Source organism: Leptotrichia hofstadii (assembly GCF_007990525.1).
GTDB lineage: Bacteria > Fusobacteriota > Fusobacteriia > Fusobacteriales > Leptotrichiaceae > Leptotrichia > Leptotrichia hofstadii.
On sequence record NZ_AP019823.1, the window covers coordinates 748,854 to 1,671,599 of the forward strand.

Below are 922,746 nucleotides of genomic sequence, written 5' to 3' on the forward strand. Positions count from 1 at the left end.
GTATCGTCTTGAGGATAAAATAACAAAGGAATATCCTGCAAAAATTAGTAAAATGGAAAAATATATTGAAAATGTGAAGGAAGATATTTCTAAAATAGAGCCAAAATCAAATAATGAGAATAAATTTACATCTATTGAAATTAACGGAACCAAAATTTATGATAAAAAAGAAGCTGGAGAAGAGCTTTTAAAAGCTATAAAGGGTACTGGAATATCTGATGAGCTTCAAATTATTGGAAATTATAGAGGATTCAAACTGTCTTCAAATTTTGACTTCTATGAGAAAAAATATAAATGTGTACTGGAAAATAAAGAAAAATATTATACTGATTTTGGGAAAGATTCAATTGGAAATATAACGAGAATGGATAATCTATTAGATAAGATTGCTGAAAACTTAGAAAAAGAAAAGGTAAGACTTGAAAATTATAGAGAAGAATTTTCCAATGCAAAAGAAGAAGTTAATAAGTCGTTTGAAAAAGCTGACTTATTATTAGAAAAGATTAAAAGATTAAGTGAGGTTAATAAACTAATAGAAGTAGGGATGAAGGAGAAAGAAAGTGTTAAGGAAAAGGAGGATGTTCAAGATTTGGATAATGAAGATTTTGAGAGATAATATAAAAAAATATTTATAGAGATTAAAAATATTTGAGTTTGTATTTTTAGATTTAATTTATATTTTAGAACAGTAATTTATTTAGATTGAATAGAATTTATTATATATTCCCAAAATCAAGGGATAATTAATAGACACTAATAACATTGAATTAGATTGTGTTTTTGTGATAAAATTAACAAAAAACAGGAAGTGAAACAAAATTGTTTTATCTTCCTGTTTTAGTTTAAAAATACACACTATAACTACAATTACAGATTGACTATTTTTAGTAAATACGATATAATAATTACGAGAAATAATTGTATTGTGAGGTGTGTATTTATGATTAATCTTAATTTGTTTGCTAATGATACATATAAATTACTTAAATTTTTATATGATAATCAAATACAGGTAAAAGAAGATTATTATGTAGTTTTATCTCAACAGGAAATAGCAGATATACTGCATTATTCAAAACTAAAAACAAATAATATAATGAAAGATTTAAGGAATAATGATTTTATAACCACTTTTAACAATAAACGTGGCAAATATATGATTACTAATAAAGGTTATAAAGTTATTGAAATTTTAGAAAGGAAATATTAGATGTATGATTTCAAAAAATAGAGAAAAAATGAAAAAGAATATTTTTGAATATGTAGGAGATTTGCTAAAAACAGAGTCTAAATACACTTCAAAAGATGGTAAATTGTTAAAAACGTCTATTTATAATGATATAATGACAATGAATGAACAATTACTTTCGTTATTATTAAGTGATGAACTTGTTAAAGAAAGATTTTTTAAAAACCTTAATGGAATTTTAATTTTTGATAAACAAAAATTTGCATGGTTTATAGAGTCTAAAGAATTTTTATCTGATTCATACACAAGATATATAAATAAAATAGGGCTAACACATAATGGTAATTATATTTCTAAATCAAATGATGTAGTTTTAGACTTCCCTTACAAAGATTGTGTACTTGAAGGTGGGCAAGACAAGGATGACCAAAAACGAAAAGAAATTTTTTATAATGAAATTATTGCGAGTGAAGAAATAAACAGAATGTTAGCACCCAAAGTCTTTACCAAAGCTAAAAGATATTCAAAAAATGGTGTAGAAGAAAACATCACTTTTAATGATGATGACAATTTAATAATAAAAGGGAATAACTTAATTGTATTATCAAGCTTATTAAGAAGATACGAAGGTAAGGTAAAATGTATTTATATAGATCCGCCATATAACACTCGAAATGATAGTTTTAATTATAATGATAGTTTCAATCATTCTACTTGGCTTATATTTATGAAAAATAGGTTGGAATTAGCAAGAAAGCTCTTAAAAAATGATGGAGTTATTTTTGTTAGTTTGGATGACAGAGAAGCACATTATTGTAAAGTATTAATGGATGATATTTTTGGTTCAGACAACTATTTGAATGACATCATTTGGAATTCAACAAAATCAGTTACTAATACCGCTATTATATCTGTATCACATACACATACATTAGTTTATTTTAAAAATAAAGATTATTTTGTTAAAAATAGAACTGAATTTAGAGTTAAAGATAACGGAGAAGGATTTTCAAATCCAGATAATGATTCAAGAGGTCCATGGAAAGCAGACCCTTTTCAAGTAGGAGGTTGGCGTCCTAATCAACAGTATGAAATAGTGAATCCAAAAACTGGCAAAGTATATCTCCCCAACGAAGGTTGTAGTTGGAAAAATGATTACGATAAATTTCAAGAACTTTTAAAGGATAATAGAATTATTTTTGGTGCTACAGGAGAGTCGGGTCCCCAAAGAAAAAGATTTTTATACGAGGCAAAAGAAAGAGGTAAAGTTGTTAAAACTATTTGGGATGATGCAGGAACAACAACTAATGGTACTCAACACTTGAAAAAATTATTTGGTAAAAATGTTTTTAGTAATCCAAAACCAGAACAGTTTATTAAGAAGATTCTAGAACTTTCTACAAAAGAAGGCGATCTAGTTTTAGATTACCATTTGGGGTCAGGTACAACTTGTGCTGTAGCTCATAAGATGAGGAGAAAATATATTGGTGTAGAACAAATGAACTATATTGAATCAATAACTTTGGAACGTATGAAAAAGGTTATTTTAGGTGAAAAAGGAGGAATTTCAGAAGAGACAAAGTGGAATGGAGGGGGTACATTTGTATATTGTGAAATTTTAGAAGATGCTAAAAATCTTATGAAAATGATTGATGACTCAAACGAAAGTAATATTGATGGTTTAAAAAAACTTATATATACAGATGAAAGAATAATACCATATGTAAATAGATATGAGTTAGAGAATTTAGATTTAGAGTTTGAACAGCTTGATTTTGATGAAAAAAAAATAGTATTGAAAAAATTGATTAATAAAAATAAGTTATATGTTAATGATTCGGATATCGACGATTCAAGATATAACGTATCTGAAAATGATAAAAAATTTACCAGCTCATTTTATGGAGGAAAAAGAACATGTTAAGCAATAGTAAAAAAATATCTAAAATTGATGATTCTAGTAAAAAATTTATAATGGATTGTTTGGGTAATAATAATACGTACGGATTTGATATAGATTCAATTTATTTTGTGGATGGTCAATGGTATTTGTTTGAATATTTAAAATGTGAAAATGAATATATGAATCCACACACCAGCAACCCAAAATACTATCCTTGGAATTATAAGAAATTTTTGTCTTTGTATAAAATAAAGAATGAATTGAACGGAAAATTATTTTTAATAAACTATAGTGATCGAGAATCAGACCGTGATTTAGTGAAAGTTATGGAAGTAATTGGTATTAAAGAAGATTTGATAAATAATTATATTAAATCTACAACAAAGCCAAAACAATTAGAATATTTGATTATAAAAGAAAAAAATACTACAAGAAAAGAATTTGGATTATGGTTAAGAAAATTAAATGATAAAGCAGGGGAAACAGGAATTGTTTAGGAGGACTGATGGAATACTTATACGATAAAATAGAACAATATAGAGAGCTTGTTGGGTGTAAAGACGTTCCTAATAGCATTTTAACAAATCTTTCTAATAGAATATTATTACGTGATTATCAAGAATATGCACTAACTAATTTTATATCATATTACGAAGATGAAAAATTATTAAAAAATAAACAAATTCATACACTTTTTCATATGGCTACAGGAAGTGGAAAAACCGTCATAATGGCAGCTCTTATCCTTTATTTGTACACAAAAGGGTACAGAAATTTTTTGTTTTTTGTAAATCAGACAAACGTACTTGAGAAGACGATTGATAACTTTATCAACACACTTTCTAATAAGTATTTGTTTAATGATGTGATTGAACATTTAGGCAATAAAATCAAAATTAAAAAAGTTGATAATTTCAGTGGGAATACATTAGATGATGATATTGAAATACTTTTTACAACTACTCAAAAATTTCATATGGATTTATTTGAAGCAAAAGAAAATTCTATAACTTATGAAGATTTTGAAAACAATAAAGTTGTGTTTATTTCAGATGAAAGTCATCATATTAACTCACTAACTAAGAAGCCAACTAAAGACGAGGAATTAGTAAAAAGTAGTTGGGAATATTCAGTAATGAATGCTTTTCATAGAAACAGAGATAGTATTATGCTCGAATTTACTGCAACTTGTGATTTAAAAGATAACAATGTTCTTGCAAAATATCAAGATAAAATTATATTTAACTATCCTTTAAGTTCTTTTAGAGAAAGTGGATACACTAAAGATTTTCAAAATTTTGCAACAGATACGGATTTATGGACTAGAACTTTAATCGCATTAGTAATGAGTGAATACAGAAAATTTCTGTTCACAGATTTAAAGTTAAATATAAAACCTGTAATAATGTTAAAATCTCAAAAAATATCAGAGTCTGAAAGTTTTTATGTTGAATTTTTTAAAAGCATTAAAAATCTTACAACAGATGAAATTAAGAATTTGGAGTTAATTGGAATCAATATATTGAATAAAGCTATTAAATATTTTGAAAAAAAAGATGCTAGTTTAGAAATTTTAAAATGTTCTATAAAAAATTCATTTACAGAAGACACTTCTATTATTATGAATGGTTCGTCTGATAATAACAAAGAAAATCAGTTATTGGTAAATTCACTGGAAAACACAGACAATCCAATTAGAACAATATTTGCGGTTGATATGTTGAATGAAGGTTGGGATGTATTAAATTTATTTGATATAGTTCGTTTATATGATACTAGACAATCAAGTGGAAAAATTAGCACATATACAATCAAGGAAGCACAATTAATTGGTAGAGGTGCAAGATACTGCCCATTTATTGATGAAGATGAGGAATTGAAGTTTAGACGTAAATATGATGGAGATTTAGAAAATAAAAATAGAATACTAGAAACAATGTACTTTCATAGTAAAAATGATTCTAAATATATTTCAGAGTTAAAACAGGCTTTGATTGCAACTGGTCTTCAGGCACAAGCTCCTGTTACGATCGAGTATAAGATTAAAGATGATTTTAAAGATAGTGATTTTTATAAAAAAAGTTATGTGTTTTCAAATAAAAGAATACCTAAAGGAAGAGATAGTGTTACAACTATTGAACCAAGTATGAGAACAAAAATTTATTATTATACTGCTCTTTCTGGAAAAGGTAATGTAATTAACTTATTTGGAGATGAAACGAACAATCATAATTCAATAAATGCTAAAACAAAAAGAATAAAATTCAAAGATATAGACTTAAACATTTTATTAGGCACTAGCGAATATTTTGAAGAGTTACGATTTGATATTCTAAAGAAAAAATATCCCAACTTAAATTCTAAGACAGAATTTTTTACTTCTGATAACTTTATTGGAAATTCAATTTTAGAAATAACATATACTTCTGATGAACTTTCCGGAAGAGATATATTTTTAGCATTAAAAAAAGCATTTATTTCAGTTTCTTCTTATGTGGGTTCATTAAAACAAGAATTTGTTGGTTCTACAGAGTTTACACCTAGAAAGTTGAGAGATATATTAAAGGATAAAAAGATTTATATGGGACAAATAAATACTGATGTGGGCAAAGGGGCTTCACAAAATCATTGTACAAACGATGAATATAGACTTAATTTAAGTAATGAAAATTGGTATGTGTTTAACGATAATTATGGTACAAGTGAAGAGAAATTGTTTATAAAATATTTCAAAACTTCGATTGAACCTAAATTAAACGAAAAAGAATTAGAATATTATGTTATTAGAAATGAGAGAATACCAGAACTTGCAATTTATTCGTTTGAAGCAGGAGAAAGATTTGAACCGGACTTTTTACTTTTTGTAAGGAAGAAAAATAATGGAGTAAATTTAGCCTATCAAGGATATATTGAACCTAAAGGTACGCATTTATTAGACCATGATATGTGGAAAGAAAAATTTTCTTTAGAAATAGAAAATGTGGCGACAACTGATAAAACAGTTCCTGATAATTATAAAATAATAGGTTTTCCATTTTTTAATAAAGAAAACAGAATGGAAAAATTTGAAGAAGCAATTAACACATGGCTTAAGTTTAACGTACTAAAGTGAATAAAAAAACCGAATTGAAATTCGGCTTTTTTTACAATTTAAAATCAAAAATCAATTTATGAATTTTACTGTTAATATCTTCTTGTTTAAGTAATATAGTAACAATAGACCATTTAGCAAGTTTTTTGTATTTTGGTATTTTATATTCTTTTGCTAATTCATATAAATATTTGGTAGGAATATTTAACAAATATTCTCTTTTATTAAGAGAACTGATGTTTTCTTCATTATATTGAAATGTAGAATTAGTTTCTAATTGCATTTTGTTAGTTTCTTCTATTAATAATTTCATATATTTTCCATTAGTTTTAAATATTTCTAATTCTTTTTTCTGTATATCTTTTATTTTCCAATCAACTTTTTTAGTTAATATTTCAACGAATATACTCTCAATATCTTTAGAGGATGTAGGATAATGAGAGTTTTTTACTTTCCAATTTCTAATATAATTGAAAAATTTAATGTAATCAGTGGAGTGTACCCAAAATCTTGGACAAATAATTTGAAAACTAGTTTCCTATTTGTTAAAATATAGTTAAGGAGAGAAATTTGATTATGAACAAGAGAAGTAAAAGGTACACAGATGAATTTAAAATGTTAATTTTAGAATTGCTGGAAGAAGGAAGAACAAAAAAATCATTAGAAAATGAATATGGGGTAGCAACGACAACAATCAGAAAATGGGAAAAAGAATTTAAAGGAATCATAGATAAAAAATACAATGCTAACGAAGCTTTAAATGAAATTATGGCCTTAAAAAGGAAACTGCAACAAGAAATGGATAAAAATAAAAAATTAGAAAAAGAGCTGGAACCAAAGGAATTAGATATTGACATATTAAAAAAGGCATCAGCCATATTGATGAAAAAATAAGGACCGTTGACAAGTACGCATTAGTAAAGACTTTATTCAATGAGTTTAATGTTTCAAAATCAAGAATAATTAATTTAATAGGCATTAAAAAAAGCAGCTATTACTACTGGGTTAAAGAGGTCAAGACACAAAGGGATATAGAAAATAAAATTTTGTACGATATAATAAAATCAATATGGCAAGACAGCAGAAAAACTTACGGAGCAGTAAGAATTCATAAAAAACTAAGAAAGTTAGGATTAGAAGTAAACATAAAACGAGTCAGAAGATTGATGAAGGAAAATCAGATAAAGTCAATAATTCATAAAAAATTTAGAAATTATAACAAATCAGATGATATAAAAGAAGCAGCAAGAAATATTTTAAAGAGAAATTTTGATACAGAAAAATTAAATGAAAAATGGGTAAGTGATATAACATATATTTGGACAAGAAAGGACGGGTGGTGCTACTTATCAAGTATAATGGATTTGCACAGCAGAAGAATAATATCACATAAGGTTGGAAAATTTATGGATATAAAATTAGTTATCGATACCTTAAAAATGGCGATATATAAAAGAGGGGATATAACTGATCTGATAATACATACAGATAGAGGAAGCCAGTATATGAGTAAAGAATATCGTAAATTTTGTGCAAAAAAAGGCATAAGCATAATCTTACAGCAGAAAAGGAAATCCTTATGATAATGCATGTATAGAATCATTCCATGCAACATTGAAAAAAGAATATGTACATAATGAAAACTATGAAAATCTAGAAAGTTTAAGAAGTGGAATGTACGAGTATATAGAAATATGGTATAATAACAGCAGAATACACAGTAAAATAGGATTTACAAGTCCGAATGAATACGAAGAAAGCATAAAGAAAGGAAACAAAGAAATTGCTTAAAAATAGTCTAAATTTTGGGGGACACTCCAAAAACTTTATCAATATATGAAAAATCCAGAAAATATAGATATATATAGGAAAACAATGGAAAGTGAGTTTTTTGAGGAGTGGTTCAGGGAAATATTTTTAAAGGATATAAAAAAATTAAGGAAGAAAGTTTTAATAGTGATGGATAACATCCGATTTCATAGAAAGAGCATATTAGAAAAGATGGTTAAGGAAACAGCATCGTCTGTTATTTCTTCCGCCATAAGGTTAAAGTGGATGGCAAGATGAATAAAATAAAAGCTGTGCCAAAATTTTTAGACCTGATAGATATAAAAAGGTGACGCTATGGGAACACAGAAGGAAATTGTGAAAAAGATTGTAAGGAAGAATAAGGGGAGCATCATAGATTGTATATATATTTAAAATTTAATAATTATTTCATGCGTTTTTCCTGAATAAAATTAAAATTTCTTGACAAAAATATAAAAAATAAGTATAATTTACAAAAGATATGTTTGGTATTTGTAAAAAAATATGTATGAAAGGAATTAGGATAGATGACAACTAAAAATTTTATTAATCAGACAAATAGAACGATTCTATTTGAAGAAGTTAATCCAGAAAAAATGGATTTAATAACTTTGATTGATGATGCACGAGAGATGGATTCACTTGATGATGAAAGAATACTTGAAATTAATAAGCATTTGTTAGTAAGCAGTTTTGATGAATTTTTAGCAAAGTTTGAGCCAAAAGTTTACAGTTATTATAATGCGGAAACTCAAAGTATAAAGTATATTTTGAAAAAGCCTGAAGGAATACCAGAAGAACTGATAACTGAAATTAAAATTGATAACGGCAATACATTTTTTAAAATGTTAAATACTCTTATTGAAGCTAGAAAATCACAAGGAAATAGAAACGTAGACTTCAAATTTGAAAATATTTTAGAGTTAATATCTCCAAAAAAAGTAATTGAAGATATAAAACAGACAAGAAAAGAAATTGCATATGTATATAATAAATACGAGGAACTTGATGATGAAAATCCTAAAAAATTGGAATTAGGAGATAAACTTAATGAAAAGTTTGAAGAGGCTTCAAAAAATTATAGTAATGTTTTAGGAATGCTTCCGCTAGCTATTGAAGATATAAAAACAAGACTTCTTATTGGACATGATGAAAATAATGCAAAATCTGAAAAGATTAAATTGGGAATGCTTCAAGTTGGAGATAAGGGAGAACTTGAAGTTATAGAATACAAACAGGAAGAATCAAGAGCATTAACTTTAGTAGAGGAAAAACATACGACAGAATTAGTTGAAGCGTTTAGAGATGATTATGAAAGTATTTCAGAAGAACCAAACCAATACATAAGTGATTTAGTTGTAAGAACATTTGTACCTTTAGCAAAAGGAATTGTCGAAATTGATCCAGTGCAGGAAGTTGAAAATTATAATAATTACTTGGTTTTTTATAAATCAGCTCAGGAAGATTTTGTAAAAATTGCAAAACCATTGATAGAAAAATTGTTAGGTATAAAAATGTTCTTTGAACAGTATGATACTAAAGTGTCGTTAATGAAACCAACATTATTAATAACAAATATAAAACCTGAAATGATTGTTAAAGCTGGAAACAAAGAAAGATTGCAGGCATTCTTAAATACAGTCAATGCGAAAAATGATTTTGACAATACAATTTGGTTTGGAATATATCCAAATGTGGATTTAGATGTGGAAAAAGGTAAAAAGAAAGTAAGAGAAAGATTTAAAGGAACTAAGGCTGAAGAGAAAATTGAAAAGAATACAATAGAAACTTTAACAAACCTGATGACAGTTTTAGGTAAATATAAAATACAAGTATTTTTTAATTTTGAAGGAACTTATGAAACATCATTTGATAATTTGGCAACTATGGGTGTTGATAAATACATAGAAAAAACTAAAATTCTTGAGGATCAACCTTATTCAGAATATCTAATACCTTCAATTCCCAATTTTACAATAATACCAAAAGATAAATCTGGTGTAGTGCTAGATTTTAAAATGAAGTATCAAGAAGAAGTTGGTGCTGAATTATCAAAAGACAAGGAAGATTTGTTGAAATTTTGGATAGAGGGAGTATATGTTGATTCTTCTTATGTTGCGGCAGGAATAACAGCAGCCAGTCAATGTCCTAATTTCTTAAAAGATAGATTCAAAAATGTATCACCAGTATATCCAGGAGTGAGATTTGATATAGAAGCTGAAGATAATTCATATAAAGCAAGAACTACTATGTCAAAAGAAATTTCAGGATTTACAAATACAATAAAAGATAGAATCAATCAGTTTAATTACGGATTCATATTTTCATCTGATTCTGCACATATGCAAAAAGAAAAAATAAAAAATATTGTTGTTTATAAGGCAAGAACTTTAGCAAGAAATCCAGAAGGAACTTATGAATCATTGTATAAAACTTTAACAACAACATTTATTGAAAGAACTTTAAGATTTGTTACAACTGACTTTAAGGAAGATAAATTAAATATGTTCTTTAGTACAAATCCAGAAAGTCAAAAATCAATATGGACAAAAGACTTAAAATTTGTAAATGGAATAATGCAAAAAGGTGATGACATTACACATACAATTGATGAAGAAAACGGGATATGTCAGTTAAATATAACATTTGCAGGAAATGTTAAGAATTTGCAAGTTGAAATTAACAAAAACTAATTATGTTTAGTAACAAAAAATTATATATATAAGGAGGAATTTTATGGGATTCAGATTAAACGTAAAAGGACAAGGAGAAGAAATTTTGTTAGAAAAGGAAAGTATCTTGGATGTTAAATTTCTTTCAGAATCACCTGATGATTCAAATGCAAGAGCAACTGATTTAGGAATTATTCTTGAAATCAAAGGAAAAATTTTGGCAGCTGCAAATGGAGATGCCGAAGATGATACAAGAAAGGTTGCTCAATGGTCATTAGTACCTGCTGAATCTAGTGATGCGTACAGAACTGTGGCATTAGAAGTAATATCTGCAGGACAAATGGTAAGAAAAATTGATATGACAAATGCGTTTGTTGTTGATTACGAAGAATCTTATGGAGATCAGGCAGGGACTGGAACATTCTCATTGAAAATCAAACAGAAAAAAGAGAAAGTTAAGGAAGTTGCAATTGAAGGTGGATATGCTGCTCAGGAAGCATAATGTAACACAAGGAGGTAGACAATCCCGTCTATCTCCTTTTATTTTTATAGGAGGGAAATTACAGAAATAATGTTTATAAATAAATATCCAGTTTTTAAAAAAGGGAATGTGCTGGAAAAGGAAGATTTAGATTTATTAAGGGATAATCCGCTCGAAGTGTTGAGCTTGATGTATTCTGATAAAAGTAATGGAATAATAAAAGGATTTGACTTGATACCTAATTATAGTGAAAGAATAGTGATAATTACAAAAGGAATGGCAAAATGTAATGGGGAACTTTTTTGGATGAAGGAAGATTATATATTTGATATGCCAAAACAAGAGGAACGGTATATATTAAAACTTAAATTAGTGTCAGATATAGAAGAAAGAAAATATTATGTAAGGGAAGGACGTTTTGTGCTGGAACTTGGGGAAAATGTTAATGAAGATGAAATTGAGATAACAAGGTTTATCACAAGAGAAGGGGCTGAATTGAGAAATGACTATCAAAATTTCAGGGATTTGAGAAGAGATTTTAATTTGATGGAAATTATAAATACAAAATATTCTTCAGCACATAAATGGGGAACTTTTCATCCACATGTATTGAAACTATGGGGAAAGGAAGTTTCAAAAAAGGAAAATCTTGATATTTTTGATATAAATTTTTATGTAACTTGTCTACAGCAGGATGTTATAGAACGAGATGTCATAACTTCATATATAAATGCAAAACTTAATTTGACAGATGAAAATTATACAAATGAACAAATGTTTAGACATTTATTGACAATATTAGATAATTTAGGAACAGAAAGAAAAAAAGTTGAGAAAAAACGAATAATACCTAGAAAAATAATAGTAGAATAAAAAAATTTAAATAAAAGAAATAAACAGGAGGAAAATTTATGAAATTTAGAGTAAGTATAGCTGGAGGAAATAACAATACATCAAATAATCCGTTCGGAGGTTTAGGCAACGTTTCAGTTCCAAGTGTAGCAATGAACTTTGTATCAAATGGAGAAAATAAAAATCCAATTTCAAATGCAATGGGAGGACTGACACAGCAAGGCGGAGTAATTCTTTCAAGTGATGAAATATTGGAAGTATCTTACAGTACAAACCCAATATATGGTGAAACGATGAGTGCTTCTCAAAGCCAAGTAACATTAAGAATTGTAGGAAGATTACTTCCCACAGCTTCAGAAAATAATAGTCCTGAAGATGAAGGTGAAGGGATAGTTAGCGGAATAATGGGAACACTTGGTATGGGAACATTATTTAACCAGTATAAAAGTGTAAAACACTTATTTGACAAAGATAATGAAGCAGGAGAAGAACTTCCAGAAGCCTCATTAAGCAGCAACCTCTTATCATCAAGCGGAATTACTGAATCAGTCGCAAAAAAAACAAAAGAAAGCAGTAAAAGTAAACTTGTTTCTCAAGTATTAGGAGTAAGTTCAGCACTGCCAATGACAAATTCGTTTACAAATGGAATAGGAAACAGCCTGAAAGGAATGTTCGGAGGACTTGGAAATTTCGGAGAAAGCAATTTATATGATCAAAATAAGCAGAATGTGAAAGAATTATCATTGTGGGCAATGACTTACGGAGATGAAAAATCAACTAGGGATGTAATGGTGCAGACAGATTTAGGGGGAGGAAAGACGTTTGAATTGTATTTTCCTAAAATGTATGTGGATAGTTTTAATCAGGATTTTAGTGTTAGAAGTGGAGAAGGTACTTTTGAATTATTATTAAGTCAAACAGTATTTAATGAAGAAAATATTAACCTAAGATAGAAAGGAAGTTTAGATATGATTCAAACAATTATTATGGGTCAGATAGCAAAAATATCATTTGAAGTATCATACAGTATTAAACTAGCAAGATCAGGAGCTTATGAAAGGGCATTGGATACTTTGAAATCAGCAGATATAATTCATGGAATAATAATTCTTATGGTTAAAGGGAAAAAAATGTTAAAAGGTGATATGGGAGCTTTATTGAGAAAATATTCTGATTCTAAATTTGCTAAATTATATATAATGGCAGAATTATTTAAAGAATTTAGAGGAATTTTTGTAATTGAAAATCCGATTGATAGTGGAAAAAATTATATGAATGAAGCATTATATATAGATAAAAAATTTCCAAAAGAATATAAAAGAATAATGGGATTAACTATAGTAATAGACGGATTTAAAAAATTAGATACACAAGTAAAAAATGTTTTTATTTTAAATTATAAGGATAATAAAAATAGAAATAAAGCCTCAGGATTTTATCCTTTTAATGACAGGCATCAAAAGTTACATATTGATTTAACTCATAATGGCTCATTTGATTTTGGGAATACAAACTTAAGAGCAGATATAAAGAAGCAGAGAATAACAAGAAAAAATGGAAAAACTATCATAGAATATGATTACAATGTATATATGTATGATTATTTTGAAAAACCTCTTGGAGATACAAAACCTGATTTTGGAAGAAGATATATAATGAGAACAACTCCTATTCCTAGAACAGGAAAAGTTATTATATAGAATAATAAAACTATAACGTAGGGAGTAAAAATGGTAAATTTTTTAAAAAAATATAAATTTGATTTAATAATATTATTTTATATTCAATGTGTACAAAGTTTATTGATATTTTATGAAAACAAATATAATAAGATAATAGAAATAATATTAATTCTATTATTGTTTTTCTTTGTAAGGAAAAAAATAACTTATTACTATAAAATATTATTTTATGAAATAATAACAATGTTAATTGAATATTTTTATTTTTATAATTATCCTTTTAAAAAAGAATTTATGGCACTTATTGTAATTATAATACTTGTTGAGATAAAATATAAATATATAAAAAAAGTTTTCAGTCAAGGAAAAGAAATGATAATAAATTGCATAATTTTTTTGTTTATTGCGTATATTATAAAATATGGATTTAAAATACTTGTAATGTTAACGGTAGCTTTAGTCTATTCTATTTATATGTTTTTTAATGGAGGGATAAAATGATAAAAAGATTAAAAAAATTTATACTAGTTTTATTAATTTGTGCGTTAGGTTTAATAATTTTAAATTATATTACAACTAAAATACTCTTAAAAAATGGAAGGGTAGAGCAAAATGAAAATAGATAAGTATGTAGATGTTCTTGAAACTATGATTGTAAGTTTAACAATTGCTTTTTTTAATGATTTTTTTTCTGAAATATTAGAAGTGTTATTCCTAAAAAAAAATATACGAGAAATTACAGTATTAGGAATTTATATTATAATTTATATTTTTACCGAATTTTATAGAAAAAAAAATAAAAATATTGTTGAATATTATTATAAATTATTAATATTTCAAGTTTCAGGTTCAATATTGCTTTATTTTTTTTCTTATTCTGAGTTATTGTTATTTAAAAAAGAATCATTCATAACATTTATAATTTTATTTATAATTTCAGAATTAAGATTTAAAGTAAGTTATAAGTTTTTAAAAAATTTTAATTTAGAAAAAAATGCACTGTATTTATTATATTTTTGTTTAATGATATTTGTAGTAAGAGTTATATTTTTTCTTGTTATTAACACAGAACTTATATTTAATCAAAGATATGATATTATAGAATCTTTTAAATTATTAAAAAGATAAAATTATGAAAGAAAAAAAATATTATACTTAATGTTACAATTTATAATAATAAAATAATGAAAGTTTGTAAAAAAATATAAAAAGTTATTATGACAGGAGAGAGCAAATGACAGATTATTATAAAATACTAGGTGTTTCAGAAGATGCTGATGCAGCAGTAAAAGCAAACTTGTTTCTGAAGTTTTAGGAGTAAGCTCAACACTGCCAATGACAAATTCATTTACAAATGGAACAGGAAACAGCCTGAAAGGAATGTTTGGAGGGCTTGGAAATTTTGGAGAAAGCAATTTATATGATCAAAATAAGCAGAATGTGAAAGAGCTATCATTGTGGGCGATGACTTACGGAGATGAAAAATCAACTAGGGATGTAATGGTTCAGACAGATTTAGGGGGAAGAAAGACGTTTGAATTGTATTTTCCTAAAATGTATGTGGATAGTTTTAATCAAAGTTTTAGTGTTAGAGGTGGAGAAGGATATTTTGTTTTAAATTTAAAACAAACAGGATTTAATGAGGATGGAATAAATTTAAAATAGGGTGAGAATATGAAAAAAAACATATACAATACATTGTATATAATTACGTTAATTAGAAATATACAATTGCTTTTTAATAGTTATTCAAATACTTTAACAGGATTTTGGTTACTAATAAATTTAATTTTATCTTTTATATTTTTTACTAAAATTTTTACTAGAAAAGAAAAATTCAATGAATATTTTGTAGTTTTTATATTTGGATTTACATGTTTGTTAATAAATTATTCAAGTTTTAAGGATTGGAATAAAAAATTTAATACATATATTTTAATTATTTTGATAATATTAACTTTATTCGAATTTATAATTATCGTAAAACCTTTTATAAAAATAAAAGATTTTAGAAAAATATTTTTATTAATATTGAGTTTTTTTTGTGGGAAATTATTTTTATATTTTTTAACAAATTTTTATATGGAACCAAGAAAAATTGTATATAGCACAGATATTATTTATACAAAGAATAATAAGGAGTTAAGAAAAATAATAGAAAAAATGCCAATGGTTAATGAAGTAGAGATAATTGAAAAAGATGCAATAAATCCTTATAGTTCTTATTATGAAAATGAAGGGAGTCTAAAAGATTTAGATGAAATTATTAATGTTCAAATTAAAAATTCTATTGATAATGAAAGTATGGATTTATTAGCAAATAGAATAAAAGAATTTGTAAAATTACAAGATAAAGAAAAAAAATTTATAAAAATATATTTTACAAGTAAAAATGGTTATTACGAAGCATTAAAAATATATGATTTAAAAAATAACGAATTAAAACAAATTTATGTAAGTAAAAATTTACAAGTATCAGAAAGTCTTGGTTTTGTTTTGTTAAACATGTATGTAAAAATGTTAAAAGGTAATGAATTTTAATAAATTAAAAAGAGAGTGGAGTTTTTATTATGACAGATTATTATAAAATACTAGATGTTTTAGAAGATGCTGATGCAAAAGAGATAAAGGTAAAATATAGAAAATTGGCTATGAAGTATCATCCAGACAGGAATCCTGATGATAAGAAAGCTGAAGAAATGTTTAAGGCAATCAGCGAGGCGTATGAAATACTTGGAGATGAGAATAAAAGAAAAGAATACGATGAGAAGAGGAAGAATAAGGGAAATGCTGGAAGTCAAAGATTTGGTGAGAAGAAATCAAGCAGGGCAGAGCAGAACAGTGAATCAGCTAAAAGAGGGGCTGAAGCATTTTTCCGTAATTTTTCAGCAAATCCAAATGATATAAAGAACATGTTTGAAAGTGCTTTTGATGTGAATAATATGAGCAGTTCTGATAAGGATAAAATGAGGGAACATAAAAAAAGCATGGAACAAAGTTTTGAAAACTTTTTTAAGCCTAAAAAGAATAAATAAGATAGTTAATTGTAAATAAAAACTTTAAAATAAAATTAGAATTTAGATTTAATTTTAGAAAGAAAGGAAATAATAAAATGCTTTGGAGAATAAAAAGTTTTTTCAGTAGAATTAGAAGTCGAATTTTTAATGTATTTTCTGGAAGAAGCAGTTTATATCGAGTTGAAAGTTTGAGAAGAGGTGCGACTTCAACTTCAAAAAAGAAAAAGAAAATGCTTCAATGTCGGTTGATAAGGGAATTAGAAAATATGAAAAAAGACAGATGGCTGCCAGAGGGGAAAGACAGTACAACTTTTTTAATTTAAAAAATATAATAATTTTGATTATACTATTTTTTACTTTTGTGTATATTCATATGGCTGGATATTCTGTGAAAAGTCTATATATCGCAATTTTTATATTTATAGCACTAACATTGTATCTTCTTATAGTAGAAAGATTTAAGGAAAGAGTGGAAGTGCATGATGAGATAAAGGAAATAAAGCATGAGCGTGAAAGAGAACATCACGTATTTTTGGATAAAGTAAAAGAAATAGAGGAAGTTGAAAAGAATCAAATTGAAAATATAATTTTAAAAAATTCAGATGACTATGATATCAAAGTATGGAAGATTGGAAGAGCATCTTCATTGCTGATAGGGAAAAGAACGCCTAGAAACAAGGTGGATATAGACGTGAGTGAAGGAGTATATTCAAATTTGGTAAGCAGGGCTCATGGAATGTTGAACAGAGTAAATGGAGTTTGGTACTATGAAGATTTAGGTTCACAAAATGGAAGTGGAATAGAAAAGAAAGATGACAGAAGAAAAATAAAATTAAAAAGAAATGTACCTGTAAAGGTTGAAAGCGGAGATATAATATACTTAGCGACAACAAAAATACTATTGAAATAGTGATTTATAAAGGAAGTAGGTTAAAAAATGGAGAATAATTTAAATAATCAGAAACCAGTGGAATTTTTTTCAGCTGAAAGAATAAAGATAGAAATAGATGGACAGCAGATACTTTGGAGAGATATGAATCTTGAAATAGATTCAAAAATAGGGGAACATACGATTGGAAAAATAAAATACGTGGCATCACCGAACCAGTTAAGTTTATACGATGCCCTGATAGATAAAAAAGGCGACAAGACAATAGTAGTTACCGGAAGAAGCAACATATCGGATGAAGCAGGAAATGCTACAGATAAAATATTCTTAAATGGAGTGATAAGTAAACTTAGGATGAGGGAAACAAAGGCAGGAGCATTGGCAGTTGAGTTAGTGTGCAGTTCAAAGAGCATACTTCTTGACAGAATACCAAGATACCGTTCATTTCAGGATCCGACACTTACGTATAAAGACATAGCGCAGGAAGTGAATAAAAATTATAATGATGGGGAAACATTGGTAAATGTAGGGGAAGATATGAAAGAAGTTCCAAGAATGACAATCCAGTATAACGAAACAGACTGGGAATACTTAAAGAGAATAGCATCGTATACAGGACAGCCACTAATGGCAAATTCAAATAAAGTTCTGGTAGGATTTTTCAAGAATATGCCAGCACAGACACCAAACTTGACATATTCATATTTTGGAAAGGAAACAGAGGAAGAAAGAACATATTACAGGGTAGAAGGGACAGAAGTGTATTCGGTATCAACACCGATAAAGTTAAAAATCAGAAACAAAGTATCAGGAGAAGAAGTAGAAAATGACTACTATGTAATAGAAAGCAGAATATACAATGAAGGAAACACTTTAAAATGCGAATACAAGCTAGGAAAACAGACAGACTACTTTGTAGATCCAATACCGCACGAAAAGATAAGAGGAGCAGTGATAGAAGCTAGAACAGTACATATTGCAAGAACAGATGAAAGCAAGAGTGAGCATGGAAGGACTGATGGAAGTTCGGATAATCTTGAAGGTAGAACTATGGGAATAAAGCCTGTAAATATCTATGTTGCTGAAGAACAGGAAAAAAATAATAACAGAAGTCAGGAAGTGAAGGCAAGCGATATTGCAGTTATGACAGTTGACTTGACAGAAGGGCTGAGAAAACTTGGAGGAGCAGTGCAAAGTGAAGCAGATAAATATGCTGGAAAAAGTTATTTCCCATATGTAACTCCATACAGTCAGACAAATACAGGATTTACGCCTGCACCAGAGCCAAATGACAGAGTAGCGCTTTATTTTCCAAGTGAAAACGAAACGCATGCTTTGGTAATGGGAGCGGTAAATAATAATGGTAATGGGAGATTTACTAATCCAGATAAAAGGAACTTTACATTAGGACCAAGTCAGGCGGCTAGAGGAGGAACACCTGCGAACGAAGGGAAACCGATGTATAATTTTACTTTGGATAGTGAGAAGTTTATTGTCAGTGTTGGTAGTATAATCAGTTTAAGTTCAAGTGGCACAGTTAGCATAACAGGGACTTCAAATGTGGATATTGCTTCAACAGGAGCGAATGCGACGTTAAGCGCAGGGCAGAATATAGATATTACTGCAAATCAGGATGCAACGGTAACGGCTTCATCTGGAATTGCAACATTGAGTGGAAATACATATGCTAATGTAAAAGGAAATCAAAATGCAGAAATTGTTGGTGGGCATAATACAAATGTGGGATTAGGTGGTGGAAAATCTTCAAATAAAACGATTGTTGTTGGAAGTTCAAAAGTGGAAGTAAAAAGTGGAGAGGTAGAAATAAATTAGAGAAAGGAAGTATAGTGCAATGTTTAAAAATAATTATACATTGAAATATAATTTAAGAGAGAAGGATAAAATAAACTATAAGATAAACTCCAAAATAGAGTATGAAAATTTAATTGTAAAATCGGAAAAAGAATATGAATACAAAATAGAATTTCAACCTCTCTCAAAGGGAATTCAGAATGATTTTATAATTAGAAATACGAGGTATGACCTTAAAAATTTTAATGATAAAGAAAGTGATTTGGAAAAGATTTCTTTTGAAATAGATAAAACTTTTTTAGAAACAGATTATAGAATTGATAAAAAAGGAAAAATTATAAAAATAGAAAATCTATCAAAATTAAAAACAGATTGGTATAATAAAAAAAATGAAATTTTGAGAAAGTATGAGGAGCAGTATGAAGAAATACAAGATTTAGTAGATGGAATAACTAAAATTTTAAATAATTCAGATACAGTAGTTCAATATTTTCAAAATTATGGAGTTAATGGTATATTTTTTAGTGAGTTGTACGGAGAATTATATATTGAAGATAATGAGAAAAAGAAAAAAATATCAATACCTAATTTTATAACATTTTTTCCTTTACCATTAACGTTAAATATTATAACAAAAAAAATAAATAAAATGGAAGACGAGATGTCTTTAATAATACATGGTAAATTAGATGAAATGCGGTTAGATAAACTGAATATAGAAGAGATGGTAAAGGCTAATTTACCAGAAGAAGACATAAGAGGGTTAAAATATGAAGTTGAATATGAGCAAGATGTTTCTTTTTATTTGATAACTGGATTAGTAAAAAATTGTAATCAAATAATAGAAGTAAAGATTTACAACAAACTGGACAATAAGGAATTATTTAAAAATCGAATAGAGGTTAAACTAGAAGAAATTAAGGAGGAATAATGGGAAGCAAGAGATATATTCCTCAAGGTGCAATACTGATATGTGACAAGGGAAGAGACATGACACATTTGAGAGTAACGCATAATAATAATGTTAACTTGTATAAAGTTCCTTATGCAAATGAATTTGATAGAGTACCTGAAGAGAATATACCAAATTTTAAGAAATGTGAAGTTTGTGGAAATTGTCAAATGGATTTATTAGAATGGTCTCCAGTCCATGAAAGTGTAAAAATAGGTGGAGGAAAACTGATACATGAGGACTCAAGACTGAAATGTAAAAAGGGCGGAGAGATAAAAATATACCTGAATGAGAATGAGGCGAAAGAAGCTTTAAAACAAACAGCCTATAATAAATTGAGCTGGCAAGAAAAAGCCAAAAGAGTGGACTGGGGAACAGTAGGAAAAACATTAGCTACAGGATTGGTAGTGGCAGCAGTAGGTGCGGTATTATTTGCGACAGGAGGAGCTATAGTAGCGGCAGGAGTAGGAATATTAACAGCAAAGTGTGCGGCAGTAGGTGTGGTAGTAGAACTAGCAGGGCTTGCAATAAAAGGCTATGCGATGTACCAGACAGTTAAGGGGGTATATGAGACCTACAAAAGAATGGAGGCTGCAAACTGGGACATAGAGGAGGGGCTAGTAGTTCTGGCAGAACATATAGGCTCAGCGGCAGGAGCATTAGTAGGCGGAGCAATAGGAAATAAAATAGGAGGTATGCTATCCGATAAAATATATGCCAAAAGTTCAACATATCAAAAGATGAAAAATGGAACATTATGTTTTATAGCAGGAACGCTTGTATCAACAAGACTAGGAAGAAAACGAATAGAGAAAATAGAGAAAGGAGATGAGGTATATAGCTATGATGAACTGACAGGTCAGAAAGTACTGAGAAAAGTAAGAGATGTACATGAGCATATAACAGACACCTTCGTAAGAATAAAAACGAAGACAGAAGAAATACTGACAACTCCAGAACACCCATTCTACGTGAAGGGAAGGTATATATTAGCAGGTTTCTTGAGTGTAGGAATGAGCCTGACAAGTTTTGCAGGAGAACAGATAGAAATACAGGAAACAGAAATAATAAGGTACGAGAAACCCCAAAAAGTATATAATTTCAGCATAGAGGGTACAGAAAATTACTATGTTGGAGAGCAAGGAGTGCTGGTACATAATGCAGGAGGTTGTCCTTCAGGGAATGAGGTTAAGAAGAAGAATACAGAGACAGATGATCATATAGTGAAAGAAAATGGAAAAAAAGCATTAGCCAAAAATGCGGAATATACCAAAAATGGATATGATTATAAAACAGACAAATTAGGAAGAATAAAAGAAGCAAAAGCTTCGGAATTAAGATTGGAGAAAGGAGAAAGAAATTTATACAGTCAAAGAACAGTTGGTGGAACAGATAGATTAAAAGATATTGATGATGGAGGACATTTATTCGGGACACAATTTGGTGGTTCAGGAGATATAGATAACATGTTACCGCAAAATAGTAAAATAAATAGAGCAGGTGGAGAATGGTATAAAATGGAGCAAGAATGGGCTAATGCATTAAAAGAAACACCACCTAAAAAAGTTTCAGTGAAAATAAATCCTATTTATGAAGGAAAAAGTATGAGACCAACTAAAATAAAAGTTAAGTATAAAATTGGTAATGAAATAAAATTTAGAACAATACCAAATCCTGAAACGATATAAAATAAAAAATAAATAACAGAGGGAGATAAATTATGAAAAAAGAATGGCAAGAAGAATTTTTAGAAAAACAAAATGAGTTAATAAGAGCGATAGCACAACAGGTAAGCAATACAATACCAGATACTTGGGAGAAATTTTATTTTCATGCAGATATAAATGATGATTTTAGTGGGGGAGTATATTTTTTCTTTAATACAGAAAAAGATAAAAAATTAAATTATTCGCATGATATACCTGAAATATATAACATAAATGAAGATGAATACGATGAAAAATACGATAAATTATATGATTTGTCTGTGGATTTAAAACAATTATTTATAGATTGCGAACAAGAACCTTGGCAGGCGATAACAATAATAGTTGATGAAAAAGGATCATTGAAAATGGATTATGATTATGCAGACTGGTTAAGTAGTCCATATACTCCGACACCATTGATGAACTATTTTAAGTACAAGTATTTGGGGAAAATACCTAAAGATAAGGAAGAAGAAAAATTATTTAAGGAAATGGAGGAATATCAGAGTAAATTTAATAAGTAGTGAGGAAATAAAATGTTAAGAGATTTTAAAAAAGAAAAAGAAATGCCAACAGAAATTATTGAAAAATATAAAGGGCAAGTGCCAGATGAAATTATAGAAATTTGGAAAAATTATGGATTGGGAAGTTTTTTGAATGGGTATTTAAGAGTGATAAATCCAGATGATTATAAAGAATTAGTAGAAGAGACTTACTTTAGAGGAAAAGAGTCGATACCTTTATTTGTAACGGCTTTTGCAGATGTAATAACATGGCAAGAAAATAGATATATTGGAATAATTTTTTATAAGGAGGAGGACTTTGATATAATGGCTTCTGGAATGGACTTCTTTTTTTCAGATATATATACTGAAGAGAGCTTTAGAAAAGAGTTTTTTGATTTAAAACTATATGAAAAAGCTGTAAAAAAATATGGAGAATTAGAATATAATCAAAGTTTTTGTTTTGTTCCATTGTTAGGATTAGGCGGGAAGAAAAGCATTGATAATTTAGATAAAGGGGATACTTTGACACATATTTACTTGATTACGGAACTTGTGGGAAAAGTGGGAATAGATGATTAGAATTATTAAGATTGTAAAGGAAATTAATTTTTATGGAAACAATAAAAATATATGAAAAAGATGATATACGAGATATATTTTTAATAGAAAGAAAGGGAGAAGTTGAAATTTTTTATAAAGATGATAAGCCTTTTAATGGAAAATTAGAAATTTATGGATATGAAGAAAAACTGGAATTAAGAGGAGAATTAAGAGGGGGATTGCGCTCTATGACTTGGACTCATTACTATGCCAATGGACAGGAAGAAATAATTGAACATTATCTTTCAGGAAAAAGGAATGGAAAGTATGAAATGTTTTATGAAAATGGAACATTAAAATTAACGGGGTATAATAGAGAGGGAAAGGAGGAAGGAAATTGGAAATGGTATAGAAAAGACGGAACAATTGAAGGTGAAGCTGACTATGTGGAAGGAGAAATAAAAGGTATATGGAAACTTTATTATCCAAATGGAAATATTGAAAGGCAAACTGAAACTTTTTCAGATGGATATACAGAAATTTTAAAAAGTTATGATGAAAATAAAAACTTAATTTTTGAAGGATATATGTATAATGGAAGAAAACATGGAAAATATAAAAGGTATTATGATACTGGTGAATTAAAGGAAGAAGGAGAGTACAGGTATGGATTATTAGAAAATGAGGTAAAAACATATGATAAGAATAGAAATTTAAAATATATAACAACATATTCTAAAGATAAAGTTGTTAAAATAGAAGATTTATCTAAAAACATAACTGAAAATAAAGAAAAATTGGCTTATGAAGATAATAATATTTCAAAAGAGAAAAAGATAGACACCAATATATTTTCAAAAATAGAATCTATGTATCTTAAAAAGCTAGAGTTAAAGGAAATTATTAATAAAAAAGAAGTGGAAGAATTTTTAAGAAAAATTCCAGAGAGTGAGAAAATTGATATTTTAAATAAAATAGAGCAATATTTGGATGTAAATGAAATAGGACAAATAGAATTTGATACAGGTTCAGTATGGACAGGAAAAGATGTATTTTTGTTTTTTAAAGAAGGAATGGAATTATAATAAAATAAATAAAAAATGGAGGAAAAAAGATGAGATTAGACAGATGTAAAAATGGACATATGTATGATGTATCAAGATATGGAGAGAATTGTCCGTATTGTAAATCGGAAGGATTGAAACCTGAAATTAAGGAAAAGAAAGTTAATTTGGTAGAGGAATTGGATGATGATGACAGAACAACAGCGTACTGGGCAAAAGATAGCAGGGTAGATCCTGTGGTAGGTTGGCTGGTTTGCATAGCAGGAGCAGAAAAAGGAAAAGATTTCAAGATAGTATCAGAAAGAAATTTCTTAGGACGTGGGGAAGGTATGGATATTAGGATTGAAGGAGATATGAATATATCAAGAAAAAATCATTGTTCAATTAGTTATAATCCCAAAAATAGGGAATTCTATATTACTCCTGGAGATGCGAATGGATTAATATATCTTAGTGATGAGGCAGTATACAATACAAGACAGCTTCAAAGTTTTGATACATTGGAGATAGGAGAAAGTAAATTTGTATTTGTTGAGTTTTGTGGGCAAAATTTTGATTGGAGCAAGGATAAAACAAAAGAAAGTTAATAAATAAATGAGGAAAACAATATTAGAATTTAAAAATGTAAAATTTAGTTTTAATATTGTTTTTTTAGATAATATTAGTAGGAGAGCTTAATGAGAAAAGAAGAAGCAAAGTTTGAAACGAAATTTTTTAGTGAAGCTGGGACTAAGGGGAAAAATAATGATTATTTTGGATATACTCAGCTGGATAATTATGCGATATGGGTAGTGGCTGATGGATACGATGAAGAAGCTGGAGCTGATGTGGCTGCAAAATTAGCGGTAAGTTCTGCAATAGAATATTTTATGTTACGTCCACGCTTTAATCCAGAAGTAATTAAGGAAATAATGGAATATGCAAATTTAAAAGTAAAGGAAAAACAGGAGGAAACTGAAAAATATTCATTAATGCACACTTCCCTTTTAGTTGTAATAAGTAATTATAATTCATTTTTATACGGAAATGTTGGGAATACAAGGCTTTATCATTTGAGAGGTGGTTATGTGATTTCTCAAAGTAGAGATGACACAATAGCTCAGCTTCTTGTGGATGAAAATGCACTTGATATGAATGATATGAAGTATCATAGACAAAGAAATGATTTGCTTCAGGCAATAGGAGATTTTGGAAAGATAAAGCCAAATATTATAAAAAATCCTGTAACACTTCAGGAAAATGATATGCTATGTTTAACAACAATAGGATTTTGGGAAAATATTGATGAAAGGGAAATGGAAGTTGAAATTTCAAGATACCCAAACAAAGATAGCTTATTAAGATCATTGGAACATAAAGTTATGGCAACAACAAGAGAAAGTGTAGAAAACTATACTTTTGCACTAGTAAATGTGGAAAAAGTGGCATCACCTGAACCTGTTGAAAAGGATAAGAAGAAATTTTGGATAAAAGTTGGATTAATATCTTTAGCAGTTCTAGTAATAATATTGTCCTTGACATTTTGGAATATAAGTAAAAGGAATAATATTATAAAAAGAGCGGCAGTATACGAAGAACAGGCAAACGATGATATTGTCAAAAAAGATTTTAATAATGCGATAGAAAGTTTTAAGCTGGAAAAAGCGGAACTTGAAAAATTGAAACCGAAATCTAGAGGAATAATAGGATTTTTTACGGGAGCTAATGGTAAAAGAGCTGACGCTGAAAAAAGAATAAGTGCTGTAAACACTAAAATATCTCAGACTTCAAAATTGCAAAAGGCATTTCAGGACATAAATGAGGCAAATCAGCTATTTAATTCAGGAAATTATGACGAAGCGTCAAGAAAATACCAAGAGGCAAAATATGTTTTGGAAGAAAATACTTACAAAAAGGATGAACTTAATACAGATGAAGTTTTAACAACATTAAATGCAAGAATAGATTCATCTAGTAAATTAAAAGAAGCTTTAGCAATTGAAACAGCGGGAAACCAGGCTTTTTCAGCAGGAAACTATAATTTGGCAAAAGAAAATTATAAAACTGCTTCAGAACTTTATCTAGTAAATGGACGTGCAGACTATGTTGCAAATATTGAAAGAAAAATAGCTGAAATAGATGACAAGGCAAAAACAGAATATAATGGGGCAATGCTGACTGAAAACCAGGCTGACTTATTATCCCCAACAGATACGAATAAATCAAGACAGTCGTATTATCAGGCAAGACAAATGTATCAAAGTCTAGGAGATACTGCCAAGGCACAGGAAATAGACAATAAGATAAATGAATTAAATGCAAGACAGATGTCAAGCCTTCAAACAGCAAATAATATGGTTCAAGAAGGATTAAATCAAATAACTGCAAATAATCCCTCTGAAGCAATAACATTGCTTACAAAAGCCAAGAATATTTATCAAGGGTTGGGAGATAGCAATAATGTAAACAATGTAAATAAATTTATTTCACAAGCTCAGGAATTTATTAAGTTTGAAAGTAAGAAAGACGCTGAATTAAAACAAAAAGAAACTGAGATGAAAGAATTAGAAACAAGAAATGCAGAGGAATTAAAACAGCAACAAATTAAGGAACAACAGGCAATAGCGGCAAAAGAAGCAGAAATTGCGGCTAGGCAGCGGGAAATTGAACTTGAAAAACAAAGAAGAGAGAAAATTGCACAAAGTATAGAAAATGCTACGAATTTAGAAATGCAGGCCGATCAGATGTTTACCTTAAAAAGATATACAGAAAGTATAGCTAAATATAATGAATCTAAAAAAATCTTTGAAGAATTAAAATCAGCAGGAGATTTTGATGATCAGACTAATAAAATAGACTATTTAGGGCAAAAAATCACTAGAACAGAAGGATATTTATATGAAGAGCAGGGAGACGATGAATACAAGAAGAAAAATTGGCAAGAAAGCCAGAAAAAATATCAGCTGGCAGCAGATAATATGAAATTAACTAATGAATCAAATGAAATTCAAAAAGAAGTAGAAAAAAAACTAAAAAAAGCAACTTCAAAAGCTGGGAAAAAATGGTGGCAGTTCTGGAAATAAATACAGCTTTAAGAGGATTTAAAATATAAAAGTTGTTTGATTTAAAAAATTTGAGGAAGTGGTTTTATGAATAAAAAGGCAGTTCCAGTAGGGGTGGAAAACTTTGAAAGAATAATAAAAGATGGATATTATTATGTGGATAAATCATTATTAATAGAAAAAATGATTGAAAATAGAACTCCTGTAACACTTTTTACAAGACCAAGAAGATTTGGAAAAACGCTTAATATGTCAATGCTTAAATATTTTTTTGATGTTGAGAACAAAGAAGAAAACAGAAAACTTTTTGAAAATTTAAAAATATCTAATAGTAAATATATGAGTGAACAAGGGAAATATCCTGTAATATTTATTTCGTTAAAGGATTTGAAAGCGGATACTTGGGAAATGTGTCGTTTAGAAATAAAAAAAGTAATTTCAAAACTTTATCGTGAATTTCAATATATTACAGAGAAGATGGATGAAGATGATAAAGAGATATATAATTCCATTAAAAATAGAAAAAATGATATTGATCTCAATACTTCACTGGAACTTTTGTCTGATTTTCTTTGTGAATATTATGGGAAAAAAGCAATAGCTTTGATAGATGAATATGATTCACCAATAATAAATGCTTTCGATAAAGGCTATTACAATGAAGCAATAGAATTTTTTCAAGTATTTTACAGTTCTGCATTAAAGACAAATGATTCATTGAAATATGGCATTCTTACGGGAATAACAAGGATTATAAAGGAAGGAATTTTTTCAGGATTAAACAATCTTTATGTGAATACTGTACTCAGTAAAAATTATGCAGAATACTTTGGGCTTTTGGAAAGCGAAGTAATTGAAATGCTTGATTACTTTAATATGAAATATAAAATTGAAGAAGTAAGAAGCTGGTACAACGGGTATCTTTTTGGAAATGAGCAAGTATACAATCCATGGTCTATTGTCAATTATTTAAGAGAAAAAGAAATAAAATCATACTGGGCAAATGTTTCTGGAAATACACTTTTAGAAAATATGCTTGATAACGCTGGAGAAAGTGTTTATGCTGATTTAAAGAAATTTACTGATGGGGAAAGTGTTGAAAAATATATTTCGGATGGAACTACAATAAAAAGCCTTTTGAGCAGTAATGATGAAATTTGGCAGTTGTTTTTATACAGCGGGTATTTGACAAAAGCTGAGGAACAGATGGAAATTGATGTAATGTCAGAATACACGAATATTTATAATTTGAAAATACCAAACAGGGAAATAAGAAGCTATTTTGGAAGCCTGTTTCTTAACAGGTTTTTTGGAACAGAAGTGAAAACAAACACTTTAATAAAAGTACTTGAAAATGGAGACATTAAAAAATTTGAGAAAACATTAGGTGAAATAATGATAAATATGTTAAGCCATTTTGATCTGGATAGTGAAATGGAGAAAATTTATCAGGTGTTTATGATAGGGCTTGTCGGCTTTCTAATGGGAAGGTATGAAATTATTTCAAATAATGAAAGTGGATATGGAAGGTACGATTTGGCAATGATACCAGTAAAAAGCAATGAAAAAGCTTATCTTATGGAATTTAAAATTTCAAAAACTGAAAAAGGAATGAGAGCAAAGGCAGAAGAGGCTTTGAAGCAAATAGATGAGAAAAAGTATGATACAAGGTTGAAGGCTAGAGGAATAAAGAATATTTTGAAGATAGGGATAGCGTTTTATGGTAAAAGTGTGAAGGTTGTTAGTAAATGAAAGTGTGAAGTTGATTGATATTTTAAAAATAATAATTTTGAAAATAGAAAAGTGTAAAAGGAGATAAATGATTGAAATGAATGATAATTTAAATAACCAAAAACCAGTGGAATTTTTTTCAGCAGAAAGAATAAAAATAGAAATTGATGGACAGCAGATACTTTGGAGAGATATGAAACTGGAAATTGATTCGAGGATAGGGAAACATACGATTGGGAAAATAAAGTATATTGGTTCAGCAAACCAGTTAAGTTTATACGATGCCTTGATAGACAGGAAAGGGGATAAGGAGATAAAAATACTAGGAAGAAGTAATATTGCTGATAATACTGGAAATTCAACAGAAAAAATATTTCTAAATGGAGTAATAAATGAGTTGCAAATAAACGAAACAACAGCAGGAGCTTTGACAGTGGAAATTACTGCAATTTCAAAAAGTGTTCTTTTGGATAGAATACCGAGATACCGTTCGTTTCAAGATCCAACATTAACTTATTCAGCGATAGCGGAGGAAATAAATGGAAATTATGGTACAAATGATGGAAAAATTGTAAATGTTGGTGAAGATATGCAGGCAGTACCAAGAATGACAATTCAGTATAACGAAACAGACTGGGGATATTTGAAAAGAATAGCCTCATATACAGGACAGCCAGTAATGGCATACTCAGACAAGGTATTTGTAGGATTTTTCAAGAATATGCCAGCACAGATACCAAACTTAAAGTATTCTCAATTTGGGAAAAGAACAAAAGAAGAGAGAACATATTTTAAAATAACAGGGACAGAAGTATATCCAGTGGCAACACCAATAAAATTAAAGACTAGAAACAGAGTATCAGGAGAAGAAGTTGAAAATGATTACTATGTCCTTGAAAATAAAATTTATAACGAAGGAAATACGTTAAAATGTGAATACATACTTGGAAAGCAGACAGATTACTTTGTAGATCCGATACCACACGAAAAGATAAGAGGAGCAGTAATAGAGGCAAGAACAGTACATATTGCAAGAACAGATGAGAGCAAGAGTGAGCATGGAAGGACTGACGGAAGTTCGGATAACCTTGAGGGCAGAACTATGGGAATAAAGCCTGTGAATATCTATGTTGCCGAAGAACAGGAAAAAAACAATAATAGAAGTCAGGAAGTAAAAGCAAGCGATATTGCAGTTATGACAGTTGATTTAACAGAAGGGCTGAGAAAACTGGGAGGAGCAGTGCAAAGTGAAGCAGATAAATACGCAGGAAAAAGCTATTTTCCATATGTAACACCATATAGCCAAACAAACACAGGATTTACACCAGCACCAGAAGCAAATGACAGAGTAGCACTTTATTTTCCAAGTGAAAATGAAACGCATGCTTTGGTAATGGGAGCGGTAAATAATAATGGTAATGGGAGATTTACTAATCCTGATAAAAGGAACTTTACATTAGGGCCAAGTCAGGCGGCTAGAGGAGGAACACCTGCGAATGAAGGGAAACCGATGTATAATTTTACTTTGGATAGTGAGAAGTTTATTGTTAGTGTTGGGAGTATTATTAGTCTTAATTCTTCTGGAACAGTTGGGATTACTGGAGTAAAAAATGTTGGAATTACATCTTCAGCCGCTTCAATTGATATAAATGCAAAACAGAATATAAGTGAGACAGCAGATCAGAATGTAGTGATAACAGCAAGCAACGGTATGGCAAAGATGAGTGCAAATACATATGCAACAGTTATTTCTTCGCAAGATGCAGAAATATCGGGAAGTAATAGTACTAATGTAGGGTTTAGTGCAGGTAAAAAATCAGTAACAACAACTATAAGAGGAGATACTTTGACAGCTGAACCTACAGATGAAGGGACATTTGGTAGTGCAGGTGCGTTGGTTACTGTTGTTGGAAGTGATGTGAAGATAAATGGATAAATATAGAATAAGTGGTAAGAATATAATATTTTATAAAAATAAAACTTATACATTAGATTATGTATATAGTATAGGTATTAAGAAATATGAAAATAGAATAGATTTAGAAATCTATAAAATAAAAGAAAATTCTATGTTTTCATTTTTTAAAGAACTTAATTTTCTAAATATGATTGATAAAATAAGTTTTAAGTTAGATGAATTTGATAGAGTGGTAGGAGTTAATAATTATGAAGATTTAAAAATTAAAATAAGAAGTAAATTGATATTACTTGAAATAAAACGTCCGAAACTAGAGGAAATAATAGAATTTTTAGATCAAAAATTAGAAAAAGTAGAAGATTTTTTAGATTCAATATTTGAAATAGATTTTATAGATTTTTTATTTTGTGGGAATTTAGAAAAAAGAAAAAATAGAAATTTCTATGGAGTTAAGCCAGTAGAAAATTTTGAAATATTAATTGAAATGAAAAAAGAAAATTCTCAAGAAAATTTTATTTATAGTTTAGAAAAAGAATCCTTGAATAAAAAGTTATTAAAATATTATATCAATAATGAAAAAATACCTAATTATTTTGTAGAAGGTAAGGGGGTAAAAATTTATTTAAATAATGTACTTCAGTCTGCAAAACTAGAATTAAGAAGTGGAGAAGAAGAAAAATTTGAAAGAGAAATACACTTAAATATAGAAAAGGAATAGAAAATGTCTAAAAAAAATGAAGAAATAACAATGCCACAAGCATATATAGGAAATCAGATTCATATATGGTGTGAGAGAGGTGAATTTGGGCAACCATTAAATGTAACAAATAATAAGAATGTTACAATTCAAGGAATGAAAATTGCTACTGAAGGGGATAATACAGTAGGAGAAAATATTACAATTGGAGAAGATGGAACTGTATTTGGAAATTGTGAGAAAGGAGGGAAATGCCAACTATGTTTTGGACAAAAAATAAAATGGGAAGAAGTAAATGACAATGTAACAGTTGGAAATTTTAAAACATTAAATGGAGCGAGCTTCTTTAGATGCCCATACCATAGTGATGAAATGATAAAAATTTCGGAACATAATCAAAATCAGTTTGATGGGAAAAAAGCTCGGGAAGATGCAATGCAGGAAAGTGAAAAAACACCAAATCCAGCAGAATTAATAAAAATGCTATGGGATTGTATAAAAAATCCAGAGTTTTGGAAAGCAATGCGTGATGAAATAGGAAAAGAATTAGGACATTTAAAAGAGTTGTTTGATTTTCAGGGGCAAAAAGGGAATGAAATTTTACAAAATTTTGATAAATTTATGGAAAATCCTAATCTTGAAACTTTTGGATCTTTATTAAAATCAACAGGAGGACTTTTATTAGAAAGTTCTGGAATGGGAATACGAGGAACTGTAGCAATTTCAGAAGCATTAGGAAACAAAGTTCAAGAGTTGTTAAAACAGGGTGTTCCCAAAGAAAGCATTAAAGAACAGATGCTTTCGTTTGCAGAAGAAAGTGTGGACAATTATGTAGATCAAATGTATGTCGGCACTGATAGGAGATTATCTCCAGAAACAGATAAGTGGCTTAGAGATACCTATAAACAAATTGTATTGGGAGAAGGTGCTAAAAATAGTACCTTTGTAGGTTCTGGGATTGAAATAGGATTAGGAAGTGTTCCTGAAATAGCAGTAATTATGGATGCTAGAGATCTTGCTATTAACTTAACTGAAGATGATTTTTGGGGACAGGTTTATTCTTTTTTAGGACTTTTGGGAAGTTTGGGAGATCTTATAAAGAAATCACCTAAATTATTGAATAAAATAAAAGATTTACTGCAAAAATTAGACAAATTTGCGGATGCTAATAGAGGACAAAGTAAACTATTAGATGCCATTGCTGATGGGACAAGGGCTGGTATAAAAGGTGTGAAGGCAGCTAGAGAATTAAAGGCTGCAACTAAAGCGAGATTAATACAAGCAATAGCAACTTTGATTCCTGCTAAAATGATAGTTGCCAAAATGAAAAAAATTGAATATTTTCTACAGTACCTGTTGTGTAAATTAACTAAAAATGGTTGTTTTATTGCTGGAACATTAGTGAAAACAGAAAATGGATATAAAAAAATAGAAGAGATTCAGATAGGAGATAAAGTTTATACTCTGAATTTGAAAAACAAGAAATTTGAGTATAAAAAAGTTTTATATACTTTAAAAAACTATACAGAAACAATTAGAACTTTGAAGTTTAAAAATAATGTTAAAGTAAATTCTACAATTGATCATAAATATTATAAGTTAAATGTAGGTTTTATAGAAGCTGGTCAATTAAAAATAGGAGATATTATTTTAAATGATAATTTTAAAGGAACAAAAATAATTGATATTAAAGATGAAACTTTTTTTGAAAAAGAAGTTTATAATCTTTATATTGAAGACAATCATAATTATTTTGTAACAAAATTAGGGTTATTAGTTCACAATGAAGCAAAAAGTTATGAAGAATTTGAAGAATGGTTAAGAGATTTTATCAAAGAAATGATGGAAAGAAAAAATACAGGGAAACATAGAAATACAGTTACATTAGAAGATAAAATGAATGCCATAAAAAAATGTTTTACAAGTGAAACAAAAATTTTAGGTTTAGAGAACAAAAATATTTCTCAAATAGAACTTTATGACAAAGTATACTCTTTTGATGAAGAAAAAAATAAAATTGAGTTAAAGCAAGTAGTTAATTTATTTAAGCATAAAACAAATAGTACGATAGAATTATTTCTAAGTAATGGTGAAAAAATAAGTACAACGAAGGAACATAAATTTTATATACAAAATAAATATATTATTGCAGAAGATATAAAATTGGATACAAAACTATTTACAGTAAATAATGTAGAAATAAAATTATTGGAAAAACGAGAAATTTTTTATGAAAAAGAAATTTTTGTTTATAATTTTGAAGTTGAAGGAAATCATAATTATTTTGTTGGAGAAAATGGAATTTTAGTTCATAATGAAAAAGAATTTTTTGATGAAAATAATCTAGATAAATTATTTGATGGTGAGAAATTAACACCTCTTGGACGTGAACTTAAAGATAATAAGCCGAAAGGTTCTCCTGAAATAAAAGAATGGATAGAAAGACATTCTGAAAATAATCCAAAAAAATATAATAAAGGTGGATTTTTTGCAGTATCAGATGATAGAACAAAATATTTATATGGTTGGGATGATAATGGAGATATAACTTTAGGTATGGTGGATGTGAATGATGGTTATACAACAATTTCTGGTCATATAGGAGATCCTATTAAAGTTCCTTATGCTTCAAGAAATCATAATCGAGATTTTGGAAAATTCGCTGAAGATATAAGAGAAAATACAAAAAAAATTATAGAAAAAGACGGTATTAATTTAGCTGAATCTAAAAATGAAATATATTTAAAATTAACCCAAAGTGACAAAGATGATATTATTGATTATTTAAGAGAAGAAGGCATTGTTATACATCATGCAAGAGACAACAGAGATTTTGATTATACTTTTGAAATGCAAGAAACAAAAAGGCATAATGCTAACAAAGGTGGTGTGGCACATAAAGGGCCACAGGCATTAGATGGAATGAAAAGAGGAGAATAAAATGGAAATGAATAAAGAATTGAATTTTATAATAAGTAAGAAGTATATAGAAAAAAGAACAGAAAAAAGTAAATATTTCACAGAAGAATTTTTTAAAAAATGTGGAATTAAAAAATATAGATATTTATTAGAAGATTATAATTTTATTGAGTTTAATGACGCTACTTATTGTAGAAAAGGAGAAAATAAAAATCCTGAAGAAGATTATTATATTGATGGTTTATGGTTAAAAGATAAAAATGTTGAATCTAAATTAAATTTTCTTATGGAATTGGATGAATATTATCAGGAAACGGGGGAATATGAAAAATTAGGAAGACCTGATTATTATTTAACAGATAATTTAGTACCATTTTCAGGATTATGTGACTACATATTTATTGATAAGACTACATCAAAAATATGGACTGCAATTCAAGATGAAGACTTATCAAATATGATGGAAACAATATACAACTGGGAGCTAATAGCAGATAATTTTGATGAATTTATAGATAAATTATATTATATTCCAGATGAAGACACAAAAGAAAGAATTAGTGAAGAACAAGTAAGAAATTTAATTGATGTGTTATCAAAAAAAGAAAAATAAAATTATTGATTAAGGTACTGTAAATTTAAATTACAGTACTCTTACTTGAAAGAAGGAAAAAATGGAAATAAAAAGAGCGAATTATAATCAAAAAGTAGGAGAAATTTTTAATATAAAAGAAATAGATGGACAGTTAGTTTTATTTGATGATAATGAAATTAGATATAATGGGAAATTAGAATTAGAGTATGAAAATGGGCAACTACATTCTGAAGGAATGATAAGATTAGGGTTAAAAGATGGGCAGTGGAAAACTTATTATCAAAATAATCAAGTAAAAATAATTGAAAATTTTATATTAGGAAAAAGAGAAGGGATGTATGAAGAATTTTATAAAGAAAATATCAAAAAATTGGAATTGAATTATAAAAATGACGTTTTTTATGGAAAATATAAAAGATATTTCAAAACAGGAGAAATTGAATTAGAAGGATTTTATAGAGATGGCTTAAAAGAAGGAAAATGGATAAGTTATCATCAAAATGGAAATATTTATTCTAAAGCTAACTATGTTCATGATAAAATTGAAGGAAAAAGCATAATTTATTCGGAAAGCGGAAATAAAAAATATGAATTAAATTTTGTTAATGGTAAAAAGAATGGAGAGATGAAAGAGTTCTTAGAAAATGGTAATTTAAAATTAGTTGGAAATTATAAAGATGATTTTGAGGAAGGAAATTGGTTTGAGTATAATGAAGAAACGGGAAAAATAAAAGAAAAATATGAAATGAAAAATAATAAAAAAAATGGAATTTACAAAATTTATTATACTAATTTTGATGAAAAAGAAATAACTAATCAAGAAAATATTGATGAAACAGGAGTTATTTATGAAATTTATAATATGAAAAATGATAAGGAAGAAGGTGAATATAAACAATTTTATTTAAATGGAAAATTAAGAGAAAAAAAATTTTTTAAAGATGGAAAAATTGAAGGAAAAAGATATTTTTTTCCAGAAAATGAAAATTTTGTTTATGAAAGTTTATATGAAAATAATAAATTAATAAATGAAAAAAGATATTATAATAATAAAGAAAAGAAAGTTTTTTCAGAAGAGTTTTTTAAATATAACGGGAAAAATATTTTTAGAGTTATTTACCATTTTGATAAAAAATTAAATATAATAAGGAAAAATATATTTTTGAATAAAAACCTTTTAGAACAAATAGAATATGATGAAAATGGAAATATTATTTATTCTAAAAAATACAGAAAAAGATTTTCTAGTGAAGAAGAACTAGAATTTGATTTAGAAGCAGAAAAAAACTTTTTGAAATCTTTAATTACTTACCAAAAATAAAGCAGGGAAAAGATGTTGAAAAATTAAAATTAGAGAATATATTGCAAAGAGTAAGACAAATAGATAAAGATGAAATGCTTAGAAGAATAAAAGATTATCTAAAAGAAAATAAAATAGAAATGGTAAAATTTAATGACGGTTCATTGAGGACAAATGAACATGTCCTGGAATTTTTTGAAGAAAATTTGAATAAATATGTAGAAATTGAGAGAAAGAAAAATAATATTGAAAAAAAAGAAGAAATGGTTTTGGATAAAATAAGTGATGATGATAGAAAAATCTTGATACAACCTAAAGAAACAAAGATAACACAAGAACAGATTACTAAAAAAGAAGCCGATAAAAAATTTGATGAAACACGAAACTGGCTAGGTTCAAGAACAGAAAGAACTTTGTACAAAGGCAGTGTATTTCCAGTAAGCAGGTTTATCGAAAGGATAAAAGACTTTGATACAGATTTAAAAGAAAGGGTGTACAGGTTTATAGATTCGTATACAAAGGATTGGATAAGCACAATAACATTTGATACAGGAGAAACATATGAGTTGGAGGAAGCGTTGAAGAAGTTCAGGGAAATAATGGGATTGCCTAAAGAAGAAAAGTAAAAAAATCAATAATAGGATAAAATAAAAATGAAAGAAGTCTAAAAAATAAATTGCTAAAAATGAAGTGAGAGGAAGAGAAAATGGATAAAAAAAGTTTAGAGAATTTACTGAAGTCACGGGCATTAGAAAATATGTCGGATGAAGAGAAGGTGGCAATAAATCATGCAAGTTTTGAATTACTGCAGGAGCAGCATGAAAGAGTGAGTTCACTTATTGAGAGGGTTGCGGATTCACTAAATGGGGAAGTTATAGATTATAAAATTGGAACTGTGTTGCTGGACAGGGAGGAAGTGAGACTTTTTGAAAGGGAGATTTCTCCGATGTTTTTGAGTGATTTAAATAAGAAGGTTTCAAAAATACTGTTCGACGAGAATACTGAAGAAGAAAGGGTGTATAAGACTGTATTTCTTGATATGCCTTATGAAAAGTTGAAGAAAATTGATGAGGAAAAAATAGATGGGGAAGCAACAGATGAATTTGGAAACAAATATAAGGTTGGGTTTAGGTTGGTTAAAGAGGAGAAGTATATAAAAAAATTGAGGGAAATGTCTGAAGTTATACAGAGAAATAATATAAAATGGGAAAATATTTATTGTCCTTTTGCATATAAGGCATTTTCGCTAATAGTAGAAGATTTTTCAGAGAGTATAAATAACATAGAGAATTTTGATAAAGTAAATATAAAAGTGGATTTTCCTGAAGAAATAAGGAAAAGTATGATAGAAAAAATATTGTGCTGGAATATAAATGAAGAAACTGAATACCCTGAAATATTGGTGCGTCCATCGGAGGAACAGATTTATTATGAACATATATTGGAAGAAAGAGATGAGAATGTGCTTGTGGACAAAAGTACAAGAAATTTTGAATTTTTATACAGAGATGGGGAGTTTATAAAGATAATAACAAGCAATATAAAGTATGAAAGATTAAAACTTTATTTTATAAAAAATATTGATTTTAACTTTGCAAAAAAAGTTAGACTGTATGGAAATATAAAAAAATATAATAGGCAAAATAATCAGAATACTGAAATGGTTTTAATATTAAGAAGCATAGCGGAAATGAATAATGTATTACAGCAATATGAAGTATTTGATGATTACAGTATAGAGGGATTTTCTGATAAAAATAGCAAGATTATTGAAACATATGATTTACAAATTAAGAATAGGGATGAGTTTTTATTGAAAAATAAAAGAAAAAGATTGTATTTGAGATTGAAATATGTAAAATCTAAATATAGTTCGGATATAATTAGCTTTATGAAAGGAGTTTTGGAAGAATATCTAGTAGATTGCGACTGCATATTTACTGAGTTCTAATTGAAAATTATGGAAAAGATAGAAGAATTGCTGGAAAAATCATTGGTAAAACTTGTGGATGAAAAGGACAGGGTTTATTTGAGGGAAGAAATAAACGAATTTTATAATTATTTTATGGAAAAAATAAATTTGGATATGAGTGATGTGGAAAAGGTTGTGGAAAAGTATTTTGACAACAAAAAGGAATATCCGATATACACGATTCCTATTCATAAAGATGAAATAGCGGAATATGACGATGAAATGAGTCCAGTTTCTCTGGAACTTGAAAATGTCGAAAAAGATGAGCATATATTGGAAGAAATTTTAATAACATCAGACAATAAAAATTTGAAAAATGTAGAAAATAAACTATATTCTGCGACAGTAAAAATAAATAATGAGGAATATAAATTTAAGGTAAGATTAAAAAATACAGATAAATATGTAAAAAAGGAAAAAGAGCTTTATGAAATGTATGAAACAAATAAAATTCGTTGGAAGCCATTTATAATGCCATATAATACGAAATTTTACAATGTAATCTTAAAACTGGAAGATAATAAAGAACTTGATGAAAAGATATTGAAAAATATAAATCTTGGGGAGATAAATTATGAGTTTCCTGAAATAGAAAATGAATATTTTAGGGATTATGTCCTTATGTGGAATGTATTTGAGAATAACATAACGACAAATACTTATCTGCTGAGGGAAGATGAGGGAATGTATGTACATCAGACAACGATACTGCAAGAAGGACAGACGTTTATAAATACAAAAGACAGCAAAGGAGCAATAACCGAGATAATTTTTAAAGAAAATGGAATAGTGGAAATAAATTCAAAACTAAAAAATATAGAAAACTGGTCAACTTTAACAGTAAAAAATATTCGTAGTGAAAACAGGTACAATGAACAGAAATTTGAATTAATATCAAATAAAATGAATAAAAATATGCTTAACAGAATTAGACAAAAATATAAAAATAGAATTAGAAGTGAACTGGAGATATATAGATTGGCAAATGCTTATGAATATTTAGGAGAAATAAAATTAAAAAGAGTCGAAGTAAATGGATATTTAAAAGAATTTGATTATTTTGAAAATAAATATGGATATGTAGTTGATGAAATATCAAGGGAAATCGCAAAAACATTTTCAAAGGATAAGCTTGTTATTACGATAGATTTTCCTGAAAATATGACTTTTAAACAGGATAAGATAGACTATTTCTGTTCTGTAATAAACTTTTTCTTTCCAGAATATGAAATTATAGTAAAGTTTTCTTAAATTTTTTGAGAATAAGTAATAATTAAGAATAAAAAAGGAGTGATATGAAATGAACAGTATCTTGCAAAATCAGAAACCAGTAGAATTTTTTTCAGCAGAAAGAATAAAAATAGAAATTGATGGGCAGCAAATATTGTGGAGGGATATGACTTTAAAAATAGATTCAAGAATTGGGGAGCATACTGTTGGGAAAATAAAGTACATAGCTTCTTTACAGCAGATAAATATTTACGATGCCGCAATAGACAAGGATGATGATATTAAAATTATTATTTCTGGAAGAAGTAATATTTCCAATGAAAATGGGGATTCCAATGATAAAATATTTTTAAATGGAATAATTGACGATATTAAACTTTCTGAAATTAAGACAGGCTCTTTAGTAGTGGAAATTACCTGTATTTCTAAAAGCATTATTCTTGACAGGATACCAAGATACCGTTCATTTCAGGATCCTTCATTAACTTATTCGGCAATAGCTGAAGAAATTAATAAAAATTATGGGGCAAATGGAGAAAAAATAATAAGCGTGGGAGAAGATATGAAAGAAGTCCCAAGAATGACAATCCAGTATAATGAAACAGACTGGGAATATCTAAAAAGACTGGCTTCATATACAGGACAGCCAGTAATGCCTTATTATGATAAAGTCCTAGTTGGATTTTTGAAAAATCAGGCTGTGCAGACACCGAATACAACATATTCCCAATATGGAAAAAGCAAGAAAAATAAAAGAACAATGTATAAAATAACAGGAACAGAAGTATATCCTGTTTCAACCCCAATAAAATTAAAGACTAGAAACAGGGCAGGCGGAGAAGAAACTGAAAACGATTATTACGTTATAGAAAGCAGAATATATAACGAAGGAAATACCTTAAAATGTGAATACACACTTGGAAAACAGACAGACTACTTTGTAGATCCAATACCGCATGAAAAGATAAGAGGAGCCGTAATAGAGGCGAGAACAGTACATATTGCAAGAACAGATGAAAGCAAGAGTAATCATGGAAGAAATGATGGAAGTTCGGATAATCTTGAGGGAAGAGCAATTGGAGCAAAACCGCTTAATAAATATATAGAACAGACTGAAAATAATCAGAATGAAAATGTAAAAGAAAGAGTTAAAGCAAGTGATATAGCCGTAATGACATTAAATTTAACGGAAGGATTGCTAAAATTGGGAGAAAATGGGCAGTCGTTTGAGGATAAATATGCTGGGAAAAGTTATTTTCCTTATATAACTCCATATAGTCAAAGTAATACAGGATTTACACCAGCACCAGAAGTAAATGATAGGGTAGCACTTTATTTTCCAAACGGGAATGAAACACAGGCAATAGTGCTGGGTGCGGTTAATAATGATGGGAATGGTAGGTTTACTGATGTGGCTAATAGGAATTACCATGTTGGAGATTCGGACTTTAATATGATGTTAGCGAAAGATAAACTTTCAACAATAGCAGAAAGTTCAATTTCTCATACATCGAAGACCATATCCGAAAATGCAGATACTATTTTTGAAAGTGCAAAAAATATTGTAAATATTTCTGATGAATATTTGGAAATTATAGAAAAAGAAAAAATGATAATTGCTTCTGATATATCTCAAGTTGCACAAAATAAAACAAATATTATATCAAATGGAGATACAGAAATAACTTCAGACGGCTTTTCTGTAATAAATGGTGGTATAAATGTACTTCTTAATAAGTAGAAAGGATTTTTTATGGAAAATACTTTATATTATAATAGTTATAGATTTATTTTTAAAGAAAAAACTACAGGAAAATTAAAAACAAATATTTATGAATACACATCTAATATTTTTCTTGATGAAATAGAAATTTATGATGACAGTTTAGAGTTTGTATTATATGAAAAAGAAATAGAAATTTTATACAATAAAGAAAAACTTCGTTTTCCTCAAAATTTAATACCACGAATTTTTAGTACTTTAGTTTTATATTTTTATGCTAGAATTGGATATTGCAAAGTATTGAATATTGAAAATATATTATATAGATTAAGTATTATTGAAGATGCTTGTATAGGTAATCATAAATTATTAAATGAAATTAAGGAATATAAGAAAATTATTGAAATTGAAGAGAAATTATTTGCTTTTATAAATGAAACGGAAATAATAATGCTTCTATTTCGATTTCCATATTTTATAGATAAAAATAAAATTCTTATAAAAAAGGAGTTTTATTTAAAGACTTTGATAAATGAAATTTCAATTCCATTAATTTTAGATTCTACTACTAATGGAAATAAAGTTTTTATAACTGGGAAGATAAATACATTAAAACTTGGTAATTTTATTATTTTGGAAAAATTAGAAAAAATATATGGAATAAAGATTGAAGAATATCAATTGACATTTAATTATAAAATTATTTTTGGAGAAATAAATAATAAAATAGAAAAAATCAATAATAATATTACCTTAAAAATAAATGGCATAGAAAGAATATTGAAAGAAATAACGATTTTTAAAAATTAGAAAATAATTAAAAAAGGAGTATGAAAATGGAAAAAGATACGGACAAACGTTTAAAAAAATTTAGAAAAGATACTATGAGGGCTATGAAAGCTGAACTCCCTGATTTTATTGAATTAAAGGAATATTATTGTGGTATAAATTCATATGAAAAATATAGATATTTACAGGATAAAACACATGTCGCAATTCCTGTTGAGCATGTAAATGCCATAGTTTGTGATGACGCTAATCTTTTTTGTCCAATGGGAGAATATAAAGGTATGTTTGGTTTTGTAAAAAATTTAGGTAAAAAAATGATTACTTTCAATCCGACTCAGAAAAATGTTGCTCTTATGGAAGAAGATGTTATTGGAACGGTAGGAGATATAAATGATGAAAACTTTATTCCAGAAAATAATTTATATTGTAAAAAAACAGGAAGATTATGTGAAATAAATAAGGCAGTTGCTAAAAAAAGATGGAAACATGCCTCAACTATAAAAATTATAGGAGAAGATGCTCTTTTGACAGGAAGTATACTAGAATGTTCTATATGTCCTGAAGTGGATATTAAATTTACAGATAATGGACAAGGCGGGCATATTCAAACAGCTGATGTGAGAAGTAAATGGTTAATGTTTATAAATCCTACTACAAAAAGGATTCTAGATATTTACCTTACATTCAATCTTGTAAAAAGCATTGCTACGGGAGGAACTAAAATGGCAATTAATGTATTTAAAGGGGGTAAAATAGCTCTTAATTTTGGAAGTGTAAAAAAAGGAGTAGATTTTTTTTTGGGTGATGGAAGAAGTCTTATTCAAAAATTTTCAGGAATAGATGTATACAAGGAGTTTGTTGGTGGAGGAACCGATATTATGGTAAAAAATAGGATAGTTTCAAAAGAAGATGGAGAAGATTTAAAAGAATTTATACTTAATGTGACTGATAAAACACGAGAAATAGGTGATTATCATAAAAATATTGTTGATATAAGAAATAATAAAAAAATAGTAAATGAAAAATTTAATGTAGATAAAGAAAAAGTTAAAAAAGTAGTGAATTCTAAAGTTCCAAATGAGCCAATTGAAAAAAATAAGCCTGATGGAACTCCAAAAAGAAACGTCCAAATAAAATCTGGAACAGAACAAAGACAAAAAACAAAAAGGAACGCTGAAAAAAATGCAAGACAATTTCAGAGAGCCGAAGACAAATTAAAAAAGGAACAGGCAAACAAGAACATAAAAAAATCTAAAAAAGATATAATAGATTCTGCATTAGAAAAAGGAAGTGATGGTATAAATTACATTAAAAATTGGGGAATAAACTATTGGAATGATTATATGGAAGATGAAGCTAGAGTTCTTAGGATGATAGAATATTCGGAAAGGCCGTATGCTAAAAAAATGAAATAAAGGTATTTTTAGAAAGGAAGCGAGAAATGAAAAAAGTTTTTATATTCTTTATGACAATACTTATATTAAGCTGTTCTTCAGAAGTTGATAAAAAAATAGAGATAGCAAAAAAAGAAGTTTCAGAAAAATCTAACAAACTTACAGAAAATCAAGTTAAGATTTTTTTAGAAAAAGGAAAAGCAAATTATGAAGAGTTTCCAGAAGTATCCAAGATATATTTTGAAAAAATAGCTGATAGAAGTTTGGAAGCTAAGCGTTATCTAGCATATTATGAACGAGATTATAAAAAAAATCAGGAGAAATATAAAAGTATGTTGCTGGAATTATCATCAATGAATGATAGTGAAGCTATGATTGATTTAGGAAATCTATATATTAATACAGAAGAATATGAGGAAGCAGAAAAATGGTGTAAAATAGCACAGAAAGAGAATTATTATGAAGCAATGAATTGTTTAGGAAGAATATATAGTAGTAAAGAAGAGTATGATAAAGCTGAAGAGATATTTATTAAAATATTAAAAGATAGAAATGATGACAATGTAATGTACAATTTAGCTAATACTTATGTTCGTAAAAAAGATTATAAAAAAGCAGAAAAATATTACTTGAAAGCTATTGAAAATGGAGCTGATAATTCAGCATATAATAATTTGGGATATTTATATTACTATAAATTAAATAATTTGGAAAAAGGAGAAGAATATTTTTTGAAGGCAATTGAAATGAATAAGAGAGATACTAATCCTATGGAAAATTTAGCCAATTTATATTTTTCAGTAGGAAAAGATAAAGAAGTAGAGAAGTTATTGTTAAAGGTGGTAGAATTGGAGGAAAATGAGGAACATTTAAATAATTTGTTAAAATTTTACAATGAAATAGGAGAAAACAGGAAAGCGCAGAGAATTGAAAAAAGATTAGAAAAGATAAAGAAAAAGTAAACTTTAAAGGAAAAGGGATAAATAGTATGATTAAAGAATTTAAATATTATTCAGAGACATATTTATCAGAAAACGATATAATAACAAAAATTGATTCTGAAAAAGGAAAATTTGAAATAAAAAAATCTACAGACAATAAATGGGAAATAAATTATCATGATTTAAATAGCGAACTATTCAGTTCGGTAGATTTTTCTAAATATATTTATAATGAAATAAAAAATAAATATTTTTATCCTATGATTGTGGAATATAAAAATAAAATAATAAATATAGAAAATAAAAAAAATATATTAAAAGAATTAAATAATGCTACTTTTGAATATTTTAAAAAAATTCCACAAAAAATTAAAGAGACTAACCACGTATTAAAGACTTTAAAAAAAGGATTAGAATTAGAAAATCTTGAATATGAGATAAAAGAAAGTGTACTTTATTATTTATTTAAGTTTGATGATATTAAAAATAATCAACCTGCTAAAGAAGAATCAGAAACATTTGAAATTTATGATGGATGGCAAATACCTACTTTTATTGAATATAAAGTAGAAGAAATTGAAAATTACAGAAAAAAAATTTATTTTAACGAAAGTATTAATGAAAATAAAGTTTCGCGAAATGAGATTATAAGTATGTTTAGAGAATATTTATCTATTCCAATATATGAAATGTTTGAATTTAATTTTTTAATATCAGGATTTTATATTTTAAATTTAAATGAAGAAATTGAAAAGATAGAGGTAAATAAGGAAATCAAATTTTATAATATAATTACTTCTTCTAAGAGAGTATTAGAATTGAAAAAGTTTGATGAAAATATAAAAAACGATGGAAGAACATATGATGAAGCTGTTGGAGAATTATTTGAATATTTGGATAAGATGAAACATAAAAAGAAAATTAATAGACAGGAATTTGAAAATTTTGTGGATGAGATAGCGTTTTCAGAAAAACCTAAAATTTTTAAGACGTTGAAATGGTATATAGAAACAAATAAGATAGGATTTTTGGAATTTCTGGAAGGGGAAAGAGATAGGATATATATTTCAGAAAAAGATATTTTGAATACTTTGGGTGAATTATTTGAATACAGTAATTTAAAAAGATTGTCAGAGGAAACAAATAAAGTTGATAAAGTGAAAGAAACTTCAAAATTAGAATTTGAAAATGAAGAAAAAAAATTACCGAGAAAAGTGACAGAAAATCATAATGATAATATTTATAATTGGTTATTTTTTCTTTTAAAAAAAGATAATAACTCAATATTTCCTAAAAAAGAGTTTTTAGAAAAAATAAAATTTTTGGATGGATTTGAAAGAATGAGAACTTTTAATGTGATAAAATCGGCTGTTGAACATGATGGATATTGTGTAAAATTTGAAGAAGGCAAGACAATTGAAGGATACGAGGTTAAAAAGATTTTTGGGGAAATGCTGGGAATTGATGTTGAAGAGGAAGTTGTGGAAAAGGTGGAGAAAAAAGAAGTGGAAACAGAAGAAGAAAAGAAACTTACGCCACAGCAGTTGAGGAAGAAATATTTTCTTAAAAGAATGAAAGGGGGAGATAAATAGAAATAAGAAAGCGTGAAGGAATGGAAATGGAGAGATGGGAAGCGGTTGAGTTATAAAATATTTGAAAAAAAGTTTAATGAAAAGATAAGGGGAAAATTTTTAGAGGAAGTAAAGGAGATGGAATATAATGGATAATAAAAAACAGTATCAATATATATGGAATGTCATTTATGAAATGTTTCAGAAAGGAGAGGATATAAATAAGATAAAATATGTGTTGTCAAAGCAAATTTCACCATATATGGAGATAAATGACAAAGATATAAATTATTTTGATGAGGAGATGGAAATTGAGATAAATCCATTTTTGAGATTTAATAAGATTTTATCAAATATTATTGATATAAATATAAAAAAGGATTATGAGGAAGTTAGAAAGATAGTTTTTAATGTGATGGTGCATATATTGGCAAAACTTGATTTGTATGAGGGGATGAATAAAAAGATTATAATAAACCGTAAGATAGTTAAGGACTTGGAAGACGGAAAGTATGGGGATGAGATACAGAATTTGATAAAGGAGTTTGACAGGATAGAAAAAATAAATATTGCTAACACAATAAATGATATGTACAAACATTCAAACGGGATGTACGCTTTTGAGGAAATTATAAAGAAAATATACCCTGATTCGATAATATACAATAATAAGGTTTCAGAGGATAAACTTGTTATTTATATTAACAGCCAAAAAAATGAAAAAAACAGGAAAAAATTTAGACTGCTTTCAAAGTTATTTTTACCAATGGGATTAAGGACAAAAGTTTATTGGGAACATCATTTTGGAGTAATAGGAATAGAAGAAACAATGACAATTGAATCATCATCAATTTTTTAAAGTTGAAGAGAATTAATAGATAAAATGTAAAGGAAGGTAAATATTATGCAAATAACAAAAACTAAATATTCAACATATTTTTTTAGGGAACATCATAATACAGATCAGGAGGAAAATACATTTTCTGCATTTATTCCAGAAGGGAAAAAAGGATTTTGGATATTAACTGAAGATACTGAAAAGAAGGAAAATGTTGCAAAAATTGCAGTAATGGCTGTGGCTGAAGCATATTTTTCAAATAATAGCCTGTCAGAAGATAATATGACACATCTTCTTAATGTGGCAAATAAAGAAATAATTGAAAGCAAAATTAAGAGAAATATGGATTACTACAGTAAATTTTCAACATCAATAGTGGCTGCCGAAGATGATAAAATGATAGTTGGAAATATAGGAAATTCAAAAGTAAAGATTTTCCGTGATAATGAACTGATTGAAGAAATTGAGGGAGATACAATTGTAAGCCTTGATTTAAAAAAATACGATTATATATTATCGGGGACAGCTGAATTTTGGGAAATCGTAAATGAAAATGAAATATTGGACATGTTTATAAGAAATAGCAGCCGTTTTAGTTTTGAAAGTGAATTGAGCCAGAAAGTAAATAGTATAGAGGTACAGAGAAAAATTGAGATACCGTTTTTGTCTATTTTTATTGAAAATTTGGAAAAGGAAGAAGAGGAAGAATATACAGTAACTACTGTTGTGGAAAGAGTAAATCCACTTAATTACATACTTCCGATGTTAATAGCAGTATTTTTTGTCACAGCAGTGGGGAAGAGTATCTATAACAGTAGAATAGAAAAATCTAAAAAAGAAAAAGTGATTGTTCAGAAGCCATCTCAAAATCAACAATCAGAAAATATGGCAAAAATAAACACAACTGTTAAACCTGAAAATGTTCAACCACAAATTCCTGCTCCAGTTGTAGAAGAAAAAGTGGAAGAAACAGCTGTATTACCGCCACAAAACGAAGAAGAAAAAGAAATTGAAAAATTAGAACAGGAAAATCAAAGTAAGGCAGTGAAACTTCCAGAAATAAAAAGAGAAGCGAGAACATCTGTTAATCCTGTAAAAAAACAGCCAAAAAGAGAGAAAAATAATATAAATTTAAAACCAAAACCAAAATCAAAATCTAGAACAGCAAGAAAATCATATGATTCGCTTGATGAGGAAATTAGACAGAATTGGAAAAAATTGGGAAGAGATAATAACGGAAATATTATTTAATCAGAATATTTTATTGTATAGCAATTTTAGTTTAAAATAAGAGCAGAAAGTTGATTATAAACTTGTTAATGAAATAGAAATTTAATATTAGAAAAAGGAGTTTTTATGAATTATTTGCCAATAAATTATAAGTTGAAAAATAAATATGAAGTAAAACAGGTAATTGCAGAAAGTGATTTTTCAAATGTATATTTAACATTTAACAAGAAAAAAAGATATGTTATAAAAGAATGTTTCCCTTCACAGCTAGTTATTAGGGGAGCGAATCAGGAAGTTTTTACTAAAAAATATGAGGATAGATTAAAGGAAGTAAAGGAAAGTTTTGACAGGGAAGCGGAAATATTGGCTCATTTGCATAATGTGCTTGATTCAAACTCTAAAGGCAGAATAATTGAATTGTTTGATTATTTTGAGGAAAATAAAACAGTTTATATTGTCGAGGAATATTTTAATTTTCCAACATTAAAACAGTATATACTTAATGAAGAAAATGTGAAAGGTAAAGATATAAAAAAAATATATTTTGATATTTTAGATATATTTATAAAAATTCATAACGAAAAAATAATTCATAGGGATGTAAAGCCTTCAAATATATTAATCAATAAGAAAAATAAAATAAAAATAATAGATTTTGGATCAAGCATATATTTTGATGAAAAAAATGGGACATATATAAAAGTAACGGACGGATATTCTCCCCTTGAAATGTACTCATTAAAAGCTGAAAATGATGAAAGAACAGATATATATAGCCTTTCGGCATTACTATATTTTATGATAACTAAAAAGAAACCAGATGAAGTATTAAAAAGATTCTATAATCCTGAATTGATTTTTGATGAAGATATAAGTGAGGATATAAGAAAATTTATTGAAAAAGGAATGGAAGTAGAGATAAAGGATAGATTTAACAATGTTGTTGAAATGAAATCGGAATTTGAAAAATTAGATTTTAAGGACATTTAGAAATGTATGGAAGAAAAAATTTTTAAAGAGAAAGAAGTGATATGAAATGAATAATAATTTAAACAACCAAAATCCAGTAGAATTTTTTTCAGCAGAAAGAATAAAAATAGAAATTGATGGACAGCAGATACTTTGGAGAGATATGAGTCTAGAAATTGATTCAAAGATAGGGGAACATACAATTGGGAGAATAAAATATATTGGTTCGGTAAATCAGTTAAGTTTATACGATGCTCTGATAGACAGAAAAGGGGATAAAGAAATAAAAATACTAGGAAGAAGTAATATTGCTGATAATACTGGAAATTCAACAGAAAAAATATTTCTAAATGGAGTAATAAATGAGTTGCAAATAAACGAAACAACAGCAGGAGCTTTGACAGTGGAAATTACTGCAATTTCAAAAAGTGTTCTTTTGGATAGAATACCGAGATACCGTTCGTTTCAAGATCCAACATTAACTTATTCAGCGATAGCGGAGGAAATAAATGGAAATTATGGTACAAATGATGGAAAAATTGTAAATGTTGGTGAAGATATGCAGGCAGTACCTAGAATGACAATCCAGTATAACGAAACAGACTGGGAATATTTGAAAAGAATAGCATCGTATACGGGACAGCCAGTAATGGCATACTCAGATAAGGTATTTGTAGGATTTTTCAAGAATATGCCAGCACAGACACCAAACTTAAAGTATTCTCAATTTGGGAAAAGAACAAAAGAAGAGAGAACATATTTTAAAATAACAGGAACAGAAGTATATCCAGTAGCAACACCAATAAAATTAAAGACCAGAAACAGAGTATCAGGAGAAGAAGTAGAAAATGATTACTATGTTCTTGAAAATAAAATTTATAACGAAGGAAATACGTTAAAATGTGAATATATACTTGGAAAACAGACAGACTATTTTGTAGATCCAATACCGCATGAAAAGATAAGAGGAGCAGTAATAGAAGCGAGAACAGTACATATTGCAAGAACAGATGAAAGCAAGAGTGAGCATGGAAGAACTGATGGGAGTTCGGATAATCTTGAGGGCAGAACGATTGGAGCAAAACCGCTTAATAAATATATAGAAAAAACTGAAAATAATCAGAATGAAAATACAAAAGAAAAAGTCAAGACAAAAGATATTGCAGTTATGACATTAAATTTAACGGAAGGATTGTTAAAATTAGGAGAAAATGGGCAGTCATTTGAGGATAAATATGCTGGGAAAAGTTATTTTCCTTATATAACTCCATATAGTCAAAGTAATACAGGATTTACGCCAGCACCAGAAGTAAATGACAGAGTGGCACTTTATTTTCCAAACGGGAACGAAACACATGCAATAGTTTTAGGAGCGGTTAATAATGATGGAAATGGAAGGTTTACAGATGTGGCTAACAGGAATTATCACGTGGGAGATTCGGATTTTAATATGGTACTTGCGACTAATAGTTTGTCAACAAGTGCGGCAAGTTCGATTTCACAGACTGCTAGCAGTATATCGGAAAGTGCAGACAGTATTTCAGAGAGTGCTGGGAATATAAGTAATAATGCGAAAAGTTATACAGAAATAGTGGAAGGAAGTAAAACTCTTGTAGCAGGAAATATTTCTCAAACTTCACAAGGAAATACAAGCATACAGTCAAATGGGGATACTGAAGTAAATTCGAATGGCTTTTCTGTAGTAAATGGCGGAAGTAATGTGTTGATTAATGGATAGGAGGAGTTATGGAGAATACAATTTATATGGATAAGTACGAATTTGAGTTAAAAAAAGAATTTAGAGATAAATTTAATCGAATAAATAATAAACTTTTTGAATATGCTTCAGAAGTATATTTAGCAAATTTAAAAGATGACAGTGAAAAAAATGATAATTTCGAATTATTTCATCTTTTGGAAGAAAATATAGAGGTAAAAAGAAATAGTGAAAATATTGAATATCCAGATATTTTTATGTTTGAAATATTTAGTTCATTAATCCTTTATTTAGATAAGGAAAGTTTTTATTGTAAGGCGATAAATAAGGATAATATCTTATATAGATTTGGAATTATAGAAGAAGCATGTAAAAATAAATATCGCTTAAAACAAGAACTTAAAGAAATTAGAGAAGTTTTAGAAAAGGAAGATGATACCCAATTTTTTGCAGGAATAAACGAATCTGCATTAGTAAAATGTTTATTTGGAAATCCATATTTTAGAAATGAAGAATTTTCAAGAATAGAAAGAGGATTTTACTTGAATGGGTTTATAAATAATCTTAGTATTCCTGTAAAAATAAAGGAAAAAATAGAAAATGGTAATATTGAAATTATTGGTGAAATAGATACCTTGATAATGAATGAATCTAATTTTATTGAAAAAATTAAACTAGAATACGGAATTGATATAGAAGATTATGAGTTTTCATATAAATTAAATTTGAGAAAATCGAGAGAAAAAATAAAAACTATAGAAATTCAAATAAATTTAAAATTAGGAAAACGGTATGAAATTAATGAAAGAATTATGATTATTTAAAAATAGAAAATTAATTTATTAGGAGAACAGTTATGAAAAAAGAAAACATAGATAAAATTTATATTCCACAATCAGAAGGAATACCTGATATCAATAGTTATGAAGGATTAAATAAACACTATTTAAAAGTTTCGGAAAGTTTAAGTGAAATACATAAAAAAGAAGAAGAGGAAGCACAAAATCAACATAAACAAATTCTTGAACTTGCAGGTAGAAAAAGAATAACAGGAGAAGAACCAAGTACACTTGTATGTGATGGAGCTACTCTGATTTGTCCTCTGGCAGAATTTAATACTAGATTACTTCAAATGGGTGATGATGCTGTAGCTGTAAAGGAAAAATCAGCAATGGTAGAATTTAAAGTTCACAGAAAAAGCGGATATCTTATGGGAAAAGATCCAATTGGCACAATAAATGATAATTTGCCTGAAAATTTTAATTTACTTATGGAAATTAAGTGTTCTTTAACAGGAGATGTATGTAAAATCAATGAATATGGGGGTGAATGGACAAATTATTCTAAGAATTTTTTTGTGAATGGATATAATGCTTTAATAAAGACTTCGTCATTAAAGTGTAATATAGAAGAGGTAACCAAAAAATGTTTTATAAAAGATAAAGAACCTTTGTTAGATATAGTATATAATGGACAAAATCCAGAAATAAAAGATGCCTTTTTAGGAAGTCTCTTTTCGCCTTCAGATAGAAATTTCATAAGAAGTGTGGTAATTGTAGCAACTGTAGTGATAATAACCAAAAATATTGGAGCAGTCGTAACTGAGGGAAGATTATTGTTTTTGTATAATCAAGGGTATGCAGCAACAGGCTCTACATTAGGAGGAGTATTATACACGGAATTACAAACAGGGATAGGAGCAAAAACATTTGCTCTTGCTGAATCTACAAAATCTTTATTTGAAAATTCTGATGGAGGCATAATGCTAATTAAAAAAGCAAAAAGTATAGTAGGGGAACCAGGAATACAGATGTATGGTTTTGCTAAAGAAACTGTAGGGAATATAGAAACTGCTGGCTTTATAAGTAAAGGAATCTTTGAAGCGGATATGTTTTTGAAAAATAAAAAACTTGATAAAGAAATTAGTCAAAATAATATAAAATTAAAAAATTTAGAAAGAATTGAAAATAAGACATTTGAAGATGCTATAGTTCAAATTGAAAAATATAAAATAAATAAAAATAATGATGAATTAAGTAATAAAAAATTTAAAAACTTTACATTTATTTCAGATAGAGTTGAAGATATTGAAAAAAAAATAAATAACGATCCTAAAAATAGTGTAAAAAAAATAGTTATAAAAGAAATAAAAACTAGTATTCCTTCTGACTGGCTAAGCTACCGTTCACAGATAGAATATTCAAAACAACCATTTTTTACAGATATAGAAATAAAAGGAGTTAAATAAAATGTTAAAAAAAACAATAATACTATTAGTATTATCATTAGCAACAATAAGTTGTGAAAAACCTGAACCCCAAGAAAAAACTTATACAGTAGTATTAAATAAAGAAGAATATGAAAAAAGAGTTGCTGAAATAGAAAATGAAATTAATAATAAAAACTATAAAAAAGCTGAAGAAATGCTACTGGAAATAGCCAAATATAATAAAGCGGCATATGTAAAAATAGCGACTATGTACTATGAGGCAGGAAAAACAGATGAAAGTGAAAAATGGTTTAAAATAGCATACGATGAAGGAAATAAAGAAGTAGCAGGAAATCTAGGAGAATTTTATTATGAAAAAAAAGAATATGAAAAAGCAGAACAATATTACAGAGAATATATTAAATTAGGAAATTTAGAAGGATATAGGAATTTAGGATATATGCTTGAAGAATTAGGGAAAACAGAGGAAGCGATAAAACTTTACACTGAAGGGGCTAAGGTAAGGAATGCAGATTCGATATACTCTCTAGTAAGAATATATTATTTAAAAAATGATATGCAAAATATGAATTATTGGAAGAATAGATTATTAAATGATACTGAAGTTATTAATCTTAACTCTAATATAGAGAAATATTTGAATTATTTGAATGGAAATGAAAACGAAAGAAAAATAGCAGATTTGTATATGAAATCAGCACAAAATATGATAATGAAAAATTTTTTTGAAGCTGAAAAGGAACAAAAGAAAATGGTAGAATATTCTCAAGATGAATTAGTAACTTTGGCACGATTTTATGATGTATTTGGTGATAAATCTGTTGGGGAAAAATTATTTAAAGAAGCGTATGATAAAGGATTGAAAGATTCTATTTATTACATGGGAGTTATCGAATTTGAGAAAGGGAATACTGGAAAAGCGAAGGAATATTTTAAAGAATCAGCAATAAAGGAAAATAGGGCTGAGGCACAGACAGAATATGCGGATAAGTTGAAGGAAGAAGGAAATATTGAAGAAGCGGTTAAATGGTATAAAAAGGCTGCTGAACAAAATGAAGCAAGAGCATTGATAAAATTATGTTCCTATTATTTGGACAAACGTGATGTTGAAAAAGCTAATGAAATGGTAAGAAGATTAAAAACAACAAAGGGATTAAAAAATTATACTTTAGAGTACAAAAAATTTGCACATGAATATAAGGAAATGAAAGAATAAAAAATTTTTTAAAATAACAAATTAAAATTATATTTGAAATAAGGATGGAGAGAATGAAAATAAATAATTATATCTACACTGATTCAGAAATAATAAAAAATAATGAAGATATATTGAATACAAATGAAAATACAGGATATTATGAAATATCTATAAAAGATGAGAATTCATTATTGATTTTGAAAAAAGTTGATGAGAAAGCAGAGGAAAATATTCCAGATAATAATTTTAATATTTCTTTTTATAATAAACTTAAAGAATATTTTAATCCATTGGAAATAATACTGGAAGATAAAAAGTTTTATGTAGTAAATAAAGATGTTTTTTTAAAAAAGTTAAATGAAAAAACCTTTGATTATTTTAGAAAGTATCCAGCTAAAGCTGAAGCTGTTAATAAAATACTTTTTGCAATGAAAGAAAGTTTAAAATATGAAAATCTTGAACAGGAAATGGAAGAAACCAGTATATTTCCCTATCTATTTAAAATAGATGAAATAAAAGATATTGGAAATAAGACAATTGAATCTAAAACTCCTGAAATTTATTCAGGTTACAACGTACCTACGCTAAAGACTTATGTTACTAAAAAAGTCCATAGAAAGAAAATAAAAATTAATTTTGAAGAAAGGTTAGATGAAAGCAAAAGTTCACCTGAACAGATTAAAAGCGGATTTAAACAAATATTGGAACTTCCTGAAACAGAACCCTTTGATTTTGATTTTTTTATAAAGGGATACTATATTTATAATACTGAAACAGAAACTGTTGAAAAGATGGAAGTGGATAAGGAAATTAAATTTTATAATGTAGCTACTTCGACAAAAAGGGTGCTGGAATTGGAAGGATTTGATGAAAATGAGAAAGATGAGGGAAGAACGTATGATGAGGCTGTTGGAGAATTGTTTGAATATTTAGATAAGTTGGGACGCAAAAAAGAAATTGATAGACAGGAATTTGAAAATTTTGTGGACGAGATAGCGTTTTCAGAAAAGCCTAAAATTTTTAAGACTTTAAAATGGTATATAGAAACGAATAAGATAGGATTCCTGGAACTCATAGAAGGGGAAAGAGATAGGATATATATTTCAATGAAGGATGTGCTGAAAGTTTTTGAAGAGATATTTGAGATTTAATTTTTAAATGAAGGGATTTGAGGAGATAGTAAGGGGGTTATTGTATAAAAATTTGAATTGATGAAGAAAGGAAAAAATGAAAATGAGATTATTTTATGAAGATGAATTGAGAAGAAAGTCGTATAACGAGATGTACCAGATTGCTGTAGAGGAAAAACTTGTGGATATATATTTGGAGAATCCTACCAGGGAGGAATTGATAAATATTTTGTTAAAATTTAGAGGGGCAAGGCCAGATTACAGTATTAATAAATATAATGAAAATGGGCTTCCTATGGTTCAAGCTTTGTTTGATGACAAGTTAAGCGTTAGGATTCACCACGAAAATGAGATAAAGATACCGCACAAGATAATTTTGTATAAGGATTTGAATTTGACAAGGGAAGATAACTATAAAATAATTATTCCTGATAAAATTGGGAATGCAAATGTTTTTTTGGTAAATGCAAATAATTATGTTTGTGGAATATTTAATCTTGAGAAGGATCTTGAAAAAAATGATGAATACTATTTGACATGTAAGACAGAGTTTTTAAGGGTAGAAAAGTTAAGAAATAATAAATTTTCATTTTTATTTTTTAAGTCAGATGACTTGAAATATATCTATAAATTTTATAATACAAAAAAAGATGATGCTTTGCCAACATATCCGTACAAATTAAATTATTATAAAGTTGATATTGAAAATTTTGAAGTAAGGGAACTGGAAGAAACAAGTACAGTTTTATGTATAGATTTTGGAACTTCTAATACTGCGCTAGGAGCATATTTAGATACCAATTATGTAAGGGATTTACCGACAAATGATATACTGAACGGGAATATAAAAATAAATGAGATAAACTATGTAAAATTTAATGATGGAGAAAGAAGATACAGGGAAATATTGCCGACAATAGCCTATGTTGATGATTGCAGTGATGAGAATAATATAAAGTATTCTTTTGGCTATGATGTAGTTAAAAAACTTGAAATGAATGATTACATTGTAAACGGCTCTCTTTTTTACGGATTAAAGAAATGGGTGCATGATCATGATGAAGTAGAGAAAATAAATGATGAATTTGGAAATATAAGATTTGTGGAAAGAAAAGAAATTATAAAGGCATATTTGAAATACATTGTAAGAAGAGCCGAATATATGTTCAAGTGTAAATTTAAAAAAATACATGCTTCCAGTCCGGTAAGGCTAAAGGAGCAGTTTTTGAATATGTTTCAGGAAATATTTTCTATTGATGTGAAAAATAAGGATGGAAAAGTAACTGGCAAGAGGTATGAATATGAAATAATAACGGACAATGCTATGGATGAAGCGATAGCTGTGCTATACAATACAATAGAAAATCAGATAAAAAAAGGAAAATATATACAAGGGGAAGAATACAGTGCGTTAATTATAGACTGTGGAGGAGGAACAACAGATCTTGCGGCTTGTAAATATGTGATTGACAATGGAAAAATTTCGTATAAACTTGATATAAAGACAAGTTTTGAAAATGGGGATGAAAATTTTGGGGGAAATAATTTAACATACCGATTAATGCAGTATTTGAAAGTGGTACTTGCGGAGAAATATTCAGAAAATAATGAAATATCAGTTAATGACTTAATCCCATATGATAATGATATGATTTATAAAGTTATAGATGAATACGGAATAGAAGAAATATTTGAAAATTTAGACAGGGAATATGAAAAAAGTGAAAAAATAATTCCTACAAAATATTCGAAATTTGAAAATAAAATGAGTGAATCGTATAGAAAAATAAAGAATAACTTTTATATGTTATGGGAAGCTGCCGAAAATATGAAAAAAGAATTTTTTACATCTGACGGAAGGCTAAGAACAAGATTTGACATTCCTAAAATTATGGAAAGAGAAAAGGATTTACATATAACAGAATTGAAAACATGGAATATTCATATAATGGAAAATGATAAATTTAAAACAATAAATAAATTTCCTGATGAAATTTTTACTATAAAGGAAATAGAAAAAATATTAAAATCGGATATTTATTCAATGCTTAGAAAATTCTTGAATACCTATTACAAGGAAGGTATGTTATTTGAATATTCATTAATCAAGTTAAGTGGACAATCTACAAAAATAAGTACATTTCAGGAAGTTCTAAAGGAATTTGTGCCTGGAAAAATGATAGAGTATAAGGAACTTAGCCACAGGGATGATTATGAATTAAAATTAAATTGTCTTGACGGAGCGATAAAATACTTGGATTATAAGAGATTTGGACATATGGATGTAAATATAGAAAATGAAGTGCCGTTAGTACCGTATTCTGTATATGCTGAAAGATATGATGGAGAAAAAGTTGAAATGCTTAAAACTTCAAGAAAAGCCAATATACTTGTAAGTCATATAGATAAGTCCAGTTCCGCAATGGAGCTAAAATTATATGTTCACAATGCAGAAGACGAGCTGAAAAAAGAGGTGATTTATAAAAATGTTGATGAATATGAAGAAAAGGATGCGGAAGAAATATTGCCAAGTTATGCGGGAATATTCACTCAGAACGAAACAGATAATATTGAAAACAATGTGGTAAGATTTTTCGTATATACTGATATGAACAATTGGGGATTTTATGTAGTGCCAGTGCAAAGACATGGAGATCAGCTGTATTTAGGGAAAAAACAATATTTCCCTTATGAAGATAATCTTAATGAAATTTCATATTTTGATGGGGAACATTAATACTATTATTTTGTAAATAGAAAATCAGCAAAGTTTAAAAAGAGGGGGTAAAATTCAAAAAATTATATTTTGAAAAGAATAATTAAATATAAAAAGGAGGATACTTTGATAATAAATAAAAAAGATAATATAATTTGGTTACTACCTTGTATTTTAATTTTTGTAATTTTATTAATGGTTGGAATGTGTACTCCGAGAATAAATGAAAAATATATGGTAGATACTACTAAAAGAGAAACTTTAGAGATATTTACTAAAATGAAAGGTAAAGTTGAAGCTAAAGATTTTGTGTCCATAGGACTCGATGTTCAGCTACAAGTTGATGATGTTTTTTTTAAGGAAGGTGCTAGGATAAAAAAGGGGGATATTTTAGTTAAATTCAGTGATTACAAAGAAAGAGATTTAAATTCAAAAATGCAGGAGCTTAAACAAAATCTAGCTGTTAAAAATTCGCAACTAAGATTTTTGAAAAATCAATATGGTGAAGGAGCAGATACTACAAATGATATAAATAACCTTACTGGAGAAATTAAAGCATTGGAAGGAGAATTGATAAAATTAAACAATGAAAGTGGATTAGTACGAAGAGCTATAATAAGTCCAATTGATGGCTATATTGTAAAAATAAATGCTTTAAAAGGACAATATGCTGATTCGTTGACTCCAGTGGTAGTTTTAGCAAAAATACAGGATGTCAAGATTGTCAGTGAACCTGTAAGAGAAAATCAGCTACAATATGTTAATGTAGGAAATACAGCAAATATTAGTGTAATAAACAATAATAATTCATATGAAGCCATTTTGTATAAAATAAATAATATAGGTATAGAAAATTTGAAAACATTGGAATTTTTAACTTCAGATTTTAAAGATTTAAGTTTAAATCAGGAAGTAAATATAAGGCTGATTCATCAGAAGAAGGAAAACGTAATAACTGTACCATTAAATGCTGTAATTAAACGAAAATCTAAAAATGGAAAAATTGATAAATATTATATTTATTTGATAGATAAAAATAATAAAGTTACTGAAAAAGAAGTTCTAGTTGGTATGAATAATGGAGAGAAAATAGAAATTTCTGGTGAAAATATAAAAGAGGGAATGGAAATAGTAGTAAATCCTAATGATAAAATAAAAAATAATGTAATTGTGAAAAGAATAGACTATAAGCAAATAAAGATAAATAAAGAAAAAGAGCTTGAAAAATTACAAAGAGAAAATGAACAAAAGAAAAAAGATATAGAGAAAAATGAAGCTGAGATAATAAGGTTGAAAAGAAATGAAAAAAAATAATGTTTTAAAAATAGCAGGATATTCAATTGTTTTAATTTTATTTGCATTCTTTATAGGAAAAATTAGTCAAAATGAATATGAAGATGAGGATGATAAAAAGATTTTGGAAATAGAGCAAATTTTAAAGAATAGAGAAGAAAAAAATAATGTAAAAACAAATATTTCTTCTCAAAATGAAAATTTAGAAACATTAATAATAATGGATACAAATTCACAAGCACAAGAAGATATAAAAATGGAAGCTACAGAAAATTACAACACCCCTCAAAATATCCCAAAGGTATTAACAAATAAAAATAACAACAACAAAAATTATTCTGTGAATAAATTAAATATTTCCAAACAAGAAATTACACCAAATTATGAAAGTAATGATAATTATATTTCGGAAAATACAAATGAACTTTTCTGGCCTGTACTATCAACTGAAATAACAAGTAAATATGGAAAAAGAGTACATCCTATATCAAATAAAGAAAAAATTCATAATGGAATTGATATTAAAGCGGTAACAGGAGCTGCCGTAATGTCGTCAGTAGATGGAACAGTAACTTATGCTGGAAGGAATGGAGGATATGGTAATTTCATTGAAGTGAGAAGAAGAGATGGATTAACTGTGAGATACGCTCATTTAAATAAAATAAACACAGCTGTAGGAAATAACGTGAAAATGGGAGATAAAATAGGAGAGGTAGGAAGTACGGGAGTAAGTACAGGTTCCCATCTTCATTTTGAAGTTTTAAAAGATGGAAACTCAGTTAATCCGATGGATTTTGAATATAGATAAATTAGAAAAATAAAATAGGAGTATTGTTGACAAATTTAGTAATAGATTGAATTACAACTCTTTTAAAATATAAACTTTGAATGTTTCTGATAACAACACAGGCTCAATGATACTAGACGGCTTTAATTAGGAAGGCGGAAAAGTAATCAGAAGCATTGGAAAAGTGGAAGTTATCTCATAAACTGTGCCTAAAATCTTGGATATAGGATAAAAGGCACAGTTTTTTTTTTTTTTTGAACTATATTGATGTTTTTAAATAAGTTAGTACAATTCTTAAAATGATTGAAACTCCTAAATTTAAAATATTGTATGTGTTCTATCATTAACATTTTTTAACATTATAATCAACTGTTCTTTAAATTTTTTTAAATTAGTAATATTTAAATAGTTATGTCTGCTAAATATTTTAATTTTTCTGTTTCTTGTTAGATTTTTTTATTCAATTTCACTGCAAACACTTGAAATAATGTTGAAAAGTTTTTGAATTTATAATCTTTGCTCTCTTATAATTTTTATTTTAACATCTTTTTACTTCTCTACATAATATTATATTTATTTTCCTGTTTGTTTGTCATATTTTCAAAAAAGTATTGCACTTTAGAAAATTATATGTTAAAATTTTTGTGTGTACAAATATATGAAAATGAAAGGAAACTATGAAAAAAACAGAAATAAGAGGTGGGAAAAAGTGAGAACTAAACCTATTGGAAGTGGTAGAAAAGCAACGGGATTAGTAAGAAATAAAGCATTATCTTTAAGGTTGACAGAAGATGAACGTAAAGAGATTTATGAAATTTTAAATTTAGTTGGAAAAGGTAGAATAAATAGTTTATTATACATTTTAAGAGATTTTGAAAAAAGAACAAAAAATTTAAAATAGTTATACAATTTTTAATATTATCTAAAAATAAATTATCTGGAGGCAAATAAATTGAAATCGAATGTTGAAAAAAAGGTAGAAGAATTAATAAAAACGTGTCAAACAAAAAATATATATTATTTTTATGATATATTTAACATTAAAATTTTATATTGTAATTTTAAAGATAAAAAAAAAGGGAAATATTTTTGTATATAAAGGAATTTTTTTTGTTTCTTTAAATGTAAATTTACCTATTAACGAGAAAAAGAATGTTTTAATACATGAACTTGGACATTATATTTTACATCGAAATATTTTATTAAATCGAAAAATGTAATAGATTTAGAAAGAAGATGGAAGCGGAAGCAAATTACTTTGCTAAATATTTCATTGAATATAAATTAAAAAAATGAAAGGATAAATAAATGAGAACAAGGAAAAAAGGAAAAAAATGGTATTTTAGTTTCGATATCTATGTTAACGGTAAACGAAAAATTATAGAAAAAGTAGGTGGCTTAACTAAAAAAGAAGCTATTGAAAACGGGTTAAAGATTCAAGAAAAATTTTTTAACTCTAATAAGTTATTTGAATTGAAAACAATAGAAGATTTAATCAATGACTATGTTCAAAATTATATAAATCTTTTTTTAAAAGATAGTACAAAAAAAATAAGAATGTATTATTTTAATATTGTTAAAGATGAAATAGGAAAAGTAAAACTTGAAAAAATGAATAAAAAATTTTTTCAAAGTTATATTCTAAAAAAAACTGATCCAAGTAATTTTAAAAAATTTTTAAATTCTATGTTTAACTATGCTGTAGAAATGGAACTTATAACTAAAAATCCTGTTATAAATATTAAAATTCCAAAACCTAAAAAAAGACAATTTGATTTAATTACAGAAAATGATATTAAAATTATACAAAAAATGGATATACGAGAAATTACAAAAGATTTAATTTCTTTTATTTATTTAACAGGTACCAGAATTTCTGAAGCTTTAGGATTGAAATGGAGTGATATTGACTTTAACAATATGACCATTTCTATACGAAGAACAATAAACAAAAATAAAAGAAATACATTTGATACTCCAAAAACAACTACTTCAGAAAGAACTATTTTATTTAATAATATTATTGAAAAAATTTTTATGAACAGAAAAAAAGATATAGAAATTTTGAAAAAAAAATCAGAAGGTTATTACAACACTGATTTAATATTTGCTAACGGCAAAGGAAATACTTTTATGATTTCTGATTTCAACAAGGAAAAGTACAAAATAAAAACACGGCTAAACAAAAATTTTACATTCCATGCTTTAAGACATGCTCATACAACTTTATTAATAGAGAATGGAATAGATGTAAAAACTATTCAAGAAAGATTAGGACATGCAGATATTACTACAACTCTTAAAATCTATACACATACAACTGAAAAAATGAGGAAAACTGTTATTCCAGTTTTAGATAATTTATTAAAATAAATTATTTTCCAACATTTTTAAAAATGATGGAAAATTTGATGGAAAAACCACTTTTTCTAAAAATACTCTTATATAGAACTTTCATTCAAACCTTTATTTATCGATGGTGCGAATGATGGGACTTGAACCCATACGGCTAAAAGCCACTACCCCCTCAAGATAGCGTGTCTACCAATTCCACCACACTCGCATTTATAATCTACATTTATTATACACAGAAAAGCTGTAATTGTCAAATGAAACTGCTTGGTTATTTTAATTTTTAGATAAGTTTTTAAATAACAAATAGATTTGTAAATAAAGAAATAAGTTAAAATATGATAAAGAATAATTTGAGCAGGAAAACAGAATATCTAATTAAAAAAATAGATTCCTTAGGTCGAATTAATATTGTAATTTATGATTTATAAATTTTTGTTGACATTTTTGAAAAAAGTGCTATGATAAAAGTATATAAAGGGATTTTTAAAAATTCTGAATTTTAAATGAGGAGGACAGCTATGATGAACGAAAAATTGGAAAAAATGAGAAATGGAAAAGGATTTATTGCAGCATTGGATCAAAGTGGAGGAAGTACTCCGAAAGCATTGAAATTGTATGGAATTGATGAAAATGAATATTCAAATGATGCAGAGATGTTTGATTTGATTCATAAAATGAGAACTAGAATTATAAAGAGTCCAGCTTTTAACGATACAAAAATTTTAGGTGCTATTTTATTTGAGCAAACTATGGATAGAAAAATCGATGGAAAATATACAGCGGATTTCTTGTGGGAAGAAAAAGGAGTTTTACCATTCTTAAAAGTTGACAAAGGACTTGAAGAATTGGAAGATGGGGTTCAAACAATGAAACCAATGCCAGAATTGGATGAGCTTTTGAAAAGGGCAAACGAAAGACATATTTTTGGAACAAAAATGCGTTCTGTTATAAAAAAGGCATCGCAAACAGGAATTGAAAAAGTAGTAAATCAGCAATTTGAAGTTGCAAATAAGATTATTGCGGCAGGACTTGTTCCAATAATTGAACCAGAAGTAGATATTCACAATGTTGATAAAGCAGAATGTGAAACAATATTAAAAAATGAAATTAAAAAGCATCTTGATAAATTGCCTGAAACTTCAAATGTTATGTTAAAAGTAACATTGCCAACAGTTGAAAACTTTTATGAAGATTTGACAAGACATCCAAGAGTTGTAAGAGTAGTAGCATTATCAGGAGGTTACCCAAGAGAAAAAGCAAATGAAATTCTTTCAAAAAATAAAGGAATAATCGCAAGTTTCTCAAGAGCGTTAACTGAAGGATTGTCAGCACAGCAAAGTGATGAAGAATTCAACAAAGCTTTGGAAGCAACAATTGAAGAAATCTATGAGGCTTCTGTAAAATAATTTTGCATAAAAAATAAATTGAATATAAGAACTGGCTTGTTTTAAGGAAGATGAGTCAGTTTTTATTTTTGGAAATTGTATTGCTAAAATATTGTAAAAATTATATAATAAAGTTGATTTATTTAAATTAAATTTATTCTTTGTAATCAGTAATTAAGTTATTTTTTAAGTTATTTCTTTTATTTTTATGTTTTTTTATCTCTTTAAAGCAAGGGAAATCAATCGCCATTTCCCTTTATTTCGCAATAACAGTTATTTTAATATATTTAAATAATGACATATTAAAGAGAATAGCGAAAGTGCTATGCACTATCCCTGGCTCGTCTAAGCATTTTTTTGAAATATTCCCAAATTTTATTTGGGAAAATAGTCTAAACATTTATTATTTGGGTAAACCTGGATTACTATGAAATTGAAACTCGCTTTTTAATCAAAGTTATTATCAACTCTTAAACTGATTATAACTTAAAAGTTTTGAAAAAGCTCAGACAGTCAATTTCATTCCAAAAAAATCACGACAATTTTAGTTTAATTATAACAGGTAATTTTATTAAAATAAAAATTAATCCTATTTTTTCTTTAACAAAATAAACTGTTTTAATTTTAATAAACCGACGGAGCTTTTATTTGTTCAACTACGACTGTTTGACGACTGGAAGGAGGAGTTTCGGAGTTGGGCAAATAAAAGTCGTAGTCTAGCCATAGGTTGCAGGATTTGCGGCAATGAGCAATCCTGCGAAAATATAAAGAGAAGGAACAAATAAAAATAGTAAAAACTGTTATTAACAAACAACTTTAAAAAAATTTAGACAATAACTTAATTGAATGTTTAGGAATAAATTTATATAATTCAGTAAAAAGAAAGGAAAAATTATGATTTTTTTAGATAAGGCTATTTTATACTTAACGCAAAATATTGAAAAACCACGTGAAATAATTGAAGAAGAACTTGAATTTGTAATAAAGCAAAGTATTTTGAACTATTTAGTGAATGAAAAAGGGATAGATATTAGTGAACTTTCTGATTTGAATGTGACACTTGTTATAGATTTTGAAGATGATTTGACTAACAATCGAAAAAAAATGGTTGTGGAAGAATACATGTTTGAAGTAAATCATAAAAATAATCCACTGGTTCGTACTTTTAGACTTGGAACTGACAATGAGCATTATGTCCAAAGTGATTTAAAGGAACTGGAAAATGAAATTGATATGTTTGAAAACGGAATTGGAGTTTCAAAAAATAAAGGGGAATAATCCCCCTTTTTTATTGTACATATACTCCAAAATCTTTATTGTCCACTAGAATTTCAATATTCTTCTTTTTGTTTAACTCTGGATAAATTTCTGTCAAGAACCATTTTATAAGTTCTTCATCCCGCTCCACTTTTGTATCATTATTCACAAATACACTTAAGGCTATTTCATCAAAATACTCCTGAGCAAGTTCTATATCTCGTAAAATCATTTCTTTTGTCTGCCCTTTTATACAAATCATAAAAAGTCCCATCTTATATTCTTTTTTTATTTTTTCCAAAACTTTATCATTTGTAATAAAATTTTTGGTAAGCACTTTTGTTCTAAATTCATTATCAAAAGTTTCCATTCCAATAGCAAACCGTACTTCCTGCTCATTAAAATATTCCCTAATTTCATTAAGCCTGTTTATATACCCAAAATACGCTTCAAAATACAATATTTTTATATTTTTCTCACGACATACTTCCTTAATTTTAGAAAGCGTAAAATCGTTCAGTTCAAAAACAGATCCAGAATTTATAACCTGTAAAACTCCTGTTTCTCCAGTAATCTGATTAATCGCCTCCAAATTTACTCTGTTCATTTCCTCTTCATCATCTGTATTGTCCAAAATATAATTACAAAATGCACATTTTCCGTATGCACAGCTGAATCCTTTTAAAAGCACTATTTCTCTAGGATTTTTTTCTTTTATTACACTATATCTTATCATCTTTATTCCTTTTCATTAATCTTCACTTACTTTTCCGTTATTTTTCCAAATTGTCGCAATATATACAAACGGTGTATCCAATAATGCAATTACTACTTTTAGGAAATAAGTTGAAAATATAATTACAATTATTTCTTTCATTGAATAAACTCCTAAAAATGCCATAAACGAGAATACTATATTATCAAGTATTTGACTTAACATTGTGCTTGCATTATTTCTAATCCAAATATCTTTAAAGTCTGGACGCAATTTTCTGATTGCCTGATAAGACCAGATGTCAAATGCCTGTGAAGCCGCAAATCCAGTTACGCTCGCAACTGCTAATCTCGGCATAAACCCAAATACTTGACTTAAAGCCCCTTGCATAGTGTCAGACGGCGCTACCTGTATTTTTAAGACAATTTGCATAATAAAAGTTGTAAACAGCATTGAGGCAAATCCTAGTGAAACCACTTTTCTAGCATACTTCTTCCCTTCATTTTCAGAAAGAATATCTGATGCTAAATAAATCCCGCCGAATGCAATATTTCCCATTGTCGTATCCACACCAAACAAGGTCATCATCTTCCCAACCTGAATATTTGCAATAACTATTGAAAGCGGTACAATTGAAAGCAGTCCTGCCTTTCCCCAAAATCTATAAGCCAAGATAACTGCTGTAAAATTAAGCAGCAAGTAGCCTAACCACATTAATTCATTTACTCCAAACTGAAAGTTTCTAAAAAATTCCAAAATTTTTCCTCCTCATAATTTTTATTTTTTATTTAATTAAATTTTTCCCTAATTTTTTAGGCAAATAAAAAACACACACTATCCTTTTGAATAATATGTGTTTCCAAAAGGTTTTTTTTAGAGATGGATTTTCCCAAACATCTGAATTAATTTTAATTTATTATTTAACAAGCATAACTGTAGGAACACTAGGCACTCTAAATCCTTCTGAATGTCCAGGTGTTGAATTTCCTAACCAGTCATATATAAACTTAATCTGATCATCATAATGTCTTATACATTTATGAGATTCTGGATAAGTTCCTATTTTTTTAGCTGTCTCAGCTTTTCTTTGCTCTCTTGTATTTTTAGGTTCAAATAATGATGGAATACTGTGCATATAACCTCCACCACTAAATCTTACGGCATTTTTTGCATCCCCTACAACTGCCTTGTTATCTGAACCTGTGTACTGCATTACAGGTTTAGAGTAAGCAATTAGGAAAGTTCCATAAGGTGTGGCAAATGAATTTCCAGCGTCTTTTCCAGTAGTTACAAATGAAGAAGTTACTACATTCCAGTTATCTCCTGCTTTTTCTATAACCATTTCATTCTGACTTGCTCTGTCAACATAGATAAATCTTGTTATTTCACCAGTAATTCCAGCATCTTTCAAATATCTTTTTGTAGAAGGTTTTAAGTAATAAGTACCGTTATCATAAGCATCTATTTTAACTTTTACATATTTATCATTTTCTTCTTCCACAATCATAATAGTTCTATCTGGAATATTTATATAATCCTTAAAACTTTTATCTGTATAACCAAATTCACTTTGATTAGCACGATTTCCAAATTTATCTCTTTTACCTGATTCCCCTCCTCCAAGCGGAACATAATCATCTAAGACATATATTTTTTTATTGGCACTAACTGCTTCTTTTATAAACTTATTTGTCTTCTCAACTTTTGCCATCATGTCATTCCAGTCAAATTCTCTTTTTTCAACAGCTGATTTTGGAATATAACCTATTTGATTATCAAAAAATACTTCATACCATTCATCTGATTTATTTCCAGTATTACTTTTAACAATTCCTGTCGTTCTGTATTTATGAGAGTATGCTGCCGATTTTATGACTTTGGCATTAGAATTTGGTTCTTTTCTTATACTTGCCGCCATTTTTACGAATACAAACTCATCCATTTCCCTTGGAGAATGTTTATCATATTGAAAATTAAATGTCAAATTTTTTGGTCTGCTGGAAGAAAATTTCTTAATATATGTATAAGAGCCTTTTACGGTTTCACTGTTATTGTTTTTCTTATCTCCTTCAGGATTGCTCGTGCTTTTTTTTTTCGTTCTGCATCAATAGTTTGGTTATCAGTTGTTACTGGTGTCTCTTCAGGTTTTGTTTCTACAGCTGGAGTTTCTGTAACAGGAGCTTCCGCAACAGGTTCAGCAGGTTTTTGATCCTTTGCCACAGGTTGAGATGCGGCATTTTTCTTAGGATATTCAGCTATAAACGTCTTTATGAAAGTATCAAACTTTGTTTCAAAATCTGCTCTGTTTATAGTCTTTTCAATAGGTTTCCCCTTAACAAATTTTGCCTTGTCGTTGAAGATATATGGAATAAACGTGAGGTGTATATTGTTTCCGTCTTCTGCATATTCAACGTCTATCTTATCCTTAATTCCGTCTCCATCTAAATCTGGCTCTAGTGTAATCTGCTTCCATTCAATTTCCTTTTTAGCCTTTTTAGCTGAAAAACCATTAACAGAAACCATCGAAAGCATTATTAATGCCATTATTAAAAATTTAGATTTTTGTAATTTTACTTTTTTCATCATACTTTTTCTCCTTATTTTTTATTTTAAAATCAAAAACTGGTACTCAAACTCATATCTAATCAAGAATTCCCAAAAAAATCCTTTTATAAAACAACTGCTATTACAGGCTCTTCAGGTATCGTGTTATCCCTATCCTTGATTTTACTGTCTGCATTTATCCATCCAACAATAAACTCAATCTGATCATCAAAGTGTCTTACACATTTATGGGAATCTTTATATGTTCCTATTTTCTGAGCGGTTCCTGTATTTAATGTAGATCCTTTGAAATTAAGTCCTACAGGAATCCCGTGCATATAACCTCCACCGCTGAATCTTACTGCATATTTGGCGCTTCCTCCGATAGTCAGGTCAGATCTTCCGGGAAGCGTTTTATCTCCTGCTCTTGCATGTCTTGTAAAAGTCATGTAGGGTCTTGTGAAAGCTATTAAGAATGCCCCGTGCGGTGTTTCATAGGAACCCCATCCGTCTTTTCCGGTAGTTACATACGAATATGTTACGACTTCATATTTTTCAGTTTCAGGATTTCTTTGGAAAAGCACTTCAGTCTGGCTATGTGGATCAATTGCTATAAATTTATTAACTTTCTCTTTTATATTCTCAGCCTTTTGATATGTACCTTCTGTTTTTTCAATGAAATAAGGTCCTCCATAAAACGGTGTTTCAATTTTTAGCATATTATTTTCTTCGCCGATTATTTTAAAGATTGTCTGATCGGGAATATTTATTATTTCGCCTTCCTTATTTGCCTTTGTGTATCCTATGATGCTCTGATTGTTCTTGTTGCCAAATCTATCCTTTTTGCTAGGTTTATCACGTGACAGAGGCTTGTATTCTGTAATAATATATAAATCTTCTTTTGCCTTTAGCGCAGTGTCGATAAAATTGTTTACAATTTCAATTCTATTAATCATTTTATTCCAGTAAAAACCTCTTTCTGAGACATTGTCTTCACTACCTGCGATAAATCCTTTGATAGTTGTTGGATTTTCTGCTATTACTTTACCATTTTTATCTTTTTTTTCTTTTCTAGTTACATTAGTATCGCCTTTTTTTGTAAATTCTGTGAAATACCATTTTGTATTTGAATTTGCCACGTCTGATACCATATCAAACAATATTTCAGGCTTTTCACTGAATCCTAGATGTGCCACGGCATTTCCGTATGGCGCTTCCAGCAAGCTTGCCGAGTTTTTTATGAATAAAAAGTTATTTGTATTTTCTGGAGCATGATTATTAAATTTTACTTTATCAAAAATTATATCGTTATTTTTATTATCCCCATAAATTGTAATATATCTAGTTTCGTTAGGCTGAATATTTTTAGAATATTCAGGATAATATTCTTTGACTTTGTCAAACATTTTTTGCATTGCCTGAAGTTCCATAATACTAAACTTTTTATCAAAAGTTACCTGATATGTCAGCATATCCTTTCCGCCTTGATTTGTGTATATTGAAATTACAGCTCCTATTGCATTGTTCACTGAATTATACGTTACAACAACTTTTTCATTTATTCCGTCATTGTTAAAGTCGTAATCAAATACTTCATTTTCATGCCCTTCAACAGAAATGTTTTCAGAATACTCCTTGGGCAGGTTCAATGGTTTGGCGTTTATGTTAAGTCCTACAACGGTATTAAATAATGCAACTATTCCAATTTTTCGCCATTTTTTTGCTTTCAGTTTTTCCTTTCCAGCTTCAATAAGATTATCCAGCTTTTTTGTCACAATTTCCCCTCCTGTTCATCGTTCTCTTTTTATAATGTTTCAATTTACAAGCCAATAAGTTACTTGCCTTTCTCATCTTTTTTTCTCCATCCTTTTTATTATCGTTATAAGCAGAAAAAATCATCTTCAAAATTTGAAATTCATTGCCATATTATACCACAATATCTATAAAAATGTAAAACATAAATTAAATTTTGCTTTTACTTTCTAATAAAATTTTTATTTTACAGCAAGAATTCGCTAAAATTATTCTCTTAGAACTAAATAAATTATAGATTTTTATAAAAATTTACATTCTTTGAGCTTAATTTCTAAAACTTGTTTCCTTACTTGCAAAATTGTGGAAATTCTGCCTTTAACACTTCATAAAGTCTTTCCAGCATTTTCTCCAGATATTTCGTTGGCACAGCCAGATTTACCCTCTCAAATCCATCTCCAGCTTTCCCAAACGTATATCCTTCGCTGAAAAATATTTTTGATTTTTTATTCATAAATTCCTTGAGTTCTGTATTTTTAAGCCCCAACGCCCGAAAATCTAGCCATTGCAAATAAGTTCCTTGAATTAGCGGTGCCTTCAAATCTACAAATCTTTCTTCAAAAAATTTATTTACCAATTTCTGATTTTTATCAATTAACAGCAAAAATTCATCCAGCCATTCTTCTGATTCTGTATAAGCCAGTTCACATGCCTTATATGATAATGTTGAAAAAACATGCATCGACATTTTTTCCATCTCTGCCTTAAATTTTTTACGTAGTTTCTCATTTTTGATAATTATATTTGAGATTCCTGCTCCAGCTAGATTAAAACTCTTTGTAGGGGCGGTACACGTTATTGTAATTTCAGCAAGTTCCTCTGATAAAGTCTGAAAGACTGTATGTTTATGACCAGCCATGACAATATCAGAATGAATCTCATCAGAAATCACAATCAAATCATTCTCAACTGCAATTTTTCCAATTTTTTCCAAATCTTCCCTGCTCCACACAATCCCAAGCGGATTATGAGGACTGCACAAAAGCAATATTTTATTATTTTTATCTTTTGCAAACTCTTCAAATTTTTCAAAATCAATAGAATACTTGACTTCACCATTCTCATTTTTACTCTCAACTAATCCACAATCCACCAATTTTCTATTATTTGAAGTAATCGAACTATAAAACGGAAAATAAACAGGAGTAAACGTAATCACGCCTTCATTTTCCTTCGCAAAAGCCTTAATCGCAACATATATAGCTGAAACCACGCCAGGAGTACACAAAATCCAGTCTTTTTCTACCTTAAAACCGTACCTTCTCTCCATCCAGCCTATAACAGCCTCATAATATTTCGGATAAGTCCCCGAATACCCCAAAACCGCTTCATCAATATATTTTTTCATTCCTTCCGTTATCTCAGGAGCAATCTTTAACTCCATATCCGCCACAGAAAACGGAACAATATCATCTTCCAGCTCTGGAAGCACTTCATACATCTGCTCCCATTTGTACGATCCTTGCCCTTTTCTGCTTAGGATTGTTTCAAAATCATATTTTTTTGACATTTTTTAAACCTCTCGCATTTTATTTATCTTTTATATCTTCATTTGAATTTTTCTCTAAATTTTCTAAATCCAATAATCTGTTCATTGTTTCTGTTTCTAATTCACTAACTGAATATTCTTTTAATATATCTGGATATTCTTTTAGCACGTGCAATACTTCTGAATAATATTGTTTTGCGACTTTAATATTTTTATTTTCCTCATAGTAGTTTCCAACATTAAATAATGCTAACGGATTTGATTTTTCTGCAGCTTTTAAATAAAATTTTATAGCTTCTTTCTCATTTCCTTCTTTACTATAGATGTTAGCAAGATTATTCATAGCTGTTGTATGTCCTCTCTCAACTGCTTTCGCATACCATTTTTTAGAATCTTCCATTCTTCCTTGTTCAGATGCAAAAAGCCCTAACTCATACATTGCCACAACATGATCTTTTTCTGCAGCTTTTTTTAACCACATGTCGACTTCTTTTGTATATTCACCAGTTTCTGAATAGATTGATAAAGCATAATTATACATAAACTTACTATCGCCAAACTCACATCCTTTTAAAATATACTCTTTATATTTTCCCTTATTTCCCTTCTTTTTATTTAATATTGCTAAATTATAATAACATTCGTTTATTCCGTATTCTTTAATTAATATTAATAGATACTTTTCGGCATTATTAAAATCTCCATTTGTTAAATAAATATTTGCTTGACTGTTATAAACATTTATTAATTTTTTAATAGCACTTTCTCTAAGATGTGGGACTTTTTCTATCACTTCCTGAAAATACTTCTCAGCTTTTTCAAAATTCTCAATTTCATAATAAACATGTCCTAAATTATATTTTGCTTCTAAAAACCCTAACCTTTCAGATTCTAAATACCATTTCTCAGCCATTTTATAATCTTTTTTATGAAAATAAAGGTTTCCTAAGCTAAAAAAATCTTCTCCTCTTTTAGCTTCATCTCTTTCAATTAACTCTCTAAACTTTTCTATATTTTCTGTTGTTTGATAAAGATTAAATAATTTATCCTTTGAATCAGGACTTCCATTTTCCAAAGCAATTTTATAATATTTTTCAGAATTTTCAAAATCACCTTCAACAAAATATGCATCACCTAAACAATTTGGAGCATACTTATCATCTTTCTTATTTTTTAATATTGTAAAATTTATTTCTTTTACTTTGTCATAATTATCTTGAAACATGTAATAATTTGACATGTAGGCTAATACATCGTAATCTTCCTTATCATCAAGCTTATTGTACCATTCCAGCATTTTCTCTTCATTATTCTGTTTTGCATAAAATATAGCTAAACTTTTTTGTGCTACTTTTTCTCCCTGATTTGCAGCCTTTAAACAATATTTTTCATATAGTTTTTCATCTTTTCCCATGTAAAAAGTAGATAACATCGTTGAAGCTGTTGGAACATAATCTTCTATTCGTTCAAAATACAATTTTGAAACTTCTGGATAAAATTCCCATGTATCCATTCCCAGCTTCATCATTTCATCAATTTGTTCTTTTGTTAAATTTTCTCCTGCCTTATCTATATGTTCTCTTGCAATCTTTAAATATTTTTCTTCTTCGTTATCCTTATTCCGAAATTTATCTATTATTTTTCCAAATATTCCCAATTATTTCACCATCCAGTTCTTGCACTATATAAGTGCAATTTCTATTCATGTTCCTTACAGCTCATCTCCTCAACCACAAGTTTAAACACACAAACTGCCTTCAGCATTTTCTCATCAAATTCCCAGTCTGTTTTTCCAGTATTATGTTTCATGAGTTCCAGCAACGCCTTCATTTTTTCCTGCGAATCTTCAATAATCTCAACTTTCCCATTTCCGATTACACTTTGAAATCTAGCGGTATAATTGCAGGCTTTATCACCTTTTGTGTAAATTTTGTGATTTGTGTCAAGCTCAAATCCTGCATGGCTGTTTTGTTTTATTATATCGAGTTTTCGTCCTGTTCTTGCACCGTGAAAATAAAATGTGTATTTCCCGTTTTCTTCAGTGAAGCCAAAATTTAATGGGACAATGTACACTTTTCCGTTATCATTTAAGCCAAGACGGCAACAGTCACAGGCTTTTATAATTTCTTTTATTTTTTCATTGTCTGTAATTTCTCTGTCCCGTCTTCGCATTTTTACTTTTGTATTTTCCATTTTTATGTTTTTCCATTCTATTATTTCTGTATATTAAATTTAAAATAATCCTGAAATTATCCCATTCTCATCAATATCAATCAACTCTGCCGCGGGCTTTCTCGGTAATCCCGGCATATCAATAATTTCTCCAGCCATTGCTACTAAGAATCCTGCTCCAGCTGATAGTCTTACTTCGTTGATTGTAATTGTGAAGCCTGTTGGTCTCCCTAGCAGATTTGGGTTATCTGACAATGATTTTTGTGTTTTTGAAATACATATTGGCAATTTGTCATAGCCGTTTTCTACGTATTTTTTAATATTGTTAAGTGCTTTTGGTGCAAAGTTCACTCCATCTGCTCCGTAAATTTCTTTTGCAATTTTTTCAATTTTTTCCTGAATTGACAAATTCAAATCATAAAGTGGAGTGTATTTTTTATCTGATTTTTCATTCTTTTCAATGGCGTTCATAACTTTTTCCACAAGCTCTTTTCCACCTTCTCCACCTTTTTCCCAGATTTCGCAGTTGGCAACTTCCACATCCATTTTTGCGCAGAAGTCTTTTATCACTTGAATTTCAGCGTCAGTATCAGTTATAAATTTGTTAATTGCCACAACAACTGGCAAATTGTACTTTTGCATGCTTTCAATATGTTTTTCAAGGTTTACAAGCCCTTTTGTCAATGTTTCAATATTTTCTGACTTCAAATCCTTGTCTCCGCCGTGATGCTTTAACGCACGAACTGTCGCAACGATTACAATAACATTTGGCTCCAAGTTCCCAAGCCTAGCTTTTATATCCAAAAATTTCTCAGCCCCCAAATCAGCCGCAAACCCAGCTTCTGTAACCACATAATCAGACAATTTCAATGCCATTTTTGTAGCCAGCAGGGAATTACATCCATGTGCAATATTCGCAAAAGGTCCACCGTGAATAAATACAGGCGTATTTTCCAAAGTCTGTACCAAGTTAGGCTTTATCGCATCTTTTAGTAATGCCGCTACTGCCCCTTGAATATTAAGCTGCTTAACTTTGAGCATTTCTCCTTTTCTGTTGTATGCAAAAACTATTTCGCCAATTCTTTCCTTCAAATCAGTAATAGAGTCAGCAAGACAGAAAATCGCCATAATTTCCGAAGCAACTGTTATCTGAAACGAATTTTCACGAGGCACGCCATTCACTTTTGGCCCAAGCCCAACGACAATGCTTCTTAGATTTCTGTCGTTCATATCAAGCACACGCTTGAAAGTAATATTATTCACATCAATATCAAGTTCATTTCCAAAATGTATATGATTGTCAATGCACGCAGAAATCAAGTTATGTGCAGCCGAAATTGCGTGAATATCCCCCGTAAAATGTAAATTTATCTCTTCCATAGGCACCACTTGCGACATTCCACCACCAGCAGCTCCACCTTTCATCCCAAACACAGGCCCCAAAGACGGCTCTCTAAGTGCAGCAATCGACTTATATCCAAACTTGTTCAACGCCTGAGTCAATCCAACAGTAACAGTAGACTTTCCTTCCCCCGGAGGCGTAGGAGTAACAGCCGTCATTAAAATCAATTTCCCATCTTTTTTCCCTGCATTTTTCTTCAATACTTCCAAACTAACCTTAGCCTTATACTTCCCGTACGGCTCAAAATCATCCTCTGTAAGTCCAATACTTTCTGCAATCTCACCAATTTTTTTCAATTTCGCATTTTGAGCAATTTCAATATCCGTCATCCTAACATCCTCCTGTATTTTTTATTATTTATATAAAAATCGAAAAAGTCATGTTAATTAAAAGACTTTTCCGATATTCATTTATAATTTGTTCAGTTTTTATAACTTTTTCTTCGTAAATTATATCAAAATCAAAAATTTTCAAATTGAGATAAAAACTTTATTGACATTTTTTAATTTTTATGATAATATTTTATTAGAATCTAAGAAGTTCATATTAGCCCTTAATTTCCGCAAGTAGGGCTATTTTTTTTACTATAAATTAAATAAACTAATAAAACAAAATTTACAATTCCTAAAATAGCATTAAATTTTTCAATCATTTTTATCACTTCCCTTTTATTATATAAAACATAGAGAGGGAAGTGAAAAGCCCTCTCCATTGATTATTTTGAGTTTCTTTTGTTAATAAAATAATCAATAGTTACGATGATTGGCATATTCCCGCAAGTAACTGAACTATATCTAAGAAGTCTATATAATCACCTGCTCTCTACGAGTTATATAATATTATATCTTTTTATAATTGTCAATATTTTTAACAGCAATTCGTCTTTTTCATTTTAAAAAAAAACTATCTTTACAAGTATAAATATGAGACTTAATCTTCAATTTTGGAAGAATACAAAATAACGGAGAATTAAATTATATTAAAGATAACAGGCAAAATAGAGATGAAATTCTATAACAATTAATTTGGTAGTTTTGTGAATCTAATTTTTAAGTATCCATACAAGATTTTCATAATAGAGTTATTTAATAGCTAATTCATAATCATTAAATTATTTTTTAGATATTTTGATTAATAAATATTTTTTCATATTATTATGTTTTTTCTTTTTATTTCCGTAGGATTGCTCATTGCCGCAAATCCTACAACCTATGGCTAGTCTACGACATTTTTCTGCACTGACAAAAAACTCGCTATGCTCAGACAGTTTTGTCAGCACAGAAAAATGCTCCGACAGGTTATTTATACTAGGCTTTATTTGAAGAAAATTATATTTTAATTATTTGAAATTATTAGATTTATACCCCTTATCAGAAAAGTTTGTAATAAATCCGATATTTAAACCAAAAAAGACAGGAACACATTCCCCTCATCTAGAAAGCCCCCTGTCCTTCAAATTCATTGTTTTTAAATCGCCGTTATTCATTTCATCTGTTCCGTATAGCTAGTATGTTCTGTTTCCGTATCTATCCTTGCAGTAATACTCACCATTAGCCCTCCTATAACATGTTTCTCCTCTTTCAGCAGCTCTCCGATCTGCATTTCTCCAAATGTCTATATCCTCTGCAGTACATCCCATAATTGCCATAGTAAAAATAATCATCAGTAAAATTTTCTTAAACATCGCATATCATCTCCTTCTGTTTTAAATATCCATGTCAAATTATCATTTCATTTTATGTATTAACTGCTTATGTTTTTATATTTTTATTGTACAATATTTTATGTTGGAATACAAGGTGTTTCTGTATTTCTTCAATTTGTTATTTTCAAAATTTTATTTATATTGAAAACGGAATTGATTTTGTATTATTTTCTAAAATAATGTCTGTTGATTTGTTGCTGACAAATCCTTCAAACATCCATATTCTTTCATCAGTTCCACAATCGTCTTATTCAATTTTGTACGTTTTACTAAATCCTCGATTGATAAAAAGTCAACTTTTCGTTCAGAAACAATATTTTCAGCAACAGCTTCTCCCAGTCCATCCATTGCGATTAATGGCATTCTGATTTTACCATCCTGTATTGTGAAAAGTTTTGCTTCTGATTTATAGATGTCAATTTGTTCCAGTTCGATTTTACGGTAGTGCATTTCAATCAAAATTTCGTATAGAAATAATTCTTGCTTTTCTTTAGCGTTTAAGTTTCCTTTTCTGTCCATTTCCATTTTTGCCCTTTTCAATTCTTCTACTGGTCTGAACATTGCTGTCATTTTAAAATCTCCAACTTTTCTATTTAGGAAAGCTGTGTAAAATTCGATTGGATAATGCACTTTAAAATAGGCGATTCTTACTGCCATCATTACATAAGCCACCGCATGCCCTTTTGGGAACATATATTTTATTTTTTCGCATGAATCAATATACCATTGCTCTACACCGTGTTCTTTCATTGTTTTAGAATATTCCTGCCACTTTTCACGATTTTTCGTAGGCTGTCCTTTTCTTACAAATTCCATTATGGAAAAGGCTAATGATTTATCAAGTCCATCGTCAATCAGCTTATTCATAATGTCATCCCGCACCGTGATAATCTGACTCAAGGTTGCAATTCCACTTCTTACGTAATCCTGTGCATTATTCAGCCAAACGTCCGTTCCGTGTGAAAGTCCAGAAATTCTGACTAATTCTGCAAAAGTTTTTGGACGTGTGTCAACTAACATCTGTTTTACGAAAGATGTTCCAAATTCAGGTATTCCTGATGTACCTGTCGGAGAGCCGATTTCATCTGGAGTTACACCAAGTGCTTCTGTCCCGCTGAATAAACTCATTACTTCCTTATCATCAAGTGGAATCGTATAAATATCAACACCTGTCAAATCCTGTAAAATTCTAAGCGTTGTCGGATCATCGTGTCCCAGTATATCGAGTTTTACAAGCTGTTCGTCCATTACGTGATAATCAAAATGGGTTGTCTTGGAAGCTGATTTCATATCGTTTGCTGGACGCTGGATTGGACAAAAATCGTAAATTGACTTGTCCTTTGGAACGACTATCATTCCTCCGGGATGCTGTCCAGTTGTTTTTCTAGCCCCTTCACAGCCTTTTGCGATTCTCATAATTTCTGCTTTTCTTTCCTTTATTTCAGGCGTTCCTTCCACTTCTTCAAGATACTTTTTCACATACCCAAAAGCATTCTTTTCAGCAAGCGTAGAAATCGTTCCAGCACGAAAGACATTGTCACTTCCAAACAGCTCTTCTGTATATTTATGAATCTCCCCTTGATATTCTCCAGAAAAGTTCAAGTCAATATCTGGCACTTTATCCCCATTAAATCCCATAAACACTTCAAATGGGATAGCATGTCCATCTTTTATATATTTTGTACCACATTCTGGACAAGTTTTGTCAGGATAGTCAACTCCACTTCCTTCTTCATTCATAAATTCCGTATGCTTACATTTAGGACATCTGTAGTGCGGATAAAGTCCGTTCACTTCGGTAATTCCCATAAGATAGGCAACTATTGAAGATCCAACCGAACCACGTGAACCTACAAGATAACCTGCATCTACCGATTTATGCACAAGTTTCTGTGCAATCAGATAAAGCACCGCAAATCCATTTTGAATAATCGAATTAAGCTCCTTTTCCACTCTTTCCTTCAGGTTTTCATCAATATTTTCCCCATAAAGTTCCTCAAGTTTCTTGTAAGTCATTTCCCTTACTTCATCTTCTGCCCCATCAATTTTCGGCGGATAGAATCCAGTTGGGATTGGACGCACCTGTTCTATCATATCGCTAATTTTATGGGTATTTTCCACAACGACTTCCTGAGACGCTTCTTCTCCCAGATAATTAAACGACTCCAACATTTCTTCGGTAGTTTTAAAATACAATTTTCTATCAAAAAACTCGTATCCTCTCACACCTTCTGAAGTTTCAGTTTTCCACATCGTTCCACTTCCCAAAAGAAGAACATTCCTGTTAATTGCTTCACGCTCTTCAAGATAATGTGTATCCCCTGTGGCAACTACAATTTTATTCTGACTTTTTCCAAGTTCATAAAAATACTTGTTCATTTCCTTTATTATATCGTAACTTTCAATTTCCTTGCTCGTTCTTTCCACCATGTCAGCATAGTTTGTATGTGGATGAATCTCGATATAATCATAAAATCTCGCTTTTTCCTCAATGTCGTCTTTTTCTGCCCCACGTAAATATAGATTTACAAGTTCTCCCTTATTTCTTTCAGAAGCCGAAGCCGAACTTGCAATTAACAGATTTTCCCTCATGCTGTTTAACAAAGTTTTTGGTATTCTAGGTCTTCTCATTCCAAAAAATTCTATGTTGGAACGTGATACAAGCTCGTACAGGTCACGAAGCCCAGCCTGATTTTTTACCAAAATCATCGTGTTCAATGTCTCAGAATTTTGAATGTTCGGCTGTAAATCCGTATTAATTTCAATCAGTTTTAAAATCCCTTTACTTAAAATCATATTTAAAAATTTCTGAAAAACTTCTGCAGTAGCCTTCGCATCATCAACAGCCCTATGGTGAGTTTCAAGCGTAATCCCAAAATATTTTACCAAATTAGCAAGCCCATATCCTCTCGAATCAGGAAGCAATGTCCTAGCCAAAGGCAATGTATCAATCACGCTTGGAGAATACTCAAGTCCTTGCTCTATAGTTTTTTGCTTGATAAATCCCACGTCAAATTTCGCATTGTGGGCAACTACCGTTGTATCGGTACAAAATTCTAGAAATCTTGGAAGTACAGTTTCTATTTTTTCAGCATTTGCAACCATTTCATCAGTAATTGTTGTAAGTTCTGTTATTTTTGGCGGAATTGGAATTTCAGGATTTACAAATTCAGAAAATTCTCCAATAATCTCTCTTCCACGCATTTTCACAGCCCCAATTTCAATTATCTTGTCATTAAACGGATCAAATCCTGTCGTTTCAATATCGAACACAACATAAATTTCATCTTCAATCATCTTGTCCTTAGGATTGGTAATCAAGTCCTGCTCGTCATCAACTACATACGCTTCCATCCCAAAAATAACTTTAAAATCCTCATTTGCCTCCTTAAACGCAAACGGAAATGAATGCACTACTCCGTAATCTGTCACAGCAATCCCGCTATGCCCAAATTCTTTAGCCCTTTTCGCATAATCCTTGATTGACATAACTCCGCTCATTTCACTCATATTCGTATGTGCATGAAGTTCTATTCTTTTTTTGGGAGCATTGTCCTTTTTTTTCACATCTTTAGATTCTATAGCTTCCACTCTTTGCGTTCTCACATACTTTTCACCACTATACATATCCGCCTCAAAACTTCCAGTAACCTTTACCCACTCCCCAAGTTTTACCTGAATATCCTCATTTGTGTTAAAAAATATTCTACAACTAACAGAATCTGTATAATCTGTAATCATAAAATCACACATTAACTTCCCATTCTTAGTTTCCTTCATATCTACATTAAAAATTTTTCCTTCTAGTGCTACATCATCACCATTGTTCAAAATATCAAGTGTAGAAAATGGCATTGCATCTATATCAGGAATTTTTTTCCATTTGTAATTACCTTTATTGTTACCTCCATTAGCATTCCCACCATTTGAATAACCGTTTCCGTTATTTCCATTATTAAAATTTCCGTTCCCTCCATAATTACCGCCATTACCATTACTTGCACTGGAATTTTCATACTTTGGAAGCTCGCTTGCCTTTACCGAATTTAACTCATTTTGAGCCTTAATTTTAGCCTTCACTTCCTCAAAATCCCCATTTACAAACTCAATTTTTATCGAATTGTCCATACATTCATAAATTTTTCTTGTAAGTTCTTCCTTTGCCTCAGTTCTTTTGGCCTCTTCTATCAAATGGTGCGACGGTAATTTTATAAACACCGTATTTTCAAGACTTTCCACTTCATAACTTGCAAAAATATACTGATATCTCTTACTCTCATGTTTATAATTCTCAATTGCAAATTTTACAAACCCAACAACATCCTTCTGTATCAGCTCAGGATTAACATCCATCTTAATCTTCAATTTCAACCCATTCTCAAAACTCTTATAAAGCAGCTGCCTCAAGTCCTGTATCTCACTATGTGCAACCAGACTGCTTACCTTTATAAATATCTCCATCTCTTTTTTCCTAGAAAACAGATTAACATACTCAATCTCAAAATTTCTAATCCCATATTTCCTAAAGAAATCCTCCGATGGCTTAACCTTCAAATACTTCGTACTCATTTTTCTGTTTATCCCCCTAACTTATTTTTTTATCTTTATCTTAATTCTAGTTATTAAATCTTTTCCTTAAATTCTTCAATTAAGTTAATTTCTAAATTTTTTATATTTTTTGTTAATAACAGTTTTTACTATTTTTATTTGTTCCTTCTCTTTATATTTTCGCAGGATTGCTCATTGCCGCAAATCCTGCAACCTATGGCTAGACTACGACTTTTATTTGCCCAACTACGAAACTCCTCCTTCCAGTCGTCAAACAGTCGTAGTTGAACAAATAAAAGCTCCGTCGATTTATTAAAATTAAAAAAGTTTATTTTTGTTATAATCCAAGCCTTTTTAATAAAATTACCTGTTATAATTAAACTAAAAAGTGTCGTGATTTTTTTGGAATGAAATTGACTGTCTGAGCTTTTTCAAAACTTTTAAGTTATAATCAGTTTAAGAGTTAATAATAACTTTGATTAAAAAGCGAGTTTCAATTTCATTTCAAAAAAATGCTTAGACGAGCCAGGGATGCAAGGGAAATGGCGACTGATTTCCCTTGCTTTCAAAAGATAAAAAAACATAAAAATAAAAAGAAAAAACCTTTATTAACCAAAAAAATTTAAAAAATAACTTAATTTAATAAATTAACTTAATTGATGATTACTAAAGAATAGATTTTAAATAAATTATACAATAAAAAAACTTTAAAAACAAATTTTTTTAGTCTGTTCTTAAAGTTTTTGCAATAATTAGAATTTATGTGTGTAACCAACTGTGAATACGTTTATATTTTTGTCGTATTTTACTTTTGATTTATCAATGTAGATTCCTGGAAGTGATGTTTGTTCACGTTTTCCGTTGGCGGCGTTGTAGTTTACATGGGCGATTCCAAATTTCCACTCTGAGGATTCTGTAGGCTTGTATGTCAGTCCTGTTGCGTAAATTTGTGAATTTATCGCGTATTCCACATCAGAGAATGATTCTTTTTTGGCTCCTGTATTTGCGTAATTGAATCCAGCGTGCCAAGTGAATTTGTCATTTATTCTGTAATCTGCTCCGAAGTTTATTTCATATCCGTCGTTATACTTGAATCTGTCTATTTTTGCAGCTTTGTTGAAGTAATGTGTATATCCGCTGGAAAGTGTCCATTTGTTTATATCCTTTGATACTCCTAGAGCCAGAACTCCTGGCAAGTCACGTCTTGAGTGTACGCCGTCTGCGTATTCAGGATAGAAGAATGAAATTCCAAGAGGGCGTCCCGCAAGTAGCATTTTATCATCTTCCTGCGCTTTTGACTTAAATTTCAGCTTCACTGGAGTTTCGTATCTCAAGGCAAAGTTTAATGTGTCAGTGGGCTTATAGTCAAAGCCTATAATTCCTCCAACACCTTTTGCATTACGTTTTGAATTCATTGATAAATAGTTCCTGCTAAGTCCGATTGCGGCTCCTACACGGTCATTGTAGTCATATTGAGCTTCTCCGTCAAGTTTTCTGTGAGCGTAAACATATTTTAATCCTCCTGACATAGAGAAATTGTCATTAATTTTATATGCCCCTCCAAGCATTAGCTGATAGTAACGGTTTTGTCCAGTAAAACGGTTTTTTACAACTTTTGCTCCAAGTCTTCCGCCTGTCAGGTTGTTGAAAGTTTCCCCTGCAAGCTCGATTCCTGCGACACCCTCATTATAACGCAGAGTCGCTCCGCCTGCAATAACGCTTAAATTTCCAAAAAGTGAATAGTTATTCTTTTTATACAGAAGGTTAAATGAAGGGGCTCCTGCATATCTGTGGGATTTCAGTTTTTTTCCATTTAATGTCATCGACTCTTCGACCATTGAGTTCTGCATGTTTGCGTTGATATAGGTTCCGTCGTCTAAAAATGCAGTTCCGGCAGGATTATAGAATACTCCTTCCACAGTAATTTTACCAGTTTGAGACGGATTTTGAAAGTATGAGGCAGAATTGTTTGACAGATAGTCAATGCTTGCCGCATTTGCAAAAACTGCTGTTAAAATTGATATAATTGCTATTTTTAATTTCATAAGAATTCTCCTTGTCTTGATTACATAGATGAGTTTGTTTTAAAAATGTTACCATAATTAAAATCTAATATATAACATAATATAACATGCGTTATATGAAAAGTCAATAAAATTATTTTGGCTGTAAAACTATCTTTAAATATATTCTGAATGAAAAAAACTTATATAATAATAGATTTTTATGTAAATTTGTGATAAAATAAAAAGGATATTTCTTTTTAATTGTAAAAAATTAAAAAAAGATAAAATGAAAAATTAGGACAATGAAAATAATTATCCTTTTCAAAAAAACAGAAGAGGAGGTAAAAAACGTGAGATGAGATATATAAAGAAATCTTTGATTGTATTCATTTTTCTTCTAATATCTGTATTCGGAATAAAGCTCTATATTTCCACTCGGAATTTTAGAGGCATGCTGACTTCAATATTAAAATCCAGCGGGCTGAATGTTGAGTTCAAGAATGTCAAGCTGATTGGATTCAATACTCTTCAGATTGATGATCTGAAAGTAAAGGATATGGCTGGAAATGTCGTTATCTATGGAAAAAAGACCACGGCTGGAATAAGTCTTCTTATGCCGACACGGCTTAACAGGATAGATGTCTATAACGGAATTGTAAACTTGGAACGAAGGAAAAATAATGACTTCAATATTTTCCATGTCATAAAAAAAGACCTGAAAAAGCCGCAGACATACGATCCCACAAGCAGAATTGGAAAACTTTATATTCATAACGCAACCGTAAATTACACAGATATAAGTTTTTCCAAAAAAATATCAAAAACTTTGACAAAAGTGAATGGTAAACTGGAAACAGCAAAATCACGAGGTTTTTCAATCGTGGCAAAAGGGATTGGAAATAAAAATGAAGATGGCACAGTGGAAGCATTAAAGATTGAACTGAAACAGATTTTGAAATCAAAGCAGTCTATTTATTCAATGTTTGATAAAATAAAAAATAGTGATGCAAGAAGGAAGGATTTCCGTTTAAACTTCAGCTTTGAGAACGTTGGCATAAAAGAGGAATTAGGGCAGTATGTACCGCTTGAAATGATAAAGGCAAAGGGCGGAATATTAAATGGTGTCCTTAAGCTTGAAAATGACAAAGTGAAAAAAACTACACATGCTCTGGGAAGTCTGAAAATACGCAACGGAAAGATTAGCTATGTTGATCTGGATGGCGATATTGAAGGCGCTAATGCAGTAATTGACTTGAAAAAAGACAAAATTACCGTAAATGCCAGCACGAAATTGAAAGAAAGTCCAGTAACGTTTGCACTTGCCTATCTTATTCAGAATCAGAAGATAAATCTGAAACTGGCTGCTGACAATCTGCCTTTTGAAGAGGCTGCAAGATACAAGATTATAAAAAATGCAAAAATTGATGCGCAAGGCAAAGTGACGGCAAATCTTGAAGTAAATTCAGACATTAAAAAGAAAAAGACTACCGTTGATGGAAAATTTTCGTCAAGCAATATAAAACTTGCAAATTATAATTTTCAAAATATAAAGACGGCAATGAAAATTGCTGATGAAAAATTAACATTGACAAATACGTCGTTTGTGTTTGATGAAACAATTTCAGGATTTAAGATTAAGGAAGATGTGAAATCCGACAAGTTTGTCTATGACTTGAAGAATAAAACAGGGAATGGGAACTATATCCTAAATAATCTTGGTTCAGATTTTAGCATCGGAACTATAACAGGAAATCTCAAAATATCAGCTAAGAATATTATATCCGGAACTGTAAATTCCAACGTGCTGAATGGAAATTATACAATTAATCCAAGCAGACGGACTCTTGTGGCAAATGCCAGAAGCAAAGGCTATTTTACGGTAAATTACGGTGGCAAAAGTTACACAATCAGCCCTGATGTGGATAATCTGGTCGTAAATTTCAATGGGAAAAATATGCTCCGTTCAGGATTAATAAATGCGAAAATAAAGAATTTGTCAATTCCGCTTGTACATAGCGTAAATGCCCATGTGAAAATCCATAACGGGAATTATACGATAAGTGGAACAGCTGGAATCAATGGCGGCGGAACAGTAAGCATAAACGGGACTACAACTTCCGATATGAAACATTCATATTCGTTAAATCTGCCAAAAAACATTGACATAGCAAAGCTGCTAAGAGCCAATGGATATAAGTTCAAAGGGCTGGAAAAGGCAAAGCTGCCAGCAACGCTTACAGCCAGAATTAACGGAAGCGGAAACAAAATTTCAGGGACTTATGAGCTTTACAGTCCGTATGGAGAATATATCGGAGAATACGAAAAGCTTCATGCTAGTGGTAAAATCAATGATCTTGCCAATATGGATATAACTGTAAATACAAATATGGATGAACTGTGGCTTGGATACCAGCGTCTAAAAAATGTAAGTGGAAACTTGCATATAAAGGACAATGTTGTAAATATTACAGATATCCGCAATGAAAACCTTAATGCGGCTGGAAAGTTCAATCTGAAAACAGGAAGAATGGACATAAATGCAGGGCTGAAGGACTACAGGCTTTACAATACTTCAGGACCTAAGGTTAACCTGCAAGTGGGAACATTGGATGCAAATCTTTCAGGAACGGTTGACAAGCTTTCAGGAACAATAACTATGCCGTCTGCACCGACAACTGTAAATTCAAGATATGTTGGTGACACAAATGCACGTTTAAGCATAAAAAACGGAGTAATAAACTTTGAGGATGTGACTTTGCGTGAAAATAGCCTTTATGGAACTTATGATTTGAAAACTGGAATTTCAGATATTGGGCTTAGCTTAAATGAACCTGACATTCCAAAACTACTGGAAATGAAGGACTTAACATTTGGAACAAGGTCAAATCTTAGCCTTAAGGGTGACTTGAATAATTTCAATCTGGCAGGACAGGTAATTCTTGGAAATATGAGCTTTAAAACTTATAGGATTCCACATATTGTCGCAGAACTTGAATATTCCAATGGGGATATAGACAAGTTTTTCAAATACGGAACATTTGACTTGCAGAAACTGAAATTTGTCGGAGATAATGAGGAAACGCTGTTTGAGACACAGACAAAATTCGATCTTGCCAATGTAAATATTGATTATCAGATAGAAAAACAGAAGTTCTCGCTTGATTCGGTACAGGATCTGAAGGATAAGGGGTATAGTGGCGATATTGACTTTGGCTTCATGTATCGTGGAAGCTTTGAAAACTTCATAACGGGAATTCAGATAAAATCAGATGAAGTCAAGCTGAGTGGATTTCCAGTAAAAAATGTGGATATTGACTTGCAGGCAAATGAAAAGACTTTAAATATCGGGCAGTTCTACTTGGAATACGAGGAAAATCCGTTGCTTGTAAATGGATATGTGCAGTTTGCACCAGTAAAATACAACGTTTCAATGCTTGCCAAGGACTTTAACTTGAACTTCCTTGGAGTCAATAAGGATGTAGAGCAGGCAAGCGGAATTGCAAACATAGATGCGATTTTCTCAAATGAATCGACAACAGGGCATATTCTTCTGGATAACTTCAATTACAAAACGAAGGACCATCAGACCCTTGTGGACAGCATAAATGCCAACATTGATTTACGGAACAACAAGCTTGTTGTAAACCGTCTGGATGGAGGGTATAATGGAGGAACCTTTAAAGTAAGCGGAGATCTGGATGTTCCAAAAATACCGGCTGACTTTATGAAGACAAAGCGTCTTGAACTTGGAAAATTTGAATTGAATGCAAATCTTGACAAAGTTGGGCTGCATTATGGAAAAGGTATTGATTTTGCACTTACTGGCGACCTGGTCTTTACTGAAAACAGGCTGTTTGGAAATCTGGTTGTGGATAATGCAGAAATTCGTGAAATACCTAACTTTAATTCAAAAAATGCTGAAAATGGACAGGAAGCCGCGGCTTCACAAGAAGAAACTGCAAACTCCAAGGACAAGACAATTGTCGAGGGGGTAGTGGAAGAAGTTATCGATAAGATAATGAAACAGTATACAGTAAACGTGAATGTACGTACTGGAAATAATGTAAAAATTAAGATTCCAAGTGTAAGTGTTGTAAAAAATATAAAGGGAACTGTAAAGGGAGCTTCTGATATTACTTACGATAACGGAGAAATCGGAATAGACGGAGAGTATGCAATTACAAGAGGTTCATTTTCTGTAAATGGAAACGATTTTAAAATAGAAGGAGCAGAAATAAGATTTGTTCCATCTGCTAACGGAACTACGGCATCTGTATCGAATCCGTTTGTCATATTTGATGCAAGCACAGTAATAAATGGAGAAAGGATAGAAATAAATGTAAGCGGAAATGTAAGCAAGCCTGAAATAAAATTTACTTCCTCATCAGGTAAAACTAAAGAGGAAATTGTATCATTGCTCGCATTCAACACAGTAGTTGGAAATGGAGAGAGAAGACCTGGTAAAAATGGCAATGAAAATTCGGCTGACGGACTCGTCGTTGCAGGCTCTTTAGTTAATACTGCATTAAATGAGTTGATTTTTTCATCAGTAACTGGTAAAATTAGAGAGGCATTAGGTATGTCTAAAGTATCTGTTTCGACAAATGTAAACCGTTCAGACAAAACAGGAGAATACAGTGCGGCAACAACGCTTACTCTTCAGGACAATCTGTATAAGGACAGGCTGTTCTGGAACGCATCAGTTAAATTCCCATACCAGACTTCAAAATCTGAAGGAAAAAATCCAGTGGGATATAACGCATGGCTTAGCTATAACGTTACAAATGGACTGGATTTACGTCTTGGAGGTGAAAGTATAAATAAAAACAGATCTAGAACGAACATGGACAATGGTGCAAGAGTAAATTATTATTTTGGAGTTGACTTTTCAACAAGAGCTGATACATTTAGAGATATTTTAAGAAAAATATTTAGAAAGAAAAAACTTGATACATTAAAAAAATAGGAGGAAAAATGTCAAAACAAGAAGTGAAAAATAAGATTTATGCTTTAATTGTTGTAGTAACACTATTTGTATCTGTGAACAATGTGTCACAGGCGGAAGAAAAAGGCGGAACAATTGGAACAGCTGAACTGGCCGATAACAAGAATCTTTTAGCTGATGGAGAAACAGAAACAGGAATTGAGACATCTACGGCTGATGAAGCTGAAAGCCTAAGCAATTTTAATGAAGTTGAGCCAATCAGAGTTAAAGGAAGAAAAATTAAGAAAAGTAAAAGAAGCAAAAAAGAAGAACTGGAAGTTCAGAAAGCAATGGAACAGAAGGTTGAGCTAAAAGTTGGAACAATTCAAGTTTCAAACCTGAATGAAATATCTGCTGATGCAATACTGGAAAAACTTCCCGTGAAATCAGGAGACGATTATTCAAACAAGAGTTTAAGCGACATTTATCTTGCAGTAAAACGTCTTGGATATATCGCTGAGGCAAATGTGATTCCGCAAGTTGATGGAGATACGGTAAACATCCTGATACAGGTAAGCGAAGTGGAAAACGCCGAAGCAATCAGAAAAAAACTGCAATTACGTGAAGACATGCAAAAAGAAACAGAATTTACAGTTGCAAAAATTGGAATTGAAGGAACAAAAATAAAAAATGGAGAAGATTATTTGAAAGATCTTCCAATTAAAACAGGAGACCGTTTTATACCGCAAAAAGCTGTTGACGGTGCTCAAAAAATATTCCAGTCAGGATTCTTTTCATCAGTTGAGCCAAAAATTGACAGAAAGACTGACAATACAGTAAGCATTGTTTATGAAGTACAGGAAAATCCAATTATTCAAAGCATAAACTTTGAAGGAAATACACTTTACACAAATGATCAGCTTGAAAAAGCGCTTGGTGTGCAAAGAGGAGAAATCTTAAATGGGAATATGTTGAATCCTGATGAAAATGGAGTAATCAAGCTGTATGCAAAAGATGGATACACTTTGGCAAGAATAGAAACAATAAACGTTTCGCCTGAAGGAGTTGTAAATATAGGGCTTACAGAAGGAATGGTTGATTCTGTTGATTTCCAGAAAGCACCATCGAAGAAGGATAATGAAAGACAGTCGTTGAAAGCTACGACTTTAAGAACAAAACCTTATGTATTTGAAAGAGTGCAGGAAGTACGGCCTGGAGAAATTTTCAAGAGAGAAAATGTAGAAAGTACTATGAGAGAACTTTACAGAACTGGTATATTTACTTCAATAGAGCCTGTACTTAGCGGAAAAGAAGACGATCCAAATGCAAGAGTGGTTGAATTTCTTGTGGAAGAACGTCCAACAACTTCAATTAACGGAAGTATCTCGTACGGAACTTCTGTCGGATTAGTTGGAGAACTTAAATTATCTGACTCAAACTTCCTTGGAAGAGGGCAAGATGCTTCAATTACACTTTCGGCTTCAAATAAGGGAGATAAGACATTTGACATAAGCTGGTTTGATCCATGGGTAAAAAATACTGAACGTGTACAGCTAGGTGGAAATGTTTACTGGAATGAATCTGTTGATGACAATGCAGACAGAGATGAAGTTGAAAAAGTAAAAAAAGCAGGAACTCGTTGGACAATTGGTAAAGGACTTAACAGCAATCTTTACGTAAGACTTGCGGCAAGATATGATCACTTTAAGGAATTGCTTGGAAGCAAGGAAGTAAATGACAAGTATAACTTGCTTGCAATAGGGCCGTCATTGATTTATGATACAAGAAATAATTCGTATAGTCCATCAAAGGGAATTTATGCGACAATGTCATACGAAAGAGGTAAACTTATACACGATCCTAGAAAATATGATCAGTTTGAAACTGACCTGAGAGCTTATCATCCAACTTTCTTTGGGGATAAGAACGTAATGGCATATAGAGTGGCTTGGGGGTCTACAGGAAGCGGAACTCCAGAAGCGTTGAAGTTTAGTATAGGTGGAGCTGAATCAGTTCGTGGATATGACTACGGTGCATTTGATGGATATGACAAATTCCACGCAACTATTGAAAATAGAACTAAAATTAATGACACATTGCAATTGGTTGCATTCTTTGATATAGGAAACGCTTGGCAAAATGAGTCAAGAGATCCTCGTACTGGTAAGAAAATCTACAAGCCAAACAGAAAAGACGCTCATGACTTTAAAGACCTTAAAAAAGGTTATGGAGTTGGTCTGAGGCTGAATACTCCAATTGGACCATTAAGATTTGATTATGGTTGGCCAATGGATCCTGAGAAAAAAGGAGAGAAAAAAGATAAAGGTAAATTCTACTTTAGCTTTGGACAATCATTCTAGTTTTTTAAGAACGGTAAAAGTGTAAGTTTTATAATTATAGGGGGTGATTAATTCATCCCTATAATTTTATAGAAATAAAGAAGGAGAGATCCAAAATGTATGATATAAAAGAAATTGCACAACTGATAAATGGAGAAATAAGAGGAAATACTGAGTTAAGCTTTACAAGGATTGCTCCATTTTTTCATTCAACTGAGAAGGAATTAACGTTTGCGGCAGATGAAAAGATGTTAAAAAATATAGATAAATGCAGTGCAGGAGCTGTGATTGTTCCTGATTTGCCAAATTTACCTGCAAATAAGACTTTTATTGTTGTAAAAGGCAATCCTAGAGAGTTAATGCCGATATTGCTAAATTATTTCAAGCCTAAATTACAGCCGTTTGAAAATCAGATAGAAAATTCTGCACAAATTGATGAAAGTGCAAATGTATCAAAAATAAATACTTATATCGGGCATAATGTCAAAATTGGGAAAAATGCAGTTATTTACCCAAATGTGTCAATTTTTGAAGGAACTGAGATTGGAGATGACTGTATAATTTATTCAAATGTTACAGTACGGGAATTTACAAAAGTTGGAAGAGGGACGATTTTACAGCCAGGAGCTGTGATAGGGTCTGACGGATTTGGATTTGTAAAAATTAATGGAAATAATGTGAAAATCGAACAGATTGGACATGTAATTATTGGAGAAGAAGTTGAAATTGGAGCAAATTCCTGTGTTGACAGAGGAGCGATTGGAGATACAATTATAAAAAAAGGGACAAAAATTGATAATCTTGTACATATTGCCCATAATGACATAATTGGAGAAAATTGTCTGATTGTGGCTCAGACTGGTATTTCTGGAAGTGTGGAAGTGGGAGATAATTCGACTCTTGCAGGACAGGTTGGAGTGGCAGGACACTTGAAAATTGGAAGCAATGTAGTGATTGCCGCAAAATCTGGAGTAACTAATGATGTGCCGGATGGTAAGCAAATGTCAGGTTATCCGCTTCGTGAACATATAGAAGACTTGAGAGTAAAAATGGCGATGGGAAAAGTTCCTGAACTTGTAAAAAGAATGAAAAAGCTGGAAAAAGAATTGGAAAAAATGGAAGCGAAAAAATAAAAATATAAAATTTTGCACATTAAAGTTGTGAAATTTTAAAACTTCCTTGACTTATTAATTCAAATGATGTAGAATAAATAACAGATAATAAAAAATATTATAAATAGAGAGAGAAGGGAGTTATAGATGAAAAAAATACTTTTAGGTATCTTTATGCTTTTGTGCATAGTTAGCTGTGGGTCAGGACCTGACAAGACAGTGTCAAAATTCATTGACAGTGTGAAAGCTGAAAAAATGAAAGAGGCGGCAAAATATGCGATTGACGATAGTTTTGAGGGGAACTTGGATGTTAAGTACAACAATAAATTTCAAGAATTGCTTTTTAAAACATTATTAAAAAATCTTGAATATAAAATTATCAAGACAGAAAAACAAGATAATGAAACAACAATTGTAACAGTAGAAGTAACAAATGTGGATGTTGAAAAAATATTTTTACAAGTATTCAAAAAAATGACACAGGAGACTTTTTCAGGAAACGGTTCTCATTCAATGTCAGTTGATGACAGATTTAAAGAGGAACTTGAGGCAAAAGATAAACCAAAAACAAAGAATCTTACAAAATTTGTAGTTAAGAAAACAGCCAATGGAGAAAAAATAGTATTAACAGCAGAAAATATTGATGTATTACTTGGTAAATTAAATACAACATTGTCAAACTTAAACACACTTGGCGGAGCTGAAGAAGAAACAGCCGTAGAATTACCAGAAACAGGACCATCAACTGGATTAACACAAAAACCCGAAGAACTTAGAAATCAAAATAAATAAAATAATTTAATTATTAAATAAAACAATCATTCTTTTACTTTTATAAGTGAGTCTGGTTGTTTTTTATTTACAAAAATTTTTTATATTAATTAAAATAAAATTAAAAAAAGTTGATTTTTAAAGATTTTTATTGTATAATTGTAGTATAAAAATAAAAAAGGGAGGAATAAAAATGGCTACATCAAGTTTTTTAAGATTGCCAGAGTTTAAGACTGATAAAGAGATAGATGGTTTAATAAAGGCATTGGAGAATGATAGAAAACCAGAATTAACAGGAGTAAAGGCTGAAAAAATAACAGATGAAAAAAGAATTAGAAGAATATTGGATAAGAAAAGATGAAAATATCAAGATTGTCGATAAATGATTTGTTGAAGTATGATACAGAAGAGTATGTAAAAGAAAATATTTTGAATACATTTAGTAGTAGAAAAAATAATAATGTAGAAGATTTTTTACATAATAAAGCAATATTTTTTGAGGAAAGTTCTATTTCAACAACACATCTAATTTTTGATAATAATGATACTTTGTTAGGTTATTTTTCAGTAGCAAATAAAAGTTTAATATTACCGAATGAAAGATTTGAAAATTTAAGTAATAGTAAACAAAAGAAATTAATGCAAAGTGGACAGAAGGTTGGTAACGGATTTTACTTAGTGAACAGTTATTTATTAGGACAATTAGGAAAAAATTTTAATTTATCAGAAAGTGAACAAATAAAAGGTAATTTTTTATTATCGCTTGCTTTTGAGTTATTGCTGGAAGCAAAGGAATTGATAAATGCAAAATATGTCTGGCTGGAATGTAGAAATTCAGAGAAACTTATAGATTTTTATAAAAAATTTGGCTTTGAGAAGATAGATAATTTTATTTCTAAAGATGGGCTGGTTGTTATGATGATAAAATTGGATAGGAAAAATTGATTGGGATGAAAAATACTGCTGTTGATTTGGATAGGAGTATTTTTTTCAATGGGATTTAAAAATTTTTAATTTGTCTTTTAATAAAATATTTGAAATTATATTGCAATTTTTATATAAGCAAAGGAAATTAATCGCCATTTTCGTTGTTTTATAAAAAGAAAAAACATAGAATTATGGAAAAACATTTATTAATAATAAGCAGTTTTTCAAAATTTAAATAAAAGACTTAATGATAAAATTTAATTGAAGGATATTTTTATAGCTACATAGGTTATATAATAGCATAATTTTATAAAAAAGATTTTAATTCCATGAATTTTCTGATTTTTGTTATTTAAATGTCAAATAGTATCAGATATAATTTTATTTTTTATTAGATTTTCGGAAGAAATATAAAAAATTTGCATTCCAATTTGAAATATTATATAATGAAGATGTAAAAAGAACACAAATAGTTAATATATAAAATGGAATAAATATATTTGGTTATAGATATTTAAAATAAAAGGAGATGGTATTTAATGTTTAAGAAAATTTTACTGATGGTTATACTTGTGATGTCTGTAGTGGGGTGTGAGCTGTTTGATCCTAAAGGCTGGAAAGAAGCACGAGAAGATATGAGAAAAGAAGGTAGAAAATGTTATAAAAGGGCTAACGGTGATTATTACTGCAAGGACAGGTACGGAAATATTGTATATTAGCTATGTGTGATACGGAATAGATGAAATAATGGCAGTTTAAAAACAACGAATTTGAAGGACAGGGGCTTCCTATACAGAGGAATGTTTTCCTGTCTTTTTTCTTTTGAGCAAATATTTTATTTTTATTCTATCTACGTTCTATTTTTTCATTAATTTTCTGATGAAAGTCAATTTTGTTTTCAACATTAATAACATTGACTAACTATACGTTTAATGAATTATCTTGTTTTTTTGTATAGAATATGATATTCTAATAATGTAATTTTTAAAAATAAATTTTAATCAAATTGAGATTGAATTGATAAAAATTAAGTGAATTTAGATTCGAGTAGGAATAATTATAATTTTGGAATAAAGAAGGATGTTAGAAAATATGGGAAAATCAGAAATAATTAGAGGGACAAGCAAATGTGCAAGATTTTTTGTCTGTGATACGACAGATATTGTAAAAGAGGCAAAGAAGATTCATGGGCTTGATCCGATAGCGACAACTGTTTTTGGGAAACTATTGACAGCGACAGCTATGATGGGGAAAGATTTGAAAAACGGGAAAGATTTAGTGACAGTTAAAGTAAATGGAGATGGACCTTATGGAAATATGCTTGCAACTGGGAATATGAAAGGGGAAGTAAAAGGTTATATTGGAAATCCTGAAGATAAATTTCATCAGATAATTGACGAGAATGGAAATTTTATAAAAGATGAGACTGGGCAAGTGAGATTTATTGGAAATGGGACAATGCAAGTTATAAAGGACTTGGGGATGCGTGATCCGTTTTCTGGCGTTACAAAAATAAATGAAGAAGATATTGCAGATATAATTGCTCATTATTTTCTTTTGTCAGAGCAGATAAAATCAGTTGTCGCACTTGGTGTAAAGCTGGATGAAAATGGAGAAGTAAAAAGGGCTGGAGGATATCTAATACAGCTGTTGCCAGGTGTGGAAGACGGATTTATTGATAAACTGGAAAATAAATTACAGCAGATTAGGACGATTACTGAACTTCTGGAAGGTGGAATGAGCCTTGAGAAGATTGTGGAACTGCTCTATGAGGATATTTCGGTATTTGAGGAAGAGACTGATATTGATGGTGCTCATAAAAAGGTTTATGTGGAAGATTTTGAAATTTTGGAAAAATCAGAGCTAGAGTATAGATGTAATTGCACTAAAGATAAGTTTTACAAGGGATTAATCACGCTTGGAAAAGAAGAAATTGATAAAATTCTGGAAGAGGAAGGCAAAATTCAGGTAGAATGCCATTTTTGCGGTAAAAAATATGATTTTGGAAAAGAAGATTTTAAAAATTTATAAAATAGATTTGCTTGGAATTATATAGGTTTAAACGATTTTAAATAATTGTAAAAACAATAATAAAAAAACTGGAAAGGAAGAGAAAATGTCAAAATTAAGAGTAGGAGTAATACGTGGGGGAGTTTCAACTGAAAGAGAAGTTTCTTTAAAGACAGGAAGTGAAATTGTAGCAAACTTGAATAGAGATAAATATGAGGTTTTTGATATTGTGATTGATTCAGAAATGGAAGTTTTTGAAAAAGTAAAAGATTTGAATCTGGATTTTGTTTATATCGCTTTGCACGGTGTATTTGGGGAAGATGGGAGAATACAGGCGATTTTGCAAAGTCTGGGAGTGGCTTATAGCGGGCCTGGAGTAATGTCAAGTGCAGTCTGCATGGATAAGGAATTTTCAAAAAGAATTGTGGCTGGATATGGAGTTAGAATTGCAAAATGGAAAAGTGTACGTGTAGGCGAAACTGTTGACTTTGAAACAATAAAAAAAGAATTGGGGAATCGTGTTGTAGTAAAGCCAAATAACGGTGGTTCAAGCATTGGAGTAAGTTTTGTGGAAAATCAGGAAGAACTTGAAAAAGGGCTGGAACTTGTTTTTGGAATGGATAAGGAGGCATTGATTGAGGAAGTTCTGCATGGTGTGGAAATAAGTGTACCTGTGATTGATGGGGAAGTTTTTCCAACACTAAGAATTGAGGCTCTTGCAGGAGATTACTTTGACTACGAATCAAAATATGCAAAAGGCGGGGCAAATGAATATGTATTTGAATTTCCTGAAAAAATGCAGGCTGAAATTAATAAATTTGCAAAAGACAGTTATTATGGGCTAAAATGTGAAGGTTTTGCAAGAATAGACTTTATGGTTGTAAATGAAGAAACGCCATATTTTATGGAAGTAAACACATCGCCTGGAATGACATCTGCAAGTCTATTGCCAAAAAGTACAGCTTCAAAAGGGTATAATTACCCGCAAACATTGGATTTGTTAATACAATCTTCAATAAAAGTGGAAAGATAAAAGGATTAAAAATTTTAAAAAATAAAAATACAAAAGGGAAGTGGAAAAAATGGAAAGAATAGCAAGTTTTACAGTAGATCACATCAGATTAAACAGAGGAATTTATGTATCAAGAATAGACGAAGTTAATGGAAATTATTTGACAAGTTTTGATATAAGAATGAAATTACCAAACAGGGAGCCAGTAATAAATATTGCTGAACTTCATACAATGGAGCATTTGGGAGCAACTTTTTTGAGAAATCATCCAACTTGGAAAGATGAAATCGTATATTTTGGGCCTATGGGATGCAGAACAGGATTTTACCTTATCTTAAAAGGAAAACTGGAATCGAAGGACATTGTTGACTTAATGAAAGAACTTTACAAATTTATGGCAGAATTTAAAGGAGCAATCCCAGGAGCGACTGCTATAGAATGTGGAAATTACTTGGATCAAAACTTGCCAATGGCTAATTTTGAGGCTAAGAAGTATTTGGAGGAAACTCTGGAGAATTTGGGAGAAGAAAATTTAAATTATCCTGAGTAAAAAATACTATGACCATTTTTAAGAAGTATTTAAAAATAAGGTGGTAAAAGGATGGAAGAATTAAATACATTTGAAAAAACTTTACCAGATAAATTGGATTTTCTAATTAAATTGAAGCAATTCGTGAGTTTAGAAAAAAATAGTTTGAAAAAAATTAGTTTAGCAGTTATTTTTTTAGAATTAATGCAGAAAAATGGAAAAAGTGCAGAAATAAAAAAGATTAATGGACTTGAATATGTTTATGAAAGTTCAACAGAATATTATTTTTTAGTTAGTTCAAAAAAAGTAGGCGATTGTTATGGTTATATTATAAAAATTTTTCATGAAAAGTTATTTCCAAATGGAGTAATTGATAAAATAATAGAAAATTCTTCTTCTTTTGATTGTGTAAAAGAAAGAGCAGAATATTTGTTAAGTAGATGGATAAAAATTGGGAAATTAGATTTTTATGTTTCATTATTAGATTTTGAAAATATAAATTTAAAAATGGAAAAATTGAAAGTTGAAAATAAATGGAAATTAATTATATATGAAAATATAAAAACTTCATACATTAAAGATTATTATTTGGATACAGAAGAAACATTGTATAATGATATTCTTTTGGAAAAATTAAAAATAGAACCTTTGTATGATAAAATTCAATATAATGAATTTTTGAAAAATATATCTCCTTTATTGAAAAAGGAATTATCGGATACAGCTGAAAATTATGAAATTAAAATATTAGTTGATAAATATCCAATTACAAATAATAAAATGCAATTTTTAGATGATGAAATGGATATTTATATTACTAAAAATGATTCAAATATGCATCCTTTGGAAAGTTATCCTGAAATATATTTTAGAGATACAGTGAATTCTTGGAAAAAATGTGAGATTATGAAAAGCCGAAAGCAAAAAATATTTATTCTAAATATAGAGCTTAATGATGAAAAATGGGAAAAATTGTCAGAATTTCAGATAATGCCTAAGATAGAGCATAAAAATGTATTTCCACCTGTTTTTAAAAAAGTAGAAAATAACATTTTCGATATAGTTTATATTCCTAGAGACTGGGATGATGATGACTGTGGATTTAGTGTATCAGAAGAATTATTGAAGAAAATGATAGGATTGGGTTATGATGTTGAAATTATAGGTAATAAGGAGAGATTTTTCAATACACATTTGCCATATAAACTAAAAACGGAAAAAGATATTTTATGGATTTATGATTATGAAAATAATTGGTATATATTACCACTGCTGGATTTTGATACATTAGAACGAAAAGTTATAGATGGAGAAGTTGTGACGTATACAACTACTTCTATACAAGTGTATCATGAAAAACATTGTCCAGATGGAAAGTTGTATTTCCAAAAATCAGAGATAAGAAATTATGGGATAAGTGATGCGATTCATTTGGGATTTGGTGAGTGGGTCGTTAATGAATATCAAAAGCTGATTGAAAATTATAAAAGTAAAATTTAAGTGTCTAGATTATAATGAATGAGTAGGAAAAATACTAATCTTGTTGAGAAATTGAAAGATTATAATTTTTAACTTTGATTCTGAAAATGAAAAGGAGAGATTTTTTATGAAAAAAGTAATAATTTTGGTTGCAAGTTTAATGGTTACAATTAGCAGTTTTGCTGGTTATACGAGTGATATGATTAATAGAATGGAAACTAAAGAGAAAGGTGTAGAGGATTCTTTTGGAGGAAGTAATGCTGAAATGAAAGAAGCATCTTCGGTTATTTTGGACGGCTGGAATGATGAATTAAATAAAGTTTATAAATTATTAATGTCAAAATTGTCAAAAAAAGAACAAGAGAAACTTAGAAATGAAGAAAGAGCATGGATAAAAAGAAAAGAAAGAGTGGCAAAAGAAGCGGCAGATGAATTTTGTGGAATTGTAAATGGACAAAAACTTTGTGGAACAGGTTATGGTTTGGAATACACACAATCATTGATTAACTCGACTAAAAATAGAGCGATTGAATTATCTAAAAGATATGAAAAATTGAAATAAGTTTAGAAAGAAAATTTATATACAGTAAAACTGCTTTAAAACTGAACCTAAAATTTATGACTATTGTACTCAAACCCTAAATTCATATAATTTTTAATAGTTTTATTTTAAAAGAGTTTCAGTATATTTAGAATTTGATAAAACAAATATCCATTGTTGTTTGTAAAAAAGGAGATTTATGAAAAAAATACTGATTTTATTTTTAGTTGTTTTTTCATTAAATTTTTCATTTGAATTAAAAAAAGAAAATTTTGAAATTATGAAAAATAAGAGTTTAAAAATATCGGAAGAAGAAATGAAAAATCAAAGTGAAAAAATTGTTGAAATTTTTGATAAAGAAATTTCAGATAGGATAGAAAGTAAAAATAAGGGTATAGGATATTCGGAAAATACTAATTTGGAAACTGGTGAAAAAAATTTTAAAGTGAATGTACCTAATGTTTTGATGAATAACAAAGTTTATGAAAAAACAATTTATAAAATTGAAAAAATTAATTTTATTTCAAAAAATAAAGTAGAAATAATTTATACAGAAAAATCACCGAATATTTTTAAAATTATGTTTTCTGAAGAATTTAATAAAATGCTAGAAGACAAAGTTTCGAAAGAATTGGGATATAAATTGGATAATGAAAAAATTCAAAAATTATCCAATGAAGAAAGACTGAAAGCAAATGCAATAATTTTGTCTGAATATCAAAATGAAATAATAAAGATATTGGATAATAATCAGTTTGAGTATATGACTAATAAAAATAAGATGATTTTGGAAAGAAAGAAAAAAGGATGGGAATATAAAGATGAAGAGACATTAGAAACTGATGGACTTGATATTTTTGATTCTATGTTTGAAAATTTGGAAAATAATTTGAATAAATGAGAATGGGGTATGAGTAAATGAAGAAGATATTAATGTTATTTTTACTAACAACAAGTCTTGGATTTTCAGCAAATTACAAGGTTGAAGTTAAGCCTAATGTGAAAATTCAAAAAGCAGAAATTGAGAAAAATAATATAGAAATAGAGAAAAAATTTTTTGAAAATACAAAAGAAGAAATTTCTATTGGAATAAAAGAAATTGACAAGCAAATAGAGAGTCAGAAAGATGAATTGGGAGCAAGATTTTTTGGTGAAATTTTAAAAGAATACATGAAAAGTATGGAGTATAGGATTAAAAAGATTGATTACACTTCAAGTTCAAGTGCAAATTTAACATTTACCCTAAAAGCACCCAAATTAAATTTTAATTCTCTTTTAGGAGATGAAGATCAAAAAAGAATAAATAAAATATTTGAACAAAAAACGGGAAAATCAATGGAATATTTGTCTAGTGTTTCACGAAATGAGTTTGAAAAGAAATGGATGCCAATATTGATAGACATAGTATCAAAAACAGTTTCAGATAAAATTAAAGATATAAAAGAATTCGAAGAAAAAGAAGGAATTGTTGAAATAAAGAAAATTAATGGAAAATGGAATTTTTTACAGAAAAGGAATTAAAAAAATGAGAAAAATAATTGATACGCATACGCACATTTATGATAAACAGTTTGAAAATGATTTTGATGATGTGATGAAAAGAATTGAAGATGAGCTGGAAGGGATTGTGAGCATTGGATTTGATTTGGAAAGTTCACTTAAAAGCATTGAGCTTGCGAATAAATATTCGTTTGTGAATGCAGTAATTGGAGTTCATCCTGTGGATATAAAAAAATATAGTGATGAAGTGGAAAAAGAACTGGAAAGATTGGCATTGACTGAGAAAAAGGTTGTTGCGATTGGGGAAATTGGGCTGGATTATCATTGGATGGAAGATCCGAAGGATGTTCAGATTGCTGGATTTAGAAAGCAGATGGAACTTGCAGAAAGGGTAAAAAAACCAGTTGTTATCCATACAAGAGAAGCTTTGCAGGATACGCTTGATGTTTTGAAGGATTATAAAAATGTTGGCGGAATTTTGCATTGTTATCCAGGTTCCTTGGAAGCGGCAAAACCGTTTTTAGATAGATATTATCTGGGAATTGGCGGAACTTTGACGTTTAAAAATAATAAAAAGACGAAGGAGCTTGTGAAAGAATTGCCTTTGGAAAAAATTGTTCTGGAAACAGATTGTCCGTATTTGACACCTGTGCCTTTTCGAGGGAAACGGAATGAGCCAGTTTATACAAAATATGTAGCAGAAGAAGTGGCTAGAATTAAGGAAATTTCAGTAGAGCAAGTTATTAAAGTAACTACTGAAAATGCTAAGAAAATCTATGGAATATAATGGAATTTAGAAATTAAATAGGAGATAAAATGTGTATTGAAAAAGAAAATAAAGATTTTAAAAATCCAATAGAATATAAATTAGAAAAAAAAGATGGAAATGCACGTGCTGGAGTTATACAAACACCACATGGAGAGATAAAAACACCAGTATTTATGCCAGTTGGTACACAGGCGACTGTAAAGGCGATGACTCGAGAGGAATTAGAAGAGATTAATTCTCAAATTATTCTTGGGAACACGTATCATTTGTACTTGCGTCCTGGAGATGATTTAGTAAATGATTTTGGCGGGCTTCACAAATTTATGAGATGGGATAAGCCAATACTTACTGATAGTGGCGGATTTCAAGTGTTTAGTCTTGGAGATTTGAGAAAGATAAAGGAGGAAGGAGTTCATTTTCGTTCGCATTTAGATGGATCAAAGCATTTTTTATCGCCTGAAAAATCTATTTCGATTCAAAATAATCTGGGAAGTGATATTATGATGGTGCTGGATGAATGCCCGCCAGGACTGTCAACACGTGAATATTTGATACCATCCATTGAAAGAACTACGAGATGGGCTAAGCGTTGTATTGAAGCAAATAGAAATAAGGATAAGCAGGGGCTTTTTGCAATTGTGCAAGGTGGAATTTATGAGGATTTACGGGATAAAAGTTTTGAGGAGCTGTATGAGCATGATTATGGGTTTGCTGGGTATGCTTTAGGAGGGCTTGCAGTAGGAGAGCCACGTGAGGATATGTATAGAATTTTAAAATATAGCACACCAAAACTGCCTGAAAATAAGCCACGTTATTTAATGGGAGTGGGAGAGCCTGTGGATATGCTTGAAGCTGTGGAGCATGGAATTGACATGATGGATTGCGTTCAGCCTACAAGAATTGGTAGACACGGTACTGTATTTACGAAGTATGGACGTCTTGTCATAAAAAATGCGATTTATTCAAGAGATGACAGACCACTTGATGAAGGTTGTGACTGTTATGCCTGCAAAAATTACACAAGAGCATATATTAGACATTTATTCAAGGCTGGAGAAATTTTGGGACAAAGGCTTGCAACATATCATAATTTGTATTTTTTGCTAAAACTTATGGATAATGCACGTGAGGCAATTATTGATGGAAGGTTTAAGGAATATAAGGAAGAAGTGCTGAAAAACTATGCCATGGGGAAAGAAAGTGAATGGATAAAGCCAAAGTCGATATAAAAATTAGAAAATAAAATACAATAAAAAAGTGCTATTTATTTCATAACAAATATTTTTTTATTCCAGATAAAAAATATAAGTTAAAAGTAAATAGCACAAACATAAAATACTACATTTCTTTAAATGTCAATGTTTTTCCATCATCTGTCATAAAAGTCAAACGATTATTATCTAATTTAATCTTTTTTGAATTTTGTAAAATATTCAAATACTGGCTTTCAAGTCTCATAAAGTTATCTGGTCCTGCCATTTTTGTAGAGCCGATAGGTCCAACCATAATATTATCTGATGCCATTATGTAATTTGAAAAATAGTTGTTTACTCCTGAATCGCCATGTATTCTGTCTTCTGAAAAATTAAGAGTAATTCTTATTTCATTTGTTGTCAATATCTTTCTCATTTTTGTGTCAGAAATATCAATAAGTTTCCAGCTAGTATTCAATAATTTTTTTTTCAAATTTAAAAGAGAAAGTGAATCCTTGTCATTCTGATTAACTGTATTTGACTTTTTAAAAGTCCAAATATCGCCAGTCTTGTTAGTTAAAGTTAAAGTATCCTTGTTGTATTTAATCACAGGGTTGGATTGCAGAATATCAAAGAAATCCTGTTCGAGATTCATTAAATCTAGAGAACCTCCCATCAAAGTTGAAGTTACTGTGGCAGAAAGAGTAGAATTTCTGTTTAATTTATAACTTCCTGAATATCCATTGATTCCACCAAATCCATTAATCTTATTTTTTGAAAAATTAATAGTAACATTTGTATTTTCTGAAATATAAGAATTAAATCTATTTTTCTTAATCTGAGTTAATTTCCATGAAGTTTCATTTAAATTTGAAAGAGGAAGTGAATCCTTGTCTGTTTGATTAACTGTATCAGGATTTTTAAAAGTCCAAATCTCTCGCTTGTTAGTTAAAGTTAAAGTATCCTTGTTGTATTCAATCACAGGGTTGGATTGCAGAATATCAAAGAAATCCTGTTCGAGATTCATCAGATCTTGAGCACCTCCTGTTAAAGTTGAAGTTACTGTGGCAGAAAGAGTAGAATTCCTGTTTAATTTATAACTTCCTGAATATCCGTTAGTTCCTCCAAATCCGTTGATATTATATTTTAAGAAATTAATTGTAACATTTGCTTTTTCTGGAATACGGGAATTCCGTCCATTTTTCCTGATTTCTGTCAATTTCCACGAAGTTCCGTTCAAATTAGTGCTAACAGCGTCTCTTTTTTTCACAGCCGCATTCAAAAAACCACAGCATAAAAGAAGCATTGTAAAAATTCCAACTAAAAAAAATCTTTTTTTCATTTTAAAAACCTCTTTTCATTATTTTTTCTCTTTTCCTTTGTTAATTCAATATTATCATATTATCATTAAAGAATTATGAGAATTTTAAAAATTATTTGATTTTTATAAAATATTTTTATTTAGCTTGAAAATTTTTCAGTAATTTGTATATATTTTTTCATTTTTATTATCCGATTCCAGTTTATTAGAAGTGATATAATTATGGAATAAAGAAAAAACCGCCACGAAAATAATTTGAAAGAGTAAAAAGCATAACAAATATTTCACTCACAACAACTCTAAAACTTACCCATTCTAAATCAACCAGTCTTGGAAAACATTTTGCAAAAAGCTGAAAATAGTTAAATTCGTTACGGTATTCCTTGTAAAGCATATTTGTGACATCAAAAGTATTTATTATATAAACTATTGAAAATGTAACGATAAATAGTGAAAAGGCATCAAAAAAAGAGAAATCATCAGCCCCAAATCCCTCAAAACCATTGATTTTATGTGAAAAAAACATATATCCAATATAGGATGTAATTGGGATGGAAATGCTGAAAATCAAGGAAATAAAATTTTTATTAAAATAAAAAGCGATGTAATATATGATAATTCCTATCAACGAAAATAGAATTGCACCTAACAATCCAAATAGGATTTGTTTAAATTTATAATTAAAATTCTGTATAAGTTTGTTCATTGAGTATAGTGTATTCCTTTCAAAAATTTTATTGTCATGGAAAAACCTTCAGGTTGTAGTTTCCTGCAGATTTTTGGAGGTATAAAATGGTAATTTGTCATCTGTTTGCTAAAGATCAGATACAATCTTGAGGAGGTGAACCTCAAAAAATATTATAACATAAAAAAATACCCCAATCAATAATAGATAAGAGTATTTTTTTCACCTGTTTAGTCTGATATGGACGAATTCCATTATTTTGCTAATTATAGCACAAATTTTTCATTTTTCAATCATATAATTTTTATTTTTTTATAAATTTATGATAAATCCAGTCAACTATAATAGCGATTGCATTATCCCCAGATACATTTGCCGCTGTTCCAAAGCTGTCCTGTGTTATGTAAAGAGCAATTAGAAGTGAAGCTAAAGGACTGTTTGCAGCGATTCCGACCATTCCTAGAAATGGAAGTGCTGACATTATTGCTCCTCCAGGCGCTCCAGGCGCGGCTACCATTGCGACTCCTAGAACTAGGATAAATGGGAAAACTTTTGTTACATCGTAAGCCATATTGTTCATCATAAGAACGGTAACAACACAGCTTGTTATTGTAATGATACTTCCTGCTAAATGGATTGTGGCACATAATGGCACTACAAATTCACGTATTTCAGGCGATGTTCCATTTCGTTTTGCACATTCCAGATTTATTGGGATTGTGGCTGCTGAAGATTGTGTTCCAAGTGCTGTAAAATAGCCAGGAATCTGATTTTTCATACAAGTAAATGGATTTTTTCCTGAAAGTCCTCCAGCGAATACAAATAAAGCCGAAATATATAAAATGTGAAGAATTATCACACAAACAAATACTTTTAGGAAAATAGAAAGTGTTGTAAACATCTGTCCGCTGTAAGTCATGTTCATAAATGTTCCAAAAATGTAGACTGGAAGTAGAGGAATAACTGAAGTGCTCAGTAATTTTGTAATTATTTTTGAAAACTCACGAAAAAGGTTGTAGGTAGTTTGTCCTTCACCATTATTTCTAAGCCAGCTTATTGAAAGCCCCATTATAAAAGCAAAAACGATTGCTGAAGTTACATCAAACATTGGTGCGAGCGGAATCTCGAAATAAGCTGTTAAAAGATTTTTCTCAGGATGTTCTATTGCCGCAAAAGAGGCAAAATTAAGAATTTTTGGAAAAATATTAGTTGCCATAAGATAAGATAAACTTCCCGCCACAATTGTGGAAACATAAGCTATCAATGTAGTAATTCCAAGTAATTTTCCTGCTCCTTGACGCAAATCTGAAATTCCTGTCACAACAAATCCGATTATCATAAACGGAATAACAAAAGATAAATACTTGCTAAATAGCGACGAAAAAGTCACAAAAATCCTAATAACAGGACTTGGTAAAACTAATCCCAGTACTATACCAAGCGTTATTGCGATAATTAAACGTGGCACAAGCCCGATTTTTTTCATAAATTTTTCTCTCCTTATATATTTTTTGTATAACTAAAATAAATCCCGCAACCCAACCTCAATATTATTAATTAACATACGGTAGTAAAATTTACAGTAATTTGTACAAATGTAACAATACTGGGATTAATTATAATTCTTGTAATTTCCCCGCACTACTTCATCTTGTAAGATATTTTTTCCCTAATATCCAAAGGTTTATGTTCACCTTAATAATACCTACACCTAAAATTTATTTAAATTATATTTTTTTATTCTTCAATCAAATCAATAGTCCAGTTTGCCTGCTGTAATTTTGTATCAGTTTCACGAATTTCCTTAGACAATTTATCTAGCTGTTTTTGATGTTCTGGAACATTAATCGTACTAAAAACTTTTATTTCTGTTGTGGAATAAAGATTTATCTTTTGGCTTGCAATTTCTATAAATTCACGCAGGATTCCTGCTTTTTGTGAGAGTGTGTCCTTTTTTGCAATTAATTCGACTAATGAAATTCCATCAATTTTTGAAAGAGTATTTGTTTTGTTTATTTTTATTATTAAATCATTTAATTGAGAAATTAAGCTGTCTAATTCAGTTAATAGAAGTTGAGGATTTTCAGCAGGTTCTTCGTGTTCCTGAACTTTAGCATTATTGTTAAGTCTTGTTTTTAATTGTGCAATTCTTTTTTGAATATCTGCACGTAAAATAAGAGCTTCAGCAATTTTCATTTTATTTATCCTCCAATTTTTATTTATTAGTACTTAAAGTATAATGTAAAAATTATAAAATGTAAAGGATATTTTTAATATTCTTTTTGTATATATAAAATAAAAAAAACTTTAAAAGATATTTTTTTAACTTGCAAATATCTATTGTAATGGTTACAAAATTATGATAAAATTAATTGGAAAATTTTGAAAAACAAAATATTGATTATTAAAAATTTAAAAGATATAAAAATATATTTAATGGAGGGAATTATGGAACTATCAAAAGGTAAATTGCTGAATATTTATGAACGAATGCTTAGCATTAGAAATTTTGATTTAAAGGTAAATCAGCTTGTGAAAAGAGGAATGGTGCCTGGAATGACACATCTGTCAGTAGGAGAGGAAGCGGCGAATGTTGGGGCTATTGCGGCGTTGAATGCTGATGATCTGATTACATCTAATCATAGAGGGCATGGGCAAGTTATCGCTAAAGGGATTGACTTGAATGGAATGATGGCTGAGATTATGGGAAAGGCTACTGGAACTTGTAAAGGTAAAGGAGGTTCGATGCACATTGCCGATTTAGAAAGTGGAAACTTGGGAGCAAACGGAATTGTTGGTGGTGGACACGGAATGGCAGTTGGCGCGGCTTATACTCAAAAAGTTAAAAATACTGGAAAAATTGTAGTTTGTTTCTTTGGAGATGGAGCTACAAATGAAGGAAGTTTTCACGAAGCGATGAACTTGGCGTCAGTATGGAATGTACCTGTTATTTTTTATGCAATTAATAATGGATATGGAATAAGTACTTCAATTAATAGTGTTGCAAAAGTGGAGCATCTTTATCAAAGGGCTGCAGCTTATGGAATGCCAGGATATTTTATTGAAGACGGGAATGATGTTCTTTCAGTTTATGAAACTTTTGAAAAGGCTGTAAAGGATGTGAGAGAAGGAAAAGGACCTGTATTTATTGAAAGCGTAACTTACAGATGGTTCGGACATTCGAGTTCTGATCCTGGAAAATACAGAACAAAAGAAGAGGTTGACGAATGGAAGTTAAAAGATCCTAACTTAAAATTCAGAAATTACTTGCTTGAAAATAATATTGCGACAGAGGAAGAATTAGTAGAACTTGAAGAAAAATCAAAAAAACAGATTGAAGATGCAGTAGAATTTGCAAAAAATAGTCCAGAACCTACGTTGGAATCTGCATTTGAAGATATATTTGCGAATTAGAAAAGGAGATAGAAAATGGAAACAAAGTTGATGTCTGTAAAAGAGGCAATTATTACAGCAATGTCGGAAGAGATGAGAAGAGATGAAAATGTATTTTTAATGGGAGAAGATGTAGGAATTTTTGGAGGAGATTTTGGAACATCAGTTGGAATGCTCGATGAATTTGGGCCAGAAAGAATAAAAGATACTCCAATTTCAGAGTCAGCAATTTCTGGAGCTGCAGTTGGTGCTGCAATGACAGGGCTTCGTCCTATAGTTGATGTAACATTTATGGATTTTATCGTTTATATGATGGACAATATTGTAAATCAGGCGGCAAAAACTAGATATATGTTTGGTGGAAAAGGACAAGTGCCAGTAACATTCAGATGTGCGGCAGGTTCTGGAGTGGGTTCGGCAGCACAGCATTCACAGTCGCTTGAGTCTTGGTTTACTCATATTCCAGGAGTAAAGGTTGTTGCGCCAGGAACACCTGCTGATGTAAAAGGGCTTTTAAAATCAGCAATCCGTGATAATAACCCAGTAATTTTCCTTGAATATAAAGCACAATACAATATGAAAGGTGAAGTTCCTACAGATTCTGAATTTGTTATTCCTTTAGGAAAAGGTGAAATTAAAAAAGAAGGAAAAGATATTACAATTGTAACTTATGGAAGAATGCTGGAAAGAGTAATGAAGGCGGCGGAAATTGCAGAAAGTGAAGGGATTAGCGTAGAAGTGGTGGATCCTAGAACATTGATTCCGCTAGACAAGGAAATTATTTTGAATTCTGTTAAAAAAACAGGAAGAGTAATCTTAGTAAATGATGCTCACAAAACAAGCGGGTTTATCGGAGAAATTTCTGCAATTATTTCAGAAAGTGACACATTTGACTATTTGGATCACCCAATTGTGAGGTTAGCTGGAGAAGATGTGCCAATACCTTATAATCACGCTCTTGAAACAGCGATGGTTCCAAGTGTGGAAAAAATTGTAGAAGCAATTAGAAAAGTAAAAAATAAACAATAAAAAATATATAGGAAGAAATAAAATAGAAAGGAAGAAGCTATGGAAAATAATGAGTTAAGAGCTACTCCTGCAGCACGTAAATTAGCGCAGCAGATGGGACTTGATCTTTTTCTTGTGAAAGGCAGTGGAGCAAATGGACGTGTTCATAAGGAAGATGTAGAAACATTTAAATTTGAAAAGCAAGTAAGAATATCGCCACTTGCTAGAAAAATAGCATTAGACCATAATCTTGAATTGGAAAATGTCGTTGGGACAGGGCATAATGGGAAAATAATGCGGGATGATATTTTGAAATTGATTGCTAAACCGCAGGAAACAGAAGACTTGGCAAGACATGAAAAAGCTGTTGTTGCAGAAGAAAAAACGGTTGCACAGCAGGATATAGAAATTGTGCCAATGTCAGCAATGAGAAAAGTTATTTCAAAACGTATGACAGAAAGTTATCTAACAGCACCTACATTCGCACTTAATTACGAAATTGACATGACTGAAGCTATTGCACTAAGAAAGAAAATACTTGATACAATTTTAGAAAGTACAGGAAAGAAAATTACAATAACAGACATTATTTCATTTGCAGTTATAAAAACTTTGTTAAAGCACAAGTTTGTAAATTCAAGTTTGTCAGAAGACGGAACACAGATTATTCTGCATAATTATGTAAACTTGGCAATTGCAGTAGGATTTGACGGTGGACTTCTTGTGCCAGTTGTAAAAGGTGCAGATAAAATGACACTTAGCGAATTAGTTGTTGAATCTAAAAAGATAGTGAAAAAAGCATTAGATATGAAGTTGACGCCTGATGAACAAAGTGGAAGCACATTTACAATAAGTAATCTCGGAATGTTTGGAGTGCAAAGCTTTAACCCAATAATAAATCAGCCAAATTCAGCAATCTTGGGAGTTTCTTCTACAGTTGAAAAGCCAGTTGTTGTAAATGGTGAAATTACAGTTCGTCCAATGATGACTTTGACTCTTACAATTGATCACAGAGTGGTAGATGGACTTGCGGGAGCTAAATTTATGCAGGACTTGAAAAATGCTTTGGAAAATCCAATCGCTTTGTTAATTTAGCTTAATAAAAAAATTTAGAATAAAACTTATGGAATTAGAAAATAAAAAACGTAAAATTATTTGAGTATAAGGAGTGAAATTAAATGGCTACTGAAGTGATAATGCCTAAAGCCGGAATTGATATGACGGAAGGGCAGATTATAAAATGGAATAAAAAAGAAGGGGAAAAGGTAGAAGAAGGGGAAATTTTACTTGAAATAATGACAGATAAGACAAGTATGGAACTGGAAGCAGAAGAATCAGGATACTTGATAAAAATAGTAAAAGGAGATGGAGAAACTGTACCTGTTACAGAAATTATCGGATATATCGGTGCAGAAGGAGAAGTGGCTCCAGAAGCAGGTTCAGCAAATTCAGCACCAGAAAATACAGCTTCTCAACCAGCACCAGAAAAAGCGGCTGCGGCTAGTGAACCTAAAAAAGAAAAAGCAGAAGATGAATTTGATATTGTTGTAATCGGTGGAGGGCCTGCTGGATATGTAGCGGCAATCCGTGCGGCTCAGCTTGGTGCAAAAGTGGCAGTTGTGGAAAAAAGTGAATTTGGTGGAACTTGCCTGAACAAAGGATGTATTCCTACAAAAACATTCCTTAAAAACGCTGAAATTATCGAAGGTATCGAAATGGCAAGTAAAAGAGGAATTATTTTGGAAAGTGAAAAATACACAATTGACATGCCAAAAGTTGTGCAGTTGAAAAATGAAATTGTTAAAACATTGACAAATGGTGTAAGAGGACTTTTGAAGAGCAATGAAATTAAGATGTTTAATGGAGTTGGAAAAATCAATAAGGATAAAGATGTTGTTGTAAATGGAGAAACTGTTTTAAGAGCTGATAAAATAATCTTAGCTGGTGGATCGAAAGTTGGAAAAATCAATATTCCTGGAATTGAAAGCAACAAAGTTCTTACAAGTGATGACATTTTAGACATACAGCAAATTCCAAAATCACTTACTGTAATTGGTGGAGGAGTTGTCGGAATTGAGCTTGGACAAGTGTTCTTATCATTTGGAAGTGAAGTTACAGTTGTGGAAATGATGGATAGAATTGTACCAGGAGTAGACAGGGAATCTTCAGCTGTACTTAGAAAAGAGCTTGAGAAAAAAGGAATGAAAATATTAACTTCTACACAAATTAAGGAAATAGTTGATGATGGACACAACTTAACAATCAAAGTTGACGGACATGATGACATTGTTTCTGAAAAAGCATTATTATCAATCGGAAGAGTACCTGATCTGGAAGCTATTGGAGAAATTGAGCTAGAAATGGAAAAAGGTAGAATCAAAGTTGATAAATATATGGAAACAAGTGTACCTGGAATTTATGCACCAGGAGATATAAATGGAATTAAGATGCTTGCTCATGCGGCATTCAGAATGGGAGAAGTTGCTGCTGAAAATGCGGTTCAAGGAAACCATAGAGAAATCAGACTTGAAACAACTCCATCGGCAATCTACACAGTGCCAGAAGTGGCAATGGTTGGATTAACAGAAGATGAGGCAAGAGAAAAATATGATATTAAAGTTGGTAAATTCCAATTTGCGGCAAACGGAAGAGCGTTGGCTTCAGGAGAACCAGCAGGATTTGTAAAAGTTATAGTTGATAAAAAATATGACGAAATTCTTGGAGTACACATTGTAGGACCATCAGCAGCAGAAATGATTAATGAAGCGTCAGGGCTTATGGCAATGGAAATTACAGTAGATGAAGTGATTAAGACAATCTATGCTCATCCAACTTACTCAGAAGCTCTGTTTGAAGCATGTGCAGATGCATTAGATGAAGCGATTCATTTACCTAGAAAAAGAAAATAATAAAAAAGTGAAATAAATTGAAATTTTGAAAGGAATTTTAAACATATGAAATATTATGTTAGTAAGTCAAATGATCCAGCATTTAACATTGCTTTGGAAGAATATTGCTTTAAGCAGCTGCGTGATATTGACGAAATATTTTTACTTTGGATAAATGAGCCAACAATTGTTGTAGGAAAATATCAAAATACAATTGAGGAAATTAACACAGAGTATACTCGTGAAAAAGGAATCCATGTTGTTCGTAGAATTTCTGGCGGAGGTGCAGTTTACCACGATTTAAACAACTTAAACTACACAATTATTTCCAATAAGCAGGAAGATAAGGAAGGCTTTAACTTTAAGGAATTTTCAAAGCCAATTATAGAAACTCTAGCAGAATTGGGAGTAAAAGCAGAATTTACAGGTAGAAATGATTTGGAAATAGATGGACAGAAATTTTGTGGAAACGCTCAAGCATATATAAAAGGACGTGTAATGCATCATGGATGTTTATTGTTTGATGTGAATTTTGGAGAATTGGGAAATGCATTGAAAGTTTCAAAGGATAAAATTGAGTCAAAAGGTGTAAAATCTGTAAGAAGCCGTGTTACAAACATACTTCCTCATTTGAAACAGCCAATCACAGTAAACGAATTTGGTGAAAAAATAATGGAGTACATGAAAAAACAGTATCCAGATATGAAAGAGTATGTTTTTAGCGAAGAGGAGCTGGATTACATTGCCAAGAGAGCTGAAATTAAGAGAAGTTGGGAATGGAATTACGGAGAGTCGCCAGAATTTAATATAACTAGAGGAAAAAGATTTGAAAATGGTAAGATTCAAATTTTTGCCACAGTAGAAAATTCTAGAATCAAGAATATTAAGTTTTATGGAGATTTCTTTGGAAAAAATGAAGATTTGAGTGAAATTGAGAATTTGTTGAAAAATACTAAGTATACAAAGGAAGCTGTGAAGGAAAAACTGGAAACAGTTGATATTGGTGAGTATTTTTCTAGGTTTACGGTGGATGAAGTTGTGGAAGTTATTGTTGAATAAAGAGAAATTTTAATTGATAAATTTAGTATAAAATGATATACTAAATTAAAATAAAGTATTATAATAATTTGATAACCTTACATTTATTTTATGTAAGGTTTTTAAAATATATGTATAAAAAAATTAATTATGATATTTTTAGCGAATAGTTTTGCATTATAAACAATAAAGACTAAAAATATTACAACTGACATATTGCTAAAATTTTTTAAGTTTTACGACAGAATGTGTGAAAGGAAGTATCAATGAAAACAATATCACTTTTTTGTGGTGCTGGGGGATTAGATTTAGGTTTTAAAAATGTTGGTTTTGATATAGTTTGGGCTAATGATTCTGATAAGTTTGCAGTCGAATCTTATAAAAAAAATGTAGGAGAACATGTTGTTCTCGGAGATATAACTGAAATCGATTTAAATTCCATACCATTAACAGAGGTTATAATCGGTGGATTTCCGTGTCAACCTTTTAGTATAATGGGTTCAGAATTAGGTTTTGAAGACACAAGAGGAACACTTTTTTTTAGAATATTAGAAATTATTAGAAATCAAAAACAAAGAGGTAATCTTCCTAAAGTTATTGTACTTGAAAATGTAAAAAGGTTACTTACTCATGATAAGGGAAATACTTTTAAAATTATAAAAAAATCACTTGAAGGCTTGGGATATAATATTTTTTATAAAGTCTTAAATAGTGCTGACTATGGTATTCCACAAATAAGAAACAGAGTTTTTATAGTATGTTTCTTAGATAAAGAGATAAATTTTGAATTTCCAAAAGAAGTAAAATTAGATAAAACAATGCAAGATTTATTAGAAAAAAATGTAGACGAAAAGTATTTTTTATCAGAAAAAATAATTCCCACTATTCTTTCTTCGGGAACAAAAAATTATAAAGCAAAAACTGAAATTGATTTAAAAATTGCTAGACCTTTATGTTCAACAATGCATAAAATGCATCGTGCTTCACAAGATAACTATATCACAGATAACGGTAGGATTAGAAGATTAACTCCAAGAGAAGCAGCAAGACTTCAAGGATTTCCTGAAAACTTTGAAATTATTGTTTCTGATACTCAAGCATATAGACAATTTGGAAATGCAGTTACAGTTACAGTTGCTGAAAAAGTTGCTCTTTCTATTAAGGAGGCGATAGATGTTTAAAATAAATTATAAGAGTGATTATATCGAATTAAAAGAAATTTTAAAAATTATAAATCAAGAATATAAAATGAAATATTCTGAGAAGAAAGAAAAAGAAAATATCTCTTTGCTTTGTCAAGAGTCGGAAGATGTTTATTTAAACAATCGTTCAAAAGAATACATTAATTTTTTAGAAGAAGATAATCAATTTAAAAAATTATTTGGAACTCTTGATTTAGAAAACAAAGATCATTATAATTTAGTAAAAAAATATTTTAATAGTTTTTGTAATTTAGAAAGAAAAAAAGAGAGAAAAAAAAATAATTTTATTGATTTATTCTGTGGAGCAGGTGGACTTTCACTTGGGTTTGTTCAAGAAGGATATAATGTTAATTTTGCTTGTGATTTTGAAAAAGCTTGTATTGAAACTTATTTATTTAATCATCCAAACACAAATAGTGAATATATCAAACTTGTTGATATTAAAGAAATTGAACACAATATTTTAAATTTTTTAAGTAATAAAGAAGTAAGTGTTGTTATAGGGGGTCCTCCTTGTCAAGGTTTTAGCATAGCAAATCAGCAAAGAGTCATTGATGATCCTAGAAATGAATTATATAAATCTTATGTAAATGTTGTTAGACAAGTGAAACCTAAATTTTTTGTTATGGAAAATGTAAAAGGTATGTTAAAAGTAGCGAATCAAGTTGTTGAAGATTTTGAGAATATCGGATATAAAGTTGTTTATAAAATATTAAATGCTAAAGATTTTGGAATTCCGCAAAATAGAGAACGACTAATATTTATTGGCAATAGAATCAATATTGAAAATAATAAGATTTTTGAAAAAATAGAGAAGAGTAGAGTTTATAAAACTATAACATTACGAGAGGCTATATCTGATTTAAAAATTTTGGAAGCTTCGCGATTAAAAAATAAAACAAATATTATTTCTGAAAAAACTGGTGGAATTGTAATAAAAAATAAAAATTTCAATAACAATGATTACCTTAGTTCTATTAATTTAAATGAATTAAAGTCTATTGTAACATTTAATCATCAAGCTAGATACAATAACGATAGAGATATAGAGATTTTTTCAAGATTAAATCAAGGAGATAAATCAGATGATTCTAAAATAGCAGATATAATGCCTTATCAAAATAGAAGTCATATTTTTAAAGATAAATATTATAAACTTATTTACGATAATATTTGCAAAACAATAACAGCTCATATGAAATTTGATTGTAATATGTATATCCATCCAACACAAGCTAGAGGTCTTACTCCAAGGGAAGCTGCAAGAGTACAGTCGTATCCTGATGACTATGTTTTTAAAGGAACGTTTACAAAAACTTATATGCAAATAGGCAATTCAGTGCCTCCTTTATTAGGGAGAAAAATAGCTAGGGTTTTAAAAAAATATTTAAAGGAGGAGATTTAGATGAGTTTTAGTGATGTATTTAAAAGTATAAAGGATTTTCTTTTGAATCAAAATGGTATTGAGATTAAAGAAACTGATTATGACTCTCTTTTAGTAAAACAATTAAGTGGTAGCAATATACTAGGAGAGAAAGGAAAACAAACTCATATTGCAATAACAGGAGAATCAATGGAAATGTTTCCTTATATATATTCAAAAGAATTTATAGAACTTAATAATAAAGAAATGAAGAATTTTTTTGTTTTGAAAGCTCCTATGAAAATTTATCAGAAAAATTATAATTACTTTTCTGATATCAATAATATTGATTTTAATAATAAAGATTTTCTAGAAATAAATGTTTGTATTTATCCAAGAAACAAAGGTGATCAAGTTCAACTTTCAATGCTGTCACATGATTCAAAAGAATTTATAGAATATAGAAAATCAATAAAAACCAATGATTTTTTAGTAGTTTTAAAATATTCTAATAAACTTCAATATGATGTATTTGTAATTAAAAATAATGATGGCATGTCTTTTATTGATAAACATAATCTTTTTAAAATAAAAGACAATAAAAAAAATACTGATATGACATTTATTTCAAAAGAAAATTTTTGTTTTAATGATTTAGAAAATATAAATTTGACAAAGAATATTAACAAACCCCACCAAAGAATATTCTTTGGTGCTCCTGGAACTGGAAAAAGTTATTTATTGAATGAAGATGCAAAAAAATATTTTGGAAATAATTATGAGAGAGTTACATTCCATCCAAATTATATGTATGGAAATTTTATTGGAACATTCAAGCCATTTCCTGTTAAATTGGAAGATGGAAAAGAAACTATAATGTATAAATATATACCTGGTGTACTATTACGTTTATTAATCAAAGCAATCAAAAATGCTACTACAAACCATTTATTAATAATTGAAGAAATAAACAGGGCAAATACAGCGGCAGTTTTTGGTGACTTTTTTCAGTTATTAGATAGAAATGGTAATGGTGAAAGTGAATATGGAATAGCTGTTTCTGAAGATTTAAAACTATATTTAGAAGAAGAGTTTGATAAAAATAACTTAACAGGAAATGAAAAAAGGTATTTAGGAGAAAAACTGGATAAAATCACATTACCTCCAAACTTTTATATATGGGCAACAATGAATAGTGCTGATCAGGGAGTTATGCCGTTAGACACAGCTTTTAAACGAAGATGGGAATTTGAATATACTGGAATTGATGATGCTTATAATAAAAGTAAAGATGAAAGTGGTAAATCTGAATTTGATGATTACAAATTTAGAGCTAATGGAAAAGAATTATCCAACTGGAATGATTTTAGAATAAAAATAAATGAAATTTTATCCAAATGTCATGTTTCAGAGGATAAGTTAATAGGACCCTACTTTATTTCAAAATCAATATTGGCTAGTAAAGATATTGATAAAATAACTAATGCTATAAAAAATAAAGTTTTGATGTATCTTTATGAAGATGCTGGAAGACAGCATAGAAAGAGAATTTTTAAAGAAGGAAAATGGGAAACTTATTCTAAGTTATGCGAAGCTTTTGATGAAAATTGCGAAGAAATATTCAATGATAAAGTTGAATTGCCTGATAAAACACCAATAGAAGTAGGAGAAGAAATAATTAGAGGAACAAAAGAAGAAGAAAAAATTCAGGAAAATGAAACTGAAATAACTGAAAACACTGAATCTATTGATGAATAGAGGTAGTTTAGATGAAAGTAAAAAAAATTCAGGAATTAAAATTATATGATATTTCTAAATTACAATCTATATTTAATCTTACTGAAGATAAAACTAGGGAAGTTTTAAAAATACTAGCATATAAGAATATTGTCAGAAAAATTTCTAAAAACTTATCTGAAGTTGAATTAGAAGAATTAAATAATGGAGAATCTTTTAAAAATTTAGAAAAAGAATTTGAGGGAGACAAGTATAAATTTAAATTTGTTGGTATAATTACTGTAAAGGATATCTGTCTGATTATTTATCCAAAATATATTAAGGAATTTGATGAAAATTTTGATAGGGATAATAAGATAATAAAGCAGTTAATAGAAGTTATGAGAAAATATGAAAGCAAGGAGCAGAAACAATCCTTATCAAATGACAAAGAAAATAAAAATTATAACTTGCTGGCTTTAGCAATAGATTTGTATGATGATTATCACATTAATGGACTTTATAGTAATGAAAAAACAATAATAGAAGAAAATGGAGAAGGAGAAATTCTCTGGGAGAAAACAATAAATGAAAAAGATGCTTATTTTGTAAATAATGTCCCATTCTATTTGGATGTTTTTTCTGTAAATAAAGAAACAAATGAAGAAGAAATTCTCAGGAGATTGCATCGTTGCATAATTACAGAAAGCTACAATAAAATTAAGGAAATATTTGATATTCTCGATTATGAACCTATAAATATTTCAGATGATGAAATTGACTATTTTGGAGATAAGGATTATATTCAGGCAAAATTGGATCAGGAAATGAGCAGACAGTTTGTTGATAAAAAGCAGAAACAGTTAAATATGATGAAGAATTATCTATTGGAATCTGAAAATTCAAATGAAGATGAAGAAATAAAGTTTATTGGAACAACCAGTTTCAATTTAGTATGGGAAAAGGTATGTGCTGTTGTTCTGGAAAATTCCCTAGATAGAAAACTAAAGGATTTAGGATTAGGAACAACAAATCATACTGAAAACAAAACTTTGAAGGAAGTAATAGCTAAACCTGAATGGAGTGTTATCAATTCTGAAAAGAAACATAAATCTGATAAGACTTTAATCCCCGATTTAGTTGTATACAATCAAGAAGATAAAAGCATTTCCATTTATGATGCGAAATATTATAATATTATGTTTACAGAAGAGGAATTAAGGGGCTATCCTGGAGTACAAGATGTATCTAAACAATATTTATATGAACTTGCATATAAGAATTTTATCCAAGAGAATGGTTTAAAAATGAAAGAAAATGCTTTTATAATGCCGACAGATAATGAAATTGAAGGAGAACTTGAAGAAATAGGAGAAGTAAAATTTGAAATATTTAAAAGTATGGATTTACAGGATATAAAAGTAAAATTGGCATCTGCTACCAAAATGTATGAAAAATATCTAAAAAAATAAATATAAAATATGAATTTAAGAAATTTTTGAAAAATATATTTAAATTTATAATTTATTTTTTATGTAAAGAAAAAATACTTGACAATTTTTAAAAATTTTAGTATAATCATAACATACTTAAAATAATAAATTTTCAAGTTATTAAATAAATGAAGGTAAAATTTAATGTTAAAATTAAGATTAACTAGATTAGGAAGAAAGAAAGTTCCTTTTTATAGAATAGCAGCTATGGAAGCTTTATCAAGAAGAGATGGAAAAGCAGTTGCTTACTTAGGAACATTCAACCCACTTGCTGAAGAAGGGAAAACAAGTAGTATTAAAAGAGGAAGAAATCTTAAAATACTTATCACACGGAGCTCAGCCAACTGAAACTGTTAAAAGCATTTTAACAAAAGCAGGAATCTGGGAGAAATTCCAAGCAACTAAGAAAAAATAGTTATTTATAAAAAGGCACTTGTATTGGTGTCTTTTTATTTAACCAATTAAACATAGAAAGTATGTAAAAATAACAACTTGCTTTTGATAAATATGTATAAAGATTATTTAATACAAGATTTGAAACTTTAAACGGGAAAATAGTATTGGTTATAAATAATAAATATAGAAGATGCAGGAGAAATATTAAGAAGATTATATGAATAAAAGAGGGAGAAGGAAATGACATTACAACAACTAAAATATGTAGTAACAGTCGCTGAAAAAGGGACATTAAGTGAGGCTGCAAAAGAGCTGTTTGTTTCACAGCCAGCATTGACGAAAGCAATAAAAGAGCTGGAAGATGAGATGAATATAACGATTTTTAACAGGACAAATAAAGGAGTAATTGTTTCACTTGAAGGAGATAGGTTTTTGGGGTATGCTAGACAAGTTTTGGAACAGACGGATTTGTTGGAAGAAGAATATAAAAAAGGAAATAAGATAACTCGTAGGTTTTCGGTATCAACTCAGCACTACTCGTTTGCAGTGAATGCTTTTGTAGATGTGATTAAGAAATTTGGAGAGAATAAGTATGATTTTACACTTAGGGAAACACAGACTAATGAGATTATTGAGGATGTAAGCAAGAGAAAAAGTGAAATTGGAATTTTATACACTTCGGGAGCAAATAAAACTGTAATTGAAAAAATGATAAAAAGAAATAACTTGAAATTTATTGAGCTATTTACTGCAAAGCCACATGTTTTCATTAGTTTTAATCATCCTCTAGCAAAAAAGGAAAGCATCAGTCTTGAAGATTTGAAGGAATATCCGTATTTATCGTTTGAACAAGGAGATTATAACTCTTTTTATTTTTCAGAAGAAATATTGAGTACACTTGACAGGGATAAAAATATAAAAGTGAGGGACAGGGCGACTTTATTTAATTTGGCAGTTGGGCTTAACGGATACACGGTAAGTACGGGAATAATTAGTAAAGAGCTAAATGGAGAAAATATTATTGCAAAACCGCTGGAAGTGGATGAATATATGAAAGTTGGAATTATAATGCAGAAAAATATTGAACTAAGTGTTTATGGGAAAGTTTATGTGGAGGCTTTGAAGGAACATTTGAAATATACAGAAATTCCATAAGATTAAAGAACATTGGCATAAACAAAAGTTATAACAAACTAAAAAATAAATGTATTTTACAGAAAGCACATATTTGTATATAATAACTTCATAAAATAATAACAAATAAGGGAGTTGATAATATGTGTACAATAAATGCACCTCATAGACACGATACTGTAGGAAGTTTTTTGAGAACTGAGAAATTAAAAAAAGCTAGAAATGATTTTGAAAAGGGAAAAATTGACAAGAAAGAATTGGAAAAAGTTGAGGATGAAGAAATTAGAAAAATTGTAGATAAACAAATTGAATTAGGATATACAAGTGTTACAGATGGGGAATTTAGACGTAGTTACTGGCATTTGGACTTTTTCTGGGGATTCAATGGAATTGGGCATGTGCATGCTGATAAAGGTTATGAATTTAATGGTGTTGTTACCCGTGATGATACTGCGATTGTTACTGGAAAAATTAGTGGGGAAAATCATCCATTTGTGAAACATTATACATTTTTGCGAGATTTAGTAAAAGATAAAAAAGGTGTGGAAGCTAGATTTACGATACCTGCTCCAGCACAATTTTATGCAGAATTAGTAAGGGAAGATAAGCATGTGGCCGCACTTCTTAAAGTTTATCCTGATTTTATAGGATTGGAAGACGACATTGTCAGTGCCTACAAAACTGTTATAAATGACTTGTACAACGAAGGACTTAGAACTTTGCAAATTGATGACTGTACTTGGGGTTGTCTTGTAGACGATGACTTTATTGCTTCATTTATTGAAAAAAGTGATAGGGATAAAGAAATTATCAGACAAGAATTTGCAGAAAAATTTCTAAATATAAATAACAGGGTATTTCAAAATAATCCAGAAGATTTGGTAATTAATACGCATGTTTGCCGTGGAAATTATGCTTCTACCTGGTTTGGGAAAGGTGGATATGACAAAATTGCAGATGAGCTTTTTGGGAAAGAAGATGTAAATGCCTATTATTTGGAATTTGATACAGAAAGAGCAGGTACTTTTGAATCACTTGCAAAAGTTTCCGGAGATAAAAAAGTTGTTTTGGGATTAATAACTTCTAAAAATCCAACATTGGAAGAAAAGGAAAGTGTAATTGCACGTATAAAAGAGGCTTCAAAATATGTGCCACTCGACAGGCTTTATTTGAGTCCGCAGTGTGGATTTGCTTCGACAGAAGAAGGAAATAGGCTTACAGAAGAGGAGCAATGGGCAAAACTTAGATTTATTAAGGAAATTTCAGATGAAGTATGGGGAGAAAATTAATAATAATTTGATTTATATTTTTTATAAGGAAATTAAATTCATATTTTTTAGGTCTTTAGTGATATATTTGATAATTTTAAAAGAGGCGTCAGCCTCTTTTACTCTTCTTTTGCCAAATAAATATATAAATGTCTACGACAAAATATCCAACCTAGTTGGATTAATAAAATATTAATAGTATTTTTTGAGGGGCGGATATCTGTAATGATAAAATTCCCATACAATCATTTTAACCTTGCATGCTGGACAGTAAAAAGGATTCATCCCGAAAGTCTTGTACATCTGCCTTTGATAAAATGAATATCTTGACACGGCAATGTTTTTCCTGAAAGCATCAATTGCCTCTTTAAGCCTTTCAGAAATATGCCTTGAATAAAATCCGTAACGGTTTACCATCTTAAAGTTTTTAGGGGGCAGATGAATTAAAATATGGGAAACAAATCTCTCAGAAGGCATAGTAATGTAAGTTTCCTTTTTATCATTAGCCAGGTCGTTAAAAAAGAAAGTGACCTCCTTGTCAGTAATGTCAGTAATCTTGTATTCAGCAATGGGGGAACGCGCAAGGTATCGTCCAAGATATTTGATAATGCCTTCTGTGCTGTTAATATCGCCATTTCCAACGTTAAAGAAAAACCTTCTGTTTTCCTTGTAAAGCTTCGTAGCAGTATTTCTAGCGTCTTTCTCAATCTTCCTGCTGGGATAGCTTCCGTTTTCAATAATTTTAAGGACATGGTACTTCCATTGCCCGGCAATAGTGTCAACGTTGAAGTATCTCATTTTCTTGTAAAGAAGGTAAGATTGTATTTTTTATAGAAAAAATAAGGCTAGACAGCCCTATTTAAATATTTCCTGCATAGATATTTATAAAATTTATTCTCCACGAGGTATTTTGTCAAATTTGACATTAGAAATACCATTAGGAAATAGATTAGAAAATCTACATAACTTGTCATTTTTCCCATAAATTTTTCAAATACTATGTAGAGAGGTCTATGCAGTATGTATATTGAATAGCTGATTCCTCCCAGGTAGATAAAAAATTTGTTTCCTAGAAATTTACTGAAAAATCCGCTATCTAAATACAGAAATACGATTAAAGGGATGAAAGATAACGAAACAGCAGTGGAATTATATGGGAAAAACTTGTTGTATGGAGCAAATAATAAGAAAATAATATAAATTATTGCAAGAAAGGAATATATATTTCTTTTTTTCATATTTTTTATTTTATCATAAAGGAGCATTCCGAATGTAAAGGTGCTGATGTACATAAGAGGATTATATTTTATAAATTCAAGAACTGTTCCACTGCTGGAGTTTAGCTTGAAAAGATAATTGAAAAAATAATAGACGTAAAAATTGATAATTAATACAAAATATGTAAAATATTTATTTTTTCTAAATTGCAGCAGCGCTGGAAATAGCAAAAGCAAAAAAGCCAGTACAGAAAGATACCATGCAGATGAATTGTAGCTTAGGGATCTGTTAAAAATCCATGACTGCACTAGAAGCATGTTATATATTATTGTACCTTTAAATTTTAATGTCAGTATGAGCGATAGGAAGTAGACAGGATAAAATTTAAAGAATCTTGTCTTATAAAAAATCCGGGTGTCAAGATTTTTGTTTGAATAAACATACGTTAAAAGAAATCCTGAAAGCAGAAAAAAGAAAAATACCCAGGCAATTCCATGTTCCAGAATAAAAGGAAGCTTTAAAGAAGAAAACTGAGTATGTGTTACAGTATGATAGTAAAATACTGACAATGCTCCAATAAATCTAAAAATTTCAAACTGATTATATTTTTTCATAATCACGCTCCTTGCTTTTTTTGTATAGTAAGTCTATTATCAAAAGTATAATTACTACATTGTATCATATTATAGGAAAAAATTCAAAGAAATGGTAAAGTTTCTTTTTTTTATATATAAAGCTGAAAAAATGTATTTTAAATAAAAAAGTAGGTGGAAGTATAATTTGCTATATAAAAAGAAATCAAATTGTGATATAATAATGTTTGGAATATAACAATAAATAAGGAGAGGGTATAATGGCTAGAAAAAAAGCTGAAGAAAAAGAAAAAGAAAAAGACGATAAAGGGTTAAGCGAAAAGGAGAAAATGCTTGACTTGGCACTAAAGCAGATTCAGAAGGACTATGGCGACGGTGCTGTAATGAAACTTGGTGAAAATCAGAAAATGAATATAAGGGCTATTTCTACAGGGAGCTTGAATTTGGATATAGCACTTGGAATTGGAGGAGTGCCGAGAGGAAGAATTGTTGAGATTTATGGGGCGGAATCTTCTGGAAAAACAACGCTTGCACTTCATATTATTGCGGAAGCTCAGAAGGCTGGGGGAACAGTGGCATTTATTGATGCGGAACATGCTTTAGATCCAGTTTATGCAAAGGCTCTTGGAGTAAATATCGACGAACTTTTAATTTCACAGCCTGATACAGGGGAGCAGGCACTTGAAATTTCAGATATGCTTGTAAGAAGCGGAGCAATGGATGTAATTGTTGTCGATTCAGTTGCAGCGCTTGTTCCAAAAGCTGAAATCGAAGGAGAAATGGGCGATCAGCAAATGGGACTTCAGGCAAGGCTTATGTCAAAAGCACTTAGAAAATTGACAGGAAGTATCTCAAAATCTGATACAGTTATGATTTTTATTAATCAAATAAGGGAAAAAATTGGTGGATTTTCATTTGTTCCAGGAGTGCAGACAACTACTTCGGGAGGACGTGCTTTAAAATTCTTTTCAACTGTGAGGCTGGAAGTAAAAAGAGTAGGTTCTGTTAAACAGGGAGACGATGTTATTGGAAGCGAAGTTGTAGTCAAAGTCACAAAAAATAAAGTTGCGCCTCCATTTAAAGAGGCTAAATTCAACGTGATGTATGGAACTGGAATTTCAAGAATTGGAGAAGTTCTGGATGCGGCAATTAATCTTGGGATTGCTTCAAAAAGTGGAGCATGGTTCAGTTATGGCGATGAACGTCTAGGACAAGGGCGTGTAAATGTTGAAAATATGCTAAAGGAAAACAAGGAAGTATATGGAAGGCTTGAAAAGCAAGTACTGGAAGCTATTCGTCCAAAACAGGAAACAGAGCAGTTAAAAATCGTAGAAACTGCTGAAACTGAAAATAAAGAAGCAGGAAATAATGAAGATTAATAGAATTTATCGAAATAAAATATATCTTGATACTGAGGAAATTATGGATATAAGTCCGCTTATCAGGCAAAAATATGATTTGAAGGTAAATGACAGTATTGAAAGGTTTTATGATGAGATTTCGTATGAAGCCTCTCTTGAAAAAGGTATTTTTCTGATTTCATTAAAAGACAGGACAAAAAAGGAAGTACGGTTAAAGCTGGAAGAAAAATTTTGGAATAAGAACGCAGTTTTAAAGGCAATAGAAAAGCTGGAGGAATTTGGGTATCTGAATGACCTGAACTATGCGATTTCATACATTGAAAGCAAAACTTATGGAAAAAATCGTATTTCTTACAATCTTTTTCAAAAGGGAATTGACAGAAGTACAGTTGAAAAAGCGTATTTGACTTTGGATGAGGAAAAAGAAGAAAATATTGATGATGTAAAACTGGAAAAATTAATTGATAAAAATAGTAGGAAAATTAATTCAAGCAACAGTCGGGATGAAAAGAAACTGAAGGAAGAGCAGAAACTTATACAATATTTGGCAAGGCAAGGTTTTTCTCTTGATAAAATCTTTAAAAAGTTAAAAGAATACAAGGAAAATTACTAATAAACAGTAAGGGAGGAAAAGAACATGAGAACAATATTTTACCATCTTGTATTAGTGGGAACTTTTATTTATGGAAGTTTTGTTCATATATGGTATCTAATATTCAATAAAGGCGAAAAAAGATATAGATATGTATGCCGAGTAGCCAAAAATTGGGGGAAAAATCTAATCTGGGGAGCTGGAAGTAAAGTAAAAGTTATTTACAAGAATGGCAGTGAAGAAGAAATAAAAAAAATACGAGACACAAAAGAAGCAGTTATATTAATCTCAAATCATCAGAGTAATGTAGATATTCCTGCATTATTAGGATATTTGCCACTTGATTTTTCTTTCATTGCAAAAAAGGAAATGAAAAGATGGCCTGCAATTGGACGTTGGATGCGTTCCTTTGACTGTATATTTCTGGATAGAAAAAATGCAAGACAGGGAATGAAGGATATGAAGGATGCCATCAGTAAAATAAAAAAAGGACATTCTTATGTAATTTTCCCTGAAGGAAGCAGAAGTGAGGATGGTACAATTGGTGAATTTAAAAAAGGAAGCTTCAAACTTGCAACAGATACAGATGCTAGAATTTTGCCGATCACAATTATTGGAACTTATGAAGTGCAAAGTCGTAAAAGTTTAAAGGTAACGCCAAATAAAAATATAAAAATTGTTGTGGATAAGCCAGTAGATTTGAAGGCTATGTCAAGAGAAGAAAAAAAGGAAGTTCACAATATTGTAAATAAAATTATAAAAGATAATTATACAGAAGAAAAAAATCTTTAGGTGGGGGTAAGCATACCCCTATTTTGCGTAAGAAAGGAAAGTGATACAATGAAAGTATTTTTAGCGACGAAAAATAAGGGGAAAATAAAAGATTTTGAAAAACTGACAGAAGGGATGGATTTGGAAGTTGTAACGATTTTAGATGGGCTTGATATTCCTGATGTTGTGGAGGATGGAGAAACTTTTGAGGAAAATTCACGAAAAAAGGCAAAGGAAATTGCAGATTATACAAATATTGTAACAATTTCAGATGATTCAGGACTTTGCGTAGATGCTTTGGATGGAGGGCCTGGAGTTTATTCGGCAAGATTTGGAGGAGAAAATACGACTGACAGCGAAAAGAACCAAAAAATGCTGGAACTTCTAAAGGATGTGAAAAAAGAAAATAGAAAAGCACATTTTGTATCTGTTGTAAGTATTGCCTTTCCAAATGGGGAAATTCATTCATTTCGTGGAGAAATAGAAGGAGAGATTTTGTTTGAAGCAAGAGGTAACAATGGATTTGGCTACAATCCAATTTTTTATTCGTATGAACTGGGAAAATCATTTGGAGAAGCAGATGACGAAGAAAGAAAAAGTGTGAGCCATCGGGCAAGAGCGTTCAGAAAACTTATTGCATCAGGACTTTTGGAAGAAAAGTAAATATTAATTGTTTTTCAGACTAAAAAATAGATTTAGGTAAATTATAAATTTTGATTTCAGTTTTTAGTATTGTTTGTTAAATTAAAAAAAAGGCTGGAAGGGAGCTGTTTATTATGGAAATTACTAATGAAAAAATTGAACTTAATGGATTAATTCACAAGGGAGTGGATAAAATTCTGATATTAATGGCGATATTGTCTATTGTTTATGGAATAGCATTTACTTTGCTGGAAAAAATTCCAGTTGCAAGGATAATTTCAGCTTTTTTGCCAGTTGCTGCCATTGTTGTCTGGATTTTGTTTATTTTTTTGAGAATTGACAAGTTAAAAGTTGAAAATGGGGTGGTTTCATTAAATGGAAAAAAATTGGATAGTAAAAATACGACAGGATACATGGATAAATATGTGGGAACACCAAGAATACATTTGACAGTGAATGAAGAAAAAATATTATTCGAACCATACGTAAACCGTTACAGCAGAAGCGACACTTCTAATAAAATCACAGCAATCGGATTTTCACTAAAAGAAAAAGGAATACCCGAAATACAGTATCAAAAAATTTATCGTAAAATCCTGCTTTTGAGATTAGTTATCCTTTTAGGAATAATGGCTCCATTAATAATAACAGTTTAGGAATTTGTTAAGGAGAGAAAAAATAAAAAATGTTAGTAAATTTGGAAATAAATAGGGAAAATCTAAAAAGGAACTTAGAAAAAATACGTTCTATAAATAAAAATATCATTTGTGTAATTAAAGACAATGCCTATGGGCTGGGAATTGAAAATATTTTTCCTATATTGTTAGAAAATAATTGTAATTACTTTGCAGTGGCGTATATTGAGGAAGCAATAAAAATTGGTGAAATTCTAAAAAATTTTGAAAAAGAAAAAAAATTAAACTTTTTGGAAAATAGAAAAATAAAGATAATGGCACTTAATTATATTGAGCCTAAAAATTTGAAATATGTGATAGAAAATAATGTTGAACTTACAATTTTTAATTTTTCACAATTATCCGATTACTTAAAAATTTTGGATAAATCCTTTGAAAATACAGTTTTGAAAATCCATATAAAAGTAAACAGCGGAATGAACAGGCTTGGATTTGATGAAAATGAGATTTTGGAATTAATTGAAAAAATAAAAAAATACGAAATAAATTCTAAAAATAACAAACTGGAAATAATCTCGATTTTTTCTCATATTTCAGATGCAGAAAATCAAATTGAAACAGAAAAGCAAGTTGAAAAATATGAAAACATTTTAAAAATAGTTGATAAAAATGATGTAAAATACCAGTACAAACATTTGCAGGCAAGTCCGTTGCTTTTTAAATACGGAGAAAAATACAATTATGATTTCGCACGTGTGGGAATGGCGCTTTATGGAATGGAGCCTTTATCTTATGATGTGGGATTATTAGACGTTATAACAGTAAAATCACAAATTATAAACGTAAGAAACGTGAAGAAAAACGATAAAATTTCCTATGGAAGTAAAGGCATTGTAAACAGAGATTCTAAAATAGGCATTGTATCAATAGGCTATGCACACGGATTTCAAAAACAAATTGAAAATTCAGAAGAAGCGTATGTCTTAGTAAATGGTAAAAAGGTAAAAATTGTTGGAGAAATTTGTATGGATATGATTTTTATTGATTTAACGGATATAGAAAATGTGGAAGTGAATGATGAAGTTGTAATTGTTGGAAGTCAGAAGAATATTGAAAATGGAATTACCGAAAAAATAACGTTGAGGCAAGTAGCAAAGTGGGCTGGAACGATACAGGATGATGTGCTGACTAAGTTTTCGGGAATAAAAAAAACAGTAGATTGATTTGGATTTGAATTTTTTTATATTTATGTCACACGAATTATTAATGAAAAGAGGTGTTAGATGCCAAGTGAAAATGTGAAATGGAAACGGGAAAGCATTATAATGAAATGGACTGAAGTCGGATTTTTTCATGAAGATTTAGGCGATTGGATTTATAATGACAGGTATGAAAAAGAGATGATTCAAATTATGAAAAAAGATAAGGCTGTATTTTGGGGTAAAGAATATAATTTAAAGTGGAGAAATTATTATGGAGAAAACAAAAACGAGGAGAAATACAACTGGGAACTCGGTAATTGTGAGAATGTTTACTTACGTAGATTTGGAAATATGATTTATACTGTTCCAAATTATCTTGAGGCACACGAGAAACATTATTTTTTCACATCTATGGGATTTACTGTGGAAAATATGAAACTGATTTACTCTAATAAGGAAATATTGGAAATGGAAATTTTGACACTAAAGGATGTTATTTATCAATGGTTATTTACGAGTCATTACAGTGATGATTTTATAAATAACTTGAAAGAATATGCAAGTGCATTAATAAATCAGATTTATTTTGTTGACGATGAAAGAATAGATGAGAATATTGACAAAAATTTCAGGAAAATAGTTAATTTGAAAGAAAATGAAGTAAAACTTGAAAGAATAGATATTTCTAAATTTGAAACGGTTGATGTATATTTAGAAAATGGAACAGTTTGGCAGGCGTTTTTACGAAAGAATGAAAAGTTATATTTAAATACGGATGTTGATGTCAGCATTCGAATATTGTAGAGAATTTTGAAACAAAATTTAAAGAGAAAACTTTATTAGAAAAATAATAGAATCACGGTTTGAGTAACTGTGATTTTTTTATAATTTGATAATTTTATTAAAAAAATTAAATTTAATTCTTAAGTATCTATCTTAAAGATTTTTGTAATTTTATTTATAAATATTATGATTAATAAATGTTTTTTCTTATTTCATTTATATGTTTTTTTAACGTAAGGGCAACAGACACCATGCCCTTTTTCGCAATAACAGTTATTTTAACATATTTAACTGACTGCTACTTAAAAATAATGGCGAAACGTTCTACGAACTATCCCACTTTACGCAAAACTTTCTTATAAAGAAAAAATAAAACTCGCTTCGTAAAAACTATGCTCATTTTCGCAAACAAGAGTTATTTTAACATAAATAAGTTTTATCATTATAAAAATTATGGCGAAAGAAATACCTTTGTATTTAGTTATTTTTACTTTAACGAAATTTTGCTTATTTAATATTCCCAATTGCAAAAGCCTAAAATTTAAATATAATAATTTTTATAATTTAATATAGAATGTCGTGATTTTTTTGGAATGAAAACGACTAAACACATTTATGTGTTTCTTTCGCCAAAAGCTTTATAACAAATGTATTTTATAGAGTTTTTCTAATATTTATTTGCGAAAGTGAGCGTCAGCGAGTTTCATTTTCGTAGTAATCAAGGTTTATCCAAATAACAAATGTTTAGACTACTTTCCCAAATAAAATTTGGGAATATTTCAAAAAAATGCTTAGACAAGCCAGGGTTAGTGTGTAGCACTTTCGCCATTCTCTTTAATATGCCATTATTTAAATATATTAAAATAACTTTTATTGCGAAATGAGGGGAAATGGCGATTGATTTCCCTTGCTTATATAAAAAGAAAAAACATGGAATTATGAAAAAATATTTATTAATAATAAGCAGTTTTTCAAAACTTAAACAAAAATACCTTATATAGATACTTAATGATTAAATTTAACTAAAGGATATTTTATATATAATATATATAGGTTGCATAATAGAAAAAACGACTTTAATTTCATAATTTTTTTGATTTCTGCTCTTTAAATGGTAAGATGTGAAATAGTATTAATAAAAGTATTATTCTACATCTATATAGTTTATATTTTTTATAAAATTATTTGATTAGCATTGAAAAAAACTGTAAAAAATTGTAAAATAGGTTATAATTATAAAATATGGAGAAAGTAGGGAAAATAAATGGATTTGAACAAATATGAAACATTAAAGGATAGATTTTTGAAATATGTAAAGATTGAGACTAGGTCAGATGAGAAAAGTGAGAGTATTCCATCAACACCAGCACAGCTTGAATTTGCTAAAATGCTTGTAAAAGAGCTGGAAGAAATTGGGATGGAAGATGTGTATGTGAATGAAAATTGCTTTGTTAATGCAACTTTGAAAAGTAATGTTGATAAAGATGTGAAAACTGTTGGATTTATTGCACATATGGATACTGCTGATTTTAATGCAGTTAATGTAAATCCACAGATTGTGGAAAACTATGATGGGAAAGATATTATTTTGAATAGGGAGCAAAATACTGTGCTTTCTGTGGACGAATTTCCTAATTTAAAGGATTATGTCGGTAAAACTGTAATTACTACTGATGGAACAACTCTTTTGGGGGCTGACGACAAGGCTGGAGTTGTGGAAATTATTGAGGCTATGAAATATTTGATTAACCATCCAGAAATTAAGCATGGGACAGTAAAAATAGCGTTTGGGCCTGATGAAGAAATTGGGCGTGGAGCGGATAACTTTAATGTAGATGAATTTGGAGCGGATTTTGCTTATACAATGGATGGCGGACCCGTAGGAGAACTTGAATACGAAAGTTTTAATGCGGCTGGAGCTGTATTTAAAATAAAAGGAAAAAGCGTTCATCCAGGAACAGCCAAAGGAAAAATGATAAACGCAAGTTTAATAGCCGCAGAAATTATAAATAGCTTTCCAGCAGATGAAGTACCTGAAAAGACAGAAGGATATGAAGGATTTTATTTTCTTGAAAAAATCCGTGCAAATTGTGAGGATGCTGAATTATCATACATTTTGAGAGACCACGACAGACAGAAGTTTGAAGAAAAAAAGAAATTTGCTGAAAATGTTACAAAAAAAATTAATGAAAAATACAAAAAGGAATTAGTAACAGTTGAAATAAAAGACCAATACTACAATATGGGAGAAATTATAAAAGATCACATGGAAATCGTAGAAATAGCTAAAAAAGCAATGGAAAACCTTGAAATAGAACCAATAATCAAGCCAATCCGTGGAGGAACAGACGGCTCAAAAATCTCATTCATGGGACTTCCTACGCCAAATATTTTTGCAGGTGGGGAAAATTTTCATGGGAAATACGAATTTGTAGCACTTGAGAGTATGATTCTAGCAACTGATGTGATTGTGGAGATTGTAAGATTGAATGCTGAAGGAGAGTAAGAAATGCGAAAGGCGGCATTAAAAACTTATCTGTATGAAATAATTTTTATATTAGTTTATAAATTAAGCATGGACATATTTTTGAGAGTGTCTTATTTTGTATATTTTTTATTATGGATATTGTCAGTAATAATAATGATATATTTATTTCCGTATTTAATAATATTTTTGATAGGAAATCATTATTTATTTGTTAAATTAGATCCTGAAAAATATATTTTAATAGTAGAAAAAAAGTATAAAATTTTTAAAATTAATATTATGAAAGATTTTAACAGAATTAATTTATCAGTTTGTTATTGGCTGCTAAACGAGAAAGAAAAAGCGTTAAAGTATTTAAATGAAATAAAAATAACTAGATTAACGTTGCCAATAATAAAATATTGCTACTATAGAAATTTAATGGAATATAAATATTTTATGGGAGAAAAAGAGGAAGCAAGAAAAATATTTGATGAAAATTTTAGAAAAAGTGGAGAAAAACTTGAAATAGGGATTATGCTGGATTATGAAAAAAATCTGCAACAGAAAATTATTGAATTTGAAAAACTATTGAAGGGGAAAAGAAAATTGTATCAAATAGAGATAAAGTTCAATTTAGCTAAAACATACGAAGAAATTGGAAATTTTGAAAAAGCAATAGAATTTTATAAGGAAGTGGCTGAAAAAGGGAATAAACTTTATATGGGTAAAGTTGCACAGAAAAAAATTTTGGAACTAAGTTAAGAAGGAATAAAAAAGATGAAAAAATTTTTATTGGTTAGTTTTATTTTATGCAGTTTTTATGGATTTTCGACAAAGGCAAATACATCGAAAAATAATACTTCGGTAACTGAAAATAAAACTAAAAATATTGGTGAAATGACTATAAAAGAAACAATTGAGAAACTTAGCGAAAGTGATAAGAAAAAATTTAAAGAGATAGACCTGGAAAAAAAGGAACAGAAGGAAGTAGAAGATTTGACTAGAAAAGAGTTAAATGAACTTGGTATTAATAAAAAGTCTATTGAAACTACATTTAAGGCTATTGAGATACAGGATGACTATGAAGAAGCGAAAAAATTGTTTTTACAGGCAATAGAGGAGGACAAGAAAAATTATTTACCATATTATTATTTGGGAATATTAGTTTATCAGCAAGAAAATAATATTAAACGTTCAATGGAGTACTTTGAGAAAGCGATAGAGGCTAATCCCAAAAATCCGATGGCATATAATAATCTTGCAGTAAGATACGGACAAGTGAATATGGAGAAAGAACAGTTGGCTCTTGTTAAAAAAATGATAAAATTATTTCCTGATTTTCCAGAAGGATATTTTTCGCTAGCTGCAATACATTTTCGGAATAAAAATTATTTAGATTCGATAAAATATGTAAAATTAGCAATAGAAAAGTATAAAAAAATGAATAAGCTTGATTACTCTTATATAACAGAATCATTAAAAAATAAATATGAAGCAGATGCTTATTATCTTTTATTTTTAAATTATATTGGGATGGAAAAATATGACGAGGCATTTGAAAATTCTAAAGAGGCTTATATATTTATGGCACAGAAGGATAATGAATTGAGATACACTATGTATGATACGCTTGTTGATATTGCACAAGAGATAAAAAAAACAAATAAAATAAAATATAAGGAATACAGTGCTGTTTTAAACAGTTTACAATTTGCAGAGCAACTAGTAAAGGCAAATAAAGATTTGCAAGAAAGGAAGAGTGGAGATAAAACAATAAACTCTAATCCTTTGAAAATTGATTAAATTCAAAAATTTTAATTGAAAATATAAAATGAAAGGTGTGATTTGAATGTTTGATTTGGCTGGGGAAGTTGCTCTTGTCACGGGTGGATCAAAAGGTATAGGAAAAGGGATTGCAAAAGCATTGAAGCAAGCTAGGGCAAAAATCATTATAGGAGATATTGATAAAGAAAAAGGCAAGGAAACAGCAAATGAGCTGGATGGGGAATTTTATTATCTTGATGTTACAGATAAAGAACAAGTTGAGTATGTTGTTCAGAGTATTTACGAAAAATATGGTAAATTAAGCATCCTATGTTCAAATGCGGGAATTTTTCCACAAGTAAGCATTGAAAATATGACAGAAAAAGATTGGGATAAAGTTCAAGATATAAATGTAAAGGGAACTTTTTTTGTGTCACAGGCAGTACTAAAATATATGAAAAAACAAAGCTATGGGCGAGTAATACTGACTTCTTCGATTACAGGGCCTATTACAGGACTATCGGGATGGGCACATTATGGAGCTAGCAAATCCGCTCAACTTGGATTTATGCGAAGTGCAGCTATAGAATATGCAAAATATGGAATTACAGTAAATGCGATTCAACCAGGAAATGTTATAAGCGATGGACTTTTAAGCATGGAAAATTCTAAAAGCTATATGAATCAAATAAAAGAAATAATACCAGTATACACATTGGGAAAACCTGAAGATATAGGATATACAGCAGTTTTTCTAGCAAGCCGGGAAGCTGGATTTATTACAGGGCAAACAATAGTAGTAGATGGCGGACAAGTTCTTTTAGAAACTCTGACTTTTATTTAGTATCTAAATTAATAAAATAGAAAATCTTTTGAAAAAAGTATTGAAATTATGACTTATTTTGTGCTAAAATGGTATAATTTAAAAAAGAGTTTTTGTAAAATTTCACTTGGTTTACTAAACTTGCAGGATAAATAATTAAAATTTTAAAAATAAAACGAGGAGGATATTTAAAATGAGTCAAAAAGATAAAATTGTAATTTCTGAAGGATTAACGTTTGATGATGTACTGTTAATTCCACAAGCGTCAAGCGTAGTACCGCATGAAGTTTCTTTAAAAACTAATTTAACTAAAAAATTGGTGTTAAATATTCCAATATTAAGTGCCGCAATGGATACTGTTACAGAATCAAAACTTGCAATTGCACTTGCAAGAGAAGGTGGAATAGGCTTCATTCATAAGAATATGACGATTGAAAGACAGGCTGAAGAAGTGTCGAAGGTAAAAAGATATGAAAGCGGTATGATTACAAATCCAATTACATTGAAGGAAGATGCTATTTTAAAAGATGCAAATGACTTGATGAAAAATTATAAAGTTTCGGGACTTCCTGTGGTTGATGCTGAAGGAAATTTAAAGGGAATTATTACTAACCGTGACTTGAAATATAGAGAAGATTTATCATTAAAAGTTGTAGATATTATGACTAAAGATAACTTGGTAACTGCACCTGTTGGAACGACTCTTGAAGGTGCCAAATCAATTCTTCTGGAAAATAGAATTGAAAAATTGCCAATCGTTGAAGGTACAAAATTAAAAGGATTAATTACAATTAAAGATATTGACAATGTTATAAACTATCCTAATGCTGCAAAAGATAAGCAAGGTAGACTTAGAGTTGGGGCAGGAGTTGGAGTTGGAACTGATACAGTGAGAAGAGTCGCAGCTTTAGTAGAAGCTGGGGTTGATATTATTGCTGTTGATTCAGCACATGGACATTCAATAGGAGTTATTAACAAAATAAAGGAAATTAGAGCGGCTTTTCCTGATTTAGACATTATCGGAGGAAATATTGTAACTCCAGAAGCAGCGCTTGATTTGATAGAAGCAGGAGTAAATGCTGTGAAAGTAGGAGTTGGACCAGGGTCAATCTGTACAACTAGAGTTGTGTCAGGAGTTGGAGTTCCACAAATTTCGGCTGTAATGAATATTGCGGAAGTTTGTAAAGACAAAGGAATCGGACTTATTGCCGATGGTGGAATAAAATTATCTGGAGATGTTGTAAAAGCCATTGCGGCTGGAGCAGACTGTGTTATGCTTGGAGGAATGCTGGCAGGAACTGATGAAGCGCCAGGAGAAGAAATTTTATATAATGGAAGAAAATTTAAGACTTATGCAGGAATGGGATCACTTGCGGCAATGAAGAGAGGAAGCAGTGACAGATACTTTCAGCTTGAAGCGGCAACAGAAAAATTAGTTCCAGAAGGAATCGAATCAATGGTTCCATATAAAGGTGCATTAAAAGATACAGTTTATCAAATTTGTGGTGGACTCCGTTCTGGAATGGGATACTGTGGAACAGCTACAATTGAAGATTTAAAAGAAAATGGAAAATTTGTAAAAATAACAGGAGCAGGACTGAAGGAAAGCCACCCGCATGATGTTATAATTACGAAGGAAGCACCTAATTATAATAATTCAAATAATTAAAACTAAAGGAATTTGTGAAAGGATGAGAATGAATAAAGTAAAAAAAATAGCACTTTTATCAGTATTGGTATTTGGAATAAGTGTTTTGTCTTATTCCTATGAAGATTACTATCAAAAAATTTATACAGTGAAAATTTCTAAAAATGATTTGTTTAAAATCGTAAATGCAACTAAAAATCAGCAAAAAAAATTGTCAAAAATATTTGATGAATATCAGAAAAAGGCTGAGGGAGTAGAAAAGGATTTAGTCCAGTTTGATGGAAAAAAAGCTAAAATTGGTAAAATAGAAGAAGACAGATACAGAGCAATTGCAAGAGTTTTGTCAAATGAACAGCTGGAAGCCTATAATTCCTACATAAATTCCCAAAAGAATTTGTTTAACGAAAAAAATGATAAAGTTAAAAACTTTATTGACAGTATGGATTTATCAAATGAGCAAAAAGCACGTATTTTGAAATATGAGCGGGATTTTAAACGAGAAGTCGGTAAATTAAAGAATCAAAGGTTGACAGAAGAGAATTTTATTGAAAAATATAAGGAATTAAAACAGGAAAGAAACGAGAAAATGCGTACAGTTTTACTGGATGACCAGGTAAAATTGATAGAAAATTTTTAAAGTATTGACAAAAGTTATAAAAAAATGTTAAAATACAACGATTAATCACACTTTGTACTATTTAGAGATAGGGTGTTGCAATTTTATAGTTTATTTTTTAAAAATTTTTAATTTGTAAACATTAAAAAAATTGATTAAAATAAAAAATGGAAATTACAATCTGTCTTTTAAAGAAAAGTGGGAGAAAAACCAAAAAAATTAGGAGGAAAAACGTAATGGCAGTAATTACAATGAAACAATTATTAGAAGTAGGAGCACATTTTGGACATCAGGCAAAAAGATGGAACCCTAAAATGAAACCTTATATTTTTACAGAAAGAAATGGAATCCACATTTTGGATTTACACCAAACTTTAGGAGCAACTGAAGCGGCTTACGAATTTGTAAGACAAATCTCTGAAGAAGGTGGAAAAGTATTATTCGTAGGAACTAAAAAACAAGCTCAGGAAGCTATTAAGGAAGAAGCGGAAAGAGCTGGAGGATTCTATGTAAACCACAGATGGCTAGGTGGACTTTTAACTAACCTGGAAACAATCAAAAAAAGAGTAAAAAGATTAAAAGAACTTGAAGAAATGGATGCAGATGGAACTTTAGACGAAGCATACACTAAAAAAGAAGCAGGATTATTAAGAAAAGAAATGGCAAAACTTTCTAAAAATATTGGTGGAATCAAAGAAATGAACACATTGCCAGCCGCATTGTTTGTAGTTGACATCAAAAAAGAATTTTTGGCATTAGAAGAAGCTAAAAAATTGGGAATCCCTGTAATCGCATTAATCGATACAAACGTAGATCCTGATTTAGTAACTTACAAAATCCCAGCAAATGATGATGCTATAAGATCAGTAAAATTATTTGCACAAGTTATTGCAAATGCAGCAATCGAAGGAAACGGTGGAATTGAAAACGTTGTTGAAGGAGCAGAAGTAGAAGTTCCTGCAAACGAAGAAATCGTTGAGGAAGTAGTAGAAGAAGTTGTTGAAGAAACTACAGAAGCATAGTTAAAACATGATCCAAAAAAATTAAATAAAAATAATAGGGGAATAAAGCCATTCCCCTGTTCTCGTAAAAATAGTAATTAAAAAATTAAAAGAATAAACTCACATTTCTTCTATTGGTCAAGAAATAAAAAGGAAAGGATGAGAAAGTGTGAAAAAAGTTTTAATTGGTTTATTTTTAATAGCAAGTTTAAGTGTTTTGGGTGTGAATAAAGGAAAACTCCCAATGCAACGCGATATAGATTATGTGTGGTATCATTATGAATTAGATCCTAAGTATGAAAACCTATTTTCAAAACAAAAAAAGGAATTTAAGGATAAGTGGGATATTTACCAAGATAAGAATGATTATAAAAATTTTATTGTGCTACTAAAAAAATATATTGAGAAATATCCAAATGATGCTTATGCCTATGAAGCTCTGGGTACAATGTATATGGCAACGAATAATTTTAAGGAAGCAGAAAAAAATTATTTAAAAGCTATGGAGCTGGGAGACAATGATACGGCGAAATTTTCTTTAGTTGTTCTGTATAGCAAGAAAGAGTTAAACAATGATAAAGAAAAAACAAAACTTGGTGAGAAATATTATGAAGAACTGAAAAAAGAAGGATTCAAGTCATACGACAGCCTTGAAATTCTTAGAGGTTCTAAAACTGGGGCATTACTAGGAAGTGCTAAGGCGATATTTGGATTAGCGGCTTATTATGATAATTATGAAAATTATAAAATATCAGAAAAATATGCTACGGAATTTTTAGAATTTGATAAGGAAAATTTAGATAATTTAACGTTTTTAAGCAACGCATACATTGCTCAAAAAAAATATGCAGAATCAGAAAAATTATTTTTGCCACTTGCTCAAAAAGGGATGATGCAGGCACAATATCTTTTAGCACTTGGATATTATCACGCTGGAAATCTTAAGGAAGCAGAAAAATGGGCTAAAAAGACGCTGGAAAAACCTGAAAGAAAACAGTCAGATGATATTGAAGCAGCGAAAGAATTGCTGAATCGAATAAATTCAAAATTAAAAGAATTAAATAAAAAATAAAGGGAATGGTGAAAATTATGAAAAAAGTTTTAATTGGATTATTTTTGGTAGCAAGTTTAAGTGTTTTAGGTGCGAAAAATACAAAAAAAGCAGCAAGGACCCAAAATTATACTAAAAATGTAAATAATCAGTATTCTGTAGTAGACGGAAACCTTATGAATATGTATTCAAAAGAAAAAACAGAATTTAAGAATAAATATATTGCTTTATCTGAAAAAAATGACAAGAAAAATTTAATTGCATTACTGAAAAAATATGTTGAAAAATATCCAAATGATGCTTATGCTTATGAGGAAATAGGAACTGATTATGCGATATTAGATAATCCAAAAGAGGCAGAAAAGTACTATTTAAAAGCAATTGAATTAGGAGATAACGACACAGGAGCGTACTCACTGGCTTTATTATACAGTGATGAAGATTCTTTAAAATCATTAAATTTAACTGCTAAAGAGAAAAATGAAAAAAAGAGCATACTAGACAAATATGAAAACCAACTATCAGATGCTGGTTTTACACATGACAAACTTAAACAACTTAGAGAGCATAAACAGATGGCATTAGTTGGTAATGCCTATTCAATATACCGATTAGCAGTCCAATATTATGGTGCTAAAAATTATAAGATGGCAGAAAAATATGCGAAGGACTTTTTAGAATTTGATAACGAAAATCCAGAAATTTTAAATATGCTAAAAAACATTTCAAAATAATTTTTTGAATGCTAAATTAATCATTAAGTAAAATAAATAAAAAAATTAAAAATATAGGAGGAAAATAAAGTGGCAATTACAACAGCGCTTATTAAAGAATTAAGAGAAAGAACAGGAGCAGGAATGCTTGACTGTAAAAAAGCTTTACAAGAAAATGACGGAGATATTGAAAAAGCAATTGACTGGTTAAGAGAAAAAGGGATTGCTAAGGCAGCTAAAAAATCTGGAAGAGTTGCAGCAGAAGGATTGGTATTTGCAGCGATTTCTGAAGATAGAAAAAAAGGTGCTATCTTAGAATTCAACTCTGAAACTGACTTCGTTGCTAAAAATGATGAATTCAAATCTTTTGGAGAAAAATTGGTAGGATTAACTTTAAGCCATGACTTGACAAGCGAAGACGAATTAAAAGCATTTGAACTTGAAGGAAAAACTGTTGAAACTCATTTGACAGAATTAATCGCTAAAATTGGTGAAAACATGAATATTAGAAGATTAAAAGTCGTTTCAACTGACGGATTCATCGAAACTTATATTCACTTAGGCGGAAAAATCGGTGTATTATTAAATGTTAATGGAGAAGCTACTTCTGAAAACATTGAAAAAGCAAAAGGTGTTGCAATGCATATCGCGGCAATGGATCCAAAATATTTGGATAAATCACAAGTTACAGCTGATGATTTAGAAAGAGAAAAAGAAATCGCAAGACATCAATTAGAATCAGAAGGAAAACCAGCTAATATTATTGAAAAAATATTAGAAGGAAAAATGAGAAAATTCTACGAAGAAAACTGTTTAGTGCAACAAAAATATGTTAGAGATGACAGCGTTACTATCGAACAATTTATTGCCCCAAGTACAATAAATTCATTTGACAGATTTAAAGTTGGAGAAGGAATCGAAAGAGAAGAAGTAGATTTTGCTGCTGAAGTAGCTGCACAAATTTCTGGAAATTAGTTTTACTATAAGGGGAATAATCCCCTTATTTTTTCGCAAATTTTTAAATAATTACTTTTATTTAATACGAAACCCTGTTTAAATAACGAATTTATTACAAACTTTTTAATGAGGATATAAACCTTTACTGCAAGATAAGGATTTGCGGCAATGAGCAATCCTACGAAAATAAAAAAGAAAAAAGTTGAATGAATTATGAATTAGCTATTGAACAATTCTATTATAAAAATTTATTCTGATTTTTAAACGGTGTTTAGTGTAACTTATAAAATTTATGGAGGTTCCTATAATGCTTAAATATAAAAGAATATTATTAAAACTGAGTGGAGAGGCGCTTGCAGGGAACAAGGAATTTGGTTTTTCAAATGAAGTGCTTGAAAGTTTTGCAAAACAGATAAAGGATGTACATGAAAAAGGTGTACAAATTGCTATTGTTATCGGCGGTGGAAATATTTTCCGTGGGATAAGCGGGATGGAAAAAGGCTTTGACAGAGTGACTGGAGATACGATGGGAATGCTTGCAACAATTATGAATGGACTTGCATTGCAAAATGCAATTGAAAGCATAGGAGTACCAACGAGAGTTATGACAGCACTTCAAATGCCGCAGGTAGCTGAACTTTATATCAGACGTAAAGCAATAAGACATCTGGAGAAAGGAAGAGTTGTTATTTTTGCAGGTGGAACAAGCAATCCTTATTTTACTACAGATTCTTCAGGAGCGCTAAGAGCTGTGGAAATTCAGGCAGATGTACTTGCGAAAGGTACAAAGGTTGATGGAATTTATGATAAAGATCCGATGAAATTTGATGATGCTGTAAGATACGATACAGTAACTTTTGATGAAGCTATTTCAAAAAATCTTGGAGTAATGGATACAGCGGCACTTTCACTATGTAGGGAAAATCATATGCCGATAGTGGTGTTTAACGCTTTGGAAGAAGGAAATATATTAAAAATGGCTCAAGGCGATAATATAGGAACAACTGTAAAAAAATAATTGACGGAAAATATAATTTGATATAAAATATTTTAATAAAAAATAAAAAGGTGGTAAAAATGTTAGACGCAATTTTAAAAGAAGCTGAAGAAAAAATGCAAAAATCTGTAGAAAATACAAAAACAAAATTTTCTCATGTAAGAGCTGGACGTGCGAGCGTTTCAATGCTTGATGGAGTAACTGTGGAGGCTTATGGTTCTGCTACCCCACTTAATCAAGTTGGAACAGTTTCAGCTCCAGAAGCTAGATTATTGGTAATTGATCCTTGGGACAAATCATTAATTCCAGCAATTGAAAAAACGATTTTACAGGCAAACTTAGGATTTAATCCGTCAAATGATGGGAAAATCATTAGACTTGTAGTACCAGAACTTACAGAAGACCGTAGAAAAGAATATGTAAAAATGGTAAAGAAAGAAGCTGAAGAAGGAAAAGTCGCAATTAGAAACGTGAGAAAAGAAGTAAATAATAAATTAAGAAAGCTTGAAAAAGACAGTGAAATCACAGAAGATGAATTGAAATCAAGTGAAGAAAAAGTACAAAAATCAACTGATAAATTTATCGCACAAGTTGACGATGCCTTGAGTAAAAAAGAAAAAGAATTGTTGACAGTTTAATTTTTAGAAAAGAATTTATGAAGGCAATAAAAATAGGGAATTATGTCTAATTTTGTTAGAATTAGAACAGTTCCCTTTTTACATTTTTTATGCTTTAATTAATACTTGATATTTATCTTCATTTAATACTATTTCCCATTTAAATAGCAGAAATCAGAAAATTCATGGAATTAAAGATTTTTTTTATAAGGATCAAATCAATTATTCTAGAATTTTATTGCTATTTTTTTAATGGTGTTTAGTAGAAAAATATTATTTCCAAAATAATTTATCAAATAATGTTTTTCGAGGTGGTATTCCATCAAGTTTAGCTCCATTCCTAATCCAGTATGTTTTTTTGGAAATATCATAAAGAGGCTTGTCTGCTAGACTGTCAGAGTAAAATTTTATGATTTCGTACTCAAAATCATTTTGTTTTGCCCATTCATTCAATTTTTTTACTTTTTCATCGCCTTTATTATTTTCTCCATCAATTTTGGCAATGAAAGTTTCCTTGTTGTCGTTTACAAAATTTGTGCCAAAGACTTTGTCGTAGCCAAGTGACAATAAAAATTTTTCTATTAGGAATAATGGGCTTGCTGAAGACACAATAACCATTTCGCATTCTTTTTTGTTTTTTTCCAGCTCATCTTTTATCCACGGATAAATTTTATGTTTTTTTGTTTCCCAGAAATCTGCAACTAATTTTTCAATTTCTTCTGTTGAATGACTTTCTAAAAATTCAAAATATCTTTCTTTTAATGTAGTCAAATTTATTATCTTTATTAGATAAAAAAGTAAATCCTTTGAATATTTTATCAAAAATAAAATAGATTTTAGTGGATATTTTTTTAAATAAAATGTGGAAAAATTAACACCAGTTTCTCCATCGTAGATTGTCTTGTCAAAATCATAAACTATAATTTTTTTTTTCATTAATTAACTCTCTTTCTCTGATTATATTCATTTAAAATCAATGTTTGATATACAGTTAAGTTTCAGCAGATTTATTAAAATTTTTGCATAGAAAATTCCAATGTTTTTCCGTACAAAACATATTTTGTATTTTGTAATTCTTTAATATTTTTTGCATTTAAGGCGCACATTATCATTTTGCATTCAGTTTTCCAGTTTTCCACAATTTTGATTATGCTTTCAACATCATATTTTACAACTAATTCTAAAATCGTTCTGGAAAGGCCGACAGCCTTTGCTCCCAAAACTAAGCATTTTATCATATCCAGGGGATTTCTTACCCCGCCACTTGCGATAATTTCCACTTTGTCGGTATAATCTTTTAAATTTAAAAGGCAGGAAACAGTAGTCTGTCCCCAGTTATTTAGGTAATCAAGGCTATTTTCACGTCGCATATTTTCAATAAAGGCAAAACTTGTGCCACCCCGTCCGCTTATGTCAAAAGTTTTTATTCCCAGCTTAATTCCCTGTTTTATGGTATTTTCTGTCATTCCAAATCCAACTTCTTTTAAAATAATTGGAATTTCTATATTTTGGACAAATTCTTTTAAATTGTTTTCCCATTCGTTAAAGTTTCGGCTGCCTTCTGGCATAATTAATTCCTGCATTAGATTTACGTGAACTTGTAAAAATAATGGGTTTAGAGCCTTTATAGCGGCAATTCCAGCTGTATAATTTTTATCAATTCCAATATTTGTGGCAAGCTGTAGATCTGGATTTTCCTTTTTTACAATATTAAATGAATCATCATCAGAATTTTTTAGAGCGGCGCTATATGAGCCTGTTACGAAGAGTAAATTGCATTCATTTGCAACTTTTGCCAATTTTTGATTAATTTTTTTCGCATTTTCACTTCCGCCTGTAATTGCGTTAATAAAAAATGGAAATTCAAAATCGTGGCTTGCAAAATGAGTTGATAAATCAATTTCATCCAGATTATATTTTGGGATGGAACTGTGAATAAGTTCAACATCATCAAAGCTGTTATAATCACTTTCGTGTTCCAATGCGTACTTGATATGATCATCTTTTCTATTTTTCATATTTCTCCTATTTTTTATAATTTTTCAGCATACAGCAATTCAATTCCGAATTTTTCCCATCTGTCAATAATAGTTTTTGTATCATTTTTGTTAAAGGAAAGGGCAATTCCGCAATCTCCGCCACCAGCACCGCTGCTTTTGGCACAAATATCGAGTTTTTGAGCAGAATTTACTAATTTTACTAATTTTTTGCTATAAATATTTTCATTTAAGTTTTGAAGTAATTTCCCATTTTCATTAATACATTTTTTTATCATTGGCTTATTTCCATTATTTATGGCAATTCTCAAATCTTGTACGATATTTTCTACATTTTTTAAAAAGTTTTCATCAATGGAACTTTTTACAATGTTTATTAAATCACTAGAAATAGCAGGTTCCTTTGTCCAGCCGACTAAAAAATTACAATTTAAATTGTTTTTGTTAAACTGAAGTTCGGAAATTTCGTAATTCCAGTTAGTTTTTAGAATATTTTCCAGAGTTTCGTTTTTCATTAATTCACTAATTTTTTTTCTGTCAAAGGATTTATAAAAAATTAAGCTTTCATAGGAAATGCAGGCTATATCACCCATAGAGCCGTTATCTCCACGTTTTAGCAGCACATAGGAAGACAGCTTGAAAAGTATTTCCTTTGAAACTTGCAGATTGTAGAGGCTTAAAATGGATTTTATTGTTAAAACGACAACGCTGCCACTTGAGCCGATTCCTAGTTTTTTGTTATCTATTTCCATTTTTCCATTAATTTCCAGATTAAAAGGTTTGATTTCCAAGTTGTTTAACTTTAGATATTCAGTCATAACGGATATTGTTTCACAGATGAGTAAATAATTTTTGTCAAAATTTTGTGAAGCTTTTTTATCGAAAGCCGTTTTTTCAAGAGTTACGGTATAATCAAACATATCTGAAAAAATTGTATATTTATCAGCAAAATTTATTTTTGAAGTCATAAAAAGGTTTATGTTTTTTATGATTGCACTTTGTCCAGCTGTCAGAATTGAATATTCTCCAGCGAGATAGAGTTTTCCACAGGTTTGGTTAGTTATTATTTTATTTATTGACATTTTTTTCTCTTTCATATTTTTACAGGTTTAAGCAGCTGAGTTTATTTCCTAGCTTTTATAAGGAGATTATATCATAAAAAATCAGTATAGTAAAACCATTTGATGTACAGTAAATTTTAAATCATATTTATAAATTTTTAACGGAAGATTTCTTGCTTTTTTTTGCTGATTTTAGTATAATTTTAAAGAGTTGCATATATGACTTTGAAATTTGTTAAATGGAAAATCTTAAAAAATAGATTACATTTTGGGAGCAAAGTCGGAAGTTAGATTTGGAAGATTAGAAATAGAAAATAATTTAATTTCAAATATACTCTAAAGAAAAATTAAAAAAGCTGTGTTATAATAAAAATAAATTATTTTATAGAAGAAAAAGGTATGATGAATGGATATAAATAAAAATTTGGATTTAGGGGAAATTCGAGAAAGAATAGACAAACTGGATAGACAGCTTGTAGAATTGCTTGAGGAAAGGCTGTATATTGTACAGGAAGTGGCACAATTTAAAAAAAATACTGGAAAGAAAATTTTTGATGAGGAAAGGGAAAAGGAAGTTGTTAAAAAGAATCTGGAAAGAGTTAAAAATAAAGAGCTAAATCATTATATTGAACTTATTTTAAAAGATATTATGAATTCCAGCAAAGAGTACCAAAAGTTTAAAATTGGGATTTCGACTAAATATGTGAATGATTTGGAATTGGAAAATAAAAAACTGGGATATACCGGAGTACCAGGTTCTTATGCTTACGAAGTGCTTATGAACTTGCTCAAAAATAACAAAAATTCAAATTTTTCCAATATTGAAGAAAATAAAAATATCTTTCATTTTAATTCACACAAGGATTTAGTAGAAGCCGTGCATACTAATCAAATTGATCTTGCAATATTGCCGATAGAAAATTCTATCGTTGGAGAAGTGCGGGACAGCATTGACTTGATAAATACAAAAAATATCCACATAATCGGAGAAGTCAGACATAAGATTTCACACAACTTGCTTGGTGTAAAAGGAAGCAAAATCGAAGATATAAAGAATGTTTATTCTCATGATCAGGCTTTTATGCAATGTTCAGAATTTTTGTCAAAATACGAATGGCATCTTAATCGAATGACAAATACTGCAATTAGCGGAAAATATATTGCCTCAAAAAACCAAAAGGAAAATGCCTGTATTGCAAATATGAAAACAAAAGAAATGTACGATTTAGAACTATTGAAACAAAATATCAATAACGAAGAGGAAAATTATACAAGATTTTTTGTGATTTCAAATGAGAGCATTGTAATTGACGGAAGCGATAAAATTAGCATTGTAACGAGTGCAAAGAATGAATCAGGGGCCTTGATAGAGTTACTGCAGATATTTTATAAATATGGGCTGAATATGGTAAATCTAAAATCACGTCCGAGGGTAAATAAACCTTGGGAATATTATTTTTATATTGATTTTGAAGGTAATATGGCTGATGAAAAGGTAAAAATGGCACTTGAGGAAATGAGAGAAAAATCAAATTACTTACAAATTTTGGGAAATTACAAATTATATAATTTGAAAATATAAAAAAACGCGATAAATTAAGATTAAACGCAAAAGTTGTATTATTTGTTTCAAAATATGTGTTTATTTACATTTTGAGGTAATAAGATTAATTTTGAAGGAGTCTGAGTGCGAAATGAGATTGGATAAATTTTTGGCAAATTCAGGAATTGGAACAAGGAAAGAAGTCAAGGAAATACTGAAAAATAAGAAAATAAGTGTTAATGATGCTTTTGTAAAAGATGGAAAAATTCAGATTGATGAAGAAAAAGATATTGTAAAATATGAAGATAAAATTATTTATTACAAGCCATTTGTCTACATTATGATGAATAAGCCTGCTGGAGTGATTTCCGCAACGGAAGACAATCATCACAAAACTGTTATTGACTTGTTAAACAATGAGTACAGAACTTACGATATTTTTCCAGTCGGACGGCTGGATATTGATACAGAAGGTTTGATGTTACTTACAAATGATGGAATTTTGTCGCATAATTTACTTTCTCCAAAAAAGCATGTAGATAAAAAATATTATGTAAAAATTGCCAATCCTCTTACTGAAGAGGACATAAAAACGCTTGAAAATGGAATAAAATTGGAAGAAAACTTTGTAACAAAAAAGGCAAAAGTCGAAATAATTTGTAATAATGGTGAAAACAATGAATATTTTGCATATATAACAATTTCTGAAGGGAAGTTTCATCAGGTAAAGAAAATGTTTAAAGCTGTTAATAATGAAGTTCTTTATTTGAAACGGGTGAAAATGGGAAATCTTTTGCTAGATGAAAATTTAAAATTGGGGGAATATCGGGAATTAACAGTAGAAGAATTGGATAGTTTGAAAGTTTAATTATGTGGAAAAGAGGAAAATATGGAAAAATATGGATTATTAGGTGAAAAATTGGGACATAGCTATTCAAAAGAAATTCATGAAATTTTTTTTGAGCTGACTGGGAAAAAAGCAAGCTATAAGATGATTGAAAAGGAGATTGGCGAAATTGGGGAATTGATGGAAAGCATAAGAAATGGCGAATTTAACGGGATTAATGTTACAATTCCTTACAAGTTGGAAGTTATTAAATATTTGGATGAAGTATCAGAAACTGCTAAGAAGATTGGGGCAGTGAATACGATAACATTAAGGGATGGAAAACTGATTGGAGATAACTCTGATTACTTTGGATTTTTGAAAACGCTAGAATTAAATGACATTGATGTGAATGGTAAAAAAGTGCTTGTTTTAGGGACTGGTGGAGCTTCAAAAGCTATTTACAATGCTTTGGTTGATAAGGGGGCGGAAAATATTTATCTTGCTACAATTATAGAAAATGATCCCTTTGATGTAAGGACACAGGACAGGCTGATTCACTATTCGGCGATTGCTGGACTTAGGAATATCGAGCTGATTGTGAACTGCACTCCAGTCGGAATGTACCCAGCGGTTGACAATTGCCCGCTCGAAGGAAAAAATTTGATTAATGCGAATGCAGTTGTGGATATTGTTTACAATCCCGAAGAAACGGTTCTTATGGCCAAATACAAGTTAAGAGGCGTAAAAGTGGCTAATGGACTTACAATGCTTATTTCACAGGCAATAAAGTCTGAAGAAATTTGGCATAATGAAGAATATGGATCAGAAATTTTAAAAGAAATTCATAAAAGATTGGCAGAAAAATTATATAAATAAAAATAAAAAAAGAGTTGAGAAGAAAGGAAAATTTGATGTTAAAAAAGACAGTAATAGGAATATTTATTCTTGCGGCAGTTGGTTTTGCAAGAACAAATCAGGAAATTATAGATGCGGGAAATGAAAAGCAGAAGGCAATTTTTGACAAACATTTTAATTCATCGGCGAAATCTGGAACTATTGCCAATGCCGCTTATTCAGAAACAATGGCTAGCCTGTATGGAGAAAACCGTTCATATTTTGACAGGGAATTTGCAAGGCTTTCTGGAAATAGGAAATCTAATTTCAGGACAATGTACGCATATTACAGCGACTATGTGGTGGAGTATCCAAAATTCTTGAAAAATGCGTTTGGAAGCTTTCTTGCAGAAGCAGGAGAATTTCAATCCTATTCATATACAAACACTTATCTTGTGCTGGAAACATTTAACTTGAATATGAATACTTACCTTGAAGCTGAAAAGGATGCTAAAACTGTGGATGCAAATATTAATGCCATCTATGACTATCTGTACAGCGTAGGCGATAAAGTCTCGAAGGAAGATTATAAAAAAATGTCATCTGCCCAGATGAAAGCGCTTGTAAACGAAGAGTATGATAAGCTTGAAAGATTGCTGGATGTGAGGGGAAATGAAGGAAAGGACAAGAAAAAGGCCGCGGCCGCGGCAAAGTCAAGCCTGAAAAAACTTAGAAAATCCTACGGAAATTACGATAAATGGTTTGATGACTATGTGGACACATCATCATTGTCTTACGAAAACAAAGAAAAATTAAAAAAACTAGCAAAATTTGAAAATATTTCAAATATCAAATTTATAATTCAATCAATTAGTAAAAAGACAGAAAATAAATAATGATTCAATTTCAAAATTGAACGGCTAAAAATTATATAAATTAGGATTTGAGCAAGATAGTCATAGGTTTTGAGTTTGATTTTAAACAAGCTTTACTATAAGCTATAAATAAAAATTTTAAAGACGAAAGGAGTCAAAATGAGCGAAAAAAATATAGGTGGCAATGAAGGGATTGAAAATACAAAAGAAGGAAAAAATAATGATTCAAAGGATAAAAAGAATGCCAGCAACAGGATGAGACATCTTGATCTTACAATTTATAATGAACTTGATGATTTTGCTTCGGAAGTGCTGGATGGAGATAAATTTATAAAGTATGTGGGAGCTAGAAGAGAATATCTGTTTGAGCCTGAAGAAACCATAAAAAAATATCTGGGCGAAGAATTTCTGGATGGGAAAAATGAGGATGAAAGAATAGAAACTTTTTCAGATTTTTATTATCAATACATGATAAAGTATTCAGATTGCTATCTTTATGAATTTATGGGAAAAGGCTACACTGACGGATTTAGGGAATTGCTTGAAAAAAAGGGTATAGATCTTGACAGCCTTAATGTAAATTGGGAAAGCATCCGTTCCAAAGAGCTTGAATATGATGAATCGCTTGTGGATATTTTATATTCAATTGTGAATTACGAGCTTGAACACCGTGGATACTCTATTTTTGGAATAAATATGGGATATGAGTCAACATTGTATTTTGTTGTTACGCAAGAGGCATTTTCAAGAATTGACAACGAGCCTGAATTATTTACTATTTTTGACATTGGATTTTTAGAAACGATTTATAACGAAATTTATGAAGTGGCAGGAAATCTTGGAGCTGAAAATGTTAGAATTGGAGATTTCCTGGAAAAACGTGGAAATGAGTATTATACTTTATTTGCTGACGCAAGTAAAAATGTCATAATTGAAAATATTGATGAAAATGATGAGTCGAAAGTGAAAATAATTTTGTAAAAAAGGGAGCAAAGAATGATAAATTTTGAAACTAAAGATACAATGCTGCTTTATAGTCTTGTAAATATGAAGTTACGTGATGAATTTTTAGATTTAGATGATCTTGTAAATTATTATGGTGTTGATAAAAAAGAACTTTTAGATAGATTTTCAAATGATGGATATGAATATGTGGAAGGGGAAAATCAATTTAAGAAAATATAACTTTGGAAAGTAAAAATTAAAAATTCTATGAAAAAAGGTAGATAATATATGAAAAATATAGTATTGATTGGAATGCCTGCCTGTGGAAAAAGTACGATTGGGTACTGGCTGTCAAAAAAAATTAATTTCCCTGTTATAGATGCAGATAAATATTTGGAAGAAAAGGAAAATAGAGTTATTTCAGATATTTTTTCAAATGAAGGGGAAAAGTATTTTAGAGAGCTTGAAACAAAATATTTGAAGGAATTATCGGAAAAAGAGGGAATTATTATTTCGACAGGCGGTGGAGCTGTTAAAAATAAGGAAAACATTGATATTTTGAAAGAAAATGGAATTATTGTATTTATTAACAGAACAATTGATGACATTTCAAGGGAAAACCATAGGAATAGACCCCTTTTGCAGAATCCTGATAATATTCGGAAACTGTATGATGAAAGAATAAAGCTGTATAGACGATATGCTGATATTATTATAAAAAACGACGATAGTATAGATGTAATTGTAGACAGGATAATTACTTCATTGAAGGGGAAAATTTTATAAAAAGACGGATGGGGAAAAACAATGAAAAAAATATTAATTATAAATGGCCCTAATCTAAATTTTCTCGGAATTAGGGAAAAGGGAATTTATGGAAATGATGATTATAACAGCGTTTGTAAATACATAAAAGAAAAATTTGAAAATGAAGATGTAAAAATCGAGATTTTACAGTCAAATTCAGAGGGGAAAATTATAGATTTTTTGCAGTCGGCATATTTTAATAAAGTTGACGGAATTGTAATAAATCCTGGAGCGTATACGCATTACAGCTATGCAATTCTTGATGCGATAAAATCTGTATCTATTCCGACTGTGGAGGTGCATTTGAGCAATATTCACGAAAGAGAGGAATTTAGAAAAATTTCGGTTACAGCTCCTGCCTGCATTGACCAGATTTATGGAAAAGGCAAAGAGGGGTATGTGGAAGCTGTGGAAATTCTTTTAAAAAGATAAAAAATTAAAAAGGATAGAAAAATGGAAGAAAATAATAAAAGCGTCGAAATATGCAGAATAGCATTGAAAATGTCAATTTCTTCGCGTGATGAGGAAAAAAAATTGATGCAGGACTATAAAAAAGTTGGTATAAAGACAGCTGCAGTAAATGTGGGCGGTGCAATGCCTCAGTCCCGTTTCAAATTTATAGAAAGCGCATTAATGGCGGCAAAACGAAATAATCTGATTCAGGATGTGCATGCTCATGATGGTGCAGTAATCGGTGCAATGCGGGAAGCAATGAGCCAAATTGAAGCAATTATAAATGGACTTAGTGTCGGAGGGAAAATTGGGCTGGCAAGAGAGGGAGAACATCTGGCTGTGGCTATATTTTTAAGTGTTGGAATATTGCAATTTAATGAAGTGATAACTTCTGTTGCACATCGTTCAGTTTCAATACTTGAAAATGAAAAATAAAATTAAGGAGAAGGCTTATTATGGGAAAGAAATTTTTTGATGAAATACAATTATTTTTGTTTGATATGGATGGTTTGCTGTTTGATACTGAAACTATTTATGTGGAATATGGACGTGAAATTGCAGAAAAAATGGGATATACAATTACAAAAGATGTTGTAGAAAAAACAACGGGCGTTACAAATGATAAGGCAAGAATATTGTTTAAAGAAGCCTTGGGACAAGATTTTCCGTATGATGAAATGATGGGAACAGTTAAGGATCATATAATGGAAAAAGCTGAAAAAGGCGAAGTTTCATTAAAACTTGGCGCATTGGAATTGCTTGAATTTTTGAAAAAAAATAATAAGCAGATGATTTTGGCAACTTCATCGGACTTGGATATGGCTGAAACTTTGACTAAAGGAAAGGATATAAAAAAATATTTTTCCCATTTTGTGACGGCAGAAGATGTAACTCATGGAAAGCCAGATCCTGAAGTTTTTCTTATAGGAGCAGAAAAGGCTGGAACATCTCCTGAAAAAACAGTTGTATTTGAAGATTCATTCAATGGAATAAGGGCAGCTCACGCGGCGAAAACTTTTCCAGTTATGATTCCAGATAAATTGAAACCGACAGAAGAAATTGAAAAATTAGTTTATAAAAAATTTGATAATTTGCTGGAAGTGCTTGATTACTTTGAGGGAAAGTAAATTACTAAAAATAAAATAGAAATTGATTAATAGGAGTTATTTGTGGCAAATAAGATAACTTCTATTTTTTTTGAAAATTATTTTATCAAAAGATTTAAATCAATTGAAAAAAAATAGCAAATATAGTAAAATAAATAGTAAAAAGATAAAATTTTAGTAAGTTAGATTTTTTAGTTTTTACGGTTCAGTTTTTAAAAAAGTAAGAAAATTCTAAAAATTTGGGAGGAATGAAATATGGGAAATAATACTTTTGTAATTGTGGGAACGCAGTGGGGAGATGAAGGAAAAGGTAAAATTATCGATGTACTCTCTCCAAAAGCGGATTATGTAGTTAGATTTCAAGGTGGTAACAATGCTGGGCATACTGTCGTTGTAAATGATGAAAAATTTATTTTGCATTTATTGCCGTCTGGAATTATTAACTCGGCTGGAAAATGTATAATTGGGGCTGGAGTTGTTGTTGATATTGAAGTATTATTGACGGAAATTGATGAGCTCGAAAAAAGAGGGAAAAAGCTGGATAATTTATTTATCGATGAAAGAGCGCACATAATAATGCCTTATCATATCGAGATTGACAAGGCTAAGGAAGAAGCTATGGGTGAAAACAAAATTGGTACGACTCAAAGAGGAATCGGACCTTGCTACATTGATAAAATTGCAAGAAATGGAATTAGAATTGGTGATTTACTGGATCCTGAAAGATTTAGAGATAAACTTACTTGGAACGTGAATGAAAAAAACGATATGCTGACTAGATACGGTAAAGGAACTTTCGATTTGGAAGAACTTTATGAAAAATTTATGAAACTTGCTGAAAAAATAAAATTTAGAATAATTGATGCAGTTGTAGAAATCAATGAAGGCATTGAAGATGGAAAAGTAGTGCTTTTTGAAGGGGCTCAAGCGTTAATGCTTGACATTGACTACGGAACTTATCCTTATGTAACTTCATCATCGCCAACATCTGGCGGAGTAACAGTCGGAACAGGAGTCGCTCCAACAAAAATCTCAAGAGTGCTGGGAGTTATGAAAGCCTATACAACAAGAGTGGGAGAAGGACCTTTCCCAACAGAATTAGAAAACGAAGACGGAGAAACTTTGCGAAAAGTAGGACACGAATTTGGAGCAACAACTGGGCGTCCAAGAAGATGTGGATGGCTTGACTTGGTAATCGGAAGATATGCAGTTCTGATTGACGGATTGACAGATATTGTGTTGACAAAACTGGATGTATTGACAGGATTTGAAAAAATAAAAGTGGCTGTAGGTTATGAAATTGACGGAAAAGTATATCATTCTTATCCTGGAAACTTGAGAAAATCCAAAGACTTGAAAATAATTTACGATGAATTAGAAGGTTGGAAAGAAGATATTACTCAAATAAAAAATTACGAAGACTTGCCTGAAAACTGTAAAAAATATATTGAATACATTGAGAAAAAATTGAAATGTAAAATCTCGATGATTTCAGTAGGGCCTGAAAGAAGTCAGAATATTTATAGATATGATTTGGGAGAGTTTGTGAATTAATTTTTGAAAGCTGGAGGAAATTATTTAGGAAATGAAGTAAATTCAAAAGATAAGATTTTGGAATTTAGGAAAAGACTTTTGGATAGGAATTAAGAATTTTATAAAAGAAAAGCAAAATATTGAATTTGAGAAAAATTACAAAATAAAAAATTTGAATAATGAAATGGAGAGATAAAATGAAAATAAGAAAAATAATGTTGATGACAATGATTGGAGTATTTTCTGTGTTTGGATTTTCTTGTAGTAAAACAGGAAACGAAAAACAGAATTTAACAATGTCAAAAGAAGCGAAAGCTGGGAAAAAAGCAGAATATAAAAAAATAACTTCAGATGAAGCTAAAAAGATGATGGAAACTCAAAAAGTTATAGTTGTAGATGTTAGAACTTTGGAAGAATATAACGAAGGGCATATTCCAAATGCGATTTCTGTTCCATTGGAAACTATTGAAAATGAAGCAGAAGCAAAATTGAAAAATAAAGATGCTTTAATTTTAGTGTATTGCAGAAGTGGAAGACGAAGCAGGGAAGCAGCATTAAAATTGATTGAAAAAGGTTATACAAACGTGATTGATTTTGGTGGAATAAAAGATTGGAATGGGGAAGTAGTGAAATAATGCAAGCAGGGAAGAGGGCGTTATTGGTAAACTGTAAAATATAAAAAGATTATTTGAAAAAAGAAAGGAATGAGTAATGAAAAAAATATTAGTAGTGTTGATGTTGGCTGCAGGAGCAATTTCATTTTCAGCTCCAGCACAAAATGTAAAAAAATCTAGGGCTGATAAGTCTGTGAATGAAAATGCTGTACAAAATCTGTCTTTTGGTACAATTACGGTAAAATTGAAAGGTACTAAGCTTTCAAAAACTGATAAAAATAAAATAGAATTGGAATATGAAAATTTTAAGGCAACTGGAAATAATAAAAAAGTTTATACAGAAAAAGACTTTCAAGTAAATGGAAAAAATCCAAAAATTATTATAAATAAAACAATTTCAACTGCAATGATGGAAAATTTTGTTAATAGTGATGAAGAAATAGTTGTAACAGGGTTTTATGAAAATAATGAAGGAATTAAGTATAAACCATTTAATTTTAGTTTTAGTGTAAATAAAGATGAAGTGAAAAAGATTTACTTTAAGGATGGGGCAATTTACATTTGGGATAATTAAATTAACTGGAAGGAAAGACAGTATGGAATCTTTTTTTGAAAGACAAAGTTAAGGGAATAAAGAAAAATATATTAAGCTGCTGAAAATAACAGGTTCTTTGTCAAATTTATTTTCAGAAAGTGAAAATCCGTTTGATTATTTTTTGAATATAATACAGAAAATAACAAAACAGACTCTTTTGATGTGAAATTACCAAATGGAAAAATTTTGAGCATGAAAATTGCATAGCAAAATGGGAAATATATGTTAGATTTTTGTAAGTTAGCAACTTATGAAGATTTTTTTGAAAAAAACAACTGAAATAAAGAAGAAAAAGAGGAAACTGAAATGAAAGTAGCAGGTTTTTTTAGTGGAGTTGGTGGAATAGAATTGGGATTTGAGCAAGTCGGATTTAATGTGATTTATTCCAATGAAATTGATAAAAATGCCGCAAAAACCTTTTTAAAGAATAATAATTCAAAACTGGCTGTAGATGATATACATAATGTGAAAAGTACTGATGTACCTGATACAGATGTTATTGTTGGCGGTTTTCCGTGTCAAGCATTTTCAATAGCTGGATATAGAAAGGGTTTTGAAGATGAGAGAGGAGAAATATTTTTTCAGCTGGCTAAAATTATAAAGGACAAAAAACCAAGAGTAATTTTTATAGAAAATGTAAAAAATTTAGCAACGCATGATAAAGGCAATACATTTAAAGTTATAAAAGAAACTTTGGAAAGTTATGGTTATCAGTTAAAAAAATTAATTCTAAACGCAAGTGAGTATGGAAATGTTCCACAAAACAGGGAGAGGATATATATTATAGGTTTTCGTAAAAAAGAAGATTATGATAATTTTGAAGATATAAAGCCATTGAAATTAGAGAAAAAAATAGGCGATATTATTGATTTTGATAAAAAAGTTGATGAAAAATATTATTATAGAAAAGAAAAAAATATTTTTTATGACGAGCTGGAAAAAGAAATAACTAAAAAAGATACTATTTATCAATGGAGAAGAAAATATGTAAGAGAAAACAAATCCAATTTATGCCCCACATTAACGGCAAATATGGGGACTGGTGGACATAACGTTCCGTTAGTTTTAACAAAATACGGAATTAGGAAATTAACTCCGAAAGAATGTTTTTTATTCCAGGGTTATCCAGAAGATTTTGAATTGCCAGAAAATTTGGCACAGAGCCATTTATACAAGCAGGCTGGTAATTCGGTAGTTGTGCCAGTAATAAGACGATTAGCTAAAAATATAAAAAAAGCAATAGAAAAAACAGATAATAAAATTAAGTAGGAGGAAATGGAAAAATGGAAAATATGAGTATATATTCAAATCCGTTGGCGGAAAGATATTCTAGTAAGGAAATGTTACATATTTTTTCACCTGAGTTTAAATTTAGAACTTGGAGAAAGTTGTGGATAAATTTGGCTGAGGCTGAGAAAGAACTTGGGCTTGATTTTATTACGGATGAGCAGATTGCAGAACTTAAAAAATTTAAGGATGATGTGGATTTTGAAGTTGCGGCAGAATTTGAGAAAAAATTGAGACACGATGTGATGGCTCACGTTCATACTTATGGAGAACAGGCGAAAAATGCAAGAAAAATCATTCACTTGGGAGCTACGAGCGCGTATGTTGGGGATAATACTGATTTGATTCAAATTAAGGAAGGATTATTTATTGTTAAAAGAAGAATGCTTACTTTGATTGAAAAAATGAGAGATTTCGCATTGGAATACAAAGACTTGCCTACTTTAGGATTTACTCATTTTCAAGCGGCACAGCTTACAACGGTTGGAAAAAGAGCGACATTGTGGCTTCATTCGTTACTTCTTGATTTTGAAGAATTGGAATTTAGATTAGAAAACTTAAGATTTAGAGGAGTCAAAGGAACTACTGGTACACAGGCTAGTTTTAAAGAATTGTTTGAAGGAGATTTTGAAAAAGTAAAGCAGTTGGATGAACTGGTTACGGAAAAAGCTGGATTTAGTAAGAAACAAGGTGTTTCGGGGCAAACTTACGATAGAAAAGTAGATGCACAAATTTTGAATTTATTGTCGAATATTGCTCAATCTTCTCATAAATTTACGAACGATTTTAGACTATTGCAGCATTTGAAGGAATTAGAAGAGCCATTTGAAAAAAATCAGATTGGTTCAAGTGCGATGGCCTACAAGAGAAATCCGATGAGAAGTGAAAGAATTTCATCACTTGCCAAATATGTAATTTCAAGCTCGCAAACAGGAGCATTAGTTTTTGCAACACAATGGTTTGAAAGAACATTGGACGATTCGGCAAGTAAAAGACTTTCGATTCCGCAAGCATTTTTAGCAGTGGACGCAATTTTGATTATTTGGCTTAACATTATGGATGGAGTTGTCGTTTATCCAAAAGTAATTGAAGCAAATATTCAAAAGGAATTACCATTTATGGCAACCGAAAATATCATTATGGAATCAGTTAAAAAAGGAATGGACAGACAAGAAGTTCACGAAATCATAAGAGAACTTTCGATGGAAGAAACAAAGGAAATTAAATTGAATGGAAATCCTAACAGACTAATTGACAGAATTATAAAAGACGGAAGATTAGGACTTAAAGCGGAAGATATGGAAGGAATCTTGGTTTCAGCTAATTACACTGGATTTGCTGGGCAGCAGACTGAGGATTTTGTGAAGAATGAGATTAATCCGATTTTGGATAAATATAAAGATGAGATTGTGGAGGATAGGGAGGAATTGAGGGTTTAATGAAAAATAATATAATTGATTATGAAAATTCTTGGAAAAGGAAAAATGAAGAAAGAGAATATTTTAATTCAGAATTTTTGAATAAAATAAATATTAAAAAATATAAAGATGAAATTGAAAAATTTGATGCTTTAGCTATAAAAAATCGTGCAAAATATAAAATTTCTAAAAAAACAATTGACGAAATAAAGGATTACTGTTTTTCATATTTGCCAATGCTTACAGGAATGGAAAAGGAAGCAGTTGGCGAACTGTTAAATGAAAAATATAATATTGATGAAATGGAAATAGACATTCCAAATAAATTATTTTTTGAAGATGAAGAAGTAAAAAATGAGCAGAAACATTGGTTTCAAATGTATAAAATGTTATTTGGAGAAACAGAAATTGAAGAGTTTAAAAAAGAAGATTTGATTCCAATTGCGGAAGATGATGAATTTATGTTATTCATTGAAAGAAGGACTGGAGAAGTGTATATTAATATTTATGAATTATTCTTTTTTTGTGCAATTTCTGATAGTTTTGATGAGTTTTTAGATGCGATTAAAAAATAAGCAAAAGGTGATTTTATGAAATTTATGAAAAAATGGAAATTACTATTTTTATTGGTGTTTTGCATTACAATGTTAAATTCCTGTGCAGTGGTACTGGGAACAGCAATATTGGCACCGACAGCACTAATAGGAGGAGCATGTATAGTTGATCCGGGAAAATGTCCGTAAGGATGTGGAAAAATGAAGAACACAAAGAAAAATATCTGAAAATTTTGAAAGATAGGATTGAGAGGTTTTTTAATTATGAAGAAAAAAATATTTCAGTGCAGATGGAAGTTGCAGAGAAAAATAAAAAATATATGAAATAAGGAGATGATGCAGTGAAAAGCAAGTTATTATTAATTTTTTTAGTCTTGATATTGTCTTTTAACATTTTTTCAAATACAAATTCTAAAGAAAAGTTTAAATTGGCAAAAACATATTTAGATCAGAAAAATTATAGAGAAGCTGAAAAAATATACTTGGAATTGGCTAAGGAAAAAGATATTCATGCGATGTATAATTTAGGTTATCTTTATATGGAGCAAGGAAAAATAGTGGAAGGTGAAAAATATTATAAAATGGCTGCTGATATGGGGTATGATGATGCGATGTATAATCTAGCGATGTTTTATGATAGACAAAAAGATTTTGTTAAAGAAAAATTATATCTAGAAAAATTGGCTGTGAAAAATCAAAATGATGCAATATTCCAATTGGCTATAATTTACAGGCAGGAAGGAAACTATCAGAAGGCAGATGAACTTTATAAAAAATTATTAAAAGCAAAATATCAAGAAAGTGAAGTTTTTTATAATTTAGGGGTTTCTTGTTATTATCAAAAAAAATACGATGAAGCAGAAAAATATTTTTTAAAAGCAATAGAATTAGGTAATAATGATGATCCAAAATATAATTTAGGTATCTTATATAAAGTTCAAGGGAAATTTACACAAGCTAAAAAATATTTAATACCACTTGCTCAAAAAGGAAAAATAGATGCAATGATAAATACGGGAGCAATTTATCGAGATGAAAAAGATTATAAGAATGCTAAAAAATATTATAAAATGGCGATGGATAAAGGTTCACGAGAAGCAGAGGCGGAATACAGCACTATATTGATAATGGAAGAACACGGATTATAATATTTTATAAATTGCAATATTAATTGCGACATTTTACCAATTTTTTATATTCTTTAACAAGGGGAAATCCCCTTGTCTTTTATGTTAAACCAAAATTTTGAACATCTAAAATTTTATAAAAGACAGTATATTCTAATTTTTGTAGACTTTCAATAATAGTTTTAAAAGTTTTTTCATCATCAATGGTTACTAATTCCTTTAAAAATGCTTTAGGTAGTTTTTTTCATAAAATTAACCGATAAATGATTCTTCTTTACAGAAAAATAGTTTCATGTTATTATTTATTACATAATCTATTATTTAAAATATCTAAGAAAGTACTTATAGTAAAAATGAAAAAGAAAAAACCTCTCACAAGAAGCCAGAACATGGCAAGAATAAAATCTAAAAACACTAAGCCTGAGATTCATATTCGGAAATTGCTTTATAAAATGGGATATAGATACAGGGTTAATTATTCGGAGCTTCCAGGAACACCTGATATTTTTATTTTGAAATACAATACTGCGATATTTGTGAACGGATGCTTCTGGCATAGGCATGAAAATTGTAAAATTGCAACTTTTCCTAAGACACATGCTGAATATTGGGAAAAGAAGTTTAGGAGAAATGTAGAGAGGGATATTGAGGTTCGTGAGAAGCTTTTTGAAATGGATATTAGTGTTATTACGATTTGGGAATGTGAAATTAACAGGATGAGAAAAAATGAAGAATACAAAGAAAAATATCTGAGAGTTTTAAGGGACAGGATTGAAAGAGTCTTTAATTATGAAGAAGAGGATATTTCAGTGCAGATGGAGATTGCAGAAGAAAGCATGCAATAAAATAATTGAAATTTGGTTAATTTGTACTGAAATGGCTTTGAAATAATTTGACAAAAACTAGGAGGAATTTTTTGTGAATAAGAATTTAAGCGAGTTTGAAAACAAATTGCCTAGTGTATTAGAATACGATACACAGCAGCTTTTGGATTATTATTATGAAAGTCCAGAAAAAATGAAGATTGCAGAAGTATTTTCTGAATTTCTGACGGAAAAAGGAATAAAAGTGGAATTGAAGGAAATAGGAGAATATCAGTATATTTATGAGATTGAAACTAGATATTACTTATTGCCTTTATTTGTCGGAGGTGGAACCACTGATAAAAGAATGTCAGTGAGCATTAATGTTCATCTTTTTCACGAAAAATATTTTCCTGAAGGAATGAAAAATTGGAATGGATCTCAAATGAACCTTAATTATAAAGATTCCTTGGTACAGGCTTTTGAAAATTGGTTCAATTATGACAGGCTGAATTATTTAAAATTAGTAAATCCTGATAAAACAGATTTGAGAAGAATAAAAATTAATGGAAAGAAAAAAATCATTGTTTCTGGAAATGTAAAAACAATATATAACTATGATGAAGAAAAATATCAAGAAAAAGAAAGTGAAGAAAATTTTTTATCAAATATATTTTCACTTATTAAAGAAAAAATTTCATTAAAAGATTCTAAGATTGATATTTCTCTTTTAAAATATCCATATAATAATTATGGCAGCTATCTTGAAGAATTTGATAAAGGTGATTTTTATGTAGATTGCCGTATAGATGATAATCGTTTATCCGGTAATGAATTAAATCCAGAAGGAAATACTGAACTTTATTACAGAGAAATTCTGAAAAACTGGAAGGATTATGAATATAGTAAAAGTCAAACATTTTTCGTACTTGACAATAAATTCGAGAAAAGTGAGTGGTTAAAAATAACGGAATTTGAATTTTTACCTAAAATTAAGCTAAAATATGTTGAAAAACCTTCTTGGAAAAAACTGGAAGAAAATTTTGGTAATTTGAAGGAAATGGATAGAGGACATGAGGGAGATTTTGCCTTTACGATGGCTGAAGTTTTGTTTGATAAAATGATACATTGTGGTTATAATGTCAAATTAATGGATGATTGGGTGTATGATTTTGATAATGAGTGCTATTTACTTCCTTTGCTGTCAACGAAAGACTATAAAACTATTCCGCACGATGATATTTATCAGGTTGTTACTACGATACAAGTCCATAATAAAAAATATTTTCCAGAAGGGAAATTATATATTCAAAAATTGATAGGCGAACCGCTTTATGATGCAATTTGGATAAATTATAGAAACTGGATAAATAATGACTACAAAAAGTTGTGTGAAAATATTTAAATAGAAATAAACTTTTAAAGTACTAGTAACATAAGAATCATTGAAAAAGATAAATAATCAGAATAAGAAAGAAGGAGGGTTTAATGGCAATTAAAGGGAAAGAGGAATTAAAAAAACTGAATACTTTGCAAGTAAAGTTACAAAGTGAAATTGAAGCTATATATTTTTTCTATTTGCAATGGAGAAAGTGTATAGTTTTTTATTTTAATAAAATATGTTATAATTTTAAAAATAAAAATTAAACGAAAAGGAATGATAAATATGAATAAAAAATTTAATTACAAGCCATTAATTGAATATACAGATTATGCTGGGAGAAAATATATTAAACCTGAAAAAGCTGGGAATTTAAAGGAAGATATGGAGCTTTTTAGGAAAAATGGACAGGCTGCACGAAAGATTTTTACAGAAATTGCCAAGTCTGTGGAGGAAAATGTGGAAGGATTTCATTTGCAGAAAGTTAGCAGCTGGATGAATCAAGGACAGGTTGCAAGACCTTATCTTTGGGTGTTTTTGAAGCAGGATGGAGATACTGAAAATGAATCTGGAATTGCACTTAGAGTCTTTAAAAATGAGAAAACTAAAAAAGTTGGAATTTCGATGGAAGTGAGTTTTGTTGAACGTAAAATTGGGGAAAATACGCTTGAAAGACAAAATAAGGTTTTGGAATTACCTATTAAAAATCCACTTTATTATTTTGTGCAATTTTCAAAAAGTAAGGAAAACTGTATGCTGGATAGAATTGAAGGAAGTGAGAAAAATAGGAAAAAGTTAATTGAAGATATGAAAGAAGGGAACATCAGAAAAGTGCTTGTCAAATTTAATGTTGAAGAAATTGAAAAATTTGGAAATCTTGAAGATTTGACAAAGGAATTTTTAAAAGGCTTTAAATTGCTGATGCCATTTTATTTGAAAACTAAGGAAATTTAGGAGGTAATGATTTTGAATTTTGCAGAAGCATTTAAAATACTGGAAATAGAGCCGATGAGTGATAAAAAGAAAATAAAAGTTGCTTATTCCAAGATGTTGAAAAAGTATCATCCTGAAGATTTTCCTGAGATGTTTATGAAAATTAATGAGGCTTATGAAAAAGCTTTGAGATATGCAGAAAATAATTTTTCTGAAAATTTGTATGAAAATACTCAAAATTTTAGAAAAACGGAAAAAATGAAAGAGAGTGATTTTTCGGATATTTTTAATTCAAAAAAATTTGAGAAAAAAGAATATAGATTTACTGAAAAATCTGAAGAAAGACAGTCAAAGGAAAAGTTTTTTGAAAAAAAAGATAATAAAAATAAATATGAAAAACTTAATATTTTTGAATACTTAAAAAATTCTATGCGAACAGAGGATAGATTTACAGAAGCGTTTAAAATACTAGAAATGGAACCTACAACTGATAAAGAAAAAATAAAAAAGAAATATAAAGAGCTATTAAAGAAGTATCATCGCAACAATCCTGAAAGTTATGATGAAATATTTAGTAAAATTAACGAAGCTTACGGAATTGCTTTGGGATTTGAGCAATCGAATTTTAATGAATATGAAGGAGATTCTATTGAGGATATATTTGATAATTTTTTTAATTCTGGCAATAATTCAAGCTATAAAAGTTTTTTTGAAAAAACACAAGATTTTTCAAATGTTTTTGATCAAAATGAAATAACAAACAAATCAATATCTGCGTGGCTAGGACGACTTAAAAATCTTCTTTTATCTGAAAAACGTCCATTAACAGAATATCGAGAAATTTTACGTGATTTTCATTTTAATTTTGATGTTTCGGAAAAAAATCAAATTAGAGAAATTTTACAAAAAAATGGATTGCGTGATTATGCTTGGAGAAATATAACGAGAATTGAAATGGAACTTTTGATTTATAATCTAAATAATTCTAATATGAATGCAGATATTTTAGGAGAAACTTGGGTAGATACTGGTAAAAGTGAAAATATAAGTTTGGATGAAATTGTAAAAAATATTATAAGTGAAAATTTTTCGGAAAATGAAAAAGGATATGAAAAATTTATTAAGGATTATTTTAATATTAAAATTTTTAGATTATTTGGAAAGAATATTGCGTTATACCCTTACAGAGACATAGAGCAAGTAGGTGCAACTTTTAAATTTATAACTTATAAAATACGAAATGAATATGTTGATGTTAATAAGTATATAGAAATTTTTGATAGAGAACAAAAAAATAAAAAAATCGGAATAAGTTTACGCATAACGTCTTATTTATGGAGTATTTTTGGTGCGATAGTTTTATTTTTGTTCTTTTTAAATCCTATTGTTGACTGGTATATAGCGATTTTGGGGACTATTTTTTTCATAATTTTAGACTGGGTTAATATAGCTAGAGAAAAAAATTTTGAGTGGAGTATGCGATATGGATATTCAAGTTATTTGTCAATTTTAATGAGTATAATGTTTGTTGTAAATCTTATTGTTATTGGCAATGCCGAATATGAATCCTCAATTATATCATTTTTACTATATTCACAGTTAATATTTCAATTTGTATTTTTTAATATCATTTTGTTTGTAAAAATGGTAGTAACTACAAATATAAGATACAAACGATTAAGAGAATTTTCAAAAAAAGTTTTAGATGTGTTTGTCTTAAAAAAGTAAGGAGTGATAATTTTGGATTTTAAGGAAGCATTTAAAATATTAGAAATAGAGCCGACAGATGATAAGAAGAAAATAAAAGTTGCGTATTCCAAGATGCTGAAAAAGTATCATCCTGAAGATTTTCCTGAGATGTTTATGAGAATTAATGAGGCTTATGAGAAAGCATTAGAGTATGGAGTAGAGGATTTTCAGGAAGAGTTTTTTGGAAATGAAGAAGAATTTGAAGAATATGAATATGAAGGATTTTCTAATGAATATAATATAGAAATAACTAACGATGAAGATGAGGAGTTTTCTAATATTTTTAGCGGGGAATTGGAGAAAGTTGAGAAGAATGTAGATAATTGGATAGAGGCATTTGGGAAATTGTTGAATGGGGAGAAAATGTTTTTTGGAAGTTTGAGATTTTTGATGGAGGAGTTTGATAGCTTTGGTAAAGAAGAGAAAAGAAGAATTAAGGAAATTTTGAATTTGGAAAATGACAATTATGAGAATAATGTGATTTTACAGTCTAAAAATATTACTAAATTTGAGAAAGATTATATTTTTCTGCACTTGATAAAAGATAAAACAAAATTTCAGAAAATAGAGGAACTTTATAGAAGTAATGAGAAATCTGAAAGAAATAAGGCAGTTGAAATTTTTGTAGAAAATTATTTCAATGTAAAAAAATGGGGAATATTTGGGTTTTTTATATTTTGGAACATTTATCCTAAAAGCTGCAAGAACGGGAAATTGCATCATTTACTGTTTTTCTTAAAAAATAACGTGCCTTTTAAGAGAATTGCCTATCATTATGAAAAAATAAAGGAAATGCTTCATCGGATGGAAATTTTTCAGGATGATGAGATACAAAATCAGGAAACTGGGTTGTTTGGAATTGTATTTATTCTTAGCAGTTTAATGGTAGTTTTTATATGGATTTTTAGCCTGCCTGTAATAACGGATATGATGCCTGCTGAATATGAAGATGTTTTGACGACTTTTGGAATAGTGAAAACTTTTTCAATTATACTGGCAGTTGCTAGAAGTTATTATGATATTATGCTTGCAAAACGTGGAAACAGCATAAATATAGCGAGCATGCTTTATATTCAGATTCTGCTGCTAGGGATCTACCTTTTTAAAATTTATTTAAAATATGAAATAATTGATTTTACACTAAATGGAACACTCGTATTCTTGTTTGCAAAATTACTGATTGTAAATAGAATAAAATACAACAGGATAAGAAATTATGCAAAAGATATATTGGATAGTGTTTCTTTTGATATTTTATAAAAAACTTAAAAAATTTATTGTTGAAGGAGAATAAAAATGGGAAGAATGATTGGAATTGATTTGGGGACAACAAATAGTTTGGCGACATATATTGATGATAATGGGGAAATACAGTTTGTAAAAAATGAATATGGGAATATTTTGATTCCGTCTGTTGTGGGAATTGATGAAAATGATGGAATAATAGTGGGAGAACTGGCGAAGGAAAGAAGAATGATGAACGCTGGGGAAACTGCGAGCAATTTTAAAAGAAGGATGGGAACGGAAGCAAAAATTAAAGTAAAGAATAGAACTTTTGATGCACAGATGCTTTCTTCGTTTGTACTGAAACATTTAAAGGAAAGCGCTGAAAAGCAGCTGAATGAAAAGATAGACAGGGCAATAATAAGCGTGCCTGCATATTTTAATGATAAACAGAGAAAAGATACTAAAATAGCGGCAGAACTGGCAGGACTTACAGTGGAAAGGCTTATAAATGAGCCAACAGCTGCGGCATTGTCACTTGGAAGCCATATTTTAGATCAGAATTTGAAGTTTATCGTGCTTGACTTGGGTGGAGGGACATTTGATGTTACTTTGCTTGAAACATTTGAGGATATTATGGAAGTAATTTCGATAAGTGGGGATACGATGCTTGGTGGAGAGGATTTTACTACCAAAATATGTGAAATTTTCTTGAAAAATATAGGATTATCAATATCTGACTTGAGCCGTGATGAAAGAACAAATTTGTACACAAAGGCAGACAGGGCAAAAAAACTGATAAGTTTAAAAGATGTGGAAATTGAACTGGAAATTAAAGGAAAAGACTATAAAGCAGAAATTACACAGGCAGATTTCAGGGTGGCTGTAAAACCATTGCTTGTAAAAATAAAAGTTGCGATTGACAAGGCTTTGCAAGATGGAAATACAGATGCAAGAGAAATTGAGAAAGTTGTGCTAGTCGGAGGGGCTGTAAAATTAGGAATTGTGGAAGAATTTGTGGAAAAGTATTTTAATAAAATGCGTGGAGAAAAAACTTATTTTGACAATACTGATTTTATTGAAGGTAACAAACTCGTGTCAATAGCTCAAAATCCTGATACTGTAGTAGCTTACGGCGTTGGTGTAACTGTGGGAATGAAGGAGAGAAACAAGGCATTTAAGGAAAGAATTTTGACAGATGTGTGTCCATTTACACTCGGAATTGAAGTAATTGGACAGAGATTTGCACCGATTATTCCAAGGAATACAACGGTTCCTACAAGTAAGTCTGAATATTTTTCAACAGTAGAAGACAATCAGACAATAATAAGAATCGCAATTTATCAAGGAGAAAGCTTAAATATAAACGATAATCTATTTTTAGGGGAATTTGAAATAAATGTGCCAAGAAATAATGCAGGAAATGAAAAAGTGAACGTAAGATTTACTTATGATATAAATGGAATTTTAGAAGCAGAAGCAACTGCAATGAGTACGGGAGAAAAGAGAAATAAATTAATTATAAACGGCGATTTGTCCGAAGAAGAAAAAAACGAAAGAATTAAAACTTTGGAAGAAATAAAAATCCAGTCAGAAAATCAAAACAAAGATAAATTGCTGATTGAAAGGGCAAACCGAATTTATGCAGAAATAGTAAATACAGAAATTAGAAACTACGTTTCAGAATATTTGGAAAATTATCAGATGATTGTAAGAACTGGTGATAGAATCCGTATTCAAAAAGTAAAAAAAGAATTTTCAGCTTTTCTTGATAAAATAGATCCAGAACTGAACGACTTGAGTGTTGATGATATTTTGAGAGATATTGATGAAAAGGAAGAAGATGGGGCTGTGGAAGAGGAAGACGAACTGGAGTTTTGGAATTAGAAAAATGAATTTTAAAATATTGTGTTTATTGAGATTTGTGGACTTTTATAAATAATAAGCGTAACTTTAATAAGGAGAAAATGATTATGAAAATAAAAAAATTGTTAAAAATATTTGGGTTATTAATTTTGACAGGAAATATTGTGAATGCAGAATATATAAAAAGAAATGGAGAAATTTATTATCGGGAATGGATGTAACAAAAGCCAAAATTATTAAAAAATATAGATAAAAAATCATTTGAAATATTGGAAAATGATTTTGCAAAAGATAAGAATAATATTTATTATCAAGGGGAAAAGATTGAAAAAATAGATCCTAAAAGTGCTAAAATATTTGGAAGTCATTTTGTGAAGGATGAGAAAATTGTTTTTGATGCTTATGAAAAAAAGGAATTGAAAGAGGTAGATACAAAAACACTTAAATCGGTTGGAGATTATTATTTTAAAGATAAGAACAATGCTTATTTTGATATGAAAAAAATTGATGAAAAAGTTGATTTAGAGACATTTGTTTATTTGGACTTTTTTTATGCTAAAGATAAGAATAATCTGTATTTTTATGGACAAAAAGTGAAAGGTGTAAGTCCGAATAATTTTGAGTTTTGGACTTCGTTAAGCAGTGTTCCTGACAATATCATTAAAAGCGGGAATGATTTTTATCTTGTTTATGAAAATAATTCGAATGAAAAAATGTATGCCAAAAAAATGGATTTCACAATTGACAAGGATACTTTTGAAAGTTTTTCCATGAGAGTTTATAAAGATAAAAATAATTTTTATTATTATGACGAAACTGATGATATAAAAAAAGGAAAAACGCTTATTAAATTTAAAAATGAAGCTGATATAAAAATACTTAAATTTTTGAAAGAAAAAAATGGCGAAAGAAGTAATGAATATATAAAAGATGAAAAGAATGTCTATTATGTGGATGAAGAAAATGTAGAGATAAAAAAGATAGAAAATGCTGATTACAAAACGTTTCAAGTTATTGAATACTTATATGCAAAGGATAAAAACAATGTTTATTATAAAGGGAAAAAGTTAAATAATATTAATCCAAACCATTTTAAAATTGTAGACAATGAGATAAAATATAATAATGAGTTTTATAAAATTGATGACAATATGAATCTCATAAAAATAGAAAGAGAATAAAAAGTTGAAAAGTTAAAAAAGTATTTTATTTACTAAAAATTAAAACTTATAAAATAAGGAGTAAGTGTATGAAAAGAAAAAATTTATTAAAAATATTAATTTTATTTATCCTAGCAGGAAGCATTGCAAATGCCGAATATTTTAAGGAAAATGGTGAAATTTATTATAAAATGCCATATTATGAGATTAAGTCGAAAGTAAAAGATGTAGATATTGAAAGTTTTGAACCTTTAAAGGAAGATAGAGGGCTTATTGGCGATTATTATGCAAAAGATAATAAATATGTTTATTTTTATGGTAAGAAACTTAAAGATGTTTTGCCTGAAGGATTTGAAACAGTAAAAGAAAATTATGTGAAAGATAGTAAAAATGTATATAAAATTGAAGCTGATATTACAGATAGTATACCAGTATCTTCGGATAATAAAATAAATACGAAAAAAATATCTTTAGATGAACTTGATGTTAAAACTTTTAGAGCTTTAGAAAATGGCAAAGATGTTACGAGCATAGATTATTTTGTTGATAAAAATAATATTTACTATGCCTATGAGAATTTGGAAAAAATACAAGGAGCAGATAAAAATTCTTTTGAGGTTTTGAGTTATTATATCGCAAAAGATAAAAATAATGTTTATTATAACGGTAAAAAGATGGAAAATGTGGATTCTAAGAGTTTTAAAAATTTTGGTGATTTTATAGGAAAAGATAAAAATAGAGTTTTTTACATTACAGGAAATGAGGATATTAAAGATGCTGATGCAAAAAGTTTTGAGATAATGGGAGATACTTATTATTTTAGAGATAAAAATAATATTTTTGTTATTAAATACAGTAATGATTTTCCTGATGGAGAAGGTTTTATAAAATTACCAAATATTGATAGGAACAGCTTTATTACTTTGAGCGAGGAATTTGGAAAAGATAAAAATGGAATTTATTATATTGGTGAAAAAATAAACGGAATTAATCCGAATAATGTTAGAGTTATTGAAGAAATGGGACAGGATAATTATATTCTTCAAAGCGAAAATAATTACTATTTGACATTTAATAGCAATAGCGATTTGTATGACAGAAAAAACGATAAAATTGAAGCAAAAAAAATAAATAATTTGAACATTGATTTTAGTACATTTAAGTATTTTGGAATTTTGAACTACTATAAAGATAAAAACAGTTTTTATTATCGTTCAGATAATGATTTAAAAAAAATCAAAAGCGGAATTGATGTTGGAAGTGCTGATAAAGTGCTTGAATTGAATGATTTTGTAAAAGATAAAAATAATCTTTATTATTTTTCTAATGGAAAAATTGAGAAAATAGATTTGAATATTGATGTAAAAAGTTTAGAATTTTTTGATGACATTGATTCTTCTTATAGCAATTATATAAAAGATAGAAATAACGTATATTTTGTAGATAATAAAAACGGGAAAGTAAAAATAGTAAAAAATGCTGATAAAAATACATTTCAAATTGTAAATGGAAATTATGGGGTAGATAGAAAAAATGTTTATTATGATGGAGAAAAGCTAGATTCTGTTGGTATTGAAGGGCTTAAAATTTTTGATGATAGTTACTTAAAGGATAATAAAAATGTTTATGAGATTTATACGACAGATGATGGAAAAACTAAAATAAGAGCAATAAAAAATTTGAACATTGATGTGGCAAGTTTTGAGGATATTTTTAAAGAAGCATTTTATAAAGATAAAAATTCGGTTTATTATGTCGATATGACTGAAGATAAACAGGAATTAAAAAAACTGGAAGGAGCAGATGCTGATACATTTGAGCTGGGAATTTTTTCAAAAGATAAAAATAACGTATATGTTGATAAACAGAGATTGGAAGGTGTTAGTCCAAAAGGATTTGAAATATTAGACAATGATTTAAATTTTATAAAAGATTATAAAAATGTTTTTTATTTGGATAGAGCAGAGGATGGTATAACTTTCATACCAAGAGTGCAAAATACAGAAGGGGTAGATGTTGCAACTTTAGAATCTGTTGGAAAATCTTTTTTTAAAGATTATTTCAAGGATAAAAATAATGTTTATATTGTAGCAAGTGAAAGACCCGTATCAACTGATTCTATCAATACAAAATTGAATTTTTATAAATTAATCGGTGCAAATCCTAAGACTTTTGAATTGATTGACAATTTTGGAAGAGATGACAAGAATGTCTATTTTCTTGATAAAAAGTTAAAAGGGATTGATGCCAAAACTTTTGAAGAAATAAGTTTTAGTATTGTAAAGGATAAGAATGGTTTACATATTTTGTTAAATTCTGATGATTTTGGAATAAAGACACGAAACTTGAAAATAAGTGGACTTGATTTGAAAACGTTTAAAAAATTGGAGAATGGTTACTATAAAGATAAAAATAATGTTTATTATGATTTGGATAATAACCTTTATACAATAAAAAATGCTGATTTGGCGACATTTGAAGTTTTAAATTCACCTTACAGCAGTTCTATTTACTTTGCAAAGGATAAAAATAATGTTTATTATCAAAATAAAAAAATAAATGGGATTGTCGCTGACGGTTTTGAACAAATACAAAGTAATTTTATAAAAGATAAGAACGGAATTTACAAATTTGAGGAAAATGAAAATGAAAAAAGTTTAAAAATAACTCCAATTAATGCAAAAATCGATTTTGAAAATCTTAAGGAATTAGATTGGAAATATTTTGGCGATGATAAAAATATTTATTATTTTGACGAAAGTGATTTCAAAAAATTAGATAGAGCAGATATAAATTCATTTGAACGAATAGAGTATACTGGATTTTTTAAAGATAAAAATAACGTTTATTATGATGGAGAAAAAGTAGAAGGAATAGATATGAACAGTATCGAAGTAATAAATGGAATGTGTATAAAAGATAAAAATAGTGTCTTTTATGAAGGAAAAAAATTAAGAAATATCAGTCCTGACAATTTTAATATTTTTGATGGTGGATTATCATATGATAAAATTTTAGTTGATAAAAACGGAATTTATAAATTTATTGAAACTGAAGATAACAAAAAAACAATAGAAATAACTCGACTGGATAGTAAGGGCATTGATTTAGAAACTCTTGAAAGAATTACTTCTCCAATGGACAGTTCCAATTATTTCAAAGATAAGAATGGCGTTTATTTTATAGATGGAAATAAATTTGTGAAAATAAATGGAGCGGATAAAGATAGTTTTAGAGTAACAATGAGCGGGAAATATGGGAAAGATAAAAATAACGTTTATTTCGATGGGAAGAAAATGGAAGGGAAAAATCCAGTTGACTTTGAGGAGGAAATGGAGATTAAACAATAGAAATTATTTTATTTAAATTGTTAATAAATCAAAAACTTGAGAATAAAAAAGGAGAGTTGTTGTGAACATTAAAGGACATTTTTTAAAAATTCTACTTTTGTTTATTTTGGTAGGGAGTGTTGTAAATGCAGGGTATTTTAAAGAGAAAAATAAAATTTATTTTATTGACACAGTGGAAGATTCTGAGAAAAAAGAAGTTGTGAAAAATATTGATTTTAGGACTTTTAAAATTTTTGAAGAGAATGATAATTTTGCGAAAGACAAGGATAATGTTTACTATAAGAATAAAAAGCTGGAAAATATAGATGTGAATTCTTTTCAGATAGAAAATTCTTTTATTGCAAAAGATAAAGATAATGTTTTTTATATTGCAAATAATGAGATTATAAAAATTAAAGGCTTTAGTCCAGAAAAAAGCAAGGTTATTGTTCAGTTTTACGTACCAACTATACTAATTAATAAAGATGGTATTTATACTTTTGATAAATATGAAAATGGAGAAATTACGATAAAGTCAATAAAACCTGCGGGAATAGATATGAATACTCTAGAAGTCGTGGACGGAGAAAACATGACGATGCTTTTGTACTTAAAAGATAAAAATAACGTTTATTTTATTAATTATAAAGAAAGTGAACAGAAAATTTCAGATATTGATGTAGAAAATGCAGAGGATGTGGGAAATGATAACTATAATATCGATATTGAAATAAAAAAATTAGAGAGTGCAGATAGCGGCAGTTTTAAAATAGATTCTATATACGGGAAAGATAAAAATAACTTATACTTTTTAAATAAAAAAATAACAGGTGTAAATCCTAAAACTTTTAAAGTTATTGGCTCAAATAAACTTATTATCAAAGATGATAAAGGGGTTTATTATCTTGGAAGAGAAGAAGTGAAAAAAATCCAAAATGCTGATTTAAATACTTTTGAAGAAGTATCGAAAGAATATTATCGAGATAAAAATAATGTTTATTATTATGATAATTATGATGGCGATGTAAAAAGAGTTAAAGGAGTAGATGCAAAAACTTTTGAAGCAATAGAAGGCTATGCATTGGGAAGAGATAAAAATGCTGTTTATGACAAAGGGAAGATGATAAAGGGCTTAGACCCTGTGACATTTGAAGATTTAAACGGAAATTTTTACAAAGATAAGAATGGAGTTTACTACGAAGGAATGTTAATGAAAGGAATTGATTCAAAATCTTTTGAGCCATTCGTAAATTATACACATGTAAAAGATAAAAATGGAATATATTCCTTTTATCAAAAAGAAAATGAAGTTGTTGTTGAAAAAGTTGAAATTTCTCCAGAAATTGATTTAAAAACTTTACAACCTATCGAAAATTATTCTGAATATTCAAAAGATAAAAATAACGTTTATTATCATTTCAAAAAAATAGAAGGTGCTGATATAAAAACTTTTGAACCTGAAGGGTATTCTATTGGAAAAGATAAAATGGGAGTATATTATGAAACTCGTAAAGTAAATGGAGTGGATGTAAATAGCTTTGAAGTTTTGAAAAATGATTTTTTTAAGGATAAAAATAATGTTTATTATAAAAATAAAAAGTTAGAAATATTCAAACCTAAAAACTTTGAAGTAATAGACTATTCTTTAGTAAAGCAAAATGAAGATTTGTACTATTTTACTGAAGATGAAAATAATAACACAAAATTTGTTCCATTAGAAAGTAAAAATGTCGATATTGATACTTTTCAAATTCTTGATGAAGATTATGCAAAAGATAAGAATAATACCTATTACAAAGGTAAAATTTTTAAGGAAGCAGACGTAAAAACTCTTGATAAACATTATAATGAAAATGATAACGGGTACAAAATAAGGGATAAGAAGAAAGTGTATAAAATAAAAGAATTAGACTAAATAAAATAGTTATTTTATAAAAATGATAATAATTCAAATATAAAATATTAAAAAAATTTGCTAAAAAGATTCTGGATGTATTTACAGTTTATAAATTGTGTTATTGATGCATCCAGCTTTTTCATTGTAGTTGACACTTTTGTTAACACTTTTGTTACTAATGTTCGGATAAATGATGATATTATGAAGTAAATTTTAACTTTTTCATTTATTCTCCTTATGTTCTTTATATTTATCATTATTTTTATTGAAAATAATTTCCTCTTAACTTCTCCTATTTTTATTCTGAAATATAGTATAGCCATTATATTAGTTCTATCTTAATTTTGTAGTAAAAAATTCATATTATCGCTATTATTATTAATCTTTAATTTTTACTAATTTTTCGGAATTTCTGAGAATTAAGGTAGGAGAAACGATAACTATTTTCTTACTTCTGCTACTATTTTTCATCTCTTCAAGTAAAAGTTTCGCTATTTCCATTCCTGTTTCTTCTATGTCTCTATTTATTGCACTTATATTTATTCCTAATATTTCAAAATATTTATGATTGTCATAGGATACTATCGCTATATCATCGGGTATTTTTAGATTTTTTTCTCTTATTGCCTGTAATGCTCCTAAAGTCATTTCATTATTGCATATAAAGATTGCAGTTGTTTTCTTATTTTTTTCAAGAATTTTTTTTGTGTTTTCATATCCGCTATCAAAGTGAAAATTCCCTTCATATATATTTTCTTCAGATATTTTTTTGTTTTTTTCCAACATTGCTTTTTTGTATCCTTCTAACCTATTTAATCCATTTGTTGTAGAAAAAGGGCCTGTAATTATCGCAATATTTTCATGTCCTGAATTAATCAATGCTTCTGTTGCTAAATAACCACCTTTTATATCATCAAAAAATACTCCCGTGAAAGTTTCATCAAAAATTTGTCTGTCGAATAAAACAAAAGGAATACCTGAATCAAGCAATACTTTTATATCCTTTTTTTTGTGATACTGAAGAGATATCGAAAGGATAATACCACTTGGTCTTTGTTCAATTACATTTTGAAATACTTTTTTTTCTTTTTTTATATTTTCATCAGTACTGTAAACAAGCATATGTAAATTATTTTTATCCATTATGTTAGAAATTCCCTTTATTATATCTCCAAAATATGAATTTTGAATATCTGGTATAATTACAGCTACTGTATTTGACTTATTGCTAGATAAGGAACGGGCGATTCCATTTGGTATATAATTTACCTCTTCAATAATTTTTAATATTTTTTCTTTTGTTTCTTTACTAACATAACCATTATTTGAAATCACACGAGATACTGTTGATTTTGAAAATCCTGATAATTTAGCTATTTCTTCTATTTTCATTATATTACTTCCTTAAATCATAAATATTATTTTTTTTATTTCAATCATTAATAAATGTTATATCATATTTTACCATTTAAATATTAAATATCAGTTTAGAATTTTTTATTTTTTGAATATAATAAAATTATTTTTTCAGTTTGTCGCAATATATTAGACCTGTTCGATAACTATATATATTTAGAATTTAATAAAACAAATATTCTAAAGCAAGGGGTCTTGACCCCTTGTGAAAATAAAAAAACTTAGGTTATCGAATACATCTATTATACAATCTATGATTAAAAAATATTTAATAATTGTAATCTATAAAAAGAACACGATTTAAAGATTAAAATTTAAAGCTTAAAAATCTATAAAATCGTGTTCCCTTATTTTGATATTTGTTATTTATACGTTATTTTATAATTCCTTTCTTTAAAATAACATTTGCATAGATAGCTTCTTCAGATGTAGCAATTATGGCGTATGCCTTTTTTGCTCTTTCATAAAATTCAAATCTTTCTACAAATTCAAAGTCTTTAAATTCTTCATGTTTTTCTAAAGTTTTTCTATAAACACTCCATACTTCAGGTTCTCCTACATACTCGTTTCCTGTTTTCATTAATGAAACTGCACTTTCTACATACGTATCAAGGGGGAATATTTCTAGTATTGATTCTAGAAGCTCTGCTACACCGCTTGCATCTGATCTGACAAGTCTTTGTGCATGACTTGCAACGGGAAAGTTTCCATCTCCTATCACAATTTCATCTCCGTGTCCCATTTCACATAATATTTTCAGTAATTCTGGACTTAAATTTTTAGGTATATTTTTAAGCATTTTTTTACTCCTTCATTTAGATATTTTCTATTTACCTATTTTTTTATAAATTGGTCCAAAATTTTCACACGCTCTGTAATCAGCACCTTCTTCATTCATGTCTCCAAAACTTGCCCAAACTTTAGGACGGAATATTCTGTCAGGATTTACATTGTGCATACATACTGGAATTCTAAGCATAGATGCTAATGTTATAAGTTCATCACCTATATGTCCATAAGATATTGCTCCATGATTTGCTCCCCAGTTATTCATTACAGAATAAACATCTTTAAATGCTCCTTTACCAGTAAGTATAGGTGCAAACCAAGTTGTAGGCCAAGTTGGATTTGTTCTGCTGTCAAGTGATTCATGAATATCTTTGTCTATGTCAATTGCATATCCTTCAGCAATTTGAAGTACAGGCCCTTGCCCTTTAACAAGATTTATTCTGCACATTGTAACAGGCATTTCCCCTTTTGTAAGGAAACATGAAGAGAATCCTCCACCTCTGAAATAATCATAATCTGCTGCAGGCCAGCTTGTAGATTTTAAGGCATTGTTAACTTCTTCTTCTGTAACTTCCCAGTATGGTTTCATAACTCGTTTACCGTCTCTTATTTGATCTCCAGTTGCATCTAACGTAGCTGATCCTGAGTTAATTAAGTGGATTATTCCATTTTCAGCTTTTCCTGTCAATTTTTTACCTGTAACTCTTTCTACAGCTTCTGGACTCCAGTAAGTTCTAACATCTGCAAATATTTGCGCAGTTCCAGTCAAAAGATGTCCAAACAGCATAGATATTCCATTTAAAGCATCATTTTCAGTTGCAACTGTAAAAGCCTGTCTTATTCCATTCCAGTCAAAAGATGAATTTAATATAGCCTCAGAAAAGTCACCATTAGGCATAAAATCTGTCCATTGTCTTTGTCCTTGGAAACCTGACACTATTGCATTATTTCCTTCAGATTCTTCAACAAATCCCATTTCAGCTAATTTAGGATTTCCAATCATCATGTCTCTTATTATAAGAGTCATTTTCACAACTGTTTCCCATTCTTTATTTTTAACTTCCTCTGTTCTAGAAACTTTATTTATATCTAATCCTTCTTTACAATGTTCTTTGACCCATTTCAATGCTTTTTCATATTCTTCCTTATCGTAAATCTCATTTTGTATTCTTCTAGTAATTTCACTCATATCTTTAAATTCAGGACGAATTCCCAAATAATCTAGAAGGAATTCGTTGTTGACCATAGATCCTGCTATACCCATGGAAACTCCACCCACAGATAAATAAGATTTGTCCTTCATTGTTGCAACAGCTAATCCAGCTTTTGTGAATTTCAGTAGTTTTTCTTTTACATCATCAGGAATGGAATCATCAGATAAATCCTGTACATCATGTCCATAAATTCCGAATGCAGGAAATCCTAGCTGTGCATGTCCTGCCAATGCCGCTGCAAGATAAACAGCTCCTGGTCTTTCTGTTCCATTAAATCCCCAGATTGCTTTTGGAATGTCAGGTGTCATATCAATTGTTTCACTTCCATAGCACCAGCAAGGTGTTACAGTTATTGACAATCCTACATTCTGATCTTTAAATTTCTGATTACATTTTGCCGCTTCAGAAAATCCTCCAATTGTTGTATCAGAAATCACACATTCTACTGCTTCTCCACTAGGATGTCTTAATGTGGAAGAAATTAGCTCTGCAAGTTTTTGTGCCATCCCCATTGTTTTTTCTTCTAAAGATTCTCTAACTCCATTTCTTCTTCCATCAATGACAGGTCGAATTCCTACTTTAGGAAGTTCTCCTCTTAATCTGTTCATTAGTCTCACTCCTTAAATTTTTGTTTATTTATTTTCTTCCAAAAGGAAACATCTTTTTAGTAATATCTGGATTGTTTATATTTTCTTTAGTTACAAGAATTGCTCCTGTGTCTATTCTTTTTTCAACTTTTTCACCTTTTGAAAGTTTATATAATTGTTGTACTGTTTGATATCCCATATTGTAAGGATCTTGTATAACTAATCCTGAAATAACACCTTTTTCAAGGAATTTAGCTAAATCTTCAGATGAATCTATTCCTACTAGAACTACTTTACCAGTTAACCCTTTTTCTTCTACTCCTTTAGCAATACCGAAAATAGAAGGTTCATTTGTTCCATAAATTCCTGCAATATCTGGATTTGCATTGATAATATCAAGAGTTATTGCCAATGCTTTTGATTTATCTCCATCACTAAATTGTGTATTTAATATTTTAATATCTGGATATTTTGCCAACGCTTCCCTAAATCCAGCTTCTCTTTCTATAGCTGTTGTTGTTCCAGGGTTATGAGATACTATTGCCACTTTACCTTTTCCGTTTATAAGTTTTGCTAGTTGTTCTCCAGCCATTGCTCCTGCAACTTTATTATCTGTCGCAATAAAACTTGATGTAATGTCACCTTTTACATTTGAATCAAATGTTACAACTGGTATTTTTGCATCCATAGCTTTTTTCGCTACTACTGCCAATGCGTCCGGGTCAAGAGCTGCAATTCCTAATGCAGATACTTTTTTGTTAATTGCGTTTTCAACCATACCTACTTGTTTACCGATTTCAGTTTCTTTTTCAGGCCCAATAAAGTTTACTTCTACTCCTAATTCTTCTCCAGCTTTTTTAGCTCCTGCTTCTACTGATCTCCAAAATTCATGCTGGTAACCTTTACTTACCAATTCAATTTTAATTTTGTCTCCAGAATTTGCTGATTTTCCTGCTCCAGCATCTTTTTTGTCTTCACTTTTTCCACAGCTAAGAACCGCTGCAAATACTACTAAAAATAATAATAACTTTTTCATAAGAAATCTCTCCTTTAAATTAAATTTATTTTTTATTTTTTAAACTGTCTATATATACTGCTACAAGCACTACTACTCCTATGGCAAATTGTTGCCAGAATCCTGATACATTAAGCATATTGAGTCCATTTTTCAATGTACTCATTATAAAGGCTCCTAATATTGTTCCTAAAATTGATCCAGAACCTCCCATAAGACTTGCACCACCAATTACTACTGCAGCAACGGCATCCATTTCATATCCTGTTCCTTCAGTAGGCTGTGCTGAAATTAGCCTTGATGCAAGAAGAATTCCTGAAATTGCACATAGAAAACCACTTAATCCATACACAAATAATTTTACTTTATCTACATTTACTCCTGAAAGTTTTGAAGCGGCTTCGTTACTTCCAACTGCATAAGTATATTTTCCAATGACTGTTTTTTTAAGTACAAAAGAAAATATTGCTGTTATTATAATTAGATAAATTACTGGATTTGGAATACCTAATACTGTTCCACCTGATAATTTATCAAAACCATCATTTAATCCTGAAACTGGGATTCCGTTTGTTATTGCCAATACAAGTCCTCTAGTAATCATCATTAATCCCAAAGTAGTTATAAATGGAGGCAGATTAGCTTTAGATACTAATAGTCCATTTATTATTCCACATGCTATACCACTTATTAATCCTAAAATTATTGCTAGAATTGTAGGAATTCCAGCTTTCATTGCCATTCCCATTATAACTCCTGAAAAGGCTACAATGGAACCAACTGATAAATCAATACCTCCTGTTATTATTACAAATGTCATTCCTATAGCTATGATCCCAATGATAGCAGTCTGTAAAGCGATTGTCATAAAATTTGTTATTGAAAAAAACTGACTGGATGTTATTGAGAAAAATATTATCATTATTATTAAACTGGCAAATGTAACTAATTGCTGCATTATTTTATTCTTTTTCATATTTATTTATTCCTCCTGTCGCGAAATATAGTATTCTTTCTTCTGTGGCATCTTTTATATCTATTATATTACCTATTTTTCCTTCATGCATTATCATTACTCTGTCACTCATTCCAAGTATTTCAGGTAATTCAGATGAAATCATTATAATCCCTGCTCCTGTTTCGACCAGTTCATTCATAAGATTGTAAACTTCTCTTTTTGCTCCTACATCTATTCCTCTAGTAGGCTCATCAAATATTACTATTTTCTTATTTTGACAAAGCCATCTTGCCAATATAACCTTCTGCTGGTTTCCTCCACTCAGATTTTTTGTAAGCTGTTCTTTTGATGGAGTTTTTATTTTCATTTTTTCTATGTATTTCTTCGTTATATTTTCAGATTTACCTTTATTTAATACTGATTTATCTGATATTAAATTTAAATTAGCAATCATAATATTGTCTTCTATTGACAAATTAAGAAAAAGTCCATCTTTTTTTCTATCTTCTGTCAAGTATGCGATACCTAATTTTATCGCTTCTTTAGGATTTTTTACATGTACTTCTTTCCCCTCCATGAAGACTTTTCCACCTGATTTTTCATAAGCTCCAAAAATAACTTTTGCCATTTCTGTTCTTCCAGATCCCATTAATCCTGCAACACCTAAGATCTCTCCTTTTTTTACAGAAAAGTTTATTGCTTTTACATGTTTTTTATAAGACAAATCTTCAACTTCTAGTAAAGCTTCACCAATTTCAACATTTCTTGGCGGATATTGTTCAGTTATATCTCTACCTACCATCAGCTTTATTAAATCGTCATTTGTTGTATCTTTATAATTTAGAGTGTCTATATATTTACCATCTCTCATTACTGTTGCTCTATCTGCAATTATTTTAAGTTCTTCCATTCTATGTGAAATATAAATTATACCTACACCATTCTTTTTAAGGTTTTCAATGACTTCAAAAAGTTTTTCAATTTCCCTGTCTGTAAGAGCTGCAGTTGGTTCATCCATAATCAATATTTTTGCATTTGTTGAAAGTGCTTTTGCTATTTCCACCATTTGCTGTTCTGCTACACTTAAATTCATTACCTTTTCCTCAGGTGATATTTTTAATCCTAGTTGATTCAGGATTTTTTGGGCTTCTTCATTTTGTTTACTTTCATTTACAATCCCCTTCATCCCTTGAAATTCTCTTGTAATAAATATATTGTCTGCAACTGAAAGATGAGGCAGCAGGTTAAATTCCTGATAAATTATACTTATTCCATTTTCCTGCGCTTCTTTAGGATTTTTAAAATTTACATTTTTTCCATTGTAAATTATCTCACCTTCATCCTTTTGATATACTCCAGTAAGAACCTTCATTAATGTTGACTTTCCAGCACCGTTTTCTCCTAGAAAAGCATTTACTTCTCCAGCATACAAATCAATGTAAGCATGATCCAGAGCTTTTACTCCTGGAAAAGTTTTTACTATATTTTTCATTTCCAGTATTTTTTCAGCCATTTATTTTTCCTCCTTTCTTTTAGATTTATATTCTATTATTTCTACAGAATTTTTTACAATTTCTCTTCCTTCTTCTAAATTTTTAACAAGTCCAAGAGCAATAAACTGTGTTATTATATTTCCAAACGCTGACGCTTCTATTGGCCCTGCCTTAATTACTCTATTTGTTTCATCTGAAATTTCCTGACATAGGAATTTATCCTGTATTCCTCCTCCAATTGCTATAATCGAAGTGAATTCATTTCCAACCAGTTTTTCTAGTTCCTTTATACTCTTATTGTACTGTTTCTTTAAGCTGTTGTATGCTACTCTTAGTAAATCTTCATCTGTCTCTGGAACTTCTTGCCCAGTTTCCCTGCAATATTCTTTTATTTCCATGTCCATCTTTTCAGCGTGTAAAAATCTTTCATTTTCTAAATCGACAAATGAAATCAAGTTTGATTTCTTAGCCATATTTCCAAAATCTGAATAATCTATATCAAGATTTTTTTCATTAAATATTTTTTTCAGCTGCTGCAGTATCCACAAACCTGGTATCATTTTGAGCACTCTTGCTTTTTTTTCTATTCCGCCTTCATTTACAATATTATTTTTAAAAGCTTCTTCATTTACAACGGAAACATCTGATTCAAAGCCAATTATTGACCATGTTCCGTTTATTACATATAAAGAATTTTCTACTAACGGTGCTCCTGCTATTGCCGCCGCTGAGTCATGAGATGCAGTCAAGATTACATTCAAAGGTTTTATTCCCAGTTCCTTCTGAATAGTTTCCTTCAATGGTGCAAGGACTTGACCTCCATGTTCTATATCTCCAACAATGCTTTCAGGAATATCTAACTTTTCAAATATTTTTTTGCTCCATTTCTTATTATCAATATTTACCATTCCGCTAGTAGAACTGATTGTATATTCCCACGATTTTTTTCCTGTAAGAAAATATGCAAATAAATTTGGCATAAATTGAAGCTGTTTTGCTCCTTTTTCAAGAACTTTTCTTTTATGTATATCATAAAATATTTGATAAACTGAATTAAAAGAATAAAACTGAACTCCTGTTTCATTAAATATTTCTTCAAGAGAAACTTTACTGTGAACTTCTTCAAAAACTTCTTCCGTTCTTGTGTCTCTATAGCATATAGGAAGCGACAATAGTTCTCCTCTTTCATCAATCCATCCGTAATCTACTCCCCAAGTATCTACACCTAATCCCAGAACCTCAATATTTTCACTAGTAACAACACTTTCCTTTGAAAAAACTTTTTTTAATCCTTCTTTTAATTCATTGTATAAATAAGGGAAATCCCAATATTCATATTGATTTAGTTTAACAGAGCAATTTTTAAATCTGTGCATTTCCTTCAATTCTATTTTTTTTGTATCTTCATTTAAGATACCCAAAACTAATCTACCTGATGAAGCTCCGTAATCAAATGCCAGAACTGCTTTTTTTCCCAATGCAATCACCTACTTTATAGATTTTATTTGTCCGTATGTTTTAAATCTCTCAAGCATGCTGTTCATTTCATTGTCAGGTAATATAATAGGTTCTCCTATATTTCTCGCCTTTATATATAAATTAGAGATATACTCTACCTGAACTGTTATATTGAAAGCATTTGCTATATCCTTTCCAGCTGTTGTCAATCCATGGTTTGCCAGTATTACTGCAAGACTGCTTCCCATCGCCTTATAGGCATTTTCAGCCAGTTCCTTTGTTCCATACGAAGCATATTCAGCGCATCTTACTTTTGTTGCTCCTGTAACAGCAATCATATAATCAATTGCTGGTAAATCTTGTCTCAAGCATGCTAATACTGTAGTGTACACTGGGTGGGTATGTATAACAGCATTTACATCTTCACGATTTCTGTATAAAATCATGTGCATTTCCAATTCACTTGAGGGTTTCAATCCTTCGATAAGTTTTCCTTCCAAATCAACTATTGAAATCATTTCTGGAGTTAATTCTGAATAGTTTACTCCAGTTGGGCTTATTGCAACCAACCCCTCTTCTCTGTTAAAAATACTTACATTACCAGCTGTTCCATTTGTAAGTCCTTCTGATAATAATTTAAGAGAATATTCAATTACCTGCTCTCTTTCTTTTTCAAGAATCATAATTTCCTCCTTTTAATTATGGGAGCGTTCCCAGTTAATTATTTTGCTCTTTTCCACGAATTATAATCTCCTTCTTTTATTCATAGGAGCGTTCCCAGTTCCCTGTTTTACTTCTTTTTCAAGAATCATAATCTTGTCATCTACTTATAGAAACGCTCCCGATTACCTGTTCCCTTTCTTTTTTAAGAATCATACTTCCCTCCTTCTATTTATGAGAGCGTTCTCTTTAAATAGCGTCTTTTATAGCTTATTATAGGTATAATCTAATTAATTTAATTATGTGAGAACGTTCCTACATATATCTTACTACTAATATAACCTATTTTTTAAAAAAGTCAATACCCTTTCTTAATTTTTTTAATAAAAAATGATGTTTTGATTTAATTTTTTCAACATCATTTTTATATCTATTATTTATACTTGAAATTTTCTGCCTTATTCTTGTCTCCACCAATATAAGTTGCTACCTTCAGATATGGACAAAATGGCTGTTTCCGTATTTTGATCTAGATATCTTTTTCCAGCTTTTTCAACTAGACAATCTGGTATCATATTTTCTTCAGTCCATTTTTCAAAGAGCTGTTAAAGCATCAAAATTTTTCATTGCAGGAACTATGAATAAACGTGTTAAACTATCCACATTTCACATATTTTTGATGAATTTACTATTACTAATACAACAAAAAATATATATTTTGAAGTTTTAAATTTTTTAAGAAAATATTTTTTTGACTAATTGACTTTTTTTTAAAATATGATATAATTAAATTGTTAAAAACCCTAAGGGGAATTTATGATATGTAATAAAATTGGGATAAAAAGCTAGATTTTTCTAGCTTTTTTTGTTATAATTAACTTTGGGTATCCCAATGCCCAAATTACATATCAAGGAGGTTTAGAGCTATGAATAGCGATGAACTTATTAGACTTCTAGTTATTATGTATATTGTTTACAGATTAACTAGATAGTCGAAAAATCTCGAATTTCACCTCTGCCTCTACCCTTAGGGGATTTCGATTAATAAAATTAACAATTTTCTGAAGTCCAAATAAATCCTTTTCCCATCCGTATATCAGAATCTCCGAAATGATTTCCCTCATTCCAATCTAAAATACAGTTTTCAACATTTTCAGAATTTTTTAAAATTTCAATATATTCTCTTATATTGTCTCCTATTTTTGATAAAATCTGATGTTTAGTCTTCTCTTCTAAATCTCCAAGACTTAAATAAATATTATTTACTAAAGGTTTACTGTCCTTTACAAAATCCATCCAGTTTTTATACCAAACTGATGGTGAAACTCCAGCTATTCCAGCAAAAATATCTACCTTATAACCACTCCACAGAGAAAATAATCCAGCAAGAGAATATCCGCCTAAAATATATTTCACATTCTTATCTTGAATATCCATAAATTCTACCAAACTTGGAATTAATTTTTCCTTTATAAACTTCAACGTTTTACCAGCTCCATTTCCAAAGTTACCTTTTCCACGAAGAAGTGGCATCTCCCACGGAGTCAGTTCGCTGTTCCAGTCATTTATTTTAAATGCAATAAGACTAAAATTTTTATTTGTATTTTCAGAAATATATTTCACTTCATTATCTAAAACTTTGATATCATTTTCGTCTACAGGCTGTATCAAAACGTAGTCTGGATTATTATTTTCTTTTATATACAAAATACACTCTTTTTCTTCTATTCTTAAATTTAATTTTTTCATAACAGCTCCTTTTTAATATTTTTATTTCAAATAAATTTTGATTAATATACTTAATTATAGCATATATTTAAGAAATTTTATTTAAATTTCTCTATGATATTATTATAGTTTTTTTCTTTAAGTACATATATTTAATTTTTTTTGAAATTGTAGTAAAATAAATTATACAGTAAAAATTTTGTTTATTTTATGACTTTAGATTTGTTATACAATAAAAAATTATGAGTATCAGATACAAAATATTAAGATGGAGAGTTATTTTTATGAATAAGGAAATTATACAAATATGTAATATTACAATAGCATTAAAATTTGCCTTAAAAACAAATACTAAAATCGAATATTTTCCTTTTGAATATGAAAAAAGTATAGAATTTCTGTTTTCTAAAAATAAAATAGATTTTTTAGAAAAAAACTACAAGGCCGGAAATATTGAAAAATGGTTTGAATATTGTTTAAATTCAGGATTAAAAGATATAAAACTTTTATTACCTGTTTCTTCTAAAAATTTAAATATTCCCAACGATTTAAATACAAATAAGATTAAACTAATTTGCTATTTTAAGAATAATTTGATTCTTTATTTTACACCAAAATGGAAAGAAACAAGTCGTGGATGGAATGTTATTTATACTGCTAAAAAATACGAGAATTTTATCAATGGAAAACTTAAATTTTATGATAATACGGAAGATTTCAAAAATGTATTAAGTAAAATAGCAACTTTGGCTGATAAAATTAATTTTTCAAATTTTGGAAATATCTTTAGAAAAGCTTTTAGCATTTTAAATGGGGAAAGTTTTGAGAATATAAGAAATACTTTTTATGGACAAACTCTTTTCAAAATACCTGAAATAAATGCAAGACTTTTTTATTCAGCCAAAATTTCTAATGTTTTTGGCGGAATGGGTTCATGGAATGACAGCCCTCCTTATTATTTACACGAAAAAGGGCTTGAAATTGAATACGATAAGCTTTCGGAAGAGCTTTTAACACAAATCAGGCTTGCTCTTTTGTATTCTGTAAATGAATGGTAAATCTATAATAAAAATTTACACTATAAATTTGATGCCGTAATTAGTATTACAATTTATGTAATTACATTACAATTTAAAATATTATCATTTATTTTTCAAAAATTTACAAAGGCCGTATTTTTTGATATAATAAAATTATAAAAAAACAGAGATTTAGAAAGGGATGAGGGAAAAATGGAATTGCTTAAAATTAACGAGTTTTTAAAAGAAAATGTTGATAAAATTTATGATGAAATGGTAAAGATTAGACGAACTATTCACGAAAATCCTGAACTTGGGGATGAAGAAATTGAAACGAGTAAATTAATAAAGAAATTTTTGACGGAAAATGGGATTGAATTTTTTGAAATTATAAATACTGGAGTGGTTGCAACTATCTACAATGATAATAAAAATATGAAAAATAAGACAGTTGCGACTCGTGCGGATATTGATGCATTGCCAATTTTTGAAGAAAATGAAGTTGAATATAAGTCAAAAAATATTGGAAAAATGCATGCTTGCGGACACGATGCACATACAACTATTCAGCTTGGAGTAGCAAAAATTTTGGCAGATAACAAGGATAAATGGCACGGAACTGTGAGATTTTTCTTTCAGCCAGCAGAAGAAACAACTGGCGGTGCTGATAGAATGATAAAAAATGGAGCATTAAAATTTGAAAATGATACAAATCGAAAAATAGATGCCTTTTTTGCATTGCACATGGCTCCAGAAATAGAACTTGGAAAAATTGGGATAAAGTATGGAAAAGCACACGCTTCATCAGCCAGAATACACCTTACAATAAATGGTACTTCTGCCCATGCCGCATTGCCCCACAAAGGAGTTGACGCAATCTTAATCGGAGCAAAAGTTATGGAATTCTTGCAGTCAATAGTTAGCAGAAGAATTGATCCAAGAGAAGAATCCGTAATTACAATCGGAGCATTCAATGGAGGCTTTGCTGATAACGTAGTCTGCGATAAAGTGGAAATGAAAGGAACTGCAAGAACAATGTCCGAAGAAATAAGAACATTTATAATCGAAACTCTTGAAAAAGACCTGCCTAAATTTGTAGAATCACTAGGCGGAACAGTAAATGTGGATATTAAGCGTGGCTATGCTCCTGTAATTAACAACGAAGAAATGACAAAAAGAGTAGAAAATAATATTGTCGACTTATACGGCAAAAATGCTCTGGAATTAATAAAACAGCCTAGAATGGATGTTGAAGATGTTAGTTATTTCTTAAATGAAATCCCCGGATGTTTTTTCAGACTGGGAACAAGAGTGGAAGAAAAAGGCTTAATTTATGATTTGCATCATCCAAAATTTAATATCGATGAAGAAAGCTTGAAAATCGGAATGGGATTACAATTGAAAAATATTTTAGAATATTTGAAATAAAAAGTTTTTATTAAAGATTTACTTATTAATGTTTATTTTCCCTATTTATATTTTATATTTTTAAACTTTTTAACGTAAGGGTATCAAACGTCATGCTCTTTTTTGCAATAATAGTTATTTTAATTTCTTCAAATTATAATTTTAGATATTGGCGAAAGTGCTATGCACTAATCCCCATTTAAATAACGAATTTATTACAAACTTTTCTAATAAATTATATAAACCTGATGTTTTCAAGTAATTTAAGATATAATTCTTATTTTTTTAAATAGCGTTTATTATAAATTAATCCGTCGGAGCATTTTTCTGTACTGGCAAAACTGTTTGAGCATAGCGAGTTTTTTGTCAGTGCAGAAAAATGTCGTAGACTAGCCATAGGTTGTAGGATTTGCGGCAATGAGCAATCCTACGAAAATAAATAAAGAAAAAACATAGTAATATGAAAAAATATTTATTAATCAAAATATATAAAAATTAATAAAAAATAATTTATTTGGATATTTGAAAAGAATATTTGAAATAAAAAAGGAATGAGATGAATAAAATAAAAAATAATTATAAAATTGGACAAAAACTGGAAATTGAGATAGAAAAAATAGTGTTTGGTGGAGAAGGACTCGGAAGAGTTGATGGATTTACAGTATTTGTACCGATGAGTGTGCCAGGAGATAAATTGGAAGTGGAGATTATCTCGGTGAAAAAGTCGTATGCAAGAGGGCTTATAACTAGGATAATTGAACCATCAAAGGACAGGATTGAGGATTTGTCCAAAATTAGTTTTGAGGATTTTGATGGCTGTGATTTTGGAATGCTTAAATACGAGAAACAGCTTGAATATAAGGATAAGATGCTTGAAGAAGTGTTGACAAAGATTGCTGAAATTGATTTGAAAAAGGTAAAAATTAGCAAAATTATTGGAAGTGATAAAAAAATTAATTATAGAAACAAGACGGCTGAGCCATTTTTCAAAAAGAATGGAATTATTCAGACAGGATTTTATTCAAGAAAATCCCACAATGTATTTTCAGCTAAAGAAAGTCTTCTAAAGTCAGAAATTGCCAAAATAATTATTGATAAATTTTTGCAGAAAGTAAATAGTTTCGCAGGTACAAAAAAGGAATTTAAAGTTTTTAATGAAGTGAATAATACTGGATTTTTGAAGCAGATAATGGTTAGAAATAATGAAAAAGATGAAATTATGATAGTTGTTGTCGTGAATAAAAATTCGCAGTATAATCAGCTTTCAAAAGTGCTGGAAGAAATGTATGATGAAAATAACTGCATAAAATCAATCTATATTTCTGTAAAAACTGAGCAGAATAATGTAATTTTAGGTAAAAATGTCCATTTATTTGGAAGCCAGTATTTGGAAGAGGAAATGGAAGGATTAAAATTCAAGATTTATCCAAATTCATTTTTCCAAATTAATAAAAAACAGGCACTAAAACTTTACGATGTTGCAATAAACTTTTTGAATGAAGAAAATAAAAATATTGATAAAATCTACGAAAAAACAGTAATTGACGCATTTTCAGGGACTGGAACAATTGCGATGATGCTTTCAAAAAATATAAAGAAGGTTATTGGAATTGAAAGTGTAGAAAGTTCAACACTTGCCGCAAAACTGACTTCTTATGAAAACTCCATTCAAAACGTAGAATTTGTAAATGAAAAAGTTGAGAAGGAACTGCCAAAAATTTTGAAGAGAGAAGATGTCGGAGCAATAGTTTTCGATCCGCCAAGACGAGGAATTGAAGAATCGGCGTTAAAGAGTGTTGTACAGAATAAAATTGAAAAAATTGTCTATATTTCCTGCAATCCTGCCACTTTTGCACGGGATGTGAAGATTTTGGCTGAAAATGGATATTTGCTTAAAAAAATTACACCTGTGGATATGTTCCCGCAGACTGGGCATATTGAGGTAGTGGGATTATTGGAAAAAGTTGAAGCAATATTATTGAAGTAGGAGGCAGAAATGTTATTATCAGTAGGAATATACAAAGAAAAGAAAGAAAAAAATTTTAGAATGGTAATATTACCATCAGGAAAAAATAAAATAGGATTAACTATGTACAAAGATTATGGAATAATTTCCTATTTAGGTAAAAATAGCAATGAAAAAATAGGACAGTTTATATTTTGGGCATTAAATGAAACTGATGAGAAAAAAATTGAAAATGAAACTGATGTAGAATGGCATAAAAAATATTTTAATTATTCGTCTAATTTAAAAATTGTTAATTTATACAATAATATTGGATTTCAATTTTTTGAAAATAAATACAGTTTGTATTTGATGAAAAAAGATGGAAGAGGTTATTCACCTTTTAAAGATGAGAATGGAAATATAGTTGAACATATATTTCTAGAAAAACCAACAAATTTGGAATTGGGAACAAAAGTAATGGAAATGTTTGAGTTTAAAGAAAGATATGATGGAATTATAGAATAATTAGAGAAAGTACAACTTGTGTTATTAAAAGTAGTCTAAAGTTTTGAGTATAGTCCAATTATTTATAGATTAATTAAAAATTAAACTGAGAAAAGGAAGTTGATATTTATGAAAATATACACAAAATATGGTGACGAAGGTTTTACAAGGCTTGCTGGCGGGGAACGTGTGAGTAAGACTCATGTGAGAGTGGAAGCGTATGGAACGATGGATGAAGTCTGTTCACTGCTTGGAGTTATTGTGGCAGAAATTCGTGAAGATGAAAAATTAAATAGCGTGCTTGGGGAAATCCGTGAAGAATGTGAAAATATACAGCAGCAGCTTTTTGACTGTGGAAGTGATTTAGCAGTACCTGAAGGGATACGAGAATACAAGCAGCAGATTGGTGATGTAGAGTGGCTTGAGCAGAGAATGGATGAATATATTCCGTTGCTGCCTAGATTAGAATGTTTTATCATTCCAGGAGGAAGTAAAATTTCGAGCCTGTTTCATATGATGCGTACAAGTGTGCGTAATTTGGAGCGAAAAATGATAGCCGTAATTGAAGCAGATGAAGGAATAAATAAAATTGGACTTCAGTATATAAATAGACTTTCGGACTATTTTTTCGTAGTAGCTTGTCTTGTAAATTTGAAATTGGGATTTAGTGAAACAGTATATAAAAAAAGTGCTAAAATTTTTAGAAATAATAAATAATGTATATTTAAAATTTTTTAAGATTATTTGGATATTTCTAAAAGGGCTTTTTAAAAAAATATAAGGACAAGGAGCAGAATTAAATGAAATTAGGAATTATTGGAGCAGGAAATATGGGAAGCTCTATATTGAAAGGCGTTACATCTTCAAACTTTCTTGAAAATAAAAATGTAGCTATTTTTGATTTAGACAAGGAAAAAATTGAAGAATTATCAAAAGAGTACGGTGTAAAAAAAGCAGAAAATGAAAACGAACTTGCAAAAGAAAGCGATATTCTCATTCTTTCTGTAAAACCAAATATTGTTCCAAAAGTACTGGATAAAATAAAAGATGATTTGTCAGAAAAAACGATTGTTTTATCAATTGCTGCTGGAATTAGCATTGATTTTATTGAAAATATTATTGGAACTGACAAAAAAGTTATTAGAACTATGCCAAACACGCCTGCTCAAGTGATGGAAGGAATGACGGCAGTTTCTTTTAATCAAAACATTCAGGAAAATGAAAAAAATATGATTTTTAAATTGCTGAATAGTTTTGGAAAAAGTATTGAAATTGAGGAAAAACTTATGCATGCCTATACAGGAATTAGCGGCTCTTTGCCAGCGTATGTTTACGTATTTATGGAGGCTCTTGCGGATGGCGGGGTACTGGAAGGAATGCCAAGGGACAAGGCTTACGAAATCATTGCCCAAACGGTTTTAGGCTCAGCTAAAATGATGCTTGAAACAAAAAAACATCCAGGGATTTTGAAAGATGAGGTAACTTCTCCAGGAGGAACTACAATTGCCGCCTTGAAAGTACTGGAAGATGGTAAATTTAGAGGAACTGTAATGGAAGCCGTTAAGGCTTGTACGGAAAAGTCAAAGGAAATGGCAGGGGATTAAAATCCCCTCTTTTGTTATATTTATAAATATTTTAATACTAAACCCCATTTAAATAATGAATTTACTTTTACATAATCTGATATTTTTCCACATATTTTAATTTATGATTTATCCAGTATTCTAACTGATTTTCAGCCTGATTTACACGGAGTTCAAGATTATGCTTTGCCATGTCAACAAATAAAGAATTATCCTTTTGATAAATAGTTAAATAATGTTTTCCTTTTTTATCCACAGCCACTATTTTTCCATTTTCAACTGAAAATGTATATTGAATACTGTTATAATCACGATTTGGACTCCACACCAGACTTTTATCGCCAGTCATTTTTATATAGAATGCCGAATTTGTGGGAATAAACGCCAAGTTTAACCAATTCAGCCCTTTACTGTCAATTCCTCCAGAAATTCCCTTGTTCCCATAAGCAGTTATCTTATATTCTCCTGTTCCTACATTTTTTACTCCTGCAAAAACCATTCCTAGTGATTTTAGTTCAGCTTTTTCAAAATTTACATTATCTTTGTAGTTTAGAAAAAAATCATTTGCAGAATATTTTATAATTTTAGATTGATCCGTTATTTTTCCCTTTTTATTTATTTTTATAATTTTAAAATCTTTTTTCAAAATATCAGATAAAAATTCATAAACATTGACTGCAGCATATCTTGAAGGCATAAAAGCCAGATAGTTTCCTACATTTAGCTGAACAGGGTATTTATCACCATTTCCCGATATTATTCTGTAACTTATATAGTCAGGATTATTTGACATCCTAAATGAAAATTTCTCAAAATTGTTAAAACTTTCTTTATTTCCAGCGTTTAGTGTAAAACCTAGTAAAATTCCGATTAACAGCATAAATTTTAATAATATATATTTTTTCATAAAAATCTCCTAAATTTAAATTCTAAAAATTCGTAAAAAAGGGAGCTAGTTCAAAACTTAATTTGAAAAAACTCCCAAAAAATCTTTAATTATTTTGATTTGCGATTATAGCAATTTCCACTCTTCTGTTTTGAGCCCTTCCAGCTTCTGTTGCGTTACTTGCAATTGGCTGTTTGCTTCCAAAACCACGTGAAGTTATTCTTGAACTTGAAATACCTTGTGACTCAAGGTAAGATTCTACTGAACTTGCACGGTTTATAGACAATGGGTTGTTAATTGCGTCATTTCCTGTTGTATCTGTGTGTCCTGATACTACGATTGTTGAGTCAGGGTAAGTTTTTAATACAGTTGCTACTGAATCCAACGTATTTTTAAATTGTGGCTTAATTACGTAGCTATTTAAATCAAAAGTAATATTTTCAGGTGCTGTCAATTTGATTTCACCTTCTCCAGTTCTTTTTACATCCACTCCTGTTCCTTTTAATTTATTTCTTAATTCTTTTTCCTGTCTGTCAAAAATATTTCCAATAGCCGCTCCAACTGCAGCTCCTCCAGCTGTACCAATTAATGTACCTTTTGTATCTTTTCCTATAGCCTGTCCAATCACAGCTCCCGCAGCCGCTCCAATTCCTGCACCAACTCCAGTTTTGCTAACTTTTCTCGTTCCATCAGTAGCAGTTGTACAAGAAACTACTGTTAATAATGATAACAGAATAATTGCTAATACTTTTTTCATATTGACTCCTCCTTAATAAGAAAATATTTATTTTCAATATATTGTACTATATTATTCTATTATTTAAGTTTATTTTCACTTTGAAAATATTTTATCTTGAGGAATTAAATGTTTTAGTAAAAAAAATTGATAAATTTAAATTTCGAGTTATAATAATAATGAAATTTGAAACAATGTAAAGAAATGATGAAAATGACTGAAAAATTCAACAAATTATTTGAAACAGTAAAATTTCCTAATGGAGCAACTATAAACAGTAGATTTGTAATGTCGCCAATGGTTGTTAATGGTTCAAGCTATGAAGGGAATGTAGGTGATGATATAAAATATTTTGAAAGACGTGCTGATTCCGCCTCGCTTCTTATTACAGGTGCGACAAGTGTTACTCCAGATGGAAATACTTTTGGTTATGGGCTGGGATTATATGATGACAGCCAGGTGGAAGGCTGGAAAAAATTAGCGATGGCTATGAAATCTAAAGGAAATAGAGCTTTAGTTCAAATTTATCATCCTGGTTACCAGGCAAGATGCACTTACAAGGACAAAGGTGTAGTTTATGCTCCAAGCAGCATAAATTTGCCTTTTATTCCATATCCAATAACAGCGATGTCAAAAGAGCAGGTAGAAGAAACCATTGAACGATTTGTACAGGCAACAAGAAGAGCCATTGAAGCAGGTTTTGATGGAGTAGAAATTCACGGAGCTATTCATTACCTTATACAGCAATTTTTTTCAAAGACTTCTGATACAAGAATAGATGAATATGGAGGACGAATTGAAAACAGGGCAAAATTTGCTCTTGAAATTGTAAAAAGAGTAAAACAATACGTTAAAGAAAATGCTAAAAATGATTTCATAGTTGGGTACAGGTTTTCACCTGAAGAAATTCACGGCGAAGAAATTAGTTATTTACTTGACGACAGTTTGTATTTAATCAATGAAGTAGTAAGATTAGGAGTAGATTACATTCACACATCCCTTTGGGGAAATCGTGCCTATGCCAGCAAAGCCTATTTAGGAGAATGTAAAGGGCAATCAATCAACAAAGTTATAAAATCCATTATAGATGGACGTGCAGTACTAATTGGAGCAGGAGATATTACAAGTGCCGATAAAATGCTCGAAGCAAGTAAATATGTAGATTTATTGGCAGTAGCATCATTAATATTGACTGATCCTGATGCCAAAAATAAAATCCTTTCTGGAAAAGAAAATGGAATAACTTTAGACGTAGAAAATCGAATCGAAGACTTAGCACTTCCAAAAAACTTTCCGCCAATGGTAGTGGCAATGGAAGGAAATGGCTCTGTACCGCAAAAAACAATTGATTTGTTAAGAGGAGATTATCAAGGGAAAAAATAAACAATTCTAATTTTTAAAAGAAATGAGGCTGTCTAATTTAGGCAGCCTTTTTGAAAATACTTGTTATTTTTTATTTCTTTTTTGATTTTACAAATAATCAGTATCAAACATAGAATAGATTTTTTAATAAACACTGTTGTAATCTGATACAAAAGTATTATAATTAAAACCATATGAAAGGACATCAGTATAATTAGTAATATTTTGTACAGATGTCAAAAAGTTAGAAGTATAAGTTTTTATATCAGGATTAAAAGGATCATAAACATATGCTTGAAGATTATTAGTTTTAGAATTATATTTTAAATAATTATAACTTATTCCATATGCTAATCTTTGACTAAAATCAACATTTGTATTAAGAGTACCTCCTTTTTGCACAACTGTTACATTTCTAACAATTTTTTCTTTAGAACTTGTAGTAATTCGGCATAATCCAGCTTTAAAAGTATAATCAGAATGGTTTGATTCCGAAACATTTCCTATTTTCAAACAATACATTGAACCGCCTTTACTAGTAAAATTTGAAAAACTAATACTGCTTAGTAATAAAAATATACCAAATAAAATCTTTTTCAATTCTATTTCTCCTTTCTTTAATAATTTATTATTTTTCTTTGAGTTTTATTATATCATATAATTTCTATAAAGTCATATACAATATATATATATATATATTATTGATATATTTTGTGAATGATTAAGTTTTGAAATATATAAGAAAAACACCTTTATTTAATGAACTTAAAGCAAGTAATATATAAAATAGCAAAAAAGATAAATCTAATTTTTAAATAAAAAACAGGAACAAATTTTTCTCTGTACCTGTTTTAAAATCAAATATAAAATAAATTAGAATGAAACACCAAGTCCGACACCAACGTGTGAATTCTTATCCTTCGTATCATATCCACCATTTACTGTGAAATTAAAGTTTCCTGCTTCAAATCCTACTTTTACGTCGCTCTTGAAGTTTCCACGTCTTTCGTATTTTGCACCTTTTAAGTTGATTTTAGTGCTTGTATTCGCAAATTTAGCTTCGTTTGCCTTGCTTTCAACTTTTCCTAGTTCATGTTCATAGCCAAGTCCTAAAGATGCCTTGAATTTAGTGTTTTCTGTAATTGGAGCGGAATATCCAACTTCAACTCCTGCAGATGGTTTTACAGAATAGTAATTGCTTCCTTTAACTTCCATATTTAAAGTTCCGTCTTTTTCCTTAATTTTTGAAAATTTACCATAGCCAAGTTTTAGACCAGCGTAAGGTTTAACTGTAACATTTTCTCCAACTTGGAAAGTTTTTCCTAATTCGTTCTTGATTGCAAATCCGTAAGCATTGTAGTTAGCCTTGTTTTCATAAACATTATTTCCAATTACAAATCTTCTCTTCATATCGTTTTTAGAAACAAATCCATCTCCGCTTAAAGTCCACTCAAGATTATTCAAGTCAAATGTCTTGTAAGCACCTAATTTAAACATTGTTACATTTTCTTTTGATTTTCCACTGTCTTTAAATTTGAAGTTGTTAATAACTGTTCCAGCATAAATTCCTTGTTTTGCATCAGCATTGTTGAATAAATATGAAATTCCGTAAGCTGAGCTGTTTGAATCTGCTAATTCTGGCGTTCTTGCCTCATATTTATCCCTGTTAAAGAAAGTAGAAACATGATGTCCAGATTTATCAGCATTTTCTTTTTGTAAAGCAGAAAGTTTGCTGTCTAAAATATCATCAGTCTGTGCAATTCTCTGCTGAACATTGATATATTGATTTCCGTTAATTTCACGGTAAGTTCTTGTCAACGCCTTTCTATCGCTCAATGTATTTAAGTAGTTGAATACTTGCTTATCTTTTGAATCTGCACTAGTTCCAGTATATTTCTCATCCAGTCCATCAGCTACTTCTGTAGAAGTTTCACTATCTGCAAATTTCGCATAGGATTGTTTTTTCAAAGTAACTTTTTCCACTTTGTTATTTTTAATTTCTGAATCAGCTTCCCATACTAAAGAACCTGTTTTTACATTCCAGTTCGCAATATTACTTGCCTCAATAGATTTATTAAATGGATCAAGCACATCATTTCCAACAGTTACTTCAGTAGCGTTAGTTTTTTCAGTAGCTTCTGCACCGATTAATAAATCTGCACTTTGTAATCCTAAGTTTGAAAGACCTTCTATTGGTTTTGTTTTTCCTAATGTGTCTACGTAAACTCCTAAATCCCCATTAATTGGTTTTGTTTTATTTGAGAGAACTTTAATAGTTCTTGTGTTGTCTACACGGTCTCTTACGGCACCGCCACTAACTTCAATATCTCCATAATTCTTAATTATTCCACCAGCGATAACTATTCCCGCACCATCAGCAGAATCAATATGAATCGTTCCATTATTTGTAAATTCTGAATTTTTTCCAACGACTACACCAATTGCATCTTTTGGAGTTCCAACAGTTGTTATCGTACCGCTGTTTGTACCTTTAGAACCATTTGCTAAGTACATTCCGATACCGCCATCCTTAGTGATGCTGATAGTTCCTTTGTTTTCTAAAGTATTTCCGTTGATTCCTGCCATACCGATTGAATCTTTACCGATTTCTATAATTCCGTTGTTTATCATTTTTGCATTTGGATTATCGCTGTACATTCCCATGCTTGGGTTGTTTCTGTCAGATGAATCACCTATTCTAATTTTTCCAGTAGAACCAAAATATTTTTGATTTTCTACATTATAGGCACCATCTCCGCCAGCATAGATTCCGATTGACTTATCTCCGTAAAGATTGATTTCTCCAACGCTTCCAATTACATCTTGTGGAGTATCTGAAGCTGCAGGATCTTTCTTCTGGTTACGGACATTTGACCACATTCCGATTACATTTGTTGCTGTACTTTCAATTTTTCCGTTGCTTAAATTTGTAATAAATCCTTTGTTATCAAAGTAAGGCTTGTCCATATACATTCCTGTAGAATTTTCTCCGAGCAGAATATCTCCGTCGTTTCTTGCAGAATTGTGCGGAATAGGAGCAGAAGGTCCAAGCAGTCCATAGTCAAATTCAGATTCTGCACTCCAGTAAACCGCAACAGAGTTTTTATCAACAGAAATTTTTCCACGGTTATCAAAGTTTGACGCAGTACCGTATGCTCCGATTGAGTTGCTACCTTTCATATCGATAGTACCACGGTTATAGTTCATATCGTTTGGAACAAATTCATATTCAAATCCATACAATCCTTTAATTCCAATTTGATTGTCTTTTGTTCCAGTAATTGTTTTACCAGAATTAATAGTGAAAGTAGAATTTGTAACATCTACTTTATTATACAAGTCGTTAGGATCGTCCAAGTTTACATCCTTGTCTACAAAAAGTCTGGAATTATCAAATTTAACTAATTTATAGCCAGTACCATTAATTGTTGGTCTTTGATTCGCAGGAATTTTTGAAAGAAGATCTGAAACATTAGTTTTAGATAATTCTACCTCAACACCTTTAAGTACGAACAAATATGAATTAGGCTCCATATTGAATGTCAATTTATCAGCATTGTTTATAAGTTTTGTAAAATAATGCTTAACGGCTTCCTGAGGATCTGTAAAAAAGTGTGTGTTTCCACTGTAAACGCTATTTCCTTCAAAAAATGCCATTGCTCCTCCACCTGCTTTTACATCCATTGTTGTTGGAACAGCTATAGTAAGCGGTTTTGTAGCTGAACGGCTCAGGTAAAATCCAACTTCCCTGTCTTTAACTTCATAATGATTCCTGCTGGCAGTTTTAGGTGCGTCCAGTTTTTCTCCAGCAATGTTATATGCAAAAATGTCTAATTCTGAATTAGGAATTGCACCGAGATTTACCTTTTGGAATCTCGCATCAGTGCTTACTGTTGGAGCGCCGGGAGTTGACGGATTAGCAGGATTAGCAGGGTTTGATGGCGTAACGGACCCGTTATTTCCACCGTTTCCAGGAGCAGACGGATTGGCGGGGGCAGCAGGGGTATTTTTGTTTTTGCCAATAAGCCTGTTTCTTATGCTTCCTACATCATTTGCACAGCTTACAATTGCTAGAAGCGATATTACAAATAGCATTAATTTTTTGGTTTTTTTCATAAGAACCATCTCCTTAAAAAATAAAATTTTTTCATATTTTAACAGTAATACAATTTCTGTTATTTATCTACAAAATTATTATAACTCATAAACTATAAAAAGTCAACACTTAATTATATACTTTTTTAAAGTAATACAATTTCTGTTTTTTTTTAGAAATTTAGAAGTTGTTAAAACTTCCTGAAATTCAGCAAATAAAAAAAGCTCCCTTACTTTGAATAAAACAGCTAATTTTTGTATTTATTAATTTAAGATTTTAACTTCAGAAACAGAAATTAAAACAGGTGTAAAATGATGCCCTGTATGAGAATGGTAAAACGAACCTGTAACTTGAATACGTTTACCGTAAGCATTACGTGATTTTAAATAGTTTATGTGTTCTTCTGAAGGAGCCATTTGAATTATGCTTTGGTTGGTTTCTGTTTCATTAAATTCGTCCCCTCCATTTGCTACGACTGTAATTGGCGAGCTTAATTTTAAAACATACGGTTTTTGAATGCCCGTTTCTGTTTCAAATTCCTTAATTCCAAAAGTTCCGACAATTGTAACAGGCTCATCATATTTGTATGTAGATTTATTAGGATTTTCAGAAATATGCTTTTGTTTATTTTCAGCATTTTTATCAGAAATCAAATCACTTTCCAAAATCAGTTTCCATTCGCCATTTACATTTTCAAAAACAAGATAGGAAGGATAGTCCTTTGTACCTTTTTTGGTCGTAACTTCCTTGACAAATTCAGCTTTTGCCTGCTTATTGGAAATTTGCGTAACAGTAATATCTCCTTTTATTTTTTGTCCATAAACAGAATTGTTTGCAAAAAATTTCTTTTGATCTGAAATATAGTATGCTTTAGTAACAGAGGACTGATAATATTCAATTTTATCTCCTAAAATTTTTTCTAAGGTATCAAAGTCAGCATTACTTGAGGCTTCGTTCCAGACATTAACCATTTTTTTAATTTGTTCTTCGCTTGTTTATTCCGTTTGTATAGGTTTTTCGATGGCAGATGAGGAAATGTTATTTTCTTTTTTTTCACATGAGAATAAAGATAGAAGTACTGCTAGTAATAATAAAATTTTTTTCATCCATTGCTCCTTTCACGATTAAATTTTATTGAAATCAATAATCTTAAAGTTGTTAAATAGTTAAAAAATTTTTAGTTTATAAAATTATTAGTATTTCTTCTATTATATTCATTATACTATGATTTTTATAAATGTCAAATTTTAGCTTTACTTAATTTTAAAGGAAGTAATAAAGTTCTTTGGCAAATCCTTTTATGACGTTCAAAAATAAAAAACACTCAGAGAATAGCTTTTAAGACTATTTCTCCAAGTGCCTTTTAATTTTATTTCTTACAAGAGTTTTCTATAACATTATTTTATAAATTTTTTATTTAGTCAACAAATTCTGCATCTTCTAAATATAAATTGTTATAACCATTTCCATAAAATTCAACTGTATAAGTATAACCTTCTTCAAGTCTATCAAAAATACCATCTGTAAATGTAAAGTATTTACCAGAATCTAAACTTCTACATGTTGAAGAGTTATAATTAACATCTGTAACCCTACAACTTACAACATATCTTGAAAATCCTAACATTCCACATACTAAAAAGATTCCTAAAATTAATTTTTTCATCTTAAATCACTCCTTGTTTTTTATATTAAATTTTTTTAAATTTAGTAAGCAATATAATTACTTTTTAATAGAATAATACTTCTAAAGTTTAATTGTAACAGTTTAATTTTACAATTATTCTTTTTGAAATTTTGTGTTCTATAATTTTATGGTAAATTGCTTTCCTCATTTTTACAATCTAATTATACAACAAAAAAATTAATATGTCAACTATTTTTTTAAAAAAATTATGTTTTTATTTATAGTAAACTAATAACTGTTGTTTTTAGAAGTTGTTTACAGAATAAAAAAACATAAATTTTAAAATGCACTAAGACTTTTTTTAATTAAATATTAGGTAAAAAGTATAATTTGGTATAGTGTTGGAGTTTAGTTTAAGATACACTCGGTTCATTTAAAATGGAACTGCTAAAAATTATATAAATTTAAGGTTTGAGTAAAATAGTCATAGCTTTTGAGTTCGGTTTTAAAGAAGTTTTACTATGTAAGTAATTTTTTCAATTTGCTTTTTTATAATTTTGAGTATATAATATAAAATAAAAAAAAGTAGGAGAAAAAATGAAAATATATACTGCCCCAATGGCTGGTACTACAGATTATTCTTTTAGAAAAATACTTGAAAAATTTGATCCAGATTTTTTGTTCACAGAAATGGTAAATGCTAATTTATTAAATCGTGAGGATGACACTACAATAAATGAACTTTTAAAATGTGACTATAAACAGCGAACTGGAACACAAATTTTTGGCGGAGATAAAGAAGAATTGATTTCAGGAATTTTAAAGCTGAAAAATTTGGGATTTAGAAAAATTAATATAAATATGGGATGTCCACAGCCTAAAATTATAAAAAATGGGGCAGGTTCAGCACTTCTTGAAAACGCTGACTTAGTTGATCAGGTTCTTTTGGAAACGCAAAATATTGGTGCTGAAATTTCGATAAAAATACGTGTTGGCTATAAAGATTTTGACAATCCTGAAATATTTTTGAATTTGGCAAATAAGCATAATCTTGATTTTATATGTGTGCATGGACGGACTCAAAAGCAAATGTATTCTGGAACTGCCAACTGGGAAATTGTTGAAAAACTAAGTAAAATGCCAAGAAATGTTGAGTTTTTTGGAAACGGCGATTTATTTGAGCCTTCTGAAATACAGCAAAAAATAGCCTCCTGCAACCTTGACGGTATAATACTTTCACGAGGAATAATTGGAAATCCTTGGTTAATTTCACAAGCAAGGGAATTTCTACAGACTGGAAAAGTAAACACTATTCAAACTTTTGATGAAACAAAATCACTTGTTTTGGAACATTTGCAAAATATCGTGAAAAATAAAGGGGAAATGAAGGCTGTGCTTGAAATAAATAAATTTCTACGTCCATATTTTCAAAAATTTTGGGATAAAAATTTGAATAGAAATAGGGAAATTGCAGTAATTGAAAACTTTTATGATGAAAATTTAAAAAGTAAAATTGATAAAATTATTTTGGAAAAAGAAATTGTTCAAAAAATAAAGATGATTGAAATGTTGTAAATAAAGTTTTAAATAAGTTTTTTTATTGAAATTCTTAATAAAAAAGGGTATAATCACAGTTGAGAATTAACTGTGATTTTTTTAAAGGAGAGTGCAAAAATGATTTTTACAAATGTGAATGATGAAGTACAAAACCAAAATTTGGCAAAGGATATTCAATTTTGTATTGAATATGCGAAAAAAAACGAGAACAAAATTTTATCACTTGTACATGGAAGTTATGATGTGGAATACAATGATATTAAGATGAATGTTGGAAAATATTTTACAAAAGGGGAAAATGAGAAATTCTGGGAAAGTCATAAAAAATATCTAGATGTACAAATTATGATTAATGGAACTGAAAGAGTTGCAATTGGTAATATTCAAAATATGAATGAAAAAAGTTTTGATTTTGAAAAAGATTTAGTAATTCTAAAAGGAGAAAAAGCATTTGATGTAATTATGAAAAAGGGAGATGTGCTTGTACTTTTTCCAAATGATGTTCACAAGCCTGAACTTAATGTTTCTGAAAATGATGATTCTGGGAATATAAGAAAAATTGTTACAAAAGTTGTTTTTAAAATTGAAATCAATAAAATGAATATTTAAAACAAAACTTTATAACTAAAGAAAATAATAAAAAAGGAGTTTAAAGATGTATTTTCCAGAGCCATTGAAACAAGGAGATAAAGTGTTTTTAGTTTGCACTTCTTCACCTATTTTTTCAGAAGATATTGAAAAATGTAAAGAAACTGTGAAAAACTTAGGTTTTGAGCCAGTCTTAGGGGAAAGCCTTTTTGAGAATATTGGAGGATATATGGCGGGAACGCCTGAAATTAGGGCAAAAGATTTACACAAGGCTTTTTCTGATGATGAAATTAAAGGAATTTTTTGTGTGAAGGGCGGATTTAGTGCTTCACAACTTTTGAATAAGCTGGACTATGAATTGATAAAGAAAAATCCTAAAGTTTTTGTGGGTTATAGTGATGTTACAAATTTGAGTATTGCTTTTAATCAGAAGTGTAATTTGGGAGTTTTTCACGGTCCTATGGTAAAATCGAATATGTTTAATGATTTTAATGAGTTTACAAAAAAATCTTTTTTTAATGCTTTGGATAAGAAAAAAGGTGAAAAATGGTTATTTAAAAATCCAATAGATGAAAAAACTGGAACAGAAAAAGAAACTTCACTTCTGTATAAAAAAGATTTTGAAAATAAAAAAATAAACGGCAAATTAACTGGCGGAAATCTTTCAATAATTGTTACAACTTTAGGAACAGATTATGAAATTGATACAAAAGGAAAAATATTTTTTATTGAGGAAATTGAAGAGGAAATCAGCAGAATTGACAGAATGATGACACATTTGAAATATGCTGGAAAATTTGAAGACTGTAATGCGGTTTTGTTAGGTAATTTTGCGGGCTGTGAAAATACTTATGGGGAAAATTATGAGTTAATGGACTTTTTAAAAGATTTTTTCAAGGATTATGAAAAGCCTGTAATTTATGGACTTGAAAGTGGACATGAAAAGCCTGACTTGGTAACAATGCCGATGGGAGCAAAATGTACTTTGAAGATTAATGAAAATATAAATGAAATTTATTTTGAAAAATAGAAGTACAGAAAATAGTATAAATAAATTTACATAGAAAGAAGGAAAAAATCAATGTTTTTTGATATGCATGCAGATGTGTGGACAGATAATTTTTGGGAATATCAGAAGGGAAATAAAGATGTTATTAGAAATAAATATAAAGAAAAATTCTTAAAAGGAGGTCTTTCTGGAGGAATTTTTGTTATTTATTTGAATGTAAATGAAGTGGAGAATGCTGAAGAATATTTTTTTGCAGATTTGCGAGCAATGACTGAGGAATTGTATCATGCAAGAGATTTGATAAAGGTTATAAAAGAGCCATCTGATTTTAAAATTTTTGAAAATTGGAAAACTACTAAGGAAGAAGATAAAAAGTTTGGGGTTATGCTTGGGATAGAAGGGCTTCCAGGGATTGGAGATAAACTTGACTATATTTATTTATTAAATCAGCTTAGTGTGCGACATATTGGAATGACTTGGAATGAAACAAACGCTTTTGCAACAGGGCAGAGCGGAGATAAAAACAGGGGATTGACTTCACTTGGAATTGATGCTGTGAGAATAATCAATGAATTGGGAATCCTGCTTGATGTTTCCCATGCCAACGATAAAACATTCTGGGATATTGCCAAACATTCTAAAAAGCCTTTTTTTGCTTCACATTCTAATGCCAGAAGCCTTTGTCCGTCAATGAGAAATTTGACTGATGATCAAATTTTATGTATTGGTGAGCGAGGAGGAATGGTCGGAATGAACAGTTACCACAATTTTGTCAGTCAAAATGAAAATGAGAAAAATCTAGAAATGCTTTTAAATCATTTAGAGTATGTAGCTGAAAAAATTGGACTGGATAAAGTCGGATTTGGACTTGACTTTGCGGAATACTATACTCCAGAAGGAGAAGAGGCTGATGGACTTCTTGGTCTTCACGATGTTACAGAGTTAGGAAATGTTAAGAACGCCTTGAAAAAAAGAGGATATTCCGAAAATGAGATTGAGATGGTAACGTATAAAAACTTTATTGACTTTTTTGGAAGAGTGAGAAATTCCAAATAAAAAATAATAGTAAAATTGAGAAAAGAAAGGAACTTAATAAATGAACAATAAAAGAAAACCAATTATAGGAATTACTACTTCGCTGGAATTAAACCCCAAAAGACTGAATGATCATAAGACAATAGTTTCTGTGGATTACAGCAAGGCGATTATAAACGCTGGAGGAATACCGTTTATTTTGCCAATAACAGAAAATATGGAAGTTATAAGGGAACAAATTCAGCATTTAGATGGTCTTTTGCTTTCTGGAGGAGGAGATCCTGATCCGATTTTATATGGAGAGGACTGTCTGCAGGAAGTTGGGAGCATTACGCCAGAGCGGGATAAATTTGAGCTTACAATTTTGGATGAGTTTATGAAAACTGGAAAGCCTATTTTGGGGATTTGCCGTGGATTGCAAATTGCAAATATCTATTTTGGCGGAAGTTTGTATCAAGATGTAAAATATATAGACACAACTGTCAATCACATGCAAAAGTGGCTTCCTGACTTGCCTACACACGATATAAATATTGAAAAAGACAATATTTTATTTGAAATTTTTGGTGAAAAAACAAGAATTAATTCTTATCATCATCAAATGATAAAAGATTTGGGAAATGATTTGACTGCTATTGCAAAAGCAAATGATGGGATAATAGAAGCTTTTCAAAATAAAAATCATAAATTCTTTTACGCAGTACAATGGCATCCTGAAATGATGGCAGTTCGTGGCAATGAGAAAATGCAAGAGATTTTTGATAAATTTATTGAAAGTTGTGGGAAATAAAAAATATTTTAAAATTATATAATGGAATTCTAATCAAAAAAAAAAAAAAAACGATAATGAAAGCATATTATAAAAAATATCTAGTATAATTTCAACAACTAAAATATTTTAAAGGAAGTGTAAAAAGGTATGAAAAACTTGATTAAAATTTTAACAGTAATTTTGCTGGGATTAAGTTTGACTGGATGTGAATTGTTTGATCCAAGAGAGTAGCAAAAAGCTACAGAGTATCGAAGAGAAAGAGGTATACACTGTTATGAACGCCGTAATGGAAATGTTCGTTGTGAGGATAAAGATGGAAATGACGTAACGTATGGAATGTAAAAAAATATTGAAAGGAATGTTATTAAGAAATATATGTGCAGGACAGAGGAATAGTATTATTAGCATAATATATTTAAAAAAAAGTGAAAAACTAAAATTAATTAGTAATTCACTTTTTTTCATTTCAGATTTTTTATTTTAGTACCATAAAAGATTAATTCCATTTTCTTTACATTCTTTTACGATTTCAGGAGTCCAAACTGAAGCCTGAACTTCCCCAATGTGAGCTTTTTGTAATAAAAACATGCAAATTCTTGACTGTCCGATTCCTCCACCGATTGTCAATGGCAATTCATCATTTAAAAGCATTTTATGAAAATCAAGATTTTTTCGTTCTTCTAAGTTCAATTCCTTCAATTGACGTTCTAACGCCTCTTTATCTACACGGATTCCCATTGATGATAATTCTAACGAACTGTCAAGAATTGGATTCCACATAATCAAATCTCCATTTAGTTCCCAATCATCATAGTCTGGAGCACGTCCATCGTGTTTTTCTCCTGATTCCAGCACTTTTCCAATTTGCATAATGAAAATTGCACCTTTTTCTTTTGCAAACTTGTCTTCTCTTTCATTTGGAGTCAATTCAGGATATAAATTTTCCAGTTCTTGTGAAGTAATGAATGTTACTTCCTTTGGTAAAAATTTTTCAAATTTATTGAATTTGTCTGTCAATTCTTTTTCTGCATTTAAAAAGACTTGATATATTTTTTTTACAGTGTCCTTTAGAAAGTCCAAATTTCGATCTTCTTTTGAAATAACTTTTTCCCAGTCCCACTGATCCACATAAATTGAATGAGTGTTATCCAGATCTTCATCTCTTCTAATGGCATTCATATCTGTATAAATACCTTTTCCAGCCTCTACACCATATTGCTTCAGTGCTATTCTTTTCCATTTTGCAAGTGAATGCACAATTTCCAATGTTGTGTCTGGCATTTCCAGCATTTCAAAAGAAACAGGACGTTCAACGCCATTTAAGTTATCGTTAATTCCTGCTGACTTTCTAACGAACATAGGTGCAGAAATTCTTGTTAAGTCCAATGCTTTCGCAAGCTCTCTCTCAAAACAGTCTTTTGCCACTTTTATAGCAATTTCTGTTTCCATAATCCCGTATTTTGGATCATAATTTTTTGGAATTATAATACTTGACATATACTCTCCTTCTTTCACAGTTTTTTTATTCTACCTGTAAATGTTATCAAAATTCTTATTTATTGTCAAATTTTTTCTTTTTCTTAAAAAGAATATTTATAAATACTCAGATAAAAGATTTTTTTAACTTAAATTGCAATATTAATTGTGCCAATTTTTTCTAAAACAACACCTCTTATCTTAAAGTTGAGAATGAAAATACTGTTTTATCTATTTTCTGAATGTAATACAATAAAATCTGTTATTCCATAAAAAGTCTGTCTTCTTTTCTTTTACACTTTCAGGTATGCATTCCTGAATTTCACTTAAATCAAAATCTGTATTCCTGTAGTAATTTTTTGTAAAAATACTTTTCTTATATTGAGTTCCAATAAAATCTGCGGTTTCATCTGCTATCATTATTTTTGAACCAGGTTTTGATACACGGATCATTTCTTTTATAGCTAGAGCCTTATCAGTAAAAAAATTAATTCCTCCTACATGAAAAACAATATCAAAAACATTGTCCTTAAAAGGTAAATCTTCTGCACAGCAATTTACTAGTGCGAGATTTGTTTTTTTTCTCCAAATTGAATGACATTTTTTTAACATACCACGGGAAATGTCTATACCTGTAAAATCTAAAGATTTTAAATCAACATTCTGTGGAATAAAATTTAAATCCTTTCCAGTACCGATGGAAACGTACAAAACAGAAATACCATTTTTCCATTCCAGATGTTCCATAAGATTTTTTCTCATTTCAGAAATTGTATTCCCATATCTGAGCAGTCCTATCCATTTTTCACCAAAATCATACCAGAATGATAATTTATCATACATATTCATATATTTTTTATTATCTCCTAAAAGATAATTCCTGTTTACATATGAAAAAATTTTTTCTTCTCCTTTTAAGCTTTCAATATTGATATTTTCTTTCAATTTTTTCAGAAATTTTTCCTCATTGGTTCTTATCATAGTGCTCTCCTTTAATTTTTTATTGTATAAATTAAATATATTTATAGTGAATTTTTTTTTAAATTAAGTAGATGATTACTATATAAATAAAAAAATAGATATTATTTTTAAATTTTGTTTTAAAACATTATGATTATATTATTTTTATTCTAAATTACAATATTAAATGATCAAACGAGCTGGGATTAGTGCATAACACTATCACCTAAACATTTAACTCATAAACATGTAAAGCATATAGGAATAACTGTTATTGCGATGTGAAAGGGACGATAACTGATACTCTTTATGCTTAAAAAAAGGAAAAATCTAAAATAAAGTTACCCTTTTATTAATTTAACTGAATAATTAGATATAAATTGAAATTGTTTTAGTTTGTCAAATAAATATTAGGCTGTTTGTAATAAAAAAACTATTTAAGAATTTAGTGAGAAATCTTTTTTATATTATTTACAATATTTTCTATATCATTCATTAATAAAGATTGATTTTCTTCTGAATACATATGTGAAAAAAGAGAATTTAGATTTTCTTCAAAGTTTTCAGGCAAGATTTTGCATTGTTTTTTGCAAAGTTGAATTAAACGTTTTTCACCAGGGTGTGTTATCTCGTTTATTGCGAATAATAAGTCAAAATATGAAGCTAGAAATTCTGTTATTCTGTGATTTATACTGACAAAATCTTTTCTTGAAATTGCTTTTTTTATTTGGTTTGGGTATGCTGGCATTGAAGAGTCTATTAATTCCAGCTGTCTTTTTATAATATTTTCTTTTAGCTGTTTTGGGTAATTTATGGTATATTTGTTTTTGTATTTTTCAAGAGTCCCGTTTTTATCATATAAAATTTTGCAAGTAATTAGATTGTGCCACATGCAAGTTGTGTAAGAATTGCTTGGGTGATATTCAGCAACAACCCTTTCGATACCTTTCATAAAATCTTTCATGTCTCGGTAAAGAATGTCTATTTCGATTCCGTTATTTAGGACACAATTATCTTCGTATTCCCAAAAGCTGTTTCCAATTTCCATATAACTGCAGAATTTTTTTAGAATATTTTTTCTTTTTTCTTCGCTAATTGGGGAATTTACGTAAAGATACACATCGTAATCTGATTTTTCATCATAGTTTTCTCCCGCTCGTGAGCCTCCTAATGCAATTGCTTCAACTTCTTCCAATAAAGACAGTTCTTTAAATAATTGTTCTACCATTTTTCCTCCTAGTTTTACAAATTTAATTATGTTAATGTTTGTATTCTATCATTAAATATTAGATTTTTCTATAATTTTTTGATAGATAGAAATAATTAAAAGGTGTTTTGAAATTATTATTTTGTTTAAAATTGAAACTTTAACAAGTTTTATTATTTTAATTTAAGATATTTACAACAAAACGGAAATAATTTGATTGTCAAAATAAATAATGATATAATATTTATGCATTTTAAAACAAGTGTTTAAAGTTTTGAATAAAATATTTCCAAAAAAATCTAATCATTAAGCAAAGTAATTTTTAAATGAATTCTTTCATTCTTCGATGTTATATTTACTAGACAAAAATATATGTATGAGTTATAATAATACAAAGAATATATGATTGGAGAGAAATAAGTGTGGATGTACATCATTTAAAAATTTTCTTTGAGGCGTGCAAGGAAAAGAGTTTTACGAGAGCTGCAAAAAATTTATTTATAAGTCAATCTGCGGTATCAATACAAATAAAAAAACTGGAAACAAAACTTGGAATCCAGCTTATTGAAAGAAATTCTAAAAATTTTAGGTTGACTTTTGCGGGAAAAGAGCTTTATCGAATGTCAAAGGATGTTTTTGACAAGATTTTGCGAGTGGAAAAGGAAATGGAAAAAATTTCGCATTATGGCAAAGGGAAAATTTGCATAGGGGCAACTCATAATATTGGAGAGCCTGTACTGCCAAGAATTATGGTGGAATTTAAGAAACATAATCCTGAAATTGAATTTGATTTGTATATCAAAAATCGTGAATCCCTTGTAAAACATCTGAAAGAAGGAACAGTTGACATTGCTTTAATGGAGGAATATTTCATTGAAGATAAGGAAATAAAAGTTATTGAAACTGAGGAATATCCTTTTGTCGTTGTGGCAGGGAAAAAAATATCAGATTACAATGAATTAAAGGAAATGCAGCTGTTAAAGCGGGATACTGTATTGACAAGCAAATACTTGGATTTATTTGAAAAAATAATAGGATTTAATTTTGAAAACAGAATTGTCATAAATGGAAGTATTGAAACGATGAAAAACCTTATAAAAAGTGGGCTTGGTTTTGCCGTTCTGCCGTATTACAGCGTTTATGAGGAAATCGAAAAAGGCACATTAAAAGTAATTCATAACTTTGAAAAATCTGAAGATAAGTTTCAAATTGCCTATATCCGTGAAAATGGAGAAAAACCTGGAATTTCCAAATTTGTGAAATTTGTTAAGGATTACAAAATTACACCAGCGTTATTTTCAGTAAAAAATAAATAGTAATTTAAACAGATAATTTATAAATAAATTTTAGGAGGAAAATTATGTTAAAAGAAAATATCAGAAATTCGTATTTAACAGCTTTTGAAACTGTGAAGGCATTTGTGGAAAATGAGGAAAATATTGAAAAAACAGAAAAAATTGCACAGGAGCTGGCACAAGCGTACAAAAATGGTAAAAAATCGCTTATTGCAGGAAATGGTGGAAGTAACTGTGATGCAATGCACTTTGCTGAAGAATTTACAGGAAGATTTAGAAAAGACAGAAAAGCATTGCCGTCTATAAGTATTAGCGATTCTTCACATATTACATGCGTTGGAAACGACTATGGATTTGACTTTATTTTTGCAAAAGGAGTGGAAGCGTTTGGACAGGAAGGTGATTTTTTCTTTGGAATTTCAACTTCGGGAAATTCTAAAAATATAATTGAAGCTGTTAAATCAGCTAAGGAAAGAAATTTAAAAACAGTGGCATTACTTGGAAAAGATGGTGGAAAATTGAAGGGAGCATGTGACTATGAATTTATAATTCCTGGAGAAACATCAGACAGGATTCAGGAAGTTCACATGATGATTTTACATATTATAATTGAAGGTGTAGAAAGAATTTTATTTCCTGAAAATTACTAGAAATAACAATGCTTTTTGTAAATTCAAGGAGGAAGATGAAAAAAAGTGTAAATATAGAAAAAACTAGAAATTGGGAATATTTGAAATTAGCATTTGGATTTACATTATCAACGCTGACAGTTCCTTTGCTAAATTCTGTTGACACAGCAGCTGTAGGAAATCTTTCAAATCCAGTCTTTATAGGTGGGGTAACACTTGGAGGAACGATTTTTAATACAATTTATTGGCTTTTTGGATTTTTACGTGTCAGCACATCGGGATATTCTGCAAAAGCTTTTGGAGAAAGTAACAGAAGGGAAGAAATTACAGTTCTAGTACGTCCAGTGTTAATTTCCGTTTTATTGGGAATTTTCTTTGTTTTGTTTCAAAAACCTATTTTATGGGGATTTACACATTTTTTTGATGCTGGCAGGGAAATTACGGAATATATAGCAGTCTATTTTAATATTTTGATATGGGGAGCACCGTTCGTGCTCCTAAATTATACATTTTTAGGCTGGATAATGGGACGTAAGGAAATAAAAAAATGCCTGGTTTTGCAGCTTATGACAAATTTTGTAAATATTGCTCTGGACATATATTTTGTAAAAGTTCTGAAAATGGATGTTGCAGGAGTGGCGGCCGCTACTTTGATTTCTCAAATAACAACAACTCTTTTATCAGTTTTTATAATTTTAAAGACTTTTTCATTAAAGGAAATTTTACATAATATAAATTTAAAAGAAATTTTTGACAAAGCTGAAGTAAAAAAGGTTGGAGCGGTAAATTTGGATTTGGTATTAAGAACAGTGTGCCTTTTGGTAACAACAAATTTATTTTTGGAAAAAGCTGCACACAATGGAAAAATTATATTGGCTGCAAATTCCATATTATTTCAGGTTCAGTATCTGATGTCATACATTTTTGACGGCTTTGCCAACGCTTCAAGCGTATTTTCGGGTATAGCAGTCGGAGAGAAGGATTTTAGAAAACTAAAATGGGTAATGAGAAAGTCAATTCATCTTTGTATCATAATCTCAGCATTTTTAAGTACAGCATTTATTTTAGGTGGTGAAAAACTGCTATTATTTTACACAAAGAATACAGAAGTTATAAACACTGCAAATCAGTATAAAATGTGGATAGCTGCATTTCCAATAGTTGTAAGCTTTGGATTAGTAATTTATGGAAATTTTACAGGTGCTACAGAAACAGCATATATAAGAAATTCAATGCTGCAATCGTTAGTAATTTTTCTAATAGTGTATTTTACAGTAATACCAGCATATCAAAATCATGGATTATGGTTATCTTTCATAGTTTTTTCATTTGCAAGGTCGTTATTTTTAATGAGATATGTTAAAAAATTTTTGGAAAAATATAAATTGGAATTGAATGTAAAAACATCAATAAATAGTGGTATTTAGCTAGTTTTTACAATTATATGCTAAAGAGATTTTCATATAAGGAATTTTATTATGATTTCATTTTGAATAAATAGCTTTTTATAAGGAATTTAACAGTTTTATGTGGTATATTACTGTTGAAACAAAATTTAAAGAAAAGGAATGATGAAGATGAAATTATTGAAAAAATCAATGCTAGTATTGTCTGTAATGACATTAATTGGAGGAATGAGTTTTGCCGCAACAGCTAAGAAAAGACCTGCTGCAAGAAAGGTAGCTTCAGAATCATATACTTGCGGTTCTGAAAGAATAACAGTTTCTTATCCAGCAACAAATACTGCCAGAGTAGTTACTAAAGCAGGAAATGTTTACAACCTTAAGGTAGCAACATCAGGTAGTGGATCAAGATATGTTTCTAAAAATGGAAATGTAGAATTCTTCAAAGGCGGAAAAGATGCTATTTATAGAGGACCTAATGGTATTGAAAAATCTTGCACAAGAAGATAACAAAATTTATTCTTAATTAATTGAAAAACATAGCTGACAGATTAGAAGAAAGTCTGAAGGCTATGTTTTTTATGTTTCATACTGTTCCCCATTTAAATAACGAATTTATTACAAATTTTTCTAATCAAGGGATAAAACTTAATATTTTCAAATGATTAAAACATAATTTTTACTTTTTAAACAGATTCTAGTATAAATTAATCCGTCGGAGCATTTTTCTGTGCTGGCAAAACTGTCTGAGCATAGCGAGTTTTTTGGCAGTTCAGAAAAATGTCGTAGACTAGCCATAGGTTGTAGGATTTGCGGCAATGAGCAATCCTACGGAAATAAAAAAGAAAAAACATAGTAATATGAAAAAATATTTATTAATAAAATATCCAAAAAATAATTTAGTTGAATGATTATAAATTAATTATCAAACAACTCTATTATAAAAATTTATTCCTATTTTTAAAAGGGGTTTAGTATTAGTTTGATTTCAGGCAATATTAAAAGAAGAACTAAAGATGTGGATTTATTTCAGGATTTTCAATCTGAACTGTTACATGCTCTATTCCGTATTCATTTTTTAGAAGTTTTACCACATCATTTACAATTTCATAATCATTTACACCGTTGTACTCATCTAGTAAAATATGGAATGAAATACTTATATTTTCTTCAGAAATATTCCATAAATGGAATTCATGAATATCTTTTATTTTATCAATTGTCAGAATTTTAGCATGAATTTCGTCAATGTCTAAATCACTGGGAACAGCTTCCATTAAAATAAAAAACGCCTCTTTTGCAATTTTTAATCCGCCAGTAAAAATAACAATGCTTATAATCACACTTATTATTATATCAAAAATAACAAGGTTAGTTAATTTCAAAATAATCGCCGCAATTATGACTCCGACAGAATTTAACGTATCGCCTAAAAAATGCCACAAAGCGCTTTTTACATTAAGATTATTTTCTTTTTTCAAACTTTTCATAAGCACAAACATAAGTATTATATTAACCAAAAGTCCGATTACTGCAATTGTAAACATTGTAAAAAAATCAACATGCTCTGGATTGAAAAGCCGTTTTACAGCTTCAATAACTATTCCGACTGAAATTATCATAAGAGCCAGTCCATTTATGAATGCAGAAATTATCTCAATTCTTAAAAATCCGTAAGTAAAATTCTTGTTTGGCTTTTTGGCTGAATAAAATACTGCTACAATGCTGAATAAAAGTGCAACGACATCTGAAAACATGTGAAATGAATCTGAAATAAGCGCAAGTGAGCCGCTAAATATTCCGCCAAATAATTCAACTAAAGCAAAAAATAATGTCAGTAAAATTGAAGTTATCAAAGTTTTCTTTGATTGAGCCTGATATTTATAATGCTTTATATGATGATACTTAAAATCAATTTTTTCTTTATTCATCTTATCTTTCCTTCTTTCCTCTAAAAATATTTAATTTATTTTTATTATATAATAGGAGTTTTTTTATTTCAACAACATAATTTTATTTTATAGTAAAACTGTTTTGAAATCTTAAAATTATTTTTAATATTGTTGCAGATTGCAATTTTGTATGGTAAACTTTTGTTAGAAATAATAAATTTAAAATTGAAATGTATTCAAATTATATTTTTGCAATACCAAAGTTAAGCAATAAATTCTAAGATAAAGGAGAAATATAAAATGTCAAATATATTTGAAAAAAAAGTCAGAATAAACGAATTGACAAACTTGAGAAAAGAACTTATGCAGCAGGGGAATGTTGTGGAAGAGGTTAAAGTATTAAAGGAATTAGCAGAACTTACAGAAGATGTTTTTGGTGAGGAAAGTGATGAAAATATTAAAATTTTGAATGAAGTTGGGGGGACTCTTAAATATGTTGGGGAGTTTGACACGGCGAAAGATGCTTTGCTGAAGGCACAAGGCTTTATTGAGAAAAAATATGGCAAGGACAGTATTCCGTATGCGACTTGCAGCCTGAACCTAGCTGAAGTTTACAGGTTTATGAAAAAATATGATGAAACTGAAGATATGTACCTTAATACCATGAAAATTTATGAAAGTAATAATTTGCAGAATGACTATGTTTATGCAAGCGTATGTAATAATTTGGCTTTATTTTATCAGGAACTTGAAAGATATGAGGAAGCGATTGAATTGCAGGAAAAAAGTCTGGAAGTATTGGAAAAAGTTGGAGAAAATCCTATCCAGTATGCAATTACGCTAAGTAACCTTGTACAGCCTTATTTGAAAGTGAAAAACAAGGAAAAAGCTGAAGAATACTTGCAAAAATCACTGGAACTAATCGAAAAGGAAGCTGGAAAAGCTCATAACTTGTATGCAGCAGTCCTTAACAATATGGCGACTTTTTATTTTGCAGAAAATGAATACGAAAAAGCATTGGAATTATTTGAGGAAAGTGCTGAAATTTGTGAAAAGACGTTTGGTAAAGAAAGTAATAACTACAAAAATATTTTGGAAAATATTGAAATTGTGAAGGAAAAAATGGTTTAAATTTTTGGAATAAGGAGAAAAAATGGATTCAAATAAAATAAAAGGACTGGAACTTTCAAAAAGATATTTTGAAGAAATTTATCTTCCAGTTATAAAAAGTGAATTTCCAGAAGTTTTTGAAAAAATGGCGGCTGGACTTGCGGGAGAAGGTTCAGAATGTTTTGGGTTTGATGATGAAATTTCGCAGGATCACGATTTTGGGCCGTCCTGCTGTATTTGGCTGAGTCCAGAAGATTATGAAAAATATGGACTAAATTTGCAGAAAAGGCTTAATGAATTGCCAAAGGAGTTTTTGGGCTTTAGAGCATTAAATGCGAGCGAGTTTGGAGATGGACGGCGTGGTGTCCTTAATATGGATGACTGGTTTTTCAAGTTTTTGGGAGATGTGAAGGCACCTGAGAATTTGTATGATTGGCGGTTAATCCCAGAAGAATTGCTAGCAACGGCGGTTAATGGAGAAATTTTTATGGATAATTCAGGACAATTTACAAAGATTAGAAATGATTTGGAAAAATATTTTCCAGAAGATATACGGCTTAATAAAATTGCCACAAGATGTATGAAAATGGCACAATCTGGGCAGTATAACTATTTACGATGTATGAAAAGAAATGAAATTGTGGCAGCAAGGCTGGCGGAAACTGAGTTTATAAATGAAGCGATACATATAATTTTTTTATTGAATAAAAAATATAAACTTTTTTACAAATGGATGCCAAGAGCTTTAAAAAATTTGAAAATTTTGGGAGAAAAAACGTATTTTTTAATTGAAGAGCTAGTAAAATTACCAGTTAGTGCGGTTAATAGAAAATTTCAAATTATTGAAGAAATAAGTGCCGATGTAATTTTGGAAATGAAAAATCAAAATATTGTTCCAAGACAATTAACAAGCGACTTTTTACAGGATTATGGGCCTTTTGTGCAAAATAAAATTGAAGATGAGAAATTAAGAAACTGGAATCCTGCGATGGATTAAAATAGAAAATTTAAAAAACAATCAACAAAATTAAAGAATATTGGATTTTAAAATAGGAGAATTGAAAATGGAAAGAGAAATTAGCAAAAAAGAAAGTTTTATTAGACAAATTTTAAAAAGGGAATGGGAATTTTTTCAAAATGTGCATCATACGGAAGGAAGAGCAGAATGTCAGGATAATCCTCAGGAATTTGAGATTATGAGAAGAAGCCAATGGGAAACATTGCCTGATGAAATTCTGGAAAGTTATCTGGAAGACTTGATTTTGGCAAAACATCGTGGTGAAAACATTGTTCAGGACAAATATGCCAGAATGATGAAATACAGTTCTCCAAAAGAATACGAAATTATTAAGGAGTATTTGCCTAAAATTTCACAAGAAAAGGAAGAATTGGTACAAAAAATAGTAGAAATTTATTTGCATTGGGAAGAAGAAATAATAAAAAAATATCCAAAAGTTACTTCAAAAGGGCGTCCTTTATACTCAAAATACGACACACCAAACTATACTTCAATTGAAACTTACTTGAAGGGAGAATTATCATCATATTCAGTAAAAACATTGAAATTATATTATGAGTATATTCAGAGCTGTGTTACAAATAACATAAACTTAGCAGAAAATAATTTGGAAAATATTGTACTAGAAAAAGGATATAGCTCTATCGAGGAAGCAGAGAAAAGTTTGTAAATTTATAAGTTGGAGGGAAGATAAATGGCAAAAGTGAAGGAATTAATAGAACGTGGATTAGAATTATTTTCAAAAAATAGTGTAGGCAGACTAGAAAAGTTTTTTGAATCAGCAAAACAAGAAAATCTAGATATAAGTTCAATTGATAAAAAATATATGAAATTTAAAAGAACTAAAAAGAAAAAACGATTTACAACAATTTTTAATTATTTTACTTTCGGGTTTTCAGCAATAGGAAGAATGGCACACATGGCTTATGATGCCGAAAGAAAGGAAGAATTTAAAAATGAAAGAATGAAATTGCAAGGGGAAATAAAAGATGTGTTAGCGAATGAAAATATAGATGATAACTCTAGGGAGCTATTACAAATAATGGATTTCTATTTATATGATTAAAACTACGAATCAGGTATACTGTCAAATCAAGTGAAACAAAAAGTAAAAATTAATTTTTAAAGTTTTTATGTTAAGATTAGAGTGTAAATAAAACAAAATTTAAATGACTAAAAAACTACGAAAAAATTCCTCTTCATTGAATGGGGATTTTTTTATTTGTAAAAAATATTTGATTTTTTGAGAAAATGATGTATAATAATATTAATTAAAAATTAAATTTTGTATAAAAATAGTTTTTTAAAAGGGGGAAAAATGAGAATAAAGGGGAATAATGATGGGTTTACACTCATTGAGGTTTTGTTATACATTTCAATTATGGCGATTTTGTTTATGGTAGTTTCTGTGAATTTACAGAAACAGAGGCAGAATCAGGAGTTTGCAATTCAGAAGAGGAATATTAGCCAGTTTATTAGAAAAATTCAGCAGTATGCACAGCACAACAGGAAGGAATATGTGCTGGATTTTAAAATATCTGAAAAAACAGCTTATTTTCTGGACGAAAAAAATGGGAAAAAGGATATTGTTGATAAAATGGAGATTTCCAAAAACTTATCTTATATGACAAATAATTCTAATAAAAATGCTGATTTTAGAAGACGTACCACAAATGAAGGGAATTTTGAAAAAGGATTTTCCGTTTATTTGCTGGATAAAAAGGGAGAAAAAATTTATTACAGGATTTCTACAAACACAATAAATGCGGCAAAATATCCGATTATAAGTATTTACAGGGCTAAAAAGCCGATTAATCTTTCGGATGATTATTCAAAGGCTAATTTGTGGGAGGAGGAAATTTAGATGAAAAATGGGGGAAATTTTGAAAATAATGAGATAATTGAGGAAAGAAATAAAAAAATAGATTTTGAGAATATAAAATTTCGTAAAATCGTGAAAAAATCTAATAAAAATGAAAATATAAAAAATTCTGGAAATACAAAAGTGAGTAAAAATAATGACAATAGTCAAACTCAAGAAAACGTAAATAAATTTGAAAATAAGGAATTTGACAAATATATTTTGGAAATGCAGAAATTCAGAGAAAAAGAAGCTAGAAAAAAATATATAAAATCTGAACTTTCACGCAGGAAACAAAATTTAGTAAAATTTTTTAATATGGAAATAGGAATTGAAGAAGTAAAAAGAACTTGGCAATTTGGAATTTTAATTTTGGCAGGAATTTTTTTGTTTGTGTTTTATCTGAATTTTGTTACTTTTAAGGGGGAACTTTCTGGAGAAAAGACATTTTATGTGAAGATTGATGGAAATCGTGGAAGTGTCCTGAAAGTTAATAATAAATATTTGAAAAGTCAGGCGAGCATTGAGAATAAGAAGGGGCTTGAATACGGATTTTACCTTATGCGGTACAAAATTAAAAAAGCTGTAAATAAAAATGGCAATATTAAGATTGAAGGGAAACTGCTGGGATATAAAGAATCACGATTAAATGGAGTCCGTAAATATATTTTGGAGATTTTTGATAATTTGTTTATAACTGAAGAAAATTTGTATGCTTTTTCACGCGCTGCAGTTTTGGGAGAAAAGGCGGAGGTTTCTAAGGATATGAAGGATAAGTTTAAATATACAGGACTGGCTCATTTGATTGTAATTTCTGGGACTCATATAAGTCTGGTTGTGATTGGGATTGTGAAAATTTTGGATGGGCTGTCGCTAGGGTACAGGTTTAAGTATTTAATGGCACTTGCGGCACTTACTTTTTACTGTGCATTAATTGGATTCTCGCCAGGAATTTTGCGTGCCTATATTATGGGAGCAATGATGATTTTGGCAAGGATTTTATTTGAGCAGGAAGATAGTAAAAAATCTTTGTTAATATCGTTTATTGTTATAATTGTGCTAAATCCATATTCACTTTTTGATATTTCGATGCAGCTTTCATATGCAGCTGTTATAGCAATAATTTTTGTCAATCCTGAATTTAAGAAATTTTATGAAAAAAAGATTTTGGATAAAATAAAAAACGAAGTATTGAAAAATACTGTAGATTTGATATTTTTAAGTTTAACAATACAAATTACGAGCATTCCTTTATTTTTGTATTATTTTGAAAAACTGCCATTATTTTCATTTTTACTAAACATTGTGGGAATACCGATTGGAACAGTTGTTATACAATGTTTATTTTTTGCAGTGCTTTTAAATATTTTTAAATTGTCTTTATTTAACAGTCTGATTGTTTTTGTTACAGAAATTATTTTTAAAGCTTTTGAAGGATTTATTTACGCTGGGAGCAAAATTCCGCTTTTACAGATTAGTATCAATGGAAAAGTACCGTTATGGACGATTTTTGCATATTATGGAATGTTATTTTTTATAATATTTTTTGTAATGCCCTTGTTTACTGCAAAAATTGATATATACTCAAGTTCTTTTAATACTGAAACAATAAAATAATTATAGAAATAGATTTAAGAATGTTATTAGCAGTATAAATGAAAATTATGATAATAAACATATTTTATAAGTTCCTGTTTCGTGGTATAATGATATGATAAAAAAATAATAAAATTTGAAAGGAAGATAGAATATGAGTTTACCAAATTGTCCAAAATGCGGATCAGTATATGTTTATGAGGATGGAAATATGCTAGTTTGTCCAGAATGCTTTTATGAATGGACTGAAAATGGGGAAGAAAGCAGTGATGAAAACGTTGTAAAAGATTCAAACGGAAATATTTTACAGGATGGAGACAGCGTTACAATTATTAAGGATTTGAAAGTAAAAGGTGCATCGTCAGACTTGAAGAGAGGAACAAAAGTTAAAAATATAAGATTAATTGATGATGGGATTCATAACATTGAGTGTAAAATAGACGGTTTTGGTGCAATGAAACTGAAATCGGAATTTGTTAAAAAAATATAAAAAATAGAATTGGAGAAAGAATGAAATCAGGATTTATAACAATTGTTGGGCGTCCAAATGTTGGGAAGTCCACGCTTATGAATAAGCTTGTGAAAGAAAAAGTTGCGATTGTGTCGGATAAGGCTGGAACGACTAGGGATCAGATAAAAGGGATTGTAAATATTGGAGAAAATCAGTTTATATTTGTTGATACGCCAGGGATTCATAAACCTAAACATTTTCTTGGGGAACACATGACAAATGTGGCGTTAGAGGCACTTGAAAATGTGGATTTGATAATGTTTATGCTGGATGGGACACAGGAAATTTCAACTGGGGATATGTTTGTTAATGAAAATGTGCGAAGTGTAAAGACACCAATTGTACTTGTTATTAACAAAATTGATAAAATGTCGGATGAGGAAATTGAGGAAAAGAAAAAGGAAATTCGTGAAAAATTGGGAGAATTTGATGAGATAATAACTCTTACGGCGGAATATGCGATTGGAATTCATAAAATATTTGAAGTTGCCGAGAAATATTTGTCAAATGATGTATGGTTTTATCCAGAAGATTACTATACAGATTTACCAGTAAATAAAATTGTTGTGGAAACAGTCAGAGAAAAAATTTTACATCATACAAAAGATGAAATTCCGCATAGTGTAGCTGTGGAGATTATTAATGTGGAAACAAAGACTACAATTAGAAAATATGATATAAATATTTATGTTGAAAGAGATAGCCAGAAAGGTATTGTTATTGGGAAAGATGGGGCTATGCTAAAAAAAATTGGGATAGAGGCTAGACGTGAAATTGAGCATTTAATTGATTTGAAGGTTAATTTGAAATTGTGGGTAAAAGTTAAGAAGAAATGGAGAAAGAATAAGAAATTTCTTGATGAAATGGGTTATAAAATAAAATAACGGTTATTTTAGATTCTATTTGATTAATAACAATTTCTTTTAATTTTTATAAAAATTTTGCTTGGAAATACATATTTATGGGAGAAAGTAAAAATATGAGTTTAGATTTTGGCAATTAAGTTTAATATTTTAATAATAAAAGAGAATTTTGAAAAAAAGAAAGAGGAAAATAGAGATGGATTTTAAAATACATTCAAAATTTAAGCCTACTGGAGATCAGCCTCAGGCTATTAAAAAGATTGTGGAAAACTTGGAAGATGGTATTACAGATCAGATTTTGCTTGGGGTTACGGGATCAGGAAAGACATTTACAGTTGCGAATGTTATTGAGAAAATAAATCGTCCAGCTTTGATAATGGCACCGAACAAAACGCTTGCAGCACAGCTTTATAATGAATATAAGCAGTTTTTTCCTGAAAATGCTGTTGAATATTTTGTATCTTATTACGATTATTACCAGCCTGAAGCATATATTATGCAGACTGACACGTATATCGAAAAGGACTCTTCAATTAATGATGAAATCGATAAATTACGGCACGCGGCGACAGCGGCACTTTTGAATAGAAGAGATGTTATTATTGTGGCTTCGGTTTCGGCAATTTATGGATTGGGGTCGCCAGAGGCTTATAAAAAGAGATCGATTCCGATTGATGTGGAAACTGGGTTTGAGAGAAATGAGCTTATAAAAAGGCTGATTTCACTTAGATACGAGAGAAATGACATTGCATTTGAGCGTGGAAAATTCCGTGTGAAAGGGGATATTCTTGATTTGCATCCATCTTATCAGGATACAGGATACCGTTTTGAATTTTTTGGAGATGATTTGGAAAGCATTTCAGAGATTAATACGCTTACTGGACAGAAAATTAGAAATATAAAAAGAATCACAATAATGCCTGCGACTCACTATTTGACAAATGAAGATACAAAAGTGATGTTTGAGGCAATAAAAAAGGAAATGGAAGAAAGAGTGCATTTTTTCCAGAAAGAGGGAAAACTGCTGGAAGCACAGAGAATTGAGCAAAGAACAAAATATGATTTGGAAATGATTGAGGAAATTGGGTATTGTAAAGGTGTGGAAAACTATTCTAGATATTTGACAGGAAAGAGTGAAGGGGAAGCGCCTGATACGTTAATTGACTATTTTCCAGAGGATTTGGTTGTATTTCTGGATGAGTCGCACATTTCAGTTCCACAGATAAATGGAATGTATAAGGGAGATAGAGCAAGAAAGCAGTCTTTAATTGACAATGGATTTAGGCTTCCAAGTGCTTATGATAACCGTCCGTTAAAATTTGAGGAATTTTTTGGAAAAATCCCGCAAGTTGTGTATATTTCAGCCACTCCAAGCGATTATGAGCTGGAACATTCAAATGGTGAAGTTGTAGAGCAGCTTGTCCGTCCAACAGGAATTGTAGAGCCAAGTATCGACATTCGTGAAACAAAAAATCAAATTGATGACTTGATGGATGAAATAAAAACAAGAACAGCAAGAAAAGAACGGATTTTAGTTACAACCTTGACAAAAAAAATGGCAGAAGAACTGACAGATTACTATTTGGAATATGGAATAAAAGTAAAATATATGCACTCTGACATTGATACGCTAGAAAGAACAGAAATAATAAGAGGTTTGAGAAAAGGTGAATTTGATGTTCTGGTTGGAATAAACTTGCTGCGGGAAGGGCTGGATATTCCAGAAGTTTCATTAGTGGCAATTTTGGAAGCAGACAAGGAAGGGTATTTACGTTCGAGAAGATCTTTAATTCAGACAATGGGACGTGCCGCAAGAAACGTGGAAGGACATGTTATCCTGTATGCTGACAGAATAACAGGCTCCATGCAGGAAGCCATTGATGAGGTAAACAGACGGCGTGAAGTTCAGGAAAAATACAACTTGGAAAACAATATTAATCCAAAATCAATCGTAAGAGAAATTGCAGAGTCAATCGTAGACTATGAAATTGAAAAAGAAAATGAAGCGAACAAAGCAATCAAGCAGTATAAGAGCGAAAAAGACGTGGAAAAGGAAATTAAGAAACTTGATAAGCAAATTAAAAAACTGGCTGAAGAGCTTAATTTTGAGGAAGCTATTAAATTGAGGGATAAAATGAATGAATTGAAAAAGTTGTTAATTGAACTGTAAATTATAAAAAATTAATTAAAAAAATGATTGACAATTGAAAAATTCTATACTATAATATGCATAGAAAATAACTTGGTCAGATGTAATTTTATTACAGGACTATCTAATCCACTATGCGTAGTGGATTTTTTTGTGGAGGGGAAATGGGAGACATTGTGTATGATAAACCTTTTAAAACTTATAAAGAGCAAATAGAAATATTAAAAAATAAATATAAACTAAATATAAAAAATGAAAATTTTGCTTTAGAACTTTTAAGTACGATTTCATATTATGATTTGATTAATGGTTCTAAAGAATCTTTTTTTGAGAAAGATTCTGAAATATTTGAAGAAAACACAGATATTATAGATTTGTTTCTTTTCAAAATATTAGATAAAAATATTCAAAATACATTGTTTAAGTATAGTGTCTATGTAGAAAATATATTTAAAACAAAAATGGCATATCTTATATCAAGGAAATACGGAATTTCAATTGAACAGTATTTAAATGAAAAAAACTACTATTTGCCTATTAATTTTCAAAGAAGAGAAAAAAGAAATCAAACCTTAGAAGCAATTTTGGCAGTAGCAACAGATAATAAGTATAAAAATGATCCTACAGAATATTATAAAAAATATCATAATCATATTCCAGCTTGGATATTATTTAAAAATGTTAATTTTACAGACATTATTGATTTATATTCCTTTTTAAAATTAGAAGATAAACTGGAGATAGCAAAAGAATATTGTAATAATGCGAGTCAACTCAAAGATGAAGAATTAGTAGAACTATTAAAAAATTCAATTACTATCGTAAGAAAGTTTAGAAATAGAATTGCCCATAATTTAAAAGTAATAACCTATAGAGCTAAAGGTAACAATTTGAAATTGAAGAATATTAAAAATTTTCTTCCAAATCAATTTATAGGAAAAAATGATTATAAAAATAAAATAGGAATTAATGACTTGTTTTCTATGATTTCCTCAATAACTTTTTTGTTAAAAAATGAGACATTGATATTTCAGATGTTTAGTGAATTAAAGGCTGATTTTAATTTAATATCCTTACAGAAAATGGTAAAAAAATATAAAAAAGTAACAAATTTTCCTCAAAATATTGAAAAAAGATTTGATATAATTTTAGGAAAAGAAAAATAATAGCAAGAAGGAGTTGAGATGATGTTTATTTTGAAAATGCTATTAGAAATAGTAATAATGCTTATTTTGTGTGTAATTTTAAATTTAATTTTTGTGAAGAAGATTCTTAGAGTAAAAAATAAGAAGAAAATACCTTTAAAAAAGGTAAAAGCCGTTGTGTTTGATGTCAAGAAATTGAAAGAAGATGTGGCTATGCCGGCATTAAAGGGGAAAGAGAAATTATCGTATTATCAAATATTGCAAGGATTAAATAATCTTGCGGAAGATAAGAATATAAAAAAAGTGATTGTTGATGTAGATAAGTTAAATTTGACACTTTCACAGTTGGAAGAGATTTCTAAAATTTTTGACAAGATTAGGAAAAATAAGGAAGTAGTGGCAATAGGAACGCTTTTTGAGGAAGGTCGATATAGACAGGCTTTACTTGCTGATAAAATTTTTGTGTTTGACACAAGGCAGTCAACTCTTATTTTTAGGGGATATTTTCATAAAGAATTTTATTTAAAGTCGTTTCTGGAAAAGTTTGGGATAAAGATGAATGTGCTTCATATTGGTGATTATAAGGTGGCTGGAGAAAAATATAGCCATAACCAAATGTCAGAAGAGAAAAAGGAATCAATTAAAAATATAAAGGATAAAGTTTTTGAAGATTTTGTGGAACTGGTAAAAAGTAAAAGAGGCGTTGATATTGAAAATGAGATATTGAGTGGAAATCTAATTTTTGCTGGGGCGAAAAAGGCTTTGGAATATAAATTGATTGACGGTGTTGCTGATTATGATGAAATTGGGATAAATTACAAGGAAGACACCGTTTCGATTGAAGATTACATAGGAATGTTGAAAGAAAAAAAAGAAAAAGCAAAAGATACGATTGCAGTAGTGAATCTTGAAGGTGTTATTGATGTGAAAAATCCTAACAAAAATATTACTTATGAAAATGTATGTGAAAAATTGGAAGAATTAAAAGAAATAAAGAATTTGAAAGGGTTGGTGTTAAGAATAAATTCACCTGGTGGAAGTGCTTTAGTTTCTGAAAAAATATATAAGAAATTAAAAAAATTGACTGTGCCAATATATGTTTCAATGGGAGATGTCTGTGCAAGCGGTGGTTATTACATTGCCACAACTGGAAAAAAATTATTTGCGAATAACTTCACTTTGACAGGCTCAATCGGTGTTGTTATGATGTATCCTGAAGTTGCAGGAACAGTGAAAAAGTTAGACATTAATTTGGAAGGATTTGGAAAAGGTGCTGGCTTTGATATGCTGAATCCGTTTGAAAAACTAGGAGAAGATTCAAAAGAGAAATTAATCCAGAATATGAATGAAGTTTATGGCGAGTTTAAGGAACATGTAATGGTAGCCAGAGGAATGAGTGATGAGGAACTTGAAAAAATTGCACAGGGAAGAGTATGGCTTGGAAGTGAAGCCAAAAATATCAATTTAGTTGATGAAATTGGAACTCTTGAAGATTGTATAAAATCAATGGCAAATGATTTGAAACTGGATAAATATAAAGTGCAGATAGTGGAGTTAACACAAACTTTAAAAGAAACTCTGTCAGATATAAAAATGCCGTTTGTATCTGAGGAAATTAGGGAAAAGGTTGAATTTTTGCAAGGAAATATGAATCAGGTTTTGTATTATGAGAGTGATTTTGAACTGTAGGAAGTCTTTTAATTTTCAAAGAAACGAATCTGTTCAGTAATTGTATAAATTTTTAAATATAATGAAAAAAATATTATTCGGAAGTAATTAAATTCCTTTGTTAAAGATAAAGTATATTGAATCATTAAACAAGTATAATGGATCAGAAATGCAAATTTTTAATAGGAATTTTGTGAAGTCTAGATATTTTTTATATTTTTATTATAAATTTAGCTAAAATATCTAAAAAAGACTATATTTTTGATTACGCTAAACTTTATGGATTAAAAAACGAAAAAAAATATAAAATTTTCAATTATAAAAATATAATTTTAGCATTAACTTGAAAAAACTTTATTTTTTTAGAAATATAAGGTATAATATGATAAATATTTGGAAAATAGGAGTTTTTTTATGAATAATTATTTGGAATTGTCAAAATTATACTATCAAAAAGCTAATATTGAAGAAGAATTGAATAAAAGACTTGAACATCCATGTGTTTATAAAACATCTTTATATATTTCGCCAATTTTACGGGGAGAAAGAGTTTCAAAGGAAGTAGAATTATTTTTTTTACCAATAAAAAATGTATTAATGTTACAAGATGAAATAATCCAAAATAGTAGAGATATTTTAAATTTGTCTAACGAACTGCCTGAAGTGGCTTTAAATTATTGTGTAAGAGAAATTATGGTTAATGAAATAATAAAAAGTAATGGGATTGAAGGAGTTCATACAACAAAAAAAGATGTGTATGATAGCATAAATTCCAATAAAAAATATAGATTTTCAGGAATTGTAAAAAAATATAAGCAAATAACAGAAAATAAGATTCAAAAAATTAATTCTGCAGAAGAAATACGAAAAATATACGATGAAGTTTTTAGTGAAGAAATTGTAATTAATTCAGAGAACAAATTAGATGGGAAATTATTTAGAAAAGGTATTGTTCATGTCACAACGGGAATGAAAAATGTTCATTTAGGCGATACAACGGAAGAACTAATATTAGAGCATATTGAAAAATTGATAGAATTTATGAATAGAAAAGATATAAATTTTTTATTAAAAGCCTGTATTACTCATTATTATTTTGAATACATTCATCCATTTTATGATGGAAATGGACGATTTGGAAGACTAATTTTCTCAATGTACCTGGCAAGAAAATTAGATGTATTTACGGGATTGTCATTGTCTTACTCAATTTTTTCTAAAAAGGAAAAATATTCAAAGTTATTTCTGAATACTTCAAATTCTAAAAATTTTGGTGAAATAACATTTTTTCTCATAGGCATGTTGGAACTAATAAAAAAAGGACAAGAAAGTATAATGAAAATGCTGGAAGATAAAATAGAAAAATTGAATTTTTCGAGAAATTATTTGAATAATCTCAATTTAAGCGATTTGGAGAAAGATATAATGTTTGTATATATTCAAAATCATATTTTTTCTAATTCTGATTTAGAAGATAAAGAATTATGTAAAATAATAAATATGAGCAGACCTACACTAAAAAATAATATAGAACAATTAATAAAAAAAGAATACTTGACAAAAATTTCTAAAAAACCAATAACACATGTTTTAAGTGACAAATTACAGAAAGTTATTGACTAAAAAAACCAGTAAATATTGATTAAATTAATAAAGTTTAGATTTTAAAAATTAAAATTGAAAGAGGAGATAAAAAAATGAACAAAGTATATTGCTATCCAAGATGCACAACTTGTAAAAAGGCTATGAAATGGCTTGAGGAAAATGGGATTGATTATGAATATAAGCACATTGTGGAAGAAACACCGTCGAAGGAAGATATTAAGAAATACTATGAGAAAAGTGGATTGCCTTTAAAAAGATTTTTTAATACAAGCGGAAATGTTTATAAAGAACTGAACTTAAAGGAAAAATTGGCAGAGATGTCAGAAGATGAACAGTTTGAGTTACTTGCAAGCAATGGAATGGTATTAAAAAGACCACTTTTGGTAGGGAAGGATTTTGTGCTGGTTGGATTTAAGGAAGCTGAGTGGGTTGAAAAATTGAAATAATTTAAAAAATTGGAAATGATAAAAAAACTTCCACTAACAGGAGAGCATTATGAATTAGGATATGGAAATATTATTAAAAAGGATACATGGTTATTTATGAATGAAAAAGGTAATTTAAAAGAGGCTCCTTTTGAAGGCTTAGGAGATCTAGACTCGGTAGAAGAGTATAGGACGGTTGGTATAGGAAAAACTACTGAAGATGAGGCTAAAAAAAGTCCAGGACCAAGATTAGATGGTAAAGGAAAATATAATTTGGATGGCGATATCACAGAAAATATGCTGAGAATAGAACATAAATTAAGATTGAGAGGTATATATCACAATGAATATTAAATTGATTAAATTAATAATATTATTAATATTTTTTTCTGTAAATACAGGCTATTCTTCTACAGGAGAAATAAAAGAAATAGATGAAAATGATCCAAATGTATTAAAATTTTTAAATAAAAGAAATATAACTGCTGGAGATACCTGGAATAATACTGGAATATTCGAATATTCATTACATTCTACCGGACCAACAAAATATAAATTTTTGATGTATTTTAAGACTTTAAAAAAAGTTGATTATTCTAGATTAATACAAAGTCATGGACAAAATTTTTCTATTTTAAAAAGTATAACCTTCGATAGTTTGACAGATGCAAATTTTTTGGATACTCTTTATTCTAATATACCACTAAAGCTAAAAAATAAAAAAAGATTCTTGTTTGGAAAAGTATCCTCAGTAGGATATGCTGAAGAAAATTTAATGAGAGTACTTAAACTTGAATTGTATTTTATAAATCCTGATAACACATTGGAGACCAAAGTATTTTTTAAAACGGGAAACTTAGAAGGTTTATTAAACAAACATGACGATGAACAGGAAAAATTAAAGGAGGGGTTTGATTATTCTTCAAATAGCCCAAAAGACATGATAACAATAATAACTGAAAATAACGTAGTGCATAAAGTCAGCGAAGATTTAGAAGGAACAGAAAAAGAGTTATATGATTTTGTTATGAAACTTTTTAAGGATGAAATACCAAGGGAATATTTTGAATACAGGGATAAAGGTTATATTAAATAACACTAAATCAATCTGATAACCTATAGCTTGAAATTTATAATTAAATATTGAATAAATGTAGTAATTTGAGAGTTATAATTTTTAAGTTTGAAATATTTAGATTAAAAAAAGAATTTTAGGAAAAGAATATTATTTTAAAAATTTAAAAAAAATTGAAAAAAATTTTGTAATTGTATTGAAAATTAATGGAAAATGTGATAAACTTAATAAGTTATTGAATAAAAGGATATTCCGCTTTTATTGTTGCTACCAGTTTTGTAAAGGATTTATAAGCAAGAAAAGTTTTTGAATCGGTAAGATTGGTATAGATAGAAAGAATGTCTTAGAAAGAAGGGAGTGAATTTCTTGAAAGAGAAATTAATCGAATTAGTAGAAAAAAATTACTTAAAGGCTGATGTGCCTCAATTTAAAGCAGGGGATACAGTTGCAGTTCACTACAAAGTAAAAGAGGGAAACAAAGAAAGAATACAGGTTTTTGAAGGTGTAGTTATCAGAGTTTCTGGTGGAAGTGTTGCTAAAAACTTCACAGTTAGAAAAGTATCTTCAGGAATCGGTGTAGAAAGAATCATTCCTTTAAATTCTCCATTAGTAGAAAAAATCGAAGTTAAGAGAATTGGTAAAGTAAGAAGATCTAAATTATACTACTTGAGAAACTTATCAGGAAAAGCTGCTAGAATTAAAGAAATTAGAAAGTAGCTTCAAGGCTAGCAAAATGCTAGCTTTTTATTTTTTATGCAAACTAAAAATTTAATATTTTAATAAAAAAATAAACTTTACTGTATTAAATCTATTTTAGGCAAATAAAAATTTTAGAAAAAATAAAGTTTAATTATGTATAATTCAGTAATTGCTGCTTTAAAAGTGAACTTGAATGTTATAATTTTTATTGTTTCAGTCTTAAAGAGAGTTTTAAAATTTAAAAATTACAAATTAGGAGAGGGAAAATTATGAATATGTTATTATGGGGAGCATTTTATATTGTTGCATCGCTATTTCTATTATTTTTCTTTTTTAAAGAAAAGCAGGTTATCCATTGGATAAGAGTGAAAGAGGATGAAATATTGCAAAAAGTCTCACTTGAGAAAAATCAAAAAAATGCTATGATTGGGAATTTATTAACAGTTGTAGCGTTGATTGTATCGGCAGTATTTTTTGTAATTGTGGATAAAACTGAAGATCCAAATATTTGGATCAAGGTTTGGGGAATTTATGGAGTTTTTGGATTAAATGTTGCATTTTATATACTTAGAATGCAGCATGAATGGATTTTTTTATTGGATTTAATTATGTTATTTTTAGGGAAATTGATGTTTAATATTTTGGATACAAATTTTTATATTTATTTGATAATAAATGTTGTAATTTCGTTGATTCTTATTTATTTATTTAAAGATTTATCGAAGGAAAAAGTTACAGAACACTCGATTTTAAAAGAAGCCACACATGATAATAAGAAATTGGAAAAAATATTGACAGAATCGAGAGTAAAACAAGAAAGTACAGAAGAAATATTTAAAAAGATATTTCCAAATGACAATCTTTCAGTAGATGACAGAATTGCAAAGGAAGAAAGAAAAAGAAGCACATTTGGAAAAGCATTAACAAGAATTGATAATGCGTTGATTGCTGTTATTCTGGTGGCTGTTATCCAATTGTTCTATATTGGTAATTATGTTATTCCGACAGGTTCGATGGAGCCTACGATTTTAGTGAAAGATAGAGTTTTTACAAATATGGTGAAATATCATTTTTCAAATCCTAAAATTGGACAAATAATTGCGTTTAAAGAGCCGATGACTGATAAAGTGATGTATACAAAAAGAATAGTTGGAGAGCCAGGAACAACGCTTCAAATTGAAAAAGGTAAAATGAGTATTAATGAATTTGAAATTGCCAATGTTGATAATAAGCCAAGTTATCCAGTTTATTCTAATGACAATCAACAATATAGGGAAGATTTGAAAAAATATAATCAGGAAGTGGATAAGTTTAATTCAAATAAAGTTCAGACTGTTGGTGGAGCTATATTGATAAACGATAAAAAATCAGAAGTTTTGGACAAAGTAACGCCACAAAAAGTATATTTGCCAGAAGGACTTCTTATGAATAACAAAATTTATATTCCTAAAAAAGGAGATAAAGTAAAACTAGATAAAATTGTTGCAATTGACAAAATATTTGGAGAAATGAAAGACAAAGACCATACTTTAATTGGACAAGTAGACTGGGAAAGCTACTATGATGGAAAAGGATTTAAAAATTTGACTGGTAAAGAGTTTTTAGATTTAATAAAAACTGATAAGAACTTTAAAGATATAATTGGAAATGATGATGAATTTAACTCAAATCCTAGAGATACACTGACAAATAGATATTATACATTTACATTGAAAGTGGAAGGCAGAGATGAGATGGTTATGCCAATTATGGACTTTAAATATGATGATAAATTGTTTACAAGATTGCTGAATGGCGAAACCATAACACTTGATAAAAATTATTATATGGCTATGGGAGATAACACTTCAAACAGTAAGGACACAAGATATTTTGGACTTGTGGCAGAACCTAGAATTAAAGGTGAATTACTTGTAAGATGGTGGCCGTTGACTAGAATTGGGCTATTATAATTTGAGAGTATTTACAAATGTGTTCGTTTTTAATATTATAAATAAGAGTTTGATAAAGGTAAAGAAAAAATGGAGAATAAAATGGAAAATATTGTCAGTGAATTGGTTAAAATTCATAATGGAAACTTTAAAAATAAAGTTGGGGATAAATATTTTTCTGAAATGATGTTAAGTGAGCAGTATGAGATATACTGCTTATTTAATTATACGAAAGAAAATATTTTTGTGGAGAAATTAAAAAAAGAAGATAAAAATAAAATTTTAGAAAAAAATCAAAAAGAAAAAACGGATTTGGATAAAAATGAAAAATTTGAGAAAAATGTGTTGGGATATGTCGCATTTTATGGTACAATAGGAAGCATAGATATTTTTGAAATTGCAATAAAAAAAGAATATCAGGGGCAATGTTTTGGTGAAAAATTATTAATTGAAAGCATGGGAAATTTACTTAAAAATAATAAAAATTCAGAAATTAAAAATATACATTTTTCAGAAAATAAGTTTTTGCTGGAAGTTAACGAAAATAATATAAAAGCACTAAAACTTTATAAAAAAATTGGATTTGAACAAATTTCTGTAAGAAAAAATTATTATGGAAATAATGAGGATGCAATAATAATGATGAAAATCATTTAGTTTGAGCATAAATAAAAGTAAGGGAGAGAAATGGGACAGAATAGTATTTCATTAGAATTAAAAAAACAGATAACACCGAGTATTTTTATAATTGGAGAGGAATATTATAATAAAAATTTGGGGAATATAACAGCACTTTTTGCCGATGGGAATTTTATGACGGTAGAAGGTGAATACAAGGAAAATAGCCTTTGCAAGACATCGATTACGGTGGAGCAGAAAAAAGGAGAATTTGTTGAAGCAGACTGTGATTGCATGTTTTTTAAGAACAATAAGAAAAATTGCTGTAAACACGTTGTAACATTGGGAATGATGGCGGACCATTCAGAAAAAATTTCAAAAGTTATTGGAACTGACGATATTGAAATGATGTTTGAAGATGACTTTGAGGAAGATAATAAAAAATTAGCTAAAATTAAAGAAAAAGAGCAAAAAGCTAAAGCTGAAAAAGTTGCTAAGCAAAATTTAGAAAATGATAAAAAAAATAAATTACGACAAAGCCAAAAATTAAAAGCCGAGAATATAAATATAAAAAAATTAGATAAATCAAATAAAACCTCTGAAAGAATAGAAAATATTAAAAATGAAGAATTGAAGAATTTTGATAAAAAAAGTAAAAGTGTGGAAGTCAAATTTGAAACTATTGAAGGGGATACTGAAAATACTTTAAAAGATAATAGTATAAAAGTCGAAATAGATTTCCAGAATACGCAAAAAACTAAAAATAATGAAGAAATAGTGGAAAATCTTGAAAGTGTTTCTGCAAAAATCAATGAAATTTATAATTTACATTTGGAAAATCAAAATATTGAATCGGAAGAACAGCAGGAAATGCGACTTGAAGTTGAAATTGACGAGGGAAGTTACAGTGACTATAAATATGGATATGACTATAACCAGGAAAATAATGCACGGGGATATATTTTAAGACTAAAAACAGGGCTAAAGAAAACTTACTATGTGAAAGATATTTTAAAATTTATCGAATCGGTTGTAAAAGACAGAGAATATGAAGTAACTTCTAAAATTACTTATAATCCAAAAACTTATTTTTTCAATGATATAAATAAAAAAATAATCCATGCAATTTACGAATACAGTAAAGAAATTCAAAGCGTAATTGACAGCGGAATTAAGGATAAAAAAGGGCTAAAAGTGTATGAAATGCTCTTAAATAGACTGCTTATAGCTATGGAAAAAGGAAAAAGCCTAGTTCTTTTGGGAGAGCAAAAGCAGATAATGAATTCGTATGAACCGTTATTTGTATTGGAAAATGAAAAAATTACAATGAGAAATATCGAAAGAATTTCTGAAAATAGTCCATTTTACACTTTTTCAAACGACACAACGAAAGTTTTTAAAATGGATAAAAATGAAATAAAATTTTTTGAAAAATTTGATTTTTTAGATACGGAACTGTTTAATCAGCTTTCCAGTGATGAAAATCAGAAGTTAAAGGCAGTTTTGGGATATGAAAATATTAATGTTGCCGAATATGCTGATGAGGATGGAAATATTGACATTTTTGTTACAGAAACTGATGAAAAGGAACTTGTAAAAATTAACTTGTCAAATACTGTTTGTGCGTTGGAAAAAAATGGGAAATATTTTATTCCCAGAAAAAATGCACAATTATGTGAGGAATTGAAAAAACTTGTGAAAAGTTATTCTTTTATGTATTTGGAGTCGATGGAAGGCAGTTACAATGTAAATTATGAAGGGCTGGGTAAGATTTCCGAATATATTGATAAAAACTATCCGGATAAGGTAAAAATTCATCTGGATAACAAAATAAAAAATGCCCGAAATATAGATGTTCATGTTGGAATAAAAAAGGTGGAAAATAATTTTTTGAATGTTAGCTTTGACATTGAGGGGATAAAAACTGAAGATGTGGAAATTGTGATGGAGGCAATTAAAAATGAGCAGAAATATATAACGCTTTCAAGTGGGGAACTTGTAAAAATTGCCAATAAAAGCATTGAAGAACTGGTTGGAATTACAGATTCTATTTCTAATCTGAAAGTTGGAGAAAATAAAATTTCTAAAATAAAAGCTTTACAGCTTGCTCAAATTTCAAAAAATATTCAGGAAGAACTTGTAAAAATGGATGAATTTAAGGATTTGTTCCATAAAATAAAAAATCGGCAGGAAATAGAGCCGCATAATATAAATGTACAATTATTTCCGTATCAGAAATTAGGTTTTAATTGGCTGAAAAATATGTATGATATTGGATTTGGAGGAGTTCTGGCTGATGATATGGGGCTTGGTAAGACTTTACAGACAATTTCGCTGTTAAATGAGATTTATCAGGAAAACAGAGATTTTTCGGCTTTGATTATTGTACCGAGTTCACTGCTATATAACTGGAAGGAAGAAATTATCAAGTTTACAGGGATAAGTCCAACTCTAATTGAAGGAACGGCAGTTCAAAGAAAGGAAATTATATCCAAAAAATCAAGAGGATTTATGATAACAACTTATCAGGCTTTGAGAAATGATATAGAAGAGTACAAAAGCAGAGATTTTGATGTAGTAGTGCTGGATGAGGCTCAAAATATAAAAACAACAACTTCTCAAATAAAAAAAGCTGTTATGAAAATCAACAGCAAAGTAAATTTTGCATTGACAGGAACGCCAGTAGAAAATAATATTTTAGAACTATGGTCAATTTTTGATTTTGTAATACCGGGATATTTAGATAATTTGACAAAATTTAAAAAAACCTATAAAGAAGCAATTGTAAATCCAAATTCTTCCAAAATACACAACTTGCGTGAAATTATCGCTCCATTCTTGTTAAGAAGAACAAAAAAAGAAGTACTTACAGAATTGCCAGATAAAATTGAATCAAATATGGTTGTAACATTGAGCAATGAGCAAAAACAGCTATATATGTCGTACATAAAGAAAGCTAAAAGTGAAATGAAGAAATTTAACGAAAATGAAAACAATCGGATGAAAATACTGGCTATATTGACAAAATTGCGTCAAATATGTAATTCTCCAACTTTATTTAAAGAAGATTATAAAGGCGAGGTAGCCAAACTGGAAGTATTGCGTGACTTAATGCCAGATATAATTGAAAATGGGCATAGACTATTAATATTTTCTCAATTTGTGGGAACTTTGAAGGAAATTGAAAAAGAACTTGAAAATATGGGGATTGAGTATTTTTATATTGATGGAAGTGTGAAATCTAAGGAAAGAGTTGATATTTGTAACAAATTTAACGCTGGAGAGCGACAAGTGGTTCTAATTTCGTTAAAAGCAGGTGGAACTGGACTAAACCTCGTTGGAGCTGATGTTGTGATTCATTATGATCCGTGGTGGAATATCGCTGTGGAAAATCAAGCTAGTGACAGGGCATATAGAATCGGACAGAAAAAAAGCGTGCAAGTTATAAAACTTGTGACAGAAGGTACAATTGAGGAAAAAATTATAAAAATACAGGAAAGTAAACGTAAGTTAAGTGAGAATCTGCTAGAAAATAAAGACGGGGAAAAAGTCTTGTTTGAGATGAGTGATAAGGAATTAATGGAATTACTTAGTTAAAGTTGAAAATTTTAATTATTAATAAATTTTAGTTGCATTTTTCAAATTCATTTGGTATAATAATTTTAGAAAATAAATATGGAGGTGGCATTATAATGCTAGATAAAATTAAATCAATAGTAGTAGATCAATTAGGAGTAGACGAAGATCAAGTAACTGAAGATGCATCTTTTGTTGATGATTTAGGAGCAGATTCGTTAGATACAGTTGAATTAATCATGGCTTTTGAAGAAGAATTTGACATTGAAATTCCTGATGAAGATGCACAAAAAATTAAAACAGTTAAAGATGTAATTGAATACATCGAATCTAAACAATAGATAAAACTTTTGGGGGAGTATTCCCCCTTTTTTATTGAAAAAAAAATGAAAAAATGTTAAAATAATCTTATTGTAAAAAAGTTATTATTTAAAATAATAAAATAAATAAGTAGTTGTTTGTAATTTTTATAAAAACAAGATTACTATTAATAAATACTTTTTTTATAATATTTATGTTTTTTCTTTTTTTTAAGCAAAGGGGAACAGTCGCTATCCCCTTTGCAAACCCAGCTTGTCTAAGTATTTTTTGAAAACAAAATCGAAACTCGCTATGTAAAACTACGCTCACTTTCGCAAATTACAGAGTGAATTTAATTCTATCAAATGAATTTATTATAGAAGTTATGGCGAAAAAAACACATAAATGTGTTTAGTCGATTTTATTTCCAAAAAATCACGACATTTTTAGTTTAATTAAAACAGTTAATTTAACTAAAACAAACAATAAGCAAAATTTCGTTAGAAGAAAAATAGCTGTTTGAGCTTTTGCAGTAAATTTTAAATTGGATAAAGTTATTTAAATTAAAAATAATCTATATTCAAAAGCGAGTTCTATTTTTCTTTTATAAGAAATTTTGCGTAAAGCGGGAGTGCAGAGGTATGGCGTTTGATACCTCTGCTTAAAATAAATAATATAAGGGAAAAATTAAAATATTATCTCAATAAATTAAATATATTTAAAATAAAAAAAATAAAAGATGAGAGGTGTATTAATGAGAAGAGTAGTTATTACAGGAATAGGACTGGTAACACCATTAGGAACTGGAAAAAATAAGGCTTGGAAAAATTTGCTGGCTGGAGAATGTGGAATTGACAAGATTACGCAGTTTGACACTTCGGAGCATTCAGTGCATATTGCGGCAGAAGTGAAGGATTTTGTGCCTGAAAATTACATTGAAAAAAAAGAATTGAAAAAAATAGCCAGATTTTCACAATTTGCGATTGCGGCTTCTAAAGAAGCGTTGGAAGATGCGAAATTGGAAATTACTGAAGAAAATGCGGATAGAATAGGAGTAATTATTGGTTCAGGAATAGGTGGGCTGGATGTAATTGAGCAGGAAGTGGAAAAACTTGTTACAAGAGGGCCTAAGAGAGTATCGCCATTTTATATTCCAGCGGCAATTTTGAATATGGCTTCTGGAAATACTTCAATTTATATAGGCGCAAAAGGACCTAATAAGACTGTTGTTACAGCTTGTGCTTCAGGAACAAATTCAATTGGAGATGCTTTTCAGGCAATCTTGTTAGGAAAGGCTGACGCAATGGTAGCTGGAGGAACAGAAGCAACAGTAACTCCATCAGGAATAGCGGGATTTGCAAACTTGAAAGCATTGTCAACTAATCCAGATCCAAAAACTGCATCACGTCCATTTACAGCTGATAGAGATGGATTTGTACTTGGGGAAGGTGCTGGAGTGCTAGTGCTGGAAGAGTTGGAACACGCTAAAAAACGTGGGGCAAAAATTTATGCAGAAGTTGTTGGATATGGGGAAACAGGAGATGCTTTTCACATGACAGCGCCATCTGACGGTGGAGAAGGTGCCGCAAGAGCTTTTAAAATGGCTTTAGAGCAAGGAAATATCAAACCCGAAGAAGTTGGATACATTAATGCGCACGGAACATCTACACCTGCTAATGATAAAAATGAAACTCAGGCAATAAAAACAGCATTTGGAGAACATGCATACAAACTTTCTGTAAGTTCTACAAAAGGTGCGACTGGGCATTTATTAGGTGGAGCAGGAGGAATTGAAGCGGCGTTCTTGGCGCTTGCAATTTCAGAAGGAATTATGCCTCCAACTATAAATTATGAGAATCCAGATCCATTATGTGATTTGGATTATGTACCGAATAAGCCTGTGGAAAGAGATATTGAAGTAGGAATGTCAAGCTCGCTGGGATTTGGTGGACATAATGCGGTTCTAGCATTTAGAAAATATAAATAATAAAAATATTTTGAAATAACTAGGGGGAGAATAAACATTGATTTTCCCCTTAATTAAAGCGTAAAAAATAAATAATAAAAATGAAGGAGGTGAAAACATGGAAACGGGTGCAAATAGGGATGCTAAGGAATTGATGCAGAAAATAGGATATGAATTTAAAAATGAGGAATATTTAGAAGAGGCGTTGACACATAGATCGTATTCTAATGAAACGGAAAAAGATAGAAGATTTAACAATGAAAAACTGGAATTTCTAGGAGATGCAGTTCTAAATCTTATAACAACAGAATATATTTATGAACTTTATGAAAAAAAGACGGAAGGTGAACTTGCAAAACTAAAAAGCCAAATTATAAGTGAACCTGTATTTTCTACTATTGCAAGCGATATTGAACTAGGAGAATATTTGTATTTGAGCAATGGCGAAATTATGTCTGGCGGTAGAAATAGAAGGTCTATTTTAGGTGATGCCTTTGAGGCTTTGATTGGTGCGATTTTTAAAGATTCAGATTATTATACTGCGAAAAATGTGGCATTGAAATTACTGCTTGGAAAAATAAATAAACTTGAAGAAATAGAAGGAACTGGTGATTATAAGACGGTTTTACAGGAATTTGTTCAAGGAAAATATAGGAAAATGCCAGAATATAAGCTGCTTAGTACAAAAGGTCCTGACCACGATAAAGTTTTTGAAATTTCTGTAAGCTGGAATGATAAAAGTTACGGAGTAGGAACAGGGAAAAGTAAAAAGGAAGCTGAAAAACATGCGGCAAAAGAGGCATTAGCAAAATTAAAAAAACAAAAGCAGTAAAAATAGGAGAACAATATGGAAAAAGTGGCGTTATATCCAGGGAGTTTTGATCCAATAACGAAGGGACATATTGATATTATAAAACGTTCTTCACATTTATTTGATAAGTTAATAATAGGAATTTTTAAAAATTCTACAAAATCAAAAGCCTGGTTTTCAGATGAAGAAAAAGTTGAGATGATAGAAGAAATCTTGAAAAAAGAAGATGTTGATGCTGAAATAAAGATTTTTAACGGATTGCTAGTTGATTTTATGTATGAAGAAAAGGTAAATATTTTAATAAGAGGGCTTCGTGCTTTATCGGATTATGAATACGAGTTACAATTTACGCTTACAAATAAAACACTTTCAAAAAGTGAATTTGAAACAGTGTTTTTAACGGCTTCAAGGGAATATTTATACTTGAGTTCAAGTCTTGTGAAGGAAGTCGCATTAAATAAAGGTGATTTACATTTTTTTGTTACAGAAAATGTAGAAAAGCGTTTAATTAAAAAAGTTGAAGAATTACAAAAAGACTAAATAATTTTAAATACCTTGCTAAATTACTAAATTTCACAGTTAATAAAAAGGAAAAAAACATAATTTTGTTAAAAAAATTTGGTAATATGAATAAGAAACGATAAAAGAGGAACTTAAAATGGCTGTAAAAAAAACAAAGGTAAAATATATATGCTCAGAATGTGGTTATAGTTCATTAAAATGGCTTGGAAAATGTCCTAACTGCGATTCATGGGGAACTTTTGAAGAAGAAATTGATATAAAGAGTACTTTTAGAAATGTAGAATCAGGAGATGTTTCAATTAGTAAGATAACGGATATTGAAATTGAAAAGGAATTTCGAATGGTAACTCCATTTGAAGAATTTGACAGGGTTTTAGGAGGCGGACTTATAAAAGGGGAAGTTGTACTGATTACGGGAAGTCCTGGAATCGGAAAATCAACTTTTTTGCTTCAATTATCGCAGGAATATGCAAAAATTGGAAATGTATTCTATGTTTCTGGGGAAGAATCGCCACGACAAATAAAGCAGCGTGCAGAACGTGTCAATGTAAAAAGTGAAAATTTGTATATTTTGAATGACACAAACATTGAAAAAATCGAAAGTGTAATTTTGAAAGATAAGCCTAAAGTCGTGGTAATTGATTCAATTCAGACACTTTATTCAGAAAATGTTAATTCCATTCCTGGAAGTGTAACTCAAATTCGTGAAACAACTTTAAAAATCATTGAAATTGCTAAAAAAAATGAAATTGCATTTTATATTGTGGGACATGTTACAAAGGATGGGAAACTAGCGGGACCAAAACTATTGGAACATATGGTAGATGCAGTATTGCAAATTGAAGGGGAAGAAAATAATTACTACAGGATTATCCGTTCTATAAAAAATCGTTATGGATCCACAAATGAAATTTCAATTTTTGATATGAAAGAAAATGGAATTAGTGAAGTGAAAAATCCATCTGAATTTTTTATAAGCGATAGAGATGAAAAAAATATTGGAAGTATTATTGTACCAATTTTTGAAGGAAGCCGTGTATTTTTATTTGAAGTGCAGTCGTTACTAGGAACACCAAATTTTGGGATGCCTAGAAGAACAGTTGAAGGATATGATAAAAATCGTGTCGAAATATTAAGTGCAGTTTTATCTCGTTCATTAAAGGTGGATGTAAACTCTAAAGATATTTATATTAATATTCCAGGTGGAATTGACTTGAATGACAGGAGTTCTGATTTAGCTGTAGTTTTCTCGCTTTTATCTTCAATAAAAGGCATACCGATAAGTCAAAAAATAGCTGCTATTGGAGAGCTTGGATTACGGGGCGAAGTGAGAAAAGTTTCATTTATCAAAAATAGAGTAAATGAACTGGAAAAACTCGGATTTGCAGGAGTGTACTTACCAAAGAGCCATCAGGCTGATTTTGAAAAAGAAAAAACAAAAACAAAAATAAAGCTTAACTATATAAGCAATATAAGTGAACTTGTCGAGAGGATAAGGTAAGCCAATAGAGCAAAAAGGCGAAAGGATAAGAAAATGTTAAAAAAGGTAGTGAATAAGAAGAAAATATTGGAACACATATTTGAGAGAATAGCACCAGGAACAGCTTTGAGAGAAGCGGTAGACAAAATTCAGGAAGCAAAGCTTGGGGCATTAATTGTATTGGGAAATCCAAATAATTTGAAAGATGTGATGGGTGGTGGATTTGAGCTAAATACAGTATACTCACCACAAAAAGTTTATGAACTGTCCAAAATGGATGGTGGGATTATTTTGTCAGAGGATATAAAAACAATTTATGGAGCAAATATCCAATTACAGCCGAATTATTCCATAGAAACAGATGAAAGTGGAACAAGACATCAGGCAGCACACAGAATCGCTCAGCAAAAAGGAAATTTAGTTGTAGCAGTTTCTGAGAGAAGAAATAAAATAACGGTATATTATGGTAAATTCAGATATTTACTAAATGAAATTGGAGATTTACTGACAAAATCTTCACAAGCAATAACAGCCCTTGAAAAATATTCTCTTGCGATTGAAAAAAATCATGTGAATTTGTCAATTCTTGAGTTTGACAACATGGTAACACTTTATGATATTGTAGAATGTGTGAGAATGTATGGGCTGCTTTTCAGAATGTCGGAAGAATTGATTGAATATATGGCAGAGCTTGGAAGCGAAGGACGGCTTATAAAAATTCAGTATGAAGAAATAATGTTAAATAAAAACGAAAGTTTTGATGCTCTTATAAAAGACTATAAAATAAGCGAGGAAACAGCGGAAAAAATTGGTTTAAGAGTGAAATCCTTAACGAAAGAGGAATTGCTGGATGATGAAAAAATCGTGTGTTTACTTGGATTTGATACAAATATTATAAATTTTGATGAAAAGATAGAGCCACGTGGTTATGGACTTTTGAGCAATATAACAAAAATAAGCAAAAAGGATAGAGAAATTCTTGTAAAGGAATTTTCAAACGTTCATTCAATCTTGATGTCAACAGCTTCAGATATTGCTAAAATAAAAGGAGTTAGTAAATATAAGGCTGAACACATTAATAAATCACTAAAACGTATAAAAAATAGAACTGTAATTGACAGGGAATAAAATATTAATCGAAATTAAGAAAAATTATAAAAATAGAAAAAATTAAGAAAGTAGGTAAAAATGAAAGATAAAAGAGTGACTGTTGGAGGACAGGCTGTTGTGGAAGGGGTTATGATGAGAGGGCCTAAAGCGATTGCAACAGCTGTTCGTAAGCAGGATGGAAGTATTGTTTATAAAAAAATAACACTTACTGAGAAAAATAATAAATGGTTAAAAGTACCTTTTGTTAGGGGAGTTATAGCACTTTATGATGCAATGGTAGTTGGGACGAAAGAACTTATTTTTGCATCAAATCAGGCTGGACTGGAAGAGGAGAAATTGACAGATAAACAGGTTGGGTTTACTGTTATGACATCGGTTTTATTAGGAATTGCCGTATTTATGTGGCTGCCATCTGCTGTTGGAGGTTTTTTCTTTAAAGATAATGTTTTAAAAGCCAATATTGTTGAGGCTGTGATAAAATTAATTCTTTTCTTGGGGTATATTTATGGAATTTCGTTTTTGAAGGATATACAACGAGTTTTTGAATATCATGGGGCAGAACATAAAAGTATTATGAATTACGAAATGGAAAAGGAATTAACACCAAAAAATGCAAAAGAATGTACAAGATTTCATCCAAGATGTGGTACAAGCTTTCTTTTACTTGTAATGTTTATAAGTATTTTAGTATTTTCAACAGTTGATTTATTTTTTAAAGTTCCAACTGGACATTTTACAATGCTTCTTTATAAATTAGTAACAAGAATACTGTTTGTACCATTTGTTGCTGGACTTTCTTATGAAATACAGCGTTGGACAAGTTATCATTTGGATAATGTTTTTGCAAAAATAATAGCTGTTCCAGGAATGTGGCTACAAAAAATTACTACAAGTGAACCTGATGAAAGCCAGCTGGAAGTGGCGATTGTGGCTTTGAATGTGGCGTTGGGGAATGAAGTAACGAATGCGACGGAAGTTTTTGAATAGAAATTTGGATAAAATTATTTTGGATAAGGCTGGATTTTCCAGTCTTTTTGTATACATTAAATTTACTTGTTAATTTTATAAATATAAAATTAGAAAGAAAGAGTTGCGAGAAGTTAATAATAACAGTATTCGTATAGAAGGAATCAGAAATTGAGAAAGTTTGAAGTTAAAGAATACCATATTAATAAGAGTTTATAAACTTTATAAATTCTGTAAAAATAAATTTTAAGGAGATAACATTGAACAGAAAAACAATCGCAAGTTTAACTATCTTGATTGCTTCATTAAATGTTAAGGCTGCTAAACTTGTGTTTACTTCAGAGAAAACACCAACATATAATAAAATAGATGAAAAATTTATAAAATATGTAAAATACAAAAATCAGGCTGTAGAATATAGCGATGGAATAGGAATAACAGATGGAACATTGGATTTTGAAAATCTTGAAATATACGCAGGATTAGAGTGTTGTTTTACAATTTATTTTATATTTATTAATGTGTTAGCAAGGGCATTCAAAAGGATGCCCTTTATAAATATTATATTGAAGGTAATATTATTTTTTTAATTTATCAACTTCTTCAATCAGCCTATCTGAATTTATATAGGAATCATCTTTTTTATCACTGTCTTCAATAGCCCCAAGATAAGTTTCCACGTCTTCTTCTCCTAGAATGCCATCAAGCAGTTGATATAAGATTTCTCTTCTTCTGTTTGCAGGTATTTTTTCATATCCTTTCATATAAACTGAAATGTTTAATATTTTCTCTTTTTTACTGTCTATTTTAAAATAAAGGTCGTCAGAAGACATATCTATTCCGCTTGACATTCTTATCCTAACTTTCTTCATTCGCTGTTTAAAAGGTTTTACAATCCATTTTTCCATTTTTGGTGCATTTGCGGCTAATTTTCTCACAGCGGGAAATAAGTCAACAAGACCATTTGCTGTTATTATTAATTCTCGTTTTCCATTTTTTGGAACAGCTGATATTTCAACTCCCAAAGCTTCATTTATAACACTTAATCTTATATGAATCTGTCGCCAGATTTTCTGTTGCTCATCCTTTGAAAGTTTATCGAAATTATAAATTTTATCTTCATTTTCCTTGAAATAATCCCAAAAGAATTTACTCTTGCTTTCAAAAGCTTCTATTTTTACATCTTCATTTTTAGTTATTTCCTGCTGATTTTCAGTAACATTTTTTTGTTCAATTCTTTCTTTATCGTTTTTATCTTTTTGACAACTTAATATTGTTAAAGCGAGTAAAATTAAAATATTTTTTTTCATAAAAAATTCTCCTTTTTTCATAGTAAGATTAATTTAAAATCTATGATTATATATTCTAAATTTTGGATTTGATACCTTTTAAAAAAGTTCAAATTATAATTATTTTATCGTAAAATTATTTTAAAATCAAGTTTATCTCAATTATATGCAAATTTTTCAAAAATTAGAATAAAAAAATTAAATAAATATATTTGACTTTTAGAAAAAATATAAATATAATGTGATTAATAATAAATAAAAAAGAGAGGAATTGAGGGGATATGATTAAAAAGGGAAAAAATGAGAAAGTGGAAAAAAAGAAAAATTTGCCAGTTGGAATTGACAATTTTGAAGTGATGATACAAAATAATTACTATTATTTTGATAAAACTGGGCTAATTAAAGAAATTCTGGAAAGTGGAACGACAAGAATTTTGTTTACAAGACCACGCCGGTTTGGGAAATCCCTAAATATGTCGATGCTGAAATATTTTTTTGATGTGAAGAATAAAGATGAAAATAAGAAACTTTTCGAAAATTTAGAAATTTCTAAAAGTGAATATTTTGATAGACAAGGACAGAATCCAGTTATTTTTATCAGTTTTAAGGATTTTGAGGAAAAAAACTGGGAAAATGGTTTTAACAGTATAAAAGAGGAAATAAAATCCTTGTACAATGAATTCAGATTTTTGCGGGAAAAACTAGAAAAAAGCGATTTAATGGATTTTGATAATATATGGCTAAAAAAAAAGGAAGGTAATTACAGCCGTGCCTTGTCAAACTTATCAAGATATTTATTTGAATACTATGGAAAGAAAGTCGTTTTATTAATTGATGAATACGATAAGCCAATAATAAAAGCACATGCTAATGGGTATTATAATGATGTGATAAATTTTTTCAAGACTTTCTTTGAAAATGCATTAAAAGGAAATGATTATGCAGAAATCACAGTAATTACAGGAGTTTTAAGGATTGCTAAGGAAGGAATTTTTTCTGGACTTAATAATTTGGAAGTTCATACCATATTAGAAAAAAAATATAATGAATATTTTGGAATCTTGGAAAATGATGTTGAAAAAGCTCTGAAACATTATAATTTAGACGCTGAACTGGATGAAATAAAAAAATGGTATAATGGTTATTTGTTTGGAGATATAAATGTATACAATCCGTGGTCAATTATTAATTTTTTGAAATACAGGGATTTAAAAGCCCATTGGGTAAATACTTCAAGTAATGATGAAATTATGAACTATTTGGAAAATTCAGACGAGAAAATTATTTTTGAACTGGAGGAACTGCTTAGCCATAAGAGCATAAGAAAGGAAATTTATGATTTTGTGACGTTTCAGGATATAGATTATGCCTTGAACTTGAATAAAAATAATTACGGATTTGAAGTTAGGGAAAATGGCAAAAATTATGAAATTGAACGGGATTATTTTGTGAATGATTTTGGGTATGCGAATATTTGGCAGTTTTTCCTTCACAGTGGATATTTAACCATCGAAAAGAAGCTTGAAAGAAACGTTTACGACTTGAAAATTCCAAATGAGGAACTATTTGATTTTTTCAGAATCAGATTTTTGTATAGAACTTATCGGGGACATTACAGATTTTATGGACTTGGAGAGCATTTGATTAATGGAAATTATGAAAAATTCAGATTGGAAATAAGGGAACTTTTAAAAAATGCGATAAGTTTTAGAGACTTGAAGGAAGAAAATTCTTATCATCTGTTTGTAATTGGGTTAGTCTCAATAATGTCAGAAAATTATTTCGTAAAATCAAATGTAGAAAGTGGAGATGGAATTCCTGATTTGGTATTGAAGCCAAAAAATAAAACTAAAAAAGCATTTATATTTGAATTTAAGTATTCAAGAGCAAAAGATAGCAAAAATTTGAAAAGAACTGCAAAAAGCGCCTTGAAACAAATAAATGACAGGAATTATTCTGAAGGGTTAAAATATGAAGGTTATAAAGAAATTGTGAAAATTGGGATGGGATTTAGGAAAAAGGATGTGGAGGTTGTAGTAGAGGAAGAATGATTTATTATAAAAAAGGGTATGCTGAGTGATACCCTTTTAACTTATATTCAAATCGGTTTTTAGAAAACTAAATAAAATAGAAATTTGAAAAATAATCATAGATTTTAAACTTATTTTATGATTGATTATAAAATCTCAAATTCCTTAGTATTTTTAACATCAAGAGTAACAGTTGCTTTTGTAAAAGATACTTCATATAATTCCATAAAGTTTTCTCCTTCATCAATATTCTTTTTTACTTCTGGTATTTTTTTTATAAATTTGTTTTTTAAGTCTTGAACAGATTTTTGGCTTTTTCTTATAATTCCTTTAGCTTTAATGTGTTTTAGACCATCTATAGGAATTGTTGTAAAAGCTACTTTGTTATTTTGTTCAAATTCTACTGTTTTTTGACTATTCTTTAGTGTTAAAAAATATAAAATTTTCTCATCTGAATTATAATAAAATCTTACAATTCTTACATTAGGCTGATTACTTGAGTCTGAAGAAGCTATTGCCATATCAGTAGTTTTTTCCATAATTTCTAAAAAGTTATTTGTTATATCCATAATTTCCTCCTTAAATTTATATTTTGAATTATACTTCAAAATAGTATCAAAATATGGTACTATTAAAATAAAAAAATTGGGAGAAAAATGAAAAAATCAGAGCGAATTAATGATATGATGATATATCTTAATAATAAAGAGACTTTTAATTTAAAAGATATTATGGAAAAATACAATATTTCAAAAAATACAGCTTTAAGAGACATAAGATCTCTTGAGGAAATTGGAATGCCAATTTATTCTTTCAGCGGGAGAAATGGAAGGTATAAAATTTTAAAAAATAAACTGCTCTCTCCTGTTTTGTTTAATGTAAATGAAATATATGCGTTATACTTCACTATGCTTACGTTAAAAGGCTATAAAACAACACCTTTTCATTTAGATATTGAAAAATTGAAAGAAAAATTTAAAAGCTGTCTTCCACAAAAGCAAATGGAAGAAATTAATAAAATGGAGGCAATATTAAATTTTGAAGTTTCAAAGCATCAAAAGGAAAGTCCGCTTTTAAAGAAAATTCTTGAAAATTCAATAGAAGAAAAAGTTTGTAAAATTTTGTATAAAGAAGAAAAGAAAGAGAAATATTATTTTGTTCAGTTTTTCAAAATATCATCTGCTTATGGACAGTGGCTTGCTTCGGGATATGATTTTGAAGATAGGGAAATTAAAAATTTTCAATGTGATAAAATTATCTACTTAGCAGAAGATGATAAATTTGAATCAATATCTTTTCAAAAGTTTGTTAATTTAAATTCAGATATGTATAAAATTCATAATTGCAATATGATAAATTTTGAGCTTGAAATATAGTTTTAAGTAAAGTATCATAGTTTTGTAATTATATATGGTAAGGTAGTTTTAAAATTGAGTTCAAAAGTTATGACTATTTTACTTAAACTTTAAATTTATATAATTTTAGTAGCTTAATTTAAAATAGATTTTAGCATATATTATAAAAATTTTAGAAAATATTTAAATTAATTGTGTAAAAAAATTTCATCAGTTGAGAAAAGATATGAAATATGTTATTATTAAAGAACAAAAAATGTAAGAAATGGGTGAAATTATGGAACAGACAGTATTTTCCGTAAGTGATATAAATAGGGAAGTTAAAATGTTTTTAGAGGGGACAAATACTTTTAAGAACATTTTTATTGAAGGGGAACTTTCTAATATTACGTATTATCGTTCGGGACATTTGTATTTTACGTTAAAAGATGCAAGTGCAAGTGTGAAATGTGCTATTTTTCGTTATAAATATAGAGGAGTGCCTGAAGACTTAAAGGAAGGGGATTTAGTAAAAATTCGAGGTAGCGTTACGCTTTATGAAGCAAATGGAAGTTATCAGATTGTAGCGGATTTTCTTGAAAAAAGTAATTCTCTTGGGCTGCTTTATGAGAAAATGGAAATGCTTAAAAAGTTGTATTTTGAAAAGGGATATTTTTCTGATGAAATAAAAAAACGATTACCTAAATTACCTATAAATATCGGTGTTGTAACAGCTGATACAGGAGCAGCAATCAGGGATATTATAAATACAACGCATAAAAGATTTCCAAATGTGAATATTTACCTTTACCCAGCAAAGGTTCAGGGAGAAGGGGCAGCAAGGGAAGTTTCGGCAGGAATTGAGTTTTTTAATAGAATGAACGAAGAAAAGTACCTTGAAATAGATACGCTTATTGTTGGACGTGGTGGAGGAAGTATTGAGGATTTGTGGGCATTTAATGAGGAAGCTGTGATAGAAGCTATTTATAAGTCTGAAATTCCCGTAATTTCGGCGGTAGGACATGAAATTGATAATCTTCTTTCAGACTTAGTCGCTGATAAACGGGCGGCTACACCAACTCAGGCAGCAGAAATCTTGATTCCTGAAAAAGATAAATTAACAGATGAACTGGAAAGTAAAAAGAATCTTTTGAGTAAATTACTTTTAAACAGGGTTGCAATGATGAAAAAAGAGCTGGAATACAGAAAAAATAATTATTATATAAAGAATTTTGCAAATATTCTGGATAATAAAAAATTTGACTTGATGGAAAAGGAACAGAAATTATCAAGAGAACTTAGAAGAATTGTACAAAAATCACGAGAACAGCTGGATTATCGAAAACAGAGATTTGACAGAATTAATTTGCAAAAAATAATTTTAAGTGAAAAAGAAAATTTGAAGAAAAAATCAGCGGAGCTTAATCAAATAATACTGGAATTTTTTGAGAATCGAAAAAAGGAACTCAAATATAAAAAGGCACAGCTTTCAAAATATTCAGTAAGTGATATTTTGAAACAAGGTTATACAATAACTCGAAAAAATGGGAAGATTGTTAAGAGAGGGATTGAACTTAGCAAGGAAGATAAGCTGGAGATAGAGTTTTCAGATGTTAAGAAGAAAGTGGTTGTTAAGTAATTATTATTAAAGAAAAATATTGATTTTTTCAACCTTTTGTATTAAAATATACAAAATATATATTTTTTAAAAGGAGTGGTTTAGGATGGAATTTTATCTTTTAGAATTTAGATTAAATGGAATAAAAAATATTGAAAAAACAATTGAAATTAGTTTTTATAAGCAGGATATTCGCAATTTTAATAGGGAAAATTATAATGTTAAAGGAATTTTTGGAAGGAATGGAATTGGGAAAACTGCTGTTATAAAAGGAATTGAAATTTTAAGAAATATTGTATTAGACAGTGACTATTTGATTTTAAAAAGTAGTTTGTTAAATGAAATAATAAGTAAAAAACTTAAAGAGTGTTATTTGTCTGCTGAATTTTTAGTTGTTGATAAAAATAATAAAAAACATATTTTTGAACATTCAATAAGTTTGAAAATAGAAAATGGGAAAATTATTATTACAAAAGAAATAATAAATAAAAAAAAGCTAGATAGAAAAGAGATATTAAAAACATTAATTATAGAAAATGGAAAGATAAACAAAGAGAAGTCAAATTATTTTAAAAATTTAGATGAAATAGAAAAGTTATCAATGAATTTGCTGGATAGAAAAAGTATAATAAAACTGGTTATTGATGATGTTGAAAAAAATATTGAAAAATATGAAACAAATGAATTAAAATCTGAAAAATTTGGAGTTATATATTTATATGTAATGTATTCAAAAATTAATGTCTTTACTCATTTGGAAGATAGTCATTATAAAATGATTTATATCAATTTTAAAAATCAAAATTGGCTTGATAAAATATATATTGATTATGTAAATCAAGAAGCTAAAAAGAGAAATATCTTATCTAAAACAAAAGAAGAAATTGAAAATTTGAATAAAAATTTAAAAAGAAAAGAAAGATTTTTAAAATTATTTAATCCTGAACTAAAAAAAATAGAGTTTGAAAAGAAAGATTTTGATGAAAATTATTATGAAATTGAATATGTTTTCAACTACAAGGATTACAAAATAAATTTTGAATATGAAAGTATGGGAATGAAGTCACTGTTTAGATTATTTGATGTTTTAGATACAGTTAATAATGGTGGAATTGTGTTTGTTGATGAAATAGATATGAGTATTCATGATTTATATTTGAATAGGTTAATTGAGTTTTTTGCTGAAAATGGGAAAGGACAGTTTACGTTTACAGCTCATAATACAAGTATTTTGGATACTTTAAAAAAATATAAAAATTCGATAGATTTTATGACTGAATATCAGGAAATAAAGCCTTGGATAAAAAATGGAAATTATTCTCCAAGAAAGCAGTATTTGGAGGGAATGTTACCCAATATGCCATATAATATTGAATATTATGATTTTTTTGAGATATTTAATACGTTTGAAGAGGAGAATTAAGGGGGAATTATGAAACTGTGGCTGTTTTTGGTTGAGGGAAATTCAGATAAAATATATGTTGATAAAATTATCAAGTATTATGTGAAATCTGAAAAATTGAAAAAAGAAATTAAATTAGAATGGATTATTCTTGACGGGAAATATAATTATAATAAAAAAGATAAACAAATTAATCAGAAAATAGATAAATTTAAAAATCAAAATAGAGATTCTGATTACGAGATTATCTATGTTATTGACTTAGATAAATGTAGAAATAATGAGAAAGACAGAATATTTTTAGTTGATATAAAGAAATTTGTTCAAAAAAATAAATATAAATTAATAAAAAATAATGAAAATATCGAAATGATTTTAAAAATTGATAATAAGTCTAAAAATAAAAAGGAAAAAGTTAAAATCGCTGAAAAATTTATAATGAAAGAATCAATTGAAAAATATTTAAGGATTGAAGAACTTGAAAATGTAAGTATTGGAAGTAATATTTTTAAAATATTGGATATTTTAGAAAGTGGGGTATGAAGAATGTCTAAAAGAGATAACTATTTATCATGGGATGAATATTTTATGGGAATTGCGTTTTTGTCTGGAATGAGAAGCAAAGATCCGTCTACACAGGTGGGAGCATGTATTATTGACGAAGATAAGAAAATAATAGGAATTGGATATAACGGATTTCCGATGGGAAGTTCTGATGACAGTATGCCTTGGGGTAAAGAAGGGGAGTTTTTGGAAACGAAATACCCCTATGTTGTGCATGCTGAACTGAACGCTATCCTTAACAGTATAAAATCATTGAAGAACTGTACTATTTATGTAACACACTTTCCATGCAATGAATGTGCAAAAGCAATCGTGCAGTCAGGAATAAAAAAGGTAATATATTTTTCCGATAAGCACAAGTCGCTTGATTCTACAAAGGCTTCAAGAAGGATTTTTGAAAATGCGCAGGTAGAAACGATACATCTTGAAATTGACAAAAAAGCGATAAATATCCAGTTTAAAGATTAAATATAATTTAATAAAATTTATGAAAAAGTATTGTTATTTTTAGTTGAGAAAAAAGTAATATTAGTATATAATGTATTTAAACTTTTGAAAATTTTAAAAGAGGTGAGACTAATGGAAGCAACAACAATTAAAAAAGTGGTAGCAATGGGAATCGGTGCAGCGATTTATATTGTATTATCAAGATTTGTAGCAATTCCGACACCAATTCCGAATACGACATTGCAAGTGACTTTTGCTTTTGTGGCGTTGATGGCATTTATATATGGACCTGCAGTTGGTCTGGGGATTGGATTTATTGGGCATACGCTTAATGATATTTCGGGATACGGAAGTGTGTGGTTCAGCTGGGTTGCAGCGGCGGCATTTTTTGGGCTGGCAACTGGATTTTTAGGAAAAATTGTTAAAATTGAGAATTTTAATGGAGCAAAAATTGTAAAATTTATAGTGGGAGAAGTAATTATAAGTTTGATAAGCTGGGTAGTTTTAGCTCCAATTATTGATATTGCAATATATAAGGAACCACAGGCGAAAGCATTTGCACAAGGAGTTACAGCGGCACTTGGAAATATGATAGTTGTAGCAATTTTAGGTACAATTTTAATATTTGCATTTTCAAAAACAATAGTAAGCAAAGGAAGCTTAAAACAGGAATAATTTAAATAACCCGCATTTTTCAAGTAGCTTTGATGGCTGTGAGAAGATTAGGCGGGTATTTTGTTTAAACTTTATAAAATAAAAATTTACAATTTAGATTACTGAATAAATTTAAATGAAAATATATTCCTAACTTGAAGGGAGGAGAATTTGGAAGAAAATAGAAAAATTGCTGTAAATTTTGAAAATTTTACATTTAAATATGAAAGTCAGTCGGAACCTACATTACATAATATAAATTTGAAAATTTATGAAGGGGAGAAAGTCGTTATAATAGGGCCGTCAGGCTCGGGAAAAAGCACTTTGGGACATTGTATAAATGGACTTGTTCCTTATTTTTACAAGGGGGAAATAACAGGAAAGTTTGAGATTTATGGGAAAAAGTGTAAGGAAGTATTTGAACATTCTAAATATGTGGGAACTGTTCTTCAGGATTCGGATGCACAGTTTGTGGGGCTTACTGTTGCGGAAGATATAGCGTTTGCTCTGGAAAATGATGAAGTAAAGACACAGATTATGAAAGAGAAGGTAAAGGAAATAGCAAAATTTGTAAAAATTGAAACACTGCTTGACTTGAAGCCACATGATTTATCTGGGGGACAGAAGCAGAAAGTGTCACTTGCTGGAATAATGGTGGAGGATACCAACATTGTTCTATATGATGAACCGCTTGCAAATCTTGATCCTTTGAGTGGAAAATACGCTATTGAACTGATAGACGAACTTCATAATAATAAAAAACTAACTACAATAATTATAGAGCATAGGCTTGAAGATGTGCTGCACAGGGGAATTGACAGGATTATTGTTGTGAATGAAGGCAGAATTATTGCTGACGATAGACCAGATAATATTTTAACTGGAAATTTGCTAAGCAGTATGAACATAAGAGAGCCTTTGTATATTTCCTTGCTAAAATACAGTAATGTCAACCTTGAGAAATATAGCAGTATTTCTAATATTGAAAAGATTGACTTTTCTGAATCAAAAGACGGCATTTTAAACTGGATAAAATATAATTCTCCCAAGGCAAGGGAAAAATCTGAAGAAACATTATTAAAACTTGAAAATATATCATTTTCATACAATGAGAAAAGAAAAATATTAAAAAATATAGATATAGATGTAAAAAAAGGTGAAATGATAAGCATAGTTGGTTCAAATGGAGCGGGAAAATCGACGCTGTCAAAGGTTATCGCAGGATTTGAAAAGCAGGATGAAGGAAAGATTTACTATAAAAATTTAGATATAAGTGATGAAAATATAACAAAAAGGGCTGAAAAAATAGGTTTTGTACTGCAAAATCCGAATGCAATGATTTCAAAAGTTACAGTTTTTGATGAAGTAGCATTAGGTCTAAAAACTAGAGGAGTTTCAGAAGATGAAATAGAAAAAAGAGTTATTGAAATTCTGGAAATATGTAAATTAAAGCCATTTAGAAAATGGCCTATAAAAGCACTTAGCTATGGGCAGAAAAAAAGGGTTACAATAGCATCTGTCCTTGTATTACAGCCTGAGATGATAATAGTGGATGAGCCGACAGCAGGGCAGGATTTATTTCATTACAGGGAAATAATGGAATTTTTGAAACAGCTGAATGAATTAGGGATTACAATTTTATTTATAACGCATGATATGCATTTGATGTTAGAGTATACTGACAAGGCATACGTTTTTAATGAAGGTAAAATTATAAAATCAGGAAATCCAGCACAGATTTTGGCAGATAGGAATGTGTTGGAACAGGCAAATTTGAAGGAAACTTCACTTCACTATGTGGCGGAAAAGGCTGGGATAAATTCGGAAGAGCTTATAAGAACATTTGTGCATTATGAAAAAGAGCAGAAAAAGGCGGGTGATTAGATGGCAGGTACATTTTTACTGGAATATATCGAAAAGGATTCTGTGATTCATAGACTAAATGGAGCGGCAAAACTGATTTGTTTCATATTGTGGACTGTTGCGATTATGTTTACTTACGATACGAGGCTTCTTTTAATTTTGACATTTTTAGGATTTGTACTTTTCAGAATTTCCAAAATAAAGTTTAATGAAATAAAAATTGTATTTTATCTAATTACTATTTTTCTTGTATTAAATTTAATTATGATTTTTTTATTTTCTCCGCTTGAAGGAACAAAAATTTATGGAACAAGGCATGATATTTTGAAAATTTTTGGAAATTATGTAATAACAAAGGAACAGCTGTTTTATGAGTTTAATATATTTGTCAAGTATTTTTCGGTTATTCCTGTCGCTTTGCTGTTTATAATTACAACAAATCCAAGCGAGTTTGCGTCTTCATTAAACAGGATAGGTGTGCCGTACAAATTTTCTTATGCAGTTTCAATTGCACTAAGATATATTCCAACTGTGCAAGAGGACTTTGTTACAATTAGCAAGGCACAGCAGGCAAAAGGAATAGATATTTCCAAAAATGTAAAATTAATAACAAGAATAAAAAATATATCCTATACATTAATGCCGTTAATATTTTCAAGCATTGAAAAAATAGATATTATAAGCAATGCAATGATTTTAAGAGGATTTGGAAAAAGAAAAAAGAGAACGTGGTATCAGGCAAGAAAAATGAAAATGCCAGATATCATAGCAATCGTTGTAACAGCAATATTTGTAATTATTTCAATTGTACTTATAAAAATAAATGGTGGAAGATTTTATAATCCTTTTGTAAATTAGGAAGATTTGACTGTGAAATAAGATTTGAATTTTTAAGGAGAGGAATGATGGGAAAATGGTTAATATCGGAAATGACTGGGATGAAATTTTTAAAAAAGAAAAAGAATTTGAAAAAGATTACTATTTGGATTTGAGAAAATTTTTAGTGAAAGAATATAAGACAAAAACAATTTATCCTGATAAAAATGAGATTTTTTCTGCATTTAAGCTAACTAGTTATAAGGACTGCAAAGTTGTAATTCTAGGACAGGATCCGTATCATGGTGAAAATCAGGCACATGGAATGGCATTTTCTGTAAAGCAGGGAGTTGCCTTGCCACCTTCCCTAAAAAATATTTATAAAGAAATTGAAAATGAATTTGGGTATAAAATGAGTAAAAATGGATTTCTTGAAAAATGGGCAAAACAGGGAGTATTGCTTTTAAATACGGCACTTACTGTAGTTGCTGGAAATGCCAACTCACATTCAAAAATAGGCTGGGAGATTTTTACAGATAATGTGATAAAATATTTGAATGAACGTGAAGAGCCAATAATTTTCATACTTTGGGGAAATAATGCCAAAAGCAAGAAAGCCTTTATTGATACAAATAGACACTATATTTTGGAAAGTGTTCATCCAAGCCCATTATCTGCAAGCCGTGGATTTTTTGGCTGTGGACACTTTAAGAAAGTTAATGATATTTTGAAAGAACTAGGGAAAGAGGAAATTGACTGGCAAATATAAAAATAAAAAAACTATAAAAATTAAGCAACATTGCTATATGAGTCAAGTTCTCTTATATTAAAAATATAAAATTACCGTATCAACAAGATTCTACAGAATTTTTTAAAATGATTATTTAAATTTTATGAAAGGGAGGAGTTTTTGTGAATTTTAGAAAATCAACTTTTGATGATGTGGAGAGAATTTTGGAAATCATCGAAAAAGCAAAAATTGAACTAAGGAAACTTGGTTTAGATCAATGGCAAAATGGATATCCAGATCGAAAAGTTATTGAAAATGATGTGAAAAATGGGATTAGTTATGTTTTAGAAGAAATTTCCGAAAAGAATGATAAATCCGAAAATCAGATTTCTAAAAAAATTATCGGAACTATTGTATTGTCGCCTAAAAAGGAAGAGCCATATTCTAAAATTGAAGGAAAATGGATAACAAATGATGATTATATTGTAATTCACAGGCTGGCAGTTGATTCTGAAATAAAGAATAAAGGGATTGCAACAAAGATATTAGAATTTTCGGAAAAAGAGTGCATAAAAAACAAAATGCTCAGTATAAAAGCAGATACACATGAAAACAATGAACCAATGAAGAGATTTCTTGAAAAGAATGGATTCAGCTACTGCGGTGTGATTTATTTGGATAGAGAGCCTGATGTTGGGGAAAAGAGAATTGCCTATGAGAAAATAATAAAAATACCACATAAATTATTTTAAGTATTCAAATAAAAGACTTTTTAAATTTTAGATTATTTTTTCATTAACAATAGTTTGCTTGATAATTTTTAATCAAAATAACAGTTTGTGATTAAATTAAAATGTCGTGATTTTTTGGAAATGAAATCAATTGTTTGAGCGAAGTTGCACGTAGCGAGTTTCGATTTTGTTTTCAAAAAATACTTAGATAAGCTGGGATTGTAAAGGAGATGGCGATTGATATCCTTTACGTTAAAAAAAAAGAAAAGATATTAAAAGAAATAAAAAAATAAATATTAATAAGAAATCATTAATTAGGATAATAAAAAATAAAAATTAAATATTTTAAGATTAGAATAATATCAAAAGTTTAGATGGTAAAATAGTAAAAAAGAAATGGAGTGTGAGATTGTTATGAGATTTGAAACAAAAACGATACATGGGATAAGAAAAGAAAAGAAGAAGGAATTATGGGGAACAAATGTTAATTTTGCTTCAACTTTTCCTGTGGCAGAATTTGGAGTGACGCAGGAATTTGAATATTCAAGAGTTTCGGCTCCTACGAGAAATGAGCTTGAAGAAATACTTGCTGCATTGGAAAATGGGAAATATGGATATGCCTTTTCATCTGGAATGGCGACTACAACGTCTGTATTTACAATGTTTAAAGCTGGAGATCATATTATTTTAGGCCAGGATATTTATGGTGGGACTTATAGGATTGTTCACGATATTTATTCAAAATTTGGATTGGAATACACTTTTGTCGATACAACTGACCTAAATAATATCCGAAATGCAATTAAGGAAAATACAAAGGCTATTTTTATTGAAACTCCGTCAAATCCATTGCTTGATGTTACGGATATGAGAGGAGTTGCAGAGATTGCAAAAGAGCATAGCTTGATAACAATTGCAGACAATACTTTTATGACTCCGTATTTACAGAAACCGCTTGATTTTGGGATTGACATTGTAATTCATAGTGCAACTAAATTTTTGTCTGGGCATCATGATTTGCTGGCTGGAGTTGCGATTACAAATGATGAGGAGCTTGCGGAAAAAATTAAGTTTTCACAAGTTGCGGCTGGAGCCTTAATTTCTCCATTTGACAGCTGGCTTTTGATGAGAAGTCTTAAAACATTGAAGCTTAGAGTGGAAGCGGCACAAACGAATGCAGAAAAACTGATAGAATTTTTTCAAAGCCATGATGCAGTTGATAAAATTTACTATCCGGCTTTGGATACAAATAAAGGTAAAAAAATTCATGAAAGTCAGGCAACAGGCGGAGGTTCAGTATTCTCATTTACTTTAAAGGACGATTCAAAAGTAAAAACATTTTTTGAAAGCTTGAAAGTGGCGCTATTTGCAGCGAGTCTTGGTGGAGCAGAAACTTTGGTAACTCATCCAAGTACAATTACGCACGCCGAAATGCCTGATGAAGAAAAAGAGGCTAGAGGATTTACAAATTCATTGATAAGAATAGCTGTTGGATTTGAGAATATTGATGATTTGATTGAAGATTTTAAACAGGCATTGGAAAAATAAAGAATAAAGGAAAAAATAGATGGCAACAAAAAGAAGAAGAAAAACTGGAAGAAGTTCAAAAGTTGGAAATGAAAAATTAATTGCCGCGATAATTACTGTATTATTAGCAATATTTGGATTTGCATACAATGGAGTTAATTCAAAATCGAGTAAAAAAAGAGCAAAAACAATCAATTCCAAAAAAAGTACAGCTGCAAAAAGTACAAAAAATAATTCTTCAAATGCTAAAGTTCTGCAAAATCCAACTATTCTGAAAGGTTATCAGGCTGTAAAAGTCAGCGATGGAGATACTATGAATGTTCAGAAAGTGGAAAATGGAAAATTTACTGGGGAAGTTATAAAAATCAGGATGTTTGGAATTGATGCTCCTGAAAAGACGCAGGATTATGGTAATGAAAGCAAACAGGCACTGGAAAAGCTGGTGAGTGGAAAGACACTTGAAATTGAGGAGAAAAACAGGGATAGATATGGCAGAACAGTGGCTGTAGTCTATGCTGACGGAAAAAATGTAAATGAGGAAATGGTAAAGGCTGGGAATGCGTGGTGGTATCAGGAATACGATAAAAATGATACTAGAATGCAGGCTTATCAGGAAAATGCCAAAAAGAATAAACTTGGACTGTTTGGGAAAAGAGGATATATAGAGCCGTGGAATTACAGAAGAGAGAAAAAGGCGGCAGCAACGGGCAGAACTAAAAGTAAATAATGAGTTTAAGTAATTTTGTTAAATGAATAAAAAGAAGTGAAATAAAGAAAAGGATGATAAGATGTTTATAGATGAAAGTGTAATTACGGTAATTTCTGGAAACGGAGGAGATGGAGCGGCTACATTCAGACGTGAAAAATTTGTCCAGTTTGGAGGGCCTGACGGTGGAGATGGCGGAAAAGGCGGAGATATTGTCTTTATCGCTGATCCGAATATTAACACTCTTGTGGATTTTAAGAGCAGTAAAAAATTTAAGGCACAAGACGGGACAAAAGGGTCTGCTGCACGTTCTACTGGAAAATCAGGGGAAGACTTGATTATAAAAGTTCCAGTTGGAACAATGATTAGGGATTTTGAAACTAATAAACTGCTGCTCGACTTGGATAGTCCAAATGAAAAAGTAATATTTTTAAAAGGTGGAGACGGCGGACGTGGAAACATTCATTTCAAATCATCAGTAAAAAAAGCTCCAAGAATTGCAGAAAGTGGGCGTGAAGGTGTAGAGTTAAAAATAAAGCTGGAATTAAAACTGCTTGCTGATGTGGCTCTCGTGGGTTATCCAAGTGTAGGAAAATCAAGTTTTATTAATAAAGTGTCAGCTGCCAAATCAAAAGTTGCAAGTTACCATTTTACAACATTAAAACCTAAATTGGGGGTTGTCAGAATGGGAGATGAGGAAAGTTTTGTGGTGGCGGATGTGCCAGGACTTATTGAAGGTGCTCACGAAGGAGTGGGACTTGGAGATAGATTTTTAAAGCATATTGAAAGATGTAAGCTGATTATTCATATTGTCGATATTTCAGGCCTTGATGGGCGTAACCCTAAAGAAGATTTTATAAAAATAAATCACGAATTAAAAAATTACAGCGAAAAGTTATCTCAAAAGAGGCAGATTGTAGTAGCAAATAAAATTGATATGCTCTATGAAGATGAAAAATACGATGAATTTGAAAAATTTGTGAAGGAAAATGGAGCAGAATACGTGTATCCAGTTTCTGTAATCGCAAATGACGGATTAAAACTAGTTTTATCAAAGGCGTGGGAATTAATTCAGGAAATACCTAGAGAAGAGCTGGAAGAAGTTTATTCGGTTGAGGAACTAATTCAGGAAAATAACAGGAAAGAAGACTGGATTGTTAAGAAAACAGCTGACAATGTATTTGAAGTGGATGGACGTATTGTGGATGATGTGCTTAAAAAGTATGTGTTTATTGGAGAAGAAGGAATAATAAATTTCCTTCAGAAGATGAGAAGTCTTGGAATGGAGACAGAGCTTGAAAAGGCTGGGGTTGAAGAAGGAGGTATTATAATTATTGCTGGATACGAATTTGAATATGTGATTTAGTAATAAATTTTTATAAAAATATTTACAAAGAAAGAAAAATGTGGTTTACTTATAATGAGGGAGGATAAAAAATTAGAAAATGCAAAAAAAATTAAAAGGGATTGTTATTGCAGGTGCGACGGGAGTTGGGAAAACGGATTTGTCAGTAAAACTTGCAAAACAGCTAAATGCAGTGATTATATCGGCAGATGCATCTCAAGTTTATAAGGAACTGAATATTGGAACAGCAAAGATAGCTCATGAAGAAATGCAGGGAATACCACATTATATGATTGACCTTGTAAACCCTGATGAAGATTATTCTGTGGGAGATTTTGAAAGAGCTGTAAATGCTATTTTGAATGAAAATTGTCAAAATACTGAAAAAAATGTTATTATTGCAGGTGGAACAGGACTTTATATAAAATCAATTACAGATGGATTTGCACAGTTGCCGTCAAAAGATGAAAAAATTAGAGCTGATTTAGAAAGCAGGAATATAGAAGAATTACAGGAGATGCTAAAAAGGCTCGATAAAAAGTCTTATGATGAGATTGATTTATCCAACAAATTACGATTAGTCAGGGCTATTGAAGTTTGTCTTTTGACTGGTGGAAAATTTAGTGAACTGCGTGTTCAAAATGTCAAGAATAATAGCTATGAATTTCTCAAAATCTTTCTTACGCGGGATAGGAAAGAACTTTATGAGCGTATTAACAAGCGAGTGGACATTATGATTTCAAAGGGGCTTGTTGAAGAAGTGCACAAAATATATACGAAATATAACAAAGGTTGTTTCAAAATATCGTCGATAGGCTACAAGGAATTATTTTGCTATTTTGATGGGAAAATAACGTTAGAGGAAGCTATTGAAGAAATAAAAAAGGAAAGTCGAAGATATGCAAAAAGACAAATGACATGGTTCAAAAAAGAAAAAAACTATATTACTTATAATTTGTCAGAATTAACTGAAGACGAAGTAATGAAAAATATTTTTGAAAAATGGAAAAAATTTTAGAAAGGAGATTACAGGCTGTGTCCTGTATAAAATCATGAAAATATTAGAATATTTGACACCAGAAAGAGTAAAATTACATTTGACTGGGGAAACGAAAAAGGAAATTATTAAGGAAATGGCACAATTATTTGTGAAAAGCGGAGAACTTGCTCCAGAAGATCTGGAAGAGTTTGTAAAAGAAATAAATGAAAGGGAAAAATTGACACCTACAGGAATGCAGGATGGAATAGCAATCCCGCATGCGAGAACACCATTTGTAAGCAAACTTTCCCTTGCTTTAGGAATCTCTGATACAGGCGTGGATTTTGAAAGCATGGATGGAGAACCTTCAAAATTAATTTTTATGATTGCGGCTCCCGAAGAAACAAAAAAAGAACATTTAGATTTATTAGCTGAGATTTCAAAATTATCTTATGAAGAAGAATTGATTGAAAAAATTGAAAAACTTAATAGTGTGGAAGAAATTTTTGAAACATTAAAATTACAATAATAATACTATAATCAATGTATTTGAAAATTAAGCTAAAAAATGAAGCGTTTTCTTTTAAAGTAACGCTATGAATATCTGTTTTCTTTAGTTTGAAGCAATTATGACATACTGCTTAAACTGATTAATACTTAAATTTTAAATTAAAAATATTCGTTTTTTTGCTTATTTTAAAGGAATAATTTTATATAAAAAAAATATTTTTGTATTTTATTTGAAAAATTAATTGTATTTTTTTATATAATTTGGTATAATAAGAGCAAGTGATGATAAGTAAGTGATATATTTAGTGATTTCATATTCATTTGTTGTTATGAAATTAAATAATTAGGAGGAAGATCGAATGAAAAAGACAATATTCTTTTTAGTTGGAATAATGATGGTTTCGTCAATAGGTTTCTCTGCTGAAAACAAAAGTATCGAAAGTAGTTTAGATTCAATTGATAGCCAATATGAAGAATTACTTAGAAAAGAAGAAGCGCAAAAAGAAAGCTACAGAAACCAGAAAGCACAGTTGGAAGCTGAATTAGAAAAATTAAAAGCCCAACAAACTGATAAAGAAAAAATAGTTGAAAAACTAAGAGTAGATTCAGAAGTAAGATGGCACAGAGACAAATACAGAAAAATTCTTAAATACAACGAATCTAACTTTAAAAATCTGAACAAAAGTATAGCAGAAAAAGAACAAAAAATCGCAGAACTTGATACATTATTATCAATAATGAACTAATGAAAGGGATGGTAATATAAAGATGAAAGCAAAAAAATTATTATTGTGCGGAATAATGGCCGTATTAGCTGTGCCAATGATGGCAGATTCTACACAAGATGTATTAAGACAAGCCAGAAAAGAATATTACAAAAGCTTGAATACATCTGATGCGCAACCTGAAGTAACTAGAGAAAAATTAATAACAATAGATGAAGAAGGTGTAGTAGACGAATCTGACAGAATTAAACCAAAATCACCAATTGAAAAATTGGAATATAACGCAGCAAAAGCTATGGACAGAGTAGACTTCTATGAAAGAGTAGTAAGAAGTGTACAAAGAGAAGAAAAAGAACTAGGTGAATTTGACAGTGTTCTAGCAAGAGATGGCGTTAAAAAAGCTAAAAGAGTTAGAAAAACAGCTAAATAAAACAGTATATTAAGACAATTTAGTTATAAAGAAAGACAATATTTTTTATAAAATATTATCAGGAAAGGAAAATCAATGAAAAAAATATTAGGATTAATGGCTATAATGGCATTAGCATCAAGCCAAATATCATTTTCTGCTAAATCGGATACTGATGCCGCAGTGCAAAGATTAGTTAAAGTTGCTAAGCAAAGACAAGCACAAAAAGCTAGAAACGCATCAAAAGGTGTTGTGGAAGAAGTTATCGTTGTTCCAGTTGATGAAACAGTAACTACAACAACAGTATCTCCAGATTTAAATGATGCTGCGCGTCAAAGAGTTGAAGAAGCAAGAGCTCAAGCTGCCGCAAGAGCTGCTCAAGCAAGAGAAGAAGCGCGTCGTCAAGCAGAAGAAGTAAGAGCTCAGGCAGAAGCAAAAGCTGCAAAAGCAAGAGAAGCTGCTCAGAAAAAAGCAGAAGCTAGAAAATTAAGAGCACAAAGAAAAAATATGTCTGAAAGTAAAATGATGGACGTAGAAATTCAAAGAATTAAGAGCAGAGTTGAAAAAATCAACGATAATATTGAAAAATATCATAAAACTAACGAAATGTTAGATCAAATGGAACAAAGATTAGACAACATCCAAAACAAAATGAACTATTAATTTAGAGTTTTGTAAAAAATAAATTCAGATATATTTAGAAAGGAAATGAAAAATATGAAAAAGTTAGCATTATTATTAGTAGGATTAGGAGCATTGTCTTGTACAAATGCAAAATTAGTAGATTACAATACAACTAGATTAAATCATATTGAAGATTATTTGAATGAAAATAAACCAAATCCTGGTAGCCAAAGATACAGATCTTTAGAAAGAGAGGCTGAAAAATGGGTAGAAGAACAACAACAACAAGAACCGCAACAATAATTGCATTAGGGTTGTTAGTTGCTTCACCATTAATGGCGAGAAGGCTGACAACTACTCAAATGAGAGAAAATACAATCAGAATTAATGCTCTTGAAATTGAAGAACCAGCACCACAACCAGTGCCAGAACCAGTACCAGAACCACCAGTAAATGAAGAGTTTACACTTGATTCTGGAAGATTGAACTTCGACTTCGATAAGTCAGTAGTTAAACCTCAATACTTTGAATTGTTAAGAAACGTAAAAGATTACGTTGAACAAAACAACTTAAACTTGAGAATCATTGGACATACAGATTCTAAAGGTACAGATGCTTATAATATGGCATTAGGAATGAGAAGGGCAAATGCAGTTAAAGCTAAATTGTTAGAATTTGGATTAGATCCTGCAAGAATCGTAGGTGTAGAATCAATGGGAGAATCAGATCCAATCGCTCCTAATGATACTGAACAAGGAAGATTTGAAAATAGAAGAATCCAGTTCAAAGCTACAAGAGATTAATTTTAATCATATTAAAATTGATAAAAACATTTTTATAAATTGTCTAGTTATTTCATTATTGAAACAATTAGACAATTTTTTTAGTTTGTTTAATAATGGTTATTATTATTTTTATTATATTTTTTTTTCGCAGGATTGCTCATTACCACAAATCCGTAAAGGTTTATTATAATTTTGGAATGTGTAAAATGACTTTAAAACCTCCATATTGACTGTGTTTTACTATAATTTTACCGCTATGGACATCAATAATTTGTTTTACAATGAGAAGTCCTAATCCATGTCGCTGTTCAGTAATATCTGTATTACAAACCATATAATGTGGAGTATTATTGAGTTTTTTCAGTTGCTCATCAGAAACTCCTGCTCCGTTATCTTCAACACAGATTATACAGTTATCTTTGTCTTCTTTTACTGAAACATAGATTATACATCCGTTTTCGTTATGATTGATACAGTTTTGAATTAGATTCGACAAGGCACGCTTTATTAAGTTGCTGTCAACATTGACAAAACAGGATGTGAATTCGCTGTCAGTTTTCCATTCTATTGGAAATTTTTCATCAATATCCATATTCAAAAAATCAACGAGAACTTGTCTAACGAGTGCTATCACATTTTCTCTTTTTTGTTCAAAAGGTTGCATATTGTATTCCAGTTTGGAAGCAAGGTTTAAATCGTTTATTAAGTTTTTTATGCGTTCACTCTGTTTTAAAATTACAGAAAGTTTTTTATTTGTATCGTCTGATAAATTTGAATATGCCTTTAACTGGCTTGTGTATCCCGTTATCATTGATAAAGGGGTACGAATATCGTGGGAAACTCCTGCAATCCAGTTGGCTCTTGCAGTATCTTTATTTCGCAGTTGTTCTCTTTGATTTTGCAAGATTTCAGAAGTTTTATTTATACTTTTTGCGAGTTCTGACAAAACCCCTTTTTCTTTAACATATACAGGCATATCTTTAGGTAAATTTTGTATACCTTTTATTATTGGATTTACAGAACTTAAAAGTTTAGAGTTGGAAATAAAGTATATTAAAAATATGAAAATTATGTTTAGACACAGAAGTACAAGTAAAAATTTTGGAATATTTTTAATGATTCCATATTTCCAGCTGGCTATTGGATGTTTCCAATAACTGTTTTTAGGATAGCCCAGGACAAGTAAATTATTTTTAACTTTAGAGGTGAAAACAGGATAATTTTTTATATAGGCATGTGAAAATATGGCAATATCAGATATAGAGTATTCTTTTGGAATATCATCAGGTAAATTGTCAGTTTGCCATATAACTTTTTTTGAATCATTGTCAATTAAGATTGCCCATATATTTTGTTTTTTTAAGTCAGTAATCATTTCACCAGGCAAAGTGTATCTGTTATTTTCAAATTTTAGCATACCTGCTACTTTAAAAGTATAGTTCATAGGAGGCTCCTTTGACACATATTTAACAATCCATAGTCCGTATAGAAAAATATTTAAGAATAGAAGTAAAATAAAACTTAATATTAATGTTATTATAAAACGGCGTATGAGTTTTAGTATGCTTTTCATATTATTTTTCCTCCACAATTAGTTTATAACCTAACCCTTTCATTGTTATTAGTGATACAGGATGGGAAGGGTTGATTTCAATTTTTTCTCTAATGCGTCTTATATGTGTCATCAGAGAATTTGTATAAACATAGGCGTTTTCACCCCATACAGCTTCACACAGTGTATCAATAGTTACAATACGTCCAGCGTTTCGGTAAAGAGTTTGTAATAATTCATATTCCTTTGCAGTTAATGATATATTTTTATTATCTTTTATAATTTCTCCACAGGAAAAGTCAATTTGACAACCGCTCAAATTTACAATCGGACTTTCTTCTTTGTAAGTTCGCCGTAAAATAGCAGTAATTCTAAATAAAAGCTCTTTTGGTAAAAAAGGTTTCACAATATAGTCGTCCGCCCCCAATCCAAAGCCCTTAAATTTATCCTCATCCTCTCCACGTGCTGTAAGAAATAATATTGGATAATTACTATCTTTTCTCAACTTTTCCAGTAAGTCAAAACCGTTCCCGTCTGGAAGCATAACATCCAGTATCGCTAAATCAGGCTGTTTTTCTGCAACACATTTCATAGTATCTTTCACATTTTTTGCAGTCTGTATATTTTTATACCCATAATCAGCAAAAATTGATACAATCATATCCAAAATTTCCTGTTCATCATCAACAATTAAAATACATTTATTTGTCAAATATTTTTCAATCATTTCAACTCTCCTTCCGTTGATACTTAAAATTATATAATTTATTATACCATATAAATTGATCTCAGTTTTTTATTTTTCAAAAAAGTAAGGTAAATGTAAAGTAAAGAGAATGTTGCTGTAAGGTTGATGTGGTAATATATAACTGTAGGAAAGGAAGAAAATATAAAATTAAATTTAATGGATGAGAGGAAGGTTTTTATGAAAATGGAACTAATAAAAAAATTAAGCAATGATATTTTTGCAGATAAGAAACAACATTTGATCGCTAGTAGAACAGCATTAATTATGAGCTTAATACCTATTTTAAGTCAAATTATGTCAATATTCAAGGTAAATTATGTAATATCACATATGTTTGGTGCAGTAAATGCCTTGTGTATTCTATGTTCTTTTGTATTATCTGTTTTATGTATTAAAAATCAAAAAAATCGTAATTTTATGAATATTTGCTCAATAATAATAAGTGGATTTTTTATGCTTGTTGTTGCAGTAATGATAGTTATAGGAATAATTTACACTATTGCCTATGTAGCAAAACATTAAAGGAATTGTTATAAAAAATAGAAATTATAGAAATAGCTCTGTTTTTCAGGGCTATTTTTTTGTTCTTTTATTAAAAATTTTATTTTAATATATGTATAAGTTATTAAATACATTTAAATTTTTTATACTGAATTGATAAAATTGAATAATTTTGAAGAACTTTTCACATATTTGTAACTTTGAAGTTCAAGTTTAATTTTATTGTAATTAATAAATTCAAGTTATATAAAAAAAGTGAAAAAACTTTAGAATTATAGTGAAATAAAATTAATTTTAGTGTATAATATAGGAAATATTTTTTTGAAAATGAAGGAATTTAATATTGAATGTAGTTAATTTATACAAAATTCTATTTTAAGCGGAATAAAAGATATACAAAAAAATTTATTTGAAATTTAAATAAAAAAAGTAAATAAAATTACAGAAAGAGGTGTAAAAATTATGTGGTTTACAAAATCACAAAATGATGTGTTAAAGGAGCTGAATGTTGATCCTAAAGTTGGTTTGACAACTGATGAGGTTAATGCTAGGCTTCAAAAATATGGACAAAATAAATTGAAAGGAAAATCTAAAAAGACATTATTACAGCTATTTATTGCACAACTTCAGGATATGCTAATTTATGTATTAATTGCCGCGGCTGTAATAAACTTGATTGTGGATATTAAACATGGCTGGACGGATGCTTTGATTATAATGGCGGTAGTACTTATAAATGCGGTAGTTGGTGTAGTTCAGGAATCTAAGGCTGAAAAGGCACTCGAGGCATTGCAGCAGATGACAACTCCTAAGAGCCTAGTTCGTAGAAATGGAGAAGTTATAGAGGTTAATTCGGAAGATTTAGTTCCAGGAGATATTTTGGTAATTGATGCAGGTAGATTTATTCCAGCTGATGTAAGACTTATAGAAAGTGCTAATTTACAAATTGAAGAGTCGGCACTTACGGGAGAATCAGTACCGAGTGAGAAAAATGCTGATTTTATTACCAAAGATGAAAAAATTCCTGTTGGAGATAAGGAAAATATGGCATTTATGTCAACTATGGCTACTTATGGACGTGGTGAAGGTGTCGTAGTTGGAACTGGAATGGAAACTGAAATTGGTAAAATTGCGAAAATACTTGATGAAGATGAAAGTACATTGACTCCGCTTCAAATAAAGCTGGATGAACTTGGAAAAATACTTGGTTATATTGCAATGGGAATCTGTGCTGTGATATTTGTTGTTGGAATTATTCAGAAACGACCTATTTTAGAAATGTTTATGACTTCAATAAGTCTGGCAGTTGCCGCGATTCCTGAAGGGCTTGTTGCAATTGTTGCAATTGTGCTTGCAATGGGTGTAAATAAAATGTCAAAGAAAAATGCGATTGTAAGAAAATTGCCTGCAGTTGAGACATTGGGAGCAGTAAATATAATTTGTTCAGATAAAACAGGAACATTGACGCAAAATAAAATGACAGTTGTAAAAACTTATACACTTGATAATTTGAGGAATATACCGTCAGAAGGCAGAGATTTTGTCGCAAATAAGGACGAAGCTGAGTTAATCCGTTCGTTTGTTCTTTGTTCAGACGCTTCAATTGACAGCGGACAGGATATTGGGGATCCGACAGAAGTGGCACTGGTTGTACTGGGAGACAGGTTTAATCTTGAAAAAAATACTTTGAATGCAGAGTATAAAAGAGTTAGTGAAAATCCATTTGATTCAGACAGAAAATTAATGTCAACCTTAAATGAAGAAGGGGATGGCAAGTATAGAGTCCATACAAAAGGTGCTATTGACAATATTCTGGTAAGAGCGGATAAAATTCTGTTAGATGGAAAAATTATTGAACTGACAGAAGAAATGAAGGAAAAAATATTAAAAGTTGCGACAGAAATGTCGGATGATGCGCTTCGTGTGCTTGGAGTGGCTTTTAAAGATGTGGATGCTGTGATTGGTCCAGAGGAGATGGAAAAAAATCTGGTTGTAGTTGGAATTGTTGGAATGATTGACCCTCCAAGAACGGAAGTAAAAGATTCGATAACAGAAGCGAAAAATGCTGGAATTACTCCGATTATGATTACAGGAGATCATAAAAATACCGCAGTTGCCATTGCAAAAGAATTAGGAATTGCGACAGACATAAGCCAAAGTTTGACTGGTGCTGAAATTGATGAGCTTTCAGATAAGGAATTTTCTGAAAATATTGGTAAATATAGAGTTTTTGCAAGGGTTTCTCCTGAACATAAGGTAAAAATCGTAAGAGCATTTAAGGAAAAAGGTAATATCGTTTCAATGACAGGAGATGGAGTAAATGATGCGCCGTCGCTTAAATTTGCCGATATTGGTGTCGCTATGGGAATTACAGGAACTGATGTTTCCAAAGGTGCAAGTGATATGATTTTAACAGATGACAATTTTACTACAATTGTTCATGCGATTGAAGAAGGAAGAAACATTTATAACAATATCAAAAAAACGATAATTTTCTTACTTTCATGTAATTTGGGAGAAATAATCTGTATTTTCCTTTCAACATTGCTAAATTGGGATTTGCCGCTTGTTGCAACACAATTATTATGGGTAAACTTAGTTACTGATACTTTACCAGCGTTAGCACTTGGAATTGATCCGGGGGATAAGGATGTAATGAAACGTCAGCCAAGAAATCCTAAGGAAAGTTTCTTTTCTGAAGGTGCAGGAATGCGGGCAGTAATTGGTGGAACATTAATTGGTTTGCTGACATTAGCTGCATTTTATATTGGAATTAACGAAACTGGAATGATTGGGAACTTAGGACAGCTGGAAGCAATGGCAAAAAATGGAAATGAAGCTGCAAAACATGCCTTGACACAAGGTAGAACAATGGCATTTATCGTACTTACAGTATCGCAGTTATTTTATTCATTAACAATGAGAAATAGCCAAAAAACAATATTTGAAATTGGAATTTTCAAGAATAAATATTTAATTTATTCAATTATAATTGGTATTGCTTTGCAAATAGGATTAACTTCATTTGCACCAATTGCAAAAATATTTAAAGTGACAAACATTTCATTTGGAAATTGGGATGTAGTGCTAATATTTGCATTAATACCATTTGTGGTTAATGAAGTGATAAAGCTGGTTTCGAGAAAGAAAAGCAGCAATTAGTTATCTAATAAAATCAGGCAGGGATGCTCTTGTCTGATTTTTTTATTTATAAGGAAATTAAATTCATATTTTTCAGGTATTTATAAATATAAAAAAATAAAATATCGACTTATTAAGAAATTTCAATCTAATAAATCGATATTTTTCATTTGTATTAGCATGAAGTTTGCTTTAGCATACAGTCCCGCCAGTTTCTTTGATGTCTTCAGTATTTTTTACAATAGCTTCAATTGCTGCAGTCAGACCTTTTACAATGGTATTTAGCTCCATTGAAGGTGTATTTTTTTTGTCGATAACTTGCTGTGGCAAAAATGGGATATGGATAAATCCAGCTTTTTTACCTTTATATTTTTTGTTTACAAGGTAAAGTGTACCATAGAGAACGTGATTGCATACAAAAGTTCCTGCAGTGTATGAAACTGAAGCTGGAATTTCATTTTTCTGAACATTTTTTACCATAGCTTTTACAGGCAGATTTACGAAATAGGCATTTTCTCCGTCTGGAAAAATTGGCTCGTCAATAGTCTGATTTCCTTCGTTATCGGGAATTCGGAAGTCATCAAGATTTATTCCCACACGTTCGATGGAAATGTCAAATCTTCCGCCCGCCTGCCCAATTGACAGGATAACATCTGGATTATGTTCTTCGATAGCTTTTTCAATTTTTTCAATAGATTTTTTCTTGACTGTCGGAATCTCCAGTTTAATAATTGTGGCTCCTGCAATATTGTCAGGAAGCTTTTTTACTGATTCGATGGCAGGGTTTATTGGCTCTCCTCCAAAAGGGTCAAAGCCTGTAACAAGTATTTTCATATATTTTTTTGCATGATATTACAGTAATTGATAATTTCATGCACTCCTTTCTATTAATTTAATTTTTTCAAATTTATTTTATTCCAAAAAGAAACAGCATAAGTATAATATGTGTTCCGAGCAGTAATAGGGCCATTGGGGCTTGAATTTTGATAATTCCGTATTTATCTTTTATTTCAAGTATTGAAGCTGGGACAATGTTAAAGTTTGCCGCCATTGGTGTCATAAGAGTTCCGCAATAACCCGCAGTCATTCCCAAAGCACCGATAACAGCTGGATTTCCACCATGCTTTATGATAAAAGGTATACCAATTCCTGCAGTTATTACTGAAAATGCGGCAAAGGCATTTCCCATAATCATAGTAAATACAGCCATTCCAATAGCATAAATAATAATTCCTATAAAAATATTTCCTGTCGGTACAACTGAAGAAATGCTCGCAGCTATTACCTTTCCAACCCCAGCCTTTGTGAATACGGCACCTAATGCCGCAAGAAGCTGTGGCAGGATGGCAGTCGCACCAATTTGCATAAGAAGTCTTGAAGTATCTTCACTCGTTTCTTTAAATTTTGGCTTTATAATAATCGCAGCCGCCAGCAGCGCAACAAGTGAGCCTCCACCGATACCTAATGCAGGCGGTATTGCAGTTTTTCCAATTTTAAACTGAAGTATTAGAAAGGCGGCAACTCCAATTAATACAGCAGGAATAAATACTTTATTTTTTAGCCTTTCACTTTGTGCGATTTTAAATTGTGATGGAATATTTTCAAATTTTCCTATATGAAGCTGTTTTGTTACAGTAATTATAGCAAGAACTATAAGGAGTCCGCCAGTGACCTTATATGGAATGACTGGTCCAAAGATAAATATTATTCCAAGAATAAACCAAAATAAAAATGTTCCTATTCTTGATTTTTCATTCCTTAGACCTCTGATTGCAGTACTAATACTGACAAGACCGCAAAGGATATAAATAATTTCTGTTAAAATTTTTAAAAGTGCTTTTATTTCCATTATTTATTACCTCCTTTACCTGCTATTATCTTTTTGTCATAAATATAAACTTGAATAAGAGTAAAGATTATTGCTATAATTCCCATTGGTATTGAGAACAATGCCAATTGTTTTAGTGACACATTGTATCCATTTTCCTGTAATGTAGTCTGAATCAAAAGCAGTCCTGATGCACCGACAAATATGTTCTGGGCAAAGAAGTTTCCGTAGTTTTCAATTGCGGCGCTCAAGCTTTTTAGCTCTTCAGTTTCTTTTTCTGTAAGTTCCTGTTCTTTATGAGATTTTGCAGCGGCTTCAGCCATTGGATAAATAAGTGGACGTATAAACTGAACATGACCTCCAATTCTGATTGATAGCGCACTTGCAATTGAACGGATAACCATATAAAGTCCTAAAATTCTACCAGCAGTTGCATTTTTCAGTTTTTCAATTAAAGCTGCACTTCTTTCTCTCAGTCCATATCTTTCAAGCACTGCTATAACTGGCAAGCTGATTAGAAAAATAGACATAAGCCTGTTATCTACAAAAGCTTTTCCAATAATTCCAAGTATTTCTAAAAAATCTATTTTCGCGGCGATTCCTGTAGCAATACCGGCAGTAAGCACCACAGCCAGCACATCAAGTTTTAATGTAAATCCCACTACGATAATGACAATACCAATAAGTATCCATAAATTCATAAGTATTCCTCCCTAATAAAGTTTTCATAATATGATTTTACCTTTAAAATAATAGAAATGTAATAGTTTATGAAAAAAATTGTATTTTTTTTAGTCAATTTTTAAATAATCATACTATTAATTAAGTTTTTTAAGCTTTAATATAAAGTTCTAGATAAGAAAAATTAAACTGTAATAAAAAATATACAGATATTTTATTTCTTTATTATACAAAATTTGTATTTTTAAAATTTATAGGCTATACTCATATTAATAAAAAATTATGTGATTATTAATTTAGGAGGATTTGAAATGGGAGAACAAATGAAAGCATTTGCAATGAAGAGAATTGGGGAAGTTGGATGGATTACAAAGGACAGGCCCAAATGCGGACCGACAGATGCGATTATCAAACCCCTTGCATTAGCGCCTTGTACTTCGGATATACATACAGTTTATGAAGGTGGAGTTGGAGAGAGGTTTGATATGGTATTAGGGCATGAAGCCTGTGGAGAAATAGTTGAAGTTGGGGAACTGGTTAAGGATTTTAAAGTTGGAGATAGAATTTTAGTTGCAGCTATAACTCCAGACTGGAATTCGGTGGAAGCTCAGTCAGGGTATCCAATGCATGGTGGAGGAATGCTCGCTGGATGGAAATTTTCAAATGTTAAGGATGGTGTTTTTGGAGAATATTTCCATGTTAATGACGCAGATGGAAATTTGGCATTGATTCCTAAAGGAATGGATTATGGGACAGCGTGCATGTTAAGTGATATGGTGCCTACTGGATTTCATAGCGCTGAACTTGCAGACATTCAATTTGGAGATGTAGTTGCGGTATTTGGATTAGGACCTGTTGGACTTATGGGAGTTGCCGCCGCGGCACTAAAAGGAGCTGGAAGAATAATTGCCATTGATTCAAGAGAACAGGTTATACCAATTGCAAAAGCGTATGGAGCGACAGATATTGTTGATTTTAATAAAGCGCCTGTGGATGAGCAGATTATGGAACTGACTGGTGGAAAAGGTGTTGACAGGGTGTTGATTGCGGGAGGAGACCAGAGAGTGTTTGCTACGGCTATAAAGATATTAAAACCAGGTGGACGAATTGGAAATGTAAATTATCTGGGAAGTGGAGAATTTATACAGATACCTAGAGTTGAATGGGGAACTGGAATGGCTCACAAGCAAATTTTTGGAGGGCTTATGCCAGGCGGAAGATTAAGACTTGAAAAACTGGCAAGATTGATTGAATTTGGTAAATTAGATCCGAGCCTTTTAATTACCCACAGATTTGAAGGATTTGAAAATGTCGAAAAAGCCTTGGAACTTATGAGAACAAAAGCTGATGGAGTAATAAAACCTGTAGTTTATATGACTTCACAAAGAATAAATGAGTAAAAAAGATAAATAGAAACAAAGAGAAAAGGTGAAAAAATTGAAAATACTTGTTATTTCGGGCTTTCTTGGAGCAGGAAAAACTACATTTATTAAAGAGATGGTTAGATGCACAAAAAGGGAATATGTAATTTTTGAAAATGAATTTGGAGATGTAAATATTGATGGTGAAATATTGAGAAATAATAGCGAAGAAATGAACAGAAATATGGAGAATGGAATAGAAAGGGAAGATGTGGAATTGAATGTCTGGGAACTTACAAGCGGCTGTGCCTGCTGCAGTACCAAGGCAGATTTCATATCCTCGCTTCTTGTCATAGACAATACCTTAAATCCTGATTTTTTAATAGTAGAGCCGTCAGGAATCGCTATTTTGAGCAATATTTTAAATAATGTCGCAAATGCCAGTTATGAAAGGATAAAAATATTTCCACCAATAACAATAGTAGATGCCAGAACATATTTCAAGTACAGGAACAAGTATGCTGAAATATTTATGGATCAAGTGAAAAAGGCTGCACATATACAACTTTCAAAAACTGAAAATATGACAGATGATGAAATAAATCTAATCTATGAGGATATAAAAGCAGTTAATCAAAATGCACATATTCACACGGCTGATTATCATAATCAAAGTATGGATTATTGGAACAGCCTTTTTAGCGGAGAACTTTTAAAAACAGGAAATTCAGATTTAATAGATGTCAAAAATAAAATGCAGAATGTTACCTATAAAAATTCGTATGCTGATAATCCTGCGATTCTTGTATCTTTTCTGGATAAGCTGATTTTAGGCTATTATGGAGATATAAACAGAGCAAAAGGGGTATTTAAAGCATTTAGCTGCAATATGCACTTTGATGTGGCAGATACAAGTTACAATATTGCGATTTTGAAAGATAATGCTCCTAATAATGCAGTTTTTATAGGGAATCAGATTGATAAGGAACTGCTAATAAGAGAGCTTGATGAAATGAGAAATTTAAAATAAAATTTTTCAATGATTTCTGTTAAGGAAATTAAGAAATGTAAGAAACAACAAATAAGGACTGGATTTTTTTCAGTCTTTTTTGTTTATGATAAATGAATATTTGTTGAATATCAAACAGTTTTAGCATTTTATTTTTTCAGAAGTAGAAAAGGTGAAATTTTATAGCTCAGGTCATCTTGTTAGCATGGATAAATATTTTTTTCATATTGGAATATGATATTCCTTTAAATTTTTTTGGAAATAAATAAATGTATGTTCACAAACATTTGCAATATTTTCATGAGTTTTTATATGGCTCTATAATGGAAAGCAGAATATTCATAATAAGATTACAAAATATATGTTTTACAGTTTTTATCCATTACATCTTTTGTTAATTGTGTTGTTAATATACTAGGCTCCGTTTAAAAATAGGAATAATTTTCTATAATAAGGCTGTTTGATAACTAATTTATAATTATTCAACTAAATTATTTCTTATTATTTTCCAGCTTTTATTCCTTTCTTCCAGTCAATAACTTTGACTAAAATAAAGAATATTATTCCAGCCAGTGTATTTGAAAATAAATTTCCCCAGAATATTGAATAAAGGCCAAGATATTTTTGTGTCAATAAAATAAAGATGTATCTTAACAGCCAGATTCTTAAAATTGACATAACTAACGGAACTTTTGTTCTTCCAAGTGCTATAAAAACTCCCTGTGCTATCATAAAGACACTGAATCCGATTACTGAGTACGTGTAAATATGGAGAGCCTTGTCAGCAATTTTTATTACTTTTTGAACCTTTGTAAAAGTTAATACGAGTGGTAATGAAATAGGCAGGATTAAGGCAATAGTCAAAATTGAAATAGTAACGCCAGTTATCCAGCCCACCTTGAACACATCCTTAGATTTTTTTACATTTCCAATTCCCATATTTATACTAATCATTGAGGAAACGGTGGTTCCTATTGAGGATGGTAAAATAAAGCAGATTGCATTGATATTGGAAGCAATTCCCTGAGCATTCAAGGCAACAGCTCCAAATTTTTCCATTTCCTTGTTTATAAGAAAAAATCCAAGATACAAGAAGGCGTAATTTAACATTGAAGGAAAACCGATTTTTAATAATCGTTTTATAATTGGCAATTTTATTGTGTAACTTCGTAAATTAAGTTTTATATCTCCACTTTTTAAAAATAAATCGTAAAACATCCAGATTGTAACAACTATGTAAGAAAAGAGTGATGCCATTACTGCACCCACAATTCCCATTTTTAAAACATATAAAAAAATTGAATTAAAAATAATTTTTAAAATTAATAAAAGAAAAATTCTAACAAATGTAACCTCAGGACGTCCAATCGCATTTTTTGAAGAATTGTAAATGGCAGCTAAAAATACAAAGGGCATTATGAGTGAATAAAGCGAAATATATGTATAAACATTGTTACGAATTTCAGAGGTTGTGTTATTTGAAATTAAAAAAGCTGTAAACATACATACAGGAATTAATAAAAGTCCAATAAAAAAACTGAATACAAAGATTTGTAACATCGTTTCCTTAACAGCCAACATACGCCCTTTTCCATACAGCCGCCCAAGCATAACCAGTGTAGCCACTCCCAGCCCTTGTGATAATGCAATCATAATATTCAGTACAGGCTGGCTGAACGTGACGGAGCTGGCAACTTCCACACTTGTGAGCCTATTTAAAAATAGACTGTCTGAGAGTGGGATAAGTGCTTGAATAATTCCGACAAGCAATGTTGGAATAGATAAAAAAAGCAAAGTATTAATAACTTTCCCATTTAAAATCATCTGACGGCGTTCTTCATTCGATTGAGCTTTAAATAACATTTTAATTTTCCTCCCTTTAAAATTTATTGCATTTTTTCATTATAGCACTTTTTTGTGAAATTTAAAACAATTTTATAACCTTTATTTTTTGATATGCAGTAAAAGTATATAGATTTGATAAAATTAAAAAAATAGTAGAAAAATGGGTAAGAAAATTGGTATGTTAAATTTAGATGACTGAAGTAAATAATAAAAACGTAGGCTATTTAAAAAAATTGGTAAAATGTCGCAATTAATATTGCAATTTATGATAAATTCACTATTTAAATGAGGTCTAGTATTAAAAAGGAAATATTAGATAAAAATAGGGTATAATATTACTGGATAAAATTTAAAATATAAATTTTGTTAATATTGAAAAAATATAGAAAGGGCAAGTTATGAAAAAGATAATTTTAATTTTGGTAAGTGTATTATTTTTAGTGAGCTGTAGTAGGGGTATTCCTTTCTCGGAGGAGGAAAAAGGAGCTTTAAAAAAGGCAAAAACAGAAATTGCTGAAATGAAGAAGAATCCGACAATGGCAGAAAAAGAAAAAATTTTGCAAAAAGGGCTGGAAGTTCAGAAAAAATATTTACGAATTGGGGTAGTGTATTTTAAAAGTGTGGAAAAGGATATTCCAATAGCAGATTATTATCTAGCAAGAAATTATAGTGCGAGAGGAAAAAATGAAAAGGCACTCAAATGGGCAAGAAAAGGCTCGGATAGAGGAGTAAAGGAAGCAAGTGCATTTGCAGGACAGATTTATGCTAATCAGAGAGATGAAATAAATGCAAGAAAATATTATATAAAGGCAATGGATCAGGGAGATTATAGGGAAGATACATTGTTTAGAGTGTGGGTATATGGAGAAAGGAAAGAAATTAATAGCGAAGTGGTGGAAGCGTTTAAAAGAAATTTAAATAAAAATATTGATGTAAAAAATGCTTTGGCTTTTTATTATCAGAGGCACGATTACTTTGATGAAGCTGAAAAACTCTACAAGGAGCTTGTTGATGAAAAATATCCGAATGCAGAAAGACTTTTAGGGGAGCTTTATATGTCGAAAAAAGATTATGATAAGGCGGAAGAATGGCTGTTAAAGGAATCAGAAAAATTGTTTTCACATTCAGAAGACAATGTAAAACGGATTGAAGAAAAAAGAGCAAGATTATTGCGTCTGTTAGCAGAAGTTTATGAAATGAAAGGAGATTACGGCAAGGCTGAAAATAGTCTTTTAAAAGCAAAAGAACTTGCACATAAGGAACTTGCATTAACGAGTTTAGCCAAATTATATGAAAAGCAAGGGAAATATAGTCAAGCTTTAAAAATAAATGAAGAATTAGAACAATTGAAAAAAACAAAAAACAGAAAAATTAAATCATAAAAGAAATAAAAAATGGAGAGTTTTATGAAAATAGAAAAACTGGAATTTGTAAAAAATATTGATAAATTTGAAAATAATTCTGATGAATATGTGGATATTAATTTAAATAGGAAGGTAACGGAACTTTCAAGCGTTTCGTATGAAAAAAAATTATACAGTTTTTATTTATTAATAGGAGAAGATGGGAGAATAAATTCGCTGGAAATTCTCAATATATTGAAAATGGCTAAATTTACACATAAAATAGAAATTCCTGAAAATATAATAGAAGGCGATATTTATTTTAAGAGGGAAGAATACAATGAAGCTGGTATAAAAGTTAAAGAATTAGATTTTTTGGAGATTGATATTTCCAAAAATATTATCGGATGTTATTTTACTGATAACAGGCTTAATATTTATTTTGGAGTAAAAATTTGCGAAAATATAGTAATCTTAATAAATAGGAATAATTATGCAGAAGGAATTTTGATTTATGGAAAATTTGAAATTGAAGATGATAGATTTTACTGGAAAAAGTGAGAATGTGGTAAGCGAGCGAGATATGATTTTTTCTTTTAATAACGGAGAGATAAAAATATATTTGTCTTATGTAACAGGAGAACTGAAAAAAATAAAAATAGTTAGTGAAAATGAGAAAATTGAAAAAGAAATTGGAATGAAAGCAGTATTAAAATTTAAGGGGAATTCGGTTATTTTGGATTATGAATATGGATTGTACGAGTATGTGGAAATAGAAATTGAGGATAAGCTGGAAAAATATTGGGCTGATGGAAAAATAGTTTATTTAAAAGAAGGGAAGAAAATTTTTTTAGAAGTTGAAATTTGGGAAGGATATTTGCTATTTTTTGATGATGAATATAGGATGGCAGGATTTGGTATAAAAATCGGAAGGAATAAAAACTTTGAAAAGGCGGAATTATAAATGAATAAATGTATTTTACTGATGTTACTTTGTCTGTTAATAGGATGTAGAAATCAAGGAAATGATGTGGTAATAAAAGATATTGATGACGTTAATTTTTATCTGGAAAATAAGAAAGATCCTGAAAAAGCTCAATTAATGGCAAGAATTGCCTTTGAACTGGAAAAGGAAAACTATGAAGAAGCAGAAAAGTATTTTTTAAAACTGGCAAAATACGATAAAACCGCTTATGTTTCGCTTGCAAATATGTATTATGAACATATTGATAAAAAAGAAGGGGAAAAGAGATATGAAATAGCTTTTGAAAAAGGAAATAAAAGGGCAGGTACAATTTTGGGGATGATTGCTGAGGATAATAATGATTATAAAAAGGCAGAAGAATGGTACAAAAAATCATTGGATAAAGAGAATGTATTAGGATATAAATCTTTTGCTACGTTTTTATATAAAACAAATAGAAAAAATGAGGCTGAGAAATATTTTATAGAAGCTGGAAATCGTAAGGATGCGGATTCGATGTTATATTTAATAAAAATGTATTATATGAAAAAAGATACAGAAAAATTGAAATACTGGCAAGATAAAATATTAAATACAAAAGAAATTTTTAGATTTGATGATGAAGCAAATGATTTACTGGAATACAGTTTATCAAAAGATAGAATGGATAAAGAGTTCTTTGAGTTGTATATAAAAGGAGAGGAAAGTATTTTAAAAAAAGATTATGATACAGCAGAAAAATATTTTTTACAAATGGAGAAGTTAAAAAAAGAAGGAATTTTGTATACAGCTGATTTTTATTATCGTTTTAAGGATGAAAAAGAAAAAGGAATGGAAAAATATAAAAAAGCATATGAAAATGGTTTAAAGAAAGCTGCTGTTTTTATAGGAATTATTGAGCATAGAAATAGAAATATTGATGAAGCAAAAAAATGGTATAGGATAGCAGCGAATGCAGAATACACTGATTCACAAATATATTTAGCACAAATTTTGGAAGAAGAAGGTTATAAACTCGAATCTTTTGATTTGTATTTAAAAGCGGCTGAGCTAAAAGATTATAGAGCAATAAATTATTTATTAAAATATTACTACAGAGAGAAAAATTTGAAAGAAATAAAAAAACGGGTAGATGTAGTTAAAAAATCAAATGGATTAAAAAATTATAGTGAAGCTGACAGTGGAAGAATAAGAGAATATGAAAAATTTTTAAAAGAAAAAGAGTAAAATGCTTAATTAATTGTGAAACAAAATTATGAATAGAGGTATTTTGATATGAAAATGAAAAATGGAGATTTTATGTTTGATGAATATGATGTAGTAAAAGCAAAAAGAAAATTATCTGATAAAGTTTTAAAGAATTCGATTGGAACAGTTGTGATGATATTTCCTGAATTTCCAAATGATTATACGGTAGAGTTTATGAAAGACGAGAAGACTTTGGATATTTTAGATATTAAGGGGGAGGATATTAAAAAAATTAATATAAATTTGTAAACACAAATACTCTTGTTTTTTTATAAAAAATGTGGTATTCTTAAGACAAGGAAATCTAATTTTATAATGAATACAATTATGTAACTAATTGTATAAAATGGAAAGGACGAAGAAAATGAAAAAATATGATGCAGTAATAATTGGATTTGGAAAAGGTGGAAAAACTTTGGCAGGATTTTTGGCTGGGAAAGGTCAGAATGTGGCGTTGATTGAGAAATCGGACAAGATGTACGGAGGGACTTGTATAAATATTGGGTGTATTCCTACAAAAAAACTTGTTGACAGTACAAAAGTTCTTAAAAATAAAGGATTAAATGGTATCGAGGAAAAGGAGAGATTTTATACAGAAAGTATAAATAATAAAAATACATTAATTGGTGCGTTACGTGGAAAAAATTATGAAATGCTGGCTACAAAGGAAAATATTGATATTTATGATGGATTTGGAAACTTTGTTTCAAAAAATGTAGTTAATATTGAAAGCAATGGGGAAAATGTTCAGATTGAAGGGGAAAAAATATTTATAAATACAGGTTCAACTACAATAATCCCTGGTATAAAAGGGCTTAAAGAAAGTAACCACGTTTATACAAGCACTTCAATTATGGAATTAAAGGAACTTCCTAAAAAATTGACTATTTTGGGAGCAGGGTACATTGGACTGGAATTTGCTTCGATGTATGCTGATTTTGGATCAGAAGTTACAGTGATTGATTTGGCACAAAGACTTATGCCTAGAGAAGATGAAGAAATTGCTGACAGGGCAAAGGCAATATTTGAGGCAAAAGGAATCAAATTTTTACTGGAATCAAAAATTGAGGAAATCATTGATAAAAATGGAAAAGGATATGTGCAAATTTCACAAGGGGCGAGCAAGAGCGAAATTGAATCAGACGCAATTCTTGTGGCAATCGGAAGAAAACCTAATACAGAAGGTCTTAATTTAGAAGCGGCAGGAGTAAAAACTGACGAAAAAGGTGCTGTTGTAGTTGACGAAACATTGAAAACGACAGCTGATAACATTTGGGCAATGGGAGATGTGAAAGGCGGACTTCAGTTTACATATATTTCTCTTGATGACTTTAGAATAATAAGAGATAACCTTTATAATGGAGGAAATAGAACAGTAAATGATAGAAATGTAATTCCATACAGCGTATTCATAAATCCACCTTTATCAAGAGTTGGAATGACTGAAAGCGAAGCAATTGCTAAAGGATATGAAGTAAAAACAGGAAGACTTGAAGCAATGGCAATTCCAAAAGCAAAAATAGAAGGTGTAACAGATGGACTACTTAAAGCAGTTATAGACGCAAAAACAGATAAAATACTGGGATGTACTTTATTATGCAACACTTCCCACGAAATGATAAACATTGTTGCAGCGGCTATGAAAGCTGAACAAAAATATACATTCCTAAAAGATATGATATTTACTCATCCGACAATGAGCGAGGCTTTGAATGATTTATTTGGGAGCGTGAAATAAAAATGGATAATTCATTTTCTAAAAAAGATAAGGAACTGTGTACGGAAAATTCAAGAAAAATTTATGAAAAAGCTAAAGAGTCAATACCAGGCGGAGTAAATAGTCCAGTTAGAGCATTTCAGTCAGTGGACAAGGAGTATCCCATTTTTATTAAAGGTGGAAATGGGAGCAGACTTTATGATGAGGATGGAAATGAGTATGTGGATATGATAGGTTCCTGGGGGCCTATGATTTTGGGGCATAATTATCCGAAAGTTTTGGAGGTTGTAAAGAAAGAGCTTGAAAATGGTACTTCTTTTGGACTTCCTACGAAAAAGGAAGTGGAACTGGCAGAACTTGTAAAGAGCTGTTTTCCTTCGATTGAAAAATTAAGATTGACTACTTCTGGGACAGAAGCGGCTATGGCCAGTGTGAGAGTTGCCCGTGCGTTTACTGGAAAGAATAAGATTATAAAATTTGAAGGATGTTATCATGGGCATTCGGATTCATTGCTGGTTAAAGCTGGTTCAGGACTTTTGACATTTTCACATCAGGATAGTAACGGAATTACCGAAGGAGTTGTGAAGGATACGATAACATTGCCTTTTGGAGATTTTGAGAAATTGAAGGAAACTTTGGAAAATGATGATGATATTGCGTGTGTGATTATTGAGCCAATTCCAGCAAATATGGGACTTATCGAAACAGAAAAGGAATATTTGGAAAAAGTGCGTAAAATCACGAAAGAAAAAAATGTGGTGTTAATTTTTGACGAGGTAATTTCTGGATTTAGGGTTTCGTTAGGCGGTGCTCAAAAAGTATTTGGAATTACACCTGATTTAACTGTTCTTGGAAAGATTATTGGCGGTGGCTATCCAGTTGGTGGATTTGGTGGAAAAAAGGAAATTATGAACTTAATTTCGCCAGTTGGTAATGTTTATCACGCTGGAACGCTTTCCGGAAATCCAATTTCAGTTGCTGCTGGGATAGAAACAATTTCGATTTTGAAGGAAAATCCTGAAATTTATGAAAATGTAAATAAAAAAACGGAAAATTTGGTAAATAAAATTAATGAATTAATAAAAAAATATGATATTCCAGCAAGTGTAAACCATTTTGGAAGCTTATTTACAATATTTTTCTCAAAGGAAAAAGTGAAAACTTTGGAAGATGCAATTAATACGAATGATGAATTTTACAGCATATATTTTGATACAATGCTTGAAAATGGAGTAATTGTGCCACCTTCAAAATATGAGGCACATTTTGTTTCTTATATTCATAATGATGAGGATGTGGAAAAGTTGTTGAAGGGTGTGGAAAAAACTTTTCAAAAAATTGCTGAAAAATTAAAATAAATTTGTAAATAGAGGAATATGTATGGAAATCAGAAAAAGTGAAAAGACAGGAGAAATTTTATTTGATACAATAAAAAAAATAACAGCTTTAGATAGAAATAGAATGAAAAAAAAAGAAAATGAACTGAATTCGTTGCTAAAAACTCCAAAAGGACTGGGAAAACTGGAAGAACTGGCAATCAGGCTTGAGGGAATGAGTGAAAATTATAAACCTTGCAAAAAAATGGTGCTTGTAATGGCAGCCGATAACGGTGTGGAAAGAGAAAAGGTCAGCAAATCTAAAAGAGTAATAACGCAGTATGTAGTGGAAGCAATGTTAAATGGCAAATCATCAATTAATGCTCTCTCAATGCTGTATAATGCTGATGTGAAAGTGGTAGATCTGGGAATTGATGAGAGTTCAGACATTAAAAAAGAAATAGATTTGTCGGGAATTATTAACAGAAAAATTATGGAATCAGGTACTAATAATATTGCTAAAAATGCTGCAATGGAGTATGAAGATGCTGTGAAGGCTATAGAAACTGGGATTGAAGTGGTTGATGATTTTGTGAGAGAGGGATACAATTTATTTGCAACTGGAGAAATGGGGATTGGAAATACTACGACTAGCAGTACGGTTTTGAAGGTTCTGACAGATTTGTCGCTGGATGAAATTGTCGGTTATGGAAGCGGCATCGATGATAAAACTTTGGAGCATAAGAAGAATGTTGTTAAAAAAGCAGTTGAAGTAAATGGATTGTCAAAATTTTTTGAAGAAAATATAAAGGGAACGAAAAAGAAAGAAAAATTTGAAAAAAATAAAATAATAGATGTACTGGCAAAAGTTGGGGGACTTGATATTGCTGGAATGGTGGGAACTTATCTAGGATGTGCAAAAAATCGTGTACCTGTTGTGATAGATGGCTTTATTTCATCAATTTCCGCCCTTGTTACTTATAAAATCTGTCCAGATTGCAGGAATTTTATGATTGCTTCCCACTTGAGCGAAGAGCCTGGAATGAAGTATATTATGAAAGAACTGGATTTAGAGCCAATGCTCTTTATGAATATGAAATTGGGGGAAGGTACTGGGGCTGTTATGATGTTCCCTGTGATTGAGGGAGCTTGTAATATTACCGAAGTTGTAAGAAAATATCCTGACATATAACTAAAAGATGCTGTAATTCTTTAATTATTTTTTATTTAATATGGCTTATATACAGTTTTGTCATATTAATATTAAAAAAACAAATAAAGAATAAGCTTCCTGATTTTTAAAATTCTTAATAATGTTAACTGAATAGTCATTTTAATAGATTTTTCCAACTGCAATACCATATATTTTTCAAATGAAAAAATTAAATTTTATAAAGTTTTTTTTAAGGTTATTGTTGACAAAGTAATAAAAATTTGATAAACTTTAAACAGTAACAAAATAATTATTAAAAATAAGAAATGGAGGTAATTTTTGTGAAAAAAATATTGTTATTATTGGGACTAGTTGTAAGTGCAACTGCTATGGCCGGTGTTGCTGAAGTTAGAGTAGGTGGTGACTTGTCAAATCGAGCAACATTTAAGGATACAGATAACACAACATGGAGAATCAACAAAGATGCATTAAAAAGAGGATTTGAAATTACAGGTGAATATAGAACACCAGTATTTAATGAAAATCTTGAAATGGGTGGAGGAATTGCTTATAAATATAATAAATTAAGCAGTAAAAACTTAGAAGGAGTTAGTGTAAAAGGACTTAGTTCAGTACCTGTATACTTTACAACAAGATATAATTTTAAAAATGATTCTGAAGTTACACCTTACGTAAAAGGTAACTTAGGAGTTGCATTCAACTCTGGAAAAATAGAAGCTAAAGGCGGAGCTTCTAGTGTTAAATTCAAATTTGATTCAGGAATTTATTATGGAATTGGAGCTGGAATTCAATACAAAAACTTTGTAACTGATTTATCATATAATGTAAATAGTCTGAGAACAAAATTAGATGTGGATCTTCCTGGATATAAAGCAAACAGTAAATTCAATACTAATCACGGAGCGCTTACTTTAGGAGTAGGTTACTCGTTCGGATTATAATTAAATTAAATAAAAAATTAAAATATTTCAACTGTCTTTCAAAATTGAAGGGCAGTTTTTTTATTTTTTATAAAAAATAGAATAAATAAAAATCAAAAAAATATAGGTATCCTCATAAATTTATTTGAGAGTCTTTTGAGATAATAAACTTTTTCTGAATATATTATACAATCTATGAAATTAAAAAGATTTTTTTTAAATAATTTTATACAAGTAATCAGCAATTATACATTTACTAAAAATTAATCTAAAAGTATTTTTTATCTCAAAAGTAAACAAAAATAAATTGATAAAAAATTAAAATATTGACAAATAAAAATAGGTGTGATACTATAAAAAAAATAAATTGATAAAAAATTTATTTTTAAAACATAAAATTATGGAGGTAACTTTAATGAGAAAAATATTATTATTAGGAGCAATAATAATCAGTGCAAATACATTTTCCATGTCATTTAATGGAGTAAGTAACGGCTCAGGATCCAGCTATTCTGGAGGAAGTATGAGTGGAGGAAAGTTTAGTGGAGATGTCAGAATTAATAACGGAGATTTCACGTTGACATTAAATCCTTCGGAAGAAATATCTGCTGGAACAAAAGTTACTGTAGCACCGGGAGCAAGTTTTAAGGTTGTAGATACTAGCGGGAATGTGATAGGGACAATAACATCAGGAAACTCATTCACGTTTAATGGAGTGGTAACAGGTACAAGTACGTCATTTTCAACAACGCCAACACCAACTCCAACGCCAACACCGAGTACTCCTGCTTCGACAACTCCAACAAACCCAACAACGCCATCAACTCCTGTAGCACCAGTTACTCCAGCTACATCAAGTGCTTCATTGCCTGTCGTTGAAGGAGCAAGATCAAAAGTTGATTATGAGTTAACAAAAGCAATCACTGCAAACAGCTTTAGAGACTTAGAGCAAGTTAAAAAAGATAATGGAACAAACTTTAATATTCAATATCTTGGTAGTGCAGGTTCATACGATAAAACAGGAAAATATAGTTCAAAAACTAATGGAGCAGCTATTTCTGGAACTAAGAACTTTGGAAATTTTACGTTGGGTGCTGGATTTGGATATGAAAGATCTGATGTAAAATATAAGAAAAATTATGTTGGAACAAAGGAAAAATTAGATTCATATCAACTTTCATTAGGTGGAAGATATGATTTTACAGATAATGTTGATTTAATATCTGTTCTTACATATGGAAACAATAAACATAAATTTGATAATCATTCCAATATAAAATATGATTCTAGTGTAATTGATTTTCAAACTAGATTGGGGTATAAATTTATAAGTGGGGTAGATGAAAACACATATATTAAGCCATATATTGGATTAGGAGTGACAAGTGTTCAAGAAGATGCATTTAATGTTGCAAATATTCAATATGGAAAAGCAAAAGGAACTAATGGAAATGGAACAGCTGGTATTTATGGACAAACTAAGGTTGGACCAGTTGATTTATATGGAAATCTTGAATTTCAACAAAGATTTGGGAAAAAATCTTATCACGGAGAAAGAATTGTATCATCAAATGGTATAGAATTATTTAAACAGGCAGCGCTTGATTATGATAAAAGTTCATTTAATTTAGGACTTGGAGCAAATTACAATATTACAGACACATTTAAATTGTCAGGTGGATATGAATTGCAGAATAGTAAAAATAGCGTATTTAAAGTAGGTTTAGGAATGCATTTCTAATTTATCTGTTAAATAAAATGTAATCTAAATAAATTATTTTTCATTTCTAGATAATAATAATGACAGTGTTAATAGAGCACTCAAAATATTTTTGTAGTGCTCTTTTTATATAAGATAAATTGAAAATTTTTTGGAAAAAAGAATTAACGAAAAAAGTATTTATTAAAATTATAAATCAAGGATGAAAAAAGGGCATTACAAAATATTTTAGAACAAATCTATCTTACTGAAGGAAATCCGAAAGAAGCATAAAATGGTATAAAGTATCTGTTCAAAAAGGTATCCGTGGGTATATTACAATCTTACAAGCTTTTAAGCTGGACTAGGAGATTCTGAAACAGACGAAAAATGGCTAAAAAAAGGAATGGAAGTAGCCAAAAAAACAGATGATGAAGAATTAAAAAAATATTTTAAAGAAGCATTGGATGTTATTCAAAGATCAAAATAGATTTTATTTAATTTGAAATTATAAAGATTAATAAAATATATAAGTCATATATATAATATATATTTTACAAAATGATTGATTTTTGATATAATAATTTCATACAGATAAATGAATCAAAAAATTGAAAAACTGGAGGAAATTATGTCATTATTAATTTTAGTCTTATCATTATTACTGATTATTGAAATTTTAGGAATTAAAGTTGTACAAAATAGAAAATACGTTGCCTTAAAAGTTTCTAACAATGATTTTGTTGTATCGGTAAATGATAGAGAAGTAATGACTAATTTTACTGGGAAATAATTGATAGAATTATATGGAATAATAAAAAACTGTTATTGTTTTTATAACTTTGAGGCGATTTATATACAAATCGTCTTTTATTTTTTTTAAAAATTATTAGAAATAAAGTGTTCAATGGAATTTATAAAGAAAAATAAGTAAAAATTTTATAAAATATGTGATAAAATATAATCAAATAACTTTAAATGATTATTTTTAAAGTTTGCTGATATTTTATAGATAAAAATATATAGGGAAATCTTAAAAATTGAGATTAACTATGTATGAAAAAAAACAAATTTTAGGAGAGTGAAATCAATGACAATGAAAGGAAAAGGAAGAAGTAACAACTTGACAAGAGGAGAGGCTAGAGCTCCACACAGATCGCTTTTGAAAGGGCTAGGATTTACAAGTGAGGAAATGGATCGTCCAATTATTGGGATTGCTAATTCATTTAATGAAATTATACCGGGGCATGTTCATTTGAAAAATTTGGTTCAGGCTGTGAAGGATGGTATAAGAATGGCTGGAGGAGTTCCAATGGAATTTAATACAATTGGAATTTGTGATGGACTTGCAATGAATCATATTGGGATGAAATTTTCACTGGTAACAAGAAACATAATCGCAGATTCAATTGAAGCAGTTGCAATGGCTACTCCGTTTGATGCGATTGTATTTATGCCAAATTGTGATAAGGTAGTGCCTGGAATGTTAATTGCAGCTGCAAGACTAAATATACCTTCAATATTTGTAAGTGGAGGAGCGATGCTTGCGGGAGTGTATAAAGGTAAGAAGATAGGGCTTAGTAATGTGTTTGAAGCAGTTGGAGAATATGAAGCTGGATTAATAACTAAAAGAGAACTTAATTCTGTTGAAGAAATGGCATGTCCGACTTGCGGATCTTGTGCAGGAATGTATACGGCAAATACAATGAACTGCCTAACAGAAGCGCTTGGACTAGGGCTTCCAGGAAATGGAACTGTACCAGCGGTATTTTCAGAAAGAATACGGCTTGCTAAAAAAGCTGGGATGCAAATTATGGAAGTATTGAAAGCAGATGTTCGTCCAAAAGATATTTTGACAAGAGAAGCATTTGAAAATGCTGTTGCAATGGATATGGCTCTTGGTGGATCATCAAATACAGCTCTACACTTGCCAGCGATAGCACATGAAGCAGGAATAAAATTGACATTGGAGGATTTTAATGAAATTGCAAAAATAACTCCGCAATTGTGTAAATTATCGCCATCTGGTGAACATTTTATAGAAGACTTGTATAGAGCAGGTGGAGTAACAGGAGTCATGAAAAGACTGCTTGAAAATGGAAGATTGCATGAAAATACAAAAACAGTAGCATTGCGTACTCAAGGAGAACTTGCAAAAGAAGCATTTATAAATGATGATGATGTAATCAAGCCTTGGGATAAGCCAGCCTACAAAACTGGTGGAATTGCAGTATTAAAAGGAAATTTGGCACCAGATGGCTGCGTTGTTAAAGAAGGAGCAGTAGATCCAGAAATGTTACAGCATACAGGGCCAGCAAAAGTATTTAATAGTGAGGAAGAAGCTGTAGAAGCAATTGTTGGTGGAAAAATCGTAGCAGGAGATGTTGTAATTATTAGATATGAAGGACCAAAAGGTGGGCCTGGAATGAGAGAAATGTTATCGCCAACAGCTATGATTGCTGGAATGGGGCTTGATAAGGATGTTGCGTTAATTACAGACGGAAGATTTTCTGGAGCGACAAGAGGAGCTTCAATTGGACATGTTTCTCCAGAGGCCGCTTCAGGTGGAAATATTGCTATAGTTCAAGATGGAGATATTATTGAAATTGATATTCCAAGCAGAACAATAAACATAAAAATTTCAGATGAAGAAATTGAAGCAAGAAAAGCTAAATTGGAGCCATTCAAAATTGAAGTAAAAGGGTATTTGAAAAAATATGCAATGCACGTGTCTTCTGCAGATAGAGGGGCTATTGAAATATTGGATTAATGTGCTTTTGCAAAGGAGGAGATTGAAATGGGAAATGGTGGAGAAAGTAAAGTTTTAAATATTGAGCTGTCACAGGAAAAAATAAAATCAATAGTGAATGTTACTTATTCACAGCCAGTCAGCTATTTTAGAAAAAATATAAAATTGGAAATGGATATTTTGAAACCTAGTAGGGAAGGGAAATTTCCAACAGTGCTGTTCGTAACAGGTGGCTCATTTGCACATAGCTACAAGGAAAATTATTTACAGCAAAGAATTGAAATTGCAAAGGCTGGTTATGTGGTTGCAAGCATGGAATATAGAACTATTCCTGATGGAGTATTTCCACAAAGTGTAGAAGATGTAAAATCAGCAATCAGATTTTTGAAGGCTAATGCTGATGAATATGGGGTAGACAAGGAGAGAATAGCTATAATGGGAGATTCTGCTGGTGGATATCTTGTAGCAATGGCTGGAGCGACAAATGGAACAAGAAATTTTGACAAAGGTGAAAATTTATCTGAAAATAGCGATATAAAAGCAGTTATTGATATTTATGGAGTAACAGACTTTGGAGAAGTGGATTTTGAAATTCCAGATGACATTGATGAAGGTTATAGGGCAATATTATTATCAGTGAAATTTTGGCTAAATGATGTAAGAAATGATATAAAAGTAACAAATCCAATATCATATATTTCTTCCAAAACCCCACCATTTTTATTAATGCACGGAGATGCAGATACTTTAGTGCCTCCAGTTCAAACAGAAAAACTTCACAAGGCATTAATTGAAAAAGGGATAGAATCAACAAGATATGTAGTAACTGGGGCAGGACATTCTGATGAATATTGGTTTCAGCCAGAAATTGTAAATATAATAATAGAGTTTTTAAATGAAAAGATAAAAAATGTCTAATATTTAAATAAAAAATAGTTAATGGGTATTTTTTCTGTAATTTTTATGTTTTTTCTTTTTTATAAAGCAAAGGGGAACAGTCGCCATCCCCTTTGCAAACCCGGCTTGTCTAAGCATTTTTTGAAAACAAAAATTAAACTCGCTTCGCTCAGACATAAATTTTTATTTCCAAAAAATCACGACATTTTTAACTTAATTCTACCAATTGTAATAGTAAAAAGAATAAGCAAAATTTCGTTAAAGGAAAAAGAACTGTTTGAGCTTTTGGAATATATTTTGAATGAAATGCAGTTGCTTTTATTAAAACAATTGAAATTCAAAAGCGAGTTTTCTTTTTTCTTTATAAGAAAGTTTTGCGTAAAGCGGAGATGTAAGGGCATGGCGATTGATGCCCTTACGTTAAAAATATAAATAAAAAAATATTATATAAAAATAGATGTTTAAAATAAATAAAAAATTTTTTGAAGAAGGTGAAGAGATTGCATAAACTTTATGATTTTATAGAAGCAAGAGAGAGATTAAGCACTGTGATAACAAAAACTAAATTGATTCACAGTTCAGTGTTCTCGAAAGAAACTGGAAATGATGTTTATATTAAGCCTGAAAATTTACAAAGAACAGGTTCGTTTAAAATTAGGGGAGCATATAACAAGATTGCAAAATTGACTGAAGAGGAAAAGAGAAAGGGAGTTATTGCTTCATCAGCAGGGAATCATGCTCAGGGTGTGGCTCTTGCGGCTCAGAAACTAGGAATTAAGGCAGTTATTGTAATGCCTAAATATACACCGCTTATAAAGGTGGAAGCAACTCGTCAATATGGAGCTGAGGTTATTTTAGCAGGGGAAGAATATGATGATGCCTATAATTATGCGAGAGAATTGCAGGAGAAGGAAGGGTATGTGTTTATTCATCCGTTTAATGATGATGATGTTGTGGAAGGACAGGGAACGATTGCACTTGAAGTGTTAGAAGAATTACCTGATGCTGATATAATTCTTGTGCCACTTGGAGGTGGAGGACTAATTTCAGGAATTGCACTTGCGGCAAAACTGAAAAATCCTATGATAAAAATAATCGGTGTGGAGCCAGAAGGAGCAGCTTCGGCAATTGCGGCTCTAAAAAATGGAGATGTTGTGGAACTGCCTGAAACTAATACAATTGCTGATGGAACAGCAGTTAGGAAAATTGGGGAATTGAATTTTGATTATATAAAAAATTATGTGGACGATATAATTACAATTTCAGATTATGAACTTATGGAGTCATTTCTTCTATTAGTTGAAAAACATAAAATTGTTGCAGAAAATGCAGGAGTTCTTTCGGTTGCGGCACTTAGAAAAATTAATGAAAAAGGAAAGAAGATTGTATCAATTTTAAGTGGAGGAAATATTGATGTGCTGACTATTTCTTCTATGATAAATAAAGGGCTTATTGTAAGAGGTAGAATATTTAGATTTTCGGTTGACTTGCCTGATAAACCGGGGCAGCTGGTTGCTGTGTCACAAATTCTTTCTGAACAGAATGCAAATGTTATAAGGCTTGAGCATAATCAATTTAAAAATCTTAACAGATTTCACGATGTAGAACTTCAGGTAACAGTAGAAACGAATGGCGAGGAGCATATTAACAAAATAACAGAGGAATTTAGTAAAAGAGGATATGTAATAAAAAGGTTAAATTCTCAGGAAATAGAATAATAAAAATAAAATTTTAAAAGAAAAGGTGGTTGAAAAATGAGTAGCGAAATGATAAATGGTGCAAGAATGCTGTTGGAGTGCCTGCATAAAGTAGGTGTGACTGATATGTTTGGGTATCCGGGTGGAGCAGTAATACCTATTTATGATGAAATTTACAGTTTTGACAAGATTAAACATTACTTTGCAAGACATGAGCAGGGGGCAGTACATGCGGCAGACGGATATGCGAGAGTTTCTGGAAAAGTGGGAGTTTGTCTTGCAACTTCGGGACCTGGAGCAACAAATTTGGTTACAGGGATTATGACAGCACACATGGACTCTATACCATTGCTGGCAATAACAGGGCAGGTAAGAAGCAACTTGCTTGGTAGAGATGCTTTTCAGGAAACTGACATTGTAGGAATTACCGTTCCAATAACAAAAGGGAATTATCTGGTGCAAAATATTAAAGATATTCCAAGAATCATAAAAGAAGCTTATTTTATAGCTTCAACAGGAAGACCAGGACCTGTACTGGTAGATATTCCAAATGATATTCAACAGCAGGAAATATCTTATGATGAATTTAATAAGCTGTTTGACAAAGAAGTGCAGCTGGAAGGATACGAGCCGACTTATGTTGGGCATCCTGTACAGATAAAAAGAGCTTTATCATTGATAAAAAAAGCTAAAAAACCATTAATTATAGCGGGAGCAGGTGTCATGAAATCTGGAGCTTCAAAGGAACTTTTAGAGCTGGCAAATAAAATGGATATTCCGGTAACTACAACTCTTTTAGGACTTGGAGCGTTCCCTGAAAATCATGAATTATCACTTGGAATGCTTGGAATGCATGGTACTGTTCCAGCAAATTATGCCACAGACGAGGCAGATTTGGTAATTGCGGCTGGGATAAGATTTGATGATAGAATCGCAGGAAATCCGAGCAAATTTTGTGAACATGCGAAAATAATACATATAGATATTGATCCTGCTGAAATTGATAAAAATAAAAAGGCTGATGTGCCGATAGTTGGGGATTTAAAAAATGTACTTTCTGAAATCAATAAGGAATTGGAGCCACAGGATCACAAAGAATGGACAGATAAAGTAAAAGAATGGAAAAAAGAATATCCATTGGCACATAGAGATGTTGGTAAGGATAAATTGCTTCCACAGGAAGTGTTAAAGGCAATTAACGATATTCTGGATGGGGATACAATTGTTGTAACAGATGTTGGACAGCATCAAATGTGGGCTGCACAATATATGACTTATAAAAATGCAAATAGTATTGTAACTTCAGGTGGAGCTGGAACAATGGGATTTGGAGTGCCAGCAGCAATTGGAGCTCAAGTTGGGGCGAGAGATAAGAAAGTTGTGTTAATCGTTGGAGATGGCGGTTTTCAAATGACGCTTGAAGAAATTATGATGATTAGACAGTATAACTTGCCAGTAAAAGTAGTAATTATAAACAATTCATTCCTGGGAATGGTTAGACAATGGCAGGAATTATTTAAAGATAGAAGATATTCTTTTGTTGATTTGGAATGTAACCCTGATTTTGTGAAAATTGCTGATGCTTATGGGATAAAATCAGAAAGATTGCAGACAAAGGCGGATTTAGAAAATAAATTAAAAGATCTGATTTTATCAGATGAAGGCGTGATACTGGATTGTATCGTTGAAAAGGAAGAAAATGTCTTTCCAATGATACCAGCAGGAAAAACTGTAAGTCAAATGATAGGTAAGAAAGGGGTACTGGAAAATGATTAAGGAGCATGAAATATTAATAATTACAAAAAATACAAATGGAATTGTATCAAGAATAATGTCTATGTTTAATAGAAGAGGGTATTCAGTAAACAAGATGACTGCTGGAGTTACAAATAAGCCAGGTTATGCAAGATTGACACTTACAGTTGATGGCGACGACAAGGCATTAAATCAGATTCAAAAACAAGTTTATAAAATCGTTGACGTTGTAAAAGTAAAAATTTTTCCATCGGAAGGCGTTATAAGACGTGAACTTATGCTTATAAAAGTAAAATCTGATGCTCAGACTAGAGCTCAAATCGTTCAAATTGCAGACATTTATCGTGGGAAAGTGCTGGATGTGGCACCAAACTCGCTTGTAATAGAACTTACAGGAAATGTGAAAAAATTACGTGGATTTGTGGAAATGATGAAAAGTTATGGAATACTTGAAATCGCCAAAACAGGGGTTGTAGCAATGAGTAGAGGCGAAAAAATGTAATATTTAAAAAAAAGTATAGAAGGAAAGTAATAAAATGAAAATAAGTCAACATTGGGAAAAAGAAAAATATGAGAAAAATGCACGTTTTGTATCAACTTATGGAGAAGACCTGATTGAATGGTTAAATCCTCAAAAAGATGAGTATATCTTGGATTTAGGTTGTGGAGATGGAGTATTGACTAAGAAAATCACTGAATATGGGTGCAAAGTTTTAGGACTTGATGGAAGTCAGAAATTTGTTGAAGCGGCAAGAAAAATTGGGATTGAAGCCATACAGGGAGATGCGCAGAATATGAAATTTGAAAATGAGTTTGATGCGATTTTTTCCAATGCGGCGCTACATTGGATGACTAATCCGGAGAAAGTAATGGAAGGAGTATCTCGAGCCTTGAAAAAAGGTGGACGTTTTGTGGCCGAGACGGGTCGTAAAGGAAACGTGGAAAAAATAGAAAATGCTATTTTTGAAACTGTAGAAAAACATAACTTGAAAGCTAAAAAATGCTGGTTTTTTCCAACTCCGGAAGAAAAAACAGAATTACTTGAAAAATATGGATTGAAAGTCAAAAGAATGATAAGCTTTCCCCGTCCTACTTTGCTTCCAACTGGAATAAAAGGATGGCTTCAAACTTTTTCTGCACCTGCTCTTGTAAACGTTCCAGTGGAAATGCATGAAAAACTGATTGATGAAATAACTGAAAAAGTTGAAAAAGAACTGGAAAGAAATGAAAATGGACAAATTCTGGCGGATTATGTGAGATTGAGATTTGAAGCTGTGAAAGAATAGAAAATATTTATTTTGAAAGGAAGATGAATTTGAAAACAATAGGATTAATAGGAGGAATGAGCTGGGAAAGCACAGTAACTTATTATAAAATAATAAATGAAACAATTAAAGAAAAACTAGGAGGATTACATTCAGCTAAATGTATATTATATAGCGTTGATTTTCAGGAAATAGAAGAATGTCAGGCAAATGGCAACTGGGAAAAAAGTGGAGAAATCTTGGGAGAAGCTGCTAATAATCTTGAAAAAGCAGGAGCAGACTTTATAGTTATTTGTACAAATACAATGCATAAGGTTGTTAACCAGATTGAAGAAAAAATCTCCATTCCAATATTGCATATTGCTGAAATGACAGCAGAGAAGATATTAGAAAAAGGATTAAAAAATATAGCATTGCTTGGAACAAAATATACAATGGAACAGGATTTTTACAAATCAAAACTTATTGAAAAGGGTATAAATGTTATAATACCTGATAAGAATGATATAGAAATTATAAATGAAGTAATATATGACGAACTTTGTCTTGGAACTATAAATTCTGATTCAAAAAAGAAATTTTTAGAAATTGTTGATAAGCTAAGAAGTAAAGGAGCAGAAGGAATAATATTAGGTTGTACTGAAATAGGGCTTCTTATAAAAAATGAAGATACTGATGTCCCGTTATTTGATACAGCGATTATTCATGCGGAGCAGGCAGCAATGCATTCCATAAAATAAAAATAAAATGAAAAGTATTACCTATAAGGAGGAGACAATGAAAAAACATATTAAAATATTTGATACAACGCTAAGAGATGGGGAGCAGACACCACGTGTCAATCTTAATACACAGGAAAAATTGAGAATTGCAAAACAGCTTGAAAGTCTTGGGGTGGATGTGATAGAAGCTGGATTTGCAGTGGCATCACCAGGAGATTTTGAATCAGTTAAATTAATTGCTGAAAATATTGAGAAATCTACAGTTACAAGTTTGGCGAGAGCTGTGAAAAAAGATATTGAAGTAGCGGCAGAGGCAGTGAAAAATGCGAAAAAACCAAGAATACATACATTTATTGCAACTTCTCCAATTCATAGGGAATACAAACTAAAAATGACAAAAGAGCAGATTTTAGATAGAGTAAAGGAAATGGTGTCTTATGCAAAATCGTTTATTGACGATATTGAATTTTCTTCAGAAGATGCGACTAGAACTGAAAAGGAATTTTTGGTGGAAGTATATGAAACGGCTATAAAAGCTGGAGCCACTACACTTAATGTGCCTGATACAGTAGGTTATAGAACTCCAAATGAAATGTTTGAACTTATAACTTATTTGAAAAAAAATGTTAAAGGGATTGAAAATGTGGATATTTCTGTGCATTGCCATGATGATTTGGGACTTTCTGTGGCAAATTCGGTTGCGGCGATTCAAGCTGGAGCAACTCAGATTGAGTGTACAATTAATGGACTTGGAGAAAGAGCTGGGAATACTTCACTTGAAGAGATTGCAATGATTTTGAAAACGAGAAAAGACTTATTTGAAGAATATTATACAAACATTGATTCAAAGCAAATCTACCCAACAAGTAAATTAGTAAGCCTTTTGACAGGAGTTTCAACACAGCCAAATAAAGCAATTGTCGGAGCGAATGCCTTTGCACACGAATCAGGAATTCATCAACATGGAGTATTAGTAAATCCTGAAACTTACGAAATTATGAGTCCAGAATCAGTTGGAAGAAATCCAGACAGCTTAGTACTTGGAAAACATTCAGGAAAACACGCTTTTGTACAAAAATTAGAATCACTAGGATTTAATCATGTCGGAAGTGACAGAGTGGAAGAATTATTTGCACAGTTTAAAAAATTGGCAGACAAGAAAAAATATGTTTTAGATGAAGACATTATCGCATTAGTTGCTGGAGAAGCAGCAAAAATAGAGGGAAGAATAAAACTGACTCACTTTGAAATTTCAAGACAGGAAGGGAAAAAGCCAAAAGCAACAGTTACCATTGAACTGGATGGAGAAAAACTGGTTAAAGAAGCTCTTGGAGATGGGCCTGTTGATGCGGCTTACAACGCAGTAAACTTAGCAGTGAGCGACATTTTTGTCTTGGAAGAATACAAGCTGGAGGCAATAACTGGAGATACTGATGCACAGGCACAAGTAGTTGTGATTATCGAGAAAAATGGAAACAGATTTATCGGTAGAGGACAAAGTACGGATGTAGTTGAAGCAAGTATAAAGGCTTATATTAACGGGATAAATAGATTATACAGTAATTAAATAGAAAATATTGGAGGATAAAAGATATGATAATGATGCAGTATAAAGTAAAACTTTCGAAAGATTTTGATATGAATAATATTAGAAAAAGAGTGCAAGAAAATGGATTTAAAACAGATGGATTTGAAGATTTATTTTTTAAAGCCTATTTAATCTCTGAGGAAAATAAAGAATATTCGCCATTATACTTTTGGAAAGATAACAAAGGAATGAATAAATTCATATTCGATGGTTTCTATGATAATATTTTAAATTCTTTTGGCTGGCAGACTATAAATATTGGAATACCATTGTTGCAAGAGTTTAATGAAAACTTTTCTAAAGCAAGATATTTATTAGAAATAGAGAACAAAACAAAACCAATGGAAAAAATGAAAAGAATGGAATTTTCTATATCAAATGATAAAATTGTTGGAAGAGCATTAGTATATAACCCTGAAACTTGGAAACATACAGAGTATTATTTTTTTGAAAATGCTCCTAAAGAAGTAGAAAATTCAAAAGTGTACGAAGTTTTGCATATTTCTCAATAAATTAAGATAAGAGTAATAGATTTTACAGTAATCAAAATTGATTTAGGAGAGATGAAAATGGAAATAGATTTATTGGTAAAGGACAAAGTACGGATGCTGTGGAAGCAAGTATAAAGGCTTATATTAATGGAATAATAGGCTTTATAATAAATAATTCTGAATGATTGAGGGGAAAATTTATGCCTAAATTGATTATAAATGATAAATCAAATATTAGACAAAATATTTCAATGAATTTTTTTCTAGATGATGAAATTATAACGTTTAAAGGAACAAAAAAAGAAATTGAATATGTAGATTATGGAGAACATACAATTAAAGCGAGTACACTTTTTGTTAAAAGTTCGGAACAAAAAATAAACATTGAAAAAGAAGTTATGGAAATTGAAATAAGATTTAATTGGAAAAATTGGTTATTTGCTTTGATATTTTGGCTTTCAATTACAATTTTATTATTTAAAACTTTAAATGGAGAAATAGAAACAAGTAAATTCCTTTTAAGCGCTTTGACACTTGGTGTATTGGGTAATTTGTGTCTTATTATAGGAAAGCCTTTAGTTTTGAAGGTAAAAGAATAGATAAAATACTAATGTTAGTTTAGGTAGAGATGGAGGGAATTTTCTGATTTTTTAAATACAAAAAGTGTGAACACCGTTCGCATAATTTAGAAAACTTTTATTGTTTTATGATTTTGGGAAATGGCGAACACTGTTCGCCAAATTAATTTCAAAGATTATAGGTTAAAAATTTTTTTAATATGGAAATTGCTAATTTTTGTATTAAATTTAAATGTATCCAAAAGGTTTTAATAAAGTATTTTGAAAAATTATTTGTAGAAGAGAGGAAGTTCAAAAATGAAAACAATAGTTTTTGCACACCCATGGAATGGAAGTTTTAACAAGGCAATTTTAGATAAAGTAGTGGAAAAACTTGATGAAACAAAAGAAAAATATACAATTATAGATTTGAATAAGGATGGATTTAATCCTGTAATGACAGATGAAGAATTGTCTTTGTATTCACAAGGGAAAAATATTGATCCTTTAGTGGAAAAATATCAGGAAATTTTGAAAAATACTGATGAATTGATACTTGTATCTCCAATTTGGTGGATGTCAATGCCTGCAATACTGAAAGGATTTTTTGATAAAGTTATGATTAAAGGCTTTGCGTACGAAAATACACAGAATGGAATAAAAGGTCTTTTGACTAATGTAAAAATAGCAAAAATGATTACAACTGCTACAGCACCAAAATTTTTGTTAAATATAACAGGTTTTGGGATTACGATGAAAAAGGCTAATCTTGGTGGAATTGGGATAAAGAAAACGAAGTGGATTCATTATAGTTTGAGAGCAAAAGGTAAAGATGAGGATAGAAAGAAATTTCTTGAGAAAGTTAAGGAATTTGTGAGTAATTAGGAAGAAAAATAGAAAATACTCGTATTTAAAGTAAATGAAAAATACGGAGTTTTATTTTAAATAGTTAAATAAAAAATTAGATGGAGAATAAAAATGAAAAAAGGATTTTTTTGGTTATTCTACTTGTTGTTTTTAATATTTTTTGACATTGTTTTGGCGGTTATAAGGTTTAATAATAGCATTTATGAATTTTTTATAAATCTGAATATAAAAAATGAGTGGATTTTAGAAAGATTATTTTTACTAATGGAGATTGTTTTCATTATAATTTGTTTAACTTTCTCTTATTTAATTTCAAAAATAAAAGTCAGTAAAAAAAGTTTGTTAATTCCACCATTAGTTATAGTGACGATAAAAGTAATAATATTTTTTTGCATATTTGGATTTTTTATGTCGATTCCTAAAACAGAGGATGCAGGAGCAGGAGGATTCGTTTTATATCTTATATTCTTCGGATTTGGAGCTTATATGGGAATGCTAAATTTATACTTTTATTTAGGATTACTGTTCAACTTATTTAGAAGGAGAAAGAATGAAAAAAATAATTCTTAGAAGTTCATACTTTGTTCATTTACTTTGTTTTAATGTTTTGGCATCAATTTTATTGCCAGAATTACTAGAATCGGTTTTAAGCAGTTTTAAAATTGATGAAACCGCATATTTTGGAATAAGTTATCTTTTATTGGCTTTGCTTAATATATTTTTATCATATTTTTATGCAAAAGCGAGAATAGGGAAAAAGGCCTTGATAATTTTGACAATAGTTGGAGTAGTAATAAAAATATTGATATTTTTTGTATGGGTACAGATTATATTTTCAGACCCATCGCTTGGAGATGATAAAGCAGGAATATTCATCATATTTATTATTTATGGCTATTTTGCTTATGTAGGTTCATTGGATGTAATATTTCTTATAGGGTTAGGGGTAAATTTATTAATAAGGAGAAAAAATGAAAGGAAAAAGTTGGATTCTTAATGTTTTGTATATTTTTTTAACAATAATTATTGTGTTTTTGATTGATTCACATTATGAATATAAACAAATAAAAATTAAAATGATTGAGATAAAGTCTAAGGATGTGCCAAAGGAGTTTGATGGCAAGAGAGTGCTGTTTGTGGCTGATTTTCAGTATGATACGATGGCACGGTATAATAGAAAACAGCAGAAAAAGGCGATTGAGCTGATTAATGCACAGAAGAAGGATATGATACTTCTGGGGGGAGATTATGCGACTTGGGAGAAAAATATTCCTAAGTTTTATGAGGATGCGAAGGATATAAGGATTCCAGAACTTGGAGTGTATGCGATTTATGGGAATCATGAGTATCCAGGAGCAGAAGAAACGGCTGAAAATATGAAAAAACTTGGATTTAATCTGCTCGTAAATGAAAATAGGAAAATAACAATAAATAATGAAAATATATATATTGCTGGAGTAACAGACTTGTGGCATGGAAAGCCTGATGCGAAAAAGACTCTTGAAGGATTGAAAAAAGAGGACTTTGTATTATTTTTGACTCACAATCCAGAATATTTTGAGGAAATGACAGAGAATGAGAAGGAAAAAGCGGATATGACACTTGCTGGACATACACATGCAGGACAGGTTACTTTCTTTGGAAAAATTATTATGTCGGCTATAAAGGATAAGAAGAAATATGGCTATGGAATGAAGGAATATAATAACCATAAAATATACATTACCTCGGGATTAGGAGGGGCTTTCCTTGAGATGTTTATTAGATTTTTTGCACAGCCTGAGATTGTGATTTTTGAGTTGAAGAGAATTTAGATTTAGAAAGAGAGAAGAAATGGGAATATTTGATTTTTTTAAAAAGAATAAGGAAGAAGAAATTCCTTTAAGGATAGCTAAAGATTTTTATTTTCATTCAGTTGTTGGAAAAAATGGGGATGGAATTGCACGAAAAATTGTTGAGTATTTTGGAGATAAAGTGGAAGAAGCGGTTGATATGCATAAAAATTTCGTGGATGAAGATGTTCTATCATATTTTGAAGGGGAAGACACTGAAAAAGAGTTCCCAATACAAGACTGGACACGAATTTTTAGAATAAAATTAAAAGATGGTACCGAAATCAACGGGGAAATTGATGATAGTGAAATGGCTGCAAAATATGGCGCTGGGCTTGCAGAACATTTTTCAGATGTGAATATAAAAGATGAAAATTTGAAGCAGATGTTATTGACTCAAATTGCATTTTTCAATTGCAAAACAAAATTAATGGCAACTTTTGATTTTTACAAAAGTGGAAAAAAGAAAAACGAAAAGGTAAAATTATTGGATTTTATTTTGGGAGCAGGAAAAAGTTTTGATGGTTATCCGTTATTTAGTACAGAAACTCTATATTCGCCTGATAAAAAAGTATTTGTTTCAAAAAAGATAGGAACAGAATTTAAAGAGTTTACGCCGTTTATTCCTAAAGAATTAATTGACAATTTTGAAATGACAGATGAAGATAATGCTAGAATGGCTAGAAGTATTGAAAAAATAGAGGCTGATGGATTGCCATATCTTGAGAATATGCATACAAGTATTTCGGAGGCGAGAGCTGTTATTCCTGATAAAGAATTGATTATAAAAAGAGCAGCTGCAATACAGATGACAGGAATTGCATCAGAACTTTATAATGAAATGCAGGAAAATGCCAAAGAAAAAATCAAAGAGTTTTTGGAAATCTTTGAAAAGCAATACGGGATTAAAGAAGTTTTGACTAATGAAGAAAAAAATTATCTTGAAAAATACGCAGATGATGTAAGAATAAATTCAGAATATAATTGGCGTTATGAATGTCCACCAGTACTGCTATGGGCTTTATCATTACAAGAATTAACAGATTTGAGTACAATTTGCAATGTTAAGGGAACAATAGAATATTTTATGGAAAATGATTTAGAAACGTTGATGAATAAAGCAGAATTACGTTCAAAAGATGAAATAATGGATATGCTTGATTATTTGTACAGACTTAACTGGAGTGCAGTGGAACTGAGAATACGTCCTGAAAATCATAATAACAAGAAATTCCCTTATGATGAAAGTATTATTCATTTCAGAAGATTGGCACTAGAATGGCTTGTACAGCCTGAAAAAAGTATTGAGGATGTTGAAGCGGAGATGCACACTTAGAAATTTTATTACAATCTTTATTGAAACACAGAATATGAATGTTATTATTGAAAAAATAAGAGAAATATGAGAATTTGAAAGGAATTAAATTAATGAGAAAAAATATAAGCGGAAATTCTCCATGGGAGGACACTGTAGGATATTCGAGAGCAGTAAGGATAGGAAATATTTTTGAAATAGCAGGAACAACAGCTGTCAAGGATGGAAAGCCTTATGCAGCAGGAAATGCCTATGAACAGACAAAATATATTCTTGAAAATATAAAAAAGGTTCTTGAAAAGGAAGGATTGGGGTTAAAAAATGTTATTAGAACAAGAATGTTTGTTACAGATATTTCAAAATGGGAAGAATATGGAAAAGCACATGGAGAATTTTTTAGCGACATTAAACCAGTTGCAACAATGGTAGAGGTGTCTTCATTAATTGATAAGGAATTGATGATAGAAATAGAAGTAAGTGCAGTTGTTGATTAAGAAATAAATAGAAAAGTTATAAATCTCAAAATTAGAGAGAAAATAAAACAATTGAAAAGGAAAATTTTATGATAACTAAAAAAACAGTATTTTCAGTTTTAGGAATTTTAGCAATATTTTTTATAATCTGCTTAATTTATGCACATTATGAATATACACAGCTCAAGGTGAGAACAATAGAAATTGCTTCAAAAGATATTCCAAAAGAATTTGATGGGAAGAAAATTGTGTTTGCGGCGGATTTTCAGCTGGATACTTATGCGAGATTTAATCAGAAGCAGCTTGACAGGATTATTGATTTGATAAACAAGCAGGAAAAGGATATTATAATTCTGGGTGGTGACTATACTAACTGGACTGGTAAAATTCCACGATTTTACAAAGGAATGGAAAAGTTGGAAAAGCCTAAATATGGAATTTATGCAGTTTTGGGAAATCATGATTATAATTCTGTGGAAAAAAATATGGCTGGACTGAAAAGCCTTGGGTACAAAGTGCTGGTAAATGAAAATGACAAAATAACAGTAAATAACCAGAGTATCTACATTTCAGCAGTTGACGATTTACTAAAAGGGAAACCTGATGCAAAGAAGGCGCTTAATGGTATAAAAAAAGATGATTTTAATATCTTCATAACACATAATCCTGATTATTTTGAAGAAATAACAAACGAACAGAAGGAAAGGTCAGATATGACTTTGGCAGGGCATACTCATGGTGGACAGATAACATTGTTCGGATTGATATTATGGGCGGAAATTAAGCATCCGTGGAAATATGGGTATGGCTTGAAGGAATATGACGGACATAAAATTTATACTACTTCAGGTGTTGGTGGCGGAGCTTTTGAAATGTTTATAAGATTTTTTGCACAGCCTGAAATTGTGGTGCTAAAATTAAAAAAAATAAATTAAGAAAGTTTATACACAAGGAGGAAATTTTTAATGGATATTATGCTGGAGGATTTAAATAAAGAGTATAATCTTAGGTATGTAAAGGAGAAATTGGGCGGAGTTGGTAGCGTTGAAGCGCTTGAAGGCTTTATGGACGGATTTTATGTAAGTATTCAGGAATTTAGTAAAAAGTACAGAATAAAGATAAATGTTGATAAGGAAATCGATCAGGAAAGACTGACAAAACTATTTAATAGGTTAAAAACAGATATCTATGATTTTAAAGAGGCAAAATTTGAAAAAAGTTACATTGAGTTAACAGTAAAAAATTCTGAAAGAGATATAAAACAAGCAATTGAAACAGCAATAAATTTTTTGACAAAGGAAGAAAGCAAGAGCAAGTGTGCTTTTTGTGGAAAGAATGAAAGTAAAATATCATATACAACATTATTAAAATCTGATTATAGTGAAGGATTCCATTTGTGTGAAAACTGTGTTAAGGAGATCGAAAATGAATGGAAAAAAGAAAAAGAGGAAAAACAGAAAGTGCAAATGAATTTTGTTAAAGGATTTTTAGGATCCCTGATAGGAGCCTTGATTATGGGAGTATCGTGGATAATAGTCGGAATGTTTGGGAAATTGGCGATTTTTACAATAATTCTAATTTCAGCTGGTGCTGTGGGAGGATTTACAGTACTAGGTAAAAAAATTAATTCACTTGGAATAGCTGCAATATGTGTTTCAACTGTAATAGGTATCTGGTTTTCACATTTGATGCTTTTTTCAATAAAATCTAAAATGGGAATATTTGAAGTTCTTTCAGACAGAATTTTAGTTAACAGATTATTAATAACGGGAGATATGATAACAGCTGTTGTACTTGGTATTGGGATGTCAATATTTGGTGCAAGGATGTCTTCAAAGGAACTTGAAGGAGTATACGAAATAAAAAGATTTTAGATGGGATTTGAAAAGATGGAAGAAACGCTGAGAGTACGGGAAGATAAAATGGCATTAAAATATTTTCGCATTGTAAAAGAAGGAAATGTGGATGTTTATTTTAGAAAAGGGAAAAGGTACACAGGAATGGTTGAAATGACAACCAAAGATGATGTTGTTACTGGAACAGAAAAAATAGTTGACGGATATAAGGAAGGCGAGTGGAAGTTTTTTTATCCAAATGGAAAATATTTGGGTTTAAATGTATTTTTTGAAGGCGAAAAAAATGGTAAAATTGAGAAGTATTATGAAAATGGACAACTGGAATTTGAAGGGCAGTATAAAAACGACAGGAAAATTGGGGAATGGAAGTGGTTTGATGAAAGCGGAAATATTATTGATACCCAAACTTATGATGGAACTCAGATTGAAAAATCAGACAGTGTAGTTGTGAAAAAGAGTGGAAGTGGATTTTTGAACATATTGGAAATAATTTTGAGAATTATAAGGGTATTTAGATAAAAAATAAATATAAAAAATAATGAAAGTAAAGAGAAAATATGAAAAATTTTGGATTGACAAGGGAAAGCCATTATAAAAGTAAGATTAATTGGGCTAGGAAATTAATTGATGTGGATTTGAGTCTGGAGGATTATGACAATGATGAAGGTATAAATTCAAGTTATTTATTATTAGATATTTTAGTAAAAAATAGTGAAAAATTGGCAGAAGAATTTAAAGAAAAAATAATTGAAGAAGTTAAAATTGATGATTTTGAAAAATTGGATATAAAAGTTTTAATTTTGTATAGTACGAAGTTTAAATTTTTTTATGAAAATGGAAATAATTTAATTTCTTTGTCAGGAAGAGTTAAGGAACTTTTTTCACTGGAAGAAGATAAGGAAGATGAATATTTAGAGCAGATTGAAGAAAGTGTCAAAATTGAAATTTTGGAAAAAAATAAAGATTTTATTGAAGATAAGATATTGGGATTACTTATAAAAGATGAAGATGACTTGGGATATGCAGGAAATATTGAATTGCCGGATGGGAAAAAGGTAAATTTGTGTCTGAACTATGATGAAGAAGAAAATACAATGGAAGATTTGGAAAAAACTATTCAAAATGGCAGAAAAGTATTGGAAAATATAAAAGATTTGTATAAAAAAATATATGATGGATACGTTGAATATACGCTAGAAATGGCACAGGACTGGTGGAAAGATAACGGTTTTGATGACGATGTGCTAAGTTATTTGGACAGATTTTTGGATAAAGAAAGTGCCGAAAAAATGAAAAATGGGGAATTAACGGAAAAGGCGTATAGAAAAATGATATATTTAACAGATATTTCCGTTGATTTTGAAGAAACTTTATCTGTGATAGCTTATGACGGAGAATGGATTTTTGGAGGACATTATATTTATTTGGAAGGGAATATTGAAGGAGAATTTAATTACGGAGATATTTAGCGAGGATAAGTTTTTATATCTACATAGATTTATTAGTTTGATTTAAAAAATTAGAGAATAATTTTTGCAAAATAGACTAAACTTAAATGGTATAAAAATCCAGAAAGAGGTGTAAAATGGAAGAGAAAGAATTAAAAATTTCAGCAAAAGATATTTTTAAGGAAATAGAGAAAAAATATCAGGAAACGGCAAAAGAAATGATGGTTGCAGATGCTTCGGTCAATGCTTCAAAAGAAATAAAAATAACGGATAGCAAAATTGAAGGGATTCCGTATATTCCAAAAGGGAGAAAAATTCCAACAAATTCAAAAGGACAACAATTTATGTTCCTTGCACAGATAAATTGTGAGGATTTGAAGGGGCTTGAAGATTTCCCGCAGGAAGGGATTTTGCAGTTTTGGATTTTGGGAGAAGATTTGCTGGGATTGGATTTTGATGATTATACAAATCGAGATGGATTTGATGTGATTTATTATGAAAAAATTGAAGATTACTATTCGGAAGATGAGTTTAAGGAAATGTACAATCCTTATAAATTTGATTTAAAGTATATGGAAACTTTAATAGCAAGTGAACCTTGTAAAATGAAATTTTCTTTGGAAAAACAGAAAGAAAGTTTTAATTATGAACTTTTAGATAACTTGTTTAAAGAAGTGCTGGAAGAAGAAAGTTTAGGATTTAATGAAAAAGATAAATTATACGAAGAAGTAGAAAAATTATACGATGACGAATTCTATGAAGAAATTGTTGGGACAAAATGCAATGGATTTCCATATTTTACTCAATGGGAACCAAGAGATGATAAGCAGATGAAAGAGTACGATACATCATTGTTTCAAATTGATAGTGGAAAAGAAGTTATGATTGGAGATAGTGGGGTAATGCACTTTTTTATTAATCGTGAAAAATTGAAAAACAAAGATTTTTCAGATGTTTTTTATCATTGGGACTGCTATTAATTTTATAAGAATAGAAAGTTGGAGAAAATGGATATAAAAAATATAAATTATGAATATTTTTTAGATTTATCAGTAAGAATGACATATCATTCAAATGCCATTGAAGGAAATACATTGACATTGAATGAGACGGCTACAATTATTTTGGATAGCATAATACCAGATAGCAAGAGTGTTCGTGAAATTTTTGAAGTTTTGAATCATAAAAGGGCGATTGACTATATGATAAGTGAACTTGAAAATGATAAAAAACTTGATATTTACGTGATAAAGAGTATAAATAAGGAAATTTTGGATAGGTTAAATGATAATGCAGGAAATTTTAAAAGAAATAGTAATGCCATAATTGGTGCAAATTTTGAAACTTCTGCACCAAGTCAAGCACCAATCCTTACAAAAAATTGGATTGAAAATCTTAATTATAGACTTGAATTATGTAAAAATGATGATGAAAAATTATTGGAGATATTAAACTCTCATATAGAATTTGAACGAATTCATCCTTTTAGTGATGGAAATGGACGAACGGGAAGACTGATTATGATGTATCTGTGTTTTCAGGAAAAAATAACTCCATTTGTAATCGAAAAGGAAGATAGAGCCTTGTATATGAGTTATTTAAGGGAACAAAATGTAGATATTATTTTTGAAAAAGTAAAGGAATTACAGAAATTTGAACAAAAAAGAATAGATAAATTTTAAAAAAATTTATAAATAAAAAAATTTGGAGAGAAAAATCGGAGGATAAAAAGATGTCAGAAATAAAAAATGAAATGAAAAAACCAAAAACTTTGTTTGATAAAGTTTGGGAGAAACACGTAATTACAGGAGAGCCTGGAGAAGCACAATTGCTTTATATAGATTTACACTTAATTCACGAGGTTACTTCGCCACAGGCGTTTTCAGGATTGAGACTTGCTGGAAGAAAGGTTAGACGGCCTGACTTGACTTTTGGAACGATGGATCATAACACGCCTACTATAATGTCGCAAAGAATGAATATTAGAGATAAGATTTCTAAGGCACAGCTTGATGCTCTTGCTGTCAACTGTAAGGAATTTGGGATTGAACTTGTTGATATGTTTAATGAAAATAATGGAATTGTGCATATGGTAGGGCCTGAGCAAGGACTTACGCAACCTGGAAAAACTGTAGTTTGTGGGGATAGCCATACTGCGACTCATGGGGCATTTGGAGCGATTGCATTTGGAATAGGGACAAGTGAAGTTGAGCATGTTCTGGCAACACAGACAATTTGGCAAAAGAAACCTAAGACAATGGGAATTGAAATTACTGGAAAATTACAAAAGGGTGTATACGCAAAAGATATTATTTTACATATAATCAAGACTTATGGAATTGGACTTGGAAATGGATATGCCTTTGAATTTTTTGGAGATACGATAAGAGGGCTTTCGATGGAAGAAAGAATGACAATATGCAATATGGCGATTGAAGGTGGAGGAAAATCAGGAATTATCGCACCTGATGAAACTACATTTAATTATGTGAAAGGAAGAAGATTTGCACCAAAAGGTGAGGAATTTGAGAAAAAGGTGGCTGAATGGAAGGAATTGTATACAGATTCTGTAGAAGCCTTTGATAAGCATATAAAAATAGATGTTACAAATCTTGAGCCACAAGTTACCTGGGGAACAAATCCTGAAATGGGAATCAATGTTACTGAAAAATTTCCAGAAATCAAAGATCACAATGATGAAAAAGCATACGAATACATGGGCTTAAAACCAGGACAAACTCCATTTGACATACCTTTAAAGCACGTATTTATCGGATCTTGTACAAATGGAAGATTGAGCGACCTGGAAATTGTTGCAAAAATTGTAAAAGGAAAGAAAGTTGCGCCAAATATTACGGCAGTTGTAGTTCCTGGCTCACAAGTTGTTAAAAAAGCGGCTGAAGAAAATGGAATTGCACAAATCTTGAAAGATGCGGGATTTGAATGGAGAGAAGCTGGATGTTCAACTTGTCTTGGGATGAACCCTGACTTGATACCAGCTGGAGAGCATTGTGCCTCAACTTCTAACAGAAATTTTGAAGGACGGCAAGGAAAAGGTGCAAGAACACATTTGGTAAGTCCAGCGATGGCTGCTGCTGCTGCAATTTATGGGAAATTTGTGGATGTAAGGGAATTGGATGAGGTAAAATAAGAGAATAGATACTGGTTAATGATAATTAATAAGAATAAAAAAATTGAAAGAGAGAAAAATACTATGAAAAAGATAACTTTTTATACAAATCCATATTCAAGAGGAGTATCTGTAAGATGGATGTTAGAAGAATGTGGAGCAGAATATGATGTAGTACCTGTTCATTTCGGTAAAGAAATGAAATCTGAAAAATATCTTTCAGTAAATCCAATGGGAAAAGTACCAGCACTAAAAGTAGATGGAAAAGTAATTGTAGAAACAGCGGCAATTTTGACATTTTTAGCAGATATGTACCCTGAAAAAAACTTGATTCCACCAGTTAATTCTTTAGAAAGAGGAGAATTTTATCGTTGGATGTTTTTTGCACTTCATCTGGAGTATGCTTTCATGGATAAATTCTTTGATGTTCCGTCAAGTAAAAAGAAAAGAAGGAGCATAGGATATGGAGATTATGATACAGCTTTAAATACATTAACTGAATTTTTAAAAGATAAAAAATATGCAATAGGAAATAGATTTACTGTGCTAGATTTATATTTGACAGGATTATTGAGATGGGCGATATTTGCGGCTGGAGTTCTTCCAAAAGAGGGTATGCTCGCAGATTACATGAAACTGCACGGAACAAGAGAAGCTAATATAAAAGGACAGGAGCTAGATCAAGAATTAGCAAAATCAATGGGATTAGATTAAAAAATTAATAAAAGCAAGGAGAGAAAAATGAAACCATTTACAAAATATGAAGGAACAATCGTTCCAATAATGAATGACAATATTGATACGGATCAATTAATTCCAAAACAATATTTAAAAAGTATCGAAAAAACAGGATTTGGGCAATATGTGTTTGATGAGTGGAGATACAATGAGGACAGAACAGATAATATGGATTTTAATTTAAATAAGCCTGAATATAAGACAGGGACAATTTTGATTACAGGAGATAACTTTGGCTGTGGTTCGAGCAGGGAACATGCGGCTTGGGCATTGCAGGATTATGGATTTCATGTAATTGTTGCAGGAGGGTATTCAGGAATATTCTACATGAACTGGCTAAATAACGGACATTTGCCAATAACTTTGCCAGAAGCTGATAGACTGGAACTGGCTAAACTTCCTGGGGATGCTAAAGTGGTAGTTGATTTGGAAAATAACAAGCTGACTGCAAATGGAAAAGACTATTTCTTTGAACTGGAAGAAAGCTGGAAACAGAGGTTGCTTAAGGGGTTGGATTCGATTGGGCTGACATTGGAGCATGAGGATGAGATTAGGAAGTATGAGGAGAATCTTAGATAATTTAAATAACTTAATTTGTAAAAAGGAAGATTTTAAAAATAGTCAGAAAAGTCAAAAAGACAATTAAAAATGGAAGAATATTTTAAATAAAATGGGATAGAGTATGATAAAAATTTTGTTTATGGTATTAATAAAAAAGAAAGAAATTTTGAATTTGTAACTGAAATTTTTTGTATTTTGCGAAGGGAGAATATTGATTTATGTTTTCAATATTAGGTGCAGTATTATTTGGAGTTATAGCAGCTATGACAGTTCTTGTTGCTTGCGGTTTACCTTTGGGGGAATTTACAATGGGTGGACAACATAAAATCTTACCTAAGAAATTTAGAGTTATGGCAGTCATTTCAGTGGCTATCCAAATTTTTGCAATGATAATTATTTTGCAAGCTGGAGGTTTTATTCCCTTGTGGCTGTCTTTTAAGGTTACTAAATATATTTGTTTCTTCTTTGCCGCTTATCTATCTTTGAATACTATTATGAACATGATTTCAAAAAGTAAGAAAGAAAAATATGTTATGACTCCGTTTTCACTTATAGCCGGAATATGTTTTTGGATAACGGCATTTCAGATGTAGTATGTAAGATAAGGATAATTTATAGTGCATCAAATTAAAAATTTGGGAGAGTAATTATGGAATACAATTGTGGTTTTATAGAAGGAAATAAGTGGTTTAGATACCGAGCGGCAGCAATCATTGTAGAAGAAGGATGTGTACTATTTGCCGGAAACGAAATAGAAGATTATTTCTATTCTATTGGTGGAGCCGTTCATATGGGTGAAACAGCAGAAACCGCCGTTAAGAGAGAAGTTCTTGAAGAAACAGGTGTTGAGTACGAAATAGATTATCTTGCTGTAATCCATGAGAATTTCTTTAATGACGATAAAGGTTCGCACAAAGGAATGGACTGTCACGAGATAGCTATGTACTTTATGATGAAGCCTAGAGGTACAAGAGAACTTAACAGTGAAAGCTATGTAATGGGAGTTAAAGAAACAATGCATTGGATTCCTGTTGAAGATATTAATAAATATAAGGCTTTCCCGTCGTTTATGAAAGAGTATCTGCAATCAGGATACAATGGAATTAAACATATTATAACTGATCAAAGAGTTTAATAGTTCCCAGTTTACAAAGAAAAGAAAAAATAGATTTCTGAGAAAATATCTACAATAAAGCTGGAGGTGTATTGTTAATTTGAAAAAAACTATGAAACAAAAATTGACTAATTTAGCTGTTGGAGAATTAGTGGCGGTAGTAGTATTCTGGATAAATTTTTTTCTGTTCAAAAAATTGATTATTACTACAAAATCTCTAATTTCTATTTCTTTCTCCTTATTTATACTAAGTTTTATTCTTGTACAGGGCTCTATTTTTTGGTGTATTTTGATAAAAAGAATTTCAAAACCAGGATTTGCTGCAAAATATACAGGCAAGATTTACAATAAACTAAAGATATTAGATGTAATTTTGCTATGCATGGGAGTCCTAGTGATAATATTAAATTACAGTACGTTTTTTACAATGATTCTCTCTTTTGCTATTTGGATATTTGCTGTGATAGAGTGGGTAAATTACTATAAATTACAATTATCGTATAGCCTTAATCCTGTCGTTTTATTAAAATACATAATACAGAGAAAATTAAGAAAAAGTAGAATAGCAAATGAAATTGACAATAGTTTTGATTTTGAAATATATGGAGAAACATTGGAAGAGGCTCATAAAAATTTTAAGACAAAGATTGTCGATGGGCAAAAAACGGAATTTGAGCCAGATGGAAAACCAGGTATTCCGCCTAAAAACAGTAAGTTTTCATTGGTAAATTATCCATCAAAATTAGGAGAAATGCCAATGTATATTACAGCAAAAGAAAATAACGGGAAAAAATATCCAGCGATCATATATTTAAATGGTGGATTTGGTGGAATTGGAGATAGTGAGTTTGGCTGGGATGAAGAATCGCCTAAAAATAATTATCAAGGGGCAGGTGCATTTAAAAGAGATGATTTTGTACTTGCAATACCAAGTGCTAGAGGAGAAAATGCAAATGCTGGAAAATATGAAATGTTTTATGGGGAAATTGAAGACTTGGAAGAAGCTAGAAAATATGTGGCATCACTGCCTTATGTTGATTCAAATAGAATTTATCTTGTTGGACACAGTACAGGTGGGACAAAGGCGTTGCTTCTAAGCGAATATTCAAAAGGTTTTCGAGCAGTTTTTGCAATAGGTGGCTTGCCAGATTTCTTTTGGGCAACAGAAAAACCGGATGAATATGGCGGAGTTCCATTTGATTTGACAAATCCTAGAGAAATAGCAGTAAGATCATCACTTCGATACGTCCGTTCAATAACAGCACCAACTTTCCACTTTGAAGGGCAAGAAGAAAGAAGAGATATTTTATTTGAGCCTATGCAAAAAGCCGCAGACAAATACAAAATACCATTCAAGAAATACCAAATTGCAGGTGGAGATCATTTTAATATACTTTATCCATTAACAACAATGATTGCACAAAAAATACTAGCTGATACAGGGGCGAAAACGAATATTCAGTTTACAGCAGAGGATTTGGAAAAAATTTCAAAAAATATTGTTAAATAGCAGATAATTTAATTTTAGAAATTTGATTGAAAATGAAAAATTGTCGATATAAAAGTAGAAGATACGAGTTAGAAAATAAATTTCAAGTTTCAGATATAATCTGAAAAAAAGGAGATATCTATGTGGTCAAAAGGAATTGAGTATAGAAAGCGGGAAAAAGAAAAACTTTCTAAAATAAGTTCAAAAAATTTACCGTTTGATGTGTTTGTAAAAAATGGAGAACTAGTCAGCTGGAGAAGAAGTGGCTGGTGTAAGAGAGCTTATCAGTTTTACAAAAAAAGCTGTAATCGGAATTTTAGAAGAAATAAAAATCTTGAAACTTCAGTTAAAGGGAATTATTATAGAAAGTGCTATGAGTTGCAGTATGCTTGGATTTAACAAAAAATTTTCAGATGACTAGGAGATAAAAAATTATGCGAACTATCAAAGAATGGAATAAGATAATAGAAAATTATTTTAATGAAAATAATATTGAGTATGACAGAAATTATTTGTGTTTTTTTCCTGAAATCAATTTTATAAAAGTATTTTTTGATAAAAATCTTTTTTATGATTTTAACAAGGATTTGAAAGGAAGTATCATAATTTTGTTTAAGAAAGATAATATAGAAATATTTTCGTGTGATGTAACATTTAAAATATCTTCTGGAATGGAGCTTTCAAATATAGGTAAAATGAGGAAAATAATCCCACGGGAAAAAGTGAAGGTTTTAAAATTAGTAAAAAAAATAATGAGATATAAATTATATTTTAAATTAGATAATAAAGGTAAAGTTTTTAGAATTGAGAAATTTTTTAGATTTAATAAAAGTTGGATATCTGAAAATATAAATTATTTGATAGAAAATAAACTGATATAACTTCATAATGAAGAAAACGGCTGAAAAAATAAAATTTACGATAGGGAGAAAAATTAATGAAAAGAAAAATACTGTTTTTAATTATGTTATTAACATTTGTAATGTCTTGTGGGAGTAAAAAAAATAGTGATAGTAGCGGCAATGACTTAAAAGATGTTGGAAAGTTTAATTATTATGCGAGTGTCTATAATGATATGTCAGAGATTAATGCAGGAATTTCTGAATATTTTAGGGAAGCAGGAGAAGCGGAGAAGATTAAAAAGTCTGAAACTGTGAAAAATATAACTGTCAATGAAGGTACGATTGAGAAACTTCAAAAAGGGATTTCTATAAATTATAGAATGGAAAATCTGGATAAGGTGGCGAAGGAATTGCTGCCAGTATTGAAAGAATTAAAAATTGTTACAGATGATATGAATAATTATTATTCTGGAAAAGATTATACAAGTGATAATTTTTCAAAGGCACAGGAGTTACATACCAAATTTCTTGCAATTATAAAAAAATATGAAAAACTTGATAATGAATTTGGAGCTGCGCTTGTGGTACGGGAAAAGGAAAATTTTGAAAGCAGCTTGAACAAATATAAGAAAGACAATAGTTTGATAAAGTATAATATGCTTGTACTAATAAATGAGTCCAAAAACTTTATTGGAGAAATGAAAACTCAAAATCTGAATACAGCAAACTATACTCAAGGCGACTTGACAAAGTTAAAGCCAATACAGCAAAAAATAGTAGAAACTTCAAATAATCTTCAGAAGCTGATAAAGGATGAAAAGCAGCTAAAAAAAGAGAAATTTAGAGCTGAAGAATTTACAACGTTCCAACGCAGTCTTGCGAGTTACAAGGCTTCTGTAGCTTCATTTATTTCAAGAATAGAAAGAAAGCACCCAGCCAATCCTGGAGAAATTAAACAGCCTTGGATGACAGAAAGTACAGAAGGCATGCCTAACAATGTCTTGAGGGAATATGGAAATCTGGTTGATGATTATAACAGCATTATGGGAAAATCGAATTAATTTACTGAGTTAGAGTTTTTTTATGAAAATATAAATAATTTAAAATATGAGGTTGATTTTTACACTATTTAATAATATAATTACGTTGTATAACAAAAGTATTACAAAGGAGTGGTGAAAATGGCTACAGTAACAGCTAGAGTTGATGAAAATGTGAAAAAAGAAGCGGAAACATTATTTAAAAAAATGGGTCTTAATATGAGTACTGCTATGAATTTATTTTTGAAGAAGTGTATTTTGGAGCAGGGGATTCCGTTTGAATTGAAAGTTCCAAATGGAGAAACTAGAAAGGTTCTGGATGAAGTTGAGAAAGGTGTTGGATTAAGTAAAACTTTTGATAGCATAGATGAGCTAATAGAAGACTTACAAAAATGATGAGAAAATTTCAATTAAAGAAACACTTGAGACAATGTAGGAAATCTCAAGATATTTTTAAGAGGGTACAGCAGAATAAAGTTAGTCAAAAGAGGTGTAAATGGAAAATTATGTAGATTGGAAATCAACAGAAATATTTGAAGATGGAGAAGAAAATTATTTTAAAGAAATTATATGGAGAAATCACAAAGTAAAAGTTTTTGTATTTTGGGACAATGAGTCAAAATTTACAAAAAAAATTATAATATCGAAAACAAATAACTTATTGGAAAATGAGATAGATTATTATTTGGAAAAAACTAAAGATACAATTATAGAATGCCTTATGAATAATTCTGAACCCTCAGAAGATATGCCAAAAATAATTTTGAAACATATAGAATTTTATGGAATAGAAAATGTAAAAAAGAAATTATTGAAAATAATTGGAAAAAATGATACAGAAAAAATCTTGCAGAAAAAAATTGTTACAAAAGAAATGTTAAAAAAGTTGTTAGAATCCGAAAAAATTGATATTGATGTGGAATATGAGGAAATAATAGTCAATATGTACGAAGGTAAATTTTTTATACATGAGTTATTTACTGTTGTCTGGGATTCTTTAAATAAAAAAATAAAAGAAATAAATATTTGTTAATAAAAGAAAGGAAGTGCAAAAATGAACTACAAAATTGCAGTATTAAATGGAGATGGAATTGGACCGGAAATAGTGGCTGAGGCGATAAAGGTTTTAGACAAGGTTGGAGAGAAGTTTGGACATCAATTTGAGTATGTTCGGGGGTATCTTGGAGGGGAGTCTGTGGATAAGTATGGAGTTCCTTTGTCAAGTGAAACTGTGGAAGTTTGTAAAAATAGTGATGCTATTTTGCTTGGGGCTATTGGCGGGCCTAAATGGGATAATATTGAGCCTGAGAAACGTCCTGAGAGAGGGCTTCTTGCGATTAGGAAGGAACTTGGAGTTTATACGAATTTACGTCCTGCGATTTTGTTTAAATCGTTAAAAAGTGCAAGTCCTTTGAAGGAAGAAATAATTGGAGATGGGCTTGATGTGATGATAGTAAGGGAACTTACTGGAGGGCTTTATTTTGGGCATAGGGAATATTCTGATGAAAAGGCGTTTGATACACTTCCTTACACAAGACCTGAAATTGAAAGAATTGCGAAAAAAGCATTTGAAATTGCAAAACTTAGAAATAAAAAACTTACGAGTGTAGATAAACACAATGTTTTGGATACTTCAAAATTGTGGAGAAAAGTAGTGGAGGAAATTTCAAAAGATTATCCAGAAGTGGAAGTTTCACACATGTATGTGGATAATGCCGCAATGCAGCTAATTGCCAATCCTAGACAATTTGATGTGATTTTGACTGAAAATATGTTTGGAGATATTTTGTCAGATGAGGCTTCAATGCTTACAGGATCGCTTGGAATGTTACCATCAGCTAGTCTTGGAGATGGAAAAGTCGGACTTTATGAACCAAGTCACGGTTCAGCACCTGATATTGCTGGAAAAAATATTGCAAACCCAATAGCGACAATACTTTCAGCAGTAATGATGTTAAGATATTCATTTAATCTTCAAAAAGAGGCTGATGCAATAGAAAAGGCTGTGGAAGAAGTACTGCAAGAAGGATTTAGAACAGCTGATATTTATACAGATGGTATGAAAAAGGTTGGAACTGATGAAATGGGAACTGAAATTGCTAATAGAATTTAATAAATTTTACATTAAAAGAAAGGAATAAATATAAATTTATGAAAAAAATTTTATTATTTTTATTATTGATTTTATCTTTTCAAATTATTGCAAAGGAAGAAGAAGTAAGAATTTGGTATCAAAATGGTAAAATAACTGAAGTTGGTATAACGATTGAAGAAATAGTTGATTTAAGAAATATAAAAATTGATGAAAATAACAAAGTAGAAATAGAAATGAAAAATTATAAATTTTTTGTTGATAAATCGGACTTAATACAAGAACATAATAATAATAAAGAAAATATTCGAAATAAAGTTCCTAAATTAAGTAACTTAGGAAGTAAAATTGATAAGAAACAACTTAAAGATATTGATTTTAGAGAAACTTTATTTTCATTAATAAAGAATAAAAAAGTTATTATTTATGATAAAACGAAAAAGAAAAATTTACAAGAAGTAGCTATTTGTAGTGGTTATTCTGAAGAAACAAATCAAAAAAGACAAGATTTTTCGGGAGTTATATATGAAAAACTTATTTATAGCGTTGATTTAAAAGATAAAATAATTATTCCTGATTGGAGATTTCACTATAGTGGAGTGGTAAATAATAAGCCAAAAGATAATACAAAACGTAGTGAAAAATCCGAGAATGTAAAAAAATTTAAAGAAGAAGCTATAAAAAATCCAGGAAAAGAATTTAGATTTCATGTGACTAAATAAATTATAAAAAGAAAACGAGGGATATTTTTATGGAAGAAATATTACACTATGAAAATGTAACTTTTAAGCGTAATGGAAGAGAAATATTGAAAGGAATTGACTGGCATATAAATAAAGGTGAGAATTGGGTACTTTTGGGACTTAATGGTTCTGGAAAGTCAACCCTTCTTGGAATGATACCAGCCTACATTTTTCCAACTTCTGGAGAAGTGAGAGTTTTTGGTCATAAATTTGGTAATTATTCTTGGAAAAAAATAAAGAATCGAGTCGGATTTGTAAGTTCCACATTAAATAATTTTTCAAGCACATTAAATGGCGAAAAACTGGAAGATGTTGTAATTTCTGGAAAGTTTAGTTCTATTGGGATTTATGATGAAGTTACAGATGAGGACAGGGAAAAGGCGGATAAGATTATTGAGGATTTTAGGATTTCGTATATAAAAAGTAATCATTTTGGCACTTTGTCACAAGGAGAGCAACGACGGACATTGCTTGCAAGAGCGTTTATGAATGAGCCTGATTTGCTTATACTGGACGAGCCTTGTTCAGGGCTTGATGTAACTTCGAGAGAGTATTTTTTGAAAGTGCTTGAGGAAAATTCCAAAAATGATAATGCAATACCATTTATTTACGTAACTCATCAGATTGAAGAAATTATGCCGTCAGTAACTCACGTGGCACTTCTTCACGATGGAAAGATTTTGGCAAAAGGGCTTAAAAAGGATATTTTAACAGGTAAATTGCTTTCTCAGATGTTTGGTTTGGATGTGAAGATTGTATGGGAAAATGAAAGACCTTGGATGATTGTGAGATGAATTTAGGATTTATCTAAAAGGAGATGATTTATTAAACATGGATAAAAGCAGAAAATTTATGGCAGTAATTTTAGCATTGCTTGCGGCTATTTTTTATGCAATAAATACACCGTTTTCTAAAGTACTTTTAAATAAGGTTCCTCCCACATTGATGGCATCTTTTTTATATTTGGGAGCTGGAATGGGCGTAGGTATTATGTACTTGTTTCGTAGGAAAGCCGAAGAAAAGTATAAAAAGTTGAATAAGGAAGATCTTCCTTATACTATTGGAATGATTGTCCTTGATATTGCGGCACCTGTATTCCTGATGATTGGTATAAATATTGGTTCAGCCTCAAATGCTTCACTGCTTGGTAACTTTGAAATTGTAGCAACAACAATTATTGCTCTTTTAATATTTAGGGAAAAAGTAACATCAAAGTTATGGATTGCTATTGGCTTTATCACAGTGTCAAGTATAGTTCTTTCAGTTGAAGGGGCTGAAAGTTTCAAGTTCTCATTAGGTTCATTGTTTGTTATACTGGCAACTTGCTGTTGGGGACTTGAAAATAACTGCACTAGAAAAATTTCAGATAAAAGTACTTATGAGATTGTTTTGCTGAAAGGCTTTTTCTCTGGCAGCGGCTCATTTATAGTCGCCCTTATTTTGGGAGAAAGAATTCCTGAAATCAAATATATAATAGCTGCTTTGTTACTTGGATTTGTGGCATACGGACTCAGCATTTTTATGTATATCAGGGCACAAAGGGATTTAGGCGCTGCAAAAACTAGTGCATATTATGCTGTAGCTCCGTTTGTAGGAACTTTTTTAGCATTTATAGTAAATGGAGAAAAACTTACTTTGGTATATTTCATTGGTCTTGTTTTTATGATAATCGGCAGCGTAATTGTTGTATATGATACAATGGTTAAACGTCACAGTCATAGTCATTCTCACATAATTGTTCATACGCATGATGGGAAAACACATACTCATATTATCACGCATGAACATGAGCATAGTCATTTTATATCAGAGAAAAAGCATAATCATAAACATAAAGATTATATAAATAGCAAAGAACATAAATTGATACATGAAAAGGAATTGTAGATTTATAAAAATTCTATATTTAAAACATAATAAATTAAAGTTTAAAATAAAAGAAGTATTAGAAAAAATAAAAAAATTTTTAAGCAAGATTAAAACGGCTTAAGAAATTAGAATTTTGTAATTAATAGAAATTAATGTTTTTAATAAAATAAAAAAAGAGGAAACTTATGAATTTTAATAAACTTTATGAAGAAATGATTCAGCATAAAAATGAAGAACAGGCTCAAAGAATGTCAAAATATATGCTTAATAAATTTGAATACATTGGAATCAAGACACCAGAAAGACGGGAAATATTTAAAAATTTTTTCAAGGAATACAAGAATGGAGAAAAAATCGACTGGGAATTTGTAAATAAATGCTGGGAAAATAAGTGCAGGGAATTTCAGTATATTGCAGCAGATTACCTAAAGAATATGAAAGATAAGTTGACAATAGATGATATTCCCAAGTTTAAACAGTTAATCTTGGAAAAATCGTGGTGGGATACGATAGACAATTTAGATATGACAATAGGAGCTTTGGCATTAAAAGATTCAAATGTGAATAAAATATTGCTGGAATGGAGTCTTGATGAAAATATTTGGCTCAGAAGAATTGCGATTGATCATCAGCTTTTGAGAAAAGAAAAAACAGATATTGAATTGTTGGAAAAAATTTTGAAAAACAATTTGGAACAGACGGAATTTTTTATCAATAAGGCGATAGGCTGGGCTTTGAGAGATTATAGCAAGACTAATCCTGAGTGGGTAAAAACTTTTATTGAGAAAAATAGAGAAAATATGGCAAAATTAAGTATTAAAGAAGCTAGTAAATATTTGTAAGTATTAAAGCAAAAAATATTGAAAGGATTTATAAATTATGAAAAAAATAATAATGATAATGGGAACGGCTCTTGTTCTTTCATCTTGTGGAGTTGTTGGAGCGGCAGGAAGTATTGCTGGAGGGACAATTAAAGCGGCTGGAACTGTTACAGGAGCGGTAATTAAGACAACTGGAAATATTATTGGCGGAATAATCGGCGGAAATGATGGAGAAATTAATGCGAAAGGTGTTAAGTATAAATTTTCTAAGGCAAAAGTTGAAAATGATGGGAATACGACAATTGTAACAGGAGTTTTAACAAATAGTGGAAGCAGAAAGGAAAATGTTACTATTGAAATCCCTTGCTTTGATAAAAAAGGAACAAAAGTCGGAGATGCTGTGGACAGCACTGATTCCATTGATAAAAATAAAAAATGGGAATTTAGGGCTGTTCTAAATTCGGGAGATGTAAAGGCGTGTAAAGTGAAAGATGCTTATGTAAATGCTCAGTAAAAATATTAAATAAAAAATTGCTGTATGTATTGTTCTAAATCATCCAAAGAAAATGGGGAATCGAACCCCTTTAGAAGTAGGAACAATTTATTGACAGCAATTTTTTTTCCGTATGTGTTATTCAAATGGAGCCGATAATTTTATGGGCTATCGGCAGAACCCTTCCAAATAGCTAGAAGTAGGAATAACTTTTTGACGGAATGTTATTGTATGTAATGTTCATAGAGCGGGAGTCGAACCCACAAGGGAAAATCCCATTACCATAATAGAAGTAGGAACAACCTTTTGACAATAATTCTTACAATGATAATAACATAAATTTTAATAAATTTCAAATAAAAGTTAAAAATAATTTGCTAAAATATCATTTAAAGGCAATGGATTATCATTATCAAGTTTATCGAAAATAATATCTGCATTTTCTTTTTCAAAAACCTGTGTTCCTCTGGCTATTGCATTTAATTGTAAAAGTTCATACATTGTAACATATTTTTTATTCACAAAATATTTAAGCACATCTTCCAAATGGGCAATATCCGTTTGATTCAAATAATTATTGGAAGAAAAGTTTTCAGAAACAGGCATATTCATATCAATCCAGATATATTCATTTTTTTCAAAATCAATCAAAATTGTATTAGTTGTTCTTGTATTTGACAAAATTTGAAAACCTTGTGTAACTGCTGATGAATAAAGATTTTTGTCACTCATAGCCTCTTTTTTTGTCAGTTCAAGCACTCCAGCATACACACTTCCAATTTCTTCAAAAGAAAATCCATTATATGAACGGATTTCCATAAGAACATAACGAGTGTCAGAATTTTTCAATTTTTCCAAATTATAAACATCAATAAATTCCAAAGCTCCATTTGGTGCATTTGTAATATCCCCACTAAATACAAAATTAGGTTCAACTTGATTATAATAAGCGACTGTTTTCAAAAATTTGAAATTTTCATCAAAACAAATAACCGATAAATCAATATCAACTCGTATATCATTTTTCTTTTCTTTAATATTTTTCCAGCCAACAAAAAATCTTAAAACTTCCGCATCATTATTAAATGAAAATCTTGATCCTCTTGTCATCGGTTTAAGGGAAATATTACTATCTTTTTCACTTGTTGTAATTGCAATATTTTTATAGCTTTCATCAATGAAAATATTTTCTAGCGGATTTTTTAATTTTAAATTTTCCAAAATTCCATTTTTTACAGTTTCAAGTAAAAATTTTAGTAAACTTTCATTCAAAAATACAGTTTCATCTAATTTTCTCCAAGTTCCTTTACTATTTACAATTCTTGGAATAATTTCGGTTTCTTGCTCAATTTCATTATTTTCAATTTCTTTGTTTTCTAAATTTTCATCCTTATTAATGGTACTTCTAAAAATATTTCTAATCTTAAAAAAGTTTTTACTTTTTTCTTCGCTTATTTCCTGTTTTTTAACAATATTTTTCAAATTTTCTTTTTCCAATAAATTCAAAATTCTATCATAAAGTTGAAAAAGAATACGATTATTTACATCTTTCATACAATTTTTTAATCCGTTTGTAATAATTTCATATTGAGTTTCGCTGGCATTATTTAAAAGGGATAAAACATTTCTGACATAATCTCCAGAGTATTTTGAAAATTTGGTAATAAAAATTTTCAATTCATCATTGTTCAGATTTTGAATATTAACGCTCATTTTATTAAAATACCCTTTTTCTGTTTCAAAAAAAAACTCTCCAAACAGCATATCAATTGCTTTTTTAACATTTTTATATTTTTTCAAATTAATTTTTTTCGCATAAAACATAAAAAACTTATGCCAAACTTTTCTGTATCTTTTAATATCTGGTAAAATATTTGAAATACTATCCAATTTTTCCATAATTAAATTTAATTCGGTTCGATTAAAATATTTAAAATGTATATGTTTTGTATTCAAAATATTATTTTCATTAAGTTTATCATTTGAAATTTTCGTAATTAATCGTAAAATATCAGTTGCAGTGTTAAAATTTCCAGCCAAAAAATTTCTATGTTTCAAAGTATGACTGGCAAGCGTTGTCAAAGTTTCTTTCATTTGAATATTATCACAATATTGTTCAAGTTCTTCATCAGAAAATCCGTCAGATAGAAAACAAACATCATCTAAATATTGCTGGGAAAGTGTAATATTACTTGAAAGTAAGTTCACAAAAAGTGTTTCAATTTCTTGATCTCCTACAAACTTTAAATGAGAAAGTGTAAATAATTCAGCTGGTTCTGATCCTAAATCTTCTTTTTCAGTATTTTCATATGGTAAATATCCAAACCAGTAGTGTAAAATCTGATTTAAATAAATATCGGCTTTTTCCATATTTATCACTTCGTTTGGAAAATTTTTATAAAAAATAGTATAATTTTTATCAGATTTAAACTCTTTTATATTTTCCAATACTTCTTCACATAATAAAATTGCATATTCTCTATCCAATCTAGAGATTATATAAGCCAAGTCTTTTTCAAAAGTATAACCAAATCCTTGAAATTTTTTTACGATAGTTGCAAATTCACTAACAGACAATGTATTTCTATTTTCATCAAAGAAATTCCTGTTATTATCAATTTTTTTTAGTTCATCTTTTTGAATATAAATACCATTTAAATGTCTTAAAGTTATATTATTTATAGATTTTATCATAAAAATCGTCTCCTCTAGTTAGATTTTTTTTGTTTATTATATCTTATTATCTGTGTTTATGCAAGAATATTAAGTAAGATTTATAGAAAAAGAAAAATAAAATTCAAAAATATATAAAATATATAGTTACATTAAAAAGAAATATTTGCAAAAATTTTTAAAAAGTGTATAATATATACATATAAAATTTAGGAGGATAAAAAATGGCAGGAAATATTTTAGGAACAACAGTTTATTATGATGCTGACTGTGATTTGAGTAAATTGGAAGGTAAAAAAATTACTGTATTGGGATATGGTTCGCAAGGGCATGCGCACTCTCTAAATTTAAGAGAAGGTGGATTTGATGTAACTGTTGGACTTAGAAAAGGTTCAAAATCTTGGGATGAGGCTACTGAAGCAGGGTTTACAGTAAAAGAAACTGCAGATGCTGTAAAAGGTGCAGATATAGTTATGATTTTGATTCCAGATGAAATTCAGGCTGATGTATATGCATCTGATATTGCACCAAACTTGAAAGAAGGAGCTTACATTGCATTTGGACACGGATTTAACATTCATTTTGGAAAAATTGTTCCAAGAGAAGATATAAGCGTATTCATGGTTGCGCCAAAAGGACCTGGACACTTAGTAAGAAGAACTTTCCAAGAAGGAAGTGGAGTACCTTGTCTAGTAGCTGTTTATCAAGATGCTAAAGGAGACACAATGGAAGTTGCCAAAGCATGGGCATCAGCTATTGGTGGAGGAAGATCAGGAATCCTTGAAACTACATTCAAGCAAGAAACAGAAACAGATTTATTCGGTGAACAGGCTGTATTATGTGGTGGAGTAGTAGAACTTATGAAAGTAGGATTTGAAGTATTGACAGAAGCTGGATACGATCCTGTAAATGCTTATTTTGAATGCTTGCACGAAATGAAACTTATCGTAGACTTGATTTACGAAGGTGGACTGGCAACAATGAGAAGTTCAATTTCAAATACTGCTGAATATGGAGATTACATCACAGGGCCAAAAATTATAACTGCTGAAACAAAAGAAGCTATGAAACAAGTATTAGCAGATATTCAATCAGGTAAATTTGCAAATGACTTCTTAGCAGACTCAAAAGCAGGGCAACCGTTCTTGAAAGAAAAGAGAGCAGAATTTGCAAATCATGATGTAGAAAAAGTTGGGGCTGAATTAAGAAAACTTATGCCTTGGATTAAAAAGTAAAATTAGAAAATAAAAATACAACTTAGAATTTTAGCAGTCTTTTAAATAAGGCTGCTATATTTTTGAAAAATAAAGGAAATAAAAATGGGAAAATTGATAATTATAGAAGGCACAGATGGCAGTGGAAAACAGACACAGGCGGAATTGCTTTATAAAAAATTAAAAGAAATAAAAGGGGAAGGAAAAGTAAAAAAAATATCTTTTCCAAATTATGAAAGCAGAGCTTCTGAGCCTGTAAAAATGTATCTTGCAGGCGAATTTGGAAAAACAGCCGAAAGTGTCAATGCTTATGCGGCTTCTGTACTTTATTCAGTTGACAGGTTTGCCTCGTTTAAGACTGATTGGGAAGAGTTTTACAATGATGGGGGAATTGTGATTAGCGACAGGTATACAATTTCAAACATGATTCATCAGGTGCCAAAAATTTTGGATAAATCTAAACGTGAAATATATTTGAACTGGCTAATAGACTTGGAATGGGAAAAAATAGCGATACCAGAGCCAGATGTTATATTTTTCCTGGATATTTCTTTTGAATTTAGCCAGCAGCTTATGAAAAACAGGGAGAATAAGATAACTGGAGAAAAAGAGAAGGATATTCACGAAAAAGATAAAAATTACTTGAAAAATGCCTATGAAGTGGCAAAGGAACTATCGGAAAAATATAAGTGGAATGTAATTTCCTGCGTTAAAGATGACAAATTAAGAACAATAGAGGATATAAACGATGAGATAATGAAAACAACTTTAAAAAAAATATAGTGTAAGGAAAAAAAACTTGACAACTTGAAAAAATTTTAGTATAATCATATTATACTTAAAATAATAAATTTTCAAGTTATTAAATAAATGGAGGTAAAATTTAATGTTAAAATTAAGATTAACTAGATTAGGAAGAAAAAAAGTTCCTTTTTATAGAATAGCGGCTATGGAAGCTTTATCAAAAAGAGATGGAAAAGCAGTTGCTTACTTAGGAACATTCAATCCGCTTGCTGAAGAAGGAAAACAAGTAGTATTAAAAGAGGAAGAAATCTTAAAATACTTATCACATGGAGCTCAACCAACTGAAACTGTTAAAAGCATTTTAACAAAAGCAGGAATCTGGGCAAAATTCCAAGAAACTAAGAAAAAATAGTTATTTATAAAAAGGCACTTATACTGGTGTCTTTTTATTTGCCCTAAATTTAAGAAAATTTATTATAAATTTTTAATTATACACTATTTCATAAGAGGAAATCCTTCTCGTTGTTAAAAAGATTTTATTTTTTAATAAGGTATAATGTTAGAGTGAAAGGAAAAATTAGATAATGAAAGTAGATGAAGTTCTAGAAAAAATTTTTAATATGAGAACAATTAATAAAAGAATAACCAATGAATCTTTGAAACAAAATAATGAAAAGTTGAGAAAAATTTATGAGTTGCTGGGAAAGCCGTGTAAAAATAAGAAAATTATTCATATTGCAGGAACGAATGGGAAAGGTTCGACGGCTACATTTTTAGAGGGTATTTTTTTTGCAGCGGGATATTCTGTTGCAAAGTTTACTTCGCCACATATTTTACGGTTTAATGAGAGAATTTTAGTAGATAAAGAGATGATTTCTGATGTGGATGTTGTGAAGTATTATGAAGCTGTTATGGATATTTTGGAAAAAACCTCGTTGCAGATAAATTTTTTTGAGATAACGACTTTTATGGCTTTACTTTATTTTGAGGCAAAAAATCCTGACTTTATATTTCTGGAAACTGGTCTTGGTGGAAGATACGACGCTACAAATGTTGTAAATTCGGCAATTGCGGTTATAACAAATGTGAGTTTTGATCATATCAGCCTTTTGGGAAATTCACTTGAAAAGATTGCAGACAGGAAAGCGGGGATTATAAAGGACGGACAGCTGTGCATTTATGCCCAGAATTTGGCTGAATTGGAGAATGCTGTAAAAAAGGAAACTAATAATTCGGTAAATGTCTTGAAAAAGTATGAGAATTTACAAGTTGAACTGGATACTCAAAATTATAAGACAATTGTGAAGATTTTGGAAAATGAAAATTTAGATGAATCTGAAAATATTGAAGATAAAAAAAATAAACATAATTTGGAAAAAATATTTAAATTGCCACTTTTTGGAAAATTTCAGGCAAACAATTTTTTGATTGCTTACGAAATTGCTAAGATTTATGGTATCAGCGATGAAATTATTCAGAAAGGGCTTGATGAAATTTCGCTGGCTGGGCGGTTTGAGATTTTTTCACAAAATCCAGATACAATACTGGATGTGGCTCATAATGATGATTCTGTACGAGTTCTTGTAGAAAATTTGAATGAACTTTTTAAAAATGATGAAGTAATTTTTATTCTTTCGATACTTGGAACAAAGGACATTGCAAATATTTTTGAGAAAATTTTGGAAAAAAATTACAAAATCTTTATAACTTCTCTAAAAGACGTTACTTACGGACTTTCTGCCAATGAAATAAAGAAAAATCTGGAAAATGCAAATATTTTGACAAATAATATTATTTTTGAAGATAATATTTTAGATGCCTATAATCAAGCAAAACAAATGGTTTTGGAAAAGAATAGCCGGTATAAGGCGATAGTGGTTTGTGGCTCTTTTTATGAAATTGCGAAATTTAAGAAGCTTTGTGGCAAGAGGGATGAGCATTTAAAAGGGAATTATTTCACGCCTGTATAGAATTGTTTTACAGGACGTTGAAAAATAGACACACAATGAAAGATTTGAAAAGTTAAGGGATAGAATGTACGAGTATATAGAAATATGGTATAATAACAGCAGAATACACAGTAAAATAGGATTTACAAGTCCGAATGAATACGAAGAAAGCATGAAGAAAGGAAACAAAGAAATTGCTTAAAAATAGTCTAAATTTTTGGGGACACTCCAATAAACTATCCCCAAAACATAAAGGACCTAAAATGCCTCCAAATGCAAGTCCCGATTCAATTCCTGATATTAAAACAGGTAATGATTTATTAAAAAATCATTCTTATAATTCGGCGACCAAAAAACAGAGGTTTGCTATATATGAAGGAAAAATGATAATATTTCAACCAACTGGTGGTACTAAAAATGAATGGCATGCTTATGAAATAACAGAAAATTTAAGAAAACATGTTCCTAATGATACTCTAAAACAAATGTTAAAAGACGGAAAAATTACAAAAGTGCAATATAATAAAAATAGAATGAAATAATGAAAGGAAAGAAACGTGAAAAATAAAAAATTTTATTTTGATTTTGAATACTTCCCAGAGATTTCGTATGAAAGTTATATTTTGAAATTTTATGTAGATGGGAAAGATTTATGTGAATTAAAAAATGAAAAATATAAATATGATAAATTGGGAGATATATATTTCACAGCATACTTACTTAAAGATAAACTGGATAAAGTCTTAAATGAGCCTTTTCCAGATAAAGAATTGAAAATAAAAAAGGACAGAAAAGATACTGCAATCGAATTAGTAAAGAAAGCTAATGAACTTTATAAAGATGTAGCGTTTAATTTAGATAGCACGGAATTTTGGCTTTTGTACGAGTGGGCATACAATCATCAATTACCTCAAGCGAGTGGAGAAATATATCCAAGAGTTTTTTTTTCTGTAACAGGAAACAAAATTGAAATTACATGGGAAAGTGATAAAGAATTTAAAAACAGAAAAGGTGTTTATTATATCTCAAAGAAACTTTTTGAAGAAGAAGTTTTAAAATTTATAGAAATAATGTTTGAGAGAAGAGAAATTGTGGAACAAAAATTAGATCTTGTAGTAATAAATGGTAAAAAAATTTCTGCTAAAAGAAATTATGATACCGAAATGGAATTTGAAGATCAAATGTTGGAAGAATTGAAAAATGTAAATTATAATTTAAAAACAGTTTATGAATTAATTCATATGACGGAAAAAGATAGAATAATAGTGCCTATTATTTTAAAATATATAAAATTGACGAATAATATATATGATAAAGCAAATTTAATTAGATTTTTGGGAATAAAAGGGCTTTTTGAAGCGTTGCCTGATTTGGAAGAGCAATTAAAAGGGGAGGATAATTTGGATATAAAAGCGGCGATTTTGAATACAATTTCAGTAATAAAAAAATGATAATAAAGTCTCAAAATTTTCATCTATGAAGTAAAAAAATATTTAGTAAAGTAGCAGCTTTATTTAAAATGAGAGTGTCCAGAATTTTGTGTAAACTAAATATGAACTAAACGATAAACAAATAAAATCTAAACAAGTTACAACAGATAGAGGAAGCCAGTATATTAGTAAAGAATATCGTAAATTTTGTGCAAAAAAAGGCATAAGCATATCTTACAGCAGAAAAGGAAATCCTTATGATAATGCATGTATAGAATCATTCCATGCAACATTGAAAAAAGAATATGTACATAATGAAAACTTTGAAAATCTAGAAAGTTTAAGAAGTGGAATGTACAAGTATATAGAAATATGGTATAATAACAGCAGAATACACAGTAAAATATGATTTACAAGTCCGAATGAATACGAAGAAAGCATGAAGAAAGAAAACAAAGAAATTGCTTAAACATAGTCTAAATTTTTGGGGACACTCCAAACAAACTATAAAAACAAGAGATGAAGAAGGTAATATAGTAGATAAAAAAGTAAAGTATGTTTATTTCGAAGATCAAGTTAAAATAGAAAAAGATAAAAATACTGGAAAAATTATATATAAATTTTTTGGAGTTCCTGTATATGAAGCTAACTCAATTTATATGGAAAATGTAGGAAGAAAGAATCAAGATAAGCGAAGATTATATATGCCTGATGATTCTCAATTTATAATAGAAGTTCAAAGTGATAAAGAAAAAGAAAATCTTTTTAAAGGAGTGAAGTAAATGAATAAAATAATAATCTTATACTTATTGCTCTTTTCTTGTATGTTGTCTAAAGGAAAAGAATTATTAGATGTGGAAATAATAGACTTGCGAAATCAAAGATACGCCTTAACTTCAAAAATTAAGAGTTCAGATTATAAATTACCTTTTACAAAAATTATTTATAATTCAAATGGAATAATTAATATAAAAAAATTTACAAAAGAAAAGAATGGAAGTTTTAAAAGCTATATAGAAAATAAAAACTATGATTCAACTGAATTAAAAGAAATTTTAAAAAATGTTTTTGATAAAAATTTTTCTAATAAAAAATTATTTGTAAGTTGTACAATTTGTAAAATATTACAAAATGATATAGAATTAACTACAGAAGCTATGGTTCAGCCTCCTAAAAATATAGTTAGACTTTATAAAAGAATTCTGGAAGAAGAAGGGAAAGAATTGTTTTTAAATAATGTATCAGTTAGTGCCGAAGGAAGATTATACAAAGTAGAATATGAAAATACTGCAATAATATTATATGAAGATGAAAATTTCTATAAAGATGAAACTATAAAAAATCTTATTATTTTTATCAATACTTCCTTGAATTATACACCTCAAAGAGAATATATGAAAAATTATATAAAAAATATGTCCAAATAAAAGAATGTATTGAATGTTTTTTCGAGACTTTAGAAAGAAGTAGCAACTTTGAAAAATTTCAAATTAGATTGCTACTTCTTTTTTTATTTATACCTTTTTATATATTTACTTTTTGTGTTATAGCTTTTTATCTCCTCGCAAACACTTATAATTAATGTATTTAAGCATATTAAAAAAGTAGTTTTTCAGTAAATAAAAACAAGTAAATCAGTAGATTTAAAACTAGGAAATCAGTAAATAAAAACTAGGTTTTCAGTAGAGTATAAACAAGGACTTGTTATTATTTTTGGTTAATGATATAATAAGAAAAAAGGAGTTTTTTATGAATGAAGTTTTAAAATACAATAATAATTTTAATAACATAAGTCTTCGTAATTTTAATGCCAATGAACTTGATATTTTGATGGCAATTTGTAGCAGAATGAAAGAAAAAGGTGAAGAGGAGATAACTTTTCATTTTGATAAGCTGAAAAAACTTGTTAATTATTCTGATAATACATCAGCAACTTTTATAAAAGATCTTGAAAGCACTTATGATAAATTAATCAGTATTAAGCTGAAAGTTGGAGATGAAAGACGCTTTATAAAATTTGTGCTGTTTACTCGATATTCAGTTGATGTGGACGAAAAGACAGTTGAGATAGCAGTTAATAAAGAATTTGCTTGGGTTCTAAATGAATTGAATGTTGCTTTTACAGCATTTGAATTAAAAGAGTTTATCAGTTTAAAATCAAGTTATGCAAAAGAATTTTATCGAAGAATGAAACAGTTTAAGTCTACTGGAAAATGGAATATATCACTTGAAGATTTTAAAAGAATAATGGATGTTCCTGTGAACTATAGAATGTGTGATATTGATGTTTGGGTTTTAAAGCCAATACAAAAAGAACTTGGGGATAAGTTTAAATTAAAAATCAAAAAAATATACAGCAAGAAATCAAGAGGTCGTCCAAGCGTTTCAGGATTTGAATTTACTTTTTCAAATGTGAATTTGAATATTCCGTTTTTTGATTATCCAACTAATAAAGAAGAAATTAACACAACGGGAATAAAAGGTAGTAAATATGAAAAATCATCCACTCCAAACTCTACTGAAGTTAAAATTATGATAAATCATGGTAAAGAAAATTTAAAAAGAGGTGTATACTAATGAACTATTTAAAAAAAATAATTATTTTTTTTCTGATTGGTATCAGTGTAAATTGTGAAGAAATAACTAGAATAAATAATAATGTAAGAGATGATAAAAATTGGTTAAGTATGGAAATAGAGAAAGATGAAAAAATAAAAATATTAAAAACGAAACAAAAATTATCTTTATGTCTTAAAAAATATAATTTATCAAATTTTTTGGTTTCAAATTGCTCCCTTTTGATAGATAAAGATAAAATAAAAGAATTTACTATAAAAGAAGATGAATTAAAAAATTATAGTGATGAAATTAAAAATTTAGTAAAACAATTAGATAAAAAAATGTATTTATCAAAGGGTATATCAGTTATTCCATTTAGAAATACTTATCTTCCTGAAACAACATTTTTTAATAAGATAATTGATTCAGAAGTAATAATATATTTATCAAAAGATTTTAATTATTATTTAGATTTGCATGAATATGAAAAAATGAAAAAAAAGATGGAAAAAATAGATGATTTTCAAGATAAATTAAAAAAAATAGAAAAAGTAGCAGAATACATTTATTCTAAGAAAGAAGAATATAAAACTATAATTAATTTCGATTCTAATTTTAGTATTTATTCAGATTTAAGCGAATATTTAAATTTTTCTAAAGAAGTATATTTTGAAGATTGGTTTCTAGATACTTATTACTATTCTTTGAACGAGGATTTAATAAAATTGTATAATTTACTTGAAAATAATAAAAAATAGAAAAAGTTAATACAGAAAAATTTTAAATTAGAAATTGAAAGTGAGAGTTGAATTATAAAATTTCAAATAATCGTTGTTGTAAAAGACAGCGGTTATTTTTTTTGTTTGTAATTTTAAAAAATTTATTTAATAAAATCTCCAATCCCTTTTCTTTCATAAAAAATATGTTATACTTATAATGAGAAAAAGTAAAAGTTCAGGTATGCAGTAAAGAGGAAAATATGGAAAAATATGTGATGTTTCGAGGAAAAGTTATAGATAAATGGTACGACTTTGATAAAAGGGCACATTATCATATTGTAGCGATGGATGATGAGGGGAAAAGATTTGATTTGGCGGTTAATATTGGGAGTATTTATGAGAAGATGAATGAGATTGTTTCTTCTAATTTGAAGGTTTATTATGATGAGAATTATAATTGCCGAAAGAGAATTGTCCGTAAAATGCTGTCACAAAAAAATGGTATTACAGAATGTCACAAGGGTTTATATCTGGATTATATTAGAATGAAACTTTTTCCACACGAAAAGATGATACAGATGAAGGGGTTTGATGTAACAAGTATTTATTTGACCGGGATTATTGAAAAGAATGTTGTGCAGGCTATGAATAATGATGATTTTGAGGTAATTGCGTTTGGAAGGCTTTATGCGAATGGGAAAGGTTTGCACGATATTCATATGAATCAGGGAAGTGTGGATAAATTTAGGAAAAATGATGCATCGTATTCTGATGGAGGGCTGTTTTTTAGAAATAGACGAGATAATAAGATTACAGTTGTATTTATTGCATTTATTACTCAAAGTTTGAATATGCCTGAAAGTGTTTAGAGTCAGATTAATAAAAATTAGACGGAATTTATGAGATGGATTTTAAAATAAATTTTTATAAAAATAATTAATAAAATATGGGGAAATATAAAAGTTGGAAAAGAGGTGTGACAAAAATGTCTATAAGAAATTTTGCTACAAAACTTAAAATGAAACGTGAAGAGTTTTGGAAATACATTTCCATATCGCATAAAAAAGCCAAAAATAATAATGAGTTTGTAGACTATTTAATAGATATTCTATCAAAAAAAACAGATGAGGAAATTTTTGATTTTGAAATAATTACATTTGAATTAATGCGTGAAAGTTACAATGAAAAGTTGTGGTGTGCCTCGTATCTTGTGAACGGTGACACAGCGAGCTGGAGCTTTGATTTTTTTAGGCTATGGTTAATTTCGCAGGGGGAAAAAATATATCATTCAATTATAAAAAATCAGGATAATTTATCAAAATATATAAATATATCTTTTGGAGCGAAATTTATGACAAATTATTTTGAAAATGAAAACTTTGCTTTTATCCCAGCCTATGCTTTTTCAAGAAAAAACTGCTCACACAATATTTTAAGCAAGGAAAGTTACAAAATTAATAGTAAAACTATTTTTCAGGATGATTTTATCGATGATTATAATAAAAGATTGAATACCTATAAGAGAAAAATAGGATATATTAATAAAAAATATCCAAAAATAATATTTCACTGGTGTGCACAATTTCCAAACAGCATGAAAGAAGTGTGTCCAACATTATTTAAAAAAATGTATTTTTAAAAAAACAAGGGAGTGCCTCAATTTACGGGACATTCCCTCTTCTCTAATGAGATTTAGTATTGAATTATTTTGTTTAATAACAGTTTTACTATTTTTATTATATTTTTTCTTTATTTATTTTCGTAGGATTGCTCATTGCCGCAAATCCTACAACCTATGGCTAGTCTACGACATTTTTCTGCACTGACAAAAAACTCGCTATGCTCAGACAGTTTTGCCAGCACAGAAAAATGCTCCGACGGATTAGTTTATGCTATACTCTGTTAAAAAATGAAAATTATATTTTAATTATTTGAAAATATTAAGTTTATATCCTCTATCGGAAAAGTTTGTAATAAATTTGTTATGTAAATCGAAAATAGAATTAACGCAAAATAATTAATTCCTTATTACTTTTATTTAATATTTCTCTGCCATCTTTTTTGACTACAACATCATCTTCAATTCTAACTCCACCCCATCCGTCAAAATAAAGTCCTGGTTCAGAAGTTACAACCATATTTTCTTTCAGTTCAATATGTGAAGCAGTTGATAAGTAAGGTAATTCATGAATTTCCGCACCAATTCCGTGTCCCAGTCCATGTCCAAAATACTCGCCATATCCTTTTTCAGTTAAAAAGTTTCTAACAACTTTGTCAACATCATCTGACATGATTCCTTCTTTTATAGTATTTACACCTAGTATTTGCGCTTCTAAAACAGTATTATAAATTTCTACGTGTCTATCAGAAATATTGTCTCCATAGTAAACAGTTCTTGTCATATCTGACACATATCCTTCATAATATGCCCCAAAATCCATTGTAATAAATTCTTCCTTTTGAATTTTTTTGTCAGAAGCTACTCCGTGTGGCATAGCTGAACGGTATCCGCTGGCAAAAATTGTAGTAAATGAACGGTCATCAGCACCTAGTTTTCTTTGAATGTATTCCATATATGAAGAAACTTCCTTTTCAGAAACGCCTTCCTTTATAATTTTTAAAGCCTCTGAAAATGCTACATCACTAATTTCTACAGCCTTTTTAATAAGTGCAATTTCTTCTTCTGATTTTACCATTCTTTCCATTACAAGTTTATTTCCAACTGGTACTAATTCTACTTTAAAAATGTCTTTTATCGTTTGATAAAGGGAAAACGACACATTTACATCTTCAAATCCCACATTTTTTAGCCCAAATTTTTTTATATATTCTCCAACTGTCTGCAGTGAGCCACGTGAGACTTCCACAAATTCAAATCCCATTTCACTAACTTGTTTAGTCGCTTGCGTCTTGTATCTAAAATCCGAAAAGAAAAAATTCCCGTTTTTTGTCGCAAGAGCAACTCCAGTTGTCCCAGTAAACCCAGTAAAATATCGAAGGTTATACAAGTCTGTAATAAATAATCCATCAATATTCAGTTCATTTAAAATTCTTGATAATTTTTCAGTTCTTTTTTCCATGTTTTTTCCTCTTTTTTATTAAAATTTTTTTACTTTTAAAGTGTAACATAAATTCAAAATTTTTTCTATTTATTTTTTGTAAGAAATTTTAATTAATATTAAATTGCAATGTAACTATTCCAGAAGAACAGTTGTTTGTCAAAAAACTTACGTGTACATTACTGGCAGCTCTTCTCGCAGCTGCTTGAGACTGACTGTTTCCTCCTGTAACAGACTGGATAGCGACAGAGCCGCCACGGGTAAATCTGATTGTAGCAACAATGGTTTCTTTCCGTTTTAACCGTTGATTTGCAGTTGGTACTTCCAGATGGCTATTGTAAGAAACAGAAAAATCTACGCCACGTCGACATCCACCACCTCGTGTACTTCCAGACTTTTTATCATTTCCATTTCCAGAACTAGTTGAATTTGCGCTTGTTCCTGTTCCATTTCCGTTTTTGTTACTTGTAGAGTTTCCGTTAGCAGTATTTCCATTTTTATTTCCATGTGAAGTTCCTGAATTTGAGGGAGTGTTTTTATGTCCAGAATTATTGGAAATAGTGGAGTTTGAAGCAGTTATGGTGTTTTGTACTGGTTTTGTACTGGCAGAATTTCCTGTGGATTGTGAAATTACTGGTTGTGTAGCATTTTTAGGGGTGGAGGTAACTGGGGGGATAATTGGGTGTGATGTAGGTTTTGGTTGTTCTTTTGGTATGGTCTCTTGGGGTACTTTGGGAGGTTGTGGTAATGGTTGCTGTGGTTGTTTTGGCTGTATTGGCTGTGATGGTGAAAGTTCGGGCTGTTTTAGATTTTTAGGCTGTTTACTTGGTTCTATGTTTTGAGTTTCGGAAATTGCATTGTTTTTATTTTGCGGATTTCCCTTTTGTAACCCAGACGTTCCGTTACTTTCCTCATTGCTATCCGTATCAACTGTGCTTTTTGTCTTATTTTCTTCCAAAATACTATTTTTTAAGTCAACAACAATAGTCTGCTTTTCTTTTTTTTCTTCAAGTTTCTGTTTTAAAACTGGAGTTGCAATTGGAATAAGAAGTATTCCCAAGTTTATTGCAGCTGAAATTATGTAATATTTCATTTTTCACCTTCATTCGTTTTCTTTAAATATCTAATTTTATATAGTTTTAATTTTTATTTTGAATATTTAAACTTATATTTTCTATGTTCATATTTTTTAAAATACTCATCGTATCCACAATGTCCTTATATTCCAAATGTTCGTCGGCAGTTAAAGTTATATTTTTTAATGCTTTCTTTGGTAATTTTGAAAATTCGGAAGCTATTTCATTTTGGGAAAGTTCCCTAGTTTTGTCGTCTATTTTTAAGAAGTATTTTTTGTCTTTATTTACGATTACTTCTATTTTTGTATCTTCCTTTTTTTCAAGCTGTGCTGATGTTTTTGGAACAGACAGCTGAAATTGTGAATAATTGTTAAATGTAGTTGCAAGCATAAAAAATATTAGCAGCATAAAAATTACATCAATTAAGTTTAACATTGATATATCAACGTTTTGACGTTTTCGTCTGTTAGAAAATTTCATATTTTTCTCCTAAGAAATTTGATTTGTAAATTTTACTTAAATTTGTTTGAAGTTAAACTAATCTAAATCGGATAAAATTAGTTTGAATTTTAAGTATAAAATTAGAATAAAAGGTTGTAAAAATCAATCTTTTACTCGGCTCAAAAACTGCAATGCCGCCCTTTCCATCTCGGCTACAATAACATCAATTCGTCTGTTAAAATAATTATAAAAAACTAATGCAGGTATTGCAACTATTAATCCAAATGCAGTTGTGTAAAGTGCTTCTGAAATTCCGCCAGCTACTATTTTTGCAGTGCTTGTACCGTTTCGGGTAAGGGCTGAAAAGGCTGCAATCATTCCTGTAACAGTTCCCAGAAGTCCAAGTTGAGGAGCAGCATTTACAACTGTTCCCAATAAGCTCATACCTTTTTCAAGTTCAGTAGTCTGCTCTAGAATACTTTCACTTATGATGCCCTCGATAACCTGTCTATGTGAATTATCAAGCTCATCAAAGTTAATATCCGTATTGGAAACAATTTTTGTCACACTCTTAGAAACAGAATCAGTCTTATCTTTGCAAAGTTTTAAAATTTCTTCTCTGCTGCCTGTTCTAAGTGCTTTATAAAGCTGATTTTTCTCGTTTTCTGACAATTTCTTCTCTTTTGATAAAAAAGTATACAATTTTTCAATAATAACAGCAAGTCCAGATATTGAGGCAAGTAAAATTACCCACATAAATATTCCGCCGTCAAAAAGGTATTTTAGCATAGTTCTTCCTTCTTTCCATATTATTTCGTTAATAAAATTATTTTACTATAAAAATATTTCTGTGTCAAATTTTATTTGATAAATTAGTAAGCCACTATTCATTGTGGCAAGATTATTTGAAGCCAAATGCTGAAAAATAGGATATTTTATTTAAATACTAATATTTTTTGATTTTAATAATTTGCTAAAAAAGTAATAGTTACAGCTCATGACACATAAAAAATGATATAAAATTTTAAAAATTTAAAATATTTAGGTTGAATATAATTAAAATACCTGTTATAATAAATTAGAGTATTATAACAGGTGATATATTTTATAAAAGAGTTAAAATTGTAATTATAATAAAACTATATTATTTGAAAAGCCAAAAAAATAAAACTAATTTATAAGGAAAAAAACATGATTTATAAAAATTTATATGGTATTATTATAATATAAGTGGTTTATTTTAAAATTGATTTTATGTTCAGATAACTTAAAAAATGGGATATTATAAACATTTATCAACTATATCATACTACATGTTTAAATATAAAAAATATCTTTGTATCTGAAAGGAAAAATATGAATAAAAAAACTAAGAGCAATAATTCACTCAATGATATACATAAAAAAGCTGAAAATTTTTCGCGTGGAGAAGAAATTGCAAATTTTGTAAGTCATACTGTGGGTGCAGGGCTGGCCGTGCTGGCATTTCTGATACTTACAATCCGTGCGAGCTGGACGCGCGATATTGGAACTGTTGCTTCATTTATGGCATTCGGATTTGGACTTATCGTTCTTTATACGATGTCATCAATATATCATGGCTTAAATCCTGGAACAGCCAAAATGATTTTTGAAATCTTTGATCATTCGGCAATTTACATCCTTATAGCATCGTCGTATACGCCTTTTCTCTATTTGGTAGTTAATTCTCCAATGAATAAGATTATACTAGCTATTCAGTGGACGGTATGTGTGCTGGGGATTGTATTTAAGGTGTTTTTCACAGGAAAATTCAAGATGCTGTCAACATTGCTGTATCTAATTATGGGATGGATGATTGTATTTGCGTGGAATGATCTTGTAAGTAATATAAATCGTGTTTCATTGATTTATCTGATTGCGGGAGGTGTGCTGTATTCACTTGGAACAATTTTCTATTCATGGAAAATATGTAAATTTAACCATATGATATGGCATATTTTCGTAATACTTGGAAGTATAGCTCATTTTTTTGCAGTATATTTTCTAGTATAGCAATTTATTTATTTTTAAGCAGTTTCATTACTATCATTAAACAAATTAAAGAATATATATTTTATTTATAGAAAGGGAATTTTAATGGGAAGAAAATCAAAAGTATCTAACGAACTAAAAATTGAACTAGTAAAGAAAGTATTAGATGGAAAAGCAACTATTCAAGGATTGGCAAAAGAATATGGAATTGCTAAATCTTCAATAATGACTTGGAAAAAGAAATATCTTGAGCTGGGGGAAGAAAGCATAGTTGTAGGAGATAAAAATAGACATTATACTCGTGAGCTTAGGGAAAAAGCCATTAAGAGCTATCTTAACAATGAAGGTTCCCTATTTGATATCTGTAAAAAATACGATATTGCTTCTGTGAGCGTTCTGAACTACTGGATAAGAGATTACAGAAGAAGCGTGGATGCTAATGGAAACTACACTGTGATAAAAAAACACGTAAGAAAAACAATAGAAGCAAAGGTAGAAGCAGTAACTTTCTGTCTGAACAATAATTATGACTATAATCAGACAATTAGAAAGTTTGGAGTTTCTTATCAGCAAATTTATTCTTGGGTAAAAAAATATGAAAAAGGTGGAATCGATGCATTGGTGGATAATCGTGGAAAAAGAACTTCCAGCCGAAAAACTATAATTACTGAAAATAAATAAAAGCAATAAAAAAACTGTCAGTCCTGAATATGGATATGACAGTTTTTAATTTCCTATTTATTATTTGAATTTTTAACAGGTACAAATTTTCTTTCCGGACTGCTAAAGAATTTTATTCCGATAATTGCAATTATAATCATGGCAATGCTTATCAGATACGGAAGACGTATTCCTAAAATCAGTAAGTCTTCTGCCCTGAATGTACTTACAAATGTTCTTATAACCGCATACATAATTAGATAAATCATTGAGAGTACTCCGGGATTGTATTCCTTTTTTCTGAAATAGAACCATAGTATTATAAATCCAATCAGATTTAAAGCGCCTTCGTAAAGCATGGCAGGATGCAGAGGTATATTTGGAAATTCCGATCCTGCAGGTGTATCTAGCGGAAATGTTATTCCCCAAGGTACAAGCTGTTTGAACTGGGCTTTGGCAGAAAGGCTTAGAGTCTGGTATCCAGCCCACCATTTGCTAAATGTTCCTGAAAAGATTACGTTAAACGGAGTAACAGTTGGAACACCGTGAACTTCCCCGTTTGCCAGATTTCCAAATCTTCCTAAAAACTGCCCAAACAGTAAAGGTCCTACTGCCATATCTGTAAGTACCCACAAATTTCGCTTGTTTTTTTTAGCATACAGATATGAGCCTATAAATGCACCGATAATTCCACCATGAATAGCAAGTCCGCCTTCCCAGATGTAAAAGATTGATAAAGGATTTCCTATGTAATCTGAGAATTTGAAAATAACATAATAAAGCCTTGCTCCAATTAATCCAGCCAAAATTGTTGTAAATGCAAAATCTTCAATAATTTTTCTATCATCAACGCCTCTTTTTTCAGCAACATCATCAGCAAGTGCGATAAACATTCCAAAAAGAAAGGCTAAAATATACATTAAACTATAAATCCTAAGTTCAAAACCTCCAATTTTAAATAAATATGGTTTCATTTATGCTCCTTTTCAATATTTTGCAACAGGAACTGCCAAAGCATTTTATTTTTTATTAGGAAATAAAACCTTTAAAGCAGTTCCAGCACTTCATTTATTTTTTTGTAAATTTTATAATTGTTTTTTTAGCTCTTCTTCAAAGATTACAAAGAAGTCATCAATCTGCTCTTTTGAAATTTGCCCTAAAATTCCAATTCTCATAAGGCTTTCGGCGTATTTACCTTTTCCACCTGTAACAGTGTATCCTTTTTCTTCAAGAGCGGCAATAATTGATTTTATGACAATTCCTTCTCTATACACTGAAATTAATGTATTTGTCCTATTTTCTTCATTTTTTACTAATAGTTCAAATCCTAATTTCTGTGCTTTTTCTTCAACATATTTTCTTAAATCGTGTTTTTGCTTAATTGTGCTTTCAACTCCATTTTTAACTAAGTCTTTTAGCGATTGATTCAATGCCAAAATTAAAGCGATTGCTGGAGTGTATGGCGTTTCTGCGTTAGCATCAAAATATTTTTCATATTGTTTCAAATCAAAATAGTATTTTGGCAAATCAGATGTTTCCATAGCTTTTTTTGCCTTGTCACTTACAGCAACAAAAGCAAGTCCTGGTGGTATTAAAAATGCTTTCTGGCTTCCTGCGATTGCTACATCAATGTGCCAAGCGTCAAAATCAAAATCATTTACTACAAGTCCACTAATTGTATCAATAACTAATAGAATATCAGTATTTTTTGTTAAATCCCCAAGCGCTTTTATATTATTTAAAATTCCAACTGAAGTTTCGCTATGAGTTGCTAAAATTCCTTTTAAATCTGGATTTTCTGAAATAACTTTCTTTACATCGTCCAAATTGTAGCTTTCTCCAAATTCATACTGTAAATTAATTACGTTTAATCCATAAATTTCAGCAATTTTTCTAAATCTGTCTCCAAAATATCCAGTATTTATTGCTAAAACTTTATCTCCTTTTGAAAAGAAATTTACAATGGCAGTTTCCATTGAGCCTGTTCCAGATGAAGTTATGACAGCAACATCGTTTTTAGTTTTGAATACTTTTTTCAAGTTTTCATTGTTTTCTTTCATAATTCTTCTAAATTCAGGTGTTCTGTGATGAATAATATCATTTCCCAAAATTTCTAAATATTCTTCGGGTATGTTAGTTGGCCCGGGTGTTAATAATAATTTTGAACTCATAATTATAATCCTCCTAAAAATTTATTAAAATAGATATTTTTATTTTATAATTCTTTTGTCAATTTATCATACTGTAATAATTTTGTTAAAATATCTTCAACATTGTCAAGTTTTAACATATTTGGTCCGTCAGATAATCCTTTGTCAGGTTCAGGATGTACTTCTGCAAAAACTCCATCGACTCCAACAGACACAGCTGCTCTGGCAAGTGGATAAACATAGGCTCGGTTTCCACCTGAAGTTTCTCCTTGTCCTCCTGGAATTTGTACTGAATGTGTTGCATCAAACACAACAGGGTAGCCAAATTTTCTCATTTCCAGAAGTCCACGCATATCTACGACTAAATTATTGTATCCAAATGAAGCTCCACGTTCGCAAAGCATTATATTTTCATTTCCAACTTCCTCAAATTTTCTTACAACATTTTTCATATCCCAAGGTGCTAAAAACTGCCCTTTTTTTATATTCACAGCTTTTCCAGTTTCTGCGGCGGCAACAAGCAAGTCGGTCTGTCGTGATAAAAATGCAGGTATTTGAAGCAAATCAATTACTTTGGAAGCTTCTTTACATTGCCAGGGTTCATGAATGTCTGTTGCAAGAGCCACACCGTATTTTTCTTTAACTCGTGCCAAAATTTCAAGTCCTTTTTCAAGTCCTGGTCCTCTAAATGAAGAGATGGAAGAACGGTTAGCCTTGTCAAATGAAGCCTTAAAAACATATTGGATACCTAGTTTGTCAGTAATGTCTTTCATTTTTGCAGCCACTTCCATAACCAAATCTTCTGATTCGATTACGCAAGGTCCGGCAATTAAAAAAATCTTGTCATTACCAATTGTAATGTTATCAGTAATTTTAACTTTTTTCACTTTATCTATTAACATATCCAATTCCTTTCTAAAAAGTTTTCTTATACTTTCATTTTATCATAATATTACTTTTTTTGCTAATATTTTTCTAAAATATTCCTTTTGATAAAACAAATAAATTATGTTATACTTTTAATTGAAAAAACAACTGAAAAATAACAAAGCAGAATAATAAATAAATCGAATTGAAGAACAGGAGAAAGATATGAATAAAGTAGCTTTAATTATGGCTGGAGGAAGTGGAACAAGGTTCTGGCCGTTATCTACAAATGATAAGCCAAAGCAGTTTTTGGATCTTGTATCAAAAAAGACTATGATAAAGGAAACAATTGACAGGATAAAGAAACTTATTCCAATAGAGAGAATTTTTATTTCCACAAACATTAAATACTTTGATATAATAAAAAAGGAACTTCCGGAGATTGCTGACAGGAATATAATTTTTGAGCCGATGGCTAGGGACACGGCGGCGTGTATCGGATATGCGGCCTGTATTATCAGGAAAATTTATGAGAACAGCATTATGGCAGTTTTGCCGTCAGATCATCTGATTAAGAAGGAAAAGGAATTTTTGGACAGCTTGGAGTTTGCATTTAAGGAGGCTGAGAAAAATAAGATTGTTACGCTGGGAGTTAAGCCTACTTATGCTGAAACTGGGTATGGATATATTGAGTATGTGGATAGAAAAAAAGCAAAAGATGACAAAAATAACTGCGAAAATAAAGAAAGATTCAAGTCATATAAAGTGAAGAAATTTAGGGAAAAGCCTAATAAGGAGCTGGCTGAAAAATATATCGAGCAGGGAAATTATCTTTGGAATAGCGGAATGTTCCTTTGGAAAACGGAATTTATTCTGCATGAAATAAAAAAACACATGGAAACACATGGCATTATTTTGGAAAAAATTGAAGAAATGCTGGAAAATGTGGATTTAAATGAGATTTATGGTGAAAAATTAAGTGATTTTGTGAAGGATGAATTTGAAAAATTTGAAAAAATTTCGATAGATTTTGGAGTGATGGAACATACGAAATCTGTAAGTGTGATTCCTGTTGACATTGACTGGAATGATGTTGGAAACTTCAAGTCGCTTGAGGATATTTTTCCAAAGGACAAGGACAGCAACGTTGTGCAGGCTGATTACTTTGAACAGATTGAATCAGAAGGAAATATCGTAATTAATAAGGAAAATGACAAAATTATTGCTACAATTGGGATAGAAAATATTGTCATTGTAAACACAAAAGATGCCTTGCTTGTCTGCCATAAGGATAAAAGTCAGGAAGTTAAGAAAATACTGAATAAAATTGAAATGAAAAAGTAGTATTCCAAAATAATATTTGACTATTTTGAAACGCTGATAATTTAATTTAAATAGACAGATGTTAAAAGAGGATAGGTGTAACTAAAAGTATCAATATAAAAATATTGTGTGAAAAAAGGAGCAGAGTTAAAAATGGAAATAGATATTTTAAAGGAAGCTAAAAATGTATTTGACATTGAAATTGCAGAACTGGAAAAATTAAAAAGCAAGCTAGGAGATGATTTTCAAAAATTAGTCCGAATGATTTTAGAATTGAAAAACAACAATAAAATTGTTGTGACAGGGATTGGAAAGTCTGGAATAATTGGTAAAAAAATTACAGCGACACTTGCCTCAACTGGTACAACAGCAGTATTTATAAATGCCACAGAGGCACTTCATGGTGATTTGGGAATGCTCAGTGATGGAGATGTCGTAATTGCCATTTCAAACAGTGGAAATTCTGACGAAGTACTAAGCATTTTAGCGCCAATAAGAAAAATTGGAGGAAAAATTGTTGCATTTACTGGAAATCCTAATTCTACATTGGGGAAATATGCCGAACTTACAATAAATGTGGGAGTGGAAAAGGAAGCGTGTCCGCTGGGGCAAGCTCCGATGAGTTCGACTACAGCGACACTTGTAACTGGGGACGCTCTAGCTGTGTGCCTTATGAAATTAAAAGATTTTACAGAAAATGATTTTGCCAAATATCACCCGGGAGGAAGCCTTGGAAAACGGCTGTTATTACATGTTTCAGATTTAATGCACATTGGAGAAGAATTGCCAGTTGTAAAAGAAGATGAGAAAATTGAGAATGTATTAATGCTTCTTACAAAGAAAAAATTAGGAGCTGTGTGTATCTCAGATACAGGATTTGAAAATGGTAAGTTACTTGGAATTATAACAGAAGGAGATATTCGGCGTGCATTGGAGCATAAGGAGAAATTTTTTGATTATGTGGCTTCTGATATTATGATTTCTACGCCAGTAACGATTGAAAAGGATGCGATGGCTCTCGATGCACTTCATCTGATGGAAAACAGAAAAAGCCAGATAAATGTATTGCCTGTTGTGGAAAATGGAAATGTTGTGGGCTTAATAAGAGTGCACGATTTAATAGGATTAAGATAAGGGGAATTTTTTTGAATGGATAATAAGAATTTATTGAAGGGGACAATGGTTTATTCTCTTATGAATTTGGTTACAAAGATGGGGTCGTTTATATTTTTGCCGATAATAACGAGGTTATTGACACAGGAAGAATTTGGGATTGTGGGAACATTGGCTCCGATTACTTCGCTATTTACGGTAATTTTAGGGCTAGGACTTTATAATGCTCAGATGAAGAAATATGTAGATTTGAAGGAAAGTGAAGATGAATTTGGAAGCTATATGTTTTCCTCAACTTTGATTATAATAGTTTTTAACGTATTCACTTATGTTTTTCTATTTACACCAGCATCCAAAAAACTGTTTTCATATATAGTTGATTTAAGCAAGGTAAGTTACTATCCTTTGATAATTGTCAGCGTCTTAATTGCCACAACGAACGCTTTTAACAATCTTTCGACAACTTTGTTTAGAATGAAGAGAATGTATATGAAGGTTGCGATAGGGAGTGTTGTAAGCCTTTTTACAACTTATATTCTGGCAATTTACTTTATAAAATACTTAAAATGGGGAGTTTTTGGAAACCAGTTTGCAAATTTAATTGCGCTGATTATAGTATTTCTGTTCTATTTTAAGGATTATTTTGGAAATTTTAGATTTAAGCTGAATTTTGATTATGTGAAATATTCGCTAAGAAATGGATTGCCATTAATTTTTATTGAACTTACGGATCAGGTTGTGAATTTGAGTGATAGGCTTGTTTTGGCAAAATTTGTTTCTCTTGCGGTAGTTGGGGGATATACGCTTGCATTTACTGGAGGAAGGGTTTTGTCGGTTGTTACAGGTTCTTTTGTGAACAGCTGGACGCCAGAGTTTTATGAGGCGATGAAGGAGGATAGAACAAATCCGAGAATAACACGAAGCGTGGAAAACTTTATTGCGATTATTTCCTTTGCCTGTGTAATCGCACAGTTATTTGCTCCAGAAGGAATAAAGCTGATATTTCCAAAAAGTTATTATCAGGCGATAAATTATATGCCTTTAATTCTAGCTGGAATTGTCGTTCAGGCACTATTTTGCCTTGATTATTTTTTTCATTTTCACGAAGATAGCATATACATTTTTTATTTTACAATGTTTGCAATGATATTTAATTTAGTTGGAAATATAATTTTTATACCGAAATTTCCAGAAATTGGGCCTATTATTGCGGCGTGGACTACGTTACTTGCCTTTTTGTTTAGAGCGATAATGGAAATGATGATTATAAGAAAAAAATACAAGATTTCGTTTAATTATAAAAAATTATTTTTATATTTCATAATTATTGTAAATCCTATAATATTCTATTTGTCAAATGATCAGCTTTCGTGGATGAAATTTGGCTTGAAAATAGTTTATTTGGCGATAGTGACAAAATTGCTTGTAAATAGTGAAGTTTACGCTAAAATTGCAAATCTTGTAAATGGAATAAAAAGAAAAATTATAAAACGTTAAATTTTAAAGCTTTGGAAAATAAGGGGAAATAAAAAATGAAATTTACGATTTTTACACCAACTTTTAATCGAAAGGAACTGCTTGAAAAATTGTATAAATCACTTCAAAAGCAAACGTACAAGGATTTTGAATGGCTTATTGTCGATGATGGCTCTGCTGATGGAACTAAAGAGAAGGTAGAAGAATTTTTGAGTGAAAAAAAGCTGGATATAAAGTATTATTTTAAGGAAAACGGAGGTAAACAGCGGGCGTATAATTTTGCAACTGATAAAGCAAATGGAGAGCTTTTTATCTGTCTTGATTCTGATGATGAATATGTTGAAAATGGCCTTGAAACTATTTTGAAATATTGGAAAAAATATGAAAAAAATAGCAATATTGCGGGAATGGGGTATTTGTCAATTTATCCAAATCGAGAAGTTATAGGCTCTAGTTTTCCAGAAAAAGAGATGGTTTCAACACAGTTTGATATTTACAATAAATACGGAGTTAAGGGCGATAAAGGGCTTATGTTTCGGACTGAAATTATAAAAAAATATAAATTTCCAGTTTTTGATGATGAGAAATTTATTACAGAAGCTGTTGTCTATAACAGAATTTGTGAAAAATATAAGATGGTTTATGTAAATGAGAAAATCGAGATAAAAGAATATCAGGAAGATGGATTGACAGCCAAATACAACAATTTATTGCTGCGAAATCCGAAAGGACAGGCACTTTATCATAATGAAATCAATTCCCAGAATTTATCTTTTAAGCAGAAAATTCTAAATAATGCTGTTTATTACAAATTTTGCAAGGCAGCAGGATATAAATTTGGAAAAATATTTAAAGAAAATAAAAATAAATTGTTTTTAATTTTTGCTTTAGGAATTGGGGAATACATGTGGCAAAAAGAGAAAAATAAAAAATAAGATTTTAAGTTTTGAAACATAGAAATTAAAAATTTAGAAAAGAGAAAGAAATACGAAATGAACAAAAAATTAGATGATAAAAAAGTAGTAGTTGGAATGAGTGGCGGCATAGACAGTTCTGTCGCTGCTCTTTTGTTGAAACAGCAAGGTTATGAAGTTATAGGGGTTACGTTAAAGCATTTGCCTGACGAACTTTCAGAAAATCCAGGGAAAACGTGCTGTTCCCTTGATGATATAAATGATGCCAGATACACTTGCTACACATTGGGAATCCCTCATTATGTCCTAAACGTCGTGGAAGAATTTAAAAAGGATGTAATGGATTATTTTATAAAAATGTATAATGCTGGAAAAACCCCTTCACCTTGTGTAATTTGCGATGAAAAGGTAAAAATAAAAAAACTCGTAGAATTTGCTGATAAAATGGGAATAAAATACATTTCGACAGGGCATTATTCAAAAGTTAGCGAGAATAATATGCTTTTATGGGACAAAAATAATAGAAAAGATCAGACTTATATGCTTTATCGGCTGGATAAGAATGTTGTGGAAAGATTTTTGTTTCCGCTTGCAGAATATGAAAAATCAGAAGTTCGTGAAATTGCAAGACAAAATGGCATTCACACTCATAACAAGCCTGACAGCCAAGGAATCTGCTTTGCTCCCAACGGATATATTCCATTTTTGAAAAAAGTACTTGGAAATGATGTAAAAAAGGGGAATTTTGTGGATAAAAATGGTAAAATTATTGGAGAGCATATAGGTTATCAGTTTTATACGGTTGGTCAACGGCGTGGACTGGGGCTTAATTTAGGAAAGCCATTTTTTGTACTTGAACTTCGCCCTGAAACAAATGAGGTTGTTGTGGGAGATTTTGAGGAATTGCTAATAAAGGAAATAGAAGTGATAAATTGTAAATTTCATTATGATTTAGAAGAAATGATTGGAAAAAAATTAACCGCACGTCCGAGATTTTCTTCAAAAGGACTGGCTGGGGAATTGAAACTTTTGAAAAGTGAAGAAAGTAATGAAAATAGGATAATTTTTGAGTTTGATGAAAAAACTCACGAAAATTCAGAAGGACAGCACATTGTATTTTATTTAGATAATGAAATTGTTGGTGGCGGGGAAATAAAAATATTTGACAAAATTTAAAAAATATGATAAACTTATCAAAGTCAAGTGGCGACATGGTCGAGGGGCTTAGGCAGAGGTCTGCAAAACCTTGTACACCGGTTCGAATCCGGTTGTCGCCTCCATTAACTGATTACTGATAATAATTAATAGTTATAACTACTGAATCCTTAGTAGTTATTTTTTTATTGAGAAAAAGGCATGGCGTCTGATGTCTTTACATTAAAAAATAGAAAAAATATTATTTATCCATAACGCTTATAAATAAAATTATAAAAGTCTTTAAGATGTGCACTTAATGATTAAATTTAATTAAAGGATTTTTAATAGCTATACAGGTTGGATAATAGCATAACCCTATAAAAAATGACTTTAAATTCATAAATTTTTTGATTTCTACTCTTTAAATAGAAAATAGTATTAGATGATTTTTAAGCAAATCAATATGATAAATTATTTCTTTAATACAAATATAACTCGTTTCCCAAGTCCTTTTCCAATTCTAAAATTTCTTTAGTCAATTCTGAATAAAAATTAGTTTCATAAATTTCTTTTTCCATAAATTCATTATACTTTTTTTCTGGAATTTTACCATCTTTATCCGTATTTTTTGCTATAAACTGCTTTAAATATTTATTCAGTTCATCTAAATTTCTCCCTGCATACTCTTTCACCATAACTGCTGTATCAACATTTCCATAATCAAAAATATAAAAATACGGATATGATAATTCAGGAATTTTTATTACAATGTAATCTGAAAAAACTTTTGTTTTATGCTCTCTGCCAAATAAATAATCATCCCCACCTTCTGGTGAAACTATTATTTCATCAGTAACAATATTTTTTATTGCGTCATGAATTATCAGCATCTTCTTAATTTTTTTTATTCTTTCTTTAACAAAATCTTTTAACGTAACATCTGATTCTTTGTTAAAGTACAGTTTATCATCTTTAAAACTAATATCCCAATATCTCTTTGCTTTAAAATTTGATAAATCGGTATTAAGTTTAACTAAAATACCTATATTTCGTTCATCCCAACCCAAGGATTTTGGATCTGTGATAAACAATGAACCTAGACATTTTCCTGTGGTAAATTCACAATATCCTCTTACTTTTTGGATTTCAAATCCAGTTTCTAATTTTTGAACAAGATTTTGAGCATAGTGATAGTAAACTCTTTTATCCATTTCTATAGACTTAGAAAATATTATTGTTTGTAATATAAAAAAATATAAAATAATTTTTACTGCTCTCATTTTGTCTCCTTTCTTTATTATATATCATAAATTTTAATTAATAACATTAATGTTTTTTATTATTTTAACATAATTTATATATAAATGTAAATGTTAAAATTTTTATTAGGGAAATAAATTTTTGAAATATAAGTTTAGTAAACCGATAAGATTAAGTAATCTTGTTTTTTTATAAAAAATGTGGTATTCTTAAGACAAGGAAATCTAATTTTATAATGAATACAATTATGTAACTGATTGTATAAAATGGAAAGGACGAAGAAAATGAAAAAATATGATGCAATAATAATTGGATTTGGAAAAGGTGGAAAAACTTTGGCAGGATTTTTGGCTGGGAAAGGTCAAAATGTGGCTTTGATTGAGAAATCGGACAAGATGTACGGAGGGACTTGTATAAATATTGGGTGTATTCCTACGAAAAAACTTGTTGACAGTACAAAAGTTCTTAAAAATAAAGGATTAAGCGGTATTGAGGAAAAGGAAAGATTTTATGAGGAAAGCATAAATAATAAAAATACATTGATTGGTGCATTACGTGGAAAAAATTATGAAATGCTGGCTACAAAGGAAAATATTGATATTTATGATGGATTTGGAAGCTTTGTTTCAAAAAATGTTGTTAATATTGAAAGTAATGGGGAAAATGTTCAGATTGAAGGAGAAAAAATATTTATAAATACAGGTTCAGTTACAATAATTCCTGGTATAAAAGGGCTTAAAGAAAGTAATCACGTTTATACAAGCACTTCAATTATGGAATTAAAGGAACTTCCTAAAAAATTGACTATTTTGGGAGCAGGGTACATTGGGCTGGAATTTGCTTCAATGTATGCTGATTTTGGGTCAGAAGTTACAGTGATTGATTTGGCACAAAGACTTATGCCTAGGGAAGATGAAGAAATTGCTGATAGAGCAAAGGCTATATTTGAGGCAAAAGGAATTAAATTTTTACTGGAATCAAAAATTGAGGAAATTGTTGATAAAAATGGAAAAGGATACGTGCAAATTTCACAAGGAGCAAGCAAGAGCGAAATTGAATCAGACGCAATTCTTGTGGCAATTGGAAGAAAACCTAATACAGAAGGACTTAATTTAGAAGCAGCAGGAGTAAAAACTGACGAAAAAGGTGCGGTTGTAGTTGACGAAACATTGAAAACGACAGCTGATAACATTTGGGCAATGGGAGATGTGAAAGGCGGACTTCAATTTACATATATTTCTCTTGACGACTTTAGAATAATAAGAGATAATCTTTACAATGGAGGAAATAGAACAGTAAATGACAGAAATGTAATTCCATATAGCGTATTCATAAATCCACCTTTATCAAGAGTTGGAATGACTGAAAGCGAAGCAATTGCCAAAGGATATGAAGTAAAAACAGGAAGACTTGAAGCAATGGCAATTCCAAAAGCAAAAATAGAAGGTGTAACAGATGGACTGCTTAAAGCAGTTATAGATGCAAAAACAGACAAAATATTGGGATGTACTTTATTATGCAATACTTCCCACGAAATGATAAACATTGTTGCAGCGGCTATGAAAGCTGAACAAAAATATACATTCCTAAAAGATATGATATTTACTCACCCAACAATGAGCGAGGCTTTGAATGATTTGTTTGGGAGCGTGAAATAAATTGAAAGAACTGATTGTACTTATATTTTTAAATTTATTGATGTTTTATAGCTTATTTAGATTACTTTTTTGTTTTATAAAAGTTTTTCAGAAAAAAGAAATTAAGAAGTTTTTATGGGGTGATTTAGTTTTTGGAATAGTGTATTTGTTTTTCATAGAAGTTTTGGGTAAGGATTTTTTTTCACAAAACCAAGGCTTACATGTAATAGTATGTATTTTGGTTGTTTTATTGTTTATGCTAATGAAAAGAAAAACTAACAAGTTCTTGTCTTATGTTGCTTTTTCTTTAGTTTTTATTGATTTATTAGGATTGATTTATCATGGAAATATGCAATTTTATGGAATTATAGTTTTACAAATGCCGATTTTTATAATTGCAAATTTTGTAAAAGATGATAATAGGTTAAATAAATATACATATTCGGCATTAATAATGGCTAATTCACTCAATATATCTGCAATTTCACTTAAAACTTTAATGTTGTTGGAAAAGACAGGAAAAATTTGAATCAAGGAGAAGGTAAAATGGTATTAATTTTAATGACAGTTGTAGTACTTTTTTACGAATTATTCAAAATTCTCTTTAATATTATAAGGTTTTTTTTTTTAAAAAAAGGATAAAAAAATTTTTGGAAATTGACTTGGCTGCTGGGATGATTTGTTTCATTTTATGGTTAGCGGCAATGGGAAATTACTCTTATTTGTTTCCTAATCAAATATTTCATTCAATATTTTATGTTGTTGCTGTTTTAATATTTTTAACAAATGAAACAGAGAAAAAAGTTTATAATTATTTGTTATTTGCAATAACGGTGATTGATATAATAATCTTTTTAATTGCATTATTCAGTATATTTGGTTTGTATCCTGTTATGTTTTTTCTACCTGTTATATTGATTTGTATAGTATTAATTCTAAGAAAAAAGAATGATAAATTGGATTATGGATATTTAATGTTGTCTTTAATTAATATTGTAAATATTTTATTGCCATATGCAATGATGATTGCTTATATAGCTTCGGAGTTATAAAAAAATTGTTTTTACTTTTTGTTAATTAATGTTATAATTATTTATAGATTTTTTACTGTACTTTTTGGCATAAATTGGAAAAAAAGATAAAAAATAATCTCAACACTAAGAGTTTAATATCAATAAATTTTATTTTATATCATATTTTAGATAAAAATTAAGATAGAAATTAGAAATGAAAGTAATATTTTTTAGAAAGGAAATTAGAAAAATGGAAGATATTATTAAAAAAGTAAATGAATTTTCAAAGTTGGCACGTGAGAGGGAATTGACGAAAGAAGAGAAGAAAGAGCGTGAAAAATATAGAAAAATGTATATTGAAAAATTTAAGGAAAGTGTGAGAGGGCATTTGGACAGCATTAAGGTTGTTAGAGTGGATGACGATGGAAATCCAATTGATGATGACGGGAATGTTATTGAGCCTGAAGCGTAAATAAAACAGTAATAATAGCATTTAGAGATTAATCTTTTAAAATCTTGAAAGTTGGATTGATAAGATTTTGGTAATTGTTTAAAGTGGATTAGGAAGGGAATGAGTGGAAATTTATGAAATATGATTTAGTTATATTTGATTTGGACGGAACGCTTATGGATACGTCGAAATCTATTACAAAGACTGTAAATTCAGCGATGGAAGAACTTGGGAAAAAGCAATATTCTGCTAATGAATGCGTAAAATTTGTTGGTGGTGGAGTTTCAGGGCTTGCACGGAATATTTTGGGAAAAGAGAAATATGAGGATGTAACGAATGAGGAAATGGAAAAAGTTATAAGAAAATATTATGATATTTACTTTGACTATGGTGTTGAGCCTTATGAAGGAATACCTGAATTGCTTGATTTTTTGGAACAGAATGGCGTGAAAAAAGGTATTGTAACAAACAAGGATCATGAAACAGCCTTATCTGCAGTTGATAAAAAGTTATCCAAATGGAAATTTGATGGAATATTTGGCTCAAATGAAAAGGAATATCCAAATAAGCCAAATCCGTACAATGTTTATAAAATGGCACAAAACTTAAATATTTCAAAAGAAAAAATATTATTTGTTGGAGATATGCTTGTGGATGTAAATACAGCTAAAAATGCTGGAATTGATATTGTTTACTGCAAATGGGGATTTGGCGAAGTAAAAGGCGAGGATGGAATTGATGAAGATGTGAAGGTGTCTGATGTTCAGGAAATTATTGAGAGAATAAAAGGTGAATAGAAAGTTTTTAGAGAAATCGTTTTAGTATTTTATATTAAAGCGATTTTTTTTGATTTGTAAAGTGCTATACATTTACTAGAGAAAATGATAAAATAAAATCAAGATAAAAAAGTTTGGGTAACAAATGAAAAGCAGAAGAAGGAACGGTGGGATGTATGAAAGAGCAGAGAAGTCAGAAGATTTTGGTAATAAATACAGGTGGGACAATCAGCATGGTTCATTCAGATAAAGATGACAATAAAAGTGCATTGAAGCCCTCTTCATCTTGGGAGGAAGTTATATATAACTATCAATTTTTAAAGGATATGAAAGTTGATTATGTTCAGACAAGCAAAATCATTGATTCTTCTGATATGAATTATGAAATTTGGCTGGAAATTGGTAAAATAATTGAAGAAAATTACGATAAATACAAAGGTTTTGTAATACTGCATGGAACGGATACAATGTCCTACACTGCAAGTGTTCTTTCTTTTATGTTAAAAAATCTTGGGAAAACGGTTATTTTGACAGGAGCACAGCGTCCGATTCAGGAAATAAGAAGTGATGGACTGCAAAATTTGCTAACTTCTATTGAAATAATTGAAAAACAGACTCAGGTAAATAGTGAAATTTGTAATTCAGAAAATGAAATACTGCCTGTAATTCCAGAAGTATGCGTATTTTTCAGGGATCATCTTTTTAGGGGAAATCGTTCAAGAAAGCTTGATTCTACGAATTATTTTGGATTTTCTTCCCCAAATTATCTTCCATTAGGGCAGGCAGGCTCAAAAATAAAAATATATGAAAACAGGCTATTATCAAAGCCAGAGGGAAAATTTTATGTAGATTACAAAATTAATCCAAATGTACTGATGATGGATGTATTCCCTGGATTTAATCCTAAAATTTTAAAACGGATATTCCAAGATGATGATAGTATAAAAGGACTTGTATTACGAACTTACGGAAGTGGAAATACTCCACAAAATAAAGAATTTTTAGAAACAATAAAATATATAATTGATATGGGAGTTATAATTCTGAATGTAACTCAATGCACAGTTGGAAGTGTGGAAATGGGACTTTATGAGTCAAATGCAATACTTACGGAACTAGGTGTTGTAAATGGATACGATATGACACCAGAAGCTGCAATTACAAAATTTATGTGCCTTTTAGGGAAATATGATGTGGAAAAAGTTAAGGAAAGATTGGTAATGAATATTGCGGGAGAGCTTACTAAATAGATTTTATACTAAACCCCATTTAAAAACGAATTCGTTAAAAACTTTTTTAATAAAGGATATAAACCTAATATTTCAAATAATCAAAATATAATTTTTTATTTTTTAAATAAAGTCTAGTATAAATATAATCTGTCGGAGCATTTTTATGTACTGGCAAAACTGTCTGAGCATAGCGAGTTTTTTGTCAGTGCAGAAAAATGCGTAGACTAGCCATAGGTTGTAGGATTTGCGGCAATGAGCAATCCTACGAAAATAAAAATGAAAAAAATTTATTAATTAAAATATCTAAAAAATAATAAAAAACAATTTAGTTGAATGATTTATGAATTAACTATCAAACAATCCTACTATAAAAATTTAATGGGATTTAGTATTAGATTTAGAATTATAATATTTATTATGTTAGTAAAATTGCTTTTAACTTATGAAGTATTCTGGTGTTATAAAGAAAAGTGAGTAATAAATTGATAAAGGATATAAAATGGAAAATATTAATACAGAAAAAATAAAGCTAGATAAATTAATAAGAGATTTTGAGAATACAAAATATTTTGGATATATGTTTTTTGTAGAATATGATGGACAGAAATTTGAATCTTTTGATGAAAATCCTAATAAAAAGAGTGTTAAATCAGAATTCAGAAAAATGTTGGAAAATAACAAAATCAAGATTTTTAAAGGTATTCAGCAGGCTGGAAGGACTGATGCAAATGTGAGTGCAAAAGAAAATATACTTTATATAAATTCCAAAGAGATAATTGATTTTTCAAAATTAAAATTTTTGGAAACAGAAGGGCTGAAAGTCAATAAAATAGTGAGAACATTGCCATTTCTTGAATTTCCACAAATGATTGAAAAAAGATATTATATTTATGAATATCCAAAAAAACTTAAGAAAAACGATGAAGAGAGAATAAATCAGATTTGCAATAAAGTATCTGGGAAAAAGAATTTTTACGAATTTACTTCAGAAAAGGGGAAAAAATTAAAAAATCACACAAGAGAAATTTTTGTGAAATATGAAAATGATAAACTGTATTTTGTGGGAGATGGATTTTTGCCACAGCAGGTGCGGATTATGAGCAATTTTATTTTAAATAATACAAAATTTGATATTGAAAAATTAAATGATGAAAATTTTGAAAATAGGAAATTGGGGATAAAAGATAAAACGCTTGATGGGAAATATTTGACACTTGTGAAAGTTGAATTTTCAGAAAAATTAGAGAAAATCAGTTTTTTTGATGTGAAAAATATTGAAGAATTGATAAATTTGAAAAAGAATAATAATGAAATTTTTGAAATAGAAAATTCTGAAATCAAAATAGATGATTTGAATGAACAATTAAAAAGCATTGATAAAGTTAAAAAAATTGAGAGAAATAGTTATTTTACAGTATTTTTCATTGAGAAGAAAGATAAAGGGGAATTTATTGGAAAAAGAGGGAAAAATATTAGGAAGTTAAAGAAGATTTTGGGGGATATAGTTGTAAAAGAGATTTGAAAAAATTGAAAAATATTTTATAGATTATGTAAAAATTTATTGTTTTTAAAAATTTTTAGATACTGTTTATAGAAAAATATTGAATGATGAGATTTGATAGCAGGATATTAACATATTTTGTCAGAAAGTGTAGAAAAATGAGAAAATCAAGATTAGGAAAAGAGTGGAAAAATGTATATAATTAGAAAAGCAATGGAATATTTTAAACCGAAAATTAACAGGGCTTATATGAATGAGGCTTTGAAAAAATTGACAGAAAAAGAAAAGAAAATATTTTTGGAAATGTCCGATTACGATAAGTTTCATTCGCTTGAAGTTTATAAAAAAATAAAAAAAACGGAACTGAAAAACAATGAGAAATATTTGAAATTGGCACTTCTACATGACTGTGGAAAAGAAAATGTGTCGATTATAACGAGAGTTTTGCATAAATTAGGATTTAAAACGCAGTTGCAAAATCACGCACAAAGAAGTTTTGAAAAGCTGGAGAAAGTCGATGAGGAAGTAGCGGTTTTGGCGAAAAATCATCATAATAGAGGTTATTCTCAGGAAATGGATATTTTTCAGAAATGTGATGATGAGAGTTAAGAAATTGATGAAAAATTTTTAGAAAAGAGTGATTTTATGGAAGACAAGTATAAAATGACATTGGAGGAGAATATTTTTGTCGCAAAAAGAAATATAGTGGATTCAATTTGGAAATCGGCAAATCTGGAAGGAATAGCTGTAACTTATCCTCAGACAGAAACGATTTTTCAGGGACTGGGAGTTCAGAATATGAAAGTTAAGGATATAAATGCCATTGTTAATTTAAAACATTCGTGGGAATTTATTTTGGAAAATATTGAATATCCTCTTGATTTAAACTATATTTGCAAAATTAATCAGCTTATTGGAGAGGCAAATGTAAATCCTTTTCCTGGACAATTAAGATTTTCTGATGTAAGTATGGGTGGAACAGATTGGAAGCCTGAAATTCCAAATAAGGAAAAAGTGAATGATAATTTGAATGAAATTTTGGAAAGTGAAAACTCTGCAACAGAAAAAGCAATAAATTTAATGCTATATTTAATGAGAAGCCAACTTTTTTATGATGGAAATAAAAGAACAAGCATGATGACAGCAAATCACGTAATGATTCAAAACGGTGCTGGAATTATTTCTGTACCGATAAAACAGCAGGAGAAATTTTTGGAACTGCTTGTCAAATTTTATGAAACTAATGATACGAGTGAAATTAAGGAATTGATTTATAATCATTGTATTGATGGAATAAATTTTAAAAGAGAATAAAATTTTTGGAAATAAAAAATTATAAAAGAAAGAAAAATAGATAATTATGAATGAAAAATATGAAGTTGAAAATGAATTTGAAGATGAAATAGATGTTGAAAATAGTGAAAATGAGGAAAATATTGTTGTTTTAAATGAAGAGGCAGGGAGCAGGATTGATAAATTTTTGTCGGAAAGGCTGGAGTTGACACGGACACGCATTCAACAGCTTATAAAAGATGAAAATATTTTGGTAAATGAAAAAAAAACAAAGCCTGCTTATAAAATTGAAGAAAATGATACAATAAAAGTTGTAATTCCAGAACTGGAAACTGTTGAAATAAAACCTGAAAACATTGATATTGAAATAATTTATGAAGATAATGATTTGGCAGTTATAAATAAAAAAGCTGGAATTGTCGTACATCCTGCAAACGGACATTATTCGGGAACGCTTGTAAATGCAATTTTGTATCACATCAAAGATTTGTCAGGAATAAATGGAGAAATCCGTCCTGGCATTGTGCATAGGCTAGACAAGGACACAAGCGGACTTTTAATAATCGCCAAAAATGACAAGGCACATCTAAAATTGTCACAAATGTTTCACGATAAAACTGTAAAAAAAACTTATCTTGCAATTTTAAAAGGAAAACTAAACAAAAAAAGCGGAAGAATTGTAACACAAATTGGGCGTGATAAAAACGACAGGAAGAAAATGACCGTAATAAATGACTTAAATTCAGGAAAAACTGCAATTACAAATTACGAAGCAATTTCACAGACGGAAAAATTTACGCTTGTTAAAGTTCATATTGAAACTGGAAGAACTCACCAAATAAGAGTTCACATGAAATATTTAGGATACCCAATTCTAGGTGACAGTGTCTACGGCAGAACAGACACCGAAAAACGCCAAATGCTTCATGCCTACAAATTGGAATTTGAACATCCAATTACAGAAGAAGAAATAGAATTTATTGCAGAATTACCTGAAGATTTTGAAAAGGCATTGAAAAAATGTGGGCTAGAATTTGAAATTTTTTGATTTTTTTAAATATTCATTCTAATTAAATGAATAATTATAGTTAAATTAAAAATATCGAATTTATAAGTTATTAGTATTAGATAAATTAATTAGAAATTTTTGTGTCAAGTGGGAGTGTAGAGGTATGGCGTTTAATACCTCTGTGTTAAAAAAACTAATAAAAATATTAAATTTGAAATAGAATTTGAGAAACTAATTTAAGATTATCAAATTTTAAGTTTAGAAATATTATAAAAAGTAAAGGAATATGCTTATGGATAAAAAAAATGAATTAATGGAATTTGACGAAAAATATAATAAGATTGTTGTTGGGGTTGATGAGGCTGGTAGAGGGCCTTTGGCAGGGCCAGTCGTGGCTGGAGCTGTAATTGTGATTCAGGATTTCCCAGAATTGCAGGAGATTAATGATTCGAAGAAGTTGACTGAGAAAAAAAGGGAAAGATTGTTTGAAGCGATAGAAAAGAATTGTATCGTGGGAATCGGAATCGCTTCAGAAAAAGAAATTGATGAGATGAATATTTTGAATGCAACATTTCTAGCAATGCGTCGAGCGATAAATCAAGTGACTGAAAAATCAGCATTTGATATAGTTCTAGTTGATGGTAATCATTTGATTCGAGAGTATGAAGGAGAGCAGGAATGCATTGTAAAGGGAGACAGCAAATCATTAGCTATTGCGACAGCTTCGATTGTGGCAAAGGTTACAAGAGACAGAATGCTTTGTGAGATTGCAAAGGAATTTCCTGAGTATGAATTTGAGAAACATAAAGGATATGGAACTAAGAAACATAGGGAGATTTTACTTGAAAAAGGGGCTTGTAGGTATCATAGGAAGATGTTTTTGAAGAAGATATTGGGAAATCAGTAAAATAATCATATTTAGGAGTAATTTATGGAAAGTGAATTAAAAAAAATATTAAATACAATTTACCAAGAAGAAAAAAAACTAACTATAGAAGAATACATGAATTTAAATAGAGGTATTTGTATTAATCCATTAAGAATATGTGGAATAAAATATATAAAAGAAAATATTAATAAGGTAACGTTTCGAGAGGAAATTGTCAATTTACAAAAAGAAAAATTAGAGCAACAAATACAAAAAGAAAAATTAAAAAAAATTGATATAAAAAATAAAGAAATATATGAAAAAAACATACGAAGAATAGAAAAAGAGAAAAAAGAAATTGATTTCTTAAAAATGATTCATAATTTTAAAATATATTATGAAGATGCAAATTATGAAATGTCAATAGAGGAATTTGTGTATAATGAAATTTTAAAATTGTTGTATGAAAAATACAGAAGTATTGTAGAAGAACCAGATTATAAAATAAATGAAAAAAATAATATGTTAGAAAAAACTTATGAGTTTATCAATGATGACACGCAGTATAAAAAATATAAATTATTGAAGATAAATAAATACAGAAAGCTAATAAAAATACGTTTTTTTTGTTTAAAGGATGTAAGAATGAAAACTAATAATTATATCATGTTAGATAATCATTTATCAGAAAAAATTTGTGAAAAATTAAAGCAATTAAAAGATAAAAAATATATAAAAGATTTGTCTTTAAAACCTAATTATTATTTAGGAATTTTAGAAAAAATTCCGAGTGCAGAAGATATAAATTTTGGAAAAACATTTAAATTTGAAAATTTAAAAGAAATTTTACCAACTAAGTTAGTTTCTTATGAAAAAGGTGAAAATTTATGGATTAATATTGAAAGAAACAGTATCACTTTTGAAGAAATTTCTGAAAATTTTGAAATTATAGAAGATGATATTATAAAAACTCAAGTAATACATTGTGAATATTTTGAAAAAGCAGGGAAATTTTATATCTCTCATATGGATCATGAATATATTTTTTACTCTATTGAAGAATATGAAAAAAGACTATGTGATATAAAACAAAAAGGAAAAGCCTTAAAAAAAGTAAAAACATTTAAAATTGATAATTCTGAAATTCCTTTTATATTAGATGACGGAACAAATATCTTGTTATTTTTTTTAAATGAATATTTTAATTCTGAAAAATTATTGCTAGAATATTTTGAAAATATAAATTAAAAAAATTATCAATATTTAGATATTGTAATATTATTAAATTTATAATATAAATAAAGACTTTTGTGTATAAAAATTTTTCCTTTATAAATCCCTTATTTATTTGGGAAAATAAAAAAATTAACTTTTTTAAAAATTTTAAAATAAATAAAATTGAGAAAATATTTAAAGAAAGTGGATTAGAGTGGAAAGATAAGGAAAAAAATTAAAAAAATCAAATAATAAAAAAAGAAGAGGAAATTTTCCAGTCTTGAAAAATAAGTAAAAAATTGGTATCATATAATATAAAATTAAAAGAATAAATATAGATATTTGTGATACAATATTAAAAAAGGGGATGGGACGAGAAATATTATGAATAAAAGGGAAATTGGGTTTAAGTATGAGAATGTGGCGAAGGAATATTTGATTTTGCAAGGGCTTACGTTTGTTGAGAGTAATTTTTATACCAGGTTTGGGGAGATTGACTTGATTTTTTTTGAAAAGAGGAGTCAGACGCTGGTGTTTGTGGAGGTCAAATATCGGAAGAATGATTTTTTTGGATCAGCGATTGAGATGGTGACGGAGGATAAGCAGAATAAGATTCTTGCAAGTTCACAAATTTATCTTTTAAAAAAGGAATGGGATAAAAATGTAAGGTATGATATTGTCGGAGTAAGTCGTGGCTCTAACAGTATTGAGTGGTTAAAAAATGCGTTTTGAGGTGATTATATGAGAAATGATGAGAAATGTTGCAAATGTGGAGAAGAAATGTTTGAAATGAAAAAGGTGGCAATTCCTACAAAAAAAGTTGCTGGAACTCAGATTGCCATTGATACATTTTATTTAAAAATATGTAAAAATTGTGGATATACAGAAATGTACTCAACTAAAATAGTTCAAAAGGTTGAGGATCCTGTTGAAGGATATTAAATTTTTTAAGGAAATAATATTTAATTTTAAAGGAATTTTATTTAGAAACCAGGATATAATTTCAGGGGTGGAATTAGTTGAGTACGGTATTGTATCGAAGGATACGAAAAATATTCTGAAAAGTTTGAAAAAATTGCGAAAATTAAATAATATTTATTATGTATGGGATTACAATAAGGAGTTTAAGAGGTTAATTTATTCTTATAAATATAATCATAGAAAAATCATGGCAAAGTTGATTGCTGAATTGATAAAGGAAGAATTTTATTATGTCTTGAAACGTGAAAAGATAGATATTGTCGTGAGTGTGCCTGTCAGCAGAAAAAGAAAGAATGAAAGAGGGTATAATCAGGTTGATGAGATTTTGAACTGTCTGAAAGTGAATTATGTTCGGATTGAGAGAATAAAAAATACAAAAAAGATGGCTGAAATTTTGGACGAAGAAGAAAGAAACAGGAATATTGAGGGAGCTTTTAGGGTTTCTAAGAATGTTGACTTGAGTAATAAAAAAATTTTGATACTCGATGATATTGTAACGACAGGAGCGACACTTAGGGAAATAAAAAATAGCATTTTAAGGCAATTTGATAATAAAGATAAAAAAAATGGAAATAATATAAAAATTACTGTTTTTTGTCTGGCTGCGGCTAGGGAGATTAAGGTAAATAGAGGAGAAATATGAGTTTTAAATTAAAAATGAAAGTTTTATTGTTTTTGGTAAGTTCAGTTGTTTCATTTTCTGCACAAAATGAAAATTTTCAAATGAATATTAAAAATAATGATGTAAACAATCGTGAAGGTTATTTGATTAGTGCAGTAAAAAGAAAAAATAAGAATAAACAGGAAAATATTGAAAATTCAGAGAATAATGAAACAGGGCAAAACGAGGAAAATTCAACAGAATCATTGAAATATAGCCAAAGAAATGATGGGGTTATCGACTTGAATTCGTTAGTTCATAAGGAAGATTCTGAATTCAGGGTACTTAATGGAAATAATGTAAAGATTATGTTAAGAACGAAAAATAACGATGTTTATTCTGCGGAAGTTGTCTACAGTGGCGGGAAAAAAATGATGCGTGGAATTGGAAATTATGGCGGTAATGAAATTTTTATGGCTGAAATTCCAAGCAATGTGTCAAGTTATTATTTTGTATTGACTGATGACAAGACTAAATATTATATGGGAAGAAATATTGCGAAAAATCCTGCAAATGTAGAGAAATTTGAATATTCACGTTCTACAAAGCTTACAACAATTCCAGAATGGGCTAGAGGCTCAGTTGGATATCAGATTTATATTGATTCATTTAGAAATGGCGATGTGGATAATGATGCGATTTTTAACGAATTTGGGACAGATGACTTTTCAGAGCCTACTGGAGAAATTCGTTCAGGAACATCTAAGAAAGACTTAGTGCTGGCATATTGGGGTGGAAATGAAAAACCGCAGTTTTCTTTGAATGAATGGAACAGTAACTATGAGGAAAAAAATGAATGGGAAGAAAATACGCTAAATGACGTGCAAAACTACACACGTTACTATGGTGGGGATTTACAGGGAATAATTGACAAACTTGACTACATCAAAAATCTTGGTGTGGAATACATAATTCTATCATCGCCATTTTATTCGCTTTCAAACCATAAATATGATACGATTTATTTTAATCATGTGGATCCGTATTTTGGCTACATTGAGCAGACTGGAACATCAAAAGGGCTTGATATAAAGGCAAAAGTTCATAATAACAACGGGGATAAGGAATTAAACTTGCTTATTTTCAATCCTGAAACGGATAAAAATTTACTTGACGAGGATTTACTTAATGTAAAAAGCTGGATTTGGACAGATTCTGATTTGCAGTTGGCAAGCCTTGTAAAACAGGCTCACCAGAAAGGTCTGAAAGTAGTTCTGGAAGTGGCTCCTGATACAACATCAAGCAGATTTTTTGCTAGAAATAATAAAGAATTTTCCAACTGGTATTTAAAGGATACTGTACTTGACTTAAAAAATCCGCAAGTTAGAAATTACATTGAAAATGCAATGAAAAAATGGATTTTAGGGCCTGATGAGACTTTTAAAAAAGATGTATATGATGACGGAATTGACGGAATAAGATATGTTTATTACGACAACGAGAATAAAGAATATCTTGCACAAATTACAGAAAATTTGAAAAAATATAAACCTGACTTGCTAATTACAGGAGAGGTTTCAAATAGTATTACAAAAGATGTTGAAGATGGGATTTATGACAGTGGGGCAGATTATAATATTGTCAATAATATTATAAAATATACTGTAAATACTAATCCAAATTACCGAATTAACGGTGTAGAATTTGCAACAAAATTAAATGAGATTTATAACAGATATTCAAGCAATCGTTTTAATATGACACAAGTTTTTATTGGGTCGCTTGATACAGATAGAATCTTTAGTGGAATGATAAATCCGAATAGAGTTTATGATAGAAATAATCAGTCGGATCAGGGATACTTGAATATTCGTCCTGATTTGTATGACGGAACAGCTGTAAGTAAACTTAAAAGAGTCGTTGCAATACAAATGATGCTGCCTGCAACACCAGTTATATATTATGGTGATGAAAAGGGAATGTGGGGAGCAGATTCGCCACGAAATAGAAAGCCTATGCTGTGGGAAGATTACGCGCCATACGACCCTGAAACAGATAACATAAGCAAATATAAAGACAGACTTAGAAGTTTTCCTAGTGTTGTGGAAGTAAACGAAGTGCAAAAATGGATTTCATATCCTGTAAACAGCAATGCAGATATAGAAAACCATTATAAAGCATTGCTAAAAGTCAGAAAGGAACATAAAAATCTGTTTAAAAACGGGAAATTAAGAATCCTTGAAGTTTACAGCGATCCAAAAACACAAGGTCGTATTGATTCAGAAATATCTGCTTATTTAGCAGATCAGAACAGACGGGCAAAATTGTACCAAGGACGTGATTTTACGCCAGCAAGACCAAATACAGACTTTATTTCCTATGAAATTTCAGCTGGAAATGAATCAATGATAATTGTAGTAAATAACGGAGCAGACGAATATCCATTATCATTGCAGGTACCAAAATTATTTGGATTTTATCGAAATCAGCTGAATTTAAAAGAAAATTACGCAATTTCTGATAAAAAAATTCAAATTAACGTAAAACCTTATGAAGTTAAGGTTTTATATAGTAACGCAAAAAACATGTTTGATTCATTTAGACAAAATAAAGATTAAAAATATGGGGGCAAGTCCCCCTTTTTAAAACGTAAATATGCTAAGCAAAAGGGATATTTTTGTTCAAAAAATTGTGGCAATGAGAAATCTGTAAAAAATAAATAAAAAAGGAAGATAAAATGATACAAAATTCTAAAATAGGAACGTTGGAAGTTGTTACTGGAAGCATGTTTTCAGGAAAAAGCGAGGAACTTATAAGAAGGCTTAGAAGGGCTGAGTATGCGAAGCAAAAAATTGTAGCATTTAAACATGCTATTGATAACAGATATGGGGAAGAGGGAGTATTTTCGCATGGGAATGACAGTTTTAGAGCTTATCCCGTGAGTGATGTTTCTCAAATGGAAGAAATTATGGAAAAAAATGTTGATGCGGAAGTAATTGGTATTGATGAAGTGCAGTTTTTTGGGGAAAAAGTTGTTGAGTTTTGTAAGAAGTATGTAGAATATGGGAAAAGAGTGATTGTCGCAGGGCTTGATATGAGCTTTAGGGCAGAACCTTATGAGCCGGTGCCAGAACTTATGAGCATTGCTGATCAGGTGGATAAGCTTCACGCAATTTGCATGGTTTGCGGAAAGACTGCTTATGCGAGCCAGCGTCTTATCAATGGGGAGCCTGCTTATTATGACGATCCGCTGGTTATGGTTGGTGCAAATGAAAATTATGAGGCAAGATGCCGAAGGCATCACATTGTAAGGCATAGAACTGATAAAAAAGGAAAAATATATTTTGTAGTTGGAACAGAAATTAACGTTGGCAAGAAATTTGTTGAAAAAATGTATGAAGAACAGCTGTTTGAAAATAAAAAAGTGTCAACAATAGTTATAAAAGGGCAAATGGAGGAAAATGAAAAAAGTGATTTAATAAATTTACGTGAAAAAATAAATTTGGCATTGATTGAAAACGACTATATCTTTGTCAGAATTACTGGCGGACTTTTGTTAAAACTGGAAGGAAGCTACAGTATTCTGGACTTTATGTGTGAATTTAGAAAAAATTCAGAAGTTATCATTGTTTCAAAAAATAAAAAAGGTGTACTTAACCAGATTTTATTAACAGTGGATTTACTAAAAAAATCGGATTTGAACTTGAAGGAAATTGTCTATAAGAATGGGAGTAGTCACGCTGGGGAAGAAAAGGAAGAAAATGGCGTTATTGAGAAAATATCGAAAATAACGGAAGTTAAATATAGAGAATTGTAAAAAATAATGAAAAAAAAGGAGAAATATGAGCAGTATTTTAGATGAATTAAATGAAGAGCAGAGAAAAGCTGCAGAAAAAATAGAAGGGCCTGTATTGATACTGGCTGGAGCGGGAAGCGGTAAAACACGGACAGTTACTTATAGAATTGCACACATGGTAAAAGAGATAGGGATTTCGCCGCTTAATATTCTGGCACTTACTTTTACGAATAAGGCGGCAAGAGAGATGAAGGAAAGGGCTGCGGCACTTATTGGACATGAGGCGAATAATCTTGTAGTTTCTACATTTCACTCGTTTTCGGTAAGACTGCTTAAAACTTATTCTGAAAGAATTGGATATGGGCGAAATTTTAATATTTATGATGTGGATGATCAGAAGTCAATTATTACAAAGATAAAAAAGGATATGGGAATTAAGGATAATGACAATGTTCAGCCAGGAAAACTTGCAAACAGAATCAGTAAATTGAAGGAACAGGGGATAGGAATTAAGGAGCTTGAACGTGAAATTGATATGAGGATTCCTGCAAACAGGCTTTTCGGCGAGATTTATCAGAAGTATGATGAAGTTTTGAAGGCAAATAATGCGATGGATTTTTCAGATTTGCTTTTGAATGCAAGAAAATTGCTGGATGATGCTTTTGTTCTCGAAAGAATTCAGGAAAGGTATCAGTATATTGTGGTGGACGAGTATCAGGATACCAATGATATTCAGTATGAAATGATTAATATGATTGCAGCAAAGTATCGAAACATCTGTGTCGTAGGGGATGAGGATCAGAGTATTTACGCATTTCGTGGAGCAAATATTAATAACATTCTGAATTTTGAGAGAGATTACAAGGAAGCATTTACGGTAAAACTGGAAAGAAATTACCGTTCTACAAAGAAAATACTGGATACAGCCAATGAGCTTATTAAAAATAATAAAAGTTCAAAAGGGAAAACACTTTGGACAGATGGCTCAGATGGAGAAAAAATCAAGATTTATAATGCAATGACTGTTTATGATGAAGCAGATTTCATTGTGACAGAGATGAAAAAAAAGAAAAGAGATGGTGCCGATTACAAGGATATGACGATTTTGTACAGGACAAATGCACAGTCAAGAGTTTTGGAGGAAAAACTGCTGTCTGCAAATATTCCATATAAAATTTATGGCGGAATGCAGTTCTTTCAACGTAAGGAAATAAAGGATATTTTAGCATACTTGAGTCTTTTAAATAATAAAAATGATAATCACAATTTTTATCGTATAATTAACGTTCCAAAACGTTCGGTGGGGGAAAAGACTCTTGAAAAAATACAGGAAGTTGCAAATGAAAAAAATATTTCGATGCTTGAAGCACTTCATTACATTGATGAAATTCCAGTAAGAGCAGCTACAAAACTAGCATTAAAGGAATTTTACAATTTAATGCAAGGCATTTACTCAAGCCTTGAAGAAATGTCAATTAAGGAAATATTTGATGAAATTCTTATAAAAACACGTTATATTGACTCAATTGAAGACAATAAGGAAGACAGGGTTAGAAATATTGAGGAATTGTTAAACAGTATTACTGAAATTGAAAAGCAAAATCCAAGCATGTCCTTGAATGAGTATCTTGATATGATTTCGTTAAGTTCAGCAACTGATCAAATGGAAGATGATGAAAATTATGTAAAACTTATGACAATTCACAGTTCAAAAGGGCTGGAATTTGATTATGTCTTTCTTGCGGGAATGGAAGATGGGCTATTTCCGTCAATTTCTTTTGACGCTCCTGAAGAAGAGCTGGAAGAAGAGCGTAGACTTTGCTATGTTGCGATAACCCGTGCTAAAAAAGAACTGTTTATTTCCTATTCTTCATCAAGAAAAATTTGGGGAAAAGATGATAATTTACGTCGTCCATCAAGATTTATCTACGAAATGAAGCAAGATAATCTAGAGTATGTGGGCGGAAAATACGGAAGCCTAAAAGGGCAATCTTCATCTCCAAGAAGTTTTACACCGAAAATAGAAAATTTTAATCCATTTTCTAAAGATAAATTATGGACATTTAGCAAAAAATCAGGTAATTCTCAAGATTCTTCAAATGTAAATTCAAAATATAAAGTTGGGGATGTTGTTAATCACAAGAAATTTGGACGTGGAAAAATAAAAAAAGTGGATACAAAAAGCATGATTGTGGAATTTATGGTTGGAGAAAAGAAAATAGCATTGGTTTTGGCGGATAAAATTTTGGAAAAATAAAAAAATCTTATTACAGTAAAAATCTTTTGTTTAATTCAAAGAGGTTTTACTGTATTTTTTGTATATTTTCAAAGGAAAAAGAGTTATAATTGGGCATACAAATTAAAAGTATATAGATGATTTAAAAGTATCAAAGATTGACTAACAGCAGTGTCTACAACTACAAGAATTTTTGTTTCTTTGTCAAAGATGGAGAAAATAACAAAGCTAAAAATTTTAAAATATTGTATTTGGTGAAGTTTTTATACTTTTACGAAAGGCTAAAAGAGTATAGGGAAGGAGAGTATGATTTTTACATGATTTGTAATTATCATACAAAATAAAAATGAAAAATTTAATATTATCGACAGATTCTTATAAAATTACACATCCATTTCAGTATCCAGAAAATATGACGTATATGCACGATTATATCGAAAGCCGTGGTGGCTTATACGGATATGTAAAATTTTTTGGACTTCAATATTACTTAATGGGATATTTAACAAAAAGAATTACAAATGAAATGATAGATGAAGCTAAGGAAATTTGCGAATTGCATGGATTGCCATTTTTTGAAGAGGGATGGAGGTATATTGTAGAAAGACTGGACGGGAAATTGCCACTTAGAATTAGAACCGTTCCAGAAGGCAGTGTTGTAAAAAATCATAATGTGCTGGTTACAGTTGAATCAACTGACAAAAATGTGCCTTGGATTGTGGGCTGGGTGGAAACATTGCTGTTAAAAATATGGTATCCAATTACAGTTGCGACATTTTCATACAAGGCAAAACAGATTATAAAATACTTTTTAGAGGAAACAAGTGATAATGTGGAGTCAGAATTGAAGTTTAAATTGCATGATTTTGGTTATCGTGGTGTTTCCAGCGAGGAAAGTGCCGGAATTGGCGGAATGGCTCATCTTACAAATTTTTATGGAACAGATACCTTAAATGCACTTGTCTTTGCCCGTAAATATTATAATGAAAAAATAGCCGCTTACAGCGTGCCTGCTTCTGAACATAGCACAATGACTTCATGGACTCAGGAATATGAAAAAGAGGCATACGAAAATATGCTTGATAAATTTCCAAAAGGAATTGTTTCAATCGTTCTTGACAGCTATAATTTTTTTAATGCGGTAGAAAATATTATTGGAAAAGAGCTGCGTGAAAAAATATTGGCAAGAGATGGAATGGTTACAATACGTCCAGATAGCGGAGATGCAATTACAAATATTTTATTTGCACTCGAAAGTCTGGAGAAGAATTTTGGGTATACTGTAAACTCCAAAGGATATAAAGTGATTAACAAAGTCCGTATTTTACAAGGCGATGGAATTAATGAAGATACAATCTGGGATATTTATAAATCTTTAAAGGATAACAAATATTCTGCCGAAAATGTTACTTTGGGCTGTGGAGGATCGCTTTTGCAAGGAAATGAAAAATCTAGCATTAACAGGGATACTCATAAATTTGCCATGAAATGCAGCTGTATAAAAATTGGAAATGAAGTTAGAGATGTTTACAAAAATCCTGTTACAGATAAAGGAAAAGTCAGTAAAAAAGGACGGCTTGACTTGATAAAAAATAAAAATGGAGAATTTGAAACAGTAAATATTTCAGATTTACCTGAAAATCAATATCATGAAGATTCCGTAATGGAATGTGTTTTTGAAAATGGAAAAATTTTAAAAACATATACTTTTGAAGAAGTAAGAAAAAATGAAAGTTTATTGTATAATCCGAGTTTAATTAGAGAAGTATCAAAATAGAAATGATAAAATTAGATAAAAATAGTTTAAATTAAAACTGTAAAAATCATACAATTTAAATTTTTACAAACAACAGACAAATTACGAAAGAAGGGAAAAAATGAAAAAAATATTATTATTAGGAGCAGCTGCAGTAGTTCTGGCTGCCTGTGGAAATAAGCCAAAAACACAAAATGAAACAGGAAAGGCAGGACAAGATGCCGAATATGCACAATATTTAGACACTTTGAAAGCTGATAATAATTTAAAAATCACAATGGGAAAAGTTCCTGTAACAATTGTTGGAAAAGAATTAAAAGTTGGAGATAAAATAAGGGAAGTGCCTTTAGTTGTAAATACGAAATTGGAAGAAAAAAATATTTTTGAAGATAAAAATATAAAAGTAATTTATACAGCACCGTCACTTGATACAAAAGTTTGTTCACTGCAGACAAAACAGTTAAATGAAGCTGCCAAAACTCACACAAACGTGAAATTTTACTCTGTGACAGTTGACACTCCATTTGCTCAGGAAAGATTCTGTACAGCCAATGAAATTAACGGATTAAAAGCGGTTTCTGACTTTAAATATCATCAATTTGGTATCCAAAATGGATTTTTCATAAAGGAAAAAGGGCTTTTAACAAGAGCATTGATGATAGTGGATGAAAATAATAATGTGAAATACATTGAATACGTGTCTGAGGAAGGAAAAGAGGCAGATGTCGATAAGGCATTGAAATTTTTGGAAAATAAGTTGCTAAAAAAATAATATAAAATTGAAAATAGATTAACTTAGAATACAATGAGAAAAAAATTGACACACAGAGAAAAATATGCTAACATATAGGAAAGTGAATAATTTGGATGAAGGTATGAGGAGAGATTTTATTTCATTTATAAATTTTGTAAATATGTAATAAAACACCGAAGAAGTAACTCTTTCAGGTAAAAGGACTCATAGTGGACGAGCCTCTGGAGAGACTGTCTTAAATGACGGCACCGAAGGAGCAAAGGAATTTTATTCCCTAAACTCTCAGGTAAAAGAACAGAGAATGATACATATAAAATTATGGATTTTATATTTCTTTTTTAATATAAAAGAAATTTTAAGAGGTTGTCTTGACTTTATTTAAGTAAAAGACAGCCTTTTTCTTTGATTTATAATAAAATTTGTATTAAAACGCTTTAAACTTTTCTATCCATTCTAAAATTCAGAAATAAAAAACGAAGGAGAAGGATTTAGATGTTAGAAATTATTAAAAATTTTAATGAATTTTTTTGGGGAGTTATTTTAATTGTTTTGTTAGTTGGAACGGGAGTATTTTATACATTTCGACTAAAATTTATTCAAGTTAGGGAGTTTAAAAGCGGTTTGAAACAGTTGACGAGCGGATTTGACTTGAGCGGAGAAAAGGCGGATAATAATGGAATGTCGTCGTTTCAGGCTTTAGCAACGGCTATTGCGGCACAAGTTGGAACAGGGAATCTCGCAGGAGCGGCAACAGCAATTGTATCAGGAGGACCAGGGGCAATATTCTGGATGTGGGTAAGTGCATTTTTTGGAATGGCAACTATCTATTCAGAAGCTGTATTAAGTCAGATTTTCAAACAGAAAAAAGATGGAGAAATGACGGGAGGCCCAGCCTACTACATTGAAACATTATTTAAAGGAGGAAAAGCGGCCAAATTTCTGGCAGCATTCTTTGCGGTTTCATGCATACTGTCTTTAGGATTTATGGGAAATGCGGTTCAGGCAAATTCGGTAGGAGATGCTTTTCATAATGCTTTTCATGTTCCGACAGTTATAACAGGTATATTTTTGGCAATTTTATCTGGATTTATATTTTTTGGAGGAGTAAAAAGAATTGCTTCAGTTACTGAAAAAATAGTTCCTATTATGGCAGTTCTTTATGTTGTAATATGTCTGTTCATTATTGTGTTAAATATTGGAAATGCAGGTTTGGCATTTAAAGCAATTTTTGTGAATGCTTTTTCGACAAAGGCAGTTTTAGGTGGATTTTTAGGAATGGGAATAAAAAAAGCAATAAGATTTGGAGTGGCAAGAGGGCTATTTTCAAATGAGGCTGGAATGGGTTCAACTCCACATGCTCACGCAATTGCAAAGGTTAAAAATCCTGAAGATCAAGGGCATGTTGCAATTGTTACAGTTTTTATTGACACTTTTGTAATTTTGACATTATCGGCATTAGTAATTTTGATTGCAGATGGAAAAGCAGATGGAACTGGGATTTCATTGACACAACAGGCATTTCACGCAGTATTAGGTCATTTTGGAGTGATTTTTGTTGCAGTTGCATTATTCTTTTTTGCGTTTTCTACTATAATTGGATGGTATTTCTTTGGGGAAGCTAATGTGAAATATCTCTTTGGTAAAAAAGCGCTTAACATTTATAGAATTTTAGTAATGATTTGCATAATTGCCGGTTCACTTCAAAAAGTTGATTTAGTGTGGGAACTTGCGGATATGTTTAATGGACTTATGGTAATTCCAAATTTGATAGCATTGATTGGATTGCATAAATTGGTAGTCGAGGTTACGAAAAAGGATCCGTTGTTGCAGATTAGTGATTAATACTAAATCCCATTTAAACAACGAATTTTTTTAGCAATGGATAAAAGCCTAGTATTGCTAAATAATTAAAATATAATTTTTGCTTTTTAAACGGAGAATAGTCTATAATAAAAATATACCCAAATTTTTGATTGAAAAAATTCGAGATTGGGTATATTTTTTATATTAAATTAATTCAAATTCAGATTGTGCCTTTTCCATTTCGATGTACATTTTATAATATCGTCCTTTATTTTTCATAAGTTGATTATGATTTCCAATTTCTTCGATTATTCCATCGGACATAACTATAATTTTGTCATAATCCTTTATTGTGTTGAGTTTATGGGCGATTGTAATTACAGTCTTGCTTTTTGTAAGAATACTTAGTGATTTTCTTATTTCGTGTTCGTTGTCGGCATCAAGAGAGGCTGTGGCTTCATCGACTAGGATAATTGGGGTATTTTTTAATAAGGCTCTTGCGATTGAAATTCTCTGTTTTTCTCCACCAGACAAAGTAGAGCCGCCTTCTCCGATTATAGTGTCGTATCCATTTTCGCTTTCCATTATAAAATCGTGACAATTGGCATTTTTAGCCGCATTTATCACTTCTTCCTTTGTAGCCTTTGGTTTTCCCAGCCTTATGTTATTTTCAAAAGTGTCATTTACCAAGTAGACATCTTGAAAAATCATGCTTATATTTGTAAGCAGCTCTTCAGGGTATATTTTTTGGATATTTATTCCACCAATGGTAATTTCACCGGACTGGCAGTCCCAGAATCTTGCAATAAGGCTGGTAACAGTTGTTTTCCCAGAACCTGATGAACCGACTAGAGCAGTTTTTGTCCCCTGTTTTGCTTCAAAAGTAATGTTTTTTAAAACAGGAGTGTCTTTTTCATAAGAAAAATTTACATTCTGAAATTTTATATTATAATTTGGTAAAGTAACTTTTTCAAGTTCATAGGAAATTTCCTTTTCATTATGTACATTTATCAGCTTATCTGTGGCAAGTTTCAAGTATTGGATAAAAGTATATTGTGTAGAAAAGGCTTTTAGCACGTTTGAAAGTGAAAGTCCAATAATTATGTATGAAAAAAATTCCACTTTATTAATGGAAGAAGCCATAAAAAGTTGTGTAGACACAAGCAGAAGCAAGGCAAAGGAAATATCCGTAATAAGCTGAAAAATCATAACATAAGGGGCAAGAGCAATTTCAGTATTTATACTTTCCCTTTTCAAATCATTAAAGCTGTCTTTTAACCTCTTAAATCGTTCCCCAGTCAGATTATATGCTTTAAAAAGTTCCATTCCAGCGATATATTCCACCATCCGTGAAACAACATTATCCATAGTATGCTTCTTTTTCAATGCTATTTTTGCACCTTTTTTCGTTCCCAGAATGACAAATACTAATCCAGCCAGCGAGATTATTAGTTGCAGTATGGCAAGCAAGGGAGAAATTGCAAATATAATTAACAGAAGATAAATTGTCAGTATAGATAACTTTATAATTTCTGATGTGCTGTGAGTTATAACCTGCTCAAAATCTTGTAAATCATTTGTCATAATATTAATAATATTCCCAATGTTATGACTGTTAAAGTATCCCAGATTCAAATTTCTCAAATGATCCCCCATCCTGATTCTCAAATCCTGAATAATTTTAGCTCCCTCGGTTTGAATCCCAATATATCCGATACGATTTAATATAAATCTACAAATAATTGCAAAAATCATAATAAAAGTATAGATTATTAATTTTTTCATCGTAAAATTATTATTCATCAAATCAATAATTGTAAAATAAAACATTGCATAGTTCATCATATAAAATAAGGCGTCTATTGTTAGAAAAAATATTGGATTTTTCAAATTTTTATATTTATTTCCAGCAAGAGTTTTTATATTTCTAATATCGTTAATCATTATCTGCACCCCCTAAATTTCCTTATTTTTCATCAAATCATTATCGCTATATAAATTCCATAAATGCCAGTATTCAGACTTGTTTTGCAGAAGCTTTTTGTGAGTACCTTGCTCGGTAATACGTCCTTTATTCATTACAACGATATTATCGGCATTTTTTATTGTGTAAAGCCTGTGAGCGATGATAATGGCAGATTTTCCTTTTAGTAAAGTACGTAAAGCCTCCTGAATCTTGGCTTCGTTTTCAATGTCGGAGTAGGAAGTAACTTCGTCTAGCACAATAATTGGGGCATTTTTTAAAATGGCACGAGCTATTGAAATTCTCTGCTTTTCCCCTCCGCTTAACTTAATCCCGCCTTCTCCAATCACAGTTTCATATTTTTGAGGCAAAGACATTATAAAATTGTGAATTTGTGCCTTTTTTGCTGCATTTTCCACTTCTTCCAGCGAATAATCCTTCCCCATTCTTATATTTTCAAAAATAGTGTCGTGAAGCATAAATGTATCTTGAAATACGAATGAAACATTATCAGCCAATCCTGTGTAAGCGAAGTCCTTAATATCAGTTCCGTCAATCGTTATTTTCCCGCTATTTATATCCCAAAATCTTCCAAGCAGAAGTCCTATCGTTGTTTTTCCTGAGCCAGAAGACCCGACAAGTGCAGTTGAAGTTCCAGCCTTTATTTCCAAGGAAAAGTCATTTATAACATTTTTATTTTTATATGCAAAATTTACATTTTCATATTTGATAAAACCTGAAAAATTAGAAGGGAAATTTGTGTTTCCAGATTTTTGCTCCTGTTCCCCATTGATTTCCATAATTTTCCCTAACCCTTTAGTTAATGCGGAAAGATGGTGTGCCAAGTCAAATAATGCCTTTAATGAGCTTAAAAAAATTGTACTCATTAAAATAAATAAAATATACACAGATACTGAAATTTGATTATAAAACAGCATAAGTCCGCCAACGGGAATAATGAAAAGCAGCCCCGAATCAGTTAGACAGAGAAAAATCGAGTAAAACGGCACACTTAGTTCTGTAAGCTCAATCCAGTAATCTGCATATTCCTGAGTAATATCCCGATAATCCTTGAATGATTTAGCAGTAAGATTAAATGCTTTCATAACGTTCATTGCATTTATGTATTCCATAATAGTAGCGTTTAAGTTTGCAAGAAGAGTGTAATAATGTTCAACACGACTTCCATAACTTTGAAACATTTTTCCCTGTGCCATTATGCTCAAAATAATTGGAATAAATAAAACAAGTGTCAATTTCCAGTTAAAGTAAATCATAATCCCTAAAAATATTATCGGAGTTACAAGTGCCGATGATAAATCTGGAATCTGATGTGCAATAAAGAGTTCCAATTTTTCAATATCCTCATTAATAATCTTTTTCAGTTTTCCAGTCATATTTTTCTTAAAAAACCCCATATTCAGCTTTGACAAATGCTCAATCAAATCAATCCGAATCTTATACAAAATTGAAAAAGCCGCAATATGTGAAAAAACACCTGATAAAATTTGCATAATTATTTTTACAATTATAAAAAATATTGCAATAAATACACAGAACTTTATTTTCAAATAATCAATATTTGTTTTAAAAAGCTCCAAAACAATCTGATACACAAGAAGATAAGGGACAGCAGATAATGTTGTACCAATTATACTGAATATTGCTGAAAAAATCAGCTTTATCCTATGTTTACCAGATAGACTTAGCAAGTATTTCAATTCTTTCATAATAACTCCTCCATTCATTTGTTTATAAAGGACTTTTTTTTAACAGAATTTTACTTGAAAATCATTTTAGTTGAATTAATAAATTTAGAAATGTGGTGATTTTTGGAATAAAAACGATAGTTTCCTCTTTTTTCTAATTAAGAGAAAAAACTAAAAAATATAATAAAAATTTTTATTAACAAAGAATTACTAAATTTAAATGAAAACCATAATCTAAAGACTGAAGAAAAAAATTAAAATTTTTCAAAAGTATAGATTCCTAGTCTGTTATTAACAATATAGAAGAACGGAATAAATAATTTTTTCCATCCAGGAAGATGCAATTTCATTTCATCGGTAAAATTAATAAGTCCAGTTTGCTTTAATTTTGGATTTAATTTTACAACTTCACTTCCGTCCTTTACTCCCCACTTAAAAGTTGCGTCCATATTTTTTAGTACGTCGTGATGTTTTGTCGCTTTTACTGTTCCTTTATAAAGCAAGTCAAATTGGGCTTCAAAAGAATCAAAACTGTCAGTCAGCATTTCCAAAAACTCTTTAATCTGTTTTTCCTCAAAATACATGAGAACACCTTCTGAAATGATAAGCAGTTTTTTACCATTTAACTTAATTTCCTTAGTCCAGCTCGAATCAAATGCCGATTTTGAAATGTCAGTAACCCTTTCATTAGGCCCAAAGAATAACTTTCTTTCTTCAATCACTTCAGGCAAGTCAAGGTTATACCATCGTATTTTCCCATTGTCAACTCTTAAAAATCGAGTATCAAGACCGCTTCCTATGGAGACAATCACACAATCTGGATATTTTTCCATAAATTTTCTTACTTGATTGTCCATGACTTTTGCACGTGACAGAATTCCATAGTATGAAGCCCAGGCCTTTTGAAATTTTGAAAAATCATAATCCAGCTGTGAAAAAATCTCGAAAGATTTTTTGTCATTTAAAATTGGATTTTTGCTGTTAGCATCTTTTGCACGTGCATATAAGGTAACAAGCATAGTTTCAGAAACATTGTCAAGTTTTATTCCCATAACACGTTCCTCCTTATCATAAAAATTTTGATTATCAAACTATCTAATAGAATTATACCCGCATTTATTCAAAATGCAAGTTTTATTTAAAAAATAAAAATAGCTATTAAACTGTTAAAATCATATAAATTTGGTATTTGAGACCAATAATTATAATCGTAAGACTATTTATATAAAGGAAAACTGATTGAAAAATAGCCTGAATTATGGTAAAATTAGTTATATTTTTATTGAGGGAAATTGATAAATTTGGAGATTTATAAATGGTTAAAAGTAAAGACAGATTTTTTAATTTTGATATTTTAAAATGCATTGCAATTAGTATGGTTTTATTTATTCATATCGTTGCAAGCGAGCTATATAATTATGGTAAAATATCTGGAAACAGATGGATGATGGCAAATATTGCAGATTCATTTAGCAGAATGTGTGTGCCGATATTTGTTATGGTTAGTGGATTTTTTCTGTTGAGAAAAGATGAGGATGTGAAAATATTTTTTAAAAAAAGATTTGCAAAAATTCTTCCTAAGTTTTTTGTATATTCTGTTATTTTTTTTATATTTACAATAATTTTTAAAGGTGTTAAAGATAATGAATTATTTTCAGTTTTTTTTAGAAAATCAACTTATAAGACTATAATTTTGATTTTTTTCCAGAAAGAAAGTTATAATAATTTTTTTTCAAACTTTTTTCAAGGAAAAATTTACTATCATTTGTGGTATATTTATATGATATTGTCGCTTTATTTGATAACTCCGTTTTTACGAAAAGTTGTAGCAAAAATTGATAGAAAAAGTATTAATTATCTAGTTTTTATATGGATAATATTTATGATTTTAGTACCATTTCTAAATGTGATTTTTAAGAAAAATATAAAAATATATTCTCCAGCTGGGCAATATGTAGGTTACTTCTTAATTGGCTATTTACTTGCAAAAAAGCCTTTGAATATGAAAAAATGGAAAAAATATACAGGTTTTTTAATAGCAGTGTCACTAACTGTCTTTTTAACATATATATTTACAAAATCAAGTGGAAAATTTTTTGACTATTTTTACGATTATCACTCAGTTAGTGTATTTATAGCCACAGTTTTTCTTTATGATTATATTGTAAATATTTTTGATGGAGAAAAAGTTTTAGGCAAAGTAAAAGGAATTATAAAGCCTATATCAGCAAAAACTTATGATATTTATTTAATTCATCCGATTTTTTTATTTTTTTGCGAAAGAATATTAAAATCCAGAATGAATTATTTTTTATATATAATTATTACGTTTTTAATAGTATTTTTACTATCATTTTTTACAAGTGAAATATTAGATAGAATATATAATTTTTTAGCTGGAATGAATAAATGGAGGGAGAAATATGGCAGAAAAAAAGACTAGAAATAGAAAGCCTTTGCCAATAGGGGTGTCCGATTTTAAGGAAATTGTAGAAAATAATTATTATTATATTGATAAAACAAAGCTAATTGAAGATATTTTACACTACAGAGCAAAAGTAAACTTATTCACACGTCCAAGAAGATTTGGAAAAACCCTTAATATGTCAATGATTAAATATTTTTTCGATATAGAAAATAAAGAAGAAAACCGAAAATTATTTGAAGAATTAAGTATTTCTGAAAGTGAACACATGCAGGAGCAGGGGCAATATCCTGTTATATATATAAGTTTTAGGAACATGGAAGAGGTTAGTTGGGAAAATTCTCATATTGCAATTAGACAATTAATAAGTAATATATATGATGAATTTAAATTCATAAGAGAAGAAATGGATGAAAGAGAATTATTTTATTTTGATAATGTCTGGTTTAATAAAAATATAGCAGATTGGAAAGGCTCATTGAAAGCATTGACAAAATATTTGTATGAATATTATGGGGAAAAAGCTGTTGTGCTGATAGATGAATATGATACGCCGATAATTCAGGCTTATCAGGAGGGATATTATAAACAGGCAATTTCTTTTTTTAAGAAGTTTTATGGAGATGCAATGAAAGATAATGAATATTTGCAGTTTGGAATTATGACTGGAATATTAAGAATTGCAAAAGAAGGAATTTTTTCAGGATTAAATAATTTGAAGGTAAACAATATCTTTAGCGAAAAATATTCAGAGTATTATGGACTTACTGAAAATGAAGTTGTTGAAGCTGTGAAATATTATGGGCTGGAATACGAGATGGAAGATGTAAGGGAGTGGTATGACGGTTATCAGTTTGGAGAAACTGAAATTTATAATCCTTGGTCGATTATTAACTTTTTGGATGAAAAAAAATTACGTCCCTATTGGATAGGCGTTTCAGGAAATAAGACAATATATGATTTATTAGGAAAAGCAGATAAAAAAGTAATAGAAGATCTAGAAAAACTTTTTGTGGGAAAAACAGTTTATAAGGCAATAAATGAGTATATGGAATATGTATTTAATGCAAGTGATATATGGGAATTATTTTTGTACAGCGGATATTTGACAACTGATGGCGAGAAAAAGGGGGAACTCTATCCATTAAGGCTTCCAAATAAAGAAATACAAACTTTTTTTAGAAAAATTTTTATAGATAGATTTGTTGGAAATTATACACAGTTTTCAAATATTGTAGAGAATTTAAAAAATGGAAAAATAGAAGAGTTTGCAAAAGGGCTTCAAGACGAGATACTTTCCTCACTTAGTTATTTTGACACGGAAAAAGATGAAAAGTATTACAAAATATTTTTAATTGGAATATTTATAATACTTGCAAATGACTATATTAGACTATCAGAAAGAGAAAGTGGCTATGGAAGGGCAGATTTAGTTTTAGAACCAAAAAACAAAATAAATCCAGCGTATATATTTGAATTTAAAGCTGTAAATAACGAGAATGAGCTGGAAAATTATGCAAAAACTGGGTTTGAACAGATAAAAGAGAAAGAGTACGATGTGGAATTAAGAAATAGAGGAACAGGCAGAATTGTCTGCGTTGGGCTCGCGTTTTATAGAAAAAAGATTAAGATGAAATATGAAATAATGGAAAAATAAATTTTAAAAAATGATGAAGATTTTAGTAATTGAATATATTTTTAAAAAAATAAAAAAAGGAAGTGTAGTGTAGAATGGCAGTAAGTGGAATGAAAAAAAATTATTCCTATTTATTTGGAATATTGATGATTTTAATGTATTTTATAGGACTGTTGCTTATAAATCGTGGACTTGGATTTACAAATGTTATTGTGATTATTTGTTCTATGGTAATTTATTATGTGGCGAATGTTTATAATATGGCAGGAAGATATAGATTACGGGATATTGTGATTATTGTTGGAATTAACTTTATTCTTGTTATGATTACAACATTTTTGCGTATATTTATTTTGAATGAGGCGATAATTCTGTTTGGGCTGATTACAATGTTTCAGATTATTTATCGTTATATTATAATGATTGGATTAGCTGAAAAGCAAAGAATTGTATTTGTTGGTGAAAATGGGTATACACAGGATCTATTGGAAAGTATAAAGAAAGATCGTCAGTATAAATTATCAGACTTTTTAAAAGAAGAAAAGACTATGGATATTTTAACAGAAAAATTATTGAATTTATGTGAAAATAAAAAAGTTGATATAATTGTGGATTTTACAAGCAATCTTTTATACGATACAAAGCTTGTGGATAAACTCTTGCAGTATAAACTTGGGGGAATACAGTATTATAACTATCTGGAATTTTATGAAATATACGAAAATAAATTGCCAGTTTCAAACTTGAGTCCAAAATGGTTTTTGGAAAATACAGGATTTGAAATTTACTACAACAGCTTTAACTTGAAGGCAAAACGTATTCTCGATATAATTTTCGCACTTTTAATCGGAGTTTGTGTGATTCCGATTATGATTATTGCGGCAATAATAATAAAAATAGAGTCAAAAGGACCAATATTTTTTATACAGGAAAGAATTGGAGAAGGAAATAAGCCATTTAAAATAGTAAAATTTCGTTCAATGACAACTGATGCCGAAAAAGATGGACCAAAATGGGCTACAAAAAATGACAATCGTGTCACAAAATTTGGAAAATTTATGCGTCTTACAAGAATTGACGAATTGCCACAACTGTGGAATGTGCTACGTGGAGAAATGAGCTTCGTGGGGCCACGTCCAGAAAGAGAATTTTTTATAAAGCAGCTGGAAAAGGAAATTATGTACTACAATTTAAGACACACTGTGAAACCGGGGCTTACTGGCTGGGCACAAGTTATGTATCCGTATGGAGCGAGCATTGAAGACGCTTACAGAAAATTGCAGTATGACTTGTATTATATAAAAAATCACGATATTTTGTTTGATGTGAAGATATTGTTAAAGACAGTTACGATTGTGATTTTTGGAAAAGGGAGATAATGATTTTAAATTTTTGAGAGAAAGTAATGAATGTTATTTTTTACATTTATTAATGGAGCCATGAAAATGAAAAAATTTATTTTAATCACTTTGTTTATTCTATTTGTTTTATTCATTTTGCTATATGTAATAATATTTTATGATTATAAAACTTCTGAAAAAACAAAAAAATTTATTATGTCCCATTATAATAATAAAAATAAAACTATAAATACTTTTTGTACAGATTATTATCATCTTGGAAAAGTTTATATTGAAAACGGAATTGAGCATAGTGAAACATTAAATTTACGAAAAGTAGATAAAAACAAATGGACTGGAAAGTATTATAAATCAACTAATGAAATAGGGGTAGAAACAGAAATTGTATATGAAAATGAAAAATATTATGATTCTAAAACAGGAAAAGAAATAAAAGATTTTATACCGTATTTTCAAAGTGACATAATAAAATATGATGAATTGGAGACAACAGAAGAAGTAAGTATGGGAATTATATCCGATTATACCCCAAATGAAGGATATTTTCGTGGAAAATATTTAGATAAGAAATCATTCAAGGAATTTTTTAAAGATTCAGATTGGAATTTAGAAGGAGATATAAAAATAGATGTATATTATCAAAGTATAGAGCCGTTATATTATCAAATGCGACTTGAAACAGAAAATGGTGAGTTGGTTTTAGGTGAAAAGTGTAGGTATATAAAATAAAGTTTTAAAAGGAAATGATATGAAAAAAATACTGCCAATATTAACAATTATATTATTACTGCTGTTTTTATTATTAATTTATTTTATATATAACGAAACAAAAATATCAAATGAAATTGCAAAAATAGAAGAAAATATAGAAAAATTATATAAAAAAAATAAATTGAATGATTTTTGTGAGAAGGATTACAGGCTGGAAATTCGTAAAAATAATTTTTTGATGAAATTGATTTTGGAGAAAAAAAATAATGTTTGGGAAGGAAAGTATAAATTAAATGATAAAATTTTTGATATTGTATACAGAAATGATAAATTTTATTATAAAAATACCGAAAGAGAAATATCAGAATTAAAAGATTTTAAATTTTATTTTCAATATGGTAAGATTGAGAAGGGAAAGTTAAAGGATATGCACTTTTTTAACGCTTTTTTGGCTCCAAAAGATTCGTTTTATTATAAAGAAGGGATAACTGGGAAGTATACTGAACGTAAAAAGGTAAATTTTGATAATAAAGAAACAGAATATGTTACAGAAAATACTTCAACCATTTATATTCGTTATGATGTAAATGAGCGAAAAAGCAGTGTTGTAATTGAAGAAATTGGAGAAAATATTAGGGAAGAATGTGGCTTAGGAGAGGAAAGTATGATAAAATTACATTAAATAAAAAAGAGTTAAAAAATTAGGAGAGAAAAGATGTACTTAAAAGCATTGGAGCTGACAGGGTTTAAATCATTTGCGAATAGGACTGTTGTGGAGTTTGATAATGGGATTACTTCAATTGTTGGGCCTAACGGGAGTGGAAAGAGTAATATTCTGGATGCGATTTTGTGGGTTTTGGGAGAGCAGAGTTATAAGAACATACGGGCGAAAGAGAGTTCGGATATTATTTTTTCTGGCGGGAAGAATAAAAAGCCAAAGTCTATGGCGGAAGTCAGTCTTATTATTGATAACGGGGATAGATATCTGGATGTAGATTTTTCAGAGGTTAAGATTACTCGAAGAATTTTTAAGACTGGAGAAAATGAGTATCTAATAAATAACAAGAAATCCAGGCTTAAAGATATTCATAATCTTTTTATGGATACTGGGATTGGAAAGCAGGCTTACTCGATAATTGGGCAAGGGCGTGTAGAGAGAATTATTGGCTCTTCTCCAAAGGAGTTAAAGGAGATTATTGAAGAGGCGGCTGGAGTCAAAAGGGCTAAGATTGAGAAGGAAGAGTCTGAGAAAAAGCTGCAGGACTTAAAAAATGAAATTGAAAAAATTGATTATGTAGAAAAGGAATTAAAGCTGCGAGTTGACTATTTGAAGGATGAACAGGCTAAGGCCAGGCTGTTTAAGGAGTATACAAAAAAGATTGATGTTCAAAGGTTTATGGTACTGGAATATAATGTCAATGAAAAAAGTTCGCTAAAATATGAATATGAGGAAAAAAGTCAGGAAATACAGAAAGAATTAGAAAAAAGTGAAAAGAATTTTTCAGAAAAACAGGCGGAACTTCAAAGAACTAATGAAATTCGGGAAGAATTGTACAAAAATTTGGAAAGTCAAAAAAATGAAAATAGCGAAAACTTTAAAAATTTGGAAACTTTAAAAGACGAGTATTCAACGCTAGTGAATCAAAATTCCAATTTGGAAACGGAAGCCAATGAAAAAGCTAAGAGAAAAGATATTTTGGAAAAGGATATTGCTGAAAAAGAAGAGATTTTAAATAAGTCTAGAAATGAGCTTGAGCTTATAACAAAGGATTTGATTGAAAAAGAAAAGGAAAAGGCTGAGTGGGAAGCAAAAGTTGGAGAATTGAAGCAGAAAAGTGATAAAATCACGCTTGAACTGAGAGAACGGACACAAAAGAACTCTAATTTTGAAGTGGATAAAATAAAAGTCGCTGGAGAAAATGAGGATTTGGAAAAAAGAGTTCTGGCTGCGAAAACTGAAAATAAAAGGCATATCGCTGAGAAAAGTATTGCAGAAGCCGAGTTTAACAAAATAAATAAAGAAAAACAGATTTTTGAAATGCAAAAATCAGAAAATGAGAAGCAGAAACTTGAAAAAGAGCTGAAAATTCAGAAGCTCAATGAAAAAACAGAGGAATTGAGAAAGGAATATTCTGGAATTAATAAACAGAAAAATGAGATTAGCTACAAACTTCAGAATTTTGAGGTTAAACAAAAGGCGATTTCAGATGCTATTGAGAAAAATGAAACTTTTAATCGAAGCATAAAACATATTCTGAATGAAAAAATTGATGGAGTAATTGGTGCTTTTGTCAATTTGATTGATGTTCCAGCGGGATTTGAGGAAGCAGTACAGACTTTATCCGGTGGAATGTTTCAGGATATTGTCGTAAAAGACAGTGAAATTGGGAAAAAATGTATTGAAATCCTGAAGGAAAGAAAGCTGGGACGAGCTTCATTTTTACCGATTGAAAATATTCGTGTTTCTAAAATGAATGATTTCCTGCCTACAATTGATGATGTTTCGTGGCAAAGCGACTTTAAAAATAAAATGTCAGAAGAGGAAATTCAAAATATAATTTCAAGCGCAAAAGGAAAAAATGGAATTATTGATTTTGCAAGGAATATTGTGAAAATTGATAAAAAATTTGTAAATAAAAATATAGAAAAAGTTATTCAGTTTGTGTATGGAAATTCAGTTGTTGTGGAAAATCTGGAAGTTGGAACACAGCTTTTGAAAAAAGGATTTAATGACAGAATTGTTACGCTTGAAGGGGATATTATCACTTCTCGCGGGAGAATGACGGGAGGGCATTCGTTTAGGGGTAAGGATGAAATTCTCGAGAGAAAAAAGGAATTGAAACATCTGAAAAGCGAAATTGAAAAAAATAAAAAGAACTTTGACGAATTTGAGAAAAAATTATCGGAAATAGTTTTGGAAGCTGAAAAAGTTGAGGCAGAAAGGACAGAAACAGAAAAATTATTTGAGAATTTTAAAAATGAATATCAGGTGTTTAATGAAAACTACGATGATTTTAATATTAAATTTAGTCGAAAACAGCGGGAAATCAATACTTTAAACTATGAAATTTCTGAAAATGAGAAATTTATTTTGGAAAAAGAAACTAAAATAAAGGAAAATCTGGAATTAATTCAAAAAATCGAAAAAAATATTGAAGAAAATAATCTTAAAATTGAAAATTTGAATCAAAATTTGAAAAATTTTGAAAATATTGATGAATTTATTCAGAAATTGAATGTTGCCGACAGAGATTATGAAATTTTGAAGGTCAGAACAGACAATAATAAAAATCGTTTTGCAGAAATTGAATCTGATTATAAGAAGCTTTTGAATGAGAAGGCAGAACTGGCTGAATTTGAAAAGAAAAGGGAAATGTTAGGAAAAGAATTATCTGTAAAAATTTCTGATAAAAAAAATGAAATTTCTGAAAATGAGAAATTAAATGAGAATATTTTAGGCGAAATTCAAAAAATTGAAAAAAATATTCATGAAATTGAAGAAAAAGAGCGAAAATTTATTGGTGAAATCAAAGATATTGAAGTAAATATGTTAAAACATAAAAATGACTATGAAAAAATCATTGAAAAAATAACACGAAACGAAAGTGAGCTGGAGTTTCAGCTGGCTGAATTTAAGGAACTGGAAAATGAAGAAATTCTTGAAAACGAGGAATATTTTGAAATTGCTGATGAGAATGAGCTGATGGCGACAAAGAAAAAACTGGCAGTAAATGAGAGAAGCAGAACTGACATTGGAGCAGTGAATCTTGCCTCAATTGAAGAATTTGAGCATGAAAATGAGCGGTATCAGAATATTGCCGCACAGAAAAAAGATTTGCTCGAAAGCCGAGAGGCATTGCTTGGGTTTATTCAGGAAATTGAAGAGGAAGTTACAAGTAAATTTTTTATGGCTTATGAACAAATAAATAAAAATTTTCAGTATATGTGTGAAACTATTTTAAATGGAGCAAAGGGACTGATAAAGATGACAGATCCTGAAAACTTGCTTACAACTGGCTTGGAACTTAGTGTAAAATATAAAAATAAGCCGGAACAGACTTTACTTTTACTTTCAGGTGGCGAAAAATCAATGCTTGCAGTATCCTTTATAATGGCAATCTTTATGTTTAAGCCGAGTCCATTTACTTTTTTTGATGAAATTGAGGCGGCTCTGGATGAAAAAAATACAAAAAAAATTGTAGAGCTTCTGCATCAGTTTATTGACAAATCGCAGTTTATATTAATTACTCATAATAAGGAAACAATGAAGGGTTCTCATAGACTTTACGGGGTTACGATGAATAAGGAAATTGGGGAAACTAAAATTGTTTCGGTGGACGTGTAATTTAATAAACTTTTTTACTGGAAATTTTTTGATATTTTTGATAGAATATAGGTAAAATAAATAAAAAGTATAACTTTTGAAAATTGGAAAGGAGAAATGTGAAAAAGTTTTCACATAAATTGGAGATTATGTTAAAAAAATTATTAGGTTTAATAATGATGCTTGTGTTTTCGGCTATTGGGGTTGCTGAAACAGATATATCACAAATTGCAAGCGATTATCCATATAAGGATAGCGCAATAATGGCGACTGTTCTTGGAACGCCTTCAGAACAGCACTACAAGTTCAAAAATCCGAAAGGACCTAAAGTAAGGAAATTTAAGACGACAAAGACAATTCCAGAAATACTTAGACAATGGAGTGACTATGAATACGGTGTCTGGACTCAAAAGAAGGAAGCGCCGTTAATGATTATAATTTCAGGAACAGGGTCGCTTTACAACAGCGGAATGTCACTTTACATGGCAAATGTATTTTATGACAGAGGATACAACGTAATCGCCTTCAGTTCACCAACAACAATGCCCTATATAGTAAGTCAGAGTAAAAATGCATATGCAGGCTACATAAAAGATGAAACTGTGCAACTGTACGATCTGGTGGAAAAGGCTATTTCAAAGGAAAAGGCTGATGGCATGAAATTAAATGGAAGAGTGTATATCGGAGGTTACAGCCTAGGTGGATTCCAGTCACTTCAAATTCACGAGCTGGATTCCAAAAAAAATAGAAGAATAGGAATAAATAAGTCGCTTATGTTAAATTCGCCAGTTAGCATTCTGACTGCGACACAAAATTTGGACGGCTTTTTAGTAAAAAATGGAATTTACGATGCAAGAAGCTTGGAAAAATATTTGGATACAATATTTAGCAGACTTATGTATGACAAGTCAATTCAGATAAAGGACATCGAGTTTTCAAACTTGACATCCTCGTTAGGAAAGCTGGGGCTTGAGGAAAAGGATTTTGAAGTGCTGACAGGACTTCTGTTTAGATTCTATTCAGCAAACATGACTTTTGCGGGGGAAGTTTTTAGCGGAAATAATGCTGTTGGAAGGCTATCCGATAAAAAGTCATATAAAAGATTTGATTCAGTTACTCAGGAATTTAGGGAAGGATTGTCTGTTTCATTTGATGAGTATGCTAAGGAAATATTATATCCATATTTAAAAAAATATAAAAATCCTAATCTTGATTTTAATGATTTTATAAATGAATTTGATTTGAGAAGCAATCAGGATTTTATCAACAGAAATAATAAAAACATCATATTTATAACATCAACAAATGACGTTCTGTATTCAAATGATGACTTGGATTATATAAAGAACACGTTTTCAAACAAAGTTTTAATACCGTTTGGAGGGCATACTGGAGTCTTGTGGCATGCTGACGTGGCAAAATTAATGGTAGATAAATTGGAGGAAAAATAAAAAATGGCAGGGAAAAATAAATTTATATTGCTGATGGCGTTGCTTACTGCCACGGCAGTTTCTTATTCAAAGGGAAGTGAACTGAAAAATGAGGAAACAGTGATGTTTGCTGAAGAAACTGAAAGAGAAGCAAATGACGATATTTATATTGAATTTGTAGATGGAAAGGTCGCTGAAGCGTCTGGAAAAAATCTTGACAAAGTTTCACGTACAAATATAGCTGTAAAGAAAAATAAGATAGATACCAACAGATATATTGCCTTTGAGCAGGATGGATACGGAGTTCTTGCAACAAATCTGGAAGAACTGAATGAAGATTACATTGTTTCAAGCCAAGTGTTTCAGCTAACAGGAATCAATGATTCGCTGGAGCCTTTAAATAGAAGGATGTATGCCTTTAATACGCAGCTTGACAGAAAAGTGCTTTATCCAGCTTCACGTGTATATTCGGCAGTAGTGCCAAAACCAATTAGAAAGGGAATTTCAAATTTCTATCAGAATTTTAGTGAAATACCGACATTTGTAAATTCACTGTTGCAGTTAAAACCTGGAAAGGCTGCAAACGCGCTTGGAAGATTTGTGGTAAATTCCACTGCTGGTATCCTGGGAGTGGCTGATGTCGCTAAAAATATGGGAATGAAAAGAGACCCAGAAACTATGGGAGATACGTTAGGACATTACGGAATGGGGACAGGATCATACTTAGTGCTGCCCATGTTTGGACCAAGCAACCTGAGAGATGCCTTTGGAAGTGCCATAGATTCTGCTGGAGAAGGTGCGGTACGTGGTATTGCTGAAAAAAAACTGTTTTTTGATACAGGCGTATTTGACAAAAATGTTTATGGATTTACAAGACCTGTTGTGACAGGACTGAATGCACGTTCTATGCTCAGCATAAAGTACGGAGATTTGAATTCGCCGTTTGAATATGACTTGGTAAAAGCGCTTCATTACAACTATAGAAAAATACAGGTTATAAAATAAAACGATAAAAAGTTAAAAGCTATATTTTGTCTAGCAGAAGAACTGCTTGATTTTCAATAAAATTAGGAGGAAACTAGGATGAGCTATATAAAAGATGTGGATTTAGAAGTGTACAATGCAATTGTGGAAGAAGAAAGAAGACAGGAGGAAGGAATTGAGCTAATCGCTTCTGAAAATTTTGTTTCAAAGGCCGTGATGGAGGCGGCAGGTTCTGTATTTACAAATAAATATGCAGAAGGTTACCCTGGAAAGAGATATTACGGCGGATGTGCAAATGCTGATGTTGTAGAAAGCCTTGCAATTGAAAGATTGAAAAAAATATTTGGGGCAAAATATGCAAATGTGCAGCCACATTCGGGATCCCAAGCAAATATGGGAGTTTATGTTGCACTGCTTGAAGCTGGAGATAAAATTCTGGGAATGAGCCTTAGTGCTGGTGGACATTTGACACATGGCTATAAAATCAATTTTTCAGGAAAAAATTACATTGGACTCGAATACGGTCTAAATCCTGAAACAGAACTGATTGATTATGAGGCAGTCAGAGAAATTGCATTAAGAGAAAAGCCTAAAATGATAGTTGCAGGAGCAAGCGCTTATTCAAGAACAATTGACTTTAAAAAATTTAGGGAAATCGCTGATGAGATTGGGGCATATTTAATGGTAGATATGGCTCATATCGCTGGACTTGTAGCTGCAGGACTCCATCCAAATCCAATAGAATATGCAGATGTGGTAACTTCAACAACCCATAAAACTTTAAGAGGGCCTCGTGGTGGAATAATTTTAACAAATGATGAAGAAATTGCTAAAAAAATTGATAAGACAATATTTCCAGGAATACAAGGGGGACCATTAGTTCATATAATTGCGGCAAAAGCGGTTGCATTTAAAGAGGCACTTAGTCCAGAATACAAAAAATATCAGGAACAAGTGGCAAAAAATGCTAAAATTCTGTCAGAAGAATTGGTAAAAGGTGGGCTTAGAATTGTAAGCGGCGGTACCGACAACCATTTAATGCTGGTTGATTTACGTCCAATGGGAGTTACAGGAAAATTAGCCGAAGCAAAATTGGAAGAGGCTGGAATAACTTGTAATAAAAACGCTATTCCAAATGATCCTGAAAAACCATTTGTTACAAGTGGAATAAGACTGGGAACACCTGCAATCACAGCTCGTGGATTTAAGGAAGAAGAAACAAGACAGGTAGCGAAATTTATATTAACTGTTTTAGGAAATATAAATGACAGTGAAAAAATTGCTCAGGTAAAAGAGCAGGTTTTAAAGTTAACGGAAAAATTTCCACTTTATAAAAATAAATAAAATGGAAAATAAATTAGGAGAAAATGTGAGAAAAAATAATAGAAAAAATGATGAAATGAGAGAAGTAAAAGTGACAAAAAATTACATTATTCATCCAGAAGGTTCAGTTTTAATGGAATTTGGGAACACAAAAGTTATTTGTAATGCAACAGTTGAGGAAAAAATACCTAGGTGGCTGAAAGGAACAGGCTCAGGATGGGTAACAGCAGAATACAGCATGCTTCCAAGAGCAACAAATGCACGTGTCCAAAGGGAATCAACAAAAGGAAAACTTTCTGGAAGAACTATGGAAATCCAGCGTCTAATCGGAAGGGCCCTAAGAGCCGCAATAGACTTGGAGAAATTAGGGGAAAGAACAATAATGATAGACTGCGATGTAATTCAGGCAGACGGCGGTACAAGAACAGCCTCAATTACAGGAGCTTATCTTGCTTTGGAACTGGCAATTGAAAAACTGATAGACGAAGGAAAATTAAAAGATATCCCAATAAAATCAAAAGTTGCAGCAATAAGCGTCGGGAAGGTCCGGAATGAATTGCTTCTTGACTTAGAATACGAAGAAGACTCAAGAGCCGATGTGGATATGAACATTGTAATGAATGACAAAGGTGAATTTATTGAACTGCAAGGTACAGGGGAAGAAGCAACTTTTACTCATGCAGAACTATTGAAGTTTATTGAATTATCCAAAAATGCCTTTGATAAATTATTTAGTTTATAAATTAAAATTAATTTTGAAGTATTTAAATAAGAGCTTATCAGTTTAATTATGGTAATCAATATACATAAAATATAATGTTAAGCAAAATTTTGTCAAGAAGTTTTAAAGATATGAATAAAAAATATAAAATTTAGAAAGGATGGTGAAAGATATATGAAAAAAAATGGGATGGATAAATTGCTTGAGAAGTATATGAAAAGGATACAGGCTGGGGATACAAAGGCTATGAATGAAATTGGTCTGATTTTTCAAAACAGTTATGATAATGAAAATGCCAAAAAATGGTTTTTGAAAGCTATTGAGGCAGGGGATTATGAGTTTGCGAATAATCTGGGGTATCTTTATGCCAGTCAGCATGATTTTGAAAATGCTGAAAAGTATTATTTGATTGCGATTGAAAATGAAGATTACGACGCTTTAAACAATTTAGCAATTTTATATGAACAGAATGGGAAAACTGAAGAAGCTGAGAAATATTACCTTATGGCGATTGAAAAGAACTGTGAAGGCGCAAAGGAAAATCTTTTGACATTTTATAATTCGACTAGACAGACAGCAAAGGAAAAAGACATTTATTTGCAAATGGCGTGGAAAGACGATATTAATGCAATGAACCATCTAGGAATGATTTTCGGAAATGAAGGAAATTTTAAGGAATCGGAGAAATGGTTTTTAAAGGCTGCGGCGCTTGGAGATAAACATGCGAAAAGTAATTTGGAAATATTGAAAAACAGCTTGAAAAAATCAAATTGACAATAATAAAAAAATTTTATGGATTAAGAAGAAAAATTTGACTAATTTGATTATATATGGTAACATAAAATTAAGATAATTAAATATAAAATAAATAAATTGGAGGAATTAGAATGGGATTATTTGATTTATTCAAAAAAGGGAACAAAGGTGAAGAAGTGAAACAGGAATTTGAGGGAAAAGTAATAGCTCCTATTTCAGGAAACTTATTACCTTTATCAGAAGTGCCTGATGAAGTTTTTGCTCAAAAAATGGTAGGAGATGGAATTGCTATCGAACCAACTGCATCAGGTGTAATGTTAGCGCCAGCTTCTGGAAGAGTAGAAAAAATCTTTGATACTAATCATGCTTTCAGTATAGTAACGCCTTCTGGAATCGAAATTTTTGTTCACTTTGGAATGGATACAGTTCAACTGGAAGGAAAAGGATTTGAAAGAATCGCTGAAGAGGGAGCAGTAGTAAAAGTAGGAGACCCATTAATCAAATACGACTACGATTTCTTAAAGGCAAACGCAAAATCAATTATTACGCCAGTAATTATTTCAAATTACGAAAGTTACAGCGCATTAAATCCGCTTGAATCAGGATCGGCAGTAGCTGGAGAAACAGCAGTTCTAAATGTTGAAAAATAGTTTTAATCGAAAATGCCTTTAATAAAAGAATCTCTATCTAAGCATAGCGGTATATATGCTTTTTTAGAGATTTTTTATTTCTATGTTTAAATAGTAAATATTATTATATTAATTTTATAAGGAAAAATAAATGCTTTGATATGAAAAAAATATAAATTTTTAAAAAAGGTATTGACATTTTTTTTAAATTTGATAAAATATATAGGTGATGAATTTTTTAATAAATTAAATCATTTCCTTTGTTAATGAGGTTATTTCATAGTAACTAACGAGTGGAATAACCTTTTTATTTGTATTTATTAATTAAATGAAATAGAAATATAAATAATATTATTTAAAAATTATAATAATTATAAAAAATATGGATGTATAATTTTTAGATAATTTTATTTGCTGTTAGAAACAGTATTCAGGAATAGATGATTTCGATTGTAAAAGATTTCATCACGGCTAAGAAAATTAGAAAAATTAGAAAAATTAATAAAAAAGGAGAAGAAATGACAAACAATTTGAGAAGATTTTCGCAGGATTTACGTGCGTTTGCAAAAAGAACAAAAGATTTCAAATATACGGAATCAGCATTAATCACATTTTTAATAACAGGAATGATATTTTCTGCAGGAAAACTGGATGCAGCTCCGAAAGAGCCTACTATAGAAAATCAAAGAAGATCTATTTCTACATCCATAACAGATATGCGCCAGAACTTTAAAAGAGTGAAAGCTGAAACTAAAAAATTAATAAAAGACAGCAACATGGAATTGATACAATTGATGGAACAGGGAGATCATGTAACAAAAAGTCCTTGGAGCAGCTGGCAATTTGGACAAAACTTTTTCTATGATGACTGGCATGGCGCTTATAAGGGAAGAGGAGATAAGAAAATAAAATATCCTTATGAAGGAATTTTTGAAAGAGGGGACAGATACGAAAGGGCAATAAATCCTTTAAGTGACAAGTACGAGGAGATGCCTCTGGCTTCAAGAAAAAATGCCGCTTCAAGTTCGCAAAGAACAGGGCTTGTTTCAGATTCGTACGGACTTGTGGGAGTAAAACCTCTTTTAGAACCGACAGTAGGATTTAATGTAAGCGTTGCAATTAGACCAAAACAGGTTGTAAAAGGAGCAATAACGATTGCAGATAAAACGCCTGCAACACCTGCACAGCCAGAAACAATAATTTTTAACGCTCCTAATATAAGCGTAACAGCGCCAGCGGCGCCACAAGTGGAACCTGCACAAGTTACAATAAGCTCGTTGACGGTAACACCTCCGATGCTGCCTAGTATTACGTTGCCAACGCCACTTTCGTTTACACCGGCTTCACCAACAGTAAATGTAAGTATTCCAACTCCAAATTCTTTGCCAACGCTAAATTTTACAGCGACAGGTAATGGAGATGAATCATATATGCTAGGTGGAGGTCCTGGGACATGGACTTATACAAAAGGGGCTTCATATTATGCTCCAAGTGACAGGGCGGCAGTTGCGCTTATGGGTCAGGTAAGTATGAGTTCGGGAACAGTTAGCTACACGGATTCAGGTATTACTATAAATGGAAATTTGACTGGATCAGGTTCAATGGGTGGAAGCTGGAGTTTTAGTGGAACTCATAGCGTAACAGGATTTACTGGACATGCGCTTATAAAAAATACTGGAGATTATACTTCAAATATAGACAATACAACTATAACCTTCAACAGATCGGGAGGTGCTAATTATGATGCATGGCTATTTCACACGGATGCCCATAATAGCAGCGTAGTATCTGCATTTGTCCTAGGAAGTGGAACAACAATTAATACAACGGGTAATAAATCTGTTGTATATACTTCTCAATTTCATAATGGAAATTTAAATGCTGAATTTACAAATAATGGAACTATTGATATGGGAGGTACTGAGAATATTGTATGGGTAGCATTGAATGAAAATGCAAGAAGCAGACATAAAGACAATATTTTCAGAAATGGCGGAACAATAAAGCTGAACAGTTCTAAAAATACGTTTGCATATATAGATATGCCGACTACTATAGGAGCTATTGGTGGAGGCTGGGCTGGAAAAGGAGTTCCAGCAGGCGGTTCTGCAGGTGGAACTAACGCAGGTAATAGTAACGGTTGGGAAATAATAAGTACAGGAACGTTAGATATAGGCGGGACTCAGAATACAGGAATATTTATAAATGACAGCTGGAAATACTGGAAGGCTAAGATTGAGCTTGCTGCTGGAGATAAAACTAAAATTTCAGGAACTAAAAATATAGGAACATATTTTAAAGGCTGGGCAGATGTCTCTACTTCAAAACTTAATATGCAAATGCCTGGAGATGAAAATGTAGGAATATACCTTGAATACGCAGGTACAGCAACAGATGATGAGTTTAAGTTCACAAGCGCTTCAACATTAGATTCAGAAGGCAAGAAAAATGTTTTGATATACAATAAGGCCAGTAAAGCTAATTTTGGAACAAATGTTAATTTAAAAGTTAATGGAAAAGAAAATGTTGGGATTGTTAATGAATCTGCACAAGATTTAGTAACTGCCGCAAAAATTGAAACAACAAAAAATTCTGGGGAAGAATCAATTGGAATATACTCAAAAGGGACAGGTGCAACTACTAATACTGGAAATATAACTATGAAGGCTAAAAAAGTAAAAGGTATTGTAGCTGATAACTCAGGAACTATTAACAATAATGGTGGAACTATTGCTGTGGAAGGAGATGAAGTTGCAGGTGCAATTGCGATGGGGAATGGAACTGTAAATATTTCGACAGCTTCACCAAGCAATGCAACAACGATTACAGTAAAAGGAAAATCAGGACTCGGACTTTATGCAGAAAGTGGCGGTACAATTAATGCAGGCGATGCAACAATTACAAGTTCTGGAGGTGCCGTAAATGTTTATTCTAATGGTGGGGATATTCATTTAAGCAAAAACAATAAAAAGACTACAGTAAATGTAGGAGCTGATTCACTTGGATTTATGAGAACGGGAGGTAACCAGATAATATTTGACAGTGCTACAGAACTTAATGTTGCCACAGGCGGATCAGGATTTTATATAACAACATCTCCAGTTCCAACTTCAGTTTCATATCCTGTAAACATTGCGTCAGAACTTACTGCTGGATATTCGGGACTGAATAAATTGACTGCAAATATGAGTGCAGACTCGAACTTGGTAGTTGCTTCGTATGCACAAGCTAATTTATCTGATTTGGATCTTTCGGGATATGGTATGACTATAAATGGTACTGGGCATAAAGAATTTTTACTGTACAGAAGTAAATTGACTCTTGATTCTCCAAAGACTTATAATGATTATAAAAAAATAGCATTATCCAGTTCATCAATTATTAATGATACAGCTATACAGACAGATGATGACGGTGTAAAGCTTATGGCACAAGAAAATGATGGCGGTACTGATAAATGGGTAAAACTGGAAAATAAGAAAACTATTGAACTAGGTGGAAAAAATTCAGTTGCGATGTATGCGAGCGATGGTACTATAAAAAATCATTCAGGTGCAACTATCACAATGAAAAAAGAAGGATCTGCCGCAATCTTTGGTAAGAATACAGGAAAAGGTGATACAGAGATTATAAATGATGGAGACATCCAGATTGGTGAAAAATCTGTAGGACTTTTTGCTGAAGATTATACTGAAAAAAATCTTGAAAATGCAGGTAAAATTGCTATTGTTGGAAACAGCGGAATCGGAATGTACTACAAGGCAGGGGCTTTGACGCAAGATGTAACAATGGAAAATAAAACTGGAGCTGAGATTAGTGGAACTGAATTGGGTGGAACAACTCCAGCAACATCTGTAAAAAGAGTTGGAATGTACTCAGAAGCTAACAGCAGCAGCAAAAAACTGACTGCTAAAAACTCGGGAGACATAAAGATTCTCGGAGATGGTGCAAGTTCTATAGGCGATGCTAACATCGGAATGTACACGAATGCAACTGCAGCAGGAACAAATCCATTGGAAAATGCAGGAACGATTGAACTTGGAAAATATGGAATCGGAATGTATGGATGGGATTTGGATACTAGCGGAGATATAACAGTCGGAGATGGCGGAGTTGCCATTTATTCACAAGGTGGAGATGTCAATATGACTGCGTCTGGAACTAAAAAGATAAAAGTTGGGAAAGACGCAAGAGGAATTCTTGTTGTAGGAGACGGTCAGACTGTTACAGCCACTAACTATGAATATGAAATTGGAGATGGGTCTTACGGATTTGTTAATAGAAATTCGGGATCAACAGGAAATACATTTACAATAAGTGGCGGAAAGGCTACATTAGGAAACAAAGGTAAATTTATTTACTCAAGTGATACAAAAGGAAATATTACAAACTCAACAGACATGGAAATGCTAAGTACTGCAACTGATGGAGAAAACTACGGTATTTATGCTACAGGAACTGTAATTAACAGTGGGAAAATCGAATTTACTAAAGGTAAAGGGAATGTAGGTATTTATGCTACAGAAGATGGAAACATTACAAACAGTGGAAATATTGAACTTGGAGAATCTGATGCCGCAAACAAGAAGTACAGTATAGGAATTATAGCAAAACCTGGAAAAGTTACAAACAGCGGAACTGTCAAGATTGGAGATTCAGCTAATTCAATTGACGGAAAAGATGGAATTGGACTGTTTGCAGACAGTGAAAATGGAAAAAATGGAGAAATCATAAATACAGGAGCGGTAACTACCGAAGGAGATTCAACTATCGGTGCTTATGCAAATGCAAGTTCAAAAATTAGCCTTGGTGCAGGCGGAGATATTACCGTAAAGGGAGATAAGACTACTGGATACTATATTGATCAAGGTACAGGAAGCAGCATTGATTCAGGTGTAAGCATAGATGTGACAGGAGACAATGCTAATGGTGTATTTGTAAACAAAGGTGGACTGACATACGAAGGGGACACGACTGTAACAGGTGATGGAGCTTACGGATTTGTAGCAGGTAAAAATTCTTCTGTAACTGCTAACGGCGGAAGCGTTACCGTGTCAGGCGCTTCAGGATCTTCAAAAGCTACAACTGGAACTGGTGGAAGAGGAACTGCAGGAGTTGTCGCGTTGGCAGGGGCAAATCTGACTGGCGGAAAAATGAATGTAGATGCAGATGTTACAGATGAAGGCTCTGTAGGAATATATTCGGCTGGAAAAATTGAAATTGACAAGGCTGATATAAAAGCATACAATGGAGCAGTAAACTTCTTTGCTGATAATGGAGGAACTATCTCTGTTGGAAATAATGGTGGCTCAAGCACAGTCGTAACAGGAACTGGTACTGACAAGGGCTCACTTCTGTTCTACACTCCTGGAGGAAAAGTGCTTATAAACGGTCCTATGACTGCTACTATTGAAGGTGGAACTAAAGCTACTACACGTGGTACTGCATTCTACTATACTGGTGGAGGGACATTAGGAAATATCGCTTCTTATACGGCATTGACACCTGGGAACGTTGCAGCTTGGGCAAGAACTAACTATGGAAACGGTACAACAAGTACGCTTGGTAACTTGACATTAAATATGCAGGCTGATTCAAGACTGTTCCTGACTCAAAAAGTTAATATGAATTTGTCAAATACGTCAGTTTCAAACTTGTTTAGCGGTCTTGCCTCAACAGAAAAGCCGACAGTAGGAGGAAGTAACGATTATAGAAGATTTATGCTTTATCAAAGTCATCTGAACGTGGATCAGGCAGTAAATCTGGATAATCCAAGCGATGACTACAACCTGCTTGAAATCTCAAACTCAAGCATAACTAACAATAGCACGATAACAGGAACTCAAGATGGGCAAATTGGTATTGCGCAGGAAAACTCAGACCTTGCTACGCCAAAATCTACAGTAACACTTATAAATAAAGGGACTATAGACTTGTCTGGTAAAAACTCGGCTGCAATTTATGGGAAAAACGCTATTGTCGTAAATGATACTGCAGGTATCATAAAGATAGCAAAAAGCTCGACAGGGCTATATGGATTGAGAAATACAGAGATTTATAACAAAGGAAATATTTCGGTAGGAAATAAATCGACAGGAATGTTCTATTCAGACGTATTTACAGATCCAGTAACAAGTGCTTTAACAATATACGATACAGAAACAGGGCTTCAAAATACAGGTACAATAACTCTTGATGACGAAGAAGGAGTTGGAATGACATACGAACCTGGAAATATAACTGTTGCGCCAGTATTTGAAAATGCAGGGACAATTACAAGTACAAAAGATAAGAATGTCGGAATGTATGCAAAAGTCGCAAAAAATAATATTTCATACGACACAGTAAACAGCAAAGTAATCACATTTGGAGATTCTGCTTCGCTTGCTGACCCTAATGTGGCAATGTATACAAATGCAGCTGGAACTGGTACAAATCCGCTTATAAATAACGGAGATATAACAATCGGAAAAAATGCCGTTGGAATATATGGATTTGAAGAAGTGAACAATAAAAACATAACTGTAGGCGATGGATCTGTCGCAATGTACTCTAAAGGAGGAAATGTTGACTTAAATTCAGGGACTATTAAGGTTGGAAAAAATGAAGCTGTCGGAGTGTATACAGTTGGAAGCGGACAGCAGATTACAAATACAGGAACAGCGTTTGACATAGGGGATACTTCGTTCGGATTTGTAAATGTTGGAACAGGGAATACGATTGAAAGCAATATTTCAGATGTAACACTGAAGAATGATTCGGTTTACGCATATTCAAATGATACTTCTGGAATAATCAGAAATAATACAAACTTGACATCAGTAGGTACGAATGGAAATAACTATGGTATTTACGCTGCAGGGACAATTGAAAATAACGGAAATATTGACTTTAATACAGGAATAGGAAATGTCGGTGTTTATTCTGTAAAAAATGGAAATGCGAGAAATACTGGTACAATATCTGTTGGGGGATCTGATCCTATTAACAAGATATTCAGTGTCGGAATGGCCGCTGGATATATAGGGGATTCCAGCACGCCTGCAACTACTGGAAATATTGAGAACAACGGAACAATCAACGTAAACGGAAAATACAGCATAGGAATGTACGGTGTTGGAGCAGGAACTACAGTTACAAACAACAGTGACATTGTATTAAATGCAAACAACACAATAGGTATTTACGTTGAGGAAGGTGCAAAGGCTATAAATAACGGTTCGATAAGAACAGGTGCAAGCGGGCTGTCAAGCGTGACAGGAGTTGTGCTTAGCAAAAATTCAACTTTGGATAATAGAGGTACGATAGATATTGACTCAAGATCTGGAGTAGGAGTGTATCTTAAAGGTGGAACAATTATCAACCGTGGACGTATAAATGTAACTGGAAAAGGAGCTGTGGAAGAGTACGACATGGCTAAGAATGCCACTTCAAAACCTATGGGAGATGTAATAATTGATGCTCCTGCAGGATCGCCAACTGCTAAAATAATAGTAGCTGGAAAAGGTGAAGTTCAGCCTACATTAGTTACAACTACAGCAGAAAATCCAATAACAGTGTCGGCTTCAAGCATAGGGCTTTATGTAGATACTTCCAGCAAAAATTATACTCAGGCGATTGATAATCTAGGAGCATTGACAGGCGAGGCTGATCTGATAATAGGAGTAGAGGCGGCAGAAAATACGGCAAGCAAATATATTCAGATAAATGACAGAAATATCCTGGATCCATATAACAGGGCAATCGTGTACGGTGGAGTTGCAAAATGGACAGTCTATTCTGGAGCGTTGACTTGGATGGCTACACCGACTCTTGATCCTGACACAGGAGAAATTACAAATCTGTACATGGCGAAAGCGGCATATACTAACTGGGCCTCTAACAGCAAAGTAACTCCAACAAAAGTTACAGATACATACAATTTTGCTGACGGGCTGGAACAAAGATATGGAGTTAAGCCGCTTGGAACTAGGGAAAATCAAATATTCCAAAAATTAAATTCAATTGGAAATAATGAAGAAATCCTTCTGTACCAAGCTTTTGACGAAATGATGGGACATCAGTACGGTAATCTGCAGCAAAGAATCAGCAAAACTGGAAGCCTTCTGGATAAAGAGTTCAACCACTTGAGAAAAGACTGGAGAAAACCATCTAAGGACAACAACAAAATTAAGGTATTCGGTATGAGGGACGAATATAATTCTGATACTGCCGGAGTAATTGACAACACTAGCAACGCTTACGGATTTGCTTATGTTCATGAAAATGATACAGTAAAATTAGGAAACAGTTCAGGATGGTATGCCGGAGCGGTAACTAACAGATTCAGATTCAAGGATATTGGACATTCTAAAGAAAATCAGTCAATGATTAAGGCAGGAGTATTCAAGACAATGTCGCCTAAAAATGACCATAACGGTTCATTAAGATGGACTATCTCGGGAGATGTGTATGCTGGAATTAATGATATGAAACGTAGATATCTTGTAGTAGATGAAGTATTTGAAGCAAAATCTGACTACCGTACTTATGGAGCGGCAGTTAAGAATGAGCTTGGATATAACATAAGAATGAGCGAGAGAACACATTTACGTCCTTATGGAGCATTAAAGATGGAATACGGAAGATTTAACAACATAAAAGAAGACAGAGGGGAAATGCGTCTGGAAGTAAAAGGAAACGACTACTTCTCAGTAAAACCTGAAGTTGGAATGGAATTCAGATATGTACAGCCATTGGCAGTAAGAACAAATTTATCGGTAGGACTGACAGCGGCTTATGAAAACGAACTAGGAAAAGTTGGAGAAAATAACAACAAGGCAAGAGTAAGATATACAAATGCCGACTGGTTTGGAATAAGAGGCGAAAAGGATGACAGAAAAGGAAGCGGTAAGTTTGACTTGAATATCGGAATTGATAATACGAGATTTGGAGTGACTGTAAATGCCGGATATGACACTAAAGGTAAAAATGTAAGAGGTGGAATAGGATTCAGGGCTATTTACTAAAACGAAGAATCAGAAAAAAGTGGAAAATTTTATCAAATAAAGATTTAACAGGTCTTTGATTAAGAACTTAAAAATAGAAAAATAACGGAAAGGGCAGCGAAACTTAGATTTTGCTGTTCTTTTTTGTCTTTTTGATAAAATAGAGGTATTAGTTACAGGAGGATGAGTTTATTTTTATAATATTTCCTGTTTAAACAGCAGAAATAAAAAAGTGATACTGGTAGATTTTATTAAAAAATTTACAATATCACCTTTCCTTACAATAGTTTTAAAGCTCTTTTTTATCTTTTATTTTTATTTAAAGCCTTGCATGGCACCTTTTGGGGGTATTCTCTCCAATCATAATATAAGCCGTCTTCCTCATTATAAGAACAATTTCTATAATTTCCCATTTTCAAAGCATAACAGCTAGTTAATAATGCTGTTAAAATAGTCAATAATATAATGTTTTTCATTTTTCTTGCTCCTTACCTCGGTTTTATATTACACTTTTTAACCCCGACATATTTCCCATCAACATATACTGATTTATAAAAAGCATCTTTTTCCTTGTCATAGGAACACTCTCGGTATAAACCCATATTCCAAGCATAGCATCCAGTTGTTAATATTGATAAAATAATCAATAATAAAATTTTTTTCATTTTAATTCTCTTTCTTTCCTTTGCAGAAATTATTTTTTTCTCTTTCTTTCAATTTTCTTATTTAAACTCGTACAAGGCACTTTTTCTGGATATTTGACCCAATAATCATAATATAAGCCATCTTCGTCGTTATAAGAACATCCTCTATAGTTGCTTTGCTCTAAAATGTCACATCCAGTTGTTAATACTAAGATAAGCAATAATAAAATTTTTTTCATTTTAATTCCCTTTCTTTCTTTCCTTTACAGAAATTATTTTTTTCTATTTCTTTCAATTTTTTTATTTAAAGAAGTGCAAGGTGTACCATCTACTGAATTATAATACAGTCCGTCTCCTTCATAGTAAGAACAATTTCTTGAATACCACACCGTACAGCTTGTTGTTAATGCTGATAAAAATAATAAAAGCATTAGTCTTTTCATTTTTCTTCTACCTCCTATCTGTAATAACAATACCTTATAAAATTTGAATTGTCAATATATTTGTCTACAAAATTTTGAAAAATACTTTACAAATGTGAAAAAATTAGTTATAATAATAAATATTATGTGATAGAGGTGCAATTATTAAAAGTAAATTTACGGAGAAAAGTCGATTCTGTGAAATAAGTTGAAAGGAATAATTGCCGAAGCGTAGGGATTGACTATCTTTATTGCTGGGGCTATGGAGAATATCCATAGGACTGTCATTATCAAAGGATAATGGGGAGCTGTCAGATATAATTCATATAAATTTTTTAAGTTTTTTAGTTTAAAATAAAAATAATAAAAATTTTTAAATATATGTTTTATATGCTGATGCTTGTTGTCAGCATTTTTTATTACCCAAAAAAACAAAAATACTGAAAGGAGAAGAAATTTCTTATTTTAAAGCTAATTTGCATTATAAATATAGATTTTTTAAAAATTATTCTAAATTTTTCGTAAAAAAATTAAGAAATATAAGTGAAAGAACAATAATTTCTAATATTTAAATTCAAATTAATTAAAATAAAAAATTTCAATGGAAATATGAAATTATTTGGAACGTCGAAAGTTAATGAAAAAGGGAATTTATCGATAGGGGGAGTGGATGCATCTGAACTTGCAAAAAAGTTTAAAACGCCGCTTTACGTAATGGATCAGGAGCTTATTGAAACGACTATTGACAAGATGAAAGAAGCTTTTCAATCAAACAGGTTTGATACGCAGATTGCTTATGCGGGGAAAGCGTTTTTGTCAATGGGGATGTTAAAGCTGGTTGATGCTAAGGAACTTGATTTGGATGTAGTTTCTGGCGGGGAGCTTTATACTGCTTACAAGGCAGGATTTCCAATGGACAGAGTGCATTTGCACGGAAATAACAAGACTGTGGAAGAGCTGGAAATGGCAATTGAATTTGGAATAAAGGAGATTGTTATTGATAATGAGGATGAAATTGATAAAATTGAGAAAATTTGCCGTGAGAAAGGGAAGAAGCAGGCTGTGCTTGTGAGAATTGATCCAGGAATTGAGGCACATACGCATCATTATATAAAGACTTCTGGGCTTACTTCAAAATTTGGAATTTCATTGTTTCAGGATAATTTATTTGATATAATTAAAAGATTGAATGATAGCGAATGGATAGAATTTAAAGGATTTCATACGCATATCGGTTCGCAAATTTTCCAATCGGCGTTCTTTATATTTGCTCTAGATGAGATTTTTAAATATTTGGATAAATTGAAAAAGGAATTGGGAATAGTAGTTCACACAGTAAATATGGGTGGAGGATTCGGAGTTTACTATAAGGAAGGAGATGATCCGAAACCGATAGAGGAAGTTCTGAGCGAAATAATAACATACACGGAAGCAATGGAAATTAAATATCAGATTGGATTTAAGGAACTTTGCATTGAGCCAGGAAGAAGCATTGTTGGAAATGCGGGAACTACTTTGTACGAAGTTGGAGGAATTAAGGAAACAGTCGGCGGAAAAACGTATGTATTCATAGATGGAGGAATGTCGGATAATATAAGAACAGCATTATATCAAGCGGAATATGAGGCTGGAGTTGTAAACAAGCTAAATGATACAGATGTAAGAGAAATAACTTTGGCAGGAAAACTGTGTGAATCAGGGGATATTATCATTGAAAAAGGAAAATTGCCAAAAGCAACAGAAATTGGAGATATTGTGGCAGTAACGACAACAGGGGCATATTGTTACACAATGTCAAGCAATTATAACAGAATGATGCGTCCAGCGGTTGTATTTGTAAAGGATGGAAAAGCGAAAGTTGCGGTAAAAAGGGAAACACTGGATGATCTGATTAGAAATGATGAAATTTTTGATTTATAAAAAATAAGAAAGAGGTGAATTTATTGTGATTATTGTGCATAAATATGGTGGGACTTCGGTTGCTACAACGGAGAAAATAATGAATATCGCAAAATATCTGGGAAGTGTGAAGGATTCTGGAAACGATGTGGTTGTCGTGGTTTCAGCAATGGGAAAAACTACAGATGCCTTAATAAAATTGGCTCACGAAATTACTGATAAACCTGACTTGAGAGAAATGGACAGGCTGATGTCAACTGGAGAGCAGCAGACAATTGCATTGCTTAGCATTGCTTTACAGACGCTTGGATATGAAGCTATCTCGCTTACAGGAGCTCAGGCTGGAATAAAAACGAGCGGACATTATACAAAAAACAGAATTGAGGACATTAACGGAAAAGAGATAAAAGAACATCTGTCAAAAGGGAAAATTGTAGTTGTGGCTGGATTTCAGGGAGTAAATGAAGCTGGAGATGTGACAACTTTGGGACGTGGAGGTTCTGATACTTCAGCTGTGGCTCTGGCGGCTGCACTTGGAGGAAAATGTGAAATTTACACAGATGTAGATGGAATTTACTCAATTGACCCAAGAGTTTATAAAGATGCCAAAAAATTGCCAGTTGTTTCGTATGATGAAATGATGGAGCTGGCTTTTTTAGGAGCTGGAGTAATGGAGCCAAGAGCAGTTGAGCTTGGAAGCAAATATGGTGTAGAAATTTACGTTGGAAAATCGCTTGGAGAAAAAAACGGAACGATTATAACATCGGTAGAAAAAACAAAGGAGAATAAGGAAATGGAGCAAAAAGTAATAACTGGAGTATCAATCAATGAAAATATGGTAATGGTAAACGTGGAGGAAATCCCAACAAATGCACAAAACGTATATGAAATTTTTGAAAAAGCTGAAGCAAATGGAATAAACATTGACATAATAAGTCAAAATGATGTAACAAGCCATCACGGAAGTTTTGCCTTTACTTGTCCAAAAACAGACATTGCCGCACTTGAAAAAATTGGAGCAGAAATAGAAGCGGAATTTCCAAGAACATCCTTCATAATAAATCCTTACATTACAAAAGTTTCTGTAGTAGGAATAGGACTGATAAGCAACATTGGAGTTGCTGCCAAAATGTTTAGAATCCTTTCAGAAAATGACATAAGTTTCCATCAAGTTTCTACTTCTGAAATCAGTATTTCATTAGTTGTAGACGAAGTTATGGGGAAAAAAGTGGCTGAGTTATTTGCGAAGGAATTTGATTTGTAGAAGGAAGATTTGAATGAAAAAAATAGTAATTTTATTAATGTTGATTATTGGAATGATTTCTTTTAGTAATAATTATCAAAATAATTCAGAACTTGAAAAAGAAGTCAAGAAAGTAATAAACAATTTTAATCAAACTGAAAAAGATAAATTATTTTCTGAATTAATAAAAAGGAAAACAAAATTAACACTTGACACAATAAGGATTAATGAAGTAAGACCAGTGAATAAATCTAAACAGAAATCATTTATGACAGTAATGGAAATGGTAACAGAACAGAATTTAAAGAATTTAATTTACAATTCAAAAATTGAACTGAAAGAGATAGAATATGTATCAGAAAATAAAGCTAATGTTTCAATAACTTTAAAAATGATAGATGCAATGGAACTTTTGCCAAGTTCAGAAAAATATCTTTTGAGTAAATATGGAAAAGGTGAAAAATATTTAGATTTGGATATATTTTTAAATGAAAAAATTAAAAATGATGTGATGAAATATTTTGATGAACATACAAAAGAATTAATAAAAAATGATGACAATAGTGAACTAATAGTTAACATTGAATTGGAATTTACTAAAAAAAATGGGAAATGGATTAGTAATGAAACTATATCAAAATATATTTTGAAGCGATTAAATGGTTATTAAAAAAAATAAATTTTATAATGTGAAATAGATAAGGTGTCTTTTAAGGAAATTTTATGAAAAGAGTTTTGATAACAGGGGCAAGCAGTGGAATTGGATATGAACTTGCTAAAATTTATGCAGAAAATGGACATGACTTGGTTATTGTGGCACGAAACAGGGATAAATTGAGAATGTTGCAAAAAGAAATTTTTGAGGAAATTTCTAAAAATATTAAAGTAACTGTGATTGAAAATGACTTGTCACAGGAAAAGGCTGCTGAAAGGCTTTATAATCAGATAAAATCTAGCAATCTTAAAATTGATACGCTTGTGAATAATGCTGGAGCTGGTATTTATGGAAGGTTTTCTGAATTTGATGAAGAAACGATGAAAAGAAATGATGCAATGATAAATTTGAATATAAAGGCAGTTGTAGAATTGACAAAGCTGTTTCTGGCTGATATGATAAAAGATGGAAGAGGCGAGATATTGAATGTTTCTTCAGTCGCAGCTTTTATGCCGGGACCTCTGATGAGCACGTATTATGCGAGCAAGGCCTTTGTGCAGTCATTTACTGAAGCGGTTAGGGAAGAAATGAGAAATGATGTTCGCACTAAGAATATAAAAATATCCGCCCTTTGTCCTGGTCCAACAGCTACTGAATTTGAAAAAAGCAGTAATTTGGAAGAAAGTTCACTTTTTGAACGAATGAAAGTTATGACAGCTAAAAAAGTGGCTGAAATTGGCTATAAGGAATTTCAGAAGGGGAAAATGATTATAATTCCTGGAATTTTTAATAGAATTGCAGTTTTTGGAACTAGATTTTTTTCAAGAAAGTTTGTTGTAAGAATGGCTAGAAAAATGCAGGAAAAAAAGAAAGATTCTTAATAAAAAAATTTTAGTATAAGTTGAGAATATTTTAAAAATTAAAGGAGGTTTTGAAATGTTAAAATTTGAAAAGTATCAAGGTGCGGGGAATGATTTTATTATTGTTACTGAAAGGGAACTAATTGAAAAGGGGATACCTGAATACGGGGAATTTGCTAGTCAGGTTTGTGACAGGCATTTTGGAATAGGTGCAGATGGTCTGATTATTTTAAAATATGTGGCAAGCATGCCATTTATGTTTTTCTTTAATGGAGATGGAAGTCAAGCACCAATGTGTGGAAATGGAATAAGATGTTTCTCTCATTATCTTGTAAATAATCATTTAGTTGAAGGGGATGAATTTGTTGTAAAGACAGTTCCTGGAGACTTGATGATAAGAGTAAATTACGATGAGGAAAAAGATGATTTTTCAGCAAGAGTAAATATGGGTAAACCTGTTTTTAATGTAAAAGAATTGATAAATACTGAAAAAGAGCAGTTTTTAAGAGAAAAAATCAATGTTGATGGAACAGAAATTGAAATTTCGTATATTTTTATGGGAACTGACCATTCTGTTATATTTGTAAATGATTTTAATGATTACAATATTGATGAATTTGGTAAAAAAATTGAAAATTATACTGATTTGTTTCCCAAAAAAGTTAACGTGAACTTTGTGAAAGTGCATGATAGAAAACATATGGAAGTAATCACTTGGGAACGTGGGGCAGGACGAACATTAGCTTGTGGAACAGGCGTAACTGCTTCAGCAGTATTGGCCAAGACTTTTGGATTTGTTGATGAAAAAGTGAACGTAAAAGTTCCAGGTGGACAGCTTGTTATTGAGTATGAAGGTGGAGAAAATGATGCCTTTATGACAGGACCTAGTGAAAAAATAGCTGAAGGATTGTATAAATATCAAAGATAATTTGGATATTGTATTATTTTTAGCGTAATAGTTAAATTAATTATAAATTTAAAAGTAAATACTATTTAACAATGAGATTAAGCTTTTTTAAAATATAATTTGCACTTTTTAGATAGAGTTTAGTGATATTTAAAATTTTAAATAGGAATAAAATAAAAAAATTAGGAAACTAAATTAAGGAAAGAAGGAATAAAATGAAATTTGAAGGTTCATACGTGGCTTTAATTACGCCATTTAAAAATAATGGAACGGAATTGGATGAAGATAAATTAAGAGAATTGGTAAATTATCACATTGAAAATGGTACATCTGGAATCGTACCCTGCGGAACTACTGGAGAAGCTCCAACTCTGACATTTGCAGAACATGAAAAAGTAATAAAAATAGTTGTGGAAGAAGTGAAAGGAAGAATACAAGTAGTCGCTGGAGCAGGATCGAACAACACAACAAGAGCAATAGAACTTACAAAATACGCAAAGGAACTGGGAGCGGATGCGGCGTTAAGCACTTGCCCATACTACAACAAACCAAGTCAAAGAGGACTTTATGAGCACTACAAAACAATTGCGCAAGAAGCAAAATTCCCTATAATGCTTTACAATGTGCCTGGAAGAACAGGAACAAATATTGAAGCAGAAACAATCGCAAAACTGGCTGAACTGCCTGAAATTGTAGCTGTAAAGGAAGCGACAGGAAGTCTTGAACAAATGATAAGAATTCAGGATTTATGCGGAGATAAAATTGAAATTCTTTCAGGAGAAGATCACCTAATCCTGCCAATGCTGTCAATCGGTGCAAAAGGAGTCGTTTCTGTAGTTGCCAACATAATGCCCCAAGAAATGAGCGATTTAATCAGTTCATTCTTAAATAAGAACTTTGACAAAGCGTTTGAACTGCACACAAAATTATACGATGTAAGCAGAAATATGTTCGTAGAAGGAAATCCTGTAACTGTGAAAGCTGCTATGAAAATACTTGGAAAACTTGACAATGACATAGTAAGATTGCCATTGGTCGCGGCTGAAGCGGATACTTATGGGAAATTGACAAAAGTGTTTAAAGAAAAAGGGATTTTTTAATTTTTTATTTGCTGGAAAATTTTGAATTATGAAAAGAGCTGGAGTGAAATCCAGTTTTTTTTATTAATATTTACTTTTTCTGCTAAACTTTTAAAAAAAGATAGACAAAGAAAAATTAAAGGAAATAGTCGCAAATATGACACATTAAATTGATAAAATTAATTTATCAAAAAAATAATTTGGAGGAAAACGATGATAAAAAATATAGTAATAGGATTGTTAGGAATTGCAAGTTTGTCTTTTGCAGGTAATATTAAAAATGTGGAAGCGATAACAGAAGTGTTTGGAGATGGAGAGAAATTATCAGCAGTTGTGCTTACATACGATAAAGAAATTGCTGGGAATTCAGTTTCTGTTTCAGATTATAAAGTAGAAGGCAGAGAAATTGAAAAAGTATATGTAAGTAAACAAAATGAAAGAAATGAGAAAAAATCAAAAAATGGAAAATATGTAATTTTGGAATTGAAAAGACTTCCGATGGTAGCTCAGGCAAGCGACCATTCTAAAGAAGAAATGGAAAAGAAAAAAGCAACAGGACAAAAAGGACCGACATTGGGTGGAAAAGGTGATGCAAAACCTTTAAAAACAATTACAGCAGAAGTAACTCAAACAGGAAGTGTAAAAACTGTAAATGGAAAAGTTTACAATTCTGAGGAAAAACAAGTTTCAACAAAAACAAGACAATTAATAATAGAAGACTTCAAGCAATTTGTATTTACTGGAAAAGATGGGAAGACTTTGAAATATAATTTGTATATGCCTAAAAATTATGACCCATCTAAAAAATATCCGATGGTAGTATTTATGCATGATGCAGGAGCTGTATCTTCTGAAACTGAGTACACATTAAGTCAAGGAAATGGTGCTACAGTCTGGGCAAGTCCTGAATGGCAGAAAAAACATCCTAGTTTTGTATTAGCGCCGCAATATGAAGTGGTAACAGTGAATGATAATTATGAATATGGTCCTGAACTGGACAGAACAGTTGAATTGATAAACAGTTTAACTGGAAAATATTCAATAGATAAAGACAGAATTTACAATACAGGACAATCAATGGGTGGAATGTCTTCTATTTCATTGGATTCAAAATATCCTGATTTATTTGGTGGTTCATATATTGTTGCAAGTAAATGGGACGTAAACGTAACAGAACCAATGAAAAATCAAAATATATGGTTTGTTGCGTCAGAAGGAGATCCCGGAGCTTATCCAAGCTTGACTGAAATATCAGATTATTTGGAAAAAAATGGTGCAAAAGTTCAAAGAATGACAGTTGATGCAGAACAAAATCAAGATGAAGTAAATAAAGAAGTTCAAAGTAAAATAGAAAATGGATACAATATTTATTACACGGTTTACAAAAATGGGAATCATCGTTATACCTGGCAGCATGCATACGATATGAAACCTGCCATGGAATGGCTATTCAAACAGAAAAGAAATTCTTCAAAAATGAAATAGAATAAAATTAGAATGCGTTATATATATGACGCATTTTTTGTTTGTATATTTGATAAATTTAAAAAATTTAACGCAAAAATAAAAAAGTTTAAAAAAATATAAAAATTTTTTTGATTATCTGAAATTATGGGGTACAATATTGTTAATAGGGAAATGTTTTTTAATAATGGAAATTAGAAATTGAGAGGAATGAATAAAGATGATACACACAACAAAAGAGTTAGAAGAGATACAGAAAAATTTTATCGAAATGGAAGTAAAAAGTTTTGCAAGGGAAGTTATTGAATTTATTGATGAAAGTCCCAGTGCTTATCATGTTGTGAAAAATTGTTCAGATATTTTAGAAGAAAATGGTTTTGAGAGGGTTATGCCTCGTGAAAAATGGGAACTAAAAAAAGGTGGAAAATATTTTTTGAAAAAATCCAGTTCTACTATAATTGCAATTACAATTGGTGAAAATTTTAATGTGAGAAAAGGGTTTAAGATTTTTGGAGCACATACCGATTCTCCTTGTTTTAGGATAAAACCTAATCCTGAAATGGTTACAGAAAATATGGTGAGATTAAATACGGAAGTTTATGGAGGGCCTATTTTGAGTACATGGTTTGATAGACCTCTTTCCATTGCTGGACGTGTTATTGTGAAAGGACAAGATCCATTTTTTCCAAAAACTGTAAAAATTAAGATAGATGAACCGCTTTTGACAATACCAAATCTTGCAATTCATCAGAATAGAGAAGTAAATAATGGAGTAAAAATTGATAAACAGAATGATGTCTTGCCTGTAATTTCACTTATTAATCAAAATTTTGAGAAGGAAGGCTATCTTGAAAGAATTATTTTGGAAAAGACAGGAATAAAGAAAGAAAATATAATTGATTTTGATTTGTATTTATATGCGACAGAAAAAGGATGTCTTTTAGGTGCAAATGAAGAATTTATGTCATCTCCAAAACTTGACAACCTTGCCTCTGTTTATACAGGTCTTCTTGGGCTTGTGGAAGAGGAGGCGAGTCAGGACCAGATTAACATTTTTGTAGCGTTTGACAACGAAGAGATAGGAAGTGCTACAAAACAGGGAGCAGATTCTAATTATCTTTTGAATACGCTGGAAAGAATTGCTCTATCGTTAGGGCTTGACCGAAGTAATTTTCTGCAGATGCTTGAAAATTCGTTTATTTTGTCGGCTGATGCTGCACATGCGGCACACCCTGCACATTTGGAAAAAACGGATCCTACAAATCGTGGAAAAATAAATGAAGGAATTTCAATAAAAATTAGTGCAAAACAGAAATATACATCCGATGGATATTCGATTGCTGTAATTAGACAGCTTATAAAAGGAACGGATATACGGATTCAGCCTTTTGTCAATGAGTCAAACGAACTTGGAGGAAGTACAATCGGTCCGCTTTCTTCCACACATCTTGATATAGACGGAGTGGATTTGGGAGTTCCGATGTTTGCGATGCATTCGGTACGTGAATTATGTGGAATTTTTGATGTGTTTTACTTAAAGGAACTGGCAAAGGAATTTTTTTCAAAAGGATAAAAAATATTATTTTTAAGGAGATAGCTGTATATTGGCTATCTTTTTTATGGCAAGTTTGTTGTTTTTTTAGAGTATCTATGATAAAATGAAAAATAATACGAAATAGCAGAAAGGTAGTAGAATGAAAGTATATTTGGAATTGTTCTGGATTTTTTTTAAGATAGGTACATTTACTCTCGGTGGCGGATATGCCATGGTTCCGCTCATACAGAATGAAATTGTGAATAAGAAAAAATGGATTGAGGAAGAGGAATTTGTAAAGCTTTTGGCTCTGGCCCAGTCTTCACCCGGCGCATTGGCTGTGAATGTTTCGGTTTTTGTGGGGTATAAGATGAAAAGATTGCTAGGGCTTATAACTACAGTTCTGGGAGCAACATTGCCGTCGTTCATAATTATTCTTGTAATAGCTTCATTATTTAGCAATATACAGGACAACATATATGTTATAAAGGCTTTTAAGGCTATAAGACCGATGGTGGTTGCATTAATTGCAGCGAGTGTCTATACAATTGGAAAATCGGCTAAAATTAATAGAAAAACGTTATGGATTGTGATTTTAGTTGCAGCAATGGTGGCATTCTTTAAATTTCCACCTATTGTTATGATTATTTTAGGTGCTTTTTTAGGAAATATCTGGATGATTTGGAGGAAAAATAAATGAATTTAGGGATATTATTGATATTATTTTTTGTATTTTTTAAAATTGGAATGTTCAGTTTTGGTGGCGGATATGCAATTTTACCTCTTATTCAGGCAGATGTTGTAGATTTGCATAAATGGGTAAATGTACAGCAGTTTACGGACATTGTGGCAATTTCACAGGTAACGCCGGGACCAATTTCATTAAATGCCGCAACTTATGTCGGCTATCTGATTGGAAACAAGGCTGGATTCTGGGATGCATTTATAATGGGGACAGTAGCAACATTGGGATTAATTCTTCCGTCAGTTATTATAATGACAATTTTTAGTAAATTTTATTTAAAATTTCAAGACAATAAATATATGGACAATGCTTTTGCAGGATTAAAAATCGTTGTTGTCGGATTAATTCTGGCGGCAGCTATAATGCTGATTGATAAAAAGAACTTTATAGACTGGAAAAGTGCAGCAATATTCATTATTTCTGTGGCACTTGTGTTAAAATGGAAAATGAATCCAATATTGCTTACAGTAATTGCGGCAATTGCAGGAATAATAATTTACTAAACATATTTATTTTTTACAGACTTAAAAACGAGAAGATTGAGAAATATAATTTTATAACAAATAAAAAATCTATGAAAATGTTTTATAATTATGAAGGCATAATATAAATGCTGATTTACAGCAAGAGATAAGAATATGAAAGAAAAGAGGGAAAATTATGAAAAAAAAATATACTATCGCAGTATTAATATTAATTTTATTGTTTAGCTGTGGTAAAAAAGATAAAAAATCACAAAATTCTCAAAGTAAGCCAAATATTGAAAATAGACAGGATGACAAGCTCAAGGAATTGATAAAAAAAGCCGAAAAGGGAGATATATCGGCACAAACTGAACTTGGAGAAATGTATCTTCACGGAAATGGAGTAAAAGCAGATTATAAAAAATCCATGGAGTGGAGTAAAAAAGCTGCTGAAAAAGGAAGCTACCGGGCAATGACTAACATCGGGATTCTTTATTTGGATGGACTTGGAGTGGAAAAAGATTATAAAAAGGCTTTTGATTCATTTTCAAAGGCGACAGATGGCGGAGATATGAAAGGGCCAAGATACTTGGGAATAATGTCTGAGAAAGGGCTTGGAGTGAAAAAAAGCCTTGATGATGCCGCATTTTACTATGAAATTGGGGATAGCAGCGGAGACTTGACGTCACGATACAACTTAGGAAAAATTCATGAAAAGGCAGGAGATTACGCAAGAGCAGTAGAACTTTATAAAAAAACAGACAACAGGATGGATCATGTTACAGCTCCAATGTATGAAGCTCTAGGAGATTTATATGCCGCTGGAAAAGGTGTGGAAAAAAGCACAAAAGAAGCTAGGGAATGGTACGAAAAAGCTGTAAAATCAGGAAGTCAGGAAGCCAGTAAGAAATTAAATAACTTGAAATAAAATAAAATAAATTATCGTATAACCAGCCATATTTTAAGAAAATCTAGTTATTATCTGAAAAAAACAAGTTTTATTAATATTTGAATTGATTTTTTCTTAAAATTAGAGAAAATTTATAAATAATCTTATTTACTAAAATTGTTATTTATGATAAAATGAATACAAGAAATTAATATTGAAGAAATTTATATATTTTTATATTTAATTTAATTTTTTTAAGTTTTATAATCTTAGTTTAAATATAAAAATACAGGAATATTGAGTAAAGAATATATTTACAATTATAAATTCAGTAAATTCTATATAAAAATGGGAAATAATGTAATAAGAAAGGAGATGCTACTTTTAAAGCGTGCTTTTAATTAAAAAAATATTACAGATATTTTAATATAAAGTAAATACAGTAGCAGGAGGAAATAATGTTAGAAACATTAATTTTTAGAGAAATAAGATACAATGAAAATAACGAGCGGCTTCTTAAAGAAAATTTGGAAAAAATAAAAGAGAATCCTGATGATGTGGAAGTGTTAAAAACATTAGCATCTATTTATCATGCGTTAAAGGAAAATGACAAGGCAATTGAAATCTATGAAAAATTAGTAAAGCTGAAACCTGATGAAATTGAGATATCAGCATTTTTAGGATATTTATATTACGAAAATGAAGATCTTGACAAAGCCGAGGAAAACCTTAACAAGGCACTTGACGTAAGAACAGAAGATGAGCCATTTGTATTATTTTTACTAGGAAATATTTATTCAAGAAAAGGGAAAATATCAGAAGCGGTTGACTGTTATGAACTTGCTATATTCCTAGATTTTGATATGTATATTGCTCACATTGATTTTGCTAGAAAATATGAACATATGGGACGACATCAAAAAGCTCTTGAAGAATATAAGGCGGCATTTAGAATTGACTCAAGAGACGAAGGGCTAATTGAAAAAATACATTACATAGAAAATAAATGTAAAAATGTAATAGGAGAAGATAAAAAGGATAAAAAATTAAATTTTGGAGCAGCAAATTTAGGAATTGTTTAAAATTAAACTAAATATGTATGGTTAAAGTAATAATTCTGCTTTATGAAGTTGTCTTAAAATAAGTAACTGAACTTATCTATGACAACTTTTTATTATTTGAGTATTTAAGAATATGATTAAAAAAATATCAAGGGAGAGAAAAGTGGTAAATTTAGTATGTGATGCTATTATTCCAGATGGTCCGATGAAGGATGTGGAAGAAATTGAGAAAAGTATATTGACAACTTATAAAAAAAGTATATGGTCAAAATTTTTAAAGGCAATTAATGATTTTGATATGATACAGGACGGGGATAAAATAGCCATTGGAGTTTCTGGCGGAAAAGACAGTTTGCTTTTAGTAAAACTGTTTCAGGAATTGAAGAAAGATAAACGGAAAAATTTTGAATTTAAGGCAGTTAGCTTAAATCCTGGTTTTAGAAATTCTGATTTGGATAATTTTAAAAATAATTTGGATAAGTTAAATATTGACTGTGAGATTATTAATACGAATATTTGGGAAATTGCAAATGAAAAGGCAAAGGACTATCCGTGCTTTTTATGTGCTAAAATGCGACGTGGAATTTTGTACACGCAAGTCGAAGAACTTGGATTTAATAAATTGACGCTTGGGCATCATTTTGACGATGTTATCGAAACAACTCTTATAAACATGCTTTATGCAGGAACAATGAAGACAATGACTCCAAAAGTTCCATCAACTTCTGGAAAATTAGAACTAATTCGTCCATTAATCTATGTAAAGGAAGCTGACATAATTGATTACACAAAAACAAACGGAATTCGTGCAATGAACTGTGGATGTACAATCGAAGCTGGAAAAACTTCGAGCAAACGTAGGGAAGTAAAAAATTTATTAGCCGAGCTTGAAGAAAAAAATCCGGGAGTAAAGCAAAGTGTGTTTAATTCAATGAAAAATATAAATTTGGATTATGTTTTTGGATATACAGGCGGAAAGGAAGTTGAATAGGTGTTAGAGCAGTCAATTACTGCTCTTTTTATATTTGAATTTTTTAGGCAAAAGTTAAAAATTTGGTTGTATATATGGGAATAATGGAGTATAATTTAAAAAGAAGTTTTAAAATAAATAAAAATTTAGGAGTGAATTTTATGAAAAAAAATTTCGATCAAAAGTGGTGGCATAAATCTGTAGTTTACCAAATTTATCCAAAAAGCTTTAATGACACGACTGGAAATGGAGAAGGAGATATAAGAGGAATTATCGAAAAATTAGATTATTTGAAGGAACTTGGAGTGGAAGTAATCTGGATTACTCCAATGTATAAATCTCCACAGAATGACAATGGATACGATATAAGTGACTACTACAATATTGATTCTAATTACGGAACAATGGAAGATTTTGAGGAAATGCTGTCTGAAGCACATAAAAGAGGGCTGAAAATAGTGATGGATATTGTTGTAAATCATTCTTCCACTGAAAATGAATGGTTTAAAAAGTCTGAAGCCGGAGATACTGAATATAAAGATTTCTATATATGGAAAGATGCAGTTGATGGAAAAGAGCCTACAAACTGGCAATCAAAATTTGGAGGAAATGCCTGGCAATATTCAAAAAAGAGAGGGCAATATTATTTACATCTGTTTGATGTTACGCAAGCTGATTTAAACTGGGAAAATGAAAATGTAAGAAAAAAAGTATATGAAATGATAAAATTTTGGCTGAATAAAGGTGTAGATGGATTTAGACTGGATGTTATAAACCTTATATCAAAGGATCAGAGATTTCCGAATGATGATGGAAGTGATACAAGATTCGTACCTGATGGAAGAAGATTTTATACAGATGGGCCTAGAATTCATGAATTTTTGAAGGAGATGAATAGAGAGGCATTTGGTGGAGGAGAACTTATTACGGTTGGAGAAATGTCTTCTACAAGCCTTGATAACTGTATCAGATATTCAAATCCTGATGAAAAGGAATTATCAATGGCATTTTCATTTCATCATTTGAAAGTAGATTATCCAAATGGAGAAAAATGGGCAAAAGCACCATTTGATTTTGTGGAGTTAAAAAGGATATTCTCTAAATGGCAAATTGGAATGTATGAAGGAAATGGCTGGAATGCGACTTTCTGGAATAACCACGATCAGCCAAGGGCATTGTCAAGATTTGGAAATGATAAGGAATATCATAGGGAGTCGGCTAAAATGCTTGCCACAGTTCTTCATGGACTGCAAGGGACACCTTATATTTATCAGGGAGAAGAATTTGGAATGACAAATCCTTATTTTGATAATATTGAGAAATATCGTGATGTTGAATCAACTAATAATTACAAAATTTTACTCAATAAAGGATGTTCTGAAGAAGAAGCTATTGAAATTTTAATGCAGAAATCAAGAGATAATTCCAGAACGCCTGTTCAATGGAATGATTCTGAAAATGCAGGATTTACAACTGGAACCCCGTGGATTGGAGTGCCTGAAAATTATAAGAAAATCAATGCTGAAGTGGCTTTAAAAGATAAAAATTCAGTATTCTATCATTATAAAAAATTAATTGATTTAAGAAGAAATGAAGAATTAATGATAACAGGAAGGTATGAAGATATTGACTTGGAAAATAAAAGTATTTATGCCTACAAACGTGTTGGAGAAAATGGAGAATTAGTTGTAATCAGTAATTTTTATGAACCTGAAGTAGAATTTGAACTGGAAAGAAATGGAGTTACAGGACTGGAAAATGCTCAAGTTCTATTATCAAACTACGAAACAGAACCTGAAATCAAAGACGGAAAAATTATTCTGAAACCTTATGAATCAATTATCTTTAAAAAATAATAAAAATTATGAGTAATAAAAAATAGATTTTACCGTTAAATAGGATTATCGTTTTGTAAACTTATTTGGCGGTATTTTAAATAAAAAATAAAGAAGGAAATCAAAATGAAGACAGAAATTATATGCGTTGGAACTGAATTATTAGTTGGAGATATTGTGAATACAAATGCACAGTATATTTCAGCAAAACTTACAAATATTGGGATTGACTTGTATTATCAGACTACAGTTGGGGATAATTACGGACGGCTTATGGAGTGTCTGGAAAATGCTTTTAAAAGGGTTGATTTGGTAATTACTACTGGGGGACTTGGACCTACAATTGATGATATTACAAAAGAAGTTGTAGCCGATTATTTTGAGGAAGAGCTGGAAGTGATAGAGCGGTATTATGACTTGATTGTAAAAAAATATAATGAGAGGGGTTTTGGAGAAGTGGCTTCTGGTGGGAGAAAAGAGGCTTCGATTTTAAAGAACTCAGAATTGCTTGATAATGAAGTTGGGCTTGCACCAGGATTTTTTTATGAAAAAGATAATAAAAAAATAATAGTATTGCCAGGGCCTCCAAGGGAAATGACTTGGATGGTGGATAATCAAGTTTTGCCATTTTTAAAAAAATATTCAAACGATATTTTGCTAATGAAAACTCTTGAAATAAAAGGAGTTCCAGAAGGTAAAATTGATGACAGGCTAAAAGATTACTTTGAAATGTCAAATCCGACTGTTGCACCTTATGCAAAGGAAGGCTGTGTTCATGTAAGAATTGCAATGAAAGGCGATAGAAGCAGTACAGATTACCTGATTGCTGAAATTGACAAAATTGCGAATGAAATTATTGAGATTTATCCGCAAGCAGTGGAAATACAGGAAGAGAAGATTAAATAATTAAATAATTAAATTTAAGATTTGGAAAAAGTAAAAGTATATAGTATTGTTTTATTTTTTTAAGAGCGGAGATTTTTCTGCTCTTTTAATTTTTAAATTTGTAAAAATTACGAAAAAATGGTATAATTATAAAAATTTTAAGAAGGTATTTTGAGTAAGTAATTGTAAAGTTTTTTATTAAAAATTTGATGAAAGATTTTACTATTATTTGCTCCCTTCTTAAAAAATAAATAAATTTTAGGAGGAAAAATGTTTGAAGAGAAAATTTATGGTTTTAATTTAGGAAACCAGAAAATTAAAATAAGTACAGGAAAAATCGCACGTCAAGCTGGAGGTTCAGTTGTTGTTCAATGTGGAGGGACAATGCTTTTAGTTACAGCGACTAGAAGCAAGGATGTCAGGGAGGGGCAGGATTTTTTCCCTTTAACAGTTGACTATATTGAAAAATTTTATGCATCTGGGAAATTTCCGGGTGGATTTATAAAAAGGGAAACTAAGCCAGGAACTGATGAAGTACTTATTTCAAGATTGATTGACAGACCAATTAGACCTTTATTTCCAGAAGGATTTTTGAATGCAGTACATATTGTAGTTACGGTGCTTTCTTATGATGAAGTGAATTATCCAGAAAACCTTGCTACAATTGGAGTTTCTGCCGCTTTAGGATTATCAGATATTCCATTTGCAGGAACTGTGGCTGGAGTTACAGTTGGGTACATTAATGGAGAATACATCTTGAATCCAACAGGAGAGCAGTTGCTGGAAAGTGAAATTCAATTGTCAGTTGTAGGGACAAAAGATGCTGTAACAATGGTAGAGGCTGGAGCTAAGGAAGTTTCTGAGGAAGTTATGCTGGAAGCGATTATGTTTGGGCATGAAAAAATCAAGGAAATTTGTGCAGAGCAGGACAAATTTTTAGAACAGTTTGATGTACAAAAATATGAATTTGAGAAAAAGGAAGTAGATTCTGAAATCAAGGAATTTATTGACAGTTTTGAAAATGAAGTTGAAAAAGCTATAATGACACCAGGCAAACTGGAAAAATACGAGGCAATTGACAATCTGGAAATAGAACTTTTTGAAAAATATGTTGAAAAACTTGAAAATGAAGATAAAGAAATTGATGAAAATCTGGAAAAAGAATTTAAAAAATATTATAGAGATGTAGAAAAAAGACTTGTCAGAGATGCTATTTTATATAAGCAATATCGTGCTGATGGACGTCAAACTACTGAAATCCGTCCAATTGATGTGGAAATAGATACACTTCCAGTACCGCATGGTTCTGCGTTGTTCACACGTGGAGAGACTCAGGCGTTAGTTGTTGCAACGCTTGGAAGCAAAGAAGACGAGCAAATTATTGATGGAATGGAAGATGAAACACGTAAAAAATTCTTCCTGCATTATAATTTCCCTCCATATTCAGTTGGAGAAGCTGGATTTATGAGAGCACCTGGAAGACGTGAACTAGGACATGGAAACTTGGCAGAAAGAGCCTTAAAATATGTTATGCCAGATACAGACAAATTCCCATACACAGTAAGGCTTGTTTCTGAAATTACAGAATCAAATGGTTCTTCGTCACAGGCTTCAATTTGTGGAGGATCGCTTGCATTAATGGCTGCTGGAGTTCCGATAAAATCTACAGTTGCCGGAATTGCTATGGGACTTATAAAAGAAGGGGAAACATTCACAGTACTTACTGACATCCAAGGGCTTGAAGACCATCTTGGAGATATGGACTTTAAAGTTGCGGGGACAAGAGATGGAATTACTGCAATTCAAATGGATATAAAAATTGAAGGAATCACAAGGGAAATAATGGAAATTGCTTTAAGACAGGCATTAGAAGGAAGATTGTTCATTATTGATAAAATGGAGGCAGTAATTAGTGAGCCAAGAGCGCAAGTTGCTGAGAATGCGCCAAAAATTGAGATTATTAAAATTAATCCTGATAAAATTGCTGGGCTCATCGGTCCAGGAGGAAAAGTTATTAGGGCAATTATTGATGAAACTGGAGTTTCGATAGACATTGAAGATGATGGAACTGTTTCAATTTTTGGAAAAGAATCTGAAAATATGAAAAAAGCGCTGGAACTTGTCAAAAGACAAACTCAGTCAGTTGAGTTAAATGAAATTTATGAAGGAAAAGTTACAAAACTGATGAAATTCGGTGCATTTGTGGAAGTGCTGCCAGGAAAAGAAGGGCTTTTACATATTTCTGAAATTAGCAATAAAAGAGTTGAAAAAACTGAAGATGTACTAAAAGAAGGGCAAAATGTAAGAGTTAAGGTAATTTCAATGGAAAGCGAAGACAAATTTAACTTGAGCATGAAAACATTAAATTAATTTAGAATATTATTATATTTAGGGAGTGTGGCAAAAATGAAAATGAATTTACCTAATAAATTAGCGATATTAAGAATAATTCTAGTTATACCATTTGTGATTTTTTTAAGTTTAGCTTTGGAAGTTTCAGATAATGCAGCAGTTTCTGTGACGATGAGAATATTTGCGGCAATTATCTTTGTAGGGGCATCTATTACAGATTATTATGATGGAAAAATTGCAAGAAAATATAATTTAATTACAAATTTAGGGAAATTACTGGATCCATTAGCTGATAAAATACTTGTTATTTCAGCATTAGTAACACTTGCAAAATTTAATCAAATAAGTTTGTGGTTTGTAATAATAATAATTTTTAGAGAATTGCTTATAACTGGACTTCGTTCAATTGTGGCGGCTGAAGGGGTTGTTATTGCGGCAGAGAGTCTTGGAAAATGGAAGACTGCTACTCAGATGGCAGCGCTTACACTAATAATTTTAATACCTTTTAATTTTACAGCAAACAACATATTATTATTAATTCCGTTAATATTGACTATAGTTTCAGGGGTTGAATATGTTTTGAAATGTAAAAATGTTTTAAATAAGTAGAAATAATACTCTTTTTAAATTTTTTGGAGGTGTAATTTTGGATGTTTTTGTAAGAGTAATGTTAAAACTGTTTGATTTATATGCTCTTCTTATCTTGATTAATATTTTGGGGACATGGATTGACCCATACAATCAAATAGGGGTTTTTCAATGGGTAAGGAAGGTTACAGAGCCGTATTTACAAATGTTTAAAATAGTAATTCCAATTGGAAATATGAATCTTGATATTTCTGGGATACTGGGATTGATGATTTTGGAATTGATAAAGGAAATTTTTGAAAGAACAGTTTTACTAAGTTCATTTTAAATATTAAAATTTATCTTAATTTAATGGAGGAAATTTGTAAAAACTAAGGCTAATAAAAAATAGGATATTATTTTTTCTAAGAAAAGGGGAGTAAAATAACTAACATTAAAAGATTTTAAAATCTTAAAATACAAATTTTATGAAAGAGGAGACTTTAAAAGTATGAAATTAAAAAGACTTTTGACCACATCGTTTATGGCGGCCGCTCTAACAGCGACAGCTGCAGTTTCAAAAGATACAAATATTTTACAAAATAAGCAAATTGTTCAAAATACAAACATTACAGGAGATATGTACAGTGCGCAAAACGCGTTTTCAGCAGTCTATGAAAAGGCAAAAGATTCTGTTGTAAATATTAGAACTAAGAAAACAATCGTTGTGGAAACTTATAACCCGCTTGAAGCATTTTTATTCGGAACATCTGGAAGAAGGCAGCAAAGACGTGAATCAGGAAGTTTAGGTTCAGGATTCATAATTTCAAGCGACGGATATATGATGACAAACAATCACGTTATTGACGGAGCAGATGAGATTTATGTAAAATTATCTGACGGGCATGAATATTTGGCAAAATTAGTTGGAACATCGCCAGAAGTGGATATTGCAATTTTAAAAGTAAATGCAAACAGAACATTTAAACCATTAAAATTTGCTGACTCAGATAATATAAAAATTGGGCACTGGGCAATTGCATTTGGAAATCCGTTAGGATTGAACAGTTCGATGACAGTTGGGGTAGTCGGAGCTTCTGGAAGAAGTTCATTGGGAATTGAGCAAGTTGAAAACTTTATACAGACAGATGCCTCTATTAATCAAGGAAACAGTGGTGGACCGCTTCTTAATATTAATGGAGATGTTATTGGTGTAAATACTGCCATTTATTCTCCAAATGGCGGAAGTGTAGGATTAAGTTTTGCAATTCCATCGAATTTGGCTGAAAATGTAAAAGATTCTATAATAAAAAATGGTAAATATGAACGTCCATATATTGGAATTTCAGTACTTGATTTAACTCCTGAATTGAAAAAAGAAAGAAGAATTTCATATTCGACAGGTATTTTGGTTCAACAAATTTATCCAAATTCGCCAGCGGCAAAATATGGATTAAAAGTTAATGATTTAATTCTTGAAATCAATGGAAAACGTGTAACGTCCGCAGGATCATTTATCGGAGAAATTGCGGCTAAAAAAATTGGTGAAACAGTTAACTTAAAAGTAGTGTCAAATGGAACTGAAAAAAATATTTCTATGAAATTGGAAGCGTTTAACTACCAGCAACAAAGAACTCAGCAAAGAAGATAAAAAATTACCAATTATAAAAATAGGCTTTCCCAAAATATTGAGATAGCCTGTTTTTATTTTATTATTTATTCATTTTCGTAATTAATTTTTTTAAACTGAATTTTTACATCAACTCCATCTTTTCTATTTTCTAAATAAATTTTTCCATCATTTAGTAAAATTATATCTTTTATGATTGGAAGTCCAAGCCCTGAGCCTTTTTTAGCATTTTTACCTTGAAAATTTCGATTAAACAAATTTTTCTTTTCTTCTTCAGGGATCCTTTCCCCATAGTTCCTTACAATAATTTCGACTACTTCATCTTCTCTTGCAATTAATTGAATATTTCCTATGGAGTATTTAATACAGTTGTCAATTAATCCACGCAAAGCTTCTGAAATTAGATTTTTATCAACAAAAATATTTACCTCATTATTTACTTTTATTATCATTTCATTTTTAATATTTAGAAGTTCATAATCTTTTTTTATTTTCTCGAAAAGCTGTTTTACATCAATAATTTCTTTTTTCACAGTTATTTTTTCAAGATTTGAATTTAAAAACAGTGTATTAATTATTCTTTCAATATTTTTTACTTCAAGATTTAGATTTTCGATTGCTTCGTTTAATAAATCTTTATCATCTTTTCCCCATTTTAGTATATCTAAATAACCTTTCATTATAGCAAGAGGTGTTTTTAATTCATGTGATACATTGGAAGTAAATGCTTTTTGGCTTTTTATAATTTCTTTTTTTTATTAAAAGTTTCATTTAAAACATCAATTAATTCGCCAATTTCATCATCTCGTGTCTTTGTTAACTGCAAATCAATATTATGTTTACTCATTTCATTACTTTGAGAAATTATATTTGAAAGTGGGATCAAGACATGTTCTGCTACAATTTTAGAAATTATAATAATTGAAATTGTTATTAAAACAAACATTGCAAGCATAACGTACAAAAGTTCATGTGCTTCCATAAATTCAAAATTTCTTATGACATAATATTTTGATTTGTATCCAGCATAAATTTTTTTATAGATAAACCGATCCCATTTTGTTTTAAGTTTATTTGATTCAAACTTTTTTAACTTAAAGCTGTTTTCATCATCTGTCAAATAAATAAATTTTCCATTTCTTAAAATTGCAAGAGAAATGTATTCTTTATCAGCATAATCGTATTTTTGATAAGTTTCTTTTAATTTATTGTCTGGAACCTTATCTAGTTTTTCAATAATAGCAGGAATTAATTTATCCATTTCTTTACTTTCTGTTTCAACAGCTGTATGAATCAAAAAAAATGTCATTGATAAAATAATAATAAAGGAAATAAAAACAAGGCTTACGGTATTTGCAATAATTATTTTGTCTTTTATTTTTTTCATATTTGTAAAATGTAGCCAATTCCTCTCACTGTTTTAATTTTTTCCTTTCCTATTTTTTGCCTTATTTTTTTTATTGTGCTGTCAAGAAGATTGTCACTTGCTTCCTAACCCCATATTTTTTCAACAATTTTATCCCTTAAAACAATTTCTTCTTTATTTTCAATTAGTAGTTTTACTAGTTCAAATTCTGTTTTTGTTAATAAAATAAGATTATTTTCCAGGTATGCAGAATAATTTTCCATATTTAATTTTAAAGTCTTATAGATAATTTCAGAAATTTTCTCTTTTCTAATATTTATATTAATCCTTGCTTCTAATTCTAAAAAATCAAAAGGTTTTTTAACATAATCACTTGCTCCAGATTTTAACAAATCAACTTTTTCTTCTATATTGTTTTTGGCAGATACAACAATTATGGGAACTTTTGATATTTTTCGTACATTTTTGCAAACTTCATTTCCTTCCATGGAAGGAAGTCCCAAATCTAAAAGAATCAAGTCATAAAAGTCTCTTTTTCTGTCAATTTCATTTAATGCATCAATTCCATTTTCAATTATTGTTATTTCATGATTTTTTCTTTCTAGCTGTAATTTCAAAATACGTGATATTTTTTTATCATCTTCAACAATCAGTATTTTTCCCATTTTTTCCCTTTCTAAAATTTATTCATACTAAATTCATTTTTAAATTTATTTTTTGTGGTATTATTACCTTACCAAAGATATTATATCTTAATTTTAAGAAAATAAAAAGATATAATCTTAAAATAATTTATTTAATTTAAAACAAAAGAGGAGAAGGTGATGCCATTGCAACTAACTAATCATATTTTTTTTATTGACAGATTCTTTTTTAAACATTTATCATTTTTTTCAGAGTTTAGTATTTTTCATCGTTCAGAAAATCTTGAAAAAATCTTTCGTATTATTACTAAATTTGGAGAAGGATATTTTGAATTATCATTAGTTCTTATATTGTTTTTATTTATTTTTTTAAACAAAAAGAAATCCCATATTTTTAAAAAATACATTGCAGGTATCTTTTTTACTTTACTCTCTACACAAATTACTGTGAATTTATTTAAACTTTTGTTTGGAAGAGCGAGACCTTCAATAACTGCAAATCCAGAGAAATTTTATGGAGTTTTAAGTTTAATAAAAAATAAGTTTCTTTTTGAAGGCGACTATGCCTCCTTTCCTTCGGGACATACAATTACTGTTTGGGGAACAATTTGGATTTTAAGTTTTTTCATAAAAAACAGAGTTCTCAAAATGTTGCTATTTATTTTAGGATTTTTAGTAGGAGTTAGTCGAATTTATTTGATGTATCATTGGACTACTGATGTTATTGCCAGTGTTATCCTTTCATATTTTATCGCAAAATTTGTGCATAAAAAGATATTTGGAAATAAAGAAAGAATTAGAAAAATAAGATTATTTTCTTATGACAGAAAAACAAATATTGGTAAAAAAGATATAATGGCAAATACTTTGAATTATAAAAATAAAAAAATAAAAATTTAAAAACAGGATGATATTTTTATCATCCTGCGCTACATATTATATTTTGAGTTTACATAAAATTATAGACACTGTCTCAACACTGTTCTTAAAAACATCAATTCTTTTTTGGTCATGCAAAATATATTTTGCTCAAGTTAACGGCAATATGATTGGTAACAGTAAAAAATACAACAAAGAAAATGATTAATTAAGATTTGCAGGAAGGACTATTTAATATAGTCTTTTTTTTACTTTTTTCTTGAAAGTTTATTAAATAATATTTTTATAAGCAATTTGTTTGCTACTCAAACAATAAAAAGTTTGATTAAAAAATAAGGTTTGAATATACAAGAAAGCTGTATTTATTGGCTTAAAATAAAAGATTTATAATATATATGCAATTATATAAAAAATATATAATATATATCGTTGACACAATTAACGATTAGTAATATAATGGAAGTATGATTGAAAGTTATGTAAGGAGGGCAATACTATGTCTATGAGTAAAAATTTGAACTCTAATAATATGAGTTTAACATATAAGATTTTAGCTAAAAATCTTTTAAAGGGTGAATTAAAAGCAGGAAATGAAATCGCTGTCAGAGTTCATCAGACACTTACACAGGATTCCACGGGAACGATGGCTTATCTGCAGTTAAATGCTATGGATGTCGATAAAGTTGCAACTGAAATTTCTGTGGCTTATGTCGACCATAATATGCTGCAGTCTAGCTTTGAGAATGCAGATGACCACGAGTTTATTAAAACATCAGCTGAAAAGCACAACATAGTTTTTTCAAAACCTGGAAACGGAATTTGTCACAGATTACATCTGGAAAGATTTGGAAAGCCTGGGAAAATACTGATTGGATCGGATAGCCACACTCCAACTGGAGGAGGACTTGGAATGCTTGCAATTGGAGCGGGAGGACTTGATGTTGCGATTGGAATGGCACGGGGGCTATATTATTTGAAAGTCCCGAAAGTTTATAATATTGAGCTGAGAGGGAAATTGCAGCCTTGGGTGTCGGCTAAAGACGTTATTTTATACGTCTTGAAACAGCTTACAGTAAAAGGTGGAGTCGGATACGTAATGGAATATACTGGAGAAGGTATTAAATCACTGTCAGTTGAGGACAGGGCGACAATTACAAATATGGGAGCTGAATTAGGGGCAACAACGTCAATTTTCCCAAGCGATGAAAAAACAAGGATTTTTTTGGAAAAACAGTCACGTGGAGGAGATTTTGCAGAATTATTGCCTGATGAAAATGCGTTTTATGATGATAAATTAGTTGTCAATCTGGACGAGCTTGTACCACTTGCGGCTTTTCCCCACAGTCCTGACAATGTGCATGAAATTCCAAAGGACAGAAAATTAAAAGTTGATCAGATTGCAATTGGTTCATGTACAAATTCATCGTATTCAGATTTTATGAAGCTTGCAGCAATTTTAGACGGAAAAAAAGTTCATCCAGATGTGAGCCTTGTATTATCGCCAGGTTCAAGCAATATTATGAAAATGATTTCAGAAAATGGTGCATTGGCAAAATTTATAGCGGCCGGAGCAAGATTGCTGGAAGCCGCTTGTGGACCCTGCATTGGAATGGGGCAGGCACCAAAGACGGATGGAATTTCACTTAGAACATTTAACAGAAACTTTAAGGGAAGATGTGGAACAATGAGCGCCGGAGTATATCTGGTAAGTACAGAAACAGCGGCTGCGTCGGCAATTACAGGCTATTTGACAGATCCTAGGGAACTGGGAGCGGAAATTATTGTAGAAGAGCCTGAAAAATTTGAAATATCAGATAACTATTTTATTTTCCCAAATTCAAATGAAGAGGAAGCAAAGAAAGAAAGAGAAGCAGTAAAAATCGTAATGGGACCAAACATTAAGCCATTCCCAATTGGAGAAGAGCTGCAGGACAGTATTGCACGTAAAGTTATCTTAAAGACAGGAGATAACATTACAACAGATGATATTTGCCCATCAAATGCCGCATTGCTGCCATTCCGTTCAAATATTCCAAAATTATCGGAACATTGCTTTGAAACAATAATTCCAGATTTTAAGGAAAGAGCTGAAAAAAATAATGGCGGAATAATTGTCGGTGGAGAAAATTATGGGCAAGGTTCAAGCCGTGAGCATGCCGCATTATTGCCGCTTTATCTTGGCATAAAGGCGGTTATTGCAAAATCCTTTGCAAGAATACATAAGGCAAACCTGATAAACAGCGGAATTATACCGTTGGAGTTTGAGAACGTGGAAGATTATGATAAAATTGATGAGTATGATGAATTACAGCTGTCAGACATTCCAAATTCATTGATAAACGGAAGATTTATAATAAAAAATATTACTAAAAATACTGAATTTCCTGCAAAATTCAATGGTTCAGCGAGAGAACTTAAAATCTTAAAATTTGGTGGCTACTTGAAATTTGCGACAAGTGATGAGTTTTTAAGCTAAGATATTTACTTTAGCTTTATTGTTCAAAATCAAGCTGGTAAAAACATAGAAATTGTGAAAGTTAATTTTAATTTTTGAATTTTGAAGTTTTAATCGTATAGAAAAATAAAATAGAAAGAGTGGTTTATTATGAAGAAAGTTACATTAATACCTGGGGATGGGATTGGATATGAAATATCTGAAAGCTTAGTAGAAATTTTTAAGGCTGCTAAAGTTCCAGTTGAATTTGAAACTGAAAATGCAGGAGCAGATGTTTATGAGAAAACAGGAGAATTAGTACCAGACAGCCTTTATAAAAGTGTTGAAAAAAATAAAATTGCTATAAAAGGACCGATTACAACACCAATTGGAAAAGGATTTAGAAGTATAAATGTGTATCTTAGAAAAAAATACGATTTATATACGAATTTTAGGCCATCAAGAAATTTGCCGGGAATTAAAACTCGGTATGACAATATTAATTTGGCAATTTTTAGGGAAAATACCGAAGGAATTTATATTGGTGAGGAAAAGTATGAAAATGATGAAAAGACAAGCGCGATTGCCATAAAACGAATTACAAGAAAAGGAAGCGAACGTATTATAAGAAGTGCATTTGAATATGCAAAAAATAATGGACTTTCCAAAGTTACGGCTGTACACAAGGCAAATATACTGAAATTTACAGATGGAATGTTTCTGGAAATTGCAAGGGAAGTTTCAAAAAACTATGAAGGAATTGAGCTGGAAGAACTTATTGTTGATAATATGTGCATGCAGCTTGTTACAAATCCAGAAAGATTTAGAGTAATCGTTACGATGAATTTATACGGAGATATTTTATCGGACTTAGTGGCTGGGCTTGTAGGAGGGCTGGGAGTTGCCCCTGGTGCAAATATAGGAGATGATATAGCTATTTTTGAAGCTGTGCATGGCTCTGCACCGGATATTGCGGGGAAAAATAAGGCAAATCCTTTGGCATTGCTGCTATCTTCATTAGAAATGCTAAAATATTTAAAGCTGAATGATTTTGCAGAAAATATAGAAAATGCTATTTTAAAGACATTGGAAGAAGGGTGTAAAACGAAAGATTTGGGTGGAAATGCTGCAACGACTGAATTTACAAAAAAAATTATTGAAAATTTAGGATAGGAGGGCATTATGAAAAGTGATTTTATAAATGAGCTAGGCACGTTATTTAATCAGAATAATTCGATTTCAGACGATATTTACAATAAGCTTGATGTGAAAAGAGGGCTTAGGAATAAAAATGGGACAGGGGTTCTGGTTGGATTAACTAAAATTGGATCAGTTTTAGGGTATTCGGTAAACAAAAAAGGAAAAAAGATTCCAGAAAAAGGAAAACTTTATTATAGGGGAATTTCGATTGACAAACTTGTTAAGCAGTTTGAGGAAGAGAAGACATTTTGCTTTGAAAAAACGATGTTTTTGCTGCTTTTTGGGAAAGTTCCTTCTAATTTTGAATTAAAGATGTTTGTAAGCACGTTGAAAGAGTACAGGCACTTGCCAGATGAATTTATAGAGGATTTTATCTTGCGAAAACCTAGCACAGATATAATGAATCATCTTCAAAGAGCTGTTTTATGCCTGTACACGTTGGATGAAAATCCGGATGACGTGAGTTTATCAAATTTGATAGATCAGTCTTTAAATTTAATTGCAAAATTTCCAAGTTTATTAGTATACTGTTATCAGGCATGCAATTACAAGCATTTTAAAAAGAGCTTGATAATTCATAATCCAATGGAGGAATACAGCATTGCTGAAAATATTCTTCATATGCTTAGAAGCGACAGCAAATTTACAAAACTGGAATCTGAAATACTGGACTTAATATTGGTTATACATGCAGAACACGGTGGTGGAAATAATTCGACATTCACTTCGCACGTAATTTCTTCCACAAGAACAGATACCTATTCTTCAATTTCTGCTTCAATTGGTTCATTAAAAGGGCCTATGCATGGTGGAGCAAATTCAATGGTTACAAAAATGATAGAAGATATGAAAAAAAATTCAAATCCTTATGATGAAATAAAATTAAAAGAATATTTGAAAAAAATATTTGAGAAAAAAGCATTTGACAAGACAGGGCGAATTTATGGAATGGGGCATGCAGTTTATACAGTTTCAGACCCACGTGCTGAAATTTTGAAAAAAAAGGCTTACGAACTGGCAAAGGAAAAAGATGCGCTTGAAGAATTTGAGCTTTTTTCAAATGTTGAAAAATTTACGAAAGAAATTGGGAAAGAATTAAAAGGCAAGGATTTTGAAATTTGTGCAAATGTTGATTTGTATTCAGGATTTGTGTATAGACTTCTGAATATCCCGCAAAACATATTTACACCATTATTTGCATTGTCGAGAATAGCCAGTTGGAATGCACATAGGATGGAGCAGATTCTTGTGGATAAAAAATTGATCCGTCCAGCATACAAGGCAATTGATGAAGATGGAAATATATTTTTATAATTATTTTTTTAGAACAGGGAGAAAATTTTATTCTCCTTGTTTTTATATGTTTTTTGCCATTGTCATTTTGCAATTTATGGGCTATAATAAAATTGATATTTCTTGAAAGGAGATATGCCTGTGAGCAAATATAAAGAAGTTTATAATGATATAAAAGAAAAAATAACAAATGGGACATTCAAGGCTGGGGAATTTTTAAAAAGTGAATCAGATTTGGCACATAAATATTCGTATTCTAAAGATACTATAAGAAAAGCACTTTCCATGCTTGAATTAGATGGATATATTCAAAAAATAAAAGGTAAAAATTCCATGGTTTTAGAAAATGGACGTTTTAAAAATAGCTTATCAAACTTGAGAACTTCAAAAGAACTTAATAAAATTGAAAATATTGATATTCATACTAACTTAATTGAAATGGAAGTTGTTAGTGGAATTAAGGAAATTATGGATGTTTTTGAAGTGTCTGCTGATGTTTCATTTTACAAGGTTTCACGTACTCGTGTACTGGATGGGGAAGCACTTGAGTATGAAATTACATATTTGGATAAAAGAGTTGTACCTTTCTTGGATAAAAAAATTGCTGAAAGTTCAATTTATAATTATCTGGAAAAAAAATTACATTTAAAAATATCGCATTCACGAAGGGAAATAAAATTTAGATATGCTACTGAAGATGAAAAAAAATACATGGATTTAAAAAATTTTGATTCAGTTGTTGTTATAGAAAGCCATACATACTTATCTAATGGAACTTTATTTCAATATGGTATAAATTCTTATAGACCTGATAAATTTGCTTTTTCAACAGTAGCCAAAAGATAACGCTGTTAGAAAAAATTGTAAGGAGGTTTTTTGAAAAATGAGAATTTTAGTAATTGAAGATGAAAAAAATTTGAATGATATAATTGTAAAAAAGCTGGTATTGGAAAAATATTGTGTAGATAGCTGTCTTAATGGAAAAGATGCGCTTGATTATATTTTTTCTGTTGAGTATGATGCCATTGTTTCTGACATTATGCTTCCAGGAATAGATGGATTTGAAATTTTGAGAAGAATAAGGGAGAAGGGGATAAAAACGCCAGTTTTACTTCTTACTGCAAGAGATGGGATAGAAGACAGGGTAAAAGGGCTTGACTATGGAGCCGACGACTATCTTGTAAAACCGTTTGCCTTTGACGAGCTTATGGCTAGAGTAAGGGTTCTTTTACGTAGAAATCCCTCGACTAATAATTCCAATGCAAGTAATGTTTTTTCAATTGCAAATTTAACTGTTAATTGCAATTCTCACGATGTTTTTCGAGATAAGACACCAATAAAGCTGTCAACTAGGGAATTTACAATTTTGGAATACATGATCAGGAATAAGGAACGTGTGCTTTCAAGAGAGCAAATTGAGCAGCATATTTGGAATTACGATTATGAGGGCGGTACAAATGTTATTGATGTTTATATCAGATATTTAAGAAGAAAAATTGACAAGGATTTTGAACCTAAATTAATTCATACAATCCGTGGGGTTGGATATGTGTTAAAGGCTGAATAGGTTTTAAATCTTAAATAAAAAGGAATAGAAATAAACAATGAAAAGATTTTTTAATAACAGTTCGATAAAGTTGAAAATTGGATTATGGTACATGGGAATTATGATTCTGCTTGTATTTTCGTCGCTGGCTATAGTTTTTTATATAAGCGAAAATATTATCCATTCAAGTGTACGAACTTATCTAAAAGATGTTGTAATTCATAGGCTTGACTATTTGACTATAAAAAATGGGGAAATTATAATTGACAGCAACTTTGATACAATGATTCAGAATGTGGAAATTGCCATTTATGATAAGGATTTCAAGTTTCTTTACGGAAATTCGCCAAATGGCTTTGAGATGGATAACAGGAAGTCAAAGGATGATAAAATTATGATTATAAGAAGCAATAATCAGAAATGGTATGTCTATAACAAGACAATTGAGCTTGGAAGTTATGGAAAAGTATGGATTCGAGGAGTAATGCCTAATATTGGGCAAGCAAGCGCCATTGAAACGGTTATTCAGATTTCCTTTGTAATTTTGCCGTTTTTTCTTATACTTTCAGCAATTGGAGGCTACATTATTACCAAAAATGCCTTTACACCGATTGAAAAGATTAGAAGAATTGCAGAAAAAATCAATGAGGGAAATGACTTGTCACAGCGAATAAATCTTGGAAAAGGAGATGATGAGCTTCATACGCTTGCAAATACCTTTGATGTGATGTTTGACAGGCTTCAGACATCCTTTGAGAATGAAGTCCAGTTTACTTCTGATGTTTCGCATGAGTTAAGAACGCCAATTACAGTAATTCTGACGCAGGCAGAGTATGGAAAAGGCTATATAAGTTCGGTTGAAGAGGCACAGAAATCCTTTGGAATTATTGAAAAAGAAGGGCAGAAAATGTCAAAACTGGTATCACAATTACTAACTTTAGCAAGAATGGAACGGGGAAGACAAAAGCTGAATCTTGAGAACATTAATTTAAGCGAACTAATCGAAATGACTGTTGAAACTCAGACTTTAAGCGCAAAAAGTAAAAATATAAAATTTATCACAAAAATAATGCCTGAAATTTATGCAAATATTGATGAAATGATGATTATGCGAGTTTTTACAAATCTAATTTCAAATGCAATTTCGTATGGAAAACAGAACGGAACAGTTACCGTTGAACTTTTTTTGAAAGAAGATAAAATTATAAGCAAAATTTCAGATGACGGAATAGGCATTTCAGAAGACAAGCTGGATAAGATATGGCTGAGATTTTATCAAGTAGATCCGTCTAAAAATGGAGATAATTCAGGACTCGGGCTTTCAATGGTAAAAAAGATTGTGGAACTGCATAAAGGGGAAATTTTTGTGGAAAGTGAACTTGGGAAAGGGACAACTTTTACAATAATTTTATAAAATCTGAAAAAATCAAAAAAATTTTTACACTCTAAAATAGTGATAAATAGTGGACAATATGCAAAACTGAAAAAATTTTTTTTAAAAAATGTAAAAAAATTAAAAGTTCTCATTTTTCTTTAATGTTTATATGGTACTATTATCTTGTCAGAAGGAGACGGACAATAGTTCAATTTTAGAACAAATTACTCGAGTAAAAAATAATCAGTAAATTACTGTGAAAAAATGAAAAAATTAGTTAGTTATCAATTCAGAAAGGAAAGGAGGGAACTTGTCAGGTAATTGTATATTGAAGAAAAAAGAGAAATAAATATTAGACAGAATTAAAAAGAAGGGGATGAAAAGCTATGATGAAAAACAAATTACTAATATCAATGTTATCTGGAGTTTTAATTATCAATATAATGAGTTTTTCGGCTATGAAGGATCGTAAAAAAATACCAGCGGTAAAAGCGAAACAAATAGCTCTAGCTAGAATCCCCGGAGCAACATTTGCAAATGTCCTGGAATTTGATTCAGGAAACAGCAAATTTTACAAAGGGCAGATTAATTACAGAAATACTGTCTACAATTTTGAAATAGATGTCTATACTGGAAAGATTATTAATTGGAGTGAAGAAAAAAGTAATAGATAAAAATAAAAAAGAGTTTATGGAGAAAAAATATGATAGATAAAAAAATAATAAAAAAGGGAAATTTAAATTATACAATTACACTGATGGTTTTCTTGCTTTCTGTCAACCTTTTGGCAAAAGGAAACACTAACTATGTTAAAAAGGAGAAATTAGTTCCGATGGTAAACATAAAAACATCCAACGGACAGATAACGCCAAGCAGGGCAAAGGAAATCGCATTGGGACACGCTGGAGTCTCAGAAGGTTCAGCTAATTTTAAAAAAATAAAATTAGATAATAAAAATGGAAGACCTGCCTATGAAATAGAGTTTATCGCAAATAATTCCAGATACGAATTTAGCATTGATGCTGGAAATGGCTCAATTATAAAATTTGAAAAGAGATAAAATAAAAATAAAGACTATATGGAAAATTAATAATAATCTATATAGTCTTTTTATAATATTTAAATTCTATGGTGTTTTGTACTATTTCCCATTTAAATAGCAGAAATCAGAAAATTCATGAAATTAAAGCCTTTTTTACAAGATTATATTATTATATGATCTATGGAGCTATTAAAATATCTTTTAATTAAATTCAATCATTAAGTATCCATATAAGGGATTTTTATTTAGATTTTAAAAAATTGCTTATTATTAATAAATATTTTTTCATAATCTTATGTTTTTTCTTTTTATAAGGCAAGGGAAATCAGTCGCCATTTCCCTTGCAACCCTGGCTCGTCTAAGCATTTTTTTGAAATAAAAACGAAACTCGCTAACGCTCAGACAACCGTTTTTATTCCAAAAAAATCACGACATTCTATACTAAATTATAGAGATTATTATATTTAAATTCTAGACTTTTGTATTTAGAAAATATTAAATAAGCAAAATTTCGTTAAAGGAAAAATAACTGTTTGAGCGTAGTTTTACGAAGCGAGTTTTATTTTTTCTTTATAAGAAAGTTTTGCGTGAGCGGGGTTGTAAGGGCATGGCGTTTGATGCCCTTACGTTACAAAAAAATTGAATAAAAAAATAGAAAAACTATTATTAATCATAATACTTATAAATTAAATTATAAAAGTTCTTAAGATAGATACTTAAAAATTAATTATATGATTTGATTACTACTTTTTAATGGTATTTAGTATTAAATAATAAAGCAGAGTTATTATAAGTTTTTTTTTTCAAGGTTAAATAGTTTATCAGTTAAATAAAAGATAATTTTTTTGAAAAGAGCTTCGTATTAATCTTATTCTAGCTGTAAATTACATTATTCCAAGATAAGCGGCACCTAAAATTCCTGCGTCATTTCCAAGAGTTGCTGTAACAATTTTTAAATTTTCCAAAATTGATGGGAACGCCACGTCTTTTAATTTTTCTTTTACACGGTCAAACAGAAAGTCTCCGGCAAGCGCAACTCCTCCGCCAACTACTACAATTTCAGGATCTAATATGCTAAGCAGATTTCCAATTCCCAATGCTAATTTTTCTGCTTCATAATCTACAATGTCAATTGAAAATTCATCTCCTTTTTTAGCCGCGTCAAATACATCCTTTGCTTCTAAATCCCTACCTTTTGTCATTTCATAAAGCAAGTTTTGTCTATTTACTGCAAGACGGCTTTTTGCTTCACGAATTATTCCTGTAGCAGAAGCGTATGCTTCCCAGCATCCTTTTTGCCCACATCCGCATAATTTTCCGTTTGGCTCAATTTTAATATGTCCAACTTCTCCACCTGCTCCGTGTTCTCCACTTACAAGTTTTCCGTCAACAATAATTCCACCACCAATTCCAGTTCCTACAGCAAGCCCTAATACATTTTTATATCCTTGCGCAGCACCTTTCCACATTTCTCCAAGTGTAATTACATTAACATCATTATCAGCTTTTACTGGCTTACCAAGATTTTTTTCAAATTCCAATGCCAAATCTACTCCGTGTTTCCAAGGGAAATTTGCCCAAAACTTAACAACTCTGGAATTTAACACAGGTCCTGGCACTCCGACTCCAACTGATACGACATCATCAAAATTAATATTGCTTCCTTCAATTTGAGTAATCAGAATTTTTGATAATCTTTGAATTGTTTCAGAAAAACCTTCCATTGAATCAGTTTTTACCATGGTTGTAAAAATGATATTCCCTTTTTCATCAACAAGTCCAATTTTTGTATTAGTTCCTCCCAAGTCAATTCCTACATAATATTTCATATTTCCTCCTAAGTCTAATTTTATTTTATTTACACAACGCATAGCAAAACATCTTTAAAATTAATTATTTTATCAATATAAGTTTACCTTATTTCTTCTACTTTTTCAATATTTTACAAAAATTTTTTTTAATGATATAATGAAAATATATTTTTTAAATACAGATATTTATTTTAAAGAAGCAATAATGATAAAAAGCAAATATTTTATAAGTACTAAATTATTTATATAGATGGTGAAAATAAATTTCAGGAAAGGAAAAGCTGTAATAAAGTGAATGAAATAAAAAAAGGAATAATAATAGGTTTGTTGTTAACGTGTATTTACAGTATAGGGGCATATATTTATAAAAGTCAAGCTAAAAAGAAAACTGAAATTGGAATAAAAGACAGAAAAAATAATGAAACAAGTAAAGAAAATGCAGAAAAAGAAATTAATACACAGAACTTACAAAATGAAAATGATAAGATAATTAATGGCTATAGATATAAAAATGGCTATGTATATAAATGGTCAGATAATGAGAAATCTGCATTTGTAAAAAGAAGCCTTGGATATGAAAAAAGATTTTCAAAAACAACAAGTCAAGAAGAGCTGGACAATGGATTAAAATCGGAATATTGCGATGCAATAAAGGAAATTGAGAAAGTTGACCAGAAAATAGTTCCTGGAACTGATATTCCTTTTAGAAAGGCAACTTATACACAGGTGGATGATGCATATAAGAAATACTTGCAAAAAATAGCTCAAATAAGACAGGTGGTTTCTATTATAAAACCAGATAACCTAGATAACGAGATATACTTTGAAACTCGTATAAAGTGTTGGTATAAAGGAACTAACTGGAATAATGCCAATTCAAAATTCAAGCATTTGGCAAGAGATTTTTATAGTGAGGAAGTTAATGATTATTACAAATAATTCATTAATTTTAAGGTATGAAAATTTATAAGAAGATAAAAATATATTTACAGAAAGGAAGATATGATATTTAGTTTGTTATCATCGCTAAGTAAAAAATGGAAATAGGGAAAATACTAAGTGAAATAAAAAAAGGTACAATAATAGGATTGCTATTGATAAGTTTTTATGGCATAGGAGTATATGTTTATAAGAATAGAAATAAAGTAGAAACTAAAATTGAAATAAAAGACAGAGAAAATAATGAAATAAGTAAAGAAGATACAGTAAAAGACATTGACGCAAAGAATAAAAATGATAAGATAATCAATGGCTATAGACATAAAAACGGCTATGTATATAAATGGTCAGATAATGAAAAATCTGCATTTGTAAAAAGAAGCCTTGGGTATGAAAAAAGGTTTTCAAAAACAGCAGATCAAGAAGAGTTGGAAAACGGTTTAAAAAAGGAATATTGCGATGCAATAAAGGAAATTGAGAAAGTTGACCAGAAAATAGTTCCTGGAACTGATATTCCTTTTAGAAAAGCAACTTATACACAGGTGGATGATGCCTATAAGGAATACTTGCAAAAAATATCTCAAATAAGACAGGTAGTTCGTGCTATATTGCCGGATAACAAGGAAGCTTTTGAATATCATATAAAGTGCAGATATAAAGGAACTAACTGGAATAATAAAAATTCGGAATATTCAGTAGCTAGTTTTTATAACGCAGAAGTTAATGATTACTACAAATAATTCATTAATTTTAAGCTGTAAAAAGTTTTGAAATACCATGTATATTTACGGAAAGGAAAATATGACAGTTAATACACTGTCATAAATAAATATAGAATGAGAAGTGGAAATATTGAAAAAATACTGACAGAAGTAAAAAAAGGGATTGTAATAGGTTTATTATTAACAGGTCTTTATGGTGTGGGGGCATATATTTATAAAAGTCAGACTAAAAATGCAGCAGAATCTAAAAATGAAATAAAAGATAATGACAAAAATAATGGAGATACTGAAGCTGGTTATGAAATTTACGGATATAGATATAAAAATGAAGGTGATAAAGAATCTAAAGTTTTAAAAAGAAACTTAGGTTATGAAAAAAGGATTGCAGAAGCAGTAAATAAAGAAGAAGTCCATAGTAAACTAAAATCAGAATACTGCGCCGCGATAGCCGAAATAAAAAAAGTTGATAAAAAAATAATGCCAGGTACAAATATTCTTTTTGCACAAGCTGCCTATACTCAAGTAAAGGATTCCTATGAAGAATATTTGCAAAAGATAGCTCAAATAAAACAAGCAGTATTAACAATGGAAAATAAAGATATAGAAAGCGAGACAGGGTGTTATTATGAACCGACCAGATGGGACAAAGTAAATAATTTAAACTATAGATTGAAGAATTTTCTTTAGCAGGCGTGTATTGGCTATAAAAGCTGAAATAATTATAGCGTTTGGATTTTTAGAAAAATTTAAATACATTTAAATATAGAAAAGCTATTTTGGGATAATATTTATTTCCTAGGATAGCTTTTTTTGTTTATTAAATATTAGGTCAATTTATACATATTTTAAAATATTCCATGAAAAATTTATTAATATAAAAATAGAACACTTTGCATAACTTATTTCAAAAAGCTATAAAATAGTATATTTATCGAATCGTTTTTGTGAACATAATTATATTTATGTAAAAAAATAAATATTTTTAAAATAATATATTGACATATTATATAAAATACGGTATAATATTTCTGTAATTATAGAAGATAATATTTTTTATGAGAGTAATTCGTACAAATAAATATTTGTTTTTATAAATTTTAACTCTATATAAAAAGAAAGAGAGGATATTTTTTAAATAAGATAAAAAATTTAGAAATACAATAATAAAAATTTTTACATAATTAGCGCACAAAAAGAAATTTTATAAAAAAATTTAGTTTTTATTTTTCAAACACAAAGAATATGCCCCCTATTTTTTACTTTTAAAAAAAGTTAGAAGGGCATGATATAAGGAAAATTAATTAAATAAATCTGGAGGTATTTATGAAAAGTAAACTAAAACTAATAGTATTAGTAACTATGATTAATTTAAACTGTGTGAGCTATTTTTCTAATTTTTGTAAAGTGGCTGGAGGAAAGAATACAAGTAAAAAAAGAATTTGTACTTTTTATAAAATGGGTAAAAAATTATTTGGCGAATCTAGCAAGGTGCTTGGAATTGTACTTGATATGGGTATTAATGGAAATAGAACTGTTAGTAAAAAGACAAAAACAAAGACAAAGAAAGGTAAAAATTTAAAAACAGATGCTGAAAAGATAAGCAGTACAGAAACTGCAAAAGAACCAAAGGGAAAAAATAAAAAACAAATTTAAGATAAAGAATGAGTAAGGAGAGATCGAATATGAATAAAACAAAAAAATTAATGCTAGCGATATTTTCGTTAATTGCTATTGTAAGTTGTGGAGAAGCAGGTAAAAGCGGTGATTCAGGAAGTAGTACATTAGCAACAACCCCCTACTATCCCAAATTCAGAAAGTACAAGTTATTCAATACAAATACTTGGTATTCTAGATTTTTCAAAATTTAATATGAATGAATAATTTGACCATACTGAAAATGATATAGAGTTGTTTAAGCTGTTATTAATGGAAGGAAAGTATTTAATGGCTAATAGAACTAAATAGACTGTCTCATATTAAATGGATGTGTAAGTGTGTCATATAGTATTTACACCTAAGTATAGACGAAAAATTATATATAGTCAATACAGAAAAAGTGTGGGAGAAATTTTAAGAATATTATGTGAATATAAAGGAGTTGAAATAATAGAAGGATATCTGATGATATGCTGGTAAGCATATGACCGAAAATAAGTGTATCAAGTTTTATGGGATATTTGAAGGGGAAAAGTGCATTGATGATGTTTGGCATGCAAACTTAAAGTATAAATTTGGAAACAGACATTTTTGGTCAGAAGGATATTATGCAAGTACAGTAGGTTTAAATGAAACAACAATAAAAAAATATATAGCCAAACAGGAGAAACATGATATAGCGATGAACAAATTAAGTGTAAAAGAAGATGAAGTCCCTTTTAGGGGTGGTCTTGACTTTATGCCAATAATCGGATTTGTGTATGATGTGCTTTTAATACTGTTATTAATATTGAAAATTACAAAATTAAATAAAGAAAATCGAACAAATGAACTAAAAAGAATAAATTATCTATCAGTAATAATAGGATGCTGTATGTGAATTTTTTTTAAAATATGTTATTATTATTTTAATTATTTTCCTAATTCAGTGTATGGAATTTTTATAGATTCACTGTTATTATCGGATTTAAGGGAGATTACTTTATTAATATCAGCTATCACAAATGGAATTCTTATCTTTAAAAGAAAGAAGAGTAATAAAAAATATTAAATTATTTAAAAAAAATTTGGCTGGAGGGATTTTTATGAAAAGTAAATTTTTTAAAGTTGTATTGGGGGTATTTATTTTAGCTAATTTGGGAATGGCGGAATATGTGAAAAAGAATAATGAAATTTATTATAAGTATTCTAAAGAAGACGATATAGGGATTAAAGTAAAAAATGTTGATTTGAATACATTTAAAATATTGAATGATAAATATGCAAAAGATGATAAAAGTGTTTATTTTTCAGGAAATAAATCGTATGAAGATGTGGACAGTAAAACTTTTGAAGTGTTGCCAAACTATTATTCAAAAGATAAAAATAATGTTTATAGGCCAATTAATGAATGGATCCGCAAAATAAATGGAGCAAATCCAAAAACAATAAAAGCTTTGGGTTATTTTTATTCAAAAGATGATAAAAATGTGTTCTATGGTTCAGATAAAATTTTAAATGCAGATGTAAATTCGTTTGTGGTTCTGGAGGGAGACCATAGTTATGCAAAAGACAAAAATTCAGTCTACTATTCAGGAGAAAAAATTGAAGGTGCGAATCCAAAAACATTTAAAATAATTTCGGATGGAATGTATTCAAAGGATGATAAAAATGTGTATGCGGCAGTAGACATTATAAAAGGTGCAGATCCTCAAACTTTTAGAAGAATTTCTGAAACAAATTATGCCAGAGATAAGAATAACCTGTATTATTACTTTGGAGATGTTAAAAATCTTGGGAAAATAAATGAAAAAGATTTTAAAGTTTTGGATAGTGATTTGGTTAAAAATGGAAATGAAATCTACTATTTGGGAGAAAAAGCGAATATAAAAAATCCTGAAAAATTTGAACCAATAAAAGCTTCAGATGATAAACGTATTCTTTATGGAAAAGATGATGAAAATGTATATGCAGTAACGTCAGATGAAAAGCATGGATATTTCAAGGTTATAAAAAATGCTGATAAAGATACTTTTGAAGTAATGGAGAAAGATACCAGATATTCAAAAGATAAAAATAATGTTTATTATGCAGGGTATAATGTTGTGCAGTTACAGGATGTAGATAAAAATAGTTTTACTATTGTAGAAGATGAAGATTTTTCATACGATAAAAAAAATGTTTATTATGCAGGAAGAAAACTGAATGATATAAGTCCAAATGGCTTTAAAGTTACAAGACTGGTTAATAGACGAAATATACCACTTAATTTTTTAAATGACAATAAGAATATATACAAACTTATTGACATATTTGATGAAGAAACTGGCGAGCTGAAAAGTGTAAAAACAGCCGTTGTAAAAAGGCCTAAAGTAGATTCTAAAACTTTTGAAATATTTAGTTATTCGGAAAATTATTTCCGTGATAAAAATAACGTGTATTATGAAAATGAATTGTATAAAATGGGCTTGAAAAAAATAGAAGGTGCAGATAGAAACAGTTTTGAAGTTTTGAATGATGAATTTTCAAAAGACAAAAACAATGTCTATTATTATGGAAATAAAATGAAAGGTATAAGTCCAGTTGGATTGGAGTTTGTGGATAGTAACTTTAAAAATGGTGAAGATATTATTTCTTTTCTTAAAACTAAAGATAAAGTTTATGCCTTGAAAACTAGAACTGGTAAAGAAGCATACGAAATAGTCCCTTTAAATTTTGACGCAACTTCTTTTAAAGATTCCAATGCTGATTATCCGTATGGATCTAAATTTGAGGGTTATTTTCAGGACAAAAACGGAGTTTATTATTTTGACATGTCTAAATTGGATAAATTAACTCCAAATAATATTTTTTCAAAAGTAGAAGGTGCTGATACTTCGTCATTTGTACAGTTAATGTTTGGTTATGCAAAGGATAAGAAGAAGGTATATCGTGGGAATCAGGAAATTAAAGGTGCAGATCCAGAAAGTTTTAAAATAATTGAGACAAGCGGGAAAGTTATAGTAAAGGATAAAAATAGGGCTTACAGGGAAATAAAAGAAGAATTTTAAATTGCACAGAAAAAGTTAGTGAAATTTAGTGATAAATATGCTATAATACAATAAATTTCCTGAACGTATTAAAAACATATTTAATATTAAATATAATTTGATAAGAAAATAAGGATATGTGAAAGGACAATAGTTATGGAAGTGGAAAAAATTGAGAAAAGGGGCGTGTCAGAAATATTTCAGCCAGTTTTAGAAAATGAAGCAGTAAAATTGGATGCTGAAGAAAAAAGTGTATTTGAAGAGATTCAGGAACTTAATGAAAAAATGGATGTTATGAATGATACAGTTTCTCAAAAAATATTAAATATGGATTTTGAAAAAAATGTAGCCGATAAGCTCCACAAGGAACTTCAAGGCTATAAAGACGATCTTTATTTTCAGCTCGTAAAACCTCTTATAATGGATTTGATAAATATGAGGGAAAGAATGAGAAGAGCTGTAAAACATTTTTCTAAAGAAACTGGTGAAAAAAAAGTTGAAATGCTTGAAAGTTATGTGGAAGAAATTGAAACAATTTTAGAAAATAACAGCATAGAAATTTATGAAACAGAAAAAGAAGAATGTGATTACAAGGTAAAAAAACAACGTATAGTAAAGCAAATAAAAACATCAGATGAAAAATTACATGGAAAAATCTGTAATATTTTAACAAATGGGTATATTTATACAGAAAAAAATAAAATTATCTTTCCAGAAAAAGTAGAAGTGTATGTTTACAAAAACAATTAGATGAAAGGGAGAATAAAAATGTCAAAATATGTATTTGGAATTGATTTAGGAACAACATATTCTTGCATAGCTCGTGTAGATGAAACAGGGAGAGCAGAAGTAATCAAAAACTTGGAAGGCGAAAACGTAACACCTTCTGTAGTAGCTTTTGAAGATGACAGTGTAATCGTAGGAAGCGATGCAAAAGATGAGTCAAGCATAAAGCCAGAAACAACTGTAATGCTGGTAAAATCCTATATGGGGAAAAAAACTAGCATGATTGACTACAATGGCGAGCCTAAGATGCCGGAAGAAATTTCATCATATATTTTAAAAAAACTTGCAAGAGATACTTCGGAGCAGCTTGGAGTTGAAGTAAAAGATGTTGTGATAACTTGTCCTGCATATTTTGGAACGGCAGAACGTACAGCTACTAAAAATGCTGGTAAAATTGCCGGATTGAATGTTTTGGAAATTATAAGCGAACCGACAGCTGCGGCTATATATTATGGCTGTACAAGAAAACTTGAGGAAAAGACAGTTTTAGTGTATGACCTTGGTGGCGGAACATTTGATGTTACAGTTATGAGGATAAGCGCTGACAAGATAGAAGTTATATGTTCTGATGGAGATCATGATTTAGGTGGTAAAAATTGGGATGAAGCATTAATGGCCTACTTAATTAATCAGTTTAGTGAAAAAGCTGGATATGAAGTTGAACCAGATGAATATTTGGATCAGAGATTGAGGGAACTGGCTGAAAAACTAAAAAAGAGATTAACTTCAAGCAGTAAGGCAAGCGGAATGCTGGAAGGCGATGGAAGGCAGGAAAAATTATCAATAACTAGAGAAGAATTCGAGAGAATGACAGCGTTATACCTTAGAGAAACAATGAATAAAGTGGACGCTGTACTTGAAATAGCTCAAAGTAAGGGATATCAAGCTGATGAAGTTCTTCTGGTTGGGGGCTCAACAAGAATGCCTCAAATAAAGGAAACGCTGGAGAAAAAATTTGGAAAAGAAAAAGTTCAGTTTCTTGAACCTGACGAAGCTGTAGCTAAAGGAGCCGCAATTCATGCTGTAAACGTTTATGTAAATAATCAGAAAAACCTTACTGAAGAGGATTTTGAATCTGAAGAAAACGTACAGGTAAATATCGATGGGGATATAAAAGAGCTGAATGCAAAAGACTACAAGGAAAAATTAAGCTTTTCGCCAGAAATAATGAGTCTAGGAGGTAAGGCAAGGGAAGTTGTTATGGCAACAACGAAAAGCTTTGCAATAAATCCTATTGTGAACGGTAAACAGATTGGTTATAATATGATTATAAAAAATCAGCCTTTAAATAACGGTTTTTTAGAAGTCTCAAAAGTTTTTGGAACTTATTATGAAAATCAGGAAAGTGTAAATATAGCAATATATGAAAATGACAGTATGGAAGAGTATTTTGAACTGGAGGAAAATTTGAAACTAGGAGATGTAAACTTGGAATTGCCTAAAAGCCTTCCAAAAAAATCTCCAATAGAAATAACTTTAAAATTAACGAAAGAGGGAATCCTTGAAGTAAAGGGACTTGACAAAACGAGTAATAAGGAAGTAAAAGTTGAAATGAATGCAAAAGGGATTATGTCGAAGGAAGAACTGGAGAAAATAAAACTTAAGGTTCAAGGCATAACATTAATATAAAAATTATTTTTATAAAATGCTCAAGTTTTATAATATCTAAATTGATATTATGGAATTTGAGTAAATTTTTATTTGTTAATCATAGATTGTATAATATATTGTGAAAAAATTAAAATTACTGTTTGAATTGTAATGTGGCAGTTTGATTTTAACGTAGTTTTTACTGGATTTGAATAAATAAAAATGTGAAGGAGAAGATAGAGTGTCAAAAGAAATAAAAGATAACTGGTTTGTAGTGTTAGAATTGGATTTTTATCCTAAAGCTGAAGAAAATGAAGAAATTATAAGGAATAGGATAGAAGAAAAGAAATCTGAGTGGGAAAGAAGGAAAGTTCGTGCTTATAATAAAGAAAATTTTATAAGATACATTAATTCATACGAGACTATAAAAAAGGAAATGTTGGGAAGCAATAATATAAGAAAAGAATTAATAGAAGATGCTCTCGCTCCTGTAGACAATGCTTTAAAAATGGGAGAAGGAAGCATTAAAGTCTTTACAGATGATATTATAAAAAAAATTTCAAGGGAAACGAAAAGAAGTGAGAAAGTCATAAGGCAAAGAATTATGGAAAATCCTAATTTTGAATTGTATGATGAAACAATATACAATGATTATCTTGATATTATTAAAAAGAAGGCTGACTTTGAAGTGATAGAAAAATTATTAAAAACATTGAATAGTGAAGATATTTACAGCTTTTTAAGCTCTCAAAATTTAAAATTTGAAACTTTAGACAATAGTGTTATAAATAAAGAAAGGAAAAAACTGGAAAATCTTCATAATAATATTTCTTCTGCTAAATACAAATTATATAGTCAAATTGAAGATATGGTTAACAATGATGAAGAAAAACAAAAATATGATAAATATTTAAAGTACAGTAAAGTAATGAAAGAATTAAATTATGTAAAAATATACAAAAATGGAACTGTAGGAATTAAACCTGTTCAAAATATCAAAAAAATACTAGGCAATGAAAAAGAAGCAACTAATATTTTTATAGGATTTTGTGAAGAAAATAATATTGCATACAATCTTTCAGATAACTCGGATACAGCGATTGCAGATACTTTAAATGATGAAAATGAAAATTTTAAAACTACATCTGATAATAAACAGACTAACTATATGATCAGATATGCAGTAGCTTTAGCAGTATTCGCTTTAGGAGTTTTTATAATAAATACATATTTTATAGGAATATAAAAGAATAATTACATAGTATTCTGTGTTTTTTTGTGTTATAATAAATATGAAAAAAATGAGATAAGAAGAGGTAGAAATGAAATTAGGAGATAATGTAGATATAATAGCGCCATTAAACGTAAAAACGGCTGATTCTGAAACGGGATATTTTTTACTAAATCCGACAATGGTAAATAACGGAAAAATAGAAACTTTTGATTATGCAGAAGTTCCGGACAGATATAAAAATGGAAAAAATAAAATAGCCGATAAGTATTTTATAAAAAAGGATGATGTGCTGTTTCAAGCTAAAGGAAGTAAAATAGACGTGGTGTATGTGGATAAGGATTATGAAAAAGTTCTTCCATCAACACTTTATTTTATTTTAAGACCAAACGAAAAAATAAATCCCAAATATCTTCAATGGCTTTTAAAAACAGAACTGGTATTATTGTATTTTGAAAAGAAATACAAGACGATGGGGACTGTTAGGGCTGTGAACAAGGGAGACATAGTGGACCTGAATGTGAAGATACCCGAAAGAAAAATTCAGGACGAAATGGCTAAAATAATAACAAGTTTTGAAGAGGAAGAATACAGTACAATGAAATATTTAAACATAAAAAGAAAGTACATTGAAGAAAGAGTTATTGAAAACAATCAGGTGATAATAGATGAAGAATAAATTTTTTAAAGTTATGAGCGAAGAACTTGAAAATGAAAAAAAATCAAAAAAAATAGATATACTTAAAACATCATTATTTTTATATATGACTGTAATAAGTAAAGTTCTTTATGAAGAACTGGAAGTTTTGAAAAATAGTAATTATTTATTTTTAGAATATTTAAATAATATAGGTTTTACGTACAATTTAAAAGAAAATTATTTGAAAAATATGAAGAATCTATCAAGTAAAATAAAGATATTTGAAGATACCTATAAAGCTATAGAAAGCCGTTTGAACAGGGAAGAGCTTATTGAAGATGCAGGAGCTATGGAAATAGATCTCAAACTGGACATTTTCAGAGGACAATGTGTAAAGATAGCTAAAAATTATATTGATAAAATAATCAACAGCGCAGTAATACCTAATGACAACACAGTTCAGCTGTTATCAGAAATTCTTGGAATAAAAAATAACGAAATTTTATATGCTATAAACTTTTTTGAAGAAAACATGTTTTATGATTACGAAATACCGAAAAATGAAATAGATGCTATTACTGATATTTTATTTTCCATAGCTAATTTAAAAAAGAAAGAAAAAATATCGATAATTTTAACAAAAGAAATAACATCAAAAGAACTAATATATGAATCAATAAAAAATAATAAAAAGGGCATAGTGGAGAAAAGCGCTATCGATTCGCTAACTTTAGAAGAAAAAGAGGAATTAGTAAAATCAGATAAAATTCAATGCATAATATCTGTACCGTTTAATAATGTATTAAAGAATCAAGTAGTAATATTTAACGAAGAAAAAGAGGAAAAAGAACATATATTATTTGTTCAAACACAGGATTTTTTTGAAAAAGGGAATGAAAAAATTAAAGTTGAGAACTTTAAGGAACTGTTAAAAATTCTTGATGAAAAAGAGGAAGTTAACGGGGTCTTAAAATCAGTTTCCAACGATGCAGTATTGGAAAAAGAATGTAATTTTGATATTTTAAATTATGTCTTTAAAATAAAGGAAAAAATTAATTTGGAAGAATTAATGGCAGAAAAGGATGAAAGTTATAAAATAATGACGGAAAAAAGAGAAAGATGCGATAAGTTGTTAAGAGAATCTTTAGAGGTAAAAAAATAGACATTATTTTATTCCGTTTTTTGGGCTTTTTCAATATTTTACAAATTTTTTTTTTAGTGATATAATACAGATATGTTTTTAAAAATATAAGTATCTGTTTAATAATATAAAATTATGGAGGTTTTTATGAGAAGTTTATCGGGAATACAGCCCAGCGGAATTTTACATATTGGAAATTATTTTGGCGCTATTAAGCAGTTTGTAGAACTGCAGGATGAATATGAAGGCTTTTATTTTTTAGCCAATTACCATGCTTTGACATCTTCACCAAAAGGAGAGGACTTGAAGGCTAATACGATTGGTGTAATTCTGGATTATTTGGCTTTGGGACTGAATCCTGAAAAATCAACGCTGTTTTTGCAGTCGGATGTACCTGAACATGCGGAATTATCTTGGATTTTGTCAAATATCGCTCCAATGGGGCTATTAGAAAGAGCGCATTCATATAAGGATAAAGTTGCAAAAGGGATTAAGCCAAATGTGGGGCTTTTTACTTATCCAATACTTATGGCTGCTGACATTTTAATGTATTCGCCAGATATTGTACCTGTTGGAAAGGATCAGAAGCAGCATTTGGAAATGACTCGTGATATTGCAATTAAATTTAATGAAACTTACGGCAAGGAAGTATTTAAATTGCCAAAAGAGAAAATCGTTGAAAATGTAGCGACTGTGCCAGGAACAGATGGCGATAAAATGAGCAAGTCCTATGGAAATGTAATAAATATGTTTGGTTCAAAAAAAGCATTGAAAAAACAGATAATGAGCATTGTAACCGATTCAACGCCTTTAGAAGAACCAAAAGATCCTGACAACAACATCACAAAATTATATGCTCTTTTCGCAACAGAAACGGAAGTGGAAGCACTGAGGGAAAAATTCAGGGCTGGAAACTTTGGATACGGACACGCTAAAAATGAATTATTTGACAAATTCATGGATTATTTTTCTCCATTCCAGAAAAAAAGGGAAGAGCTGGAAAATAATATGGACTATGTATACCAAATTTTGCGGGAAGGCGCAAATAAGGCTAGAAGCATTGCAACTGCCAAGATGGATGAAGTTAGGGATGCAGTGGGACTGTTGAAAAAAAATTAGGGGCTTGAAAAAAAAGCGAAAATGTGTTATTATAGTTACAGAAAATAATTTTAGGTAGAGAGTGGGTTAGCCCACTCTTTAGTTTTAGATATGAGGTGTAATTTTATGGAACAGATTTTAAATGAGTTTGAGAAGAAAATCGAACAGCATTTAAAGGAAATGAATCTGGAATTGGCAGATTTGGAATATGTGAGGGATGGGGGATATAATTATTTGAGAGTGTATGTAGAGAAACTGGATGGAACTACGACGCTTGATGATTGTATTGATTTTAGCCGTGAGATTGACGGAATTGCGGATGACTTGATTGAGGAGAAGTTTTTTCTGGAGGTTTCGACACCTGGGGTTGAGCGTAGATTGAGAAAGCCTAAGGATTTTGTGAGATTTTCGGGAGAGAGAATTAACGTTCAGGCTAAGAGTAACATTGAAGGAGCGAAGAGGTTTTTAGGAAAATTGGAAAAATTTGAGAATGATACGGTTTTTCTTTTGGATGATAAATCGGAAAAAATAGTGGAAATACCACTTTCTAAATTAAAGAAAGCAAATTTAATATATGAATTACCGAATGGCATATTAAATAGTGAGGAGGAATGATGAAAGGGCGAGATCAAAAAATATTTTTGGAAGCACTTGATGAACTTGAAAAAGAAAAGGGAATTTTAAAGGAAGAATTACTGGAAACAATAGAAACTGCATTGCTTGCGGCGTATAAAAAAAATTATGGTGAAAAGGACAATGTGAAGGTAACGATTAATAGAAACAGCGGAGATGTAAAGGTTTATTCACAAAGGCTGATTGTAGAAAACGTAGAAAATCCTGAAGAGGAAATTAGTCTGGAAGATGCAATTTCTGTTAAAAAGCGTGCTAAGCTGGGAGATATTCTGGATTTGGAAATTAATGCGGAAAGTTTTAAGAGAAATGCAATTCAGAATGCAAAGCAGATTGTTGTGCAAAAAGTTAGAGAATGTGAAAAAAGAAATATCTTTAATAAATTTAAGGAAATTGAAAATTCAATTGTTTCTGCAAATGTTAGAAAAACTGATGAAAAAGGAAATCTGTATGTGGATATAAATGGACTTGAAGCAATTGTGCCGGCGAAGGAATTATCACCAGTAGACATATTCAGACAAGGAGATAGAATTAAAATTTATATCGGCGCTGTAGAAGAGTCTACGAAATTTACAAAAACTTTTGTTTCAAGAAAATCTGAAGAATTACTTCGAGGACTGCTTGAATTAGAAGTTCCTGAAATTTATGAGGAAATTATTGAAATCAGAAACATTGCAAGAGAAGCAGGAAGCCGTTCTAAAGTCGCTGTTTACTCAAATGATGAAAATCTGGACGTTAAAGGTGCATGTATTGGACGTAACGGAATGAGAATCCAAAATATCATTGATGAACTTTGCGGAGAAAAAATCGATATTGTTCTTTGGAATGAGGATATAACGGAATTTGTAAAAAATGCCTTGAATCCTGCAGAAGTTCTGTCAGTGGAAATCATTGAGGAAGGCGAAGAAAATATGAAAGTTGCAAGAGTGCTTGTAGCAGAAAATCAGTTATCGCTTGCAATCGGTAAAAAAGGTCAAAATTCAAGGCTTGCAGCAAGACTGTGCGGAGTGAAAATTGACATTCATACAGAGCCTGCTGAAATTGATGAATTTGAAGAGTACGAAGAAGATACGGCTTTTAATGATTCATTTGAAGATGAAGTTGAGGAAAGTGCATTTGCTGGACTTCACGAGGAAGACTGAAATTTGTAAAAAAATTATAAAAGATAAGTATTGAAAAAGTATCAAACAAGGAGATGATTAGAGAGTTTGGATACATTAATAAAAGAAAAGAAAGAAAATAACGAACCTGAAAGAATGTGTATTTGCTGCAGGAAAAAAGGTAAAAAAACAGACTTTTTCAGGATAACTGAGCAATACGGAAAATATGTTTACGATAAGGAAATGAAGGTGCAGGCAAGAGGATTTTATGTCTGTAAAACGAATGAATGTATTGAAAGGCTGTCAAAACACAAGAAATATAATGTTGAAATAGAACAGCTTGTACAAATGCTTGAGGAAGTAAAAAAACAAAAGAAAAATATAATTGATATTTTAAAGCCGATGAAAAATTCTGAATATTTTGTCTTTGGAGTTGAGGAAACAATTAACGGAATAAAGCGTGAAAAAGTAAAGCTTGTTATTATTCCAAAAGATACAAGGACAAAATACATTGAGGAGTTTAAAAAATTAACTGAAAAATTTAATTTTAAAATTGTATTTGTTGAAAAGAAAATCGAATTAATAGAGCTTTTTTCAAGAGATGTGAATGTTGTCGGTATTTTTGACAAAAAAGTAATCAAAGGAATATTAAGCAAAGTGGAGGTGATGAATGGATGAAAGTAAAAGTGCATGAATTAGCAAAAGAATTAGGTTATAACGGAACTGCTAAGTTTATTGAGGATATTGATAAAATTGGTGTAAAAGGTAAAAAACATCATATGAATGTACTAAGTGATGAAGAAGTAAGCCTTATAAGGAAAAAACTTCAAAAAGGTGTCCAAAATAATCAAAATAACAGTAAAACTGAAAATCTGAATAAAAGTGAAAATAAAACAGAGAGTAGTACAAAAGAAAATATTGCAAAAACAGTAAGTAGCCATTCAGAGAGTCAAAAAAACAGCAATGCTGAACACAATAAGATTAATGAATCTAAAAACATTAATAAAAATTACGAAAAACCAAAACAGCCATTGGAAAAAGATATTAAACTAAATGTAGAAAAAAAATCAGATGACAGCAATAATAAAAATAATCTGAATACTACAAAAAATTTAGATAATAATAAAAATCAAAAATTTGAAAAATCAAATAAGTTTGATAAAAAAGAAAATAATAGGAAAATGGAGATGAAAGTTAATTTGAGTAGCCAAAATAATAAAGCGAATGAATTAAATAAAGAAAAGCAAAATTTTCAAAGTAGAGAAAACAGAGATAGTAGAGAAAATAGGGAAAACAGCGGAAGAACTTTCCAAAACAGAGACAACCGAAATAGAGAAGACAGAAACAAAGACGGATTTAGAAAAGAAGGAAGAGATAACTTCAGAAGAGACAATCGTAACTTTAATAAAGACGGAAATAATCAAACAAGAGATAACCGTGACAACAGAGGTTTTCAAAATAGAGATAACAGAGAAAATAGGGAAAACAGCGGAAGAACTTTCCAAAACAGAGATAATCGGAATAGAGAAGACAGAAATAAAGACGGATTTAGAAAAGAAGGAAGAGATAACTTCAGAAGAGACAATCGAAGCTTTAATAAAGACGGAAATAGCCAAGCAAGAGACAGTCGTGACAACAGGGGCTTCCAAAATAGGGATAGAGATAATCAAAGTACAGGAAGAAACTTCAGAGACAGACAAGATAATAGAGGATTTTCTGATAGAGGCGGATTTAATAAGGACAGAGATGACTTTAGAAGAGACAGCCGAAATTTTTCTAACGCTAAAAAGGAACCAGCTTCTGAAATTCCAGCATCGACAGTGGCTGAAAAAGGTAAAGCCGGTGGAAAAGGAAAAGGGAAATTCGATAAGAAAAAATATGAAAAAAATAGAAGAGACAGAGAACATCAAGAAAAAGAACTTCGTTCTGACTTTAGAAAAGATGACAAAAAGAAAAAGAAAAATAAGAAACAGGAAAAAACTGTCAAGGATGAAATTGTCAGAATTGAAGGAGAGAGCATAGGAATGATAACAATTGGAGAAGAAATTGTTATTAAAGACTTAGCTGAAAAACTAGGAATAAATGTTTCTGATATAATCAAAAAATTCTTTATGGAAGGAAAACTTCTTACTGCGAATGCTATTTTATCATTTGAGGAAGCTGAAGAAGTGGCGCTTGAATATGAAGTAATTGTAGAAAAAGAAGTAGTAGAGGAAATCAGTTACGGTGAGAAATATCATCTTGAGCAGGAAGACGAGGAAGCTGAACTTGTAACAAGAGCTCCAGTTATTACGATAATGGGACACGTTGACCATGGTAAGACATCACTTTTGGATGCGCTTAGACATACAAATGTAATGAGTGATGAAGCTGGAGGAATAACGCAAAAAATAGGAGCTTATCAAGTAAACTGGAAAGGGCAAAGAATTACATTTATTGATACTCCAGGGCATGAGGCGTTTACTGAAATGAGGGCAAGAGGAGCGAATATTACAGATATTTCGATTCTAATTGTAGCGGCTGATGATGGGGTAAAACCTCAGACTGTAGAGGCAATTTCTCATGCTAAGGAAGCGGGAGTTCCAATAATCGTTGCAATTAATAAAATTGATAAGCCAGGTGCAGATCCTATGAAGGTTAGAACTGAATTGACTGAATATGGACTGATGTCACCTGAATGGGGAGGAACTACTGAATTTGTTGAAATTTCTGCAAAACAGAAAATTAATTTGGAAGAACTTCTTGAAACAATATTAATTACAGCGGAACTTGAAGAATTAAAGGCCAATCCAAATAAACGACCTAAAGCCGTTGTAGTGGAATCAAGACTGGATCCAAAAATGGGAGCAGTTGCCGATGTGCTTGTACAGGAAGGAACGCTTAAAATTGGAGATGTGTTCGTAGCAGGGGAAGCTCATGGTAGAGTCCGTTCAATGCTTGACGACAGAGGTAAAAAAATAAATAAAGCCATTGTTTCACAGCCAGTAGAAATTACAGGATTTAATGTTGTGCCAAATGCAGGTGATGTTTTATATGGTGTAGAAAGCGATAAGCAGGCTAAAAAAATTGTAGAGGACTTTATTAGAGAGAAAAAAGTAAACGAGCAGAATAAGAAAAAACATATTTCACTGGAAAGTTTGTCTCAAGAATTAGAAGAACAAGAATTAAAAGAATTGAAATGTATTATAAGAGCCGATTCAAAAGGATCTGTTGAAGCATTAAGAGAATCGCTTGAAAAACTTAATACTGAAAAAGTTGTAATTAATATAATTCAAGGAAGTGCAGGAGCAGTAAGTGAGGGGGATGTAAAACTTGCAGAAGTATCAAATGCAATTATAATCGCATTTAACGTGCGTCCAACTACACCAGCCAGAATCATTGCAGAAAAAATTGGAGTAGAAATTAGAAACTACAACGTAATTTATCACGCAACTGAGGAAATTGAAAAAGCAATGAAAGGAATGCTTGATCCAGAATATAAGGAAGTTTACTACGGAAGAATTGAAGTTAAGCAAGTGTTTAAAGTATCAAATGTTGGAAATATCGCTGGAGCTATCGTTGTTGATGGAAAAGTTACAAAAGACTCGAAAATCCGTGTAATTCGTGATGGAATTATTATTTTTAACGGAGAATTAGGTTCATTGAAACGATTTAAAGACGATGTTAAGGAAGTTGTAATGGGACAAGAATGTGGAATTGGTATTCAAGACTTTAATGATATTAAGGCTGGAGATATTATCGAATCGTATATTATGGAAGAAATCCCAAGATAACAGATAGATAGGTGATAATTGTATGAATGACAGAAGAAAAAGAGGGTTGGAAAAGGAAATATCAAGAATTATCGGAATGACACTTTTAACAGAGATAAAAAATGACAAAATAAAAAATCTTGTATCAATTCACAAGGTTGAACTGACAAAAGACGGACGGTATCTTGATTTAACTTTTTCAATACTGGATTTGAAAGACAATATAAATAAAGAAAAAATCGCTGAAGATTTGAATAAATTAAAAGGTTTTTTTAGGAAAAAAATTGGTTCACAGCTGTCGATAAGATTTGTTCCAGAAGTGAGAATTCATCTGGATGACAGCGTTGAATATGGAGTAAAAATTGCTTCGATACTGAATGAAATAAAAAAGGAAAATGACAATATCGAGTAACAGAAATACCGGGCTGCTTTAAAAAAGCATGAGGCAGTCCTGCAACTATACAAAAAAGGAAGCGATTAATCTTGTAATGAAATGGGAATTAAAAAGCTATAATGAAGATTATTTGACATCAAAAAGTTCTGAATTTGGTGAAAGCAGATTAATTTCAAGACTGCTTTTGAATCGAGGAATTGACACAAAGGAAAAAGTTTCTAAATTTTTAAATTCAGATAAAAAAGATATTCATAATCCATTTTTATTTGAAAATATGGAAAAAGTTGTAGAAAGAATAAAAAAGGCTGGGAAAAATAAAGAAAAAATTGTAATTTATGGAGATTATGACGTTGACGGAATCTCTGGAGTGGCGTATCTCGTAATCATGCTACGAAAATTGGGGCTTAATGTTGATTATTATATTCCAAATCGGGTTCATGAGGGAATAGGTATAAATAAAAATCTTTTGAATTTTTTGAAAAAACGGGACGCAAAGTTGTTTATAACAGTTGATATTTCAATAAATAACCGTGAAGAAATACTGATGTTAAAAAGCAGCGGAATTGACATAATTATAACAGATCATCATAGACAGATTGGAATTCTGGAGGATAGGGAGCAGGAAAAAGAATTGGATATTCTTACAATAAATCCAAAGACCAGCAGTACTTATCCAAATAAGTCCTTGTCAGGCTCTGGAGTTGCCTTTAAACTTGCGGATGCTATTTATGAAAGATATGGTGCAAATAAAAAAATATTGTACGATTATATGGATGTTATAATGATTGGAACAGTTGCAGATGTTGTGCCAATGACCGATGAAAACAGGTTTATCATAAAAAAAGGACTAAATAATTTAAAAAAAACCAAAATAAAAGGTTTGAAGTATATTATTAATTATTTGAAGATAAATCCTAGAAATATAACAACTAGCGATATTGGATTTTTCATTGCGCCGATTTTCAATGCACTTGGAAGAATTGATAATTCAAAAAGTGTTGTAAATTTCTTTATTCAGGAAGATGACTTTAAACTTTTCTCAATAATTGAAGAAATGAAACGTGCGAATAAAATCAGGCGTTATCTGGAAAATGAGATTTATAATGAACTGGAAGAAAAAATACAGCGTCTGGAACGTCCAAAATATATTTTTATGAAAAGCAGAAAATGGCATTCTGGCGTAATTGGCGTAGTCTGTTCAAGAATTTCCATCAAATACAACATACCAGTAATTCTGATTTCAATAAAAAATGGATATGGAAAGGCATCGTGCAGAAGTATCGAAGGAATAAATATTTTTGATATTTTAAAAAGTGTGTCAGACAAACTGGAGCGATTTGGAGGGCATGACTTGGCGGCAGGATTTCTTGTTTCAGAAAAATATTTAGGTGAAATTGAAAAACATCTGCGGCAAAGACTTGCAAGAAAAAACAGGGAAAATGTGCAAAAAACTTTGTATGTTGACGCATGGTTGAATATTGAATATTTAAACAAAAGAAAACTGCACGAAATAAACAGGCTGTCTCCTTTTGGGCTGGATAATCAGGAGCCAAATTTTATGGATTCAGATGTAAGTTTTCTTAATCTAACGAAATTTGGGATAAATAATCGGCACTTTAAGGGATTTATTAGAAAAAATAATCGTATTATTTCAGTAATTGGATATAATTTAGGACATAAATTGAAGGCAAATAATTTTTATAAGAAAAAATTTAAAATAGTTTATACTCCGATATTTAAGTCTGGGCATTCGGATTTATTTATCGAATTGAAAATAAAGGATTTTAAATAAAAATAAATTAATAAAAAAATTATATATAACAAAAAATTTTAGGAGGAATTAAAAAAATGGCAGTAAAAAAATTAAATGAATCTACTTATGAAGTATCAGCAGTTAGAGAAGGAGAAGAGTTAAAACATTTAAAGGAACATGTTTTAGTACATTTTAAAGATGCAAAAGTTGACGGATTCCGTCCAGGACACGTACCTGCAAAAGTGATTGAAGAAAAATTCAAGAAAGAAATTGAAGGTGAAATCTTAAATCATATTATTTCTGACGAATATAGAAAAGCAGTTGCAGAAAATGAATTAAAACCAATTGCTGATATTAAACTTGAAAAATATGAGCTTAATGATGACAAAGTTGAAGTGGTATTTACAATACCTGTATTGCCTTCATTTGAATTGGGGCAATATAAAGGTGTGGAAGTAGAAAAGGAAAAAGTGGAAATTACTGATGAAAAAGTAAACGAAGAAATCGAAAGATTAAGAGAAAATGCTGCAAAATTAAAAGAAGTTGCAGAAAATGAAGAAGCTAAAAATGATGACGTTGTAAATATCAACTTTGAAGGATTTATAGATGGCAAGGCATTTGATGGAGGAAAAGCTGAAGGATATGACTTGACATTAGGTTCTCACAGCTTTATCGACACTTTTGAAGATCAAATCGCAGGGCATAAAAAAGGCGATGAATTTGACGTAAATGTTACATTCCCTGAAGAATATCATGCTGAAAGCCTAAAAGGAAAACCAGCTTTATTCAAGGTAAAAGTAAATTCAATCAAGAGAAAAGAAGAAGCTGAATTAAACGATGATTTAGCAAAAGAATTAGGATTTGATTCTGTTGAAGATATGACAGCTAAAACTAGAGAAAATATTACAAAAAGAGAAGAAGCAAGAGCTGAAAATGAATTTAAGAACAAAGTTATAGATGCTGTAGTAAACGGAACAGAAGTTGAAGTTCCAGAAGCATTGGTTCAAAGAGAAATTGACTATCAAATCAACAGATTTGCACAACAATTGCAAATGCAAGGAATTAATCTTAACCAATACTTCCAAATGACTGGACAAACAATGGAAGCAATGAGAGAAAGCTCAAAAGAAAATGCTGAAAAATCAGTAAAAACAGAATTAGTATTGTCTGAAATCGCAAAAGCAGAATCAATCAAAGCAACTGATGAAGAAGTGTCAAAAGAAATTGAAACATTGGCTGCAATGTACGGACTTGAAAAAGACGCATTAATTGCCGATGTAAGAAAAAATGGAAACTACGAAAGATTCATTGATGAAACAAACTACAGATTAGTAAATCAAAAAACAATTGATTTATTAGTAAAAGAAGCAAAAGTTAAATAATAATTTTGAGAAAATTGTTAAATAAAAAGAATATTTTGATTTTAGAAGAATTTTGTGATAAAATAGTTTATTGCGGAATTCTTTTTCTCTATATTTAAACTGCAAAATTTTAAAACAATTTTACTGTAGTTTTGTAATAATGAGAAAAATAAAAAATGAAAGAAAATTGACAGAAATAGGAGGAAATAATATGTCAGCATATAGTCCAGTAGTTATTGAAAATGATGGGCGTGGGGAAAGAAGCTATGATATTTATTCAAGACTTTTGAAGGATAGAATAATTTTTGTAAGTGGAGAAGTTGAGGATGGAATGGCAAATGCGATAGTCGCTCAATTATTATTTTTAGATGCACAGGATAATGAAAAAGATATAGTTATGTATATAAACAGTCCGGGAGGAGTAATTACCGCTGGACTTGCGATTTATGACACAATGCGTCACATTAAAAGCGATGTTTCTACAGTATGTGTAGGACAGGCGGCAAGCATGGGAGCAGTGTTATTGGCGGCTGGAGCAAAAGGTAAAAGATACTCGTTGCCAAATTCAAGAATCATGATTCATCAGCCACTAGGCGGAGCAAGAGGTCAAGCAACAGACATTCAGATTCAGGCAAAAGAAATTGAAAGAATGAAGGAAATTACAAGTAAAATTTTATCAGAAGCAACTGGAAAATCAGTAGAAGAAATCTATGCAGATACTGAAAGAGACAACTTTATGTCTCCAGAAGAAGCTGTAAATTACGGATTAATTGACAAGATATTGTAATTATTTGCAAAAGGAACTATGATTGAATAATTTACTAAAAATGATTTTAATTATAAGTTTTTTAATTTACTTAATTAATAATAATTTTTATGTATTATTTATTTCTAGTTCATTTTAAGCAAGGGTATCAGACGCCATACCCATATTTCGCAATAAAGATTATTATGATATAAATAATTTATTGCTTTCTTGAGATTAAGGCGAAAGTTCTACGAACTATCCCCGCTTTACGCAAAACTTTCTTATAAAAGAAAAAGAAAACTTGCTTTTGAATATAGGTTATTTTGCTATAAATAAATGTATATGATTTAAAAATTTTTACAAAAGCTCAAACAGTTCTTTTTCTTTTAACGAAATTTTGCTTATTATAACGAAATAATAGATTTTTTTATTAAATATAGGTAAAAGTATAAATTTTAAAGAAAAAACGAGGTGAAAAATATTGGCAAATAAGAAAAAAAATTACTGTTCATTCTGTGGCAGGGAAGAGCATGAAGTGGAACGGTTAATACAGAGTCCTGAAGAGGATGATGTGTTTATCTGTAATGAATGTATAGAAGACAGTGCGGAATTACTGGATAGTTTTAGGGAATATGACGAAAATGAACATAACAGGGAAATCACTCTATTAAAGCCAAAAGAGATAAAGGCAAAACTTGATGAATATATTATCGGACAGGAACAGCCTAAAAAGGTGTTATCTGTGGCGGTTTATAACCATTTTAAGAGAATAATGCACAAACAGAAAAATGTAGATAATGATGTAGAGCTTCAAAAATCAAATGTACTGCTAGTAGGGCCTACTGGAAGCGGAAAAACCTTGCTTGCACAGACACTGGCGAAAACATTGAATGTGCCTTTGGCAATTGCAGATGCAACAACATTGACAGAAGCTGGATATGTCGGGGATGATGTTGAGAATGTACTTTTAAAGCTGATAAAAGCGGCTGATTATGATATTGAAGCGGCAGAGCATGGAATAATTTATATTGATGAAATTGACAAAATTGCTAGAAAATCGGAAAATATGTCAATTACAAGGGATGTTTCTGGAGAAGGAGTACAGCAGGCATTACTCAAAATCATTGAAGGGACTGTTGCAAGTGTGCCGCCACAAGGTGGAAGAAAGCATCCAAATCAAGAAATGATAGAGATTAATACAAAGGATATTCTATTTATCGTTGGTGGGGCATTTGAAGGACTGGAAGCGAAGGTTAAGGATAGAGTTAATGAAAAAAGAGTTGGATTCGGACTGGAAACAAATAATACAAAACTGGATGATTTGACTTTGTTTGAAAATGTACTGCCTGAAGATTTAATAAAATTTGGGCTGATTCCTGAATTAATTGGGCGGTTACCAGTAATCACAGCACTTCATGGACTTGATGAAGAGGCTATGATTAAGATACTAACAGAGCCTAAAAACTCACTTGTTAAGCAATATAAAAAATATTTTGAGATGGAAAATGTTGATTTGGAATTTGAGAAGGATGCGATTACAGAAATTGCACAGCTAGCGCTTAAAAGAAAAATTGGAGCGAGAGGGCTTCGTTCAATTATTGAGAGCGTTATGACTGATCTGATGTACGAAATTCCATCAAAAAACAATGTTAAGAAAGTAATAATTACTAAAGAAGCAGTTACGGATAAAGAGAAGGTAATTGTTGAATAATATTTAATAATTAAAACAAAGTATGAAAGGGGAAATTATGCAAAATAAACCATTTATAGCTACAAGAGAATTAGTTGTCTTTCCAGGTGTTGTAACTCCGATTTTTATCGGTAGGCAGTCAAGCCTGAAAAGTCTTGAAGAAGCAATAGCAAGATATGACAGTAAACTGATTCTTTCAGCACAAAAAGATGCAAATGTAGAAGAGCCAAAATTTCCAGAAGATGTGTATGAAACAGGAGTATTGGTTCATGTAATACAGACTGTAAAAATGCCAAACGGAAATGTAAAAGTTCTAGTTGAGGCAAAACATAGGGTTTTAATCAATCAATTTCCAAAAGATGATAAAGGTGTTGTTTATGCTGAATATGAAGAAATTTTTTCAAAACCAATTGACGAAAGTAAAGCTGAAGCACTAAAACGTAAAGTTATCGATGAATTTTCAAATTATGCACAAAAAACTAATAAAGTGTTGCCAGATATTATTTACAATATAAAAGAAATTAGTAATATTGACAAAGTTTTTGATTTGATTTGTACGAACTTGATGGTTGCGGTGGAAACGAAACAGGAGTTGCTTGAAACACTTGATGTAGAAGCAAGAGCGTATAAAATTTTGGGTATTCTTGAGAGAGAAATTGAGATTTTTATGCTTGAGCGTGAAATTGAAAATCGTGTAAAGGAACAGATGGCAGAAGTTCAGAAAAACTATTATTTACGTGAAAAAATTAAGGTAATGCGTGAAGAAATGGGTGAAGGAACTGATTCTGACGAGGAACTGGAGGAACTTGACCAAAGAGTTAGAGATGCGAAAATTCCTCAGGAACTAAAGGATAAGCTAGTAAAAGAGCTTTCAAGAATGAAGAAAATGCCAGACTTTTCTGCAGAATCTTCAGTAATAAGAACATATCTTGAGACTGTACTTGAATTGCCGTGGGAAGTTTCTTCAAATGATGAGATTGACATTGAAAAAGCTGAAAAAATTCTAAATGAGGATCATTACGGACTGGAAGAAGTTAAGGAAAGAATATTGGAATTTTTGGCAATAAAAAAATTAAACAATACATTGAAAGGTTCAATTATCTGTCTTGTGGGACCTCCAGGTGTAGGGAAAACATCACTTGCACATTCGGTGGCACGTTCAATGAACAGAAAATTCACAAGAATCTCACTTGGTGGAGTAAGAGATGAAGCTGAAATTCGTGGACATAGAAGAACTTATGTGGGAGCAATGCCAGGAAGAATTATAAATTCTTTAAAACAGGTTGGCGTAAATAATCCAGTAATGCTGTTTGATGAAATTGATAAAATGGCTTCTGACTTTAGAGGAGATCCCGCTTCAGCAATGCTGGAAGTTTTAGATCCTGCACAAAACAACTCGTTTGAAGATCACTATATCGATCATACTTTTGACTTGTCAAACGTATTCTTCATTTGTACAGCAAATGATTTGGGCGGAATTCCAGGACCGCTTCGTGACAGAATGGAAATTATTTCAATTGAATCGTACACAGAATTTGAAAAATTAAATATTGCAAAAAGATATTTAATACCTCAAACACAAGAAGAAAACGGATTAAAGGAATTCAAAATTTCATTTTCTGATAAAGCAGTTATGAAAATTATAAATGAATACACAAGAGAAGCTGGAGTGAGAAATTTACGAAGAGAAATTGGTAAATTATTCAGAAAAATAGCAAAAGAAATACTTGTATCAAAATCTAAGAGTAAAAAAATCTCTGTTTCTGAAACAAAAATCAAGAAATATTTAGGAAATGCAAAATTCAGAGCAGATAAAGTCAAGGAAAAAGAAGGTAAAATTGGTGTTGTCAATGGACTTGCATGGACAGCAGTCGGAGGTACAACTCTAGAAGTGCAGGCAGTAAAAATGGAAGGAAAAGGTGTACTGCAGCTTACAGGAAAACTAGGAGATGTAATGCAGGAATCAGCCAGAGTGGCTTATTCTTACGTACGGCATATAAAAAATGAACTTGGAATCAAGGAAAAATTCAACGAAACAACAGATGTTCATTTACATTTTCCAGAAGGAGCAGTGCCGAAAGACGGGCCATCAGCAGGAATTACAATTACAACAGCGATAATTTCAGTATTGACTGATAAGGAAGTTAGGCAGGATGTGGCAATGACTGGAGAGATTACGATTACTGGAGAGGTTCTGGCAGTTGGCGGAATCAAGGAAAAAGTAATTGGGGCTCACAGGGTTGGTATAAGAGATGTTGTACTTCCTTATGACAATAAAGTTGATACGGAGGAATTGCCAAAGGAAATTGCAGACCAGATGAAATTCTACTTTGCTAAAACTTATGATGATGTTAAAAAGATTGTTTTTGTGGATAAGAAAAATAAAGAAGCAAAGAAAAGCAAGGCTGTGAAAAAAACAGCTGGGAAATAACATAAAAGCATATAAAAAAATAAATTGTGTAAACTCATGAATATTTGAATTTACACAATTTTTATTTATAATTTTTTTCTCATTTTCCATACATTTCTTCTATCTTTTCGTTGTCAATTCCAAAGAAATAAGTTAGGATAAATCCTCCTGCATACGCTCCTAGCATTGCGATTATAAAGTAAATCCAAGTTCCCGGAACAGCAATAAGAAGTCCGAATAAGCCTGAGACACCTTGAGAAATTGTTCCTAAATGGAATAGAACTGCAAGAACTCCACCAATCCCAGATCCTAGACAGGCTGTAATAAACGGTTTTCCTAATGGCAAAGTTACAGCGTACATTAATGGCTCGCCAATTCCAAGTATTCCAACTGGAATAGAATCTCTTACCATATTTTTAAGCCTTTGATTCTTAGTTTTTATATAAATTGCAATTCCTGCGCCAACCTGTCCTCCGCCTGCCATCATAAGTATAGGAAGCAAATAATTGACTCCTTTTGTAGGTCCTGCTGGATCATTAAGTAAAGTGTGTATAGGAGTTAAGGCCTGATGCAATCCAACTGAAACTAAAGGAAGAAATCCAGCTGCCAGTATATATCCTCCTAATATTCCTAATTTCTTGTATGCGAAATCAAGAATAGCGAATATAAAGCCTGTTACAACTGTTCCTAAAGGCTGAATTATTATTAAGGCTATAAATATGCCTATGATTAAAGTTAAAAGTGGGGTAAAGAAGGTATCAAGCATTTCAGGAACTATCTTTCTTACTTTTTTTTCCAGATAAGCAATTATTATGCCCATAAATAATGATGCAAGCAGTCCTCCCATTCCAGGTGCAAAAGGCTTACCTGTAAAAGGAAGTATAACTGCGCTCTTGTCTTCTGCTTTAAGAAGTAAAGGCAAGGCTGGATTTGTGATAAATATTGACCCCATAATTCCACCAAGCACTGCAGTTCCCCCAAATTCTTTTGCCGCATTCATTCCTACATAAATTGCAAGATATCCAAACATAACAAATCCGATACTTCTTATCGCGGCAAACCACCATACTGTATTATAAGCATTTTTTGCTGCAACATTTATTACATTTGTAAGTCCCATTATTAATCCCGCTGAAATTATTCCAGGCAGTAAAGGAACAAATATGTTTGCAATTTTTTGAAGAAATCGTTGGACAGGACCATTATATTTTTGTTTATTTGCTTTCTTATTTTCACTTGCTACATCCTTTACGTTGCTGTCTGAAAATCCTAGAGCAATACCGCTAAGCTTTGAAAATTCATCTCCTACTGCATTTACTTTTCCAGGCCCTAGTATTATTTGTAAAGTTTCAGCATTTACTACGTTCAGTACGCCATCAACTTTTTTTAACTTTTCTAAATCTACTTCATTTTTAACTTTAACTCTAAGTCTTGTCATGCAGACTGCGTTTGAAGCAATGTTTTCCTTGCCTCCTAAAATTTCATAAATTTCCTTTGCTGTTTTTTTGGCATCCATAATGCTCATCTCCTTTGTAAGTTGAAGTTTCAAAATCTTTTAATTGAATAGTTAAAGATAAAGCTGTTAGATAGAGGCATTTTTATTTTTTTACAAAAGAAAATTTTTGCCAAGACTTGATGTAATCAATTAAAAATATTTCTTCATCAGCTATTTTTCCAACAACATTTGACTTTCCAGTATTTTTCATTTCTGTTTTTGCAATCAAAAGTTCACCTGTGTAATGTCCAAATTCGCTGCTTTCAATAATTACATCTCCTTTTCTTATTGTTTCAGGAGCGTTAAAAATTTTGAAGTTATGTCCTTTGTACTTAACACGGCTATTTGTGGAACGGATTAGATTTTCGGAAATATCACCTCTGTTAAAGTGAAGTTCATCAAAAATTATTTTTTGCTCTATTTCAGGAACATCTTTTTCCAGCTCGATTGAAAAACTTACCATATCTTTACGCACTTTTTTAAATTTTTCTAATTCTTCATCAGTTGGATAGCAGTTTGAAATAATTATATCGTCAATTGTTTCTAGTGCGACAAAATGTTTGAACTGAACTATCAATGGTAAATTACGATGCATTTCCAAAGTTGGTAATCCTTGCGTTACTGGCTTAGGACCAAAACTGTTTTTAGCTTGTGAAGTTATAAATGCCGCTGTTCGTAATCCATATTTTGCAAAATTTTCTGTACATTTTTTGAAAAATTCCAAGCCTAATCCTGTGTGGATATGAGGATAAAAGTTATGGCATCCTATTAGATTATTTTTATTTGGGCAGTAATCCATAATTGTATCGATATAATGAGTATCGTTGCTCATATTTACCTCAATTTTTAAATTTTCCTTATTAAATGTCATAATGCTTTCCTGCAATCCAGTAAATCCAATATCAAGCCTGATTCCATCAGCTCCTATTTCCTTAAAGAAAGTTAAATCATCATAACTGATTTCCAAATCATCAAAAACTTTTGGATTTACATCCAGGATAATCTCAAAGCCTTTTTCCTTGGCATAATAATTTACTTTTTTAAATTTTTTTAAAATTATTTCCTTATTCTCCGTAGAAGAGAGCAGACAACTGAATATTCGGCTAAAGCCAGCTTCAAAAGATTTGTCAATATAATTTAGCAATTCTTCTTCAGTTGTCTTTTCAGGATAAATTGAAATTCCTAATCTTCTCATTTTGTACTATTTCCCTTCTTTTTTATTCTTGTGTTTCAGCGTGTTCTTCTGCCAACAATTTTTTCTCGTAGGCTGTAAAGAAAGGATAGTAAATTGCAATGGAAATTATAATTAGAAGTATGTTTAAAATCACAGCTCTGTAATCTCCATTTGTTGCTAAAAATGCTCCTATTGGCCCAGGAAGAGTCCAAGGCGGTGTTGAAGTTACACGGTTTACCAGTCCTGCTACCATTGCAAAATAAGCGATTGAGGCATTAACGATTGGAACAATTATAAAAGGTGGCAACAATGTAGGATTCAATACGATTGGAGCTCCAAAAATAATTGGTTCGTTTATGTTGAATATTGAAGGAAGGATTGCTGCTTTTCCTAGAGTCTTACCGTAAGTTGATTTTGATTTAAGCAGTAGCAATAGTGCAAATCCTATTGTCGTTCCTGAACCGCCAATCCAGATAAACCATTGGTATAAAGGTTCTGCCGCAATATGAGGAATATTTTGTCCGTTTGCTAGAGCTGTGGCATTTTGTTCAAGAAGCATAAGCCATAATGGACGTACAACTGAGCCAACGATTGAATCGCCGTGAATTCCAAAGCTCCAGAAAAACGTAATCATAAATACGATAAGTATTACAGAAAACCATGAATCACTAAATTTCAGAACGGGTTTTATAATTGAGCCAATTATGTCGTGTAAATCGATATTTAGCCAGTAAGTTAAGATTGTCAATGTGAAAATGATTATTGCTGCTGGAGTAAGCGCTTCAAATGAACGTGCAACTGATTCTGGCACAGCTTCAGGCATTTTTATTCTAAATCCAGTTGTTGTAGTCATTCTATATACTTCAACTGCAAATATTGCTGCTATAATTCCTACAAACAAACCTGCAGAGCCTAATCTTGACATTTGCAGGGCATACCCAATATCTTCCTGAATAATTTGAGAGCCTTTTGTACCCTCTTCAACAATAATTTGTACTGCTTTTCCGCCGATAGTTTGATTTATCGCTTCAATCGGATTAATCATTTTAGGCATAATTGTAAGCAAAAATGCACAGACTGACAGTATTGCCCCTGTAATTCCATCTAATTTATACGATTTTGCAAGACTGTAACCGATTCCCATAACTGCGTAAAGTCCCATTATGAACATTGTCATACGGTAGGGCAGTAGCATTTGTACTGCATGTTTTTTTGCTAAAACTGAGATTGCCCATTCTTTTGGAAAAGGTGGGAACGCCAAAATTAAAAATATTGATCCGACAATGATTAGAGGCAATGTGGAAACTATACCGTCCCGTATTGCCCTTAAATGTCTTTGTTCTGATATTTTTGCCATTTTTATTGAAAGTTGTTCTAAAACTGCCATAATTCTGCTTCCTTTCCTGTTACGATATTGTTTTTGTGAATTGTTAAGATATTAAAATTTATTTATTTTGTGTTAATTCCTGAATCTGTTTTAATAGTTTTGGACCTCCGAGTGGGCTATACCCTTGCGGCGTAATCATTGCACACGGCACACCTGCATCTTTTGCCTGAGCGTTTAATGTGTCAAATCTGTGTCTTATTTGAGGAGCAACCATTGCCACGTCATATCCATTTTTTACTTCTTCTTCAAATTGCTGCGTACTCACAGCCTTCACTTCAATTTCTACGCCTTTTGCATTTGCTTCTTTTTCAAGAGCCTTTACTGCCACAGCACTAGACATTCCTAGTGAACATACAAATAATACTTTCATAAAATCCTCCTAATTTTTTATTTTTTAAATTTTTATAACTTTTGTGTTACCTCTGCTTAAAAATAGTATCAGTTTTATTTCTAAATCTGTAACTTTTCAAGTTTATCAATTCTTCTATACATTTTTATCATGCCTTCAATTAATGTTTTTGCCTCGATTGCTGTCATCAAATGGTCCTGCGAGTGAACGAATAAGACTGAAGGTGTAATACCTTTCCCATTTACTTCCGCCTGAATTATTTCCGTCTGGACATTGTGAGCGGATAACAGAGCCTCATCAGCTTCTTTCAATAAATTTTCAGCCTTTTCAAAATTCCCTTTTTCTGCCTCGCTTAACGCTTCATAAGCCATTCCTTTTGCCATTCCGGCACTATTTACAATTTCAAAGACGACTAATTCCATTTGTTCCTTGTCCATAATTTCTTATTTTCCTCCTTTTTGATATTTTTCTCTGTTTTCATAATAATCCTTAAACTGTGGCAAATATTTTTCGTGTGCATCTAGAAGTTCATTCAAAACCTTTCTTCCAATTGTAGTTCCAGGAATTAATGGATTTGTAGTGAAAGCCTGCAATGCGGTGTAATAATTTCCTGTAACAGCCGCTTCCACAGTAAGTTCTTCCATTGCCTTCATTAGCTGAATATATCCTCTCTGCCCAGCATTTGGAAATTTACCAAATGTTATAGGTTTAGGCCCGCTTGCTGTAATGTATGAGGAAATTTCAACTGCCGAATTATATGGTAAATCTGCAATAGCTCCTTTGTTTCTAGTATTCACAGCCATTATTATGCCTTTATCGTTATAAATCGCACTAATCAATTCACAGGCTGCATCAGAGTAATAAGCGCCACCTCTTTGTTCAAGCTGTTTAGGTTTTTCCTTCAAATTTACATCCTTATAAAGTTCAAAAAGTTCTGCTTCAACTCTTTTAACAATTTCCCCTCTTGTTCCATTCTCCTTATATGATTTCAACCCTTCAGCCAGCATTTCATCCTGTAAGTAATAATATCTATGATAGTCACAAGGCAGCATTCCCAAATTTTTTATCTGATCATAATCATAATTTATGCTTACAATATTTTTTACACCAAGATTTTCCTTATCCTGTCTTTTATCCCATAAATCTGCTGTAAGCTCATTTCCTTTCTTGTCCCATACCTTGTACCAGACAAAGTGATTCAGCCCTGCAAATTGGAATTTAAACTCGCTAATATCTTTTTCATAAAGGCTTGCACAATCCATCTGAGTATGTACAGGAATATTGCAAAGTCCGACAACTTTTTCAAAATTTCCATAATTTAGTACAGCTTCTGTTACGATTCCAGCTGGATTTGTAAAGTTAATAAGCCAGGCATCTGGAGCAAGTTCCTTTATATCATTCACAATATCAAGTATCACAGGAATTGTACGAAATGCCTTGAACATCCCCCCAGCACCATTTGTTTCCTGTCCTAGAAGTCCGTTTTCAAATGGTATTCTTTCATCCTTAATTCTCGCATCAAGAAGCCCCACACGAAACTGAGTCGTTACAAAGTCTGCATCCTTTATGGCTTCCCTTCTATCCAGCGTCAAATAAACCTTGCAGTCAATACCAGCCTTTTCCACCATTCTTTTAGCCAAATTTCCAACTATTTCTAATTTTTCTTTCCCTTCCTCAATATCAACCAGCCATATTTCCCTTACTGGCAATTCCTTTATCCTTTTAATGAATCCTTCTATCAGTTCAGGAGTATAGCTGGAGCCTCCACCAATTGTTACAATTTTAATTCCGTCTTTTTTTCCCATTTTTTCAATCCTTTCTAAATTGCTAAATATTTTTTTCAGAATATTCATGTATTAATTTTGCTACATTATTATCGTATTGTTTTAATTTTTCCGTTGCCATATCTCTATCAATATCCAAAAGTATCATAGTAATAGCTGTTTTTACATCATTTCCGGCTTTTTCCAAAACAGAACTTGCAATTTCATAATCAGTCCCAGTAGTTTTCATTATTATTCTTTTCGCCCGCTCAACCAGTTTCTGATTGGAAGTTTTTACATCCACCATGTAGCCTGAAAATACTTTTCCCAGCTTTATCATAATTGCTGTGGAAATCATATTAAGTATCATTTTCTGTGCTGTTCCAGACTTCATTCTGGTAGAGCCTGTCACAATTTCAGCACCAACAGGGACTTCTATCGGATATTGGCTGACTTTGGATAAATCCGAATTTTTGGAGCAAGTTATACTTCCCGTAACTGCACCAATGCTGTTTGCATATTCTATTGCCCCTAAAACATAGGGAGTTCTGCCAGAAGCGGCAAGCCCAATAACTGCATCATTTTCTGTAAGATTAATATTTAGCAAATCCTGTTTTCCCAGTTCTGGCTTATCTTCAGCATTTTCCTTAGCCTTGAATATCGCTTCATTTCCACCGGCAATTATTCCTTGAACTTTCTCAAAGGAAACCCCATAAGTAGGAGGGCATTCTGAAGCGTCAAGAATTCCAAGCCTTCCCGATGTTCCTGCACCAATATATATAATTCTTGTTTCTTTTTTATATTTTGACAATATGGCATCTATCAGCCGTGAAATGCTCTCTAATTCTTTTTCCACGCAAAACGCCACTTTCTTGTCTTCCTCATTTATCCTTCTCACAATCTCAAGGCTATCCTGCAGTTCAATATCCTTGCTGTTTGAATTATTTTCTTCAGTAGACAATTTTTCAAGTTCAACCATTATTTATCACTTCCTCTAAGTCAGTTTTAAATTTGTTTGTTATGTTATAATTATAACTCGATTTTTATTAAATGGAAGTCTATTTTTAAATTTATCTGAAAAATTTGTTTAAAAGAGAGAAAAAGGGCATGGCGTCTGATGCCCTTGCATTACAAAAAAATTGAAGTAAAAAAAGAGAATAGTTATTTTTATCCCCTTGTTTGTTTATAGATGATTAAAATTGTGATTGTTAAATTTATTTGTTAAAAACTATAGATATAACTGATATAAAATTTATACTTTTTATTTTATTAAACTAAATACAAAATACGGAAGAAGCCCAAAGCTCATACTTGAAAAAATAATCCATAGTCCCGACATAGTTTCTACAATCTTTCCTGACAGATCCTTTTTCAAAAATTTTACCATAAAATATATTGAAACTACTAATATTACAAGCAATGTCAATCCACCAAAGAAAAAGTATTTTTCATAAGTATGGGCAAGCCCAAGAATAACAAGAAAATATTCAATAACAAAAAGTAGACTTAAAACAACCACAGCCTTTTTTCTTCCCCAAAGTTTGCTATATGTTTGCACTCCATGTTCCTCTTCATCAGCTCTTCTCGTTTTTCTTCCTATTTCCAGTACGATTCCATTTAAATAATTTAATGCAAAAAGAGGAATTAATGCAAAATCAATATTATGTCTATACCGTTGTAATATAAAAACGTCAAAAATATTTTTTGGTACAATGTATTGTGTAGCTTCTACAATAACAAGAGTAATGAATACCATTATTACAACGTGGGAGAGAGCATAAATCAAAATTCTTTTTGTAAGCCATTTTTTTATAAAAAATTCTTTTGCCATTAAGAACATATAAATCCATACAAATATCATAAAATAAATAATTTCAGGATCTATAACGTGTGCAAGCATTATTTGTATTATAACAGTTGCAATTCCTATTTTTCCTAATGTTTTTAAGGAAATTATACCTCTTTGAACAGGACGGTAAGCCCTATATTTTAAGTCTTCTTCATAATCCTTAAATTCATCTGTAATTCGTAATTGCAAGAAAAACATAAAAATTATGATAAATAGAGCGATTATTTTATATTGAAATATCCCTATTTTAACTCCGTTTGTAAAAAGATACATAATTTTTGAATTGTATAACAAACTTGTATAAATGTATCCTGACAGAGTAAAAATCAATACGAAAAAAGAGTTTTTTCCTAATGGAAATCGTTCATTTAAATATATTTTAAAGTTTTTTATATATTGGATTATTGATTTTTTTGAATTTACATTACTTTCGTTCATTTTTATTTTCTCCTCTTACAATATTATAATTACAACAATTTTACTGACAATAGAAGTCAATCATGGAAAGTAAATATCCTGTATTACTGTCTACTGGTGTACTTTCAATAAAATCTTTAATTTTATACCTTAGTATTAATTTCTTTTCATTATATTGTTCACGCTTTTCAATGGTCATCGCTCTATCCAGAGAATGACTAAACGGACTTCCTGAACTTGCAACGCCTTCTATAATTCCTCCTAAAAAATCAAAAAACAGTCCTCTTGCTTTAGAACGCATATGAGTCTGATACTTTTCATCGAGATATGATAAATCTGCCTCGCTTTTTTCTGCTGAAAGGTAGAATCTTTTCAAAGCTCTCCTGTCATATAATGAAAATAATTTTAATCCTTCCTGAATTAACTCTTTTGCTTCTGTTTTCATAAAATTTCCTTTCTGAATTTAAATTTTTAAATTTTTTCAACTATTTCTTCCAGCCTTTTATAATCCGTCTTGCTGTTATGTCTTTTGTCCATAGGAATTTCAGTTTCGATTATTTTAAATATTCCAAATTTTTCTTTTAGTTTGTTAATTTCACTATCCTCAGATAAATTTCCTTTAAATTCAGGGTTTCTTTCAACAATTAGATACAGTTTATTATTTTTGGAAGTAAGAACTGATTTTTTCACGTTTTTACAAAATGAAAAGGCGGTTTCTACAGTAAAAGGATAATAAATGTTTTCTTCAATCTGTATTCGCCCTTTAACTCTTCCTAGCAGTATAAGTTGACCTTTTTTGTTAATATATCCCATATCTCCTGTTCTGTGCCAGTTTTCATCAGAATTTTTTTCAATATTTAAGTAACCATCAACCACGTTTTCGCCCCTTACAAGTATTTCGCCCTTGATTTCTGAAATTTTATTTTTTTTAGGCGTTTTTTCTAATTCTTCTATTTTAAGTTCTATTTCATTAACTATTTTTCCAGCGAGAAGTCCATCACCATTTTTCATATTTTCAATATCTTCTTCTGTTATATCTTCAAAATTTAATACTGATATGGGTTCAGCCTCTGACGCTCCATACAAGGCTATAATTTTAGCATTTGTAAAAACTTCTTTAATCTTTTTCATAAGGCTGTAAAAGACAGGTGCTCCTCCAGTATATATTTTTTGAACATTTTCGAGCATTATTTTTTTATCTTTGCAAAATTTTACGATGTTTTCAAATATTGCAGGAGGCAAGATGATGTTTTGTATATTATTTTCTGTTATTTGCTTAACAATGTTCCCAAAATCTGACTCGACAGGTCTTAGCCAGTTCAAATCAGGAATAAAGGTAGTTGTTCCTGTTGCCATATGTGAAAGAAGAAATATCGGGAATGAAGAATAAACAGCTGTTTCTTTTTCAAATTTTAGATTTTTTTCAAGCACATTGTGCTGTCCAAGTAAAAATTCATGCGTTCTCATAATAATTTTTGGAAAGCCTGTACTCCCGCTCGTAAAACTGATAAGAGCAGGTGTACTTCCGTCAATTTTTTCATTTTGTATTATTTTCTGATTTTTATTTTTTTCATATATTGAAAGTTTTTCAGAATATTTCATCATTTTAATATAATTAATTTTTTTGTCAATTTTTCTGATTTCCTTCAAAAAGAATCCCTTTAAAAGTGTCTTTCTGCTTCCAATTATTCCGTCAGGGGAAATCATTTCGCAACATTTATTTATATGCTCAATACCAGCATACGGATCAATAAACACAGCCTGCAGTCCCATTTTAAATATTGCAGTCAGAATAAGATAAAATTCTATGCCAATGGGGACAAAAACAACGATTTTATTTCCTTTTTGAAATCCTTTTTGTGTCAAGTAACTGCAAATTTCATCTGATTTTGTATCAATTTGAGTAAAAGTAATCTTATTTCCTGTCTTTAAATCAAATAATGCTGTATTGTCTGGATATTGTTTTCTCAAATCTTTAATTTTGTCAATTATTGTCATTCTACACCGCCTTTTATTTAAAGTTCCTTTATAAACAGGGCATATCTTCTTAACTCATCTCCCAAAAGTGAGCCGATATTTTTTGATATATTTTTTTCGTGCATTAAAGCATAAATCACATTTTTATAGCCTGAATGTTCCGCTTCCTTCACAAGTTCATCTATCAGAATATACCCCATGCCTTTTCCATTATATTTGGGAGAAATTGCAATCGTTTTAAGAATCATAGTTTCTATTTTTTCCTTGTATTGAAGTTCGGCATAATCAGGTATTCCAAATACGTAGCCGATTAATTCGTCTTTTAAATAAAGCATTTTAAAGAATTTTTTTACAATTTTATCTTCATGGCTCATATACATTTTCAAAAATATTTCTCTATCCAATTCAGAATACAGAAAATTATTTTTAAATGCCTCAATTGTCAAGTCGTAAACTTTATTCAGCACAGCGATTAAATCTTCATTTTCCGCAGATTTTACTGTAGTATCCCTATAATATTCAAATTTTTTCAACTTTTCAATTTTTTTAGATAAATGCCCCCTTTGAACAGGATTCATATTTTCCATTACTGTTGAAATATAATAGGCAAGAGGCTTAAATCCAAGTTTTTCAAAGAGTTCTACATAGTAGTCTTCATTCCAAGGTTCCATAAGAAATGGCGAACGATGTCCTTTGTCAGTAACATAACGATATGTATTCCAAGTAGTTCCATTTAAAGGGCCTATTATTGTTTCTATTCCTTCTTTTTTAAGTTCTTTAAATACTTCATTAAAAAATTTTTCTTCATTTTTTATATATTTTTCATGTATACTTACATTTCCTATATATGATGTTTTTCTTTCATTGTAATCCGGACGATTATGCCATAAATGTAAACTACCTGCTATATTGTTATTTTCATCCATGAAAATCATTATTTCCGATGGTCGTTCTATCATTATTTTCTGTGATTCTTCGTGAGATATGTTATTTTCTATAACGTATTTCTGAATTTCTTTATACCTTTTTATTTTCATAATTTATCATCTACTTTCTCTATAAACTTATGGTAAAATCATTTTAGAATCATTTTAAAGGCTATTATTATTTAAATTTTTTATTTTTTAAACTTAAAATTATGATAGATTTTACAATAAGAATTATATCATTTTTTGAATTTTTATTAAAGTACACATAACCCTTTATTTTTTAAACTTGATTTTTTATTTATATAAGTTATAATTTATTAAAGTTAAAAGAAAGAAGGAGATGGATATGAAAAAATTACTGATAATGGTAATACTTGCAATGACAGTTGCTGGATGTGAGCTGTTTGATGCAAATAGATGGGATAGAGTGAACCGAGAAGCAAAAGAAAAAGGCAGAACATGTTATAGAAGAAATGATGGATATTTTTATTGCAAGGATAAATATGGAAACAGAGCAGATTAAGTAAAAAATAGACAAACCAGTATTGCAAAGGGGATGCGATTATTCCCCTTTACAAAAAAAATAAAATAATATAACATTAGAGAAAAAATATTTATTAATCAAAATAATTTGTAATGAAAAAACCTTTATATGAATAGATTTTAATTAAAAAACTAAAACAGCATTCCTATTCCTAGTAATATCATTGAACAGATAAAAACTATTCCAGAAGTTATAAATACTTTTGTTTCCCCACTAAGTTCGTTTTCTTTTTCAATAATATAAAAAATCTTCATACTTGTTTCGTAAATAAATATTCCGCCAAATATAAAAATTATTATTCCAGCCAGCATTTTAAAATCCCAAATTCTTGACAAGGCAAGATAATTTATTATAAAGAAAGTAAATGCCTTTCCAATGCTTCCCATCAGAAAATTCATTCTAAATGTTTCCCGTTTTACATTTCCTGCATTATCTCTTATCAAATTTATAATTCCAAAATGCAACGAAAAGGTAAATATATAAATAAGATACATTTTATTTTTATCAAGTATGATGCTCATAGCAAGCCACATTGCTGTAGTAAATGCTATTGCCAAAAGTCCTTTAAGAGAATCTTTTACTTGCCCTTTTACCTTTGGAGTGAAATGATAATAGCCAAGATACATTATTAGTGGCGGAATAAGCCATTTTATTCCTCCAATTATCATAACGATGTAAAGAAAAAATAAACTTGCAGTTTGTGCAACTCTTGTAAGAGTTGTCTTTTTTCTATTTAATATTATTATAATAAATAATACGATTATTACCCAAAGTTTATACATTAGTTCCCGTGCTGTTAAATATAAATTTAATCTTAAAAATAAGTACACAAAAAATGGTACAAAAAGATTATCCAGACCATTCCATGAAATGACTTCAAGAATCATTGTAAGGATGCTTAAAAGTAGGGAAACAAGCACGATGTTTATGCTGCCAATATCACTGAAGAATAAAAAGAAATTTATACATATAAAATATGTTGTAAGAAAGAATGTTACCGAGCCTTCTATCGACTTCGTTCCAAATCCCGTATTAAATTTATACTTGCTGTAAAATTCCCCTATGAGGGCGGCAAAAGCGTCAGAAAGCATAAGAATTATAAGCGGAAGAGCATACATTACCTTATTATCACTTGAAACAAGCCATAATCCCAAAATACTCATAATAAAGTATATATCTCCTAAAGTCTTCCTATTTTTTGTTTCCAGCACCTTTTTAAATCCTGTCACCTTATTTTTTACAATTCTTATGGAAACAAGCAATACAAGAAATACTATTCCAAGTATTACAACCGAGCTTTTTCTTTCAAAGATAAAAGGAAGTGACAGTCCTCCAACTCCTGAGCCTATATGCAGAATCTTCCTTATAAATTCCGAATTAAGTTTTTCGCTTTTTTCAAGCTTGTTAAGCAGAAGAAAAAACAGTATAAAAGCCGCCAGAACAAATATCATTTTAACTATTTCCATTTTTTATCACCTTTTCCACTATAAAATCAGTATAGAAAAATGTCATATCCTTTTCATGAAGCTTCTTATCCAGCTCCTTCATCCTTTCATATTTTTTTCCGTTTACATTTTTTTCTTTTCCAGCAACTGCTATTTCGCTATCCGTCTCTTTATAACCAAGTTTTTCTGAATTTCTTTCAACTATTAGGTTCCAATATGCCAGTAAGGCATTATTTTCAGCATTGTCGTAAATTTTTTCCATTAATTTACTGTAATTTTCAGCTGACATATATTCAAATATGTCACTTAAATTAAATTTATTTATTTTAAAATCAATCTGATCCAGATATTCTTCGACTGAACTCTGTAAAATTTCTACCTTATGAAGATTTCTTCTGATTTTATCAAAATTTTCTTTTCTAAGAAAATAAGGAAGACAATCCTTACGGTAATTTCCTGTCAGAATATAGTTAATATAGGGATTCTCATACGGATTCAGCTCACAGAGGGCATATCTGCTTCTTTCCTTCATTTCTTCAGAAATATTTTTTTCTGCATATCTGAAAAATTCCTTATCCCTTCCCAGTTTCCCAACTATATATTTTGAAAAGAACAGCTTAAACATCAGTTTCCACTTGAAATTATTCCAGTACTTATCATAATATTCAATTCTTTCCTGCCTGGATTTTTTTTCAAGAAGTTTTTCTATCCGTTTTTTACTATGCACAAAAGGAAGTATTTTTTCCCTGAAAATTTTAAAAAACTTTTCAAATTTTCCGGCATGTATTATTCCCTTTTCAATTGATTCTCTGTTAAAGTCCCAGTATTCCTTCACTTCTTTATCAAGATTTTCTCTTATTCTGTCATATATTTCAATTCTTTTATCAGATTTCATTACTCCCATGAACTCAAGCATTTCTTTATAGGACAGGCTGTTAAAAACTTCCTTTTTCAGCTTTGCAAGTGCTATCTGAGGAAAACTTATATCAAGTGCCACCACTTTCTTTGGATTTTCTGCAAGCATGGAAAATACATTATCTCCCGCAGACAGTATTCCAAAGCATATATCATTTTCCTGTATATTAAGACTTTCGAGCAAAACCTCTGTATCTTCCCAGCATTGGGAATACCTTATCAAAGAAAAATCAACTCTATTTTCTTTTACTTCGCTTTTCATCTATACTTCCTCCATATTTATCCGTATAAAATTTTAATCAGTTTTTTTCTGATTTTATATTTCCTCCAATTTTTTTATTATTCCTGTACTTCCATCAAACTGGACAAAATCTCCTGTTTTTAAAGCAGTTGTTGCTCCCTGCACTCCGACTATGGCAGGTATATTCATTTCACGTGAAATAATTGCACTATGTGATAAAAGACTTCCCTTTTCCACTATAAGCCCCTTTAATAAAGGAAAAACCATAACCCAGCTTGGATCCGTAGATTTTGTAACGACAATATCTCCATCTTCAACTTCAGTATTCATAGGATTTAGTACAATTTTTACTTTTCCCTTTACTACTCCCTTGCTGCATCCTGTTCCCTTAAGAATACTTTTATCTCTCTGTTCATTTCCTGTCAAATCTTCATAATAGAAGTTTTCCCCTAAAAATCCTCTCGTTAAAAATCTGTCAGGAAGGACAGCTCCTTCTTCATATTCCTTATACTTTTCTTTTCTTAAGTCTATCAGCTTTTTTAAGTCTGTATCAATTAGTGCACCGTCTATCAGTCCAAAAATTTCATCTATTGTCAGATAAAATACATCCCTTTCATGAACTATTATATTTTCTTCCTTCAGATAGACTCCCATTTTTTTCATAATTTTTCTGACCATGCCGAAAACCTTTGTCCTTTCATATCGCAGATTTTCCCTTAATCGAATAAATTTTTTTGCATAGGATACTGTTTTTTTCAGTATAAACTTTTTCAACGGACTGATTTTCAGATTTTCATATATCTTTTTCTGTTCTTCTGAAATGTTCCTTTTACTGTGTTCACCTGATTCCTTTGTCATTGAAATCGAATATATCATCCTGATCAGAAATAACGGATCTTCCCTCAATGTCAATGCTTCAAGCTTCAGCTCATGTACTGTCCTGTCTCCAAATTTTTGCATATATTCTTCCAGTAATGAGTTAAATTCTTTATTCCTAGTTAAATTTTCAATATTAATATCTGTTGCAGCTTCTGAAGTTATCCCTTTTATTTCATTCTGTAAATTCTTATCCTTTTTTATTATACTGCTCATTTTCATAATATATTTTGAAGGCTCGACACTTATCATGTCATTTCCTTCCTGAGCAATAAGAATATTATGTACTTCTTCAAAATTTTCCTTTATATATTTTTCTGCTACTTTTTTTGAAAGACCGAACCAAACCATTACAAGAAAATCATTTATAATAGGTATTTCCCAGTTTTTTAAAAATTTATTTTCAAGAAACTTGTAATATTTTTTTAAGTCCTTTACGCTTTTTTCCTCCAGACTGCTATTTTTTCCATTAAGATTTTCATCTATGAGCTTATAAAACTTTTTAGCCTTATTCTCAATCAGGAACATATTCAGAAACAATGTCCCTCCTGCCTTCAGTTTTTCAATCCTGTTTCTGAATTTTTCCCACGAAGACATTTTTTCTTCCGCTTCCAGAAGGTTTTCGTTTATATCTTCTTCTGACAGTTCCTTTTTCACTCCCATCATCTGTTCCATAAATTTACTGTTATTACGTGAATTAGGAAACAGCATGAGAAGTTTGTACCAGTTTATCAGATTATAGTAAACTCTTCCCTTCAGTAATCCAAGCATATTGTCATATACAACCTGATAGCTTTCAACAACCTTCGGAGGTACTCCCGTAATTTCCGAGAATCTTTTATATACATCAGAGTAGGCTTTTCTTATAAAGCTGAAGGTAAGCGGAAGTGTAATTTCAGGATAGCTTTCTACAATATTACTGTTGTCCCATATTATTGTATTTGATGTTTTTTCATTTGATTTTTCTAATGTAGTTACAGGTCTTGACTGCAATATATAAAGTTTCCCCTTTTCAAATGCCCATTCCATATCCTGAGGTTTTCCATAATATTTTTCAATATTTATAATATTTTCTCCAAGCTCCTGTACTTCACTGTCGTTTAACACTTCATCTTCAATATTTATTTCTTCTATCTTTACTTTCTTATTTTCAAAATCTAAAACCTGTCTTATTTTTTTTGTTCTTATTTCCTTTTTAATTTCCTTCGTTTTTTTATTATATATAAACAGATCTCCATTTTCATCTCCATCAACTATACTTGTTCCCAGCCCATAAGTTCCTGAAATTACTATTTCATCATAATGTCCATTTACGGGATTTACGCTGAATCCGACTCCGGCCTTTTCAGAATTTACCATTTCCTGAATTATTACTGCCGGAACATTTATTTCATTGTTTATTTTTCCTTCTTTTCTATATTTCATGACATGTAAGGAAAAGGAAGAAATCCATACTTCCTTCACTTTTTCCATTATATTTTCCTTTTTTACATATAGATATGTTTCAAACTGACCTGCAAATGAAAAATTGCTGCTGTCTTCCTCAATAGAAGAAGATCTCACAGCATAGTAACTTTCTTCATTTAGTGCATTTTCTATTTCCTTTTCAAATTCTTCCCTAATTTTATGATTTTTTATAATTCTAATTATATTTTCAATTTTTCTTTCGGCATTCCCGCTAAATACAGCATTCCAATCCTTAATTTCATCATTATTTCCTGCTTCTTGATTGTACATTTCAATTTCTTTTAGTATAATTTCCTTAAAATATCTGTTAGTAATGACTGAAAAATACGGTACATTAAATCCATCGGCAGCAAGTTCAAGCAAATTTTGAGCCTTTTTACCAATTTTTTCCTCAAATACTGTATTTTCATTATGATTTTTTAGGTTATCAATATTATAAATATATTTCATAATTTATTTTCCTTTTCTAAAAATTCTATTTTTCATTATATTATACCTCATTAAACTTATTTTTTAAAATTTTATGCTATATATTGTTATTAATATTTTTTTATTTATTAAAAAGGGCTTAAGCTTCCTTCCTGAAAATAATTTTTAAAAAGTCATTATTTTAATAAAAGCAGTATAAGCAGAAATGATTTATAGCATTGAATAATTAAAAAAATTTAATGAAAAAGAGGGAAATTCAAAATTCCTCTTTTTTTGTGAATAGTAATAGAAATTGTTGATGAAATATAGTATACTGGATTAAGAAAAGAAAAAAGTTATAAAATTGTAAATTTTTAAATTTTGTAAATGGAGAAAAGATGATAAAAATAGACATAGATGAGAGAAAGTGGAAGAAAATAAAAGAAGAACATTCGGAATGGTATTGTAAAAAAATATTTCCTAAAGTTAAAAAAGCATTTGAAGAATTAAAAAAACTATATGAAGATAAGTTTTCTGATTATCAAGAGTTGGAAAGATATGTAGAAATGCTAAAAAAAATAGTAGCAGAAGAGAAAGGGTTTGTTATAAAAGAAGAATTATTTTTGTATTATAAAATTAACGAAATAGAAAAATTAAGAAATTTAATGCAAAAAGTAGGAAAGAAAAAAAGTGTTTTAGAAGTATGTTTTGAAAAATTAAATATATCTGAAGAATATTTGCCAAATCAACTTTTTTGTTATGAAAAATTACAAAATGGCAATAAAGATTGGGATAGACATAAATTATTATTTTTAATGGGAATAGAAGTATGTCCGTCAGAATGGTACTATAAAAAAATATTTCCTAAAATTAAAAAAGCATTTGAAGAATTAAAAAAACTATATGAAGATAAATTTTCTGACTATGAAGAGTTGGAAAGATATGTAAAAATGCTAAAAAAAATAGTAGCAGAAGAGAAAGAGTTTGTTATAAAAGAAGAATTATTTTTGGATTATAAAATTAACGAAATAGAAAAATTAAGAAATTTAATGCAAAAAGTAGGAAAGAAAAAAAGTGTTTTAGAAGTATGTTTTGATAAATTAAAAATACCTAAAAAATATTTGCCAAATCAACTTTTTTGTTATAAGAAATTATACAAAGAAGGAAAATGGAGTAGACATAAGTTATTATCATTAATGGGAATAGAAGTATGTCCATATTGTCAAAGAAATTATATTAGTAATTATGCAGATGCAGAAAATAACGATGAAAAAACAACAGCAACTTTAGATCATTTTTATCCAAAGGCAGATTATCCATTTTTAGCTTTGTCTTTATATAATTTTGTACCTAGTTGTCAAGTTTGTAATAGTATATTTAAAGGAGATGCAGATACACGTGATTCTATTTATCCACATGAAGAAGGTTTTGATGAATTAGGAGTAAAATTTAAGACTTCAAAAGAAGCTATATATGAAATTTTAGGAGAAAAAGATTCTGATTTTTCAGTGAAAATTGATTATGAAAATCTTGAAGATGAAGAAAATAAAAAAAAGGTGGAAAATAGTATTGGAAATTTAGGATTAGACAGAGTTTATAAAAAATCACATAATCAATATATTCAAGATTTATTGTATACAATTGAGAAATATCCAGAAAATTATTTAGAGGCTTGTGGAGAGATGTTTGAAAATAATAATGACAAGAAAAAACAACTTGAAGAATATTTTAAAGATATTGTGAAAGAGCCATACAGAAAAAGGATAGAAAATGGAGAGCCTTTGGCAAAATTGACTAAAGATATTTTAGAAGAATTTGATATAAAAATTTAAGGAGAGTATGAAATGTTTCCAATATATATGTATGTAAAAGAATATAAAGGATTGAAAGATTTTGAAATTACTTTTGATAATAATTATGAAATTAAGTATAATAGAGATAAAGACACGTTATCAATCAATAAAAAATATGAATCTGCAAATAATAATATAGAAAACTTTTATTCTATTGATAAAACAAAGGGGAATATAGATAGTGCTAATTTGTTGATTGGGAAAAATGGGAGTGGGAAGACAAGTATTTTAGAAGTACTGAATATATTTAATTTAGGTTCTTCTAATGATAATGAAAAAATACAAGAAATTGGTAATCATGTAATTCTCTATAAATCTAGTTTTAATAATGAGGACTTTATTCTTGAAAAAGATTTTTTATCAATCTCTATAGAAATAAAAGAATCTAAAAAAGAAATAAAACTTAAAGAAGTATTAAGTAAATGTGAAATTGAAGATGAAAAAAATTATAAAGAAGATTATTTAAAAAATTTAGGAACAATCAAGCTTTCATTTAGAGAAAAAAAACTAAGTGCTGCTCAAAGAGAATTGTTATCTAAATATGTAAAAGAAAGAACAGTTCTAAAATTAAATATTGGATTAGAAAATGGAAGTAAAAAAAATATATATGATTATTTAATTAAAATAAGACAAGAAAAAAATAATGATAATTTTGAAAATGCATATTTAACATTATCAATTCTTGATTTATACGTTAAATTAATAAATTCAAATAAGGAAATATTAAATAATTTTCATTTTGATAAAATTAATCTTAATTTTTTAAAGTTGTATGATAATATAAATAACGATAATATAAAAGATATTATTTTAAAGAATTATTTTAATTATCTTTATTTAATACATATATTAAGGGATTTATACATAAATAATGGAAAAGAAAATTCAATAAAAAAATTAGAAAAAGATAAAAATAAAATGTTGGAATTACTAAATGATAAATCTTCAAGTGAAAAATTTGAAATATTATTAAAAAGATTTGAAAGATTATCAAGAAAATCGGGAAACCAAATTGCATTTAACAGAAAAAATTACAAGGAGATTATAGACGACATAGCTACCCGCATAAATGATATTGTAGCAGCAAAAGATGAAATAAATATTCAATATAACAAAATTATTAAAAAATTTATAATTAATTTTAAAGAGAGAGAGGAAATTATTGACTTCTTAGAAGAATACGATAATTTTTATATTCCAAAAGAAAAAAAGGACATAGATTTATTATTTAAAAGCGTAGAGTTTATAAAAATAGAGGAAGAAGGATTAAGCGATGGAGAAAGAATAAAATTACAATATTTTTCAACACTTCATGGAGTTTTAAATGCTGAATTTAAAGATAGAAAATATATTACACTTTTATTTGATGAAATAGAAAGTTTTTTACACCCTGAATGGAGCAGAAGATTCCTGTATGAATTAATAGAGGAATTAGAAAGATATGAAGATAAAAAGTTTAAATTGATTTTTGCAACACACAGTCCTTTTCTGATAGCAGATGTTTTAGCAAGAGATTGTATTTATTTGAATAAAGATGAAGAAGGTAAAATTCAGGCTGAGATTAAAGAGGATGTGAAAACTTTTGGGGCTAATATTATTGATTTGTTTAAAAATACTATGTTTTTAGAATCGACTTTTGGGAAATTTGCTACTGAAAAGATTAAAGGGATAGTACATAAAATAGAAAAAGCTGAAAAGTATTCGGATATAAAACATGAGGTTGATTTTATAATAGGTGAAATTGGAGAAAAGTTAATTTCTAATAAGTTAAAATCAATGATTGAATCAAAGTTTGAAAATAAAGATGAAGAATATTACAGGAAAAAGATAGAAGAATATCAAACAAAACTAGAGAAATTAAGAAATAAAGAAAATAACAAGAATTCTGAAGAATAAAAATAGAAATTTATAATAAAATTACACCTTCCATTGTAATAGTAATTCTAAAAATTACTCTAAAAGGAAGGTGTTTTATAGTTAAATTTATTAATTCAAAAATCTCCCCTTCACAAATCCTCCAACCTTAACTAACGCCAACAAAATCGTAAGCAGTACAATAATTGAAGGGCCTGACGGAATATTTAGTGTGTAGGAAAAATATAGCCCTGATAGTATTCCGATAAATGAGAAAATTATGGATAGAATTATGATTGCTGAGTATTTTCTTGCGAGTGAGGCTGCGATTGCCTGCGGGATTGTCAGGATTGAGATTATTAGGATGATTCCTATTGTTTTTATGTTTATTATTATCACGGAGGATATTAGGATTATCATAAAATAGTTTATGAAGGTTACTGGGACGCTGTGGATTTTGTAGAAGTTTTCATCAAAGCTGGTGTAGACGATGCTTTTGTAGAAGATGATGAAAAAAGTGATTGTGATGATGTCCAGTATTAGCAGTAAAATTATGTTCAGGGTGTTGGATAAAAGGATATTTCCGAATAAATAAGTTGACATATCGGACTGATAGCCTGGTGTCAAGAAGGAAAAAATAATTCCGATGGCCATTCCCATTGACATAACGATACCTATTCCCAAATCACCATCAACGTGAAGAGTGTCTTTTAGAACCAAAATCAGCACACCTGACAGTATTGAGAAAATCAGTCCAAAAAATAATGGATCTTTTATTGGCAAGTTAAAGAAGTAAATCAGGTAAATTCCTATTCCAATACCGCCGTAAGAGGCATGGCTGATACTTGATGAAATAAAGACCATTTTTTTATTTACAATATAAGTTCCTATTATTCCACAGCATATACTTGAAAGAAGGCCTACAATAAGGGCGTTTCTCATAAAGGCGTATTCAAAAATTTTTATAAATTCCATAATTCCCCAATCTTTAATAATTTATCTTTAATTTTGTAAATTTTATTTGTGTGAATGTAAGTAAGGATTGCTGCACACGTAATCTTCCTTTTTCTCATAAACTTGAATATTGCCTTCCACGACAAAAATGGAATCAATGTAATCGTAGATTTTTTCAAGCTCGTGAGAAATCACAACGATTGTTGAATCTGACAATTCCTTTATTTTTTCAAAAAGTTTAAATTCAAATTCCTTATCCAGAAATGATTCCGGCTCATCAAGAAAAATAAGTTCTGGTGAAGAAATTAAGGCACGTGCAATTAATGCCCTTTGAAGCTGTCCACCAGATACTTCGTTTATTAATTTATTTTTTAAATGAAAAATATCAAATTCCTTCAAAAGTATTTCAGCACGTTTTTTTTCTTCGTTGTTAAATCTTCTGAAAAGGTTATTTTTATTAGTTAATCCCGATATTACCAAGTCAAAAATGTTAATGGGAAAGGAAGTGTCAAACTCCCTTATTTGTGGTAAATACCCAATTTTATTTTCACTTGTAAAAAATTCAATACTGCCAGAATTTTTCCTCAAAAACCCAAGCATAACTTTTACTAAAGTTGATTTTCCGCCACCATTTCTTCCCAGAATTGCAACATTTTTTCCTTTAAAAATATCTAAGTTTATATCGTTCAAAATATAATCATTGTTGTATTTAAAATTAAGGTTTTGCACGCTCACAAGTTTTTTATTCTGTCCGTTAGCCATCAAATTTTTATCCTTTCGTTTTTCTTCTCGTTCTTTTTTTGAATAAAAATTTTTAATTTAAATAATCTACAAACTGTTTTAGATTTTCAAAGACATTTTCTTTGTCAACATTAAATTCAGCGACTTTTGAGTTAGGAATTTCTTTTGAAATAGCTTCGGCACTTTGTTTTGGAAATTGAGGCTGAACTAGGATTGTAGTTACATTGTGTTCTTTTGCTTCGTCAATGATTTCTTTTATTTGCTGTGCTGATGGCTCTTTTCCTTCCTGCTCGATTGAAATTTCTTCAATAGCATAATTTTTTAGGAAATAGTTTAATGCAGGGTGATAAATCATAAATGATTTTTTAGTTTTTGAAGCCATTTTTTGTGAAAGTTCTGTTTTTACTTGATTAAGTTCTGTAATGAAAGCATTGTAATTTTTTTCAAAAGTTTCTTTTTTGTCTGGGTAAAGTTTTGACAATTCATTTTTTATATTTTCAGCAACTTTAGGCATCATATCAAGCGAGAACCATACATGCGGATCAATTCCACCGTGTCCTTCATGTTCGTGATGATGTTCGTGTTCTTCTTCCTTTTTATCTGCATGTTCGTGATCATGATCTCCTTTGATAAATAAATTTTTATCAACACCATCCAAGACATTAACAATTTTATTTTTATCGCTTAGGCTGTCAGAAATTGTTTCTTCAAATCCCAACATATTGTAAGTGAAAAATACTTTTGAATTTTCCAGAATTTTCAAATCTGAAGGTTTTGGCTCAAATAGTTCATGATTCATGTTTGGCTGTACAATCGAAATAACTTCAAAATCATCTCCTGCAATTTTTTGGGTAAGCCATCTTAAAGGCGGCACGCTTGTTACAATTTTTTCCTTTGCTCCTGCAGTAGTTCCTTGCTCTTTTTTAGTTTCTGATTTATTTCCGCAAGAAAAAATAAACAGAGCTGATAATAAAAGTAATGATAATAATTTTTTCATTTTAATTCCTCCTAAATATGTATTTTTTGTAATAAAATAATGAATTTATTAAAAACTTTTCTAGAAAAAGATAAAAACTTAATATTTTTAAATAATTGAAATATAATTTCATTTCCTAAACAGAGTCTAGTATAAATAATAGATTTAATCACAATCGTTGCATTTTCCTTTAAAAATCGAAAGATGCGACAATAGTGAAAAGCCTCGTTTTTTTAATTCGCTTTTTTCTTTTTCCGTTTCTTCATTTGAAAATCCTGGCACAGTTTCAATATGCTTGCAAGAATCACAAATAAAAAAATTGGTATTTTCTTCCTTAAAGTAATATTTTTCATTTTTAAAGTCGAATGAAAAAATATAATTATTTTTCTCTAAAAATTCCAAAGCCCGATAAACTGTCGATAAGTCAAAATCCACTTTTGATTTTAAAAACTTGGCATTTACTGGAGTGTCTGAAGACTGTATAAGATTAAGTATTTGCTGCCTTTTCTTAGTTAATTTCATAATAACATCTCCTAATAATAAAAAACGTTTTTTATTTTGCAAATTTGCAAATTATTCGCAAATATTTTTGATTATATATTAAAAAAACCTATTTGTCAAATGAATAGGTTTTCATATATTTATAATAAACTTCAGGTTATACCGGCTGAAAAATTATTGTCCTGTCGTTATAATAACTTTTCCATTAGCGCTATCTGATTCTAAAAATTTATGTGCTAAAGAAATTTCGTTTAATGTAAAAATTTTTGCAATTCTTGGTTTTATGAGATGTTTTTCAATAAAATCAAACATTTCTTTTATTGTATCTTTTTTGACAATTGTGCTGTTAAATGAAGTTAGGTAGGATTCTGAAGGAATTTCGTCAAGCGGCTCAAAATTTTTAATTATCCATCCTCCAAGACAGCCTGTCATGCAGACTATTCCACCTTGTTTCACAGATTTTAAAGAATTTTTCAAAGTAGGAGTGCCGATTAAATCAAGAACTTTGTCAACTCCGTCTGGAAAATATTCTTGTAACTGAGTGTCAAAAGTTTCATCTTGAATTAGGACAAAATCTGCTCCTATTTCTTTTAAAAATTCAACTTTAGCCTTACTTCTTGATGTTGCAATCACGGTATTTCCAAAACTTCTGGCAAGCTGAATTGAAGCAAGGGCAACTGAACTTGTTCCGCCACGAATCAACAGAGTGTCAGTGTTTTTTAACTGCAGGCTTTTGAATAAAGAGCCGTAAGCTGTGTAGTATAATTCAGGATATGCTGCAAGCTTTGCCCAGTCTGTTTCTGAAAGAGTTATCGGATAAACTTGAGAAGATGGTACAAGCACATATTCTGCGTAACTTCCGTTAAATTCGCGTCCCAAGCCATTCATCATTGTGAAAACTCTATCTCCTTTCTGAAAATGGCTATCAGAAGCATCTTCAATAACGCCAGCGCATTCAATTCCAATCACACGTGGCAATTTCACAGAAGGAGAAAATCCATCTCTAGTAAATATTTCAGCTCGATTTATTCCAAAAGCCTTAATTTTTATAAGAACCCAGCCATTTTTTACTTTCGGAATTTCAATATTTTGAATTTTTAATTCATCAGCAGTACAAGGTTTTTCAAGAACAACAGCTTTCATAGTATTTTTTTTATTTAACATAGTAAAATTCCTTTCTTACTTTTAAATTTTAATTGACAAAAATAATTCTTTATAGTATTATACTATATAGAAGTAAAAAGTCAAGAAAATTTTGTTTAGGTTAGGAGGCTATGATGAATAAAAAAGTAAATTTGGGAATATATATAAGCAAAATTAAGCAGATACACGATAGAATCTTAAATTATATTCTTTCAAAAAGAGAAATTACCGTTTTTAATGGTGAACGTGGGAAAATCCTGCATATACTCTGGGAGAAGGATAATGTAACGTGTAAGGAATTGTCCGAAAAAACGGGGCTTGCGATAAATACGCTTACGCCAATGCTGGATAGGATTGAAAAGGCTGGACTGATAGAAAGAGCACCACATCCTGATGATAGACGGAAAGTGCTGATAAAACTTACAGAATACGCACAAGGCTTTAAAAAAGAATATGAGGAAATTTCTGAAACTATGACAAATTATGTTTATGAGGGATTTTCTCAAGAGGAAATTGAGATGTGTGAAAGATTTTTAGAAAGGATTTCGCAAAATTTAGAGAAAGTTGAAAAGGAAAGAAGCAAGAAATAACGGGAAGGAGAGAATATGAATAAAATTATAGAATTTCAGAATGTAAATAAAGTGTATCCAAATGGAAATGAAGCTGTAAAGGATATGAATTTTTCGATAAATGAAGGAGAATTTATTGTGTTTATCGGAACTTCGGGAAGCGGAAAAACTACAGCTTTGAAAATGATAAATAGGCTGGAGGATGCGACTTCTGGAAAAATAGAAATAAAAGGGAAAAATATTTTTGAATATAATATTCATAAAATGCGTTGGAATATGGGTTATGTCCTACAGCAAGTGGCTTTATTTCCACATCTGACAGTAGAAGAAAATATAAGTATCGTGCCTGAACTGAAAGGGTGGAAGAAAGAGGAGATTAAGGCAAGGACAGAGGAACTTCTGGAAATGATTGGGCTGGAAAGTGAGAAATATTTGAAAAGAATGCCGTCTGAACTGTCTGGCGGGGAAGCACAGAGAATCGGAATTGCGAGGGCATTAGCAGGGAATCCTGAAATTATACTTATGGATGAGCCTTTTAGTGCTTTAGATCCGATTACAAGGAAAAGTTTACAGAAAGACATAAAAGAATTGCAGCAGAAAATTAATAAAACAATTGTTTTTGTAACACATGATATTGAAGAAGCCTTTTATCTGGGAGACAGGATTTTTATAATTAAAGACGGGAAAATCCTTCAATCTGGGACGAAATCTGAGTTAATTAATAATCCGAAAGATGAATTTGTAAGGGAATTTATCAGTTTGGAGCAAAATAAGAATGCTGAAAATGAAATTGATAAAAAAATTATTGAAAAATTAAAGGAAAATGGGGAATATGCAAAACTGGTTATGGAAATAGAAAATTGTAGAAGTAAAGATTAAAAAATTTTCAAAAGATCATCATTTTAATAGTTTTCGGACATACCTTAATAAAGAACTAACTTTAATAATTTTTGAAAATGAATTATTAATAAAACAAATATGAAAAATTTGAAAGAAAGAAGGAAAATAAAAATGAAAAAAACATTAGTAGTTATGGCACATCCTAATATAGAAAATTCAAGAGCGAACAAAGCCTTTAAAGAAGAAGTAGAAAAATTATCAAATGTAGAATTGTATAATGTTTATGAAAAATATCCTGATGGAAAAATTGACGTTGAAAAAGAATTAAAATTATTGTCTGAAACTGGTACTTTAATATTGCAGTTTCCTTTATACTGGTTTAATTGTCCATCTTTAATTAAAGAATGGATAGATACAGTATTTATGGCAGCTCATTATGGTGAAAATAAAGTGCTTAAAGGTAAAAAAATTGGAGTTGCAGTGACAACTGGAGGAATTGCATCAAGATATGATGGAACAAATGGATTGACAATAAAAGAAGTGTTAAAACCATTTTTATTAAGCATAGCTCATGTCGAAGGAATTGAATTGCCAATTTATTCATTATATGGGGCAATGCCTGATTTAAGCGATGAAAAGATTGTTGAAAGTGCAAAAAAATATGCAGAATATATAAAAAATAATTCACAAGATTTAGATTAAATTCAAAATAATCAGTTATAATTAGGTATACTGAAAACTATTAAAATAATAATTTTTTTAAATTAAAAATAACAGTATAGGTTTTATAACAATTCATAAACCAAACACAACATAGATTTTGAATTTTTTAGATACTCCCTGATTTAACTTTAAATGAGAAAATTTTAGAAATAAAAGGAGAAAAATAATGAATAATAACTTTTTTCAAGTATTTTATGAGCGTAAAGAGGAGTTTTTTAAGGCTGTTCTTGAGCATATCCAGATTTCATTTTATGCACTTGTAATTGCCTTGATTATCGCAATTCCACTTGGAATTTATTTGACATATAAAAAGAAAATAGCAGAAATAATTATCGGACTTACAGCAGTAATGCAAACTATTCCTTCACTTGCATTGCTTGGATTATTGATTCCAATTATGGGAATTGGTAGAAAACCTGCAATTACGGCACTTGTAATTTATGCCTTGCTTCCACTTTTACGAAATACATATACGGGAATAAATGGCGTTGATCCAGTGTATATGGTGGCTTCAAGGGCAATGGGAATGAATAAGATGCAACAGCTTTTTAAAATTCAGCTGCCACTTGCGATGCCTGTGATTATGGCTGGAATCCGTACAGCGACAGTGCTTATCATTGGAACGGCAACGCTTGCTTCGTTAATTGGTGCAGGAGGGCTTGGAAAACTAATTTTACTTGGACTTGACAGAAACAATATGAACTTAATTTTGCTTGGAGCAATTCCGTCTGCATTGTTAGCAGTTTTATTTGATTTTGTGCTTAAAAAACTGGAAAATAAAAACTGGAAAGTGATTGTAATTTCATTTATGAGTCTATTTATAATATTTTTTGCTGGAAATTTAGTTATGAATAAACAAAGCAAAAGGGATAAAATTGTAATTTCGGGGAAATTGGGAACAGAGCCGGAAATATTGATAAATATGTATAAACTTCTGATTGAAGCGGAAATGAACGTGGATGTGGAACTAAAAGCAGGATTTGGAAACACATCATTTAACTTTAATGCCTTGAAATCAGGAGATGTTGATATTTATCCTGAATTTACAGGAACTGTAGTATTCACATTCCTTAACGAAACGCCAGTAAGCAATATAAAAGAGAAAGTTTATGAGCAGGCTAGAAATGGAATCTTGAAAAAATACGACATGGTACTGTTAAAGCCAATGGCTTACAATAACACTTATGCAGTTGGAGTTACGCAAAAATTTGCAAGTGAAAATAATATTACAAAAATATCAGACTTGGCACGAGTGAAAGATAAAGCAAAAGTTGGTTTCACAAGAGAATTCGTTGACAGGGAAGACGGATACAAGGGGATGAAGAAACTATATAACTTTGAATTTTCAAGTGTGAAGGAATTTGAGCCTAAATTACGGTATGTGGCGGTGCAAAGTGGAGATATAAATGTGATTGACGCTTATTCTACGGATAGTGAGCTGGAGCAGTATAAAATTACAGTTCTGGAAGACGATAAGAATTTATTTCCGCCTTATCAGGGAGCTCCTTTAATGAAAAGAGAAACTTTGAAAAAATATCCAAAATTAGAGCAAATTTTGAATAAATTACATGATAAAGTTACAGATGATGAAATGCGTAAAATGAACTTTGAAGTAGGAGTCAATGGAAAAAAAGCTTATGATGTGGCAAAGGAATATTTAATAAAAAATGGAATGATAAAAAAATAGAGAAAAACATATATAAATAAACATAAAAATTATTAAAAAACTCTGTGATAAGTATTTAGAAATATTTATTTTTCTATCTTTATACATTAAAATAAAATTAATTACACATTATTTTCTAAAAAAATATTTGACCATTCTTTTTTGATATTGTATAATGTAACAGAACAAATTTTGAAAAGATTACAATAGTGTGAATATAATAAAACTATTTTAATTAAATATGAGAATTAAGATAATTTTTGAAATTATAGATAGTTTTATATTTAGGAGTTTAGATGTATATTAAAGTAGATTACTGTATTTTATACAATCTATCTGTAAAATAAAAAAGTTTGGACTAAATGATGTACAATAGCCAAACTTTCAATGTGAAATAATTTTTTACTAAAATAATGATCATCACTTAATCTTATAAATAAAAAAATATAACTATAAAATCATGTTTTAGTAAAATTTTATGATTAAAAACAAGAAATTTAAATAATACATTATTATTCTTTGAAAAAATATTGTTTTTACTGATAATATCTTGTAGTTTTTAGATTTTAACTACAAAAAATAAAATAGAAAGGATGATAAAAAGAATGGCAAATGATTTACAGAGTTTACGGAAAGGATTAAAAAGCTTTGCGAAAAGGTGTAAGGATTTTAAGTATACAGAATCTGCATTACTTACGTTTTTATTATGCGGGACAATAGTGTCAAATAATTTATTTTCGGCTGAAGTTAAGAAACAGACAAGTGTTGGAAGTAATACACAAGCATTGAATAATTTTGTTAAAAATGAAAAATTGAAAATAAAAACATCGAGGTCAAGACATAAAAAACTATTAAATGGATTGAATTTAGAATTAATTGAGCTTATGGAACAAGGGGAACATGTAACAAAAAGTCCATGGAGCAGCTGGCAATTTGCAATAAATGAATTTTCTAATGATTGGAATGGAACTTATAAAGGTCGTGGAGATAAAACAGGAGGATTTATTTATGCTAGAGAAGTAGGAAAAGCAAAATATACTCAAAAAACGAATAACAATCGTTATGGAACAACAAGATTAAATTTAATAGATACGGCTGAACCAAAAGTACCAATACATATGAATGCTTCGATAAATCCAAGAGTTCTAACAAAAGGACGGATAACACCACCTGATAAAACAGTGAATGTTCCGACTTTACCAGAAACTGTTGAATTTACACCAGTTAGTCCAAGTATTCCGACAATAACTCCGTCAACAATTACAATCACACCGATTACATTATCAGCAATTTGGAATAGTAGTGGATTGGATACTGTAGGATTGAATAGAGATGTAACAACTCCTGGTAGTTATGATTTACTTCCGACTACAAAAGCAAGGAATCAGACGGATCCTGGTGGGAAGAATTGGAATGGAGCAAGAATAGCAGAAACAATTATGGATATAGGAGGTACTCCAGGAAAAGGCTTTACTATTGCTGCAGGGGTAACTATAAACATAAAAAGAGATGGAACAAGAGCTGCGGTTATTGATGCAGGAAATTGGGGACTAAGTACACTACAAACAACATCAGTAACTAATAATGGAAAAATTAATCTTTATAATCAAACTACTGCAGGTCTAGAGGTACAAGGTAATCCACTAGTTGGTGATTTTTCATTGATAAATAATGGAGAAATAATCGGACATGGGAGTAAGCAAGTCGCTTTAACATTGACACCAGAGCAACCAAATGCACACGGAAGTATTCAAACTTTGAAAAATAATACTAAAATTGATATGGCTGGAAGTCAGTCGGTAGGATTAAATATTGTTAATCGAAAACTTTATCGAAGTAGAGAGAATGCAGCATTAAATACAATTTATCCAGGTGGTTTTTATAATGATTTAAAAACAGTAGCAATAAATAGCAGTGGTGCTGAAATAACACTTGGTGGAACAAATAGTTATGGTATTGCTTTTGGAGCATTGGGTCATGATAGTCAATTAACTGAAGGCTCAGTATTTCAAAATTCAGGAGATATAAATGTTAATAATGATAGTTCAGGTGGAATTGCTGTAAAAGCTGCTAAATATTGGGTTGATGTTTCAGGAAAAGATAAAACATTTACGGCGACAGATACTATTTCTGCAACGCTTGAAAATACTTCTACTGGAAAAATTACTGTAAAAGGAACAAATTCATTTGGAATTTATTCTGAAGAGATAAATGGAACAAATCATGGAGCTATAAATATAGAAGGCAGTAAAGATTACTCAATAGCTCTTCGTGCGAATAAAACTGGAACTGTGATACCAACATTAACTAACAATGGTACAGTTTCTATTTCAAGTACTGGAAAGGAAAATATTGGTTTTTATACGAAGAATGCGAAAGTTGTTAATAACGCTGGGAAAACAGTCAGTATAACTGCTGGTCAAAATATTGGAATGGCGGTTTATGGGACTAGTAAGACTGATTATGGAGAAGGAACTAATGCTGGAACGATTACAGCTAATTCGGCTGGATCTATTGGAGTTATAACTTCTAATTATGGGAAAGTAACAAATACAGGAACTATAGGTGTTACTGGTGGAAATACGTCAGATAATAACAAAGGTACTGTTGCGGTAATTGTTGGGAAAAATTCAACGATTGATAGTAGTAATGGAACGATTAATGCAACTGTAACTGATAACAAATCTATTGGGGTTTATTCTGATGGAACATTAAAATTAGGTACTGGAACGATTTCGGCTGATGTAGGAGCGATTAACTATTTTGCTGATAATAATGGAGAAATTGAAGTTGTAAGTGGAAAAACATCTACAGCTACGACTGGACAAAAATCGCTATTATTTTACAATGGTACAAATGGAACTGGGAAAGTTAAAATAAGTGGGACTTTGAATGCAACAGTTGCTGGTGGGACAGATGCAACTAATAGAGGGACTGCATTTTACTATGTACCAAGTACGACTTCAGCTACTGGAAGTGCGGTTGGATATAATAATACTGTAAATTACGGTGCTTTTGGAGCTTCTGATATTAGTGGTTATTTTGCTACTACTTTTAGTGGAACAATTGCAAATCTTAATTTAACAATGCAAAATGATTCAAGATTGTTTTTAGCTTCAAAAGTTAAGATGAATTTAAGTGATACGAATATTTCATCTGTGCCTGGTGGTCCAACTATAACAGGAAGTAACTATAAAAATTTCATGCTTTATTTAAGTGAAGTTAAAGTAGACAATGCAGTTGATCTTGATAATGCTACAGATCTGTATAATACTTTGGAAATTTCTAATTCATCAATAATTAACCAAAACAAGATAAGCGGAAATGATGACGGTCGTGTTGCAATGGCTCAAGAAAATAAAACAGTATCAAAACCAGCAGTAACTCTAATGAATGACACAGCAGGAACGATTGAACTAAATGGGAAAAATGCGCTTGCAATTTATGCGAAATACGGAAATGTAGTTAATAGAGGGCAAATTACGCTAACTGGAAAGGATTCGACAGGACTTTACGGTGTTGAAAACTCAAAAGTAATTAATGAATCAACTGGAAAAATTACATTAGACGGTGAATCTGGAGCTGCAATGTACTATACAAATACATCTGCAACTAAATTAACTTCTGAAATAATGCAAAATGATGGAACAATTGATGGAGAAAGTGATTCTTCAATCGGAATGATTTACGATGCAGGAAAATTAGATGCGTCAGTTTCAAGTGGAACAGCAACATTAGTAAAAAATACAGGAACAATCTCACTAACAGGAGATAAAAATGTAGGAATCTTTACAAAACCAGATACATTAAACAAAGGGTATGTAACTGAAAATAGTGGAAATATTATATTAACAGGAGATTCTGCAACATTAAGTAATCCAAATGTTGGAATTTATACAACCGGAAAAAACAATACAATTAAAACGAATGCAGGCTCTAAAATTGAGACAGGAGCGAAAACAGTTGGAATATTTGGATATGCAGTGGAAAACTCTGGAGATATAACAGTTGGAAGTGGCGGAGTTGCAATTTATTCACAAAATGGTGATATTGCATTAAGTGATGGAACGATAAAAACTGGAAATGATGAGGCTGTAGGACTTTATTTGGTGGGAGAAAATCAAAATGCTCATGTCAATGTCAATGCAAAATTTGATCTTGGAGATAATTCATTTGGAATTGTAAATGCCAACGCAACTGGAAATAACTATATTACGAGTAGTGCGACAAGTGTTGGATTAGGAAGTAGATCTGTTTACGCATACTCAGCTGATAAACTTGGAGTAATTGCCAATTACACAGATATTAGTACAAAAAATGCAACAAGTAGAGAAAACTTTGGTATTTATTCATCAGGAAGAGTTGATAATCATGGAAATATTAACTTTGAGAACGGTATTGGAAATGTCGGAATTTATGTAACTGGAACAGATGGGAAAGCCTTTAACTTAAATGGTGGAACAATAACAATAAGTAAATCTGATGTTGTTGGAAACAATTATTCAATAGGAATGGCAGCTAAAAATGGTGCAGTTGCTGAAAATGAAGGAATAATCAATGTTACAGGTGACAATGGAATTGGAATGTATGCAAGTGGGCCTGGTTCTAAAGTTATAAATAAGGCAACTGGAGTAATAAACTTATCTGGAGATAGCACAATCGGAATGTATCTTGATGATTATGCAGTTGGAGAAAATTATGGAACGATTCAAACTACTCCAAATTCTACAGGTGAAGGAATTATGGGAGTTTATGTCCTTAATAATGCAGTTATTAAAAACTACGGTACAATCAGAATTAATGCAGTTGATGGAATTGGAGTATATGTTGGAAAAGATGCAAGTTTAGAAGGAAATACATCAACAAATGATATTAACGCCACAGGAACTGATTCAGAACATATTTACAGAACGAGTGGAACTGATACTTCAAAAGGTGTTAAAGGAATAAGATTTAGTTTGCCTCATTTAGGCTCATTAACAGCCGATGTAATTAGAAATGATGTAAATGTAACTCCAACATTAGTCGACACAGATATAGCGACACCTTCTCCAAATTATGTTCATTTAGCAGCAGGAGATATTAATTTGAATACTTTTGATCCATTGTTTACTCAAAATAACGGTGGAGGTTCAAGTATTGGAATGTATGTAGATACTTCTGGTGTAAGATACACTAATCCAATTCAAGGGTTAGAAAATCTAACAAGATTGAGAAAAATAAACTTAATTTTTGGAATAGAAGCAACGCAGTATACTGACTCTAAAGATATACAAATTGGAAATAACATTATAGCACCTTATAATGCAGCAATAATGAGTGTCAGCCATGTAAATCCAGCTGCAAAATGGGAAATTTTTTCAAGTAGTTTATTATGGATAGCAACTGCAACACAAAATCCAGATCAAACAATTGCAAATGTATATCTATCAAAAATACCATTTAATTCATTTGCAGAAGATGGAGATATAGATAACTATAATTTCCTAACAGGTTTAGAAGAAAAAGAAGCTTTAAAAGATGTTACAGAAAGAAAGATATTCAATAAATTAAATGGATTAGGAAAAGGAGAGGCCCACATCTTAGCACAAGCAGTTGACGAAATGAAAGGGCACCAATATTCAAATATTCAACAAAGAATATACGAAACAGGAAATACTTTAAGTAAAGAGTTTAAGTATTTACAAGAAGAATGGAGAAATCCTTCAAAACAAAGTAATAAAATAAAAGCCTTTGGAAATAAAGGAGAATTAAAAACTAATACAGCAGGAGTAATTGACTATACAAATAATGCTTATGGTGTAGCATATGTTCACGAAGATGAAGCAATTAAACTTGGAAATTCAAGTGGATGGTATGCGGGAGTGGCAAACAACCAATTCAAGTTAAAAGACATAGGACATTCACGTGAAAATCAAACAATGATAAAAGCAGGAATATTTAAAACAATGGCACCAAAACAAGATCACAACGGTTCATTAACTTGGAGAATTTCCGTAGAAACATTTGCAGGACGTGGAAATATGAAGCGTAAGTACTGGGTTGTAGACGATACTTATGAAGCTAAAGGTGATTACAACATTTACGGAGTCGCATTAAAAAATGAAATTGGAAAAACGATCAGAACAACTGAAAAAACAAGTATAAGACCATATGGATTATTAAATATGGAATACGGAAAATACTCAAACATTAAAGAATCTGGTCCAATGGCACTTGAAATAAAAGGAAACGATTATTTTTCAGTAAAACCAGAAGCAGGACTTGCATTTAACTTCAAACAAACACTAGGAGCAAGAAGTAATCTAAAAATAAACGTAACAGCAGCCTATGAAAATGAATTAGGAAAATTAAACAATGTTCAAAACAAAGCTAGATTTAGAGGGACACAATCAGAATACTACAATCTTCACGGAGATAAAGAAAATCGAAAAGGAAATGGTAAATTTGATTTAAATTTAGGATGGGATAACACATTGTTTGGAATTACAGTTAATGCTGGATATGATACGACTGGGAAGAATTTTAGAAGTGGAATAGGATTTAGAGCAATTTATTAATCTAAGTAATTTAAGTAGTTTAGTTGACTTTAAAATAATTTAATTGATAATGAAAAAACAGTGGAATTTTTAGGTTTCACTGTTTTTTTAGAGTTTTAAGGATGATTCTATTATTATTTTTTATTATAATTTTAATTAATATTTTAAAAATTGAAAAATACTCAATCTTACTAGTTTAGTAATGTATAATAATAAGATATAAAGTTTATTCAGTTAGTATTATTATTAATATGATTTTTATTAACCAAATTAATTTGAAGGAATATCGTTAGGTTTAGACCCTCTAGGTCTGTGATTTAACATTTCTATTAGTTTGTTTGCTTCGTCTTTTGAGACTTTTCCGCTATTTAAAGATTTTGTAAGAGACTGAATTTCTGTGTCAGTTAATCTTTTTGGTGCGTCTTTTGGCTTGCATTTATCATTTGGTTTAGCGTGCGGACCTTTTCTTTCCAGCATTTTTGCAATTTCTGTACCTTCATCTTTTGTAATTTTTCCATTAGTCAGTTTTTTCTTCAGCTCTTCTATTTTGGCGGGATCAGGTTTTCTTATGATATTTCCATTTTCATCCACAAGGTTTCCGTTGCTGTCCCTTTGTAATTTATGTGGCGGTTTACATTCATCATTAGCTGTGCTATTGGCAGTAGCAGTTCTGCTGGAATTATTTGCCGCAATGGTTGTTCCTGCAAATATTGATAATGATGTCAGTAAAGCGATTCCTAAAATTCTTTTCTTACCTATTTTTTTCATAGCATTTCCTCCGATTATTTATTTTATATTTTTTACATCGTTCCTTATCGACAGGAATATAATATCAATAAATTTTGACAAAATTATGTAAAATTTGTGTCTTTTTTGTGAAGTTTTAAAATTTTTTTGAAAAAATATTCTGCTTTGGTAATTTTAAGTTAATATAATTGAATAAAAAAGATTTTTTTAGTATAATTAAGAAAGATAATTTTATGAAGGGGGGAAAATTATGTTAAAAAGAGCAAAAAAATTATATGAAAAATATAAAAAGACAAATATTACAGTAGAAGATTTGAAAAAGGCTGGAAAGTTGAAAAATAATTTAGGAGCAGTTGCATCAAAGTTTGGACTTCTTGTGAGAATGTTGCAAGCGGACAAAAGAGGGGAATTTAAGATTCCAACGATGGATAAGGTAAAAATTATTGGAGCGATTATTTATGTGATTTCTACAATTGATGCAGTGCCTGATATTTTGCCGATTATTGGGTTTGGTGATGATATAGGTGTTGTGGCGTATGTGATTTCAAAGCTGGGAAGTTTGATTTCTGAATATGAAAAATTTGAGCTTCAGAAGAAAAGGGAAGAGAAGGACAGAAATGTAGATTGGGATAATCTAAGAGTTGTAAATGAAGATTAGAAGTGGAGAAATATGAAAAAAGAAAATTTTTTGAGGCAGTTTCCGAAAGAAATGGAGTATTTGGCTAGTAAATTGTATAATTCTTATGAAGTGGCAAAGGAATATGAGATTATGAGCTTTACTGAGGAGTTTTATACGCCGAATTTTTGGAAGAAACTGGGGAAAAGGATGGATGGACTTGATGTTATTTGTGATGGAGTTTTTGCGGATAGTGATAGACGGCAAATTGCATTTGTGCCTGATAGTTTTATAGCTGGAAATAGAGATGTTTATGATAATTTTGCAAAAAATGGCAAAAGTTTAGAACAAGATGATGAAAAATTTGAAGATTATGCGGACTGTAATAATGAGTTTAATGAGAATAGTTTTCAATTTCCAAATAAATTGTTAAAAATATCAATAGATTCAAGATTCCGTGAATATTTACACAAAGATTTTTTGGGAAGCCTTATGGGTCTTAATATAAAAAGAGAACTTATGGGGGATTTGATTATTGAAAGTGAAAATAAACAGGTTTTGGGATACATTCCAGTTTCTGAAAAAATTGCAGATTACATTATTTCAGAATTAAAACAAATTGGAAAAGCGCCTTGTGAAATTGAAATTATTGAAACCAAAAATAAAAACAGTCTTCCAAAATACAAGTATGATGATAAGTTGGTAACTGTTCCCTCAAAACGTCTAGATAGTATAGTTTCAACAATTACCAATTTATCCCGTACAAAAGTAATTGATCCGATTGAAAAAGGAAAAGTGCTGGTAGATTATGTGGAAGAAAAGGACAAGTCAAAAATGCTTGAGATTGGTAGTTTAATTACAGTAAGAGGATTTGGAAAGTATAAGTTATTTTTGGATAAAGGGGAAACAAAAAAGGGAAAAGAACGAATTCTTGTGAAAAAATATATTTAGAATAAAAAAAATATATATTTATGGATTTTAATTTAAATATTTTAAATTAAAGAAAGAAGGTAGAAAAATGAAAGATGTTACGCCAAAAAGTAATTTTGAAATACTTATAAGATGTCTTGTAATAGCAATTGGAATTGTGGCAGTGATTGCATTTCTGAAATTAGCACTTTCGGTATTTTTATCAGTTGCAGCTTGGATAATTCCGATTGCGTTGATATTATTTTTGTATGAAAAATTTAAAGAAAAATAGTTTTTTTAAAAAATTTTTATCAAATTGATAATTAAGTAATTTTAGGGCTTGAAAATATGTAACTTTTACATTTGGATTTGAAAAAGTATTATTATAAAAAATAGAAAAGGAATGAAAAGATGGAAAGAAGTGAAATAAAACAGGAATATAAATGGAATTTATCGGATATTTATGAAAATTATTCAGCTTGGGAAAAGGATTTTGAAAAAGTTAGTGAGTTGAAAAAAGAATTGGCTGGGTTTAAAGGGCAATTTGGGAATGAAGAGAAGTTGTTGGAGTTTTTTCAGAAGCAGGAGGAAATGGATAAGATTTCTTATAAATTGTATCGTTATCCTCAGCTTGCGAGGGATTTGAACTCATCGGATAAGGAGGCTGTGGAGCATTTACAGAAGGTGCAGTTTTTGTTTGCAGAGATTTCTACTGAATTGTCCTGGGTAAATTCGGAACTGGTTGATAATCGTGAGAATATTGAAAAATGGATTGAAAAAAAAGAATTTGATGATTATAGATTTGGACTGAAAAATTTATTTAGGTTGCAAAAGCATATTCTGGAAGAAAAGGAAAGCAAATTGCTGTCGTACTACAGCTCATTCTTTTCAGCACCGAGAAGCATTTATTCGGAAGTTACAGTTACGGATGTGGAATGGCCTCAAGTTACGCTTAGTTCTGGAGAAAAAGTGGATGTAACGCCTGCTAATTATTCTAAAATTTTGTCTACAAATAGAAATCAGGAAGACAGAAAACTGATGTTTCAGACGTTTTATACAATTTATGAAAAGAAAAAAAATACAATTGCTGCAATTTATAACTCAATTTTGCAAAAAGGAATTGCTTCAAAGAAAGCCTACGATTACGATTCATTTTTGTTAAGCCATCTGGAAAGTGACAATATTCCAGAAGAAATTTACTTAAATCTTGTCAATACAGCGAAAAATAATACAAAACCATTGCAAAGATATTTAAAATTGAGAAAGAAAATTTTGGGACTTGAAAAATATTATAATTTTGATGGCTCAATTAATCTAATAGAATTTGACAAGGAATACGAGTATGATGAAGCGAAGGAAATAGTGTTAAATTCAGTTGCTCCACTTGGAAAAGATTATGTAGAAAAAATGAAAAAAGCGATTTCAGAAGGTTGGCTGGATGTATTTGAGGCGAAAGGGAAAAGAACGGGAGCGTATTCTGCAGGAGTTTACGGAGTTCACCCATATATGCTTCTAAATTACAACAAGACTTTAGACAGTGTATTTACATTGGCACACGAGCTGGGACATACCTTGCACACACTTTATTCAGATGAAAATCAGCCTTTCTCGATGGCAGACTACACAATTTTCGTAGCAGAAGTGGCTTCCACATTTAACGAAAGACTACTGCTCGACTACATGCTAGAAAATACCGATGATCCAAAAGAGAGAATCGCACTACTGGAGCAGGAAATTGGAAATATTGTCGGGACATTCTATTTTCAGGCATTGCTGGCAGATTATGAATATCAGGCACACAAGCTGGCAGAAGCTGGAGAACCAATCACAGCGGAAGTTTTGAGCAAAATAATGGAAGACTTGTTTGATAAATATTACGGCGACATAATCGAAAAAGATGATTTAATCTATATTTTCTGGGCAAGAGTTCCACACTTTTTCAACTCGCCATTTTACGTGTATCAATACGCCACTTGCTTTGCCTCATCAGCAATTTTATATGAAAAAATGATAAATTCAAGTGATGAAAGCGAAAGAAAACAAACGCTTGACAAGTATATTAAATTATTAAGCTCAGGAGGAAATGACTTCCCAATGGAACAGCTTAAAAAGGCAGGAGTTGACTTGTCAAAAATTGAAACAATCGAGGCTGTAGCAAAACAGTTTGATTTGTTGCTAGATAAATTGGAAGTGGAGATTGGGAAGTTGTAGGAAGATATCGAAATATAAAATAGCTTGCATCCAAACTCAAAATATTGTATAATAAAAATATAAAAAAACACATAAATAGTTAATACATGAAATGGAATGATAATTTGATATAGAAAAAAACAATATAAAAGGAGATGATGTATTTATGAAAAAAATAATTATGTTGGTTATATTGGCCATGACATTGTTCAGCTGTGAACTGCTTGATCCAAGTGCTTGGGAAAGAGCTCATCAAAAAGCAGCTGAAAGAGGAAGAAAATGTTATAGGAATCAATATGGAAATGTATATTGTGAGGATAGATACGGAAATAGGGAATACTAATGTATACTGCAAAGGTACAAAATAAAAAATAATGAATTTATATTAGGAAGGGCAGAGGATTCTCGTTTGGGGAGGATGTATCTTGCTCTTTTTATTTTGGTTAAATAATTGTATTTTTTAATTAATTTTCTAATTGAAATCAATTCTGTTTTCAATATTAAAAACATTGGTTTGTTGTATTGACAATGTAATTAAAAATTGATACAATGAAGAAAAAAGGAGGTATTTGTTATGGCAAATGCAAATTTAAGTATTAGAGTTGATAAAGAAACAAAAGAAAAAGCGAATGAATTGTTTAACAAATTTGGCTTGACAATGACAACCGCAGTAAATATGTTCTTAAAAACTGCAATTAGAGAAAATAGAATCCCTTTTGAATTGAAATTGGAAGAAGAGCCAAATGAAGTAACTTTAGAAGCAATGAGAGAAGCTGATAGAATTGCAAGAGATGATAGTGTAAAGGGATATGACAGCATAGAGGAGTTGAGAGAGGCACTTGGTGTATAAAATTAAATTTACAGGACAATTCAAGAAAGAATTGAAATTAGCCAAAAAGCAAGGAAAAGATATTAATAAATTATTTAAAATCGTTGATATTTTAGCTCAAAAGAAAGTATTAGACATTAAATATAAAGATCATGCATTAATCAGTAATTACAAAGGATTCAGAGAATGCCATATTGAACCTGATTGGCTATTAATATACAAATATTATGATGATATTTTAGTGTTATCCTTATCTCGTTTAGGTTCACACTCAGAACTGTTTTAGTATGTTTCTGAAATTTGAAAAACATTAAATAAGCAAAATTTCGTTAAAGAAAAAATAACTAAATACGAATGTATTTCTTTCGCCATAATTTTTATAATGATAAAACTTATTTATGCAAAAATAACTTTTGTTTGCGAAAGTGAGTGTAGTTTCTACGAAGCGAGTTTTATTTTTTCTTTATAAGAAAGTTTTGCGTAAAGCGGGATAGTTCGTAGAACGTTTCGCCAGTATCTCTAAGTAGCAGTCAGTTAAAGATGTTAAAATAACTGTTATTGCGAAAGAGGGCATGGCGTTTGATGCCCTTACGTAAAAAAACATCGGTTTATTGTATTGACAATGTAATTAAAAATTGATACAATGAAGAAAAAAGGAGGTATTTGTTATGGCAAATGCAAATTTAAGTATTAGAGTTGATAAAGAAACAAAAGAAAAAGCGAATGAATTATTTAACAAATTTGGATTGACAATGACAACCGCAGTAAATATGTTCTTAAAAACTGCAATTAGGGAAAATAGAATCCCTTTTGAATTGAAATTGGAAGAAGAGCCAAATGAAGTGACTTTAGAAGCAATGAGAGAAGCTGATAGAATTGCAAGAGATGATAGTGTAAAGGGATATGACAGCATAGAGGAGTTGAGAGAGGCACTTGGTGTATAAAATTAAATTTACAGGACAATTCAAGAAAGAATTGAAATTAGCCAAAAAGCAAGGAAAAGATATTAATAAATTATTTAAAATCGTTGATATTTTAGCTCAAAAGAAAGTATTAGACATTAAATATAAAGATCATGCATTAATCAGTAATTACAAAGGATTCAGAGAATGCCATATTGAACCTGATTGGCTATTAATATATAAATATTATGATGACATTTTAGTATTATCCTTATCTCGTTTAGGTTCACACTCAGAACTGTTTTAGTATGGTTCTGAAATTTGAAAAACATTAAATAAGCAAAATTTCGTTAAAGGAAAAATAACTAAATACGAATGTATTTCTTTCGCCATAATTTTTATAATGATAAGACTTATTTATGCAAAAATAACTTTTGTTTGCGAAAGTGAGCGTAGTTTCTACGAAGCGAGTTTTATTTTTTCTTTATAAGAAAGTTTTGCGTAAAGCGGGGTAGTTCGTAGAACGTTTCGCCAGTATCTCTAAGTAGCAGTCAGTTAAAGATGTTAAAATAACTGTTATTGCAAAAGAGGGCATGACGTTTGATGCCCTTACGTTAAAAAAACATTGGTTTGTTGTATTGACAATGTAATTAAAAATTGATACAATGAAGAAAAAAAGGAGGTATTTGTTATGGCAAATGCAAATTTAAGTATTAGAGTTGATAAAGAAACAAAAGAAAAAGCAAACGAATTATTTAACAAATTTGGCTTGACAATGACAACAGCAGTAAATATGTTCTTAAAAACTGCAATTAGGGAAAATAGAATCCCTTTTGAATTGAAATTGGAAGAAGAGCCAAATGAAGTGACAATGAAAGCAATTGAAGAAGGAAGACGGATTGCAAAAGACGATAGTGTAAAGGGATATGACAGTATAGAGGAGTTGAGAGAGGCACTTGGTGTATAAAGTTAAATTTACAGGACAATTTAAAAAAGATCTGAAATTAGCGAAAAAACAAGGAAAAAACCTTGATACATTATTTAACGTGATAAAAGTCTTGGAAAAAGGTGAAAAACTTGATGATAAATATAGAGACCATAGTTTATTTGGAAAATATAAAGGGACAAGAGAATGCCATATTGAGCCTGATTGGTTGTTAGTTTATGAAATAATAGATAATGTGCTGGTACTTGTATTGTATAGATTAGGTTCACACTCAGAACTGTTTTAAAAATCGGGTTTTGTATTACAAAAAAATATGGTATAATTATTATGAAAAAGATTGAAGGAGAAGGTGGTTTTAATGAAAAAAATTTTTAATAAAAAGATTGGTGTTTTGATTTTTTCTTTGGTATGTGCGGGATTGGCAAACGCTGCACCTGTAAGAAGTGAGAATGAAGCTTTGAGACTTGTGCAAAATTCAATAGCTAAGCATAAATTTGGTGGTAGTCAAGGGACAAAATGCATGAGATTTTATGTTGATGAAACTGATGAAGAATTTGAAATTGATGTGCGAAGCAATAATATGAAATGCGGTGGAGATCCAAATGTTGAGCCACGTTTGTTCAGTTATACTGTAAACAAAAGAACTGGTAAACTTGCAACAGATAACATTAGTTATGCTAACAGTTTAGGGTTGGAATGGGACGGAAGCTATAATCCGATAGATTAATTGTAATTGTATTTAAAAAAAGAGTTGTCTAAATTGTTAAACTAGGCAACTCTAATTTTTTTTGCTAATTTTATATTTCAATTCTTTTAGTGATATTGGGTTTACTTTCAGTAAATCTTTATAAACTTTATTTAAGTGCTTAATTGCAGTTTTGTCGGTTGTTTTTATGCAAGTTTCGTGATTTAGCATAAATCCTGTGTCGGTAAAGTTTAAGGAACCTAAAAATGCAATTTTATTGTCAATTATGTAGATTTTGCTGTGAAGATCGTAGTTCTTGCTTAAAATATGAATATTAAAATTATCACGCAATGAATAGTAAAATTCATTGTTTTTTATTACTGTTCTTAAGAAAAATGTAAAAAGTCCTAGAAAAATTGTTAAAGCTAAAAGATTAGCTTTTGCAATTGGAAATACAGACTTTATAAAGGAAACATCAAAGAGAAACAGTGTAAAAATTTCCAGTATTGCAATCGACAAAATTAAATAGAGTATTGTCAGTATAAGTTTTCCCAATAGGAGAATAAAGTTCCCCAAACCTGGCATTGAATGATATTTAAATAAGTTTTTTCGTAAAAAAGGATAAATTTTTTCATTATCTTTTGAAACGATGTTTACCTGAACGTCTTTATTTAATGAACTAAAAATATCTTCAGTTATCATATCCCCGCTTAAAAAAGGAGAGATTACTGTGATTGATTTCTTGGCTTTTTGGATAGCATTTCGTACACTAATTCCAGCCTTTTTTCCAACATAGATATCACAGGAAATCCCTTCTAAGAAAGGTTGCTCAGCTTTTGGAATATTCCTTGTTCTTGTAGTTTTTTTTGTTGTGTAGTTAGTTCGTCTTGTCGTCTTTTTTTTTATCATTTTCTTTTATATCAGGACTTTTTAAAAAGTCAGAAATCTCCTTCATTGTTCGGTTATCTTTCAAAATACTCGTGTGAGTAGTATTATTAATAATTTTAAAATTATCAGATTCCATTTTTGCAGTTTCCAAAGGTACCATTCCATCGTCCTTGCCACGAATTATCATTGAATACAGCGGATTATTTGTCTTGTTTCCAATCAGAATCATATAATCGTAATTAGGCTCGCCAAGCTGATTTACAAAACTATCCTTTTTTGTGCTAAATTGTGGAACGACTTTTCCGAGCATAACTGGGAGTTTGTCTACAAACGGAACATCTGCTAGATGGCTTCCGTGCGATGGCGGAGAAATAAATACAACTTTTCCTAAATTTTCAAGAGGATTTTCCTTTAAATAATATCGTAAAATCCCAGTTCCCATCGAGTGTGCTACAAAATTAATCTTTACATTTTTTTGTGCATTTTCATCATTTGTTTTCTCTTTCCGTTTTCCATTTTCATCAATTTCATAATACTGATTTTCTATTTTTCTATGCAGATTGTCTGTATAAATCTGCCCGTTAATATCCTCAATATTTGGCTTTATATAACGTTCAACAATCTCTTCAGCAGTGTCCTTGGTAGTAGGATACTGAATATTGATAATTCTGTAATCATTCTTAAATTTTTGTGCGATACTTTCCATATCCGAACTTTTCCCGTAAATACCGTGAAGAAGTACCATAAAATCTTGATTTTTTCGAGATTTGTCATCTTTTTCATAGTAAGTCTTGATTTTATACTCATGGTAAAGAAGTCCACCAACAACATTTTGAGTTGCAACTGCTCCAGCTACTGTAATTATTGAGCCAATTAATATATTTTTTGCTATTTTTTTCATATTATTTTCCTTTTTATTTATTTTTTGCAGTTCAATTTATAAAATTCAAAAATTCCCATTTCTCCAAGTTTTGCTACATATTCATCAATTTCTTTGATATATTCTGAAATTTTCTGTCCCTGTCCGCCAGTTGCGATAACGTAAGCGTTTGGAAAGGAATTTTGGTATTGTAAAATTAATTCTTTTATTGCGCCAACATTTCCGTAAAAGATACCGGCATTTATTTGTGAAATTGTATTTATTCCCAAAACTGTTTCAGGCTCGGTAAATTCAATTTTTGGCAAAGCAGCGGTATTGCTAAACAAGGCATTTATTGAAAGTGTGATTCCAGGAAGAATGCAGCCGCCCATATAAGTGGAATCTTTTATCATGTCAAAAGTTGTGGCTGTACCAAAATCAATTATTAAAAGTTCCTTTTCTGGATATAGTTTTTTTGCGGCCAAAATGTCTACAATCCTGTCTGCGCCAAGACCACGCTCCATATTTGGCAAAATTTTTATTTCATTTTCTACATTGTCAAGTATTACAAACATTGGATTGATGTTAAAATATTTTTTCCCAAGCCTTGTAAAATTTTCGTTAATATTTGGAACAACTGATGAAATAACAATATTTTTAATATCTGAAATTTCTAAATTGCTGTTTTTTGCAAATTCCTTTAACATTACAAAAAGAGTATCTTCGGTAAATTCCAGATGTGTCGGTATTCTGAAAGTTGCTAGAATATCACCATTTTCATTATAAAAAATTGGTATAATATGTGTATTTCCAATATCAAATCCTAAAATCATTATTTTTCCTTTCTGTTAGTGATACTAATCCCCTTTTAAATAGCGGATTTATTATAAACTTATCTAATAAATGATATAAACCCAATATTTTCAAATAATTTAAGATGTAATTTTTATTTTTTAAACAGGATTTAGTATAAATTAATCCGTCGGAGCATTTTTCTGTGCTGACAAAACTGTTTGAGCATAGCGAGTTTTTTGTCAGTGCAGGAAAATGTCGTAGACTAGCCATAGGTTGTAGGATTTGCGGCAATGAGCAATCCTACGAAAATAAAATAGAAAAAAATTGAATGATTATGAATGAACTATTGAAAAATCCTATTATAAAAATTTATTCTCATTTTTAAACGGAGTTTAGTATGAGTTTATTAAAAGATTAAACTCAAAATCTTGTCTAAATTTAAATATATAAAGATATTTTATTTTACAAACAGCTTGATATAAGCAACAATTGATAAAATAACACCTATAATCGCTTCTCCGCTCATTAATCCATTAGAAATTAAAAGCAGGTTTGAGTGAGATTTTTGTGAAATTCTGTTTCCAAAAAAACTTGCAAGTCCGCCTAAAAATACAGTTGAAGTTAAATAAAACGGTACATAGATTCCAATCCCAAAAGTTAAAACCGGTAAATTTAACAGGCTTAAAAGTAGTCCCGCTGCAAGTCCAATAAAGAAAATATTCAAAAACGGAATTCCGTTTATTACCGTTGCTACAATTGAGGCTTGTAATGCTATTAAATCCGTATTTTCTACTGGACCGATAGTTTTATAGACTTTGAAAAATACAAAAAACAAGAATGTTATTACAAAAGAACTTGCAATTGAGCCGATTAATTCACCAAAAAGCTGTTCTGATGGATTTACTTTCATTTTATATCCTGATTTAAAATCGTTTAGAATATCGCCAGAAAGACCGCATGCGACAGCTATAATGCAAGCCAGTAAAAATAGCGTCAGAGTGTTTAAGTTTGTAGAAAATTTTATTCCGCCAATGTTTAATCCATTTAACATTTTATTTAAAAATGAAATTACAAGAATTGTGATTATGGCGTAAATTTCCATTGGATTAACTCCAGTTTTTCCAGTTGAATAACCTGCGATTATTGTGCATAAAATCGAGATTAGGACTAAAACTAACGCAAGAAATATTGGAAGTTTATAAATAAAAATTATTACAATTATCGAAACGGCTGATAAAATAAATAATTTGGTAATGATACTTCTATTTTCTGAATTATTCTTTGATTTATTAGAAAAAATAATTTTCAAAATTACAGCGATTCCAATTCCAATCATAAATCCCATTCCAAAACTATTTTTCATAATGGGAAAATCAGCAATTTTAAACATTTTTGCAAGCGGTTCCCCAACAAAAATTACAGCAGCGCCCCCTAAAAACCAGACAAATGTATTTACAAATCCAAGCACATACCCGATTCCGACTAAAAGAGGCGACACATAAAAGCTGAAAGGCACATTTTTTAGTGAGACTAATGCTGGAATAATAGGAGCTTTTCCCTTTGTAAAGCTAAAATCACGAAAAAGAGCTACAGCAGAGCTAAATAATGTTCCAAATGAAACGTAATGGAAACTTGCATTGTTTTTACCAGAATTTACAAGATTGTAAGCCGCTTCCCCAATTGGAAATTCCAAATCTTCTTCTTCAATTAATTTTGAACGAAAAATGTAGGACAAAAATGAACCTGCAATGCTTCCAATCAAAATTGTGATAAAAAGCAGCCGCTGATTTATGTCTGTTAATTTTCCGCCTAAAATAATGTAGGCTGGAACTGTAAAGGCAACTCCTCCCGCCACCATTGAACCAGCGCTCATAATGGTATGTGTAATTGTAATTTCCTTATTATTCGTCTTTTTAAAGAATTTTAGCGCCATCATTGATAAAAGTGTAACCATTATCGTTGGCCATGGCAATGCCCCAAATTTAAGCACGATATAGAAAGAGCTGGCAGATACAAGTACAGCTCCGATAATTCCAATTAAAATTGATTTAAATGTTATATTTAATCCGCTGCTTTTGTTGTTGTTTTTATTTGTTTTTGATGCTCTCTTTTTTGCCATTAAGTTTCCTCCTCATTTTGTTATTAAAATTTTACTTCATTTCCAGGGTGTTTGTCAATGAAATTTTACGAAGCTGGAGTACTAATGTTTGGATTTGCAGTTTCGTGGCAAGAAATTTTGATAAATTTTTCTTGCAAAATAAAATAAAATATGATAAACTGTTTTAGTAATTAAATTAGAAGTAGAAACATTGTTTCTCACCTTTCCATCAATATATTTAGATTTTGGATTGATTTTCCAAATAAAAGTAGAATGTTTTGTTCTATTTTCAAGATGAGTTGGGTATTAGTTATTTGATGTTTTATAATAAAATAAGTATTTTTGTTATGCTGATTTTGTTGTGAATTTATTTATATAATAACTATTGAGCAAGGTTTCTTATATCTTGTTTTTTTATTGTAAAAAAATTAGGAGGTGTTTTTTATAAGAGGAAATAACCGATCTGATGAGCCAAGAATGAATGAGCGAATTAGGGCAAGAGAAATTAGAGTCGTTGGTGATGATGGAGAACAGTTTGGAGTAATGTCGGCTAGAGATGCGCTGGCGCTTGCGGCAGAAAAGGAATTGGACTTAGTTGAAATTTCGCCAAATGCAACACCGCCTGTATGCAAAATTATGGACTATGGAAAATTCAAGTATGAGAAAACGAAGAAAGACAAGGAAAATAAGAAAAAACAAAAAAATGTCGTTATTAAAGAGATTAGAATTAAGCCTCATATTGACGAGCATGATAAAGAAACAAAAATTTCTCAAATTGAAAAATTTATAGCCAAGGAGCATAAGGTAAAAGTCAGTTTAAGACTTACAGGTAGAGAAAGATTACATGCAGAATCTGCTATTAAAGTATTAGACGAGTTTGCAAGCCATTTTGAAGAAACTGCGACAGTTGAAAAAAAATATGGAAAAGAACAGGTTCAAAAATTTATTTTATTATCGCCTAAAAAATAAAGGCAAAATTTAAAAAAGTGAAAAGTGATTTAGGAGGAAAGAAAATGCCAAAAATGAAAACACATAAAGGAACAAAAAAAAGAGTTAAAGTTACAGGAAGTGGAAAAATTTCTATAAGACATTCAGGAAAGAGCCATATCTTGACTAAAAAGACTCATAAAAGAAAAAAACGTCTAGGACAAGACGCAATCGCTCCAAAAGGTGCTGAAAGAAAAATCAAAAAAGCATTGGCTGGACAAGAAGGAAGATAGTTTAAGTAATTACTTTAAAATTATTTTTAAAAAAGTAATTTAACAAATTTATTACTTTGTATTTAAAAGTTAAGTAAAAAAAGCGGTTTAAAACAAGAATTAACGGCTTTTTATTAAAAAATCAAAATTAAAAATTAACAAAAGTTAGTTCTGAATATTAAATATAAAGAACAAAAAACGGCTAAAATATTAAGGAGGAAAGAAGATGCCAAGAGTAAAAACAGGAATAGTTAGAAGAAAAAGACATAAAAAAGTTTTAAAAGAAGCAAAAGGTTATAGAGGAGCCATAAAAACAAATTATAAAAAAGCTAATGAAGCAGTTAAAAAAGCTATGGCTTACGCAACTGAACATAGAAAATTGAAAAAAAGAAAAATGCGTGAATTATGGATTATCAGAATTAACGCCGCTGCAAGATTAAATGGAATTTCTTACTCAAGATTAATGAACGGACTTAAAAAAGCCGGAATTGAACTTGACAGAAAAGTTTTAGCAGACTTAGCATTAAATAACCCTGCTGAATTTACAAAATTAGTAGAAAAAGTTAAATAGAAATAAATAACAAATCAATACTCAAATGGTAATTTTTAATAAAATAAGCTATTTGAGTATTAATTTTTTTAATACGATTTCCCATTTAAATAGTAAGAATCAGAAAATTCATGGAATTAAAGCCTTTTTTACAAGATTGTACTGTTTACAACCTATGTAATTATAAAATATCCTTTAATTAAATTTAATCATTAAGTATACATCTTAAAGACTTTTGTAATTTTATTTATATATTTTATAGAGTTGTTCCAATCTTTATTTGCGAAAGTGAGCGTCAGCGAGTTTCGTTTTCGTAGTACTTCAAGTTTATCCAAATAATAAATGTTTTGACTACTTTCCCAAATAAAATTTGTGAATATTTCAAAAAAATTCTTAGACGAGCCAGGGTTAGTGCGTAGCACTTTCGCCATTCTCTTTAATATGTCATTATTTAAATTTGTTAGAATAACTATTATTGCGAAATGAGGGGAAATGGCGATTGATTTCCCTTGCTTATATAAAAAGAAAAAACATGAAATTATGAAAAATATTTATTAATAATAAGCAGTTTTTCAAACCTTAAATAAAAATCCCTATGGATTCTGGATACTTAAAAAATTAGATTTGAGCAGAAAGGGATATATTTTTAAGTCTTGTAAAAGTAAAACGACTGTAAGTTATGAGATAGCCCTTTTTATATAGGGAAATTAAATAAATAATGTTTTTTTTGGGGCTATCTCATAAAATGGTCTTTTATTCAAAAAAACAAATTTCCCTATATAGTCAAATGATTGTTAATTATTAATTAACCCTCTTTTGACAATACTATTATAACATGAAAATTAAAAAAGTCAATATCATAAATTAAATATCTTTAAATTTTTTTTGAATTTTTTTAAAAATATACATTTTTAATTCTTGAGAAGGAATTTAAATAAATTTAAATTATGTTTGAAATTATTGAAAATCGAGGTAAAATAGAGTTTAAGAGAAACGGTTTAGTGTCTGTGTATTTTTTTGCAAGTATTTGGGGAAAGAAATTAATAATGGAGGAAGATTATGACAAAAGATGTTGAATTTGGAATAAAAGAGCAGCTGATTACTAAAGAAGAAATTCAGAAAAGATTAAGAGAATTAGGAGAACAAATTACAGAAGATTTTAAAAATGAAAATGAACCGCTTATAGTTGTTGGGCTTTTAAGAGGATCTATCGTGTTTATGGCTGATTTGATCAGAGAAATAAGATTACCGCTTGAAATCGACTTTATTGAGGCTTCCAGCTATGGAGAAGGAACGCAGACTTCTAGAGAAGTTAAGATTCTAAAAGATTTAAGAAGTACAATCAGCGGGAAAAATGTGTTAGTTGTAGAAGATATTATTGATTCAGGATTTACACTGAAAAAAATATTACAGCTTTTAGGAAGCAGAAATCCTAAGAAAGTATCATTGTGTACATTGCTGGATAAACCTGAAAGAAGGGAAGTTGAAATTGATGTGCAGTATATAGGTTTTGAAATTCCAAATGAATTTGTTGTGGGATACGGGCTTGATTTTGATGAAATTTACAGAAACCTTGAGTACGTTGGAATAGCTGAGCCATCGGTTTTTGAATAATTTATAATAGTTCTAGGGTACATTAAATAAGGAGAAATATTGAAAAGAAATAAAGAAAAACATCATAAAAAGAATAAAAACTTCGAGAATGAAAATCATAAGGCTAAAAAAAAATATGGACAGAATTTTTTAAATGACAGCAATTTATCAGATGAAATTTTAGACATAGCAAATATAGATGAGAAAACAGAAGTTTTGGAAATAGGACCAGGATTGGGATTTTTGACAGAAAAATTGATTGAAAATTCTAAATTTTTGACTGCTTTTGAGATAGATGATGACTTGATACCGTTTTTGAATAAAAAATTTGAAAACAAGCAAAATTTTAAGTTGATTCATCAGGATTTTATGGAAGCAGATTTGGAAAAATTTTTTGAAGATAAGAAAAATGTCAAAGTTGTGGCAAATATTCCGTATTATATAACTTCGCCGATTATTAACAAACTTTTGGAATACCGTGAGAATATTGATGAAATTTATTTGATGGTGCAAAAGGAAGTGGCAGAACGGATTGCCTCCCAGCCCCATAGTAAAAATATGAGTCTGCTTACACACGCAGTTCAATTTTATGCTGAAGCAGAATATCTGTTTACTGTGCCTAAAGAAAAATTTGATCCTGTTCCAAAAGTTGATTCTGCATTTTTAGGAATAAAAATTTTGAAAGATAAAAGATACGAAAGCCAGATTTCAGAAGAAAAATATTTTAAATATTTAAAAGAAGCATTTTCCAATAAACGAAAGAGTATTGCTAACAATTTAACAAAATTAGGATTCTCAAAGGATGTCGTTGGAGCTGCGCTAGAAAAAGTTGGAAAGACAAGGCTTGCACGGACTGAAGAGTTTTCTGTTCAGGAATTTATTGATTTTATTGGGATTTTGGAAAAATAAATTAATATTGCAATTTATGATTTTATAAAATTTTAGTTTAAAACAAGAGCAGAATATTAGTAAGTAAATTCATGATAATTTGTAAATGAAAAGGCTTGGAATTATAATACTCCAAGCCATTCTCTTTTTTCCAGAATTTCTATTTCGATATTTTTTTGCTTTAATGTTTCGATTGCGTTATCCATATCATCTAAAAGATAAGAATTTGTAAGAATTTTTATTAAACCGTTCTGATTGTCAAGAGTTCTTACGTTTCCTAAGCCATCGTATGCTTCTATGATTTTATTGATAAAGTCGATATGTTCTTTTTTTGTTTGAATAATGTATTCCCAGCTTTTCATCTCTTTTTCATTCTTGTTCATATTTTTATCCTTTCTTTTAAAACTTGTCTAAGTATGAATATTTTCCGTCAGAGTCTTTCCAGCCTAATATTTTTTCTAAATTTACATTTTGTGTTGATTGAACTATACGTTTTTTTATATCAGGATTATTTTTTACAAGCTGTGCAATTAAGTCCTTGGTTTCACGGCGTTTGCTGGAAGTCTTTTCAGCAGCTACAGTACAGCCACAGTTCATCGGTAAGATACCGTTATTTCGTACCCATTTTATAATTGCTTTTTCTTCTACATAAAATAATGGACGTATTAATTCTATCTCAAAATTATCGGACTTTAGTTTTGGCAGCATTGTTTCAAATTTTCCCATATAAAACATGCTCATTAGAGTGGTTTCGATAACATCGTCAAAATGGTGTCCAAGTGCTAGTTTGTTGCATCCAAGTGAAGCTGCTTTTGTGTAAAGGCTCCCACGACGCATTTTGGCACACATATAGCAAGGATAGTCTTTTGCAATCTTTTCTGCAATTTCAAAAATATTATCATTATAAATCTCACATGGAATATTCAGATGTTCTAGATTTTTTTTCAAATTATTCAAATTGGCAGGGTTAAATCCAGGATTCATTGAAATAAATACCAGTTCAAAATTAGTTCTGCTGGCTCTTTTCAGTTCCTGAAACAGTTTTGAAAGCAAAAGGCTGTCTTTACCCCCAGAAATAGCAACTGCAATCCTGTCGCCATCCTTTACCATTTCAAATTCCTTTAAAGCTCTTATAAAAGGTGTCCAAAGAGCTGAACGGTATTTTTTCTGAATGCTTTTTTCAATAGTTTCCAGCGGCTGAAGCGGGACAGACGGCAAAATTGTTTCACAAACTGCACTTCCGAGAGAAGTAGAAGCAATGTTGTCAGTATTTATTTTATTATTTATTGTATTTCCATTATCGAAATCGTTTTCGATGTTTTTTAGGTTCATTAATTTATAACTCCTTTTAAAATTTGTTTCTTTATAGACTGTATCAAGTTTTTAGGAGATTGTCAAGTAGTTTAGGTTTTGCTTTGGTATAGCAAAGAATATTAAATTAACAAATTTTTATATTGTATTTCAATAAAATTTAAAAACAAAATTTGATAAGAATATTGAAATTATGGTATAATAGTTATAAGAAAATAAAATTTTAAATAAAAAATGGAGGAAAGAAATAAAATGAGCAAATATTTTGAAACTGTGGATTTTTGGGTTGAAAATTTATTGGATTCGACTGAAAGCTATACAATTGAAAGCAATGAAAAAGGGAAATTTGTGGATATTACGATTAATGTTACAAAAGATGATATGGGGAAAGTAATCGGAAAAAATGGAAGAATAATCACAGCGCTTAGAGTTCTTATGTCTTCACTTGCAAAAAAAGATAGAAAAAGTGTAAAAATTGAAGTTAAGGAAATGTAATGAAAAAGAAAAGCTTTAAACTTAGAGTTTATTATTATGATACTGATAAAATGGGAGTTGTGTACCATTCAAATTATTTAAAATGGATGGAAATGGCACGAACTGAATATTTTAGGGATGTTTTTCCATATAAGAATATGGAAGATATGGGATTTATTTTGCCAGTAAAGACGCTGAATATCGAATATATTAATTCTGCAAAATACGATGAAGAAATTGAAGTTTCTGTGAAAATTGAAGAAATAAACAATATTAAAATCAGGTTTTCTTATGAAATGCACAATTCAGACGGAGTTTTAAAGGCAAAGGCTGAAACTGTAAATGTTTTCGTGGATGAAAAAGGAAAATTAAAAAGAATTTCAAATGAATTGCTGGAAAAACTCATTAAATAACCATTTGTAATATTTATAGTATTATTAAAATAATTTTGTGAAATAAAATTAAAATTATGAAATAAATTTAATATAAATCATAAAAAGAAAAGGGGTATTAAAAATGAAAATAGCGATTGGAAATGATCATGCAGGGGTAGAATTTAAGAATAAAATTATGAAAGAACTTAGAAGCAACGGGTATGAAGTTGTAAATGTGGGAACTAATACTTTGGATTCAGTTGATTATCCTGATATTGCTAAGGAAGTTAGTAAAAAAGTTCTGGATGAGGAAGTTAACTTTGGAATTTTGATTTGTGGGACTGGAATTGGAATTTCTATTGCTGCAAATAAAATAAAAGGAATTCGTGCGGCTCTTTGTCACAACGAGTATACAGCAAAACTTTCAAGGCTTCACAATGATGCAAATATTATAGCGTTAGGAGCGAGAGTTTTAGGTGAAGATTTAGGGCTGGCTTGTGTTGAAGCGTTTGTAAATACAGAGTTTGAAGGTGGCAGACATGCTAAAAGAGTTGGGAAAATAGAATTATAATTTAGAAAATATATTAAAAGATTCTAATTAAATTTTATCGTTAAATATTTGTTAGACTTTTTCGGAGATAACTAAAGTTTAGCAAAATATATATTATTATAAAATAAGGAAGTGATTGTTATGTCAACAATTTTTAAAAAGATAATAGATAAGGAAATACCAGCAAATATTGTATATGAAGATGAGGAGTTTCTTGCTTTTCATGATATAAATCCAGCGGCGAAAGTCCACGTGCTTGTAATTCCAAAAAAGGAAATTAAAAATTTGGATGCGGCAACTGAGGAAGATGCTCTACTGCTTGGTAAATTACAGTTGACTGTGGCAAAAGTGGCTAGAATTCTGGAATTGGATAAAGATGGGTATAGAGTTATAACTAACATTGGGGACAATGGTGGACAGGAAGTTTATCATATTCATTACCATATTTTAGGTGGAGAAAAATTGCCAGTTACATTGAAATAGAAACAGTAAAATTTTCTAAAATTATGGAGGAAGTGCATGAAAAGCAGACTTTCTAAAATTGTAATTCTTGTCTTTCTTGTGACAAATCTAGGAATAGCTGAATATATAAAAAAAGATAATGCTGTTTACTATAAGGATGAAATATGGCAGGATGATGAGAAAAAGGTAAATGATGCGAATTTTAAAACATTTGTAGAATTGAATAAGATTTATGGGAAAGATAATAAAAATGTTTTTTATGGAGACGAAAAACTAGAAAATGCAGATTTTAAAACGTTTCAGGCAGTTGGAGAAAATACTGGAAGAGATAAAGACAACTTTTATTGGTATAACCAGAAAGTAAAAATAAATCCAAAAGATTTTAAACTTTATAAAAATAATGATAAAATAAGATATTTTAGAAATAATGGGAAAATATATGATTTAGAAGGATTAAATGAACTTAATGGAATTGAAGATGTAGATACTTTTGAAGTACTGGATGATGAGTATTCAAGAGATAAACATAATATTTATTATGATGGAGTAACTTTGTCTGATGTGGATATGGATACTTTTCAGATAATAATGCGAGATGCTTATGCGAAAGATAAAAACAAGGTGTATTATGGTTCAAGACCAATAAGGGAAGTGAATCCAAAAACAGTAAAAATTTTAAGTGAAATTTATTTGAAAGATGATAAAAGTGTATTTACAAAATATGGGAAAATTGAAAATGCTGATTTGAACAGTTTTGAAGTTTTAGGAGAAATGCATATTTACGCAAAAGATAATAAAAATGTTTATTTATTTGGTGAAATAATTAAAAAAGCAGATCCTAGAACTTTTGAAATAATTTCAGAAATAGCTTTTGCAACATATTCAAAAGATAAAGACAAAGTTTATATTTCTGGAATGGAAATAAAAGGAGCAGATTCAAAAACATTTGAAAAATTAGAAAAATCAACTTTTTATTCAAAAGATAAAAATAACTTGTACTATCAAGAAGTAAAAATTGATGAAATTAGAGATAATTTAGAAGACATGAGTGCTGGAGTGCTTGATATTATAAAAAATGGAAACAGAATTTATGCTAATGGAAATAGGCTTGATATAGAAAATCCAGAAAATTTTAAAATAATAAAAAATGATTATTACAATAATCCAAATATAATTTATGGGAAAAACAATAAAAATATATATGTAATTATAGGAAATGGACAAAAAATTCGTAGTAAAATAATAAAAGATGCGGACATAAATTCTTTTGAAATAATGGAAATTGGTGCATATTCACGAGATAAAAATAATATTTATTTTACGTATTCTGATGTTGTGCAAATGAAAGATGTAGATAAAGACAGTTTTACTGTCGGAGAACATGGCTTTTCGTATGATAAAAACAGTGTTTATTTTTATGGGAAAAAGATAGATGGAATCAGTCCAAAAAGCTTTAAGATTGTTGATTTAGCTGTTAACTCTTGGAAACCTGTAACATTTGCACTATTGACAGACAGTAAAAATTTATATAAATTTATTTATGAATTTGATCCTGAAACGTATAAATTGAAAAATACAAAATTGGTTACTGTAACGAATGTAAAAGTAGATGCTCCGAGTTTTGAGATTGTTAAAGAAGACACGGGAAGTTATTATAGGGATAATGACAGCGTTTTTTATTATGATATGAATAAAAAAGAACTTATAAAAGTTGAAGGTGCAGATAGAAATAGTTTTGCTGAAATGGATAATTTTTTTGCAAAGGATAATAAAAATGTCTATTATCTTGGGAAGCAAATTAGGAATATCAGCTCAGAAGGGTTTAAATTTGTTGGTCCAGATATTGCAAAAAATAAAAATGGTGTATATTTTTTGAAAGATAAAACTGGAGAAGGAGATTATGAGATAGTACCTTTAAATTTTGACAGTGCTTCATTTGATATAGCGAATAAGGATACAAGTAATTATTTTAAAGATAAAAATGGGATTTATTATCTTGATTACGGTAAACTGTTAAATTCAGAATTAAAGGATGTGCAGAATGCCTTCATTAAACTCGAAGGAGCAGATATTCCAACATTTAAAGCATTTGGATATGGGTATTCCAAAGATAAGAATAGAGTTTATTGTGGATATAAGGAATTTAAAGGGGTGGATGTGCCAAGTTTTACTGTCGTGCGGGAAGATGAGGGAGTTGTAGTTAAGGATAAAAATAGGACTTATGAAATTGATTGTGAGTGACAAGTAAAAATTATTTTGAGTTATATTTTGGTAAGATTGCTTTAAAATAGAATTTAGAAATCATAATTGTCCTGCTAAAATTCTTTTTAATTATCTGATTTAATTTTGAAAGGTTTTAAATGTTTTTTGATAAATTGTTTAAAAAAGGAGTTGGAGAATTTTTATGAAAAGCAAACTTTCTAAAATTGTAATTCTTGTCTTTCTTGTGGCAAATCTAGGAATGGCTGAATATATAAAAAAAGATAATGCTGTTTATTATAAGGATGAAATATGGCAGGCTGATGAAAAAAAGGTAAATGATGCGGATTTTAAAACATTTGTGAAATTAAATGATATTTATGGAAAAGATGGGAAAAGAGTTTTTTATCTTGATGAGAAGTTAGATGGTGCTGATGTTCGGTCTTTTCAGGTAATTGGAGAAGTCAGTGGAAAAGATAAAAAATATATTTATAATTATGATGAAAAAATGGAGATAAATCCGAAAGATTTCAAACTTTATAGAAATAAAGACAAACTTCTGTATTTTAGAAATAATGGTAAACTGTATATTGGAGGAAGTTTTCTTGAAGTTGAATATATTCAGGATTTGGACAGTTTTGAGGCAATTGATCAAGGTTATTCAAAGGACAAGTATAATATTTATTATGCTGGAACGCCAATATATGATGTTGATAAAAGTACATTTCAGATAATAATGCCTGATTATTACGCAAAAGACAAGAATAATGTGTACCGTGGCTATGATAAAATAAAAGATGCGAATCCTGATACGATAAAAATATTAAATGAGGTTTACTTGAAGGATGATAAAAATGTATTTCTGAATTTTGGTCAAAAAATAGAAAATGTCGATGTGGCTGCTTTTCAAGCGATAGAAGGAAATGTAGCTTATGGAAAAGATAAAAATAATGTCTACTATCTTGGTGAAAAAATAAAAGGAGCTGATGCAAAATCTTTTGAAGTTATTTTAGAGCCTAGCGATCTTATTCAGATGTATTCAAAAGATAAAAATAGTGTCTTTATAGGAGGACTAAAAATAAAAGAGGCTGATTTGAAAACTTTTGAAAGACTTTCTGGAACAACTTATTATTCAAAGGATAAAAATAACTTGTACTATCAAGAAGTGAAAATTGATAAAATTGACAATAAAAATCTTAAAATTTTGTATTCTGATGGAATTGACTTGGTAAAAAATGGAAATAAAATTTTTTCAGAAGGGAAAAAATTGAATATAAAAAATCCAAAAACTTTTGAAATAATTTCGAATGAATATAATAGTGTTCCAAGTTTGATTTATGGAAAAGATGATAAAAATGTATATGCAATTACAAGATTTGATGAAGTTTATTCAAGTAAAATAATAAAAAATGCAGATGTAAATTCTTTTGAAATAATGAAAAATAATATGTATACAAAAGATAAAAATAATATTTATTTTACACGAAATGATGTTGTAAAGTTAGAAGGTGCTGATAAAGATAGTTTCGTTATTCAAGAAAATGATAATGACTTTTCTTATGATAAAAATAACGTATATTTTATGGGAAAAAAGATAAACGGAATAAATTCTAATGAATTTAGAATTATAGATTTGAATAACAAAAATGAATCTTTCTATTTCCTGACTGACAATAAAAATTTATATAAATTGATTACTATTTTTGATGAAGATAGTGGTAAAATTGTAAAAACTAAGTTAGTTATAATAGAAAATCCAAAAGTGGATACTAAAAGTTTTGAAGTGATAAATAAAAACTTTGATACTTATTATAGAGATAAAAATTCTGTTTATTATTATGATGCGGATTTTGGCAAAGAATTGAAAAAACTGGAAGCAGCTGATAGTAACAGTTTTATAAGTTTGGAAGCAGACTTTGGAAAAGATGACAGGAATGTTTATTATAACGGAAATAAATTGGAAGGCGTAAATTCTGATGGACTTGAAATTTTAGATGAAAATGCTATAATTTTTAAAAATAAGGATGGAGTTTATCTTTTAAAAAATGACGAAAAAGTAAAGTATGAGCTTGTATCTTTAAATTTCGATAGTAATTCTTTTAAACCTGTCCATAGACGAAGTAATTATTTCAAAGATAAGAACGGAATTTATTATCTTGATTTTTTTGATTTAGAATATTTAGATGTAAAGAAAGAAAAAGATATTCAAAGCAAATTTTTCTTTAAGATAGAAGATGCTGATGTTCCAACATTTAGAGAACTGCTATTTGATTTTGCAAAAGATAAGAACAAGGTTTACTGTAAATATAAAGAAATTAAAGGTGCTGATGTTCAAAGTTTTTCTGTTGTGTCAGGAGACGAAGGAATTGTAATTAAAGATAAGAATAGAACTTATGAAAATGATTGTGAATAATTAAAGAAGTAAATTTAGAAAGTGAAAAAATATAAAATGAGAGATGTAATAGCAAGTCCAGATAACAAATTTTATAAATTGTTAAAAAAACTGGATAAAAAGAAGTATCGTGATGAAAATAGCATTTTTAAGGCTGAAGGGGAAAAGTTTCTGAATGAGAATATCAATTTTAATAAAATAATTGTAAAAGAATCAAAATTTGAATATTTTGATGAAAAATATGAAATTTCTAGACATGATAATTTGACAATTTTGAAGGATAATCTGTTTGATGAAGTTTCAACACAGGAAAATAGTCAAGGGATAATTTTTTTATATTCTAAAAATTTGAATACAATTGAGGATATAAAGGGAGATGTGGTAATTTTAGATGATATTCAGGATCCAGGAAACGCTGGAACAATTATCAGAACAATGATTGCTGCAAACTTTCAGAATTTAATTCTGACAAAGGGTTCAGTAGATGTTTATAATCCAAAGACGGTACGTGCTACAATGAGTGGAATTTTCAAGCTGAACATAATTTATGAAACACCTGAAAAAATTGTGGAATTTTTGAATAATAAAAATTATTTAAAAATAGCGACTGCTTTACACGAAGATTCGATTTTCTATGAAAAAATAGAATTACGCGAAAATAATGCGTTTATCTTTGGTCACGAAGGTGGTGGAGTATCTGATTATCTGATAGAAAATTCTGATATAAAGGCAATTATTCCGATTTATGGGAATATAGAATCATTGAATGTGAGTGTAGCGACAGGGATTTTTCTTTATAAGATGAGGGAGAAATTGCAAGGCTTGTAAAAATTGTGGAGATAATAATACGAGTGAAATTTTGTGATTATGCAAAATAATATAAATATTAATAAAGTTCGAAAAACTACATAAGGGGTGGGAAATAATGGAGAATAATATACAAATATTTGAAGGTAAAAAAATTAGGTCTGTTTGGGATAATGAAAAAGAAGAATGGTATTTTTCTGTTGTCGATGTTGTAGGAGCATTAACGGATAGTGTAAATGCCAGAGATTATTGGTATAAAATGAAAAAAAGGATGACAGATGAGGAAAAAAGTGAATTGTCGACAATTTGTCGACAGTTGAAGTTAAAAGCACCTGATGGAAAAATGAGATTAACAGATGTTGCTGATATACAAGGAATTTTCCGTGTTATTCAATCAATTCCGTCTCCTAAGGCAGAACCATTTAAAATGTGGTTGGCACAAGTGGGAAAAGACAGAATAGATGAAATTACAGATCCAGAACTAACTATTGACAGGGCATTGGAAACATATTTGAAAAAAGGATATTCAAAAGAATGGATAAATCAGAGATTACAAGCGATTCAAGTTAGAAAGGAATTGACAGATGCTTGGCAAGAGCATGGAGTAAAAAAGGGAATAGAATATGCAATTCTTACAGATGAAATTTCAAAGGCATGGTCTGGGATGGCAACTAGAGAATATAAAGATTTAAAAGGATTAAAAAAAGAGAATTTAAGGGATAATATGTCAACTTTAGAACTTGTACTTAATATGCTTGCAGAAGCTACAACAACAGAATTAACTAATATTCATAATCCAAATGGCTTGGAAGAAAATAAAAAAGTTGCAAAACGAGGTGGAACAATAGCAGGAAATACTAGAAAAGAGATTGAAGCAGATACTGGAAGATCTGTTATTACAACTAAAAATGCAGTAGATTTTTCTAAATTAATTGAAGATGTAGTAAAAGATATTCCTGATATAGTTAAAAATTGTAAAGATGAAGTAAAAAGCAAGGAGTGAATTAAATATGGCTTCAAGTAAAGAATATTTAAATTTTGTATTGGAACAGCTGTCGGAAGTGGAAAATATTAGATATAGAGCGATGATGGGGGAATATATTCTTTATTATAGGGAAAAAGTTATTGGTGGGATTTATGATGACAGGTTTCTTGTGAAGGCTGTAAAATCGGCGAAAGAACTTATGCCGAATGCTTTACATGAAATTCCTTATGAGGGGGCAAAGGAAATGTTGCTTGTTGATGATGTTGAAAATAAAGAGTTTTTGAAGAATTTATTTGAAGCAATGTATGATGAACTTCCTGTTTTAAAGAGAAAAAAGAAACAATAGAAATAAAGAAAGGTAAAAAAGAAATGTCGAAAAAAGAAATTTTTAAAATTGGATCACATGTGGGAATGAGTGGGAAAGATATGCTTTTGGGATCGGTTAAGGAAGCGGTTTCTTATGGATCGAATACTTTTATGATTTATACTGGAGCACCGCAGAATACACGGAGAAAGCCGATTGATGAGCTGAATATTGAGGCTGGGCTTAAACTTATGAAAGAAAATCATATTGATATTGATGATATTGTTGTGCATGCTCCTTATATAATTAATCTTGGGAATGCGGTAAAGCCTGAAACTTTTGAGATTGCAGTGCAGTTTTTGAGAACGGAGATTGAAAGGACAGATGCCATTGGGGCGAAAAGAATTGTTCTTCATCCAGGTGCTCACGTTGGAGAAGGTGAAGAAGTTGGGATTAATAAGATTATTGAAGGACTGAATGAAGTTTTGACAAAAGATCAGAAAACGACTGTGGCACTTGAAACGATGGCTGGAAAAGGTACAGAATGCGGAAGAAGTTTTGAAGAAATTGCAAAAATTATTGATGGTGTGAAATTGAAGGATAAACTGACAGTATGTTTTGACACTTGCCACGTTCACGACGCTGGATATGATATTGTAAACGATTTTGAAGGAGTTATTGAACAGTTTGACAAAATTGTAGGAATTGACAGAATATCAGTAATTCACTTGAATGATAGTAAGAATGTGTGTGGCGCACATAAAGATAGGCACGAAAATATAGGGTTTGGAAACATTGGCTTTGAAGTGTTAAATAAAATTGCACATTTTGAAAAATTTTCTCATTTGCCAAAAATTCTAGAAACGCCTTATGTGGCTTTGAGCGATGATAAAAAGGCTAAGAAAGTTCCGCCGTATAAATTTGAGATTGAGATGTTGCGAGCTGGGAAGTTTGATGAAGATGTGCTGGAGAAAATAAAAAATCAGTAAAATCTTTTTTAGATAGTTGTGTAGGCAAAATTTTTAAAAATCAAGCAGGAATAGAATTTACGGTAGCAAGGAATTAAGACTTTCACTAGAAAATGTAAAATAAAGTAAGAAAATTAAATGTAAAAAATGCTCTGTTTATTAGAATTTTTATACCTTTGGAAATAACTATACGATAAAAAATAAGGAGATTTGTGGAACATTGAAAAAATTACAAGAAGATTTTTTTAAAAAATTAAATAGTATAATAAAAGATATGGCATATCAACTAGAATATGGAATATCAGATGAATGGGAAAAAATGTACTTTCGTGCAGATATGGATGATAATTTTGGTGGAAAAGTAAATTTTTACTTTAATACGACTGAAAACAAAGAATATAAGTGTTGTACAGAGATTCCTAAAATGTATAATGTACCCGAAAAAGAATATTATGAATATTTTGGAAAGGTGTATGAATCATTAATATTCTTGAAAGAGTTATTTTTAGAATATAAACGGACAACTTGGAAGGCGATAACTATAATTGTAGATAAAAAAATGACAATAAAAACAGATTATGATTATACGGATTGGTTAAGCAGCCCTTATGATTCAGATTTATTGCTAGAATATTTTTTTAAGTATAAATATTTGGGGGAAATGCCTAAAACTGAAAATCAGGAAAAGTTATTTAAAGAAATTGAAAAATATCAGAAACGAGTAGTTACATGCGTTTCGAATAAAAAATAGTATATTTAATAAAGCAAGATGAAACTACAAAAAATAATAGAAAGAAGTGATAAAAATGACAAAAAATGAAGAATTAACAAAAAAGGAAATGCTTGAAATATTTAACAGAAGATATGCGTGCAAAAAATATGATAAGGCAAAAGTTGTTTCAGATGAAGATTTTATGGCAATTATTGAGGCAGGGAGACTTTCTCCTAGTTCTTTTGGGCTTGAGCCTTGGAAATTTATTCTTGTGAAAAATAAGGAAATGCTAAATGACATGAGAGAGTTTGCTTGGGGGGCGATTAATAGCTTGAATGGGGCGAGCCATATTGTTATGGTGCTAGCTAGAAAAGGTGTTACTGGTGATAGCGAGTATTTTGATAGAATTGGGAAGGAAATAAAAAATATTTCTGATGAAAATTTGAAGATCAGAAAAGAATTCTTTACAAAATTTCAAAAAGAGCATTTTAAGTTGCTGGAAAGTGAAAGAGCATTATTTGACTGGGCTTCAAAACAGACTTACATTGCAATGGTAAATATGATGAATATGGCTGCGGCTCTTGGGATTGACAGCTGTGCGATTGAAGGGTTTAATAAAGAAATTGCTGAAAAATACTTCTCTGAAAAAGGTGTCTTTGATTTGAAGGAATATGGAATTTCATATTTTGTAAGTTTTGGGTATAGAGATGAAGATATTACTCCAAAAACTAGAAGAGAACTTTCGGAAGTTTATGAGGTTGTTGAGTAGTTTTCGAATGCTTAAATTTTAAATATACCAAAATTAATTTATTGCAGAAAGAGGATTTTTATGAAAAAAATTTTTTTAATTATGTCTTTAGTAATGGCATTCTCATGTGGAAATAAAAATAAAAATAACATAGACAAGAATAAAAAAATTAAAAAAAATATAACTAATACTGAGCAAGTGAAACAAAATCAACAAGAGGAAAAAACTGATTTTGATAAACTTAGTAAAAAAGAACAAGAAGAATATTTACAAAAACTGGAAAAGATAGAAGCAAAATATGAAAAGGAATTAATGGAATTAAAAATACCAGAGTTCAATAAGTCCCAAACTAATGATTCTAAGCAACTGACTGAAGAAGAGGTAAAGGAAATAAAGGATGTATTACGTAAAAAATTTAAGAGAATAGGGTTGACAGCGGCAACAAAAGATGGCAGATTTTACATAATAGAAGTTATTAAAGATGGAAAAAACAAAGAAGAGACTGCAAAGGAAGTTGCTCTTGAGAGACCTGATATTATTGATACTATTGGTGAATGGTGTAAAAATAAAGGAATGGAATTTAAAGTTGTTTTTGTTGAATTCTATGATAAAGTTCAAAATAAAAAGATTAGTCAGTCTGCATACCATTCTCACCTTTTGGAAATTCAGTATGAAGATAAAGAATATAAAGATGCACTGAGAGAAGGCTTTTCTAAATATAAGAGGGCTACAAAATTTTAAAATAGAAAATATTTTTATAAAAAAGGTGTATATTTAAAGAAATATGGAGTTTCTGTAGTAGTAAGTTTTGGGTATAGGAATGAAGAGTGCCAAAAAAAGTAAGAAAATCACTTTAAGAGTTTTTGGAAATAATTGAGTAAAGAGTTTTACTTCTTGTTACAAGATAAAAAAGTAAAAAGTCGAGAAATAAAATAAAGATAAAAACACAGTTCTGGTTGGTAGTCCAGACGCAGTAATGTAAGTAACCTGCCTCCTTAGGTTGTCCATTCTTTATTATAAATTTTTTAAGGAGGCTGAAATTATGAGAAAGATTTCAGGAAAATTGACAGTTTTTTTTGAAAATCCTTTTTGGGTAGGAATTTTTGAAAATTTTGAAAATGGTAATTTATCAGTTTGTAAAGTAACTTTTGGTTCAGAACCTAAAGAATATGAGATTTATGATTTTATATTAAAAAAGTTTTATAATCTTCGATTTAGTAATGAAATGAAGTCAAATTTTAATGAGAAAGCCAAAAATCCAAAACGTAGACAAAGAGAAATAAAAAAAGAGCTTCAAAGTAAAAAAATTTTGAAAAAATCGGAAGAAATTTTAAAATTACAATACGAAGAGAATAAAAAGGAACGAAAAGTTAAAACAAAACAAGAAAAGGAAGCTGAAAAACAGAGAAAATTTTTATCGAAACAAAAGAAAAAGAAACAAAAACATAAAGGAAAATAAAAAGTTTTTATTTGATAATCAAAAAACATCAGGAGGGAAAAGTGGATTTAAAAAAGGAAAATTTAAAAGATTTTATATTGACATTAAATCAAAAAGACATTAATGATTTGATGGCAAAATCTGAAAAAGAAGAAGATAAAATTTTTTATAATAAGTTATTTAATTTAATTTTAGAAACAAAGCAGAATGAATTAATAAAAAAAGGTGTATTTTAATGAAAAAAGTTTTATATATTTTTGCAGGAGTAAACGGAGCAGGGAAGTCAACTTTATATAATTCCGAAAATTTAGATAATGAGATAAAGTACAGTACGAGAATTAATACAGATGAAATTGTTAGAAAAATCGGAGATTGGAAGAATAATTCCGATCAAATAAAAGCAGCGAAAATAGCAATAAATTTGAGAAATGACTGCCTGCAGAATGGAAAATCGTTTAATGAAGAAACAACTCTAACTGGAAAAACGATTTTAAAAACTATTGATAAAGCAAAAGAACTAGGTTATGAATTACAGCTGTTCTATATTGGTGTAAATAATCCTGAAATAGCAAAAGAAAGAATAAGAAATAGAGTAGAAAAAGGCGGCCATAATATAGCCGATGAAATAGTTGAAAAAAGATATTACGAATCTTTAAAAAATTTAAAACATGTAATTACAAAGTTTGATGAAGTTTACCTATACGATAATTCTATAAAATATAAACATATTTTTTCATTTATAAATAATAAAATTTTATATAAAGAAAAAAATGTAAATTGGTCTAAAGACGCTATAGAAATAATTGAAAATAAAAAAATGAAGTAAAAAGGTAAATAAATTAAATTTATTGTAATATCATAAAATCAAATTGTTGCACAATACTTTATTTTATTATATAATATACAAAGAATAACAAAATAGATAGGAGAAAAAAGAAAAAAATGTCAAATAGTGATAATAAAAGAGTAAGAGTTAGAATAGCGCCATCTCCAACTGGAGATCCGCACGTAGGAACTGCCTACATTGGATTATTTAATTATGCGTTTGCAAAACATAATGGCGGAGATTTTATTTTAAGAATAGAAGATACGGATAGAACAAGATTCTCAGAAGATTCAGAACAGCAAATTTTTGATGCGATGAAATGGCTTGGGTTAAATTATGATGAAGGTCCAGATGTTGGGGGAGAAGCAGGGCCTTATAGACAGTCGGAAAGATTTTCGATTTATAAGGATTATGCTGAACAATTGGTGGAAAAAGGAGAAGCGTACTACTGTTTTTGTACTGCTGAAAGATTGCAGAAATTAAGAGAAAGACAGGCGGCTATGAAACAGGCACCAGGATACGACGGGCATTGCAGAAACTTGTCAAAAGAAGAAGTGGAAGCAAAATTAGCGGCTGGAGAGCCTTATGTTATCAGATTGAAAATGCCTTACGAAGGTGAAACTGTTGTAAATGATGGATTAAGAGGAGAAATTAGATTTGAAAATAGTAAAATTGACGATCAGGTACTGCTAAAATCTGATGGATTCCCAACTTATCATTTGGCAAATATTGTTGATGATCATTTGATGGCGATAACTCACGTTATAAGAGCGGAAGAGTGGATTTCTTCTACGCCTAAGCATATTCAATTATACAAAGCATTTGGATGGGATGAGCCAAAATGGTATCACATGCCACTTTTGAGAAATGCTGACAAAACTAAAATTTCAAAAAGAAAAAATCCAGTTTCATTGAACTATTACAAAGAAGAAGGTTACTTAAAAGAAGGATTACTAAACTTCCTTGCACTTATGGGATGGAGCTTTGGAGAAAACAAGGAAATTTTTACTATTGATGAAATGATACAAAATTTCTCATTTGATAAAATTTCTCTTGGAGGGCCTGTATTTGACTTAGTTAAATTAGGATGGGTAAACAATCATCACATGAGATTAAAGGATTTGGATGAATTGACAAAATTGGCTATTCCGTATTTTGTGCAAGCTGGTTACTATGAAAATGAAAACTTGTCAGATGAAGAATTTTCAAAATTAAAAAGAATTGTGGAAATTACAAGGGAAGGTTCACAAACATTAAAGGAATTGCCAGTAAATGCTTCAATTTACTTTGAAGATGAATTTGAATTGCCAGTAATTGAAGAAGGAATGAATAAAAAAGAAAGAAAATCAATCGAAAAACTGACTTCTTCACTTGAAACAGAAACTGGTAAAAAATCTATCCAGATGTTTATTGAAAAAATCAATAAATTAAATGAAGAAATTTCAGAAGACGAAGCGAAACAAATCCTGCACGAACTGCAAGATGAAATTGGAGAAGGTCCAGCAGCAGTATTAATGCCACTTAGGGCAGTTATTACAGGAAAAGCCAGAGGAGCGGATTTATACACGGTAATTGCAGTTATCGGAAAAGAAAGAACGTTGGCTAGGATAAATAATATTTTGAATAGATAAAATAATAAAAAAGTGATACTTTTAGAAAAATTATTCTAAATATCACTTTTTATTTTTTGTAATGTTGTAATGCGATTTCCTGTTTGAATAATAGAAATCAAAAATATAATAATTAATTAATGTAGAATGTTGTGTATTTAATGTGTTAAAATAACTGTTATTGCGAAATAAAGGGAAATGGTAACAGAAATAAAAAGACTACTTCAGAATTTCATTTCCATTTCCCAAAATAGCCTTTTTTTAAATTTAATTTTTAATATCATGAATTATAATATTTTACAAATTTTATTCTTTAGTTTCATCATCATTATCTTTATCCTGATGCTCTTCGTATTCGTCATATTCATCATACTCATTAACTTCACTGGGATCTTCACCATGATAATCTTTTTTGTTAAAATCTTTTTTATATTTTTTGTATTTATCCATCCAAGATGAAGACATACAAATCACCCTTTCTTGTATTTTTATTTTTTATTTAAAATTAATCTTAATATTTATAATATTCCTTGATATTTTATACCTTTCCAATACACATTATTTACAATTACAGCTTCTTCTGGAAGATTAACATCTTTTAATGCCCATTTTTTAAACTCTTCAAAACCTGTTCTGTCAACAATGTAACCAATATGCTCTTTTGGCAGACTTCTGTCGATATATTTGTCAACATATTCGTAAGTATTTTTTATAATTTTTATTATTGATTCTTCATCTGCCCAGAATAGCCAGTCTTCTGCCAATCTTGGATTTTGTTTCCCAGTTCTTCCCATTATTGCAAGTTTGTAATATTTTTTAGGAGATCTTGTCCATGCTCCTGTTGGACAGTTTAGGACACATTCTCCACAACCTATGCATCTTTGGTGATCTCTTACAGGTTTATAGTTTTTATATGAAATTGCTCCTGTTGAAAGCTTTTTACATTTTCTTTCACACATTCCGCAAGAAACACATTTAGATTCATCAAGTTCAGGTTTTGCCATTCCAATTATTCCAAAATCATGCATTCTAACTTTTTGACAATCATTTGGACAACCTGTTAATGCTACTTTGAAGTGAAAATCATGCGGGAATATTGCTTTTTCAATTTTTTTTGCAAATTCCGTCGTATTATAGGCACCTTTTGGACACACTTTGTTTCCGATACAAGCGGCAATATTTCTTGTACCAGCAGCGGCATATCCTTTATCTTTATCCTTATAATTAATTTCCAATTTTTCCATGATTGGCTGCACCATTTTATTTACTTTCTCAATATCATTCCAAGAAATTCCCAACACTTCAAAACCTTGACGAGTTGTAATATGAACATTTCCATCTCCGTAAGTATTAGCTATTTTTGCAACCATTTCCATTATTTCCCCAGTAATTGCTCCTCCTGGTACTCTCACACGCAATGCTGTTTTAGATCTGTCCTTTGTTACCCTGAATGCATTTTTTGTAACAATTTTTCTATTTAAATCCATGCTCATTGTTTTTACCTCTTCTTTTGTTTTTTCTTAAAATTTCATATCTTAATCAAGTAATTTTTTTGCAAAATCATATCTAAATACTGGCCCTTCAAGGCAAATATATGTTTCATCGATTTTACAATGTCCGCATTTCCCAACGGCACAGGACATCTTTCTTTCAAACGAAACCCATATTTTTTCAGTTGGAATACCTGTTTTTAGGATTTCAAGGCAAGAAAAATGCATCATTACTGGTGGACCTACAACAATGTATTCAACTTCATCCATATTTTCAGGAATTTTTAAATCGGGAATATATTTGGTAACCATTCCTTCATGAATTTCGTCTTCTGTCTTTCCAATATTTCTTGCTGTTTCTACATTATCCAATGTTACAAGTATTTCAATATTTTCTCTCCAACGTGAAAATTCCTCTTCAAAAATAACACTTTCATAATTTTTATATCCAACAATGATTTTAAAGGACTTCATTTCATCAGGATGTTTCGTAAAATATTCAATAATTGGACGAACTGGAGCAATTCCACTTCCTCCAACAACCATTACAATATGCTTATTTTTGTATTGTTGAATTGGAAAGCCGTGTCCATAAGGTCCTCTCAAAAAAATTCTATCTCCTGCTTTCAATTCAAAAATCTTGTCTGTAACTTTTCCAACTTTTCTAATAAGGAAATCAAGATAACCTTCCTCCAAGTCAAAATTCGCAATGGAAATAGGGGCTTCTCCAACTCCTGGTAATGAAACCTGCATAAACTGTCCAGCTTCTACACTTCCCTTTTTATATTCTACACGAAATAGCCATTCTAGCTCAGTAACTTTTTCAATAAACAAAAGTTTGTGAACAGTCGGTAAATATACATTCATATCCATTATAGCCTGTTCATCCATATTTATTGTATTTAATGTGTTAATTGTACTCATTCTGATTTTTCACCTCTTTTTTCAGCCGAAATTCTTTTTAGTTCGGCACTTAACTTGTTTATGCAATTTGAGAATGAAATGTATTCAGGACATGCATCATCACATCTTCCACACCCTGTACACATCTGATATCCAAATCTTTTTTTAAAATCAGATATTTTGTGCATTACCTTAAATCTCATCCTATCTCCATGTCTTTGTCTGAATGAATGTCCACCAGCCATATCTGTAAATCCATTCACATGACATGAAGCCCACACACGTCTTCTTTCTCCATTGTTTTCATTTTCGCTGTAAAAAACATCTTGTGTAGTCGTGCAGGTACAAGTTGGACAAACAAAGTTACATTTTCCGCAGGCTATGCAACGACTGTCGTATTCACGCCATAAATCCAGATTTATTATATCTTCAAGCTCAATATTGTCAGGAATATCCACATGGATTTCATTATCTTCTACGAATTCCATTTCAAATTCAACATTTTCCTTTATTTTATTGCTATTATTTTCAGCAATTATTTCTTCAAGATATTTTTTCATTTTTTCATCTTTTACATCCAGGTACATTTCATTTATTTTATTTTCATCAGCGTTTCTGGTATTTTTTTCAGCTATAAGTTCATCAAAGTATACCTTCAATTCATCATCTTTTATATCAGCAAATATTTCCTTTTCTGTAACTTTTATTCCAATATTATATTCATCAGTCTTGTTAGTGCCCATATCTACACAAAAACAGTTCTCAAATGAATTTGGACATCCAAACACTACAAATTTAACTTTATCTCTAACCCTCTTGTAGTAAATATCCAAAAATTTATTATTCAAGTAAATATCATCAACTCTTTTGACACCATGTAAATCACAGCTTCTAAGAAATATAAGATATTTTTGCTCCTGTTCTTTGGGCATCTTGCATCCTTCTTCTGTAAAATAAAACATTGTTTGTGTTATTGGCAACATTATTTCTTTTGCTGAAAAATGAGATTTTTTGTCAAAACATATTTCATCAATTTTTTCAATTTCAGAATATCTGATTACAGAAGTATCTGAAAATGTACCACGAAATGGTATCTCAATTGGAGCATATATCTTGTATTCTTTTTTCAGCTTTTCAAGTGCCAGATTAAAATTTTCACGATTTAAACTGATTTTCATTTTCCCTCCTAAATTTTACTTTATCTCTCCATTTAAAAATTATTTTTCTTTTTATTTAAATTATTATTTATCCTTTTTTGCTAAATAATAGCAAGCAAAACCAACAAATGCTCCACCAACAATATTCCCCAATGTTACAAATAATAAATTATAAAAATAACCATTTAATGTTATTTCTTTTGCTCCATTGTATATTATCCCCATCATTAAAAGAGTCATATTAGCAACACTGTGCTCAAATCCAGCAGTTATAAATGCAAATAAACACCAGAATACCATTATTAGCTTAGCGGTTTCCTCTTTTAACTTTATTCCAGCCAGAACCGCAAGGCACACAAGAATATTACATAAAATTCCTTTAAAAAACAGTTCGTGAGGCAATGCAGTAATCTTTGCCTTTGAAACTTTCACAATAAATTCTACAACAGGTTTTGAAGCAGAATTTGAAAATACATACGCTATTGCAAGCATAATTGACCCTACGATGTTTCCCACATAAGATGCTGCCCACATAAGAATCATATCTTTAAAACTTATTCCCTTGTTTAAAAACCCTGCTACTCCAATCATATTATTTCCTGTGAAAAGCTCAGTTCCAAAAACAACTACAAGGCTAAGCGCTATCCCAAAACTAACTCCCATAAGAATTTTGTTAGTCGGCAATCCGCTGCTAACTCCTCCTACTGTGAAAGTCAATAAAATTCCTATCCCAATAAACATTCCAGCCAAAAATGCAGACAGGAAGTACTTTCCTTTACCTTCTTTTAAAAGTCCAATTTTACTTTTCGAGGCATTTGTTATTGATTCTAAAGTTTCTTTATTTCGCATTCTTTACATGGTAATAAAATCTCTTATTTTATTACATTCTCCTTTCCTAAAAATTTGGCCTTTCTTATTTTGTGAAAAATTTCTTATCTTTTATTAAATTATCACATAAAAAAAGTAAAAAGTCTACCCAAAAAAAATATTTTTTATATTTGCAGTTAGAATATTTTGATTAGCTAATTAAAAATAATTTTCAAAAAAAAATCGCTGTCTTTTAAAACAACGATTAATTTAACAAAATTCTTTTCACTAATGCCTTCATATCCTTAAAAATTTTCAATTTTTTTCAGCAGTTCCCTTAATGTTTCAGAATTCGCCTTTGGCTCATTAATTGCCCGCTTCCAAGCCTTGCTGCCGCGTACATTGTGAAATAATCCATGTGCATGCATCAGGAATAGATGTGGTCGAAGCTGCTGTTTTTCCATATTTTCAACATAATGTATCATTTTTTCTATAATTTCTTTGCGAGTGATGTTTATTTCCTTTCCATAATATTTTTCAAATTCAGCTAAAATCATAGGATTGTCGTAAATTTCACGTCCTAACATCGCAGAATCCACGTATTTTAAATGTTCGTCAATTTCTTCAACTGTTTTTATTCCGCCGTTAATTTCTATGTGCAAATCAGGGTTATCTTTCTTTACACGGTAAACTTCATCATATCTGAGTGGCGGTATGCTTCTGTTCTGCTTCGGATCAAGTCCTGCAAGTATCGCTATCCGTGCATGAATAATGTATTTGCTGACACCGGCTTGTTTAGTGATGCTAATAAAATTTTCCATATCCTCGTATTTATCTAGCAATGTTCGTTTGAAAGAATCTGGCAATACATTTTTTCCATCAATTCCAATTCTATGTTTTACAGACACCGGCTTTCCTGTTGCGTCTTTCATTGATTTCACAATGTTTGCCACTTCTTCTGGAAATGCCATAAGATAAGCTCCCATCATGTTTCCTGAGACTCTGTCAGAAGGACATCCGACATTTAGATTGATTTCGTCGTAATTATATTTTTCAGCAATTTTTACAGCCTGATACGCTTCTTTGGGATTAGTCGCCGCAATTTGCAGCACGATAGGATGTTCCACTTCATCAAATCCCAAAATATAGTCCAAATCCCCATTAAGAACAGCCTGTGCCGTTATCATCTCCGTGTACAGCAAAACATCCTTATTTATCATTCTCACGAAATTTCTAAAATTTCTGTCCGTCCTGTCCACCATCGGAGCTATACTTATCTTATTTTTCACAGCATTTCCTTTCATTGATTTCAAAAATTATCAGTTTATCTTGCATTATAATATTTCATTGCTTCAGGCAGGAATTTTCTTGCCGCTTCAATTCTATTTTTTCCAGATGGATGCGTTGACAGAATTTCAGCTCCTTTTCCTGCTCCTATTGAGTCCATTCTCTCAAGAGCCGTGATTGCTTCGGACGGATTGTATCCAGCCATTGCCATAAATATCATTCCGTATTTATCCGCCTCGTATTCCTGAGTTCTGTTAAATTTCAGAAGAGTAATTGAAAGTCCGCCAGAAACAAGTGAAGATACAGCATTTCCGCCTGTTACAGCATCTGTTACGGTTGCGGCGATTCCTGCAAGCGCCTTGTTGCTTGAAGCTTCAGCATGATGACCTCCAATAACATGACCAATTTCGTGCCCCATTACAAACGCAATTCCTGCATCGGTATTCAGAACTGGCAATATTCCAGTATAAAAGGCAATCTTACCGCCCGGCATTGCAAACGCATTTATTTCATTAGTTTTTATCAGATTAAATTCCCACTGCAGGCTGGACACCTTATTTGACATTCCGTTTTCTCTTAGATACTGCTCAACTGCTGTAGAAATTTTTCCTCCAATTCTTCTCAGACGCTGCCCTTCAGCTGTATTATTTGCCAAAAGCCCCTTAGCTCCTGCCTGCTGAATAAGCTGCCTGTAACTGGAAACCGAGCTTTCCGCCACGCTTTCGTCACTTACCAGTTTTAGCTGCCTTCTCCCTGTAAGCGGAGCTACTGCACAGCTGGAAATCATCGTTGCCGCTGTTACTAAAAATAATATTTTTGAATACTTTCTCATTTTTGAACTCCTTTCCACTTTTTAAAATATGATACCCATTAAATTGTACAATTTTTTTCAGTAATTTTCAATATGATTTTCTTATAAAAAATTTTATTTTAAAAAAACTATAATTTATTCAGAAAAATAAAATTTAATCATATTTTTTTATTTATTTCAATTTATCCTTGCATGCTCTTTAAAAATAAGGTTTTATTTGATATAATATACAAATAAATTATGTTTTTAGAAAGGGCTGAGAAATATGAAAAAAATGTGGGAAGGGCGATTTCATAAGGAAACTAACAAATTGTTAGAAAAATTTAATGCGTCCATTACGTTTGATAAAAGAATGTATGAAGAGGATATTGCTGGAAGTATTGCACACAGCAGAATGCTTGCTAAACAAGGGATTATTTCAGAAAATGAACAAAAAGATATTGAAAATGGGCTGCTTCAGATAAAGGATGAAATTGAAAAGGGAGAATTTGAGTTTAGAATTGAAGATGAAGATATTCATATGTCGATTGAGAAAAGGCTGACACAGATTATTGGGGCTGTGGCTGGAAAACTGCATACTGCCAGAAGCCGAAACGATCAGGTGGCTCTTGACGTACGAATGTATGTACGAAAAGAAGCTCGTAAAATCTCAAATTTGCTTGTAAAAATGGAAAATGTACTGCTAGGGCTTGCTGAAAAATATAAAAATGTTATTATTCCTGGATATACTCATTTACAAAGGGCTCAACCGATTTTATTCTCTCATCACCTGATGGCTTACTTTCAAATGTTTAAAAGGGATATTTCGAGAATTGAGGACTTTCTCAAAAGAAGTGATGAAATGCCACTTGGAGCAGGGGCATTAGCTGGAACTACATTTAATCTTGACAGACATTTTGTGGCAGAAGAACTTGGATTTTCAAAGCCTACGGAAAATAGTCTTGATTCTGTAAGCGACAGGGATTTTATAATTGAGCTTGCAATGATTATTTCAGTAATTTCAATGCACTTATCAAGATTTTCAGAAGAAATTATTATCTGGTGCACATCCGAATTTTCATTTATAAATCTGGATGATGCCTTTGCAACTGGCTCTTCAATTATGCCACAGAAAAAAAATCCCGACATTGCCGAACTTGTAAGAGGGAAAACAGGCAGAATCTACGGAAATCTTATGGGAATCTTAACAACAATGAAAGCACTCCCACTAGCTTATAATAAGGATATGCAGGAAGATAAGGAAGGAATTTTTGACTCTATTGACAATATCAAATTATCCATCGAAATTTTTTACCTAATGCTTGATACAATAACAGTAAATAATGAAAAAATCTATGCTTCAATGCGAGCAGGATTCCTAAACGCAACAGATGTAGCCGATTACCTTGCAAAACACAACGTTCCGTTCAGACAGGCACATAAAATCGTTGGAGAAATCGTATCCTACTGCGAAGATAAGAAAATCGCAATTGATGACATGAAACTCGAAGAATTTCATAAATTTTCTGATGTTTTCAAAGATGATATTCTTTCAGAAATCACAATTGAAAACTGCGTAAACAAACGAAATTCATTTGGTGGAACCTCCATAAAAAATGTTGAAATGCAAATTGAAAATGGAAAGAAATTTTTAGAAACTTTATAATATTATCCCCATTTTAAAATGAGAATAAATTTTTATAATTAGGTTTCATAATCATTCAACTTTTTCTTTTTTATTTTCGTAGGATTGCTCATTGCCGCAAATCCTACAACCTATGGCTAGTCTACGACATTTTCCTGCACTGACAAAAAACTCGCTATGCTCAGACAGTTTTGCCAGCACAGAAAAATGCTCCGACAGATTAGTTTATCGCAGACTCTGTTTAAAAGATAAAAATTATATCTTATAATTACTTGAAAATATTAGATTTAGAAAAATTTGTAATAATTTCGTTATTTAAATAGGATTTAGTATCAGGTATAATTTTATTTTCTATTAAATTTTTGGAAGAAATATAATAAATTGCATTTTAACTTAAAATATTGTATAATAAAAATATAAAAAGAACACAATTAATTAATACAAAAAATGAAATACATATTCAACTTAGATAAGACAATATAAAAGGAGATGAATATTTATGAAAAAGATTATTATGCTAGTTATATTAGCTATGACTGTGTTCAGCTGCAGTATTATAGATGAATACAATGAAGCTAAACGAGAAGCTTCTGAAAGAGGAAGAGAATGTTACAGAGACCGTTATGGTAATTTTTATTGCGAAGATACAAAATAAGAAATGATGAATTTATATAAGAAGGGTGAGGCTTCTCGTTCAGGAGAATATATTCTTGCTCTTTTTCTTTTGGTTAAATAATTATAAAATTATATCTAATTTTTAAATTTTAATAAACTGATTGAGTTTTCATTATTAAACCTTATTCAGAAAATAGAAACTATTTTAAGAACAAGAAGTTTAGATATATAATTCAAAATTTATTAAATATTCTCTATTTAAATAGTAAATAATAGTAAATAATATTAAAAAAAATTTAAATGAAAGGAAAAATTATTACAATGAAAGAAATTAGACTAGCACAAGAAAAAGATATTCCAAAAATAGAAAATCTGCTGGAACAAATTTTATTAATTCATCATGAAGGTCGTCCAGACATTTTCAAGGCAACTGGAAAAAAATACACAGCAAAAGAATTAACAGAAATGTTAAACGATTCAAACAAGCCAATATTCGTAGCAACTGATGAAAATGATAACGTAATTGGCTATATTTTCTGTATTTTCAAGCAACAAACAAATCACAACGTACTAACTGATATAAAAACATTGTTTATTGATGATCTTTGCGTTGATGAAAGCACTCGTGGGCAGAATATCGGAAAGAAATTATATGACTTTGCCTTAGATTTTGCAAAAAAAGAAGGCTGTTACAATTTAACATTGGATGCTTGGGCTAATAATGCTGGAGCTGTTAGATTTTATGAAAGGTTGGGAATGAAAGTTCAGAAGTATGTTTTTGAAGAGATTTTGTAATTTTTTATTGTTTATAATAGCTAATTCATAATCATTCAATTAAATTATTTTTTAGATATTTTGATTAATAAGTATTTTTTCATATTACTATGTTTTTTCTTTTTTATTTTCGTAGGATTGCTCATTGCCACAAATCCTACAACCTATGGCTAGTCTACGGCATTTTTCTGCACTGCCAAAAAACTCGCTATGCTCAGACAGTTTTGCCAGCACAGAAAAATGCTTCGACAGGCTATTTATACTGAAATCTGTTTGAAAAATGAAAATTATATTTTAATTATTTGAAAATATTAGATTTATGCCCTTTATTAGAAAAGATTGTAATAATTTCGTTATTTAAATAGAATTTAGTATTAGATATAATTTTATTTTTTATTAAATTTTTGGAAGAAATATAAAAAAATTGCATTTTAACTTGAAATATTGTATAATTAAAATATAAAAAGAACACAAATAATTAATACATAAAATGGAATAAATATCTGACATAGATATTTAAAACAGAAGGAGATGATATGCAATGTTTAAGAAAATTTTACTCATGATTATACTGACTGTGGCAATTATGGGATGCAGTGCACGTGATATTGCCCTGTGGAAAGAATCAGATCGGAGAGCTGCTGAAAGAGGTGTAAGATGTTTTAAGAGGGCTAATGGTGATTATTACTGTAAAGACAAGTATGGAAACATAACATACTAGCCTATATGTGACATAGAAAAGATAAGATGGATGACAATGGTTTAAAAGCTATGAAATATATACAGAGGGCAGGGGCTTCCCATACAGGGGAATGTACTCCTGTCTTTTTTCTTTTGGTTAAATAATTATAAAAATAAATCTAATTTTTAAATTTTAATAAACTGATAGAGTTTTCATTTGTTTAGCTACGGCTATTGACTGTAAGCCGGAGTTTCGGAGCTGGGCAAATAAAAGTCGTAGTCTAGCCATAGGTATTGCTTTAGATTTTGTAATTTTCTGTTTTCTTAACTAAAATTGCTATAGATTAAATTTATTTTATTTTTGATATTTTTCCTGTTAAAAAACTGATAAAAATATTATTTTTTTTATAAAAAGCACTGTTATTTTCTTTTTTTTTATGATATAATACGCCTTGTAATAATTTTGAAATCTTTTCAATTAAGTTATCATAACTCTTTAGCTTGATTTTAAAGAGGAACTTTTAAAGTTATAACTTTTATCCGATTCCAAATTTTATTTATTTTTAAACATAAAAAAGGGATTAGAAGCAAAAGGATTTTAAATGACATCATGGAAACTAAAAATAAAAAAGGAGACAAAAAATGACAAATAATCTTAAAACTTTACAAAAAGATTTACGTGCATTTGCAAAAAAAACGAAAAATTTTAAATATACAGATTCTGCATTTATCAAGTTTTTAATAACAGGAATGGTATCAGTTGCAAGCAATGTGTTTTCAGCAGCACCAGATAAAAGCGTGAAAGATCACAAATTAGAGATTTCATCTTCAATAAAGAATTTGCATCAAAAAGTTAAGGATACAAAACAGAAAAACAGCAAATTAATAAAAAACTTAAATCTTGAACTGATTCAATTAATGGAGCAGGGAGACCACGTGACAAAGTCACCTTGGAGCAGCTGGCAGTACGGAGCAAACTATTTTTACAGCGGCTGGCACACAAACTTTAAAGGAAAAGGGAACAAAACTGGCGATGTTATCTATCAAAGAGACAAAACTTTAAGAAAATATTTAGCAAAACCAGTAAGCGAAGGCAGTTCAAATGCAACTACGTTAGGATTTGTCTATGAGCCAAATGCGGCAATTCCAATAAACGCCGCAATTACACCAAAATCAATAACAAAAACTAATCCAAATATTCAAAAGCTTGTGACAATTGCCAGCCTTCCTTCGTTTGAGCCAAGAGTTGTGCAGGAGCCTTCCTCTCCAATCATAAACGTACCTAACCCAAGTCAGCCTGCACCATTTAACGTGGTAGCCGTATCTAACGGAAATGACTTTGACAGCGCCTATGACGATGCTCTTCAGAATCAAGGAAACGATGACGGAGTCATAGAAGGGGGAGTCGCGATAACAGCGGGGAATTTTAATGTAGAAAGAATTGGAAGAACGTTCAGATATAACTATTCAGGATATTCAGGAAGAGCAGACAACGGATCTTTGGCTTACAGGGATATATCAGGTTCCAGAGTTTATCTCCCAGCGACAATAGGGACCTGGTCAAATTTAAGCAGACCGTCAACGACAACGATTGACAGAAATGGATTTTTAAAAATGGCTGGATACAGAAAAAAGGGAGATGCTACAATGTTATCTGATGCCACTTTTGTGTATTCAAGACGGGAAGAAAACAGTTCTACTAATTTGGGAGAATTTGCACACTTAGATTTGCACGGCGCTCAGAACATAACGGACCAGACTGCCTGGATTACCGCCTCTTCCAGCGCGAGCCTTGCAGCCTATAATGATGCAATATCCTATTTAAATTCCGCAAACCCAAACGTAACGGCGGCATCTGATTCACAGACATATATAAACGCTGGAAAAATAACTATGAAAGGGGGAAATATATCATTAACAAACAGCTATAACCATAATACCGAAGGAAATAAAAGGGCTATAGTGATAAATACTGGCGATGTTGCTATCGAACCGTTAGAAGATAATGGAATCTTTGGAAAATATAATGCCATATTTGTTGTTTCAAATGATAACTGGACTCCAAATCAGCAGACTTTATATAATTCTGGACAAATAGACATCTGGACTCCAAATTCAACTTTTGCCTTAATTGACCCTAACATTACAACAACTGCCGTATCGTCATTATCTTTGGCTTCAGGTCTAAAACGTCCTGTTGACATTGTAAACAGGTCAAGCTCGGTTAGCGTACATGGTGAAAATTCAACTGGCATCTACTTAAAAAGAAATGTTGATGCCTATCTTGACTTTACTGATGGAACAGATATGGCAACTGTTGGAAACGGATGGAATCCTGTAGTTATCTATGGAGATAAGAGTACAGGGCTATTTGTTAATACTTCCGGAACAACTGTAAAAGGATATTTTGCCGCCGATATTGGGAGCGCTGGGCAAGGAAACAAGGCTTTTAACGGTACAGGAGGACTCGCAAATTATGATATAAATAGAACTGACGATGCTAACGCTGGAATAAGCGAAGATTTGTCCAATCCCTCACTAACAGCTGATGATAAAGCCAAAATAGAGGAAAACAATCTTATTACAAAATCCACTGGAATTTACACTGTAGCGCCTATTAATTTAACTAAGCATCAAATAAGAATATATGACAAGACAAAAGGAAATGTCGGAATTTATCCTGATGGAGAAGTAGCCGTTACATTGGGAGCAGGAGACATATTATTAGAAGGCGGTACAAACAACACTGGAATTGCAGTTAAAGTAAAAGGTTCCTCGGTAACTTCAGATGGCACGGTAACCCTTTCTAAAGGTAACGCAAATATGGCTATTTACACCGACGGATTATCTGACAGCGGTAAAACTACACAAGTAACCGTAAAAAATGTAGACACTTCAAATCAAACTGAGAACTCAGTGGGAGTTTATGCCAAAGATGCTTCAGCTGTCGATGTAAAAGAAAAATTTGTCATAAATTCAAAAGTTACCAGCACAAAAGAAACGGCTATTGCGTCAAAAGCTGGCGGAGGATTAGATAAAAGCACAGAAAATGCTGGAGGTGTCTATGCTGCTGGTGCAGATACTAAAGTGAGCCTTGCTTCTGATATTGCAGCAGTCAGTCCGGCTCCAGCTTCAGAATTAGTTAATATAAAAATTACCGGTGCTGAAATAGTGGATTCTAAAGGAGCAGGAACAGGCGAGTATGCAGGATTTGGGTTATTTGCAGAAAACGGGGCAAAAATTACTACAGCAGGAACTTCGCTTGCAACAGACGGACCAAAAATAGAAGTGGAAGGCGGTTCAGTCGCTCTCGCTTCAGTAGGAGCAAATTCAGAAGTGGTAGTCGACAAAGGAACTGTTACTTATGATGGAAAAGGTTATGCCCTTTATTCAAAAAATAATGGAAAAGTTCATTTAACTGACGGAAAGCTTGTGTTAAAAGGAGAAGCAACTGGATTTTCAGTGGATGCCTCAGTTCCTGCATCAGCACAGCCAATAAAACTGACTGGCTCAAAAGTTGACATGCAGTCAGACAACGCAATACTAATGAGCATAAAAAATGCAACTAATTTAAGTACAACAGGAATCGCGGCAACGCTGCTAGGGTATTCTGGACTTAATCCATCGGATGTTTCAACTAGCACTGGAAACAATTATTATAAACTTGCAGTTTTAGATGGAGCAAAAATTAATATTGATGGAACTGGAATTGATAAGTCTGATTCGACTGCAGGCTCAGACAGTGAAGTATTTACAAGAAGGCTGCTTATTCAAAATTCAATTTTAAATGTAGATTCAAAAGTTTTGGCTCAATTAAACACAACACAAATTACAGATATTGACAGTAATTTAGCAATTCCAGTCGGATTAGCCGTGAGTGCCAGCGGAAACTCCCAAAACAGAAGCACAACTGGAGTAAATGTTGCAAATGGCGCTACAATCACTGTAGACAGAACAGATAGTGGAAATGGTGGAGTAGGTGCGTATGTAAACTACGGAACCATCTCTAATGACGGAAAAATTGAAGTTGAAAAGACAACTCCAAATGATTTTGCAGTAGGACTTTATGCTACAAATGGAACACAAGTGGATAATAAATCTAATGGAACTATTGAAGTTGGTGGTAAAGACAGTATTGGTATTCTTGGACTTTCATATAGAATAGACAGTAAAGGCAATGTTGTGTATGAAAAATTTGGAACTACTGGTCCATCTTCGCCTATAAACAAATTAGGAACAGTAGATATTACAAATAGTGGTAAAATCACTCTTGATGGAGAAAATTCTTTAGGAATTTATGCTAAAAATAACAGTTTAGATGCTGCTGGAACAAATATGGACTACACAAGAATAGGAAATAGCTATACTCAAACTACGAATAAAGGTGAAATTACAATGTCAGGCAAGAACGCTATTGGTATGATTACTGAAGGTGGATTACTTACAAACGATACAGCAGGTAAGATTACAATAAGTGGACAAGAAGGCGTTGCAATGTATGGAACTTATGGTGCAATTAATCCTGCTGTTGTAACAGCACAAGGGCTAACAACTGATAGATTAAGTGCAGCTCTTATAAATAAAGGAACACTTGAACTTGCAGATACAACAGGAGCTGCGCCAATAATCGGTATGTTTACAAATGATGCTGATACAGAAATAGAAACATCAGGAACATTAAATATTGGCAAGAAATCTTATGGTATTTATGGAGTTTCAAATAGTGTAGTTATGTCAGGTGGAACAATTAATGTTGGAGAAGACGGAGTAGGTATCTTTGCAACAGGTTCATCTGATAAAAAATTAACATCAGGTTCAGATGTAATATTACAAAGTGGAACAATTAATGTCGGAGATAATCAAGCAGTAGGAGTATTTATTGCAGATGATGCTATAAATCCTTTAAAAACGACAGTTATAAATACAGGAACTAACATGACTGTTGGAACTAATGCATTTGGTTATGTTGTGGATTCTACAACAGGAACTGATTTATTGCTTGGTTCAGCGACAAATAAATTAACAGCTTCACTTGGACCAGATTCAGTTTATGCTTATTCAAACGATAAAAATGGATATGTCTACAGTAATACTGACATCACAACTGCCGGAGGAAAATCGTACGGACTTTACACTGCGGGAAAAACTGAAAATTACGGAAATATTGATTTGACTGGCGGAAATGGGAATGTTGGTATTTATTCAACAGGAGCAAATTCAGATGGAACAGGTGCGATTAACCACGGAACAATATTAGTTGGCGGAACTGACCGAATTGCCAAGGAATATGGTATCGGTATGGCGACAGGATATTATGATGAAAATACCAAGGCTGTTTCAAATGAAGGTGTTATCGAAAATAGAGGAACTATTAATGTAGCATCTGACAATTCAATCGGAATGTACGCCGCAGGAAGCGGTTCAAAAGCCATAAACTATGATGTAATTAACATTTCTGGTAAAAATGCTACTGGTATGTACATTGATCGTGGAGCTGAAGGTATTAACTACGGAACTATCAAATCTACGGGAACTGCCTCAGGAATTAAAGGGGTTGCAACAGTAAATGGCGGATATATTAAAAACTATGGAACAATTTTGATTACTTCTCCAGGAGGTATAGGAATATATCAGGATGCCGACTCGGCGCTGGCTGCCCAAAATGAGCCAAGAGCGACAGGAGTCAATCCGCTGATATTGGCTAATCAGACAGGAACAGTCCATGGAACAAGAGCTGATGTATATTCTGCAACTTCCACAGAAGAAAAATACATAATATCGCCAAAAGGGAACCTGCTTATTCAAAATCCTCCAAGAGAGCCTAGATTGACAATCAACGGAAGAGAAGTTGCGCTTACAGGAATAGATACAAATATTGCAAGTCCATCACCAGCATTTGTAACTGCTGGATCAACAATTCTGGATCTTTCATTGCCGCAATATTTAAATCTAGTTTCAAAGGCAGAAGTAAATGAAATCGGAATGTATGTGGATACTTCCGGAGTAAACTACACAAATCCTATTCAAGGATTAGATAATCTGATTGGACTTGAGGATATAAACCTTATTATTGGTACGGAAGCGGCAAAATACACTAACACAAAAGCAATTGAAATTGGTGAAAATATTTTACATCCTTACAATGAAGCTATTTCTTCGTTAACTTCATCAGGAACAACGTTAAATATTAATTCTGCCGGACTGACTTGGCTTGCGCAGCCTGTAAAGGGGACAACAAGACCAATCGAAACTTTGTATATGGTAAAAATTCCTTATACTTTCTTTACGAGCGAAAAAGATGAAAATACATATAATTTCCTTGATGGTCTGGAGCAGAGATACGGTGTTGAGGCTCTTGGTTCGAGAGAAAGACTGATTTTTGACAAGCTTAACGATCTTGGTAAGGGGGAAACTCAGATTTTTACACAGTCTGTGGATGAAATGAAGGGGCATCAGTATGCAAATCTTCAGCAAAGAATTAACGCAACTGGAAATACTTTGGATAAAGAGTTCAGATATCTAAGGGATGAGTGGAGAAACCCTTCTAAGCAGAACAACAAGATAAAAGTGTTTGGTGCAAGAGATGAATATAGCACAGACACAGTTGGAATAATTAACTATAGAAGCAATGCTTATGGTGTAGCCTATGTTCATGAAGATGAAAAAGTTAAAATGGGCAACTCAATCGGATGGTACGCAGGAGCCGTAACAAACAGATTCAAATTTAAAGATATTGGTAAATCAAGAGAAGAGCAGACAATACTTAAAATAGGAGCATTTAAAACAATGTCGCCCAAAAAGGATCATAACGGAGCATTGCAATGGACAGTTTCAGGAGATGTATTTGCTGGAGTCAATAGCATGAAACGTAGATTTTGGGTAGTAGACGATACTTTTGAAGCGAAATCTTCTTACAATTCTTACGGAGCTGCCCTTAAAAATGAGATTGGCTACGATATAAGAATGAGCGAAAAAACACATTTACGTCCATACGGATATGTAAAAATGGAATATGGTAAATTTAATAATATAAAAGAGAAATCAGGACAAATGAGACTGCAAGTAAAAGGAAACGACTACTTCTCAGTCAAGCCTGAAGTTGGAATGGAGTTCAAATATGTCCAGCCAATGGCGGTAAGAACAAATTTATCAGTAGGGCTGACAGCGGCTTACGAAAACGAAATTGGAAAACTTCAGGAAAGAAATCAGGCGAGAGTAGGACATACAACTGCTGGATGGTATAACTTGGAGAAAGAAAAGGAAGATAGACGCGGAAACGGCAAGTTTGACCTAAACATTGGAGTTGATAACACAAGATTTGGAGTTACTGTAAATGCCGGATATGACACAAAAGGCAACAATGTAAGAGGTGGAATAGGATTTAGGGCTATTTACTAAATTCTAGTTTTTTGAACAAAAAATTTGAGTCAAAAAGTAAAACCAATGAAGCGAGAAGAACAGTGAAACTTAAAAGTTTACCGTTCTTCTTATTTAAATAATTTTTATTTTAAAATCAATTTTTAAATTTTTTAAAAATATGCTATAATATGCTAATTACTTTAAAAAATTTAGGAGGAAAAATAAAATGTCTGAGGGCAGTTTATTATTACAGATTGTAATAATAATAATTTTAACGGGAATTAATGCTTTCTTTTCGAGTGCGGAAATGGCGATTGTTTCGTTAAATAAAAACAAATTAAAAATATTAATTGAAGATGGAAATAAAAAGGCAATTTTACTTGATAATTTGCTGCAGGAACCTAGCAAATTCCTGTCTACTATTCAGGTTGGGATTACTTTGGCAGGTTTTTTTGCGTCAGCATCGGCGGCGACTGGTTTATCGCAATATTTGTCGAGTGCATTGCGACCTTTGAATATTCCATACAGTAATCAAATTTCGATGATTTTAATAACTTTTTTGTTATCATACATCACTCTTGTTTTTGGGGAACTGATTCCAAAGAGAATTGCACTTAGAAACTCAGAAAAGATCGCTTTATCGTCAATTGGAGTTGTTGTATTTATTTCAAAGTTATTTTCTCCATTTGTAAAATTTTTGACATTTTCTACAAATTTGGTGCTTACAATCTTGAAAATGAAAGAAGACAATATCGAAGAAAAGGTTTCTAAGGAGGAACTGCGTTCACTTGTGGAAGTTGGTAAGGAACACGGTGTTATCAATGAAACTGAACAGGAAATGATTGAAAATATTATTGAATTTGATGAAAAAATTGCAAGAGAAATAATGATTCCGAGGACAAAAGTATTTTTGATTGATAAAAATATCTCAATTCATGAGCTTTTTGAAAATAAGGAAATTGGAAAATATTCACGTATTCCAGTTTATGAAAATGAAGCTGACAATATTGTTGGAGTTTTGCTAACTAAAGATTTGATGATGGAAGCCTATAAAAAAGGGTTTGATAACATAAAAGTTGCTGATTTGCTGCAAGAGGCGTATTTTGTTCCTGAAACAAAAAATGTAAATGAACTTTTTAATGAGATGCAGCTTGAGAAAAAGCACATTACTATACTGATTGATGAATATGGAGGTTTTTCGGGAATTGTTACCCTTGAAGACTTGATTGAGGAAGTCATGGGAAATATTGCCGATGAATTTGATGATGAGGACTTGTCAATCCGTCAGTTGTCACGAAATAAATATTTAATTAGTGGGGAAGTTTCGCTAAATGACTTGAATGATAACTTTAACTTTGAACTTGAATCGAAATATTATGATACTTTGAGCGGAATTTTAATTGAAAATTTAGGATATATTCCCGAAGACAACGAAAATATTGAGCCAATTACAATTAATGGTGTTGTATTCAAGCCACAGCGAGTCAGAAATAAAAAAATTGAAAAAGTTGTTATGACTTTTGACAAAGATAAAACAGAAGATGAAAAGGCTAAAAATAAATCGAATGAAGATGAATAATATTTGTAACAACATAAATAATACATAGAAATGGAGTTGATTAATCAAAATGGGCATCACTAATGTTCAACAAACAGGCGGACTTAAACGACTTTTCCCGCTTCTAGCAAATGAAAATGTCAATATGAAAAAGGAAATTATGGCAGGGATTACAACATTTCTTACAATGGCGTACATAATTGCTGTAAATCCAAATATTTTGTCAAAAACTGGTATGGATGCAGGGGCATTAGTTACAGCAACTTGTTTTTCAGCCGCAATTGGCTGTTTTCTTATGGGCCTTATTGCAAATCTGCCTTTCGCTCTTGCCTCAGGTATGGGATTAAACGCATTTTTTGCATTTACAGTTGTATTAAAAGGTGGTATCAGCTGGCAAACTGCTTTGACTGCTGTCTTCTGTGAAGGAATTATATTTATCTTCTTAACCCTTTTTAAAGTGCGTGAAGCCGTAGTAAATTCCATTCCAGAAAATATGAAACACGCTGTTACTGGTGGAATTGGAGTATTTATCGCATTTGTCGGCTTTTCAGGGAGTGGGCTGGTTGTTTTAAATGAATCTACCAAAGTTAGCATGGGACATTTTTCTCCAGCCGTTATTATTTCATTTATCGGATTAATTTTAATAGCAATTCTGGATAAAAAGAATGTACGTGGCTCAATTCTTTATGGAATTGTTTTAAGTTCTTTGCTGGCTTGGGGATATGCGCTTATAAATCCTGCACATGCAAAAGATTTAGGAATTTATTTACCATCTGGTATTTTTAAATATGAATCAATGATGCCTGTTATGGGAAAATTGGACTTTAAGCTATTTACAGATTTTAAAACATTTGGAAATTTATTTGTTATAGTTTGTACATTCTTATTTGTAGACTTTTTTGATACTGTCGGAACATTGGTTGGTGTATGTTCAAAAGCTGATATGTTGGATGAAAATGGAAATGTACCAAACGTAGGACGTGCTTTAATGGCAGATGCGCTTGCAACTACAGCTGGTGCCGCGCTTGGAGTTTCAACAGTTACAACTTATGTAGAAAGCTCAACAGGAGTTATCGCGGGAGGAAGAACAGGATGGACTGCCATCACAACAGGATTCCTATTCCTAATATCAATGTTTTTCTCACCAATATTTATTTCAATACCAGGATGTGCCACAGCTCCAGCCCTAATTTACGTTGGTTACCTAATGCTAAGTTCAGTTAAGAACATAGACTTGCATGATATTCTGGAAGGTGTTCCATCTTTCGTAACAATTACAACAATGGCTCTAACTTACAGTATCGGAGATGGTTTGACATTAGGAATATTATCTTACGTATTAATAAATCTATTTTACAATTTATTCTCGAAAAAAGAAGACAGAAGACATGTTTCATGGGTAATGGTTATTTTAGGGGCATTATTTATAGTTAAATTATTATTTATGTCATAATCAAATTTATAAATTCTTATAAACAAAAAATATAATCTCTCATACATTAATCTGTATTTGAAATCATATTTTTTATTACTTTTACATAAAATAATTTAAAAAGTTATTTGTAATGAATAGCACAAGCTATTATTATAACTTCATTTTCAGTCAATTTATAAATAAATCTGTGCTTATCAGTTATTCTTCTGCTCCAATACCCACTTAATTCATGCTTTAAAGCCTCTGCTTTACCTATTCCTTCATTTCCATTTCTCTGAATATCCTTTATAATTTCATTTATCTTTTTTATAACTTTTTTATCTTTTGATTGCCAGTCTACATATTCCTTCCATGCTTCACTATTCCAATTTATGTTCATGTTATTATTCCACCTCAATTAAATCATGTTTCTCAACCTTCCCTTTTTCAACCTCATCTTTTCTTTTCAACAATTCATTATAATAATCTTTATTAGACATAATATACAAATTTTCCATAAGATTATTGTATTCTTCTTCACTCATTAATACCACATTTTCATCATTTTTTCTAGTTACAATTATTGTTTCATAATCTCTTGTTGCCTTATCACAATACTTTTTAAAATTATTTCTAATATTAGAATAATTTGTAGCTATCATATTTCTCACTCCTTTTAAACCTTTGTTCAATTTATTGTACAATATATAATGAAAATTGTCAATTATATTTACAAAAAAATAGAGAACTAATTTTTAATTCTCTATCTTTTATAGTTTCAAATATTAAATTTCTATAACAAAATTTTAGAAAGTAATCCCATTCCTAAACTTACCTTCCGACTCAACCGGCTCTGTTCCAGCCTTAAACAACGCTGTCCGTTTATTCACACCATCTCTGTCAAGAAGTCCGATTTGTAAATCAATATCTCTTGTTGTCAAATCTTTTCTTGTAATATAGTCATCTATAAATTCAAACACTCCAACATTGTAATTTGGCAAGTCAACTACCGTCTGCATATAAGTTTTCCAAATTGGTGCCGCGGCGGCTCCTCCCGTCATTCCAGGCCCCATTGACTTGTTATCATCGTTTCCAACGTATACTACAGTCGCAAGAGTTGGAGTATAGCCTGTGAACCATGCTGAAACATAATCAGAAGTTGTTCCTGTTTTTCCAGCCATCGGAATAAGCTGTCCGTCCTTAAATACTTTTGCAGATTGTCCAGTTCCATAATTTACAGCATTTTCAAGCATGTAAGTTAATATTGCGACATCTTTTGAATCATAAACTTTTTTCATTTTTGGTTTTGCTTCATAAACAACTTCACCATATTTATTTTCGATTTTGTAAATATATTGAGGCTGAACTTGATAACCTCCGTTTGCAAGTGCCGCATAAAACATTGCCATATCTATTGGTCTTGTGGAAATTGAACCAAGTGCCAATGTATAGTTTTTAGGAAAATCTCCTCCTACAACTCCTGCATCACGCCATACTTTTTCAGCCGAATTGATTCCAATACGCTGCAACAGTTTTACTGGTATTATATTGTTGGAAATTTCCAATGCTTTGGCAAGTGTCATGCTGTCTCTGAATACTCCGTCATAATTCTTTGGACTCCAGTTTCCAATTTTTACTGGCGAATCTTCCATAACAGTATTCATTGCCATGTTTTTTTGCAGTGCCGCAAGGTAAACTACTGGCTTGTAAGATGAACCTGGCTGTCTTAATGAACTTAATGCACGATTAAAGTTACCTTTTTTATAATTTTTTCCTCCAACCATTGCTTTTACAAACCCGTTACTTGGGTCAATAGAAAGCAATGCACCATTTAAGCTCGCTCGGCTCTTCAAGTTATAATTATTATTAAATGCTGAATAAGCCGCCCTTTGTAAATCTAAATCAACTGTCGCATAAATTTTATAACCGTCAAATAAGAATTTTTGATCTTCTTCAGGTATTTTTAATATTTTTCTTACTTCGCTCAATACGACTGTTGTAAATTCAGGTGCCACATTTGAAGTTGAAATCTGTTCCTCTTCATTACGGCTTTTAATATTTCCATTTACAAATGTAATTTTTTCTTTAACGGCCTCATTGTACTCTTCCTCTGTTATAAATCCAAAGTTTCTCATCTGATGAAGCACAATTTTCTGTCTTTCCAGTGCATTTTCTATTTTTGAATATTTTGTTGGAGATTTTGGAAGGCTTGCTAAAATTGCCGCTTGTGCAATAGAAAGCTGTTTTGGCTGTTTATTAAAATATTTTATTGCCGCATTTTTTATTCCGTAAGCTCCTTGCCCAAAATAAATTGTATTCAAGTAATTTTCCAGAATTTCGTCTTTTGTATATTTTCTCTCGATTTCTATTGCTAAAATCGCTTCCTTAATTTTTCTTGTCAACGTTTGTTCCGGCGATAAAAACGCATTTTTTGCAAGCTGCTGAGTAAGTGTACTTCCACCTTCACGCCGTCTTCCCGTGATTGTTAAAAACGCCGCTCTTGCTGTTCTTATAAAGTCAAATCCATGGTGCGTCCTAAACTTCCTATCCTCAATTGCCAAAAACGCATTTTGTACATGCAAAGGGATTTCCCCAATTCCAATCGGCGCTCTATTTTGAACCATTATCGTATCTATCTGATTTCCATTAATGTCATAAATTACCGAAGGCGATACAGGTGCATACCCATCAATCAAATCAACAGGTGTTTCCTTGCTTACTGTATAAACCAGATAAGCTCCAGCTCCAGCTCCGATTACAAACAAAAACACAAAAACTTTGAAAAAAAATGAAAATAAACTAAATTTTTTTCTAGGTTTTGCCACTTTCTCTTTTTTCTTATTCTTTTTCATTACTACCTCTTTTCGTAACTGTTTCAACATTTACTTAAACTAAATTTTTTAAATATTATGTACAGAATCCATTTGTTTTTTTGCCTTCAACTGTCCACAGGCCGCTGCAATGTCCTGCCCTTTAGTTTCCCGCAACGTTACATTAACATTTTTATCTTTCAATAATTTATAAAATTCCCTTTGTTTTTGTTTTGATGGTGTTTTATAAGGCTTTCCACCAACAGGATTATAAGGAATCAAGTTTACTAGACACGAAAATGAATTTAAGAACCCAGCCAGTTCCCTTGCATCTTCAGGCTCACAGTTCAAATCATCAATCAAGATATATTCAAATGTAATACGATTTTTAGTTTGTTTCTGATACTCCAGAAGAGATTCTTTTAACTGTTTTACTCCCCATCTTTTGTTTATTGGCATAATCTCACTTCTCACATCATCCTTTACCGAATGCAGTGAAATTGCCAAATTTATCTGATTTTCATTTTCTGTAAATCTTTTTATTCCATTCACAATTCCGCTTGTAGAAATTGTAAAATTCCTTTTTGAAAAATTTTGCCCTTTTGGAGAATTTAACATATTAATTGAACCAAGAACAGCATCATAATTTAAAAAAGGCTCTCCCATTCCCATATAAACTACATTTCCAAGTTTTTCTCCACGTTGCAGCAGATGTTTCTGAACATAATAGTATTGCAGTAAAATCTCAGAAATTGACAAGTTTCTTTCATAAGTCATTGTAGCTGTGGCACAGAAATCACATCCAATAAGACATCCAATTTGTGAAGATACACAAAGTGTATGCCGATTTTTATGAGAAATAAGCACACTTTCAATCAGCCTTCTATCCTTCAGTTCAAACAAAAATTTCTCAGTATCCCCATCTTCCGAAACTTGATGTGTCTTAAACTCCAGTTTTGCCACATAAAATTTTTCTTTCAAGATTTCCCTATCTTTCTTAGAAATATTAGAAAATTCATCGAAGTCAAATACCAGTTTATTATGCAGCCAGTCAAAAACTTGGCTCGCATTAAACTTTTTAAGACCAATCTCAACAAATTTCTTCTGCAAACTATCTAAATCCATCCCCAAAATATCAATTTTCTCAACTATATTTATATTTGTCATTTCATTATTATTTATCTCCATTATTTTATTTTTTTCAATTTCCTCCTTTTATTTTTACAATTTTCATTGCCTATATCATACCATATTTTGAAAAAATATTACAGCATAAAAAATAGAATTTTAAAAATAAAAAAATGTTCAAAGTTTAATTTTACTTAATCTATTTCTGAACATTTTTCTTAATTTTTAATTTTTATATTCCCAAAGCCTCTTTTAATGCTGTTTGTAATATATTAGAAAAGTTTAATGACTGCTTTTCAGCCTCATCATTTAACCATTTTGGAATTGTCAATGTCTTTTTCACAGCCTGATTTCGTGCTTTTTCTAAAATTGGAGAAATCCAGACATCAACATATATCAAAAATTCTCCATTTTCCAGTTTTATCTCACTATTTTCAGATTTTGGAAACGGAATATTATTTTTTGCCATTGTAAAAAGCATTCCCGATAAAACATCTTTTGCATTTCTTACAACTTCCTCAAGTGTCTCTCCATCAGTAAAACATCCTTCAAAATTTACAAAATTTGCATAAAAAATACCGTCTTCTTCTTTTACAACACACGGATATAACAATCTATTTTTCATAAAACTACTCTCCTATAAATATTACAAGGCTAGAATTTAAGCCCTGTAATACGTTCTATATTTGTTAAAGTTCCAGATAGTATATCTTTTTTTGTACATTTTACAGGACATATTTTACCATCTTTTATATAAATTTCATGTGAACCAGTTGTATGATCAAGTACCCATCCATTCTTTTTTAAAACTTTAACAATACTTCTGTAAGGTTTAGTTCTTGACATTATTCCTCCTTACAATATTATTATACGTATTTTTTACACGTATGTCAATATATTTTAGAAATTTTATAAAATTTTAAAAATACTAGGATTCAAACATATTTTTCTTCTATTGGAAGATCACTATCCAAAAAACTCCTATTCTCAATCTTCTCTCTCATTTCTATAACTTCCTCTGTAATATCAGTTATATTTACAATCCAGTCATTTACATATTTTTTCACCGTTTCTCCCTTTATACCTAACTGTATTGCTCTTCTTCCTATTGGATTACCGTAAATATCCCTATCAGGATCCCACTGACATCTTACTTCTGACTTATCTAATTTATTTTTCCACTCTTCCTTAGATAAATCAGAAACTTCCCTAAAAGATGAAAGTACAGCATTTTTCACTATTTCATCAAATCCTTCCCTTTTCAGGTCAATTGCCAGTATTCTTTCTTGTCCTTGCTTACTAGCCCAGCCACTTCTGTACATCATCCAGAGAAACGATGGTTTTATCCAAGTCATTCTGTTTAAACTGAACTTACTTCCAAATTTTCCTAACTTTAAAGCTTCATCTGCTATTTCATTATTGTATGCCTGATAAACTCTTATTGTCTTGTCATCAAATACTGCATAAATATTTCTTTCTTCGTCTTTTTTCATAACCAATCCTTTCATTCAACATCCTTATTTGTAAAATCACATCTCTTCAACTGCTCCACTGCATGTTCTCTTATCATTTCTTCATCACTTTGTAATAATAATTCCAATTTTTCTTTCGCCTTAGGAGTATTAATATCCCCCAAAGCAAAACAGCATTTTCTCACTAATGCAAAATTATCATCCCAACGGTATTTTTCAAAATTTGAAATTGCTAGTTCATATATGCAGTCTATTGTTCTTGGTAACCTCATTTCTTGAAAATAACTTGCAAAATCCTCATGTTCGTTATGCCAATTTTCTTTTGATAATTTGCATAAAATATCTATCCATTCTTCAGCTTCAGTATGTAAATTAAATTCCCATATTGCTGAACATACATAATAAAGCTTATCTTCGTCTTTTTCATCATAAGCCTCTTCTAGCCCTTTTTTAATAATTTTTACTTTTTCTTTATCGTTAATATTGAATTTATTTTTTATCTCATTTTTATTTTTACTTTTCATTAACTCAATCATTATATTTAAAAGTTTATTATTTTTTGCTTCCATTTTATTTATTCTCCTTTATAAATTCATACTTTTTCAAATTCTAATTAAATATTTCTAATCCTTTCCCTCCTTCTTGTCCTAATTGTATATCTATTGCATTTTCTCTAGTTACTTTATTCGCCTCTTCTTTAAAAGAAATCATTTTTTTAACATCTTCAGTCTTCTCACTCAAAATCCTTATTTGTGAAATCACGTCTATTCAACTCTCTTTTTGCTGATTCCCTTAAGTCTTGTGTTTCATTTAAATTATTAGCCAAAAGTTCCAATTTTTCTTTTGATTTAGGAGTATTTATTTTCCCTAGTGCATGAATACATTTTCTAGCCATTGCAATTCCCCCTTCATATCCTTCAAACTGATGTGCCAATGCTAAATAATACACCCATTCTATTGTTTTTGGTGAAGCTATATCTTCAAATGCACCTGCTATATTTTCATGGTCATAGTGCCAATCTCCTGTTATCATTTCCTCAATACTGTCTTTAATTTCATCAAAATCTATTTTTGATGAAAAAACTAAACAAAAAACTAAATGAGAGTAATACATCATCATATCTCCATTTTTCAAAGTACAAGCTTCTTTTAATTTTTCTTTTGCAATATTAGGAACTTCTCTTCTATACCTAATTTTTTCCGATTTAAATTTTTCTAAAAACTCATCATCAGTTAATTCTTTATTATACCATTTTGATAGTAATATAATTTCCTCAAGATATTTGTCCATAATTATTATTCTCCTATTACTTTGTAATCGATAATGTTATCATTAAATATACTCAATGCCTTTCCTTCTTCACTTCCTAATCCTATATTTACATTATAAGGATCTTTTATTATAGGATTTTTTTGAATTGTTTTTTCTAATTTAAACATCGCATGATTATTTCCCCAACCTTTAAAATCATTTGGCAATTTTGAATAATTATAATTAGGATTCACCATTATGCCACTTATTTGTTTTTTACTTTTAACCCCTATATTCATTAATTCATTCGTTGTTCCTGGATTAAGTTTAAATTCCAACGTTACTCCACCATAATCATATTTTTGTACATATAAAGAAGATGGAGAAATAAAGGTTTCACTGTTATGTCCTGCAGGCATTCTTCCTGTACTTCTTAATATATCATAATGCTCTTGACCTATTGTTCTATAATAAATTTCATATATGGAATAATCATTAATAAAAAATATTAATTATTATTCATTATAAGCAACTGAAATTTCTTTTTTAATTGTAGCTATTTTACCTTCATTTTCTATTAAAAATTCTAAATCAAATCCTTTTTCCATATAGATAGATGTGGTAATTTCATATTTTTCGTTTTTTGAACCTAAAATGTCAGTTATTTCTTTATCTGTTGAATAAATAAATTCTTTTTTATCGACGTCAATATATTTGGCATCTTTTAAATCATCAATTCCCAATCTTTCATTTACAATAATTTCACTAATTTTTTTATCTTTATAATAATATTTTTAAAATAATGAATTTCAATATTTTCAACTTCAAAAATCTTTTCTTTATTGTCAGAATAAAAAATGAAACTGAGTAAAATCCTTCTTTTTTTACTTTTTTTGAATTATTAAAATAAAGAAATACAACTAATATAATTAATAATACAATAATTTTTTTTATTTTATTTCCTCAAACTTTCTAGCCAATTTTCATAAAACTCTTCTTGTTCCTTAACACTGCCAATTTTTAATTCACTATCGTAATCAAAAATATCTACTACATCAGATAAAGTTGCTTGTTTTCCCATTTGTAATTTATACGCCTTTGTCCCTCCAAATTCTTTTTGCATTCCAGAAGGATAAACATTAATAGCTGAAGCATTACAAAGTAAATAAATGTTTTTTAATTCTAATTTTTTTCGCAATTCTACAATAGAATCAAAGATATTATCACTTTTTGAAAAATATATTGTTCTTTCAATTTCTATTTTTAAATTAATTTCATCTTCAATTTCTGATAAAAATAGTTTATTTTTTTCTGTTTTTCCATTATTAATAATGTTAATCTCCAATATTTCCATATTATTTTCATCTTTCATATTTACCAATCCTTCTTTCACTTTCAATTTCTATACATTTCTCCAAAAACACCATTTAAATTTTCCGATATACTCAATTCCAGTATTTTCCAATACCAAATAATATTCTTTTTCTCCAGTTCATTTTAATACAATTTTGCAATATTTTTTCAATATTTTTATCTTTTTTCAATTTATAAATTTATAACAAAAAAATACAAATCAATTTTTTTCACTTCTTCTGAAAAAAGTAAAAAATCACTATATTATTCTTAATAAAATTATTATATTGTACCATTCACAATTTGTCAATATTTAGGATTCAAGCTCTGATTTAATTGCTCCAAAAACTTTTCATATCATAAAAAAAATGATATAATTTACAAAACAAATTTTATAAAAGGAGCAACCGTGAATTTATTTAATCAAGAAAAAAATAACGAAAATGAAAATATAGATAATGAAAAAAACACCAGTTTTTCTGATGTTCAAGAAAAATATACAAAATTGAGAAATGAAATCGAATATCATAATAATCTTTATTATAATGAGGATAAGCCTCTTATTTCGGATATGGAATACGACGCTTTAATGCGTGAATTAAAACAGCTTGAGCAGGAATATCCAGAATTGCTAAAAAATGAGGAAAATGGGGAAAGTTCCCCTACTGAAAAGATTGGGGGTACTGCGAGTGAAAAATTTTCAAAAGTACGACATCGGGTGCCTATGCTTAGTCTGTCGAATACTTATAATATTTCTGAAATTGAGGATTTTGACAAAAGAATCAAAAAAATTATTTTATCTGAAAATGTTAAGGATCATTCACAGGAACTAGAGTATATTCTGGAACTGAAACTGGATGGGCTTAGTATAAGCCTAATTTATGAAAATGGAGTGCTTGTTCAGGCTGTAACACGGGGAGATGGGCAAGTTGGAGAAGATGTGACTGAAAATATTATGGAAATTACAACTATTCCTAAAAAATTGAAGGAGAATATTTCGTTGGAAGTTCGTGGAGAAATTATCTTTCCAATTTCAAGCTTTAACCGAATAAATCAAGAACGGGAAGATGATGGAGAAGATGTTTTCGCAAATCCTAGAAATGCAGCTTCAGGGACAATAAGACAGCTGGATAAGACAATTGTTGCAGAACGTGGGCTTGACTGTTATCTCTATTATCTTGTAAATGCTGAAAATTACGGGATAAATACTCATTTGGAAAGCATTGAATATATTGAAAAACTTGGATTTAAAACAACAAAAATATTTGAAAAATATACTGATTTTAAAGAATTGGAAAAATCTATCGACAAATGGCATAACAACAGGAAAAAACTTGATTATGAAACAGATGGGCTTGTTATAAAAGTAAATAATTTTGCACTTTACGAAACACTTGGCTACACAACTAAAAGCCCACGATGGGCAATTGCCTACAAATTTCCTGCTGAGCAGGTAAAGACTAAATTAATGGACGTAACTTTTCAAGTTGGAAGAACTGGTGTAATTACTCCTGTTGCTGAACTTGAAGCCGTGAATTTATCAGGTTCTGTTGTGAAAAGAGCAAGTTTACATAACTTTGATGAAATTCGCAGAAAAGATATAAAAATTGGCGATAATGTTATTGTAGAAAAGGCGGCAGAAATTATTCCGCAAGTTGTAAATGTTGTGTTTGACGATAGGACTGGACAAGAAATTGAAATTCAGGAGCCAGCAAATTGTCCTGTCTGCAATAGCGAGCTTGCACACGAAGAAGGACTTGTCGCCTTAAAATGCCACAATCCACTTTGCCCCGAAAAAGTTAAACGCCAAATTGCCTATTTCGTTTCTCGTGATGCAATGAATATTTCTGGACTTGGTGACAAAATTGTCGAAAAATTTATTGAATTTGGAAAAATAAAAACAATAGTCGATATTTATTCGTTGGAAAAATACCGTGAAGAATTGGAAAATCTGGAAAAAATGGGACAAAAAAGTGTAGATAACTTAATAAATAGCATTGAGTCCAGTAAAAATCGTGATTTTTCAAAAGTTCTCTACGCACTTGGAATTCCTTTTGTTGGAAAATTCAATGCGAACCTTTTAACAAAAACTTTTAAAAATATTGAAAATCTGAAAAATCAGTCAATCGAAAATTTACTGGCTGTAAAAGGTATTGGCGATAAAGTGGCAGTTGCTGTAAATACTTTCTTAAATGATGAGGATAACTGGAAAATTATCACAGATTTAAAAAATATTGGATTGCAATTTGCTGTTGATGAAACTAATTCAGAAGAAATAGCAGATAATCCAATAAAAGACAAAAACTTCCTTGCAACTGGAAAACTGCAAAAATACAAACGAAACGACATAAAAGATATTATCCTGTCCAAAGGCGGAAATTATCTGTCAGCAGTCTCAAAAAATCTGGATTTTCTAATCGCTGGAGAAAAGGCTGGAAGTAAACTGGAAAAAGCTGAAAAATTGGGCGTTCGGGTGCTTACGGAAGATGAATTTGAGAAGGAGTTTTTGGAAATTTAGTTTTTTATATGTATACTTAATGATGAAATTTAATTAAAAAGAGATATTTTGATAGTTAATAAATAAGTATATATAGCATGATATTGTAAAAAATGACTTTAATTTCATAAATTTTAATTTCCGTTATTTATAATAGGAATAGTATAAATATAAATTTGTAAAAATTTCAAAATACTATTGATTTTTTTTTAAAATGTAGTATAATTAAATAGATTGGGAAAAAAATAATTTGATTTAACAATTATTATAAATTTTGTTTGAAATTAAAATATGAATATAGTGAAGGAGAGGAAATAGATGAAAGTAGTTGTAATTGGATGTACACACGCTGGTACGGCGGCAATCTTAAATTTGAGAAAGACAAATCCTGATGCGGAGATAACGGTATTTGAAAGAAATGACAATATTTCATTCTTGTCTTGTGGGATTGCTTTGTATGTAGGAGGAGTAGTAAAAGATCCTCAAGGGCTGTTTTACTGTTCACCTGAAAAATTAAGAGAATTAAACGTTGACACTAGAATGAGACATGAAGTAAAGAATGTTGATATTGAAGGTAAAAAAATAAGAGTTGTGAATTTGGAAACTGGAATTGAATTTAATGAAACTTTTGACAAATTAATCATTACATCTGGTTCCTGGCCTATTATTCCACCAATTGAAGGAATTGACTTGAATAATATTTTGCTTTGTAAAAATTACAATCATTCAAATGAAATTATTGAAAGAGCAAAATATTCACAAAAAGTTGTTGTTGTTGGAGCAGGATACATTGGAGTGGAACTTGTTGAAGCATTTAGAGATAATGGGAAAGAAGTTGTCCTAGTTGATGCAGAAGAAAGAATTTTGAGCAAATATTTTGACAAGGAATTTACAGATGTTGCTGAAGAATCGTTTAAACATAGAGGAATTGTAATTGCAACTGGAGAAAAAGTTGTTAAATTTGAAGGAAGCAATGGAAATGTAACAAAAGTAGTTACTGACAAAAATGAATATGAAGCTGACATGGTAATCATGTGTGTTGGATTCCTGCCAAGCACTTCATTGTTTAAAGGACAGCTTGAAATGCTTCCAAATGGAGCGATTAAAGTTGACGAATATATGAGAACAAGCAATAAAGACGTTATGGCTGCAGGAGACTGCTGTTCAGTATTCTACAATCCATTGCAAAAGGAAAGATATATTCCACTTGCAACAAATGCTGTAAGAATGGGAACATTGGCAGGTATAAACTTGCTTGAAAATAAGGTTAGACATCTTGGGACACAAGGTACTTCAGGAATTAAAATTTATGAAAACAATATGGCTGCAACTGGATTAACAGAGGACAGTGCAAAAGAAGAAGGAATAGAAGTGGAAAGCGTAATTGCAGTTGACAACTATCGTCCTGAATTTATGCCGACTTATGAAAAAGTAACCTTAAAAGTGGTATTTGAAAAAAATAGCAGAAGAATTTTAGGAGCACAGTTAACTTCTAAAATTGACTTAACACAATCAATCAACACATTGTCAGTATGTATTCAAAATAAAATGACTGTAGAAGAATTGGCATTTGTAGACTTCTTCTTCCAGCCTCATTATAACAAGCCTTGGAACTTCTTAAATTTAACAGGATTAAACGCTTTAAAATAGAATTTAAGATAATTAAGGGATAAAAATGGAAAAAATAATAGTAAAATATGACAAAAATTTTAGAATGAAAATCGAAAATAACAGAAATAGCGAGATTATTTTGACAGACCGTAATGGCGAAATGCTTTCTCCGTCAGAACTTCTCGCTGCCTCTGTAGCTTCATGTGCAATGACAGTTTTATCAATAAAATTGGAGGCTAATAACCAAAATTTTCAAAATTGCTATGCAGAAGTTGGAAAAACAGTCGATTTAACAACTTTTAAAGTTACAGAAATCAATATTGCATTTCATTTGAAAAAGGAATATAGTCAGGAAGTAAGAGAAAAAGCTGAAAAATCAGTAGAAGAAATGTGTGTAGTTGGCAGAAGTTTAAGTAAAGATGTGAGACAGAATTATTCTTTTATTTATGATGTTGAAAATTAAAACTGCATATAGGTGAGAAAAATGATATATGATATATTAGATTTTTTAGAAGAACTATTTTGGAAAGTAAGAGCTTACTACAGGAAAAGAAAAAGTACAGTTATAAGTATTTTTATTTTTATAATTTCAATTTATGCAGGAAGTTTAATTTATTTTCTAAAAGATGAGAGAATTAGGCTTGTAAAAGAAAATCGAAAATATAATTTCTGGTTTGTTCAGGATTTTGATTTCAAAAGAAAACTTTACGCAATGAATTATGGATTTTCACTTAATGAGACAGTTAGGCTATATCGTTTTAACTTTAAAAGACATTTAATCGGATGGAAATGGAAAATAGGCAGTAAAGATGTATTTTATGTTTTTATATTGCCATATAATAGAAAATACTTTTATGTTCCAGAAAGACAGATATTGTATTTGAAAAAAGTTGATTATTCAAAAGAATTTGAAAAAGAAGCTATAGATTATAAAAATATTGGAAAATTTCTTGAAGTAAAATTAGTGGAAGATGAAAAAGACAGAAAAATACGGAAATTTTTAAAATTTTTAGAAGAAAATAATTAAGAAAAAAGGAGAAATCTCACAAGATTAATCATGAGAGAACTCCTTTTTTGTTATATTAGCTTTTTAATTTTGAAAAAATTAAGATTATAATTGTAAATATTTACTACATTTTAAAATTTCCAGTTTCACCATTATTGGCTTTATCAATTAGAAAGTTTGACATTTCTTTAAATTCTGATACTGCTTTTGCATCTTTTCCTGTTACAGAACTTACATTTTGAGAATTTATAAGATTTCTTGAAATTTCAAGAGCTATATCCCTGAATGAGTTTTGGCTCATTGAGAATAATTCACCTTTCTGATTTTTTCTGTCATATTGGGCACCGATTATTTTTCCGTCCTTAACTGTTAATTTTACGAATGAATTCCAGTTGCCGTCGTACCTTTTTTCAACAGAATAAATACCATTTTTCAATGCTGAAAATCCTAAAATATTTACAAAAAGCATTAAAGCAAATAATATTTTTTTCATAATTAACACCACTTTTCTAAGTAAATTTTTTTCTTTTAAATCTCCTTTAAAACACTTGTTATATAATATATTATACCTTTAAAATTAAAATAAATCAAGCCTTTTTTAATAAAATCCCTGCGTATCAGTCAAATGTCCGTCTTTGTTATAGAAGTTCCAGTTTCCAGAAGCCTTGTAGTTTCTTAATGCCCCTTGAACTTTGATTTTTCCATTGTCATAATATTGCGTGAAATTTCCGTTTCCATTTACGAGCTTCATTTCACGTTCTTTCGCACCATTTCTTGAATAGCCAAGAATATCGGTAATTAAACCATTTTGATATGTTTCAATCAGTTTTTTTGTACCATTTTCATAGTTCCATGTCCATTGACCGTGTCTTAGATTACGTGAATAGTTTCCGTTGGAACGCAGAGTTCCGTTGGAATAATAGGATTTTGTCTCGCCGTTCAGCTGTCCGTTGGCGTAAGTGTTCTCATTTGTAACAATACCGTTTGAATATTTTATTTCCTTTCCGTGTCTGACGTTGTTTGAATACTGCATTGTAGAAACAAGCCTTCCAAATTCATCGAAATCATAGCTGTCGCCATTCAGCACGCCATTTTTATAACGTCTTAGCGTCTTCGAGTTTCCATTTCCGTAAAAGTCTACATCTTCGCCATCCCTTACGCCGTTTACATAATTTGTGGCTTTTAATATATTTCCATTTTCATAGTATAGAAACATAGGCCCGTGTAATTTTCCGTCCTGATAACTTCTTAGGGCCTGCACTCGTCCAACTTCATTAAATTCTGCATAAGTTCCTGTAAAGGGCTGACCAGTTTCCTTTAGAGTGGCAAAGCTGCCTGAAACAGTTACATTTGCAACAGTGCTGTAGGGTGAAGACAATGCACGTGCTGACTGAGCTGAATATTCACTAGCTCTTTTGGGGGAGATTTTTGGAATCGCCGCTGAAGATAAAATGCTTATGGATAAACATGAAATTAAGACTATCATTGATTTTTTAAATGATTTTAACATAATAAACTCTCCTTCTTTTTTAGATATCATTTTTATTATATCAATAATTCATTATATTTCTCTTAGAATAGTAAATTATATTTGTCTTAAATATTTTAGTGCTCTTTTTCATAAAAAAGTTTTTAAAAATAAATAAAGTATGCTATAATTTTTGATATGAAAAATAAAAATAGAAAAGGGAGGCAGTCCTGATGGATTTTAATAAATTAAGGAATGATTTGCAGAGCAAATATTTTTCAGCTTGGGAATACTTTAGCAACGGTTCCGCTCTTTTGAAAATATTTGTAAGAAATCATCCTGTATTGCTTTTTTTCCATTTGGTATTTTTGTTTTTTCTTGGAGTTGTAGTCCGGTTTCAAGGATCAGAAATACTTGCAGTAATGGAGAAGATTGTAGAAAAATATGGAAAAACTAAGATTGATTCCAATCAGTTTTTGAGAAGTAGGGAGTTTAATGAGCTGGTGTCAGAAGTGATGTTGTTTATACTGTGCTATATTATAGTCTGGCTCGTTGTTCAGTTTATACTTGCTATTATAAGAAAAAAAATGGGACTGGAAGTGGAAGGGCGGGAAAATGAATTTAGTTTAGTTGAAATTACCGTTAAATTTTTGGTAATGACATTTGTAAATATAATATTGGCAGTATTTCTAGTAATAGCAGGAATTATAATGATGATATTTACAAATTCAGTACTTCCATTTATAATTTTCTGGGCTATTCTGCAACTAAACCTTCTGTATTTTCAGCAGGCGTATTATCTCAGAAACATAAATATAGTCGAAGCGTTTAAATATAATTTATATATAAGCAGAGGAAACAGGATACGGATACTGCACGTATTATTAATAGTTTTTGCTGTATCTGCAGGATTTAATTATTTTTCAAGCTGGCTGTTTGAAGCTGCAGTTAAGGATCAGGTTGTACGAATGACAGTTAATGCCTTCTTTGGAGGAGTGGTTGGACTTTTTTATACGATTTTTGAAGCAATGGCAGGCAATCTTATTTACTTGAATTTAGAATACATAGACTTTAATACAGATAATGCCGTTCTTAGCTAAATCTGGAAGGAGAAAGAATATGGATTTTCAAAATTTGCGAGATAAATTGAGAGAGAAGAAGTTAAATCTGACAGAATATTTTAAAGAATCAAAAGAAGTCGTAAAAGTATTTTTAAAAGAAAATAAATTATGGACAGTATTTTTTATAATTGCAAACATTTGGATGCTGTTTTCGGCGACAATTCAGAAAAAATTAACTACGGAAAGTTATGTAAGACTGTATGATTCCTTTAGTTATTTAATTTCAATGTTAAATACAGTTGCATCAGTTTACAGCAATTTATTTTATACGGCTGCAATTATGAAAATTGGATTTAAAATTGAGAACAGGGAAGATGAATTTACATTCAAGAAACTATTTCTCAAATTTTTGATGCTTACTTTAGTGTATTTTGTAATTAGTGTGATATGCGGATTTTTAACTCTTCCAGCTGCAATTATATTGCTGTATTCTAATGCTAGTTTTCTAGGAATGATAATAGCTGGAATCATAATAATCGCCGTAATTGTCTTTGGGATAATAATGTTTCTTTATTTCATACAAATTTACTGTATTCGAAAAATGATGATATTTGATGTGTTCCAGTATAATTTAGAAATATCTGAGGGAAATAGAATGAGAGCAATTATTCCAATCATTATTTTTGTATTGTTAAATGCTATCCTTAGAGTACCATTTTCTTTACATCTTTTTGACAAGATACCATTAATTATAATTTTTCCGATATCTGTGATAGGTGGAATTATTTCAAGCTTTTTAGGAATATTTATATCAATAATGGGAGTTATAATTTTTTTGAATGTGGAGTATGATTATTTGAAAAAACAGAATAAAAATTTACAATAAATTTTGAAAGGAAATAGAATAAATTATGGATTTTAAAGATTTGCAGAAGGAACTGTTTGAACGGAAATTTAATGTGTTGGAATATTTTATGTGGATGTTTCGGATTTTGGGAGTTTTTATATGGGAAAATAAGTTATGGGTTACAGGCTTTGTACTTTCAAATATACTGATTGGAATAATGCCAGCGAATTTCGTAAAGAAATACTGGTTTATGAGTACAGTGCTAGTATATTATGGCAGAATTTTTATTTTCATTTCGTATGCTAAAGTGCTTCATCGGATAGAAAGTACAGAAAATGAATACAAGTTTACAAACCTGATTGTTAAATATTTAAAACTTTTGCTAGTGCTGATATTTTCTGTTCCTCTTTTACTTGTTTTGATAAAACAGCTAAAGTTTGTTACAAAAATAATTACAAAGAATCAGATTTTAAATGGGCAGATAATTGGGATGGTATTTGTAGTTCTGTCATTAATATTTATTCCCTACTTTACTCAGATATATGCAGGGCGAAATATGAAAATGTGGCAATCCTTAAAGTATAACTTTATGCTGGCAAGAAAAAGCAGGCTAAGAGTTGCAATTCCTATTATTATTCTGACTGTACTGAATAATTTGTTATTAATGATGAATTATTATCACAATAATTTCGGACAGCTTTATGCAAGAAACATTGTTACTTCGTTTGTAATAGTTATTTCAAGCATTTTTCAGGTTGTCATTGTAATAATGTATGTTGTTGTATTTTTGAACGTGGAGTACGATTATCTCAAATCACATAGAAAAGATACAGAAAAAATGATAGAAAATGAAATATGATTTCAGATTTAGGGAGGAGAAAAAATTATGGATTTTAAGAATTTACAGAAAGAGCTGTTTGAGAAAAAATTCAAGCTGGATGAGTACATGGGAAACACTTTTGATATATTTGGAAGCATTGTAAAGGAAAATAAGCTATGGATTGCGATTCTGGTAATATTGAATATATGGGCGCTATACTCGACCACATTGCAGAATACGATAAATACAAACATCAGGGTGGCGGCCAGCTATGGCGATGTCAGCAATATGGCAAGGTATTCGGGAATGCAGCTTAGCATTAGCCTTTTTAATACTGTTATATCAGTTTATTCAACATTATTTTCAATAATGATGTATTCAAAGGTTGTAATGAAAATAGAAGGCAGGGAAAATGAATACAGCTTTAAGGAGACGTTTTTCAAGTTCCTGAAGATTTTTGGGCTTACTATCGTGTTTCTTGCGGCATTTTTTATTGTGATGTTTATTCCTGTTTTAATCGGTATTTTCATAGGAATAATAGCTGAATATAATTATTCGAAAGTTCTTATGGCTGTTGCGATTGCGGTTCCAGTCATAACTTGGATAGTAATTGTAATTATAGCGTGGATAAAACTGCTGTATTTCAGGGAAACATTTTATATAAGAAATATGAAGATAGTACAGACGTACAAATATAATCTGGCTATATCAAAGGGGAACAAGTTGAGAAAAATTTTGCCAAATATTGTGCTTTCCCTTATAGTTCTAGTTTTTGCATTGCCATTTTTGCTGAATATGTTTCTTTTTACATTTCTTTTTACATCAGTTTACATTGTAATACTGATTGCTGTAATTTCCTCAGTTGCGACATCTGCAATCGGAATTGTTTCAATAATATTAAATTCGCTTATATTTTTAAATGTGGAATATAATTATTTAAAAAGCATAGATGAAAAAAAAGAAGAAATTCAAGCTTAAGGTTTGAAAAATTTTGTATCTTAGTGTATAATTATAAAAAAATAGAAAGGAAAAATAAATTATGTATTTAGAAAATTTAAGAGAAAAAATCTTTAAAAAAGATCTTGGAATTGGAGAAACTTTTAGTGCGGCACTTGATTTATTTAAGATAATTCTTAAAGAGAATAAGCTGCTTGCGTTTTTACAGTTTATTTTAATATTTATTCCGATTATAGGTTTTTATTTAGGTTACTTCTGGATTGTTATGCTGGCTCTTTCGGGTTATGTGCAGCTAATTCCTGTATTTATTTTATTAGGTTTTGGTTTGATGCTTGCATTTACAATAGTAAATAATTACTTTATAGCATATTTTTTAAGAAAAATTGCGTTAAAAGTGGAAGGAAGGGCAGACAAATTTTCAACAGAAGGAATTTTTATAAAGTCTCTTGTGATATTTGGAATAGGTGCTGGTTTAAGGATAATTTTATTTGTGCTGGAAAAATTCCCTTTCATAGGAACTTTTTTAGCCTTTTTAGCGAACGTAGCTATAATAATTGTTTTTATATGGGCCTTGCTTTACTTTTATGGCGTATACTATATTCGTAATTTCACTCTTTCAGAATCCTTGGACTACAGCTTAAAGCTATCTAAAGGAAATAGGCTAAAAATAATAATTCCTGGAATAATACTTGTAGTAGCGGTTGTTATAGCGAGTATAGTAGTTATCTTGCCACTTTCCGGAATCATAAGAAATGATTCTTTTGTTATGCTGGGCGTATTGCTGATAGTTACTGTTTTTTCGATAGTTCTTTGTTTATTTCTGTTATATTCTCAAGCTTTGCAAATTGTAGTTTATCTGAATGTTGAGAATAATTACTTGGAAAATGAAGAAAAAGACAGCAAATATAATTTTAAGAATAAAGAAGAAGTTAGCTATGAAAACAATCAAAACCTTAATAATTTTTTAGATAAAGATGATGAAAAGTAAAAATTTCTTAATTGTGGGATTTTAATAATCTCACTTTTTTTATTTTGTTTTTTGTCATTTCATTTAATTAGTCTGGAATAGATGTATTTTTTCATAAAAACTGCTATTTTAAATTTTTTTTATTCTAACTCCGTTGTGTTTTAAGAATATTTGTGATAAAATTAATATTGTTTAAAGAAGTTTAGTATAAATTAATGATTTTAGTAAAAATTTCTTAGTAAAAATAATATTAATTTTTTCAGTAAAATAAAAAAATTGTGAATGATTTTTAAATTAAGTATAGGATTAGCAAAAAATAATGATGTATTATTAAATAAATTATGCTATACTATTATATATTATGGAGATTTTATAGCCATAACAGGATAGGCTATAAGGATTACTTTTAAGATAGGAGGATGTATGGGGATTTTTGATTTTTTTAAATCTTCTGAAAAAAAAGAAAAGAAGAAAAACTATTCAGGTGGCGACGGCAGCCAGCAGCAAATTAGAAGAGAGATTTACGATATTGTAAACAATGAATCAGAAATTATGGAAAATGGCAGATATGACAATTATTCGGATGATTTTAAAGAAATTTCCTACTATGACGAGTTTGGGAAAGAATTTAAGATGCCCAAAAAAGAATGGCTTGATAAAAAACTGTATCCAGCCATAAGAAAAAACTGGAGCAACATGGAAGGGCTGTATCCTATAATTCAGGATGCCTTTTCAAAGGAGCTGTACCCTGAAATAAAGGAGGCTGTGCTTAGATTTTATGCGGCTGATGAAAATTTTGAGAGAAAGCTGGTTATGCTTGGGACTTATCACATAAAGACAGGTTCTTGCGAAAGTGCAGTCGAACTGTATGAAAAAAACTTGAATATAGACAATACGACAGAAGGGCTTTGTATAGCCTATGCTGAGGCATTGGAGCTTTGCGGCCGTATTGAGGAGAGCGAGAAGAAATATTATGAGGCGCTTGAAATCAATCCGAATTCGGCGACAGCGTTTAAAAGATACTTTGACATAGTAAAGAAAAGAAGTGTCAAGGAATATGAAAATAAGCTGGAAAAACTTTCGGAAATAAAGGGAAACTGGCGAGCCAAGATGATGCAGGCAATAGTTTACTTTAAAAAAGGGGATAAGGAAACTGGAAACTATTTCCTGATAACTGCATTAAAGGAATCTGGCTATAATTCAGAAGTGATGTATATCACATCAAGCATTTACATGCTAAACGAACTTTACGATGAGTTTAAGCAATATGTATTGGCATATTACAATCCTGAAAAGCATAACGTTTACACAGCGCTAAATGTATTGAAGTACTACAAGGTAAAGGGAATGTACAAGGAAGGGCTGGAGCTTTGCAAATTTACTTCTAAATTTCCATGGATAGAGCATTATAAGAAATTTATGCATTATGAGGACTATTTTTGGAAACTTAAAGTAAAAAAGGAAAATGGCGATGCAAAAGAGAACACAGCAAATCGCTTTTTTTCTACAAACAAGCCTATATGGTATTATGAGTTTAACCATCCGGAATTTATGCTGAATCAGAGCAGACGTGTAAAGCCTAATATTCTTATTCTTACATTGACATCAATTGGGGAAAAGTCCGAACTTGCTGAAAATCTGGCGGTTTCATTGCCACTGTATCTGAATGAGAATCTTCATTACAAGACAAACTTGAATTATCAGCTTGCAATAGCTTATAACAATGAAAGCCTGTTCGTTTCGAGAAAGCGTTACAGTACCGATTATATGAAGCTGATAAGACAGCAGAACAACAACTTGAATTTCGTTTTGGCAGGAAATATACTGAAAATGCCAAATGTTGAGAAATATGAAATTGAAATATATCTATATGATACGTTTAATGAGCAGAAATCAAGCCTAATTAACAAGATTTACGATGAAAATACGATTTATAATGTTCAGAATGATTTGCTTAAAGCAGTGAGCGGATTCTTTGGAAGGGATTTTTCAATAAAATACGAAAAAAATATGGATAATCTTATACTGTTCTCTCCAAAAATGAAATTCCTCATACAGAGCAAGGCTCACAGGGAACACCAGTCATGGCGGTATAAGAAGCTTCTTTCAGATCAGATCGACGTAGTTCTTGAGGACAGGAATAATGACTTGAAGAAAATCAATCTTCTTGCACTGCTGTGTGAAATAAAACATACAAACAGTCAGCTTTTGAAGTTCCAGAAACCGCTCATTTACAGCATGAACATTCATGGAATCTTTGAAACCCAGACGTTAAAGATATTAGCTCCTATCATATTCAGAATATACGATGACGATGTAAACTTTCAGGCACATATAGAGGCATTGAATATAACAGATTCAAATTATCTTGGATGGATAAATAAATTTATGGGGGAATAGACTATGCTGTTTTATTATAAGAAAATATTTGGAGCAGTAATATCCTTTTTTTACATTCTTGTAAACTTCAATTTTTATAATTCAATTTTTCATGAATATGTAAATGACAGGATTTTTCACATAACGCTTTGGCTTGGAATAGTTGAGACGCTTTTCTGGATTATGCTCCTTTACTCAGTTTTCTATCTTGAAGACAGAAGCAGCGGTGCAAATGCCAAAAGTCAGCAAGAGGCTGAAAAGGGAGCGGCAAGGGATGTAAGGGATCTTTTGATATGTTTTGCCATATTCCTTCTGAGCTTGGCATGTGTAAATATTTCGCGTGTAATCTTGCAAAGTTCACCGTATATGAATGATACTGTTTCAAGTGTAAGTTCGTATGTGCTGTTTGTAGGCGGAACTAGAGTTCTGTTCATATTTGCCTCAATAGTATTTATTATTATTGCGATAAGCCGGAGAAGTATCCTGCTAATTATTATAGCGGTGCTGAATCTAGGAAATTCAGCAATGATATGGCTGGACTTTGACGCTAATATTACTGCGATTCTGCGAATTGTTATTGCTGTATTGGCAATTATTCATTATATATTTTTAAAAAATACTGTAAAATATACTTTTAGGGAAAATAATAATACGGAAATTGAGATGAAATCCAATAAAGAATTAAAATTAAATAAACAGGAGGATGAGAAATAAAATGAGAAAAAATAGGACAAAACTACTGTTTCTAGCATTGGCTCTGTCTGCTGGAAATGTATTGAATGCAAATAATCAGGATGTTTCAAAAGACGTGAAGAAACCACCGGTAGAAATACGTATTGAAAATGGAAGAGGAAAAGTTATAGAAAGGCCTGAAAACAATAATAGCGGAAATTCTGTCTCGGGCAGAGGAGGAATGCAGACAATAAGAAATTCGGCAGGATCAATAACTGTAGATTCGTCATATTCCTCAAAAGGGCAGAATTATAGACAGAGATTTATAATTCTTCACTATACAGCGATGGACAGGGACGGATCTTTAAGAGCATTGACAAACAATGAAGTAAGTGCTCATTACCTAATATCAAACCAGAAAAATGATCCAGTATTTTATTTAGTTGATGAAAACAGAAGGGCATGGCACGCGGGGGCAAGTGAATGGAAAACTAGCAAGAATTTGAATGACAGCTCAATCGGAATTGAAATTGTAAACAGCGGTAACGTAAGCGGAAGTTTTGAGCCGTTCAGAGATTTTCAAATTAAAGACGTGGCTGTCCTTGTAAAATATTTGGCAGATAAATACGAAATTCCCGCAACGAATATTTTGGGACATTCAGACATTGCTCCTCAAAGAAAGCCTGATCCAGGTCCATTATTCCCATGGGAAGAGCTTTATAGAAAATATAACTTAGGAATGTGGTATGACAATGATAGAAAATCTGCATTTGAGAATGAATATTCACTTTCATGGGCATCCTTGCCAGCCGCAACCGTACAAGCTGAATTAAGCAAGTTCGGATATTCCATAAGTACAACTGGAAGATGGGATGAGCAGACAAAGAATGTAATAAAAGTATTTCAGTATCATTTCAGACCATCTAAATACGATGGAAAGCTTGATTTAGAAACTTATGCCATCTTAAAGGCGTTAAATGAAAAATACAACAAGCAGTAGCTTGGCAATAAATTGGATATAGATAAATAAGGAAGGAATTACAGAATGAAAAAATTTTCAAAAAGAGTTTTAAACATGCACTATTCACCAATTAGAAAATTAGTGCCGTATATTGATGAAGCAAAGAAATCCGGTGTGAAAGTGTATCAACTGCATATAGGACAGCCAGATGTAGAAACGCCGGATACATTCTTTGAAGGATTAAACAACTATAAGGAAAAAATCGTTAAATATACAAATTCGGCAGGAATCATTGAATTGAGGGAATCATTTTCAAAATCTTATGAAAAAGTGGGAATTGATATTTTGCCTGAGGATATATTGATTACTCAAGGTGGAAGCGAGGCTATTCAAATTACATTGCAGACAATTTGCAATCCAGGAGATGAAGTTTTAGTCCCTGAACCATATTACACAAATTATGACAGTTTTTTGAGAATTGCCGACGCAAAATTAGTTCCAATTGAAACTTCTATTGAAAATCATTATCATTTGCCGGAAAAGGAAGAAATTGAAAAATTAATCACTCCAAAAACAAAGGCAATAATGTTTTCAAATCCAAGCAATCCTACTGGAATTGTTTTCAAAACAGAAGAAATGGAATTAATTAGGGATATTGCGATAAAACATGATTTATATATTATTACTGATGAAGTTTACAGGCAGTTTATTTACGATGAAGAAATTGAGAAAAGTTATCAGTCGTTTATGTCAATCAAAGAAATTGAAGAGAGAGTGATTTTAGTTGACAGTATTTCAAAACACTATAGTGCATGTGGGGCAAGAATAGGAGTTATTGCTTCTAAAAATAAAGACTTTTTAGCACAAGCCCTAAAATTCTGTCAGGCAAGACTATCAGTATCGACAATTGAGCAATATGCAAGTACAAACTTAATTAATACGTTAGATACTTACATTGACAATACAAAATTAGAATACAAAGTAAGACGTGATATGATTTATAATAATATCATAAAAATACCAGGAGTTGTAACATATAAGCCAAGCAGCGCATTATACTTAATCGCAGAACTTCCAGTAGATGATATTGAAAAATTTGCAATCTGGCTATTGACTGAATTTAGATATGAAAATCAAACATTATCGTTTGCACCAGGGCCTGGATTTTATACAACGCCAGGAAAAGGTACAAAGGAAGCTAGATTTTCGTTTTGTACACATAACTTGATTGAAATTGAAAATGGAATGAAAGTGTTGAAAAAGGCACTGGAAGAGTATAATAAAAAATAGTTTTTAAAATTTTAGTAGACTTGTTTAATAATTCAAAACGCTTGATTATGTAGACAAGTCTAATTTTATAATCTAGCAGAAAGTAAAATTTATGATTGTTTAATACTATTTCCCATTTAAATAGTAGAAATCATGAAATTCATAAAATTAAAGCATTTTTTTGACAAGGCTATTAAATTAATTATTATAGAATTTTATTATTATTTTTTAAATGGGGTTTAGTATAAATATATAAAAAAATTTGGGAGAGAAAATAATTTAATGAAAAATATTGGAAATATTGAACAATTGGAAAGTACAAAAAATACGGAAAGCTATATTGAAAGGGATATAAAAAATGCAAAGGAAATTCTGGAAAGAATGAATCCTAATCAGAAAATCAATTATCATACGATTTTGACAAAACTGATTTCAGATTGGAAAAATAAGGATATTCGTCCTAAAATATTGATTCATAGCTGCTGTGCGCCTTGCAGTACTTATACGCTGGAATTTTTAACGCAATATGCAGACGTGACCGTTCTGTTTGCAAATAATAACATCCATCCAAAAGCAGAATATGTAAAAAGGGCCTTAGTGCAGGAGGAATTTATTAGGAAATTCAACGAGCGTACTGGAAATAATGTTGGATTTATTGAAGATGAATATAAGCCGATGGATTTTTATAAGGCTGTGAAAGGACTGGAAAATGAAAAGGAAGGTGGAGCAAGATGTACAGCCTGTTTTCAGATGAGGCTTGACATTGTGGCAAAAAAGGCTCAGGAATTGGGGTTTGACTATTTTGGAAGTGCCTTGACGTTAAGTCCGCATAAGAACAGCCAGCTGATAAACACGTTGGGACTGGAAATTCAGGAAATTTTTGATGTAAAATACCTGCCATCTGACTTTAAGAAAAATAACGGATACAAACGTTCAGTTGATATGTGTGCAGAATATGATGTGTATAGGCAATGTTACTGTGGCTGCGTATTTGCCGCGATGGATCAAGGGATTGATTTGAACGAGTATAAATAGAAGATGGAGAAATTAAAAAAATTGATTTATTAAGAAACAGTGAGAAAATTAAAAATTTACCTTGAAAAATAAACGGAAATATAGTATAATTTTCTTAAAGAAATAATTGACAAAATTAGGTATTAAAAAATAGACCTTAAAGGAGCGAGAAGCCTAAATCTTCCTAAACGTAAGTTAGGTATTAAAAAATAGGCACGAATAGGAGCGAGAAGTCTAAATCTCCCTAAATGTAAATTTTAGGTATTAAAAAATAGGCACGAATAGGAGCGAGAAGTCTAAATCTCCCTAATTTTGTTTATTTTAGTTATAAAGTATTTTTAAAAGACGGTATAAATACAAAATATCGTCTTTTATTATTATAAAAGGAGGTTAATTATGAGAAAGAAAAAAGGAGAGGAGCTATATTTTGTAACTTTAACTTCTAGTTATTTAGCATACTTGGGTAGTTATGAAAGTAAAGTGTCAAAAAAAACAGACAGGCCTTTTATTGGAGTTATATTAAAAGTTGAAAATAGAGAATATTTTGCTCCGTTATCTTCTCCTAAAGAGAAACACAAAAAAATGAGAGAAACTATGGATATTATAAAAATAAAAAATGGAAAGTTGGGAGTAATAAATCTTAATAATATGATACCAGTTTTAAATCATTATAAATCAATGGTTAAAGTCAATTTGAGCATGTTGAAAAAAAGTGATAATATTAATGATAAAAAATATTATTTACTTTTAGACAAACAACTAAAATTTTGTAATGAAATCCATCAAGAAATTTTTGAAAAAGCTCAAATATTATATGATACATTTTCAAAAGATTTTTCAGAGTTAACAAAAATTGAAAGAAGAATGTATAGAAGAGTAAATAATTTTAAAGTATTGGAGCATGCTTCAAAAGAATTCGAGAAGGAATACATAACAGGATCACTTTAAAATCAAATTTAGAAAACAATTAATTTAATAGGCTGATATTAAATAAATTTTGAATAAATAAAAAATATTTAATTGGAAACAAAATAATGGGAACGAGGATTTGAAAAATGAGAATTTTGATAGTAGAAGACGAGAGAATGATAAATGATATTATAGCTAGAACGCTAAGAAAAGAGAATTATAGTGTTGATAGCTGTTTTGATGGGCAAGAGGCGTTAGATTATATTTTTTCTGCAGAATATGATGTGCTGATACTGGATATAATGCTTCCTAAACTAGATGGGTTTGAAGTGTTGAAGAAAATACGGAATAAGGGAATACAGACTCCTGTATTGTTTCTTACTGCGAGAGAAAGTGTTCAGGATAGGGTAAAAGGGCTGGATTATGGAGCTGATGATTATTTGGTAAAACCGTTTGATTTTGAAGAACTGCTTGCACGTATCCGTGTAATTCTTAGGAAAAATAGCATAAAGTCTGATTCAGTAGGAAATATTTTTAAAATAGCTAATCTTACAGTTGATTGCAATGAACATACTGTATTCAGAGATGAGAAGAGAATAAAGCTGTCACCAAAAGAATTTTCAATATTAGAATATATGATAAGAAACAAAAAAAGAGTTATCTCAAAAGATAAAATTGAACAGCATATTTACGATTTTGACTCTGAAATAAACAGTAATGTAATAGAAGTGCATGTAAGACTTTTAAGAAAAAAAATTGATACGGATTTTACGCCTAAATTAATTCATACTATAAGAGGTGTAGGATATGTCTTGAAGGAAGAAAATGAATAATAAAATTAGTTATAATAAAAAAAGAATTTCAATAAAAACCAAAATTACGTTATGGTATACAAGCATGATAATTATAATTGTGTTGTGCTTTTTGGGAGCTATGTTCTATATCAGTTCTATTGCTGTGAAAAATTCTGTTTATAAAAGGCTTGAAACAACAGTAGAGAAAATCAATAAGAGCATTGAACTTGAAAATGGGGAGTTAATAATTGACAATAATCTTAGCGTAATAACCGACGATATTTTTATTTCAATTTATGATAAAAATCTTAACTTTATATACGGAAATACAGATATTGATTTAGAAGTTTCTCAAAATTCTGATGAAAGCAATAAAGTAAAAATAGTAAAACAGAAAAATTCAAATTCAAAATGGTACGTTTATGATATAAGGAAAAATTTTATCGGACACGGAGAAATATTAATTAGAGGAATTACACCTTTTTCCAGCCTTGAAAAAAATATAGAACTAATTATTTTAATATTTATTATTATATTTCCATTCTTAATAATTGTTTCTATTTTAAGCGGAAAATTTATAACAAAAAAATCTTTTAGCCCAATTGAGCAAATAGTTAAAACGGTTAACAAAATTTCGAGAGGGGATGACCTTTCTCAAAGAATTAATTTACAAAGTGGAGAGAGGGAAATCTATGATTTGGCTGAAACTTTTAATCAGATGTTTAATCGCTTACAGGAGGCATTTGATAGAGAGGCTCAATTTACATCGGATGTGGCTCACGAATTAAGGACTCCGCTTTCAGCAATTCGTATGCAAAGTGAGTACAGCTTGAAATATTTGAACTTAAATGAAGAATCAGAAGATATATTAAAAAATATTTTGGAAAAATCTAAAAAAATGTCAAGGTTGATTTCTCAACTGCTTATGCTTGCCAGAATGGATAAAAAGAATCAAAAACTTAATATCGAGAATGAGAATTTGAATGAAATTATTCAGTTAGTTATCGAAATTGAAAGTAATTATGCTAAAGAAAAAAATATTAAAATTATTTACGATGAGAAAAATGATATTTTTGCAGATGTTGACAGGGATATGCTTACACGAGTTTTTATAAACCTTATTTCAAATGCAATTACTTATGGGAATGAAAATGGAACAATAAAAATAACTTTAGATAAAATAGAAAATGAATCTGAAAATACTGATTTGCAAAATTCAAAAATACAATGTAAAATTATTGATGACGGAATCGGAATTTCAAGTGAACATATTAATAAAATATGGAATCGCTTTTATCAGGTTGATTCTTCCCGTTCCAGCGATAATTCAGGACTTGGGCTTTCTATTGTGAAATGGATAATAGAAGAGCATAAGGGGACAATTATGGTAGAAAGTGAATTAGGGAAAGGGACAATTTTTACTTTTTATTTGCCTGAAAAAATTTTGTAGCATAAAATTAAAAAAATTATTTTGATTAATATTATAGTAAAACCACTTTAAAACCGAACTCAAAAGATGTGACTATTTAGTAAAACCCTTTGTTTATATAGTTTTTAATAGTTTAATTTTAAATGGGTTAGAGTGTAATAAAGATTTATTTATAGAAAGGAAAAAAATGAAAACATTAAAGAAAAAAGTAAAGCCGTTTCTAATTTTAACGATGATTCCTGCTGTATCTGGCATAAATTTATATTCTTCAGAAATAACGACTGTAACAATAAGAAACAATAGAGTGAAAATAAATTTGGAAAAAGCCAAAAAAATTGTTTTCGAACATTCTAAAGTGCATTCAAATAATGTAAAATTGACAAAGCTTATTTTGGAAAAAGAAAATAAGAAATATATTTATGCAATTGAATTTTATTATAAAAATAAAAGATATAGATATAATGTTGATGCAAATACAGGAAAAGTAATCACATATAGTTCTAGTGAAAGACTTGTATCTGATTCTCGTTGGAACATAGGAAGCGCTATAACATTGCCACCGAAAGAGGCGCCAATAGCAGTGCCGCCAGCACCATCACCAATAGAACAAAAGTCTGAGCCTGATGAATATGCCGATATGGAGAACAAGTTGGAATACAGCAAGAGAAGATACAGTGAGGAAGGTTCTGCTAAGCATGTTGAGAAAGAAAAAAATGTGGAAGAGATGATTTTAGGGAAACTGAAACGAAAAGTTTCTGAAAACCTTGAAAATGCTTCATTTGAAGAAATTATTCTTGTAGATGTTGAAAAATCAGTTTATAAAGGAATAATAAAAGCAAATTATACAGAATATTACTTTAGAGTTAATTTATCAACAGGCGAGGTTTTAAGCTGGAAATTAAAAAAATAAAATCAAAAAAAGTTTATTTCTTCTAAAAACTTTCAGTTAAATTTAAGGTTAATTTGCTAATATATACTTGAATCTTTTTAAATTTAAACATATCATAATATTTAAGGAAGATTTTATGATAAGAAAGTGGGTAATTATTATGGAAAAGAAATCAAGAAAATTATCAGCAATGGTTGTGGCAGGATTAATGCTCTGTGTTACAAATGTATTTTCTGTACCAGCAATAGAAATGGATTATACTTGTCCAATAGGAAAGGAGAAGTTTAGAAGCATTGATTATTCACCACAATGCCCAACTAATAAATTTGTAATGTTTAAGAATGAATTTACAAAAGAAGAGTTGAAAAAATATGAAAAAATAATAAACTCAAAAGAATACAAGGCTGTTCCCAAAACTTCGCCTAAAGAATATTATTTAGGAAGATTTTACGAAATGGCAGGAGGATTTTCAGATAAGGAAATAGGCGAAACATATTACAAAGCGTATAGAGCGCAAATTAATTGGAATTCTGAAAATATTGATATTTTAAAGGAAAGTTTGACAAAAGGTATAAGTTATCTTGAAAAATCTTTGCCTATGGAAAATAAAAGCGAATTTCCTTGGAAGCTAGCTTATTTATATATTAGTAACAAAGAATTTGATAAAGCAAATGCCTTAGTGGAAAAACAGGATAAGAACGTTCATTTGGAAAGAATAGCAAATTTTTACTACACTCTCTCTGATATAGAAAAATCTCAAATAAACTATTATGGTTATGACTATATGGATTTTAATAAGGAAAGTATTGATAAAAAAACAGAAAAAGAATTTAGAGAAAAAGCGTTGTATTATTTACAGGCAGTAATTAAGAAAAATAAAGGACATTATTCAGAGAAAGAACTTTTCAGACTGGTAGATTTATACAAATCTTTAGGAAATGAAAAGGCAATTGACGAAGTATTTTCTAAAGCGCCATCAGAATACTGGAGTTTGATTGTGTCATATTATTTAGACGAGCCTATAGGAAGTATTGGTGATGTCTATGATGAAAAAAAATTAGCGACGGAAGATAATTTGAAAAAAGCACTAAGCTATGCTGACAAATTAGTAAAAATGATTTCTAAAAATTCTAAGGATAGTATTGAAAAAAATCAATATAATCTATCTATAATTTTAAAAGCTGAAGCTGAGCGTCGTTTAGGAAAATTTGAAGAAGCGTCAAAAACTTTAAGTAAAATAAATATAACGGATATAAAAGATACTATTTACAGATATGATTTTGAAAGACTTAAGGAACTGACAGAGAAAAAAGATAGTAGTGTAAGAGAATACACTCCGTTACCAATTATGTATTAGTGCTATAAATCATAATAAAAACACTAAATTATCATAAACAAACTTAGGAGTAATAAAAAAACTGTATTTGAAATTTTCTTCATTTACAATTTTTTTATTGTATAGTAAAACTTCTTTAAAACAGAACTCAAAAACTGTGGCTATTTTACTTAAATCCTAAATTTATATAATTTTTAGTAGTTCAATTTTAAATGGGTTTGAGTGTAATTTCATTTTTTTAAAAATTTTCAGTTAATTTTAAGGTTCATTTGTTAAAATAGATTTATCAAAGGAAAAGGAGAAAAACATGAAAAAATTAGTTTTAACAGGATTGCTTGTATTAAGTATAATGGCATTTGCAGCAAAAATTACTACAACGGGAAAAAGCTGGGAGAAAATTGAAAAAGAAAATAAAGTTCCCGGACAGGAAAGCAGCATAATGAATTTTAGCTGGTTGGATAAAAAAGATGATGTAGAGGGTGTATATAACACATATAGCTTTAAAATAGGAAAATTAGAATCTGCTAAAAATAATGACTTTTATCTATCATCATATTATGATGAAAAACCTGAAAATGGTCTTCCGTTAGTATCAGATTTTAATAATATCAAAAATTTAAATGGTTTTACCATTAAAGAAAGTCTTGATGAAAATTCTGAAGCTTATGTTTCATATTATAAAATAAGAAAAACAGCTGTAAAAGGAATTTATTATATAGACAACTATATTGGTCAAAATGGGAAAAAACATTCTAAATTGTACTTTGGGTTTGATGAAAAAACTAAAAAGGTTGTAATTACTGATAAAAATGGTAATATAAAGAATGTATTGGAATATTATCCAGCGGGTTAATTATAAAATTAATATTTAAAAAAATATAAATGAAAGCAAGGGATAAAAAATGCTAAAAAAAATAGGAATAGCAATGTTAATTATAGCAAGTTTAGGAATTGCAGCTGCAACAAATGAATCAAAACAAATTAAATTCCATAAGACATTTAAAGAAAGTAATCAGGTAAATAAAAATTTAAGCAATGAAGATAAGGAAATAATAAATATAGCAATAAACTTTGCAAATGAATATATACAATTAAAAAACCCTGATGAGTTCGATAAATGGTTTGCAAAAGCTCCAATTACAGAAAAATTTAGAAAGGAATATTTTAGAAAAGAAAAATATATAGATTTAAAGGAAAAAGAATTGTATGCAGTAACAAGTGAATCACCTAAAGAAAAATTAACTCCTGCTGAAAAGAAATTTTTAAAAGAAAACAATGATATATATTCCTATTATCAATACGATCCTTTATTGGGATTAGGAATAGGAGATTTAGTACAGGAAAGTGAATTTTTACTGAAAGAATATAATTCTAAATTTAAAATAGTTCATTTAAAAGATAAGTATGAGGAAGAATTTGTTATTGATGGTAGAAAAGGTTATTTAGGTGGAACAGAAATAGTATTAAAACTTGTAAAACAAAATGGAAAATGGTTGATTGATGAATCAAAAATAAAATAATTTAAGAAAAATAAAGGAGACTAACTATGAAAAAAATGTTATTATTTATGATGTTATTATTATCAGCAACAGTATTTGGAGAAAGAGTTACGAATAAAATTAATTTTGAAATTTCTCCAAAAGAATTGAGAAATATTGTGAAAAGTGAACCGTTATCAAATTCACACGATAATGGTAGTTATGCTGTTTATTATTATGCAAATGTAGAGGATCCGTTAGGTGTAAAAAGACAATTTAATAGCTTTGCTTTTTCTGAAAATAAGCTGTATTCGACAATCTTTGATTCAGCAACAACAGATGAGGAACATGCAAAAATAATTGAAGCTTATAAAAAAAATATAAGTAAGATTTCTAAAGAAAAAATGAATATAAAAGAGCGTAAAGGAGCTTTATTATTATATAATTCGAAAAAAATAATTGAAATATATAGAGTAGTAGACCATACATTTATAAATGTTGCTCTTTATAGTGCCGGAAAATTAAACAATAGTTTGAAAAATTATGAATAAATATAAAAAATAAAAAATGAAAGCGAGTGATAAAAATGTTAAAAAAAGTAGGAATAGCTATGTTAATCGTAGCAAGTTTAGGAATGTCAGTTACAAGAAATAAATCAAAAGTAGGTAAAGTTCAAAAAACAGTTAAAGAAAGTAATCAGGCAAACACAAAATTAAGTAGTGAGGATAAAGAAGCGATAAATACAGCAATAAACTTTATGAATGAATATATACAAATTAGAGATCCTGATGAGCTCGATAAATGGCTTGCAAAAGCTCCAATTACAGAAAAATTCAGAAAAGAATACCGAAGAAGAGAAAAATATATAGAATTAAGTCAAAAATCACTTGAAGGAAAATTATCTCCTGCTGATGAGAAATTTTTAAAAGAAAATGACGATATTAATTATGACTATGATGCCTTATTAGGAGCAGGAATAATAGATATAAGAGAAGAAAGTGGATTTCAATTGAAAAAATATGATTCTAAGTCTAAAACAGTTTATTTAAAAGATAAATACGAAGAAGATTTTGTTGTTGATGGTAGAAAAGGTCATCAAGGTGGAACAGAGATAACATTAAAACTTGTAAAACAAAATGGAAAATGGTTAATTGATGACTCAAAATAAATTGGACAAAGAAACAAATGATATAGTGAAATAACAATTCATTGAAATAAAAATAGGGATTACTGTAATTTAAGGAAATCCCTATTATTTTTTGTTTAATAACGATTTTTACTACTTTTATTATATTTCTCTTTATTTTTGCGGGATTGCTCATTACCGAAAATCCTTATCTTGCTGTAAAGGTTTATCCTGATAATTTCACTTTTCAAAGCAAAAAAATTATATTTAATTGTTTTGAAATACTGGATTTTTATTTTTTGTTGGGAAAAACTGCTATATAAAATACAGTTTTTGCTTTTAAATGGAGTTTAGTAGAAAAAATTTTTAAAACTTACTAAAAATAACAGTTGAGAAATAAAAAAACGGAAGTAAATCTAATATGAATAACTTCCGATTATAATTTTGTTACTTATTTTTTAAAATATCTCTAATTTCAGATAATAATATTTCTTCTTTTGTTGGAACAGCTTCAGCAACTTCTTCTGTAGTTTCAGCATCAGTTTTTCTTAGTTTATTGATAAATTTTACCATTAAGAAAATAACAAATGCCATGATTAAAAAATTAACTATATTTTGAATAAATAATCCATATTTTACTGCGGCTTCTGGAGTAGTTGCAGTAGCAGGCGTAATAACAAATTTTAAGTTTGAAAAATCGATTTTTCCTAAAATAATTCCAATAATAGGCATAATTATATCGTCAACCAATGAAGTTACTATTTTCCCAAAAGCGGCACCAATGATAACTCCAACTGCTAAATCCATTACATTCCCTTTTGAGATAAATTCTTTGAATTCTTTAAACATTAAAATAATTCTCCTTTCAAAATTTTTATACCGTTTATTATAATGTATTTTTTTTAAAATTGCAACTTTTTTATTTAGAAAATAGCACAAAATTTTGAAAATTTTATTCGTCAAACAGTCGTAGGCAAAGAAATAGAAGTTTCATCGGCTTATTAAAATTAATTTTCGTTTTTAAACAGGAAATAGTGTTAAGCTTCTTTTATACTTAATTTTTCCTGTTTTCTCTTTCTTCTTATATCTAAAGCATGAAAAAATACTTTATTAAGAGAAATTAGAAGTTTTTTTCTATCTTCATCGCTGATAATACCATTATTGGTATACACAAAACTGTCAGAAATTAGACATTTGATATATTGAAAAGTTTCTGACTTATTTAGTAAAGCTACTCGTTTATCATTAGACAGGTTATATTTTTGGGCTTCTTTACTTAATTTATCAATGCTATATTTTTTTATTTCTTTAAGGTATTCTAATTTATCCTTTTTAAAATCAAAATTGCCGTTTTCATCTATAACTGCAGAAATAGGGCCTTTAACTAATGTCATTTTTCTTATCCTCCTTTATTTTATTGTTTAAATTTTCAAGATATTCTTCCGCTCCATCAACAAATGAAACTGTTTCAGTCTCAGAATCTAGAATAGATAAAATAGGAATTTTAACTCCATTTATCTCAATATACTCAAATTTTTCTTCTTTGTTTTTATTAGACATATTTATACCTCCATTTCATTTTTACCATTGATTTTCCACAAAAGTTCTGATAACTCTGCCTTTACAATATAATAATTCTGCATTTAAAACTATGATGTCGTCATAGCTGGGATTGAATGAACGCAGCCTTATAATTCCCTGCTTGTCTATTATTAATTGTTTTATATATGTTTCGTCATTGTATTCAAAGACACATACTTTTCCATTTAAACTTGCTGGATTGCTGCAAAGCTCAGGGTCAACGATGGCAATCGAGCCATCAGGAATACTTTTATCAAGTCCAGTCATACTTTCTCCAGAAACTTTAATTGCAAAAATTCCTTTTCTATAAATGTTTTGCGGCACAGGATAAGTGCCTATTTCTTCTGAAAGATTGATGTATCCTGTTCCTGCGCTTGCTTTTCCGTACATTGGAATTTCCAGTATTTCAATAGGAGTTAAAGATTCTGGAGCTGGATTTTTTATGTCTGTAATACCAGCCAGATAATTTAAGTCAATATTAAAAAATTTTGCATAAGCTGTAATAAATTTGCTGCTTGGCTCAGATAGATTATTTTCCCAGCGTGAAATCATGCTCTTGGTTATATTTAAATTATATTTTCTGTTTAGCTTTTCGACAAGGGAATCCATTGATAAGGCATTTTCTTTTCGTAATTCCTTTAGTCTTTTACCAATATTCATATTATTTCCTCCATATCTATATTTTTATTATAACACTTTTGTTCCTAAAATGCAACAAAAATATAAAAATTATTTTTTTTTCGTCTTTATATAAAATTTAGTTGCTTAAAAGGTACGAATTAAAAGTAAAATTTTTATAAAAAATTAAAATTCCTTTGATTAATTTATGAAAACATAGTACAATTAGATAAAATATAGATTGAGAAAGGAATTATAAATATGAGAAGCTTAAAGGATATAAAGCTGATGCTGTCAAAATGTGGAGCGGCAATTTGGGGAACAAAAAAAGAAGTTAAAGAACTGACAAATATTATTGGCGATGATGAAATTATTACCTATGCGACTTCAGGGGTGTATGAAGGGCATACTTGGCTTATTGTTTCAACGAGTAAAAGAATTATTCTCTTGGATAAAGGAATGCTTTTTGGCGTGAATCAGATTGAAATTCCACTTAGCAAGGTAAATGCTGTAAAGTATAGGAAAGGGCTGTTTGTAGGCGAGATAGAAATATGGGATGGCGCTTCCATGTTTAGGGTAAAAAATGTATTAAAAAAGACACTTATTCCATTTGTAAATGCTGTAAACGATTCAATAGAAGAAATTGAAAAATCACAAAAATATTCAAAGCCATCTGCAGCAGATGAAATTATTAAATTTAAAAAATTACTGGATGAAGGGACAATAACACAGGAAGAATTTAATAAGAAAAAGAAAGAGCTTTTGGCACAGGAATAGTTGAAAACGTTCTAGGAATTTTTTAAAAATTAATACAATTATTTAATAAATTATGGTATAATTAAACATACTGATAAATGGAAGGATGTAGATAAAATGAAAAAATTAATATTTTCACTTATATTTTTAGTTGGGATGCAAGGATTTAGTGATACATGCAGTTTTGCACCTAATCCTGATATATTTTTAGACAGGGTTATAAAAAAAATTCAATCTGAAAAGCGTACAAATGATATTTTTTGTGATAGAGACAAAGTAAAAATGGCATATTATACGATTGAAGATGAAGATTATAATGCGAATGTAGGAGTTGCCATAAAAGTAGCTCCAACAACTACAAACGATGATTTTAAGAAAGAGTTTTATAAAAAATTCAATGATTACAAAGATTTCTTTACAAACATTGATACAAAAAATCTTGGAAAAACTCCATTGCCGGATAAAGAAATAGTACGTTTCTATGTACAATTTCCAGATGAAAAAAGTATTATTATAATTGGAAAATATGAATATGACCTAAAGACAAAAGAATACCAGATGGTGGCTAATCTGAAGGCAAAAGATTATTTTGAAAAATTAAATTTATTTCAGCCATTAGCAGTAAAAGTTACATATTCTGACGATGGTCACATATTTTAACACAATTCTAAAAGCAATATGTTCTAGTCTTTTCTAGAATGAAAATAATGTTTATCAATATTTTGGAGGGAAAAATTATGAGTATAAAAAGGATAAGAAAAGCTGTTATTCCAGCTGCTGGACTTGGGACGAGAGTTTTACCAGCAACAAAAGCGCAACCTAAAGAAATGCTTGTAATAGTTGACAAACCTGCACTACAGTATCTTGTAGAAGAACTTGTATCTGCGGGAATTGAAGAAATTCTTATTATTACTGGAAGAAATAAGGGATCAATAGAAAATCATTTTGATTATTCTTATGAACTGGAAAAAACATTAGAAGAAAAAGGAAAAAAAGATTTATTGAAAATAGTAAACAATATTTCTGAAATGTCAAATATTTATTATGTTCGTCAAAAAAGACCATTAGGTTTAGGACACGCAATAAGCTGTGCAGAAGCATTTGTGGGAGATGAACCATTTGTTGTACTTTTAGGAGATGATATTATTTATACAGATAGTGAAAAGGGGCAGAAACCCGTTACAAAACAGCTTGTAGATAAGTATAATGAATTACAAGGCGGTACAATTTTAGGAGTACAGGAAGTTCCACATGAAAATGTTTCAAAATATGGGATAATAAAGCCATTAAAGCAAATTGACGAGAAAACAGTGGCAGTAGAAGATTTCATTGAAAAACCATCAATTGCTGAAGCTCCGAGTAATCTTGCTGCATTAGGGCGATATGTGTTGGAGCCTGAAATCTTTTCATATTTAAAAAGGACAAAACCTGGAAAAGGTGGAGAAATTCAGTTGACAGATGCAATTTTGGCAATGAAGAACGATGGTGAAAAATTGTATGCGTATAATTTTGATGGATTAAGATACGATACTGGAGATAAATTTGGAATGTTTGTTGCAAATGTCGAATTTGGATTAAGACATGAAGAATTAAAAGATAAAGTAAAAGATTACTTGAAAGATTTAGTAGAAAAACTATAATTTAAAAATGTGGTATTCGCCCTTTATAATAAAATTATAAGATAAATAAAAAAAAAAAAAAAAAAAACGGTAACTATGATAAAATTATAGCAAATATATAATTTAGTAAGGATAAAATAATACAAAGGAGTGAATGCTATGAAAAATGTATTTAGAATTCTGGCTGTAATTTTGTTGGGACTAAGTGTAGCAGGCTGTGAATTGTTTAGTCCAAGTTATTGGAACAGAGTAAATAAAAGATGGGAAGAAAGAGGCGTACAATGTTATGAAAGATATGATGGACATGTCTATTGTGAAGATAAGGACGGAAATCGTTTTTAATTTGTAAGTTTATCTAAATAGATTGTTATGCTTGGAAGTAGAATTTTTAGGATTCTGCTTCTTTTTTTGAGAAAAATTTAGAAATATTAAAATTTATCATGTTTTGTAATTTAAAAAACAAAAATTACTGAACTCAAAAGTTATGACTATTTACTCAAACCCTTAGTTATACTATTCCCTATCAAAACAATGTAGTTTTTATAATTCCGTTTAGCAAGGGGTCAAGACCCCTTGTCAGAAAGTGAAATAGGAAATCATTTCTTTTTTCAAATGGGGTTTAGTATTGATATAATTTTTAATAGTTTAATTTTAAATGGATTCGAGTATATATTAAAAATACTAGGTTTTATACGCTGTCAAATAAGTTTGTAATAAATTTCTTATTTAGGCGGAGTTTAGTATTAACACTATTTATTTTTAAGATTTTATATGTTAAAATATACACAAACTTTAAATAGAAATGAGGTAGATTCAATTGTATATAATAAAGATTAATAACATGAAATTTCATTCATATATAGGTGTTTATGAAGAAGAAAAAAAAATTGGACAAAATATTGAAATTGATTTAATCATTTCACTTTCAAAGGAAATCATTAAAAATGATGACATAAATAGTACATTGAGTTATGGAGATTGTTATAGAAAAATAGAGGAAATTGTTAAAGCAAGCAGAGTAGATTTGCTGGAAACATTGGCTTTGGATATTATAAAAGAGATAAAAGAAATGAATGAAAAAATCGAATATGTGCAAGTAAATATACGAAAATTAGCAGTTCCGATTAATGGAATTTTTGACAGTGTTGAAATTCAGATAAAAGATTAGGCGGAGCAAGAAGGGATAAAATAAAAAATGGCTAAAAACAAAGTTTATTTAAGTTTGGGCAGTAATATTGGAAAAAGAGAAGAATATATTCAAAAAGCTATTGAAGCAATTGAAAAAACTGAAGGAATTGAAGTATTGAAAAAATCAGGATTATACGAAACAACTCCTGTTGGATATTTAGAGCAAGATTTATTTTTAAATGCAGTAATTAAGATTAAAACTGATTTTTCAGCAAGAGAAATCTTAAAAATCATAAATAAAATTGAAGCTGAACTGGATAGAAAAAGGGAAATTAGATGGGGACCAAGAACGATTGACATTGATATTTTGATTTTTTCAGATAAAAAAATTAACGAACCTGATTTGATAGTTCCACATAAGGAAATGCTGAATAGATTATTTGTATTAGTTCCATTGATTGAAATTTACGATGGAGAGTATTTTGACAAAGAAGAAATTGCAGAAAAAATAAATGAGTTAGTTAAAGCAGGGGATCAAAAAATTGAAAAAATTTGAAAAAACCAATAATTATAAAATTAATAGATCAAATTAAAATATTTGAATACAATAAAAAGAATTATCATAATTCTTATATTTTTTGAATCTTTAAATTAAATTATCGGACGTTAGTTATTATTTTATTTAGAACAATATATTGCGACAAACTAAAAAATGTAAAAACTCATTTAACAATTATTAATGTAATTGAGTAAATTTAGAAATATAATTAAATAACTACTATTTATAAAGGAGTTCATCTTCTTTACTAAAGATGAATAATGTTAAGTTAGTAATCATTTATTATAAATAATAAATTACGAAGATAAAATCATATAATAAATATATACTAAACTTATTTAAGAGCATATAAATATGAGAATAAAATTTGCCAAGATGAATTGAAGAGTAGCATTTGTTATATAAATAAAAAGAAAGGTTAAGAAAATGAAAAAAAACAAAAACATAGATAAAGAAACGAGATTAAAAAATATTGAAAACGCAGTACGTGAAATTTTAATAAATATTGGGGAAGATGTCGATAGAGAAGGGCTTATTGAGACTCCTAAAAGAGTTGCAAAAATGTATGACGAGATTCTGAGTACAAAAAGTGTAGATAATTTTGAAAATTATAAATTATTTGATGTAGATTTAGGCGATTCGCAGGAAATGGTGCTTGTGAAGGAAATACCCTTTTTTTCGATGTGTGAACATCATATGTTGCCATTTTTTGGAAAAGTGCATGTTGCATATATTCCGAGAGAGAATAAAGTTATTGGACTTAGCAAGATACCAAGACTTGTGGAATTTGTTTCACGAAAACTGAGTGTTCAGGAAGAAATTACTGTAAATGTTGCAAAAAAATTGATAGAAATATTAAATCCATTGGGAGTTGCTGTTGTGGTTGAGGCACGACACATGTGCATTGAAATGAGAGGAGTTAATAAAATTGGTTCTGTGACTAGAACTTCTTTTTATAGTGGCGAATTTAAGGAGAATGTGGATAGGAAGAAGGAGTTTTTGGAAGGGATAAAATAAGAACAACACGGAATGAGAACTGAGAGATAGAGGTGCATATTAATGAAAAAATATATTTTTCTTTTATTTAACTTAATTTATTTAATTGGTTTTAGTACAGATGTAAGAAATATCACTAGAAGACTTAGTGATAAGCAAATTGAAAATATTAAGTCAGTTGAAGATTTTTTCTATTACGAAATTGGAAGCAAACTGATTCAATTTAAAGGTAATGTAACAATAGAAGTTAATAAAAATAATATTCCGGTTTGGTTACTCAGTGATTATACATTTGCTAGTAAGACAATTAATAATATTGATAATAAGTTCCTTTTAAGAGACTTTAATATTAGCATAAATGAAAAAAAATTAGATTTTTTTAATGAAAAAGATTTAATGAAAATAAAAAAATCAAAGATTAGAGAAAAAATAGAAAATATTGAAAAAAATTCTAATATTTTAGGGTACTATAAAAGAATGAAAGCAAATTATTATTCACCTTCAATGGCTCCAGAGCCTAATTTTGATAGCATTTCTTCTGAATTTATTTGGATTGTATTTTCTAAAGCTTCGCTGTTAATTGATATTCAAGGATTTAAGAAATTTGAAAAAGAAGTTTTATCAATTCCTAATATAGATGAAAAAATTATGGAATTGAAGGAATTTGTTGAGTATATTGACAAAAATAGAACTTTGTCGTACGAAGAAAAAGAAGAAGAAAAGAAATTTGAAAAATTATTATCTATTGAAGCTGAAGATAACCGTATTCAAGCTGAAAGAGAAGCTAAACGAGGATATGATAATACATATAAAAAAATTTATTTTTACATGTTAGCAAAAGATATAATAGAATTAAATAATCTAATAAAAGAAATAAAATAAAAGTATTAAAATTTAAAAATGCTGAATGCTGTGTTTAATGGAATTTTTAAACTTTTACAAACGAAAAAAAATTTAAAAATAGGAGAAAAAAGTGATGAAAGAATCATTATATGGGGAAAAGAAAAGAGTAAAATTGCTTGCGGAAATTTTAGACAAAATGAATAATCCAGCGAGCGATGTTCAAGTTATTCATGTTAGTGGGACGAATGGGAAAGGTTCAACTTGCCATATGATTAATAGCATTTTGTGTGAAACGGGATATAAAGTTGGATTATTTACGAGTCCTCAAATAACGACAATTTATGAATTGATTAAGGTTAATGGGGTTGAAATTACAGAATTGGAATTTGAAGAGTGTAAAAATAAGTTAAGACAGGTTTTGAATGAGCTGGGTTTAGATTTGGAAAATGATTTGTCGTATTTTGAGATGGTGTTTTTGATTGCGATGATACATTTTAAAAATAAGAATGTGAATGTTTTGATTTTGGAATGTGGGCTTGGAGGGGAGCTGGATGCAACGAATGCAGTTTCAAAAATTGATTATACTATTTTTACAAAGATTGGGATTGATCATAAAAATATTTTGGGGAATACGATTGAGGAAATTTGCCAAACAAAATCAAAAATTATAAGAAAATATAGCAATGTTATAATTGCTCCAAATCAGAGAGATGTAGTTTATGAAATTTTGGAAAAAGAAGCAAAATATAAAAATTGTGATATTTTTTTAGCTGAAAAAAATATAAAAATCGAAAAAGTGAAAAATATAGAAGAGAATAGGCAAAATATTTATGAAAAAGAAGATTTAAAATCTAAAAACAGTTTAGAATTTCAAAATAAAGTTAGAGCTGAAATAATTGGAAATTATGATTTTGGGAAAAATTTTAAAAATAATGAATATTTTTTTAGATTTGGGCTAAAAGGTGAACAACAGCTGGAGAATCTAGCAACAGTTTTAATGTGGTATTTTAGATTTTGTAATGAAAATATTCTACAAAATACAGAAAAAATATTGGATAGAGCTTTGGGAACATTGCAAATTGAAGGAAGAATGGAAAAAGTTCGAGAAATTAAAAATGTGTATTTGGATGTGGCACATAATGAGGATAGCGTCGAGGCATTTGTAGATTATGTTAAAAAGAATTTTGACAATAGAAAAAAAATTTTTGTAGTTGGATTTTTAAAGGATAAGGAAGTCGAGAAATGTGTGAATCTTTTAAAAATAGCTGGAGATAATTTTATACTTACAGAGCCAAATAATGCAGAAAGAAAATTGAATTCAGAGATTTTGGAAAAATATTTTGAAGATAAAAAAATTGAAAATCCTAAAAATATTATAATTTCTGAAAAGAATATTGAGAAGGCTTTTTTGAAAGCATTGGAATTGAGGGAGAATGAAGATGAGTGTGTTTTTGTAGTAGGATCATTTTATTTGTTAGGGGAAGCAAAAAAAGTTATTGAAAAGTATTTTTAATTTAATCAGAATAAAGATTTAAATAGAAAAAACAGATATATCATTTAAGAAGGGAAAGAAATAAAAAAATGATTAAAATCAATGAAATTAAGAATAGGGATTCAAAAAATATTGTTATTGAATTTAATGGAAATAAAGAAGAACTACGTAAATTTGAGAATTTTTTGGAAAAAAAGAATATTTTTTCATTTAATAAAAATGAAGGGATTACATCTATTTTTAAATATTTAGAATTAAAACAATTAGTTGAGATTTTGAAAATGGAAAATAGTTTTGAATTTGAAAATGGAATTGAAAAATTGGAAGAGATTTTACAAGAAAATAGACTGATTTGGAAGGGGAATAGGTTTGAGTTTGATTTGACAACTGAGTCGGTTATTTATTCAATTTTGAATATTACGCCAGATTCATTTTATGATGGAGGGGGAAATTCGAGTGTAGATAAGGTTTTGAAGCGGATTGAGGAAGATATTAGGAATGGGGCTAAAATATTTGAGTTTGGAGGAAAATCGTCTAAGCCTAATTTTGATGATATTTCGGCAGAAGAAGAATGGAATCGGATTGAAAAATATATTGAGGCTGTGAAAAAGGAGTTTCCAGATATTGTGCTGGCTTTGGACAGTGATACTGAGGAAGTTATTGAAAAAGGACTGGATACGGGAATTGATATTATTAATGATTTTAATGGATTCACTTCGGAAAGAAAATTGAAATTGGTTGAAAAATATAAACCTGCGTTGGTTGTGATGAATAATGGACGGTTTGATGAAATTCCAAACTTGAAAAATTATTTGGAAAATTATTTTGATAAGCGAGTAAAAGCAATTTTAAAAACTGGAATTGAAAGAGAAAAAATTTCGATAGATCCAGGAGTTGGATATTCTTCAAATAATAGCATGAATACGCCTGAAGATATGGAAAGAATTAAGTCGATAAAATATTTACGTAATATGAGATTACCAATAATGATTGCAATTTCAAGAAAAAGTTTTAATGAAAAAATATTTGGACTGTCGTTAGAAGAAAGACTTATGGGAACATTGATGTTTGAGAGTCTAATGGTGCAAGATGGCGGAAGGATTTTGAGAGTTCATGATGTGAAGGAAACTAGGGATATTTTGAATATGCTGGAAGTTTATAATAAAATTTAATTTTATACTCGAACCCGTTTAAAATTAAACTATTAAAAATTATACAAACTTAGGGTTTGAGTAAATAGTCATAGCCTTTGAGTTTTGTTTTAAAGTGGTTTTACTATAAAATTAAAGAAAATATCCAAAAGGAGAACATTTTGAAAATAGAAAATATAAATTTTTTGAAAAAACATTTACAAAATTTAGCAGAATACGAGCCTGAATTGAAAATAAAAATAGAAAAAATTTCGGAAATATTATCACAAACGAAAATAGAGGATTTTAGGAATAGAAAGTCAAAAGTTCATTTATCAGCGAGTGCTGTAGTTTTTAAGAATGATAAATGTTATTTTATAAAACATCCATATTTAAAAACTATTTTACTGCCAGCAGGACATGTAGAAAATGGTGAAATGCCTATAGATACTGCTATTCGTGAATTTGTAGAAGAAACTGGTTTTTTTGCAAAAATTGATGAAAATATGCAAAATATAGGATTGATAGATGTGAATATGATTGAGATTCCTGAGAATCCTGTGAAAAGTGAAGGGGAGCATATTCATATTGATTTTCGGTATAAACTTGTTTTGGATGAAGAGAGAGAAGGGCAAAAAGAGGCTGAATTGGAGTGGTTTTTATTGGAAAAAAGGGAAGTTGATAGTGAATTTAATAAATATTATAAATATTTGGAATAACAGGAATAATGAGGTACAATATAATATATAAGATCTGTCAAATCAAATTATACAATAAAGAGTTTTGTAGGAAGCTTCAGATGATTTATTTATAATGATAAGGAAGTAAAAAAATAGAGTTTTCTATAATAAAGGTAAATTCAGAAAAAAAGGAGACGTGAATAATATGAAAAAAATAATTTTAAGTTTATTTGTATTGCTAAGTTTATCGACTTTTACACAGGAAAAATATCAAGTGGAAATAGAACCATCTGCAAAAATATCTCAAAATGTTGTTCAGAGCTATAATTCTCAAATTGAAAAGGAAGTTAGTAAAATATATTCAAAAGAAGAAATGTTTGGAATTATGAATAAAATGATGAATGGAGCTTCTGTTCAAGGGAAAAACGAGGGAAATGACTTAAAAGAATTAATGAATGGTTTTTTTGGAGAAGAGTATATTTCTAAAATGATGGATATGATGTTTAAATATTATAAAATTGAAATAGAAAAGATAAATTATATTTCTGAAAATAAAGCGTATGTAAAAGTTAAATTGGGATTTCCTATTAATATGGATGAAATAAAAAGCATGGGCAGTATTGATAAAATGCTAGAAAAAGCCGAGGAGAGCTCTAAAAAACTTGAAGTGGCCTTTAAGAAAAGAACAGGAAAAACAATGGAAGAATATACAAAGTCAATTTCAGAAAAAGATGAAAAAGCAATGAAAAAATATTTTAAAATAATGGGTGAAATTCAAATGGAAATCATGGATGAAGAGTTTGCTAAAATAACGAAAAATGGAAAATATGTCGGAAGAAAAGAAATTTTAGAGGCTAACAAGAAGAATGGAAAATGGGTAATTGAAAATCCTAATTTTGGGTATTAAAATAATATTAAGACAGGAAAAACAAATTTGAATAGTAAGATTAAAGCAGAGAAAATATAATAAAAATAATACACATAGTTCAAAAAGATGGTATCAAATAAAGGAGGGAATCTATTGTAAAAGAAGTAGGGGAGTGTGAAAACTTCCTTTTTTTGCAATTATTTTGATTATATGATAAGATAAAAGTAAAACAGGTGTGGAAAGTGAAGTAAATTATGAAAAATTATATAAAAAATATGAGTAAAAAAGATTTAGTGTTACTAAATATACGGAAAATATATGATTCGTATGGATATAAAAAGATTTCTCTTCCGAGTTTCGAGGAATATGATTTGTATAATGAAAATAAGGATTTTATTGATAGAAATGTATTGACTGTTATGAGTCCGAATGGAAAATTGTTAGCGTTGAGGCCCGATATTACGTTGTCGGTTGCTAAAAAGGTGTCTAAAGATCAGTCTTTGAAATACAGTAAAATTTATTATCAGGAAAATACTTACAATCTAACAAAATATGTTGGTTACGAAGAGGATGAACAGCTGGGGATTGAATTAATTGGGAAAGAATCGACGTTTTTGGATTTTGAGATTATTAATCTTGCGGTAAAAAGTTTGAATATTATAAATAAAAAGAGTATGATTGTTTTGTCGCATGCAGGGTTTATTTCTTCGATTTTTGAAAATTTTGATTTAGAATACGAGATAAAGGAGCAAATATTTGATTGCATAAATAGAAAAAATAGCCACGATATACAGAAAACACTGGAAAATAACAAGCATATTTCAGAAAATGTGAAAAAATTAATTTATAAAATTCCTGAATTGTCGGGGAATTTGGAAAATATTGAAAAGGAACTTTTAAAATATGAAATAAATGTCAATACGAAAAAAATATTATCTGAACTTAAACAGCTAAACAGTTTATTGATGAAATTTTACAAGAAATCAAAAATTATATTTGACTTTTCTGTTGTAAAAAATTTGAATTATTACAACGGAATTATTTTGCAAGGGTATATCGAAGGCTTTCCAAACGTAATTTTAACTGGTGGCAGATACGACAAATTGTTTGAAAAATTTGGGGTTGATACTGGAGCGGTTGGATTTGCGATTTTGACTGATGGATTGAAGGGGTATTATAAGGATACTGATAAAAAGGATTTTGAGGTTTTGATTGCTTATGATAACAGCGATTTTGAAAAATTGGTGGAAATTGTGAATGATTTTCAGAAAAAGGGGCTTAGAGTAAGGACGGAAAATATTGAGAATTTAGGTGAAAGTGATTTTGAAATTTTTAATTTTGATGAGAAATATATTTTTCAAAACGGGGAATTGAAAAAGGAGGAATAGTATGATAAATATAGCTCTTCCTAAAGGGAGATTAGGAAATAAAGTGTATAATTTATTTGAGCAAATAGGTTATGAAAGTTCGGAAATGAAGGAAGATAACAGGAAATTGATTTTTGAGAATAAGGAAAAAAATATTAGATTTCTTTTGGTGAAACCGTCGGATGTAGGGGTTTATGTGGAAAAGGGAAGTGCGGATATTGGAGTTGTAGGAAGGGATATACTGCTTGAAGAAAATCCTGATGTGTATGAATTAATGGACTTGGGATTTGGGAAATGCAGGTTTTCGATTGCAGGACCGATGGATTTTAAGGAAAATTTTGACAGGCCTCTTGTGGTTGCAACAAAGTATCTTAATGTGGCTAAAAAATACTTTGACTCAATTAATAGGGATGTGGAGCTTATAAAATTAAATGGTTCTATTGAAATAGCACCGATTTTGGGACTTTCGGATGTGATAATGGATATAGTTGAAACTGGGACAACTTTGAAGGAAAATAATTTGAAGATTCTTACAAACATCGAAGATATAAGTGCCAGATTTGTTGCCAATAAGTCAAGTTACAGATTTAAGAATAAAAAAATCAAGGAAATCGTTAACAAGATAAAAGAAATTTTGTAAAATAAAAATATTGATAAAAATATTTTAAATATAATAAAAAAGTGAAATGGAGTGATGCGTTATGATTAAGACGATAAAGTATTCAAAAAATGTTGATTTGGAAAAGGAGCTTGCTAGAAGCCAGTTTTCGTACGATGATGTAAATGAAACTGTGGAAAGCATTCTGAAAGATGTTAAAGCTAGAGGAGATAAGGCTTTGATAGAATATACTGAAAAATTTGATGGTGTAAAACTGGAAAATCTGGAAGTTACACAGGAGGAAATTCAAAAAGCCTTTGACACAATTGACAAGGAATTAATGGAAGTTATTCAGTATTCACACGACAACATCAAGAAATTTCACGAAAAGCAAGTTAGGAATGATTTTTTAATAAGACAGGAAAATGGCGTAATTTTGGGGCAAGTAGTTAATCCGATTGAAAAAGTTGGACTTTATGTACCTGGCGGAACAGCGGCTTACCCTTCGACTGTGCTTATGAATGCAGTTCCAGCTAAAATTGCTGGATGTGATGAAATTATAATGGTAACACCTCCAACTGCAGATGGAACAATTTTATCCTCTATTCTTGTTGCGGCAAAAATTTCTGGAGTTGACAGAATCTTTAAAGTGGGTGGAGCTCAGTCAATAGCTGCCCTTAGTTATGGTACGGAAACTATTCCAAAAGTATATAAAATTGGCGGGCCAGGAAATATTTACGTTGCAATGGCTAAAAAAATGGTTTATGGGGAAGTTTCGATTGACATGATAGCAGGACCAAGCGAAGTGCTTATAATAGCTGATGAAAGTGCAGACCCAGTTCATACAGCGGCAGATTTATTGTCACAGGCGGAACACGACAAACTGGCAGCCTGCATATTAGTTACGACTTCTGAAAAGTTGGCAAATGAAGTTACTAAGGAATTGGAAAAGCAGTTAAAGGAATTGCCAAGAGAGGAAATTGCAAGGGCATCGATTGAAACTCAAGGAAGAATAGTTATTGTAGACAATATGGATGATGCTGTCTTTGTAAGCGATTATGTTGCACCGGAACATTTGGAACTGGCAGTAGACAATCCATTTGAATTATTGCCAAGAATAAAAAATGCAGGATCAATATTTATGGGACACAACACGCCTGAACCAATTGGAGATTATCTAGCAGGCCCAAATCACACATTGCCGACAAGCGGTACTGCCAAATTCTCTTCTCCGCTCTCAGTAGACGATTTCGTTAAAAAATCTTCGTTTATTTACTATTCAAAACAAGGACTTGAAGAAGTTAAGGATAAAGTAATTAAATTTGCTGAAAATGAAGGGCTTACAGCACATGCTCGTTCAGTTTCTAAAAGATTTGAGAAATAAAAAATATTAATTTGTCTGAAAACAGATTTTTAATAATTTTTTGAGAAGATTGAAAATTATAAATTTCTAGTTTTCAGGCTTTTTCAAAATATTAAAATTTTTCATTTTTAAAATAAAAAGTATTTAATTTTTGAAAGTTTTTGTTTTAGAAAATAAAAAGTTTTCAAAATTTTGGAGTTTTTTGATTTGAGAATAAAAAATTGATTATTTTTCTTTTTTTTGGTATACTTTGTATGAGGTGATTTTATGGTTAAAAGAACTGAATACTTGAAAAAATTGAAAAAAATAAAAGATATGCAGATAATAAAGGTTATCACAGGCGTTAGGCGGTGCGGAAAATCTACATTGCTATCTCAATTTAGAAATTTTTTAATAGAATCTGGTGTATTGGAAGAACAGATAATTTCCATAAATTTTGAGGATTTAAAGTTTGAAGATTTAAAAGATTATAAATTATTGTATCAATATATAAACGAAAGACTTGTGCCTAATAAAAAAAATTATATATTTATTGATGAAATTCAGGAAGTTGAGAATTTTCAAAGGGCAGTGGATTCTTTATTTATAAAGGATAACACAGATATTTATATAACAGGCTCCAATGCGATGATGTTATCAGGCGAATTGGCAACACTGCTTTCGGGCAGATATATTGAAATATCCATATTGCCCTTATCTTTTTCTGAATATCTTAAATTGGATGAAACACAGGATATGAGACAGGCTTGGAATAAATATTTTGAAAATGGCGGATTTCCTTATGCGACACAAATAAATGATGATGATATAAGAAAAGACTATTTAATGGGAATATACAACACAGTTTTGCTAAAAGATATAGTTGCAAGAAATAAAGTACAGGACATTACTTTGCTTGAATCTGTAGTAAAATTTCTATTTGAAAACATTGGAAATATTGTTTCGCCTAAAAAAATAGCTGATACACTTGTTTCTTATGGCAGAAAAACTACATCGTCTACTGTTGAAAATTATATAGAAGCCTTGAAATCGTCGTTTATATTGTACAAAACTGGACGTTATGACATAAAAGGAAAACAGCATTTAAAGTCGCTGGAGAAATATTACATAGTTGACATAGGACTAAGAAAATTGCTTATAAATAAAAAACATAGCGATATTGGGCATATTTTGGAAAATATAGTTTATTTGGAATTAATTAGACGTGGATATACTGTGTATATTGGTAAAATTGGAGATTTGGAAATAGATTTTATAGCAGAACGAAATAATGAAAGAGAATATTATCAAGTGTCAGCAACGATACTTGATGAAAATACATTCAAGAGAGAGATAACGCCATTAAAGAAAGTTAAGGATAATTTTCAGAAGTTTATAATTTCGATGGATGAAATGAATCTGAGCGAAGATGGAATAAAGCATATAAATATTTTAGATTTTTTGCAAAATACAGAACAAAACTACTAAATTAAAATAAAAAATTAATAACAGAATATTGGAGGATAAATGAAAAAAATACTACTAGGATTATTTATTTTGGGAACACTAGGAATGGCAGAAAGTAATTATGAGGTTTATGTGAAAAGTGGGGTTAAAATTTCACAAAGTGAAGTTGATAGAGATAGTAAAGAAATTGAAAATACTGTTAATAAGATGATTAATGATTATGAAACTCGTGATAAAAAAATTATGTTGGAAAAATCAAGAATTATGTTTTTAAGAAATATGAAAAATCAATATCATAATAACAATAATTACTATATTAAAGATATAGAATTTTTTGATAAAATGTCTGAAGTTATGGCAAATGAAATGATAACTGGCTTATCTAAAAGTAAATATGTTCCAAAATCTATTTCTTTTACAGGTAAAAATATTGCTAAAGTGGAAATAATTGAAATATTACCTGATTTTAATAATCTTTCTGTCAGCGATGAAGATGTGGAAAAAGCAGTAAAAAAAGCAGGAGTAACAGATGAAGAAATAAATAATTTAGAACACATTAGCGATCTAAGTAATCAAAAAAGAGAAAAAATCTTAAAGTATTTAGGTGAAGAGCTTAGAAAACAAATAAGTGAAACTACTGAAGAAAGTAATGTGCTTGAGTTTAGAAAAGTAAATGGAAAATGGGAAACAAAGGATAAATTATATGATTTGTCAGAATTCAAGTAAAAATTGTGCTTAAGGAGGAAATTATAAAATGAGTAAATTTTGGAATGATAAAATAAAGGAAATAGAGCCTTATACACCGGGAGAACAGCCAAAAGACAAAAAATATATTAAACTTAATACAAATGAAAATCCTTATCCGCCGTCATCAAAAGTTATAGAAAAAATAAAATCTATGAATTTAGAAGATTTGAAATTGTATCCAGATCCAGATGTAATGGAGCTTGGAAAAGTTATTGCTGAATATTTTTCTAATAAAATAAACGATAAAGTTATACATAAGCAAGTGTTTATTGGAAATGGATCGGATGAAGTTTTGGCATTTATTTTTATGACATTTTTTAATGCGGGAGATAAAGTGTATTATCCAGATATTACATACAGTTTTTATCCAGTTTATGCCGATTTATTTAATGTGAAGGAAGTCAAAATTCCGTTAAATAACAGTTTTGAAATTGAAATTCAAAAATATTTTGGCTTGGATGGGCATATAATTATTGCAAATCCGAATGCACCAACTTCGATTGCTTTAAAATTGGATGAAATTGAAGAAATAATAAAAAATAATCCAAATCAGCTAGTTATCGTTGACGAGGCGTATGTTGACTTTGGGGCAGAAAGTGCTGTAAAATTAATAAATAAATACGATAATGTTCTTGTAGTTCAGACGTTTTCAAAGTCACGTTCTATGGCGGGAATACGGCTTGGATATGCACTTGGATCTGAAAATATAATTGAAGGGTTAAATAGACTAAAATTTTCATTTAACTCATACACAATCGACAGAATTTCAATTGAAGCTGGAATCGAGTCGTTTAAGGATAATGAATATTTTGAAAAAACTAATGTTAAAATTATTCAGACTAGAGAAAAAACGGTTGAAAAATTGAAAAAATTAGGATTTAAAGTATTAAATTCAAGTGCTAATTTTATTTTTATTTCTCATAACAAAGTTTTCGCAAGTGATTTGTATAAACAGCTAAAAGAAAATGGAGTTTTAGTAAGATATTTTGCAAAAGATAGAATTGATAATTATTTGAGGGTTACGATTGGGACGGATGAGGAAATGGGGATTTTTATTGAGAAATTGGAAAATTTGTTGGAAAAATAACATAAATTAAAAATAAACTGAATATGCAAGGGGTTAATTCCCCTTGTCAGAATACTGATTAGAGCCAACTTTCATAATAATCTACAAAACTTTTTATAATTTCTTTTCTTGTCTGAGTATATTTAGTTTTTATCCCACCATTTTTTAGGCTTTCAATCCATGCAAAATCAATTGCAATATCTACATCCATATCAAAACTATATTTAACTTTTTCTAATAACGGAACATCAGAAATATCACCTAAACAATACAAATAACCACATAAAACACGCAAACATTCAGAACTATCAAAAAAATCACTATCTTCCTTTTCTTCTTTAATTGCTCTTGTAAATTCTTCGTTTAGAAGATAAATTATATCATTTTTATTAATTTTACTAAAATCAAGTCCGAGTTTTTTTACAAAATATTCAGCTCTTTCTGAAGCATAAAGTATATTTTTAGCATCATCGTAAAGCATATTTCGACCTCCTATATTTTAGAATATGTTAAATTACCCACAAAATTATAACACGATTTTTAATATTTCAAAACAAATTTCTTGTTTTTTGGTTAATCTTGAAAAAGAGAAAAAAATAGATTATACTATTTATAATTAAAGGTATAACGAAAGGATGAAGTTATGAGAAAATCTAAAATTGAAAGAAATACATTTGAAACAAAAATAAAAGTTGAATTAAATATTGATGGAACTGGGAAATATGAGAATAATACAGGGGTTGGATTTTTGGACCATATGCTTGACTTGTTTGCGAAGCATGGGAGATTTGATTTGAAGGTTTATTGTGATGGGGATACGCAGGTGGATGATCATCATAGTACGGAGGATATTGGAATTGCATTGGGAAAATGTTTTTATGAGGCGTTAGGGGACTTGAAGGGTGTGAGAAGGTATGGGAACTTTCTTTTGCCGATGGATGAGGCTCTGACATTAGTTGCTGTTGATTTAAGCGGGAGATATTTTTTGAATTTTGATGTGAATATTCCGACTGAGAAAGTTGGGACTTTTGATACCGAATTAGTGGAAGAGTTTTTTATTGGCTTTACACGGCATTTGAATGCGACGTTGCATATAAAGAATATGGCTGGGACAAATTCGCATCATATAATTGAGTCGATTTTTAAAGGAGTTGCTAGAGCTTTGGCAGAGGCTGTGAGTATTGATGAAAAGTATAAGGATGAGATTCCTTCGACTAAAGGGGTTTTGGTTTAATGAGAATTAAGAAGATACTGTTTATAAGTATGTTTTCTTTGATGTGTTCAGTAAATTCGTTTACCAAACCATTGTTTAATGAGAATGTAACAAAAGAATTAAAAGAAACCACAATAAATTTATTTATTGGAACTTCTTTTGAAAAAAATATCAAAAAAAAATTAGAAGATATAGAAAAAATAAAAATTTAAGGGGAATAATATTAATTTATTTCCCCCAACAAATTATTTAGTTTTTTAAAATTATTGTTCCAATAAAAAGTCTATAATTTTTTTTCTCTCAATTCCATTATTGAGAATTTTTTAATCCTAAATCAAGAAGATAAAATTTTTCTTGTGTTTCTAAAATGGATTTTCCTTTTATGCCGTATCTTTGAACTTTTGAAATAATATAGGCATTTTCAAGTGCTTTTAGATAATTAAAGACTCAAAATTAATAAAAATAGTATTTTTCTTGTTTATCCCATTTTCTTCAAGTTCTTTAGATATTAATTTTAATACCATAGATTTGCCACTTCTACGCATACCAGTAATAACTTTTATTACAGGTTTATCCATAAATTTTCTGATTTCTTTTAAATATTGTAAAGTTTTTCAACTTATAAGAGAAAAAATATAAAAATTTGTAACTTATTTCTGTTATATAAGAAAAAATTATCAAAAGTATTTCCCTATCTTTTTTTGAAATTATATGATAAGATAAAATAAAACAATATTTTAAGAGGAAAAGTATAAATATGGAAGAAAAAGAAACGATGAATATTAATGAAAATAGTAAAGAAAAAAATACATTGTTTACTATTTTGAATAATGAAAGAGTAGATTTGACGATTGAGGAAATTTTTGACAGTAATAGGTTTTATGAGATAAAGGCGGTTACATTTTCTGCTGAGGAAAGTTTTTTGAATAAATATTTGACTCCATTTAGAAGCGTTGACTTGATTATTGGGATACAGGATACTGATGTTCAGGCAAGAGGGATAATGGCTTTAAAAAATGAAACACGAAATCTGATTGAAAGTCAGAAACGAATTATAAAAAAGGAGCAGATTAAGTTTTTTGAGAATCTTTCGAGGGAAAATCAGGAAAATTGTGTTAAAGAAAAATGGAAATTACGAGTACCAATAAACTCAACAATTCATAGTAAATTTTATCTTTTGAGAAATGATTCTGAAACAAGGCTGATTTTGGGATCGGCCAATTTATCTTTTCAGGCTTTTTCAAATAAGAGAAATCAGTTTGAAAATATTATAATGTTTGACAATTCACAGTTATTCTATCAATTTGAAAAATACTTTGATGAAATAAGTTTGACTTGTACAGATTTTATTACTTCTGCAATAAAGAAAAAAGCAGAAAGTAAGATTAAAATTATGAATGAAAATATTGATAAAAATCAAGAAGAAATGTTTTCTGTAAAATTTACCAATGATGAAAGTGCAAAATTGCAAATAGATATTTCAAAAGATGTCATTAAAAATTTGAATGAAGTTATCGTCAAGGAAGAAAATGAGGTTGCGTTGCCCATAATTGAAGAGATAAAGACAATTGATGAAATACATAGAATAATTGAAAATGAGCAAAAGGAAGCTGTGGAAATTGAAAAATTTGCTTACGAATTGTCAGTTAATACTATTTCAAAACAAGCTAAAAAGAAGGAAAGTCTAATTGTAACTCCTGAAACGTTTGCCAAAAAGATAAAGCCTAAACTGGAAGTCAAAATTGCTGCGAGATTAAATCAAGCAACTCCAGAAAGAGAACTGCTGTTTTCAAAAGATACAGATCGTGGTTTTGGACGTTCGGGCTTATATATTGAAGAAAATGGCGACACTAAACCTTTTGGACAGAAGGCTGGGAAAGAAGAAATAAAAAACTCTGTTGAAAGCATTGTAAAATTAATTGATAATTACAAAAAATATGTTATTGATTACAATGATAATTACGGCTCAAGAATACTTGAGATTATTTTGTATGCCTTTACCTCGCCTTTTATTCAGGATATAAGATTTAAGCTGGAATCTGATTCTGAAAAATTGGATGTTCCTCAGTTTCTTTTTATTGGAGGAACAGCAGGTTCAGGTAAAAGCAATTTGCTGCAAATATTACAAAAAATGCTGGGGCTTTCCAAATCAAAGCCTATTTTATACAACAACATTATTCCAACAGGAAGGACAAAAAAAGCTGATACAATAACTCAAATTCAATTATGGATGAGTGAAAATAATGTCGCTCCGATTTTAATTGATGAAATAGACGAGGAATTTTTTTCAAATAAGGACAGAGGGAACAATCTCATTGTCAATGTTTCTAATCTTTCCACTTCCAATTATGATTTTACCCCATGCTTTATCGGAACTACAAATGCGTTGGAATATTCGTTGCCTCAACGTTCGCAAAGAAGATCCTATTATGTAAAAAATGACAAAGTTTTTGACACAGAACTCAAGAAAAAATCTGTAAAAGCATATACAGAAGTGCTTGAAATGGTTAATGATACTCTTTTTCAAGATTTTGTAATTAGATTTGCAGAAAAATTGGCAGATGATAACTTGAACTGGAAAAATTATTCGCTTCATTCTTCGACGGGATTAATAGATTTTCTTTACTGGAGCCGTGAAATTTTTAAGGAATATTTTGAAATTGCTCAAACGGAAGTTCCCGCTTGGTTTCCTGAAACGAGATACGATGACACTGTGGAAAATAATCAGTCCTTATGGAGAAAACTGTATGAATATAATTACAGGGATTTTAAGCCAAAAGAAGACAAATCTGTTTATTTGTTTAAATTGAAAAGCCTGGATAGTGAAGATGCACAAAGTAACAGATACGGCACAAAAGTTCTTCCTTCAATAAAATATTTGAATGCATTGTCGCAAAAGTGTAAAAATGATAATAATTCTTCCGATATTATTGAAATAAAGATAAAAGAATTTCACGATTGGATAGGAGTGCCTGTTCCAAAAGAATTAGAACATAAAAAGACATTTTTTGACTTTTTCAAGAAGAATAAAAATGAAAAATAATATATTTTATAACAATTTTCTGAATTGTAGCAGTTTAATTTTTTGATATGATTCAATTAATAAAAAATGGAAGGAAAAGGTTTAATTATGAAAGAAAAAAATATGAAAAAAAAGAAAAAAGGACTAGCAATAGGAAAATCCGATTTTAAGGAAATAATAACACGAAATGCTTATTATATTGACAAAACTAAATTTATAGAAGAAATAATAGAGGATTTATCAGAAGTTAAATTATTTACAAGGCCCAGAAGATTTGGAAAAACCTTAAATTTATCAATGCTGAAATACTTTTTTGATGTGGAAAATTCTGAAGAAAATAAAAAGTTATTTGAGAACCTGTATATTTCTAAAAGCGAGTATATGGAACATCAGGGACAAAATTCAGTGATTTTTATAAGCATGAAAAATGCTGAAGCAGAAAGTTGGGAAGATAGCTTTTCAAATATTAAAAATCTTATTTCAGATTTATATGATAAATTTGAGTATATTTCTAAAAATTTTAAAAAAAGAGATTTAGTTGAATTTGAAAAAATATGGATAAAAAAAGAAGAGGCTGATTGGGAGAGTTCAATAAAAAATCTATCAAGATATTTATATGAATATTATGGTAAAAAAGTAATTATTTTAATAGATGAATACGATACTCCCATGACAAGTGCGTGGAATGAGGGATATTATGAAAAGTCACGAAGATTTTTTAAAAGTTTTTACTCAAATGCGTTAAAGGATAATGAATATTTGGAATTTTCGGTTGTAACAGGGATACTTAGGGTGGCAAAGGAAGGGATATTTTCTGGTTTGAATAATTTGAAAACTTATACAGTTTTGAATAATAAATATGCAGAAAGTTTTGGTCTGATTGAAACAGAAGTAAAAAATGCTTTGGAATATTATGGATTAGACAAAAATATTGAAGAAGTGAGAAAATGGTATAATGGCTATAAGTTCGGAAATATTCAAATTTATAATCCGTGGAGTATAATTAATTATCTCGATGAAAAAGAAATCAATGTTTATTGGATAAACACTTCTGATAACAGACTGATACATTCAGCAATAGAAAATTCTAATAAAGAATTATTTGACGAGTTAAAGGATTTATTTAATAATGGAACGACAGAACAGACTGTTATGGCCTCCTCAAATATGGATAATTTGAAGGATCCGGAAGAAGTGTGGCAATTATTACTTTTTGGAGGTTATTTAACTGTTGAAGAAAAAGTAGCTATGAATGAGTATACTTTAAAATTGCCAAATTATGAGATAAAAACATTTTTTAAAGATATGTTTGTCCAGAATCTGGGTGGTTCAAGCAGATTTAAAGAAATGATAAAAGCATTTAAAAATCTTGAAATTGAAAAATTTGAAGAAATTTTGAATGAAATATTTTTAGTGTCAATGAGCTATTATGATACTTCTAAAACAGAAAAACCATATCATACATTAATTTTAGGAATGATGTTGTATCTTGACAGCGAATATACAGTTTTGTCAAATAATGAAACAGGGTATGGAAGGAACGATTTAGCTTTGGAGCCGATAAATAAAAATAATATAGGATATATTTTTGAGTTTAAAGTGGCTAAAACTGGAGAAGAACTTGAAATAAAAGTAAAAGAAGCATTGAATCAAATTGAACATAAAAAATATCCTGTAATGCTAAAAGAAAAAGGAGTAAAGGAAATTGTATATATGGGAATGGCATTTTATGGGAAAAAAGTTAAAGTGGAATGTAAAATAGTGAAAAATAGTTGATTATATGAAGCACAAAAAGAGGTAGTTATATTTTGCTTCTTTTTTGCATATATAAAAAAAATAAATTTGAAAGTTGGAGAAAGTAAAGTATGGATGAGAAATTAATTAATCTTCAAATAGGAGCTTTGTTACATGATGTTGGAAAAATAGTACGAAGGGCTGGTGTAAGCAGTAAGAGACATTCTATTGCAGGAGCTGATTATTTGGAGAAAGAAGAATTGCTAGATGTAGAAAAATATAAAGAAATTTATGATATGATAAAGTATCATCATAATGAAGAAATAAATGAAAAAATGAAAGAAAATGAAAAATTAGATGATGATTCTTTGGCGTATCTTATATACGAAGCTGATAATATTGCATCGGGAGTGGATAGAGTAAACTATGATGACGAAATAAGTGATGAAGGAGATAAGAAAAAAGGTAAAAAAAAAGAAGGTTTGCCATTAAATTCAATATTTAATAGACTTAATGTTCAGAAAAATAATATAGAAAAAAATTTTAAATCTTTAAAATACGATAGACTTAGTTTTAATATTCCAAAGAAAAAAATAAATGAAAAGAAAATAGAAAAGGAAGAATATTTAGATAATGTATTAAAGCAACTAAAAGAAGATTTGGAAGAAATGAAGCAAAAGAATATTTTGACACCTGAAAAATTAAATTCGGTATTGGAAGAAAGTTGTATATATTTTCCCTCAAGTTCGTATGTAGATTATCCTGATGTTTCTTATTATGATCATGTAAAATTAACAGCAGCAGTTGCTTCGTGCATGTATCTTTATGATATTGAAAAACAAAATAACAAAATAAATTATAAAGATACATACTTTAAGAAAAACCAAAAAAAAGAAAGGGAAAAAACAAAATTTCTATTTGTATCTAGTGAATTTACAGGAATACAAAATTTTATTTATACAATTACATCTAAAATGGCTATGAAATCATTGAGAGGACGATCATTTTACTTGGAACTTTTTATTGAGCATATAATAGATGAAATTTTAGAATCACTTAATTTATCAAGAGTGAATTTAGTTTATTCGGCAGGAAGTCAATTTTATATGTTGTTGCCAAATATTCCTGAAACTGTGGAAATTTTAGAAGAGTATAAAAAAATAATAAATGATTTTCTTTTGAAAGAACTCGGGACATCGGTTTATTATGAAATTTCATATACTGAAACAAATGCCGAAGAATTAGGAAATGGCTTGAGCCAAGAGATAAAAAAAGAAAATAAAATTAAAGAAATTTTCAAAAGAAATTCTATTGAAACTTCTAGAAAAAAACTTAACAGATATTCTCAACAACAATTGGAAAAACTATTTAATGAAAATAGTGATTTGAATAAAATTCATAATGACACAAAAGAATGTGTTATTTGTAAAAAATCTGAAAAAGAAGAAATTTTAATAAAAAATTCTCAAAATGAAAATAATGGAAATCTTGAAATATGCGATTCTTGTAAAAATTATATCCAATTAGGTAAAGATATTTCAAAATCGTTTCATTTGCAAGATAAAAGAGTATTTTTTGTAGAGGAGAATTGTAATGAAAATAGTAGTAAGTTAAAATTTCCAAAATATCCAGAAGGATTTGCAGAAATAAGTTTTAAAAAATTTAAAACAGTTGAAGAAGTAGAAAAGGAGAGTGACAAATTTTATAGATTTTATTCAATAAATGATGATTATTTTGGAAAAGGAAATTCGAGAAATATTAAAGTTGGAAATTATAATATAAAATCAATAAATGAAGAAAAAGAAAATAGCCTTATTGAATTTTCGGAACTAGTTAAAAAGAGTAAAGGAATTGAAAGACTTGCTGTGTTAAGAGCGGACATTGATAATTTGGGAACTTTATTTCAAACAGGTTTTGAAGATAGGGGATTTGTTAATATAGATGGAGAAAAAGAACCGTATAAATTTGTAAGATTCTCAAAAACAGTAGTTTTGTCAAGATATTTGTCTGATTTCTTTAAAAGAGTGATAAATTTGATATTAGAAAGAAAAAATTTGACCGATGAAAAGAATGAATTGTTTAAAGAATACTGTAATATAATAACGGAAAGAACAAAAGAAAAAACAGAGGGAAGAAATATTGTGCTAGTGTATTCTGGTGGAGATGATGTTTTTGCAATTGGGACTTGGAACGATATTATTGAATTTTCTGTTGATTTAAGAACGGCATTTAAAGAACTTTCAAGTGATAGAGTTACATTGTCGGCAGGAATAGGATTTTTTGATGAAAATTATCCGATATTTCAAATGGCACAAAAAACAGGAGAATTAGAAAAACTTGCAAAATCATATAATGAAAATAAAATTTACAAAACTGCAAAAGATGCTATTGCATTATTTGGAGTGGAAAAAAATGACAAATTAAACCATGTTTATAAATGGGATGATTTTATAGGAAAAGTTTTAAATGAAAAATATAAATATTTGAAATCTAGGATTAGTTTGGATGAAAATGAAGAGACAGAAAAAGTGTTTGTAGGAAAGTCAAAATGGTATAGTCTTATGAATCTTATAAGAAGCCAGTTTGAAGAAAAAGAAAATGAAAAACATAGAATTGATATTGCTCGATTTGCCTACACAATTACAAGAATAAAATATGATAAACAAAATGAAAAACAGGAAAAAAATTATTTAGATTTGAAAAAACAGCTGTTTGAATGGATAAAAAATGAAGAAGATGCAAAACAATTATTGACGGCAATAAATATATTGATTTATGAGTATAGAGATAGAGAAAAAAATGAGGAGTCGAAATAAAATGGAAAAAGTAGAAAAAATATTAATAGATTATATTAAAGAAAAATATACCAAAAATGATAAAAATTCTATTGAAATTGAAGAAATCGCCAAGAAAATTAAAGATAAAATTTTTAGTACAACACAGTTAAGATTATTGTTGTCAAATTCAGTAATAGTAAAAAATAAAATATCTTCAAAGGTACTAAAGAAAGAAGACAACTTATCAGATAAATTATTAAACGATGTAAAATATCTTTTAATAAAACATACATATCAATGTGGTAGAGAATCTAAAGTAAAGGAATTTGATAAAAAATTTGAAATTTCGGAAAAATTAAAAAAAATAAAAACAAAAGAAGATTTTGATAGATTTTACCGTTATTTAGAAGAAATAGTAGCATATGTGAAATATTATATTGGATAATAGAACTGAAAATAAAAAATAGGAGTGAAAAATAGTTATGAATACATTAAAAGGAAAATTTATTATAACAGGGAAAATAAAAGTTTTAACAGGGCTTCATATAGGAACATCTGGAGATTTTTCGGCGATAGGAGCGGTAGATAACATTGTAATTAGAGATACTGTTACGAATAAACCGATAATACCAGGATCTTCGTTAAAAGGAAAAATGAGATATTTACTTTCGAGAACTAAGTATAATGACAATTCTACATTAACAATGCCGAGTATAAAAAAGGAAAGTGATAATATTAAAAGATTATTTGGAGCTTCTGAAAAACCAATAACTTTATCAAGATTACAATTTTGTGATATGTTACTTAGTGAAAAAGAGTATGAAAGGGATGTGGAATTTGATTTGCCATATACAGAAATAAAATATGAAAATACAATAGATAGGGGAACTGGTGTTGCAAATCCAAGACAGCAGGAAAGAGTTCCAGCAGGTTCGGAATTCGATTTTAGATTGATTTATAATGTTGAAAATGCAGAAAAGATGGAAGAAGAAGTAAAACAAGATTTTGAAAATATACTTTTGATGTTTGAATTGCTTGAAGATGATTATTTGGGAGGACATGGAACTAGAGGATATGGTCGTGTTAAATTTGAGGATTTAAAATTGACAGAAAAAGTGTATATAAAAGAAAATGAAGATGATATTGAATATTTGAAATCAGAAATTCAAAATATTAAAGATTTTAGCGTAAGATTTGGAGAGTAGGAGAGAATAATGGTTTATTTACTGTATAAATTAAAATTTCCAAGTGGAATCCATATTGGTACAAATGCTTCTTTAGAAGCGACGAGCTTAACTGTAAGTTCTGATATATTTTATTCTGCTTTTTATGCTGAATATATTAGAATATTTGGAGAAAATGATAGAGAATTATTACAATTGACAGAAAAAGATGAATTTAAAGTATCAGATTTATTACCTTTTAAAGAAATAGAAACAGAGACGACCTTCTATCTTCCAAAGCCTTTTGTAAATGATATTGAAAGAAAACAAAGTAATGATGAAAATGAGCAAGTTGTAGATAGAAAAAAGGTAAAAAAATTAAGTTATATCCCTGCAAGCAGATTAAAGGAATATTTTGAATTTCTGAAAACAGGAAAAAATTTTCCTGAAATAGACGATGATTTTGGAGAAAAAGAACTGCATACTAAAAATAAGGTTTCAAGAATTGGAGAAGATACGGAACTTTATAATGTTGAAGTTTTTAGATTTAATAAAGATTCAGGACTTTATTTTATTGTGCAATTGCCAGAGAAATGGCAGGAAAAATTTGAAAATGTATTGGAAAGTTTATCGCTGACAGGAATAGGTGGGAAAAAGAGTGCTGGATATGGACAATTTAATATTACAGATGATGCTATGATATTTGATGGAGAATATTTTGATATAATTGAGTCGGAGGATGATAGATTTATAAATGAATCTTTATATAAGGAAAGTGAGAAATATTTACTGTTATCGTCATATTTGCCACAAAAAGATGAAATTGAAAAAATAAAAAATAAAGAAAATGGTTATCAATTAATAAAAAGAAGTGGATTTGTAAATAGTCCTAAATATAGTGAAAATTCACAAAAAAGAAAGCAAATTTATATGATTTCTTCAGGAGCAGTATTGAATTTTAAACCAGCAGGAAGATTAGCAGATTTGAAATTGCATGGGAATCATAGTATTTACAGAATGGGAAAGCCGATAGTTATAGGAGTGACTTATGGGAAAGATAGTTAGATATAAAATGGAGATGGAAGTTTTAACGCCTGTGCATATTGCGGGGGCTGATTATAAATCGAAATTGAATAAGACAGAATATATTTTTAATCCTAATAAAAATGATTTGACAATAATAGATAATAATAAATTTATTGATTTTTTAATAAAGAAAAAAATTATAGATAAATATATGGATGAGATTAGAGAAAATCATAAATTTAATTTGTTTTATTTTTTAAAAAATAGTGCTCTTTATAAAGATTTAAAAACATTTACTAAAAAAAGTTACAAAAATTTAGATCTAGAATTAAAAATTAAAGAAAATGGGAAAAAGGAAAATTTGAATAATATAACTTTGTTAAATAAAAATGTAGAAGATGAAGTTTATATTCCTGGAAGTTCAATAAAAGGAGCGTTGGTAAATCTTTTGTTGGTTAGTTATATTATAAATAATCGAAATGAATTTGTTAATGAAATAAAACAGATAGAAAATGAAGTTAAGAATTTTGATAAAAAGAGAAATGAATTTGTTAGTAAAGAATATATTACAGAAAAAGAAATCGAAATTTTCGATAAAAAAAATTCTAAATTTTTCCAAGGAAAAGTAAAAAATATAATAAATAAAATACAAGAAAAAATATTATATGAAAATTGCTCAAATGAAAAAATTAAAAAATTTGGAATATCAGTATCAGATAGTTATGAAAATAAAAAAGATATAGATGTTAATTTTTATCAAGATATTGATGAAAAAATAAAAGATAAAAAGGAAAGTTACTTGCCAGTAGTCAGGGAATATATAGAACCTAAAAATATATTTGAATTTGATATCACTTTAGATTTTGAACTACTTTCAATAACAAGACTGAAAATAAATGATTTTGATGATTTAATAAATTCTCTTGAAGAAGCTACGGATTATCTGATAGAAAATACTTTAGAATTACCAGATGAGTTATGCTGTCAAAACTTAATATTGGGAGCAAATACAGGATTTCATCAAAAAACAATTGTCCATGCATTGTTTAAAGATAAAAGTGAAAGAACTCAAGTTGTTAAAATATTATTGCACAAGGGTGGAACAAATGCGATAAGATTACATTTGAATGATAAAGATTCTCCAAGAGTAATAAATAGAATTAGAAAAAATGGAAAACTTGAATTAGCAGGATTAGTTGAAATTAGGAAAATATCTGAAAAGGAAGTGGGGAAATAAGATGCTTGCAAAAATAGAAATGGAAATTGAAGGAAATGGGTTAGATGTGAATATGAGTTCACTTTTTCATGGATATTTGATGAATAGTATCGATTCTGCTTATGCAGATTATTTGCACTATAATGAAACACATCCTTATACTTCATGTATTTATAAAGATATGGAAAGTGGAAAAATATTTTGGAGAATAACGACCTTTAATAAAAATGCTTATGAGATGTTAATAAAATACTTTTTAGAGAATGATGTAAAAAATATTTATTTGGAAAAAAAAGGGATTGAAGTATTTGTAAAATCGGTTTCTATTACAAAGACAGCTTTTGATGAACTGTTTTTTAATGACGAGAAAAAAAGCAAAATATATTTTTTAACTCCAACAACTCATAAATCGAATGGAATATTACAAATATTTCCGAATGTTCCGACATTACTTCTAGGAGTAATAAATAAAATAAATCAACATTCGGATACAATTAAGTTGGAAGATGAAAATGTGATAAATGAACTTTTTGAAAAAGTGTATATTGATGAATATTATTTAAGAACGAGGTATTTCTTTTTGGAAAATGTAAGGATTAAAGGGTTTATTGGAAATATAAAAATTAGAATAAAAAGTAAAGATGAAATGCTTTGGCAACTTTTGAACTTTTTACTGCAAGTGTCTGAATATACAGGACTTGGAGTAAAAACGGCATTGGGAATGGGAGGAATAAAAATTGGATAATAATAACATTGATGAAAATAAAGAAAGAGTGCTTTTAACATTTGCAGGAAATACTGATCCGACAAGAGGTAATTATGATGGGCCTATACTTCATATTTGCCGTTATTATAAACCTGAAAAAATATATTTGGTTTTAACTTCTGAGATGCAGAAAAGAAACGAGAATAAAATTTATGAAAAAGCTATAAAAGAAAGTTTGGAGAATTATAATCCAGTATTTGAATACATAAATACAGATATTGATAATGCACATTTGTTTGATATTTATTTTAATAAAATAAATGAGACATTTAACAAAATAAAATCGGAATATCCTAATGCAGAAGTTTTAGTAAATGTAACATCGGGAACCGCTCAAATGATTAGCAATTTAGTGATGTACACAGTTGACGCTACAAATATAAATATTATTCCAGTACAGGTGGCGACTCCTGAAGGAAAAGGAAATACCTCAAAAGTTGTAAATGATAGTTACAAAGTAGCTGATGAAAAAGAAAATAATTTTGATAATATAGAAGAATTTAGGACGAATAGAATATTATTTCCTGATTTAAGGCAATATTCAAGACTTTTGGTGAAAAATCAAATAAAAGAATTGTTAAAAAAATATGAATATTCGACATGTCTAGAGTTGTTAAAAAGGGATATTTTTCAAGAAAATAGTAAATTAAACGGACTTCTTAATTTTGCAAATGATAGACGACACTTAAAAGGTTTGAAATCAAATGGGAAATTAAAAAGTTTGAATGATAAAAAATTTGATAAATTCTATTATTACAGTAAAGACGAAACAAATGAAAACAAAGTAAGGGAATGGTATAAAATTGCAGATTATTTTGCTCTTGCTAATATTAAGCAAAAATCTGCTGATATAGCAGGATATACAATAATGCTGGAACCTTTGATTGTAAATATTTACTTGTCAATTTTAAGAGATGTTTTTGGAAAAAAATTATCAGATTTATTTTCAGAAAAAAGAAAAGAGGGAGAATTTAGTTATAAAACAGATATTTTGAAAATAAAAAAATACGATGGATTAAAAGAAAAAATTGAATATGAATTAGGAATTGCGGAATTGAAAGATTCAACATATATATCAGATAATGTGTTAATTGCTACGATTAAATATTTTGTTGAAAAGAATGAGTCTGAAATACTGCATAAAATGGATTTAGAATATTTTTCTGATTTTAGTAAGACTTTGCATAAAATAAAAGAAGTTAGAAATATGATTGCTCATTCATTAAAAACTATTAATAGAGATGATTTTAACAGTGAAGCAAAAGTTGGAATAGATACTGTGAATAGCAAAATAATTGATTTTTTCAAAAAATATTATACAGATTTTGGATATAAAGAGAGTATGATATGTGTTTATGATGAAATAAATAAAATAGCAAATGAAATATTGGAAACAGAAAAATAAATTATATTGAAAAGAAAAATAGAAGATTTGTAAAAATTTAAATTACAAATTTTCTATTTGGCTAGAGTATTTTTCAAAGAACATGAGGTAAGTAAAATGAGTAATGTATATGTTTATGAACAAGGAGCAGTGTTAAAATATAAAGAAAATAGATTAATTATAAATTATTCAGAAGATGATTTTAAGTCGATGCCGATTGAAAATATAGATAATATTGTGATTTTTGGTGCGATTCAAGTTAGTACAAAATGTGTTCAGCAAATGTTGACAAGGGGAGTAAATCTAACTTTTTTGTCCAAAAATGGTTCTTATTTTGGAAGATTGGAATCAACGGGACACGTAAATATAGAAAGGCAGAGATTACAATTTAGAAAAAGTGATGATAAAATTTTTTCTTTGGGAATAAGTAAACAATTTATCAAAGGAAAGGCAGCAAACCAAAAAACTATACTTATGAGAGCAAATAAATTGTTAAAAAGTCCAGAAATTACAGATATTATACTAAAAATGTCAGTTTATTCAAAGAATATAGAAAAATCTAAATCTATTGAAGAACTAATGGGAATGGAAGGATATTTAGCAAAATTGTACTATCAAGGAATCAGTAACATAATTGATAAAGAATATTCATTTTCTAAAAGAACTAGAAGACCGCCAAAAGATCCATTCAATTCTGTTTTGAGTTTTGGATACACACTACTTCATTATGAAATATTTACAATTGTTGAATCCAAAGGATTACACCCTTATGCCGCATTTCTTCATTCTGATAAATCTAAGCATCCTGCGTTATGCTCAGATTTAATGGAAGAATGGAGACCGATGTTGATTGACTCTTTGGCAATCGCTCTTTTAAACAACAATAAAATAAAAAAAGAAAATTTTGAGTATAATCAAGAAAATGGCGGAGTGTATTTGGACAAGGAAGGGTGTAAAAAATTTATTGCAGAATTTGAAAAAAGATTAAAGCAGGAAGTTGGGTATGTCAAGGAAGTATCATATAAAATGAGTTTTAGAAGAATAATAGAATATCAGGTGATGCAATTGATAAAAGCAATAGAGGAAAATAATCCAAATATTTATAATTCAATATTAATAAGGTGATAAGGTGATGATGATATGGATGAATGGGATTTTTTAGATGAAGATTTTTGTAATGAATTTTTTGAAGATACCTTTACAGTTGTTGTAATTTATGATATTATAGACAACAAGAGAAGAGAATTTCTTAAAAAACTTTTAAATTCTTTTGGAAATAGAATTCAAAGGTCAGCTTTTGAATGTTTATTGACTAGAGAAAAATGTGAAATTCTTTTAAAAAAAATAGAAAAGTTTGCAGAAGAAGGTGATTTAATAAGAATATACAGACTTAACCAAAATGTAAAAAAAGTAATCTACGGCGAATTAACAGAAATTGAAAACGAAGATTATTATTTTATATAGAAATTGCCACGATACTGTAAAAATGGGAATTAGAACATAATTTTTATTCTTTTTGTAAAAAAACTGAAAATTTAAATAATTCTCACGAAAATAGCCAAATAACATATCATAAAATAAGGGGTTAATTGTAAGAGGATATAAAAAAGGATAGAACTCCGAAAGGAGACGGAACATTTAGTGTTTTTATTATAGTGTATTTTTATTTTAGATATAAAAAAGGATAGAACTCCGAAAGGAGACGGAAGGTCTTGATAATCTTTTTTATTGTTTGAATTATAAATTAATATAAAAAAGGATAGAACTCCGAAAGGAGACGGAAACTTTTCAAATTTTTCTACAATATATTTTACATCTTCATAAAAAAGGATAGAACTCCGAAAGGAGAAACAAATAAAATTTTAAAATATAAAATGTCTTTTATAGGCATTTTTTTGTTTATATTTATTCCTTATCGTAAAACGAAAATTTATTGTCTTTTCTGAAATAACATTGTATAATGTATTTAAATAAATTATTAAAAATAACAAATGAACAAACAATAAAATAGAAAGGATTTTTTTACTTATGATAGCAGTGATTGATTATGGGGTAGGAAACCTTTTTTCCTTACTTTCTTCTTTAAACTATGTCGGACTGGATACGAAGCTGACTAATAATATTGAAGAGATAAAAAATGCTAAGGGGATAATATTGCCAGGAGTTGGGGCTTTTAGAGATGCTATTGGGAATTTGGAAAAATATAGGCTAAAAGAGATTTTGATAAATGAAGCAAAGAACGGAAAGCCGTTTTTGGGAATTTGTCTTGGTATGCAGATGCTTTTTGAAAAAAGTTATGAATATGGTGAATATGAAGGACTTGGGCTTATAAATGGAACTGTTGAGGAAATAAAAAAATATATTCCTGAAAACTCTGATTTGAAAATACCTCACATGGGATGGAATAGTTTAGCCATAAATGGTGGATTTAAGGATGATAAAATTTTAAAAGATGTAAACGATAATGAATATGTTTATTATGTTCATTCGTATTTTGCAAAAACAGATATGAAAAATATTGTCGCATATTCAGAGTATGGGACAAAAATATCTGGAATTGTAAAAAATGAAAATGTCTATGGAATGCAGTTTCATCCTGAAAAAAGTGGAGATACTGGATTGAAGTTATTAAAAAACTGGGGAGAATTAATAAAATAAAAGTAACATTACGATTATTTTACTTAGTTTATTGATTTTTTTGGTTTTGATAACTTATTTTTTAATTGAGAAAGAGGTATTTATGAAAAAAATGATATTATTGATAAGCCTTCTTGTTGTAGTGAATATGAATGCTAAAAGCCGAAGTGAAATGATAAGGCAGGATTTGTCAAAATTAGGAGTTTCTCAGGAAATAATAGTAAAAACAATAGAACTGGATAAAGAAATACCTAATGTAGCGAGTGAACCTGATAGGGAAAAAGTAAAAAATCTGGCATTAAAAATTGAAGCATTGCTGAAAAAGAATGAGAAGAATTTTGTATTATCAGAAAATTTGATAAATATTTATAATGCACTTGGAAAAAGTGATGCCGAAAAATTAAATAATTTTAAGCGGTATGAAAAATATAATCCTTATGAAGTGTCAAAATTATTTTTTTCAAATATGTATTATTCTAACAAAGGAGATACAGCAGCGTTTGATAAAAATTATGAAAAACTTAAAAGGGAATACCCTGATTATTTAATCACTAGAATTGCTGTAACATATACGATAGGAAGAGATGCAATCTGGAATGTTATGAAAAACGATGAAAAAGCGGCACTTGCAAGTTTAAATTCCATTATGAAGATGTGCGATGATAAAACAAAAACGGAAGAATCACATATTTCTGATGAGCAGGCGTGGGCATACAAATTGACGATGGGATGGTTTGCGATAAGTTTTTATTTAAATGAGAACCGTACACAGGATGCAATTGATTTTTATTATGAAAATTTTGAAGGAAAAAATAAGCCAAGTGAAGAAATATTGTACTACAACAGGTATCAAAACTGGTATATAAAATCGGAGCTGGCAAAGGCGAATAGAACTGATTTTTACAATAATAAGAAAATATTTCAAAAAAATCTGGATAAAATAAGAATGCTTGATTAATATTTTGAGATTTTTTATCAAAGTTAGAATTTCGAGTATGGTTGTTGGAGCAGATATTCCAAACATGTGGATTTTTCCTTTGTATTTTGGAATGACCTAACTTTTTTGAAAAATTTTGCAGTACATAAAAAAATAGAGTTATAAAATAAAAAAGTATATAATATTTGAAGGAGATTAAATTATGATAGAGATTTTTCCAGCGATAGACTTACATAACGGTCAGGCAGTGCGACTGAAACAGGGAGATTATAATCAAGTAGAAGTGTTTTTTAAAAATCCTGTTGAAGTTTTGGATTTTTTTAATAAAAATAATTCAAAAAATCTTCATATTGTAGATTTGGACGGAGCAAAAGATGGAAATACTAAAAACTATGAAGTTATAAAGGAACTGGTTGAAAAAAGTGATTTTTTTGTTCAAGTTGGCGGTGGAATCCGTAATGAAGAGAGAATAAAAAAATATATTGAGTTAGGTGTAAATAGAGTTATTTTGGGAACAATTGCTGTTGAAAATGAAGAGTTTTTAAGAGAAATGGTAAAAAAATATGGAGATAAAATTGCAGTTTCTGTGGATGCGAAAAATGAAAAAGTAGCTGTAAAGGGATGGACAGAAACCGTTGAATTAAATTCAGTTGAGTTTTGCAAAAAATTATCGGACATTGGAGTAAAAACAATAATTTATACTGACATTTCAAAAGATGGAATGTTAAATGGCACAAATCTTGAAATTTATAAAAAATTGTCCAAAATAGTAAAATCAGATATTATAGCTTCTGGTGGAATTACATTTTTAGATGAAATAAAGGAACTTAATAAAAACGGGGTTTATGGAGCTATTGTTGGAAAGGCAATTTATTCTGGAAATCTTGACTTAAAAGAAGTATTGGAAGTTAGCAAATAATATTTTAAAAATTGTTTAAATGAAATTGAAAATGTAAATATTGCATATTAAAAGAAAGTGGGTGTAAAAATGCTTGCAAAGAGAATTGTTCCCTGTTTGGACGTGAGAAATGGGAAAGTGGTAAAAGGCGTTAATTTTACTGGGATAAAAGAAGTTGACAATCCCGTTGAGTTAGCAAAGTTTTATAATAAATCTGGTGCTGATGAACTTGTTTTTTATGATATTACAGCAACTGTTGAGGAAAGAGGGCTTTTTACTGATATTTTGAAGGAAGTCGCAAGTCAAATATTTATTCCGCTTACTGTTGGCGGTGGGATAAACACACTAGATGATTTTGACAGAGTGCTAAAAGCGGGGGCAGATAAAGTGAGTATTAATTCAGGTGCGATAAGAAATCCAAAATTAATCGAAGAAGCTGCAAAAAAATATGGAGACCAGTGTGTAGTCTTGTCTGTTGATGTAAAAAGAGTAGACGGCAAATTTAAAGTTTTTGCAAAAGGCGGCAGAGAAAATACTGGAATTGATGCAATTGAATGGTTTGTGCAGGGGCAGGAAAATGGAGCTGGAGAAGTTGTTGTGAATAGTATCGATACGGATGGCGTTAAAAATGGCTTTGATTTGGAATTATTATCAATTTTGGCTGAAAAATTGTCAATTCCAATAATTGCGTCAGGTGGAGCTGGTAATATGGAACATTTTAAGGAATTATTTAAAATACCAGAAATTGATGCAGGGCTGGCGGCTTCGATTTTTCATTTTAAAGAAGTGGAAATTATGGAGCTGAAAAGGTATCTGAGGGATAATGGAGTGGAAATGAGGATTTGATATAGTTGATAGTTGATATTTAATTTTAAAATAAAAAAGAGAGATAAGATAATCTCTTAATCTCTCATTAGTTTTCATTTTTTAAAATAGAGTCTATATCTCTATGGCTAAAAACAATACGCAAAATAATTATACTTTTTAAATTATCATTTACAGAATAATATAAAACGTAGTTGCTAATCAATTTTTTTCTAATAATAATAGATTCAGATAAAAATTTATTTATAACTTTTGGACAACTGTTTGGAAATAATTGAATATTACTAACAGCTTCTTGAAATTTATTCATAAAAGAAAATGCAGCTGTTGGCTTGCCTAAATCTATTTTGATGTAATGAAGAATTTGTTCTAAATCATTTTTAGCACTTTTAGTAAATTGATAAGAATATTTAGATTCCATATTTACCTCTTAATTCATTAATAGTATTTTTACCGTCTAAAACATTGTTATTTTGAACATCTTTTATTCCATCAAGCAGAAGTTTTGCTTCTTCAATTTCACGCATAGTTCGTTCATAATATTCAATATCCATTACAACTAGGCGTCCATAACCATTTTTAGTTATAAATATCGGTCCTTGTTCTTCGGAACAGTATTTTTCAATTTCGACTGTATTTTTTAAATCACGAATTGGTATAATTTTCATAAGTAAACACACTCCTTTATGTATTATTTATATCTATATTATACCATAAATTATGTTACAATAAAACTGAATATCAAATACTTTATGAGAATCATTTAAATCTGTATTATACCATAAATTATGTTACAATAAAACTAAATCTTAAATTTTTAGAAAGGACAAAAAGATGAATATAAAAAAAGAAGAGATTTAAAAAAAACTAAAAGAGATTAATAAAGAGAAATATTCGATTTTAAAATTAGGTCTTTTTGGAAGTTTTTCAAAAAATATTAATACAAATGATAGTGATATTGATATTCTTGTAAAAATGGAATTTAAGAAGGGGATGTATCAGAATTTTTGTAGTTTACATAAAAAACTAGAAGAAATTTTTCAAAAAAAAGTGGATTTAGTTGATGAAAGTATGTTTGAATATAAATTTAAAAATCCAAAAGTTCAAAAATACAAAGATGATATAAAGGAAGAAATTTTGGGGAGTGTAATTTATGTGTAAAAAAGGAAGAAACTTCAGTGGAGAAAAAGTTTAGAAATGCTTTATAAAGTTTCTGTTTTTGAAATGGAAGATTTGTCAAAGTATATTTACATATTAAGAGAAAAATTAGAAAAGAGGTAAAAAATGAATATAGAACAAATAAAATTTGACGAAAAAGGGCTTGTCCCCGCAATAATACAAGATTATTATACAAAAGAAGTGCTGACTCTTGCGTATATGAATAAGGAAAGCCTAGAAATAACTTTGAGAGATAAAAAAACTTGTTTTTATAGCAGAAGTAGACAGAAATTATGGTTAAAAGGAGAAACTTCGGGAAATTATCAGAATGTTGTTTCGGTAAAATATGATTGTGATTCCGATTCTTTGCTTGTGGAAGTAAAAAAGGAAGGCCCTGCTTGCCATACTGGCTCTGAAAGCTGTTTTTTCAATTCTTTATTTGAAGCAGAAAATTACAGTAATTTTAGTCCTGAGAAACTTTATAATTTAATAAAAGATAGAAAGGTCAATCCTGAGGAAAAATCATATACAAGTTATCTTTTTGAAAAAGGGCTTGACAAAATCCTGAAAAAAGTTGGCGAGGAATGTACAGAAGTTATTATTGGTGCTAAAAATAATGATAATGATGAACTGAAATATGAAATTGCAGATTTGTATTATCACACTTTGGTATTAATGATTGAACAAGGGCTTACTATTCAAGACGTGAAGAATGAACTTGCTAAAAGACATGTTGTTGATCATAAAGTTAAACAGGAAAAAATGGGTGGAGAAAAGTAAAAAATATTTTTTTGTTTATTATTGAAAAAATTTGTATGAATTATTTTTAAGAACAAGATATGAATGTTATTTATGAAAAATAAAAAATTAGGGGGTAATTATGAATTATGAATATATTGGAACTAGTACTATTACCGCAATAATTTTAATGGTTATTATTGGAACGGCTGTACCTTTAATAATCGCTGCAATATGGAAAATTAAGACAAAAGAGCCAATATCAACTATATTTATTGGAGCTGTTACATTTATTTTATTTGCAATTATTTTAGAAAGTATTCCTAAAGTGTTTTTGTTTCAGGTCAAAAATCCAATTAGCAACTATATAGCGAATAATAAATGGGTATTTGTGATTGTTCCAGCATTATTGGCAGGAATATTTGAAGAAAGTGGAAGATTTGTGGCATTTAAATTTTTGTTGAAAAAAAGAAAAAATAAGAAAACTGCTATTTCATATGGAATAGGACATAGTGGGATTGAAATGGTATTTATACTTACTTTTGCTGGTATACAATGTCTAGTATTTGCCCAAATGATTAATTCAGGACAGTTTGCCAAACTTTTGGAACAGGCAGGTAATAATCAAGTTCAACTTAAATCATTGCAAGCAATACCTCAATTAATAGCTTCTATCTCTTTTGGAACTTTAGGAATCTCATTAATTGAAAGAATTAGCGCAATTTTGGTACATATAGCCTGTTCAATACTTGTTTTTTACAGCGTGCATTTTAAAAATAAAAAAATATTATTTCCTATAGCCATTTTATTACACACTTTTATTGATATATTTGCAGGACTTTATCAGACTAAATTAGTAACAAATTTAGTAATTATAGAAGGTTGGGTATTTGTTATTTCAATTATTATTTTTTCTTTTGTATATAAAAAAGTGTATGAAAAATAATAATACAAAAAACCAAAAAATAAATTAGAATTATCTTAGAAAAAAACTATAGATTTTGAAAAAAGTGTAAAAAGAATTGAAAAAAGTTTAATTTTTAATAAGGAGCTGATAAAAATGCAAACTAAAAAAACAATTTTCCCATCAAATCTTCACGCCCACACATTTTACTGCGATGGAAAAAACAATGCTGAAGATTATATTTTAACTGCAATAGAGAAAGGATTTACAAGTGTTGGGCTTTCAGGACATTCTTTTACAGCATTTGATACAGAACCGTGCATGACTGAACAAGGAACGCAGGAATATTTGAAGGAATTAAAAGAACTAAAAGAAAAATACAAAAATAAAATGCAGATTTATATTGGAATCGAAGCTGATTTTTATACTGGGTATAACAAGGAAACTGATAAGGAAATGGGACTTGATTTTAGGATTGGATCTGTTCATTATGTGAAAGATAGAGAAAAAGAAGAGTATTACTGTGTTGATAACACGCCTGAAATTTTGAAATACGGAATAAAAAGTTATGCAAATGAAGACGAAAGAGTATTCATTGAAGCATATTTTGATAATATTGTGGAAATGGTACATACTCAAAAGCCTGATATTATTGGACATTTAGATTTAGTTAGAAAATTTAACAAAGATTTGAAATATTTTGATGAAAATGCTGACTGGTACAAAAAGAAAGTGGAATACGTACTGGATGAAATAGCAAAAACTGATGCGATTATTGAAATTAATACTGGTGGAATGTCAAGAGGATGGACACAAACTCCTTATCCGAGTGTTCCAATACTGGAAAGAATATTAGCCAAAAATATTCCAATTACAATTTCTTCTGATGCACACGAAACTAAAAATATTGATTTTTATTTTGAAGAAAGTCTTGAAATCGCTAGAAAAGTTGGGTTTAAGAGTGTGAAGATTTTGGATGGTGGAGAGTTTAAGGATTTTGAGATTTAATGAAAAATATAGAGTGAGATATTGTCAGTAAATTTTAAAATACTTATGGAGAAAAGTAAGATGAAAGAAACTTATTTTATTTACCGAGATAAAAAGGCAGTAGAAAGAAAAGCGTTATAATATTCAAAATCAAAATAAAAAAAATTAGATGTCACATTATTCGTTTATAATAAGATTTCTAAAATAGATTTGAAGAAATATTGAAAATATTTTGAAAAGGGAAATAGGGTAATAAAAAAAATAGGGAGATAATTGAATGAGAAAAAAAATATTAATGCTCTCAATATGCTGTATATTTATTTTTACAATTATTTCTGTAAAAATTGTTTCTGATAAAAAAGCAAGCAAAATAAAATTTGAATATTCTGCAAATGAGCTGGAAAATACTTATTTACGATTTGGGATAGATTTGAAACAGGAACTGAAGAAAAATGGAAATCTTAAATTAAAAAATGGCACTTATTTTATAAAACTTGATAAAAATATAAATTTTAAAGCAAAAAGTGATTTTAAAGATTTCGTACTACTTGAAAAAGTTATGAATGAAAAAATTGTTTCTTCAAAAGATTTTAATAAAAGTATTGGAAAGCAGATAAAGTTTTTTATTGGTGCAAAAAGTTTTTATAATGTCAATTTTGAGAATTTTAAAAATTTATCTTTAAAATCGCAGGAAAAGGTTTATTACATCTCTGTGGATGGCAAAAATGATGAGGAAGCAGATATTTCTAAAATTTCAAATTTGAAAAATATTATTAAACTTACTTTAAACAATGTAAATATTAAAAATTTCCATAAGGTTAATGAAATTGAGAATCTTTTGGAACTAAATCTAAATGGAAGCACGATTTTAGAAAAAGAAAATAATAATAAAATTGTTTTAAAGCATTTAATAACTTCTGAAAATGATTTAGGGGTACAGGGAGTAAATGTGATTAAAGGAAGTATTTTTCCTGAAAAAAGTGAAATTCTAAAAAAGGATGAAATTGATAAAAATGTTAAAGATATTTTGGTAAACAGGAAAGATTTTACAATGAAATCTCTAGAAGAAAGATACAAAATGTATGGAATAAATTTAGAAGAAGAAATAAAAAAGGATAGCAATATTGTGAAAGTTAATAATGAATATTATCTGAATATGAAATCTGAAATATTTTCAAACTGTTCTGGAGAATATGATGAGGGGAAAGATATTGTAAAAAATTTTAAAAAGTTTAATAAATCTATGGGAAATCAAAATTTGGATTTTGAATCTTACGATTTAGAGGCAAAGCAAAGTGAAATATTTGAAAATGTCAATAGAATTATGGGATTAGTCAAGATGGATGAAATTTCAAAAAGGACGTGCATTAGAAGGCAGGGTAACAGCAACAATTTTATGTACGGATATTTAAAATGGTTCATTTCGTTAAATAAAATCGAAAATATTCATACAGATTATATTGAAGAAATAAATCCGATAACTAGAAATCAAATCAAGGATTTTTCTTATGATGATGAAAATTATGACATTATTGACATTAAAGAACTCAATAAATTAAAAAATTTGGAAGATATTTATATTTATAGAAAAAATCGAATTAAAAATATTGAATATGTTCAGTATCTTAAAAATTTAAAAATGCTGTTTATTCCTCAAGATCTTATTATAGAAAGTAAGATTTCCAAGGTAGATTTTAAAAGAATATTGAAACAGCGTCAAGAAAATTAAAAGAAAAATAATCTCTTGCTTTGGAGTATTATTATTTAGCAAGAAATTTATGATTAAAAAAGTTTATAAGTTTATTATCAAATTAAAAATAAAGGAATGGTATATTATTATGAATAAGATAAATCTTAAAAATGGAATAAGGCGATTTGCATTACTGACTGCATTAATACTTTCTGCAACAGCTATAAGTACAGCAAATGATATTTATGAAAATCTATATTCTTTTAGATCTAAGCGAAAGGTTGAGAACCCTGATCCAGATTCTGAATTGAAGCAAAAGGTTAAGGATAGAATAAGAGATGTTTCTACAAGAGCAGAAGCTGAATCAAGACTGGTTTGGGTGGAACTGCCTGTCTGGAGGCTAAAGGACGGAAAAAAGGTTTCTGATACTGAGAAAATTCAGGTTTTGGATGTTCTGGCAGATGAGGTAAAGGAGATTTTTCATGAGATACATAAAGGGAAGGAAAAATTTCCAATAAAAAGATTAATTGGATATTCGTGGCGTGGAAGTTTTAAAAGCCTTCACAGTACAGGACGGGCAATAGACTTGAATCCCGAAGAAAATCCACAGGTAAACAGTAACGGAAAAGCTATTGTCGGAAAAAGCTGGGAACCAAACAGCAATCCATATTCTATAAAACTTGACGGAGATGTAGTGAGAGCCTTTACAAAAAGAGGATGGGTCTGGGGAGCAAATTTTAGAACACGAGATTATATGCACTTTGGCTTTGCAGAAATGTAAAAAGTTTAAATAAAAAAAGAGGCGATGAAAATGTTGTTAGGCGGGAATGAAACTACAAAAAAAATTGACAGTTTTGCGATAAATGAATTAAAAATACCGAGTATTGTGCTTATGGAAAATGCCGCGATTTCGTTTGTGAAACATATTGATGAAAATGAAGATAATTTTCTTATTATTTGTGGTAAGGGAAATAATGGTGGAGATGGTTATGCGATTGCACGCCAGTTATTTTCAAAGGGGAAAAATGTCAAAATTTTTTGTATTAGTAATGAAAATATGAGTAATGATTGCATGATAAATTATAAAATTTGCAAGAATATGGGAATTAAAATATTTTATAAAACAGAAGAATTGGATAAGTTGCTTTTAGACTGCAATGTTGTTATTGAAGGGATTTTTGGAACAGGATTAAATTCAGAAATAAAAGGAATCTATCGGGAAATTATCGAAAAAATCAATACAGCAAGTAACAATAAGGCTATTTATTCAATTGATATTCCCTCTGGAATTAATGGCGATAATGGTGAAATTATGGGAATTTCAGTCAAAGCTGATATTACAATTTCATTTGTTACTTACAAAAAAGGATTTTTAAATTCAAAAATAAAAGATTACTTAGGAAAAGTCATTATTGAAAATATTGGATTGAACGAAACTAATATCAATCATTTAGTCAAAGAATATTATTTAACACCTGACATGGTAAAGAGTTTTCATATAAAAAGAAATAAAGATTCCCATAAGGGAGATTTTGGAAAAGTATTGATTTTTGCTGGAAGCAGTGGATTTTATGGTGCAGGAAATATAGTTGCAAAATCATGTGTGAGAACTGGAGCAGGACTTACTACTGTAATTACTGATAAAAATAACTTTTCATTAAATGTATTTGTGCCAGAAGCTATGAGTTTTCCAATTAATTTTGATAATATAAATGAAAATCTCGAAAAATTAGAAAACGAAATCTTAAACAGCGATATAATTGCAATTGGACCAGGGATTGGAAAAAGTAAGCAAGCCTTTTTAATTTTTGAAAAATTGATCAGTATTGAGAAAAACAATAAAGGAAATACAATAAAACTGATATTAGACGCAGATGCTTTAAATTTGTTGGCAGAAAGCAGGGAACTTTTGGAAAAAATAAGAAATAGAAGCGTTTTGACACCACATTTAGTTGAATTTTCACGACTGACAAGATTTTCGCCAGAAGTAATTAATAAAAATAAATTTGAAATAGCAAAAGAGTTTTCAAGAAAATATGGCATAATTTTGCTATTAAAAGGTAAAAATACCATTATTACAAATGGAGAAGAACTTTTTGCAAACAGTACAGGAAATTCACACATGGCAAACGGTGGAATGGGAGATTGCCTAACAGGAATAATATGTTCACTTGCTGGACAAAAATACGATTTAATGAAATCTGCTAGTATTGGAGCGTATTTGCATGGTAAAATTGCAGATGAATTGGTAAGAAGGCAGTATACTGTGAATGCAACAGATGTGATTGATAATATTTCTAAGTATATGAATAAGATTTTTAGAATTTAAGCTAGAGGATATTTGAATTTTTTAGGGAGTTAGCTATGATTAAAAATGATATTATTGATTATGATGAAAGTATAAAACGAGAATATGAAAGCAATTGCTTTAATGATAAATTTTTTGAAATTTTTCCGACTAAATATGAAAAGATGTTGAGAGAATATGAAGTTATTTATTTTAAGGATGAAGTTAGAATTTCATTTTTTAATTTGGATTTTTCTGATGATCTGATTTGCTATGAAGAATGTGATTTTATTGATCGAGTAAGACATAGTTTATATAGCATTGCCGAACTAATTAATTCCCAAAAAACTGAAAAATTAAAAAAATTTTGGAATATATTTGAGGAAATTTATTGGGAAATAGTTCAAGAAAAAATTCCCAAAGACAATAAAAAAGTTTTAAATTTTATGAATGAATTAAAAATGGAAATTAATGAAATTTTAAAAACATTCCCTTTGGAAAAAGTTGAAGAATATCGTGAAATTATAAAAGAATATGCTGGAAAATTTTGGAATAGAATAGAAAAATCAAAAACTAAATCCAAAAGATTATATTATGAAAAAGCATTGCTGTTTATTCTCGTTAAACTAGAAAATTTATTGAACATTCAGCACGAAGAACAATTTTTACAAAATTATGTTTGTATTTTAAATGACTTATATTCGGATGATTTTAACGATAACGGATCGTTTTCAAATTTATTTTTTCTTAATAAAGTTGATAAAGGAGTCTATTTTTCAGATGATACAAAACTTTTTTCATTTGAATTGGTAAAAATTGCAAATAGTTTTGATGAATTTATGGATAATATTGAAAATTTTGATTTAAGCAATTATAGTCGATATTTCGTTAGTATAAAATAATTAAAAAATATTTGAAAAAACAAAGAAAATGTAGTACAATAATATAGATAATTTATTTATAATTTTATGATAAAACAATTAATATTTTTTTAAGAAAGGAATGAATAAAAAAATGGCATTATTTTCTAGCAACGATAAAAAATCAAGAGACAAAAGAGAAAGTGGAGACAGACTAAGCAGCCAATTTTCTGCAAACAACGAAGAAAATGTACATGGAGTTAGTACAATCTCAATGGAAACAACAATCACAGGAACTATTGAATCAAATTCTGTCTTCAAGATGGATGGTGTCCTAAACGGAGATATCAAAGGAAACAAGCTTGTCCACATTGGAAAGACAGGACTGGTAAAAGGAAATGTTACAGCCGAAACTGTAGTAGTTGACGGCGAAGTTTCTGGAGAAATACTGGCAGACAAAGTGGAAATAGGAAGTACAGGTAAAGCTTACGCTACAATAACTTCAGCTGTGTTTGTAATTCAGGAAGGCGGTGTATTTGAAGGAAGAAAGAAAATGAAAATCGCCCTTATAAAAGAAGAACAGCCTAAAAGCAAGACAGAAAAGGATAATGATTTAAAACCCAAAGAAAATACTGTAAAAGAGGACAAAAAAGAATCATAATCTAAAATTTTAAAAATAAATTAACATAGTCATGAATTCTAAATTAATATATGAGTTTATGGCTATTTTTTATTTTTTGATATAATAAATAAATTTAAAAATTATAGGTTGAGTATAAAGTGAAATTGTGATAAAATCTAGTAAGTAAGTTGATTAAATAAAAAAGGAACGAGATTTAATAATGAAATTTATTACAGAAAATTTATCTGATATAAAGGATATTGTGGAATATAATGATGATTTGGAATCTGTTGATTCTGATAAAAATCTTAAAGAAATAAAACGGAATAAAAATATTGTGATTTTGGGGAATTTCGATGGTGTTCACATCGGACATCAGATAATTTTACAAAAAGCTGTGAAACAAGCTAAAGAAAAAAATTTAAAGACAATTGTTTACACTTTTCGTGAATATCCCAAAAATCAGCAGACTAAAATAACGACTTGCTCGGAAAAAGCGTATTTGTTAAATGAAAATGGAATTGATTATCTCTATTTGGAGCAGTTTGAAAAAGTTAGGAATTACACACCTAAAGAGTTTGTAGAAAAAGTCCTTGTGGATATTTTAAATGCGACTGAAGTTTACTGTGGTTTTAATTTTACTTTTGGAAAAGAAAAATCTGGTAATACTGATACACTTGAAAAACTTTTAACAGAAAAAAATATAAAATTGAATGTACAAGAACCAATTTTAGATGAAAATGGAGAAATTATAAGCAGTACAAGAGTTAGAAATTATATTAAAGAAGGAAATTTTGAGAAAGTTAGAAAACTTCTTGGGCATAATTTTATTATTCTTGGGGAGGTAATTTATGGAAAACAGCTTGGACGTGTGATTGGTTTTCCTACGGCAAATTTACGATTTGAAAATAAAATTTATCCTGAATTTGGCGTTTATGGTGTAAAAATCTGTATCCAAGATGATGAAAAAGTTTATAATGGAGTTATGAATATTGGTAGAAATCCTACGGTTGATGTGGGTGTATTAAGTGTTGAAACTAATATTTTTGATTTTAATGAAGATATTTACGGGAAAGTTATTTTTATTGAAATTTTGGAAAATATACGGCACGAAAAAAAATTTGAATCAGTGGATGAGTTGAAAGAGCAGATAGGAAAAGATGTAAGCTACTGGAAAAATAAAATTTCATACTGGCGTAAGAAATATCAAAAAGAAAAATAGGTAAAATATGGAAAATACAATACAAGTAAAAATTGAAAATTTTGAAGGCCCGCTTGATTTACTTATTCATTTAATCGAAAAAAAGAAAATGGATGTAAACGCAATAAATATTTCACAAATAATAGATGATTATTTGAGTTACATTCACGCACAAAAAGAGCTAAACTTAAAAATAAAAATCGAATTTTTAGTAATGGCAACAGATCTCATCGAGATTAAAGCCTATTCAGTGTTAAATAGAGGTAAAAAACTTGAAAAAATTGAAAATTTAGAGAAAAAAATAATAGAATACCAGCTATTTAAGGAAATTTCAGAATTATTTTCAAAACACGAAAATGAATATAATATTCCATATACAAGAACAGGGACGGAAAGTATGGGAGACGAAATAATAGAATACGATATTTCCAGTCTGAGTTTGGATAATCTATTTAAAAGTCTAAAAAATTTAATTACTTCTAAATTAAATGATAGAAATAAATTTGAAGAAAAAATGATTGTAAATTTGGAGGAAGATGATTATTCAGCTGAAGATGCTTATACTGAAGTTTCTCAAACTATCCAAACTAATGAAGAGGTAGAATTTAATCATCTTTTAAAAAATAAATTTTCTAAATCTAGAATAGTAACTTTATTTCTCTGTATTTTAGATATGTTTAAAAATGGAGAAATTGATATAATTGTTGAAGAGAACAATTTTTTTATTAAATCTATAAAAAATTAAGAAAGGAAATTAATTAAATTAATGTTTAAATCTAGTTTTATAGTAATGATTATAAATATGCTAAGCCGTATTTTAGGACTTGTCCGTGAAATGATTATTGGAAGTGTATTTGGTGCAACAGGAATGACAGACGCATATTTTAGTGCCACAAAAATCCCAAACTTCTTTACAACATTATTTGGGGAAGGATCTCTGGGTACAGTTTTTATCCCAATTTATAATCGTGGAATCGAAGAACAAGGAAAAGAGAGGACGGATGAATTTGTCTTTTCAGTATTGAATTTAATAGTTGCATTTACATCAACAATGTCAATATTAATGATTTTGTTTTCAAGACAAATTTTAAAAATAACAACAGGTTTTGCAGATCCTGAACGATTTGAAACAGCTAATATGCTTTTAAAAATAGTTGCTTTTTATTTCTTATTTATTGCACTTTCTGGAGTAGTATCATCGTTATTAAATAACTATAAAAAGTTTGCAATAGCGGCATCAATGGGAATTGTTTTTAATTTAACAATTATAATCGGAACACTTCTTTTGAAAAATAAGATGGGAATTTATGGATTAGGGATTGCTTATTTACTGTCAGGAGTTTTCCAGCTTGCCATGATGCTTCCGCAATTTTTTCAAATAATGAAAACATACAAATTTACATTTAACTTAAATGATGAATACGTTATAGAAATGTTTAAATTAATGATTCCAACATTAATCGGAATTTTTGGCTATCAAATAAACGAAATTATAGACAACCGTTTTGCCACAATGTTGCCTGCAGGAACAGCCAGCGCCTTAAATTATGCAAGCCGGCTATATTTATTGCCAATCGGAGTTTTTGCTATTTCGTTGGCAGTAGTGATATTTCCTACATTATCAAAGGCTGTAGTAAAAAATAATATGAAAACAGTAAGAAGAGTAGTTCATCAAGGTTTGTACATGTTAGCATTTCTAATCGTTCCTTCTTCAGTTGTATTATTTGGATATGCACAGGAAATTGTGACATTAATTTACAAAAGAGGGCATTTTAGCGAAAAAAGTGTAGTTATAACTTCTGAAACATTGCAATTTTACGCAATCGGACTATTATTTTTCTCAACAATACATCTTCTTACAAGAAGCCATTATGTATTCAAGGATAGAACTTTGCCAGTAATTTCTTCATTTACAGGAATCGGGATTAATATTCTTTTGGACTGGTTGTTATACAAACAATATCGGCATGTTGGGCTGACATTCGCAACATCATTTGCCGCAATGGTAAATTTCCTGATTTTGTATACTTCACTTGCAAAACGATATGTAAGATTAAGGACTTTCAAATATTTTATAATACTCATAATCACGTTTGCTACCTCAGGAATTTCATTTTATATTTCAAAAATGATAAAATTGAATATATTGGGGAGATTCAGCATTGCTATTAATTTAACGGTATTCGCTGCAATTCATCTGTTAATCTGGTTTATTTTAATTTCAATTTTTAGAAAAGACTTGATTGAAAAAATGCTGAGAAGAGTTTTAAACAGAGGGTAAATATGATACAGGAAAAAATCAGATATACAAAAACAGGCAAACGAATAGAAGTTTACGAATTTAAAGCTAAATTGCATCAAAAAGTAGTAATGAGTAAAAATCAGTTTGAGGAGCATATTTTTCCAAAACATCCTGAAATCTCGCTGGAAATAATAAAAGAAGTACTAGAAAATCCAGATTTTGTTACAAAACAGTCAAAATCCCGAAAAGAACATTTTTATCAAAAAAAAATTGGAAAATTGAATTATTTTGTAGTCATTTCCCAACATAAAAATGTAAAAAATTTAAGATTTGTATTAACGGCCTTCATGGCAAAAGATACAAACTTTTTGAAAGAAAAAAATATACATTACAGATATAAAAAATAAAAATATCAATTTATAGAAAAATTATTAATACTAATCCTTTTTTAAAATAGGCATAAAGTTTTGTAATGGGATTGTTCAATAACTAATTCATAATTATTCAACTTTTTCCCTTTTTTATTTTTCGTAGGATTGCTCATTGCCGCAAATCCTACAACCTATGGCTAGTCTACGACATTTTTCTGCACTGACAAAAAACTCGCTATGCTCAAACAGTTTTGCCAGCACAGAAAAATGCTCCGACGGATTATTTTATACTAGGCTCTGTTTAAAAAATGAAAACTATCTTAGAATTACTTGAAAATACTGGGTCTATAAATTGAATACAATGTAAAAAAAAATCATCGCAATAGAAAGCGTATAAGAGCGTAAATTCAACTTAGCCATACTTTTTATTGTTGATGATTTTTTATTGGTTAAAATCGTTTATTTTGATTTTTCATATTTTATATTTATGTAAAACATAAATCAATTTTTTGATATAATATCTTATAAAATCTATAATACATAACATTTTATAATTTCATAAAGTTCTATAAAAGTTCTATTTTTATAACACTAAAATCCTATTTAAATAATAAATTTTTTCTGTTTTTTTATTTAGTAAGTAAAAATAGTTTGAACACTTGCATCTCTACAATATTTGTATCCACTTTTTGCTTTACATCTTTCGAAAGCTTCTCGATAAGCTTTGTCTGCTTCTTTATATGAAAAAGTTCACATCCAAAAACACTCATTCCTAACGAAACTAAAAGTAGCAACTTGATTATTCTTTTCATAATAATTCCTCCTGGTTTTTATTTTTTATAATTTGAAAAAATTATTTATTTAATTTTTCCATTAACTGGGCATTTGCATCCTTATACAAATGAGAATATGTATTTATCGTAGTTTGCAAATTATCGTGTCCCAGCCGTTTGCTGATAGCAGTGATGTCGGCTTGAATAAACAGCAAATATGAAGCGTGAGAATGCCTGAAGTCGTGAAGGCGTATTTTTGGTAAATTTGCTTGTAAACTGTATTTCTCTAGAATGTATCTAAGTTGCGAACTTTTTAAATTAAAAATTCTAGCACTATTTATATTTTTTTTATTTTGATTTATTTTTGAAGTTTCAGAAAAATATAATTGCAAATCCGAAATAAGAGTTTCTGGCAATAAAACTTTTCTTATCGAACCCAAAGTTTTCGGAGTAGTGATATAATCCTTTTTATTTATATGCGAAAAGGTTTTATTTATGTCAATAAATTTTTCTTCCAAATTAATATCGTTTTCAGAAAGAGCCAAAAGTTCACCAATCCTAAGCCCAGTCCAAAACAAAATCTTAAACACAATAATAGAATCGGAATATTTCCCATTTTTCTCTTTATTTTTCAGTTCTAAAACTTCAATAAACTTTTCAAAATCGTTCACCGACCAAATTTTCATTTCCGAACGATTTTTCTTACTTCCAAAAGTCCCCATATTTTTACAAGGATTTTCATTTAGGTTTTGATATTTCGTAGCCCAGTTAAACATACTCTTTAATGCCGCATAAATATTAGACTTAGAATTTTCACTAAACAGTTGCCCATTTCCGTGTTCCTTTTCCAGCATTTCATTTTGCCATTCCCGAATCATAAAAGAAGTAATCTTATTCACTTCAATTTCACCAAAAAACGGTAAAATATGCAAACGAAAAAACGTTTCTACAGTATTAACCGCAGTAGGCTTATGTCTTTTTCTATAATCTTCAAAATAAAGTTCATATAATGATTGAAATGACATATTCATAGATTTGGCAATCTTTTTCTTAAATTCGTATTCGTATTCCTGAGCCTCTTTTTTCTTCTTAAACCCAGTCTTTTTATACTTTTTATTCAGACCTTTATAGTCTTTAGCATAAAACATCGCATACCAAGTCTTTCTATCCACATTGTAATAAACCGGCACTTTAAAGTTCTCCTTACCTCTATAATTTTAATATAATTATACCATATTTTTAAAATAAAAACAGTGAGTTTCATCTGTCTGTCGTTAAAATAATCAGTTATATTTTGATTTTTTTATTTATTATGGTATAATTAATTTAAAGCTAACGCTAAAAAGAAAGCGAGTGTAACAATGAAATTACTAGAAATATTTAAGAATTCTAAAAAACAGAAAACATCTCAAAATGTAATTGATGATGAGCAATTAAAAATAAATTTTATTTATCCTGAAGATGAAGAAATAGCAAAAATTGTTGAAAATGAAGTTTTAGCACATAGAAATCTTAAACAAATTCTGAAAATAAAAAATGAGTTAGAAGACATTTTAAACGAAAACATAAAACCAGGTCCTTTCGAATATGATTTGGTGGGACATGACTGCACTGGAACATATTACTATGAAAATATCTGGTTTATAGATTTGCTTGCAACAATTTATGAATATACAGACGAAAATAAGAGATCTAGAAGAAAAATATGTTGTGAAGCAATTTTAAGTGATTTTTATTATTTCGGAGTAACTTTTCCTGATAAAGTTTATGCAGGTAAATTTAACTATATTGAAAATATTTCCGACGAATTATACGAAAAAGCCCTTTTAGAAGAACAAAGATTAAAAAAGAAACTGTACAAATTTTCTTATGAATATCTAGAAGAAGTAAATAATAAAAAAATACAAGAATTTATAAATTTTGAAATTTCAAGACATAAAAACGAATATGAAAAAGAAGAAATTGCAGAACTTGAAAACATACTAAAACAAATAATTTATAATATAGACAACGAATCGGAAGAAGAAGATACAGACATTATCAAAAACAAAATCATTAATTTTATTGGAAATAGCAAAACATTTTCATACCAAAGCAAAAATATTTGGATTATAGAACTGGTAATAAAAATTTTAGAAAATTATTCCCAAGATTTGGCCAAATATAGAGCATTATTTTGTATGGAACTTTTAAATCAATTATATCTTTTTGAAATTGAAGATTTAGATTTAAACGAGTTAAATAAAACTGAGTTTGAAATGATACGAAAAAAATTATATGAGTATTACAGATTTTATGATAAATTAAGGATGGAACGAAAGAAAAAGTTTTTGTAAGGATATTGAAAATTTTTTCAAAAAAGCCCTAGTTTCTACAACGTTTCTACAACAGGAAGTGTTATCGGTAATCAGCTAACATAATCAAAGAATATTAAATATAAATGAGAAGGAGCAGAAGTGTTTTTTATAAGCTTACAAAAGAAAGAAATGACAACACCTCAAAAACACATAGCATATACTATAATAGTACATTAATTTTATCAAAAAATATACATAACATACCTTATCGGACTAAGGTATTTTATTAAAAAATATAATTATTGATAATAAATATAAATAATACGTCCGATAAAATACTTTATCATTTCATTTAATACCATCATAATACTATCTTCTTTTTAACTTAAATTATACAATTCATAAATTAACTCTTGTGGTATTTTCTCATCTAACTTCCATAAAATTCTCATTGGTTTATCTCCATAGCTTTTATAATAATTGGCTTTTCCTAGATAAATAAATGGGTTTGTTTTATTATTATTCATGAATGCATATTTCCTTATAAATATGTGGACATTATACCCTAATTCACTATGGTTTGTAAACATTTTCCCAACACTTGAGTTATGGGCTGTTTTAGGTTGGCTTATCCATTGAATTAGGTTGTCAGCAAATAAAGAATTATCGTATTTTAAGTTTTCTTGTAAAATATGAGTTTTGTCAATTGTTGCAAAAAGGCAAATATCCTTGTCTGTATTTGCATAACCTGCTCTCCAGCTGCCTTTTGGCACTTTGGAATCAAGCAAAATTTGGAGTTCTATTCTTTTATATTTTTTATACGGAATCAGAATATTCTCATTGAATATCGATAAATTATTATTTTTCTTAAATTCTGACAATCCTAAATATAGTAATTCTTTTAGACGAATCTTGAAATTATAATTTGAATTTTGAGAATTATCTAAATTTATAAGTTTTAAGTTTATTTCATTGTTATTATCAATTTTATTTATATTTTGAAATATTTTTTTGCAAGTTTCAGAAATTTTGAATAAATCATTATTTTTGGAGTTTTGTTCTAAAATTTTATCTTCAACTAATTCTCTAAAAATGCGGTTTATAACATATTCTTTTTCAAAATTATTTTTTATATTAAAATAATTTCTATACTCATTAATAGTAATTTCTGAAGTTATAAACTCATTATTTATCAAATAATTTATAATTAAATACGTAAATGGCTCTACAAGCGTCAATTTTTTTTCTAAATATGCCAAAAATTCAATTTCTTCTGAATTTAAAGATATTTTATTCATTTTTAGAATTTCAGGATTTTCAAATTGCAGCTGTGCATTATAAAATGAGCCTAATTTTAAGGATAATTCTTGAAACAATTCGATATTTGTATCAAAATCACTTACTTTTAAAATTTCATTTTCAGATTTGCCAATTTCTTCTTTATAATCTAAATACAAGTCTTTTAAAATATTTTTAGAACTGAAGTTGATTTTTTCGATTTTTTCAATAATACGATTTTGACAAACTCTATCTAGTTCTACATAGCATGATTTTGGAATATTTGAAAATTGATTTTTTATTTCGTTTATTATTTTTTCTTTTTTAGTAAATAAAGTATCCTTGTTGTCAACTTCGTTTGAAAAATAATTTATTAGCAAATAATCTTTCTTATGATTTCCAATAAAATCAATAATTGTAACAAAATCTTTATTTTCAGCCTTTCTTAATCCTCTTCCAATTTGCTGTATAAAAATCGTTGAGGACATTGTAGGACGTAAAAATAGCAGTAAATTAATTGTTGGAATGTCAATTCCTTCATTTAAAATATCTACTACACATAAAATTTCAATTTTTTTATTTTTAAATTTGTCTAAAATTTCTGATCTTTCGTTTGAACTTGTATTTGCTGTGATTACAGCGGATTTATAGCCTTTGTTTCTAAATTCTTCTTTCATGAAAAAAGCATGCTCTATATTTTGGCAAAATGCGACAGCACTTAATTTATCGCCATCAAAACCAAACTTATTGATTTTTTCAACAATATAATCGGTACGTGTGTTCAGTAATAAATTTTCTAATAATACTTTTTCATTATATTTCCCATTTTTGTAAGGAATGTTATCATAATTAATCATGTAATCATTTACACCAAAATAATGAAAAGGCACAATCAAATCCTCTTCCAAAGCCTCTTTTATTCCAATTTCATCAACAACATTATAGTCACAAAGTGACAGAATATCTTTGCCATCCATACGTTTCGGAGTTGCTGTCAAACCTAGCAAAAATTTACTCTGAAAATATGATAGCGTCTTTAAATAACTGTCTGACATTGAATGATGAAATTCGTCAACTATGATATAATCAAAGAAATTATGTTTAAATTCATTGTAACAATTTCTTAATGATTGAATCGAAGCAAAAACCATACTTTTATTAATTTCTTTTAAGCCACCGTAAATTCTTCCAAATTCATTTTTATCAATTTTAAGAATTCTTGAAAAAACATTCATTGCATTTTCTAACAATTCTTCACGATGAGCTATAAATAAAAATTTTATATTTGAAATTTTAGGTTTTTCATTATTTATTTCAAATAGTTTATTTTCATTATTAGAATCAATTTCAAAAAATTGTTTTATATCCATTGCGGCAAGGTAAGTTTTCCCTGTACCAGTTGCAGAAATCACGAGTCCTTTTTTATTGCCATTTTCTCTTGTTTCATCCAACTTTTCCAAAACTCTTTTTTGCATGCTATTTGGAACAAATTCATCTTTTTGTGTTATTTTTGTTTTTCTATAATCAAATGTATTTTGTGTATTTATAGATTTTTTATATTTTTCATATTCATCAATAAAATCTTCTGTCAATTCTATTGCTTCATTACTGTGCCACAATTTTTCAAATTGGTTTAATGATTTTTCATAAATATTAAAAAAACTGCTGTCTGTCAGTTTCACATTCCATTCTTCAGCCGAATATAAAGCACTTTGGCTAATATTAGATGATCCGATTATAACACTATGATATTTTTCCTTTTCAAATAAATATGCTTTTGTATGAAAACTCTCGCTTGAATTATTGTAAATCTTTACTTTTATATTTTTATACGACAAAAGTTTTCGCAACGCCTTTGAGTCTGTGATATTTAGATAGACAGATGTTATAATTTCCCCTTGAATGCCTTGTTTTTCAAGTTCATCTAAAGTACTTATTAAAAGCTGTATACCTGAGTATTTTATAAAACTTACTATAAAATAGAATTTTTTACAGTTTAATAATTCCTGTTTTAAATAAATAAAAAAATTACGAAACTTTACTTTTTCGTTTATAATTAATTCATTTATATTTCCGATTATATCGTTATTTTTTCGTTTTAATGGTAACTCAAAGTGAAAATCAGTATTTTGAGTTTTTATTTTTTCTGATTTATCTGTAAATGCCTGATTTAATAAATACAACTGTTTTTCGGTAAATTCAATAACTTTTTGATAATCATTTTTCCCAATAAAATCAGAAATTTTTTCTGAAAAAGTTTCCAAAATTTCAAATTCCAAATTTTCCTTGTATTCAGTTATTTCTAAAAAATTATTATTTTTTTCTTCTGTATTTATTAAATTATTTGGCTCAGATTTTTTGACTAAAATACTCATTTTCACTCCATTTATTTTACTTTAATTATATTTTTTGACTTTACATAAATATTTTTTCAAAAATTATTCTTTTTCTAAAAATTCTAAAATTCGCTTATTTCCGGTCTTATGCTTCATCATCTTGAAGAAAATTCTAAACATTATAAGAACATCGTAATAACTGCCGTGCAACTGGCTTTCTTCAAACGGGATATTATAATAATTGGCACATTCCATAAGTTTTGGCCATTTGTAATTTCCGTACGAAGAACCGTTTACTTTAACGATGTCTATATTTGTTAGCATTGTATCAAATTGATTTTGCAGAGGAAAATCTACGAAGCTTCTGTCAAATTTTATGTTATGGGCGACAAAATGGCTTGTGTCTTGACAGAATAAGAAGAAATTATCCATATCTTCCTTAAAAGTTAAAGGATATTCAATCCCTGTATTTTGAATAATATTTTTTCTTTCACTTAAAATGACATCGTCTGTCAAGCCATTTACACTAACTGCCCCTTCATTTAACTCTTCGCCTTCATTTCTGAAATAAAACCTGTTAAATTCAGATACTTTTTTCCATTTATTTCTTTCTTCTCCAGTATTTTCAGAATTATAATTCACTTTTATTGCAGACATTGACAAAACTGAACTTCCCTGAAATCCATTTGTTTCCACATCAAAAAATATTATATTCTTATTTAGTTTTTTTTCTTTGTTCACTTTTTTCTCTTTTCCTTATATTTTTACACAAGATATAAAAAATTAATCATTTAGTTTTAATACTGATAAAAACGCTTCTTGCGGTATTTCTACATTTCCGATTGCCTTCATACGTTTTTTACCTTCTTTTTGTTTTTCTAATAATTTTTTCTTACGTGTAATATCTCCACCATAACATTTTGCAAGTACGTTCTTTCTAAGTGCCTTAATTGTTTCTCTTGCAATTATTTTTGTACCCAATGCGGCCTGTAATGGTATTTCAAACTGCTGTCTTGGAATTACATCTTTTAATTTTTCAACGATTGCACGCCCTCTGTAATAGGCATTATCTTTATGAGCAATGAATGAAAAGGCATCTACTGGATTTCCGCTTACCAAAATATCCACTTTTACCAAGTCTGATTCCTTGTATCCAATCATTTCATATTCAAATGAAGCATACCCTTTTGTACGTGATTTCAATTTATCGTAAAAATCAATTACTATTTCTGCAAGTGGCAAATCATAACTTATCATTGTACGAGTTTCATCTCCCTGTGCAGCGTCAACTACAAGCAAGGCTCCGTCACAAGCTGCAAGCGATCTTGATACTTCGTAAATAAAATCGACGTGTCCCGGCGTATCAATTAAATTTAACTCATAAGTCTCCCCGTTTCGAGCCTTATACTTCAACGTAACTGCTTGTGCCTTAATCGTTATCCCTTTTTCCCTTTCTAAATCCATACTGTCCAGCAACTGATCCACCATTTCCCTTTGTGTTACAGTCCCTGTCTGCTCCAAAAGCCTGTCCGCAATAGTGGATTTTCCATGATCAATATGTGCTATTATCGAAAAATTTCTTTTATTTTTTTGATCCAACATTTATATTGTTTCCTCCGTTTACTCGTTTATTATCTTCTTTGTTATATTTTTAAAATGAGTAACTATTCTATCCGAACCTAGTTACTCAGCAATATGTATATTATATAATAATTTTGCATTTTTTCATAGTCTTTGTGAAAAATATTTTACCAAAATTCAGTTATTTTTTATATTTTATTCCAAATTTTCGTAAAATTATAGCAAAACCACTTTAAAACTGAACTTCAAGACCATGACTATTTTATTCAAACCCAGAGTTTATATAATTTTTAACAGATTCTAGTACACTTTAAAATTGAAAATAAAAATTATATTTGTATCACTTAAATTATAAATTTATTTAACTTTTAATTGATTCCCAGATTGAAAAATAAAATAATTTACATTTGACAAAAATTCCCTAAAATATGATTTTGGTATGGAAATAAGTGGCGTTTTCGCCGGAAGTCCATAAATTTCATAATTTTCATTATCAAATCCAACTTTTCTAGCAATATTTTTAGAACGGAAAATATGATAATCATTCGTTACAATCAATACTTTTATTTTTTGATTTTTTTTATTATTGTTTAAAATATTTTTACTATTTTCAATATTTTCTATCTTCTCGAGACTAAACCTAAAATTTTCAACAGTATTCTTAGATTTGTCCTCCAAAATAATTCTATCCTCACTAATTCCATTCTTCAAAAGTTCCCTTTTTATCGCCAATCCTTCTGCCACATTTTCATTTTTCCCTTGTCCACCAGTTGCAATAACCTTAACTTCTGGATTTTTCTTTAAATACTCAATTGCAGCCTTTATCCTTTCCATAAGTGATTTAGTCGGCTTTTCTCCTTTTACTCTTGCTCCCAGTATTATTGCATAATCTACTTTTTTATTCTCATTTACGGCTTTTCTATCAGTTGTATATTCTTTTATTATAAAATATTGCACAAAGCAAAATAAAAAAACAAATAAGATAATAGAAATTTTTATTGATATTATAATTGTATTCTTCATAAATTTTCGATTTTAAAAATATCCTTTCTTAAAATAAAGGCTGTTCCATTTCTGAAACAACCACTATAAAATAATTATTCTTTCACGATAGCTGTAAAATCACTATAGTCCTGAATTTTAAAAACTCTTTTAAATATTTTATTATATTTTACCATAATTGTCAATTTTTTGTTTTTATTTTTTTATTGATGTTTTATATAAAAAATACTATAATAAATTATATAAAAACTATTTAAATATTTAAGAAAGTAGAAAAGAGGGAAAAGATAAAAATGAGAATCAAAAAAATAAAAGATAATTTTTATGAAGAATTAGGAATGAATAAATATGATTTTTTTAATAATTTAGTAAATGAAATAGGAAATTTTCCATATGTAGTTTCAAATATATACGAAGATAATTCAACAAAAACTACAATAGTTGAAGATCAGGGTATGTATATTAATAATGGCTGGAATGAAACCGATGAAACAGCATTATATATTTCTGAGTGTAATTCTGATAGTGAAATTAGAGTTTATTATGGTTATGAAGAACTTTTTTCTTATTTTTTAATTTACTATTTTGAAAATATCGCTGATTATGCTAATTTAATAAATTTTGTTGAACAAGAATTGCATAATTATATAGAATATATGGAAAAATTTAAAAATTTTAGAATAAATGTTGATTTAGAAAATTTATTTAAAAGAGATAAATTAAGAAATTTCTTATTAAAATATAACGAGAAAGAAAATAAATATAATTTGGAGTTTATTAATTGTTATATAAAATATATAAATTATTGGGATATTAATATAAAAAAGAAATTTTTTTCTTGTCTTCTTGGAAAAGATAGATTAAAAGAATTTATGCTTAACCAAAAGAGAGTTTTTAGAATAAATGGAATTGATTATTTTCAAATTGAAGAAAAAGAAAAATATTCTGAAATATATAGAATAGAAATAAAAAATGATATTAAAATAGAATATTATTCAAAAGATTTGGAATATGAAAGTTTTGGAAATGTTGGCTTTTTATACAAAGAGAAAAATTTTGATATTGAAAATAAAAGTTTAAAAGGTAAGGAATTAAATTTTGAACGATATAGAGATAATAGAGATGAAATGAATGTTGAGATAATTTCTAAAGAAATTTTTTTAAAAGAACTTGAAATTATTGTTAATGCTTATGAAGATATTTATAATGATAATGAAGTTCAAAAAATGTTTGAAAACTTTAAAGAAAATTTTTAAATAAAAATAAATTATCTTGCAAAAATAGATAGAGGATTTTCTCAGATGAAAAGTGGAAAAGGCCAAGTTCATGATTTAATAGAGGTCGATGATGAATAAATTATGAACCGATGATGGCTGGGCAGATTATTTATATTGGCAATCTCAAGATAAAAAAAACTTTAAAAAGGATTAATGAACTCATAAAAGATATTGAAAGAAATGGAGTATTGAATGGAATAGGCAAACCTGAAGCTTTGAAATATAGAAAAGGATTTAGTCGAAGAATTGACGAAACTAACAAGCTTGTCTATGCTATTGATGAAAATGGAGTTTTATGGATAATTTCCTGTAGAGGACATTATAAAAATTGTTTTTTGTTGATTAAAAAGAGTGGATAATACCACTCTTTTATTTTAAGTATTTTAATAGATACTTTAGTTTCATGAATATTGCTTTATTAACACAATTAAAAAATTAAATAATTTAATTTACTGATTTTCAAATCCTCCTGTATAAAGCTGATAATAAGTTCCTTTTTGTGCAATCAGTTCATCGTGATTTCCACGTTCGATAATTTTTCCTTGATCAAGTACCATTATCACATCGGAATTTTTGATAGTTGAAAGCCTGTGGGCAATTACAAATACTGTTCTTCCTACCATCAACTTATCCATTCCTTCCTGCACGATTTTTTCTGTTCTTGTATCAATGCTTGAAGTTGCTTCATCCAGAATTAAGACTGGTGGATCGGCGATTGCCGCTCTTGCTATTGACAATAATTGCCGCTGTCCTTGTGAAAGGCTCGAACCGTCACCGCTTAAATAAGTGTTGTAGCCTTGTGGCAAGTGTTTTATAAAATGATCGGCATTGGCAAGTTTTGCGGCCGCATACACTTCTTCATCTGTTGCATCAAGTTTTCCATATCTGATGTTGTCGGCAACTGTTCCAGAAAATAAGTGTGTGTCCTGTAGTACAATTCCAAGAGATTCTCTTAAATCCTGTTTTTTTATTTTTTCAATGTTAATTCCATCATATCGGATTTTTCCAAAGTTAATATCGTAAAATCTGTTAATTAAGTTTGTAATTGTAGTTTTCCCAGCTCCTGTTGCACCCACAAATGCAATTTTTTCTCCTGGCTTTGCATAAAGATTGATATTGTGAAGTATTGTCTTTTCATCATTATATCCAAATGTTACATCTTCAAAAACAACATCTCCCATTAGTCTTTCATAAGAAATCGTTCCGTCAGAATGTGGATATTTCCAAGCCCATACACCTGTGTGCTTTTCAGTTTCTGTAATATTTCCATTTTCATGAATATTTGCGTTTACAAGAGTTACATAGCCCTCATCTTGTTCAGGTGTCTGATCTAGCAGGTTAAATACCCTTTGAGCTCCAGCCGATGCCAATATTACTGATGTTAATTGCTGTGCAATTTGCGAAACAGGCTGGTTTATTACTTTTATAAACTGCAAGAACGATACAAGTCCTCCAATTGTAAAGCCTGCAATATTATTAAACACAATTATTGAACCAAGAACTGCTGTAAGCACGAAGTTTATATTTCCAAGATTTCCGACAGCGGGACCTAGAATATTTGCAAATTTCATTGCATTGTTAGCCCTGTTAAATAATGCCGTATTCAGCTTATTAAAACGTTCATCAGCCTTTTTCTCATACGAGAATACTTTTACAACTTTCAGTCCTTCTATCATTTCTTCTACATATCCATTTACAATACCAATATTTTTTTGCTGTGCAGTATAATTTTTTGAACTTTTTGAAGAAATAGTTTTTGTTGTGATAATCATAATTGTAATCATTACTACTACGAAAAGTGCTAGCGGAATATTTAATATAAACATTGAAATAAGGACACTTATAATTGTAATAATTGAAGATATTACCTGTGACAAGCTTTCAACCATCATATTTCGTAAAGCGTCAATATCGCTTGAATAAACACTCATTATATCTCCATGTGCATTTGTATCAAAATATTTTATAGGAAGCGATTCCATATGTATAAATACATCATCTCTTAATCTTTTCAATGTTCCCTGTGCAACGTAAATCATAAATATTTCATAAATATATGTACAAATTACAGCTCCGCCATATACGACTGCCATTTTTAAAATTAGGCTCACAAGCTCATTGATAAAGTTAGGATTATTTTTACCAATGTTAGGAATAATTATTCCATCAATCAATTCTTTTGAATACATTGTCCCAATAACCATTCCAAATGAACTCAAACAAATAAATACAATAACAAATAGTGTCTGTATTTTATAATGCTTAAACATGTATCCTAATAATCGGATTAATCCTTTTATCTGATTTCGTGATTGCGAATTTTCAGCTTTTTTATTTTTATTCATTATTTGTTACTCCCTTCTGTCTGGGATTCATAAACTTCACGGTATACCTTGCTTGTTTTAAGCAATTCATCGTGTGTTCCTGCCGCTGTGATAATTCCATCTTCCAGAACTAATATTTTATCAGAATCTTTTATTGATGATACTCTTTGTCCGATAATAATTTTTGTAATGTGTGGCAATTCATTTTTGAAGGCTTCTCTTATTAGTTTGTCTGTCTTTGTGTCAACTGCACTTGTAGAATCATCTAAAATTAATATTTTGGGAGATTTCAGTAAGGCTCTAGCTATACAAAGTCTTTGTCTTTGCCCTCCAGACACATTCGCTCCGCCACGTTCAATACGAGTATCATATTTTTTAGGAAATTTCTGAATAAACTCATCAGCTTGTGCCAATTTGCAGGCATGTTCCATTTCCTCATCGGTTGCATTTTCATTTCCCCAACGTAAATTATCCTTTATAGTTCCTGAAAACAGCACATTTTTTTGAAGAACCATCGCCACATTATCCCTAAGCGTCTTTATATCGTAATCCTTTACGTTTACTCCACCAACTAGAAGTTCCCCATTCAGGACATCGTATAATCTTGGAATTAACTGAACAAGAGTTGATTTTGCACTTCCAGTTCCCCCGATAATTCCAATAGTTTCTCCAGACTTTATTTCCAGATTTATTTTTGTCAAATTCAGCACATCGGGATTATTACTGTAACTGAAATCCACATTTTTAAATACTATTGAACCATCTTTTACCTCTGTTATCCTATTTTCAGGATTTTTAATGCTTGGCTCTTCATCTAGAACCATCACAATTCTATCTCCAGATGCTCTTGAAAACACAATATTTACAAGCATCATTGCAAGCATAAGAAGGCTCATAAGAATATTAGTTGTATAAGCAAAAAGGCTTGTAAGCTGCCCAGTCGTCAGCTCATTTACAACAATCATCTTTGCTCCAAACCACGAAAGCAGTAAAATACAACCAAATACTGTTATCTGCATTACAGGAGACACAAATATTATAATTCTTTCTCCTTTTAATAACATATTTCTCAAACTTTCAGTAGCCTTCTTAAATTTATTAGTTTCATATTTTTCACGGATATACGCCTTCACAACCCGAATACCGTTTATATTTTCCTGAAGGCTGGAATTTATGTCATCATACTTTTTAATTGCAGCTGTAAAAATTGGATGTACCTTAAAAATAACAAAGGCTAAAAAACTTCCTAAAAACAAAACTGCAACAATAAATATCATCGACAACTTTGGACTTATCATAAACGACATAAATATTGCTACACACATCATAAGCGGAGCCCTTACAAATCCTCTGATTAACATTTGAAATGAATTCTGAATGTTATTAACATCTGTCGTAAATCTTGTAATCAGTCCAGCTGTAGAAAATTTATCAATATTAGTGAATGAAAAGGACTGTATCTTAGAAAATAAATCCTTTCTCAAGTTTTTAGCAAATCCAGCCGAAGCATAAGAAGCGTATTTACTGGCCTGTATACCACATAACAACGACAACATAGCCACTCCAAATGTTGCAAGTCCCATTATAACAATAAACTTCATATCTCCCTTGCCATCATTTCCATTCAGTCCGCTGTCAATAATTACAGCCATAAGTGTTGGAATAAGCATTTCAAAAATAACTTCTATTCCAATAAATATTGGCGAAATTAACGCACTTTTTTTATACTCCCCAAGACGGGAAAATAGTTTTTTTAACATATAAATAAACACCTCTCTTTTCTTAATTATAAAAATTTAAAAGCACGAAACTTATTGAAGAAATAAAAACTCATTTTCATTAATAAATTTCAGTGCTTTTTATTTGTTAGTATAATTAAATAAATTACCTAGATATCTAAATGTTCCATAAAATATCTTATTTGCAATCTCCACCAGTCCCAGTCATGAGCTACATCGTAACCCCAGAAATCATTCCATGCTGGAACTTCTTTTTCATAAAGAATATCTGCAAGTTCTCTGTTACTCGGAAGAAGTTCTCCTTCCCAAGCTCCTTGTCCAATGCACACTATGATATTTTTCTGTCTGTAAATATCCAGATAAGGATGATTCCATGGCATATTTCTTAAAAAATCAACAACAGAATTGTTATAGACAAGATCATCTTTGTAATCTCCAAAAAACATTGCCGCATCAAACATTCCACTTAAGGAAATCAAGGTGTCAAATAAGTCGGGCCTTCTAAAAAATACTATTCCCGCATGAGCTCCTCCCATGCTGCATCCTGTAACAATAATATCATTTCTCCAAGAAATATCCTGTATTCTTGGTACAAATTCATTTGTAATATAATTAAAATATTTCTCCTGCATTTCTATTCTATGTCTTGGGTCTCCGTAAATGTCTGACCAGCTCTCAGCGTCAACACTTCCGACACAAAATAATTGCAGTCTCCCTTGCTCGATGTAATCTGACAGCACATTTACCATTCCAAATTCTTCATACTGGTTGCAAGTTCCATCTTGTGAAGGAAAAACTAAAACAGGCTTTCCTGAATGTCCATATCTTATGAATTCCATTTCTCTTCCTAAATTATGGCTGTACTCTTTTTTGTATTCTATTTGCATTCTTTCTCCTTGTAATTTTATTTATTTTTATTCTTCAACTTTCTGATGTACAAAGCTTATAAATTCTTCCATTTCTTCCTTTGTAGAAAATTTTGCAGTGTACATATAATTTCCCATAGCTCCTGCAAAAATATCCGGCATTCTTTCATCCATTACAATTGCATTTCCATATTTCTGTTTAACTTCATCATGAGAATGTACATAATTTTTGTTATCACGACGGCTTGCATAAACACAATAGTTTTTTTCTATATCTTCATTTAATTGAGCCTTTTCAATTCTATCAAAAGCAATCATATCTGCCCAGATTTGATAAACATCAGTATTATTGGCGTAATTATACATATCAGGAGTATATCCGCCTGCAGGACGCATGTTTGATTCCAATCCTACATAATCCCCTTTTTTACCCAAACCTTTTTTATTTTTATTTAGTCTGAAAAATTCAAGATGTATAAATCTGCTTTTTACTCCAAAGCCCTTTACAGCACGTCTCCCTGCATCCAATAATTTTTCAGGCATTTCTTTTTCTACATAATAAAATACATCAAGCCCTTTATTTACAATATCCATAACAGCAGGTTCAACTATCCCTGTTTCAAAAACAGGATTCCCATTGGAATCAATAATCGCATCGTAAGAAACCAAATCTCCATCAACGTATTCTTCCATAATATATTTTACATTTTGATTACAAGTTTCAAAAAATTTTTTCAATTCTTTTTCATTCTTAATTTTATGAGTATCGCTTGCTCCAACCCCATTATCAGGCTTAGCAACTACTGGATATCCAACTTTATCAATAAATTTTTTCGCTTTTGCAAGTGTTGTTACTAATGAAAAATCAGCAAACGGTATTTCAGCTTTTTTATATGCTTTTTTCATTTTTGATTTTTCTTTTATATTTGCTATTTTATCAGCTTTTATACCAGTTGTTATATTAAAATCTGAACGAAGTTTGGCATCTTGCACAAGCCAATGTTCATTATTTGACTCAAGCCAGTCAATTTTTCCGTATTTATGTGTAAAAAAAGCTACTGCCTTCAAAACTTCATCATAATTTTCAAGATTAGAAACTTTATAATATTCTGTCAAGCTATCCTTCAATTTTTGATCCAATTGATCGTATTCCATATCTGCAATTCCTAATACATTTACTCCATTTTGCTTTAATCTATCACAAAATTCACAGTTGGTTTTTGGAAATTGTGGTGAAATGTAAACAAAATTCATAATATCTCATCTCCTTCTATGGTTAAAGTATTTTATTATCACTATTTCTGTAATTTATTTTTTTAGTAATTATATATCATTATAGCATAATTTTTTGAAAAATGTAAATACCATTATTTCATACTGTCTTATCATTTTTAATTTTTTATTAAAAATTAATGCTATTTTTTTATTTTGGATTTTGAAAAATAATAAATTTATGTTATAATAATTTAAATAAAATTAAGATATGAAAATGGAGGTCATTATGGATTCTGAAAACAATTTTTTAGATAGGCAAAATAAGAACAGAAATGGAGAAAGCGGGAATTATTTCAATAATATCGCAGAATTAAACAAAATCAGGGAAGAAGTGGCTGGAAGTTTTGGGCAGGAAAATCAGAATTTCAGAAATTCTAAAAACATCCAAAGTAATGAAAAAAATGGTTCAATTAAGCTAACTTTAGATGAAATGACCATCAAGAATATAAAGACAATTGTCTCTATAACAAAATTCCTTTCCGTTGTAGGTGTTTTCATCGGGATACTGCAGCTATTTGTATTTCTTATTGGGATTTTTACTATTTTTATTTCTTTAAAATTTCTTAATTTTGCTTCAGATCTAGACGATGCTGTTCAAATGGAAGATGAAAATAAATTAAAAACTTCTTTTAAAGAGCTTGCAGGAGGATTGAAATTTTATATAATCTCATTAATTACTATATTTATTTTCGCATTTTTCATTGTTGCTATATCTGCAAGCCTGTATCACTTTTCGGAATATTACTATGATTCGTATTAAAATTAAAAAACAGGGAGATTTTTTTCTCCCTTATTTTCCAATTAGTGCAGTATTAAGCACTTGATATTACTACTGTCTTAATTTTCTGTGTTTTATCATAATTCTGTTTCATTATGACTCCCCATATCAGATTTACATTCTTATTATTTACAATGCCCGAAATTTTTTCTGTTATCTGTCCAATATCTGATAAAGATACATCATGTCCCGCAGTAAAGTTTATAAGAACCTTTCTTGCGTTTTCCAATTTCCCCTCAAAAAGATTATTTTCCATCAGTTGTTCCATTATCTTATCAACTGCATTATCTCCCTTGCCTTCTCCAATCCTAATAATAGTATCTTTTGAATTCTGCAGAACAGCCTTTATATCCAATAAATCAATATTCATAAACCCAACTTCCGTAAGAATATTTGCAATACTTTCAATACCTTCCTTTATAATTTCGTTGACTTTAGCATAAGCTTCTTCAAGCGGTTTTTTTCTATCTATGTGATTATATAATTTTTCGTTAGGAATTACAATCAAGCTATCTGTAATTTGCTCAATTTTCTTCATTCCCGCATTTGCAATTTTCAAAGTTTCAAATCCTTCCAGATAAAATGGACGAGCAACAATACTAATAGTAAAAATACCCAATTTTTTTGCAACTTCAAGAATAATAGGCATTATTCCACTTCCAGTAGCTCCACCAACTCCCGCAACTAAAAATAAAATATCAGTCCCCTTTAATAGTTCCCGAAATTGATTTTCACACTGGAATGCCACTCTTTCAGCCTGTTCTCTAGTACATTCCTTAACTCCAGTATCCAAAAAAATCTTTTTCTCCGCTCTACTAAAATTAGAATTCCTGCTATCCGTATCAATCGTTATATACTCAATCTTCCGCACATTTGAAGCTATCATAAAATTAACAAAATTTATCCCCATCCCGCCAATTCCAATAACTTTTATACTCATTTTATCCTTCATACCAATCCCACTATTGCAAATACAAATTATTGCAAATCTCCCTTCTATTGAAAATATTTAATTTTGAAATTAACTTTTTGTTTATAGGTATATTTTAGCAGATTTAAACACTATTTGTCTATTATTTTTAAGAAAATATTTGAATTTTGATTATTTTGCCTAATTATTTAATATTAAAATTCATAAATAAAAAAGGTATCTTAGAATTTTAAAATACCTATACAATTATTAATAAATTTTATTTTAATGGGTCATTTCCACCCTTACTAAATGGATGACATCGTAATATTCTCTTAAATCCGAGAAAACTACCCTTAAAAAATCCATACTTTTCTATTGCTTGTCTAGTGTATTCTGAACAAGTTGGTGTAAATACACACATCTTAGGCAAGTATTTTCGTGAGATTTTTTGGTATATCTTAATTAAAAAAATTGAAAACTTTTTCATATTATGATTCCTTTATAAACTTTCTTTAATTTTCTTCATATTTTTGAACTGCTTTCAAAAATCTTTTTTCTTTTATATTTAATGAAATATCATTCTGATTATCTATATATGGGTTGTACCAAGATTTTTGCTCAAAATACTCCTTTAACCCAGCTTTTTGAATCCTAAATCCTTTTTCTGCAAAAACCATATTTCTAAGTATTCTTAAATCTGCTTTTGTATAATTTGATAATGAAGAATCATCTCCGCTGTTTACTTCATTTATTAATTTATGTAAATCCTCTAAGTCTAAAGAATTATTATAACTATTATTTCCATTACTTTGACTAACAGTTTGAGAATTGTCATTTGTATTTTCCTTTACAAATTTAGCAACTCCTTTGATTCCCATATAGATACATGTTATAACGATAATAATGAATACAACACATCCTGTTATACACTTAGGATTGGTTATAATTCCAAAAATTAATCCTATTCCCAAAAATATTGCTAATATAATAACCACAACAATCAAAAATTCCCAAATAGTGGTGCCTGCTACTGTAAAAAAAGCCATAATTAATTTCCTTTCAATTTTTAATAATTAATTGTAAGATTATAAAAATTTATTTCTAAGTTTTTCTTAAAAATTATACCACATTATCAAATTTTTTCCAAACTTTTTTAAAGGTCATTTATTATTTTTATTAATTTAAAATGAAATCTAAATAATAAAAAATCACAGTTAACTTAAGAACTGTGATTCTATTCTGATTCTAATACTAACCCCCGTTTAAATAACGAATTTATTATAAATTTTTATAAAACTTAATATTTTCAAATGATTAAAACATAATTTTGACTTTTTACTACAAAAGTGCAACCAAAATTTTTAATATTGCATTTTATTTTAATTCTTTCTACTTCCACCAATCTTCTCAAAAACAATCGACTTTGTTACTACATAAAGCAAAATCGCTATTAACAGAGGCAATACAATTGATGTCAATAAAATTATTCCAATAATAACTGGCGTATTTTCAACCAAGTCTTTTGAGATAACATTTATTTCTTTTGAGAAATTATCAATCTTGACTTTTGCACTGTCAATTTGCCCTGGAATGTTAAAAATACTTTTAGACTGATCTAATGAAAGCATCTCATCCTTCACTTTATTTAGTCTTCCTAAATCTTGATTCAGTTCAACAATTGCAGGCTCTTTATATTCTTTTTCAAAATAGCTTGATATTGTGGAATTTACAAATATCGCACTTGGTAAAACTATGTAAATATAAAGCAATATGAAAAATGAATATTTAGAAATTTTTCTTAAAATTTTTGTAACTTTATTTTTATAAATAGTATATGGAAAAATTGTAATTAATGAAATAAACGTCAAGATTGTAGCCAATTTTACCTTAAAAATTTCATAATAAATCGTTTCCAGCTTCAGTATAACAACGCTCGCAAGCGAGACTTTCCATAAAATATTTATCATATCGTAAATAGGCTGAATAATATCTCCAATCTCAATTTCCATTCCGACAATCATACTGACATTAACCGTACTTCCTTCAATAATATCCGTCGTTCCTTTCAAAAGCGACAATGTTAAAAACATCTTTTTAGACTCTTCATAAGTTTTTTCCAAATACGGCATTGTCAAATTTTTAAAAAAATTAAAAATTGTATGTTCAAAGATTTTATCCATTATTCCAAAAATACATAAAATCAGTCCAATTACAATTAATATTTTAACTAAAATATTCTTTTTGTCTAAATCCCACTTTGGAGAATCATTTTTCTGATTTTTCTTCAAGTTTTTACCCTCGTTTACTGTCAAAACAGCGTCATTTTTTTCTGCCAATTAATCTCACTCCTTTTTTATTTCAATTGTTTTCAAACATTTATTAAGCTGTATCTGAAAACTCAAAATCTATGTTATTTTTAATGTTTTTTTGATTTTATAAATTATGCAAATCACGACAAAATCAGTGTTTGTTATTTTTGATTTTGGAAAAATTTGTTAAAAATTCATCATTTTGAGAATTTTCAGACACGCCCTAATAACTACAAACTTGTTTGATAATTTATTTTAGAAATTATAACGTTAAAATTAAGTCATCAAATAATCTTATTAGTAATTTAAGATATTTAACATTACCTATATTTAATCCCACTCCAATAACTTTCTCACTACATAAGAAGCTAGTACAAGACCAGCTGCTCCTGGGACAAACGAATTACTTCCAGGTGTAGTTTTTCTCGGAATTTTATTATTTTCCCTAAATTCAGTTGGCAATTCTTCCTTAAATAGTTCTGACTTATTTGGCTGTACAGGTATTTCTTTTGAAAATGCAACTGGAACATTTGTAATCCCTTTCTTTTTCAAAATACTTCTGATAGTTCTTGCCATCGGACAAACAGATGTATTTTTTATTTTTGCAATTTCCACCATTTCAGGGTGCATCTTGTTCCCAAATCCCATTGAAGAAATAATATTTATGTTATTTTTCACACAATATTTAATCAAATTAATTTTACTTCCAATAACATCAATCGCATCCACAACAAAATCATATTTGTTATTTCCCAAAACTTCATCCACATCGTCATAAACTAACCTTTTTACAAGTTCAACCTTACAATTTGGATTAATGTCCAAAATTCTGTCTTTCATAACATCAATCTTAGACTTCCCGATTGTGCTTCTAAGTGAATGCAACTGCCTATTAATATTCGACTCCGAAATCTCATCAAAATCAACCATAGTAATATGTCCAACTCCAGACCTTGCCAAAGCCTCCACGGTGTAAGATCCAACGCCACCAACTCCAAACACAATAACACGAGAATTCCTTAATTTTTCAATTCCATCTTCTCCAACCATCATAGAAAATCTGGCAAAGGTCTGATTCTTATCGTTCATTTTTTTTCATCTCCCCTTTCAATATAGAATTTTATATTCTCTATCTAAAATTTCGCTCATATTATATCATAAATATTTAAAATGTAAATAGTGAGAGTATAAATTTTTATTATAAAGTTTTATTTGGTACTTTTAATTTATTTAATACTAAATCCTATTAGAAAACAGTATTGAATAAAAAGTTAAATAAATATAGTTATTGAAAAAAACATCAATTTATAATATAATACCTTTAACACAAATTAAAAGAAAGGAAAAAAGATACCTATGTTTATAAATACTATGAAAACAGGTTTTTTAATGTTTGGATTAGTTTTTCTCTTTGTAGCAATTGGTGGTGCATTAGGAAGTCAAAAGGGAGCAGTAATTGGACTTCTGATTGCTGGGGGAATGAGTTTTTATAGCTACTGGTTCAGTGATAAAATGGTTATAAAAGCGTATAATGGGCAAGAAGTTACTTCCCGAACTAATCCAAGATTATATCAGTTAATACAAAGGCTGGCAAATAATGCAAATCTGCCAATGCCAAAAATTTACATAATTCCAGAACGTCAGCCAAACGCATTTGCAACTGGGAGAAATCCTCAAAATGCTGCTGTGGCATGTACTGCGGGATTGCTTGAACTGATGGATGATAATGAGCTGGCTGGAGTTATGGCTCATGAATTGGGACATATAAAACATCGTGATATTCTAGTAAGTACAGTTGCAGCCACTTTTGCTGGAGCGATTGCCAATATTGCACGATTTTTACCTTATGTATCAAGTGGAGATAATCGAAATGGAGAACGACGAAGAAATAATGTTGGAACTGCAATGCTGCTTTCATTTTTAGCTCCAATAGCAGCTTCAATAATTCAAATGTCTATCTCACGAAAAAGAGAATATATGGCAGACAGGGCTGGAGCAGAATATTCAGGAAATCCTTTATATTTACGTAACGCATTACAAAAATTAGAAAGTTACAGCCATAATATTGCAATGAGCAGACAAGATCCTGCAACAGCGCACATGTTTATTGTAAATCCATTTTCAGGATTGGGAAATTTTAATTTAAAAAGCCTATTTAGTACACATCCGTCTACTGAAGATAGAATTAGGGAACTGGAAAAAATGGCAAGGGAACAGCATTTAATCTAATTTTGCTATAAAACCTCTTATTTTACTTGAGAATTTATTTTAAATATGTTAAAATGTATAAAAATTATCAAATATGGAGAATTAGATATGATAAATGCTTTTACATTTTTAACATTATTATTACTTTTTGTACGTGTTTATTCACTCGTATCTTTGCTATTCCTAAGTGGAAAGCGAGTACAGTTTGCCGAAAGAATAACAGTACTTATACTGCTGCTTGAAGTCTTAACTATATTTTTATATAGCTTTTTCGCTTCGTTCCGTTACTTGCTGCCACCAGCTCTAATGCTGCTAAAAACTCCCAAATTTTTGATTTTCAAAAATTTTTCAATGGTACTTTTATCGTATTCCCTCTTGAATCTGGCACTAAGTTTTACGTTCAACAGTCAAAATATTTTTAAATTTATAAATAGATTTCTAGTAGGGATAGTATTATTGACAAATATTATTTATGGATTTTTATTAATAGTTTAAATTTTAAGTAAATAAAAAGTGTACTGAATAGAATTTATCTAAAAAGTACACTTTTTTTATAATTTTTATTTTTCATAAATGTTATAAAATTCAAATTAAGATAATAAAAATTAATTAAATTTGAATAATAAATATAATTTATGTAACTATCCTTCTTGTTTTTCAAGAATCATATTTACTTCCTCAATAATCATGTCCGGATTTAGTCCGTGAACTGCAATTCCTTCTCCCAATGTTTCAGCACTTGAAATAATACACCCAACACATCCAAGTCCGTATCTCATAAGCACTTGTGCTATAATCGGATATTTTTCAACTGCTTCCATAATATTCATATCCTTTGTCACTTTTTCTACCATAATTTTCCTCCGTTAATTATCATTTTATAATGTAAGTATATCAAATTAAATTATACTAGTCAACTTTAAATACCAAATATTTTTCAATTCAAAATTATATAACTTTATGTAAAATGACTGATTTTCGTAATTTTAAATAAAAGAGATTGAATCAAAATAAATTTAATGATTATTCTTAATAAACAATAATTAATTTTATCCAATTCAATCTAAATCTATAAATCTATTTTAATTTACTTCCTATTATTTTGCTGCTTCATATTTTTTAGATACTTCATCCCAGTTTATAACATTGAAAAATGCTGAAATATAATCTGGTCGTCTATTTTGATAATTTAGATAATATGCATGTTCCCATACGTCTATTCCCAAAATTGGAGTTCCTTGTGAACATCCACAAGAAGTTGCTCCTGGCATTAGTGGATTATCTTGATTTGCAGTTGAAGTAACTTTTAATTTTCCATCTTTATTTACAACAAGCCAAGCCCAACCCGAACCAAATCTAGTTGCCGCAGCTTTTGCAAATTCTTCTTTAAATGCATCAAAGCTTCCAAATGATTCTTTTATTTTTTCAGCTAACTCTCCTGTAGGCTCTCCGCCTGCGTTAGGACCCATTATTTCAAAATATAAGTTATGGTTGTAAAAACCTCCACCGTTGTTTCTAACAGCTCCACGGATTTGTTCTGGCAATACTTCCAAATTTGCCAAGATTTCTTCTATCGGTTTTTCCAAAAATTGTGGCGCATTGTTTTTTAATGCATCATTCAAGTTGTTTGTATAAGCTGCATGGTGTTTTCCATAATGGATTTCCATAGTTTTTGCATCAATATTTGGTTCTAATGCATCAAAATTATAAGACAATTCTATTTGTTTAAACATTTTTTATCACTCCTTGTATATTTTATGATACATTTTAGCACATTATTTTTATAAAATCAATAAAAATTTATATTTTTTATGATTTTGTTATTGTTACAATTATGAATTAGTTAATTAAAATATTCACTATGCTGCATAAATTAGAATTTATATAACTTTTTCAAATTTAACTGAGAAATTCAGCAAAGGAGCAAGATAAAACAATTCTAAATTTAATTTAAAATTATTATTATTCTTTTATAATATATCCCACGCTTCTTACAGTCTTAATAATCTTCTGTTCATGCCCTTTATCTATTTTTGATCTTAAAAAATTAACATATACATCTACAATGTTGCTTTCTGAAACAAAGTCTATGTCCCAAATTTTTTCAGAAATCATTGTTCTTGTAAGAACTCTGTTCTTGTTTCTTAAGAAGTATTCTAATAGCAGAAATTCCTTATTAGTTAATTCAATTTCTTTTCCATCACGCTTAACTTCTCTATTTGCAGGATTTAATGTCAAATCATAAGCTGTCAAAATTCCCATTTCGTCTTCTGTTAAACGTTTGTTTAAGATTCTTACGATTGCTCTGAATTTAGCAGAAAGTTCTTCCAGCCTGAAATCGTTGTATATATAATCATCTATTCCTTTTAGCAGGGCCTCTGTTTTCGCATATCTGTCATCCTGTTCAATTGCCATCAAGATATAGCTTTGTTTTTTATATCTTAACACTCTTTCAATTGCCAACGGAAAGTCTTCTATTGAACTTATATCCAAAAAGGCAATGTCAAGAGATTCTGTTTTTAGGGCATCTAGCATTTGCTCCTCATTTTCTGCCAGTATAACATTAAAACTTAATTCTTTTAACAGCTGTCCCACTACCATTCTAGTTTTTTCATTTTTATTAAATACTAATACTTTCATTTTCTTATTGTATAATAAATACACTAAGTTGCGGCATATTTAAAATACTTCTCCTTTCGCTCTTGGTTACTTTTCTAATTTTTCAATTATTTTAGTAATTATATCATTCATTTTTCTTGATGCTACAGAATCATTTGAAATAAATGGTAACCCATTATCACTAGATTCCACGATATTTCCATCCAATGGTATTGAGCCTAAAAAGTCAGTCTTTTTTTCTTGTGCCATCGTTTCAGCACCGCCTTTTTTAAATATATTCACTTCCTTTTGACAGTCAGGGCAAATAAAACCACTCATATTTTCGATTATTCCAAGCACATTTAAATTAATTAATTTAGCAAAGTTTATTGCTCTCGTAGAATCCAGAATGGAAACTTTTTGCGGTGTTGTAACTATTATTGCCTTAGAATCTGTTCCAATATTCTGTGCAATACCTAATGTCTCATCACCTGTTCCAGGCGGCAAATCGACTATTAAAAAATCAATTTCTCCCCATCTGATTCCTTCCAGCATTTCCATTATTGCCGTAATCTTTTGCGGACCCTTCCATACAACTGGAGAATTATCAGGTACAAAAAAACTTAATGATGATATGTGTAAGTTTTCTGTTATTTCCAATGGTTCAGAAATCTTTGAAAGTTTTACACCTTCCTTTCCAAACATAATTGGAATATTTGGTCCATGCAAATCAGCATCAAGAATACCAACTTTGTATCCTCTTAATGAAAGTCCATAAGCTAAATTAACAGATGCAGTTGATTTTCCAACTCCACCTTTACCGCTCATTACTACTATTTTATGCTTAATCTTGGACATGTTGGAATCAATTCTTTGTTTTCTTTCAGCTAAAGCTGGATTAGTTTGCATTCATTCCTCCTTATTCTAAAAATATTCTAATTTTATTTAACTTCCCTACTTTAATTAAATCATAAACTCAGAAAAAATACAAGTGATTTTTTACATTTTTTTCAAAAAAAATTAATTTTTTTGTTATTATAAATAAATTATAACTAAAAATTTTTTTTATTAAAAAATAAGCTGGACTAATCTCTTTCTTTTTTATATAATATATCTGAACCTTTTTTCAAAATAGCATACACAGCTTTGCAATTAATCCCAATGGTTCATGTTATAAATAAAAAAGAAAGGAAAATAAATTATGAATATATGTATAAAATCAAATATCCGAAGAATGCTGCTATTTTTTATAATGACTTTAGCGCTTCTATGCAAATCCAAGACAGAAAAATATACATGGTACACCCCGAGAGAAGTGATTGCCAACATAGACATGCTGGAGCCGGGAGATATTCTTATTCTCTCTAAAAGACCAACGTTACGTTCGATGTGGGGACATGCCGCAGTCCTTAACGAACATAAAAAAGTTGTCGAATTTCCATCTTATTCTGCAGGATATAGTGAAAGTCCGCTATACGCCTGGAGAAACATTAAAAGAAAAGTTGCCATTTTTAGATTGAAAGGAATTGATAAAAAATTTAAAACTGCGCTATTTAAAGAAATTGACGATACAATAACAAAGCCTTATGGATTAACATTTCACAAAAATTTTGACAAAAGGCTATACTGTTCACAATTTGTTTATCTTGTATTTAAGAAGGCTGGTGAAAAAGTTGGACGTGAGATAAATCTTGATTCCAATGGTGGCGGATGGGTTATGCCCTTTGATATAATGGATTCTCCATTATTAGAAAATATTTCTCTTTATTAATAATTTTTACTTTAAAAAGCTCCCATTTGAGAGCTTTTTCTATTTTGATATTTTTAAAACTAAATTTGAAAATTAGAAATTTCTTCTAACTTTGTCAAATCATACGGCGTACCTTGATAAACATGATGATTTACCCAGTTGGAAAACAGTAAATTTGCATGAGCACGCCATACAAAAAGTGGTTCTTTGGTTACATCATCATTCGGATAATAGTTAAATGGTACTTTTATATTTTTCCCCAATTTCACATCCCGCTCATATTCCTTGGCAAGTGTCATTCTATCGTATTCAAAATGTCCCATAATAAAAATGTTTCTTTTATCCTTAGTACGAACTATACTAACCCCTGCTTCTTTAGAATTTGCAATAATTTCAAGATCTGGTATTTTCTCTATATCTTCTGCAAGTACTTCTGTATGTCTTGACTGCGGCATATTAAACACTTCGTCAAACCCACGCAGCAGCATCGTATGGCAAATATCAATTTTTAATGGGTAAATTCCAAAAAGTTTTTCTTTTAATGGATATTTCTTTATTCCATAATGATAATAAAGAGCTGCCTGCGCTCCCCAGCAGATGCACATCGTTGAAAAAACGTGAGTCTTGCTCCATTCCATTACTTCCGATAATTCTTTCCAGTAAATAACCTCTTCAAAAGGTAAATTTTCCACTGGTGCTCCTGTTATAATCAAGCCGTCAAAATAATCATTCTTTATATCATTAAAAGTCTTATAAAAATTAGACATATGTTCTTCTGAAACATTTTTGGACATATATGAAGCCATTTTTAAGAAAGTAACTTCCATTTGAAGCGGAGTATTGCTAAGCAATCTCAGTAATTGAGTTTCTGTTTCAATTTTTGTAGGCATTAGATTTATTATTATAAATTTTAAAGGACGAATATCTTGCGACAATGCCCTATTTTCATCCATTACAAAGATGTTCTCCTTTGCTAAAATATCTACAGCCGGCAAGTTATTTGGTATTTTTATAGGCATTGTGTATTCTCCTTTCTGTTTAGTTTATTTATAACAAAGCATTTATATTCAAATATCTTATAGATATTATCAATAAAAATAATAATACAATATTCATTAACAGCACTTTTATCATAAAGATATTCCGTACATCTTTTTGCTTTACTTCATCAGGTATTTCCTCTTTTATTTTTTTCAATTTTAAATAGCTGTAAATCATTAATGCTATTTTTAAGACAATATATATAAGAATATTAAATATTGTGATTACAGCAAAAATAATTAATCCTGTTATTACATTGCTAAGAATTTCATCTTGCATTTTTAATTTCAAATAAATAATTATAGATAATTCTGGTAATAATGAAATTAATAACCAACTGAATTTTTCTGTTGCAGTCAACTGTTTATCCATACCACCCTCCATTAGTTAATAAGAAACTAGCTTTCCCTAAGTGCCAATGGCATTGTGAAATATAGCGACTTGTCATTGTCCTCATCTCTTACAATTACTGAACTCTTGTTATTTAGTAATTCCAGCACAGTTACTTTTCCTTCAATTGTAGAAATATAATCAAGTAAAAATCTTACATTCAATGAAATTTTCAAATCTGCACCTTCCTGAATTGTAACAATTTCTTCTTTTATCTGTGCATTTTCACTAGTTCCAGTAAGCAGCAGCTTGTTATTAGCAAAATTAAATATACCACCATTTTTAGCTTCTTTATTATCTCTGACAAATATAGCTGTTCTCCTTAGTACAGATAAAAAATCTTTTGTATTTAACAATATTTTTTTATTATGCTGTGAATTATTTAAAATTGACTTATAATCTGGAAATTGCAAATCAATTGTACGAGTTAAAATTTCTACATTTGAAAATTGAAAGAATACTTTTGAACCGTCTGACTTTACAGTAATATTTTCTTCATCAATAAGTTTCATAATTTTTATTAATCCGTCAATTGTCTTTAATGGGATACTTAGACTAAGATTTTCTTTCCCTTGTTGAGTTTCATCCAAATCCTCTTCAATGTATGTCAATCTATATGTATCAGATGAAACAAGTTTTAATTTATCTTCTTCGATTTCCAGTCTGATACAGTTCACAGCTAGGTTTTCTGGATTTGGGGAAGCTGAAATTTTTACATTTTCAATATTATTTAATAATTTTTCCTTTTCAAAAACATATTCAACTCCATTTTCCAATTTTGACTGAACTGGAAAATTACCAGCATCGTATAATGAAAATTCTGTATTTGTTGAACTTGCCTGAATTACTAATTTTCCATTTTCTTCAATCAATGTAATTTTTTCATCAGAAATTTGTTTTAAAAATTCTTCAATTAATTTGTGTTTTATAACAATTTTTCCTTCATCTTCAATTTGTGCCTCTATTTCTGTATTTATAGACAGCTCCAAGTCTGTTCCTCGTAAAATTGCCTTTCCTTCGTTTGTTTCAATATAAATTCCAGAAAGGACTTCTCTTATTTTGTTTTCAGTTACTGCATTTTCCACTATAGTTATAGCTTTTAATAATGATTTTCTATCTACAATTATATGTAACATACATTTACCTCTCCTTTATAATATATCTTTATATTCTTCCAAATGTTCTTTTAATTTTGTTATTGCCTTTTTTTCTATCTGTCTGACTCTTTCACGAGTAATCCCCATCTGCTCGCCGATTTCCTTTAATGTATGGATTTTATTGTCATACAGTCCGTAACGATATTCAAGAATCGCTCTTTCACGTTCATTCAGAACTCTTTCAAGCAAGTCTTTCATTTCAATCAGCTGATCTTCTTTTATTATTTTATCTTCTACATCATCATTTTTTCCAATGATGTCTTCCAAATAAATATTATCTCCAATTGTTTCATTCAAAGACATTATATCCTGAAATTCCCCTAAAAGTAAAATAACTTTACTTTCTTTCAGATCAACTTCCTTTGCAATATACTCTGTTGATGGAGCTTCCCCATGAATGGCAGTATAATCTTTTATAACTTTATTCACTTTTGACAATTGCTCGTATTTATAAGAAGGTATTCTTATATCACGTCCTATATTAATGATGGCTTTTTTTATTGACTGCTTTATCCACCATACTGCATACGTACTAAACCTATGTCCTTTTTCATAATCAAATTTATTTATAGCTTTTATTAATCCAATATTACCCTCGCTGATCAGATCAATCAGAGGAAGCCCGTTTCCAAGAGACTTTTTAGCTGTGCTTATTACCAATCTTAAATTTGATAAAATCAATAATTGCCTTGCCTGCTCATCATCATCTTCCCTAATCCGTTTTAGCAGTTCATATTCTTCCTCCTTTGAGAGTAGATCAAATTTTTGAATATCACTTAAATATAACGACATCAAGTTTAAGTTGTTATCTTCCATTACCTCACTCCAGTTTTAATAATTTTTATTTGTCTAGTTTTTTTAATTTCATAATCATTACAGTTAAATTATTTTCAGAACGGAAATCTTTTATTTTCTGAAACCCAAAATTATTATAGAAGTCTATTAATTTATTTTTATTTTCACATTCTAACCAAACATATTTTGCATTAATTATTTTCTTTGCTTCTAAAATTAAGTTAAATGCCAATGTCAATAAATCAATACCTTCTATCATTTCTTCTTTTGGAATATTATAATTCTTTCCAATCTGTCCTAATAAATAACTATTTACTATATAAACACTGTTTTCTAACTTTCTTCCACTATAAGTTAATTTTCTCTTCTGTGTGTTACTTAATATTTTATAATTATGTTCAGTTATTACTAATCCTTTATTAGCAATAGAAAAATAACCAACTAAAGTGCCATTTTCATTAAAAACTAAATGTGTACTTGAAATTGAATCTTTTTCATATTTTATTGCTTTTTCATGTAAAAAAATTTCAATATCATTAGTCTCAATACTTTTAAAATTTTCTAAAAAATTCTTTTTTATACTTCCTTCATCAGTGTATTCCAATAAACTTTGTAACGATACTATTTTCATTTTTTCATTCCTAATAATTTTTTAATTTCCTTTTTATCAGTTACAAATTCAGCTTTTATATTCGTTAATTTAGGTTTTTTATTATTTTCCAGTGCTTTTATTAAATTATCGACATCTTTAGCCTCAAAGGTTATTTCTTTTGTAAAACTTTGTGTTGCCATTTTAATCCCTCCTCAAATTATTATTAAAAGTTAAAACATCAATTTAAAAATTCTGACTTTAAATCTCTGCTCATAAATGTAGATTCCAGTTCTGAAACTGGTTTTCCATTGTAGATTACTTCATAAAGTGCTGTAAAAATAGGTGCTTTCAGATTATTTTCCTTTATAATTTTATAAAGGGCCTTTATTGTTTCTGCACCTTCTGACACCATATTCATATGTGAAACTATATCTTTAATTTTTTCACCTTGTCCCAGTTTTTCTCCCACAAATCTATTTCTGCTGTGTTTACTCGTACAAGTTACAATAATATCTCCAAGCCCTGATAATCCCATAAATGTCTTAGGATTGGCATTGTAATATTTTGCGATTTCAAACATTTCGTTAATTCCTCGAGTTATAAGAGCAGCCTTTGTATTATCTCCATAACCCATTCCATCGGCAATTCCCGCCGCAATTGCAAGACAGTTCTTTAATGCTCCCGCAAGCTCAGCTCCCATCAGGTCTGTTCCTGTGTAAACTCTGAAATAAAGATTACTAAATGTAGTTTGCACTGTTCTGGCAGCTTCTTCATTTTCAGATACGGAAAGTATGGCAGATGGCAATTTTTGAGCAACTTCTTCAGCGTGTGTAGGTCCTGCCAACAGAACATAATTATACGGCTTGTTTCCAAGCTCTTCAGCCACTATTTCAGAAATTCTCTTTTTAGTAGCAATTTCTAGCCCTTTTGCAACATTTACCAATATTATATTATAATTTAAAAAATTTTTCAATCTTTTTAAAATTGCTCTTAAAAATTGTGTAGGAGTCGCTAATAAAAGAATATCAATTTTACCATATTTTTCAGAATTTTCAAGCACTTCCCCATAATCATCCACAACATTAAGATTATCAGGTAATTTTATATTGGGTAAAAATTGTGGATTTTCCTTTGTATCACGAATTACTTTTCTCACTTCTCCATTATGCTCCCATAAATAGACTTTATGTCCATTTTCTACTAATAATTTTGAAAGACAAGTGCCCCAGCTTCCGCCGCCAATAACCAATATATTTTTCATCATCATCCCTTCCTTTCCTATTTTTTATTTTTTAAACTAAATTTAGATTCTGTTCCATTTTTTAACCTTTCAATATTGCTTCTATGTTTTACTGCAATCAAGATTGCTATTAAAATTCCTAAAATAACATATATCGTTTGCTGATACAAAAAATATATAAAAATTGGAAGTGATATAGCCGCCAAAACCGAAGATAACGAAACATATCTTGAAATGGCAAAAACTACAAAAAATACAATTGCCGCAAACAATATAGCCTTTGGAACTAAAATTAAAAACACTCCAAGTGTCGTTGCAACAGCCTTTCCACCTTTAAAATTCATAAAAATAGAAAATACATGACCTAAAATTGCACAGATTCCAACTAATACATAATCCAAATTTGAAATTCTTGTCAAATTTTCAAAAAAATCAGCTTTTAGCAAAATTGCCATTAATGTCGGAACTAATCCTTTAGAAACATCTAAAATTAATGTCAAAATACCTAATTTTGCCCCTAAGACCCTAGCCGCATTTGTAGAGCCAGTATTTCTGCTCCCATGCTCACGAATATCTATCCCTTTAAACACTTTTCCTATCCAAAGTGCATTTGGCACACTTCCTAGAATATAGGCAATAACCATTAATAAAATTGTAATCATTTTTATTCCTCTTTTATCTAATAAATTTATCTTTTTTATTTTTTTTGTTCATCTATCTCCTTATTATATTCCAATAAGTTATTTTCACTTTCAATCATTTTATCAAAAAATCTTTTTTCCTTATACAAGAATCCTAAAAGTATTATGAAAAACAGTAAATCAGTAAAAGGCTGTGCAAGCCACACTCCATCCAGTTTCCAAATATTTGAAAAAGTTATCATAACTATTAGAAATATAACAACTTGCCGTAATAGATTTAATATAACCGAATATTTTGAACGTCCCGTTGCTTGAAAATAATTTGGCACAGTTATTCCAAAAGATGAAATTATTACAAGCGAAAAATATACTCTAATTGCTTTTACACCTTCTCTTAGAGCTTCAGGCGTACTTTTTTCATTAAAAAATAAAATCAGTTCTTTTGGTAAAAGCATTACAATTATCCAAAATGTAAAAGATAAAGCAACTCCAGCATTTATAGCAGTCATCAAAGATTTTTTAACTCTCCTGAAATTTCTCGCACCATAATTAAATCCAATTATAGGCTGAACAGCCTGAGAAACAGCATAAACACTCATTGTCATAATTGGTAAATATGAATTTATAATTGTCATAACTGCTACGCCATAAGTTCCGCCATAAGTATCTACAATTTTATTTGTTACAAGTCCTACTCCTGAACTTGCAGCTTGTAATAAAAACGGCGACATTCCTATTGAAAAAATATCTTTTACTATTTTTGAATCCAATTTCATTTTTGAAAATCTTATTGTAATAACGCTTTCTTCTTCCAGCTTAAAGCCAAACATATCTATTCTAAACGGTAATTTTCCTGCAGTTAAAAACCATAACACAAATATTGCAGAGAGAACATTTCCAATTAATGTTGCATAAGCAGTCCCCTCAATTCCAGTATGCATAATCATTACAGCCACATAATCCAGAGCAATATTTACAACTGCGCCAATCAGCATTGAAAACATCGCAACTCTAGGTGCTCCAGCCGCATTTAACACATTTGTCAATCCAAATGAGTAAAATAAAGGCAGAATTGCCAGCAATATTATTTCCAGATAAGCCTTTGCATACGGCAGTGTCTCATTATTAGCGCCTGAATACCGTAAAACTGTATTAATATTCAATATTAAAAGCACATACAGCGAAAGTCCTAAAATAGTAAATAAGGTTACAGCATTTCCCAATATTTTCTTAGCTTCTCCCTTTTTCCCCTGTCCAAGCCGAATTGAAATAATAGTTCCAGCTCCAACTCCAATGAACATTGAAAAGGCGATAATCAGCATAACAATATAAAAAGCAATTCCCGCACCAGCAAGCGCCTTTTCGCTAATTTTTCCAACAAAGAACCTGTCAACAATATTATACAAAACAACTGCCGCAGATCCAATAAGCGTTGGTATGAAATATTTTACAAATAATTTCAAAATAGAACCTTTTAACAGCTCTTCTCGTTTTTTTTCCATATTTTTTCCTTTTTGTAAAGTTAATCTCTATTTTCTAACAAATAATCAGCAATTTTTTCCAAAACTCCAAAATCACCTAGTTTTTCTCTCTCTTTTTTCAATTCCAAAACAATATTTTCCTTATTTTTTTCCATAATTTCCATTTCTTCAAGCAACTTTTCCACCGAAAAATCTTCCTGCAGCAGTTCTTTAAAAATCTCTTTGTTTGCATTTAGATTAGTAAGCGTTATATATTTTATTTTGACTATCTTTCTTGCAATAAAAGCATTGATTTTAGATGTTTTGTAGACTACTATCACAGGCAGTCCCATAAGCGATATTTCAAAAGTTACTGTTCCCGAAGTTGCTATTGCATATTTGCAATCTTTCCGAATGTTTTTTATTTCATCAAAAGTTATTTCCAAATTTGGAATTTTATGAACATCAATTTTGTATTTTTTCTCAAAATCATGTATATATTTTATATGATCCTTGCTTGCCAGCTTCATTAAAAATTTCTCATTTTTAACTTTTTCATTTCTAACCAGTTCCGTAATTACTGGCAAAAATTTCTCAATTTCCTGTCGTCTGCTTCCTGGAAGAAGCAATATTTTTTCTCCCAGCTTATCAGAAAATTCATATTTGTCAACAAATGGATTACCAAAATACTCTACTTTGAGTCCTTTTGATTCATTCTTTTTCAAAGTATTATCATAATATGCCTTTTCAAAAGGAAAAATTACAATAACATCATCAAATTTCTTTAATTTTTCAATCCGTTTTTTCCCCCAAGCCCATACTTTAGGCGGAATATAATAAACCATTCTCAAATTCTGCAGTTCTTTTTCTAAAATTTTCTTTTTCAATAACTCAAAAAATTTCAGGTTAAATCCTCCAAAATCAACAAAAATAACAGTTTCTATTCCATTTTCCTTGATAAATTCTAAATATTCATGGGCTTTTTCCGTAAAATAGCTGTACTTTTTCAAAGCCTCTACAAATCCCATAACATCATTATTTTTAATATGATTTACTGCCTTAACTCCAGCCTCTATCGATTTATTTCCAACCACACCAAAAAACTCAACATTTTTATCTTTTTTTCGCATTTCTTCCACAATGTATGAAGCGTGTAAATCTCCAGACATTTCACCGCAGGAAATAAAGATTTTTTTCTTTTTTTGAGATTTTACTATTGATAAATCATTGTTTTTTTCTTTTATTACATCATTTTTATTATTATTTATCATTTTTAGCCTTTTTTATATTCTTTAATTTACTTACTTAAAACTGCTTTACAGATTTTTCAAACATTTATTTTATATATTTTGCAGACAAAAATATAGATATTTGAATAGATTTTAACAATAAAAACTAAATAAAATATCAGTATTTATAATTTTTTTTGAGTTTAATTTTAAAAAAGCTTTACTAAAAAACTTTTAAATCTTAATTCCTTTTATAAAAATTTTATTTTTGTTTGCAAATTTTATAACTTCCTCTTTATCAATAAACAGCATTTTATCGGCTTCAATTACAATCCCACGTCCATTAATTTCCACAACTTTTTTTATTGTTTCCAGACCAATCGTTGGAATGTCTATCCGATAATCCTGATTACGCCTTGCCATTTTTACTACAATGCAGTTTTTCCCAGCCAGTTCTCCACCACGCAAAATTGCTTTATCTGTACCTTCCACACCTTCCAATGCAATAACAGATTCATCTTTTACAACAACAGTCTGCCCTGCATCAATGTCAGTAAGCATCCTTGCCGCTTCAATTCCGATTTCTATTGTTTTTTCCTCATTTTTACTTGGTAAAACTTTTGTATATGTTTCATTTCCTGCAATATATTCGTCCATCAGATAATTTTGTGGCAAAACTTCAATATTTTCTGATTCAATGTAATCAATTATTGCCTTTAAAATATTTTTATCTTTTTTATTTTTTGTAGACAATAATATCTTAGTTGCCGTCAAATCAAATTTTAAATTTGAAAAAATCAGATTTTTTTCGACTTTCCCAAGCATTATTAAGTGAGTTATTCCATTTTTCTTAAAATGTGAGATTATTTTCCCAACTTGAGCAACACTGTATTTCACAGAATTTTTATGCTCTTTTACACTTTCTTCCACACTTTCAAATAGATAAACTGAAAATGGTTCAATCCCTTTCAAAATACATTGATTCAAAAATAATTCAGGTAATTTCCCATTTCCTGCAATCAAACCTACTTTTTCCATTATCATTTTTTCCTCTTAAAAAATATCTATATTAAAAAATTAACTCAAAATAAAATATAGATTATTTTGAGAAATTTTACATTTTAAGTTTTGATTTTTATCTTGTTATACCTCTTTTACTTTTTCTTATAAAATTAACAAGATTTTGTGCTTCTTCGTATTGTCCGTAATCACGTTCAACAATTTGAAGTGCTTCTTCCAGTTTCAGTTTTTTCTTAAATATGATTTTATACAATTCTCTTAGCCTTTTTATCTGCTCTTCTGAAAAACCTCTACGTTGAAGCCCTACGATGTTAATATAAACAGCTCTCGCCTTATTTCCTTCAGACAGCATATAAGGAACAACATCCTGATTTACAGCCGAACATCCACCTATCATTGCGTGCCTTCCAACTCTTGTAAATTGATGCACAGCAGTAAGTCCACCTACCACCGCATAATCTTCCACTTCCACATGTCCAGCAAAAGTCGCTGCATTTGCCAGTACGCAGTTATCCCCAATTATACAATCGTGAGCGATATGAACATAAGCCATTACAAGTGTATTATTTCCGATTCTTGTTTCATATTTATCAGTAGTTCCTCGGTGAATTGTAACAAATTCACGAATTTTATTGTTATTTCCAATAACAACTCTAGTTTTTTCTCCAGCAAACTTCAAATCTTGCGGATCTTTCCCTATTGAAGCAAAAGAAAAAATATAATTATTCTCGCCAATAATCGTTTCCCCTTCAATTACAACATGCGATTCTACAACAGTTCCATTTCCAATTATTACTTCTGGCCCTATAATCGAGTAAGGACCAATCTTTACATTTTCTCCAAGTTTAGCATTTGGATCAACAATCGCCGTTGGATGTATATTTAAACTCATAATTATTATACCTCGTTCTTTTATTTTGAATTACTTAAAATTCGAATTTTAAAGTTAAATAGAACTGCTAAAAAATCGAACTTAAAAACTTTTATGCTACTCAAACAACAGTTTTATTTCATTTTAAAAAGTCCAATTTTAAAGTAGTTTGAGTATTATCTAATTATAAATCCTGTACTGAAAATTTCAAGTCAGCTTCACTTACAACTGTACCGTCAACAACACATCTTCCACGTGCGACTATTACATTACTTTTAACTTTTATTTTTTCTACTTCCAATCTTAACTGATCTCCTGGAACAACACCTCTTCTAAATTTACATTTGTCAATTGACATAAATAAAGGTATTTTACCTGGTTCCAACATTAGCAGTCCTACAGCTTGTGCCAACGCTTCTATTTGTAAAACTCCTGGCATTACTGGTTTTCCAGGAAAATGCCCTTGGAAAAATTCTTCGTTCATTGTAACATTTTTTATTGCTACCAAAGAGTCAGTACCATTTTTTTCGATAACTTTGTCTACTAACAAAAACGGATATCTATGTGGCAATATTTTCATAATATCCTCTACACTCATAATTGTTTCATTTGCTGCCATATTTTTTATTCCTCCTGAATTTGTATTTTTATTTATTTCAACTATTCTCAAAATTTTACATCTACATTATATTTGATTTTCATCCAAATTACAAGCATTTTTTATATTTTTTATAAATATTTTTTTGCAATCATCTCAGTTAATCTCGAATTTACATAGTGTCCAGCCCTTATTGCAATAATATGAGCTTTTATAGGTGTTCCTAATACATACAAATCTCCAATTATATCAAGAATTTTATGTCTTACAAATTCATCGGGATATCTTAATCCTTCTGGATTTAATGGACCCTCTGCCCCCACTACCACAGCATTTTCCAAACTTCCTCCCAATGCCAGATTATTCTTTTTAAGAAAATCTATTTCATAGTCAAATGCAAAAGTTCTGCATTTCGCAATATTTTCCATATAATTTTCCAAATTTACTTCAAGCTCATAATACTGTGACTTCAAAAAACTATGGTTAAAATCAATCGTATAAGATATTTTAAACCCATCATAAGGCAACGCCATCACGTATTTCCCAGCCTTCTCATCCGAAAATATAACAGGCTCCGTAATTACAGCAGGTTCTATTTCCTCATTCAGCTCTACAATTCCAGCTTCTAGCAATTTTTCAACAAATCCAGCCGAACTTCCATCCAAAATAGGCAACTCATTCCCTAAAATTTCAACTAAAATATCAGTAACTCCTGTAATTGAAAGTGATGATAAAAAATGCTCAATCGTATGAACTTTTACATCATCTTCATTCCTGATATTTGTCCCTCTCTCCAAATCAAATAAATTTCTATAATCAACTTTTATAACATTATTTTTGTCACTTACATCAATTCTTTTGAAGATTATTCCTCGCTCATCATTATTTTCGCTAGGTCTTAAAGTTAATTTTATTTCTTCTCCTTTATGAAGCCCAATTCCTAATATTTCAACCGAATTCTTTATAGTTTTTCTTTTCACGTCCTAATTCCCTCCATTTTCTAAAATTTTAGTCATATTCTGTCTTTATTTATAAAATATTTTTCTTTTTCTATAAATATTATATCATAAATTTACATATTTTTCCTTTTATTATTTTGTGAATTAGTCAATAATTTATTGCTTTGTATTACTTGGTATTAATCTTTAATAACTAATTGTTTGGTTTTATGATGTTGATTTTACATAAATAAAATATAATTTAAATTATTACGTCCGATAATATTTAAGGATTATTTGTACTTTTAATTGCATAAATTGTATCGCATATTGCAATAAATTTGACATTTAACAAAAATAGTGTATAATTAAATTAGATAGATAGATTTTCTTCTTTTGAAAAAGTAAGCTGCCAAAACAAAATGGCGGCTTTTTTATTGGGGAAAATAGAGCATAAAAAAACTATCTCGATATAGTCAAGATAGTTTTTGTTTTGTTATTTAATTATTTTACCAGATTTTTATTCTATCTTCTGGAGCTTTGTACATTTTATCTCCTGGTTTTGTTTCAAATACCTTATGGAATGCATCCACATTTACCAATGTTCCATTTACACGGAAGATATTTGGTGAATGGGAATCTGTTTTAGCTAGATTTTTTAGATATTCTGGTGTCGATTTCTGTCTCCACATTCTTGCAAAGCTTAAAAAGAATAATTTATTTATTGTGTCCGAATATGCCTTTGTAGAATTTGGATGATCTTTCATGTACATTTGCAATGCGTCGTAAGCAATGTTCAGTCCACCAAGATCGGCAATGTTTTCAGTCAATGTATATTTTCCGTTAACATACACTCCGCCTCCAACTGAATATCTTGAAAACTGGTCCTCCAATTTTTTGGTTGCCGCGTCAAATTTCATTTTGTCTTCTTCTGTCCACCAGTTTTTCACATTTCCATCGCCATCATATGAAGCTCCTGATACATCAAACGCATGAGTAAGCTCATGTCCTATAACTGTTCCGATACCTCCAAAGTTACTTGCCATTTCTGATTTTCCATAATCATAGAATGGATATTGCAAGATTCCCGCAGGGAACACTATCTCGTTGCTCGTTGGTGAATAGTAGGCATTTATCGTATGTGGAGACATGTGCCATTCTGTTTTGTCTACTGGCTTCCCAACTTTTTTCATATCTTCATTGTATTCCCATTCGCTTATTTTTTTCATCTGGTCATAAAGTGAATCATTGCTTGAAATCGTCATTTTGCTAAAATCTCTCCACTTATCAGGATATCCGATTTTTACAGTAATTTTCGATAATTTTTCCAGCGCTTTCTTCTTGGTAGCGGCACTCATCCAATCCAATTTTTCAATTCTGTTCTTCATTGCCTTCTTGATGTAATCAACCATTTGCAATGTATTTTTTTTAGCTTCAGATGAAAAATTACGCTGAACATAGATTTTTCCGATAATTTCTCCAAGACTTCCATCTGTAAAGTTTAATGCTCTTTTTTCAAGCACTTCCCTTTCCTTCTGCCCATTCAGATATCTTCCAAAAAATTCGAAGCTTCTTTTTCCAAGGTCATCATTAAGCACTCCAGCTGCAGAACTTATTAAATTATATTTCATGTAATCCTTGATTACGCCAATATTTGCATCATTTACAAATCTATCAAGGTTTTTATAGTAATTTAGCTCAGTTATTATTACCTTGTCCGTATTCACATTCAGCTGCTTCAAATATTGCGCTAAATCTACATTTCTAGATAATGTTCCCAAATCACTTACTTTTACAGGATTATTATATTTTTTTACGTCATGACGCTCTTCATTAGTAAGCAGCGTATTTGCAATCTGTTTTTCAAATGCAACAATTTTTTTGGCTTTTTCAAGCGTATCTGACTCTCCCAGATATTTCAGCATGTCGCTTACATATCTTGTGTATTCTTCAAGTATTGCCCTGTTTTCCCTCGTGTCTTTCTGAAAATATTCTCTTGAAAGCCCAATTCCTGCACTTCCTAGATATATGGCATTATTTTTCGAGTTATTCAGATCTGTTCCTACTCCCCATCCATAAAATTCAGAGCCGCCAGTCTTTGTAGCTTCAACATTGTATTTTTCAAGGTCAGCAACATTCTTTATAGCATCAATTTTTTCAAGATCATTTTTTATGGGTGCAAGCCCCTCCTTGTTTCTTTTCTCCATATTTGAATAACTGTCATAAAGTGTTACAACTTTTTGTTCATCGGCAGTCAATGAAGATTTCCCTTTCAGCTCCCTTATAAGGTTCCGAAGAAAATCCTGATTTTTTTCATTCAGTTCGTAAAACGCTCCCCAGGCAGGCTTTGTGCTTGGAATTTGAGTCTTTTTATCCCAGTTTTCGTTTACATAGCTGTAAAAATCCTCCTGTGCCTTGACATTCGTGCTGACATCTTCAAACATTGCCCTGTCATTATCCTTTACAAGCTTTGCCTGCTGCTTGGCATAGAAATTCCAGAATCCTTCAGGTCTTTTCTGTGGAACAGGTGCAGGCGTTTCCTCCTTATTCTCCGTTGCCTTCTGCACAGTCGTCTTTGATGCAGGTGTGACCTTGTCTTCATTAGTTTCATTTTCTGCATAAATTAAATTAACGCTGACTAAAAATAGCGAAATTGCAAGTAGTTTTTTCATCCTTTCTTCATTTCCATTAAAATATTCAGGCTATTTTAAAATTAGCTGTTAATTAGATTGCAGTATACGATAAAATTATTGCTTTTGTCAGCTCATTTCAAAATATTCCTAATAGATTAAGGAAAATTTCTCCTCTCCTTATTTTTATATATTGATATTTAGATAACTAAAACTATCCAGCTAAAAGACATCATATCTTATAGCAATACCATATTATACATTTTTCTCAAATATATTTCAAGGATTTAAACAAAAAAACATAAATTTTTTGACAAATTTGTAGCCATAGTAAAAAAAACAGCCCTAAAACTTAATCTAAGGCTGTCTTTATAAAAAATTTTTATATTAGAATGCAGGAATTACTCTGCCTTCATATTTTTCTTCAATATATTTTTTAATTTTTTCACTTTGTAATGCTTTTACCAATTTTTTAACTCTTTCATCGTTCTCATTTCCTTTTAGAACTGTAACAATGTTTACATAAGGCGAATCTTTACCTTCTATCAGGATAATTTCATTTTTTGTAACTCCAGCATCAATTGCAAAGTTTGAATTTATAATCGCTCCTGCAACTTCACTTAATCTTGGTGCAATTTGCTCATTTGATAATGTTTCAATCTTGATATTTTTTGGATTTTGAACAATATCAGCTGGTGTAGAATCTAATTTTGTGTTGTCTTTTAATTTTATGATACCAGCTTTGTCAAGTAAAATCAATGCACGTCCTCCATTTGTCGGATCATTAGGAATGATTAAAGTATCGCCATTTTTTAAATCATTAATATTTTTTATTTTTTTAGAATATAAAGCCATTGGCTCCAAGTGAATATTCCCAACTGCTGATAATTCAATATTATTTTTCTTACCAAAATCTTCCATATATGGAACGTGCTGGAAAAAGTTTGCATCTATACTTTTGTCTGCAAGTGCTTTATTTGGTTGAACATAATCATTAAATTTAACTACTTCTAAATCAATTCCTTCCTTTTTCAAGTCTTCTTTTACCAAATCCAATAATTCAGCATGCGGAACAGGAGTTGCTCCCACGATTAATTTTTCAGTTTTTCCAGCTGCTCCACCTTGGCTGTCAGCTGCTCCTTTAGTTTCATTTTTGTTTCCACAAGCTACTAAAAATAATGCTGTTGCTAATAACAATGATAATATTTTTTTCATAAATACCTCCAAAAATTTTTTATTTATAATTTATTTTACGACTTTCTTTCTAAAATACTGGAATAATCACATCTTTGTATTTTTCTTCCATATATTTTTTTACTTTTTCACTTTGCAATGCCTTTAACAGTTTCTGAATTCTAGGATCATTTTCATTTCCCTTCAATGTTGCAAGAACGTTTGCATAAGGCGAATCCCTATCCTCTTTTACAAGTCCATCTTCCTTATACGACAATCCAGCGTTTAATGCAAAACTGCTATTTACAATTGAAGCGGCAACTTCAGGCAATCTTGGTGGCAGCTGTTCTGCCGAAAGCTCTTCAAATTTTATATTTTTAGGATTGCTCGCAATATCTTTTAATGTTGCCTCTACATTTTTATTGTCAGTTAATTTTATAATTCCAGCTTTATCCAGTAAAATCAACGAACGAGCCAAATTTGTCGGATCATTTGGCAATAAAATTGTATCTCCATTTTTTAATTCGTTAATATTTTTTATTTTTTTAGAATAAAGTGCAAGTGTAGGCAAATATATTTTTCCAACTGCTGTCATTTCAAATCCATTTTTTTTACCAAAATTTTCCATATATGGAATATGCTGGAACAGATTAGCATCTACTTCTTTTGACTGCAGCACTTTATTTGGCTGAACATAATCGTTAAACTCAACGATCTCCAGTTCGATTCCTTCTTTCTTCAAGTCATCTTTTACAACATTCAAAATTTCCCCTGCGGGAACGGGTGTAGCTGCAACCTTTAACTTTTGAGTTTCTTTAGTTTCAGAATTTTTAGCAGATTTATCAGAATTTCCGCAAGCTACTAAAAATAACGCTGTTACTAGGACTAACAAAATTTTTTTCATAAAACCATCTCCCTTGCTGTATTCATATTATTAAATTAAACTCTTTTTCTTTTATTCATCAATATTTTTACAATGCTGTTTCCAATAAACTGTATAATTTGTACAAGCACAATTATAACAATAGTTGCCTGCCACATCACTTCGGGCTTAGATCTTTGGTAACCGTCAATTACAGCGGCATTTCCAAGTCCACCGCCACCGATTGTTCCAGCCATTGCAGAATATCCAATTAAACTAATCAATGTCAATGTCATTCCATGAACAAGTGCAGGCAAGGCTTCTGGAATCATTACTTTAAAAATAATTTCAGATGCAGTCGCACCCATTGATTTTGAAGCTTCAATAAGCCCATCATTTACTTCCTTTAAGACCCCTTCAATAATTCTTGCCACAAATGGTGCAGAACCTAGCGAAAGCGGAACAATGAAAGCAACACTTCCATAAGATTTGTGAACAAGCATCCGTGAAAGCGGTATTAATAAAACCATTAAAATTATAAATGGAATTGATCTTGTAATGTTTACAATAATCATATCTAGTATCTTATGAATAGTTTTATTCGGTTTGACTCCCTTTTCATCAGATGTAACAAGTAAAATTCCTATTGGAAGTCCGATAATTAATGATATAACAGTGGAAATAAATACCATGTATATTGTTTCCCAAAGAGGTATAGCCATATTTTGAAACTGTAAAAACTTGATCCAGTCAAATCTCATTATACCACCTCCGAATCTATTTTATTTTCTTTCAGCCATTCAATAATGTCTTTGGCTTTTTCTTCGTTTGCCGAAATTTCTATCAGTAAATTTCCTACAATAATATCGCCCACTTTGTCAATAAACCCACCTAAAATATTAACTTCAACGTCATATTTACGAATTATCTGGGTGATATATGATTCGTTTACCTGCTCTTCATTATATTTCAGTCTTAATCGTAATTTTCCTGTATTTTCTTCACGATTTTTTATTTCTTCCTCTGTCCTGAATTCTTCGTGTGAAATATTTTGTACAAATTCTTTTGCTAATTCTGTCTTAGGATTTAAGAAAATTTCCCTTGTTTCCCCTTTTTCAATAATTTCTCCATCCGACATTATTGCCGCCTTATTACAAATTTTCTTTATAACTTCCATCTGGTGCGTTATTAAAATTATTGTTATTCCAAACTTCTGATTTATATCTTTCAAAAGTTCTAAAATAGAATTAGTTGTTCTAGGATCAAGTGCCGATGTTGCCTCATCTGACAGAAGTAACTGCGGATTGTTCGCCAATGCTCTTGCTATTGCCACACGCTGTTTCTGTCCTCCTGAAAGCTGCTCAGGATAATTCAGCTTTTTATCAGAAAGCCCTACAATTTCCAGCAATTCGTCCACCCTTTTATTAATGTCCCGTTTTTTCCATCTTGCAATCTCTAAGGGAAAAGCCACATTTCCAGCAACATTTCGTGAATTTAGCAAATTAAAATGTTGAAAAATCATCCCTGTCTTTTTTCTATATTCCCGTAACATTCTCACATTAAAATTCAAAATATTTTTATCTTCATATCCAAGACTTTTCTTTCCTTTTTTATCAATAACTTCATGTTTTACAAAAATTTCTCCCGAAGTAGGCTCTTCCAGTCTATTAAGAAGACGTATAAGTGTAGACTTCCCAGCTCCACTAAGACCCATAATTCCGTAAATATCCCCCTGTTCAATATCAAGATTCACATTATTTACAGCCAGCAGTTCCTGTCCATTATTAAGCTTATACTTTTTTACCAAGTTTCTTATCTTAATTAAACTATCCATATTTCACCTCTTTTTCATTAATTTTGCTTTATCTTTAATTTTACAGTCAAAAAGATTATATTATTTCTTACTTTAAAAGTCAACTGTTTTTAAAATACTTTTTCATATTATATCATTTATATATTGTATATACAAGTTTTATTTTTAATAATAAAAAAATTTTAAAAGAAAAGGGTATTGTCACGATACCCTCAAAATTAACTTTTTAATTATTTGTATTCAAAAATTCCTTTACTCTTTGAGAAGCTGGATTTTCAAAGATTTGCTGTGAAGTTCCTGTTTCCAGTATTTCACCTTTTTCCATAACAATTATTCTGTCTGAAATTTCACGGACAAAATTCATTTCATGGCTTACAATTAGCATTGTAATTTTTTGCTTTTTCAGTTTTCTTATTATATCCAGCACTTCCTTTACCAGCTCCGGATCCAGCGCTGATGTTGGTTCATCGAAAAGCATAATGTCTGGCTGTAATGCCAATGCCCTCGCTATTGCCACACGCTGCTTCTGCCCACCTGAAAGTTCATTTGGAAAACTGTCAATTTTATCCGAAAGTCCAACTAGGTCTAGCATTTTATTGGCAATGTTTTCTGCTTCCATTGTCGCCTTTTTCTTTACAAGTTTTAAAGTTCTGACTATATTGTTTCTAACTGATAGATGAGGAAATAAATTAAATGTCTGGAAAACCATTCCTGTCTTTAACAGCATTTCCTTTTTTATTTTTTTATCGACATTCTTATCAGTCAAATTATTTCCTTCAATCAGCACTTCTCCTGATGTTATGCTTTCCAAATCAACTATGCACCGTAAAATTGTTGACTTACCACTTCCAGAAGGCCCTATTAGCGAAACAACCTCACCTCTATCAACATGCAAATTAATATTTTTCAAAATTACATTATCGCCATACTGTTTTTTTAATTTTTTTAATTCTATTATTTTTTCACTTTCCACGATTTATCTCCCAGTTTCCTATATTTTAATAAAACTATTTGTAAATCAGAAATTTTAAATCCTGATTTTATTTCTTTTTTCAATATTCTTAAATATCCTGTCAACAGCAAAGCTTAATACCAGATAAATAATAATTGCACAAATATATGGGGTAACATTGTAATAAATATTTGCCAGCTCCTTTGTCCGCTTCATTACTTCCGTCACAGCAAGAACATATACGAGAGAAGTATCCTTTATAAGAGTAATCGCCTCATTTCCCAATGTTGGCAGCACTCTTCGTATTGCCTGCGGTAAAATAACGTATACTATTTTTTGCCAATAACTGTAGCCTAGCACTTTTGCCGCTTCATGCTGGCCTTTGTCTATGCTTTCAATTCCGCTTCTCATAATTTCCACAAGATATGCCGCATAATTTATGATAAATGTAATTGTGGCTGCCATGTACGGTGCAAGGACAATTTTATAACCTCCAAAATTCATTAGCGGTATTCCATAATAAACAACCATTAATTGCAGCATCAAGGGAGTACCACGAAAAATCCAGGTATAAACTGAAATAATAAATTTTACTATCTTATTTTTCCCTGTATACGCCAACGCTCCTAAAATTCCTAACGGGATGGAAAATAAAACCGTGAGTATATACAGTATCACCACGTTTGGTAAAGTTTTTACCAGTTCTATAAATATCGGCAATGAAATTTTTATCAGTTCTATAAACTGGCTCATTAATCTTTAAACCATTTCGAGTAAATTTTTTGATATGTCCCGTCTGCTTTTAATTCCTCAATAGCTTTGTTTATAGCCTCAACTAATTTTGTATTGCCTTTTTTGGCCGCAATTCCATATTCTTCTTCGCCATAATTATCGTTTAAAATTTGATACAGTTCTTTTTTAGCTTGAGTTTCTTTTGTCTTTTTAGTATATTTTGCCAATACTTCATCAGCTATAATTGCATCAACTCTGCCTGCATCAAGATCCATAAATGCCTGATCATACTGAGCATAAGTTTTAAATTCCTTAAATTTCTTGTCATCCCCTGATTTTTTCACAGCTTCTTCTCCACTGCTTTCAGTCTGGCTTCCAACATTTTTTCCTGCCAAATCGGCTTTTGTATTAATACTTGAACCTGCTTTAACCACTATAAGCTGATGACTTGTAAAATACGGTTTTGTCATTTCAGTTTCTTTTTTTCTTTCTTCCGTTATAGTAAGCCCATTCCAGATTAAATCAATATTTCCACCATTCAAATCCAATATTTTAGAATCCCAGTTTATAGGTTTAAATTCAACCTCGCTTCCTAATTTTTGAGCAACTGCCTTAGCCAAATCAATATCAAACCCTACAATTTCACCTTTTTCATCCTTGAATCCCATTGGAACAAATGAATCATCCAATCCAATTACAATTTTCTTAGGAACTCCATCAGTACTTTTTCCTGCTTTTTTCTCCTCTTTCTCAACACTGCACATAAAAACGCTTAACGCTAAAATCATCAATAACAATATTTTTTTCATAGCTATTTCCTCCTGCTTTTGTTTATATAATAACTTTTACAAATTAATTTCTAAACATATTATAATAATAACATTTTTTGAAACCCTTTGTCAATAATTACAATATATAACTTTTATATACATCAATATATTTTATTTATGGTTAAATGCTAAAAAATTAGAATTAAAAATACAAGGTGAGCGACTATTACCCACCTCTTTTATAATTATTCACATATTTCTCATCTAAGCATTAGATTATTTTGTTTAATAATAGTTTTAATTATTTAGAAATACTCGTTTTTTATCCTTTGCTGGAAAGGTTTATAGTAAATTTATTATTTAAATAGAGCTTAATATAAACTTTATTTTTGTACCATCAAAACATTAAACACATTTTCTAAATCTGTCTTTGCACTCAAAATATTACTTGCACTCATTACCACATCCTGAATATTTTGGTTTTTCACGCCTGCTACCATTTTTTGCATATTTTCCGATAATAATTTTGAACTTTCTTTTATTTTCTTGAAGTCTTCCTCATTTATATTTTCTTTTTTGGCATTTTCAAATGTTATTTCAGACACTGCCTTATATCTATTTTGCACGTCTTTATTTGCTTCTTCCAGCATTTTTATTTCGTTTTCATCAAAGTTCAAATTATTTTTTCCAAAAGCTATTTTTCCAAAATTATCCACTGAATTTACAAATTTCAAAATATTTAACTTTGCTGTTTTTCCATCTGTTTGTAATTGTTTTTCTATTTTTTGATTAATTATTTGGGCAATTTCATGTAATGAATTAGTAAAAATTTTGTGATTTTCCTGTCTATTTTGCAACACAACTTTGTATTTATCGTTCAGTTCTCCAATTTTTGACAATTTATCAGTTTTATAATCGCCTTTTTCAAAATAATCATTAATCTCCGTCAGCACTTTTTGTTCTTCAATTAATGAACTTACAAGATTTTCAGCATTTTTGTCAATTGCTTCCATTTTTGGAGCTTTTTGCATTACATCCGTAATTTCTTTTATATATTCGCCAATCAGGTTAATTGAACTATCCAAATTTTCAGTAAATGTCGGCACTTCCGAAATATTTTTTATATTTCCAGCTCCATCAGTAAATTCCTCTTTTTTTATTTCTGTAAAAAATGTATTCCATTCTTCAGAATTCGGCACATCACTTACTTTCAAATATTCATTATATTTTGCGATTTCATCATTTGAAATATCCTTTTTCACATTCGCTACTTTCACTTTATCCTTATCCTTTTTATCACTGCCCTTATTATCACATCCAGCAATAACTAGCAACGCCATTATCCCAATCAAAGCATATTTTTTCAATTTCATTTTTTCCCTCCAGAATATTTTATTTTTATAAACTTAATTATTCTCACAATACTCTGCTATTATACCAAATTTTTATTTATTTAACAAATTTATACTAATCCTGCAATTTTCAAAATATAAAGCCAGCCTGTTAGTGTAAATATACTCATAATTGTAGTAATCATAACAGTTCCTGAAGTTACAGCTCCATTATGCCCCATTCCTCTTGCCATAGTAAACGAAGTTGGAGTCGTTGGACTTCCCAGCATTCCAAGCACAGCAACCAGCTTTTCATCCTTAAATCCAAATTTTATTGCTATTGGCAGAAATATTGCTGTAAGAATTAGCAGCTTGAATGAAGATGAAACCAATACAATCTTTATTTTTGAAAAAACTTCCCTTACATCAAAACTTGCTCCAAGCGCAAGCAATCCAAGAGGAGTTGCCGCTGCAGAAAATGTCGAAATTGATTTTTTCATAATCACTGGCTGCGGAATTTTTAACAATGCCCAGATCATTCCAGCCAAAATTCCAAGTATCAAGGGATTCTTCATAACCCCCTTTAACGTATTTTTCAAAATCACTCTATTCAATCTGCCCTGTTTTGGACGAAGCAGCATTAAAATCACAACTGAAGCGATATTATACAAAGGAACGGCTCCAATTACCATAAGAGCCACAATTTTAGCTTCTCCATACACATTCTGCACAAAGGCATAAGCAAGTAAAGCTGCACTGCTTCTAAATCCAGCTTGAATAAATTCTCCACGAATTGACTTATTCTTCAGAAAAAGTGAGATAATACACATTATCGTTATTGAAAAAAATGTTGCAAAAAAGCAGAACATCAGATATTTCAAATCCCAGATTGCCGAAAAATCAGATAGCGACAGTTCTTTAAATAAAAGTACAGGCAAAAGTGCCAAAAATACAAATCTGTTCATCTTATCTGCAAATTCTAAATCTATAATTCCTATTTTCCTAAAGATGTATCCAAGTATCATAAGTAAAAATACAGGCATTGTAGCATTTAAACAAAATATTAATTCTTCCATTTTCCTCCCTCATACATAAATTCTTTTTCATAAATTCAGCTTCCACGCATTATGCAAAATAAGAAATCTATTTTATAATTTTGTCAATAATTCCTCCACCAAGACAAACTTCACCATCATAAGCAACCACAATTTGTCCCAGTGTTACAGCCTTTTGCGGCTCATCAAAAATCACTTCATATTCATTTTCATTAAGTTTATTAATCACAGCTTTTGTGTCTTTTTGCCTATATCTAAATTTTACAGTACATTCTAACGGAAACTGTACTTCGTTTATAAAATTAAAATCTGTTGCAATTAACCCTTTTGAATAAAGTACCGAGTTATCACCCTGCGTTACTATCAGTTCATTTTTTTCCAAATCCTTATCCACAACAAACCAAGGCTCTCCAGTTCCCTCTTTTGTATTTCCAATCCCAATTCCTTTTCTCTGTCCAATTGTATAATACATAAGTCCATTATGATGACCCAATACCTTTCCTTGTGTATTTACAATATTTCCACCCTTTGCTGGCAAGTATTGGGATAAAAATTTATTAAAGTCACGTTCTCCAATAAAGCAGATTCCTGTACTGTCTTTTTTCTTCGCTGTTGCCAAGTTATATTTTTCAGCTATTTCACGAATCTGTGGCTTTGTGTACTCTCCCAATGGAAATAGAACTTTTTCCAGCTGCTCCTGACTTAACTGACAAAGAAAATATGTCTGATCTTTATTATCATCAATTCCTCTTAACATAGTCGATTTGATTTTCCCATCTTTTTCTTCGTGAGCAATTCTCGCATAATGCCCTGTTGCCACATAATCAGCCCCAAGTTTCATCGCATAGTCCAAAAATGCACGGAATTTGATTTCCTTATTACACATCACATCCGGATTGGGTGTTCTTCCTTTTTTGTACTCATCTAGAAAATACGTAAACACTTTATCCCAATACTCTTTTACAAAGTTCACTGAATAATAAGGTATCTCCAGCTGCTCTGCCACAGCAATCACATCCTTATAATCCTCTTCCGCCATGCAGACTCCATTTTCGTCCTTCTCCTCCCAGTTTTTCATAAAAACCCCGATTACATCGTAACCCTGTTCTTTAAGCAAAATTGCCGCAACGGAAGAATCAACTCCGCCAGACATTCCTAGTACTACTTTTTTTCTTTTTTTCATGATATTTTCTCTATTCATAAATTCCTATTGCTCCTTCTATTTTTGACAGTTTTTGATTTTTAGTTTAAGTTTTATTTTTCTATCATTTTTATACTTTTTTATTTAGGCGTATTTGTAATAAAATTTATTACAACTTTAAATTTTTGCTTTATTTCACAAGCAAACAACTCATTATTCATTTAAAATTCAATAACTTGCTATACAATAAATAATATTAGTATAACACAATATATAAAATCAGGCAAGACTAGTAAATAAATTAAAAAAGAGCAATCTTATATTGAACTGCTCTCTACTTTTTAATTTATATTTTAAGATTTTAATTTACGGCTACTCTTTGTAGAACTTCGATTAGATTTAAGTTTTTATCAAGTATAACTACTGTATTGTGTTTTTTATCAAATCCGAAATACAATCTTGCGTGTTTTTTTCCATCCAAGGCTACGTAATTATTTACATAATATACACCTTTTTTCCCTGCTGAATAAATTTTATATGATCCGTATACTGTACTGTCATCATCAATATCGTCATAGATTTTTTCTTGTATTTCTCCACCTGTTTTTTTACCAATTTCATAGCCTTGGACTAATTCATCTATTTTCCCTTTATTATCCTCCATTATAAAAAATGAATATCTTTCAGGATATTTGTTGTTATCAAAACTTCCATCCATCCAGTAATAACCGTTAGGAGTTGCTCCTTCCAACACCTCCTTCAATGAAATTTCCAATGTTTTATTTGAAGGTGTAAATTTTTCTGCAAATACAGACATTCCTATTGCCAACATTGATACTAGAATTAATTTTTTCATAACTTTCCACTCTCCTGCTCTAATTCTGATTTACAAATTGATTCTATCATACGAACCTTAAAATAAACTGAAAAGAATACTTTAAAAAATAAAATTTAATATACACTCAAACCTATTTAAAATGAAACTGCTAAAATTATATAAATTGAGAATAGCTTTTGAGTTCGCTTTTAAAGAATTTTTACTATAATATAATTCAGAATATATTAACAGCGGAATGTGTTTATAAAACAGAATTTTGTTCTAGTATTTATTTAGCAAATATACTGTTAAGTTTATACCAAACTAAAAATCATACTAGATTTAAATAAAAAATAAACTAAAGGGTAAATGTAATCTCAAAGACACAAAATTATAGATTTCGGGCATTTAACAAAAATTCTTAAGACATATTCAATGCAATTTTTATAATATTTTTTTCATTAATATTCTATCCTTACTAATATTTTAATACATAATTGTCATGATTTTTTTATTTGTTACAATATATTCTTAACATTATTTTACAACAGACAAGAAAAATAATTTAAATAACAGGATAAACAAATTGATTTCCGAATATTTCAGTGTTATACTTGGATTATCTGATTATTACAAAAAATAAATTTGAAATATTATTTAGAGGTGATTATTTATGAAATTAGGTTATGAAATTTTAAACAATCCATTCCTTAACAAAGGTACAGCTTTTACAAAAAAGGAAAGAGAAGAATATGGATTATTAGGACTTTTACCACCGTATATTCAAACTATAGATGAACAGGCAAAACAGGCTTATGGACAATTTCTGAAAAAAAACAAGTTAATTGAAAAAAGACATTTCTTAATGGAAATTTTTAATACAAACAGAACATTATTTTATTATTTATTTAGCAAACACGTAGTTGAATTTATGCCAATTGTTTACGATCCTGTAATTGCAGAAAGCATAGAAAATTACAGTGAATTATTTGTAAATCCTCAAAATGCGGCTTATTTGTCAGTAAAAGAACCAGAAAACATAGAAACTATTTTAAAAAATGCTGCTGACAACAGAAAAATCCGTTTAATTGTGGTTACTGATGCAGAAGGAATCCTTGGAATTGGTGACTGGGGAACTAACGGAGTTGACATTTCAGTTGGAAAACTGATGGTTTACACTGCCGCCGCTGGAATTGATCCCGCTACTGTCCTGCCAGTTGTAATTGATGCTGGAACAAATAGAAAAGAGCTGCTGGAAAACGACTTGTATCTAGGAAATAGATTTGAGAGAGTTCGAGGAGATGCATATTATAATTTTATAGACAAATTTGTAAAAACAGCTGAAAAACTTTTCCCAAATTTATATCTTCACTGGGAAGACTTTGGAAGATTAAATGCGGCAAATATTTTAAATAAATATAAAAATGAAATCGCAACTTTTAACGATGATATACAAGGAACTGGAATTATCACTTTAGCCGGAATCTTAGGAGCATTAAAAATTTCAGGTGAAAAGCTTACTGACCAGATTTATATGTGTTTTGGAGCAGGAACTGCGGGAGCTGGAATTGCCAGAAGAATTTTCAATGAAATGGTAGAGCAGGGGCTTTCTAAAGAAGAAGCAAAAAAACGGTTTTATCTAGTTGACAGACAAGGCTTATTATTTGAAGACACGGAAGGACTAACTCCAGAACAAATTCCTTTCGCAAGAAAACGGAGTGAATTCACAAATGCAAATGAATTAACTACTTTGGAAGCCGCTGTAAAATCCGTGAGACCAACTATACTTGTCGGAACTTCCACAGTGCCAAATACTTTCACAAAAGAAATAGTTCAAGAAATGGCAAAACACACTGCAAGACCAATAATTTTTCCACTTAGCAACCCAACAAAACTAGCAGAAGCCAGTGCAAAAGATCTTATTGAATGGACAAACGGAAAAGCTCTCGTTGCAACAGGTATCCCATCAGATCCAATAGAACTCAACGGAATTACGTACGAAATTGGGCAAGCAAATAATGCTTTAATCTATCCTGGGCTGGGACTTGGAATTATCGCAACAAAATCAAAAATTGTAAACGACAAAATAATCTCAGCGGCCGCACATTCACTAGGTGGTATAATTGACACAACAAAACCTGGAGCCGCCGTACTTCCTCCAGTATCAAAACTGACAGAATTTTCTGAAACAGTGGCACTGGCAGTCGGACAAAGCGTACTAGACCAAAAATTAAATACAGAATCTTTAAACAATTTAAAAGAAGCAATAAAAAATACAAAATGGATTCCTGAATACAAGGATTTTTAATTAATTTTTCCAATTTTTATAGGAAGCATCCCAATAATCTCAATCCTGACAATCCCACAGGCAATCGCGGTCTCACTCGCAAGAAAATACTCAGCAATCATAATTCTATCCATAATTTTCTCATTCATCGGAATACTCTCTGGACTATATTTTTCCTACACACCGAATATTCCATCAGGCCCTTCAATTATTGTGCTACTTACAGTTTTGTTAGCGTTAGTTAAGGTTGGGGGATTTGTGAAAGGAAAATTTTTGAATTAATTTTTATACATTCCCCATTAAAACAATGGAGTTTTTATAATTCCGTTTAACAAGGAGTCAAGACCTCTTGTCAGAAAGTAAATAGGAAATCATTTCTTTTTTCAAATGGGGTTTAGTATTATTATAAACAACGATAAATAAAAATAGAGAGTATATATCTAAAACTCTCTGTTTTTTTAATTATTTAATTATTAAAAATGCAAATATAATTATAATCTACCAGATTTTCAGTTTCTGTCTTATATGGTGTTCGTTCCGAAAGTTTTAATAAAAATTTTCTTTTTTACTCAGATATTTTTTTATCTCTTATCACAGTTTTATCTTTTGAAAATCCTAAAATCCCCAATAATAAAAAAATCAAGATTAATTTATTCATATACTCCCTTCATAACTTTATAAAACAATACTTTCTATTTTACAACCACCTATTGTTACTTTTTCACATAAACAAATTTTCTCTCATCCGACATATCCTCATCAAAAACATACCCATCCAAAGTAATATTTCTCAATTTTTTCACATCACTAATCTTATTTTTCACAATATAATTTAGAGTAAAACCTCTCATTTTCTTCGAGTTTGTACTCACTTGCTTTAATTTCCCATTTGAATTTTCCCAAAACTCAAAATCAATCAATTTATCAGGGTTTATAAGTTTAGAATATTCTTTTGAGGCAAGATTTAAAATAATGTCTTCGTGTTCAAAATATTCATTCACGCTAGTTTTCCAAACCTCATAAAGCGATTTACTTTCAAAAATCGAGTTTGTCATATCAAGACGATACTCCTTCACATTTGTATAAGGGGTCAAAATCCCATACAAAGCAGACAAGATAACCAAATGCGATTCCAAATATTCAAAATCACTTTTATCAAGTGTTTCAATCTTTATAGCCTTATACGCAACACCAGTATAACTTACCAAAGCATTTCCGCTTTTCTCTTTTTCATAATTTTTATAAAATTCCAATAACTTTTGTGCCTTTTCATTTTTCAATTTAAACTTTTTCTCAATTTTCTCTACAGAAAAGGTTTTTATTCTTTCAATAATTTCATTTATTATTTCTAGATAAAAAGGCTCTTTTTCAGTCAAAGAGCCACTATCTTTTATTGGAAAATTGTTAATTTTTTTAGTTTTGCTTGGCGATATTATAATTTTCATAAACTAAATCTCCAAATCTAATTCATCATTATTAAATTTAAAATCATCATCATGCAAATGCACCACTTCCAGTGCTTTTTCATAATTCGTAGATTTTTTCGAGAAGAAATCGTGCTGTGTTGTTTCCACATTCAACCCATTTAACACAATTGGATTTACATTCTTCACTTCAAATTCTTCTTCAAATCCTAGATTCATCAAGGCTTTGTTCGCATTATAACGGATGTATTCCTTCACATCGCCTGTAAGCCCCAAATCACCGTAAATTTCATCAGTATATCTTGTTTCATTTTCATATAAATCGTACATCAATTTTTTCAGTTCAGCTCTCATATCAGCTTTTTCCTCTTCGCTGAAAGAATTGTATAATTCCTGGAACAATAGTCCAACAAAAACTCCGTGAATCGATTCATCAGCTATGATTTTCTTGATTATGTCGCAACTTGCAACCATTTCTCCCTGTCCTGCAAGCCAAAGCGGTAAAAAGAATCCGCTGTAAAATAAATATGTTTCCAAATAAACCGAAGCTGCGAGAGCCATTGCAATATCTCTTTTTGAAGCCTCAGGATTATTCATTTTCTGATAATATATGTCAATTTTATTGGCTTTATACTGCAAATGTGGATTTTCCTGAACCCATCTGAATGTTTCATTAATCTCCCTTGTAGACGCAACCGTTGTAAATATTGTTGAATAAGACTTTGCGTGAATCGTTTCCATCATACACATATATGAAAGCACCGAACGATTTTGCAATGACTCAATATGATCAATAATCTTCGGCATCCCCGTATGGCTCTGCAACGTATCCAACAGCGTTAATCCTCCCAGTACATGCAAATACGCCAATTTCATCGCAGGCTCAAGTGAATTCCAACTATCAATATCCTTCGACGGAATATACTCCGTATCAATCCAAAACTGCTTCAAATTCTGCTCCCAAAACATCTCCACATAATCATTTTCCGGTGTGTTCCAGTTTACTGCTTCGTATATTTTTTTCTCCATTTTTTTGTTTTCCTTTCTTGATAAAATTGTTTTATCAATTTATGTTATCTCAATCAACTCCCACATTTTATATAAAATTTAGAATAGTTCACTATGACTACCTGATGCTAATAAAATCAATATTAATTTATCTTCAACTATCTCGTAGATTAATAACCAATCTGAAGTTATATTACATTCTCTTGCCCCGTCATAATTATTGACTAATTTATGATCCTTGTTTTTAGGAGGAAGTTTTTCTCCTTTTGCTAATATTGAGATTATACTTTCTAATAATTTTAAATCTTTTTTCTGTTTTTTTAGATTTTTTAAATGTTTTTTAAATTTCCCAGTAAGAATAATAGAATATTTATACTCTTCTTTTTTACCCTTCATAATCTTCTCCCAAGACATCTTTAAACATATCTTCTGGACTACTGTACGATTTATAATTTGAAGGATTTTTCTTAATTTGTTTAGCTTCTTCAAATGCTTGAGCCAATTCTGAATTTTCAGGTAAAGAATTTATATAAAATGGTATGCCTTTTTCTCTTATAGCTTGTTTCAAAAATATATTAATTGCTGTACTAAGACTTAATCCTAAATCTTTAAATAATTCCTGTGCTTCTTTTTTAGTTTTCTCATCTATCTTTATACTTGTATTAACTGTTGCCATAAAATATCACTTCCTTTTATATTTATTATACATACAAAGTATATCTTTTGTCAATCAATTAGTTTATAGTAATGTCTATTTATGCCAATCTTTTGGAAAATCCATTTTATATAAAATATCATTTATATCTATAATATCTTTTAGTTTAAATTCAAGTAAACTTAATAATTCTCGTAACTTTTTTGTTAGACTTTCATATTCTTCTTTTGATAAAAATAATTTAAGTCCCTCGTATATCGTAAATAATTTTTGTTTCTTATTATTTGTTATCCCCATAATATTATTTATATTTACAATATTTTTTGATGAAAAATCGTACATTCTTTCATTATGTGCTGCTATGTTTCTAAATAATGAACTTGCACGTAAAAAAGTTTTTATAAAATTATTATTTAATTTAGGTAAATTTGTGTACTCATTTTTATACAAATTTCTAAAATGACTTATTATTTTATTTTGTACTCTATTTTCCAAAATCAAATAAAATCTGCTCATTTCTCCAAATGTAAAAAAATTAATTACTATCCAAAATGGTATATTATCTTTTGTTGTACTATAATGCTTTATTATACTATTGCTTTTGTTATTTCTTAAAAAATTTAGTTTTTTTACTAAATGTGAAATAAGATGTGTATTTTCATTTCTAATTCCAACATAATAATTATCAAGTTCCAAATAACTTTCTTTATTTGTATAGCATTCCGAATAATAATATGCAATTGCCGTTTTAAAAACTCTTTCCAATTGTGTCAAAACATCAAAAAACAACATTCTCAAACTTTTATCAAAATCATACAATGCTTTCAAATGATTAAAATGAACTCCCGATTTATAAATATCATTTCCGTTTAAATCTTTCCCTTTTAAAAAAGGTTCTTTATAAAAATTTATAATAGAATAATAATTATACCTCATTAAATAATAAATTGTTTCATCATCAGTTTTTACCCGTAATTTACCTCCGTTTTCTCCATTTAAAATCTCAACTTGTTCCTTAAAAGTTTTAAATGGCTTATCCATTCCCTTTCCCCCTTTTATCTCAAAAATGCAAAAAAGCCCTATCAAAATTGAAAGAGCTTTTTCTACAGTCTACAACAACGCACAGTTAAGTGGGTTATTCTTGTAGTACGATCACTAAAATTATTATACTCTATATTTTGATATTTGTCAAATGTAAAAAACTTTCATTTTGCCAAGTAAATTTGGCAACTCTTTTAATAACTTAATTTCAAATCATCACCTGATTAAGCCCAACCACTATTTTCCAATATGTTGTTTTTTATACTTGCAAATCGTTTCTTGTATTTTTTATATTCGCTTTCTATAAATAACACCTACATTCTTTAATTTTTTTAATAATAAGATTTTTTACATTTATCACTATCAATAAAAGTAACTATTCCACCTTTTGAATTAAATTCAACATTTAATTTACAATTTTTAGTTAAATTATATCTTCCTTCTTTAAGAGTTACTTTTCTTAAAGTATTTGGTTCTAATTTATAGAACTCCTCCTTATCCGAGTATAAATCTATACTTATTTCTCTGTCTGATAGATTAGTTAAAATATAATCATACTCTTTAGGGAAAGATTTAAATTGACTTTGCTGATTAACAACACCACAACTTTTTAAATCAATTATTCCAATTTCTGAATCAGAATTAATAGTAAATTGACATTTAGTACCATCATTTTTTTCTATGCTATGTTCACCTGCTTTTAATGTTATTTTTTTTGAAGAATATGATTCTAATATGTAATTGTAATCTGCTGTTGTATCTAATTTTATTTTCATTTCTTTATCAGTTGAATTATTTAAAGTATATTTTTTTAAACCTTTGTCTAATACATCATTCTGTCTTATTCCATCTTTATTAATCCATATTACAACTAATGATATTATTGAAGCAAATAATATAATTAAAAAAAAACATATTTTAGGATTCTTCTTTTTATTTTCTACTAAATATTTTAATTTATATTTTGTAATAAACTCTTCTTCATTTATAAAAATCCATTTATTTTCTTCTTTTTTTAGAATAGAAAAAAAATCAAATGAATATACATCTCCAAGTTTAATATTGATATTATTTTCAAAAATTTTTTTTAATTTTAATTTTGCAGGAAAAACTAAAAAAGATTCATCATTATCATTTTTATCTTCATGTAAATTAAAGTAATCAAATTCTAAATTAAAAACTATACCACTAGTGTTTTCATTTAATTCATTTTGATTTATGCTTAATAAATTTGATATTTTTTGTTTCTCTTCATTAAATAAATATTGTGAAATACTATCATATGTATAATTTGTAGCGGAAATTTTCATTAAATTATCTATCATCAATTCAGAAATTTTTTTTTCAACCATTAAATAATTTTCAATTTCAATTAATTCTTCAAATTGTACACGAATAAAATCTTTTAAAAAATGTTCTTTTAACCAAATTAATATTTTCAAAATAAAATATCCTAAAAAATAAATTAATATTATAAAAGGTATTAAATCAATCCATTCAGATTTTTCATTTGTTTTAATATATTGACTGACTAAAATAGATAATACCGATGTAATCAAAGATATATTAATATTAATCTTTTTATCAATTGATTTTCTCTTATCTTCTAATTCTTTTAATAAATTATCTATATTTTTCGATTCTATTATAAAATTTTTATCAATATGCTCTTTATATAAATTGTTAATTCTGTTATTAATTTGAACTCTATCATCAAAAAAATCTACAATATCATTTTTTCCAAGTTTTAATTTTGACTTTAAATATTTAGAGTAATACCAGTATACCCAAAGTAATGATAAATTGGTTGTAACTAATACAATACTAATCCATGTTTTAAAAAAATCTATATTATTAAATAAATAGTTTTTTATCTTTGGTGTAAGAAATAACTCTAATTTAGAAAAATCTGTATTATTAAATAAATAATTCATTAATTTTAATATTTTTTTTAGCATAGGAAATAACTCCCATTCAAAATAATCTATATTATTGAATAAGAAATATATTATTCCTGTTAAAATAATTGGAACTATTAAAATAATTATAATAAATATTCTAGGAAATTTTTGTTTAAAGAAATAATTAGAATTGTGTTTCAATTTTTCTTCTATTAAAGTCTCAATATGAAAGATTTTTGATTTATTTACACCGAACATGAAATACACTCCTCAATCGTAGCCTTTCTTGTTCTTGTATAATAAAGCGACTTCAATCCCAGCCTATGTGCATAAATATAAAGTCTAGCCAAATCTCTAGTGCTGTCCGTACTCTTTGTATACAAAATAGTCGAAATACCTTGATCTACGTGTCTTTGAATTACAGAAATCAGTTTCAAGATATTTTTTTGATCCATATCGTATGCTGACTTATAGAAGAAGTAGTTGTCGTTTGTCAGGTACGGCATTGGGTAGAAAGTTGTGCTGTCTCCGTATTCTCTCACTTCGATTGTGTCAACTACTGGCATTACTGAGGCTGTGGAGTTCATTATGTAGGATGTTGACTGGTTTGGTGCGATTGCCATTCGGTAGGCGTTGTAGACTCCGTGTTTCATTACTTTCTCTTTTAGGTTTGCCCAGTCTTCTTTTGTTGGGATGTAGATTCCTTCAAATAGCTGTTTTATTTTTTCTGTTTGAGGCATGTATTCTTTTGTAATATATTTGTCAAAATAGTTTCCGTTGGCGTATTCAGATTTTTCAAAATCCTTGAAAGTTTCGCCTTTTTCCTTTGCAATTTCCATCGAACGTTCCAATGAATAGAAATTTACCATCATAAAGAATACATTACAGAAGTCAAGCGCTTCCTTGCTTTCATACATAATAAAGTTTTTAGCCAGGTATCCATGCAGGTTCATTGCTCCCAGCCCTACTGAGTGCAGTTCGTCGTTTGCTTTTTTTATTGACGGAACAATATCAATGTTTGTTAAGTCTGATACCATTGTAAGTGAATCAATCGCCGCTTTTGTGGCTTCTTTTACTCTCTTATTTTCCATTACAGTTGCAATATTTAATGAACCTAAATTACATGAAATTCCACGTCTTATCGTGTCTTCCTCATAATATGCATTAATATCTGAAACTTCTGATAATTGCATAATTTCAGTACACAAATTTGAGAACTTAACTGTTCCGATTTCTTTTAATGCGTGTTCCTTATTTGCATTATCTTTAAAGAATAAATAAGGGTACCCGCTTTCCTTTTGCGTTTGAGAAATTTTTACAAGAAGTTCCCTTGCATTTATTTTTTTCTTTTTAACATTTGGATTATCAACCAGTTTTTCATACATTTCATTCATATCCATCTCATCCAGATATTGTCCATATTCTAGGAATACTGTGTGTGGATTGAATGTGTAGCAAACTTCATCTTCCATTGCCAACTGCATAAACTTGTCTGGAACGATAACTCCGATTGACAATGATTTTATCCTAATTTTTTCATCTACATTTATTTTTTTACTATCCAAAAATTCATTAATATCAGAATGGAAGACATTCAAATAAACAGCTCCAGCTCCAGCTCTTTGCCCCAGCTGATTTGCATACGAAAAAATATCCTCCAAAATCTTCATAATTGGTAAAACCCCAGAAGCTCTGCCTTCAACTCCTTTTATTGACTCTCCTCTTGCCCTTACTTTAGAAAGGTTAATCGAAACTCCTCCACCAATCGAAGAAAGTTTCATTGAAGAATCAAAAACATATCCAATCCCGCTCAAATTATCTCCCATTTCATCAAGAAAACAAGAAACAAGCTCTCCAGAACGTTTTTTACCAGAATTTAAAAAAGTTGGCGTAGCAGGCTGATATTCTTGATTTATCAACATCAAAGCATACTCTTTTGCCTTTTCAACATTTCCCTGTGCCAAATAAAGCGAAACTGTCGCAATCCTATCTTCATATCTTTCCAAAAATTTCTCTCCAGTATCATCCATCAAAGCATAACTTTGATAAAACTTAGATGCACTCATAAACGAAGCAAATCTAAACTTCTTATCGTAAACCAGCTTAAATACTTCCTTTATCTCATCATGGCTATACATCTCATAAAAATCAATATAATAATCATTTTTTATCAAATATCTCATCTTTTCCTCAAGATTGTGAAAAAACACCGTATTTTTGTTCACATAATCTACAAAATACGAATAAACAGCCTCCTTATCTTTCTCCAGCTGAAAATCCTCCCCTTGTTTTACCATTATCTCGTTATTTAGGTATATCCATTTTTTTGCTCTTTTATCTACCATTTATAATTCTCCTCTATTTAATTAATTTTTATCATTTAAAAATTCTATTATTTCATCAATGTGTTTAGTTGCAGCAACTAATCCTAATTTATAAATAATTGTTTCGTAGTTAATATTGTCAGGATTTTCATTTTTTGTGTGATATTCAACTTCTCCTTCTTGTGATTTTGTACTCATATATTTTAATCCAAAACAACTATGAAATTTTTTATATCTCTCTAAATCATGTTCTAATTTATCTGTTTGAATTGTTCCATTTTCATCTTTCCAATTTTCAAACCAATCTATTACGATAACTTTTTTCTTTTCTTTATCTCTAAAATCTTCAAAAGTAGCATTTAAATGTATATCATTAAAACCACACCCTATAAATATTACACCTTCTGCTTCTGATACTATTGAAACTAATTTACTAAAAAATGTTTTAAAAGGATCGTACATAATTTGTTGTTGTTTATCATAACCAATAACTATTGATTGCCGTATAACGTATTCCCCAGCATCTCTTTTTTCTTTTAAATATGATACATTTTCATTTATTGGCTTAGACAAATCATTTGGAATAGATTTATCCCAAATAATTTTATCATTAATTATTCTATTATGAATAGAACCGTGTACGTGATATAAAAATTCCCACTTTTTTCTAAATAAAATTTCCTTTTTTAAAAATTCACCATCTTCTTTATTAAATCCAACGAAAAAATCTGAAAATATCTCATTTAATAGAGGATCATAATTTGTAGTTATTATACCTATTTCAAAATTTTCACATAAACTTTTATAAAATTTTTCTATATTTTGTCTGTTTGTTTTTCTTTGTTTTTCTTCTTGTTCGACATTTAATACATCAGTTGCAATAATTGAAGATAACCTTCTAGTTACTATCTCAGCAATTTTTTTATATAGTTCTTGAAAATCGTCACTACTATATCCCCTTAATTTATCACTATTTTTAATACTAAAAATTTCATCCATTAAGGGTGTATCATTATTATTTCGTAAATATGAACTTAATTTTAAACATACAAATGCTATTTCCTCAAAATTAGTAAAATTCTTTATTTCTTCTATATATAAACCTAATTTATGTTCTTGTTTTTGAAATAAATAATTTCTTAAAAAAGAGATACTTTGTTCAAATGAAAAATCTTCATTGGTTAAAACTCTCTGGATTTTTTCTAATTCTTTTACTAAATCATCATTTCTCAATATCAAATTTTTTAATTCCTTTAATTTGTCAATTAAATATATATTGTTTCTATATTTTAGTTTTTCAATTCTATTGTAAAATTTTTTATTGTCTTTTATTTCTTCAAGTAAAATGGGATTTTTTAATTTTTCTAATTCTTTTTCTAAATTTTTCTTGCTTTTTTCTTTAAGTTCTTTTATTACTTTATCTAATCTTTTTATTTTTTTATCACTTTTATTATTTAAAATATTCTTAATTACTAAATATAAGTCAAACAGATTTTTGTTAGAATTTTTTAATTGAAATTCTATCACTTCATTTAAACCGTTCATTAAAGGATAACCAACTTCAACTGAACCTCCTGCCCCCACAACTATCAAAATTTTTTTTTTAGATTTCACTTTGTATCATTCCTCTTTTCCAAATAATCTATATAATTTTCCACTTCTGTACTTGTTCCTGACAGCTCAAATTTCATTAATACTGGAATTCCGTATTTTTCCTGAATTTTATCAGCTGCTAGTGCGAAAAATTGTCCCCAGTTTCTGTTTCCGCTAGAACTTACTGATTTTAATAGTTTACTGTTGTTTTCATTTTGTAGAAATTCATTTGTTGTTGCTGGAATTTCTCCAATTTTTGTTGTGAATGTCAGAAAATGTCCTTCATTTTCGATTACCATAGTTGGATTTATCTTTATAAAATGCCAGTCTGGACGTTGTACTTGCATTTTTTTTATGAATCGTTCAACATTTCCTGTTTTTGAATCGTAATATATATACATCGATTTCACCTTGCTTTTTAATATTTATTCTGCCTTTTTATTACTAAATTTTGTTTTACACATACTTTTTAAAATCAAAAATCCCTAATTATCCTAATTTATTCAATTTTTATAACTTTCAAGTAAATTTAAATATGTAGCAAAACTTCTTTAAAACCTAACTCAAAAGCTATAGCTATTTTACTCAAACCTAAATTTGTATAATTTTTAGTAGTTTAATTTAAAATGGGTTCAAGTATATTTCCAAATTTTAGGTATAAAATATACTCAAAACTAGATATTTTAATAAAAATCGTTTTGAGTAGTATTAATTTATTATTTTAAATTGTATTTTAAATTGTTTATTACATCATTGAGATGATTTCATTGATTTCTTCTGGCTTAAATCCAATTGTTCTTTTTATTTCTTCGTTTTCTTCAAACAAAATTACTGTTGGAACACTTCTTACTCTGTATTTTACAGCAATTTCTGGATTATCAAATGGATTTATTCTTTCGTATTCTATACCTTTTTTATCTAACAAATCCGACACCATTGCACACGGATTACAATCATTTTTCTCAAATTTCACTATTTTTTTCATTTTTTCTATCTCCTTCTATATTATATAAAAAACACAATATATTGTGTTTTGCTTGAATTTTTTAACATATATGTAGTGTATCTTATTTTTAAAATTTTTTCAATAAGATTATATTTAATTTTTGATTAAATAGTTTTTTAAGTTGATGAATAAAGGGGTTTATTAATTATATATTTTATATATTAAAATCCAGTCATTTATTATATTTTAGAAGGATTCCGAAAAAATGATAGTTTGTATAACAGCTTTATTTTTTTGTTTTACTGATGATACAAAATTTTTAAAAGTTTATATTTGAATATTTAAATTTTATTAACAAACAATCTAAAAACATCAGCACCAATTTATAGCTTTTTTATTCTTTTATATTTAAAAATTGCATCAAATATGCAACTTACTCTCCAATAAAAGTAAATGAAGAAATGAGATTCGGAATATAAATACAATCATTAAAATAAAAAAAGACAGGAAAGCATTATTCTGAACGAGAAAATTCCTGTCCTTCATTATATTTCTCAATAACTGTATATATTCACAATATTATCGACGTATAGGTACTATAATCACATTTCCATACTCATTCTTGCAACTGGCAGTCCCATCTCCATTATCAAGACATTCTCCTATACGTAGATTTCTACGTTCTCTACTTACTTCTTTCCAGATTGCTATATCCTCTGCAGTACAACCTGCAATTGCCATAGTAAGAATAACCATTAATAAAATTTTCTTAATCATAAAACACCATTTCCTTTAAATAAATATTAAAACGCATTCCTTCTTTCTTTTATTATACAATATTCTAAATTTGAATGCAATTCAGTTTTTATTTTTATTTTGCTAAATTTAACTTGATAATACGGTTCTGCGAATCAAAACAATAAATTTTTATAATAAAGTAACAATTATGCTTAAAATTTACAAGTTCACTTTTTTTCCAAACAATATTCCCTTATTTTAAAAAATATGATATAATTTTGAAGTTATTACATTTTAAAATTAAATACAAACATAATTGGAGGTGAGATGGTAGAACTTAGAGATATTGAAAAAAATTATGCTAATTTTGATTTGAAAATAAATTTGAAGATTAACAAAGGGGAAATTTTTGGATTAATTGGGCAGTCAGGAAGTGGAAAATCAACGATTTTGAGAATTATTCAAGGAATTTTGAAGGCTGATAAAGGAGAAATTAATATTGCAAAGAATACTGAAATTGCTTATATTTTTCAGGAATTTAATCTTTTGTATAACAAAAATGTCTTTGATAATGTTGCTCTTCCGTTGATTTTAAAGAAAAAATTTTCAGCTGAAAAAGTTGAGGAAGTTTTGAAATTTGTGGGGCTGTCTGATAAGAAAAAATCGTTTATTGCTTCCCTTAGCGGCGGCGAAAGGCAGAGAGTTGCTATTGCTCGTGCGTTAGTGATAAATCCGCAATTACTGCTTTGCGATGAAGTTACAGCTTCTTTGGATAAATCTGTAAAAGATGAAATTCTTGATTTATTTGAGGAAATAAATAAAAAATATGGAACAACTATTCTAGTGGTTACTCACGAACTCGAAGTCGTTAAAAGGCTATGTAGCAGGGTGGCTATTATTGAAAAAGGTAAAATTACAGATATTTTCAATGTTAATCAGAAGGATTATGAAAAATCAAACAAAAGTTATGCCGATTATGTGAGGGAGGTTCTGAAATGACAGATACTGAATTATTAATTGCAATAAAGGACACTTTTATAATGGTTCTTATTCCTACGATATGTGCAGTATTTTTGGGAATTCCTTTAGGAGCCGTTGTATTTTTGACTGATAAAGGGGGCATCAGGGAAAATAAGTTTATAAATATTCCGTGCAATATTTACATAAATGCAGTCAGAAGTTTTCCATTTTTAATATTCGTAGTTATATTGATACCTCTCACACGGTTAATTTTTGGTACTGCTTTTGGACTGTTTCCTGCAAGTTTTCCAATTTGCTTTGTAGCTGTGGCTCTGTATGCAAGATTTACAGAACAGTCCTTTTATGATGTGAATAGCGGGATAATTGATGCGGCTTTGTCAATGAAGGCAAGTATATTTCAGATTGTGTGGCATTTTTTGCTTGTTGAAGCGAGAAGCAGCCTTGTGCTTGGCTTAACTTCGGCAATTATAAGCTTTATCTCATACTCTACTGTAATGGGAGTTGTTGGTGGAGGCGGAATTGGCGACTATGCAATGCGATATGGATACAACGAATACAACTATGCCCTTGTATATAGGGTCGTAACAATAATGATAGTCATTGTATTTTCAATACAGATTATTGGAAACAGAATATCAAAAAATTTAGATAAGAAAAGGAGAATTTACTAATGTCAAAAAAATTATTAATTTCATTAGCTGTAATATGTGTGCTAATTTTAGCATTTGTTGGAATAAATTTAAAAAAGGATAACGTTATTAGAATAGCTGCGGCAGGTTATCCAATGGATGAAATTGTGAAAATAGCGGCTGAGGATTTAAAAAAAGAAGGTTATGATGTAAAAATTACTGTGTTAACAGATTATGTTACTGCAAATGTTGGTTTAAATGCTAAAGACTTTGATGCAAACTTTCATCAGCACGAGCCATTTATGCAAGTTTTTAATAAGAAAAATAACGGAAAACTTGTAAAAGTTAAAGGAATTTATGATGTTTATGTAGGTTTTTATTCAAAAAAATACAAAAATAAGGCAGAAATTCCAAATGGGGCAAAAGTTGCTATTCCAAACGATGTGACAAATCAGGATAGAGCCTTGAGAATACTTGCAAATGAAGGTTTAATTGAATTGAAACCAAAAGATGGACTTTATAATTTGAACGATGTTATTAATACAAAGAAAAATTTCAAATTTATGGCAGTTCCTATTCCATCACTAGTGCAGGCATACCAAGAAACTGACTTGGCATTTAACTGGCCATCACATATGCTAAAAATTGGAGTTCATGTAAAAGATGCTTTATTCATCGAAAAAAATACAAATGGTAAATACGCTGTAAGCCTTGTGGCAAGAGAAGATAACAAAAATAGTAAAAAAATACAAGATTTGACAAAAGCTATGACTTCTGAAAAAGTTAAGAAGTTCATTGAAGAAAAATATACTGGACAAGGATTCCCTGTGTTTTAAGAAAATTTGGAGTTACCAAAACTGATATTCTGACAAAAAAAGCCAAAGAGATTGTTCCCTTGATTCATAGGAAACAATTCTCAATGGCTAAAATACATATCCAATTATTATAAAGCTAAAATTTTTATAAATTTAATTTTATATTTTTATAACATTTCTAGTATTTCTATTTTTTCTGAACTTCATCTAACTTCTTCATAAGGCTGTCCCATAATTTATTCCCTTCTTGTACAGCCTGCTGTGCAATTTCACTATTTTTTACATCATTTATGCCCTTTTCAATGCCTTTTAGGACATCCAGCATCTTCTCAACGTCAATTTGTTTTGAAGAATACAGTTCTTTCCCTTTTTCAAGCATTTTCGGACATTCCTTGTCAAAAGTGGCATCCCCTGTTGGATTACATTTTGCCTTTTTAAACAGAGCGTTAGATTTCTTTACATTTTCCAAGGCTTTTTCGCCATTTTTTATTCCAGAATCAGTGTCCTGCTTTTCTAAACTTTTTTTCAGCATTTCTAATAGCCCCTCTGTGTCTTTTTGGCTATCTGAAAACATCTTATCAATTCTTGCCTGCTCTTTTCTTACGTTTTCCTGTACTTGCGCATCATTCGGATTTGAAATTATATTATTCTGAATGACTGGAGTTCCTTGTTTCTGCTGATTTTGATTCTGCTGGTTCTGATCTTGATCAGTTGTAATCTGTGCCATTGTTCTTTCAGATTGCTGCTGAACCCGCATATTATCAGAATTTTCATTTTCATATAAATAAAAATTGTAAAATCCGCCACCAAGCAAAGCTATAAAAGATAAGTAAAACAATCCTTCAATTACTTTATCATTTGTCGTTTTAGCATCTTTTACTTTCCCAATCGCCTCATGTTTTCCAAGGCCCTGTTCGATATATTCCTTCATCAAATTTCTATTTTCAATCCCTTTTTTCACAAATGGTATCCCTGTCGCAATAACGACAACCAATGCAAATATTAGAAATAACAACATTACACTCACCTTCTTTTTTATTTTAAATTTTTAATTAAAAAAAATACAAATCCATATACAGCAAGGATTTTTACTTGTATAGCTTACCCTATGTCTCTCACCTCTATTGATTAATACTGTATCCCCTTTTGCCAATTGTAGTTTCTTATTATTAGTATTCCTTTGGTTTTTTATTATATTTTCATTTTTTTCAAAATTTTTATCTTTAAAATATTCTATTTCAGCTTCACCTTGAACTAAAATTACAAATTCATTCTGTTCAGATTCCTGCCAATCTGTAGTCTGTCCAGTTGAAATAATTTTTTCAATTTTTACATTTTTACTCTCAGCTAAAATCTTAACGACTTCCTCTTTTTCTGACAAACCTTCTAAATCAAAAATATTCATTTTCCTCTTTTCTTTCTAAAAAAATAATAAATTGACTACCTATGTTTCTTTTTTATTTTTTTCAAAAATATCAATAAATTTATATTCCTTTTTTTCTTTTACCGGCGGAATCTTTTTCTTTTTTTCAAGCTCTTGAACACGTTTTGCTATTTCATCCTGCTTTTCAATCAGGTCATCCAGTTTATAATGCATATCCTCTATTATAATCTCATTTTTTAAATTAACCTTGTAATCATTTTCAGATTTTTTTTCATCAATTTTCTTTTTTTTGTTCTGATTAAAAATTATAAGTGAACAAAAAATTACCATGATAAAAGACAGAACAACATTCATTATTATAAATGAATACGGATTAAACTGCCCTTTTAATATAAAAAATATATCCACTACAATCCATACCAAAATAAATATTAATATTGAAGCAGCAAATCTGGCACTTCCTGCAAAGTTTAAAGCTTTATATGAAAACTTGCTTTTTTCATCTTCTTCTTCCTTTATAACTTTAGACACTTTCTGTTCCAGCAGCATGTGGATAATTTCTTCTCTTTTTGTTTCATTATCCACTTCTTTTAACATATCCTTCAGCGTTTCTTCCTTTTCACTTTTTATTTTCTTTTTTTTATTCAATTTTAGATTTTTTTTTATAGTATCTGAAACTGTATTTTCATTTTTTATTCCATTTTTATGTCCTTCAGTATCATTTTTCAATTTCTTATTTCCCTCCTCACATGCTCTATCAGTATGATACCATTTTCAGAAAAAAAATACAAGTGCATAAATATTTTATTAATTTATAAAATAAACAAAAAAACTATAGCTATTTTCATCCATGACTCAAAAATATTGAAATGCAAAAAGCTACTTCCAAACGGAAATAGCCAAATTTATAAATTTATTCTTACAGAACTCCTTTTTATTTTATAATTATTTTTATCTTCTCAAATTACTTTCTGCTTCATTTAAAAGTGTATTTGCATCTCTTACCATCTGTTTGTCATTAAGATTCTCAGGAGTAAGGTAAGCAATTGAAATATAGCAGTCATTTGTTTTAGATTTTTTTCCTACTATATGATAAATGTATTTTCTTTCACTTGAATCATAATACTTGCTGATATAATATCTACTGTTTTCAAAATTACCTTGCAATTTTACTCCTAATTTATCTATAATTTCTCTTTCAAGAAGCCTAGAAACAGTTTTTGCGCTAATACCGTTATAAAAATATGTCACTATTACTTCTCTATTTTTCCCAAGTATTCCAAAATAAACAAGTGCCGCTTCTTCATCAAGAACGATATTATAATTTTTTCTTTCTATTTCCCTTGTATTCACAAAGCTAGGCGCTGAGAATGATAATGCTGTTAATCCTAAAAATAATCCCAATAAAATCTTTTTCATACAAATTCCTCCTAAATTATTTTTGTATTTTTATTACTTTATATATTTTACAGTAAATATTATACCATATTTTTGTAAAAAGTCAATACTATAAGAAATAAAAGTGAAAAAATCTTACTTATCAACAATTTTTATTCTTCAAAGAGTTTTTATATTTTTTTAATTTGCCGCAATATATTATACAATCTATGTTATAAATAATTATAATTTTTCTAACTCCTTAACTATATCTTTAAGATCTTTAAAAAAAGATGCACTATCATAAACTTTTCTTCTCATTTCACTTTCTCCCCAAAGTTTTTCAATTTTATCTTTGCCTGAATACTCAGACGGAACATTTCCTAAATACTGTAACGAGTTTATTTCGTGTTGTTTATACGCATTGCCTGAATATTTTTTTTTCACATATCCAGAAAGTTCTATTTCATAACTGAAATCTAGTTTTTCAACTGATTTAGTTTTACTTTCCTGAAATATAAATTCTTTTTTTACCGTTTGTCCATCGTTATTTTTAACCTCTTTTACTTGAGATAAATTTTTTATTTGGCTAGGATACGTAGAAACTTGATAATTATCTGTAACTTTACAATTTATTTGGACATCAGCCTCACTTGAATATTTTGTATAAACTCCAACTTTGGATAAATGACTATTTATATATGCAGGAACATGGCTATTATCACAACCAGAAATGTTATATTTTACATAGGCTTTTTTAGAATACTCTGCAATTTTCTCTTTTGAATTTTTAAAATTAGGGATAATTTCTTGTACTTTTTTTAATTTTTCTATTGATTCCCTATATCCATGTTTACTTACAGCACCGGAAGTTTGTATAGCACTTTGGTAAAGCTTGTCTGCTTCTTGATAATCAGCTTTTTTTTTGAGTTCTCCAATTTTTATATACATATTTTTATAATTTTTCTGATACTGTCCATAAGCTTTTTGTGCTGCTTCGTTTAATTTTTGTGCTTCACGGTACTCTTCAGCTTTTTCTTTTATATTAGCATACTCTATAAGTTTATCAGCTTCAGCTTGAGACATTTTTCTTGATATTGATTCATATTTTAAAATTTTATTTTCATCTATTTTTTTTATTCCACTTAATTCTTTAGTATAACCAATCATATTTCTGTAATATTCATCAAGTATTGAAATAATGTCTCTAGAATATTTACTTTCCAATTCTCTTGTTTTTATACGTTCATCTATAATTTTATAAATTTCACTTAAAAGCTCATCGCCATCATATTTTGATAAAAAATCAGTAAAATTTGAAGATTGAGAGTAAACATCGAATAGTGCATAAATTTTATAAAGCCCTTCATAACCATCTTGTCTTTCTTCTAAATTACTGCTTCCAGCTTCTGTTTTATAATAATTTACAATATTAGAAAACTTTTCCATGATTTCGTTTTTAATATCTGGTTTAATTTTTTCAACTTTGTTTGGATGTTTCTCAAAATAACTCAAAGTAAGATATATACTTCTTATATACTCCTTATTATCATACGCCTCTTGTGCCTTTTTTAATTCACACGACATAACGGTAAATAACAGCAATAAAATTAAAAATATTTTTTTCATAAAAATACATCCTTTCAATAAATACTTATTCTATCTTTATATTTAAATTATACAACAAATTTATTAAAAGAAAATGAGAATCTTATGTTTTTTCCTCTCTAATCTTGCATATTATAAAAATTAATAGTATAATTACTCTATGTAAAAAAGAAAAATAGAAAGAGGTGTAATTATGAATTATAAAAGTACAAGAGGCGGAGAAGCACAAAACTCGACTTTTGCCACATTACATGGACTTGCAAATGGTGGCGGGCTTTATATCCCTGAAAAATTGCCAGAAGTGAAATTGACTTACGATGAACTAAAGAGCTTGTCTTATCAGGAGCTTTCAGAAAAAATTATAAAACTGTTTTTTACAGAATTTTCAGATGAAGAAATAAAAAATGCTGTGAACAATGCTTACAACAATACTACTTTTACTGATGAAAATATTGTTCCTGTACATAAATTAAATGAAAAAGTGAGCTTCGGTGAACTGTTTCATGGAAGAACATTGGCATTTAAAGATTTGGCTCTTTCATTATTCCCATATTTGCTGCTTTTAAGCAAAGAAAAACAAAAAGAAAATAAAAAAATACTGATTTTAGCTGCAACTTCTGGAGATACTGGAAAGGCTGCACTTGAAGGATTTAAAGATGTCGACGGAATTAACATTGTCGTATTTTATCCTAAAAATGGAGTTAGCCCGATGCAGGAAGAACAAATGCGAAAACAGCTTGGAAGCAATGTAGAAATAGTTGCGATAAATGGAAACTTTGATGATGCTCAAAGTGCCATAAAAGTCATTTTTTCCAGCGAAGAATTTAAAAAATATGCAAACGATCACAATGTAATGTTTTCTAGTGCAAACTCTATCAACATCGGAAGATTATTTCCACAAATCATATATTACGTGTCAACTTACGTAAACTTGGTAAAAGCTGGAACAATTAAGCCTGACGAGGAATTTAATGTGGTAGTTCCAACTGGAAACTTTGGAAATATTTTAGCTGGATTCATCGCCAAAAAACTTGGAATACCAATCAAAAAATTTATTTCAGCTTCAAATAAAAATAAAGTTCTAGCTGACTTCTTCCAAACTGGAATATACAACAAAAATAGAGATTTTTACGCAACAAACTCGCCATCAATGGATATTCTTCTTTCTTCAAATTTTGAAAGATACCTATATTACGCATTAAACGAAAACTCTGAAAGAGTGAATGAATTAATTACAAACTTACTTTCAGAAGGATTGTTGTCTGTAAATGAAGAGGAATTGAAAAATATTCAAAATGAATTTTATGGAGAGTTTGCAAATGACGATGAAACTGTAAATGCAATTAAGAGTGTGTATGAAAATTATCATTATTTAATAGATCCTCACACAGCAGTTGCTTATTCTGTTTATGAAAAATTAGACAACAGCAATTTGGATAAAAATACTCACACAGTAATAATGTCAACAGCGCATCCATTCAAATTCCCAGCTCCAATTGCAAAAGCATCGGGACTTGACGAAACAAAAGAGCCTTACGCAATTTTAGATGAAGTATCAAAAATTACTGGTGTAAAATTCCCGGAAAAATTGACAGAAGTGAGAAATTCAGAAATAAGATTTTCAAATGTAATTGATAAGGCTGAAATTCAGGACTTTGTGAAAAAATATATAAACGATTTAAAATAGAAATTACTAATGTTTTGAAAATTAATCTAATTGTAATAAAAAATACTCAGGCAATGGTTATTTTATCCAACTGCTTGAGTATTTATTTTTTGTTTTTTATATTTTTATTTATATTTCAAATTTAACTTTCATTTCTTTTCCTAAAAATGCTACTCCAACGCAACACGTAAAATTATTCCTATCATAATTTTTATTTCCAAATAATTGTTATTCTTTAAGTCCTGTATTCAGATTCTTATTTTCTAAAATCCAACTTAATCTAAATCATCTACATTGACTCTACCCTCAAGCGATCTCCCCAGCGTCGCCATATCCGTGTATTCAATATTTCCACCCATTGGAATTCCACTGGCGATTTTAGAAATCTTGACATTTTTTTCTTTCAGGAATTTTGTCAAATATAGGCTTGTAGTTTCACCTTCCAAGTCAGGATTTAAAGCCAGTATAACTTCCTTTACATCTCCATTTATCCTATTTATTAGCTTTCTTAAATTCAAATCTTCAATTGTAACTCCATTTAGTGGATCAATTTTTCCACCAAGCACGTGATAAAGTCCATTATAAGTTTCAGACTTTTCAAATGCAATTACATCTCGCACTCCTTCAACAACGCATATCACTTCCTTGTCCCTTTTCTCGTTGGCACAAATTTCACAAATATCATTTTCAGATAAGTTTCCGCAAATTTCACAATGTTTAATATTGGCATGTGAATCTTTTATTATTTCAAGCATTCTATCAACATCAGCTTCACTTTTATCTAAAACATCAAACGCAATTCTTGCCGCACTTTTTCTCCCAATTCCCGGCAATTTTGCAAAAACATCTATCAGATCATCAAGTTTTTTCACTTTTTTATTCCTTTCTTGCACTAAACCTTACTTAAATAGGAATAGTTTTAAATCTTTTTATTTTATAATATTAAAATCTTCTATTTCTTTTATTCTAAATTCAACTCTTTAGTCAGTTCAAAAATCTCTCTTTGCAAAATATTTTCAAATTCATTTATATTTATATTTATATTTATATTTATATTTTTTTCTATAAATTTTTCATATTCATCAACTTTATCACTTGTATAATCAATATCTCTATATGGATTATTTTTGAAGTATTGATAAATCTGATTTAAATTTTTTAACTCAATTTTTTCTTCGTCAGGTTTATAATTTTTTATATCCATTATAAATGGATGTGAAATTTCCTCTGTCCTTATTATGATATAATCTGAAAAAGATTTTTTGGTTCGCTCCTCATAGTTAGATTCCATTGTATAATAATCTTTATAAGAACTTTTTTCCATTTCCATTTCGAGCATGATGTCATTTATAAATAACATTTTTTTTATTTTTTCTATTTTTTTTCTTAGTTTATTCTCTTTTAAAATTTTTTGCTTCAAATTTTCAAAATACGGATAGTCATTTCTAAATTCGCCTATGAAAAAAGTTTCTTTAAAATTTGATAAATCAATATCTATTTTTTTTAGGGTGCTTTCTCCTGGTCCTTGTTTCCAGTCATCCATTTCTTCTGCCACAAACACTCCTCTACTAGTAGTACATTTCATATCTACGAGAATGCAATAACCTCTTATTTTTTGAATTTCCATTCCAGATTTCAATTTATCTTCAATAATAGGAAAGTATCGATAATATATTATTTTATCCAGTTTTGCTGGTTCAGAAAACATCATTATCTGCAATGCGAAAAAATACAGAATAATTTTTTTAATTCTCATTTTAATTTCACTCCTCTACATTTTTTAGTTTAACCCTAATTTTTTGAATAATTCTACAATTTCTCTGTTTAATTTAGAATAAAAATTTGTTTCATAAATTTCTTTTTCCATAAATTCATTATACTTTTCTTCTGGAATTTGATTATCTTTATTCTTATTTTTAGATAAAAATTCTTTCAAATATTGTGAAAGTTCATTTAAATTTCTACCTTCATATTTCTTGTAGTTTTGAACTTCATTTTTAATAGCTTCATAATCCAAAACATATGTATATGGAGGAGATAACTCTGGCATTCTTATCACAATATAATTTGAAAAAACTCTTTTTATTCCTTCATCGTCATAGAATTGAGGATGGTCTGGAATTATAATTTCTCTATCAGTACTAATATTTTTAATTTTTTTATGAATTAACAGCATTTCTCTAATTTTTTTGATTTTTTTCTTTATTTCATTATCTAACATAACTTGTGATTTTTTATCAAAACTCAAATAACCGTTATTAATTTTAACATTTTCATATAAGTATGAACTATAATTTGATAGATTAATGTCTATTTTTTTTATAATATTTTTTATTTCAGTTCCTGTCTCTGAATACTTTAATATATTTAATGCTCCATAGCATTCGCTATTATCAGGAAAACTGCAATAACCTCTTACCTTCTGAATTTCCATTCCAACTTTGGGCTTTTCTCTAATTGCTCCAAAATAATTATAGTAAGTGACTGTGTCTAATTGTATCGGTTCTGAAAAAGCTAATATCGATAATAACAAAAAAAATAATATCCTCATTTTATTCTACCTCTCCATCATATACTCCACGTTTTAAAAATCCATTCTCCTCTTCTAACTCACATCTAATTTAAGTTTCCCGCTATATCAAACTTTTTCAGCGACATTTATTTTCTCATATACAAATAAAGGGAAAAGGTATAAGACCGTTTCCCTCATAAAATATTTATAATTGCTTATTGTGTGTGGTGTGGTTAAATAATAAGATTTTTAATTATTCTCCAACTCTTTCTACTCTGAATGTATTAGTTGTTCCTTCTTTAGAAATTCCAGTTACCATTACTACTAAATCACCTTTGTTAGCTTCTTCGTGATTAGCTGCAATTTCTCTTGCTTTTGCGAAGAAATCATCTGTTTTATCTAATCCTTTTGCTACGTAAGCTCTGACTCCTCTTACTAATGCCAATTGTCTAGCAGTTTGCTCATTGTCAGTTAAAGCGATAATTGGTACAGTTGGTCCATATTTTCTAATCATTCTTGGCGCTCTACCAGTTTTTGTCCAACATACAATTAATTTAGCATCTAATGCATGAGAAGTACTTACTGCACCACTTGAAATTGCTTCTGTAACAGAAATTTCTGATCCATCTGGAGTTTCAACTGTTTTAAATTTCTTGAATTCATCTGTTCTTTTTGAAATAGTAGCCATCATTTTAACAGCTTCTACCGGATATTTACCTTTTGCAGATTCTCCTGATAACATAACTGCATCTGTACCATCCAAAATAGCGTTAGCAACATCTCCTGCTTCCGCTCTTGTAGGACGTGGGTTTCTGATCATTGAATCTAACATTTGTGTTGCTGTAATAACTGGTTTTCCAACTTTGTTACATTTTCTAATCATCATTTTTTGCATAAATGGAACTTCTTCAGCAGGTACTTCTACTCCTAAATCTCCTCTGGCAACCATGATTGCATCACTTAATTCCAAGATTTCATCAAAGTTATCAATACCTTCTTGGCTTTCAATTTTTGAAATAATTTGAATATTTTTTCCACCATTGTCATCTAAGACTTTTCTTACTTCAGCAACGTCAGATGCTTTTCTTATGAATGAAGCTGCTACAAAGTCAACACCTTGTTCACAACCAAATTTCAAGTCAGCAATATCTTTTTCAGCTAATGCTGGCAATCCAACTGAAACATCCGGCAAGTTTACACCTTTAGTTTCTCCTAATTCTCCAGTATTTGTAATAACACAATGAACTTCTCCAGCTGCTTTATCAACACTTTCAACTTTTAATCCAACTAAACCGTCATCTAATAATACTGTTGTTCCTTCATACAAGTCATCAACAATTCCAGGATAAGAAACTGCAAATTTTTCAGCATTTCCAACGAAAGAGTAGTCAGTAGTAATAGTTACTTTTTTACCAGTTTCTAATAATACGTCTTTTCCACCTTCTAATTTACCAGTTCTGATTTCAGGCCCTTTAGTATCTAATAAAATTCCTACTTCTCTACCTGTTTTTTTCATTACTTCTCTAATATTTTTAATTCTTGCTCCGTGTTCTTCAAAATCACCATGCGAAAAGTTCAATCTCATTACGTTCATTCCACTTTCCACTAATTTTGTCAACATTTCAACACTTTCAGTTTTTGGACCGATAGTACAAACAACTTTAGTCATTTTAATTTTCATTTTTCCTCCTAAAATTTGATATTTAAAATTTCATTGCCTTATTTTATCAATGAACTCCTACTTCTGTAAGAAATATTCATTTATTTTTTAAACTGTTAAATCTATCTAATAAAGACTTTAACAATTATAACGATAACATATTTGCGATTGCATAATCAGAAGCAGATGTTTTAGAATAATTTTCCCAAGCGTAAGATAATTTATGAGTTGTTACTTCTTCACTTTGAATTCCAACCATTAATCCACCTTTTCCTTCTTCAATAAGCTCAACCGCCCTTACTCCTAATCTTGTTGCTAAAATTCTATCAAATGCAGTAGGCGCCCCACCTCTTTGAATATGTCCTAAAATAGTAACTCTTATACTTGTATCAACTTTTTTTGCTAACTCATCTTTAATTTGCATAACGTTTCCTACACCTTCAGCAACAACGATTATATCGTATAATTTACCTTCTGCACGTCTTTTTCTAATTACGTCAGCAATATTGTCAATTGAACTTTCAGTTTCAGGAATCATAACTCCGCTTGCCCCTCCTGCTATTGCAGCGTAAAGAGCCAAATCCCCACAGTTTCTTCCCATTACTTCCACTAAATATGTTCTTTCATGAGAAGTAGCAGTATCTTTCAATTTTGAAATAGCGTCTAATATAATATTTAATGCTGTATCATAACCAACTGTATAGTCTGTTCCAGCTACGTCGTTATCAATAGTTCCTGGGATTCCAATTGTTTTAATTCCATGTTCTTCATACAAATAATGCGCCCCGTGGAACGAACCATCTCCTCCAATTACAACTAGTCCGTCAATTCCATATTTTTTCAAATTAGCCGCCGCTTTTGCTCTAACTTCAGGATCTTTAAACTCTGGCAATCTGGCTGATAATAAAATTGTCCCACCTTTATCAGCAATTCCACTTACATCTAGCAATGTCAATGGAAAAATCTGATCTTCAAGCATACCTTTGTATCCTCTTCTTATACCATAAACTTCCATTCCTTTGTTTATTGCAGCTTTAGTGACAGCTCTTATCGCTGTATTCATACCTTGTGAATCTCCTCCACTTGTTAAGATTGCGATTTTTTTCATTGTATTTTTTCTCCTTCTATACATTATAATTACAAATTTATTAACTTAAAGAAATCTTTATAAATCTTACATTTTTATATTAGCATTTTTAATTTCCATTGTCAAATAATTTTTGAAATTATTTTATTTAAGCCTATTTTTTAAATGGTTTTAATACTATTCAGGAATAATTTTTTTATGTATGAATTACAATATCATCCATGCTTTTTCCATCTTGAACCACCCATTCCAATGCCAGCCGGCTAAAATATAAAATGCTTTCATTCACAATTCTCTCATACCCATCCAGCTTTATTTCAACATTTGCCCAGTTTAACCTGTAAGTGTAGTCCACCATATCTAAAATCTTATTTTTTGAACGTATTTGACATTTTCTTGCAAATGATTTCAAATTCTCATGCTTTAATCCGTCAATAAGCATAGAAACATCACAAAATGTATTAAAGTCTGCAAATTCAACATCAATAATTGACAGCACCCATAATAACATTTTTGCGCCTTCCAGCATAAAATAAAATTCTAAGTTCAATTCCTTGTCATCTGAAGGATTTTCCAGATAATTTTTTTCACGTTCTGACAAGACTTACTTAAACTGGTATCTTTCTTCAAAAATATCAGTAATTATTTTTAATTCCTTTTGACCATTTTCTCTTTTTTCAAGATAAGTTTCAGCGGCAAGGCGTGTCATTGCTATTGCCACTATTTTTCTTATAATATCCCATTTTTTTCGTATTACTGCATTCTTTTCAGATATGCTCACTTCCATATTTTCGTCATACGGAATCCCATTTTGCTTCATCATGCCTATATTTCTATGTTTTCTTTCAATATCCCCGTCTGTTATTTCTACATTATATTCAGCAAACATTTTTTCTGAAAGCGGAGGAATAAAATCTGAAAGCTCCCATTTTTCAGGATTTTGAATCATTTTTCTTTTTCCAAAGTGATAATGGTTTAACCTTTTCTGTATAATAAATTTATGGAATTTCCCTAGGAAATTTGCAGTTTTATTTAACAGCTTCGCCTCGTCCTTCATCTCTTCCTTATTAACAGCTTCCAGCATAATAAAAAGCTTGCTGTATTTATCCAGATTTTCTTCGCTTATGCTTCTAAAACTTTGTGAACTCAGCTTTTCCAGAAATATTTCTATGCCAATTTTTTCTTTTAGAAGAAAATTTCTATCTGGATTTACAATTACTGTTATTTTTCTTCCATCATCTAGTTCAAGATAAAATTTCCTCGTTTTTTCAGTCAGTTTTTCTTCATTTTCTGTTGAAACTGTATTAATTTCATCTGAATAAGCTTCCAAAAAATTTTTTACAAGCTCTGTAGAAGACTTTTCATTGGAGAAACAAGCACCTGACTGCACTTTCTTCTTTTTCTTAAAAAAATTCCATAAACCCATTCTTTTATTCCCTTTCATAAATCATTTCCTAACGCTTAAAATTATCAAGTTCCTTTTCTATAATCGAAATAACCGTCATATCTGCGGGTATCATACTTAAAATTTTCTGATACAGCTCCTTCCTCTTTTCCCGGCACACTTGCAAAAACAACAAGCATTCGCTCTTTTTCCTTAATCTCAAGCTATAGCCGTCATTTAAAAAAATATTAAAATTTATTGTCCTAAAAGTTCCCTGTTGGATGAAAATTCTTGTCAACACACACATTTTAACTTCATCAATATGAAAATATATTTGTTCTTTTTTTATTTTTTTTATAAAAGTGAATATAAATTCCCCATCAAGTTCTTCCAAATTTTCTGCATTAAATTTAATTTTTCTCATAGTTATTGCAAAAGCTGTATAAATTATATAAAAAATCAATATTATGGCAGGCAATGGCAAATAAAACTTGTTCATATTCTCCTCCCTTCAGCTGTCATATAAAAAATTTCCTTTTAAATGTCCTCTTCAAATGTAAAATCGTAAATTATTTTTTATCTTGAAAAATATGTTACTGCCAATATTGTTTTCATATCCGTTGACACTTTCTCAATATCCTTCACATCAACCCACACTACTTCCACTTCTTCCCCATGGTCAAGTGACTGCTCTATGGGATTAATATCATCAGATTTTAGTCTTGCGCTGAAAAAATACAATCTTTCGGTCGTGTATCCTGGCGAGACATACAGTCCTTGCGGCAATTCCTCAATATCTGTCACATCTTTTTCCAAATATCCAGTTTCCTCTTCCAGTTCTCTAAATGCAGCCGTTCTAGGCTCCTCATCACCATCAATAAGTCCAGCACAAACTTCGATTTCATATTTTTTTGGCCCTGGTCTAAACTGTTTCACTAAAATTACTTTTTCTTTTGTTTCATTAAATAACACAAAACAAACTGCATCAGATTTATCTAAATACTCCAAAGTTATCCCTGTCGTAGGATGTATCATTTTTGCCCCTTTTAAAAATTTAAAACTATTATCCATTTTTTTCCTCCTAAAGCTTACTTTCCTTTTATTTAAAAAATACTCTCAATCACATTCAGCCCAATTTCCTTTGCAAACTCCCTTGCAATTTCCATCTCTTTATCTTCCATCCTGTTAAAATCGTGTGCATCCGAGCCGATTATCGTTCTAACATTATACTGCTTCGCAATTTCCCAGAATTCCTTGTACGGATACATGTATCTGTCCCAGTCTGGATGTCTTTCAAATGTTTTTCTTATTCCGTTTGCATTTATTTCAAGCGGTACATCCATTTTTTCTGCCGCTTTTGAAATCATGTGCGCTGCTTTTTCACAGCTTTCATCCCAAGTCCGATAATTTATTACATACAAATCTGGATGTGCAATGTAGTCAAATTTACTACTTTCTATAGCCTCAACCATATATTTCGCATAAGCTAGCACATTTTCTCCTGTCTGTATTTTCCAGGCATTATAATTTGTATTATCTCCGTCTTTTCTAAAGGCATGCAGCCCTAAAACAAGATAGTCCAATTTTTCCCTGTATTTATCATATTTTTCAATAAATTCTGGAAAATATTCAATTTCTAATGATTTATAAATCTTAATCTTATCTCCATATTTTTCCTGTGCTTCTTCTATTTCCTTCAAATATCCGTCAAAATCTTCTTCTTTCATTCTATTATTTTCATAATATTCAGGCATTGGAGCATGATCTGATATTCCAAGTTCAGTATAACCTTCCCTAATTGCCACTTTTACATAATCTTCCACATTTCCAGCGGCATGTTCACATCGGTAATTGTGAGTATGAAAATTTGTCTTGTTCATAATTTTCCCCATTCTATCATTTTCAATTTTTTTCTTTTGTATATTTTACCAATTATTTTGAAAAAAATAAAGGTTTTAAATAAATTTATTTTGTTTTTAGTGAAAATTTTTGATATAATATAGATAAATTATAAATATTTAAGGAGGAAATTTTTTGATTTCAACAAGTAATTTATCTGTCCAGTTTGGTGGACGAAAACTTTTTGATGAAGTAAATATTAAATTTACAGAAGGGAACTGTTACGGTATCATTGGACCGAATGGAGCTGGAAAATCAACTTTTTTGAAAGTGTTAACTGGAGAACTTGATTCTACTTCTGGAGAAGTTATTGTAGAAAAAAATAAAAGACTATCATTTCTAAAACAGGATCACTTTGCTTATGAAGATGAAGAAGTGTTAAATGTAGTAATGATGGGACATGCAAAATTATACGATATTATGATGCAAAAAAATGCTTTATATGCAAAAACCGAATTTACAGAAGAAGACGGAAATTTGGCGGCTGAACTTGAGGGAGAATTTGCAGAGCTGGATGGCTGGGAAGCCGAAACAAATGCTGAAAAATTCCTTATTGGTTTAGGAATTCCTTCTGAACTTCATCATAAACTGATGAAAGAGTTAACAGAACCTGAAAAAGTAAAGGTTCTGCTTGCACAGGCTATTTTTGGAAATCCTGACATATTATTATTAGATGAGCCTACAAATGGACTTGACTTGCACGCAGTAAAATGGCTAGAAGATTTTCTGATGGACTTGGAAAACACAACTGTACTTGTAGTTTCGCATGATAGACACTTTTTAAACAAGGTTTGTACTCATATTGCTGATATTGATTACGGAAAAATTAAAATGTTTGTTGGAAACTATGATTTCTGGTACGAATCAAATCAATTAATGCAAGAATTAATCAGAAACCAGAATAAGAAAATGGAACAAAAGAAAAAGGAATTGCAAGACTTTATTGCACGTTTCTCTGCCAACGCCTCAAAATCAAAGCAGGCTACAAGCCGTAAGAAACAGCTGGAAAAATTACAATTTGAAGATATGCAGGTTTCTAACAGAAAATACCCATACATTGAGTTCAAGCCTGAAAGAGAAGCTGGAAACAATATGTTAAAAGTTGAGAACTTAACCAAAACTGTTGATGGCGAAAAAGTTCTTAACAACATTTCCTTTACGATAAATACTGGAGACAAAGTTGTTATTTTATCAAAAAATGACATTGCAAAGACTACTCTTTTCCAAATTCTAGCTGGAGAATTAGAACCAGATTCAGGAACTGTTGAGTGGGGAGTTACAACTTCACAAAGCTATTTCCCAAAAGACAACTCAGCATATTTTGAAGATGTAGATTTATCGCTAATTGACTGGTTAAGACAATTTTCGACTGACCAGCACGAAGAATATGTACGTGGATTCTTAGGAAGAATGCTATTCTCAGGAGAAGAGGCAAGAAAAAAAGCCAAAGTTCTTTCTGGAGGAGAAAAAGTTCGTTGCATGCTTTCAAAAATGATGCTATCCAACGCAAATGTCCTATTATTAGACAACCCAACAGATCACTTGGATCTTGAAGCAATTACATCGCTTAATAAATCGCTAGAAAGATTTGACGGAACAATTTTATTTACAACGCACGACCACGAATTTATTCAGACAATTGCAAATAAAATCATTGAAATCACTCCAAAAGGAATTTTGGAAAAAGAAATGGAATATGATGATTATCTAAATGACGAAACTGTTGAAGCAAGACTAAATGAAATGTATAGCTAAGTTATTGTGTAACTTTTATTTTTGAAATAAATTCTTGGATATGAAAATAGCAGGATTATATTTATTAATATTTCCTGCCATTTTTTATTTAGTCGTTTGAGAATCTATTTTTTAGCTACCTGATTACTGTAAATATATCCGTATTGATTTCCGTTGTATTTAATATAATACCAGTCATCGTCTGTTTTGCTTATTGCGTAAACTGTCTGTCCAGTTTTCAGTTTAGTTTTAATTGTAGATTTTGTTGTTGGTTTTTCTCTTATATTGCTGTATCCTTCACTTGAAGTTATAACGAGCTTACCTACAATTTCTTTTAATTGGCTATTGTGAATATAGCCAGTAAATGACTTTTTAATTGCATCGTTATAATATGTCACTTTATGCCATTCACCAGATTTTTCATTGCTTTCCAGTATATGTCCATTTGTAATAGTTTCAACAACTTTAGAATCTGTAGTTGCAGACTGTCTTATGTTAATCGCATTATCTTTTGACGAAGTCACAAATGCAGCTCCCATTGAGATAGCACTAAAACCCATAGATAAAATTGAAGCCAGAAACATTTTCTTTAGTATAAACTTTTTCATAAAAAATCACTCCTTAATAATTTTATATAACACACGTTATTTCCAATTATATTATAACCTATTTTTTTAAGTTTGCAAGTAAAAACTAATAAAAAATCTAACATTTTTAAAATAAATTTCAAAAAATAATATAATAAAGATTGTTAGAAATAAGTATTTTTACCTTCTCCTCTCATAATAATTATACCTTATTTTAAGAAAATTTCAATATTAATCTTCAAAATAACTCAATAAAAATTTTGTTCGTTATTCATTTTTTACAAATCTTCTGGTCCAAATGAATATGGCAACAATTCATCTAGTGAAGTAATTCTGTATTTTCTATTTTTATTTGTCAAAATAATAACTGTGTCTTTATCTGAAAATTCTTTTATTACCTGTCTGCATGCTCCACATGGACTAATTGGCTCAGGAGTATTTCCTGTTACAACAAGTAACCTTATTTTTTTCATATTCCCAGTAATCCCTGTTGTGATTGCATTACGTTCAGCACAAAGAGTAAGTCCAAAAGAAGCATTTTCAACATTAACTCCTTTGTGTATATTTCCATTATCATCAATTAATAATGCGGCAACAGGAAATTTAGAATACGGCACATATGCTTTTTCCAGCAAAAGATTTACTTCATCAATATAACTTAATATTTCTTTTTCACTTAAAATCATTTGTTCCACTTCCCATCTTAAATAATTTTATTATTAAAATATATTAATAATTTATTTTAAATCGTCAAACGACAGCTGAACTACATTGCTTTTCAAAATCGAGCTTAACTGTACTCCAATAAGCCGTACTTCATTCTTTTTTTCAAAAAATTCCAGATTTTCAAGAGCTGCCTTATATATTCCGTTTACATCGTTCGTTGCACTTTTCAACGTTTTTGAGCGAGTGTGTGTTGCAAAATTGGAATATCGGATTTTTATTGTAACTGTTTTGGCAAATTCATTGTTTTCAATAAGTTTGCTGCTCAATCTTTCAGACTGTTTTTTTAATTCAGCATGCAATGCCAAAATATCATTTTCTTCCTGATGAAAAGTTACTTCGTGTCCATAAGACTGCCTTTTTCTGTCTGTATTTATCTCAGAAGAATGTAAGCCACGAACAGAATTATACAGATACTCCCCTTTGCTTTCCCCAAATCTTCTGATTAATTCATTTTTCTCAATTTCATAAAGCTGAAAGACACTCGTTATATTAAATAATTTTAATACTTCCCTTGTCTTTCTCCCAATTCCCGGAATTATTCCAAGCTCCTTATTATAAATATAATCTAAAAAATGTTCACGGTTCCTAAATATAAAATAACCATTCGGCTTATCAATATCACTCGCGATTTTAGCGCTTATCTTGCTAAAACCTATCCCAACTGAGCAAGTGAGCCTAGAATTATCATAAACATACTTTTTAAATTTTTTTATAAATCTTTCAATTTTTAAAATCTCATCTCTTTTATCAAGTCTTGTATTTTTATTCCAAATAAACTCTGTAATATCAATATAACCTTCATCAACAGAGGTAAATTCGCATTTTTTCAAGACTTTTTTTATTAATCCCTGTATTCTTCTGCCTTCTTCAAAATAAACACCTTTTCTAAGGCTTACAACAATAAGATTTGGGCATAGCCGTTTAGCCTGAACTGTTGGCATCGCAGATTTTACTCCATATTTTCTGGCTTCGTAGCTTGCCGTTGTAACAACTCCATGTCCTATTGCGATAGGCTTTCCTCTAAGTTCCCTGTTATCCCTTTGCTCAATTGCCGCAAAGAAAGCATCCATATCGTAATGCAGATAAATTTTTTCTTTTTTCATTAGTAAATTTTCCTAAAATTGTATTGTCGGTAAAATCATATTAAATTCGCCATTTTCAATTTTATATTTGTAAGAAGCCAGATTTGCTAGTTCCAGACTGTGAGTAACTATTATTATCGACTGGTTTCTTTCCTGATTTATTTTCATAAATAGTTCATTTATCATATTACTTGTTTCTGTATCCAGATTTCCTGTTGGCTCATCAGCCAGTATTATATCAGGATCGTTAATCATAGCTCTTGCTATCGCCACACGCTGTTTTTCACCGCCTGAAAGTTCCATAGGTTTATGCTTTAAACGTTTTGCAAGACCAACAAGTGCAAGTAGTTCCTTGGCTTTCTTTTGTGCTTCATTCCTGTTCATATTTTTATTGACAAGTGCAGGCATCATAACATTTTCAAGTGCTGTAAATTCATTTAAAAGATAATGAAACTGGAATACAAAACCTATTTTTTGATTTCTTATTGCAGTTTTGACTTTTTCATTCTTATAATGGATTTTCTCTCCGCCAATATAGATTTCTCCATCAGTTGGTTCATCCAAAAGTCCCAGTATATTCAGAAGTGTTGTCTTTCCATTTCCTGATTTTCCTTGAATCGAAATAAAATCCCCTTTGTTAAAGGCTAAATTTATATTTTTCAATATATGAATGTTTTCAACTTTTGTCTTATAAATTTTATTAACATTTTTCAATTCTATTATTTTATTCATATTTTAACGCCTCCACAGGTTTTAATCTGGCCGCTCTGGCTGCCGGAAAAATTGTTGATAGAAATACAACTACAAATGTTACTCCATAAATAATTAAAAGTTCCTTTTGAGAAATATATAGCGGCAGTTCTTCTAAATAATAAGTTCCACCTTTTATATACACTTTAAATAAAATTTTTAGCCCTATCAATACAAGTGGCGACAATCCGCTTGCCATAATCATTCCAAAAACTCCGATTATTAGCCCTTCTATTGTAAAAATTCTACGAATATTTTTATTTGTATATCCAATTGATTTTAAAATACCAATATCTTTTATTTTTTCCCGGACAATCATATTTAAAATTACCGATACAGCAAAACTTGCTATAACAAGAAGCAGACTTAAAATCGCAATTAATACAAATTTTTCAAACTGTACTGCCTTCAGAAGATTATGATTCAAGGTCTTCCAGCTTATTACCGTGTATTCCTTCTGATTCATTACGGTTATTACTTCTTTCAATACTTCTTCAACTTTTTGAGGACTTTCAACTTTAATGTCCATTTCAGTAACAGCTTCGCCTTGTTCTGCCAATATCTGCATTGCGCGCAATGGAACGACCGCAACATTTGAATCATATTCTAAAAAGCCTGTTTTAAAGATTCCTCTCACGGTAAGTTTTATTTCCTTGTTTTCAGCTGAGATTAAGCTTACTTGCTGACCAACCTTAACACGCAGTTCACCTGCCATCTCCTCGCCAATTAAAACTGAGTCCAGCTCCGAAATATTGTCACTTCCGCTGACCATTTTAAGTTTCAGTCCGTTCTTGACATTTTCTGGACTGATTCCATCTGCCAGCACTCCTTTTGCATAGCCTTCAAATTTTATTATTGACTGGCTGTTTATCTGTGGAATTACAGCCTTAACTCCTTTTATTTTCTTCAGTTTTTCCGCAGTTTCCTCATATCCTTCAAAAAAGGGATTCTGCTTATTTTTTATTAAAATATGCGGACTCATTGTGAGCAGCGAATTTATCATATTTTTTTCCAGTCCATTGGAAACTGTTAGCGAAACAATGAATACTGTTACAGCAATCGCCACTCCAAGCACTGAAAATATACTTTGAAATTTTCTTTCAACAACATGCCGAAATGCTATAAAAAATTCTACCATATTTCCTTTTTTTCTTCCTTTCTCTCTAAATATTGCTATCTTATATCACTTGACATTTCATGTAAAATATTATAGTTTTCCATCAATGCCGCTTTTTGTGCATTAACCTTGGCAACATCCAGTACAATTTCATTGCCGTCTTCGTCTTCAAAAACAATAAATTCCTTATTTATGCTTCTTACTTTCTTTACAAAATCATTAAAATCTTTATACTTCTCTCCGTTAACTTTAGTAATAATCCTATTTTCAAGCTCAGAATACCCAAGGTTTACATCAAACGGAAGAACTCTTACAAGAATTACCAGCCCATTGTAATCCTTAAACAGGTCTTCCCTGTCATATATTGCTGAAAGTGTACTGGTCGGATGTTCCTCCGTAAACGACGTAATGTAGTTTGTCGTAAGAGGCTCGAAAATCAGTCCACCGTAAACATAGTAGGAGGGCGCTTCCTGAAGTTTTGTGCTTTTTACAACACTGAATTTTATATCAGCCTTTTTTAATGTAACCTGTCCTTTTTGAACTTTTTTGTCTCTTACAATTTCATAACTTAGCGTCTGTCCATATTTTTTTTCCTGATTTATAAAATTGAAGTCTGTTTTCTCATTTTTTCGGAATTCCACAGTTCCATCTGACTCAATATCCCGCCCATCCAGTTTCAGAAGTACATCGTTTCTTTGAAGCACGCCATTAAATGGGGAATTTGGAAAGATTTTTTTTATAAAGACACCTTTTGAATCATTTTTTAATCCGAGCATTTGCCGCTGAGAGGCGCTCTCAAGCTTTGCCCATTGCAATCCCAGTTTCGGAGGGCCATCATAATTTCCGTCTTTTATATCATCCAAAAAATTTTCAAGTATGTTTACAGGGATGAAATATCCTATATTATCTGCCTGAGTAAGCCCTGCAAATGCCACACCTACGACTTTTCCTCCGCTCAGTACCGGTCCTCCGCTATTTCCACTGTTAATTGCCGCATCAGTCTGTCCGATAAGAAACTTTTCATTTGTCAAAGTGTAGCTGTTATGCTCCATTCTTGATACAATCCCTCTCGTTGTGCTAAGCTTGTCGCCACCCAAAGGATAACCGTAAACTGTAAGGCTATCCTGTATATTCGGCAATTTCCCAAGTTTCAAGGCTGCTGTTCCGTTAAAGAACGACTTATCCTCAACATCAATTAACGCCAGATCGTATTCTTCTGAGACAAATTTTACATTTGCCTTATATTTTTTTGAATCGCCTTCCTTTCTTACCTGCAGAAATTTTTCATTCAGCACCGCATGAGCATTTGTAATGATTCTGTTACCATCTATAATGAATCCTGTTGCAGTCGAGCTGAAATCTTGCCCATTCTGCCAAGGGGACATGTAATTATGCATCTGGTGCGCAGTGTAGACTTTTACAAGAGCTTTTTTTACTGAACTGTCGTTAGCAAACACAACGTTGCACAAAAATATACTTATTATTAAAATTAAATTTCTTATTTTCATTTTTAAACCTTTCTTTGGATACTTAGTCAGATTAAATATCCAGTTTCTCTCCAATCTGATTCTGTATTAACTTTAAAAACAGAACTTCGTTGCTTATATTCATTCTCATCTGTATCCGTTTCTTATCTGCCGTTATTATCTCCAGAAACTTGTCAGCCTTTCCTGCACCCATTTTAATTACTTTAAGCGTTGCGCTTTCAATGTCTTTCATTTTGATACGGACTTTCTTCATAATTATTTCGTCATTTTCAATTACGATTTTAAATCCAAAAAGAAGTGCTGATGCTATAACGACATAAGCAAAAATAATCACAATAAATGCTATTCTTATCGCAGTCAGCTTCTCAGTTCCTATAATTCCCTTATACAGAGAATATGCCGCAATAGATGCTATTATTATAAAAAAAATAGATGATGAAATCATATATCTTAAGCTTGCTCTGAAAATATACCTATTTTTCTCATCTTCTATTTTTAAATTTTCAATTTTATCCTTTAAATTTTCTGTATTGTTTAAATTGTTCATAATATAACCTACCTATAAAATATCTATGAAACTCATATTAATCAACTATTTTATAAATAACCTCTCCTTTTCTCTTTAAATTCAAGTTATTTCTCGCAAACTTTTCGTTCTTATCCTTATTATTGACTCCCGCGTTTTCCTTTTCCTGCTCCAATTTGCTTTTTCTTTCCTTCAGTTCCTTTATCTGCTGATTAGTCTGTGACAGGCTTATCTGCATATCCTTTTTTCCCATGAACACGTTAACGCTCTGAAGTACAAAATGCACTACCAGGCTAAAGAATATTATGTTTCCAATTAGACGAAGCTTTTTCATTTTCTATATATTTTCCTTTCCTAAATTATCCAAATATTTTATAATTATTTTCTCTTATTCTTGTCATTATGTATCTTCTCAATTTCCTTTACAAAGCTGTCCAGACTGTCAAATTTTTTGTAAACTGATGCAAATCTGACATAGGCAATCTCATCTAGATCTATCAAATATGAAAGTATTTTATCACCCAGTTCGCTGGACTTTATTTCTCCAGAATAGGTTGTAAGTATTTCACGCTCAATCTTATCCAAAGTTTCCTCTATTTTCTCCTTATCAATTTGACGCTTTTCAAACGCCCTGATAATTCCGTTATAGACTTTTTCACGAGAATAAGGCTGTTTTTCTCCATTTTTTTTTATTACAGTCAACGACAGTTCTGCAACTTTTTCATGCGTTGTAAACCTTTTTCCGCATTTTTCACATTCACGCCGTCTTTTTATTGAGTTTCTTTCAAAATATGCACGGCTATCAACGACTTTTGTATTTTCATAGCCACAAAATGGACATCTCATAAGTTTCCCCCTATCTATATTTGTTTGACTTGATTTCAGGGTTTGTTAATTATGTAATCCAAGCTGGACAGACAAATATCATCAGTTAGTTTCTTCTGCCCTTATAATTTTTATAATTTCTTCATTTGAATCAGCTTTCAGCAAATTATCAACAAATTTTTCATCCCTGATTAGCCTTGAAATCCTTGCAAGCACTTTGAGATATTCTTGAGTTTTCTTTTCAGGGCATAAAAACATAAAAAATATATTCACGTCCTCACCATCCATTGAATTATATGACACGCCATTTTTAGAAATTCCAAAAGTTATTATCAGCTCATCTACCGCTTTAGTCTTTGCATGAGGCAAAGCAATTCTTCTGCCAATTCCTGTCGAACCCATTTCCTCCCTTGCAAAAATATCGCTCAGTCCCTGTTCTTCATCCTTAATTAATCCTGTACTTTTCAAATTATTATACAGCTCTTTAATTACTGCATTCTTATTTTTCGATTCTAAATTTAAATCTATCGTGTCTATTTTGATATAGTCAGCAATATTTTTATCTTCCATAAAATTCCTCCATAATAAATTTATTTATTTTTAGCTCAACCTGTAAATTTCTGTTTATAAAATTTTCAAAAATTAGAACCATTTTTCTTAAAAAATCAATATATTTTTCAAATTTTTCCTGAGTCTCAAGCATATTTGAATTTTTTTTTGAAATTTGCAGGATTTCCTTATATTTTTTTATATTTTCATTTTTTTCTTTTTTCAATATTAAGCTTATTTCATCAATGTCATAAATACCCTGTTCTATCATTATCCTTCTCAAGAATGATAATACAACATAATATTTATAACCTTTTTTCAAACATGGAAGAATATCAATAAAAGCTAATATTTCCACCAGCTTATCAAAAAAATCCCCATTTTCATTTGTCATATAATAAATTTTATCTATGCTATCCAGCACATATAATGATATTTCCAGCTTATTAATGTTTTTTATGATACTATTAAAATTTTTTATAATTTCGACTTCTTTTACGACATAATAATTATTTTTCTGTGAAAGTGTTATTTCAACTTCATTCAGCGGATTTAACGAAACAACATTTCTTTTATTGGATTTTCGGATTCCATAAGCAGTTGCCATGATTTTACCGTAATCCTTGCTGAAAAGTGTAACTTGTAAATCCGCTTCCTTCATTTCTTTTTTCTTTAAAACAATGCAATTTGTCTTTATTATTTTCATAATTTTACAATTTATCCACGCTGAATTATCTGAAATTCGATAATCTGTAAATTATTTGAGAACTTCCATCCTTCACAGAAATTTTTGATGGATAGCTGTATCCGTTAGATGTCTTATAGTCACTGAAGTTTACTGTATTGCCACTGCTCTTTATGGATGTCAGCCAATTATTTGAAAATGTAAAGGTATCTCCATTTTTAGTTTGTGTTTGCTTAGACTTTATGCTTCTTAGCTTATTGAACACCGCTAAAATGTTTGCTTCACTTTTTTCAACTTTTTGTGTTACAGTCTGCTTCAAGCTTGGATAATAGATAGTCTTCTTACTTCCGCTGAAAGTATAGACTTCTCCTTTATTTACACTTGGCGCAGTAATCTGAAGCTTCATTGTGCCTGAATTATACGTCATAACGTAGCTTTTACTTCTTCTTTTGCCATTAAATGTAGCATCTTCCGTAACATTTACCGTAAAATTGCTTTTTTCCCAGAAATCCTTTGAAAAGGAAAAAACTGATACCAATAAAAATAATAGAATAACTTTTTTTGTTAATGTCAACTGCTTTAACATAACTAAACTCACCTCTTTATTTGATTTTGTCAAACGGCACTATTTATGTGACAAATGCCATTTTGTTATATATTAATACATATTTCTTTAATTTGTTTGTGAATTTTCTTTATTTTGCTGTTCTTCCTGAGCTTTTAACTCTTTTTGTATCTGTGTATTTATTGAATCGTTAATGCTCCATTTGTAAACCATGACACTTTGGATGTCAAATATATTTACATTAGGCTTGAACCTTACTTCTTTCATCTTGTTGAAGGCGTTCAGTTCTGTCACTTTGAAAGTTCCTACCCTAATCCCTCTTGGCAGTATATCGCTTACTCCCGAAGTTTCTATCTTAAACATTGTATCTTTATTAACGCTAGTTTCGTTATAATTCTGGATTGAATATGTTCCGTTACCGTTTCCACGCAGAATTTGAAGACTTCCATTATTTACAACTACGCTCAGTTTAGAAGTTTTGCTTGTAAGCAAGGTAACTTCAGAATATTCCTCACTGACTTTAGAAATCTTTCCTATAAGATAGCCATCGTACATTACAGGCAGATTTATTTTTATTCCCTGTGCAGATCCTTTATTTATATACATTTTTTCTGACGAGTTTCCATTTTCCACAAGCGCCACATCTGCCGCTATAAACTCAGCCTGAGTTTTTTGACGCATGTCAAGCATTTTACGCAAGTTCTCATTTTCCTGTTTCACATATGCAAGCTCCATATTCTGGACTTTATTTTTCTGCAGCTCGAAATCCCTTGTTTTATTATTTTCAATGTAATCATCAATATAACTGATGTCATTAACCCTGGATCTCAGCTTTAACACCTGTGTATAAAGCATGCTCTTTACTTTTACCAGCCTGAAATTTACCGACTGTGTTATACCATCCATAAAGGTAAATGAACTCGTAATCCTATTTTTAAATGCAAATAAAACTATTATTATAATTATTATTATTAAGATTGTCCTACCTGTGCTTTTTTTCTCATAAAAATTATCCAAACTCATTATTACATAATCCTCTCGCTTTTATAGTAAAATCTTTTAAAACTGGTTTCTTCACTCCAATTTTAAAAAGGTCATTATATTTCAAAAGTTATTAGATATAAAATCAGCATTAAAACTTTTTAACATTGATATAATAACATATAACATACATTATATCAAGTTTTTTATAATTAATTTTTTTATGATGGAAACATTCCCCCTGTATCTTAACCACAGCAAAAAATTCAGACATAAAAAGAGACATTTCATGCATAATGACAAAATGTCCCTTCAAAAGTTTTCAAATATTATTCCTGACCTACTATTTTTATGTAACGTTGATTCAGCTGAGCCTTTCTATGCGGATTATAGTGTAAATACAGCTTTACGCTTTCAACTGACCCTAAATCTGTTTTAATAAATTTTTCAGGATTTTCATTTCCCCAGTAGACAAATTCTGGCTTGTTGGCGGCTTTTCTTGCTTGTTCCTCTTTTTCCCTGTCCTCCTGCAAACGAGCCTCTCTTCTGTATTTTTCGACGATTTGCTGTCTAGTCAAAGAATTTGCCGTGGCGCTTGTCGTAACTTTGCCTGCCTGAACATCTGGAAGAATTTGAAATTTATTAGCCGATATATCTTCGGGCTTAACTTTTATTTTTTTAGGACTGAACTGGTCTGATTCTGCTTGTTTTCTGTATTTGTCAAGAATTGCCTGCTTTTCCTCCGAAAGTTTGGCAAAAGATACAGCTGATATGATTGTTACTGCGATTAAGATAATTTTCTTCATTTTTTTGTCCTTTCTGTATTATAATTTTTTTTTTAAATTTACCTTAGTTTAAAATTTCAATTGCATTATACCAGTATTTGTTAAAAACTTCAAGAGAAAAATAAACATTTCATAATTATTGATATTTCATTTTTTTTATAGTACAATATGTGTAGTTATACTTAAATTTTTTACACATATTGGTTCTCACACCATATTTTTAAGTATAATCCGAGATTCCTTCAAAAAATATTTTATAGAAAGGGCGGAATTTTATGAAAATTAAGGAAATAGGAGAAAAAATTAAAATTGGAATAGATAAAATTGGTTTTGCAATGCCAAAATACTTTTTAGATATACGGGATTTAGCTCTCGGAAGAAATGAGAATGAAAATAAGTTTGTGAAGGGGCTTATGCAAAGCGAGATGAGCATTACACCTGTAACGGAGGATATTGTGTCGCTTGGGGCAAGTGCGGCTGAACAGATTTTAGATGAAGAAGATAAAAAAAATATTGAAATGGTTATTGTCGGAACAGAATCAGGAATTGACCAAAGCAAGGCTTCTGCTGTTTTTATCCATCATCTGCTGGACATTCAGCCATTTGCACGATGTATCGAGATTAAGGAAGCCTGCTATGGGGCAACCGCCGCATTGACCTTTGCAAAAAATTATATTGAAAAAAATGAAAACGCCTCTGTTTTAGTAATTGCTTCAGATATTGCAAAATACGGAATTGACACTCCTGGAGAATCTACACAGGGGGCAGGAAGTATCGCAATGCTAATAAAAAAAGACCCAAAAATTGCCGTCATAAATGATGAAAATGTATGCCAAACCCGTGATATTATGGATTTCTGGCGTCCCAACTATTCAGATTTCCCAATAGTAGACGGACATTTTTCAACAAAGCAGTATCTTGACTGCCTTGCAACGACATTTGATGAATACAAAAAAAGATATAATCAAGATTTATCCGATTTTGTTGCTTTCTGTTTTCATCTACCATTTCCAAAACTTGGATTAAAAGCGATTAATTCACTTTTGGAGAAAAACATGGAAAAAGAAGTAAAAAATAAATTTCTGGAAAAATTTCATACTTCAATAATTTATGGAAAACGAGTTGGAAATATCTACACAGGCTCTCTTTATCTAAGTTTGCTTTCTTTACTTGAAAACTGCGATAGCTTGAAAGCCGGCGACAAGATTGGAATGTATAGTTATGGAAGCGGTGCTGTTTGTGAATTTTTTAATCTAACCCTTGCAGAAGGCTTTAAAAATCATCTAAGGCATGATAGATTAAATGATTTTGACAATAGAAGGCAATTGTCAATAAATGAATATGAAAATTTATTTTTTGAAAAAATAATTTTAGATAATGAAGGAAATTGCGATTTTTCAAATAGAAAACTTATTCAGGAAAGCGATAACGCATTTGTGTTAGAAAAAGTGGAAAATCACAAAAGAATTTACAAAAAAATAAAATAAATTTCTGAAAGGAGCTAATTAATATGAATTTAGAAGAACAGCGGCAGTTTATTTTATCTGGAAAAGTTTACAATGATTTAACTCCAGAGCTTATAAAAGCTAGAGAAAATACTGTTTTTTTAACAAATAAATATAACGAAAGTTTTGGAAAACCGTCATCAGAAAGAGAAGCAATCCTAAAAAATCTTTTAAAATCAATTGGTAAAAATGTGCATTTTGAACCAACATTCCGATGTGAATTTGGATTTAATATTTCAATAGGAGATAACTTTTATGCAAATTTTGACTGTGTAATGCTTGACGGTGGCGGAATTGAAATTGGAAATAATGTTCTTTTTGGACCAAGAGTAGGAATTTATACTTCTAATCACAGCACTGATGCAGAAGAAAGAATAAATGGAGGATGTTATGCCAAGCCTGTAAAAATTGGGAATAATGTCTGGATTGGCGCGGGAGTCCACATTAATCAAGGAGTTACAATTGGAAACAACACTATTATTGGCTCTGGAAGCGTTGTTACAAAAGATATTCCAGATAATGTAATTGCCGCAGGAGTGCCGTGCAAAGTTATCAGAAAAATAACAGAAAAAGATAAAACTGGCTATAAACCTTAAAAATTTAAACTATATTTTCACTCAAGCATTAGAATTTGACAATTTTTTAAGTGCTTGAGTTTTATTATAAACTCAAAACGGAAGGAACTGATTTTAAATATGAAAAAGGAAAATCAAAAAAAATTAAACTGGCTTGGATTTCAGAAAAAAGAACGGACTGAAAGAATACAGATGTTAAAAGATAATGGCTTTTTAACTGAAGAATTTGAACAACTTCTGAAAAAAAACGAGAACTTGCCACTAGAAACTGCAAATCAAATGGCTGAAAATGGAATTGGAACATTTGCCTTGCCATTCAGCGTTGCTCCAAACTTTGTTATTGATAAAAAAGATTATGCTGTGCCAATGGTTACGGAAGAACCGTCTGTTGTAGCAGGATGCAGTTACGCAGCTAAAATTATAGGAAAATCTGGCGGTTTCACGACAAAAATTTTGGACAGGAAAATGATTGGGCAAGTTGCATTGTATAATATTTTGGACTTTGATAATGCTATTTCAATAATTTTGGAAAATAAAAATGAAATTTTGAAAATTGCAAATGATGCCCATCCTTCGATTGTAGGACGTGGTGGTGGAGCAATTAATATTGAAGCGAAGAATATTGATGAATTTTTGATTGTTTATCTGATTGCCGATGTGAAGGAGGCTATGGGAGCAAATATTTTGAATACAATGCTTGAGGCAATAAAAATACCGCTTGAAAATATTACAAACGGAAAAAGCCTAATGGCAATTTTATCAAATTATGCAACTGAATCTCTTGTAAAAGCAGAATGTGAAGTAAATGTAAAACTTCTTAGCAGCTCAATGGAAACATCTATTGAAACTGCAAAAAAAATAGAACTTGCAAGCAAATTTGCAAAACTTGATATTTATCGTGCCACAACTCATAATAAAGGAATTTTCAATGGAATTGACGCTGTAGTAATCGCTACTGGGAATGACTGGCGCGCAATTGAAGCTGGGGGGAATGCCTTTGCTGTGAAAAATGGCAAATACGAAGGTCTTACAACTTGGACTTTTGATGAAAGCACAAATAAATTAAAGGGGGAACTTACCCTTCCAATGCCAATTGCAAGTGTAGGCGGCTCAATAGGACTAAATCCGAGCGTAAAAGCCGCATTTAATATTTTAGGAAATCCTGACGCAAGGACACTGGCAAGCATTATCACATCAGTAGGACTCGCTCAAAACTTTGCCGCGGTAAAAGCGCTTGTTACAACTGGAATACAGCACGGACACATGAAGCTGCAGGCTCGTTCGTTAGCACTTTTTGCTGGTGCAAAAGGCAAGGAAATTGATATTGCCGTAGAAAGGCTTTTGGAAAGTGGAAAAAGTATTAATTTGGAAAATGTGAAGGCAATTTTGGAAGAAATAAAAATCAAAAAATAATATAACAGAAAAAAAAGAGGTAGTTCATAGTGGCTACCCCTTATTTTATTACATTTTATTAAATTTACATCATTCCTGGCATTCCCATTCCACCTGGCATTCCACCAGCTGGCGATTCTTCTTTTTCATTACCAACTGCAACTTCAGTTGTTAATAATACTGATGATACTGATACTGCATTTTGGATTGCAGAACGAGTTACTTTGGCAGGATCAATGATTCCAGCTTTTACCATATCTACATATTCTTCTTTTGCAGCGTCAAATCCTATTCCATTTTCAGAATTTTTTACTTTTTCAATTACGACACCTGCATCAATTCCAGCATTGATAACAATTTGTCTAAGTGGTGCAGATAATGCTCTTTTCACAATTTCCACTCCAAGCCCTTCTTCACCTTCCAGTTTAAAGTCTTCGATTGCTTTTGCGATTTGAATCAAGATTGTTCCTCCTCCAGGCACAATTCCTTCTTCCACAGCAGCTTTTGTTGCATTTAAAGCATCTTCAATTCTCAATTTTCTTTCTTTCATTTCAGTTTCAGTTGCGGCCCCAACTTTTATTACAGCTACTCCACCAGCTAATTTTGCAAGTCTTTCCTGCAATTTTTCCCTGTCATAATCAGAAGTTGTTTCAGCAATTGAATTTTTAATTTGTCCAATTCTTGCTTGTATTGCATCTTTTTCTCCAAGACCGTCTACGATAACTGTGTTATCTTTAGTAATTCTAACTTTTTTAGCTTGTCCCAAGAAATTAATATCAGCAGTTTCAAGTTTAATTCCTTTTTCTTCAGAAATAACTTCTCCACCTGTTAGAATTGCAATATCCTGCAACATAGCTTTTCTTCTGTCCCCAAACGCAGGAGCTTTTACAGCGGCAATATTTAATGTTCCACGAAGTTTATTTACAACAAGAGTCGCAAGCGCTTCTCCTTCCACATCTTCAGCGATTATAAGCATTGGCCGTCCTAATTCGACTGTTTTTTCCAAGATTGGCAATAATTCTTTCATGTTTGCAATTTTTTTATCTGTGATTAAAACAAACGGATTATCCATTTCCACAACCATTCTTTCAGAATCTGAAACCATGTAAGGTGACAAATATCCGTTGTCAAACTGCATTCCTTCCACAACTTCCAGAGTTGTATCCAAAGAACGCGCTTCCTCAACTGTAATAACTCCAGATTCTCCAACTTTTTCCATAGCTTGAGCAATTAATTGTCCTATTTCTACATCTCCTGCTGAAATTGCCCCAACTTGTGCTATTTCTTCATTTGATTCCACTTTTTTAGCTCTTTTTGTAAGCTCTTCAATAACTTTTTTAGAAGCAAGCTCCATTCCACGTCTTATAAATACAGGATTTGCTCCAGAAGCTACCATTTTCAATCCTTCTTTGATTAAAGCCTGTGCCAGTACAGTTGCAGTAGTTGTACCGTCTCCAGCTACATCATTTGACTTTGTAGCAACTTCTTTTACAATTTGCGCTCCAAGATTTTCAATTGGATCTTTAAGTTCAATCTCCTTTGCGATTGTAACACCGTCGTTTGTAATCATTGGCGCTCCAAATCCTCTGTCTAGGACTACATTTCTTCCTTTTGGTCCAAGTGTAATTTTTACAGCGTCAGCTAGTGTATCTACTCCCACTTCAAGCGCTTTTCTTGCATCTTCATTAAATTTTATTATTTTTCCCATTTTTAATTCTCTCCTTCTAAATTTTGTAAATTTTTTATTGCGAAATTCTTTCATAATTTAATAATATGATTTTTATTTTAATAAGAAATTAAAATTACTTGTTTTGTAATGTCTGTCTTATTTTTTTATACATTTAATTTTCATTCAAATTTATTTTTAAATTTTTATTATTCAACGATTGCCAAAACATTGTCTTTTTCCAAAATCAAGTAACTTTCTTCCCCATCCTTAACTTCAGTTCCAGAATATTTTTCAAAAATTACTTTATCTCCAGCTTTAACTTCCTCAACCTTTGAACCAACTGCTAAAACTTCTCCAATTATCGGTTTTTCCTTTGAAGCTGTCCCCGGCAATACAATCCCGCTTTTTGTAACTTCTTCCTGTTCTGTCTGTTTTATTAAAATTCTTTCTCCCAATGGTTTAATTATCATTTTTCCTCCTAAAATTTGCTTTTTTAATTTTTTAGCACTCTATTAGACTAAGTGCTAACAACATAATAATACATTTTAAAAAATTTTGCAAGTCTTTTTTCCATTTTTTTCAAAATTTTTATATTTTTTCAATGATTAGAAAAAATGACCCATTTCTGAGCCATTTTAATTTTTTATTTCTTGCCTTTATCTTTATAGTAGCTGTCCCTTATTTCTTTAAGCACTCTGTCTGCTTTATCATTTTTTTCCTTTGGAGTGTTTTTTGCTACTTCAATGTTACCCCTGCTAGTATTTATGATTATAATTTTGTCTGTAGTCTTTGGAGCTTTTGCAAATGTTGAGCCTTTATTTCCGCTGTAATAACTTGCTCTTGCTTCTTTTAGGGCTTTTTTTGCTCTTTTTAGCTCCTCTTTTGTTAATTCACGCCTTACGACTGGAGCTTGTACAGGCTCATGAACAGGGGCAGAATCTGTTATTCTTAGCTTTTCCTTTTTCACCTTGATTACATTTGGCTTAGTTTCTATAGCTTGCTGTTTTTTTTCTGGCTTTTTCTGAATTATGTACTTTTCCATTTCAGATTTATTTTGTACAGTTTTTTTCTCTGACTGAGCCTTTTCTTCTGCTAATTTACGTTGTATTTCAGCTTCTTCCCTCTCCTTTTCGGCTTCAATCTGATTCTTTTGGTTTTTGTAATAATCATCCCTTACTTTTTTTATTATTGTTCTTGTCCCGATGGCTAGCAGCGGAATCCCTACTGCAAGGATTGAACTTACAACTATTAATTTTTTCCTATTTTTCATAAATTTTCCTCCCAGTTTAACTTTAAGTAAAGCAAATCAGACACTTTTCAAATTTGCTTTAAAATTTTATTTATTTTAGTTTTATTAAATTTCGTTTAGTTATACTCTATTAATAATATTACCACAATTTTTTAAATTTTTCAATTTATTTTTGCTTATATTTTTTTTAATATTCTCAGAAATATATATCAGTAATTTTAAAATTTGCTTGGAACATATAAGAAATATGTTAAATAGCCTTGCTTTTTTATTTATAATATGTTATCCTTTGCTTGTAAAAATATTGAGAAACATGTTAAAGAAAATAGGAGGTAACATGGCGTTAATTATACAGAAATATGGAGGAACTTCCGTTGCGAACGCCGAGAGGGTAAAGGAAGTCGCAAAACGAGTTGTAAAATACAGAAAGGCTGGACATGATGTAATTGTTGTTGTTTCTGCACCAGCTGGGAGAACTGATGAGCTAATAAAACGGGCTTATGAACTGTCAGATTCTCCAAATAAACGTGAATTTGACATGCTTTTGACATCAGGTGAGCAAATTTCTATTGCATCTCTTGCCATTGCTGTTGCTGATTTGGGAGAAAAGGCAGTTTCATTAAATGCTTTTCAAGTCAATTTTAAAACAACATCTGTGCATACAAAAGCTAAAATCATTGACATTGATACCCAAATTATACAGGAAAAACTAGACGAGGGAAATGTAGTTGTGTTTGCTGGATTTCAAGGAATTACTGAAAACAATGAAATTACTACGCTTGGGCGTGGTGGTTCTGATACAACTGCTGTCGCGCTGGGAGCTGCCCTTAATGCTGATGAAGTGGAAATTTATACCGATGTTGACGGAGTTTACACAGCGGATCCCAGAATTGTAAAAAACGCTAAAAAGCTGCAAACTATCTCATATCAGGAAATGCTGGAATTGGCCGCTTCGGGAGCAAAAGTGCTGCATCCAAGATCAGTTGAAATTGCAGCAAAGTATGGTATAAAAATACATTTACGTTCATCATTTGATGATTCTGAAGGAACGATTGTGCAAAGGGAAGAAGGATTTGATGAAATAGGAAATCAAAATATTGACATAAAAGGAGAAGCTATGGAAAAAGTAAAAATCGCTGGTATTACCTCTTCTAAAAATGAAGGGAAAATAACACTATTTGGAGTACCTGATAAGCCAGGAATTGCTGCAAAAGTATTTTCTAGACTTGCTAAGGAAAAAATTAATACAGACATAATCTTGCAAAGTTCAAGTGCTAGCAAAGAATTAAATAATATATCATTTACTGTAAAAAGTGATGATTTGAAGGAAGCTGTGGCTATTTCGGAACAGATAAAAGAGAATATTGGGGCTGAAGGTGTTTCGTATGAAGAAAAAATTGCAAAAGTATCTGTTGTTGGAATTGGGCTAAAAAGCCATTATGAAACAACATCTGAAATTTTTGACACACTTGCAGAAAACAATATAAACATTGATATGATTTCTTGCTCTGAAATTAATGTTTCATGCATTATCCATGAAGACGATGTAGATAAAGCTGTTACTGCGCTTCATAAAAGATTTATTGAAATTGATAATTAAAAAACAAAAACAAACAACTTAAAAGGAGGTCTTTTAAAAATATGAAAATAGGAATTGTTGGACTTGGAACTGTCGGAGAAGGAGTTCTTAAAGTATTAACTAACGAAAAAGAAAGCATTTTTGAAAAATCAAGAGCCGACATTGAAGTGAAATATGCTTGTGATTTAAACATTAACCGTGATTTTTCTTTTGATTTTGATAAATCAATACTTACAAATGATTACAAAAAAATATTAAATGATCCTGAAATTAAAATCATTGTAGAACTAATTGGTGGAGAAACTGTAGCAAAACAAATAATTATTGAAGCATTTGAAGCTAAAAAAAGTGTTGTTACAGCAAACAAGGCCCTAATTGCAAAATACGGGGTGGAACTATTCCAGCGTGCAAAACAAAATGGAGTGTCATTCCTGTTTGAAGCCGCTGTTGGTGGAGGAATTCCTATTGTAACGCCTTTGATGGAAAGTCTAGTTGCAAATACAGTTACTGAAATTCGTGGAATTATGAACGGAACTTCAAATTATATTTTGACAAAAATGAAAGAAGATAATTTATCATTTGATGAAGCACTAAAAATTGCCTCTGAAAAAGGATATGCAGAAGCTGATCCTACTTATGACGTAGATGGAATTGATGCAGGGCATAAAATAAATATTCTTGCCTCACTTGCCTACGGAGGTTCAATCAAATTTAAAGATATGCAATTATCAGGAATAAGAGAAATCAGCACTGTTGACATCTTCTCAGCAAACCAGCTAAACTCAACTATAAAATTAATCGCAAGTTCAAAGCTGCTGTCTGATACATCAGCACAAATTTCTGTAGAGCCATCATTAATTCCAAATAGCGAAATTTTAGCAAAAGTTGACGATGTTTACAATGCAATTGAAACAACTGGTTCTTACACAGACAAAACTTTATTTTATGGAAAAGGTGCTGGAATGGATCCTACTGCGTCAGCTGTAGTGGCAGACATCGTAAAAATTGTAACAAGAAATCACATTGAATCAGATTATTTCTTTAATTCTACAAAAGTATTTGAAATTGTGGACTCAAACACAGTGAAAGATTCTTACTATATAAGAGTTTCAGATGACTTTGATATAGAAAATTCGCCATTTGAACTAATAAATCAAATTGAAAATTACTATATCATCTTGGCAAATAATATTTCAAAAAATGAAATTAATGAGATCTTAAAGGATGCAAAAGAGAAGCTTATATTGAGAGTTATGAAATAATATATTTTTATAATTTATATAATTAAAGGGGCATTTTTATGCCCTATTTTTTGTATTTTTATAATTTTGTTTCTTTTTCTTTAAATGAATTTATAAAATCAATTCTTTCTTCACATTTTTTAGCAACAAACTGTATAAAATCACTCCAGTCGCCTGTTAGCGAACCTTTTTCCAGACTTTCAAAATAAATTGCTCTTTCCGACTTTTCAATAATTATCGGAGGATAGCCATTTTTCATAAGTTCAAAATTTAGAAGCAGTCTGGAAGTTCTTCCATTTCCATCTAAAAATGGATGTATTTTGACAAATTCACCATGTAAAATAGTCGCTCTTTCTATCGGATGCAACTCATTTGCCTCATTTCTATACCATAACATTAATTTTTCCATTTCAGGAAGTATCATATAAGGCTGTGGCGGAATATGATCTGCACCGCTTATATATACTGGGACTGTTCGATACTGTCCTGGATTTATATTTTCAATGCCTTTTGTTATTAAACTATGAATATTTCTTATCTCTTTTTCTGATAGTTCTGTATCATCTTTTATAATTTCTTCCAAATAATAAATGGCTTCAGCATGCCCTATTATTTCAAGATGTTCTCTCATAGTCTTCCCCCCAACAGTTATTCCATCTTCAAGCAGAACTTTTGTTTCCATCAATGTAAAAGTGCTTCCTTCAATTGCATTGCTGTTGTATGTCCATTTTATTATCAGATCCTTTCTTAATTGTTTCAATAAATGTTCATTAAGTTTTGGTTCTTTGTATTTATTTAATTTTTTATCTATTTCTTCAAAATTTATTTCATATTTTTTTATTTTCATATTATTCCTCGCTTTATTATTTAAAAAATAAACTTGAAAATTATAACTATTTTCTCGAAACTTTTGTTTTATTTAACTTTTATAAACTTAATTTTATAAAACAAGTATATCAAATTTTTTTTTGAAATACAATTTTGATTTTTAAGAAAAAGAAAGAATATAAAAAAATCAGAAAATCCTTCAAAAAGTCATTCCTGATTTCATTTAATACAAATTATTTCACAATGTCTAAAATATCTTGTGTAACCTGCTCTTTAGTTAATCTATTACTTTTAAATGCCACATCTGGAGCCACTCTATCAGTAAATTCTTTCTTAATACCATAATTTAAGACTTTCATATCAGAAGTCCCGTAGAATCTCGCAATTTTTTCTCCAAATCCGCCATCTATTACACCATCTTCTAGTGTAACAACTAATTTGTGTTCTGCTTTTAATTCGTTTAGCAATGTTTCATCAATCCCTGAAGCATATCTTGGATTAATTAATGTTGCATCAATTCCATTTTCTTTTAAAAGTTCTTTTACTTCTTTTCCTAATTTGTAAAAGTTACCTAGCCCTAAGATTGCTACATCTTTTCCTTTTTCAGTAACAAGATATTTGTTTAAGTCGCTAAAATCTTTTTGTACATTTCCTGTATCTTCTGACAATTGAGAAGGCACTCTTATTGCAACTGGATGCCCTTTGTATTCAATTGACCAGTCTAGCATTGCGAAATATTCTTCTTTGCTTGTTGGAGCTAGAAATACGATGTTTGGAATATTTGACACTAATGAGATATCAAACCAGCATAAATGGGTAACATCACTCATTCCACCTAGTCCTCCGCCGAAAATAAGAATGGTAGCTGAATTATTATTTATTGCCAAATCTTGAGAAAGCTGATCATAAGTTCTTTGAATAAATGTGCTAAAAACTCCATATATTGGTTTTCCACCATTTTTAGCCATTCCAGAAATCATTGCTACAGCCTGTTCCTCTACAATTCCGACATCAATAAACTGTTTTGCAAATTTTTCTCTTCTATCCCTTGTAAATCCTAAAACAGTTGGTGTTCCGGAAGTTGCAACAGCTACTATCGAATCTTTTTCCATTTTATCCATCAAAAATTCAGCAGTATCATTACTCAATCCGCCAGAATAAGAATTACGTTTTTCTCCTGTTTCTGAGTCAAAAGGCATTCCATAGTGCCAAGTTTCCTTATCCTTTTCAGCGTAAGACAGCCCTTTTCCTTTTTGAGTATGCACGTGAACAACTATTGGATGGTTAATGTCTTTTACTTTCTCAAAAACTTCTATCAAAGCATCCAAATCATTTCCTTTATCCACATAAACATAGTCAAGCCCCAACGATTTAAAATAATTATTTTGAGCCTGTCCGTTACTTTCTCTTAATTCTCTTAAATTTTTATAAAGCCCTCCATGATTTTCAGCAATCGACATATCATTATCATTTGCAACAACAATCATATTCGTACCAAGTTCAGAAGCCATATTAAGTCCTTCAAATGCTTCTCCGCCACTAAGAGAACCATCCCCAATAATTGCAATTATATTTTCTTTTACACCACGTAAATCTCTCGCTTTAGCAAGTCCAGTCGCTAAACTGACAGATGTCGAAGTATGCCCGATTTTAAAGAAATCATGTTCACTTTCATCTTGATTGGTATACCCCGAAACTTCCGAATACCTATCCAAATCTAAAAATCCAAATTTTCTCCCAGTAATGATTTTATGCGGATAACATTGGTGTGAAACGTCAAATACAAATTTATCAACAGGTGAATTAAACACTTTGTGTAATGCAATTATTAGTTCAACTGCTCCAAAGTCAGGTCCCACATGTCCCCCTTTATTACTAACTCTGTGAAGCATTGCATCCCTAATATCCTGTGCCAATACTATTAATTCTTCTCTACTTAATTTTTTCAAGTCTTCTGGCGAATTTACCTTTTCTAATGCCATCTTTTTCCTCCTAAAGTTATTATTTTTCATTAAATCTATACCCAATTGTAACAAATATTACTTAAAATCTCAAATGATTTTTTCTTATAATCACTATGTCTTTTAGCAATAGCTAAATCTAAATTTTGATATTTTTTTGAAAATTAAAAAGACAGTACTTTTTAATAATAGATTAACTAATAATCAGTTAATATTAAAAAGCCTGTGCTTATATTTATTTTTTATTTACCTTATCTGTTTCTACCTGAACCGCTTCCACTATCTGCAGATTTTCCTGAAATTCCTTTACAGTAACTTCCCTTCTGTACTTTTATATTTTGCGAAAAACTTAACAGTCCAAATGATAATAATGCTCCTAAAACTAATTTTTTCATCATAAATCATTACTTTCAAAATATTTATACTTTAATTCTTTCTATTGTACTACTTAATTACAGGATTTTTCAAAAATTCTCTCAAAGCTTTTGGATCTTTATTGTAATCCTTCACAAAACTTAATGAACTTTCCGAAGGAACTTTACAATAACTCTTGAAATATTTTGTAATAAAATCTTTGTCGTTAAGTTCAGTATATTTTTTTGATACTTTTTTAATATCTTTAGACATCTTTAATAAATATGATTCTATAAGTGCTTGAACAGGCTCTCCTTCAAATATATAATACTGAGGGATAACCATTCCCAACGAAGAACAAAAAGATTTGCTTCCAAAAAGTTTTACTTGTTCCTTATAGTGTTCTTCTGTCAATCCCTTTAAATTGAATTCCTTCAATGTCTTGAAAAAGTAGTCCCTATCCTCAACATTTACCTTATAAGTGCTATCTTGTGCAATAAATCCTAGAAACTTATCAATCTTTGTTGAACTTACAACTTCATCATCTTTATAGGTTCCTTCTTCTAAAAGTCGTCCTTTATTATCAAAAACTTCAAATTTACCATCTCTAATAAATGTATAATAGGAATAGACAATTCTATTTATTTCTTTGTATATTACTTCAACTTTCATTGTAGTTTCTTTATTTCCTTCTTTTGTGTGAATTTCCATTATACCTCTATTTCCTGAAGTTTGAGTATATGTGGATTTAATACTTCCATCTTGATTGTATACTTTAGCAAAAGTCAAAACATCATTTTTAAATATTTGTATATTCATTAGTTGTCCATCTTCATAATAATTTTTAGATTCACCATCTTTTACCCCATTTTTCCATTCACCAGCATCAATTAATTGTCCATTATCTGTATAAGCATAAAGTTTTCCATGATTTTTACCATTTTTTATAGTGGATAATCCAATAATTTTCCCATCTAAATAGAGAACTGCCACTCCACTAAATCCTTTTCCCGGTTGTCGCGGAATTCCATTTATTATTTTAAGCGTTGTTATATCACTCACATCAACATCTTTAAGCTCGTTATAATTACTCAACTTTGAAAGCCCTTTTATTGTTCCTAATTTTACTCCAAACGAAATTGTACTTACTAGCATAGCTAGTATTAATATTACTAATTTTCCTAGATAACTTTGTTTTTTTGAATTTATTTCACAAAAATAGTATTTCATTTTAATCTCTCCTATCTTCATTTACATATTTTACAATAGCACATTATTTCATAAATTACATCATAATATAATCTTATTAATGAAATTCAATAAATTATACCACATATATCTGATATTATTCTTTTTTTATACTGTTAATATTGAGGTTTTATTAACAAATATTAAATCACAATATATCTAGTAAAAATAACTGTAAAATTAAGAAAAAATATATTGACAATAAATATTAAATATAGTAAAATATATATGAATAAATGTTCATACGTTTGAATAAAATAAATTTGATAAATAAAAAAACTTTTGGAGGTTAGGCTCATGAAAACTAATGAATGCACGTTATTTATTGAAGGGATAGACTGCCCTAACTGTGCCGCTAAGATTGAACGTAAATTAAATACGCTGGAGAGAATTAAGGCGGCTACTGTTGATTTTCTTGGGAAAAGGGTTATTGTGGAGTCTGAGAATTTTTCACAGGATGAACTGGCTGAATTTATTCAAGCCGAAGTGAATAAAATTGAGCATGGAGTAAAGATTTCTACCAAAAAACTTCATGCCCACAGCCATAGTCACTCACATTCTCATGCACATATCCATGATCATAGCCACTCTCACGCTCATGGAGAAGAGGATACTGATAAAATAAAGAAAAAATTATTAATTGGTGGAATTTTATTTGTTTTAGGAATTTTTATTCCAAAAACTCTATTTATTCCTAAATTAGCTGTATTTTTAATAAGTTATTTCATAATCGGCGGCGATGTTCTGCTTTCTGCTGTAAAAAATATTTTGAAGGGACAAGTTTTTGATGAAAACTTTCTGATGGCAGTTGCGACAATTGGGGCATTTGCTATTGGAGAGTATCCTGAAGGTGTGGCTGTTATGCTATTCTATCAGCTTGGAGAACTGTTTCAAGGCATTGCAGTTAATAATTCAAGAAAATCTATTATAGCGTTAATGGACATTCGTCCTGATTATGCAAATCTTAAAACTGATACTGGAATAAAAAAAGTAAATCCTGAAAAAATCAAAGTCGCTGACATTATTGTAGTAAAACCAGGAGAAAAAGTACCTTTGGATGGAAGAATTATAAATGGAAATTCAGCTTTTGACACTTCTGCACTAACAGGAGAATCACTTCCTCGTGAAGCAAAAACAGGAGACAACGTCCTAAGTGGGTTTATAAATAAAACGGGGCTTGTGGAAATTGAAGTTGCAAAAGTATTTTCAGAATCAACTGTTTCCAAAATACTTAACTTGGTGGAAAATGCCAGCAGTAAAAAGTCAAAAACAGAAAATTTTATTACAAAATTTGCAAAATATTATACTCCAGCAGTTGTAATAACAGCTTTAATTATGGCAATTTTCCCTCCATTGTTAATTTCAGGCGCAACATTTACAGACTGGATTTATCGTGCTTTAATTTTCCTTGTTGTATCTTGTCCATGTGCTTTGATTATCTCTATTCCATTAGGGTTTTTCGGTGGAATTGGTGGTGCCTCAAAACATGGGATTCTAGTAAAAGGTGCAAATTATCTGGAAGCACTGAATGATGTGGAAAGTGTCGTTATGGACAAGACTGGAACTTTGACAAAAGGTGTCTTCAAAGTTACTGAAATAAACGTTGAAAATAATGTAAAAATAAATGATTTTGAAAATAATAAAACTGATTTGACACAATCTTTACTATTAAAATATGCCGCACATATTGAAAAATTTTCAAATCATCCTATTGCACAGTCAATAGTTTCTGAATATGAAAATTCTGCTACAAAAATTGATGAAAGCATTGTAAAAGATTTTGAAGAAATTTCAGGATTTGGAATAAAGGCTAATATAAATAATCATCAGATTTTAGCTGGAAATTCCAAATTAATGAACTTAGAAAATATTAAATTTACTGAAAAAGAGAATTTAGGAACTGTAATTTACATTGCATTTGATGGACAATATATCGGAAATATCCTAATTTCTGATGAAATAAAAGCAGATTCTCCAAAAGCAATCAAGGGAATAAAGGCAAACGGAATCAAGGAAATTGTGATGCTTACTGGCGATAACAATGCAATCGGTAAAAACATTGCTCAAAAACTTGGAATTGACAAAGTTTTTGCTGAACTGCTTCCAAATGAGAAAGTTGAAAAGCTGGAAGAAATTTACAAGACTAAAAGCGAAAAAGGGAAAGTTGTATTTGTAGGAGATGGAATAAATGACGCACCTGTACTTGCCAGAGCCGACATTGGAATCGCAATGGGAGGTGTCGGAAGTGATGCCGCCATCGAAGCTGCCGATGTTGTAATAATGAATGATGAACCTTCAAAAATTGTAACTGCTATGAAAATAGCTAAAAAAACTAAAACAATTGTTTGGCAAAACATTACTTTAGCATTTGCTGTAAAATTAATAGTTCTAATTCTAGGGCTTTTTGGGGATGCAACAATGTGGGAAGCTGTATTTGCAGACGTTGGTGTTGCTTTGCTTGCTGTATTGAATGCAACTAAAGTTTTGAAATATAAAGTTAACGAAAGCTAAATAAATCAGTGCTTAAATGAATTTTGGCTAATCTTTAAATTTAGCCTCAAAATTATTTTGTCACGGTTTATGAAAATAAATTTTAAAAATTAAGTACAAAAAGCTAAAAAATATGATATAATAACACGTACAAAAAATTTTTTTAAAATAATAAGTATAAATTAAACTATAAAACGAAAGAAGGTAAATAAAAAAGTAATGCAAAGATTTGAAGATTTTGGATTAAGCACGGAGATGCTTAACGCTTTAAGCAAAAAAGGATTCGAGGAGCCAAGTGAAATACAAAAATTGGTAGTCCCTGAATTATTAAAGGAAAGAACCCACTTGATAGGACAAGCTCAGACAGGAACAGGTAAAACTGCAGCATTTGGTATCCCAATTTTAGAAACAATTGAAGCTGATAAGACAGTTAGAGCCTTAATTTTAGCACCAACAAGAGAACTTGCCAATCAAGTTGCCGATGAAATTTATTCATTGAAAGGAGCAAAGGATTTAAAAGTGCTCGCTGTCTATGGTGGTGCATCTATCGAAAATCAGATAAAAAAATTAAAATCTGGAGTAGATATTGTCGTTGGAACGCCAGGACGTGTTATGGACTTAATGAGAAAAAAAGTACTAAAAGTTGACAACTTAGATTATTTTGTGCTTGATGAAGCCGATGAAATGCTAAATATGGGATTTTTGGAAGATATTGAAGCTATTCTGGAAAAAACTAACGATGAGAAAAAAATGTTATTCTTTTCAGCAACAATCCCTAAAGCAATTATGGCTATTGCCAAAAGATTTATGCCAGAACACAAATTATTAAAAGTTGAGAAAAAAGAACTTACAACTAATTTGACCGAACAAATTTACTATGAAGTAAAACAGGAAGATAAATTTGAAGCTTTATGTAGAGTTCTTGATTATGAACAGGATTTTTATGGAATTGTATTTTGCCGTACAAAATCTGAAGTAGATGATGTTACAAACAAATTAAAAGCTAGAAACTACGATGCAGAGTGTATTCATGGAGATATTACTCAAGCTCTCAGACAAAAGGCGCTTGATCTATTCAAGAAAAAAATATTGACAATATTAGTTGCGACAGATGTTGCCGCACGTGGAATTGATGTAAGCAACCTGACACATGTTATCAACTACTCTATCCCACAAGAAGCCGAGTCCTATGTTCACAGAATAGGAAGAACAGGACGTGCTGGACAAAAAGGTGTCGCAATAACTTTTGTAACTCCGAGAGAGGCTAGCAAACTTGCTCAAATTAAACGTATCACAAAAACTGACATAAAACGGGAAGACATTCCGAATGTAGAAGAAATTCTTGAGGCAAAAAGAGAAGCATTGGTTGCTTACGTTGACGAAATCATTAAGGAAAATGACTTTGATGCCTATAAGGAACTGGCTGAAAAACTGATGGACGGAAGAGATGCGAAACAAGTCCTTGCATCTGTATTAAGACATGTTTATGAAGATGAATTCTTACCTGACAATTATAGTGAAATTCAAGATGTGAAAGTTAAAATTGATGACAAAACAAGATTATTTATCGCACTTGGAAGTAAAGATGGCTATAATGTTGGACGATTGCTTGATTTATTAAATAAAAAAGCAAAAACACCAGGAAGAAAAGTAAAAGATGTTAAAATTATGGACAAATACTCTTTCATAACAGTACCGTTACAGGAAGCCCAATACATAATGCGAGCCTTAAATTCTAAAAAAGATGCAAAACCGCTTGTTGAAGAAGCTACTGGAAATAGAAACAGTGGAGAAAAGTCTGGTAAAAAATCAGACAAAAGAAAAGATAGAAAAGGAAGAAAAAAATCTTCTGATAAAAAATCATCAAAGGGATCAAAAGCAAAAAAAGACAGCAAAAAAGACAAAAAAACAAGAAAAGTAAAAAAATAATCTAATTATTTAATTTCTTAAACAAAAAAACTCGGAAAATAATATTTATCTTCTGAGTTTTTTATTTTATTATTTTAAGTATCTTATTATTATGTTTTTTCTTTTTTATTTTCGTAGGATTACTCATTAAACAATTTCTATTCTTTAAGAAGATTTGATATTGAAAGTAAATTTACAAAACTAAAATTTTCTTAATTCTTCTATTGGAAATTTCCATTCAGGTGTTACAAGTACATCTTTTCCTTTCAATGAATACCATACTCCTCCATTTTCAGGATTTATCAAAATTTGAGTCTGCTGAGCAGGCATATACGATTGAGCAAGCATAAATATTTTTTCTCCTTCCTCATTTTCAGCCATATCCACTACAATAACAGCGTGTCCTGGACTGCCACCCATAATAAACACATCTCCAATTTTCATATTTTCGATTTTTTGCGGTGTCATTTCCTTTTCAAGGGATAATGTTCCTGCATATCCAAAAACAATATTCATAAAGTTTCTAAAGTCCTTGTATGTATTAGATGGAGCAGATTTTTTATAGTAACTTCCTTTTCCATTAGGATTTATTCGATAACCTTGCATCCACTTAGAATATTGCGCATTAAATCCTGTCACAAAATTAAAATTAATTTTATCGTATTCTTTTTTACTATAAAAATATTCACCACGTAAAAGCATTATTGCATCAGCACATTGGTGCAAATCCCTGTCGCCTATTTCCACATCAAATACACTGTCATAAATCCCTTCACTCTGTTTGTAATTTCCGTTAAAATACTTCACTTTTTCTCCATAAGGCTTTAATTTCTGATTTCTTAAAAATTCAGCAAAACTGCCTTTTTCTACCGCTACTCTTTTGTATCCTTGCGGAACACCGTATCTTGCTTGCAGTGTCATTTCCTCTGGATTTATTAATTTTTCAGATTTCATATTATTTTCTGAATTTATTTCTTTAGAATTATTTTTTACTTCATTACTACAAGCAAATTGAAAAACTGCCAATAAACTTATTCCAGCAAATAATTTCCATGATTTTTTTCTTGTAAAAAAAAGCATTGTTAGATACTCCTCTTAAAATATTTTAAATAATTATTTATTATTATTTGGATTCCCTCTGTAGCCCTTTAGCAAGTCATCGTTTTCCATAATAAATGGCTTCGCAGTCTGTTGTCCCCATGCAGTATCATATTTGTTCATAAGATAATCATTCAGCTCTGTTCGATTATTAAATTTTAATACTTGGTAAGGCTGTTGAAATGCCAATTTTTCAATAAACATAAGTTTTCCATTGCTTTCTGGGATGAGAACTCCAACATGTCCAACAAATAAAATATTTTCTTCAGGTTCATCATTAAAATGAAAAAACACAGAAATCATTGATATTTTACTATTTTTATCAAATGTAACTCCTCGCTCTTTCCACGCATTTTTCACATTTTCAACGTGAATATTTACATCTTTAGTAGCCTTTGTCGGAATTTCTGAAAATAAATTTACAAATCTATCCTTTTCATTTTGTGAAAATAATTCAAATGGTACATTTTTCAGTGACTCCATATCCATAAAAAGCATTTCTCCTGTTTTTACAACTGGTTTTTCTACTTTTACGTAATCTTTCATAAATGTAAATGCTGTTATCCGGCAATTAAAGCCTGGAAAATTCTTATTTTTTTTATCCCAGATTTGCTGGATAGCCACTTCATCATAAGTTGGATTTATATTTTCAGAATTAACAAAGCCTTCTTTTATAAGCCCTTTATTTTGAGTTGCTTCGTTATAGTAATTTACACTTTTGAAAAAAAGATTTATATTGCTGGAATTAACTCCAGCATTTTCTAAATTTTTCTCAACCTCTCCCTTCACAGTTTTATCTGCTAAATTTGAATAATTTATATTTTTTAAGTACTCTTTTTCTGAAGTTCCTGTAACTTTTCCACTTTCAGTGGTATTCTGCTTTTTTAAATCATTAGCCTTACTGTCACTTTTTTTGGAACATCCTGCTGTCAATATTATTGTTAATGCTAAAATTAATAGTAACTTTCTATTTCTCATTGTATTCACCATTCTATTAAATATTTTTCTTTCTAAAAATTTCTTTACGATTTACTGCTCACATTAAAACTTTTGCTGTTTGTAAAATAGTTAGCTTTATCCTCTGAAATTGATATTTTTAAATTTTCAAGATTTTTCTGTGCAGATTCCTTATTGGAATTTTTATCTTCAGCAAGTTCCAAATAAAGATATTTTCCATTCTTTGCTTCTACATTATCATCTATCTTGTCACTTGTATATATTTTTGAAACTTCCCTATTTATCCTAGTTTCAGTCGTGTTGATTATTGGCTCGTCTATTTCATCGCCTGCGCTGTTTTTTGAAATGCTCTTTTGAGTTACAGTAACTGCATTTTTTGATAATTTTGAATTTTTTATTGTTTTATCAAATTCGATAATTACAGCCTTAACTTTTTTTCTTGAACCTTGCTGTTCAGTTACTGCTGTTACATTTTTCACATTATCTACACTCAGATTCTCTTTATCTGCAATTTTTATATCAATATGATTGTCGTTACTTTCTGTTAAAATTACAAGTCCAACTAACATGATTAGAGCTCCAAGTATTATATTCCCTATTTTTCTCATAGTTAATCATCCTCCTTTAATTTCATAACTATTTCTTATTATTTTTGCAGAATAACCACTTCCACTACTATATTATACTCCACAATATTGTCAAACTTTTGTTTTTTTCCTTAAAAAATTCTGTAATTTTTTCTTTAATTTTAATTTCAGTAAGTCACGTTCTATGCCTAGCCCCTATTAATACTATATAAAAGCAAACATTTCCTAATTCCTTTTGTTGAGTTTTAGATAAAATAGTGTAATTTTCTTTTGGAATAGCTAAATTTCTATTTGCTATCTAAAATATCCTAAAATTTTACTATCTTAAAAAAATTCAATATATTTAAGAAAATAGAAGCTTTAAAAATATAACAAAGTTTTTGTTTCCAAATATAAAAATAAGCTATCACTAGCCTATTCTTATATCCCCTAATTTGCTTTGTTTTCAATCATTTTCTCAACTAAGTTTCTCGCATGGTCTCCAATTCTTGTGAAGTGTGACACAACATCTATGTAGTAAAGTCCTGCTTTTACATCACATTCCTGTTTACTTACACGTTTTATGTGAGCCTTTCTTACTTCTTTTTCCTTAGTGTAAAGTTTGTTGTGCAAATCTACTACTGCGAAGGCTTTTTCTGTGTCATTATTTCTTAGCGCCTCTTCAGCAGTTTCAATAATTTGTTTTGAAATTAGGAACAATTTTTGTATTTCTTCATGAGCTGTCTCTGTAAATACCAATTTCTTCTTAATTTCATATCTGGTATCTCTTACGATTCCAGCCGCGTGATCCCCTATACGCTCTACATCACGGCACATGTCAAGATACATGCTGATTTCTTCTCCATCTTTTTCAGTTATATGTTCCTGTGATAATGAAGTTAAGTATTTTGTAATTTCCTGATCAATGTTATTTATTGCTTCCTCTGTTTTGTCAACTCTTTCTGCAGTTTTCTCGTTATGATCATGAAAAAATTCAACTGATCTTTCCAAACTTTTTAATGCAATTGAAATCATAGAAAGCATTTCCTGTTTTACTTGACCCAATGCGATTGAAGGGGTGTATATTAATGCAGCATCCAGATATCTTGGCTTATGTTCAACTTTGTCCTCTTCTTTTTCTCTGATTAATTTTACAACAATGTATTCCAGCACTCCAATAAACGGAAACAGCAAAATTGTTGTCATAGCATTAAACGATCCATGTGCAAACGCTATTGTTACTTTTGGATTCAAATGAAAAAACTGGGCCATTTTTTCCACAAACATTGAAAATGGCGATAAGAAAATCATAAAAATAACTGTTCCTATGACATTGAACATTGTGTGAGACAAAGCAAGTCTTTTTGCCGAAGTATTTGCTCCAATTACTGCAATTATCGCTGTTATTGTTGTTCCGATGTTATCCCCAAAAAGTACAGGCAATGCCGCTTTTAAGGTTATAAGGTTTTCCTGATACACATTTTGTAAAATACTGATTGTAGCACTTGAAGCCTGAACCAGCATTGTAATCATTGTACCGATAAATACTCCTAAAACTGGACTGTTGCTTAATTTTATTGTTAATTCTGTAAATGCTGGCAGATGTTTAAGCGGTTCCATTGCACCTGACATTAATGTCAATGCAAAAAATATTCCCCCAAAACCAAATAAAATTCTACCTAAATTATTTATGAAATTATGTTTTACGAAAAATAGGCACGCCGCTCCTAAAAACAGTATCGGCAATGCATAATGCGTAATGTTAAATCCAATTATGAAAGTTGTAATTGTTGTACCGATATTTGCTCCCATAATGATTCCTATTGCCTGTCTTAAAGTTAAAAGCCCTGCTCCAACTAAACCTATAGTAATAACTGATGTTCCTGAACTCGACTGTATCAAAGCCGTTACAAAAATTCCAACTAGAACTCCTAAAAACGGTGAAGTTGTATATTTATCCAAGATATATCGAAGCCTATCTCCAGCTGCCATTTGCAGCCCATCCCCCATATACTTTATACAAAATAGGAATAATCCCAGTCCTCCCAGGAATCCAAATGCCATCTGCTGATAATTAATTGCACTAGCTGCTGCTCCGTTCATCAAACCAATCCTCTCTTATTTTTTATTTTTTGATTGTGATTTCTTATTAAAGTTCAAATTTTAGATAAATTCTCCCTTTGTTATATTTATATCATATTTTCTTTAAATTTTCTATTATTTTTCCACAAAAAATTGTAATTTTTTTTTCTAAGAATGCTAATTATTTTTCAAGTTTTTAAAATTACTATCTGTCTGTATATAATACTATTTCCAGTTTAAATAGCAGAAATAAAAAAAATACTCAAAATAATAATTAGCGCTATTAAATCCGAGTATTTTATATTTTATATTATTTCTTCACAATAAAAAGTTTATCATCATTACTGTATTCCACTAAGAAAATATCATTAATATCTAAAACATTGTACTTTGCCAGTTCTTCCTTAAGCCATTCATCATTTTTTCCAATATGCTCTAGATTATCTTCCATTATTTTACCTTCGGAAACTAATAAATTTGAATAATTTTCATCGTTTTTTTGTATAACAATTAGCTGTCCGTTTGATTCCATAAAAGCATCTTCAATATCAGATATTTGAAAAATTCCTTTTGTTCTTAATTTTGTATAGAAATCAGGGATAGAAAGAGTTGCCTGAGCAAAATTTTCTGTTATCATTTTTCCGCCTTTTATTAAGTATACAATTTCTCCGTCTATCATTTTTTTTACATTTTTGTTTGAATTTTTTAGAAAATCTATTGTTGTCATCAACAGTCCCCATATTAACAATACTATTAAAAATTGAACTATTGTTATGCTCGGATTGTAAATTACACCACCAATAATTCCCCCAAGAACATAGTTACCTATCTGATCTTCTGTTGAAGTTGGTGCCAGCTGGCTTCGTCCGTTTAAATTCATAAATACTACTAAAGCAATAAATCCAATTGTAAGTTTTATCGCCAAAGGAATTATAAAATCCAAATTACATCATCTCACTTTCTTTATTATCTTTCCTTATTAAAAACAAGAAGTTTCATTATTCTTTAAATGTTTTAATTTCATCTACGTAAGGAACTGTCATTTGTTCAACCAGAATATTATTGTCTACCCAGTGAATCTGATAGAATTTATCCCTTATTTTATAAACAGTATGTTCTGTTATTTCAGGAGTATTTATAAAAATCTCATCTTCTCTTACTTTAAATTTTTCAGCTAATTTTTTAATAACACTTGCCGAATTTTTATAAACTTTTTCCCGATTATTATTAGCTCTGTAATTTTCAAAATGATACAATCCAAACAAGAAAATAAACATCAAACCAAGCATACTAAGCTGCTTATCTCTTAAAGAAATACTTCCTCTAAACCATTTCCAGAATGCAAATAATACAAATGCAATTACAAAAATAATCATAATAAGAAAAAACTTGTCAATTACAAGCTTTTTATTCTCTAAATAAATAAAATTATAAAATTCCATATTTTTAGCATTCTCTCCTTTCTTTATAATTTACATCCTATATAGTATCATTTTTTTATCAAAAAATAAAGAGTTTTATAAAAAAAATAATTTGAATTTCTAAATATGTTTCTAAATTTTATTCTTAAAATTTTCAAATTAGTGATTTTTATTGAAAGTTTATCAAGAAATGATTATTAATAAATATTTTTTATAATTTTCAAGTTTATTAAAAAATAAATTGGAAAAAAATACCAAATTTGCTATAATATATAAGATAAAACTTTTAGAAAAATGGAGAGAAAATTAAATTGGAACAAGATATAAATTTTGATAAAAAAGGAAAAATGAATATTTTAGCACCAGCTGGAAATTATGAAAAACTAGTTGCCGCTGTGAAAGCTGGAGCTAATGAAGTATTTTTTGGTCTGAAAGGATTTGGAGCGAGAAGAAATAATGAGAATCTCGCAATGCAGGAAGTATTCGATGGAATTGATTATGCTCATTCACGTGGAGTTAAGACACTTATGACTTTAAATACGATTTTGAAAGATAGTGAGATTAACAGCATGTATAACAACATTAAAAGAGTTTATGAGCATGGGATTGACGCTGTTATTGTGCAGGATTTGGGATTTGTGAAATTTTTGAAGGAAAATTTTCCAGATTTAAAAATTCACGGAAGTACGCAGATGACTGTGGCAAATCACGTGGAAGCCAATAAATTAAAAGAACTAGGACTTACACGTGTCTGCCTTGCTAGAGAACTTTCCTTTGAAGAAATAAAAAGCATTCGTGAAAAAACTGACATTGAACTGGAAATATTTGTTTCAGGTTCACTTTGCATTTCTTATTCTGGAAATTGCTACATAAGCAGCTTTATTGGAGGAAGAAGCGGAAACCGTGGACTTTGTGCCTATTCCTGCCGTAAAAGGTTTACAGATGAAAATGGAGAAAGTGCTTATTTTTTAAGCCCGAATGATCAGTTATTGCAAGAAAAGGAAATCAATATGTTAAAGAATATTGGAATTGATGCAATAAAAGTTGAAGGACGGAAAAAATCGAGCGAGTACGTTTTCGAGACTGTAAGCTACTATGACAATATTCTAAAAGGCACTCCACGTCCGACAGAAAGTTACAAATTGTTTAACCGTGGATATTCAAAAGGATATTTTTATTTGGATAACAAACTTATGAACTTTAAATATTCTTCAAATTTTGGATATTTTCTTGGAGCAAGGATTGGAGAATCAAATAACTTTAAAATTGATGATGAACTTATTTTAGGAGATGGTGTTCAATTTGTAGATGAGACTTTTGAGCAGATTGGCGGAGAATATGTAAATAAAATTCGGATTATTGAAGCTGGAGAAAATAGAAATTCTGAAAAGAAAAATAAAAAGCAAAATAGTCACAATGAGAAAGAAAAAGTCCAAAAAGCAAATAGATTTGATATTGTTTCAATCGGAAAATTACCAAAAGGAACAAAATATATTTACAAAAATTATTCTAAAGAAATTAACGACAGGATTATCCATAATATAAAAGTTTCTAAAAGGTATGCCGCTATTAATGCGACATTACTTGCAAAAAAAGGGGAGGAAATCGAACTTACGCTGGAAATTGAAAATTTGAAAAACGAGATAATTTCTGTGACAAAGAAAGGAAATCTTATTGAACAAGATGCCAAAAAATTGATTACGAAAGAACAAATCGCAGAGAAAATTGGCGAACTTGGAGATACGACTTTTGAACTTGGTAAAATTCAAATTGATTATGATGGAACTTCGTTCATTCCTTTTAGTGAACTAAAAAATCTCAAAAGAGAATGTGTTTCAGAACTTTTGGAAAAATTGCTTGAATCTTACAAAAGAAAAGCTATTGAGCGAAAAAAATATAATTTTGAAACGATTAATCTGGAAAATGGAAAATCTAAAGATAGTAAAAAACCTGTTATCTCAGCACTTGTTACAAATGATGACCAGGAAAATGCTTGCCGTGAAATGGGAATAACAAAAATTTACCGAAAACAGTTTGACGTTGCAAAGGAAAAGAATTTGTCAAAAACAGATAAGATAAAAATAGGTACAAACCTAGTTTCCAATCTTTATCAGGCAATTATGGGAGAAAAAACTGGAATAAAAGGACAAACGCTGGACTGGAACTTAAATATTTTCAATAATCATACAATTGAGATGTTTTCTACTTTCAAAAATCTTGAAACAGTATTTTTATCGCCAGAATTAAGTTATCGGCAATTAAAAAACATAAAATCTGACAAACTGAAAAAAGGGCTTGTGATTTACGGTTACCTAAAAGGAATGTATATCGAACATAAAATTTTTGATAAGGAATACAAGGAGCTGGAAGGCGAATTTTATGACAAGTACAAAATTGTAAGAAATGAACTTGATAATATTGAACTCTATCTAGACAAGCCGATGAACCTGATACCAAGGCTGGATGATATTTATGAACTGAATTTAGATGAATTGAGGCTAGATTTCACATTTGAAACAACAACGGAAGTAAAAAAAATCATTAAAAGCATTGATACAAAAAGTGGCAAATATACTCCTTATGCCTTTGAGCAGGGAGTCTTATAAAAAAATTTAAAATTTAATTTTACTATGTTATTATAATTATAAGGAGGAAACTTGGATACAAAAAATCAGAAGTATCTGGAAAAATTGTATTTACTTTTAGGTGCTTCAATTTTTATACATTATGCTTTAGTTATCTTATTTAGCATTCTAATATTAATAAATATATTTATAACTGGAGAATATAAAAAAATATTTAAGGACAAGTCGCTCATTACAGTGGGAATTGTTTTGGGATTTTCACTTATAACTTCCGCCTTTTATAAAAATATTTTAGGTCTAATGGCAATTCCCATATTTTTATGTATTGTAGTTGGGCGTTACTATACGTTAATTGTTGATGTAGAATTTAAAAAAAATAATTTGGAATGGATGGCAAAATTTTCGGGAATTTCACTTTTAGTGGGAATGGGAGAATTTTTATTCACACATAACAGAATCGGATATTTTGCATACTTTAATCCTAATTATCTAGGAAGCATTATGATGATGTCTGCAATCATAAATTTATATTTTACATTTGAAAAAAAATCAAAAATTAATTTTGCTGTATTTTTAATGAATATTCTGACAATATTGCTTACTGGATCAAGATCTTCACTAATTGCAGTTGTTTTAGGAATATTTACATTATTTTTCTACTTTTTACGAAGAAGATATTTTGCTGGATGTATTTTAATTCTTTTATCATATATTTTGGGAGTAGTTTCAGGCGTTTTCCCATTCTTGCGTGAAAGTACATTAATAGAATATTTCTGGCTAAGAGTTGAAATTATTGATATGGCATTTAGAATTTTTAAAAAAACAAATATTCTGTATGGACACGGAAACTTTTTTTACTATAAATTTACAAATTATGTGTATCCGCATTCACATAATGCACTTGTAGAACTGCTTTTAAGTTATGGGCTAATCGGAACAATAGCCTTGCTTGCGGTATTTTTACGTTACTTATACGATATTTTGAGAAATGACAGAAATAATGTGCTAAAAATTGCTCTAATTGCTGGAATTGTAATTCATAATTTTACTGATTTTGCAATTTTCTGGGTACAAACTGTACTGCTGTTTATTATGGCTTTAGCTTACAAAGAGCAAAATGAACAGATACGTGGCTACAGGCAGAAAAGAAAGAAATAAAAAACTGAAAGGAATATCAAAATGAGAGATAATATATATGTGGGGCTTGTCCACTACCCTGTTTACAACAGAAATAACGATGTTGTGGCAACTTCTGTCACAAATTTTGATATACACGATATTTCCAGAACTTGCAGAACTTACGATATAAAAAAATATTTCATTATAACTCCAGTTGATGCCCAGAAAGAGCTGACTGGCAGAATTATTGGCTACTGGACTGAAGGAAATGGGATAGAATTTAACAAAAATAGAAACGAAGCCTTTGAAAACACAGAACTTGAAGATTCTGTCCAAAGTGCTATAGAAACAATTGAAAAAATTGAAGGAAAAAAACCAAAAATTATTACAACTTCAGCAAAAATTTTCCCAAATACTGTTGGATATGCTGATTTAGGCAAGGAAATCGTGGAAGATAATACTCCGTATTTAATTTTATTTGGAACAGGATGGGGACTTACAAATGAAATTATGGATTTATCCTATAAAATTCTGGAGCCAATCCGCGGGAATACCAGATACAATCATTTGTGTGTCAGAAGCGCTGTTTCAATAATTTTAGACAGATTACTAGGAGAAAACTAAAAATACAACCATAATATGAAAGGACAGAAATAAAAAATGAAAGAAAATAATCATAAATTAGTAGGAATTGTGGTAGTTAGCCACAGTAACACGCTTGCACAGGAAATTATTAATTTTGTAAAAGTATTTAAACAGGAAGACTTTGCATTGGAAAACGGGGGAGATGTAAAAAGAGAAGTTTATGGAACAAATGTAGAGAATGTGAAAGAAGCAATAATCCGAGCAGATAATGGAGCCGGAGTGCTTGTTTTCGTAGATATGGGAAGTTCTGTATTTAATGCATCTAAGGCAATAAAAGAGCTGGAAGGACAAGTTGAAGCAAAAATTGCAGATGCTCCATTAGTGGAAGGAGTAATTTCAGCAGTTGCAGCTAACTTTGATGAAATAGATCTGGATGAATTGAAAATGATTGCAGAAGACAGCAGAAAGTTTACAAAATTGAAAAAAATTTAAGAAAGCGAGAAATTTAACTAAAAAATGGAAAATTTAATAAATATAGGAACAATTGTCGGAACACACCATTTACGTGGAAGTGTTAAAATCAATTCAATTTTTGAAAACATTGAACTTATTGAAAATGAACGTGTTCTTCTTGAAAAAAATGACAAAAAAAAATTATTTGTTGTAAAAAATGTAAAAAGGCTAAATGATAAAAAAGCAATCTTGGACTTTGAAGGGATTGACAATATTGATGCCGCAAAGGAACTGAATGGCTATAAAGTTAAAATCCGTCGTGATTTACTGCCTGAAAGAAATGAAGAGGAGTTTTATGTAAAAGACTTGTTTGGAATAGAAGTATTTTCTGAAAATGAAAAAATTGGAGAAGTTACAGATGTTATGGAAACTGCTGCACATAATATTTTAATTATTGAGGATATTGTAACAAAAAAAGAAATAATGATTCCATTAATCGATGAATTTGTAACAAAAATCGATTTTTCAAACAACAGAATCGAAGTAACCCTGATTGATGGAATGAGAGAATAAAAAGAATTTGAAACTAAACGCAAGAGGTAAAATCAATGAAATTTAACGTACTTACACTTTTTCCAGAATTATTTGAACAATATTTATCCCAAACTATACTAAAAAGAGCAGCCGAAAGAGATATTATCAACTTTAACATCGTAAACATAAGGGATTATGCCAGAAATAAACACAGCCAGATGGACGACATCCCTTTTGGCGGCGGTGCTGGAATGGTTTTAAAGCCAGAAGCCTACTGGAACTTCTTTTACGAAAACTATGAATTTTACAACAACGAAAATTCAAAAAAACCTTATGTAATTTTTTTATCCCCACAAGGAAAACAGCTGACTCACAATAAAGTTACAGAACTTTCAGAAAAAGAGGAAATCGTACTTATTTCAGGTCGTTATGAAGGACTGGACCAAAGGGTAATTGATAAATTTGTGGATGAAGAAATTTCCATTGGAGATTACGTCTTAAGCAGTGGCGATCTACCTTCCCTTGTAATTATGGACTCTGTAATCCGTATAAAAGAAGGCATAATAAAAAAAGAATCCTTTGAAACCGACTCTTTCTATAACGGACTTTTAGGCTTCCCGCAATACACAAGGCCCGTAGAAATTGACGGATACACCGTTCCAGAAGTCCTGCGAAGCGGCAATCATGCTAAAATTGATGAATACAGGCAATTTCATTCGATTGAGAAAACTATGAAGAATAGAATAGATTTATTTGAGAAAAAGTTAGAAAGTATTGATGAGGATTTGGAATTTAAGAAAGTTTATAAGAAATACTTGAAAAAGAAAAATATGTAGTTAGGAGAGTGTGTTCAGGATGATTTATGAATTGGACGGAATAAAACCTAAAATATCGGGAGAGGTATTTATTGCTGAAAGTGCTGATGTTATGGGAAATGTAGAACTGAATGACGGGGTAAATATATGGTTCGGTGCGGTACTAAGAGGAGATGTGGAGAAAATAATTATAGGGAAAAATAGCAATGTTCAGGATAATTCGACATTACATACTGATTTTGGACTTCCCTGTATCGTGGGAGAAAATGTTACTGTAGGTCATAATGTGATACTTCATAGCTGTGAAATAGGAGATAATGTAATCGTAGGAATGGGCAGCGCAGTTTTAAATGGATCAAAAATCGCTCCTAACTGTCTTATAGGTGCAGGTTCTTTAGTCACTCATAAAATTCCTTACGAGAAAGGCGTTCTCATTTTAGGAAGTCCTGCTAAAATAGTGAGAAAACTGACTGATGAAGAGATAGAGCATATTCAAAAAAACGCTGACCATTATGTGAAAAATGGAAAACTATTTGCTAAAGCTCTGAAAAAAGAGAATATTTAAAAATCGTAAAGTGTCATTGTTTAAGGACAGCCTAAAGGTTGTCTTTTTTTATTATTTACATTTATATTTTCTTGGAAATAATAAATTTGGAAAATTGCTTTATTAATAAGAATTAAGTTGAAATCACAAAACGAAAAATAAAATACTAAAAATTTTAAAATAAACTCTTCACAATACCTAATAGGTATGTTACTATAAGATATATAGGAGGTATATTATTATGGATAAAATAATTTTAGGAATTTTAATGTTACACAGAATGACGGCATACGAGCTTCGAAATGTAATCAGAAACAATTTTAAATCTATGTGCAGCGACAGCCTCGGGAGCATTCAGACAGCTCTCAAAAAATTGCTTATGTCGAAAATGGTTACTTTTGAAGAGCTTGTTGAAAAAGGAGTAAATAAAAAAAGATACTCAATAACTGATGTTGGACAAAAAACACTGATAGAATGGATAAGTGTTCCTATTGACATGTCAAAAACAAAAAATTTAGATATTGGAAAACTTCTTTTTATGGGATATATTTCAAAAAATGAACAAAAAAATCTGATTGATAAAATCATTCATTCTTTAGAGAAGGAATATACGTCGCTAAAAAAATTAAGGGAATCAATACATATTGAAAAAGAAAGGGAAACACTTAAAGACCATCTGCTTAAAGATACAGAATATCAAGAAAGAATTAAAAATTTAAATAAAGAAAACGATATATATGAAAACATTAAAGAAATCAGTAAATTTACATTGGCTACTTTAGATTATGGAATTGATATTACTGCTTTTAACATAGAATGGTTTAAAAAATTGAAGAAAAAAATATAAAAAGAAAGGTGAAACAAGATGAATGATATAAGTAAGATTAAACGAAACATAATTATCTTTACAATTGTTAGTACTGCTTGTGGCTGGATTGGATACCTTGTTGATAAATTGTCTGGTCAAGCCCATTATGAAAATGTTGGAACAATGGCAGGAGAAGAACCTTTTGGAATGCTTATCTGGTTACTATCTCCATTAATTTGTACAATTCTTCTTCGCATTTTTGGAGAAGATGGGTGGAAAAATTCAGCGGTTTCCATTAATTTTAAAAATAATAAAAAGTTATATTTGATTAGCTTTTTAGTATACCCCACTGTCACTTTAATTGTTATATTACTGGGATTAATAACGAAAGGGATTAAATTTCCCAATGTAAATATTGGAATTACAGCCTATATTGGGGTTTTATCTGTACAAATTGCCATTCAATTTATAAAAAATATATTTGAAGAGTCAGTTTGGAGAGCCTATCTTACAAACCAATTGTTAAAATTAAAATTATCCGATTTGAAATTGTACTTACTTATCGGATTTATCTGGTGGATTTGGCACTTGCCATATATTATGATATTTTTGTCCGAAAGTGAAATACAAAACACTTTACCTGTTGAGAGACTAACTTTTTTCCTTGCTGGAACAATAGTAGTGATATGCTGGACGGTAATATATACAGAAATTTTTAGAGTTACTAAATCTATGTGGCCATTAGTTATTATGCATACTATGGAAGATGCAGTGATAAATCCGTTGCTTCTTTTAGGAATTGTATCTGTAGAAAAAAATCAGGCATTTCTTTTTTCACTTTCAGTAGGTATAATTTCGACAATTCTTTACTTGACAGTGGGATTAGTTATTAGAAATTGGAGAAAAAGACAAGATAGATAAAGCAAAAAAGAAATAAGCACTGATATAAAAGAAAAAACTAAAAACTAAAAACTCCCTATTTACCCTAAAACAACTTGTAATTAAGTAGCAAGCCAGAAATTACAATAACAAGTATTACCACTAAATACAATCCATTAGTTTTCAGAAATCCAGCAACATTTTTTCTATCTTCATCACTTAATTTAAATACTAAAAATATATCTTTATAGCTTTTCTTTATTAATCCAGATATAAAGAAAGATAGATAGAATATAAGCAAAAATACGGCGATTATCACAAAAATAAGCAGGGAGGCTTCTCCTATTTCAGGTGTTTCAGAAATCATATTTATTAGAATATGCATTAAAATAGAATATTTAATAGAATATCTATATGCAACATAAGACAGTACAATACCTATAAAGAATGCTGGAATAATCATATCTATATTATAATGAGATAATCCAAAAAGAATTGAGCTGGAAATTATTGCTGTTTTGATTCCATACTTTTTCAAATTATTCATTATAACTCCACGAAATATTATTTCCTCTAAAACAGGTGCAATACATATTGCATGAATTATATGTAAATATAAAGGTCTCTCTATTACAAAATCCTGTTCATAAATATTGCTTACTATTGAAATTATAAAACCTAAAGCGATATTTATCCAAAAAATCGATGCAAAATATATATTGAAATCTCGTTTGCTTAGTGTTTCATTCACTTTAAAATATTTGTATTCCTTGTTATTTTTTATAAAGTAATAAAGAAACGGAATACAGAATAAAAATTTGTCTATTCTAAAAAAATACATGTATCTTAACACATCATTGTTTGTTATCGCTATTCCTTTTTGAATAAACACTTTAAATACTAGATAACTGCAATATATTATACATAAAATTAACGAAATATCTCTTTTTTCATTATTTTTTGCTAACATTTTTTGCATTTAAAACCATCTCCCATTTGATTCCATAATTTTTTTTATTATTAACAGACATATTATACCTTTCTCCCATATTTTGTCAAATTAATTTTTTATTTAATTTTCAATCAGTTTAAAATTATAGCAAAATAGGAGCTTCTGCATATACAGAAACTCCCTTTCTCATACAATATTAAATTTAAATCTATAAATTACCTATTCAGTTTTATTAAAAAACTTAAACAAATACTTTCCACCTAACCCAATAACAGCACCTGTTACTGCAGCTGTCAATAATCCTGGAATCCACCCGTACATATCAATAACTTTGCTTCCAAGTATGGAAGAAATTACAGAGATTACTATAACTAATAAATTTTGATATTTTTTGCTACTCATAGTTCTGCCTCCACCAACGATATTTTAATTTATTTTATCTTTCTGCATATATATTACTCCAATTTAAATATTTTGTCAAATTACTTATTAATTAAAATATTTTATAATTAAAGAAAAAATTACAAACCACAATCGCAAATATTATCAGCAAATACAGAAAATCATTTTTCACAAATTCAACTAATTTCTTCCTGTCTTCAACATTTAATTTTAAAATAAAAAATATCTCCTTGTATCTTCCTTTTGCCAGTCCAATTATAAAAAATATTAATAAAAAGATAATTAAAAACAGCAAAAACAAACCAAATACTGCTATGAACATTCCAATTTTTGAAAGTATTATAACCTGTAATATTTGTGTTATCGTGTTTAACAGAAAATGTATTAAAATAGAATATTTTATCGAATATTTGCATGCAACATAAGAAAAGATGATTCCCGTCAAAAATGCTGGAATAATCATCTCTACATTATAATGGGATAGTCCAAAAAGAAGGGAATTAATAATTATTGCTGCTCTAATCCCATATTTTCTCAAATTATTCATTATAACTCCACGAAATACAATTTCTTCCAATATCGGTGCTACAAATACTGTCATTATTACATCTATATACAAAGGCTCATTTATTAAAGACGTTCGCCCTTTAAATTTAAACATTGATACAATCAATAAATTGGAAAGATTACCTACATAAAAAGCTAGTGCAAAATATGTATTAAAGTCTTTTATATTAAATTTTTCGTTCGTTTTAAAATATTCATATTTTTTATAAGTTTTTACAAAATAATAAATTATTGGAAAACTAAGTATCCAACTATATATTCTAAACATGTATACATATCTAAATATCTTACTGTCTGTAATTACTGTTTTATTATTTACAAAAATCATAAATGTTAGATGAAGTATATAAATTATAAACAAAAATAGAGAAATATCCTTTTTCATGCTATGCTTCAAATTTATTATTTTTTTCATTTACCTTTGCCTCCAACTATTTTTTATTGTTAATTTAAAAAAATACCATCCTATTTCTAAGACAGTATTTCAAAAATATATTATACAATTTATTACTATGCTTCTGCTCTTTCAGGATAAATACTTACTCTTTTTTTACCATTTCCAAATTTTTCAAATTTTACATATCCATCAGTTAATGCGAATAAAGTGTAATCTTTTCCTAATTTAGCGTTAGTTCCTGCGTGAAATTTACTTCCTCTTTGTCTTACAATAATGTTTCCAGCTTTTACAGCTTCTCCATCATATTTTTTTACTCCTAAATATTTAGGGTTAGAATCTCTACCATTTCTAGTTGATCCTTGCCCTTTTTTTGAGGCAAATAACTGTAAGTTTAATTTTAATAACATTTTCCAACCTCCTCGATTTCTTTTTCATATTTTATTTCTTGGATTCTTTTCAAATCTTAACTTCTGAACTTAAAATTTATATTTTTATTTCTTTAAGTTTCACAAAATTACTATAACTTTTTGCAACTTCCTTCAAATACGAATACATTGATTCAACCAAAATATCTGCATTTTCTAGTTCATCATCAGTCAATCCAGAATTTTTTAAATCACAGGAAATATACCCATCTTCTTCAGTAAACTTTAGTTTTTTCTTAAGTTTCAAAGTTTCAATAAGTCCATTTACTGTCATTTGTCCTACTGATGAAACAGCTGCACAAATTACATCTTCTCCATATTCTGAAAAATTTGCATGTCCTTTTATTTCAAAATATGTTATTTTATTTTTTTGTCTTTGAATTTCTATTCTTATCATTCAAACCACAACAGCTTTCACAATCTAAATTATATTAAAAAATACATTAAGCATTGATTGATTTAATTTCAATTGCTGTAAAAGATTGTCTATGCCCTTTTTTTCTGTAGTAAGTTTTTTTGTTATATTTAAAGTTAATTTTTTTATCAGCTTTTCCATGAGATTTAACTGTAGCTACAACTTTAGCTCCTTCTACAACTGGAGTTCCAACTGTTACGTTATCTCCTTCTCCAACTAATAGAACTTCGTTAATTTCGATGTCTGAATCAACATCAGCTGCTAATTTTTCAACTTTTAATACAGTTCCAACTTCTACTTTGTACTGTTTTCCACCTGTTTTAATTACTGCAAACATTTATGTTCACCTCCAAATAATTTATCGCTATCATTGGTATTAGCCACCAATTTTATGCGTATATCTTAATTAGTTTACTATATTTTCACTAATTTGTCAAATTATTTTTATAAATGGCGGAAGTAGAGGGACTCGAACCCACAAGACGTTTAACCGCCCACAGCTTTCCAAGCTGCTGCCATACCATTAGGCGATACTTCCCCTTCCAAAAAATAATTACAAACTATTATACTAAACTTATTTATAAAAGTCAATGAATTTGTTTAGCGTATTTTGTACATCTTTACTATGTATTTACTATCTCAGACCATTATTTATTTTGATTTTTTCTGTAAATATTAAATCCAGTCGCCTGATTTGTCGCCATTATTGTAATATCTGAAATTTGTACGTGTTTTGGCTGATTTGCAATATAAACTATTGTATTTGCAATATCTTCTGGCTTCAATGCCTCAATTCCTTCATAAACCTTCTTAGCCTGCTCTGTATTCCCATGGAATCTTACATTACTAAAATTAGTTTCCACAATCCCGGGCTGAACAGTAGTTACTTTAATATTTTTATCAATGGTATCAATTCTAATTCCATCGCTCAAAACCTTTACAGCCGATTTAGTCGCACAATATACAGCAGCTCCTGCATAAGCGTAAATTCCAGCAGTTGAACCAATATTTATAATATGCCCCTCATCATTTTCAACCATGCTTGGCAAAATTTGTCTTGTAACATATAACAGACCTTTTATATTAGTGTCTATCATTTGTTCAATATCCACAATATCATATTCCTGAAATTTATCCAGCCCCAATGCAAGTCCTGCATTATTTACAAGAATATCTACCTTTTTCACATCATCCAATATTTTCTTGGTAAATTTTACAACATCGTTATATTTAGTAACATCCAATACAAAAATATATGCGTTAGTTCCATATTTTCTATCAATATCAATCTTTATTTCCTTCAATTTATCCGCATTTCTAGCGCACAAAATCACATTATCCCCATTTTTCGCAAAGGCATAAGCTGTTTCCTTCCCAATTCCGCTTGTAGCTCCAGTAATAAAAATATTTCTATTCATAAAAACTCACTCCCTATATTTGAATTTATCATTATTTATTTTAAAAATGATTTTTTTAATTTATTTAAAATCAAATATACTTTACTCCTATGTTCTATTTCAACAGCTAAAACTATTAATTTATCATCTTGTATTTCAACTATTATCCTGTAATTTTTTAATGGTTTGTACTTCCAATATCCTTTTAAATTATGGCTCAAAGCCTCCCCTTTGATTCTTGGATTTTCAGAATTGTTTATTTTTTTCAGAAAATCATAAATTTTTTTACTTGTATTTTTATCCATCTTTTGTAATTTTTTTGCTGTATATTGAGATAACAATACTCTGTATTTCACTTAAAATCCCATTTTCTTTCCAAAATCTTCAAGAGGTATCATTGGGGATTTTTTAGCTTTTTCAGATAACTTCACTATTCTTTTTATTTCTGATTTGGAAATTTGTTCATTTTCTTCTATTTTATCTAATTCTTTTGATATCAAATTATTAATAAAGTTGTTATCATATTCCAAAACTTCTTTTAACTGTTTTTGTTTTTTTTCGTTTAATTCAACATCTATAATCATAGTATTTCCTCCTAAAATAAATTTTGTAATTTTTTTAGAAATCGAATGATTTTTAAGTTCATTTAATAGAACATCTATATTTTTATTATACCACAAAATTTTCATTATAAGTATTATTTTATATCAAGTTTATTTTTTTGATGAAATTTTTGTCTCAACTTCAGCTTAAAAATCCCTATCCCTTTTTCAATGCTCATTTCCTGCGAAAAATTATACACAAACATATTTGTAAATTTCAAATCCATTTTTTTATTTGAACCTAAATCAACAAACATTTCCAAATTTCTGTAATCACTTTTTTCCAGATAGGATTCTGCCCATTCCACTAAATCTATTATATTCTTTTTATTTTTTTCATACAAATCATCATTTATGCTCTCATTTTCCAAATTATTTCCTGTATTTTCCAAGTTTGAAATGATTTTTCCTATTATTTCCATTTCTACTGTGCTTCTGCTGTTTGCAAGATTTGTATCTTCTGCAAGTCCAATTTTGTATTTTACTTCCATAATTTCATCTTCACTTACATTTATTTCCTTTTTGTTTTCCTCATCTGTAATCTTCAATCTATATTTCATTTATTCCACTCCTTCATTTTTCTAAAAAACTGCTATTTCATCAATTTTTACTGTTTCATCAACATTTACAACTCCAAAATGATTTTCCCAAAATACTTTTAATTCCATCCCAAGTTCCAGGAACAATAATTCCAAAGTTTTTATTTTTGCAATATTTACCTTATTTTTGGGTTTATTTATATAAACTATTATTTTATTTTTTTCTGATTTTTGTCTATAAATAAGAGAATCAATAAAAAAATATTTTATTCCCAATCTAAAATTTTTCATGCAATTTACATTATTTATTTTTTCATTATAAATTAAAAGTGCTATATATTGCTGTTCTTCGCTACTCAAAAGTAAAAAATACTTTTTCAAGCTTATTCCTAGAATTCCTTTTTTTATATCTTCCAAAATTTTTTCACAAATAACATCAATTACCGTTGTTCCACTAACAAAATCAAGTTCCTGCAAATAATTTATCGCATTATTTTCAATATTTTTCTTAAAATTTCTTAAAACTGATATATTTTCCTTTTCTTCTTTAACTATGTTGTTCCTGCGTCTAAAACTATTTATTTTAGATTTTTTTTTAGGTACATTCTCCATTGTCAGATTTTTAATTTTAGTATCTTTCTCCAGTTCATTTTCAAACTCAAAAAAATTATCATAATAATTTACAAAACTAGCAAAAATTTTATTAAATCTTACATACGGATTTACTTTTACAGCCTTTTTTTTCACAATTTTATTATTCAAAAAATCTGCATTTACCTCAATATATGCCGAAATATTATTTGCCAGTTCAAATTGCACATTTGGAGGAACTGCCCATATATATGTGTATCCTTTTTTATTTTTATTGGCCATATAGATACCCCCTGCATTCAAATTCATTATAATCATTTTGAATTTCTGAAATCAAAAAACTTACCTTATCTTCTGAATAATCATCAAAATCCTTTATTTCCAGAAATAAATTCATCTTTGGCTTTTTATCGAAATATCCCTTTTGAAAATCATTTCTCAAACTTTCATTACAGTCATAAGTATCTAGATTTTTTTCGATGTTTTCTTTAAAATTAATATCTTTTAACAAAATTTTATCCTTTGTAAACTCATATTCCAAGAAATATTTTTCCAAAAATGCACGGCTTCTAGTATTTTTATTTTTAGTTTGAATTTTATCAATAAAGCTCTTATTTCTAAAATTTGTAAAATGAAAATAATTTTCTTGATTCTCACTACTTTTTCCATAAAGTTCAAGAATTTTTCTACATTTTTCGATTGGCTTTACTGAAAATACATCCCAAATATTGCCTGTATTTTTCTTTGAAAGAATATTTAATTTGTTTTTTCCGCTGTAATAGCAACACAAAATATCTTCATTTTCATGATTTGATACCAAAATCTGTTCATCACTTTCAAAATTTATTGTATATTCAAAAGATAAGTTAATTTTTGTCGGACGTACAAAAATGGTGCTTATTATCTTTTTCTTTTCAATATTCCAAAGCAATTCCCTATCTCTTAGAACTTTATCCTGAATTTCTTCAAAATCATAAGTAATCTCATATTTTCCATTTTGAATTTTATCCAAAATATCCTGTGGCATATCAAAACCATACTCAGCCAGTTTAACCCTATAACACCTCATAAAATGTGCCATATTAATGGTTTTCCATTTTTTTCCATTAAGTTCAAAAGAATTATGCAATTTTTTTATTTCGTCAAAATATCTCTCATCTTTTACAAACCTGACTTTAACCTCATAATTATCTCCGTCAATGTCTATCCACCCAAAAAATTCCCTTTCTAGAACTTCCTCAATCTTATGCAAGCTCAAATTCAAATATACATTTTCCAAATAAATATCCTTATAATTCTCATCAAGAATATCTATTTTATCAACTACAGGAAAAAAAACTCCATCCATCTTAAATACATCTTCTTTTTCCGCTAATACCGTTTCAACAAAAATATCTTCATATTCGGAAATTTCATTAATTTTTGCTTCTAAAAACTTATCTTTGATTTCTCGAAACCTCTCCTCCATCTCCAAATTCAACTCAAAAAACATCTCTCTTAAAGTTTTTCCAAGCATTTCCCTCTCAAAAATTTCATTCTCTCTATTCATAACCCCTCCAATATTTAACTATATTTTAATTTTATCATATAATTAAATTTTTTTCAAACATTTTTATTAAATTTTTAATTTTAAAAAAATATAAAATTTTAAACTTTTACATTATTGTAAAACTGTAAAAAAAATGCTAAAATTATTTAAAAACTATAACAAGATACAAGTCTTCTAAAAAAATTCAAAAATTACTAAAATCTATTTGGGAGGAAATATTTTTATGAGCTATCAAACTATAATTGTCGGAATTGCTGGAGGTACTGGTTCTGGTAAGACTAGCGTTACTCAAGCTATTATCAAAAATTTAGAAAGAACGGGAATTCATTCGATTTTGCTGGAGCAGGATTCTTATTATAAGAGAAATGATCATCTAACTTATGAAGAGAGGGCTAAGTTAAATTATGATCATCCAGATGCAATTGACTTTGACTTGCTTGAAAAGCATATACTTGCATTGAAGGATGGAAAATCTATTGAAAAGCCTATTTATGATTTTCAGGTTCATAACAGAGTTGATGAGACTCAGCATATTGAGCCTGCAAATATAATTATTGTTGAAGGAATTTTGGTGCTTGCAATTGCAAAAATTAGAAATCTTTTTGATACAAAGATTTTTGTTGATACTGATGATGATGAAAGACTGCTTAGAAGAATTGAACGGGATTTAAACGAGCGGGCAAGAAGTTTTGAAAGTGTAAAAAATCAGTACATAAATACAGTAAAACCGATGCATTTGGAATTTGTTGAACCTTCTAAAAGATATGCAGATGTTATAATTCCACGTGGGAAAGACAACAAAGTAGGTATAAATATGGTAGCAAGCAGACTTAGGTATCTATTTAATAAAATGAATCAAGAACAAAAATAACAAAAAATGAAAGGAGTGTATGATTTTATAAATTATCATGCAAAAAATATTATGAAAATAGTTGTAATTGGAGGCGGAGCAGCTGGAATGATGTTTTCGACTCAATATAAAAAAGCAAATCCTGAAGATGAGGTTATTTTATTTGAAAAATCATCTTATGTGGCTTGGGCTGGATGTCCAACACCTTATTTCATTGCTGATGAATTGAAGAAAAGTGATGTTCTTCACGGAACACCGGAAGATTTTATAAAGCGTGGAATTGATGTGAAAATTCATCACGAAGTTACAGAAATTAACTTTGAAAATAAAACTGTAACAGTAAAAGGGAATGAAATTAACGGAATAATCTTTTACGACAAACTGGTAATTGCCGTTGGGGCAAAATCATTTGTGCCAAATATTGCTGGATATTCAAAGGATCTGGAAAATGTGTTTACTTTATCTCACGCAGAACATGCCTTTAAAATAAAAGATTATCTTAATGAAAATAAATCAAAATTAAAAAATGCAGTTGTTGTAGGAGCTGGATTTATTGGACTGGAAATGGCTGAATCATTTAGAAAAAATGGATTAAATGTTACATTGATTGAAAAAGCTGATCAAATTTTTCCAAATGTTTCTGAAAACTTGAAAAAAAGAATTTATAAAGAAATAGAAAATAATGATGTTGAATTAAAATTAAACTCTGGCGTTTCAGAAATAATTTCTGAAAATAATATAGCAAAATCAGTAAAATTGGATAATGGGGAAACTGTAGACTTTGATATTGCACTATTTAGTATCGGAATTACTCCAAACATTGATTTCTTGCCGAAAGAATTAAAAACTGATTCTGGGAAAATTGTTGTAAATGATAAATTTGAGACAAATATTAAAGATGTATATGCCATTGGAGATTGCGTTTTTAACAAATATTACAAAACTGACAGAAATTTATATGCTCCATTTGGAGATGTAGCAAACAAGCATGGAATGTTCCTTGCAAAACACTTATCTGGAAAAGATGTTAGCTGGAAAGGGTTAATCCGTTCTTTTGCAACTTCATTTTATGATGTAAAACTAGCACAAACTGGACTTTCTCTAAAAGAAGCTCTGCAATTAGGATACAATGCTGATATAGTTTCAATGAAAGCAATGTATAAAAATTCTGGCTTTGAAGATTCTGTTCCTGCAAGTGCTGAAATTATTTATGACAAAGATAAAAAAATCGTTCTTGGCGGAGCAATGGTGGGAAAAGAAGCAGTAGCACAATTTGTAGATCAAATAGCTATCGTTATTGCTCTTGAAACACCTATTAAAAAATTCATAGAAATTGACTTTGCATATTCCCCAACAAATGCAAGTGTTTGGAATCCGTTATTAGTAACATATAGAAAAGTTATTAAATAAAACAGGAGTTTTTATGAAAAAGAAAATTGAAAAATTACATAAAAACAAAAGATTTCGTATAAGTTATCAGGTTATTTTTATTTTCTTGGCATTATACAGCTTTGTCACTACACTTTTAGATTTACATGGCGATATTAGCATTTTTAATAATCCAATCCTGGAATTTATTGATGTATCAATTTATTTAATTTTTGCAGTTGATTATTTTATACGTTTTACACATTCAGAAAATAAATTAGATTTTATTGAAAGCAATATTCCTGATTTAATCTCAATTATTCCGTATTATTCTATTTTTAGGCTATTCAGAATTTTTAAGATTAGACGTTTAGCAAGAGTTTTTAAGCATTTAAAACTGACAAAAGCTTATTTGTCTGTAAAAAAATTCTACAAAAAAATAAAAAAAATCTTGAGAGCAAATGGACTTATTTATTTGTTAATATTTGCTGTACTTGGAATCATAGTATCTGCCCTAATAGTTTCCTATGTCGAAAAACTCTCTTATTTTAATAGCCTATGGTGGGCTTTTGTAACTGCAACTACTGTTGGTTATGGAGATGTCTATCCGCATACATTTATTGGAAGAATAATTGCTATTTTTCTGATACTGATTGGAATGGGAACTTTTGGAATGATTACGGGAGCAATCACAAGTTATTTCTTAAATCGGCAAACTGATTTAATTCCAGATGATGATTTAGATGAATATGTTTTAAACTCCCAAAATTATACAGATACAGAAAAACAGGAAATTATAACTTTTATACAATTTATAAGAAACAAAAGAAAAAAATAAATTATACTAAAATCTTTTCAATACAGGAAGAACAGTAAGCTTTAACTAATCTTATTATTCTCCTGTATTTTTTTATTAACTGCTATTAATTACTGTGAACTTTTTTCCCTTTAATTCTAACATCTGAACTTAATGATTCCATCGTTATTTCCTTCTCTTTCCCAATAATATTTATCTTAGAGCCATAAAAATCAGCATCCCCAATCGACTCTATCCCCAAATAATTATTAGAAGCCACTATCATATTTTGATTAGCCTTATTTACAAAATTATCTGCATTTTCAACTATATTTGGTGATTCTACGCTATATTTCTCAGCCGTTTTCACTTCAAAACTGTTCAAATTCAAGCTAAAATTAAAATCACTCTGATTAACCTGAAAATTTCTTTTGGTATAATCACTAAACCTTCCATTTCCTTTATTGTTTATTGCCCACGACACTTTTGCAAATCGCTCGTCTTCATTTGGAAAATAAACTTCCACAGTATCATTTACTTCGGGAGTACAGAAAAATCCAGTATTTGTCTGCGAATAAAAAGTCTGATAACTTAATGGAAATCTTTTTATTCCATAATCATCGTACGCTTTGTCATTACTTTCCTCATTGCTTCTTTCCTGAACAATTTTTTTCAGCCCTTCTGCAAATCTGACTTCCATTTTCGCAATTCCGCTATCTTCAAACACCCGTTCAACATTTGCTTCAATTCTGCACCCTTTTATTTTTTCATTATATTTCTTGAATATGTGATAACTCTTCATATCCGTTGCTAAAAATTCACTTTTTAAAATAAAATCCTTCAAAAATATTCTAGTTTGTAATACAGAAAAACTGCCTTTATTCCCACTAGAATTTTTATCATTTCCTTCATTTTCTACAGCGTTTTCAGAAATAGAAACAGTATCTCCCAAATTTATTACTTTATTTGACTGAACTTTATAATATAGATTTTTATAATCTCTTACCAGCGAATAATCTGAAAAATATTTATTTTCCTTCTTAATTTCTCCCATTTCTACTATTCCAAACAATATTATTCCCTGTTCAATTACAAACATCCCCGTTTTTAATTGACTTGCAAGTCTTACCAAAAATTCCCAGTCTGTTTCATCAAACTGAACAATCAAACTGCCTATCTGCTTTTTCGCAATATCAGAATATTTTATTTCCACCTTTTTATCAGCATAATCCTTATTAATCTCATCAATTATATCTGAAAACATTAAATTCCTATCTTGAAAAACCCGATATTTCTTCTCATTTTTCCTGTCAAAAAGCACACTCTTAGAAAACGCCCTCATCAAAATCCTGCATCCATAACTCCCATAATCCAGAATCTCAAAATAATCAACAATCCCACTAAAAACTTTTCTTTTGACATCCTTATCTACATTAGCAAGCTCAATTTCAATCCCAACATCTTCTTTTTCAATAATTCTTTCCAAATTTTTTCTCTGCTCATCATCCATTTCCAATTTAATTTCCAGTTTCTGATGTTCATTAATATTTTCATCCAACACAAATTCCTGAATCACAAAATTCTCTAACTTTGTTTTATTTAGTATGATTCCAATATTTTTTCCTTCATACATATTTTCAACATTTACATCTTTACTCATTTTTACCACCTCAATTATTTCCTTTTATTAATTTATATATTATTTAATTAATTATTAATATATATTTTATTATACTATATTTTTAATCAAATTTCAATTATAATTTCAAAAAAAATAATCGCTGCTATAAAAAACAACAATTTATCAAAATTCTTTTCAGAAATATTTTAATTAGTATACATTTTCTATATCCTTTAAATTTAAATTATATTTAGACATCATCCTTCTTATTTCGTATGCTCGATTTTCCTTTCTTTGCTTAAAAAAACTTTCTGGTAATTCATTATAAAATAATGATATTAACTCCTCATATAATCTGTTCTCTTCTGGTGCAAAAAAATCAGGATTTTTGAAAATTATCTTATTTGGTGTCATTATTGTCATCATCTCTCCATAATCTGGTACAGAATAGTAACCTTGTGCATTATTTTTATCTATATCATTTATATACCAATTCATATGATACACTTGTCCTAAATTTGGAGATTTATTATACTTATTTTTATGTATATTTCCATTTTCATCTACAGTTACTATATACAATTCCACATTATTGTCATTATTATTTGTGATAATCCATTTACCATACAAGAACTGTCCATAATAAGATTTATCTTTAGGATTAAATTTTGAATAATAATTTTCTAAATTTTCTAATGTCATATATTTTAATATTTCATCCTTATTGTAACTATGTGTTATTCCATTATACAAACCCTTTAATCTAAAATAAAACACCAATTTATTTTCATTTTTATGCTTTATTATGTAATTTCGTTCTGATATACTTATTGGAGGATCTGTATAAGGATATTCAAAATATTTTAAATCTCTAAAATATTCTTCTGAATAGACAATACCACTTACTAATATTAATATAAATAAAAATTTTTTTATCATTTTAATCTCCTTTTTAGAATTTAAAGAAAGCTCTTTAAATAAGCAACAAACTTAAAAAAGAGCTTCTAAAATTAATAAATATTTTCTTAAACATTAAATCTGAAGAACATTACATCCCCATCTTGCACAATGTACTCTTTTCCTTCCAGTCTCATTGCACCTTTTTCTTTTGCGCCGTTCCATCCGTTTAGTTCGATGAATTTGTCGAAAGACACTACTTCTGCTCTGATAAATCCTTTTTCAATGTCTGTATGAATTTCACTGGCAGATTTTTGAGCGTTTGTTCCTTGTTTTATTGTCCATGCTCTTACTTCTTTTACTCCAGCTGTAAAGTATGTGATTAGTCCTAACAATTTGAATCCTGCTCTAATTAGTCTGTTTAGACTTGGTTCTTTTATTCCTAATTCGTCAATGAACATTTGTCTTTCTTCTTCGTCTTCGATTTCGATTAGTTCTGCTTCTACTTTTGCTGAAAAGGTTACCACTTCGCTGTCATACTGCTTTGCAAATTCACGCACTTTTTTTACGTAATCATTTTCAATTCCAGCCGTCAAGTCTTCTTCCGAAATATTTGCGGCAAACATCATTGGTTTTACTGTTAAAAATTGATAAACTTTTATTAATTCCTCTTCTCTTTGAGTAAATTCCAATGTTTTTAATAATTTAAATTCTTCCAGATGAACTTTACATCTTTCAAGAACTGCGACTAATTCTTTTCCTTCTGCGTTTCCTCCACGAGCCAGCTTCTGATTTTTCTGAATTGCCCTTTCAACTGTGTCTAAATCAGCAAAAATCAATTCTGCATTAATTGTTTCAATATCTCTTATAGGATCAACGCTTCCTTCCACGTGAATAATATTGTCATCGTCAAAACATCTTACAACCTGACAAATTGCAGCTGTATTTCTAATGTTTGATAAAAACTGGTTTCCTAGTCCTTCTCCCTTTGATGCGCCTTTTACAAGCCCCGCAATATCTACAAATTCAACTGTCGCTCCAACCGTTCTTTCTGGATTAACTACTTTCTCCAAATCTTTTAAACGTGGATCTGGCACGCTTACAAGCCCTACATTTGGCTCAATTGTTGCAAATGGATAGTTTGCCGCCTCTGCATTCTGTGTTTTTGTTATTGCGTTAAATAATGTTGATTTTCCCACGTTTGGTAATCCTACAATTCCTATTCCTATCATTCTTTTTTTATTTCCTTTCTTCTTTTATAATTTTTCCAAAATTTTTATTAATTTCCACTTTTCCTTATCTGTCGCTTTAAACAAATAGGAAATATCGTAAATCGGCACAACCTTAATTTCTCCATAAAAATCAAACACTTTTCCTACCAAATCTTTTATATCCTCTTTTTTTACATCTTCTAAAAGTGATTTAGTCGCTCTTTCTCCAACTGTTACAATGTACTTTGGGTTAATTAAGGCAATTTGCGCTACAAGAAACTCATTACACTTTGTAATACTGTCTTTCTCGATTAAATTACCATGTGAACTGCATTTTGTGAGAGTTGTAAAATAACATTTCTTTAAATCCAGCTTTGAATACTCCAAAAATTTTTTAAAATATTTTCCATTTCTGTCAATCAAAAGTTTCTGCTTTACATCCTCTTCCTCACTTATGCTATCCAGTACAAATAAAATTTCTGCCTTTTTATTCCCTTCGCCAACAATTGGATTAATTCTAGTTTTTTCTAATATACATTTAGTACAAATATCGATTTCCAGCTTTAAGTCATTCCACATAACTTTTTCCTTATTCTTTATTCTAATATTCTATATTTTATAAATTTCTGTTCCTTCTTCGTTAATAATTTCAATTTCTAAATGGCTTTTATTTTCACGCTCCAAAATTTGATACAGCGAATTATAAGCCAGCTCTGGCGTGTTATTATCCTTGCTTATATGCATTAAATAAATTTTTTTCAATTTTTCGTTAAGCACCTGTCCAATCAGCTTTGATGCTTCTGCATTTGACAAATGTCCATTTCTTCCCTTCACACGGTTTTTCAGTTCCCAATGATAAGGCCCTGTCATTAGCATATTATAGTCATAGTTACTTTCCAGCACAATTACATCGCTATTTTTCAAATTTTCCTTAATAATATTGTTTACACAGCCAACATCACTTGCATAGGACAATTTTTTCCCTTCGTATTCAAATGTATATCCCAAGCACTTTTCAGCATCGTGCATTACTTCAAAATTATTTATTACGCAATTATCAATTACAGTTTTTTCATCTCTTATAAAATTTAAATTTTTTTTCTCAATTTTTCCAATTCTGTCCTTAATTACATTATAAGTTGCTTCATGAAGATAAATTGGAATATCATATTTTCGTGAAACAACACCAAGTCCCTGAATATGGTCAGAATGTTCATGCGTCACAAATATCCCCATTATATCCTCAATTCTTTTTTCAATATTATTCAATTTTTCTACAATTTTTTTACCACTAAATCCTGCATCTATAAGAAATTTCTTGTTTCCCATTTCAATATAGCTGGAGTTTCCACTGCTTCCACTTCCCAAACTTGAAAATTTCATTTTTTTACTAATCTTCTTTCTAATTGAGTTTATTTATTTAACTCCCCCATTTTTCACTTTATAATTTTAAATATTTGGCGAAACAGTCCCTTTTGCCTCGTCATAGACCCATCCGCCTTTTTTATCCTTTTTTGTTACAATTCTATTGCTTCTTTCCCTAGAATTTTCTATGCTTTCAGGAATTTCATAAATTTTTTCACTTCCATAAAAAGTTTCAAAATCATATTTTCCATCTGCACTCTTTACATCCCTAAGATTATTTTCAAATCCTGTTAATTTAGGATTTGCTCCAGTTTTTTCGTTAAATTTCTTTACCGCATTCTGTAATTTTACAGTTTCTACCTGAATATCGGCAGTTATAAGTTTATCTATTTTTCTTGAAAATAAAATAACGACATTAAATATCGCAATGAACACTATCACAAGAAAAGTTATCCCACGAAGAGCAATTTTTCTAGTCATTCTATTTTTATTATTTCCATAATAATTACTATTAAAAGCCATTTTCCCGCATGAAATTTACAAAATTTTAAATTTGACAATTATAATGTAAAAAATCACGCCCTCCTTCCTTCAGATTTTTTTACTTCAATTTTCCTATTTTTTCAGTCTGTTTTTTCAAAAATCAAACCTTCACTATATTCAAGTTTCTAATAATTTCTTAAATTTATTTTTTATTTCTAAAAATTGACGGCCTAACAATCACTTTTACATTTTCTGGAACTTCCAGCTGTACCTTTAGCGGACCTCTTTTAACATTTATCCAGCCTAGCCCTGCTATTACCAGTTCCTCATTTTCCTCAATTTCTACTTCATGAGTTACAAATTCATTTTGAAAATACTTTTCTTTTTCAGCTCCTTGTAAAATTTCAAAGTAATTTCCATTTAGCAAGGCTTCCACTCTTTCCTCACGAGCTACATGGAACTTCACACTTTTTGAAGCATAAGCAGAAAAAATAGGCTTGCTTCCACTTTCTAAAAGTTCATTTCCAAGTATTTTAAATCTGCAGAAAACATCAAACATAAATACTTGATTTTCTTCAAGTTTAAAAGTTTTTCGTGAAATTTCTCCAGCTGGCACCAGCTTTAATCCATTTTCTACACTGATTAAATCAGAAATTCTTCCATCTGGAATAAGTCCAGGCGTGTCAATTATCGTAATTTCACTATTTGGAATTTTATTGTTAATTGATTTTAAAGTAGTTCCAGAATATTTAGAAGTTGTTATTTTATTGTTCCCAAGAAGTAAGTTTATAACTGATGATTTTCCAACATTTGAAACTCCAAGTACAGTTGCCTTTACTTTTTTGTTATGAAAAATATTTTTAATTTTTCTGATTATTCCATTTACTCCGTATTTATTTTTCGCACTGATAAAAGCAATATCATCAGGTACAATATCTTCTTCGGCAAGCCTGTCCTTTACCCAGTTTGAAATTTCAGTTGGATGTATAAAGTCAGGCAGTAAATCTATTTTGTTAATTAAAATTATAGATCTGTAATCTCGCAAGTAATCTAAAATTTCTTCAGTAAATGAGCCTTCAAAGTCAATAATATCAAAAATCGGAAGTATTATATCAGATTTTTTCACACTTTCATTTACTTCCTTCAGATAATCTTCCCTGCTAAAATTATTTACAAGATTTTCCCCATAATTTTTAATTTTAAAACATCTCTGACAAAGTAAATTATCCTCTGTTATAAACTTCTCTTCAGGAACATATCCTTCCTTATTTTTATCTTCAAACTGCAGTTCAATTCCGCAACCGCTACATTTTTTTATAATCAAAATTTCCTCCTATTTTCTCATTCCTTTTACATTAAAATTCAATCCAATCAAATCCATTATTCCTTAGCCAACGGATGAGTATTCATATAAATATCCCGCAAGAAAGCCTTGCTCACATGTGTATAAACTTGCGTTGTCGCAATACTGCTATGCCCAAGCAATTCCTGTAAATATCGGATATCCACTCCGTTATTTAAAAGTTCTGTTGCAAATGAATGCCTAAACACATGTGGTGTTATTTCCTTTTGTATCCCAGCTTCATGTGCGTGTGCCGAAATAAGCCTTCTTAGCGAACGTGTTGTCAATTTTTTTCCTTTACTGTTTACAATCAATACTTCCCTAGTGTAATTTTCATATTGCTTTTTCTTTTCCTCAATATACTTTATCAGCCATTTCTTAGCATTTTCACTAAAAAAAGTTATCCGTTCCTTATCCCCTTTTCCAATAACCCTAATTTCCCGCTCTTCAATATCAATCATAAATTCACTCAAATTAATAAGTTCCATCGAACGAAGCCCGCTAGAATAAAGAAGTTCAATAATTAATCTATCCCGAATCCCAGTAATTTTTTCGGTATTTATAACATTTCTCAATCTATTTAAGTCATCCCTATTCAACACATTTGGCAATTCCTTCTCAAATTTCGGAACATTAATATAAGCCGCCTTGTTTGTTTCAATCACTTTTATTTCCTGAAGATATTTAAAAAATGTCCTAAGTGCTGAAATCTTTCTATTTATAGTTCTTTTAGACACTGGCTTGACACTTATTTTTGTATTTAATTCTTCCATATCTTCAATATTTTTTATCTTATCAATCTCTGATTCTGTATCATCAATTTCCGTATTTGCAGTATTTTTCTGAGAATCCTTTTTTTCCTTCGCTTCCTCTTTAGCCAGCTTCTGAGGAGAATTTAAATACGCAATAAAAGATCTGAATGTCATCATTTCAATTTCCTCAAAATTATGAATTTCCTCATATTCATCCAGATATTCCATAAACTGCAGTAAATCCCTCCGATAACTTCTAATCGTATTAAAACTTTTCCCAAGAATAACCTCTTCATAATACAAAAATTTGTCAACATACATCACAAGATTTTCATTTTTTACATTTTCTTTTTCTGTATTCCCAATATCTTTTTCAATTTTGATTTTTTTCTCAATATCTGTATTATTATTCATCAAGATTTCTCCATTTTTCTCTATATCAATAACCTAAAAAAAATTATAAAATTTATTTTTTATAAATTTAATTTATTCTTCTAAAAAAACTACATTAAAAGTATAGCATTGAAGATTATCATAATAAAATGATTCCTTATATTCTTTTAAAAGAAATTTTTCCATAACCTTCCATTGTATTCCGACTTTATTAAATATTTCAACTACTTCAGGAATTAGTACTTCTCTAAAAAATTCTAATGTTTCAAATTTTTTCAACTGTTTCTTAGCTTCTTCATAATTTTCACATTCATCGCCAGCCGCTGAATAAATTCCAATCCAATTATCTCTATCAGCCTCATAAAACAAACTCAATCCAATTTCATCTTCACAATAACTTAAATCAATCTGTAAATTTTTATACATCGGAAATAATGTCAGACATAATTTTGAATTAATATAATCTGATTTTAATTCAAATACGCTTCCATTATGATTTTTATCTATAAATTCCAATTTTTTACTTTTATTCAATAACTTAACATATTTTTCATATAATTCATCTCTTTTTTCTTTTTCCATTATGTATTATTCCTCAATTTTTAAATTTCTAAGTAATTACAATTTTTTTATTTGGTTTTATTTTTCTTTTTGGTCGTCGCAGATTTTGCTTTAGTCGCTTTTTTTGTAGTTTTCTTGGCTTTTTCCGATTTTTCAGTCACTCTTGTAACTTTCCCAGTTTTTATATTTTTTATAGTCTTACATTCTGGGTAGCCTGTACAAGCCAAAAATTTTCCAAATCTTCCAGTTTTTATTTCATACGGTTTTCCGCAAAATTCACATGTTCCTGCTTCTTCTATTATTTTTCTGTCAATTTCCTGCAACCGTTTCATTTCCTCGCTTATTTGCAATACTCCATCCAGCTCTATTACAGCTCCTTTTTTATATTTTTGCTTCAATTCAGCTGGCAACGACATTCTTTTTTCATCTTTTTCATAATTTTCACTTTCAAGATATTCCCCAAATCGTCCAACTTTAAGCACATATCTGTTTCCAGCTTCATCAAAATAATCGGTCAAAATTCCTTTTTTATTGTTTTGAAGTTTCTCTACTTCCTCTTTTACAAAGATTTCTCCCTTTTTAAGAACTTCTGGCGATATTGCAATTCCTTTTAACGAAATTTTTTCCTTCTCGTTTGTTTCGCTGATTAAATATTTCCCATAAAGCCCTGTTTTTAAAACCATCGGATTACCCTCTGAATCCAGCACATCCGACACAATTCTGCGATTCTTTATTTTATCAATTTCCTTCTCAAACTTATCAATATCCTTTTCAAGCGAATCATAAAAAGTTCTCAAAAGCTGTACCCATTCAACTGTCCCTTCTTCAACCTTATCCAGTTCCTTTTCCATATTCGCCGTAAATTTTACATTCATAATGTCCTTAAAGTTCTTAACAAGTTCATCCTTTACCTCGTATCCCAAATATGTTGGATAAAAACGCTTTTCAATAAGTTCAACATATTCCCTAGATTTAAGCGTTTCAACAATTGAAGCATAAGTCGATGGACGGCCAATTCCCTCTGATTCCAGTTTTTTTACAAGCGTCGCTTCAGAAAATCTTGTTGGAGGCTTTGTTATTCCTTCTTCCACATTCAATTTGTCTATTGGATGAACATTGCCTTCCTTTAATTCTGGAAAATCACCAGTCTTAATTTCATCCTCGTCTTTAAAAATCTTGTAATATCCATCAAAAATTACTTTATTAATAGTCCCACGAAAATTGTAATCCCCATTTACAGCGTTAATTTGCATCTGCTCGTACTGCATAGCTGCAAACTGTGAAACTAGAAATCTATCCCAAATCAATTTATACAATCTGTACTGATCATTATTCAAATAAGCTTTTATATTGTCTGGAACTAAGTTAATATCAGATGGACGGATTCCTTCGTGGGCATCCTGAACATTTGATTTTGAATTTTTTACAATATATTTTCCAACGTATTTTTCACCATAATTTTTTGTAATATAATCTTTTGCCATATTTAGGGCATCAACAGAAATTCTTGTGGAATCTGTTCTCATATATGTTATTAGTCCTTTATTTTCCCCATTAATTGCAAGTCCTTCATAAAGCTGCTGTGCAATATTCATTGTTTTGCTTGCACCGTAACCAAGATATGATGAAGCAAGCTGCTGCAGTGTACTTGTCTTAAATACAAGTGGTGGTCTTTGCGATTTTTTCTTAACTTCTATTTTTTCAAGCGTCAATGCTTCATTTTTCAGATCTTTTTTCAATTTTTTTATAACTTTTTCATCAAAGATTTTATCCACTTTTTCATCTGCAATTTTTACTAAATTAAGATTAATATCTTTTTCAATTAATGCACTTACTTCCCAATATTTTTGGGGTACAAACGCATTTATCTCATCTTCCAGGTCACAAATCAGCTTTAATGCAACTGACTGTACACGACCAGCACTGGCGTTACGATTAATTATTTTCCATAAAAGCGGACTTATCTTATATCCCACAATTCTATCCAATAGTCTTCTTGCCTGCTGTGCATTTACAAGGTTATCATTAATATCTCTTGGGTTTTTAATCGCATTATTTACAGCCGTCTTTGTTATCTCGTTAAATTCTATCCTTTTTACCTTGTCAGGCTGCTTAATATAATTAGAAATGTGCCAAGCAATCGCTTCCCCTTCCCTATCCTGATCTGATGCCAGGTAAACAGCGTTTGCACTTTTCGCTTTTTCCTTTAATTTCTTTAAAACCTCACCTTTTCCTTTTATAACCTTATATTGAGGCTCAAAATTATTTTCCACATCTATCCCAAACTTTGTTTTAGGTAAATCAATCACATGTCCGTAAGATGCAACAACTTCGTAGTTTCTACCAAGTATTTTTTCAATAGTTTTTGCCTTCGACGGTGACTCAACAATAACTAACTTTCTAGCCAACTCTATTTTCTCCTTATTTCTTTATCTACTTATCTATGTTTATTTTTAAATTATTTTGATTAATAATTACTTTTCTTACTTTATTCATATTATTTTTTTAATATCCATTGTATTACTAAATAAAAAATACTTAGACAATCGCGGAATGCAAGGTATAGTACTAATTCCTTACTTTAATTATACTATCCTTATATACTTCGCCCCATTTGTTTCTGTAATTAATCCTCTGATTTTTAGACTCATAATTATTGAAAACAATTTATTTTTTTCGATTTTTTCTTTTACATTTTGCAGAATTTGCTCAAAACTTACTTCTTCCATTATTGTTTCAAATACAATTTGCTCTTCTGATGTAAGTTTTTGTAATTTACTTTTTTCTTTTTTTATATCCCACAAAAATTCTTCAGCAATGTCATTCCCACAAGTTACTAATTTTGCTTTGTTGTTTTTTATTAAATCATTACAGCCTTCAAAAGATGGATAATTTATGAATCCAGGTACAGCAAAAACTTCACGGTTCATGCTAAAAGCCAGTTCTGCTGTAATTAATGCACCACCTTTTTTAAAACTTTCGGCTACCAGAACTCCATCTGACATTCCTGCTATAATTCGATTTCTTCTAGGAAAAGTCCATCTTGTGGGTTGTGTCCCAAGCGGATATTCGCTTATAAGAGTTCCAGTTTCTCCTATTCTTTCCCATAAATCCCAATTTTCGTATGGATAAACTACATCCAGCCCTGTTCCAACTACTGACACAACTTCTATTTCCTTATCCAGTGCTGTTTTTAATGCAATTGTATCTATTCCATCAGCAAGTCCACTAATTATAGTTACATTATAGTTCACAAGTTCATTTACAATTTTTTCACAGGCTGTTTTTCCAAATTTAGTAGCTCTTCTTGTACCCACTACACCAATATTTCGCTTACTATCTACTGAAATTTTGTCTTTATCCATTTTTATTTTATCGTAATCTTTTAATTTTTTTCCCTTTAAATATAAAAAAACTGGAAAATCTTTTATTTCCTTTAGTTTTTTTGGATATTCCTTATCATTTGCACTTATTATTCTTACTCTGTTTCGTTCGTAGAGTTCCAGCCTTGCCTTCAAATCAATTTTCATTGCTTCTTCCAATTGATTTTTCAGTTCATCGTTAAACAATTTAAAATTTTCTTCATAAAATAACTCTTCAAAATCTTGAAAAATTAACATAAGTTTTTTTATATGAGCATTTTTCATCCCATATTCCTTTAATCTAAGCCATTCCACAATAATCCCCCCTAATTTTTATCTTGAACCGGCTAATATTTCATTTAATACTGCGATTTCTTTTTTTACTTCATCATCAGAATGTTTTGAATTATAGTCTTTCAAATATCCTAACGCTTTTGAAAAATCCCCTTTTGATTTATAGGCAATGCCTATTCCTAATTTTGCTTCCGCCTGATTTTCATCCTGCGATAATATTCTAGTATAGTAATCAATTGACTTGTCATTATCTCCCATTAATCGCGAACCAATCGCAATTACATACATTACAGGAATATCAGGTGCTTCATCCTTTAATGCCAAATTTACTGCTTTTTCGTAAAGTCCGTCACGAAAGTAAAGCTGTGCCATTCTGAATGTAGCTGATGAACTTTTTTTAGCAAGTGTAGCATTTTCATAATTTGCATAGGAATTGTATTTTGCCTCAGTTGATATGTCTTCAGTCTGTGTTGCTGGCATAGTTCCTGTGTCAACTGTCTTTTTTTCCTCTTTGGGCTTGCTTTTTTCAGTTCCTTGCTCAAGCGCCTTTTTTGTATTGTCATCAGCTTCAGTTGTCGGCGGCACTACTGCCGGCGTTCTTTCTTCTTCAACAGTTGTCGCATCGCCTCCACTATTAGTGACTGTGTTTTCTGCAATATAATAGTTTGCTTTTACTACAGTTGTGAAGAAAAGCAGCAGCATTCCCATTGTTATTCGTCTTAATTTCTCCATTTTTCCCTCCTGACTGTATAATTTTAATATTATATAACATCTAAAATCAAATAAATTTATTTATTCAAAAATTTTAATTTCAGAATTTCAAAGTATTTTCACTTAAATTATACACAAAAGACATACCTCTTATATTTGGCTTTTCTTTGAATATAATTTTAATATTTTGTCAAGCTGAATTTGAGGAATCGAAGATTAAATTAGAATTCCAAATTTTTAGTTGTTCTTGGAAATGGAATTACATCTCTTATATTTGTCATTCCAGTAATGTACATAAGCATTCTGTCAAACCCAAGCCCAAATCCTGAATGTGGCACACTTCCATATTTTCTAAGGTCTAAGTACCACCAGTAATCTTCCTCTTTTAATCCCATTTCCTTAATTTTCCCTAGCAGAGTTTCATAATCATCTTCCCTTTGGCTTCCACCTACGATTTCTCCAATTCCTGGTGCCAATAAATCAACTGCTCTTACAGTTTTTCCATCTTCATTTAACTTCATATAAAATGCTTTTATATCTTTTGGATAATCAGTTACAAATACAGGTTTTTTAAAGTGTTTCTCTGCCAAGTATCTTTCATGCTCAGTTTGCAGGTCAATTCCCCATTCTACTTCATACTCAAATTTCTGTTTTGAATTTTTCAAAATTTCGATTGCTTCTGTATAAGTAATTCTCCCAAATTCATTGTTTACTAAAGTATCAAGCCTATTAAATAAGTCCTTGTCTACAAATTGGTTGAAGAATTCCATTTCTTCCTTAGCGTTTTCCCTTACATAATTTACAATATATTTTATCATTTCCTCAATAACATCCATATTTACATCCAAATCTGCAAATGCAATTTCAGGCTCCATCATCCAAAATTCTGCAGCATGTTTTGGAGTATTAGATTTCTCAGCTCTAAATGTAGGTCCAAAAGTGTATGTATTTTTAAACGCTGTTGCAAATGTTTCAACATTTAGCTGCCCACTTACTGTAAGATTTGCTTCTTTTCCAAAGAAATCCTGCTTAAAGTCAATACTTCCATTTTCAGTTTTTGGAACATTATTTATATCAAGTGTCGTAAGTCTAAACATTTCTCCAGCACCTTCAGCATCACTTCCAGTAATTATAGGTGTTTGAACATATACAAAGTTTTTTTCCTGAAAAAATTTATGAATTGCATAAGATAAAATTGAACGCACTCTGAATGTTGCAAAAAAAGCATTAGTTCTAGGACGTAAATGTGCAATTGTTCTCAAAAATTCAAAACTATGTCTTTTGTTTTGCAATGGATAATTTGAATCAGCTTTTTGATAAACAGAAATTTTTGTTGCTTTAATTTCGTAAGCTTGTCCCTTTCCTAATGATTCAACTACAATTCCTGTAACTTTAACAGAAGTAGAAATTGTAAGTTTAGAAATTTCCTCAAAATTTTCCAATTCTTCATCAAATACGACTTGTATTCCAGTAAAGAAAGTTCCATCATTCAGTTCGATAAATCCAAAGTTCTTTTGGCTTCTAATTTTTTTTACCCATCCATTAATTTCAATTTCTTTTCCCAAATACTCTTTTGTATTCTTCTGAAGTTCTCTTAATTCTAATAACATATATTATTATTCTCCTTTTCCTAAAAATTATTTAAATATTTTTATTTATTCCTTTACATTTTCACATTATAACACACTTTTACGTATATTTTAATAACAAATTTGAAATATCTTTCTATTTTTAATATATTTTTGTGTAAACTTTAGATTTATACTCCAACTTCTTCAAATTCAAAATAATAAAACTAAACAAATTTACTATTTAAACAAATATATTCTTTAAACTGTCTTTTAAAACAATATCACTCTACAAAATTAAAATATGTTTTGATATTGAAAATAAAATTTATATTTCTATATACACATAAAGTTTTTTATGATAAAATAGTAGGATAAAATTTACTAAAAACAGGAGTTGAATAAATGACAAAAAATAAATACAAAAATTCTTACAATTTATTGCAAAATGATTTGAAAAATAAAATATTACTGCTGGATGGAGCGATGGGGACTATGATTCAGCAGGAAAAACTGACTGCAAGTGATTTTGGCGGAGAAAAATATGAAGGGTGCAATGATTATCTTGTATTGCAAAGACCTGACGTTATTAAAAATATCCATAAAAGATATTTAGAAGCTGGGAGTGATATTATTGAAACTAACAGTTTTGGAGCTTTGGATATTGTATTAAAGGATTACGATTTGGAAGATAAAGTTTTTGAGATGAATAAAGCTGCGGCAAAGCTTGTAAATGAAGCTATTGCTGAATATAGAAGCGAGCATCCTGAAGTTACGAGAAATCTTTATGTTGCAGGAGCATTAGGACCTTCCAATAAGTCTATCAGCGTTACTGGGGGAGTAACTTTTGAAGAGCTTATCCATAGCTATTATACAGCTGTTTCTGGGCTTATGGCTGGTGGAGTTGACTTAATTCTGTTTGAAACTATTCAAGATACAAGAAATTTGAAAGCGGCTTATTTGGGGCTTAAAAAGGCTATGGAAGAAAATTATACTGTTCCGTTAATGCTCTCGTTTACAATTGAAAGTACAGGAACTACACTTGCAGGACAAACTGCAGATGCTTTTTACTACGCTGTAAACCACATGAATCCATTTTCTGTGGGACTGAACTGTGCAACGGGGCCTGAATTTATGACACAATTTTTAAAGACACTAAATAATATTTCAAATACATATATTTCAGTTTATCCAAATGCTGGACTTCCTAACGAAGATGGCGAATACGAAGAAACTCCAGACACATTGTCGGCAAAAATTGAGCCGTTTTTTCAAAATAATTATCTAAATATTGTTGGAGGGTGCTGTGGAACTACGCCTGAACATATTCAGAAAATTAAGGAAAAAAGTGTAAACTATTCTCCAAGAGTTATTGACGAAAACAAAGATTTTAACGATGTATCAGGACTAATTGCTTTAGAAACTCCAAAAAACCGTCCGATTTACGTGGGAGAACGTACAAATGTAATTGGTTCACGTATTTTTAAAAACTTAATTGCAAGCGAGAAATTTGATGAGGCGACAGAAGTTGCCAGACTTCAGATTAAAGGGCGTGCGGATGTAATTGATATTTGTCTTGCGAATCCTGATAGAGATGAAATCGCCGACATGAAGGCATTTTTAGATAAAGTGGCAAAATTTGCAAAAGTTCCTCTTATGATTGACTCAACTGATATAAATGTTGTTAAAGAAGGGCTTACTTACTTGCAAGGGAAAGGAATTATAAATTCGATTAACCTTGAAGATGGAGAAAAGAAATTTGCTGACATGGCAAAGGTTATTAAGGATTTTGGGGCTTCTGTCGTTGTAGGACTGATTGATGAGGAAGGAATGGCTGTTTCAGTTGAGAAAAAATTGAAAGTTGCTAGAAGAAGTTACGAACTTCTTACGAAAAAATACGGAATTGATGAAAGAGATATAATTTTTGACACATTAGTTTTCCCAGTTGCTACAGGAGATCAGAAGTATATCGGCTCTGCCACAGCAACAATTGAGGCAATTAGGCAAATTAAAGCTGAAATGCCGAATGTAAAAACAATTTTAGGGGTAAGTAATGTTTCATTTGGACTGCCTGTCGCAGGAAGAGAAGTTTTGAATACCTACTATATGCAAAAAGCCTACGAAGCTGGACTTGACTATGCGATAGTGAATACTGAAAAAGTTATGCCAATGGACGAAATTTCAGATGAAGAAAAGGAATTGGCAGAAAATCTATTATTCCATACAAACGATGAAAATGTATCAAAATTTGCAAACTTCTACCGTGAAAAAAAAGCCATCCAAAAAGTGGTCGATACAAGCAACTTAACTACTGAAGAAAAAGTCTCAAATTTAGTTGTTGAAGGAAGTAAAAAAGATTTGATTGTCTATCTTGATGAATTACTTCAGAAATATTCTCCAATTGACATAATAAACGGTCCTCTGATGACTGGAATGGATGAAGTTGGAAGATTGTTTAACAACAATGACTTAATTGTTGCCGAAGTTTTGCAAAGTGCAGAAGTTATGAAAGCCTCAGTTTCTCATCTAGAACAGTTTATGGAAAAAGATGAATCATCTGTAAAAGGAAAAGTAATTATGGCAACAGTAAAAGGGGATGTTCACGACATTGGAAAAAATCTGGTTGGGATAATCATTGGAAATAATGGTTACGAAGTAATTGACTTAGGAATAAATACACCTGCTGAAAAAATCCGTGAAGCAATTATTGAACATAAAGCAGATTTCTTGGGCCTTTCCGGACTTCTTGTAAAATCTGCCACAGAAATGGTGAATACTATGGGCGTTCTGCATGAAGCTGGTATTGATATTCCAATATTTGTAGGAGGTGCTGCACTTACGGAAAAATTCACTGTAAATAAAATTGAGCCTGCCTACAAAAATAACATTGTAATTTACTCAAGAGATGCAATGACAGCTCTTGCTGACTTAAACAAAATGATTGATGAGAAAAAATTTGAAGAATTTAAGGAATATTTACAAAAGCGTAGAGAGCTTGTAACAATTAAGGATGCAAAAAAACTTGAACAGCTAAAAGTTAAACCAACGGTAAGTGATATTAAGGATGCTGATGGAACATTTGATTTTTCAAAAGTTGAACTTCCAAAATATGACTTTGAAAAAATTTATAAGCCACAAACATTAAATAAACAAATTATAACAAATATAAAAGCAAAAGATGTATTCCCATTCATAAATTTACAAATGTTAATTGGAAAACATCTTGGAATGAAATGGATTGTAAATAATCTAATTGAAAAGCAAGACCCTAGAACAATAAAATTATACAATGAAATTTTGGATATTATCGAAAATGGCGATGAATACTTTGATATAAAAGCCATTTACAAGTTTTTCCCTGTACGTCGAAAAGCTGGAGAAAGAAAGGAAGATTTCAAAATCGAAGTTTTATCCGATGACTTGTCAACTGTTTTAGAAACATTTGATTTCCCAAGACAAAAATATGGACAGTATTTATCATTAAATGACTATGTAAGCCCAGATGGAATTGACTACATTGGATTCTTCGTTGCAACTGCAGGAGAAAAATCAAGACTTGTTTCAAATGAACTTAAAGAAAAAGGTGAATTTTACAGAGGGCATATTGTAAATTCTGTAGGACTTGAACTTGCTGAAGCAACATCAGAATACATTCACAAGATGATGCGTCAGGATGTAGGAATTATCGACAAGGACATCTCCTTAAACGAAATTTTAAACGCTCAGTATCAAGGAAACCGTTACTCTTTCGGCTACCCAGCCTGCCCAGATTTAAGTGACCAGAGAAAATTATTTAATCTTTTAAAACCAGAAAGATACGGAATCTCTCTAACAGAAGAATTTATGATGTATCCAGAAGCTACGGTAAGTGCAATTGTATTCTCACAGCCATTCTGTAAATATTTTAATATGTAATTTTTTGAATTTTTTATAAGTGAAGTGTGTTATTTTAACTTATATAATGCACTTTTCTTATGAAAGGAGAAACAAAATGTATCAAATAATAAAAATGATTTTATTAAGTTCAATTTTTATGGATTATATTGATATTCAAAAATTGGATAAAAACGGATTTACAATACATATTATTGAAATAATGCTTGTTTTGTCACTAATTAACGGAATTATAAATTTATATGACGAGAAAAAATTTTTTATAATTGAATTTCTTATGATTATTTTATTTCATCTAACGGGAAACAAGATTATTCTAGAAAATTTTTCATTTTTTTGGCAATCAATAAAATTAATCGGCGTTTATATCCTTCATCTTCTTATTACAACTGATGTTGGAATGGATGACAATAATATCAATCCTTTTTCTAAAATTGAATGGACAATAGTTTCAATTACTGTTTTAATATTTTTACTGCTAATGTTAATTTTTAATATTGAAATTAACAGTTTAAACATTTTATCACTTTATTGCATTACATTATTTGAATTAAAAGGAATTTTTATAAACATTACAGAATATATAGAAAATCAAAAGAAAATCGAAAAGGAAAATAGAGATAAATGGCAAAAATAATAATTCGTGATAAATTAAAATTTAGGATATTCCCAAAAATAATATGGATTGATAATGAAAAGATAAAATTAAAAGCAAATTCTGAAACTATTTTTGAAACTGATGAAAAGTATGTAATCCTTTCAGAAAACAAGGCTAAAAACAGGAGATTAGGAATAGATCTTGAAGATAAAAAGGACATTTTAATAGAAATAAAATACGACCTTTTTAGGTTAATAACTATATTTTTAATAATTCCAATATTTGCAGGTATTGTAAAATTATTTTTACTTTCAGATGTCGAAGCCAGTCACTTAGGTACTTTTGCTGGGGTTCTTATTGTTGTTCTGTGGAAAAGAGAAAAATTGGAAGTGGTTGATATTTAAAAGAAAATTGAGAGTAAAATATTGTATTAAATTTTACAGAAATAAATTTCATTTCATTAAATCATCTATTTTATGAGGGTGTATCTGAAAATTGTCAAAATAATAAATTTAGAGTAAGTCTTCTAAATATCAAAAATAATATAAATTCTGAGTTTTCAGACACCCCTAATAATTTTACTTCATAGATGAAAATATTTTATTCAAGGCTTCTTCAGCTTTTTTTGAAAGATTACTTTTTGGAAATTCTTTTACTGTATAAGTACGTCTTTCAGCTAAATTTCTTTTTGCAATCTCTTTATTTATTTTTTCTAACTGTCCTTTTTTTACAATTATAGCCATAATGATTTCTCCATTTTCACTAAATATTTAACTTTTTTATAAAATCTGTATCTGCTGTTATTAATTGTAATATTTCATTTTCTTTTAAATTTTTATCAAGTTCGTAATATGTGCTTGGCTCTCTTATAAATTCGTTATCTTCTTCAGAAATTAATAAATACCCTTCCAAAGCATCTTTTGCCATATATAATGCTTCTTCCATATTATCTCCACATGAAAAACAACCTGGTAAATCAGGATAATAAATGCTGTATTTCCCATCTTTTTCTTTTTCAAAGACTGCATAATAATTATATTTCATAGATTTATCACTCCTTTTAAGCTATTTTAGTGGAACAAACTGGCTATTTCAAGCCAGCCTGTTTCAAGATACTGTTTACTATTCCTGCCGTTAAATCCTTTTTAGGATGAGGAACAGTAACTTTTCCAATTTTGTTAGGATGTTTGAAATGATGATGGCTACCAACTATTTTTCTTAATATCCAGCCATCTTTTTCCAACATTTTAATAATTTCCTTTGAAGACATTTATCCTCCTAACAAAACTATTTTAGCACACATCTTCAAATATGTAAATAAGCTTTGAAAAATTAATTTTTTATAAAATTAATAAACCTCCGCACATTTCAAATTGATTTTCTTCTTTTCGATAGTCCAATTATCTGATAATTCTGCAAGTTCTTTTTTCATATTTTCCAAAAATTCATCATTGTCATAATTCAAGGAAATCAATGTAGGACCTGCACCGCTTATATATTCTCCCAATGCACCGTGTTTTTTAGACGCTTCAAAGATTTTTTCTGAATCGTTTATTAATGCGAATCTGTAAGGCTGGTGAATTTTATCGCCTAAAAGGAAACGTAAATTGTCGTATTTTCCTTTGTTAAAGGCATCTACAAGCAATCCTAACTTTGAAATGTTGTTTATTGCGTCAGAAACTAAGTAGGTTTTGGGCAATACACTTCTTGCTTTTTCTGTCGATAATTTAAAATTTGGGATCATTACGTAGAAACATAAATCATCAGAATTTATCAATGAACTGTAGACAAGGTTTTCCTTATCATGTGCAGTAAGCACCATTCCTCCGAAAATTGCAGGCACTACATTATCAGGATGTCCTTCCATTTCCACAGCCAATTTTGCCACCTCATTAATATCCAGCACATCACCAGCAAATTTATTTGCAATCATAATCCCAGCAACAATAGCAGATGAACTGCTTCCAAGCCCACGTGAAATTGGAATATCATTTTTTACAACATTCACTTTATAACTAGGAATATTTTTTACTAAATGTTTTTCCGTATATTTTATCGCTTCAAAAATCAAATTCTCTTCAATCGGAATCGAAAACGGCTCTCCATTTTCCAAAAATTCTATTTTATCGCTTTCCTCCACTTCCAGTTCCAGAAAGTAATCCAGCGCAACTCCCAGACAATCATATCCCACACCAATATTAGCCGATGTTCCCGGCACTTTTACTCTAAATTTTAAACCCATATCTATTCCTTTCATTTTATCATCATAATTTCTACAAGAAGAACCATGTTGCAAAACTTAATCTAAAAATCCAACAAAATACCAATAAAAAATATACCAATTTATAATCTTTATTTTCTTTCACAAAATACTATATTGTCAAATCCAAGTAATGAGCCCATTTTATCTGACTCAGTCCTCTAAGTTCCTTCAATGATCTTCTTCCAACTTCACTGTCAACTGTAAGCAGCATAATTGCACTGTTTTCACGTCTACCTACGTTCATTGTGGCAATATTTATATTCCCTTTTCCTAAAGTTGCCCCCACAGCTCCGATAACTCCCGGCACATCTTCATTTCCTAAGTAAATCATATTGTCAGAAATTGCCATATCCACATCGTGATTCTTTATGCTGATAATTCTTTCCTCGTTATTCATTCCAATTGTTCCGACAACATATATTTTCTTGCCTTCTTCATTTGTTATTACAAATTCTATTGCTGAAGAATAATTTTTATATTTATGTTCCTTTTTATTTATTGAAATATTAATCCCTCTTTTTTCAGCAAGCGGCTTTGAGTTAATATAATTAACTTCCTCTTTTAAAACTGGCTCCAGAATCCCTTTTATTGCTGTAGAATCCACAAGCGCAGTTTCCTGCTCGGCAATTTCTCCGTAATAGTTAAGCACAACATTTGTAATTGGAGTTTTTTCAATTTGGAAATAAATTTTTCCTAATTTTTCAGCCAGATTTATAAACGGTTTTACAATTAAAAATTCCTCTCTTCCAATTGCAGGCAGATTCACAGCCGTTTCAACTATTTCCCCACGAAGTCCATTTAATACCTGCTTTACAACCTGAGTCCCTACATTTCGCTGCGCTTCATAAGTTGTCGCTCCAATATGTGGCGTTGTAATTGCATTTTCAAATTCATAAAGAATACATTCAGAACGCGGCTCGACCGTATGAACATCGTATCCAAAACTTGCAATTTTCCCGCTTCTTAATCCTTCAGCCACAGCCTCCTCGTTAAATAATCCTCCACGTGCCGCATTTACAAGTCTTACACCATCTTTTAACTTGTGAATATTTTCAGCGTTTATCATATCCACAGTTTCTTTAGTCTTAGGCGTATGAATAGTTATCACATCCGCTTTTTCCAACAGTTCATCCAATGTTTTAGCCTTTTCACAGCCATATCTCTTAAAACGTTCGTCCGAAATATACGGATCATAAGCAACAAGTTTCATTCCAAACGCTTTCATTCTCGTAGCAACCAGTCCACCAATTCTTCCAAGTCCGATAATCCCCAATGTTTTTTCAAACATTTCGCTTCCTACAAATATCTCTCTTTCCCATTTTCCACTTTTTATAAAATTATTTGCCGCAACAATATTTCTCGCAGAGGCAAGCATTAGCCCAATCGCAATTTCACAAGCCGAAACCGTATTGCTGTCAGGAGTATTCGCCACAATTACCCCATGTGCAGTCGCCTCAGGAATATTAATATTATCTGTACCGTTTCCCGCACGTCCGACTATTTTCAGATTTTTTGCCTTATCCAGCAGTTCCTTATCTACTTTTATAACACTTCTCACAATAAGAGCGTCATATTCGCCAATTATATCCAAAATTTCCTCACGTGAAATCCCAACTTTCACATCAACTTTCACATCTCTAGCTTCCTGCAGTCCCGCAATCGCATCATCATCAATATATTCACCAACTAATACTTTATACATTTATTTTTCCTCCTCAAATCTAATCAACACATTTATTTAATTAATATATTACCATAATTTCCAGTACAATTCAACAACATCACTTTTTTACATCAAAATAAATTAATTTTACATTATTCCCCGTTTAAATAGCGAATGTTTAATAAATTTTGAATTACATAATATATTTAGTAAATAATTAAAACTTTTTATCCTTGATATAGTTTCTATTTTATAATGAGATTTAGTATTAGATTATTTTATTTAATATTAGTTTTTACTATTTTTATTAGTTTTTTTCTTTTTTCTTTTCGTAGGATTGCTCATTGCCGCAAATCCTTATCTTGCAATAAAGATTTATCCTAAGAATCAAAATGTATGGCAAGATTGCTGCGCAACACCTATGGCTAAACTACGACTTTTATTTGCCCAACTCCGAAACTCCTCCCTTCAGTCGTCAAACAGTCATAGTTGAACAAATAAAAGCTCCGTCGGTTTATTAAAAAATTACACTTTAATTATTTTGAAATACCAAATTTTTATCCTTTGATTGGAAAAGTTTGTAATAAATCCATTATTTAAATAGGGTTTAGTATTAAAATATTTTTTACACAAATAAAAATAACCGCTGCTTTTCACAACGATTATCTAACACTATTTCCCATTTAAACAGCCAAAATTGGAATTAAAGCAATTTTTTTACAAGATTACGCTACCATGCAGCTTGTCTAACTATTATTCCTATTAATTTTTCAAATTATTTCTCCAAAATTTTGAATACACTCCAATTCTTACATTTTTTCTAATAAATAATCATAAATTTCTTGTATTTCTTTTGAATGTTCATCACTTTCATAAAAACTTGCTAAGGCATAATAATTTTTTGAAAGTTTTTTTAATTTTAAAATTAATCCTTCTTTGTCTTTTAATGTCTGTACACCCTTATTAACATTTATAATTTTATAATCTTTTCTATCAGTTCCATTAAATATTTTTTCTATGTCTCTTTTATCATAACTTTGAGAGGCTCTTAAATCCTCTATTACAAAAAAGCCTATTTTCTTTTCTTCATCATATAGATAATAACCATCTTTTATTTTTTTTAATATAAAGCTTTTAGGAAGATTAACATTAAAAGTTTCATTATTTCCAGCTTTTACCATTACAGTTTCTCTTTTCTTTAATGACTCAAAATAATTTTTAAATTCTATAAAATTTTCTTCTGCAAAGATTTCTACTCCCTCGATTCCATTTTTTTTTGGTGATGGAGTACACCCGTATTGTTCACATATCCCCCAACCTACCATTGTAGTTAAACAAGAATTTAATCCAAATACTAACATTACAAACAATAAAGTATATTTTAATTTCCTCATTCTATTTACCAATCCTTTCTCTCAAATTTTAAAATATTCTAACATATATTAAAAAAAAATACAATAGCTTTGGAATAGATTTATTCTGCTAACTTTGTAAATATTTCTTTTTACTCTTTTAGTTGCCTAGTTGCCGTATTTATCATTCAGATTTTATTACTTCCGATTTTAATTGCTTCTATTTTATACGAAAAATCCAATCAGATTAATGACTGTGATTAGTTTTTCAATATTTTTAGTAAATCTGTAAAATAATATTTTTTATTTATTTTCCTATCATCTGTATAAAAATATCCTCTTTTCAATATTTCTCTCAGACTTCTTTGTTATTAAGCTAAAAAAATGTTTATTCTTTCCATTTTGAATGTTCTTCTATAAGATTGTTTAGTAAAGGCTGTAAGACTGTTCGCTCTTTACCTTTAAAAAAAACTTTCCTTCTTGAAAACAATATTTAATTTCGTTAATATTTTCAAATTTACATGTCTATCGGCTGATTTAATACCGTTTATTTTGTCAGCATTTGATTTTAAAATAAAAATTCAGATCTAAATTATGATTATTTATTAATCCGATTCAATAAATTAATGATATTTTAAGTTTTTTAAAATTGAAATTAAAGTTGTTGCTGGTATAATAATATTACCAAAGTTCAAAGGTAGATTGGAGGTTCTAATGAAGAAAATATTGATGCTAGCTGGAGCTTTAATTATTTCTGCTGTATCTCTTGCAGATTTACAAAGTACAATCAAAAATCATTATAGCAACAAGACTATAGATTTATCAGTTGTATCAAAACCTAAACCAAAAGAGGTGAGTAGTAGTAGTGGAACTTCTTCCACAGCAGTAAGAGATCAGATTATCTCTTTCGCACAAACAAAATTAGGTTCACCGTACGTTTGGGGAGCAACTGGTCCTAACAGTTTTGATTGTTCTGGCTTCGTTGGTTACGTATTCAAAAAAGCTGCTAATGTAAGCTTGCCTAGAGTTTCAAGCTCACAAGCAACATTTAAACCAAGAATTTCATCAATGAATATGACGAAAGGTGATTTGGTATTTTTTGAAACAACTGGAAAAGGTCGTATTTCTCACGTAGGAATCTACATGGGTAATAGACAGTTTATTCACGCTTCTTCTGGAAGTAGAAGAGTAACAGTTTCTAGTTTAGACAGTAATTATTACAACAAGACATTTAGATGGGCAATTAATCCATTTAGTTAATCTAGGAATTAATTTCTTATAAATAAATATATTCTTTACATATAATTCTTGTATGAACAAGAAATAATAAAATCATATAAATGATTTAAAAATTTATAAAAAACTTTGGAATAAGGAGTTTTGTCTGTTAATAGGCATTTCTCCTTTTTTTTCTATTTATTTGTCAACTATAATTTTTTTTCAAAAGAATTAAAATCAAGCTCCAAAGAATAAAATACCTTTGTTATATACAAATTATGCTATTAAGGAGTTCCTCATTATGAAAATCAATAGATTATTTGAAATTGTTTATTTATTACTTGAAAAAAATAGTATTACTTCAAAAGAACTTGCTGAACATTTTGAAGTATCAGTCAGAACAATTTATAGAGATATTGACATTCTCTCTTCTGCTGGTATTCCAGTCTATTTTCAAAGGGGAAAATCTGGCGGAATAAAGTTAATGGATAACTACGTCATAAATAAATCGCTACTTTCACAAAACGAGCAAAATGAAATACTTTATGCACTTCAAAGCTTAAACGCTACTAATTATCCTAATAACAATAAAACTCTTTCAAAATTAAGCACTATTTTTAACAAAAAGTCAGACAACTGGATAAAAATAGACTTTTCAAGATATAATTGCGATGATAGTACTTTATTTGAAAAAATTAAAGAGGCAATATTAACTAAACAAACCGTAAAATTTAACTATTTTAACACAAAAGGCGAACATTATGAAAGAACAGCAGACCCTTTAAATTTATGGTTTAAAGAAAAAGCATGGTACTTATTTGCCTATTGCCACAAAAAAAATGATATTCGTCAATTTAAAATAACAAGAATCAAAAATCTAACCTTAACAAATGAATATTTTGAAAAAACAATAAAAGACTTTGAAATAAATAACAAAAAAAGTACGGTAGAAACTATAAAAATCATAGTCGAAATAGATAAATCACAAGCATACCGTGTCTATGATGAATTTTCTGAAGAGAGTATAAACAAAATGGAAAATAGCAATTTTGAAGTTGTAATGGAATATCCTGAAAATGAATGGATTTACGGCTATCTTCTATCTTTTGGAGAACATTTAAAGGTAAGGGAGCCAGAGAGAATAAAGAAATTTCTGTTTGAAAAAATTGAAAAAATGAAGGAAAATTATAAATAGGAAAATATTTTTCAAAGTTTTTTTCAAGAATAAAATGCTATAATTTTCTAAAATATTAAAAACGAGAGGAAGTGTTGCAAATGAAAAAATTTTTAACAGTAACATTTTTATTTTTTAGCATCTTTGGATTTTCTAATGCTAAAAATAATACTTCAAATGATGAAAAACAAGCCGTTATCAACAGCTTTTATGATTTTATGAAATTTCACACAAGTCCTGAAAATGTCAAGAAAAATGTTTTTACAAACTCTGTGGAAGGTACAAATGAAATTTTGGGAAAAAATGTAAGCAATCAACGTAAAAAAAATTTAGAAGATATTGCAGCAAGTCAGACAAATAAATCATTAAAAAATTCTGCAGATTACTTAATAATCGCAAACTCAAAAATTTCATACAAAGTATTGGATGCCGAAATTAAAAATGGTACAGCTGTCCTAACTGTGCATATTAAAGGTCCTAATTTTACAGCTCATGCCTCTGAATTAGAAAATTACATAAAAAAAATTAGCAACGAAGAAAAGAAAAAAATTTCAAAAATGAACAATAAACAGTACCAAAGCTTTCTGCTAGAAAAAAGTTCTGAATTTTATTTGCAATTAGTTAAAAGAAATGATTTACAATATATGGAAAACGATATTAAAGTATATGTAAAAAAATACCCTAATACATGGGGCGTAATTCAAGATTACACCATAAATAATGCCATTTACAAATATCTTGGTTTTGGTTACGGTCCAGAATTGATGAGATAAATTATAAAAATTAATAAATATGGCAATATTTTATTGTCATATTTTTATTTTCAAAACTTTCCTTAACAAATATATTTTTTATAAATCAAAATTTTATTTTTTAATATGACATACTCTTGTCATATTATGATTGCTATAATTGATTTAATAAAAATTGATAAAAAAGGTGGTATAATTATGAAATACGAAATAGTAGAAATTAAAGAAAAAAAACTTGTTGGATTTAAAACAAGAGTGAAAGATGATGAAACAATGTCTGAAAAAATTTCAAATTTATGGAAAAAACTGTATTCTGAAAAAGGTGCTAAAAATATAAAGGACAGAACAAATGACAATGCTATTGGAGTCTATTATAACTACAGTGATGAAAATGGATTTGAGTACGACTGTCTTACAGGCTGTGAAGTGAAAAATAAAATTGATGAAATTCCTGAAGATATGACAAGGCTAGAAATTCCTGAAGGAAAATATGCAAAATTTGTGATTTTTGGTGACCCTGTAAAGGCTGTTGGAGAATTTTGGTATAAATTTTGGGAAGAATTTGGGAAAGAAAAATCTGATATAAGAAATTATACCTATGATTTTGAAGAATATATAGCAGGTAATGATTATGAAAATATGGAAATTCACATTTATATCAGCATAAAATAATAACTAGGAGATTATAGTTATGGCATTTGATTTTAAGAAGGAATTTAAAAAATTTTATAGACCGTCAGAAAAACCTGAAATTATAGAAATCCCTAAAATGAATTTTATAGCAGTGCGAGGAAAAGGAAATCCCAACGAAAAAGATGGCGAGTATCAGAAAGCAGTTGAAATGCTATATGGAGTTGCCTACACTCTTAAGATGAGCTATAAAACAGAATACAAAATTGAAGGATTTTTTGAATATGTTGTTCCTCCGTTGGAAGGACTCTGGTGGCAGGAAAATGTAAAGCATGAAAATTATCTGCTAAACAAGGAATTATTTAACTGGATTTCTTTAATTAGAGTGCCTGATTTTATTAAAAAGGAAGATGTGGAATGGGCTATAAAGTATGCTACTGAAAAAAAGAAAAAGGATTTTTCAAAAGTTGAATTTTTCAGATATAATGAAGGGCTTTGCGTACAATGTATGCATACAGGAAGCTACAATGAAGAACCTGAAACTATCCAAAGAATGAATGACTTTGCACAAAAAAATGGATATAATATAGAATTAACAGGGAAAAGATATCACCATGAAATTTATTTGAGCGATCCAAGAAAGGCAGATGTGAATAAGATTAAGACTGTGATAAGACAGCCTGTAAAAAATTAAAAATTTGACTTTTTTTGTATTATAATTTATAATATTTTCAATTCTTTTAAAACTTTTTAAAATTAAACTATTAAAAACGAAATGATTTTATTTGGTTTTAAAATAGAAAATTGATTACAACTAAGAAAGGACAAAATGATAATGAAAAAAATAGTTTTTTTAATTTTAGATGAATTTGCAGACTGGGAAACTGCATTTCTGGCTTCGGCATTAAATGAAGAAAATATAACTCAAAATTATTCAGTAAGTTATGCTTCAACTGATAAGGATGTTAAAGTATCAATGGGTAATTTAAAAATACTGCCTGACATGACATTAGAAGAAATCACCGAAGACAATACTGATGGATTGATTTTAATTGGAGGAAAAACTTGGAGAAATCAGAACTTTGAAACAAACTACACACTTATTGAACTTGTTAAAAAATTTAAGAATAATCCAAATAAAGTTGTGGGAGCAATTTGTGATGCTGCTTATTTCCTTGCAACTAATGGACTCCTAAATGATTGCAAACATACTGTAAACAGTCTTGCTGAAATAAAGGATAATGAAAATTATACAAATTCTGAAAATTTTGTGAAAGCAGAATCAGTAATTGATGGAAAGATGGTAACTGCAAGAGGCGACAGTCCTCTTCATTTTGCAAAAGATGTAATGAAAGCGTTAGGCGATATTCCTGAAAAAAATATAAATTTCTTTTTTGATATGTATACAATTGGATTTGAAAAGGCTTTTGAAAAATATTCTAATAAATAAAAAGTTAAAGGGAGTGACTTATTCACTCCCTATTTTTGAATTATTTTCCCAATTCTTGTTTTAATCCTTCAACTTTATCCAGTTTTTCCCAAGGTAAATCAATATCAGTTCTTCCAATATGTCCAAATGCCGCTAAATCCTGGTATCTGAATGACGGTTTTCTCAAGTTTAATGATTTTTGGATTCCATTCGGTGTTAAGTCAAATAATTTTGCAACAGCCTCTTCAATTCTTGTTTCTTCAACTGTCCCAGTTCCAAATGTCTCTACACGAATTGACACTGGTTCAACAACACCTATCGCATAAGATAGCTGAACTTCACATTTTGCGGCAAATCCTGCCGCAACAATATTTTTGGCAATCCATCTCGCCGCATAAGCTGCCGATCTGTCAACTTTCGATGGATCTTTTCCAGAAAATGCTCCTCCACCATGTCTAAAGTATCCACCATAAGTATCAATTATAATCTTTCTTCCAGTAAGTCCAGAATCTCCGTGAGGCCCTCCTATTACAAATCTTCCAGTTGGATTAATATGAAATTTTCTCACATTTTCAATATTCAAGTTATATTTTTCCAACACAGGTTTTATCACAAGCTCTTTCAAATCCTTTTCAATTTGTTCATTTGTAACATCTTCATTATGCTGTACAGAAAGTACAACTGTGTCAACATTCAATAATTTTCCGTTTTCATCATACGCCAATGTAACCTGAGATTTTGCGTCTGGTCTTGCCCAGGCTAGTGTTCCATTTCTTGTAATTTCAGTTAATTTTTGTATAATACCACGTGATAACACAAGTGCCAAAGGCATTAATTCTTCAGTTTCATTAACTGCTCCTCCAAACATAATCCCCTGATCTCCAGCTCCACCTGTATCGACTCCCATCGAAATGTCAGGCGACTGTGAATGAATAGTGTTTAATACACCGCAGTCAGAATCAAATCCCATTCCTGGACGGTATCCAATTTCATAAATTTTATCTCTGACAATCTTCTGCACATCCACATAAGTCTTAGTAGTAATTTCTCCCCCAACAACTACAAGTCCAGTAGTTGCAAAAGTTTCACACGCCACTCTTGAAGTTTCATCATCTGCAAGACAAGCATCCAATATTGAATCTGAAATTTGATCACAAATTTTATCTGGATGCCCCGGTGATACGAATTCTGATGTAAAGTAAATTTTTTTAGCCATTTTTTTCCTCCTAATTTTTTATTTCTAAATTTTTCCTCTTAAAAATATGCTTTTCTCTAATTCAAATTTTATTTTAAAATAAAAAAACTCTTCCTGCAAGGAAGAGAATTAAAATTCTTATCTTTGCATTCAATGCCGGATTTAGCACCTTGTTTTTACAGGTTGCTGGATACTCAAACGGGCCGTTCCCTTGTATCTCTCTTGATAAGTTTTATTAAATTATTTCTATAATTAGATACATCTTATTAAATAGCATAAATTTTAATTTTGAATTTCAAATATTTGCACTGTAAAATAAGTATATAACATTTTTTTCAAAATGTCAATATCTAAAAATTATTTATATTCCATCGCCTTTTTCTTCATAATATCATCTATGCTTGAATTTGAAGATTTATTAGCAGGTTTTGAAGCTTGTGCCTGCTGTTTTTCTGATTTTTCTGATTTAGCTTCATTTTTTGCGGCTTCTTCAGCTTTACTCTTGCTCTTTACATTGCTAAGGGTACTTTCTGTAAGACTTTGAGAAGAATTCCCATTTCCAAGGAAAGTTTTTACTTGCTTGTCATTTGATTTTTTCTCAGTAATCACTCCCCCTTTTTCAATTCTCTCAACTGTAGCGGCGGCATTCTTATCTCCATTCTTGGCAGCTATTTTATACCATTTAAGGGCTTCTGTCATATTATTCTGCTTATGGTACGACAGTGCGATTGGCATAGCCATTGCCTTATTTCCGGCATTGTATGCTTTTAGCAGGTATGGACGTGATTCTGACTGTTTTCCTCCATCATACAGTATTGCCCCTATTTCAAAATTTGCTTCCTTAACGCCACGGTTTGCGGCTTTCTGAAACCATCTTACAGCCTCGGAATTATTTTTTAGCTGTTTATTCAAAAGTGCAACCCTGATGTCAGCTTCCTTAATACCAGCATTGTATGCCTTTTCAAATTCGGCCTTGGCTTCACTGTATCTTTTGGCCTTTATCAAATCGACTCCTCTATTATATGCTTCCGCTCCTGGACGCATTTTTATCTGTCTCATCTGCATCTGCTGTCTTCCTTCATGTGTAGCTGCTGTTTTTGGAAGTTTTGCAATCAGCTTGTTAGCTTCTTCATTATTTCCTTCCTGCTTTAATATTACTGCAAGGTTATAAATTGCTTCAGGATAATTTCTGTTTACCCCGTACTGAAGAATTTGTTTTACCTTCTCATTGTTTTTCAAATTATAGTAAAGCTGGGCAAGGGACATTATTGCCTCCTTATCTCCATTTTCAGCTTTTATTAGCGCTTCTGAAACTTTTAAAGGATCAATCTGATTGTCAATCAAGTTCTGTTGCTCTTCAGGAGTTAAGTTTCTTATCTCAGGATTCCCCTGTGCCTGTCCTCCAAGATTAAAAATCTCTGTATTAATATCCTTTGTCTGCTGTTGTGCCTGCTGGCTCTCTTTCTTTTCTTCCTTTTTCTTTTTAAAGCACGAAACTGACATCATTCCAATAGCTAAAATTACTATTGCAAACATTATTTTTCTTTTCATTCGTTTCTCATTCCTCTCTTTCAAATTCTTTTTATTTTATAATTTTTAATTTAATAAATTTTTTGACCATTTTTTATATCTAAAACGATCCTAATTGTGTTGCATCCAATATTTTATACATAAAATCTGTACTCGCCTTCGTAGTTGGCTCATCATCAAAATTTACTGTAAACAAGCCATCCTTATTTTTCCATAATCTGTCAAAATATGTATAAATATCCTTTGTCAGCTTGGAATTTTTATTTGTCAAAATTCTGAAATTAGCATCCATTATGTAACCACGTATATTTTTTTTGATTAAATTAGCCGAACCTGTGTGTATTATAACATTGCCATCTGTTTTTTTGATTAGTGTTATCTTTGTGTGATATTGCTCATTATTCGTAAAATACCATTTCACTTCTATTTTATTTTTGGTTTTTTTCTTCAATTTCTTAGAAACAGGTTTGTTAGGCAGTCCATTCGTGCTCATCCCAAAAGCATCTCTACTTCTATCAAAAATAATCCGAACTTTTACACCACGATTTGCAGCTTTTATCAATCTGTTAACAACACCTTTATCAGCCAAAAAATACATACCCATAAGTATTTCATCCCCTGCTCTCGTACTGTCAATGTCCTTATCCAGATGCTCCCCAATTTTTGCTTCTGTCACAAACTGAAGCTGATACTTATTATTTTCATCATCAAATCTGGTAATCGTATCTCCATTTTTCTGATTTTCATTTTCAGAATTTTGACTTTTTTCAGGAAGTTCTCCAGTTTGCACAAACCTTCTTGTTTCCTCCTCCACAAATTCTTTCTTCTTATTCTCAATTTCTTTAACTTGCTTTTCAGTTTCACTTTCAGAAAAATTATTTTCCTCACTTGTCTGGTTGTCCGTTAAATTTCCAATTTGTCTGTTATTTATTTTATTCTCCTGCTTACCAGTTACATCGATTTTCCCATCTGAAAATTCAGCCACAAGCTGTAATCCATGCAAAACATCTTTTGTAATTTCTCCATTAGCTGATATTGCCACATTTTCATGAAAATAACTCGGATCGTGAATGTTAGCACTCGAAACCACAACATTTTCCTCATTTAAAAATATTTTTCTGTGATCCGCCTTTACATTCAATGCCCTCAACAAATTCCTCAAAGTCAATTTAGGCCACATAGGCCCGTAAAAGTTTCCAATCCATCCTTTCCCCTGTGGATTCCCATGAGGTGCTATCAATGTTCTCCAAATTGGCGAATACCAAGGAAATGTATCCTTCAGCTTAAAAATATCCACCATTATAACATCAATCCCAGCATTTTTCATATCCGTAATAAACGGATGCTCAAACGCCCCATACAAATTATTATTCTCATCTGAAAGCACATATACCTTCAAATCAGGATTTTCCATCTTCTTTTTAATAAGCCTTCTCGTATATTCCTTAGCAAACTCTGGAAAATGCTCCTTATCCTTATTATAAATGTCATTAAACAAAAACATCTCCACAATCAGATAATCCTTTGCTTCATCCACAATCTTATAAGTAGCCTCCCAAATCTTCCTGTCATACCGAATATTCCCATCCTTATCCAGATAAGTCAAATCATAATGAAACTCAACATTATCACTATCCCGCAACGGACCTTCATAATTTACTCCAAGTGGAGGAGTTTTTATTGTGGAACATGAAATTGTAAAGGCTGTTAAAATACCAATTAATAAAGACTTTTTTCTCTTTAAACTCATTAATTTATTCTCCTCACTGTCTTAAATTTCTTTTTTATTCACAACTTAACCATATTCTTTTATTTTTAGCTACTTTCCTTTTAAATATTTCATTTTTATAAAATCTCTAATTTACTAGATTATTTATCCACTTCTTGCTCTTTAATCTCCATACACACGGAAATATTTTTATAACTTCATCACTGCACGAAAGTAAATATACAAATACAACTGGAAAGCCTAAATGTAATCCAGAAAAATATGTTATTGGGATAGCAACAAACCAAAGCGGAATCAAGTCCACAAACATTGTCCAGAGCGTATCCCCTCCCGAACGTAAAATTCCAACTAACAGCTGTAAACTAATTGCCTTTATAAAAATTACAAATACTTCCGCCTTTACAACTTCTCTTGCTAACGGATAACTTTTTTCGTTTACATGCTGCAGGATAAATGGACTGAAAATGAAGACAATTACTCCTATAATAATTCCTGAAATAACAGCCACCTTTAATAAAATTATCGAATAGTCATAAGCATTTTCTTCCCTTCCAGCACCAATCTCGTTACCAATTATAGCCGAAGTTGCGCTCGAAAGTCCAAATAACAATGTCAATACAAGACTGCTAATTGATTTTACAACCTGAACTGCAGCCGCAAAATTTGTTCCCATTCTTCCAAAAATCATTACATACATACTTGCACCAAGTACCCACAATATTTCATGAATAAAAACAGGAAGCGATATTTTCATAACTTTTACAAAAAATTCCATCGACAAATCAAATAATTCATTTATTTTCCCTGCAATTGGCAATTTTAACTTGTAAATCACATAAATTATATAAAAAGTGCTTATAATTCTCGCAATAACTGTTGCAACCGCGGCGCCACGTACTCCCATCGCAGGAAATCCAAAATGTCCAAAAATTAACATATAGTTTATGGCTACATTTATCAAAAGCCCTATTACACTTGAGTAAAATGAATATTTGGTTTTCCCTATTGCACGAAGCTGCATATTAAAGGCAAAACCAACTCCCACAAGTGGATAAGTCCACGCTACTATACGTAAATATGAAGCCCCTATTTCTATAACTTTTTTGTCATTTGTGAATACTGAAATTACAAGTTCTGGGGTAAACAATCCTGCGAAAAGAAATAGCAACGAAAATAAAAATCCAACAATTATTGTTATTCCAAGACATTTTTTCAGATTTTTGTAATCCTTGTTCCCAAAATACTGAGCCGCCAAAATTCCACCGCCACTATTCATCCCAAAAAGTGAAGTCATAAAAATCATAAACATCTGATTTGCAAACCCCAATCCTGCAACAGCAACTGTCCCCAGCCCAAGCGCCACAATCTCTTTCCCCACCATAAACATATCAACAAAGTTCATAAGTGCGTAAATCATATTTTCAATTGCCACAGGCAATCCAATATTAATAACCTTTTTATAAACCAATTTTCTATTTAATGCTTTTTCTTTCATTTATTTCCTTTCTTTTTCATTGATATTTTTTTAGATTTTCTCAACAGTTTCAGTTTACTTAATAATATTTTTTCCTTAACAAAATAAATTTTTAACTTTAATAAATCTATTTAATCTAAATCCTCCAATGTTGAATATTCTGAAAATATCAACAAATGGTCTGACACATATTTTTTTATTATAGCATAATTATTATTTTTTATAAAGTTATAAACTCCAAAATTTCCAGTAAATTCTTTTGTTTTTTCAAAATTTATAAAAAAATTATCATAAGAACTTACAAGTTTACTATCCGAAAGTGTAGTCAAGTTTTCTTCAGGATTTAAAACATACTTGACGTTATATTTAGCATCCATATTTTTAAAAGCCATATTGTCAGCAGGCGTATTAAAATCCCCAGCGATAATTATATCATCCTCATCTGTCAATTTAGAAAAATATTCATAAACATTGACATAATTTGCTGCCTCAAGCAGTCTCTGCTTTTCCTTATCACCAAAAACCGAATGTGCAATGATGTATACAAAATCAAAGTTTCCAGCCTTAAAATAAGCACCATACGGCTCTCTCATAAACTCATTCTCATCCTTTTCCTTATAAAATCCAAGCCCTCTTGCCTCAGAAAATTTGCTTTTCCTATAAATAAATGCAAAATATTCACGATAGTTTTCACTTCCTACAGAATTTTCCGAAATAATATAATCCCACTTCTCATTAGTCAGCTTTTCCAAATATGCTTGCGTTTTTTTAACTCCCTTCTCATTCATAACCTCTTCCAGCCCGATTAAATCAAACTTTGCCAAAATCTGTGCAAATGTCCGATAATCTTTTTGCTTCTCTCCAAGCCGTAATGCATTAAATGATGCCACCAAAATCGTATTTTCATTCTTATTTATACCAATTTCCTCATTTACCTGCCCTTTTTTAAAACAGGAAAATATCCCAAAAATTAAAAATACAAAAATTAGCCCTTTTACTGTTCTATCTTTCATCTCAATCAACCCCTTGATTTTTTAATTTTCTATTTTAAATTCAATATTATTCATAACATACCATTTCGATATTTCCTCCAAAATTTCCAAAAATTTCTCTCGCTCAGGCTTAACCAATTCATAATCTACCATTTTTGTAAAAGTTATACCAAAATTATAGCGTATTTCTTACCTTTTCTTAAATATTCTAAACTCCAAATTATATTTGCTTGCTTTATTCACAGCTATACTCATAACTTGCTCAACTTTTATTCTGTTAATGTCATCTCCAGTGTTTATAATTAATTTATCCTGATGAAAAGTTATGCTATAAATCATTGCTTCCAGCTTTTTTCTCAAATTATTTTTTTAATAAGCCCTATTTATTTACATATTCCGTTTCAATAACTCTTTTATGAAATTTTTCAACATAAATAGCTTCTTTCAAATCATCATCTTCAAAATAATAAATTATTTCATTTTTTATTACAATTTTCTTTTCAAAAAATGACTTTTCATAAATTTCTGTATTCATTTTGTCTATCTTTCACAATCTAAAATTTAAATTCCAAAACAATACTCTCACTAAGTATTTCCCTCAATTTTTCCTTGTCCTCAAAACTCAACCAATCCGTACTTTCCTGTAAAACCATTCGTCTTCCAAAATATTTTACTTTTTTAAAAGCTCTTAAAACTTCAACTATAACAGTTCTTCTAGGATGCCTCCCTGCAAATCTTTCATATGAAACTTCCTCCAAAACGACTTCCTTTTCCATAAAGTTCAAATTAGCTTTCCTTATCCCAAATTCATAAAATTTTACATTTTTATCCTCAACAACTATTTTTATCATAGAATAATAAGAAATGTATAAAACTAAATAACTAAATATAAAAATAATTATTTGAATTCTATTAACAAATACGCTGTAATTAAATATAGCTGCTAACATAAAAATATTGCTTTCTATTATTTGAGCCTTTCTCTTTAGTACTTCAAAAAGCAATATAAATATTGCATTTAAAATTGGAAAAATAATAATTTTTAAATGAATAGAACTTTCATCTACTGGGAAATTTTGAATATTTGGAACAAACATCCATAAACATAAAATCACTATAAAGATAAATACTTTTATGAGTTTTCTTTTCAAAATTTTAAAATCTGTCTTAAATACAATTTTTTCCATTCACATTTTTCCTTTCTAAACATTTCAATATCTATTTACTTTTATTTTTATTCTATATTTTAACTATCTTCTTAACATCTTCGCTGCAATCTCCACCATCCTAATTGCCAGCTCATGATTTTCCCCAAACAAATTATAAGCTCCGTCTTCGCTCAAAACTCCACATTTCAAGTCTTGTGGCAAAACACCGTTATTAAAATCTTCTACATCTAAAAACCAGTTTTCACTGCTGTAATATTCATCCAGCTTTTTATAATCTGACAAATTTTCTTCCAGCTTATCCAACACTATATTCAATTTCCTAAAAATATCTGCTGATTTATCCATGATTTTTTCCATTTCTTCAACTCTTTTTATTTTATCATTTTTCATTAAATTTACCTCTTTTATTTTTAATTTATATTTAATTTTTTCTTATTTTTTCAAAAAAAGCTACCGATTTGCGATAGCTGTATTTTTGTTATTATATTCCTAGATTTTAAATTTTTATTAATTTGCTCTTTCGATGTATTCACCAGTTCTTGTATCAATTTTGATTTTATCTCCAATTGCTACAAACAAAGGTACTTGCAAAGTGTAACCTGTTGATACTGTGGCAGGTTTTGTTGCACGTCCGATTGTATCTCCTTTTAGTCCTGGCTCTGTATAAGTTACTTCTCTAACTACAGTATTTGGTAATTCTACACCAACCGGAGTCCCTTCATACATTAACACTTGTATAATCATTTCTTCTTCCAGGAAGTTTACCGCGTCTCCCAAATCCTCAGTTGACAAAGTAATTTGCTCAAAAGTTTCCTGATCCATGAAGTTATATTCTCCATCAATTTCATATAAAAATTGCATTTGATTTCTGTCAAGAATGATGTCATCCATAAGTTCAGTTGCCAAAACTGTAATTTCCTGAATTTTTCCAGAAATTAATTCTTTTGTTTTAAATTTAACTTCTGCTGCTCTTTGTCTTTTTCCTGATGTTGACTGATGTCTTTCAGCTTTTAATATTAAATATGGGATGTTGTCCTTTCTATATGTACTTCCTTGTCTTAATTCTGCTGCTGGTTTCATTAATTTTTTCCTCCTAAATTTTTACTTTATTTATAATTTGTTTTTTAACCTATTAATTTTCATGACTACGACAAAATAATCATAGCCTTAACTTCTACATTTAATATTTTATCAAATAAGTTGCAGTTACTACTACTCTTAGCTTTTTATAAATTTGATTAGCCTCATTTTCATTAATTCTTCTCACATCTTCTGTATCTTCAAGTATCTCAAATTGCCCTTGACTAATATTTTTTAGTCCACCAATTTCATTGTTGTTTACTTTTAACATCTCAATTGCTCTTATTTCAGCATTTCTTGAAGCATCGACAACTAAATCCTTTTTGTATCTTTCAATATTTGTTATAAAATATTCAGGCATATTTATTTCTATATTGTTACTTTGCAATTTAAGTTCTGATAATTTTTCATAAAACTCTTCTGCCTTATCAATATTTTTTGTGACTATTGAAATTGTTTCAATCCCATCATAACTGGAAATTTTAACAACTGGCAGTGTTGTTGCAGTATTTTCAGATGATTGTTTTGTATTTAATGTATTTTCCAGATAATTGGGCTGAATACGCAGATTTCCTATACTATATTCATTTGTATCAATTTTAAGGCTTTTAATTAAATCAGTTACCAACGTTTCCCTGTCTGATATTTGTTTTTTCAATTCATCCAGATTATCAGACTTTTGGGTAATAACGATGTTTATAAGTGCCTTATCTGCTTTAATTCTACGTTCAGCGACTCCCTTTACCGTAATTCTGTTTTCATCCTTATTCGCTTTATTCATAGCATTTGAAATTAATGCGGAAGATATTATTAATCCAAAGGATAATATTATAGGGATTATTATAAATTGTATCTTTTTCAATTTTTACTCCTTTACTGAACTTTACAGCTGTTATAGTATTTAAGTATCTAAAATTATGTTTTATTTACATAAAAGTCCTATCAAATTATAGATTATTTTAATAAAAAAGTCAATTGCTATGCAAAATTTTTTTAACTTTTCTTTTTTAATTTTAAAAAATAAAACAAGGGTAATAATTATACTACCCCTGTATTAATATTAATTACTTTGTTTATACATTAACCAGCCATTAAAGTATAAAAAGCTGCTGTCTCGTCCACTTATTCTATTAATCTGTCCATTTTCCAGATACCATTTATTTCTATTCATTACTGCATCGTAATTTTTTTCTTCTGCTAAGCTAACTGTGATTGTTACAGGTCCTGTATTTTTTACAGAGTCTCCACTGTTAATTACACAATTCTCAAAGGCAATATCAGCCATATATCCATGCTCAGCAAATGAATCGTCAACTGTATCAGTACCAAATGCAGATTCAGCAGGATTCGGATTCACACAGTAGCTTCCTTTTTTTACACCTATGGGGCTTCTTACAACTAATTTTTCATTGCTTTCCTTAGGAGTTTCTTCTTTTTGTTCGTCTTTTGGCTGTTCTGCTTTTTTTTGTTCCTGCTGTTGTACTGTTTCAGCAGTTGAAGTTTGTGGACTTGTTACAGTTGGCATATTCTGATTTTTCGATATTGCCGCCATTTCCTTTTTTAAATTCTCTTTTTTCTTTTTATTCTGGCTTCTTAGATAAAAAATTCCTGATCCAACTATAACTATAAATATTGCAACTAGAGCCGCCAGAATTGTTGTCATCCTATTTGAAAGATATTTTTCCTCAACCTCCTCTTCATCCTCTTCCTCATTTCCTTTTGAATTACCTGTTTTTCTAGCAGATTCTTCTGTTTTTCCTGTATTTGTGGCACTGCTTCCTCCTACGCCACCATAAACTGTTTTCTCCAGCTCTTCCTTCTCTTTTTGTAAATCCTGGATTTCCTTCTGGCGTTTTAATTCTTCTATCTCTTTTTCTAATCGCTCTTTTGCATCTTCACCAAATTGGCTATCATCCATAATATCCTCCTAAAAATTAACAATACTAACAGTAAGGTTTATACTGTTATAACTTTTTTTACATGTCCATATTAAATTTCATAACTTTATTAAACTTAGGATCCATCTCATCAGGCACTGTCCATTCACCATTTACTTTTGTATACGGTATGTCAAAAGTTTCTTCAATATATTTTAAATTAGGATCTTTCAATTTTTGATCAATTAATTCCTTCATCCATTCAAAAATCTTTTGATTCAGCTCCTCTTCTGTTGCCGATTTTCCTTTCATTTGCTGCGCTTCTTTTTCTGCTTTTTGGTTAAGAAGTGTTCGTATTTCTGATAGATCAGGAGCTTTTAGCGTTACATTTAAAACAACTTTATCTCCATTTTCAGTCACATTATTTATCGTATAAGTTACCTTTTTAAATGCTTCGCTAAATGCTTTTGTTGTCTCAAGTTCATCTTTATCTGTAATTTGAGAAGCGTAATCTCCTTTTTGAAAAAATCCAATAGCTTCCTTAAAAATAGTTTCAGCCGCTTCTTTTCCGCTCATTTGATCCGTTTGAGCTTTTGATGTTGTCACACTTGCCATAGTTTGACCTTGAAATACGCTTGCCACTGAGTTATTTTTGAAACTTGCTTTTTTCTTTTTATTATTTGAATTTAAGAAAAAAATCCCAGTTCCTGCAGAAATGGCAACTAATGAAATTACAGCCACCAAAATTATAATCTTCTTTTTATTTGAAAAAAAGTTTGTTCCTTCATCTGAACGATTTTCATTTTGTTTACCTTTTTCAACTTTTTTCTTGGTATTTTCATCCTTTTCTGCAGCCTTGCTTCCTCCTACGCTGTCAAACATTGTCTTTTCGAGTTCTTCTTTTTGTCTTTGCAGCTCCCTAATTTCTTTCTGACGTTTTAATTCCTGAATTTCTCTTTCCAATTCTTCTTTTGATTCTTCATTAAATTTATTGTTGTCCATAATATTTTCCTCCTAAAAATCATATACATCTTTTACAGTAAATATTATACCACAAAAAATTTAAAAAATCAAACATTTTTTACAGAAAAATTTTTACTGTTATAATTTAAGTTTTTCTGAAATATCTAATTTTGAATAAACTATATTGGGAAATTAAAAGATACCGCTTTAATAAATTGTGGATTATTTTCCTCTATTTCCCAGCTATCCCCCTGTTTTATATACGTAATATCAAATGTTTCCTCAAAATATTTTAAATTAGAATCATTTAATTTCTCATTTACCACTTCCTTTAAAATTGCCATGCTTTGCTTATTAAATTCTTCCTCTGATTTTCCACTCAATGATTGAGCTTCTTTTGATATTCTGTTTTTAAACATTTCTGCTGTTTCTGATAAATCAGGATACTTCATAGTAATATTTACAAGAATTTTATCTTTATTTTTCTCTGTCGTATTGTTAATTTTATAGGACATCTTTTTATATGCTCCCTCAAATGCCTTGAATACATTTTCAGTCTGTTTGTCAACCTTTAATGCAGAAAAATTTCCTTTTTGAAGTGCTCCCATTGTTTCTTTTACATCATTTTCAACAGCTTTCTTTTCATTCTGGCAGCTCACTAATGTCAACATCAAAACTAGTCCTATAATAATTGATACTATTTTTTTCATATCGGTTCCTTCTTTCTTTTTTTGTTTTTTACCTTCCCCATTTTTCAGGATTTTTACTCCATTCCAAAGCGATTTTCGCCTCATCCTGTGTCAGATAATCACTTTGAGCTAGTAATTTTATTAAAACATCAAAATTTGAAAGTGAACTGAATTTACAACTATATTTTGCATAATTTTCCTTTGCACTGTCGAATCCATAAGAAAAAATTGATTTTACTTCCAGTTCCTTCACTTCTTCCTTTTGAAGTACATCAACTGCAATAAGGCTGCTTTTTCCTGTTGTAATCAAATCTTCAATTACAACGACTTTTTTCCCCTTGACTTCTGCACCTTAACAAACGCTTCTACAATCGTGTCTCTCTCGTCTGAAAATCCTAATACATAACGGTTATCGCAATAAATCGGACTTTTTATTCCAGACGCAAACGTAAAAGGCTCTCCCACATTGATTTTTACTGCTTTCACATCAAACAATGCCTTTGCCACTTTTTCTTCCAGTGTTAAATTAGCCATATTCCCATTTCCTTTCAAATTTTGATTTTTTGTTTTATTTCTACACTATTTAACAATTATTAGTATAACGGTAAACTACTTACTTTGAAAAATCAATTTCTTTTCCTTTATGAATATCATTAATTTTTCCATTTTCATAAACAATCTCACCATTTACAATTGTCAACGTATTTTTTCCTTTCAATTCCCAATTTTCATAAGGAGTCCAGCCACACTTTGACTCAATTGTGTCATCCACAGCAACAATCCATTCTTTTTGAGTATCAACAACAATTATATCGGCAAAAAAACCTTCCTCTAATTTTCCTCTTTTTTCAATTTTCAGGATTTTCGCAGGATTTTCGCACATTAATTTCTGAATCATTTCAAGCGATATTTTTCCTTCATTAAAAGCGTTAATCATAAGTGCAAGCGAAGTTTCAACTCCTGGCATTCCAAATGTAATTTTTTCCAGCTTTTCGCTTATCAAATGTGGAGCGTGATCTGTTCCAATTGTGTCAATTTCTCCACGATTTATTGCTTCCCACAAAAATTCATTGTCAGATTTTTCCCTTAGTTCAGGTTTCATTCTCAAAAGCATTTTATTTCGCTCTGTACTTTCACGAATTTCAGTATTTAAAAATAAATGATGGGGAGTAACTTCAGCATAAATTGGATGTTCTTTTGTATTCAATTCATTATTTTTTTTGGCGTTTATAACTTTTTTCAATTCATTCTCTGATGGGATATGACAAACATAAAGCCCTTTTCCACAATTTTTATTTAATTCTATTGCCTTGTCAATCATTTCATTCTCAGCGTGAACTAGCACCAACTTGGAGTTCTTAAATACTTTTTTCAATATTTCATCATCTTCAATAAGCATTTCCCCAGTTGTTACATTCATAAAAATTTTTACTGTATTCGCTTCACCACTACTCAGAACTTTTTTTATTTCTTCAACATTATCATTTTTGCTTCCACCAAAATGAAATCCAAAATTCACAATTGACTTTTCATTCGCCAATTTTTTCTTTTCCAGCAAATTTTCCAATGTTGTAGTAGCAGGAATTGTATTTGGCATATCATAAAAAGTCGTAATCCCAGCTTTGGCACACGCACGTGAACCTGTTGTAAAATCCTCTTTGTACGTAATTCCTGGCTCTCTCATGTGTGTATGCACATCTATAACTCCTGGCATTACTAACTTTCCTTCAATATCAATAATTCGTGCATTTTCATTATTTTTAAATCTGCTTTCATCAATATTTTCAGAAATTTTTTCAATAATTTCTCCATTTATCAAAATTTCAATTTTTTTTCCAAAAACATCTATTCCATTTTTTAGAATGGTAATTCTATCATCTTCCATTTTTACTCCTAAATTTTATAAAATAGACTTTGCACTCCTTTAATATCAATCAACTTTTGGGTACAGATTTAAAGGAGCATTACACTAATATTTACGTTTTTATTTCCCTTCCAAAGTTTTCAGCATTCTTTCCATTCTTATAAGCTGAAGTCTCATTTTTTCGTCTGAAGAAAGATCTTTTTCTTTGGTTTTTCTGCTTTTTTCTTCTGCTTTTTGACGTTTTGTCTTTACTGGCTTTTTGTTCTTATTGTTTTCTGCTCTTGCAGGCACAGTTTTTCTTACAGTTTCTGCCTTTACTTCGTTGTTTTCTGCTGGTGCCAATGTTTCTGGAGCTGGATTTTCTGCTTCTTCGTCATTTTTTGGCTCCTCAGAATCTGCTTTTGTATTTTCTGCAGGGGATTTTTCGTTCTGAACTTGTTTTATTTCTGTTTTCTTCGCTGTTTCAGCCTTTGTGTCCTTAATTTCGCTATATACAGCCTGACTTGTTAAAAATACTCCTAATAATAGTAATAATGCTTTGTTTTTCATAAATTTTCTCCTTCTATTTTATTTTAATAAGATTGCTTATTATTTTATCATATCTTTACAATATTTGTAATTATTTTTTTATAAAAATTCCACAAAATTTATAACACTTCTGAAATTTCTTCCAAAATCAATCTTGCACTTTCCGCAGGATTTTCAGCCTTAGTTACTGGACGACCAACTACAAGAAAATCCACTCCCTGTTTTATCGCCTCTGCCGGTGTCATAATCCGTGTCTGATCATCGTTACTTTTTCCATCAGCATTTAGTGTAAATTTAGGACGTACACCTGGACAGACTGTCATAAAATCCTTTCCCAGTTTTTCCTTCACATCTTTTGCCTCCTGTGGCGAACATACGATTCCGTGCATTCCGCTATTTCTGGCAATTGTAGCAAGATTTAGTACAATTTCCTCCAATTTCAGCTTACTTTTAAACATTTCAAAAATGTCATTTTCTCCCAAATTTGTCAAAATTGTTACCCCTATCAGAAGGCTTTCTGATTTGCTTTTTTTTACCAATTCAGCAACTTCCTTCATAGTTTTGCTTCCATTTGAGCAATGGATATTAAACATAAACACATTTTTTTCAATAGCATTCGCACAAGCCATTTTCACAGTATTTGTAATATCGTGAAACTTCAAGTCTAAAAATACTTTCTTTCCATTTTCATGCAAGTAATCAACTAATTTTCCATCTGTATTAAGATAGCTTTCCAGCCCAACTTTGTACATAGAAATATTATCCCCCAGCTCTTCAACCAGCTTTTTCGCTTCTTCCATATTATTATAATCCAATGCAACAAATATTCGATCTTTTGCTCTCTCATCAATTTTAGCCATTTTTTAACTATCCTTTCTTTTAACTTGTCTTATTTCAAACGCTCCTATAAAAATCAGAAACAGAAATTCTATTGTAACTATCGGGAATACTGTAAAAAGTGGATTCGATTTAAAAACAGCAATCAATACCATCATTACAAGGTGTAAAAAAGCTGTGATTCCCCATGCTTTATAGTGAAGTGTAATTTTATATTTTTGATCAGCTGATTCCACATTTATAACTTTTTTGGGCGTTTTCATTAAAAAATTATTATACATTTGAAGTGTTTGTTCTCCATAATCTACATCAATCTCTGTTTCTCCATTAGATTTTATTTCTACAATTTTTTCATCATTTATTTTTAATTTAAAACTATCTTCTCTACCATTAGAAGACATTTTTGATTCTATAATTATTTTAGGCATTGACCTTTCCTTTCTTTCGATGAACTATTCTTAACTTATTGTATCTGTATTTCATCTTCTAAAATTACTTTTTCACAATAAAAACATTTATATTTCGATTTTTCTTCCAAATTATTTTCATCTAATTTTTCAGAATTTTCTTTTATACGAATAAATTTTGTTTCAATATTTTCATGATTCGAAATACATTTTGGATTATCACATTTCATAAGTCCGATAACTTTATCCAATTTTTCTAATTTTGACTTTTCTACAACTTCATAATTATCAATTATGTTTATTGTAACATTTGGAGCTAGCAGTGAAATATTGTTTAATTCCTTTTCTTCTAATATTTTTTCCTCAATCTTTATAATCCCTTTTCTCCCAAGTGAACTGCTTGGCATATTTGTTGCGACTGTGATTCTTTCACTATATTCCTTTAATTTTAAAATTTCCACAATTGCAAAAACTTTTTCTGACGGGATGTGATCTATTACAATTCCATGTTTTATTGCCCGTATCAGCAATTCTCTTCCTTCAGACATAATCCTTTCCTTTCTTAAATATAAATTTTCTATTTCAAAATAATAAATTTACAGAAAAAACTCCTTGTCTTTTTTTAAAACAGCCATCATCATTGCCTGTCTTACAGGAATCCCATTTTTAGCCTGTTTAAAATATAAAGCATATTTTGTGTTGTCTAAATTTGTATCAATTTCGTCTACTCTTGGCAAAGGATGTAAAATTATCATATCATCTTTACATTTTCCTTCGATATTTTCACGGTTTATAACATAAATACCCCTTACTTTCTCATAATCTTCAATATCTAGAAATCTTTCCTTCTGAATCCGAGTCATGTAAAAAACGTCAATTTTATCAAGACAATCCCTGAAATCCTCTAAAATTTCATATTTTATCCCATTTTTTTTCAGATCTTCCAATAAATAATCTGGCATTTGCAAAATTTGTGGTGCTACAAAATAAATTACCGGTTTAAAGTGTGTAAGCGCCTTTACTAATGAATGAACTGTCCTTCCATACTTCAAATCCCCAACAAATGCAATTTGTAAATTTTCAAGTGTCTCTTTTTCCTCCAGAATTGTGTACAGATCGAGTAAAGTCTGGCTAGGGTGCTGGTTAGAGCCATCTCCTGCATTAATTACAGGTTTTCGTGATGTTTCTGAGGCAAGCCTAGCTGCTCCGTCAAACGGGTGTCTTACAACTATTACGTCTGAATACGCTTCCACCATTTTTATTGTATCTCTAAAGGATTCCCCTTTTTTTACAGACGACTGCTCCACAGGCGGTAATGATAAAACATTTGCGCCAAGCCTCATTGCAGCAGATTCAAACGACATTTTAGTACGTGTACTTGGCTCAAAAAACAAAGTAGAAATTATTTTCCCACGTAAAAACTTAAATTTTTCCTCTTCCGAACAGTCTTCAATCTTCCTTGCCAGCTCTAAAATATCAAGAATTTCCTTTTTCCCCATATCATTCATAGAAATAATATTTTCCACCACTATCTCTCCCTTGAATTTCAATATTTATAGTCAATCCACCTAAAAATAATATTAAAAATATATAACCAATGGATTTCTCATTTCAAACTAGAATTACTATATTTTCTTTAAATTTATGATAACAAATTTTAATGCCATTTGCAAACTTTTCTTTGAATAATAATTTTTTTATATGTTTAAATAAAATTAAATAATAATAACTACTATATTTAATACTAAGCCCCCTTTTGAAAATAGGAATAAATTTTTATAATAGAGTTGTTTGATAATTAATTCATAATCATTCAACTAAATTATTTTTTATTATTTTTTGTACATTTTATTAATAAATATTTTTTCATATTACTATGTTTTTTCTTTTTTATTTTCGTAGGATTGCTCATTGGCGCAAAACCTTATCTTGCAGTAAAGGTTTATCCTAATAATTAAAATTGTGGCAAGATTGCTACGCAATAACCTATGGCTAGTCTACGACATTTTTCTGCACTGCCAAAAAACTCGCTATGCTCAGACAGTTTTGCCAGCACAGAAAAATGCTCCGACGGATTAATTTATACTTGAATCTGTTTAAAAAATGAAAATTATGTTTTAATCATTTGAAAATATTAAGTTTATACCCTTTAATTAGAAAAATTTGTAATAAATTCGTTATTTAAATGAGGTTTAGTATAACTTTAAAAACTTTGATACAAATAAAAATAGAGGGAAAAATTAAAACTCCCTCTTTTCTATAAAAAAACTATTTCAAATCCTTACTTCCCTCTTCCAAAATCTTTATCTGGCAAAGTATTTCCTCATCCTTGACAGTTTTTTCTTTCCCATTTTTTATTGCCTCATATAAATCATCATAAATTCTGCCATAATCACCTTTTTCCGAAATAACTTTTTCCTCATGGTAATTTCCGTTATTATCATAATAAATTAACGTCCCATAATGTTTTGGCAAATCCATTCCAAAATCTGCATTATCCGGCATATAAAACAACTTCAGATGTTCTTCTTGTCTATCCTCCGTTTCTTTTATAAAGCACCCTTTAGTTCCGTATACAATAAATGAGGCTCTAGGTTTTATCCTAAAGTAGCTTCCTTTTACACTGACTTTTAAACTTTTCCCATTTTCCCTTTCATAAAATAAATCTATATCATAATAGTCATTCATCCGATTTGCTCCAAGAAGCTGTCTCACATCATAATTCACTTTATTAGGATTACCATACCGTGAAATTATCTGATCCAAGACATGCGTTCCATGCCCATATAAAAATGTATTTGCCTGTTTTCCATCATATTCTTTCACATTTTCAGGCACTTCTGCCCTGTAATAATCATAGTTAGACTCAATTTCCAAAATTTCTCCTAATTTTCCGCTTTCAATCACTTTCATTGTGATCAAGAAATCGCTGTCAAATCTTCTATTGTGATAAGGCTGCACAATTAGACCTTTTTCCTTAGCTAACCTAAATAACTCCTGCGCTTCTTCCAAAGTTTCAACAAAAGGCTTTTCCACAAGGCAGTTTTTTCCATGTTCCAGCACTTCTTTAGCGTATTTATAATGCAAGTCAGATCTTAGGCAGATAACAACCAGATCAATTTCAGAATCGTTATACAGTTCTTCAATTTTATCAGTATAATTAATCCCGTCTATTCTCTTCCAAGTCTTATTTTCCAAATTATTTGTAACAATAGTCTTCACTTTTATTTTATCTTTTCTTTGCAGTAAAAATGGCAGATGGTATCTGTTTGCACTTTTGCCATTTCCAATAATTCCTATTTTCATCATAATAATTATCCTTTTTACAATTCCTTTCCATTGCTTTCAATTACTTTCTTATACCAGTAAAATGAGTCTTTTTTACTTCTTTCCAGCGTTCCGCTCCCATCATTATTTTTATCCACATAAATAAATCCGTATCGCTTTTTCATTTCTCCAGTTGTGAATGAAACCAAGTCAATACATCCCCAAGGAGTATATCCCAAAAGTTCCACACCATCAATTTCAATCGCTTTCTGCATTTCTTCAATGTGTCTTCTTAAATAATCAATTCTATAATCATCGTGAACTTCACCTTTTTCATCCTTCACATCGATTGCTCCAAAGCCATTTTCTACAATAAATAAAGGCTTGCTGTATCTTTCATACATTATGTTAAGAGCGTATCGAAGTCCAACAGGATCAATTGGCCAGCCCCAGTCAGATTCTTTTATGTATGGGTTTTTAACACTTCCAACTAATTTGTCCCCACTTTCCACATCTGATTTATCTGCCTTGTCAACTGACGACATATAATAGCTGAATCCAATATAATCAACAGTTCCTTCCTTCAAGTCAATCAAATCCTGCGGCTCAATATGTATGTTAAATCCTTTTCTTTCCCACATTTTCTTAGTGTAGGCAGGATACTCCCCTCTTACATGAACATCAAGAAAGTGCCATCTCTTGTGCATTTCTTCTACAGATTTCATCATATCGTCAGGATTGCATGAATATGGATAAATAGGTACAAACGCAACCATACATCCAATTTGAAAATCAGGATTTATTTTTTTACCAGCTCTGACGGCTCTTGCACTTGCCACAAATTCATTATGAACAACTTGATACATTGTTTCCTCACGGTTTTCACCATCTTTGTAAGTAACTCCAGAACAAGTGAATGCAAATATATCAACATCAAGATTTGAAGCCTGATTATTGATTTCATTAAATGTCATCCAGTATTTTACTTTATTTTTATATCTTTCAAAAACGGTAATTGCAAACTTTTCAAAAAAATCAATTACTTTTCTGCTTCTAAATCCACCATAATTTTTTACAAGATTATATGGAATCTCAAAGTGCGACAATGTAATTACAGGCTCAATTCCATATTTTAATAATTCATCAAACAAATCATCATAAAATTGCAGTCCTGCCTCATTTGGCTGTTCGTCATCTCCATTAGGAAAAATTCTGCTCCATCCAATAGAAGTTCTAAAACATTTAAATCCCATTTCCGCAAACAATGCCACATCTTCCTTATATCTATGATAAAAGTCTATTGCTTCATGATTTGGATAATTTTTTCCTTCTATTATTCCATCAGTGATTTCTCTGGGAACTCCATGTGCTCCAGCAGTCATTACATCCGCTGTGCTTGGTCCTTTTCCACCTTCATTCCATCCACCTTCAAGCTGATGAGCCGCGACCGCTCCTCCCCACAGAAATCCTTCTGGAAATCCCTTATTTATCATTTTCATCCTCCTAAATTTTATTTGTAAGACAGCATTTTGTAAAAATTTATCAAATTTCATTAGTACATCATTTTTCAATTTTTACTTCCTCATTATTGCCTTCTAATTAATACTTTCCCATTTAAAAAAGTTATATTTAATTATTTTGGAATATTGGTTTTTATCCCTTGTAAAAAAGTCTTTAATAACTTTGTTATTCAACGAGGTTTAATCTAAATCCCTTTATTATGAATACAGGACACTCACACATAAAATAATACTTTTATACGTAATTGCCCCGTTAATATATTTCAAAATTCAATCCAAAACTATTTTTGTTCCAATCTCTTGTACACTTCGATAAATTCCTTTGCCAGCTCCTTAAACAAAATTGCTGTCATCAAATGATCCTGTGAATGTACCATAATTAATCCAACATCAATTTTTTCTCCACCTGCTTCTCTCACAATCAAATCTGTCTGCAATTCATGTGCTTTCAGCATTTCCTCAGTAGACTGTTTCATAAATTCTTCCGCTTCATCAAACTTCCCTGCCTTCGCCGCATTCATAGCCTGATAAGCCAAACTTTTAGTTTCTCCTGCCTGTCCAATCAATGTCATTGCAATCATTTCAATATCCAATATTTCTTCAGCCATAGTAAATCCTCCTAAATAATTATTTTTTAGTTTTATCAAATTTTATATTAAAATTTCTTCTTAATTTTGTTATAACACACGTTTCCCTGTATGTCAATTTTTCATATTTTTAATTCATTTTTCGTCTATTTTTATTAATTTTATTATTAATTAAAGCATAAATCCAATATTCTATGAAAATAAACGATTTACAATTATATCTTTTTTCGTGTATAATATATATTGAAAATTTTAAAAAATATAAATTTATAATAAAATATTTCACAAAATCTTTATTAAAGGAGAAAAATCACATTATGGATATTTATGCACCAATTAACAAACATTTTTTAGAAAATAAAAAAATAAAAATTTCATTTTCAAAGGTATTGAATAAAAAAGAAAAATATTTTTTAAAGTTTCTTTTTATGGAATATAAGTTGCTGGAAAAATTTGAGAAAGCGACTATTTTACAAGATGTTGATTTAAATGAAATATTAGATGTGCTTAAATTTTCTACATTTGAGCAATTGAAAAAATTTTTGGATAATTTACAAGTGAAAAAGCTAGAATTTTCGATTTCTAGTAATGATAAAATTGTGCTTTATGGAAGATTTCCAATTTTGGTGTCTTACAATATTGTTTATTCCAAAATTGAATTTCAATTTGCAAGAGAAATTCAAAATGCCAGGAAAAATAATACTTTATTCTCACTTCTTAGATTTGATTTTCTGGTTTTTATGGGAAACGAGGCTACTTATAATTTTTATACTTATTTAATTTCTGATAAAAACTATAATAATAATACTGTAATTACGTTAGAAAGACTAAAAGAAATGTTTGATACCGGGGATAAATATGAACGTTTTTTTGACTTTGAAAAACAGGTTTTAAAAAAAGCGATTGAAACTATAAATCTTTTTTCTGACATCAAGGTTGTCTATGAAAAAATTAAGGTTGGAGAACATGTAAATAATAAAGTGGAAAAAATTCGTTTTAAGATAATTGATAACAGTAAATCTTCTGAAGAGAAAAACAAGGAGCTTGTTCAGCATATAAACAGCATTATGGACTTGATAAAAAATGATGTAAAAGATTTTCACGCTACTTATGAATTGATAAAAAAGTATATTTTGAAGAAAAATTACGATTATGTTTATACAAATGTTATTTTTACAAAAAAGCAATTTAAAAACAATATAGAAAAGCAGTTAAAAAAAGTTTTGCTGCTTGATTTGGGACAATCCTTAAAAAATAACTTAAAACGTGAATCAGAGGTTTTGAACATAAAAAGAAAATACCGTACTCCTTTTTTCCTTCAGCTTGATATGTCCAATCTCATGCGTCAGAATCATTTGGAAAATGAGCTTAGAATTCTAGTTGACGATGGATATTTTAACGAAATTCTTACTTTAAAAAATGAACAGATAATGGAACAGAGCTTTACTGACTTCAAAATCTATATAAAGTACTTCCAAAATGCTAAAAGCCAAATAAAAATTATAAAATTCCTATAAAAATTTTATTTTTTTAAAATAATCATTTAAAATAATAAACGAAAAAATATATATTTTTTTATCACTTATTTTATTTTTAAATTTGTAAAACCTTATTTTGATTATATTTAAAACAAAATATAGACGAAAAATAATGGTTTTTTTATAAAATTTGACTTATAGAAAATTAATGGTATACTATGAATATAAAAGTTAAGCTCATTGGAACTCATTGGAATATAAAACAATGAAAATGTACTTAAAAAATAAATGAAATAAGGAAGGATGATCCGAAATGAAAAAAATCTTATTATGCTGCGCAGCAGGAATGTCTACTAGCCTATTGGTAAACAAAATGAAAGCTGAGGCTGAAAAAAGAGGAATCGAAGCTGAAATTTGGGCAGAACCACTTGACAAGGCAAAAGAAGAATTTCCAAAAGCTGACGTTATTTTATTGGGGCCGCAAGTTAAATATGCCTTGCCAGAAGCTCAAAAAATCGCTGAAGAAAATAACATTAACATAGATGTAATTAATATGGTTGATTATGGAATGATGAATGGGGCGAAAGTGTTAGATCAGGCGTTAAATTTAATTAAATAGCTCAATTTATATTATACTTTTGTTAGAGTTCAAATATCGGTAAAAATGATTTTAAACCATGAATACCGGTATTTGTTTTTATAAAAGAGGTTTTTTTTTCATACTGAAGATATTAAATTTTTAAAATAATCATTTTTTAGGAGGAATTAATATGGCTAATATTATGGACAAATTTACACAGTTTTTAGAAGAAAAGTTAATGCCTGTCGCTGTAAAAGTGGCTAATCAGAGACATTTAGCGGCAATCAAAGATGGAATGGTCATTACATTGCCATTTATTATTGCAGGATCTGTATTTTTGATTTTAGGAAACTTGCCAATACCAGCATTAGCTAATTTTTATAAATATAATGCAGTTGGGCAGATTATTGCAAAATGGTTATCTTATCCTGTTGATGTAACATTTAATTTATTAGGATTTATTGCGTGTATCGGTATTTCATATAAATTGGCTCAGCACTATAAATTAGATGAAATTTCCAGTACAATCTTAGGAGTTTTGGCATTTTTACTTGTAACTCCATTTCATAATGGTATCCCACTGCCTAGTATGGGAAGCGGAGGATTATTCGTAGCTATAATAATGTCTCTTTTGGCAATAGAAATTGTAAACTTTATTGTGAAAAAGAATATTGTTATTAAAATGCCTGATTCTGTACCACCTGCAGTATCAAAATCATTTGCGGCATTAATTCCAGGTTTTTTTGTTATTATGATTTCGCTTATGATAAGAATTGCATTTGAAGTTTCTCCATTTGGAAATATACATAAAGTTGTTGAAATGGTCTTAACTAAACCGCTTACAGCATTGGGAGGATCTTTCTTTGGAATGATGGGACTTTCTTTCATAACTAATTTACTATGGACTGCTGGAATACATGGTTCAAACCTAGTAACAGGAGGTATAGCAAGACCTGTACTGGATACATTAATGGATCAGAATAGAATTGCGCTTAGTGCTGGAAAACCTCTTCCAAATATAGTTACAACTCAGTTTTTTGATATATTTCACAATATGGGAGGTTCTGGAACAACTTTCTCTCTTGCTATTATGCTGCTTTTCCTTTCTAAGAGCAAACAGCTTAAAGAAATTGGTAAATTAGCAATTGGTCCTGCTTTTTTCAATATTAATGAACCTATTTTATTTGGACTTCCAATAGTTATGAATCCTATTTTAATTATTCCGTTTATATTGGCTCCTTTAGTTACAGTAATGGTTACTTATCTAGCTATGTACTCAGGATTAGTTGCAAAAGTAACTGGAGTTGCCTTGCCTTGGACAACGCCGCCTTTCATATCTGGTTTTCTCGCAACGAGCCATTGGACAGGAGCAGCCATACAAGTAGTAAACTTCTTCATAACAGCGGCTATTTACTATCCATTCTTTAAAATATGGGATGACAAAAAATTACAGGAAGAAAATGGAACAGCAAGTACAAATTAATCATTAGCGAAAGTTATGGTTAAATTAATAAAATATATTTTACAAAATACATTTTTTATGGTATATTATTTGTAGAGTAAAATAATAAATAAAAATTTTAAGGAGTGATTACAATGATTAAACAAACTTGGATTTGGTGGAAAAAATTAAATACAATTTAATATTTTTTTGCCAGCTATGTTGAAATTTATTGTAATTACTATTATTAAATATTGTGAGAAAAGCATTGGTGAAACAAAATCAATGCTTTTATTTTATACAATTCTCTTAGTCGGTAAAACGATTTAAGAGAATTTTTTTTATAAATTTCAACTAACACTAAACCTCATTTAGAAAATAGAAATAAAATTCTATAACAATTAATTTTATAATCTTATAAAAAAAATTAAATCTAATTTTTAAGTATCCCTCTTAAAGACTTTTATAATTTTATTTATAAATAGTATGGTTAATAATAGTTCTTTTATTTTTTTATTCAAGTTTTTTGTAACGTAAGGGCATCAAACGCCATGCCCTTACAACCCCGCTTTACGCAAAACTTTCTTATAAAGAAAAAATAAAACTCGCTTCGTAAAACTACGCTCAAACAGTTATTTTTCCTTTAACGAAATTTTGCTTATTTAGTATTTTCAAAATGTAAAAACCTAAAACTTAAATATAATAATCTTTATAATTTAATATAGAATGTCATGATTTTTTTGGAATGAAAACGACTAAACACATTTATGTGTTTCTTTCGCTAGAACCTTTATAGCAGATATATTTTATAGAGTTGTTCTAATTATTTATTTGCAAAAGTGAGTGTTAGCGAGTTTCGTTTTCATAGTAATTCAAGTTTATCCAAATATAAATGTTTAGACTACTTTCCCAAATAAAATTTGGGAATATTCCAAAAAAATGCTTATACGAGCCAGGGTTAGTGCGTAGCACTTTCGCCATTCTCTTTAATATGCCATTATTTAAAGATGTTAAAATAGCTTTTATTGCGAAATAAAGGAAAATGGCGATTGATTTCCCTTGCTTATATAAAAAGAAAAAACATGAAATTATGAAAAAACATTTATTAACAGTAAGCAGTTTTTCAAATTTTAAATAAGAATCCTTATATAAATACTTGATGATAAAATTTAATTAAAGAATATTTTAATAGTTGGATAGATTGTAAAATAGTATAAATAAAGAAAAATACAATAATATAGAAAGTGAGATATTTTATGTTAACAAATAAACCTACTTATTACTACTCTATTATCAGAAAAAAATTTAGCAATTCCTATTTTGCTGAAGATGAAAGGCAAGTTATTATTGGGATTGACTGTGAATATTTCGATTCTAATGAATACAGCTATGACTCATTAAAAAAAATATACAATTCTTTTATAAAACAGAAAAAACTTTCCCCTTTTGCAGGACTTTTTGGGACATTTGCTTATGAGTCAATACATTTTTTTGAAAAAATTGGAAAAATTGAAAAAGAGCAGTTTAAATTTCCACAGTTTGTTTTTGCCAATGCAAAGGCATATTTACACTATTCAAAGACTAGTAAAGAATTTTCATTTTATGGAGATGAAGAAAAATATTTTAGTTTTTTAAATGATAAAATTTCTGAAAAATTTAATGATTCTGATTTATTTTATGATATAAAAACAGATTTTGAAGAGGAACAATTACATTATTATGGAATTATTGAAAAAGCAAAGGAATATATTAAGTCTGGAGATATTTTTCAAGTTGTACTAAGCGAGCAGTTAAAACTTACGTCAAATATGGATTCTCTTGATTTTTATGAAAAATTGTCAAAGGCAAATCCGAGTCCGTATATGTACCATTTTCCTACGAAATATGGGGACATTGTTGGTTCAAGTCCTGAAATACTGGTTGATATTTCATCGGATAATATTTATATCGCTCCTATCGCTGGAACTCGTCCCAGAGGAAAAGATGCCAACGAAGACGCATTTTTAGCAAACGACTTATTAAATGATGAAAAGGAATGTGCTGAACATAGGATGCTTGTTGACTTGGCTAGAAATGATATTGGGAAATTTTCAGAAAGTGGCTCAGTCGTTGTAAAAAATCTTATGCATATTAAGAATTATGAGCATGTAATGCACATTGTGACTGATGTTTACGGGAAAAAGCGAAAAGATGTATCGATATTTGAAGTTATTGCTCAGGCTCTTCCAGCGGGAACGCTTTCTGGATCGCCAAAAATTCGTGCTATGCAAATTATTTCAGAACTTGAGACATTTAAAAGAAACGTTTATGCTGGCGGAATTGGATTTTTAAGATTTAACGGGGATGTTCAGCTTGCGATTATTATTCGTACTGCATTTTTTGAAAATAAAAATTACGACTTAAATGAAGTTGATGAGGTTCGAAATGTATTTATTCAGGCTGGAGCAGGAATTGTGTTTGATTCTGTAAAAGAAAAGGAATATGATGAAATTTGCCATAAAAGAGCTTCTGTGCTAAATATTTTTAAAAAATTCTGTAATGAAGAAAAAAATAAAAATGATAAAAATGAAAATAGAAAGGATGTGAAATAAATGATTTTGATGATTGACAATTATGATTCGTTTGTATTTAATGTTGAGCAATATTTGAAGGAAATGACTGATGATGAAGTTATTACTGTTAGAAATGACGCAATTACAATTGATGATATAAAAAAAATAAATCCTAGCAAAATAATTTTTTCTCCAGGTCCAAAACATCCAAAGGACAGCGGAATTTGCCTAGAAATTTTAAATAATACTGATGAACTGGGGAATATTCCAATTTTAGGAATTTGTCTTGGCCATCAGGCAATTGGAATGAATTTTGGCGGGGAAATAAAAAGGCTTGAAAATCCATTACATGGTAAAACTTCAGAAATTACAGTTTTATCCGAGAATTCTGTATTATTTAAAAACTTGCCAAAAAAATTTAAAGTTATGAGATATCATTCGCTTTATGTTGACAATATTCCAGAAGATCTTGAAGTTACGGCAAAGTCTGAGGATGGGGTTGCGATGGCTGTGGAACACAAAAGTAAAAATATTTTTGGAATACAGTTCCATCCAGAATCAATTTTTACTGAATATGGAAAAAATATGATACGAAACTTCTTGAATATTGAAGTTTCAGAAACTTTGCAAAATGATGAAAATTCTAAAAATACTAACGAGAAAGGAAACTTTATAGATATGAATAAATATTTAAAAAAATTACAGGAAAATATTGCATTGACAGATACTGATTTTCGTCAAATCTGTAAAATTATTGACAGTAAAAATTATGACATTGTACAGCTTGGAGCTTTGCTTGTACTAATTTCGGAAAAAAGCCTTTATCCTGAATCGCTTACAGCATTTGTAAAAAATATTCTGGAATACAGCACAACCTTTGAAGATGATTCTGATATGATTGATGTTTGCGGGACTGGTGGCGATGGATTCAAGACAATAAATATTTCTACGGCAGTTGCATTTATTATAGGAGCAATGGGGGTAAATGTGGCAAAACATGGGAACCGAGCAATCTCGAGTAAAAGCGGAAGCAGTGATGTGCTTGACAAACTAGGAGTACCGCTTGAAAATTCGCTTGCAAATCAAATTGAAAAACTGCACGTAAAAAACCTTGCTTTCTTTCATGCCCCATTCTTCCACAAATTAGTTGGAGAAGTGCGAGAAGTTAGAAGCCGTCTTGGAATCAGAACCGTATTTAATATTTTAGGTCCACTGCTTCATCCAAACACAAAATTAAAATACCAATTGGTTGGACTTTACCACGAGCCTGTACACAGATTATACGCTGAAACATTACAATTACTGGGAAGAAAACATGCATTAGCTGTTCGTGGAAATGATGGGCTTGATGAAATAACAATTTGTGATGACACTAAAATTATTGAAGTAAAAGGTGAACAAATTCTCGAATATACAGTATCTCCTGAAAGTTTTAGCTTTAAGCGGGCTTTCCATTCTGAAATTGAAGGCGGAACTCCAGAGGAAAATGCTGAAATTTTGGTAAAAATCTTAAAAGGTGAAGAAAAATCAGCAAAATTTGATATTGTCGTATTAAATGCAATGTTCGCACTTTATACTGCTGATGTAGTAGATCACCCTGCGAAAGCAAAGGATATGGTTTTGGAGGTGATTGAGAGTGGGAAGGTTTATGAGTTTTATAAAGATTATGTGAAAATCACAAAATAATTTTTTGGATATAATTGATAAAATTACTAATTTATATTTTTTATAGATTATAACTGATAAAAATTTAAAAAATATCTTTTTTATTAGTTGTAAGTATGATAAAATATTTATAGAGGTGATTTTATGATAGAAAGAAAAATTTATTTTGAAAAAATTAAACCCTTTATAGATAAAGATATTATTAAAGTTTTGACAGGAATTAGGAGAAGCGGTAAATCTGTAATGTTAAAATTGATTATGAAAGAATTGAAAAAAAACGGTGTTGACGAAAATCAATTTATTTATATCAATTTTGAAAATTTAAGAAATAGACATCTTTGCTATGCGGATACATTGAATGAATATATATTGGAAAAAACAGAAAATATTCAAGAGAAATTCTATTTATTTTTGGATGAAATTCAGGAAGTAAAAGAATGGGAAAAGTGTATAAATTCATTAAGAACAGAAGATAAGCAATTTGATATTTATATAACAGGTTCCAACGCTAAACTATTATCGGGAGAACTTGCAACTTACCTTGCAGGAAGATACGTTGAAATTGAAATTTACCCTTTTTCATTTAAAGAGTTTTGCTCAATATACCAAAATATAAATAAAAATATTTCAAAAGAAGAAATGTTTGAAAAGTATGTCAAACTAGGTGGGATGCCATTTTTACATAATTTGAATTATGAAGTGGAATCAAGCATGCAATATTTAAAAGATATATATTCATCAATAATATTAAAAGATATTACTCAAAGAAACAATATAAGAAATACTGAATTATTAGAGCGAATCATCAATTACATTGTAATGAACATTGGGAATACATTTTCTGCAAATTCAATTTCAAAATATTTTAAAAGCGAAAATAGAAAAGTTGCAGTAGATACTGTGCTAAATTACATAAAAGCCTGTGAAAACGCATTTTTGATTCACAAAGTCCCTCGTTACGAAATACAAGGTAAAGAAGTTCTAAATGTGAGTGAAAAATATTATATTGCAGACCATGGAATAAGAGAAGCAATTTTAGAAACAAACGAAAGAGATATAAATCAAATTTTTGAAAATATTGTATACATGGAATTATTGCGAAAAGGCTATAACATAAAAATCGGAAAATTGAATAATTTAGAAATAGATTTTGTCTGTACAAAAACAAATAATGAAAAAATTTATATTCAGGTAGCATATTTGCTTGCCTCTGAAGACACTATAAAAAGGGAATTTTTACCATTTGAAAAAATTAATGATAATTATCCCAAATATGTAATTTCTATGGACAGGTTTGATATGTCAAGAAACGGTATAAAACATTTAAATATTATTGATTTTTTATTGAAAGACTAAAAAAATTAAAAATATTTATAAATTAAAATTTTGGGAAAGAATGGTGCAAATATGATAAAAACTTTATATAAAGAAAAATGTTTGAGGTATTTCATAATCCCAGAAATAATGCTATTATTTATATTTTTCTTCAAATTTTCAATACTAGTATATATAATACTACCTCTTTATGTTATTGAGAGTATATTTGATAATATTTTTTTCAATATTCCATTAATTTGGTTATTATTTAAAATAACAACTATGTATTTTTGCTCTATAAAGTTTAAAAAAATAAATAAAATTGAAGATGAAGAAAAAAAGAAAAAATACAAAATTAGGTTAAAAATAATAATTTTTTTAGTAAATATAGTAATTTTCGTTATTTTCACAATACTCTCTACTAATTTAATAAATCAAATTGTTAATACAATATTAAGCTTTTAAACTACGAAAGGAGAAATATGGATATTTTAGAAAAAATAAAAATTAAAAGAGATATACAGCTTGAAGAAGAATTAAAGTCTTTTAAGCAACCATCTTTAAAAAAGGCACTTAATCAAAAAGGAATTCAGATTATTGGGGAAATTAAGAGAGCTTCTCCATCGAAGGGAAAAATTGCAAAAGATGATTTTGATTTGTTAAAACAGGCACAAAGTTATGTGGATAAAGGAGTTTCAGCTTTTTCGATATTGACGGAAAAGGAATATTTTAAAGGGGAGAATGATTTTATAAAAGTTGTAAGGGAAAAATTTCCAGAAATGCCGATTTTGAGGAAAGATTTTATTTATACTCCGTTTCAAGTGGCTCATACTAAATTTTTGGGGGCTTCAGCGATTTTACTGATTGTGAGAATGCTGGATGATAAGACACTTTTAGAACTTCATAAGCTGGCACAGGATTTGGAAATGGATGTTCTGGTGGAAACTCATGATGAAGAGGAAATAAGAAGAGCTTTGAAGATTCCGAATTTGGAGATTTTGGGGATAAATAACCGAAATTTGAATACTTTTGAAGTTGATATTAGAACTACGGAAAAACTGATAAATGAAATTCCAAGCGATGTTTTAAAAAATTTGACTATTGTAAGTGAAAGTGGATTTTTGTCAAAAGAGGATGTGGAGTATGCAGAAAAATTGAACGTGGATGGACTGTTAATTGGGGAGGCACTTATGAAAGGGCTTCTTTAGAAAGAAAAATAAATTTATGGAAGGAAAAAAATTGGAGAAAAAAGAAAATAATGTGGCAACTGATGATTTTACAGAAAATACTACTAAATTAAAAGTTTGTGGAATTAGAAGCATTACTGAAATTAATGAATTGAAAACTTTGGATATTGACTATTTCGGATGTATTTTTGCAGAAAGTCAAAGGCAAGTGGATAATGAACTTGCAGCTAAAATTACACGGATTGCGCATAGGCATGGGAAAAAAACTGTTGGGGTATTTGTAAATGCGATGATTGAGAATGTTGTAAAAATTGTTGAAGAAACAGATATCGATGTCATTCAGCTGCATGGAGATGAGTCAGTGGAATATTGCATGGAACTTACTCAAAAATTAGAAAAATTGTACGAAAAAAATTGTTTTAGAAAACGTAAAAACTTCCCTGCTAAAACGAAGCTTTGGAAAGTTTTTGGCGTGACTGATGAACTTCCGAATATTGCTGACTACAAGCTATATATTGAATACCCTCTATTTGACGCAAAAGGAGAAAATCGTGGGGGAAATGGAATTGTCTTTGATTGGAGTATTTTAAAAAAATTAGATAAGTATTCATTTGTACTGGCTGGAGGGCTTTCGATTGAGAATATTCAAAAAGCGCTTGAGTATAAGCCTGCCATTTTGGATATAAACAGCAAAGTTGAAGTTAACAATAGAAAAAGTAAGGAATTAGTTGAAAATGTTGTGAATTTGGTAAAAAAGAAATAATAATTTAAAAAGATTGATATGAAAGGAAAAAAATATGGAAAATAAACATTTTAATGAAAAGGCATATTTTGGGCAATTTGGTGGACAATTTGTACCTGAAACTGCGATGTTTGCTCTATCGGAACTGGAAACTGAATATGAAAAACTAAAGAATGACAAGGAATTTTTTCAAGAATTTGATAATTTGCTAAAAAATTATGTTGGACGTGAAACTCCGCTCTATTATGCCAAAAATTTGAGTGAACATTATAACCACGATATTTACTTGAAAAGAGAAGACTTGAACCATACTGGCGCTCATAAAATTAATAATGCGCTTGGGCAAGTTTTACTTGCTAAAAAAATGGGAAAGAAAAAAGTTATTGCTGAAACCGGGGCTGGACAGCACGGAGTTGCTACTGCTACTGCGGCCGCTCTATTAGGTTTGGAGTGTGACGTTTACATGGGAGCTGTTGACATTGAACGGCAAAAATTAAATGTTTTTAGAATGGAACTTTTAGGTGCGAGAGTTATTTCTATTGAAGATGGGCTTAAAACCTTGAAGGAAGCGACAACTGCGGCTATTCAGTCTTGGGTTGCAGAGATAGAAACTGTGTTTTATGTAATCGGATCTGTTGTAGGGCCTCATCCCTATCCGACTATCGTGCGTGATTTTCAGTCAATTATCGGTTACGAAGCAAAAGCACAGCTGGAGGAACTTGGAAAGCATGCTGATCACGTAATTGCCTGTGTTGGTGGCGGAAGTAATGCTATTGGTATTTTTAGTGCATTTTTGGAAGACAGCTCGACAAAACTTTATGGAGTCGAAGCTGGAGGATACGGAATTGACACAGATATGCACGCTGCCACATTGACACTTGGAAAACCTGGAATTATCCACGGAATGAAAACTTATGTTCTTCAAAACAAATACGGACAAATAAGTCCAGTTCACTCAATTTCCGCTGGACTTGACTATCCAGGAGTAGGTCCTGAACATTCACATCTATTTGATACAAAAAGGGCAACTTACACACCAATTACTGATGATGAGGCAATGAAGGCGCTAATGCTTGTTACAAGAAAAGAAGGTATTATTCCAGCAATTGAGAGTTCCCATGCGTTAGCCTATCTTGAAAAGTTATGTCCTGCACTTTCTAAAGACAAAAGAGAAACTATCGTTGTAAATGTGTCTGGACGCGGAGATAAGGATATGCACACTGTTTTTTCTGTGTTAAAAGATAAGGAAACTGGCGGAAAAAATGGAATTTATGAGTTAAATGGAGGTTTAGAAAATGAGTGAAAAAAAATTAGATAAGAAAATTATTGATATTTTTAGGGAAAAAGAAAAAGTAAACATTGGTTATATTGTCGCAGGCTATCCAAGTGTTGATTTTACAAAACAATTTTTACAAAATTTGGATAATACAGCTCTTGATATGCTTGAAATCGGAATTCCCTACTCCGACCCTCTAGCCGATGGAAAATTAATTTCACACGCTTCATTTCTTGCTTCTGAAGCTGGAGTTACCACCGACACTGTATTTGATTTACTAACAGAAACAAAAAATGATATTTCAAAACCTTTAATTTTCTTAATTTATTACAATTTAGTATTTGCTTATGGAATTGACGAATTTATCAAAAAATGCTGCGAAGCTAACATTAAAGGTATAATCATTCCAGACTTGCCTTACGAGGAAGCCTTTGAAATGTCGGAAAAACTAAGAGAAAACAATATCGCTCTTATCCCTCTTGTAAGCGTTACTTCTGGAAACAGAATGAAAAAAATCATCTCTCAAGGTGACGGCTTCATTTATGCAATCGGTTCTCTTGGAGTTACAGGTTCAAAACAAGTTGATTTACCACGTTTAGAATCTTTTATTAATGAAATTAGAGAAGTTTCAGACTTGCCAGTTTCATTAGGTTTTGGAATAAAAAATAACGATAACGTGAATACGATGAGAAAATATGCGGATGGAGTGATTGTAGGAACGAGTATTGTTGAATTTTTAGAGAAAAATGATGTAAATTATTTGATTCAGAAAATTAATGAACTTTTTAAATAAGTATTTAGCGAAGATGGTCAGAAATGGCTATCTTTTTTATAACAAAAAAAAATTAAACAAATAAAATATATTAAATTTATTATAAAAAATCTTTATTTTTTTAAATTCTTAAGGTATAATTGAATAAATAATAATATTGATTAAAGGGGAAAATACGTATATAGGGCGATATCAAGATACTAGAATTGCTTTGGAGAAAAAATCCAAAGAATTTAAAAATGCTGGAAATATAAAATAAAAGCTGATTATAAAGAAATATCCTTAAATAAAAGTAATGTAAATTTTTTAAAAAACACTTTAGATATTTTTGATGAAATTTATAGTGATATTCTTAAAATTTTAAACGTAGAACAATATAAAAAATAAGGAAAGAAGGTAAAAAATAAAAGATGAAAAAGATAACAAAACAGATATTTTGAAAAGTATTTCTCCAAAAATAAAATTACTTTTTGAAGAAAATGAACAAAATACTGATTATTTAATACCTTTAGATAAAAATAACAGTGTAAAATTAGTGAAAGTGCAGGAAAAATAAAGTTTTGTAAATGCAGGAATTGAAAATGGTGTAATATCAAACAAAATCAGACTTATGAAGAGGTGATTTTATGTCGACAATTAAAGTTGAAAACCTTACATTTTCATATTATGGATATGTAAAACCTGTTTTTGAAAATGTATCATTTTCTTTTGATACTAGCTGGAAAACAGGGTTAATAGGTAGGAATGGAATTGGAAAGTCAACTCTATTTAAACTGCTTTTAAATCAGGAAACTTATCAGGGTAAAATCAGTAAAAGTACAGACTTTATTAAATTCCCGCCAAATATAACTGATACTTCAAAATCAGGTATAGAATTATTTAAAGAACTGACATCAAGTGAGGAAGAGTGGAGATTATTTAGAGAACTTAATTTGTTAAATGTAGACGAAAATCTTATTCACAGAGAATTTGAAACTCTGTCTAAGGGAGAACAGGCAAAAATCCTTTTAGCTATTTTATTTACAAACGAAAATGGATTTTTACTTATTGACGAACCAACGAATCATTTAGATATGGATGGGAGAAAAATTGTAAGCAAATATCTGAAAAATAAAAAGGGATTTTTACTTATATCCCATGATAGAGATTTTTTAGATGGATGTATCAATCATATTATTTCTATTAACAGAAATACTATTGATGTTCAATCGGGAAATTTTACATCATGGTATGAAAATAAAATGATCAAAGATCAGTTTGAAATTAGTCAAAACGAGAGATTAAAAAAGGATATTAAGCGATTAAAGAAAGCTGCAAAACAAAGTAAAATCTGGTCAGATAAAATTGAAAATACAAAAAATGGAGTAAAAGTATCCGGTGTAAAACCAGACAAAGGGCATATCGGTCATCAGTCTGCTAAGATGATGAAAAAATCAAAGAATTTGGAAAACAGATACAGCAAGGCCATAAAAGAAAAACAAAACTTATTAAAAGATATTGAGGTAAAGGAAAATTTGCTGCTACATTCGTTGCATCATCACAAAGAAACTCTAATATCAGTTAATAATTTATCATTATATTATGGAGAAAAACAGATATTAAGTGGTGTAAATTTCGAGATAAAACAAGGCGACATAGCAGCCATATATGGTTGCAATGGCTGTGGAAAATCAACACTAATTAAAATTTTACTAGGGATCAATCATAATTACACGGGAGAAGTAAAATTAGCAAGTAATTTAAAACTATCATATATACCTCAAGATACTTCTGATTTAATAGGAAATTTAAATGAGTATATTCAAAAACAAGATATTGATGAAACTTTGTTTAAAACAATTCTTAGAAAATTAGATTTTTCAATAGAATTATTTGAAATGGACATGAAAAATTATAGTAATGGACAAAAAAAGAAAGTATTGATTGCTGCAAGTTTGTCAAAACCAGCTCATTTGTTTATTTGGGATGAGCCAATTAATTATATAGATGTAATATCAAGAATACAGATTGAGGAGATTATAAAAAAGTCAACTTTAACTTTAATATTGGTAGAACACGATAAGAGATTTGTTGAAGATGTAGCTAATAAAATAATACAATTGTAGATGAAATGAATAATTAGCAACTAGAAAAAAACTAACACAAGAAGAGGTTGTCTTGTATTACCTTATGAGACAACCCCATTTTTTTATTTCAAATTATGACAATCTATTTCTAAAGTCTTCGTATTCAAATTTTCTAATAACCTCAACTCCACCTTTTTCTGTATAAACTGCAATCACAGGCAAATTTATCCCATTGAAAGTATTCGTCTTAACCATGCTGTAATGTGCCATATCAGTAAAAATAAGCTTATCTCCCACTTTTACAGGTTCATCAAAGGAATAATCTCCAATTACATCTCCAGCAAGGCAAGTAGGCCCTCCTAATCTATAAGTGTATTTCTTTTCATTTGGCATTCCTGAGCCGAAAATAAATGGACGGTATGGCATTTCGATTACATCAGGCATATGGCACGAAGCCGAAGTATCCATTAATAAAATATCCATCTCATTTTTTGTAATATCTAAAACTTCTGAAACTAAAAATCCTGTATTCAAGGCAACAGCTTCTCCTGGTTCTAAATACACTTCCACATCATATTTTTCTTTTATGTAATTTATGCATTTTACAAGTTTTTCAATATCATAATCTTCTCTTGTAATGTGATGTCCCCCACCAAAATTAAGCCATTTCATATTATGCAAATATTTTCCAAATTTTTCTTCAAAAATTCTTAATACATTTTCAAGGGCATCCGAATTTTGTTCACAAAGTGCGTGAAAATGAAATCCATCCAAACCTTCAAGCTCATTTTCCTTAAAATTTTCAAGTGTTACTCCAAATCTCGAAAATCTTCCCGCTGGATTATAAATCTCTGTTTCAACTTCTGAAAATTCTGGATTTAATCTAAGTCCACAGCTAATTTTTTTGCCACTTTTTTTTTCAAATTCCCTTACTCTACTTTTAAATTTTTTCCATTGATTAAAAGAGTTAAAAACAATATGATTTGTTATCTCCATTATTTCATCAAACTCATCTTCCCTGTAAGACGGATTAAAAATATGAGTTTCCAATTTTTTGTTAGGATTTTTTAACTCCATTTCCTCATACCCAAGTCTTGCTTCAAATAGCGAGCTTGCAGTCGTTCCATTTAAATATTCACTAATTAATGGATAGAAATAGAACATCGAAAATCCCTTTTGTGCAAGCAATATTTTACATCCTGTTCTATCAATTACACTTTTTAATGTTTCAAGATTTCTTTTTAGCAGCCTTTCATCAACTATAAAGGCTGGTGTTGGCAAGTTTGTTATATCCATATCCAAATATTTGTTTTTTGACATTTTTTATCATCTCCTTTTATACTTTACACTTCTCTTATCAATATTATAATTCAAATGTATCTAAAATTTATTCCTTATTATATCACACTTTTCTCAAAATCTATAAAAAAAGATTATCCTAAATTTAATTTTTTAAGATAATCAATTTTTATTTTTATTTTTATTTAAACATAATTCTAATCTGTTCTCAGTGCTTCCATTGGCTCCAATGCCGCTGCTTTTTTCGCTGGATAAACTCCAAAAACTAATCCTATCATTGTAGAAACAAATATACACACAAACACTATAACTGGACTTAAAATTGGCGAAGTTTGTATAAACATTCCAACCAAAAGTGCTAGCGAATACCCAATTACAACTCCAATTATACCTCCAAAAAATGTTAAAATAACAGCTTCAATCAAGAATTGTATAAGAATGTGTATTGTTTTGGCTCCAATCGCCTTTCTAAGTCCAACCTCCCTTATTCTCTCGGTAACACTTACAAGCATTATATTCATAACTCCGATTCCACCTACAAATAACGAAATTGCAGCAACTCCACTTATGAAAAGTGAAAGCATGTTAAGAATGTTATTAAATTCATCCAAGCCTTGACTTGTTGAATTTACATTATAAACATTAGGCTCACTTCCTCTTGTCTTCATTTTTTCTTTTACAATTTCCATTATTCTAGCCATTTCATTGGCATCAGTAGTTTTTACCTGCAAAGCTGTATATTTATTCTGCTCATTTCCTTCTAAATGATTTAAGTAATTATTTGGCAGAAGTCCCATTGCAGGCATCTGATCTCCACCTCCTAGACTTGCATACGGATTTTTAAACACTCCAACGATTGTCACTATCTGACTATTTTTTCTAAAATTTAAAGTCAATTTCTTTCCTATAGGATTTTCGCCAGGAAATAACTGATCTGAGGTTGTATTGTCAATTATTACGTATTTTCCATCTTTTCTATATTCATTTGGTAAAAATTTTCGTCCTTTTATTATTGTGTAATTTGAAATCTTAAAATAATCTTCTGTTACTCCAGTTCCAGTAAACATCTTATCTGATCCATCATTTGAAGATAATCTTGCAAAAGTGCTGGAAGTAGGAGTAACTGCTTCGACACCTTCTATACTCTTTAATTCCTTAATATCTTTTTGGGTAAGTAAATCCTGTGATTTATAAGTCTGTCCTGGAGAAGTGTCAATTGATATTTCAAAGTTTGATACTCCTAGCTTATTCAAATCTCCAGTAATATTTTCCTTAACTCCTGCTCCTAATGAAGACATCATTATAACCGAAGATATCCCTATTATTATTCCAAGCATTGTCAAGAAGGAACGTACCTTATAGCTAAATAAATTTGATACTGATAATTTTAGCAATTCCATAAAATCCATTTACACTACACTCCTCTCCGATGCTGAACAATTTCATCCTTTTCTATTATACCGTCTTTTAATCTGATAATTCTTTTACAATGCTCTGCTACATCTTCCTCGTGCGTAACCATTACTATCGTTGTTCCATTATCGTTCAGTTTTTTAAAAATTTCCAAAACCTCTTCTCCAGATTTTGAATCTAGATTTCCTGTTGGCTCATCTGCAAGAAGTATTTTAGGATTATTTATTATCGCTCTTGCTATTGCCACTCTCTGTCTTTGTCCCCCTGACATCTCATTAGGTTTATGATGAATTCTTTCACCAAGTCCCACACTTTCCAATGCTTCAGTTGCCTTTTTTAGCCTCTCAGCTTTCTTTACTCCTGCATACAAAGCTGGAAGAGCCACATTTTCAACTGCCGTCATCTTTGGAAGCAAGTTAAAAGTTTGGAATACAAACCCTATTTTTTTGTTTCTCACTTCAGCAAGTGCATCTCCTTTTATAGTTGAAACATCTTGATTATCCAATATATAAGTTCCAGAAGTAAGGCTGTCAAGACAGCCTAAAATATTCATAAGAGTAGACTTTCCGCTTCCAGAAGGTCCCATAAAGGCCACATATTCCCCTTCACTTACAGAAAGATTAAGCCCTTTCAAAACTTTTAATTCCATGCTTCCATTTTTATATATTTTTACTATATCGCTCACTTTTATCATAAAAATTTACCTCTAAAGTTTATTTTTCTATCTTGGTGGTGGTCCACCAGGTCCTCCACCTTTTCCTGTTTGTTTTTCTTCCTTAAACATTACACCATTAGGAGCTACTTTCTGTTTTGACGGATCGGTAATTTTTATTTTTTGTCCATCTTTCAATCTCTCATCCGCAACAGTGATTACTCTTTCTCCCACTGATATACCAGATTCTACAGCATAAAATGTATCATCATTCATTCCAACTTTAATTTCTCTTTTTGAAACTTTGTTACCTTTTCCTACAACAAAAGCATAATATTTACCATTTTCATTTATAACTGAACTATATGGCAGCTTTGTCACATTTTTACTTTCCTTGTAAAAAATTGTCGCTGTTATCGTAGCACCAGGCTTTAATCCCTTAGTTTCATTTATCTGAATTTTTACAGTAGTGTTACTTTCATCAAGAGACGAACTCTTTTCAGCCACTCCAGAAATTTGCGAAACAGAGCCTTCAATTTTTTCTCCATCTGGTAATGAATCCGAAGTAATTTCAACTCTTTGCCCAACTTGTATATTTTTTACCTCATTGTCTGAAAGGCTTACCTCTACCCTCATGTTTGTTGAATCTGATACTTTAAACAAAGTCGTTTCAGTATTTACACGGTAATTTTCATCTGCAGTCATTTCTGTAATAACACCATCAACTGGACTTGTTATTTCATCTTTTATAAGCGACAGATCTTCCTGTAATGTAGCCAGTTCTAATTTTGCTGTCTTTAATGATGTTCTTGCATCTTCAATGCTCGCCTTCTGCTCACTGTCAACCGTATCTAAATCCAGCCTTGAATTTCTTAGATCCTTTCTTGCATTGTCTACATTTACCCTTGTTTCCCCACCAACTTTATATAGCTCTTCTGCGTTATGCAAATCTCTTGATTTTTGTTGAATTTCTAAACTTTTCGATTCTTTTTTTCTTCTAAGTGAACCTTGAGCATCAGCTATATTTCTTTCATATTTTTGAATTTCCAAAGTTTTCATTTGTATTTTTCTCAAAGTTTCATTTTTATCAACTGGATAAAATGTCAGCACTACATCACCTTTTTTCACATTATCTCCTTTTTTAAAGAACACTTTGTTTACTCTTTGACTTGAAGTTGTAAATACTGAAACCGCATTATCTGACACAACTTGTCCATTCTTTGAAACTGATAACGAAATATCTCCCCTATCAACAGTTGTCACTTCATATTCAGGCTCAGCTTCTTTTTTTCCACATGAAACTGTAGCAAATAATATTACAGCAAATATTGTCATAAATTTATAAAAATAATTTTTATTTTTTGACTCTTTCCTCTTTGATTCAATAGTTTTAGCTATTTCAGAAAATTCTGTATTTATTTCCACAAAATCACCGCTTTCCTAATTTTTGTTTTTATTTTTTACATTAATAATCTCTATTTATAATATTTTATTTTTTTAGTAAATGCCGCAAGTTCATTTTTGGCGGTTTCATAGTCTATCACAGCTTTTTTATAGTTATTCCGCTTTTCCACGTAGTTGGAATATGTGTCAACTCCCAGCTCATACTTCTTGGCATAAATTTCATATTCTTTTTTCTTAATATTCATTGTATTTTGTGCTGTTAATTCATTTGTCTGATAGGTTGTGTAAGTTATCATCTGCTGTCCCGCATTTGACACCAGTTCATTTTTTTTCTGTTCATATTGTAATCTCAATTTATCTGCTTCATTTTTTAGATCTTCAACAGTATCATTGTATTTTTTAAAAGTTTTTGACACAGATAATCCGACAACAACAGAATGATCCTTTAAGGAATATCCAATATCTCCTGATAATTTAGGATACTTATAGTCAATATTTTCCTTTCTTAACTGTTCATTGTTCAGCTGTGAATTTAATTCTATTGTTTCAGCTTCTGATAATCTAAGAGCATAGAAATCATCTTTTTTCAGCTCAACTTTTTTCAAGTCATCAAGTTTCTCTTTTTCAGGCAAAGCAACATTGTAAACTGTAAACTGTTCCCCTAGAATCTGCAGTTCCCGTCCAAGATTTTCATATTTGAGCTGAGAATTTTCATATTCTGTTTTTGCCAGCTCATAGTCATACTGCGTCGCCGTCCCCAGCTCCAATTTTTTAGTCTGAATAGCATAATCTTTTTTAGTATCTTCTAACGTAAGTTCCTCCTGCTCAATTTCCTTCTGTTTATTTTTATAATTTTTATATAAATCAATCAAATCACGTATTTCTGAATTTTTTGCAGTTTCATTGCTAATTTTCTGTATATTTCGTGAAATTTGATTGGTTTTTTTATTATAATTAACATCACTATACCCAAAATAATCATTCAAAGTTTTAGAAATACCAATTTTATTTTCTGTAAGTTCACTGCTTCTAAAATTATATGCATTCCTATAATAAAACATCCCATACTTTACATTATTTTGCATAGTTAGACCATTTGCTACTCCGTGTAATGTATAATTATTATCCGAAGTTACACTAACTTCATTCCACTCCCCATTTTTCAAAGATTTCTCTTTTATATCAAACTTTCTCATATTTTTTTCATTAATTTTTGTCGTATACGAATTTTTTTCATACTCAGAAATCAAGTCATCCACATTAACTGCAAACCCTACTGCACTAAACGTGAATAATGCTGATAAAATCTGTATTTTTCTATTTTTAAAATTCAAAAATATCTTAACCATGTAATCTCCTTCCCTCTAGAATGAACAGCTTATTTTTATCAAGATTTATTATAACACCTATTTCATAGAATATCATTTTTTTTTGACAAATTTATGTCATTTTTTTAAATTTTTTATTTAATTAACCTTAAAATGAATCGATTATTTTTTTATATTTTTAAGTACTAAATTTGTTTAACAATGTAATTTATCAAATTCTATAGTCTTTGAGTATTTAAATTAGTGATTTTAAGATAAAATTATTAAACAAACTTAATTTTTAAAATATTGAAATATAATAAATAAAATGATATACTTTTATAAAATAAGTAAAATTTATAATTAGTTTTTAATAAAAAACAGCAACATAAATTAAATGATATAAATTGGAGGATGATTTAATGGAAAAATCAGCATTTTATCATAGGACTGAATCCGAATACGCCTATCTTTATACAGAAGATGAAATTCACATTAGACTAAGAACTAAAAAGAACGATGTTGCTCAAGTAATACTTCACTATGGAGATACAGCTCTATTTGACTTTACTCAAGATTATCAGTATCATATTTCAATGTCAATAATTACAAGCAATCTTTACCATGATTACTGGCAAGCCAGTGTAAAAGTTGATTATCGTCGGATTTCATATTTATTTGAAATATTGGGAACAGATGGGGAAAAAGTGTTTTTTGGCGATATGGGAGTTGTTGAAAATCAGCCATATCAGTACCAAGCTGGGGCAAATAGTTTTAAAATACCATATTTACATGATTCTGATAGGGTAAAAGTGCCTAAGTGGGTTCGAGAAACTGTATGGTATCAAATTTTTCCAGAGCGTTTTGCTAATGGAAATCCTGAAATTTCTCCCATAAACAGCTTGGCTTGGGATACAGATATTTCTCCTAAGCATGATGATTTTTTTGGTGGCGATTTATACGGAATACTCCAAAAACTTGACTATTTACAAGATTTAGGTATTACAGGACTTTATTTCTGTCCTATATTTGAAGCTCCAAGCAATCACAAATACGATACCGTCAATTATTTTGAGATTGATAAGCATTTTGGAGATAAAGAAACTTTTAGGAAATTAATTGAAGAAGCTCATAAACGAAATATGAAAATTATGCTGGATGCTGTTTTTAACCATATTGGAAATCATTCAGTCCAATGGCACGATGTTATAAAAAATGGAGAAAATTCCATTTACCGTGACTGGTTTTACATTCACAGTTTCCCAGTTTATACAAACACAGAAAAAATTCCAGATATTCATCATCACTTAAATTATGATACCTTTAAATTTAGTCCAAAACTTCCTAAACTCAATACTTCAAATCCTGAAGTTAGACAATACCTGCTCGATATTGCAACTTATTGGATAAAAGAATTTAATATTGATGCATGGCGACTAGATGTGGCAAATGAGGTTGAACATCAATTCTGGAAAGATTTTCATAACACAGTAACAGCTATTAAGCCAGATATTTACATACTCGGAGAAATCTGGCACAATTCACATACGTGGCTAAATGGCGATGAATTTCACGCTGTAACAAATTATCCTCTTGCTGCTAGTATAAAAAGTTATTTTCTAACCAAAACAATTTCAGCAGAAGAATTTAAGAATCAAATTAACAGCCAGCTTATGTACTATCGTCAACAAACTAATGAAGTTATGTTAAATATGCTTGATTCCCACGATACCGAGCGTATCCTCACTACAGCCAAAGAAAATCATAATGCCGTTAAATCTGCACTAGCCTTTACGTTCCTGCATTTAGGATCTCCATGTATTTATTATGGTACTGAAATCGGTATGAAAGGTGGTTCAGATCCTGATTGCCGTCGAGTTATGCCTTGGGATGAAAATAAGCAAGATACAGAAATGAAAAATTTTATTAAGAAATTGATTGCTTTAAGAAAAGACTACATAGACTGGATTATTTATGGAAAACGAAACATTGAAATCCTTGAAAATAATATTTTAAAAGTTACAATTAATTATAATAATTCTGAACTTACTATAAGCTATAATAACACAAGCAATATTATTAAATTGGAAAATACAAAAAAAATTCTTTTAAGTAATTCTAAACTTATTTCAGAAGATAGCACTATTCTTCTTGAACCTGATACCTTTGCAGTGCACTTATGTTAAACCAAACTTAAGTTTTAGATTTGTCAATTTTAAATTAAATTTTAGAAAATTCCTCTTGCATGAGAGGGTTTTATTTTATAATCTATCATATTTATTAAATTTAAAGCTAATTTACAAAACAAATTTAGACTGTTGCGAACCGTTGCGAATTGTTAATTTATATTTTTTAGTCGTTAAAATTCAACATAAATTCTATTTAAAATATAGATTTACAATTTTACCCATTTATTATATAATAATATATAAAATAAATAATTAAGCTAAGAAAAGGAGTATTTTATTATGGCAAGTTATAAAAATTTTGACTTCAAAAAATTATATTTTCTTGTATATATTGCTTTAATTCTGCTAGTGGTGTTTATAGCTTTTAAGCTAGGAATATTCTTATTTCCATTTACAATAGCATTATTTCTGTCAATATTAACACGTCCGTTTACAAGATTTTTAGAAAAAAAATTGAAATTATCAAAAAAACTTTCAACAATAATTTCAATTGTAACATTTTTAATTATATTTTTTGGAGCAATTGGATGGGGATCATTAAAGTTAATAGGTGAAATCTACAAATTATCACAAAATCTTAACAATTACAGCGAGATAGCACAAAAACTATGGTCTGACAATATGACAAAAATCGATACTTACTTAGGGAATTTCCCTTCAGGTTTTACAAGACAAGTAAATGATACTATAAACAGCTTTATTTCATCAGGTTCTGCACGGCTTGGAATATTTATAAAGGGATTGATAAATTTTATCACTTCTATTCCAACGCTGATTTTATACATTTGCATAACAATTTTAGCGACTTTTTTCATAAGTCTTGACAGAGATAAAATTGTATCTTTTTTAGAACAACAGTTGCCAAAATCTTGGCTAGATAAGGTTTTTAATATTAAAACAGACATGTTTACAGTTCTTGGCTCTTATATAAAAGCTCAGATTATCTTAATGACAATTTGTTTTTTTGAGCTTTTGATATGGTTAAACTTGTTATCATTCCTAAAATTAAACGTTCCTTATCCTTTACTAATGTCAATTATAATTTGTCTAATCGATGCTTTACCAATTTTAGGAGCAGGGACAATTTTAATCCCATGGGCTATAATTTCTTTTGCTTTAGGTGATATTAAATTAGGAATTATGCTAATAATAATCTATCTATTTGTTTTATCAGTGAGACAAATGCTGGAGCCAAAATTAGTAAGTCAAAACTTGGGAGTTCATCCATTAATCACACTGATTTCAATGTATTCAGGTTTTAAAATTTTTGGAGTAATTGGATTTTTAATAGGACCTGTTGTAATGATTATTTTAAAAAATGTATTTTCAAGAGAATTGGAAGTTGGATTTTTTAGAGATATTTTTGGTGATTCATCGGACAACAGCAAACTTGATACTGATACTAAATCTCATTAAAAAAATAGAAGTGAAATTCTATAATAGACCTGTTCGACAACTAACTATATGTGCTTATAATTTAATAAAACAAATATTCTGAAGCAAGGGGTCTTGACCCCTTGTGGAAATAAAGAAACTTAAGTTATCGAATATGTCTCTTATATGGATACTTAACAATAAAATTTAATTAAAGGATATAATGACTTTAATTTCATAAATTTTTTGATTTCTGCTGTTTAAATGGGAAATAGTATAACTAAAAAAAGAAGGACACAGTTTTTACACTTGTCCTTTTTTTACAAATCTAAATTCCACTCTTCGGTTTCCTTCTCTTCCCTCTTCCGTGTCATCAGTATTGATTGGATTGCTTTCTCCACGCCCTATCAGATCCACTACCCTGTCTTTTGAAAGCCCAAGTTCTATTAGTTTTGAACTGACTTTTTCTGCTCTTCTCAGTGATAACCGCTTATTATATGAAGATACGCCACTTTTATCAGTATACCCGATAATTGACACAAGAAAATCATTCTTTTCAATGTAATCCTTTATGTCACGCAATACAGGATAGGCTTCCTTCTTTAAATCTGTACTGTTCTTTTGAAAATTTAAATCATTTGATCTCAATGTTATAATCTCTGATTTTGATATTTGTACTTTTTGTGGATTGTTTATGGGTTTTTCCTGAATTTCAGAAACAGTCGCCGTTGTCTGCTCTGCTTCAGACTGTGCTGATGCTGCCGTTACAGGTTGATTATTTTGAACAGCTTGCGTTTTCTGCTGTGGCAGGTTAACAGCATTTTTTCCAGAAGTTTGATACGTCCCTGAAGGCTTGTTGTTAACTATTCTTGTCCCTGTTCCGTCTTGTGTCAAGGCAACGGTAATTAAATCAGGATCGTCTGCCGTTGTCATTGGTTTTTGCGGATTCGGTGTATCAAGCGTAGGAACTTCATTTGCTGTATCCTGCTGTATATCTGCCACATTCGCACGAATTATATCCTTTCTCATATCGGAAGTTGTCATTTTTTCAGAAACCGTGGGTACCGCCATTGCTACCATTGAAGAAACTGCAACTAATGTTGGCTTTTTCATGATTTATTCTTCCTCCCTTTCAGCCAGCTATTTTATTTTTGGCTTTTTTCTAAATCATATTTTTTAATTAATTCATCATATTTCCCATTTTCTCTCATTTTTTTCAGTTCAGCATTTATTTGTTTTATTAATTCAGGATTTTTACCTTTGTTTACAGCCATTGCCATTCCAATTTTAGCTGGCTTTTCATCAAAAATTTCCATTTCAGGATTTTTTTTCATATATTCTTCAGCTACTGCCTTTTCAAGAATAATTGCGTCAATTTTTCCTGCCTTTAAATCTAAAATTGTATTTACAGTGCTTTCATTTGGCACAACAGTTGCTCCATTAATAGTTTTTGCTTCCATTTCTTGAATTGTTCCTAACTGCACTCCAATTTTCTTGCCACTTAAAGTAGCTGGTGTAACTGCAGTATTGCCTTTTTTTCTCAAGTAAGTTTCTTTAGAAACGAAATAATCATCTGTAAAATCAACTGATTTTTTTCTTTCTTCAGTAGAACTCATACCAGATACAATAATATCAATTTTCCCTGCTTTTAATGCTGGTATCAGACCATCAAAGGACTGGTCTATAATTTCAACTTCATATCCAAGATTTTTCCCAATTTCATTTATCATATCCACGTCAAACCCTGTTACTTGACCATTTTCAACATATTCAAACGGAGCAAAAACTGCATTTAATCCCACTCTTAATTTTTTCTGCCCGCTATCTTTTTTTCCACACGACACAAGTCCAAAAATTACCAATGTCAATACTAAAAATACTTTTTTCATAATTTTCCTCGCTTTCTATTTTTATATTTATATTTATTTTTATCTAAATTTACTAATTTATCTTAAATACTTATCATTTTCCACTATCTAGTTAAAATCATTTTTTTAATGATTTAGCACTTTGTCTAAAAATTCCCTTGCTCTTTCTGTTTTTGGATTATCAAATAAATCCTGCGGTTTTGCATCTTCCAGAATATATCCCTCATCCATAAAAAATACTCTATTTGCAACATTTCTAGCAAATCCCATTTCATGTGTCACTACAATCATTGTCATTCCAGCATTTGCAAGTTCTCTCATTACCTCCAGAACTTCACCTATCATTTCAGGATCAAGTGCCGATGTTGGTTCATCAAACAGAATTACTTTAGGATTCATTGCTAATGCCCTTGCAATCGCAACCCTTTGTTTCTGCCCACCAGACAGCTTGTTTGGATAAACATCCTTCTTATCAGCAAGTCCCACTTTTTCCAGTAATTCTATTGCCAGTCTTTCTGCCTCATCTTTTGGCATTTTTTTTAATCTAATTGGTCCCAAAGTAATGTTTTCCAGTACAGTTTTATGTGGATACAAATTAAAGTGCTGGAATACCATTCCGACTTCCTCACGAATTTTGTTTATATCCGCCTTACGTTCCAAAATATTTTTATTATTTATTTTAATCTCTCCTGATGTAGGTTCCTCAAGCCTATTTATACAACGTAAAAATGTTGATTTCCCACTTCCAGAAGGTCCTATAATCGAAATTACCTCCCCTTCTTTGATTTCAGTGCTAATTCCTTTTAGCACTTCCAGTTCTCCATATTTCTTCTTCAAATTTTTTATCTTAATCATTTTCCTTTAATCTCATCTCCAATCGTTTCCCAATAAATGAGAATAATTTTACGCTGATATAATAAACCAAACCAGTAAACAATATTGGTTTTACACTATAATATACAGCTTGTAAGCTTTTACTGTTCATTGTAATGTCAACAACACTAATATATCCCACAACGGCTGTTTCCTTAAATAAATTTATAAATTCGTTCAAAAGTGCTGGCAAAATATTTTTTATTGCCTGTGGCATTATAATTTCATTCATTGCCATTCTATAAGGCATCCCAGTTGCTCTTGCAGCTTCCATTTGCCCCTTGTCTATACTCTCAATTCCAGAACGGATTGTTTCTTCTACATAAGCCGCACTATTAAGTCCCAAAGCAATCAATGCAATCCAGTAATTATTAAGTATTACAACTACAAAAGATAATGTCAAAAGCTGTAAAACCATGGGAGTTCCTCGCATTATGTCAACATATTCATCAATAATAACATCTTTTATCATATCTAAAATTTCTATATTGGTTTTCTGAAATTTTAAGAATGCCAACAGCATTCCTAAAAGAATACCAATAGCAGCTCCTCCAACTGTAAGTCCCAACGTAGTTACAAAATAGCTGCTTGCATAAATTCCCCATTCTTTCGGCTTCATGTCATACGGAAACACAAGAAGCACCGCAACAGTTACAACTGCTATAAAAAATGAGGTTTTTACTATTTTTCGTGTTTTTTCCAATTCTTCCATTATATTTAATGAACTCTAATTTTGTTCATATCCTCCTTATACTTTAGTTATTATAATATTATTATACCTAATATTTATAGGTTTTTCAATAAAAAAATTTTATTTTATTATCTAACTTCATTCCTTTTCTTCTATTTAGCCCTCTTCAAAGACTATTAAATATTTTTTCAAAATATTTTTAAATAATTAAGTGATATAGTTACTTGATTTTGGAAATAATGTTTATAAACACAACAAAAATTCCAAAACAGAATATAATTTAAAAAGGAGTTATAACTATGAAATTATTTAAATTTTTATTTTTTTCAGTTATTGTATTAATTGCAGGCTTAGGTTACTACATTTATACTCAAAATCAGCTAAAAATTCCAGATTCTATGGTAAAAAGTGCTGTTGCTTCGAAATTTCCAATAGAAAAATCCTATCCTCTTGGAAAAATTAAACTATTTAATCCAAAAGTACATTTTGAGAATGATAAGTTAATTATTGAAGCAGAATACCTAAATGATGCATTAAATGATCAGATTAACGGAACAATGACCTTTGCAACTGATATTCATTATGATCCAATGAAATCAAACCTTTATCTTGATGATTTTCAAATTGTAAGACTGACAAAAGAAAATAAAGAAATTGATCTTGATAAAAAACCCATCATCAGAACAGGGTTAAATTATGCTTTTAGTCAGCTTGAAAAAAAAGAAATTTTAAATTTATCAGGAGTTGAAAAATTTCAAATGATAAAGGATATAAAAATTGAAAATAATAAATTGACTGTTGTTAAATAAAAAATAATTTTAATTATTATTCAGTTAAAATTTTATGTTTGAAAAAACGTTCCTGAAACTCAACCAGTACTTCCATTTGGGAAACTGTATAATTTTTCCCATCTGGAATTACTATAAGTTTATTTTCTTCATCATCATACCTATAAACAATAGCTCTACATATTCCACAAAATTCATCAACAGGTTCAAAAACTCCCAAAATATACACATCTATTTCTTCTCCATCTTCACTAATAGTATTTGGAATATATCCATAATTTACTGGATATATAAAATTATATTTAGGATGTCTTTCTCCCATTTTTCTATCCATTTTTACATGTATTTTTTGTCCTAAAAATTTTTTATAATTATCTAAACTCATAAAAATCCTTTTTAAATATCAATTTTAATCTATATTTCTTTAAAATGTTTCTGTTTTTGTTTAAAAACTTCCTTTTAACATTCCTAAAAAATATATCACTGCAATAGAAACAATTATTATTATTCCCAGATTTGTCTTCCTAAAAGTTAAATATGCTACGATTGCCATTCCAATCAGAACTCTTATTATGTCAAAATTTGTACTTCCAGTAGAAGTAAAAATATCTGGAAATACTAATACTGTCAGTACCGTATAAGGAAGCGCTTCAAAGAACTTATTAACTTTTAGGTTGTTTTCTGGAATTTTTACAAATATTGTCAATGTCCTCAGTATTACCGTCATGATTATGAGTGTCATCAAAATCATTGTTAAAATCCCTAAATTTTCGTTATAATTCAATCTTATCACTTCCTTTCCCTTTATTAATTTAATCGTTTTCCTGCTTTTCAGAATTTTCATTATAATAAAGCTGTGCGTATATAAAACTTGCCAAAAACATTGTCAAAATCATAACCCATCCTGAACTTACCTTATTTAAAATAGGCAAAAATGAAAATGCCATTTTTATAATAAGTGCCAGCAAAACAATTCTTATATATTTAAAATTTTGACTCAAAGCCATTATTAACATACTGAAAAACATTGAATAAAGCACAAAATTCATACTTGTCATAAGTGATTCTGGCAATTTTTCTCCAAATATCGCTCCAAAAATTGTACCAAAACAGTAGCAAAAATATGGAATTGTATTTACTCCCATCATATACCATGCATTTTTGGCCTTTTTGAATGTCAGATATGTTACAGTTTCATCAGTAAGCCCCACACCTACCAGAAACTTCTGAAAAATAGGAGTTTTTTCACCAAGCTGTCTAAAAATAACAATATTTAACAATAAATATCTTAAATTGATAAGAACAATAGATAAAATCACTTCAACTGGAGGCGACTTCATCACATAAAGTACCTTTAACAGTAATGAATGAGCCCCTCCTGCATACATACCAAACGATGTAAGCCCAATCATTGGCAAAATTTGAGAAAAACTTTTAGCTGAAATCAGTCCGATTGCAACTCCAAAGGGAATGTAGGCAATTCCGATTCCAGTACCGTCTTTTAATCCCTTTAAATAATTTTCCAGTTTTCTTATTTGTGCCATTTTTTGTTCTGATTCCTTCCTTATATAGTATTATTCTAACAATTTCAAAACAATTAGTCAAATATATAATATATATTTCTATCATATATGAAATATATGATTATTTTAATAATCCCCAATTTTTAGCCACACTTCCATTAGCTTTTAACGGAACTTTCTTAAATTTAACAGTATTTTCCATAATTTTTTCAATTTTTTTCATATATTCCTTAGCAAATTCGTCACGAACTTCAAAAATCAGTTCATCATGAACTTGAAGAAGCATTTTTATATTTTCATCATTTTTAAACTCCTCATGAAGTTCAATCATAACTTTTTTTATAATATTTGCCGCTGTTCCCTGAACGACAGTATTTACCGCCATTCTAACAGCCTGTGCCTGTACATTTTTATTTGTCGCATTAATTCCGCTAATGTATCTTCTCGTACCGTAAAAAGTTTCCACAAAACCGTGAAGTTTAGCCGTTTCTGTCACAATATCCAAAAATTTTCTAACTCTTGGATATTCCTCAAAATACGTCGTAATATATTGAGAAGCCTCTTGAACTGTAATTCCTAGTTCCTTTGACAATCCAAACGGAGTTTTTCCATACAGAATACTAAAATTAATTACTTTTGCAATACTTCTTTCATGCCGTGAAATCTCATCTTCTTCTGTTTTGAAAAATATCTTTCTTGCCGTCAAGTTATGCAAATCCTGATTATCCTGATACGCCTGTACTAAATGCCTGTCTTTTGACAATTCAGCCAAAACTCTCAATTCAATTTGTGAATAGTCAAATGAAATCAAGCTATGTCCTTCTTTTGATACAAAACCAGTACGAATTCTTATTCCATCATCTGTTCTCACAGGAATATTCTGTAAATTTGGATTTGCTGACGAAAGCCGTCCAGTAGATGTCCCATTTTGGTTAAAAGTCGTATGAATCCTTTCCTCTTTATCCGCCAGTTTCGGAATTGGCTCAATATATGTTGATAATAATTTCTTATAAGCCCTGTATTCCAGAAGCTTTTTCCCAATCATACGTTTGTCTTCTGTCAATTCTCCGTTGTTTGCAATCATTTCCAGAACTTCCACATTTGTTGAATATCCAGTTTTTGTCTTTTTACCCGATGGAATCTGTAATTTTTCAAACAAAACTTCCCCTAATTGTTGTGGCGAATCAATATTAAATTCTTCATCGGCAAGTTTATAAATATCACTTTGAAGCATATTTATCTTTTCTTCCAGCTCATTCTGAAATTCACTGAAATACTTTTTATCAATTTTTATTCCAGTTTCTTCCATTTGTGCCAATACTGGTATTAATCGACTTTCCAGCTTGTCAAATATATTTAAGAACTGCTCATTTTGTAATCTATTTCTAAAAATTATTTCCAATTTATAAATAAAAAACGTTCTCTTTGATAAAAACTCACAAACCACATCATCAGAAACATCGCTAAAATCCTTCTTTCTTCGTTCCTTTTTAAATTGCTCCTCAAAAGTTGCAATCTCAACACCAAACTCATCCAGAATTATTTCCTCAATTTCCTGTAAACTTTCCGTCCCAAGTACATATCGTGCAAGCAAAATATCAAAATATTCCGTGCATTTTATCCCGAATCTCTCTTCATTTATCCCATAAGTTTTTCCACCAACAGAGTATCCAAAATACTCACTTTCCCCATTTTTCATATACTCTTTCACATTATAGGCAATAATTTCTTTCTCACTCAATAATTTATAAATATTCTCAATATTTTTTTTGTTATCTTCCTTTTCATCAGTATTCTCACCTAAACTGAACAAGTTAATTTGAATTCCAGCTCTTGATTTTTCGTGATTTTCATTTTGTAAAATATTTTTCAATTCACTATCCAAAAGCACAATATTCGTTTTTTCATCACAAATAGAAAGTCCAAGCATATTTTCAAAAATAGCCACTTTTTTATCCATTTTCTCAATCACGGAATAAGCATCATTCCAGCTCACAACTTTTCCATAATTTTTCTCAAAATACACTTTTTCATCTTTAATTTTCTTACCTTTTTCAGTTTTCTGATTTTCTAACGCAATCTCCTCTGCCTTTTTCTTCTGAGCCTCATATTCTGTTGCCAATTTTTCTTTTAAAACTTGAATTTCATCAATTTTTTTGTCTATTTCTGAATTATGCTCATACTCTACATGCTCATAAAAATGTGAAATTCCATCAAAAATCGGATTTTCCTTATCATACTCCAATTCCTGCTTTTCAATTTTTTCTCTTTCAAGTCTCTCTTTTTCCAATTTTTCTTCAGTAATTTTTTTATTTTTTTCTAAAACTAACTTCTCTTCTTCAGTAAGTTCCTTCTGATTACCGTTTTGCAAGAATCTTTCCTTTTCTTCTTCCACAGCTTTAGAAAATCTTTTAAAATCAAGCTCCTCATAAAGTTTTAAAAGACTGTCAAAATCCTTTTCCTCAAATTTCAATTTATTTTTATCGTATTCAACATCAAGTTCTCTTTTCACAGTTGCAAGTTCTCGGCTTATAAAGGCATTTTCCTTATCACTCAGTAATTTTTCCTTCTGTTTTCCCTTTATTTCGTCAATATTTTCGTAAATTCCTTCCAAATTTCCATAAGTCGTAATAAGTTTCACTCCATTTTTAGGTCCAATCCCAGCAACTCCTGGAATTCCGTCCGACTTATCTCCCATAAGCCCAAACAAATCAGGAATCTTATCAGGCGTAACTCCCAAATATTCAACTACATCTTCATCAGTCTTTATATGTTTAAATGCAGAATTTTTATCCCCTTTTCCAAGCAAGGCAATGTTAATTTTTCCATCTACAAGCTGTGCCAAATCCTTATCCCCAGTTATTACAAAGACCTCAATCTGCTCATCTTCATCATTAGAAAATTTAGTGGCAAAAGTGGCAATGACATCATCCGCTTCCTGCCCATCCTTCTTATATTTCGGAATTCTATACCCATCTAACACCTTCATAATAGTATCAATCTGCATAACCAGTTCTTCAGGCATACTTTCCCTATGTGCCTTATACGTTTCAAACTCTCCAGTTCTATCCAGTTCACTTCTTTTCACATCTAGACAAGCCACTAAATAATCAGGCCTAAACTCCCTAATCACACTTTCCAGCGTATTAATAAACCCAAATGTTGCTCCAGTAGACATTCCGTTACTATTTCTCATTCCCATTAGTGCAAAATGGCTTCTATACATAATTGCACTTGTATCCAATATAACCGCTCTTTTCAACTTAATTATTCCTCATTTCTTTTTTTTAATTTAACAATATTTATATTTATATATTTTACCATTTTTACATTTTTTCTCAAAGCATTTTTTCTTAATTTAATAGAACAGCCTAAATCTTAATAATTTTATTTTATGTATTCAAATTAGTAATTTTTAATCTATAAAAAGGCTGTACTTAGATTTTATCCTAAGCCAGCCCTTCTTAGCAAGCAAATTATTCTATTATTTCTAAAATTGCCTTTGGTTCTTCAACTTTTTCCGGTGTTATCACATACGCATCCAAAATCATGTTTTTAGAGTCTTGCACATTTTTATCATCATTGTAATAAATTTCAGCGATTTTTTCATTTTTTGATACTTTTTCCCCAACTTTTCTAAAAATATTAATTCCAACTGCATGATCAACCTCATCTTCTTTTTTAGCACGTCCAGCACCTATAATCATTGCAGCTTTTCCAATTTCTTCTGTCTTTATTTTTTTTACATATCCTTCATTTTCAGAAAAAATTTCCATCACAGAATTAGCTTTCGGAAGTAAGTTATAGTCATTTATAAGCTCTTTATTTCCACCGCTTTCCCCAATAAATTCTGCTAATATTTGCAATGCGCTTCCATTTTTTATTACTTCATCAATTTTTTCTTTTGCTTGACCAAGTTCTGCCACCTCACCCTTTTCCTTCAAGGCAAGTCCTGCAATGGTATAAACAACTTCTTTTACGTCAGCCGCACAATTTCCTTTTAAGAACTCAATAGCCTCAATGATTTCATTTGCATTTCCAATTGCGTGTCCAAGCGGTTCATCCATATTACTAAGCACAACTTTAACTTTTCTTCCAGCACCTTTTCCGATTTCAATCATTCTTTCAGCCAATTTTTTAGCTTGTTCTAAATCTTTCATAAAGGCCCCGTCCCCAACTTTTACATCAAGAATTATAACATCTGAATAAATTGCTAACTTTTTACTCATAATGCTGCTTGCAATTAATGGAATACTAGGCACAGTTGCAGTCACGTCACGCAAAGAATATAATTTTTTATCAAGAGGAACAATCTTGTCGCTATATCCCATCAGTCCAACTCCAGTTTTATTGGCAATTTTTACAAGCTCTTCTTTTGTTGCCGAAAACTTGAATCCTTGAATTGATTCAAACTTGTCAATTGTTCCTCCTGTATGTCCAAGCCCTTTTCCAGACAGCTTTACGTTTCCCATTCCAAGTGCCGATAAAATAGGAGAAAGAATTACTGTAACTTTATCTCCAACACCTCCTGTACTATGCTTGTCCACAAGAAATTTGTCTATTTCCTCAAATTTTATAACATCTCCAGAGTCTCTCATTACCATTGTGAATTTTAACAGCTCTTCCTGTGTCATATCATTAAAGTAAACTCCCATAAGAAATGCTGACATCTGATAATCAGGTACATTTCCAGCTAAATATTCATTCAATAAAAATTCTATCTCTACATCAGATAGTTTAAGATTATCACGCTTTTTCTCAATTATATCAACCGCTCTCATAAAATCATCTCCTAAATCTTGTAATATTATTAAAAATAAACTTAAAGACTAAAATAGTTTATTCAAACTCTAGATTAATAATCCAGTCCTCTAAAAACTTTAAGTATTAAAAAAAAGATAAAAAGGTTGTAAAAGAATGGGAATCGATTAATTTCCACTCTCAAACAACCATTTATTACTTCACTGAGTATTCAAATAACTTATTTTAGTAAATTTTTACATTTTAAATCTTATGTTTTATTTTATAATGCAGGTTTTACTTGAATTTTACCATCTTTAATATCTTGTTTAATTTGTTCAAGACGTTTGATGTTTTCTTCACCAATTTTATCTTTAGTAAATTCAAAGTCCGTAGTCCCCAATCCATTTTCCTTGATTCCAAAAGTTTGCACTTTTGCTTCAAATTTTCCATCCACAACAGATTTTATAGTATCAAATACTGTATTGTCAACATATTTTATCATAGATGTCAAAATTATTCCTGGGTATAAACTATCTTGGTTAGAATCTACTCCAATTCCATAAACATTTTTTTCTTTAACTGCTTGGAAAACTCCTAGTCCACTTGCTCCAGCAGCATGATAAATAACATCTGCACCTTGTTGAATTAATGTTTCAGTTTTAGCTTTAGCTGATGCTTGATCATTAAATGAGTTGTTTCCTCCAATATAAACAGGCAAAACTTTGATGTCAGGTTTTATATATCGTGCACCTTGTGCATATCCTGCATAGAATCTCTTGATTAAATCGCTTTCATTCGCACCAACAAATCCAACACTTCCTGTTTTATCCATCATTGCAGCTAATGCACCTACTAAGAATGATCCTTCATGTTCTTTATACAAAATAGAAGCAACATTTGGTAAACCTTCTACAGTTTCATCAATTATTGCAAATTTTTGATCAGGAAAAGCCTGAGCCACTGCAACTAACGAATCTTTCATGCTGTATCCAACTGCGATAATCAAATCAAATTCTCCAGATTCAGCAAATTGTGTCAAAGCATTTTTGGCTTCTGTTGACGGATCTTTTGGTTCATATTCTTTAAAAGTGATTCCTAATTCTTTCTGAGCTTTTTCCAAACCTCTGAAAGTTGCATCGTTAAATGATTTGTCACCTTTACCACCAGTAGAATACACTACTGCGACAGCTTTCTTAGAATTTGTCGCATCTGCAGATGTTTTACCATCTTTTACCTGCTCTCCGGTAGCTGGCTTATTTCCACAAGCTACAACTAACATTAGTGCAAAAATTACACTAAAAATCGTTACAATCTTTTTCATTTTCTCCTCCTAAAAATTTTTATATTTATTCTATGCTTAATTATACCCTATTTTTTTCAAATTTAAAATAGTGCCTTCATAAATTTTTCAAAATTTTTTATAAAAATTCTTTTGGAAGCATAAAATGTCATTTTATATAATTATTTTTTCTGTACTAATAGATAGCTCGAAGACCTATTCCTCCTCTTACATTTTTACCTTTCGCATCATATCCGCCATTTAATGTTATTCCAAATATCTGGTTTTCTATTCCGATGTTAAAATCTGTTTTGAAGTTTCCTTTTTTATTTTCCTTTTCGCCTCTTATATTGAACCAGTCCGCATTTGTCTGCGATACTTTGGCTTTGTTTGCCACATCTCCTATTTTACCAAACTCTTTTTCATAACCTGCTCCTAAAACTGCGACAATGCTAGTTCGTAAACCTATAGGCTGTTTATATTTAAATTCAGCTCCTATTTCAGATTTTGCCAAATAGTAGTCATTCCCCTTGACTTCAAGACGCATTTCCCCAGATTTTTCCTTGATATTTTCAAATCTTCCATACTCCAGTTTCAGGCTTCCGTAGGATTTTATGCTAGTCCTTTGGCTCGTTCTGATTTCTTTTGACAATTCATTTTTAACAGCCGCTCCATAAGCTGAGTAGTCTGATTTTGCATTAAAGATTTCATCAACAACAAGATATTTTCTGTGCATGCTGTTTCTTGAAAGATAGCTTTCTTCCGACACTGTCCATTGCAGGCTTCCGTTATAATCATTTTTCGGCGACATTGTTTTAAAGATTCCTAATTTCAGCATTGCCTGATTTTCTTTTGATTTTCCTGCATCCTTGAACTTGAACTTGTTATTTATCATACCTGCATACCATCCTGAGCTGTTTCCAAGTCTCACAGCTTCATTCTCCTTTAAATAGGCAAAACCGTAGGCACTGCTTGTATAATCAATTATTCCAGCGCTATTTGACCTGTACTCATCTCTTATTCCAAAAGTTTTTATTTTATTGGATTGCTTGGACTTAGTATCCCATTCCTTTGACAAATAGGAAATTTCCTTGTCAATCAGCCTTCCAGTACCATAAGTTCTTTGCTGAATATTGGCATACTGATGTCCCATCATTTCATCAAATGCTTGTGCTAGCAATGTTTTTTCATTTTTTCCAATGCTGTTTAATTTGTCAAATAATATCTTTTCTTTTGAACCTGGAGGATTCATGTCATATCTTTGCTCCAGCCCGTCAGAAAAATTATAAACATTTGCATCCTTGGCAAACGAAGTATACGGTATTTTTACCAAATAGACAGATTTCAGCTGCTCGCCATCCACATCCGTCTGAACGGTTCCTACCCATGTCAATGATCCTGAATAAATATGCCATTTCTTAATTTGCGGATTGGATAAAATTGTGGCGTTGTATGGCTCCAGAATATTTTCCTTAATTTTTATAGCTTTGGAATTTGTATATTTTGAGGCTTCCGTTCCAAGTATCAGATCGACCTCCGTTTCTTCAGAAAGATTGTTCAGACCTTGAATCGGATTGGTAAATTTTATACCTGAAGTATCTATATACATACCGATTTTGCTAACAAACTTATTTGGGTTATGAATATTGCTTTCCGTTTCAAGAATTTGTTCAGCAGAATCTCCTGACCCGACAACTTTTATTTCAGGTGAGCTGGCAGAAATATCAAATTCCACAGGATTTACTGCTTTTCCGTTAATTTTTATCTCGGGTATCCTGTCACCAGCTAAAGATACAATTTCAACACTTCCATCTGGAACTTCTTTCCCAGTTTTTGGTAATTTTGGCGACTGAATCCGTGTTTCAGCGATAATTCTGGAACTGCCTCCCTGTGGAACAGTTGCCAAAGGCGAAGAGTATTCTTCTAAAACTGCGTCCCTCTTGACAAGCGCTCCAACTCCTGCTCTCGGAAGAATGTTAATTATTCCGTAGTTTTTAAAGACAGCCCTGTTCGTAGCAACCGCTCCGATAGCTCCAACAGCATCTGGTGTGGCTGTAATTAATCCGTTATTTATTCCAACAGCCTCCTGATCCAGAAACATACCTATCGAATTTTTCCCTGACAAATGTATTTCTCCGTTATTAATAGCGACTGACCCATTTCCAATTGCATACATTCCAATTCCATTTTTTCCTGTAACTTCAATTTTTCCTGTATTTGCATTTTCAATTTTCCCTGTATAAACAGAAACGTTGTTATCTTTGTCATAATATCCAGCAGCCATTCCGATTGAGTAAAGTTTTTCTGGCACTTTTGATGCCCCAACTTTAATTGTTGCATAATTTTCTGCAAGATTTTGCCCTGTACTGTAAATTCCGACATTTCCAATTCCATTTGTCAAGTCAATTTCAGCAAAATTTGAAGCGGCTCCTGCCGTATAGATTCCGTAGTTTTGATTGCCGTATGCTTTTATTTTTGTATTGTTTATTATGTTTCCTGTTGATTTTTCAGAATACAGGAAGATATTTTTATTTTTTAGGGAAACATTGGAAGTATTTGAAGTTATCTGATTATTGTTTCCTGTATTGACAATGGCAAATGAATTTTCATCAAGATTAATTGAAGAAAAATCATTGTTTACAATTTGATTATCTCCAGTTACAAGCACACCTTTTGCCTCGTCTGTTCCAATCGTCAGTTTTCCTTGCAAATTTAAGTTTCCACCTAGGGAATAAATCCCTGTCCCTGCATTTCCTACAGAAACATTCGAAGTATTTCCAGTATTTACAGAATAACCATAAATTCCTAACGACTTATCTCCAGCTGTTATCTTTCCACTGTTTTCCACCATGCTGTTTACACTATTTGTATAAATTGCTATTGCAGGGCTATTTTCTGACAACGCAGAACCCACCGTTATTTTTCCAAGATTTTTGATGTTGTAGTTTCCAGTTCCTGCGGCATACATTCCAACCGCATTTTCTCCAGCAAGTTCAATTTGACCTGCGTTTCCATTTACCAATTCCTTAGACCCGTGAGGACTTTCAAAATTCATTCCAAATGTATTTTTAGAAGCTGAAATTATTTTTCCGTTGTTGTATATTCCGCCTGGCAAAGCAGTATTTGAACCTGTTGTTTCTGCCCTGTAAAGTATTCCGCTTGACCCCTCCCCTAGAGTTATAAGTCCGTTATTATAGGCTTTTCCCGCTGCCGTTCCTCTATTGTCTTCTGTCAGATAAAGACCCACTGAATTTTTTGCTATTGAAATATCGCCGTTATTTGTAATTTCCCCTCTTTTTGCATAAATTCCAATGGATCCTTCCCCTGTCAAGGTAATTTTATTATTATTTGTCAATTTTACTTTGGAAGCCGGCCTGTTATTGTTATTTTCCTGTGCAATAGCCAGCTGACCGTTTTTAGTTCCTGTCATGATTTTAGAATTTGTAATGGAGGAACTAAGAATTTCCAATTCATTATATGGATCTGCATCGTCATCCAAATTAACATCCTGATCCAGTTCCAGATTACTGTTTACCATTGCCGCAGAAATATAGCCAGTTCCATTGATTTCAATTGGTCCTGCCGCTGACAGGCTTGCCGGTATTCCTGATAAATTCAAGTTTCCGTTTGCAAGAAACAGTACTCTTCCACCTTCTTCCATATTTAACTTGAGTTTACTGCTGTTGTTATGGGTAAAATTATTTGCATACCAAGTGGAAAAGTTAAAAGTTCCAACAGGCGCATTGCCTAAATCATAATAAAATACTGTTCCATGTTTTTTTACATTTGCTGTTACATCTTTTTCAAAAATAATTTTCCCTCCAGGCGTAAATGGAGTGTATGCAGTATAAAATGTGAGAGAATCTTTCCCTGTATTCAGAACCACATTGTCTTCCAGCTGTATTTCTCCACCTTTATTGGCAAAAATATTAAAAGCTCCATCGGTTGCCGTAATTTCTGCCTTAGATATTTTTATTTTTGAAGTATTTAAGTAATTGGCATTATCTCCTCTATTTTCAGCAAACAGACCTACTGACTTAGGTTTTGAAATTTTGATTTTTGTAGTTTCATCAGATTTAATTATACCGCCATGATTTGCATACATTCCAGTAGAACCTTTAGTACTTTCAGTTGTATTTCCATCAAACACAATTTCTGCATGATTTTCAATTTTCCCGTCCTTTGTGGCAACCAATGCCCTTACTCTGTCTCCGGAAATAGTAACTTTCCCTTTATTTTCAACTTCACTTCCAGCAGAGCTCACAATTCCAGTGGCATTTTTGCTCTCTCCGTTTGTACTTTCCTTAATTGTAATTACACCTTCATTAACCATTCCTCTGCTTGCCTGAATATTAAGTCCAACATTTCCGTCTCCACCCTCTATTGTTAATTCCTCATTATCCCCGTCTTTTGAAAATTTAAGCCCATTTTGCTTATTAATTCTTAGAAGTGTATTGTTTTTTCCGTCAATGGATTTCAATTTGAAGTTTTTAAATTCTATTAATCCGCTTTGAGCAACAGATCCGCCTCCAATGTGCATGCCATTATTATTTTCCCCATGCAGTTCAACATTAAAGAAGGATTTTTCTAACTGACCATTAACTATGACCTCAAACAATCTGCCTCTGGATAATTTAGAAAAATAAAATCCTTTAGACCAGCTCCCTTCTACAACAATAGGCTTATTCAGCTGAAATATGGAAACAGGATGCTGAGTATGCGGGATTGTAGATGTAAACTGCATACCATAACCGCCTCTTCCATTTAATGTTATATTTCCATTATTTGTAAAAATAAAATAATTTGATAAGTTCATAAAGTTATAAACTACATTGGAATAATCACTGCCATCAACTATTATGTCTCCATTATTTATAAAGCTTGAGGGAGCAGTATTTCCTCCAAAGTTAAGAAAGTTTACTGCAGAACCAAATCTTTTTGTAGATTTTATAAGCCCTTCATTTATAAATTTTAAAGGTTTATTGGCACTATTGTCATTATAAAGAGAAACTGCAGAAGTACTTAGGGAATCTGAAACGATTGCCGCTCCTTGTTTTAGAGTTGTGGTCGTAATTCCATTTGGGCTTCCGTTCAGCATAATGATGCTAACTAGATTTCTGTATTTCCTTCCATTGGAATGCAAAAATTCAATTGGAGCTTCTCCCGAAGAAATAATATCCATATTTTCAATGATAAAATCGTGGCCTCCTCCCATTCTTACCCCTACTTCTCCATAATCTTCATATTTAAAATCCTTATTAAGATTATTGCTATAATTAAAGACTGTACTATGACTGCTGCCTTCTATTCCTGTAAAAGTTGTATTATTTGTCTTAAGAGTAAATTTGTTGCCATTATTATGCACCAGTTCCATTTTCCCTTTTCCGTTTGTTCCTCTAATGTGAGTTTGGGAAATAGGTCCCGTATCCCCAGCATTAGTTCCCACAAGTACATTTGGTATTCCTTTTTCATTTCTAATATTACTGTAATCCTGATTATTAGTTTCTATTAAATATCTTGAAGATACAATGCCAATATCAGGAATTACTGGAGGTGGAACTACTTCCACATCGCCATCTGGCACTTCAAATGCAGGCAGTTCAGGATTCTGAAAATTGATTCCAGGTCTTGAGGCAAGAACTAGCGGTTCAATCTGGGCAATTCTTCTTGGATTCACGTTCGCTGAAACTTCCCATTCCACTACCGGTTCTTCTACATCTCGAAGTTCAGTGTTTCCATACGAATTTTGCATAAGCCCCGAAGAAGCCAAGTTATATTTGGAACTTAGGGATGACACGCTTCTGTTCAGGATGCTGGAACTTCTCGTAAGGTTTCTTTTAGTTTTTAACGATTTATCGCCTCTTCCATTATACAGCCCTCTCCAGTTGTTAAAGTAGTAGTTATTCCCAAATTGCCATGAACTCCAGATTGGTCTTATTACATGGTCTCCCTGCTCCATTAACTGAATCAGTTCAAGGTTTGACTTCTTTATAAGTTCTGTATTTTCATTTCTAGCTTTTTGTAAATTTTTTCTGAGATTAGAAACAGATGAGTCTATTTGCCTGATTTGATTAGTGATTTCAGTTTCAGCTTCCAATGGCGCGGCCAATAAGTTGTTCTCAAGCCCCAATGCCCCCGTTAATAAAAATGTAATCAGCATTCTGTCAGTATATCTGAAATCCTTAACCCTTTTGGCAAAAGATTTTAGATTCTTTTTTAATTTTATAAAATTTCCAGTCATTTATTCACTCTCCTATTTTGATTTTTATTTTTTTAAATATTATTTTTCTAATTCATTTATATGAGTAAAATCTGTTAATATTGAATAGTTTAAAATTACTCCAATTTGTCAATTTAAGCAAAATATCCATAATTTTAAGTTAGTTTCCAAAGTAATTTTGTCATACAAATAAAAAACAAATAATCTTAGTTTAATCATATATTTTTATATAAAAATTTTTTTTGAAAATTATTGTCACCTGTATAATAATAGCTGTAATCAAAAAAATCAAGTGCTTTTTAAAAAATAATATGTCATTAATTCATAGTTAATTAAGTTAAAAGTAAATTTATGCCAGTTAATTAAAAAAATTAACAAATATGAACTGTATTCAAACTTATAAATTACAGATGTTATATAAAAATTTTAAATGACTTTGAAAGTAAATATTAAATAATTTAAAATATATCATAATTTATACCGTTCTAAGGAAAACATAAGAACATTTTAAATAAAACATACATTAGCAAGATTCTTTTGTTTTTTAGTTTATACAGAAAATTTCCTTTTTTCACTAAAATATTTTTACAACTAAAATTAACAAAATCAGGCAATAAAAAAAATCAAACTATTAACAAAAATTCATGTCATTGTAATAGTCTGATTTTCAAAAAATTATTTTACTGTAATGTATTTTCTCTTTTAGTCAACTAATGCAGGATTAAAATCTTCAACCCAAGGCAATCCAAACTTGTTTAACGCATCCATAAATGAATCTGGATCCATTTCTTCCACGTTGAATACTCCTGGTTTTTTCCATTCTCCAGTAAGAACCATTGCAGCTCCAATCATCGCAGGCACTCCTGTCGTGTAAGAAATCGCCTGTGAGCTAACTTCCTTGTAACATTCCTGATGATCGCATACATTGTATACATAATAAGTTTTCTCTACGCCGTCTTTTTTACCTCTGAAAATATTTCCAATGTTTGTCTTACCTTTTGTTCTAGGTCCAAGTGAAGCCGGATCAGGCAATACAGCTGTCAAGAATTGCAACGGAACAATTTGCTTTCCTTCAAACTCTATTGGCTCAATTGAAGTCATCCCAACATTTTCAAGCACTTTTAAGTGAGTCAGGTAACTTTGTCCAAAAGTCATAAAGAATCTAATTCTTTTAATACCTTTAATATTAACTGCAAGCGATTCTAATTCTTCATGGTGCAGTAAGTACATATCTTTTTCACCAATTTGCGGGAAATTGTACACTCTTTTAATTTCCATTGGCTCTGTTTCCACCCATTTCCCATCTTCCCAGTAACTTCCATTAGCTGTAACTTCCCTAATATTAATTTCTGGATTAAAGTTTGTTGCAAATGGGTACCCGTGATCCCCTGCATTTGCATCAAGAATGTCAATGTAATTTATTTCATCAAAATAATGCTTTTGTGCATACGCTGAAAACACCCCAGTGACACCTGGATCAAATCCACTTCCTAAGATAGCAGTAATCCCAGCTTTTTCAAATTTTTCCTTATACGCCCATTGCCATTTATACTCAAATTTAGCTGTGTCCAAAGGCTCATAATTTGCTGTATCCAAATAATCAGTCTTAGTTTCAAGACAAGCATCCATAATTGTCAAATCTTGATATGGTAAAGCTACATTTATCACAATATCAGGCTTGTATTCATTAATCAATGCCACTAGCTCAGGCACATTATTTGCATCCACCTTTGCAGTCTGAATCTCAATTCTTCCAGCATATTTACTTTTTTCAATTCTTTCCTTGATTTCATCACATTTTGCCTTTGTACGGCTGGCTATCATGATTGAACTGAATACTTCCGAATTTTGCGCACATTTGTGGCACACTACATTTGATACTCCTCCAGCTCCGATTACTAATGCTTTTTTTCCCATTAATTTTCGCCTCCTCAAATTTATTTTATTTTTATTTATTAATTTTAAATTTTTCTCAACATTATTATACTGTAAAATCTTTATTCTGTAAATTACTTTTTTAAAAATCTTGTAAAATCATTTGACTTAGGCTATTTTTATTTGCTATAATAAATTAAAAGATAATAAATTTTAGGAGGAATGTAAAAATGAAAATTGTAGTCTTCGATGCAAAACCTTATGATATTGAATTTTTCGACAAATGGAACGAAACCTTTGGAGCAGATATTACATATTTTGAAGAAAAATTAAGCTTAAAAAATGTGATGCTTACTAAATATCAGGATGTTGTCTGTACTTTCGTGAATGATGACTTAAATGAGAAAGTATTGAACATACTTTCCAAAAATGGAGTAAGAGTTGTTGCCGCAAGATGTGCGGGCTATAACAATATCGACTTAAAGGCTGCCCGTGAAAACAGAATTACTGTTTTAAGAGTACCTGCCTACTCTCCATTTGCCGTTGCTGAACATTCGCTAGCTCTTCTTATGTCAGTAAACAGAAAAACTCACAAAGCCTATAACAGAACAAGGGAAGGTAACTTTAGTTTAGCAGGATTAACTGGAATGGATTTAAACGGAAAAACTGCCGGAATTATAGGAACTGGAAGAATCGCAAGAATTTTTATAAAAATTTTAAACGGATTAGGAATGAAAGTTATTGGTTACGATAAATTTCCTAATGAACAAGCTGCAAAAGAAGAAAATTTTACTTATGTAACATTAGATGAAATATTTGCAAATTCTGACGTGATTTCATTACATTGTCCATTATTCCCTGAAACAAGACACATAATTAACAAAGAAACTATTGCTAAAATGAAAGATGGCGTTATTATCATCAATGCCGCCAGAGGTGGATTAATTGATACCGAAGCTCTCGTTGAAGGATTAAAAGACAAAAAAATCGGCGGAGCAGGACTTGATGTTTATGAAAATGAAAGCAGCTATTTCTTTGAAGATGAATCAGCAAGCGTGCTGGAAGATGATTTGCTAGCTAGATTATTATCATTTAACAACGTCGTTTTGACTTCTCACCAGGCATTCTTAACAAAAGAAGCATTAGATAACATTGCTGAAGCTACATTTAACAACATCTTATCATACGTAAAAGAGGAAACTTTACAAAATGAAGTTTGGTATGACGAAGAAAACAATAAAGTTGTTGAAGGTGTCAGAGTTCAAAAATAATTATTATCTAAAATTTTAATAAAAGTTTTACTTTTAAAAACTTATAAAGGGGCTGTTTTAAAAGGCAGCTTCTTTTAATATTTTCCAAAAAAATACAAAATCTAAATTTAAAAGAGTTTTTGTATTGAAAACTTATTTAATAGTTATTTTCTTTTTTCCTAAAAAAATTTTTACTTTAGAATCAAAAAAGCTAGCAAAATAATATAAAGAAAGGTTTAAAAATATGGATTTATTTGAAATAAAAAAACAGAATGAAATAAATGAAATTAACATTGAAGAAATCAGGAGGCATCTTTGACATTGAAAATTTAAAAAATGAAATTGACAATTTGGAGAAAAAGACGTTTGAGGCAGATTTCTGGAATAGCGAGAACAGTCAGGAAATATTGAAGACTATTAGTGCAAATAAAAAGCTGCTTGAGGAATACAGCAGTTTAAACGGGCTTTTTGAAGATGTTTCTACCATTATTGAGTTTATTGAGATGGGGGATAATTCGTTTGAAAATGAACTTGAGCAGAAAGCACAGGATTTGAAGAACGAAATTGATAATTTTAAGACAAAATTGCTTCTGGATGAGGAATACGACATGAATAATGCAATTCTTACGATAAATTCGGGGGCTGGTGGAACTGAGGCATGTGACTGGGCTGAAATGCTTTACAGAATGTACGACAGATGGTCAAATCGGCATGATTTCAAAGTTGAAATCCTTGACAGCCTCGCTGGAGAAGAAGCTGGAATAAAAAGTGTAACATTAAATATAAAAGGAAATTACGCTTATGGATATTTAAAAGGGGAAAAAGGCGTTCACAGACTTGTCAGAATTTCCCCATTTGACTCTAATGCCAGACGGCATACTTCATTTGCTGCAGTAAATGTTACACCAGAAATAGAAGATGACGTTGAAATTGATATTCGTACAGAAGACTTGAAAATTGATACTTACAGGGCAAGCGGCGCAGGAGGGCAGCACGTAAACACAACAGACTCAGCCGTTAGAATCACTCATATTCCTACAAACACAGTAGTTACATGCCAAAACGAGCGTTCACAGCTAAAAAACCGTGAAACTGCAATGAAAATATTAAAATCTAAATTATTCGAGCTGGAACTAGAAAAGCGTGAGAAGGAAATGGCGGAATTAAAGGGAACAGAATCAAAAATCGAATGGGGAAGCCAAATCCGTTCGTATGTCTTCCAGCCTTATAAAATGGTAAAAGATCACAGAACAAAGGCAGAAGAGGGAAACGTTGAAAAGGTTATGGATGGAGATATTGACTTGTTTATAAATGAATATTTAAAATACGCTAAATCCTAATAACATGTTTAAAATTTAAAATAATTTTACTTATAATAACTAAAAAATTGAAAGGATTAGAATATGAAAAAAACTAGATGTCCATGGGCAAAATCTGAAAATGACATTATCTACCATGATACCGAATGGGGAGTGCCTTCCCACGATGATAGTTATCTTTTTGAAATGCTAATTTTAGAGGGCTTTCAGGCAGGACTTAGCTGGAATCTTATTTTGAATAAAAGAGAAAATTTTAGAAAGGCTTTTGATAATTTTGATTATAAAAAAATTGCAAAATATGATGAAACTAAGTTGGCTGAACTGGCTCAAAATGATGGAATTGTGAGAAATAAATTAAAAATAGCCGCTTCTGTTAAAAACGCCCTTGCATTTATGGAAGTACAAAAGGAATTTGGCTCATTTGACAAGTACATTTGGAATTTTACAGATAACAAGCAAATTATTAATAACTGGAAAGAGATATCAGAAGCACCTGCTACTACAGAATTATCTGATAAAATCAGCAAAGATTTGAAAAAACGTGGCTTTAAATTTGTTGGATCTACAATCGTTTATTCTTTCTTACAGGCAATCGGAATAGTTGATGACCATTTAATTAGTTGTCCTTATAAAAAGTCAGCTAAATAATTAAAATATAATTTTTGATTTTTTAATAACATAAATTGCAATATTACTCACTACATTTTTCCAATTTTTTATCGTATAGGGCATCAAACGCCATGCCCTTACAACCCCGCTTCTCGAATTTCAATTTTACAGCAAAAGACAAAACTCGCTTTTACCAAAAGTTATTTTAAATTTCATAAAGTTATTGTAAATTCAAATAAAATGGAAAAGCTCAAACAAGTTGTCTTTTACTGAAAAATTAAAATCTCAGAAATTCTATAACAAATATCTTTACAGTTTAATAAACTGGCGGAGTTTTTATTTATTCAACTACCACTGCTTGACAAGTAAAAGAAGAAATTTTAGAGTTAGAAAATAAAAATCGGAGTGATATTGCGTAACAATCTTGCCATAATTTAATTATCAGGATAAACTATTTATTTCTTCAACAGCTCTCTCAAACTGTTCTTTTGAAATATTAAATGAATTAAGAGCCTTTAAAAGCTGTTTTGCATTGTAATATCCAATTTTTAAAATATCTCCGAGCATTATCCTACGTTCCTTTGCATTGCTTCCAGAAACAAATCCATTATCAATCAAATCACTAACATTAAATCTATCTTCAACATTTTGACTAGCTGTGATAATGTTTTTTAATGCCTCTAAAATTACTTTGTCATTGGCATTTTCAACTCCTATATTATCATTTTTAGTTGCATCCTTTTGACTTACAAAAGCATGTTTTATGTTTGGAATATATCTTTTTAATGTATCACGAATTTTTTTTCCTGCAAAATCAGGATCTGTAAATAAAATTAAATCATTAGTTTTTGACAATTGAATCATTTTATTTATTGTTTTTTTAGATAATGCGGAGAAGCCGTTTAAGGCGATAATATGTGCATCTACAACTCGTTTTATGGCTGTTATGTCATCTCGCCCTTCAACCACTATAATTTCATTTATTTTTAGTTTTTCTTTTTGTTTATTTGGCTCTTTTTTCATTTAATATTCCTTTTGTTTTTATTTTTTATTTAATGTTATAATCTTCCATAACTTTTAGCAATAATTCCCAAGTTTTTCCAACTGAATCTATTTCCATTCTTTCTTCAGGAGTGTGAGCACCGTAAATATTAGGCCCAATTGAAACAATATCAACATTTTCCATATTATTATCAAAAATTCCGCATTCAAGTCCAGCGTGAATTGCCTTAATTTCAGGATCTTTTCCTGTTATTTTTTTAAATGAGTTTACAACTATTTCACGAATCTTTGAATCTTTTCGGTATTCCCAAGATGGATATGGAGAATTTATTTTTACTGCCACTTCGTATTTTTCAGAAAGTTCCTTCACATCATTTAGTAATTTTTCAAGTGATTTATTTACTGAACTTCTTGGCAATGCCTGAATTTTTATAACAATTTTTCCATCTTTATTTTCAGTTTTTATAACTCCAAGATTTATTGAAGTTTCTACAAGACCTTCTATATCCTTGCTCATTGAAATAACTCCATTTGGAAATTCGTGGAAAAATGAAATAACCGCATTTGTGTTGGAAATTGATAATTTCCCTTCATTTTTTAGTTCCTCTTTTTTAACTTCCTTCACTTCAATAACTGGATTTTTGTCAATAATTTTAAAATCCTTTATTATATTTTCAAAAGCAAGCTTTGCTAATTTTTCAAAATCACTGACTTTTTCATTCTCAAGTTTCACAGCCAGCAACGCCACAGCCTCTCTCGGTATTGCATTAGTTTTTTCCCCGCCGTCAATGTCCATTATTGCAAGAGTGTATTTTTTATTTAAATGATTCAGAACTTCTGCCAAAATTTTATTTGAATTTCCTAATCCTAAATGAATTTCAGCACCTGAATGACCACCTAGAAGCCCTTTCACATCAATACTTATAACAGTATCATCCTCTTCTAGTTTTTCTGTATCAAAGTTAAACTCATTAAGGATTCTCGCACCACCTGCACTGCTCACATAAACTTGTCCGTATTCTTCAGTATCCAAATTTATAAGTGTCTTTCCAGAAAAAATTCCAAAATCAAGGTTATTAACTCCGCTCATTCCGTCTTCTTCGTCAGTTGTGATAATAATTTCAAGTGCTGGATGCTTCAAGTCATTACTGTCAAGTATCGCAAGTGCATAAGCCACAGCAATTCCATTATCTGCCCCAAGTGTTGTTCCATTTGCCTTCAAGTATCCATCTTCCACAACAAGTTCAATTCCTTGCGTTTCAAAATCAAATTTTGTATTTTTATTTTTTTCCCAAACCATATCCATATGTCCTTGCAGGATAAGTGGTGAATATTCCTCATATCCAGCTGTTGCAGGCTTTCTTATTAATACATTCAACGCTTTGTCCTGAATAACTTCTAGATTTCTTTCCTTCGCAAATTCTACAATCCAGTCACTAATCTTTTTTTCTTTTCTTGAACCTCTTGGTATTTTTGAAATTTCACTAAAATAGTGAAAAACTTTTTCAGGATATAAATTTTCTATTTTCATTTTATTTTCCTTTCTTTTAGTTTAAATTAACAACAAGGGGATAATCCCCTTGTCTCAAAGATAAAGATTTATTAAATATCTTTATTTATAAAATATTTTCCAGTAATTCTTCAAGCTCTGACATTTCTCTCTGTGTCAAGTCATACCCGCTTTTTAACTTTTTCAAAATTCTATTTTCAGAACCAACTGAACTACGTTCTAAAATTTTTATAACTAATCTTTTATAAAATTCCACTAATTTTTTCTCCCTTTAGTTATTTTCTTTAATTATTTTAAAGCTGTAACGCTGTTTCTAAGGCCACTTCTATCATTTCATTAAAAGTTGTCTGTCTTTCTTCAGCGCTTGTAACTTCGTGAGTAATGAATGAATCACTTATTGTAAGTAAAGTTAACGCATTTACTCCTAATTTTGCCGCTGTTGTATAAAGTTGCGCTGTTTCCATTTCCACACATAATACTCCAAATTCAGCCCATTTTTTCCAAGCGTTAGGGTCATCTCCATAAAAAGTATCACTTGTAAATACATTTCCAGCCTTTACATTCAATCCTTTTGCCTTAGCAATTTCATAAGCCTTGAAGACTAAATCCGAACTTGCTGTAGGCGCATAGTCTGCTCCATTAAATCTCAATTTGTTAATAGCAGAATCAGTCGAAGCTGACATTGCGATAACAACATCTCTAACTTTCACATCTTCTTGATAAGAACCAGCTGTACCGATTCTAATCAAGTTCTTTACTCCAAATTCAGTTATCAGTTCATGTGAATAAATCCCAATTGAAGGCACTCCCATTCCAGTTCCTTGAACAGATATTTTTTTCCCTTTATAAGTCCCAGTAAATCCTAGCATTCCTCTAACATTATTATACTGAACAACGTCTTCTAAAAATGTTTCTGCTATATATTTTGCTCTAAGCGGATCTCCTGGCAATAGTATAGTTTCTGCAATATCTCCTTTATTTGCTCCAATATGCGGCGTTCCCATTCCATTACCTCCTAAAGTTTTTATAGTTTTTAAAAAATTTTTTTACTTACTATATTGTACTTCACTTTTTGAAATTATTCAAGGTCTTTATTTTGTTTTTTTTTTTGATATTTTTACTCTTTAATTTATAGCGATTGTATATCCTTCCTAAAAATGTCATCTTTTCTTGCATTTTTCAGCTTATTCCAGTATAATTTAATCAAGAAAGTAAAAAGGGAGGAATTTTGGAATGAAAAGGCATTTACCGATAGGAATATCGGATTTTAAGGAAGTAATAGAAGAAAATTATTATTATTTTGATAAAACTGGATTTATCGAGGATTTGTTTAATGAAAGATCTAAAATTAAATTATTTACACGTCCACGCAGATTTGGAAAAACATTAAATATATCAATGCTGAAGTATTTTTTTGATGTTAGAAATAAAGATGAAAACAGAAAATTGTTTGAAAATTTAAAAATTTCTAAAAGTAAATATTTTAATTTGCAAGGAGAATATCCTGTAATTTCTGTTACATTTAAAGATTATAGAAAAACTGACTGGAAAGGCGGAGCAGAATACATTCGGAGTCTAATTTCAAATATATACGATGAATTTTATGAAATTTTATATCCAAAGCTAAATCCGAAAAATAAACAGTTTTTTGAAAAAATTTGGCTTGAAAAACCAAATACAACTGATACTGACATCGAAAATTCATTGCTTGAACTATCCAAATTTCTTTACAAGGAATACGGCAAAAAAGTAATTCTATTAATTGATGAATATGATCAGCCAATAATCAGTTCCTATATTAACGGCTATTACGACGAAGCAATGAACTTTTTTAGAGCATTTTACGGAGCAATTTTAAAAGACAACAGTTATCTTGAAACAGGAATTATGACGGGCATTTTAAGGGTTGCAAAGGAAAACGTCTTTTCCGGACTGAATAATTTAAAAATTCATACAATTATTGATAACAGGTTTACAGAACATTTTGGAATCATGGAAAATGAAATTAAAGCCGCTTTAAAGGATTTTAAGCTAGAAGTTGAGCTAGAAGATATACAAAAGTGGTATAACGGCTATTTATTCGGTAATATAAAAGTATACAATCCATGGTCTATTATCAATTTTTTGGACGAGGGAAAATTAAATCCATACTGGGTAAATACAAGTGGAAACGACTTAATAAAACTATATTTAGCAAGATTAAAAAACGAAATTTTTGATGATTTTTCTAAATTACTGAATAAGGAGAGTATTTTCAAAAGAATAGATGATAATATGACTTTTGCAAATTTGGAAACAAATTACAGCCAGAATATATGGAATTTATTTTTTCATAGCGGCTACCTAACACTTGCTGAGCCAAAAGATTATGATGAAATGACTTATTTAAAAATTCCAAATGATGAGATATTAAAGATGTTTTCACAAATGTTTATTGAAGTATATTTTGAAAATTATGATGTGTTTTTAAATATGACTTATGCTCTAAAAACTGGAAATATTCAAATCTTTGAGAAAGAACTTAAAAATATTTTGCTGGAAAATGTTGGAATTTTCGATGTGAGCGGAACTTACAAGGAACAGTTTTATCACGGTTTAATGCTTGGAATAATTTTGATTCTGAAAAATGAATATCAGATAATATCCAATGGCTTTGGAGGTAAAGGCAGATATGATTTGCTCCTAAAACCTAAAAATATTCAAAAAAGAAATGACGGAATTATCTTGGAACTTAAAGTTTTAAATTTAGAAGGTAATTTTAATGAATATGAACTCCAGGAAAAATTGGATAAGGAATGTAAAAACGCATTAAATCAAATTGAAGAAAAAAAATATGTCTCGGCTCTTAAAAACGCTGAAATTCATAACGTTATAAAAATTGGAATTGCATTTTTAGGAAAAGATTTAAAAGTTAAGTTTGAAAGGGAATATATAAAATAAAAAATTATGGGCTACACTAAGACATTCTCCTAGATCAAGCCCATATTTTATTATTACTTATTTTTTCTTGTTCTCATATTCATTCATTAAGTCAATAATATGAGCATTTTCAACTTTATCATTATCAAGTTCGGTAAGCCATTCAATAAACTCCTGCTCGTCCTTGTATCTTCCAGCAAGTTTTGTTCTATTGAAATCTTTTCTATAAAATTCTAGAATTCCACGCCGTTTTTTCCAAAGACTATAGTGCTTTGCCTTGTATTTAAACATAAGTCCATTTTCAGCACAAAATACAATACCTTCAGCATTTTCAAAATTATCATAATTTTCCATCAAGTCAATTATTTCGTCAAAGTTATTGCATTTTTTGATTTCCTTTTTCATTTTAATAACATCATCATCAAAATTCAGCTCTTTTAAAAATCTTTCACTAAAATTGTTATCCACATGTACACCATTTATAAACAGGCTATTATCAATAACATCTAAGATAAAAAGATGTTCCTTTCCAAAATAATCAACTATATGTCTGTCTTCATTTGAAACCACTTCAAATACTATGGAAACATCATTTTCACTGCAAATTCTGAAAATCTCACTTTTCATCTTTTCACTTGCTTTTTCAAAAAGAGTTTCAAAATATTTGACATGTGTTCCATTTGTTACACTTTTGGTTGCAAATACAAATTTTTCATCAATAACTGAAAGTATTCCTAAAAATCCGTTGTATTTTTCGTAGGCTGTAACTGGGTAAACTATGTTGTTTTCAAGATATTCTCTCGTAGAATATTTATTTTCGCCGTAATTAAAAAATTTGTTATAGCTTCTTATTTTCACTTTTCCAGTTTCTGCATCCACAAAAAGTCCACGTGCCTTAATTGTCGAGTCATTCCACAATTTTTTCCGAAACACGTTTCTTCCAAAATTTAATGAATACAAGTTCGGTTTTGTCTTTTTAACACTGATTAGTTTACTTACAATCAATTTATTCACATCTTCATCCGCTGTCAAATTTATCTGCTTGTTTTCTTTTGCCTTTTCCAGTTCGTGCTGCAAATAATCTCTATCGTAAACAGGGTTTATAACTGATTTTTGCAAAATTTTATCTGGCATTACATCCAAATATTTCAGTTCTCCACCATACTCAACTTCTCCTTCCAGACAAATTGAATGTTCAGTCGAATTTACACCTCTATGCCCATGAACCTGCACAAAATCCTGACATTTCCCTTTCAAATAATTTTCCTCATAAAGTTCTCCAATTTCTGTTTCAAAGCTTCCAACGCCGTTTATCATTTCGTTAGTCGACACAAGTGCCAAATTCGGCACAAAAGACAGGCCTGCATGTGTACAAAGAATTTTATGATTGTGAAATTTAAAAGCATAACATTGTCTTAATTTTTTATAAAATTTTCTAATTTCTCTTTTAAAACTATCTATATTTTTTTCATTTTCCAAAATTGCTGGCAAAGTTACATTTAAAAATTCTTTTGAGTTAATTTTAAAATCATTGGCAAAATTTTCCAAGTGAATTTCATGATTTCCTTCAATCATTATAACATTTTCCTTTTTATATAACTCCAGCATTAAAAAAAGTGTCTGTTTATGTTCAATTCCTCTGTCCAAAAAATCTCCTAAAAATACATACAAGGTATTTTTGTCAAAATCCTTCACAATTTCAGAAATCGCTGTAAAACATGAATGAATATCCCCAATTATCCGAACTTTTTCATATTTTCCCGTCACATCAGCAACATAAAAATTTATAATTTCATTTATGTCAAAAATTCTTTTAAAACTTCCTGAAAGTTTTTCATTCTGAATATTCCTAAACATTCTGCTTATAACATTTTCATCAACCTGCTTATAGCTTTCTCTCTTTTTATTATTTTCAATACACTCTTCAAGCGGGGTATCAAGCTGATAATAATAAATTGTATATTTATACTTGTCTGCAAGAGCCTTGTAGGAATTCATCGCTTTTTTTGTAGTATGTGTCGCATCAACAACTGTAAATTCTCCCTTTTTCATTCTTTCTTCCAGACAGTTAAAAAGCATTTCCCAAGCCAGCCTGTCATTTTTCTGCGAAATCTCAAAATCTCCAAATTTTGTCAATTTAGGATTGGAAATTAAAAGCCTAAATTTATCAGCCTCAAGAGTGTATGGCTCCAAATTATTTTTCTTAATAAAGGTACTTTTTCCACTTCCAACTGTTCCCCGTAACAATAGCAATGTTCTCATTTTTCTTCACTCCCTTCAAAATTCTATTTAATAGATATATTATAATTTTACTATATTTTATTTATAAATCAAAGAAAAAGTTCAGACTTATATTTTTATAATTTTACAAAACAAGAATTTATTTGAATTTCTAAGAAAAATAGGGTAAAATATAACAATAAAAAAATATTAAAATCAAATCAAGGGGGAACGCAGATGAAAAAAAATGTAGCGGCATTTTTTGATATAGATGGAACAATTTACAGGGATTCTTTACTGATTGAGCATTTTAAGATGCTTGTACAGTATGAATATATTGATATGATGACTTGGGAAGGGAAAGTTAAGGAAAAATTTTCCAAGTGGGAAAACAGGACTGGGGATTATGATGATTATCTAGATGAGCTTGTTCAGACTTATATGGAGGCATTAAAGAATTTTAGCAAGGAGGATATGGATTTTATTGCTAAAAGGGTAATGAAACTAAAAGGGGACAAAGTTTACAGATATACACGTGAGAGGCTTAAATATCATAAGGAGAGAAATCATAAAGTTATAATTATTTCTGGGAGTCCAGACTTTCTTGTAAGCAAGATGGCTGAAAGATACGGAGTCAAAGATTACAGGGCTTCTATTTATGAAGTTAATGAAGATGGTATTTTCACTGGGAAAGTAACTCCAATGTGGGATGCCAAGAGCAAACAGAAGGCAATAGCAGATTTTTGTAAAATGTACGAAATAGATTTGACAAAATCGTATGCTTACGGAGATACAACAGGCGATCTGACAATGTTTAAAAACGTAGGGAACGCCATTGCCATAAATCCTGCTAAAAAATTATTGCAGAAAATAAAACGGGATAAGGAACTGAAAGAAAAAGTTATGATTGTTGTAGAAAGAAAAGATGTTATCTATAAATTAAAAGCGGATGTGGATATTATATAAATTGACATTAAACGAATATATTTTTCAATCAAAAAATATAAGATAAAAAAACTTTTTATAAATATGTAAAAATTAAATTAACTAAAGAGAGATGATAATTATGGATAAAAATTTAAAGATAGTTTATTTAGACAGAATTACGGCAGGGCCTATTGATTTGAAAGAAAAATTTTCTAAATACGGTAAATACATTGAGTATGAAGATACTGATTCTAGCGAAATTGACGAAAGAATAAAGGATGTGGATGTTGTAATAACGACCCGGATAAAATTGGGGAAAAAGCAATTTGAGAAGGCTGGAAAACTTAAATTGATACTTGTTACAGCGACAGGATTTAACCATATTGATGTGAAAAGCGCAAATGAGTTTGGAATAAAAGTAGCGAATGTTTCAGGGTATTCGACTAATTCTGTGGCACAGCTTGCGATTACTTTTTTATTGAATGAATTGATACCTGTTAATAGGTATTATGAGGAAGTTAAGGAAGGAAAATGGATAAATATTGCTGTTCCTGAATATCAGAAATATCCGATAGATGATGCGACTGGAAAGATTTTAGGAATTGTGGGATTTGGAAATATTGGGAAAAGAGTTGGAAAGATTGCTGAAACGCTTGGAATGAAAATTATGGTTGCTAAAAATACTGGGGAAAAATATGCCAAAAGTGATACTGCGATTGGAGAAGATGGAATTTTACGGTATGAATTGGACGAAGTGCTGGAAAAATGTGATGTTTTAACACTTCATGTCCCACTGACTGATTCTACACGGAATCTTATAAATCTTGAAAAAATGAAAAAGATGAAGAAAAGTGCGGTAATTTTGAATCTTGCAAGAGGGCCTGTAATAAATCAGGAAGATTTGTATTTTGCACTAAAAAATAAAATAATAAAATCAGCGGCTGTTGATGTTACGAGTGTTGAGCCAATTGAAAAAAATTCTAAATTATTTGAGCTGGATAATATTTTAATTACACCTCATATTGCTTGGAAATCTGAAAAAAGCATGATAAAGCTGATGGACGATGTTGAGAAAAATTTAAAATTGTTTCTTGAAGGAAAGCTGGAAGGCTTAAAATAGGGAAAATTTTTCAAAAATATTACAGAAAATTCTGTACAAGGCTAATATTTTAATAAATGCTTTTTACAAGAAGATTTTACTAGAAAGGTGAAAGAGGTGAAAGATAAATGTTAATAAATAATTTTAGCGGTATAAAACTTGAGTTTGATGGACTTTATTATGGAGGAAATTATGAAATTGAAATTTTTCCTGATGGAAGATTTTATTATTCATATATTGAAAATACTTCAGTTGAGCTAAAAAAAGGTTCTTTCCAGATCAATCAGAAGGAAATTATGATTTTTGAGGAAATGATGGATTATTTTGAACTTTTGAAAAATCAAAGCAATTATATGATAAATGAGTTTAATTTTGGAAATGGAGTGCTTGTTATTCAGAAAAATAACGGACGTGAGGAAAAAATTAGGCTTGGCAAGGAAATGATGTTTGAATATGCCAAAACATTAATTGATAAATATACAAAAAAATCAAAAAGGCTCTTTTTACTGGATACTTATTTGGAAGGAGCTAAATATATCAGAAATTTTGCAATTAAAATTAAAGATGAAGTTCAATTGGATTTATTCCGTGAATTTAACGGCATTTCGCTAAATGCAGTCGCCATGTATAATTCCAAAAAGGAAAAAGTTGGATATTTGCCGAAAAATCAAAGTGAAATTATTGCAAGAATGATTGATGCTGGGAAAAAGTTTATTGCAGTGCCGATTCCTTATGATGAGGAGATAGCTCTTAAAATTTACCTTGTAGATTAATTAATAAAAAATTAAAAATTAATATTGACAAATGTATATTTTTGAGGTAAAATAATATCAGATAATTAAAATTAAATTAATTTAAAAAATAGTACTATTATTTAATTGTCAAAAATAAAACAGGGGGAATAATTATGGGATTCAGATTGAGTGTAAAAGGGCAGGAAAATGAAATTTTACTTGATAAGGAAAGCATTCTGGATGTAAAATACATTTCTGAAACGCCCGACGACTCGAACGCAAGAGCAACAGACTTGGGAGTAATATTGGAAATTCGAGGGAAAATACTGGCAGCGGCAAGCGGAGATTCAGAAGACGACACAAGAAAAGTTGCCCAATGGTCTTTAGTACCGTCAGAAGCAAGCGACGCCTACAGACAAGCCAGCCTTGAAATAATTTCAGCAGGACAGATGGTAAGAAAAATCGACATGACGAACGTATTTGTAGTTGATTATATTGAAGAATACGGAAATCAGGCTGGAACTGGAACTTTTTCACTAAAAATAAAACAGAAGAAGGAAAAAGTGAAGGAAGTGGCAATCGAAGGCGGATACGCAACACAGGAAGCCTAGATTAGCAAATTAGAATTTTAAAAATTCTAATACATAACAGAAATATAAAAACATTTTTGAACTTTGGAAAATTTTGTAAGTAAAATTATATAAAAATAATCTCTTTTCCTAGAAAATACGCTAAGATAGAGATTATTTTTTATTTATATTCAGATTTTATTAAGAGCATACTTTCTAATTGCTTTTGCCACTCCATCGTTCACATTACTGTCAGTTCTGTATTTGGCCGCCTTTGCCGCAAGTTCTGAGGCATTTTTCATTGCAACGCTGTAGTTGGCATATTCAAACATTTCGATGTCATTATTTCCATCACCGATTGCCATCACTTCTTCCTGCTTTATCCCCAGCTTTTCTGCCAGTTTTTTCAATCCTGTCCCTTTATTATTGTCTTTTGGCAGTATTTCGTATACGTATGGCTGGCTCAGTACACCACTATACCTGTCTTTTATTGTATCTTCATATTTTTTTTGGAAATTTGCCATTTCTTCAGGATTTCCCAGAAACATTGCCTTTATCATTTTGTATTTTCCACTTTTTGCCTCTTCAAGGCTTATTTCAGTAATATCTGAAAAGACAAATTTTGCATCCATAATAAGCTCATCTGTGGGCTTTCTGCCAATATTAAAATAATGCGCCTCGTCAACCAGTGTAAAATTTATATTATAGTCTTGAGAAAATTTATACAGATAATCAATGTCATCAGGAGTAAGTTCTGCCCAGTCAATCAGCTCCCAGTCCTTTGTCTTATGAATTGAGCATCCGTTATTCAAAATAACATATCCTTCTAAATCAAGTTCATGAAGTCCAAGTTCCTCATAAAACGGCAGAATGCCGTACAAAGGTCTCCCAGTACAAAGCACTATTTTTATTCCGGCTTCTATTGCGTCGTGAATAGCTTCTTTTTGCGGCTTGTCGATATGTTTTTTCTCATTCAGCAAAGTTCCATCCATATCAATTGCAATAAGTTTTACCATTTTTCCATCCTTTCTTTTTTATTATGCCCAAATCCCTTTAATATTCTAATAATACTAAATGCTTTTTTGAAGATTAGGCAAAATAATACAGCTTTTATGCCCCTTTTTTAGAGCAGTTTCACTATACTAGTATACCTTAATTTGAAAAAATATTCAACCATTATGCAAAAAAGTGCCTGCCTGAATATTCAAGCCCTGTTTTTTAATAGACAAATATTGTAATAAATGGTATAATAAACGGAGTTTCAACAATTTTAAACAACAAAATTTTAGGAGTGAGAAAAATAATTATAGATAGAAGAAAAAGTGTAATGCTCGTCATGACTTGCATTATTTTTATGATGACCTATTCAAGTCTTCTTGGAACACCTAGTTTTAGCCATAAACTGAGCGTATTTGTGGATGAAAACAATCTAAGCCACGAAGATATAAGGGATCTGATTGTCAAAATTAACCAAATTGAAAGTGCAAATAACAGGCGATTTACGCAGGAACTGAAAAAGATTGAAAAACGTAAGGAAAGGGAAAGTCGTAAGGATAGTACATTTTTATCCTCTGAAAGAAAATGGGATAACGATTTTTATGACAATTCTATTGAGCTTTCCATAAATACTGGAAATAATAGTATTTTTTTAATGAAAAAAAATGAAAATAATCTCAGAACCAGGGAATAGAAATCAAATATTTTAAGTCCACATTTTTAATAAAAAATATACGAAAGGAAAAATTAGAAAAATGTTAAAAAAAATCGGAGAAAAAATATTTGGTACATCAGATGAGAGAGAAATCAAAAAAATGCAAAAATTGGTAGACAAAATTAACGAAATCGAACCACTTTTTGAAAAACTGACAGACGAGCAGTTAAGCCATAAAACAGTTGAATTTAAAGAAAGATTAGAAAAAGAAACGCTTGACGATATATTAGTAGAGGCATTTGCAACAGTCAGGGAAGCTTCTAAAAGACTTATGGGAATGCGTCACTATGATGTGCAGCTTATTGGTGGAATGATTCTTCATAAAGGCTGTATAGCAGAAATGAAGACAGGGGAAGGAAAAACTCTGATGGCAACACTTCCAATTTATCTGAACGCATTACCAGGTAAGGGAGTACATGTCGTAACGGTTAATGACTATCTTGCAAAACGGGATAGAGATATTATGGCAGGACTTTTTGAGTTTTTGGGACTGACTTCCGGAGTTGTTGTTGGGAATATTACACCAGAACAAAGAAAAGACGCTTACAACTGTGATATTACTTACGGAACAAATAATGAATTTGGATTTGATTATTTGAGAGATAATATGGTGGCAGAGCTTGATGAGAAAGTGCAGCGTGGACATAACTATGTTATTGTCGATGAGGTGGATTCCATCCTGATTGATGAGGCAAGAACGCCGCTTATTATTTCAGGAGCGGCTGAAGAAACAACGGAATGGTATAACACTTTTGCAGAAGTTGCAAAAAGACTTAAAAGAAGCTACAAAACTGAGGAAATTAAAGATAAGAAAAATACTGTAATTCCTGATGAAGATTGGGAAGATTATGAAGTTGATGAAAAATCACACACAGTTACAATTACTGATAAAGGAATTAAAAATGTTGAAAGAATGTTAAAAATTGATAATTTGTATTCGCCAGAATATGTAGAGCTTACTCACTTTTTAACACAGGCATTGAAAGCAAAAGAATTATTTAAACTGGACAGGGATTATATTATAAACGATGACAATGAAGTTATTATAGTAGATGAGTTCACTGGGCGTCTTATGGAAGGAAGACGTTATTCAGATGGACTGCATCAGGCAATCGAAGCAAAGGAAAAATTGGAAGTTGCCGGAGAAAACCAGACTCTTGCGACAATTACGTTACAAAACTATTTCAGAATGTATGAAAAATTGTCAGGAATGACGGGTACTGCGAAAACAGAAGAAGACGAATTTAAACAAATTTACAGCTTAAAAGTTATTGTCGTTCCTACAAATAAACCTGTTGCCAGAGTAGATTTGCCCGATGTCATTTATATGAATAAAAACGCAAAATATAAAGCAATTGCAAGAAAAATAGAAGAACTTTACCAGAAAGGGCAGCCAGTTCTTGTTGGTACAGCTTCAATTCAGCATTCAGAAGAAGTATCTGCATTATTGAAAAAAGCTAAAATACCACATGAAATATTAAATGCCAAGCATCATGAACGTGAAGCTGAAATAATTGCTCAAGCAGGGCGTTTCAAAACAGTAACAATTGCAACAAATATGGCAGGACGTGGAACGGATATTAAACTTGGGGGAGATGCAGAGTCGTTTGCTACAAAAGTTGCCGTAAAAGGAACTCCTGAATACGAAGATGTCTACAGAGCATACGTAAGGGAATGTGAAGAGGACAAGAAAAAAGTTATCGCCGCCGGTGGATTGTTCATTCTTGGAACGGAACGGCATGAAAGCAGACGTATCGATAATCAGTTAAGAGGGCGTGCCGGCCGTCAAGGAGATCCTGGAACATCAGAATTTTACTTGTCATTAGACGACGATCTTATGAGACTTTTTGGTGGAGACAGGCTTAAAACAATGATGAAAATGCTAAAAATCGATGAAGATGAGGAAATCAGACATAAACAAATTAGTAAATCAGTGGAAAATGCTCAAAAACGTATTGAAAGCAGAAACTTTTCATCAAGAAAAAGCCTTATCGAGTACGATGATGTAAACAATACTCAAAGAGAGGTTGTTTACGAGCAAAGGGATGCTATCCTGAAAAATGAAAACTTGAAAGAGTTAATTACAAATATGATTTCAGATACTGTAGATGACATCGTAAATTCAGCCTATGTAGGTGAAGGAAATGGCGAAAAGGATTTTAACCTTCTATCAGACAAGCTTATGGAAACATTTGAATATGAAATTTCAGAAGATTTACAAAATTCAAATTCAGAAGAAATTTCAAATAAGGTTTATGAAGATTTAGTAAGAATTTATGATGAAAAAGAAGAGGCAATTGGAGAAGAAATATTTAGAAGAATTGAAAGATACATCATGCTGGAAGTGCTGGATTCTAAATGGCGACAACATTTGAAGGATTTAACAGAACTGCGTGAAGGGATAAGACTACGTTCTTATGGACAAAGAAATCCTATTCATGATTATAAAATCGTAGCTTATGAAATTTACAATGAAATGATTGACGCAATAAAACGTGAAACAAGTTCATTTATCTTAAAATTAAGAGTTCGTAGTGAAGAAGATACAAACAACTTGACTCATGAAGAAGTTTCAAATGTAAGATATGAACACGAGGAAAACCAAATGATAGGTGATGATGTTTCAGATAGAACACCAAATGAATCACACCGTCCGCTTTCAAGAAGAGAAAGAAGAGAACGTGAAAGAAGAAATGTTTAATTTTGAAAAGTCTTTACCAATTTATATTTTACAATAATAAATAAACATATAAAAAGAGTCGCTTAATTGCGACTCAATTTTTTAAACAAAATTCTTATAAATTTACGCTTTTTCAGCCATCATATCCTTAACTTTCATAAGCCTTGTGATGCTTGATCTTTCATTTTCATCAAGTTTCATCTGAATATAACGGATTGTTTCTTCAAGCTGTGGAATTGTCATATATTCCAGCGCATTTACACGCCGTCTTGTTTTTTCCACTTCATCTGCCATAAGCTGACATGCCTTTTCGATTTCTACCAGTTCCAGCAAGTCTTTCATTACCCGATTCAAGCCATCAACAGCATCATCCAAATCAGCAGATGTTTGAGCATATCCATAAGGATAAGATACTTCTGCATTTTCCATATCTCTATTAAAAGTCATTGTTGGCACAATTACACTCATTACATTTTTTGTTTTTATATCTGCTAAAAGTTTGTCTTCTGAATATGCGATAGCACTTTCAAGCATTTCATCGGACATTACACCTCTTGCAAGCAAGAAATCCTTAAATGAATTTTGTAATTTCCCTTCCACTTCTTCACGCAATTTTCTATTCTGCTTTATCAAAATAATAAATTGACGCATAAGTTCGTCTTGCTTGTCCTTTAACAGTTTATGTCCACTTTTAGCAGTTTTTAGACGTATCTTTAAACGGCTCAGTTCCATTCTTGTAGGATTTACATTTAATCTTGCCATAGTCTATTCATCTCCTGCAGGCAAATATTTTTCCAAATATTCGTCTCTAATTCTTTTCAACTCTGTTCTTGGTAATATTTTTAGTAAATCCCATCCTAAATTTAAAGTGTCTTCAATAGTTCTGTTATTATCAAACCCTTGAGCTACATATTGTTCCTCAAATGCAGTTGTAAATTTAACAAATGCCTTATCAGTTTCAGACAATGCTGATTCCCCTAGGATTACAGCCAGCTCCTTAGCTTCCTTACCAGTTGCATAAGCCGCAAATAATTGGTTCATTGTATCTGCATGATCTTCTCTAGTTTTTCCTTTTCCAATCCCTTTATCCTTCAATCTTGAAAGTGATGGTAAAACATTTATTGGAGGCATTAAGTTCTGTTTGTATAAATCTCTTGACAAGATTATTTGCCCCTCTGTAATATATCCAGTCAAATCTGGAATCGGATGTGTCTTGTCATCTTCTGGCATTGTTAAAATTGGTATTTGCGTAATTGAACCTTCACGCCCTTTAATTCTTCCTGCTCTTTCATAAATTGTGGATAAGTCAGTATACAGGTATCCAGGATATCCTCTTCTTCCAGGAACTTCTTTTCTTGCTGCCGAAACTTCCCTTAACGCTTCACAATAGTTAGTCAAGTCAGTCAAAATTACAAGTACGTGCATTCCTTTCTCAAATGCCAAGTATTCTGCACAAGTAAGTGCCATTTTTGGTGTAGACAAACGTTCAATTGCAGGATCGTCAGCCAAGTTCATAAATAATACTGCCCTGTCAATTGCTCCTGTTTTTACAAAATCTTCTGTAAATGTCTGAGCTTCTTCAAAGGTAATTCCAATCGCTCCAAACACTACCGCAAATTTTGAATCTGTTCCCAAAACTTTTGCCTGTCTTGCAATTTGAAGTGCTAATTCTGCATGTGGAAGCCCTGAACCAGAGAAAATTGGTAATTTTTGACCTCTAACAAGGGTATTTAGTCCATCAATCGCAGAAACTCCTGTTTGAATAAATTCTGACGGATAATCACGTGCAACTGGATTTATAGCCGTTCCATTTATATCTAATGTTTTTTCAGGAATTATTTTTGGTCCATTATCTTTTGGCCGTCCTAATCCATCAAATACACGACCTATCATATCTTCTGATACTCCAAGCGACAAAGGTCTACCCAAAAATCTTACTTTTGAATCCTTTAAATTAATTCCAGCTGAATTTTCAAATAGCTGTACTACTGCCTTATCGCCATTTACTTCAAGCACACGTCCACGACGAAGTTCACCATTTTGTGTTTCAATTTCAACAAGTTCCTCATATTTTATTCCTTCAACACCTTCAACGACCATCAACGGCCCTACTATTTCCTTAATAGTTTTGTATTCCTTAAGCATTTGCTACACCTCCTTTATTTACAAGTTCATCAATTTCTTTTTCCAATTCTTTTGCTATTTCTTCAATTTTGCCTAACTCTGCCTCAGGTAAATATTTTGCTCTTGCAATTCTTTCTCTTACAGGCATTGCGATAATTTCACTTAAATACGCTCCATTTTCAAGCCCTCTTAATCCTTCATCATAGAACTTCAATACTAAGTCAAGCATTTTATCCTGTTTTTCAAGCGAAGTATAAGTATCTGATTCCATAAACGCATTTTGCTGCAAGTAATCTTCCCTTATAGATTTTGCAATTTCTAGTTTAAGTTGATCTTTTTCTGACAAAGTGTCCTTACCAACTAGCCTAACAATTTCCTGTAAGCTGTTTTCTTCTTGCAGCAATGAAATTGCACGTGCTCTATTTTTAGAAAATTTAGGCCCTACATTCTGATCCATCCAGTTATCAACTTTTCCTTGATACAATGAATATGAATTTAACCAGTTAATTGCTGGGAAATGACGTCTATATGCCAAATTGGCATCTAATCCCCAGAATACTTTAACAATACGAAGTGTAGCCTGAGATACTGGCTCTGAAATATCTCCACCTGGAGGAGAAACCGCTCCGATAACTGTTAACGCCCCTTCTCTTCCATCTTGTCCAAGACAAATTACTTTTCCTGCTCTTTCATAAAATTCAGCGGCTCTTGAACCTAGATAAGCTGGGTATCCTTCATCCCCTGGCATCTCTTCAAGCCGTCCAGACATTTCCCTAAGAGCTTCTGCCCATCTCGAAGTAGAATCCGCCATTATTGCCACTGAATATCCCATATCCCTAAAATATTCTGCAATTGTAATTCCAGTATAAATACTAGCTTCTCTGGCTGCAACTGGCATATTTGAAGTATTTGCTATAAGTACAGTTCTTTTCATTAATGATTGTCCAGTTTTTGGATCTATTATTTCTGGGAATTCCATAAGAACATCGGTCATCTCATTTCCACGCTCTCCACATCCCACATACACTATAATTTCAGCATCTGCCCATTTAGCCATTTGGTGTTGCACAACGGTTTTTCCAGATCCAAAAGGTCCTGGTACACATGCCGTTCCACCTTTAGTTACAGGAAAGAACGTGTCAATTACTCTTTGCCCTGTAATCAATGGTGCTTCTGGATTTAATTTCTGCTTGTATTTTCTTCCACGTCTTACTGGCCATTTTTGCATCATTTGAACTTCTACCAATTCACCTTTTTCTGTTTTAATAACTGCGATTGTATCAACTACTGTGTAGCTTCCACTTTTAATAGTTTTCAAAGTTCCTTTAATTCCTGCTGGAACCATAATTTTATGGCTTACAACTGAAGTTTCCTGAACTGTTCCCAGAATATCTCCAGTTTCAACTTCTGCTCCAGTAGATAAAACAGGCTCAAATTCCCATTTTTTATCTCTATTTAAAGGATTTACTTCTACCCCTTTATCCAAAAAATCTCCTGCTATTTCCTGATATTCCTTTAGTGGACGCTGAATTCCATCAAACATCGCTTCAATAAGTCCAGGTCCCAATTCAACACTCAAAGGCTCTCCAGTTGTAAAAACCTCTTCTCCTGGACCAATTCCAGATGTTTCTTCATATACTTGAATAGAAGCCTGATCGCCTCTCATTTCAATAATTTCACCTATCAACTTTTTCTCTGAAACTCTTACCACATCATATACATTGGCATTTTCCATACCTTCTGCAACAACAAGAGGTCCAGATACTTTTATTATTCTTCCTGTTTTCAATGAATTTCTCCTTTCATCTAAAATATATTAGATCCTATCGCTTTTTCAACGTACTCATCTATCTTTTTAAGCCCTATCCCCAGACTTCCTTGATTATTCGGAATCAAAATAACAGCTGGAAGCACTTCACGGTTGTATCTTTCGATGGTATTTTCAACCATACTTGCAACTTGCTCTGTTACAAAGATAATACCATAGTTATTACTTGCCATTTCATCTATTGTATTTCTTGCCTCTTCCTTTGTAATAACTGGATACACGTCAATTCCCAATGCCTTAAATGATAAAATAGAATCTTTATCTCCAACTACACCTATTTTATGCATAAGTTTCACGCAACCTTTCTCTTATTTTATCCGAACTTATATTGTTTATCTTGCTTACCATTATCATTCTTATTGCATTAATTTCACGCTCTTTTGCAACTAGATATGTAAATAACGGCTCTGGTCCAAATACAACATATTTTGACTCTTTATTTAATTCCATCAAGTAATTATCAGAAATTTTTTCAAGTTCTGATAATCTTTTTGTTTCACTAAATACTTCTAGTCCTTTTGTCAGATATATTCCCAATTTTTCCTTCTTGAACTTATTCAAAATAGTATCTGTATTGTCATTTATTGACTCAACAATTTTATTTTTTGAAATTGTTCCACCTTCAAAAATAACAGTTTCCAAAAATCTTGCATCACGATTTTGTTTTTTCACTCTAAATAAAGTTATCATATTTTGAAAATCAATCAATCCTTCAACATAATCAGTAATAACTTTTACATCAATTTCTTTTGCCAGTCTTGATAAATTTTTAAAATAATGTTTATCTACAAGTATATCAATTCTTTGTGGATCATGATTTTCTTCAAAGTCCTTCTGTACTTCATTAATTGCATCCAAAATTTCCTGTGGCAAATCATTGCTTTGCAATTCAAATTTTGTCTTAAATTTCGCAGTATCAATCGTCCCAGCCTGCATAAGCAGACTTGAAAAATCTTTTCCTGTTATTTTGCTTTTTAATAACACCTTTAGATTATGATAATCATATTTAAGAGATAAAATATCAACAATTGCAGTATTTTTAACCATACTTCTTACAATGGAAAAAACACGCTCTGTTTCTCTTTTCAGTATTGTTTCATAATCTTGACTGCCCTGAATATCAGCCATATCTTGAGAATATTCCGTTTCTCCCAATAATTTTAGCACTTCTTCGGGAGTTTCGGCTTCTATCATACGTTCCAGCCTATTTCTAGTCAAAAGCCTCTTTTCAAGTACTCTAATAGTTACGACACTTTGTCCGTAATCCATTCTATCCATTTTTTTCTCCCTTGTTTACAAATTCCAGTTAATTATAAAATTTATTTTGTAAAAGAAAATATAAAACTTAAATTTCTATAAATTTTATTTACATTATGAAAAAAGAAGTTTGGAAATTTCAACTTCCAGTTCATCTCTCATAAAATCCAGTTTCACTTCAAAAGTGTAATTTTCCTGAACTCCATTTTCTTCAATAACAAATCCCGAAGTTACAAACTCATTTTTCTTAACTTTTGCAGTTGGGAATTCTTTTTTTACTTTTTCCACAAATTCTTTTTTTACAATTAACTCTTTTCCAGCTATAGAACTTTTATCAATATTCTGATTCAAATAATTAATATAATCACTCTCATTCATATTAACAAGTTTTGCTTTTAATTTATCTATAACTTTGTTAATTACTGTCTGCTTTGCCTTTAATTTTTCATTTCTAGCCTTTAAATTTGCACTTGACTTAATTCTGTCAGAAAGCAGTTCACGCTCTCTTCTTGCATTTTCAAGTAATGTTTGTTTTTTTGCAATAGCTTTTTTTATTTCCAAATCGTATTTTTGCTTTGCTTTTTCCTCTGCACTTTTTACAATTTTGTCGGCTTCCTCTTTAGCATCATTTAATATTTTTGATGTTAAATTATTTAAATTAGACATATTCACTCCTTACCATATTTAAGGGGTATAAATACCCCCTTTTTAAATTAGAATCTTCCTAATAGCATAATTGATACAACGAATGCCAATAACGCATAAGTTTCAACCATTACTGAGTAAATAATACCTTTTGTATTTTGTTCTTCATTTTTTGCAAGCAAGCTAATACCAGACGCAGCAACTCTTCCTTGTGCAATTGCCGAACCATAACCTGCAATTGCGATTGGTAAACAAGCCATTAAAATTCCTAATCCAGTTTGTAAAGGCATTTCAGGTTTTAATTTTCCTAACACCATAAGTCCGATAACGAATCCATATAACCCTTGTGTTCCTGGTAATAATTGCAATACTAACGATTTACCAAATTTTTCAGGTTCCTCACTCATAAGTCCTGTAGCTACTTCTCCAACAATACCTACACCTTTTGCAGACCCGATACCTGCTAATAATGTCGCTAATGCCGCACCTAATGTCGCCATTACGATTCCTCCATTTTGTACTAAAAATTGTGAAAAATTCATTTTATTTCCTCCTAATTTTTTCTATTTTATTTGTTAAACATTTTTGCTAAACTTAAATTATAAAATTAATCATCAAGATTTATATATTTATTTTCTGTTCTAAAATCTTTAAACGGTTTTCCTCCACCTTCGTAAAATTTTCCAAAATACTCTACATACATAAGTCTCGAAGTATGAACATAAGCACCTAAGAAAGATAAGAACATATTAAATAAGTGTCCTGCTATCAGTATTACTGGAATAAAAATCATACCAAACCAGTTTCCACCGATCATTCCTGCTATCATATTTATAGCTGACGCAATAAATCCACCAGAAAGCCCCAAAGCCATAAGTCTTGAATAGGATACGAAATCTCCTACATAACTTGAAATTCCATAAAGGCTGTAAAGTCCTCCACCTAATTTTGCACCGACTCCTTTAGCTTCACGTCCACCAGTAAGTACGATTCCAGCCATTCCGGCAATCATTACCCACATTGACACGTTTGCCACAACTGCTGACAAATTCATTAACTTGAATATTAGGAATAACATTCCTCCAATAAGAGCCATATACCAAAACAATACATCATAAACTGCTTCCAATGATTTACCATCTCTAATTAACATATATGCTTTTATTGCCAGTCCAACAAATATATGAACTACACCAAATACAATTGAGCCTATCAATAAATCGTTATATTGTGACGCTGGATCTACCAATCTCCACATTCCTGGAATTGTCGCTCCAAAATATGAACCATATAAAAGTCCCCAGAAAATAACAGAAAAACTTAAATAAAAGAAAAACTTGATAGATTTTCTCATTTGAGAACTTAAATTCACTACTTTTAAAACAAACATTGTTGCAAGCAGTAATACAAGCCCATAACCTACATCTGCTCCCATCATTCCAAAAAATAAGATATAAAACGGTGTAAACAGTGGAGTTGGGTCAATTTCATTATATCTTGGATATGCATACATTCCAGTCAAATTTTCAAATGTACTTGCAACTTTTCCATTTTTCAGCTTAATAGGCACTGTCGCATCATCCCTATCCGCATCTGTGAATGTCAAGTAATAATTATCTCCAGCCTCATCTTTTATCACTTTCTCAAATTCACTTACTTTTTCCGTTGGAATCCATCCTTTTATCAAAATAGTATTTTCAGTCTGTGCTAATTTTTCTGATTCAACAATTCTTAACTTTTTATTTTGCATATATTCGTAAACTGCTTGTAAATCAGTTAGATCTTCACTATAAGTTTTAATTTGAGCTTTTAGTCTACGTTTTTCCTTTTTCAACTCTGATATTTCCTTTTGCAGTCCATTTTTGTAATCTTGTGGAACTGCATCAATATCAAGATTTTCAACTGTAAAACTGCTATTTCTAAAAACTTCAGCCAACTTTTCCTTTTCGCTTTCATCAATACTTGAAATTACAAGATAATACACTTCATCTTTTACTATTTTCAGCTCTTCATAATAAGTTTTATCAAGCTCAGAAATGCCGTCAATAAAAGTTCCTTTTAACTTTATCGGCACTGTACCTAAAAATGTATTTACTTTTTTCAAGTTCTTTAGTTCTTTAGGATTTACATCTAGTCGTTCCCACAAATCAATTTCATCATAACGCATGTATTTTTTAGAAATTTCCGATTTTATTTGTGAATATTGTGTTCCAATTTTATTCAGTTCTGAAGAAACTTTTTTCCAGTCATAAGTCAATGCTTTTTTTGCCAATTCATCAAATGTATAATTTTCATTTCCATGAATAACATCTCTTAAACGTGTTTTTCTTTCATCATATTTTTTAATAAGAGAAATCGCATTGCTTAACTGATAAAGACGTTCATCAATGTGTGTCAGCTCTTCATTATTTACATATTTAGTAACACCTTCAACAGCATCTTTACTAAGTTCCCCATTTTCATCATGCAACTCAATATCTACAAAATTTACTTCTTTAAATTTTTGAAGTTTCTTTAATACTTTAGCTCTTTGTTCTGCGAAAACAACTAAATCAAATTTGCTCATTTTAACTATTGCCATTATTTCACAATCCTCTCTGCTAATAAATTAACAACTTCATCTATTTTCTTTTCGTCAATTTCAAGAATTTTGTTTACATTTTCTTCTTCACTGCTCAAAAGAGATTTTACTCTTTTTTCAGCATCATTCACTGACTCTTTTTTCAAATTTTCTACTTCAAGATTTGTCTCAGAAATTAGTTTATCGCCGTCATCTTTTATTTTCTGCTCAATATTTTTCAAAATATCTTTTGCCTTTTCATTTGCCTCAGCAATAATCTTATCCGATTCACTTTCAGCATCTTTTATTTTTTGTAAAACTTCTTTTGCCAAGATATAACCTCCTTCATAAATTATTTTTATTATTACTTATGTTTTATTTTTTTATAAATAATAACATAAAAACAACTTGACTGATTAGTCATTATATATACTATGTTATCAGTTTTTTTGGCTATTGTCAAGAATTTTTCCATTCCAGCTTTGAAGTATTTTTATAGTAAAATCAGCTTGAAATTGTTAATATAAATAAAAAAATATAACACTTGTTTTATGTTATATTTCTTGTTTTTATTTATTCAGATTTATATATTCAGGCGAGTTAGGAACATCAATCCCTTCTGCCCTTGCCGCCTCTTCCATACGTTTTGAGTCGTTATTGCCGATAAATTCGTCATCAAGCCTTGCAACCTCCTTTTTCAGTTCCAGAAGCTCTCTTTCCTTTTTAACCTTTTCCTTTCCTAAATCAGCAATATTATATGCAACGAAGGATCTTAGAAGCGCCACCATCGTTACAATCATAACATATATCATAACTGTCTTTATAGCCTTCTTATCTAGTCCCGCAGTTCTGGAAAGCTGTTTTCTCACTTCCTTAGGAGCTACTATTCTTTCTCTTCTTGCATCTTCTTGTGATCTTGCTGTATTTGTCATTTTTGGAACATCAAGGATTTCCATTTGCATTTTTTTGTTTTTTGAAACACCATTCATAACTGTTTATTCACTCCTTTCAAAAATTCTCAATTTTGCTGAATGTGCCCGATTGTTTTCTTCTAATTCTATTTTTTTAGCAATAATTGGTTTTTTTGTAATTATCTTTCCCAAACTTTTTTTGTTGCATACACAAATTGGTATATCTTTTGGACAAGTACACGGATCTTCATATTCACGAAATTTTTCCTTTACAATTCTATCTTCCAATGAATGAAAAGTAATTACTAGTAACCTACCATTTTTATTAAGTAGTTCTACTGCTTTATCCAATGTTTCGCTTAGCACTTCAAGCTCCTTATTTACATAAATTCTTATAGCTTGAAATGTTCTTTTGGCAGGATGCCGTTTCATACTTTTTCCTATTGATTTTATAACAATATCCGCAAGTTCTAATGTAGTTTCGATTGGCTTATTTTGTCTATATTCTACAATTTTTTTTGCAATTTTACGAGATTTTGGCTCTTCACCGTACTTATAAATAATATCTGCGATTTCCTTTTCAGAAAAATCATTAACAACTTCGTAAGCACTTATTTTTAGGCTGCTATCCATACGCATATCTAACCGTGCATCAAATCTGTATGAAAAACCTCTTTCGGCATTATCCAGTTGATTTGAGGAAACTCCTATGTCCATAAGTATCCGATCCACTTTTTCAAAGCCTGCAAGATAAACAGCTGTATCAATATTTCTAAAATTGTCCTGAAATATCTGCAGTTTGTGTCCATATTTTTCAAGTCTTTTTTTTGCAAACTCAATAGCTTCCGTATCCTGATCAATTGCAACAACTTTTGAATTTTCAGAAGAATTTTCTAAAATACCCTCTGTATGCCCACCGCCGCCAAGTGTACAGTCAACATAAACAGCGTCTTTTTTCGTTATTATATTATCAATCACTTCGTCAAACAGCACGGACTTATGGTATTCCATATTTTCTTCCTTTCTTAGAAATTTTTAAAATATACAAATCTAGAATTTATAAAGCTTTTTAAAACCAATTTTAGAATGCAAACTAATTTCATGCAAACTCCTAAATTCCTCATTTATTTTTGGCTTTATTTTTAAAATTATTTTAAAATAGCCGTATATTGTACTTAAATCAATAGTTTGTAATCTTGTTAATTATCAAATCATTTTATTTCTTTCATAATTACTGAAACATTTTAGCATACTTTTCTTATTTTTTCCATATAACTTTTTAAAATTTATACTTTTATTTACAAATTTATTTATAAACAATCTCATCAGCAATCTTTTCTGCTTCTTTTTTGCCCAAAAGTTCACTAATAATTTCAAAGGCAAAATCCAATGCAGTTCCTGCACTTCTGCTTGTTATAACATTGCCATCTGTAACAGCTCTGTCTTTTCCTAACACTGCCTTCCCTTTTACCAGTTCATTTTCACACGCTGGAAAACACACTGCATTTTTCCCTTCCAAAATTCCAAGGCTAGATAATACCGTAGGTGCCGCGCATATTGCCGCAATTTTTTTATTTTCATTGTCTTTTGAAAATTTTAACACATTATCTAACAGTGTCTGTGAATTAAAATAATTTCCGACTCCAGGACCACCAGGCAATATTAGCATATCGTATTCAGAAAAATCAATTTCATCAATTATCTTATCTGCCAGTATTTTCATTCTTCTCGCACTCTCCACAAGGTTATCCTTTGTGATTGAAACTGTATCTACAGTAATTCCTGCCCTTTGAAGCAAATCAATTGGAGTTACTGCCTCAATTTCTTCAAATCCGTTTGCCAAAAATACTGCCACTTTTTTCTTTTCCATATTTTTCACTCCTTAACTATAGTAAAATTATTTTAAAATCAGGCTTAAAGGACGTAACTATTTATTTGAACTGCACGAATATCTAATTTTAATACTGATTTTAAAAATAAACAGTAATCCTGTTTTCAGGGCAAAAAAAGGCTAACAAACTAACTAGCCTTTTTTACAATATTTATTATAATTTTTCTACAACTTCTTCAGGTGTATCTTGCTGTAAAATTAAGTCTCTGAATTTTTTCGCATCTGCATAATTACTGTTTCTAATTATTTTCTTAACAGTTAATCCTGATGATGCGCTCATGCTGAATGAATCAAGCCCCATTCCTAGCAATAATTTAGTTGCTCTTTTATCTCCAGCAAATTCTCCACACATACTAACATTTATATTTGCTCCATGCGCAGCGTCTATTACTTTTTGAATAGCTTCTAGTACCGCAGGGTTAAATGAGTTGTATAAGTTTGCAACCATTTCATTTCCCCTATCTACCGCTAAGAAATATTGTGTCAAGTCGTTAGTTCCAATTGAGAAGAAATCAACTTCTTTTGCAAATTTGTAAGCAATAATAGCTGTTGAAGGAGTTTCAACCATTATTCCTACTTTTATATTTCTATCATAAATTTTTCCAATTTCATCAAGTTCTCTCTTACATTCTTCCAAAATAGCATTTGCTTTTCTGATTTCATTAACTGAACTTATCATTGGATACATAATTTTAATTTGTCCATATTGAGAAGCTCTCAAAATAGCTCTTAATTGAGTTTTGAACATATCTTTATTTTCTAACGAAATTCTGATTGCTCTATATCCTAAGAATGGATTTAATTCTTTTGGCAAGTCTAAATAAGGTAATTCTTTATCTCCACCAATATCCATTGTTCTTATTGTTACAGGTTTTCCTTGCATTTTTTCAGCAACTACTCTGTATGCTTGATATTGTTCTTCTTCTGTTGGGAAGTGATCAGAATTCATAAATAAAAATTCTGTTCTATATAATCCAATTCCTGTTGCTCCTGACTCAATTACAGCGTCAACATCATTAGGGCTTCCAATATTTCCCCAGATATCAACTTTTCTACCATCAAGAGTAACTGCATCTTCATGAATTAATTTTTTCAATTCTTCTTTTTCTTTTCTTATTACTTCTTGTTTTTTAATATATTCATTTACCAAGTCTTCAGATGGTTCCAGGTATAGTTCTCCAGTTTCTCCATCCATAACAACAACTTCACCATCTTTTACTTCAGCAAGTATTCCTTTTACTCCAACTACTGCCGGTAATTCAAGTGATCTTGCCATGATTGCAGAGTGAGCTGTTTTTCCTCCAATTTCTGTAATAAATCCTATACAGTTTTCCAAATCCAATTGAGCTGTGTCAGATGGAGTCAAGTCTTCAGTTACAACGATTGTCCCTGGCTCTAAGTTGCTCAAGTCATGAATTTTCATTCCTAATAAATTTTTTAGCCATCTTTTACCTATATCTTGTAAATCAGCGGCTCTTTCTCTTAGGTATGGATCATCTAATTGTGAAATCATATCACAATATTCATTAATTCCATCATGTAACGCTTTTGCAGCTGGAAGTCCTTCTCCTTTAATTTTATCTTCAACTTCCATAATCAAATCTTCATCTTCAAGAAGCATAATATGACCATCGAAAATTGCTGCTTTATCTTCTCCCATTTTCTCTTTCACTTTTTCTCTGATTGCAATTAATTGAGTTTTAGACTGCTTCAATCCAGCTTGCAATTTTGCCAATTCAGCCTCAATTGTTGAATCCGCCTCTTTTGTTTCCGGAATAACAATCTCCTCTGCGATAAAAAGTAATACTTTACCTATAGATACTCCCTCTGAAGCACCAATTCCTGTCATTCTTTTCATTGTTTTCTCCTCTATATATAATTTTTTATTACAAACAAACTTAAAAAGCTATAATCTCCCTCTATTAGCCTTTATATAATCCCTCAATATCTTAACAATTTCACCTTTTCCAAACTTTGTTGCCATATCCATAGGAGTTCCGCCATGCTTATCAGTAATTGTAGGATTAGCACCATATTGCAGCAGCATTTTTACTATTTTTACATTTTCCTTTAACGTCGCATCTTCGAGCGGTGTCCATCCATCTACAGTACTTCCAACATTTGCAAGTCTTGAATCTTTTTTTAACAAAGTTTCCACAGCTTCTTCATTTTCATAGTATGCGGCTGTTCCAAGAGTCGTTCTATTAAAAATTGGATGCGTTTCATAAAGATTTGCTCCATTTTCAATTAGAAGTTTTAAAATTTCATGATTTTTGGCTTCAATAGCAACAATAATCGGAGTATATCCATCCTGGCTCTTAGCATTGACATCAACCAGCTTTCCTCCTCCTTCAAATAACGAAGCTTCATCTAGATTGACTCCGTATACTCCTGCAGGCCTGTTTACAATTTCATCTGTTATCCTTTTACGGTTCGCAACATTTTTTTCAGTCGCAAGATAAAACTGCACATATTTATTATTATGCCTGCGGATAGCATCAAGTACTGACTTTAGTTGCTTTTCCTTCTCATCTTCCTCTCTTTTCTTTGTTACAAGATTTTCTCCATTATTATATTTAAAAGTTACAGGAAACACTGCATGACTAAACATTGTCAAAATTATAGCAAAAACTGCCTTATTTCCTTTAAATAAAAAAAACTTTTTCACTTTTATACCTCGCTAGTAATATTATACCATATCATTTTAAAAGTGCAAATATTTTTTCCTATTTTTTACTAAACTTATACTATTTAGGCGAGGTTTAGTATAAAGATTTTATAAGAAAAAAAATATTCCCCTTTTTTATTTAAAGAGAAATATTTTGTATTTTTCTTTCATTTCAATCTTTATAACAAAGCTATTTGCAGTATTATAATAATTCTTAACCTGTGTAGAATAGAAGAAAATATGCCCGTCCTTCTTACTTTAAAAATTATTTAGAAAGGCTGTCATATCTTTTGGCAAGTTTCAAAGCTCTTTCTTCTGTCATAGAAAGTCCTGTTCCAGCTGCTCCGAATACAGCCATTTTAGGCCCATCCTCTTCATCAGCCAGCGCTTTTTTTATAGCTGCTTTCCTATCATTTAGCCATTTTGTCTGTTCAGCCTTAAATTTTGACTGTTCTTTTGCTGGTAATTTTTTCAAAATTAAATCATACACTTTGTTCATCTCTTTTTCCCATTCATCCGTTAATTCAGAGCTGGCATTCAACATATCTGCTGTCGTTCCTTCAAATTTTGATTCAAGTCTTTCTTCTGCAACTTTCATACGTTCCTTTAATCCATCTTCATATTTTCCTGCAAATGCAACTGCTCCCACGAGCAACATTCCTATTATTAATAATACTTTTTTCATAATAATCTCCTTCATTAAAACATATTTTTATTTTTTCACATTCATTTTGTCATATCTTTTAGCCAGCTCCAAAGCTCTTTCCTTTGTTATGCTCAGTCTTTCGCTAGCAGCTAGCTCTCCAGCCATTCTAGGTCCCTCTTCCTTTGTATATTTATCATACGCCTTCTGTACTTTAACTTCCCTGTCTTTTAGCCATTTATTCTGTTCAGCTTTAAATTTTGTCTTTTCCTTTGCTGGCAGTTTTTTTAGAATCAAATCATAGGCTTTATTCATTTCTTTTTCCCATTCTTTATCCAGATCCAGTGAAGCATTAACCATATCGGCTCTTACTCCGCTATCCCATCCAGCCTGTGCTTTTTCTTCTGCAGTTTTCATTCTTTCTGTCATTTCATCTTCATATTTTCCTGCAAATGCAACTGCTCCTAAAAGTAATAATCCTGCTATTAGTAATTTTCTCATTTTTTATCAACTCCTATTTTTTTGTATTTTGTATTAAATCATAAATCCCTTTTTTAGTCAACTTAATTTTCAATAAAATTCAGATATTAATTATATCCTGTTGGACAATAATCCTTTAATATAAATGTATCAACTATATTTCCATCCTTGTCATATTCCACTAATGTCTGAAATCTTGTATCAAATGTATATCTTCTAATATGTTCAGCATCTCCAGATCCAGTAGTAAAACCATTTTTTGTTACAGTAGTTATAGGTGTTTCCCATCCTCCATCATCTTCACCTTGGAAATACCACTTTCCATTTTTTTGAACAATTTCAAACAGCTGATCACACCAATATCCCTTCACTTTATTCATATTAAAGTTTGTATCTACTGTCACTTTTGTTTTTTTCCCTTCAGGCAGTTGAATAGTAAGTATCTGATCTGTATCATTTTTAGCAAGTATTACCAAAGTTTTCATTTTCGTATCGTAAGCATAAGTTTCTTTATCAGTGTTTTGATAATCTGCTGAAAATTTTCCATTTTTCCCTAAAAGTATTGGAGCTGTATCTGTTTCATAGTCCCCAAATGTTCGTGTCGCATACCATTTTCCATTTTTTTGGAATATTTCAACATTTTCGTATTTTCCCGCCACCTTCTCCAAATTGTGTTTTCCATCTGTTGTAACTTTTACTGCAAACGCTGGTATTGCAGCTAACGCCATAATTAAAAATAATATTTTTTTCATAATTTTTACCTGCTCTTTCCATTTAAATTTATCATTTAATAATTTTTCATTTTTTAATCACAATTTATTTGTATAATTTATAATAATCACGATATAATTTATACATTTCAGGATTATCCTCAGGGAATCTTCTCAAAGTTTCAGGATCATCAACTTTATCGTAGTTTTCGTCACGCACAATACTGATTATTCTTTTCGTTTTTCTATTCAAAATTACTGGTTCTTTTAATTTTGTATCGTATCCAACACAGATATATTCATCACAAAGCACATTTTTTTCCTTAACTGCATCTGAAATTTGTGATGGCTCATTTTCATCCCCAGTATCAGAAGCGTAATCCCAGAACTGATACTTTCCATTCTTCAATTTTTTTATTTCTATTGAAGTGTCATCAGCTGTTATCGTTCTTTTTAACAAAATTTCCTCATGTAATTTCCCATCACTTGTAAAAGGTAAATCATAGCCTTTGTAACTAAATTCTTCCTCTGAAAACCCAATAACCCCTATTAATAGCAATAATGCCATAATAATTTTTTTCATTTTCGTTTCCTCCGCTTTCTATTTTTATTCTTTGTATATTTTTACACTACCAATATATCATAATTTTATTAAAGAAAAATGAGAGTTTTTCTTTTACTTTTTATTTTTTCTAGTCTGCTTTTACTATTTCATAAACTTTATTTTTATCTTTTATTTCATATACACCTTTTTTATGATTATATTTCATATCAAAACTTGCATAATCAGCACCTGTCAGAACTTTACCTTTAAAATAGACATTTCTTCTTCCTTTTGCATATTCCGTATCGCCATACGCACGAAACTCATGGCTTTCTGCTTTTTCAAGTTTTTTAAATGCACCTTCATCTGTATCTAAGTAATAAACTACATCGTACTTATTTATATATTTGTCATTATATGTCGACAAGTTATATGGATCAACCTTAGGAGCGTCTTTTATTTTTACAAGTTTATGATTTTTTACAAAATACATACTGTCCTTATCATGATACAAGTTAGTTTTGATTGCTAACTGTGAAAGATTTTCAATATCCACTTCCTTACCATCTATCGGAGCTACACTTCCATCTTTCTCAACAATGTAAAATCCATTTTTATCTTCTATAAGAAAATTGTCAACTAATCTGCTTACTTTCTTAAATGTTTTTACATCTATACCTTTTAATTTCTTGTTTTCATAATAGACATTGTTTTTATCTTTTGAATAATACCCATTTACTACAGATTTAAAATCATACGTTAATTCAAATGTGTTTTTATCTGCTCCTTCTATTTTTTTATTTCCATAATAAACATTATTTTTATCCTCTATATAAGGAAGTTCTATTATCTTAACGGTATCTTTATCAATACCCAATATCCTCTTACCTCCAAAATAAATATTATTTTTATCTTTTGAAAAACCGTCACTTCCTATTTGGAATGTAGATAAATCTGCTCCTATTATTTTTCTATCTGAATAATAAATATTATTTTTATCTTTTGAATATAACTGATTTATCACTTCATACGTCTGCGGATCATACGGCAATTTTTCCAGTACCAACTTATCACTATCTCCATCCATACTGTAAATGATACTGTAAATTCCATTTTTATCTTTTAGATATCGACGTGCACTTCCGCTAATATTTATAATTTCAAAAGTGACTGGATCCAGCCCTTCTAATTTTTTCCATATTCTATTTTCTATGACGTAAACTCCATTTTTATCTTTTGAATATGAAGCATCTATTTCCTGAAATGTTGCTTTATCTATTTTTGTATTGCTTTTTGCATAACTTACATTTGCCGCTAAAGTCATAATTACAAATATTTTCAAAATTTTGTTTTTCATAGCCTTCATTTCTCCTTTAAATTTTTTAATTAATCTATAAATATCTTACAATATTCTATTTTTAAATATTATTTTTTATGTATCTTATCATATCTTTTTGCCAGCTCCAAAGTTCTTTCCTCTATTCCGCTTGCCCAGGCATTTCCGCCTAAAGTTCCTGATATTGTTCCGCCTTCTGATTCTTCAGTCTTTTTTTCGACATCTTCTTTAACTTTTTTTATCCATTCTTCCTGCTCTTTTTGCAATTTTTCCTTTTCACTTCCTGACAATTCTGATAAAAGTAATTCATAAACCTTTTTCATCTCTGTTTCCCATGAATCTCCTAATTTTTGAATTGCATTATTCATGTCTGCTGTCACTCCAGAATCCAAAGCTGGCCGAACTTCCTGTTTTACTGCTTCCATTCTTTCCAATATTTGAGCTTCATAGCTGCTTTCTGTTTTTGTACTTTCTGCAGACATTGTAGCCGGCGCTTTAGCTTCCTGATTTACTTCAGTTTGTTTCCCTTCCTTTTTTTCATCTTTTCCAGATTTTGAACACGCTACAATTCCCATTAATAACAGCACTGTTATTAAAAATAATTTTTTCATGATTTTCCTCCATTTTCTTATTCTATTTTCCATTAGTTATTATACCACATTTTTATTAACAAAAAATGAGAACTAAGAATTAATCATTTTTTATGTTTTTCTATAATTCTAAAAACTTAAATTTTTTTAAATTTTCTTCATAAAATTTTTTATCTTTATTTCTATGCTTATTATTTATTTCCTTCAGCAGAACTATATATTCATTTATCCATTCTTTATACTCATAACCCATATCTCCCATATATTTAATATTATCTTTGAATTTTTGATAATTATTGAAAAAGTAATCAAAAGTTTCTTTGTCATTACCTTGTCCAATATAAGCATTAAGAATATATAATTGGAAGTTTCGCCCTTCATAGTCATTTGTCAGTTCAGTTTCTTCAGGCTTTTGCCCCAAATCTTTTGCTATCCTGTGTATCAAATCCGTAGTTATAAACTCATAATTATAGTATTTTGGCTCTCCTTTCAAATATAGCTCTATTGCCTTTTTTCCAGCTTCAATTGCTTTTTTATAATCTTTTTTATATTTGAAATAATGATAAAGTCCATCATAACTTACAGGATTTTCAGGATAAAGTTTTATCAACTGCTCTGATGTTATTTTCAAATTTTCATAATCTTCATAATCTCTGTATCTTCTTATAAGATTTTCATATCCTTTTTCAAATTTTGGATTTATTTCTATCGATTTTTTATAATAACTTATCGCTGTAGAACGGTCATCCTGTGCAAATGCAACCTTTCCCAAAGCCGCTACTGCCAAATAATTTTTTTTATCCTCTTCTATAGCCTTTATAAACTCATCTTTTTTCCGTTTCAGAGGTATATCTCCACTTAAGGCTGTTTTATTAGCTGATATAAATGTCTCTATTGATTTTCTGTTTATTCCAGCTTTTTGCAGTTCATTTCTTATTTCATTTTCAGAATAGTAGTCAAATTTCCTATTATTTTTAGCAGACGATGTCATGTTCACTTCAACAGCTCTTTGATTTTTTTGATTAACTTTGCTTTTTCCAGTTTGATAAGTCGCATACGATAATACCCCAATTATTACTGTTAATGCCGCTACTTTCTTCTTGTTCATTTTCCCGCTCCTTCTTAAATACACCTATTCTACCATTCAGGATAAATAACTCTCATGTCTTCAGGATCTAGAAATACTGCTTTGTTTAATTTTACATCATATCCAATACAACTATTTTCTCTACATATAGTATTTTTTTTCAAAGTTGCTTTACTTACATACACTTCAGCATCAGGCTCCTGAGGAAAATCTGTAATTTCATATTCCCCTTTTCCTATTTTTTTTATTTTTAATTTTGTATCTTCCGAAGCTATAATTCTGTTTAACAGTTTTTCTTCATGCAATTTACCATCCGTATTGAATTTCAAATTAAGTCCTGCCGCTCCATAACTTGCTGCTCCTATTAGTAATGTTGCCATCAATAACGTTTTTTTCATATAAATCTCCTCCATTCATTATCTTTAACTGCTATTCTATTATGCTGTACAATTTATCAAAAAAATGTGAACATATACTTGCTTTCTTCTAAACATAAACTAGTTCATATTTCCATTCAAGGCATTGTTCTATTCCCACCACTGTAAAATCATAATTTCGGCTTTTATTCTACACTTAACAGAAAACACTTTTTACGTTCAATTTTTACGGTAATATATTTTCCTTTTTATATTACAATTGAATTATACAATATTTTTTTATAAAAGTCAATAACTTTTTTAAAAAATATGTTTATTTTTATAGTAATTTATTAACCGTTTATTTTTGTAAAAAAAAATAGAAAGATAACAAAAATTTAAAATTAATGTCACCTTTCTATTTAAGTGATTCAAATTAGTTTTTATATTTTATTCCATAAAACTCGGAAGTTTAAAATTACTTTTTTTCTTTTTTTCATTTTCAGGTTTTTCGTCCTTATTATCAGTTTCTGTATTAGAATCATCGTCATCATTTTTTGGAGAATCATTTGAATTATCACCATTGTTATTTTCATCTTTAGTTTCTGAGTTATTTTCGGAAACATCTTGATTTTCAGCTGTTTTTTCTAATATTTCATTTGTATTTTCAATGATTTCTGATGATTTTTCATTTTTAATTTTTTCTTCCAGTTCTTCAACCTTTTCTTTCAATTTTTCTTCTGAAGTTTTTTCAGAATTTTCATTATGATTTATTTTTTCGCTATTTTCTTCTCCGGTCTTTTTGACTTCATCAGTTTTTAGAGTACTGCTTTCTTTTTCAGTGTCTTCTGAAGCTTTCAAAATCTGATCCGCAGTCTCTCCTTTGATAATGCTTCTAACTTCGTCTCCAGTAATAGTTTCTTTTTTCAGTAATAATTTTACTACTTCTTCCAGCTTGCTCCAGTTATCCTGCAAAGTATTTAATGTGTTAAAATACTCTTCAGTTAAGATTTTTCTTATTTCAAGATCAATTTCCCTAACTGTTTCATCACTTTTATTTGGAGCAAATGAGTATTCATCATCTGAATTTTCAAAGTTAATCGGCCCTAATTTCTTACTCATTCCTACACTTTCAACATAAGCTCTTGCCACTTTTGTAGCCCTTTTTATATCAGAATACGCTCCTGTACTTATATCATCAAGTCCGATTTCCTCAGCTGCACGTCCTCCAAACAGTACCTTTATCTCAGCTAACATTTGTCTGCTTGTAGTTACTAGTTTTTCTTCAGGAAGCGGCATCATAAATCCACCAGCGTCCCCTCTAGGAATTATCGTAACTTTATGAACAGGATCCGCTCCCGGTGTCAATTCAGTCATAATAGCATGCCCAGCTTCGTGATAAGCTAGAAGCTTTTTCTCTTCAGGTTTAATAATCTTGCCTTTTTGTCCAAGTCCCATTCCAATTTTATCCACAGCTTCATCTAAATCAACCATCTTTATTGTGTCACTCGCTCTTCTCGCTGCCAGAATTGCCGCTTCATTCAATAAGTTTGCCAAATCGGCTCCAACAAATCCCGGCGTGATTTTAGCAATATCCTCAAGCCTTACATCACTATCAAGCTTTTTATTTCTTGAGTGAACTTTTAATATTGCAACACGCCCTTGCAAGTCTGGCGCATCAACAGTAACACGTCTGTCAAAACGTCCAGCACGCAATAATGCAGGATCAAGCACATCTTCCCTGTTTGTTGCCGCAAGTACAATAACTTTAGTATCCGTTTCAAATCCATCCATTTCAACTAGCAGCTGATTTAATGTCTGTTCACGTTCATCATTGCTTCCGCTGTTTTTTCCAACGCTTCTTCTTCTACCGATGGCATCAATTTCATCAATAAATATGATTGAAGGGCTTGATTCCTTTGCTTTTTCAAACAAATCCCTTACCCGCGATGCTCCAACTCCAACAAACATTTCCACAAATTCTGACCCTGAAATGCTAAAAAAGGATGCTCCAGATTCTCCAGCTACCGCTTTTGCAAGCAACGTTTTCCCGGTTCCCGGTCTTCCTAGCAGAAGTACTCCTTTTGGCACTCTTGCGCCAGCTTTTGTATATTTTTCAGGATTTTTCAAAAAATCAACAACTTCCCTCAGTTCTTCTTTTGCTCCATCAACGCCTGCAACATCGTCAAATTTCACATCAGGCTTCTTGTCAATCTTATTGACTCTCGATTTTCCAAAGCCGAAGATATTTCCAGGTCCTCCACCTTGAGAACCTCCAACCATCTTTCTTGCAAGATATACCATAAGCCCAATCATTATAATCATTGGCAAGAACTGACCCAATAGCAGAAGGAAGAAGTTTCCGCCAGAAGGCTGCAACGAATTTAACTTAACATGTTTCTGTCCAATCGCATTAATGATAATCGGCTCATTTCCGATTCTATCTGTTATTTTTTTTGTAAAATAAAGTATTTCTTTTCCATCTTCCTTTACCAGTGCAATCAGTTTATCATCTTTTTCATTTATCTCAGTAAAATCTCCCTTTTGTGTTTTATTTACAAATTCTGTATAAGAAATTTCCTTTTTATTTTGAAAGTAAGTTTGTATATCACGATGAAATATTGCTGTGAAAACGAACAGCAGTACTACAAAAACAAAAAACAGAAAACCTGAAAATGGCGATTTATTTCCATCATCCTGTCTGTTATTTTTTCTATTATTGTCTTTTCGTAGTTCTTCCAGCCGTTTTCTAATATCGTTTTTATCTCTTTCTGCCATTTTTCCTCCCAATTATTAATAATTTACTTTTATTGTTATCTTCTAATTCTTTAATATCTTTCTTTTGAACTTTTTCCAAAAATTTTGAAAATTTTATATCTGAAACTGCCAGTATTTCTTTTAATTTCTTACATTTTTTTTCATTTTTAATTTCTATTATTTCATTATTTCCAGCCTCCGGACCGCTTAAAACTTCATCAATTTCAATTTCTACGATAGGAACAGAATCCCTGTCCCATTTCATAACCTTTTCATCAATCAGAATTTTTTTAACTTTCTTATGCCCCAAATTTTTCAGCAAAATTCTATCCCCATCTTTTCGGCTTCTGACAATAATTTTTCCATCTTTCATTTTTTCATTATCAAATTTGTAATAGGCATAGTCCATATCTTTTTCATCTATAAAATAAGTTTCAAAATCCTTAATATTTTTATATAAAGCTATCTTATGATTATACCACTCAATACTTTGATTTTCCTTTAAAATTTTAATTCTATCAGAAAATTCTATCTCTTTATTACAATTTAGATTTTTTTTTGTATTTTTATTTGAAATAGCAACAATTTTTAATTCCCCGTATGCATTTTGCAAAATCTTATTTTTACCTAAATGAAACTCTTTTGAGCCTTTATTTTGCAATTTTCCATTTTCTGAAAAAACACTTTCACAAATCTGTTCTATCTTTTCCCTTGAAATTTCCACATTATTCTGCTTCAGAAATTGAATTAATTCATTCTTCTGATTTATATGCTTTTCATAATTATGGAAAACTGGCATTTCACAAGTTTCCTTATCATTAATTTCCCTGATTAGGGACTCTATTTTTTTCCTAAAAGCAGGATTAATTTTTTCAAAATCAGGAAAAATCTTATTTCGGATAAAGTTTCTTGTATAATCGTTTTCATTATTTGTATAGTCAACCAGATATTGGTAATTCTTGCTTCTTAGGAAGGATAAAATTTCATTTTTTTCAAAATCTAAAATAGGTCTTACTATATTTTCTCTCACTCTCGGAATACCTTTTAACCCAGTTACTGATGTGCCCCTCAAAAGCCGAAAAATAAAAGTTTCCACATTATCATCCAGATTATGTCCAGTCGCAATTTTATTGTACCCTATCTTTTTCCTGATATTTTCAATAGTTTCATACCGCAATTCCCTTGCCGCCAGTTCCACAGACTTTTTATTCTCTGCCGCGTATTTTTTTACATCGATGCTTTCAATATAATGGTTAACGTTATTTTTACTTGCAAATTCATTTATAAATTTTAAGTCGTTTTCGACATCGTAACGCAAGTTGTGATTAATATAGGCTATTGAAATTTCCAGTGAAATCATATTTTTCATTAAATCAAGCAAATGATAAAGAAAAACTGAATCAGGTCCTCCAGAAAATGCAATAAGAATCTTATCCTTCTCAGAAATCAGCTTTTTTTTTATGGCTTCCTCTGATTTTTTCAATATTTTTTTTTCAATTTTTCTTACTTTTTCCATTAAATTTAGCCCTAACTTCAATTTTCAGATTTATTTTAACTGACCGCTTTCACGACGTTTTTTCAGGTGTTCCTCATGTGTTTTGGAATAATATGTTTTCCCTTTATATGTAAAGAAAAACAGGTTATCTGTCTTTTCAGCGTTTAAAACTGCTTTAAAAGTCTCTATTGGAGGATTTCCAATTGGTGTCGGAGGCAATCCTTTTACCTTGTATGAATTGTATGGGGTATTTTGCGATTTCAATTCATTTCTGGAAGCCTGTCTTCCTAATTCATATTTTAAAGTCGCGTCTGATTCCAGCTTCATATCAATTTCCAGTCTTTTTAAGAATATTCCCGCAACTTTTGGCTTATCTGCAGCATCAGGCACTTCCGCCTCCACGATTGAAGCCATTTTCAAATTGTCGTAAAATTTCTGTTTGTCAGGGTACTTTTCAGGCGGGAATTTTTTTAGAAATTCAGCCAGAATAGTCTGAATAACCTGTTTTGTCGTAACATTTTCAGGAAAAATGTAAGTTTCAGGGTAAAAATATCCTTCAAAATTATTATTTTCATGCGGATATGGAAAATCCACTTCACTAAGAACCTTGTCTATTTCTTCCTTAGTTCCCAGTTCAAGAGCTTCCATCCGTGCAAATACCTGTTTTGAAGTAAATCCTTCAGGTATTGTCAGCCGGACTCCGTTAGTTTCGCTGCTCTTAATTTTTTTTATAATTTCATATTTTGAAAATTTTCCATTAAATTTATAAGTTCCCACTTTTAACTTCATATTTCCGCCATTCAGCTTCAAATAGGCTCTGTCAACAATTCCGTAATTCAATTTCAGTTCCTTGTAAATTTGTGGAAATGTAGTCCCTTTTTTTATATTTATGTTGACGTTACTGTATTCTTTTTTTGCAACAAAAAAGTTATAAAAAAGTGTCAGACACATAAATAATATTAAAAATATCCCAATGTAAATAGCTCTTAATGTATTTTTCATTCTTTATCTCCTAAATATTCAGCATTTATAGTATTAATTGCCTTAAAGATTATCCCAAAATTTAATAAATGCAAGTCTTTTTTGCTCTGCCGCTTTCTTTTAAGATAAACTTAACAGCTTTAATCAATAAAATTGACAGTTTAATTATTATACTTAATATTCCTTATTTACTCCTGTGTCATTGTCGTTACTTTTTATTTCAGTTTCATTTTTTAAGTCTTTATTGTCAAGTTCAATCACTTCCACGCCTTTAGTGCCAGTATTTTTTTCTGGTGTTGACATTTTTTGCTTTCTTAGCTGTCTTTCGTGATACCTTTTAGCGCCAATTGTATCAATCTGAAATACAGAAGCAGGGTTCTCGCTCAGCTTTTGTTCCAGATATTCTGTTTTTTTACGGAGTTCATCCTTCTTTCTGTCGCTTTCTATTTCTCTTATGCTTTTTATATTTGTATTATAGTATATATCTCTCATATTGCTTCTGTTTGAAACAAAACTGTTAAATTCAGCCAGCTCGTCACCTTCCAGCGAGATTTTGTCATTATTTGGATAACGCGAAAGCACCTTTGTAAAGCCATCATTAAATCTTATAACCATATAACGGTAGTTTTTATCGAAGAATAGTATTTCATTTCTGTTATTTTTAAAATATTTTTTTTCAACATCCAGATAAACGTGCCCTTTTTTCTCTTCAATCCATCCTCGCCGTCTATCCTCCTGCCATGTATCCGTTTTTGGGTCAAAATAACTTTTTATAATTTGATACCCATTTTCCTGCTGCACGAAGTCATATCGGATATTTTCAAGTCCAGTTTCTGAAATATCGTCACTTTTTAGCAGATACCATGTTCCGTAGCTTTTGGAAACTTGAAATTTTATTATTGGATTTACTTTTTCATCAATTTTTCTGATAAATTTCTCAAGCTTATTGATTTTCTCCTGCTTTTTCTTTTTTTCAGCCTCTTCCTCGTCCTTAATCTGATCCAAGAAAATCAAATCCCCTTCTTCACTGTTTTCATCCTGTATATTGCCATTTTCATTCTCAAAATCACTCATATTGTTTTTATTAATAATAATGTCAATTTTAACGGCATCATCCTCAACCTTATTACCGTTACTTGAAGCACTGCTTCCGTTAGCTAGGGCTGTTAACGAAAATATCCAGAAACATGCCGCAATATACATTTTTATATTCCCATATTGATTAATTTTCTGTCTATTCAAAGCGTTCACCTTTTATTTTCAGTTTTTATGTTTGCAATATTTTACAACTTTTGAAATCAAAATGTATTTTATCTTAATTTTAAAGTCGATTCAAGCATACATAACTTTTACTAATTATATCACACATTTTTTAAATTGCAAATCAAATATTTATCTGCCTGTTTAATTTTTATCAAACCAAAACACGGTTTTTTTGTTACTATAAAAAATATAGTATAATTTTATACTTAAACTATTGACTTTCACAAAAAACTGTTGTATACTTTTTATAGAAAATAATTTACCGTAAAAGGTTGGAAAGGAATTGATTATTATGAAAAAAACTTTTAAACTTTTAACAATTATTCTGGCAATGTCATCATTTACCAGCTGTACAAGCTTAATGGCACTTGCAGGAAGTGAAAAGGCAGACAGGGAACTGCGTGCCCGTACTATTGAAGAGTCAAAACGTTATTGCGCTGTTTCCAGAGTTTCTACTGGAGAATGTCTGGAATGGAGAAAACATGACTAATATTTTATACCAGGCCCCTGTTAAAAAGCAGAAAGCTATATTTTGTTTGCCTGCGATGAATACTAGACCTGTTCGACAACTAACTATATGTACTTATAATTTAATAAAACAAATATTCTGAAGCAAGGGGTCAAGACCCCTTGTGGAAATAAAAAAACTTAAGTTATCGAACACGTCTACTGTATTACCTACTAAAAATAATTTACAATAAATCTATTATTTTAATGGGGGAATAGTATTAGTAAAAAAGAAAGAAGGCTTAAAAATGAAAAGTTTAAGAAAAATTATATTGTCATTATTTATTGTAATATCCGTATTTACATTTGCAAAGGAAGATTCAAGTTCAAGCATAAGATTTGGAAGCCCTGCATCTGGGTATATAACAGTGCCTGCAAACTGGTATGAATTTAACGATCCCAATACTTCCGCCACTGCTAAGCAAGTGACCATAGACAGTGCAAATATCATAACTTTAGATATTGTTTCAACTAACGGAAAGGCAACTGCGAAAAGAGCCGCTGAAGTAATAGTGCAGAAATATCTTAATTTAGGAACTTCTGAAGACAATATTTTTCAAGGCAGTGTCAGCTTAAACGGTTACGACGGAGAACAGGTCGCGATAGAATATGAGGATGGCAGTGTTTTAATAATGTACTTTATTGAAGCTAATGGAAACATCTATTACATTGCTCAGGAAGGTGAAAAGGAACATCAAAAACAACTTGCAGGCGTAATTAAAACTTGGAGTCCTAGAAGATAAATAGCAATAAAAAAGACTGTTTTGAATTTGGAACAGTCTTTTTATTTTCATTTAATTTTTTACTAAAATCTTCCGCCAATATCTTTTCTAAAATACATTCCTTCAAAATTTATAGTTTTCAAAAGTTCATACGCCTTTTTCTGTGCTTCTTCCAATGTATTTCCCAAAGCTACAGCATTTAGCACTCTTCCACCATTTGTCAACAGTTTTCCGTCTTCAACTTTTGCTCCACAGATAAACACTTTGTTGTCAACAGTTTCTTTAAAGTCAAGTACTCCAGCAATTTCATCGCCTTTTCTGTAACTTTCTGGATAACCTCCAGAAGCGGCTACTACACAGCACGAATGTAGCGGTTTCCAATTGACTTTAACTTCCGATAATTTTTTACCAAAGGATTTTTCTATTAACTCTAGCAAGTCATTTTCCAGAAGCGGCAATACCGCCTGAGTTTCCGGATCTCCCATTCTCATATTGTATTCAAGCAGATAAACGCCTTTTTTCGTAATCATAAGCCCAAAGAAAATCACTCCCGCAAAATCCATTCCTTCAGACTGCATTCCCTTCAAAGTCGGCTCCATTATATCTGACTTAAATTTTTCAAAAATTTCATCCGTAACAAAAGGATTTGGACTGATAACACCCATTCCTCCTGTATTTAATCCAGTTTCATCTTCCCCTATCTTTTTATGATCCTTTGCTGACAATAACGGTACAATTACTTTACTGTCTGTAAAGGATAAAATTGAAGCCTCTACTCCATCCAGAAATTCTTCAATTACAACCTGATTTCCGGCATTTCCAAATTTCTCATCAACCATTATATCTTCCACAGCCTTAATAGCTTCATCTAAATTTTGAGCAATAATAACACCTTTTCCAGCTGCAAGCCCGCTAGCCTTTATAACCACAGGAAAATCTTTCCAGTTATTCAAAAATTCCTTAGCTTTTTCAGAATTATCGAAAATTTCATAAACTGCTGTCTTTATTCCATATTTTTTCATAAAATCCTTAGAATATGCCTTACTTCCCTCAAGAATCGCGGCCTTTTTATCAGGCCCAAAGATTTTCAGTCCATTTTTATGAAATTCATCCACAATTCCCTGAACAAGCAATTCCTCGCTTCCCACAACTGTCAATTCAACATTATTATCCTTAGCAAACGAAATATACTCATCAATTGATCCTAAATTCACACTTTCTGCATTTGGCAGCATTTCCACACAGGCATTTCCTGGAGCTATAAAAATTTTCTCCACCTTTTCATTTTGAGAAAGTTTCCAAGCAATCGCATGCTCTCTTCCACCAGCACCTACAATCAATATTTTCATCATTTCCTCCTGTATACTTATTTATATATATTTTTCTATATACTCTAAAAGTTCACTAGCAACTCTCAGTGGACCTTGAGGTGCAGTTTTTAATCCGTTATCTTTAAGATTTTCTAAAGATAAATTTTCATTATCTACATATTTTAATAATTTTAATCTTATAAATTCTTTTTTCATATTTTGATTTTTATCAAATTCACTTTTATTAAGCCAATATTTCCTATCATCTACTTCAATATTAGAAGAAATAAAGATTTTCTCTATAATCGCTTTATACATTATTTTTTGTTGAGGTCTTGTACAATATAGATATACAGTATCACCTTCTTCATATTTTGATTTTTTTGTCCAATCTATAAATCCCTTATCGTTAAAAGCAGAAAAATAATCATACTTTGTAGAGTTTGCTGGTATTATCCAATATCTTATTTTCCCTCTTAAATATATTTTAGCACATTTTCCTGTAATATTAAATGCAAAAAATTGAAAATTATTTATTTCTATCAATCATATATCATTATTTTCAAATAAATTTTATTTTCTTTCATAAATTTTTTTAATCTAACTTCTGATGCATTGGACAATCAACTAAATAGCAAGTTTTATACATTTTTTCTAAATTTATTCTTTTATTTTGAGGCTTATAATTACTATTCATTATCTTTTTATATATCTCCAAAACCTTTTTTATTTCATTCTTTTCTTCTTCAATAAATTCACCAATCTCTTCTTCATTCCAGTATTTTTTGTCATAAATTTCTCCAATTTCAATCTTTTCAATATACTTGTTATGTTTTTGAATCAATTCTGACAATTTGCTTTCTGCTTTCTTAAAATTTCCTAATTTTTTTAAACTGTAAAAATAAAATGAAAAACGCATATTATAATAAAAATGTTCTTCCCAATCAAGTTCATCTATCTCCTTTTCAAAAACCAAGACACACCTATCGTATTCTTCACATAAATAATATAAGTCTATAAGTTCTTCAAATAAAATTTGCTCGTCATAATAATATTTCTCTGACGACACTTTCTCTAACAATTTATCCCAAATTGGCTCAGCCAATTTTTTATCATTAGTATAATGTAAGCACAGTGCCAATGCATATAAAATTCCTGCACTTTCAGGTTCCTTTTTATAACATTTCAATAACATTTCTTTCGCTTTTTCAAAATAACCACAATAAAACAAGGTTATCCCATAATTATAATCATCTTCTATTTCCTTCTCATCTGAAAATTTTTCCATTTTCTGAAAACATTCAAGTGCCTTTTTGTATTTTTTTCTTTTTAAATAATATTCTCCCAATACTTCCCATACAATCGCCGATTGTTTCCCCATTTCAATTAATTTTGTCAAATAATACTTACACTTTTTATCATCATAAGCATCTTTTTCATATAAATCAGCCAAATCCTGATAGATAATAGCCTTCTCATCATCATTTAAATCTTTTGAATATTTTGTCAAAAAATCTTCTAATACATTCACACTCTTCTTTCCATCTTGATATACCGTAAAATAGGCTATCGCTAATTGACACACTTTTTCTACATCTCTCGGATTTTCCAAAAGACATTTCTCTAAATAATCCTTATATTCAATAAATACATGCTTATAATTATCGTAACTATCATTTTTTTGTATTTCATCCTGAATATATCTTGCCCATTCTTTTTGTGTCTGTTTCATAATTTTATTCCTTTCGTATTTCTTCAATTACCAAATGTTGTGGACAATCCAGTAACCAACATTCATATTTCAAGTACATAAATATTTCCATCTTAGGCTTAAAA

The 922,746-nt window shown here is 30.1% G+C and carries 873 protein-coding genes, 3 tRNA genes, 9 pseudogenes and 4 riboswitches (2 of these 889 running past the window's edge); of the genes and pseudogenes, 550 read left to right on the plus strand and 335 right to left on the minus strand.

Annotation, left to right across the window (positions count from 1 at the left end; all coding sequences use genetic code 11):
• The 5 genes and pseudogenes from FVE77_RS03575 to FVE77_RS03595 form a co-directional block, all read left to right on the plus strand.
• Positions 1-616: pseudogene (locus tag FVE77_RS03575) on the plus strand (helicase-related protein) (its annotated part extends 4,172 nt beyond the left edge of the window); the annotation flags it as partial.
• 324 nt (positions 617-940) lie between these two features.
• A complete protein-coding gene (locus FVE77_RS03580) occupies positions 941-1,210 on the plus strand; it encodes a hypothetical protein (RefSeq protein WP_021769904.1) in 270 nt (89 codons plus the stop codon).
• Positions 1,211-1,238: 28 nt separating this feature from the next.
• Positions 1,239-3,113: a DNA methyltransferase gene (locus FVE77_RS03585; protein WP_026745685.1), complete on the plus strand. Its 1,875-nt coding sequence runs from the start codon at positions 1,239-1,241 to the stop codon at positions 3,111-3,113.
• On the plus strand, positions 3,107-3,589 hold the full coding sequence (locus FVE77_RS03590; RefSeq protein ID WP_026745686.1) for a hypothetical protein: 483 nt from the start codon (positions 3,107-3,109) through the stop codon (positions 3,587-3,589). Before FVE77_RS03585 ends, FVE77_RS03590 begins: the two co-directional genes overlap by 7 nt.
• 8 nt (positions 3,590-3,597) lie before the next feature.
• A complete protein-coding gene (locus tag FVE77_RS03595) occupies positions 3,598-6,204 on the plus strand; it encodes a DEAD/DEAH box helicase family protein (protein WP_026745687.1) in 2,607 nt (868 codons plus the stop codon).
• A gap of 31 nt (positions 6,205-6,235) precedes the next feature.
• Here FVE77_RS03595 and FVE77_RS03600 read toward each other — a convergent pair whose 3' ends face one another.
• Positions 6,236-6,496 (minus strand): hypothetical protein, encoded by a 261-nt coding sequence (locus tag FVE77_RS03600; protein ID WP_026745688.1) that lies wholly within the window; start codon positions 6,494-6,496, stop codon positions 6,236-6,238.
• 263 nt (positions 6,497-6,759) lie between these two features.
• Here FVE77_RS03600 and FVE77_RS03605 point away from each other — a divergent pair, with 263 nt between their 5' ends.
• From FVE77_RS03605 to FVE77_RS03845, 52 genes are all read left to right on the plus strand, one after another.
• Positions 6,760-7,077 carry a transposase gene (locus tag FVE77_RS03605; protein WP_051254468.1) on the plus strand — a complete coding sequence of 106 codons (318 nt, stop codon included), beginning with the start codon at positions 6,760-6,762 and terminating at the stop codon, positions 7,075-7,077.
• The gene (locus tag FVE77_RS03610; protein WP_232052974.1) at positions 7,074-7,766 is read left to right on the plus strand and encodes an IS3 family transposase; all 693 of its coding nucleotides are present in this window, start codon (positions 7,074-7,076) and stop codon (positions 7,764-7,766) included. Before FVE77_RS03605 ends, FVE77_RS03610 begins: the two co-directional genes overlap by 4 nt.
• Positions 7,767-7,776: 10 nt before the next feature.
• Entirely contained in the window at positions 7,777-7,974 is a 198-nt protein-coding gene (locus tag FVE77_RS03615) for an IS3 family transposase (protein WP_081690290.1), read from the plus strand.
• Between the two features lie 84 nt (positions 7,975-8,058).
• Positions 8,059-8,250: a hypothetical protein gene (locus FVE77_RS03620; protein ID WP_162141761.1), complete on the plus strand. Its 192-nt coding sequence runs from the start codon at positions 8,059-8,061 to the stop codon at positions 8,248-8,250.
• Positions 8,251-8,519: 269 nt separating this feature from the next.
• Positions 8,520-10,685: a hypothetical protein gene (locus FVE77_RS03625; RefSeq protein ID WP_026745689.1), complete on the plus strand. Its 2,166-nt coding sequence runs from the start codon at positions 8,520-8,522 to the stop codon at positions 10,683-10,685.
• Between the two features lie 43 nt (positions 10,686-10,728).
• Positions 10,729-11,166, plus strand: a complete 438-nt coding sequence (locus FVE77_RS03630) for a hypothetical protein (RefSeq protein WP_026745690.1) — start codon at positions 10,729-10,731, stop codon at positions 11,164-11,166.
• Between the two features lie 69 nt (positions 11,167-11,235).
• Complete coding sequence (locus tag FVE77_RS03635) at positions 11,236-12,018, plus strand: hypothetical protein (protein WP_060918419.1); 783 nt, start codon at positions 11,236-11,238, stop codon at positions 12,016-12,018.
• Positions 12,019-12,056: 38 nt separating this feature from the next.
• The gene (locus FVE77_RS03640; protein WP_146967818.1) at positions 12,057-12,950 is read left to right on the plus strand and encodes a hypothetical protein; all 894 of its coding nucleotides are present in this window, start codon (positions 12,057-12,059) and stop codon (positions 12,948-12,950) included.
• Between the two features lie 15 nt (positions 12,951-12,965).
• Entirely contained in the window at positions 12,966-13,697 is a 732-nt protein-coding gene (locus FVE77_RS03645) for a hypothetical protein (protein ID WP_026747089.1), read from the plus strand.
• Between the two features lie 594 nt (positions 13,698-14,291).
• On the plus strand, positions 14,292-14,807 hold the full coding sequence (locus FVE77_RS03650; protein WP_026747087.1) for a hypothetical protein: 516 nt from the start codon (positions 14,292-14,294) through the stop codon (positions 14,805-14,807).
• 207 nt (positions 14,808-15,014) lie between these two features.
• Positions 15,015-15,344, plus strand: a complete 330-nt coding sequence (locus FVE77_RS03655; protein ID WP_232052952.1) for a hypothetical protein — start codon at positions 15,015-15,017, stop codon at positions 15,342-15,344.
• Positions 15,345-15,761: 417 nt separating this feature from the next.
• Positions 15,762-16,220 (plus strand): hypothetical protein, encoded by a 459-nt coding sequence (locus tag FVE77_RS03660; protein WP_146967820.1) that lies wholly within the window; start codon positions 15,762-15,764, stop codon positions 16,218-16,220.
• Between the two features lie 29 nt (positions 16,221-16,249).
• Positions 16,250-16,714, plus strand: coding sequence for a DnaJ domain-containing protein (locus FVE77_RS03665; protein WP_146967822.1), 465 nt, complete (start codon positions 16,250-16,252; stop codon positions 16,712-16,714).
• A gap of 77 nt (positions 16,715-16,791) precedes the next feature.
• Positions 16,792-17,019 carry a hypothetical protein gene (locus FVE77_RS12810; protein WP_232052953.1) on the plus strand — a complete coding sequence of 76 codons (228 nt, stop codon included), beginning with the start codon at positions 16,792-16,794 and terminating at the stop codon, positions 17,017-17,019.
• A complete protein-coding gene (locus FVE77_RS03670; protein WP_146967825.1) occupies positions 16,935-17,606 on the plus strand; it encodes an FHA domain-containing protein in 672 nt (223 codons plus the stop codon). Before FVE77_RS12810 ends, FVE77_RS03670 begins: the two co-directional genes overlap by 85 nt.
• A 27-nt stretch (positions 17,607-17,633) precedes the next feature.
• Complete coding sequence (locus FVE77_RS03675; protein ID WP_146967827.1) at positions 17,634-19,418, plus strand: hypothetical protein; 1,785 nt, start codon at positions 17,634-17,636, stop codon at positions 19,416-19,418.
• A gap of 19 nt (positions 19,419-19,437) precedes the next feature.
• Positions 19,438-20,328 carry a hypothetical protein gene (locus FVE77_RS03680; RefSeq protein WP_026747082.1) on the plus strand — a complete coding sequence of 297 codons (891 nt, stop codon included), beginning with the start codon at positions 19,438-19,440 and terminating at the stop codon, positions 20,326-20,328.
• A complete protein-coding gene (locus FVE77_RS03685; protein ID WP_081690353.1) occupies positions 20,328-22,037 on the plus strand; it encodes a DNA/RNA non-specific endonuclease in 1,710 nt (569 codons plus the stop codon). Before FVE77_RS03680 ends, FVE77_RS03685 begins: the two co-directional genes overlap by 1 nt.
• Positions 22,038-22,069: 32 nt before the next feature.
• Complete coding sequence (locus FVE77_RS03690; protein WP_026747080.1) at positions 22,070-22,582, plus strand: immunity protein YezG family protein; 513 nt, start codon at positions 22,070-22,072, stop codon at positions 22,580-22,582.
• Positions 22,583-22,594: 12 nt separating this feature from the next.
• The gene (locus FVE77_RS03695; protein ID WP_026747079.1) at positions 22,595-23,143 is read left to right on the plus strand and encodes a T6SS immunity protein Tdi1 domain-containing protein; all 549 of its coding nucleotides are present in this window, start codon (positions 22,595-22,597) and stop codon (positions 23,141-23,143) included.
• Positions 23,144-23,175: 32 nt separating this feature from the next.
• Positions 23,176-24,189, plus strand: a complete 1,014-nt coding sequence (locus FVE77_RS03700) for a toxin-antitoxin system YwqK family antitoxin (protein ID WP_026747078.1) — start codon at positions 23,176-23,178, stop codon at positions 24,187-24,189.
• 29 nt (positions 24,190-24,218) lie between these two features.
• Positions 24,219-24,755, plus strand: a complete 537-nt coding sequence (locus tag FVE77_RS03705; RefSeq protein WP_015769169.1) for an FHA domain-containing protein — start codon at positions 24,219-24,221, stop codon at positions 24,753-24,755.
• Positions 24,756-24,845: 90 nt separating this feature from the next.
• Positions 24,846-27,230, plus strand: coding sequence for a PP2C family protein-serine/threonine phosphatase (locus tag FVE77_RS03710; protein WP_026747077.1), 2,385 nt, complete (start codon positions 24,846-24,848; stop codon positions 27,228-27,230).
• Between the two features lie 66 nt (positions 27,231-27,296).
• Positions 27,297-28,961 (plus strand): AAA family ATPase, encoded by a 1,665-nt coding sequence (locus FVE77_RS03715; RefSeq protein ID WP_146967829.1) that lies wholly within the window; start codon positions 27,297-27,299, stop codon positions 28,959-28,961.
• A gap of 67 nt (positions 28,962-29,028) precedes the next feature.
• Positions 29,029-30,876, plus strand: coding sequence for a hypothetical protein (locus tag FVE77_RS03720; RefSeq protein ID WP_232052954.1), 1,848 nt, complete (start codon positions 29,029-29,031; stop codon positions 30,874-30,876).
• On the plus strand, positions 30,869-31,576 hold the full coding sequence (locus FVE77_RS03725) for a hypothetical protein (RefSeq protein ID WP_026747075.1): 708 nt from the start codon (positions 30,869-30,871) through the stop codon (positions 31,574-31,576). Before FVE77_RS03720 ends, FVE77_RS03725 begins: the two co-directional genes overlap by 8 nt.
• Positions 31,577-31,579: 3 nt before the next feature.
• Positions 31,580-34,495, plus strand: a complete 2,916-nt coding sequence (locus FVE77_RS03730; protein ID WP_146967834.1) for a polymorphic toxin-type HINT domain-containing protein — start codon at positions 31,580-31,582, stop codon at positions 34,493-34,495.
• A 1-nt stretch (position 34,496) separates the two neighbouring features.
• Positions 34,497-35,087: a hypothetical protein gene (locus tag FVE77_RS03735; protein WP_026745128.1), complete on the plus strand. Its 591-nt coding sequence runs from the start codon at positions 34,497-34,499 to the stop codon at positions 35,085-35,087.
• A gap of 61 nt (positions 35,088-35,148) precedes the next feature.
• Positions 35,149-36,390 (plus strand): toxin-antitoxin system YwqK family antitoxin, encoded by a 1,242-nt coding sequence (locus FVE77_RS03740; RefSeq protein ID WP_146967836.1) that lies wholly within the window; start codon positions 35,149-35,151, stop codon positions 36,388-36,390.
• A 41-nt stretch (positions 36,391-36,431) separates the two neighbouring features.
• Positions 36,432-36,995, plus strand: a complete 564-nt coding sequence (locus FVE77_RS03745; protein ID WP_146967838.1) for a hypothetical protein — start codon at positions 36,432-36,434, stop codon at positions 36,993-36,995.
• 80 nt (positions 36,996-37,075) lie between these two features.
• A complete protein-coding gene (locus FVE77_RS03750; protein WP_026746748.1) occupies positions 37,076-38,320 on the plus strand; it encodes a hypothetical protein in 1,245 nt (414 codons plus the stop codon).
• Between the two features lie 9 nt (positions 38,321-38,329).
• Positions 38,330-39,592 carry a hypothetical protein gene (locus tag FVE77_RS03755; protein ID WP_146967841.1) on the plus strand — a complete coding sequence of 421 codons (1,263 nt, stop codon included), beginning with the start codon at positions 38,330-38,332 and terminating at the stop codon, positions 39,590-39,592.
• Between the two features lie 49 nt (positions 39,593-39,641).
• The gene (locus FVE77_RS03760; protein ID WP_026746746.1) at positions 39,642-41,312 is read left to right on the plus strand and encodes a phage baseplate assembly protein V; all 1,671 of its coding nucleotides are present in this window, start codon (positions 39,642-39,644) and stop codon (positions 41,310-41,312) included.
• Between the two features lie 12 nt (positions 41,313-41,324).
• On the plus strand, positions 41,325-42,104 hold the full coding sequence (locus FVE77_RS03765; RefSeq protein ID WP_026746745.1) for a hypothetical protein: 780 nt from the start codon (positions 41,325-41,327) through the stop codon (positions 42,102-42,104).
• 26 nt (positions 42,105-42,130) lie between these two features.
• Positions 42,131-43,498: a PAAR-like protein gene (locus FVE77_RS03770; protein WP_026746744.1), complete on the plus strand. Its 1,368-nt coding sequence runs from the start codon at positions 42,131-42,133 to the stop codon at positions 43,496-43,498.
• Positions 43,499-43,524: 26 nt separating this feature from the next.
• Entirely contained in the window at positions 43,525-44,439 is a 915-nt protein-coding gene (locus tag FVE77_RS03775) for a tetratricopeptide repeat protein (RefSeq protein ID WP_026746743.1), read from the plus strand.
• A gap of 26 nt (positions 44,440-44,465) precedes the next feature.
• Positions 44,466-46,010, plus strand: coding sequence for a hypothetical protein (locus tag FVE77_RS03780; protein ID WP_026746742.1), 1,545 nt, complete (start codon positions 44,466-44,468; stop codon positions 46,008-46,010).
• A 12-nt stretch (positions 46,011-46,022) separates the two neighbouring features.
• The gene (locus FVE77_RS12970) at positions 46,023-46,145 is read left to right on the plus strand and encodes a hypothetical protein (protein WP_269472245.1); all 123 of its coding nucleotides are present in this window, start codon (positions 46,023-46,025) and stop codon (positions 46,143-46,145) included.
• Positions 46,138-46,848 carry a hypothetical protein gene (locus FVE77_RS03785; protein WP_026746741.1) on the plus strand — a complete coding sequence of 237 codons (711 nt, stop codon included), beginning with the start codon at positions 46,138-46,140 and terminating at the stop codon, positions 46,846-46,848. The genes FVE77_RS12970 and FVE77_RS03785 overlap by 8 nt, the downstream gene beginning before the upstream one ends.
• Before the next feature lie 45 nt (positions 46,849-46,893).
• A complete protein-coding gene (locus tag FVE77_RS03790) occupies positions 46,894-48,078 on the plus strand; it encodes a hypothetical protein (RefSeq protein ID WP_026746740.1) in 1,185 nt (394 codons plus the stop codon).
• Between the two features lie 105 nt (positions 48,079-48,183).
• Positions 48,184-49,047 carry a protein kinase domain-containing protein gene (locus FVE77_RS03795; RefSeq protein WP_026746739.1) on the plus strand — a complete coding sequence of 288 codons (864 nt, stop codon included), beginning with the start codon at positions 48,184-48,186 and terminating at the stop codon, positions 49,045-49,047.
• Positions 49,048-49,093: 46 nt separating this feature from the next.
• Complete coding sequence (locus FVE77_RS03800; RefSeq protein WP_026746738.1) at positions 49,094-50,764, plus strand: phage baseplate assembly protein V; 1,671 nt, start codon at positions 49,094-49,096, stop codon at positions 50,762-50,764.
• An 8-nt stretch (positions 50,765-50,772) separates the two neighbouring features.
• Positions 50,773-51,567, plus strand: coding sequence for a hypothetical protein (locus FVE77_RS03805; protein ID WP_026746737.1), 795 nt, complete (start codon positions 50,773-50,775; stop codon positions 51,565-51,567).
• Positions 51,568-51,599: 32 nt separating this feature from the next.
• Positions 51,600-52,991 carry a PAAR-like protein gene (locus FVE77_RS03810; RefSeq protein ID WP_026746736.1) on the plus strand — a complete coding sequence of 464 codons (1,392 nt, stop codon included), beginning with the start codon at positions 51,600-51,602 and terminating at the stop codon, positions 52,989-52,991.
• A gap of 1 nt (position 52,992) precedes the next feature.
• Complete coding sequence (locus FVE77_RS03815; protein ID WP_026746735.1) at positions 52,993-54,189, plus strand: tetratricopeptide repeat protein; 1,197 nt, start codon at positions 52,993-52,995, stop codon at positions 54,187-54,189.
• Between the two features lie 53 nt (positions 54,190-54,242).
• Positions 54,243-55,322, plus strand: a complete 1,080-nt coding sequence (locus FVE77_RS03820; RefSeq protein ID WP_026746734.1) for a hypothetical protein — start codon at positions 54,243-54,245, stop codon at positions 55,320-55,322.
• Between the two features lie 82 nt (positions 55,323-55,404).
• Positions 55,405-58,038, plus strand: coding sequence for an acetate and sugar kinases/Hsc70/actin family protein (locus FVE77_RS03825; RefSeq protein ID WP_026746733.1), 2,634 nt, complete (start codon positions 55,405-55,407; stop codon positions 58,036-58,038).
• 105 nt (positions 58,039-58,143) lie between these two features.
• Positions 58,144-59,331 carry an efflux RND transporter periplasmic adaptor subunit gene (locus FVE77_RS03830; protein WP_232052955.1) on the plus strand — a complete coding sequence of 396 codons (1,188 nt, stop codon included), beginning with the start codon at positions 58,144-58,146 and terminating at the stop codon, positions 59,329-59,331.
• Positions 59,318-60,118 (plus strand): M23 family metallopeptidase, encoded by an 801-nt coding sequence (locus FVE77_RS03835; protein ID WP_051254507.1) that lies wholly within the window; start codon positions 59,318-59,320, stop codon positions 60,116-60,118. The genes FVE77_RS03830 and FVE77_RS03835 overlap by 14 nt, the downstream gene beginning before the upstream one ends.
• Positions 60,119-60,806: 688 nt before the next feature.
• Positions 60,807-60,998, plus strand: a complete 192-nt coding sequence (locus tag FVE77_RS03840) for a hypothetical protein (RefSeq protein WP_146967845.1) — start codon at positions 60,807-60,809, stop codon at positions 60,996-60,998.
• Between the two features lie 124 nt (positions 60,999-61,122).
• Positions 61,123-61,317, plus strand: coding sequence for an ImmA/IrrE family metallo-endopeptidase (locus tag FVE77_RS13090; RefSeq protein ID WP_408610398.1), 195 nt, complete (start codon positions 61,123-61,125; stop codon positions 61,315-61,317).
• A gap of 88 nt (positions 61,318-61,405) precedes the next feature.
• Positions 61,406-62,470, plus strand: a complete 1,065-nt coding sequence (locus tag FVE77_RS03845) for a tyrosine-type recombinase/integrase (RefSeq protein WP_026746730.1) — start codon at positions 61,406-61,408, stop codon at positions 62,468-62,470.
• 104 nt (positions 62,471-62,574) lie between these two features.
• On the opposite strand, the gene FVE77_RS03850 is transcribed toward FVE77_RS03845, so the two are convergent.
• A tRNA-Leu gene (locus tag FVE77_RS03850) sits at positions 62,575-62,660 on the minus strand.
• A gap of 313 nt (positions 62,661-62,973) precedes the next feature.
• Between FVE77_RS03850 and FVE77_RS03855 the strand changes: the two genes are divergently transcribed.
• Positions 62,974-63,858 (plus strand): fructose bisphosphate aldolase, encoded by an 885-nt coding sequence (locus tag FVE77_RS03855; protein ID WP_026746729.1) that lies wholly within the window; start codon positions 62,974-62,976, stop codon positions 63,856-63,858.
• An 873-nt stretch (positions 63,859-64,731) separates the two neighbouring features.
• Positions 64,732-65,115, plus strand: coding sequence for a hypothetical protein (locus tag FVE77_RS03860; protein ID WP_006804821.1), 384 nt, complete (start codon positions 64,732-64,734; stop codon positions 65,113-65,115).
• Between the two features lie 10 nt (positions 65,116-65,125).
• Here FVE77_RS03860 and FVE77_RS03865 read toward each other — a convergent pair whose 3' ends face one another.
• From FVE77_RS03865 to FVE77_RS03915, 12 genes are all read right to left on the minus strand, one after another.
• Positions 65,126-65,830 carry a radical SAM protein gene (locus FVE77_RS03865; protein WP_026746728.1) on the minus strand — a complete coding sequence of 235 codons (705 nt, stop codon included), beginning with the start codon at positions 65,828-65,830 and terminating at the stop codon, positions 65,126-65,128.
• A gap of 15 nt (positions 65,831-65,845) precedes the next feature.
• The gene (locus FVE77_RS03870; RefSeq protein WP_026746727.1) at positions 65,846-66,565 is read right to left on the minus strand and encodes a queuosine precursor transporter; all 720 of its coding nucleotides are present in this window, start codon (positions 66,563-66,565) and stop codon (positions 65,846-65,848) included.
• A 160-nt stretch (positions 66,566-66,725) separates the two neighbouring features.
• Positions 66,726-67,793, minus strand: a complete 1,068-nt coding sequence (locus tag FVE77_RS12815; protein WP_232052957.1) for a L,D-transpeptidase family protein — start codon at positions 67,791-67,793, stop codon at positions 66,726-66,728.
• 50 nt (positions 67,794-67,843) lie between these two features.
• A complete protein-coding gene (locus tag FVE77_RS12820) occupies positions 67,844-68,395 on the minus strand; it encodes a hypothetical protein (RefSeq protein ID WP_232052958.1) in 552 nt (183 codons plus the stop codon).
• 83 nt (positions 68,396-68,478) lie between these two features.
• Positions 68,479-70,128, minus strand: coding sequence for a L,D-transpeptidase (locus FVE77_RS03880; RefSeq protein ID WP_026746726.1), 1,650 nt, complete (start codon positions 70,126-70,128; stop codon positions 68,479-68,481).
• 326 nt (positions 70,129-70,454) lie between these two features.
• Complete coding sequence (locus FVE77_RS03885) at positions 70,455-71,675, minus strand: MalY/PatB family protein (protein ID WP_026746725.1); 1,221 nt, start codon at positions 71,673-71,675, stop codon at positions 70,455-70,457.
• Positions 71,676-71,694: 19 nt separating this feature from the next.
• Complete coding sequence (locus FVE77_RS03890) at positions 71,695-73,311, minus strand: SEL1-like repeat protein (protein WP_026746724.1); 1,617 nt, start codon at positions 73,309-73,311, stop codon at positions 71,695-71,697.
• A gap of 41 nt (positions 73,312-73,352) precedes the next feature.
• Complete coding sequence (locus FVE77_RS03895; RefSeq protein ID WP_051254506.1) at positions 73,353-73,847, minus strand: pyridoxamine 5'-phosphate oxidase family protein; 495 nt, start codon at positions 73,845-73,847, stop codon at positions 73,353-73,355.
• A gap of 39 nt (positions 73,848-73,886) precedes the next feature.
• On the minus strand, positions 73,887-75,557 hold the full coding sequence (locus FVE77_RS03900) for a formate--tetrahydrofolate ligase (protein WP_026746722.1): 1,671 nt from the start codon (positions 75,555-75,557) through the stop codon (positions 73,887-73,889).
• A 1,175-nt stretch (positions 75,558-76,732) separates the two neighbouring features.
• Complete coding sequence (locus tag FVE77_RS03905; protein ID WP_026746721.1) at positions 76,733-76,912, minus strand: hypothetical protein; 180 nt, start codon at positions 76,910-76,912, stop codon at positions 76,733-76,735.
• A 192-nt stretch (positions 76,913-77,104) separates the two neighbouring features.
• The gene (locus FVE77_RS03910; protein ID WP_026746720.1) at positions 77,105-81,502 is read right to left on the minus strand and encodes a PolC-type DNA polymerase III; all 4,398 of its coding nucleotides are present in this window, start codon (positions 81,500-81,502) and stop codon (positions 77,105-77,107) included.
• A 731-nt stretch (positions 81,503-82,233) separates the two neighbouring features.
• Entirely contained in the window at positions 82,234-83,526 is a 1,293-nt protein-coding gene (locus FVE77_RS03915; RefSeq protein WP_026746719.1) for an OmpP1/FadL family transporter, read from the minus strand.
• 316 nt (positions 83,527-83,842) lie between these two features.
• On the opposite strand from FVE77_RS03915, the gene FVE77_RS03920 reads away from it, so the two are divergent.
• From FVE77_RS03920 to tgt, 16 genes are all read left to right on the plus strand, one after another.
• Complete coding sequence (locus FVE77_RS03920; protein WP_026746718.1) at positions 83,843-88,453, plus strand: translocation/assembly module TamB domain-containing protein; 4,611 nt, start codon at positions 83,843-83,845, stop codon at positions 88,451-88,453.
• 8 nt (positions 88,454-88,461) lie between these two features.
• Entirely contained in the window at positions 88,462-90,771 is a 2,310-nt protein-coding gene (locus tag FVE77_RS03925; RefSeq protein ID WP_026746717.1) for a BamA/OMP85 family outer membrane protein, read from the plus strand.
• Positions 90,772-90,866: 95 nt separating this feature from the next.
• On the plus strand, positions 90,867-91,883 hold the full coding sequence (lpxD, locus tag FVE77_RS03930) for a UDP-3-O-(3-hydroxymyristoyl)glucosamine N-acyltransferase (RefSeq protein WP_026746716.1): 1,017 nt from the start codon (positions 90,867-90,869) through the stop codon (positions 91,881-91,883).
• A gap of 126 nt (positions 91,884-92,009) precedes the next feature.
• Positions 92,010-92,654: a hypothetical protein gene (locus FVE77_RS03935; protein ID WP_026746715.1), complete on the plus strand. Its 645-nt coding sequence runs from the start codon at positions 92,010-92,012 to the stop codon at positions 92,652-92,654.
• A gap of 172 nt (positions 92,655-92,826) precedes the next feature.
• On the plus strand, positions 92,827-92,994 hold the full coding sequence (locus FVE77_RS12630) for a hypothetical protein (protein ID WP_169718713.1): 168 nt from the start codon (positions 92,827-92,829) through the stop codon (positions 92,992-92,994).
• Entirely contained in the window at positions 92,991-93,578 is a 588-nt protein-coding gene (locus tag FVE77_RS03940; protein WP_026746713.1) for an N-acetyltransferase, read from the plus strand. The genes FVE77_RS12630 and FVE77_RS03940 overlap by 4 nt, the downstream gene beginning before the upstream one ends.
• A gap of 521 nt (positions 93,579-94,099) precedes the next feature.
• Positions 94,100-94,279: a hypothetical protein gene (locus FVE77_RS03945; protein ID WP_026746712.1), complete on the plus strand. Its 180-nt coding sequence runs from the start codon at positions 94,100-94,102 to the stop codon at positions 94,277-94,279.
• Positions 94,280-94,652: 373 nt separating this feature from the next.
• Positions 94,653-95,591, plus strand: a complete 939-nt coding sequence (locus tag FVE77_RS03950) for an Hsp33 family molecular chaperone HslO (RefSeq protein WP_026746711.1) — start codon at positions 94,653-94,655, stop codon at positions 95,589-95,591.
• Between the two features lie 85 nt (positions 95,592-95,676).
• Positions 95,677-96,603 (plus strand): D-alanine--D-alanine ligase, encoded by a 927-nt coding sequence (locus tag FVE77_RS03955; protein WP_026746710.1) that lies wholly within the window; start codon positions 95,677-95,679, stop codon positions 96,601-96,603.
• A gap of 49 nt (positions 96,604-96,652) precedes the next feature.
• Positions 96,653-97,132, plus strand: a complete 480-nt coding sequence (locus FVE77_RS03960; protein WP_015769976.1) for an S-ribosylhomocysteine lyase — start codon at positions 96,653-96,655, stop codon at positions 97,130-97,132.
• Between the two features lie 51 nt (positions 97,133-97,183).
• A complete protein-coding gene (locus FVE77_RS03965) occupies positions 97,184-98,611 on the plus strand; it encodes a hypothetical protein (protein WP_026746709.1) in 1,428 nt (475 codons plus the stop codon).
• Positions 98,612-98,717: 106 nt separating this feature from the next.
• The gene (locus FVE77_RS03970; protein ID WP_026746708.1) at positions 98,718-99,152 is read left to right on the plus strand and encodes a lysozyme inhibitor LprI family protein; all 435 of its coding nucleotides are present in this window, start codon (positions 98,718-98,720) and stop codon (positions 99,150-99,152) included.
• 178 nt (positions 99,153-99,330) lie between these two features.
• The gene (locus FVE77_RS03975) at positions 99,331-100,032 is read left to right on the plus strand and encodes a hypothetical protein (RefSeq protein ID WP_026746707.1); all 702 of its coding nucleotides are present in this window, start codon (positions 99,331-99,333) and stop codon (positions 100,030-100,032) included.
• Positions 100,033-100,049: 17 nt separating this feature from the next.
• Entirely contained in the window at positions 100,050-100,652 is a 603-nt protein-coding gene (locus tag FVE77_RS03980; RefSeq protein ID WP_146967847.1) for a hypothetical protein, read from the plus strand.
• A 4-nt stretch (positions 100,653-100,656) separates the two neighbouring features.
• Positions 100,657-101,418, plus strand: coding sequence for a TatD family hydrolase (locus tag FVE77_RS03985; protein ID WP_026746705.1), 762 nt, complete (start codon positions 100,657-100,659; stop codon positions 101,416-101,418).
• A 29-nt stretch (positions 101,419-101,447) separates the two neighbouring features.
• Positions 101,448-102,629: a tRNA guanosine(34) transglycosylase Tgt gene (gene tgt / locus FVE77_RS03990; RefSeq protein WP_051254505.1), complete on the plus strand. Its 1,182-nt coding sequence runs from the start codon at positions 101,448-101,450 to the stop codon at positions 102,627-102,629.
• Between the two features lie 109 nt (positions 102,630-102,738).
• Here tgt and FVE77_RS03995 read toward each other — a convergent pair whose 3' ends face one another.
• The 4 genes from FVE77_RS03995 to FVE77_RS04010 all read right to left on the minus strand — a co-directional run bounded on the left by FVE77_RS03995 (position 102,739) and on the right by FVE77_RS04010 (position 106,795).
• The gene (locus tag FVE77_RS03995) at positions 102,739-103,935 is read right to left on the minus strand and encodes an META domain-containing protein (RefSeq protein WP_026746703.1); all 1,197 of its coding nucleotides are present in this window, start codon (positions 103,933-103,935) and stop codon (positions 102,739-102,741) included.
• Positions 103,936-104,134: 199 nt separating this feature from the next.
• The gene (locus FVE77_RS04000; protein ID WP_006804780.1) at positions 104,135-104,620 is read right to left on the minus strand and encodes a hypothetical protein; all 486 of its coding nucleotides are present in this window, start codon (positions 104,618-104,620) and stop codon (positions 104,135-104,137) included.
• A gap of 283 nt (positions 104,621-104,903) precedes the next feature.
• Positions 104,904-106,085 (minus strand): dicarboxylate/amino acid:cation symporter, encoded by a 1,182-nt coding sequence (locus tag FVE77_RS04005; protein WP_026746702.1) that lies wholly within the window; start codon positions 106,083-106,085, stop codon positions 104,904-104,906.
• Between the two features lie 251 nt (positions 106,086-106,336).
• The gene (locus FVE77_RS04010) at positions 106,337-106,795 is read right to left on the minus strand and encodes a DIP1984 family protein (protein ID WP_026746701.1); all 459 of its coding nucleotides are present in this window, start codon (positions 106,793-106,795) and stop codon (positions 106,337-106,339) included.
• Positions 106,796-107,047: 252 nt separating this feature from the next.
• Between FVE77_RS04010 and FVE77_RS04015 the strand changes: the two genes are divergently transcribed.
• From FVE77_RS04015 to FVE77_RS04070, 12 genes and pseudogenes are all read left to right on the plus strand, one after another.
• Complete coding sequence (locus FVE77_RS04015) at positions 107,048-108,013, plus strand: thiamine pyrophosphate-dependent dehydrogenase E1 component subunit alpha (protein WP_026746700.1); 966 nt, start codon at positions 107,048-107,050, stop codon at positions 108,011-108,013.
• A 15-nt stretch (positions 108,014-108,028) separates the two neighbouring features.
• Complete coding sequence (locus tag FVE77_RS04020) at positions 108,029-109,021, plus strand: alpha-ketoacid dehydrogenase subunit beta (protein WP_026746699.1); 993 nt, start codon at positions 108,029-108,031, stop codon at positions 109,019-109,021.
• A gap of 39 nt (positions 109,022-109,060) precedes the next feature.
• Positions 109,061-110,095 carry a dihydrolipoamide acetyltransferase gene (locus FVE77_RS04025; protein WP_026746698.1) on the plus strand — a complete coding sequence of 345 codons (1,035 nt, stop codon included), beginning with the start codon at positions 109,061-109,063 and terminating at the stop codon, positions 110,093-110,095.
• A gap of 83 nt (positions 110,096-110,178) precedes the next feature.
• A complete protein-coding gene (gene lpdA, locus FVE77_RS04030) occupies positions 110,179-111,909 on the plus strand; it encodes a dihydrolipoyl dehydrogenase (RefSeq protein WP_026746697.1) in 1,731 nt (576 codons plus the stop codon).
• A gap of 45 nt (positions 111,910-111,954) precedes the next feature.
• The gene (locus tag FVE77_RS04035) at positions 111,955-112,947 is read left to right on the plus strand and encodes a lipoate--protein ligase (protein ID WP_026746696.1); all 993 of its coding nucleotides are present in this window, start codon (positions 111,955-111,957) and stop codon (positions 112,945-112,947) included.
• A gap of 245 nt (positions 112,948-113,192) precedes the next feature.
• Positions 113,193-114,107, plus strand: coding sequence for a DNA cytosine methyltransferase (locus tag FVE77_RS04040; protein ID WP_026746695.1), 915 nt, complete (start codon positions 113,193-113,195; stop codon positions 114,105-114,107).
• Complete coding sequence (locus tag FVE77_RS04045) at positions 114,100-115,533, plus strand: DNA cytosine methyltransferase (RefSeq protein ID WP_026746694.1); 1,434 nt, start codon at positions 114,100-114,102, stop codon at positions 115,531-115,533. The genes FVE77_RS04040 and FVE77_RS04045 overlap by 8 nt, the downstream gene beginning before the upstream one ends.
• On the plus strand, positions 115,534-117,249 hold the full coding sequence (locus FVE77_RS04050) for an AAA family ATPase (protein WP_051254504.1): 1,716 nt from the start codon (positions 115,534-115,536) through the stop codon (positions 117,247-117,249).
• An 11-nt stretch (positions 117,250-117,260) separates the two neighbouring features.
• On the plus strand, positions 117,261-118,679 hold the full coding sequence (locus tag FVE77_RS04055) for an LlaJI family restriction endonuclease (RefSeq protein ID WP_026746693.1): 1,419 nt from the start codon (positions 117,261-117,263) through the stop codon (positions 118,677-118,679).
• Between the two features lie 165 nt (positions 118,680-118,844).
• Positions 118,845-119,115: pseudogene (rpsP, locus tag FVE77_RS04060) on the plus strand (30S ribosomal protein S16).
• A 221-nt stretch (positions 119,116-119,336) separates the two neighbouring features.
• On the plus strand, positions 119,337-120,251 hold the full coding sequence (locus tag FVE77_RS04065) for a LysR family transcriptional regulator (RefSeq protein ID WP_006804768.1): 915 nt from the start codon (positions 119,337-119,339) through the stop codon (positions 120,249-120,251).
• 122 nt (positions 120,252-120,373) lie between these two features.
• The gene (locus FVE77_RS04070) at positions 120,374-121,519 is read left to right on the plus strand and encodes a 5-methyltetrahydropteroyltriglutamate--homocysteine S-methyltransferase (protein ID WP_026746692.1); all 1,146 of its coding nucleotides are present in this window, start codon (positions 120,374-120,376) and stop codon (positions 121,517-121,519) included.
• Between the two features lie 171 nt (positions 121,520-121,690).
• Here the strand turns inward: FVE77_RS04070 and FVE77_RS04075 are convergent, their stop codons facing one another.
• Together FVE77_RS04075 and FVE77_RS04080 are read right to left on the minus strand one after the other, a co-directional pair.
• The gene (locus tag FVE77_RS04075; protein WP_036088007.1) at positions 121,691-122,296 is read right to left on the minus strand and encodes a transposase; all 606 of its coding nucleotides are present in this window, start codon (positions 122,294-122,296) and stop codon (positions 121,691-121,693) included.
• 47 nt (positions 122,297-122,343) lie between these two features.
• The gene (locus FVE77_RS04080; protein WP_026746689.1) at positions 122,344-123,330 is read right to left on the minus strand and encodes an acyltransferase family protein; all 987 of its coding nucleotides are present in this window, start codon (positions 123,328-123,330) and stop codon (positions 122,344-122,346) included.
• A gap of 239 nt (positions 123,331-123,569) precedes the next feature.
• Between FVE77_RS04080 and recA the strand changes: the two genes are divergently transcribed.
• The 19 genes from recA to frr all read left to right on the plus strand — a co-directional run bounded on the left by recA (position 123,570) and on the right by frr (position 141,973).
• Positions 123,570-124,688 (plus strand): recombinase RecA, encoded by a 1,119-nt coding sequence (gene recA, locus FVE77_RS04085; RefSeq protein ID WP_026746688.1) that lies wholly within the window; start codon positions 123,570-123,572, stop codon positions 124,686-124,688.
• Positions 124,678-125,283, plus strand: coding sequence for a regulatory protein RecX (locus tag FVE77_RS04090; RefSeq protein WP_026746687.1), 606 nt, complete (start codon positions 124,678-124,680; stop codon positions 125,281-125,283). The genes recA and FVE77_RS04090 overlap by 11 nt, the downstream gene beginning before the upstream one ends.
• Positions 125,284-125,307: 24 nt before the next feature.
• On the plus strand, positions 125,308-126,054 hold the full coding sequence (locus FVE77_RS04095) for a lysophospholipid acyltransferase family protein (protein ID WP_026746686.1): 747 nt from the start codon (positions 125,308-125,310) through the stop codon (positions 126,052-126,054).
• Between the two features lie 48 nt (positions 126,055-126,102).
• Positions 126,103-126,696 carry an XTP/dITP diphosphatase gene (locus FVE77_RS04100; protein WP_036088005.1) on the plus strand — a complete coding sequence of 198 codons (594 nt, stop codon included), beginning with the start codon at positions 126,103-126,105 and terminating at the stop codon, positions 126,694-126,696.
• Positions 126,697-126,809: 113 nt separating this feature from the next.
• The gene (locus FVE77_RS04105) at positions 126,810-127,331 is read left to right on the plus strand and encodes a hypothetical protein (protein WP_026746685.1); all 522 of its coding nucleotides are present in this window, start codon (positions 126,810-126,812) and stop codon (positions 127,329-127,331) included.
• A gap of 29 nt (positions 127,332-127,360) precedes the next feature.
• Positions 127,361-128,533 carry an alanine racemase gene (alr, locus tag FVE77_RS04110; RefSeq protein ID WP_026746684.1) on the plus strand — a complete coding sequence of 391 codons (1,173 nt, stop codon included), beginning with the start codon at positions 127,361-127,363 and terminating at the stop codon, positions 128,531-128,533.
• 60 nt (positions 128,534-128,593) lie between these two features.
• Positions 128,594-129,316: a hypothetical protein gene (locus FVE77_RS04115; RefSeq protein WP_026746683.1), complete on the plus strand. Its 723-nt coding sequence runs from the start codon at positions 128,594-128,596 to the stop codon at positions 129,314-129,316.
• Between the two features lie 1,243 nt (positions 129,317-130,559).
• Positions 130,560-131,801 carry a peptidase T gene (gene pepT / locus FVE77_RS04120; protein WP_026746682.1) on the plus strand — a complete coding sequence of 414 codons (1,242 nt, stop codon included), beginning with the start codon at positions 130,560-130,562 and terminating at the stop codon, positions 131,799-131,801.
• 3 nt (positions 131,802-131,804) lie between these two features.
• Entirely contained in the window at positions 131,805-132,527 is a 723-nt protein-coding gene (locus FVE77_RS04125; protein WP_026746681.1) for a tetratricopeptide repeat protein, read from the plus strand.
• Positions 132,528-132,542: 15 nt separating this feature from the next.
• Entirely contained in the window at positions 132,543-133,568 is a 1,026-nt protein-coding gene (locus FVE77_RS04130; protein ID WP_026746680.1) for a tetratricopeptide repeat protein, read from the plus strand.
• 46 nt (positions 133,569-133,614) lie between these two features.
• The gene (locus FVE77_RS04135) at positions 133,615-134,373 is read left to right on the plus strand and encodes an SDR family NAD(P)-dependent oxidoreductase (protein ID WP_026746679.1); all 759 of its coding nucleotides are present in this window, start codon (positions 133,615-133,617) and stop codon (positions 134,371-134,373) included.
• A 172-nt stretch (positions 134,374-134,545) separates the two neighbouring features.
• Positions 134,546-136,021, plus strand: coding sequence for an IMP dehydrogenase (guaB, locus tag FVE77_RS04140; protein ID WP_026746678.1), 1,476 nt, complete (start codon positions 134,546-134,548; stop codon positions 136,019-136,021).
• A gap of 28 nt (positions 136,022-136,049) precedes the next feature.
• Positions 136,050-136,637 carry a hypothetical protein gene (locus tag FVE77_RS04145; RefSeq protein ID WP_026746677.1) on the plus strand — a complete coding sequence of 196 codons (588 nt, stop codon included), beginning with the start codon at positions 136,050-136,052 and terminating at the stop codon, positions 136,635-136,637.
• A 215-nt stretch (positions 136,638-136,852) separates the two neighbouring features.
• Positions 136,853-137,638, plus strand: a complete 786-nt coding sequence (gene rpsB, locus FVE77_RS04150) for a 30S ribosomal protein S2 (RefSeq protein WP_026746676.1) — start codon at positions 136,853-136,855, stop codon at positions 137,636-137,638.
• Between the two features lie 148 nt (positions 137,639-137,786).
• Positions 137,787-138,689 carry a tetratricopeptide repeat protein gene (locus tag FVE77_RS04155; RefSeq protein WP_026746675.1) on the plus strand — a complete coding sequence of 301 codons (903 nt, stop codon included), beginning with the start codon at positions 137,787-137,789 and terminating at the stop codon, positions 138,687-138,689.
• 17 nt (positions 138,690-138,706) lie between these two features.
• Positions 138,707-139,402, plus strand: a complete 696-nt coding sequence (locus tag FVE77_RS04160) for a tetratricopeptide repeat protein (protein WP_036088001.1) — start codon at positions 138,707-138,709, stop codon at positions 139,400-139,402.
• 69 nt (positions 139,403-139,471) lie between these two features.
• Positions 139,472-140,356, plus strand: a complete 885-nt coding sequence (tsf, locus tag FVE77_RS04165; protein ID WP_026746674.1) for a translation elongation factor Ts — start codon at positions 139,472-139,474, stop codon at positions 140,354-140,356.
• Positions 140,357-140,645: 289 nt separating this feature from the next.
• Entirely contained in the window at positions 140,646-141,356 is a 711-nt protein-coding gene (pyrH, locus tag FVE77_RS04170) for a UMP kinase (RefSeq protein ID WP_026746673.1), read from the plus strand.
• A 59-nt stretch (positions 141,357-141,415) separates the two neighbouring features.
• Positions 141,416-141,973, plus strand: coding sequence for a ribosome recycling factor (gene frr, locus FVE77_RS04175; RefSeq protein ID WP_006804738.1), 558 nt, complete (start codon positions 141,416-141,418; stop codon positions 141,971-141,973).
• Positions 141,974-142,225: 252 nt separating this feature from the next.
• Here frr and FVE77_RS04180 read toward each other — a convergent pair whose 3' ends face one another.
• From FVE77_RS04180 to FVE77_RS04190, 3 genes are all read right to left on the minus strand, one after another.
• Positions 142,226-142,888 (minus strand): HAD family hydrolase, encoded by a 663-nt coding sequence (locus FVE77_RS04180; RefSeq protein WP_026746672.1) that lies wholly within the window; start codon positions 142,886-142,888, stop codon positions 142,226-142,228.
• A 74-nt stretch (positions 142,889-142,962) separates the two neighbouring features.
• On the minus strand, positions 142,963-143,970 hold the full coding sequence (gene fni, locus FVE77_RS04185) for a type 2 isopentenyl-diphosphate Delta-isomerase (RefSeq protein ID WP_026746671.1): 1,008 nt from the start codon (positions 143,968-143,970) through the stop codon (positions 142,963-142,965).
• 14 nt (positions 143,971-143,984) lie between these two features.
• Positions 143,985-145,031, minus strand: coding sequence for a phosphomevalonate kinase (locus FVE77_RS04190; RefSeq protein ID WP_081690340.1), 1,047 nt, complete (start codon positions 145,029-145,031; stop codon positions 143,985-143,987).
• Positions 145,032-145,416: 385 nt separating this feature from the next.
• Between FVE77_RS04190 and FVE77_RS04195 the strand changes: the two genes are divergently transcribed.
• From FVE77_RS04195 to FVE77_RS04280, 19 genes are all read left to right on the plus strand, one after another.
• Positions 145,417-146,592: a chorismate mutase gene (locus tag FVE77_RS04195; protein ID WP_026746669.1), complete on the plus strand. Its 1,176-nt coding sequence runs from the start codon at positions 145,417-145,419 to the stop codon at positions 146,590-146,592.
• A 112-nt stretch (positions 146,593-146,704) separates the two neighbouring features.
• A complete protein-coding gene (locus tag FVE77_RS04200) occupies positions 146,705-147,421 on the plus strand; it encodes a pseudouridine synthase (protein WP_026746668.1) in 717 nt (238 codons plus the stop codon).
• 21 nt (positions 147,422-147,442) lie between these two features.
• Positions 147,443-148,258, plus strand: a complete 816-nt coding sequence (gene aroE, locus FVE77_RS04205; RefSeq protein WP_026746667.1) for a shikimate dehydrogenase — start codon at positions 147,443-147,445, stop codon at positions 148,256-148,258.
• Between the two features lie 35 nt (positions 148,259-148,293).
• Positions 148,294-149,112 (plus strand): hypothetical protein, encoded by an 819-nt coding sequence (locus FVE77_RS04210; protein ID WP_026746666.1) that lies wholly within the window; start codon positions 148,294-148,296, stop codon positions 149,110-149,112.
• Positions 149,113-149,250: 138 nt separating this feature from the next.
• Positions 149,251-150,072 carry a hypothetical protein gene (locus tag FVE77_RS04215; protein WP_026746665.1) on the plus strand — a complete coding sequence of 274 codons (822 nt, stop codon included), beginning with the start codon at positions 149,251-149,253 and terminating at the stop codon, positions 150,070-150,072.
• 15 nt (positions 150,073-150,087) lie between these two features.
• Positions 150,088-150,276, plus strand: coding sequence for a DUF4250 domain-containing protein (locus FVE77_RS04220; RefSeq protein ID WP_026746664.1), 189 nt, complete (start codon positions 150,088-150,090; stop codon positions 150,274-150,276).
• 48 nt (positions 150,277-150,324) lie between these two features.
• The gene (locus FVE77_RS04225; RefSeq protein WP_026746663.1) at positions 150,325-150,822 is read left to right on the plus strand and encodes a shikimate kinase; all 498 of its coding nucleotides are present in this window, start codon (positions 150,325-150,327) and stop codon (positions 150,820-150,822) included.
• A gap of 21 nt (positions 150,823-150,843) precedes the next feature.
• Complete coding sequence (gene aroQ, locus FVE77_RS04230; RefSeq protein WP_026746662.1) at positions 150,844-151,275, plus strand: type II 3-dehydroquinate dehydratase; 432 nt, start codon at positions 150,844-150,846, stop codon at positions 151,273-151,275.
• Between the two features lie 21 nt (positions 151,276-151,296).
• Entirely contained in the window at positions 151,297-151,731 is a 435-nt protein-coding gene (locus tag FVE77_RS04235; RefSeq protein WP_006804726.1) for a HutP family protein, read from the plus strand.
• A 20-nt stretch (positions 151,732-151,751) separates the two neighbouring features.
• Positions 151,752-152,423: an HAD family hydrolase gene (locus FVE77_RS04240; RefSeq protein ID WP_026746661.1), complete on the plus strand. Its 672-nt coding sequence runs from the start codon at positions 151,752-151,754 to the stop codon at positions 152,421-152,423.
• Positions 152,424-152,657: 234 nt separating this feature from the next.
• Positions 152,658-153,956, plus strand: a complete 1,299-nt coding sequence (locus FVE77_RS04245; RefSeq protein WP_026746660.1) for an adenylosuccinate synthase — start codon at positions 152,658-152,660, stop codon at positions 153,954-153,956.
• Between the two features lie 176 nt (positions 153,957-154,132).
• Positions 154,133-154,570, plus strand: a complete 438-nt coding sequence (locus tag FVE77_RS04250) for a rhodanese-like domain-containing protein (protein WP_036087996.1) — start codon at positions 154,133-154,135, stop codon at positions 154,568-154,570.
• 76 nt (positions 154,571-154,646) lie between these two features.
• On the plus strand, positions 154,647-155,123 hold the full coding sequence (locus FVE77_RS04255; protein ID WP_026746658.1) for a hypothetical protein: 477 nt from the start codon (positions 154,647-154,649) through the stop codon (positions 155,121-155,123).
• 327 nt (positions 155,124-155,450) lie between these two features.
• A complete protein-coding gene (dcm, locus tag FVE77_RS04260; protein ID WP_036087992.1) occupies positions 155,451-156,413 on the plus strand; it encodes a DNA cytosine methyltransferase in 963 nt (320 codons plus the stop codon).
• 14 nt (positions 156,414-156,427) lie between these two features.
• Positions 156,428-157,870: an adenylosuccinate lyase gene (gene purB / locus FVE77_RS04265; RefSeq protein WP_026746657.1), complete on the plus strand. Its 1,443-nt coding sequence runs from the start codon at positions 156,428-156,430 to the stop codon at positions 157,868-157,870.
• A complete protein-coding gene (locus FVE77_RS04270) occupies positions 157,870-158,424 on the plus strand; it encodes a hypothetical protein (RefSeq protein ID WP_026746656.1) in 555 nt (184 codons plus the stop codon). The genes purB and FVE77_RS04270 overlap by 1 nt, the downstream gene beginning before the upstream one ends.
• A gap of 15 nt (positions 158,425-158,439) precedes the next feature.
• Complete coding sequence (locus tag FVE77_RS04275; RefSeq protein WP_026746655.1) at positions 158,440-158,592, plus strand: hypothetical protein; 153 nt, start codon at positions 158,440-158,442, stop codon at positions 158,590-158,592.
• 2 nt (positions 158,593-158,594) lie between these two features.
• Positions 158,595-158,732, plus strand: a complete 138-nt coding sequence (locus tag FVE77_RS12450; protein ID WP_162141764.1) for a hypothetical protein — start codon at positions 158,595-158,597, stop codon at positions 158,730-158,732.
• 12 nt (positions 158,733-158,744) lie between these two features.
• A complete protein-coding gene (locus FVE77_RS04280; protein WP_026746654.1) occupies positions 158,745-159,551 on the plus strand; it encodes a tetratricopeptide repeat protein in 807 nt (268 codons plus the stop codon).
• Between the two features lie 79 nt (positions 159,552-159,630).
• Here the strand turns inward: FVE77_RS04280 and FVE77_RS13095 are convergent.
• Positions 159,631-159,753: pseudogene (locus FVE77_RS13095) on the minus strand (DNA cytosine methyltransferase); the annotation flags it as partial.
• Between the two features lie 130 nt (positions 159,754-159,883).
• Between FVE77_RS13095 and FVE77_RS04290 the strand changes: the two are divergent.
• The 10 genes from FVE77_RS04290 (at position 159,884) to FVE77_RS04330 (ending at position 173,890) form a co-directional block, all read left to right on the plus strand.
• Positions 159,884-160,375, plus strand: coding sequence for a very short patch repair endonuclease (locus FVE77_RS04290; protein ID WP_036087989.1), 492 nt, complete (start codon positions 159,884-159,886; stop codon positions 160,373-160,375).
• A gap of 73 nt (positions 160,376-160,448) precedes the next feature.
• Positions 160,449-161,738 (plus strand): hypothetical protein, encoded by a 1,290-nt coding sequence (locus FVE77_RS04295; protein WP_026746652.1) that lies wholly within the window; start codon positions 160,449-160,451, stop codon positions 161,736-161,738.
• An 83-nt stretch (positions 161,739-161,821) separates the two neighbouring features.
• Entirely contained in the window at positions 161,822-161,980 is a 159-nt protein-coding gene (locus FVE77_RS12455) for a hypothetical protein (protein WP_154669753.1), read from the plus strand.
• A gap of 19 nt (positions 161,981-161,999) precedes the next feature.
• Positions 162,000-162,668, plus strand: a complete 669-nt coding sequence (locus FVE77_RS04300; protein WP_051254503.1) for a hypothetical protein — start codon at positions 162,000-162,002, stop codon at positions 162,666-162,668.
• Between the two features lie 12 nt (positions 162,669-162,680).
• On the plus strand, positions 162,681-164,375 hold the full coding sequence (locus tag FVE77_RS04305; protein WP_162141769.1) for a DnaJ domain-containing protein: 1,695 nt from the start codon (positions 162,681-162,683) through the stop codon (positions 164,373-164,375).
• A 12-nt stretch (positions 164,376-164,387) separates the two neighbouring features.
• Positions 164,388-165,656 carry a J domain-containing protein gene (locus FVE77_RS04310; protein ID WP_026746649.1) on the plus strand — a complete coding sequence of 423 codons (1,269 nt, stop codon included), beginning with the start codon at positions 164,388-164,390 and terminating at the stop codon, positions 165,654-165,656.
• 36 nt (positions 165,657-165,692) lie between these two features.
• Complete coding sequence (locus tag FVE77_RS04315; protein ID WP_026746648.1) at positions 165,693-167,507, plus strand: Hsp70 family protein; 1,815 nt, start codon at positions 165,693-165,695, stop codon at positions 167,505-167,507.
• A gap of 224 nt (positions 167,508-167,731) precedes the next feature.
• Positions 167,732-168,667 (plus strand): DKNYY domain-containing protein, encoded by a 936-nt coding sequence (locus FVE77_RS04320; protein WP_269472250.1) that lies wholly within the window; start codon positions 167,732-167,734, stop codon positions 168,665-168,667.
• Positions 168,668-168,735: 68 nt separating this feature from the next.
• Positions 168,736-171,996 (plus strand): DKNYY domain-containing protein, encoded by a 3,261-nt coding sequence (locus tag FVE77_RS04325; protein WP_026746647.1) that lies wholly within the window; start codon positions 168,736-168,738, stop codon positions 171,994-171,996.
• A 61-nt stretch (positions 171,997-172,057) separates the two neighbouring features.
• Positions 172,058-173,890 carry a DKNYY domain-containing protein gene (locus tag FVE77_RS04330; RefSeq protein WP_026746646.1) on the plus strand — a complete coding sequence of 611 codons (1,833 nt, stop codon included), beginning with the start codon at positions 172,058-172,060 and terminating at the stop codon, positions 173,888-173,890.
• Positions 173,891-173,937: 47 nt separating this feature from the next.
• Here the strand turns inward: FVE77_RS04330 and FVE77_RS12635 are convergent, their stop codons facing one another.
• The 10 genes from FVE77_RS12635 to FVE77_RS04380 all read right to left on the minus strand — a co-directional run bounded on the left by FVE77_RS12635 (position 173,938) and on the right by FVE77_RS04380 (position 185,211).
• Positions 173,938-174,195 (minus strand): hypothetical protein, encoded by a 258-nt coding sequence (locus FVE77_RS12635; RefSeq protein ID WP_172966412.1) that lies wholly within the window; start codon positions 174,193-174,195, stop codon positions 173,938-173,940.
• Positions 174,196-174,250: 55 nt separating this feature from the next.
• On the minus strand, positions 174,251-175,264 hold the full coding sequence (locus FVE77_RS04335) for a LacI family DNA-binding transcriptional regulator (protein WP_036087986.1): 1,014 nt from the start codon (positions 175,262-175,264) through the stop codon (positions 174,251-174,253).
• A 397-nt stretch (positions 175,265-175,661) separates the two neighbouring features.
• Positions 175,662-176,087, minus strand: a complete 426-nt coding sequence (locus FVE77_RS04340; RefSeq protein ID WP_026746644.1) for an RbsD/FucU family protein — start codon at positions 176,085-176,087, stop codon at positions 175,662-175,664.
• Positions 176,088-176,114: 27 nt separating this feature from the next.
• Positions 176,115-177,899, minus strand: a complete 1,785-nt coding sequence (locus tag FVE77_RS04345; RefSeq protein ID WP_006804695.1) for an L-fucose isomerase — start codon at positions 177,897-177,899, stop codon at positions 176,115-176,117.
• A 28-nt stretch (positions 177,900-177,927) separates the two neighbouring features.
• The gene (locus FVE77_RS04350) at positions 177,928-178,914 is read right to left on the minus strand and encodes an ABC transporter substrate-binding protein (RefSeq protein ID WP_006804694.1); all 987 of its coding nucleotides are present in this window, start codon (positions 178,912-178,914) and stop codon (positions 177,928-177,930) included.
• Positions 178,915-178,939: 25 nt separating this feature from the next.
• Complete coding sequence (locus FVE77_RS04355; RefSeq protein WP_036087981.1) at positions 178,940-179,869, minus strand: ABC transporter permease; 930 nt, start codon at positions 179,867-179,869, stop codon at positions 178,940-178,942.
• Entirely contained in the window at positions 179,856-181,364 is a 1,509-nt protein-coding gene (locus tag FVE77_RS04360; RefSeq protein ID WP_026746642.1) for a sugar ABC transporter ATP-binding protein, read from the minus strand. Before FVE77_RS04360 ends, FVE77_RS04355 begins: the two co-directional genes overlap by 14 nt.
• Positions 181,365-182,822 (minus strand): rhamnulokinase, encoded by a 1,458-nt coding sequence (locus FVE77_RS04365; protein ID WP_036087979.1) that lies wholly within the window; start codon positions 182,820-182,822, stop codon positions 181,365-181,367.
• Positions 182,823-182,831: 9 nt separating this feature from the next.
• Positions 182,832-183,485, minus strand: a complete 654-nt coding sequence (locus FVE77_RS04370) for an L-fuculose-phosphate aldolase (protein WP_006804688.1) — start codon at positions 183,483-183,485, stop codon at positions 182,832-182,834.
• 1,027 nt (positions 183,486-184,512) lie between these two features.
• Positions 184,513-185,211, minus strand: coding sequence for an esterase (locus FVE77_RS04380; protein ID WP_026746640.1), 699 nt, complete (start codon positions 185,209-185,211; stop codon positions 184,513-184,515).
• A gap of 263 nt (positions 185,212-185,474) precedes the next feature.
• Between FVE77_RS04380 and FVE77_RS04385 the strand changes: the two genes are divergently transcribed.
• The 6 genes from FVE77_RS04385 (at position 185,475) to proC (ending at position 191,672) form a co-directional block, all read left to right on the plus strand.
• Entirely contained in the window at positions 185,475-186,248 is a 774-nt protein-coding gene (locus tag FVE77_RS04385) for a hypothetical protein (protein WP_026746639.1), read from the plus strand.
• Between the two features lie 174 nt (positions 186,249-186,422).
• On the plus strand, positions 186,423-187,637 hold the full coding sequence (locus tag FVE77_RS04390; RefSeq protein WP_026746638.1) for a M20 metallopeptidase family protein: 1,215 nt from the start codon (positions 186,423-186,425) through the stop codon (positions 187,635-187,637).
• A gap of 535 nt (positions 187,638-188,172) precedes the next feature.
• Positions 188,173-189,603 carry a 23S rRNA (uracil(1939)-C(5))-methyltransferase RlmD gene (gene rlmD, locus FVE77_RS04395; RefSeq protein ID WP_026746637.1) on the plus strand — a complete coding sequence of 477 codons (1,431 nt, stop codon included), beginning with the start codon at positions 188,173-188,175 and terminating at the stop codon, positions 189,601-189,603.
• A 9-nt stretch (positions 189,604-189,612) separates the two neighbouring features.
• Entirely contained in the window at positions 189,613-190,089 is a 477-nt protein-coding gene (locus tag FVE77_RS04400) for a hypothetical protein (RefSeq protein ID WP_026746636.1), read from the plus strand.
• A gap of 108 nt (positions 190,090-190,197) precedes the next feature.
• On the plus strand, positions 190,198-190,785 hold the full coding sequence (locus FVE77_RS04405; protein ID WP_015769780.1) for a cob(I)yrinic acid a,c-diamide adenosyltransferase: 588 nt from the start codon (positions 190,198-190,200) through the stop codon (positions 190,783-190,785).
• An 83-nt stretch (positions 190,786-190,868) separates the two neighbouring features.
• Positions 190,869-191,672: a pyrroline-5-carboxylate reductase gene (gene proC / locus FVE77_RS04410; protein WP_026746635.1), complete on the plus strand. Its 804-nt coding sequence runs from the start codon at positions 190,869-190,871 to the stop codon at positions 191,670-191,672.
• A gap of 67 nt (positions 191,673-191,739) precedes the next feature.
• Here the strand turns inward: proC and FVE77_RS04415 are convergent, their stop codons facing one another.
• Both FVE77_RS04415 and FVE77_RS04420 read right to left on the minus strand, forming a co-directional pair.
• Positions 191,740-192,558, minus strand: coding sequence for a hypothetical protein (locus FVE77_RS04415; RefSeq protein ID WP_026746634.1), 819 nt, complete (start codon positions 192,556-192,558; stop codon positions 191,740-191,742).
• Between the two features lie 85 nt (positions 192,559-192,643).
• A complete protein-coding gene (locus FVE77_RS04420; RefSeq protein ID WP_026746633.1) occupies positions 192,644-193,294 on the minus strand; it encodes an OmpA family protein in 651 nt (216 codons plus the stop codon).
• A 183-nt stretch (positions 193,295-193,477) separates the two neighbouring features.
• Between FVE77_RS04420 and FVE77_RS04425 the strand changes: the two genes are divergently transcribed.
• Positions 193,478-194,656 carry an NADH-dependent flavin oxidoreductase gene (locus FVE77_RS04425; protein WP_232052960.1) on the plus strand — a complete coding sequence of 393 codons (1,179 nt, stop codon included), beginning with the start codon at positions 193,478-193,480 and terminating at the stop codon, positions 194,654-194,656.
• Between the two features lie 123 nt (positions 194,657-194,779).
• Here FVE77_RS04425 and FVE77_RS04430 read toward each other — a convergent pair whose 3' ends face one another.
• The 4 genes from FVE77_RS04430 to FVE77_RS04445 all read right to left on the minus strand — a co-directional run bounded on the left by FVE77_RS04430 (position 194,780) and on the right by FVE77_RS04445 (position 200,397).
• Positions 194,780-195,157: a hypothetical protein gene (locus FVE77_RS04430; protein WP_155828134.1), complete on the minus strand. Its 378-nt coding sequence runs from the start codon at positions 195,155-195,157 to the stop codon at positions 194,780-194,782.
• 351 nt (positions 195,158-195,508) lie between these two features.
• Positions 195,509-198,751, minus strand: coding sequence for an autotransporter outer membrane beta-barrel domain-containing protein (locus FVE77_RS04435; RefSeq protein WP_026746630.1), 3,243 nt, complete (start codon positions 198,749-198,751; stop codon positions 195,509-195,511).
• Positions 198,752-198,994: 243 nt separating this feature from the next.
• Positions 198,995-199,702: a DUF4431 domain-containing protein gene (locus FVE77_RS04440; RefSeq protein ID WP_232052961.1), complete on the minus strand. Its 708-nt coding sequence runs from the start codon at positions 199,700-199,702 to the stop codon at positions 198,995-198,997.
• 446 nt (positions 199,703-200,148) lie between these two features.
• The gene (locus FVE77_RS04445; RefSeq protein WP_006804646.1) at positions 200,149-200,397 is read right to left on the minus strand and encodes a hypothetical protein; all 249 of its coding nucleotides are present in this window, start codon (positions 200,395-200,397) and stop codon (positions 200,149-200,151) included.
• A gap of 558 nt (positions 200,398-200,955) precedes the next feature.
• On the opposite strand from FVE77_RS04445, the gene FVE77_RS04450 reads away from it, so the two are divergent.
• The 5 genes from FVE77_RS04450 (at position 200,956) to FVE77_RS04470 (ending at position 205,337) form a co-directional block, all read left to right on the plus strand.
• A complete protein-coding gene (locus FVE77_RS04450; RefSeq protein ID WP_026746629.1) occupies positions 200,956-201,933 on the plus strand; it encodes a tRNA dihydrouridine synthase in 978 nt (325 codons plus the stop codon).
• 99 nt (positions 201,934-202,032) lie between these two features.
• Entirely contained in the window at positions 202,033-202,524 is a 492-nt protein-coding gene (locus tag FVE77_RS04455; RefSeq protein WP_026746628.1) for a YhcH/YjgK/YiaL family protein, read from the plus strand.
• Positions 202,525-202,570: 46 nt separating this feature from the next.
• Entirely contained in the window at positions 202,571-203,533 is a 963-nt protein-coding gene (locus FVE77_RS04460; RefSeq protein ID WP_026746627.1) for a S66 peptidase family protein, read from the plus strand.
• Between the two features lie 51 nt (positions 203,534-203,584).
• Positions 203,585-204,568 (plus strand): dipeptidase, encoded by a 984-nt coding sequence (locus FVE77_RS04465; protein WP_026746626.1) that lies wholly within the window; start codon positions 203,585-203,587, stop codon positions 204,566-204,568.
• Positions 204,569-204,608: 40 nt separating this feature from the next.
• Positions 204,609-205,337 (plus strand): gamma-glutamyl-gamma-aminobutyrate hydrolase family protein, encoded by a 729-nt coding sequence (locus FVE77_RS04470; protein ID WP_026746625.1) that lies wholly within the window; start codon positions 204,609-204,611, stop codon positions 205,335-205,337.
• A gap of 462 nt (positions 205,338-205,799) precedes the next feature.
• Here FVE77_RS04470 and asnA read toward each other — a convergent pair whose 3' ends face one another.
• The 3 genes from asnA to FVE77_RS04490 all read right to left on the minus strand — a co-directional run bounded on the left by asnA (position 205,800) and on the right by FVE77_RS04490 (position 208,983).
• Entirely contained in the window at positions 205,800-206,816 is a 1,017-nt protein-coding gene (gene asnA / locus FVE77_RS04480) for an aspartate--ammonia ligase (protein WP_026746624.1), read from the minus strand.
• A gap of 210 nt (positions 206,817-207,026) precedes the next feature.
• Complete coding sequence (locus FVE77_RS04485; RefSeq protein WP_026746623.1) at positions 207,027-207,776, minus strand: class I SAM-dependent methyltransferase; 750 nt, start codon at positions 207,774-207,776, stop codon at positions 207,027-207,029.
• A 424-nt stretch (positions 207,777-208,200) separates the two neighbouring features.
• Positions 208,201-208,983: a nucleotidyltransferase domain-containing protein gene (locus FVE77_RS04490; RefSeq protein WP_026746622.1), complete on the minus strand. Its 783-nt coding sequence runs from the start codon at positions 208,981-208,983 to the stop codon at positions 208,201-208,203.
• A 401-nt stretch (positions 208,984-209,384) separates the two neighbouring features.
• On the opposite strand from FVE77_RS04490, the gene FVE77_RS04495 reads away from it, so the two are divergent.
• The 4 genes from FVE77_RS04495 to FVE77_RS04510 all read left to right on the plus strand — a co-directional run bounded on the left by FVE77_RS04495 (position 209,385) and on the right by FVE77_RS04510 (position 212,799).
• Positions 209,385-210,278, plus strand: a complete 894-nt coding sequence (locus tag FVE77_RS04495; protein WP_026746621.1) for a LysR family transcriptional regulator — start codon at positions 209,385-209,387, stop codon at positions 210,276-210,278.
• 44 nt (positions 210,279-210,322) lie between these two features.
• Complete coding sequence (gene gmhA, locus FVE77_RS04500) at positions 210,323-210,907, plus strand: D-sedoheptulose 7-phosphate isomerase (RefSeq protein ID WP_026746620.1); 585 nt, start codon at positions 210,323-210,325, stop codon at positions 210,905-210,907.
• A gap of 35 nt (positions 210,908-210,942) precedes the next feature.
• Positions 210,943-212,313, plus strand: coding sequence for an MATE family efflux transporter (locus tag FVE77_RS04505; protein ID WP_026746619.1), 1,371 nt, complete (start codon positions 210,943-210,945; stop codon positions 212,311-212,313).
• Between the two features lie 141 nt (positions 212,314-212,454).
• The gene (locus FVE77_RS04510) at positions 212,455-212,799 is read left to right on the plus strand and encodes an MliC family protein (protein ID WP_232052962.1); all 345 of its coding nucleotides are present in this window, start codon (positions 212,455-212,457) and stop codon (positions 212,797-212,799) included.
• A 500-nt stretch (positions 212,800-213,299) separates the two neighbouring features.
• Here FVE77_RS04510 and FVE77_RS04515 read toward each other — a convergent pair whose 3' ends face one another.
• A complete protein-coding gene (locus FVE77_RS04515) occupies positions 213,300-214,220 on the minus strand; it encodes a cation diffusion facilitator family transporter (protein ID WP_026746617.1) in 921 nt (306 codons plus the stop codon).
• Positions 214,221-214,481: 261 nt separating this feature from the next.
• Here FVE77_RS04515 and FVE77_RS04520 point away from each other — a divergent pair, with 261 nt between their 5' ends.
• From FVE77_RS04520 to FVE77_RS04655, 27 genes are all read left to right on the plus strand, one after another.
• A complete protein-coding gene (locus FVE77_RS04520; RefSeq protein ID WP_026746616.1) occupies positions 214,482-215,312 on the plus strand; it encodes a tetratricopeptide repeat protein in 831 nt (276 codons plus the stop codon).
• Between the two features lie 22 nt (positions 215,313-215,334).
• Positions 215,335-216,288: a DUF4037 domain-containing protein gene (locus FVE77_RS04525; protein WP_026746615.1), complete on the plus strand. Its 954-nt coding sequence runs from the start codon at positions 215,335-215,337 to the stop codon at positions 216,286-216,288.
• A gap of 67 nt (positions 216,289-216,355) precedes the next feature.
• On the plus strand, positions 216,356-216,979 hold the full coding sequence (locus FVE77_RS04530; protein ID WP_026746614.1) for a DUF4125 family protein: 624 nt from the start codon (positions 216,356-216,358) through the stop codon (positions 216,977-216,979).
• A gap of 24 nt (positions 216,980-217,003) precedes the next feature.
• On the plus strand, positions 217,004-217,375 hold the full coding sequence (locus FVE77_RS04535) for a hypothetical protein (protein ID WP_026746613.1): 372 nt from the start codon (positions 217,004-217,006) through the stop codon (positions 217,373-217,375).
• Between the two features lie 252 nt (positions 217,376-217,627).
• Complete coding sequence (locus tag FVE77_RS04540; protein ID WP_026746612.1) at positions 217,628-218,173, plus strand: type II secretion system protein; 546 nt, start codon at positions 217,628-217,630, stop codon at positions 218,171-218,173.
• Positions 218,174-219,787: a ComEC/Rec2 family competence protein gene (locus FVE77_RS04545; RefSeq protein ID WP_026746611.1), complete on the plus strand. Its 1,614-nt coding sequence runs from the start codon at positions 218,174-218,176 to the stop codon at positions 219,785-219,787.
• Positions 219,788-219,920: 133 nt separating this feature from the next.
• Positions 219,921-220,256: a zinc ribbon domain-containing protein YjdM gene (locus FVE77_RS04550; protein ID WP_026746610.1), complete on the plus strand. Its 336-nt coding sequence runs from the start codon at positions 219,921-219,923 to the stop codon at positions 220,254-220,256.
• A 20-nt stretch (positions 220,257-220,276) separates the two neighbouring features.
• Positions 220,277-221,161: a GTPase Era gene (gene era / locus FVE77_RS04555; protein WP_026746609.1), complete on the plus strand. Its 885-nt coding sequence runs from the start codon at positions 220,277-220,279 to the stop codon at positions 221,159-221,161.
• A 175-nt stretch (positions 221,162-221,336) separates the two neighbouring features.
• Positions 221,337-223,310, plus strand: a complete 1,974-nt coding sequence (uvrB, locus tag FVE77_RS04560; RefSeq protein WP_026746608.1) for an excinuclease ABC subunit UvrB — start codon at positions 221,337-221,339, stop codon at positions 223,308-223,310.
• 143 nt (positions 223,311-223,453) lie between these two features.
• Positions 223,454-224,455: an Abi family protein gene (locus FVE77_RS04565; protein ID WP_051254502.1), complete on the plus strand. Its 1,002-nt coding sequence runs from the start codon at positions 223,454-223,456 to the stop codon at positions 224,453-224,455.
• Between the two features lie 21 nt (positions 224,456-224,476).
• Entirely contained in the window at positions 224,477-226,123 is a 1,647-nt protein-coding gene (gene sppA, locus FVE77_RS04570) for a signal peptide peptidase SppA (RefSeq protein WP_026746606.1), read from the plus strand.
• Positions 226,124-226,516: 393 nt separating this feature from the next.
• Positions 226,517-227,725 carry a Fic family protein gene (locus FVE77_RS04575; protein ID WP_026746605.1) on the plus strand — a complete coding sequence of 403 codons (1,209 nt, stop codon included), beginning with the start codon at positions 226,517-226,519 and terminating at the stop codon, positions 227,723-227,725.
• A 74-nt stretch (positions 227,726-227,799) separates the two neighbouring features.
• Positions 227,800-228,153 carry an arsenate reductase family protein gene (locus FVE77_RS04580; RefSeq protein WP_026746604.1) on the plus strand — a complete coding sequence of 118 codons (354 nt, stop codon included), beginning with the start codon at positions 227,800-227,802 and terminating at the stop codon, positions 228,151-228,153.
• A gap of 15 nt (positions 228,154-228,168) precedes the next feature.
• Positions 228,169-228,486: a hypothetical protein gene (locus FVE77_RS04585; RefSeq protein ID WP_026746603.1), complete on the plus strand. Its 318-nt coding sequence runs from the start codon at positions 228,169-228,171 to the stop codon at positions 228,484-228,486.
• Positions 228,476-229,228, plus strand: coding sequence for a hypothetical protein (locus FVE77_RS04590; RefSeq protein WP_026746602.1), 753 nt, complete (start codon positions 228,476-228,478; stop codon positions 229,226-229,228). The genes FVE77_RS04585 and FVE77_RS04590 overlap by 11 nt, the downstream gene beginning before the upstream one ends.
• A gap of 345 nt (positions 229,229-229,573) precedes the next feature.
• Positions 229,574-229,924: a 50S ribosomal protein L19 gene (rplS, locus tag FVE77_RS04595; protein WP_021768283.1), complete on the plus strand. Its 351-nt coding sequence runs from the start codon at positions 229,574-229,576 to the stop codon at positions 229,922-229,924.
• A gap of 251 nt (positions 229,925-230,175) precedes the next feature.
• The gene (lepB, locus tag FVE77_RS04600) at positions 230,176-231,858 is read left to right on the plus strand and encodes a signal peptidase I (protein WP_026746601.1); all 1,683 of its coding nucleotides are present in this window, start codon (positions 230,176-230,178) and stop codon (positions 231,856-231,858) included.
• 81 nt (positions 231,859-231,939) lie between these two features.
• Complete coding sequence (locus tag FVE77_RS04605; RefSeq protein WP_026746600.1) at positions 231,940-232,494, plus strand: GNAT family N-acetyltransferase; 555 nt, start codon at positions 231,940-231,942, stop codon at positions 232,492-232,494.
• A gap of 30 nt (positions 232,495-232,524) precedes the next feature.
• Complete coding sequence (locus FVE77_RS04610; protein ID WP_026746599.1) at positions 232,525-236,052, plus strand: DEAD/DEAH box helicase; 3,528 nt, start codon at positions 232,525-232,527, stop codon at positions 236,050-236,052.
• 95 nt (positions 236,053-236,147) lie between these two features.
• Entirely contained in the window at positions 236,148-236,372 is a 225-nt protein-coding gene (locus FVE77_RS04615; protein ID WP_026746598.1) for an acyl carrier protein, read from the plus strand.
• A gap of 713 nt (positions 236,373-237,085) precedes the next feature.
• Positions 237,086-238,318 (plus strand): beta-ketoacyl-ACP synthase II, encoded by a 1,233-nt coding sequence (gene fabF, locus FVE77_RS04625; protein WP_026746597.1) that lies wholly within the window; start codon positions 237,086-237,088, stop codon positions 238,316-238,318.
• Positions 238,319-238,415: 97 nt separating this feature from the next.
• Positions 238,416-239,129 carry a ribonuclease III gene (gene rnc / locus FVE77_RS04630; RefSeq protein WP_026746596.1) on the plus strand — a complete coding sequence of 238 codons (714 nt, stop codon included), beginning with the start codon at positions 238,416-238,418 and terminating at the stop codon, positions 239,127-239,129.
• Positions 239,130-239,144: 15 nt separating this feature from the next.
• Complete coding sequence (coaD, locus tag FVE77_RS04635; protein WP_026746595.1) at positions 239,145-239,648, plus strand: pantetheine-phosphate adenylyltransferase; 504 nt, start codon at positions 239,145-239,147, stop codon at positions 239,646-239,648.
• A gap of 118 nt (positions 239,649-239,766) precedes the next feature.
• Complete coding sequence (radA, locus tag FVE77_RS04640; protein ID WP_026746594.1) at positions 239,767-241,131, plus strand: DNA repair protein RadA; 1,365 nt, start codon at positions 239,767-239,769, stop codon at positions 241,129-241,131.
• Between the two features lie 33 nt (positions 241,132-241,164).
• Positions 241,165-242,238, plus strand: coding sequence for a DNA integrity scanning diadenylate cyclase DisA (gene disA, locus FVE77_RS04645; RefSeq protein ID WP_026746593.1), 1,074 nt, complete (start codon positions 241,165-241,167; stop codon positions 242,236-242,238).
• 60 nt (positions 242,239-242,298) lie between these two features.
• On the plus strand, positions 242,299-243,207 hold the full coding sequence (locus FVE77_RS04650; RefSeq protein ID WP_021743985.1) for a DUF1385 domain-containing protein: 909 nt from the start codon (positions 242,299-242,301) through the stop codon (positions 243,205-243,207).
• 239 nt (positions 243,208-243,446) lie between these two features.
• Positions 243,447-243,776 carry a hypothetical protein gene (locus tag FVE77_RS04655; RefSeq protein ID WP_026746592.1) on the plus strand — a complete coding sequence of 110 codons (330 nt, stop codon included), beginning with the start codon at positions 243,447-243,449 and terminating at the stop codon, positions 243,774-243,776.
• On the opposite strand, the gene FVE77_RS04660 is transcribed toward FVE77_RS04655, so the two are convergent.
• Positions 243,765-244,496 (minus strand): hypothetical protein, encoded by a 732-nt coding sequence (locus FVE77_RS04660; RefSeq protein WP_026746591.1) that lies wholly within the window; start codon positions 244,494-244,496, stop codon positions 243,765-243,767. The two genes, FVE77_RS04655 and FVE77_RS04660, sit on opposite strands and share 12 nt — an antisense overlap.
• Positions 244,497-244,756: 260 nt before the next feature.
• Between FVE77_RS04660 and FVE77_RS04665 the strand changes: the two genes are divergently transcribed.
• Positions 244,757-246,526 carry an AAA family ATPase gene (locus tag FVE77_RS04665; RefSeq protein ID WP_026746590.1) on the plus strand — a complete coding sequence of 590 codons (1,770 nt, stop codon included), beginning with the start codon at positions 244,757-244,759 and terminating at the stop codon, positions 246,524-246,526.
• Between the two features lie 125 nt (positions 246,527-246,651).
• On the opposite strand, the gene FVE77_RS04670 is transcribed toward FVE77_RS04665, so the two are convergent.
• Positions 246,652-247,074 carry a pyridoxamine 5'-phosphate oxidase family protein gene (locus FVE77_RS04670; protein ID WP_026746589.1) on the minus strand — a complete coding sequence of 141 codons (423 nt, stop codon included), beginning with the start codon at positions 247,072-247,074 and terminating at the stop codon, positions 246,652-246,654.
• A gap of 87 nt (positions 247,075-247,161) precedes the next feature.
• Between FVE77_RS04670 and FVE77_RS04675 the strand changes: the two genes are divergently transcribed.
• From FVE77_RS04675 to FVE77_RS04770, 20 genes are all read left to right on the plus strand, one after another.
• Positions 247,162-247,881: a helix-turn-helix transcriptional regulator gene (locus FVE77_RS04675; RefSeq protein ID WP_036088105.1), complete on the plus strand. Its 720-nt coding sequence runs from the start codon at positions 247,162-247,164 to the stop codon at positions 247,879-247,881.
• Between the two features lie 256 nt (positions 247,882-248,137).
• The gene (gene xseA, locus FVE77_RS04680) at positions 248,138-249,478 is read left to right on the plus strand and encodes an exodeoxyribonuclease VII large subunit (RefSeq protein ID WP_026746588.1); all 1,341 of its coding nucleotides are present in this window, start codon (positions 248,138-248,140) and stop codon (positions 249,476-249,478) included.
• Between the two features lie 85 nt (positions 249,479-249,563).
• The gene (locus FVE77_RS04685) at positions 249,564-250,880 is read left to right on the plus strand and encodes an AAA family ATPase (protein WP_026746587.1); all 1,317 of its coding nucleotides are present in this window, start codon (positions 249,564-249,566) and stop codon (positions 250,878-250,880) included.
• A gap of 9 nt (positions 250,881-250,889) precedes the next feature.
• Positions 250,890-251,402, plus strand: a complete 513-nt coding sequence (locus FVE77_RS04690; protein WP_026746586.1) for a hypothetical protein — start codon at positions 250,890-250,892, stop codon at positions 251,400-251,402.
• 3 nt (positions 251,403-251,405) lie between these two features.
• Positions 251,406-251,891 carry a deoxycytidylate deaminase gene (locus tag FVE77_RS04695; protein ID WP_026746585.1) on the plus strand — a complete coding sequence of 162 codons (486 nt, stop codon included), beginning with the start codon at positions 251,406-251,408 and terminating at the stop codon, positions 251,889-251,891.
• Between the two features lie 111 nt (positions 251,892-252,002).
• Entirely contained in the window at positions 252,003-252,545 is a 543-nt protein-coding gene (locus FVE77_RS04700) for an ECF-type riboflavin transporter substrate-binding protein (protein ID WP_018449748.1), read from the plus strand.
• 150 nt (positions 252,546-252,695) lie between these two features.
• On the plus strand, positions 252,696-254,408 hold the full coding sequence (locus FVE77_RS04705) for an ABC transporter ATP-binding protein (RefSeq protein WP_026746584.1): 1,713 nt from the start codon (positions 252,696-252,698) through the stop codon (positions 254,406-254,408).
• A complete protein-coding gene (locus FVE77_RS04710) occupies positions 254,409-255,245 on the plus strand; it encodes an energy-coupling factor transporter transmembrane component T family protein (protein WP_026746583.1) in 837 nt (278 codons plus the stop codon). It begins immediately after the preceding gene.
• Between the two features lie 55 nt (positions 255,246-255,300).
• Positions 255,301-255,972, plus strand: a complete 672-nt coding sequence (locus FVE77_RS04715) for a uracil-DNA glycosylase (protein WP_026746582.1) — start codon at positions 255,301-255,303, stop codon at positions 255,970-255,972.
• Positions 255,973-256,115: 143 nt separating this feature from the next.
• Positions 256,116-256,685 (plus strand): GNAT family N-acetyltransferase, encoded by a 570-nt coding sequence (locus tag FVE77_RS04720; protein ID WP_026746581.1) that lies wholly within the window; start codon positions 256,116-256,118, stop codon positions 256,683-256,685.
• 393 nt (positions 256,686-257,078) lie between these two features.
• Positions 257,079-258,212 (plus strand): trans-sulfuration enzyme family protein, encoded by a 1,134-nt coding sequence (locus FVE77_RS04725; RefSeq protein WP_026746580.1) that lies wholly within the window; start codon positions 257,079-257,081, stop codon positions 258,210-258,212.
• Between the two features lie 19 nt (positions 258,213-258,231).
• A complete protein-coding gene (locus FVE77_RS04730; protein WP_026746579.1) occupies positions 258,232-258,918 on the plus strand; it encodes a thermonuclease family protein in 687 nt (228 codons plus the stop codon).
• A gap of 61 nt (positions 258,919-258,979) precedes the next feature.
• Positions 258,980-260,263, plus strand: coding sequence for a GTPase ObgE (gene obgE, locus FVE77_RS04735; protein ID WP_026746578.1), 1,284 nt, complete (start codon positions 258,980-258,982; stop codon positions 260,261-260,263).
• Between the two features lie 79 nt (positions 260,264-260,342).
• Positions 260,343-261,260, plus strand: a complete 918-nt coding sequence (gene miaA, locus FVE77_RS04740; protein WP_026746577.1) for a tRNA (adenosine(37)-N6)-dimethylallyltransferase MiaA — start codon at positions 260,343-260,345, stop codon at positions 261,258-261,260.
• 34 nt (positions 261,261-261,294) lie between these two features.
• On the plus strand, positions 261,295-261,750 hold the full coding sequence (locus FVE77_RS04745; protein WP_006804579.1) for a PTS sugar transporter subunit IIA: 456 nt from the start codon (positions 261,295-261,297) through the stop codon (positions 261,748-261,750).
• Between the two features lie 340 nt (positions 261,751-262,090).
• The gene (locus FVE77_RS04750) at positions 262,091-262,477 is read left to right on the plus strand and encodes an adhesion protein FadA (protein ID WP_006804578.1); all 387 of its coding nucleotides are present in this window, start codon (positions 262,091-262,093) and stop codon (positions 262,475-262,477) included.
• 22 nt (positions 262,478-262,499) lie between these two features.
• Positions 262,500-262,886 carry a hypothetical protein gene (locus FVE77_RS04755; RefSeq protein WP_006804577.1) on the plus strand — a complete coding sequence of 129 codons (387 nt, stop codon included), beginning with the start codon at positions 262,500-262,502 and terminating at the stop codon, positions 262,884-262,886.
• A 75-nt stretch (positions 262,887-262,961) separates the two neighbouring features.
• Positions 262,962-263,528 carry an FAD-I family protein gene (locus FVE77_RS04760; protein WP_006804576.1) on the plus strand — a complete coding sequence of 189 codons (567 nt, stop codon included), beginning with the start codon at positions 262,962-262,964 and terminating at the stop codon, positions 263,526-263,528.
• A gap of 54 nt (positions 263,529-263,582) precedes the next feature.
• Positions 263,583-263,792, plus strand: coding sequence for a hypothetical protein (locus tag FVE77_RS04765; RefSeq protein ID WP_026746576.1), 210 nt, complete (start codon positions 263,583-263,585; stop codon positions 263,790-263,792).
• Positions 263,753-264,292, plus strand: a complete 540-nt coding sequence (locus FVE77_RS04770; protein WP_026746575.1) for an OmpA family protein — start codon at positions 263,753-263,755, stop codon at positions 264,290-264,292. The genes FVE77_RS04765 and FVE77_RS04770 overlap by 40 nt, the downstream gene beginning before the upstream one ends.
• 166 nt (positions 264,293-264,458) lie before the next feature.
• On the opposite strand, the gene FVE77_RS04775 is transcribed toward FVE77_RS04770, so the two are convergent.
• A complete protein-coding gene (locus FVE77_RS04775) occupies positions 264,459-265,718 on the minus strand; it encodes a sensor histidine kinase (protein WP_232052963.1) in 1,260 nt (419 codons plus the stop codon).
• Positions 265,719-265,848: 130 nt separating this feature from the next.
• Complete coding sequence (locus FVE77_RS04780) at positions 265,849-266,553, minus strand: response regulator transcription factor (protein ID WP_026746573.1); 705 nt, start codon at positions 266,551-266,553, stop codon at positions 265,849-265,851.
• Positions 266,554-266,751: 198 nt separating this feature from the next.
• On the opposite strand from FVE77_RS04780, the gene FVE77_RS04785 reads away from it, so the two are divergent.
• Positions 266,752-267,096, plus strand: coding sequence for a hypothetical protein (locus FVE77_RS04785; protein ID WP_026746572.1), 345 nt, complete (start codon positions 266,752-266,754; stop codon positions 267,094-267,096).
• Positions 267,097-267,537: 441 nt separating this feature from the next.
• Positions 267,538-270,237, plus strand: coding sequence for a calcium-translocating P-type ATPase, PMCA-type (locus FVE77_RS04790; protein WP_026746571.1), 2,700 nt, complete (start codon positions 267,538-267,540; stop codon positions 270,235-270,237).
• 171 nt (positions 270,238-270,408) lie between these two features.
• On the opposite strand, the gene pcp is transcribed toward FVE77_RS04790, so the two are convergent.
• The 3 genes from pcp to FVE77_RS04805 all read right to left on the minus strand — a co-directional run bounded on the left by pcp (position 270,409) and on the right by FVE77_RS04805 (position 272,745).
• The gene (gene pcp, locus FVE77_RS04795; RefSeq protein ID WP_026746570.1) at positions 270,409-271,050 is read right to left on the minus strand and encodes a pyroglutamyl-peptidase I; all 642 of its coding nucleotides are present in this window, start codon (positions 271,048-271,050) and stop codon (positions 270,409-270,411) included.
• A 73-nt stretch (positions 271,051-271,123) separates the two neighbouring features.
• Positions 271,124-272,065 (minus strand): DUF979 domain-containing protein, encoded by a 942-nt coding sequence (locus tag FVE77_RS04800; protein ID WP_026746569.1) that lies wholly within the window; start codon positions 272,063-272,065, stop codon positions 271,124-271,126.
• Positions 272,065-272,745, minus strand: a complete 681-nt coding sequence (locus FVE77_RS04805) for a DUF969 domain-containing protein (RefSeq protein WP_006804570.1) — start codon at positions 272,743-272,745, stop codon at positions 272,065-272,067. The genes FVE77_RS04800 and FVE77_RS04805 overlap by 1 nt, the downstream gene beginning before the upstream one ends.
• Positions 272,746-273,036: 291 nt before the next feature.
• On the opposite strand from FVE77_RS04805, the gene FVE77_RS04810 reads away from it, so the two are divergent.
• Positions 273,037-274,125 carry an NAD(P)-dependent alcohol dehydrogenase gene (locus FVE77_RS04810; RefSeq protein WP_269472246.1) on the plus strand — a complete coding sequence of 363 codons (1,089 nt, stop codon included), beginning with the start codon at positions 273,037-273,039 and terminating at the stop codon, positions 274,123-274,125.
• Positions 274,126-274,153: 28 nt separating this feature from the next.
• Positions 274,154-275,116, plus strand: a complete 963-nt coding sequence (locus tag FVE77_RS04815; RefSeq protein WP_026746567.1) for a GTP-binding protein — start codon at positions 274,154-274,156, stop codon at positions 275,114-275,116.
• A gap of 480 nt (positions 275,117-275,596) precedes the next feature.
• On the opposite strand, the gene FVE77_RS04825 is transcribed toward FVE77_RS04815, so the two are convergent.
• Entirely contained in the window at positions 275,597-276,958 is a 1,362-nt protein-coding gene (locus tag FVE77_RS04825) for an MATE family efflux transporter (protein ID WP_146967852.1), read from the minus strand.
• Positions 276,959-277,338: 380 nt separating this feature from the next.
• Between FVE77_RS04825 and FVE77_RS04830 the strand changes: the two genes are divergently transcribed.
• The 50 genes from FVE77_RS04830 (at position 277,339) to FVE77_RS05075 (ending at position 321,786) form a co-directional block, all read left to right on the plus strand.
• Positions 277,339-278,322 (plus strand): tetratricopeptide repeat protein, encoded by a 984-nt coding sequence (locus tag FVE77_RS04830; RefSeq protein WP_146967854.1) that lies wholly within the window; start codon positions 277,339-277,341, stop codon positions 278,320-278,322.
• 24 nt (positions 278,323-278,346) lie between these two features.
• On the plus strand, positions 278,347-278,844 hold the full coding sequence (locus tag FVE77_RS04835; RefSeq protein ID WP_026746565.1) for a hypothetical protein: 498 nt from the start codon (positions 278,347-278,349) through the stop codon (positions 278,842-278,844).
• On the plus strand, positions 278,798-279,247 hold the full coding sequence (locus tag FVE77_RS04840) for a hypothetical protein (RefSeq protein WP_026746564.1): 450 nt from the start codon (positions 278,798-278,800) through the stop codon (positions 279,245-279,247). The genes FVE77_RS04835 and FVE77_RS04840 overlap by 47 nt, the downstream gene beginning before the upstream one ends.
• Positions 279,248-280,474 carry a tetratricopeptide repeat protein gene (locus FVE77_RS04845; protein ID WP_026746563.1) on the plus strand — a complete coding sequence of 409 codons (1,227 nt, stop codon included), beginning with the start codon at positions 279,248-279,250 and terminating at the stop codon, positions 280,472-280,474.
• Between the two features lie 48 nt (positions 280,475-280,522).
• Positions 280,523-280,744 carry a DUF4926 domain-containing protein gene (locus FVE77_RS04850; RefSeq protein WP_026746562.1) on the plus strand — a complete coding sequence of 74 codons (222 nt, stop codon included), beginning with the start codon at positions 280,523-280,525 and terminating at the stop codon, positions 280,742-280,744.
• A 115-nt stretch (positions 280,745-280,859) separates the two neighbouring features.
• Positions 280,860-282,233 (plus strand): FAD-dependent oxidoreductase, encoded by a 1,374-nt coding sequence (locus tag FVE77_RS04855; RefSeq protein WP_026746561.1) that lies wholly within the window; start codon positions 280,860-280,862, stop codon positions 282,231-282,233.
• A 35-nt stretch (positions 282,234-282,268) separates the two neighbouring features.
• Entirely contained in the window at positions 282,269-283,570 is a 1,302-nt protein-coding gene (gene hemL, locus FVE77_RS04860) for a glutamate-1-semialdehyde 2,1-aminomutase (RefSeq protein ID WP_026746560.1), read from the plus strand.
• A 22-nt stretch (positions 283,571-283,592) separates the two neighbouring features.
• Positions 283,593-284,720 (plus strand): nicotinate-nucleotide--dimethylbenzimidazole phosphoribosyltransferase, encoded by a 1,128-nt coding sequence (cobT, locus tag FVE77_RS04865; RefSeq protein WP_026746559.1) that lies wholly within the window; start codon positions 283,593-283,595, stop codon positions 284,718-284,720.
• Between the two features lie 302 nt (positions 284,721-285,022).
• Positions 285,023-285,643 (plus strand): porin family protein, encoded by a 621-nt coding sequence (locus tag FVE77_RS04870; RefSeq protein WP_232052964.1) that lies wholly within the window; start codon positions 285,023-285,025, stop codon positions 285,641-285,643.
• Positions 285,644-286,037: 394 nt separating this feature from the next.
• Complete coding sequence (locus tag FVE77_RS04875) at positions 286,038-287,363, plus strand: autotransporter outer membrane beta-barrel domain-containing protein (protein ID WP_026746557.1); 1,326 nt, start codon at positions 286,038-286,040, stop codon at positions 287,361-287,363.
• A gap of 589 nt (positions 287,364-287,952) precedes the next feature.
• The gene (locus tag FVE77_RS04880) at positions 287,953-288,114 is read left to right on the plus strand and encodes a hypothetical protein (RefSeq protein ID WP_026746556.1); all 162 of its coding nucleotides are present in this window, start codon (positions 287,953-287,955) and stop codon (positions 288,112-288,114) included.
• 297 nt (positions 288,115-288,411) lie between these two features.
• The gene (gene ilvD, locus FVE77_RS04885; RefSeq protein ID WP_026746555.1) at positions 288,412-290,091 is read left to right on the plus strand and encodes a dihydroxy-acid dehydratase; all 1,680 of its coding nucleotides are present in this window, start codon (positions 288,412-288,414) and stop codon (positions 290,089-290,091) included.
• A 27-nt stretch (positions 290,092-290,118) separates the two neighbouring features.
• Positions 290,119-290,988: an alpha/beta hydrolase gene (locus tag FVE77_RS04890; protein WP_026746554.1), complete on the plus strand. Its 870-nt coding sequence runs from the start codon at positions 290,119-290,121 to the stop codon at positions 290,986-290,988.
• Positions 290,989-291,467: 479 nt separating this feature from the next.
• Positions 291,468-292,685, plus strand: a complete 1,218-nt coding sequence (gene ilvA / locus FVE77_RS04895) for a threonine ammonia-lyase (protein ID WP_026746552.1) — start codon at positions 291,468-291,470, stop codon at positions 292,683-292,685.
• A 36-nt stretch (positions 292,686-292,721) separates the two neighbouring features.
• On the plus strand, positions 292,722-294,440 hold the full coding sequence (gene ilvB / locus FVE77_RS04900; protein ID WP_026746551.1) for a biosynthetic-type acetolactate synthase large subunit: 1,719 nt from the start codon (positions 292,722-292,724) through the stop codon (positions 294,438-294,440).
• The gene (gene ilvN / locus FVE77_RS04905; protein ID WP_021769600.1) at positions 294,433-294,921 is read left to right on the plus strand and encodes an acetolactate synthase small subunit; all 489 of its coding nucleotides are present in this window, start codon (positions 294,433-294,435) and stop codon (positions 294,919-294,921) included. Before ilvB ends, ilvN begins: the two co-directional genes overlap by 8 nt.
• Before the next feature lie 34 nt (positions 294,922-294,955).
• The gene (locus FVE77_RS04910; RefSeq protein WP_026746550.1) at positions 294,956-295,705 is read left to right on the plus strand and encodes a class I SAM-dependent methyltransferase; all 750 of its coding nucleotides are present in this window, start codon (positions 294,956-294,958) and stop codon (positions 295,703-295,705) included.
• A 29-nt stretch (positions 295,706-295,734) separates the two neighbouring features.
• Entirely contained in the window at positions 295,735-296,424 is a 690-nt protein-coding gene (locus tag FVE77_RS04915) for an aspartate/glutamate racemase family protein (protein ID WP_026746549.1), read from the plus strand.
• A gap of 37 nt (positions 296,425-296,461) precedes the next feature.
• A complete protein-coding gene (locus tag FVE77_RS04920; protein ID WP_026746548.1) occupies positions 296,462-297,973 on the plus strand; it encodes a 2-isopropylmalate synthase in 1,512 nt (503 codons plus the stop codon).
• 26 nt (positions 297,974-297,999) lie between these two features.
• Positions 298,000-298,506, plus strand: coding sequence for a DUF4865 family protein (locus FVE77_RS04925; RefSeq protein ID WP_026746547.1), 507 nt, complete (start codon positions 298,000-298,002; stop codon positions 298,504-298,506).
• A 179-nt stretch (positions 298,507-298,685) separates the two neighbouring features.
• Positions 298,686-299,084, plus strand: a complete 399-nt coding sequence (locus tag FVE77_RS04930; RefSeq protein ID WP_015769957.1) for a hypothetical protein — start codon at positions 298,686-298,688, stop codon at positions 299,082-299,084.
• Positions 299,085-299,360: 276 nt separating this feature from the next.
• A complete protein-coding gene (locus tag FVE77_RS04935; RefSeq protein ID WP_026746546.1) occupies positions 299,361-299,927 on the plus strand; it encodes an NAD(P)H-dependent oxidoreductase in 567 nt (188 codons plus the stop codon).
• A 93-nt stretch (positions 299,928-300,020) separates the two neighbouring features.
• Positions 300,021-300,479 carry a hypothetical protein gene (locus FVE77_RS04940; protein ID WP_026746545.1) on the plus strand — a complete coding sequence of 153 codons (459 nt, stop codon included), beginning with the start codon at positions 300,021-300,023 and terminating at the stop codon, positions 300,477-300,479.
• Entirely contained in the window at positions 300,460-300,906 is a 447-nt protein-coding gene (locus FVE77_RS04945; RefSeq protein ID WP_026746544.1) for a hypothetical protein, read from the plus strand. Before FVE77_RS04940 ends, FVE77_RS04945 begins: the two co-directional genes overlap by 20 nt.
• Positions 300,881-301,723: a metallophosphoesterase gene (locus FVE77_RS04950; protein WP_026746543.1), complete on the plus strand. Its 843-nt coding sequence runs from the start codon at positions 300,881-300,883 to the stop codon at positions 301,721-301,723. Before FVE77_RS04945 ends, FVE77_RS04950 begins: the two co-directional genes overlap by 26 nt.
• Before the next feature lie 19 nt (positions 301,724-301,742).
• Positions 301,743-303,077, plus strand: a complete 1,335-nt coding sequence (locus tag FVE77_RS04955) for a DUF4272 domain-containing protein (RefSeq protein ID WP_026746542.1) — start codon at positions 301,743-301,745, stop codon at positions 303,075-303,077.
• A 92-nt stretch (positions 303,078-303,169) separates the two neighbouring features.
• A complete protein-coding gene (locus FVE77_RS04960) occupies positions 303,170-303,550 on the plus strand; it encodes a RidA family protein (protein WP_026746541.1) in 381 nt (126 codons plus the stop codon).
• 68 nt (positions 303,551-303,618) lie between these two features.
• The gene (locus FVE77_RS04965; RefSeq protein ID WP_026746540.1) at positions 303,619-304,464 is read left to right on the plus strand and encodes a metallophosphoesterase; all 846 of its coding nucleotides are present in this window, start codon (positions 303,619-303,621) and stop codon (positions 304,462-304,464) included.
• 30 nt (positions 304,465-304,494) lie between these two features.
• Entirely contained in the window at positions 304,495-305,403 is a 909-nt protein-coding gene (locus FVE77_RS04970) for an FUSC family protein (protein ID WP_026746539.1), read from the plus strand.
• Entirely contained in the window at positions 305,404-305,904 is a 501-nt protein-coding gene (locus FVE77_RS04975) for a toxin-antitoxin system YwqK family antitoxin (RefSeq protein WP_051254500.1), read from the plus strand.
• Between the two features lie 38 nt (positions 305,905-305,942).
• Positions 305,943-306,854: a DUF2262 domain-containing protein gene (locus FVE77_RS04980; RefSeq protein WP_026746538.1), complete on the plus strand. Its 912-nt coding sequence runs from the start codon at positions 305,943-305,945 to the stop codon at positions 306,852-306,854.
• A gap of 116 nt (positions 306,855-306,970) precedes the next feature.
• A complete protein-coding gene (locus tag FVE77_RS04985; RefSeq protein ID WP_026746537.1) occupies positions 306,971-307,813 on the plus strand; it encodes a YwqG family protein in 843 nt (280 codons plus the stop codon).
• A gap of 27 nt (positions 307,814-307,840) precedes the next feature.
• A complete protein-coding gene (locus tag FVE77_RS04990) occupies positions 307,841-308,515 on the plus strand; it encodes a Fic family protein (protein ID WP_026746536.1) in 675 nt (224 codons plus the stop codon).
• Between the two features lie 50 nt (positions 308,516-308,565).
• The gene (leuC, locus tag FVE77_RS04995) at positions 308,566-309,984 is read left to right on the plus strand and encodes a 3-isopropylmalate dehydratase large subunit (RefSeq protein WP_026746535.1); all 1,419 of its coding nucleotides are present in this window, start codon (positions 308,566-308,568) and stop codon (positions 309,982-309,984) included.
• A 63-nt stretch (positions 309,985-310,047) separates the two neighbouring features.
• Positions 310,048-310,677: a glutathione S-transferase family protein gene (locus FVE77_RS05000; protein WP_036088096.1), complete on the plus strand. Its 630-nt coding sequence runs from the start codon at positions 310,048-310,050 to the stop codon at positions 310,675-310,677.
• A gap of 27 nt (positions 310,678-310,704) precedes the next feature.
• Positions 310,705-311,280 (plus strand): 3-isopropylmalate dehydratase small subunit, encoded by a 576-nt coding sequence (leuD, locus tag FVE77_RS05005; protein WP_026746533.1) that lies wholly within the window; start codon positions 310,705-310,707, stop codon positions 311,278-311,280.
• Positions 311,281-311,480: 200 nt separating this feature from the next.
• A complete protein-coding gene (locus FVE77_RS05010; RefSeq protein ID WP_026746532.1) occupies positions 311,481-311,855 on the plus strand; it encodes a hypothetical protein in 375 nt (124 codons plus the stop codon).
• Between the two features lie 56 nt (positions 311,856-311,911).
• Positions 311,912-312,397 carry an NUDIX hydrolase gene (locus tag FVE77_RS05015; RefSeq protein ID WP_026746531.1) on the plus strand — a complete coding sequence of 162 codons (486 nt, stop codon included), beginning with the start codon at positions 311,912-311,914 and terminating at the stop codon, positions 312,395-312,397.
• 91 nt (positions 312,398-312,488) lie between these two features.
• Entirely contained in the window at positions 312,489-313,886 is a 1,398-nt protein-coding gene (locus FVE77_RS05020) for an alpha/beta hydrolase family protein (RefSeq protein WP_197735416.1), read from the plus strand.
• A 120-nt stretch (positions 313,887-314,006) separates the two neighbouring features.
• Positions 314,007-314,264 carry a hypothetical protein gene (locus FVE77_RS05025; RefSeq protein WP_026746530.1) on the plus strand — a complete coding sequence of 86 codons (258 nt, stop codon included), beginning with the start codon at positions 314,007-314,009 and terminating at the stop codon, positions 314,262-314,264.
• Between the two features lie 35 nt (positions 314,265-314,299).
• Positions 314,300-314,746, plus strand: coding sequence for a hypothetical protein (locus FVE77_RS05030; RefSeq protein WP_026746529.1), 447 nt, complete (start codon positions 314,300-314,302; stop codon positions 314,744-314,746).
• Positions 314,747-314,802: 56 nt separating this feature from the next.
• Complete coding sequence (locus FVE77_RS05035; RefSeq protein WP_026746528.1) at positions 314,803-315,768, plus strand: DUF3829 domain-containing protein; 966 nt, start codon at positions 314,803-314,805, stop codon at positions 315,766-315,768.
• A gap of 120 nt (positions 315,769-315,888) precedes the next feature.
• A complete protein-coding gene (locus FVE77_RS05040) occupies positions 315,889-316,143 on the plus strand; it encodes a type II toxin-antitoxin system RelB/DinJ family antitoxin (protein ID WP_006804512.1) in 255 nt (84 codons plus the stop codon).
• Positions 316,144-316,243: 100 nt separating this feature from the next.
• Positions 316,244-316,780: a hypothetical protein gene (locus tag FVE77_RS05045; RefSeq protein WP_026746527.1), complete on the plus strand. Its 537-nt coding sequence runs from the start codon at positions 316,244-316,246 to the stop codon at positions 316,778-316,780.
• Between the two features lie 21 nt (positions 316,781-316,801).
• Complete coding sequence (gene leuB, locus FVE77_RS05050; RefSeq protein ID WP_026746526.1) at positions 316,802-317,860, plus strand: 3-isopropylmalate dehydrogenase; 1,059 nt, start codon at positions 316,802-316,804, stop codon at positions 317,858-317,860.
• Between the two features lie 38 nt (positions 317,861-317,898).
• A complete protein-coding gene (locus tag FVE77_RS05055) occupies positions 317,899-318,561 on the plus strand; it encodes a hypothetical protein (protein WP_026746525.1) in 663 nt (220 codons plus the stop codon).
• A gap of 29 nt (positions 318,562-318,590) precedes the next feature.
• Positions 318,591-319,376 (plus strand): ABC transporter ATP-binding protein, encoded by a 786-nt coding sequence (locus FVE77_RS05060; protein WP_026746524.1) that lies wholly within the window; start codon positions 318,591-318,593, stop codon positions 319,374-319,376.
• A gap of 37 nt (positions 319,377-319,413) precedes the next feature.
• Complete coding sequence (locus FVE77_RS05065) at positions 319,414-320,469, plus strand: DMT family transporter (RefSeq protein WP_026746523.1); 1,056 nt, start codon at positions 319,414-319,416, stop codon at positions 320,467-320,469.
• Positions 320,470-320,636: 167 nt separating this feature from the next.
• Entirely contained in the window at positions 320,637-321,293 is a 657-nt protein-coding gene (locus FVE77_RS05070) for a DNA alkylation repair protein (RefSeq protein ID WP_026746522.1), read from the plus strand.
• A 37-nt stretch (positions 321,294-321,330) separates the two neighbouring features.
• Complete coding sequence (locus FVE77_RS05075) at positions 321,331-321,786, plus strand: FxLYD domain-containing protein (RefSeq protein WP_026746521.1); 456 nt, start codon at positions 321,331-321,333, stop codon at positions 321,784-321,786.
• A 342-nt stretch (positions 321,787-322,128) separates the two neighbouring features.
• Here the strand turns inward: FVE77_RS05075 and FVE77_RS05080 are convergent, their stop codons facing one another.
• Positions 322,129-324,459, minus strand: a complete 2,331-nt coding sequence (locus tag FVE77_RS05080; RefSeq protein ID WP_026746520.1) for a TerD family protein — start codon at positions 324,457-324,459, stop codon at positions 322,129-322,131.
• Positions 324,460-324,662: 203 nt separating this feature from the next.
• Here FVE77_RS05080 and ilvC point away from each other — a divergent pair, with 203 nt between their 5' ends.
• From ilvC to FVE77_RS05150, 14 genes and pseudogenes are all read left to right on the plus strand, one after another.
• Positions 324,663-325,673, plus strand: a complete 1,011-nt coding sequence (gene ilvC / locus FVE77_RS05085) for a ketol-acid reductoisomerase (RefSeq protein WP_026746519.1) — start codon at positions 324,663-324,665, stop codon at positions 325,671-325,673.
• 84 nt (positions 325,674-325,757) lie between these two features.
• The gene (locus FVE77_RS05090) at positions 325,758-326,435 is read left to right on the plus strand and encodes a dTMP kinase (protein WP_036087962.1); all 678 of its coding nucleotides are present in this window, start codon (positions 325,758-325,760) and stop codon (positions 326,433-326,435) included.
• Between the two features lie 103 nt (positions 326,436-326,538).
• Positions 326,539-326,808 carry a 30S ribosomal protein S16 gene (rpsP, locus tag FVE77_RS05095; RefSeq protein WP_006804498.1) on the plus strand — a complete coding sequence of 90 codons (270 nt, stop codon included), beginning with the start codon at positions 326,539-326,541 and terminating at the stop codon, positions 326,806-326,808.
• Positions 326,809-326,980: 172 nt separating this feature from the next.
• Positions 326,981-328,366, plus strand: coding sequence for a bifunctional folylpolyglutamate synthase/dihydrofolate synthase (locus FVE77_RS05100; protein ID WP_026746517.1), 1,386 nt, complete (start codon positions 326,981-326,983; stop codon positions 328,364-328,366).
• Between the two features lie 49 nt (positions 328,367-328,415).
• Positions 328,416-328,547: pseudogene (locus tag FVE77_RS05105) on the plus strand (IS3 family transposase); the annotation flags it as partial.
• Positions 328,540-328,887 carry a hypothetical protein gene (locus FVE77_RS05110; RefSeq protein ID WP_026746516.1) on the plus strand — a complete coding sequence of 116 codons (348 nt, stop codon included), beginning with the start codon at positions 328,540-328,542 and terminating at the stop codon, positions 328,885-328,887. The pseudogene FVE77_RS05105 and the gene FVE77_RS05110, both read left to right, overlap by 8 nt.
• Positions 328,888-328,902: 15 nt before the next feature.
• Positions 328,903-329,796, plus strand: a complete 894-nt coding sequence (locus FVE77_RS05115; RefSeq protein WP_026746515.1) for a hypothetical protein — start codon at positions 328,903-328,905, stop codon at positions 329,794-329,796.
• 121 nt (positions 329,797-329,917) lie between these two features.
• Complete coding sequence (locus FVE77_RS12975; RefSeq protein ID WP_081690327.1) at positions 329,918-330,184, plus strand: integrase core domain-containing protein; 267 nt, start codon at positions 329,918-329,920, stop codon at positions 330,182-330,184.
• A gap of 52 nt (positions 330,185-330,236) precedes the next feature.
• Positions 330,237-330,557 (plus strand): hypothetical protein, encoded by a 321-nt coding sequence (locus tag FVE77_RS05125; RefSeq protein WP_026746514.1) that lies wholly within the window; start codon positions 330,237-330,239, stop codon positions 330,555-330,557.
• Positions 330,558-331,202 carry a hypothetical protein gene (locus tag FVE77_RS05130; RefSeq protein WP_026746513.1) on the plus strand — a complete coding sequence of 215 codons (645 nt, stop codon included), beginning with the start codon at positions 330,558-330,560 and terminating at the stop codon, positions 331,200-331,202.
• Between the two features lie 322 nt (positions 331,203-331,524).
• Positions 331,525-332,352, plus strand: coding sequence for a replication initiation protein (locus FVE77_RS05135; protein ID WP_232052965.1), 828 nt, complete (start codon positions 331,525-331,527; stop codon positions 332,350-332,352).
• On the plus strand, positions 332,352-333,092 hold the full coding sequence (locus tag FVE77_RS05140) for a hypothetical protein (protein ID WP_026746512.1): 741 nt from the start codon (positions 332,352-332,354) through the stop codon (positions 333,090-333,092). The genes FVE77_RS05135 and FVE77_RS05140 overlap by 1 nt, the downstream gene beginning before the upstream one ends.
• A gap of 221 nt (positions 333,093-333,313) precedes the next feature.
• Complete coding sequence (locus FVE77_RS05145; protein WP_026746511.1) at positions 333,314-333,922, plus strand: DUF2278 family protein; 609 nt, start codon at positions 333,314-333,316, stop codon at positions 333,920-333,922.
• Positions 333,923-334,038: 116 nt separating this feature from the next.
• Positions 334,039-334,692, plus strand: a complete 654-nt coding sequence (locus FVE77_RS05150) for a DUF4240 domain-containing protein (protein ID WP_026746510.1) — start codon at positions 334,039-334,041, stop codon at positions 334,690-334,692.
• Between the two features lie 364 nt (positions 334,693-335,056).
• Here the strand turns inward: FVE77_RS05150 and FVE77_RS05155 are convergent, their stop codons facing one another.
• The 4 genes from FVE77_RS05155 to FVE77_RS05170 form a co-directional block, all read right to left on the minus strand.
• Positions 335,057-336,133, minus strand: coding sequence for a M24 family metallopeptidase (locus tag FVE77_RS05155; protein WP_026746509.1), 1,077 nt, complete (start codon positions 336,131-336,133; stop codon positions 335,057-335,059).
• Positions 336,134-336,221: 88 nt separating this feature from the next.
• On the minus strand, positions 336,222-337,205 hold the full coding sequence (locus tag FVE77_RS05160; RefSeq protein ID WP_026746508.1) for a hypothetical protein: 984 nt from the start codon (positions 337,203-337,205) through the stop codon (positions 336,222-336,224).
• A 46-nt stretch (positions 337,206-337,251) separates the two neighbouring features.
• The gene (locus tag FVE77_RS05165) at positions 337,252-337,668 is read right to left on the minus strand and encodes an ExbD/TolR family protein (protein ID WP_026746507.1); all 417 of its coding nucleotides are present in this window, start codon (positions 337,666-337,668) and stop codon (positions 337,252-337,254) included.
• Between the two features lie 123 nt (positions 337,669-337,791).
• Positions 337,792-338,418, minus strand: coding sequence for a MotA/TolQ/ExbB proton channel family protein (locus FVE77_RS05170; RefSeq protein ID WP_026746506.1), 627 nt, complete (start codon positions 338,416-338,418; stop codon positions 337,792-337,794).
• A gap of 567 nt (positions 338,419-338,985) precedes the next feature.
• Between FVE77_RS05170 and trhA the strand changes: the two genes are divergently transcribed.
• Both trhA and FVE77_RS05180 read left to right on the plus strand, forming a co-directional pair.
• Positions 338,986-339,663 (plus strand): PAQR family membrane homeostasis protein TrhA, encoded by a 678-nt coding sequence (gene trhA, locus FVE77_RS05175; protein WP_006804487.1) that lies wholly within the window; start codon positions 338,986-338,988, stop codon positions 339,661-339,663.
• Between the two features lie 84 nt (positions 339,664-339,747).
• A complete protein-coding gene (locus FVE77_RS05180) occupies positions 339,748-340,323 on the plus strand; it encodes a helix-turn-helix domain-containing protein (RefSeq protein ID WP_026746505.1) in 576 nt (191 codons plus the stop codon).
• Positions 340,324-340,376: 53 nt separating this feature from the next.
• Here FVE77_RS05180 and lgt read toward each other — a convergent pair whose 3' ends face one another.
• The 3 genes from lgt to kdsA all read right to left on the minus strand — a co-directional run bounded on the left by lgt (position 340,377) and on the right by kdsA (position 343,354).
• Complete coding sequence (lgt, locus tag FVE77_RS05185) at positions 340,377-341,276, minus strand: prolipoprotein diacylglyceryl transferase (RefSeq protein WP_026746504.1); 900 nt, start codon at positions 341,274-341,276, stop codon at positions 340,377-340,379.
• Positions 341,277-341,387: 111 nt separating this feature from the next.
• Positions 341,388-342,473 carry a pyridoxal-phosphate-dependent aminotransferase family protein gene (locus FVE77_RS05190; protein WP_026746503.1) on the minus strand — a complete coding sequence of 362 codons (1,086 nt, stop codon included), beginning with the start codon at positions 342,471-342,473 and terminating at the stop codon, positions 341,388-341,390.
• A gap of 44 nt (positions 342,474-342,517) precedes the next feature.
• Positions 342,518-343,354 carry a 3-deoxy-8-phosphooctulonate synthase gene (gene kdsA, locus FVE77_RS05195; protein ID WP_026746502.1) on the minus strand — a complete coding sequence of 279 codons (837 nt, stop codon included), beginning with the start codon at positions 343,352-343,354 and terminating at the stop codon, positions 342,518-342,520.
• A gap of 190 nt (positions 343,355-343,544) precedes the next feature.
• On the opposite strand from kdsA, the gene FVE77_RS05200 reads away from it, so the two are divergent.
• The 6 genes from FVE77_RS05200 to FVE77_RS05225 all read left to right on the plus strand — a co-directional run bounded on the left by FVE77_RS05200 (position 343,545) and on the right by FVE77_RS05225 (position 349,425).
• Positions 343,545-344,663, plus strand: a complete 1,119-nt coding sequence (locus FVE77_RS05200; protein WP_026746501.1) for a mannose-1-phosphate guanylyltransferase — start codon at positions 343,545-343,547, stop codon at positions 344,661-344,663.
• A 132-nt stretch (positions 344,664-344,795) separates the two neighbouring features.
• Positions 344,796-345,776 carry a KpsF/GutQ family sugar-phosphate isomerase gene (locus tag FVE77_RS05205; protein WP_026746500.1) on the plus strand — a complete coding sequence of 327 codons (981 nt, stop codon included), beginning with the start codon at positions 344,796-344,798 and terminating at the stop codon, positions 345,774-345,776.
• A gap of 15 nt (positions 345,777-345,791) precedes the next feature.
• On the plus strand, positions 345,792-347,252 hold the full coding sequence (locus FVE77_RS05210) for a lipopolysaccharide biosynthesis protein (protein ID WP_026746499.1): 1,461 nt from the start codon (positions 345,792-345,794) through the stop codon (positions 347,250-347,252).
• 35 nt (positions 347,253-347,287) lie between these two features.
• A complete protein-coding gene (locus FVE77_RS05215) occupies positions 347,288-348,166 on the plus strand; it encodes a glycosyltransferase family 2 protein (protein ID WP_026746498.1) in 879 nt (292 codons plus the stop codon).
• Positions 348,167-348,223: 57 nt separating this feature from the next.
• Positions 348,224-349,321: a tRNA 2-thiouridine(34) synthase MnmA gene (mnmA, locus tag FVE77_RS05220; protein WP_026746497.1), complete on the plus strand. Its 1,098-nt coding sequence runs from the start codon at positions 348,224-348,226 to the stop codon at positions 349,319-349,321.
• A 29-nt stretch (positions 349,322-349,350) separates the two neighbouring features.
• Positions 349,351-349,425, plus strand: a tRNA-Cys gene (locus tag FVE77_RS05225).
• A gap of 336 nt (positions 349,426-349,761) precedes the next feature.
• On the opposite strand, the gene FVE77_RS05230 is transcribed toward FVE77_RS05225, so the two are convergent.
• Positions 349,762-350,562 (minus strand): hypothetical protein, encoded by an 801-nt coding sequence (locus tag FVE77_RS05230; RefSeq protein ID WP_026746496.1) that lies wholly within the window; start codon positions 350,560-350,562, stop codon positions 349,762-349,764.
• 264 nt (positions 350,563-350,826) lie between these two features.
• On the opposite strand from FVE77_RS05230, the gene FVE77_RS05235 reads away from it, so the two are divergent.
• The 21 genes from FVE77_RS05235 to FVE77_RS05335 all read left to right on the plus strand — a co-directional run bounded on the left by FVE77_RS05235 (position 350,827) and on the right by FVE77_RS05335 (position 373,503).
• The gene (locus FVE77_RS05235) at positions 350,827-352,200 is read left to right on the plus strand and encodes an FAD-dependent oxidoreductase (protein WP_026746495.1); all 1,374 of its coding nucleotides are present in this window, start codon (positions 350,827-350,829) and stop codon (positions 352,198-352,200) included.
• 1 nt (position 352,201) lies between these two features.
• The gene (locus tag FVE77_RS05240) at positions 352,202-352,708 is read left to right on the plus strand and encodes a hypothetical protein (RefSeq protein ID WP_026746494.1); all 507 of its coding nucleotides are present in this window, start codon (positions 352,202-352,204) and stop codon (positions 352,706-352,708) included.
• Between the two features lie 121 nt (positions 352,709-352,829).
• Complete coding sequence (locus tag FVE77_RS05245; RefSeq protein ID WP_026746493.1) at positions 352,830-353,231, plus strand: hypothetical protein; 402 nt, start codon at positions 352,830-352,832, stop codon at positions 353,229-353,231.
• Between the two features lie 211 nt (positions 353,232-353,442).
• Entirely contained in the window at positions 353,443-353,664 is a 222-nt protein-coding gene (locus FVE77_RS05250; protein WP_026746492.1) for a DUF896 domain-containing protein, read from the plus strand.
• A 113-nt stretch (positions 353,665-353,777) separates the two neighbouring features.
• A complete protein-coding gene (locus FVE77_RS05255; RefSeq protein WP_026746491.1) occupies positions 353,778-354,440 on the plus strand; it encodes an HAD family hydrolase in 663 nt (220 codons plus the stop codon).
• A 155-nt stretch (positions 354,441-354,595) separates the two neighbouring features.
• Entirely contained in the window at positions 354,596-355,669 is a 1,074-nt protein-coding gene (locus FVE77_RS05260; RefSeq protein WP_026746490.1) for an asparaginase, read from the plus strand.
• A gap of 481 nt (positions 355,670-356,150) precedes the next feature.
• Positions 356,151-357,173: a pseudouridine synthase family protein gene (locus FVE77_RS05265; protein WP_026746489.1), complete on the plus strand. Its 1,023-nt coding sequence runs from the start codon at positions 356,151-356,153 to the stop codon at positions 357,171-357,173.
• 171 nt (positions 357,174-357,344) lie between these two features.
• Positions 357,345-357,761: an HD domain-containing protein gene (locus FVE77_RS05270; protein WP_026746488.1), complete on the plus strand. Its 417-nt coding sequence runs from the start codon at positions 357,345-357,347 to the stop codon at positions 357,759-357,761.
• A 36-nt stretch (positions 357,762-357,797) separates the two neighbouring features.
• Positions 357,798-358,466, plus strand: a complete 669-nt coding sequence (locus FVE77_RS05275) for a Fic family protein (RefSeq protein WP_026746487.1) — start codon at positions 357,798-357,800, stop codon at positions 358,464-358,466.
• A 46-nt stretch (positions 358,467-358,512) separates the two neighbouring features.
• Positions 358,513-359,493 carry an RluA family pseudouridine synthase gene (locus FVE77_RS05280; protein WP_026746486.1) on the plus strand — a complete coding sequence of 327 codons (981 nt, stop codon included), beginning with the start codon at positions 358,513-358,515 and terminating at the stop codon, positions 359,491-359,493.
• A 253-nt stretch (positions 359,494-359,746) separates the two neighbouring features.
• Complete coding sequence (locus tag FVE77_RS05285) at positions 359,747-360,361, plus strand: ribonuclease HII (RefSeq protein ID WP_232052966.1); 615 nt, start codon at positions 359,747-359,749, stop codon at positions 360,359-360,361.
• Positions 360,362-360,385: 24 nt separating this feature from the next.
• A complete protein-coding gene (locus tag FVE77_RS05290) occupies positions 360,386-361,570 on the plus strand; it encodes a hypothetical protein (protein ID WP_026746484.1) in 1,185 nt (394 codons plus the stop codon).
• Positions 361,571-361,921: 351 nt separating this feature from the next.
• Positions 361,922-362,269, plus strand: coding sequence for a YraN family protein (locus FVE77_RS05295; protein ID WP_026746483.1), 348 nt, complete (start codon positions 361,922-361,924; stop codon positions 362,267-362,269).
• 9 nt (positions 362,270-362,278) lie between these two features.
• Positions 362,279-362,479: a zinc ribbon domain-containing protein gene (locus tag FVE77_RS05300; RefSeq protein WP_006804457.1), complete on the plus strand. Its 201-nt coding sequence runs from the start codon at positions 362,279-362,281 to the stop codon at positions 362,477-362,479.
• On the plus strand, positions 362,466-363,161 hold the full coding sequence (locus FVE77_RS05305) for a ComF family protein (RefSeq protein WP_026746482.1): 696 nt from the start codon (positions 362,466-362,468) through the stop codon (positions 363,159-363,161). The genes FVE77_RS05300 and FVE77_RS05305 overlap by 14 nt, the downstream gene beginning before the upstream one ends.
• Positions 363,158-365,737 (plus strand): alpha-amylase family glycosyl hydrolase, encoded by a 2,580-nt coding sequence (locus FVE77_RS05310; RefSeq protein WP_026746481.1) that lies wholly within the window; start codon positions 363,158-363,160, stop codon positions 365,735-365,737. Before FVE77_RS05305 ends, FVE77_RS05310 begins: the two co-directional genes overlap by 4 nt.
• Before the next feature lie 119 nt (positions 365,738-365,856).
• Positions 365,857-366,936, plus strand: a complete 1,080-nt coding sequence (locus tag FVE77_RS12980; RefSeq protein ID WP_026746480.1) for a thymidine kinase — start codon at positions 365,857-365,859, stop codon at positions 366,934-366,936.
• Positions 366,937-366,961: 25 nt separating this feature from the next.
• Positions 366,962-369,172 (plus strand): ATP-dependent helicase, encoded by a 2,211-nt coding sequence (locus FVE77_RS05320; RefSeq protein ID WP_026746479.1) that lies wholly within the window; start codon positions 366,962-366,964, stop codon positions 369,170-369,172.
• A 325-nt stretch (positions 369,173-369,497) separates the two neighbouring features.
• The gene (locus FVE77_RS05325) at positions 369,498-370,928 is read left to right on the plus strand and encodes a nicotinate phosphoribosyltransferase (RefSeq protein ID WP_026746478.1); all 1,431 of its coding nucleotides are present in this window, start codon (positions 369,498-369,500) and stop codon (positions 370,926-370,928) included.
• A gap of 100 nt (positions 370,929-371,028) precedes the next feature.
• The gene (gene tpx / locus FVE77_RS05330; RefSeq protein ID WP_026746477.1) at positions 371,029-371,679 is read left to right on the plus strand and encodes a thiol peroxidase; all 651 of its coding nucleotides are present in this window, start codon (positions 371,029-371,031) and stop codon (positions 371,677-371,679) included.
• A 95-nt stretch (positions 371,680-371,774) separates the two neighbouring features.
• Positions 371,775-371,877, plus strand: a riboswitch (glycine riboswitch).
• Positions 371,878-371,880: 3 nt separating this feature from the next.
• A riboswitch (glycine riboswitch) is annotated at positions 371,881-371,961 on the plus strand.
• Between the two features lie 192 nt (positions 371,962-372,153).
• Entirely contained in the window at positions 372,154-373,503 is a 1,350-nt protein-coding gene (locus FVE77_RS05335) for an alanine/glycine:cation symporter family protein (RefSeq protein ID WP_026746476.1), read from the plus strand.
• 165 nt (positions 373,504-373,668) lie between these two features.
• Here the strand turns inward: FVE77_RS05335 and FVE77_RS05340 are convergent, their stop codons facing one another.
• The 3 genes from FVE77_RS05340 to FVE77_RS05350 form a co-directional block, all read right to left on the minus strand.
• Positions 373,669-375,408, minus strand: coding sequence for an ABC transporter ATP-binding protein (locus tag FVE77_RS05340; RefSeq protein ID WP_026746475.1), 1,740 nt, complete (start codon positions 375,406-375,408; stop codon positions 373,669-373,671).
• Between the two features lie 12 nt (positions 375,409-375,420).
• Positions 375,421-377,157, minus strand: a complete 1,737-nt coding sequence (locus FVE77_RS05345; RefSeq protein WP_026746474.1) for an ABC transporter ATP-binding protein — start codon at positions 377,155-377,157, stop codon at positions 375,421-375,423.
• 233 nt (positions 377,158-377,390) lie between these two features.
• Positions 377,391-378,188, minus strand: a complete 798-nt coding sequence (locus tag FVE77_RS05350; RefSeq protein ID WP_026746473.1) for a class I SAM-dependent methyltransferase — start codon at positions 378,186-378,188, stop codon at positions 377,391-377,393.
• A 263-nt stretch (positions 378,189-378,451) separates the two neighbouring features.
• Between FVE77_RS05350 and FVE77_RS05355 the strand changes: the two genes are divergently transcribed.
• From FVE77_RS05355 to FVE77_RS05415, 13 genes are all read left to right on the plus strand, one after another.
• A complete protein-coding gene (locus tag FVE77_RS05355; protein ID WP_026746472.1) occupies positions 378,452-379,579 on the plus strand; it encodes an acyltransferase in 1,128 nt (375 codons plus the stop codon).
• Positions 379,560-381,218: an AAA family ATPase gene (locus FVE77_RS05360; protein ID WP_026746471.1), complete on the plus strand. Its 1,659-nt coding sequence runs from the start codon at positions 379,560-379,562 to the stop codon at positions 381,216-381,218. Before FVE77_RS05355 ends, FVE77_RS05360 begins: the two co-directional genes overlap by 20 nt.
• Positions 381,219-381,292: 74 nt before the next feature.
• Positions 381,293-382,576: an exopolysaccharide biosynthesis polyprenyl glycosylphosphotransferase gene (locus FVE77_RS05365; RefSeq protein ID WP_026746470.1), complete on the plus strand. Its 1,284-nt coding sequence runs from the start codon at positions 381,293-381,295 to the stop codon at positions 382,574-382,576.
• A 66-nt stretch (positions 382,577-382,642) separates the two neighbouring features.
• Positions 382,643-383,287, plus strand: coding sequence for a hypothetical protein (locus FVE77_RS05370; protein ID WP_232052967.1), 645 nt, complete (start codon positions 382,643-382,645; stop codon positions 383,285-383,287).
• Between the two features lie 19 nt (positions 383,288-383,306).
• A complete protein-coding gene (locus FVE77_RS05375; protein WP_026746468.1) occupies positions 383,307-383,951 on the plus strand; it encodes a hypothetical protein in 645 nt (214 codons plus the stop codon).
• A 33-nt stretch (positions 383,952-383,984) separates the two neighbouring features.
• On the plus strand, positions 383,985-387,614 hold the full coding sequence (gene smc / locus FVE77_RS05380) for a chromosome segregation protein SMC (protein ID WP_026746467.1): 3,630 nt from the start codon (positions 383,985-383,987) through the stop codon (positions 387,612-387,614).
• 128 nt (positions 387,615-387,742) lie between these two features.
• Positions 387,743-389,044, plus strand: a complete 1,302-nt coding sequence (locus FVE77_RS05385; RefSeq protein ID WP_026746466.1) for an alpha/beta hydrolase — start codon at positions 387,743-387,745, stop codon at positions 389,042-389,044.
• Positions 389,045-389,047: 3 nt separating this feature from the next.
• Positions 389,048-390,028, plus strand: a complete 981-nt coding sequence (locus FVE77_RS05390) for an MlaA family lipoprotein (protein ID WP_026746465.1) — start codon at positions 389,048-389,050, stop codon at positions 390,026-390,028.
• A 78-nt stretch (positions 390,029-390,106) separates the two neighbouring features.
• Positions 390,107-391,351 (plus strand): serine hydroxymethyltransferase, encoded by a 1,245-nt coding sequence (glyA, locus tag FVE77_RS05395; protein WP_026746464.1) that lies wholly within the window; start codon positions 390,107-390,109, stop codon positions 391,349-391,351.
• A 25-nt stretch (positions 391,352-391,376) separates the two neighbouring features.
• The gene (gene rph / locus FVE77_RS05400) at positions 391,377-392,072 is read left to right on the plus strand and encodes a ribonuclease PH (protein ID WP_026746463.1); all 696 of its coding nucleotides are present in this window, start codon (positions 391,377-391,379) and stop codon (positions 392,070-392,072) included.
• Positions 392,073-392,225: 153 nt separating this feature from the next.
• On the plus strand, positions 392,226-392,825 hold the full coding sequence (locus tag FVE77_RS05405) for a tetratricopeptide repeat protein (protein WP_026746462.1): 600 nt from the start codon (positions 392,226-392,228) through the stop codon (positions 392,823-392,825).
• Positions 392,826-392,938: 113 nt separating this feature from the next.
• Positions 392,939-393,457 (plus strand): PTS sugar transporter subunit IIA, encoded by a 519-nt coding sequence (locus tag FVE77_RS05410; RefSeq protein WP_026746461.1) that lies wholly within the window; start codon positions 392,939-392,941, stop codon positions 393,455-393,457.
• A 497-nt stretch (positions 393,458-393,954) separates the two neighbouring features.
• Positions 393,955-402,444: an autotransporter-associated N-terminal domain-containing protein gene (locus FVE77_RS05415; RefSeq protein ID WP_162141767.1), complete on the plus strand. Its 8,490-nt coding sequence runs from the start codon at positions 393,955-393,957 to the stop codon at positions 402,442-402,444.
• Positions 402,445-402,911: 467 nt separating this feature from the next.
• On the opposite strand, the gene FVE77_RS12640 is transcribed toward FVE77_RS05415, so the two are convergent.
• The 3 genes from FVE77_RS12640 to FVE77_RS12460 are packed head-to-tail and all read right to left on the minus strand — an operon-like array spanning position 402,912 to position 403,510.
• The gene (locus FVE77_RS12640) at positions 402,912-403,088 is read right to left on the minus strand and encodes a hypothetical protein (protein ID WP_006804405.1); all 177 of its coding nucleotides are present in this window, start codon (positions 403,086-403,088) and stop codon (positions 402,912-402,914) included.
• Between the two features lie 29 nt (positions 403,089-403,117).
• The gene (locus tag FVE77_RS05420) at positions 403,118-403,306 is read right to left on the minus strand and encodes a hypothetical protein (RefSeq protein ID WP_026746460.1); all 189 of its coding nucleotides are present in this window, start codon (positions 403,304-403,306) and stop codon (positions 403,118-403,120) included.
• Between the two features lie 33 nt (positions 403,307-403,339).
• Entirely contained in the window at positions 403,340-403,510 is a 171-nt protein-coding gene (locus tag FVE77_RS12460) for a hypothetical protein (RefSeq protein ID WP_154669754.1), read from the minus strand.
• Positions 403,511-403,632: 122 nt separating this feature from the next.
• A riboswitch (Lysine riboswitch) is annotated at positions 403,633-403,808 on the plus strand.
• 290 nt (positions 403,809-404,098) lie between these two features.
• Between FVE77_RS12460 and lysA the strand changes: the two genes are divergently transcribed.
• The 19 genes from lysA (at position 404,099) to FVE77_RS05515 (ending at position 424,549) form a co-directional block, all read left to right on the plus strand.
• Positions 404,099-405,409, plus strand: coding sequence for a diaminopimelate decarboxylase (gene lysA, locus FVE77_RS05425; protein ID WP_026746459.1), 1,311 nt, complete (start codon positions 404,099-404,101; stop codon positions 405,407-405,409).
• A 25-nt stretch (positions 405,410-405,434) separates the two neighbouring features.
• Positions 405,435-406,652 carry an aspartate kinase gene (locus FVE77_RS05430; protein WP_021743937.1) on the plus strand — a complete coding sequence of 406 codons (1,218 nt, stop codon included), beginning with the start codon at positions 405,435-405,437 and terminating at the stop codon, positions 406,650-406,652.
• Positions 406,653-406,665: 13 nt separating this feature from the next.
• Complete coding sequence (locus tag FVE77_RS05435) at positions 406,666-407,301, plus strand: hypothetical protein (RefSeq protein ID WP_026746458.1); 636 nt, start codon at positions 406,666-406,668, stop codon at positions 407,299-407,301.
• A gap of 53 nt (positions 407,302-407,354) precedes the next feature.
• Complete coding sequence (locus FVE77_RS05440; RefSeq protein WP_026746457.1) at positions 407,355-408,167, plus strand: SDR family NAD(P)-dependent oxidoreductase; 813 nt, start codon at positions 407,355-407,357, stop codon at positions 408,165-408,167.
• A gap of 55 nt (positions 408,168-408,222) precedes the next feature.
• Positions 408,223-409,074 (plus strand): diaminopimelate epimerase, encoded by an 852-nt coding sequence (dapF, locus tag FVE77_RS05445; protein ID WP_026746456.1) that lies wholly within the window; start codon positions 408,223-408,225, stop codon positions 409,072-409,074.
• 194 nt (positions 409,075-409,268) lie between these two features.
• Complete coding sequence (gene dapA / locus FVE77_RS05450; RefSeq protein ID WP_026746455.1) at positions 409,269-410,153, plus strand: 4-hydroxy-tetrahydrodipicolinate synthase; 885 nt, start codon at positions 409,269-409,271, stop codon at positions 410,151-410,153.
• A gap of 192 nt (positions 410,154-410,345) precedes the next feature.
• On the plus strand, positions 410,346-411,617 hold the full coding sequence (locus tag FVE77_RS05455) for an alpha/beta hydrolase-fold protein (protein WP_026746454.1): 1,272 nt from the start codon (positions 410,346-410,348) through the stop codon (positions 411,615-411,617).
• Positions 411,618-411,816: 199 nt separating this feature from the next.
• The gene (locus tag FVE77_RS05460) at positions 411,817-413,169 is read left to right on the plus strand and encodes a M18 family aminopeptidase (RefSeq protein ID WP_036087949.1); all 1,353 of its coding nucleotides are present in this window, start codon (positions 411,817-411,819) and stop codon (positions 413,167-413,169) included.
• A 121-nt stretch (positions 413,170-413,290) separates the two neighbouring features.
• Positions 413,291-413,830: a chromate transporter gene (locus FVE77_RS05465; RefSeq protein ID WP_026746452.1), complete on the plus strand. Its 540-nt coding sequence runs from the start codon at positions 413,291-413,293 to the stop codon at positions 413,828-413,830.
• On the plus strand, positions 413,827-414,378 hold the full coding sequence (locus tag FVE77_RS05470) for a chromate transporter (protein WP_026746451.1): 552 nt from the start codon (positions 413,827-413,829) through the stop codon (positions 414,376-414,378). Before FVE77_RS05465 ends, FVE77_RS05470 begins: the two co-directional genes overlap by 4 nt.
• Positions 414,379-414,535: 157 nt before the next feature.
• A complete protein-coding gene (locus FVE77_RS05475) occupies positions 414,536-415,267 on the plus strand; it encodes a tetratricopeptide repeat protein (protein ID WP_026746450.1) in 732 nt (243 codons plus the stop codon).
• 419 nt (positions 415,268-415,686) lie between these two features.
• Positions 415,687-416,310, plus strand: a complete 624-nt coding sequence (locus FVE77_RS05480) for a tetratricopeptide repeat protein (protein ID WP_026746449.1) — start codon at positions 415,687-415,689, stop codon at positions 416,308-416,310.
• Between the two features lie 142 nt (positions 416,311-416,452).
• Positions 416,453-417,280: a tRNA lysidine(34) synthetase gene (locus FVE77_RS05485; RefSeq protein WP_026746448.1), complete on the plus strand. Its 828-nt coding sequence runs from the start codon at positions 416,453-416,455 to the stop codon at positions 417,278-417,280.
• 140 nt (positions 417,281-417,420) lie between these two features.
• Positions 417,421-419,115 (plus strand): alpha,alpha-phosphotrehalase, encoded by a 1,695-nt coding sequence (gene treC / locus FVE77_RS05490; protein ID WP_026746447.1) that lies wholly within the window; start codon positions 417,421-417,423, stop codon positions 419,113-419,115.
• A gap of 105 nt (positions 419,116-419,220) precedes the next feature.
• Entirely contained in the window at positions 419,221-420,000 is a 780-nt protein-coding gene (locus tag FVE77_RS05495; protein ID WP_026746446.1) for a molybdopterin-binding protein, read from the plus strand.
• A gap of 249 nt (positions 420,001-420,249) precedes the next feature.
• Positions 420,250-422,349 carry a polyribonucleotide nucleotidyltransferase gene (gene pnp, locus FVE77_RS05500; protein ID WP_026746445.1) on the plus strand — a complete coding sequence of 700 codons (2,100 nt, stop codon included), beginning with the start codon at positions 420,250-420,252 and terminating at the stop codon, positions 422,347-422,349.
• Positions 422,350-422,391: 42 nt separating this feature from the next.
• A complete protein-coding gene (gene pgsA / locus FVE77_RS05505) occupies positions 422,392-422,940 on the plus strand; it encodes a CDP-diacylglycerol--glycerol-3-phosphate 3-phosphatidyltransferase (protein WP_026746444.1) in 549 nt (182 codons plus the stop codon).
• A gap of 37 nt (positions 422,941-422,977) precedes the next feature.
• On the plus strand, positions 422,978-423,247 hold the full coding sequence (locus tag FVE77_RS05510) for a YggT family protein (RefSeq protein ID WP_026746443.1): 270 nt from the start codon (positions 422,978-422,980) through the stop codon (positions 423,245-423,247).
• A 162-nt stretch (positions 423,248-423,409) separates the two neighbouring features.
• A complete protein-coding gene (locus tag FVE77_RS05515) occupies positions 423,410-424,549 on the plus strand; it encodes a S1C family serine protease (protein ID WP_006804385.1) in 1,140 nt (379 codons plus the stop codon).
• A gap of 65 nt (positions 424,550-424,614) precedes the next feature.
• On the opposite strand, the gene FVE77_RS12840 is transcribed toward FVE77_RS05515, so the two are convergent.
• The 3 genes and pseudogenes from FVE77_RS12840 to FVE77_RS05525 form a co-directional block, all read right to left on the minus strand.
• Positions 424,615-425,208, minus strand: coding sequence for a sensor histidine kinase (locus FVE77_RS12840; RefSeq protein ID WP_232052968.1), 594 nt, complete (start codon positions 425,206-425,208; stop codon positions 424,615-424,617).
• Positions 425,209-425,267: 59 nt separating this feature from the next.
• Positions 425,268-425,915 (minus strand): HAMP domain-containing protein, encoded by a 648-nt coding sequence (locus FVE77_RS12845; protein WP_232052969.1) that lies wholly within the window; start codon positions 425,913-425,915, stop codon positions 425,268-425,270.
• Positions 425,912-426,559, minus strand: a pseudogene (locus FVE77_RS05525) (response regulator transcription factor). Before FVE77_RS05525 ends, FVE77_RS12845 begins: the two are co-directional and overlap by 4 nt.
• A gap of 159 nt (positions 426,560-426,718) precedes the next feature.
• Here FVE77_RS05525 and FVE77_RS05530 point away from each other — a divergent pair.
• From FVE77_RS05530 to FVE77_RS05570, 9 genes are all read left to right on the plus strand, one after another.
• Positions 426,719-427,438 (plus strand): phosphatase PAP2 family protein, encoded by a 720-nt coding sequence (locus FVE77_RS05530; RefSeq protein ID WP_026746442.1) that lies wholly within the window; start codon positions 426,719-426,721, stop codon positions 427,436-427,438.
• A 475-nt stretch (positions 427,439-427,913) separates the two neighbouring features.
• A complete protein-coding gene (locus FVE77_RS05535) occupies positions 427,914-429,893 on the plus strand; it encodes an aconitate hydratase (RefSeq protein WP_172966413.1) in 1,980 nt (659 codons plus the stop codon).
• Between the two features lie 129 nt (positions 429,894-430,022).
• Positions 430,023-431,024, plus strand: coding sequence for an isocitrate/isopropylmalate dehydrogenase family protein (locus FVE77_RS05540; protein WP_026746440.1), 1,002 nt, complete (start codon positions 430,023-430,025; stop codon positions 431,022-431,024).
• A gap of 9 nt (positions 431,025-431,033) precedes the next feature.
• Positions 431,034-432,365, plus strand: coding sequence for a citrate/2-methylcitrate synthase (locus tag FVE77_RS05545; RefSeq protein ID WP_026746439.1), 1,332 nt, complete (start codon positions 431,034-431,036; stop codon positions 432,363-432,365).
• Between the two features lie 120 nt (positions 432,366-432,485).
• Positions 432,486-433,190 carry a UTRA domain-containing protein gene (locus tag FVE77_RS05550; RefSeq protein ID WP_026746438.1) on the plus strand — a complete coding sequence of 235 codons (705 nt, stop codon included), beginning with the start codon at positions 432,486-432,488 and terminating at the stop codon, positions 433,188-433,190.
• Positions 433,191-433,227: 37 nt separating this feature from the next.
• Positions 433,228-433,911 (plus strand): response regulator transcription factor, encoded by a 684-nt coding sequence (locus FVE77_RS05555; protein WP_026746437.1) that lies wholly within the window; start codon positions 433,228-433,230, stop codon positions 433,909-433,911.
• Between the two features lie 37 nt (positions 433,912-433,948).
• Positions 433,949-435,304 (plus strand): sensor histidine kinase, encoded by a 1,356-nt coding sequence (locus FVE77_RS05560; protein WP_026746436.1) that lies wholly within the window; start codon positions 433,949-433,951, stop codon positions 435,302-435,304.
• A 347-nt stretch (positions 435,305-435,651) separates the two neighbouring features.
• Positions 435,652-435,939 carry a PepSY domain-containing protein gene (locus tag FVE77_RS05565; RefSeq protein WP_081690325.1) on the plus strand — a complete coding sequence of 96 codons (288 nt, stop codon included), beginning with the start codon at positions 435,652-435,654 and terminating at the stop codon, positions 435,937-435,939.
• Positions 435,940-435,968: 29 nt separating this feature from the next.
• The gene (locus FVE77_RS05570; protein WP_026746434.1) at positions 435,969-436,325 is read left to right on the plus strand and encodes a PepSY domain-containing protein; all 357 of its coding nucleotides are present in this window, start codon (positions 435,969-435,971) and stop codon (positions 436,323-436,325) included.
• A gap of 866 nt (positions 436,326-437,191) precedes the next feature.
• Here the strand turns inward: FVE77_RS05570 and FVE77_RS05575 are convergent.
• Entirely contained in the window at positions 437,192-438,136 is a 945-nt protein-coding gene (locus FVE77_RS05575; protein ID WP_026746433.1) for an ROK family protein, read from the minus strand.
• A gap of 273 nt (positions 438,137-438,409) precedes the next feature.
• On the opposite strand from FVE77_RS05575, the gene FVE77_RS05580 reads away from it, so the two are divergent.
• The 23 genes and pseudogenes from FVE77_RS05580 to lon all read left to right on the plus strand — a co-directional run bounded on the left by FVE77_RS05580 (position 438,410) and on the right by lon (position 464,788).
• Positions 438,410-439,057, plus strand: a complete 648-nt coding sequence (locus tag FVE77_RS05580; protein WP_026746432.1) for a hypothetical protein — start codon at positions 438,410-438,412, stop codon at positions 439,055-439,057.
• 98 nt (positions 439,058-439,155) lie between these two features.
• Positions 439,156-439,797 (plus strand): hypothetical protein, encoded by a 642-nt coding sequence (locus tag FVE77_RS05585; protein ID WP_026746431.1) that lies wholly within the window; start codon positions 439,156-439,158, stop codon positions 439,795-439,797.
• A 96-nt stretch (positions 439,798-439,893) separates the two neighbouring features.
• A complete protein-coding gene (locus FVE77_RS05590) occupies positions 439,894-440,466 on the plus strand; it encodes a hypothetical protein (RefSeq protein WP_026746430.1) in 573 nt (190 codons plus the stop codon).
• Between the two features lie 636 nt (positions 440,467-441,102).
• The gene (locus tag FVE77_RS05595) at positions 441,103-441,432 is read left to right on the plus strand and encodes a hypothetical protein (RefSeq protein WP_026746429.1); all 330 of its coding nucleotides are present in this window, start codon (positions 441,103-441,105) and stop codon (positions 441,430-441,432) included.
• Between the two features lie 29 nt (positions 441,433-441,461).
• Positions 441,462-441,647, plus strand: coding sequence for a hypothetical protein (locus tag FVE77_RS05600; protein ID WP_026746428.1), 186 nt, complete (start codon positions 441,462-441,464; stop codon positions 441,645-441,647).
• Positions 441,648-441,763: 116 nt separating this feature from the next.
• Positions 441,764-442,162, plus strand: a pseudogene (gene tnpA, locus FVE77_RS05605) (IS200/IS605 family transposase); the annotation flags it as partial.
• A gap of 358 nt (positions 442,163-442,520) precedes the next feature.
• Entirely contained in the window at positions 442,521-444,464 is a 1,944-nt protein-coding gene (locus FVE77_RS05610) for a DKNYY domain-containing protein (RefSeq protein WP_026746427.1), read from the plus strand.
• A 135-nt stretch (positions 444,465-444,599) separates the two neighbouring features.
• Positions 444,600-445,193 (plus strand): nucleotide exchange factor GrpE, encoded by a 594-nt coding sequence (gene grpE, locus FVE77_RS05615; RefSeq protein WP_026746426.1) that lies wholly within the window; start codon positions 444,600-444,602, stop codon positions 445,191-445,193.
• Positions 445,194-445,211: 18 nt separating this feature from the next.
• On the plus strand, positions 445,212-446,858 hold the full coding sequence (locus tag FVE77_RS05620; protein WP_026746425.1) for an Hsp70 family protein: 1,647 nt from the start codon (positions 445,212-445,214) through the stop codon (positions 446,856-446,858).
• Between the two features lie 202 nt (positions 446,859-447,060).
• On the plus strand, positions 447,061-448,065 hold the full coding sequence (locus FVE77_RS05625) for a hypothetical protein (protein ID WP_026746424.1): 1,005 nt from the start codon (positions 447,061-447,063) through the stop codon (positions 448,063-448,065).
• A gap of 76 nt (positions 448,066-448,141) precedes the next feature.
• Positions 448,142-448,729 carry a restriction endonuclease subunit S gene (locus FVE77_RS05630; RefSeq protein ID WP_006804356.1) on the plus strand — a complete coding sequence of 196 codons (588 nt, stop codon included), beginning with the start codon at positions 448,142-448,144 and terminating at the stop codon, positions 448,727-448,729.
• Complete coding sequence (locus FVE77_RS05635; protein WP_026746423.1) at positions 448,719-449,852, plus strand: N-6 DNA methylase family protein; 1,134 nt, start codon at positions 448,719-448,721, stop codon at positions 449,850-449,852. The genes FVE77_RS05630 and FVE77_RS05635 overlap by 11 nt, the downstream gene beginning before the upstream one ends.
• Before the next feature lie 126 nt (positions 449,853-449,978).
• Positions 449,979-450,950, plus strand: coding sequence for a tryptophan--tRNA ligase (gene trpS / locus FVE77_RS05640; RefSeq protein WP_026746422.1), 972 nt, complete (start codon positions 449,979-449,981; stop codon positions 450,948-450,950).
• Positions 450,951-451,055: 105 nt separating this feature from the next.
• Positions 451,056-451,544: a ribosome maturation factor RimP gene (locus tag FVE77_RS05645; protein WP_026746421.1), complete on the plus strand. Its 489-nt coding sequence runs from the start codon at positions 451,056-451,058 to the stop codon at positions 451,542-451,544.
• Positions 451,544-452,701 carry a transcription termination factor NusA gene (gene nusA, locus FVE77_RS05650; protein ID WP_026746420.1) on the plus strand — a complete coding sequence of 386 codons (1,158 nt, stop codon included), beginning with the start codon at positions 451,544-451,546 and terminating at the stop codon, positions 452,699-452,701. The genes FVE77_RS05645 and nusA overlap by 1 nt, the downstream gene beginning before the upstream one ends.
• Before the next feature lie 66 nt (positions 452,702-452,767).
• A complete protein-coding gene (locus tag FVE77_RS05655; protein WP_026746419.1) occupies positions 452,768-453,337 on the plus strand; it encodes a DUF448 domain-containing protein in 570 nt (189 codons plus the stop codon).
• A complete protein-coding gene (infB, locus tag FVE77_RS05660) occupies positions 453,334-456,432 on the plus strand; it encodes a translation initiation factor IF-2 (RefSeq protein WP_036087943.1) in 3,099 nt (1,032 codons plus the stop codon). Before FVE77_RS05655 ends, infB begins: the two co-directional genes overlap by 4 nt.
• Before the next feature lie 22 nt (positions 456,433-456,454).
• Positions 456,455-456,823: a 30S ribosome-binding factor RbfA gene (gene rbfA, locus FVE77_RS05665; RefSeq protein WP_021769169.1), complete on the plus strand. Its 369-nt coding sequence runs from the start codon at positions 456,455-456,457 to the stop codon at positions 456,821-456,823.
• Between the two features lie 76 nt (positions 456,824-456,899).
• Positions 456,900-458,597 (plus strand): single-stranded-DNA-specific exonuclease RecJ, encoded by a 1,698-nt coding sequence (recJ, locus tag FVE77_RS05670; protein ID WP_026746417.1) that lies wholly within the window; start codon positions 456,900-456,902, stop codon positions 458,595-458,597.
• Positions 458,598-458,653: 56 nt separating this feature from the next.
• Positions 458,654-459,940, plus strand: a complete 1,287-nt coding sequence (tig, locus tag FVE77_RS05675; protein ID WP_026746416.1) for a trigger factor — start codon at positions 458,654-458,656, stop codon at positions 459,938-459,940.
• A 190-nt stretch (positions 459,941-460,130) separates the two neighbouring features.
• A complete protein-coding gene (gene clpP / locus FVE77_RS05680; protein ID WP_026746415.1) occupies positions 460,131-460,706 on the plus strand; it encodes an ATP-dependent Clp endopeptidase proteolytic subunit ClpP in 576 nt (191 codons plus the stop codon).
• 442 nt (positions 460,707-461,148) lie between these two features.
• The gene (gene clpX, locus FVE77_RS05685) at positions 461,149-462,378 is read left to right on the plus strand and encodes an ATP-dependent Clp protease ATP-binding subunit ClpX (RefSeq protein WP_021769173.1); all 1,230 of its coding nucleotides are present in this window, start codon (positions 461,149-461,151) and stop codon (positions 462,376-462,378) included.
• Positions 462,379-462,415: 37 nt separating this feature from the next.
• Positions 462,416-464,788 carry an endopeptidase La gene (gene lon, locus FVE77_RS05690; protein WP_036087940.1) on the plus strand — a complete coding sequence of 791 codons (2,373 nt, stop codon included), beginning with the start codon at positions 462,416-462,418 and terminating at the stop codon, positions 464,786-464,788.
• Between the two features lie 79 nt (positions 464,789-464,867).
• On the opposite strand, the gene FVE77_RS05695 is transcribed toward lon, so the two are convergent.
• The 11 genes from FVE77_RS05695 to FVE77_RS05745 form a co-directional block, all read right to left on the minus strand.
• Positions 464,868-466,283, minus strand: coding sequence for a PTS transporter subunit EIIC (locus FVE77_RS05695; RefSeq protein ID WP_026746414.1), 1,416 nt, complete (start codon positions 466,281-466,283; stop codon positions 464,868-464,870).
• A gap of 82 nt (positions 466,284-466,365) precedes the next feature.
• Positions 466,366-467,457: a DUF871 domain-containing protein gene (locus tag FVE77_RS05700; protein WP_026746413.1), complete on the minus strand. Its 1,092-nt coding sequence runs from the start codon at positions 467,455-467,457 to the stop codon at positions 466,366-466,368.
• Between the two features lie 22 nt (positions 467,458-467,479).
• Positions 467,480-468,823: a PTS sugar transporter subunit IIC gene (locus FVE77_RS05705; protein WP_026746412.1), complete on the minus strand. Its 1,344-nt coding sequence runs from the start codon at positions 468,821-468,823 to the stop codon at positions 467,480-467,482.
• 58 nt (positions 468,824-468,881) lie between these two features.
• Complete coding sequence (locus FVE77_RS05710) at positions 468,882-469,193, minus strand: PTS sugar transporter subunit IIB (protein WP_026746411.1); 312 nt, start codon at positions 469,191-469,193, stop codon at positions 468,882-468,884.
• A gap of 80 nt (positions 469,194-469,273) precedes the next feature.
• Positions 469,274-469,609, minus strand: a complete 336-nt coding sequence (locus FVE77_RS05715; RefSeq protein WP_026746410.1) for a PTS lactose/cellobiose transporter subunit IIA — start codon at positions 469,607-469,609, stop codon at positions 469,274-469,276.
• A gap of 6 nt (positions 469,610-469,615) precedes the next feature.
• Positions 469,616-470,977 (minus strand): 6-phospho-beta-glucosidase, encoded by a 1,362-nt coding sequence (locus FVE77_RS05720; RefSeq protein ID WP_036088079.1) that lies wholly within the window; start codon positions 470,975-470,977, stop codon positions 469,616-469,618.
• Between the two features lie 22 nt (positions 470,978-470,999).
• Positions 471,000-471,914 carry an N-acetylmuramic acid 6-phosphate etherase gene (gene murQ, locus FVE77_RS05725; protein WP_026746409.1) on the minus strand — a complete coding sequence of 305 codons (915 nt, stop codon included), beginning with the start codon at positions 471,912-471,914 and terminating at the stop codon, positions 471,000-471,002.
• 282 nt (positions 471,915-472,196) lie between these two features.
• Positions 472,197-473,222 carry a UbiA family prenyltransferase gene (locus FVE77_RS05730; protein ID WP_026746408.1) on the minus strand — a complete coding sequence of 342 codons (1,026 nt, stop codon included), beginning with the start codon at positions 473,220-473,222 and terminating at the stop codon, positions 472,197-472,199.
• Positions 473,223-473,262: 40 nt separating this feature from the next.
• Positions 473,263-473,646: a hypothetical protein gene (locus FVE77_RS05735; protein ID WP_026746407.1), complete on the minus strand. Its 384-nt coding sequence runs from the start codon at positions 473,644-473,646 to the stop codon at positions 473,263-473,265.
• Between the two features lie 26 nt (positions 473,647-473,672).
• On the minus strand, positions 473,673-475,199 hold the full coding sequence (locus FVE77_RS05740; RefSeq protein ID WP_026746406.1) for an AMP-binding protein: 1,527 nt from the start codon (positions 475,197-475,199) through the stop codon (positions 473,673-473,675).
• A gap of 17 nt (positions 475,200-475,216) precedes the next feature.
• Complete coding sequence (locus tag FVE77_RS05745) at positions 475,217-476,215, minus strand: GNAT family N-acetyltransferase (protein ID WP_026746405.1); 999 nt, start codon at positions 476,213-476,215, stop codon at positions 475,217-475,219.
• Positions 476,216-476,447: 232 nt separating this feature from the next.
• Here FVE77_RS05745 and FVE77_RS05750 point away from each other — a divergent pair, with 232 nt between their 5' ends.
• The gene (locus tag FVE77_RS05750; protein WP_026746404.1) at positions 476,448-476,630 is read left to right on the plus strand and encodes a hypothetical protein; all 183 of its coding nucleotides are present in this window, start codon (positions 476,448-476,450) and stop codon (positions 476,628-476,630) included.
• A gap of 152 nt (positions 476,631-476,782) precedes the next feature.
• Here the strand turns inward: FVE77_RS05750 and FVE77_RS05755 are convergent, their stop codons facing one another.
• From FVE77_RS05755 to FVE77_RS05765, 3 genes are read right to left on the minus strand one after another with little or no spacing between them, the layout of a single operon-like run.
• Entirely contained in the window at positions 476,783-478,117 is a 1,335-nt protein-coding gene (locus FVE77_RS05755; RefSeq protein WP_026746403.1) for a diacylglycerol/polyprenol kinase family protein, read from the minus strand.
• Positions 478,104-479,273: a DUF3419 family protein gene (locus FVE77_RS05760; RefSeq protein ID WP_026746402.1), complete on the minus strand. Its 1,170-nt coding sequence runs from the start codon at positions 479,271-479,273 to the stop codon at positions 478,104-478,106. Before FVE77_RS05760 ends, FVE77_RS05755 begins: the two co-directional genes overlap by 14 nt.
• A 54-nt stretch (positions 479,274-479,327) precedes the next feature.
• The gene (locus FVE77_RS05765) at positions 479,328-482,045 is read right to left on the minus strand and encodes a PEP/pyruvate-binding domain-containing protein (protein ID WP_026746401.1); all 2,718 of its coding nucleotides are present in this window, start codon (positions 482,043-482,045) and stop codon (positions 479,328-479,330) included.
• A gap of 356 nt (positions 482,046-482,401) precedes the next feature.
• Here FVE77_RS05765 and FVE77_RS05770 point away from each other — a divergent pair, with 356 nt between their 5' ends.
• Together FVE77_RS05770 and FVE77_RS05775 are read left to right on the plus strand one after the other, a co-directional pair.
• The gene (locus FVE77_RS05770; protein ID WP_232052970.1) at positions 482,402-483,835 is read left to right on the plus strand and encodes a transcriptional regulator; all 1,434 of its coding nucleotides are present in this window, start codon (positions 482,402-482,404) and stop codon (positions 483,833-483,835) included.
• A 12-nt stretch (positions 483,836-483,847) separates the two neighbouring features.
• Positions 483,848-485,752, plus strand: a complete 1,905-nt coding sequence (locus tag FVE77_RS05775) for an AAA family ATPase (RefSeq protein ID WP_026746399.1) — start codon at positions 483,848-483,850, stop codon at positions 485,750-485,752.
• Between the two features lie 90 nt (positions 485,753-485,842).
• Here the strand turns inward: FVE77_RS05775 and FVE77_RS05780 are convergent, their stop codons facing one another.
• From FVE77_RS05780 to FVE77_RS05800, 5 genes are all read right to left on the minus strand, one after another.
• Complete coding sequence (locus tag FVE77_RS05780) at positions 485,843-486,685, minus strand: metal ABC transporter permease (protein WP_081690324.1); 843 nt, start codon at positions 486,683-486,685, stop codon at positions 485,843-485,845.
• A 42-nt stretch (positions 486,686-486,727) separates the two neighbouring features.
• Positions 486,728-487,426 (minus strand): metal ABC transporter ATP-binding protein, encoded by a 699-nt coding sequence (locus tag FVE77_RS05785; protein WP_026746398.1) that lies wholly within the window; start codon positions 487,424-487,426, stop codon positions 486,728-486,730.
• Between the two features lie 52 nt (positions 487,427-487,478).
• Positions 487,479-488,402, minus strand: coding sequence for a metal ABC transporter substrate-binding protein (locus tag FVE77_RS05790; protein WP_026746397.1), 924 nt, complete (start codon positions 488,400-488,402; stop codon positions 487,479-487,481).
• Between the two features lie 144 nt (positions 488,403-488,546).
• A complete protein-coding gene (locus FVE77_RS05795; RefSeq protein WP_026746396.1) occupies positions 488,547-488,903 on the minus strand; it encodes a Fur family transcriptional regulator in 357 nt (118 codons plus the stop codon).
• A gap of 153 nt (positions 488,904-489,056) precedes the next feature.
• The gene (locus FVE77_RS05800) at positions 489,057-490,046 is read right to left on the minus strand and encodes a zinc-binding alcohol dehydrogenase family protein (RefSeq protein WP_051254496.1); all 990 of its coding nucleotides are present in this window, start codon (positions 490,044-490,046) and stop codon (positions 489,057-489,059) included.
• A 113-nt stretch (positions 490,047-490,159) separates the two neighbouring features.
• On the opposite strand from FVE77_RS05800, the gene FVE77_RS05805 reads away from it, so the two are divergent.
• The 5 genes from FVE77_RS05805 (at position 490,160) to FVE77_RS05825 (ending at position 500,383) form a co-directional block, all read left to right on the plus strand.
• A complete protein-coding gene (locus FVE77_RS05805) occupies positions 490,160-490,615 on the plus strand; it encodes a MarR family winged helix-turn-helix transcriptional regulator (protein ID WP_232052971.1) in 456 nt (151 codons plus the stop codon).
• 15 nt (positions 490,616-490,630) lie between these two features.
• Positions 490,631-491,473: an ABC transporter ATP-binding protein gene (locus tag FVE77_RS05810; RefSeq protein ID WP_026746393.1), complete on the plus strand. Its 843-nt coding sequence runs from the start codon at positions 490,631-490,633 to the stop codon at positions 491,471-491,473.
• Positions 491,474-491,605: 132 nt separating this feature from the next.
• Positions 491,606-492,136: an NAD(P)H-dependent oxidoreductase gene (locus FVE77_RS05815; RefSeq protein ID WP_026746392.1), complete on the plus strand. Its 531-nt coding sequence runs from the start codon at positions 491,606-491,608 to the stop codon at positions 492,134-492,136.
• A gap of 187 nt (positions 492,137-492,323) precedes the next feature.
• Positions 492,324-493,844: an ABC transporter permease/substrate-binding protein gene (locus FVE77_RS05820; protein WP_026746391.1), complete on the plus strand. Its 1,521-nt coding sequence runs from the start codon at positions 492,324-492,326 to the stop codon at positions 493,842-493,844.
• Positions 493,845-494,428: 584 nt separating this feature from the next.
• Complete coding sequence (locus FVE77_RS05825) at positions 494,429-500,383, plus strand: autotransporter-associated N-terminal domain-containing protein (protein WP_026746390.1); 5,955 nt, start codon at positions 494,429-494,431, stop codon at positions 500,381-500,383.
• Between the two features lie 249 nt (positions 500,384-500,632).
• Here FVE77_RS05825 and FVE77_RS05830 read toward each other — a convergent pair whose 3' ends face one another.
• On the minus strand, positions 500,633-501,130 hold the full coding sequence (locus FVE77_RS05830; protein ID WP_026746389.1) for a hypothetical protein: 498 nt from the start codon (positions 501,128-501,130) through the stop codon (positions 500,633-500,635).
• A gap of 229 nt (positions 501,131-501,359) precedes the next feature.
• Here FVE77_RS05830 and FVE77_RS05835 point away from each other — a divergent pair, with 229 nt between their 5' ends.
• The 12 genes from FVE77_RS05835 to FVE77_RS05885 all read left to right on the plus strand — a co-directional run bounded on the left by FVE77_RS05835 (position 501,360) and on the right by FVE77_RS05885 (position 508,228).
• Entirely contained in the window at positions 501,360-501,767 is a 408-nt protein-coding gene (locus tag FVE77_RS05835; protein ID WP_026746388.1) for a YkvA family protein, read from the plus strand.
• Between the two features lie 12 nt (positions 501,768-501,779).
• Positions 501,780-502,676, plus strand: a complete 897-nt coding sequence (locus tag FVE77_RS05840) for a YlmH family RNA-binding protein (protein ID WP_026746387.1) — start codon at positions 501,780-501,782, stop codon at positions 502,674-502,676.
• Positions 502,677-502,743: 67 nt separating this feature from the next.
• Positions 502,744-502,926 carry a hypothetical protein gene (locus FVE77_RS05845; RefSeq protein WP_026746386.1) on the plus strand — a complete coding sequence of 61 codons (183 nt, stop codon included), beginning with the start codon at positions 502,744-502,746 and terminating at the stop codon, positions 502,924-502,926.
• 119 nt (positions 502,927-503,045) lie between these two features.
• A complete protein-coding gene (gene pepF / locus FVE77_RS05850) occupies positions 503,046-504,845 on the plus strand; it encodes an oligoendopeptidase F (RefSeq protein WP_026746385.1) in 1,800 nt (599 codons plus the stop codon).
• A gap of 160 nt (positions 504,846-505,005) precedes the next feature.
• The gene (locus FVE77_RS12645) at positions 505,006-505,167 is read left to right on the plus strand and encodes a hypothetical protein (RefSeq protein ID WP_162141763.1); all 162 of its coding nucleotides are present in this window, start codon (positions 505,006-505,008) and stop codon (positions 505,165-505,167) included.
• A 231-nt stretch (positions 505,168-505,398) separates the two neighbouring features.
• Positions 505,399-505,674, plus strand: a complete 276-nt coding sequence (locus FVE77_RS05855) for a type II toxin-antitoxin system RelB/DinJ family antitoxin (RefSeq protein WP_006804298.1) — start codon at positions 505,399-505,401, stop codon at positions 505,672-505,674.
• A complete protein-coding gene (locus FVE77_RS05860; protein WP_006804297.1) occupies positions 505,667-505,939 on the plus strand; it encodes a type II toxin-antitoxin system YafQ family toxin in 273 nt (90 codons plus the stop codon). Before FVE77_RS05855 ends, FVE77_RS05860 begins: the two co-directional genes overlap by 8 nt.
• A 382-nt stretch (positions 505,940-506,321) precedes the next feature.
• On the plus strand, positions 506,322-506,597 hold the full coding sequence (locus FVE77_RS05865) for a type II toxin-antitoxin system RelB/DinJ family antitoxin (protein WP_006804298.1): 276 nt from the start codon (positions 506,322-506,324) through the stop codon (positions 506,595-506,597).
• Positions 506,590-506,862: a type II toxin-antitoxin system YafQ family toxin gene (locus FVE77_RS05870; protein WP_006804297.1), complete on the plus strand. Its 273-nt coding sequence runs from the start codon at positions 506,590-506,592 to the stop codon at positions 506,860-506,862. The genes FVE77_RS05865 and FVE77_RS05870 overlap by 8 nt, the downstream gene beginning before the upstream one ends.
• A gap of 384 nt (positions 506,863-507,246) precedes the next feature.
• Positions 507,247-507,522 carry a type II toxin-antitoxin system RelB/DinJ family antitoxin gene (locus tag FVE77_RS05875; RefSeq protein ID WP_026746383.1) on the plus strand — a complete coding sequence of 92 codons (276 nt, stop codon included), beginning with the start codon at positions 507,247-507,249 and terminating at the stop codon, positions 507,520-507,522.
• Positions 507,515-507,787, plus strand: coding sequence for a type II toxin-antitoxin system YafQ family toxin (locus FVE77_RS05880; protein ID WP_197735417.1), 273 nt, complete (start codon positions 507,515-507,517; stop codon positions 507,785-507,787). The genes FVE77_RS05875 and FVE77_RS05880 overlap by 8 nt, the downstream gene beginning before the upstream one ends.
• 72 nt (positions 507,788-507,859) lie before the next feature.
• Positions 507,860-508,228, plus strand: coding sequence for a hypothetical protein (locus FVE77_RS05885; protein WP_026746381.1), 369 nt, complete (start codon positions 507,860-507,862; stop codon positions 508,226-508,228).
• Positions 508,229-508,279: 51 nt separating this feature from the next.
• Here FVE77_RS05885 and FVE77_RS05890 read toward each other — a convergent pair whose 3' ends face one another.
• From FVE77_RS05890 to FVE77_RS05905, 4 genes are all read right to left on the minus strand, one after another.
• Entirely contained in the window at positions 508,280-509,095 is an 816-nt protein-coding gene (locus tag FVE77_RS05890; protein ID WP_232052972.1) for a phospholipase D-like domain-containing protein, read from the minus strand.
• Positions 509,064-509,975 carry an esterase/lipase family protein gene (locus FVE77_RS05895; protein WP_036087935.1) on the minus strand — a complete coding sequence of 304 codons (912 nt, stop codon included), beginning with the start codon at positions 509,973-509,975 and terminating at the stop codon, positions 509,064-509,066. The genes FVE77_RS05890 and FVE77_RS05895 overlap by 32 nt, the downstream gene beginning before the upstream one ends.
• Positions 509,976-509,992: 17 nt before the next feature.
• On the minus strand, positions 509,993-510,766 hold the full coding sequence (locus tag FVE77_RS05900) for a type III pantothenate kinase (RefSeq protein ID WP_026746379.1): 774 nt from the start codon (positions 510,764-510,766) through the stop codon (positions 509,993-509,995).
• Positions 510,767-511,185: 419 nt separating this feature from the next.
• Positions 511,186-512,847, minus strand: coding sequence for an OPT/YSL family transporter (locus FVE77_RS05905; RefSeq protein WP_026746378.1), 1,662 nt, complete (start codon positions 512,845-512,847; stop codon positions 511,186-511,188).
• 414 nt (positions 512,848-513,261) lie between these two features.
• Between FVE77_RS05905 and infC the strand changes: the two genes are divergently transcribed.
• From infC to rsmA, 6 genes are all read left to right on the plus strand, one after another.
• Positions 513,262-513,795 carry a translation initiation factor IF-3 gene (gene infC, locus FVE77_RS05910; protein ID WP_021744546.1) on the plus strand — a complete coding sequence of 178 codons (534 nt, stop codon included), beginning with the start codon at positions 513,262-513,264 and terminating at the stop codon, positions 513,793-513,795.
• Positions 513,796-513,839: 44 nt separating this feature from the next.
• Positions 513,840-514,046, plus strand: a complete 207-nt coding sequence (gene rpmI, locus FVE77_RS05915) for a 50S ribosomal protein L35 (RefSeq protein WP_026746377.1) — start codon at positions 513,840-513,842, stop codon at positions 514,044-514,046.
• 205 nt (positions 514,047-514,251) lie between these two features.
• Positions 514,252-514,596 carry a 50S ribosomal protein L20 gene (rplT, locus tag FVE77_RS05920; RefSeq protein ID WP_021770297.1) on the plus strand — a complete coding sequence of 115 codons (345 nt, stop codon included), beginning with the start codon at positions 514,252-514,254 and terminating at the stop codon, positions 514,594-514,596.
• Positions 514,597-515,522: 926 nt separating this feature from the next.
• Positions 515,523-515,651, plus strand: a complete 129-nt coding sequence (locus FVE77_RS12985) for a hypothetical protein (RefSeq protein ID WP_006804282.1) — start codon at positions 515,523-515,525, stop codon at positions 515,649-515,651.
• The gene (gene hpt, locus FVE77_RS05925; protein ID WP_006804281.1) at positions 515,635-516,189 is read left to right on the plus strand and encodes a hypoxanthine phosphoribosyltransferase; all 555 of its coding nucleotides are present in this window, start codon (positions 515,635-515,637) and stop codon (positions 516,187-516,189) included. Before FVE77_RS12985 ends, hpt begins: the two co-directional genes overlap by 17 nt.
• Before the next feature lie 39 nt (positions 516,190-516,228).
• The gene (gene rsmA / locus FVE77_RS05930) at positions 516,229-517,077 is read left to right on the plus strand and encodes a 16S rRNA (adenine(1518)-N(6)/adenine(1519)-N(6))-dimethyltransferase RsmA (RefSeq protein ID WP_026746376.1); all 849 of its coding nucleotides are present in this window, start codon (positions 516,229-516,231) and stop codon (positions 517,075-517,077) included.
• 101 nt (positions 517,078-517,178) lie between these two features.
• Here the strand turns inward: rsmA and FVE77_RS05935 are convergent, their stop codons facing one another.
• A complete protein-coding gene (locus tag FVE77_RS05935; protein WP_026746375.1) occupies positions 517,179-517,439 on the minus strand; it encodes a DUF4911 domain-containing protein in 261 nt (86 codons plus the stop codon).
• Positions 517,440-517,455: 16 nt separating this feature from the next.
• The gene (locus FVE77_RS05940; RefSeq protein WP_146967857.1) at positions 517,456-518,388 is read right to left on the minus strand and encodes a tRNA 2-thiocytidine biosynthesis TtcA family protein; all 933 of its coding nucleotides are present in this window, start codon (positions 518,386-518,388) and stop codon (positions 517,456-517,458) included.
• 231 nt (positions 518,389-518,619) lie between these two features.
• Here FVE77_RS05940 and FVE77_RS05945 point away from each other — a divergent pair, with 231 nt between their 5' ends.
• The 17 genes from FVE77_RS05945 to gltX all read left to right on the plus strand — a co-directional run bounded on the left by FVE77_RS05945 (position 518,620) and on the right by gltX (position 533,237).
• Positions 518,620-518,862 (plus strand): KH domain-containing protein, encoded by a 243-nt coding sequence (locus FVE77_RS05945; protein WP_026746373.1) that lies wholly within the window; start codon positions 518,620-518,622, stop codon positions 518,860-518,862.
• Positions 518,862-519,254, plus strand: a complete 393-nt coding sequence (locus FVE77_RS05950) for an acyl-CoA thioesterase (RefSeq protein ID WP_026746372.1) — start codon at positions 518,862-518,864, stop codon at positions 519,252-519,254. The genes FVE77_RS05945 and FVE77_RS05950 overlap by 1 nt, the downstream gene beginning before the upstream one ends.
• 103 nt (positions 519,255-519,357) lie before the next feature.
• Positions 519,358-519,786, plus strand: a complete 429-nt coding sequence (rpiB, locus tag FVE77_RS05955; RefSeq protein ID WP_026746371.1) for a ribose 5-phosphate isomerase B — start codon at positions 519,358-519,360, stop codon at positions 519,784-519,786.
• Between the two features lie 120 nt (positions 519,787-519,906).
• Entirely contained in the window at positions 519,907-520,248 is a 342-nt protein-coding gene (locus tag FVE77_RS05960) for a histidine triad nucleotide-binding protein (protein ID WP_021744537.1), read from the plus strand.
• Positions 520,249-520,284: 36 nt separating this feature from the next.
• Positions 520,285-522,468: a DKNYY domain-containing protein gene (locus FVE77_RS05965; RefSeq protein ID WP_026746370.1), complete on the plus strand. Its 2,184-nt coding sequence runs from the start codon at positions 520,285-520,287 to the stop codon at positions 522,466-522,468.
• Between the two features lie 163 nt (positions 522,469-522,631).
• Positions 522,632-524,839, plus strand: coding sequence for a DKNYY domain-containing protein (locus FVE77_RS05970; RefSeq protein WP_026746369.1), 2,208 nt, complete (start codon positions 522,632-522,634; stop codon positions 524,837-524,839).
• Between the two features lie 36 nt (positions 524,840-524,875).
• Entirely contained in the window at positions 524,876-525,646 is a 771-nt protein-coding gene (locus FVE77_RS05975) for a TrmH family RNA methyltransferase (RefSeq protein ID WP_026746368.1), read from the plus strand.
• Between the two features lie 97 nt (positions 525,647-525,743).
• Positions 525,744-526,628 (plus strand): BRO family protein, encoded by an 885-nt coding sequence (locus FVE77_RS05980; protein ID WP_026746367.1) that lies wholly within the window; start codon positions 525,744-525,746, stop codon positions 526,626-526,628.
• Positions 526,629-526,635: 7 nt separating this feature from the next.
• The gene (locus FVE77_RS05985) at positions 526,636-526,956 is read left to right on the plus strand and encodes a TfoX/Sxy family protein (protein ID WP_026746366.1); all 321 of its coding nucleotides are present in this window, start codon (positions 526,636-526,638) and stop codon (positions 526,954-526,956) included.
• A gap of 23 nt (positions 526,957-526,979) precedes the next feature.
• Entirely contained in the window at positions 526,980-527,903 is a 924-nt protein-coding gene (locus FVE77_RS05990) for a deoxyribonuclease IV (RefSeq protein ID WP_081690322.1), read from the plus strand.
• Between the two features lie 199 nt (positions 527,904-528,102).
• A complete protein-coding gene (locus FVE77_RS05995; protein WP_006804263.1) occupies positions 528,103-528,633 on the plus strand; it encodes an immunity protein YezG family protein in 531 nt (176 codons plus the stop codon).
• Positions 528,634-528,688: 55 nt separating this feature from the next.
• The gene (locus FVE77_RS06000) at positions 528,689-529,363 is read left to right on the plus strand and encodes an NAD(P)H-dependent oxidoreductase (protein ID WP_026746364.1); all 675 of its coding nucleotides are present in this window, start codon (positions 528,689-528,691) and stop codon (positions 529,361-529,363) included.
• A 60-nt stretch (positions 529,364-529,423) separates the two neighbouring features.
• Positions 529,424-530,083, plus strand: coding sequence for a hypothetical protein (locus FVE77_RS06005; protein WP_081690321.1), 660 nt, complete (start codon positions 529,424-529,426; stop codon positions 530,081-530,083).
• Positions 530,084-530,384: 301 nt separating this feature from the next.
• The gene (locus FVE77_RS06010) at positions 530,385-530,801 is read left to right on the plus strand and encodes a YjdF family protein (RefSeq protein ID WP_026746362.1); all 417 of its coding nucleotides are present in this window, start codon (positions 530,385-530,387) and stop codon (positions 530,799-530,801) included.
• 41 nt (positions 530,802-530,842) lie between these two features.
• Positions 530,843-531,016, plus strand: a complete 174-nt coding sequence (locus FVE77_RS06015) for a hypothetical protein (protein ID WP_026746361.1) — start codon at positions 530,843-530,845, stop codon at positions 531,014-531,016.
• On the plus strand, positions 531,016-531,606 hold the full coding sequence (locus tag FVE77_RS06020; protein ID WP_026746360.1) for a zeta toxin family protein: 591 nt from the start codon (positions 531,016-531,018) through the stop codon (positions 531,604-531,606). The genes FVE77_RS06015 and FVE77_RS06020 overlap by 1 nt, the downstream gene beginning before the upstream one ends.
• Before the next feature lie 116 nt (positions 531,607-531,722).
• Positions 531,723-533,237: a glutamate--tRNA ligase gene (gene gltX / locus FVE77_RS06025; RefSeq protein WP_026746359.1), complete on the plus strand. Its 1,515-nt coding sequence runs from the start codon at positions 531,723-531,725 to the stop codon at positions 533,235-533,237.
• A gap of 285 nt (positions 533,238-533,522) precedes the next feature.
• Here gltX and FVE77_RS12650 read toward each other — a convergent pair whose 3' ends face one another.
• The 7 genes from FVE77_RS12650 to FVE77_RS06055 all read right to left on the minus strand — a co-directional run bounded on the left by FVE77_RS12650 (position 533,523) and on the right by FVE77_RS06055 (position 539,692).
• A complete protein-coding gene (locus FVE77_RS12650) occupies positions 533,523-533,666 on the minus strand; it encodes a hypothetical protein (RefSeq protein WP_172966404.1) in 144 nt (47 codons plus the stop codon).
• Between the two features lie 68 nt (positions 533,667-533,734).
• Positions 533,735-534,709: a sulfite reductase subunit C gene (gene asrC / locus FVE77_RS06030; protein ID WP_026746358.1), complete on the minus strand. Its 975-nt coding sequence runs from the start codon at positions 534,707-534,709 to the stop codon at positions 533,735-533,737.
• 42 nt (positions 534,710-534,751) lie between these two features.
• Positions 534,752-535,630 (minus strand): anaerobic sulfite reductase subunit AsrB, encoded by an 879-nt coding sequence (asrB, locus tag FVE77_RS06035; RefSeq protein ID WP_036087930.1) that lies wholly within the window; start codon positions 535,628-535,630, stop codon positions 534,752-534,754.
• A complete protein-coding gene (locus tag FVE77_RS06040) occupies positions 535,627-536,787 on the minus strand; it encodes a 4Fe-4S dicluster domain-containing protein (RefSeq protein ID WP_026746356.1) in 1,161 nt (386 codons plus the stop codon). Before FVE77_RS06040 ends, asrB begins: the two co-directional genes overlap by 4 nt.
• Positions 536,788-536,850: 63 nt before the next feature.
• A complete protein-coding gene (locus tag FVE77_RS06045) occupies positions 536,851-537,615 on the minus strand; it encodes a formate/nitrite transporter family protein (protein WP_026746355.1) in 765 nt (254 codons plus the stop codon).
• Between the two features lie 263 nt (positions 537,616-537,878).
• Positions 537,879-538,877, minus strand: a complete 999-nt coding sequence (gene dusA, locus FVE77_RS06050; RefSeq protein ID WP_026746354.1) for a tRNA dihydrouridine(20/20a) synthase DusA — start codon at positions 538,875-538,877, stop codon at positions 537,879-537,881.
• Positions 538,878-538,897: 20 nt separating this feature from the next.
• Complete coding sequence (locus FVE77_RS06055; protein ID WP_026746353.1) at positions 538,898-539,692, minus strand: M48 family metallopeptidase; 795 nt, start codon at positions 539,690-539,692, stop codon at positions 538,898-538,900.
• A 244-nt stretch (positions 539,693-539,936) separates the two neighbouring features.
• Here FVE77_RS06055 and argH point away from each other — a divergent pair, with 244 nt between their 5' ends.
• The 7 genes from argH to FVE77_RS06085 all read left to right on the plus strand — a co-directional run bounded on the left by argH (position 539,937) and on the right by FVE77_RS06085 (position 553,735).
• Positions 539,937-541,316 (plus strand): argininosuccinate lyase, encoded by a 1,380-nt coding sequence (argH, locus tag FVE77_RS06060; protein WP_026746352.1) that lies wholly within the window; start codon positions 539,937-539,939, stop codon positions 541,314-541,316.
• Positions 541,317-541,809: 493 nt separating this feature from the next.
• The gene (locus FVE77_RS12655) at positions 541,810-541,950 is read left to right on the plus strand and encodes a hypothetical protein (RefSeq protein WP_162141762.1); all 141 of its coding nucleotides are present in this window, start codon (positions 541,810-541,812) and stop codon (positions 541,948-541,950) included.
• A gap of 281 nt (positions 541,951-542,231) precedes the next feature.
• Positions 542,232-542,705, plus strand: a complete 474-nt coding sequence (locus FVE77_RS06065) for a GNAT family N-acetyltransferase (RefSeq protein ID WP_026746351.1) — start codon at positions 542,232-542,234, stop codon at positions 542,703-542,705.
• A gap of 520 nt (positions 542,706-543,225) precedes the next feature.
• On the plus strand, positions 543,226-543,405 hold the full coding sequence (locus FVE77_RS06070; protein ID WP_026746350.1) for a hypothetical protein: 180 nt from the start codon (positions 543,226-543,228) through the stop codon (positions 543,403-543,405).
• Between the two features lie 602 nt (positions 543,406-544,007).
• The gene (locus tag FVE77_RS06075) at positions 544,008-550,763 is read left to right on the plus strand and encodes an autotransporter-associated N-terminal domain-containing protein (protein ID WP_026746349.1); all 6,756 of its coding nucleotides are present in this window, start codon (positions 544,008-544,010) and stop codon (positions 550,761-550,763) included.
• Positions 550,764-550,950: 187 nt separating this feature from the next.
• The gene (locus tag FVE77_RS06080; protein WP_006804082.1) at positions 550,951-552,303 is read left to right on the plus strand and encodes a hemolysin family protein; all 1,353 of its coding nucleotides are present in this window, start codon (positions 550,951-550,953) and stop codon (positions 552,301-552,303) included.
• 49 nt (positions 552,304-552,352) lie between these two features.
• Positions 552,353-553,735 (plus strand): NCS2 family permease, encoded by a 1,383-nt coding sequence (locus FVE77_RS06085; RefSeq protein WP_026746348.1) that lies wholly within the window; start codon positions 552,353-552,355, stop codon positions 553,733-553,735.
• Between the two features lie 103 nt (positions 553,736-553,838).
• Here FVE77_RS06085 and FVE77_RS06090 read toward each other — a convergent pair whose 3' ends face one another.
• The 13 genes from FVE77_RS06090 to FVE77_RS06145 all read right to left on the minus strand — a co-directional run bounded on the left by FVE77_RS06090 (position 553,839) and on the right by FVE77_RS06145 (position 561,751).
• Positions 553,839-554,096, minus strand: a complete 258-nt coding sequence (locus FVE77_RS06090) for a Txe/YoeB family addiction module toxin (protein ID WP_026746347.1) — start codon at positions 554,094-554,096, stop codon at positions 553,839-553,841.
• Positions 554,097-554,100: 4 nt separating this feature from the next.
• A complete protein-coding gene (locus FVE77_RS06095; protein WP_015769415.1) occupies positions 554,101-554,358 on the minus strand; it encodes a type II toxin-antitoxin system Phd/YefM family antitoxin in 258 nt (85 codons plus the stop codon).
• A 144-nt stretch (positions 554,359-554,502) separates the two neighbouring features.
• On the minus strand, positions 554,503-556,548 hold the full coding sequence (locus FVE77_RS06100) for a transglycosylase domain-containing protein (protein ID WP_026746346.1): 2,046 nt from the start codon (positions 556,546-556,548) through the stop codon (positions 554,503-554,505).
• Between the two features lie 48 nt (positions 556,549-556,596).
• Positions 556,597-557,694 (minus strand): 23S rRNA (adenine(2503)-C(2))-methyltransferase RlmN, encoded by a 1,098-nt coding sequence (gene rlmN / locus FVE77_RS06105; RefSeq protein WP_081690320.1) that lies wholly within the window; start codon positions 557,692-557,694, stop codon positions 556,597-556,599.
• 172 nt (positions 557,695-557,866) lie between these two features.
• A complete protein-coding gene (locus tag FVE77_RS06110) occupies positions 557,867-558,259 on the minus strand; it encodes a type II toxin-antitoxin system HicB family antitoxin (protein ID WP_006804076.1) in 393 nt (130 codons plus the stop codon).
• Positions 558,260-558,288: 29 nt separating this feature from the next.
• Positions 558,289-558,480 (minus strand): type II toxin-antitoxin system HicA family toxin, encoded by a 192-nt coding sequence (locus FVE77_RS06115; protein WP_026746344.1) that lies wholly within the window; start codon positions 558,478-558,480, stop codon positions 558,289-558,291.
• An 89-nt stretch (positions 558,481-558,569) separates the two neighbouring features.
• Positions 558,570-559,142 (minus strand): DUF4291 domain-containing protein, encoded by a 573-nt coding sequence (locus tag FVE77_RS06120; protein ID WP_036087928.1) that lies wholly within the window; start codon positions 559,140-559,142, stop codon positions 558,570-558,572.
• A complete protein-coding gene (locus FVE77_RS06125) occupies positions 559,139-559,675 on the minus strand; it encodes a HEAT repeat domain-containing protein (protein ID WP_026746342.1) in 537 nt (178 codons plus the stop codon). Before FVE77_RS06125 ends, FVE77_RS06120 begins: the two co-directional genes overlap by 4 nt.
• Before the next feature lie 40 nt (positions 559,676-559,715).
• The gene (locus tag FVE77_RS12990) at positions 559,716-559,847 is read right to left on the minus strand and encodes a hypothetical protein (protein WP_269472239.1); all 132 of its coding nucleotides are present in this window, start codon (positions 559,845-559,847) and stop codon (positions 559,716-559,718) included.
• Positions 559,840-560,397 carry a HEAT repeat domain-containing protein gene (locus FVE77_RS06130; protein ID WP_146967860.1) on the minus strand — a complete coding sequence of 186 codons (558 nt, stop codon included), beginning with the start codon at positions 560,395-560,397 and terminating at the stop codon, positions 559,840-559,842. The genes FVE77_RS12990 and FVE77_RS06130 overlap by 8 nt, the downstream gene beginning before the upstream one ends.
• Before the next feature lie 5 nt (positions 560,398-560,402).
• Positions 560,403-560,777 carry a hypothetical protein gene (locus FVE77_RS06135; protein WP_026746340.1) on the minus strand — a complete coding sequence of 125 codons (375 nt, stop codon included), beginning with the start codon at positions 560,775-560,777 and terminating at the stop codon, positions 560,403-560,405.
• A gap of 96 nt (positions 560,778-560,873) precedes the next feature.
• Positions 560,874-561,101, minus strand: coding sequence for a hypothetical protein (locus FVE77_RS06140; protein WP_026746339.1), 228 nt, complete (start codon positions 561,099-561,101; stop codon positions 560,874-560,876).
• Positions 561,102-561,313: 212 nt separating this feature from the next.
• Positions 561,314-561,751: a hypothetical protein gene (locus FVE77_RS06145; RefSeq protein ID WP_232052979.1), complete on the minus strand. Its 438-nt coding sequence runs from the start codon at positions 561,749-561,751 to the stop codon at positions 561,314-561,316.
• Positions 561,752-562,120: 369 nt separating this feature from the next.
• Here FVE77_RS06145 and ligA point away from each other — a divergent pair, with 369 nt between their 5' ends.
• The 4 genes from ligA to FVE77_RS06165 all read left to right on the plus strand — a co-directional run bounded on the left by ligA (position 562,121) and on the right by FVE77_RS06165 (position 566,846).
• On the plus strand, positions 562,121-564,229 hold the full coding sequence (gene ligA / locus FVE77_RS06150; RefSeq protein ID WP_026746337.1) for an NAD-dependent DNA ligase LigA: 2,109 nt from the start codon (positions 562,121-562,123) through the stop codon (positions 564,227-564,229).
• 297 nt (positions 564,230-564,526) lie between these two features.
• Complete coding sequence (locus FVE77_RS06155) at positions 564,527-565,858, plus strand: FAD-dependent oxidoreductase (RefSeq protein ID WP_026746336.1); 1,332 nt, start codon at positions 564,527-564,529, stop codon at positions 565,856-565,858.
• 25 nt (positions 565,859-565,883) lie between these two features.
• Positions 565,884-566,282, plus strand: coding sequence for an OsmC family protein (locus tag FVE77_RS06160; protein WP_026746335.1), 399 nt, complete (start codon positions 565,884-565,886; stop codon positions 566,280-566,282).
• 21 nt (positions 566,283-566,303) lie between these two features.
• Positions 566,304-566,846: a hypothetical protein gene (locus tag FVE77_RS06165; protein WP_006804097.1), complete on the plus strand. Its 543-nt coding sequence runs from the start codon at positions 566,304-566,306 to the stop codon at positions 566,844-566,846.
• Between the two features lie 103 nt (positions 566,847-566,949).
• Here the strand turns inward: FVE77_RS06165 and FVE77_RS06170 are convergent, their stop codons facing one another.
• Both FVE77_RS06170 and FVE77_RS06175 read right to left on the minus strand, forming a co-directional pair.
• Positions 566,950-567,318, minus strand: a complete 369-nt coding sequence (locus FVE77_RS06170; protein WP_006804098.1) for a hypothetical protein — start codon at positions 567,316-567,318, stop codon at positions 566,950-566,952.
• A gap of 105 nt (positions 567,319-567,423) precedes the next feature.
• Complete coding sequence (locus FVE77_RS06175; protein WP_026746334.1) at positions 567,424-568,335, minus strand: toxin-antitoxin system YwqK family antitoxin; 912 nt, start codon at positions 568,333-568,335, stop codon at positions 567,424-567,426.
• 191 nt (positions 568,336-568,526) lie between these two features.
• On the opposite strand from FVE77_RS06175, the gene FVE77_RS06180 reads away from it, so the two are divergent.
• From FVE77_RS06180 to FVE77_RS06270, 19 genes are all read left to right on the plus strand, one after another.
• Positions 568,527-569,393 (plus strand): hypothetical protein, encoded by an 867-nt coding sequence (locus tag FVE77_RS06180; protein WP_026746333.1) that lies wholly within the window; start codon positions 568,527-568,529, stop codon positions 569,391-569,393.
• Positions 569,394-569,412: 19 nt separating this feature from the next.
• Positions 569,413-570,240, plus strand: coding sequence for a hypothetical protein (locus FVE77_RS06185; RefSeq protein ID WP_026746332.1), 828 nt, complete (start codon positions 569,413-569,415; stop codon positions 570,238-570,240).
• Positions 570,241-570,265: 25 nt separating this feature from the next.
• Positions 570,266-571,060 (plus strand): hypothetical protein, encoded by a 795-nt coding sequence (locus tag FVE77_RS06190; protein ID WP_026746331.1) that lies wholly within the window; start codon positions 570,266-570,268, stop codon positions 571,058-571,060.
• Between the two features lie 27 nt (positions 571,061-571,087).
• Positions 571,088-571,999, plus strand: a complete 912-nt coding sequence (locus FVE77_RS06195; RefSeq protein WP_026746330.1) for a hypothetical protein — start codon at positions 571,088-571,090, stop codon at positions 571,997-571,999.
• A gap of 61 nt (positions 572,000-572,060) precedes the next feature.
• Positions 572,061-572,966, plus strand: coding sequence for a hypothetical protein (locus FVE77_RS06200; RefSeq protein ID WP_026746329.1), 906 nt, complete (start codon positions 572,061-572,063; stop codon positions 572,964-572,966).
• A 402-nt stretch (positions 572,967-573,368) separates the two neighbouring features.
• A complete protein-coding gene (locus FVE77_RS06205; RefSeq protein WP_026746328.1) occupies positions 573,369-575,345 on the plus strand; it encodes a tetratricopeptide repeat protein in 1,977 nt (658 codons plus the stop codon).
• A 3-nt stretch (positions 575,346-575,348) separates the two neighbouring features.
• Complete coding sequence (locus tag FVE77_RS06210; protein ID WP_026746327.1) at positions 575,349-576,038, plus strand: hypothetical protein; 690 nt, start codon at positions 575,349-575,351, stop codon at positions 576,036-576,038.
• 1 nt (position 576,039) lies between these two features.
• Complete coding sequence (locus FVE77_RS06215; RefSeq protein WP_036088073.1) at positions 576,040-576,996, plus strand: N-acetylmuramoyl-L-alanine amidase; 957 nt, start codon at positions 576,040-576,042, stop codon at positions 576,994-576,996.
• A gap of 45 nt (positions 576,997-577,041) precedes the next feature.
• Positions 577,042-578,247, plus strand: a complete 1,206-nt coding sequence (locus FVE77_RS06220; protein ID WP_026746325.1) for a pyridoxal phosphate-dependent aminotransferase — start codon at positions 577,042-577,044, stop codon at positions 578,245-578,247.
• 261 nt (positions 578,248-578,508) lie between these two features.
• A complete protein-coding gene (locus FVE77_RS06225) occupies positions 578,509-579,261 on the plus strand; it encodes an epoxyqueuosine reductase QueH (protein WP_081690319.1) in 753 nt (250 codons plus the stop codon).
• Between the two features lie 375 nt (positions 579,262-579,636).
• Positions 579,637-580,188: a type III toxin-antitoxin system ToxN/AbiQ family toxin gene (locus tag FVE77_RS06230; RefSeq protein ID WP_051254495.1), complete on the plus strand. Its 552-nt coding sequence runs from the start codon at positions 579,637-579,639 to the stop codon at positions 580,186-580,188.
• A 107-nt stretch (positions 580,189-580,295) separates the two neighbouring features.
• Positions 580,296-580,982 carry a response regulator transcription factor gene (locus FVE77_RS06235; RefSeq protein WP_026746323.1) on the plus strand — a complete coding sequence of 229 codons (687 nt, stop codon included), beginning with the start codon at positions 580,296-580,298 and terminating at the stop codon, positions 580,980-580,982.
• Entirely contained in the window at positions 580,975-582,393 is a 1,419-nt protein-coding gene (locus FVE77_RS06240; RefSeq protein ID WP_026746322.1) for a HAMP domain-containing sensor histidine kinase, read from the plus strand. Before FVE77_RS06235 ends, FVE77_RS06240 begins: the two co-directional genes overlap by 8 nt.
• 166 nt (positions 582,394-582,559) lie before the next feature.
• Complete coding sequence (locus FVE77_RS06245; RefSeq protein WP_026746321.1) at positions 582,560-583,282, plus strand: PepSY domain-containing protein; 723 nt, start codon at positions 582,560-582,562, stop codon at positions 583,280-583,282.
• A 115-nt stretch (positions 583,283-583,397) separates the two neighbouring features.
• Entirely contained in the window at positions 583,398-584,618 is a 1,221-nt protein-coding gene (locus tag FVE77_RS06250) for a hypothetical protein (RefSeq protein WP_026746320.1), read from the plus strand.
• A gap of 286 nt (positions 584,619-584,904) precedes the next feature.
• Positions 584,905-585,450: a hypothetical protein gene (locus FVE77_RS06255; protein WP_026746319.1), complete on the plus strand. Its 546-nt coding sequence runs from the start codon at positions 584,905-584,907 to the stop codon at positions 585,448-585,450.
• A gap of 49 nt (positions 585,451-585,499) precedes the next feature.
• Entirely contained in the window at positions 585,500-586,117 is a 618-nt protein-coding gene (locus FVE77_RS06260; protein WP_026746318.1) for a hypothetical protein, read from the plus strand.
• A 26-nt stretch (positions 586,118-586,143) separates the two neighbouring features.
• The gene (locus tag FVE77_RS06265; protein ID WP_026746317.1) at positions 586,144-586,626 is read left to right on the plus strand and encodes a hypothetical protein; all 483 of its coding nucleotides are present in this window, start codon (positions 586,144-586,146) and stop codon (positions 586,624-586,626) included.
• Between the two features lie 35 nt (positions 586,627-586,661).
• Positions 586,662-587,243: a hypothetical protein gene (locus FVE77_RS06270; RefSeq protein ID WP_026746316.1), complete on the plus strand. Its 582-nt coding sequence runs from the start codon at positions 586,662-586,664 to the stop codon at positions 587,241-587,243.
• A 405-nt stretch (positions 587,244-587,648) separates the two neighbouring features.
• Here the strand turns inward: FVE77_RS06270 and mscL are convergent, their stop codons facing one another.
• The 4 genes from mscL to FVE77_RS06290 all read right to left on the minus strand — a co-directional run bounded on the left by mscL (position 587,649) and on the right by FVE77_RS06290 (position 589,442).
• The gene (gene mscL / locus FVE77_RS06275; RefSeq protein WP_026746315.1) at positions 587,649-588,050 is read right to left on the minus strand and encodes a large-conductance mechanosensitive channel protein MscL; all 402 of its coding nucleotides are present in this window, start codon (positions 588,048-588,050) and stop codon (positions 587,649-587,651) included.
• Between the two features lie 188 nt (positions 588,051-588,238).
• The gene (locus FVE77_RS06280) at positions 588,239-588,595 is read right to left on the minus strand and encodes a hypothetical protein (RefSeq protein WP_026746314.1); all 357 of its coding nucleotides are present in this window, start codon (positions 588,593-588,595) and stop codon (positions 588,239-588,241) included.
• Complete coding sequence (locus FVE77_RS06285; protein WP_026746313.1) at positions 588,582-588,761, minus strand: hypothetical protein; 180 nt, start codon at positions 588,759-588,761, stop codon at positions 588,582-588,584. Before FVE77_RS06285 ends, FVE77_RS06280 begins: the two co-directional genes overlap by 14 nt.
• 21 nt (positions 588,762-588,782) lie before the next feature.
• Positions 588,783-589,442, minus strand: a complete 660-nt coding sequence (locus FVE77_RS06290) for an XRE family transcriptional regulator (RefSeq protein WP_051254494.1) — start codon at positions 589,440-589,442, stop codon at positions 588,783-588,785.
• Between the two features lie 219 nt (positions 589,443-589,661).
• On the opposite strand from FVE77_RS06290, the gene FVE77_RS06295 reads away from it, so the two are divergent.
• The 18 genes from FVE77_RS06295 to hisC all read left to right on the plus strand — a co-directional run bounded on the left by FVE77_RS06295 (position 589,662) and on the right by hisC (position 606,079).
• Complete coding sequence (locus FVE77_RS06295; protein ID WP_026746312.1) at positions 589,662-590,177, plus strand: PH domain-containing protein; 516 nt, start codon at positions 589,662-589,664, stop codon at positions 590,175-590,177.
• 96 nt (positions 590,178-590,273) lie between these two features.
• Positions 590,274-590,816: a hypothetical protein gene (locus FVE77_RS06300; protein ID WP_026746311.1), complete on the plus strand. Its 543-nt coding sequence runs from the start codon at positions 590,274-590,276 to the stop codon at positions 590,814-590,816.
• Between the two features lie 77 nt (positions 590,817-590,893).
• Entirely contained in the window at positions 590,894-591,796 is a 903-nt protein-coding gene (galU, locus tag FVE77_RS06305; RefSeq protein ID WP_026746310.1) for a UTP--glucose-1-phosphate uridylyltransferase GalU, read from the plus strand.
• Between the two features lie 138 nt (positions 591,797-591,934).
• The gene (locus tag FVE77_RS06310; RefSeq protein WP_026746309.1) at positions 591,935-592,117 is read left to right on the plus strand and encodes a lipoprotein; all 183 of its coding nucleotides are present in this window, start codon (positions 591,935-591,937) and stop codon (positions 592,115-592,117) included.
• 475 nt (positions 592,118-592,592) lie between these two features.
• Complete coding sequence (folB, locus tag FVE77_RS06315; RefSeq protein WP_026746308.1) at positions 592,593-592,943, plus strand: dihydroneopterin aldolase; 351 nt, start codon at positions 592,593-592,595, stop codon at positions 592,941-592,943.
• A gap of 27 nt (positions 592,944-592,970) precedes the next feature.
• A complete protein-coding gene (folK, locus tag FVE77_RS06320; protein ID WP_026746307.1) occupies positions 592,971-593,459 on the plus strand; it encodes a 2-amino-4-hydroxy-6-hydroxymethyldihydropteridine diphosphokinase in 489 nt (162 codons plus the stop codon).
• A gap of 429 nt (positions 593,460-593,888) precedes the next feature.
• The gene (gene folE / locus FVE77_RS06325) at positions 593,889-594,479 is read left to right on the plus strand and encodes a GTP cyclohydrolase I FolE (RefSeq protein WP_026746306.1); all 591 of its coding nucleotides are present in this window, start codon (positions 593,889-593,891) and stop codon (positions 594,477-594,479) included.
• 42 nt (positions 594,480-594,521) lie between these two features.
• The gene (locus FVE77_RS06330; RefSeq protein ID WP_026746305.1) at positions 594,522-595,340 is read left to right on the plus strand and encodes a hypothetical protein; all 819 of its coding nucleotides are present in this window, start codon (positions 594,522-594,524) and stop codon (positions 595,338-595,340) included.
• Positions 595,341-595,434: 94 nt separating this feature from the next.
• Positions 595,435-596,814: a bifunctional folylpolyglutamate synthase/dihydrofolate synthase gene (locus FVE77_RS06335; RefSeq protein ID WP_026746304.1), complete on the plus strand. Its 1,380-nt coding sequence runs from the start codon at positions 595,435-595,437 to the stop codon at positions 596,812-596,814.
• Between the two features lie 68 nt (positions 596,815-596,882).
• Positions 596,883-597,965, plus strand: a complete 1,083-nt coding sequence (gene folP / locus FVE77_RS06340; RefSeq protein ID WP_051254493.1) for a dihydropteroate synthase — start codon at positions 596,883-596,885, stop codon at positions 597,963-597,965.
• Between the two features lie 140 nt (positions 597,966-598,105).
• Positions 598,106-598,642, plus strand: a complete 537-nt coding sequence (locus FVE77_RS06345) for an NUDIX domain-containing protein (RefSeq protein ID WP_026746302.1) — start codon at positions 598,106-598,108, stop codon at positions 598,640-598,642.
• Positions 598,643-598,808: 166 nt separating this feature from the next.
• Complete coding sequence (locus FVE77_RS06350; RefSeq protein WP_026746301.1) at positions 598,809-599,510, plus strand: hypothetical protein; 702 nt, start codon at positions 598,809-598,811, stop codon at positions 599,508-599,510.
• 215 nt (positions 599,511-599,725) lie between these two features.
• Entirely contained in the window at positions 599,726-600,859 is a 1,134-nt protein-coding gene (locus FVE77_RS06355) for an ATP phosphoribosyltransferase regulatory subunit (RefSeq protein ID WP_026746300.1), read from the plus strand.
• Between the two features lies 1 nt (position 600,860).
• Positions 600,861-601,478 carry an ATP phosphoribosyltransferase gene (hisG, locus tag FVE77_RS06360; RefSeq protein ID WP_026746299.1) on the plus strand — a complete coding sequence of 206 codons (618 nt, stop codon included), beginning with the start codon at positions 600,861-600,863 and terminating at the stop codon, positions 601,476-601,478.
• A 61-nt stretch (positions 601,479-601,539) separates the two neighbouring features.
• Positions 601,540-602,820 carry a histidinol dehydrogenase gene (hisD, locus tag FVE77_RS06365; protein WP_026746298.1) on the plus strand — a complete coding sequence of 427 codons (1,281 nt, stop codon included), beginning with the start codon at positions 601,540-601,542 and terminating at the stop codon, positions 602,818-602,820.
• Between the two features lie 246 nt (positions 602,821-603,066).
• On the plus strand, positions 603,067-604,266 hold the full coding sequence (locus FVE77_RS06370; RefSeq protein WP_026746297.1) for an ATP-binding protein: 1,200 nt from the start codon (positions 603,067-603,069) through the stop codon (positions 604,264-604,266).
• Positions 604,267-604,305: 39 nt separating this feature from the next.
• Positions 604,306-604,971 carry a hypothetical protein gene (locus FVE77_RS06375; RefSeq protein ID WP_026746296.1) on the plus strand — a complete coding sequence of 222 codons (666 nt, stop codon included), beginning with the start codon at positions 604,306-604,308 and terminating at the stop codon, positions 604,969-604,971.
• Between the two features lie 28 nt (positions 604,972-604,999).
• Positions 605,000-606,079: a histidinol-phosphate transaminase gene (gene hisC, locus FVE77_RS06380; RefSeq protein WP_026746295.1), complete on the plus strand. Its 1,080-nt coding sequence runs from the start codon at positions 605,000-605,002 to the stop codon at positions 606,077-606,079.
• A gap of 58 nt (positions 606,080-606,137) precedes the next feature.
• On the opposite strand, the gene FVE77_RS06385 is transcribed toward hisC, so the two are convergent.
• Positions 606,138-606,539 (minus strand): hypothetical protein, encoded by a 402-nt coding sequence (locus FVE77_RS06385; protein WP_026746294.1) that lies wholly within the window; start codon positions 606,537-606,539, stop codon positions 606,138-606,140.
• A 162-nt stretch (positions 606,540-606,701) separates the two neighbouring features.
• Here FVE77_RS06385 and hisB point away from each other — a divergent pair, with 162 nt between their 5' ends.
• Entirely contained in the window at positions 606,702-607,292 is a 591-nt protein-coding gene (gene hisB / locus FVE77_RS06390) for an imidazoleglycerol-phosphate dehydratase HisB (protein WP_026746293.1), read from the plus strand.
• Entirely contained in the window at positions 607,292-607,483 is a 192-nt protein-coding gene (locus FVE77_RS06395) for a hypothetical protein (protein ID WP_026746292.1), read from the plus strand. The genes hisB and FVE77_RS06395 overlap by 1 nt, the downstream gene beginning before the upstream one ends.
• A 219-nt stretch (positions 607,484-607,702) precedes the next feature.
• On the opposite strand, the gene FVE77_RS06400 is transcribed toward FVE77_RS06395, so the two are convergent.
• Positions 607,703-607,849, minus strand: coding sequence for an AAA family ATPase (locus FVE77_RS06400; protein WP_232052890.1), 147 nt, complete (start codon positions 607,847-607,849; stop codon positions 607,703-607,705).
• A gap of 179 nt (positions 607,850-608,028) precedes the next feature.
• Here FVE77_RS06400 and FVE77_RS06405 point away from each other — a divergent pair, with 179 nt between their 5' ends.
• The 15 genes from FVE77_RS06405 to hisF all read left to right on the plus strand — a co-directional run bounded on the left by FVE77_RS06405 (position 608,029) and on the right by hisF (position 625,677).
• Complete coding sequence (locus FVE77_RS06405; RefSeq protein WP_026746291.1) at positions 608,029-610,314, plus strand: phospholipase D family protein; 2,286 nt, start codon at positions 608,029-608,031, stop codon at positions 610,312-610,314.
• Positions 610,315-610,401: 87 nt separating this feature from the next.
• Positions 610,402-612,069 (plus strand): AAA family ATPase, encoded by a 1,668-nt coding sequence (locus FVE77_RS06410; RefSeq protein ID WP_232052891.1) that lies wholly within the window; start codon positions 610,402-610,404, stop codon positions 612,067-612,069.
• A gap of 89 nt (positions 612,070-612,158) precedes the next feature.
• Complete coding sequence (cas10, locus tag FVE77_RS06415) at positions 612,159-614,843, plus strand: type III-A CRISPR-associated protein Cas10/Csm1 (RefSeq protein ID WP_026746289.1); 2,685 nt, start codon at positions 612,159-612,161, stop codon at positions 614,841-614,843.
• A gap of 1 nt (position 614,844) precedes the next feature.
• Complete coding sequence (csm2, locus tag FVE77_RS06420) at positions 614,845-615,249, plus strand: type III-A CRISPR-associated protein Csm2 (protein ID WP_081690317.1); 405 nt, start codon at positions 614,845-614,847, stop codon at positions 615,247-615,249.
• Positions 615,250-615,286: 37 nt separating this feature from the next.
• A complete protein-coding gene (gene csm3, locus FVE77_RS06425) occupies positions 615,287-616,009 on the plus strand; it encodes a type III-A CRISPR-associated RAMP protein Csm3 (RefSeq protein WP_026746287.1) in 723 nt (240 codons plus the stop codon).
• 9 nt (positions 616,010-616,018) lie between these two features.
• Positions 616,019-617,032: a type III-A CRISPR-associated RAMP protein Csm4 gene (gene csm4 / locus FVE77_RS06430; RefSeq protein WP_026746286.1), complete on the plus strand. Its 1,014-nt coding sequence runs from the start codon at positions 616,019-616,021 to the stop codon at positions 617,030-617,032.
• A complete protein-coding gene (csm5, locus tag FVE77_RS06435) occupies positions 617,016-618,230 on the plus strand; it encodes a type III-A CRISPR-associated RAMP protein Csm5 (protein WP_026746285.1) in 1,215 nt (404 codons plus the stop codon). The genes csm4 and csm5 overlap by 17 nt, the downstream gene beginning before the upstream one ends.
• On the plus strand, positions 618,190-618,954 hold the full coding sequence (gene cas6 / locus FVE77_RS06440) for a CRISPR system precrRNA processing endoribonuclease RAMP protein Cas6 (RefSeq protein ID WP_232052892.1): 765 nt from the start codon (positions 618,190-618,192) through the stop codon (positions 618,952-618,954). The genes csm5 and cas6 overlap by 41 nt, the downstream gene beginning before the upstream one ends.
• A complete protein-coding gene (csm6, locus tag FVE77_RS06445; RefSeq protein ID WP_026746283.1) occupies positions 618,947-620,380 on the plus strand; it encodes a type III-A CRISPR-associated CARF protein Csm6 in 1,434 nt (477 codons plus the stop codon). The genes cas6 and csm6 overlap by 8 nt, the downstream gene beginning before the upstream one ends.
• A 96-nt stretch (positions 620,381-620,476) precedes the next feature.
• A complete protein-coding gene (cas1, locus tag FVE77_RS06450; protein WP_026746282.1) occupies positions 620,477-621,484 on the plus strand; it encodes a CRISPR-associated endonuclease Cas1 in 1,008 nt (335 codons plus the stop codon).
• Positions 621,485-621,499: 15 nt separating this feature from the next.
• Positions 621,500-621,823, plus strand: coding sequence for a CRISPR-associated endonuclease Cas2 (cas2, locus tag FVE77_RS06455; RefSeq protein WP_026746281.1), 324 nt, complete (start codon positions 621,500-621,502; stop codon positions 621,821-621,823).
• Positions 621,824-622,387: 564 nt separating this feature from the next.
• Complete coding sequence (gene hisH / locus FVE77_RS06460; RefSeq protein WP_026746280.1) at positions 622,388-623,017, plus strand: imidazole glycerol phosphate synthase subunit HisH; 630 nt, start codon at positions 622,388-622,390, stop codon at positions 623,015-623,017.
• Between the two features lie 82 nt (positions 623,018-623,099).
• Positions 623,100-623,954, plus strand: a complete 855-nt coding sequence (locus FVE77_RS06465; RefSeq protein WP_026746279.1) for a hypothetical protein — start codon at positions 623,100-623,102, stop codon at positions 623,952-623,954.
• A 181-nt stretch (positions 623,955-624,135) separates the two neighbouring features.
• Complete coding sequence (gene hisA, locus FVE77_RS06470; protein ID WP_081690316.1) at positions 624,136-624,852, plus strand: 1-(5-phosphoribosyl)-5-[(5-phosphoribosylamino)methylideneamino]imidazole-4-carboxamide isomerase; 717 nt, start codon at positions 624,136-624,138, stop codon at positions 624,850-624,852.
• A gap of 69 nt (positions 624,853-624,921) precedes the next feature.
• Positions 624,922-625,677, plus strand: a complete 756-nt coding sequence (gene hisF, locus FVE77_RS06475; RefSeq protein ID WP_026746277.1) for an imidazole glycerol phosphate synthase subunit HisF — start codon at positions 624,922-624,924, stop codon at positions 625,675-625,677.
• A 67-nt stretch (positions 625,678-625,744) separates the two neighbouring features.
• Here the strand turns inward: hisF and FVE77_RS06480 are convergent, their stop codons facing one another.
• Both FVE77_RS06480 and FVE77_RS06485 read right to left on the minus strand, forming a co-directional pair.
• Positions 625,745-626,077, minus strand: a complete 333-nt coding sequence (locus tag FVE77_RS06480) for a type II toxin-antitoxin system RelE/ParE family toxin (RefSeq protein ID WP_026746276.1) — start codon at positions 626,075-626,077, stop codon at positions 625,745-625,747.
• On the minus strand, positions 626,067-626,324 hold the full coding sequence (locus FVE77_RS06485) for a type II toxin-antitoxin system Phd/YefM family antitoxin (RefSeq protein ID WP_026746275.1): 258 nt from the start codon (positions 626,322-626,324) through the stop codon (positions 626,067-626,069). Before FVE77_RS06485 ends, FVE77_RS06480 begins: the two co-directional genes overlap by 11 nt.
• Positions 626,325-626,529: 205 nt before the next feature.
• Here FVE77_RS06485 and FVE77_RS06490 point away from each other — a divergent pair.
• The 13 genes and pseudogenes from FVE77_RS06490 to FVE77_RS06555 form a co-directional block, all read left to right on the plus strand.
• A pseudogene (locus tag FVE77_RS06490) lies at positions 626,530-626,817 on the plus strand (nucleotidyltransferase family protein); the annotation flags it as partial.
• Between the two features lie 123 nt (positions 626,818-626,940).
• On the plus strand, positions 626,941-627,594 hold the full coding sequence (gene hisIE, locus FVE77_RS06500) for a bifunctional phosphoribosyl-AMP cyclohydrolase/phosphoribosyl-ATP diphosphatase HisIE (RefSeq protein ID WP_026746274.1): 654 nt from the start codon (positions 626,941-626,943) through the stop codon (positions 627,592-627,594).
• A gap of 100 nt (positions 627,595-627,694) precedes the next feature.
• On the plus strand, positions 627,695-628,498 hold the full coding sequence (locus FVE77_RS06505) for a YhfC family intramembrane metalloprotease (protein WP_051254491.1): 804 nt from the start codon (positions 627,695-627,697) through the stop codon (positions 628,496-628,498).
• 114 nt (positions 628,499-628,612) lie between these two features.
• The gene (gene hisJ, locus FVE77_RS06510) at positions 628,613-629,464 is read left to right on the plus strand and encodes a histidinol-phosphatase HisJ (protein WP_026746273.1); all 852 of its coding nucleotides are present in this window, start codon (positions 628,613-628,615) and stop codon (positions 629,462-629,464) included.
• Between the two features lie 256 nt (positions 629,465-629,720).
• Entirely contained in the window at positions 629,721-631,172 is a 1,452-nt protein-coding gene (locus FVE77_RS06515) for a hypothetical protein (protein WP_026746272.1), read from the plus strand.
• Positions 631,173-631,281: 109 nt separating this feature from the next.
• Positions 631,282-631,914 carry a M15 family metallopeptidase gene (locus FVE77_RS06520; protein WP_081690336.1) on the plus strand — a complete coding sequence of 211 codons (633 nt, stop codon included), beginning with the start codon at positions 631,282-631,284 and terminating at the stop codon, positions 631,912-631,914.
• 24 nt (positions 631,915-631,938) lie between these two features.
• Complete coding sequence (locus tag FVE77_RS06525) at positions 631,939-633,462, plus strand: NAD(P)H-hydrate dehydratase (protein ID WP_232052893.1); 1,524 nt, start codon at positions 631,939-631,941, stop codon at positions 633,460-633,462.
• 35 nt (positions 633,463-633,497) lie between these two features.
• A complete protein-coding gene (locus tag FVE77_RS06530; RefSeq protein ID WP_026746270.1) occupies positions 633,498-634,322 on the plus strand; it encodes a hypothetical protein in 825 nt (274 codons plus the stop codon).
• A 112-nt stretch (positions 634,323-634,434) separates the two neighbouring features.
• Positions 634,435-634,941, plus strand: coding sequence for a bactofilin family protein (locus FVE77_RS06535; RefSeq protein ID WP_036088051.1), 507 nt, complete (start codon positions 634,435-634,437; stop codon positions 634,939-634,941).
• A gap of 181 nt (positions 634,942-635,122) precedes the next feature.
• Complete coding sequence (locus tag FVE77_RS06540; RefSeq protein WP_026746268.1) at positions 635,123-636,124, plus strand: bifunctional riboflavin kinase/FAD synthetase; 1,002 nt, start codon at positions 635,123-635,125, stop codon at positions 636,122-636,124.
• 7 nt (positions 636,125-636,131) lie between these two features.
• Positions 636,132-636,848, plus strand: coding sequence for a segregation and condensation protein A (locus FVE77_RS06545; protein ID WP_026746267.1), 717 nt, complete (start codon positions 636,132-636,134; stop codon positions 636,846-636,848).
• A gap of 21 nt (positions 636,849-636,869) precedes the next feature.
• A complete protein-coding gene (gene murJ, locus FVE77_RS06550; RefSeq protein WP_026746266.1) occupies positions 636,870-638,384 on the plus strand; it encodes a murein biosynthesis integral membrane protein MurJ in 1,515 nt (504 codons plus the stop codon).
• A 2-nt stretch (positions 638,385-638,386) separates the two neighbouring features.
• The gene (locus FVE77_RS06555) at positions 638,387-638,752 is read left to right on the plus strand and encodes a PBECR3 domain-containing polyvalent protein (RefSeq protein ID WP_006804183.1); all 366 of its coding nucleotides are present in this window, start codon (positions 638,387-638,389) and stop codon (positions 638,750-638,752) included.
• A 593-nt stretch (positions 638,753-639,345) separates the two neighbouring features.
• On the opposite strand, the gene FVE77_RS06560 is transcribed toward FVE77_RS06555, so the two are convergent.
• Complete coding sequence (locus FVE77_RS06560) at positions 639,346-639,528, minus strand: hypothetical protein (RefSeq protein ID WP_026746265.1); 183 nt, start codon at positions 639,526-639,528, stop codon at positions 639,346-639,348.
• Between the two features lie 41 nt (positions 639,529-639,569).
• Positions 639,570-640,679, minus strand: coding sequence for a tyrosine-type recombinase/integrase (locus FVE77_RS06565; RefSeq protein ID WP_026746264.1), 1,110 nt, complete (start codon positions 640,677-640,679; stop codon positions 639,570-639,572).
• 171 nt (positions 640,680-640,850) lie between these two features.
• Between FVE77_RS06565 and FVE77_RS06570 the strand changes: the two genes are divergently transcribed.
• Positions 640,851-641,825 carry a hypothetical protein gene (locus tag FVE77_RS06570; protein WP_026746263.1) on the plus strand — a complete coding sequence of 325 codons (975 nt, stop codon included), beginning with the start codon at positions 640,851-640,853 and terminating at the stop codon, positions 641,823-641,825.
• Positions 641,826-642,166: 341 nt separating this feature from the next.
• Here FVE77_RS06570 and FVE77_RS06575 read toward each other — a convergent pair whose 3' ends face one another.
• From FVE77_RS06575 to FVE77_RS06590, 4 genes are all read right to left on the minus strand, one after another.
• A complete protein-coding gene (locus tag FVE77_RS06575) occupies positions 642,167-645,439 on the minus strand; it encodes a DUF3427 domain-containing protein (protein ID WP_026746262.1) in 3,273 nt (1,090 codons plus the stop codon).
• Between the two features lie 63 nt (positions 645,440-645,502).
• Entirely contained in the window at positions 645,503-646,141 is a 639-nt protein-coding gene (locus tag FVE77_RS06580; RefSeq protein ID WP_021768583.1) for a 3'-5' exonuclease, read from the minus strand.
• Between the two features lie 42 nt (positions 646,142-646,183).
• Entirely contained in the window at positions 646,184-647,002 is an 819-nt protein-coding gene (locus tag FVE77_RS06585) for a GTP-binding protein (RefSeq protein ID WP_026746261.1), read from the minus strand.
• Positions 647,003-647,338: 336 nt separating this feature from the next.
• Positions 647,339-648,004, minus strand: a complete 666-nt coding sequence (locus FVE77_RS06590; RefSeq protein ID WP_026746260.1) for a YdcF family protein — start codon at positions 648,002-648,004, stop codon at positions 647,339-647,341.
• A gap of 272 nt (positions 648,005-648,276) precedes the next feature.
• On the opposite strand from FVE77_RS06590, the gene FVE77_RS06595 reads away from it, so the two are divergent.
• Positions 648,277-649,239: a hypothetical protein gene (locus FVE77_RS06595; protein WP_026746259.1), complete on the plus strand. Its 963-nt coding sequence runs from the start codon at positions 648,277-648,279 to the stop codon at positions 649,237-649,239.
• Positions 649,240-649,345: 106 nt separating this feature from the next.
• Positions 649,346-649,619 (plus strand): annotated as a pseudogene (locus tag FVE77_RS06605) (Txe/YoeB family addiction module toxin); the annotation flags it as partial.
• Positions 649,620-649,709: 90 nt separating this feature from the next.
• Here FVE77_RS06605 and FVE77_RS06610 read toward each other — a convergent pair.
• The 4 genes from FVE77_RS06610 to FVE77_RS06625 all read right to left on the minus strand — a co-directional run bounded on the left by FVE77_RS06610 (position 649,710) and on the right by FVE77_RS06625 (position 655,443).
• A complete protein-coding gene (locus FVE77_RS06610) occupies positions 649,710-651,605 on the minus strand; it encodes an ABC transporter ATP-binding protein (protein ID WP_026746258.1) in 1,896 nt (631 codons plus the stop codon).
• Entirely contained in the window at positions 651,605-653,344 is a 1,740-nt protein-coding gene (locus tag FVE77_RS06615) for an ABC transporter ATP-binding protein (RefSeq protein ID WP_026746257.1), read from the minus strand. The genes FVE77_RS06610 and FVE77_RS06615 overlap by 1 nt, the downstream gene beginning before the upstream one ends.
• 128 nt (positions 653,345-653,472) lie before the next feature.
• Positions 653,473-654,210, minus strand: a complete 738-nt coding sequence (locus FVE77_RS06620) for an esterase family protein (protein ID WP_026746256.1) — start codon at positions 654,208-654,210, stop codon at positions 653,473-653,475.
• Between the two features lie 27 nt (positions 654,211-654,237).
• Complete coding sequence (locus FVE77_RS06625) at positions 654,238-655,443, minus strand: ATP-grasp domain-containing protein (RefSeq protein WP_026746255.1); 1,206 nt, start codon at positions 655,441-655,443, stop codon at positions 654,238-654,240.
• Between the two features lie 247 nt (positions 655,444-655,690).
• Here FVE77_RS06625 and FVE77_RS06630 point away from each other — a divergent pair, with 247 nt between their 5' ends.
• Positions 655,691-656,224: a DUF5362 family protein gene (locus FVE77_RS06630; RefSeq protein ID WP_026746254.1), complete on the plus strand. Its 534-nt coding sequence runs from the start codon at positions 655,691-655,693 to the stop codon at positions 656,222-656,224.
• A gap of 52 nt (positions 656,225-656,276) precedes the next feature.
• On the opposite strand, the gene FVE77_RS06635 is transcribed toward FVE77_RS06630, so the two are convergent.
• The 5 genes from FVE77_RS06635 to FVE77_RS06655 form a co-directional block, all read right to left on the minus strand.
• Positions 656,277-657,194: a cell division protein FtsZ gene (locus FVE77_RS06635; protein ID WP_026746253.1), complete on the minus strand. Its 918-nt coding sequence runs from the start codon at positions 657,192-657,194 to the stop codon at positions 656,277-656,279.
• Positions 657,195-657,432: 238 nt separating this feature from the next.
• Positions 657,433-657,642 carry a membrane protein insertion efficiency factor YidD gene (yidD, locus tag FVE77_RS06640; protein WP_015769429.1) on the minus strand — a complete coding sequence of 70 codons (210 nt, stop codon included), beginning with the start codon at positions 657,640-657,642 and terminating at the stop codon, positions 657,433-657,435.
• 25 nt (positions 657,643-657,667) lie between these two features.
• Entirely contained in the window at positions 657,668-658,201 is a 534-nt protein-coding gene (locus FVE77_RS06645; RefSeq protein WP_026746252.1) for a YARHG domain-containing protein, read from the minus strand.
• A gap of 333 nt (positions 658,202-658,534) precedes the next feature.
• Positions 658,535-659,491 carry a hypothetical protein gene (locus FVE77_RS06650; protein WP_026746251.1) on the minus strand — a complete coding sequence of 319 codons (957 nt, stop codon included), beginning with the start codon at positions 659,489-659,491 and terminating at the stop codon, positions 658,535-658,537.
• A 303-nt stretch (positions 659,492-659,794) separates the two neighbouring features.
• On the minus strand, positions 659,795-660,553 hold the full coding sequence (locus tag FVE77_RS06655) for a tRNA threonylcarbamoyladenosine dehydratase (RefSeq protein WP_026746250.1): 759 nt from the start codon (positions 660,551-660,553) through the stop codon (positions 659,795-659,797).
• Between the two features lie 267 nt (positions 660,554-660,820).
• Here FVE77_RS06655 and htpX point away from each other — a divergent pair, with 267 nt between their 5' ends.
• Entirely contained in the window at positions 660,821-661,693 is an 873-nt protein-coding gene (gene htpX / locus FVE77_RS06660) for a zinc metalloprotease HtpX (RefSeq protein ID WP_026746249.1), read from the plus strand.
• A gap of 87 nt (positions 661,694-661,780) precedes the next feature.
• Positions 661,781-662,167: a hypothetical protein gene (locus tag FVE77_RS06665; RefSeq protein ID WP_026746248.1), complete on the plus strand. Its 387-nt coding sequence runs from the start codon at positions 661,781-661,783 to the stop codon at positions 662,165-662,167.
• A 146-nt stretch (positions 662,168-662,313) separates the two neighbouring features.
• On the opposite strand, the gene FVE77_RS06670 is transcribed toward FVE77_RS06665, so the two are convergent.
• The 4 genes from FVE77_RS06670 to FVE77_RS06685 all read right to left on the minus strand — a co-directional run bounded on the left by FVE77_RS06670 (position 662,314) and on the right by FVE77_RS06685 (position 665,179).
• Positions 662,314-662,526, minus strand: coding sequence for a DUF1858 domain-containing protein (locus FVE77_RS06670; RefSeq protein ID WP_026746247.1), 213 nt, complete (start codon positions 662,524-662,526; stop codon positions 662,314-662,316).
• A gap of 243 nt (positions 662,527-662,769) precedes the next feature.
• Complete coding sequence (locus FVE77_RS06675) at positions 662,770-663,405, minus strand: superoxide dismutase (RefSeq protein WP_026746246.1); 636 nt, start codon at positions 663,403-663,405, stop codon at positions 662,770-662,772.
• A 229-nt stretch (positions 663,406-663,634) separates the two neighbouring features.
• Positions 663,635-664,312: a response regulator transcription factor gene (locus tag FVE77_RS06680; protein WP_006804200.1), complete on the minus strand. Its 678-nt coding sequence runs from the start codon at positions 664,310-664,312 to the stop codon at positions 663,635-663,637.
• A gap of 66 nt (positions 664,313-664,378) precedes the next feature.
• On the minus strand, positions 664,379-665,179 hold the full coding sequence (locus tag FVE77_RS06685; RefSeq protein WP_026746245.1) for an Mrp/NBP35 family ATP-binding protein: 801 nt from the start codon (positions 665,177-665,179) through the stop codon (positions 664,379-664,381).
• Positions 665,180-665,471: 292 nt separating this feature from the next.
• Here FVE77_RS06685 and FVE77_RS06690 point away from each other — a divergent pair, with 292 nt between their 5' ends.
• Positions 665,472-666,041 carry a YiiX/YebB-like N1pC/P60 family cysteine hydrolase gene (locus FVE77_RS06690; RefSeq protein WP_026746244.1) on the plus strand — a complete coding sequence of 190 codons (570 nt, stop codon included), beginning with the start codon at positions 665,472-665,474 and terminating at the stop codon, positions 666,039-666,041.
• A gap of 59 nt (positions 666,042-666,100) precedes the next feature.
• Here FVE77_RS06690 and metA read toward each other — a convergent pair whose 3' ends face one another.
• The 26 genes from metA to FVE77_RS06815 form a co-directional block, all read right to left on the minus strand.
• Entirely contained in the window at positions 666,101-667,039 is a 939-nt protein-coding gene (gene metA, locus FVE77_RS06695; RefSeq protein WP_006804203.1) for a homoserine O-acetyltransferase MetA, read from the minus strand.
• A gap of 28 nt (positions 667,040-667,067) precedes the next feature.
• Positions 667,068-667,433 carry a hypothetical protein gene (locus tag FVE77_RS06700; protein ID WP_026746243.1) on the minus strand — a complete coding sequence of 122 codons (366 nt, stop codon included), beginning with the start codon at positions 667,431-667,433 and terminating at the stop codon, positions 667,068-667,070.
• A gap of 26 nt (positions 667,434-667,459) precedes the next feature.
• The gene (dnaN, locus tag FVE77_RS06705) at positions 667,460-668,587 is read right to left on the minus strand and encodes a DNA polymerase III subunit beta (protein ID WP_026746242.1); all 1,128 of its coding nucleotides are present in this window, start codon (positions 668,585-668,587) and stop codon (positions 667,460-667,462) included.
• Between the two features lie 15 nt (positions 668,588-668,602).
• Complete coding sequence (locus FVE77_RS06710; RefSeq protein ID WP_006804206.1) at positions 668,603-669,424, minus strand: sigma-70 family RNA polymerase sigma factor; 822 nt, start codon at positions 669,422-669,424, stop codon at positions 668,603-668,605.
• A gap of 25 nt (positions 669,425-669,449) precedes the next feature.
• On the minus strand, positions 669,450-670,034 hold the full coding sequence (locus FVE77_RS06715) for a hypothetical protein (RefSeq protein ID WP_006804207.1): 585 nt from the start codon (positions 670,032-670,034) through the stop codon (positions 669,450-669,452).
• A complete protein-coding gene (locus FVE77_RS12660; RefSeq protein ID WP_169718712.1) occupies positions 670,031-670,195 on the minus strand; it encodes a hypothetical protein in 165 nt (54 codons plus the stop codon). Before FVE77_RS12660 ends, FVE77_RS06715 begins: the two co-directional genes overlap by 4 nt.
• Positions 670,196-670,233: 38 nt before the next feature.
• On the minus strand, positions 670,234-671,256 hold the full coding sequence (locus FVE77_RS06720; protein WP_026746241.1) for an NAD(P)H-dependent glycerol-3-phosphate dehydrogenase: 1,023 nt from the start codon (positions 671,254-671,256) through the stop codon (positions 670,234-670,236).
• A gap of 17 nt (positions 671,257-671,273) precedes the next feature.
• Positions 671,274-671,897, minus strand: coding sequence for a glycerol-3-phosphate 1-O-acyltransferase PlsY (plsY, locus tag FVE77_RS06725; RefSeq protein WP_026746240.1), 624 nt, complete (start codon positions 671,895-671,897; stop codon positions 671,274-671,276).
• 35 nt (positions 671,898-671,932) lie between these two features.
• On the minus strand, positions 671,933-673,378 hold the full coding sequence (locus FVE77_RS06730) for an MATE family efflux transporter (RefSeq protein ID WP_026746239.1): 1,446 nt from the start codon (positions 673,376-673,378) through the stop codon (positions 671,933-671,935).
• A gap of 20 nt (positions 673,379-673,398) precedes the next feature.
• On the minus strand, positions 673,399-674,505 hold the full coding sequence (locus FVE77_RS06735; RefSeq protein ID WP_036088049.1) for a lipid-A-disaccharide synthase: 1,107 nt from the start codon (positions 674,503-674,505) through the stop codon (positions 673,399-673,401).
• 294 nt (positions 674,506-674,799) lie between these two features.
• The gene (locus FVE77_RS06740) at positions 674,800-675,609 is read right to left on the minus strand and encodes an LpxI family protein (RefSeq protein ID WP_081690314.1); all 810 of its coding nucleotides are present in this window, start codon (positions 675,607-675,609) and stop codon (positions 674,800-674,802) included.
• A gap of 91 nt (positions 675,610-675,700) precedes the next feature.
• Complete coding sequence (lpxA, locus tag FVE77_RS06745; RefSeq protein ID WP_021768544.1) at positions 675,701-676,477, minus strand: acyl-ACP--UDP-N-acetylglucosamine O-acyltransferase; 777 nt, start codon at positions 676,475-676,477, stop codon at positions 675,701-675,703.
• A gap of 163 nt (positions 676,478-676,640) precedes the next feature.
• Complete coding sequence (gene fabZ / locus FVE77_RS06750) at positions 676,641-677,075, minus strand: 3-hydroxyacyl-ACP dehydratase FabZ (RefSeq protein WP_071124909.1); 435 nt, start codon at positions 677,073-677,075, stop codon at positions 676,641-676,643.
• A gap of 110 nt (positions 677,076-677,185) precedes the next feature.
• Positions 677,186-678,034, minus strand: coding sequence for a UDP-3-O-acyl-N-acetylglucosamine deacetylase (gene lpxC, locus FVE77_RS06755; RefSeq protein ID WP_026746236.1), 849 nt, complete (start codon positions 678,032-678,034; stop codon positions 677,186-677,188).
• 467 nt (positions 678,035-678,501) lie between these two features.
• Complete coding sequence (locus tag FVE77_RS06760; RefSeq protein ID WP_026746235.1) at positions 678,502-680,664, minus strand: M13 family metallopeptidase; 2,163 nt, start codon at positions 680,662-680,664, stop codon at positions 678,502-678,504.
• 345 nt (positions 680,665-681,009) lie between these two features.
• Positions 681,010-681,837, minus strand: coding sequence for a MetQ/NlpA family ABC transporter substrate-binding protein (locus FVE77_RS06765; protein WP_026746234.1), 828 nt, complete (start codon positions 681,835-681,837; stop codon positions 681,010-681,012).
• A gap of 49 nt (positions 681,838-681,886) precedes the next feature.
• Positions 681,887-682,699, minus strand: coding sequence for a MetQ/NlpA family ABC transporter substrate-binding protein (locus tag FVE77_RS06770; RefSeq protein ID WP_026746233.1), 813 nt, complete (start codon positions 682,697-682,699; stop codon positions 681,887-681,889).
• 35 nt (positions 682,700-682,734) lie between these two features.
• On the minus strand, positions 682,735-683,418 hold the full coding sequence (locus FVE77_RS06775) for a methionine ABC transporter permease (RefSeq protein ID WP_026746232.1): 684 nt from the start codon (positions 683,416-683,418) through the stop codon (positions 682,735-682,737).
• A complete protein-coding gene (locus FVE77_RS06780; protein WP_006804224.1) occupies positions 683,418-684,491 on the minus strand; it encodes a methionine ABC transporter ATP-binding protein in 1,074 nt (357 codons plus the stop codon). Before FVE77_RS06780 ends, FVE77_RS06775 begins: the two co-directional genes overlap by 1 nt.
• A 205-nt stretch (positions 684,492-684,696) precedes the next feature.
• Positions 684,697-685,428: an amino acid ABC transporter ATP-binding protein gene (locus FVE77_RS06785; protein ID WP_197735420.1), complete on the minus strand. Its 732-nt coding sequence runs from the start codon at positions 685,426-685,428 to the stop codon at positions 684,697-684,699.
• Between the two features lie 69 nt (positions 685,429-685,497).
• The gene (locus FVE77_RS06790) at positions 685,498-686,175 is read right to left on the minus strand and encodes an amino acid ABC transporter permease (RefSeq protein ID WP_051254489.1); all 678 of its coding nucleotides are present in this window, start codon (positions 686,173-686,175) and stop codon (positions 685,498-685,500) included.
• A complete protein-coding gene (locus FVE77_RS06795) occupies positions 686,175-686,963 on the minus strand; it encodes an amino acid ABC transporter substrate-binding protein (RefSeq protein WP_026746229.1) in 789 nt (262 codons plus the stop codon). The genes FVE77_RS06790 and FVE77_RS06795 overlap by 1 nt, the downstream gene beginning before the upstream one ends.
• A gap of 344 nt (positions 686,964-687,307) precedes the next feature.
• Entirely contained in the window at positions 687,308-688,297 is a 990-nt protein-coding gene (locus FVE77_RS06800; protein WP_026746228.1) for a DUF3829 domain-containing protein, read from the minus strand.
• Between the two features lie 89 nt (positions 688,298-688,386).
• Positions 688,387-689,331 (minus strand): AEC family transporter, encoded by a 945-nt coding sequence (locus tag FVE77_RS06805; RefSeq protein ID WP_026746227.1) that lies wholly within the window; start codon positions 689,329-689,331, stop codon positions 688,387-688,389.
• Between the two features lie 67 nt (positions 689,332-689,398).
• Positions 689,399-690,493, minus strand: a complete 1,095-nt coding sequence (mnmA, locus tag FVE77_RS06810; RefSeq protein WP_026746226.1) for a tRNA 2-thiouridine(34) synthase MnmA — start codon at positions 690,491-690,493, stop codon at positions 689,399-689,401.
• 319 nt (positions 690,494-690,812) lie between these two features.
• A complete protein-coding gene (locus FVE77_RS06815) occupies positions 690,813-691,307 on the minus strand; it encodes a hypothetical protein (RefSeq protein WP_026746225.1) in 495 nt (164 codons plus the stop codon).
• A gap of 634 nt (positions 691,308-691,941) precedes the next feature.
• On the opposite strand from FVE77_RS06815, the gene FVE77_RS06820 reads away from it, so the two are divergent.
• Complete coding sequence (locus FVE77_RS06820; RefSeq protein WP_026746224.1) at positions 691,942-693,576, plus strand: malolactic enzyme; 1,635 nt, start codon at positions 691,942-691,944, stop codon at positions 693,574-693,576.
• Here FVE77_RS06820 and FVE77_RS12995 read toward each other — a convergent pair.
• Positions 693,573-693,704, minus strand: coding sequence for a hypothetical protein (locus tag FVE77_RS12995; protein WP_269472255.1), 132 nt, complete (start codon positions 693,702-693,704; stop codon positions 693,573-693,575). The two genes, FVE77_RS06820 and FVE77_RS12995, sit on opposite strands and share 4 nt — an antisense overlap.
• Between FVE77_RS12995 and FVE77_RS06825 the strand changes: the two genes are divergently transcribed.
• Positions 693,640-693,837: a metal ABC transporter permease gene (locus FVE77_RS06825; protein WP_232052981.1), complete on the plus strand. Its 198-nt coding sequence runs from the start codon at positions 693,640-693,642 to the stop codon at positions 693,835-693,837. The genes FVE77_RS12995 and FVE77_RS06825 overlap by 65 nt on opposite strands.
• A gap of 431 nt (positions 693,838-694,268) precedes the next feature.
• On the opposite strand, the gene FVE77_RS06830 is transcribed toward FVE77_RS06825, so the two are convergent.
• The 11 genes from FVE77_RS06830 to FVE77_RS06880 all read right to left on the minus strand — a co-directional run bounded on the left by FVE77_RS06830 (position 694,269) and on the right by FVE77_RS06880 (position 705,224).
• Positions 694,269-695,000: a YaaA family protein gene (locus FVE77_RS06830; protein ID WP_026746223.1), complete on the minus strand. Its 732-nt coding sequence runs from the start codon at positions 694,998-695,000 to the stop codon at positions 694,269-694,271.
• A 3-nt stretch (positions 695,001-695,003) separates the two neighbouring features.
• The gene (gene nrdF, locus FVE77_RS06835) at positions 695,004-696,008 is read right to left on the minus strand and encodes a class 1b ribonucleoside-diphosphate reductase subunit beta (protein ID WP_026746222.1); all 1,005 of its coding nucleotides are present in this window, start codon (positions 696,006-696,008) and stop codon (positions 695,004-695,006) included.
• Positions 696,009-696,086: 78 nt separating this feature from the next.
• A complete protein-coding gene (locus tag FVE77_RS06840) occupies positions 696,087-696,383 on the minus strand; it encodes a type II toxin-antitoxin system YafQ family toxin (protein ID WP_026746221.1) in 297 nt (98 codons plus the stop codon).
• A complete protein-coding gene (locus tag FVE77_RS06845; protein ID WP_026746220.1) occupies positions 696,373-696,663 on the minus strand; it encodes a type II toxin-antitoxin system RelB/DinJ family antitoxin in 291 nt (96 codons plus the stop codon). The genes FVE77_RS06840 and FVE77_RS06845 overlap by 11 nt, the downstream gene beginning before the upstream one ends.
• A gap of 75 nt (positions 696,664-696,738) precedes the next feature.
• Positions 696,739-697,683, minus strand: coding sequence for an Abi family protein (locus tag FVE77_RS06850; RefSeq protein ID WP_026746219.1), 945 nt, complete (start codon positions 697,681-697,683; stop codon positions 696,739-696,741).
• Positions 697,684-698,015: 332 nt separating this feature from the next.
• Positions 698,016-699,842: a hypothetical protein gene (locus FVE77_RS06855; RefSeq protein WP_026746218.1), complete on the minus strand. Its 1,827-nt coding sequence runs from the start codon at positions 699,840-699,842 to the stop codon at positions 698,016-698,018.
• The gene (gene nrdE / locus FVE77_RS06860) at positions 699,830-701,929 is read right to left on the minus strand and encodes a class 1b ribonucleoside-diphosphate reductase subunit alpha (protein WP_026746217.1); all 2,100 of its coding nucleotides are present in this window, start codon (positions 701,927-701,929) and stop codon (positions 699,830-699,832) included. Before nrdE ends, FVE77_RS06855 begins: the two co-directional genes overlap by 13 nt.
• A 21-nt stretch (positions 701,930-701,950) precedes the next feature.
• A complete protein-coding gene (locus FVE77_RS06865; protein ID WP_026746216.1) occupies positions 701,951-703,522 on the minus strand; it encodes an SIR2 family protein in 1,572 nt (523 codons plus the stop codon).
• Complete coding sequence (nrdI, locus tag FVE77_RS06870) at positions 703,519-703,902, minus strand: class Ib ribonucleoside-diphosphate reductase assembly flavoprotein NrdI (RefSeq protein WP_026746215.1); 384 nt, start codon at positions 703,900-703,902, stop codon at positions 703,519-703,521. The genes FVE77_RS06865 and nrdI overlap by 4 nt, the downstream gene beginning before the upstream one ends.
• A gap of 344 nt (positions 703,903-704,246) precedes the next feature.
• A complete protein-coding gene (locus FVE77_RS06875; RefSeq protein WP_006804246.1) occupies positions 704,247-704,486 on the minus strand; it encodes a thioredoxin domain-containing protein in 240 nt (79 codons plus the stop codon).
• A gap of 540 nt (positions 704,487-705,026) precedes the next feature.
• Positions 705,027-705,224, minus strand: coding sequence for a hypothetical protein (locus FVE77_RS06880; protein ID WP_026746214.1), 198 nt, complete (start codon positions 705,222-705,224; stop codon positions 705,027-705,029).
• 288 nt (positions 705,225-705,512) lie between these two features.
• On the opposite strand from FVE77_RS06880, the gene FVE77_RS06885 reads away from it, so the two are divergent.
• From FVE77_RS06885 to FVE77_RS06895, 3 genes are read left to right on the plus strand one after another with little or no spacing between them, the layout of a single operon-like run.
• Positions 705,513-706,184, plus strand: coding sequence for an ATP-binding cassette domain-containing protein (locus FVE77_RS06885; protein ID WP_026746213.1), 672 nt, complete (start codon positions 705,513-705,515; stop codon positions 706,182-706,184).
• Entirely contained in the window at positions 706,181-706,837 is a 657-nt protein-coding gene (locus FVE77_RS06890; protein ID WP_026746212.1) for a methionine ABC transporter permease, read from the plus strand. Before FVE77_RS06885 ends, FVE77_RS06890 begins: the two co-directional genes overlap by 4 nt.
• Positions 706,837-707,631: a MetQ/NlpA family ABC transporter substrate-binding protein gene (locus FVE77_RS06895; RefSeq protein ID WP_026746211.1), complete on the plus strand. Its 795-nt coding sequence runs from the start codon at positions 706,837-706,839 to the stop codon at positions 707,629-707,631. Before FVE77_RS06890 ends, FVE77_RS06895 begins: the two co-directional genes overlap by 1 nt.
• Before the next feature lie 166 nt (positions 707,632-707,797).
• On the opposite strand, the gene FVE77_RS06900 is transcribed toward FVE77_RS06895, so the two are convergent.
• The 5 genes from FVE77_RS06900 to FVE77_RS06920 all read right to left on the minus strand — a co-directional run bounded on the left by FVE77_RS06900 (position 707,798) and on the right by FVE77_RS06920 (position 712,000).
• Positions 707,798-708,628, minus strand: coding sequence for a hypothetical protein (locus FVE77_RS06900; RefSeq protein ID WP_172966414.1), 831 nt, complete (start codon positions 708,626-708,628; stop codon positions 707,798-707,800).
• A 30-nt stretch (positions 708,629-708,658) separates the two neighbouring features.
• Positions 708,659-709,015 (minus strand): cupin domain-containing protein, encoded by a 357-nt coding sequence (locus FVE77_RS06905; RefSeq protein WP_026746209.1) that lies wholly within the window; start codon positions 709,013-709,015, stop codon positions 708,659-708,661.
• Positions 709,016-709,054: 39 nt separating this feature from the next.
• Complete coding sequence (locus FVE77_RS06910; RefSeq protein ID WP_081690313.1) at positions 709,055-709,723, minus strand: DUF1003 domain-containing protein; 669 nt, start codon at positions 709,721-709,723, stop codon at positions 709,055-709,057.
• A 222-nt stretch (positions 709,724-709,945) separates the two neighbouring features.
• Positions 709,946-710,413, minus strand: coding sequence for a hypothetical protein (locus FVE77_RS06915; protein WP_026746207.1), 468 nt, complete (start codon positions 710,411-710,413; stop codon positions 709,946-709,948).
• Between the two features lie 201 nt (positions 710,414-710,614).
• Entirely contained in the window at positions 710,615-712,000 is a 1,386-nt protein-coding gene (locus FVE77_RS06920; RefSeq protein ID WP_006804255.1) for a hypothetical protein, read from the minus strand.
• A gap of 172 nt (positions 712,001-712,172) precedes the next feature.
• Here FVE77_RS06920 and thrC point away from each other — a divergent pair, with 172 nt between their 5' ends.
• Complete coding sequence (gene thrC / locus FVE77_RS06925) at positions 712,173-713,666, plus strand: threonine synthase (RefSeq protein WP_026746206.1); 1,494 nt, start codon at positions 712,173-712,175, stop codon at positions 713,664-713,666.
• Positions 713,667-713,920: 254 nt separating this feature from the next.
• On the opposite strand, the gene recR is transcribed toward thrC, so the two are convergent.
• The 10 genes from recR to FVE77_RS06975 all read right to left on the minus strand — a co-directional run bounded on the left by recR (position 713,921) and on the right by FVE77_RS06975 (position 722,168).
• Positions 713,921-714,517 (minus strand): recombination mediator RecR, encoded by a 597-nt coding sequence (recR, locus tag FVE77_RS06930; protein ID WP_026746205.1) that lies wholly within the window; start codon positions 714,515-714,517, stop codon positions 713,921-713,923.
• Positions 714,518-714,606: 89 nt separating this feature from the next.
• On the minus strand, positions 714,607-715,401 hold the full coding sequence (locus FVE77_RS12850) for a hypothetical protein (RefSeq protein WP_026746204.1): 795 nt from the start codon (positions 715,399-715,401) through the stop codon (positions 714,607-714,609).
• Between the two features lie 24 nt (positions 715,402-715,425).
• Positions 715,426-716,178 carry a hypothetical protein gene (locus FVE77_RS06940; protein ID WP_172966415.1) on the minus strand — a complete coding sequence of 251 codons (753 nt, stop codon included), beginning with the start codon at positions 716,176-716,178 and terminating at the stop codon, positions 715,426-715,428.
• A gap of 232 nt (positions 716,179-716,410) precedes the next feature.
• Entirely contained in the window at positions 716,411-717,838 is a 1,428-nt protein-coding gene (gene pykF / locus FVE77_RS06945; RefSeq protein ID WP_146967863.1) for a pyruvate kinase PykF, read from the minus strand.
• A 124-nt stretch (positions 717,839-717,962) separates the two neighbouring features.
• Positions 717,963-718,925 (minus strand): 6-phosphofructokinase, encoded by a 963-nt coding sequence (gene pfkA / locus FVE77_RS06950; protein ID WP_026746201.1) that lies wholly within the window; start codon positions 718,923-718,925, stop codon positions 717,963-717,965.
• A gap of 175 nt (positions 718,926-719,100) precedes the next feature.
• The gene (locus tag FVE77_RS06955) at positions 719,101-719,505 is read right to left on the minus strand and encodes a DUF4272 domain-containing protein (RefSeq protein WP_026746200.1); all 405 of its coding nucleotides are present in this window, start codon (positions 719,503-719,505) and stop codon (positions 719,101-719,103) included.
• 3 nt (positions 719,506-719,508) lie between these two features.
• Positions 719,509-720,348 carry a hypothetical protein gene (locus FVE77_RS06960; RefSeq protein ID WP_026746199.1) on the minus strand — a complete coding sequence of 280 codons (840 nt, stop codon included), beginning with the start codon at positions 720,346-720,348 and terminating at the stop codon, positions 719,509-719,511.
• Between the two features lie 10 nt (positions 720,349-720,358).
• Positions 720,359-720,787, minus strand: coding sequence for a hypothetical protein (locus FVE77_RS06965; RefSeq protein ID WP_026746198.1), 429 nt, complete (start codon positions 720,785-720,787; stop codon positions 720,359-720,361).
• Between the two features lie 77 nt (positions 720,788-720,864).
• Positions 720,865-721,359, minus strand: coding sequence for an NUDIX hydrolase (locus FVE77_RS06970; protein ID WP_026746197.1), 495 nt, complete (start codon positions 721,357-721,359; stop codon positions 720,865-720,867).
• A gap of 32 nt (positions 721,360-721,391) precedes the next feature.
• Positions 721,392-722,168, minus strand: coding sequence for a histidinol-phosphatase (locus FVE77_RS06975; protein ID WP_026746196.1), 777 nt, complete (start codon positions 722,166-722,168; stop codon positions 721,392-721,394).
• A 154-nt stretch (positions 722,169-722,322) separates the two neighbouring features.
• On the opposite strand from FVE77_RS06975, the gene FVE77_RS06980 reads away from it, so the two are divergent.
• Entirely contained in the window at positions 722,323-723,942 is a 1,620-nt protein-coding gene (locus tag FVE77_RS06980; protein WP_026746195.1) for an ABC-F family ATP-binding cassette domain-containing protein, read from the plus strand.
• 104 nt (positions 723,943-724,046) lie between these two features.
• Here FVE77_RS06980 and FVE77_RS06985 read toward each other — a convergent pair whose 3' ends face one another.
• The 14 genes from FVE77_RS06985 to FVE77_RS07050 form a co-directional block, all read right to left on the minus strand.
• Positions 724,047-724,529, minus strand: coding sequence for an SH3 domain-containing protein (locus FVE77_RS06985; RefSeq protein WP_006804053.1), 483 nt, complete (start codon positions 724,527-724,529; stop codon positions 724,047-724,049).
• 257 nt (positions 724,530-724,786) lie between these two features.
• A complete protein-coding gene (gene cdd, locus FVE77_RS06990; protein WP_026746194.1) occupies positions 724,787-725,194 on the minus strand; it encodes a cytidine deaminase in 408 nt (135 codons plus the stop codon).
• Positions 725,195-725,245: 51 nt separating this feature from the next.
• Complete coding sequence (dinB, locus tag FVE77_RS06995) at positions 725,246-726,337, minus strand: DNA polymerase IV (protein WP_026746193.1); 1,092 nt, start codon at positions 726,335-726,337, stop codon at positions 725,246-725,248.
• A 12-nt stretch (positions 726,338-726,349) separates the two neighbouring features.
• Complete coding sequence (locus FVE77_RS07000) at positions 726,350-727,048, minus strand: ABC transporter ATP-binding protein (RefSeq protein WP_026746192.1); 699 nt, start codon at positions 727,046-727,048, stop codon at positions 726,350-726,352.
• Entirely contained in the window at positions 727,041-728,204 is a 1,164-nt protein-coding gene (locus FVE77_RS07005) for an ABC transporter permease (RefSeq protein ID WP_026746191.1), read from the minus strand. The genes FVE77_RS07000 and FVE77_RS07005 overlap by 8 nt, the downstream gene beginning before the upstream one ends.
• A 35-nt stretch (positions 728,205-728,239) precedes the next feature.
• Positions 728,240-729,691, minus strand: a complete 1,452-nt coding sequence (locus FVE77_RS07010; RefSeq protein ID WP_026746190.1) for a S1C family serine protease — start codon at positions 729,689-729,691, stop codon at positions 728,240-728,242.
• 31 nt (positions 729,692-729,722) lie between these two features.
• Positions 729,723-730,217 (minus strand): hypothetical protein, encoded by a 495-nt coding sequence (locus FVE77_RS07015; RefSeq protein ID WP_006804045.1) that lies wholly within the window; start codon positions 730,215-730,217, stop codon positions 729,723-729,725.
• Positions 730,218-730,254: 37 nt separating this feature from the next.
• The gene (locus FVE77_RS07020) at positions 730,255-730,530 is read right to left on the minus strand and encodes an FtsB family cell division protein (RefSeq protein WP_006804044.1); all 276 of its coding nucleotides are present in this window, start codon (positions 730,528-730,530) and stop codon (positions 730,255-730,257) included.
• Between the two features lie 44 nt (positions 730,531-730,574).
• Complete coding sequence (gene nrdR, locus FVE77_RS07025) at positions 730,575-731,042, minus strand: transcriptional regulator NrdR (RefSeq protein ID WP_006804043.1); 468 nt, start codon at positions 731,040-731,042, stop codon at positions 730,575-730,577.
• Between the two features lie 81 nt (positions 731,043-731,123).
• Positions 731,124-731,591 (minus strand): PTS sugar transporter subunit IIA, encoded by a 468-nt coding sequence (locus tag FVE77_RS07030; protein WP_026746189.1) that lies wholly within the window; start codon positions 731,589-731,591, stop codon positions 731,124-731,126.
• On the minus strand, positions 731,581-732,276 hold the full coding sequence (recO, locus tag FVE77_RS07035; RefSeq protein WP_026746188.1) for a DNA repair protein RecO: 696 nt from the start codon (positions 732,274-732,276) through the stop codon (positions 731,581-731,583). The genes FVE77_RS07030 and recO overlap by 11 nt, the downstream gene beginning before the upstream one ends.
• A gap of 25 nt (positions 732,277-732,301) precedes the next feature.
• On the minus strand, positions 732,302-732,841 hold the full coding sequence (locus tag FVE77_RS07040; protein WP_026746187.1) for a hypothetical protein: 540 nt from the start codon (positions 732,839-732,841) through the stop codon (positions 732,302-732,304).
• A gap of 87 nt (positions 732,842-732,928) precedes the next feature.
• Positions 732,929-733,843: a rod shape-determining protein MreC gene (mreC, locus tag FVE77_RS07045; RefSeq protein WP_026746186.1), complete on the minus strand. Its 915-nt coding sequence runs from the start codon at positions 733,841-733,843 to the stop codon at positions 732,929-732,931.
• 287 nt (positions 733,844-734,130) lie between these two features.
• Complete coding sequence (locus FVE77_RS07050) at positions 734,131-734,607, minus strand: hypothetical protein (protein ID WP_026746185.1); 477 nt, start codon at positions 734,605-734,607, stop codon at positions 734,131-734,133.
• 254 nt (positions 734,608-734,861) lie between these two features.
• Here FVE77_RS07050 and FVE77_RS07055 point away from each other — a divergent pair, with 254 nt between their 5' ends.
• The 3 genes from FVE77_RS07055 to FVE77_RS07065 all read left to right on the plus strand — a co-directional run bounded on the left by FVE77_RS07055 (position 734,862) and on the right by FVE77_RS07065 (position 738,079).
• On the plus strand, positions 734,862-736,073 hold the full coding sequence (locus FVE77_RS07055; RefSeq protein ID WP_172966416.1) for a hydroxymethylglutaryl-CoA synthase: 1,212 nt from the start codon (positions 734,862-734,864) through the stop codon (positions 736,071-736,073).
• Positions 736,074-736,096: 23 nt separating this feature from the next.
• Entirely contained in the window at positions 736,097-736,687 is a 591-nt protein-coding gene (locus FVE77_RS07060) for a sugar O-acetyltransferase (protein WP_026746183.1), read from the plus strand.
• A gap of 99 nt (positions 736,688-736,786) precedes the next feature.
• Entirely contained in the window at positions 736,787-738,079 is a 1,293-nt protein-coding gene (locus FVE77_RS07065; protein WP_026746182.1) for a hydroxymethylglutaryl-CoA reductase, degradative, read from the plus strand.
• Positions 738,080-738,143: 64 nt separating this feature from the next.
• On the opposite strand, the gene groL is transcribed toward FVE77_RS07065, so the two are convergent.
• From groL to FVE77_RS07080, 3 genes are all read right to left on the minus strand, one after another.
• Entirely contained in the window at positions 738,144-739,766 is a 1,623-nt protein-coding gene (gene groL / locus FVE77_RS07070; protein WP_026746181.1) for a chaperonin GroEL, read from the minus strand.
• A gap of 167 nt (positions 739,767-739,933) precedes the next feature.
• Positions 739,934-740,197 (minus strand): co-chaperone GroES, encoded by a 264-nt coding sequence (locus FVE77_RS07075; RefSeq protein ID WP_021769306.1) that lies wholly within the window; start codon positions 740,195-740,197, stop codon positions 739,934-739,936.
• Positions 740,198-740,370: 173 nt separating this feature from the next.
• Entirely contained in the window at positions 740,371-740,997 is a 627-nt protein-coding gene (locus FVE77_RS07080) for a hypothetical protein (protein ID WP_026746180.1), read from the minus strand.
• Positions 740,998-741,313: 316 nt separating this feature from the next.
• Here FVE77_RS07080 and FVE77_RS07085 point away from each other — a divergent pair, with 316 nt between their 5' ends.
• Both FVE77_RS07085 and FVE77_RS07090 read left to right on the plus strand, forming a co-directional pair.
• Positions 741,314-742,576 carry an aspartate kinase gene (locus FVE77_RS07085; protein WP_026746179.1) on the plus strand — a complete coding sequence of 421 codons (1,263 nt, stop codon included), beginning with the start codon at positions 741,314-741,316 and terminating at the stop codon, positions 742,574-742,576.
• Between the two features lie 41 nt (positions 742,577-742,617).
• Positions 742,618-743,817, plus strand: coding sequence for a homoserine dehydrogenase (locus FVE77_RS07090; RefSeq protein ID WP_026746178.1), 1,200 nt, complete (start codon positions 742,618-742,620; stop codon positions 743,815-743,817).
• A gap of 58 nt (positions 743,818-743,875) precedes the next feature.
• Here the strand turns inward: FVE77_RS07090 and FVE77_RS07095 are convergent, their stop codons facing one another.
• The 4 genes from FVE77_RS07095 to FVE77_RS07105 all read right to left on the minus strand — a co-directional run bounded on the left by FVE77_RS07095 (position 743,876) and on the right by FVE77_RS07105 (position 748,169).
• Positions 743,876-744,643 (minus strand): Fic family protein, encoded by a 768-nt coding sequence (locus FVE77_RS07095; protein ID WP_026746177.1) that lies wholly within the window; start codon positions 744,641-744,643, stop codon positions 743,876-743,878.
• Positions 744,644-744,857: 214 nt separating this feature from the next.
• Positions 744,858-746,606, minus strand: a complete 1,749-nt coding sequence (locus FVE77_RS07100) for a 1-deoxy-D-xylulose-5-phosphate synthase (protein ID WP_026746176.1) — start codon at positions 746,604-746,606, stop codon at positions 744,858-744,860.
• A 230-nt stretch (positions 746,607-746,836) separates the two neighbouring features.
• Positions 746,837-746,983 (minus strand): hypothetical protein, encoded by a 147-nt coding sequence (locus tag FVE77_RS12465; RefSeq protein WP_154669755.1) that lies wholly within the window; start codon positions 746,981-746,983, stop codon positions 746,837-746,839.
• A gap of 46 nt (positions 746,984-747,029) precedes the next feature.
• On the minus strand, positions 747,030-748,169 hold the full coding sequence (locus FVE77_RS07105; protein WP_026746175.1) for a toxin-antitoxin system YwqK family antitoxin: 1,140 nt from the start codon (positions 748,167-748,169) through the stop codon (positions 747,030-747,032).
• Positions 748,170-748,484: 315 nt separating this feature from the next.
• Here FVE77_RS07105 and FVE77_RS07110 point away from each other — a divergent pair, with 315 nt between their 5' ends.
• Both FVE77_RS07110 and FVE77_RS07115 read left to right on the plus strand, forming a co-directional pair.
• Entirely contained in the window at positions 748,485-750,698 is a 2,214-nt protein-coding gene (locus tag FVE77_RS07110) for a heavy metal translocating P-type ATPase (protein WP_026746174.1), read from the plus strand.
• Between the two features lie 198 nt (positions 750,699-750,896).
• Positions 750,897-752,606 carry a DEAD/DEAH box helicase gene (locus FVE77_RS07115; RefSeq protein ID WP_026746173.1) on the plus strand — a complete coding sequence of 570 codons (1,710 nt, stop codon included), beginning with the start codon at positions 750,897-750,899 and terminating at the stop codon, positions 752,604-752,606.
• Between the two features lie 180 nt (positions 752,607-752,786).
• Here FVE77_RS07115 and FVE77_RS07120 read toward each other — a convergent pair whose 3' ends face one another.
• The 6 genes from FVE77_RS07120 to FVE77_RS07145 form a co-directional block, all read right to left on the minus strand.
• The gene (locus tag FVE77_RS07120; RefSeq protein WP_051254510.1) at positions 752,787-753,539 is read right to left on the minus strand and encodes a DUF4846 domain-containing protein; all 753 of its coding nucleotides are present in this window, start codon (positions 753,537-753,539) and stop codon (positions 752,787-752,789) included.
• A gap of 159 nt (positions 753,540-753,698) precedes the next feature.
• Positions 753,699-754,661 carry a DUF4300 family protein gene (locus FVE77_RS07125; RefSeq protein WP_036087915.1) on the minus strand — a complete coding sequence of 321 codons (963 nt, stop codon included), beginning with the start codon at positions 754,659-754,661 and terminating at the stop codon, positions 753,699-753,701.
• Positions 754,662-754,705: 44 nt separating this feature from the next.
• Positions 754,706-755,248 (minus strand): hypothetical protein, encoded by a 543-nt coding sequence (locus tag FVE77_RS07130; RefSeq protein WP_026746170.1) that lies wholly within the window; start codon positions 755,246-755,248, stop codon positions 754,706-754,708.
• Positions 755,249-755,656: 408 nt separating this feature from the next.
• Positions 755,657-757,309 carry a Na/Pi cotransporter family protein gene (locus FVE77_RS07135; RefSeq protein WP_026746169.1) on the minus strand — a complete coding sequence of 551 codons (1,653 nt, stop codon included), beginning with the start codon at positions 757,307-757,309 and terminating at the stop codon, positions 755,657-755,659.
• 289 nt (positions 757,310-757,598) lie between these two features.
• Complete coding sequence (locus tag FVE77_RS07140; RefSeq protein ID WP_026746168.1) at positions 757,599-758,231, minus strand: DUF421 domain-containing protein; 633 nt, start codon at positions 758,229-758,231, stop codon at positions 757,599-757,601.
• A 55-nt stretch (positions 758,232-758,286) separates the two neighbouring features.
• Positions 758,287-758,730 (minus strand): DUF3290 family protein, encoded by a 444-nt coding sequence (locus tag FVE77_RS07145; RefSeq protein WP_026746167.1) that lies wholly within the window; start codon positions 758,728-758,730, stop codon positions 758,287-758,289.
• Between the two features lie 326 nt (positions 758,731-759,056).
• Between FVE77_RS07145 and FVE77_RS07150 the strand changes: the two genes are divergently transcribed.
• The 9 genes from FVE77_RS07150 to FVE77_RS07190 all read left to right on the plus strand — a co-directional run bounded on the left by FVE77_RS07150 (position 759,057) and on the right by FVE77_RS07190 (position 767,073).
• Positions 759,057-761,315, plus strand: coding sequence for a peptidase U32 family protein (locus FVE77_RS07150; protein ID WP_026746166.1), 2,259 nt, complete (start codon positions 759,057-759,059; stop codon positions 761,313-761,315).
• Between the two features lie 51 nt (positions 761,316-761,366).
• Positions 761,367-762,452, plus strand: coding sequence for an O-antigen ligase family protein (locus tag FVE77_RS07155; RefSeq protein WP_026746165.1), 1,086 nt, complete (start codon positions 761,367-761,369; stop codon positions 762,450-762,452).
• 21 nt (positions 762,453-762,473) lie between these two features.
• Positions 762,474-763,037 carry an RNA methyltransferase gene (locus FVE77_RS07160; RefSeq protein ID WP_026746164.1) on the plus strand — a complete coding sequence of 188 codons (564 nt, stop codon included), beginning with the start codon at positions 762,474-762,476 and terminating at the stop codon, positions 763,035-763,037.
• A gap of 36 nt (positions 763,038-763,073) precedes the next feature.
• Positions 763,074-763,490 carry a PTS-dependent dihydroxyacetone kinase phosphotransferase subunit DhaM gene (locus FVE77_RS07165; protein WP_026746163.1) on the plus strand — a complete coding sequence of 139 codons (417 nt, stop codon included), beginning with the start codon at positions 763,074-763,076 and terminating at the stop codon, positions 763,488-763,490.
• 24 nt (positions 763,491-763,514) lie between these two features.
• On the plus strand, positions 763,515-764,024 hold the full coding sequence (rimM, locus tag FVE77_RS07170) for a ribosome maturation factor RimM (RefSeq protein ID WP_026746162.1): 510 nt from the start codon (positions 763,515-763,517) through the stop codon (positions 764,022-764,024).
• A gap of 35 nt (positions 764,025-764,059) precedes the next feature.
• Positions 764,060-764,821 carry a tRNA (guanosine(37)-N1)-methyltransferase TrmD gene (trmD, locus tag FVE77_RS07175; RefSeq protein ID WP_026746161.1) on the plus strand — a complete coding sequence of 254 codons (762 nt, stop codon included), beginning with the start codon at positions 764,060-764,062 and terminating at the stop codon, positions 764,819-764,821.
• 19 nt (positions 764,822-764,840) lie between these two features.
• Positions 764,841-765,365, plus strand: a complete 525-nt coding sequence (locus FVE77_RS07180; RefSeq protein WP_026746160.1) for a gamma carbonic anhydrase family protein — start codon at positions 764,841-764,843, stop codon at positions 765,363-765,365.
• Positions 765,366-765,585: 220 nt separating this feature from the next.
• Positions 765,586-766,191, plus strand: coding sequence for a PadR family transcriptional regulator (locus FVE77_RS07185; protein ID WP_026746159.1), 606 nt, complete (start codon positions 765,586-765,588; stop codon positions 766,189-766,191).
• Between the two features lie 18 nt (positions 766,192-766,209).
• Positions 766,210-767,073, plus strand: coding sequence for a CPBP family glutamic-type intramembrane protease (locus FVE77_RS07190; RefSeq protein WP_026746158.1), 864 nt, complete (start codon positions 766,210-766,212; stop codon positions 767,071-767,073).
• A gap of 64 nt (positions 767,074-767,137) precedes the next feature.
• Here the strand turns inward: FVE77_RS07190 and FVE77_RS07195 are convergent, their stop codons facing one another.
• The 13 genes from FVE77_RS07195 to FVE77_RS07255 all read right to left on the minus strand — a co-directional run bounded on the left by FVE77_RS07195 (position 767,138) and on the right by FVE77_RS07255 (position 774,867).
• A complete protein-coding gene (locus FVE77_RS07195) occupies positions 767,138-768,010 on the minus strand; it encodes a CPBP family intramembrane glutamic endopeptidase (protein WP_026746157.1) in 873 nt (290 codons plus the stop codon).
• A 192-nt stretch (positions 768,011-768,202) separates the two neighbouring features.
• Positions 768,203-768,385: a hypothetical protein gene (locus tag FVE77_RS07200; RefSeq protein ID WP_026746156.1), complete on the minus strand. Its 183-nt coding sequence runs from the start codon at positions 768,383-768,385 to the stop codon at positions 768,203-768,205.
• A gap of 91 nt (positions 768,386-768,476) precedes the next feature.
• Complete coding sequence (locus FVE77_RS07205) at positions 768,477-769,367, minus strand: CPBP family intramembrane glutamic endopeptidase (RefSeq protein ID WP_026746155.1); 891 nt, start codon at positions 769,365-769,367, stop codon at positions 768,477-768,479.
• A 95-nt stretch (positions 769,368-769,462) separates the two neighbouring features.
• Positions 769,463-769,756: a 50S ribosomal protein L27 gene (rpmA, locus tag FVE77_RS07210; protein WP_026746154.1), complete on the minus strand. Its 294-nt coding sequence runs from the start codon at positions 769,754-769,756 to the stop codon at positions 769,463-769,465.
• 76 nt (positions 769,757-769,832) lie between these two features.
• Positions 769,833-770,171, minus strand: a complete 339-nt coding sequence (locus FVE77_RS07215; protein WP_026746153.1) for a ribosomal-processing cysteine protease Prp — start codon at positions 770,169-770,171, stop codon at positions 769,833-769,835.
• A gap of 46 nt (positions 770,172-770,217) precedes the next feature.
• Positions 770,218-770,526: a 50S ribosomal protein L21 gene (rplU, locus tag FVE77_RS07220; RefSeq protein WP_021769501.1), complete on the minus strand. Its 309-nt coding sequence runs from the start codon at positions 770,524-770,526 to the stop codon at positions 770,218-770,220.
• Between the two features lie 114 nt (positions 770,527-770,640).
• Positions 770,641-770,727 (minus strand) — tRNA-Ser (locus FVE77_RS07225).
• A gap of 109 nt (positions 770,728-770,836) precedes the next feature.
• Complete coding sequence (locus FVE77_RS07230) at positions 770,837-771,607, minus strand: SDR family NAD(P)-dependent oxidoreductase (protein ID WP_026746152.1); 771 nt, start codon at positions 771,605-771,607, stop codon at positions 770,837-770,839.
• A gap of 35 nt (positions 771,608-771,642) precedes the next feature.
• A complete protein-coding gene (locus FVE77_RS07235; protein WP_026746151.1) occupies positions 771,643-771,942 on the minus strand; it encodes a type II toxin-antitoxin system RelE family toxin in 300 nt (99 codons plus the stop codon).
• A complete protein-coding gene (locus FVE77_RS07240; RefSeq protein ID WP_026746150.1) occupies positions 771,943-772,170 on the minus strand; it encodes a hypothetical protein in 228 nt (75 codons plus the stop codon).
• A 113-nt stretch (positions 772,171-772,283) separates the two neighbouring features.
• The gene (locus FVE77_RS07245) at positions 772,284-772,748 is read right to left on the minus strand and encodes a hypothetical protein (RefSeq protein ID WP_026746149.1); all 465 of its coding nucleotides are present in this window, start codon (positions 772,746-772,748) and stop codon (positions 772,284-772,286) included.
• Positions 772,749-772,769: 21 nt separating this feature from the next.
• Positions 772,770-773,600 carry a hypothetical protein gene (locus tag FVE77_RS07250; RefSeq protein ID WP_026746148.1) on the minus strand — a complete coding sequence of 277 codons (831 nt, stop codon included), beginning with the start codon at positions 773,598-773,600 and terminating at the stop codon, positions 772,770-772,772.
• Positions 773,590-774,867 carry a hypothetical protein gene (locus FVE77_RS07255; protein WP_026746147.1) on the minus strand — a complete coding sequence of 426 codons (1,278 nt, stop codon included), beginning with the start codon at positions 774,865-774,867 and terminating at the stop codon, positions 773,590-773,592. Before FVE77_RS07255 ends, FVE77_RS07250 begins: the two co-directional genes overlap by 11 nt.
• 223 nt (positions 774,868-775,090) lie before the next feature.
• Here FVE77_RS07255 and udk point away from each other — a divergent pair, with 223 nt between their 5' ends.
• From udk to FVE77_RS07270, 3 genes are read left to right on the plus strand one after another with little or no spacing between them, the layout of a single operon-like run.
• Positions 775,091-775,738: a uridine kinase gene (gene udk, locus FVE77_RS07260; RefSeq protein ID WP_026746146.1), complete on the plus strand. Its 648-nt coding sequence runs from the start codon at positions 775,091-775,093 to the stop codon at positions 775,736-775,738.
• A gap of 51 nt (positions 775,739-775,789) precedes the next feature.
• A complete protein-coding gene (locus FVE77_RS07265) occupies positions 775,790-777,127 on the plus strand; it encodes an FAD-dependent oxidoreductase (protein WP_026746145.1) in 1,338 nt (445 codons plus the stop codon).
• A gap of 13 nt (positions 777,128-777,140) precedes the next feature.
• The gene (locus FVE77_RS07270) at positions 777,141-777,923 is read left to right on the plus strand and encodes a potassium channel family protein (RefSeq protein ID WP_026746144.1); all 783 of its coding nucleotides are present in this window, start codon (positions 777,141-777,143) and stop codon (positions 777,921-777,923) included.
• An 85-nt stretch (positions 777,924-778,008) separates the two neighbouring features.
• On the opposite strand, the gene FVE77_RS07275 is transcribed toward FVE77_RS07270, so the two are convergent.
• The 13 genes from FVE77_RS07275 to asnS form a co-directional block, all read right to left on the minus strand.
• Positions 778,009-779,541 carry a contractile injection system protein, VgrG/Pvc8 family gene (locus FVE77_RS07275; RefSeq protein WP_026746143.1) on the minus strand — a complete coding sequence of 511 codons (1,533 nt, stop codon included), beginning with the start codon at positions 779,539-779,541 and terminating at the stop codon, positions 778,009-778,011.
• 171 nt (positions 779,542-779,712) lie between these two features.
• Entirely contained in the window at positions 779,713-780,441 is a 729-nt protein-coding gene (locus FVE77_RS07280; protein ID WP_026746142.1) for a hypothetical protein, read from the minus strand.
• 86 nt (positions 780,442-780,527) lie between these two features.
• The gene (ychF, locus tag FVE77_RS07285) at positions 780,528-781,631 is read right to left on the minus strand and encodes a redox-regulated ATPase YchF (protein WP_021743814.1); all 1,104 of its coding nucleotides are present in this window, start codon (positions 781,629-781,631) and stop codon (positions 780,528-780,530) included.
• A gap of 24 nt (positions 781,632-781,655) precedes the next feature.
• Positions 781,656-782,189, minus strand: coding sequence for a uracil-DNA glycosylase (locus FVE77_RS07290; protein WP_026746141.1), 534 nt, complete (start codon positions 782,187-782,189; stop codon positions 781,656-781,658).
• Between the two features lie 30 nt (positions 782,190-782,219).
• A complete protein-coding gene (locus tag FVE77_RS07295) occupies positions 782,220-782,993 on the minus strand; it encodes an MBL fold metallo-hydrolase (protein WP_026746140.1) in 774 nt (257 codons plus the stop codon).
• A gap of 66 nt (positions 782,994-783,059) precedes the next feature.
• On the minus strand, positions 783,060-783,497 hold the full coding sequence (locus tag FVE77_RS07300) for an MATE family efflux transporter (RefSeq protein WP_006803971.1): 438 nt from the start codon (positions 783,495-783,497) through the stop codon (positions 783,060-783,062).
• Positions 783,498-783,660: 163 nt separating this feature from the next.
• Positions 783,661-784,782: a ribosome biogenesis GTPase YqeH gene (yqeH, locus tag FVE77_RS07305; protein WP_036087910.1), complete on the minus strand. Its 1,122-nt coding sequence runs from the start codon at positions 784,780-784,782 to the stop codon at positions 783,661-783,663.
• Between the two features lie 56 nt (positions 784,783-784,838).
• A complete protein-coding gene (locus tag FVE77_RS07310; protein WP_081690310.1) occupies positions 784,839-785,966 on the minus strand; it encodes a tyrosine-type recombinase/integrase in 1,128 nt (375 codons plus the stop codon).
• Between the two features lie 72 nt (positions 785,967-786,038).
• On the minus strand, positions 786,039-786,527 hold the full coding sequence (locus FVE77_RS07315) for a hypothetical protein (RefSeq protein ID WP_026746137.1): 489 nt from the start codon (positions 786,525-786,527) through the stop codon (positions 786,039-786,041).
• 47 nt (positions 786,528-786,574) lie between these two features.
• Positions 786,575-788,914 (minus strand): type I DNA topoisomerase, encoded by a 2,340-nt coding sequence (gene topA / locus FVE77_RS07320; protein ID WP_036087905.1) that lies wholly within the window; start codon positions 788,912-788,914, stop codon positions 786,575-786,577.
• A 177-nt stretch (positions 788,915-789,091) separates the two neighbouring features.
• Positions 789,092-790,183, minus strand: coding sequence for a DNA-processing protein DprA (gene dprA / locus FVE77_RS07325; protein WP_026746136.1), 1,092 nt, complete (start codon positions 790,181-790,183; stop codon positions 789,092-789,094).
• A gap of 18 nt (positions 790,184-790,201) precedes the next feature.
• Positions 790,202-790,894 carry a tetratricopeptide repeat protein gene (locus FVE77_RS07330; protein ID WP_026746135.1) on the minus strand — a complete coding sequence of 231 codons (693 nt, stop codon included), beginning with the start codon at positions 790,892-790,894 and terminating at the stop codon, positions 790,202-790,204.
• A gap of 200 nt (positions 790,895-791,094) precedes the next feature.
• A complete protein-coding gene (asnS, locus tag FVE77_RS07335; protein WP_026746134.1) occupies positions 791,095-792,483 on the minus strand; it encodes an asparagine--tRNA ligase in 1,389 nt (462 codons plus the stop codon).
• A gap of 363 nt (positions 792,484-792,846) precedes the next feature.
• Here asnS and metH point away from each other — a divergent pair, with 363 nt between their 5' ends.
• From metH to FVE77_RS07350, 3 genes are all read left to right on the plus strand, one after another.
• Positions 792,847-796,356, plus strand: a complete 3,510-nt coding sequence (gene metH, locus FVE77_RS07340; protein WP_051254488.1) for a methionine synthase — start codon at positions 792,847-792,849, stop codon at positions 796,354-796,356.
• A 76-nt stretch (positions 796,357-796,432) separates the two neighbouring features.
• Positions 796,433-796,972 (plus strand): hypothetical protein, encoded by a 540-nt coding sequence (locus FVE77_RS07345; protein WP_026746132.1) that lies wholly within the window; start codon positions 796,433-796,435, stop codon positions 796,970-796,972.
• The gene (locus tag FVE77_RS07350; protein ID WP_026746131.1) at positions 796,960-797,337 is read left to right on the plus strand and encodes a hypothetical protein; all 378 of its coding nucleotides are present in this window, start codon (positions 796,960-796,962) and stop codon (positions 797,335-797,337) included. Before FVE77_RS07345 ends, FVE77_RS07350 begins: the two co-directional genes overlap by 13 nt.
• Before the next feature lie 174 nt (positions 797,338-797,511).
• Here the strand turns inward: FVE77_RS07350 and FVE77_RS12665 are convergent, their stop codons facing one another.
• The 6 genes from FVE77_RS12665 to FVE77_RS07375 form a co-directional block, all read right to left on the minus strand.
• On the minus strand, positions 797,512-797,676 hold the full coding sequence (locus FVE77_RS12665) for a hypothetical protein (RefSeq protein ID WP_026746130.1): 165 nt from the start codon (positions 797,674-797,676) through the stop codon (positions 797,512-797,514).
• 19 nt (positions 797,677-797,695) lie between these two features.
• Positions 797,696-797,977 (minus strand): type II toxin-antitoxin system HicB family antitoxin, encoded by a 282-nt coding sequence (locus FVE77_RS07355; protein WP_036087903.1) that lies wholly within the window; start codon positions 797,975-797,977, stop codon positions 797,696-797,698.
• A 43-nt stretch (positions 797,978-798,020) separates the two neighbouring features.
• Positions 798,021-798,203: a type II toxin-antitoxin system HicA family toxin gene (locus FVE77_RS07360; RefSeq protein ID WP_021743830.1), complete on the minus strand. Its 183-nt coding sequence runs from the start codon at positions 798,201-798,203 to the stop codon at positions 798,021-798,023.
• Positions 798,204-798,281: 78 nt separating this feature from the next.
• Positions 798,282-799,175 (minus strand): homoserine kinase, encoded by an 894-nt coding sequence (gene thrB, locus FVE77_RS07365; protein ID WP_026746129.1) that lies wholly within the window; start codon positions 799,173-799,175, stop codon positions 798,282-798,284.
• Positions 799,176-799,305: 130 nt separating this feature from the next.
• The gene (gene serA / locus FVE77_RS07370) at positions 799,306-800,898 is read right to left on the minus strand and encodes a phosphoglycerate dehydrogenase (protein ID WP_026746128.1); all 1,593 of its coding nucleotides are present in this window, start codon (positions 800,896-800,898) and stop codon (positions 799,306-799,308) included.
• A 770-nt stretch (positions 800,899-801,668) separates the two neighbouring features.
• On the minus strand, positions 801,669-802,253 hold the full coding sequence (locus tag FVE77_RS07375; protein ID WP_026746127.1) for a hypothetical protein: 585 nt from the start codon (positions 802,251-802,253) through the stop codon (positions 801,669-801,671).
• A 687-nt stretch (positions 802,254-802,940) separates the two neighbouring features.
• On the opposite strand from FVE77_RS07375, the gene FVE77_RS07380 reads away from it, so the two are divergent.
• From FVE77_RS07380 to FVE77_RS07405, 6 genes are all read left to right on the plus strand, one after another.
• Complete coding sequence (locus FVE77_RS07380) at positions 802,941-803,471, plus strand: C40 family peptidase (RefSeq protein WP_232052896.1); 531 nt, start codon at positions 802,941-802,943, stop codon at positions 803,469-803,471.
• 259 nt (positions 803,472-803,730) lie between these two features.
• On the plus strand, positions 803,731-804,624 hold the full coding sequence (locus tag FVE77_RS07385) for a helix-turn-helix transcriptional regulator (RefSeq protein ID WP_026746126.1): 894 nt from the start codon (positions 803,731-803,733) through the stop codon (positions 804,622-804,624).
• A gap of 80 nt (positions 804,625-804,704) precedes the next feature.
• Positions 804,705-805,376, plus strand: coding sequence for a hypothetical protein (locus FVE77_RS07390; protein WP_026746125.1), 672 nt, complete (start codon positions 804,705-804,707; stop codon positions 805,374-805,376).
• Between the two features lie 177 nt (positions 805,377-805,553).
• Positions 805,554-806,027: a GyrI-like domain-containing protein gene (locus tag FVE77_RS07395; protein ID WP_026746124.1), complete on the plus strand. Its 474-nt coding sequence runs from the start codon at positions 805,554-805,556 to the stop codon at positions 806,025-806,027.
• A gap of 19 nt (positions 806,028-806,046) precedes the next feature.
• A complete protein-coding gene (locus tag FVE77_RS07400) occupies positions 806,047-806,679 on the plus strand; it encodes a GyrI-like domain-containing protein (protein WP_026746123.1) in 633 nt (210 codons plus the stop codon).
• A 141-nt stretch (positions 806,680-806,820) separates the two neighbouring features.
• The gene (locus tag FVE77_RS07405) at positions 806,821-807,435 is read left to right on the plus strand and encodes a DJ-1/PfpI family protein (protein ID WP_026746122.1); all 615 of its coding nucleotides are present in this window, start codon (positions 806,821-806,823) and stop codon (positions 807,433-807,435) included.
• Between the two features lie 40 nt (positions 807,436-807,475).
• Here FVE77_RS07405 and metK read toward each other — a convergent pair whose 3' ends face one another.
• The 24 genes and pseudogenes from metK to FVE77_RS07515 all read right to left on the minus strand — a co-directional run bounded on the left by metK (position 807,476) and on the right by FVE77_RS07515 (position 829,143).
• The gene (metK, locus tag FVE77_RS07410; protein WP_026746121.1) at positions 807,476-808,630 is read right to left on the minus strand and encodes a methionine adenosyltransferase; all 1,155 of its coding nucleotides are present in this window, start codon (positions 808,628-808,630) and stop codon (positions 807,476-807,478) included.
• A gap of 114 nt (positions 808,631-808,744) precedes the next feature.
• A riboswitch (SAM riboswitch) is annotated at positions 808,745-808,841 on the minus strand.
• A 125-nt stretch (positions 808,842-808,966) separates the two neighbouring features.
• Complete coding sequence (locus tag FVE77_RS07415; RefSeq protein WP_026746120.1) at positions 808,967-810,160, minus strand: SEL1-like repeat protein; 1,194 nt, start codon at positions 810,158-810,160, stop codon at positions 808,967-808,969.
• Between the two features lie 79 nt (positions 810,161-810,239).
• On the minus strand, positions 810,240-811,889 hold the full coding sequence (locus tag FVE77_RS07420) for a phospholipase D family protein (protein ID WP_026746119.1): 1,650 nt from the start codon (positions 811,887-811,889) through the stop codon (positions 810,240-810,242).
• Between the two features lie 106 nt (positions 811,890-811,995).
• Positions 811,996-813,363: an MATE family efflux transporter gene (locus FVE77_RS07425; RefSeq protein ID WP_026746118.1), complete on the minus strand. Its 1,368-nt coding sequence runs from the start codon at positions 813,361-813,363 to the stop codon at positions 811,996-811,998.
• Between the two features lie 110 nt (positions 813,364-813,473).
• Positions 813,474-814,355, minus strand: a complete 882-nt coding sequence (locus FVE77_RS07430; protein WP_026746117.1) for an endonuclease/exonuclease/phosphatase family protein — start codon at positions 814,353-814,355, stop codon at positions 813,474-813,476.
• A 168-nt stretch (positions 814,356-814,523) separates the two neighbouring features.
• On the minus strand, positions 814,524-814,694 hold the full coding sequence (locus FVE77_RS12470; protein ID WP_172966417.1) for a hypothetical protein: 171 nt from the start codon (positions 814,692-814,694) through the stop codon (positions 814,524-814,526).
• 19 nt (positions 814,695-814,713) lie between these two features.
• On the minus strand, positions 814,714-814,869 hold the full coding sequence (locus FVE77_RS12475) for a hypothetical protein (RefSeq protein WP_154669757.1): 156 nt from the start codon (positions 814,867-814,869) through the stop codon (positions 814,714-814,716).
• Positions 814,870-814,888: 19 nt separating this feature from the next.
• Positions 814,889-815,521 (minus strand): hypothetical protein, encoded by a 633-nt coding sequence (locus tag FVE77_RS07435; protein WP_026746116.1) that lies wholly within the window; start codon positions 815,519-815,521, stop codon positions 814,889-814,891.
• A 63-nt stretch (positions 815,522-815,584) separates the two neighbouring features.
• A complete protein-coding gene (locus FVE77_RS07440) occupies positions 815,585-815,893 on the minus strand; it encodes a DUF4298 domain-containing protein (protein ID WP_026746115.1) in 309 nt (102 codons plus the stop codon).
• 117 nt (positions 815,894-816,010) lie between these two features.
• Complete coding sequence (gene efp, locus FVE77_RS07445) at positions 816,011-816,583, minus strand: elongation factor P (protein ID WP_021769660.1); 573 nt, start codon at positions 816,581-816,583, stop codon at positions 816,011-816,013.
• Between the two features lie 100 nt (positions 816,584-816,683).
• Positions 816,684-817,445 (minus strand): SIMPL domain-containing protein, encoded by a 762-nt coding sequence (locus tag FVE77_RS07450; protein ID WP_026746114.1) that lies wholly within the window; start codon positions 817,443-817,445, stop codon positions 816,684-816,686.
• A gap of 198 nt (positions 817,446-817,643) precedes the next feature.
• Positions 817,644-818,501 (minus strand): prefoldin domain-containing protein, encoded by an 858-nt coding sequence (locus FVE77_RS07455; RefSeq protein ID WP_036087897.1) that lies wholly within the window; start codon positions 818,499-818,501, stop codon positions 817,644-817,646.
• Between the two features lie 58 nt (positions 818,502-818,559).
• Complete coding sequence (locus FVE77_RS07460; protein ID WP_051254487.1) at positions 818,560-819,462, minus strand: hypothetical protein; 903 nt, start codon at positions 819,460-819,462, stop codon at positions 818,560-818,562.
• Positions 819,463-819,602: 140 nt separating this feature from the next.
• Positions 819,603-820,133 (minus strand): hypothetical protein, encoded by a 531-nt coding sequence (locus FVE77_RS07465; protein WP_026746113.1) that lies wholly within the window; start codon positions 820,131-820,133, stop codon positions 819,603-819,605.
• A gap of 28 nt (positions 820,134-820,161) precedes the next feature.
• Positions 820,162-820,646: pseudogene (locus FVE77_RS07470) on the minus strand (orotate phosphoribosyltransferase).
• Between the two features lie 79 nt (positions 820,647-820,725).
• Entirely contained in the window at positions 820,726-821,997 is a 1,272-nt protein-coding gene (locus FVE77_RS07475; RefSeq protein ID WP_026746112.1) for a dihydroorotase, read from the minus strand.
• A 99-nt stretch (positions 821,998-822,096) separates the two neighbouring features.
• Entirely contained in the window at positions 822,097-822,525 is a 429-nt protein-coding gene (locus tag FVE77_RS07480; RefSeq protein WP_026746111.1) for a hypothetical protein, read from the minus strand.
• A gap of 98 nt (positions 822,526-822,623) precedes the next feature.
• On the minus strand, positions 822,624-823,364 hold the full coding sequence (pyrF, locus tag FVE77_RS07485) for an orotidine-5'-phosphate decarboxylase (protein ID WP_026746110.1): 741 nt from the start codon (positions 823,362-823,364) through the stop codon (positions 822,624-822,626).
• 3 nt (positions 823,365-823,367) lie between these two features.
• Complete coding sequence (locus tag FVE77_RS07490; RefSeq protein ID WP_026746109.1) at positions 823,368-823,769, minus strand: hypothetical protein; 402 nt, start codon at positions 823,767-823,769, stop codon at positions 823,368-823,370.
• Positions 823,770-823,804: 35 nt separating this feature from the next.
• Positions 823,805-824,296, minus strand: a complete 492-nt coding sequence (gene pyrI / locus FVE77_RS07495) for an aspartate carbamoyltransferase regulatory subunit (protein ID WP_026746108.1) — start codon at positions 824,294-824,296, stop codon at positions 823,805-823,807.
• Between the two features lie 48 nt (positions 824,297-824,344).
• A complete protein-coding gene (gene pyrB, locus FVE77_RS07500) occupies positions 824,345-825,274 on the minus strand; it encodes an aspartate carbamoyltransferase (protein WP_026746107.1) in 930 nt (309 codons plus the stop codon).
• Positions 825,275-826,016: 742 nt separating this feature from the next.
• Positions 826,017-827,057: a Gfo/Idh/MocA family oxidoreductase gene (locus FVE77_RS07505; RefSeq protein WP_026746106.1), complete on the minus strand. Its 1,041-nt coding sequence runs from the start codon at positions 827,055-827,057 to the stop codon at positions 826,017-826,019.
• Positions 827,058-827,071: 14 nt separating this feature from the next.
• Positions 827,072-828,508 carry a 6-phospho-beta-glucosidase gene (locus FVE77_RS07510; protein ID WP_026746105.1) on the minus strand — a complete coding sequence of 479 codons (1,437 nt, stop codon included), beginning with the start codon at positions 828,506-828,508 and terminating at the stop codon, positions 827,072-827,074.
• Between the two features lie 308 nt (positions 828,509-828,816).
• Complete coding sequence (locus FVE77_RS07515) at positions 828,817-829,143, minus strand: PTS lactose/cellobiose transporter subunit IIA (RefSeq protein WP_026746104.1); 327 nt, start codon at positions 829,141-829,143, stop codon at positions 828,817-828,819.
• Positions 829,144-829,439: 296 nt separating this feature from the next.
• Between FVE77_RS07515 and FVE77_RS07520 the strand changes: the two genes are divergently transcribed.
• The 12 genes from FVE77_RS07520 (at position 829,440) to FVE77_RS07575 (ending at position 844,237) form a co-directional block, all read left to right on the plus strand.
• Positions 829,440-830,639 carry a replication initiation protein gene (locus FVE77_RS07520; protein ID WP_026746103.1) on the plus strand — a complete coding sequence of 400 codons (1,200 nt, stop codon included), beginning with the start codon at positions 829,440-829,442 and terminating at the stop codon, positions 830,637-830,639.
• A gap of 274 nt (positions 830,640-830,913) precedes the next feature.
• On the plus strand, positions 830,914-831,219 hold the full coding sequence (locus FVE77_RS07525) for a PTS sugar transporter subunit IIB (RefSeq protein WP_026746102.1): 306 nt from the start codon (positions 830,914-830,916) through the stop codon (positions 831,217-831,219).
• Positions 831,220-831,370: 151 nt separating this feature from the next.
• Positions 831,371-832,663 (plus strand): PTS cellobiose transporter subunit IIC, encoded by a 1,293-nt coding sequence (celB, locus tag FVE77_RS07530; RefSeq protein ID WP_081690309.1) that lies wholly within the window; start codon positions 831,371-831,373, stop codon positions 832,661-832,663.
• A 1,214-nt stretch (positions 832,664-833,877) separates the two neighbouring features.
• Positions 833,878-835,212, plus strand: a complete 1,335-nt coding sequence (locus tag FVE77_RS07535) for an anthranilate synthase component I family protein (protein WP_026746100.1) — start codon at positions 833,878-833,880, stop codon at positions 835,210-835,212.
• A complete protein-coding gene (gene trpD, locus FVE77_RS07540; protein ID WP_026746099.1) occupies positions 835,213-836,859 on the plus strand; it encodes an anthranilate phosphoribosyltransferase in 1,647 nt (548 codons plus the stop codon).
• A gap of 123 nt (positions 836,860-836,982) precedes the next feature.
• Complete coding sequence (locus FVE77_RS07545; protein ID WP_026746098.1) at positions 836,983-838,194, plus strand: ATP-binding protein; 1,212 nt, start codon at positions 836,983-836,985, stop codon at positions 838,192-838,194.
• A gap of 30 nt (positions 838,195-838,224) precedes the next feature.
• Complete coding sequence (locus tag FVE77_RS12670) at positions 838,225-838,620, plus strand: hypothetical protein (protein ID WP_232052897.1); 396 nt, start codon at positions 838,225-838,227, stop codon at positions 838,618-838,620.
• A 17-nt stretch (positions 838,621-838,637) separates the two neighbouring features.
• Positions 838,638-839,363 carry an indole-3-glycerol phosphate synthase TrpC gene (locus FVE77_RS07555; RefSeq protein WP_026746097.1) on the plus strand — a complete coding sequence of 242 codons (726 nt, stop codon included), beginning with the start codon at positions 838,638-838,640 and terminating at the stop codon, positions 839,361-839,363.
• A 16-nt stretch (positions 839,364-839,379) separates the two neighbouring features.
• Positions 839,380-840,105: a phosphoribosylanthranilate isomerase gene (locus FVE77_RS07560; RefSeq protein ID WP_081690308.1), complete on the plus strand. Its 726-nt coding sequence runs from the start codon at positions 839,380-839,382 to the stop codon at positions 840,103-840,105.
• 34 nt (positions 840,106-840,139) lie between these two features.
• Positions 840,140-841,387, plus strand: coding sequence for a tryptophan synthase subunit beta (gene trpB / locus FVE77_RS07565; protein ID WP_026746095.1), 1,248 nt, complete (start codon positions 840,140-840,142; stop codon positions 841,385-841,387).
• Positions 841,380-842,153: a tryptophan synthase subunit alpha gene (gene trpA / locus FVE77_RS07570; RefSeq protein ID WP_026746094.1), complete on the plus strand. Its 774-nt coding sequence runs from the start codon at positions 841,380-841,382 to the stop codon at positions 842,151-842,153. The genes trpB and trpA overlap by 8 nt, the downstream gene beginning before the upstream one ends.
• Before the next feature lie 605 nt (positions 842,154-842,758).
• A complete protein-coding gene (locus FVE77_RS07575; protein ID WP_026746093.1) occupies positions 842,759-844,237 on the plus strand; it encodes an Lsa family ABC-F type ribosomal protection protein in 1,479 nt (492 codons plus the stop codon).
• Positions 844,238-844,330: 93 nt separating this feature from the next.
• Here FVE77_RS07575 and nspC read toward each other — a convergent pair whose 3' ends face one another.
• From nspC to FVE77_RS07600, 5 genes are all read right to left on the minus strand, one after another.
• A complete protein-coding gene (nspC, locus tag FVE77_RS07580) occupies positions 844,331-845,518 on the minus strand; it encodes a carboxynorspermidine decarboxylase (RefSeq protein WP_026746092.1) in 1,188 nt (395 codons plus the stop codon).
• A 176-nt stretch (positions 845,519-845,694) separates the two neighbouring features.
• Positions 845,695-846,906, minus strand: coding sequence for an ABC transporter permease (locus FVE77_RS07585; protein WP_026746091.1), 1,212 nt, complete (start codon positions 846,904-846,906; stop codon positions 845,695-845,697).
• 5 nt (positions 846,907-846,911) lie between these two features.
• Positions 846,912-847,604: an ABC transporter ATP-binding protein gene (locus FVE77_RS07590; protein ID WP_006803797.1), complete on the minus strand. Its 693-nt coding sequence runs from the start codon at positions 847,602-847,604 to the stop codon at positions 846,912-846,914.
• Positions 847,605-847,631: 27 nt separating this feature from the next.
• Complete coding sequence (locus FVE77_RS07595) at positions 847,632-848,987, minus strand: efflux RND transporter periplasmic adaptor subunit (RefSeq protein WP_026746090.1); 1,356 nt, start codon at positions 848,985-848,987, stop codon at positions 847,632-847,634.
• A gap of 50 nt (positions 848,988-849,037) precedes the next feature.
• Positions 849,038-850,315, minus strand: coding sequence for a TolC family protein (locus tag FVE77_RS07600; RefSeq protein ID WP_026746089.1), 1,278 nt, complete (start codon positions 850,313-850,315; stop codon positions 849,038-849,040).
• A gap of 380 nt (positions 850,316-850,695) precedes the next feature.
• On the opposite strand from FVE77_RS07600, the gene FVE77_RS07605 reads away from it, so the two are divergent.
• Together FVE77_RS07605 and ytvI are read left to right on the plus strand one after the other, a co-directional pair.
• The gene (locus tag FVE77_RS07605; protein ID WP_026746088.1) at positions 850,696-852,459 is read left to right on the plus strand and encodes a glycoside hydrolase family 13 protein; all 1,764 of its coding nucleotides are present in this window, start codon (positions 850,696-850,698) and stop codon (positions 852,457-852,459) included.
• Positions 852,460-852,741: 282 nt separating this feature from the next.
• The gene (gene ytvI, locus FVE77_RS07610; protein WP_026746087.1) at positions 852,742-853,878 is read left to right on the plus strand and encodes a sporulation integral membrane protein YtvI; all 1,137 of its coding nucleotides are present in this window, start codon (positions 852,742-852,744) and stop codon (positions 853,876-853,878) included.
• A 261-nt stretch (positions 853,879-854,139) separates the two neighbouring features.
• On the opposite strand, the gene FVE77_RS07615 is transcribed toward ytvI, so the two are convergent.
• The 4 genes from FVE77_RS07615 to FVE77_RS07630 form a co-directional block, all read right to left on the minus strand.
• On the minus strand, positions 854,140-854,949 hold the full coding sequence (locus FVE77_RS07615; protein ID WP_026746086.1) for an OmpA family protein: 810 nt from the start codon (positions 854,947-854,949) through the stop codon (positions 854,140-854,142).
• Between the two features lie 32 nt (positions 854,950-854,981).
• The gene (locus FVE77_RS07620) at positions 854,982-855,725 is read right to left on the minus strand and encodes a basic amino acid ABC transporter substrate-binding protein (protein ID WP_006803788.1); all 744 of its coding nucleotides are present in this window, start codon (positions 855,723-855,725) and stop codon (positions 854,982-854,984) included.
• 105 nt (positions 855,726-855,830) lie between these two features.
• Entirely contained in the window at positions 855,831-856,559 is a 729-nt protein-coding gene (locus tag FVE77_RS07625) for an amino acid ABC transporter ATP-binding protein (protein ID WP_026746085.1), read from the minus strand.
• The gene (locus FVE77_RS07630; RefSeq protein ID WP_026746084.1) at positions 856,552-857,289 is read right to left on the minus strand and encodes an amino acid ABC transporter permease; all 738 of its coding nucleotides are present in this window, start codon (positions 857,287-857,289) and stop codon (positions 856,552-856,554) included. Before FVE77_RS07630 ends, FVE77_RS07625 begins: the two co-directional genes overlap by 8 nt.
• Before the next feature lie 278 nt (positions 857,290-857,567).
• Here FVE77_RS07630 and FVE77_RS07635 point away from each other — a divergent pair, with 278 nt between their 5' ends.
• The gene (locus FVE77_RS07635) at positions 857,568-858,077 is read left to right on the plus strand and encodes a DUF1439 domain-containing protein (RefSeq protein WP_026746083.1); all 510 of its coding nucleotides are present in this window, start codon (positions 857,568-857,570) and stop codon (positions 858,075-858,077) included.
• A 16-nt stretch (positions 858,078-858,093) separates the two neighbouring features.
• Here the strand turns inward: FVE77_RS07635 and FVE77_RS07640 are convergent, their stop codons facing one another.
• From FVE77_RS07640 to FVE77_RS07675, 8 genes are all read right to left on the minus strand, one after another.
• A complete protein-coding gene (locus tag FVE77_RS07640; protein WP_006803784.1) occupies positions 858,094-858,441 on the minus strand; it encodes an inorganic diphosphatase in 348 nt (115 codons plus the stop codon).
• A gap of 60 nt (positions 858,442-858,501) precedes the next feature.
• On the minus strand, positions 858,502-858,849 hold the full coding sequence (locus tag FVE77_RS07645; RefSeq protein WP_232052898.1) for an AzlD domain-containing protein: 348 nt from the start codon (positions 858,847-858,849) through the stop codon (positions 858,502-858,504).
• A gap of 19 nt (positions 858,850-858,868) precedes the next feature.
• Positions 858,869-859,600 (minus strand): AzlC family ABC transporter permease, encoded by a 732-nt coding sequence (locus tag FVE77_RS07650; protein ID WP_026746081.1) that lies wholly within the window; start codon positions 859,598-859,600, stop codon positions 858,869-858,871.
• Between the two features lie 100 nt (positions 859,601-859,700).
• Complete coding sequence (gene polA, locus FVE77_RS07655) at positions 859,701-862,841, minus strand: DNA polymerase I (RefSeq protein WP_036087892.1); 3,141 nt, start codon at positions 862,839-862,841, stop codon at positions 859,701-859,703.
• A gap of 214 nt (positions 862,842-863,055) precedes the next feature.
• Positions 863,056-864,360 carry a thymidine phosphorylase gene (locus FVE77_RS07660; RefSeq protein ID WP_026746080.1) on the minus strand — a complete coding sequence of 435 codons (1,305 nt, stop codon included), beginning with the start codon at positions 864,358-864,360 and terminating at the stop codon, positions 863,056-863,058.
• Positions 864,361-864,602: 242 nt separating this feature from the next.
• Positions 864,603-865,643: a BMP family lipoprotein gene (locus tag FVE77_RS07665; RefSeq protein WP_026746079.1), complete on the minus strand. Its 1,041-nt coding sequence runs from the start codon at positions 865,641-865,643 to the stop codon at positions 864,603-864,605.
• A gap of 154 nt (positions 865,644-865,797) precedes the next feature.
• Positions 865,798-871,842, minus strand: a complete 6,045-nt coding sequence (locus FVE77_RS07670) for an autotransporter-associated N-terminal domain-containing protein (RefSeq protein WP_026746078.1) — start codon at positions 871,840-871,842, stop codon at positions 865,798-865,800.
• A gap of 681 nt (positions 871,843-872,523) precedes the next feature.
• A complete protein-coding gene (locus FVE77_RS07675; protein ID WP_026746077.1) occupies positions 872,524-873,738 on the minus strand; it encodes a saccharopine dehydrogenase family protein in 1,215 nt (404 codons plus the stop codon).
• A gap of 188 nt (positions 873,739-873,926) precedes the next feature.
• Here FVE77_RS07675 and FVE77_RS07680 point away from each other — a divergent pair, with 188 nt between their 5' ends.
• From FVE77_RS07680 to FVE77_RS07690, 3 genes are all read left to right on the plus strand, one after another.
• Complete coding sequence (locus FVE77_RS07680) at positions 873,927-874,967, plus strand: 2-hydroxyacid dehydrogenase (RefSeq protein WP_026746076.1); 1,041 nt, start codon at positions 873,927-873,929, stop codon at positions 874,965-874,967.
• 223 nt (positions 874,968-875,190) lie between these two features.
• A protein-coding gene (gene prfB / locus FVE77_RS07685) for a peptide chain release factor 2 (RefSeq protein WP_197735409.1) occupies positions 875,191-876,286 on the plus strand; the annotation gives its coding sequence in 2 pieces (ribosomal slippage) (positions 875,191-875,262 and positions 875,264-876,286; 1,095 coding nt in all).
• 63 nt (positions 876,287-876,349) lie between these two features.
• Complete coding sequence (locus FVE77_RS07690) at positions 876,350-876,913, plus strand: DNA-3-methyladenine glycosylase I (RefSeq protein WP_026746074.1); 564 nt, start codon at positions 876,350-876,352, stop codon at positions 876,911-876,913.
• Positions 876,914-877,315: 402 nt separating this feature from the next.
• Here FVE77_RS07690 and rnmV read toward each other — a convergent pair whose 3' ends face one another.
• The 4 genes from rnmV to deoD all read right to left on the minus strand — a co-directional run bounded on the left by rnmV (position 877,316) and on the right by deoD (position 880,390).
• Positions 877,316-877,897 (minus strand): ribonuclease M5, encoded by a 582-nt coding sequence (rnmV, locus tag FVE77_RS07695; protein WP_026746073.1) that lies wholly within the window; start codon positions 877,895-877,897, stop codon positions 877,316-877,318.
• 25 nt (positions 877,898-877,922) lie between these two features.
• Positions 877,923-879,407 (minus strand): aminoacyl-histidine dipeptidase, encoded by a 1,485-nt coding sequence (locus FVE77_RS07700; protein ID WP_026746072.1) that lies wholly within the window; start codon positions 879,405-879,407, stop codon positions 877,923-877,925.
• Between the two features lie 85 nt (positions 879,408-879,492).
• Positions 879,493-879,642 carry a hypothetical protein gene (locus FVE77_RS12675; protein WP_006803764.1) on the minus strand — a complete coding sequence of 50 codons (150 nt, stop codon included), beginning with the start codon at positions 879,640-879,642 and terminating at the stop codon, positions 879,493-879,495.
• Positions 879,643-879,679: 37 nt separating this feature from the next.
• Entirely contained in the window at positions 879,680-880,390 is a 711-nt protein-coding gene (gene deoD, locus FVE77_RS07705; RefSeq protein ID WP_026746071.1) for a purine-nucleoside phosphorylase, read from the minus strand.
• A 229-nt stretch (positions 880,391-880,619) separates the two neighbouring features.
• On the opposite strand from deoD, the gene FVE77_RS07710 reads away from it, so the two are divergent.
• Positions 880,620-882,326: an AAA family ATPase gene (locus FVE77_RS07710; RefSeq protein WP_026746070.1), complete on the plus strand. Its 1,707-nt coding sequence runs from the start codon at positions 880,620-880,622 to the stop codon at positions 882,324-882,326.
• A 57-nt stretch (positions 882,327-882,383) separates the two neighbouring features.
• Here FVE77_RS07710 and FVE77_RS07715 read toward each other — a convergent pair whose 3' ends face one another.
• Positions 882,384-884,567, minus strand: coding sequence for an RNA ligase (locus FVE77_RS07715; protein WP_026746069.1), 2,184 nt, complete (start codon positions 884,565-884,567; stop codon positions 882,384-882,386).
• A 195-nt stretch (positions 884,568-884,762) separates the two neighbouring features.
• Between FVE77_RS07715 and FVE77_RS07720 the strand changes: the two genes are divergently transcribed.
• The 4 genes from FVE77_RS07720 (at position 884,763) to FVE77_RS07735 (ending at position 887,896) form a co-directional block, all read left to right on the plus strand.
• Positions 884,763-885,491, plus strand: a complete 729-nt coding sequence (locus FVE77_RS07720; RefSeq protein ID WP_026746068.1) for an HAD family hydrolase — start codon at positions 884,763-884,765, stop codon at positions 885,489-885,491.
• Positions 885,492-885,591: 100 nt separating this feature from the next.
• The gene (locus FVE77_RS07725; RefSeq protein WP_026746067.1) at positions 885,592-886,572 is read left to right on the plus strand and encodes an NAD(P)-dependent oxidoreductase; all 981 of its coding nucleotides are present in this window, start codon (positions 885,592-885,594) and stop codon (positions 886,570-886,572) included.
• 107 nt (positions 886,573-886,679) lie between these two features.
• A complete protein-coding gene (locus FVE77_RS07730; protein ID WP_006803752.1) occupies positions 886,680-887,324 on the plus strand; it encodes an HIRAN domain-containing protein in 645 nt (214 codons plus the stop codon).
• 134 nt (positions 887,325-887,458) lie between these two features.
• The gene (locus tag FVE77_RS07735) at positions 887,459-887,896 is read left to right on the plus strand and encodes a hypothetical protein (protein WP_006803751.1); all 438 of its coding nucleotides are present in this window, start codon (positions 887,459-887,461) and stop codon (positions 887,894-887,896) included.
• Between the two features lie 149 nt (positions 887,897-888,045).
• On the opposite strand, the gene FVE77_RS07740 is transcribed toward FVE77_RS07735, so the two are convergent.
• On the minus strand, positions 888,046-888,870 hold the full coding sequence (locus FVE77_RS07740) for a Cof-type HAD-IIB family hydrolase (RefSeq protein ID WP_026746066.1): 825 nt from the start codon (positions 888,868-888,870) through the stop codon (positions 888,046-888,048).
• A gap of 275 nt (positions 888,871-889,145) precedes the next feature.
• Between FVE77_RS07740 and FVE77_RS07745 the strand changes: the two genes are divergently transcribed.
• Positions 889,146-889,544: a hypothetical protein gene (locus FVE77_RS07745; protein WP_026746065.1), complete on the plus strand. Its 399-nt coding sequence runs from the start codon at positions 889,146-889,148 to the stop codon at positions 889,542-889,544.
• A 61-nt stretch (positions 889,545-889,605) separates the two neighbouring features.
• Positions 889,606-892,266, plus strand: a complete 2,661-nt coding sequence (gene secA / locus FVE77_RS07750; RefSeq protein ID WP_026746064.1) for a preprotein translocase subunit SecA — start codon at positions 889,606-889,608, stop codon at positions 892,264-892,266.
• A gap of 102 nt (positions 892,267-892,368) precedes the next feature.
• Here the strand turns inward: secA and FVE77_RS07755 are convergent, their stop codons facing one another.
• From FVE77_RS07755 to FVE77_RS07880, 26 genes are all read right to left on the minus strand, one after another.
• Positions 892,369-893,007: a V-type ATP synthase subunit D gene (locus FVE77_RS07755; protein ID WP_026746063.1), complete on the minus strand. Its 639-nt coding sequence runs from the start codon at positions 893,005-893,007 to the stop codon at positions 892,369-892,371.
• 3 nt (positions 893,008-893,010) lie between these two features.
• Positions 893,011-894,390 carry a V-type ATP synthase subunit B gene (locus FVE77_RS07760; RefSeq protein WP_006803744.1) on the minus strand — a complete coding sequence of 460 codons (1,380 nt, stop codon included), beginning with the start codon at positions 894,388-894,390 and terminating at the stop codon, positions 893,011-893,013.
• The gene (locus tag FVE77_RS07765) at positions 894,383-896,158 is read right to left on the minus strand and encodes a V-type ATP synthase subunit A (RefSeq protein ID WP_026746062.1); all 1,776 of its coding nucleotides are present in this window, start codon (positions 896,156-896,158) and stop codon (positions 894,383-894,385) included. The genes FVE77_RS07760 and FVE77_RS07765 overlap by 8 nt, the downstream gene beginning before the upstream one ends.
• 17 nt (positions 896,159-896,175) lie before the next feature.
• Positions 896,176-896,484 (minus strand): V-type ATP synthase subunit F, encoded by a 309-nt coding sequence (locus FVE77_RS07770; RefSeq protein ID WP_026746061.1) that lies wholly within the window; start codon positions 896,482-896,484, stop codon positions 896,176-896,178.
• On the minus strand, positions 896,477-897,475 hold the full coding sequence (locus FVE77_RS07775) for a V-type ATP synthase subunit C (protein WP_006803741.1): 999 nt from the start codon (positions 897,473-897,475) through the stop codon (positions 896,477-896,479). The genes FVE77_RS07770 and FVE77_RS07775 overlap by 8 nt, the downstream gene beginning before the upstream one ends.
• 93 nt (positions 897,476-897,568) lie before the next feature.
• Entirely contained in the window at positions 897,569-898,120 is a 552-nt protein-coding gene (locus FVE77_RS07780; RefSeq protein WP_006803740.1) for a V-type ATP synthase subunit E, read from the minus strand.
• Positions 898,121-898,167: 47 nt separating this feature from the next.
• Complete coding sequence (locus FVE77_RS07785; protein WP_006803739.1) at positions 898,168-898,641, minus strand: V-type ATP synthase subunit K; 474 nt, start codon at positions 898,639-898,641, stop codon at positions 898,168-898,170.
• A 65-nt stretch (positions 898,642-898,706) separates the two neighbouring features.
• A complete protein-coding gene (locus FVE77_RS07790; RefSeq protein WP_026746060.1) occupies positions 898,707-900,680 on the minus strand; it encodes a V-type ATP synthase subunit I in 1,974 nt (657 codons plus the stop codon).
• Positions 900,680-900,991 carry an ATP synthase subunit G gene (locus FVE77_RS07795; RefSeq protein WP_026746059.1) on the minus strand — a complete coding sequence of 104 codons (312 nt, stop codon included), beginning with the start codon at positions 900,989-900,991 and terminating at the stop codon, positions 900,680-900,682. The genes FVE77_RS07790 and FVE77_RS07795 overlap by 1 nt, the downstream gene beginning before the upstream one ends.
• Before the next feature lie 237 nt (positions 900,992-901,228).
• Positions 901,229-901,648, minus strand: coding sequence for a hypothetical protein (locus tag FVE77_RS07800; RefSeq protein WP_006803736.1), 420 nt, complete (start codon positions 901,646-901,648; stop codon positions 901,229-901,231).
• Between the two features lie 6 nt (positions 901,649-901,654).
• The gene (gene rsmH / locus FVE77_RS07805) at positions 901,655-902,581 is read right to left on the minus strand and encodes a 16S rRNA (cytosine(1402)-N(4))-methyltransferase RsmH (protein ID WP_026746058.1); all 927 of its coding nucleotides are present in this window, start codon (positions 902,579-902,581) and stop codon (positions 901,655-901,657) included.
• A gap of 295 nt (positions 902,582-902,876) precedes the next feature.
• On the minus strand, positions 902,877-903,440 hold the full coding sequence (locus tag FVE77_RS07810) for a DJ-1 family glyoxalase III (RefSeq protein WP_006803731.1): 564 nt from the start codon (positions 903,438-903,440) through the stop codon (positions 902,877-902,879).
• A 175-nt stretch (positions 903,441-903,615) separates the two neighbouring features.
• A complete protein-coding gene (gene ptsP, locus FVE77_RS07815) occupies positions 903,616-905,319 on the minus strand; it encodes a phosphoenolpyruvate--protein phosphotransferase (RefSeq protein ID WP_026746057.1) in 1,704 nt (567 codons plus the stop codon).
• Positions 905,320-905,367: 48 nt separating this feature from the next.
• On the minus strand, positions 905,368-906,129 hold the full coding sequence (locus tag FVE77_RS07820; protein ID WP_232052899.1) for an ankyrin repeat domain-containing protein: 762 nt from the start codon (positions 906,127-906,129) through the stop codon (positions 905,368-905,370).
• A 265-nt stretch (positions 906,130-906,394) separates the two neighbouring features.
• Complete coding sequence (locus FVE77_RS07825; RefSeq protein WP_036087885.1) at positions 906,395-906,814, minus strand: lysozyme inhibitor LprI family protein; 420 nt, start codon at positions 906,812-906,814, stop codon at positions 906,395-906,397.
• Positions 906,815-906,841: 27 nt separating this feature from the next.
• Positions 906,842-907,273: a lysozyme inhibitor LprI family protein gene (locus tag FVE77_RS07830; protein WP_026746054.1), complete on the minus strand. Its 432-nt coding sequence runs from the start codon at positions 907,271-907,273 to the stop codon at positions 906,842-906,844.
• A gap of 86 nt (positions 907,274-907,359) precedes the next feature.
• Entirely contained in the window at positions 907,360-908,004 is a 645-nt protein-coding gene (locus FVE77_RS07835) for a hypothetical protein (RefSeq protein WP_026746053.1), read from the minus strand.
• A 64-nt stretch (positions 908,005-908,068) separates the two neighbouring features.
• Positions 908,069-908,545, minus strand: a complete 477-nt coding sequence (locus FVE77_RS07840; RefSeq protein ID WP_026746052.1) for a hypothetical protein — start codon at positions 908,543-908,545, stop codon at positions 908,069-908,071.
• 109 nt (positions 908,546-908,654) lie between these two features.
• Positions 908,655-909,905 carry a DKNYY domain-containing protein gene (locus tag FVE77_RS07845; RefSeq protein ID WP_408610400.1) on the minus strand — a complete coding sequence of 417 codons (1,251 nt, stop codon included), beginning with the start codon at positions 909,903-909,905 and terminating at the stop codon, positions 908,655-908,657.
• Positions 909,906-909,931: 26 nt separating this feature from the next.
• Positions 909,932-910,453, minus strand: a complete 522-nt coding sequence (locus FVE77_RS07850; RefSeq protein WP_026746050.1) for a lysozyme inhibitor LprI family protein — start codon at positions 910,451-910,453, stop codon at positions 909,932-909,934.
• Between the two features lie 100 nt (positions 910,454-910,553).
• Positions 910,554-911,540: a tetratricopeptide repeat protein gene (locus FVE77_RS07855; protein WP_026746049.1), complete on the minus strand. Its 987-nt coding sequence runs from the start codon at positions 911,538-911,540 to the stop codon at positions 910,554-910,556.
• A gap of 29 nt (positions 911,541-911,569) precedes the next feature.
• Positions 911,570-911,917, minus strand: a complete 348-nt coding sequence (locus FVE77_RS07860; RefSeq protein ID WP_026746048.1) for a hypothetical protein — start codon at positions 911,915-911,917, stop codon at positions 911,570-911,572.
• A 408-nt stretch (positions 911,918-912,325) separates the two neighbouring features.
• On the minus strand, positions 912,326-914,653 hold the full coding sequence (gene ftsH / locus FVE77_RS07865) for an ATP-dependent zinc metalloprotease FtsH (protein ID WP_026746047.1): 2,328 nt from the start codon (positions 914,651-914,653) through the stop codon (positions 912,326-912,328).
• Positions 914,637-916,148 (minus strand): tRNA lysidine(34) synthetase TilS, encoded by a 1,512-nt coding sequence (tilS, locus tag FVE77_RS07870; protein ID WP_026746046.1) that lies wholly within the window; start codon positions 916,146-916,148, stop codon positions 914,637-914,639. The genes ftsH and tilS overlap by 17 nt, the downstream gene beginning before the upstream one ends.
• Positions 916,149-916,178: 30 nt before the next feature.
• Positions 916,179-917,129 carry an endolytic transglycosylase MltG gene (mltG, locus tag FVE77_RS07875; protein WP_026746045.1) on the minus strand — a complete coding sequence of 317 codons (951 nt, stop codon included), beginning with the start codon at positions 917,127-917,129 and terminating at the stop codon, positions 916,179-916,181.
• A 153-nt stretch (positions 917,130-917,282) separates the two neighbouring features.
• Positions 917,283-918,359 carry a hypothetical protein gene (locus FVE77_RS07880; RefSeq protein WP_026746044.1) on the minus strand — a complete coding sequence of 359 codons (1,077 nt, stop codon included), beginning with the start codon at positions 918,357-918,359 and terminating at the stop codon, positions 917,283-917,285.
• Between the two features lie 304 nt (positions 918,360-918,663).
• Between FVE77_RS07880 and FVE77_RS07885 the strand changes: the two genes are divergently transcribed.
• Both FVE77_RS07885 and FVE77_RS07890 read left to right on the plus strand, forming a co-directional pair.
• Positions 918,664-918,861, plus strand: coding sequence for a hypothetical protein (locus FVE77_RS07885; RefSeq protein WP_006803710.1), 198 nt, complete (start codon positions 918,664-918,666; stop codon positions 918,859-918,861).
• Positions 918,862-919,126: 265 nt separating this feature from the next.
• The gene (locus FVE77_RS07890) at positions 919,127-919,621 is read left to right on the plus strand and encodes a hypothetical protein (protein WP_026746043.1); all 495 of its coding nucleotides are present in this window, start codon (positions 919,127-919,129) and stop codon (positions 919,619-919,621) included.
• Positions 919,622-919,683: 62 nt separating this feature from the next.
• Here FVE77_RS07890 and purD read toward each other — a convergent pair whose 3' ends face one another.
• The 4 genes in view from purD to FVE77_RS07910 are tightly spaced (at most 49 nt apart) and all read right to left on the minus strand, a layout consistent with a single transcriptional unit that may run on beyond the window.
• Positions 919,684-920,949: a phosphoribosylamine--glycine ligase gene (gene purD / locus FVE77_RS07895; RefSeq protein WP_026746042.1), complete on the minus strand. Its 1,266-nt coding sequence runs from the start codon at positions 920,947-920,949 to the stop codon at positions 919,684-919,686.
• Positions 920,950-920,970: 21 nt separating this feature from the next.
• Positions 920,971-921,456, minus strand: coding sequence for a hypothetical protein (locus FVE77_RS07900; RefSeq protein WP_051254485.1), 486 nt, complete (start codon positions 921,454-921,456; stop codon positions 920,971-920,973).
• Positions 921,457-921,505: 49 nt separating this feature from the next.
• Complete coding sequence (locus FVE77_RS07905) at positions 921,506-922,642, minus strand: tetratricopeptide repeat protein (protein WP_026746041.1); 1,137 nt, start codon at positions 922,640-922,642, stop codon at positions 921,506-921,508.
• Positions 922,643-922,646: 4 nt separating this feature from the next.
• Positions 922,647-922,746: the end of a tetratricopeptide repeat protein gene (locus tag FVE77_RS07910; RefSeq protein ID WP_026746040.1), read on the minus strand. It continues 1,070 nt past the right edge of the window; only the last 100 of its 1,170 coding nucleotides appear in the window; the start codon falls outside the window, past its right edge — the gene reads right to left on this strand; the stop codon is at positions 922,647-922,649.

What these genes read in the sequence shown, in the direction of transcription:
- pcp (WP_026746570.1), bottom strand. Translation starts at nt 271,050, where the DNA reads ATGAAAATACTTGTTACAGGCTTTGACCCTTTTGGAGGAGAGCCAATA.
- FVE77_RS04220 (WP_026746664.1), top strand. Translation starts at nt 150,088, where the DNA reads ATGATAAATTTTGAAACTAAAGATACAATGCTGCTTTATAGTCTTGTA.
- ftsH (WP_026746047.1), bottom strand. Translation starts at nt 914,653, where the DNA reads ATGGCAGAAAGAGATAAAAACGATATTAGAAAACGGCTGGAAGAACTA.
- FVE77_RS04580 (WP_026746604.1), top strand. Translation starts at nt 227,800, where the DNA reads ATGAACAAAGTATATTGCTATCCAAGATGCACAACTTGTAAAAAGGCT.
- FVE77_RS03600 (WP_026745688.1), bottom strand. Translation starts at nt 6,496, where the DNA reads ATGAAATTATTAATAGAAGAAACTAACAAAATGCAATTAGAAACTAAT.
- rpsP (WP_006804498.1), top strand. Translation starts at nt 326,539, where the DNA reads ATGTTAAAATTAAGATTAACTAGATTAGGAAGAAAAAAAGTTCCTTTT.
- rplU (WP_021769501.1), bottom strand. Translation starts at nt 770,526, where the DNA reads ATGTTTGCAGTAATTAAAACAGGTGGAAAACAGTACAAAGTAGAAGTT.
- FVE77_RS05715 (WP_026746410.1), bottom strand. Translation starts at nt 469,609, where the DNA reads ATGGACAAGGAACAAATGGAATTAGTCGTCTTTGAAATTGTAAATAGT.
- FVE77_RS07800 (WP_006803736.1), bottom strand. Translation starts at nt 901,648, where the DNA reads ATGAATGGTGTTTCAAAAAACAAAAAAATGCAAATGGAAATCCTTGAT.
- FVE77_RS05830 (WP_026746389.1), bottom strand. Translation starts at nt 501,130, where the DNA reads ATGAAAAAAATAGGTAAGAAAAGAATTTTAGGAATCGCTTTACTGACA.
- FVE77_RS06760 (WP_026746235.1), bottom strand. Translation starts at nt 680,664, where the DNA reads ATGAAAAAACTACTTGCAATTTCGCTATTTTTAGTCAGCGTTAATTTA.
- FVE77_RS05235 (WP_026746495.1), top strand. Translation starts at nt 350,827, where the DNA reads ATGAAAAAATATGATGCAATAATAATTGGATTTGGAAAAGGTGGAAAA.
- FVE77_RS04700 (WP_018449748.1), top strand. Translation starts at nt 252,003, where the DNA reads ATGGAAGCAACAACAATTAAAAAAGTGGTAGCAATGGGAATCGGTGCA.
- FVE77_RS04835 (WP_026746565.1), top strand. Translation starts at nt 278,347, where the DNA reads ATGAAAATAGAAAAACTGGAATTTGTAAAAAATATTGATAAATTTGAA.
- FVE77_RS05295 (WP_026746483.1), top strand. Translation starts at nt 361,922, where the DNA reads ATGAATAAAAGGGAAATTGGGTTTAAGTATGAGAATGTGGCGAAGGAA.
- FVE77_RS06395 (WP_026746292.1), top strand. Translation starts at nt 607,292, where the DNA reads ATGAGAATTAAGAAGATACTGTTTATAAGTATGTTTTCTTTGATGTGT.
- FVE77_RS03700 (WP_026747078.1), top strand. Translation starts at nt 23,176, where the DNA reads ATGGAAACAATAAAAATATATGAAAAAGATGATATACGAGATATATTT.
- rpmI (WP_026746377.1), top strand. Translation starts at nt 513,840, where the DNA reads ATGCCAAAAATGAAAACACATAAAGGAACAAAAAAAAGAGTTAAAGTT.
- FVE77_RS03585 (WP_026745685.1), top strand. Translation starts at nt 1,239, where the DNA reads ATGAAAAAGAATATTTTTGAATATGTAGGAGATTTGCTAAAAACAGAG.
- FVE77_RS06285 (WP_026746313.1), bottom strand. Translation starts at nt 588,761, where the DNA reads ATGTCTAATAAAAACAAAGAAGAAAAATTTGAGTATATTGAGATAAAT.
- FVE77_RS04520 (WP_026746616.1), top strand. Translation starts at nt 214,482, where the DNA reads ATGTCAAATATATTTGAAAAAAAAGTCAGAATAAACGAATTGACAAAC.
- FVE77_RS05270 (WP_026746488.1), top strand. Translation starts at nt 357,345, where the DNA reads ATGTATATAATTAGAAAAGCAATGGAATATTTTAAACCGAAAATTAAC.
- FVE77_RS07375 (WP_026746127.1), bottom strand. Translation starts at nt 802,253, where the DNA reads ATGAGGAAATTAAAATATACTTTATTGTTTGTAATGTTAGTATTTGGA.
- FVE77_RS07690 (WP_026746074.1), top strand. Translation starts at nt 876,350, where the DNA reads ATGAAAAAAACTAGATGTCCATGGGCAAAATCTGAAAATGACATTATC.
- hpt (WP_006804281.1), top strand. Translation starts at nt 515,635, where the DNA reads ATGACAAAAGATGTTGAATTTGGAATAAAAGAGCAGCTGATTACTAAA.
- FVE77_RS04180 (WP_026746672.1), bottom strand. Translation starts at nt 142,888, where the DNA reads ATGAAAAAAAAAATTATAGTTTATGATTTTGACAAGACAATCTACGAT.
- lgt (WP_026746504.1), bottom strand. Translation starts at nt 341,276, where the DNA reads ATGAAACCATATTTATTTAAAATTGGAGGTTTTGAACTTAGGATTTAT.
- FVE77_RS07790 (WP_026746060.1), bottom strand. Translation starts at nt 900,680, where the DNA reads ATGGCAATAGTTAAAATGAGCAAATTTGATTTAGTTGTTTTCGCAGAA.
- FVE77_RS05160 (WP_026746508.1), bottom strand. Translation starts at nt 337,205, where the DNA reads ATGAAATATTACATAATTTCAGCTGCAATAAACTTGGGAATACTTCTT.
- FVE77_RS06130 (WP_146967860.1), bottom strand. Translation starts at nt 560,397, where the DNA reads ATGGACAAATATCTTGAGGAAATTATATTACTATCAAAATGGTATAAT.
- FVE77_RS06720 (WP_026746241.1), bottom strand. Translation starts at nt 671,256, where the DNA reads ATGAAAAATATATTGGTTATTGGCGGCGGAAGCTGGGGCACTTGTCTT.
- FVE77_RS03925 (WP_026746717.1), top strand. Translation starts at nt 88,462, where the DNA reads ATGTCAAAACAAGAAGTGAAAAATAAGATTTATGCTTTAATTGTTGTA.
- FVE77_RS07460 (WP_051254487.1), bottom strand. Translation starts at nt 819,462, where the DNA reads ATGGACAACAATAAATTTAATGAAGAATCAAAAGAAGAATTGGAAAGA.
- FVE77_RS03710 (WP_026747077.1), top strand. Translation starts at nt 24,846, where the DNA reads ATGAGAAAAGAAGAAGCAAAGTTTGAAACGAAATTTTTTAGTGAAGCT.
- FVE77_RS05595 (WP_026746429.1), top strand. Translation starts at nt 441,103, where the DNA reads ATGAAAAGTAAACTAAAACTAATAGTATTAGTAACTATGATTAATTTA.
- FVE77_RS05805 (WP_232052971.1), top strand. Translation starts at nt 490,160, where the DNA reads ATGAATAAAAAAGTAAATTTGGGAATATATATAAGCAAAATTAAGCAG.
- FVE77_RS06255 (WP_026746319.1), top strand. Translation starts at nt 584,905, where the DNA reads ATGAAAAAATTAGTTTTAACAGGATTGCTTGTATTAAGTATAATGGCA.
- FVE77_RS06300 (WP_026746311.1), top strand. Translation starts at nt 590,274, where the DNA reads ATGAAAAAATTAATATTTTCACTTATATTTTTAGTTGGGATGCAAGGA.
- FVE77_RS04840 (WP_026746564.1), top strand. Translation starts at nt 278,798, where the DNA reads ATGGAAAATTTGAAATTGAAGATGATAGATTTTACTGGAAAAAGTGAG.
- FVE77_RS05530 (WP_026746442.1), top strand. Translation starts at nt 426,719, where the DNA reads ATGCCATTGCAACTAACTAATCATATTTTTTTTATTGACAGATTCTTT.
- FVE77_RS05695 (WP_026746414.1), bottom strand. Translation starts at nt 466,283, where the DNA reads ATGGATGCCAAAAAAACAGCAAAGGAAATTTATGAAATTTTAGGAGGC.
- FVE77_RS05790 (WP_026746397.1), bottom strand. Translation starts at nt 488,402, where the DNA reads ATGAAAAAATTATTATCATTACTTTTATTATCAGCTCTGTTTATTTTT.
- FVE77_RS05310 (WP_026746481.1), top strand. Translation starts at nt 363,158, where the DNA reads ATGAGTTTTAAATTAAAAATGAAAGTTTTATTGTTTTTGGTAAGTTCA.
- FVE77_RS06895 (WP_026746211.1), top strand. Translation starts at nt 706,837, where the DNA reads ATGTCAAAAAAATTATTAATTTCATTAGCTGTAATATGTGTGCTAATT.
- FVE77_RS04530 (WP_026746614.1), top strand. Translation starts at nt 216,356, where the DNA reads ATGGAAAGAGAAATTAGCAAAAAAGAAAGTTTTATTAGACAAATTTTA.
- FVE77_RS04725 (WP_026746580.1), top strand. Translation starts at nt 257,079, where the DNA reads ATGAGATTTGAAACAAAAACGATACATGGGATAAGAAAAGAAAAGAAG.
- FVE77_RS04270 (WP_026746656.1), top strand. Translation starts at nt 157,870, where the DNA reads ATGAAAAATAATATAATTGATTATGAAAATTCTTGGAAAAGGAAAAAT.
- FVE77_RS06815 (WP_026746225.1), bottom strand. Translation starts at nt 691,307, where the DNA reads ATGAAAAAATTAATTCTAGTATCAATGTTGGCAATAGGAATGTCTGTA.
- FVE77_RS06100 (WP_026746346.1), bottom strand. Translation starts at nt 556,548, where the DNA reads ATGAAAAAGAATAAGAAAAAAGAGAAAGTGGCAAAACCTAGAAAAAAA.
- FVE77_RS04130 (WP_026746680.1), top strand. Translation starts at nt 132,543, where the DNA reads ATGAAAAAATTTTTATTGGTTAGTTTTATTTTATGCAGTTTTTATGGA.
- FVE77_RS06905 (WP_026746209.1), bottom strand. Translation starts at nt 709,015, where the DNA reads ATGAATATTTTTGATTTAGAAGGTTTGTCAGAAAAAGAGGAAGTCGTT.
- FVE77_RS07385 (WP_026746126.1), top strand. Translation starts at nt 803,731, where the DNA reads ATGAAAATCAATAGATTATTTGAAATTGTTTATTTATTACTTGAAAAA.
- groL (WP_026746181.1), bottom strand. Translation starts at nt 739,766, where the DNA reads ATGGGAAAAATAATAAAATTTAATGAAGATGCAAGAAAAGCGCTTGAA.
- rnmV (WP_026746073.1), bottom strand. Translation starts at nt 877,897, where the DNA reads ATGAAAAAAGAGCCAAATAAACAAAAAGAAAAACTAAAAATAAATGAA.
- FVE77_RS03800 (WP_026746738.1), top strand. Translation starts at nt 49,094, where the DNA reads ATGAATAATAATTTAAACAACCAAAATCCAGTAGAATTTTTTTCAGCA.
- dcm (WP_036087992.1), top strand. Translation starts at nt 155,451, where the DNA reads ATGAAAGTAGCAGGTTTTTTTAGTGGAGTTGGTGGAATAGAATTGGGA.
- FVE77_RS03780 (WP_026746742.1), top strand. Translation starts at nt 44,466, where the DNA reads ATGATTAAAGAATTTAAATATTATTCAGAGACATATTTATCAGAAAAC.
- FVE77_RS03730 (WP_146967834.1), top strand. Translation starts at nt 31,580, where the DNA reads ATGTCTAAAAAAAATGAAGAAATAACAATGCCACAAGCATATATAGGA.
- FVE77_RS07195 (WP_026746157.1), bottom strand. Translation starts at nt 768,010, where the DNA reads ATGCAAAAAATGTTAGCAAAAAATAATGAAAAAAGAGATATTTCGTTA.
- FVE77_RS07515 (WP_026746104.1), bottom strand. Translation starts at nt 829,143, where the DNA reads ATGGCTGAAGAAATATTGGATATTGAAATGATTGCAATGACATTGATT.
- FVE77_RS07000 (WP_026746192.1), bottom strand. Translation starts at nt 727,048, where the DNA reads ATGAATAAAATAATAGAATTGAAAAATGTTAATAAAATTTATAAGACA.
- FVE77_RS06845 (WP_026746220.1), bottom strand. Translation starts at nt 696,663, where the DNA reads ATGGCAACAGTTAATACAAGTATAAAGATAGATGAGAAAACTAAAAAA.
- rpsB (WP_026746676.1), top strand. Translation starts at nt 136,853, where the DNA reads ATGGCAGTAATTACAATGAAACAATTATTAGAAGTAGGAGCACATTTT.
- FVE77_RS04565 (WP_051254502.1), top strand. Translation starts at nt 223,454, where the DNA reads ATGGGAGACATTGTGTATGATAAACCTTTTAAAACTTATAAAGAGCAA.
- FVE77_RS03960 (WP_015769976.1), top strand. Translation starts at nt 96,653, where the DNA reads ATGGAAAGAATAGCAAGTTTTACAGTAGATCACATCAGATTAAACAGA.
- FVE77_RS06685 (WP_026746245.1), bottom strand. Translation starts at nt 665,179, where the DNA reads ATGCAAACTAATCCAGCTTTAGCTGAAAGAAAACAAAGAATTGATTCC.
- serA (WP_026746128.1), bottom strand. Translation starts at nt 800,898, where the DNA reads ATGTATAAAGTATTAGTTGGTGAATATATTGATGATGATGCGATTGCG.
- FVE77_RS05765 (WP_026746401.1), bottom strand. Translation starts at nt 482,045, where the DNA reads ATGAAATATATTTATAATATTGATAACCTAAAAAATCATAATGAAAAT.
- thrC (WP_026746206.1), top strand. Translation starts at nt 712,173, where the DNA reads ATGAATTATAAAAGTACAAGAGGCGGAGAAGCACAAAACTCGACTTTT.
- pykF (WP_146967863.1), bottom strand. Translation starts at nt 717,838, where the DNA reads ATGAAAATTAAAATGACTAAAGTTGTTTGTACTATCGGTCCAAAAACT.
- FVE77_RS06170 (WP_006804098.1), bottom strand. Translation starts at nt 567,318, where the DNA reads ATGAAAAAAATATTATTTGCTTTAATGCTTTTTGTAAATATTTTAGGA.
- nrdI (WP_026746215.1), bottom strand. Translation starts at nt 703,902, where the DNA reads ATGTATATATATTACGATTCAAAAACAGGAAATGTTGAACGATTCATA.
- FVE77_RS04015 (WP_026746700.1), top strand. Translation starts at nt 107,048, where the DNA reads ATGGAACTATCAAAAGGTAAATTGCTGAATATTTATGAACGAATGCTT.
- FVE77_RS05075 (WP_026746521.1), top strand. Translation starts at nt 321,331, where the DNA reads ATGAAAAAAATAATAATGATAATGGGAACGGCTCTTGTTCTTTCATCT.
- FVE77_RS06735 (WP_036088049.1), bottom strand. Translation starts at nt 674,505, where the DNA reads ATGTCTGGAGATTTACACGCTTCATACATTGTGGAAGAAATGCGAAAA.
- FVE77_RS07215 (WP_026746153.1), bottom strand. Translation starts at nt 770,171, where the DNA reads ATGATAAGAATAGAAATTCAAAGACAAAAAAATAAAATAACATATTTT.
- FVE77_RS05900 (WP_026746379.1), bottom strand. Translation starts at nt 510,766, where the DNA reads ATGATTTTAGGATTTGATATTGGAAATACACATATTATACCAATTTTT.
- aroE (WP_026746667.1), top strand. Translation starts at nt 147,443, where the DNA reads ATGGAAAAATATGGATTATTAGGTGAAAAATTGGGACATAGCTATTCA.
- FVE77_RS06240 (WP_026746322.1), top strand. Translation starts at nt 580,975, where the DNA reads ATGAATAATAAAATTAGTTATAATAAAAAAAGAATTTCAATAAAAACC.
- FVE77_RS04350 (WP_006804694.1), bottom strand. Translation starts at nt 178,914, where the DNA reads ATGAAAAAGTTATTATTATTTTTAGTAGTATTTGCAGCGGTTCTTAGC.
- FVE77_RS06260 (WP_026746318.1), top strand. Translation starts at nt 585,500, where the DNA reads ATGCTAAAAAAAATAGGAATAGCAATGTTAATTATAGCAAGTTTAGGA.
- FVE77_RS07605 (WP_026746088.1), top strand. Translation starts at nt 850,696, where the DNA reads ATGGAAAAATCAGCATTTTATCATAGGACTGAATCCGAATACGCCTAT.
- htpX (WP_026746249.1), top strand. Translation starts at nt 660,821, where the DNA reads ATGTTTATAAATACTATGAAAACAGGTTTTTTAATGTTTGGATTAGTT.
- FVE77_RS07430 (WP_026746117.1), bottom strand. Translation starts at nt 814,355, where the DNA reads ATGAAAGATAGAACAGTAAAAGGGCTAATTTTTGTATTTTTAATTTTT.
- FVE77_RS07400 (WP_026746123.1), top strand. Translation starts at nt 806,047, where the DNA reads ATGGCATTTGATTTTAAGAAGGAATTTAAAAAATTTTATAGACCGTCA.
- FVE77_RS05150 (WP_026746510.1), top strand. Translation starts at nt 334,039, where the DNA reads ATGTCTATAAGAAATTTTGCTACAAAACTTAAAATGAAACGTGAAGAG.
- FVE77_RS07600 (WP_026746089.1), bottom strand. Translation starts at nt 850,315, where the DNA reads ATGGTTAAGATATTTTTGAATTTTAAAAATAGAAAAATACAGATTTTA.
- FVE77_RS06840 (WP_026746221.1), bottom strand. Translation starts at nt 696,383, where the DNA reads ATGAAGGGTAAAAAAGAAGAGTATAAATATTCTATTATTCTTACTGGG.
- asnA (WP_026746624.1), bottom strand. Translation starts at nt 206,816, where the DNA reads ATGTCAAGTATTATAATTCCAAAAAATTATGATCCAAAATACGGGATT.
- FVE77_RS06045 (WP_026746355.1), bottom strand. Translation starts at nt 537,615, where the DNA reads ATGCGAAATAAAGAAACTTTAGAATCAATAACAAATGCCTCGAAAAGT.
- FVE77_RS06875 (WP_006804246.1), bottom strand. Translation starts at nt 704,486, where the DNA reads ATGAAAAAAATAGTGAAATTTGAGAAAAATGATTGTAATCCGTGTGCA.
- leuB (WP_026746526.1), top strand. Translation starts at nt 316,802, where the DNA reads ATGAACTACAAAATTGCAGTATTAAATGGAGATGGAATTGGACCGGAA.
- FVE77_RS05465 (WP_026746452.1), top strand. Translation starts at nt 413,291, where the DNA reads ATGAAAGTATATTTGGAATTGTTCTGGATTTTTTTTAAGATAGGTACA.
- FVE77_RS05985 (WP_026746366.1), top strand. Translation starts at nt 526,636, where the DNA reads ATGGCTTCAAGTAAAGAATATTTAAATTTTGTATTGGAACAGCTGTCG.
- FVE77_RS06770 (WP_026746233.1), bottom strand. Translation starts at nt 682,699, where the DNA reads ATGAAAAAAATTTTGTTAGTCCTAGTAACAGCGTTATTTTTAGTAGCT.
- FVE77_RS04360 (WP_026746642.1), bottom strand. Translation starts at nt 181,364, where the DNA reads ATGGCTGAAAAAATACTGGAAATGAAAAATATAGTAAAAACTTTTCCA.
- FVE77_RS06530 (WP_026746270.1), top strand. Translation starts at nt 633,498, where the DNA reads ATGATTAAAAATGATATTATTGATTATGATGAAAGTATAAAACGAGAA.
- FVE77_RS04405 (WP_015769780.1), top strand. Translation starts at nt 190,198, where the DNA reads ATGAAAATATACACAAAATATGGTGACGAAGGTTTTACAAGGCTTGCT.
- FVE77_RS05645 (WP_026746421.1), top strand. Translation starts at nt 451,056, where the DNA reads ATGGAACAGATTTTAAATGAGTTTGAGAAGAAAATCGAACAGCATTTA.
- FVE77_RS07205 (WP_026746155.1), bottom strand. Translation starts at nt 769,367, where the DNA reads ATGAAAAAAATAATAAATTTGAAGCATAGCATGAAAAAGGATATTTCT.
- FVE77_RS07115 (WP_026746173.1), top strand. Translation starts at nt 750,897, where the DNA reads ATGCAAAGATTTGAAGATTTTGGATTAAGCACGGAGATGCTTAACGCT.
- FVE77_RS05440 (WP_026746457.1), top strand. Translation starts at nt 407,355, where the DNA reads ATGAAAAGAGTTTTGATAACAGGGGCAAGCAGTGGAATTGGATATGAA.
- FVE77_RS07125 (WP_036087915.1), bottom strand. Translation starts at nt 754,661, where the DNA reads ATGAGAAATAGAAAGTTACTATTAATTTTAGCATTAACAATAATATTG.
- FVE77_RS06265 (WP_026746317.1), top strand. Translation starts at nt 586,144, where the DNA reads ATGAAAAAAATGTTATTATTTATGATGTTATTATTATCAGCAACAGTA.
- FVE77_RS06385 (WP_026746294.1), bottom strand. Translation starts at nt 606,539, where the DNA reads ATGCTTTACGATGATGCTAAAAATATACTTTATGCTTCAGAAAGAGCT.
- FVE77_RS07050 (WP_026746185.1), bottom strand. Translation starts at nt 734,607, where the DNA reads ATGAAGAAAATTATCTTAATCGCAGTAACAATCATATCAGCTGTATCT.
- FVE77_RS04400 (WP_026746636.1), top strand. Translation starts at nt 189,613, where the DNA reads ATGTTATTATCAGTAGGAATATACAAAGAAAAGAAAGAAAAAAATTTT.
- FVE77_RS06730 (WP_026746239.1), bottom strand. Translation starts at nt 673,378, where the DNA reads ATGGAAAAAAAACGAGAAGAGCTGTTAAAAGGTTCTATTTTGAAATTA.
- FVE77_RS06560 (WP_026746265.1), bottom strand. Translation starts at nt 639,528, where the DNA reads ATGAAAAGAATAATCAAGTTGCTACTTTTAGTTTCGTTAGGAATGAGT.
- FVE77_RS07650 (WP_026746081.1), bottom strand. Translation starts at nt 859,600, where the DNA reads ATGGCACAAATAAGAAAACTGGAAAATTATTTAAAGGGATTAAAAGAC.
- FVE77_RS12995 (WP_269472255.1), bottom strand. Translation starts at nt 693,704, where the DNA reads ATGAATGAGAAAATTATGGATAGAATTATGATTGCTGAGTATTTTCTT.
- clpP (WP_026746415.1), top strand. Translation starts at nt 460,131, where the DNA reads ATGTCAGCATATAGTCCAGTAGTTATTGAAAATGATGGGCGTGGGGAA.
- FVE77_RS06370 (WP_026746297.1), top strand. Translation starts at nt 603,067, where the DNA reads ATGGTTAAAAGAACTGAATACTTGAAAAAATTGAAAAAAATAAAAGAT.
- FVE77_RS05010 (WP_026746532.1), top strand. Translation starts at nt 311,481, where the DNA reads ATGTTTTCAATATTAGGTGCAGTATTATTTGGAGTTATAGCAGCTATG.
- FVE77_RS05065 (WP_026746523.1), top strand. Translation starts at nt 319,414, where the DNA reads ATGGATAAAAGCAGAAAATTTATGGCAGTAATTTTAGCATTGCTTGCG.
- FVE77_RS04515 (WP_026746617.1), bottom strand. Translation starts at nt 214,220, where the DNA reads ATGAATAAAGAAAAAATTGATTTTAAGTATCATCATATAAAGCATTAT.
- FVE77_RS05590 (WP_026746430.1), top strand. Translation starts at nt 439,894, where the DNA reads ATGAGAAGTGGAAATATTGAAAAAATACTGACAGAAGTAAAAAAAGGG.
- FVE77_RS07665 (WP_026746079.1), bottom strand. Translation starts at nt 865,643, where the DNA reads ATGAAAAAGATTGTAACGATTTTTAGTGTAATTTTTGCACTAATGTTA.
- FVE77_RS07165 (WP_026746163.1), top strand. Translation starts at nt 763,074, where the DNA reads ATGAAAGAAAATAATCATAAATTAGTAGGAATTGTGGTAGTTAGCCAC.
- FVE77_RS05360 (WP_026746471.1), top strand. Translation starts at nt 379,560, where the DNA reads ATGGCAGAAAAAAAGACTAGAAATAGAAAGCCTTTGCCAATAGGGGTG.
- FVE77_RS07355 (WP_036087903.1), bottom strand. Translation starts at nt 797,977, where the DNA reads ATGAAATATAATTATTATGCAGTCTTTGAAAAAGAAAAAGATGGGAAA.
- FVE77_RS06215 (WP_036088073.1), top strand. Translation starts at nt 576,040, where the DNA reads ATGAGAAAAAATAGGACAAAACTACTGTTTCTAGCATTGGCTCTGTCT.
- FVE77_RS06850 (WP_026746219.1), bottom strand. Translation starts at nt 697,683, where the DNA reads ATGGATAAGCCATTTAAAACTTTTAAGGAACAAGTTGAGATTTTAAAT.
- FVE77_RS04075 (WP_036088007.1), bottom strand. Translation starts at nt 122,296, where the DNA reads ATGAGATACTTCAACGTTGACACTATTGCCGGGCAATGGAAGTACCAT.
- FVE77_RS06585 (WP_026746261.1), bottom strand. Translation starts at nt 647,002, where the DNA reads ATGTTGGATCAAAAAAATAAAAGAAATTTTTCGATAATAGCACATATT.
- FVE77_RS05760 (WP_026746402.1), bottom strand. Translation starts at nt 479,273, where the DNA reads ATGAAAAGCGAAGTAAAAGAAAATAGAGTTGATTTTTCTTTGATAAGG.
- FVE77_RS06915 (WP_026746207.1), bottom strand. Translation starts at nt 710,413, where the DNA reads ATGAAAAAGATTTTATTGGGATTATTTTTAGGATTAACAGCATTATCA.
- FVE77_RS04210 (WP_026746666.1), top strand. Translation starts at nt 148,294, where the DNA reads ATGTTAAAAAAGACAGTAATAGGAATATTTATTCTTGCGGCAGTTGGT.
- FVE77_RS04225 (WP_026746663.1), top strand. Translation starts at nt 150,325, where the DNA reads ATGAAAAATATAGTATTGATTGGAATGCCTGCCTGTGGAAAAAGTACG.
- nrdR (WP_006804043.1), bottom strand. Translation starts at nt 731,042, where the DNA reads ATGAGATGTCCATTTTGTGGCTATGAAAATACAAAAGTCGTTGATAGC.
- FVE77_RS07265 (WP_026746145.1), top strand. Translation starts at nt 775,790, where the DNA reads ATGAAAATAGTTGTAATTGGAGGCGGAGCAGCTGGAATGATGTTTTCG.
- FVE77_RS07005 (WP_026746191.1), bottom strand. Translation starts at nt 728,204, where the DNA reads ATGGTAGAATTTTTTATAGCATTTCGGCATGTTGTTGAAAGAAAATTT.
- FVE77_RS05200 (WP_026746501.1), top strand. Translation starts at nt 343,545, where the DNA reads ATGAATAAAGTAGCTTTAATTATGGCTGGAGGAAGTGGAACAAGGTTC.
- FVE77_RS04745 (WP_006804579.1), top strand. Translation starts at nt 261,295, where the DNA reads ATGAAAATATTAGAATATTTGACACCAGAAAGAGTAAAATTACATTTG.
- recO (WP_026746188.1), bottom strand. Translation starts at nt 732,276, where the DNA reads ATGAAAATAATAAAGACAAATTGCATTGTTTTAAAGAAAAAAGAAATG.
- FVE77_RS06125 (WP_026746342.1), bottom strand. Translation starts at nt 559,675, where the DNA reads ATGGAAGCAAAAAATAATAAACTTTTAAATATAATGATTGAGTTAATG.
- FVE77_RS03645 (WP_026747089.1), top strand. Translation starts at nt 12,966, where the DNA reads ATGATTCAAACAATTATTATGGGTCAGATAGCAAAAATATCATTTGAA.
- FVE77_RS03845 (WP_026746730.1), top strand. Translation starts at nt 61,406, where the DNA reads ATGAGAACAAGGAAAAAAGGAAAAAAATGGTATTTTAGTTTCGATATC.
- FVE77_RS04195 (WP_026746669.1), top strand. Translation starts at nt 145,417, where the DNA reads ATGGATATAAATAAAAATTTGGATTTAGGGGAAATTCGAGAAAGAATA.
- FVE77_RS04470 (WP_026746625.1), top strand. Translation starts at nt 204,609, where the DNA reads ATGAACAATAAAAGAAAACCAATTATAGGAATTACTACTTCGCTGGAA.
- FVE77_RS04190 (WP_081690340.1), bottom strand. Translation starts at nt 145,031, where the DNA reads ATGTCAATAAATAAAATAATAACTAACCAAACCTGTGGAAAACTCTAT.
- FVE77_RS03785 (WP_026746741.1), top strand. Translation starts at nt 46,138, where the DNA reads ATGGATAATAAAAAACAGTATCAATATATATGGAATGTCATTTATGAA.
- FVE77_RS04255 (WP_026746658.1), top strand. Translation starts at nt 154,647, where the DNA reads ATGAAAAAAATATTAGTAGTGTTGATGTTGGCTGCAGGAGCAATTTCA.
- FVE77_RS06465 (WP_026746279.1), top strand. Translation starts at nt 623,100, where the DNA reads ATGAAAAAAATGATATTATTGATAAGCCTTCTTGTTGTAGTGAATATG.
- kdsA (WP_026746502.1), bottom strand. Translation starts at nt 343,354, where the DNA reads ATGTTAATAGATAAAGTGAAAAAAGTTAAAATTACTGATAACATTACA.
- FVE77_RS07510 (WP_026746105.1), bottom strand. Translation starts at nt 828,508, where the DNA reads ATGATAAATAAGGGATTTCCAGAAGGATTTCTGTGGGGAGGAGCGGTC.
- FVE77_RS13090 (WP_408610398.1), top strand. Translation starts at nt 61,123, where the DNA reads ATGATATATTTAACATTAAAATTTTATATTGTAATTTTAAAGATAAAA.
- FVE77_RS03660 (WP_146967820.1), top strand. Translation starts at nt 15,762, where the DNA reads ATGGAACCAAGAAAAATTGTATATAGCACAGATATTATTTATACAAAG.
- FVE77_RS06625 (WP_026746255.1), bottom strand. Translation starts at nt 655,443, where the DNA reads ATGAATTTTGTTTACATTTCACCACAATTTCCAAAAACCAACTGTGAA.
- FVE77_RS05840 (WP_026746387.1), top strand. Translation starts at nt 501,780, where the DNA reads ATGAAAAAAGAAAATTTTTTGAGGCAGTTTCCGAAAGAAATGGAGTAT.
- FVE77_RS05585 (WP_026746431.1), top strand. Translation starts at nt 439,156, where the DNA reads ATGGAAATAGGGAAAATACTAAGTGAAATAAAAAAAGGTACAATAATA.
- FVE77_RS03860 (WP_006804821.1), top strand. Translation starts at nt 64,732, where the DNA reads ATGATTTTTTTAGATAAGGCTATTTTATACTTAACGCAAAATATTGAA.
- FVE77_RS03775 (WP_026746743.1), top strand. Translation starts at nt 43,525, where the DNA reads ATGAAAAAAGTTTTTATATTCTTTATGACAATACTTATATTAAGCTGT.
- lepB (WP_026746601.1), top strand. Translation starts at nt 230,176, where the DNA reads ATGAATATGTTATTATGGGGAGCATTTTATATTGTTGCATCGCTATTT.
- FVE77_RS03855 (WP_026746729.1), top strand. Translation starts at nt 62,974, where the DNA reads ATGAACGAAAAATTGGAAAAAATGAGAAATGGAAAAGGATTTATTGCA.
- FVE77_RS07255 (WP_026746147.1), bottom strand. Translation starts at nt 774,867, where the DNA reads ATGAATAGAGAGAATGAAATTTTTGAGAGGGAAATGCTTGGAAAAACT.
- FVE77_RS04080 (WP_026746689.1), bottom strand. Translation starts at nt 123,330, where the DNA reads ATGAAAAAATATAATCAGTTTGAAATTTTTAGATTTATTGGAGCATTG.
- FVE77_RS07670 (WP_026746078.1), bottom strand. Translation starts at nt 871,842, where the DNA reads ATGACTGGAAATTTTATAAAATTAAAAAAGAATCTAAAATCTTTTGCC.
- FVE77_RS07435 (WP_026746116.1), bottom strand. Translation starts at nt 815,521, where the DNA reads ATGGAAAAAATTGTATTTAAGACAGATTTTAAAATTTTGAAAAGAAAA.
- FVE77_RS03760 (WP_026746746.1), top strand. Translation starts at nt 39,642, where the DNA reads ATGAACAGTATCTTGCAAAATCAGAAACCAGTAGAATTTTTTTCAGCA.
- FVE77_RS03750 (WP_026746748.1), top strand. Translation starts at nt 37,076, where the DNA reads ATGGATAAAAAAAGTTTAGAGAATTTACTGAAGTCACGGGCATTAGAA.
- FVE77_RS05535 (WP_172966413.1), top strand. Translation starts at nt 427,914, where the DNA reads ATGTCTATGAGTAAAAATTTGAACTCTAATAATATGAGTTTAACATAT.
- FVE77_RS05040 (WP_006804512.1), top strand. Translation starts at nt 315,889, where the DNA reads ATGGCTACAGTAACAGCTAGAGTTGATGAAAATGTGAAAAAAGAAGCG.
- FVE77_RS05770 (WP_232052970.1), top strand. Translation starts at nt 482,402, where the DNA reads ATGATAAAAATAGACATAGATGAGAGAAAGTGGAAGAAAATAAAAGAA.
- FVE77_RS06120 (WP_036087928.1), bottom strand. Translation starts at nt 559,142, where the DNA reads ATGAAAGGATTGGTTATGAAAAAAGACGAAGAAAGAAATATTTATGCA.
- rsmH (WP_026746058.1), bottom strand. Translation starts at nt 902,581, where the DNA reads ATGGAATACCATAAGTCCGTGCTGTTTGACGAAGTGATTGATAATATA.
- FVE77_RS06645 (WP_026746252.1), bottom strand. Translation starts at nt 658,201, where the DNA reads ATGGCTTTTTTTACAGTAGCAGGCACCACTATTTGGGAATTTTTGATT.
- FVE77_RS05845 (WP_026746386.1), top strand. Translation starts at nt 502,744, where the DNA reads ATGAAAGATGTTACGCCAAAAAGTAATTTTGAAATACTTATAAGATGT.
- FVE77_RS06295 (WP_026746312.1), top strand. Translation starts at nt 589,662, where the DNA reads ATGAGAAGCTTAAAGGATATAAAGCTGATGCTGTCAAAATGTGGAGCG.
- hisJ (WP_026746273.1), top strand. Translation starts at nt 628,613, where the DNA reads ATGCAAACTAAAAAAACAATTTTCCCATCAAATCTTCACGCCCACACA.
- FVE77_RS03915 (WP_026746719.1), bottom strand. Translation starts at nt 83,526, where the DNA reads ATGAAATTAAAAATAGCAATTATATCAATTTTAACAGCAGTTTTTGCA.
- FVE77_RS05420 (WP_026746460.1), bottom strand. Translation starts at nt 403,306, where the DNA reads ATGAAAAAAATTTTATTATTGCTTATCTTAGTATTAACAACTGGATGT.
- FVE77_RS07730 (WP_006803752.1), top strand. Translation starts at nt 886,680, where the DNA reads ATGTTAATAAATAATTTTAGCGGTATAAAACTTGAGTTTGATGGACTT.
- FVE77_RS07240 (WP_026746150.1), bottom strand. Translation starts at nt 772,170, where the DNA reads ATGATTATAGATGTTGAATTAAACGAAAAAAAACAAAAACAGTTAAAA.
- FVE77_RS05820 (WP_026746391.1), top strand. Translation starts at nt 492,324, where the DNA reads ATGAATAATAACTTTTTTCAAGTATTTTATGAGCGTAAAGAGGAGTTT.
- FVE77_RS06190 (WP_026746331.1), top strand. Translation starts at nt 570,266, where the DNA reads ATGGATTTTAAAGATTTGCAGAAGGAACTGTTTGAACGGAAATTTAAT.
- FVE77_RS06820 (WP_026746224.1), top strand. Translation starts at nt 691,942, where the DNA reads ATGAAATTAGGTTATGAAATTTTAAACAATCCATTCCTTAACAAAGGT.
- FVE77_RS03815 (WP_026746735.1), top strand. Translation starts at nt 52,993, where the DNA reads ATGTTAAAAAAAACAATAATACTATTAGTATTATCATTAGCAACAATA.
- FVE77_RS06795 (WP_026746229.1), bottom strand. Translation starts at nt 686,963, where the DNA reads ATGAAAAAAATATTGTTATTGATGATTTTAGCGTTAAGCGTTTTTATG.
- recJ (WP_026746417.1), top strand. Translation starts at nt 456,900, where the DNA reads ATGAAATGGGAATTAAAAAGCTATAATGAAGATTATTTGACATCAAAA.
- FVE77_RS04200 (WP_026746668.1), top strand. Translation starts at nt 146,705, where the DNA reads ATGAGATTGGATAAATTTTTGGCAAATTCAGGAATTGGAACAAGGAAA.
- pyrH (WP_026746673.1), top strand. Translation starts at nt 140,646, where the DNA reads ATGCTTAAATATAAAAGAATATTATTAAAACTGAGTGGAGAGGCGCTT.
- FVE77_RS05365 (WP_026746470.1), top strand. Translation starts at nt 381,293, where the DNA reads ATGGCAGTAAGTGGAATGAAAAAAAATTATTCCTATTTATTTGGAATA.
- FVE77_RS06570 (WP_026746263.1), top strand. Translation starts at nt 640,851, where the DNA reads ATGAAATTACTAGAAATATTTAAGAATTCTAAAAAACAGAAAACATCT.
- FVE77_RS12655 (WP_162141762.1), top strand. Translation starts at nt 541,810, where the DNA reads ATGCTAGTTATATTAGCTATGACTGTGTTCAGCTGCAGTATTATAGAT.
- FVE77_RS07585 (WP_026746091.1), bottom strand. Translation starts at nt 846,906, where the DNA reads ATGGATTTTATGGAATTGCTAAAATTATCAGTATCAAATTTATTTAGC.
- FVE77_RS06545 (WP_026746267.1), top strand. Translation starts at nt 636,132, where the DNA reads ATGGAAAATACAATACAAGTAAAAATTGAAAATTTTGAAGGCCCGCTT.
- FVE77_RS04770 (WP_026746575.1), top strand. Translation starts at nt 263,753, where the DNA reads ATGGGTAGAAGAACAACAACAACAAGAACCGCAACAATAATTGCATTA.
- FVE77_RS06575 (WP_026746262.1), bottom strand. Translation starts at nt 645,439, where the DNA reads ATGAGTATTTTAGTCAAAAAATCTGAGCCAAATAATTTAATAAATACA.
- leuD (WP_026746533.1), top strand. Translation starts at nt 310,705, where the DNA reads ATGAAACCATTTACAAAATATGAAGGAACAATCGTTCCAATAATGAAT.
- FVE77_RS05730 (WP_026746408.1), bottom strand. Translation starts at nt 473,222, where the DNA reads ATGAACGAAAGTAATGTAAATTCAAAAAAATCAATAATCCAATATATA.
- FVE77_RS05320 (WP_026746479.1), top strand. Translation starts at nt 366,962, where the DNA reads ATGAGCAGTATTTTAGATGAATTAAATGAAGAGCAGAGAAAAGCTGCA.
- FVE77_RS06540 (WP_026746268.1), top strand. Translation starts at nt 635,123, where the DNA reads ATGAAATTTATTACAGAAAATTTATCTGATATAAAGGATATTGTGGAA.
- FVE77_RS06020 (WP_026746360.1), top strand. Translation starts at nt 531,016, where the DNA reads ATGAAAAAAGTTTTATATATTTTTGCAGGAGTAAACGGAGCAGGGAAG.
- FVE77_RS04890 (WP_026746554.1), top strand. Translation starts at nt 290,119, where the DNA reads ATGGGAAATGGTGGAGAAAGTAAAGTTTTAAATATTGAGCTGTCACAG.
- FVE77_RS07555 (WP_026746097.1), top strand. Translation starts at nt 838,638, where the DNA reads ATGGATATTTTAGAAAAAATAAAAATTAAAAGAGATATACAGCTTGAA.
- FVE77_RS04435 (WP_026746630.1), bottom strand. Translation starts at nt 198,751, where the DNA reads ATGAAAAAAACCAAAAAATTAATGCTATTTGTAATATCGCTTCTAGCA.
- FVE77_RS06885 (WP_026746213.1), top strand. Translation starts at nt 705,513, where the DNA reads ATGGTAGAACTTAGAGATATTGAAAAAAATTATGCTAATTTTGATTTG.
- guaB (WP_026746678.1), top strand. Translation starts at nt 134,546, where the DNA reads ATGAGTCAAAAAGATAAAATTGTAATTTCTGAAGGATTAACGTTTGAT.
- FVE77_RS07440 (WP_026746115.1), bottom strand. Translation starts at nt 815,893, where the DNA reads ATGAAAAATGATAAAATAAAAAGAGTTGAAGAAATGGAAAAAATCATG.
- FVE77_RS04910 (WP_026746550.1), top strand. Translation starts at nt 294,956, where the DNA reads ATGAAAATAAGTCAACATTGGGAAAAAGAAAAATATGAGAAAAATGCA.
- FVE77_RS04675 (WP_036088105.1), top strand. Translation starts at nt 247,162, where the DNA reads ATGAAAAAATCAGAGCGAATTAATGATATGATGATATATCTTAATAAT.
- FVE77_RS05700 (WP_026746413.1), bottom strand. Translation starts at nt 467,457, where the DNA reads ATGAGAAGATTAGGAATTTCAATTTATCCTGAAAAGACAACTGAAGAA.
- FVE77_RS03695 (WP_026747079.1), top strand. Translation starts at nt 22,595, where the DNA reads ATGTTAAGAGATTTTAAAAAAGAAAAAGAAATGCCAACAGAAATTATT.
- FVE77_RS07660 (WP_026746080.1), bottom strand. Translation starts at nt 864,360, where the DNA reads ATGAGAGCGGTTGATATAATTGAGAAAAAGCGTGATAATCTTAAACTA.
- FVE77_RS06630 (WP_026746254.1), top strand. Translation starts at nt 655,691, where the DNA reads ATGGATTCTGAAAACAATTTTTTAGATAGGCAAAATAAGAACAGAAAT.
- FVE77_RS04505 (WP_026746619.1), top strand. Translation starts at nt 210,943, where the DNA reads ATGAAAAAAAGTGTAAATATAGAAAAAACTAGAAATTGGGAATATTTG.
- dapF (WP_026746456.1), top strand. Translation starts at nt 408,223, where the DNA reads ATGTTAAAATTTGAAAAGTATCAAGGTGCGGGGAATGATTTTATTATT.
- FVE77_RS06055 (WP_026746353.1), bottom strand. Translation starts at nt 539,692, where the DNA reads ATGAGAAAGTATTCAAAAATATTATTTTTAGTAACAGCGGCAACGATG.
- FVE77_RS05875 (WP_026746383.1), top strand. Translation starts at nt 507,247, where the DNA reads ATGGCAAATGCAAATTTAAGTATTAGAGTTGATAAAGAAACAAAAGAA.
- FVE77_RS03810 (WP_026746736.1), top strand. Translation starts at nt 51,600, where the DNA reads ATGAAAAAAGAAAACATAGATAAAATTTATATTCCACAATCAGAAGGA.
- FVE77_RS05345 (WP_026746474.1), bottom strand. Translation starts at nt 377,157, where the DNA reads ATGAAAGAATTGAAATACTTGCTAAGTCTATCTGGTAAACATAGGATA.
- FVE77_RS04005 (WP_026746702.1), bottom strand. Translation starts at nt 106,085, where the DNA reads ATGAAAAAAATCGGGCTTGTGCCACGTTTAATTATCGCAATAACGCTT.
- FVE77_RS07575 (WP_026746093.1), top strand. Translation starts at nt 842,759, where the DNA reads ATGTCGACAATTAAAGTTGAAAACCTTACATTTTCATATTATGGATAT.
- asrC (WP_026746358.1), bottom strand. Translation starts at nt 534,709, where the DNA reads ATGAGCATGGATTTAAATAGAAAAATTGTTACAAAAAATGCATTCAGG.
- FVE77_RS06790 (WP_051254489.1), bottom strand. Translation starts at nt 686,175, where the DNA reads ATGAGCCAGTTTATAGAACTGATAAAAATTTCATTGCCGATATTTATA.
- gmhA (WP_026746620.1), top strand. Translation starts at nt 210,323, where the DNA reads ATGTTAAAAGAAAATATCAGAAATTCGTATTTAACAGCTTTTGAAACT.
- trpA (WP_026746094.1), top strand. Translation starts at nt 841,380, where the DNA reads ATGAGTGAAAAAAAATTAGATAAGAAAATTATTGATATTTTTAGGGAA.
- FVE77_RS05545 (WP_026746439.1), top strand. Translation starts at nt 431,034, where the DNA reads ATGAAAAGTGATTTTATAAATGAGCTAGGCACGTTATTTAATCAGAAT.
- FVE77_RS04035 (WP_026746696.1), top strand. Translation starts at nt 111,955, where the DNA reads ATGAAATATTATGTTAGTAAGTCAAATGATCCAGCATTTAACATTGCT.
- FVE77_RS03640 (WP_146967818.1), top strand. Translation starts at nt 12,057, where the DNA reads ATGAAATTTAGAGTAAGTATAGCTGGAGGAAATAACAATACATCAAAT.
- murJ (WP_026746266.1), top strand. Translation starts at nt 636,870, where the DNA reads ATGTTTAAATCTAGTTTTATAGTAATGATTATAAATATGCTAAGCCGT.
- FVE77_RS06690 (WP_026746244.1), top strand. Translation starts at nt 665,472, where the DNA reads ATGAATATATGTATAAAATCAAATATCCGAAGAATGCTGCTATTTTTT.
- lon (WP_036087940.1), top strand. Translation starts at nt 462,416, where the DNA reads ATGCAAAATAAACCATTTATAGCTACAAGAGAATTAGTTGTCTTTCCA.
- folE (WP_026746306.1), top strand. Translation starts at nt 593,889, where the DNA reads ATGAAAAAAAACAAAAACATAGATAAAGAAACGAGATTAAAAAATATT.
- FVE77_RS05180 (WP_026746505.1), top strand. Translation starts at nt 339,748, where the DNA reads ATGGGAAGAAAATCAAAAGTATCTAACGAACTAAAAATTGAACTAGTA.
- FVE77_RS04455 (WP_026746628.1), top strand. Translation starts at nt 202,033, where the DNA reads ATGATTTTTACAAATGTGAATGATGAAGTACAAAACCAAAATTTGGCA.
- FVE77_RS04380 (WP_026746640.1), bottom strand. Translation starts at nt 185,211, where the DNA reads ATGAAAAAATTAAATTTAAGAATAGAAGAAAAAGAGTGTATTTTGTAT.
- FVE77_RS07755 (WP_026746063.1), bottom strand. Translation starts at nt 893,007, where the DNA reads ATGGCAAGATTAAATGTAAATCCTACAAGAATGGAACTGAGCCGTTTA.
- pyrF (WP_026746110.1), bottom strand. Translation starts at nt 823,364, where the DNA reads ATGGCTAAAATTGATGAGAGAGCAAAAGATCGAATATTTGTTGCATTG.
- FVE77_RS06065 (WP_026746351.1), top strand. Translation starts at nt 542,232, where the DNA reads ATGAAAGAAATTAGACTAGCACAAGAAAAAGATATTCCAAAAATAGAA.
- infB (WP_036087943.1), top strand. Translation starts at nt 453,334, where the DNA reads ATGAAAGTAAAAGTGCATGAATTAGCAAAAGAATTAGGTTATAACGGA.
- FVE77_RS04665 (WP_026746590.1), top strand. Translation starts at nt 244,757, where the DNA reads ATGATTAAAAAGGGAAAAAATGAGAAAGTGGAAAAAAAGAAAAATTTG.
- FVE77_RS04760 (WP_006804576.1), top strand. Translation starts at nt 262,962, where the DNA reads ATGAAAAAAATATTAGGATTAATGGCTATAATGGCATTAGCATCAAGC.
- FVE77_RS07310 (WP_081690310.1), bottom strand. Translation starts at nt 785,966, where the DNA reads ATGAATAATAATACAGATATTGAGAAAAAAATCAAAATTGAAAAAGAT.
- FVE77_RS07680 (WP_026746076.1), top strand. Translation starts at nt 873,927, where the DNA reads ATGAAAATTGTAGTCTTCGATGCAAAACCTTATGATATTGAATTTTTC.
- FVE77_RS03895 (WP_051254506.1), bottom strand. Translation starts at nt 73,847, where the DNA reads ATGGAAAATACAAAAGTAAAAATGCGAAGACGGGACAGAGAAATTACA.
- FVE77_RS05205 (WP_026746500.1), top strand. Translation starts at nt 344,796, where the DNA reads ATGGAAATAGATATTTTAAAGGAAGCTAAAAATGTATTTGACATTGAA.
- lysA (WP_026746459.1), top strand. Translation starts at nt 404,099, where the DNA reads ATGAAATTATTTGGAACGTCGAAAGTTAATGAAAAAGGGAATTTATCG.
- FVE77_RS06480 (WP_026746276.1), bottom strand. Translation starts at nt 626,077, where the DNA reads ATGGAATCTAAATATTCTTATCAATTTACTAAAAGTGCTAAAAATGAT.
- FVE77_RS05100 (WP_026746517.1), top strand. Translation starts at nt 326,981, where the DNA reads ATGAAAGTAGATGAAGTTCTAGAAAAAATTTTTAATATGAGAACAATT.
- FVE77_RS12840 (WP_232052968.1), bottom strand. Translation starts at nt 425,208, where the DNA reads ATGAAAGGTTATTTAGATATACTAAAATGGGGAAAAGATGATAAAGAT.
- xseA (WP_026746588.1), top strand. Translation starts at nt 248,138, where the DNA reads ATGGAACAGACAGTATTTTCCGTAAGTGATATAAATAGGGAAGTTAAA.
- FVE77_RS05495 (WP_026746446.1), top strand. Translation starts at nt 419,221, where the DNA reads ATGAAGACAGAAATTATATGCGTTGGAACTGAATTATTAGTTGGAGAT.
- FVE77_RS04430 (WP_155828134.1), bottom strand. Translation starts at nt 195,157, where the DNA reads ATGTATTGTTTGAAAATAGGAAATGTTTCGGAATCAAACCATTCTGAT.
- FVE77_RS06095 (WP_015769415.1), bottom strand. Translation starts at nt 554,358, where the DNA reads ATGATAGCTACAAATTATTCTAATATTAGAAATAATTTTAAAAAGTAT.
- rlmD (WP_026746637.1), top strand. Translation starts at nt 188,173, where the DNA reads ATGAATAAAATAAAAAATAATTATAAAATTGGACAAAAACTGGAAATT.
- FVE77_RS05255 (WP_026746491.1), top strand. Translation starts at nt 353,778, where the DNA reads ATGAAATATGATTTAGTTATATTTGATTTGGACGGAACGCTTATGGAT.
- FVE77_RS04710 (WP_026746583.1), top strand. Translation starts at nt 254,409, where the DNA reads ATGGCAGGTACATTTTTACTGGAATATATCGAAAAGGATTCTGTGATT.
- FVE77_RS05775 (WP_026746399.1), top strand. Translation starts at nt 483,848, where the DNA reads ATGTTTCCAATATATATGTATGTAAAAGAATATAAAGGATTGAAAGAT.
- FVE77_RS07590 (WP_006803797.1), bottom strand. Translation starts at nt 847,604, where the DNA reads ATGATAAAAGTGAGCGATATAGTAAAAATATATAAAAATGGAAGCATG.
- FVE77_RS07230 (WP_026746152.1), bottom strand. Translation starts at nt 771,607, where the DNA reads ATGAATAGAAATATTTTTATTACTGGAGCTACAAGCGGAATTGGGAAG.
- FVE77_RS05335 (WP_026746476.1), top strand. Translation starts at nt 372,154, where the DNA reads ATGTTAGAAATTATTAAAAATTTTAATGAATTTTTTTGGGGAGTTATT.
- FVE77_RS06250 (WP_026746320.1), top strand. Translation starts at nt 583,398, where the DNA reads ATGATAAGAAAGTGGGTAATTATTATGGAAAAGAAATCAAGAAAATTA.
- FVE77_RS05630 (WP_006804356.1), top strand. Translation starts at nt 448,142, where the DNA reads ATGAAATTAGGAGATAATGTAGATATAATAGCGCCATTAAACGTAAAA.
- FVE77_RS05885 (WP_026746381.1), top strand. Translation starts at nt 507,860, where the DNA reads ATGAAAAAAATTTTTAATAAAAAGATTGGTGTTTTGATTTTTTCTTTG.
- FVE77_RS04450 (WP_026746629.1), top strand. Translation starts at nt 200,956, where the DNA reads ATGAAAATATATACTGCCCCAATGGCTGGTACTACAGATTATTCTTTT.
- dapA (WP_026746455.1), top strand. Translation starts at nt 409,269, where the DNA reads ATGAAATTTGAAGGTTCATACGTGGCTTTAATTACGCCATTTAAAAAT.
- FVE77_RS06520 (WP_081690336.1), top strand. Translation starts at nt 631,282, where the DNA reads ATGAATAAGATAAATCTTAAAAATGGAATAAGGCGATTTGCATTACTG.
- FVE77_RS05935 (WP_026746375.1), bottom strand. Translation starts at nt 517,439, where the DNA reads ATGAACAAGAATGAAAAAGAGATGAAAAGCTGGGAATACATTATTCAA.
- FVE77_RS06010 (WP_026746362.1), top strand. Translation starts at nt 530,385, where the DNA reads ATGAGAAAGATTTCAGGAAAATTGACAGTTTTTTTTGAAAATCCTTTT.
- rbfA (WP_021769169.1), top strand. Translation starts at nt 456,455, where the DNA reads ATGAATGACAGAAGAAAAAGAGGGTTGGAAAAGGAAATATCAAGAATT.
- FVE77_RS04610 (WP_026746599.1), top strand. Translation starts at nt 232,525, where the DNA reads ATGGGACAGAATAGTATTTCATTAGAATTAAAAAAACAGATAACACCG.
- FVE77_RS07095 (WP_026746177.1), bottom strand. Translation starts at nt 744,643, where the DNA reads ATGAAAATAAAAAAATATGAAATAAATTTTGAAGAAATAGATAAAAAA.
- FVE77_RS07490 (WP_026746109.1), bottom strand. Translation starts at nt 823,769, where the DNA reads ATGCCTAAAATAATTATAGAATCAAAAATGTCTTCTAATGGTAGAGAA.
- FVE77_RS04850 (WP_026746562.1), top strand. Translation starts at nt 280,523, where the DNA reads ATGAAAATGAAAAATGGAGATTTTATGTTTGATGAATATGATGTAGTA.
- FVE77_RS07020 (WP_006804044.1), bottom strand. Translation starts at nt 730,530, where the DNA reads ATGAAAAAGCTTCGTCTAATTGGAAACATAATATTCTTTAGCCTGGTA.
- FVE77_RS03670 (WP_146967825.1), top strand. Translation starts at nt 16,935, where the DNA reads ATGTCGGTTGATAAGGGAATTAGAAAATATGAAAAAAGACAGATGGCT.
- FVE77_RS05375 (WP_026746468.1), top strand. Translation starts at nt 383,307, where the DNA reads ATGAAAAAAATACTGCCAATATTAACAATTATATTATTACTGCTGTTT.
- FVE77_RS05745 (WP_026746405.1), bottom strand. Translation starts at nt 476,215, where the DNA reads ATGAAAATAAAAAGGTATAAAGAAATTCAGAAATACGTTATAGAAAAT.
- frr (WP_006804738.1), top strand. Translation starts at nt 141,416, where the DNA reads ATGTTAGACGCAATTTTAAAAGAAGCTGAAGAAAAAATGCAAAAATCT.
- FVE77_RS04045 (WP_026746694.1), top strand. Translation starts at nt 114,100, where the DNA reads ATGTTTAAAATAAATTATAAGAGTGATTATATCGAATTAAAAGAAATT.
- rpmA (WP_026746154.1), bottom strand. Translation starts at nt 769,756, where the DNA reads ATGTTATTAAAATTAAACTTACAGTTATTTGCCTCAAAAAAAGGGCAA.
- FVE77_RS07775 (WP_006803741.1), bottom strand. Translation starts at nt 897,475, where the DNA reads ATGGATAGAATGGATTACGGACAAAGTGTCGTAACTATTAGAGTACTT.
- FVE77_RS05865 (WP_006804298.1), top strand. Translation starts at nt 506,322, where the DNA reads ATGGCAAATGCAAATTTAAGTATTAGAGTTGATAAAGAAACAAAAGAA.
- FVE77_RS07100 (WP_026746176.1), bottom strand. Translation starts at nt 746,606, where the DNA reads ATGGCATTAGAAAAGGTAAATTCGCCAGAAGACTTGAAAAAATTAAGT.
- FVE77_RS06800 (WP_026746228.1), bottom strand. Translation starts at nt 688,297, where the DNA reads ATGAAATTGAAAAAATATGCTTTGATTGGGATAATGGCGTTGCTAGTT.
- FVE77_RS05015 (WP_026746531.1), top strand. Translation starts at nt 311,912, where the DNA reads ATGGAATACAATTGTGGTTTTATAGAAGGAAATAAGTGGTTTAGATAC.
- FVE77_RS04585 (WP_026746603.1), top strand. Translation starts at nt 228,169, where the DNA reads ATGATAAAAAAACTTCCACTAACAGGAGAGCATTATGAATTAGGATAT.
- FVE77_RS04670 (WP_026746589.1), bottom strand. Translation starts at nt 247,074, where the DNA reads ATGGATATAACAAATAACTTTTTAGAAATTATGGAAAAAACTACTGAT.
- FVE77_RS04020 (WP_026746699.1), top strand. Translation starts at nt 108,029, where the DNA reads ATGGAAACAAAGTTGATGTCTGTAAAAGAGGCAATTATTACAGCAATG.
- FVE77_RS05635 (WP_026746423.1), top strand. Translation starts at nt 448,719, where the DNA reads ATGAAGAATAAATTTTTTAAAGTTATGAGCGAAGAACTTGAAAATGAA.
- tgt (WP_051254505.1), top strand. Translation starts at nt 101,448, where the DNA reads ATGTGTATTGAAAAAGAAAATAAAGATTTTAAAAATCCAATAGAATAT.
- hisIE (WP_026746274.1), top strand. Translation starts at nt 626,941, where the DNA reads ATGAATATAGAACAAATAAAATTTGACGAAAAAGGGCTTGTCCCCGCA.
- FVE77_RS05190 (WP_026746503.1), bottom strand. Translation starts at nt 342,473, where the DNA reads ATGAGTTCAAAATTATTATTAACACCCGGGCCAACTAACATACCCGAA.
- FVE77_RS07390 (WP_026746125.1), top strand. Translation starts at nt 804,705, where the DNA reads ATGAAAAAATTTTTAACAGTAACATTTTTATTTTTTAGCATCTTTGGA.
- rimM (WP_026746162.1), top strand. Translation starts at nt 763,515, where the DNA reads ATGGAAAATTTAATAAATATAGGAACAATTGTCGGAACACACCATTTA.
- FVE77_RS07770 (WP_026746061.1), bottom strand. Translation starts at nt 896,484, where the DNA reads ATGCATAAAATAGGTGTAGTTGGAGATAAAGATTCTATTTTATCATTT.
- FVE77_RS04545 (WP_026746611.1), top strand. Translation starts at nt 218,174, where the DNA reads ATGAAAAATGGGGGAAATTTTGAAAATAATGAGATAATTGAGGAAAGA.
- rpiB (WP_026746371.1), top strand. Translation starts at nt 519,358, where the DNA reads ATGAAAATAGCGATTGGAAATGATCATGCAGGGGTAGAATTTAAGAAT.
- FVE77_RS04955 (WP_026746542.1), top strand. Translation starts at nt 301,743, where the DNA reads ATGGGAATATTTGATTTTTTTAAAAAGAATAAGGAAGAAGAAATTCCT.
- FVE77_RS06290 (WP_051254494.1), bottom strand. Translation starts at nt 589,442, where the DNA reads ATGAATATTGGTAAAAGACTAAAGGAATTACGAAAAGAAAATGCCTTA.
- FVE77_RS04945 (WP_026746544.1), top strand. Translation starts at nt 300,460, where the DNA reads ATGAAAAAAATAATTCTTAGAAGTTCATACTTTGTTCATTTACTTTGT.
- FVE77_RS04940 (WP_026746545.1), top strand. Translation starts at nt 300,021, where the DNA reads ATGAAAAAAGGATTTTTTTGGTTATTCTACTTGTTGTTTTTAATATTT.
- rplT (WP_021770297.1), top strand. Translation starts at nt 514,252, where the DNA reads ATGCCAAGAGTAAAAACAGGAATAGTTAGAAGAAAAAGACATAAAAAA.
- FVE77_RS03945 (WP_026746712.1), top strand. Translation starts at nt 94,100, where the DNA reads ATGTTTAAGAAAATTTTACTGATGGTTATACTTGTGATGTCTGTAGTG.
- FVE77_RS04985 (WP_026746537.1), top strand. Translation starts at nt 306,971, where the DNA reads ATGGAAGAGAAAGAATTAAAAATTTCAGCAAAAGATATTTTTAAGGAA.
- FVE77_RS05555 (WP_026746437.1), top strand. Translation starts at nt 433,228, where the DNA reads ATGAGAATTTTAGTAATTGAAGATGAAAAAAATTTGAATGATATAATT.
- FVE77_RS06280 (WP_026746314.1), bottom strand. Translation starts at nt 588,595, where the DNA reads ATGACATTAGTTAAAGGCCCTATTTCTGCAGTTATAGATGAAAACGGC.
- FVE77_RS07885 (WP_006803710.1), top strand. Translation starts at nt 918,664, where the DNA reads ATGAAAAAAACTTTTAAACTTTTAACAATTATTCTGGCAATGTCATCA.
- FVE77_RS12465 (WP_154669755.1), bottom strand. Translation starts at nt 746,983, where the DNA reads ATGATGAAAAAATTAGTTTTAGGAGCATTATTATCATTTGGACTGTTA.
- FVE77_RS03680 (WP_026747082.1), top strand. Translation starts at nt 19,438, where the DNA reads ATGTTTAAAAATAATTATACATTGAAATATAATTTAAGAGAGAAGGAT.
- FVE77_RS04875 (WP_026746557.1), top strand. Translation starts at nt 286,038, where the DNA reads ATGAGAAAAATATTATTATTAGGAGCAATAATAATCAGTGCAAATACA.
- FVE77_RS04420 (WP_026746633.1), bottom strand. Translation starts at nt 193,294, where the DNA reads ATGAAAAAAGTATTAGCAATTATTCTGTTATCATTATTAACAGTAGTT.
- ychF (WP_021743814.1), bottom strand. Translation starts at nt 781,631, where the DNA reads ATGATAGGAATAGGAATTGTAGGATTACCAAACGTGGGAAAATCAACA.
- fni (WP_026746671.1), bottom strand. Translation starts at nt 143,970, where the DNA reads ATGAAAAATAGAAAAGATGATCATATCAAGTACGCATTGGAACACGAA.
- FVE77_RS06880 (WP_026746214.1), bottom strand. Translation starts at nt 705,224, where the DNA reads ATGATTAAGAAAATTTTATTAATGGTTATTCTTACTATGGCAATTGCA.
- FVE77_RS05945 (WP_026746373.1), top strand. Translation starts at nt 518,620, where the DNA reads ATGAGCAAATATTTTGAAACTGTGGATTTTTGGGTTGAAAATTTATTG.
- hisF (WP_026746277.1), top strand. Translation starts at nt 624,922, where the DNA reads ATGCTTGCAAAGAGAATTGTTCCCTGTTTGGACGTGAGAAATGGGAAA.
- FVE77_RS05080 (WP_026746520.1), bottom strand. Translation starts at nt 324,459, where the DNA reads ATGATAAAATCTATAAATAATATAACTTTAAGACATTTAAATGGTATT.
- FVE77_RS04690 (WP_026746586.1), top strand. Translation starts at nt 250,890, where the DNA reads ATGAAACTGTGGCTGTTTTTGGTTGAGGGAAATTCAGATAAAATATAT.
- FVE77_RS06970 (WP_026746197.1), bottom strand. Translation starts at nt 721,359, where the DNA reads ATGGATAATAGTTTTAAATTTTTAAAAGGGGCAAAAATGATACATCCT.
- hisD (WP_026746298.1), top strand. Translation starts at nt 601,540, where the DNA reads ATGATTAAGACGATAAAGTATTCAAAAAATGTTGATTTGGAAAAGGAG.
- lpxA (WP_021768544.1), bottom strand. Translation starts at nt 676,477, where the DNA reads ATGAGTTTAAATATACATCCAACGGCGATTGTTGATCCAAATGCTAAA.
- dnaN (WP_026746242.1), bottom strand. Translation starts at nt 668,587, where the DNA reads ATGTTACATATAATTGTAGATAGAAAATCATTATTAAAAGCTATAACT.
- FVE77_RS05950 (WP_026746372.1), top strand. Translation starts at nt 518,862, where the DNA reads ATGAAAAAGAAAAGCTTTAAACTTAGAGTTTATTATTATGATACTGAT.
- FVE77_RS04920 (WP_026746548.1), top strand. Translation starts at nt 296,462, where the DNA reads ATGAAAAAACATATTAAAATATTTGATACAACGCTAAGAGATGGGGAG.
- FVE77_RS04775 (WP_232052963.1), bottom strand. Translation starts at nt 265,718, where the DNA reads ATGAACTATACTTTTAAAGTAGCAGGTATGCTAAAATTTGAAAATAAC.
- FVE77_RS05055 (WP_026746525.1), top strand. Translation starts at nt 317,899, where the DNA reads ATGAAAAAAATTTTATTATTTTTATTATTGATTTTATCTTTTCAAATT.
- nrdF (WP_026746222.1), bottom strand. Translation starts at nt 696,008, where the DNA reads ATGGAGAAAAAAATATACGAAGCAGTAAACTGGAACACACCGGAAAAT.
- FVE77_RS06350 (WP_026746301.1), top strand. Translation starts at nt 598,809, where the DNA reads ATGAAAAAAATAATTTTAAGTTTATTTGTATTGCTAAGTTTATCGACT.
- FVE77_RS07350 (WP_026746131.1), top strand. Translation starts at nt 796,960, where the DNA reads ATGGCAAAAATAATAATTCGTGATAAATTAAAATTTAGGATATTCCCA.
- FVE77_RS04145 (WP_026746677.1), top strand. Translation starts at nt 136,050, where the DNA reads ATGAATAAAGTAAAAAAAATAGCACTTTTATCAGTATTGGTATTTGGA.
- FVE77_RS04660 (WP_026746591.1), bottom strand. Translation starts at nt 244,496, where the DNA reads ATGAAAAAAAATATTTTAATTTTACTCGCTTTAACAATATTAAGTTGT.
- FVE77_RS05405 (WP_026746462.1), top strand. Translation starts at nt 392,226, where the DNA reads ATGAAAAAAAATGGGATGGATAAATTGCTTGAGAAGTATATGAAAAGG.
- tpx (WP_026746477.1), top strand. Translation starts at nt 371,029, where the DNA reads ATGAAAAAAATATTATTATTAGGAGCAGCTGCAGTAGTTCTGGCTGCC.
- FVE77_RS03825 (WP_026746733.1), top strand. Translation starts at nt 55,405, where the DNA reads ATGAGATTATTTTATGAAGATGAATTGAGAAGAAAGTCGTATAACGAG.
- FVE77_RS07250 (WP_026746148.1), bottom strand. Translation starts at nt 773,600, where the DNA reads ATGGCCAATAAAAATAAAAAAGGATACACATATATATGGGCAGTTCCT.
- FVE77_RS07010 (WP_026746190.1), bottom strand. Translation starts at nt 729,691, where the DNA reads ATGAAAATAAGAAATTTAATTTTAATAATAAGTATATTTTTGTGCAAC.
- FVE77_RS07200 (WP_026746156.1), bottom strand. Translation starts at nt 768,385, where the DNA reads ATGAGTAGCAAAAAATATCAAAATTTATTAGTTATAGTAATCTCTGTA.
- alr (WP_026746684.1), top strand. Translation starts at nt 127,361, where the DNA reads ATGTTAGTAAATTTGGAAATAAATAGGGAAAATCTAAAAAGGAACTTA.
- mscL (WP_026746315.1), bottom strand. Translation starts at nt 588,050, where the DNA reads ATGTTTAAAGAATTCAAAGAATTTATCTCAAAAGGGAATGTAATGGAT.
- FVE77_RS06245 (WP_026746321.1), top strand. Translation starts at nt 582,560, where the DNA reads ATGAAAACATTAAAGAAAAAAGTAAAGCCGTTTCTAATTTTAACGATG.
- FVE77_RS07830 (WP_026746054.1), bottom strand. Translation starts at nt 907,273, where the DNA reads ATGAGAAAATTACTAATAGCAGGATTATTACTTTTAGGAGCAGTTGCA.
- FVE77_RS04095 (WP_026746686.1), top strand. Translation starts at nt 125,308, where the DNA reads ATGAGAACAATATTTTACCATCTTGTATTAGTGGGAACTTTTATTTAT.
- csm2 (WP_081690317.1), top strand. Translation starts at nt 614,845, where the DNA reads ATGGAAAAAGTAGAAAAAATATTAATAGATTATATTAAAGAAAAATAT.
- grpE (WP_026746426.1), top strand. Translation starts at nt 444,600, where the DNA reads ATGGAAGTGGAAAAAATTGAGAAAAGGGGCGTGTCAGAAATATTTCAG.
- FVE77_RS06135 (WP_026746340.1), bottom strand. Translation starts at nt 560,777, where the DNA reads ATGCCTGCAGGACATAACAGTGAAACCTTTATTTCTCCATCTTCTTTA.
- FVE77_RS04830 (WP_146967854.1), top strand. Translation starts at nt 277,339, where the DNA reads ATGAAAAAGATAATTTTAATTTTGGTAAGTGTATTATTTTTAGTGAGC.
- FVE77_RS05290 (WP_026746484.1), top strand. Translation starts at nt 360,386, where the DNA reads ATGGAAAGTGAATTAAAAAAAATATTAAATACAATTTACCAAGAAGAA.
- cdd (WP_026746194.1), bottom strand. Translation starts at nt 725,194, where the DNA reads ATGATTTTAAGTGAAAAAGAAATATTAAGTTATATTGATGAAGTAAAT.
- galU (WP_026746310.1), top strand. Translation starts at nt 590,894, where the DNA reads ATGAGTATAAAAAGGATAAGAAAAGCTGTTATTCCAGCTGCTGGACTT.
- FVE77_RS03740 (WP_146967836.1), top strand. Translation starts at nt 35,149, where the DNA reads ATGGAAATAAAAAGAGCGAATTATAATCAAAAAGTAGGAGAAATTTTT.
- FVE77_RS03685 (WP_081690353.1), top strand. Translation starts at nt 20,328, where the DNA reads ATGGGAAGCAAGAGATATATTCCTCAAGGTGCAATACTGATATGTGAC.
- celB (WP_081690309.1), top strand. Translation starts at nt 831,371, where the DNA reads ATGGCTAATATTATGGACAAATTTACACAGTTTTTAGAAGAAAAGTTA.
- purB (WP_026746657.1), top strand. Translation starts at nt 156,428, where the DNA reads ATGGAAAATATGAGTATATATTCAAATCCGTTGGCGGAAAGATATTCT.
- FVE77_RS06485 (WP_026746275.1), bottom strand. Translation starts at nt 626,324, where the DNA reads ATGAAAATTATACCAATTCGTGATTTAAAAAATACAGTCGAAATTGAA.
- FVE77_RS05990 (WP_081690322.1), top strand. Translation starts at nt 526,980, where the DNA reads ATGTCGAAAAAAGAAATTTTTAAAATTGGATCACATGTGGGAATGAGT.
- FVE77_RS05960 (WP_021744537.1), top strand. Translation starts at nt 519,907, where the DNA reads ATGTCAACAATTTTTAAAAAGATAATAGATAAGGAAATACCAGCAAAT.
- FVE77_RS04000 (WP_006804780.1), bottom strand. Translation starts at nt 104,620, where the DNA reads ATGAACAAACTTATACAGAATTTTAATTATAAATTTAAACAAATCCTA.
- FVE77_RS04385 (WP_026746639.1), top strand. Translation starts at nt 185,475, where the DNA reads ATGAATAAGGAAATTATACAAATATGTAATATTACAATAGCATTAAAA.
- udk (WP_026746146.1), top strand. Translation starts at nt 775,091, where the DNA reads ATGAGCTATCAAACTATAATTGTCGGAATTGCTGGAGGTACTGGTTCT.
- FVE77_RS04925 (WP_026746547.1), top strand. Translation starts at nt 298,000, where the DNA reads ATGATAATGATGCAGTATAAAGTAAAACTTTCGAAAGATTTTGATATG.
- argH (WP_026746352.1), top strand. Translation starts at nt 539,937, where the DNA reads ATGAAAAAAATGTGGGAAGGGCGATTTCATAAGGAAACTAACAAATTG.
- FVE77_RS07180 (WP_026746160.1), top strand. Translation starts at nt 764,841, where the DNA reads ATGATTTATGAATTGGACGGAATAAAACCTAAAATATCGGGAGAGGTA.
- FVE77_RS05940 (WP_146967857.1), bottom strand. Translation starts at nt 518,388, where the DNA reads ATGAACCTAAAAAACATCGAAAACGATTTCGATAATGGAAATACAATA.
- FVE77_RS04575 (WP_026746605.1), top strand. Translation starts at nt 226,517, where the DNA reads ATGAATAATTATTTGGAATTGTCAAAATTATACTATCAAAAAGCTAAT.
- uvrB (WP_026746608.1), top strand. Translation starts at nt 221,337, where the DNA reads ATGGATTTTAAAATACATTCAAAATTTAAGCCTACTGGAGATCAGCCT.
- FVE77_RS04855 (WP_026746561.1), top strand. Translation starts at nt 280,860, where the DNA reads ATGAAAAAATATGATGCAGTAATAATTGGATTTGGAAAAGGTGGAAAA.
- FVE77_RS04965 (WP_026746540.1), top strand. Translation starts at nt 303,619, where the DNA reads ATGATAACTAAAAAAACAGTATTTTCAGTTTTAGGAATTTTAGCAATA.
- FVE77_RS07120 (WP_051254510.1), bottom strand. Translation starts at nt 753,539, where the DNA reads ATGAAATCTGAAAAATTAATAAATCCAGAGGAAATGACACTGCAAGCA.
- FVE77_RS04485 (WP_026746623.1), bottom strand. Translation starts at nt 207,776, where the DNA reads ATGATAAGAACCAATGAGGAAAAATTTCTGAAAAAATTGAAAGAAAAT.
- FVE77_RS04960 (WP_026746541.1), top strand. Translation starts at nt 303,170, where the DNA reads ATGAGAAAAAATATAAGCGGAAATTCTCCATGGGAGGACACTGTAGGA.
- deoD (WP_026746071.1), bottom strand. Translation starts at nt 880,390, where the DNA reads ATGGGAACGCCGCATATTGGAGCAAATAAAGGAGATATTGCAGAAACT.
- FVE77_RS12455 (WP_154669753.1), top strand. Translation starts at nt 161,822, where the DNA reads ATGGCAATTAAAGGGAAAGAGGAATTAAAAAAACTGAATACTTTGCAA.
- FVE77_RS03650 (WP_026747087.1), top strand. Translation starts at nt 14,292, where the DNA reads ATGAAAATAGATAAGTATGTAGATGTTCTTGAAACTATGATTGTAAGT.
- FVE77_RS07715 (WP_026746069.1), bottom strand. Translation starts at nt 884,567, where the DNA reads ATGAGAACATTGCTATTGTTACGGGGAACAGTTGGAAGTGGAAAAAGT.
- FVE77_RS07505 (WP_026746106.1), bottom strand. Translation starts at nt 827,057, where the DNA reads ATGATGAAAATAGGAATTATTGGAAATGGCAAAAGTGCAAACAGATAC.
- tig (WP_026746416.1), top strand. Translation starts at nt 458,654, where the DNA reads ATGGCAGTAAAAAAATTAAATGAATCTACTTATGAAGTATCAGCAGTT.
- FVE77_RS07840 (WP_026746052.1), bottom strand. Translation starts at nt 908,545, where the DNA reads ATGAAAAAAATTATTATGGCATTATTGCTATTAATAGGGGTTATTGGG.
- FVE77_RS05755 (WP_026746403.1), bottom strand. Translation starts at nt 478,117, where the DNA reads ATGGAAATAGTTAAAATGATATTTGTTCTGGCGGCTTTTATACTGTTT.
- FVE77_RS04040 (WP_026746695.1), top strand. Translation starts at nt 113,193, where the DNA reads ATGAAAACAATATCACTTTTTTGTGGTGCTGGGGGATTAGATTTAGGT.
- hisC (WP_026746295.1), top strand. Translation starts at nt 605,000, where the DNA reads ATGAGTAAATTTTGGAATGATAAAATAAAGGAAATAGAGCCTTATACA.
- FVE77_RS07245 (WP_026746149.1), bottom strand. Translation starts at nt 772,748, where the DNA reads ATGAAATATAGATTGAAGATTACAGATGAGGAAAACAAAAAGGAAATA.
- FVE77_RS05260 (WP_026746490.1), top strand. Translation starts at nt 354,596, where the DNA reads ATGAAAGAGCAGAGAAGTCAGAAGATTTTGGTAATAAATACAGGTGGG.
- FVE77_RS04105 (WP_026746685.1), top strand. Translation starts at nt 126,810, where the DNA reads ATGGAAATTACTAATGAAAAAATTGAACTTAATGGATTAATTCACAAG.
- FVE77_RS05165 (WP_026746507.1), bottom strand. Translation starts at nt 337,668, where the DNA reads ATGAAATTTTCTAACAGACGAAAACGTCAAAACGTTGATATATCAATG.
- FVE77_RS06615 (WP_026746257.1), bottom strand. Translation starts at nt 653,344, where the DNA reads ATGTTAAAAAAACTATTTTCCCGTCTTGGGGAGTATAAAAAAAGTGCG.
- FVE77_RS04460 (WP_026746627.1), top strand. Translation starts at nt 202,571, where the DNA reads ATGTATTTTCCAGAGCCATTGAAACAAGGAGATAAAGTGTTTTTAGTT.
- FVE77_RS07465 (WP_026746113.1), bottom strand. Translation starts at nt 820,133, where the DNA reads ATGAAAAAAATAGTATCAATTATTATAGGACTAGTTTTGATGTTGACA.
- FVE77_RS05300 (WP_006804457.1), top strand. Translation starts at nt 362,279, where the DNA reads ATGAGAAATGATGAGAAATGTTGCAAATGTGGAGAAGAAATGTTTGAA.
- FVE77_RS04605 (WP_026746600.1), top strand. Translation starts at nt 231,940, where the DNA reads ATGGAAAATATTGTCAGTGAATTGGTTAAAATTCATAATGGAAACTTT.
- lpxD (WP_026746716.1), top strand. Translation starts at nt 90,867, where the DNA reads ATGTATGATATAAAAGAAATTGCACAACTGATAAATGGAGAAATAAGA.
- FVE77_RS07075 (WP_021769306.1), bottom strand. Translation starts at nt 740,197, where the DNA reads ATGATAATTAAACCATTGGGAGAAAGAATTTTAATAAAACAGACAGAA.
- FVE77_RS06680 (WP_006804200.1), bottom strand. Translation starts at nt 664,312, where the DNA reads ATGAAAGTATTAGTATTTAATAAAAATGAAAAAACTAGAATGGTAGTG.
- FVE77_RS03725 (WP_026747075.1), top strand. Translation starts at nt 30,869, where the DNA reads ATGGATAAATATAGAATAAGTGGTAAGAATATAATATTTTATAAAAAT.
- FVE77_RS05230 (WP_026746496.1), bottom strand. Translation starts at nt 350,562, where the DNA reads ATGAGAGCAGTAAAAATTATTTTATATTTTTTTATATTACAAACAATA.
- rlmN (WP_081690320.1), bottom strand. Translation starts at nt 557,694, where the DNA reads ATGGAGATAAATAATAATGAAATGACAAATATAAATATAGTTGAGAAA.
- FVE77_RS06220 (WP_026746325.1), top strand. Translation starts at nt 577,042, where the DNA reads ATGAAAAAATTTTCAAAAAGAGTTTTAAACATGCACTATTCACCAATT.
- FVE77_RS07030 (WP_026746189.1), bottom strand. Translation starts at nt 731,591, where the DNA reads ATGGAAGATAAAAATATTGCTGACTATATCAAAATAGACACGATAGAT.
- FVE77_RS04535 (WP_026746613.1), top strand. Translation starts at nt 217,004, where the DNA reads ATGGCAAAAGTGAAGGAATTAATAGAACGTGGATTAGAATTATTTTCA.
- FVE77_RS06765 (WP_026746234.1), bottom strand. Translation starts at nt 681,837, where the DNA reads ATGAAAAAAATATTATCATTGTTATTAGCAACAGCATTATTTTTAGTA.
- FVE77_RS05140 (WP_026746512.1), top strand. Translation starts at nt 332,352, where the DNA reads ATGAACTATTTAAAAAAAATAATTATTTTTTTTCTGATTGGTATCAGT.
- thrB (WP_026746129.1), bottom strand. Translation starts at nt 799,175, where the DNA reads ATGGGTTTAAAATTTAGAGTAAAAGTGCCGGGAACATCGGCTAATATT.
- FVE77_RS05130 (WP_026746513.1), top strand. Translation starts at nt 330,558, where the DNA reads ATGAATAAAATAATAATCTTATACTTATTGCTCTTTTCTTGTATGTTG.
- FVE77_RS05740 (WP_026746406.1), bottom strand. Translation starts at nt 475,199, where the DNA reads ATGACAATAATTGACAAAATTAAAGATTTGAGAAAACAATATCCAGAC.
- FVE77_RS05855 (WP_006804298.1), top strand. Translation starts at nt 505,399, where the DNA reads ATGGCAAATGCAAATTTAAGTATTAGAGTTGATAAAGAAACAAAAGAA.
- FVE77_RS05265 (WP_026746489.1), top strand. Translation starts at nt 356,151, where the DNA reads ATGGAAAATATTAATACAGAAAAAATAAAGCTAGATAAATTAATAAGA.
- FVE77_RS04290 (WP_036087989.1), top strand. Translation starts at nt 159,884, where the DNA reads ATGAAAAAGAAAAAACCTCTCACAAGAAGCCAGAACATGGCAAGAATA.
- FVE77_RS03905 (WP_026746721.1), bottom strand. Translation starts at nt 76,912, where the DNA reads ATGTTTAAGAAAATTTTACTGATGATTATTTTTACTATGGCAATTATG.
- FVE77_RS03665 (WP_146967822.1), top strand. Translation starts at nt 16,250, where the DNA reads ATGACAGATTATTATAAAATACTAGATGTTTTAGAAGATGCTGATGCA.
- FVE77_RS05480 (WP_026746449.1), top strand. Translation starts at nt 415,687, where the DNA reads ATGTTAGAAACATTAATTTTTAGAGAAATAAGATACAATGAAAATAAC.
- FVE77_RS05045 (WP_026746527.1), top strand. Translation starts at nt 316,244, where the DNA reads ATGGAAAATTATGTAGATTGGAAATCAACAGAAATATTTGAAGATGGA.
- FVE77_RS07085 (WP_026746179.1), top strand. Translation starts at nt 741,314, where the DNA reads ATGGCGTTAATTATACAGAAATATGGAGGAACTTCCGTTGCGAACGCC.
- FVE77_RS05970 (WP_026746369.1), top strand. Translation starts at nt 522,632, where the DNA reads ATGAAAAGCAAACTTTCTAAAATTGTAATTCTTGTCTTTCTTGTGGCA.
- FVE77_RS06920 (WP_006804255.1), bottom strand. Translation starts at nt 712,000, where the DNA reads ATGAAAAAAATATTTTTAATTTTATTGCTGTTATTTACCGTTATGTCG.
- FVE77_RS07295 (WP_026746140.1), bottom strand. Translation starts at nt 782,993, where the DNA reads ATGAAATTTTCAAGTTTGGGAAGTGGAAGCAGTGGAAACTCCAGCTAT.
- FVE77_RS06080 (WP_006804082.1), top strand. Translation starts at nt 550,951, where the DNA reads ATGTCTGAGGGCAGTTTATTATTACAGATTGTAATAATAATAATTTTA.
- FVE77_RS07150 (WP_026746166.1), top strand. Translation starts at nt 759,057, where the DNA reads ATGAATATTTTAGCACCAGCTGGAAATTATGAAAAACTAGTTGCCGCT.
- FVE77_RS04050 (WP_051254504.1), top strand. Translation starts at nt 115,534, where the DNA reads ATGAGTTTTAGTGATGTATTTAAAAGTATAAAGGATTTTCTTTTGAAT.
- metH (WP_051254488.1), top strand. Translation starts at nt 792,847, where the DNA reads ATGACAAAAAATAAATACAAAAATTCTTACAATTTATTGCAAAATGAT.
- csm5 (WP_026746285.1), top strand. Translation starts at nt 617,016, where the DNA reads ATGGGAAAGATAGTTAGATATAAAATGGAGATGGAAGTTTTAACGCCT.
- hisB (WP_026746293.1), top strand. Translation starts at nt 606,702, where the DNA reads ATGAGAAAATCTAAAATTGAAAGAAATACATTTGAAACAAAAATAAAA.
- FVE77_RS04390 (WP_026746638.1), top strand. Translation starts at nt 186,423, where the DNA reads ATGGAATTGCTTAAAATTAACGAGTTTTTAAAAGAAAATGTTGATAAA.
- asnS (WP_026746134.1), bottom strand. Translation starts at nt 792,483, where the DNA reads ATGTTATTAGAATTAAGAGAACTTCAGAAGAATACAAAAGAGTATTTG.
- FVE77_RS05710 (WP_026746411.1), bottom strand. Translation starts at nt 469,193, where the DNA reads ATGAAAGTATTATTTGTATGTTCACTAGGAATGTCTAGTGCTGTGGCA.
- FVE77_RS07710 (WP_026746070.1), top strand. Translation starts at nt 880,620, where the DNA reads ATGAAAAGGCATTTACCGATAGGAATATCGGATTTTAAGGAAGTAATA.
- FVE77_RS07040 (WP_026746187.1), bottom strand. Translation starts at nt 732,841, where the DNA reads ATGTTAAAGCAGTTGACATTAACAAAAAAAGTTATTCTATTATTTTTA.
- FVE77_RS12630 (WP_169718713.1), top strand. Translation starts at nt 92,827, where the DNA reads ATGGCTACATCAAGTTTTTTAAGATTGCCAGAGTTTAAGACTGATAAA.
- FVE77_RS03690 (WP_026747080.1), top strand. Translation starts at nt 22,070, where the DNA reads ATGAAAAAAGAATGGCAAGAAGAATTTTTAGAAAAACAAAATGAGTTA.
- FVE77_RS04370 (WP_006804688.1), bottom strand. Translation starts at nt 183,485, where the DNA reads ATGATTCTTGAAAAAGAAAGAGAGCAGGTAATTGAATATTCTCTTAAA.
- FVE77_RS05275 (WP_026746487.1), top strand. Translation starts at nt 357,798, where the DNA reads ATGGAAGACAAGTATAAAATGACATTGGAGGAGAATATTTTTGTCGCA.
- FVE77_RS03790 (WP_026746740.1), top strand. Translation starts at nt 46,894, where the DNA reads ATGCAAATAACAAAAACTAAATATTCAACATATTTTTTTAGGGAACAT.
- miaA (WP_026746577.1), top strand. Translation starts at nt 260,343, where the DNA reads ATGCAAAAAAAATTAAAAGGGATTGTTATTGCAGGTGCGACGGGAGTT.
- FVE77_RS04160 (WP_036088001.1), top strand. Translation starts at nt 138,707, where the DNA reads ATGAAAAAAGTTTTAATTGGATTATTTTTGGTAGCAAGTTTAAGTGTT.
- FVE77_RS05020 (WP_197735416.1), top strand. Translation starts at nt 312,489, where the DNA reads ATGAAACAAAAATTGACTAATTTAGCTGTTGGAGAATTAGTGGCGGTA.
- FVE77_RS06040 (WP_026746356.1), bottom strand. Translation starts at nt 536,787, where the DNA reads ATGAAAATCAGTTTAAATCGTGAAAATTTTAATCTGGCACTTGAAAAG.
- FVE77_RS06000 (WP_026746364.1), top strand. Translation starts at nt 528,689, where the DNA reads ATGACAAAAAATGAAGAATTAACAAAAAAGGAAATGCTTGAAATATTT.
- FVE77_RS05030 (WP_026746529.1), top strand. Translation starts at nt 314,300, where the DNA reads ATGCGAACTATCAAAGAATGGAATAAGATAATAGAAAATTATTTTAAT.
- csm3 (WP_026746287.1), top strand. Translation starts at nt 615,287, where the DNA reads ATGAATACATTAAAAGGAAAATTTATTATAACAGGGAAAATAAAAGTT.
- FVE77_RS07525 (WP_026746102.1), top strand. Translation starts at nt 830,914, where the DNA reads ATGAAAAAAATCTTATTATGCTGCGCAGCAGGAATGTCTACTAGCCTA.
- FVE77_RS04315 (WP_026746648.1), top strand. Translation starts at nt 165,693, where the DNA reads ATGGGAAGAATGATTGGAATTGATTTGGGGACAACAAATAGTTTGGCG.
- FVE77_RS12645 (WP_162141763.1), top strand. Translation starts at nt 505,006, where the DNA reads ATGTTGGTTATATTGGCCATGACATTGTTCAGCTGTGAACTGCTTGAT.
- FVE77_RS06710 (WP_006804206.1), bottom strand. Translation starts at nt 669,424, where the DNA reads ATGGAAGATAACAACTTAAACTTGATGTCGTTATATTTAAGTGATATT.
- FVE77_RS03985 (WP_026746705.1), top strand. Translation starts at nt 100,657, where the DNA reads ATGAGAAAAATAATTGATACGCATACGCACATTTATGATAAACAGTTT.
- FVE77_RS12665 (WP_026746130.1), bottom strand. Translation starts at nt 797,676, where the DNA reads ATGGCTATAATTGTAAAAAAAGGACAGTTAGAAAAAATAAATAAAGAG.
- FVE77_RS07725 (WP_026746067.1), top strand. Translation starts at nt 885,592, where the DNA reads ATGGATAAAAATTTAAAGATAGTTTATTTAGACAGAATTACGGCAGGG.
- FVE77_RS07190 (WP_026746158.1), top strand. Translation starts at nt 766,210, where the DNA reads ATGAATGATATAAGTAAGATTAAACGAAACATAATTATCTTTACAATT.
- FVE77_RS05825 (WP_026746390.1), top strand. Translation starts at nt 494,429, where the DNA reads ATGGCAAATGATTTACAGAGTTTACGGAAAGGATTAAAAAGCTTTGCG.
- FVE77_RS04125 (WP_026746681.1), top strand. Translation starts at nt 131,805, where the DNA reads ATGCGAAAGGCGGCATTAAAAACTTATCTGTATGAAATAATTTTTATA.
- disA (WP_026746593.1), top strand. Translation starts at nt 241,165, where the DNA reads ATGTTAAAAAAGGTAGTGAATAAGAAGAAAATATTGGAACACATATTT.
- sppA (WP_026746606.1), top strand. Translation starts at nt 224,477, where the DNA reads ATGTTTATTTTGAAAATGCTATTAGAAATAGTAATAATGCTTATTTTG.
- FVE77_RS05355 (WP_026746472.1), top strand. Translation starts at nt 378,452, where the DNA reads ATGGTTAAAAGTAAAGACAGATTTTTTAATTTTGATATTTTAAAATGC.
- FVE77_RS07860 (WP_026746048.1), bottom strand. Translation starts at nt 911,917, where the DNA reads ATGAAAAAAACGTTATTGATGGCAACATTACTAATAGGAGCAGCAAGT.
- FVE77_RS06335 (WP_026746304.1), top strand. Translation starts at nt 595,435, where the DNA reads ATGAAAGAATCATTATATGGGGAAAAGAAAAGAGTAAAATTGCTTGCG.
- FVE77_RS04970 (WP_026746539.1), top strand. Translation starts at nt 304,495, where the DNA reads ATGGATATTATGCTGGAGGATTTAAATAAAGAGTATAATCTTAGGTAT.
- lpdA (WP_026746697.1), top strand. Translation starts at nt 110,179, where the DNA reads ATGGCTACTGAAGTGATAATGCCTAAAGCCGGAATTGATATGACGGAA.
- FVE77_RS04765 (WP_026746576.1), top strand. Translation starts at nt 263,583, where the DNA reads ATGAAAAAGTTAGCATTATTATTAGTAGGATTAGGAGCATTGTCTTGT.
- FVE77_RS05835 (WP_026746388.1), top strand. Translation starts at nt 501,360, where the DNA reads ATGTTAAAAAGAGCAAAAAAATTATATGAAAAATATAAAAAGACAAAT.
- mltG (WP_026746045.1), bottom strand. Translation starts at nt 917,129, where the DNA reads ATGAAAAATACATTAAGAGCTATTTACATTGGGATATTTTTAATATTA.
- FVE77_RS03885 (WP_026746725.1), bottom strand. Translation starts at nt 71,675, where the DNA reads ATGTCAAAAAAATATGATTTTGAAACAATCCTAAGCAGAAAAGGGCAA.
- era (WP_026746609.1), top strand. Translation starts at nt 220,277, where the DNA reads ATGAAATCAGGATTTATAACAATTGTTGGGCGTCCAAATGTTGGGAAG.
- FVE77_RS06115 (WP_026746344.1), bottom strand. Translation starts at nt 558,480, where the DNA reads ATGTCAAGAACTAAACCTTACAGAAGTATTGTTAAAGTTTTAAAAAAG.
- coaD (WP_026746595.1), top strand. Translation starts at nt 239,145, where the DNA reads ATGGAAAAAGTGGCGTTATATCCAGGGAGTTTTGATCCAATAACGAAG.
- FVE77_RS04240 (WP_026746661.1), top strand. Translation starts at nt 151,752, where the DNA reads ATGGGAAAGAAATTTTTTGATGAAATACAATTATTTTTGTTTGATATG.
- tilS (WP_026746046.1), bottom strand. Translation starts at nt 916,148, where the DNA reads ATGGAAAAAGTAAGAAAAATTGAAAAAAAAATATTGAAAAAATCAGAG.
- FVE77_RS07855 (WP_026746049.1), bottom strand. Translation starts at nt 911,540, where the DNA reads ATGAACAAGAAGAAAGTAGCGGCATTAACAGTAATAATTGGGGTATTA.
- FVE77_RS06210 (WP_026746327.1), top strand. Translation starts at nt 575,349, where the DNA reads ATGCTGTTTTATTATAAGAAAATATTTGGAGCAGTAATATCCTTTTTT.
- FVE77_RS05895 (WP_036087935.1), bottom strand. Translation starts at nt 509,975, where the DNA reads ATGAAAAAAATAGCAAAAAATATATTAATTGGCTCAATAATTACAGTA.
- metK (WP_026746121.1), bottom strand. Translation starts at nt 808,630, where the DNA reads ATGGCTAAAAAAATTTACTTTACATCAGAATTCGTATCACCGGGGCAT.
- FVE77_RS04510 (WP_232052962.1), top strand. Translation starts at nt 212,455, where the DNA reads ATGATGAAGATGAAATTATTGAAAAAATCAATGCTAGTATTGTCTGTA.
- FVE77_RS05350 (WP_026746473.1), bottom strand. Translation starts at nt 378,188, where the DNA reads ATGGGAATAAAACTTGACAATGTTTCTGAAACTATGCTTGTTACCTTA.
- FVE77_RS12650 (WP_172966404.1), bottom strand. Translation starts at nt 533,666, where the DNA reads ATGGATAAATACAAAAAATATAAAAAAGATTTTAACAAAAAAGATTAT.
- plsY (WP_026746240.1), bottom strand. Translation starts at nt 671,897, where the DNA reads ATGATTACAATTTTATTAATGGTTATTGCCTATATTCTAGGAAGTGTG.
- FVE77_RS06525 (WP_232052893.1), top strand. Translation starts at nt 631,939, where the DNA reads ATGAAAATGTTGTTAGGCGGGAATGAAACTACAAAAAAAATTGACAGT.
- FVE77_RS06590 (WP_026746260.1), bottom strand. Translation starts at nt 648,004, where the DNA reads ATGAAGAATACAATTATAATATCAATAAAAATTTCTATTATCTTATTT.
- FVE77_RS06405 (WP_026746291.1), top strand. Translation starts at nt 608,029, where the DNA reads ATGGAAGAAAAAGAAACGATGAATATTAATGAAAATAGTAAAGAAAAA.
- FVE77_RS04755 (WP_006804577.1), top strand. Translation starts at nt 262,500, where the DNA reads ATGAAAGCAAAAAAATTATTATTGTGCGGAATAATGGCCGTATTAGCT.
- FVE77_RS03635 (WP_060918419.1), top strand. Translation starts at nt 11,236, where the DNA reads ATGTTTATAAATAAATATCCAGTTTTTAAAAAAGGGAATGTGCTGGAA.
- FVE77_RS05780 (WP_081690324.1), bottom strand. Translation starts at nt 486,685, where the DNA reads ATGGAATTTATAAAAATTTTTGAATACGCCTTTATGAGAAACGCCCTT.
- FVE77_RS07130 (WP_026746170.1), bottom strand. Translation starts at nt 755,248, where the DNA reads ATGAGAAAAATAGGGAATATAATACTTGGAGCTCTAATCATGTTAGTT.
- FVE77_RS12820 (WP_232052958.1), bottom strand. Translation starts at nt 68,395, where the DNA reads ATGATGAAAAAAGTAAAATTACAAAAATCTAAATTTTTAATAATGGCA.
- FVE77_RS06610 (WP_026746258.1), bottom strand. Translation starts at nt 651,605, where the DNA reads ATGAATAAAAATAAAAAAGCTGAAAATTCGCAATCACGAAATCAGATA.
- FVE77_RS05470 (WP_026746451.1), top strand. Translation starts at nt 413,827, where the DNA reads ATGAATTTAGGGATATTATTGATATTATTTTTTGTATTTTTTAAAATT.
- FVE77_RS06675 (WP_026746246.1), bottom strand. Translation starts at nt 663,405, where the DNA reads ATGTTTAAACAAATAGAATTGTCTTATAATTTTGATGCATTAGAACCA.
- FVE77_RS06355 (WP_026746300.1), top strand. Translation starts at nt 599,726, where the DNA reads ATGAAAAATTATATAAAAAATATGAGTAAAAAAGATTTAGTGTTACTA.
- cas10 (WP_026746289.1), top strand. Translation starts at nt 612,159, where the DNA reads ATGGATGAGAAATTAATTAATCTTCAAATAGGAGCTTTGTTACATGAT.
- FVE77_RS12635 (WP_172966412.1), bottom strand. Translation starts at nt 174,195, where the DNA reads ATGGCTATACTATATTTCAGAATAAAAATAGGAGAAGTTAAGAGGAAA.
- hisH (WP_026746280.1), top strand. Translation starts at nt 622,388, where the DNA reads ATGATAGCAGTGATTGATTATGGGGTAGGAAACCTTTTTTCCTTACTT.
- FVE77_RS04345 (WP_006804695.1), bottom strand. Translation starts at nt 177,899, where the DNA reads ATGAACAGATTAAGAGGAGAACTTCCTAAAGTAGGAATTCGACCTGTC.
- FVE77_RS05000 (WP_036088096.1), top strand. Translation starts at nt 310,048, where the DNA reads ATGAAAAAGATAACTTTTTATACAAATCCATATTCAAGAGGAGTATCT.
- FVE77_RS07905 (WP_026746041.1), bottom strand. Translation starts at nt 922,642, where the DNA reads ATGAAACAGACACAAAAAGAATGGGCAAGATATATTCAGGATGAAATA.
- FVE77_RS05060 (WP_026746524.1), top strand. Translation starts at nt 318,591, where the DNA reads ATGGAAGAAATATTACACTATGAAAATGTAACTTTTAAGCGTAATGGA.
- FVE77_RS05620 (WP_026746425.1), top strand. Translation starts at nt 445,212, where the DNA reads ATGTCAAAATATGTATTTGGAATTGATTTAGGAACAACATATTCTTGC.
- FVE77_RS07560 (WP_081690308.1), top strand. Translation starts at nt 839,380, where the DNA reads ATGGAAGGAAAAAAATTGGAGAAAAAAGAAAATAATGTGGCAACTGAT.
- FVE77_RS06330 (WP_026746305.1), top strand. Translation starts at nt 594,522, where the DNA reads ATGAAAAAATATATTTTTCTTTTATTTAACTTAATTTATTTAATTGGT.
- FVE77_RS04810 (WP_269472246.1), top strand. Translation starts at nt 273,037, where the DNA reads ATGGGAGAACAAATGAAAGCATTTGCAATGAAGAGAATTGGGGAAGTT.
- FVE77_RS07630 (WP_026746084.1), bottom strand. Translation starts at nt 857,289, where the DNA reads ATGGAAGAATTGGAAAAAACACGAAAAATAGTAAAAACCTCATTTTTT.
- hisG (WP_026746299.1), top strand. Translation starts at nt 600,861, where the DNA reads ATGATAAATATAGCTCTTCCTAAAGGGAGATTAGGAAATAAAGTGTAT.
- FVE77_RS04550 (WP_026746610.1), top strand. Translation starts at nt 219,921, where the DNA reads ATGAGTTTACCAAATTGTCCAAAATGCGGATCAGTATATGTTTATGAG.
- FVE77_RS04445 (WP_006804646.1), bottom strand. Translation starts at nt 200,397, where the DNA reads ATGAAAAAATTAATTTTAGGAATCTTTTTAGTATGTGGAATGTTAGGA.
- nrdE (WP_026746217.1), bottom strand. Translation starts at nt 701,929, where the DNA reads ATGGTAGATAAAAGAGCAAAAAAATGGATATACCTAAATAACGAGATA.
- FVE77_RS07825 (WP_036087885.1), bottom strand. Translation starts at nt 906,814, where the DNA reads ATGAAAAAAGTATTATTAATAATAGGAATGTTGCTCGTGGGAGCAGTT.
- FVE77_RS05170 (WP_026746506.1), bottom strand. Translation starts at nt 338,418, where the DNA reads ATGCTAAAATACCTTTTTGACGGCGGAATATTTATGTGGGTAATTTTA.
- trhA (WP_006804487.1), top strand. Translation starts at nt 338,986, where the DNA reads ATGAATAAAAAAACTAAGAGCAATAATTCACTCAATGATATACATAAA.
- FVE77_RS07015 (WP_006804045.1), bottom strand. Translation starts at nt 730,217, where the DNA reads ATGAACAATTTAAACAATACAGAAAATTTAAAGGATAAAATTGAAAAT.
- FVE77_RS07890 (WP_026746043.1), top strand. Translation starts at nt 919,127, where the DNA reads ATGAAAAGTTTAAGAAAAATTATATTGTCATTATTTATTGTAATATCC.
- FVE77_RS04930 (WP_015769957.1), top strand. Translation starts at nt 298,686, where the DNA reads ATGCCTAAATTGATTATAAATGATAAATCAAATATTAGACAAAATATT.
- glyA (WP_026746464.1), top strand. Translation starts at nt 390,107, where the DNA reads ATGAGCTATATAAAAGATGTGGATTTAGAAGTGTACAATGCAATTGTG.
- FVE77_RS05135 (WP_232052965.1), top strand. Translation starts at nt 331,525, where the DNA reads ATGAATGAAGTTTTAAAATACAATAATAATTTTAATAACATAAGTCTT.
- FVE77_RS06235 (WP_026746323.1), top strand. Translation starts at nt 580,296, where the DNA reads ATGAGAATTTTGATAGTAGAAGACGAGAGAATGATAAATGATATTATA.
- FVE77_RS07185 (WP_026746159.1), top strand. Translation starts at nt 765,586, where the DNA reads ATGGATAAAATAATTTTAGGAATTTTAATGTTACACAGAATGACGGCA.
- purD (WP_026746042.1), bottom strand. Translation starts at nt 920,949, where the DNA reads ATGAAAATATTGATTGTAGGTGCTGGTGGAAGAGAGCATGCGATTGCT.
- FVE77_RS07620 (WP_006803788.1), bottom strand. Translation starts at nt 855,725, where the DNA reads ATGAAAAAAGTATTTTTAGTATTGACATTGGTAATTTTTGGACTTGTG.
- FVE77_RS05560 (WP_026746436.1), top strand. Translation starts at nt 433,949, where the DNA reads ATGAAAAGATTTTTTAATAACAGTTCGATAAAGTTGAAAATTGGATTA.
- FVE77_RS06890 (WP_026746212.1), top strand. Translation starts at nt 706,181, where the DNA reads ATGACAGATACTGAATTATTAATTGCAATAAAGGACACTTTTATAATG.
- FVE77_RS05410 (WP_026746461.1), top strand. Translation starts at nt 392,939, where the DNA reads ATGGGATTATTTGATTTATTCAAAAAAGGGAACAAAGGTGAAGAAGTG.
- FVE77_RS05810 (WP_026746393.1), top strand. Translation starts at nt 490,631, where the DNA reads ATGAATAAAATTATAGAATTTCAGAATGTAAATAAAGTGTATCCAAAT.
- FVE77_RS05325 (WP_026746478.1), top strand. Translation starts at nt 369,498, where the DNA reads ATGAAAAATTTAATATTATCGACAGATTCTTATAAAATTACACATCCA.
- FVE77_RS07625 (WP_026746085.1), bottom strand. Translation starts at nt 856,559, where the DNA reads ATGATTAAGATAAAAAATTTGAAGAAGAAATATGGAGAACTGGAAGTG.
- FVE77_RS05570 (WP_026746434.1), top strand. Translation starts at nt 435,969, where the DNA reads ATGATAGATAAAAAAATAATAAAAAAGGGAAATTTAAATTATACAATT.
- cobT (WP_026746559.1), top strand. Translation starts at nt 283,593, where the DNA reads ATGGAAATCAGAAAAAGTGAAAAGACAGGAGAAATTTTATTTGATACA.
- FVE77_RS06375 (WP_026746296.1), top strand. Translation starts at nt 604,306, where the DNA reads ATGAAAAAAATACTACTAGGATTATTTATTTTGGGAACACTAGGAATG.
- FVE77_RS03705 (WP_015769169.1), top strand. Translation starts at nt 24,219, where the DNA reads ATGAGATTAGACAGATGTAAAAATGGACATATGTATGATGTATCAAGA.
- FVE77_RS06655 (WP_026746250.1), bottom strand. Translation starts at nt 660,553, where the DNA reads ATGAACGATAAGAATCAGACCTTTGCCAGATTTTCTATGATGGTTGGA.
- FVE77_RS06855 (WP_026746218.1), bottom strand. Translation starts at nt 699,842, where the DNA reads ATGTTCGGTGTAAATAAATCAAAAATCTTTCATATTGAGACTTTAATA.
- FVE77_RS04215 (WP_026746665.1), top strand. Translation starts at nt 149,251, where the DNA reads ATGAGCGAAAAAAATATAGGTGGCAATGAAGGGATTGAAAATACAAAA.
- FVE77_RS04980 (WP_026746538.1), top strand. Translation starts at nt 305,943, where the DNA reads ATGAAAAATTTTGGATTGACAAGGGAAAGCCATTATAAAAGTAAGATT.
- FVE77_RS05975 (WP_026746368.1), top strand. Translation starts at nt 524,876, where the DNA reads ATGAGAGATGTAATAGCAAGTCCAGATAACAAATTTTATAAATTGTTA.
- radA (WP_026746594.1), top strand. Translation starts at nt 239,767, where the DNA reads ATGGCTGTAAAAAAAACAAAGGTAAAATATATATGCTCAGAATGTGGT.
- FVE77_RS05815 (WP_026746392.1), top strand. Translation starts at nt 491,606, where the DNA reads ATGAAAAAAACATTAGTAGTTATGGCACATCCTAATATAGAAAATTCA.
- dusA (WP_026746354.1), bottom strand. Translation starts at nt 538,877, where the DNA reads ATGAAAGGAAATGCTGTGAAAAATAAGATAAGTATAGCTCCGATGGTG.
- FVE77_RS05540 (WP_026746440.1), top strand. Translation starts at nt 430,023, where the DNA reads ATGAAGAAAGTTACATTAATACCTGGGGATGGGATTGGATATGAAATA.
- FVE77_RS05795 (WP_026746396.1), bottom strand. Translation starts at nt 488,903, where the DNA reads ATGAAATTAACTAAGAAAAGGCAGCAAATACTTAATCTTATACAGTCT.
- FVE77_RS06805 (WP_026746227.1), bottom strand. Translation starts at nt 689,331, where the DNA reads ATGGAAGAATTAATATTTTGTTTAAATGCTACAATGCCTGTATTTTTA.
- FVE77_RS07700 (WP_026746072.1), bottom strand. Translation starts at nt 879,407, where the DNA reads ATGAAAATAGAAAATTTATATCCTGAAAAAGTTTTTCACTATTTTAGT.
- FVE77_RS03805 (WP_026746737.1), top strand. Translation starts at nt 50,773, where the DNA reads ATGGAGAATACAATTTATATGGATAAGTACGAATTTGAGTTAAAAAAA.
- FVE77_RS04335 (WP_036087986.1), bottom strand. Translation starts at nt 175,264, where the DNA reads ATGAAAATAGAAGAAATAGCTAAATTATCAGGATTTTCAAAATCAACA.
- trmD (WP_026746161.1), top strand. Translation starts at nt 764,060, where the DNA reads ATGAAATTTAACGTACTTACACTTTTTCCAGAATTATTTGAACAATAT.
- FVE77_RS05515 (WP_006804385.1), top strand. Translation starts at nt 423,410, where the DNA reads ATGAAATTAAAAAGACTTTTGACCACATCGTTTATGGCGGCCGCTCTA.
- FVE77_RS03935 (WP_026746715.1), top strand. Translation starts at nt 92,010, where the DNA reads ATGAAAAAAATACTTTTAGGTATCTTTATGCTTTTGTGCATAGTTAGC.
- FVE77_RS03965 (WP_026746709.1), top strand. Translation starts at nt 97,184, where the DNA reads ATGGAAGAATTAAATACATTTGAAAAAACTTTACCAGATAAATTGGAT.
- FVE77_RS07135 (WP_026746169.1), bottom strand. Translation starts at nt 757,309, where the DNA reads ATGAACGGAGCAGCAGCTAGTGCAATTAATTATCAGCAGATGGCATTT.
- FVE77_RS07640 (WP_006803784.1), bottom strand. Translation starts at nt 858,441, where the DNA reads ATGAGTTTAGATAATTATAAAAAATTTTTAGGACAAAAAATACATGTA.
- FVE77_RS12460 (WP_154669754.1), bottom strand. Translation starts at nt 403,510, where the DNA reads ATGAAAAGACTAATGCTTTTATTATTTTTATCAGCATTAACAACAAGC.
- FVE77_RS06175 (WP_026746334.1), bottom strand. Translation starts at nt 568,335, where the DNA reads ATGTTAAAATCATTTAAAAAATCAATGATAGTCTTAATTTCATGTTTA.
- FVE77_RS03715 (WP_146967829.1), top strand. Translation starts at nt 27,297, where the DNA reads ATGAATAAAAAGGCAGTTCCAGTAGGGGTGGAAAACTTTGAAAGAATA.
- FVE77_RS05980 (WP_026746367.1), top strand. Translation starts at nt 525,744, where the DNA reads ATGGAGAATAATATACAAATATTTGAAGGTAAAAAAATTAGGTCTGTT.
- FVE77_RS07835 (WP_026746053.1), bottom strand. Translation starts at nt 908,004, where the DNA reads ATGAAAAAAATATTATTTTTAATTATGGCGTTAGCTGCAATACCAGCG.
- folK (WP_026746307.1), top strand. Translation starts at nt 592,971, where the DNA reads ATGGCTAAAAACAAAGTTTATTTAAGTTTGGGCAGTAATATTGGAAAA.
- pnp (WP_026746445.1), top strand. Translation starts at nt 420,250, where the DNA reads ATGTTTGAAGAGAAAATTTATGGTTTTAATTTAGGAAACCAGAAAATT.
- FVE77_RS04465 (WP_026746626.1), top strand. Translation starts at nt 203,585, where the DNA reads ATGTTTTTTGATATGCATGCAGATGTGTGGACAGATAATTTTTGGGAA.
- FVE77_RS03910 (WP_026746720.1), bottom strand. Translation starts at nt 81,502, where the DNA reads ATGAGTACGAAGTATTTGAAGGTTAAGCCATCGGAGGATTTCTTTAGG.
- FVE77_RS12475 (WP_154669757.1), bottom strand. Translation starts at nt 814,869, where the DNA reads ATGAATACAGAAATTTATGAAAAGTCATTTTTTGAAAAGAAAATTGTA.
- pepT (WP_026746682.1), top strand. Translation starts at nt 130,560, where the DNA reads ATGGATTTGAACAAATATGAAACATTAAAGGATAGATTTTTGAAATAT.
- obgE (WP_026746578.1), top strand. Translation starts at nt 258,980, where the DNA reads ATGTTTATAGATGAAAGTGTAATTACGGTAATTTCTGGAAACGGAGGA.
- FVE77_RS07735 (WP_006803751.1), top strand. Translation starts at nt 887,459, where the DNA reads ATGGGATTCAGATTGAGTGTAAAAGGGCAGGAAAATGAAATTTTACTT.
- FVE77_RS05340 (WP_026746475.1), bottom strand. Translation starts at nt 375,408, where the DNA reads ATGATTAACGATATTAGAAATATAAAAACTCTTGCTGGAAATAAATAT.
- FVE77_RS07345 (WP_026746132.1), top strand. Translation starts at nt 796,433, where the DNA reads ATGTATCAAATAATAAAAATGATTTTATTAAGTTCAATTTTTATGGAT.
- FVE77_RS05965 (WP_026746370.1), top strand. Translation starts at nt 520,285, where the DNA reads ATGAAAAGCAGACTTTCTAAAATTGTAATTCTTGTCTTTCTTGTGACA.
- fabF (WP_026746597.1), top strand. Translation starts at nt 237,086, where the DNA reads ATGAGAAGAGTAGTTATTACAGGAATAGGACTGGTAACACCATTAGGA.
- FVE77_RS06620 (WP_026746256.1), bottom strand. Translation starts at nt 654,210, where the DNA reads ATGCAAATAGAATACAAAAAAGAGTACAGCCATAATTTAGGAAGAGAA.
- FVE77_RS04245 (WP_026746660.1), top strand. Translation starts at nt 152,658, where the DNA reads ATGGGAAATAATACTTTTGTAATTGTGGGAACGCAGTGGGGAGATGAA.
- rnc (WP_026746596.1), top strand. Translation starts at nt 238,416, where the DNA reads ATGGAAACGGGTGCAAATAGGGATGCTAAGGAATTGATGCAGAAAATA.
- FVE77_RS07785 (WP_006803739.1), bottom strand. Translation starts at nt 898,641, where the DNA reads ATGAATTTTTCACAATTTTTAGTACAAAATGGAGGAATCGTAATGGCG.
- FVE77_RS04440 (WP_232052961.1), bottom strand. Translation starts at nt 199,702, where the DNA reads ATGGTTAATGTCTGGAACGAAGCCTCAAGTAATGCTGACTTTGATACC.
- pgsA (WP_026746444.1), top strand. Translation starts at nt 422,392, where the DNA reads ATGAATTTACCTAATAAATTAGCGATATTAAGAATAATTCTAGTTATA.
- FVE77_RS07330 (WP_026746135.1), bottom strand. Translation starts at nt 790,894, where the DNA reads ATGGAGAAATTAAGACGAATAACAATGGGAATGCTGCTGCTTTTCTTC.
- FVE77_RS07315 (WP_026746137.1), bottom strand. Translation starts at nt 786,527, where the DNA reads ATGGAAAAAGAAAAAAGAGATGAATTATATGAAAAATATGTTAAGTTA.
- FVE77_RS04275 (WP_026746655.1), top strand. Translation starts at nt 158,440, where the DNA reads ATGAAATTTATGAAAAAATGGAAATTACTATTTTTATTGGTGTTTTGC.
- FVE77_RS04800 (WP_026746569.1), bottom strand. Translation starts at nt 272,065, where the DNA reads ATGGAAATAAAAGCACTTTTAAAAATTTTAACAGAAATTATTTATATC.
- FVE77_RS06200 (WP_026746329.1), top strand. Translation starts at nt 572,061, where the DNA reads ATGTATTTAGAAAATTTAAGAGAAAAAATCTTTAAAAAAGATCTTGGA.
- FVE77_RS06075 (WP_026746349.1), top strand. Translation starts at nt 544,008, where the DNA reads ATGACAAATAATCTTAAAACTTTACAAAAAGATTTACGTGCATTTGCA.
- FVE77_RS05475 (WP_026746450.1), top strand. Translation starts at nt 414,536, where the DNA reads ATGAAAAAAAAATATACTATCGCAGTATTAATATTAATTTTATTGTTT.
- metA (WP_006804203.1), bottom strand. Translation starts at nt 667,039, where the DNA reads ATGCCTATAAAAATACCAAATAACTTGCCGGCTGTAGATATTTTAGCA.
- FVE77_RS04880 (WP_026746556.1), top strand. Translation starts at nt 287,953, where the DNA reads ATGTCATTATTAATTTTAGTCTTATCATTATTACTGATTATTGAAATT.
- FVE77_RS05090 (WP_036087962.1), top strand. Translation starts at nt 325,758, where the DNA reads ATGGGAAAATTGATAATTATAGAAGGCACAGATGGCAGTGGAAAACAG.
- FVE77_RS07760 (WP_006803744.1), bottom strand. Translation starts at nt 894,390, where the DNA reads ATGCTTAAGGAATACAAAACTATTAAGGAAATAGTAGGGCCGTTGATG.
- FVE77_RS06195 (WP_026746330.1), top strand. Translation starts at nt 571,088, where the DNA reads ATGGATTTTAAGAATTTACAGAAAGAGCTGTTTGAGAAAAAATTCAAG.
- dinB (WP_026746193.1), bottom strand. Translation starts at nt 726,337, where the DNA reads ATGAAAAAAGAAAAAATTTATCTGCATTACGATATGGATGCTTTCTTT.
- FVE77_RS04300 (WP_051254503.1), top strand. Translation starts at nt 162,000, where the DNA reads ATGAATAAAAAATTTAATTACAAGCCATTAATTGAATATACAGATTAT.
- FVE77_RS04590 (WP_026746602.1), top strand. Translation starts at nt 228,476, where the DNA reads ATGAATATTAAATTGATTAAATTAATAATATTATTAATATTTTTTTCT.
- FVE77_RS04135 (WP_026746679.1), top strand. Translation starts at nt 133,615, where the DNA reads ATGTTTGATTTGGCTGGGGAAGTTGCTCTTGTCACGGGTGGATCAAAA.
- FVE77_RS04750 (WP_006804578.1), top strand. Translation starts at nt 262,091, where the DNA reads ATGAAAAAGACAATATTCTTTTTAGTTGGAATAATGATGGTTTCGTCA.
- FVE77_RS04845 (WP_026746563.1), top strand. Translation starts at nt 279,248, where the DNA reads ATGAATAAATGTATTTTACTGATGTTACTTTGTCTGTTAATAGGATGT.
- FVE77_RS07615 (WP_026746086.1), bottom strand. Translation starts at nt 854,949, where the DNA reads ATGAAAAAGCCAACATTAGTTGCAGTTTCTTCAATGGTAGCAATGGCG.
- FVE77_RS06400 (WP_232052890.1), bottom strand. Translation starts at nt 607,849, where the DNA reads ATGGATAAACCTGTAATAAAAGTTATTACTGGTATGCGTAGAAGTGGC.
- FVE77_RS04055 (WP_026746693.1), top strand. Translation starts at nt 117,261, where the DNA reads ATGAAAGTAAAAAAAATTCAGGAATTAAAATTATATGATATTTCTAAA.
- FVE77_RS12845 (WP_232052969.1), bottom strand. Translation starts at nt 425,915, where the DNA reads ATGAAAAAAATAAAAGACAAAATAATTATTGCAAATACCGTAAGCCTT.
- FVE77_RS05600 (WP_026746428.1), top strand. Translation starts at nt 441,462, where the DNA reads ATGAATAAAACAAAAAAATTAATGCTAGCGATATTTTCGTTAATTGCT.
- FVE77_RS07480 (WP_026746111.1), bottom strand. Translation starts at nt 822,525, where the DNA reads ATGAAAAACAAAGCATTATTACTATTATTAGGAGTATTTTTAACAAGT.
- FVE77_RS04990 (WP_026746536.1), top strand. Translation starts at nt 307,841, where the DNA reads ATGGATATAAAAAATATAAATTATGAATATTTTTTAGATTTATCAGTA.
- FVE77_RS07740 (WP_026746066.1), bottom strand. Translation starts at nt 888,870, where the DNA reads ATGGTAAAACTTATTGCAATTGATATGGATGGAACTTTGCTGAATGAG.
- mnmA (WP_026746497.1), top strand. Translation starts at nt 348,224, where the DNA reads ATGAACAAAAAATTAGATGATAAAAAAGTAGTAGTTGGAATGAGTGGC.
- FVE77_RS07810 (WP_006803731.1), bottom strand. Translation starts at nt 903,440, where the DNA reads ATGGAAAAGAAAAAAGTGGCAGTATTTTTGGCAAACGGATTTGAAGAA.
- FVE77_RS05390 (WP_026746465.1), top strand. Translation starts at nt 389,048, where the DNA reads ATGGCAGGGAAAAATAAATTTATATTGCTGATGGCGTTGCTTACTGCC.
- FVE77_RS03755 (WP_146967841.1), top strand. Translation starts at nt 38,330, where the DNA reads ATGGAAAAGATAGAAGAATTGCTGGAAAAATCATTGGTAAAACTTGTG.
- FVE77_RS06410 (WP_232052891.1), top strand. Translation starts at nt 610,402, where the DNA reads ATGAAAGAAAAAAATATGAAAAAAAAGAAAAAAGGACTAGCAATAGGA.
- FVE77_RS07275 (WP_026746143.1), bottom strand. Translation starts at nt 779,541, where the DNA reads ATGAGTAAAGATGTAAATGTTGAAAATATGTATGAAGGAAAAAATATT.
- FVE77_RS05145 (WP_026746511.1), top strand. Translation starts at nt 333,314, where the DNA reads ATGGAAAAATATGTGATGTTTCGAGGAAAAGTTATAGATAAATGGTAC.
- FVE77_RS05385 (WP_026746466.1), top strand. Translation starts at nt 387,743, where the DNA reads ATGTTAAAAAAATTATTAGGTTTAATAATGATGCTTGTGTTTTCGGCT.
- FVE77_RS03865 (WP_026746728.1), bottom strand. Translation starts at nt 65,830, where the DNA reads ATGATAAGATATAGTGTAATAAAAGAAAAAAATCCTAGAGAAATAGTG.
- FVE77_RS04065 (WP_006804768.1), top strand. Translation starts at nt 119,337, where the DNA reads ATGACATTACAACAACTAAAATATGTAGTAACAGTCGCTGAAAAAGGG.
- FVE77_RS03900 (WP_026746722.1), bottom strand. Translation starts at nt 75,557, where the DNA reads ATGACGGATATTGAAATTGCTCAAAATGCGAAATTGAAAAAAATTGGT.
- FVE77_RS07270 (WP_026746144.1), top strand. Translation starts at nt 777,141, where the DNA reads ATGAAAAAGAAAATTGAAAAATTACATAAAAACAAAAGATTTCGTATA.
- pyrI (WP_026746108.1), bottom strand. Translation starts at nt 824,296, where the DNA reads ATGTCTGAAGGAAGAGAATTGCTGATACGGGCAATAAAACATGGAATT.
- FVE77_RS03580 (WP_021769904.1), top strand. Translation starts at nt 941, where the DNA reads ATGATTAATCTTAATTTGTTTGCTAATGATACATATAAATTACTTAAA.
- proC (WP_026746635.1), top strand. Translation starts at nt 190,869, where the DNA reads ATGAAATTAGGAATTATTGGAGCAGGAAATATGGGAAGCTCTATATTG.
- FVE77_RS05370 (WP_232052967.1), top strand. Translation starts at nt 382,643, where the DNA reads ATGAAAAAATTTATTTTAATCACTTTGTTTATTCTATTTGTTTTATTC.
- FVE77_RS06830 (WP_026746223.1), bottom strand. Translation starts at nt 695,000, where the DNA reads ATGAAAATTATAATATCGCCAAGCAAAACTAAAAAAATTAACAATTTT.
- FVE77_RS05890 (WP_232052972.1), bottom strand. Translation starts at nt 509,095, where the DNA reads ATGATAAAAAAAAAGACGACAAGACGAACTAACTACACAACAAAAAAA.
- FVE77_RS07380 (WP_232052896.1), top strand. Translation starts at nt 802,941, where the DNA reads ATGCTAGCTGGAGCTTTAATTATTTCTGCTGTATCTCTTGCAGATTTA.
- FVE77_RS03675 (WP_146967827.1), top strand. Translation starts at nt 17,634, where the DNA reads ATGGAGAATAATTTAAATAATCAGAAACCAGTGGAATTTTTTTCAGCT.
- trpD (WP_026746099.1), top strand. Translation starts at nt 835,213, where the DNA reads ATGATTTTGATGATTGACAATTATGATTCGTTTGTATTTAATGTTGAG.
- FVE77_RS03955 (WP_026746710.1), top strand. Translation starts at nt 95,677, where the DNA reads ATGTCAAAATTAAGAGTAGGAGTAATACGTGGGGGAGTTTCAACTGAA.
- gltX (WP_026746359.1), top strand. Translation starts at nt 531,723, where the DNA reads ATGTCAAATAGTGATAATAAAAGAGTAAGAGTTAGAATAGCGCCATCT.
- FVE77_RS12640 (WP_006804405.1), bottom strand. Translation starts at nt 403,088, where the DNA reads ATGAAAAAAATTTTATTATTGATTATTTTATCAATATTAACAACTGGA.
- FVE77_RS07420 (WP_026746119.1), bottom strand. Translation starts at nt 811,889, where the DNA reads ATGAGTTTAAAGAGAAAAAAGTCTTTATTAATTGGTATTTTAACAGCC.
- FVE77_RS12810 (WP_232052953.1), top strand. Translation starts at nt 16,792, where the DNA reads ATGCTTTGGAGAATAAAAAGTTTTTTCAGTAGAATTAGAAGTCGAATT.
- nspC (WP_026746092.1), bottom strand. Translation starts at nt 845,518, where the DNA reads ATGTCAAAAAACAAATATTTGGATATGGATATAACAAACTTGCCAACA.
- FVE77_RS03950 (WP_026746711.1), top strand. Translation starts at nt 94,653, where the DNA reads ATGGGAAAATCAGAAATAATTAGAGGGACAAGCAAATGTGCAAGATTT.
- ytvI (WP_026746087.1), top strand. Translation starts at nt 852,742, where the DNA reads ATGGCAAGTTATAAAAATTTTGACTTCAAAAAATTATATTTTCTTGTA.
- FVE77_RS06180 (WP_026746333.1), top strand. Translation starts at nt 568,527, where the DNA reads ATGGATTTTAATAAATTAAGGAATGATTTGCAGAGCAAATATTTTTCA.
- FVE77_RS04415 (WP_026746634.1), bottom strand. Translation starts at nt 192,558, where the DNA reads ATGAAAAAATATATATTATTAAAATTTATGCTGTTAATCGGAATTTTA.
- FVE77_RS06160 (WP_026746335.1), top strand. Translation starts at nt 565,884, where the DNA reads ATGGAAAAAATAATAGTAAAATATGACAAAAATTTTAGAATGAAAATC.
- leuC (WP_026746535.1), top strand. Translation starts at nt 308,566, where the DNA reads ATGTCAGAAATAAAAAATGAAATGAAAAAACCAAAAACTTTGTTTGAT.
- FVE77_RS04025 (WP_026746698.1), top strand. Translation starts at nt 109,061, where the DNA reads ATGGAAAATAATGAGTTAAGAGCTACTCCTGCAGCACGTAAATTAGCG.
- FVE77_RS05210 (WP_026746499.1), top strand. Translation starts at nt 345,792, where the DNA reads ATGGATAATAAGAATTTATTGAAGGGGACAATGGTTTATTCTCTTATG.
- ilvD (WP_026746555.1), top strand. Translation starts at nt 288,412, where the DNA reads ATGACAATGAAAGGAAAAGGAAGAAGTAACAACTTGACAAGAGGAGAG.
- FVE77_RS04355 (WP_036087981.1), bottom strand. Translation starts at nt 179,869, where the DNA reads ATGAAAAAGAATAAAATAATGCAGCAATTAGTTACATTTGCCAGTTTA.
- FVE77_RS07055 (WP_172966416.1), top strand. Translation starts at nt 734,862, where the DNA reads ATGAAAATTAAGGAAATAGGAGAAAAAATTAAAATTGGAATAGATAAA.
- FVE77_RS05250 (WP_026746492.1), top strand. Translation starts at nt 353,443, where the DNA reads ATGGAAGATATTATTAAAAAAGTAAATGAATTTTCAAAGTTGGCACGT.
- FVE77_RS06665 (WP_026746248.1), top strand. Translation starts at nt 661,781, where the DNA reads ATGATAAATGCTTTTACATTTTTAACATTATTATTACTTTTTGTACGT.
- FVE77_RS04525 (WP_026746615.1), top strand. Translation starts at nt 215,335, where the DNA reads ATGGATTCAAATAAAATAAAAGGACTGGAACTTTCAAAAAGATATTTT.
- FVE77_RS04010 (WP_026746701.1), bottom strand. Translation starts at nt 106,795, where the DNA reads ATGAAAATTGCTGAAGCTCTTATTTTACGTGCAGATATTCAAAAAAGA.
- FVE77_RS06270 (WP_026746316.1), top strand. Translation starts at nt 586,662, where the DNA reads ATGTTAAAAAAAGTAGGAATAGCTATGTTAATCGTAGCAAGTTTAGGA.
- trpB (WP_026746095.1), top strand. Translation starts at nt 840,140, where the DNA reads ATGGAAAATAAACATTTTAATGAAAAGGCATATTTTGGGCAATTTGGT.
- cas2 (WP_026746281.1), top strand. Translation starts at nt 621,500, where the DNA reads ATGGATGAATGGGATTTTTTAGATGAAGATTTTTGTAATGAATTTTTT.
- FVE77_RS04935 (WP_026746546.1), top strand. Translation starts at nt 299,361, where the DNA reads ATGAAAACAATAGTTTTTGCACACCCATGGAATGGAAGTTTTAACAAG.
- efp (WP_021769660.1), bottom strand. Translation starts at nt 816,583, where the DNA reads ATGAAACCAGCAGCAGAATTAAGACAAGGAAGTACATATAGAAAGGAC.
- FVE77_RS07080 (WP_026746180.1), bottom strand. Translation starts at nt 740,997, where the DNA reads ATGAAAAATAGGAAAAAATTAATAGTTGTAAGTTCAATCCTTGCAGTA.
- FVE77_RS06985 (WP_006804053.1), bottom strand. Translation starts at nt 724,529, where the DNA reads ATGAAAAAGTTTATACTAAAGAAAATGTTTCTGGCTTCAATTTTATCT.
- FVE77_RS07850 (WP_026746050.1), bottom strand. Translation starts at nt 910,453, where the DNA reads ATGAAAAAATTATTTTTAATAACAGTGCTGTTATTAATGGGAATTGTA.
- FVE77_RS03835 (WP_051254507.1), top strand. Translation starts at nt 59,318, where the DNA reads ATGAAAAAAAATAATGTTTTAAAAATAGCAGGATATTCAATTGTTTTA.
- FVE77_RS07405 (WP_026746122.1), top strand. Translation starts at nt 806,821, where the DNA reads ATGAAAAAAATAGTTTTTTTAATTTTAGATGAATTTGCAGACTGGGAA.
- FVE77_RS03605 (WP_051254468.1), top strand. Translation starts at nt 6,760, where the DNA reads ATGAACAAGAGAAGTAAAAGGTACACAGATGAATTTAAAATGTTAATT.
- FVE77_RS07065 (WP_026746182.1), top strand. Translation starts at nt 736,787, where the DNA reads ATGAAAAAGGAAAATCAAAAAAAATTAAACTGGCTTGGATTTCAGAAA.
- FVE77_RS03625 (WP_026745689.1), top strand. Translation starts at nt 8,520, where the DNA reads ATGACAACTAAAAATTTTATTAATCAGACAAATAGAACGATTCTATTT.
- asrB (WP_036087930.1), bottom strand. Translation starts at nt 535,630, where the DNA reads ATGAGTACAATTAACACATTAAATACAATAAATATGGATGAACAGGCT.
- FVE77_RS05705 (WP_026746412.1), bottom strand. Translation starts at nt 468,823, where the DNA reads ATGGCAGTTTTAGAACAACTTTCAATAAAAATGGCAAAAATATCAGAA.
- FVE77_RS03765 (WP_026746745.1), top strand. Translation starts at nt 41,325, where the DNA reads ATGGAAAATACTTTATATTATAATAGTTATAGATTTATTTTTAAAGAA.
- FVE77_RS07720 (WP_026746068.1), top strand. Translation starts at nt 884,763, where the DNA reads ATGAAAAAAAATGTAGCGGCATTTTTTGATATAGATGGAACAATTTAC.
- FVE77_RS05035 (WP_026746528.1), top strand. Translation starts at nt 314,803, where the DNA reads ATGAAAAGAAAAATACTGTTTTTAATTATGTTATTAACATTTGTAATG.
- FVE77_RS07535 (WP_026746100.1), top strand. Translation starts at nt 833,878, where the DNA reads ATGTTAACAAATAAACCTACTTATTACTACTCTATTATCAGAAAAAAA.
- FVE77_RS06070 (WP_026746350.1), top strand. Translation starts at nt 543,226, where the DNA reads ATGTTTAAGAAAATTTTACTCATGATTATACTGACTGTGGCAATTATG.
- FVE77_RS03655 (WP_232052952.1), top strand. Translation starts at nt 15,015, where the DNA reads ATGACAAATTCATTTACAAATGGAACAGGAAACAGCCTGAAAGGAATG.
- FVE77_RS05610 (WP_026746427.1), top strand. Translation starts at nt 442,521, where the DNA reads ATGAAAAGTAAATTTTTTAAAGTTGTATTGGGGGTATTTATTTTAGCT.
- FVE77_RS07415 (WP_026746120.1), bottom strand. Translation starts at nt 810,160, where the DNA reads ATGAAAAGAAAAATAATGTTTGCAATAGTAATTTTAGCTATTGGAATG.
- FVE77_RS07635 (WP_026746083.1), top strand. Translation starts at nt 857,568, where the DNA reads ATGAAATTATTTAAATTTTTATTTTTTTCAGTTATTGTATTAATTGCA.
- pepF (WP_026746385.1), top strand. Translation starts at nt 503,046, where the DNA reads ATGGAAAGAAGTGAAATAAAACAGGAATATAAATGGAATTTATCGGAT.
- FVE77_RS06310 (WP_026746309.1), top strand. Translation starts at nt 591,935, where the DNA reads ATGAAAAATGTATTTAGAATTCTGGCTGTAATTTTGTTGGGACTAAGT.
- FVE77_RS03590 (WP_026745686.1), top strand. Translation starts at nt 3,107, where the DNA reads ATGTTAAGCAATAGTAAAAAAATATCTAAAATTGATGATTCTAGTAAA.
- FVE77_RS04490 (WP_026746622.1), bottom strand. Translation starts at nt 208,983, where the DNA reads ATGGTAGAACAATTATTTAAAGAACTGTCTTTATTGGAAGAAGTTGAA.
- FVE77_RS04805 (WP_006804570.1), bottom strand. Translation starts at nt 272,745, where the DNA reads ATGAATTTATGGATACTTATTGGTATTGTCATTATCGTAGTGGGATTT.
- fabZ (WP_071124909.1), bottom strand. Translation starts at nt 677,075, where the DNA reads ATGGCAGCAAATGAAACAATTATGAGTGTAGAGGATATTATGAAAATA.
- FVE77_RS03795 (WP_026746739.1), top strand. Translation starts at nt 48,184, where the DNA reads ATGAATTATTTGCCAATAAATTATAAGTTGAAAAATAAATATGAAGTA.
- FVE77_RS12985 (WP_006804282.1), top strand. Translation starts at nt 515,523, where the DNA reads ATGTTTGAAATTATTGAAAATCGAGGTAAAATAGAGTTTAAGAGAAAC.
- FVE77_RS04070 (WP_026746692.1), top strand. Translation starts at nt 120,374, where the DNA reads ATGTGTACAATAAATGCACCTCATAGACACGATACTGTAGGAAGTTTT.
- FVE77_RS06780 (WP_006804224.1), bottom strand. Translation starts at nt 684,491, where the DNA reads ATGGATAGTTTAATTAAGATAAGAAACTTGGTAAAAAAGTATAAGCTT.
- cas1 (WP_026746282.1), top strand. Translation starts at nt 620,477, where the DNA reads ATGAGTAATGTATATGTTTATGAACAAGGAGCAGTGTTAAAATATAAA.
- FVE77_RS07110 (WP_026746174.1), top strand. Translation starts at nt 748,485, where the DNA reads ATGAAAACTAATGAATGCACGTTATTTATTGAAGGGATAGACTGCCCT.
- FVE77_RS05455 (WP_026746454.1), top strand. Translation starts at nt 410,346, where the DNA reads ATGATAAAAAATATAGTAATAGGATTGTTAGGAATTGCAAGTTTGTCT.
- FVE77_RS03630 (WP_026745690.1), top strand. Translation starts at nt 10,729, where the DNA reads ATGGGATTCAGATTAAACGTAAAAGGACAAGGAGAAGAAATTTTGTTA.
- FVE77_RS06535 (WP_036088051.1), top strand. Translation starts at nt 634,435, where the DNA reads ATGGCATTATTTTCTAGCAACGATAAAAAATCAAGAGACAAAAGAGAA.
- FVE77_RS05750 (WP_026746404.1), top strand. Translation starts at nt 476,448, where the DNA reads ATGGATATGAAAAAATTACTGATAATGGTAATACTTGCAATGACAGTT.
- FVE77_RS05800 (WP_051254496.1), bottom strand. Translation starts at nt 490,046, where the DNA reads ATGTTAAATAAAAAAAATACTATGAAAGCTGTTGTTCTTGAAAAACCT.
- FVE77_RS07105 (WP_026746175.1), bottom strand. Translation starts at nt 748,169, where the DNA reads ATGAAATACTATTTTTGTGAAATAAATTCAAAAAAACAAAGTTATCTA.
- FVE77_RS06715 (WP_006804207.1), bottom strand. Translation starts at nt 670,034, where the DNA reads ATGAAAATAGTATCGTTACAAAGTTTATTGGAATACACTGATGAAGGA.
- FVE77_RS04425 (WP_232052960.1), top strand. Translation starts at nt 193,478, where the DNA reads ATGATGAAAATGACTGAAAAATTCAACAAATTATTTGAAACAGTAAAA.
- folP (WP_051254493.1), top strand. Translation starts at nt 596,883, where the DNA reads ATGATTAAAATCAATGAAATTAAGAATAGGGATTCAAAAAATATTGTT.
- FVE77_RS04340 (WP_026746644.1), bottom strand. Translation starts at nt 176,087, where the DNA reads ATGCTTAAAAATATACCTAAAAATTTAAGTCCAGAATTACTGAAAATA.
- FVE77_RS05285 (WP_232052966.1), top strand. Translation starts at nt 359,747, where the DNA reads ATGGATAAAAAAAATGAATTAATGGAATTTGACGAAAAATATAATAAG.
- FVE77_RS04715 (WP_026746582.1), top strand. Translation starts at nt 255,301, where the DNA reads ATGGTTAATATCGGAAATGACTGGGATGAAATTTTTAAAAAAGAAAAA.
- recA (WP_026746688.1), top strand. Translation starts at nt 123,570, where the DNA reads ATGGCTAGAAAAAAAGCTGAAGAAAAAGAAAAAGAAAAAGACGATAAA.
- FVE77_RS12980 (WP_026746480.1), top strand. Translation starts at nt 365,857, where the DNA reads ATGATACAAAATTCTAAAATAGGAACGTTGGAAGTTGTTACTGGAAGC.
- FVE77_RS05565 (WP_081690325.1), top strand. Translation starts at nt 435,652, where the DNA reads ATGATGAAAAACAAATTACTAATATCAATGTTATCTGGAGTTTTAATT.
- FVE77_RS05720 (WP_036088079.1), bottom strand. Translation starts at nt 470,977, where the DNA reads ATGGGAAAAAAAGACGGAATTAAAATTGTAACAATTGGTGGAGGCTCC.
- FVE77_RS04235 (WP_006804726.1), top strand. Translation starts at nt 151,297, where the DNA reads ATGGAAGAAAATAATAAAAGCGTCGAAATATGCAGAATAGCATTGAAA.
- FVE77_RS03940 (WP_026746713.1), top strand. Translation starts at nt 92,991, where the DNA reads ATGAAAATATCAAGATTGTCGATAAATGATTTGTTGAAGTATGATACA.
- FVE77_RS06965 (WP_026746198.1), bottom strand. Translation starts at nt 720,787, where the DNA reads ATGAACAAGTTTTATTTGCCATTGCCTGCCATAATATTGATTTTTTAT.
- FVE77_RS06165 (WP_006804097.1), top strand. Translation starts at nt 566,304, where the DNA reads ATGATATATGATATATTAGATTTTTTAGAAGAACTATTTTGGAAAGTA.
- FVE77_RS07145 (WP_026746167.1), bottom strand. Translation starts at nt 758,730, where the DNA reads ATGGAATTTTATAATTTTATTTATTTAGAGAATAAAAAGCTTGTAATT.
- FVE77_RS03595 (WP_026745687.1), top strand. Translation starts at nt 3,598, where the DNA reads ATGGAATACTTATACGATAAAATAGAACAATATAGAGAGCTTGTTGGG.
- FVE77_RS07780 (WP_006803740.1), bottom strand. Translation starts at nt 898,120, where the DNA reads ATGTCTAATTTAAATAATTTAACATCAAAAATATTAAATGATGCTAAA.
- FVE77_RS06110 (WP_006804076.1), bottom strand. Translation starts at nt 558,259, where the DNA reads ATGAAAAATAGATTGTTATATCCGTGTGTTGTAAAAGAAGAAGACGGT.
- murQ (WP_026746409.1), bottom strand. Translation starts at nt 471,914, where the DNA reads ATGGTTGAACTTGAAAAATTGTCTACTGAAGAAAATAATTCAAACAGC.
- ilvB (WP_026746551.1), top strand. Translation starts at nt 292,722, where the DNA reads ATGAGTAGCGAAATGATAAATGGTGCAAGAATGCTGTTGGAGTGCCTG.
- FVE77_RS06185 (WP_026746332.1), top strand. Translation starts at nt 569,413, where the DNA reads ATGGATTTTCAAAATTTGCGAGATAAATTGAGAGAGAAGAAGTTAAAT.
- FVE77_RS04785 (WP_026746572.1), top strand. Translation starts at nt 266,752, where the DNA reads ATGAAAATGGAACTAATAAAAAAATTAAGCAATGATATTTTTGCAGAT.
- FVE77_RS06085 (WP_026746348.1), top strand. Translation starts at nt 552,353, where the DNA reads ATGGGCATCACTAATGTTCAACAAACAGGCGGACTTAAACGACTTTTC.
- FVE77_RS12850 (WP_026746204.1), bottom strand. Translation starts at nt 715,401, where the DNA reads ATGAGAATTAAAAAAATTATTCTGTATTTTTTCGCATTGCAGATAATG.
- FVE77_RS06555 (WP_006804183.1), top strand. Translation starts at nt 638,387, where the DNA reads ATGATACAGGAAAAAATCAGATATACAAAAACAGGCAAACGAATAGAA.
- FVE77_RS07675 (WP_026746077.1), bottom strand. Translation starts at nt 873,738, where the DNA reads ATGGGAAAAAAAGCATTAGTAATCGGAGCTGGAGGAGTATCAAATGTA.
- FVE77_RS03980 (WP_146967847.1), top strand. Translation starts at nt 100,050, where the DNA reads ATGAAGAAGATATTAATGTTATTTTTACTAACAACAAGTCTTGGATTT.
- trpS (WP_026746422.1), top strand. Translation starts at nt 449,979, where the DNA reads ATGAGAAGTTTATCGGGAATACAGCCCAGCGGAATTTTACATATTGGA.
- FVE77_RS06700 (WP_026746243.1), bottom strand. Translation starts at nt 667,433, where the DNA reads ATGGATAAACAGTTGACTGCAACAGAAAAATTCAGTTGGTTATTAATT.
- FVE77_RS04685 (WP_026746587.1), top strand. Translation starts at nt 249,564, where the DNA reads ATGGAATTTTATCTTTTAGAATTTAGATTAAATGGAATAAAAAATATT.
- FVE77_RS04790 (WP_026746571.1), top strand. Translation starts at nt 267,538, where the DNA reads ATGTGGTTTACAAAATCACAAAATGATGTGTTAAAGGAGCTGAATGTT.
- nusA (WP_026746420.1), top strand. Translation starts at nt 451,544, where the DNA reads ATGAAAGGGCGAGATCAAAAAATATTTTTGGAAGCACTTGATGAACTT.
- FVE77_RS04615 (WP_026746598.1), top strand. Translation starts at nt 236,148, where the DNA reads ATGCTAGATAAAATTAAATCAATAGTAGTAGATCAATTAGGAGTAGAC.
- yidD (WP_015769429.1), bottom strand. Translation starts at nt 657,642, where the DNA reads ATGAAAAAGTTTTCAATTTTTTTAATTAAGATATACCAAAAAATCTCA.
- FVE77_RS03770 (WP_026746744.1), top strand. Translation starts at nt 42,131, where the DNA reads ATGGAAAAAGATACGGACAAACGTTTAAAAAAATTTAGAAAAGATACT.
- FVE77_RS04975 (WP_051254500.1), top strand. Translation starts at nt 305,404, where the DNA reads ATGGGATTTGAAAAGATGGAAGAAACGCTGAGAGTACGGGAAGATAAA.
- FVE77_RS07280 (WP_026746142.1), bottom strand. Translation starts at nt 780,441, where the DNA reads ATGATAAAAAAATTTTTATTTATATTAATATTAGTAAGTGGTATTGTC.
- FVE77_RS06505 (WP_051254491.1), top strand. Translation starts at nt 627,695, where the DNA reads ATGAATTATGAATATATTGGAACTAGTACTATTACCGCAATAATTTTA.
- FVE77_RS04730 (WP_026746579.1), top strand. Translation starts at nt 258,232, where the DNA reads ATGGCAACAAAAAGAAGAAGAAAAACTGGAAGAAGTTCAAAAGTTGGA.
- pfkA (WP_026746201.1), bottom strand. Translation starts at nt 718,925, where the DNA reads ATGAAAAAAATCGCAATCTTAACAAGTGGAGGAGATTCACAAGGTATG.
- FVE77_RS03620 (WP_162141761.1), top strand. Translation starts at nt 8,059, where the DNA reads ATGGAAAGTGAGTTTTTTGAGGAGTGGTTCAGGGAAATATTTTTAAAG.
- FVE77_RS05905 (WP_026746378.1), bottom strand. Translation starts at nt 512,847, where the DNA reads ATGGCAAAAAAGAGAGCATCAAAAACAAATAAAAACAACAACAAAAGC.
- FVE77_RS03820 (WP_026746734.1), top strand. Translation starts at nt 54,243, where the DNA reads ATGAAAATAAATAATTATATCTACACTGATTCAGAAATAATAAAAAAT.
- hisA (WP_081690316.1), top strand. Translation starts at nt 624,136, where the DNA reads ATGATAGAGATTTTTCCAGCGATAGACTTACATAACGGTCAGGCAGTG.
- FVE77_RS04115 (WP_026746683.1), top strand. Translation starts at nt 128,594, where the DNA reads ATGCCAAGTGAAAATGTGAAATGGAAACGGGAAAGCATTATAATGAAA.
- FVE77_RS04250 (WP_036087996.1), top strand. Translation starts at nt 154,133, where the DNA reads ATGAAAATAAGAAAAATAATGTTGATGACAATGATTGGAGTATTTTCT.
- FVE77_RS06230 (WP_051254495.1), top strand. Translation starts at nt 579,637, where the DNA reads ATGAGAAAGAAAAAAGGAGAGGAGCTATATTTTGTAACTTTAACTTCT.
- FVE77_RS07160 (WP_026746164.1), top strand. Translation starts at nt 762,474, where the DNA reads ATGAGAGATAATATATATGTGGGGCTTGTCCACTACCCTGTTTACAAC.
- FVE77_RS04090 (WP_026746687.1), top strand. Translation starts at nt 124,678, where the DNA reads ATGAAGATTAATAGAATTTATCGAAATAAAATATATCTTGATACTGAG.
- FVE77_RS06670 (WP_026746247.1), bottom strand. Translation starts at nt 662,526, where the DNA reads ATGGTAGAAAAAGTGACAAAGGATATGAATATTATGGAAGCAGTTGAA.
- FVE77_RS07395 (WP_026746124.1), top strand. Translation starts at nt 805,554, where the DNA reads ATGAAATACGAAATAGTAGAAATTAAAGAAAAAAAACTTGTTGGATTT.
- mreC (WP_026746186.1), bottom strand. Translation starts at nt 733,843, where the DNA reads ATGAGTTTGGATAATTTTTATGAGAAAAAAAGCACAGGTAGGACAATC.
- FVE77_RS04950 (WP_026746543.1), top strand. Translation starts at nt 300,881, where the DNA reads ATGAAAGGAAAAAGTTGGATTCTTAATGTTTTGTATATTTTTTTAACA.
- ilvC (WP_026746519.1), top strand. Translation starts at nt 324,663, where the DNA reads ATGGCAGGAAATATTTTAGGAACAACAGTTTATTATGATGCTGACTGT.
- FVE77_RS06515 (WP_026746272.1), top strand. Translation starts at nt 629,721, where the DNA reads ATGAGAAAAAAAATATTAATGCTCTCAATATGCTGTATATTTATTTTT.
- FVE77_RS07060 (WP_026746183.1), top strand. Translation starts at nt 736,097, where the DNA reads ATGAATTTAGAAGAACAGCGGCAGTTTATTTTATCTGGAAAAGTTTAC.
- FVE77_RS07520 (WP_026746103.1), top strand. Translation starts at nt 829,440, where the DNA reads ATGGATATTTATGCACCAATTAACAAACATTTTTTAGAAAATAAAAAA.
- FVE77_RS04695 (WP_026746585.1), top strand. Translation starts at nt 251,406, where the DNA reads ATGTCTAAAAGAGATAACTATTTATCATGGGATGAATATTTTATGGGA.
- FVE77_RS05215 (WP_026746498.1), top strand. Translation starts at nt 347,288, where the DNA reads ATGAAATTTACGATTTTTACACCAACTTTTAATCGAAAGGAACTGCTT.
- FVE77_RS03995 (WP_026746703.1), bottom strand. Translation starts at nt 103,935, where the DNA reads ATGAAAAAAAGATTTTTTTTAGTTGGAATTTTTACAATGCTTCTTTTA.
- ptsP (WP_026746057.1), bottom strand. Translation starts at nt 905,319, where the DNA reads ATGAAAAGAATGACAGGAATTGGTGCTTCAGAGGGAGTATCTATAGGT.
- FVE77_RS06090 (WP_026746347.1), bottom strand. Translation starts at nt 554,096, where the DNA reads ATGAACATAAATTGGAATAGTGAAGCATGGAAGGAATATGTAGACTGG.
- FVE77_RS06900 (WP_172966414.1), bottom strand. Translation starts at nt 708,628, where the DNA reads ATGTTGTTATTTCTAATATTTGCATTGGTTGTCGTTATTGCGACAGGG.
- FVE77_RS06005 (WP_081690321.1), top strand. Translation starts at nt 529,424, where the DNA reads ATGAAAAAAATTTTTTTAATTATGTCTTTAGTAATGGCATTCTCATGT.
- FVE77_RS05280 (WP_026746486.1), top strand. Translation starts at nt 358,513, where the DNA reads ATGAATGAAAAATATGAAGTTGAAAATGAATTTGAAGATGAAATAGAT.
- FVE77_RS03920 (WP_026746718.1), top strand. Translation starts at nt 83,843, where the DNA reads ATGAGATATATAAAGAAATCTTTGATTGTATTCATTTTTCTTCTAATA.
- FVE77_RS07360 (WP_021743830.1), bottom strand. Translation starts at nt 798,203, where the DNA reads ATGTCTTCAAAGGAAATTATTAAAATGTTGGAAAAAGATGGCTGGATA.
- FVE77_RS12450 (WP_162141764.1), top strand. Translation starts at nt 158,595, where the DNA reads ATGTGGAAAAATGAAGAACACAAAGAAAAATATCTGAAAATTTTGAAA.
- FVE77_RS07455 (WP_036087897.1), bottom strand. Translation starts at nt 818,501, where the DNA reads ATGGATGATAGCCAATTTGGTGAAGATGCAAAAGAGCGATTAGAAAAA.
- treC (WP_026746447.1), top strand. Translation starts at nt 417,421, where the DNA reads ATGAAAAAAAATTTCGATCAAAAGTGGTGGCATAAATCTGTAGTTTAC.
- FVE77_RS06960 (WP_026746199.1), bottom strand. Translation starts at nt 720,348, where the DNA reads ATGAAAGGGAATAAAAGAATGGGTTTATGGAATTTTTTTAAGAAAAAG.
- csm4 (WP_026746286.1), top strand. Translation starts at nt 616,019, where the DNA reads ATGGTTTATTTACTGTATAAATTAAAATTTCCAAGTGGAATCCATATT.
- FVE77_RS06975 (WP_026746196.1), bottom strand. Translation starts at nt 722,168, where the DNA reads ATGAACAAGACAAATTTTCATACTCACAATTACCGATGTGAACATGCC.
- ilvN (WP_021769600.1), top strand. Translation starts at nt 294,433, where the DNA reads ATGATTAAGGAGCATGAAATATTAATAATTACAAAAAATACAAATGGA.
- smc (WP_026746467.1), top strand. Translation starts at nt 383,985, where the DNA reads ATGTACTTAAAAGCATTGGAGCTGACAGGGTTTAAATCATTTGCGAAT.
- FVE77_RS05460 (WP_036087949.1), top strand. Translation starts at nt 411,817, where the DNA reads ATGATACACACAACAAAAGAGTTAGAAGAGATACAGAAAAATTTTATC.
- FVE77_RS05575 (WP_026746433.1), bottom strand. Translation starts at nt 438,136, where the DNA reads ATGAAATATTATGTAGGAATTGACTTGGGAGGAACTAATACAAAAATT.
- FVE77_RS05735 (WP_026746407.1), bottom strand. Translation starts at nt 473,646, where the DNA reads ATGAAAACAGAAGCAAAAGAGTTAATTCAGGAAGGATTAAAATTATTT.
- FVE77_RS06155 (WP_026746336.1), top strand. Translation starts at nt 564,527, where the DNA reads ATGAAAGTAGTTGTAATTGGATGTACACACGCTGGTACGGCGGCAATC.
- FVE77_RS07545 (WP_026746098.1), top strand. Translation starts at nt 836,983, where the DNA reads ATGATAGAAAGAAAAATTTATTTTGAAAAAATTAAACCCTTTATAGAT.
- FVE77_RS06205 (WP_026746328.1), top strand. Translation starts at nt 573,369, where the DNA reads ATGGGGATTTTTGATTTTTTTAAATCTTCTGAAAAAAAAGAAAAGAAG.
- FVE77_RS06635 (WP_026746253.1), bottom strand. Translation starts at nt 657,194, where the DNA reads ATGAAGGATAAAATGAGTATAAAAGTTATTGGAATTGGCGGGATGGGG.
- secA (WP_026746064.1), top strand. Translation starts at nt 889,606, where the DNA reads ATGTTAAAAAAAATCGGAGAAAAAATATTTGGTACATCAGATGAGAGA.
- FVE77_RS03970 (WP_026746708.1), top strand. Translation starts at nt 98,718, where the DNA reads ATGAAAAAAGTAATAATTTTGGTTGCAAGTTTAATGGTTACAATTAGC.
- FVE77_RS03975 (WP_026746707.1), top strand. Translation starts at nt 99,331, where the DNA reads ATGAAAAAAATACTGATTTTATTTTTAGTTGTTTTTTCATTAAATTTT.
- FVE77_RS03735 (WP_026745128.1), top strand. Translation starts at nt 34,497, where the DNA reads ATGGAAATGAATAAAGAATTGAATTTTATAATAAGTAAGAAGTATATA.
- FVE77_RS07300 (WP_006803971.1), bottom strand. Translation starts at nt 783,497, where the DNA reads ATGGCTTTTAATAGTAATTATTATGGAAATAATAAAAATAGAATGACT.
- FVE77_RS04650 (WP_021743985.1), top strand. Translation starts at nt 242,299, where the DNA reads ATGAAAGATAAAAGAGTGACTGTTGGAGGACAGGCTGTTGTGGAAGGG.
- mnmA (WP_026746226.1), bottom strand. Translation starts at nt 690,493, where the DNA reads ATGAAAAAAAGAAAAAAAGTAGTACTAGGAATGTCTGGCGGAGTTGAT.
- FVE77_RS05415 (WP_162141767.1), top strand. Translation starts at nt 393,955, where the DNA reads ATGACAAACAATTTGAGAAGATTTTCGCAGGATTTACGTGCGTTTGCA.
- FVE77_RS06225 (WP_081690319.1), top strand. Translation starts at nt 578,509, where the DNA reads ATGAAAAATATTGGAAATATTGAACAATTGGAAAGTACAAAAAATACG.
- FVE77_RS07090 (WP_026746178.1), top strand. Translation starts at nt 742,618, where the DNA reads ATGAAAATAGGAATTGTTGGACTTGGAACTGTCGGAGAAGGAGTTCTT.
- FVE77_RS05155 (WP_026746509.1), bottom strand. Translation starts at nt 336,133, where the DNA reads ATGGAAAAAAGAACTGAAAAATTATCAAGAATTTTAAATGAACTGAAT.
- FVE77_RS05435 (WP_026746458.1), top strand. Translation starts at nt 406,666, where the DNA reads ATGAAAAAAATAGTAATTTTATTAATGTTGATTATTGGAATGATTTCT.
- FVE77_RS04780 (WP_026746573.1), bottom strand. Translation starts at nt 266,553, where the DNA reads ATGATTGAAAAATATTTGACAAATAAATGTATTTTAATTGTTGATGAT.
- FVE77_RS12660 (WP_169718712.1), bottom strand. Translation starts at nt 670,195, where the DNA reads ATGGCAACACAAAGTTTTACAAAAGAAATAACCTTTGAGGCTAAAGAT.
- FVE77_RS05070 (WP_026746522.1), top strand. Translation starts at nt 320,637, where the DNA reads ATGAATTTTAATAAACTTTATGAAGAAATGATTCAGCATAAAAATGAA.
- FVE77_RS06740 (WP_081690314.1), bottom strand. Translation starts at nt 675,609, where the DNA reads ATGATAATGGAAAAAGTAGGTTTGATTGCAGGAAATGGGAAATTACCT.
- FVE77_RS07290 (WP_026746141.1), bottom strand. Translation starts at nt 782,189, where the DNA reads ATGTGGAATGACTTAAAGCTGGAAATCGATATTTGTACTAAATGTATA.
- FVE77_RS07475 (WP_026746112.1), bottom strand. Translation starts at nt 821,997, where the DNA reads ATGGAAGATGATAGAATTACCATTCTAAAAAATGGAATAGATGTTTTT.
- FVE77_RS06595 (WP_026746259.1), top strand. Translation starts at nt 648,277, where the DNA reads ATGAGAATCAAAAAAATAAAAGATAATTTTTATGAAGAATTAGGAATG.
- FVE77_RS03720 (WP_232052954.1), top strand. Translation starts at nt 29,029, where the DNA reads ATGATTGAAATGAATGATAATTTAAATAACCAAAAACCAGTGGAATTT.
- FVE77_RS05025 (WP_026746530.1), top strand. Translation starts at nt 314,007, where the DNA reads ATGTGGTCAAAAGGAATTGAGTATAGAAAGCGGGAAAAAGAAAAACTT.
- FVE77_RS05785 (WP_026746398.1), bottom strand. Translation starts at nt 487,426, where the DNA reads ATGGCTAACGGACAGAATAAAAAACTTGTGAGCGTGCAAAACCTTAAT.
- FVE77_RS07425 (WP_026746118.1), bottom strand. Translation starts at nt 813,363, where the DNA reads ATGAAAGAAAAAGCATTAAATAGAAAATTGGTTTATAAAAAGGTTATT.
- FVE77_RS04540 (WP_026746612.1), top strand. Translation starts at nt 217,628, where the DNA reads ATGAGAATAAAGGGGAATAATGATGGGTTTACACTCATTGAGGTTTTG.
- FVE77_RS04325 (WP_026746647.1), top strand. Translation starts at nt 168,736, where the DNA reads ATGAAAAGAAAAAATTTATTAAAAATATTAATTTTATTTATCCTAGCA.
- aroQ (WP_026746662.1), top strand. Translation starts at nt 150,844, where the DNA reads ATGAAAAAAATATTAATTATAAATGGCCCTAATCTAAATTTTCTCGGA.
- FVE77_RS06775 (WP_026746232.1), bottom strand. Translation starts at nt 683,418, where the DNA reads ATGAGATTTGACTGGATCAAGTTTTTACAGTTTCAAAATATGGCTATA.
- FVE77_RS04825 (WP_146967852.1), bottom strand. Translation starts at nt 276,958, where the DNA reads ATGTTATTTAAAGCTCAATCGAATGAAGAACGCCGTCAGATGATTTTA.
- FVE77_RS04100 (WP_036088005.1), top strand. Translation starts at nt 126,103, where the DNA reads ATGAAAGTATTTTTAGCGACGAAAAATAAGGGGAAAATAAAAGATTTT.